845 protein-coding genes, 10 tRNA genes, 2 other RNA genes, 32 pseudogenes, 1 riboswitch and 2 other annotated features (2 of these 892 only partly in view) are annotated in these 922,746 nt (G+C 54.8%); of the genes and pseudogenes, 373 read left to right on the top strand and 516 right to left on the bottom strand.

Translation table 11 applies throughout. The annotated features are described in order from the left end of the window. The 4 genes from ycgZ to AM329_RS06555 all read right to left on the bottom strand — a co-directional run. Positions 1 to 10 carry the beginning of a regulatory protein YcgZ gene (ycgZ, locus tag AM329_RS06570; protein ID WP_003857265.1) on the bottom strand. It extends 230 nt beyond the left edge of the window, so only the first 10 of its 240 coding nucleotides appear in the window; it begins with the start codon at positions 8 to 10; its stop codon lies beyond the left edge, outside the window. Positions 11 to 196: 186 nt separating this feature from the next. After that, positions 197 to 469 (bottom strand): YqjD family protein, encoded by a 273-nt coding sequence (locus tag AM329_RS06565; protein ID WP_003857263.1) that lies wholly within the window; start codon positions 467 to 469, stop codon positions 197 to 199. A gap of 184 nt (positions 470 to 653) precedes the next feature. Beyond that, positions 654 to 1,259 (bottom strand): hypothetical protein, encoded by a 606-nt coding sequence (locus AM329_RS06560; RefSeq protein WP_032609156.1) that lies wholly within the window; start codon positions 1,257 to 1,259, stop codon positions 654 to 656. Positions 1,260 to 1,598: 339 nt separating this feature from the next. After that, positions 1,599 to 1,910: a hypothetical protein gene (locus AM329_RS06555; protein WP_003857260.1), complete on the bottom strand. Its 312-nt coding sequence runs from the start codon at positions 1,908 to 1,910 to the stop codon at positions 1,599 to 1,601. 398 nt (positions 1,911 to 2,308) lie between these two features. Here AM329_RS06555 and AM329_RS06550 point away from each other — a divergent pair, with 398 nt between their 5' ends. The 4 genes from AM329_RS06550 to AM329_RS06535 all read left to right on the top strand — a co-directional run bounded on the left by AM329_RS06550 (position 2,309) and on the right by AM329_RS06535 (position 6,591). Beyond that, a complete protein-coding gene (locus tag AM329_RS06550) occupies positions 2,309 to 3,097 on the top strand; it encodes a phosphotransferase family protein (RefSeq protein WP_032609157.1) in 789 nt (262 codons plus the stop codon). Between the two features lie 216 nt (positions 3,098 to 3,313). After that, a complete protein-coding gene (locus AM329_RS06545) occupies positions 3,314 to 3,589 on the top strand; it encodes a metal/formaldehyde-sensitive transcriptional repressor (protein ID WP_003857256.1) in 276 nt (91 codons plus the stop codon). Between the two features lie 32 nt (positions 3,590 to 3,621). Next, the gene (locus tag AM329_RS06540) at positions 3,622 to 4,740 is read left to right on the top strand and encodes an S-(hydroxymethyl)glutathione dehydrogenase/class III alcohol dehydrogenase (protein WP_003857251.1); all 1,119 of its coding nucleotides are present in this window, start codon (positions 3,622 to 3,624) and stop codon (positions 4,738 to 4,740) included. A 159-nt stretch (positions 4,741 to 4,899) separates the two neighbouring features. Beyond that, positions 4,900 to 6,591 carry a methyl-accepting chemotaxis protein gene (locus AM329_RS06535; RefSeq protein ID WP_023324628.1) on the top strand — a complete coding sequence of 564 codons (1,692 nt, stop codon included), beginning with the start codon at positions 4,900 to 4,902 and terminating at the stop codon, positions 6,589 to 6,591. Between the two features lie 41 nt (positions 6,592 to 6,632). Here AM329_RS06535 and AM329_RS06530 read toward each other — a convergent pair whose 3' ends face one another. After that, complete coding sequence (locus AM329_RS06530; protein WP_032609160.1) at positions 6,633 to 7,556, bottom strand: LysR substrate-binding domain-containing protein; 924 nt, start codon at positions 7,554 to 7,556, stop codon at positions 6,633 to 6,635. A gap of 227 nt (positions 7,557 to 7,783) precedes the next feature. Here AM329_RS06530 and AM329_RS06525 point away from each other — a divergent pair, with 227 nt between their 5' ends. Together AM329_RS06525 and AM329_RS06520 are read left to right on the top strand one after the other, a co-directional pair. Continuing rightward, the gene (locus AM329_RS06525) at positions 7,784 to 9,127 is read left to right on the top strand and encodes a VOC family protein (RefSeq protein WP_003857245.1); all 1,344 of its coding nucleotides are present in this window, start codon (positions 7,784 to 7,786) and stop codon (positions 9,125 to 9,127) included. A 42-nt stretch (positions 9,128 to 9,169) separates the two neighbouring features. Continuing rightward, positions 9,170 to 10,675 carry a carboxylesterase/lipase family protein gene (locus AM329_RS06520; protein ID WP_003857243.1) on the top strand — a complete coding sequence of 502 codons (1,506 nt, stop codon included), beginning with the start codon at positions 9,170 to 9,172 and terminating at the stop codon, positions 10,673 to 10,675. Here AM329_RS06520 and AM329_RS06515 read toward each other — a convergent pair. Further along, the gene (locus AM329_RS06515; protein ID WP_022651173.1) at positions 10,662 to 11,504 is read right to left on the bottom strand and encodes a LysR family transcriptional regulator; all 843 of its coding nucleotides are present in this window, start codon (positions 11,502 to 11,504) and stop codon (positions 10,662 to 10,664) included. The two genes, AM329_RS06520 and AM329_RS06515, sit on opposite strands and share 14 nt — an antisense overlap. A gap of 113 nt (positions 11,505 to 11,617) precedes the next feature. On the opposite strand from AM329_RS06515, the gene AM329_RS06510 reads away from it, so the two are divergent. The 4 genes from AM329_RS06510 (at position 11,618) to rimL (ending at position 16,102) form a co-directional block, all read left to right on the top strand. Beyond that, positions 11,618 to 12,787, top strand: coding sequence for a pyridoxal phosphate-dependent aminotransferase (locus AM329_RS06510; protein ID WP_003857239.1), 1,170 nt, complete (start codon positions 11,618 to 11,620; stop codon positions 12,785 to 12,787). A gap of 10 nt (positions 12,788 to 12,797) precedes the next feature. Continuing rightward, positions 12,798 to 13,571, top strand: a complete 774-nt coding sequence (locus AM329_RS06505; protein ID WP_003857237.1) for an ABC transporter substrate-binding protein — start codon at positions 12,798 to 12,800, stop codon at positions 13,569 to 13,571. Between the two features lie 230 nt (positions 13,572 to 13,801). Continuing rightward, positions 13,802 to 15,457: a glucan biosynthesis protein D gene (locus tag AM329_RS06500; protein ID WP_032609161.1), complete on the top strand. Its 1,656-nt coding sequence runs from the start codon at positions 13,802 to 13,804 to the stop codon at positions 15,455 to 15,457. Between the two features lie 105 nt (positions 15,458 to 15,562). After that, positions 15,563 to 16,102 (top strand): 50S ribosomal protein L7/L12-serine acetyltransferase, encoded by a 540-nt coding sequence (gene rimL / locus AM329_RS06495; protein WP_032609163.1) that lies wholly within the window; start codon positions 15,563 to 15,565, stop codon positions 16,100 to 16,102. Here rimL and ydcK read toward each other — a convergent pair. Then, positions 16,097 to 17,077, bottom strand: a complete 981-nt coding sequence (gene ydcK / locus AM329_RS06490; protein ID WP_032609165.1) for a YdcK family protein — start codon at positions 17,075 to 17,077, stop codon at positions 16,097 to 16,099. The two genes, rimL and ydcK, sit on opposite strands and share 6 nt — an antisense overlap. A gap of 121 nt (positions 17,078 to 17,198) precedes the next feature. Here ydcK and tehA point away from each other — a divergent pair, with 121 nt between their 5' ends. Both tehA and tehB read left to right on the top strand, forming a co-directional pair. Next, positions 17,199 to 18,194 (top strand): dicarboxylate transporter/tellurite-resistance protein TehA, encoded by a 996-nt coding sequence (gene tehA, locus AM329_RS06485; RefSeq protein WP_032609166.1) that lies wholly within the window; start codon positions 17,199 to 17,201, stop codon positions 18,192 to 18,194. Continuing rightward, the gene (gene tehB, locus AM329_RS06480) at positions 18,194 to 18,787 is read left to right on the top strand and encodes a tellurite resistance methyltransferase TehB (RefSeq protein ID WP_032609167.1); all 594 of its coding nucleotides are present in this window, start codon (positions 18,194 to 18,196) and stop codon (positions 18,785 to 18,787) included. Before tehA ends, tehB begins: the two co-directional genes overlap by 1 nt. Here the strand turns inward: tehB and pepT are convergent. Further along, the gene (pepT, locus tag AM329_RS06475; protein ID WP_032609168.1) at positions 18,784 to 20,013 is read right to left on the bottom strand and encodes a peptidase T; all 1,230 of its coding nucleotides are present in this window, start codon (positions 20,011 to 20,013) and stop codon (positions 18,784 to 18,786) included. The genes tehB and pepT overlap by 4 nt on opposite strands. A gap of 111 nt (positions 20,014 to 20,124) precedes the next feature. Between pepT and AM329_RS06470 the strand changes: the two genes are divergently transcribed. Both AM329_RS06470 and AM329_RS06465 read left to right on the top strand, forming a co-directional pair. Continuing rightward, positions 20,125 to 21,720, top strand: coding sequence for an ABC transporter substrate-binding protein (locus tag AM329_RS06470; RefSeq protein WP_003857222.1), 1,596 nt, complete (start codon positions 20,125 to 20,127; stop codon positions 21,718 to 21,720). Positions 21,721 to 21,853: 133 nt separating this feature from the next. Next, positions 21,854 to 22,528: a DUF3313 domain-containing protein gene (locus tag AM329_RS06465; protein WP_003857221.1), complete on the top strand. Its 675-nt coding sequence runs from the start codon at positions 21,854 to 21,856 to the stop codon at positions 22,526 to 22,528. 34 nt (positions 22,529 to 22,562) lie between these two features. Here AM329_RS06465 and AM329_RS06460 read toward each other — a convergent pair whose 3' ends face one another. Further along, positions 22,563 to 23,459 (bottom strand): DMT family transporter, encoded by an 897-nt coding sequence (locus tag AM329_RS06460; protein ID WP_003857219.1) that lies wholly within the window; start codon positions 23,457 to 23,459, stop codon positions 22,563 to 22,565. A 174-nt stretch (positions 23,460 to 23,633) separates the two neighbouring features. On the opposite strand from AM329_RS06460, the gene AM329_RS06455 reads away from it, so the two are divergent. Further along, positions 23,634 to 24,506, top strand: a complete 873-nt coding sequence (locus tag AM329_RS06455) for a helix-turn-helix domain-containing protein (RefSeq protein WP_003857218.1) — start codon at positions 23,634 to 23,636, stop codon at positions 24,504 to 24,506. Here AM329_RS06455 and AM329_RS06450 read toward each other — a convergent pair. Then, a complete protein-coding gene (locus AM329_RS06450) occupies positions 24,486 to 25,652 on the bottom strand; it encodes a benzoate/H(+) symporter BenE family transporter (RefSeq protein ID WP_032609170.1) in 1,167 nt (388 codons plus the stop codon). The two genes, AM329_RS06455 and AM329_RS06450, sit on opposite strands and share 21 nt — an antisense overlap. 92 nt (positions 25,653 to 25,744) lie before the next feature. Here AM329_RS06450 and AM329_RS06445 point away from each other — a divergent pair, with 92 nt between their 5' ends. Together AM329_RS06445 and AM329_RS06440 are read left to right on the top strand one after the other, a co-directional pair. Beyond that, positions 25,745 to 26,272: a helix-turn-helix domain-containing protein gene (locus AM329_RS06445; RefSeq protein WP_003857214.1), complete on the top strand. Its 528-nt coding sequence runs from the start codon at positions 25,745 to 25,747 to the stop codon at positions 26,270 to 26,272. Positions 26,273 to 26,352: 80 nt separating this feature from the next. Beyond that, a complete protein-coding gene (locus AM329_RS06440) occupies positions 26,353 to 28,317 on the top strand; it encodes a U32 family peptidase (RefSeq protein ID WP_032609172.1) in 1,965 nt (654 codons plus the stop codon). Here the strand turns inward: AM329_RS06440 and AM329_RS06435 are convergent. Further along, the gene (locus AM329_RS06435; protein ID WP_003857211.1) at positions 28,314 to 28,547 is read right to left on the bottom strand and encodes a DUF2554 family protein; all 234 of its coding nucleotides are present in this window, start codon (positions 28,545 to 28,547) and stop codon (positions 28,314 to 28,316) included. The genes AM329_RS06440 and AM329_RS06435 overlap by 4 nt on opposite strands. A gap of 243 nt (positions 28,548 to 28,790) precedes the next feature. Here AM329_RS06435 and AM329_RS06430 point away from each other — a divergent pair, with 243 nt between their 5' ends. Beyond that, entirely contained in the window at positions 28,791 to 29,153 is a 363-nt protein-coding gene (locus AM329_RS06430; RefSeq protein WP_032609174.1) for a hypothetical protein, read from the top strand. Between the two features lie 148 nt (positions 29,154 to 29,301). Here the strand turns inward: AM329_RS06430 and ftrA are convergent, their stop codons facing one another. After that, positions 29,302 to 30,300: a transcriptional regulator FtrA gene (gene ftrA, locus AM329_RS06425; RefSeq protein ID WP_032610225.1), complete on the bottom strand. Its 999-nt coding sequence runs from the start codon at positions 30,298 to 30,300 to the stop codon at positions 29,302 to 29,304. Positions 30,301 to 30,373: 73 nt separating this feature from the next. Between ftrA and AM329_RS06420 the strand changes: the two genes are divergently transcribed. The 8 genes from AM329_RS06420 (at position 30,374) to zinT (ending at position 38,383) form a co-directional block, all read left to right on the top strand. Next, on the top strand, positions 30,374 to 30,784 hold the full coding sequence (locus tag AM329_RS06420; protein WP_003857206.1) for a rhodanese-like domain-containing protein: 411 nt from the start codon (positions 30,374 to 30,376) through the stop codon (positions 30,782 to 30,784). A gap of 156 nt (positions 30,785 to 30,940) precedes the next feature. After that, complete coding sequence (locus tag AM329_RS06415; RefSeq protein ID WP_032609176.1) at positions 30,941 to 32,044, top strand: cobalamin-independent methionine synthase II family protein; 1,104 nt, start codon at positions 30,941 to 30,943, stop codon at positions 32,042 to 32,044. Positions 32,045 to 32,245: 201 nt separating this feature from the next. Next, entirely contained in the window at positions 32,246 to 33,517 is a 1,272-nt protein-coding gene (urtA, locus tag AM329_RS06410; RefSeq protein WP_032609178.1) for an urea ABC transporter substrate-binding protein, read from the top strand. Positions 33,518 to 33,539: 22 nt separating this feature from the next. Then, positions 33,540 to 35,114, top strand: coding sequence for an urea ABC transporter permease subunit UrtB (gene urtB / locus AM329_RS06405; RefSeq protein WP_032609180.1), 1,575 nt, complete (start codon positions 33,540 to 33,542; stop codon positions 35,112 to 35,114). Further along, on the top strand, positions 35,114 to 36,187 hold the full coding sequence (urtC, locus tag AM329_RS06400; RefSeq protein WP_032609181.1) for an urea ABC transporter permease subunit UrtC: 1,074 nt from the start codon (positions 35,114 to 35,116) through the stop codon (positions 36,185 to 36,187). The genes urtB and urtC overlap by 1 nt, the downstream gene beginning before the upstream one ends. Beyond that, on the top strand, positions 36,187 to 36,984 hold the full coding sequence (gene urtD, locus AM329_RS06395; RefSeq protein ID WP_015570541.1) for an urea ABC transporter ATP-binding protein UrtD: 798 nt from the start codon (positions 36,187 to 36,189) through the stop codon (positions 36,982 to 36,984). The genes urtC and urtD overlap by 1 nt, the downstream gene beginning before the upstream one ends. A gap of 9 nt (positions 36,985 to 36,993) precedes the next feature. Then, positions 36,994 to 37,692, top strand: coding sequence for an urea ABC transporter ATP-binding subunit UrtE (urtE, locus tag AM329_RS06390; RefSeq protein WP_032609186.1), 699 nt, complete (start codon positions 36,994 to 36,996; stop codon positions 37,690 to 37,692). A 52-nt stretch (positions 37,693 to 37,744) separates the two neighbouring features. Further along, complete coding sequence (gene zinT / locus AM329_RS06385) at positions 37,745 to 38,383, top strand: metal-binding protein ZinT (protein WP_003857190.1); 639 nt, start codon at positions 37,745 to 37,747, stop codon at positions 38,381 to 38,383. A 46-nt stretch (positions 38,384 to 38,429) separates the two neighbouring features. Here zinT and ydeE read toward each other — a convergent pair whose 3' ends face one another. Next, entirely contained in the window at positions 38,430 to 39,647 is a 1,218-nt protein-coding gene (gene ydeE / locus AM329_RS06380) for an efflux MFS transporter YdeE (protein WP_032609188.1), read from the bottom strand. A gap of 192 nt (positions 39,648 to 39,839) precedes the next feature. Here ydeE and eamA point away from each other — a divergent pair, with 192 nt between their 5' ends. Next, positions 39,840 to 40,739: an O-acetylserine/cysteine exporter gene (gene eamA, locus AM329_RS06375; RefSeq protein WP_032609189.1), complete on the top strand. Its 900-nt coding sequence runs from the start codon at positions 39,840 to 39,842 to the stop codon at positions 40,737 to 40,739. A 38-nt stretch (positions 40,740 to 40,777) separates the two neighbouring features. Here the strand turns inward: eamA and marB are convergent, their stop codons facing one another. The 3 genes from marB to marR are packed head-to-tail and all read right to left on the bottom strand — an operon-like array spanning position 40,778 to position 41,861. Further along, positions 40,778 to 40,993 (bottom strand): multiple antibiotic resistance protein MarB, encoded by a 216-nt coding sequence (marB, locus tag AM329_RS06370; RefSeq protein ID WP_003857184.1) that lies wholly within the window; start codon positions 40,991 to 40,993, stop codon positions 40,778 to 40,780. A gap of 32 nt (positions 40,994 to 41,025) precedes the next feature. Further along, the gene (gene marA / locus AM329_RS06365; protein ID WP_001303241.1) at positions 41,026 to 41,406 is read right to left on the bottom strand and encodes an MDR efflux pump AcrAB transcriptional activator MarA; all 381 of its coding nucleotides are present in this window, start codon (positions 41,404 to 41,406) and stop codon (positions 41,026 to 41,028) included. A gap of 20 nt (positions 41,407 to 41,426) precedes the next feature. Beyond that, a complete protein-coding gene (gene marR, locus AM329_RS06360) occupies positions 41,427 to 41,861 on the bottom strand; it encodes a multiple antibiotic resistance transcriptional regulator MarR (protein WP_003857182.1) in 435 nt (144 codons plus the stop codon). Between the two features lie 256 nt (positions 41,862 to 42,117). Between marR and AM329_RS06355 the strand changes: the two genes are divergently transcribed. After that, the gene (locus tag AM329_RS06355) at positions 42,118 to 42,783 is read left to right on the top strand and encodes a MarC family NAAT transporter (protein ID WP_003857180.1); all 666 of its coding nucleotides are present in this window, start codon (positions 42,118 to 42,120) and stop codon (positions 42,781 to 42,783) included. 43 nt (positions 42,784 to 42,826) lie between these two features. On the opposite strand, the gene AM329_RS06350 is transcribed toward AM329_RS06355, so the two are convergent. Beyond that, on the bottom strand, positions 42,827 to 44,023 hold the full coding sequence (locus AM329_RS06350; protein ID WP_032609193.1) for a sugar transporter: 1,197 nt from the start codon (positions 44,021 to 44,023) through the stop codon (positions 42,827 to 42,829). Positions 44,024 to 44,199: 176 nt separating this feature from the next. On the opposite strand from AM329_RS06350, the gene AM329_RS06345 reads away from it, so the two are divergent. Beyond that, on the top strand, positions 44,200 to 44,988 hold the full coding sequence (locus AM329_RS06345) for a PhzF family phenazine biosynthesis protein (RefSeq protein WP_023314147.1): 789 nt from the start codon (positions 44,200 to 44,202) through the stop codon (positions 44,986 to 44,988). Positions 44,989 to 45,010: 22 nt separating this feature from the next. Then, positions 45,011 to 45,823 carry a PhzF family phenazine biosynthesis protein gene (locus AM329_RS06340; protein WP_032609197.1) on the top strand — a complete coding sequence of 271 codons (813 nt, stop codon included), beginning with the start codon at positions 45,011 to 45,013 and terminating at the stop codon, positions 45,821 to 45,823. Here the strand turns inward: AM329_RS06340 and AM329_RS06335 are convergent. After that, entirely contained in the window at positions 45,820 to 46,698 is an 879-nt protein-coding gene (locus AM329_RS06335; protein WP_017382364.1) for a LysR family transcriptional regulator, read from the bottom strand. The genes AM329_RS06340 and AM329_RS06335 overlap by 4 nt on opposite strands. Before the next feature lie 99 nt (positions 46,699 to 46,797). Here AM329_RS06335 and sad point away from each other — a divergent pair, with 99 nt between their 5' ends. From sad to AM329_RS06295, 8 genes are all read left to right on the top strand, one after another. Next, entirely contained in the window at positions 46,798 to 48,180 is a 1,383-nt protein-coding gene (sad, locus tag AM329_RS06330; RefSeq protein WP_032609199.1) for a succinate-semialdehyde dehydrogenase, read from the top strand. Between the two features lie 126 nt (positions 48,181 to 48,306). Next, positions 48,307 to 49,896, top strand: coding sequence for a methyl-accepting chemotaxis protein (locus AM329_RS06325; protein WP_032609201.1), 1,590 nt, complete (start codon positions 48,307 to 48,309; stop codon positions 49,894 to 49,896). Positions 49,897 to 49,982: 86 nt separating this feature from the next. Then, positions 49,983 to 50,885, top strand: a complete 903-nt coding sequence (gene glsB / locus AM329_RS06320; RefSeq protein ID WP_176603001.1) for a glutaminase B — start codon at positions 49,983 to 49,985, stop codon at positions 50,883 to 50,885. Beyond that, positions 50,885 to 51,247 carry a DUF4186 domain-containing protein gene (locus AM329_RS06315; protein WP_003857163.1) on the top strand — a complete coding sequence of 121 codons (363 nt, stop codon included), beginning with the start codon at positions 50,885 to 50,887 and terminating at the stop codon, positions 51,245 to 51,247. Before glsB ends, AM329_RS06315 begins: the two co-directional genes overlap by 1 nt. 58 nt (positions 51,248 to 51,305) lie before the next feature. Continuing rightward, entirely contained in the window at positions 51,306 to 52,271 is a 966-nt protein-coding gene (locus tag AM329_RS06310) for a sensor domain-containing diguanylate cyclase (RefSeq protein ID WP_032609205.1), read from the top strand. An 82-nt stretch (positions 52,272 to 52,353) separates the two neighbouring features. Beyond that, positions 52,354 to 52,881: a GNAT family N-acetyltransferase gene (locus tag AM329_RS06305; RefSeq protein WP_032609208.1), complete on the top strand. Its 528-nt coding sequence runs from the start codon at positions 52,354 to 52,356 to the stop codon at positions 52,879 to 52,881. A 116-nt stretch (positions 52,882 to 52,997) separates the two neighbouring features. Continuing rightward, entirely contained in the window at positions 52,998 to 54,449 is a 1,452-nt protein-coding gene (locus AM329_RS06300) for a tagaturonate reductase (RefSeq protein ID WP_032609210.1), read from the top strand. Between the two features lie 201 nt (positions 54,450 to 54,650). Next, positions 54,651 to 55,565, top strand: a complete 915-nt coding sequence (locus AM329_RS06295) for a bestrophin family protein (protein ID WP_003857155.1) — start codon at positions 54,651 to 54,653, stop codon at positions 55,563 to 55,565. On the opposite strand, the gene AM329_RS06290 is transcribed toward AM329_RS06295, so the two are convergent. After that, positions 55,553 to 56,101 (bottom strand): GNAT family N-acetyltransferase, encoded by a 549-nt coding sequence (locus tag AM329_RS06290; RefSeq protein WP_032609212.1) that lies wholly within the window; start codon positions 56,099 to 56,101, stop codon positions 55,553 to 55,555. The two genes, AM329_RS06295 and AM329_RS06290, sit on opposite strands and share 13 nt — an antisense overlap. A 186-nt stretch (positions 56,102 to 56,287) precedes the next feature. On the opposite strand from AM329_RS06290, the gene AM329_RS06285 reads away from it, so the two are divergent. The 6 genes from AM329_RS06285 (at position 56,288) to AM329_RS06260 (ending at position 61,877) form a co-directional block, all read left to right on the top strand. Then, entirely contained in the window at positions 56,288 to 56,896 is a 609-nt protein-coding gene (locus AM329_RS06285) for a hypothetical protein (RefSeq protein ID WP_023324652.1), read from the top strand. Beyond that, a complete protein-coding gene (locus tag AM329_RS06280; RefSeq protein ID WP_023324653.1) occupies positions 56,893 to 57,333 on the top strand; it encodes a GNAT family N-acetyltransferase in 441 nt (146 codons plus the stop codon). The genes AM329_RS06285 and AM329_RS06280 overlap by 4 nt, the downstream gene beginning before the upstream one ends. A gap of 145 nt (positions 57,334 to 57,478) precedes the next feature. Further along, the gene (locus AM329_RS06275; protein WP_003857149.1) at positions 57,479 to 58,474 is read left to right on the top strand and encodes an alpha/beta fold hydrolase; all 996 of its coding nucleotides are present in this window, start codon (positions 57,479 to 57,481) and stop codon (positions 58,472 to 58,474) included. 44 nt (positions 58,475 to 58,518) lie between these two features. Beyond that, positions 58,519 to 59,259, top strand: a complete 741-nt coding sequence (locus tag AM329_RS06270) for a response regulator (protein WP_022651194.1) — start codon at positions 58,519 to 58,521, stop codon at positions 59,257 to 59,259. Then, the gene (locus tag AM329_RS06265; protein ID WP_032609216.1) at positions 59,256 to 60,551 is read left to right on the top strand and encodes an ATP-binding protein; all 1,296 of its coding nucleotides are present in this window, start codon (positions 59,256 to 59,258) and stop codon (positions 60,549 to 60,551) included. Before AM329_RS06270 ends, AM329_RS06265 begins: the two co-directional genes overlap by 4 nt. 135 nt (positions 60,552 to 60,686) lie before the next feature. Beyond that, positions 60,687 to 61,877: a cytochrome c biogenesis protein/redoxin gene (locus AM329_RS06260; RefSeq protein WP_032609217.1), complete on the top strand. Its 1,191-nt coding sequence runs from the start codon at positions 60,687 to 60,689 to the stop codon at positions 61,875 to 61,877. Between the two features lie 6 nt (positions 61,878 to 61,883). Here AM329_RS06260 and tam read toward each other — a convergent pair whose 3' ends face one another. Both tam and AM329_RS06250 read right to left on the bottom strand, forming a co-directional pair. Further along, complete coding sequence (gene tam / locus AM329_RS06255; protein WP_023314159.1) at positions 61,884 to 62,642, bottom strand: trans-aconitate 2-methyltransferase; 759 nt, start codon at positions 62,640 to 62,642, stop codon at positions 61,884 to 61,886. 84 nt (positions 62,643 to 62,726) lie between these two features. Then, on the bottom strand, positions 62,727 to 63,311 hold the full coding sequence (locus AM329_RS06250) for a GDP-mannose pyrophosphatase nudK (protein WP_001190898.1): 585 nt from the start codon (positions 63,309 to 63,311) through the stop codon (positions 62,727 to 62,729). Between the two features lie 86 nt (positions 63,312 to 63,397). On the opposite strand from AM329_RS06250, the gene AM329_RS06245 reads away from it, so the two are divergent. Both AM329_RS06245 and AM329_RS06240 read left to right on the top strand, forming a co-directional pair. Then, positions 63,398 to 64,156, top strand: coding sequence for a DeoR/GlpR family DNA-binding transcription regulator (locus AM329_RS06245; RefSeq protein WP_003857136.1), 759 nt, complete (start codon positions 63,398 to 63,400; stop codon positions 64,154 to 64,156). Between the two features lie 104 nt (positions 64,157 to 64,260). Next, positions 64,261 to 65,553: a glycoside hydrolase family 28 protein gene (locus tag AM329_RS06240; RefSeq protein ID WP_032609218.1), complete on the top strand. Its 1,293-nt coding sequence runs from the start codon at positions 64,261 to 64,263 to the stop codon at positions 65,551 to 65,553. Positions 65,554 to 65,778: 225 nt separating this feature from the next. Here the strand turns inward: AM329_RS06240 and AM329_RS06235 are convergent, their stop codons facing one another. From AM329_RS06235 to AM329_RS06225, 3 genes and pseudogenes are all read right to left on the bottom strand, one after another. Next, entirely contained in the window at positions 65,779 to 66,747 is a 969-nt protein-coding gene (locus tag AM329_RS06235; RefSeq protein WP_022652343.1) for an IS5-like element IS903B family transposase, read from the bottom strand. Positions 66,748 to 66,777: 30 nt separating this feature from the next. Next, a pseudogene (locus tag AM329_RS06230) lies at positions 66,778 to 67,344 on the bottom strand (MFS transporter); the annotation flags it as partial. 86 nt (positions 67,345 to 67,430) lie between these two features. Then, complete coding sequence (locus tag AM329_RS06225; RefSeq protein ID WP_021243026.1) at positions 67,431 to 68,588, bottom strand: iron-containing alcohol dehydrogenase; 1,158 nt, start codon at positions 68,586 to 68,588, stop codon at positions 67,431 to 67,433. Between the two features lie 193 nt (positions 68,589 to 68,781). On the opposite strand from AM329_RS06225, the gene AM329_RS06220 reads away from it, so the two are divergent. Beyond that, the gene (locus AM329_RS06220; RefSeq protein ID WP_012695469.1) at positions 68,782 to 69,675 is read left to right on the top strand and encodes a LysR family transcriptional regulator; all 894 of its coding nucleotides are present in this window, start codon (positions 68,782 to 68,784) and stop codon (positions 69,673 to 69,675) included. A 136-nt stretch (positions 69,676 to 69,811) separates the two neighbouring features. Here the strand turns inward: AM329_RS06220 and AM329_RS06215 are convergent, their stop codons facing one another. The 3 genes and pseudogenes from AM329_RS06215 to AM329_RS06205 form a co-directional block, all read right to left on the bottom strand. Continuing rightward, positions 69,812 to 70,627 carry an aminoglycoside O-phosphotransferase APH(3')-Ia gene (locus AM329_RS06215; RefSeq protein WP_012695470.1) on the bottom strand — a complete coding sequence of 272 codons (816 nt, stop codon included), beginning with the start codon at positions 70,625 to 70,627 and terminating at the stop codon, positions 69,812 to 69,814. Between the two features lie 160 nt (positions 70,628 to 70,787). Beyond that, the gene (locus AM329_RS06210) at positions 70,788 to 71,756 is read right to left on the bottom strand and encodes an IS5-like element IS903B family transposase (protein WP_013815099.1); all 969 of its coding nucleotides are present in this window, start codon (positions 71,754 to 71,756) and stop codon (positions 70,788 to 70,790) included. Between the two features lie 31 nt (positions 71,757 to 71,787). Beyond that, positions 71,788 to 72,159: pseudogene (locus AM329_RS06205) on the bottom strand (IS5/IS1182 family transposase); the annotation flags it as partial. Positions 72,160 to 72,233: 74 nt separating this feature from the next. On the opposite strand from AM329_RS06205, the gene AM329_RS06200 reads away from it, so the two are divergent. Next, complete coding sequence (locus tag AM329_RS06200) at positions 72,234 to 72,866, top strand: hypothetical protein (RefSeq protein WP_001567369.1); 633 nt, start codon at positions 72,234 to 72,236, stop codon at positions 72,864 to 72,866. 28 nt (positions 72,867 to 72,894) lie between these two features. On the opposite strand, the gene AM329_RS06195 is transcribed toward AM329_RS06200, so the two are convergent. From AM329_RS06195 to AM329_RS06180, 4 genes are all read right to left on the bottom strand, one after another. Next, positions 72,895 to 74,298: an ISNCY-like element ISKpn21 family transposase gene (locus tag AM329_RS06195; protein ID WP_001567368.1), complete on the bottom strand. Its 1,404-nt coding sequence runs from the start codon at positions 74,296 to 74,298 to the stop codon at positions 72,895 to 72,897. A 193-nt stretch (positions 74,299 to 74,491) separates the two neighbouring features. Beyond that, positions 74,492 to 74,977, bottom strand: coding sequence for a GNAT family N-acetyltransferase (locus tag AM329_RS06190; protein WP_032609220.1), 486 nt, complete (start codon positions 74,975 to 74,977; stop codon positions 74,492 to 74,494). After that, positions 74,965 to 75,231, bottom strand: a complete 267-nt coding sequence (locus AM329_RS06185) for a DUF1778 domain-containing protein (protein ID WP_003857131.1) — start codon at positions 75,229 to 75,231, stop codon at positions 74,965 to 74,967. The genes AM329_RS06190 and AM329_RS06185 overlap by 13 nt, the downstream gene beginning before the upstream one ends. Before the next feature lie 63 nt (positions 75,232 to 75,294). Further along, positions 75,295 to 76,224 carry a LysR family transcriptional regulator gene (locus AM329_RS06180; RefSeq protein ID WP_032609221.1) on the bottom strand — a complete coding sequence of 310 codons (930 nt, stop codon included), beginning with the start codon at positions 76,222 to 76,224 and terminating at the stop codon, positions 75,295 to 75,297. Positions 76,225 to 76,353: 129 nt separating this feature from the next. Here AM329_RS06180 and AM329_RS06175 point away from each other — a divergent pair, with 129 nt between their 5' ends. Next, positions 76,354 to 77,742 carry an MFS transporter gene (locus AM329_RS06175; protein ID WP_032609222.1) on the top strand — a complete coding sequence of 463 codons (1,389 nt, stop codon included), beginning with the start codon at positions 76,354 to 76,356 and terminating at the stop codon, positions 77,740 to 77,742. A gap of 21 nt (positions 77,743 to 77,763) precedes the next feature. Here AM329_RS06175 and AM329_RS06170 read toward each other — a convergent pair whose 3' ends face one another. From AM329_RS06170 to AM329_RS06160, 3 genes are read right to left on the bottom strand one after another with little or no spacing between them, the layout of a single operon-like run. Further along, positions 77,764 to 78,759, bottom strand: coding sequence for a DUF2891 domain-containing protein (locus tag AM329_RS06170; RefSeq protein ID WP_023314163.1), 996 nt, complete (start codon positions 78,757 to 78,759; stop codon positions 77,764 to 77,766). 9 nt (positions 78,760 to 78,768) lie between these two features. After that, positions 78,769 to 79,755 (bottom strand): DUF979 domain-containing protein, encoded by a 987-nt coding sequence (locus AM329_RS06165; protein WP_003857123.1) that lies wholly within the window; start codon positions 79,753 to 79,755, stop codon positions 78,769 to 78,771. Next, positions 79,752 to 80,474: a DUF969 domain-containing protein gene (locus AM329_RS06160; RefSeq protein ID WP_003857121.1), complete on the bottom strand. Its 723-nt coding sequence runs from the start codon at positions 80,472 to 80,474 to the stop codon at positions 79,752 to 79,754. The genes AM329_RS06165 and AM329_RS06160 overlap by 4 nt, the downstream gene beginning before the upstream one ends. Positions 80,475 to 80,698: 224 nt before the next feature. Here AM329_RS06160 and AM329_RS06155 point away from each other — a divergent pair, with 224 nt between their 5' ends. Continuing rightward, complete coding sequence (locus AM329_RS06155) at positions 80,699 to 81,247, top strand: winged helix DNA-binding protein (RefSeq protein WP_003857118.1); 549 nt, start codon at positions 80,699 to 80,701, stop codon at positions 81,245 to 81,247. Here AM329_RS06155 and glgX read toward each other — a convergent pair. Genes glgX through treZ form a run of 3 tightly spaced genes read right to left on the bottom strand, consistent with a single transcriptional unit; the run spans position 81,244 to position 87,587 of the window. Next, entirely contained in the window at positions 81,244 to 83,319 is a 2,076-nt protein-coding gene (gene glgX / locus AM329_RS06150) for a glycogen debranching protein GlgX (protein ID WP_032609223.1), read from the bottom strand. The genes AM329_RS06155 and glgX overlap by 4 nt on opposite strands. A gap of 15 nt (positions 83,320 to 83,334) precedes the next feature. Continuing rightward, a complete protein-coding gene (gene treY / locus AM329_RS06145; RefSeq protein ID WP_039264708.1) occupies positions 83,335 to 85,803 on the bottom strand; it encodes a malto-oligosyltrehalose synthase in 2,469 nt (822 codons plus the stop codon). Beyond that, positions 85,800 to 87,587 carry a malto-oligosyltrehalose trehalohydrolase gene (treZ, locus tag AM329_RS06140; protein WP_032609224.1) on the bottom strand — a complete coding sequence of 596 codons (1,788 nt, stop codon included), beginning with the start codon at positions 87,585 to 87,587 and terminating at the stop codon, positions 85,800 to 85,802. Before treZ ends, treY begins: the two co-directional genes overlap by 4 nt. 131 nt (positions 87,588 to 87,718) lie before the next feature. Here treZ and AM329_RS06135 point away from each other — a divergent pair, with 131 nt between their 5' ends. The 4 genes from AM329_RS06135 (at position 87,719) to AM329_RS06120 (ending at position 91,237) form a co-directional block, all read left to right on the top strand. After that, positions 87,719 to 88,246, top strand: coding sequence for a GNAT family N-acetyltransferase (locus AM329_RS06135; RefSeq protein ID WP_003857109.1), 528 nt, complete (start codon positions 87,719 to 87,721; stop codon positions 88,244 to 88,246). A gap of 111 nt (positions 88,247 to 88,357) precedes the next feature. Further along, positions 88,358 to 89,242 (top strand): SDR family oxidoreductase, encoded by an 885-nt coding sequence (locus AM329_RS06130; RefSeq protein ID WP_022651207.1) that lies wholly within the window; start codon positions 88,358 to 88,360, stop codon positions 89,240 to 89,242. 107 nt (positions 89,243 to 89,349) lie between these two features. Next, a complete protein-coding gene (locus tag AM329_RS06125) occupies positions 89,350 to 90,327 on the top strand; it encodes an MBL fold metallo-hydrolase (RefSeq protein ID WP_023324665.1) in 978 nt (325 codons plus the stop codon). A 1-nt stretch (position 90,328) separates the two neighbouring features. Continuing rightward, a complete protein-coding gene (locus AM329_RS06120; RefSeq protein ID WP_032609225.1) occupies positions 90,329 to 91,237 on the top strand; it encodes a LysR family transcriptional regulator in 909 nt (302 codons plus the stop codon). Here the strand turns inward: AM329_RS06120 and AM329_RS06115 are convergent. After that, complete coding sequence (locus AM329_RS06115; RefSeq protein WP_032609226.1) at positions 91,228 to 92,112, bottom strand: LysR substrate-binding domain-containing protein; 885 nt, start codon at positions 92,110 to 92,112, stop codon at positions 91,228 to 91,230. The two genes, AM329_RS06120 and AM329_RS06115, sit on opposite strands and share 10 nt — an antisense overlap. Before the next feature lie 113 nt (positions 92,113 to 92,225). Here AM329_RS06115 and AM329_RS06110 point away from each other — a divergent pair, with 113 nt between their 5' ends. From AM329_RS06110 to AM329_RS06100, 3 genes are all read left to right on the top strand, one after another. Next, the gene (locus AM329_RS06110) at positions 92,226 to 93,707 is read left to right on the top strand and encodes a UbiD family decarboxylase (protein ID WP_032609227.1); all 1,482 of its coding nucleotides are present in this window, start codon (positions 92,226 to 92,228) and stop codon (positions 93,705 to 93,707) included. 130 nt (positions 93,708 to 93,837) lie between these two features. Further along, a complete protein-coding gene (locus AM329_RS06105) occupies positions 93,838 to 94,125 on the top strand; it encodes a VF530 family DNA-binding protein (protein WP_032609228.1) in 288 nt (95 codons plus the stop codon). A gap of 7 nt (positions 94,126 to 94,132) precedes the next feature. Beyond that, entirely contained in the window at positions 94,133 to 95,422 is a 1,290-nt protein-coding gene (locus AM329_RS06100) for a glycoside hydrolase family 10 protein (protein WP_032609229.1), read from the top strand. A 39-nt stretch (positions 95,423 to 95,461) separates the two neighbouring features. On the opposite strand, the gene dsbG is transcribed toward AM329_RS06100, so the two are convergent. From dsbG to AM329_RS06045, 11 genes are all read right to left on the bottom strand, one after another. Continuing rightward, complete coding sequence (dsbG, locus tag AM329_RS06095) at positions 95,462 to 96,238, bottom strand: thiol:disulfide interchange protein DsbG (protein ID WP_032609230.1); 777 nt, start codon at positions 96,236 to 96,238, stop codon at positions 95,462 to 95,464. Between the two features lie 41 nt (positions 96,239 to 96,279). Next, the gene (locus AM329_RS06090) at positions 96,280 to 96,837 is read right to left on the bottom strand and encodes an RNA polymerase sigma factor (RefSeq protein ID WP_192828563.1); all 558 of its coding nucleotides are present in this window, start codon (positions 96,835 to 96,837) and stop codon (positions 96,280 to 96,282) included. 5 nt (positions 96,838 to 96,842) lie between these two features. After that, on the bottom strand, positions 96,843 to 97,256 hold the full coding sequence (locus AM329_RS06085; protein WP_032609233.1) for a hypothetical protein: 414 nt from the start codon (positions 97,254 to 97,256) through the stop codon (positions 96,843 to 96,845). A gap of 189 nt (positions 97,257 to 97,445) precedes the next feature. Beyond that, on the bottom strand, positions 97,446 to 98,996 hold the full coding sequence (locus tag AM329_RS06080) for a methyl-accepting chemotaxis protein (protein WP_032609235.1): 1,551 nt from the start codon (positions 98,994 to 98,996) through the stop codon (positions 97,446 to 97,448). Between the two features lie 95 nt (positions 98,997 to 99,091). Next, complete coding sequence (locus AM329_RS06075) at positions 99,092 to 100,108, bottom strand: LacI family DNA-binding transcriptional regulator (protein ID WP_003857087.1); 1,017 nt, start codon at positions 100,106 to 100,108, stop codon at positions 99,092 to 99,094. A gap of 28 nt (positions 100,109 to 100,136) precedes the next feature. After that, positions 100,137 to 101,543, bottom strand: a complete 1,407-nt coding sequence (locus AM329_RS06070; protein WP_032666361.1) for a sucrose-6-phosphate hydrolase — start codon at positions 101,541 to 101,543, stop codon at positions 100,137 to 100,139. Next, positions 101,543 to 102,913, bottom strand: coding sequence for a sucrose-specific PTS transporter subunit IIBC (locus AM329_RS06065; RefSeq protein ID WP_032609238.1), 1,371 nt, complete (start codon positions 102,911 to 102,913; stop codon positions 101,543 to 101,545). The genes AM329_RS06070 and AM329_RS06065 overlap by 1 nt, the downstream gene beginning before the upstream one ends. A gap of 66 nt (positions 102,914 to 102,979) precedes the next feature. Next, on the bottom strand, positions 102,980 to 104,497 hold the full coding sequence (locus AM329_RS06060) for a carbohydrate porin (protein ID WP_032609240.1): 1,518 nt from the start codon (positions 104,495 to 104,497) through the stop codon (positions 102,980 to 102,982). Positions 104,498 to 104,668: 171 nt separating this feature from the next. Then, positions 104,669 to 105,565: an aminoimidazole riboside kinase gene (locus AM329_RS06055; RefSeq protein WP_032609241.1), complete on the bottom strand. Its 897-nt coding sequence runs from the start codon at positions 105,563 to 105,565 to the stop codon at positions 104,669 to 104,671. 88 nt (positions 105,566 to 105,653) lie between these two features. Further along, on the bottom strand, positions 105,654 to 106,865 hold the full coding sequence (locus AM329_RS06050) for a diguanylate phosphodiesterase (RefSeq protein WP_003857082.1): 1,212 nt from the start codon (positions 106,863 to 106,865) through the stop codon (positions 105,654 to 105,656). 87 nt (positions 106,866 to 106,952) lie between these two features. Continuing rightward, positions 106,953 to 108,428, bottom strand: a complete 1,476-nt coding sequence (locus tag AM329_RS06045) for a carboxylesterase (protein WP_032609242.1) — start codon at positions 108,426 to 108,428, stop codon at positions 106,953 to 106,955. 266 nt (positions 108,429 to 108,694) lie between these two features. On the opposite strand from AM329_RS06045, the gene AM329_RS06040 reads away from it, so the two are divergent. From AM329_RS06040 to AM329_RS26320, 8 genes and pseudogenes are all read left to right on the top strand, one after another. After that, entirely contained in the window at positions 108,695 to 109,549 is an 855-nt protein-coding gene (locus tag AM329_RS06040; RefSeq protein WP_032609244.1) for a MurR/RpiR family transcriptional regulator, read from the top strand. 12 nt (positions 109,550 to 109,561) lie between these two features. Next, positions 109,562 to 110,134 carry a D-alanyl-D-alanine dipeptidase gene (gene ddpX, locus AM329_RS06035; RefSeq protein ID WP_003857079.1) on the top strand — a complete coding sequence of 191 codons (573 nt, stop codon included), beginning with the start codon at positions 109,562 to 109,564 and terminating at the stop codon, positions 110,132 to 110,134. Between the two features lie 15 nt (positions 110,135 to 110,149). After that, complete coding sequence (locus AM329_RS06030) at positions 110,150 to 111,682, top strand: ABC transporter substrate-binding protein (RefSeq protein ID WP_032609245.1); 1,533 nt, start codon at positions 110,150 to 110,152, stop codon at positions 111,680 to 111,682. Positions 111,683 to 111,705: 23 nt separating this feature from the next. Further along, positions 111,706 to 112,728, top strand: a complete 1,023-nt coding sequence (locus AM329_RS06025) for an ABC transporter permease (protein ID WP_003857077.1) — start codon at positions 111,706 to 111,708, stop codon at positions 112,726 to 112,728. Then, positions 112,725 to 113,621, top strand: a complete 897-nt coding sequence (gene ddpC / locus AM329_RS06020) for a D,D-dipeptide ABC transporter permease (protein ID WP_003857076.1) — start codon at positions 112,725 to 112,727, stop codon at positions 113,619 to 113,621. Before AM329_RS06025 ends, ddpC begins: the two co-directional genes overlap by 4 nt. Then, positions 113,618 to 114,604 (top strand): ABC transporter ATP-binding protein, encoded by a 987-nt coding sequence (locus tag AM329_RS06015; RefSeq protein WP_003857075.1) that lies wholly within the window; start codon positions 113,618 to 113,620, stop codon positions 114,602 to 114,604. Before ddpC ends, AM329_RS06015 begins: the two co-directional genes overlap by 4 nt. Continuing rightward, a pseudogene (locus AM329_RS06010) lies at positions 114,597 to 115,451 on the top strand (oligopeptide/dipeptide ABC transporter ATP-binding protein); the annotation flags it as partial. The gene AM329_RS06015 and the pseudogene AM329_RS06010, both read left to right, overlap by 8 nt. After that, positions 115,411 to 115,566: a DUF4124 domain-containing protein gene (locus tag AM329_RS26320; RefSeq protein ID WP_353628926.1), complete on the top strand. Its 156-nt coding sequence runs from the start codon at positions 115,411 to 115,413 to the stop codon at positions 115,564 to 115,566. The pseudogene AM329_RS06010 and the gene AM329_RS26320, both read left to right, overlap by 41 nt. Here AM329_RS26320 and AM329_RS06005 read toward each other — a convergent pair. Further along, a complete protein-coding gene (locus tag AM329_RS06005) occupies positions 115,520 to 116,269 on the bottom strand; it encodes an SDR family oxidoreductase (protein WP_003857073.1) in 750 nt (249 codons plus the stop codon). The two genes, AM329_RS26320 and AM329_RS06005, sit on opposite strands and share 47 nt — an antisense overlap. A 136-nt stretch (positions 116,270 to 116,405) precedes the next feature. On the opposite strand from AM329_RS06005, the gene AM329_RS06000 reads away from it, so the two are divergent. Further along, entirely contained in the window at positions 116,406 to 117,311 is a 906-nt protein-coding gene (locus tag AM329_RS06000; protein ID WP_032609249.1) for a LysR family transcriptional regulator, read from the top strand. A 23-nt stretch (positions 117,312 to 117,334) separates the two neighbouring features. Here the strand turns inward: AM329_RS06000 and AM329_RS05995 are convergent, their stop codons facing one another. Together AM329_RS05995 and AM329_RS05990 are read right to left on the bottom strand one after the other, a co-directional pair. Continuing rightward, positions 117,335 to 117,763, bottom strand: a complete 429-nt coding sequence (locus AM329_RS05995) for an OsmC family protein (RefSeq protein WP_003857069.1) — start codon at positions 117,761 to 117,763, stop codon at positions 117,335 to 117,337. 69 nt (positions 117,764 to 117,832) lie between these two features. Continuing rightward, positions 117,833 to 118,720 (bottom strand): LysR family transcriptional regulator, encoded by an 888-nt coding sequence (locus AM329_RS05990; protein WP_023314180.1) that lies wholly within the window; start codon positions 118,718 to 118,720, stop codon positions 117,833 to 117,835. 111 nt (positions 118,721 to 118,831) lie between these two features. Between AM329_RS05990 and AM329_RS05985 the strand changes: the two are divergent. The 7 genes and pseudogenes from AM329_RS05985 to adhP all read left to right on the top strand — a co-directional run bounded on the left by AM329_RS05985 (position 118,832) and on the right by adhP (position 125,155). Further along, positions 118,832 to 119,683 (top strand): annotated as a pseudogene (locus tag AM329_RS05985) (Vmh family MBL fold metallo-hydrolase). A 51-nt stretch (positions 119,684 to 119,734) separates the two neighbouring features. Then, on the top strand, positions 119,735 to 120,256 hold the full coding sequence (locus AM329_RS05980; protein ID WP_003857065.1) for a VOC family protein: 522 nt from the start codon (positions 119,735 to 119,737) through the stop codon (positions 120,254 to 120,256). A gap of 141 nt (positions 120,257 to 120,397) precedes the next feature. Next, positions 120,398 to 120,613, top strand: a complete 216-nt coding sequence (bdm, locus tag AM329_RS05975; RefSeq protein ID WP_003857061.1) for a biofilm-dependent modulation protein — start codon at positions 120,398 to 120,400, stop codon at positions 120,611 to 120,613. A gap of 95 nt (positions 120,614 to 120,708) precedes the next feature. Beyond that, positions 120,709 to 120,846: a stationary-phase-induced ribosome-associated protein gene (gene sra / locus AM329_RS05970; RefSeq protein ID WP_003857059.1), complete on the top strand. Its 138-nt coding sequence runs from the start codon at positions 120,709 to 120,711 to the stop codon at positions 120,844 to 120,846. 176 nt (positions 120,847 to 121,022) lie between these two features. After that, positions 121,023 to 122,720: an NAD-dependent malic enzyme gene (locus AM329_RS05965; protein WP_003857058.1), complete on the top strand. Its 1,698-nt coding sequence runs from the start codon at positions 121,023 to 121,025 to the stop codon at positions 122,718 to 122,720. A gap of 396 nt (positions 122,721 to 123,116) precedes the next feature. Then, a pseudogene (locus AM329_RS05960) lies at positions 123,117 to 123,938 on the top strand (ATP-binding cassette domain-containing protein); the annotation flags it as partial. 206 nt (positions 123,939 to 124,144) lie between these two features. Further along, a complete protein-coding gene (gene adhP, locus AM329_RS05955) occupies positions 124,145 to 125,155 on the top strand; it encodes an alcohol dehydrogenase AdhP (RefSeq protein WP_023314184.1) in 1,011 nt (336 codons plus the stop codon). A 39-nt stretch (positions 125,156 to 125,194) separates the two neighbouring features. Here adhP and AM329_RS05950 read toward each other — a convergent pair whose 3' ends face one another. Further along, positions 125,195 to 125,704 (bottom strand): Rrf2 family transcriptional regulator, encoded by a 510-nt coding sequence (locus tag AM329_RS05950; RefSeq protein ID WP_015570482.1) that lies wholly within the window; start codon positions 125,702 to 125,704, stop codon positions 125,195 to 125,197. 130 nt (positions 125,705 to 125,834) lie between these two features. On the opposite strand from AM329_RS05950, the gene AM329_RS05945 reads away from it, so the two are divergent. Beyond that, on the top strand, positions 125,835 to 127,037 hold the full coding sequence (locus tag AM329_RS05945; RefSeq protein WP_032609253.1) for an NAD(P)/FAD-dependent oxidoreductase: 1,203 nt from the start codon (positions 125,835 to 125,837) through the stop codon (positions 127,035 to 127,037). A 38-nt stretch (positions 127,038 to 127,075) separates the two neighbouring features. Here the strand turns inward: AM329_RS05945 and araJ are convergent, their stop codons facing one another. Next, a complete protein-coding gene (araJ, locus tag AM329_RS05940) occupies positions 127,076 to 128,251 on the bottom strand; it encodes an MFS transporter AraJ (protein ID WP_003857053.1) in 1,176 nt (391 codons plus the stop codon). Between the two features lie 161 nt (positions 128,252 to 128,412). Here araJ and ppk2 point away from each other — a divergent pair, with 161 nt between their 5' ends. Next, positions 128,413 to 129,231 carry a polyphosphate kinase 2 gene (gene ppk2, locus AM329_RS05935; RefSeq protein ID WP_023314186.1) on the top strand — a complete coding sequence of 273 codons (819 nt, stop codon included), beginning with the start codon at positions 128,413 to 128,415 and terminating at the stop codon, positions 129,229 to 129,231. Positions 129,232 to 129,290: 59 nt separating this feature from the next. On the opposite strand, the gene fdnI is transcribed toward ppk2, so the two are convergent. Genes fdnI through fdnG form a run of 3 tightly spaced genes read right to left on the bottom strand, consistent with a single transcriptional unit; the run spans position 129,291 to position 133,883 of the window. Continuing rightward, positions 129,291 to 129,947: a formate dehydrogenase-N subunit gamma gene (fdnI, locus tag AM329_RS05930; protein ID WP_003857050.1), complete on the bottom strand. Its 657-nt coding sequence runs from the start codon at positions 129,945 to 129,947 to the stop codon at positions 129,291 to 129,293. Further along, the gene (gene fdxH, locus AM329_RS05925; protein WP_003857048.1) at positions 129,940 to 130,824 is read right to left on the bottom strand and encodes a formate dehydrogenase subunit beta; all 885 of its coding nucleotides are present in this window, start codon (positions 130,822 to 130,824) and stop codon (positions 129,940 to 129,942) included. The genes fdnI and fdxH overlap by 8 nt, the downstream gene beginning before the upstream one ends. 11 nt (positions 130,825 to 130,835) lie before the next feature. Then, a complete protein-coding gene (gene fdnG, locus AM329_RS05920; protein ID WP_086623561.1) occupies positions 130,836 to 133,883 on the bottom strand; it encodes a formate dehydrogenase-N subunit alpha in 3,048 nt (1,015 codons plus the stop codon). Positions 133,884 to 134,103: 220 nt separating this feature from the next. Here fdnG and yddG point away from each other — a divergent pair, with 220 nt between their 5' ends. Continuing rightward, entirely contained in the window at positions 134,104 to 134,982 is an 879-nt protein-coding gene (gene yddG / locus AM329_RS05910; protein WP_023314188.1) for an aromatic amino acid DMT transporter YddG, read from the top strand. 627 nt (positions 134,983 to 135,609) lie between these two features. After that, entirely contained in the window at positions 135,610 to 136,683 is a 1,074-nt protein-coding gene (gene ompC, locus AM329_RS05905; protein WP_003857040.1) for a porin OmpC, read from the top strand. Positions 136,684 to 136,728: 45 nt separating this feature from the next. Here the strand turns inward: ompC (AM329_RS05905) and AM329_RS05900 are convergent, their stop codons facing one another. Further along, on the bottom strand, positions 136,729 to 138,219 hold the full coding sequence (locus AM329_RS05900) for an MFS transporter (protein WP_003857038.1): 1,491 nt from the start codon (positions 138,217 to 138,219) through the stop codon (positions 136,729 to 136,731). A 116-nt stretch (positions 138,220 to 138,335) separates the two neighbouring features. Between AM329_RS05900 and AM329_RS05895 the strand changes: the two genes are divergently transcribed. The 6 genes from AM329_RS05895 (at position 138,336) to narI (AM329_RS05870) (ending at position 147,229) form a co-directional block, all read left to right on the top strand. After that, positions 138,336 to 138,911 carry a TetR family transcriptional regulator gene (locus AM329_RS05895; protein WP_003857036.1) on the top strand — a complete coding sequence of 192 codons (576 nt, stop codon included), beginning with the start codon at positions 138,336 to 138,338 and terminating at the stop codon, positions 138,909 to 138,911. A 211-nt stretch (positions 138,912 to 139,122) separates the two neighbouring features. Continuing rightward, positions 139,123 to 140,508 (top strand): NarK family nitrate/nitrite MFS transporter, encoded by a 1,386-nt coding sequence (locus AM329_RS05890; protein ID WP_032609255.1) that lies wholly within the window; start codon positions 139,123 to 139,125, stop codon positions 140,506 to 140,508. Positions 140,509 to 140,575: 67 nt separating this feature from the next. Beyond that, positions 140,576 to 144,316: a nitrate reductase subunit alpha gene (locus AM329_RS05885; protein WP_032609257.1), complete on the top strand. Its 3,741-nt coding sequence runs from the start codon at positions 140,576 to 140,578 to the stop codon at positions 144,314 to 144,316. After that, a complete protein-coding gene (narH, locus tag AM329_RS05880) occupies positions 144,313 to 145,857 on the top strand; it encodes a nitrate reductase subunit beta (protein WP_003857031.1) in 1,545 nt (514 codons plus the stop codon). Before AM329_RS05885 ends, narH (AM329_RS05880) begins: the two co-directional genes overlap by 4 nt. After that, complete coding sequence (narW, locus tag AM329_RS05875) at positions 145,857 to 146,552, top strand: nitrate reductase molybdenum cofactor assembly chaperone (protein ID WP_023324683.1); 696 nt, start codon at positions 145,857 to 145,859, stop codon at positions 146,550 to 146,552. The genes narH (AM329_RS05880) and narW overlap by 1 nt, the downstream gene beginning before the upstream one ends. Then, a complete protein-coding gene (gene narI / locus AM329_RS05870; protein WP_003857027.1) occupies positions 146,549 to 147,229 on the top strand; it encodes a respiratory nitrate reductase subunit gamma in 681 nt (226 codons plus the stop codon). The genes narW and narI (AM329_RS05870) overlap by 4 nt, the downstream gene beginning before the upstream one ends. A 79-nt stretch (positions 147,230 to 147,308) precedes the next feature. Here narI (AM329_RS05870) and nhoA read toward each other — a convergent pair whose 3' ends face one another. Next, positions 147,309 to 148,154, bottom strand: coding sequence for an N-hydroxyarylamine O-acetyltransferase (gene nhoA, locus AM329_RS05865; RefSeq protein ID WP_032609258.1), 846 nt, complete (start codon positions 148,152 to 148,154; stop codon positions 147,309 to 147,311). Between the two features lie 105 nt (positions 148,155 to 148,259). Between nhoA and AM329_RS05860 the strand changes: the two genes are divergently transcribed. The 3 genes from AM329_RS05860 (at position 148,260) to AM329_RS05850 (ending at position 149,745) form a co-directional block, all read left to right on the top strand. Continuing rightward, on the top strand, positions 148,260 to 148,832 hold the full coding sequence (locus tag AM329_RS05860; protein ID WP_032609260.1) for a flavin reductase family protein: 573 nt from the start codon (positions 148,260 to 148,262) through the stop codon (positions 148,830 to 148,832). Between the two features lie 125 nt (positions 148,833 to 148,957). Further along, the gene (locus AM329_RS05855) at positions 148,958 to 149,320 is read left to right on the top strand and encodes a hypothetical protein (RefSeq protein ID WP_032609262.1); all 363 of its coding nucleotides are present in this window, start codon (positions 148,958 to 148,960) and stop codon (positions 149,318 to 149,320) included. Beyond that, positions 149,320 to 149,745, top strand: coding sequence for a DUF3828 domain-containing protein (locus AM329_RS05850; protein WP_003857021.1), 426 nt, complete (start codon positions 149,320 to 149,322; stop codon positions 149,743 to 149,745). Before AM329_RS05855 ends, AM329_RS05850 begins: the two co-directional genes overlap by 1 nt. Positions 149,746 to 149,812: 67 nt before the next feature. Here the strand turns inward: AM329_RS05850 and fusA are convergent, their stop codons facing one another. Further along, on the bottom strand, positions 149,813 to 151,915 hold the full coding sequence (gene fusA / locus AM329_RS05845; protein WP_032609264.1) for an elongation factor G: 2,103 nt from the start codon (positions 151,913 to 151,915) through the stop codon (positions 149,813 to 149,815). A 161-nt stretch (positions 151,916 to 152,076) separates the two neighbouring features. Here fusA and AM329_RS05840 point away from each other — a divergent pair, with 161 nt between their 5' ends. Beyond that, positions 152,077 to 152,376, top strand: coding sequence for a helix-turn-helix transcriptional regulator (locus tag AM329_RS05840; protein ID WP_000612740.1), 300 nt, complete (start codon positions 152,077 to 152,079; stop codon positions 152,374 to 152,376). Here the strand turns inward: AM329_RS05840 and AM329_RS05835 are convergent. The 13 genes and pseudogenes from AM329_RS05835 to AM329_RS05770 form a co-directional block, all read right to left on the bottom strand. Continuing rightward, the gene (locus AM329_RS05835; protein WP_023296669.1) at positions 152,369 to 153,010 is read right to left on the bottom strand and encodes a hypothetical protein; all 642 of its coding nucleotides are present in this window, start codon (positions 153,008 to 153,010) and stop codon (positions 152,369 to 152,371) included. The genes AM329_RS05840 and AM329_RS05835 overlap by 8 nt on opposite strands. A 91-nt stretch (positions 153,011 to 153,101) precedes the next feature. Further along, positions 153,102 to 154,103: a Kdo(2)-lipid IV(A) acyltransferase gene (locus AM329_RS05830; protein WP_023314194.1), complete on the bottom strand. Its 1,002-nt coding sequence runs from the start codon at positions 154,101 to 154,103 to the stop codon at positions 153,102 to 153,104. 186 nt (positions 154,104 to 154,289) lie between these two features. Next, complete coding sequence (gene pptA / locus AM329_RS05825) at positions 154,290 to 154,520, bottom strand: tautomerase PptA (RefSeq protein ID WP_032609265.1); 231 nt, start codon at positions 154,518 to 154,520, stop codon at positions 154,290 to 154,292. A 37-nt stretch (positions 154,521 to 154,557) separates the two neighbouring features. Further along, a complete protein-coding gene (locus tag AM329_RS05820; RefSeq protein ID WP_006810732.1) occupies positions 154,558 to 155,175 on the bottom strand; it encodes a glutathione S-transferase family protein in 618 nt (205 codons plus the stop codon). A gap of 41 nt (positions 155,176 to 155,216) precedes the next feature. After that, a complete protein-coding gene (locus AM329_RS05815) occupies positions 155,217 to 156,104 on the bottom strand; it encodes an ABC transporter substrate-binding protein (RefSeq protein WP_032609266.1) in 888 nt (295 codons plus the stop codon). A gap of 9 nt (positions 156,105 to 156,113) precedes the next feature. After that, positions 156,114 to 156,887 carry an amino acid ABC transporter ATP-binding protein gene (locus AM329_RS05810; protein WP_003857007.1) on the bottom strand — a complete coding sequence of 258 codons (774 nt, stop codon included), beginning with the start codon at positions 156,885 to 156,887 and terminating at the stop codon, positions 156,114 to 156,116. Further along, positions 156,871 to 157,797 carry an amino acid ABC transporter permease gene (locus AM329_RS05805; protein ID WP_032609267.1) on the bottom strand — a complete coding sequence of 309 codons (927 nt, stop codon included), beginning with the start codon at positions 157,795 to 157,797 and terminating at the stop codon, positions 156,871 to 156,873. The genes AM329_RS05810 and AM329_RS05805 overlap by 17 nt, the downstream gene beginning before the upstream one ends. 9 nt (positions 157,798 to 157,806) lie before the next feature. After that, positions 157,807 to 158,316 carry a GNAT family N-acetyltransferase gene (locus tag AM329_RS05800; RefSeq protein ID WP_032609269.1) on the bottom strand — a complete coding sequence of 170 codons (510 nt, stop codon included), beginning with the start codon at positions 158,314 to 158,316 and terminating at the stop codon, positions 157,807 to 157,809. Positions 158,317 to 158,325: 9 nt separating this feature from the next. Next, positions 158,326 to 160,589: pseudogene (locus AM329_RS26080) on the bottom strand (NtaA/DmoA family FMN-dependent monooxygenase). Between the two features lie 16 nt (positions 160,590 to 160,605). After that, positions 160,606 to 161,727: an amidohydrolase gene (locus AM329_RS05785; protein WP_003856998.1), complete on the bottom strand. Its 1,122-nt coding sequence runs from the start codon at positions 161,725 to 161,727 to the stop codon at positions 160,606 to 160,608. Beyond that, the gene (locus AM329_RS05780; RefSeq protein ID WP_032609271.1) at positions 161,724 to 162,725 is read right to left on the bottom strand and encodes an LLM class flavin-dependent oxidoreductase; all 1,002 of its coding nucleotides are present in this window, start codon (positions 162,723 to 162,725) and stop codon (positions 161,724 to 161,726) included. The genes AM329_RS05785 and AM329_RS05780 overlap by 4 nt, the downstream gene beginning before the upstream one ends. Before the next feature lie 109 nt (positions 162,726 to 162,834). Next, a complete protein-coding gene (locus AM329_RS05775; protein WP_003856993.1) occupies positions 162,835 to 163,374 on the bottom strand; it encodes a shikimate kinase in 540 nt (179 codons plus the stop codon). Between the two features lie 71 nt (positions 163,375 to 163,445). Next, positions 163,446 to 163,844 carry a cupin domain-containing protein gene (locus AM329_RS05770; protein ID WP_003856991.1) on the bottom strand — a complete coding sequence of 133 codons (399 nt, stop codon included), beginning with the start codon at positions 163,842 to 163,844 and terminating at the stop codon, positions 163,446 to 163,448. A gap of 112 nt (positions 163,845 to 163,956) precedes the next feature. Here AM329_RS05770 and AM329_RS05765 point away from each other — a divergent pair, with 112 nt between their 5' ends. After that, positions 163,957 to 164,847: a LysR family transcriptional regulator gene (locus tag AM329_RS05765; RefSeq protein ID WP_032609273.1), complete on the top strand. Its 891-nt coding sequence runs from the start codon at positions 163,957 to 163,959 to the stop codon at positions 164,845 to 164,847. A gap of 327 nt (positions 164,848 to 165,174) precedes the next feature. Beyond that, positions 165,175 to 166,671 carry an L-asparagine permease gene (gene ansP / locus AM329_RS05760; protein ID WP_022648235.1) on the top strand — a complete coding sequence of 499 codons (1,497 nt, stop codon included), beginning with the start codon at positions 165,175 to 165,177 and terminating at the stop codon, positions 166,669 to 166,671. Positions 166,672 to 166,764: 93 nt separating this feature from the next. Here ansP and AM329_RS05755 read toward each other — a convergent pair whose 3' ends face one another. Then, positions 166,765 to 167,826, bottom strand: a complete 1,062-nt coding sequence (locus AM329_RS05755; RefSeq protein WP_032609275.1) for a YncE family protein — start codon at positions 167,824 to 167,826, stop codon at positions 166,765 to 166,767. Between the two features lie 246 nt (positions 167,827 to 168,072). On the opposite strand from AM329_RS05755, the gene pqqU reads away from it, so the two are divergent. Beyond that, the gene (gene pqqU / locus AM329_RS05750; protein ID WP_032609277.1) at positions 168,073 to 170,190 is read left to right on the top strand and encodes a TonB-dependent receptor PqqU; all 2,118 of its coding nucleotides are present in this window, start codon (positions 168,073 to 168,075) and stop codon (positions 170,188 to 170,190) included. Positions 170,191 to 170,313: 123 nt separating this feature from the next. Here the strand turns inward: pqqU and AM329_RS05745 are convergent, their stop codons facing one another. The 3 genes from AM329_RS05745 to AM329_RS05735 form a co-directional block, all read right to left on the bottom strand. After that, a complete protein-coding gene (locus AM329_RS05745) occupies positions 170,314 to 170,982 on the bottom strand; it encodes a GntR family transcriptional regulator (RefSeq protein WP_003856981.1) in 669 nt (222 codons plus the stop codon). A 259-nt stretch (positions 170,983 to 171,241) separates the two neighbouring features. After that, positions 171,242 to 172,276: an NADP-dependent oxidoreductase gene (locus tag AM329_RS05740; RefSeq protein WP_003856979.1), complete on the bottom strand. Its 1,035-nt coding sequence runs from the start codon at positions 172,274 to 172,276 to the stop codon at positions 171,242 to 171,244. A gap of 66 nt (positions 172,277 to 172,342) precedes the next feature. Beyond that, the gene (locus tag AM329_RS05735) at positions 172,343 to 172,918 is read right to left on the bottom strand and encodes a helix-turn-helix domain-containing protein (RefSeq protein ID WP_003856978.1); all 576 of its coding nucleotides are present in this window, start codon (positions 172,916 to 172,918) and stop codon (positions 172,343 to 172,345) included. Between the two features lie 148 nt (positions 172,919 to 173,066). On the opposite strand from AM329_RS05735, the gene AM329_RS05730 reads away from it, so the two are divergent. Both AM329_RS05730 and AM329_RS05725 read left to right on the top strand, forming a co-directional pair. Further along, positions 173,067 to 173,585 (top strand): GNAT family N-acetyltransferase, encoded by a 519-nt coding sequence (locus tag AM329_RS05730; RefSeq protein WP_032609278.1) that lies wholly within the window; start codon positions 173,067 to 173,069, stop codon positions 173,583 to 173,585. Continuing rightward, on the top strand, positions 173,582 to 174,031 hold the full coding sequence (locus AM329_RS05725; RefSeq protein WP_003856973.1) for a DMT family transporter: 450 nt from the start codon (positions 173,582 to 173,584) through the stop codon (positions 174,029 to 174,031). Before AM329_RS05730 ends, AM329_RS05725 begins: the two co-directional genes overlap by 4 nt. A 3-nt stretch (positions 174,032 to 174,034) precedes the next feature. Here AM329_RS05725 and AM329_RS05720 read toward each other — a convergent pair whose 3' ends face one another. Beyond that, positions 174,035 to 174,268 (bottom strand): DUF2526 family protein, encoded by a 234-nt coding sequence (locus tag AM329_RS05720; protein ID WP_032609280.1) that lies wholly within the window; start codon positions 174,266 to 174,268, stop codon positions 174,035 to 174,037. A 74-nt stretch (positions 174,269 to 174,342) separates the two neighbouring features. Continuing rightward, positions 174,343 to 175,941, bottom strand: a complete 1,599-nt coding sequence (locus AM329_RS05715) for an ABC transporter substrate-binding protein (protein ID WP_032609282.1) — start codon at positions 175,939 to 175,941, stop codon at positions 174,343 to 174,345. Positions 175,942 to 176,223: 282 nt separating this feature from the next. Between AM329_RS05715 and AM329_RS05710 the strand changes: the two genes are divergently transcribed. The 3 genes from AM329_RS05710 to AM329_RS05700 are packed head-to-tail and all read left to right on the top strand — an operon-like array spanning position 176,224 to position 182,718. Next, positions 176,224 to 177,561 (top strand): SrfA family protein, encoded by a 1,338-nt coding sequence (locus tag AM329_RS05710; RefSeq protein WP_032609284.1) that lies wholly within the window; start codon positions 176,224 to 176,226, stop codon positions 177,559 to 177,561. Positions 177,562 to 177,565: 4 nt separating this feature from the next. Then, a complete protein-coding gene (locus tag AM329_RS05705; protein WP_032609285.1) occupies positions 177,566 to 180,547 on the top strand; it encodes a virulence factor SrfB in 2,982 nt (993 codons plus the stop codon). Then, positions 180,544 to 182,718, top strand: coding sequence for a virulence factor SrfC family protein (locus AM329_RS05700; RefSeq protein ID WP_032609286.1), 2,175 nt, complete (start codon positions 180,544 to 180,546; stop codon positions 182,716 to 182,718). Before AM329_RS05705 ends, AM329_RS05700 begins: the two co-directional genes overlap by 4 nt. Positions 182,719 to 182,751: 33 nt before the next feature. On the opposite strand, the gene AM329_RS05695 is transcribed toward AM329_RS05700, so the two are convergent. Then, positions 182,752 to 183,510 carry an alpha/beta fold hydrolase gene (locus AM329_RS05695; protein WP_017382270.1) on the bottom strand — a complete coding sequence of 253 codons (759 nt, stop codon included), beginning with the start codon at positions 183,508 to 183,510 and terminating at the stop codon, positions 182,752 to 182,754. A gap of 86 nt (positions 183,511 to 183,596) precedes the next feature. Beyond that, the gene (locus AM329_RS05690) at positions 183,597 to 183,770 is read right to left on the bottom strand and encodes a GhoT/OrtT family toxin (protein WP_032609288.1); all 174 of its coding nucleotides are present in this window, start codon (positions 183,768 to 183,770) and stop codon (positions 183,597 to 183,599) included. A 243-nt stretch (positions 183,771 to 184,013) separates the two neighbouring features. Here AM329_RS05690 and AM329_RS05685 point away from each other — a divergent pair, with 243 nt between their 5' ends. From AM329_RS05685 to AM329_RS05675, 3 genes are read left to right on the top strand one after another with little or no spacing between them, the layout of a single operon-like run. Further along, positions 184,014 to 184,340, top strand: coding sequence for a DUF1971 domain-containing protein (locus AM329_RS05685; protein WP_015570441.1), 327 nt, complete (start codon positions 184,014 to 184,016; stop codon positions 184,338 to 184,340). A 27-nt stretch (positions 184,341 to 184,367) separates the two neighbouring features. Further along, entirely contained in the window at positions 184,368 to 184,721 is a 354-nt protein-coding gene (locus AM329_RS05680; RefSeq protein ID WP_003856958.1) for a DUF1971 domain-containing protein, read from the top strand. 3 nt (positions 184,722 to 184,724) lie between these two features. After that, the gene (locus AM329_RS05675) at positions 184,725 to 184,907 is read left to right on the top strand and encodes a DUF1869 domain-containing protein (RefSeq protein WP_003856955.1); all 183 of its coding nucleotides are present in this window, start codon (positions 184,725 to 184,727) and stop codon (positions 184,905 to 184,907) included. 35 nt (positions 184,908 to 184,942) lie between these two features. Here AM329_RS05675 and patD read toward each other — a convergent pair whose 3' ends face one another. The 3 genes from patD to AM329_RS05660 form a co-directional block, all read right to left on the bottom strand. Further along, the gene (patD, locus tag AM329_RS05670) at positions 184,943 to 186,367 is read right to left on the bottom strand and encodes an aminobutyraldehyde dehydrogenase (RefSeq protein ID WP_032609292.1); all 1,425 of its coding nucleotides are present in this window, start codon (positions 186,365 to 186,367) and stop codon (positions 184,943 to 184,945) included. A 139-nt stretch (positions 186,368 to 186,506) separates the two neighbouring features. Continuing rightward, positions 186,507 to 187,931: a PLP-dependent aminotransferase family protein gene (locus AM329_RS05665; RefSeq protein WP_032609294.1), complete on the bottom strand. Its 1,425-nt coding sequence runs from the start codon at positions 187,929 to 187,931 to the stop codon at positions 186,507 to 186,509. Positions 187,932 to 188,013: 82 nt separating this feature from the next. Continuing rightward, positions 188,014 to 188,202: a hypothetical protein gene (locus AM329_RS05660; protein ID WP_003856945.1), complete on the bottom strand. Its 189-nt coding sequence runs from the start codon at positions 188,200 to 188,202 to the stop codon at positions 188,014 to 188,016. Between the two features lie 393 nt (positions 188,203 to 188,595). Between AM329_RS05660 and AM329_RS05655 the strand changes: the two genes are divergently transcribed. The 4 genes from AM329_RS05655 (at position 188,596) to hslJ (ending at position 191,695) form a co-directional block, all read left to right on the top strand. Next, a complete protein-coding gene (locus AM329_RS05655; protein WP_003856944.1) occupies positions 188,596 to 189,990 on the top strand; it encodes a cytochrome ubiquinol oxidase subunit I in 1,395 nt (464 codons plus the stop codon). 5 nt (positions 189,991 to 189,995) lie between these two features. Continuing rightward, a complete protein-coding gene (gene cydB, locus AM329_RS05650) occupies positions 189,996 to 191,006 on the top strand; it encodes a cytochrome d ubiquinol oxidase subunit II (RefSeq protein WP_023314215.1) in 1,011 nt (336 codons plus the stop codon). Further along, complete coding sequence (locus tag AM329_RS05645; RefSeq protein WP_032609296.1) at positions 191,006 to 191,134, top strand: DUF2474 domain-containing protein; 129 nt, start codon at positions 191,006 to 191,008, stop codon at positions 191,132 to 191,134. The genes cydB and AM329_RS05645 overlap by 1 nt, the downstream gene beginning before the upstream one ends. Positions 191,135 to 191,257: 123 nt before the next feature. Next, the gene (gene hslJ, locus AM329_RS05640; RefSeq protein ID WP_032609299.1) at positions 191,258 to 191,695 is read left to right on the top strand and encodes a heat shock protein HslJ; all 438 of its coding nucleotides are present in this window, start codon (positions 191,258 to 191,260) and stop codon (positions 191,693 to 191,695) included. A gap of 1 nt (position 191,696) precedes the next feature. Here hslJ and AM329_RS05635 read toward each other — a convergent pair whose 3' ends face one another. Further along, the gene (locus AM329_RS05635; protein WP_003856935.1) at positions 191,697 to 191,963 is read right to left on the bottom strand and encodes a DUF333 domain-containing protein; all 267 of its coding nucleotides are present in this window, start codon (positions 191,961 to 191,963) and stop codon (positions 191,697 to 191,699) included. A gap of 270 nt (positions 191,964 to 192,233) precedes the next feature. On the opposite strand from AM329_RS05635, the pseudogene nifJ reads away from it, so the two are divergent. Further along, positions 192,234 to 195,747 (top strand): annotated as a pseudogene (nifJ, locus tag AM329_RS05630) (pyruvate:ferredoxin (flavodoxin) oxidoreductase). A 386-nt stretch (positions 195,748 to 196,133) separates the two neighbouring features. Next, positions 196,134 to 197,261, top strand: coding sequence for a porin OmpC (ompC, locus tag AM329_RS05625; RefSeq protein WP_017382260.1), 1,128 nt, complete (start codon positions 196,134 to 196,136; stop codon positions 197,259 to 197,261). Between the two features lie 34 nt (positions 197,262 to 197,295). Here ompC (AM329_RS05625) and AM329_RS05620 read toward each other — a convergent pair whose 3' ends face one another. From AM329_RS05620 to AM329_RS26250, 3 genes are all read right to left on the bottom strand, one after another. Then, positions 197,296 to 197,718 carry a GFA family protein gene (locus tag AM329_RS05620; protein WP_022651250.1) on the bottom strand — a complete coding sequence of 141 codons (423 nt, stop codon included), beginning with the start codon at positions 197,716 to 197,718 and terminating at the stop codon, positions 197,296 to 197,298. A 3-nt stretch (positions 197,719 to 197,721) separates the two neighbouring features. After that, positions 197,722 to 197,919 (bottom strand): hypothetical protein, encoded by a 198-nt coding sequence (locus AM329_RS05615; RefSeq protein ID WP_003856931.1) that lies wholly within the window; start codon positions 197,917 to 197,919, stop codon positions 197,722 to 197,724. A 221-nt stretch (positions 197,920 to 198,140) separates the two neighbouring features. Continuing rightward, positions 198,141 to 198,272, bottom strand: coding sequence for a hypothetical protein (locus AM329_RS26250; protein WP_255344478.1), 132 nt, complete (start codon positions 198,270 to 198,272; stop codon positions 198,141 to 198,143). A 70-nt stretch (positions 198,273 to 198,342) separates the two neighbouring features. Here AM329_RS26250 and AM329_RS05610 point away from each other — a divergent pair. Together AM329_RS05610 and AM329_RS05605 are read left to right on the top strand one after the other, a co-directional pair. Further along, positions 198,343 to 198,540, top strand: a pseudogene (locus tag AM329_RS05610) (tyrosine-type recombinase/integrase); the annotation flags it as partial. Between the two features lie 324 nt (positions 198,541 to 198,864). Further along, positions 198,865 to 199,536, top strand: a pseudogene (locus tag AM329_RS05605) (SOS response-associated peptidase). Between the two features lie 88 nt (positions 199,537 to 199,624). Here the strand turns inward: AM329_RS05605 and AM329_RS05600 are convergent. After that, positions 199,625 to 200,509, bottom strand: coding sequence for a LysR family transcriptional regulator (locus AM329_RS05600; RefSeq protein WP_032609302.1), 885 nt, complete (start codon positions 200,507 to 200,509; stop codon positions 199,625 to 199,627). Positions 200,510 to 200,611: 102 nt separating this feature from the next. Between AM329_RS05600 and AM329_RS05595 the strand changes: the two genes are divergently transcribed. After that, positions 200,612 to 201,706, top strand: a complete 1,095-nt coding sequence (locus tag AM329_RS05595) for an NADH:flavin oxidoreductase (protein WP_032609303.1) — start codon at positions 200,612 to 200,614, stop codon at positions 201,704 to 201,706. Positions 201,707 to 201,743: 37 nt separating this feature from the next. Then, the gene (locus tag AM329_RS05590) at positions 201,744 to 202,634 is read left to right on the top strand and encodes an arginase family protein (RefSeq protein WP_032609304.1); all 891 of its coding nucleotides are present in this window, start codon (positions 201,744 to 201,746) and stop codon (positions 202,632 to 202,634) included. A 134-nt stretch (positions 202,635 to 202,768) separates the two neighbouring features. On the opposite strand, the pseudogene AM329_RS05585 reads toward AM329_RS05590, so the two are convergent. After that, positions 202,769 to 202,936, bottom strand: a pseudogene (locus tag AM329_RS05585) (DUF4113 domain-containing protein); the annotation flags it as partial. A gap of 41 nt (positions 202,937 to 202,977) precedes the next feature. Between AM329_RS05585 and AM329_RS05575 the strand changes: the two are divergent. The 3 genes and pseudogenes from AM329_RS05575 (at position 202,978) to ttcA (ending at position 205,487) form a co-directional block, all read left to right on the top strand. Next, a pseudogene (locus AM329_RS05575) lies at positions 202,978 to 204,035 on the top strand (IS3 family transposase). Between the two features lie 8 nt (positions 204,036 to 204,043). Next, positions 204,044 to 204,502 (top strand): annotated as a pseudogene (locus tag AM329_RS05570) (tyrosine-type recombinase/integrase); the annotation flags it as partial. A gap of 49 nt (positions 204,503 to 204,551) precedes the next feature. Continuing rightward, the gene (ttcA, locus tag AM329_RS05565; protein ID WP_032609308.1) at positions 204,552 to 205,487 is read left to right on the top strand and encodes a tRNA 2-thiocytidine(32) synthetase TtcA; all 936 of its coding nucleotides are present in this window, start codon (positions 204,552 to 204,554) and stop codon (positions 205,485 to 205,487) included. Between the two features lie 43 nt (positions 205,488 to 205,530). On the opposite strand, the gene dbpA is transcribed toward ttcA, so the two are convergent. From dbpA to AM329_RS05510, 11 genes and pseudogenes are all read right to left on the bottom strand, one after another. Next, entirely contained in the window at positions 205,531 to 206,904 is a 1,374-nt protein-coding gene (gene dbpA / locus AM329_RS05560; protein ID WP_032609310.1) for an ATP-dependent RNA helicase DbpA, read from the bottom strand. 57 nt (positions 206,905 to 206,961) lie between these two features. Continuing rightward, the gene (locus tag AM329_RS25860; RefSeq protein ID WP_275427718.1) at positions 206,962 to 207,108 is read right to left on the bottom strand and encodes a hypothetical protein; all 147 of its coding nucleotides are present in this window, start codon (positions 207,106 to 207,108) and stop codon (positions 206,962 to 206,964) included. A 280-nt stretch (positions 207,109 to 207,388) separates the two neighbouring features. Next, positions 207,389 to 208,372, bottom strand: a complete 984-nt coding sequence (gene zntB / locus AM329_RS05550; protein ID WP_032609311.1) for a zinc transporter ZntB — start codon at positions 208,370 to 208,372, stop codon at positions 207,389 to 207,391. A gap of 90 nt (positions 208,373 to 208,462) precedes the next feature. After that, the gene (locus AM329_RS05545; RefSeq protein WP_022651306.1) at positions 208,463 to 209,593 is read right to left on the bottom strand and encodes a methyl-accepting chemotaxis protein; all 1,131 of its coding nucleotides are present in this window, start codon (positions 209,591 to 209,593) and stop codon (positions 208,463 to 208,465) included. Positions 209,594 to 209,909: 316 nt separating this feature from the next. Beyond that, positions 209,910 to 210,397 (bottom strand): annotated as a pseudogene (locus tag AM329_RS05540) (hypothetical protein). A gap of 28 nt (positions 210,398 to 210,425) precedes the next feature. Then, a complete protein-coding gene (locus AM329_RS26075; RefSeq protein ID WP_223831786.1) occupies positions 210,426 to 210,866 on the bottom strand; it encodes a VasL domain-containing protein in 441 nt (146 codons plus the stop codon). 472 nt (positions 210,867 to 211,338) lie between these two features. Then, positions 211,339 to 211,644: pseudogene (locus AM329_RS05530) on the bottom strand (DotU family type IV/VI secretion system protein); the annotation flags it as partial. Next, positions 211,641 to 212,981, bottom strand: a complete 1,341-nt coding sequence (gene tssK / locus AM329_RS05525) for a type VI secretion system baseplate subunit TssK (protein WP_032609314.1) — start codon at positions 212,979 to 212,981, stop codon at positions 211,641 to 211,643. The gene tssK (AM329_RS05525) and the pseudogene AM329_RS05530, both read right to left, overlap by 4 nt. Positions 212,982 to 212,996: 15 nt before the next feature. After that, positions 212,997 to 214,532 carry a type VI secretion system contractile sheath large subunit gene (gene tssC, locus AM329_RS05520; RefSeq protein ID WP_032610232.1) on the bottom strand — a complete coding sequence of 512 codons (1,536 nt, stop codon included), beginning with the start codon at positions 214,530 to 214,532 and terminating at the stop codon, positions 212,997 to 212,999. Between the two features lie 40 nt (positions 214,533 to 214,572). Next, positions 214,573 to 215,064, bottom strand: coding sequence for a type VI secretion system contractile sheath small subunit (gene tssB / locus AM329_RS05515; RefSeq protein WP_003856899.1), 492 nt, complete (start codon positions 215,062 to 215,064; stop codon positions 214,573 to 214,575). A gap of 614 nt (positions 215,065 to 215,678) precedes the next feature. Beyond that, complete coding sequence (locus AM329_RS05510; protein WP_032609316.1) at positions 215,679 to 217,295, bottom strand: ABC transporter substrate-binding protein; 1,617 nt, start codon at positions 217,293 to 217,295, stop codon at positions 215,679 to 215,681. A gap of 183 nt (positions 217,296 to 217,478) precedes the next feature. Between AM329_RS05510 and mpaA the strand changes: the two genes are divergently transcribed. Next, complete coding sequence (mpaA, locus tag AM329_RS05505) at positions 217,479 to 218,192, top strand: murein tripeptide amidase MpaA (protein WP_022651338.1); 714 nt, start codon at positions 217,479 to 217,481, stop codon at positions 218,190 to 218,192. Here mpaA and ycjG read toward each other — a convergent pair. Then, positions 218,183 to 219,148, bottom strand: a complete 966-nt coding sequence (gene ycjG, locus AM329_RS05500) for an L-Ala-D/L-Glu epimerase (protein WP_023324778.1) — start codon at positions 219,146 to 219,148, stop codon at positions 218,183 to 218,185. The two genes, mpaA and ycjG, sit on opposite strands and share 10 nt — an antisense overlap. A 106-nt stretch (positions 219,149 to 219,254) precedes the next feature. On the opposite strand from ycjG, the gene tpx reads away from it, so the two are divergent. Next, a complete protein-coding gene (tpx, locus tag AM329_RS05495; protein ID WP_003856889.1) occupies positions 219,255 to 219,761 on the top strand; it encodes a thiol peroxidase in 507 nt (168 codons plus the stop codon). A gap of 34 nt (positions 219,762 to 219,795) precedes the next feature. Here the strand turns inward: tpx and tyrR are convergent, their stop codons facing one another. The 3 genes from tyrR to AM329_RS05480 form a co-directional block, all read right to left on the bottom strand. Continuing rightward, the gene (gene tyrR / locus AM329_RS05490) at positions 219,796 to 221,337 is read right to left on the bottom strand and encodes a transcriptional regulator TyrR (protein WP_003856887.1); all 1,542 of its coding nucleotides are present in this window, start codon (positions 221,335 to 221,337) and stop codon (positions 219,796 to 219,798) included. Between the two features lie 111 nt (positions 221,338 to 221,448). Next, a complete protein-coding gene (locus AM329_RS05485; protein WP_032609317.1) occupies positions 221,449 to 222,501 on the bottom strand; it encodes a YcjF family protein in 1,053 nt (350 codons plus the stop codon). Further along, a complete protein-coding gene (locus AM329_RS05480; RefSeq protein ID WP_032609319.1) occupies positions 222,498 to 223,895 on the bottom strand; it encodes a YcjX family protein in 1,398 nt (465 codons plus the stop codon). Before AM329_RS05480 ends, AM329_RS05485 begins: the two co-directional genes overlap by 4 nt. Before the next feature lie 155 nt (positions 223,896 to 224,050). Here AM329_RS05480 and AM329_RS05475 point away from each other — a divergent pair, with 155 nt between their 5' ends. Further along, positions 224,051 to 225,061 carry a LacI family DNA-binding transcriptional regulator gene (locus AM329_RS05475; protein ID WP_003856881.1) on the top strand — a complete coding sequence of 337 codons (1,011 nt, stop codon included), beginning with the start codon at positions 224,051 to 224,053 and terminating at the stop codon, positions 225,059 to 225,061. Positions 225,062 to 225,094: 33 nt separating this feature from the next. Here the strand turns inward: AM329_RS05475 and AM329_RS05470 are convergent, their stop codons facing one another. The 15 genes and pseudogenes from AM329_RS05470 to pspA form a co-directional block, all read right to left on the bottom strand. Then, complete coding sequence (locus AM329_RS05470; protein ID WP_032609320.1) at positions 225,095 to 226,009, bottom strand: OmpG family monomeric porin; 915 nt, start codon at positions 226,007 to 226,009, stop codon at positions 225,095 to 225,097. A gap of 65 nt (positions 226,010 to 226,074) precedes the next feature. Further along, entirely contained in the window at positions 226,075 to 227,157 is a 1,083-nt protein-coding gene (locus AM329_RS05465; protein ID WP_032609322.1) for an ABC transporter ATP-binding protein, read from the bottom strand. A gap of 13 nt (positions 227,158 to 227,170) precedes the next feature. Further along, a complete protein-coding gene (pgmB, locus tag AM329_RS05460) occupies positions 227,171 to 227,836 on the bottom strand; it encodes a beta-phosphoglucomutase (protein WP_032609324.1) in 666 nt (221 codons plus the stop codon). Further along, positions 227,826 to 230,105 (bottom strand): glycoside hydrolase family 65 protein, encoded by a 2,280-nt coding sequence (locus tag AM329_RS05455; RefSeq protein ID WP_032609327.1) that lies wholly within the window; start codon positions 230,103 to 230,105, stop codon positions 227,826 to 227,828. Before AM329_RS05455 ends, pgmB begins: the two co-directional genes overlap by 11 nt. After that, positions 230,099 to 231,157, bottom strand: a pseudogene (locus AM329_RS05450) (Gfo/Idh/MocA family protein). The gene AM329_RS05455 and the pseudogene AM329_RS05450 overlap by 7 nt, the downstream one beginning before the upstream one ends. A gap of 11 nt (positions 231,158 to 231,168) precedes the next feature. Continuing rightward, positions 231,169 to 231,957: a sugar phosphate isomerase/epimerase gene (locus AM329_RS05445; RefSeq protein ID WP_003856868.1), complete on the bottom strand. Its 789-nt coding sequence runs from the start codon at positions 231,955 to 231,957 to the stop codon at positions 231,169 to 231,171. A gap of 16 nt (positions 231,958 to 231,973) precedes the next feature. Next, complete coding sequence (locus AM329_RS05440) at positions 231,974 to 233,026, bottom strand: zinc-binding alcohol dehydrogenase (protein WP_023324788.1); 1,053 nt, start codon at positions 233,024 to 233,026, stop codon at positions 231,974 to 231,976. 28 nt (positions 233,027 to 233,054) lie between these two features. Further along, the gene (locus tag AM329_RS05435) at positions 233,055 to 233,897 is read right to left on the bottom strand and encodes a carbohydrate ABC transporter permease (RefSeq protein ID WP_032609330.1); all 843 of its coding nucleotides are present in this window, start codon (positions 233,895 to 233,897) and stop codon (positions 233,055 to 233,057) included. Beyond that, positions 233,884 to 234,765, bottom strand: a complete 882-nt coding sequence (locus tag AM329_RS05430) for a carbohydrate ABC transporter permease (protein ID WP_032609332.1) — start codon at positions 234,763 to 234,765, stop codon at positions 233,884 to 233,886. Before AM329_RS05430 ends, AM329_RS05435 begins: the two co-directional genes overlap by 14 nt. A 21-nt stretch (positions 234,766 to 234,786) precedes the next feature. Further along, the gene (locus AM329_RS05425) at positions 234,787 to 236,079 is read right to left on the bottom strand and encodes an ABC transporter substrate-binding protein (RefSeq protein ID WP_003856860.1); all 1,293 of its coding nucleotides are present in this window, start codon (positions 236,077 to 236,079) and stop codon (positions 234,787 to 234,789) included. Positions 236,080 to 236,092: 13 nt separating this feature from the next. Continuing rightward, a complete protein-coding gene (locus AM329_RS05420) occupies positions 236,093 to 237,790 on the bottom strand; it encodes a sugar phosphorylase (protein WP_032609335.1) in 1,698 nt (565 codons plus the stop codon). A 195-nt stretch (positions 237,791 to 237,985) separates the two neighbouring features. Next, complete coding sequence (gene pspD, locus AM329_RS05415) at positions 237,986 to 238,210, bottom strand: phage shock protein PspD (protein WP_003856857.1); 225 nt, start codon at positions 238,208 to 238,210, stop codon at positions 237,986 to 237,988. Between the two features lie 12 nt (positions 238,211 to 238,222). Beyond that, positions 238,223 to 238,582 (bottom strand): envelope stress response membrane protein PspC, encoded by a 360-nt coding sequence (pspC, locus tag AM329_RS05410; protein ID WP_032609337.1) that lies wholly within the window; start codon positions 238,580 to 238,582, stop codon positions 238,223 to 238,225. After that, entirely contained in the window at positions 238,582 to 238,806 is a 225-nt protein-coding gene (pspB, locus tag AM329_RS05405) for an envelope stress response membrane protein PspB (RefSeq protein WP_003856853.1), read from the bottom strand. Before pspB ends, pspC begins: the two co-directional genes overlap by 1 nt. A gap of 49 nt (positions 238,807 to 238,855) precedes the next feature. Next, the gene (gene pspA, locus AM329_RS05400) at positions 238,856 to 239,524 is read right to left on the bottom strand and encodes a phage shock protein PspA (protein ID WP_032609340.1); all 669 of its coding nucleotides are present in this window, start codon (positions 239,522 to 239,524) and stop codon (positions 238,856 to 238,858) included. Between the two features lie 151 nt (positions 239,525 to 239,675). On the opposite strand from pspA, the gene pspF reads away from it, so the two are divergent. The 6 genes from pspF to sapF all read left to right on the top strand — a co-directional run bounded on the left by pspF (position 239,676) and on the right by sapF (position 246,036). Then, positions 239,676 to 240,668, top strand: a complete 993-nt coding sequence (pspF, locus tag AM329_RS05395) for a phage shock protein operon transcriptional activator (RefSeq protein WP_161353897.1) — start codon at positions 239,676 to 239,678, stop codon at positions 240,666 to 240,668. Positions 240,669 to 240,756: 88 nt separating this feature from the next. Beyond that, the gene (sapA, locus tag AM329_RS05390; protein WP_032609343.1) at positions 240,757 to 242,397 is read left to right on the top strand and encodes an ABC transporter substrate-binding protein SapA; all 1,641 of its coding nucleotides are present in this window, start codon (positions 240,757 to 240,759) and stop codon (positions 242,395 to 242,397) included. Continuing rightward, positions 242,394 to 243,359: a putrescine export ABC transporter permease SapB gene (sapB, locus tag AM329_RS05385; RefSeq protein ID WP_003856845.1), complete on the top strand. Its 966-nt coding sequence runs from the start codon at positions 242,394 to 242,396 to the stop codon at positions 243,357 to 243,359. The genes sapA and sapB overlap by 4 nt, the downstream gene beginning before the upstream one ends. Then, positions 243,346 to 244,236: a putrescine export ABC transporter permease SapC gene (gene sapC / locus AM329_RS05380; protein WP_003856843.1), complete on the top strand. Its 891-nt coding sequence runs from the start codon at positions 243,346 to 243,348 to the stop codon at positions 244,234 to 244,236. The genes sapB and sapC overlap by 14 nt, the downstream gene beginning before the upstream one ends. Beyond that, positions 244,236 to 245,228 carry a putrescine export ABC transporter ATP-binding protein SapD gene (gene sapD / locus AM329_RS05375; RefSeq protein WP_032609345.1) on the top strand — a complete coding sequence of 331 codons (993 nt, stop codon included), beginning with the start codon at positions 244,236 to 244,238 and terminating at the stop codon, positions 245,226 to 245,228. Before sapC ends, sapD begins: the two co-directional genes overlap by 1 nt. Before the next feature lies 1 nt (position 245,229). After that, on the top strand, positions 245,230 to 246,036 hold the full coding sequence (gene sapF / locus AM329_RS05370; protein ID WP_003856838.1) for a putrescine export ABC transporter ATP-binding protein SapF: 807 nt from the start codon (positions 245,230 to 245,232) through the stop codon (positions 246,034 to 246,036). Here the strand turns inward: sapF and AM329_RS05365 are convergent. Continuing rightward, the gene (locus tag AM329_RS05365) at positions 246,033 to 246,623 is read right to left on the bottom strand and encodes a TetR/AcrR family transcriptional regulator (RefSeq protein WP_003856836.1); all 591 of its coding nucleotides are present in this window, start codon (positions 246,621 to 246,623) and stop codon (positions 246,033 to 246,035) included. The genes sapF and AM329_RS05365 overlap by 4 nt on opposite strands. 132 nt (positions 246,624 to 246,755) lie before the next feature. On the opposite strand from AM329_RS05365, the gene AM329_RS05360 reads away from it, so the two are divergent. Further along, positions 246,756 to 247,157 carry a RidA family protein gene (locus tag AM329_RS05360; RefSeq protein ID WP_032609346.1) on the top strand — a complete coding sequence of 134 codons (402 nt, stop codon included), beginning with the start codon at positions 246,756 to 246,758 and terminating at the stop codon, positions 247,155 to 247,157. Between the two features lie 47 nt (positions 247,158 to 247,204). After that, positions 247,205 to 248,026: a helix-turn-helix transcriptional regulator gene (locus AM329_RS05355; RefSeq protein WP_032609347.1), complete on the top strand. Its 822-nt coding sequence runs from the start codon at positions 247,205 to 247,207 to the stop codon at positions 248,024 to 248,026. A gap of 8 nt (positions 248,027 to 248,034) precedes the next feature. Here the strand turns inward: AM329_RS05355 and AM329_RS05350 are convergent, their stop codons facing one another. Beyond that, complete coding sequence (locus AM329_RS05350; RefSeq protein ID WP_032609348.1) at positions 248,035 to 249,375, bottom strand: GGDEF domain-containing protein; 1,341 nt, start codon at positions 249,373 to 249,375, stop codon at positions 248,035 to 248,037. Between the two features lie 393 nt (positions 249,376 to 249,768). Between AM329_RS05350 and fabI the strand changes: the two genes are divergently transcribed. The 4 genes from fabI (at position 249,769) to pdeR (ending at position 255,915) form a co-directional block, all read left to right on the top strand. Continuing rightward, on the top strand, positions 249,769 to 250,557 hold the full coding sequence (gene fabI / locus AM329_RS05345; RefSeq protein WP_003856831.1) for an enoyl-ACP reductase FabI: 789 nt from the start codon (positions 249,769 to 249,771) through the stop codon (positions 250,555 to 250,557). A 152-nt stretch (positions 250,558 to 250,709) separates the two neighbouring features. After that, a complete protein-coding gene (locus AM329_RS05340) occupies positions 250,710 to 251,696 on the top strand; it encodes an oxidoreductase (protein ID WP_022651347.1) in 987 nt (328 codons plus the stop codon). Between the two features lie 88 nt (positions 251,697 to 251,784). After that, complete coding sequence (locus AM329_RS05335) at positions 251,785 to 253,719, top strand: exoribonuclease II (protein ID WP_022651348.1); 1,935 nt, start codon at positions 251,785 to 251,787, stop codon at positions 253,717 to 253,719. Positions 253,720 to 253,923: 204 nt separating this feature from the next. Further along, positions 253,924 to 255,915, top strand: coding sequence for a cyclic di-GMP phosphodiesterase (pdeR, locus tag AM329_RS05330; RefSeq protein WP_003856827.1), 1,992 nt, complete (start codon positions 253,924 to 253,926; stop codon positions 255,913 to 255,915). On the opposite strand, the gene AM329_RS05325 is transcribed toward pdeR, so the two are convergent. Continuing rightward, positions 255,912 to 256,781 carry a crotonase/enoyl-CoA hydratase family protein gene (locus tag AM329_RS05325; RefSeq protein ID WP_032609349.1) on the bottom strand — a complete coding sequence of 290 codons (870 nt, stop codon included), beginning with the start codon at positions 256,779 to 256,781 and terminating at the stop codon, positions 255,912 to 255,914. The genes pdeR and AM329_RS05325 overlap by 4 nt on opposite strands. Before the next feature lie 191 nt (positions 256,782 to 256,972). On the opposite strand from AM329_RS05325, the gene AM329_RS05320 reads away from it, so the two are divergent. The 3 genes from AM329_RS05320 to osmB all read left to right on the top strand — a co-directional run bounded on the left by AM329_RS05320 (position 256,973) and on the right by osmB (position 258,426). Beyond that, positions 256,973 to 257,155, top strand: a complete 183-nt coding sequence (locus tag AM329_RS05320; protein ID WP_003856825.1) for a hypothetical protein — start codon at positions 256,973 to 256,975, stop codon at positions 257,153 to 257,155. Positions 257,156 to 257,192: 37 nt separating this feature from the next. Beyond that, the gene (locus AM329_RS05315) at positions 257,193 to 257,945 is read left to right on the top strand and encodes a DNA-binding transcriptional regulator YciT (RefSeq protein ID WP_032609351.1); all 753 of its coding nucleotides are present in this window, start codon (positions 257,193 to 257,195) and stop codon (positions 257,943 to 257,945) included. A gap of 262 nt (positions 257,946 to 258,207) precedes the next feature. Further along, entirely contained in the window at positions 258,208 to 258,426 is a 219-nt protein-coding gene (gene osmB / locus AM329_RS05310) for an osmotically-inducible lipoprotein OsmB (RefSeq protein ID WP_003856823.1), read from the top strand. 104 nt (positions 258,427 to 258,530) lie between these two features. Here osmB and yciH read toward each other — a convergent pair whose 3' ends face one another. From yciH to pgpB, 5 genes are all read right to left on the bottom strand, one after another. Beyond that, on the bottom strand, positions 258,531 to 258,857 hold the full coding sequence (gene yciH, locus AM329_RS05305) for a stress response translation initiation inhibitor YciH (RefSeq protein ID WP_003856822.1): 327 nt from the start codon (positions 258,855 to 258,857) through the stop codon (positions 258,531 to 258,533). Continuing rightward, positions 258,857 to 259,594 carry an orotidine-5'-phosphate decarboxylase gene (gene pyrF, locus AM329_RS05300; RefSeq protein WP_003856820.1) on the bottom strand — a complete coding sequence of 246 codons (738 nt, stop codon included), beginning with the start codon at positions 259,592 to 259,594 and terminating at the stop codon, positions 258,857 to 258,859. Before pyrF ends, yciH begins: the two co-directional genes overlap by 1 nt. Before the next feature lie 184 nt (positions 259,595 to 259,778). Further along, positions 259,779 to 260,948 (bottom strand): lipopolysaccharide assembly protein LapB, encoded by a 1,170-nt coding sequence (gene lapB / locus AM329_RS05295; protein WP_003856819.1) that lies wholly within the window; start codon positions 260,946 to 260,948, stop codon positions 259,779 to 259,781. A 6-nt stretch (positions 260,949 to 260,954) separates the two neighbouring features. Next, a complete protein-coding gene (locus AM329_RS05290; RefSeq protein WP_003856817.1) occupies positions 260,955 to 261,263 on the bottom strand; it encodes a LapA family protein in 309 nt (102 codons plus the stop codon). A gap of 148 nt (positions 261,264 to 261,411) precedes the next feature. Further along, on the bottom strand, positions 261,412 to 262,179 hold the full coding sequence (gene pgpB / locus AM329_RS05285; protein WP_003856815.1) for a phosphatidylglycerophosphatase B: 768 nt from the start codon (positions 262,177 to 262,179) through the stop codon (positions 261,412 to 261,414). Positions 262,180 to 262,376: 197 nt separating this feature from the next. Between pgpB and ribA the strand changes: the two genes are divergently transcribed. Next, positions 262,377 to 262,967, top strand: a complete 591-nt coding sequence (gene ribA, locus AM329_RS05280) for a GTP cyclohydrolase II (RefSeq protein ID WP_003856813.1) — start codon at positions 262,377 to 262,379, stop codon at positions 262,965 to 262,967. A gap of 36 nt (positions 262,968 to 263,003) precedes the next feature. Here the strand turns inward: ribA and acnA are convergent, their stop codons facing one another. The 6 genes from acnA to topA all read right to left on the bottom strand — a co-directional run bounded on the left by acnA (position 263,004) and on the right by topA (position 270,490). Further along, positions 263,004 to 265,679, bottom strand: coding sequence for an aconitate hydratase AcnA (acnA, locus tag AM329_RS05275; protein ID WP_022651350.1), 2,676 nt, complete (start codon positions 265,677 to 265,679; stop codon positions 263,004 to 263,006). Positions 265,680 to 265,845: 166 nt separating this feature from the next. Beyond that, a complete protein-coding gene (gene ymiC, locus AM329_RS26070; RefSeq protein WP_032103392.1) occupies positions 265,846 to 265,944 on the bottom strand; it encodes a small membrane protein YmiC in 99 nt (32 codons plus the stop codon). Positions 265,945 to 266,081: 137 nt separating this feature from the next. Further along, on the bottom strand, positions 266,082 to 266,246 hold the full coding sequence (locus AM329_RS25855) for a hypothetical protein (protein ID WP_162183706.1): 165 nt from the start codon (positions 266,244 to 266,246) through the stop codon (positions 266,082 to 266,084). Between the two features lie 8 nt (positions 266,247 to 266,254). Further along, positions 266,255 to 266,395 (bottom strand): YmiA family putative membrane protein, encoded by a 141-nt coding sequence (locus AM329_RS05260; protein WP_213083754.1) that lies wholly within the window; start codon positions 266,393 to 266,395, stop codon positions 266,255 to 266,257. 336 nt (positions 266,396 to 266,731) lie between these two features. Beyond that, entirely contained in the window at positions 266,732 to 267,706 is a 975-nt protein-coding gene (cysB, locus tag AM329_RS05255; RefSeq protein WP_006810844.1) for an HTH-type transcriptional regulator CysB, read from the bottom strand. Positions 267,707 to 267,892: 186 nt separating this feature from the next. Next, entirely contained in the window at positions 267,893 to 270,490 is a 2,598-nt protein-coding gene (gene topA / locus AM329_RS05250) for a type I DNA topoisomerase (protein WP_003856806.1), read from the bottom strand. A 398-nt stretch (positions 270,491 to 270,888) separates the two neighbouring features. Here topA and AM329_RS05245 point away from each other — a divergent pair, with 398 nt between their 5' ends. Then, the gene (locus tag AM329_RS05245; RefSeq protein WP_003856804.1) at positions 270,889 to 271,140 is read left to right on the top strand and encodes a YciN family protein; all 252 of its coding nucleotides are present in this window, start codon (positions 270,889 to 270,891) and stop codon (positions 271,138 to 271,140) included. A 35-nt stretch (positions 271,141 to 271,175) separates the two neighbouring features. Here AM329_RS05245 and sohB read toward each other — a convergent pair whose 3' ends face one another. Further along, positions 271,176 to 272,222, bottom strand: coding sequence for a protease SohB (gene sohB, locus AM329_RS05240; RefSeq protein ID WP_022651351.1), 1,047 nt, complete (start codon positions 272,220 to 272,222; stop codon positions 271,176 to 271,178). A 252-nt stretch (positions 272,223 to 272,474) separates the two neighbouring features. Here sohB and AM329_RS05235 point away from each other — a divergent pair, with 252 nt between their 5' ends. Together AM329_RS05235 and cobO are read left to right on the top strand one after the other, a co-directional pair. Further along, complete coding sequence (locus AM329_RS05235; protein ID WP_017384219.1) at positions 272,475 to 273,236, top strand: YciK family oxidoreductase; 762 nt, start codon at positions 272,475 to 272,477, stop codon at positions 273,234 to 273,236. After that, on the top strand, positions 273,233 to 273,823 hold the full coding sequence (gene cobO, locus AM329_RS05230) for a cob(I)yrinic acid a,c-diamide adenosyltransferase (RefSeq protein WP_023314251.1): 591 nt from the start codon (positions 273,233 to 273,235) through the stop codon (positions 273,821 to 273,823). Before AM329_RS05235 ends, cobO begins: the two co-directional genes overlap by 4 nt. A 36-nt stretch (positions 273,824 to 273,859) precedes the next feature. Here the strand turns inward: cobO and rluB are convergent, their stop codons facing one another. The 3 genes from rluB to rnm all read right to left on the bottom strand — a co-directional run bounded on the left by rluB (position 273,860) and on the right by rnm (position 276,343). Then, positions 273,860 to 274,735: a 23S rRNA pseudouridine(2605) synthase RluB gene (rluB, locus tag AM329_RS05225; protein WP_003856794.1), complete on the bottom strand. Its 876-nt coding sequence runs from the start codon at positions 274,733 to 274,735 to the stop codon at positions 273,860 to 273,862. 97 nt (positions 274,736 to 274,832) lie between these two features. Continuing rightward, positions 274,833 to 275,453: an L-threonylcarbamoyladenylate synthase gene (locus AM329_RS05220; protein WP_003856793.1), complete on the bottom strand. Its 621-nt coding sequence runs from the start codon at positions 275,451 to 275,453 to the stop codon at positions 274,833 to 274,835. Then, a complete protein-coding gene (rnm, locus tag AM329_RS05215) occupies positions 275,450 to 276,343 on the bottom strand; it encodes an RNase AM (protein ID WP_023314252.1) in 894 nt (297 codons plus the stop codon). The genes AM329_RS05220 and rnm overlap by 4 nt, the downstream gene beginning before the upstream one ends. 127 nt (positions 276,344 to 276,470) lie before the next feature. On the opposite strand from rnm, the gene trpL reads away from it, so the two are divergent. The 8 genes from trpL (at position 276,471) to yedF (ending at position 284,758) form a co-directional block, all read left to right on the top strand. Next, positions 276,471 to 276,515 carry a trp operon leader peptide gene (trpL, locus tag AM329_RS25420; protein ID WP_071524153.1) on the top strand — a complete coding sequence of 15 codons (45 nt, stop codon included), beginning with the start codon at positions 276,471 to 276,473 and terminating at the stop codon, positions 276,513 to 276,515. Further along, positions 276,492 to 276,586: a sequence feature (Trp leader region), on the top strand. (Overlaps the previous gene by 24 nt.) A gap of 23 nt (positions 276,587 to 276,609) precedes the next feature. After that, the gene (locus tag AM329_RS25170; RefSeq protein ID WP_032609352.1) at positions 276,610 to 278,172 is read left to right on the top strand and encodes an anthranilate synthase component 1; all 1,563 of its coding nucleotides are present in this window, start codon (positions 276,610 to 276,612) and stop codon (positions 278,170 to 278,172) included. Then, entirely contained in the window at positions 278,172 to 279,767 is a 1,596-nt protein-coding gene (trpD, locus tag AM329_RS05195; protein ID WP_032609354.1) for a bifunctional anthranilate synthase glutamate amidotransferase component TrpG/anthranilate phosphoribosyltransferase TrpD, read from the top strand. The genes AM329_RS25170 and trpD overlap by 1 nt, the downstream gene beginning before the upstream one ends. Before the next feature lie 3 nt (positions 279,768 to 279,770). Next, positions 279,771 to 281,129 carry a bifunctional indole-3-glycerol-phosphate synthase TrpC/phosphoribosylanthranilate isomerase TrpF gene (trpCF, locus tag AM329_RS05190; protein ID WP_032609355.1) on the top strand — a complete coding sequence of 453 codons (1,359 nt, stop codon included), beginning with the start codon at positions 279,771 to 279,773 and terminating at the stop codon, positions 281,127 to 281,129. 10 nt (positions 281,130 to 281,139) lie between these two features. Further along, positions 281,140 to 282,333 (top strand): tryptophan synthase subunit beta, encoded by a 1,194-nt coding sequence (gene trpB, locus AM329_RS05185; protein ID WP_003856780.1) that lies wholly within the window; start codon positions 281,140 to 281,142, stop codon positions 282,331 to 282,333. Next, on the top strand, positions 282,333 to 283,142 hold the full coding sequence (gene trpA / locus AM329_RS05180) for a tryptophan synthase subunit alpha (RefSeq protein ID WP_032609356.1): 810 nt from the start codon (positions 282,333 to 282,335) through the stop codon (positions 283,140 to 283,142). Before trpB ends, trpA begins: the two co-directional genes overlap by 1 nt. A 174-nt stretch (positions 283,143 to 283,316) precedes the next feature. Further along, positions 283,317 to 284,528 carry a selenium metabolism membrane protein YedE/FdhT gene (gene yedE, locus AM329_RS05175; RefSeq protein ID WP_032609358.1) on the top strand — a complete coding sequence of 404 codons (1,212 nt, stop codon included), beginning with the start codon at positions 283,317 to 283,319 and terminating at the stop codon, positions 284,526 to 284,528. Beyond that, positions 284,525 to 284,758 (top strand): sulfurtransferase-like selenium metabolism protein YedF, encoded by a 234-nt coding sequence (yedF, locus tag AM329_RS05170; protein WP_003856774.1) that lies wholly within the window; start codon positions 284,525 to 284,527, stop codon positions 284,756 to 284,758. The genes yedE and yedF overlap by 4 nt, the downstream gene beginning before the upstream one ends. A 286-nt stretch (positions 284,759 to 285,044) precedes the next feature. On the opposite strand, the gene ompW is transcribed toward yedF, so the two are convergent. Next, entirely contained in the window at positions 285,045 to 285,677 is a 633-nt protein-coding gene (ompW, locus tag AM329_RS05165; RefSeq protein WP_003856769.1) for an outer membrane protein OmpW, read from the bottom strand. Positions 285,678 to 285,959: 282 nt separating this feature from the next. On the opposite strand from ompW, the gene AM329_RS05160 reads away from it, so the two are divergent. The 5 genes from AM329_RS05160 (at position 285,960) to yciA (ending at position 290,547) form a co-directional block, all read left to right on the top strand. After that, positions 285,960 to 286,364, top strand: a complete 405-nt coding sequence (locus tag AM329_RS05160; protein ID WP_032609359.1) for a YkgJ family cysteine cluster protein — start codon at positions 285,960 to 285,962, stop codon at positions 286,362 to 286,364. 25 nt (positions 286,365 to 286,389) lie between these two features. Further along, positions 286,390 to 287,133 (top strand): YciC family protein, encoded by a 744-nt coding sequence (locus AM329_RS05155; RefSeq protein ID WP_003856765.1) that lies wholly within the window; start codon positions 286,390 to 286,392, stop codon positions 287,131 to 287,133. 13 nt (positions 287,134 to 287,146) lie between these two features. After that, on the top strand, positions 287,147 to 287,686 hold the full coding sequence (locus tag AM329_RS05150) for a septation protein A (RefSeq protein WP_023324803.1): 540 nt from the start codon (positions 287,147 to 287,149) through the stop codon (positions 287,684 to 287,686). 180 nt (positions 287,687 to 287,866) lie between these two features. Continuing rightward, entirely contained in the window at positions 287,867 to 290,053 is a 2,187-nt protein-coding gene (locus tag AM329_RS05145) for a TonB-dependent siderophore receptor (RefSeq protein WP_032609360.1), read from the top strand. A 98-nt stretch (positions 290,054 to 290,151) separates the two neighbouring features. Next, positions 290,152 to 290,547, top strand: coding sequence for an acyl-CoA thioester hydrolase YciA (gene yciA, locus AM329_RS05140; RefSeq protein ID WP_023314256.1), 396 nt, complete (start codon positions 290,152 to 290,154; stop codon positions 290,545 to 290,547). A gap of 38 nt (positions 290,548 to 290,585) precedes the next feature. On the opposite strand, the gene tonB is transcribed toward yciA, so the two are convergent. Continuing rightward, complete coding sequence (tonB, locus tag AM329_RS05135) at positions 290,586 to 291,314, bottom strand: TonB system transport protein TonB (RefSeq protein WP_017384230.1); 729 nt, start codon at positions 291,312 to 291,314, stop codon at positions 290,586 to 290,588. 221 nt (positions 291,315 to 291,535) lie between these two features. Between tonB and AM329_RS05130 the strand changes: the two genes are divergently transcribed. Beyond that, entirely contained in the window at positions 291,536 to 291,832 is a 297-nt protein-coding gene (locus AM329_RS05130; protein WP_003856755.1) for a YciI family protein, read from the top strand. A gap of 143 nt (positions 291,833 to 291,975) precedes the next feature. Here the strand turns inward: AM329_RS05130 and AM329_RS05125 are convergent, their stop codons facing one another. The 10 genes from AM329_RS05125 to AM329_RS05080 form a co-directional block, all read right to left on the bottom strand. Further along, positions 291,976 to 292,452, bottom strand: coding sequence for a hypothetical protein (locus AM329_RS05125; RefSeq protein WP_032609363.1), 477 nt, complete (start codon positions 292,450 to 292,452; stop codon positions 291,976 to 291,978). Positions 292,453 to 292,508: 56 nt separating this feature from the next. Beyond that, entirely contained in the window at positions 292,509 to 293,399 is an 891-nt protein-coding gene (locus AM329_RS05120) for a hypothetical protein (protein ID WP_032609364.1), read from the bottom strand. 116 nt (positions 293,400 to 293,515) lie between these two features. Continuing rightward, the gene (locus tag AM329_RS05115; RefSeq protein WP_032609365.1) at positions 293,516 to 293,737 is read right to left on the bottom strand and encodes a DNA-binding transcriptional regulator; all 222 of its coding nucleotides are present in this window, start codon (positions 293,735 to 293,737) and stop codon (positions 293,516 to 293,518) included. A gap of 76 nt (positions 293,738 to 293,813) precedes the next feature. Beyond that, positions 293,814 to 294,983, bottom strand: coding sequence for a phage late control D family protein (locus tag AM329_RS05110; RefSeq protein WP_032609366.1), 1,170 nt, complete (start codon positions 294,981 to 294,983; stop codon positions 293,814 to 293,816). Further along, on the bottom strand, positions 294,980 to 295,444 hold the full coding sequence (locus tag AM329_RS05105; RefSeq protein ID WP_032609367.1) for a phage tail protein: 465 nt from the start codon (positions 295,442 to 295,444) through the stop codon (positions 294,980 to 294,982). Before AM329_RS05105 ends, AM329_RS05110 begins: the two co-directional genes overlap by 4 nt. Positions 295,445 to 295,456: 12 nt before the next feature. Beyond that, complete coding sequence (locus AM329_RS05100; RefSeq protein ID WP_032609369.1) at positions 295,457 to 297,904, bottom strand: phage tail tape measure protein; 2,448 nt, start codon at positions 297,902 to 297,904, stop codon at positions 295,457 to 295,459. Beyond that, positions 297,894 to 298,016, bottom strand: a complete 123-nt coding sequence (locus AM329_RS05095) for a GpE family phage tail protein (protein ID WP_032609370.1) — start codon at positions 298,014 to 298,016, stop codon at positions 297,894 to 297,896. The genes AM329_RS05100 and AM329_RS05095 overlap by 11 nt, the downstream gene beginning before the upstream one ends. Positions 298,017 to 298,048: 32 nt before the next feature. Next, on the bottom strand, positions 298,049 to 298,351 hold the full coding sequence (locus tag AM329_RS05090; RefSeq protein ID WP_032609371.1) for a phage tail assembly protein: 303 nt from the start codon (positions 298,349 to 298,351) through the stop codon (positions 298,049 to 298,051). Between the two features lie 56 nt (positions 298,352 to 298,407). Beyond that, positions 298,408 to 298,926: a phage major tail tube protein gene (locus AM329_RS05085; RefSeq protein WP_032609372.1), complete on the bottom strand. Its 519-nt coding sequence runs from the start codon at positions 298,924 to 298,926 to the stop codon at positions 298,408 to 298,410. Between the two features lie 12 nt (positions 298,927 to 298,938). Continuing rightward, a complete protein-coding gene (locus AM329_RS05080) occupies positions 298,939 to 300,132 on the bottom strand; it encodes a phage tail sheath protein (protein WP_032609374.1) in 1,194 nt (397 codons plus the stop codon). A gap of 227 nt (positions 300,133 to 300,359) precedes the next feature. Here AM329_RS05080 and AM329_RS26245 point away from each other — a divergent pair, with 227 nt between their 5' ends. Next, a complete protein-coding gene (locus AM329_RS26245) occupies positions 300,360 to 300,482 on the top strand; it encodes a hypothetical protein (RefSeq protein ID WP_254915563.1) in 123 nt (40 codons plus the stop codon). Between the two features lie 24 nt (positions 300,483 to 300,506). Here AM329_RS26245 and AM329_RS25415 read toward each other — a convergent pair whose 3' ends face one another. Genes AM329_RS25415 through AM329_RS05050 form a run of 6 tightly spaced genes read right to left on the bottom strand, consistent with a single transcriptional unit; the run spans position 300,507 to position 305,303 of the window. Next, complete coding sequence (locus AM329_RS25415) at positions 300,507 to 301,022, bottom strand: tail fiber assembly protein (protein ID WP_032609376.1); 516 nt, start codon at positions 301,020 to 301,022, stop codon at positions 300,507 to 300,509. A gap of 2 nt (positions 301,023 to 301,024) precedes the next feature. Continuing rightward, complete coding sequence (locus tag AM329_RS26065) at positions 301,025 to 302,866, bottom strand: phage tail protein (protein WP_225990815.1); 1,842 nt, start codon at positions 302,864 to 302,866, stop codon at positions 301,025 to 301,027. Between the two features lie 11 nt (positions 302,867 to 302,877). Continuing rightward, on the bottom strand, positions 302,878 to 303,408 hold the full coding sequence (locus tag AM329_RS05065; RefSeq protein WP_032609378.1) for a phage tail protein I: 531 nt from the start codon (positions 303,406 to 303,408) through the stop codon (positions 302,878 to 302,880). Beyond that, positions 303,401 to 304,309 carry a baseplate assembly protein gene (locus AM329_RS05060; protein WP_032609381.1) on the bottom strand — a complete coding sequence of 303 codons (909 nt, stop codon included), beginning with the start codon at positions 304,307 to 304,309 and terminating at the stop codon, positions 303,401 to 303,403. Before AM329_RS05060 ends, AM329_RS05065 begins: the two co-directional genes overlap by 8 nt. A gap of 5 nt (positions 304,310 to 304,314) precedes the next feature. Further along, positions 304,315 to 304,665, bottom strand: coding sequence for a GPW/gp25 family protein (locus AM329_RS05055; protein ID WP_023338715.1), 351 nt, complete (start codon positions 304,663 to 304,665; stop codon positions 304,315 to 304,317). Beyond that, positions 304,662 to 305,303 carry a phage baseplate assembly protein V gene (locus AM329_RS05050; protein ID WP_032609382.1) on the bottom strand — a complete coding sequence of 214 codons (642 nt, stop codon included), beginning with the start codon at positions 305,301 to 305,303 and terminating at the stop codon, positions 304,662 to 304,664. Before AM329_RS05050 ends, AM329_RS05055 begins: the two co-directional genes overlap by 4 nt. Positions 305,304 to 305,434: 131 nt before the next feature. On the opposite strand from AM329_RS05050, the gene AM329_RS05045 reads away from it, so the two are divergent. Further along, positions 305,435 to 306,166 carry a UPF0489 family protein gene (locus tag AM329_RS05045; RefSeq protein ID WP_032609384.1) on the top strand — a complete coding sequence of 244 codons (732 nt, stop codon included), beginning with the start codon at positions 305,435 to 305,437 and terminating at the stop codon, positions 306,164 to 306,166. A gap of 69 nt (positions 306,167 to 306,235) precedes the next feature. Here AM329_RS05045 and AM329_RS05040 read toward each other — a convergent pair whose 3' ends face one another. The 11 genes from AM329_RS05040 to AM329_RS04990 form a co-directional block, all read right to left on the bottom strand. Further along, complete coding sequence (locus tag AM329_RS05040) at positions 306,236 to 306,685, bottom strand: phage virion morphogenesis protein (RefSeq protein ID WP_032609386.1); 450 nt, start codon at positions 306,683 to 306,685, stop codon at positions 306,236 to 306,238. Then, on the bottom strand, positions 306,678 to 307,145 hold the full coding sequence (locus tag AM329_RS05035; RefSeq protein WP_032609387.1) for a phage tail protein: 468 nt from the start codon (positions 307,143 to 307,145) through the stop codon (positions 306,678 to 306,680). Before AM329_RS05035 ends, AM329_RS05040 begins: the two co-directional genes overlap by 8 nt. Then, positions 307,108 to 307,353, bottom strand: a complete 246-nt coding sequence (lysC, locus tag AM329_RS05030; RefSeq protein WP_072163335.1) for an Rz1-like lysis system protein LysC — start codon at positions 307,351 to 307,353, stop codon at positions 307,108 to 307,110. Before lysC ends, AM329_RS05035 begins: the two co-directional genes overlap by 38 nt. Continuing rightward, positions 307,241 to 307,666, bottom strand: coding sequence for an Rz-like lysis system protein LysB (gene lysB, locus AM329_RS05025; protein ID WP_038421124.1), 426 nt, complete (start codon positions 307,664 to 307,666; stop codon positions 307,241 to 307,243). The genes lysC and lysB overlap by 113 nt, the downstream gene beginning before the upstream one ends. Then, positions 307,663 to 308,172 carry a lysozyme gene (locus AM329_RS05020; protein ID WP_032609391.1) on the bottom strand — a complete coding sequence of 170 codons (510 nt, stop codon included), beginning with the start codon at positions 308,170 to 308,172 and terminating at the stop codon, positions 307,663 to 307,665. Before AM329_RS05020 ends, lysB begins: the two co-directional genes overlap by 4 nt. After that, positions 308,156 to 308,377 carry a hypothetical protein gene (locus AM329_RS05015; RefSeq protein ID WP_032609392.1) on the bottom strand — a complete coding sequence of 74 codons (222 nt, stop codon included), beginning with the start codon at positions 308,375 to 308,377 and terminating at the stop codon, positions 308,156 to 308,158. The genes AM329_RS05020 and AM329_RS05015 overlap by 17 nt, the downstream gene beginning before the upstream one ends. Continuing rightward, positions 308,368 to 308,571, bottom strand: a complete 204-nt coding sequence (locus AM329_RS05010; protein WP_032609394.1) for a tail protein X — start codon at positions 308,569 to 308,571, stop codon at positions 308,368 to 308,370. Before AM329_RS05010 ends, AM329_RS05015 begins: the two co-directional genes overlap by 10 nt. Next, positions 308,571 to 309,077, bottom strand: coding sequence for a head completion/stabilization protein (locus tag AM329_RS05005; protein WP_032609395.1), 507 nt, complete (start codon positions 309,075 to 309,077; stop codon positions 308,571 to 308,573). The genes AM329_RS05010 and AM329_RS05005 overlap by 1 nt, the downstream gene beginning before the upstream one ends. A 99-nt stretch (positions 309,078 to 309,176) precedes the next feature. Beyond that, complete coding sequence (locus AM329_RS05000; protein WP_038421123.1) at positions 309,177 to 309,932, bottom strand: terminase endonuclease subunit; 756 nt, start codon at positions 309,930 to 309,932, stop codon at positions 309,177 to 309,179. A gap of 3 nt (positions 309,933 to 309,935) precedes the next feature. Next, positions 309,936 to 311,003 carry a phage major capsid protein, P2 family gene (locus AM329_RS04995; RefSeq protein WP_032609400.1) on the bottom strand — a complete coding sequence of 356 codons (1,068 nt, stop codon included), beginning with the start codon at positions 311,001 to 311,003 and terminating at the stop codon, positions 309,936 to 309,938. 55 nt (positions 311,004 to 311,058) lie between these two features. Further along, entirely contained in the window at positions 311,059 to 311,913 is an 855-nt protein-coding gene (locus tag AM329_RS04990) for a GPO family capsid scaffolding protein (protein WP_032609401.1), read from the bottom strand. Positions 311,914 to 312,079: 166 nt separating this feature from the next. Here AM329_RS04990 and AM329_RS04985 point away from each other — a divergent pair, with 166 nt between their 5' ends. The 4 genes from AM329_RS04985 (at position 312,080) to AM329_RS04970 (ending at position 316,924) form a co-directional block, all read left to right on the top strand. Further along, complete coding sequence (locus tag AM329_RS04985; RefSeq protein ID WP_032609402.1) at positions 312,080 to 313,849, top strand: terminase ATPase subunit family protein; 1,770 nt, start codon at positions 312,080 to 312,082, stop codon at positions 313,847 to 313,849. Between the two features lies 1 nt (position 313,850). Further along, on the top strand, positions 313,851 to 314,876 hold the full coding sequence (locus tag AM329_RS04980) for a phage portal protein (protein ID WP_032609403.1): 1,026 nt from the start codon (positions 313,851 to 313,853) through the stop codon (positions 314,874 to 314,876). Between the two features lie 327 nt (positions 314,877 to 315,203). Beyond that, a complete protein-coding gene (locus tag AM329_RS04975; protein ID WP_032609405.1) occupies positions 315,204 to 316,403 on the top strand; it encodes an ATP-binding protein in 1,200 nt (399 codons plus the stop codon). A gap of 2 nt (positions 316,404 to 316,405) precedes the next feature. After that, positions 316,406 to 316,924, top strand: coding sequence for a hypothetical protein (locus tag AM329_RS04970; RefSeq protein ID WP_032609407.1), 519 nt, complete (start codon positions 316,406 to 316,408; stop codon positions 316,922 to 316,924). 681 nt (positions 316,925 to 317,605) lie between these two features. Here AM329_RS04970 and AM329_RS04965 read toward each other — a convergent pair. The 7 genes from AM329_RS04965 to AM329_RS04935 form a co-directional block, all read right to left on the bottom strand. Further along, the gene (locus tag AM329_RS04965) at positions 317,606 to 318,160 is read right to left on the bottom strand and encodes a hypothetical protein (RefSeq protein WP_032609409.1); all 555 of its coding nucleotides are present in this window, start codon (positions 318,158 to 318,160) and stop codon (positions 317,606 to 317,608) included. Positions 318,161 to 318,307: 147 nt separating this feature from the next. Continuing rightward, on the bottom strand, positions 318,308 to 318,592 hold the full coding sequence (locus AM329_RS04960; protein ID WP_032609411.1) for a hypothetical protein: 285 nt from the start codon (positions 318,590 to 318,592) through the stop codon (positions 318,308 to 318,310). Next, the gene (locus AM329_RS04955) at positions 318,589 to 320,886 is read right to left on the bottom strand and encodes a replication endonuclease (RefSeq protein WP_032609413.1); all 2,298 of its coding nucleotides are present in this window, start codon (positions 320,884 to 320,886) and stop codon (positions 318,589 to 318,591) included. Before AM329_RS04955 ends, AM329_RS04960 begins: the two co-directional genes overlap by 4 nt. 1 nt (position 320,887) lies before the next feature. Then, complete coding sequence (locus AM329_RS04950; RefSeq protein ID WP_014884151.1) at positions 320,888 to 321,151, bottom strand: DUF5405 family protein; 264 nt, start codon at positions 321,149 to 321,151, stop codon at positions 320,888 to 320,890. A 22-nt stretch (positions 321,152 to 321,173) separates the two neighbouring features. Next, on the bottom strand, positions 321,174 to 321,392 hold the full coding sequence (locus tag AM329_RS04945) for a DUF2732 family protein (protein WP_014884152.1): 219 nt from the start codon (positions 321,390 to 321,392) through the stop codon (positions 321,174 to 321,176). 66 nt (positions 321,393 to 321,458) lie between these two features. Further along, positions 321,459 to 321,959: a hypothetical protein gene (locus tag AM329_RS04940; RefSeq protein ID WP_014884153.1), complete on the bottom strand. Its 501-nt coding sequence runs from the start codon at positions 321,957 to 321,959 to the stop codon at positions 321,459 to 321,461. A gap of 166 nt (positions 321,960 to 322,125) precedes the next feature. Next, positions 322,126 to 322,401 (bottom strand): regulatory phage cox family protein, encoded by a 276-nt coding sequence (locus AM329_RS04935; RefSeq protein WP_014884154.1) that lies wholly within the window; start codon positions 322,399 to 322,401, stop codon positions 322,126 to 322,128. Between the two features lie 124 nt (positions 322,402 to 322,525). On the opposite strand from AM329_RS04935, the gene AM329_RS04930 reads away from it, so the two are divergent. Next, on the top strand, positions 322,526 to 322,825 hold the full coding sequence (locus AM329_RS04930) for a helix-turn-helix transcriptional regulator (RefSeq protein WP_014884155.1): 300 nt from the start codon (positions 322,526 to 322,528) through the stop codon (positions 322,823 to 322,825). Between the two features lie 96 nt (positions 322,826 to 322,921). Beyond that, positions 322,922 to 323,932: a tyrosine-type recombinase/integrase gene (locus tag AM329_RS04925; RefSeq protein WP_032609415.1), complete on the top strand. Its 1,011-nt coding sequence runs from the start codon at positions 322,922 to 322,924 to the stop codon at positions 323,930 to 323,932. 110 nt (positions 323,933 to 324,042) lie between these two features. Here AM329_RS04925 and leuE read toward each other — a convergent pair whose 3' ends face one another. The 4 genes from leuE to AM329_RS25775 all read right to left on the bottom strand — a co-directional run bounded on the left by leuE (position 324,043) and on the right by AM329_RS25775 (position 325,588). Beyond that, the gene (gene leuE / locus AM329_RS04920) at positions 324,043 to 324,678 is read right to left on the bottom strand and encodes a leucine efflux protein LeuE (protein ID WP_006810877.1); all 636 of its coding nucleotides are present in this window, start codon (positions 324,676 to 324,678) and stop codon (positions 324,043 to 324,045) included. Between the two features lie 67 nt (positions 324,679 to 324,745). Next, the gene (locus AM329_RS04915; RefSeq protein ID WP_032609416.1) at positions 324,746 to 325,156 is read right to left on the bottom strand and encodes an Exc2 family lipoprotein; all 411 of its coding nucleotides are present in this window, start codon (positions 325,154 to 325,156) and stop codon (positions 324,746 to 324,748) included. Between the two features lie 11 nt (positions 325,157 to 325,167). After that, entirely contained in the window at positions 325,168 to 325,296 is a 129-nt protein-coding gene (locus tag AM329_RS26315) for a KPN_01571 family protein (RefSeq protein WP_208985927.1), read from the bottom strand. A 118-nt stretch (positions 325,297 to 325,414) separates the two neighbouring features. Next, a complete protein-coding gene (locus tag AM329_RS25775) occupies positions 325,415 to 325,588 on the bottom strand; it encodes a YciY family protein (RefSeq protein WP_017384232.1) in 174 nt (57 codons plus the stop codon). Between the two features lie 143 nt (positions 325,589 to 325,731). Here AM329_RS25775 and cls point away from each other — a divergent pair, with 143 nt between their 5' ends. Together cls and AM329_RS04905 are read left to right on the top strand one after the other, a co-directional pair. After that, a complete protein-coding gene (gene cls / locus AM329_RS04910) occupies positions 325,732 to 327,192 on the top strand; it encodes a cardiolipin synthase (protein WP_003856750.1) in 1,461 nt (486 codons plus the stop codon). 33 nt (positions 327,193 to 327,225) lie between these two features. Further along, on the top strand, positions 327,226 to 327,555 hold the full coding sequence (locus AM329_RS04905) for an HI1450 family dsDNA-mimic protein (protein WP_006810881.1): 330 nt from the start codon (positions 327,226 to 327,228) through the stop codon (positions 327,553 to 327,555). Between the two features lie 31 nt (positions 327,556 to 327,586). Here the strand turns inward: AM329_RS04905 and AM329_RS04900 are convergent. From AM329_RS04900 to AM329_RS04865, 7 genes and pseudogenes are all read right to left on the bottom strand, one after another. Next, positions 327,587 to 328,454 (bottom strand): annotated as a pseudogene (locus AM329_RS04900) (ion transporter). A 14-nt stretch (positions 328,455 to 328,468) separates the two neighbouring features. Continuing rightward, positions 328,469 to 329,473 (bottom strand): murein tripeptide/oligopeptide ABC transporter ATP-binding protein OppF, encoded by a 1,005-nt coding sequence (gene oppF / locus AM329_RS04895; protein WP_003856743.1) that lies wholly within the window; start codon positions 329,471 to 329,473, stop codon positions 328,469 to 328,471. Then, positions 329,470 to 330,483 carry an ABC transporter ATP-binding protein gene (locus AM329_RS04890; protein ID WP_032609420.1) on the bottom strand — a complete coding sequence of 338 codons (1,014 nt, stop codon included), beginning with the start codon at positions 330,481 to 330,483 and terminating at the stop codon, positions 329,470 to 329,472. The genes oppF and AM329_RS04890 overlap by 4 nt, the downstream gene beginning before the upstream one ends. Positions 330,484 to 330,494: 11 nt before the next feature. Then, positions 330,495 to 331,403: an oligopeptide ABC transporter permease OppC gene (gene oppC, locus AM329_RS04885; protein WP_015570372.1), complete on the bottom strand. Its 909-nt coding sequence runs from the start codon at positions 331,401 to 331,403 to the stop codon at positions 330,495 to 330,497. 12 nt (positions 331,404 to 331,415) lie between these two features. After that, a complete protein-coding gene (oppB, locus tag AM329_RS04880) occupies positions 331,416 to 332,336 on the bottom strand; it encodes an oligopeptide ABC transporter permease OppB (RefSeq protein ID WP_003856738.1) in 921 nt (306 codons plus the stop codon). An 82-nt stretch (positions 332,337 to 332,418) separates the two neighbouring features. Continuing rightward, positions 332,419 to 334,050: an oligopeptide ABC transporter substrate-binding protein OppA gene (gene oppA / locus AM329_RS04875; RefSeq protein WP_003856736.1), complete on the bottom strand. Its 1,632-nt coding sequence runs from the start codon at positions 334,048 to 334,050 to the stop codon at positions 332,419 to 332,421. Between the two features lie 769 nt (positions 334,051 to 334,819). Next, positions 334,820 to 335,467 (bottom strand): YchE family NAAT transporter, encoded by a 648-nt coding sequence (locus AM329_RS04865; RefSeq protein ID WP_017384236.1) that lies wholly within the window; start codon positions 335,465 to 335,467, stop codon positions 334,820 to 334,822. 480 nt (positions 335,468 to 335,947) lie between these two features. Between AM329_RS04865 and adhE the strand changes: the two genes are divergently transcribed. Then, positions 335,948 to 338,629, top strand: a complete 2,682-nt coding sequence (adhE, locus tag AM329_RS04860) for a bifunctional acetaldehyde-CoA/alcohol dehydrogenase (protein WP_003856730.1) — start codon at positions 335,948 to 335,950, stop codon at positions 338,627 to 338,629. A 69-nt stretch (positions 338,630 to 338,698) separates the two neighbouring features. Here the strand turns inward: adhE and tdk are convergent, their stop codons facing one another. Next, entirely contained in the window at positions 338,699 to 339,313 is a 615-nt protein-coding gene (gene tdk, locus AM329_RS04855) for a thymidine kinase (protein ID WP_032610234.1), read from the bottom strand. Between the two features lie 550 nt (positions 339,314 to 339,863). Between tdk and hns the strand changes: the two genes are divergently transcribed. Next, the gene (gene hns / locus AM329_RS04850) at positions 339,864 to 340,277 is read left to right on the top strand and encodes a histone-like nucleoid-structuring protein H-NS (RefSeq protein WP_003856724.1); all 414 of its coding nucleotides are present in this window, start codon (positions 339,864 to 339,866) and stop codon (positions 340,275 to 340,277) included. 202 nt (positions 340,278 to 340,479) lie between these two features. Here the strand turns inward: hns and galU are convergent, their stop codons facing one another. The 3 genes from galU to rssA all read right to left on the bottom strand — a co-directional run bounded on the left by galU (position 340,480) and on the right by rssA (position 343,590). Beyond that, on the bottom strand, positions 340,480 to 341,385 hold the full coding sequence (gene galU / locus AM329_RS04845; protein ID WP_003856723.1) for a UTP--glucose-1-phosphate uridylyltransferase GalU: 906 nt from the start codon (positions 341,383 to 341,385) through the stop codon (positions 340,480 to 340,482). A 199-nt stretch (positions 341,386 to 341,584) separates the two neighbouring features. After that, positions 341,585 to 342,598: a two-component system response regulator RssB gene (gene rssB, locus AM329_RS04840; RefSeq protein WP_003856721.1), complete on the bottom strand. Its 1,014-nt coding sequence runs from the start codon at positions 342,596 to 342,598 to the stop codon at positions 341,585 to 341,587. An 89-nt stretch (positions 342,599 to 342,687) separates the two neighbouring features. Continuing rightward, on the bottom strand, positions 342,688 to 343,590 hold the full coding sequence (gene rssA / locus AM329_RS04835) for a patatin-like phospholipase RssA (protein ID WP_003856719.1): 903 nt from the start codon (positions 343,588 to 343,590) through the stop codon (positions 342,688 to 342,690). Positions 343,591 to 343,703: 113 nt separating this feature from the next. Between rssA and AM329_RS04830 the strand changes: the two genes are divergently transcribed. From AM329_RS04830 to AM329_RS04805, 6 genes are all read left to right on the top strand, one after another. Further along, the gene (locus AM329_RS04830) at positions 343,704 to 344,168 is read left to right on the top strand and encodes a YchJ family protein (protein WP_032609423.1); all 465 of its coding nucleotides are present in this window, start codon (positions 343,704 to 343,706) and stop codon (positions 344,166 to 344,168) included. A 41-nt stretch (positions 344,169 to 344,209) separates the two neighbouring features. After that, on the top strand, positions 344,210 to 345,052 hold the full coding sequence (gene purU / locus AM329_RS04825) for a formyltetrahydrofolate deformylase (protein WP_003856715.1): 843 nt from the start codon (positions 344,210 to 344,212) through the stop codon (positions 345,050 to 345,052). A gap of 157 nt (positions 345,053 to 345,209) precedes the next feature. Next, positions 345,210 to 345,294, top strand: a tRNA-Tyr gene (locus AM329_RS04820). Between the two features lie 34 nt (positions 345,295 to 345,328). Then, positions 345,329 to 345,413: transfer RNA gene (locus AM329_RS04815), tRNA-Tyr, on the top strand. A gap of 45 nt (positions 345,414 to 345,458) precedes the next feature. Beyond that, positions 345,459 to 345,589, top strand: a non-coding RNA gene (locus AM329_RS04810) — RtT sRNA. A 45-nt stretch (positions 345,590 to 345,634) separates the two neighbouring features. Beyond that, a non-coding RNA gene (locus AM329_RS04805) (RtT sRNA) lies at positions 345,635 to 345,765 on the top strand. Positions 345,766 to 345,976: 211 nt separating this feature from the next. Here the strand turns inward: AM329_RS04805 and narI (AM329_RS04800) are convergent. The 5 genes from narI (AM329_RS04800) to AM329_RS04780 all read right to left on the bottom strand — a co-directional run bounded on the left by narI (AM329_RS04800) (position 345,977) and on the right by AM329_RS04780 (position 354,415). Then, positions 345,977 to 346,654, bottom strand: a complete 678-nt coding sequence (narI, locus tag AM329_RS04800) for a respiratory nitrate reductase subunit gamma (protein WP_003856712.1) — start codon at positions 346,652 to 346,654, stop codon at positions 345,977 to 345,979. Next, positions 346,654 to 347,364, bottom strand: coding sequence for a nitrate reductase molybdenum cofactor assembly chaperone (gene narJ, locus AM329_RS04795; RefSeq protein ID WP_032609429.1), 711 nt, complete (start codon positions 347,362 to 347,364; stop codon positions 346,654 to 346,656). The genes narI (AM329_RS04800) and narJ overlap by 1 nt, the downstream gene beginning before the upstream one ends. Beyond that, entirely contained in the window at positions 347,361 to 348,896 is a 1,536-nt protein-coding gene (gene narH, locus AM329_RS04790) for a nitrate reductase subunit beta (protein WP_017384243.1), read from the bottom strand. Before narH (AM329_RS04790) ends, narJ begins: the two co-directional genes overlap by 4 nt. Then, entirely contained in the window at positions 348,893 to 352,636 is a 3,744-nt protein-coding gene (locus AM329_RS04785; RefSeq protein WP_023300281.1) for a nitrate reductase subunit alpha, read from the bottom strand. The genes narH (AM329_RS04790) and AM329_RS04785 overlap by 4 nt, the downstream gene beginning before the upstream one ends. A gap of 381 nt (positions 352,637 to 353,017) precedes the next feature. Continuing rightward, positions 353,018 to 354,415 (bottom strand): NarK family nitrate/nitrite MFS transporter, encoded by a 1,398-nt coding sequence (locus tag AM329_RS04780; protein WP_003856705.1) that lies wholly within the window; start codon positions 354,413 to 354,415, stop codon positions 353,018 to 353,020. Positions 354,416 to 354,724: 309 nt separating this feature from the next. Here AM329_RS04780 and narX point away from each other — a divergent pair, with 309 nt between their 5' ends. Next, a complete protein-coding gene (gene narX / locus AM329_RS04775; RefSeq protein ID WP_032609432.1) occupies positions 354,725 to 356,521 on the top strand; it encodes a nitrate/nitrite two-component system sensor histidine kinase NarX in 1,797 nt (598 codons plus the stop codon). Further along, complete coding sequence (narL, locus tag AM329_RS04770; RefSeq protein ID WP_003856701.1) at positions 356,514 to 357,164, top strand: two-component system response regulator NarL; 651 nt, start codon at positions 356,514 to 356,516, stop codon at positions 357,162 to 357,164. The genes narX and narL overlap by 8 nt, the downstream gene beginning before the upstream one ends. A 1-nt stretch (position 357,165) precedes the next feature. On the opposite strand, the gene AM329_RS04765 is transcribed toward narL, so the two are convergent. From AM329_RS04765 to nasR, 7 genes are all read right to left on the bottom strand, one after another. Next, entirely contained in the window at positions 357,166 to 358,584 is a 1,419-nt protein-coding gene (locus AM329_RS04765; RefSeq protein WP_032609434.1) for a YchO/YchP family invasin, read from the bottom strand. A 174-nt stretch (positions 358,585 to 358,758) separates the two neighbouring features. Then, complete coding sequence (locus AM329_RS04760; RefSeq protein WP_032609435.1) at positions 358,759 to 361,236, bottom strand: nitrate reductase; 2,478 nt, start codon at positions 361,234 to 361,236, stop codon at positions 358,759 to 358,761. Next, the gene (gene nirB / locus AM329_RS04755) at positions 361,233 to 365,219 is read right to left on the bottom strand and encodes a nitrite reductase large subunit NirB (RefSeq protein ID WP_072163336.1); all 3,987 of its coding nucleotides are present in this window, start codon (positions 365,217 to 365,219) and stop codon (positions 361,233 to 361,235) included. The genes AM329_RS04760 and nirB overlap by 4 nt, the downstream gene beginning before the upstream one ends. Positions 365,220 to 365,231: 12 nt before the next feature. Then, positions 365,232 to 366,020: an ABC transporter ATP-binding protein gene (locus AM329_RS04750; protein ID WP_015570359.1), complete on the bottom strand. Its 789-nt coding sequence runs from the start codon at positions 366,018 to 366,020 to the stop codon at positions 365,232 to 365,234. 9 nt (positions 366,021 to 366,029) lie between these two features. After that, entirely contained in the window at positions 366,030 to 366,908 is an 879-nt protein-coding gene (gene ntrB, locus AM329_RS04745; protein ID WP_003856687.1) for a nitrate ABC transporter permease, read from the bottom strand. A 2-nt stretch (positions 366,909 to 366,910) separates the two neighbouring features. After that, positions 366,911 to 368,158, bottom strand: a complete 1,248-nt coding sequence (locus AM329_RS04740; RefSeq protein WP_080496157.1) for a CmpA/NrtA family ABC transporter substrate-binding protein — start codon at positions 368,156 to 368,158, stop codon at positions 366,911 to 366,913. 227 nt (positions 368,159 to 368,385) lie between these two features. Continuing rightward, complete coding sequence (nasR, locus tag AM329_RS04735) at positions 368,386 to 369,558, bottom strand: nitrate regulatory protein NasR (protein WP_032609436.1); 1,173 nt, start codon at positions 369,556 to 369,558, stop codon at positions 368,386 to 368,388. 73 nt (positions 369,559 to 369,631) lie between these two features. Between nasR and AM329_RS04730 the strand changes: the two genes are divergently transcribed. The 3 genes from AM329_RS04730 (at position 369,632) to AM329_RS04720 (ending at position 372,310) form a co-directional block, all read left to right on the top strand. Further along, the gene (locus AM329_RS04730) at positions 369,632 to 369,985 is read left to right on the top strand and encodes a DsrE/DsrF/TusD sulfur relay family protein (RefSeq protein ID WP_015570354.1); all 354 of its coding nucleotides are present in this window, start codon (positions 369,632 to 369,634) and stop codon (positions 369,983 to 369,985) included. A 106-nt stretch (positions 369,986 to 370,091) separates the two neighbouring features. Beyond that, positions 370,092 to 371,876 carry a methyl-accepting chemotaxis protein gene (locus AM329_RS04725; protein WP_032609438.1) on the top strand — a complete coding sequence of 595 codons (1,785 nt, stop codon included), beginning with the start codon at positions 370,092 to 370,094 and terminating at the stop codon, positions 371,874 to 371,876. A 194-nt stretch (positions 371,877 to 372,070) separates the two neighbouring features. Next, positions 372,071 to 372,310 carry a hypothetical protein gene (locus AM329_RS04720; protein WP_003856678.1) on the top strand — a complete coding sequence of 80 codons (240 nt, stop codon included), beginning with the start codon at positions 372,071 to 372,073 and terminating at the stop codon, positions 372,308 to 372,310. 30 nt (positions 372,311 to 372,340) lie between these two features. Here AM329_RS04720 and AM329_RS04715 read toward each other — a convergent pair whose 3' ends face one another. Then, complete coding sequence (locus AM329_RS04715; RefSeq protein WP_017384255.1) at positions 372,341 to 373,036, bottom strand: gamma-glutamylcyclotransferase; 696 nt, start codon at positions 373,034 to 373,036, stop codon at positions 372,341 to 372,343. Between the two features lie 176 nt (positions 373,037 to 373,212). Then, positions 373,213 to 373,443: a putative cation transport regulator ChaB gene (chaB, locus tag AM329_RS04710; RefSeq protein ID WP_032609439.1), complete on the bottom strand. Its 231-nt coding sequence runs from the start codon at positions 373,441 to 373,443 to the stop codon at positions 373,213 to 373,215. 268 nt (positions 373,444 to 373,711) lie between these two features. On the opposite strand from chaB, the gene chaA reads away from it, so the two are divergent. Next, positions 373,712 to 374,812, top strand: coding sequence for a sodium-potassium/proton antiporter ChaA (gene chaA / locus AM329_RS04705; protein WP_003856672.1), 1,101 nt, complete (start codon positions 373,712 to 373,714; stop codon positions 374,810 to 374,812). Positions 374,813 to 374,918: 106 nt separating this feature from the next. Here the strand turns inward: chaA and kdsA are convergent, their stop codons facing one another. Genes kdsA through hemA form a run of 6 tightly spaced genes read right to left on the bottom strand, consistent with a single transcriptional unit; the run spans position 374,919 to position 380,222 of the window. Further along, a complete protein-coding gene (gene kdsA, locus AM329_RS04700) occupies positions 374,919 to 375,773 on the bottom strand; it encodes a 3-deoxy-8-phosphooctulonate synthase (RefSeq protein ID WP_003856671.1) in 855 nt (284 codons plus the stop codon). A gap of 36 nt (positions 375,774 to 375,809) precedes the next feature. Beyond that, positions 375,810 to 376,619 carry an invasion regulator SirB1 gene (gene sirB1 / locus AM329_RS04695; protein ID WP_003856670.1) on the bottom strand — a complete coding sequence of 270 codons (810 nt, stop codon included), beginning with the start codon at positions 376,617 to 376,619 and terminating at the stop codon, positions 375,810 to 375,812. Positions 376,620 to 376,622: 3 nt separating this feature from the next. Continuing rightward, positions 376,623 to 377,009 (bottom strand): invasion regulator SirB2, encoded by a 387-nt coding sequence (sirB2, locus tag AM329_RS04690; RefSeq protein ID WP_369701965.1) that lies wholly within the window; start codon positions 377,007 to 377,009, stop codon positions 376,623 to 376,625. 2 nt (positions 377,010 to 377,011) lie between these two features. Continuing rightward, on the bottom strand, positions 377,012 to 377,842 hold the full coding sequence (prmC, locus tag AM329_RS04685; RefSeq protein WP_003856668.1) for a peptide chain release factor N(5)-glutamine methyltransferase: 831 nt from the start codon (positions 377,840 to 377,842) through the stop codon (positions 377,012 to 377,014). After that, entirely contained in the window at positions 377,842 to 378,924 is a 1,083-nt protein-coding gene (gene prfA, locus AM329_RS04680; protein ID WP_003856667.1) for a peptide chain release factor 1, read from the bottom strand. The genes prmC and prfA overlap by 1 nt, the downstream gene beginning before the upstream one ends. 41 nt (positions 378,925 to 378,965) lie before the next feature. Continuing rightward, positions 378,966 to 380,222 (bottom strand): glutamyl-tRNA reductase, encoded by a 1,257-nt coding sequence (gene hemA, locus AM329_RS04675; RefSeq protein ID WP_003856666.1) that lies wholly within the window; start codon positions 380,220 to 380,222, stop codon positions 378,966 to 378,968. Between the two features lie 201 nt (positions 380,223 to 380,423). Between hemA and lolB the strand changes: the two genes are divergently transcribed. From lolB to dauA, 4 genes are all read left to right on the top strand, one after another. Then, the gene (gene lolB / locus AM329_RS04670; RefSeq protein ID WP_003856665.1) at positions 380,424 to 381,035 is read left to right on the top strand and encodes a lipoprotein insertase outer membrane protein LolB; all 612 of its coding nucleotides are present in this window, start codon (positions 380,424 to 380,426) and stop codon (positions 381,033 to 381,035) included. Next, the gene (gene ispE, locus AM329_RS04665; protein WP_003856664.1) at positions 381,032 to 381,901 is read left to right on the top strand and encodes a 4-(cytidine 5'-diphospho)-2-C-methyl-D-erythritol kinase; all 870 of its coding nucleotides are present in this window, start codon (positions 381,032 to 381,034) and stop codon (positions 381,899 to 381,901) included. The genes lolB and ispE overlap by 4 nt, the downstream gene beginning before the upstream one ends. A 125-nt stretch (positions 381,902 to 382,026) precedes the next feature. After that, positions 382,027 to 382,974: a ribose-phosphate diphosphokinase gene (prs, locus tag AM329_RS04655; RefSeq protein WP_003856663.1), complete on the top strand. Its 948-nt coding sequence runs from the start codon at positions 382,027 to 382,029 to the stop codon at positions 382,972 to 382,974. Between the two features lie 124 nt (positions 382,975 to 383,098). Continuing rightward, the gene (gene dauA / locus AM329_RS04650; RefSeq protein ID WP_032609440.1) at positions 383,099 to 384,778 is read left to right on the top strand and encodes a C4-dicarboxylic acid transporter DauA; all 1,680 of its coding nucleotides are present in this window, start codon (positions 383,099 to 383,101) and stop codon (positions 384,776 to 384,778) included. Here dauA and AM329_RS04645 read toward each other — a convergent pair. Together AM329_RS04645 and ychH are read right to left on the bottom strand one after the other, a co-directional pair. Then, entirely contained in the window at positions 384,764 to 385,822 is a 1,059-nt protein-coding gene (locus AM329_RS04645) for a MerR family transcriptional regulator (protein WP_032609441.1), read from the bottom strand. The genes dauA and AM329_RS04645 overlap by 15 nt on opposite strands. A 120-nt stretch (positions 385,823 to 385,942) precedes the next feature. After that, positions 385,943 to 386,218 (bottom strand): stress-induced protein YchH, encoded by a 276-nt coding sequence (gene ychH, locus AM329_RS04640; protein WP_003856655.1) that lies wholly within the window; start codon positions 386,216 to 386,218, stop codon positions 385,943 to 385,945. Between the two features lie 274 nt (positions 386,219 to 386,492). Here ychH and pth point away from each other — a divergent pair, with 274 nt between their 5' ends. Both pth and ychF read left to right on the top strand, forming a co-directional pair. Further along, positions 386,493 to 387,077: an aminoacyl-tRNA hydrolase gene (gene pth / locus AM329_RS04635; protein ID WP_006810922.1), complete on the top strand. Its 585-nt coding sequence runs from the start codon at positions 386,493 to 386,495 to the stop codon at positions 387,075 to 387,077. 126 nt (positions 387,078 to 387,203) lie between these two features. Beyond that, positions 387,204 to 388,298 carry a redox-regulated ATPase YchF gene (ychF, locus tag AM329_RS04630; protein WP_003856650.1) on the top strand — a complete coding sequence of 365 codons (1,095 nt, stop codon included), beginning with the start codon at positions 387,204 to 387,206 and terminating at the stop codon, positions 388,296 to 388,298. Between the two features lie 54 nt (positions 388,299 to 388,352). On the opposite strand, the pseudogene AM329_RS26055 reads toward ychF, so the two are convergent. The 8 genes and pseudogenes from AM329_RS26055 to AM329_RS25165 all read right to left on the bottom strand — a co-directional run. Beyond that, positions 388,353 to 388,643, bottom strand: a pseudogene (locus AM329_RS26055) (YciI family protein). 100 nt (positions 388,644 to 388,743) lie between these two features. Beyond that, positions 388,744 to 389,109 carry a hypothetical protein gene (locus AM329_RS04620; protein WP_003856647.1) on the bottom strand — a complete coding sequence of 122 codons (366 nt, stop codon included), beginning with the start codon at positions 389,107 to 389,109 and terminating at the stop codon, positions 388,744 to 388,746. Positions 389,110 to 389,125: 16 nt separating this feature from the next. Beyond that, positions 389,126 to 389,506 carry a hypothetical protein gene (locus tag AM329_RS04615; protein WP_022651375.1) on the bottom strand — a complete coding sequence of 127 codons (381 nt, stop codon included), beginning with the start codon at positions 389,504 to 389,506 and terminating at the stop codon, positions 389,126 to 389,128. Between the two features lie 79 nt (positions 389,507 to 389,585). Then, entirely contained in the window at positions 389,586 to 390,062 is a 477-nt protein-coding gene (locus AM329_RS04610; protein ID WP_003856645.1) for a hypothetical protein, read from the bottom strand. 26 nt (positions 390,063 to 390,088) lie between these two features. Then, complete coding sequence (locus AM329_RS04605; protein ID WP_032609442.1) at positions 390,089 to 390,571, bottom strand: hypothetical protein; 483 nt, start codon at positions 390,569 to 390,571, stop codon at positions 390,089 to 390,091. Next, positions 390,568 to 390,852: a competence protein ComJ gene (gene comJ / locus AM329_RS04600; protein ID WP_032666353.1), complete on the bottom strand. Its 285-nt coding sequence runs from the start codon at positions 390,850 to 390,852 to the stop codon at positions 390,568 to 390,570. Before comJ (AM329_RS04600) ends, AM329_RS04605 begins: the two co-directional genes overlap by 4 nt. Positions 390,853 to 391,299: 447 nt before the next feature. Beyond that, positions 391,300 to 391,506, bottom strand: coding sequence for a hypothetical protein (locus tag AM329_RS04595; protein ID WP_032609443.1), 207 nt, complete (start codon positions 391,504 to 391,506; stop codon positions 391,300 to 391,302). A 5-nt stretch (positions 391,507 to 391,511) separates the two neighbouring features. Beyond that, positions 391,512 to 392,801 (bottom strand): annotated as a pseudogene (locus AM329_RS25165) (RHS repeat domain-containing protein); the annotation flags it as partial. On the opposite strand from AM329_RS25165, the pseudogene AM329_RS26050 reads away from it, so the two are divergent. Further along, a pseudogene (locus tag AM329_RS26050) lies at positions 392,760 to 392,936 on the top strand (hypothetical protein); the annotation flags it as partial. The pseudogenes AM329_RS25165 and AM329_RS26050 sit on opposite strands and share 42 nt — an antisense overlap. 649 nt (positions 392,937 to 393,585) lie before the next feature. Here AM329_RS26050 and AM329_RS04580 read toward each other — a convergent pair. The 4 genes and pseudogenes from AM329_RS04580 to AM329_RS26040 form a co-directional block, all read right to left on the bottom strand. After that, positions 393,586 to 394,104 (bottom strand): hypothetical protein, encoded by a 519-nt coding sequence (locus AM329_RS04580; RefSeq protein ID WP_003856638.1) that lies wholly within the window; start codon positions 394,102 to 394,104, stop codon positions 393,586 to 393,588. 949 nt (positions 394,105 to 395,053) lie between these two features. Next, positions 395,054 to 395,617: a hypothetical protein gene (locus tag AM329_RS04570; protein WP_017384278.1), complete on the bottom strand. Its 564-nt coding sequence runs from the start codon at positions 395,615 to 395,617 to the stop codon at positions 395,054 to 395,056. 8 nt (positions 395,618 to 395,625) lie between these two features. Then, positions 395,626 to 395,949 (bottom strand): annotated as a pseudogene (locus AM329_RS26045) (hypothetical protein); the annotation flags it as partial. A gap of 114 nt (positions 395,950 to 396,063) precedes the next feature. Next, positions 396,064 to 396,801 (bottom strand): annotated as a pseudogene (locus tag AM329_RS26040) (RHS repeat-associated core domain-containing protein); the annotation flags it as partial. On the opposite strand from AM329_RS26040, the pseudogene AM329_RS04555 reads away from it, so the two are divergent. Beyond that, positions 396,797 to 397,194, top strand: a pseudogene (locus AM329_RS04555) (DUF933 domain-containing protein); the annotation flags it as partial. The pseudogenes AM329_RS26040 and AM329_RS04555 sit on opposite strands and share 5 nt — an antisense overlap. A gap of 519 nt (positions 397,195 to 397,713) precedes the next feature. Here the strand turns inward: AM329_RS04555 and AM329_RS04545 are convergent. The 3 genes and pseudogenes from AM329_RS04545 to AM329_RS26310 form a co-directional block, all read right to left on the bottom strand. Then, positions 397,714 to 398,232, bottom strand: a complete 519-nt coding sequence (locus tag AM329_RS04545; RefSeq protein ID WP_023324823.1) for a hypothetical protein — start codon at positions 398,230 to 398,232, stop codon at positions 397,714 to 397,716. Positions 398,233 to 398,861: 629 nt separating this feature from the next. After that, positions 398,862 to 399,650 carry a hypothetical protein gene (locus tag AM329_RS04535; protein WP_064765630.1) on the bottom strand — a complete coding sequence of 263 codons (789 nt, stop codon included), beginning with the start codon at positions 399,648 to 399,650 and terminating at the stop codon, positions 398,862 to 398,864. A gap of 153 nt (positions 399,651 to 399,803) precedes the next feature. Continuing rightward, positions 399,804 to 399,962, bottom strand: a pseudogene (locus tag AM329_RS26310) (RHS repeat protein); the annotation flags it as partial. Between AM329_RS26310 and AM329_RS04530 the strand changes: the two are divergent. Further along, a pseudogene (locus AM329_RS04530) lies at positions 399,949 to 400,356 on the top strand (DUF933 domain-containing protein); the annotation flags it as partial. The pseudogenes AM329_RS26310 and AM329_RS04530 overlap by 14 nt on opposite strands. Before the next feature lie 32 nt (positions 400,357 to 400,388). Here the strand turns inward: AM329_RS04530 and comJ (AM329_RS04525) are convergent. The 42 genes and pseudogenes from comJ (AM329_RS04525) to AM329_RS04315 all read right to left on the bottom strand — a co-directional run bounded on the left by comJ (AM329_RS04525) (position 400,389) and on the right by AM329_RS04315 (position 448,042). After that, positions 400,389 to 400,871, bottom strand: coding sequence for a competence protein ComJ (gene comJ, locus AM329_RS04525; RefSeq protein ID WP_032609448.1), 483 nt, complete (start codon positions 400,869 to 400,871; stop codon positions 400,389 to 400,391). A 163-nt stretch (positions 400,872 to 401,034) separates the two neighbouring features. Next, positions 401,035 to 401,586, bottom strand: a complete 552-nt coding sequence (locus AM329_RS25160) for a hypothetical protein (RefSeq protein WP_223307895.1) — start codon at positions 401,584 to 401,586, stop codon at positions 401,035 to 401,037. 71 nt (positions 401,587 to 401,657) lie between these two features. Continuing rightward, complete coding sequence (locus AM329_RS04515) at positions 401,658 to 402,134, bottom strand: hypothetical protein (protein ID WP_032609451.1); 477 nt, start codon at positions 402,132 to 402,134, stop codon at positions 401,658 to 401,660. Further along, a complete protein-coding gene (locus AM329_RS04510; protein ID WP_223831767.1) occupies positions 402,131 to 406,504 on the bottom strand; it encodes an RHS repeat-associated core domain-containing protein in 4,374 nt (1,457 codons plus the stop codon). The genes AM329_RS04515 and AM329_RS04510 overlap by 4 nt, the downstream gene beginning before the upstream one ends. A 3-nt stretch (positions 406,505 to 406,507) precedes the next feature. Next, positions 406,508 to 406,948 (bottom strand): DcrB-related protein, encoded by a 441-nt coding sequence (locus AM329_RS04505; protein ID WP_032609453.1) that lies wholly within the window; start codon positions 406,946 to 406,948, stop codon positions 406,508 to 406,510. A 208-nt stretch (positions 406,949 to 407,156) separates the two neighbouring features. Beyond that, positions 407,157 to 407,663: a hypothetical protein gene (locus AM329_RS04500; RefSeq protein ID WP_223831766.1), complete on the bottom strand. Its 507-nt coding sequence runs from the start codon at positions 407,661 to 407,663 to the stop codon at positions 407,157 to 407,159. A gap of 1 nt (position 407,664) precedes the next feature. Further along, positions 407,665 to 410,246, bottom strand: a pseudogene (locus AM329_RS25155) (type VI secretion system Vgr family protein). Positions 410,247 to 410,405: 159 nt separating this feature from the next. Beyond that, positions 410,406 to 411,506, bottom strand: coding sequence for an ADP-ribosylarginine hydrolase Tri1 (tri1, locus tag AM329_RS04485; RefSeq protein WP_032609457.1), 1,101 nt, complete (start codon positions 411,504 to 411,506; stop codon positions 410,406 to 410,408). Between the two features lie 38 nt (positions 411,507 to 411,544). Continuing rightward, on the bottom strand, positions 411,545 to 411,925 hold the full coding sequence (locus tag AM329_RS04480) for an immunity protein Tsi6 family protein (protein ID WP_022651396.1): 381 nt from the start codon (positions 411,923 to 411,925) through the stop codon (positions 411,545 to 411,547). Between the two features lie 80 nt (positions 411,926 to 412,005). Beyond that, on the bottom strand, positions 412,006 to 413,076 hold the full coding sequence (gene tri1 / locus AM329_RS04475; RefSeq protein WP_032609459.1) for an ADP-ribosylarginine hydrolase Tri1: 1,071 nt from the start codon (positions 413,074 to 413,076) through the stop codon (positions 412,006 to 412,008). Positions 413,077 to 413,285: 209 nt separating this feature from the next. Further along, positions 413,286 to 413,369 (bottom strand): hypothetical protein, encoded by an 84-nt coding sequence (locus AM329_RS26035; RefSeq protein ID WP_230687821.1) that lies wholly within the window; start codon positions 413,367 to 413,369, stop codon positions 413,286 to 413,288. Positions 413,370 to 413,851: 482 nt separating this feature from the next. Beyond that, positions 413,852 to 414,925: a hypothetical protein gene (locus tag AM329_RS04465; protein ID WP_023314297.1), complete on the bottom strand. Its 1,074-nt coding sequence runs from the start codon at positions 414,923 to 414,925 to the stop codon at positions 413,852 to 413,854. Positions 414,926 to 414,939: 14 nt separating this feature from the next. Next, positions 414,940 to 415,386 (bottom strand): hypothetical protein, encoded by a 447-nt coding sequence (locus AM329_RS04460; RefSeq protein WP_023314298.1) that lies wholly within the window; start codon positions 415,384 to 415,386, stop codon positions 414,940 to 414,942. Positions 415,387 to 415,410: 24 nt separating this feature from the next. Beyond that, a complete protein-coding gene (locus tag AM329_RS04455; protein ID WP_032609462.1) occupies positions 415,411 to 416,481 on the bottom strand; it encodes a PAAR domain-containing protein in 1,071 nt (356 codons plus the stop codon). A gap of 21 nt (positions 416,482 to 416,502) precedes the next feature. Then, the gene (locus tag AM329_RS04450; RefSeq protein ID WP_032609465.1) at positions 416,503 to 418,461 is read right to left on the bottom strand and encodes a type VI secretion system Vgr family protein; all 1,959 of its coding nucleotides are present in this window, start codon (positions 418,459 to 418,461) and stop codon (positions 416,503 to 416,505) included. A gap of 83 nt (positions 418,462 to 418,544) precedes the next feature. Further along, the gene (locus AM329_RS04445) at positions 418,545 to 418,961 is read right to left on the bottom strand and encodes a hypothetical protein (RefSeq protein ID WP_223831765.1); all 417 of its coding nucleotides are present in this window, start codon (positions 418,959 to 418,961) and stop codon (positions 418,545 to 418,547) included. Positions 418,962 to 419,013: 52 nt separating this feature from the next. Then, complete coding sequence (locus AM329_RS04440) at positions 419,014 to 419,760, bottom strand: ankyrin repeat domain-containing protein (RefSeq protein ID WP_032610238.1); 747 nt, start codon at positions 419,758 to 419,760, stop codon at positions 419,014 to 419,016. A gap of 11 nt (positions 419,761 to 419,771) precedes the next feature. Then, complete coding sequence (locus AM329_RS04435) at positions 419,772 to 421,238, bottom strand: hypothetical protein (protein WP_032609467.1); 1,467 nt, start codon at positions 421,236 to 421,238, stop codon at positions 419,772 to 419,774. A gap of 25 nt (positions 421,239 to 421,263) precedes the next feature. Then, positions 421,264 to 422,697, bottom strand: a complete 1,434-nt coding sequence (locus tag AM329_RS04430; protein ID WP_032609468.1) for a serine/threonine-protein kinase — start codon at positions 422,695 to 422,697, stop codon at positions 421,264 to 421,266. 24 nt (positions 422,698 to 422,721) lie between these two features. Continuing rightward, positions 422,722 to 425,337 carry a type VI secretion system ATPase TssH gene (gene tssH, locus AM329_RS04425; protein ID WP_032609469.1) on the bottom strand — a complete coding sequence of 872 codons (2,616 nt, stop codon included), beginning with the start codon at positions 425,335 to 425,337 and terminating at the stop codon, positions 422,722 to 422,724. A gap of 38 nt (positions 425,338 to 425,375) precedes the next feature. Continuing rightward, positions 425,376 to 426,419 (bottom strand): type VI secretion system baseplate subunit TssG, encoded by a 1,044-nt coding sequence (gene tssG, locus AM329_RS04420; protein WP_022651406.1) that lies wholly within the window; start codon positions 426,417 to 426,419, stop codon positions 425,376 to 425,378. After that, positions 426,416 to 428,287, bottom strand: coding sequence for a type VI secretion system baseplate subunit TssF (gene tssF / locus AM329_RS04415; RefSeq protein WP_032610239.1), 1,872 nt, complete (start codon positions 428,285 to 428,287; stop codon positions 426,416 to 426,418). The genes tssG and tssF overlap by 4 nt, the downstream gene beginning before the upstream one ends. Positions 428,288 to 428,289: 2 nt before the next feature. After that, positions 428,290 to 428,853 (bottom strand): type VI secretion system baseplate subunit TssE, encoded by a 564-nt coding sequence (tssE, locus tag AM329_RS04410; RefSeq protein WP_032609471.1) that lies wholly within the window; start codon positions 428,851 to 428,853, stop codon positions 428,290 to 428,292. Beyond that, on the bottom strand, positions 428,846 to 429,658 hold the full coding sequence (locus AM329_RS04405; protein WP_032609472.1) for a type VI secretion system accessory protein TagJ: 813 nt from the start codon (positions 429,656 to 429,658) through the stop codon (positions 428,846 to 428,848). The genes tssE and AM329_RS04405 overlap by 8 nt, the downstream gene beginning before the upstream one ends. A 9-nt stretch (positions 429,659 to 429,667) precedes the next feature. After that, positions 429,668 to 430,654 (bottom strand): hypothetical protein, encoded by a 987-nt coding sequence (locus tag AM329_RS04400; protein ID WP_032609474.1) that lies wholly within the window; start codon positions 430,652 to 430,654, stop codon positions 429,668 to 429,670. Positions 430,655 to 430,670: 16 nt separating this feature from the next. Then, the gene (locus AM329_RS04395; protein WP_003859969.1) at positions 430,671 to 431,468 is read right to left on the bottom strand and encodes a PP2C family serine/threonine-protein phosphatase; all 798 of its coding nucleotides are present in this window, start codon (positions 431,466 to 431,468) and stop codon (positions 430,671 to 430,673) included. After that, complete coding sequence (gene tagH / locus AM329_RS04390; protein WP_032609475.1) at positions 431,465 to 433,240, bottom strand: type VI secretion system-associated FHA domain protein TagH; 1,776 nt, start codon at positions 433,238 to 433,240, stop codon at positions 431,465 to 431,467. Before tagH ends, AM329_RS04395 begins: the two co-directional genes overlap by 4 nt. A gap of 90 nt (positions 433,241 to 433,330) precedes the next feature. After that, positions 433,331 to 433,747: a hypothetical protein gene (locus tag AM329_RS04385; RefSeq protein ID WP_032609476.1), complete on the bottom strand. Its 417-nt coding sequence runs from the start codon at positions 433,745 to 433,747 to the stop codon at positions 433,331 to 433,333. Further along, positions 433,741 to 434,730, bottom strand: a complete 990-nt coding sequence (locus AM329_RS04380) for a hypothetical protein (RefSeq protein ID WP_015570333.1) — start codon at positions 434,728 to 434,730, stop codon at positions 433,741 to 433,743. Before AM329_RS04380 ends, AM329_RS04385 begins: the two co-directional genes overlap by 7 nt. A gap of 75 nt (positions 434,731 to 434,805) precedes the next feature. Next, entirely contained in the window at positions 434,806 to 435,288 is a 483-nt protein-coding gene (locus AM329_RS04375; RefSeq protein WP_014884229.1) for a type VI secretion system tube protein Hcp, read from the bottom strand. A 180-nt stretch (positions 435,289 to 435,468) separates the two neighbouring features. Beyond that, positions 435,469 to 435,918, bottom strand: coding sequence for a T6SS amidase immunity protein Tai4 family protein (locus AM329_RS04370; protein ID WP_022651413.1), 450 nt, complete (start codon positions 435,916 to 435,918; stop codon positions 435,469 to 435,471). After that, a complete protein-coding gene (locus AM329_RS04365; protein ID WP_022648411.1) occupies positions 435,903 to 436,397 on the bottom strand; it encodes a T6SS effector amidase Tae4 family protein in 495 nt (164 codons plus the stop codon). The genes AM329_RS04370 and AM329_RS04365 overlap by 16 nt, the downstream gene beginning before the upstream one ends. 3 nt (positions 436,398 to 436,400) lie before the next feature. Further along, positions 436,401 to 436,826: a Rap1a/Tai family immunity protein gene (locus AM329_RS04360; protein ID WP_022651414.1), complete on the bottom strand. Its 426-nt coding sequence runs from the start codon at positions 436,824 to 436,826 to the stop codon at positions 436,401 to 436,403. A gap of 79 nt (positions 436,827 to 436,905) precedes the next feature. Beyond that, entirely contained in the window at positions 436,906 to 438,405 is a 1,500-nt protein-coding gene (gene tssC / locus AM329_RS04355; protein ID WP_006810956.1) for a type VI secretion system contractile sheath large subunit, read from the bottom strand. Between the two features lie 3 nt (positions 438,406 to 438,408). Next, positions 438,409 to 438,933 carry a type VI secretion system contractile sheath small subunit gene (gene tssB / locus AM329_RS04350; RefSeq protein WP_045135571.1) on the bottom strand — a complete coding sequence of 175 codons (525 nt, stop codon included), beginning with the start codon at positions 438,931 to 438,933 and terminating at the stop codon, positions 438,409 to 438,411. 75 nt (positions 438,934 to 439,008) lie between these two features. Further along, complete coding sequence (gene tssA / locus AM329_RS04345) at positions 439,009 to 440,025, bottom strand: type VI secretion system protein TssA (protein ID WP_032609478.1); 1,017 nt, start codon at positions 440,023 to 440,025, stop codon at positions 439,009 to 439,011. Positions 440,026 to 440,036: 11 nt separating this feature from the next. Further along, on the bottom strand, positions 440,037 to 440,753 hold the full coding sequence (tagF, locus tag AM329_RS04340; RefSeq protein WP_032609480.1) for a type VI secretion system-associated protein TagF: 717 nt from the start codon (positions 440,751 to 440,753) through the stop codon (positions 440,037 to 440,039). Between the two features lie 16 nt (positions 440,754 to 440,769). Then, on the bottom strand, positions 440,770 to 444,390 hold the full coding sequence (gene tssM, locus AM329_RS04335) for a type VI secretion system membrane subunit TssM (RefSeq protein ID WP_032609482.1): 3,621 nt from the start codon (positions 444,388 to 444,390) through the stop codon (positions 440,770 to 440,772). Positions 444,391 to 444,392: 2 nt separating this feature from the next. Further along, entirely contained in the window at positions 444,393 to 445,631 is a 1,239-nt protein-coding gene (locus AM329_RS04330) for a DotU family type VI secretion system protein (protein ID WP_003859963.1), read from the bottom strand. 17 nt (positions 445,632 to 445,648) lie between these two features. Next, positions 445,649 to 446,992: a type VI secretion system baseplate subunit TssK gene (gene tssK / locus AM329_RS04325; RefSeq protein ID WP_032609483.1), complete on the bottom strand. Its 1,344-nt coding sequence runs from the start codon at positions 446,990 to 446,992 to the stop codon at positions 445,649 to 445,651. A 28-nt stretch (positions 446,993 to 447,020) separates the two neighbouring features. Continuing rightward, positions 447,021 to 447,524, bottom strand: coding sequence for a type VI secretion system lipoprotein TssJ (gene tssJ, locus AM329_RS04320; protein ID WP_015570327.1), 504 nt, complete (start codon positions 447,522 to 447,524; stop codon positions 447,021 to 447,023). Positions 447,525 to 447,547: 23 nt separating this feature from the next. Then, complete coding sequence (locus AM329_RS04315) at positions 447,548 to 448,042, bottom strand: hypothetical protein (protein ID WP_006810964.1); 495 nt, start codon at positions 448,040 to 448,042, stop codon at positions 447,548 to 447,550. Between the two features lie 848 nt (positions 448,043 to 448,890). Between AM329_RS04315 and AM329_RS04310 the strand changes: the two genes are divergently transcribed. The 3 genes from AM329_RS04310 (at position 448,891) to AM329_RS04300 (ending at position 452,856) form a co-directional block, all read left to right on the top strand. Then, the gene (locus tag AM329_RS04310) at positions 448,891 to 449,871 is read left to right on the top strand and encodes a GlxA family transcriptional regulator (protein ID WP_023314314.1); all 981 of its coding nucleotides are present in this window, start codon (positions 448,891 to 448,893) and stop codon (positions 449,869 to 449,871) included. A gap of 78 nt (positions 449,872 to 449,949) precedes the next feature. After that, a complete protein-coding gene (gap, locus tag AM329_RS04305) occupies positions 449,950 to 450,960 on the top strand; it encodes a type I glyceraldehyde-3-phosphate dehydrogenase (protein WP_032609486.1) in 1,011 nt (336 codons plus the stop codon). Between the two features lie 213 nt (positions 450,961 to 451,173). After that, complete coding sequence (locus AM329_RS04300) at positions 451,174 to 452,856, top strand: alpha,alpha-trehalase (protein ID WP_032609487.1); 1,683 nt, start codon at positions 451,174 to 451,176, stop codon at positions 452,854 to 452,856. A gap of 85 nt (positions 452,857 to 452,941) precedes the next feature. Here AM329_RS04300 and AM329_RS04295 read toward each other — a convergent pair whose 3' ends face one another. After that, the gene (locus AM329_RS04295) at positions 452,942 to 455,044 is read right to left on the bottom strand and encodes a TonB-dependent siderophore receptor (protein WP_039264689.1); all 2,103 of its coding nucleotides are present in this window, start codon (positions 455,042 to 455,044) and stop codon (positions 452,942 to 452,944) included. A gap of 160 nt (positions 455,045 to 455,204) precedes the next feature. Here AM329_RS04295 and AM329_RS04290 point away from each other — a divergent pair, with 160 nt between their 5' ends. Next, positions 455,205 to 455,936, top strand: coding sequence for a flagellar brake protein (locus AM329_RS04290; RefSeq protein ID WP_023314318.1), 732 nt, complete (start codon positions 455,205 to 455,207; stop codon positions 455,934 to 455,936). 37 nt (positions 455,937 to 455,973) lie between these two features. Here the strand turns inward: AM329_RS04290 and emtA are convergent, their stop codons facing one another. Then, the gene (emtA, locus tag AM329_RS04285; protein ID WP_017384310.1) at positions 455,974 to 456,585 is read right to left on the bottom strand and encodes a membrane-bound lytic murein transglycosylase EmtA; all 612 of its coding nucleotides are present in this window, start codon (positions 456,583 to 456,585) and stop codon (positions 455,974 to 455,976) included. A 107-nt stretch (positions 456,586 to 456,692) separates the two neighbouring features. On the opposite strand from emtA, the gene ldcA reads away from it, so the two are divergent. Both ldcA and AM329_RS04275 read left to right on the top strand, forming a co-directional pair. Continuing rightward, positions 456,693 to 457,607, top strand: coding sequence for a muramoyltetrapeptide carboxypeptidase (ldcA, locus tag AM329_RS04280; protein ID WP_032609491.1), 915 nt, complete (start codon positions 456,693 to 456,695; stop codon positions 457,605 to 457,607). 97 nt (positions 457,608 to 457,704) lie between these two features. Continuing rightward, positions 457,705 to 459,372, top strand: a pseudogene (locus AM329_RS04275) (potassium/proton antiporter); the annotation flags it as partial. On the opposite strand, the pseudogene AM329_RS26030 reads toward AM329_RS04275, so the two are convergent. From AM329_RS26030 to AM329_RS04265, 3 genes and pseudogenes are all read right to left on the bottom strand, one after another. Beyond that, a pseudogene (locus tag AM329_RS26030) lies at positions 459,325 to 459,429 on the bottom strand (hypothetical protein); the annotation flags it as partial. The pseudogenes AM329_RS04275 and AM329_RS26030 sit on opposite strands and share 48 nt — an antisense overlap. A gap of 105 nt (positions 459,430 to 459,534) precedes the next feature. Beyond that, positions 459,535 to 460,605, bottom strand: coding sequence for a catabolic alanine racemase DadX (gene dadX, locus AM329_RS04270; protein ID WP_003859954.1), 1,071 nt, complete (start codon positions 460,603 to 460,605; stop codon positions 459,535 to 459,537). A gap of 9 nt (positions 460,606 to 460,614) precedes the next feature. Then, the gene (locus AM329_RS04265) at positions 460,615 to 461,913 is read right to left on the bottom strand and encodes a D-amino acid dehydrogenase (protein WP_015570317.1); all 1,299 of its coding nucleotides are present in this window, start codon (positions 461,911 to 461,913) and stop codon (positions 460,615 to 460,617) included. Between the two features lie 321 nt (positions 461,914 to 462,234). Between AM329_RS04265 and AM329_RS04255 the strand changes: the two genes are divergently transcribed. Then, complete coding sequence (locus AM329_RS04255) at positions 462,235 to 463,767, top strand: SpoVR family protein (RefSeq protein WP_022651425.1); 1,533 nt, start codon at positions 462,235 to 462,237, stop codon at positions 463,765 to 463,767. Positions 463,768 to 463,881: 114 nt separating this feature from the next. On the opposite strand, the gene fadR is transcribed toward AM329_RS04255, so the two are convergent. Next, positions 463,882 to 464,601 carry a fatty acid metabolism transcriptional regulator FadR gene (fadR, locus tag AM329_RS04250; RefSeq protein ID WP_003859951.1) on the bottom strand — a complete coding sequence of 240 codons (720 nt, stop codon included), beginning with the start codon at positions 464,599 to 464,601 and terminating at the stop codon, positions 463,882 to 463,884. A 201-nt stretch (positions 464,602 to 464,802) separates the two neighbouring features. Between fadR and nhaB the strand changes: the two genes are divergently transcribed. Both nhaB and dsbB read left to right on the top strand, forming a co-directional pair. After that, positions 464,803 to 466,341: a Na(+)/H(+) antiporter NhaB gene (gene nhaB, locus AM329_RS04245; RefSeq protein WP_023314322.1), complete on the top strand. Its 1,539-nt coding sequence runs from the start codon at positions 464,803 to 464,805 to the stop codon at positions 466,339 to 466,341. A gap of 46 nt (positions 466,342 to 466,387) precedes the next feature. Then, positions 466,388 to 466,918 carry a disulfide bond formation protein DsbB gene (gene dsbB, locus AM329_RS04240; protein WP_017693268.1) on the top strand — a complete coding sequence of 177 codons (531 nt, stop codon included), beginning with the start codon at positions 466,388 to 466,390 and terminating at the stop codon, positions 466,916 to 466,918. 99 nt (positions 466,919 to 467,017) lie between these two features. On the opposite strand, the gene AM329_RS04235 is transcribed toward dsbB, so the two are convergent. The 3 genes from AM329_RS04235 to AM329_RS04225 form a co-directional block, all read right to left on the bottom strand. Continuing rightward, positions 467,018 to 467,458, bottom strand: a complete 441-nt coding sequence (locus AM329_RS04235; protein WP_015570314.1) for a YcgN family cysteine cluster protein — start codon at positions 467,456 to 467,458, stop codon at positions 467,018 to 467,020. A 93-nt stretch (positions 467,459 to 467,551) separates the two neighbouring features. Continuing rightward, a complete protein-coding gene (locus tag AM329_RS04230; protein WP_003859945.1) occupies positions 467,552 to 468,211 on the bottom strand; it encodes a fumarylacetoacetate hydrolase family protein in 660 nt (219 codons plus the stop codon). Positions 468,212 to 468,258: 47 nt separating this feature from the next. Beyond that, the gene (locus AM329_RS04225; protein WP_006810982.1) at positions 468,259 to 468,534 is read right to left on the bottom strand and encodes a YcgL domain-containing protein; all 276 of its coding nucleotides are present in this window, start codon (positions 468,532 to 468,534) and stop codon (positions 468,259 to 468,261) included. A 123-nt stretch (positions 468,535 to 468,657) separates the two neighbouring features. Between AM329_RS04225 and minC the strand changes: the two genes are divergently transcribed. Genes minC through minE form a run of 3 tightly spaced genes read left to right on the top strand, consistent with a single transcriptional unit; the run spans position 468,658 to position 470,470 of the window. Continuing rightward, entirely contained in the window at positions 468,658 to 469,365 is a 708-nt protein-coding gene (gene minC, locus AM329_RS04220; RefSeq protein WP_022651428.1) for a septum site-determining protein MinC, read from the top strand. A gap of 22 nt (positions 469,366 to 469,387) precedes the next feature. Beyond that, positions 469,388 to 470,200 (top strand): septum site-determining protein MinD, encoded by an 813-nt coding sequence (gene minD / locus AM329_RS04215; protein ID WP_003859938.1) that lies wholly within the window; start codon positions 469,388 to 469,390, stop codon positions 470,198 to 470,200. A 3-nt stretch (positions 470,201 to 470,203) separates the two neighbouring features. Next, entirely contained in the window at positions 470,204 to 470,470 is a 267-nt protein-coding gene (minE, locus tag AM329_RS04210; protein WP_003859937.1) for a cell division topological specificity factor MinE, read from the top strand. A gap of 86 nt (positions 470,471 to 470,556) precedes the next feature. Here minE and rnd read toward each other — a convergent pair whose 3' ends face one another. From rnd to AM329_RS04185, 5 genes are all read right to left on the bottom strand, one after another. Next, on the bottom strand, positions 470,557 to 471,672 hold the full coding sequence (gene rnd / locus AM329_RS04205) for a ribonuclease D (protein ID WP_122959317.1): 1,116 nt from the start codon (positions 471,670 to 471,672) through the stop codon (positions 470,557 to 470,559). Between the two features lie 83 nt (positions 471,673 to 471,755). Next, positions 471,756 to 473,441 carry a long-chain-fatty-acid--CoA ligase FadD gene (gene fadD / locus AM329_RS04200; protein ID WP_003859933.1) on the bottom strand — a complete coding sequence of 562 codons (1,686 nt, stop codon included), beginning with the start codon at positions 473,439 to 473,441 and terminating at the stop codon, positions 471,756 to 471,758. Between the two features lie 203 nt (positions 473,442 to 473,644). Continuing rightward, positions 473,645 to 474,226 carry a Slp family lipoprotein gene (locus AM329_RS04195; protein WP_015570309.1) on the bottom strand — a complete coding sequence of 194 codons (582 nt, stop codon included), beginning with the start codon at positions 474,224 to 474,226 and terminating at the stop codon, positions 473,645 to 473,647. Between the two features lie 37 nt (positions 474,227 to 474,263). Next, entirely contained in the window at positions 474,264 to 474,959 is a 696-nt protein-coding gene (tsaB, locus tag AM329_RS04190; RefSeq protein ID WP_032609494.1) for a tRNA (adenosine(37)-N6)-threonylcarbamoyltransferase complex dimerization subunit type 1 TsaB, read from the bottom strand. Positions 474,960 to 475,025: 66 nt separating this feature from the next. Beyond that, positions 475,026 to 476,936: an ATP-dependent DNA helicase gene (locus AM329_RS04185; protein WP_003859928.1), complete on the bottom strand. Its 1,911-nt coding sequence runs from the start codon at positions 476,934 to 476,936 to the stop codon at positions 475,026 to 475,028. Between the two features lie 133 nt (positions 476,937 to 477,069). Here AM329_RS04185 and AM329_RS04180 point away from each other — a divergent pair, with 133 nt between their 5' ends. Beyond that, complete coding sequence (locus AM329_RS04180; RefSeq protein WP_003859927.1) at positions 477,070 to 477,414, top strand: RidA family protein; 345 nt, start codon at positions 477,070 to 477,072, stop codon at positions 477,412 to 477,414. Between the two features lie 5 nt (positions 477,415 to 477,419). On the opposite strand, the gene AM329_RS04175 is transcribed toward AM329_RS04180, so the two are convergent. Next, the gene (locus AM329_RS04175) at positions 477,420 to 477,602 is read right to left on the bottom strand and encodes a YoaH family protein (protein ID WP_003859925.1); all 183 of its coding nucleotides are present in this window, start codon (positions 477,600 to 477,602) and stop codon (positions 477,420 to 477,422) included. Between the two features lie 61 nt (positions 477,603 to 477,663). Between AM329_RS04175 and pabB the strand changes: the two genes are divergently transcribed. From pabB to AM329_RS04155, 4 genes are all read left to right on the top strand, one after another. Further along, complete coding sequence (gene pabB / locus AM329_RS04170) at positions 477,664 to 478,998, top strand: aminodeoxychorismate synthase component 1 (protein ID WP_003859923.1); 1,335 nt, start codon at positions 477,664 to 477,666, stop codon at positions 478,996 to 478,998. Then, on the top strand, positions 478,995 to 479,573 hold the full coding sequence (locus AM329_RS04165) for a CoA pyrophosphatase (protein WP_032609496.1): 579 nt from the start codon (positions 478,995 to 478,997) through the stop codon (positions 479,571 to 479,573). Before pabB ends, AM329_RS04165 begins: the two co-directional genes overlap by 4 nt. A 184-nt stretch (positions 479,574 to 479,757) precedes the next feature. Continuing rightward, positions 479,758 to 481,122: an L-serine ammonia-lyase gene (gene sdaA, locus AM329_RS04160; RefSeq protein WP_003859920.1), complete on the top strand. Its 1,365-nt coding sequence runs from the start codon at positions 479,758 to 479,760 to the stop codon at positions 481,120 to 481,122. A 129-nt stretch (positions 481,123 to 481,251) separates the two neighbouring features. Then, on the top strand, positions 481,252 to 482,850 hold the full coding sequence (locus tag AM329_RS04155; RefSeq protein ID WP_032609498.1) for an EAL domain-containing protein: 1,599 nt from the start codon (positions 481,252 to 481,254) through the stop codon (positions 482,848 to 482,850). Between the two features lie 6 nt (positions 482,851 to 482,856). Here the strand turns inward: AM329_RS04155 and yoaE are convergent, their stop codons facing one another. Together yoaE and AM329_RS26305 are read right to left on the bottom strand one after the other, a co-directional pair. After that, entirely contained in the window at positions 482,857 to 484,416 is a 1,560-nt protein-coding gene (yoaE, locus tag AM329_RS04150; RefSeq protein WP_003859916.1) for a CNNM family cation transport protein YoaE, read from the bottom strand. Then, complete coding sequence (locus AM329_RS26305) at positions 484,404 to 484,562, bottom strand: hypothetical protein (protein ID WP_370883315.1); 159 nt, start codon at positions 484,560 to 484,562, stop codon at positions 484,404 to 484,406. Before AM329_RS26305 ends, yoaE begins: the two co-directional genes overlap by 13 nt. Positions 484,563 to 484,879: 317 nt before the next feature. On the opposite strand from AM329_RS26305, the gene manX reads away from it, so the two are divergent. The 5 genes from manX (at position 484,880) to mntP (ending at position 489,035) form a co-directional block, all read left to right on the top strand. Beyond that, on the top strand, positions 484,880 to 485,842 hold the full coding sequence (gene manX / locus AM329_RS04140) for a PTS mannose transporter subunit IIAB (protein ID WP_032609499.1): 963 nt from the start codon (positions 484,880 to 484,882) through the stop codon (positions 485,840 to 485,842). A gap of 47 nt (positions 485,843 to 485,889) precedes the next feature. Further along, positions 485,890 to 486,690 (top strand): PTS mannose transporter subunit IIC, encoded by an 801-nt coding sequence (gene manY / locus AM329_RS04135; protein ID WP_003859914.1) that lies wholly within the window; start codon positions 485,890 to 485,892, stop codon positions 486,688 to 486,690. Positions 486,691 to 486,702: 12 nt separating this feature from the next. Next, on the top strand, positions 486,703 to 487,554 hold the full coding sequence (locus AM329_RS04130; RefSeq protein WP_006810994.1) for a PTS mannose transporter subunit IID: 852 nt from the start codon (positions 486,703 to 486,705) through the stop codon (positions 487,552 to 487,554). Between the two features lie 54 nt (positions 487,555 to 487,608). Then, positions 487,609 to 488,067, top strand: a complete 459-nt coding sequence (locus tag AM329_RS04125) for a DUF986 family protein (protein WP_003859912.1) — start codon at positions 487,609 to 487,611, stop codon at positions 488,065 to 488,067. A 401-nt stretch (positions 488,068 to 488,468) separates the two neighbouring features. Next, complete coding sequence (gene mntP / locus AM329_RS04120; protein ID WP_032610243.1) at positions 488,469 to 489,035, top strand: manganese efflux pump MntP; 567 nt, start codon at positions 488,469 to 488,471, stop codon at positions 489,033 to 489,035. On the opposite strand, the gene rlmA is transcribed toward mntP, so the two are convergent. The 6 genes and pseudogenes from rlmA to mgrB form a co-directional block, all read right to left on the bottom strand. Continuing rightward, positions 489,032 to 489,847: a 23S rRNA (guanine(745)-N(1))-methyltransferase gene (rlmA, locus tag AM329_RS04115; RefSeq protein ID WP_023314329.1), complete on the bottom strand. Its 816-nt coding sequence runs from the start codon at positions 489,845 to 489,847 to the stop codon at positions 489,032 to 489,034. The genes mntP and rlmA overlap by 4 nt on opposite strands. A 39-nt stretch (positions 489,848 to 489,886) precedes the next feature. Beyond that, positions 489,887 to 491,632: a peptidoglycan glycosyltransferase FtsI gene (gene ftsI, locus AM329_RS04110; RefSeq protein ID WP_003859909.1), complete on the bottom strand. Its 1,746-nt coding sequence runs from the start codon at positions 491,630 to 491,632 to the stop codon at positions 489,887 to 489,889. A gap of 216 nt (positions 491,633 to 491,848) precedes the next feature. Continuing rightward, positions 491,849 to 492,058: a transcription antiterminator/RNA stability regulator CspE gene (gene cspE / locus AM329_RS04105; protein ID WP_001062678.1), complete on the bottom strand. Its 210-nt coding sequence runs from the start codon at positions 492,056 to 492,058 to the stop codon at positions 491,849 to 491,851. Between the two features lie 12 nt (positions 492,059 to 492,070). Continuing rightward, positions 492,071 to 492,215, bottom strand: a pseudogene (locus tag AM329_RS04100) (DUF2627 domain-containing protein). A 668-nt stretch (positions 492,216 to 492,883) separates the two neighbouring features. Beyond that, positions 492,884 to 493,171 carry a YebO family protein gene (locus AM329_RS04095; RefSeq protein WP_003859907.1) on the bottom strand — a complete coding sequence of 96 codons (288 nt, stop codon included), beginning with the start codon at positions 493,169 to 493,171 and terminating at the stop codon, positions 492,884 to 492,886. Positions 493,172 to 493,245: 74 nt separating this feature from the next. Further along, positions 493,246 to 493,389: a PhoP/PhoQ regulator MgrB gene (gene mgrB / locus AM329_RS04090; protein WP_075155258.1), complete on the bottom strand. Its 144-nt coding sequence runs from the start codon at positions 493,387 to 493,389 to the stop codon at positions 493,246 to 493,248. A 160-nt stretch (positions 493,390 to 493,549) separates the two neighbouring features. Between mgrB and AM329_RS04085 the strand changes: the two genes are divergently transcribed. Next, positions 493,550 to 493,789, top strand: coding sequence for a YobH family protein (locus tag AM329_RS04085; protein ID WP_003859905.1), 240 nt, complete (start codon positions 493,550 to 493,552; stop codon positions 493,787 to 493,789). A 63-nt stretch (positions 493,790 to 493,852) separates the two neighbouring features. Here the strand turns inward: AM329_RS04085 and kdgR are convergent, their stop codons facing one another. Beyond that, the gene (gene kdgR / locus AM329_RS04080) at positions 493,853 to 494,644 is read right to left on the bottom strand and encodes a DNA-binding transcriptional regulator KdgR (protein WP_003859903.1); all 792 of its coding nucleotides are present in this window, start codon (positions 494,642 to 494,644) and stop codon (positions 493,853 to 493,855) included. Positions 494,645 to 494,822: 178 nt separating this feature from the next. Here kdgR and AM329_RS04075 point away from each other — a divergent pair, with 178 nt between their 5' ends. Continuing rightward, positions 494,823 to 496,196, top strand: coding sequence for an MFS transporter (locus tag AM329_RS04075; protein ID WP_023314330.1), 1,374 nt, complete (start codon positions 494,823 to 494,825; stop codon positions 496,194 to 496,196). Between the two features lie 51 nt (positions 496,197 to 496,247). Here AM329_RS04075 and htpX read toward each other — a convergent pair whose 3' ends face one another. The 4 genes from htpX to AM329_RS04055 form a co-directional block, all read right to left on the bottom strand. Then, a complete protein-coding gene (htpX, locus tag AM329_RS04070) occupies positions 496,248 to 497,129 on the bottom strand; it encodes a protease HtpX (protein ID WP_003859899.1) in 882 nt (293 codons plus the stop codon). A 193-nt stretch (positions 497,130 to 497,322) separates the two neighbouring features. After that, complete coding sequence (prc, locus tag AM329_RS04065; RefSeq protein WP_003859896.1) at positions 497,323 to 499,371, bottom strand: carboxy terminal-processing peptidase; 2,049 nt, start codon at positions 499,369 to 499,371, stop codon at positions 497,323 to 497,325. A 19-nt stretch (positions 499,372 to 499,390) separates the two neighbouring features. Further along, positions 499,391 to 500,077 carry an RNA chaperone ProQ gene (gene proQ / locus AM329_RS04060; protein ID WP_003859895.1) on the bottom strand — a complete coding sequence of 229 codons (687 nt, stop codon included), beginning with the start codon at positions 500,075 to 500,077 and terminating at the stop codon, positions 499,391 to 499,393. A 96-nt stretch (positions 500,078 to 500,173) separates the two neighbouring features. Next, entirely contained in the window at positions 500,174 to 500,671 is a 498-nt protein-coding gene (locus AM329_RS04055; protein WP_032609503.1) for a GAF domain-containing protein, read from the bottom strand. A 132-nt stretch (positions 500,672 to 500,803) separates the two neighbouring features. Here AM329_RS04055 and yebS point away from each other — a divergent pair, with 132 nt between their 5' ends. The 4 genes from yebS to AM329_RS04035 all read left to right on the top strand — a co-directional run bounded on the left by yebS (position 500,804) and on the right by AM329_RS04035 (position 506,555). Further along, the gene (gene yebS / locus AM329_RS04050) at positions 500,804 to 502,087 is read left to right on the top strand and encodes a membrane integrity lipid transport subunit YebS (RefSeq protein WP_003859890.1); all 1,284 of its coding nucleotides are present in this window, start codon (positions 500,804 to 500,806) and stop codon (positions 502,085 to 502,087) included. Further along, a complete protein-coding gene (locus AM329_RS04045; RefSeq protein WP_003859888.1) occupies positions 502,056 to 504,689 on the top strand; it encodes a PqiB family protein in 2,634 nt (877 codons plus the stop codon). The genes yebS and AM329_RS04045 overlap by 32 nt, the downstream gene beginning before the upstream one ends. Before the next feature lie 56 nt (positions 504,690 to 504,745). Then, on the top strand, positions 504,746 to 506,209 hold the full coding sequence (gene rsmF, locus AM329_RS04040) for a 16S rRNA (cytosine(1407)-C(5))-methyltransferase RsmF (RefSeq protein WP_032609505.1): 1,464 nt from the start codon (positions 504,746 to 504,748) through the stop codon (positions 506,207 to 506,209). A gap of 106 nt (positions 506,210 to 506,315) precedes the next feature. Then, positions 506,316 to 506,555 (top strand): YebV family protein, encoded by a 240-nt coding sequence (locus AM329_RS04035; RefSeq protein ID WP_003859885.1) that lies wholly within the window; start codon positions 506,316 to 506,318, stop codon positions 506,553 to 506,555. 34 nt (positions 506,556 to 506,589) lie between these two features. Here AM329_RS04035 and pphA read toward each other — a convergent pair whose 3' ends face one another. Further along, positions 506,590 to 507,234: a protein-serine/threonine phosphatase gene (pphA, locus tag AM329_RS04030; protein ID WP_023324865.1), complete on the bottom strand. Its 645-nt coding sequence runs from the start codon at positions 507,232 to 507,234 to the stop codon at positions 506,590 to 506,592. 167 nt (positions 507,235 to 507,401) lie between these two features. Between pphA and AM329_RS04025 the strand changes: the two genes are divergently transcribed. Together AM329_RS04025 and AM329_RS04020 are read left to right on the top strand one after the other, a co-directional pair. Next, positions 507,402 to 508,382 (top strand): VirK/YbjX family protein, encoded by a 981-nt coding sequence (locus AM329_RS04025; protein ID WP_003859879.1) that lies wholly within the window; start codon positions 507,402 to 507,404, stop codon positions 508,380 to 508,382. A 45-nt stretch (positions 508,383 to 508,427) separates the two neighbouring features. Next, a complete protein-coding gene (locus AM329_RS04020; RefSeq protein WP_032609507.1) occupies positions 508,428 to 508,625 on the top strand; it encodes a hypothetical protein in 198 nt (65 codons plus the stop codon). Between the two features lie 125 nt (positions 508,626 to 508,750). Here the strand turns inward: AM329_RS04020 and AM329_RS04015 are convergent, their stop codons facing one another. Genes AM329_RS04015 through yobA form a run of 3 tightly spaced genes read right to left on the bottom strand, consistent with a single transcriptional unit; the run spans position 508,751 to position 510,348 of the window. Further along, a complete protein-coding gene (locus tag AM329_RS04015; RefSeq protein WP_032609509.1) occupies positions 508,751 to 509,089 on the bottom strand; it encodes a YebY family protein in 339 nt (112 codons plus the stop codon). 16 nt (positions 509,090 to 509,105) lie between these two features. After that, positions 509,106 to 509,975: a copper homeostasis membrane protein CopD gene (gene copD, locus AM329_RS04010; protein WP_022651438.1), complete on the bottom strand. Its 870-nt coding sequence runs from the start codon at positions 509,973 to 509,975 to the stop codon at positions 509,106 to 509,108. Position 509,976: 1 nt separating this feature from the next. Then, positions 509,977 to 510,348 (bottom strand): CopC domain-containing protein YobA, encoded by a 372-nt coding sequence (yobA, locus tag AM329_RS04005; protein WP_023314337.1) that lies wholly within the window; start codon positions 510,346 to 510,348, stop codon positions 509,977 to 509,979. Between the two features lie 137 nt (positions 510,349 to 510,485). Between yobA and AM329_RS04000 the strand changes: the two genes are divergently transcribed. The 3 genes from AM329_RS04000 (at position 510,486) to exoX (ending at position 512,165) form a co-directional block, all read left to right on the top strand. Further along, positions 510,486 to 510,716, top strand: a complete 231-nt coding sequence (locus AM329_RS04000) for a DNA polymerase III subunit theta (RefSeq protein ID WP_003859784.1) — start codon at positions 510,486 to 510,488, stop codon at positions 510,714 to 510,716. A gap of 111 nt (positions 510,717 to 510,827) precedes the next feature. Then, positions 510,828 to 511,478, top strand: a complete 651-nt coding sequence (locus AM329_RS03995) for a carbon-nitrogen hydrolase family protein (RefSeq protein ID WP_032609512.1) — start codon at positions 510,828 to 510,830, stop codon at positions 511,476 to 511,478. 24 nt (positions 511,479 to 511,502) lie between these two features. Then, complete coding sequence (gene exoX / locus AM329_RS03990; protein ID WP_015570288.1) at positions 511,503 to 512,165, top strand: exodeoxyribonuclease X; 663 nt, start codon at positions 511,503 to 511,505, stop codon at positions 512,163 to 512,165. Here the strand turns inward: exoX and ptrB are convergent. Together ptrB and AM329_RS03980 are read right to left on the bottom strand one after the other, a co-directional pair. Continuing rightward, entirely contained in the window at positions 512,147 to 514,222 is a 2,076-nt protein-coding gene (gene ptrB / locus AM329_RS03985; protein WP_032609514.1) for an oligopeptidase B, read from the bottom strand. The genes exoX and ptrB overlap by 19 nt on opposite strands. A 75-nt stretch (positions 514,223 to 514,297) precedes the next feature. Next, the gene (locus tag AM329_RS03980; RefSeq protein WP_032609515.1) at positions 514,298 to 514,948 is read right to left on the bottom strand and encodes a tellurite resistance TerB family protein; all 651 of its coding nucleotides are present in this window, start codon (positions 514,946 to 514,948) and stop codon (positions 514,298 to 514,300) included. Positions 514,949 to 515,119: 171 nt separating this feature from the next. Here AM329_RS03980 and purT point away from each other — a divergent pair, with 171 nt between their 5' ends. Beyond that, positions 515,120 to 516,298 carry a formate-dependent phosphoribosylglycinamide formyltransferase gene (gene purT, locus AM329_RS03975; RefSeq protein ID WP_023324868.1) on the top strand — a complete coding sequence of 393 codons (1,179 nt, stop codon included), beginning with the start codon at positions 515,120 to 515,122 and terminating at the stop codon, positions 516,296 to 516,298. Positions 516,299 to 516,359: 61 nt separating this feature from the next. Here purT and AM329_RS03970 read toward each other — a convergent pair whose 3' ends face one another. The 11 genes from AM329_RS03970 to zwf all read right to left on the bottom strand — a co-directional run bounded on the left by AM329_RS03970 (position 516,360) and on the right by zwf (position 527,110). Continuing rightward, a complete protein-coding gene (locus AM329_RS03970; RefSeq protein WP_023324869.1) occupies positions 516,360 to 517,754 on the bottom strand; it encodes a hypothetical protein in 1,395 nt (464 codons plus the stop codon). Next, positions 517,754 to 517,936: a PAAR domain-containing protein gene (locus tag AM329_RS03965; protein WP_369705944.1), complete on the bottom strand. Its 183-nt coding sequence runs from the start codon at positions 517,934 to 517,936 to the stop codon at positions 517,754 to 517,756. The genes AM329_RS03970 and AM329_RS03965 overlap by 1 nt, the downstream gene beginning before the upstream one ends. 87 nt (positions 517,937 to 518,023) lie before the next feature. Continuing rightward, the gene (locus AM329_RS03960; protein ID WP_032659013.1) at positions 518,024 to 518,731 is read right to left on the bottom strand and encodes a hypothetical protein; all 708 of its coding nucleotides are present in this window, start codon (positions 518,729 to 518,731) and stop codon (positions 518,024 to 518,026) included. Positions 518,732 to 518,734: 3 nt separating this feature from the next. Continuing rightward, a complete protein-coding gene (locus AM329_RS03955) occupies positions 518,735 to 519,442 on the bottom strand; it encodes a hypothetical protein (RefSeq protein ID WP_039267600.1) in 708 nt (235 codons plus the stop codon). 3 nt (positions 519,443 to 519,445) lie between these two features. Further along, entirely contained in the window at positions 519,446 to 520,153 is a 708-nt protein-coding gene (locus AM329_RS03950) for a hypothetical protein (protein WP_039264792.1), read from the bottom strand. A 3-nt stretch (positions 520,154 to 520,156) separates the two neighbouring features. After that, complete coding sequence (locus AM329_RS03945) at positions 520,157 to 520,864, bottom strand: hypothetical protein (RefSeq protein WP_039264793.1); 708 nt, start codon at positions 520,862 to 520,864, stop codon at positions 520,157 to 520,159. A gap of 3 nt (positions 520,865 to 520,867) precedes the next feature. Then, a complete protein-coding gene (locus tag AM329_RS26300) occupies positions 520,868 to 521,167 on the bottom strand; it encodes a hypothetical protein (protein ID WP_052215443.1) in 300 nt (99 codons plus the stop codon). 217 nt (positions 521,168 to 521,384) lie between these two features. Beyond that, positions 521,385 to 522,575 (bottom strand): type VI secretion system Vgr family protein, encoded by a 1,191-nt coding sequence (locus tag AM329_RS03935; RefSeq protein WP_223831764.1) that lies wholly within the window; start codon positions 522,573 to 522,575, stop codon positions 521,385 to 521,387. A 333-nt stretch (positions 522,576 to 522,908) separates the two neighbouring features. Beyond that, positions 522,909 to 523,550 (bottom strand): bifunctional 4-hydroxy-2-oxoglutarate aldolase/2-dehydro-3-deoxy-phosphogluconate aldolase, encoded by a 642-nt coding sequence (gene kdgA / locus AM329_RS03930; protein ID WP_003859774.1) that lies wholly within the window; start codon positions 523,548 to 523,550, stop codon positions 522,909 to 522,911. A 39-nt stretch (positions 523,551 to 523,589) separates the two neighbouring features. Next, positions 523,590 to 525,401 carry a phosphogluconate dehydratase gene (edd, locus tag AM329_RS03925; RefSeq protein ID WP_015570284.1) on the bottom strand — a complete coding sequence of 604 codons (1,812 nt, stop codon included), beginning with the start codon at positions 525,399 to 525,401 and terminating at the stop codon, positions 523,590 to 523,592. A 233-nt stretch (positions 525,402 to 525,634) separates the two neighbouring features. Then, positions 525,635 to 527,110, bottom strand: a complete 1,476-nt coding sequence (zwf, locus tag AM329_RS03920; RefSeq protein ID WP_003859771.1) for a glucose-6-phosphate dehydrogenase — start codon at positions 527,108 to 527,110, stop codon at positions 525,635 to 525,637. Between the two features lie 356 nt (positions 527,111 to 527,466). On the opposite strand from zwf, the gene AM329_RS03915 reads away from it, so the two are divergent. Both AM329_RS03915 and pyk read left to right on the top strand, forming a co-directional pair. Then, on the top strand, positions 527,467 to 528,336 hold the full coding sequence (locus tag AM329_RS03915; protein WP_003859769.1) for a MurR/RpiR family transcriptional regulator: 870 nt from the start codon (positions 527,467 to 527,469) through the stop codon (positions 528,334 to 528,336). Positions 528,337 to 528,450: 114 nt separating this feature from the next. Next, the gene (gene pyk, locus AM329_RS03910; protein WP_003859767.1) at positions 528,451 to 529,893 is read left to right on the top strand and encodes a pyruvate kinase; all 1,443 of its coding nucleotides are present in this window, start codon (positions 528,451 to 528,453) and stop codon (positions 529,891 to 529,893) included. A 43-nt stretch (positions 529,894 to 529,936) separates the two neighbouring features. Here the strand turns inward: pyk and lpxM are convergent, their stop codons facing one another. The 3 genes from lpxM to znuA form a co-directional block, all read right to left on the bottom strand. Beyond that, positions 529,937 to 530,908 (bottom strand): lauroyl-Kdo(2)-lipid IV(A) myristoyltransferase, encoded by a 972-nt coding sequence (gene lpxM, locus AM329_RS03905; RefSeq protein ID WP_022651444.1) that lies wholly within the window; start codon positions 530,906 to 530,908, stop codon positions 529,937 to 529,939. 117 nt (positions 530,909 to 531,025) lie between these two features. Then, the gene (mepM, locus tag AM329_RS03900; RefSeq protein WP_003859762.1) at positions 531,026 to 532,345 is read right to left on the bottom strand and encodes a murein DD-endopeptidase MepM; all 1,320 of its coding nucleotides are present in this window, start codon (positions 532,343 to 532,345) and stop codon (positions 531,026 to 531,028) included. Positions 532,346 to 532,360: 15 nt separating this feature from the next. Next, positions 532,361 to 533,305 (bottom strand): zinc ABC transporter substrate-binding protein ZnuA, encoded by a 945-nt coding sequence (znuA, locus tag AM329_RS03895; protein ID WP_032610246.1) that lies wholly within the window; start codon positions 533,303 to 533,305, stop codon positions 532,361 to 532,363. 77 nt (positions 533,306 to 533,382) lie between these two features. Between znuA and znuC the strand changes: the two genes are divergently transcribed. Both znuC and znuB read left to right on the top strand, forming a co-directional pair. Next, complete coding sequence (gene znuC, locus AM329_RS03890; protein ID WP_003859757.1) at positions 533,383 to 534,138, top strand: zinc ABC transporter ATP-binding protein ZnuC; 756 nt, start codon at positions 533,383 to 533,385, stop codon at positions 534,136 to 534,138. After that, the gene (gene znuB, locus AM329_RS03885) at positions 534,135 to 534,920 is read left to right on the top strand and encodes a zinc ABC transporter permease subunit ZnuB (protein WP_003859755.1); all 786 of its coding nucleotides are present in this window, start codon (positions 534,135 to 534,137) and stop codon (positions 534,918 to 534,920) included. The genes znuC and znuB overlap by 4 nt, the downstream gene beginning before the upstream one ends. 52 nt (positions 534,921 to 534,972) lie before the next feature. Here znuB and ruvB read toward each other — a convergent pair whose 3' ends face one another. From ruvB to aspS, 6 genes are all read right to left on the bottom strand, one after another. Further along, entirely contained in the window at positions 534,973 to 535,983 is a 1,011-nt protein-coding gene (ruvB, locus tag AM329_RS03880) for a Holliday junction branch migration DNA helicase RuvB (RefSeq protein ID WP_003859753.1), read from the bottom strand. An 8-nt stretch (positions 535,984 to 535,991) separates the two neighbouring features. Then, a complete protein-coding gene (ruvA, locus tag AM329_RS03875) occupies positions 535,992 to 536,606 on the bottom strand; it encodes a Holliday junction branch migration protein RuvA (protein ID WP_003859751.1) in 615 nt (204 codons plus the stop codon). An 80-nt stretch (positions 536,607 to 536,686) separates the two neighbouring features. After that, positions 536,687 to 537,208: a crossover junction endodeoxyribonuclease RuvC gene (ruvC, locus tag AM329_RS03870; RefSeq protein ID WP_003859749.1), complete on the bottom strand. Its 522-nt coding sequence runs from the start codon at positions 537,206 to 537,208 to the stop codon at positions 536,687 to 536,689. Between the two features lie 34 nt (positions 537,209 to 537,242). Beyond that, positions 537,243 to 537,983, bottom strand: coding sequence for a YebC/PmpR family DNA-binding transcriptional regulator (locus tag AM329_RS03865; protein WP_003859747.1), 741 nt, complete (start codon positions 537,981 to 537,983; stop codon positions 537,243 to 537,245). Positions 537,984 to 538,010: 27 nt separating this feature from the next. Further along, positions 538,011 to 538,454, bottom strand: coding sequence for a dihydroneopterin triphosphate diphosphatase (gene nudB, locus AM329_RS03860; protein WP_003859745.1), 444 nt, complete (start codon positions 538,452 to 538,454; stop codon positions 538,011 to 538,013). A gap of 1 nt (position 538,455) precedes the next feature. Then, positions 538,456 to 540,228, bottom strand: a complete 1,773-nt coding sequence (aspS, locus tag AM329_RS03855; RefSeq protein WP_003859743.1) for an aspartate--tRNA ligase — start codon at positions 540,226 to 540,228, stop codon at positions 538,456 to 538,458. A gap of 262 nt (positions 540,229 to 540,490) precedes the next feature. Here aspS and AM329_RS03850 point away from each other — a divergent pair, with 262 nt between their 5' ends. From AM329_RS03850 to cmoB, 5 genes are read left to right on the top strand one after another with little or no spacing between them, the layout of a single operon-like run. Beyond that, complete coding sequence (locus tag AM329_RS03850; RefSeq protein WP_032609519.1) at positions 540,491 to 541,057, top strand: hydrolase; 567 nt, start codon at positions 540,491 to 540,493, stop codon at positions 541,055 to 541,057. Beyond that, positions 541,054 to 541,872 carry a DUF72 domain-containing protein gene (locus AM329_RS03845; RefSeq protein ID WP_032609521.1) on the top strand — a complete coding sequence of 273 codons (819 nt, stop codon included), beginning with the start codon at positions 541,054 to 541,056 and terminating at the stop codon, positions 541,870 to 541,872. Before AM329_RS03850 ends, AM329_RS03845 begins: the two co-directional genes overlap by 4 nt. A gap of 51 nt (positions 541,873 to 541,923) precedes the next feature. Next, positions 541,924 to 542,319 carry an MAPEG family protein gene (locus AM329_RS03840; protein ID WP_032609523.1) on the top strand — a complete coding sequence of 132 codons (396 nt, stop codon included), beginning with the start codon at positions 541,924 to 541,926 and terminating at the stop codon, positions 542,317 to 542,319. Positions 542,320 to 542,359: 40 nt separating this feature from the next. Then, the gene (gene cmoA, locus AM329_RS03835) at positions 542,360 to 543,103 is read left to right on the top strand and encodes a carboxy-S-adenosyl-L-methionine synthase CmoA (RefSeq protein ID WP_003859735.1); all 744 of its coding nucleotides are present in this window, start codon (positions 542,360 to 542,362) and stop codon (positions 543,101 to 543,103) included. Continuing rightward, positions 543,100 to 544,071: a tRNA 5-methoxyuridine(34)/uridine 5-oxyacetic acid(34) synthase CmoB gene (cmoB, locus tag AM329_RS03830; protein WP_003859733.1), complete on the top strand. Its 972-nt coding sequence runs from the start codon at positions 543,100 to 543,102 to the stop codon at positions 544,069 to 544,071. Before cmoA ends, cmoB begins: the two co-directional genes overlap by 4 nt. Before the next feature lie 260 nt (positions 544,072 to 544,331). On the opposite strand, the gene cutC is transcribed toward cmoB, so the two are convergent. Both cutC and AM329_RS03820 read right to left on the bottom strand, forming a co-directional pair. Next, complete coding sequence (cutC, locus tag AM329_RS03825) at positions 544,332 to 545,075, bottom strand: copper homeostasis protein CutC (protein ID WP_023324878.1); 744 nt, start codon at positions 545,073 to 545,075, stop codon at positions 544,332 to 544,334. 78 nt (positions 545,076 to 545,153) lie between these two features. Then, positions 545,154 to 545,714 carry a VOC family protein gene (locus AM329_RS03820; protein ID WP_032609525.1) on the bottom strand — a complete coding sequence of 187 codons (561 nt, stop codon included), beginning with the start codon at positions 545,712 to 545,714 and terminating at the stop codon, positions 545,154 to 545,156. A gap of 238 nt (positions 545,715 to 545,952) precedes the next feature. On the opposite strand from AM329_RS03820, the gene argS reads away from it, so the two are divergent. Beyond that, the gene (gene argS / locus AM329_RS03815) at positions 545,953 to 547,686 is read left to right on the top strand and encodes an arginine--tRNA ligase (protein ID WP_032609527.1); all 1,734 of its coding nucleotides are present in this window, start codon (positions 545,953 to 545,955) and stop codon (positions 547,684 to 547,686) included. 34 nt (positions 547,687 to 547,720) lie between these two features. Here argS and AM329_RS03810 read toward each other — a convergent pair whose 3' ends face one another. The 16 genes from AM329_RS03810 to AM329_RS03735 form a co-directional block, all read right to left on the bottom strand. Continuing rightward, positions 547,721 to 548,860, bottom strand: a complete 1,140-nt coding sequence (locus AM329_RS03810; protein WP_032610247.1) for a glycoside hydrolase family 105 protein — start codon at positions 548,858 to 548,860, stop codon at positions 547,721 to 547,723. Between the two features lie 4 nt (positions 548,861 to 548,864). Continuing rightward, a complete protein-coding gene (locus AM329_RS03805; RefSeq protein ID WP_003859727.1) occupies positions 548,865 to 550,448 on the bottom strand; it encodes an MFS transporter in 1,584 nt (527 codons plus the stop codon). A gap of 261 nt (positions 550,449 to 550,709) precedes the next feature. Further along, on the bottom strand, positions 550,710 to 551,102 hold the full coding sequence (locus AM329_RS03800; RefSeq protein WP_003859725.1) for a flagellar protein FlhE: 393 nt from the start codon (positions 551,100 to 551,102) through the stop codon (positions 550,710 to 550,712). Continuing rightward, the gene (gene flhA, locus AM329_RS03795; RefSeq protein WP_003859723.1) at positions 551,102 to 553,180 is read right to left on the bottom strand and encodes a flagellar biosynthesis protein FlhA; all 2,079 of its coding nucleotides are present in this window, start codon (positions 553,178 to 553,180) and stop codon (positions 551,102 to 551,104) included. Before flhA ends, AM329_RS03800 begins: the two co-directional genes overlap by 1 nt. Then, the gene (gene flhB / locus AM329_RS03790; RefSeq protein ID WP_003859720.1) at positions 553,173 to 554,321 is read right to left on the bottom strand and encodes a flagellar biosynthesis protein FlhB; all 1,149 of its coding nucleotides are present in this window, start codon (positions 554,319 to 554,321) and stop codon (positions 553,173 to 553,175) included. Before flhB ends, flhA begins: the two co-directional genes overlap by 8 nt. A gap of 150 nt (positions 554,322 to 554,471) precedes the next feature. After that, positions 554,472 to 555,116 carry a protein phosphatase CheZ gene (gene cheZ, locus AM329_RS03785; RefSeq protein ID WP_003859718.1) on the bottom strand — a complete coding sequence of 215 codons (645 nt, stop codon included), beginning with the start codon at positions 555,114 to 555,116 and terminating at the stop codon, positions 554,472 to 554,474. 10 nt (positions 555,117 to 555,126) lie between these two features. Further along, complete coding sequence (gene cheY, locus AM329_RS03780; RefSeq protein WP_000763862.1) at positions 555,127 to 555,516, bottom strand: chemotaxis response regulator CheY; 390 nt, start codon at positions 555,514 to 555,516, stop codon at positions 555,127 to 555,129. A 17-nt stretch (positions 555,517 to 555,533) separates the two neighbouring features. After that, a complete protein-coding gene (locus AM329_RS03775; RefSeq protein WP_003859716.1) occupies positions 555,534 to 556,583 on the bottom strand; it encodes a chemotaxis response regulator protein-glutamate methylesterase in 1,050 nt (349 codons plus the stop codon). Continuing rightward, positions 556,580 to 557,446 (bottom strand): protein-glutamate O-methyltransferase CheR, encoded by an 867-nt coding sequence (cheR, locus tag AM329_RS03770; protein ID WP_032609530.1) that lies wholly within the window; start codon positions 557,444 to 557,446, stop codon positions 556,580 to 556,582. The genes AM329_RS03775 and cheR overlap by 4 nt, the downstream gene beginning before the upstream one ends. A 19-nt stretch (positions 557,447 to 557,465) precedes the next feature. After that, a complete protein-coding gene (tap, locus tag AM329_RS03765; protein ID WP_032609532.1) occupies positions 557,466 to 559,067 on the bottom strand; it encodes a methyl-accepting chemotaxis protein IV in 1,602 nt (533 codons plus the stop codon). A 44-nt stretch (positions 559,068 to 559,111) separates the two neighbouring features. Beyond that, complete coding sequence (gene tar / locus AM329_RS03760; RefSeq protein ID WP_022651451.1) at positions 559,112 to 560,779, bottom strand: methyl-accepting chemotaxis protein II; 1,668 nt, start codon at positions 560,777 to 560,779, stop codon at positions 559,112 to 559,114. A gap of 85 nt (positions 560,780 to 560,864) precedes the next feature. Beyond that, positions 560,865 to 561,827: a spore coat U domain-containing protein gene (locus AM329_RS03755; RefSeq protein WP_022651452.1), complete on the bottom strand. Its 963-nt coding sequence runs from the start codon at positions 561,825 to 561,827 to the stop codon at positions 560,865 to 560,867. Beyond that, positions 561,824 to 564,208 (bottom strand): fimbria/pilus outer membrane usher protein, encoded by a 2,385-nt coding sequence (locus tag AM329_RS03750; protein ID WP_022651453.1) that lies wholly within the window; start codon positions 564,206 to 564,208, stop codon positions 561,824 to 561,826. Before AM329_RS03750 ends, AM329_RS03755 begins: the two co-directional genes overlap by 4 nt. Beyond that, a complete protein-coding gene (locus AM329_RS03745) occupies positions 564,184 to 564,945 on the bottom strand; it encodes a molecular chaperone (RefSeq protein WP_022651454.1) in 762 nt (253 codons plus the stop codon). Before AM329_RS03745 ends, AM329_RS03750 begins: the two co-directional genes overlap by 25 nt. Positions 564,946 to 564,961: 16 nt before the next feature. Further along, positions 564,962 to 565,510, bottom strand: coding sequence for a spore coat U domain-containing protein (locus tag AM329_RS03740; RefSeq protein WP_032609535.1), 549 nt, complete (start codon positions 565,508 to 565,510; stop codon positions 564,962 to 564,964). Positions 565,511 to 565,517: 7 nt separating this feature from the next. Next, positions 565,518 to 566,090: a spore coat protein U domain-containing protein gene (locus AM329_RS03735; protein WP_003859701.1), complete on the bottom strand. Its 573-nt coding sequence runs from the start codon at positions 566,088 to 566,090 to the stop codon at positions 565,518 to 565,520. Between the two features lie 426 nt (positions 566,091 to 566,516). On the opposite strand from AM329_RS03735, the gene AM329_RS03730 reads away from it, so the two are divergent. Continuing rightward, positions 566,517 to 567,776, top strand: coding sequence for a dicarboxylate/amino acid:cation symporter (locus tag AM329_RS03730; RefSeq protein ID WP_032609537.1), 1,260 nt, complete (start codon positions 566,517 to 566,519; stop codon positions 567,774 to 567,776). Positions 567,777 to 567,821: 45 nt separating this feature from the next. Here AM329_RS03730 and cheW read toward each other — a convergent pair whose 3' ends face one another. The 6 genes from cheW to flhD form a co-directional block, all read right to left on the bottom strand. Then, positions 567,822 to 568,325 (bottom strand): chemotaxis protein CheW, encoded by a 504-nt coding sequence (gene cheW / locus AM329_RS03725; protein ID WP_003859699.1) that lies wholly within the window; start codon positions 568,323 to 568,325, stop codon positions 567,822 to 567,824. Positions 568,326 to 568,344: 19 nt separating this feature from the next. Beyond that, positions 568,345 to 570,354 (bottom strand): chemotaxis protein CheA, encoded by a 2,010-nt coding sequence (gene cheA / locus AM329_RS03720; RefSeq protein ID WP_032659185.1) that lies wholly within the window; start codon positions 570,352 to 570,354, stop codon positions 568,345 to 568,347. 4 nt (positions 570,355 to 570,358) lie between these two features. Further along, positions 570,359 to 571,288 (bottom strand): flagellar motor protein MotB, encoded by a 930-nt coding sequence (gene motB, locus AM329_RS03715; RefSeq protein WP_032609542.1) that lies wholly within the window; start codon positions 571,286 to 571,288, stop codon positions 570,359 to 570,361. Next, entirely contained in the window at positions 571,285 to 572,172 is an 888-nt protein-coding gene (gene motA, locus AM329_RS03710; protein WP_003859696.1) for a flagellar motor stator protein MotA, read from the bottom strand. Before motA ends, motB begins: the two co-directional genes overlap by 4 nt. A 123-nt stretch (positions 572,173 to 572,295) precedes the next feature. Further along, the gene (gene flhC / locus AM329_RS03705) at positions 572,296 to 572,874 is read right to left on the bottom strand and encodes a flagellar transcriptional regulator FlhC (protein ID WP_003859695.1); all 579 of its coding nucleotides are present in this window, start codon (positions 572,872 to 572,874) and stop codon (positions 572,296 to 572,298) included. Positions 572,875 to 572,876: 2 nt separating this feature from the next. Beyond that, complete coding sequence (gene flhD / locus AM329_RS03700) at positions 572,877 to 573,227, bottom strand: flagellar transcriptional regulator FlhD (protein ID WP_003859693.1); 351 nt, start codon at positions 573,225 to 573,227, stop codon at positions 572,877 to 572,879. Positions 573,228 to 574,023: 796 nt separating this feature from the next. Between flhD and uspC the strand changes: the two genes are divergently transcribed. Continuing rightward, the gene (uspC, locus tag AM329_RS03695; protein ID WP_003859692.1) at positions 574,024 to 574,452 is read left to right on the top strand and encodes a universal stress protein UspC; all 429 of its coding nucleotides are present in this window, start codon (positions 574,024 to 574,026) and stop codon (positions 574,450 to 574,452) included. A gap of 15 nt (positions 574,453 to 574,467) precedes the next feature. Here the strand turns inward: uspC and otsA are convergent, their stop codons facing one another. The 6 genes from otsA to AM329_RS03660 form a co-directional block, all read right to left on the bottom strand. After that, positions 574,468 to 575,892: an alpha,alpha-trehalose-phosphate synthase gene (gene otsA, locus AM329_RS03690; RefSeq protein ID WP_003859691.1), complete on the bottom strand. Its 1,425-nt coding sequence runs from the start codon at positions 575,890 to 575,892 to the stop codon at positions 574,468 to 574,470. Beyond that, positions 575,867 to 576,670 (bottom strand): trehalose-phosphatase, encoded by an 804-nt coding sequence (gene otsB / locus AM329_RS03685; protein ID WP_023314361.1) that lies wholly within the window; start codon positions 576,668 to 576,670, stop codon positions 575,867 to 575,869. Before otsB ends, otsA begins: the two co-directional genes overlap by 26 nt. A 153-nt stretch (positions 576,671 to 576,823) precedes the next feature. Then, complete coding sequence (gene araH, locus AM329_RS03680; protein ID WP_003859689.1) at positions 576,824 to 577,804, bottom strand: arabinose ABC transporter permease AraH; 981 nt, start codon at positions 577,802 to 577,804, stop codon at positions 576,824 to 576,826. Positions 577,805 to 577,818: 14 nt separating this feature from the next. After that, positions 577,819 to 579,333, bottom strand: a complete 1,515-nt coding sequence (gene araG, locus AM329_RS03675) for an L-arabinose ABC transporter ATP-binding protein AraG (protein ID WP_032609545.1) — start codon at positions 579,331 to 579,333, stop codon at positions 577,819 to 577,821. Between the two features lie 71 nt (positions 579,334 to 579,404). Next, positions 579,405 to 580,394, bottom strand: coding sequence for an arabinose ABC transporter substrate-binding protein AraF (gene araF, locus AM329_RS03670; protein ID WP_017384422.1), 990 nt, complete (start codon positions 580,392 to 580,394; stop codon positions 579,405 to 579,407). A 316-nt stretch (positions 580,395 to 580,710) separates the two neighbouring features. Further along, positions 580,711 to 581,268, bottom strand: a complete 558-nt coding sequence (locus AM329_RS03660) for a DJ-1/PfpI family protein (RefSeq protein WP_032610249.1) — start codon at positions 581,266 to 581,268, stop codon at positions 580,711 to 580,713. A gap of 502 nt (positions 581,269 to 581,770) precedes the next feature. On the opposite strand from AM329_RS03660, the gene AM329_RS03655 reads away from it, so the two are divergent. After that, positions 581,771 to 582,274: a non-heme ferritin-like protein gene (locus tag AM329_RS03655; RefSeq protein WP_032609548.1), complete on the top strand. Its 504-nt coding sequence runs from the start codon at positions 581,771 to 581,773 to the stop codon at positions 582,272 to 582,274. A gap of 141 nt (positions 582,275 to 582,415) precedes the next feature. After that, positions 582,416 to 583,759, top strand: a complete 1,344-nt coding sequence (locus AM329_RS03650; protein ID WP_032609551.1) for an anaerobic C4-dicarboxylate transporter — start codon at positions 582,416 to 582,418, stop codon at positions 583,757 to 583,759. Positions 583,760 to 583,839: 80 nt separating this feature from the next. Here the strand turns inward: AM329_RS03650 and AM329_RS03645 are convergent, their stop codons facing one another. Beyond that, complete coding sequence (locus AM329_RS03645; protein ID WP_003859683.1) at positions 583,840 to 584,091, bottom strand: DUF2766 family protein; 252 nt, start codon at positions 584,089 to 584,091, stop codon at positions 583,840 to 583,842. A 106-nt stretch (positions 584,092 to 584,197) separates the two neighbouring features. Beyond that, positions 584,198 to 584,281: a stress response protein AzuC gene (gene azuC / locus AM329_RS25375; protein ID WP_003859682.1), complete on the bottom strand. Its 84-nt coding sequence runs from the start codon at positions 584,279 to 584,281 to the stop codon at positions 584,198 to 584,200. A 214-nt stretch (positions 584,282 to 584,495) separates the two neighbouring features. Here azuC and AM329_RS03640 point away from each other — a divergent pair, with 214 nt between their 5' ends. Further along, complete coding sequence (locus AM329_RS03640) at positions 584,496 to 585,914, top strand: MFS transporter (protein WP_032609552.1); 1,419 nt, start codon at positions 584,496 to 584,498, stop codon at positions 585,912 to 585,914. A 43-nt stretch (positions 585,915 to 585,957) separates the two neighbouring features. On the opposite strand, the gene AM329_RS03635 is transcribed toward AM329_RS03640, so the two are convergent. Beyond that, entirely contained in the window at positions 585,958 to 586,596 is a 639-nt protein-coding gene (locus tag AM329_RS03635) for an RpiB/LacA/LacB family sugar-phosphate isomerase (RefSeq protein WP_003859680.1), read from the bottom strand. 245 nt (positions 586,597 to 586,841) lie between these two features. On the opposite strand from AM329_RS03635, the gene yecR reads away from it, so the two are divergent. Both yecR and ftnA read left to right on the top strand, forming a co-directional pair. After that, positions 586,842 to 587,180 (top strand): YecR family lipoprotein, encoded by a 339-nt coding sequence (yecR, locus tag AM329_RS03630; RefSeq protein ID WP_003859678.1) that lies wholly within the window; start codon positions 586,842 to 586,844, stop codon positions 587,178 to 587,180. 200 nt (positions 587,181 to 587,380) lie between these two features. Further along, positions 587,381 to 587,878, top strand: a complete 498-nt coding sequence (ftnA, locus tag AM329_RS03625) for a non-heme ferritin (protein WP_003859676.1) — start codon at positions 587,381 to 587,383, stop codon at positions 587,876 to 587,878. 36 nt (positions 587,879 to 587,914) lie between these two features. Here ftnA and AM329_RS03620 read toward each other — a convergent pair whose 3' ends face one another. Continuing rightward, positions 587,915 to 588,151 (bottom strand): YecH family metal-binding protein, encoded by a 237-nt coding sequence (locus AM329_RS03620; RefSeq protein WP_003859673.1) that lies wholly within the window; start codon positions 588,149 to 588,151, stop codon positions 587,915 to 587,917. A gap of 192 nt (positions 588,152 to 588,343) precedes the next feature. Here AM329_RS03620 and tyrP point away from each other — a divergent pair, with 192 nt between their 5' ends. Then, a complete protein-coding gene (gene tyrP / locus AM329_RS03615) occupies positions 588,344 to 589,555 on the top strand; it encodes a tyrosine transporter TyrP (protein WP_032609553.1) in 1,212 nt (403 codons plus the stop codon). Positions 589,556 to 589,871: 316 nt separating this feature from the next. On the opposite strand, the gene AM329_RS03610 is transcribed toward tyrP, so the two are convergent. Further along, positions 589,872 to 590,540: a YecA family protein gene (locus AM329_RS03610; RefSeq protein ID WP_003859671.1), complete on the bottom strand. Its 669-nt coding sequence runs from the start codon at positions 590,538 to 590,540 to the stop codon at positions 589,872 to 589,874. A 411-nt stretch (positions 590,541 to 590,951) separates the two neighbouring features. On the opposite strand from AM329_RS03610, the gene AM329_RS03605 reads away from it, so the two are divergent. The 6 genes from AM329_RS03605 to AM329_RS03580 all read left to right on the top strand — a co-directional run bounded on the left by AM329_RS03605 (position 590,952) and on the right by AM329_RS03580 (position 596,561). After that, positions 590,952 to 592,073 (top strand): branched-chain amino acid ABC transporter substrate-binding protein, encoded by a 1,122-nt coding sequence (locus AM329_RS03605; protein WP_003859669.1) that lies wholly within the window; start codon positions 590,952 to 590,954, stop codon positions 592,071 to 592,073. Between the two features lie 68 nt (positions 592,074 to 592,141). Continuing rightward, entirely contained in the window at positions 592,142 to 593,056 is a 915-nt protein-coding gene (locus AM329_RS03600) for a branched-chain amino acid ABC transporter permease (RefSeq protein WP_003859667.1), read from the top strand. Positions 593,057 to 593,067: 11 nt separating this feature from the next. Next, positions 593,068 to 594,342 carry a high-affinity branched-chain amino acid ABC transporter permease LivM gene (livM, locus tag AM329_RS03595; RefSeq protein ID WP_032609554.1) on the top strand — a complete coding sequence of 425 codons (1,275 nt, stop codon included), beginning with the start codon at positions 593,068 to 593,070 and terminating at the stop codon, positions 594,340 to 594,342. Then, on the top strand, positions 594,339 to 595,214 hold the full coding sequence (locus tag AM329_RS03590) for an ATP-binding cassette domain-containing protein (protein ID WP_003859662.1): 876 nt from the start codon (positions 594,339 to 594,341) through the stop codon (positions 595,212 to 595,214). Before livM ends, AM329_RS03590 begins: the two co-directional genes overlap by 4 nt. After that, a complete protein-coding gene (locus AM329_RS03585; protein WP_003859661.1) occupies positions 595,211 to 595,927 on the top strand; it encodes an ABC transporter ATP-binding protein in 717 nt (238 codons plus the stop codon). Before AM329_RS03590 ends, AM329_RS03585 begins: the two co-directional genes overlap by 4 nt. Positions 595,928 to 596,090: 163 nt before the next feature. Then, positions 596,091 to 596,561: a hypothetical protein gene (locus AM329_RS03580; protein WP_032609555.1), complete on the top strand. Its 471-nt coding sequence runs from the start codon at positions 596,091 to 596,093 to the stop codon at positions 596,559 to 596,561. Positions 596,562 to 596,566: 5 nt separating this feature from the next. On the opposite strand, the gene AM329_RS03575 is transcribed toward AM329_RS03580, so the two are convergent. Together AM329_RS03575 and AM329_RS03570 are read right to left on the bottom strand one after the other, a co-directional pair. Beyond that, positions 596,567 to 597,493: a LysR substrate-binding domain-containing protein gene (locus AM329_RS03575; protein WP_022651459.1), complete on the bottom strand. Its 927-nt coding sequence runs from the start codon at positions 597,491 to 597,493 to the stop codon at positions 596,567 to 596,569. Between the two features lie 29 nt (positions 597,494 to 597,522). Beyond that, positions 597,523 to 597,846: a hypothetical protein gene (locus tag AM329_RS03570; RefSeq protein ID WP_003859653.1), complete on the bottom strand. Its 324-nt coding sequence runs from the start codon at positions 597,844 to 597,846 to the stop codon at positions 597,523 to 597,525. Positions 597,847 to 597,935: 89 nt separating this feature from the next. Between AM329_RS03570 and AM329_RS25845 the strand changes: the two genes are divergently transcribed. Continuing rightward, complete coding sequence (locus tag AM329_RS25845; protein ID WP_154817219.1) at positions 597,936 to 598,298, top strand: hypothetical protein; 363 nt, start codon at positions 597,936 to 597,938, stop codon at positions 598,296 to 598,298. A 299-nt stretch (positions 598,299 to 598,597) separates the two neighbouring features. On the opposite strand, the gene AM329_RS03565 is transcribed toward AM329_RS25845, so the two are convergent. From AM329_RS03565 to AM329_RS03555, 3 genes are read right to left on the bottom strand one after another with little or no spacing between them, the layout of a single operon-like run. Then, the gene (locus tag AM329_RS03565) at positions 598,598 to 598,957 is read right to left on the bottom strand and encodes a hypothetical protein (protein ID WP_032609556.1); all 360 of its coding nucleotides are present in this window, start codon (positions 598,955 to 598,957) and stop codon (positions 598,598 to 598,600) included. Then, entirely contained in the window at positions 598,954 to 599,493 is a 540-nt protein-coding gene (locus AM329_RS03560; RefSeq protein ID WP_032609557.1) for a lysozyme, read from the bottom strand. The genes AM329_RS03565 and AM329_RS03560 overlap by 4 nt, the downstream gene beginning before the upstream one ends. Continuing rightward, the gene (locus AM329_RS03555; protein ID WP_023295991.1) at positions 599,474 to 599,704 is read right to left on the bottom strand and encodes a class II holin family protein; all 231 of its coding nucleotides are present in this window, start codon (positions 599,702 to 599,704) and stop codon (positions 599,474 to 599,476) included. The genes AM329_RS03560 and AM329_RS03555 overlap by 20 nt, the downstream gene beginning before the upstream one ends. A 149-nt stretch (positions 599,705 to 599,853) precedes the next feature. Here AM329_RS03555 and AM329_RS03550 point away from each other — a divergent pair, with 149 nt between their 5' ends. The 3 genes from AM329_RS03550 to AM329_RS03540 are packed head-to-tail and all read left to right on the top strand — an operon-like array spanning position 599,854 to position 602,632. Beyond that, a complete protein-coding gene (locus AM329_RS03550) occupies positions 599,854 to 600,216 on the top strand; it encodes a GtrA family protein (RefSeq protein WP_023295990.1) in 363 nt (120 codons plus the stop codon). After that, on the top strand, positions 600,213 to 601,154 hold the full coding sequence (locus AM329_RS03545; protein ID WP_032609558.1) for a glycosyltransferase family 2 protein: 942 nt from the start codon (positions 600,213 to 600,215) through the stop codon (positions 601,152 to 601,154). The genes AM329_RS03550 and AM329_RS03545 overlap by 4 nt, the downstream gene beginning before the upstream one ends. Beyond that, complete coding sequence (locus AM329_RS03540) at positions 601,151 to 602,632, top strand: hypothetical protein (protein WP_032609559.1); 1,482 nt, start codon at positions 601,151 to 601,153, stop codon at positions 602,630 to 602,632. Before AM329_RS03545 ends, AM329_RS03540 begins: the two co-directional genes overlap by 4 nt. A gap of 29 nt (positions 602,633 to 602,661) precedes the next feature. Here AM329_RS03540 and AM329_RS03535 read toward each other — a convergent pair whose 3' ends face one another. From AM329_RS03535 to AM329_RS26295, 7 genes and pseudogenes are all read right to left on the bottom strand, one after another. Then, positions 602,662 to 604,908 (bottom strand): phage tail fiber protein, encoded by a 2,247-nt coding sequence (locus AM329_RS03535; RefSeq protein WP_048859468.1) that lies wholly within the window; start codon positions 604,906 to 604,908, stop codon positions 602,662 to 602,664. 20 nt (positions 604,909 to 604,928) lie between these two features. Continuing rightward, positions 604,929 to 606,539, bottom strand: coding sequence for a phage terminase large subunit (terL, locus tag AM329_RS03530; protein ID WP_032609560.1), 1,611 nt, complete (start codon positions 606,537 to 606,539; stop codon positions 604,929 to 604,931). Then, positions 606,536 to 606,877 (bottom strand): hypothetical protein, encoded by a 342-nt coding sequence (locus AM329_RS03525; protein ID WP_032609561.1) that lies wholly within the window; start codon positions 606,875 to 606,877, stop codon positions 606,536 to 606,538. Before AM329_RS03525 ends, terL begins: the two co-directional genes overlap by 4 nt. Positions 606,878 to 606,937: 60 nt before the next feature. Next, positions 606,938 to 607,348, bottom strand: coding sequence for a hypothetical protein (locus AM329_RS03520; RefSeq protein WP_032609562.1), 411 nt, complete (start codon positions 607,346 to 607,348; stop codon positions 606,938 to 606,940). Next, on the bottom strand, positions 607,348 to 608,106 hold the full coding sequence (locus tag AM329_RS03515; RefSeq protein WP_032609563.1) for a hypothetical protein: 759 nt from the start codon (positions 608,104 to 608,106) through the stop codon (positions 607,348 to 607,350). Before AM329_RS03515 ends, AM329_RS03520 begins: the two co-directional genes overlap by 1 nt. A gap of 144 nt (positions 608,107 to 608,250) precedes the next feature. Beyond that, positions 608,251 to 609,426 (bottom strand): annotated as a pseudogene (locus AM329_RS03510) (hypothetical protein); the annotation flags it as partial. Continuing rightward, on the bottom strand, positions 609,333 to 609,527 hold the full coding sequence (locus AM329_RS26295; RefSeq protein WP_071886171.1) for a Cro/CI family transcriptional regulator: 195 nt from the start codon (positions 609,525 to 609,527) through the stop codon (positions 609,333 to 609,335). The pseudogene AM329_RS03510 and the gene AM329_RS26295, both read right to left, overlap by 94 nt. Before the next feature lie 74 nt (positions 609,528 to 609,601). Between AM329_RS26295 and AM329_RS03500 the strand changes: the two genes are divergently transcribed. From AM329_RS03500 to AM329_RS03465, 7 genes are all read left to right on the top strand, one after another. Further along, the gene (locus tag AM329_RS03500; RefSeq protein ID WP_032610252.1) at positions 609,602 to 610,009 is read left to right on the top strand and encodes a helix-turn-helix domain-containing protein; all 408 of its coding nucleotides are present in this window, start codon (positions 609,602 to 609,604) and stop codon (positions 610,007 to 610,009) included. A 551-nt stretch (positions 610,010 to 610,560) separates the two neighbouring features. Continuing rightward, positions 610,561 to 610,884 (top strand): hypothetical protein, encoded by a 324-nt coding sequence (locus tag AM329_RS03495; RefSeq protein WP_071886172.1) that lies wholly within the window; start codon positions 610,561 to 610,563, stop codon positions 610,882 to 610,884. 50 nt (positions 610,885 to 610,934) lie between these two features. Next, positions 610,935 to 613,127: a hypothetical protein gene (locus AM329_RS03490; protein ID WP_032610253.1), complete on the top strand. Its 2,193-nt coding sequence runs from the start codon at positions 610,935 to 610,937 to the stop codon at positions 613,125 to 613,127. After that, entirely contained in the window at positions 613,124 to 613,684 is a 561-nt protein-coding gene (locus tag AM329_RS03485) for a siphovirus Gp157 family protein (protein WP_032609565.1), read from the top strand. The genes AM329_RS03490 and AM329_RS03485 overlap by 4 nt, the downstream gene beginning before the upstream one ends. 2 nt (positions 613,685 to 613,686) lie before the next feature. Next, entirely contained in the window at positions 613,687 to 613,869 is a 183-nt protein-coding gene (locus AM329_RS03480; protein ID WP_032609566.1) for a hypothetical protein, read from the top strand. Positions 613,870 to 614,079: 210 nt separating this feature from the next. Next, the gene (locus AM329_RS03470; RefSeq protein WP_032609568.1) at positions 614,080 to 614,328 is read left to right on the top strand and encodes a DUF4224 domain-containing protein; all 249 of its coding nucleotides are present in this window, start codon (positions 614,080 to 614,082) and stop codon (positions 614,326 to 614,328) included. After that, positions 614,312 to 615,328, top strand: a complete 1,017-nt coding sequence (locus AM329_RS03465) for a tyrosine-type recombinase/integrase (protein WP_032609570.1) — start codon at positions 614,312 to 614,314, stop codon at positions 615,326 to 615,328. Before AM329_RS03470 ends, AM329_RS03465 begins: the two co-directional genes overlap by 17 nt. Before the next feature lie 129 nt (positions 615,329 to 615,457). On the opposite strand, the gene AM329_RS03460 is transcribed toward AM329_RS03465, so the two are convergent. From AM329_RS03460 to uvrY, 6 genes are all read right to left on the bottom strand, one after another. Continuing rightward, positions 615,458 to 615,544 (bottom strand) — tRNA-Leu (locus AM329_RS03460). A gap of 11 nt (positions 615,545 to 615,555) precedes the next feature. Continuing rightward, positions 615,556 to 615,629, bottom strand: a tRNA-Cys gene (locus AM329_RS03455). 51 nt (positions 615,630 to 615,680) lie between these two features. After that, positions 615,681 to 615,756: transfer RNA gene (locus AM329_RS03450), tRNA-Gly, on the bottom strand. A 163-nt stretch (positions 615,757 to 615,919) separates the two neighbouring features. Then, a complete protein-coding gene (gene pgsA, locus AM329_RS03445) occupies positions 615,920 to 616,468 on the bottom strand; it encodes a CDP-diacylglycerol--glycerol-3-phosphate 3-phosphatidyltransferase (RefSeq protein WP_003859652.1) in 549 nt (182 codons plus the stop codon). A gap of 56 nt (positions 616,469 to 616,524) precedes the next feature. Next, on the bottom strand, positions 616,525 to 618,357 hold the full coding sequence (uvrC, locus tag AM329_RS03440) for an excinuclease ABC subunit UvrC (protein ID WP_032609572.1): 1,833 nt from the start codon (positions 618,355 to 618,357) through the stop codon (positions 616,525 to 616,527). Further along, on the bottom strand, positions 618,354 to 619,010 hold the full coding sequence (gene uvrY, locus AM329_RS03435; RefSeq protein ID WP_003859647.1) for a UvrY/SirA/GacA family response regulator transcription factor: 657 nt from the start codon (positions 619,008 to 619,010) through the stop codon (positions 618,354 to 618,356). The genes uvrC and uvrY overlap by 4 nt, the downstream gene beginning before the upstream one ends. A gap of 464 nt (positions 619,011 to 619,474) precedes the next feature. On the opposite strand from uvrY, the gene AM329_RS03430 reads away from it, so the two are divergent. Beyond that, a complete protein-coding gene (locus AM329_RS03430) occupies positions 619,475 to 619,699 on the top strand; it encodes a DUF2594 family protein (RefSeq protein ID WP_003859644.1) in 225 nt (74 codons plus the stop codon). Positions 619,700 to 619,763: 64 nt separating this feature from the next. Here the strand turns inward: AM329_RS03430 and sdiA are convergent, their stop codons facing one another. The 8 genes from sdiA to AM329_RS03390 all read right to left on the bottom strand — a co-directional run bounded on the left by sdiA (position 619,764) and on the right by AM329_RS03390 (position 626,961). Then, positions 619,764 to 620,486, bottom strand: a complete 723-nt coding sequence (gene sdiA, locus AM329_RS03425) for a transcriptional regulator SdiA (RefSeq protein WP_003859639.1) — start codon at positions 620,484 to 620,486, stop codon at positions 619,764 to 619,766. 223 nt (positions 620,487 to 620,709) lie between these two features. After that, complete coding sequence (gene tcyN, locus AM329_RS03420) at positions 620,710 to 621,462, bottom strand: L-cystine ABC transporter ATP-binding protein TcyN (RefSeq protein ID WP_003859634.1); 753 nt, start codon at positions 621,460 to 621,462, stop codon at positions 620,710 to 620,712. Next, positions 621,459 to 622,127 carry a cystine ABC transporter permease gene (gene tcyL / locus AM329_RS03415; protein WP_003859632.1) on the bottom strand — a complete coding sequence of 223 codons (669 nt, stop codon included), beginning with the start codon at positions 622,125 to 622,127 and terminating at the stop codon, positions 621,459 to 621,461. The genes tcyN and tcyL overlap by 4 nt, the downstream gene beginning before the upstream one ends. A gap of 21 nt (positions 622,128 to 622,148) precedes the next feature. Continuing rightward, positions 622,149 to 623,135 (bottom strand): D-cysteine desulfhydrase, encoded by a 987-nt coding sequence (dcyD, locus tag AM329_RS03410; RefSeq protein WP_003859630.1) that lies wholly within the window; start codon positions 623,133 to 623,135, stop codon positions 622,149 to 622,151. Between the two features lie 103 nt (positions 623,136 to 623,238). Continuing rightward, entirely contained in the window at positions 623,239 to 624,039 is an 801-nt protein-coding gene (gene tcyJ, locus AM329_RS03405) for a cystine ABC transporter substrate-binding protein (RefSeq protein ID WP_032609574.1), read from the bottom strand. A gap of 86 nt (positions 624,040 to 624,125) precedes the next feature. Beyond that, positions 624,126 to 624,677 (bottom strand): flagella biosynthesis regulatory protein FliZ, encoded by a 552-nt coding sequence (fliZ, locus tag AM329_RS03400; protein WP_015570235.1) that lies wholly within the window; start codon positions 624,675 to 624,677, stop codon positions 624,126 to 624,128. A gap of 54 nt (positions 624,678 to 624,731) precedes the next feature. Next, a complete protein-coding gene (locus AM329_RS03395) occupies positions 624,732 to 625,451 on the bottom strand; it encodes an RNA polymerase sigma factor FliA (protein WP_003859623.1) in 720 nt (239 codons plus the stop codon). Positions 625,452 to 625,614: 163 nt separating this feature from the next. Next, positions 625,615 to 626,961 carry a flagellin gene (locus AM329_RS03390; protein ID WP_032609576.1) on the bottom strand — a complete coding sequence of 449 codons (1,347 nt, stop codon included), beginning with the start codon at positions 626,959 to 626,961 and terminating at the stop codon, positions 625,615 to 625,617. A 269-nt stretch (positions 626,962 to 627,230) separates the two neighbouring features. Between AM329_RS03390 and fliD the strand changes: the two genes are divergently transcribed. From fliD to amyA, 4 genes are all read left to right on the top strand, one after another. Continuing rightward, positions 627,231 to 628,643, top strand: coding sequence for a flagellar filament capping protein FliD (gene fliD / locus AM329_RS03385; protein ID WP_032609578.1), 1,413 nt, complete (start codon positions 627,231 to 627,233; stop codon positions 628,641 to 628,643). A gap of 30 nt (positions 628,644 to 628,673) precedes the next feature. Next, a complete protein-coding gene (fliS, locus tag AM329_RS03380; RefSeq protein WP_003859616.1) occupies positions 628,674 to 629,084 on the top strand; it encodes a flagellar export chaperone FliS in 411 nt (136 codons plus the stop codon). After that, the gene (fliT, locus tag AM329_RS03375) at positions 629,084 to 629,455 is read left to right on the top strand and encodes a flagella biosynthesis regulatory protein FliT (protein ID WP_003859615.1); all 372 of its coding nucleotides are present in this window, start codon (positions 629,084 to 629,086) and stop codon (positions 629,453 to 629,455) included. The genes fliS and fliT overlap by 1 nt, the downstream gene beginning before the upstream one ends. 98 nt (positions 629,456 to 629,553) lie before the next feature. Next, positions 629,554 to 631,041, top strand: coding sequence for an alpha-amylase (gene amyA, locus AM329_RS03370; protein ID WP_003859614.1), 1,488 nt, complete (start codon positions 629,554 to 629,556; stop codon positions 631,039 to 631,041). A 445-nt stretch (positions 631,042 to 631,486) separates the two neighbouring features. On the opposite strand, the gene yedD is transcribed toward amyA, so the two are convergent. Both yedD and fliE read right to left on the bottom strand, forming a co-directional pair. Next, entirely contained in the window at positions 631,487 to 631,900 is a 414-nt protein-coding gene (gene yedD / locus AM329_RS03365) for a lipoprotein YedD (RefSeq protein ID WP_032609579.1), read from the bottom strand. Between the two features lie 75 nt (positions 631,901 to 631,975). Further along, the gene (gene fliE, locus AM329_RS03360; protein WP_003859612.1) at positions 631,976 to 632,290 is read right to left on the bottom strand and encodes a flagellar hook-basal body complex protein FliE; all 315 of its coding nucleotides are present in this window, start codon (positions 632,288 to 632,290) and stop codon (positions 631,976 to 631,978) included. A gap of 228 nt (positions 632,291 to 632,518) precedes the next feature. Here fliE and fliF point away from each other — a divergent pair, with 228 nt between their 5' ends. From fliF to rcsA, 14 genes and pseudogenes are all read left to right on the top strand, one after another. Continuing rightward, positions 632,519 to 634,201: a flagellar basal-body MS-ring/collar protein FliF gene (gene fliF / locus AM329_RS03355; protein WP_022651464.1), complete on the top strand. Its 1,683-nt coding sequence runs from the start codon at positions 632,519 to 632,521 to the stop codon at positions 634,199 to 634,201. Continuing rightward, entirely contained in the window at positions 634,194 to 635,192 is a 999-nt protein-coding gene (fliG, locus tag AM329_RS03350; protein WP_003859608.1) for a flagellar motor switch protein FliG, read from the top strand. The genes fliF and fliG overlap by 8 nt, the downstream gene beginning before the upstream one ends. Further along, positions 635,185 to 635,892, top strand: a complete 708-nt coding sequence (fliH, locus tag AM329_RS03345; protein ID WP_032609581.1) for a flagellar assembly protein FliH — start codon at positions 635,185 to 635,187, stop codon at positions 635,890 to 635,892. The genes fliG and fliH overlap by 8 nt, the downstream gene beginning before the upstream one ends. Continuing rightward, entirely contained in the window at positions 635,892 to 637,262 is a 1,371-nt protein-coding gene (fliI, locus tag AM329_RS03340) for a flagellar protein export ATPase FliI (protein ID WP_032609583.1), read from the top strand. The genes fliH and fliI overlap by 1 nt, the downstream gene beginning before the upstream one ends. 21 nt (positions 637,263 to 637,283) lie before the next feature. Next, the gene (gene fliJ / locus AM329_RS03335) at positions 637,284 to 637,727 is read left to right on the top strand and encodes a flagellar export protein FliJ (RefSeq protein ID WP_006811155.1); all 444 of its coding nucleotides are present in this window, start codon (positions 637,284 to 637,286) and stop codon (positions 637,725 to 637,727) included. Further along, positions 637,724 to 638,938, top strand: coding sequence for a flagellar hook length control protein FliK (gene fliK / locus AM329_RS03330; RefSeq protein ID WP_032609585.1), 1,215 nt, complete (start codon positions 637,724 to 637,726; stop codon positions 638,936 to 638,938). The genes fliJ and fliK overlap by 4 nt, the downstream gene beginning before the upstream one ends. A gap of 106 nt (positions 638,939 to 639,044) precedes the next feature. Next, positions 639,045 to 639,515 (top strand): flagellar basal body-associated protein FliL, encoded by a 471-nt coding sequence (fliL, locus tag AM329_RS03325; protein WP_003859598.1) that lies wholly within the window; start codon positions 639,045 to 639,047, stop codon positions 639,513 to 639,515. 4 nt (positions 639,516 to 639,519) lie between these two features. Further along, positions 639,520 to 640,524: a flagellar motor switch protein FliM gene (gene fliM / locus AM329_RS03320; RefSeq protein WP_003859594.1), complete on the top strand. Its 1,005-nt coding sequence runs from the start codon at positions 639,520 to 639,522 to the stop codon at positions 640,522 to 640,524. Then, a complete protein-coding gene (gene fliN / locus AM329_RS03315) occupies positions 640,521 to 640,934 on the top strand; it encodes a flagellar motor switch protein FliN (protein ID WP_003859592.1) in 414 nt (137 codons plus the stop codon). Before fliM ends, fliN begins: the two co-directional genes overlap by 4 nt. Before the next feature lie 2 nt (positions 640,935 to 640,936). Further along, on the top strand, positions 640,937 to 641,311 hold the full coding sequence (gene fliO / locus AM329_RS03310) for a flagellar biosynthetic protein FliO (RefSeq protein ID WP_003859591.1): 375 nt from the start codon (positions 640,937 to 640,939) through the stop codon (positions 641,309 to 641,311). Further along, positions 641,311 to 642,048, top strand: coding sequence for a flagellar type III secretion system pore protein FliP (gene fliP / locus AM329_RS03305; RefSeq protein ID WP_003859589.1), 738 nt, complete (start codon positions 641,311 to 641,313; stop codon positions 642,046 to 642,048). The genes fliO and fliP overlap by 1 nt, the downstream gene beginning before the upstream one ends. Before the next feature lie 10 nt (positions 642,049 to 642,058). Further along, positions 642,059 to 642,328: a flagellar biosynthesis protein FliQ gene (gene fliQ, locus AM329_RS03300; protein ID WP_003859587.1), complete on the top strand. Its 270-nt coding sequence runs from the start codon at positions 642,059 to 642,061 to the stop codon at positions 642,326 to 642,328. 6 nt (positions 642,329 to 642,334) lie between these two features. After that, positions 642,335 to 643,127: pseudogene (gene fliR / locus AM329_RS03295) on the top strand (flagellar biosynthetic protein FliR); the annotation flags it as partial. 290 nt (positions 643,128 to 643,417) lie between these two features. After that, positions 643,418 to 644,041, top strand: a complete 624-nt coding sequence (gene rcsA, locus AM329_RS03290; RefSeq protein ID WP_003859584.1) for a transcriptional regulator RcsA — start codon at positions 643,418 to 643,420, stop codon at positions 644,039 to 644,041. A gap of 99 nt (positions 644,042 to 644,140) precedes the next feature. Here rcsA and dsrB read toward each other — a convergent pair whose 3' ends face one another. Continuing rightward, complete coding sequence (gene dsrB, locus AM329_RS03285) at positions 644,141 to 644,329, bottom strand: protein DsrB (protein ID WP_003859583.1); 189 nt, start codon at positions 644,327 to 644,329, stop codon at positions 644,141 to 644,143. Positions 644,330 to 644,457: 128 nt separating this feature from the next. Here dsrB and yodD point away from each other — a divergent pair, with 128 nt between their 5' ends. Beyond that, positions 644,458 to 644,685 carry a YodD family peroxide/acid resistance protein gene (gene yodD / locus AM329_RS03280; protein WP_017383339.1) on the top strand — a complete coding sequence of 76 codons (228 nt, stop codon included), beginning with the start codon at positions 644,458 to 644,460 and terminating at the stop codon, positions 644,683 to 644,685. A 295-nt stretch (positions 644,686 to 644,980) separates the two neighbouring features. Next, positions 644,981 to 645,781 carry a mannosyl-3-phosphoglycerate phosphatase-related protein gene (locus AM329_RS03275; protein WP_032609589.1) on the top strand — a complete coding sequence of 267 codons (801 nt, stop codon included), beginning with the start codon at positions 644,981 to 644,983 and terminating at the stop codon, positions 645,779 to 645,781. Here AM329_RS03275 and dgcQ read toward each other — a convergent pair. The 3 genes from dgcQ to AM329_RS03260 all read right to left on the bottom strand — a co-directional run bounded on the left by dgcQ (position 645,766) and on the right by AM329_RS03260 (position 648,722). Further along, complete coding sequence (dgcQ, locus tag AM329_RS03270) at positions 645,766 to 647,466, bottom strand: cellulose biosynthesis regulator diguanylate cyclase DgcQ (RefSeq protein WP_003859577.1); 1,701 nt, start codon at positions 647,464 to 647,466, stop codon at positions 645,766 to 645,768. The two genes, AM329_RS03275 and dgcQ, sit on opposite strands and share 16 nt — an antisense overlap. Before the next feature lie 84 nt (positions 647,467 to 647,550). Then, positions 647,551 to 647,733: a YodC family protein gene (locus AM329_RS03265; RefSeq protein ID WP_003859574.1), complete on the bottom strand. Its 183-nt coding sequence runs from the start codon at positions 647,731 to 647,733 to the stop codon at positions 647,551 to 647,553. Positions 647,734 to 647,810: 77 nt separating this feature from the next. After that, positions 647,811 to 648,722, bottom strand: a complete 912-nt coding sequence (locus AM329_RS03260) for a DUF808 domain-containing protein (protein WP_003859571.1) — start codon at positions 648,720 to 648,722, stop codon at positions 647,811 to 647,813. A gap of 178 nt (positions 648,723 to 648,900) precedes the next feature. On the opposite strand from AM329_RS03260, the gene yedA reads away from it, so the two are divergent. Continuing rightward, a complete protein-coding gene (gene yedA, locus AM329_RS03255; RefSeq protein WP_023303927.1) occupies positions 648,901 to 649,815 on the top strand; it encodes a drug/metabolite exporter YedA in 915 nt (304 codons plus the stop codon). Here the strand turns inward: yedA and AM329_RS03250 are convergent. Genes AM329_RS03250 through AM329_RS03240 form a run of 3 tightly spaced genes read right to left on the bottom strand, consistent with a single transcriptional unit; the run spans position 649,787 to position 652,437 of the window. Beyond that, entirely contained in the window at positions 649,787 to 650,278 is a 492-nt protein-coding gene (locus AM329_RS03250; RefSeq protein WP_003859567.1) for a very short patch repair endonuclease, read from the bottom strand. The two genes, yedA and AM329_RS03250, sit on opposite strands and share 29 nt — an antisense overlap. Next, positions 650,259 to 651,692, bottom strand: a complete 1,434-nt coding sequence (locus AM329_RS03245) for a DNA cytosine methyltransferase (RefSeq protein ID WP_057979973.1) — start codon at positions 651,690 to 651,692, stop codon at positions 650,259 to 650,261. The genes AM329_RS03250 and AM329_RS03245 overlap by 20 nt, the downstream gene beginning before the upstream one ends. 43 nt (positions 651,693 to 651,735) lie before the next feature. Then, positions 651,736 to 652,437 (bottom strand): phosphohydrolase, encoded by a 702-nt coding sequence (locus AM329_RS03240; protein WP_032609591.1) that lies wholly within the window; start codon positions 652,435 to 652,437, stop codon positions 651,736 to 651,738. Positions 652,438 to 652,721: 284 nt separating this feature from the next. Here AM329_RS03240 and ompC (AM329_RS03235) point away from each other — a divergent pair, with 284 nt between their 5' ends. Then, complete coding sequence (gene ompC, locus AM329_RS03235) at positions 652,722 to 653,888, top strand: porin OmpC (protein ID WP_032609593.1); 1,167 nt, start codon at positions 652,722 to 652,724, stop codon at positions 653,886 to 653,888. A gap of 55 nt (positions 653,889 to 653,943) precedes the next feature. Here the strand turns inward: ompC (AM329_RS03235) and AM329_RS03230 are convergent, their stop codons facing one another. Continuing rightward, positions 653,944 to 654,807, bottom strand: a complete 864-nt coding sequence (locus tag AM329_RS03230; RefSeq protein ID WP_032609594.1) for an N-acetylmuramic acid 6-phosphate etherase — start codon at positions 654,805 to 654,807, stop codon at positions 653,944 to 653,946. A gap of 153 nt (positions 654,808 to 654,960) precedes the next feature. On the opposite strand from AM329_RS03230, the gene AM329_RS03225 reads away from it, so the two are divergent. Together AM329_RS03225 and dcuR are read left to right on the top strand one after the other, a co-directional pair. Continuing rightward, positions 654,961 to 656,577, top strand: a complete 1,617-nt coding sequence (locus AM329_RS03225; protein WP_032609596.1) for a sensor histidine kinase — start codon at positions 654,961 to 654,963, stop codon at positions 656,575 to 656,577. After that, the gene (gene dcuR / locus AM329_RS03220) at positions 656,574 to 657,293 is read left to right on the top strand and encodes a two-component system response regulator DcuR (RefSeq protein WP_032609598.1); all 720 of its coding nucleotides are present in this window, start codon (positions 656,574 to 656,576) and stop codon (positions 657,291 to 657,293) included. The genes AM329_RS03225 and dcuR overlap by 4 nt, the downstream gene beginning before the upstream one ends. Here the strand turns inward: dcuR and AM329_RS03215 are convergent. Together AM329_RS03215 and AM329_RS03210 are read right to left on the bottom strand one after the other, a co-directional pair. Further along, positions 657,274 to 658,236 carry an FAD:protein FMN transferase gene (locus tag AM329_RS03215; protein ID WP_032609600.1) on the bottom strand — a complete coding sequence of 321 codons (963 nt, stop codon included), beginning with the start codon at positions 658,234 to 658,236 and terminating at the stop codon, positions 657,274 to 657,276. The two genes, dcuR and AM329_RS03215, sit on opposite strands and share 20 nt — an antisense overlap. 58 nt (positions 658,237 to 658,294) lie before the next feature. Further along, positions 658,295 to 661,075, bottom strand: coding sequence for a flavocytochrome c (locus tag AM329_RS03210; RefSeq protein WP_032609602.1), 2,781 nt, complete (start codon positions 661,073 to 661,075; stop codon positions 658,295 to 658,297). A 609-nt stretch (positions 661,076 to 661,684) separates the two neighbouring features. Between AM329_RS03210 and AM329_RS03205 the strand changes: the two genes are divergently transcribed. Continuing rightward, positions 661,685 to 663,193, top strand: a complete 1,509-nt coding sequence (locus tag AM329_RS03205; protein WP_003859551.1) for an anion permease — start codon at positions 661,685 to 661,687, stop codon at positions 663,191 to 663,193. A 52-nt stretch (positions 663,194 to 663,245) separates the two neighbouring features. Continuing rightward, positions 663,246 to 664,895, top strand: a complete 1,650-nt coding sequence (gene fumA / locus AM329_RS03200) for a class I fumarate hydratase FumA (RefSeq protein ID WP_032609604.1) — start codon at positions 663,246 to 663,248, stop codon at positions 664,893 to 664,895. Here fumA and AM329_RS03195 read toward each other — a convergent pair. After that, positions 664,884 to 665,789, bottom strand: a complete 906-nt coding sequence (locus tag AM329_RS03195; RefSeq protein WP_032609605.1) for a LysR family transcriptional regulator — start codon at positions 665,787 to 665,789, stop codon at positions 664,884 to 664,886. The genes fumA and AM329_RS03195 overlap by 12 nt on opposite strands. 95 nt (positions 665,790 to 665,884) lie before the next feature. Here AM329_RS03195 and AM329_RS03190 point away from each other — a divergent pair, with 95 nt between their 5' ends. The 3 genes from AM329_RS03190 (at position 665,885) to AM329_RS03180 (ending at position 669,537) form a co-directional block, all read left to right on the top strand. Continuing rightward, positions 665,885 to 667,180 carry a serine hydrolase gene (locus AM329_RS03190; RefSeq protein WP_032609608.1) on the top strand — a complete coding sequence of 432 codons (1,296 nt, stop codon included), beginning with the start codon at positions 665,885 to 665,887 and terminating at the stop codon, positions 667,178 to 667,180. A 260-nt stretch (positions 667,181 to 667,440) separates the two neighbouring features. Further along, the gene (locus AM329_RS03185; RefSeq protein WP_003859542.1) at positions 667,441 to 668,742 is read left to right on the top strand and encodes an MFS transporter; all 1,302 of its coding nucleotides are present in this window, start codon (positions 667,441 to 667,443) and stop codon (positions 668,740 to 668,742) included. Between the two features lie 6 nt (positions 668,743 to 668,748). Beyond that, on the top strand, positions 668,749 to 669,537 hold the full coding sequence (locus tag AM329_RS03180) for a substrate-binding domain-containing protein (protein ID WP_032609610.1): 789 nt from the start codon (positions 668,749 to 668,751) through the stop codon (positions 669,535 to 669,537). On the opposite strand, the gene AM329_RS03175 is transcribed toward AM329_RS03180, so the two are convergent. Continuing rightward, positions 669,509 to 670,411 (bottom strand): LysR family transcriptional regulator, encoded by a 903-nt coding sequence (locus AM329_RS03175; RefSeq protein WP_003859540.1) that lies wholly within the window; start codon positions 670,409 to 670,411, stop codon positions 669,509 to 669,511. The two genes, AM329_RS03180 and AM329_RS03175, sit on opposite strands and share 29 nt — an antisense overlap. A gap of 266 nt (positions 670,412 to 670,677) precedes the next feature. Here AM329_RS03175 and mtfA point away from each other — a divergent pair, with 266 nt between their 5' ends. Continuing rightward, positions 670,678 to 671,475: a DgsA anti-repressor MtfA gene (gene mtfA, locus AM329_RS03170; RefSeq protein WP_003859539.1), complete on the top strand. Its 798-nt coding sequence runs from the start codon at positions 670,678 to 670,680 to the stop codon at positions 671,473 to 671,475. 3 nt (positions 671,476 to 671,478) lie between these two features. On the opposite strand, the gene AM329_RS03165 is transcribed toward mtfA, so the two are convergent. Continuing rightward, positions 671,479 to 672,678: an MFS transporter gene (locus tag AM329_RS03165; RefSeq protein WP_032609612.1), complete on the bottom strand. Its 1,200-nt coding sequence runs from the start codon at positions 672,676 to 672,678 to the stop codon at positions 671,479 to 671,481. A 138-nt stretch (positions 672,679 to 672,816) separates the two neighbouring features. On the opposite strand from AM329_RS03165, the gene AM329_RS03160 reads away from it, so the two are divergent. The 6 genes from AM329_RS03160 (at position 672,817) to AM329_RS03135 (ending at position 681,026) form a co-directional block, all read left to right on the top strand. Then, positions 672,817 to 674,559 carry an IucA/IucC family siderophore biosynthesis protein gene (locus AM329_RS03160; RefSeq protein WP_003859537.1) on the top strand — a complete coding sequence of 581 codons (1,743 nt, stop codon included), beginning with the start codon at positions 672,817 to 672,819 and terminating at the stop codon, positions 674,557 to 674,559. Continuing rightward, positions 674,559 to 675,506, top strand: a complete 948-nt coding sequence (locus tag AM329_RS03155) for a GNAT family N-acetyltransferase (RefSeq protein WP_032609614.1) — start codon at positions 674,559 to 674,561, stop codon at positions 675,504 to 675,506. The genes AM329_RS03160 and AM329_RS03155 overlap by 1 nt, the downstream gene beginning before the upstream one ends. Then, positions 675,503 to 677,245, top strand: coding sequence for an IucA/IucC family siderophore biosynthesis protein (gene iucC / locus AM329_RS03150; protein WP_032609616.1), 1,743 nt, complete (start codon positions 675,503 to 675,505; stop codon positions 677,243 to 677,245). The genes AM329_RS03155 and iucC overlap by 4 nt, the downstream gene beginning before the upstream one ends. Next, complete coding sequence (locus AM329_RS03145) at positions 677,242 to 678,567, top strand: lysine N(6)-hydroxylase/L-ornithine N(5)-oxygenase family protein (RefSeq protein ID WP_023314433.1); 1,326 nt, start codon at positions 677,242 to 677,244, stop codon at positions 678,565 to 678,567. Before iucC ends, AM329_RS03145 begins: the two co-directional genes overlap by 4 nt. Positions 678,568 to 678,593: 26 nt before the next feature. Beyond that, complete coding sequence (locus AM329_RS03140) at positions 678,594 to 680,783, top strand: TonB-dependent siderophore receptor (protein ID WP_023324924.1); 2,190 nt, start codon at positions 678,594 to 678,596, stop codon at positions 680,781 to 680,783. A gap of 167 nt (positions 680,784 to 680,950) precedes the next feature. After that, positions 680,951 to 681,026: transfer RNA gene (locus AM329_RS03135), tRNA-Asn, on the top strand. A gap of 99 nt (positions 681,027 to 681,125) precedes the next feature. On the opposite strand, the gene cbl is transcribed toward AM329_RS03135, so the two are convergent. Together cbl and nac are read right to left on the bottom strand one after the other, a co-directional pair. Continuing rightward, a complete protein-coding gene (cbl, locus tag AM329_RS03130; RefSeq protein WP_003859532.1) occupies positions 681,126 to 682,076 on the bottom strand; it encodes an HTH-type transcriptional regulator Cbl in 951 nt (316 codons plus the stop codon). Positions 682,077 to 682,172: 96 nt separating this feature from the next. Beyond that, positions 682,173 to 683,090: a nitrogen assimilation transcriptional regulator NAC gene (gene nac, locus AM329_RS03125; protein ID WP_003859531.1), complete on the bottom strand. Its 918-nt coding sequence runs from the start codon at positions 683,088 to 683,090 to the stop codon at positions 682,173 to 682,175. Between the two features lie 320 nt (positions 683,091 to 683,410). On the opposite strand from nac, the gene AM329_RS03120 reads away from it, so the two are divergent. Continuing rightward, a tRNA-Asn gene (locus AM329_RS03120) sits at positions 683,411 to 683,486 on the top strand. A 92-nt stretch (positions 683,487 to 683,578) separates the two neighbouring features. Here the strand turns inward: AM329_RS03120 and ldtA are convergent. From ldtA to AM329_RS03105, 3 genes are all read right to left on the bottom strand, one after another. Then, the gene (gene ldtA / locus AM329_RS03115; protein ID WP_003859528.1) at positions 683,579 to 684,502 is read right to left on the bottom strand and encodes a L,D-transpeptidase; all 924 of its coding nucleotides are present in this window, start codon (positions 684,500 to 684,502) and stop codon (positions 683,579 to 683,581) included. Positions 684,503 to 684,564: 62 nt separating this feature from the next. Further along, positions 684,565 to 687,258: a cation-transporting P-type ATPase gene (locus AM329_RS03110; RefSeq protein WP_032609618.1), complete on the bottom strand. Its 2,694-nt coding sequence runs from the start codon at positions 687,256 to 687,258 to the stop codon at positions 684,565 to 684,567. Positions 687,259 to 687,305: 47 nt separating this feature from the next. Continuing rightward, entirely contained in the window at positions 687,306 to 687,737 is a 432-nt protein-coding gene (locus AM329_RS03105; protein WP_003859525.1) for a universal stress protein, read from the bottom strand. A 472-nt stretch (positions 687,738 to 688,209) separates the two neighbouring features. On the opposite strand from AM329_RS03105, the gene AM329_RS03100 reads away from it, so the two are divergent. From AM329_RS03100 to AM329_RS03090, 3 genes are read left to right on the top strand one after another with little or no spacing between them, the layout of a single operon-like run. Continuing rightward, positions 688,210 to 689,295 carry an efflux RND transporter periplasmic adaptor subunit gene (locus AM329_RS03100; RefSeq protein ID WP_032609620.1) on the top strand — a complete coding sequence of 362 codons (1,086 nt, stop codon included), beginning with the start codon at positions 688,210 to 688,212 and terminating at the stop codon, positions 689,293 to 689,295. Further along, positions 689,295 to 692,357, top strand: coding sequence for an efflux RND transporter permease subunit (locus AM329_RS03095; protein ID WP_032609622.1), 3,063 nt, complete (start codon positions 689,295 to 689,297; stop codon positions 692,355 to 692,357). The genes AM329_RS03100 and AM329_RS03095 overlap by 1 nt, the downstream gene beginning before the upstream one ends. Then, complete coding sequence (locus tag AM329_RS03090) at positions 692,354 to 693,319, top strand: acyltransferase (RefSeq protein ID WP_032609624.1); 966 nt, start codon at positions 692,354 to 692,356, stop codon at positions 693,317 to 693,319. The genes AM329_RS03095 and AM329_RS03090 overlap by 4 nt, the downstream gene beginning before the upstream one ends. On the opposite strand, the gene pagP is transcribed toward AM329_RS03090, so the two are convergent. Beyond that, positions 693,316 to 693,891: a lipid IV(A) palmitoyltransferase PagP gene (gene pagP, locus AM329_RS03085; protein WP_032609626.1), complete on the bottom strand. Its 576-nt coding sequence runs from the start codon at positions 693,889 to 693,891 to the stop codon at positions 693,316 to 693,318. The two genes, AM329_RS03090 and pagP, sit on opposite strands and share 4 nt — an antisense overlap. A 256-nt stretch (positions 693,892 to 694,147) precedes the next feature. Between pagP and shiA the strand changes: the two genes are divergently transcribed. Further along, on the top strand, positions 694,148 to 695,464 hold the full coding sequence (gene shiA, locus AM329_RS03080) for a shikimate transporter (protein ID WP_032609628.1): 1,317 nt from the start codon (positions 694,148 to 694,150) through the stop codon (positions 695,462 to 695,464). Positions 695,465 to 695,540: 76 nt separating this feature from the next. Further along, on the top strand, positions 695,541 to 696,995 hold the full coding sequence (locus AM329_RS03075; protein ID WP_023324933.1) for an AMP nucleosidase: 1,455 nt from the start codon (positions 695,541 to 695,543) through the stop codon (positions 696,993 to 696,995). Between the two features lie 135 nt (positions 696,996 to 697,130). Here the strand turns inward: AM329_RS03075 and AM329_RS03070 are convergent. Further along, a tRNA-Asn gene (locus AM329_RS03070) sits at positions 697,131 to 697,206 on the bottom strand. Between the two features lie 103 nt (positions 697,207 to 697,309). Beyond that, complete coding sequence (emmdR, locus tag AM329_RS03065; RefSeq protein ID WP_023324934.1) at positions 697,310 to 698,728, bottom strand: multidrug efflux MATE transporter EmmdR; 1,419 nt, start codon at positions 698,726 to 698,728, stop codon at positions 697,310 to 697,312. A 226-nt stretch (positions 698,729 to 698,954) separates the two neighbouring features. Between emmdR and AM329_RS03060 the strand changes: the two genes are divergently transcribed. Continuing rightward, positions 698,955 to 699,030 (top strand) — tRNA-Asn (locus AM329_RS03060). 147 nt (positions 699,031 to 699,177) lie between these two features. On the opposite strand, the gene AM329_RS03055 is transcribed toward AM329_RS03060, so the two are convergent. The 4 genes from AM329_RS03055 to dacD form a co-directional block, all read right to left on the bottom strand. Further along, positions 699,178 to 699,513 carry a DUF496 family protein gene (locus AM329_RS03055; RefSeq protein WP_000450410.1) on the bottom strand — a complete coding sequence of 112 codons (336 nt, stop codon included), beginning with the start codon at positions 699,511 to 699,513 and terminating at the stop codon, positions 699,178 to 699,180. 147 nt (positions 699,514 to 699,660) lie between these two features. Next, positions 699,661 to 700,719 (bottom strand): FUSC family protein, encoded by a 1,059-nt coding sequence (locus AM329_RS03050; RefSeq protein ID WP_003859506.1) that lies wholly within the window; start codon positions 700,717 to 700,719, stop codon positions 699,661 to 699,663. A gap of 91 nt (positions 700,720 to 700,810) precedes the next feature. Next, positions 700,811 to 701,284 (bottom strand): DNA gyrase inhibitor SbmC, encoded by a 474-nt coding sequence (gene sbmC / locus AM329_RS03045; protein ID WP_032609631.1) that lies wholly within the window; start codon positions 701,282 to 701,284, stop codon positions 700,811 to 700,813. Positions 701,285 to 701,402: 118 nt separating this feature from the next. Then, positions 701,403 to 702,575, bottom strand: coding sequence for a serine-type D-Ala-D-Ala carboxypeptidase DacD (dacD, locus tag AM329_RS03040; RefSeq protein WP_047740833.1), 1,173 nt, complete (start codon positions 702,573 to 702,575; stop codon positions 701,403 to 701,405). 191 nt (positions 702,576 to 702,766) lie between these two features. Between dacD and sbcB the strand changes: the two genes are divergently transcribed. After that, entirely contained in the window at positions 702,767 to 704,203 is a 1,437-nt protein-coding gene (gene sbcB / locus AM329_RS03035; RefSeq protein ID WP_015572402.1) for an exodeoxyribonuclease I, read from the top strand. A 123-nt stretch (positions 704,204 to 704,326) separates the two neighbouring features. On the opposite strand, the gene plaP is transcribed toward sbcB, so the two are convergent. The 4 genes and pseudogenes from plaP to AM329_RS03020 form a co-directional block, all read right to left on the bottom strand. Then, entirely contained in the window at positions 704,327 to 705,685 is a 1,359-nt protein-coding gene (plaP, locus tag AM329_RS03030) for a putrescine/proton symporter PlaP (RefSeq protein ID WP_003859499.1), read from the bottom strand. Beyond that, the gene (yoeI, locus tag AM329_RS25365) at positions 705,675 to 705,737 is read right to left on the bottom strand and encodes a membrane protein YoeI (RefSeq protein WP_099458931.1); all 63 of its coding nucleotides are present in this window, start codon (positions 705,735 to 705,737) and stop codon (positions 705,675 to 705,677) included. Before yoeI ends, plaP begins: the two co-directional genes overlap by 11 nt. Positions 705,738 to 705,956: 219 nt before the next feature. Continuing rightward, positions 705,957 to 706,885 (bottom strand): annotated as a pseudogene (locus AM329_RS03025) (LysR substrate-binding domain-containing protein). 41 nt (positions 706,886 to 706,926) lie between these two features. Further along, complete coding sequence (locus AM329_RS03020; protein ID WP_023314447.1) at positions 706,927 to 707,751, bottom strand: SDR family oxidoreductase; 825 nt, start codon at positions 707,749 to 707,751, stop codon at positions 706,927 to 706,929. Positions 707,752 to 707,923: 172 nt separating this feature from the next. On the opposite strand from AM329_RS03020, the gene hisL reads away from it, so the two are divergent. The 9 genes from hisL to hisIE all read left to right on the top strand — a co-directional run bounded on the left by hisL (position 707,924) and on the right by hisIE (position 715,140). Then, positions 707,924 to 707,974 carry a his operon leader peptide gene (hisL, locus tag AM329_RS25360; protein ID WP_099516347.1) on the top strand — a complete coding sequence of 17 codons (51 nt, stop codon included), beginning with the start codon at positions 707,924 to 707,926 and terminating at the stop codon, positions 707,972 to 707,974. After that, positions 707,950 to 708,073: a sequence feature (His leader region), on the top strand. Its footprint overlaps the gene before it by 25 nt. Before the next feature lie 45 nt (positions 708,074 to 708,118). Continuing rightward, positions 708,119 to 709,018 carry an ATP phosphoribosyltransferase gene (gene hisG / locus AM329_RS03015; RefSeq protein ID WP_003859492.1) on the top strand — a complete coding sequence of 300 codons (900 nt, stop codon included), beginning with the start codon at positions 708,119 to 708,121 and terminating at the stop codon, positions 709,016 to 709,018. 5 nt (positions 709,019 to 709,023) lie between these two features. After that, positions 709,024 to 710,328, top strand: coding sequence for a histidinol dehydrogenase (gene hisD / locus AM329_RS03010; protein WP_023314448.1), 1,305 nt, complete (start codon positions 709,024 to 709,026; stop codon positions 710,326 to 710,328). After that, complete coding sequence (hisC, locus tag AM329_RS03005; RefSeq protein ID WP_023314449.1) at positions 710,325 to 711,386, top strand: histidinol-phosphate transaminase; 1,062 nt, start codon at positions 710,325 to 710,327, stop codon at positions 711,384 to 711,386. The genes hisD and hisC overlap by 4 nt, the downstream gene beginning before the upstream one ends. Next, a complete protein-coding gene (hisB, locus tag AM329_RS03000) occupies positions 711,383 to 712,450 on the top strand; it encodes a bifunctional histidinol-phosphatase/imidazoleglycerol-phosphate dehydratase HisB (protein WP_003859487.1) in 1,068 nt (355 codons plus the stop codon). The genes hisC and hisB overlap by 4 nt, the downstream gene beginning before the upstream one ends. Next, a complete protein-coding gene (gene hisH, locus AM329_RS02995) occupies positions 712,450 to 713,040 on the top strand; it encodes an imidazole glycerol phosphate synthase subunit HisH (protein WP_032609636.1) in 591 nt (196 codons plus the stop codon). Before hisB ends, hisH begins: the two co-directional genes overlap by 1 nt. Beyond that, entirely contained in the window at positions 713,040 to 713,777 is a 738-nt protein-coding gene (hisA, locus tag AM329_RS02990) for a 1-(5-phosphoribosyl)-5-[(5-phosphoribosylamino)methylideneamino]imidazole-4-carboxamide isomerase (protein ID WP_032609638.1), read from the top strand. The genes hisH and hisA overlap by 1 nt, the downstream gene beginning before the upstream one ends. Continuing rightward, positions 713,759 to 714,535: an imidazole glycerol phosphate synthase subunit HisF gene (gene hisF, locus AM329_RS02985; RefSeq protein WP_003859481.1), complete on the top strand. Its 777-nt coding sequence runs from the start codon at positions 713,759 to 713,761 to the stop codon at positions 714,533 to 714,535. Before hisA ends, hisF begins: the two co-directional genes overlap by 19 nt. Next, entirely contained in the window at positions 714,529 to 715,140 is a 612-nt protein-coding gene (hisIE, locus tag AM329_RS02980; RefSeq protein ID WP_032609641.1) for a bifunctional phosphoribosyl-AMP cyclohydrolase/phosphoribosyl-ATP diphosphatase HisIE, read from the top strand. Before hisF ends, hisIE begins: the two co-directional genes overlap by 7 nt. Positions 715,141 to 715,178: 38 nt before the next feature. Here the strand turns inward: hisIE and wzzB are convergent, their stop codons facing one another. Beyond that, positions 715,179 to 716,159, bottom strand: a complete 981-nt coding sequence (gene wzzB / locus AM329_RS02975) for an LPS O-antigen chain length determinant protein WzzB (protein WP_032609642.1) — start codon at positions 716,157 to 716,159, stop codon at positions 715,179 to 715,181. A 192-nt stretch (positions 716,160 to 716,351) separates the two neighbouring features. Here wzzB and AM329_RS02970 point away from each other — a divergent pair, with 192 nt between their 5' ends. Further along, positions 716,352 to 717,356, top strand: a complete 1,005-nt coding sequence (locus tag AM329_RS02970; protein WP_032609643.1) for an NAD-dependent epimerase — start codon at positions 716,352 to 716,354, stop codon at positions 717,354 to 717,356. Between the two features lie 37 nt (positions 717,357 to 717,393). Here AM329_RS02970 and AM329_RS02965 read toward each other — a convergent pair. The 38 genes and pseudogenes from AM329_RS02965 to AM329_RS02780 all read right to left on the bottom strand — a co-directional run bounded on the left by AM329_RS02965 (position 717,394) and on the right by AM329_RS02780 (position 762,120). Then, positions 717,394 to 718,709, bottom strand: a pseudogene (locus AM329_RS02965) (IS4 family transposase). A 121-nt stretch (positions 718,710 to 718,830) separates the two neighbouring features. Beyond that, a complete protein-coding gene (ugd, locus tag AM329_RS02960) occupies positions 718,831 to 719,997 on the bottom strand; it encodes a UDP-glucose 6-dehydrogenase (RefSeq protein ID WP_032609644.1) in 1,167 nt (388 codons plus the stop codon). Between the two features lie 253 nt (positions 719,998 to 720,250). Next, positions 720,251 to 721,657: an NADP-dependent phosphogluconate dehydrogenase gene (gndA, locus tag AM329_RS02955; protein WP_023294999.1), complete on the bottom strand. Its 1,407-nt coding sequence runs from the start codon at positions 721,655 to 721,657 to the stop codon at positions 720,251 to 720,253. 135 nt (positions 721,658 to 721,792) lie between these two features. Then, on the bottom strand, positions 721,793 to 722,341 hold the full coding sequence (rfbC, locus tag AM329_RS02950; protein ID WP_075155257.1) for a dTDP-4-dehydrorhamnose 3,5-epimerase: 549 nt from the start codon (positions 722,339 to 722,341) through the stop codon (positions 721,793 to 721,795). A 10-nt stretch (positions 722,342 to 722,351) separates the two neighbouring features. After that, positions 722,352 to 723,242: a dTDP-4-dehydrorhamnose reductase gene (gene rfbD / locus AM329_RS02945; protein ID WP_032609645.1), complete on the bottom strand. Its 891-nt coding sequence runs from the start codon at positions 723,240 to 723,242 to the stop codon at positions 722,352 to 722,354. A gap of 12 nt (positions 723,243 to 723,254) precedes the next feature. Then, positions 723,255 to 724,121 carry a glucose-1-phosphate thymidylyltransferase RfbA gene (gene rfbA / locus AM329_RS02940; protein WP_032609646.1) on the bottom strand — a complete coding sequence of 289 codons (867 nt, stop codon included), beginning with the start codon at positions 724,119 to 724,121 and terminating at the stop codon, positions 723,255 to 723,257. A 15-nt stretch (positions 724,122 to 724,136) separates the two neighbouring features. Beyond that, positions 724,137 to 725,201: a dTDP-glucose 4,6-dehydratase gene (gene rfbB / locus AM329_RS02935; RefSeq protein ID WP_032103484.1), complete on the bottom strand. Its 1,065-nt coding sequence runs from the start codon at positions 725,199 to 725,201 to the stop codon at positions 724,137 to 724,139. A gap of 79 nt (positions 725,202 to 725,280) precedes the next feature. Next, positions 725,281 to 726,312, bottom strand: coding sequence for a glycosyltransferase (locus tag AM329_RS02930; RefSeq protein ID WP_032609647.1), 1,032 nt, complete (start codon positions 726,310 to 726,312; stop codon positions 725,281 to 725,283). Positions 726,313 to 726,351: 39 nt separating this feature from the next. Then, complete coding sequence (wbaP, locus tag AM329_RS02925) at positions 726,352 to 727,788, bottom strand: undecaprenyl-phosphate galactose phosphotransferase WbaP (RefSeq protein ID WP_032609648.1); 1,437 nt, start codon at positions 727,786 to 727,788, stop codon at positions 726,352 to 726,354. Positions 727,789 to 727,831: 43 nt separating this feature from the next. After that, positions 727,832 to 729,013, bottom strand: coding sequence for a glycosyltransferase family 4 protein (locus AM329_RS02920; RefSeq protein ID WP_023295006.1), 1,182 nt, complete (start codon positions 729,011 to 729,013; stop codon positions 727,832 to 727,834). Continuing rightward, complete coding sequence (locus AM329_RS02915) at positions 728,991 to 730,190, bottom strand: glycosyltransferase (protein WP_032609649.1); 1,200 nt, start codon at positions 730,188 to 730,190, stop codon at positions 728,991 to 728,993. The genes AM329_RS02920 and AM329_RS02915 overlap by 23 nt, the downstream gene beginning before the upstream one ends. A 9-nt stretch (positions 730,191 to 730,199) precedes the next feature. Continuing rightward, positions 730,200 to 731,693: a murein biosynthesis integral membrane protein MurJ gene (gene murJ / locus AM329_RS02910; RefSeq protein ID WP_032609650.1), complete on the bottom strand. Its 1,494-nt coding sequence runs from the start codon at positions 731,691 to 731,693 to the stop codon at positions 730,200 to 730,202. Continuing rightward, positions 731,690 to 732,856, bottom strand: a complete 1,167-nt coding sequence (locus tag AM329_RS02905) for a glycosyltransferase family 4 protein (RefSeq protein ID WP_032609651.1) — start codon at positions 732,854 to 732,856, stop codon at positions 731,690 to 731,692. Before AM329_RS02905 ends, murJ begins: the two co-directional genes overlap by 4 nt. Beyond that, complete coding sequence (locus AM329_RS02900; RefSeq protein ID WP_032609653.1) at positions 732,849 to 733,985, bottom strand: glycosyltransferase; 1,137 nt, start codon at positions 733,983 to 733,985, stop codon at positions 732,849 to 732,851. Before AM329_RS02900 ends, AM329_RS02905 begins: the two co-directional genes overlap by 8 nt. Beyond that, positions 733,982 to 735,301 (bottom strand): O-antigen ligase, encoded by a 1,320-nt coding sequence (locus AM329_RS02895; protein ID WP_032609654.1) that lies wholly within the window; start codon positions 735,299 to 735,301, stop codon positions 733,982 to 733,984. The genes AM329_RS02900 and AM329_RS02895 overlap by 4 nt, the downstream gene beginning before the upstream one ends. A gap of 34 nt (positions 735,302 to 735,335) precedes the next feature. Further along, positions 735,336 to 736,718 carry a phosphomannomutase/phosphoglucomutase gene (locus tag AM329_RS02890; RefSeq protein WP_032609656.1) on the bottom strand — a complete coding sequence of 461 codons (1,383 nt, stop codon included), beginning with the start codon at positions 736,716 to 736,718 and terminating at the stop codon, positions 735,336 to 735,338. Beyond that, positions 736,718 to 738,115: a mannose-1-phosphate guanylyltransferase/mannose-6-phosphate isomerase gene (locus tag AM329_RS02885; RefSeq protein WP_032103498.1), complete on the bottom strand. Its 1,398-nt coding sequence runs from the start codon at positions 738,113 to 738,115 to the stop codon at positions 736,718 to 736,720. The genes AM329_RS02890 and AM329_RS02885 overlap by 1 nt, the downstream gene beginning before the upstream one ends. Before the next feature lie 318 nt (positions 738,116 to 738,433). Next, entirely contained in the window at positions 738,434 to 739,330 is an 897-nt protein-coding gene (gene galF / locus AM329_RS02880; RefSeq protein WP_010431970.1) for a GalU regulator GalF, read from the bottom strand. 174 nt (positions 739,331 to 739,504) lie between these two features. Next, on the bottom strand, positions 739,505 to 740,896 hold the full coding sequence (gene wcaM, locus AM329_RS02875) for a colanic acid biosynthesis protein WcaM (RefSeq protein WP_032609658.1): 1,392 nt from the start codon (positions 740,894 to 740,896) through the stop codon (positions 739,505 to 739,507). 12 nt (positions 740,897 to 740,908) lie between these two features. Then, a complete protein-coding gene (gene wcaL / locus AM329_RS02870; protein WP_032609659.1) occupies positions 740,909 to 742,129 on the bottom strand; it encodes a colanic acid biosynthesis glycosyltransferase WcaL in 1,221 nt (406 codons plus the stop codon). Then, positions 742,126 to 743,406, bottom strand: a complete 1,281-nt coding sequence (gene wcaK, locus AM329_RS02865) for a colanic acid biosynthesis pyruvyl transferase WcaK (RefSeq protein WP_032609660.1) — start codon at positions 743,404 to 743,406, stop codon at positions 742,126 to 742,128. Before wcaK ends, wcaL begins: the two co-directional genes overlap by 4 nt. Positions 743,407 to 743,421: 15 nt before the next feature. Beyond that, positions 743,422 to 744,900 (bottom strand): colanic acid undecaprenyl disphosphate flippase WzxC, encoded by a 1,479-nt coding sequence (gene wzxC, locus AM329_RS02860; protein ID WP_032609661.1) that lies wholly within the window; start codon positions 744,898 to 744,900, stop codon positions 743,422 to 743,424. Between the two features lies 1 nt (position 744,901). Next, positions 744,902 to 746,296 (bottom strand): undecaprenyl-phosphate glucose phosphotransferase, encoded by a 1,395-nt coding sequence (wcaJ, locus tag AM329_RS02855; RefSeq protein ID WP_003863525.1) that lies wholly within the window; start codon positions 746,294 to 746,296, stop codon positions 744,902 to 744,904. A 114-nt stretch (positions 746,297 to 746,410) separates the two neighbouring features. Next, positions 746,411 to 747,781 carry a colanic acid biosynthesis phosphomannomutase CpsG gene (gene cpsG, locus AM329_RS02850; protein WP_022648631.1) on the bottom strand — a complete coding sequence of 457 codons (1,371 nt, stop codon included), beginning with the start codon at positions 747,779 to 747,781 and terminating at the stop codon, positions 746,411 to 746,413. 109 nt (positions 747,782 to 747,890) lie between these two features. Next, a complete protein-coding gene (gene cpsB / locus AM329_RS02845) occupies positions 747,891 to 749,327 on the bottom strand; it encodes a mannose-1-phosphate guanyltransferase (protein WP_003863522.1) in 1,437 nt (478 codons plus the stop codon). 3 nt (positions 749,328 to 749,330) lie between these two features. Further along, positions 749,331 to 750,554, bottom strand: a complete 1,224-nt coding sequence (wcaI, locus tag AM329_RS02840) for a colanic acid biosynthesis fucosyltransferase WcaI (RefSeq protein ID WP_022651482.1) — start codon at positions 750,552 to 750,554, stop codon at positions 749,331 to 749,333. Beyond that, positions 750,551 to 751,030, bottom strand: coding sequence for a GDP-mannose mannosyl hydrolase (locus AM329_RS02835; protein ID WP_057979975.1), 480 nt, complete (start codon positions 751,028 to 751,030; stop codon positions 750,551 to 750,553). The genes wcaI and AM329_RS02835 overlap by 4 nt, the downstream gene beginning before the upstream one ends. Before the next feature lie 2 nt (positions 751,031 to 751,032). Further along, positions 751,033 to 751,998, bottom strand: coding sequence for a GDP-L-fucose synthase (locus AM329_RS02830; protein WP_003863516.1), 966 nt, complete (start codon positions 751,996 to 751,998; stop codon positions 751,033 to 751,035). Between the two features lie 2 nt (positions 751,999 to 752,000). Next, complete coding sequence (gene gmd, locus AM329_RS02825) at positions 752,001 to 753,122, bottom strand: GDP-mannose 4,6-dehydratase (RefSeq protein ID WP_003863514.1); 1,122 nt, start codon at positions 753,120 to 753,122, stop codon at positions 752,001 to 752,003. Between the two features lie 24 nt (positions 753,123 to 753,146). Beyond that, positions 753,147 to 753,695 (bottom strand): colanic acid biosynthesis acetyltransferase WcaF, encoded by a 549-nt coding sequence (gene wcaF, locus AM329_RS02820; protein WP_003863512.1) that lies wholly within the window; start codon positions 753,693 to 753,695, stop codon positions 753,147 to 753,149. 16 nt (positions 753,696 to 753,711) lie between these two features. Continuing rightward, positions 753,712 to 754,458, bottom strand: a complete 747-nt coding sequence (gene wcaE / locus AM329_RS02815; protein WP_032609664.1) for a colanic acid biosynthesis glycosyltransferase WcaE — start codon at positions 754,456 to 754,458, stop codon at positions 753,712 to 753,714. Positions 754,459 to 754,474: 16 nt separating this feature from the next. Continuing rightward, entirely contained in the window at positions 754,475 to 755,695 is a 1,221-nt protein-coding gene (gene wcaD, locus AM329_RS02810; protein WP_003863508.1) for a colanic acid polymerase WcaD, read from the bottom strand. Beyond that, positions 755,670 to 756,887: a colanic acid biosynthesis glycosyltransferase WcaC gene (gene wcaC / locus AM329_RS02805; protein WP_032609666.1), complete on the bottom strand. Its 1,218-nt coding sequence runs from the start codon at positions 756,885 to 756,887 to the stop codon at positions 755,670 to 755,672. Before wcaC ends, wcaD begins: the two co-directional genes overlap by 26 nt. Next, positions 756,884 to 757,375 carry a colanic acid biosynthesis acetyltransferase WcaB gene (gene wcaB, locus AM329_RS02800; RefSeq protein WP_003863505.1) on the bottom strand — a complete coding sequence of 164 codons (492 nt, stop codon included), beginning with the start codon at positions 757,373 to 757,375 and terminating at the stop codon, positions 756,884 to 756,886. The genes wcaC and wcaB overlap by 4 nt, the downstream gene beginning before the upstream one ends. Beyond that, a complete protein-coding gene (gene wcaA, locus AM329_RS02795; protein WP_017383272.1) occupies positions 757,375 to 758,217 on the bottom strand; it encodes a colanic acid biosynthesis glycosyltransferase WcaA in 843 nt (280 codons plus the stop codon). Before wcaA ends, wcaB begins: the two co-directional genes overlap by 1 nt. A gap of 151 nt (positions 758,218 to 758,368) precedes the next feature. After that, on the bottom strand, positions 758,369 to 760,531 hold the full coding sequence (wzc, locus tag AM329_RS02790) for a tyrosine-protein kinase Wzc (RefSeq protein ID WP_015572374.1): 2,163 nt from the start codon (positions 760,529 to 760,531) through the stop codon (positions 758,369 to 758,371). Between the two features lie 2 nt (positions 760,532 to 760,533). Then, positions 760,534 to 760,977, bottom strand: coding sequence for a low molecular weight protein-tyrosine-phosphatase Wzb (gene wzb, locus AM329_RS02785; RefSeq protein WP_003862078.1), 444 nt, complete (start codon positions 760,975 to 760,977; stop codon positions 760,534 to 760,536). Positions 760,978 to 760,983: 6 nt separating this feature from the next. After that, positions 760,984 to 762,120 carry a polysaccharide export protein gene (locus AM329_RS02780; RefSeq protein WP_003862079.1) on the bottom strand — a complete coding sequence of 379 codons (1,137 nt, stop codon included), beginning with the start codon at positions 762,118 to 762,120 and terminating at the stop codon, positions 760,984 to 760,986. Between the two features lie 693 nt (positions 762,121 to 762,813). Here AM329_RS02780 and AM329_RS02775 point away from each other — a divergent pair. After that, complete coding sequence (locus AM329_RS02775; protein WP_003862080.1) at positions 762,814 to 764,397, top strand: TerC family protein; 1,584 nt, start codon at positions 762,814 to 762,816, stop codon at positions 764,395 to 764,397. Positions 764,398 to 764,510: 113 nt separating this feature from the next. Here the strand turns inward: AM329_RS02775 and asmA are convergent, their stop codons facing one another. The 3 genes from asmA to udk all read right to left on the bottom strand — a co-directional run bounded on the left by asmA (position 764,511) and on the right by udk (position 767,699). Then, positions 764,511 to 766,361, bottom strand: coding sequence for an outer membrane assembly protein AsmA (gene asmA / locus AM329_RS02770; protein WP_032665892.1), 1,851 nt, complete (start codon positions 766,359 to 766,361; stop codon positions 764,511 to 764,513). Between the two features lie 23 nt (positions 766,362 to 766,384). Continuing rightward, the gene (gene dcd, locus AM329_RS02765; protein ID WP_013097886.1) at positions 766,385 to 766,966 is read right to left on the bottom strand and encodes a dCTP deaminase; all 582 of its coding nucleotides are present in this window, start codon (positions 766,964 to 766,966) and stop codon (positions 766,385 to 766,387) included. Positions 766,967 to 767,057: 91 nt separating this feature from the next. Then, positions 767,058 to 767,699, bottom strand: a complete 642-nt coding sequence (gene udk / locus AM329_RS02760; RefSeq protein WP_000130320.1) for a uridine kinase — start codon at positions 767,697 to 767,699, stop codon at positions 767,058 to 767,060. A 342-nt stretch (positions 767,700 to 768,041) separates the two neighbouring features. Here udk and AM329_RS02755 point away from each other — a divergent pair, with 342 nt between their 5' ends. Then, complete coding sequence (locus AM329_RS02755) at positions 768,042 to 771,371, top strand: diguanylate cyclase (protein ID WP_032609670.1); 3,330 nt, start codon at positions 768,042 to 768,044, stop codon at positions 771,369 to 771,371. On the opposite strand, the gene alkA is transcribed toward AM329_RS02755, so the two are convergent. Next, positions 771,336 to 772,208 (bottom strand): DNA-3-methyladenine glycosylase 2, encoded by an 873-nt coding sequence (gene alkA, locus AM329_RS02750; protein ID WP_032609673.1) that lies wholly within the window; start codon positions 772,206 to 772,208, stop codon positions 771,336 to 771,338. The two genes, AM329_RS02755 and alkA, sit on opposite strands and share 36 nt — an antisense overlap. A 130-nt stretch (positions 772,209 to 772,338) precedes the next feature. On the opposite strand from alkA, the gene yegD reads away from it, so the two are divergent. The 11 genes from yegD (at position 772,339) to yegS (ending at position 789,871) form a co-directional block, all read left to right on the top strand. After that, on the top strand, positions 772,339 to 773,691 hold the full coding sequence (yegD, locus tag AM329_RS02745; protein ID WP_023314478.1) for a molecular chaperone: 1,353 nt from the start codon (positions 772,339 to 772,341) through the stop codon (positions 773,689 to 773,691). 216 nt (positions 773,692 to 773,907) lie between these two features. Further along, on the top strand, positions 773,908 to 775,110 hold the full coding sequence (locus AM329_RS02740; RefSeq protein ID WP_032609675.1) for an MdtA/MuxA family multidrug efflux RND transporter periplasmic adaptor subunit: 1,203 nt from the start codon (positions 773,908 to 773,910) through the stop codon (positions 775,108 to 775,110). After that, on the top strand, positions 775,110 to 778,232 hold the full coding sequence (locus AM329_RS02735) for an MdtB/MuxB family multidrug efflux RND transporter permease subunit (protein WP_022651491.1): 3,123 nt from the start codon (positions 775,110 to 775,112) through the stop codon (positions 778,230 to 778,232). The genes AM329_RS02740 and AM329_RS02735 overlap by 1 nt, the downstream gene beginning before the upstream one ends. Next, complete coding sequence (mdtC, locus tag AM329_RS02730; RefSeq protein WP_032609676.1) at positions 778,233 to 781,310, top strand: multidrug efflux RND transporter permease subunit MdtC; 3,078 nt, start codon at positions 778,233 to 778,235, stop codon at positions 781,308 to 781,310. Beyond that, positions 781,311 to 782,726: an MFS transporter gene (locus tag AM329_RS02725; RefSeq protein ID WP_003862087.1), complete on the top strand. Its 1,416-nt coding sequence runs from the start codon at positions 781,311 to 781,313 to the stop codon at positions 782,724 to 782,726. Further along, positions 782,723 to 784,126: a two-component system sensor histidine kinase BaeS gene (gene baeS, locus AM329_RS02720; protein WP_006811258.1), complete on the top strand. Its 1,404-nt coding sequence runs from the start codon at positions 782,723 to 782,725 to the stop codon at positions 784,124 to 784,126. The genes AM329_RS02725 and baeS overlap by 4 nt, the downstream gene beginning before the upstream one ends. Beyond that, on the top strand, positions 784,123 to 784,845 hold the full coding sequence (gene baeR, locus AM329_RS02715) for a two-component system response regulator BaeR (protein WP_015572364.1): 723 nt from the start codon (positions 784,123 to 784,125) through the stop codon (positions 784,843 to 784,845). The genes baeS and baeR overlap by 4 nt, the downstream gene beginning before the upstream one ends. A 606-nt stretch (positions 784,846 to 785,451) precedes the next feature. Continuing rightward, positions 785,452 to 786,813 carry a tRNA 5-hydroxyuridine modification protein YegQ gene (yegQ, locus tag AM329_RS02710; RefSeq protein WP_022651495.1) on the top strand — a complete coding sequence of 454 codons (1,362 nt, stop codon included), beginning with the start codon at positions 785,452 to 785,454 and terminating at the stop codon, positions 786,811 to 786,813. A 409-nt stretch (positions 786,814 to 787,222) separates the two neighbouring features. Then, positions 787,223 to 788,188 carry a hypothetical protein gene (locus AM329_RS25840; protein WP_032609677.1) on the top strand — a complete coding sequence of 322 codons (966 nt, stop codon included), beginning with the start codon at positions 787,223 to 787,225 and terminating at the stop codon, positions 788,186 to 788,188. Between the two features lie 7 nt (positions 788,189 to 788,195). After that, positions 788,196 to 788,801, top strand: coding sequence for a hypothetical protein (locus AM329_RS02700; protein ID WP_022651497.1), 606 nt, complete (start codon positions 788,196 to 788,198; stop codon positions 788,799 to 788,801). Between the two features lie 170 nt (positions 788,802 to 788,971). Next, positions 788,972 to 789,871, top strand: a complete 900-nt coding sequence (yegS, locus tag AM329_RS02695) for a lipid kinase YegS (RefSeq protein ID WP_023314523.1) — start codon at positions 788,972 to 788,974, stop codon at positions 789,869 to 789,871. Between the two features lie 398 nt (positions 789,872 to 790,269). Here yegS and fbaB read toward each other — a convergent pair whose 3' ends face one another. Next, complete coding sequence (gene fbaB, locus AM329_RS02690; protein ID WP_000129585.1) at positions 790,270 to 791,322, bottom strand: class I fructose-bisphosphate aldolase; 1,053 nt, start codon at positions 791,320 to 791,322, stop codon at positions 790,270 to 790,272. A gap of 248 nt (positions 791,323 to 791,570) precedes the next feature. Between fbaB and AM329_RS02685 the strand changes: the two genes are divergently transcribed. The 3 genes from AM329_RS02685 to AM329_RS02675 are packed head-to-tail and all read left to right on the top strand — an operon-like array spanning position 791,571 to position 794,799. Next, complete coding sequence (locus tag AM329_RS02685; RefSeq protein ID WP_003859236.1) at positions 791,571 to 792,848, top strand: nucleoside permease; 1,278 nt, start codon at positions 791,571 to 791,573, stop codon at positions 792,846 to 792,848. Continuing rightward, on the top strand, positions 792,845 to 793,849 hold the full coding sequence (locus AM329_RS02680; protein ID WP_032609678.1) for an ADP-ribosylglycohydrolase family protein: 1,005 nt from the start codon (positions 792,845 to 792,847) through the stop codon (positions 793,847 to 793,849). The genes AM329_RS02685 and AM329_RS02680 overlap by 4 nt, the downstream gene beginning before the upstream one ends. Then, complete coding sequence (locus AM329_RS02675; protein ID WP_003859240.1) at positions 793,846 to 794,799, top strand: PfkB family carbohydrate kinase; 954 nt, start codon at positions 793,846 to 793,848, stop codon at positions 794,797 to 794,799. The genes AM329_RS02680 and AM329_RS02675 overlap by 4 nt, the downstream gene beginning before the upstream one ends. Here AM329_RS02675 and AM329_RS02670 read toward each other — a convergent pair. The 3 genes from AM329_RS02670 to thiM are packed head-to-tail and all read right to left on the bottom strand — an operon-like array spanning position 794,773 to position 797,129. Beyond that, positions 794,773 to 795,519, bottom strand: coding sequence for a GntR family transcriptional regulator (locus tag AM329_RS02670; RefSeq protein ID WP_003859242.1), 747 nt, complete (start codon positions 795,517 to 795,519; stop codon positions 794,773 to 794,775). The genes AM329_RS02675 and AM329_RS02670 overlap by 27 nt on opposite strands. Positions 795,520 to 795,561: 42 nt before the next feature. Next, positions 795,562 to 796,362, bottom strand: a complete 801-nt coding sequence (thiD, locus tag AM329_RS02665; protein WP_003859244.1) for a bifunctional hydroxymethylpyrimidine kinase/phosphomethylpyrimidine kinase — start codon at positions 796,360 to 796,362, stop codon at positions 795,562 to 795,564. Next, positions 796,359 to 797,129: a hydroxyethylthiazole kinase gene (gene thiM, locus AM329_RS02660; RefSeq protein ID WP_032609682.1), complete on the bottom strand. Its 771-nt coding sequence runs from the start codon at positions 797,127 to 797,129 to the stop codon at positions 796,359 to 796,361. The genes thiD and thiM overlap by 4 nt, the downstream gene beginning before the upstream one ends. A gap of 35 nt (positions 797,130 to 797,164) precedes the next feature. Then, positions 797,165 to 797,261, bottom strand: a riboswitch (TPP riboswitch). Between the two features lie 615 nt (positions 797,262 to 797,876). On the opposite strand from thiM, the gene AM329_RS26265 reads away from it, so the two are divergent. The 4 genes from AM329_RS26265 to AM329_RS02640 all read left to right on the top strand — a co-directional run bounded on the left by AM329_RS26265 (position 797,877) and on the right by AM329_RS02640 (position 802,733). Continuing rightward, positions 797,877 to 798,932, top strand: a complete 1,056-nt coding sequence (locus AM329_RS26265; protein WP_071886174.1) for a YadA C-terminal domain-containing protein — start codon at positions 797,877 to 797,879, stop codon at positions 798,930 to 798,932. Positions 798,933 to 799,116: 184 nt separating this feature from the next. Beyond that, positions 799,117 to 799,560 carry a hypothetical protein gene (locus tag AM329_RS02650; RefSeq protein WP_032609683.1) on the top strand — a complete coding sequence of 148 codons (444 nt, stop codon included), beginning with the start codon at positions 799,117 to 799,119 and terminating at the stop codon, positions 799,558 to 799,560. Positions 799,561 to 799,871: 311 nt separating this feature from the next. Next, positions 799,872 to 801,248, top strand: a complete 1,377-nt coding sequence (locus AM329_RS02645; RefSeq protein WP_003859250.1) for a diaminobutyrate--2-oxoglutarate transaminase — start codon at positions 799,872 to 799,874, stop codon at positions 801,246 to 801,248. Between the two features lie 18 nt (positions 801,249 to 801,266). Further along, the gene (locus AM329_RS02640; protein WP_032609684.1) at positions 801,267 to 802,733 is read left to right on the top strand and encodes an aspartate aminotransferase family protein; all 1,467 of its coding nucleotides are present in this window, start codon (positions 801,267 to 801,269) and stop codon (positions 802,731 to 802,733) included. A gap of 44 nt (positions 802,734 to 802,777) precedes the next feature. Here AM329_RS02640 and AM329_RS02635 read toward each other — a convergent pair whose 3' ends face one another. The 3 genes from AM329_RS02635 to AM329_RS02625 are packed head-to-tail and all read right to left on the bottom strand — an operon-like array spanning position 802,778 to position 806,564. Continuing rightward, entirely contained in the window at positions 802,778 to 804,976 is a 2,199-nt protein-coding gene (locus AM329_RS02635; RefSeq protein WP_032609685.1) for a polysaccharide biosynthesis tyrosine autokinase, read from the bottom strand. After that, entirely contained in the window at positions 804,976 to 805,425 is a 450-nt protein-coding gene (locus AM329_RS02630; protein WP_032609686.1) for a protein-tyrosine-phosphatase, read from the bottom strand. Before AM329_RS02630 ends, AM329_RS02635 begins: the two co-directional genes overlap by 1 nt. Further along, complete coding sequence (locus AM329_RS02625; protein ID WP_032609687.1) at positions 805,425 to 806,564, bottom strand: polysaccharide export protein; 1,140 nt, start codon at positions 806,562 to 806,564, stop codon at positions 805,425 to 805,427. Before AM329_RS02625 ends, AM329_RS02630 begins: the two co-directional genes overlap by 1 nt. A 480-nt stretch (positions 806,565 to 807,044) precedes the next feature. On the opposite strand from AM329_RS02625, the gene AM329_RS02620 reads away from it, so the two are divergent. Beyond that, on the top strand, positions 807,045 to 807,377 hold the full coding sequence (locus AM329_RS02620; protein WP_003859260.1) for an RcnB family protein: 333 nt from the start codon (positions 807,045 to 807,047) through the stop codon (positions 807,375 to 807,377). Beyond that, on the top strand, positions 807,328 to 807,807 hold the full coding sequence (locus AM329_RS02615) for a GNAT family N-acetyltransferase (protein WP_032609688.1): 480 nt from the start codon (positions 807,328 to 807,330) through the stop codon (positions 807,805 to 807,807). Before AM329_RS02620 ends, AM329_RS02615 begins: the two co-directional genes overlap by 50 nt. Positions 807,808 to 807,896: 89 nt before the next feature. Here the strand turns inward: AM329_RS02615 and apbC are convergent, their stop codons facing one another. Next, positions 807,897 to 809,006, bottom strand: a complete 1,110-nt coding sequence (gene apbC, locus AM329_RS02610; RefSeq protein WP_003859263.1) for an iron-sulfur cluster carrier protein ApbC — start codon at positions 809,004 to 809,006, stop codon at positions 807,897 to 807,899. A gap of 137 nt (positions 809,007 to 809,143) precedes the next feature. On the opposite strand from apbC, the gene metG reads away from it, so the two are divergent. Next, on the top strand, positions 809,144 to 811,177 hold the full coding sequence (gene metG / locus AM329_RS02605; protein WP_023324959.1) for a methionine--tRNA ligase: 2,034 nt from the start codon (positions 809,144 to 809,146) through the stop codon (positions 811,175 to 811,177). Between the two features lie 109 nt (positions 811,178 to 811,286). Here metG and AM329_RS02600 read toward each other — a convergent pair whose 3' ends face one another. The 3 genes from AM329_RS02600 to AM329_RS02590 are packed head-to-tail and all read right to left on the bottom strand — an operon-like array spanning position 811,287 to position 814,202. Further along, positions 811,287 to 811,757, bottom strand: a complete 471-nt coding sequence (locus AM329_RS02600) for a DUF1456 family protein (RefSeq protein ID WP_003859267.1) — start codon at positions 811,755 to 811,757, stop codon at positions 811,287 to 811,289. 46 nt (positions 811,758 to 811,803) lie between these two features. Beyond that, the gene (btsR, locus tag AM329_RS02595) at positions 811,804 to 812,523 is read right to left on the bottom strand and encodes a two-component system response regulator BtsR (RefSeq protein ID WP_022648676.1); all 720 of its coding nucleotides are present in this window, start codon (positions 812,521 to 812,523) and stop codon (positions 811,804 to 811,806) included. Then, positions 812,517 to 814,202, bottom strand: a complete 1,686-nt coding sequence (locus AM329_RS02590) for a sensor histidine kinase (RefSeq protein WP_075155255.1) — start codon at positions 814,200 to 814,202, stop codon at positions 812,517 to 812,519. Before AM329_RS02590 ends, btsR begins: the two co-directional genes overlap by 7 nt. Before the next feature lie 218 nt (positions 814,203 to 814,420). Here AM329_RS02590 and mlrA point away from each other — a divergent pair, with 218 nt between their 5' ends. Next, the gene (gene mlrA, locus AM329_RS02585; protein WP_003859273.1) at positions 814,421 to 815,161 is read left to right on the top strand and encodes an HTH-type transcriptional regulator MlrA; all 741 of its coding nucleotides are present in this window, start codon (positions 814,421 to 814,423) and stop codon (positions 815,159 to 815,161) included. A gap of 69 nt (positions 815,162 to 815,230) precedes the next feature. After that, entirely contained in the window at positions 815,231 to 815,344 is a 114-nt protein-coding gene (locus AM329_RS02580; protein ID WP_022648678.1) for a protein YohO, read from the top strand. Here the strand turns inward: AM329_RS02580 and AM329_RS02575 are convergent. The 5 genes from AM329_RS02575 to bglX form a co-directional block, all read right to left on the bottom strand. Then, a complete protein-coding gene (locus tag AM329_RS02575; RefSeq protein ID WP_003859277.1) occupies positions 815,319 to 816,056 on the bottom strand; it encodes an ABC transporter permease in 738 nt (245 codons plus the stop codon). The two genes, AM329_RS02580 and AM329_RS02575, sit on opposite strands and share 26 nt — an antisense overlap. Next, the gene (locus AM329_RS02570) at positions 816,040 to 816,990 is read right to left on the bottom strand and encodes an ABC transporter ATP-binding protein (protein WP_003859280.1); all 951 of its coding nucleotides are present in this window, start codon (positions 816,988 to 816,990) and stop codon (positions 816,040 to 816,042) included. Before AM329_RS02570 ends, AM329_RS02575 begins: the two co-directional genes overlap by 17 nt. Next, a complete protein-coding gene (locus tag AM329_RS02565; RefSeq protein ID WP_003859282.1) occupies positions 816,983 to 818,140 on the bottom strand; it encodes an ABC transporter permease in 1,158 nt (385 codons plus the stop codon). Before AM329_RS02565 ends, AM329_RS02570 begins: the two co-directional genes overlap by 8 nt. 12 nt (positions 818,141 to 818,152) lie before the next feature. After that, complete coding sequence (locus AM329_RS02560) at positions 818,153 to 819,070, bottom strand: ABC transporter substrate-binding protein (protein ID WP_003859284.1); 918 nt, start codon at positions 819,068 to 819,070, stop codon at positions 818,153 to 818,155. A gap of 136 nt (positions 819,071 to 819,206) precedes the next feature. After that, entirely contained in the window at positions 819,207 to 821,504 is a 2,298-nt protein-coding gene (gene bglX / locus AM329_RS02555; protein WP_023324962.1) for a beta-glucosidase BglX, read from the bottom strand. 189 nt (positions 821,505 to 821,693) lie between these two features. Between bglX and dld the strand changes: the two genes are divergently transcribed. Further along, the gene (gene dld / locus AM329_RS02550; RefSeq protein ID WP_003859288.1) at positions 821,694 to 823,451 is read left to right on the top strand and encodes a D-lactate dehydrogenase; all 1,758 of its coding nucleotides are present in this window, start codon (positions 821,694 to 821,696) and stop codon (positions 823,449 to 823,451) included. Between the two features lie 102 nt (positions 823,452 to 823,553). Further along, positions 823,554 to 824,108 (top strand): GNAT family N-acetyltransferase, encoded by a 555-nt coding sequence (locus tag AM329_RS02545; RefSeq protein ID WP_003859289.1) that lies wholly within the window; start codon positions 823,554 to 823,556, stop codon positions 824,106 to 824,108. A 96-nt stretch (positions 824,109 to 824,204) separates the two neighbouring features. Here AM329_RS02545 and pbpG read toward each other — a convergent pair whose 3' ends face one another. Together pbpG and AM329_RS02535 are read right to left on the bottom strand one after the other, a co-directional pair. Continuing rightward, positions 824,205 to 825,128, bottom strand: a complete 924-nt coding sequence (pbpG, locus tag AM329_RS02540; protein WP_003859292.1) for a D-alanyl-D-alanine endopeptidase — start codon at positions 825,126 to 825,128, stop codon at positions 824,205 to 824,207. A gap of 167 nt (positions 825,129 to 825,295) precedes the next feature. Next, a complete protein-coding gene (locus AM329_RS02535; RefSeq protein ID WP_003859296.1) occupies positions 825,296 to 825,883 on the bottom strand; it encodes a Yip1 family protein in 588 nt (195 codons plus the stop codon). 157 nt (positions 825,884 to 826,040) lie between these two features. Between AM329_RS02535 and AM329_RS02530 the strand changes: the two genes are divergently transcribed. After that, complete coding sequence (locus tag AM329_RS02530) at positions 826,041 to 826,613, top strand: DedA family protein (protein WP_023314536.1); 573 nt, start codon at positions 826,041 to 826,043, stop codon at positions 826,611 to 826,613. Between the two features lie 50 nt (positions 826,614 to 826,663). Here the strand turns inward: AM329_RS02530 and AM329_RS02525 are convergent, their stop codons facing one another. The 3 genes from AM329_RS02525 to dusC form a co-directional block, all read right to left on the bottom strand. Next, entirely contained in the window at positions 826,664 to 827,428 is a 765-nt protein-coding gene (locus AM329_RS02525; RefSeq protein WP_057979976.1) for an SDR family oxidoreductase, read from the bottom strand. A 50-nt stretch (positions 827,429 to 827,478) separates the two neighbouring features. Then, positions 827,479 to 828,897: a multidrug resistance outer membrane protein MdtQ gene (gene mdtQ / locus AM329_RS02520; protein WP_032609692.1), complete on the bottom strand. Its 1,419-nt coding sequence runs from the start codon at positions 828,895 to 828,897 to the stop codon at positions 827,479 to 827,481. A gap of 332 nt (positions 828,898 to 829,229) precedes the next feature. Further along, positions 829,230 to 830,165 carry a tRNA dihydrouridine(16) synthase DusC gene (gene dusC / locus AM329_RS02515; RefSeq protein WP_003859306.1) on the bottom strand — a complete coding sequence of 312 codons (936 nt, stop codon included), beginning with the start codon at positions 830,163 to 830,165 and terminating at the stop codon, positions 829,230 to 829,232. Positions 830,166 to 830,333: 168 nt separating this feature from the next. On the opposite strand from dusC, the gene AM329_RS02510 reads away from it, so the two are divergent. The 6 genes from AM329_RS02510 (at position 830,334) to AM329_RS02485 (ending at position 835,190) form a co-directional block, all read left to right on the top strand. Further along, complete coding sequence (locus AM329_RS02510) at positions 830,334 to 830,729, top strand: CidA/LrgA family protein (RefSeq protein WP_003859308.1); 396 nt, start codon at positions 830,334 to 830,336, stop codon at positions 830,727 to 830,729. Then, on the top strand, positions 830,726 to 831,421 hold the full coding sequence (locus AM329_RS02505; protein WP_003859310.1) for a CidB/LrgB family autolysis modulator: 696 nt from the start codon (positions 830,726 to 830,728) through the stop codon (positions 831,419 to 831,421). Before AM329_RS02510 ends, AM329_RS02505 begins: the two co-directional genes overlap by 4 nt. Positions 831,422 to 831,549: 128 nt before the next feature. Next, complete coding sequence (cdd, locus tag AM329_RS02500) at positions 831,550 to 832,434, top strand: cytidine deaminase (RefSeq protein ID WP_032609693.1); 885 nt, start codon at positions 831,550 to 831,552, stop codon at positions 832,432 to 832,434. A gap of 127 nt (positions 832,435 to 832,561) precedes the next feature. Then, positions 832,562 to 833,272 (top strand): outer membrane permeability protein SanA, encoded by a 711-nt coding sequence (sanA, locus tag AM329_RS02495; protein ID WP_003859314.1) that lies wholly within the window; start codon positions 832,562 to 832,564, stop codon positions 833,270 to 833,272. Between the two features lie 134 nt (positions 833,273 to 833,406). Next, complete coding sequence (locus AM329_RS02490) at positions 833,407 to 834,756, top strand: type II toxin-antitoxin system HipA family toxin (protein WP_032609694.1); 1,350 nt, start codon at positions 833,407 to 833,409, stop codon at positions 834,754 to 834,756. Continuing rightward, positions 834,753 to 835,190, top strand: a complete 438-nt coding sequence (locus AM329_RS02485; protein ID WP_003859317.1) for a helix-turn-helix transcriptional regulator — start codon at positions 834,753 to 834,755, stop codon at positions 835,188 to 835,190. Before AM329_RS02490 ends, AM329_RS02485 begins: the two co-directional genes overlap by 4 nt. Before the next feature lie 38 nt (positions 835,191 to 835,228). Here the strand turns inward: AM329_RS02485 and mglC are convergent, their stop codons facing one another. From mglC to AM329_RS02445, 7 genes are all read right to left on the bottom strand, one after another. Further along, entirely contained in the window at positions 835,229 to 836,239 is a 1,011-nt protein-coding gene (gene mglC / locus AM329_RS02480) for a galactose/methyl galactoside ABC transporter permease MglC (protein WP_003859318.1), read from the bottom strand. Positions 836,240 to 836,254: 15 nt separating this feature from the next. Further along, complete coding sequence (gene mglA / locus AM329_RS02475) at positions 836,255 to 837,775, bottom strand: galactose/methyl galactoside ABC transporter ATP-binding protein MglA (protein ID WP_003859320.1); 1,521 nt, start codon at positions 837,773 to 837,775, stop codon at positions 836,255 to 836,257. A 79-nt stretch (positions 837,776 to 837,854) separates the two neighbouring features. After that, positions 837,855 to 838,853, bottom strand: a complete 999-nt coding sequence (gene mglB / locus AM329_RS02470; RefSeq protein ID WP_003859322.1) for a galactose/glucose ABC transporter substrate-binding protein MglB — start codon at positions 838,851 to 838,853, stop codon at positions 837,855 to 837,857. A gap of 295 nt (positions 838,854 to 839,148) precedes the next feature. Further along, entirely contained in the window at positions 839,149 to 840,171 is a 1,023-nt protein-coding gene (galS, locus tag AM329_RS02465; RefSeq protein ID WP_003859324.1) for an HTH-type transcriptional regulator GalS, read from the bottom strand. Between the two features lie 155 nt (positions 840,172 to 840,326). Then, the gene (gene yeiB / locus AM329_RS02455) at positions 840,327 to 841,484 is read right to left on the bottom strand and encodes a DUF418 domain-containing protein YeiB (RefSeq protein WP_032609695.1); all 1,158 of its coding nucleotides are present in this window, start codon (positions 841,482 to 841,484) and stop codon (positions 840,327 to 840,329) included. Positions 841,485 to 841,502: 18 nt separating this feature from the next. Then, the gene (gene folE / locus AM329_RS02450; RefSeq protein ID WP_003859328.1) at positions 841,503 to 842,171 is read right to left on the bottom strand and encodes a GTP cyclohydrolase I FolE; all 669 of its coding nucleotides are present in this window, start codon (positions 842,169 to 842,171) and stop codon (positions 841,503 to 841,505) included. A gap of 102 nt (positions 842,172 to 842,273) precedes the next feature. After that, on the bottom strand, positions 842,274 to 843,422 hold the full coding sequence (locus AM329_RS02445) for a YbfB/YjiJ family MFS transporter (protein ID WP_032609696.1): 1,149 nt from the start codon (positions 843,420 to 843,422) through the stop codon (positions 842,274 to 842,276). Between the two features lie 137 nt (positions 843,423 to 843,559). On the opposite strand from AM329_RS02445, the gene fghA reads away from it, so the two are divergent. Then, a complete protein-coding gene (fghA, locus tag AM329_RS02440; RefSeq protein WP_003859332.1) occupies positions 843,560 to 844,387 on the top strand; it encodes an S-formylglutathione hydrolase in 828 nt (275 codons plus the stop codon). Between the two features lie 268 nt (positions 844,388 to 844,655). After that, entirely contained in the window at positions 844,656 to 846,641 is a 1,986-nt protein-coding gene (locus AM329_RS02435; RefSeq protein ID WP_032609698.1) for a ligand-gated channel protein, read from the top strand. Positions 846,642 to 846,697: 56 nt separating this feature from the next. Here AM329_RS02435 and AM329_RS02430 read toward each other — a convergent pair whose 3' ends face one another. Both AM329_RS02430 and yieE read right to left on the bottom strand, forming a co-directional pair. Beyond that, complete coding sequence (locus tag AM329_RS02430; protein WP_003859336.1) at positions 846,698 to 848,164, bottom strand: amino acid permease; 1,467 nt, start codon at positions 848,162 to 848,164, stop codon at positions 846,698 to 846,700. 170 nt (positions 848,165 to 848,334) lie between these two features. Continuing rightward, positions 848,335 to 849,201: a DNA-binding transcriptional regulator YeiE gene (gene yieE, locus AM329_RS02420; RefSeq protein ID WP_003859337.1), complete on the bottom strand. Its 867-nt coding sequence runs from the start codon at positions 849,199 to 849,201 to the stop codon at positions 848,335 to 848,337. A 97-nt stretch (positions 849,202 to 849,298) separates the two neighbouring features. Between yieE and AM329_RS02415 the strand changes: the two genes are divergently transcribed. Together AM329_RS02415 and nfo are read left to right on the top strand one after the other, a co-directional pair. After that, positions 849,299 to 850,345, top strand: coding sequence for a YeiH family protein (locus AM329_RS02415; RefSeq protein WP_003859339.1), 1,047 nt, complete (start codon positions 849,299 to 849,301; stop codon positions 850,343 to 850,345). Positions 850,346 to 850,409: 64 nt separating this feature from the next. Continuing rightward, positions 850,410 to 851,267 carry a deoxyribonuclease IV gene (gene nfo / locus AM329_RS02410; RefSeq protein WP_003859342.1) on the top strand — a complete coding sequence of 286 codons (858 nt, stop codon included), beginning with the start codon at positions 850,410 to 850,412 and terminating at the stop codon, positions 851,265 to 851,267. A 75-nt stretch (positions 851,268 to 851,342) separates the two neighbouring features. Here the strand turns inward: nfo and fruA are convergent, their stop codons facing one another. The 3 genes from fruA to fruB are packed head-to-tail and all read right to left on the bottom strand — an operon-like array spanning position 851,343 to position 855,113. Beyond that, positions 851,343 to 853,028, bottom strand: a complete 1,686-nt coding sequence (gene fruA / locus AM329_RS02405) for a PTS fructose transporter subunit IIBC (protein ID WP_032609700.1) — start codon at positions 853,026 to 853,028, stop codon at positions 851,343 to 851,345. A 16-nt stretch (positions 853,029 to 853,044) separates the two neighbouring features. Then, entirely contained in the window at positions 853,045 to 853,983 is a 939-nt protein-coding gene (gene fruK / locus AM329_RS02400) for a 1-phosphofructokinase (RefSeq protein ID WP_006811313.1), read from the bottom strand. Beyond that, entirely contained in the window at positions 853,983 to 855,113 is a 1,131-nt protein-coding gene (gene fruB, locus AM329_RS02395) for a fused PTS fructose transporter subunit IIA/HPr protein (protein ID WP_023314548.1), read from the bottom strand. The genes fruK and fruB overlap by 1 nt, the downstream gene beginning before the upstream one ends. Before the next feature lie 75 nt (positions 855,114 to 855,188). Between fruB and AM329_RS25835 the strand changes: the two genes are divergently transcribed. Further along, positions 855,189 to 855,368, top strand: a complete 180-nt coding sequence (locus AM329_RS25835; RefSeq protein ID WP_136780035.1) for a hypothetical protein — start codon at positions 855,189 to 855,191, stop codon at positions 855,366 to 855,368. Between the two features lie 103 nt (positions 855,369 to 855,471). Further along, positions 855,472 to 856,653, top strand: coding sequence for a sugar efflux transporter SetB (gene setB / locus AM329_RS02390; RefSeq protein ID WP_032609703.1), 1,182 nt, complete (start codon positions 855,472 to 855,474; stop codon positions 856,651 to 856,653). On the opposite strand, the gene AM329_RS02385 is transcribed toward setB, so the two are convergent. Next, positions 856,650 to 856,904, bottom strand: a complete 255-nt coding sequence (locus tag AM329_RS02385; RefSeq protein ID WP_003859353.1) for a YkgJ family cysteine cluster protein — start codon at positions 856,902 to 856,904, stop codon at positions 856,650 to 856,652. The two genes, setB and AM329_RS02385, sit on opposite strands and share 4 nt — an antisense overlap. Positions 856,905 to 857,068: 164 nt before the next feature. On the opposite strand from AM329_RS02385, the gene yeiP reads away from it, so the two are divergent. After that, positions 857,069 to 857,641, top strand: a complete 573-nt coding sequence (gene yeiP, locus AM329_RS02380) for an elongation factor P-like protein YeiP (protein ID WP_003859355.1) — start codon at positions 857,069 to 857,071, stop codon at positions 857,639 to 857,641. Between the two features lie 116 nt (positions 857,642 to 857,757). Here yeiP and uxuA read toward each other — a convergent pair whose 3' ends face one another. Then, a complete protein-coding gene (gene uxuA, locus AM329_RS02375) occupies positions 857,758 to 858,948 on the bottom strand; it encodes a mannonate dehydratase (RefSeq protein WP_032609705.1) in 1,191 nt (396 codons plus the stop codon). A 205-nt stretch (positions 858,949 to 859,153) separates the two neighbouring features. Here uxuA and AM329_RS02370 point away from each other — a divergent pair, with 205 nt between their 5' ends. The 9 genes from AM329_RS02370 (at position 859,154) to yejF (ending at position 870,744) form a co-directional block, all read left to right on the top strand. Further along, positions 859,154 to 860,620 carry a mannitol dehydrogenase family protein gene (locus AM329_RS02370; RefSeq protein WP_032609707.1) on the top strand — a complete coding sequence of 489 codons (1,467 nt, stop codon included), beginning with the start codon at positions 859,154 to 859,156 and terminating at the stop codon, positions 860,618 to 860,620. Between the two features lie 123 nt (positions 860,621 to 860,743). Further along, positions 860,744 to 861,730 (top strand): GTP-binding protein, encoded by a 987-nt coding sequence (locus AM329_RS02365; protein ID WP_003859361.1) that lies wholly within the window; start codon positions 860,744 to 860,746, stop codon positions 861,728 to 861,730. 33 nt (positions 861,731 to 861,763) lie between these two features. Further along, positions 861,764 to 862,477, top strand: a complete 714-nt coding sequence (locus AM329_RS02360; protein WP_003859363.1) for a phosphatase PAP2 family protein — start codon at positions 861,764 to 861,766, stop codon at positions 862,475 to 862,477. Positions 862,478 to 862,892: 415 nt separating this feature from the next. After that, positions 862,893 to 863,462 (top strand): bifunctional murein DD-endopeptidase/murein LD-carboxypeptidase, encoded by a 570-nt coding sequence (gene mepS / locus AM329_RS02355; protein ID WP_003859364.1) that lies wholly within the window; start codon positions 862,893 to 862,895, stop codon positions 863,460 to 863,462. Between the two features lie 127 nt (positions 863,463 to 863,589). Continuing rightward, positions 863,590 to 865,143, top strand: a complete 1,554-nt coding sequence (locus AM329_RS02350; protein WP_032609708.1) for a cyclic di-GMP phosphodiesterase — start codon at positions 863,590 to 863,592, stop codon at positions 865,141 to 865,143. Positions 865,144 to 865,218: 75 nt separating this feature from the next. Further along, positions 865,219 to 867,024, top strand: a complete 1,806-nt coding sequence (locus AM329_RS02345; RefSeq protein WP_032609709.1) for an extracellular solute-binding protein — start codon at positions 865,219 to 865,221, stop codon at positions 867,022 to 867,024. A 9-nt stretch (positions 867,025 to 867,033) separates the two neighbouring features. Further along, complete coding sequence (locus AM329_RS02340; protein WP_003859369.1) at positions 867,034 to 868,128, top strand: microcin C ABC transporter permease YejB; 1,095 nt, start codon at positions 867,034 to 867,036, stop codon at positions 868,126 to 868,128. Continuing rightward, positions 868,128 to 869,153 carry an ABC transporter permease gene (locus AM329_RS02335; RefSeq protein ID WP_003859370.1) on the top strand — a complete coding sequence of 342 codons (1,026 nt, stop codon included), beginning with the start codon at positions 868,128 to 868,130 and terminating at the stop codon, positions 869,151 to 869,153. Before AM329_RS02340 ends, AM329_RS02335 begins: the two co-directional genes overlap by 1 nt. A gap of 1 nt (position 869,154) precedes the next feature. Continuing rightward, complete coding sequence (gene yejF / locus AM329_RS02330) at positions 869,155 to 870,744, top strand: microcin C ABC transporter ATP-binding protein YejF (protein ID WP_032609710.1); 1,590 nt, start codon at positions 869,155 to 869,157, stop codon at positions 870,742 to 870,744. 3 nt (positions 870,745 to 870,747) lie between these two features. Here yejF and AM329_RS02325 read toward each other — a convergent pair whose 3' ends face one another. The 3 genes from AM329_RS02325 to rsuA all read right to left on the bottom strand — a co-directional run bounded on the left by AM329_RS02325 (position 870,748) and on the right by rsuA (position 873,291). Next, complete coding sequence (locus AM329_RS02325) at positions 870,748 to 871,092, bottom strand: YejG family protein (RefSeq protein ID WP_003859372.1); 345 nt, start codon at positions 871,090 to 871,092, stop codon at positions 870,748 to 870,750. Between the two features lie 276 nt (positions 871,093 to 871,368). Then, complete coding sequence (locus AM329_RS02320; RefSeq protein WP_003859373.1) at positions 871,369 to 872,568, bottom strand: Bcr/CflA family multidrug efflux MFS transporter; 1,200 nt, start codon at positions 872,566 to 872,568, stop codon at positions 871,369 to 871,371. A 15-nt stretch (positions 872,569 to 872,583) separates the two neighbouring features. Then, complete coding sequence (rsuA, locus tag AM329_RS02315) at positions 872,584 to 873,291, bottom strand: 16S rRNA pseudouridine(516) synthase RsuA (protein ID WP_003859374.1); 708 nt, start codon at positions 873,289 to 873,291, stop codon at positions 872,584 to 872,586. 151 nt (positions 873,292 to 873,442) lie between these two features. On the opposite strand from rsuA, the gene AM329_RS02310 reads away from it, so the two are divergent. Both AM329_RS02310 and rplY read left to right on the top strand, forming a co-directional pair. Next, positions 873,443 to 875,203: a DEAD/DEAH box helicase gene (locus AM329_RS02310; protein WP_032609711.1), complete on the top strand. Its 1,761-nt coding sequence runs from the start codon at positions 873,443 to 873,445 to the stop codon at positions 875,201 to 875,203. A 125-nt stretch (positions 875,204 to 875,328) separates the two neighbouring features. Further along, positions 875,329 to 875,613 (top strand): 50S ribosomal protein L25, encoded by a 285-nt coding sequence (rplY, locus tag AM329_RS02305; RefSeq protein ID WP_003859376.1) that lies wholly within the window; start codon positions 875,329 to 875,331, stop codon positions 875,611 to 875,613. A 51-nt stretch (positions 875,614 to 875,664) separates the two neighbouring features. Here rplY and yejK read toward each other — a convergent pair whose 3' ends face one another. After that, complete coding sequence (gene yejK / locus AM329_RS02300; protein WP_017383403.1) at positions 875,665 to 876,672, bottom strand: nucleoid-associated protein YejK; 1,008 nt, start codon at positions 876,670 to 876,672, stop codon at positions 875,665 to 875,667. Between the two features lie 134 nt (positions 876,673 to 876,806). Between yejK and AM329_RS02295 the strand changes: the two genes are divergently transcribed. The 3 genes from AM329_RS02295 (at position 876,807) to AM329_RS02285 (ending at position 878,964) form a co-directional block, all read left to right on the top strand. After that, entirely contained in the window at positions 876,807 to 877,034 is a 228-nt protein-coding gene (locus AM329_RS02295) for a YejL family protein (protein ID WP_001135586.1), read from the top strand. Positions 877,035 to 877,053: 19 nt separating this feature from the next. Next, positions 877,054 to 878,814: an LPS biosynthesis-modulating metalloenzyme YejM gene (yejM, locus tag AM329_RS02290; RefSeq protein ID WP_003859380.1), complete on the top strand. Its 1,761-nt coding sequence runs from the start codon at positions 877,054 to 877,056 to the stop codon at positions 878,812 to 878,814. Between the two features lie 73 nt (positions 878,815 to 878,887). Continuing rightward, positions 878,888 to 878,964, top strand: a tRNA-Pro gene (locus AM329_RS02285). A gap of 66 nt (positions 878,965 to 879,030) precedes the next feature. Here the strand turns inward: AM329_RS02285 and AM329_RS02280 are convergent. Then, on the bottom strand, positions 879,031 to 879,291 hold the full coding sequence (locus AM329_RS02280; RefSeq protein WP_006811332.1) for a DUF2534 family protein: 261 nt from the start codon (positions 879,289 to 879,291) through the stop codon (positions 879,031 to 879,033). 202 nt (positions 879,292 to 879,493) lie between these two features. On the opposite strand from AM329_RS02280, the gene eco reads away from it, so the two are divergent. Beyond that, the gene (eco, locus tag AM329_RS02275) at positions 879,494 to 880,003 is read left to right on the top strand and encodes a serine protease inhibitor ecotin (protein ID WP_032609713.1); all 510 of its coding nucleotides are present in this window, start codon (positions 879,494 to 879,496) and stop codon (positions 880,001 to 880,003) included. A 134-nt stretch (positions 880,004 to 880,137) separates the two neighbouring features. Here eco and mqo read toward each other — a convergent pair whose 3' ends face one another. Beyond that, the gene (gene mqo, locus AM329_RS02270) at positions 880,138 to 881,787 is read right to left on the bottom strand and encodes a malate dehydrogenase (quinone) (RefSeq protein WP_003859385.1); all 1,650 of its coding nucleotides are present in this window, start codon (positions 881,785 to 881,787) and stop codon (positions 880,138 to 880,140) included. A 187-nt stretch (positions 881,788 to 881,974) separates the two neighbouring features. Here mqo and AM329_RS02265 point away from each other — a divergent pair, with 187 nt between their 5' ends. Next, on the top strand, positions 881,975 to 883,270 hold the full coding sequence (locus tag AM329_RS02265; protein ID WP_032610259.1) for a SulP family inorganic anion transporter: 1,296 nt from the start codon (positions 881,975 to 881,977) through the stop codon (positions 883,268 to 883,270). On the opposite strand, the gene mgtE is transcribed toward AM329_RS02265, so the two are convergent. From mgtE to AM329_RS02235, 6 genes are all read right to left on the bottom strand, one after another. Next, on the bottom strand, positions 883,233 to 884,669 hold the full coding sequence (gene mgtE, locus AM329_RS02260; RefSeq protein WP_006811337.1) for a magnesium transporter: 1,437 nt from the start codon (positions 884,667 to 884,669) through the stop codon (positions 883,233 to 883,235). The two genes, AM329_RS02265 and mgtE, sit on opposite strands and share 38 nt — an antisense overlap. Positions 884,670 to 884,809: 140 nt before the next feature. Beyond that, positions 884,810 to 886,453: a multidrug ABC transporter permease/ATP-binding protein gene (locus AM329_RS02255; RefSeq protein WP_003859392.1), complete on the bottom strand. Its 1,644-nt coding sequence runs from the start codon at positions 886,451 to 886,453 to the stop codon at positions 884,810 to 884,812. A gap of 76 nt (positions 886,454 to 886,529) precedes the next feature. Then, complete coding sequence (gene alkB / locus AM329_RS02250) at positions 886,530 to 887,180, bottom strand: DNA oxidative demethylase AlkB (RefSeq protein ID WP_032609716.1); 651 nt, start codon at positions 887,178 to 887,180, stop codon at positions 886,530 to 886,532. After that, entirely contained in the window at positions 887,180 to 888,238 is a 1,059-nt protein-coding gene (gene ada / locus AM329_RS02245; protein WP_032609718.1) for a bifunctional DNA-binding transcriptional regulator/O6-methylguanine-DNA methyltransferase Ada, read from the bottom strand. The genes alkB and ada overlap by 1 nt, the downstream gene beginning before the upstream one ends. Positions 888,239 to 888,310: 72 nt before the next feature. Beyond that, the gene (apbE, locus tag AM329_RS02240; protein WP_023300605.1) at positions 888,311 to 889,366 is read right to left on the bottom strand and encodes an FAD:protein FMN transferase ApbE; all 1,056 of its coding nucleotides are present in this window, start codon (positions 889,364 to 889,366) and stop codon (positions 888,311 to 888,313) included. 114 nt (positions 889,367 to 889,480) lie between these two features. Then, positions 889,481 to 890,575, bottom strand: coding sequence for a porin OmpC (locus AM329_RS02235; protein ID WP_003859401.1), 1,095 nt, complete (start codon positions 890,573 to 890,575; stop codon positions 889,481 to 889,483). 743 nt (positions 890,576 to 891,318) lie between these two features. On the opposite strand from AM329_RS02235, the gene rcsD reads away from it, so the two are divergent. Together rcsD and rcsB are read left to right on the top strand one after the other, a co-directional pair. Continuing rightward, positions 891,319 to 893,991 (top strand): phosphotransferase RcsD, encoded by a 2,673-nt coding sequence (gene rcsD, locus AM329_RS02230; protein WP_003859403.1) that lies wholly within the window; start codon positions 891,319 to 891,321, stop codon positions 893,989 to 893,991. A gap of 16 nt (positions 893,992 to 894,007) precedes the next feature. After that, complete coding sequence (gene rcsB / locus AM329_RS02225) at positions 894,008 to 894,658, top strand: response regulator transcription factor RcsB (protein WP_003859405.1); 651 nt, start codon at positions 894,008 to 894,010, stop codon at positions 894,656 to 894,658. Positions 894,659 to 894,769: 111 nt separating this feature from the next. Here the strand turns inward: rcsB and rcsC are convergent, their stop codons facing one another. Then, a complete protein-coding gene (gene rcsC, locus AM329_RS02220; RefSeq protein WP_022651523.1) occupies positions 894,770 to 897,616 on the bottom strand; it encodes a two-component system sensor histidine kinase RcsC in 2,847 nt (948 codons plus the stop codon). Positions 897,617 to 897,751: 135 nt separating this feature from the next. After that, entirely contained in the window at positions 897,752 to 900,388 is a 2,637-nt protein-coding gene (gene gyrA, locus AM329_RS02215; RefSeq protein WP_032609722.1) for a DNA topoisomerase (ATP-hydrolyzing) subunit A, read from the bottom strand. 146 nt (positions 900,389 to 900,534) lie between these two features. On the opposite strand from gyrA, the gene ubiG reads away from it, so the two are divergent. From ubiG to yfaE, 4 genes are all read left to right on the top strand, one after another. Then, a complete protein-coding gene (ubiG, locus tag AM329_RS02210) occupies positions 900,535 to 901,263 on the top strand; it encodes a bifunctional 2-polyprenyl-6-hydroxyphenol methylase/3-demethylubiquinol 3-O-methyltransferase UbiG (RefSeq protein ID WP_003859413.1) in 729 nt (242 codons plus the stop codon). 348 nt (positions 901,264 to 901,611) lie between these two features. Further along, positions 901,612 to 903,897: a class 1a ribonucleoside-diphosphate reductase subunit alpha gene (gene nrdA / locus AM329_RS02205; protein WP_003859415.1), complete on the top strand. Its 2,286-nt coding sequence runs from the start codon at positions 901,612 to 901,614 to the stop codon at positions 903,895 to 903,897. Between the two features lie 108 nt (positions 903,898 to 904,005). Beyond that, the gene (gene nrdB / locus AM329_RS02200) at positions 904,006 to 905,136 is read left to right on the top strand and encodes a class Ia ribonucleoside-diphosphate reductase subunit beta (protein WP_032609724.1); all 1,131 of its coding nucleotides are present in this window, start codon (positions 904,006 to 904,008) and stop codon (positions 905,134 to 905,136) included. After that, a complete protein-coding gene (gene yfaE, locus AM329_RS02195) occupies positions 905,136 to 905,390 on the top strand; it encodes a class I ribonucleotide reductase maintenance protein YfaE (protein WP_003859419.1) in 255 nt (84 codons plus the stop codon). Before nrdB ends, yfaE begins: the two co-directional genes overlap by 1 nt. Positions 905,391 to 905,493: 103 nt before the next feature. Here yfaE and glpQ read toward each other — a convergent pair whose 3' ends face one another. Together glpQ and glpT are read right to left on the bottom strand one after the other, a co-directional pair. Next, positions 905,494 to 906,552, bottom strand: coding sequence for a glycerophosphodiester phosphodiesterase (gene glpQ, locus AM329_RS02190; protein ID WP_032609726.1), 1,059 nt, complete (start codon positions 906,550 to 906,552; stop codon positions 905,494 to 905,496). Positions 906,553 to 906,563: 11 nt separating this feature from the next. Further along, on the bottom strand, positions 906,564 to 907,916 hold the full coding sequence (gene glpT / locus AM329_RS02185; RefSeq protein ID WP_003859423.1) for a glycerol-3-phosphate transporter: 1,353 nt from the start codon (positions 907,914 to 907,916) through the stop codon (positions 906,564 to 906,566). Between the two features lie 250 nt (positions 907,917 to 908,166). On the opposite strand from glpT, the gene glpA reads away from it, so the two are divergent. From glpA to glpC, 3 genes are read left to right on the top strand one after another with little or no spacing between them, the layout of a single operon-like run. Further along, complete coding sequence (glpA, locus tag AM329_RS02175) at positions 908,167 to 909,795, top strand: anaerobic glycerol-3-phosphate dehydrogenase subunit A (protein WP_015572285.1); 1,629 nt, start codon at positions 908,167 to 908,169, stop codon at positions 909,793 to 909,795. Continuing rightward, a complete protein-coding gene (gene glpB / locus AM329_RS02170; RefSeq protein ID WP_032609729.1) occupies positions 909,785 to 911,002 on the top strand; it encodes a glycerol-3-phosphate dehydrogenase subunit GlpB in 1,218 nt (405 codons plus the stop codon). Before glpA ends, glpB begins: the two co-directional genes overlap by 11 nt. After that, positions 910,999 to 912,189, top strand: a complete 1,191-nt coding sequence (gene glpC, locus AM329_RS02165; RefSeq protein ID WP_032609730.1) for an anaerobic glycerol-3-phosphate dehydrogenase subunit GlpC — start codon at positions 910,999 to 911,001, stop codon at positions 912,187 to 912,189. The genes glpB and glpC overlap by 4 nt, the downstream gene beginning before the upstream one ends. A gap of 31 nt (positions 912,190 to 912,220) precedes the next feature. Here glpC and AM329_RS02160 read toward each other — a convergent pair whose 3' ends face one another. From AM329_RS02160 to tctD, 4 genes are all read right to left on the bottom strand, one after another. Next, entirely contained in the window at positions 912,221 to 913,420 is a 1,200-nt protein-coding gene (locus AM329_RS02160) for a nicotinamide mononucleotide deamidase-related protein YfaY (protein ID WP_032609731.1), read from the bottom strand. A gap of 94 nt (positions 913,421 to 913,514) precedes the next feature. Then, the gene (locus AM329_RS02155; protein WP_003859436.1) at positions 913,515 to 914,057 is read right to left on the bottom strand and encodes a YfaZ family outer membrane protein; all 543 of its coding nucleotides are present in this window, start codon (positions 914,055 to 914,057) and stop codon (positions 913,515 to 913,517) included. A gap of 129 nt (positions 914,058 to 914,186) precedes the next feature. After that, positions 914,187 to 915,596: a sensor histidine kinase gene (locus AM329_RS02150; protein WP_003859438.1), complete on the bottom strand. Its 1,410-nt coding sequence runs from the start codon at positions 915,594 to 915,596 to the stop codon at positions 914,187 to 914,189. Next, positions 915,583 to 916,257, bottom strand: coding sequence for a transcriptional regulator TctD (gene tctD / locus AM329_RS02145; RefSeq protein WP_017693014.1), 675 nt, complete (start codon positions 916,255 to 916,257; stop codon positions 915,583 to 915,585). The genes AM329_RS02150 and tctD overlap by 14 nt, the downstream gene beginning before the upstream one ends. 152 nt (positions 916,258 to 916,409) lie before the next feature. Between tctD and AM329_RS02140 the strand changes: the two genes are divergently transcribed. From AM329_RS02140 to AM329_RS02130, 3 genes are read left to right on the top strand one after another with little or no spacing between them, the layout of a single operon-like run. After that, positions 916,410 to 917,390 (top strand): tripartite tricarboxylate transporter substrate binding protein, encoded by a 981-nt coding sequence (locus AM329_RS02140; RefSeq protein ID WP_006811363.1) that lies wholly within the window; start codon positions 916,410 to 916,412, stop codon positions 917,388 to 917,390. An 11-nt stretch (positions 917,391 to 917,401) separates the two neighbouring features. Beyond that, positions 917,402 to 917,833 carry a tripartite tricarboxylate transporter TctB family protein gene (locus AM329_RS02135; protein WP_003859443.1) on the top strand — a complete coding sequence of 144 codons (432 nt, stop codon included), beginning with the start codon at positions 917,402 to 917,404 and terminating at the stop codon, positions 917,831 to 917,833. Between the two features lie 11 nt (positions 917,834 to 917,844). After that, a complete protein-coding gene (locus AM329_RS02130; protein WP_003859445.1) occupies positions 917,845 to 919,359 on the top strand; it encodes a tripartite tricarboxylate transporter permease in 1,515 nt (504 codons plus the stop codon). On the opposite strand, the gene menE is transcribed toward AM329_RS02130, so the two are convergent. The 4 genes in view from menE to menH are tightly spaced (each overlapping or abutting the next) and all read right to left on the bottom strand, a layout consistent with a single transcriptional unit that may run on beyond the window. After that, the gene (gene menE, locus AM329_RS02125; protein ID WP_032609733.1) at positions 919,360 to 920,721 is read right to left on the bottom strand and encodes an o-succinylbenzoate--CoA ligase; all 1,362 of its coding nucleotides are present in this window, start codon (positions 920,719 to 920,721) and stop codon (positions 919,360 to 919,362) included. Then, positions 920,718 to 921,683 carry an o-succinylbenzoate synthase gene (gene menC, locus AM329_RS02120; protein ID WP_032609735.1) on the bottom strand — a complete coding sequence of 322 codons (966 nt, stop codon included), beginning with the start codon at positions 921,681 to 921,683 and terminating at the stop codon, positions 920,718 to 920,720. The genes menE and menC overlap by 4 nt, the downstream gene beginning before the upstream one ends. Beyond that, positions 921,683 to 922,540, bottom strand: a complete 858-nt coding sequence (gene menB / locus AM329_RS02115; RefSeq protein ID WP_023314580.1) for a 1,4-dihydroxy-2-naphthoyl-CoA synthase — start codon at positions 922,538 to 922,540, stop codon at positions 921,683 to 921,685. Before menB ends, menC begins: the two co-directional genes overlap by 1 nt. Beyond that, a protein-coding gene (gene menH, locus AM329_RS02110) for a 2-succinyl-6-hydroxy-2,4-cyclohexadiene-1-carboxylate synthase (RefSeq protein ID WP_023324996.1) crosses the window boundary here: on the bottom strand, positions 922,537 to 922,746 show its final stretch. 567 nt of this gene lie beyond the right edge of the window; the window shows 210 of its 777 coding nt (coding positions 568–777); the start codon falls outside the window, past its right edge; the stop codon is at positions 922,537 to 922,539. Before menH ends, menB begins: the two co-directional genes overlap by 4 nt.

The raw sequence follows: 922,746 nt of genomic DNA, 5'->3' as shown, positions 1-922,746 counted from the left end.
TGCGACGCATAATTTTCCACCGTTAACAAACAATTTTGTAACATCACTGGCATCGAATTTATACTATATGGTCAAATCTGTACATCAAAATTGTACAACTTTTTCGTATGGATCGGGCTTTTAACAGGAGAACTATCAAAATTAGGGGGGAGAGAAGGAAAGAGGGGGAAAAGAAAAGGCCCCGGAGGGCCTGAAATTATTTACGTCCCAGCAGAAGTCCCAGAACGATACCTACCGCACCCGCAGCGATTAAGCCCGTTAACGGGTTATTTCTGACGGCTTCAGTAACATCCGAGACGGCATCACTGGCCTGGGCAGCATATTTTTTCGCTGCACCTTTCACCTGGTGTTTAGGGGAGTCAACGAATTCACCAAACTGCTGCTGCGCAGAGCCGGATAATTCATCAAGTTTGTTTTTGGCTTTATCGCCAGCGTATTGTGCATTTTTATCAGTGTCGAAATCAGACATTCCAGCCTCCTTTTGTTGATAGTCTAAGGATAGACGCTGATTTCAGGCGTGAGCGAGAATTCGCTGAAATCGACGCCTGATTGCCCCTTTTTAGGATATGTCTTTCTTACATGACAACCCTAACGTCCTTAGGATGTTGTTGATCACTATTTCCCTCGCCGTCTCTCTACGCAGTGCGAAGAGATTATTTTTGTCGTGCGTGAGCGGGAAAGGTAACGTAATAACCAAGGGATGCGGCCAGGCACAGCATATAACCGAACGATTCCGAACCTTCCTCCACGGCGTTTTTCACGACACGCATATAGCCATGCTCCAGGATGGCGTGCCACAGCACCTGCATTCCAAAGAGGCGGGAGAAGACCAGTACAGCCAGCAGGCCGCTCAACAGAATACCGTACCAGGGGGATTGGGTATATTTTGCCAGCTGTTCCAGGGTAGCGCGAAAATGCATAACGGGGCGAATTAACGCCAGCAGAGCGGCAATCAGCGCGAACCACACCCAACTCCCATGAGAAATGAGATCAAAAAGCGCGTCCAGTTCACGAATTAGCATTGTCAGGAAAAATCCGCCCACCAGAATATTACAGTAACGCATGGATTCGTACATTTTCGCCAGACGAAAATGGAGAAAGACAATAGTCGCTAATACCGTTTCCTGCATAATTTCGGTCAGTGATAATTCCGGAATATCATGGCCGACAAACCGCATATCTACCCAAAGACAAAGTACAATAAGTGCGCAAGCGGCCGCTGCGCCAACGAAGAATAAAAAGCTCTTTAGTACAATCATTAACACCACCATTTTGTTTGTAGCGAGTATGTTAGGTGACGAGAATGTTATTTCTGTCCACATTGTGCCATATAGGTGCGGATTTTTAACATTTCGAGCTAAATAGGGTTGGTCACGACGAGACGAAAGCGTAAATATCGTCAACAACGTCTGTGCTGTTTAGGCGGGGCGATGTCATTGCGGAGGGTGCCATCAGGCAACGGGATGTCAGGGTATTGAGGGACCAGCGAGAGGTGGAAAACACAGCTGCGGAACTATCTTGTCGATGTTTTCTTAAGAACATACTCTGATTGAGAAAGCGTTCAGTTCCACAAAAATGCTGTTTCTCCACCCTGGGAATTATTTTTCTTCTTTGTACTCACCTTTTGATTTCAGTTTATCTCTAACCAGGTTGGCGCAACTGGTTGCATTCTGTAAACTCAGGTCGTTTACAATAGAAGAACGAGATTTTAAAACTTCGTTGTAAGCTTCTTTAACTTTCGGACTGACTGTTGCAGCAAAACTATCTGGTGGGAAGTTACCCAAAGGTTCTTTATCACCGCTTAAGGCCTTAGCACAAGCATTATTAATTTGGTCATCAATGCTTAATTGATTAGCGATAGCTGATAACGAAAAAGATAAAACCAAAGAGGCGAGAACAATTCTTTTCATACTTAGTCATTCCTTAATGATGAAGCGTTGTGATCCGAATTCAATATGTAAAACCCAATTGTGATAGTAATATTTATCAGAGTGTATAAAAATTCTTTTGGATAAACCGGATCAGGACCAGTTTCAGCAATGTTTTCTGTCCGAACATGCTGCACCCGACTTATTTTGTTTACTACAGGCTAAATGTTATCAAAGATAAATATATCCAACAGCATTAGTCTATTCTTTTTCGTATTCTTATGATACCTACGTTCTTTAGTGGGGGTTAGTGTGATTGCACAAGTCTTTTAAAGTAGGATTTTTAAGAAAGAATGATGATGTATGACTTCATCTGTAGCACACTTGCATTACACTCAATAACAAGAACAACCAACACGTTAATTTTTAAGGGACAGTGCATGGCTGCAATGGATTTATCCAAAATGGGCACTGCCAAAGTGGTGCTGAATACCAGTGATTGCAATCAGATAGTTATAGAAAAGTGGCCTGTCAGCGATGTTGAGTGGGCCTTTTATCTCTACGCGGCAACAGAGCTTAATCAGGCAGGGATTGCTACGCCAACGCTTTTGTCTGCTGATGCCACCTTACGCAAGTTAAGACTGGAGTATATTCCTTATAAGGTTGATCAGACCGCTGTGGCAAACGATTATGCCATAGCTATGCTGGGGCGCCTGCATCGCTATCCTGCAAATTCTGAATGGCTCTATCATACGTATACGTGGACAGAAACAGCGCTTGAAAACGCTCTCATGCTTTTGGCATTACCTGAAAAAAATGCCCGGCAGCTTCGACGATTTCAGCAGAATAGTAATGCGTTATTCGCCTGCCAAAGCCTGGTTTCAGGCGACAGCAATGCAGGCAACTGGGGAAGAAGAGAAAGCGGTAATTTAGTTCTTTTTGACTGGGAAAGGTTTGGCAAAGGGAGTCCTGCTATTGACCTGGCTCCCCTCATAAGGGGAATGGGGACAAAACAAGAATTTATAGACCTTGCAGGACGCTATTGCCAGCTATCCTCCCATCAAAATATCAGGGAGCTGGCCAGAGAAATTGCTATTGTCAAAGCCTGGATTGTCACGGAAGTGATTGTCCTGCTTCATATGCGGCAAAAGAGTGCATTTCCCTTGTATCTCAACTGGTACAGAGAACATCTTCCCGACTGGTTAGACAACGTGGAAAAAATGTTATGAAGCATGAATTCTAAAAATTCTGCTTTTTATAGCAATACCTACTTTTCGCTCCTGACGCACCTGATTGCCCACTTCTGATATATCAGCGAGTCACTAATATTAACTCGCTGATTTTTCACATTACCTACGGTTCTACTTAAAACCCACAATAAACTTCGTGTTTACATAAAATCGTATTAACAGATACAATACCCCCCTATAGTATCAGGAGGGCGTATGCCGCATTCACCCGAAGATAAAAAACGTATTCTGACCCGCGTCCGCCGCATTCGGGGCCAGGTTGATGCCCTTGAACGCGCCCTGGAATCGGGCGATCCCTGTCTCGCCATTTTGCAGCAAATCGCCGCCGTGCGCGGCGCTGCCAATGGCCTGATGGGGGAAATGGTTGAAATTCACCTCAAAGATGAGCTGGTGACGGGGGAGACCACCCCGGATCAGCGGGCTGTGCGGATGGCGGAAGTCGGCCATTTACTGCGCTCTTATCTAAAATAAATCCACACACCTCACAACAAGGGAAAGACATCATGAAATCTCGCGCAGCTGTCGCGTTCGGCCCAGGCCAGCCGCTGAAAATCGTTGAAATTGATGTTGCTCCGCCTAAGAAAGGCGAAGTGCTGATCAAAATTACCCATACCGGCGTTTGCCATACCGATGCGTTTACCCTGTCTGGTGACGATCCGGAAGGCGTATTCCCGGCGGTGCTCGGCCACGAAGGGGGCGGTGTGGTGGTGGAAGTGGGTGAAGGCGTCACCAGCCTTAAGCCCGGCGACCATGTGATCCCGCTCTACACCGCAGAGTGCGGTGAGTGTAAGTTCTGCAAATCCGGCAAAACTAACCTCTGCCAGGCCGTGCGCGCCACGCAGGGTAAAGGTCTTATGCCGGACGGCACCACCCGTTTCTCCTATAACGGCGAGCCCATTTATCACTACATGGGGACCAGCACCTTCAGCGAATACACGGTGTGCGCCGAGATCTCACTGGCGAAAGTGAATCCGCAGGCCCCGCTGGATAAAGTCTGTCTGCTCGGCTGCGGTGTCACCACCGGTATCGGCGCGGTGCATAACACGGCGAAAGTGAAAGAGGGTGACACCGTGGCGGTGTTCGGCCTCGGCGGGATCGGTCTGGCAGTCATCCAGGGCGCGGTACAGGCGAAAGCTGGCCGCATCATTGCTGTGGATACCAACCCGGAAAAATTTAAGCTCGCAGGTGAGATGGGCGCGACCGATTTCATCAACCCGAAAGACTACGACAAACCGGTTCAGGAGGTGATCGTTGAGCTGACCGACGGCGGCGTGGACTTCAGCTTCGAATGTATCGGCAACGTCGATGTGATGCGCTCAGCGCTTGAGTGCTGCCACAAAGGCTGGGGCGAGAGCATCATTATCGGTGTGGCCGGCGCGGGTCAGGAGATCAAAACCCGTCCCTTCCAGCTGGTGACAGGGCGCGTATGGCGCGGGTCGGCATTTGGCGGCGTGAAAGGCCGTACCCAGCTGCCGGGCATGGTTGAAGATGCGATGGTCGGTAAAATTCAGCTCGACCCGTTCATTACGCACCGCCTGCCGCTGGAGCAGATCAACGAAGCCTTCGATCTGATGCACGAAGGAAAATCTATTCGTACCGTTATCCATTTCGGCGACAACTGATTATTCTGCCAGCGGTTTTTTCCGCTGGCATTTCTTCCCTGATCTTTTCTAAAGTGTGACCTGTCTGGCGCTTTTAACCGTAATCTAATTCTACGCAGTGCCGATGACTCTTTTACAGGCGTGTTTTTACGCATCTTACCTATAAGAGAGTCGACGGTCATGGACAACACAACATCGATGCAGGCGCAGCATAAGCTGAGTTTCTTGCATCACATCCGGCTGGTTCCGCTGTTTTCCTCCATTCTCGGTGGCATTATTCTCCTGTTTGCATTGAGCTCGGGTCTCGCAGGCTATTTCCTGCTCCAGGCCGATAACGATCAGCAGGATGTTACGGCAGAAATCCAGGTGCGCACCGGGCTGTCAAACAGTTCCAACCATTTACGCACCGCCCGTATCAACATGATCCACGCGGGGGCGGCGAGCCGTATCGCGGAGATGGAGGCGATGAAACAAAACATCGCTGAGGCTGAGACCCGCATCAGGCAGTCGCAGGATGGATTTGCCGCCTATATGAAGCGCACTATTCGCACACCGGCTGATGAAGCGCTGGACGGCGATCTGAAAGCCCGCTATGACGCCTACATCGCCGGTATGCAGCCGATGCTGAAATATGCCAAAAACGGCATGTTTGAAGCCATTATTAACCACGAAAATGAGACCGCGCGTCCGCTGGACGATGCCTATAACGCGGTGCTGCTGAAGGCGATAAAAATCCGCACCGAACGCGCCAACGCGCTGACGGCGCAGGCTCACACCCGCACCCGGCTGGGGCTGATGTTTATGTTCGGCGCGTTTGGCCTGGCGCTGGCGCTGGCGGTGATCACTTTTGTGGTGCTGCGCCGTACGGTGATAAACCCGCTCCAGCGAGCCGCTACGCGTATCGAAAATATCGCGAAAGGCGATTTGACCATGCCGGACGAACCGACCGGGCGCAGTGAAATTGGCCGCCTTACGCGCGATCTGCAAACGATGCAGCACGCGCTGGTGACCACCGTAGGCACCGTGCGGCAAGGGGCGGAGGAGATCTACCGGGGAACCAGCGAGATCTCCGCGGGTAACACCGATCTCTCTTCCCGTACTGAGCAGCAGGCGGCGGCGATTGAACAGACGGCGGCCAGCATGGAGCAGCTCACCGCGACGGTGAAACAGAACGCCGATAACGCGCATCATGCAAGTAAACTGGCAGAAGATGCCTCCGGGAAGGCCAGCCGCGGGGGGCAGATGGTCTCCGGCGTGGTGAAAACCATGGGTAATATTTCCACCAGCTCGAAGAAGATCTCTGAAATTACCGCCGTGATTAACAGCATCGCGTTCCAGACCAATATTCTGGCGCTCAACGCGGCGGTCGAGGCGGCGCGTGCGGGTGAACAGGGACGTGGCTTTGCGGTCGTGGCGAGTGAAGTTCGCACCCTGGCAAGCCGCAGCGCAAACGCGGCGAAAGAGATTGAAAGCCTGATTAATGAATCGGTATCGCTTATCGATCAGGGTTCCGGGGAGGTGGTTGCAGCGGGCAATACCATGAATGAAATCGTCGAGGCGGTTAAACGCGTCACCGATATCATGCTGGAGATTGCAGCGGCGTCCGATGAGCAGAGCCGCGGCATCGTTCAGGTGAGCCAGGCGATTTCCGAGATGGATAAGGTGACGCAGCAGAATGCCTCGCTGGTGGAAGAAGCTTCTGCGGCAGCGGCTTCGCTGGAGGAGCAGGGCGCACGTCTGACGGAAGCCGTTGGCGCGTTTCGTCTCAACGGGGCGCACGCAGGACGGACTACAGCCGCTGCAAACGCAGCGAAACCCGCGCCTTTAACCCCGGCGGCGGTCGTCTCAGGTGATAACTGGGAAACGTTCTGAGTAAGACAGACCCGCCCTCGCGGCGGGTTCTGCGTTTATGGTCAGAGAGGCATTGATTTACGAATGGCGCTTAACAGCGTTTGGGCACCTTCAGAGAGCGGGGCTTCTACCCGCGTCAGGATCCCAATCGGTTCTCCCGCGCCGGGCGATGTTACCGGCAGCGCCGTAAGCACGCCGCGTCGCAGATCGTCCTTCACCGCGCCGGACGGCACAAACCATACGTAGTCATAATCCACCGTAAGCTGGCGCGACAGCGACGCCGAGAGCGTTTCAATACACCCGGAAGGCAGCGTGCAGCCCTGCATTTGCAGCAACGCTTCCGCATTCTGACGCGGAACGGTTCCTTTTGGTGAGACCACCACCGGCCACTCCATCACACGGCTCAGGGTCACGGTGTCCTGCAACAGAGGATGATTCGGACGCACGACCAGCTTCAGCGATTCCAGGAACAGCAGCTCGTAGTTCAGGCCGCTCATCAGTTCCGGATCGGACATCCGCCCAATGCCCAGATCCAGCTCGCCTGACTTCAGGCCCGCCAGCAGCATGGTGTTATTCATGGTCGCGACCTGAAGCGTGGCGTGCTTTTGCTGACGGTGGAACTGGCCGATCGCCGCAGGCAGTATGCCCAGCGCCGCCGTTGGCAGCGCGCCCACGCGCACGATGTCGCTGGCCGGCTCCTCTTTACGGTTTAACGCCTGACCGGCGGTATTGAGGGCATCGAGAACTTTAACGGCATGCGTCAGGAACTGTTCGCCCACGAGTGTAAGCTGAGCCCCCAGACGGCCGCGATCGAACAGGCGGGTTCCGGTAAGCTGTTCCAGTTCGTTCAGCGTTTTGGAGAGTGCAGGCTGACTGAGGTTAAGGGTTTCAGCCGCTCGCCCCAGCGTTCCCTGTTGAGCGACGGCCACAAATGTATGCAAATGGCGCAAGCGTATGCGCTGACTGAACAGACCATTTTTTTCCATAGGCGATGTTAAAAACAGAGCGACGCGGGTGACAAGTTAAGATGTTTGAATTTGATAACCTGATAGCAAAATATTTTTAACATTTGATCTGTTTGAGTTACAACCGTTTTTCGAAAATGCCCACGCTTTGACCACTCGTCTGCCTGGATCACAATTCGTAAATTCTTCCCAACGAAAGGAACGGGCTTCTCTACACTCCAGGTAGTATTCACTGGAGGCATGACATCATGGCGAACACCATCACGGCTGATGATATTCGGGAACACTTTTCGCAGGCTATGTCGGCGATGTACCAGCAGGAAGTTCCGCAGTACGGCACCTTGCTGGAACTGGTGGCGGACGTTAACCTGGCGGTTCTGGAAAATAACCCACTTTTACATGAACAACTGGCGAACGCAGACGAACTGGCGCGCCTGAATGTTGAACGTCACGGTGCGATCCGCGTTGGCACCGCGCAGGAGCTTTCCACCCTGCGCCGGATCTTCGCCATTATGGGCATGTACCCGGTCAGCTACTACGATCTCTCCCAGGCGGGCGTGCCCGTCCACTCGACGGCGTTTCGTCCGACAGACGATGCGGCGCTCTGCCGTAATCCGTTTCGCATTTTTACCTCGCTGCTGCGCCTGGAGCTGATTGAAAACGTTGCGCTGCGCGAAAGGGCGGCGGAGATCCTCTCCCGGCGCAACATCTTTACGCCGCGCTGTCTGGAACTGATCGACCTGCATGATGCGCAGGGACACTTTACCGAGGCACAGGCGCGCGAATTTGTGCAGGAAGCCTTAGAAACCTTCCGCTGGCATCGCCATGCGACGGTCGATCAGGAAACCTATCTGGCGCTGAGCAACGAACATCGCCTGATTGCCGACGTGGTCTGTTTCCCGGGGTGCCACATCAACCATCTCACGCCGCGCACGCTGGATATCGACCGGGTGCAGGAGCTAATGCCGAAGTACGGCATCGAGCCGAAAATCCTGATTGAAGGCCCGCCGCGCCGCGAGGTGCCGATCCTCCTGCGTCAGACCAGCTTTAAGGCGCTGGAGGAGCCGGTGCTGTTCGCGGGGGAACACAAGGGCACCCATACCGCGCGTTTCGGTGAGATTGAGCAGCGCGGCGTGGCGCTTACGCCGAAAGGGCGCGAGCTGTACGACAGCCTGTTAAACCAGGCCGGGACCGGCAAAGACAACCTGACCCACCAGCTTCACCTGCGCGAGATCTTCAGCGCCTTCCCGGACAGTGAAATGTTCCTGCGCCGTCAGGGGCTGGCTTATTTCCGCTACCGTCTGACCCCGACAGGTGAGGCGCATCGCCACGCTTTTCGTCCCGGCGACGATCCGCAGCCGCTGATCGAGCGCGGCTGGGTTGTGGCACAGCCCATCACCTACGAGGATTTTCTGCCCGTCAGCGCGGCGGGGATCTTCCAGTCGAATCTTGGCAATGAAACGCAGGCGCGCAGCCACGGCAATGCCAGCCGCAATGCCTTCGAAGCCGCGCTCGGCTGTGCGGTGTACGACGAGTTTTCGCTTTACGAGGAGGCGGAAGCGCGCAGCAAACAGCGTTGCGGTTTGCTCTGAAACCGTTACTCTGCGAGGGTGTGATGGAAAAAGAAGGTTGGTATGGAAAATCCCTCCGCCCCTGTGGTTGAAACGCGCCAGGGCGCACTGATTGGTTTTACTGAAGGCGATACCCATGTGTGGTGTGGCATTCCCTATGCGGCACCCCCTGTTGGCCCGTGGCGCTGGCGCTCCCCGCGTCCCCCTGCACGCTGGGATGGCGTGCGTCCGGCGACGGCGTTCTCCGCCTCCAGCTGGCAGAGCAGCGAAAGCTGCCAGGAGCTGGGCGGCGGCGACCCCGGCCAGTTCTCTGAAGACTGCCTGTATCTTAACGTCTGGTCGCCAGTGGCTCGCGCCGCTCCGCTTCCGGTGATGGTCTGGCTGCACGGCGGAGGATTTACCCTCGGCGCTGGCGGGCTGCCTCCGTATAACGGCAGGGCGCTGGCGAAGCGTGGCACGGTGGTGGTGACGATCAATTACCGTCTCGGCCACCTCGGCTTTTTTGCCCATCCGGCGCTGGAGGGGGAGGAAGAGCGCGTGGTGCATAACTTTGCACTGCTCGATCAGATCCAGGCCCTGGAATGGGTGCGCGATAACATTGCCGCGTTCGGCGGCGATCCTGAGAACATCACCGTATTTGGCGAGTCGGCCGGTGCGCGCAGCGTGCTGTCGCTGATGGCTTCCCCGCTTGCGGGAGGACTGTTCCATAAAGCCATTGTGCAAAGCGGGTACACGCTGCCCGACACCCCGCGCGAGCAGGCCATGCATAAAGGCGAAGCGATTGCCGCCCATTTCGGCCTGCACAATGCTACCGCGGAACAGCTTCGCGCGATCCCGCCTGAGGCGTTCTGGCCGCTGACCTCGCCGCTGAATATCGCCCCTGCGCCCATCGTGGGGGATTGCGTTTTGCCTGAGGCCATGCTCGACGTCTTTTTCGCGGCCCGTCAGCATCCTGTACCGGTGATGATTGGGTCAAACAGCGACGAAGCCAGCGTGATGTCGGTATTCGGGGTCGATCTGGCCGGCCAGATCCAGAAGCTTCGCCGTGAGCGGCGCTTTGGCCTGGGGCTAATTAAGCTGCTTTATCCTGGCGTGAAGGGCGATGAGGAACTTGGCAGGCAGGTATGCCGCGACATGGCCTTTACCACCATGGGATACGTGGTAATGCAGGCCCAGCAACGGGCGGGCGGCATGTGCTGGCGATACTGGTTTGATTATGTGGCCGAAGCGGAGCACGCGACGTACATCAACGGCGCCTGGCACGGCAACGAAGTGCCCTACGTCTTCGATACCCTTGGACAGGTGGAACCTTCGCGGCAGTATGTGAATGAACGCGATCTGGCCTTTGCCGCTCAGGTGGCGGACTACTGGGTGAGCTTCGCCCGGGATGCGGGGGCACGCGATAGCCTGGCAGGGCCCACGCGCTGGCCCGCCTGCCGGAAAGGGCGGGACGTGCTGTTACGTATTGGTGTGAATAAACATGCAGGTTTTCGGCTTGAAAACCGCTTCATGCGTGCCCGTATGAGCCTCTTCAAACGGGTGATGAAACACCACGTCAGCCTCGACTGAGCAGACAGGCGCGAAACGCATCCAGCCCGTTTTCAGGGCCGGGTGCGTCGCGTAATACCAGCCGGTAGCTCGCCCCCGTTTTTATGCTCGTGTCAAAAGGGCGCATCAGCCGTCCGGCGCGCACGTCCTCCTCCACCAGCGTTTCATCCGCGATGGCGATGCCCAGTCCCTGAATGGCGGCGGTAATGGCGAGATCCATGGTTTCGAAGTGTTGATTTTTGAGCATAGCTGGCGGCGGACCCGGCTGTTTCGCCAGCCACAGCGTCCAGTCCGTTTTGTCCCGCGTGGGGTGAAGGAAGGTGAGTGCTTCCAGCGCAGAGCCGGCCCGTAGCGGGCTCATCACCGGGGTTAAGGCCTCTTCGAACAGCAGATCGCCGGCGCTCATGTGCGTCCCAAACACAATCGCCGCGTCACAGGATTCGGTTTTGAAATTGACGTTATGATCGGTGGTGGTGGTCAGCGCAATCTGGAGTTCCGGCTGTTCGCGCTCCACCTGTAGCAGACGCGGCACCAGCCAGCGCATCGCGCAGGTCGGCGCTTTCAGCCGAATTACGGTCTGGTGCGTTCGCGCCTGTTCAGCAACGTTCAGCAGGTGCTCAAAGGCAGATTGCAGCTCCGGCAGCAGGGCGCTTCCCTGTGAGGAGAGACGCAGGCCGCGCGCATGGCGCTCGAACAGCGGGAAGCCGAACCAGCTTTCCAGCGAGGCGATTTTACGGCTTACCGCCCCCTGCGTCAGACAAAGCTCCTTCGCGGCATGGGTAAGATTCAGGTGACGCGCGGTCACGATAAACGTCTCTACGGCATTAAGCGGAAATGAACGACGCGACATATCTCACCTTAGCTATGCATTTTTGTCATGGCTATTATGACAACAATTCGATTGTCCCGACAATGAAGTTGTTGTTTGAATAGTTATGCATTCACCACGAGAAGGGACAGAGGATGACTTTGAAAACGCCGGTGCAGACACGATCCAAATTGCCCGATGTGGGAACCACCATTTTTACCGTTATCGGCCAGCTTTCAGCCCGGCATAACGCCATCAACCTTTCTCAGGGTGCGCCGAATTTTTCCTGCGACCCAAAACTTATCTCCGGCGTGACCCGCGCCATGGAGGCAGGGTATAACCAGTACGCCTCCATGACCGGTCTGCAACCGCTCAGAGAGCGCATCGCGGACAAAATTGCCACGCTCTATGGCACACACTATGACCCGGCGAGTGAGGTGCTGGTGACCGCCAGCGCCAGCGAAGGGCTTTACTCAGCCATCAGCGGGCTGGTTCATCCTGGAGACGAGGTGATCTATTTCGAGCCCTCCTTTGACAGCTATGCGCCGATTGTCCGTCTGCAAGGAGCGACGCCGATTGCCATTAAACTGACGGTACCGTATTTTGCCGTGAACTGGGATGAAGTACGGGCGGCTATAACCCCACGCACGCGGATGATCATCGTCAATACGCCGCACAACCCGAGCGGACAGGTGTTTTCAGCCGCCGATCTGCACCAGCTGGCAGCGCTGACGCGCCACACCGACATCATCATTTTGTCTGACGAAGTGTACGAGCACGTCGTTTTTGATGGCGAACCGCACCACGGAATGGCGACGCACCCGCAGCTGGCGGAGCGCAGCGTGATTATTTCTTCTTTCGGAAAAACCTATCACGTCACCGGCTGGCGCGTGGGTTATTGTGTGGCACCCGCGGAACTGATGGATGAGATATGTAAAGTCCATCAATTTTTAATGTTCTCGGCCGATACGCCGATGCAGTACGCGTTTGCCGAACACATGACCGATCCGCAAACCTGGCTGTCGCTGGCGGCGTTTTATCAGCGCAAGCGCGATCTGCTGCAAAGTTTGCTCGCCGACTCACCGTTCAGGCTGCTACCAAGTGCCGGTTCGTTCTTCCTGCTGGCGGATTACAGCGGCTTTAGCGACGAGCGCGACAGCGAGATGGTGAAAAGGCTGATTGTCGAGTACGGGGTTGCCACCATTCCGCTGTCGGCGTTTTATGCCGATGGCACGGACAATAAGTTAATCCGTCTCTCTTTTGCGAAAGATGAGGCGACGTTACGGGCAGGTGCCCAGGCCCTTTGTCGGGTTACACCACGTTAAGGAATTTGAGATGAAATTACGCGCGTTAGTTGTCGGCATGGGACTGTTGTGTTCATTCTCGTCGTTTGCCGCCACCGAGTTGCGATACGGGCTGGAAGCGGAATATCCACCGTTTGAAAGCCGCAATGCGTCAGGGGAGCTGGAAGGGTTTGATGTAGAGCTGGGAAATGCCATCTGTAAAGCCGCCGCGCTGAAGTGCAGCTGGGTTGAAACCTCGTTTGATGCGCTGATCCCCGGTCTGGTGGCGAAAAAGTTCGACGCCATAAACTCGGCGATGAACATCACCGAGCAGCGTCGCAAAAGCATTGATTTCACCCAGCCCATCTATCGCATTCCCTCCCAGCTGGTGGGCAAAGCCGGTTCTGCGGTAGAGGCTACCCCCGAAGGGCTGAAGGGCAAAACCATCGGCGTTCTCCAGGGTTCAATTCAGGAAACTTACGCCAAAGAGCACTGGGAAAAGCACGGTGTCACCGTGGTGTCTTATAAAGATCAGAATATGGCCTGGGGAGATCTGCTGAATGGCCGCATTGATGCCTCGCTGGTCATGTCAGCGGCCGGGCAGGCAGGTTTCCTCAGTAAGCCGCAGGGTAAAGGGTTTGGCTTTATCGGCAAACCGGTGTCGGACGACACCATCCTCGGCAGTGGGATCGGCTTTGGGCTGCGTAAAGGGGATGAGGCCACCAAAAAGCAGCTTGATGCCGCAATTGATAAAGTACGTGCCGACGGCACGATCGCTAAACTGGCTGATAAGTACTTCCCGGGTATCGATGTCAGCGTAAAATAACCGCCTCGTTGGTCCCGGCTGTCGATGTCCAGCCGGGGCATTTTTATACATAACTTTACCCCTTTTTCAGGCCGTTCTGGTCGACAGAAAATATTTCTCGGTTTGTTCAGATAATCACCCGCCAACAATTGGATTCTTAACCGTTTTTGTTTAGGCTGTGCGTTCTTTCTTGCCGTCATTTCGCTGCGCGCGAAACTCATTCACACGACCATAAGGACGTTTTCTCAGGCATGAATCGCAGACGTTTTCTCAAAGGTTCCCTGGCAATGGCTGCCCTGAGCGGCACTTCTGGCCTTGCATCTCTGTTTTCCCAGGCGGCGTATGCTGCTGACTCCGACATTGCCGACGGTCAGAGCCGTCGCTTTGATTTCTCTGTTCTGCAATCCATGGCGCACGATCTGGCGAAAACCCCGTGGGGCGGTGCGCCGCGTCCGCTGCCGGAAACGCTGGCCACCATGACGCCGCAGGCGTACAACGCCATCCGTTACGATGAGAAGCAGTCGCTGTGGAATAACATTGAAGGCCGTCAGCTGGACGCCCAGTTCTTCCATATGGGGATGGGATTCCGCCGCCGCGTGCGCATGTTCTCGCTGGATCAAACCACCTCTCAGGCGCGTGAGATCCACTTCCGGCCTGAGCTGTTCAGCTATGGCGATACGGGCGTGGATACCAAACAGCTTGAAGGGCAGAGTGACCTCGGCTTCGCCGGATTCCGCGTCTTTAAAGCGCCGGAACTGGCGCGACGCGATATCGTTTCGTTCCTGGGCGCGAGCTACTTCCGCGCAGTGGATGATACCTACCAGTACGGCCTTTCCGCGCGCGGGCTGGCGGTGGATACCTTTACCGACACCCCGGAAGAGTTCCCGGATTTCACCTCCTTCTGGTTTGAAACCGTTAAGCCGGGTGATACCACCTTTACCGTCTATGCGCTGCTGGACAGCCCGAGCATTACCGGTGCCTATAAGTTTGTGATCCACTGTGAGAAGAGTCAGGTGATCATGGACGTCGAAAACCATCTCTATGCGCGCAAAGACATCAAGCAGCTCGGCATCGCACCAATGACCAGCATGTTCAGCTGCGGCAACAACGAACGCCGCATGTGCGACACCATACATCCGCAGATCCATGATTCAGACCGCCTGGCGATGTGGCGCGGTAACGGGGAGTGGATCTGCCGACCGCTGAACAACCCGCAAAAGCTGCAATTCAACGCCTACCTGGATAAAAACCCGAAAGGCTTTGGTTTGTTACAGCTTGACCGTGACTTCTCCCATTACCAGGACGTCATGGGCTGGTATAACAAGCGACCAAGCCTGTGGGTCGAGCCGCGCAACAACTGGGGGAAAGGTTCTATTGCCCTGATGGAGATCCCGACAACCGGCGAGACGCTCGATAACGTGGTCTGCTTCTGGCAGCCGGAGAAACCGGTGCAGGCGGGTGATGAGCTGGACTTCAAATACCGTCTCTACTGGAGCGCGCAGCCGCCGGTGCGTTCCCCGCTGGCAAACGTCTACGCTACCCGTACCGGTATGGGCGGCTTCCCGGAGGGCTGGGCGCCGGGTGAAAATTACCCGAAAGTGTGGGCCCGTCGCTTTGCCATTGACTTCGTCGGGGGCGATCTGAAGGCCGCCGCACCGAAGGGCATTGAGCCGGTGATTACCCTGTCCAGCGGTGAAGCGAAGCAGGTGGAGATCCTCTATGTCGAACCGTTCGACGGGTATCGCATTCTATTTGACTGGTATCCAACCTCTGACTCCACCGAGCCGGTGGATATGCGCCTGTTCCTGCGCTGTCAGGGCGATGCCATCAGCGAGACCTGGCTGTACCAGTACTTCCCGCCCGCGCCGGACAAACGTAACTACGTTGACGACCGGATCATGCGCTAGTCCTTATGGGTTTGTGCCGGGTGGCGGCTTCGCCTTACCCGGCCTGCTCTGGACGCATTTGTAGGCCGGGTAAGCGTTAGCGCCACCCGGCAATTAAGAGGCACTATGTCTTCAGAAATCATCCCCGTTAACCAGGAAATCGAGCTTCGCGCAGTCGAAGAGCGCTATACCACCGATCTGCATAACCTCGTAATCAAAAACAAAACCTGGCTGCAAACCGCCTTCGACTGGGCGCAGCATGTCGGCAGCGAAGAGGACACGCGCCGCAACGTGCAGAGCAATCAGATGTTGCACCAGCGCGGTTACGCCAAAATGTTCCTGATTTTCATGAAGGACGAGCTGGTGGGCGTGCTGTCCTTCAACGCGATCGAGCCTGCGAATAAAACCGGGTACATTGGCTACTGGCTTGACGAGGCGCATCAGGGGCAGGGTATTCTTTCTCAGGCGCTCCAGGCGTTTATGCGCTATTACGTTGAGCGCGGCGAGATCCGCCGCTTTGTGATCAAGTGTCGCGTGGATAACCAGAGCAGTAACCGGGTGGCGCAGCGCAACGGTTTCACGCTGGAAGGTTGTTTGCGGGAAGCGGAGATGCTCAACGGGCGTTACGATGACGTGAACCTGTACGCCAAAATCTTCCCGCTATAGCGCCCCCAGCAGCGGCGTCCGGGTGATCCGCGTGTCGCCGTTGATCACTTTGGCTCCCCGGACGTGAATGCTTTCACCCTCCAGCGCCTCGATAACCGCATCGTCCGTTATTTCCACCTGATGCTCGATCAGGACATCGCCGCTGATACGCGCCCGCCCCTGAATAACCACTTTGTCATCAATCAGGATCGGCCCGCCGCGTAACCACGCCTCGCCGCCTATTAATACGTGGTGTTTAATGACGCAGTTGCCTTCTACGAGGGCGTTTTCCGCGACCTGTGAACTGTACCGCACGGTCGGGATGGCATCATCCTCCAGACCGGCCAGCAAACGGGCGTTGCCGTACACTTTGGCGCAGTCGCACACCCAGACGTTATTCAGCGCGTTGCCCTCAAGAATGGCGCGTTCGAACACCTCGGCACGGTGCTCAACAAAGGCCCAGGTCACCATGGCATCGCCGTAGATTTGCGCCTGATGCACAATACGCGACTGGCTGACCGTGGCTCTGTCATAGATTTGCAGGATCTGCTCACGGTCGGGTGTCAGCCCTTTGGCTGCAATCACCAGGCTGTTATGCAGCACCCGCGCGTCACCCGCGATACGACATTCCCCGCGTACGGTGGAGTGCTGAATGGTGACGTTGTCACTTATTACCGCGCCGTGACTCACCTCAGCCGCGTCAAGCCAGCCGTTGCCGCCAACGTGTGCGCGGTGGCTTACGATGCAGGGTTGGGTGAGGCGGGCGTTACCGGATATCCTGGCCCCGGCTAACACCACGCTGTTTTCATCGTAAACCCAGCAATCCCCGTCCTGGGCGAGCGCGTGTTCATCCTCAACCCAACCGCCTTTAGTCCCGCTGGTCACATCGTTAAAATCCTTCACGGCAATAATTTGTCTTAGAGGCGTTGTGCACGGCATTGATCCGTCCTGCCAGCGCCAGAGACGCGTTTCATTGCTGAGCCGATATTTTGTCATCGTGTTATCCCTGAATTGCCTTTCAATAAACGTAGCAAAGTTTTGGTTTTTCGAAGTGCTGGCATCCGCTCAGGAAACCCCTTAAAATGGCATTTAAAATACATTTTAAACTTTAAAAAAAATGCATAGCCTAAACCAACGCGTTCTTAACTTGCCCGCCGGGTATTTCGGTATGGTCCTCGGGACCATAGGTATGGGGTTCGCCTGGCGTTATGCCAGCACCATCTGGCCGGTGACGCGCTGGCCGGGCGAGATCCTGGTGGCGCTGGCGGTGGCGATCTGGTTCCTTCTGAGCGTGGCGTTTCTTACCCGTGCGGTACGGTTTCCACATAGCGTGTTGGCCGAGATGCGGCATCCGGTAATGAGCAGTTTTGTCAGCCTGTTTCCTGCCACAACGCTGCTGGTGGCCATCGGCTTTGTGCCGTGGTATCGCCCGGTGGCGCTGGGGTTGTTTAGCGTGGGCGTGGTGATCCAGCTTGCGTATGCCGCCTGGCAAAGCGCCGGGCTGTGGCGCGGCAAGCATCCGGAAGAAGCCACGACGCCGGGACTCTATCTGCCGACGGTGGCGAACAATTTTATCAGCGCGATGGCCTGCGGTGCGCTAGGCTTCCACGACGCGGGGCTGGTGTTCCTTGGTGCCGGGGTCTTTTCCTGGCTGAGCCTGGAGCCGGTCATTTTACAACGCCTGCGCAGCGCGGGCGAGCTGCCCGCTGCCCTTCGTACCTCGCTCGGGATCCAGCTTGCGCCTGCCCTGGTGGCCTGTAGCGCCTGGTTTAGCGTCAACGGCGGCGAAGCGGACACCTTCGCCAAAATGCTTTTCGGCTATGGCCTGTTGCAACTCCTGTTTATGCTGCGTCTGATGCCGTGGTATCTGTCGCAGCCGTTCAACGCGTCGTTCTGGAGCTTCTCGTTCGGGGTGTCGGCGCTGGCGACCACCGGTTTACATCTTGGGCAGAGCAGTCCGTCAGGGTTCTTTCATGCCCTCGCTGTTCCCCTGTTTATTTTCACCAACGTCACCATCGCGATGCTGCTGGTCCGTACTTTTATCTTGCTGATGCAGGGCAAACTTCTGGTGCGCGCTGATAAGGCACTGCTTATGCAATCTGAGGAAAAATAATGACTGTCGATGAAAACTACTTTACTGAGAAATATGGGCTGACCCGCACGCACTCAGAGGTGCTGCTCAGCGCGGACATTGTTAAGCCGGGAAAAACGCTCGATCTCGGTTGCGGAAATGGCCGTAACAGCCTCTACCTCGCTGCCAATGGCTATGACGTGACGGCGTGGGATAAAAACCCGATGAGCATCGATAACATTGAGCGCATTAAGGCGGCGGAAGGGATCGCGAATCTGCAAACGGCGATCAAGGATCTGAACAACCTGACCTTTGACGGCGAATACGACTTTATTCTTTCCACCGTCGTGTTGATGTTCCTCGAAGCGAATACCATCCCTGGTCTTATCGCCAATATGCAGCGTTGCACTAAACCAGGCGGCTATAACCTGATCGTTGCCGCCATGGATACGGAAGATTATCCGTGCACCGTCGGCTTCCCGTTTGCCTTCAAACCCGGTGAACTGAGTAACTACTACGAAGGTTGGGAGCTGATCAAGTACAACGAAGAGGTGGGGGAACTCCACCGTACCGATGCCAACGGGAACCGTATCAAGCTGCGCTTCGCCACCATGCTCGCACGCAAGCCCGCTTAACGCGCGGCCAGCAGACAGAGTTGCAGTGCAGTGCGACAGGAGGCCTCGAACGACGACAGCGGTAAAAACTCAAACTTCGAGTGGAAGTTATGGGCGCCGGTGAAGAAGTTCGGGGTGAGCAGGCCTTTAGCTGACAGGGCCGCCCCATCCGTGCCACCGCGCATGGGGATCGGTTTTGGGGTGATGCCGAGCGACTCCATCGCCTCGAACATCAGGTCGATCGCGCGGCGGTCTTCGCCAATCGCATTGCTGATATTGCTGTAGGTATCTTCAATGCGATACTCCACGTTTGCCGTGGGATGCTGCGCGGCTATTTGCGCCGCCACATCGGCAATTTGCTGCTTGCGGGCGGCAAAACCGTCTTTGTCAAAATCACGAATGTTGGCTTTCAGTATCGCTTCGTTTTGCCCGGCCTGGATGCCGTTAAACCAGATATAACCTTCGCGCCCCTCGGTGCATTCCGGGGTTTGCCGGCGATCGAAATGGCTGATGAAATCCGTTGCCATCAGCAGCGGATTGACCAGCACCCCTTTGGCGGACATCGGGTGCGCCGTGACGCCGGTAAAGCGAATTTCAGCCGCCGCCGCGTTAAAGTTCTCGTAAACAATTTCGCCCAGCTCGCAGCAGTCGATGGTCCAGGCAAAATCGACGTCGAAGCGCTTTAAATCCAGCGCTTTCGCGCCGCACAGGCCAATCTCTTCATCGGGCACAAACGCCACCACAATATCGCCATGGTTGTGCTCAGCGGTGAGGTTTTCCAGCACCGTCATGACCACGGTGACGGCCGCTTTATTATCTGCGCCTAATACGCTGGTTCCGTCGCTGAAAATAATCTCCTCATCATGATAAGCCAGAATTTCCGGGTGCTCTTTTACGCGCAGCCAAATATCTTTCTCTTTATTCAGACAGAGATCATCCCCCGTAAATGTTAATATTTGTGGATGAATATCCGGGGATAAACCGACGTCGACGGTGTCGATATGGGTAATAAAACCAATACGCGGCGCGCCGGGAACATTACCTTTTTTCACGGCGGTAACGGTGGCGAACTCATCAATCACAATATCGTCTAACCCCAGCGTTTCCAGCTCCTTCGCCAGCTCCCGCGCCATGTCGTGCTGGCCCGGGGTGGAGGGCAGGGTTTTGACTTTCGGGTCGCTCTGGCTGGTGATGGCGAGATAGCGGAAAAAGCGTTGGGTTAATTGTCTGGAGAGTTCCGAGCCCATAGTGTTTCCTTCTGTATTTATTTTTCATGTGTTTGCGCCATCACTTTAATGTTATTTATGAAATGGCAAAAGAAGTAATTAGCCGTCGAATTAAAAAGACAGGAATAAATGATGAAAAGCACATTCACAATGATAACGCTGGCGCTTGCTGCACTGACGGTCAGTTCCACCGTCGCGGCAAAAACGCTGGTGTATTGCTCCGAAGGATCGCCGGAAAATTTCAATCCTCAGCTCTATACGTCGGGGACCAGCGTGGACGCCAGCGCCGTACCGGTTTATAACCGTCTGGTCGATTTCAAACCGGGCACTACCGAACTGGTACCGAGCCTGGCGGAAAGCTGGGAGGTAAGCGAGGATGGCAAGGTCTACACCTTCCACCTGCGCAAAGGGGTGAAATTCCACAGTAATAAGCTGTTCACGCCGACGCGCGACTTCAACGCGGACGACGTGATTTTCTCGTTTATGCGCCAGAAGGATGTGAATCATCCTTACCATAACGTCTCCAACGGCAGTTATTCCAACTTCGAAAGTCTGGAGTTCGGCAGCCTGATTACCGCCATTGATAAAGTTGACGATCGCACCGTGCGCTTCACCCTGGCGCATCCGGAAGCGCCGTTTGTCGCTGACCTGGCGTGGTACTTTGCCTCCATTCTGTCGGCGGAGTACGCCGATGCCATGCTGAAAGCGGGCACGCCAGAAAAGGTCGATATGCAGCCGATTGGCACCGGGCCGTTTAAGCTGTCGCAATATCAGAAGGATTCCCGCATCCTCTTTACCGCTTTCCCTGACTACTGGCAGGGAAAATCGAAGCTGGATCGTCTGGTGTTCACCATCACGCCGGACGCCTCGGTACGTTTTGCCAAAGTCGAGAAGAATGAGTGTCAGGTGATGCCGTTCCCGAACCCGGCGGACCTGCCGCGTATGAAGGCTAACAAAGACATCAACCTGATGAGCAAGGCCGGTCTGAATACCGGTTTCCTGGCGTTTAACACGCAAAAGCCGCCGCTGGATAACGTAAAAGTGCGCCAGGCGCTGGCGATGGCGATTAACAAACCGGCCATCATTGAGGCGGTTTTCCACGGCACCGGCACGGCGGCGAAAAACCTGCTGCCGCCTGGCGTCTGGAGTGCCGACAGTGAGCTGAAAGACTACGATTACGATCCAGAAAAAGCGAAAGCGCTGTTAAAGGAGGCGGGGTTTGCCAACGGCGTAAGCATCGATCTGTGGGCCATGCCCGTGCAACGGCCGTATAACCCGAACGCGAAGCGTATGGCGGAGATGATCCAGGCGGACTGGGCGAAAGTTGGCGTGCAGACCAAAATCGTGACCTACGAATGGGGCGAATACCTGAAGCGCGTGAAGGGCGGGGAGCATCAGGCTGCGCTGATGGGCTGGACAACGGCGACGGGGGATCCAGATAACTTCTTCGGCCCGCTGTTTACCTGTACGTCCGCCAACGGCGGGTCGAATTCGGCGAAATGGTGTTATAAGCCGTTTGATAACCTGATTGCCGAAGCAAAATCGATAACCGATCGCGAAAAACGCGTGGCGCTGTACAAGCAGGCGCAGCAGATGATGCACGATCAAATGCCGGCGGTAATGATTGCTCATTCAACGATTTTTGAGCCAGTCCGTAAAGAGGTCACGGGCTATGAAATTGATCCCTTCGGCAAACACCTGTTCTGGCAAGTGGACCTGAAAGAGTAATTTTCACTGCCCGGTTTCGGTCGGGCAGTTTTTTCGCTATTTGTGCTGTCTTCGTCATTTTTTGCCACAACACATCGCCCCATTTTTTGTTATAACTTCAAGTGCATACTTGCAGATAACATGGAATACCATCATGCGTACTCACACTTTTTTTAAAGTTGCAGTGCTTTCTGGTCTGTTGGCCCTTTCAGGCTGTGCGTCAAAAGTCGCAGCCCCCGATCAATATTCAGGCTTTTTAAAAGATTACTCAGGCTTGCAGGAGATGAAATCTGCAACCGGGAAGCCAACCCTGCGTTGGGTTGATCCTTCTTATAATGAGGCGAATTATGACAGCATTATTTGGACGCCGATAACCTATTATCCGACGCCAAAACCGACCACTCAGCTTGGGCAAAAAACGCTTGATGAGCTGTTGAATTATACCAATACCAAACTGAAAACCGCGATTGGCCAGCGTAAGCCGATTGTGACGACGCCGGGCAAACATAGCCTGATCTTCCGCGGCGCCATCACGGGTGTGAGCTCAGACAAAGAAGGTTTGCAGTTCTATGAAGTGGTGCCTGTCGCGCTGCTGGTTGCGGGTACGCAGATGGCCACGGGCCATCGTACCATGGATACGCATCTGTTCTTCGAAGGTGAGTTAATCGACGCGGCTACGAACAAACCGGTGATTAAGGTTGTTCGTAAGGGGGAAGGGAAAGAGCTGGCGAACGAGAATACGCCAATGGGCTTCGGCACCCTGAAGCAGGTTGTGGATGACATGGCAACGGATGCCACTATGTTTGATGTTCATCAGACAGCAAATTAATAAAAAAAGGCCTGCATTTTCGCAGGCCGTTTTTTTATGCCGTCCGCAGGCGGCGGAACCAGGTTTCCGGCTTCGTAAACATCACCATATTCCCCCCCAGTATCAACAACAGGCCGACGATCCCGTTGAGATGCCACACGTAACCCTCGTACACCGTTGAAATCGACAGCGCCACCAGCGGGAACAGCAGGGTGCTGTAGGCGGCTTTACCGGGACCAATGCGGCCTACCAGCGTAAAGTAGGCGCCGAAGGCAATCACCGAGCCAAACAGCGCAAGATAGAGCAGCGCCCCCATATAGCTCACCGTCCATTCCGGCATAAAGTTATCGCCTCTGAAGAGGGCGATAAGTCCCATCACGACGGTGCCATACAGCATCGCCCAGGCGTTGGTGGTCATGGTTTCCAGCCCGTTTCGCTGATGACGCATGCTGATCATATTCCCCAGCGAGAAGCCGTAGGTGCCGAGGGCGGAAAGCCCGATGCCCGTAAGCAACGACGCGCTCCAGCCGCTGGCGAGCAGATCGTTCCAGAACAGGGTAATGATCCCGATAAGCCCCAGCGCTGCCGCCGTCCAGAAGCGTGCGGGTGGACGCTGGCCGAAGAAGATAAAGCTGTTGATGGCGTTATACAGCACGGCCATCGAGAAAATCACCGACTCAAGGCCGGTATTGATATGGGCGGCGGCGGTGTAAAAGCACCAGAAGTTGAAACAGAAAACGCAGCAGCCCTGTAGCATGCAGTAGAGATGATCCCGCAGCGCCAGCCTGCGCAGGCGGCGAAGGGCGACCAGGACGATCATCATCGTGGCGCTGGCCACGGCGAAGCGCCAGAAAATGGAGACCGGCGCTGCAACCGGCCCCTGTTGTAAAAAAATGGCGATCCAGGTCGTGCCCCAGATAACAACAACCAGCCCATAGAGTAATGCGTTCATGGTGTCTCTCTTCTCATACCGCGAAAAACAACAGTGTGGCGAAAGAAGAGGGACCCGGCTTTCATCGCCTTGCGCCGGACTTGCAAATTCTTGCGCTTTTTTCTCGCACAATGGCTGGTAACAGGCTGCAACACTTCTTAGACTGACAGTCTGATTAATCACCTGTTTACGGCCATGTCTCTCGTTTACGACACCTTTGAAACGTTACGCCAACAAAATGCGGTGCTGCGGGAAACCGTCGCGCTCAATACTGGCATTCAACTGGCGGCGTGGTACAACAAGCACGACACGATCACCGTGAAAAGCAACCATCACACCCTTAGCCTGTACGTGGCAGATGGCTATGAAAGCTATCAAAAAACGCCGGGTGGCTGGAAAAATGGCGGTGGGCCGGATCGTTTTTGTCTGATGCCGGAAGAGAGCGAATCCACGTGGGATATTCGTGACGACCTGTCGTTCGTGCACCTCTACTGCACCGATGAACACCTGCGGGACGTGGGGGAGAAAATCTGGGATAAAAGACCGCTATCGCTGACGCTGGAGGAAAAAATATTCGGCAGCGATCCGAAAATCACCGCCCTTTATCGCCAGTTTTTGCTCGGCTGCGACTGGCAGCAAAACGCCAATCAGCTCACCCTGAGCACCGCGTCGACCTTATTGCTGACGCATTTAGTCCAGCACTATTCCAGCGTACAGTGGAAGCTGCCGGTAGTGACCGGCGGGTTATCGCCGTTTGTGCTGCGCAACGTGCTGGCCTTTATCGAGGAAAACCTGGCGCAACCCTTAACGCTGGCGGAACTGGCGGGCCAGGCCGCACTCAGTGAGTATCACTTTGCGCGGATGTTCCGCCAGTCGATGGGCCTGGCGCCGCATCAGTACGTCATGCAGCGCCGCATGGAGAAGGCCAAAGCGATGGTGCAGCACACGACCACGCCGCTCACCGACATCGCGCTGGCCTGCGGATTTAACTCCGCCAGCCATTTCAGTAACCGTTTTCGCAGCATGACCGGCATTACGCCGTCGCAGCTACGCGCGGCGAAGGCGTGAGAAGACGGCGTAACAGATCCCTCCCAACACCAGCCCCCAGAAGGCGGAGCCAATCCCCAGGAGCGTGACGCCGCTGGCGGTCATCAGGAAGGTGACGATCGCCGCGTCGCGCTCTGCTTCATGATTCAGTGCCTGATACAAACTCCCGCTGATAGTGCCGAGCAGGGCCAGCCCGGCCAGCGTCTGGATGCCGCTCAGCGGCAGGGCGGCCATCAGCCCCGAAATCGACCCGCCGAACACCCCCGCCAGCAGATAAAACCCACCTGCGGCCGCCGCAGCCAGCCAGCGTTTACTGGCATCCGGGTGGGCGTCCGGGCTCTGGCAGATGGCGGCGGTGATGGCGGCGATGCATATAGAATAGACGCCGAAGGGGGACAACAGCAGCGCCAGCCCGCCTGTGGCAACGATCAGCGGTGAGACCGCCAGCGGATAGCCCGATGCCTGCATGGTGGCGAAGCCGGGCGCATTCTGCGACGCCATGGTCACCAGGAAGAAGGGTAAGCCGATGCTGATCAGGCTGGTGAAGGTGAACGCAGGGGCAATGAATTCCGGCATGATGACCGATAACGTCATCCTGTTCGTGACAACGTCACCTCCAGCCCAGGCAACGAACACGCCCACCAGCAGCGTGGCGACAATGGCGTACCGGGGCGCTACAGCTTTGGCCACCAGCCAGGCGGCCAGCATACTGCCGCAAAGAAAAATGTGTCCCTCAAGATTGCTGAATGCCTTCAGGCCAAACTGTAACAGCACGCCCGCCAGCATAGCGGCGGCAAGCGAGTGCGGGATCAGTTTCATCAACCGGGCAAACAGGCCGGTGACGCCGCACAGCAGAATCAGCGTATTCGCGAATATAAATACCCCGATGGTTTCCGCCAGCGTCACGCCATGCAGGCTGGTGGCGAGCAACGCCGCGCCCGGAGTCGACCAGGCGGTCAGCACGGGGGCTTTATACCACCACGACAATACCAGCGTGCTGATCCCCATCCCGAGCCCTAGCGCGGTCATCCATCCGGCGATTTGCTGTGTACTGGCGCCAGCCGCCGCAGCCGCCTGCCAGATAATGGCGGCAGAGCTGGCATAGCCCACCAGAACGGCAACAAAACCGGCCAGCACGGCAGGAAAGAGAGAGGCAGTCGATTGCATGGAAACTCCGTTGTGCGTTATAACGTCCGGGATAAGGTATCACTGTGCGCTATAGCGTACAAGTGGTATGCTTTGCCGCAACGGGAGGAACTATGGATATCACTCAACACCTTGCAACCACACTGAAAGCGCTGCGTCTGGCGCGGGGCTGGAGCCTGTCAAAACTGGCGGAAGAGACGGGCGTGTCGAAAGCGATGCTTGGGCAAATCGAACGCAATGAGTCCAGCCCGACGGTCTCTACCTTGTGGAAAATCGCCACCGGGCTGAACGTACCTTTTTCGGCGTTTATCACTCCAGAAAGCGAACCGCAGGCGGTATTCGATCCGCAGCAGCAGGCGATGGTGGTGAAACCGCTTTTCCCCTGGGATGAACAGCTTAAGTTCGACCATTTCTCCATCACCCTGTCGCCCGGCGCGCTGAGCGAGTCCACGCCGCACGAAGCCGGGGTGATCGAACATGTGGTGGTGATAAGCGGTGAGCTGGATATGCAGATCGACGGTGTCTGGCGCACAATATACGCTGATTCCGGCGTGCGTTTTGCCGGCGATAAACCGCACGCGTACCGCAACAGCAGCGCCCGTACGGTGCATTTTCACTCCCTGATCCATTATCCCCGCTAAAGCGTCGCAAAACGGTTTCACTGACACAGACTTCTGACTACAATAGCCGCCATTTTGACCATAACGGATAACGACGAAGTATGCGCCTGCACTCCCATCATCTTGAACTGCTAAGCCCGGCCCGCGACGCCGCCATTGCCCGTGAAGCCATTCTTCACGGTGCGGATGCCGTCTACATTGGCGGCCCTGGCTTCGGTGCCCGGCATAACGCCAGCAACAGCCTGCGCGACATTGCCGAGCTGGTACCGTTCGCTCACCGTTTCGGGGCGAAGGTGTTTGTGACCCTGAACACCATTCTTCATGATGATGAGCTGGAGCCTGCGCAGCGTCTGATCACCGATCTCTACCAGACCGGCGTTGACGCCCTGATCGTTCAGGATATGGGCGTTCTGGAACTGGATATCCCGCCGATTGAGCTGCACGCCAGCACCCAGTGCGATATCCGCACCGTCGAGAAGGCGAAGTTTCTTTCGGACGTCGGGTTTACGCAGATTGTGCTGGCGCGCGAGCTGAACCTGAACCAGATCCGCGATATCCATCAGGCGACCGACGCGACCATTGAATTCTTTATCCACGGTGCGCTGTGTGTGGCCTATTCCGGGCAGTGTAATATCTCTCACGCCCAGACGGGGCGCAGCGCTAACCGGGGCGACTGCTCTCAGGCCTGCCGTCTGCCGTATACCCTGAAAGACGATCAGGGCCGCGTGGTGGCATTCGAAAAACACCTGCTGTCGATGAAAGATAACGATCAGACGGCGAACCTCGGTGCGCTGATCGATGCTGGCGTACGCTCCTTCAAAATTGAAGGGCGCTACAAGGACATGAGCTACGTGAAAAATATCACCGCCCATTATCGTCAGATGCTGGATGCCATCATCGACGATCGCGGTGATCTGGCGCGCGCCTCCGCCGGGCGTACAGAGCATTTCTTTATTCCGTCTACGGACAAAACCTTCCACCGCGGCAGCACGGACTATTTCGTGAATGCCCGTAAAGGGGATATTGGCGCGTTCGACTCACCGAAGTTTATCGGCCTGCCGGTGGGTGAAGTGCTGAAAGTGGCGAAAGATCATCTTGACGTTCAGGTGACAGAGCCGCTGGCGAATGGCGATGGTCTCAACGTGATGATCAAACGTGAAGTGGTGGGTTTCCGTGCCAATACGGTGGAGAAAACCGGCGAAAATCGCTATCGCGTCTGGCCGAACGAAATGCCTGCCGATCTCTACAAAGCCCGTCCTAATGCGGCGCTTAACCGTAACCTGGATCACAACTGGCAGCAGGCCTTGCTCAAGACCTCCAGCGAGCGCCGCATTGCGGTGGATATCGCGCTGGGGGGCTGGGAAGAGCAGCTGATCCTGACCATGACCTGCGAAGACGGCATCAGCGTCACGCATACGCTCGACGGCCTGTTCGAGGTGGCGAACAATGCGGAGAAAGCGCTCAACAACCTCAAGGATGGCGTGGCGAAGCTGGGGCAGACCATTTATTACGCGCGCAATATTGAGGTGAATCTGCCGGACGCGCTGTTCGTGCCGAACAGCCTGCTGAACCAGTTCCGCCGTGAAACGGCCGAGATGCTGGATGAAGTACGCCTGGCGAACTATTCGCACGGCAGCCGTAAGGCCGAAGCGGTGCCTGCGCCGGTCTACCCGGACACGCATCTTTCTTTCCTCGCGAACGTATACAACCACAAAGCGCGTGCGTTTTATCATCGTCACGGCGTGCAGCTGATTGACGCCGCGTATGAAGCGCATGAAGAGAAGGGCGATGTGCCGGTGATGATCACCAAATACTGCCTGCGGTTTGCTTTTAACCTTTGTCCGAAACAGGCGAAAGGCAATATTAAAAGCTGGAAAGCGACGCCGATGCAGCTGGTGAATGGCGATGAAGTGCTGACGCTGAAGTTTGACTGCCGTCCGTGTGAAATGCACGTTATCGGCAAGATGAAGAATCACATCTTCAAAATGCCGCCGCCGGGAAGCATTGTGGCCTCCGTCAGCCCTGACGATTTGATGAAGACCCTGCCGAAGCGTAAAGGCAGCTAACCCGCAGAGTGGGTATCCGGTTTGCGCGATTTCTGCCAGGTATGGTGCTCGCGCAACCCCTCCGCAGACTCCTCAGCCGCGCTGCGTAACTCGTCGCTGTCAGCTTCATGACGAAGCTGATGGTCGGCGTTTTTCACATACACAAATTCATGCCCTTTGTGCTCCGCCATAATCTGTCCTGAGAACAGGGCGCTAATCACCAGCAGTAGCGAAAATTCTTTTCTGAACATCATTTATCCCCTGAAAATACGCTACGGTCATCGTAGGGATAATTTCATAGAGTAATTATTCGACTCTTTAAATTTGAAAAAATAGAGTGTCAAAAATTGTGGTCGCAATAAAACGCGCTTAAGACTATTCTTAAAAGCGATATCGACGTTGTAAACTCCCATTTCTGGTATGCAAAGAACAACTAGATTTATTGGGAAATCATTTACAATAAGATTTTTCTGGCTAAGGATTGGATCGAATAAATGAAAAAAATAATCGTGCTATCACTTCTGGGCGTAGTGGTTGCGGTGGGTGCTGCGGCCAGCATCTATTCAAATGAAGAACCAGAATATATTCAGTCAGCAAAAAGCCGTGTCGGATCGTATTTAACCAGCGATTACGGACGTGTCGAATGTAATAGCACCCAGGTAAGTGAAGAGCGCTGGGAGCTGGGCTGTACCAATAAGGCGAGAGGCAAAACCTTCCAGTTCGCCGTTTACCCACCCGAGCAGGCACCGTATGGGGTCTCTCGTGCGTTTTATCTCGAAGCGATTAATGATGATGCCCGCCAGAGTGCAGATCAGGGGCTGATGCGTTATCTGCAAATTAATACCAAAGCGGGTTAATCGATTCGTTTATGCTTCGTTGAGGCTCACAGTGGTAGATTGCTGGTGATCCACATCCCGGTAGGGAATACCGGAGCGTAGATACCAAAATACAAATCTATCCATGCAAGCATTTACCGCCAGATTATGGCGGTTTTTTTTTGCCCGTTTATCGTACCGGCTGTAAAAATTGTTTGCGATATTGCGCGGGCGAAAGCGCAAATTGCTGCCGGAAATGGTGGCGCAGCGTGGCGCTTTGTCCAAATCCGGTTTGTTCCGCAATATTATCAATGCTGAGCCGACTGTTTTCGAGATAATCTTTTGCCCGCTGCAATCGCGCAGTCAATAACCAGCGCGCGGGCGTTGTCCCGGTCGCGTCCTGGAAACGGCGCAGAAAGGTGCGTTGACTCATACCCACCCGCAGGGACAGCGATTCGACGGTATGGGAAACGGCCAGATGCTGATGAAGATAATCGAACAGCTGGCCCAGGCGCTGGCTCTCCCGCAACTGAGCCACCGGTCGGCTAAGTTGCTGGGTTTGCGAGCCGTCCCGATGGGGCGGGATCACCAGTCGACGCGCCACGCGGTTTGCTGCCTCCATACCGTAATTCCGGCGCACCACGTGCAGACACAGATCAATCCCCGCGGCGCTGCCGGCGGAAGTGAGAATATCGCCTTCGTCCTGGTAGAGCACATCTTCGACCACGGTGATGGCGGGAAAGCGTGTTTTCAGAGCTTGCGTGTAGCGCCAGTGGGTGGTTGCCTTCCGCCCGTCAAGCAGGCCTGAGGCTGCCAGAACGAAAACGCCAGAACAGATCGAGAGTAGCTGGCAGCCGCGGGCATGCGCCGCGCGGAGCGCCTGGCAGAGCGCTTCGGGTACGGGTTCATCCAGCCCTCGCCAGCCGGGTATAACAACCAGATCCGCCGTTTCAAGCAGACGCAGATCGCCGTCGGCCAGAATACGGATCCCGCCCGTTGCCCGGAGCTCGCCGCCATCCACGCTCGCCACGGCGAACTGATACCAGTCATCGCCCATCTCCGGGCGCGGCAAGCCAAAGATTTCTACCGCCACGCCAAACTCAAAGGTACATAAACCGTCATATGCCAGCACGACCGCGCGCGGCGAGGGATGTCTTAAGTTTGTCATCTTTTTGCTGTTTTCTGGCATAGGCGGACGCATTCATGTTCTGAATTAAGGGATAGAGTAGTGTTAACACAAACACCACAAATGAGGAAGATTCATGAGCTATGTTACTGAATTTCCGGCTGCTGAGCCGCAGGAAGCCGTGGGGCATTTTCTGCGTCGTCTGAGCGTCGAGACGGACTGCGCCGATGTCCATCACGCGGTATCCAGCGGTGAGCAGGACTTTGTTCTGCTGCACGTTGTCGGGAAGCCTGAACATTTTGCCCGGCGGCATCTGCCCGGCGCGCTGCATTTACCCTGGAGCCAGATCACCGCCGAGCGGATGACAGCGTGGCCAGAGGGCACGCTGTTTGTCGTCTATTGTGCAGGCCCACACTGCAACGGGGCGGACAGGGCGGCGCTGAAGCTGGCGCGTCTGGGTCTGCCGGTTAAGATTATGCTCGGGGGCATGACCGGCTGGGAAGATGAGCGGTTCGCGTTTGCAGGATCTTCATCGCCCGCCCTGTGAACATGAATTTATTTCATCACAGATGAAATTTTCTCGTTTGTCGGCGGCGAGCCGGTATGACATCTTTTTAGGACGTTTAGACATCCAGAAGTCTAAATGTTCAAGAGATGAATTATCACTGTGGGCAATTAACGCCGACAGACAGAGGAGATTTCCATGCAGCGACACCACGCCCCGTACCGCGCCGATGTAGTCGGCAGTTTTTTACGCCCGGACTCTGTTAAACAGGCCCGTCTGCAATTTGCCAGCGGTGAGATCGATGCCGGTCAGCTTCGCGCGGTTGAGGACGAGGCCATTCGCCATGTTGTCGAACAGCAGTGCGCCTGCGGTCTGCATGTGGTAACGGACGGTGAATTCCGCCGCGCCTGGTGGCACTTTGACTTCTTTGACGGGCTACAGGGCGTAGAGCGTTATGATTCGCAGCAGGGCATTCAGTTCAACGGGGTGCAGACCAAAGCCCACGGCGTGCGCGTAACGGGCAAACTGGGCTTCGGCGATCATCCTATGCTGGAAGATTTTCGCTACCTCAAAAGCATCAGCGGTAACGCACAGCCGAAGATGACCATTCCGAGCCCGAGCGTGCTGCACTTCCGCGGTGGCCGCAAGGATATTGATGCCACGGTCTACCCGGATCTGAAGGATTACTTTGACGATCTGGCGACAACCTGGCGCGATGCCATTCGGGCCTTTTACGATGCAGGCTGCCGCTATCTGCAACTGGATGACACCGTCTGGGCCTACCTTTGTTCAGAAGACCAGCGCCGCCAGATCCGCGAGCGCGGTGATGATGCAGACGAACTTGCCCGAACCTATGCCCGGGTGCTGAATAAGGCGCTGGAGGGCAAACCGGACGATTTGACCATCGGGCTACACGTCTGCCGCGGTAATTTCCGCTCAACCTGGATTTCCGAAGGCGGCTATGAGCCGGTGGCGGAGGTGCTGTTCGGCACGGTGAACGTCGACGCGTTCTTCCTGGAGTACGACAACGACCGTAGCGGCGACTTCGCGCCACTGCGTTTTGTGCGCCCGGGTAAACAGCAGGTGGTGCTGGGGCTGATCACCACCAAGCACGGTGAGCTGGAGAAACCGGAAGGGGTGAAAGCGCGTCTGGAAGAGGCCGCGCGCTACGTGGCGAAAGAGCAGATTTGCCTCAGCCCGCAGTGCGGATTTGCCTCCACGGAAGAGGGTAACAGCCTGAGCGAAGCCCAGCAGTGGGATAAAGTTCGCCTGGTGACGCAAATCGCCAGCGACGTCTGGTAACATCGTTTACAGCGCTGCATTATTACAGTGCAGCGCTGTACCATTCTGAGTCGTTTCCCGTAGATCCTCTCTTCGAACCCGTTTAAATCCTGCCTCTGCAACCTGGCACTCTTTTTGCTCTCCTGAAACTGACGTTACTTTTTTCTGCGTCCGGGCGGTAACGGACGTCTTCGCACAGCTTTCTTTTTCAGGAGTGAAAATATGCACCGTCGTACCTTTATAAAAGCGTTCGCCTTGTCCGCCTCCGTGGTCGCCATGGGAGTGAGTTTTGGCGTTCAGGCCGCAGAGACCATTAAAGTCGGGATCATGCACTCACTCTCCGGCACGATGGCCATTTCAGAAACGCCCCTGAAAGATGTCGCCCTGATGACCATCGATGAAATTAACGCCAAAGGCGGCGTGCTCGGGAAAAAGCTGGAGCCGGTGGTGGTTGACCCGGCCTCCAACTGGCCGCTGTTTGCCGAAAAGGCCCGCCAGCTTCTGAGCCAGGATAAGGTCGCCGTGGTGTTTGGCTGCTGGACCTCCGTATCGCGTAAATCGGTTCTGCCGGTTTTTGAGGAGCTGAACGGTTTGCTGTTCTATCCGGTGCAGTACGAAGGTGAAGAGATGTCACCTAACGTCTTCTATACCGGCGCGGCGCCTAACCAGCAGGCGATCCCGGCGGTGGAGTACCTGATGAGCGAGGACGGCGGCAGCGCGAAACGCTTCTTCCTGCTGGGAACGGACTACGTTTACCCGCGCACCACGAACAAGATCCTGCGCGCCTTCCTGCACTCGAAAGGCGTGGAAGATAAAGATATTGAAGAGGTCTACACCCCATTTGGTCATAGCGATTACCAGACCATCGTCGCCAGTATCAAGAAATTCTCTGCGGGCGGTAAAACGGCGGTGGTCTCCACCATCAACGGTGATTCCAACGTGCCTTTCTATAAAGAGCTGGCGAACCAGGGGCTGAAAGCCACGGACGTGCCGGTTGTGGCGTTCTCGGTGGGCGAGGAGGAACTGCGCGGCATTGATACCAAACCGCTGGTGGGTAACCTGGCGGCGTGGAACTACTTTGAATCCGTCGATAACCCGACCAACCAGACCTTTGTCGCGGCCTACAAAGCCTACGCGAAAGCCCATAAGCTACCGAATGCCGATACCGTCGTCACCAACGATCCGATGGAAGCGACCTACGTCGGCCTGCATATGTGGGCGCAGGCGGTTGAAAAAGCGGGGACAACCAACGTGGACAAAGTGCGCGCGGCAATGGCGGGCCAGTCGTTCAACGCGCCGTCCGGCTTTACGCTGACCATGGATGCCACCAACCACCACCTGCATAAGCCCGTCATGATTGGTGAAATCGAAGGCAACGGCCAGTTCAACGTCGTCTGGCAAACCGAACAGCCGGTACGCGCTCAGCCGTGGAGCCCGTTTATCGCCGGGAATGACAAAAAACCTGACCAGCCGATGAAAACCGCCAGCAACTAAGCCACCACCAGGGAGAGACGTCATGAACGCCATACGCATGATGATTGCGATTGTGTGGCTTACCGGACTGCTGCCAGGGATGGCGCAGGCATCGGATGCCGATGATTTCGTTGCCACTAGCCGCAGCCAGCAAACCGCCATGCTGACCCGCTGGGCAGCCACGCCGGAACCTGCACGTTTGCCGCTGCTTAAGGCGCTACAACAGGAGAACCTTTATACCGACAGCCAGAAGAAGGCATTTACCCGCATCGACGGCGAAATGGTTGCCCTGGGCGCGGCAAAGAGCGCCGAAGGAACGACCAAAGCCGTGCGGCTGACCAACCGGCTGCGCGTGTTAACCGTCACGGCGCTGGCGACGCATCAGCTTGTTAGTGACAGTGTCACAGAAAGGCGTCATGCCGCGCGGCAACTTCAGCGTGACGCCCAGCCGGATATGCTCGGGTTTCTGCAACAGCGGGCTAATCGCGAAACGGACGACGTCACCCGACAGTCGCTAAGGCTGGCGCTGGCAAATCTTCAGCTGGCGAGTCCGCAGGCGGAAACGCGCCTCAACGCGGTTGAACTGTTGGGACAGTCTGACGATCCGGACGTTCAGGCCACGCTGACGCCGTTCACCCGGGCGCAAACCGAGCCGGACGCACGGGTACGTGCCGCCGCCGCTGAGAGCCTGGACCGTATTCAGCACCGGCTGATGTGGGGTGAACTGCTGGGGCAGGCCTTCATGGGCCTGTCGTTGGGGTCGGTACTCTTGCTGGCCGCGCTCGGGCTGGCTATCACCTATGGTCTGCTGGGGGTGATTAACATGGCCCACGGTGAAATGCTGATGCTCGGGGCGTATGCCACCTGGATGGTGCAACAGGTGATGGCGCAGTGGATGCCTCAGTGGCTGGCGCTTTATCCGGTGGTGGCGCTGCCGGTGGCGTTTTGCCTGACGGCAGGTATCGGGATGGTGCTGGAGCGCACGGTGATCCGCCATCTTTATGGCCGCCCGCTGGAAACCCTGCTCGCCACCTGGGGGATCAGCCTGATGCTTATCCAGCTGGTCCGCATGACCTTTGGCGCCCAAAACCTTGAGGTCGCTAACCCGGCCTGGCTGTCCGGCGGGGTGCAGGTTTTCGCCAACCTGACGCTGCCGTGGAACCGTATTGTGGTGCTCGGGTTTGTGCTGATGGTGCTGTTCTTCACCTGGCTCATTCTGAACAAAACGCGTCTGGGTCTGAACGTGCGGGCGGTGACGCAAAACCGCAGCATGGCGGCCTGCTGCGGCGTTCCCACCGGACGGGTAGATATGCTGGCGTTTGGCCTCGGGTCCGGCATTGCCGGGTTGGGCGGCGTGGCGTTATCCCAGTTGGGGAACGTGGGACCGGAGCTGGGCCAGGGATACATCATCGATTCATTCCTGGTGGTGGTGCTCGGCGGCGTCGGCCAGCTGGCCGGTAGCGTCGCGGCGGCCTTTGGTCTGGGGATCTTCAATAAAATTCTTGAACCGCAGATGGGCGCCGTGCTGGGCAAGATCCTGATTCTGGTGGCGATCATTCTGTTTATCCAGAAACGTCCGCAGGGGTTATTCGCACTTAAAGGGAGGGTGACAGACTGATGAGCCAGCCATTGACCTTAACACTGGCGCGCAGGGCACCGCGCACCGCGCAAATCTTCGGCAGTCTGCTGGTTGCGGCGCTGCTGGTGCTGCCTTTTCTCGCGCTGTTGCCCGCCACCCATCCGCTGGCCGTTTCCACGTGGATGTTGACGCTCATCGGCAAGATCCTCTGCTACGCGGTGGTCGCCGTGGCCCTCGATCTGGTCTGGGGCTATGCCGGTATGCTCTCGCTGGGGCACGGCATATTCTTCGCCCTGGGCGGCTATGCGATGGGCATGTACCTGATGCGCCAGGCGGCCGGAGACGGGCTGCCCGCGTTTATGTCGTTTCTCTCGTGGAGCGAACTGCCCTGGTTCTGGTGGGGAACGCAGCATTTTGCCTGGGCACTGGTGTTAATTGTGACGATACCCGGCCTGCTGGCGCTGGTCTTCGGCTGGTTTGCTTTCCGCTCGAAGATCAAAGGGGTCTATTTCTCCATCATGACCCAGGCGCTGACCTATGCGGGCATGCTGCTGTTCTTTCGCAACGAAACCGGCTTTGGCGGCAATAACGGCTTTACCGGCTTTACCACGCTGCTCGGATTTTCCGTCACGGCGACCACCACGCGGATCGCGCTGTTTCTCGCAACGGTCGTGCTGCTGCTTCTGGCCCTGGGCACAGGCTACGCGCTGGCGAAGAGTAAATTTGGCCGCATTTTAACGGCGGTGCGCGATGCGGAAAACCGTCTCACGTTCTGCGGCTACGATCCGCGCGGCTTCAAGCTGCTGGTCTGGACGCTTTCCGCCGTGCTGTGTGGCCTGGCGGGGGCGCTGTACGTTCCGCAGGTGGGCATTATCAACCCGGGTGAAATGTCGCCAACCAACTCGATTGAAGCGGCCATCTGGGTAGCGCTGGGCGGGCGCGGCACTCTGGTGGGCCCGGTGATTGGCGCGGCGCTGGTCAACGGTGCGAAGAGCTTTTTCACCGTGGCGATGCCGGAGTACTGGCAGCTGTTTCTGGGGCTGATTTTCATCGCCGTGACGCTGTTTTTACCACGCGGCGTGTTCGGTCTGTTTCGTAAGGGAGAGAATTAATGCAGCCCTCTGAAGGACTCTTTACCCGCCAGCTACCGGGCGATCGTTACCGTGAGCAGACCGATCCGGTGTTGCAGCTCGAGGCCATTAACGTCAGTTTCGACGGTTTTCAGGCGTTGACCGATCTTTCGCTGAATATCGGCGTCGGAGAATTGCGCTGCATCATTGGCCCTAACGGCGCCGGTAAAACCACGCTGATGGACGTGATCACCGGCAAAACCCGGCCAAAAAGCGGGAAAGCTATTTACGATCAGTCCATCGATCTGACTGCCCTGGAACCGGCGGCCATCGCCCGTCAGGGCATTGGCCGTAAGTTCCAGAAGCCGACCGTGTTTGAAGCGTTGACCGTAGGGGAAAACCTCGAAATCGCCATGAAAGCCGACAGGTCCGTCTGGGCGAGCCTGCGGGCCACGCTCAGCGGCGAGCAGCGCGACCGCATTGATGAGATGCTGGTTTTGCTGCGGCTTGGCAGCGAGCGCGATCGCCGTGCCGGACTGCTTTCCCACGGACAGAAGCAGTTTCTGGAGATCGGCATGCTGCTGGTGCAGGACCCGCACCTGTTACTGCTGGACGAACCCGCCGCCGGTATGACCGACGCCGAGACGGAATACACTGCCGAGCTGTTCCGCACCCTGGCAGGCAAGCATTCGCTGATGGTGGTTGAGCACGATATGGGTTTCGTTGAGACCATCGCCGACCACGTCACGGTGCTGCATCAGGGGCGCGTACTGGCGGAAGGTTCGCTTCGCGAGGTACAGGCCAATGAACAGGTGATTGACGTCTATCTGGGACGCTAAGGAGAGGGGATGTTACAGGTTAGCGAACTGAATCAGTACTACGGCGGAAGTCATATTCTGCGCGGGGTGAGCTTTGAGGCGGTCGTCGGGGAAGTGACCTGCCTGCTGGGGCGCAACGGGGTGGGCAAAACCACGCTGCTGAGGTGCCTGATGGGGCTGATCCCGGTGAAAGCCGGGGAGGTGGTCTGGCAGGGAAAGACCATCACTCACAGTAAACCGCACCAGCGGGTACAGTCCGGCGTGGCGTATGTTCCGCAGGGGCGGGAGATTTTTCCGCGTCTGACCGTAGAAGAAAACCTGCTGATGGGGCTGACGCGCTTCTCAGCGGGAAACGCAAGGAGCGTACCGGAGGAGATTTGGCAGCTTTTCCCGGTGCTGAAGGAGATGAAGCACCGACGCGGAGGCGATCTTTCCGGTGGTCAGCAACAGCAGCTGGCGATTGGTCGCGCGCTGGCGAGCCGTCCACAGTTACTGATTCTGGATGAACCCACGGAAGGTATTCAGCCGTCGGTGATTAAAGAGATTGGGCAGGTGATCCGCAGCCTGGCGAACCGGGGGGATATGGCGATCCTGCTGGTGGAGCAATTTTATGATTTTGCGGCAGAGCTGGCCGACAGCTATCTGGTGATGTCGCGCGGCAGCATCGTCCAGCAGGGGCGCGGGGAGAATATGGAGCGGGAGGGCGTTCGCGGGCTGGTTGCGATCTGAAATGTTATAATATAACATCCCTATTCTTATAAAACGGAATGAGGATTTTGCTGTGGCTGCACAACCTGGAAAAATTGCGCTGACTTTGGGAACGCTGCTGGTAAGCGGCTCGCTTTTTGCCCATTCGCACGGTCATCAGATGACGGAGGCGGAACAGAAGGCGGCAAACGGCGTCTTTGAGGATAAAGACGTCAGGGACAGGAAGCTGTCTGACTGGGACGGAACATGGCAGTCTGTTTACCCGTTCCTGCTTGATGGTTCGCTGGATCCGGTTTTCGAAAAGAAAGCGCAGAAGGGAGAAAAATCTGCTGCCGAGGTGAAGGCCTACTACCGCAAGGGTTACGCGACGGACGTGGACGCCATCGGCATTGAAAACAACGTGATGGAATTCCACCGAGGCAAAACGGTGAGCAGCTGCCGCTACGACTACAGCGGCTACAAAATTCTAACCTATGCGTCGGGGAAAAAAGGTGTGCGCTACCTGTTTGAGTGCAAGGATAACGCGAGCGAGGCGCCTAAGTTTGTGCAGTTCAGCGACCATATCATCGGGCCGAAAGCCTCTTCACACTTCCATATCTTTATGGGCAACACCTCCCACGAGGCGCTGCTGAAAGAGATGGATAACTGGCCGACCTACTACCCGAATGAGATGTACAAGGAGCAGGTGGTGGAGGAGATGTTGCACCACTAAGGTGTTGGTTTTGCCGGGGGACGGCTTCGCCTTACCCGGCCTGGGATTAGGGTTTTCCAGGTCGGGTAAGCGCAGCGCTACTCGACACTCTATCTTCACTTTTCACGCGCATCCCGCGCAATATCATCAGCCAGGCCGCAATGATGGCGGCCATCATAATGATAAATAATGACCAGTGCGGCAGATGGGTCAGGATGAGCCCGGTGATCATCGGGTTCGCCGCCGCGCCCAGCCAGCCCAGCGCTTGTGCGGAGAAGTAGCTCGCCTTCATGCCCGGCGGGGCGATATTGTCGATCAGCATGTATTCACCCGGTGCATAAATAATCTCACCCAGGGTGAAAATCGCTGCCGCGATCCCCCAGTAAATCAGGTTCTCGCCGGAAAGCATAAACCCCCCCAGCCCGAGGATGAAAAAAAGCGTCGCGGCGGTCATTAGCGGACGGATATTGCTGGCGGTGATCTTCCGTCCAAGCGCATATTGCAGGGTGACGACCACCGCCGCGTTGACGGGCAGCACAACGGCCACCACCTTTTCTGCGAAATCACTGTCCGCATGTGCAGCGAGGACATACTGGGAAATGCAGGTGGCAAACGATCCACCCACATACGACGCCAGCAGCCCGGAAAGCGTGTACCAGAACAGCGCCCGGTCTTTCAGCAGCACCGAGGGTTGCCATGGCATTTTCTCCTCAGGGCTGTCCGAGGCTATGCTTTTCTGCACAAAGAAATGGATAAACCCGAGCGGCAGTGCGGCGCAGAAGGCCGCCAGCAAGAACGGCAGTTGCAGGCTGTACATCACAAGCAGGGTGCCGATCGGCGGCCCGATCGTCCAGCCGATGTTCAGGAAACTGTAGTTGAGTGAGAAAACGTGCGCCTTTTCGCTGGAGGTCAGCACGTCGGCAAACCATGCTTTCAGCACCGTTGAGAAGACGGAATAGGCGCAGTTAATCAGGGCAAAGAACAGCACTACCAGCGTCACGTTATTCACCAGCGGAATGGCCACAAACCCGGCGATAAAGGCGACGATGGCGATCAGCATATAGCGTTTTTTGTCGAATTTATCCGCCAGGATGCCAAACCCCAGGCTAAACACCACGCCAATGGTCAACGCCACGGTAAGGGCATAGCCAATATTCTCCACGCTCATATCGTACACGCGTGTAAGATATATGGTCATAAAGGGCAGCGTTGCCCCGCGGCCAATTGTTAATAACAATGACGATGCCAGCAGCGCTGCGGTTGAGCGCCTGATTGATGGTTTCATTTTCCTGCCCGACAAATGCTTATGCTTTTTTGTTGTGTTATTACAGGATTATCATGGGATCGGCAGCTTGTATAGCACCCAATTTATCCGCAAGTGCTTCTCTTCAGTACCAGAATTAATGATCTTCTCGCGGGGCTATTTTTTCTGTTACCTTGAAGTGTTTACAAAATTTTAATATTTCAGGGGCGGAAAATGACGCGGAAAGACGGGCTGTTAGCGTTGCTGGTTGTCGTGGCGTGGGGACTCAATTTTGTGGTCATCAAAATGGGGTTGCACAACATGCCTCCATTGATGCTGGCGGGTCTGCGCTTCCTGCTGGTGGCGTTTCCGGCGCTGCTGTTCGTCGCCCGCCCGAAAATTCCCCTCAAGCTGCTGCTGGGCTACGGCCTCACCATCAGCTTTGGTCAGTTTGCGTTTCTTTTTTGCGCTATTAAATTCGGTATGCCTGCGGGCCTGGCTTCGCTGGTGCTTCAGGTGCAGGCGTTCTTTACCATCATTCTCGGCGCGTTTGTCTTTGGCGAACGCTTGCAGGGCAAGCAGCTGGCGGGCATTAGCCTTGCGGTCTTTGGCGTGCTGGTGCTGATTGAAGGCAGCCTCAACGGTCAGCATGTCGCGCTGCTGGGCTTTATGCTCACCCTGGCGGCGGGGCTGAGCTGGGCGTGCGGCAATATCTTTAACAAGCTGATAATGCAGCACGAGGCGCGTCCGGCGGTCTTATCGCTGGTGGTTTGGAGCGCGTTGATCCCCATCGTACCGTTTATGGCCGCGTCATTTATTCTGGAGGGGCCGCAGGCGATGCTGAAAAGCCTGGTGGAGATCGACCTGACGACTATTTTGTCGCTGATCTACCTGGCGTTCGTTGCCTCAATCATTGGCTATGGTATCTGGGGATCGCTGCTCGGACGCTATGAAACCTGGCGCGTGGCGCCGTTATCGCTGCTGGTACCGGTGGTCGGGCTTGCCAGCGCCGCACTGTTGCTGGATGAAACGCTCAGCGTGCTGCAACTGTGTGGCGCAGGGCTGATTATGGCCGGGCTGTATATCAACGTCTTTGGCTTGCGGGTGCGTCGGGCGACGCGGGTGCAGAGTTAAGGCAGAAAAAAGCCCCGCATTAGCGGGGCAAAAACGAATTACAGGTCGTGGTTGTAATACGGCACGCCTAATTCGTCGGATTTGTCGCTGCCAGCGCCCATGTGATTGAAGTCCCAGGGCGACTGGTTTTGCGTGGACGGCATAATCATGGTGTCACGATTATTTTGCTGCCCCGCACTGGGGGTTTGCTCCGCGAAGCTCTGGCCGGAAACCAGCACCAGCAAGGTGAGGGCGGCGGAGGCGATAAATTTCATGATTTCCTCGGTTACGTCTTAACAGGCGATGATTAACTGCAATGTTTAAGCGGATACAGATAACGGGATTCACCCGGCATACTGGTAATACGGTACTTATGAGGCGGCACGTCAAAGTAGTTCTTGAACGTACGCGTCAGGGTTTGTTGCGATTCAAATCCGTAACGTTCCGCCAGATAGAGGATCGGCTCATTGCTTTCTTTCAGTTTTTGGGCAATCTCCGTCAGCTTGCGGCTGCGAATATATTGTCCTAATGAATGGCCGGTCTCTTTTTTAAACATCCGTTGCAGGTGCCATTTTGAGTAACCTGAACGCTCAGACACTTTCTCAAGGGAGAGCGGAGATTCCAGGTTATCTTCGATCCAGTCCAAAATGCTATGAATGGTGATAGCGTCAGTATTGCGTCTGGACATCGTCATACCTCTTTTTCTGTTTACGGCAGGATTTTCTTGAGTAAAAGCTCAAGCGTTGCCACTTCATCCGCCGTTAAGTTTTTTGTCAGTTCCTGGTGCAGTGTTTGTCCTACTAATTGATGACATTGCTCACACATGGCCGCGCCATCGCTGGTCAGTTTCACCAGTACGCCACGTTTGTCATTTGGGTTAGGGCTTCGTTCTACCCATCCTTTACAGACGAGACGATCCAGCATGCGGGTTAACGCACCCAGATCGACAGAGAGCACCTTTTTCAGCTCAACCGGCGTGATACACACTTCGCAGCGAATGGAACACAGCACTTTAAACTGTGTTGCGGTGATATCCAGCGGTGACAGATAGTCATTGAGCAGGCGATCTTTTTTCTGATTAACCATATGAATAAGACGACCCAGTGGGATTATGTCGTTAAAGAGGTCACTGGTGCTTTTCACAATGGTTGCCCTGGCAAGTAGTTTAGTCACGGCAGATATTATTGCTCAGGCAAGTATAAGTCAACTGAATGAATCGGCCGATGCCACGAAATGCTAAAACGCTTCAGGAACTCATTATGTACGCTTTTAAATCATACAGATAATCTGGGGTTATCAATTACGAGAGACAATTATGGTTACGCTGCGCGGATGGCTACGGACGAGGATTTGCCCCTATAATTGCGATGTTGAATAAGGATAAGGACTGCGGTGCATTATGTTGGATTTGATTAAAGCAGTGGGACTTGGGCTGGTGGTGTTGCTGCCGCTAGCGAACCCGTTAACGACGGTGGCGCTTTTTCTGGGCCTGGCGGGGAACATGAACAGCGCGGAGCGCAATCAGCAGTCGATGATGGCCTCTGTGTATGTCTTTGCCATAATGATGGTGGCTTATTACGCCGGGCAACTGGTGATGAATACCTTTGGTATTTCGATTCCCGGTCTGCGTATCGCTGGCGGGCTGATCGTGGCCTTTATTGGTTTCCGGATGCTGTTCCCGGCGCACAAAGCGCACGAATCCCCGGAAGCCAAAAGCAAATCGGAGGAGCTTGAAAGCGAACCGAGCGCCAACATCGCGTTTGTGCCGTTAGCCATGCCGAGCACGGCAGGGCCGGGAACGATTGCGATGATCATCAGTTCCGCCTCAACGGTACGTGATGGGTCGACATTTCCGCACTGGGTTATCACCGTTGCGCCGCCGATCATTTTTGCGCTTATTGCCATTATTGTCTGGGGGTCATTGCGCAGTTCCGGGGCGATTATGCGCTGGGTGGGCAAGGGGGGGATTGAGGCTATCTCCCGTCTGATGGGTTTCCTGCTGGTCTGTATGGGCGTGCAGTTTATTATTAACGGCGTGCTGGAGATTGTTAAGACGTATCATTGAAAACGTTGCCGGGTAAGCGCAGAGCCACCCGGCACAACAAACGTCAACCGTGGCTGGACTGCTCTTCCATCGCGACCGGCCATTTACGGAAGATAATCACCGACCAGATCAGCGCGATCAGCGCCGGAATCGCCCCGAGATAGCCAATGGCCGACATCGATACATGCAGGCTGATCTGATTTCCCACCAGCGCACCGGCGCCAATCCCCAGATTAAAAATCCCGGAGAAGAGCGACATCGCTACGTCCGTGGCGTCCGGGGCCAGCGCCAGCACTTTGACCTGCATTCCCAGACCAATAATCATGATCGCCACGCCCCAGAACAGACTGAGGATCGCCAGATGACTCTCGCTGCCTGCCGCAGGCATCAGCAACAGCAGACATGCCAGCAGCAGGCCAATCGCACTGCTTACAAGCGCAGACGCATGCTGATTGCCCAGCTTCCCGAACAGGATGCTGCCGATAATCCCCGCGCCGCCCAGGATCAGCAGCAGAACGGTGGCAAAGTTAGCGCTAAAGCCCGCCACAACCTGAACAAACGGCTCAATATAGCTGTAGGCCGTGTAATGGGCGGTCACCACAATCACGGTCAGCAAATAGATGCTCATCAGCGCCGGTCGACGCATCAGCAGCGGAAGACTTTTCAGCGAGCCGGAGTGTTCGCTGGGCAGTTTTGGCAGCAGTTTGATCAGACACACCAGGGTGATCAGCGCCCCCATGCCGATGGCAAAGAAGGTGGTGCGCCAGCCGAAGTATTGACCCACAATGCGCCCGATCGGCAGGCCTAACACCATCGCCAGCGCCGTTCCGGTGGCAATCAGGCTCAGCGCCTGGGCGCGTTTCCCCGCCGGGGCCAGACGAATGGCGAGCGATGCGGTGATCGACCAGAAAACGGCATGGGCAAACGCGATGCCGACGCGGCTGATGACCAGCACGGTGAAGTTCCATGCCATAAATGACAGCACATGGCTGGCAATGAACACCACAAACAGCCCAATCAGCAGCTTACGACGTTCCATCTGGCTGGTCAGCAGCATAAACGGCAGCGACATCAGCGCTACCACCCATGCATAGATGGTCAGCATAATGCCAACCTGTGCCGTTTCCATATGGAAGCTGGCTGCAATGTCGGACAGCAGCCCAACCGGAACAAATTCCGTGGTGTTGAAAATAAACGCTGCGATGGCGAGCGTGACCACGCGTAGCCACGCGACCCTGCGGGAAACCGTGTGTGTTGTCATAGGGATATCTGGGATTCGTTGCCTGAAAGATGAGGAGACGATCTTAAAGCCTTAAACGGCGAAAACTCAACCGTTATGTGATATGAATCACAAAATTTACCTTCATGCAGCGGTAGCGAACGCGGTTGTTTTCATTGAAGATAAAGAACAACACAACAAAAACAGGCGGTAACACAATGCAGGAGATTGATTTTTATCTGGTAGATGCGTTCAGCGCGTCCTCTTTTGGCGGCAACCCGGCGGCGGTGTGCCCCCTCGACGCGTGGCTACCGGATGAGACGTTACTGCGGATGGCACAACAGCATAACCAGTCGGAAACCGCGTTTTTTGTGTGTACCAAAGGGGGGATCGAGTTGCGCTGGTTCACCACGCTAACCGAGGTTAATCTGTGTGGTCACGCGACGCTTGCCGCGGCGTATGTTCTGTTTAACGAACTGGATTATCCGGACTCACGCCTTCATTTTGACACTGCCTCTGGTCGCCTGACCGTCAGCCGTGAAGGTGACTGGATGACGCTGGACTTCCCGGCCTGCCCGACGCAGGCACAGACGCCGCCACCGGAGTTGCTCACCGCACTCGGTATCACCCGCTACGTCGAGGCGCGAAAAGGCCGCGCCTGGGTGCTGGTACTGGAGAGCCGCGAGCAGGTGGAAGCCATTAATCCGGATTTCTCCGCCATGACGCCGGGGGAGCATAAAGTGGCCGTCACCGCCCGGGACGAAGGAGAATACGACTTTATCAGCCGTTTCTTCTCGCCGGGCGTGGCCGTGCCGGAAGATCCTGTCACCGGCTCCGCGCACACCATGCTGATCCCTTACTGGAGTGAACGGCTTGGCAAAACACAGATGTTTGCCCGCCAGGTTTCCGCCCGTGGAGGAGACGTACGCTGCGAACTCAAGGGCGACCGCGTGCGGATGGGCGGGCAGGCGGCGCTGTATCTGAAGGGCACAGTATTTCTGCGCTGAATAAATCTAAGAGGAACAAATGATGCAGGAAATTGATTTTTATCTGGTAGATGCCTTCAGCGACAGGGCGTTCGGCGGCAATGCGGCGGCGGTGTGTCCGCTGGAAGCGTGGCTGCCGGATGAGACGCTGCTGAAGATGGCGAAACAGCATAATCAGTCAGAGACGGCGTTTTTTGTCCGAACGGATAACGGGTTTGAGCTGCGCTGGTTTACCACGCAGGATGAAATTAACCTCTGCGGCCACGCAACCCTCGCGGCTTCTCACGTTATTTTTGAATACCTGGATTATCCGCATACGGAAATCACCTTCACCACGCGCTTTGTCGGCGAACTGACGGTACAACGCAGCGGCGACTGGCTGACGCTTAATTTCCCGGCGTGGTCAACCGAGGTTGTCGATACTCCACCCCCAGTGCTGTTCAGCGCGCTGGGCATTAACGCGGCAAACGAGGTGCGTGTGGGGCGTGACTACATGGTGGTGCTCGACAGCCAGCGGCAGGTGGAGGCGCTGACGCCGGATATCACTGCCATGCTCCCGCTGGGGAAAATGGTCTGCGTTACAGCGCCGGGAGATGAGTATGATTTCGTCAGCCGCTTCTTCTGTCCGGGGGAAGGGGTGCCGGAGGATCCGGTGACGGGATCAGCTCACAGCATGCTGATCCCGTACTGGAGCGAAAAGCTTGGTAAAACGCAGATGTCGGCCCGCCAGGTCTCCTTGCGCGGCGGGGATCTGCGCTGCGAGCTGAAAGGCGACCGCGTGCTGATTGGCGGGCAGGCCACGCTGTATATGAAGGGAAAAATTTTCCTTCGACTCCAGGACTACGTTCAACTTTAACAACTGGGCGCAGGTGGCTGACGCTCGTTCAGCAGCGCGATAAATGCCTCCAACTGGCGAGTCATCGCCCCGCGTCGCCACACCAGCCAGGTGGTGAGCCAGCGCCAGTTTTCCGCCAGCGGCCACGCCGCCACCTGATGATGCCCCGGCATGCTCTCCAGCATGGAGCGGGGCATCAGCGCAATGCCTGCCCCGGCAATCACACAGGCGAGCATCCCGTGGTAGGACTCCATCTCATGGATCCTTCCCGGCGTTACGCGGTCGGCATGGAACCAGCTCTCCAGATGACGCCGGTAAGAACAGTTGGCGCGAAAGGCATACACGTCGCTGCCGCTCACCTGCGTGGCTTTTGACACTTCCGCGTGGCCCGCAGGGGTGACCAGCATCATCTCTTCCCGGTAAACCGGCATTCCTTCCAGTTCCGGGTGCGAGAGCGGCCCGTCGACAAAGGCGGCGCTAAGCGTCCCTTCAAGCACGCCGTCAATCATCGTACCGGAAGGCCCGGTGGATAACGCAAACTGAATGCGCGGATAGCGCTGGTTAAACCGCGCCAGACTTTCCGGAATGCGTACGGCGGCGGTACTTTCCAGCGCGCCGAGCGAGAATAATCCCTGCGGTTCATCCCCGGCGACGACCATTCGCGCTTCGTCGACCAGCGCCAGGATCTGTTTGCTGTAGCGCAAAAAATTGTGCCCGGCGGGGGAAAGCCGCAGGCGCTGATTCTCGCGAATAAACAGCTCCACGCCGAGATCCGCTTCTAGCTGTCGGATGCGGGTGGTGAGGTTTGAGGGCACCCGGTGTACCTTCTGCGCCGCCTGGGTAATGCTGCCGGTCAGTGCGACGGCGTTAAACATCTCAAGCTGTGTTAAGTCCATGCTGTTCTCGATTCGTGAATAAGGTGGTGAGTATTATTCATTTTTAAGAAATAGCAGAGTAGGCCACAATCAATCAACTGTTATTACGTGGAGGACATCATGACGTATTCATCTGCTACCCATGCCCACTCTGTCAACCCGGCTACCAGCGAAACGCTGGCTGCTTACCCGTGGGCAACGTCCCGTGACGTTGAGCGTGCCATTGCACAGGCGGATACCGGTTTTCGTCAATGGCGACGCGAAAGCGTGGCGCACCGGGCGCAAAAACTTCGCGATCTGGGTGCGGCGCTGCGTAGTCGTGCGGAAGAGATGGCGCAGACTATCTCCCGGGAGATGGGCAAGCCCATTGTGCAGGCGCGTGCGGAGGTGGCTAAGTCCGCCAGCCTTTGCGACTGGTACGCTGAACACGGCCCGTCGATGCTGAACCCGGAATCAACCCAGGTCGAAAATGCGGTGATTGAGTACCGTCCGCTGGGACCTATTCTTGCGGTGATGCCGTGGAATTTCCCGCTCTGGCAGGTGCTGCGCGGTGCGGTGCCGATCCTGCTGGCAGGGAACAGCTATCTGCTTAAACATGCGCCAAATGTGCTCGGCTCGGCGGAGCTGATCGGGAAGGTATTCGCGGATGCCGGTTTCCCGGAGGGGGTCTTTGGCTGGGTGAACGCGACGAATGACGGCGTCAGCCAGGCGATTAACGATCGGCGTATCGCGGCGGTGACCGTAACCGGCAGCGTTCGGGCTGGTGCGGCAATTGGCGCGCAGGCGGGCGCGGCGCTGAAGAAATGCGTGCTGGAGCTGGGCGGTTCCGATCCGTTTATCGTTCTGAACGATGCGGATCTTGATCTGGCCGTCAACGCGGCGGTGGCCGGACGTTATCAGAATACCGGACAGGTTTGTGCGGCGGCAAAACGCTTTATTGTGGAAGCGGGCGTAGCGGACGCCTTTACCCAACGCTTTGTTGACGCGGTCAAGGCGCTGAAGATGGGCGCACCGGATGAGGAAGATAACTATATTGGCCCGATGGCGCGATTTGATCTTCGCGATGAACTGCATCAGCAGGTGCAGGCTACGCTGGCGGAAGGGGCGACCCTGCTGCTCGGCGGAGAGAAGCTTGCCGGGAGCGGTAACTATTATGCGCCAACCGTACTCGGCGGCGTCACCCCACAGATGACGGCCTTCCGTCAGGAGCTGTTTGGCCCGGTGGCCGCGATTACCGTCGCCAATGATGCGGCGCACGCGTTGCAGCTGGCTAACGACAGCGATTTTGGCTTATCGGCGACGGTCTTTACCGCGAACGATGAGCTGGCTGAAACCTTCTCTCGCGAGCTGGAGTGCGGCGGGGTGTTTATCAACGGCTACAGCGCCAGCGATGCGCGCGTTGCCTTTGGCGGAGTGAAGAAGAGCGGCTTCGGGCGAGAGCTGTCTCATTTCGGTCTGCATGAGTTCTGTAATGTGCAGACGGTGTGGAAGGACCGCATCTAATATTGTTGCCGGGTAAGGCCAGGCCGCTACCCGGCAATTCACGTTTCCTGTCATTTTTGCGTAATGGTTCTGTCATTTTCGTTTCGTAGACTCGCCGCGTCTAACGTATTGTTACAGAAGAAAATTATGAACCTAACGCAAATTTTTAGTCGTCTTGCGCCGCGCTTTATTCCTCGTCAGTTTGGCCTGCTGACCGGCATCTTTTGTATCATTGGCCTTTTCTCCGCCCTGCAACTCTCTTCCTCCTTCCTGCTCACCGCCTCCCTGAATGAAGCCCAGCGTAACGAACAGCGCAATCAGCTGGCCTGGCAGCAGCAGAGCAGGCTGGATCAGGCCCGTATTTCTCTGCTGGCCGCAAGCGATCTGCTCAACCGCTCCGGCGTGTACTTTATGCAGGATAAAGAGACCGGCTCGGAAGGGAGCTGGCATAGCCTGATGGACGAGGCGCAAAAATCCCTGGCGGCGTCTAAACAGGCATGGCAAGCATGGCTCGCACTTAATCCTCCGCAGGACGAGGGGCTTGTTAACAGCTATCAGCTGTTCTTCGGTGCCATTAGCGAGCAGGCGGAAGGGCTGGTGAAAACCAACAGCATCGACCTCTTTTTTGCTGTACCCGCCCAGGCCTTTCAGACCGATTTTAATGACAACTTTGCACGCTATCAGCAACGGAGTGAGAAGCAGGCGATACAGGGGCGTCAGTCGCTCATGGAACAACTCTCAGGCCTGCAACGGCTGTTCCTGTTTGCGCCGCTGGTGCTGCTGGCCATTGCCATAGCCGTCTGGTTTGGGATGGCGAAGTGGGTGATATCCCCGCTACGCCGTCTGATTATCCATATTAACCAGCTTGCGGCAGGGGATTTATCAGGCACGCCGCCTGACGTTGTGCGCTTTAACCGTGAAATCAGCCAGCTCTGCGGCAGTATTACCGCCATGCAGCTTGGGCTACAGCAGCTGGTGACTCAGGTCAGCGAGGCCACTACCGCCATGGTTGAAAATATTGGGTCACTTGCGCAGGGGAATCAGAAGCTTTATCAGCAGTCTACGCGACAAGCCAAAGAGCTGGAGGAGGTGACCGCGCATATCGCCGATCTCGAAACCCACGTTGAGGGGAACACAGGTTATGCAAAACTCGCCCGCTCGCGCGCGGATGAAGCCCGACAGGCTGCCGTAGGCGGGGAGCAAATGATGACGGCGGTGAATGGCTCGATGCAGACGATCGTCGACCGATCCTCAGAGATGCGCGGGATCGTCGCGATGATCGACAGCGTGGCGTTTCAGACCAACATTCTCGCCCTCAATGCTGCCATTGAAGCCGCCCATGCAGGAGAGCAGGGGCGCGGATTTGCGGTGGTCGCCCGGGAAGTGGGGTTGCTGGCCAGAAAAAGCAGTCACTCTACGCAAACCATCCAGGCGCTGATTAACCACTCGCTTCAGGGCATTGAGGAAGGATCTCAGGTGGTAAACCGTCTGGAAGAGAATTTGCAACAGGTCACCGGGCTGGTGGCGAATCTGAGCAGCCTGCTGAATGATATTTCCTTGGCCACCCTGAATCAGGGGGATAGCATCCATCAGATGACCCGTCAGCTTCAGGCGCTGAATCAGGTATCACGTCAGACTGATGTGCTGGTTAGCGAAGCGTCAAATGCCTCTGAGCGCCTGCATCAACAGTCCGATCTTTTGTTGCAGGCCGTCTCGCGTTTTCGTCTCCCTGCCTGACGTGACGTATAAGCCTCTGTTATACTCGCAGCCCGTTTTAGCCTGAGGGCAAGGAGCAAAGTGTGGCTGCGGTCATCCATAATGAGATGCTGGACGAGATTCTGGCGCAGGTTCGTCCGTTACTGGGGCAGGGTAAGGTTGCCGATTACATTCCCGCGCTGGCCTCGATCAGCGGTAATAAGCTCGGCATCGCCATTTGTACTGTCGACGGGCAGCGTTTTCAGGCGGGAGACGCGCTGGAGCGATTTTCCATTCAGTCGATCTCAAAAGTGCTTAGCCTCGTTGCCGCCATGCGCCAGTATGACGAGCAGGAGATCTGGCAGCGGGTGGGCAAAGATCCGTCCGGTCAGCCGTTTAACTCCCTTCTTCAGCTGGAAATCGAACAGGGTAAGCCGCGTAACCCATTTATTAACGCCGGGGCGCTGGTGGTGTGCGATATGCTGCAAAGCCGGCTGAGCGCGCCGCGCCAGCGGATGCTCCAGATTGTGCGGCAGCTTTCCGGCGTGCAGGACATCGCCTACGATCCGGTGGTAGCGCGCTCTGAGTTTGAACACTCTGCACGTAACGCCGCCATCGCCTGGCTGATGAAGTCCTTCGGCAACTTTCATAATGACGTTGCCACGGTGCTGCAAAACTATTTTCATTACTGCGCGCTGAAGATGAACTGCGTTGAACTGGCGCAGACTTTTCTGTTTCTGGCGCATCAGGGCCATGCCCCTCATCTGGTCGAGGACGTTGTCTCCCCAATGCAGGCCCGGCAGATCAACGCCTTAATGGCAACCAGCGGAATGTATCAGAATGCCGGGGAGTTTGCCTGGCGCGTGGGGCTGCCGGCTAAATCCGGCGTTGGCGGTGGGGTCGTGGCGATTGTCCCCCACGAGATGGCGATTGCCGTCTGGAGCCCGGAACTGGACGAGACCGGAAATTCACTGGCGGGCGTAGCGGCGCTGGAACAGCTGACCAAACGTCTTGGACGGTCCGTATACTGATGTCCACGTTAGATCCTCTGTTCGCGCGCCTGGCTCGCTCCACGTTTCGTTCACGATTTCATTTAGGGACGAAAGAGCGGCAATACTGCTGGGATAAGGGCGCAGAGACTATCGATAAGCATGCCGCCGATTTTGTCGCCGCGCGGCTGGCGCCTGCACACCCGGTGAATGACGGTAAGCAGACGCCGATGCGCGGCCATCCGGTTTTTATCGCCCAGCATGCCACGGCAACCTGCTGTCGGGGCTGTCTGGCTAAGTGGCACGCTATTCCGCAGGGCGTGCCGCTGAGTGCGCAGCAACAACAGTATATCGTCAACGTAATCCATCATTGGCTGGTCATAGAGGTAAATCGTGCCTCCTGAACTGACAATGTCTCTGTTTAAGCTACGCTTTTACTAATGCTCAGCGTCAGGAGACGTTATGAAGGCACCTCAAATTCCCGTTAATGAAGCGGAGCGCATGAATGCGCTGCGCGAATCCGGTCTGCTTGAGATCGACAATTATCCCGCGTTTGATCGTCTTACGCGGCTGGCAACACGCTTTTTCAGGGTGCCGCTGGCGATGATTACGCTGGTGGATGACCACGCCGCGATCGTGAAATCTGCTGACGGCCGGGCACTCGCTAGCCAGCCTCGCGACCTCTCGTTTTGCGGTCATACGATCCTGGGTGACGCGCCGCTGGTGGTGAGTGACACGCTCCTGGACGAACGCTTCGCGGATAATCCGCAGGTGGCGGGAGATCCGGGCGTGCGCTTTTATGCCGGTTTCCCGCTGCGTTTACGCGACGGGGCGTGCGTAGGATCGTTGTGTCTCATTGATTACGCGCCGCGGGAGTTTACCGCGGCGGATGCCGCCGTACTGGCCGATCTCAGCGCGCTGGCGGAGGATGAATTTGCAGCCGTTAGCGCCGCCACGACCGATGAACTCACGGGATTGTTTAACCGTCGCGGGTTTAACCAGTTTGCGCAGTTTGCACTGTCGGTTTCGCAGCGTCGGGCAGAACCGTTAACCCTTGGCTGGCTGGATCTGGACCATTTCAAAACCATTAACGATCGCTTCGGACATCAGGAGGGTGACAAAGCTCTGAAAGCGATGGCCGCCCTGATGCGTTCCTCGTTCCGCGAGGCCGATCTGCTGGTACGTTTCGGGGGAGATGAGTTCGCGGTGCTGTTTGCGGATACCGATGAGCCTGGCGCCTGGATCGCCATGCAGTATCTCGTCGAACAAACGGAAAAGTATAACGCGCGTCAGCTGCATCCCTGGTCGTTACAGTTCTCCTGGGGGCTGAGCGAGTTCGATCATCACCGCAACGATATTCAGGCATGGTTAAAACACGCGGATGCGCAAATGTACGCCATGAAGCGGCAACACCACGGCGAAAAATGACATAACGAAATCCTATGTCATCGCTTATTGCGTTACAAAAATGTTAATAGCAAAGTGGAGAGATTCAACCTAAGGACGCGCAATGAACTCTCCCATGCTGATTAAACCTCTCTCCCGACAGGACATCCTCACCCACATTGATGCCCTGAACGATATTCTCGTCAACTGTGTCAACGGCGGCGCCTCCGTCAGCTTTATGCTGCCTTTTTCTGCCGGGAAAGCCCAAACCTTCTGGCTCGGCGTCGCAGACAGCGTCGGGCGCGACGAGCGTACCGTCCTGGGCTGTTTTGATGCGGAGCAGGGGCTGGTTGGCACGGTCCAGCTGATCACCGATCAGCCTGAAAACCAGCCGCACCGTGCTGATGTCGCGAAACTGCTGGTTCATGAGAAAGCGCGCCGTAAAGGGGCGGCAATGGCGCTGATGGAATCCCTGGAGGCGGTTGCGCGTGAAAAAGCGCTTACGGTGCTGGTGCTTGATACCTCAACCGGCAGCGGCGCGGAGACGTTTTATCAGAGAGCGGGCTGGCAAAAGGCGGGGGAGATCCCACGCTACGCCCTGATGCCGAACGGGGACATGACTGCGACCTCGATGTTCTATAAATTTCTTTGATATTTTTCACCATCGCGTCCTGAGTTGATCCAGACAGGGGTTCTGGTCCTGAAGTTTTGATAAGTTATCACACCAATCTTATCAGGCTGTATGACTAATCATAAAGGACCTCCATTGTGAACACTCTCAACCGTCGTGATTTCCCCGGTGCGTGCTACCCTGAACGTATCATCCAGTTTGGCGAAGGTAACTTCCTGCGCGCGTTCGTTGACTGGCAAATCGACCTCTTAAACGAGCATACCGATCTCAATGCCGGTGTGGTGATTGTGCGGCCGATCCAGAGCGATTTTCCGCCGTCGCTGAGCACCCAGGATGGTCTGTATACCACAATTATTCGTGGTCTGAATGAGCAGGGAGAAGCGGTAAGCGATGCGCGTCTTATTCGTTCCGTAAATCGTGAAATCAGCGTCTACAGCCAGTACGATGAATTTCTGGCGCTCGCCCATAACCCGGACATGCGGTTTGTCTTCTCCAACACCACGGAAGCGGGCATCAGCTATCACGCGGGCGATAAGTATGACGATGCGCCTGCTGCCAGCTATCCGGCCAAACTGACGCGTCTGCTGTTCGAGCGCTTTACCCACTTTAACGGGGCTGCGGATAAAGGCTGGATCATTATTCCTTGTGAGCTTATCGACTACAACGGCGATGCCCTGCGTGAACTGGTGCTGCGCTATGCACAGGAGTGGGCGCTGCCGGCGGCATTCATTGCGTGGCTGAATAACGCTAACACCTTCTGCTCGACGCTGGTTGACCGCATTGTTACCGGCTATCCGCGTGATGAGGTGGCAGAGCTGGAAGCTGGTCTGGGCTATCAAGACAGCTTCCTCGACACGGCAGAACATTTCTATCTGTTTGTTATTCAGGGGCCAAAATCACTTGCAGCAGAACTGCGCCTGGATAAATACTCGCTTAACGTCCTGATTGTTGACGATATTAAACCGTATAAAGAGCGTAAGGTGGCGATCCTCAACGGCGCGCACACGGCGCTGGTTCCGGTCGCTTTTCAGGCCGGCCTGGATACGGTAGGGGAAGCCATGAACGACGCGGAAATTTGCGCGTTCGTCGAGAAGGCTATTTATGAGGAAATTATTCCCGTCCTGGATCTGCCGCGCGACGAGCTGCACTCCTTCGCCAGTGCCGTAACGGGGCGTTTCCGTAATCCGTACATTAAGCATCAGTTGCTGTCGATTGCACTGAACGGGATGACCAAGTACCGCACCCGTATTCTGCCGCAACTGCTGGCAGGGCAGAAGGCGACCGGCAAATTGCCAGCACGTCTGACCTTTGCTCTGGCGGCGCTGATTGCATTTTACCGTGCCGAGCGCAACGGTGAGCGCTATCCGGTGCAGGACGATGCGCACTGGCTTGAACGTTACCAGCAGCTGTGGACGCAACATCACGACAAACAGGTCACTACCCGTGAACTGGTATCGTCGGTGTTAAGCGTGAGCGAACACTGGGAACAGGATCTCACTCTGGTTAACGGACTGGTAGACCAGGTTGCGCTGGATCTGGATGCGATTTTAAGCAAAGGCATGCGCGATGCGGTGAAACCGCTCTGCTAATCATAATGCCCGGCGTTTGCCGGGTATTTTAAAGACCCTATTTAGTTACAACATACTATCCGTTCTTTTTTTAGAACGCACTTGCGGCACCGTGCGGTTCAGGCTTAACAGGTCAGAAAATGCAATGAACTATTAACATGCTTGCAACCGTGAGGGGGATCACGTTTAATAGCCGCGCTCTTTACTTTTCTGAAGCTGATTATGATTGTTCGTCCTCAACAGCACTGGCTGCAACTGATTTTTGTCTGGCATGGTTCGGTACTTCCCAAAATTTATACCCGACTGCTGCTTAACTTCCTGCTTTCCATCGCCGTGATTGTCATGCTGCCGTGGTACACCTCGCTGGGTATCCGGTTTACCGTCGCGCCGTTCAGCATTCTGGGTGTGGCTATCGCCATCTTCCTGGGGTTTCGCAATAACGCCTGTTATTCGCGCTACGTTGAGGCGCGTCTGCTTTGGGGGCAGTTGATGATAGCGGCGCGCTCGCTGTTTCGCGAGGTAAAAAACACCTTGCCGGATGATAAACATCTTGGAGAGTTTGTCCGCCTGCAAATCGCGTTTGCTAACTGTCTGCGAATGACCCTGCGCAGAGAAACCAATGCCGATCAGCTGTCCCGCTATCTGGCTCCAGACGATTTACGCAAAGTGATGGACGCCAACTCGCCGGCGAACCGTATCCTGCTGATCATGGGGGAGTGGCTGGCCGTACGGCGGCGTAGCGGGCACCTTTCAGACATTCTGTTTCACAGCCTCAACAACCGCCTGAATGATATGTCCATCGTGCTGGCTGGCTGTGAGCGTATCGCCAATACGCCGGTCCCGTTTGCCTATACGCTGATCCTGCACCGGACGGTGTATCTGTTCTGCATCATGCTGCCGTTTGCGCTGGTAGTTGATCTGCATTACATGACGCCCTTTGTCTCTGCACTGATTTCCTACACCTTTATCTCGCTGGACACGCTGGCGGAAGAGCTGGAAGATCCGTTTGGGACGGAAGATAACGATCTGCCGCTGGACGCCATCTGCAACATGATGGAGCGCGATCTGTTGCAGATGAACGATGAAGAGAACATCCCTGAAAGACTGATGCCGGATAAGCATTATCAGCTGACCTGACGGGCATTCCACTCGTCGCGGGTGATTTCCCACAGCTCCGAATCCAGCAGGCCGCTGACATAGGCTTTCTTCTCCGTCCTGATGAGCCGCATGCCGCTGCTGTCTGAAATACGTCGGGAGCGGCTGTTTGCAGCCGCTTTCGGCGCGCGCAACACCGGTTTGTTAAGCGTATTGAACCAGTAATCCGTGGCCGCAATGCTCGCCTCGCGCATATATCCCTGGCCCTGAAATTCCGGCGCGAGCCAGAAGCCCCGGTTGTTGTCCTCCACGTCATACAGGCAAATCAACCCCATCAGTTCGTCAGGCGCTTCGCGACGGCGAATCGTCCAGAACCACGCAATCCCTTTGGCCATATCGGGCAGTGCAACGTTGTTGACATAATTTTCTGCACCGTTTTCCGGGTAGGGCCAGGGGACTGAAGCCACCATATAGCGGACAATCTCCCAGCGCGGATAGCTTTGCTGGATCTGGACGGCATCTTCTGCAATCAGGGGGCGTAATATCAGGCGCTCGGTGGTAAGCGTGGGTATGGTCATCCCCTGATCTCCATAATTAAGCGTTATGCTTTTGTTTGGGTTCTGGTATTTTCATCTTAATAACATTCTGTTGCGATGTACTGTACTTTAGATACGATGAAAACGATGTTGAGTTAACGTAATCAACCGGCCTGAAAAGGTGAAGGAATACATTATCGGTACTATCCAGTCACTGGCGGTTTTTTGATGAAAATTCTGCACTTGTTAACCGGACACGTTTCTTACGAGCTCCTGCAACACGGAAAACGGATTGAGGACGCTATTGCCCGCCATGACAATGATTTATTAAACCATTCCACACCCGAACTGGAGCGGTATTTTTCACGCCCGCTTAGTGAGCTGCCACGGCAAAATGCTTATCCGGTAGCGATATTATTACCGCTATTTCTGGTGATTTTTGCGTTTAATTTGCTGCCATTTCTCCAGACAATATCCAGTATGTCGCCAACGCTACATACACTCAGTTTTTTTGTCCCATCGCTAGCGATACTTATCTTCCTGATGCTCGCGAGTGCCTTCCTTGCCCGGGGATACACTTCAGGGCTATCAGGGTTTTTAGCGCTTTTCATCATCCTGCTGACATTAACGGTACTGCAATGGCTTCACTATCTGACCATTTCTGATGGCAGTAGCTGGCAGCTGATCATTGCAACGATCGCTTTGGTAATTAGCCGTATGGTGTTAAACAGTCGAGGCTTTGTGCTGTTCACGCTATATTGTCGTTCGAAGCGTCTTGCCACGCTGGCTCGCATCATGCGCCTAAAGAGCGGCAAGGATAATGTGAGGAACACATGACACTCATCGTACGCCCGTTACAGACAGAAGATTACCCACAATGGCGACCGCTGTGGGATGGCTATACCCATTTTTATGAGTGCTACCTTGACGAGTCCGTTACCGCGGCCACCTGGGACAGGGCGCTCGCAGATTCATCATCTCTGTTTTGCCGTGTCGTGGAGAAGGACGGCCGCGTCATCGGCTTCGCCATGTGCGTCCTGCATGAAGGGACCTGGTCAACCGCGCCCGTTTGCTATCTGGAAGATCTGTTTGTTGACGCTGCCGAACGTGGCGCAGGGGCGGGTAAAGCGCTTATCGACGCCCTGATCGATGAAGGCAAGCGGGAAGGGTGGTCAAAACTCTACTGGGTAACCCGCATGAACAATCCGGCGCGTAAGCTGTATGATCACTATGGTGAAGCCGACGATTACGTCCGGTACCGAATCTCGCTTTAGTCGTTTAATACCTGGGTTTGTATCACACTGTATCTGCCTCTGTGATACATACACAGGTATGCAATAAAACCGCATCCGCACACATCTCCTGTACAAACGCATGGTGTTATATCTCCGTCAACTGAACTTACCCGGAGATAACATCATGTTTAATAAACTCGCATACTCAGCCGTCGCCCTGACCGTATCACTTGGCACCGTGATGTCCTGCCAGGCAGAAGCGACGGGTAAGGATTACGCGTCGGCCTTTAACCAGGTTAAACAGATTAACGCTGGCGATTTGAACGTCGGTTACGTCGATATCGGGCCAAAAGAGGGGCAACCGGTGATCCTGCTGCATGGCTGGCCGTACGACATTCACAGTTATGCAGAAGTGGCCCCCGCGCTGGCCGCGAAGGGGTATCGTGTCATTGTGCCGTCCCTGCGCGGGTACGGCACCACACGCTTTATTTCTGATAAAACGCCGCGAAACGGCCAGCCTTCGGCAATGGCAAAAGACATCGTCAACCTGATGGACGCCCTGAATATCAAACAGGCGGTGTTTGCCGGTTATGACTGGGGGGCGCGTACGGCAGATATCGTTGCAGCGCTCTGGCCGGAACGGGTGAAATCGCTGGTCTCGGTAAGTGGCTACCTGATCAGCAGCCAGGCGATTGGCAAACAGCCTTTACCGCCGAAGGCAGAGGTTCAGTGGTGGTATCAGTTCTATTTCGCCACGCCGCGCGGGGCGGAGGGCTATGCTAAAAATACGCACGATTTTGCCCGGTTGATCTGGTCCCAGGCTTCGCCTGACTGGAAATTCAGCGATGCCACCTTCAATGCCAGCGCCAAATCCCTCGATAACCCGGACCACGTTGCCGTCACGCTCAGTAATTACCGCTGGCGTCTGGGGCTGGAGAAGGGTGAGCAGAAATATGACGCCTACGAACAAAAGCTAGCTACGCTGCCGAATATTACGGTGCCGACCATCACCATCGAGGGTGGTAACAACGGAGCACCACATCCTGCACCCGCAGCCTATGCGGGGAAATTCACCGGAAAATATGAGCACCGTACTTTCGGCGCAACGGTTGGCCACAACCCGCCGCAGGAAGATCCGCAGGACTTTGTTAAAGCCGTTGTCGACGCGGATAAGCTCTGATATGTGCTATTTTCAATCCGTTACCTCTTAATCAGGAGCCTGCGGTGGAGCATATTGATCACATCCTTGTCGTCGATGACGACAGGGATATTCGTGAACTGATTGTCGATTACCTCGTGAAATCCGGCTACCACGCCTCTGGCGCGGCGAACGGGAAAGAGATGCGCGTAGTGCTCGACAAACAGCATATCGACCTGGTGGTGCTGGACGTGATGATGCCCGGCGATGATGGCCTGACGCTGTGTCGACAGCTGCGCAGCAGCAGGCATAAGGATCTGCCGATCCTGATGCTCACCGCGCGCAACGAGGACACGGACCGGATCCTGGGACTGGAGATGGGCGCCGACGATTATGTGGTGAAACCGTTTGTGGCCCGCGAACTGCTGGCGCGTATCAAAGCTATCCTGCGTCGTTTTCGTACTATGCCGCCTAATCTTCAGGTGACCGAGGCAGGGCGCCTGGTGGTGTTCGGTGAATGGCAACTGGATACCGTGGCGCGTCATCTGATTGATAACGAGGGGATGGTTGTGGCGCTCAGCGGGGCGGAATATCGCCTTTTGCGCGTATTCCTCGATCATCCTCAACGGGTGCTGACCCGCGATCAGCTGCTGAACCTGACGCAGGGACGTGATGCCGAGCTGTTTGAGCGTTCGATTGATCTCCTGGTGAGCCGCGTGCGACAGCGCCTGAATGAAGATGCCCGCACGCCGGCCTACATTAAAACCGTTCGCAGCGAAGGCTACGTTTTTACCATGCCGGTGACCATCGTCGAGGCCAATGAATGACGCTGTGGCCCCGCACCTTACTGGCCCGGCTGCTGATCATTGTGCTGCTTGGACTCTTACTGGCTAACGCGCTCAGCCTGACGCTGGTCATGGTTGAGCGAATGCACAGCGCGCGCACGGTTATGCTGGGCAATCTTGAGAATGACGTGGCGACCAGCGTGGCCATTCTCGACCGGCTTCCGGCCAAAGAGCGGCCAGAGTGGCTGGAACGGCTCAGTCGCGGTAATTATCGTTATATCCTTGGCCCCGGCGAGGCAGGCGCCGCACCAACGGACAAGCGCTCGCGGGATGCAATTCGCACCCTGAAAGAGACGCTTTCAGCCCAATATCCGCTCCAGTTTACGGCGGTGCCAGGGCCGATCTCCCATATTCAGGCCCATCTGACGCTCCGCGACGGCGCACCGCTCACTATCGATCTGATCCCGCGCATGCCGCCTGTCGCCAGCTGGTTACCCGTGGTGCTAGTTCTTCAGCTGTTACTTGTCGCGCTCTGCTCCTGGATTGCCGTACGCCAGGTTGTCCGGCCTTTCCTGCAATTCACGCGTGCGGTTGATTCCCTCGATCCTGCGGCCCATTCACCGATGACTGAAAAAGGACCGGTTGAAGTGCGCCAGGCTGCACACGCTTTTAATGAGATGCAGTCGCGGATACAAACGTATCTGCGTGAACGCGCGCAGATTCTGGCGTCCATTTCTCACGATCTCCAGACGCCCATCACGCGCATGAAGCTGCGGATCGAAATGGCAGATCAGCCCGAACTCCGCGATAAGCTGCTGAGCGACCTGGATAATATGTCGCGCCTGGTACGGGAGGGGATTGCCTATGCCCGGTCATCAGAATCACTGGAAGAGACCACGCTGAAGCTGGAGCTGAACGCGTGGGTTAACAGCATCGCCAGTGATTATCAGGACATTGGTAAAAACGTGCAGTTTCATGCACGCAATGCGCGTCTGCCGATCGTTACTCGTCCACAGGCATTGCGCAGGGTAATGACCAATCTGCTGGATAATGCGCTCAAGTTTGGCGATAGCGCGGTTATAGAGATTGATGAAGATGAAAGGCAGGTAGCGATCCGTATTATGGATAACGGCCCCGGCATCCCGGAGGCAGAACTGGAGGCGGTGTTACAGCCGTTCTACCGGGTTGAAACGTCGCGCAACCGCGAAACGGGCGGCACCGGGTTAGGCCTCGCCATTGCCGCGCAGCTTACCGCCCAGCTTGACGGGAAATTGCATCTTGCAAACCGGGCAGAGGGCGGGCTGGTCGTAAGCGTGACTCTTCCGCGCGGTTAATTGTACGCCTGTGTATCTGCACCCCGTGCCGATACGCAGGCAGACAAAATTCAGCTTTTCGCACACGGCCTGAACACATTCGTACGGTCAAATAACCTCACTGCACCTTCGCAGCAACCGTATCGTGAGGTCGTTATGTTTCTGATAATCGCTTTTTTGGGCGGCATGATTAGCCTGCTCAGTCCGTGCACGCTTCCCGTCATTCCTCTGCTGTTCGCTGGCTTTCAGGGGCAGCGCAAACACATTCTGGCGCTTCTGGCGGGAATGATTGTGATGTTCACGTTGGTGGCGATGGTAGTAACGGTTGCCAGCGAGTGGATCGCTGACGCCACCGTTATCGGTCGCTGGATTGCGCTGCTGATACTGAGCATTGCCGCCCTGGCTCTGATCTTCCCGCAGTTTGCTCAGCGCATTGCCCGTCCGGCGGTCAGTGCGGGAAACGTTCTCAACACCCACAGCGTTCAGCGACGCGGCCTGGTTTCGGCTTTTCTGGCAGGGCTGGCCGTTGGACTTCTGTGGTCCCCCTGTGCCGGACCGATTCTCGGGGCGATCTTCAGCATTAATATTGCGGGCCACTCGGCCATCGCAACCGGAGCGCTGTTAGCCGCTTACGGCAGTGGATGCGCGTTGATGCTGGGGCTGCTTGTCGCGGGGGGCCGTAAGCTGATAACCCCTCTGAGAGCCAAATCCGCATTGATGGCGCGTTTGCGTCAGGGAGCGGGAGTGATGATGTTAGCTGCCGTTGCGTTCAACGCCAGCGGGATGACCTCAGCCCTGAAAGGTGCCAACGGTATTGCCGACCAGCTGGAAAACGCTCTGTTGAGCCTTGCGCAACCATCCTCCACGCAGGTGAAACTGCAACCAGTCGCTGACGCAACAACGAGCAGCCAGCTACCATCATTAAGCGGCGGTACGGGCTGGGTAAACGGTGACCCTGTCACGTCTGAGGCCTTGCGGGGGAAAGTTGTGCTTATCGATTTCTGGACCTGGGACTGTATCAACTGCCAGCATACCCTTCCGCATGTTCGAGACTGGGCGAAGAAATATGAGTCACAAGGTCTGGTGGTGATTGGCGTCCATACCCCGGAATACCCCTGGGAAAAGCCGTTATCATCGGTGAAAAACGCGGTCAATAAATGGCAGCTGCCGTACCGCGTAGTGACGGATAATAACTACAAAATCTGGAGCGCGTTCGGAAATCAGTACTGGCCAGCGCATTACTATTTCGATGCGAAAGGGCAACTGCGTTACACCGCGTTTGGCGAAGGTAACTACGACAAGCAGGAGGCCGTGATTCAGCAGTTGCTCAAGGAAGCGCGTTCCTGATCCGGCTTACGGAACCCGCTGAGCCACCATAAACAGGCGCGGAAAAGCCAGCAGTATCTGCCCGTTCTCCTGGAGCGGATACTGCTCTTCCAGCAGCTCAAGGTAGCGTTTCAGATAGTTTTTCTGCTCGCTTTCGTTGAGTTCCTGTAACCACGGCCGTAACCCCGTCGCGCTGACCCAGTCAATAATCGCCTGATGAGAGCTCATCTGATGGAAGTAGGTGGTGCGCCAGATATCCACGTCACATCCCGCTTCCGTCAGAATATCGTAGTAGGCATGGATACCCGGCAATGGCTCGCGGCCACGATCGGGGTAGCCCTGTTCCCAGGCAACTTCACGCATCAGGGCGTGCGTCGGCTCAAGCCAGTTGTCAGGCATTTGCACCGCCAGCACGCCGTTTAACTGGAGCAGTGAAACCAGGTGTGGCAGAAGGTGGTAATGGTCCGGGATCCATTGCAATGAGGCGTTGGCGTAGATCAGGCTGAGCGGCTGGTCAGGTTTGTAGTGCCGGATATCCGCCTCAACAAAGTGGCAGTCTGGCAGGGCCTGTCGGGCTTCCTCCAGCATGGCCGGGGAGTTATCCACGCCGGCGATCTGCGCAGAAGGCCAGCGCTGTTTCAGCAGCGCGGTGCTGTTGCCTGGCCCGCAGCCCAAATCCACGGCTGAGGTTATGTCAGCAAGCGGCACCCGGGCCAGTAACTCAGCGGCGGGACGTGTGCGTTCTGCGCTGTACTGTAGATAAAGAGAGGGATCCCAGTCGGCCATTTTCGCATCTCCATGTTGAGGTGTTCAGCAAGAATAGCACAGGCAAATACCTGCGCCGGGGCAGGTATCTGGCTAATGGTGAGATTATAAAATGCCTTTGAGGGCCAGGTGATAGAGCAGCATGATGGTTTTTCCGTCGACGATCTGCCCATTTTCAATGCCCCGAAGCGCGTCGTCCAGCGTCATTTCCAGCACGTCGATATCTTCCCCCTCAGCTTTAACGCCGCCGCCCGCGCTGGTCCGATCCTGCGGATGATATTCCGCCAGATAGAAGTAGAGTTTCTCGGTAACCGAGCCCGGGCTCATATAGGCCTCAAAAATTTTCTCTACGCGCGTCACCTTAAACCCGGTTTCTTCTTCCGCTTCGGCCTTAATCCGGCTTTCCGGGTCAAGGTTATCGAGCAACCCGGCGGCCGCCTCAATGAGATCCTCTTCGTGACCATTGATAAACACCGGGAAACGGAACTGACGCGTCAGAATGACGGTTTTGCTGTCGCGATTATAGAGCAGGATCGTCGCGCCATTCCCCCGGTCATACACTTCACGCTCTTGCCGCTGCCAGTCGCCATCGCTGCGCTGGAGGTCAAAAGTGTATTTTTTCAGGTTATACCAGTTGTCGGACAACGTTTCGCTGTTGATGATGCGTATATCTGCACGTTTTGATTGCACGTTTGTCTCTCCTCTCGTAGAGTAAGCATCATAAACAGCACTATCGCGCAAATACAAGACATATCGTGCAACATCAGGAATAAATCATGCTTACAAGCCAGCGTAAACAGTTGATTCTGGAAAAACTGGAGGCGGAAGGCCAGGTCCAGTCAACTGCACTCAGCCTCTTTTTCTCGGTGTCTGAGGACACTATCCGCCGGGATTTACGTGAACTGGCGGCAGAAGGGCGTTTGCAGCGTGTTCACGGCGGTGCACTGCCAGCATCTTCAGCGATTGCGCCTTTTGCCGAGCGTCAGTCCGTCAAAATGGATGCAAAAAAACGCGTGGCACGGCGAGGCGCGCAGCTCATTTCACCGGGGCAGGTGGTGATCATTGATGGCGGGACGACCACCTCCGAACTTATTACATTCTTGCCACCCGATTTACCGATAACCGTGGTGACGCACAGCCCGGGTATCGCATTGGGTCTGGTCGGCCATCCGAGCATAGAGGTGATCCTGATCGGTGGTCGTTTGTATAAACACTCCATCGTCACGGTCGGCGCGGCCGCAATTGAAGGCATCAATAATATTCATGCGGATCTGTTTTTCATGGGTGTCACCGGCGTGCATCCTGAGGCCGGGCTGACCACCGGAGATTATGAAGAAGCGTGCATCAAACGTGCATTTTCCGGCAGAGCGGCGGAAACGGTGGTACTGGCCTCACCGGAAAAGATCAACACGGCCTCGGCGTTCGTGATTGGCGACCTGTCGCTGGTGAATACGCTGGTTGTTGAAAACACAACGGATGAACGCTGGGTGAGCGCCATGAAAGAAAAGGGCGTTACGGTGATCGCAAGCCAGTAAATATCCGCTTTTTTGCCAGCCTGACCGCCAGGCTGTCAAACAGACAAAGGTTATCCTTCACGCGGATTTCTAGACTAAGGCTTTCATCTGTTTAAGGACAAGCCATGAAAGCGATCTCCATTCTGGCGTGTGGCGCGGACCCAACCGCGCAACGCCTGTCAACGTCTGCCATTCAGCAGGCCATAAACAGTGCTCAAGAGAACGATGTCATTGTTATTCCGCAAGGCCGTTTTCTGACCGGCGCACTGTTTCTGAAAAGCGGTGTTTCGCTTCGCCTGGATGCTGGCGCACAGCTCGTTGGAAGCCAGGATCTGGCTGATTATCCCCTGATAAACACCCGGGTGGCCGGCATTGATATGCGCTGGCCGGCAGGCATTATTAATATCATTGATTGTGAAAACGTCAGCATTACCGGTACAGGCACGATAGACGGGCAGGGTGTCATCTGGTGGCAACGCTTCTGGGGCGATGACGAACGCAGCGGCATGGTTGGCGATTACAGCGCCAGAGGATTACGCTGGGTGGTTGATTACGACTGTCAGCGCCCGCGCAATATCCTGGTCTTTGAAAGCCAGAACATTCTGCTGCGTGATTTTACCAGTCGGGAGTCCGGATTCTGGAACATACACCTCTGTTATTCGCGCCGTATCGCGGTTGAGGGTGTGCAAATCAGCAATTCTGCGGGGCCGAGCACCGACGGGATTGACGTCGACTCCTGCGAACAGGCGCGGATTGAACGCTGCATTGTGTCCTGCAATGACGACAATATTTGCATCAAATCTGGACGAGGACGCGAAGCGGCGCAAAAAGCACGTACCGCGCGGGATATAGTGATTCGAGGATGTACGCTGAATAAGGGATCCGGGATCACGCTGGGGAGTGAAACTTCAGGTGGCATTGAACGCGTCCTGATAGAAGATAACGCGTTTAACGGAACGGGCGTCGGGTTTCGCATTAAGTCGGCCCGCAACCGTGGCGGGTTTATCCGTGATATCACCGTCCAAAATTTACGTCTTACGGACGTACGTTTTCCGGTGCTGATCCAGCTGAACTGGTTTCCGCAGTACAGCTATGGCGACCAGAGCAATTTATCTGATAAACCAGAACACTGGCGCAAGCTGGCTGAAGGTGTTGAGGGCGAAGCCGGTCTTACTGAGGTCAGCGGACTGACGATTAAAAATATGACGGCGCGTCGCTCAGACAACAAATATTTCTCGCGGGCATTTTTCATTGCGGGGTATCCGGAGCGTCCTGTGGCCGGGTTAACGCTGGAGGGGATTTTTATTGACGCGACAGAGTTTGGGAAAATTTCCGGTGTGGATGGGTTGCGCTTTCAGGATGTGCAGGTGATCGCCGTAGAGAACACGCAAGACTGTAACGACAGTTATGAACGTTGATGGCATAGAATCTATGGGCATAATTCGCTGAATGAGCAGAACTAAGGCTGGGCCCGAAACGGCTGGATTTGTTCTTAATTAATCTTTGTCAAGGCTCAATTGAAATGTCCGTTATCCAGCTCAATTAAAATGACCACTTTGATCTCTCATTCTCTTTACTGATAGACTTGGCTTTGTTGAATAAATCAGATTTCGGGTAAGTCTCCCCCGTAGCGGGTTGTGTTTTCAGGCAATACGCACGCTTTCAGGCATACCTGCTTTCGTCATTTTGTTCAGCGCTCGTACCAGGGCCATAGCCTCCGCAACCTGACCATCGTAGTCACGCAGCGTCAGTGAACCCCCGAACAGCTGTTTTACCCGGTACATCGCCGTTTCCGCTATCGAGCGACGGTTGTAATCTGTTGTCCATTTCCACCGCGCATTACTCCCGGTCATTCGCTGATTAGCCACTGCACGGTTACGGTCTGCATATTCACCGGGCCAGTAACCCGCACCTTTTCGGGGTGGGATAAGCGCGCTGATTTTCTTACGCCGCAGTTCATCGTGACAGAGCCGGGTGTCGTAAGCGCCGTCTGCCGATGCTGCCCTGATTTTTCTGTGAGTCTGCCGGATAAGACCCGGGAAGGCTTCTGAGTCCGTCACATTGTTCAGCGACAGGTCTGCACAGATGATTTCATGTGTGTTGCTGTCAACTGCCAGATGCAACTTTCGCCATATACGACGGCGTTCCTGGCCATGCTTTTTGACTTTCCACTCGCCTTCACCAAAGACCTTCAGCCCGGTGGAATCAATCACCAGATGCGCGATTTCACCCCGGGTGAACGTTTTGAAACTGACGTTAACCGACTTTGCCCGCCTGCTGACACAGCTGTAATCCGGGCAGCGTAGCGGAACGTTCATCAGAGAAAAAATGGAATCAATAAAGCCCTGCGCAGCGCGCAGGGTCAGCCTGAATACGCGTTTAATGACCAGCACAGTCGTGATGGCAAGGTCAGAATAGCGCTGAGGTCTGCCTCGTGAAGAAGGTGTTGCTGACTCATACCAGGCCTGAATAGCTTCATCATCCAGCCAGAAAGTTATGGAGCCACGGTTGATGAGGGCTTTATTGTAGGTGGGCCAGTTGGTGATTTTGAACTTTTGCTTTGCCACGGAACGGTCTGCGTTGTCGGGAAGATGCGTGATCTGATCCTTCAACTCAGCAAAAGTTCGATTTATTCAACAAAGCCGCCCCGCAGAGTCCGGAACGCTGATACGGATCCATATCATTAGTAACAGCGAAAGTACTGACATAATACCGAACGTCAGGCGCCAGCCAAGATAATGCCCAAGCCAGGTTCCCAGCGGAACGCCTAGTGAGAGCGCCAGCGGTGTCCCAGCCATGGCTATCGCCATAGCCCGACCCTGATGAAGCGGCTCAACAATTCGGCGTGAAAACCCCGCCAGCAGGCTCCACGCCAGTCCCGCAGCCGCCCCGGCCCCCAAACGCGCTAACAGGGTCAGGTAAACATTTGATGAAAGTGCGGTAATGGTATTAAAAATGAAGAATCCCGCTACGGTCATTAATAAGACATATTTCCGATTCCACGACCGGGTAACGATAGTTAACGGAATAGCGGCAAATAATGACCCGAGGGCGTAGACGGTGACCCACTGGCCTGCGCTAGCCAGCGAAATATTCATTCCCTTACTGATTTCTGGCAATAATCCTGCTGGAATAGTTTCCGTCATGATGCAAATAAATCCGGTCATCGCAAAAGCCATTAATGGCATATAGGGAAATGTGTCATTCATTTTCTGCATTTTGCAATACCGTTAATGTTTAATTAAGCCTGCCAGGTGCGCAGGCTTAGCGCCTAATAGAGTAGATCGTTAGTCAATTAAAGTGCCATGTTCAGTATTGTTTCCGCCACTTCAGCAGTAATTTTTCCATGTTCACCTAATGCGATGTGCCCATGTTCTTTTAACTTGCCGATAACAGCTGAAATATCTTCCGCGCCCAGACCATAATCAGAAAGTCGGGTTTTAACGCCCATCAGTTCAAAAAATTCCACGGTGGCATTGATAGCCTCATCGGCCATTTTTTCGCTATCAGACTCAGGAATATTCCAGACACGCGCACCGTACTGAGCCAGCTTTTCTGCTTTTTCCTTTTTGCACAAGCGCCATAGTGCAGGCATAACGATAGCGAGGGTACGGGCGTGGTCGATTCCGTATAATGCAGTAATTTCCTGGCCAATCATGTGAGAAGCCCAGTCAGTTGGGACACCTGCGCTCAACATTCCATTCAGGGCCATCGTCGCAGCCCACATGATGTTAGCTCTGGCGTCGTAGTTCTGTGGATTTTTAAGGGCTACTGGGCCTTCTTCTTTCAGCGTGCTCAGCAGTCCTTCCGCCAGGCGATCCTGCACCTTAGCGTTAACCGGGTAAGTAATGTATTGCTCAAGAACGTGGACAAAGGCATCAACAACCCCGTTTGCGGTTTGTTGTTCAGGCAGCGTGTAGGTCATTTCCGGTTCGAGCACTGAAAATTTCGGCATAACGTAAGGGGAGGTGAAAAAGAGTTTATCCTGGGTGGTCACCCGATTAATCACCGCCGTGTTATTCATCTCTGAACCCGTGGCCGCCAGGGTCAGCACGCATCCAAAAGGGAGAGCTTGTTTCACCACGCCGCCATAACTCTTGACGATCTCCCATGGATCATTTTCGTAGAGGGCTGCGGCGGCAATAAATTTAGTCCCGTCGATCACTGAACCGCCGCCCACGGCCAGAAGAAAATCAATTTTTTCTGTTCTGACAATCTCAACGGCTTTCATCAGGGTTTCATAATGAGGGTTTGCTTCTACACCGCCAAACTCATAAACCAGGGTGTTTGTCAGGGACTCTTTTACGCGTTTCAATATACCGTGTTTTATAACGCTGCCCCCGCCATAGACAATCATGACCTTTTTACCCTGCGGGACTTCTTGTGCTAACGCAGAAATTTGATCGCGACCAAAAAGAATTTTTACCGGATTATGATAGATAAAATCTTGCATAATGATTACCTCATTTTCAGAATTAAAAGCCGTCACTACAACGAGGACATATTCACGTCGTGGAATATAAAGTACCATTTTGAATTTTATTTATTAATCAACATAAATTTCACTTACTTGTGAAATTTATTTGATAATTAATGACAGACTGGTACGCTGACGTCTCCAGTAGGGACCGAGGAGGAGGAATCGTGTGGATGAATTAAAGGTTTTTTTAACAGTGGCCAGGCTGAAAAGCTTTACCAAAGCCGCAGCTGAAATAGGTGTGACACCCTCAGCCATCAGCCACACGGTGAAATCTCTTGAGGAAAGGCTTGGGATCCGCCTGCTGGCCAGAACCACCCGCAGTATCTCCACTACGGAAGCAGGTGAAAGGCTCATTAACGAAGTTGGCCCGTTAATGGAACAGGTTGATGATGCTATTAGTCGGTTGAGTGAGCTTAGGGAAAAACCCACTGGCGTCATACGCCTCACGGCGGCAGATGATGTTATCCAGTATTTGATCCGTCCTGTATTACCGGACTTTCTGAGTCGCTACCCAGATATTCAGATTGAAATCGGCATTGACTATGGATTTACAGATATTGTTGATCAGCGTTTTGATGCCGGGATTCGTCCGGGCGATGTTCTGAATAATGATATGATTGCCGCAAAAATAAGCCAGAACTGGCGCCAGCTTGTTGTTGCTGCACCAGATTATTTTAAGCGTTATGCTAAGCCCAGGAAGCCGCAGGATCTTTTGAACCACAACTGCATTAACGTCCGCTATTCTGATACGAGTGGATTGTACGCCTGGGAATTCGAGAAAGATGCTCAGAAATTCAGTCTGAAAGTCAAAGGGCAATATATTGCGAACAGCACGATTCATCAGCTCGATGCAGCATTAGACGGGCTGGGGATTGCCTATATTCCCGAGTATGTTGCAGATGGATATATCAAAAGCGGCAAGCTGATTGCTGTTCTGACCGAGTGGTGTCCATATTTTGACGGCTACCATATTTATTATCCTCACCGCCGACAGGATTCTCCTGCGTTTATGGCTTTTCTGCAACTTTTGCGCGACAGGTACAATAATGGAATAAGATAAATTTATGAGTAAAGGATTATGTCCACGATAAGCACCTGGGTCGATTCCTGGGAGGCGGCCATGAGGGTAGGGAAGCGCCGTCCCGTCAAGTCAGCGTAATGCTCTGCCAGTGTTACAACCAATTAACCAATTCTGATTAGAAAAACTCATCGAGCATCAAATGAAACTGCAATTTATTCATATCAGGATTATCAATACCATATTTTTGAAAAAGCCGTTTCTGTAATGAAGGAGAAAACTCACCGAGGCAGTTCCATAGGATGGCAAGATCCTGGTATCGGTCTGCGATTCCGACTCGTCCAACATCAATACAACCTATTAATTTCCCCTCGTCAAAAATAAGGTTATCAAGTGAGAAATCACCATGAGTGACGACTGAATCCGGTGAGAATGGCAAAAGCTTATGCATTTCTTTCCAGACTTGTTCAACAGGCCAGCCATTACGCTCGTCATCAAAATCACTCGCATCAACCAAACCGTTATTCATTCGTGATTGCGCCTGAGCGAGACGAAATACGCGATCGCTGTTAAAAGGACAATTACAAACAGGAATCGAATGCAACCGGCGCAGGAACGCTGCCAGCGCATCAACAATATTTTCACCTGAATCAGGATATTCTTCTAATACCTGGAATGCTGTTTTCCCGGGGATCGCAGTGGTGAGTAACCATGCATCATCAGGAGTACGGATAAAATGCTTGATGGTCGGAAGAGGCATAAATGCCGTCAGCCAGTTTAGTCTGACCATCTCATCTGTAACATCATTGGCAACGCTACCTTTGCCATGTTTCAGAAACAACTCTGGCGCATCGGGCTTCCCATACAATCGATAGATTGTCGCACCTGATTGCCCGACATTATCGCGAGCCCATCTATACCCATATAAATCAACATCCAGGTTGGAATTTAATCGCGGCCTCGAGCAAGACGTTTCCCGTTGAATATGGCTCATAACACCCCTTGTATTACTGTTTATGTAAGCAGACAGTTTTATTGTTCATGATGATATATTTTTATCTTGTGCAATGTAACATCAGAGATTTTGAGACACAACGTGGCTTTGTTGAATAAATCAGATTTCGGGTAAGTCTCCCCCGTAGCGGGTTGTGTTTTCAGGCAATACGCACGCTTTCAGGCATACCTGCTTTCGTCATTTTGTTCAGCGCTCGTACCAGGGCCATAGCCTCCGCAACCTGACCATCGTAGTCACGCAGCGTCAGTGAACCCCCGAACAGCTGTTTTACCCGGTACATCGCCGTTTCCGCTATCGAGCGACGGTTGTAATCTGTTGTCCATTTCCACCGCGCATTACTCCCGGTCATTCGCTGATTAGCCACTGCACGGTTACGGTCTGCATATTCACCGGGCCAGTAACCCGCGCCTTTTCGGGGCGGGATAAGCGCGCTGATTTTCTTACGCCGCAGTTCATCGTGACAGAGCCGGGTGTCGTAAGCGCCGTCTGCCGATGCTGCCCTGATTTTTCTGTGAGTCTGCCGGATAAGACCCGGGAAGGCTTCTGAGTCCGTCACATTGTTCAGCGACAGGTCTGCACAGATGATTTCATGTGTTTTACTGTCAACGGCGAGATGCAGCTTACGCCAGATACGGCGGCGTTCCTGGCCATGCTTTTTGACTTTCCACTCGCCTTCACCGAAGACCTTCAGCCCGGTGGAATCAATCACCAGATGCGCGATTTCACCCCGGGTGGGCGTTTTGAAACTGACATTAACCGACTTTGCCCGCCTGCTGACACAGCTGTAATCCGGGCAGCGTAGCGGAACGTTCATCAGAGAAAAAATGGAATCAATAAAGCCCTGCGCAGCGCGCAGGGTCAGCCTGAACACGCGTTTAATGACCAGCACAGTCGTGATGGCAAGGTCAGAATAGCGCTGAGGTCTGCCTCGTGAAGAAGGTGTTGCTGACTCATACCAGGCCTGAATAGCTTCATCATCCAGCCAGAAAGTTATGGAGCCACGGTTGATGAGGGCTTTATTGTAGGTGGGCCAGTTGGTGATTTTGAACTTTTGCTTTGCCACGGAACGGTCTGCGTTGTCGGGAAGATACGTGATCTGATCCTTCAACTCAGCAAAAGTTCGATTTATTCAACAAAGCCGTTTTGAAACTGACGTTAACCGACTTTGCCCGCCTGCTGACACAGCTGTAATCCGGGCAGCGTAGCGGAACGTTCATCAGAGAAAAAATGGAATCAATAAAGCCCTGCGCAGCGCGCAGGGTCAGCCTGAATACGCGTTTAATGACCAGCACAGTCGTGATGGCAAGGTCAGAATAGCGCTGAGGTCTGCCTCGTGAAGAAGGTGTTGCTGACTCATACCAGGCCTGAATAGCTTCATCATCCAGCCAGAAAGTTATGGAGCCACGGTTGATGAGGGCTTTATTGTAGGTGGGCCAGTTGGTGATTTTGAACTTTTGCTTTGCCACGGAACGGTCTGCGTTGTCGGGAAGATGCGTGATCTGATCCTTCAACTCAGCAAAAGTTCGATTTATTCAACAAAGCCGATAGACTTTCCTCCGACTGAAACAACAGGATGATTGAGCCCATGCTTCGATACGAGTTAACGCCGAACAATGCAGGTTTTATACTGTGGGGAGATTCAGAAGCCCTGAATGAATTACATGAACTCATTCATTACATCGTGGATGAAAGCCCACTGATTAAAGTTAAAGACGGATTTATGTTATCCCTTGCCTATGATATTCGTAAAGCACGGGAAGGTAATCGTCGTGTTGAGCAACATCAGTATGATCAACATGATACATATAAGCTTTATGGTGTTGAGCTTTTATGGCCTCTGGTCCTGGTACAGTCCTCAATACTCAGAAACTCAATGGGTTATATTCAGACAGACAAAAACCAGCTGTCTGTCATGTATGCCTTTGAATACCTGATAGAATCAGCATTAACAGAGTCTGAGAGAACAACGTCGAATGATATTATGCTAACAGTAAAATATGCATCAGACTCTGATTTTAATTTCATTGAGGATAATATTGACAGCAGGTGCTGCTATTTTATCAGCCTATCTCCGGAGCAAAGAAAAAAGCAGTTAATCAGTATTGTTCGTTCTTTTCATTCATTATGGGGTAAGTATGCCCGTGAAAAGCAGGACATAAAGATGCTGAACGAAATGAATAATACATCATGGGTCTGGCCGGACAATATCAACTGGTGAGCAACCACTGTCCGGCCAGTGAGTACCATCAGCGGGCTCTTTTACCAAAAATGTCCTCTGAACGTGACTGAAGCTGTTTGAGTGCTTCGAGCATGTCATCATTATCCAGTGAGCGCTGGGATTTCTTCCCTTCCTGCTTTGGCCGTCGTCGGGAAGGGCCATCTCCAGCGGGAATTGACTGAGAGCGCGTGTTATCCCGCTTGCTCTGCACCAGACTGATAAACTCCAGGGTTCGGCCAAGACGCTTGTTATCGACAATCGCGCCCTGGTCGATTTCTGACAGTCGGTCGTAGGTAGAGTAGGGAAGTAGCGTACCGTTCAGGCGCAGCTCTTTTCTGCCATCAGGATAGTGATACACATCGATATATTTACCTATTGCACGGCGACTCAGTTCGCTGTCTTCAATCAGGTACAACATTTTATCATATTGTATCGTCAACGATTTTGAGACTTTACGTTTTTCACGAACAGTGAAAATAAGCCCCAGGTCCTCATCATGTTCTACAGCACGGTGTACGTCAAAATCATGTCGCGGTACTTTGCCAAAACGGCGGTTATAGTCAGCCATATAGGCCTCAGCGAAGTCATTTGCAGCCTCCATTGAACAAATGCCCTGTAACCGCAGCTCTTTGACCAGACGATCCTGTAAAGTGAGGTGAGCTCGTTCTACACGCCCTTTGGCGGGACTGGTTTCTGCACAGATAGTCTGGATGTTCAGTTCATGCATGGCTCGCCCAAACTGAGTATGCCCGTCTCCGCCTGTGGCGTGTTTATTGTTAACACGAAAAACACCGGCTTTATCGCTGTACAGTGCCAGCGGTTTACCATGCTTATCGATATAGCGCCGCGTGGCTTCGAAGTAAGAAAACGTGGACTCCGATTTAACAAACAACAGTTCCATCAGTTTGCTGGTTGCATCATCAACATAGACCAGCGCGGTGCAGGCCGGGCCACGGCCTTCAAACCAGTCGTGATCACAGCCATCTATTTGTATCAGCTCACCAGTACACGGACGCCGGTACCGTGGTTGAGGGATCCTTGCGGCACGTTGTTTACGGGGAACCCATAAGCCAGCCCGCACCATGATGCGCCGGACAGTTTCTTTGCCAAGAAACAGTCCGTGGAGTTCTTCGAGCTTTTCACGCGCCAGAGTCGGACCGAAATCAGCATAACGCGTCTTGATCAGTTCCAGAGCCTGATCTGCGAGCCCGGGTGGCAACTGGCGGTTACCACGCATGCCACATCGTCTGCTGGCCATACCAAGCGGTCCGCCTTCACGGTAACGGGCAAGAAGTCTGCGGCATTGCCTGTCGCTGATACCGAGGTGCTCGGCCGCACGGCGCGTTGTGATGCGACGTTCAATGACGTCCTGTATAATCTTGATCCGGTTGATCTCTTTCAAAGTAAACACTCCTGAGCTTTCTGCGCTCATGATATGCCTCCCGGTAGTTTAAACGGACCAGTGAAGCTTACCATAGCGCGGACATCTGAATTGAGCCACAGGCGGACATTACTATTGAGCCATTACAATCTTAGTGCGCATAATGTATATTATGTTAAATAAGATATTATGAATCCTATCACTCCTCAGATAAGCCCATCGCATACCACCCTTTCCTTTGCCTCTACTGAGGAAGCCGGAGAAACAGTGTCCGTTCCTGAGTCTGCGAGGCTTTAAAACCATGGTGGATATAAAACGCTTTGGCTTCCTCAGTGAGTGCATGAACCATGATCGCCCGCACCCCGATATTCTCAGCTACCCGATAACAGCGTAAAACCGCATCGTGGAGTAAATCGGCTCCCAACCCGTTTCCGCGTAACGAGACATCAACAGCCAGACGGGCAAGTATAATCACGGGAATGGGATCCGGCATGTTACGCCGCAGATTACCTGTCGCTTGCGTATGGTTAACGCTGCCGGTAGCCAGTGAGTAAAATCCCGCGACCTGCTTCGTGCCCGTTTTACAAATGACAAACGTTCGGGCTGCGCCGAGCGCCTGGTTTTTCAGACCTCTTTGTTTTAGCCATTCGTCAAGCACGGCCTCTCCGCTGACGAACTCCGCCAGTTGATGGACGCTGGATAAGGGCTCTGGCGCTGTTACACGTCCCACTGCGGTTTCCTTGCCAGCAGTTTTTCTATGGCAGGATCGTCCGCGACCGGGGCATCGAGCATGTCAATGAACTCTGCGTACTGTTCATCGTTAAAATTGAATACACGTCGATCGAGGATCACATTCTCGGCTGCCTGACAGGCCATCTCCAGAATGAAGTCTGTACGTGATTTATGGAGGATCTCTGCGGCGGCATCGATAAGCGCCCGCTGGGATTCTTTGGCTCTGAGATTGAGTTGAACATCTGATTTCATGGGTATACCTCTTGTATAGCAATTGCTTTACAAGCATAACATAAGCGGCGTGTATAGCAATCGCTATACAGCGCTCTTTATCATGTCTGACCTCTCCACACCGCATATCGCAAGAATTTGCTCTCTCAGCCAGCGGTGACCAGGGTCGCGTTCCATTCTTGGGTGCCACATCTGTGAAACCGTAATACGACGGCTTTTGAACGGCAGCTCGAAAACGTGTAACTGCTCCGTTATCTGCTGATTGAGTAAATAGAGCGCGGGTATCATGGCAATAAGATCTGATGCCAGCGCCACGGACAGCGCCGTCGGAAATCCCGGTACGACGCTGGCGATTTTACGTTTTGTCCCCAGTTCGGCCAGCGCATCGTCAACGGAACCGTGCAACGCGCCCTCAGGTGACGCTACCACATGGCCCCAGGCGACATAATCCTTCACCCCTATTTCTGCCTGATTAGCCAGCGGATGCCCCTTACGCACGACGCCCACAAACCGATCCTCAAACAGTCGTTGCAGCCGTATTTCAGGCCCCATATTGCTCTGGACGCCAATCTCCAGATCAACCAGCCCTTCCCGAAGATAGCGCGACGTTTTTTCCGGCTTCGGCGCGAAGCGTATACAGACGTCCGGCGCGGCGTCGGCCACAGCCGCTATAAGCGCAGGCCCAAACGCCACCACAAAACCATCGTTTGCCCTGATGGTAAAAAGACGCGCCAGACTTCGCGCGCTGAACGTTTCAGTTGAGGGCTGCAATACCGCCCTGGTCTCGTGCACTGCACGCCTGGCGCGATCCCGGGTCGCTTCGGCCCACGGGGTTAGTACCATGTTACGCCCGGCGCGCACCAGGATCGGGTCGCCTGTAACGTCGCGTAACCTGCTTAATGTCCGGCTCATGGCCGAGGTGCTGAGGTTCAGACGACGTGCCGCACCTGCGACACTCGCTTCGCTCAGCAATATGTCGAGTGCAATCAGTAAATTAAAATCAGGATCGGTCATAGCGCTCATTCCTGTACATTCAGATAAGGCGTTTCATGCAACGATAAAGTGCAAATGGTGCGCCTTCCGCCCTGTAAAATCCATCTTTATAGTTTTGTCATCCATACACTCTTCTCAGAGGACAACCTGATGACGCTCTTTTCCAGTCAACCCGGCGACGAAGGACTGCCTGGCGCGGCGCGCGCACGGGTGATGGCCGCAATTATGACCACCACCTTAATGGGCGTGTTTGATGGCACCATGATCAACATTGCCCTGCCCTCCATGGCTCAGGAGATGCAGGTACCTGCCAGTATTGCCGTCTGGTTCGCCAACGGGTATCTGCTGGCGGCCGCGATGTCGCTGGCGATATTCGCGGCGCTTGCAGCCCGCCTGGGTTATCGCCCCGTTTTTCTGGCAGGTCTGACAACCTTTACCCTGACATCGCTGGGTTGCGCGCTGGCGAAGACGCCCGAAGTGCTCATCGGTATGCGCGTGCTTCAGGGGATCGGCGGCGCGGCGACGCTGAGTATTGCCCCCGCAATCCTGCGATCCGTATTTCCCGGGCGATTACTTGGCCGCATTCTGGGGTTACACGCTCTGCTCATCGCCTCCAGCTCCGCTATCGGGCCGGTATTGGGTGGGACGATCCTTCACACCCTGAGCTGGCAATGGCTGTTTGCGATAAACGTGGTTCCCGGCACCCTCGCCTTACTGCTGGCGGTCAAAGCGCTGCCGCGGGATGCGGTTCGAAAGCAAGCGCCCTTCGACACCCCGGGCGCCATATTGTCGGCGCTGCTGCTGGGGTCGACGATCATGGCGGCGAACAGCCTCCAGGAGGCTACTTATCACCCCGGCAGTCTTTGCTGGACGGTGCTCGCTGCGCTGAGCGGCATGGCGTTTATCTGGCAGATACGCCGCACGGATAACCCCTTACTGCCGCCGACGATGTTTAAAAATGAACGTTTTACCCTCGCGGCCTTCACGTCAATGATTGCTTTTGTCAGCCAGGGGATCACTTTTATTGCATTGCCTTTCCTGTTTCAGAGCGAATACGGCTACAGTCCGGTGTTGTCTGCCCTGCTGTTTACGCCGTGGCCGCTAGGGATCGTACTGATTGCGCCGCATGCAGGCCGGTGGGCGGACACGATTTCAGCCCCGGCGATATCCACCCTGGGGCTGGTGATTTTTGTCGTGGGTTTGATCCTTCTTGCGACATTACCCGACCGCCCTACAATGTGGGATATCTGCCTGCGGAATCTGGTATGCGGCATGGGGTTTGGCTGCTTTCAGAGTCCCAATAACCGGGAAATGCTCTCCAACGTTATTCGTGAGCATGCGAGCTATGCATCCGGTGTTTTATCCATTATGCGCACGTTCGGGCAGTGTCTGGGCGCCGCCGCCGTGGCCGTTCTGCTGGCCGCAGATGAAAGGTCAATTCATGTTGCACTGTGGGTCGCCGCCGCGGCTTCTGCGGTAGCGGTCGTCGTCAGCGCGAGTCGGTTGCGTAAAATCACTCATCCTGCGGAAACAGGATGAGCACGAAAATATAACTAAGCGCTACTCCAGCGCCAGTAGCGCAAAACTCGCCAGCCAGTGCCCGCCGCTGTAGTGACTGCCGACAACATGCTCCACGCTTGCCGAGAGATGGCGCGCAACGGCATCGTGTAATGGCTTCCGGGCGTGATGATTTTCCGGCAGAGCACGGGCAATGTGCTTCATACACCAGGCGCGGCTGAGGTTGAGACCGTCCAGATGCGCGATTTTCGGGTCGGTGCGGTCGCTCACCTCTGCCGGGTTCATCAGCGCAGAAACGGCGCCCACTTCAGGCAGAAACGCATCGAACCAGGCCGGGAAATCCTCCACCACCTTACTCATCAGCAGGGCCTCGGTCAGCGCTCCGGAGATATACTCGTCGCCACCCGGCTCATAATGCGCAGGATATTGCGTGTCCGCGAGGTAAAACCGCGTTGCCGCGTCCAGGATGGCGCGCTCAAGCGTGTCATCGTTCACCGCCCGGGCATAATCCAGCCCCAGCGCGAGCGCAAACGCCGTGTTGTAGTGCGTCCCGACGCGGATCGGATAGGTAAGCTTGCTGAGGTAATCCACCAGCCGCTGGCGAATATCCCGCGTTAACGGTTGCAGCGTCTGGTACCAGCGCTCCGCCTGCGGCAGTGACGATTGCTTCAGCTCCTGCGCCAGCGCCAGCAGCCAGCCGTAGCCATAAGGCCGCTCAAACGACGCGCGGAACGGCGCGGTAAAATAGGCCAACTCCTTCGCCACCTTCTCGTCGGTCAGGTGTTCTTCGAACAGAGTGATGATCTCTTCCCGGCACGGCAGTTCGGGCCAGAGACGCAGGCAGCGCAGCAGCAGCCAGTAGCCGTGCACCGCAGAGTGCCAGTCAAAACAGCCGTAAAAGATCGGGTGCAGCTCGCGAGGCGGCAGAACGTCGCCGTCATCGTTGAGCAGATGCATAATGTGGTTCGGGTATTCCTGACGTAAATAGGTCAACGGCATTCTGGCGAAGGCGTCAGCCTGATGTTGCGTTAATTCCATTGCAGCTCCTTAGCGAAACACGAGGAAATACATTAAGAACACGTTCACCACCAGCAGGGTTAACGCGGTCGGGATCTGGATCTTGATAACCTGATATTTGTCTTTTAGCTCCAGTAGCGCGGCGGGCACAATGTTGAAGTTGGCGGCCATCGGCGTCATCAGCGTGCCGCAATAGCCAGCGTACATACCGATAGCCAGCAGCGGCGCCGGGTTACCGTGATGGACGTTAATCAGGAATGGCAGAGCGATACCGGCGCTTAACACCGGGAAGGCTGCGAAGGCGTTACCCATGATCATGGTAAACAGCGCCATCCCCACGCAATAAATGACCACCAGCATGAAGCGGCTGTCCGGGTTCACAAACAGGCTGACCACCTTTTGTACCGATTCGCCGGTATTCGCCACCACAAACACCCCGCCGAGCATGGCGAGCATCTGCGGCAGGATAACCGCCCAGCCAATGGTATCGACCAGCCGACGCGACTGACGAACCGCATGCAGCGGCGTACCTTTTGTCAGCCACCAGCCGGTGAGGATAGCTGCCACACAGGCTACGCACAGTGCCGCCAGCGTAAGCTGTTTCTGGTCGAGCAGATAGACACCGCCAATCGACACGCCTTTCAGAAATAGCGTCCCGATGACCGTTACCACGGGGATCATCAGTGCCGGTAAAAACAGCCAGTTTTTCAGCCGGTTCGACGAGGCAACGCGCTCCTCCTCGGTGGACATTTTATAACGCCCCTTCCCGACCAGCCCGAAACCGGCCAGCAGCGCAATCACGATAACGGCGCCGCCAATAATGCGATACGCCAGGGACTTACCCAGCTCCTGCACCATCAGATCGCCAAACAGGAAGATCCCGCCAAACAGAAACCAGAACAGCGCCGTGGTATAGCGTTTCGGGTTAGCGCGATCGCGAAGGGTCATCACAACCAGCAGCATCACGACGAAGCCGATCAGGTAGTACACACGGTTAATGGTGATGAGGGTCATCATGGTGCGATCTCCTGCGTACCCTGCTCTGCTTTCCAGGCCATCACGTCGCGACGAATGCTGGCATCGAGGCGTAGCAGACGCGTCATATGGATGATCAGTGCCGCAATGGCGGTCGGAATGGCCCACAGGCCGATATGCAGCGGTTCGATCCCCTCGATCCCGTTCTCTTTCAGGAACGCATCAATCAGCAGTACCGCGCCAAAGGCGATAAAAATATCTTCCCCAAAGAAAACCGCGATATTGTCACACGCGGCGGCATGGGCTTTGATTTTGTCGCGGATAGTCTGCGGCAGTTCCCCGTATTCATTCAGAGCTGCCCCTTCCGCCATCGGCGCCAGCAGCGGACGCACCGTTTGCGCGTGGCCGCCAAGCGACATCAGGCCCAGCGCAGCCGTCCCTTCGCGGGCAACAAAGTAGAGCATCAGGATACGCGCCGAGGTGGCGCTGGCGATCTTCGCGACCCAGGCCTGGGCGCGTTCTTTCAGCCCGTAATACTCCAATAGGCCAATCACCGGCAGGATCAGAATGAAGGTGGCAAGCGAGCGGCTATTCACGAACTTTTCGCCAAAGGTTTCCAGCAGCATACCGAAATCCATGCCAACCAGCAGGCCCGTCGCCAGGCCCGCCACCACGACAACCAGCAGCGGGTTGAAACGCAGTGCAAAACCAATAACCACCACCGGAATCCCGATAAGTGGCAACAGTGTAGAACTGTCCATAAACGTTACCCTATCCAAAGTGAGCGTTGCGCGCCGACGGCTATTTTTTATACTTCGCAGCAGAGCGAAGCCGGTGCATTACGGCGCGCGATGTTGTGTTTTGCGTGAGGCTCCACAGAACCTGCACTAAAAAGCTATATCTGAACGTCAAAAACATGTAAACAATTTATCAATAAAATGTTCTTATTTTATCGACGGGTTTACATTTCGGGGGAAGGATCGTTATGACAGTAAAGAAAAAGACGACAGCGTTAAACCACGACGATATTGCGGACGGGCGAATCGTCTCCTCCCGTCATCTCGTCTCAGAGCGGTGTGCTGAATTATCAGAGCTGGAATATGCGCTGATCATGACCAGCAATGCGTTTAACAAATGGATGGTGCGCTGCATGACCGCAGCGGGTGAACCGGATATGGGGGCCTTTGATGTTTCGCTTCTGCACCACGTGAATCACCGCAACCGTAAGAAAAAGCTGGCTGACATCTGCTTTGTGCTGAACGTGGAAGATACCCACGTGGTGACGTATGCGCTGAAAAAGCTGGTCAAGGCGGGCTACGTCACCAGCGAGAAAGCGGGAAAAGAGCTTTTTTTCTCCACTACGGAGGAGGGAAAAGCGCTGTGCATGAAGTACCGGGAGGTGCGGGAGGCCTGCCTGATCAACATTCATGCGGAAAGCGGTATTCCGGGCGCGTCGATTGGCGAGACCGCGCAGTTACTCCGCGCGATCTCCTCCCTGTATGATACCGCCGCACGCGCGGCGGCCTCGCTTTAAGGACGGCGGAACAGGGTGATACTCCGCCCGGCCAGCTCGTAATCGACAGATTCAGTGATGATTTCCCCCGTGGGGGCATCCTCCGACGTCGAGAGTTCGAGCACCCAACCCCCTTCGCCAAACTGCGGGATCTGGAATGGCACCGTACCTTCAAACGGGTTAAACAGCATCAGCACGTCTTGCCAGACGCCCTCTTCCTGCTCAAGATCAGGACGGCTGATGGCAAGACCAAGGGTGGAACCCTCGTCCCACTGTTCCGACTGCTGCGGTCCGCCGCCGGCGTTAAACCAGCGGATCTCCAGCCCGTCGCGCCAGTTCTCACGTCGCAGCAGCGGCTGCGTCGCGCGCAGGGCAATCAACCGACGGGTAAAGTCGCGCAGCTTCTCGTCGTTTTCAGTGAGTCCTTCCCAGTTTACCCAGGAGATCTCGCTGTCCTGACAATAGCCGTTATTATTGCCCTTTTGCGTCCGGCCAAACTCATCGCCTGCCAGCAGCATCGGCGTGCCGTGCGAGAAGAAGAGCGTGGTGAGGAAGTTGCGCTTTTGCCGCTCGCGGGTGGCAATGATATCCGGGTTTTCCGTCGGCCCTTCCTCGCCGTAGTTATACGAACGGTTATCGTTATGTCCGTCGTTATTATCTTCCCCGTTATCGGCGTTATGTTTCTCGTTGTACGATACCAGGTCGTTCAGCGTGAAGCCGTCATGCGCGGTGATAAAATTGACGCTGGCCCACGGACGACGCCCGCGCAGATCGTACAAATCACCGGACCCTAACAGACGGGCGGCAAAATCGTTAGAAACGTTATCCCCCTTCCAGTATTCACGTACCGTATCGCGGTATTTGTCGTTCCACTCACCCCAGCCAGGTGGGAAGCCCCCCACCTGATACCCGCCGGGGCCGATATCCCACGGCTCACCGATGAGCTTCAGCTTCGACAGCACCGGATCCTGGGTCACGGCATCAAAGAAGCCGCCGCGCGGATCGAACCCCTCTGGCTCACGTCCGAGAATGGTCCCGAGGTCAAAGCGGAAACCGTCAGTCTGCATCGACTCCGCCCAGTAGCGCAGGGAGTCCATGACCATCTGTAACACGCGCGGGTGCGAAGTATTAACGGTGTTCCCGGTGCCGGTGTCGTTGATGTAATACCGGTGCTGATCCGGCATGGTGCGGTAATAACAGAAGTTATCAATCCCCTTAAACGACAGGGTTGGTCCCAGCTCGTTGCCCTCCGCCGTGTGGTTATAGACCACGTCGAGGATCACCTCGATGCCCGCGTCATGATAGGCACGCACCATGTCGCGGAAACCCTGGATGCCCGCCGGGCCGTAATAGCGGGACGCTGGCGCAAAGAAACCGAGCGAGTTATAGCCCCAGAAGTTTTTCAGGCCGCGATCGAGCAGGTGCTGATCGTCAGGGAACCAGTGAACCGGTAGCAGCTCGACCGAGGTAATGCCGAGGCTTTTGATGTACTCCACCGAGGCTTTATGCCCCATCCCCTCAAACGTACCGCGCAGTTCAGGCGGAATAGCCGGGTTAAGCTGGGTAAAGCCTTTTACGTGGCTTTCATAGACCACGGTATGCGGCCACGGGATATCGGGCCGGCGTGAGTCCTGCCAGTCAACGGCATTGGGGTCGATGACCTTACATTTGGGCGTAAATGGCGCGCTGTCTCGCGTGTCAAAACTGAGATCCAGCTCATCGTGTCCCAGCTCATAGCCGAAGTGGGCATCGTTCCACTCAATGTCACCCACCAGTTCACGGGCATAGGGGTCAATAAGCAGCTTATTGGGGTTAAAACGGTGACCGTTCTCCGGATCGTAGGGGCCATACACACGGTAGCCATACAGCGCCCCCGGTTTCAGATCCGGCACATAGCCGTGCCAGACCTCATGGGTATATTCCGGCAGTTCCAGTCGGGCGATTTCTGTTTTTCCCGAAGGATCAAACAGACACAGCTCCACCCGCTCCGCGTGGGCGGAAAACAGGGCGAAGTTTACCCCTTTCCCGTCATAATTTGCGCCCAACTGCTGGCCATGACCGGCCCGAATTTCAAACGTTGTATCCTTTGGCATTTTTGTTCTCCTCGATTAGTCCCAGGTAAGCAGAACCAACAAACATCCCTTTTCAGACGTTAAATCCAGCGTCTCTGGCAGAAGGCGACGCTCACCGGTAAACAGATCCCGGTAGTGCTTCCCGGCCAACTCCTGGGGTATGGCCACGATAGTGTTGGCCCACAGCAACGCATTGTCGGTGACGTCAAACACCAGACGCGGCACGGCGACGATCAGCGCCTCGTCATCTTTTATGCGGGCATAAACGATCAGATTCTCCTCCCGCTCACCGGTTACCTTCAGCGGCAGCCAGTCGCCGTAGCGGAAAAGTGCGGGGTAATGTGGCCGAAGCCGTAACAGCGTGGCGGTAACGTACTGCTTCACGCTGCCGTCTCGCCAGCGTTGCGCATCGTTAAAAACGGTGCCATCCGCTACGCTGAGGTTTTCCGCCAGTGCGGCGAAATCCGGTTCGCGGCGGTTATCCGGGTCGACGAGGCTGAAGTTAAGCCCCTCGCTGCCCTGGTAGATGTCTGGTACGCCAGGCGCAGTCAGCTTGATCACCGTCTGGCTCAGGCTGTTCATTAACCCAGCCCGAATAAACGGCTGGAGTGCGGCACTGAAATCACGCAGGAACAGGGTGTTATCCGGGGAAAGCAGATGGCGCACGTAGTCCAGGACCACGCTCTCGTAACCTTCGTTGCTGTCGATCCAGTCGGTACGCTGCTTGGCCTCGCGCAGGGCTTTCTCGATAAAGCCGAGGAAACGCTCTTCCAGTGACTTAAGGCCATCACGATCCTCAGGCGACAGGGTTGCTGGCCAGACGCCCGCCAGCGCCTGGAAGATCATCCAGGTGTCGGCGGCGTTCGGCGCGGTGCCATCGTTGAGGAATCGGACCTGCGTCTGGTTCATCTGCCGCCAGCGCGCCAGATTTTCTCCCCACAGATCTGGCGCTTCCGTCAGCGTATAGAGACGAGCTCGTGCATCCTCGCCGCGTTTGGTGTCGTGGGTGGAGGTTCCCAGCAGCGCATCGGGCTGGCGGGCAAGACGAATGCGCATTTCCTGATGAAAACGGGAAAGTGAAAACGCGCGCGGCGTCGGGTCGGCGCCGACTTCGTTCAGGGCCAGCTCCAGGTTATGGCGGAAGAACAGCGTATCCTCTACCGATTTTGCCATCAGCGGCCCGGTCAGTTGCTGAAAACGGGTGCGGAAAAGCGAGGCCAGCGCGTGGTCATGCTCCGGCAGATCGCCGGTAAGAATACGCACGATCAGGCTCAGAGCGGGTTCAGAGGCGTTGACGCTGGCGACCACACGGCTGAGCAGCGCCACATCCGGTGGCGTCAGTCCCTCAGCGGTGCCGTAGGTGCGATACACCGGAAACGCGATAAGCAGCTCACGCAGGGCATGGCGGATATCATCATGCTCCACTTCGGCGCCGTTATGCCCGGCCAGCTCGCTGGCTATTTTGAGCAACGTGGTAAATTCACCCTCAAAATTACGATCGGTCATCAGCCCTTTGGCGTTGCGAAGTTCCGCCTGCCTGTCCACGGTCGTACCCAGCGTCTCGTCGTAGAGCATCTCCAGCCGCGAGAGGTTGGTATCATCCACCAGCACTTCCGCCAGGGAGGCGATAAACTCATAACCCGTAGTACCTGAGATGGGCCACTCCGGAGGAAGCTGTTCCCCTTTGGCGAGGATTTTTTCCACCGTGATGTAGCAATCCGGTCCGGTAGCCGCACGCAGTCGCTGCAAATAGCCCAGCGGATCGGCAAGCCCGTCCACATGGTCAATGCGCAGGCCGTCGACAACCCCGGCGTGGACAAGCTCAAGGATCAGGTGGTGCGTATCTGCGAATACCGCCTCATCCTCTACCCGCACGCCGACCAGCCCGGTGATTTCAAAAAAGCGACGCCATGAAAGCTGTTTCGGCGCTTCACGCCAGGACATCAGCCGCCAGCTTTGCGCCTCGTGGATCTCAGCGATGCTCTTGCCTTCGGCATACGTGCCGGGATTAAGCGGATAGGCGGTATCATAGTAAACCAGCGCTGCGCTGTTTGTGACACTGTCACGTTTTAAGGTGATAGTCCCCCGCTCCAGCTCGGCTTCAAAGGTGTCGCCAAGAAACGGCAACGTCAGCGGTCGGGACCAGTCGATATCAAAATACGCCGCATAGCGGCTCTGCCCGCCATGTTCGATAACATCGCGCCACCAGCGGTTTTCCAGCGAGGTCGACATATGGTTAGGAACGATATCCAGAATCAGCCCCATCCCCGCCTGTTTCAGCGCCGCCGCCATGCGGTCAAACCCTTCCCGCCCGCCAATCGCCGGGTCAATTTCGTTGGGGTCGGTCACGTCATAGCCGTGGGTGGAATTCGTGGTTGCGGTGAAAACAGGCGACGCGTAAAGATGGCTGATACCGAGGTCTTTCATATACGGAATCAGGTCTGCAACGCGGTCAAAGGTCATGCCGTTGCGAAACTGAATTCGGTAAGTAGAGGAAGGGATCATAGCGCTGCTTCTCCATCAGCAAAGCGAACAACAATGCTGTTCGGCGGCAGGTTTTCGACTGCCTCCGGCCAGCTAAAGATCGTTTTTCCGGGCAGGTCCGGTAAGGCGAGCGGCTTTTTGCCGATATTCAACGCCAGCGACAACGTGCCGGACGGAAAACGCCAGCTCACGGCAACCATGCCGAGCGCCGTTTGCAGGACGTTACCCTCCACGGTGCCCCGCTGTTTCAGTAACGGGACGATAAAGCGCTGACGCAGCACAATCAGCTCGCGCGTGACGTGCAGCCACGCCCTGCCTTCCTCCGTGTCTGCCTTGTTCCAGTCAAGCTTCGACCGCATAAAGGTATTTACGTCATTGGGGTCCGGTACGGTTTCATCGTGCCCGGCATGGCCGGTAAACTCTTTCGCGCGCCCTTCCCGCACCGCTTTCGCCAGGTCGCCGTGGAAGTCGGTGAAAAAGAGGAACGGATGCGTTTCGCCATACTCCTCGCCCATAAACAGCAGCGGAATATGGGGCGACAGGAGCAGCGCCGCGAACAGCACGCGCGTTTTATCCGCCCCAGCCAGAGAGATAAGCCTCTCCCCCTGGGCACGGTTGCCGACCTGGTCGTGATTTTGAATAAAATCGACAAAAAACTGTGGGGGTTGCTCGCGACACTCTACCCCGCGCGATTTTCCGGTCTGAAGCGAGATTTCTCCCTGGTAGACAAAGCCTTCTGCCAGCGCCCGCGCCAGTTTTTTCTCCGGCTCAAAGGCAAAATCCTGATAGTAGGCGTGTGATTCTCCCGTCGCGAAGACATGCGCGGCGTTGTGAAAATCATCATTCCATTCGGCGGTGAAAAGCGGCGTCTGACCATGCTCATCACGCGGATGCAGGAAAATCACGTTGCGACTGTCTTCGGTGGTCAGATGGATATGCCGATCCGGAAAGGCGTCGCGGATCCGTTGCGCTATCTCGGGAAGAATATGGGTCTCAGCGTCGTCATGGATCTGGTCGATGGCGTCGAAGCGCAGACCGTCAAGATGATACTCCGAGAGCCAGAATAACGGCGCCTCAGCGATGTACTGCCGGACAGCTTCAACCTCATAGGCAATACCGTTGCCCCACGGGGTCATACGATCCTGATGGAAAAACGCCGGCGAGAGCAACGGCAGGTAATTCCCTTCCGGGCCAAAGTGGTTGAGTACGATATCCAGCACCACGGAAAGCCCGAGCGCGTGGGCGGCATCAATGAAGGCATGAAAATCATCCGGTGTACCATAAGCCGAGTGCGGGGCATACAGCAGTACACCGTCATACCCCCATCCGCGCGCGCCCCCGAACTGGGACACGGGCATCACTTCCAGTTGCGTAATACCCAGTTCGGCCAGATAAGGCAGTTTGTCGATGGCCGCCCTGAAGGTTCCTTCCCCGGTGAAGGTGCCGATATGCAGCTCGTAGATCACCGTCTCTTCCCACGGTCGTCCTTGCCATTCGCGCTGAGCGGGCAGGCTGCGACGCGGGTCGATCACCACCGACGGGCCATTGACGTCAGCCTGCTGCGCGCGCGAGGCCGGGTCCGGCACCGCCATTCCATCCTGTAAAACAAACTGATACGTCGTACCGTGCCTGATGCCGGGCACGTCAATCTGAAACCAGCCGTCGCCCACCGCCGCCATGGGAATGTCGGTATCGGTTAAACGCAACGTGAGATCTTTTTGCCCTTCTGCCCAGACGCGAAAACGTACAACGTCATCGGAAATAAACTCAGCACCCCAGTGCCTGCGACATGTTCTGAATTCCATTCATTGTCCTCGAATGACCACATTTTACGCGGAACGAAATACAAGCTTAGACCAGGATCTACAGAGTGTTATGCCAGCAGAGTATGCCGCTTCGTCTATTATCTATTTATAACTCCCACTTAAGGAATACTATGCATATTCGAAAAGGATTAAGCACCGACCTTGCCCGTCTTGAATGCTGTGATTTTTCTTTTACGGTCGATGAGATTGCCAGAGAGCCTTTTCTCAATGGTGATTTGCATATCGAGGCGCTGACCGAACCTTATCTTAAAACCTATGAACTGGATCTCCAGACGCTGGAAAATCATTGTGTTAATCCGGATTCAATATTTCTTATCGCCGAAACGGATGACGGTGAAATCGCCGGTTTTATTACCGCGTCCTGCAACTGGAATAAATTTATATCGGTGGATTACATTGCCGTGGAGCGTTCAAAGCGTCGTACGGGCGCGGCGCACAAGCTGATGTCCGCCACCCACGTCTGGGCGCGAAGCCTCAATGCGCCCGGGTTACGGCTGGAGACGCAGAACGTTAATGTTTCTGCCTGTCTTTTTTATCGTCACTATGGGTTTATTCTCGGCGGTTACGATCGCTACCTTTACAACGCCCTGCCGGAAAAAGATGAGGTCGCCCTTTTCTGGTATTACATGCTGGCTTGAGAAAATATTTTATATCCGCTACCGGAAGATAGATTTGTCTGAATTTGTCAATTTTGCCCGCTTACGTTTAATTAACGACTAATCTTGGAATTCACTATTAAGGAGGCCGGTATGTCTACAGGAAATAATCACACGCTGCATTACCCTCGTCCACCGTTTGCTGAACAACCGCAAAGGGCCCCCGGGCTGGCATCGGAAATGAAGCCAATACCGGATCATGGTGAAACAAGTTATATCGGGTCAGGAAAACTGGCAGGAAAAAAAGCGCTGATTACCGGCGGTGATTCCGGAATTGGTCGCGCGGTAGCGATCGCCTATGCCCGTGAAGGCGCAGATGTCGCTATTGGCTATCTGCCGGAAGAGGAGTCCGATGCGGCATCGGTCATTGCGCTGATTCAGGCTGAAGGCCGTAAAGCGGTCGCCATTCCGGGCGACATTCGCGTGGAGTCGTTCTGCGACACGCTGGTGGAAAAAGCCGTTGCCGAACTGGGCGGCCTGGATATTCTGGTGAATAACGCCGGACGCCAGCAGTACTGTGAATCTATCGACGATCTCACCACGGCAGATTTTGACGCGACGTTTAAGACCAACGTCTATGCCCCCTTCTGGATCACCAAAGCTGCGCTACGCCATTTGCAGGAAGGCGCCGTGATCATTAACACCACTTCCGTTCAGGCGTTTAAACCGAGCGCGATCCTGGTGGACTATGCGCAGACCAAAGCCTGTAACGTAGCCTTTACCAAGTCTCTGGCCCAGCAGCTGGGACCGCGTGGAATTCGGGTGAATGCCGTCGCGCCAGGTCCATACTGGACGCCTCTTCAGTCCAGCGGCGGCCAGCCGCAGTCCAAAGTTCAGAAGTTCGGGGAAGATACGCCCCTGGGCAGACCGGGCCAGCCGGTTGAAATCGCACCGCTGTATGTATTGTTTGCCTCCGATACCTGCTCATACGCCTCCGGGCAAGTGTGGTGCTCTGACGGCGGTACCGGCGTGCTGTAAAGCATCCTCTCAGACCTATCCATTCCATGGATAGGTCACATTCACTTCCCGGCGGTTCTCAAAAATCGCAGTTGAACTATGATGAACTTACTATTGAGGAGCCCATCATGTTTACTGTGAAAAAACTTGCGATATCAACCCTGTTGGCCGGTTCGGTTTTATTCTTTCCCGCTATCCACGCGGTGGCCAGCGTTCCGCAGCATGTGGTGAAACAGCAGGCTGGCGGCTACAGCGTTCAGGTTGGCGATACGATTGTCACCGCCTTTACGGACGGCAGCGTGCCGCAGGATCTGCACGCCTTACTGCGCCGGACGACGGCGGAAAATACCGATGCGTTACTGGCTAAAAACTTCCAGGCCAATCCGGTGGAAGCGTCGATTAACGCGTTCTATATCGCCATCCCCGGCCACAAAATTCTGGTGGATACCGGTTCCGGTCAGCTGTTTGGCCCCGGCAAAGGCGGGCGGCTGATTGAGAGCCTGGCGACCCAGGGCATCAAACCCGAAGATATTACCGATATTCTGATCACCCATGCGCACTCCGATCACGCTGGCGGCCTGGTTAAAGACGGTCAGCGCGTGTTTACCCGCGCGCAGGTGTATGTCGGCAAACCGGATATCGATTTCTTCTTTAACGACGAGAACCAGAAAAAGTCTGGCTATGACCAGAACTACTTCGACGTCGCGCACAAGACCTTAAAGCCCTATCTGGATGCCGGAAAAGTGACGACCTTCTCCGGCACGGAACAGCTTCTGCCGGGCATCAGCGGTACGGTTCACCCGGGTCACACTCCAGGCTCCGCGTTCTACACGCTGGAGAGCAAAGGTGAAAAAATGACTTTTGTCGGCGACATCATTCACGTTGCCGCGGTTCAGTTCCCACAGCCCAACGTGACGATTGCTTACGATGAGGATCAGGACGGCGCCGCCCGGGTGCGCAACGCTGCTTTCGCTGAGTTTGTGAAAAATAAAGCGCTGATTGCGGCGCCACATCTGCCTTTCCCCGGGATCGGCTATGTGACGAAAGGTGAGCGGGACGGCTACGCGTGGGTTCCGGTGACCTATACCAACCGTGACGCAAAATAAGATGTCCCCCTCCGATATGGATATGGACCTGATCCTGACGCTGGATGCGTTACTCAGGGACCAGAATATCACCCATGCCGCCGCGCGGCTGGGCATCAGCCAGCCGGCGATGTCTGGCCGCCTTGCGCGCCTGCGCGTGTTGTTTGGTGAGCCGCTGTTTGTCCCTTCCCCACACGGACGTGGGGTGTTACCGACGCCGCGCGCCGAGGGGTTAAGGCCGCAGGTCGCGACGGTTTTGCAGGGTATATCGGCGATGCTTGAACCCACCACGTTTAACGCGCAGAACAGCAACCGCACCTTTGTGATTGCCCTGCACGAGAACCCGGCGCTGATGCTGGGGGCAGAGTTGCAGAATCAGATTAGCAGTGCGGCGCCAGGTATCCGCCTGCGTTTTGCGCTCCCGGAAACCCAACTGCTGCCAGCGCAGATGGAAAATGGCAATGTGGATATTTATGTCGGCGTTAACGCGGTGGCGCACGATGCATGGGTCAGACGCAAGCTGTTTGACGATGAATATGCCACAGCCCAGCGAAAAGGCCATCCGCGCGGTACGAGTCCGATGGATCTGGATAGCTATTGTAGCCTTTCCCACCTGGTGGTTTCATCCGAGGGCGACCCGTTCGCGGGCTTTGTCGATCAGCATCTGGCGGGGCTTGGCCACCAGCGTAACGTAGTGATGTCGACGCAAAGCTATGCGATGGCGCCTGCGATTGTTGCCGGTACCGATTTGCTCTGCACCTTACCCAGACGCATGTTGCTACGGTTTACGCAAACGCTTGATATTTTTCCGCCGCCGCTGGATCTCCCACCGATCGTCATCGGTATGTACTGGCACCCGAAAAACAGCCAGGATCCGGCTAACCGCTGGCTGCGAGAACAGCTTCTTCAGGCCGCCGGACGTCAGGTATGATCGAGGATACTCATCAATTTTTTCAGCACCTCAGAGCGAATAATCCGGTGGCAAACCAGCGTCAGCTCGCTCTCCCGGAGTCGGTCAAGAATATTCACAAAGACGACGTTTTGTACGCATATCGCCTTCGCTGAAGCCGGCAGCATGGCGATGCCAAACCCTGCCGAGACGAGGCTTATCACCGTGGGGACATCGGTGGCATTTTGCACAACGTCAGGCTGTATGCCCGCGCTGTGGCAGGCATCATAGAAATATTGCTCCAGCCCCATCCCCTCCGGGTCGCGCAGGGCGATCCACTTCTCCTCTTTCACCGACGCAAGCGTAAGCGCGGCGGAGCCCGCCAGGCCGTGTTGACGAGGTAAGGCCAGCACGGCTTTTTCCGTTGTGAAAGGACGGCTTTGCAGATCGTCAGGCAGCAGCGGTAACGGGGCACGAATAATGGCCACATCCAGCTGGTTGCTTTGCACGCCGGTATAAAGGGTTTGCACATTTCCCGTCATCATGGAAAGGCTGATGGCGGGCCATTTCTCATGTAAAAGCCGCAGCGCGGCGGGCAGCTTACTGTCGAATATCGCACTTGAAACACATCCGAGATTCAGCACGCCCTGTTCTCCTCTGGCCGTCTGTCTGGCATCCAGAATCGCCTGATCGGTCATTAAAATCGCGACTCTGGCTTTACTGAGAAACGCCTCACCGGCTGGCGTCAGCGTCAGGCGACGATTCGCCCGGCTAAAGAGCATTACCCCCAGACGATCTTCAAGCGTTTTTATCTGCTGACTCAGCGCGGGCTGCGCCATGTTAAGGCGCTCCGCCGCTCGATGCATGTGAAGCTCTTCCGCCACCACGATAAAATTGCGCATCAGTCGAAACTGCATACCATGCCTTTATTATTGATAATAAAATTCATATTAAAATAGCATAAATGATGCAATTGATAGCCCTCTTCGTCCGGTTAAGAATGGATGCATTCATCCGAGGGGGGAAAAATATGGAAAACCACATCAACGATCTCAGAAGTGCTATCGAACTGCTAAAACGCCATGAAGGTCAATACCTTGAAACCAGCCATCCGGTCGATCCTGACGCGGAGCTGGCGGGTGTGTACCGGCATATTGGTGCTGGCGGCACGGTAAAACGTCCGACGCGCATTGGCCCGGCGATGATGTTTAACGCTATTAAGGGATACCCCGACTCCCGTATTCTGGTCGGAATGCACGCCAGCCGCGAGCGGGCGGCGCTCCTGTTGGGCTGCGAACCCTCTGAACTGGCAAAACATGTCGGCCAGGCCGTGAAAAACCCGATTGCTCCCGTTGTCGTCCCGGCGGCCCAGGCGCCGTGTCAGGAACAGGTGTTTTATGCCGACAATCCGGACTTCGATCTGCGTAAATTGCTTCCGGCACCGACCAACACGCCGATAGATGCCGGTCCGTTCTTCTGTCTGGGGCTGGTGCTGGCAAGTGATCCGGAAGATGCCTCACTGACCGATGTCACTATTCACCGTCTCTGCGTTCAGGAGCGCGATGAGCTCTCCATGTTTCTTGCCGCGGGCCGCCATATTGAAGTGTTCCGTAAGAAAGCCGAGGAGGCGGGTAAACCGTTGCCGGTCACGATCAATATGGGTCTCGATCCCGCTATCTATATTGGCGCCTGTTTCGAAGCCCCTACCACGCCCTTCGGCTACAACGAACTGGGTGTCGCCGGTGCGTTACGTCAGACCCCCGTCGAGCTGGTGCAGGGTGTGGCCGTAAATGAAAAAGCGATTGCGCGTGCGGAAATTATCATCGAAGGCGAACTGCTGCCGGGCGTGCGCGTAGAAGAAGATCAGCATACCCACACCGGGCACGCGATGCCGGAATTTCCCGGCTACTGCGGGGAGGCTAACCCCTCCTTACCGGTAATCAAAGTGAAGGCCGTCACGATGCGTCATCAGGCGATCCTGCAAACCCTGGTAGGACCGGGCGAAGAGCACACCACGCTGGCCGGTTTGCCAACGGAGGCCAGCATCCGTAATGCGGTGGAAGAAGCCATTCCCGGTTTTCTGCAAAACGTCTATGCGCATACCGCTGGCGGCGGCAAGTTCCTTGGCATATTGCAGGTGAAAAAACGCCAGCCCTCTGACGAAGGGCGTCAGGGTCAGGCGGCTCTCATTGCGTTAGCCACCTATTCCGAGCTTAAAAACATTATTCTCGTCGACGAAGATGTGGATATTTTCGACAGCGACGACATCTTGTGGGCGATGACGACCCGTATGCAGGGCGATGTCAGCATCACCCATCTGCCGGGGATCCGCGGACACCAGCTCGATCCGTCTCAGGCGCCGGACTACAGCCCCTCCATTCGTGGCAACGGGATCACCTGCAAAACGATTTTCGACTGTACGGTGCCCTGGGCGCTGAAGTCCCGCTTTGAGCGTGCGCCCTTTATGGAGGTAGACCCAACGCCGTGGGCACCTGAACTGTTTAAAAAATAGCGTTAACCGGAAAATCTTCTTCACCCTTCACGGGTGAAGAACCTCACGCTGAAATTGCCGCGTCCCCTGCTTTCTTGTAACCTTTGAGCGTTTATCACATCCCCATAAAAAATGAGACTACCGGACGCCTATGACAGCACATGTTTCCAACGATCCTTTGCATGGCGTAACGCTCGAAATGCAGGTTAACGCGCTGCTTGCGCGATATGGCTGGAATGAACTGGGCAACCGAATCAAAATCAACTGTTTTCGCAAGGACCCGAGTGTTAAATCGAGTCTGAAGTTCCTGCGCCGCACCCCATGGGCGCGGGCGGAAGTTGAAGCCCTCTACCTCGACTCCCTTCACGATGACGGTAACGGGGAGCAGGACGAACCGGCGTTTAATCCCTGGACGGATAGCCGGACACCCAGGAGCTAACACGCAAATGATGCGACACGTAAAACGGACTGGCGCGCTGCTTGGCTGCGCGCTTTTACTGGTAAGTTGCACTTCCAAACCACCTAAATCACTCGTAACCCCGCTGCCGCAGGCGAAACCTGTACAGCAGACTAACGAACCCATGCGCGGGATCTGGCTGGCGACCGTCTCCCGTCTCGACTGGCCTCCCGTTTCATCGGTGAATGGCCGTAGCGCGGACCAGCGCATCGCCCAGCAACAGCGGGCGCTGACGGACAAGCTCGATAAGCTGAAAAATCTTGGGATCAACACCGTCTTCTTTCAGGTAAAACCGGACAGTACGGCGCTGTGGGCTTCTAAAATACTGCCCTGGTCAGATACCCTGACGGGGACTATCGGGGAAGATCCCGGTTACGATCCGCTTCAGTTTATGCTGGATGAAGCGCACAAGCGTGGGATGAAGGTTCATGCCTGGTTTAACCCATACCGCGTTTCCACCAACACGAAGCCGTCGACCATCGCCGCGCTTAACCGCACCTCGTCGCTTCATCCTTCGAGCGTGTACGTCCTGCATCCGGAGTGGATCCGCACCTCGGGGGATCGTTTTGTTCTCGACCCGGGCATTCCCGAGGTGCGGGACTGGATACCCCAGGTGGTGATGGAAGTGGTAAATCATTACCCTGTCGACGGCGTTCAGTTCGATGACTATTTTTACACCGAGACGCCGGGCTCCCCCCTGAATGATGCCTGGACCTTCAGGCGCTATGGCGAAGGATTTGCGTCAAAAGCGGACTGGCGTCGACACAATACGCAGCAGTTGATTGTGCAGGTCTCCAGGGCGATCAAGCAGGCTAAACCTGAGGTCGAATTTGGCGTCAGCCCGGCGGGGGTCTGGCGCAATCGCTCCTTCGACCCGGCAGGCTCGGACACGCGCGGCGCCGCAGCCTATGATGAATCCTACGCTGACACGCGCAAATGGGTACAGCAGGGATTACTGGATTACATTGCGCCGCAGATCTACTGGCCCTTCGCCCGCGACGCGGCACGTTACGATGTGCTGACAAAATGGTGGGCTGACGTGGTGAAACCGACCCACACCCGTCTGTATATCGGGATCGCGTTCTACAAAGTGGGCGCGCCTTCCAGAAACGAACCGGACTGGACGGTGAACGGCGGCGTACCGGAGCTGAAAAAACAGCTCGACCTCAATGATTCACTGCCAGACGTTAAGGGCACCATCCTGTTCCGTGAAGACTATCTTAACCAGCCGCAGACGCAGGAAGCAGTAAATTACCTTCGGGGACGCTGGGGTAGTTGACTGAAAAAAGGCAGAAACGTCCTGTTTCTGCCTTTCTTTTTACGGCTTCGGTCCGAACATTGCCTCAAGCTGTTTTGCGTCTGGCATACCCACGACCTGTTGCAGTTCGTTTTGCTCATTCAGGTAATAAATAGCCGGTGTGGCATTCGCGCCAAGACTGTCCATGAGCGTCTGGTGATTTTGCAGGATCTCAACGGTTTCCCGGGAAGCCGCAGCTTCAGGTTTCGGCAGCTTTTTACCGCCGGACAGCTCGTACGCTTTCCAGGCCGACACCGGATCTTTCGCATTCAGGATCGCGGAGGCGTTACGCCCGCTGTTCGGGTTAAGAAACGCAACCAGCAGCGTGTTGAGCTGGACCTTGCCAGCCTTCACCCACGGCTGCGCTTCAGCCCAGAACTGCTTGCAGTACGGGCAGAACGGGTCGGCAAAGACGAAGACTTTGCGCGGGGCACTCTCCGCGCCCTCCTTCAGGGGATGCGCCGCATTGAGCTTTTTCCACATCTCGCGGCCCATCGGGGCGTAGATCTCTTTCTGGAAAAAGGCCTCGCTGAGGTTGGTTCCCTTCTCATCATACAGATAGCCAGACACGACGTGCTTTCCGTCAGGGGTCAGAAAGAGCGTCACGCCCATGTCCTGATATTGCCCCAGCCACGCTGGCGCGCCGCCGGGTGCGTCAATTTTCTTAATGATCTTGATGTCCTGCTGTTCACTGAAGTGCTTCACCACATCCGGAAGCGACTCCTCTGCCCTGACCAGCCCCGAAACCATCAGAGCAGAGAGTAACAGCACCTTTTTCTTTGCTAACCGTTGAAGCATAACGCCCCCTCTAAGATATTGTTTTTCAGAGTGGTCGAAGTTTATTGCCCTGTCAACGCTTCATAAATATCCTTGAGGCGACTACGCAAAAATCGCACAGCTTTGTGTTTACGGGATAATAACGCCTGCACACTGTCGCCTGTTTCCTCTGCCAGCACCTTCATGCTGTAGCCCTCAAATTCCGTTTTTTCAAACACCTCGCGCTGAGGTGGCGGCAGTTCCGACAGGGCTTGCCCCAACTCTTCCCATAGCAGCATGTTGAGATACTCCTCTTCCGGCGTTTGCGGTACGCCGAATAACGTTTCTGCAATCTCCTGCTCCGGAAAGTCCTCGTCAACTGCTGTCAGGTACCCCGGCAGTGAAACCTCGTGCTTTTTTCGCGCCCGGTCGATCATCTCATTTCGTGCGGCGCGAAACAGCCAGGCGGCGACGTTCTCGACCGGTTGTTCCACTTTCATCAACTGCCAGGTCACTTCCTGAAGAATATCATCGACATCATCACGAACCGCAGTCCTTCCGCGAATGAAGGCTTTTAGCCGCGTGCGGCAGGCATTGAGTGCCGAGATCAGTAATGATTCCCCCGCCTCACCGGCTTTCATATCGCTCACTCGGCTTCCGGCGCTTTTGCACCGTTATCATCTCGCTTTTCATCCCGGCCATCGTGCCACCGGCAATGACCGTGGCGCCCAAATCCCGCCCGACGCTGCTGAATGAAGGCCTCACGTTGTTCGGGGCTCATATTCATCCATTGTTCGTGCATACGGCGGTGCGCACCGAACATGCCCGGACGGAAACCCAGCCCACCGAAAAGAATGCGGCTCAGCAGCAGGATCCCCAGCGCCTGCCAGAAGCCAATGGCTTTAACCCCCAGGATGGCCGGGAGCAACGCGTTCCACAGGGACATGACCAGCAGGCCAAGCACCACGAACAGGACTGTGCCAATCACGATGCCCTTACCCATACGATGGCGGCCCAAACCACGCCCGTGACCTTTTCCGTGCATATCAAAATTTCTCATGTGTACCTCGTTTATATTGAATGATTATGGTCTCTGATGAGGTAGACGGATGAGGAACAGAAATATTGCCGGGGAAAGATAAAATTTATGTGATAGCGGCTTTGTACGGATAACAGTAATGGCTGAAGGAGATTGTGCAGCGGCTACATGCAGACATTAAAAAGGCTCCCTCAGGAGCCTCTCTGAACATCACGCCGTAGCAGGCAAACTAAAGCTCGAGATACTCTGGGACAGCTGCTGCGCCTGCTCCTCCAGCGAGGCCGCGGCGGCGGCGGATTGCTGCACCAGCGCCGCGTTCTGCTGGGTCACACCGTCCATCTCCGTTACGGCCTGCCCAACCTGACCAATCCCGCGGCTCTGCTCTTCTGAGGCAACCGAAATCTGTTCCATCAGCGTATGCACTTTATTCACAGAGCTGATAATAGAATCAATCACCTCTCCCGAACGATTCACCAGTTGTGCACCGTTTTTCACGCTGGAAACAGACTGGGCGATAAGGCTTTCGATATCTTTCGCCGCCACCGCGCTTTTCTGGGCCAGTGTGCGCACTTCACTTGCTACCACGGCAAATCCTCGCCCCTGCGCGCCAGCACGCGCCGCTTCAACGGCCGCGTTTAGCGCCAGAATATTAGTCTGGAAAGCAATGCTGTTGATGACGCTGGTGATGTCCTCAATACGCTTCGAATTGGACGCGATAGTATTCATCGTTTCGATGACTTCACGGGTTACCGCTTCACCGGTATGGGCATTTTTCACGGCATCCTGCACCAGCTTACCGGCCTGGAAAACGTTGTCGGTGTTATTCGCCACCGTCGCGCTCAGCTCTTCCATGCTGGCGGCCGTCTGGGTCAGGGCCGAAGCCTGTTGCTCGGTACGGGAGGCCAGGTCGATATTGCCGGAGGCAATTTCCTGCGCCGCATGCGTCACAGTGTGGCTGGCATCGCGCACCTGAGAAATGGTGGAGAGCAGCGCCTGGCGCATCTGCTCCATTGAGGACATCAGGTGATCGATTTCATTCCCGGAATCACGCTTGATCGGTACCGGTACGTCCAGCTTCCCGGCCGCAATCTGGCGACAGTGCTCGCGCGCCAGGTTCACCGGCGCAAAGACCACGCGTTTCATCAGCAGGCTGACGGCGAAGATCACCACCACGAATAGCACCGCAATGCTGGCGATAATAACCAGACCCGACACAAAATTATGGCTCGCATCCTCGTTCAGCGTTTTGGCGTACTTCTGGTGAACGGAGAGAACCTGATCGAGCACAATTTCATATTGGCGATCGAGTTGAGACACCACGGGAATAAGAGCGTTGAACCGCGACACATCGTGAGCGGCGGCAGCGGCAATCAGCGGTGCCAGTCCCTGGTTACGGTAGTTTTGCCACGCCTCCTGGTAGGCAGTGACCAGTGGGGCTTCGTCCGGCAAACGCGGCGAGGCAATAAACGCCGAAAATGCACTATCGGCTTTGGTCAGCGCCTCTTTAACCGAGGCCAGTTTCGCAGACGGGTCGGTAGCGTCCCCCGCTTCCACCATTTTCACATACTCCATAACCCTGACGCGCAGGGTTCGGCTGTGGTTAATGGGATCAATAATGGACAGAACCACCTGAATTTCTTTGTTCACATTATCCAGCGAAGTATTACTTTTAATGATGAGCCCAACGCTGGTGATAGTGCTGGCCACAAAGAAGAAAAGCAGGGAAAACAGGATAATCAGGGATGATTTTTTCAACGACATAACACACCTCAGGGATATAATTTCCCTTTGGTTATCGGCTGAATCCAATCTTTAATTAATTAAAGTTATTGATGTCACCCTCAGACGTTACCCTGTCACTCTACGGCCTTGTATCGCCGTTGCAGGGTGGCATCCAGCTTACGCTGGATCGGCTCCGGCGTTTCCCCTTCAATCAGTTTGCCAATCAGATCAAAGCAATGCCAGGCGAGCTGGCGGTTATCCTGACGAACGGTATCGACAGGAATGGTCAGAGAATCATAGAGATAGTGATCGTCAAAGCTGGCCAGACGCATATCGCTTTGCAGCAGATTATGTTGCCCCATATAGCGCAACACCCCTTCCAGCAGACCGCAGGCGGCGGTAAAAAGGGCTTTTGGCGGGCGGCCCAGGCGTGCGCAAAGCTCGGCAAACATTTCGTAGCCGGAGCTCGGATGGTAATTACCATGAATGATCCACTCCGGACGTAACTCGACGCCAGCGTCACGCAGCCCCTGCTTAAACCCTTCCAGACGGTCACGCGTCGGGGAAAGCCGCGGCTGGCCGCCGAGGAAGTAGAACTCATCCGGATGCTGGCGCGCGATGTCGGCCACCAGTGTGGCGGTTGGGGTAATTGAATCGGTGAGGACCAGCGGCAGAGTACTGTCGTTCATATGACGGTCAAAAAGCACAACGGGCAACTGTTCGCTCAGCTTTTGATAGTCCGCGTCGTTGAGCATGCTGGAGGCGACAATCAGCCCGTCCACCTGGCGGGCCACCATGTTATTGACCACCACCGTCTCCTGGCCCGGATTTTCATCGCTACAGGAGATCAGCAGCTGAACACCCGCCTCGCGGCAGAGGGTCTCCAGCTCATGAGAAAAAACGGCAAACCCGTAGTTGGTGATTTCCGGCACCACCAGACCAATGGTGTGGCTGCGGTTGTCTCGCAGCGAACGGGCGTGAATACTGGGCTGATAATGATGTTCTTTGGCAATCGCCAGCACGCGCTCGCGTGTCTCCTCCGCCACCCGAAGCTCTTTGCTGCGGCCGTTCAGCACCAGGCTGGCGGTGGCTTTTGATACCCCCGCGAGCTCCGCGATATCTTTAATGGTGACGCGTTTTGTTTTTCTCACAACGACTTAGATCCGGCTGCCAAAACCTCTATTCTATCATGCAGCTGCGCAGCGACCAGTAGCGTAATTTGATGTCGGACGCACCTTCGAAGCGTACCTGGGCCGGATGGTCAGGAAAATAGCGGCTGCTCATGACGCCTTCACCGTGATTGATGAAAATTTCGACGCTGGAACGGTCACACAGCACGCGTAAATGATGAACAGTGCCCTGCCAGTAGCGGGTCAGCGTGTCTGCGGTTTTCAGACTGGCGCGTTCCAGACGGATCCCCGCATCATCCACAATCAGTCGCAACGCGCCGGCAAAATCCACGTTCACGCACGAGGCGCTCAGTTCGAACTCAAGACGCGCTCCCGCCAGCACCGGGGCATCGCTGGCGCGTCCCTGCCAGTGGTGTTCATCCTCGCGCAGCGTTTCCAGCTCACGGACCGGGGTCTGCCAGAGCTTACCGTCGCGGTAGCGCAGCTCGCGAGGACAGGTCATCTGGTGGATCCAGCCGTGCGCCCGCGTAGGCTGGAGCATCTCTTCGCCGTCCGGCACGCCCATCCAGCCGATGAGGAGGCGGCGGCCATCTTCTGCCACCGTGGTTTGCGGCGCGTAAAATTCGAATCCGGCGTCAAGCTCATGCAGCTCGCCGTGCGTAAATGCAGGCGTTTGATAATCAAAGGCCCCGCTCATCCAGACGGCCGGATAGGTGTTGAGATAGCGATGCGGTTCGCGCGCCAGCCCCTGCGGGCAGCAGATCAAGACGTGTGTGCCATCAAGCGCAAACAGATCCGGGCACTCCCACATATAGCCCGCGTCCGTGAGTCCGTTGACGCCGTGACCGGCGATTTCGCCGCAGGGCGCCCAGGTGTGTAAATCGGCTGACGTAAACAGCAGCACCTTGCCGCGCTTATACCGATCCTGCGCCCCGAGCACCATGTACCACTGCCCGTCATGGCGCCACACTTTCGGATCGCGGACGTGCCCGGTATACCCGTCCGGCAGAGGCAACACCGGTCCCAGTTTGGCAAACGTGCCGTCGTCATTTTGCACCGCCAGACACTGCCAGGCGGTGCGGCCGCCATCGTCAAACTTAACGTTGCCGGTATAGCACAGGGTCAGCACGCCGTTGTTATCCACGGCGCTGCCGGAGTAACAGCCGTTGCGGTCATACTCTTCGTCAGGCATCAGCGCCATTGGCTCGTGCTGCCAGTGCACCAGATCTGCTGAGCTCCAGTGTCCCCAGCACTTGTAGCGATGATCGCAGCCCAGCGGGTTCCACTGATAAAACAGATGATAGCGTCCGGCAAACCAGATAAAGCCGTTCGGATCGTTCATCAGCCCCGTCACCGGCGCGGGATGCCATTGCGGATAGTGGCTGTCCGCCAGCGCACGCGGCTGGCCTTGCATCACGGCCTGCAACACGGCAGGCCAGCGGGAAGGTAAGGTCATTATTCAGAGTCCGTCTTATATTTCAGCAGCAGAGAGACGGTGAACGCCACGCCAAAGGCAATCACCATGCCGATAATATAGTTGAGCAGCGAGCTGGCCTGAACGATAGCCATACCGGGAATCGCGGTCAGGCCAACGGCGGTCATGTAGACATGCACCGACACCACCCAGGCACCGCCCGCCGCACCACCGATCAGCGCCGCGATAAACGGCTTCACAAAACGCAGGTTGATGCCAAAAATTGCCGCTTCGGTGATGCCCAGCATCGCGGAAAACGCCGACGGTAAGGTAATGGCTTTGATTTTAGCATCGCGGGTTTTGAACCACACCGCCAGACACGCCCCGCCCTGCGCCACGTTCGCCATCGCCCAGATCGGCAGCAGGAAGTTAACGCCAATCGACGGATTACCCAGCAGTCCGGCTTCAATGGCGTGGAAGCTGTGGTGAATGCCGGTAATGACAATCACCGAATAGAGCCCACCAAACAACAGCCCGGCCAGCCAGCCCGCGTGGGCAATCAGGGTGCTAAGAATGAAGGAGATCCCGTCGCCCAGCGCGCGTCCCGCCGGGCCAATAATCAACAGCGCGATAAAGCCGGAGATAATGACGGTCAGGAACGGCGTCAGGATCAGATCTAACGCATCCGGTATTGCCCGGCGCAGCTGTTTTTCCACAATGCTCATAAACCACACCGCCAGCAGTACCGGGAATACGGTTCCCTGATAGCCAATCATGGCGATTTCAAGACCGAAGAAGTTCATGGTGTGGAAGCCGGACGCTACGCCCCAGGCGTTGGTCAGCGCCGGATGAGTCAGGATGCCGCCGAGCGTTGCCCCCAGATACGGGTTGCCGCCAAACTCCCGCGCGGCGGTGAAGCCAATCAGGATCGGCAGAATAATAAACGCCGCCGAGCTGCACATATCCAGCATGATATAGAGCGCGTTATCCGGATTAACCCAGCCGTAGGTTTTAACCATCCCCAGCAGGCCCATCAGCAGACCCGAGGCCACGATCGCCGGGATAATCGGCACGAAGATGTTGGAGAGCAGACGCGCGATACGCTGGAACGGGTTCAGCTTGCGGGCCGCAATATCCGCCGCTTCCGATTTACTGGACTCGCTAATTCCTGCCGCCTGAATAAACGCGGCGTAAACCTTATTCACCACCCCGGTGCCGAAGATCACCTGCATCTGCCCGGCGTTGCGAAAACAGCCTTTCACCCCTTCAACCTTGCCGATAGCCTGCTGGTCGGCAAGCGCATCATCGACCAGCACCAGACGAAGGCGCGTGGCGCAATGTGCCGCGCTGGCAATGTTCTCTTTGCCACCGAGCAGCGGAATCAGCTCGCGCGCAATATGATTAAAATCCATAGATACCTCTTCCTGACCTCTTTTTATGGTGTTTGAAACGCCCCCGCGATGCGGGAGCGTGAAGGGTTAAAACCAGGTTTCCATCTGCACCCCAAAGTTCCATTCCCCGCCCGCGTTAAAGCCGCTGCTGCCAAAGGCGTCATCGCTGGCGTAGTTATCCAGCTTGCTGCTCCAGTCCATCCAGGTGGCGAACAGACGCAGCTCCGGACGGCTGAAGAAATCGCCAATCTTGCCCGCCTTTAACGTCGGGGCGAAGGTCAGCTTGTAGAAGCTACCGTTAACCGCATTGCGATCCTTGTAGCCTTCCGGGCTTAAATCCATGTACTGATAGCTGCCCTCGAACGCGAGGGCGAAATTCTGGGTCACCTCTTTGATCAGACGCGTGTTGAGCGTGACCCACTCATAGCTGTCGCCCTTCACGTAGCGGTCCTTACTGCTTTGAGCCAGCACGGCGGGCGCAATGTGCCAGCCACCGCCCAGAGGCGTGACACCGTAACTAGCAAAACGCCAGGTATCGGCTTCTGACAGCAGCGCGCCGTCTGAACCAATGCTTTTCACCTCGGCGCCCAGACCGTGGCCGTAAAGGAGCGCCGTTTTGGCGGAACCTTCCCGCAGGCCGTAGAAGCTCTCGTTATGCAGACCAACCAGCGCATGTACTCCGTTATTGGCCGCGTCGGTTTTAATCGGATCGCCGTTGCTGTCCTTACGGTCGTCGTTATCTTTTGCCCGTAAGCCGCTGACCATCATCTGCACCGGCCCGGCGAAGTGATTCATGCTGAGGATGTAGTTCTGAACGTTGTTGTCGATCTCCTCTTCGCTGCCGAAGTTACGGCCATAAAGGGAGAAGTTACTGCGCAGCGTATCGTTCCACTTCACGTCGTAGACGCCGCCACCGGTCCCGGCGAGAAATACCACGTCGGAATCCAGCCAGTGAATGTCGAAGTTGTCGCGGTCAAAACGCTTACCCGCCCAGAAGGTGCTGCCCTTCAGCGCGCCGGTAAAGTCCGGCAAATTGCCCAGCTCGGCAAAGGCCTGACGAATGTTCAGGTCGCTGCTGTCTGCCGACCAGTCGTTATAGGTTTTCTGACCGTCGGCCAGCATCGCCTTAAAGCGCGTCGTCGCGCCATTCTCCAGCGTCTGTTTGTGCTCAACATTCAGCTCAACGTAGGTATCCGCTTCGTTCCCCAGACGCCCGATGGCCCCGCCCGTTTCCCCGGCGGGCGTCAGATAAGGGCCGCTTTTGCTGCTGGAGGCCGCGTCGTTCATCAGCAGGCCGGAACGGGCGTAACCGTGAAATTCAAAACCGCCTGTCCGGTCGGCTTTTTCTTCCAGCATCGTGGTGCGTTGCGCCACCGCCTGTGTGGAGGTTTGCGCTTCCTGCTGCGCAGCCACCAGCTGCTGCGTTTTCTGTTCCGCTGCCGTGGCGCGCTTTTCAGCAACCTGCGCGCGAGTTTCCGCCTCCTGCAAACGCTGCTCCAGCGCCGCCAGGCGCGCTTCGATACGGGTCATATCCGTCTGGGCAAAAACAGAGGTACTGCCGGCCAGCATGCCTATCATCACGGCAAGTCTGCGTTTTTTATACATTTTGTCGCATCCCTAATAACTATCGGTGAAAGTGCTAAATTGCTAAACCGGTTTAGGCTGGTGATACTAAACCGTTGAATTTTAGATCGGCAATGTTTTTTGCTAAACCGTTTTAGTAAGTGTGATCGAGGCGACAATTCAGGCCGCCGAATGGTGGCCTGGAGAGGTGAATTACAGTTCGTGATGATAAGGCAGCGCGGTCATTGCCCCTTTTGCGGTTGTCGCCAGCGCCCCACAGCGCTGCGCTAACGTGATGACCTCTGAGAGACGGGCCTGGCCATAACGTGCCAGACCGAACAGTAGCCCTGCGACGAAAGCATCCCCCGCGCCAGTGGTATCAATGCATTCCACGGGTGATGCAGCATAGTGTGTCAACGCGCCTTCCTGCCAGGCGGTGACGCCCTCTTTTCCCTGCGTTACCAGCACCAGCCTGGCCGGACAGGTGCGCATCAGCGCCGCCAGCCCCTCATGGACCTGCGCATTTCCGGTTAAGAACGCCAGCTCTTCCACCGAGATTTTCACCACATCTGCACAGGCTAATGCCCGCTCAAGACACTGACGCAGCTCGACTTCATCGTGCCAGAGATCGGCGCGGATATTGGGGTCAAAGCTGACGAATCCCCCCGCCTGTCTGATCGCGGCCATCGCCTGAAACGTCGCGGAACGGCTGGGTTCGGCGCTGAGCGCGATAGAGCAGACGTGCAGCCACTCCCCGGCGCGGAATGACGGGAGGTCGGCGGCGTCGAGGAACAAGTCAGCGCTCGGGCGAACCATAAAGGTAAAGGAACGTTCACCGTCGTTATCGAGATCCACCACCACCGTGGAGGTGCGATGCTGCGGGTCCAGCCGCAGCCATTCTGTATTAACCTGCTCATCCGCAAGCGTTTTTTGCATAAAATGCCCGAAGGGGTCGTCGCCCACCCGGCCTATAAAGGCGCTTCTGCCGCCCAGACGCGCTACCCCTACCGCGACGTTGGCCGGTGCGCCGCCAGGACATTGCAGCAGTTTGCCCTCTCCGTCGGGCAACAGATCCACCACTGCATCGCCAAGTACCCAGATCGTCTCCATATCACCTTCTTAGCTAAATCATGTTAAACCGGTTTAGCTATTTAAGCACAGGCAGGGTGTCGGGGAAATATGGCGAGGAAAAATTTGCTTAACCCACCCGATGGGGCCAGTGGATATCACCCACGCCATTGAGCTGCGGGCGGGCGAACAAAAAGCCCTGGAAGCGGCGAATACCGGCGTATTCAAGCCAGCACCACTCTTCTATCTTCTCAATGCCTTCTGCGACCAGCGTAATCTCCAGATCGGTGCAGCAGCTGATTATCGACTTCACAATCGCCTGCTTGGGCCCGCTCAGGTGGATATCGCTGACGATCTCTCTGTCGATTTTGAGTTTATCCGGCTGGAACCGCGTGAGCAGCGAAAGACCAGCATAGCCGGAACCAAAATCATCTATCGCCAGCCCAACCCCTTCCGCCCGCAGCTGTTTAATCGCGCTGTTAAACTGGTTGAAGCCTGAGATCATCTCGTTCTCAGTGACTTCAATGATCACCTGCTCCGGCTGTAGATTGTGCTTTTTGATCTGCGTTACCAGGAACTCTACCGCGCCCGGCACGTTAACCAGCGACATTGGCAGCAGGTTCACCGCCAGTTTGTGGCTGCCGATGCCGAGCTTTTGCGCCAGCGCAAAGGTCCAGGCTTTGGTTTGCAGGTCGACTTCGTAAATCAGTTCACGATCGAGACTACGGAAGAAATGCTCCGGGCTGCCGCCGTCGTTTCCGCGTATAAGCGCTTCGAGAGAACTGATCTTGCCTTCGGACGGCTCGACAATGGGTTGCAGCGCAAACTGGCAGGGCTGTCCCGCCAGCAGACCTAACCCTTTACCAAACGGCGCGCGCTCTCGCGAAAGCGTCCATTTATCGGGCTCATAGTCCGAAGCGGGTGGGATAGCGGTTTTACCGGTGATAAAGGTCTGAATGAATTTGAAGACCCGATCCTCAGAAGTCAGATAACTTTCCAGCTTGCTGTAATGCAGAACCGACGCCAGAACCGCTTTCGGGGTCTGAACGTCCAGGTCAAACAGCAGCATTCCCACGTCTTCGAAACGTCTGCGCGGGCCGTAATCGCGCATCAGCTCCACTACGCCGGTATGCCGGTCATCAGCACGGATGGAGTTAAAAAGCGCGACGACGCGCTGTTCCGTGCCTTCGAGAATTTGCAGAACGTCACGTCCACGGGAGAGAAGAATGCCTGAGATGCCCTGCTCCGTGTTACGGATCCTGGCCTGTTCAACCAGCGCGCTTAACGCTGCGGAGGTGCAGGTTAAGCTCAGCTGGCTTCGATAAATGAGAGTTGTCAGCACAGAAACGGGGTCCGGTATGGGGTATACGCCTGAACGGTACTGTTTAACACAGTTCCCCGGTGTGACCTAATCTATTCCACGTCGGGCTTAATTCTCCCCGATACGGCTGTCGATCCTCGTCTGCATATAGTCGTAGAACGGATTCGACGTCACGCGCATCAGCGCATCTTTGCCGACGCTCAGAACCGATGTTTCTCCCCACAGGGCTATCGTCCCGAGGCTGATACCGTAGCGGTTTTTCACCGCAGGATGGCGGCCATAAAGATCGTCATCAGGCGGGAACGGAATGGCAACATGTGACAGGGAATAAACCTCCTGCGGATACGCGACCGACAGCGGCATCACCGTTTCCCGGGTGCTGCCCGCTGGCGTTGTCTTTGCCACCATATCAAACCTGTCGGGGCTGGCATTGGTCACAATTGTGACACTGTAACGTCTTTTTGCCTCCGGTAGCAGGTCAGCCACCGCCGTCCAGGATGATGGCCTGAACAGTGGACGGAAACTCCCGGCCTGGTTGATATCAAAAACCACCAGTTCGCTGCCGTTTGCCGGAAGCTGGTCAAACAGCCCGCTGACCACGGCGCGGGTACTGACCGTTGAATCCATGACCGACTGGAAAGCAAGTATCGGCGGAAGCTGCGCCAGTTTGTGATCATGAACACCGCGATTTATCTGCTCATGCAGCGCCTGGGTAAGCAGCCAGGACTGACGTGCCGCATTCACCGGGAACGAATTGTATTTATAAGGATTATATTCTGGCGAAATGTTGAGCCACGCGGCTTTGGCAAACGCCGGTAACATAGCCGGTAGCCCGGCGAATCCGGCAAAGCGCGCAAACGCCGTGACGCCAATCATCGGTGAGAGCAAAACGATCTGCTCAGGTTGACGCAGTGCAGGCGCATCAAGGGCGTCGAGGGCATATTTCATCGCCAGCGCCCCGCCGTTGGAGTAGCCCACCAGATGCAGGGGGAGATCGTTCCCCGTCAGGCGTGTCGCTTCACGAACCGCGAGGCGCGTTGCCGCCAGCCACGCCTCCCAGTCAACGTCTGTCAGCGCGCCCGGTGCCGTGCCGTGTCCGGGCAAACGAGGCACTACGGCCACAAAGCCGTGCTTTTGATAATTCTCTGCCAGATGCCTGACGCTGTAGGGCGAATCCGTCAGACCGTGCAGCAATACCACCCCCCCGCGCGGCTTTCCGGCAGGCATCAGCACGAACGACCGGTTTGCATCCGGGGAAAAGTGTCCTGGCCACACCAGGCTCTGGCGGTAATAACGGTTCAGCGGCGTGCGCTCTGCGGGGGTGACTTTCGCCGTCACCTCAGCGTCGAGAGCGGTGAAGATGGCGTTTTCCCGCGCGACATACGCTACGAAGGTCGCGTTATCCATCTCCTGCACGGACATTTCATCAGCCCGCCAGGTGTGCCAGTGATGCAGGGCTGGCCCCTGCTGCGAAAGATAAACCCGCACCGAAAGCAGAACGAGCACAATGATCCCGATGACCATCGCTATTTTTTTTGCGAGAGCCATCAGGCGCACGCTGACCCGCCAGGGCGAATTCGCCATGTAAGGCTCCCTCTTTTTTCCCAGAGCTTTCATCTTACCAAAAAATGTGAAGAGGCTGACGTATTCACCAAATAGATACCCTTCAGCCTGCACACTGCACCAAAAGTGAACTACGCTGCACAAATGTTGATCACATGTTAAACAAATATTGCATTAACTTTGCTGCACAGCGCGTTTTCGCCGCAATGTGAACATGGCACGCGTCCTGCATTGTTAATCCGGTAACAGAAACCCGGCCTTTGACAGCCAGTTAACAGCGAGGCGGTATGACGACCAAACCTGAGGTGTTGAGCCGTATCGAAGCGACCTTTAGCCAGCTCACCCCGAGCGAAAAACGGGTGGCAAGCTGGATGCTGGCGCACGTCGGGCAGATCCCCTTTGAAACGGCAGAGAGCGTGGCGCTGGCCACGGTCACCAGCGGGATCACCGTCGGACGCTTTCTGCGCAAGCTGGGCTATCGCAACCTGGACGACGCCAAAAAAAGCCTGCGCGATCCCCACCAGCCCTGGGGCATTAACGAGCGTCTCGACTCCTGGAAGCAGCAACAGCCGCTGTCGGATCGCCTTCAGAACTCCCTGTCGCTGGAGGTGGACGCCATTGCCCATGTCTACCAGCTGGCGCAAAGCGAAACGTTCAGGCAGGTGGTCCAGCAACTTACCCATGCCGACGCCGTTTTCGTGCTGGGGATCCAGTCCACGCGCGGGATCGCCAATGCGTTCTTCAGCCATCTGGAGTATCTGCGCCCGCGGGTGAGCTATTCAGAAGGGCTCTCCGGTAGCTGGGTGGAGTCGCTTAACTCCGGCTTTGCGAACCCGTATATCGTGCTGACGGATACCCGCGCCTACTCCGCCATTGCCCGCCAGTACTGCCGCGTGGCGAGCGAAAAAGGCCTGGCGATGGCGCTGATCACCGATATCTGGTGCCCGTGGGCGCGGGATTACCCGATTGATTTACTCCAGGTGAAGACCGATACCGGCCATTTCTGGGATTCGCTGGCGCCGGTGAGCTGTCTGTTCAACCTGCTGCTGTCGGGCGTTGTGGAGGCGCTGGGGGATGCGCTGCCGGAACGTCTGGCAATCAACCGACAACTACAACAAGAGTTTGGTCAATTTGAACGCTAAAGGAGCGGAGCTATGCCTGAAGAGAGTCAACTGATTGATGTGGCGAAAACCTTTCCCACGCTGCATATCGATCTGAAATACGCGACCGCCGATAACATCACTGGCCGCCCGATCTACCAGCACGCCGCGTGCCTGTTGCATACGGATGCCGCCACCGCGCTGGCGAAAGCGATCGGCATCGCCGCGCTGGCCGGTCTGAAGCTGGTGGTTTACGACGCCTACCGCCCCCAGCAGGCGCAGTCGCAACTCTGGGATGCCTGCCCCAATCCGGAATACGTGGTGGATGTCGCAATTGGCTCTAACCACAGCCGGGGCACCGCCATTGACGTCACGCTGATGGATGAACACGACAACGTGCTGGATATGGGTGCCGGGTTTGACGAAATGCACGACCGTTCTCATGCCTGGCACCCTTCCGTTCCGCCTGAGGCGCAGCGAAATCGTCTGCTCCTGAACGCCGTTATGTACGGCGGCGGTTTTGTGGGCATCAGCAGCGAATGGTGGCATTTCGAACTGCCGAATGCCGCCAGCTACCCGCTGTTAGATGACCAGTTCGCCTGTTATCCGACCACACACTCACTGTAATTCTGGAGCCCCGCCATGAAAACAACGCTGCTTACAACCCTGATTGCCGCTACGCTCGCCCTGAGCGCCCCTCTCGCGCTGGCGGCGGTGCCAAAAGATATGCTGGTGATTGGGAAAGCTGCCGATCCGCAAACGCTGGATCCGGCGGTCACTATCGATAACAACGACTGGACGGTGACCTACCCCTCGTACCAGCGTCTGGTGAAATACAAGCCTGGCACCACGGAGGTGGAAGGCGATCTGTCGACGGGCTGGAAGGCGTCTGACGACCAGAAAGAGTGGACGTTCACCCTGGCAGATAATGCAAAATTCTCCGACGGCACGCCGGTGACCGCCGAAGCGGTCAAGCTGTCGTTTGAACGTCTGCTGAAAATTAACCAGGGACCTTCCGAAGCGTTCCCGAAAGATTTGAAAGTGGACGCGGTGGATGAGCATACGGTGAAATTCACCCTCAGCCAGCCGTTCGCCCCGTTCCTCTACACGCTGGCCAATGACGGCGCGTCGATCGTCAACCCGGCGGTGCTGAAAGCCAATGCCGCCGACGACGCACGCGGTTTCCTGGCGCAAAACACCGCGGGTTCCGGACCGTTTATGCTGAAAAGCTGGCGGAAAGGTCAGCAGCTGGTGATGGTGCCCAACCCACACTGGCCGGGTGAAAAGCCGCACTTCAAGCGTGTCTCGGTGAAGATTATCGGTGAAAGCGCCTCGCGTCGCCTGCAACTTTCCCGTGGCGATCTGGATATCGCCGACGCCCTGCCGGTGGATCAGCTTGCCGCTCTGAAGCAGGAAGGCAAAGTGGCCGTGGCGGAATACCCGTCCCTGCGGGTGACCTACCTCTATCTGAACAACAGTAAGCCTCCGATGAATCAGGTGGATTTGCGCCGCGCGGTCTCCTGGGCGACCGATTATCAGGGGATGGTGAAAGGCATTCTCAGCGGGAACGGCAAGCAGATGCGCGGCCCGATCCCGGAGGGCATGTGGGGCTTTGATGCGAACGCCATGCAGTACAGCTTTGACGAGGCCAAAGCCAAAGCGGCGCTGGAAAAAGTCAACGAGAAACCCGCCAGCCTGACGTTCCTCTACTCCGATAACGACCCGAACTGGGAGCCTATCGCCCTCTCCACGCAGGCGAGCCTGGGCAAGCTGGGGATTAACGTCAAGCTCGAGAAACTGGCGAACGCCACCATGCGCGACCGCGTCGGCAAAGGTGATTATGACATTGCGATTGGTAACTGGAGCCCGGACTTCGCTGACCCGTACATGTTCATGAACTACTGGTTCGAATCGGACAAAAAAGGGCTGCCGGGTAACCGCTCATTCTATGAGAACAAAGAGGTCGATGCGCTGTTGCAGGCGGCACTGAAAACCACCGATCAGGCGGAGCGCACCAAAGATTACCAGCAGGCGCAGAAAGTGGTGATTGACGAGGCGGCTTACGTTTATCTGTTCCAGAAGAACTATCAGCTGGCGATGAACAAAGAGGTCAAAGGCTTCACCTTTAATCCGATGCTTGAGCAGGTCTTTAACATCGCCACCATGAGTAAGTAACGGCCCACGCCGGGGGGAAGTGTATGACGTTCTGGAGCATTGTGCGCCAGCGCTGCTGGGGGTTAATCCTGGTGGTGGCCGGTGTCTGTATTATTACTTTTATTATTTCACACCTGATCCCCGGCGATCCGGCCCGCCTGCTGGCCGGTGACCGCGCCAGCGATGAAATCGTGCAGGGCATCCGCCAGCAGCTGGGGCTGGATCAACCGCTCTATATTCAGTTTGGCCGCTATGTAGAGGCGCTGGCGCATGGCGATCTGGGCACATCCATTCGCACCGGTCGCCCCGTTGCGGAAGATTTGAAAGCCTTTTTCCCCGCCACGCTGGAACTGGCCTTCTGCTCTTTGCTGCTGGCCCTGGTGATTGGCGTGCCGCTGGGCATTTTATCGGCGGTGTACCGTAACCGCTGGCTGGATCACCTGGTGCGACTGATGGCGATGACGGGCATCTCGACGCCTGCCTTCTGGCTGGGACTGGGTGTTATCGTTCTGTTCTACGGGCAACTGCAAATTCTGCCCGGCGGCGGCAGGCTGGACGACTGGCTCGATCCGCCCGCCCACGTTACCGGTTTTTATCTGCTGGACGCTCTGCTGGAAGGCAACGGCGAGGTGTTTTTCAACGCCCTACAGCACCTGATTCTACCCTCCCTGACCCTGGCCTTTGTGCATCTGGGTATTGTGGCGCGTCAGGTACGTTCCGCGATGCTGGAGCAACTGAGCGAGGATTATATTCGTACCGCCCGCGCGAGCGGGTTGCCGGGGTGGTACATCGTGCTGCGCTACGCCTTACCCAACGCCATGATCCCCTCCATTACCGTGCTCGGGCTGGCGCTGGGCGATCTGCTGTACGGGGCAGTCCTTACCGAAACCGTGTTTGCCTGGCCGGGAATGGGAGCCTGGGTGGTGACCTCCATTCAGGCGCTGGACTTCCCTGCCGTCATGGGCTTCGCGGTCGTGGTATCGCTGGCCTATGTCTTCGTCAATCTGGTGGTGGATCTGCTGTATCTGTGGATCGACCCGCGAATCGGGCGCGGAGGTGCCGAATGATGTTAACTCAGGAAACGCCCGTCCCTGTCAGCACCGCTAAACAGCGCATTAACTGGGCAAAGCTATTCTGGATGTTACGCAAAAGCCCGCTCACGCTGATCGGCGGGGTGATTATGATCGTGATGCTGCTGATGATGATGGTCTCGCCGTGGATAGTCCCGCACGATCCGAATGCGCTGGATCTGACCGCGCGATTGCAGGCGCCTTCAGCCCAGCACTGGTTTGGCACCGATGAGGTGGGCCGGGATCTGTTCAGCCGCGTGCTGGTGGGCAGCCAGCAGTCCATCACGGCGGGGCTGGCGGTGGTGGTGATTGCGGGCGGCATCGGTTCTCTGCTCGGCTGTTTGTCCGGCGTACTCGGCGGACGCGGCGACGCCATCATTATGCGTATCATGGACATTATGCTCTCCATCCCCTCGCTGGTGTTGACGATGGCGCTGGCCGCCGCGCTCGGCCCAAGCCTGTTTAACGCGATGCTGGCGATTGCGATTGTACGCATTCCGTTTTACGTGCGGCTGGCACGCGGGCAAACGCTGTTGGTGCGCCAGTTCACCTACGTGCAGGCCGCCCGCACCTTTGGCGCATCGCGCTGGCACCTGATCAGCTGGCATATCCTGCGTAACGCCCTTCCGCCGCTGATCGTACAGGCGTCGCTGGATATCGGCAGCGCCATTCTGATGGCCGCCACGCTGGGCTTTATTGGATTAGGCGCGCAGCAGCCGACCGCCGAATGGGGCGCGATGGTGGCCGTGGGGCGTAACTACGTGCTTGACCAGTGGTGGTACTGCGCGTTTCCGGGGGCGGCAATTCTGATCACGGCGGTTGGGTTTAATCTGTTTGGCGATGGTCTTCGCGACCTGCTGGATCCCAAATCAGGAGGGAAGCAGTCATGAGTGATTCCGTATTATCGATTGAAGATTTGCATCTGAGCTTCCCCATTTTTCGCGGTGACGTCCACGCGCTCAACCACGTCTCGCTGGAGATTGGCCGGGGTGAAATTGTCGGCGTGGTGGGCGAATCCGGCTCGGGAAAATCGGTCACCGCGATGCTGGCGATGCGCCTGCTGCCGGAAGGCAGTTACCATGTTCACCATGGCCGGGTCACCCTGCTCGGGGAAGATGTCCTGAACGCGTCGGAAAAACAGCTTCGTCAGTGGCGCGGCGCCAGGGTGGCGATGATTTTTCAGGAGCCGATGACGGCGCTTAACCCTACGCGCCGGATTGGCAGACAAATGGTGGAGGTGATCCGCCAGCATCAGTCGCTTTCCCGCCGCGACGCGCAGCAGAAGGCGATCGCCCTGCTGGGCGAGATGCAAATCCCGGATGCGGCACAGGTGATGGAACGCTATCCGTTTGAGCTTTCCGGCGGCATGCGCCAGCGGGTGATGATCGCCCTTGCCTTCTCCTGCGAGCCGGAGCTGATCATTGCCGATGAGCCGACCACCGCGCTGGACGTGACCGTTCAGCGTCAGGTGCTGCGGCTACTGAAACACAAAGCGCGCGCCAGCGGGACGTCGGTGCTGTTTATCAGTCACGATATGGCGGTGGTGTCGCAGCTTTGTGACCGGATGTACGTTATGTACGCGGGCAGCGTGATCGAAAGCGGCAGCACGCAGACTTTGATCCACCATCCTGTACACCCCTATTCGATTGGCCTGCTGCGGTGTGCCCCGGAAAATGGTGAACCGCGCGAGATCCTCCCGGCCATTCCCGGCACGGTGCCTAACCTCAGCCACCTCCCGCGCGGATGTGCCTTTCGCGAACGCTGTTTTGCTGCCGGGGCGAAATGCAGCGAAACGCCGCGCTTAATTTCCACGGGCGCAGAAGGCCAACAGGCTGCCTGCTGGTACCCACAACAGGAGAGACGCCATGTCTGAGGTACTGCTGGAACTGGATAGCGTGCATGTGAATTTTCCTGCGCGCAAAAACTGGCTGGGGCGCGTGACGGAGCAGGTACACGCCCTCAACGGCATGGATCTCCGGATCCATCGCGGCGAAACGCTGGGCGTTGTGGGGGAATCCGGCTGTGGAAAGAGCACGCTGGCGCAACTGCTGATGGGCATGCTCAAACCGATTACAGGTGCCTGTCAGCGCGCAAATGCGGCAGGCGGTATGCAGATGGTATTTCAGGACCCGCTCTCGTCCCTCGATCCGCGTTTACCCGTCTGGCGCATAATCACCGAGCCGGTGTGGATACAGCAACGCCGCAGCGAACGGGAGCGTCGTCAGCTGGCTGAGACGCTGGCGCAGCAGGTGGGCATTCGAGCAGAATATCTTGACCGCCTGCCGCATGCGTTTTCGGGCGGACAGCGCCAGCGCATCGCTATCGCCCGGGCGCTCTCTTCAGATCCTGACATCATCGTGCTGGATGAACCCACCAGCGCGCTGGATATTTCTGTCCAGGCGCAGATCCTCAATTTGCTGGTTGCCCTGCAACAACAGCGAAATCTGACCTACGTACTGATCTCGCACAACGTCTCGGTGGTCCGGCACATGAGCGACCGGGTGGCAGTGATGTATCTGGGGCAGATCGTGGAGCTGGGTCCGGCGGACCAGGTGCTGAGTCAGCCGCGGCATCCGTATACGCAGCTGCTGCTTGACTCCGTTCCCCGTACCGGAGAACCGCTGGACGAAGATCTGGCATTACGCAAAACCGATCTTCCCGGTAATCGCCACCTGCCCGATGGCTGCTACTTCCGCGACCGCTGCCCGCTGGCGATGCAGGGATGTGAACGGCCGCAGCCGCTTCAGCCCGCAGCCGAAGGCCGAAGCGTACGCTGCTGGCGTAACCGCTAGATTTGCGCCATCCCGCCATCGACAAACAGCTCCGTGGCGTTAATAAAGCTGGCGGCATCGGACGCCAGAAACGCCACGGCTTTCCCGACTTCGCCCGGCGCGCCCAGGCGACCCAGCGGTACCTGGGCCGCCAGCGCATCGTATAATCCCTGACGCTGTTCTTCGGGAACCAGATCGCCAAGACCGGGCGTTTTCACGGGGCCAGGGCTGACGACGTTGACGCGTATCCCGCGGCCCTGTAAGTCCAGCGCCCAAGAGCGGGCAAAGTTACGCACGGCGGCTTTACTGGCGCTGTAGACGCTAAAATTCGCCGTCCCCTTAATCGAAACCGTCGATCCGGTGAGGATAATGGATGAACCAGATGAGAGCAGCGGCAGCGCTTTCTGGACGGTGAACAGCACGCCGCGCACGTTGGTGGCAAAAATCCGGTCAAACTGCTCTTCGGTGATAGCGCCCAGCGGCAGCATGTCGCCGCCCCCGGCGTTGGCGAACAGAATATCGAGTCGTCCTTCTTCTTTAGCAATCTGCGCGTAAACCGCATCCAGATCGGCCATTCTGGAGACGTCCGCGCGGATAGCTACCGCCGCGGCGCCAATGTCTGCCCGGGCAGCATCCAGTTCGGCCTGACGACGTCCGGTGATATAGACCTTCGCTCCCTGCGCCGCCAGCTCCTGTGCCGTTGCGAGACCAATACCGGTGCTGCCACCGGTCACCAGAGCGATTTTTCCTGCAAGCGTTGTATTCATACTCATAACCTTTGTTGTGATGTAAAAGAGGAGCGTTTGCCCGCGTCAGGCAGACTTTAGACCTTGCGGGATTAGCGATAAACGGGCAAAAATGAAAATGAATTTTCACAGCAGGAAATAATCAGAGGAGATCTATGTGGATCAGCTAATGGCAATGCGTGCCTTTACGCGGGTGGTTGAATCCGGAAGCTTTACCCGAGCGGCAGACTCCCTGAACATGCCGATAGCCACGCTGAGCAAGCTGGTAAAATCACTTGAAGCGCACCTGGAAACACGGCTGCTGCTTCGCACGACGCGCCGGGTGGTCACGACGGCAGAAGGCATGGAATACTACGAGAAAGCGCTACGGGTATTAATTGATATAGAGGACATTGATACCGCCTTTCGCGCATCGTGCTGCACGCCCAAAGGCCATTTGCGTATTGACGTGGGGGGCTCAACCGCCCGGGACGTGCTGATCCCCCTGCTGCCGGATTTTTTTCAGCGCTACCCGGATCTGCGCATTAACCTGGGGGTAGCCGATCGTCCGGTAGATTTAATCAGCGGAAACGTGGACTGCGTGATCCGCGGCGGCCCGCTGGATGACTCTTCGCTTATCGCGCGGCATATCGGTGATGCCGGGATGATCGCCTGCGCGGCGCCGGGCTATCTTAAAGCTCACGGCATCCCTGCCTATCCGCAGGAGCTGCGCAACGGTCATAAGCTGATTAGCTACCTTTCCCCGGTTACCGGACGCGCATTTCCGTTCCGCTTCCTTGACCGGGGTGAGCCCCTGGAGATCAGCGTTCCGCACCACCTTGGGGTCAATGAAAGCAACGCACATCTGGCCGCGGCGCTGGCGGGTTTAGGGATTATTCAGACGTTTGGCTATGCTGCGAGAGCGCATCTGGAAACGGGCGCGCTGGTAGAGATCCTGAGCGACTGGCGTCCTAAGGCGTATCCTTTTCACGTGGTCTATCCCCAGAGTCGGCATTTAACGCATCGCCTGAGAGTGTTTATTGCGTGGCTTGCCGAGGTTTTCCCTGCGGCAGTGAAAGGTTAGCCGGGCATTTGCCCGGCCTGATATCAGTTCAGTTTGTAATCCAGCGTGATTTCGGCTTTCAACAGCTGCGATACCGGACAACCCGCCTTCGCTTTCTGAATAATGCCGTCGAACTGCTGCGGATCGATACCCGGTACCGTCACCTTGCTTTGTAGCGCCACTTTGCTGATGGCAAAACCGCTGTCGGTTTTATCCAGCGAGACATCCGCCGTGGTATCGATGGAATCGGCAGTATAACCCGCTTCGCCCAGCATTAGAGACAGGGCCATAGAGAAACAGGCCGCGTGCGCTGCGCCAATCAGCTCTTCCGGGTTAGTCCCTTTTTCGCCCTCGAAGCGGGTGTTAAAGCCGTAAGGTTGCTGGTTAAGGACGCCACTCTCTGTTGAGACCGTCCCTTTGCCGCGTTTGATGTCGCCAGACCAGTGTGCTGAACCGTGCTTATGAATCGTCATTCTTGCTCTCCTTTTGGCTTACAAAGGGATAAGTATAGGACGCATAATCCATTTTGCAGGGAAGACAGACTAGTCCGAGCGCGTGGCAAGGTGGTTTGCAAGTGCATCCAGGAACACACGCTGCGCCGCAGGCTGATAGTCTCGCGACTGATAAATACCAAAAATACCGATCGGTTTTGGCGTAAAGGCGCCGAGCACCGGCACCAGGCTGCCCTGCCGTAGCGCCGCGTCGGCCTCGCGCTCGGGCAGCATGGCAATACCACAGTGGTTTATCGCCGCCTCCATCAGCAATGACGAGATACTGGCGCTGAGATTGCCGCTGACCGCCGTCGTGACCGACTCCCCTTCTGGCGTCAAAAAACGCCACGACTGACCGGCAAAAAAGCTGTAATGCAGGCAGTTGTGCCGGGATAAATCCTCCAGCTGCTCTGGAACGCCCCGACTGGCAAGGTAGTGCGGCGAGGCGCAAAGTACGGACCGACACTCTCCCAGTCGGCGGGCGATCATGCCCGGTTCAGGGTTATCGGTGATGCGGATCGCCACGTCAATTCGCTCGCCCACCAGACTTACCGGATGATTGTTAACATCCAGCTCAATGCGCAGCTGAGGGTAACGCTGCAACAGATCGGGCAGCACCGGAACGATAATATGCATCGCCGTAAAGTGCGCGCAGGCGACACGAAGCGTGCCTGAGGGTAAATCCTTCACTGACTGATCTTCAATTTCCTGAGAAATTTGCGAGAGCGTGCGGGTCTTTTGCAGGACCTTCTCCCCCGCCGCCGTCAGCGTCAGCTTGCGGGTGGAGCGGTTCACCAGCCGCGCCCCGGCCCACTTCTCCATCTGCTCCAGATAACGGCTCACCATCGGACGGGAGATCCCCAGCGCCCGCGCCGCCGCGCTTAAACTCCCCAGCTCACAGATGCGGTTGTACACCTGGGCGGCAATAACGCGATCCATTTTGACCTCCATTTGCTCGATTTATGAAACTAAGCATCTCCTGTTTCAGGAATTCTGGCAAATGAAGAGATCCGTACAATAGAGACTTTCCTGAAGAACAGAGACATGACCATGACTATCGCCCGCCTTGCTTTGCTGACAACCCTTTTCACTCCGGCCGTCTTTGCCGCGCCGTTGACCGTTGATACGTACAACCCGCAGGAAAAAGGCATTTTTGCCGTTTCTTCCACCCTGGTGTCTGGCCCGAAAGAGGCGGTACTGTTTGACGCCCAGTTCAGCGTGAAAGATGGCGAAGCGCTGGTAGAAAAAATTCGCCACAGCGGTAAAACGCTGAACAAAATCGTGATCACCTCCGGCGATCCGGATTTCTATTTCGGCCTGCAACCGCTGGTGAAAGCCTTCCCTAATGCCAAAGTTGTCGCCACGTAACAGGTGGTGGACCATATCAGGGCCACAAAAGACGCGAAGCTCGCCTTCTGGGGGCCACAGATGAAAGACGGCGCGCCGTCACAGCTCTACGTGCCGCAAGTGCTTGCCTCAACCACCTTTATGATTGATGGTGAAAGAGTGAATATTGAAGAGCCTGAGAGCTATGCGGCGTACGTCTGGATCCCATCCGCAAAAACCATCCTCGGCGGCACGGGCGTCTCGTGGGGTATTCACGTCTGGACGGCGGATACCCAAACGCCGGAAAGCCGCAAACAGTGGCAGCAGACGCTGGATAGCATGGCAGCCCTTAAGCCCGAACACGTTATTCCGGGCCACTACCTTGGGACACCGCCAGCGGGTACCGGCGCTATCGACTTTACCCGTCGCTATCTACATCAGTTTGAACAGGCCCTCATGACACATAAAGCGTCAACCGGCGTCATTAGCACGATGAAAAAACAGTGGCCGAATCTGGCGGAAGCCAGTTCGCTGGAATTGAGTGCCAAAGTGAATACCGGCGAAATGAAGTGGTAATATCCTGATTATCTCCTGCTATATTTAAATTTTTTATAGCAGGAGTTTACTATGCCATCGTCAGTAAGGGGCATCGACCATATCGGTATTACGGTGCCCGACATTGAAAAAGCCACCCTATTTTTTGAACGCGCTTTCGGCGCACAGGTTTTATATCATTCTGTCGATGCGGAAACCGATAATATTGATCAGGCCGCCCAGCAGCACACCTTAAAATTATTTCCCGGCACAAAAATTCACGCCATTCGCATGCTTGTTATGCCCCATGGACCCGGCATTGAACTTTTCGAAATGCATGGCCCTGAACAGGGAATGCCCGCCCGCGCCAGCGACTTTGGCCTCCAGCATTTTGCTGTTTATGTTGATGATTTTGATAAGGCGATAGCCGCTTTCACCGCTGCCGGCGGGGAGATGTTTACCGCGCCAAAGCCGCTCACGTTTCCGGATGAGCAAGGTGAAGGGAATGCTTTCTGCTATGGGCAGACCCCCTGGGGCAGCATTGTGGAATTGATCTCCTGGCCGACGCCCATGCCTTATGAAAAAACGACAAATTTACGCCGCTGGAAACCCTGAATTTTATTTGTGTGCCAGGATAGATGATATTTTTATTTCTAGGACGAATCTGAACCACAACGGCGAAAATATTTGCCAATCTGAATGTGAATTACGATTTTGCACGCCGTAACATTAAACAGACAACGACACGGAGGCAGCATGTTTACTTATTACCCGGCACATACCACAGCAGCACAACCCGAACTCGTTAACGCGATTGCGCAGGGTCTTCAGGCAGAGCACGGCGTTGTTACCGAAGATGACATTTTGATGGAACTGACCAAGTGGGTGGAAGCCACAGACAATGACATCCTCAGTGACATCTACCAGCAAACCATCAACTATGTGGTCAGCGGGCAAAATGCACCTTTGTAAAAACCTGCTAAGCTGGATCTGCAACCTAAGGGGTTACATTTCGTTTGCGTGAGCAAACTTGTCCTTAAAACTATCAACGGGATTGAGGAGTTAAAATGAAATCGAACCGTCAGGCACGCCACATTCTGGGACTGAACTACAAGCTCTCTAACAAGCGTAAAGTGGTTATTGAGGAGGGTAGCGAAACGCAGGTTACCCACGCTACCGGCAGAAAACGCCCTTCCGGCAAGTAAGTTCCGGCACGATATTCACAACACCATCGGTAATCCCGATGGTGTTTTTGTTTATGTGTTGCGGTAATTAATATTCAGCTCCTTTATAATACCAACCGACCGCACCCCGTAGCACAGGCCAGAAAGATGACAAACAGCAGTGTCAGGGACGGATCTTCTTAAAAAGAGTGAGTGACATGGACAACAAACTGAAAAAACATCGTTCCCTTTATATTCCTTACGCCGGTCCGGTTTTACTGGAGTTTCCCCTTCTGAACAAAGGCAGCGCCTTTAGCATGGAAGAGCGCAGCAGCTTTAACCTGCTGGGCCTGCTGCCTGAAGTGGTTGAAACCATTGAAGAACAGGCGGAACGCGCCTGGATCCAGTATCAGGGTTTTAAAACCGAAATCGATAAGCACATCTACCTGCGTAATATCCAGGACACCAACGAAACCCTCTTCTACCGCCTGGTGCAGAACCATCTCGAAGAGATGATGCCCGTCATTTACACCCCAACCGTCGGCGCGGCATGTGAACGCTTCTCGGAGATCTACCGTCGTTCCCGCGGCGTGTTCATCTCTTATCAGAACCGTCACAACATGGATGACATTCTGCAAAACGTGCCGAACCACAACATCAAGGTGATCGTGGTAACCGATGGCGAACGTATTCTGGGCCTTGGCGACCAGGGCATTGGCGGGATGGGTATTCCCATCGGTAAGCTCTCGCTGTATACCGCCTGCGGCGGGATCAGCCCGGCCTACACCCTGCCGGTGGTCCTGGACGTGGGGACCAACAACCAGCAACTGCTGAACGACCCGCTGTACATGGGCTGGCGTCACCCGCGCATTACCGACGACGAGTACTATCAGTTTGTGGATGATTTCATCCAGGCCGTGAAGCACCGCTGGCCGGACGTGCTGTTGCAGTTCGAAGACTTCGCACAGAAAAACGCCATGCCGCTGCTGAACCGCTACCGCGATGAGATCTGCTCGTTCAACGATGACATTCAGGGCACTGCGGCAGTGACCGTCGGTACGCTGATTGCTGCGAGCCGTGCGGCAGGCAGCCAGCTCAGCTATCAGAAAATTGTCTTCCTGGGTGCAGGCTCCGCGGGCTGCGGCATCGCCGAGCAAATTATTGCCCAGACCCAGCGCGAAGGCTTAAGCGAAGAGCTCGCCCGCTCCCGCGTCTTTATGGTGGACCGTTTTGGCCTGCTGACCGACGGTATGCCTAACCTGCTCCCGTTCCAGACCAAACTGGTGCAGAAGCGCGAGAACCTGAAAAACTGGGATACGGATAACGAGGTGCTCTCGCTTCTTGACGTGGTGCGCAACGTGAAGCCGGATATTCTGATCGGCGTATCCGGGCAGACCGGCCTCTTCACGGAGGAGATCATTCGCGAGATGCATAAGCACTGCGAACGCCCTATCGTGATGCCGCTATCGAACCCTACCTCACGCGTGGAGGCGACGCCGCAGGATATCATCGCCTGGACCGAAGGCAATGCGCTGGTCGCGACCGGCAGTCCGTTCGATCCGGTGGTGTGGAAGGACAAGCTCTACCCCATTGCGCAGTGCAATAACTCCTATATCTTCCCGGGTATTGGTCTGGGAGTGATCGCTTCCGGCGCGTCCCGCATCACCGACGAAATGCTGATGTCCGCGAGCGAAACGCTGGCAGGTCACTCACCACTGGTGAATAACGGTGAAGGCCTGGTACTGCCGGAGCTGAAAGACATTCATAAAGTGTCCCGCGCAATTGCCTTCGCGGTAGGCAAAATGGCGCAGCAGCAAGGCGTCGCGGTGAAAACCTCTGCCGATGCGTTGCAGCAAGCGATTGATGATAATTTCTGGATGCCGGAATACCGTAGCTATCGTCGTACTTCGATTTAAGCATCGCCCCTCACCCAGCCCTCTCCCCAAAGGGGAGAGGGTGAAAACCGCACCGGACAGTCCCCTCGCCCCTTTGGGGAGAGGGTTAGGGTGAGGGGAATATACGGCACTTCCCACTAGCCAAACCCATTTTCCCCCGCTACACTCCCTTCATCCATTAACCTACTGAATATATAAGGAGGCCAATTATGCTGTACTGTGAAATTTTCAATGTTTCACATACATTTGGTGATCGCACCAGCTCAAGCGTTATCGGTATCGTGCTGCGATAACTACCGCTTGAGCGAAGACACTAACCCCTGAAATCCCTTCTCTCGGGCTTACTGAGTTATCGTCAGCGATGTTTGACGAGGCATAAACATGCCTGTAACTCCTGGGTAAGCAACAATGAGCACTCTACTCACTGCACATTCTTTACGTGTTGATACCGCGTTTGGCACGCTCTTCGACTCTCTCTCCTTTACGTTGAAAAAAGGCGACCGCATTGGCCTGCTGGGTGATAACGGCTGCGGAAAATCGTCGCTGCTGAAGCTTATCTGGCGACATTTTCGCGACGAGATCTCGGACGAGCGGCTTAAGCGTCATCCGCGCGTTTCACCCGGCTACTACGACCAGACGCTGCATCAGTTGCCAGACGATACGGCGCTGCTTGATGCGCTGGAGCCTTTCGCGCCAGATCCGCAAACCCGTAAAATGGCACTCATCAGTGCCGGCTTCCCGTGGGCGCGGCACGGGCAAAAAGTCAGTACGCTGAGCGGCGGGGAACGTTCGCGCCTGCTGTTCGTCGGCCTGACCCTTGCCCGTTATAGCCTGCTGATGCTGGATGAACCGACCAACCACCTGGATATGGAGGGCAAAGAGGCGCTGGCGGAAACGCTGCAACAGTTTGAAGGCGGAGTGCTGCTGGTGAGCCACGATCGTCAGTTAATTAGCCAGTGCTGTAACCGCTTCTGGCTGATTGAGGACGGCAGGCTGAGCGAATGGCACGATGCGGAGGCGGTCTTTGAGCGCCTGCGTGAGGACGCCGGTCCGGCTGTACCTGAGGCATCGAACGCCGCATTGAAGGCACCCTCTTCAGCGTCAGACGATCTGCTCGAACGCCTTGTCGCCCTGGAAACGTTGCTGGAAGAAGATTTGGCGCGTAAGCCCAAACATCAAAAACCGCAGTTGCAGGCGCAATGGCGAAAAGAGATTGAGGAGATAGAAGCCCAACTGTAAGCCTGTACCCGGCGGTCATTACGCCGGGTCTTTTTTACGTCAGTGTTTTTCCCTACTGATTATTAGAGGATCGCCGTATTCTTAATCTGAAACTGAGCTAAATGATGACATTATGTTGCGGTTGCCTTGCATTACAGCGTCAAAGTATTAATCCTTAATGGGTATTACACCTGCTATGCAGATACTCATCATGAAAGGAGAAACACATGAAGGCTGCTGTTGTCACTCAGGATCATCAGGTTAATGTTACAGAGAAAACCTTACGCGCGCTTAAACATGGTGAAGCGCTGCTGAAGATGGAGTGCTGTGGCGTGTGCCATACCGATCTCCATGTTAAGAATGGCGATTTTGGCGACAAAACCGGGGTGATCCTCGGCCACGAAGGGATTGGTATCGTCAAAGAGATTGGTCCTGGCGTCACGTCGCTAAAAGTAGGCGACCGTGCAAGCGTGGCGTGGTTCTTTGAAGGCTGTGGCCACTGTGAATATTGTAATACCGGCAACGAAACGCTGTGCCGTGACGTGAAAAACGCGGGTTACTCCGTTGACGGCGGCATGGCGGAAGAGTGCATCGTAACCGCGGATTACGCGGTTAAAGTCCCGGACGGGCTGGACTCCGCGGCAGCCAGCAGCATCACCTGCGCCGGGGTCACCACCTACAAAGCGGTAAAAGTCTCTGACATCAAACCCGGCCAGTGGATTGCGATCTATGGCCTGGGCGGTCTGGGCAACCTCGCGCTGCAATACGCCAAAAATGTCTTCAATGCGAAGGTTATCGCCATTGACGTGAATGACGAGCAGCTGAAGCTCGCTGCCAGCATGGGCGCAGACTTAACCGTGAACTCCCGCAGTGAAGATGCGGCAAAAGTGATTCAGGAGAAAACCGGCGGTGCGCATGCGGCGGTGGTGACGGCAGTAGCGAAAGCGGCCTTCAACTCTGCCGTTGACGCGGTTCGCGCCGGAGGCCGCGTGGTGGCTGTTGGCCTGCCGCCGGAAGCGATGAGCCTGGATATTCCACGTCTGGTCCTGGATGGGATTCAAGTGGTGGGCTCTCTGGTGGGTACCCGTCAGGATCTGCTCGAAGCCTTCCAGTTTGCGGCTGAAGGTAAGGTGGTTCCGAAAGTCACGATGCGCCCATTGGAAGATATCAACGCTATCTTCAAAGAGATGGAACAGGGCCAGATCCGTGGCCGTATGGTGATTGATTTACGTTCTTAACCGCGGCGGCCGGGTAGCGGCTTTGCCCTGCCCGGCTTTTCACGTGGACGAACGGCGATCGGAAATCCACTCCTGAACCTCGATCTGGAACGTGTCAGGCGCTTTTCGATACATCTTCCGCGCCAGATCCAGGATGGTATGGCGCCCTAACTCCTCTTCCATCCGCTGCTGCGCGCTATCCATGACCGAGCGCACCCCACACGGGCCGTCACAGACCCAGGCAGGTGGCGTTTCATCAAACACCGCCAGGCGCTGACGCACTTCCCGACACTCAAACATATTCTTCTCGCCGTCGATGGCGTGCGCCACGTCCAGCACGCTGATCAGCTCTGCCGGACGCGCCAGCCGGAAGCCTCCCCCTTTGCCTTCGGTGCTGATAACCAGCCCCGCGCGTGATAAACGGGTGAAGATTTTTCCAAGATAGTCGTAGGGCACGCCCTGCAAGGCCGCCATCTCCCGGACGCTCATCTCACGTTCATTGCCTTTTGCATCCACCATACACATCAGGCTATGAATGCCATATTCCACACCAGAACTGTAAAACGCCATGGCTCACTCCGGGTCATTGTTCGCTGCATTATAACGATTTTTAACTCAGAAAGAAGTTGTCGTAGTTAACTCCGACAAGTATAGTGGCAGTTATGTCAGACATACAGCCTGACGCACTAAAGGATCGAGTATGAAAAAGCAGATTTTAATTGTGGGTAGTGGGTTTTCCGGTATGTGGGCTGCGGTCAGCGCCGCGCGCCTTTCTGCTCTGGAGGGTAACAATAGCCTCAGCATTGCCGTGCTGGCCCCTGTTGCGGAATTGCGCGTTCGCCCACGCTTTTATGAAGAGAACGTGTCGATGATGGTCGCACCTCTGACCGAACTGTTTGCTGAGCTGGGCATTAACTTTATTGCGGGCGAAGCACAACGTATTGATACCTCGTCTAAAACCGTTTTATATCGCAATTCAAACGGCGTGATTGCTGACGTCGCCTGGGAACGTCTGATCCTCGCAACCGGTAGCCAGACTAAACGCCCCCCAATTGCCGGTCTGGCTGAATACGCCTTTGATATCGACCAACTCGACTCCGCCAGGTTATTCGAGCAACATCTTGATTCGCTGGTTTCGCGCCCCTCCACCCCGGAGCGTAATACCGTGGTCGTGTGTGGCGGCGGCTTTACCGGCATCGAGCTGGCAACGGAACTCCCTGCCCGGCTCCGCACTCGCTTCGGCGCCAATACAAAGACTAAAGTAATCGTAGTTGAAAGGGGTGCAACCATTGGCGGGCGTTACAGCGAGGCGCTGAGAAACACCATTGAAGAAGCAAGCAGCGCGCTGGGCGTTGAATGGCGTTTAAACAGTGAAGTTGAAGCCATCGATGCCAGCGGCGTAACGCTGAAAAACGGAGAACGCATTGCCAGCGCCACTGTAGTGTGGACGGCAGGGGTAGAAGCTAACCCCCTCAGCCTGCAAATTGACGGGGAACGCGACACTCAGGGACGCCTTATCGTCACCGACACATTGCAGGTTCCTGCGCATCCGGAGGTTTACGTGACGGGTGATATGGCGCATGCCAAAACGGACGATGTGGGCAACACGGCGCTGATGACCTGCCAGCACGCGATCCAGTTGGGGAAATTCGCCGGACACAACGCGGCGGCCAGCCTGTTAAATGTGGAGCCGTACCCTTACCGTCAGGTGAACTACGTTACCTGTCTGGATTTGGGTAGCTGGGGCGCGGTATACACCGAGGGCTGGGACCAGCGCATTAAATCCGTGCGCGAGGAAGGCAAAAAGATCAAAGTCGCCATCACCAACGAACTGATTTACCCGCCAGCAGCAGACAAAGCGGTTGCTTTTGCCGCCGCTGACCCGCTGGCGAAATTCGTGTAGTCCACTCCAGCACCGCGACCAGCGGGCAACATGTGGAATCAGGCCAGCGCTCCTGCGTTGGCCTGACGCTTTTTGGCACATAAATAACCATACATCAACAGAGAGGTCATCGCTGAGAAGGATAAGATCGCTGCCGGCAGCGTGACATAACTCCAGCTAAAGCCGAGCGTAATCATCATTCCACCGAAATACGCGCCAATTGCGCTGCCGAGGTTAAACGCCATTTGTCCGCCTGCGGCCCCCAGCATCTCGCCGCCTTTCGCATTTTGCAGCAGCAGAATTTGCAGCGGCGCAGAGAGCGCAAACAGCCCGGCGCAGCACACGAATCCCATTACCAGTGAAGCTGTTTTAAGCTCGCCAAAGGCGAACAACGCCAGCAGCGAAGCCACAATCACCAGGTCGGTGGTGGCAGCAATGCGCAGCGGGCTAAAGCGCGACGACAGCTTGCCGCTGAAGACATTTCCCAGCACCATGCCCAGCCCCATCAGCATCATGATCGCGGTCATCACGCCCTCGGAAAAGCCTGACACGTTGACCATAAACGGCTTCACGAAGCTAAACCAGGCAAACACCCCGGCATTGCCAAACATCGTAGCGGCAAAAATCAACCACGGTTCCGGTTTCTTCAGGAAATGGAATTGTTCTGTCAGCCGGGTGGTTGTCGTGTCGTGAATGTCTGGCACCCACAGCAGAACAGACAGGATCACCAGCGCGTCAAAGACCGCAATCAAAAAGAAGGTGTAACGCCAGTTAAATTCATGTCCCAGCCACGTCCCGAGTGGTACGCCAAGCAGGTTGGCAACGGTCATCCCGGCAATCATCCCGGCCACAGCGACCGTCACTTTACCCGGCGGTGCGATTTTTGACAGGATTATCGCCCCCACGCCGAAAATCGCGCCATGCGGAAAACCAGAGATTAAGCGCCCCGCCGCCAGCCCCACGTAGGAGTCAGAGAAGGTAAAGAGTGTGTTACCAACGACGCACATCGCCACCAGAAACAGCAGCGTTGTTTTCAGCGAAAATTTGCTGGAGAACAGCGCCACAATCGGCGCGCCGATCACCACGCCAAAAGCGTAAAACGAAATCATATTTCCGGCAGAGGGAATCGAAATGCCCGTATCATGGGCCAGTTCTGTCAGCACGCCCATGATGCCAAATTCAGCCATCCCCAGACCAAAGGTAGCCAGTGCTAACGAAAAAATTGTCTTTTTCATACCGCGACCACTGTTAAAAAATACGCAGCGTGCATTATTGATTAAACTTGTATGGTGAACCAGTTCAAATCAGCTTTCTGACACATTAATCCATTCATTCAGGCCGATTACACGCTTAGTACGGCCTCGATCCCGCGACCGGACCCATAGGGAGACCCGCCATGGTCAGTAAGAAGAAAACCCGTGTTGTTGATGATGTCGTTAAAAACGCGCCGCTCAAAACCAAAACGTACGAGCAAGAGCTGCGCCGCCTCCATGTTGAACTGGTTAAGCTCCAGCAATGGGTGGTCGCCAAAGGGTTAAAAGTCTGTATTGTTTTTGAAGGGCGAGACGGCGCCGGTAAAGGCGGCGTCATCAAAGCCATCACCGAACGCGTCAGCCCCCGGGTGTTTCGCGTTGTTGCGTTACCGGCCCCCACCGATAAAGAGAAAAGTCAGCTCTATTTTCAGCGTTACGTTCCTCATCTGCCCTCTGCCGGGGAAATCGTTATTTTTGACCGCAGCTGGTACAACCGCGCGGGGGTGGAAAAAGTAATGGGTTTCTGTACTGAAGAGCAGACCGAAAAATTTCTTGATGGAACGCCGGTAATGGAAAAAGCGATGGTCGATGCCGGGATCATATTGTTGAAATACTGGCTTGAAGTAACGCCAAAAGAGCAGGAACGCCGCCTGCGCGATCGCATTAATGATGGTCGCAAGATCTGGAAGCTGTCTCCAATGGACATAAAATCTTTTAATCTGTGGGATGAATATACCCTCGCCCGTGACGCGATGTTTAAAGCGACCGACACCGCCTGGGCGCCGTGGTTTGTGGCGCGCTCAGAAGATAAAAAACGGGTGCGGCTGAATATTATTTCGCATCTGCTTTCACAGATCCCCTATAAAGAAATTCACGTAGACAAAGTGGATTTACCGAAACGCAAGATCGGCAAAGTGAAGCCTACAAAATATCCCTTCCGGTATATTGCAGAGCGATTTTGATACGGGGAAGCAGGCCAGCACAAGCGCAGCGCCGCCGGACAATGCCGACGGCGCAAGGTTTACTTCAACCCTTCCGAACTCTCTTTTTGCGCTTCAAGACGCTCAACGTCCCGGTACCAGCGCGGATGGTGTTTTTGCGCCCAGCGGCGGCTCACCTTCCCTTCAATCATGCCTTTAATCGATCCTTTCACCCAGAAGGCCATATACATATGGATCAGAATGGCGTGGATCAGAATAATGGCCGAGGTCGCGTGGATCAGCAGCGCATAACGCACTACCTGAATCGGGAAATAGTGCGCAAAATACGGACGCCAGATGATGACCCCGGTCACCAGCAGCACAAAAATCATGCTCATGATGGTCCAGAACATCATCTTCTGCCCGGCGTTGTATTTCCCCACCTTCGCGACTTTATGCTCGTTGCCTTTCAGAACCTCAACAATCCCTTTTAGCCACGGAATATCCTGCTTGTCAGGGATGTTGTGATGAACAAAACGCACGAACATAAACATCAGCACCACGAAAATCAGCACGCCGAAGAACGGATGCAGAATGCGCCCCATCTGCGGTGTCCCGAAGGTTTCCGTGAGCCACTGTAGCGTCGGGAAGAAGAACGATATGCCGGATACCGCCACCAGGAAGAAGCAGATGACTACCGTCCAGTGACAGGCGCGATCGACAAATTTTGTGCGCACTATCATTTTCGACTTACTCATGATGCTCCTCCTCGTCGTCATCCACCTCTTTATTCGGCCCGATACCGATGTAGTGATAAATCAGCCCGGCAAAGGTGGCGATAAAGCCCGCCGCTGAAAGCGGTTTAAGCGCCCCTTTCCACAGGTTGATTGATGTATCGATCGCCGGATCTTTCGGCAGATTATGATACAGCTCCGGCTGGTCATTGTGGTGCAGAACATACATGACGTGCGTGCCGCCCACGCCCTGCGGGTTATAAATCCCGGCCTTGTCATAGCCGCGCGCTTTGAGCTTATCCACCCGCTGCTGCGCCACTTCCAGCATCTCTTTTTTGGTGCCGAAGTGGATCGCCCCGGTAGGACAGGTCTTCACGCAGGCAGGCTCCTGGCCGACGCTGACGCGATCGACGCACAGGGTGCATTTATAGACCCGGTTATCCTCTTTATTGAGACGCGGGATATTAAACGGACAACCCGCAATACAGTAACCGCAGCCGATGCAGTTATCCTGCTGGAAGTCGACGATCCCGTTGGCGTACTGAATGATTGCCCCGGCAGACGGGCATGCCTTCAGGCAGCCCGGATCTTCACAGTGCATACAGCCGTCTTTACGGATCAGCCACTCCAGCTTGCCGTTCTGGTCGGTTTCGCTAAAGCGCATCACCGTCCAGGACTTGGCGCTCAGATCAGCAGGATTGTCATAGACCCCTACGCAGTGCCCCACCTCGTCGCGGATATCGTTCCACTCCGAGCAGGCCACCTGGCAGGCCTTACAGCCCACGCAGGAAGAGACATCGATCAGCTTGGCGACTTCTGCCTTGTAGTCCCGCGCACGAGGCGCGGGCGTTATCGGGTTGGTCGCGGAGCGTTTAATAATGTCTTGTGTTTCCATCGCCATTTAATCGCTCCTTACGCTTTCTCGATGTTGACCAGAAACGCTTTATACTCCGGCGTTTGCGAGTTGGAATCGCCGACGTTTGGCGTCAGGGTATTGGCGATGTAGCCTTTCTGCGCTACCCCTTCAAAGCCCCAGTGCAGTGGTATGCCCACCGTTTCCACCTGCTGGCCGTGCACGTTCAGCGTTTGCAGACGACGGGTGACCACCGCCACCGCGCGAATAAAGCCGCGCTTGCTGCTGACCTTCACGCGATCGCCATTGGCAATGCCTTTCGCCTTCGCCAGGGTTTCGCTTATCTCCACAAACTGTTCCGGCTGCGCGATGGCGTTAAGCCGCGCGTGCTTGGTCCAGGTATGGAAATGCTCGGTCAGGCGGTAAGTAGTGCCGACATACGGGAACTTGTCTTTTTTACCTAAACGCAGCACGTCGTCTTCGTAGATGCGTACCACCGGGCTTGACACCACGTTCGGGTGCAACGGGTTAGTGCCGAGCGGCGTTTCCATCGGCTCGTAGTGTTCAGGGAACGGCCCTTCCGCCAGTTTGTCGATAGCAAACAGACGTCCCAGCCCTTCCGGCTGCATGATAAACGGCCCGGTGTTGCTACCCGGCGCGGCGGTGTTGAAGTCCGGGATATCGTTCCCCGTCCACTTCGTGCCGTTCCACTCGATCAGCATGCGTTTCGGATCCCACGGCTTACCGTTCACGTCTGCGGAGGCACGGTTGTACAGTACGCGGCGGTTTAACGGCCACGCCCATGCCCAGCCCAGGGTGTTACCCAGGCCTGACGGATCGGCGTTATCGCGGTTGGCCATCTGGTTACCCTGCTCAGTCCAGCTGCCGGTGTAGATCCAGCAGGACGAGGCGGTGGTACCGTCGTCACGCAACAGCGCGAAGCTATTGAGCAACTGGCCTTTCTTCGCCACCAGATTGCCGTTGGCATCGTACAGGTCGGCCAGCGCCACACCGTTGTTCTCTTTTGCCACCTCTTCGGACTCAGGATGATCCGCCTGCTTGTAGTTCCAGCTCATCTTCAGCAGCGGCTCAGCGCCTTTGCCGCCTTCTGTGCGGTACATCTCGCGCAGACGATGGTAAATCCCGGCCAGAATTTCGCCGTCATTACGCGCTTCACCCGGCGCATCCTGACCTTTCCAGTGCCACTGTAGCCAGCGGCCAGAGTTGGCAATAGAACCGTCCTCTTCCGCAAAGCAGGTCGATGGCAGGCGGAACACCTCCGTCTGAATGGATGCCGGATCGACATCGTTTGATTCACCGTGGTTCTGCCAGAACGTAGACGTTTCGGTGACCAGCGGATCGATAACCACCATGTACTTCAGCTTGCTCAGGCTGCGAACGACTTTGTTTTTATCCGGGAATGACGCCACCGGGTTAAAGCCCTGGCAGATATACCCCGTGACGTCGCCCTTATCCATCATGTTGAAATACTTGATGACATCGTAAGCCTGGTCCCATTTCGGCAACCACTCAAAGCCCCAGTCATTCTCTTTCTGCGCCGCGTCGCCGTAGAACGATTTCATCAGACTGACGGCAAACTTCGGATAGTTACTCCAGTAGTTCACCTGGTCCGGACGCGTCGCTTTTGGCGTGTTGGCGTCAAGCCAGCTTTGCCAGTCGGTCTGCTTCTCGGACGGCAGGGTCAGGTAACCCGGCAGGCTGGTCGACAGCAGGCCGAGGTCGGTTAAGCCCTGAATGTTAGAGTGCCCGCGCAGGGCGTTCACGCCGCCACCGGCCATCCCCATGTTGCCGAGCAGCAGCTGGATCATCGCCATGGTGCGAATGTTCTGCGCGCCCACGGTATGCTGCGTCCAGCCCAGCGCGTACAGGAAAGTAGTGGTTCTGTCGGCGGCACTGGTGGAGGCCAGCACTTCACACACTTTCAGGAAGTCCGCTTTCGGCGTACCGCAGATGTTTTCCACCACGTCCGGCGTATAGCGGGAAACGTGCTGTTTCAGCAAGTTCCACACGCAGCGCGAATCGCTCAGGGTCTCATCGCGTTTCGCGTAGCCGTTTTCGTCGAACTGATAGTTCCAGGATGATTTATCGTACTGACGTTTCTCGGCGTCATAGCCGCTGAACAGACCATCTTCGAAAGCGAAATCTTCCCGCACCAGCAGGCTGGCATTGGTGTAATGCTTAACGTATTCCGCGTTAATCTTATTGTTTTCGATCAGGTACAACAGTACGCCGGAAAGGAACGTAATATCCGTACCGGAGCGGATCGGCGCATAGATATCAGCCACCGATGCCGTACGCGTAAAGCGTGGATCGACGACAATCAGCGTCGCATCGTTGTTGTTTTTCGCTTCCATCGCCCAGCGGAACCCCACCGGATGGGCTTCAGCGGCGTTACCGCCCATAACCACCACGACGTTTGCGTTTTTGATATCAACCCAGTGGTTGGTCATCGCACCGCGACCAAATGTTGGAGCAAGACTTGCTACCGTTGGTCCGTGTCAGACGCGCGCCTGGTTATCAACCGCCAGCATGCCGAGGGAGCGCACAAATTTTTGCGTCAGCATGCCGGTCTCATTACTTGCCGCAGAGGCACACAGCATCCCGGTGGAGGTCCAGCGGTTTACCGTGATGCCCTGCTCGTTCTTCTCAATAAAATTGGCGTCGCGATCCGCTTTCATCAGTTTTGCAATTCGGGAGAAAGCGTCGTCCCAGGAGATACGCTGCCATTTGTCAGACCCCGGCGCACGATATTCCGGGTAGCGCAGACGGTTTTCACTGTGGACGTAGTCCAGCAGCCCCGCCCCTTTCGGGCAAAGCGCCCCGCGGCTCACCGGATGGTCCGGGTCCCCTTCAATATGATAAATCGCTTCTTTGGCGTTCTTCGCGCCATCACCCAGGCTATACATTAATAGCCCACAACCCACGGAGCAGTATGTGCAGGTGTTACGGATCTCTTTCGCGCGCAGCAGTTTATAGTTGCGTGCCTGAGCCAGCGCCATTTTGGGAGCGAATCCCAGCATCGCGGCTGTTGTTCCGGCCATACCGCCCGCGCAGATTTTAAAAAATTGTCTGCGGCTGACGTCCATTGTTGTCCTCGTTATCTGATAAGACTTCGCGCGGCAAACTAACAGCAAAGCCCCTTTTTTTATTGCGTCAAATCAAGGTCGCTATACTTAGCCCCCCAAATAGTCACCGCTGGTACGATTTGCTACTCTTTTCGGGGTATCTACCCCGTAGAAAATTCGCCAGGTGAAGCGGATAGATGCTATAAGTTTTTCCTTTGATTTTTTGAAGACTGGCAGGGTAATGGACAGAAAAAGAGCAACGCTGACAGGCCTGGCGGCCATATTGCTGTGGAGCACCATGGTGGGTCTCATCCGCAGCGTCAGTGAAGGACTGGGCCCGGTGGGCGGCGCGGCGATGATTTACACCGTCAGCGGGCTGCTGTGTCTGGTAACGGTGGGTTTTCCCGATCTTCGGCGTTTTTCCAGGCGCTATCTTCTTGCGGGCAGCATCCTGTTTGTCAGCTATGAGATGTGCCTGGCCCTGTCGCTGGGATATGCCGCGACGCGCTCACAGGCGATTGAAGTCGGTATGGTCAATTATCTGTGGCCAAGCCTGACGATTGCCTTCGCGATTTTGTTCAACGGGCAAAAATCCACCCTGTGGGTCATCCCTGGGCTTCTCATCTCGCTGTTGGGGGTGTGCTGGGTTTTAGGTGGCGAAAACGGTCTGCAACTGAATGACATCATGCAGAACGTCGTTTCAAGTCCGCTGAGTTATGGGCTGGCGTTTGCTGGCGCTTTTATCTGGGCCGCCTACTGCACCGTCACCAGCAAGTATGCCAAAGGGCAAAATGGCATTACCCTTTTCGTCCTGCTGACCGCCCTGAGCCTGTGGGTCAAATATGCCGTCAGCGATCAGCCCGAAATGGTGTTCAGCGTCCCGGTTGTGGTGAAGCTATTGATGTGTGGGGTTGCGCTTGGCTTTGGCTACGCCGCCTGGAATATCGGTATTCTTCACGGTAACGTCACGGTGCTTGCGGCTGTCTCTTATTTCACGCCCGTTCTTTCCGCCGCGCTGGCGGCTATTGTGCTGAGCTCTCCGCTTTCATTCTCATTCTGGCAAGGGGCATTAATGGTGTGCGCCGGATCGTTACTGTGCTGGTATGCCACCCGCAAATAGTATTTTTATTTTTTGCCGGGTACCCAATATGCCCGGCACAAAATTAACAATTATTTAATGTGTGATCACACCCTCGAATATAATTAGTAACATTCGAGACAACTAAAATTTCTGTATAGAATGCCCACAGATAGCCAGAGCCGTTGTGGAAGTTGACATAAACTGACAACACAGGTAATTAGTTCAGCGCCAATATTACCGCGCTATATAGCACAAAGTGCAATAGTTTATTTCTGAATATTTCACTTAGAAAACAGACACTGGCTCACCGGAAAATTCATAATCCGCTGTTTTATAATATGTTATCGCGCCCCACACGTTGATACTCTCTGTCAAATTCCTTTAATTCCCCAGAAAAACTAAAACGTCCAGAAATTATTTACAGCCATATTATCGTGCTTTGTTAATAATCAATTTATGTCTATATATTAACCTGATTGAGCGATTTAAGGGCAATTTACCCGATCGGGATCACACTAATTGAAATTATCTTTAATATTTTGAAACTTATTATTGAAAGCAGTCTACGGAATTTTAAAAATAGTCTGCCATTGACGATAAGCCTCGTTTAAAAATCGCTCAGGTGGCGTAGGAAATACCTAAATAAAATTATAAGGATTATTTAAGATGAAACTTAAATTAGTTGCAGTGGCAGTGACATCCATGTTGGCAGCTGGCGTTGTTAACGCGGCTGAAGTTTTTAACAAAGACGGTAACAAACTGGATCTGTACGGCAAAGTTACTGGTCTGCACTATTTTTCTGATGATGCTGGTAGCGACGGCGACAAAACGTATGTTCGTCTGGGCTTCAAAGGTGAAACTCAGATCAACGATCAGCTGACCGGATACGGCCAGTGGGAATATGAGTTCAAGGGCAATCGCTCCGAAGCTCAGGGTTCCGACGGCAACAAAACCCGTCTGGCCTACGCTGGTCTGAAATTCGATGAATTCGGTTCCTTCGACTACGGTCGTAACTACGGTGTGGCTTATGACATCGGCGCGTGGACTGACGTTCTGCCAGAGTTCGGTGGCGATACCTGGACGCAGACTGATGGCTTCATGACCGGCCGTACCACTGGCGTTGCAACCTACCGTAACACCGACTTCTTTGGTCTGGTTGACGGCCTGAACGTGGCTGCTCAGTACCAGGGTAAAAACGACCGTTCAGAGATCACCGAATCCAACGGTGACGGCTGGGGTCTGTCTTCTACCTATGAATTCGACGGCTTCGGTGTGGGTGCGACCTACGCGAAATCTGACCGTACTGACCGTCAGGTTCGTGCTGCAAGCAACCTGAACGCCGGTGGCGAAAACGCAGAAGTCTGGGCTGCTGGCCTGAAGTACGATGCGAACAACATCTACCTGGCAACCACCTACTCTGAAACCCGCAACATGACGGCGTTCGGTAACGGTCACGTTGCCAACAAAGCGCAGAACTTCGAAGTTGTGGCGCAGTACCAGTTCGACTTCGGTCTGCGTCCATCCATCGCTTACCTGAAATCCAAAGGTAAAGACATCGGTTCTTATGGCGACCAGGATCTGGTTGAATACGTTGACGTTGGCGCGAGCTACTACTTCAACAAAAACATGTCCACCTACGTTGATTACAAAATCAACCTCGTGGATGACAGCCAGTTCACCAAAGATGCCAAAGTGGCTACCGACAACATCGTGGCTGTAGGTCTGACCTACCAGTTCTAAGATCTGTTAGTTCAAAAGGCCAGCCCTCGCGGCTGGCCTTTTTTATTACTGCTGCCCTCCGACCTTCGCCAGACTAAACCAGATCCCGACCGCCAGAATCAGCAGCATACCTCCCGCACTGCCCAGGGCCACGCTGTGCGAGGTGATGAACGCAGTTTTCGCCGCCGTCATCACCGGCTCGGCCAGTGACGGCGTCAGCTCCTGCGCCACCTTCATCGCTTCACCGATGGACGACGAGGCTTTATCGGTCAGCGACGCGCTCAGCCCCTGCGGCAGTACAATAGACGCCGAAAAGCTGCGGGTTAACAGCAAACCGAAAATGGCGATCCCCAGACCAGCGCCCAGCTCGTAGGACATGGTTTCGATCGCGCCTGCGGCGGCCGCTTTCTCTTTCGGCGCGGCAGCCATGATCGCTGACGTCGATGCCAGCAGTGCGCTGGCGGCACTGAAGCCCAACAGCACCATCAGGCTCCACGCCTGCCACTGTTGGGTGCTGAAATCAAGCATCGACAGGCCGATAAAACTGACTGCGCTTAGCCCCATGCCTCCGGCCGCGACAATGCGCAGCCCCAGACGCCCGACCAGCACACCCGCGATCGGCCCGCTAAATCCGCTCGCCACCATCACCGGCAGCATAAATATCCCTGCTTCAAACGGCGTAAAACCATGCACAAACTGCAACTCCTGCGCCATCAGCAGTTCAAAGCCCACCAGCGCAATCATGGCGGTCATCGCCATGACCACGCCGCTTAAAATAATGCGATGGCAAAACAGACGCATGTCGATCATCGGTACGCGCGCGCGCAGCTGGATACGGACGAAGATAAACAGCATCACCGCCCCGGTAAGCAGCGTAATGGTCACCATCCACGGCGACAGCACCCCTTTCAGGGCGGTTTTGGCGCTATAGACCAGCAGTAAAATCGCCACAATTAGCATAATGGCATGGCTGATATTGAGCGGCTGCTCGGGCCGCCCCTGCTGAGCAGGCACAAAGCGCGCAGCAAGCGAAACCACCATCAGCACGATCGGCACATTAATCAGGAACACCGAACCCCAGTAAAAGTGCTCCAGCAGCATGCCGCCAATCAGCGGGCCAAACGCCGCGCCGCCCGACCCAACGGCAGCCCAGACGCCGAGGGCGATATTACGGTGCCGCGCATCAATAAACAGCGTGCGGATCCCTGCAAGCGTAGCCGGAATAATCATCGCCGCGCCTATCGCCAGCGACGCGCGGGCGGCAATCAGCCAGCCCGCGGACGGCGCAAAAGCCGCCGCTAACGATGACAGGCCAAACAGCACGCTGCCGATCATCAGCAGGCGCTTAAAACCTATGCGATCGCCCAGCGCGCCCATCGGCAGCACCATCCCCGCCATCACCAGCGAGTAAATATCAATAATCCACAGCAATTCGTTGCCGCTGGCACCCAGCGTCATGCTCAATGTTGGTGCCGCCACGTGCAGCACCGTCGCGTCAATCGCCACCGGGATATATACCAGCACGATAATCACTAACGCTAACCACTGACGAAACATAAATTTCCTTTTCAGTTAAAAACTGGACACATGTCCAGATTGCGATCCTACGTAAAGTTGAACACTTGTCCAGCTCTTTGTTACACTCGTTTCGTTGCCATTGAGAGTGAGAAATTATGCGTTATCTGAGCAAGGACGAGCGGCGGGAAGAGATCCTCCAGGCCGCGATGCGCGTGGCGCTGACCGAAGGATTCGCTGCAATGACCGTGCGCCGCATCGCCACCGAAGCGGGCGTCGCCACCGGGCAGTTGCATCACCACTTTGCGTCGGCGGGCGAGCTTAAGTCGCTGGCGTTTGTCCGGCTAATCCGCGATTTGCTGGATGCTGAAATCGTTGGCGAAAACGCTGGCTGGCGCGAGCGCCTGCATGCCATGCTCGGCAGCGATGACGGCGGGTTTGAGCCCTACATTCGGCTGTGGCGAGAGGCGCAAATTCTCGCCAGCCGGGATAGCGATATTAAAGGCGCCTACGTTTTGACTATGGAGATGTGGCACCAGGAAACGGTTGCGATTATCAGGGCCGGGGCGGAGGCCAACGCCTTTACGCTTGCTGACCAGCCGGAAAATATCGCCTGGCGTTTAATTGGTCTGGTATGTGGCCTGGATGGCATATACGTATTAAATATGCCTGAAATGGACGACGCGGCCTTTAATAAGCATCTGGATAAACTTATCTCCCTCGAATTGTTTTAATACTCCCATCGGGGTATTAATTTCCGCAAAAAGTTACAATTAGTAACACATAAAGCGAACCCAGATTCCCATTCCAAACTCAGGGATTCGCTTTTTTATCTATCCTTTCAGATGTATCCCATAACATCCAATAATTCCTACAAGCTACCGACAGGTATCTTTCTGTTTTTATTTAATTTTTTCTCTCCACTTGGGTAAGCAAGAGGGTGATATGTCACATCAAAGCGAGAAGAGTAACCAGCATCTGTTGAGTAACTGGAAACCGGAAAATGCGCAATTTTGGGAGAATAAAGGGAAACATATCGCACGAAGAAACCTATGGATTTCCGTGGCGTGTTTGCTTCTCGCGTTTTGTGTCTGGATGTTGTTTAGCGCTATTGCGGTAAACCTTAATAAGGTCGGATTTAATTTCAGCACCGATCAGCTTTTTATGCTAACGGCATTACCTTCTCTCTCCGGCGCGATATTGCGTGTCCCCTACTCTTTTATGGTGCCGATATTTGGCGGGCGTTACTGGACCGTGTTAAGCACCGTTATCCTGGTCGTACCCTGTGTCTGGCTTGGGATCGCCATCCAGAATACCGCCACGCCTTACTGGGTCTTTATCATCATTGCACTGCTGTGCGGTTTTGCCGGCGCCAACTTCGCTTCCAGCATGGGAAACATCAGTTTCTTCTTCCCGAAAGCCAGACAGGGCAGCGCGCTGGGCATTAACGGCGGGCTGGGTAACCTGGGTGTGAGCGTGATGCAGCTGGTTGCGCCGCTGGTGATTTTCCTGCCGATGTTTACCTTTCTCGGCGTTCACGGCGTCCCCCAGGAGGATGGCTCGACGATGTGGCTGGCGAACGCGGCGTGGATCTGGGCGCCGCTGCTGATTCTGGCCACCCTTGCGGCGTTTTTTGGCATGAACGACATCGCCAGCTCGAAAGCATCCATTGCCAGCCAGCTTCCGGTACTTAAGCGCTTTCACCTCTGGCTGCTGAGCCTGCTTTATCTGGCAACCTTCGGCTCGTTTATCGGTTTCTCGGCAGGCTTTGCCATGCTGTTGAAAACCCAGTTTCCGGACGTAAATATCCTCCACCTCGCCTTCTTTGGCCCGCTGATTGGCGCCCTGGCGCGTTCGGCTGGCGGGATGATTTCAGACAGGCTGGGCGGCGTACGGGTGACGCTGATCAACTTCGTCTTTATGGCCATCTTTAGCGCCCTGATTTTCCTGACACTCCCCGGGTCTGGTTCAGGCAGTTTTATCGCCTTCTATCTGGTCTTTATGGGCCTGTTTCTGACCGCAGGCCTGGGCAGCGGCTCGACCTTCCAGATGATCGCGATTATCTTTCGCCAAATCACCCTCGACCGCATAAAAAAACAGGGCGGGAGCGACGAACAGGCACAGCATGAAGCGGTGACCGAAACGGCTGCCGCGCTGGGCTTTATCTCTGCCATCGGTGCGGTAGGCGGGTTCTTTATTCCCAAAGCCTTTGGCACATCCCTGGCGATGACCGGATCCCCTGTGGGCGCCATGAAAGTCTTCCTCGTGTTTTACATCGTCTGCGTACTCGTCACCTGGCTGGTGTACGGCCGCAAATCCTCACAAAAATAATAACTACATCTTCGCCGGAGCGTGATGCCTCACCCTCCGGCCATGCTATCGAAGCAGGAGAAATGTCATGAGCAAACTGTTGGACCGCTTCCGTTACTTCAAAACAAAAGGCGACAGTTTCGCCGATGGGCACGGGCAGGTGTACCACACCAACCGCGACTGGGAGGACAGCTACCGTCAACGCTGGCAGTTCGATAAAATTGTGCGATCCACCCACGGCGTTAACTGCACCGGCTCCTGTAGCTGGAAGATTTATGTCAAAAATGGCCTGGTGACCTGGGAAACCCAGCAGACCGACTACCCGCGTACCCGCCCTGACCTGCCTAACCACGAACCACGCGGCTGCCCGCGCGGCGCAAGCTACTCCTGGTATCTCTACAGCGCCAACCGCCTGAAATACCCGCTGGTGCGCCGTCGGCTGATCGAACTCTGGCGCGAGGCGCTGGCGCAGCATACCGATCCGGTGCTGGCCTGGGACGCCATTCAGAACGATCCGCAGAAAGCGCAGAGCTACAGGAAGGCGCGCGGTAAAGGCGGTTTTATCCGCTCAAACTGGAAAGAGCTTAACCAGCTGATTGCTGCCGCCAACGTCTGGACCATCAAAAACTACGGCCCGGATCGGGTAGCCGGTTTTTCCCCCATCCCGGCCATGTCGATGGTCTCTTATGCCGCCGGTACGCGCTATCTCTCCCTGCTCGGCGGCACCTGCCTGAGCTTCTATGACTGGTATTGCGATCTGCCTCCGGCGTCGCCGATGACCTGGGGCGAACAGACCGACGTGCCGGAATCGGCGGACTGGTACAACTCCAGCTATATCATTGCCTGGGGCTCGAACGTGCCGCAGACGCGTACCCCCGACGCCCACTTCTTTACCGAAGTGCGTTACAAAGGCACCAAGACCGTCGCCATTACGCCGGACTTCTCGGAGGTGGCAAAGCTCAGCGACCAATGGCTGGCCCCCAAACAGGGTACCGACAGCGCCCTTGCCATGGCGATGGGGCATGTGATCCTCAAAGAGTTCCATCTTGATAACCCGAGCGATTACTTCCTCAACTATTGCCGCCGCTACACCGACATGCCGATGCTGGTTCTGCTGGATGAACAGGCTGACGGTCGCGTGGTGCCGGGCCGCATGCTGCGTGCATCGGATCTGGCCGACGGGCTGGGTGAAACCAATAATCCGGAGTGGAAAACCATCGCCTTTGACGTGGCCGGAAATCTGGTGGCGCCGAATGGTTCCATCGGCTTCCGCTGGGGTGAAAAAGGCAAATGGAACCTGGAGTCGCTGGCCGCGGGACAGGAAACCGAGCTGACGCTTTCCCTGCTCATCACCCACGACAGCGTGGCAGACGTGGCCTTCCCTTACTTCGGGGGCAACGAGAACCCGCATTTCCGCAGCGTGAAGCAGGAGCCGGTGCTGACGCGCCGAGTACCGAGTAAGACCCTGACGCTGGCCGACGGCAGCCAGAGACGCGTGGTTAGCGTGTACGATCTGGTGCTCGCAAACTACGGCCTCGATCGCGGTCTGGAAGACAGTAACGCGGCGACAAACTACGCCGAGATAAAAGCCTACACCCCGGCCTGGGGCGAACAAATTACCGGCGTCCCCGCTTATCTGATAGAAAAAATCGCCCGTGAATTTGCCGACACGGCGCATAAGACCCACGGACGGTCGATGATCATTCTCGGGGCCGGTGTGAACCACTGGTACCACATGGACATGAACTACCGCGGGATGATCAACATGCTGGTCTTCTGCGGCTGCGTCGGGCAGAGCGGCGGCGGCTGGTCGCACTATGTCGGCCAGGAAAAGCTGCGCCCGCAAACCGGCTGGCTGCCGCTGGCCTTCGCGCTGGACTGGAACCGTCCGCCGCGCCAGATGAACAGCACATCGTACTTTTACAACCACGCCAGCCAGTGGCGCTATGAGAAGCTCACCGCAAGGGAGTTGCTTTCTCCCCTCGCAGACGCATCGAAGTTTACCGGTCACCTGATTGATTTCAACGTCCGCGCCGAGCGTATGGGCTGGCTCCCTTCCGCGCCGCAGCTCAACCTCAACCCGCTGCACGTGAAAGCTCGCGCCGACGCCGCCGGGATGTCGCCGCAGGATTACACCGTGCAGGCGTTAAAATCGGGTGATATTCGCTTCGCCTGCGAACAGCCGGACAACGGCAAGAACCACCCGCGCAACCTGTTCGTCTGGCGTTCTAACCTGCTCGGTTCGTCCGGGAAAGGCCATGAATACATGCTGAAATACCTGCTTGGCACCGAGAGCGGTATTCAGGGTGAGGATTTAGGCTCAACGGACGACGTGAAACCTGAAGAGGTGGAATGGCAAACCGCCGCCATTGAGGGCAAGCTGGATCTGCTGGTGACGCTTGATTTCCGTATGTCCAGCACCTGCCTGTTCTCGGATATCGTCCTGCCCACCGCCACCTGGTATGAAAAAGACGATATGAATACCTCGGACATGCATCCGTTTATTCACCCGCTCTCCGCCGCCGTTGACCCGGCGTGGGAGTCCCGCAGCGACTGGGAGATTTACAAGGGCATCGCCAAAGTCTTCTCTGAAGTGTGCGTCGGACATCTCGGCACCGAAACTGACGTGGTGCTACAGCCGCTACAGCATGACTCCCCGGGGGAGCTGTCGCAGCCTTTTGATATTCTGGACTGGCGCAAAGGCGAGTGCGATCTGATCCCCGGCAAAACCGCGCCAAACATTGCAGTCGTCGAGCGCAACTATCCGGAAACCTACGAGCGCTTTACGGCGCTTGGCCCGCTGCTGGACACGCTCGGCAACGGCGGAAAAGGCATATCGTGGAACACCCAGAATGAGGTCGATTTCCTCGGCAAGCTCAACTACGTCAAGCTCGACGGCCCGGCGAAAGGCCGTCCGCGCATTGAAACCGCCATTGATGCTTCAGAGGTGATCCTGGCTCTTGCGCCGGAAACTAACGGTCAGGTCGCGGTCAAAGCCTGGGAGGCCCTCGGCGAACTGACCGGGCGCGATCACACCCATCTGGCGCTGAACAAAGAAGACGAGAAAATCCGCTTCCGCGATATTCAGGCGCAGCCGCGCAAAATTATCTCCAGCCCAACGTGGTCCGGCCTTGAGAGCGAGCACGTGTCGTATAACGCAGGCTATACCAACGTTCACGAGCTGATCCCGTGGCGCACGATTTCCGGCCGCCAGCAGCTGTATCAGGATCACGCCTGGATGCGCGCCTTCGGTGAAAGTCTGGTGGCCTATCGTCCACCGATTGATACCCGCAGCGTCACCCATATGCGCGAGATCCCGCCGAATGGCTACCCTGAAAAAGCGCTTAACTTTCTGACGCCGCACCAGAAATGGGGCATTCATTCCACCTACAGCGAAAACCTGCTGATGCAGACCCTGTCGCGCGGCGGGCCCATCGTCTGGATCAGCGAAACCGACGCGCGCGAGCTGGGCATTGAGGACAACGACTGGATTGAAGCCTTCAACGCCAACGGCGCCCTCACCGCCCGCGCGGTGGTCAGCCAGCGCGTGCCGCCGGGCATGACCATGATGTACCACGCTCAGGAGCGAATCCTGAACATTCCGGGTTCAGAAGTAACCGGACGGCGCGGCGGGATCCACAACTCGGTTACCCGCGTCTGCCCGAAACCGACCCACATGATCGGCGGCTACGCGCAGCTGGCGTACAGCTTCAACTATTACGGCACCGTCGGCTCGAACCGCGACGAGTTCATCATGATCCGCAAAATGAAAAACATTAACTGGCTGGACGGCGAAGGTCGGGATCAAGTACAGGAGGCGAAAAAATGAAAATACGCTCACAGGTTGGCATGGTACTGAATCTCGATAAATGCATTGGCTGCCACACCTGCTCGGTCACCTGTAAGAACGTCTGGACCGGGCGCGAAGGGATGGAGTACGCGTGGTTTAATAACGTCGAAACCAAACCCGGCATCGGCTATCCGAAAAACTGGGAAGATCAGGATGAGTGGCAAGGCGGCTGGATCCGCGGTATTCACGGCAAGCTGACCCCACGCCTCGGCGGGAAAATGGGCGTCCTGTCGAAAATTTTCGCCAACCCCGTGTTGCCGCAGATTGACGATTACTATGAACCTTTCACCTTCGATTACCAGGATCTGCACCGCGCCCCGGAGGGGGATCACCTCCCTACCGCCCGCCCACGTTCGCTGATCGACGGTAAGCGGATGGATAAGATCGTCTGGGGACCAAACTGGGAGGAGCTGCTGGGCGGCGAGTTCGAAAAACGCGCCCGCGACCGCAACTTCCAGAAGATCCAGAAGGAGATGTACGGTCAGTTTGAAAACACCTTCATGATGTACCTGCCGCGCCTGTGCGAGCACTGCCTGAACCCGAGCTGCGTCGCCACCTGCCCGAGCGGTGCAATTTACAAGCGCGAAGAGGACGGCATTGTGCTGATCGACCAGGACAAATGCCGCGGCTGGCGTCTGTGCATTAGCGGCTGTCCGTACAAAAAAATCTACTTCAACTGGAAAAGCGGCAAGTCAGAGAAGTGCATCTTCTGCTATCCGCGCATCGAGTCCGGCCAGCCGACTGTCTGCTCGGAAACCTGCGTCGGACGCATCCGCTATCTCGGGGTGCTGCTGTATGACGCAGACCGCATTGAAGAGGCGGCCAGCACCGAGCATGAAACCGATCTGTATGAGCGCCAGTGCGACGTGTTCCTTAACCCGAACGATCCGGCGGTGATTGAGGAAGCGCTGAAACAGGGTATTCCGCAGAACGTCATCGACGCGGCACAGCGTTCCCCGGTTTACAAAATGGCGATGGACTGGAAGCTCGCCCTGCCGCTACACCCGGAATACCGCACCCTGCCGATGGTCTGGTATGTGCCGCCGCTGTCACCGATTCAGTCCTACGCGGACGCGGGTGGTCTGCCGCAGAGCGACGGCGTACTGCCTGCGGTAGAAAGCCTGCGCATCCCGGTGCAGTACCTGGCAAACATGCTCAGCGCGGGCGATACCGGCCCGGTGCTGCGCGCCCTGAAGCGCATGATGGCAATGCGTCACTACAAGCGCTCCCAGACCGTGGAAGGCGTGACCGATACCCGCGCCATTGAAGAGGTCGGCCTGACCGAAGCGCAGGTTGAAGAGATGTACCGCTATCTGGCGATTGCCAACTACGAAGACCGCTTCGTGATCCCCACCAGCCACCGCGAAATGGCACGCGACGCTTTCCCGGAGAAAAACGGCTGCGGCTTCACCTTCGGCGACGGCTGTCACGGCTCCGACACAAAATTCAACCTCTTCAACAGCAGCCGCATCGACGCGATCAACATCACCGAAGTGCGCGATCACGGGGAGGGAGAGTAATGCAAATCCTCAAAATCATCGCGCTGCTCATTGAGTATCCCGATGAGCTGCTATGGGAAAACCGTGACGAAGCGCTTTCCCTGGTGGAACAGGATGCGCCCATGCTGCTGCCGTTTGCGCAGCAGCACCTGAGCGCCCCGCTGCTGGATAAGCAGGCCGAATGGTGTGAAGTCTTCGAGCGGGGACGCGCAACGTCGCTGCTGCTGTTCGAGCACGTTCACGCCGAGTCGCGCGATCGCGGTCAGGCGATGGTCGACCTGATGAGCCAGTATGAGAAAGCCGGGCTGGAGCTGGATTGCCGCGAGCTGCCGGACTATCTGCCGCTCTATCTGGAATATCTCAGTATCGTCAGCGACGACGAGGCACGTGAAGGGCTGCAAAACGTCGCGCCTATACTGGCGCTGATTGGAGGCCGCCTGAAACAGCGCGAGGTCGCGCATTACCAGCTGTTTGACGCCCTGCTGTCGCTGGCGGAAACACGGCTTTCCAGCGACAGCGTGGCGAAACAGGTGTCCGGTGAAATACGGGATGATACCCGTCAGGCGCTGGACGCCGTGTGGGAAGAGGAACAGGTCAAGTTTATCGAAGACAACGCCACATCGTGCGACAGTTCGCCGATGCAGCAATATCAACGACGCTTTAGCCAGGACGTCGCGCCGCAGTACGTGGACGTCAGCGCCGGAGGCCCAAAATGACTCATTACCTGAACGTGTTTTTCTATGACATTTATCCGTACATCTGCGCCACCGTCTTTTTCCTTGGCAGCTGGCTGCGCTACGACTACGGGCAGTACACCTGGCGCGCCTCGTCGAGCCAGATGCTCAGCAAGCGCGGGATGAACTGGGCTTCGAACCTGTTTCATATCGGCATTCTGGGGATCTTCTTCGGGCACCTGTTCGGCATGTTAACCCCGCACTGGATGTACGCCTGGTTTTTACCCATCGCGGTTAAACAGCAGTTAGCCATGATTGCGGGGGGTATTTGCGGGGTGCTAACGCTGATTGGCGGCTCTATGCTGCTGATCCGCCGCCTGTTCAACCAGCGGGTGCGCGCCACGTCCACCACGCCGGATATTATCATCATGAGTATCCTGCTGCTTCAGTGCATCCTTGGGCTGTCGACCATTCCTTTCTCCGCCCAGTATCCTGACGGAAGCGAGATGATGAAGCTGGTCGGCTGGGCGCAGGGGATCGTGACGTTTAAGGGAGGCTCGTCGGAAATGCTGAGCGGCGTCGCGCCGATCTTCCGCGTGCATCTGGTGCTGGGGATGACGATCTTCCTTATCTTCCCGTTCACCCGCCTGGTGCACGTGTGGAGCGCGCCGTTTGAGTATTTTACCCGTCGCTATCAGGTTGTGAGATCGCGCCGTTGATTTTGTCGGGTGGCGGCTACGCCTTATTCCACCTACGTTCACACTCCCGTAGGCCCGGTAAGGCGTAGCCGCCACCGGGCTATTTCCCCGCCTGCGGATGCGTATCAAACCCCGCCATCACGGCCGTCAGCTCTGCCAGGGTAAAGCCGTGCTTCGGGTCATCAACGCCCAGGCCAAACCGCGCCTGCATCAGCTGATACAGCGCCTCCGCATCCGGCAAATGGATCTGCTCTTCCACATGACCGTTCTGCCAGTGGGTAAAATTAAAGTTGGTCAGCGTTAGCTTGCCCCCGTCCGGCAGGTGGCGACACATCAGCAGGTGATGACGGAAATGGGACTGCGGCCAGTGCGCCGACCAGAAGTTTCCCATCACGTAATCGTTGAAGTACTGGGTCGCCAGGTCAAAATGGTACATCGACTGCCAGTGGTCGTGATGGCGGAATTGCAGTATCCAGTCGTTACCCTCGCTCAGCAAACGATAACGCCCGTGCGGGGTTTCCTGTTCCTCGTTGGCGATCAAACGAATCGGCGCCGTCAGCGTTTGTCCGCCAAATCCCACATCGGCGATCCAGCCCTCGCCGTTCAGCTCAACCATCAGCAACCGGTGCGTACGCGGCGGCATCTGCGACGGATTGGCCAGCACAACCCGCCCCAGCACGCTGCGCACCGTAAACCCGACTTCGCGCAATACCCGCTCAAACAAGCCGTTTTGCTCGAAGCAATACCCCCCTCGACGTGCGGTGACCAGTTTATCCACCAGACACCCGTCGTCCAGATGGATTTCCCGCGGCAAAACGACGTCGATATTTTCGAAGGGGATCGCGCAGTTATGGTGTAAATGCAGCCCCCGCAGGGTATCGATATTAACCTGTACGGGCTGCTGCCAGCCCGTGCGGGCAAAATAAGCACTCAGAAATGGGGACATGATTTGCTCCAGGATGTGATATCCCCTGTTTATAAACTATTTTCCCTTTTGCATATGCGTAAAAGTGCTTTTTCGTCATACTCATCGTGTACACGAGGAGATCCTATGAGCCACTTTCGCCCTGTTGAATTACGTCACGCCAGCCGCCTTCTGAATCACGGTCCAACCGTGCTCATCACCAGCCGGGATAAGACCATCGATCGTCGCAATGTCATGGCCGCCGCATGGTCTATGCCGGTGGAATTTGAACCCCCGCGTATCGCGATTGTGGTAGACAAAAGCGCGTGGTCACGGGAGTTGATCGAACGCAGCGGGAAATTCGGCATTGTGATCCCCGGCGTGGCGGCAGCCAACTGGACCTGGGCGGTCGGCAGCGTCAGCGGGCGCGACGAGGATAAATTTAACTGCTACGGGATCCCGGTTATTTATGGCCCTGAGCTTGACCTGCCGGTTATAGAAGAGAAATGTCTGGCTTGGATGGAGTGCCGGTTATTACCTGTCACCTCTGCGGCAGAGAAATATGACACTCTGTTTGGCGAAGTGGTTTCCGCCGCGGCGGATGAACGCGCATTTGTCGCCGGACGCTGGCAGTTTGACGGGGATAAGCTGAATACGCTGCATCATCTGGGAGCGGGTACGTTTGTCGCGAGCGGGAAAATGGTGAAGGCGCTGGAATGATTTTTTAATTATACCCATATGAATTATATAAAATTTCTATGGCATTTTATGTTTATCATGACGATGTTAAACGGAGGATATTTCAGAAGCTGTTGTATAAACAATCTTTCGTAAAGGAAATATCCATGTCATGGAACAAAGATGGCGCAATATCATATGCGAAATCACACGCGCAGCCCAGCAGCACGGGTTATTGTGCTCGTTACGTAACAGAAGCGATCAGAGCGGGTGGTCGATTAAAACTCCCCAACACGCGTCTGGCAAAAGATATGGGGCGCACATTAGTCAATGCAGGCTTTCACCTGGTATATGATCAACCCCATGCTGGTGACGTCGCAGTTATCCAAAATATAGTTGGTCATGATAGCGGTCACGTTTGTATATACGATGGTCAACAGTGGATCAGCGATTTTGTGCAACGCACCATGTATCCTGGGCAGGCTTACCGCAACATACAACCTCATTACGAACTGTTCAGGCATGATTAATGAAACCACTCTACTTTTTACTTTTCGCCCTGTCTCCGCTCGCGGCCGCAGAAAATATTTATGCACCGGGTCAGGCGGCACTTAAATTCAATCAATGGTATATAGCGCAGTTAGATCAGAACAAACCACCCGTACTCAATCCAGACATTATGAACGAGTACGTAGCCTCAGGGACCATTGCAGCAATTAAAGAAATGTACTCTGGCGACAGTAACGATAAAGATATGCCCGATGCGGATATGTTTATCAAAGCGCAGGACTGGGATGATGACTGGAATCAGATAACCGTCTTACATTCTGATTTTGACGCCGTTTGCACAAACGTCTATGTCGCATTTGGTAAGAAGCAAGATCATGTTATTGCAGATTGTCTCGTTGAAGAGCAAGGAAAATGGAAAGTGCGATCGGCGACGCTAATTAAGTAACAGGCATAAACTCCCTGTCGCGATAATAAAGACACATGGTAGCCAAATGACTACCATGTGCAATTAATTAACTCTTCACACGCTTCGCAATAATCTCATCCGCCACATTCCGCGGAGCTTCCGCAAAATGATGGAATTCCATCGTATACGTCGCGCGCCCCTGGGACATCGAGCGCAGCGTGGTGGCATAACCAAACATCTCAGCCAGCGGGACGTCAGCGCGAATAATCTGGCTGCCGTACTGCTCTGCCATCCCCTGCACCAGGCCGCGACGGGAGGAGAGATCGCCCATAATGTTCCCGGCATACTCTTCCGGCGTTTCCACCTCAACGTGCATGACCGGCTCAAGAATAACCGGGTCCGCCCGCCGTGCGCCCTCTTTGAAGCCGAGGATCGCCGCCATGCGGAAGGCCATCTCCGAGGAGTCAACGTCATGGTAAGAACCAAACGTCAGGGTCGCTTTCACATCCACCACCGGATAGCCCGCCAGCACACCCGTATTCATGGCTTCTCGCAACCCTTTTTCCACCGACGGGATGTACTCCCGCGGCACCACCCCGCCTTTGGTGGCATCTTCAAACACAAAACCACTCCCGGCTGCTAACGGCTCAAGGCTCAGGACCACATGACCGTACTGCCCTTTCCCGCCGGACTGTCGGACAAATTTACCTTCTATATCTTTCACCGCTTTACGCAGGGTTTCACGGTAGGTGACCTGCGGACGACCAATGTTCGCCTCAACGCCAAACTCGCGCTTCATGCGGTCGACGATGATCTCCAGATGCAGCTCGCCCATCCCGGAGATAATCGTCTGACCGGACTCTTCGTCCGTGTGCAGGCGGAACGACGGATCTTCCGCCGCCAGGCGCTGTAGAGCGATCCCCATTTTCTCCTGATCGGCCTTGGTTTTCGGCTCAATCGCCAGCGAAATAACCGGATCCGGGAACTCCATCCGTTCAAGGGTGATCACCGCATTCGGGTCGGTCAGCGTGTCACCGGTGGTGACGTCTTTCAGCCCGACACAGGCTGCGATATCCCCTGCGCGCAGCTCGTCCACCTCATGGCGATCGTTGGCATGCATCAGCACGATGCGCCCGATACGCTCTTTTTTGCCCTTCACCGGGTTGTACACCGCGTCGCCTTTACGCAGTATGCCGGAATAGACGCGGATGAAGGTCAACTGGCCGACGTACGGATCGCTCATCAGCTTGAAGGCCAGCGCCGAGAACGGTTCATCATCGCTTGGGTGGCGCTCGGCGTGCTGTCCGTCTTCGTCTACCCCATCAATAGCGGGCACGTCCAGTGGAGACGGCATCAATTCAATCACCGCGTCGAGCATGCGCTGCACGCCCTTGTTCTTGAAAGCGCTGCCGCACAGCATGGGCTGTATTTCACCGGAGATAGTCCGGATCCGCAGTCCTTTGATGATTTCCGCTTCATCCAGTTCCCCCGTCTCAAGATACTTATCCATAAGCTCATCGCTGGCTTCTGCCGCAGACGAGACCATTTTTTCTCGCCACGTCTGGGCGGTACTCAGCAGATCGTCAGGCACCGGCGCGTAGCTAAATGCCATGCCCTGCGTCGCATCGTCCCACAGAATGGTGCGCATCTTGATGAGATCCACCACGCCGGTGAAGTGTTCTTCTGCCCCCACGGGGATCACAATCGGGACAGGATTGGCTTTCAGCCGCTCCTGCATCATCCGCATCACGCGGAAGAAATCTGCGCCCGGGCGGTCCATTTTGTTGACGAATGCCAGACGCGGAACATGATATTTATTCGCCTGACGCCAGACGGTTTCCGACTGCGGCTGCACGCCACCGACGGAGTCATAGACCATTACCGCGCCGTCGAGCACACGCATGGAACGTTCCACCTCAATGGTGAAATCCACGTGCCCGGGGGTGTCGATAATATTGATGCGGTGCGGTTCAAAGCCTCTGTCCATACCAGGCCAGAAACAGCTTACCGCCGCCGACGTAATGGTGATCCCGCGCTCCTGCTCCTGCGCCATCCAGTCGGTGGTTGCCGCGCCATCGTGTACTTCACCCAGCTTGTGGCTCATCCCGGTGTAAAACAGGATGCGCTCAGTGGTGGTTGTTTTGCCGGCATCGATATGCGCGGAGATACCGATGTTGCGATAACGTTCGAGTGGAATGGGTCGGGGCATGATATTTCCTTAAGTCTTCAAGACTGGTTTGTGACGACCGGGATGGTCGCGTATTCGTTCGTTTGTTATAATAGTCCCATTGTACGTGTATTATCGAACTATTTTTTAACGGTTGACCTATTGTTGATATAGCTCAATCTCACGCGAGACGCAGGAAAACGATGATCCCAAACCACCCGGAACCTGAACAAATAGTGTTGGAAAATGTGCTGTTCGCCCTCGGCAACCCGCTGCGATTAGCGATTATTCGCAGGCTGGCCGACGGCAGCGAACTGAGCTGTAACGCGCTGCGCCCGGAAGAGGTGGTGAAATCCACTATGACTCACCACTGGCGCGTGCTGCGCGACAGCGGCGTGATCTGGCAGCGCCCGCAGGGGCGCGAGAATATGATTTCACTGAGAAGAGAGGATCTGGACGCCCGCTTTCCGGGACTGCTGGCGATCCTGCTCCAGGCTAAGTAGCGGCAGCGTCCTCAAGACGATAAACCGGAATGCGCCGTGTTGTTCCGGTAAGGGTGTCGAACACCTCTGTATCGGACGTCACTATTCTCATCCCCGTCTTCCTTAACCGCTGCACGTCGGCGGCTATGCGCTGGAGGCCAAACCAGAAAAGCCCGTCAAGCGCGGTGACCGCAAGCCCCTGTTCCAGCGCCAGCTGGAGGCGCTCGCGGGGGGCTTTCACCTGCTGAGCGATTTGCCGGTAAGGCACTTCCGAACCGCCGGAGGCATCGATCCGCTGAATACGGGTCTTCAGGTGGTAGGTAAATTCATCTGGAATGCCGTTCAAATCCTGTTTAAGGCTGTAAACGCAGCCAAACCGCTTGCCGTTGAACAGGACATTTTTTTGACTGAGCTGGAACTCATTTCTGATGCCATCAATCAGCTGCGGTGCACGGGTAAGAAGTAACCGGAAGGGAAGCTCAAAGCTGGTCACATAATCCACGTTCAGCAGCGCGAGACGCAGCCGCTCTTCTGCCCCGGATTTCTGGTCATGACACTCGCGCATCACCTCGGCCCACTGGCGCGTCAGACGTTCGGGCTCGCCGGCTTCGGTAAGGAGGTATTTTTCAAGATGATAATCGACTCTTCCGGTCATGTGGGGCATCCCGTCAATGTGGATGCGCTAATTCTATCCAGCGCGGCAGGATTTATAAAGGGCGGAGCGCACCGGCATCCGCCCTGACCGACTACTGCTGGATACTCGACCGGTCCGAAATATCGCTGGCAGATAAGGTTCTTGCAGTAGACGCGACCTGTTTTTTGCGTTTATACCGGTCCGGCTGGCCTTCAGGGCGGGTTTTGAACCGGCGATGCAGCCACATATATTGCTCAGGCGCCATCATCACGGCGCGCTCAATCGCTCTGTTCATTTGCGTGGCCACCGACGCTTTATCGCCTCCCTGCAAGGTATCGCTGATATCTTCCAGAATAAGCAGCTCATACCCTGTGCCATCTGCTTTTCGGCGCGGTACAAACGGGATCACGGCCGGTCTGGCACTTTTCACCAGCATGTAGCTCCCGGCAGTTGTCGCGGCGTCCGGGACGGCAAAAAACGGCACAAACACGCTATTCGTTTTGCCATAGTCGTGGTCCGGGGCATACCACAGGATCTCGTTTTGCTTCAGTGCGCGGATCATGCCCTTCAGGTCATAGCGGTCAAGCATGGTTTTATTGGAACGCAGACGACCGCGCGTTTGCAGCCAGTCGAGCAACGCATTATTGTTGGGACGATACACACCAATACCCGCGTTGAGCATGCCAAAGATGCGTGCGCCTAATTCCAGCGTGAGAAAATGCATGCCAATGAGCACCACGCCCCTACCTTGCGCCCGCGCCTGTTCCATATGTTCGTAGCCGGTCACGCTGAAGTGTTTCCGCACGCGCCAGTTAGGCCAGAACCACGCTATCCCGGTTTCGATGACGCCCATTCCAACCGATTCAAAATTACGCTCAAGTAAACGCTCGCGCTCGTCCTCTTTCATATCAGGAAAGCAAAGCTCAAGATTTCGTCTGGCGATCTCCACGCGGCGTGGAAGCAGGCGCATAGCCAGACGCCCAAGCCTGTGACCTGTTTTCAACAGCAGCGGGTACGGAAGCTGAACCGTGCACCAGAGCGCGGCAATGCCTGCCCAGCTGAGCCAGTAACGAGGATGAATAAAGGCGAGTGAAAACTGAGGTAATTTTGTCATGGAAAAATTATCCTTTTACTAATTTGTACTTAATCTGGTGCAGTTGCAGTGCTTACCTGCTGATTTAACGAATATTGTTCGGAAGGATGAATTGTAGCGGAATCGTTATGGTTTTTATTATCGATTTTTGCGAAAGGGAATAAAAGTGGGGATCGCCGGGTGATATTGCACCACCCGGCAGGCAAGTTACATCGAATAGCCGGGCTTCTTAATCAGTTCATCCAGTTTCGGGCCGATCTCGGTATCCCAGACCTGCGCCTTCCAGTCAGCTTCCTGAATCTCCTGAAGCGCCACGGAGATTGAGCGATCTTTGCTGTTCAGATGACGGGCGATCGCTTCGGCGATATCCGCCGCCAGGGCCGTTTTTTGTTCGTCAGTCAGATCGCGTGGAAAACATTTGATATCAACGTGTGGCATGGGCAGGGCTCCTTTTATAGGTGAGCGTTCCACGTTATCAGATTATATCGTTAGCTTTTAGCACCTTGTGCAGTTCCGGCAGCGCGCAGACGGCATCCGCGACGGCGGTAATATTAGGCGTGTTGGTGGCAAACCACTCATGGCGTGGACCCCAGGTACGCGCAACGGCAATATAGACGTCAAGCAGCGTCAGCTGTTTGCCAAACGCAAACGGCGAGGCGCTGAGCTGGCTGTCGAACCACAGATAAAGCGATTTTCGGTACTCAATGCAGTTTTTCTTCAACTGTTCCGGGGCATCAGGCACCCAGCGTTCCGGGTAATCTGCATACGTAAAGGTGGGATAGACGTTCGCCACAAACCAGATGAGCAGGCGCTGAAACTGCTGGCGCTCGGCCTGCCCAACGGGCGGCGCGAGGTCGGGACGTCTGTCGAGCACCATCAGGGCGATCGCCGCGGTTTCCGTCACGATCGCCCCGTTTTCCAGCTCCAGCGTCGGCACCTGGCACAGCGGGTTCAGTTTCAACAGCAATTCGCGCTGCGGGCCGGGCTGGTCAAACCCGTCCACGTTGACGAACTGATACGGGATGTCTGCCAGAGTCAGCATCACTTCACTGATTGCCGATCCCCAGCCAGGTACGCCATAGAGTTTGATCATGTTGCCCCCTCAGGGATGAAAACCCTAAGTGTAGAGCACCATTAGTAGGTTATCCCGGGCGGATTAACGTCTGAAGACGTCACCGCTTCGCCCGCTTCCCCCCAGCGCGCCAGCACCTTTTGATACTCCCCGCGCTTAATCGCACCGTCCAGCGCAGCCTGCAACGCATACACCAGCCCATTACCTTTTTTGGTTGTGGTGGCGACATAGGCTTTCTTCGGGCCTAAACCCACGACGCGGGTTTTGCCGGTTAACGCGGCTTTATAGGCCGAAACGGACTGCGGTCCAAAGAACACATCCGCCCTGCCGGACTGAATATAAAGATTGCCTGAGGCGTCGTCGGTCAGGTAAACCGGCAACGCAGGCTCGCGCCCGGCCTTTTTATTCTCTTCGTTCCAGCCCAGCAGAATACGCTCCTGATTGGTGCCAGACCCGACAATCACCTTTTTCCCGGCCAGATCTTTCGCACTGGTGATCGACTGTACGTTGCTGGTGGATTTCACCGAGAAGGCCAGGGAATCGACGCGATAGGTCGCAAAATCGAACTTCTCCTTACGTTGCTCGGTGACGGCGATATTCACCAACGCCACGTCATAGCGCCCGGAAGTGATCCCCAGCGGCCAGTCTTCCCACGCCATTGGCACCAGCTTCAGCTTCAGCCCCAGACTGCCCGCCAGCAACCGGGCGATATCCGGGTCGCTGCCAATACGGGTGCGGTTATCACTGGCCAGCAGCGCAAGCGGCGGAGAATTCAGGGCTGAAATCGCCACCGTGAGGGTACCCGGCTCAACAAATTTATAGTTCGCCGGGATTTTCGCCACTGCCTGTTGATCAACCGTCACCGGCAGCGGCTGTTCGTTGGCCTTTAAATCAATGCTGGCGTGGCTCGCCGTCGTGAAGACCAGCCCCGCCAGGAGTCCATATTTCATCTGCGCTCCTTACAGCACTTTTGAGAGGAACTGGCGCGTTCGCGGATGAGACGGTCGGTTTAAAACGTCATCGCTGCTGCCCTGCTCCACAATTTTACCGTCGACCATAAATACCACCTGGTCCGCCACTTCCCGGGCAAAGCCGATCTCATGGGTGACCACCACCAGCGTAGTGCCGGAACGGGCGAGTTTTTTAATCACGTCCAGCACTTCGCCAACCAGTTCCGGATCCAGCGCCGAGGTTGGTTCATCAAACAGCATCACGCGCGGGCGCAGCGCCAGCGCGCGGGCAATGGCGATACGCTGCTGCTGGCCGCCGGAGAGGTGACGCGACCAGGCATCGGCTTTATCGCGCAGTCCTACCACATCCAGCAGGCTGTAGGCGTTTTCAACAGCCTCTTTTTTACTGAACTTTTTATGCGCGATGGGTGCTTCAATCAGGTTTTCCAGCACCGTGAGATGCGGAAAAAGATTGAAGTTCTGAAACACGTACCCAACGTTGACGCGCTGTTTGAGGATCTCTCTCTCTTTTAATTCGTAGAGTTTGTCACCCTGACGGCGATAGCCGATGTAATCCCCGTCAATCTGAATAAAGCCTTCGTCTACGCGCTCCAGATGGTTAATGGCGCGCAGCAGCGTCGATTTTCCCGATCCAGAGGGGCCGAGGATCACCGTCACGGAGCCCGGCGGGATCTCAAGCGTGACGTTATCGAGCGCTTTATGTCGGCCAAAAAACTTACTGACGCCGGTAATGGAAATGTGTCCTTCAGGAGAGGCTTGCATGAACAGGCTCCTGTGCTGGCGAAGTGGTGACCGAACGCGAGCGACTCGCCGCCCGGTTCTGGTTTACGGCGGAGCGGCGCTCGCTGCGGGCGAGTCCACGCTCAATAACATGCTGGATGGCAGACAGTACGGTGGTGATCACCAGATACCAGACGGCCCCCACCATCAACAGCGGGATCACATCCTGGGTGCGGTTGTAGATCATCTGGATCGTGTAGAACAGTTCCGGCATCGCCAGCACGTACACCATCGCCGTCCCTTTTGCGAGGCTGATAATTTCGTTAAACCCGGACGGCAGGATGGTGCGCAGCGCCTGCGGGAGAATTATGCGCACGGTGCGACGCCACGCCGGCAGACCTAGCGCAGCGGCCGCCTCATACTGACCGTGGTCGACCCCAAGGAAGCCCCCGCGAATGATCTCCGCAGTATAGGCGCTCTGCACCAGCGTCAGCCCCACGATGGCGGTAGAAAACTGCCCGAGAACGTTGATGGTTTCAAAGCTGCCCCAGGTAATGCCGGTAAAAGGCACGCCGAGAGAGAGCGTGTCGTAGAGATAGGAGAAGTTATAGAGGATAATCAGCACCACGATCAGCGGCAGCGATCGGAACAGCCAGATGTAACCCCACGCCAGGCTGCTCAACAGCCATGATGACGAGAGCCGCGCCAGCGCCAGCATGCCGCCAATCACCACGCTCAGTACAGTGCTTATCAACGTCAGCAGCAGCGTCTGGCCGACGCCTTCGAGGATCACCGGGTCGAAGAACCAGCGGGCAAATACCGCCCACTCCCAGCGCGGATTAAAGGCCACGGACTGGATCACGACCGCCAGCACAAACAGCGCCACCACGGCGCCAGCAGCGCGCAGCGGATAACGTGCCGGGACCACTTTTATGGTTTCAACGTTGCTCATCGTCGCTCCTTATGCGGTTTTGCTGAGCGCTTCGCGGATCAGCGTCTTGGTGAAACGCAGCCGACCGTCGAACGGCGGCTGGCTGTACTCTTCCGGGTCGCGGTTGAGATCGAACTGCGGCTGAAACCCCTGGCTGAGATAGAGCCGCACCGCCTCCGGCTGACGAAACCCCGTGGTCAGGTAGATGTGGCTGTAGCCCGCCAGCACCGCCCGGCGCTCCAGCTCCTGTACCACGCGCGCGGCCAGCCCCTGCTGGCGCAGCGTTTTATTCGTCCAGATACGTTTGATCTCTGCCGTATGTTCGTCGAAGGGCTTATACGCCCCGGTGGCGATGATCTCGCCATCGCGCTCCAGAACGATAAACAGCCCCTGCGGCGCCAGGTACCACTCTGTCAGCTCGACTTCCGCATCCTTTGAAAAGTAGTCGCCGTAACGAGCGGCGTATTCACCAAAAAGCCCCTCGATAATGGGCTGAAGATCGGCATCTTCCGGCGAAACGTCACGAAATTGTTCGCGCATAGCGCCTCCTTAATCGCCCAGACCCGCCGGGTTAACTTCGGAACTGGGGATACGCTCCACGCCTTCCCCCCAGCGGTTCAGCACCTTGTCGTAATCTCCGTTCTTGATCGCGCCATTCAGCGCGGTTTGAACCGGTTCGACCAGGCCGCTGCCTTTTTTCAGCGTCACCGCGATATGCGCTGCCTTCGGCCAGCCGCCATCGACGCTGCCGACCAGTTTGGTTTTACCGTTAAGCGCCGCTTTCCAGGCACCGATCACGTTCGGGCCAAAGTAGGCGTCCGCGCGTCCGGACTGAAGCGCCAGCGTTTGGGCCGCGTCGTCTTTGGTGTAGATCGGCGTAAAGGGTTTAAGCCCTTTTTTGAGGTTCTCTTCGTTCCATGCCAGCAGAATGGCCTCCTGGTTGGTGCCGGAACCTACGATGATGCGCAGCCCGGCGATATCCTCTGCCTTCACAAGCGAGTTGATCGGACTGGTGGATTTCACGTAGAAGCCAAGTGAATCCTTGCGGTAGGTGGCGAAGTCGAACTTCTCTTTGCGCGCTTTAGTGACGGTGATGTTGCTAATAGCCGCGTCGTATTTCCCGGAGGCAACCCCCAACGGCCAGTCCTCCCAGGAGGTGGGCACCACGTTCAGCTCCAGTCCGAGGCTGTCCGCTACCAGACGCGCGATGTCGACCTCACTTCCCAGCAGAGTTTTGTTGTCGTCGGAAAAGACCGTCAGTGGCGGTTGATTCAGTCCCGCCACCGCCACGGTAAATTTCCCCGGCACGGCAAAACGATAGTCTTTCGGCAGTTGCGCGATCGCATCGCTGTTTTTGGCGGTATTGATCGGCGTTTTATTGGCCTCAATGCTCACGCCGGTGCCGTTAATATTGACGTTCTCTGCCCAGACGGCAGGGGTAAAGGCCAGCGCAAGCGCCAGAATAAGCGATGATTTCTGCATAGCGTTTTTCTCTTTTATTGTTGTGTGAACTGATTTTTGGGCTCGTCTAAGCCCAGACTTTCGCGCAGCGTGGTGCCGGGATAGTCGGTGCGGAACAGGCCGCGCGCCTGTAAAACGGGCACCACCTGGTCGACAAAGCGCGGGAAGGTGTCCGGCGTGCCGCCCTGAATGATGAAGCCATCCGCCGCCTTCTCTTCGAACCAGGCCTGTAAACCATCGGCCACCTGCTCCGGTGTGCCGGAAAAACGCGGGCGCGGCGATGCGGCTTCCAGCGCGACCTGACGCAGAGTTAAGTTGCGCTCACGGGCGTTACGCTTGATTTCATCGGTGGTGCTGCGAAAGCTGTTTTTGCCCAAATCGCCAATATCCGGGAACGGCGCGTCGAGGGGATACTGGCTGAAGTCGTGATGCTCGAAATATCGTCCGAGGTAATTCAGCGCATCATTAATGGAGACCAGTGCCGCCGTAGTTTGATACTGGTTTTCTACGTCATCGGCGTCGTTTCCAACAATCACGCTGACGCCCTGGAATATATGTAAATCCCCTGCGCGACGGCCGTGACTTTCCAGCTGCTGTTTAACATCGCGGTAAAAAGCCTGGGCTTCTTCCCGCGTGTCATGGTGGGTAAAGATGGCGTCAGCGTGTTTTGCCGCCAGCTTTTTACCGTCGTCGGACGCGCCAGCCTGAAAGACAATCGGACGTCCCTGCGGCGTGCGGCCAATATTCAGCGGGCCGGAAACCTGGAAGAAATCACCGTGGTGATCCAGAGTATGCAGTTTCGACGCATCAAAGAACTGTCCGCTCTCTTTATTGCGGATAAAGGCATCCCCTTCCCAGGAATCCCACAGTCCTTTCACCACGTCGAGATACTCATCGGCAATGCGGTAGCGCAGCGCATGCTCCGGGTGTTTTTCACGTGAGAAGTTCTTCGCTGACCCTTCCAGCGGTGAGGTCACCACGTTCCAGCCCGCGCGTCCGTTGCTCAGGTGATCGAGGCTGGCGAACTGGCGTGCAACGGTGAAGGGCTCGCTGTAGGAGGTGGACAACGTGCCGACCAGTCCCAGGCGCGAGGTGATACTCGCCAGCGCGGACAACACCGTCAGCGGCTCAAAGCGGTTTAAAAAATGCGGAATGGATTTCTCGTTAATATAAAGACCGTCGGCCACAAATATAAAGTCGAGCTTGCCCTCTTCTGCTTTTAAAGCCGTTTCTTTAACGAAATCAAAATTAATGCTGGCATCCGCGACCGCCGCGGGATGGCGCCAGGCAGACATATTACCGGATGCACCATGCAAAATGGTCCCCAGCCGCAATTGACGATGTGCAGTCATATTCACCTCAAATTAATTAAACGTGTTGCAGGGCTTTTTCCGCGAGCTGAGCAAAATAGCGGGCAGCGGGTTCGATTAATGCTTCGTCCGGGTTAAATGCCGGGTGATGTAACCCAAACGGACTGTTGCTGCCAATGCTGACAAACGCGCCGGGTATGTTTTGCAGATAGACCGCGAAATCCTCCCCGCCCATGTGCAGTTCCGCATGCCGGGTTTCATATCCCGCTTCGCGCGCGACCGAGGTGGCAAACACGGCCCAGTGCTCATCGTTCACCAGCGCGGTGGGCCCGGCGTACCAGGTGATGTTGATCTGCGCGCTAAAGGCGCTGGCAAATCCGGCGGCGATTTCACCGACGCGCGCTTTCACGTTCTGCTGCACTTCCGTGCGGTGCGTGCGCAGCGTGCCCTCCAGCTCAACGCTTTCCGGCAGCACATTCCAGGTATTCCCCCCGGCGATGCGCGTCACACTCAGAACAACCGAATCCAGCGTGTTGACGTTACGGCTGGCTACGCTTTGCAGCGCTGTTACCAGCTGGCTTGCCAGCACGATGGCGTCGTTGCCTTCGTGGGGACGTGCGGCATGCGCGCCTTTGCCGGTCACGTGAATAACGAAGCGATCAACGTTGGCATAGAACGGGCCGCCGCGCGTGGCAAACTCGCCGACCGGCAGTGACGGCTCGTTATGCATCCCGAAAATCGCGCGTACGTCGCGTAACGCCCCGGCACGCACCATGCTTTTCGCTCCGCCGAAATTTTCTTCCGCAGGCTGGAACAGGATCCGCACGCGACCGTTGAGCGAGGCTTCCCGCTCTTTCAGCTTTAGCGCGGCGCCGAGGATCACGCTGGTGTGAATGTCGTGTCCGCAGGCATGCATCACCCCGGCACGCCGGGAGCTAAACGGCACCCCGCTGCGCTCGTCGATGGGTAACGCGTCGATATCGGCGCGCAGCGCAACCAGTGCGTTGCCCGTGCCGATCTCCGCAACCAGCCCGGTCTGGAGATCGTAAGGCAGCGGTGCAATCCCGGCTGCCGTCAGCCACTCGCGCAGGCGGGCCGTTGTTTCGACCTCCTGACCGGAGAGTTCAGGGTTCTGGTGCAGCTCACGGCGCCAGGCAATCAGTTGTTCGCTAAAGCTCATACGGTAACCTCCCTGTTAAGACGCGCCTCGGCCAGCAGTCGCAGGGACTGCACGCGCGTTGCGCCATCAGCGACCGGCGTGTCGATGATAAATTCGTCAATCCCCCACTGCTGATGCAGCGCGTTGAGCTGTTCATGCACCGACGCCGCCGTTCCGGCCAGCAGAGACTGCGCCCGACGCGCGATGCGCACCGGTTCACTCCCCGCCTGCCGCGCAAAGGCGTAGGCCTGTTCTTCGCTGGCGACGGTGACGCGCTGTCCGTTTGCCAGCTCCACGCCCCACACTTCAACCTTCTGCGCCAGCGCATCGGCCTCAGCCTGGGTTGGGGCAACAATGGCCTGCACGGCCACAATCACCTCCCGGACGCTGTGTTGACGCCAGGCTGTGACGACGTCGCGCAGCAGCTCAGGGTCACCATTCAGATGGGCGGCAAAGACAAAATGCCAGTCGAGGGAGGCCGCCAGCAGCACGCTTTCGGTACTGGCGCCCAGCAGGAATCCCCGGGCAGGCGCCGGTGGCAGCGGCGTGGCGCGAACGTCCTCCTCCGCTGACTGATTTTCAGGGCGGATCCAGCGATCAAGCTGCGTCAGTTGGTCCGCAAAGCTGCCTTTCTCCTGCGGATTTAGGCCGTACTGCAAGGCGCGGGTAGAGAGCGGCAGACCGCCGGGCGCTTTGCCAACGCCCAGATCAACCCGGCCCGGCGCAATGGCGGCCAGTACGTTAAAATTTTCGGCGACTTTGTAGGGGCTGTAATGTTGCAGCATGACGCCGCCTGAGCCCACGCGAATACGCTTTGTTTGCCCGAGGATCCAGGCAATCAGCAGCTCCGGCGAGGGGCTGGCAAGCTGCGGGGTATTGTGGTGTTCGGCAATCCAGAAGCGGTGATAACCCAGCGTTTCTGCCTGCTGCGCCAGTGCTAAGGTTCGCGCCAGCGCATCGGCGGCTGTTTCGTGTTCTGCGACGGGGCTTTTATCCAGAATGCTGATTCGCCATGACATGTTGCGTTCTCGTTTGACTTAACATGTCGTCATTATTAAAGGCGGATTTCACCTCTGAGAAACAATTAATTTACATTTGGATTGCCGGAAAACGGCAATAGAGAGTCTGTCATCGGCGTGATTTAAGCGAGGCAATGAGTCTTTCGGCATCCTGCCGTCGGGTAATGCGGAGAAAGCGAATGTGTTTGTACTGCGGGTTTTGCATATCCGCTTGATAGCGTTTGCGGTTGCTGCGCCAGGTTTTGATCGTCCAGATGATAATAGAGTCCTTGCTAAGGAACGACCGACGAAAGCTTTCGCGGTTCCCCGTGCCGGGCCAGAGCTCCTGTTTGTGCCAGGCGCGTCTGGAGGCCCGCGTCACCGCTTGCCAGAGCGTGCGGATAAACCCACGATCTATCCACACCACCAGATCGACGTCGCGCCACTTAACGTCGCGTGTGCGGTTGTAATTCCCGTCCAGGACCCAGTCAGGCGAGGCGGCGAGCGCTTTTTCCAGGGTTGCAAGAAACTCATCGTCCGGTGTTCCCTGCCAGTTCGCTCGCCAGTAAAGCCTGTCCATCTCAATGTAAGGGATAGCCAGCGCCTCCGCGATTCGCCTGCCAAACGTGCTTTTCCCACTTCCGCTGGTACCTATGATATTGATTTTCACCGTTCCGCCTGCAAATGCTGAAGAAAACGGATCGAATCATAACGTTAATAATTTGTTTACGAAACGCCAGACTACTCGTTCGGATACTGCTCGTCGGTGACCTTCTCCAGCCACGCCACCGGACTCCCTTCGACCGCTTCTGCGATGGCGATATGGGTCATCGCCGTCTGCGCGCTTGCGCCGTGCCAGTGCTTCACGCCGGGTGGGATCCAGGCGATATCCCCCTGATTCAGCGGTTCCGCCTCTTTCCCCCACTCCTGTAACCAGCCGCGCCCCTGCGTCACGATCAGCGTTTGTCCAAGAGGATGCGTATGCCAGGCGGTACGTGCGCCGGGTTCAAAGGTGACGGTCGCGCCACCGACTTTTGCCGGTTCAGTCGCCTGGAAAGGCGCGTCAATGCGCACGCTGCCGGTAAACCAGGCCTCTGGACCCTGAACGGAAGGTAACGAACCGCTACGGATAATTTTCATGATTTACTCCTCGTTTGCTGTTGCGTTAACAGTAGCGTAAAGCCATGGGGAGCATTAGAGTGCATAATCAGAAAGGAACCATGAGTTCAATTCATAAATCGAGTAAGCCGCCATGTTAAAAGACAACTTCAACGATCTGCTTTCCTTTATGGTCGTCGCCCGGGAGCGCAGCTTTACCCGCGCCGCGGCGCAGCTTGGGGTATCTCAGTCGGCACTCAGCCACGCAATGCGCAATCTGGAGGCGAGGCTGGAAGTCCGTCTGTTAACCCGCACCACCCGTAGCGTAGCCCCTACCGAGGCCGGTGAGCAACTCTTCATGCGCTTAAGCCCCCATCTGCTGGAGATCGAGCAGGAACTCACCGCGTTGCGTGATACCCGCGACAGACCTGCCGGGAATATTCGCCTTAACGCCGGGGAACACGCCATGTCTACAGTGCTGTGGCCTGTGCTTAAACCCTTTATGGCGCAGTATCCTGACATCAACGTTGAAGTCACGGTGGACAATGGGCTGACTGATATTGTTGATGGCCGCTTTGACGCAGGGGTGCGTCTGGGTGAGCAGGTGGCGAAAGATATGATTGCGGTACGTATTGCGCCGGACATGCGCATGGCGGTTGTCGGGTCAGCAGAGTATTTGCAACGTTTCGGCATACCGAAAACGCCGGAGCAGCTCGATCAGCACCGCTGCATTAATATGCGCCTGCCCACACGCGGCGGATTATATGCCTTGGAATTTGAACGGGACGGACGTGAGCTGCGCGTGCGGGTTGACGGCCAGCTGATCCTCAACAGCCTGCCGCAGCGCATCGATGCCGCCGAAAACGGTCTGGGGCTGGCGTATGTTCCGCAAGATGCGGTTCAGGACGCCCTTGCTAAGGGCCGGTTAGTGGGTGTGCTTGAAGCCTGGTGTCCGGCTTTTACGGGATACCATCTGTATTATCCGAGCCGCCGCCAGCACACTACCGCCTTTGCATTACTTATTGCAGCCCTGCGGCATACATAGTCTCTACCTATAAGTAACTATTAAGTAAACCTGATGATTAAATCAGCATTCGCAGACCTTTTTGCCTAAAAAAACGCCACGATTCAGCGCGTTGTGATCCCCGTCTGCTCTGACCACACGATTTCCTTCGACGTGCATCACTTTCGGCACGGTTATATTTTGCGTCGCTTATCAATTGCGGGTAGGATGCCTCGCCATGTTTTGCCTTATCCATACACAGAATGACTGGAAAGGCAGCATGTGTCTGCGCAGAAGCAATCGTTTGTTTCGGCATCTGCCAGGCAGGACTATCACGTTAATGGTTCAGACAGGCAAACAGGTAACTCAATGAAAACAAGCAATAAAAGCGCAGCCGATCATCATGCTGCGAAACGTCGCTGGTTGAACTCTCATGAAGAGGGCTATCACAAGGCGATGGGCAACCGTCAGGTGCAGATGATCGCCATCGGCGGCGCTATCGGTACAGGTCTGTTTTTAGGTGCAGGCGCACGTCTGCAAATGGCTGGCCCCGCTCTCGCCCTGGTCTATCTGGTGTGCGGGATCTTCTCTTTCTTCATCCTTCGTGCCCTCGGCGAACTGGTACTCCACCGCCCTTCCAGCGGCAGCTTTGTCTCTTACGCCCGCGAGTTTCTTGGTGAAAAAGCCGCGTATGTCGCGGGCTGGATGTACTTCGTTAACTGGGCAATGACCGGTATTGTCGATATCACCGCCGTTGCGCTGTATATGCACTACTGGGGCGCGTTTGGCGATGTGCCGCAGTGGGTGTTCGCCCTCGGAGCGCTGGCAATTGTCGGGACCATGAACATGATCGGCGTGAAATGGTTCGCCGAAATGGAGTTCTGGTTCGCGCTGGTTAAGGTGCTGGCCATTGTGATCTTCCTGGTGGTCGGTACCGTATTCCTCGGCACCGGTAAACCGCTGGACGGTAACGCAACCGGCTTCCACCTGATTACCGATAACGGTGGTTTCTTCCCGCACGGCCTGCTGCCAGCGCTGGTTCTGGTGCAGGGGGTGGTGTTCGCCTTTGCCTCCATCGAACTGGTCGGTACGGCGGCAGGTGAATGCAAAGATCCGCAGACGATGGTGCCAAAAGCCATCAACAGCGTGATCTGGCGTATCGGCCTGTTCTATGTGGGCTCCGTGGTGCTACTGGTTCTGCTGCTGCCGTGGAACGCATACCAGGCGGGCCAAAGCCCGTTTGTAACCTTCTTCTCTAAGCTGGGCGTGCCGTACGTGGGCAGCATCATGAACATCGTGGTACTGACCGCCGCGCTCTCCAGCCTGAACTCCGGACTCTATTCGACGGGCCGTATCCTGCGCTCCATGTCGATGGGGGGCTCTGCGCCGAAGTTTATGTCGAAGATGAGCAAGCAGCAGGTGCCTTACGCGGGTATTCTGGCCACTCTGGTGGTGTATATCTTTGGCGTGTTCCTGAACTATCTGGTGCCGTCTCAGGTGTTTGAGATCGTGCTGAACGTCGCTGCACTGGGCATTATTGCCTCCTGGGCCTTTATTGTGGTGTGTCAGATGCGTCTGCGCAAAGCGATCAAAGAAGGAAAAGCGGCTGACGTCAGCTTCAAGCTGCCGGGCGCACCGGTGACCTCCTGGCTTACCCTGCTGTTCCTGCTGAGCGTGCTGGTGCTGATGGCCTTCGACTACCCGAACGGTACCTACACCATCGCCACAATACCGCTGCTGGCGGTGCTGTTGATTGCTGGCTGGTTTGGCGTTCGTAAACGCGTGAATGAAATCCACAGTACCGCACCGGTTCATCCTGGAGATGACAAACAGGACGGTCCGCTGGTGGAAGAGACGTCGCGTTAATAAAAAAGCCGGGTGGCGGCTTCGCCTTACCCGGCCTGCATTTCATGGTTTTTTTATGCCCGGTAAGCGCACCACCACCGGGCAAATCCCACATCAGAGCGCGATACGAATCACATCGTCAGGCTGGGTCGCTTCCTGCTGACGGGTTGATTTCTGTTTCACCGTTACGTACAGCGTTTTACCGTCCGCAGACAGCGCCAGGCTGTTCGGGTAAACCGGGGTATCGTAGGTCTTGGTCACTTTGTAGGTTTTGGCGTCAATCACGCTCACCTTGCCCGCCTCGCGGTGCGTCACATAGGCTTCGTTACGCGCCGGGTTAAACAGTACGGCCAGCGATTCTGGCGCGGCGATTTTCTGCATCACGCTGCCATCTTTCAGATTCACCACCAGCACTTCTGGCTGTTTTGAATCCGTCACAAACGCACGCTGGCCGACAGTGTCCAGGCTCAGGTTCAGGTAGAAGTGCTCTTTTCCGTCATCCTGCACTTTTTTACGGCTGAGGATTTTGTTGGTTGCCGTATCAATGGTCACCAGCTCGCCGTCCGCATTGGTGGTATACAGGCGTTTTGCCTTCGCATCCAGCGCCAGTCCGGTGCTGAACGTGCCGGTGTTCGTGATAGTGTCCTTCAGCTTCAGCGTTGCGCCATCAACAACCCAGATCACGCTCTCCTTGCCGATGCCGGTAATGTACACCGTATTGGTCGTGTCATCGGCCACCAGCTGGCGCGGCTGAAGCGGCTTCACCGTGTCGCTACGCTTGCGATCGTCCATCACCAGGCGCCCTTTAACCTCGCTCGTTTTGGCGTCAATCGCCGTCACGGCGCTGTTGACGGTGTTACCGAACCACAGCGTCTGGGTGGCGTTATCGATCGTGGCGCCAAACGGCTTGAGATCGTTATGAATCGCCTGCGTCACTTCCAGCGTGACCGGATCCAGACGATAAACCACGCCGCCCTTATCGGTTTTGCGGCTTTGTGACGTCGCAACCCACAGCGCGTTTTCCTGCTGGCTGACGGCCATTTCATACGCGCCCTTGCCGACCGCTTTGCGCAACATCTCTTCAGCGGCATGAACCTGGAACGTACCGGCAAACAGTAAAGAGCCCAACAGCAGAGACCCACGCAGGCGCGGCGAGCACAGATGACGTAAAGACATAACAATTCCTTTTTAAATGAGGAGATTTACCGCTGACATCACTTCCGGTGGGCAAAGTCATCGCTTTGCCGTTATTTTAATGAGAATAGTAATCATTAATCAGTTGAATGTGGAGTATTTCTTTCCTTCAAAGCCTTACATTCACGAAATGTGCGGTTATAGTTTTCATAACATTTACAAAGGATTTAACATATATACACAGGTTCCAGTTGATTTGGTTCGAATTTTTCTTAACCGGTTTACTCCATGAAAATTATTACTGCCCGCAAGGCATCACTACCCCTGCTGTTCGCTCCCGTCATTTTTGGCCCGCTGAGTGCGATGGCCGCGGATGAACAGACCCTGATCGTCAGCGCCACGCCGCAAACTGTCTCCGAACTGGACACCCCGGCCGCAGTCAGCGTGGTGAGCGGCGAGGATATGCGACATGCCACACCGCGCATCAACCTTTCTGAATCCCTTGGGAGCGTGCCTGGCCTGCAAATCCAGAACCGCCAGAACTATGCTCAGGATCTGCAACTTTCCGTTCGCGGATTCGGCGCGCGTTCAACCTTCGGCGTACGCGGGATCCGCATGTACGTGGACGGCATTCCGGCAACCATGCCCGACGGCCAGGGGCAGACGTCAAACATAGACCTCAACAGCATTGAGAGCGTCGACGTGCTGCGCGGCCCCTTCTCTGCCCTGTACGGCAATGCCTCCGGCGGCGTAATCAACATCAACACCCAGACCGGACAACAGCCAGCCACAATTGAAGCCAGCAGCTATTACGGCAGTTACGGCACCTGGCGTTACGGCATGAAGGCCACCGGTGCGGTGGGCGACGGGACTCAGGCGGGGGATGTGGACTATGCGGTATCCACAACCCGCTTCACCACCCATGGCTATCGCGACCACAGCGGCGCACGGAAAAACCTCGCCAATGCGAAACTGGGCGTACGCATTGATGATGTCAGCAAGCTAACGCTGATTTTTAACAGCGTCGACATGAAAGCCAACGATCCGGGCGGACTGAGTTATCAGGAGTGGCAGAACAACCCACGCCAGTCACCCCGTGGCGATCAGTACAACACGCGTAAAACCATTAAGCAGACCCAGGCCGGGATCCGCTACGACCGTCAGTTGAGCGAACAGGACGACCTCAGCGTGATGATGTACGCCGGTGAGCGTGAAATGACCCAGTACCAGTCCATTCCGGATACCGCGCAGACTGAAAATCCTTCGCATTCGGGTGGCGTAATTGATATGCAGCGCCACTATCAGGGTATTGATACCCGCTGGACCCACCGCGGTGAGCTGCTGGTGCCGGTAACGTTTACCACCGGCCTGAACTACGAAAATATGAGTGAAAATCGCCGCGGGTATGAAAACTTCGTGATGAACAACGGCGTGCCGGATTTTGGCGTGAAGGGTAACAAACGCCGTGACGAACGTAACCTGATGTGGAACCTTGATCCCTACCTGCAAACCCAATGGCAGCTCACGCAAAAGCTGTCCGTTGAGGCGGGCGTGCGTTACAGCTCCGTCTGGTTTGACTCCAACGATCATTACATTACCCCGCAAAACGGCGATGACAGCGGTGACGCCAGCTACCATAAATGGCTCCCGGCTGGTGCGGTGAAATACGCCGTGACCGACGCCTGGAACCTGTATGCCGCGGCGGGACGGGGATTTGAGACCCCTACCATCAACGAACTCTCATACCGTTCTGATGGCAAAGGCGGCCTCAATATCAACCTGCAACCGTCAACCAACAACACCTATGAGATTGGCAGCAAAACCCGCATCGGCAATGGCATCCTGACGGCGGCGCTGTTCCGCACGGATAACGACAACGAGATCGTGGTAGACGAAAACAAAGATGGTCGCACTACCTACAAAAATGCGGGGAAAACGCGCCGTCAGGGTGTGGAAATTGCGCTCGACCAGCAGTTTGCCGAAAACTGGAAGCTGAAAATGGCGTGGACCTATCTCGATGCGACCTACCGTACCAACGTCTGTAGCAATGCAGACTGTAGCGGCAACCGGATGCCGGGGATTGCCCGTAACATGGGGTATGCGTCGTTTGGCTGGGAGCCTGAGGAAGGCTGGTACGCGGGGGCAGATGCCCGCTACATGAGCGACGTGATGGCAAACGACACCAATACCGCCAAAGCGCCCTCTTATACCGTGGTCGGTCTGAATACCGGGTATAAACTCAATTACGGCAAATGGGGAATGGACATCTTTGGTCGCGTCGATAACCTGTTCGATAAAGAGTACGTCGGTTCAGAGATTGTAAACGCAGGCTACAATCGCTATTACGAACCCGCCCCTGGCCGTAACTATGGCGTGGGCCTGTCGGTCTCTTATCGCTTTGAGTAAAACATTTTCCGGCAGCGCACGTTGCCGGTAAAAAAATAACATCATTCCCGGTAGCCTTAAGCGCCGGGAATATACTCAGGGAAGTTTAAAACGAATAAAAAAATAAGTGCGCCAGTGCGATCCTTAACTGTAGTATTGCCGTTGCAGGAGGATATTGGCTTCATCAATGGCTCGGTCGATCGCTTCCCGACTGGCCGTCACGTCCCTTTGCTCAAGCGCAGAAAGCAGATCGGCATAATGGTAAGTCGTGGCAGGGATATCTTTCATCTCTTCGTGCAGGTAGTTGATACACGGACCAATCCGTACCCATAGCTGCTCAATCAGCGAGTTCAGGGTCGGCATTTCGGCATACTGATAGAGCGTAAACCGGAACACGCGGTTGGCATGGATCGCCTTCTGCACGTCGCCCTGATGCATGGCGGTGCTGAAGTTATCTGACAGCGCGCGTAATGCATCCAGTTTGGTCTCGGTCATATTCTGACACGCCGCCGCAACGGCCATCGGCTCAAGCTGTTTTCGGATGGCGTTAATTTCGTTATAACGCTCCAGCGTAACCTCTGGCACCAAAAACGCCTGAGCAGGCGTGGCCTGTAATGCGCCTGCCGACACCAGACGCAGCAGGGCTTCGCGCACTGGTGTGATGCTGGTGCCTAATTTATCCGCAATCTCTTTCGTGATGAGTCGAGCCCCAGGTTTTAATGAGCCCGTAATTAACGCTCCCTTTAAACTGTTCTCAACTTGCATCGTCAGACTGATTCTTTGTGCTTTTTCCAGGTTTTCCAAATCAAGCATGTTTAATTCCCGTAGCCAAAACAAAATGCCATTTTCAGCGACTGTTTAAAAAAACATCGCCGGTTTGATATATCCTGTATCGTCATGCCTGGTATGAAGGGCGCGCGTTAAAATAAAAATTGTTCAATTACTATTACGTTTACCACTTCTGGCTCAGCTGGGCCGATGGCGCGCAATGCTTATGGATTAATTAAAGACAATATATCGTATCTTCACAAATAATTATGGCGGACTTTGCCCGCCATAACCGATGCTCTGTTTAGTCCGCCGCCACGCGGATCACGACCTTGCCGAAGTTTTTCCCTTCCAGCAGCCCAATCAACGCCTCCGGCGCCGCGTTCAGCCCTTCGGTGACCTGCTCGCGATAGTGTATTTTGCCTTCCTTCACCCAGCGTCCCATTTCCTGCTGGAACTCGCCGATACGATGACCATAGTCCTGAGCGATGATAAAGCCCTGCATGCGGATGCGTTTTTTCAGGATGGTCCCCATCAGCAGCGGCAAGCGATCCGGCCCCTCCGGCAGGTTGGTCGCGTTGTAGCCGCTGACCAGTCCGCAAACCGGCACGCGCGCGGAGGTATTCAGGAGCGGCAGTACGGCGTCAAAGACTTTACCGCCGACGTTTTCATAATACACGTCAATGCCCTGCGGGCAGGCTTTCGCCAGCTGTTCGGCAAAATCATCCGCATGGTGATCCAGACAGGCGTCGAAACCGAGCACGTCGACCGCATGACGGCATTTCTCCTCCCCGCCAGCCACGCCGATGACCCGGCACCCTTTGATTTTTCCGATCTGCCCCACCGTTGCGCCAACCGGCCCCGTGGCCGCCGCCACGACGAGGGTTTCTCCTGCCTGAGGCTGGCCGATATCGAGCAGCCCCATATACGCGGTGAAGCCCGGCATCCCGAGCACGCCGAGTGCCCATGAAGGATGCGACGGGTTTTCACCCAGCTTCACCAGCCCCTGCCCGTCGGACAGTTCATACTCCTGCCAGCCGCTGTAACCCAGCACCCATTCACCCTCTTTATAATCCGGATGGCGGGAGGTCTCGACGCGGCTTACCGTGCCGCCCACCATCACCGCGCCAATCTCGACAGGAGGTGAATAGGATGGCGCATCGCTCATACGGCCCCGCATGTACGGATCAAGCGAGAGCCATACGGTGCGTAATAATACCTGTCCCTCTGCGGGCGTGGGGATCGGCTGCTCTTCCAGGCGGAAATTTTCGGCAACCGGCGCGCCGTGTGGACGGGAAGCCAGTACCCAGCGTCGGTTTTGCGTAGTTGATTGATTCATTCTTCGCTCCTTACTGCTGAAAATGTCATTCAAGTCTGGCACGTTATCCTGCGGATCGCCTTTGCATTATGAGCCGGACTGATTAAGCCGCACGACCAGATAGAGGCACGATTCATCCGTTTCGTTGATAAACCGGCAGTCGTTCGGCGGCCCGAGTTCCAGACAATCTCCGGCCTTCATTTCATGGCGGGTATCCCCCTCCAGAAAGACCAGTTCACCTGCCTGCAACCAAATCAGCTGTCGCGCCAGCGCGTAAGAGGAAGCGGGCATCGGCACATCGCTGCCTGCGGGTAGCTCCACCTGGACGAGGTCGATAGGCATATCGGTGCGCGGCGACACATGGCGACGCAAATAGTGGGTTTGCGGATCGCGCCAGACGGGCTGGTTCGCCAGACGTAATAGTTTGCCCTCCTGCATTTCCGCGCGCGCAATGAGCGTAGACATGCTAATACCGAAGGCACCGGATAACCGCGCAAGCAGCGTCGCCGTTGGGCTACTGTCACCCCGTTCAATCTTATGGATCATGGCGCGTGAGATACCTGCCCGTTCGGCCAGTTCGCTTAATGACCAGCCACGCGACTCGCGTTCAAGGCGTATGCGGGCGCTAATGCGTTGATTCATATTGTCTGTCATTGTATTCATGACGTCATACTATAGTGTACGGATGGTTTTTCGGGGGAGTTTTGTGACAAAAAAACAGGGATTTTGTCGTAGCGATGGAATACATGAACTGTGTAGTATTGTGACAAAACCATACTACTATAGTGAACAACACAGCCAGAGGTTAACCATGATTGTTCGTCATGCCTGCAAAGAAGATTGTGCCGCTATCGGTGAAATTTATAACCATGCGGTGCTGCACACCGCCGCAATATGGAACGATACAACTGTCGATACCGATAACCGTATTGCATGGTTTGAGGCGCGCACGCTGTTGGGTTATCCGGTGCTGGTCAGTGAAGAAGAAGGTGTAGTGACGGGATACGCCTCATTTGGCGACTGGCGAGCATTCGACGGTTTTCGCCATACGGTGGAGCACTCGGTTTACGTTCATCCCGATCATCAGGGCAAAGGCATTGGTCGACTGCTAATGACGGAATTAATTAAGGAAGCCCGCCAGATAGGTAAACATGTGATGGTTGCCGGTATTGAGGCGCAGAACCAGGCGTCGATTCATCTGCATGAAACCCTGGGCTTTATTACCACCGGAAATATGCAGCAGGTAGGAACCAAATTCGGTCGCTGGCTGGATTTAACCTTTATGCAACTCCAGCTCGATGAGCGCAGCGATCCGGATGCTCTGCCATGAATCAATCGTTGACGTTAGCATTTCTGGTGGCCGCCGGGATTGGGCTGGTGGTACAAAACACCCTTATGGTGCGCATTACGCAATCCTCTTCCACCATTCTTATCGCCATGCTGCTGAACTCGCTGGTGGGGATTGTGTTGTTTGTCAGCATGTTGCTGGTGAAAAATGGCATGGCGGGGTTTAACGAACTGGCGTCAACGGTGCGCTGGTGGACACTGATCCCCGGCCTGCTGGGGTCATTTTTTGTCTTTGCCAGTATTAGCGGATATCAGAATGTGGGCGCGGCAACGACCATTGCCGTACTGGTGGCAAGCCAGCTGATTGGCGGTCTGGTGATGGACATCCTCAAGAGCAACGGCGTTCCCCTGCGCGCGCTGGTTGGCCCGGTCTGCGGCGCAGTGATGCTGGTGGTTGGCGCCTGGCTGGTGGCACGGCGCCAGTTTTAACCCTTACAGGATAGTCCCACCCTGCGTGAGGTGGGCATGGCGTGCCTCCGCCTCTTCTTTATGTTGCTTGCCATGATGCGCAATCGCGGTACGCAGGCGCTGCTGCTGGGTATAACGATCTTCACGGCTGAGCTCTGCATCGTCGCTTAATTCGTTCAGCAGTTCGTTCATGTGGGTAATCACGCTCTCTTCGATGGTGGCATCGACGCGGGCGATAACTTTGTTTAAATGTGACATTGTCACTCCTTATCACGTGCCGGGTGCTAACTGTAGGCCGGGTAAGGCATAGCCGCCCCCCGGCAAGAATACGATCAGTTCAGCTTCGCTTTCGAGAAGTCACTGCCCATCAGACTCACGCTGTACCCGGTCACGTTGCTGCGGGTCGCGTAGAACGTTTTGCCGTTAGCTAACGCAATCCACGGTGCCTGCTGATAGAAAATCTCCTGTGCCTGTCCATACAGCTTCGCACGTTCGTCCGGGTTGCTGGTCAGTTTGGCCTTTTGCACCAGCTCATCATACCCCTTATCACACCAGCGCGCGGCGTTAGATCCGGTTTTGATGCTGTTACAACCCAGCAGCACATCGGCGAAGTTGTCCGGATCGCCATTATCAGACATCCAGCCGAACAGCGCGGAATCATGCTCGCCTTTACGCATGCCGGAGAGGTACTCACCCCACTCGTAAGAGACGATTTTCGCCTTCACACCCACTTTCGCCCAGTCAGCCTGGATCATCTCCGCAATGCGTCGTGAGTTCGGGTTGTACGGACGCTGAACCGGCATGGACCAGAGGGTCACTTCCGCGCCCTTTTCCAGACCCGCCTGCTTCAGCAGCGCTTTCGCTTTTTCCGGATCGTAGCCGTAATCCTTCAGGTCTTTATTAAAGCCGAGCATGTTCGGCGGGATCGGCGATTTAGCGACCGTACCAGACCCCATAAAGACCGCGTTCACAATGGCCTTTTTGTCCGTCGCGTAATTCAGAGCCTGGCGCACCAGCACGTTATCAAACGGTTTTTTCTCCGTGTTGAACGCCAGGTACCCCACGTTCAGCGCATCCACCGAGTGCAGGGTCAGGTCTTTGTTTTTCTTGATCGCTTCAAACTGCACCGGCGACGGCGCAGGAATGATCTGACACTCGTTCGTTTGCAGCTTCGCCAGACGCGTCTCAACGTTTGGCGTGATGGAGAAGATCAGGTGTTTGGTCGGCACCTCACCGTCCCAGTAGTTCGGATTGGCGACGTAGCGGATCAGCGAATCCACCTTGTACTGCTGAAGCACATACGGGCCGGTGCCGATTGGCCAGGTGTCCACATTTTCAGGTGTCCCCTTTTTCAGCATCGCGTCCGCGTACTCGGCAGAGAGGATCGAGGCGAAGTCCATTCCCCAGTCGGCCAGGAACGCCGCGTTGGGTCCGCTCAGCGTGAACTGGACGTGATAATCGTCGATCTTTTTCACATCCTGAATGAGCTTGTCGAGGCCCACGTCATTAAAGTATTCGTAATTACCCTGGGAAACATTGTGATAGGGATGCTTAGGGTCTTTCTGACGCATAACGGAGAAAATAACGTCATCAGCGTTAAAATCACGGGTAGGTTTGAAGTATTTATTGCTGTTGAATTTTACCCCTTTACGCAGGGTAAACGTGTATGTTTTGCCGTCTGGCGAAATGGTCCACGACTCGGCCAGGGAAGGCACCGGCGTGTTTTTTACCGGGTCGAAGTTAATCAGACGGTTATACAGCGTTTGCGAGCTGGCGACAAACGAAGGTCCAGAACTGGCGATCTGCGGGTTAAACGACTCCGGCGACGCCTCGGAGCAGTAGATAATGGTGTCTTTATTTGCCGCCCATGCGGCGCTTGCCGGTAGCAGCGCGCTCAGCGCGAGGGCGAGCACGGTTTTCCCTGTAGACATGGTTATTACCCTTTCGGTTTTATTATAGTGAACAGTAATAACAGCACAGACGTATTGGCCTGACAAATAACGAATCACTATCAGGTTATTCTTAAGCCGTACATTTCGCTGGTTTTAGCATCACCCCGCAGAAACCGATTTGCCTTAAGGTTCATTATTCGTCAAGCACAACCATCACGATCAATGCCGCAAGAAATCGTCCCTTTTATCGTCTCCTCCGCCGTTTGCTTGCTTAGCTGTTTCGTTAAAGTAATGGCGTGAAGAAGTCTACAGGACCAAATCGTGACAAAAACACTTTTACGCAGCGGTAATCTGGATGATTTTCAGGCCGTTGGTGGCGGCGGACAGGCCGTTTTTGAATCAGCGCTGCAAATCCGCGAAGCGCTTCGGTTGCGCAAACAACAGGCTATCGTCGATTGTCTGGCCATCCCCCAGGTCTACGACGGCGGCGATCGCGTTGACTGGTACTCCCCGGTTGAGGGAACCGTCTCCAGCTGGAAGGCGGCGGATGAAGATGATCGTTATCGCGCCCTACGCTATCTGGAAAACACGCTCGCCAGCGTGGAGTCGCTGAGTAAAAAATGCCTTCAGTCACCGAAAACGGCGCAGCAACTGTTTGGCTCTCTGCTCTCAAAAGCCTTTCAGTTTCCCGGTGAAAACTTTGTTTTCCTGGTGGATGGCAAACCGGTGATCTGCTTCTGGGGTTTCGTCAATCTTAACGAGAACGCGCGCGACGACGTGCTGGACTGCCTGCGCGAATCGTTGGTCCCTGAACCTGAGCCAGTGGTGATTAACGAGCCTGAACCTGAACAGGAGCAAGAACCGGCCCCGGTAGTGACCTTTGAGCAGGCCGACGCGCCGCTTATCACGCCTGTGGCTTCCGTCCGTATCACCGAAGATGAACTGTATACGCCAGAGCCGGTGCGCATGAACGCCGCGCCGCCAGAGCCCGCACCGGCGGCCATGCAGAAAAAACGTCGCTCCCCCCTGTGGTTGCTGCCGGTTGCCGCCGTCATTATTGCGGCCATTGCCACCCCGCTGCTTTGGCCAAAACAGGCCCCGACCGCAGCGCCTGTTGCCACACCAGCGCCAGTGCCTGTCGCCATTGCTCCGGCCCCCGTAAAGACGGTCGAGCCGCTTGAGCTGAAACTCCCGCTGCACCAGGCCGAAGTGGTAGAGCCGAAGGTGAAAACGCCTGCACCGGCAGCCGAACCAGTGGTCATTACCGCGATACCGAAAGATGCGATGGTGATGGAGGCAAACCAGGTCAAAGCGGGGTTAACGCGCTTCCTGAATGGCACCTGGCGCGCGTTTCTCGATGTGCAGGATCCGCTCACCGGCAAACCGCCGTCGCTGCGCTATCAGATCCAGAACAATACAGGTTTCGCCCGGGTTGTGCATGGCGACAACATTGTCTGCCGGGTAGACGTCTTTTCCGGATTACACAGCAACGGCGAGCTGTTGATCAAAACGCGCGGAAACGCTCGTTGCACCGACGGTTCACGCTATCCGATGCCGGAAGTGACCTGTAAGGCAGGTGCCAGCGACGTGGCGGAATGCACCGCACGTTACGATGCCAACACCATCGTTCCTCTGACGTTCAAGAAAGCAGGTGTCTGATCCTATGCTGGTTAATCTTTGCGACTATAAACAGAGCGTGACGCTGATTGCTAACAGCGGCGTGCAGTTTCTCGATTTTGGCTTGACTCCGCAGGACACTGCCAGCAACGGGCGTTTCGTGCGTAAAACGGCAAATGGCCCGCTGTTGCGCCTGGATTTTGATCTGGTTAACGGCCGGTACACGCTGCCTGCCACCGATGGCGGGCAGCCGGAAGTGGTCAAGCCTGAAAGCACCATTCCACTGCATAACTCCCTGAACGTGCTGGACGGCGTCTGGCTGCCGCTCCCTTTCCTGCGCTTTAACCCGCCGCGGACGTTTGTTGATGGCCCGGATAACTGGGCGCGCGTCCAGGTACGAAAGCTTTCCAGGCCCGACGCGGCTGGCAATACGCACCGGGTCACCGTCGCGCTCGACAGCCAGATTGCAGAGCATGCGACGTCTGCGCTGTCGCCGGTTGAAAACGATATCCTTAACGGCACGCGTTTCGCGCTCGCCTGGCGCGACAGTGAGGTTGAGAGTTTCCTTGACCAGACCTGGATTGACGGCTGGCTGCGCGAAGCCTTTACGCAGTTTGCCGACGGGGTTGAAAAACGCTCCGAGCGGGAGCTGCATCAGGCCATGCGCAGCTTTGAATATCAGGCACACTGGCTCAACCTGCTCTCCATGCTCGGGGAACAACTCACCGTGCCGGAAGTGAAGTTTGTCACCCATACCCTGAGCACCCCTGCTATTCCTGTCGATCTGATCCTTGACGTAGGCAACACCCACACCTGCGGCGTGATTATTGAAGATCATGGTGATGCCAACGACGGCCTGCGCCAGACTGCTGAACTTCAGGTACGATCTCTGAGTGAGCCACAGTTCCTGAATGAGCCGCTGTTTACCAGCCGTCTTGAATTTTCCGAAGCGCGTTTTGGCAAGCAGCACTTCTCGGTGGAAAGCGGCCGGGAGGATGCATTCGTCTGGCCGTCCATTGTCCGCGTGGGTGATGAAGCGCGTAAGCTGGCAATGCAGCGTCTGGGCACGGAAGGCAACAGTGGAATTTCCAGCCCGCGTCGCTATCTGTGGGACGAGACGCCGGTAGTGCAGGACTGGCGCTTTAGCCAGATGAACAGCAAAACCCAGCGCGAACCGCTGGCAACTGCGTTTCCGCTGATGAACCTGATGAACGACGACGGGGAACCACTCTTTACGCTGCCGCAGGATGAGCGTCTGCCGGTGTTCTCTCCGCAGTACAGCCGCAGCACCCTGATGACGCACATGCTCTGCGAGCTGCTGGCTCAGGCGCTTGGCCAGATTAACAGCGTGGCCACCCGCTTGCGGCTCGGCTTCCCGGCCTCTCCCCGCCAGCTGCGGACGCTGATCCTCACCCTGCCTTCAGCAATGCCGAAACAGGAGCGCGAGATTTTCCGTCGCCGCATGTTCGAAGCCATCGCCATCGTCTGGAAAGCGATGGGCTGGCACCCGCAGGATGAAGATTTTGCCAGCCGCAAGCAGCAGGAAAAAAGCGTGGTGCCGGTCCCTGAGATCCAGATGGAGTGGGACGAGGCCAGCTGCGGCCAGCTGGTGTGGCTGTATAACGAAGCCATTTCCCATTTCGGTGGCCAGACCGAGGCCTTTTTCGCCTCCCTCGCCCGTCCGGATCGCGCGCCTGAGCCTGGCGTCCTGCCGGGGCGTGCGCTGCGCGTGGCCTCGATTGATATCGGCGGCGGCACGACGGATATGGCCATCACGCACTATCAGTTAGATGATGGTTCCGGAAATAACGTCAAAATCACCCCGCAGCTGCTGTTCCGCGAAGGGTTCAAGGTCGCTGGCGATGATACGCTGCTGGACGTGATCCAGCGCTACGTTCTGCCCGCGCTGCAAACCCAGCTTCAGAAATCCGGCATAGCCGATGCCTCCCAACTGATGGCATCCCTGTTCGGTGATTCCGGGCGGATCGATACCCAGGCGGTCCTGCGCCAGCAGACGGCGCTTCAGCTTTTTATGCCGATAGGTCACGCGATCCTGGCGGCGTGGGAATCGAGCGATGTTGACGATCCGCTGGCCGGGCTGCATGCCACCTTTGGCGACCTGCTTACGCAAAAACCGACGCGCAACGTGATGAATTATCTCCAGCAGGCGATTGACCATGCGTTGCCTGCCGGCTCAGAACACTTTGATCTGTTCAGCGTACCGCTGCACGTCAGCTTTCGGGAGATGCGGGACGCCATGCTGGCGGGTCAGTTCACGCTTGCCGCCCCGCTTCATGCGGTATGTGAGGCGATCTCTCACTACAGCTGCGATATCCTGCTGATCACGGGACGGCCGGGCTGCCTGCCGGGCGTTCAGGCCCTGATTCGCCACCTGCAACCGGTGCCCGTCAACCGCATCGTCTGGCTGGATAAATATCAGGTTCATGAATGGTATCCGTTCAGCCAGCAGGGACGGATCGGCAACCCGAAATCCACCGCTGCGGTAGGAGCGATGCTCTGTAGCCTGGCGCTGGATCTTCGTCTGCCGCGTTTTAACTTTAAAGCAGCGGATATCGGCGCGTACTCTACGGTGCGCTATCTGGGCGTGCTGGATAACACGATCAATACCCTGCGGGACGAGAACGTCTGGTATCACGATATCGACCTCGATAAACCCGGCGCGAAACTGGACGCCCGTCTGCACTTCCCGCTGCGCGGCAACGTTACGCTCGGCTTCCGGCAGCTGGCCAATGCCCGCTGGCCCGCGACGCCGCTCTATACCCTGAGCATCAACTCTGCCGAGCTGGCGAAAGCCATTGCGGGCGACGGCGTACTGAACGTGCGCCTGAAGCTGCGTGGCGGCACTAAGCAGGAAGGTCCGGAATCTTTCGAGCTGAGTGATGCCTGGCTACAGGACGGCACGCCAGTGCCGCCGGATGCCCTAACCTTTAAACTGAATACTCTGGCCGATCGCCGACACAGCGGCAGCCACTACTGGATCGACAGCGGGAGCGTATACCTCAAATGACTGCGACGACTGCCACCACTCAGGCCTTAATCGGGTGGATCAACGAGACGCGACAGCACGCCCCGATGCTGGATAACGAAGCCGACGCCCTGCTTGCCCGCCTTAACGCACTAAGCGCGCGTGAAGAGGCGCTCGATCGCGCACTTGTCAGCCAGGGCAGTATCGGCCTATATGGCCACTCGCAGGCCGCGAAAGCGCACCTGCTGGCTGCCCTGTGCGGCAGCGGGGACGAACGGCTGAACGTAACGCCGGGTCAACGCACGTTTGATTACTTCTCGCATATTAACCCCGGGCATGCACCGACCAACATGGCCGTGCGTTTCAGCAGAGCGTCCCGCGAGGTCGCAGACGACGCGTTTCCCCTGCGCCTGCGCCTGGTAACGGAGGCCGAGCTGGTGCAGCTGTTTATCGCGCGCACCACGCTGGATCCGCAGATCCGCGCGGTGGATAAATCGGTGATTGAAGCACGGCTTGAGAAGTGGCGGGCGCTGCGTCAACCGCAGAGCGTGCCGGGAATGACGGCGCGGGAAGTCGCGACCATAGCCCGATTCTGGCAAAGCGTAGTACCCGGCGCTAAGCAGCATATTGATGATGCCCTGTGGCACCAGTTTGCTCTGCTGGTTCCGTCGCTTGATCTCAGCACCCGCGCCAGCGTCTGGTCTCTGCTGTGGGGTGAGCAGCAGGAGTTAACCCAGCAGTGGCTTAAATTCGCCCAGGTGCTGCATCAAACCAGCCATGCCAGCGCACTTGCGGCGCCGTTGAGTCTGCTGGTGGACAGCTTTGGTCTACCCTGCGAAGGCTTTCTTACTCACGGGGCGTTTACCGTGCCGGAAGCACAGGAAACACTGCTTCATCCGATAAAAAACGGCGAGCTGCTTAACGCCATTAGCCTGCCCGTTGATGTACTGGCATCTCTGACCCGCGAAGTGGTGCTGCCCGTTGAGAACTGCGTGCTGGATAACGTTGACGTCATTGATATTCCGGCCATTCCTGAGGAAAACACGCCGCTGATGATGCAGGCAAAATGCCTGTGGTTGCTGGAGCATTATCGTCAGCACATTCAGCCGGATGTCCTGGTTATCTGCAATGCAACGGCGCATCACCAGCAGACCGCGAAAACGGCAAGGCTCCTGCAAAACTGGGTCAAAGAGACGCAGCCGGTTGAAGAATCCGCGTTGCCGGGGCTGGTCTGGGCCATTACCCCTCATGATGCGCGGTTTACCACAAAGCAGAATCTGGACGAAGCGGTGCAGCAGTTGCTGGGCCAGCCGGGTCTGCGCTGGGGCACGCTTCAGGCGCTCGATAGCCACAGCATGCAGCGAGTGATTGAGTGGCTGTCGCAGGCTACCCTGCCGGCACAGCGCCAGAAGCGTCTCCGCGCGCTGAAAAGGCTGTTACAAGAGTCGCTGTCAACGCTGATGCGCCCATATGTCGCGCCTCTCACTCAGGAGCCAGGCGCAGGGCGGGCAATGGCCGAAAAAATGGTCCGAACGCTGCAAGGCAGTGCCGCTCGTCATGGTGAACTGCTTGAGGGGCTTCTGCCGCCGTTAAACGCGTTTGAGACGCTGCTGACCGTCCACCAGCCTCGTGAGGAACAGGTCAACGGCCTGTTTAACGATGTTATCGATCTGTTTGCGGAAGAGACGCAGGAAAATCCAGGCGCGTTGCAGACCAAAGACAAAGCGCGGCTGGCCCATAACGTGTGGGTTAACCATCTTCGTCAGTGGAGTCGCAACGACGCGGCGGCTGCCCGTCTGGGCCTGGACGCAGAGGTATTACAGCAGATTGCGGATGTGCTGATCGTTACCAGCTATCGGCTGGATCTGCCGCTGCAACTGCAACGCATTGCAGAAAAAGATAAAAGCAGCGCCGCGCAGCTGCATGCCGCGACAGGCAATTTCATTAGCTGGCTTGGCTATGAAATGACGCCCGTTTCTGAACGGCCTGCAAGCCGGATCCGCAAAGGTCAGCCAATTTTTGTGACGCCAGTTGTGAGCAGCGCTTCTCCCCGTCTTACCCGACTTGGCGAGCAGCCTGTCCATGCGGCGACAGCCTATGTTTATGACTGGCTGGTTGCGCTCTACACCCGCGCGATTGAGAACATGGATTATCAGTGCCCGTATGACGTTCAGCCTGCTGCGCGGAAAGCCTTGTCTGCCTTGCTGTCTTAATCATTGCAGCCCGCAGCAATGCGGGCTACCCCTTCATGAGCCGTTTATGAAGCCAGACAAAGCCTGAGCCAACGCTGACGGGTTTTCCCAGGACATTGAATGGCCCGCATCAGGGATAATTTTTACAGCAACGCCGTTTTGTTGCAGGCGAATAAAATCGTCATCAGGCAGGGAGCGCTCACCAAAAACTAACATTACCGGGCAGCTCAATGACAAGAACAGGTGTGCCCAGTCAGGTTTAACGCCCTCGACCAGGCTTGTTGCGCCGCGCCAGACGGCCCAGGGGGCATTGCTTTGAAGGCTTCCAGCCCACGGCGACGTTTCCGCCCGCAGCATGTCATCATAGCCCTGAGCCAGAAAATGTTGTTCCGTTTGGGCCGCAATTGCTCGGCTGAACATCCCGCCACCCGCATGAAAATTGGGTTCAGATACTATCAGGCCCTTAACGCGCGACGTTAACAGTGCTGCCGTTTCGATCGCGATACTCCCCCCCATGCTATGACCATACAGCCAGAGACTATCCAGGGCGAGATGGTTTAACAGTTCAACCACCACCTGCGCCTGTTCGCTCGTGCGATAACGGTAGTTGTCAGGTTTGTCACTGTAACCGCTACCGGGAAGATCGATCAGAATGGCTCTGCGCCCCCCGAAACGGGTATCACAGACAATACGAGGATATTCATACGACGATGCACAGCCCAACCCGTGGATAAACACAACCGGGTCACCGAAACCGGGAAGATCCTGCCAGCGCACAGTGCAGCCTGCTTGCTGCGAATAGAAACTGTTCATAAGCACTCCATGTATGACGGACTGTATATTTATACAGCCTCAATGTATGGAATGCTATGTCTGGATGCCGATTCTGGAAGCGTGCTTCAGAAAAGAGAGATCAACAGGGCAACAGGAAAGCTCATCGGCCAGGTGGAACCCACCAGGAATGCGCTCAACAGGCGAATACGTTTACTATCTTTAGACAGGAACCAGGTGATTAATGCGCAGATGGAGGCCATGATTGCGTAGAACACCAACATCTTTTGATACAACGTCATTCTGTTTACCTGAGCCGAAAAATAACCGCACGCAATATGCGTCATATGTTGACACAGATCAAGTTTTTTCGTTACATCATAACCACTTAAATACTAAGGATAATAACAACTGAGTACCTTGTGTAACAACGCCGGGTAAAGCAAAACGGTTATTATTGATAAGATGCATATTAAATGCACTTATTGATAAATTCATCCCCGCAGAAAGCAGTTTAATAACAGCAGGCTTTTAAGGGAGGAAACATGCTACGCATTCCGCAGAGTTGCATTCACACCCGTTCCACGCCTTTCTGGAACAAAGAAACGGCCCCCGCCGGCATTTTTAAACGTCACCTTGATACGGGCACGCGCCCGGGCGTTTACCCTCGCCTGTCGGTGATGCGTGGCGCAGTGCGTTATCTGGGCTATGCTGATGAATTTACACCTGAGCCTGACAGCGAGCTCGTCATTGAAGCGGGTCGTTTCGGCGTTTTCCCGCCAGAGAGATGGCACCACATTGAGGTGATGACCGACGACACCCTGTTCAATATTGAATTCTTTGTTGAACCTGAGGTGCTTAAGTCCCTTTAAGCGCCCGCTAACATGAAGGAAACTATGATGTTACGTATTCCTGAAAACTTTGTTCATACCCGCTCGACGCCGTTCTGGAATAAAGAGACCGCCCCAAAAGCGCTTTTTACCCATCACAACACCAAAGCCGGCGTGTACGGTCGGTTGTCCGTCATGCAGGGTGCGGTGCGTTACTTTGGCTTTGCCGATGGCGACGCCACCGAGCCCGATCTGGAAGTGGTCATTGAGGCCGGTTCTTTTGGCATCTCCCCACCACAAAAATGGCACCGCATTGAGCTACTGACCGACGACACCTATTTTAATATCGACTTTTTCGCGGATCCTGCCGTCACGCTCAGCGGTGCGGGCATCGGTAAAGTGGTCAACACGCATAAGGAGTAAATAATGGGTAAGGCTACCTATACTGTGACCGTCACCAACAACAGCAACGGCGTGTCAGTGGATTATGAAACAGAAGCGCCAATGGAGCTGTTGATCCCGGACGTCGCGGCAGATGTCGTGAAGGATCTGGTGAACACCGTTCGCGCCTACGATACGGAAAATGAACACGAGGTATGTGGCTGGTAAGCTGAATCGCCCGGCACTGCGCCGGGCATGAGGGTTTAGTGTTTAAACATGACATGTCGGACTACCGTGTAATCCTCAAGTCCGTAGACCGACATATCTTTTCCGTAACCGGATAACTTCATCCCGCCGTGCGGCATTTCGCTCACCAGCATAAAATGGGTATTGACCCAGGTGCAGCCATACTGCAACCGTGCGCTGAGGCGATGGGCGCGTCCGACGTCTTTTGTCCAGACGGACGAGGCCAGGCCGTATTGCGAATCGTTAGCCCAGTTCAGCACCTGCGCTTCATCCTCAAATTCTGTCACGCTGACCACCGGGCCAAACACTTCTCGCTGGACGATCGCATCTTCCTGCTTCGCCCCGGCCAGCAGCGTTGGCTGGAAGTAATATCCTGCCCCCTCTTTTTTACTGCCACCGGTGACGACGCGGATATGTCCAAGGGTTTTGGCCTCGTCCACGGCAGCACAAACGCGGGAAAGATGCGCTGCGGAGCTGAGCGGGCCCAGCTCGGTTGAAGCATCGTCCGGCACGCCCATTTTCAGGCTGGCAACGGCTGCGCCCAGCTTTTCGACCAGCGCGGGGTAAATCCCCTTCTGGGCATAGATACGACAGGCTGCGGTACAATCCTGACCAGCATTGTAGAAACCAAACGTACGCACGCCTTCAACCACGGCATCCAAATCTGCATCGTCAAAGACAATGACCGGCGCTTTTCCGCCCAATTCCATATGGGTACGTTTAACTGAAGATGCGGTATGCCCGATAATATGTTCTCCGGTAGCAATAGAGCCGGTGAGAGAAACCATACGGACTTTTTCGTGGCCGGTCAGCGGATCTCCTACGGTTTTTCCGCGACCAAACAGCACGTTCAGCACGCCTGGAGGGAAGATATCTTTCGCCAGTTCCGCCAGCTTCAGCGCCGTCAACGGGGTGATTTCAGACGGCTTGATGACGACACAGTTTCCCGCCGCCAGCGCGGGCGCCAGCTTCCACGCCGCCATCATCAGAGGATAGTTCCAGGGCGCAATAGAGGCGACAACGCCAACCGGGTCGCGGCGGATCATCGAAGTATGTCCTTCGAGGTATTCTCCGGCAGCCAGCCCGTTCAGGCAGCGGGCGGCCCCGGCAAAGAAGCGAAACACATCGACCACGGCCGGGATCTCGTCCCCCTGGACACAGTGCAGCGGTTTCCCGCAGTTAAGGGATTCCAGATTTGCGAACGCGTCAGCGTTGGCTTCTATCACATCAGCCAGTTTCAACAGACATTCGGCGCGCGTTTTCGGCGTCGTTTGTCCCCACTCTGTAAACGCGCGATCGGCAGCCTGGACGGCAGCGTCCACCTGTGCTTCCGACGCTTCAGCAATCTCCAGCAGCACATCACCCGTGGCAGGATTATAAACCGCCTGCTTCTCACCTTCGCCGGCCACCAGTTCACCATTAATCAGCAATTGATTTTGCATAGCATCGTCCTGTTGAAATCGACATTGTTTTCGCTGTCAGCACACGTTCTGGCGGACATGTACGTGACAACGTCACGTCACCAATCCGCACTCCTTTACTAAAGGTAGACCGCGCGTCATGTCGCTTCAGGAATTTTCATCAAGGTGTGACTGGGTGCAGCATCATTTCGCGGATTACCCCCGCCAGCTGGACGACCGCCTGCTCCTCCCGCTCGCCCCATCCCCATGAGGTATTGAAACGGAAAAACGGTGTCCAGATATTGGAGGTGGAAAACATCTTGCCGGGCGCAATGCTGATTTGATGGGTTAACGCCTTCTCACTCAACCGCCCCGCATCCAGCTGTTCAGGCAGTTCCAGCCATAAAAAGTAGCCGCTGTCGTTATGATGGATTTTGACGCCGGCAGGCATATGGCGCAAAAGCGATTGCCAGGCCTGCTGTTTGCGTTCAGCAAGCGTGCGTCGCAGGCGGCGAAGGTGGGCGTCATAACGTTTGGTCGCCAGGTAATCCACCAGCGCCAGCTGCATGGGAGAACTGGTGGATAACGTACTCATCAGCTGCAACTGCTGAATACGGCGCGCATGTTTTCCCGCCGCCACCCAGCCAATACGAAAACCAGCCACCAGACACTTGGAGAATGAGGAGCAGTGCAACGTCATATCCTGCTTATCCCAGGCCTTTGCCGGAAGCGGCTTTTCGCGGCCAAAGTAGAGTTCGCTGTAAACATCGTCTTCAATCAGCGTGACGTTATGCCGGGTGAGTAAGGCCACCAGCTGAGCTTTCTTCTCTGCACTCAGCGTGAAGCCGAGCGGGTTCTGACTGTTGGTCATCAGCCAGCAGGCTTTCACCGGATAATCTTTTAACGCCTGCTCAAGGGCACTGAGATCGATGCCCTCACGCACGTCAGTGGCAACCGACAGCGCTTTCAGTTTCAGACGTTCAAGCGCCTGGAGTGCGCCATAAAAACAGGGATTTTCAACGATAACCCAGTCCCCTGGTTCAGTCACAGCCTGCAAACTGAGGTTGAGCGCCTCAAGCGCGCCCGCGGTGATCACAATTTCATCCGGGGAGATATTCATTCCCTGCTGAGCGTAGCGACGGGCAATGGCATGACGTAAGTCGACGTTACCCGGCGGCAGGTTTTCGATCACGCTCATGGCGGTAGCCGTTTTGCTGACGTTAGCCAGCGATCGGTTGAGTTGCTGAAGCGGGAAAAGGCGCGGATCGGGAAACGCCGAGGCAAAAGGGACAACGGAGGGGTCGCGGCTGGCCTGTAGCACGTCGAAGATATAGGTGTTAATGTCGACCACTTCATCGCGCATCACCTGCGCGGGCGGTGCAGGCTGGTGTGGGGTCGGGCGGGCGGCAACGTAATAGCCTGACTGCGGTCTGGCAACAATGCGCCCCTGACTTTCCAGCATCTGATACGCGTGGCCCACGGTCATAAAACTCATGCCGCTGCTTGCCACCTGCTCTCGCAGAGAAGGCAGCTTATCGCCCGGCAACCATACGCCAAGCTCAATCTGCGAGATAATTTGTTGCGCCAGACGCTGGTATTTTTTCATCAGATTCTCCTTATTGCTGACAGTGTATATCAGCAGGAGAAAAAGAGAAGATTTTGCTAACTGTTATGGGAAACGCGGCAGATTACTTGCGGTACTCAGTAATGTGATTCTGAGCCGAACGCGCTGCGGCCAGGTGGTCGAGCGTGATCATTGGCGATTTGCAGAAAATGCATTTCGCGCCGAACGGGTTTTTGTCAGACACATCAAAAGCTGAGGTGCGGTACTGCGAGCCATGACAGCATGGGCAGCGGAAATGGATATAAGAAGTCATAGGATTCTCCTGTAAACGTAAAAACGTAAATTACTCATGAGCCGATCAGGCAAAAAATGGTTCGATACAAAACTAATCGGAATGTAGATAAAGACCCAAGAGAGGCTGCGGAGAGGCACAACGTGATGAGAACTGCTTTATAAAACTACGTCAGATATTTATTTGGATTCAAAACCAGAAATCCATTAACGCATGTTGCTGGCGACAAAGCAAGCTGTTTAATGCATAATAATCATAAAAAGAAATTTTTTATTCTTACTTGTTAGCTATATCAGCCAGATAAAGTTCACCTTTTCACACAACTGTTATAGATAAATTATCAATTTCTGCTTCTGATATCTCATTCCCCCCCTCTTTATCATAACAGTACACCGTTTAACATTGAGGCAATGCATGTTTGGTCCAGATGCGTTTCATCTTGCGCGAATACAGTTCGCCTTTACCGTATCCTTTCATATTATTTTTCCGGCGATAACCATTGGCCTGGCGAGCTATCTCGCCGTGCTGGAAGGGCTGTGGCTGAGAACAAAAAATCCCGTCTGGCGATCGCTGTACCATTTCTGGTCAAAGATCTTCGCCGTCAACTTTGGGATGGGCGTGGTCTCCGGCCTGGTGATGGCTTATCAGTTTGGCACCAACTGGAGCGGGTTTTCGCAGTTCGCGGGCAGTATTACCGGCCCCCTGCTGACCTATGAAGTGCTTACCGCGTTCTTCCTTGAGGCGGGGTTCCTCGGGGTGATGTTGTTTGGCTGGAATAAGGTCGGGCCGGGGCTGCACTTCTTTTCGACATGCATGGTCGCACTGGGGACCCTCATGTCTACGTTCTGGATCCTCTCGTCAAACAGCTGGATGCAGACACCGCAAGGGTATGAAATCATCAACGGTCAGGTCGTTCCGGTGGACTGGTTTGCCGTGGTGTTTAACCCCTCCTTCCCTTACCGCCTGCTGCACATGTCGATAGCGGCATTTCTCAGCAGCGCACTGTTTGTTGGTGCCTCCGCGGCCTGGCATTTGCTGCGCGGAAACAATACCCCCGCTATTCGCACTATGTTCTCCATGGCGTTGTGGATGACGTTAATCGTGGCCCCAGTCCAGGCGCTGGTGGGGGATATGCACGGGCTTAATACCTTAAAACACCAGCCAGCGAAAATAGCCGCCATCGAAGGTCACTGGGAGAATCCGCCGGGTGAGCCTACTCCACTGCTGCTGTTTGGCTGGCCGGATATGGAGCAGGAACGGACCCGTTTTGGCCTGGAAATTCCCGCTCTCGGCAGCCTGATCCTGACCCACAGTCTCGATAAACAGGTTCCGGCATTGAAGGAGTTCCCAAAAGAAGATCGCCCGAACGCCACCATTGTCTTCTGGTCTTTCCGCATCATGGCCGGCCTGGGGATGTTGATGCTGCTCCTGGGCGTGACGGCAATCTGGCTGCGTTACAAACAGCGCCTTTATACATCACGTTCCTTCCTGTGGTTTGCCCTGCTGATGGGACCGTCCGGGCTGATCGCGATCCTCGCCGGATGGGTAACAACGGAGGTCGGCCGCCAGCCGTGGGTCGTCTATGGACTACAGCGTACGAAGGATGCGGTTTCCGCGCATGGCGATCTGCACATGAGCATCAGTTTGCTGGCCTTCTTCGTGGTTTATACCGCGGTATTCGGCGTGGGTTACAGCTATATGGTGCGTCTGATTAAAAAAGGGCCGCAGCCCCATGAATCCTTCGCAACTGAATCCGATGGCCGCCCTGCTCGTCCGCTTTCTGCCGTCACCACTGAATTTAAGGAGTAACCGTAATGGGTATCGATCTTTCCATTATCTGGTTCGTGATTATCGTTTTCGCCACGTTGATGTATATCGTGATGGACGGTTTTGATCTGGGGATAGGCATCCTGTTTCCGGCAACGCCGAATGCGGACGACCGCGACGTGATGGTCAACAGCGTGGCTCCCGTCTGGGATGGCAACGAAACCTGGCTGGTGCTTGGCGGTGCGGCCCTGTTTGGCGCCTTTCCTCTCGCCTATGCGGTTATCATCGACGCGCTAACCATTCCACTGACAATAATGCTGATCGGGCTTATATTTCGTGGGGTCGCCTTCGAATTTCGCTTCAAGGCCACTCCGGCGCACCGCCCGTTCTGGGATAAGGCCTTTATTGGCGGGTCAATTGTGGCGACCTTCAGCCAGGGCATCACCGTCGGTGCGGTCATCCAGGGGTTCAGCGTCACCGGTCGAGCTTACAGCGGTGGTCCGTTTGACTGGTTTACCGCGTTCAATTTTTTCTGCGGAGCGGGTCTTGTGGTGGCTTACGCGCTGTTAGGATCAACGTGGCTGGTAATGAAAAGCGAAAATGCCCTGCAAAAGCGGATGCGTCAGCTATCGAAAGTGCTTCTGCCCCTGCTTCTGGTATTCATTGCGATAATCAGTATCTGGACCCCTCTCGCCCAACCAGCCATTGCTGCGCGCTGGTTTACTCTGCCGAATCTGTTTTATCTGCTGCCTGTTCCTGCGCTGGTTGCGATCCTGAGTCTATGCCAGTGGCGCTGCCTGCACGATCCTGCGAGCCATACCCTGCCGTTTATCATGACGTTAGGGCTGGTTTTTCTTGGCTTTAGCGGGCTTGGGATCAGCATCTGGCCACATATCATCCCGCCGGACATTACCCTCTGGCAGGCCGCTGCGCCAGCCCAAAGCCAGGGCTTTATGTTAGTGGGTGCACTGTTGATCATTCCCGTGATTCTGGTCTACACCTTCTGGAGTTATTACGTTTTTCGCGGAAAAGTACAGCATGGGGAGGGTTATCACTGATGCAACAACCTGTATGGAAACGTTTGATGTGGCTTGCCATCATCTGGGGCGGCAGCGTCCTGGCGCTGGCCTGCGTAAGTTTGCTCTTTAAAATGCTGATGGCCGCAGCTGGATTTAAATCGCACTAACTCGCTGACCGGGCGCGCCGCCGCCCGGTCCCTTCCCGCACTTTCAGATAAACCCCATTAACACCCAGGAGGGTATGGTTACACTGAAAAAATATTTACAGCATTGATAGTTTGAGTAGAAAAATGAAAAAGCTCGCGGCAGTAAGTTTAATCAACCTTGTACTGGCTGGATGCGTTAATCCTGGTAAAGCCTCCGTTCAGACCGATCAGTTAGAGAATCACCGTTTCGTTCTTGAAAATGTGGATGGCAAAGCAGTCAAAGGCGGGAAAACGCAGCCTGACATTCGCTTCAGTGCGCAACCCAATATCAGCCTGATCAACAACATTGTCGTCTCCGGCACAATGTGCAACGGCTTCAACGGCCAGGGTAAACTGTCCGAAGGAGAGTTGACGGTCAAAACGCTGGCAATGACGCGGAAACTCTGCACCGAGCCGCAGCTAAATGAACTGGATCAGACCATCGCCGATATGCTACGCACAGGCGCACAGGTAGACCTGACCGAAGACCAGTTAACGCTGGCGACAGCCAATAAGACATTGATGTTTAAGCGAGTTGAATAACTCAGTAGCTTCCGCACGAACCAACGGCAAGCGACTGCTCACTACAGCGTTTGCCATTTGGCAACGCGCACATGCCGATGGCTGAGCCGTCGAGCTGACGGGCAACGGAGAGTGAACCGCCGATCATTGCGCAGTTGGCCTGACCTGAACTGGACATAGCCGCTCGCATACCCGGCGTAACGTGTGCCGCTGTCGCCTGCTGTACTGGTTCATTGCTGCATGCCGACAACAGTAACGCGGCACATCCGACCCAAAATGCTGAACGCATACCTTCCTCCCCATAATTAACGCGAAACCTATGCATAATAGGCATCACGCGCCGCATCGTCGAGAGCGGATGTGCGTATTTATGCGCCCTGGTAACAATTTCTCGCAATTTTTTAACGCGAATAGCCTTCGAGTCATTGATACAGCGCATACCAAGGACACAAAAGCGAAAATCGTAAAACCTGAGCTTTGCTAAAATACACAGATAATATTCAGGGTCTGTCGTCGTTTTACAGACCCCTCTTTTTGCGCAATGTAAGGGTGTTGTCCTATGCAAACTATTGACGGCAATGGTGCAGTCGCGTCTGTTGCGTTTCGTACCAGCGAAGTGATCGCCATCTACCCCATCACTCCCAGCTCCACGATGGCTGAACAGGCTGACGCCTGGGCTGGTAATGGGATAAAAAACGTCTGGGGCGATGTCCCGCGGGTTGTTGAGATGCAGTCCGAAGCCGGGGCCATTGCCACCGTGCATGGTGCGTTGCAGACCGGTGCCCTGTCGACCTCGTTTACGTCGTCTCAGGGGCTGCTGTTGATGATCCCCACGCTTTACAAGCTGGCAGGGCAATTAACGCCGTTTGTGTTGCACGTTGCCGCACGCACCGTAGCCACTCACGCTCTCTCTATTTTTGGCGACCACTCAGACGTGATGGCCGTGCGTCAGACCGGCTGCGCTATGCTCTGCGCCAGCAGCGTACAGGAAGCACAGGACTTCGCGCTGATATCGCATATCGCTACGCTGAAAAGCCGAGTGCCATTTATTCATTTCTTCGATGGTTTTCGCACGTCCCACGAGATCAACAAAATCGTTCCACTGCCGGACGACACCATTCTGAATCTGCTGCCGCAGGCTGACATCGATGCGCATCGCGCTCGCGCCCTCAATCCGGAACATCCGGTGATCCGGGGTACCTCTGCGAACCCGGATACCTATTTCCAGTCCCGCGAGGCGACAAACCCGTGGTACAACGCGGTGTATGAGCACGTTGAACAGGCGATGGACGATTTTGCCGCTGCGACGGGCCGCGAATATAAGCCGTTTGAATATTACGGTCATCCGCAGGCCGAGCGCGTGATCGTCCTGATGGGCTCTGCCATCGGCACCTGCGAAGAGGTGGTCGATGAGCTGCTGACGCGTGGTGAAAAAGTTGGCGTGCTCAAAGTTCGCCTCTACCGTCCCTTCTCAGCGAAACACCTGCTCGCAGCCCTGCCGGACAGCGCGCGTGCCGTGGCAGTACTGGACCGCACCAAAGAACCTGGCGCACAGGCTGAGCCACTTTATCTGGATGTAATGACCGCACTGGCTGAGGCGTTTAACCGCGGTGAGCGCGAAACGCTGCCGCGCGTCATTGGCGGGCGTTATGGATTGTCTTCAAAAGAGTTCGGGCCGGAGTGCGTCCTTGCGGTATTTGCTGAACTGCGCGAGGCAAAACCGAAGCCGCGCTTTACGGTCGGCATTTATGATGACGTGACTAACCTTTCTCTCCCTTTGCCGGAAAACAACCTGCCCTCGAATGCGAAACTGGAAGCGCTTTTCTACGGTCTGGGCAGCGACGGCAGCGTCTCGGCGACCAAGAACAACATCAAAATTATCGGCAACTCTACGCCGTGGTATGCGCAAGGATATTTCGTCTACGACTCCAAAAAAGCGGGCGGACTGACCGTCTCCCACCTGCGCGTCAGCGAACACCCGATCCGCTCGGCATACCTGATTTCTCAGGCGGATTTTGTTGGCTGTCACCAGCTCCAGTTCATTGATAAATATCAGATGGCCGAGCGCCTGAAGCCTGGCGGTATTTTCCTGATCAACACCCCTTACAGCGCCGACGAGGTCTGGGCACGCCTGCCCCAGGAAGTGCAGGCAGTGCTTAACCAGAAACAGGCGCGCCTGTATGTCATTAACGCCGCGAAGATCGCCCGCGAATGCGGCCTGGCGGCGCGCATCAATACGGTTATGCAGATGGCGTTCTTCCACCTGACCAATATTCTGCCGGGCGACAGCGCGCTGATGGAACTCCAGGGGGCGATCGCCAAAAGCTACAGCAGCAAAGGTCAGGAACTGGTTGAGCGCAACTGGCAGGCGCTGGCGCTGGCCCGCGAATCGCTGTTCGAGGTGCCGTTGCAGCCGGTCAATGCCAGCAGTCCGAACCGCCCGCCAGTGGTGTCTGACGCCGCCCCGGATTTCGTCAAAACCGTCACGGCGGCGATGCTTGCCGGACTGGGAGACACCCTTCCCGTCTCTGCGCTTCCGCCTGACGGCACCTGGCCGATGGGCACGACCCGCTGGGAAAAACGCAACATTGCCGAAGCGATCCCTATCTGGAAAGAAGAGCTGTGCACCCAGTGCAACCACTGCGTGGCGGCCTGCCCGCACTCGGCTATTCGCGCCAAAGTGGTGTCACCAGAAGCGTTAGATGGCGCACCGGAAAGTTTGCACTCGCTGGATGTAAAATCCCGCGATATGCGTGGTCAGAAATATGTTCTTCAGGTGGCGCCGGAAGACTGTACCGGCTGTAACCTGTGCGTCGAGGTGTGCCCGGCGAAAGATCGTCAGGACCCGTCAATCAAAGCCATCAATATGATGTCGCGTCTTGAACATGTTGAAGAAGAGAAAGTGAATTATGATTTCTTCCTCGACCTGCCCGAAATCGATCGCAACAAGCTGGAACGCATTGACATTCGTACCTCGCAGCTCATCACCCCGCTCTTCGAGTACTCCGGGGCGTGCTCCGGCTGCGGCGAAACACCGTATATCAAACTGCTTACCCAGCTTTACGGCGACCGGATGCTGATTGCCAACGCGACGGGCTGCTCGTCGATCTACGGAGGTAACCTGCCGTCCACGCCGTACACTACCGACGCAAACGGTCGCGGCCCGGCGTGGGCAAACTCGCTTTTCGAGGACAACGCAGAATTTGGTCTGGGATTCCGTCTGACGGTCGATCAGCACCGCGCCCGCATAATGCGTCTGCTGGCACAGTTTGCCGATAAGATCCCGGCAGAACTGAATGATGCCCTGCATGCGGAGGCCACACCTGACGTTCGTCGCGCGCAGGTTGCTGAACTGCGCCACGCGCTTCAGGGTGTTGAAGGGGCTGAACAACTCCTGACTGATGCTGACGCGTTGGTTGAAAAATCTATCTGGCTGATCGGCGGCGACGGGTGGGCCTACGATATTGGTTTCGGTGGTCTTGATCATGTCCTGAGCCTGACCGAAAACGTCAATATTCTGGTGCTCGATACTCAGTGTTATTCCAACACCGGCGGACAGGCCTCGAAAGCAACGCCATTGGGAGCGGTCACGAAATTTGGTGAGCACGGCAAGCGCAAGGCGCGTAAAGATTTGGGCGTCAGCATGATGATGTATGGGCACGTCTACGTCGCGCAAATTTCGCTTGGGGCGCAGCTCAACCAGACGGTGAAAGCCATTCAGGAAGCCAGGCCCGTCGCTGATCATCGCCTACAGTCCGTGTGAGGAGCATGGCTACGATCTGGCACTCAGCCACGACCAGATGCGTCAGCTCACCGCAACCGGCTTCTGGCCACTGTACCGCTTTGACCCGCGCCGTGCCGATGAAGGGAAATTGCCGCTGGCGCTGGATTCGCGTCCGCCGTCAGACGCCCTTGCCGAAACCTTACTTCAGGAGCAGCGTTTCCGCAGGCTGAACGCCCAGCAGCCTGAAGTAGCAGAGCAGCTATGGAAGGATGCGGCAGCGGATCTTCAGAAGCGTTATGACTTTCTGGCGCAACTGGCAGGAAAAGCCGAAAAATCGACCAGTGAATAACCTGTATGCCCGGCTTGTCCGGGCATTTTTTTGCTATAAAAAAGCCCGATGCACGTGCACCGGGCGAATCCAGAAGATCGGTGAAAATTGCCTCAATGTTCTGAACAATATTCACGTGAATTATGGATGAAATAATCTTAAAGGCATATAACGGCGTGGAGATTACCTTGTTTTCCTCGTAATTAATAATTTTTATTTTGTATTGATTATAATAATCCATTCATGACGTTTATCATTATTTCAACCGCATCATTTAGTTTAGATTTTACTTAACCCGTAACAATTATATTTTATTCATCCGCCGCCAGAGTGATTTAGCATGGGACACCTTTCCAGCCCGGAAAGTTCACTAAGCAATAAAAAATAACTGCAAAGGAATAATCAAAATGCAAAGAAAAGTACTGGCACTGATGATCCCCGCTTTGTTAATGGCTGGAGCCGCTCACGCAGCTGAAATTTATAATAAAGACGGCAATAAACTGGATCTGTATGGCAAAGTAGATGGTCTGCATTATTTCTCTGACGACGCGTCTAAAGATGGCGATCAAACCTATATGCGTCTGGGTTTTAAAGGTGAAACCCAAATCAATGACATGATGACCGGCTTCGCCCAATGGGAATACAACATTCAGGCAAACAACACCGAAGGTTCTGACAATCAGTCCTGGACGCGTCTGGCCTTCGCGGGCGTGAAGGTGGGCGATTACGGCTCCTTCGATTACGGCCGCAACTATGGCGTCCTGTACGACGTTGAAGGCTGGACCGATATGCTGCCAGAATTTGGTGGCGACTCTTATACTTATGCCGATAACTTTATGACCGGTCGTGCAAACGGCGTGGCGACCTACCGTAACACCGACTTCTTTGGTCTGGTGCAGGGTCTGAACTTCGCGGTGCAGTATCAGGGTAATAATGAAGGTAATAACTGCGACGAGAATTTCTGCTCTACCAATGAAGGGACCAACAACGGTCGTGATACACGTCATGAAAATGGTGACGGTTACGGTATATCCGCAACCTACGATTTCGGCATGGGCTTCAGCGCAGGTGCAGCATATACTTCATCTGACCGTACCAACGATCAGGTAAATTACACTACTGCGGGCGGCGATACTGCGGATGCATGGACCGCAGGTCTGAAATACGATGCCAACAACATTTATCTGGCGGCAATGTATTCCGAAACCCGCAATATGACGCCGTACGGCGACAATGCAGATGCGGTGGCAAACAAAACCCAGAACTTCGAAGTCACCGCACAATATCAGTTCGATTTCGGTCTGCGTCCGGCCATTTCCTATTTACAGTCTAAAGGTAAAGACCTGGGCAATGGCCAGGACGATAAAGACCTGGTAAAATATGCTGACGTCGGTGCTACCTATTATTTCAACAAAAACATGTCCACCTATGTTGATTACAAAATCAACCTGCTGGATGAAGATGATTCATTCTACAAAAACAATGGCATCGGTACGGATGACATTGTAGCGTTGGGTCTGGTTTACCAGTTCTAATCCCGTTAGCCCGCAGCGATCTGCGGGCTAGTTTTCATCGCTGTTTCGTCTGTTCTTTACGGAAAGAGAGATAGCCAAATACCCCGCTGTCGCCATCCATAGGGTGATTTACTCCATCCATTACCGCCACTTCCGGGAAGTCGAATGGCGTGACATTTTCCAGACAGGCGACATTCACACCATATTCATTGGGATTGGAACGTCGTTGGTGGAACGTGTAAATACCGCAAATCGAACAGAAGAAATGGCGCGCCGTGCCGGTGTTGAAACGGTACTCTGTGAGCGTGTCCGCGCCCTGCGTCACCTTAATGCCCGTCAAAGGCGCTGAAACCACGACCGCCCCACGCATCCTGCAAAACGAGCAGCTGCATCGACGTGCGGTATTCAGGCCGTCCGTCAGCTCAACCGTAAATTTCACCGCCCCACAATGACACTGTGCATGACGAATGTCAGCCATCGCTTATACCCCTTTTCTCACTAACTCAGCCGCTTTTAAAAAGACCTCATCTTCGACACCATCCCCCTTCTGCCTGCCGAGCCTTACCAGCTCATCGACAATACTTTCACGATTGATGATCTTCTGGGATGAAACCAGCCCGATAACGGCGGCACCAATCGCCAGCCCAACTAATCCTGTCTGCTCGTCTTTATTTTTCATAGAAGCGCTCCCTTGTCCCCCTCAAAAGCGTAGCAGGAGAACTGTAAAACGCGCTGGTACGCGGGAATGAAATCCGTGCTTTATCTCACCCGTTCATCCGGCAAAAAAGGGATGGATTCTGAGCGGTTATCAGACGACGTTGATGAGGATAACGTGAATAGCGGTGCGCGTAGAGAGGCCGTAATGGGTGTTAAAACCGCCTTCGTAAAGGCGGTTGGTCATTACTCTGGATCTTTATCGCCTGATTCAGGCGCTGAGCCAGGATCATCTTTCGGTTTTCTTCCATCCTTGTCCGGGTTATCCGGGCTGGGATTATAATCAGGATGGTCACCATGAACGGGACGGTCAGTCATTTTCACCTCCGTTTTTACTGCGTAAGCTGTAAGTGTAGACAACCCTTCAGTCTTAACCAAACTTCTCCTGTGGGGCTCATTTGTAAATCGTGCTGGCATTCGGCGCTGCAATCCGTACCATACACGACACACTTTCGCATGCTGGTTTTTACCGGTAGCCGCAAACCCGTCTTTTATCGCTAACCAGATGGGGCACGTAAATGCGCAGATGGTGTATGAAATCTATGCTACATGGATAGAAGAGATGAACACGAAGCTGACGCTTTGAAATCGTTTTCCTCACCCTGTGCCCCATTTGAGATCTGAGTAACGAATAGATGCAAGAAAATCAAGAGATTAACAAGAAAGAACAGTACAACCTGAATAAGCTACGCTGATTTTGTTAACTCATTGATTGCTTTCGTTTTGTCAATTTATTCAATTAGTTAAAGCATAGCAGTTTCTCCCTAAAGCTACCCAGTAATACATTTTTAATGCCCTTTTTTTGCCCCTATTCCTCAGTTTTGCCCCTAAATTTGCCCCTAACTTTAGCCAGTGTGCCCTCCTTTTTCTCCCTGCCATATACTTTCAGTCTGACTGACTGGAAGTTTCTATGTGTGGACGTTTTGCACAAGCCCAAACCCGTGAAGAATATCTTGCTTACCTGGCCGATGAAGCCGATCGTGACATTGCCTATGACCCGGAACCTATTGGCCGGTACAACGTCGCGCCTGGAACCAAGGTTCTGCTGTTGAGCGAACGCGACGAACAACTGCACCTCGATCCGGTGCTCTGGGGTTAAGCGCCCGGGTGGTGGGATAAGCCGCCACTGATTAACGCGCGCGTCGAAACCGCGGCCACCAGCCGAATGTTCAAACCTCTTTGGCAGCATGGCCGGGCGATCTGTTTTGCTGATGGCTGGTTCGAATGGAAAAAGGAAGGAGACAAGAAACAGCCCTACTTCATTCACCGCGCCGACGGCCAACCCATTATCATGGCAACGATCGGCAGCACGCCTTTCGAACGTGGAGATGAAGCAGAGGGATTTCTGATTGTGACGTCTGCAGCTGATAAAGGACTGGTCGACATTCACGACCGCCGCCCCTTGGTTCTGTCTGCAGAAGCGGCACGTGAGTGGATGCGTCAGGACCTAGGCGGTAAAGAAGCTGAAGTGATAGCAGCCGACGGCGCTGTGCCAGCCGACAAGTTTATCTGGCACGCCGTGACGCGTGCCATGGGGAATGTGAAAAACCAGGGTCCGGAGCTAGTCAAGGCATCAAAATAGTAAGGTCAAAAGAAATCTGTCATGTTCGAAATGAGCGAAATGCGGACATTATGACTTTATCACTCTCTACAAAAGTTGAACTTAATATTCATGACATAAGTCTCTTCAGCGAAGACTTTAAAGCATCTAGAAAGACAGTAACGCGGCATGGCAGGTAGCGCTTTGTCGGAAACAGCGCCCATATTGCCAGCATGTGGCAATCCGCATCACTAAGTGATATTTCGACGAGTTCTCCGGTTGCCAGTTCAGAGTGAATATCTGCTTTTGTTAGTTGTGCCAGGCCCGCTCCGGCCTTACACATACTTCGGACACCTTCTACATTGTTACAAATGAACCGTGGCTCAAATAAATGACTGAGTAGGTTCCCATCTTTCACAAATGTCCACTGAGACACCATTGCCGTTCTCAAACACTGATGATTGGTCAGTTCTGCCAGAGTGGTGGGAATCCCGTGCTGGGACAGATAAGCAGGTGAGGCACAGAGGACCCGGGGGTTGCTGCTGAGCCTGTGGGCAATCAGGTTCGAATCCCTGAGCGGGGCAACCCTGATGGCCACATCGTACCCCTGACCCACGATATCCACCAAGTCATCACTGAGGTTGAGATCGATTTTCATCTTTGGATTCCGTTCCATGAGGTCAGGCAGCAGGGGAAGTATGTAACACCGGCCGATGCCGGAGGGTGCCGTGATCTTCAGCAGGCCTGACGCCCCGCCAGCGTCCTCGCTGAACATAATCCGTGCGCCCTGCTCTGCTTCCATCATGGTTCTGGCATAGGGAAGAAATTCTTCACCCTCGCTGGTCAGCGACACCGCGCGGGTCGTGCGCTGAAACAGACGCGCGCCTAAATCCTTTTCCAGCTGGGCGAGATGTCGCGACACGCTCATCGCGCTCATGCCAAGCCTGCGCCCGACCTGAGAAAGATTGCAGGTTTCCGCAAGAACGATGAACAGTTCGACGTCACGAAGATTCATTTTATCTATTTCCGTTATACAGTGATGCATTTCTTACCAGTATAACGTTACGGATAACGGCATTATAATTATTTTTATTATAATTGTTACCAAGGAGTCACCATGCGCCACGCATCATTATTCGAAGCCACATTTATTAACCGCACTCTGTTCCGCAATCGCATCATGGTTGCCCCTATGACGCGTATCTCCGCGTCTGAAACCGGCGTACCGGGTGAAAAGATGCAGGAATACTACTCCCGCTTTGCCCGGGGAGGTTTCGGCGCCATCATCACCGAGGGGATCTACATTGACCAGGCGTGGTCACAGACCTATGCGTTTCAGCCAGGCATCGTGAATGAAGAACAGATCTGCGGCTGGAAAAATATTGTCGAAAAAGCACATCAGCGCGGTGCACGGGTCATAGCCCAGCTCATTCATGCCGGCGCATTGTCTCAGAAAAATATCTACCGTCCGGACTCTGCAGGTCCTTCCGCCGTGAAACCTAAAGGGCAGCAGCTTGAGTTCTACTATGGTTCCGGGGAATACCGCACTCCCCGGACACTCAGTGAAGAGCAGATCCGCGACATCATCTCCAGCTTTGCCGACAGCGCGGAGCTCGCCGTCAGTGATGCAACATTTGACGGCGTTGAGATCCATGCGGCGAACGGGTACCTGCTTGACCAGTTCCTGACAGACTATACCAACCAGCGTATTGATGGATGGGGCGGTTCCCTGGAAAACCGTCTGGCCATTACGCTGGAAGTTATCCGTGCCGTGCGCGGTAAAATTGGCGCAGAAAAGACGCTGGGCGTCAGGATTTCGCAGGGAAAAGTAAACGATTTTCATCATAAATGGAAAGAAGGTGAGGACGGTGCCAGGAAAATCTTCGGTCTGCTCGCCGATGCCGGCGTGGACTATATCCATGTGACCGAATACAAATCCTGGCTGCCTGCATTCGAGAGCAGCGACAAGAGCCTTGTTGAGCTTGCCCGTGAAGCCGCTCCGGAGACCATCATCATTGCTAACGGTGGGCTGGATGACGGTGAAACGGCAGAAAAATTACTGGATATGGGCGCAGATTTTGTTTCTATCGGCAAGGCAGCATTAGCAAATCCTGACTGGCCACGAAAGGTCCGTTGCGGTCTCCCGCTTCACGATCTGCCTGACGATATTCTTTCACCGGTTGCAGACATCAAGGAAAAAGAACGATTTTAATTGTTATTTACCATCGGCACTAATAAAGGACGTCAAAATGACTGACAAGACGAAAAAGACGAAAAAGACGATCAGGATTTTATTTCCACAGTGGCAGGGAGGCAATCAGGATCTCTACGGATTTGGTGCCCGGCTGCTGCACTGGCTCTCTCCAGAGACGTGCGCTCCTCTGCACACCATAAGCATACCGGAATTCAATCCGGACACGCCAGAACCTGAAGAAGGTTTGCTTTATCGCTGGCAGTTACTCAGCCAGCATGATGAGGCCTTGGCTATCCTGGAAAAGGAAGAGCCAGATCATATTGTGGTGTTTGGCGGTGACTGTCTTGCTGACCAGGCTCCCTTTGCCTGGATGAACGACAGGCACAATGGTGACATGGGTGTACTGTGGATCGATTCACACCCTGATGTGAAAACACCAGTCGACTTTACCAACGGCCATACAATGGTGCTGGGAAATCTTTTGGGCGGTGGCGATCCGGAGTTCGCTTCTAAAGTGAAGACCCCGGTGAAGCCCTCTCGCGTTATGTATGCCGGTCTGATTGAAGAGGGGCTGACTGAGCAGGAGACAGCCTTTATCAACGCACTTGGTCTGCGGATAGCCCGACCGGGCGAGCTTTACGAGAACAGCGACAAGATTACTAGCTGGATAAAAGAACAGAATATCCGCAAACTTGCTGTGCATCTGGATCTGGATGTATTGAATCCGGACGTCTTCCGTTCACTGCTGTTCGCCGAACCCGAGCCTGAGTTTGACTGGCAGGCGGTGTATCCAGTAGGAAAATTAAATCTCGCCCAGACGCTTAGAATAATCCGTGATGTATCTGCTGAAACCGAAATCGTGATCATTGGTATTACTGAGCATTTGCCTTGGGATGCCTGGAATCTTAAAGAGTTTCTTAAGAAGATTCCTATCATGAACGAGTGAAGGCCAGATCTAATGTGGTCTGCACATTCGATTACATGATGTGCGGACTACTTACATAACGTATTGGAAGTACTGCAACTTTCACATTCCATTGTCCGCTTCTGGCACAGAGCGGACTAAGACATCAGTATTATTTATCGGACTCTAAGCAAATCTGAATATCTCGTGGTATATCGAGGCGACAGCATTTCTCGCTTCATTTGCCACTGCTGCTGTATTCCCTGCCCGGCAAAGTAGAGCGTGCCTTTTCCATCTTTAGCGTTCAGGTGATCGAGCACTTCCATCAACCTTTCGCTTCCGGCTGAAGTGGTTTACTGAATTTGGCCACCTGAACAGAGGTGATATGCTCATCTCAGAACAATACAGGTGTCCCAATGAAAAAAGAAATTTCAGCGCAGAGTTTAAACGCGAATCCGCTCAACTGGTCCTTGATCAGAACTACACCGTTGCAGCTGCGGCCAGTGCTATGGACGTGGGGCTTTCTACCATGACGCGATGGGTAAAGCAGTTACGGGATGAACGACAGGGTAAAATACCTAAAGCCTCCCCTATAACCCCGAAACAGATTGAAATACGTGAGCTAAAGAAAAAGCTACAACGCATTGAAATGGAAAACGACATATTAAAAAAGGCTACCGCGCTTTTGATGTCAGACTCCCTGAACAGTTCTCGTTAATCGAAAAACTCAGAGCGCAGTATCCTGTGGTCACACTCTGCCAGGTGTTCGGGGTTCATCGCAGCAGCTACAAATACTGGGTGAAAAGCCCCGAAAAGCCAGACGGCAAGCGGGCTGTATTACGTAGCCAGGTTCTGGAGCTGCATAACATTAGCCATGGCTCTGCTGACGCGAGGAGTATCGCCATTATGGCAACCCTGAGAGGTTTCAGAATGGGACGCTGGCTTGCCGGCAGACTCATGAAAGAACTGGGACTGGTTAGTTGTCAGCAACCCACCCACTTTCTCGATTTGTTCGCCAGGAAACCGGTAGGCTGGGCAATGTCATTCTCACCGGACAGCAAGCTAACCATCAAAGCGCTGGAAATGGCGTGGGAAACCCGAGGTAAACCAGCGGGAGTAATGTTCCCCAGTGACCAGGGTAGCCACTACACAAGCAGGCAGTTCCGGCAGTTATTGTGGCGTTACCGGATCAGGCAAAGTATGAGCCGACGCGGAAACTGCTGGGATAACAGCCCGATGGAACGCTTCTTCAGAAGTCTGAAAAACGAGTGGGTGCCAGTGACAGGCTATATAAACTTTAGCGAAGCAGCTCATGCGATCACAGACTATATCGTCGGGTATTACAGTTCGGTAAGGCCGCATGACTATAACGGTGAGTCACCCCCAAACGAATCGGAAAACCGATACTGGAAAAACTCTAAAGCCGTGGCCAGTTTTAGTTGACCACTTCAATGTTCGTCCCACCAAAAACCGATGCAGGTGATCGAGTTATCACGCTACTAGAGCCAGCACTAGAGGCCTTGAAGGCACAGCGTACACTGACTTCGGTACAGCCAAAAACCGAGATTGTTTTTCATCATCGTGAGTATGGTGCGATGGAATATCAAAACCTGCGTTTTGTTTTCATGCCCAGGATGCGCAAGGGCATACAGAAAGCCTACTACTCTTTATCGAGCATCGGTGCGAGATTCAACGCAGCTGTAAAACGTGCTGGTATTCGCCGCCGGAATCCGTACCATACGCGGCATACTTTTGCCTGCTGGCTTTTATCTGCCGGCGCTAACCCGTCTTTCATAGCCAGCCAGATGGGGCATGAAAACGCGCAAATGGTTTATGAAGTCTACGGTGCGTGGATTGAAGAAATGAATGGCGAACAGGTGCTGATGCTTAACAATAAGCTGGCACGCTGAAAAATTTTTGCCCCTATTATGCCCCTATCGGCTCCGAAGGTAGCAATAAATGCAAGAAAATCAATCAAATACAAAGAAAGAACAGTACAACCTGAATAAACTGCAAAAGCGACTGCGCCGTAACGTGGGCGAAGCCATTGCAGACTTCAACATGATTGAAGAAGGCGATCGCATCATGGTCTGCCTGTCGGGCGGTAAAGACAGCTACACCATGCTGGAGATCCTGCGTAATCTACAGCAAAGCGCACCGGTGAACTTTTCCCTGGTCGCGGTTAACCTCGATCAGAAACAACCTGGCTTCCCGGAGCATATCCTGCCGGAGTACCTTGAGAACCTGGGCGTTGAGTACAAAATCGTAGAAGAGAATACCTACGGCATTGTTAAAGAGAAGATCCCAGAGGGCAAAACGACCTGCTCGCTCTGCTCACGTTTGCGTCGCGGCATTCTGTACCGCACCGCAACCGAACTGGGTGCCACCAAGATTGCGCTTGGCCATCACCGGGACGACATTCTGCAAACGCTGTTTCTGAATATGTTCTACGGCGGCAAAATGAAGGGAATGCCACCGAAGCTGATGAGCGACGACGGCAAACACATCGTGATCCGCCCACTTGCCTACTGCCGCGAGAAAGACATTGAGCGTTTCTCTCAGGCCAAAGCCTTCCCTATCATTCCGTGCAATCTGTGCGGCTCACAGCCGAACCTGCAACGTCAGGTCATTGGCGACATGCTGCGTGACTGGGATAAACGCTATCCGGGCCGCATCGAAACCATGTTCAGCGCCATGCAGAACGTGGTGCCTTCGCACCTCGCCGACGTTGAACTGTTCGATTTCAAAGGGATTAACCACGGTTCAGAGGTGGTGAATGGCGGGGATCTGGCGTTTGATCGCGAAGAGATCCCGATGCAGCCTGCTGGCTGGCAGCCAGAGGAAGAGGATGCGCAATTCGATGAACTGCGCCTGAACGTGGTAGAAGTCAAGTAACCTGGCAGCGTCTCAGATATCGTTTCTGAGACGCGTTTTAAGCTTACTTCAGCAGTCGAACGCGGCAGGTTTTCCCTTTAATCTTCCCGCCCTGCAACTGTTTCCAGGCCTTATGCGCAACCGACTGGCGAACCGCTACGTAGACATGCGCAGGGTGGACCGTGATCTTGCCAATATCTGCCCCGTCGAGACCGATATCCCCTGTTAACGCCCCCAGAACGTCACCGGGACGCATTTTGGCCTTTTTACCGCCGTCGATGCACAGGGTGGCCATTTCCGCCGCCAGCGGAGCGATGCTGATATTACCTGGGGTATTCACCCAGTTGAGTTTCAGTTGCAGCATTTCCGAAAGAATATTAGCGCGCTGCGCCTCTTCAGGTGCGCAGAAGCTGATGGCGAGACCACTGTTACCCGCACGCGCAGTACGCCCGATGCGGTGGACATGCACTTCCGGATCCCATGCCAGTTCGAAATTCACCACCAGCTCAAGCGATTTAATATCCAGGCCACGGGCCGCCACATCCGTTGCAACCAGCACGCGAGCGCTGCCGTTAGCAAAACGCACCAGCGTCTGATCGCGATCGCGCTGTTCCAGATCACCATGCAGCGATAATGCGCTCTGCCCGGCATCATTCAGGGCATCGCACACCGCCTGACAGTCTTTTTTGGTATTACAGAACACCACGCAGGACGCTGGCTGGTGTTGGCTCAGCAATTTTTGTAGCAGTGGAATTTTGCCCTGCTGCGATGTCTCGAAGAACTGCTGCTCAATCGCCGGCAACGCATCGACAGTATCGATTTCAATGGTCAGCGGGTTCTTCTGCACGCGCCCGCTGATCGCCGCAATCGCCTCAGGCCAGGTGGCAGAAAAGAGCAGCGTCTGACGCGTGGCTGGCGCAAAGCGGATCACTTCGTCAATCGCATCGCTGAAGCCCATATCCAGCATGCGGTCAGCTTCATCCATCACCAGCGTTTGCAGTGCATCGAGTGAAACGGTGCCTTTTTGCAGGTGATCGAGCAGACGGCCCGGCGTTGCCACAATGATATGCGGCGCGTGCTGAAGGGAATCGCGCTGCGCACCAAACGGTTGCCCGCCGCAGAGCGTTAAAATTTTAGTGTTAGGCAAAAAACGCGCCAGACGACGCAGCTCACCCGCGACCTGGTCGGCCAGCTCGCGCGTCGGGCAGAGTATCAGGGACTGAGTCTGAAACAGGGTTGCATCAATGTGTTGTAACAGGCCTAGCCCGAATGCAGCCGTTTTTCCACTGCCGGTTTTCGCCTGCACGCGCACGTCACGGCCTTCAAGGATAGCCGGCAGCGCGGCGGCCTGGACAGGGGTCATAGTGAGGTAGCCCAACTCATTCAGGTTAGCCAGTTGGGCTTCAGGCAGAACGTTCAGCGTGGAAAAAGCGGTCACAATATACTCTCGTAGTAATGATTGCAGTCAGATGGCGCGTATCCTCGCAGATCTGCGCTAACGATGCGACAATTTAATCGGCTCTTCATCCGGTGGTGGATCAGGCATCGGCTGCGGACGTGGGACAGGATCGGGTATCGGCGTCGGATCGGTGGGCACCGGATCGGACTGCCAGGTGTTCAGGCGTTGCAGGGCAAGTAGCATACTCATCTTTTCCTCCAGATTAGGGTGCTGACCCCTAAAGGGTAGACGCAGATAAACAGGAGGCAAAAAAAAGCCGACTATGAAGTCGGCGTCGTACGAATCAATTGTGCTATGCAGTAATTCAAAAAAAGGAAGTAAGACAATATGGAGCGCAACGCCCATCGCTTGACGTTGCATTCACCTGCGGGAGTAATATTGCACCTAACATGGTCGGAGTTTATTGACTTCGCTCAATTAAAATGTCGTTTTGAAGCCGACTCTGCCACAGAAAAGCGTAAATTTACAGCCATTTACTACGATGCAACCACCACGCAACACCGCCAATCAAAACCACTAACATGACGCAAAATGTCGTGAAGCCATAGTGATATTCACCGCCGGGGATCCCTCCGAGGTTTACGCCAAACAACCCCGTCAGGAAGGTACTCGGTAAAAAGACCATCGCCATCAGCGACATGGTGTACGTTCTCCTGGCTAACGACTCCTGCATTACCTGGGCTATCTCATCCGCCATGACTGCCGTTCTGGCAATACATGAGTCAATCTCGTCCAGACCACGTCCGAGCCGGTCAGCGATATCCTGCATTCTGCGGCGCTGATCGTCGTTCATCCAGCTCATGCGTTCGCTGGCCAGTCGCGCATAAACGTCGCGCTGGGGGGTCATATAGCGGCGCATCACGATGAGCTGTTTACGCAGCAACGCCAGAAAACCACGTGGGGGGATTTGCTGATCGAGCAAGTTATCTTCCAGATCGATGATTTTATCGTGAAGTTCTTCTATAAACTCGCTGGCATGATCGGTCAACGCATCACACACATCCACCAGCCAGCTGCCGCAATCCGTTGGTCCCGTGCCCTCTTTCAGATCGTTAATGACGTCATCCAGCGCCAGCACTTTTCGCTGGCGGGTGGAAACAATCAGCCGTTCATCCATATAAACACGCATGGCCACCAGCTGATCCGGACGCTCATCCGTACTGCCGTTTATACAACGCAGCGTAATTAACGTCCCCTCACCCATCCGGCTGACGCGGGGTCTGAGACTTTCTCCCGCCAGCGCATCCCGAACGTTGTTGGGCAATAGCGGCGTGGACGCGAGCCACTCGGCGCTGTCCGGGTGCGTGTAGTTGAGGTGCAGCCAGCATGGATGTTCGTTGTCGATATGATCCTGATCTTCAAGCGGCCTTGCGCCGCCACGTCCATCAAACACCCATGCAAAAACTGCGTCAGGTACGTTAACCTCAGACCCTTCGATGCTCTCCACAGCGCCTCCACCGTTTTATCTCTTTCGGTGTCAGTCTAGCTTTCGCCGAGGGTTAAGCAATAATTATGTGAGGCATCGTCCTGAATACGCTCAGGAATTCACCGCCCATTCGCGGCTTCTTAACGCATTGTCAGCCTGGAGCTCATTTTCCAGACGGAAATTACGTGTTCGTGTCTGGAGCTCAATCACCTGATTGCGCAGCACATCTGACGATCCATTGAGTTCTTCAACCATCGACACGTTGCTCTGCGTTACGCGTTCAAGCTCAGACAATGCCTGCGTAATTTGTGAAATACCTTTTTCCTGTTCTGATGTTGAGGCGGATATTTCATCCATCAGTCTGCTCACATTGCCCGAACCGGTAACAATATCATGCATATTTTTTTCGGCTTCAGAGACCACGTTAACGCCCTGTGTCACGTTATGGCTGGTAACTTCAATCAATGACTTAATATTTTTTGCCGCTTCGGCGCTACGATGCGCAAGGCTTCTCACTTCGCCCGCGACCACAGAAAACCCTTTACCATGGTCGCCCGCTCTTGCCGCTTCAACGGCGGCGTTAAGCGCCAGAATATTGGTCTGAAAAGCGATACCGTCAATCAGCGAGATAATCTCTGTCATTTGCTGGGCGCAGTCGGTAATCGACTGCATATTGTTCGCGACCTGCCCCATTAACTCTCCGCCTTTACGCGCCTGCAACGTCGCGAGATTCGCCTGTTCGCTGGCTAAACGGGTATTGTCGGCATTATTTTTTGTACTTGCAGCCATCTCTTCCATGCTGGCTGCCGTTTGCACCAGCGAAGCTGACTGCTGTTCTGTTTTGACGGAAAGCTGCGCGCTGCGTGAAGAGAGTTGATCTGACAGGGTCATCGCGGTTTGCGAGGAGGCGCGGATCTCACGGACCAGCGTTGCAATGTTGCTGGAGAGACTATTAATCCCCGGGATCAGACGTCCCGCACAGTTGTTGCCAAATTCAGGTATCGACACGCCAAGTTTGCCTGACGTCACTTCTTCAATACTTTTTTTCACAGTATTGATCGGCGTCACAAGATATTTTGTCATGTACGCCCAGAGTAAAAATAATGCGATGAATTGTACAATTATGACTGCAATAAAAAGCGAAGAATTCCGTGAAAATAGCGCTATAACTCCATCACTTACCAAAAATACACATAAAAGGAAATAGACAATGAACGTTCTGACACTAATATTTCTTAGCATACGTTTTCCTGGGGCATTATATTTTGGTTGGCATTAAGGGTTATAGCATTGCCATACGAATTTGTCCTCACGTTCGTCGCTGGTTTGTTGTTTTGCAGTTTGATTTGTGCAGTTTTACTTAAGGCGGATAAAAAGCATGTGTTACGGTAAATATCTGGCTTGTCGTTTGGTTACTGATACTCCTTCAATAACGGTAATTATATATTTAAGGAGAGATACTGTAGAGTGCCGATGTTTAGTGGTGCTTAATAAGTTAACGTAGTTAATATATATTAACTACGTTATTGCACGCCCCTTCCGTTAGGGTGGCTGACGTTCAGGCCAGACAGTCGATAGCCTGGAAAAAACAGTCCTCAGTCATGAGGATATTCTCTTTTGCACTTTGATGCCCGCGACGAATATACCAGCCTGCTTCAGGCGCCATGCTTAAATGGAATATCCTCGCCCCGACAGACTATCGGGGACAGTAATACTCATCGTCACACACCCCTTCTCCGCCCCCCTGATCACCTGTTCTGGCAAAATGGTGACGCTGCGATCCCCATTTTGCAAAATGATCGTCGTAATAGCATAACGACATATACCGCTACTAAGGCTGTAGCCAACCGTACTTAAATCGGTGATATGTTTTTTAGATAAAAATATTTCAATACCAGAACCTTCAAACCATGTAATGATTTGCTGCGCAAGATCCTCCATCCGCTCACAAAACGCCCTGACTTCGGCCTCAGCCGTATTAACATAGATCGGTTTGTCCCCGATGCTCTGCTGCACTTTCTTAAAAAAACGCTCTCTTGCTGACATGTCAACTCCGTGTTTTTCGCCAGTCTCATTATTCTTTTTGGTGCTTCAGCAGAGCATAGCTGGCAATCAACTGCTGAAGATGCTGTTCGGTCTGGTTTAGCTGCGCTGCTGACAGGGGTTGCCCGGCAGGTAAAATGGAAAGCAGACGAAGCTGCTCCTCAAGCGGAACGGTATGGCTGAAGGACTGCGACATGGCAAACACGGCTGATTTCAGTTCACTCACCGTCATGTACTTCCCCTTCTGTTCATCCAGCGCGTTCAGCCTGTTCGTCAACTGCTGTAACTGCGTCATCCCCTGATGCCAGCCATTCAGATCTGACTCTGCAAGCCCGGCAACGCTAATCTGCGTGTGCCACTGTTGCGCCAGGGATTTGGCCTCTTCAGGCCACAGCGTCAGCGCCTGCTGCACCAGACGGTCGCCGTAGCTTACTGCCCAGTCTGGTTTCAGATGCAAAAGCTGCGCTAACATCTGCTGTGTCTTACTGATCCCCGGTTCAGGTGGCGGTGACGTTTGTTGCAGCGCCTGCAACTGTGCTGTAGAGAGTCCTTCAGGTATAGGAGCCAGGGACGCGGCCAGCTGCATTTGCGCCGAATCTGGCGCATGCATCATCTGCCATCCCACTGCGACAACACTGGCAGCCACCAGCATGGACAACATACCCGCAGCAAATGGCTTCCACTGCTTCACGGATACAGGAGGCTCTTTATTCAGCAACGGCTCGGGCTGAACCACATAAACCCTTTTACAACGCTCTGTCGGTTCTGTGAGGTGGAGTTCCGCGGCCCCCACCGCGTTCCCCGGCAGACTTACGCCCGTATTTTCGCTGTTTTCCAGACGCACTGCTGCGTTCTGCATCATCGAGCGCAGGGCATCAAGCTGAGCAGCATGCTTAAGTTCGAGGCGCTGCAACATGTCACTCAGAGCGTTCAGATTCTCCTCAGCCTGATAGGGGAATGTCATACCACTGTATACAGGCGTCATCCTCCACACCGCGACCTTTGACTGCCTCATCAAGCAGCGCACACTGTGCCGTAAGAATATGCTGGCAGCTGGCTTCATCGAGTTCGCTCGCTTTCAGTTCTCGCTGCACACGCCCGACATCATCAATGCAGCGCTCCCAAAGCGTACGCCCTTCCCCGTCCTGGAATGTCGGGCCGTGACGCAGACTGATCACCTGTAGCCAGGTGTCCTGTAACAGGGCATCAATATCAATGAACGCGGCAGTAGCGCGTTTACGATCATTCATGTTCTCAGTACCGCAAAGAGTTCAAGTTCAGGCTCGGCGAGCATTCCCGGAACGTAAAACATACAGGTGCCGCTCTGGAACATTTCGATGGCCAGGGGATGAGAGACATCAAGGCTGAAATACTGATTTTCCAGACGCAGTGGAATGGCTGCCGGCACATGGCGCAGCGGCATCAGAGGGACGCCCACCCGCGATGAATTGACGATACTCCTGACATGATCGGGACTGCCGACCTTGCACTGGCGCGGGAACTGCTCCTGCAATTGTGCCACCGGCATCGGTGAACGCACGGAGAGGTAATAATCAGCGCCTTCGCGCAGACGTGGATCATGCAGACGGGCCTGCCAGAAGTGAAGCCGGTCATCATGCTCAAGCTCAATCGCCACCACCCGCGACGGCAGGCTGGCTTCCAGAAGATCGCCAAGTAAATCAAACAGCGGCGGGAAGACGTTATTCAGTTGCTCATGCTGCCATGCCGGGATCGCACTGACCTGATGCTCCAGCGAGAATGTCAACAGGCTGCCTGCAAGCCTTGCCAGCTCCGGATAGAGACGCTCAGGCGGGCTTTGCGGGTGGCGCTGAAACTGACCCAGCACGGGCTCAGCACTGTTCAGGGCATTGAGCAGCCAGAACAATGAAACATCGGCTACGGCAAAATCCGCCATGCGCTCATTACTTTCCCGGCGCATGTCCATCAGGCGGCCCAGACGGGCGCGCAGTTGCGTCAACAGTTGCTCCAGCTGGGTCATCAGCCAGCGGCTGCCCAGCAACGCCAGCAGCGGCGGAAGGTATGTCTCATCAAGTGCCCAGTTCCCCTGCGAATCTTGTTGCAGGCGGGCAACCGGACAGGTCAGGTAATCGCTGTTGTTCTGATGGGCAAATCGCAACGTCAGCTCTGGCCGCATCACTGCAATCTGACGGGTGTCATCGCCAAAAAGGTTGCGGACATCCCGCCAGCGCTGGCGATAGCGAACAGGACGCGCGGCCACCTCATCGGGCTTAAGGCAGTTGCCACCATTCGCGCGCAGCAGCGGAAGAGCCAGAACCACCACCACGTCCTGTGTTTCACTCTCAAGCGCCAGCACCGGTGGCAGGTCGTCAGCATTATCCGTATCGATTAATGTCCCGTCAGGGAACCGGAGGTGCAGATGACGGGCCTGTAGACGGCCCAACTTCAGTACATCCGGTTCGAAAGTGGCATTAATCCCCCCCCAGGGATGGGAGAGACCCAGTCGGGCGATACATTCCGCAGACCAGGCCGCATAGGCGGCCTGTTGCTGGAAGTGCTGGGGAGAGACCATCTGGCCCCTGCCCCATAACGGTTGTTCCGTTCTCATGCTTCCTGCCTTACGTTACGCTTTCGCTTTCGGCATCTGGCTCACCAGAGACAGGTTCACATCCATGCCTTCCACCTGGAAGTGCGGCACCGCAAACAGCTTCACGCGGAAGAAACCCGGGTTGTCTTCGATATCTTCCACCACTACCTTCGCGTCACGCAGCGGATGAGAAGCCTGCAACTCATCGCCCGGATCGGTCATTTCCGTCACCAGACTACGCACCCAGGTATTCAGCTCCAGCTCCAGCAGACGGCGGTCCTTGGTGGTGCCGATGTTTTCGCGCTGGATGAGCTTCAGGTAGTGCGCAATACGCGACAGCAGGAAGATGTACGGCAGACGGGCGTTGATGCGGCTGTTGGCCGTGGCATCTGCGGTGTCATACAGCGCCGGTTTCTGCGCGGAGTTTGCCGAGAAGAAGCAGGCATAGTCGCGGTTTTTGTAATACGAGAGCGGAATAAAGCCGAGGCTGGCAAACTCAAACTCGCGGGTCTCCGGGATCATCACCTCAGACGGGATTTTCACCTGGTTGCCGGTGCCCAGATCGTACAGATGAATAGGCAGGTCTTTCACCGCCCCGCCCGCCTGCGGGCCACGGATCTGCACGCACCAGCCGTTATTGATGAAGCTCTTCACCATGTTTGACGCGAAGGAGAACGACGCGCTGGTCCACAGGTATTTCTCGTGATCCGGGCCTTTCACCTGCTCAACGTAGTTAAAGCTGCGTACCGGTACGGTATCCGGGCCATACGGCAGACGCCCCAGCACGCGCGGCATCACGAGGCCGATGTAGCGGGCGTCGTCGGTGTCGCGGAAGGATTTCCACTTGATGTACTCGGCGCGGTCGAAGTAGTTGCCGATATCCTTAATTGCAGCCACCTCTTCCATGGAGTCTTTCAGGAAGAATTTCGGACCGACAGAGCCAATAAACGGCATATGTGCGGCAGCTGACACTTTAGAGATGTTGCGCAGCAGCGCCACATCCTGCGGGCTGGCGTCAAATTCATAGGATGAAATCACGGAGCCAATCGGCTCGCCGCCCGGGGTGTCGTATTCGGCGGTATAGGTGTGCCAGTAGAGGCCGCTCTGAATAAGTTCCGGCGCGTCTTCAAAGTCCTGGCGCAGATCTTCTTTCGACACATCCAGAATTTCGGTTTTCACGTTCTGGCGGTAGTCGGTGCTGTCCACCAGCTGCTTCAGGCCGCGCCACAGGGACTCCACCTTCTGAAACTCCTGGTGATGCATTACGGCATCCAGCTGACGGCTGATCTGGAAATCCAGCTCAGCGATATGGTGGTCAATCAGCGTTTTGTCGAGCTTCTCCACCGGCTGACCGGATTTGCGGATGCAGTCCATAAACACCTGCATCGCCGCCGTCAGGCGTTCACCCGCCGGAGCGTCAGAAAGCGCGGCGTCATCCAGAAACGCATTGATATCCCCCAGGCTGGAGGCCGGGGTCAGGTTGATTTTTTCAAACAGGGAGGCGTAAACGCCCTCTTTTTCCAGTACGGTGGTCTGCCCCTGCGCGGAGGCGGTTTCAGTATTCACAGACATCAGCATATTCCCGGTTAATCCATTAAATTACACATGCCGCTTATTTCGGGGCCAGTGCACTCATTTCGTCGCGTAATTCCTGAGACAGCGCCGGGTCTTTAAGAATTTTCTCGAGTTCTTTTCTGAAAGTGGCGTTATCAAGGAGATTGGATTTGAGGTCGCGTAATAAATTACGCATGGCCAGCATGGCGCGGAGCTGGGGGATCTGGCGGGCAACCTGTTCAGGTTCGAAATCCTTAATATCGGAGAAATTCAGTTTTATGCTTTCTTCCGAGCCATCCCCGGCCATTGTGTTAGGAACCGTCAGATTCACTTCCGGGTTAAATTCCGAAAGTACGCTGTTGAAGTTATTTTTATTGACGTTAATTTTCTCCCTTTCCGATAATGGGCGATTCTCTTTTCCATTACTGAAATCACCGACGGTGAGGAGTTTAAGCGGCAGTTCGATTTTCTTTTGCGCGCCACCTGTATGCAGAGCCAGCTTTAAATTTATGCGTGCCTTGGGCACCTCATTCTGGAATGAATCGGCCATAGCAGTCCCTTTCTTTAAAAGAAATAAATGTTAAGTGAGTGACGTTTCTTTACAAAACCATATTAGAGCAAAAGCCCATTTAAAATCAACTTCTCAGATCAAAGATCTACCATTGGACTTTTCTTAAGAATATTCCACTAAATTATTGTACTCATAAATGCCATAGATACATGACATACAGTAAATATTAACCATTTGTTCACATTAATTTGGCAGGAATGACTGCTTTGTTTGGAAATATTGAACTTATTGTTCCATAAGGTTGAATAATTGATTTACATCAATGCATTTATTAACACGCCCCGTAACAGCGCAGAGAAATAAGGTTTTAATTCAATAAATGGCCTGAATATGAAAAAATCCTGTATCGGACAAATTTAATCTTGAAAACAGTAATGACTATACTGCTACAGGAATGGCGAATAAATGACTACGCGTTTTTCGATAAACGGGAGAAAGAATCTCTCTGAAGATATTCATCATGACAATGAGTGATGGGCTGATATGAAGGGGATATACGGTATTAACCAGGCTGTAAAATCATGCCCCCTGAGAGCGGGCGCTTATGCGGTTAATGGATGTTTACCATAATCACGTAGCGCCCTGACCTCTTTTTAATGCTTTTCAATATACATTGTACGGCTGTACGCAACATCCTCTGGGTTATTTATCGGATAACCTTTAACCCATGGCTTGATGAGACGTCCATTGGTGTACTGATAAATAGGGGCAATCGGTGCTTTCTCGGTGAGGATCTTCTCGGCCATGTTGTAGTCGGCATTACGCGCTTTTTCAGTGGTTTCGAGCGTCGCCTGATGAATAATCTTATCGTAAGCAGGGTCGTTGAATCGTGAGATATTCCCGCTATGGGAGGAGGTCAGCAGCGACAGGAATGTCGACGGCTCGTTGTAGTCCCCTACCCACGATGCACGGATGACGTCAAAATTCCCGGTATTGCGGCTGTCGATGTAGGTTTTCCACTCCTGATTCTGCAACTTAACGTCAACACCCAGATTTTTCTTCCACATGGATGCAACGGCAATCGCGATTTTCTGGTGGTTTTCAGACGTGTTATACAGCAGCGTTAATTTTAGCGGACGCTGAGGGCCATAGCCTGCCGCCTGCAACAACGTTTTCGCCTGCGCATTCAGCTCCTGCTGTGACATCTGCTCAAATGGCGAGGTTTCCGGCGTAAAGCCCGCAGTGACATCGGGAGTAAAATGCCAGGCCGGTTTCTCACCGGTCCCCAGGACTTTTTCCGCCATAATACGTCTGTCTATAGTCATGCTGAGCGCGAGACGTACGCGGGCATCCGCGGTTGGGCCTTTTTGCGTGTTAAACGCGTAGTAATAGGTCCCAAGCTGTGGCGGTATATATACCTGTCCCGGAATATCTTTAAGCAGCTTCTGGTACATGTTTTTCGGAAACGATTCTGTAATATCGATATCGCCCGCAAGATAGCGTTTGGTCGCTGAGGACTCCTGGTTGATCGGCACAAAGGTGACTTTTTTAAGCACCGTCCTGCCGTTATCCCAGTAATGAGAATTTGGCTCAACCACCAGTTTTTCATTCACCACGCGATCTTTCAGCACATACGCACCGTTGCCAATGAGCGCGCCAGGGCGCGTCCATTCCTTACCGCTTTCCACATTGGCCTTTTGAACAGGATAAAACGCGAAGTTAGCCGTCAGATTGCTGAACCAGGGCAGCGGTTTGTCAAGCTGCACGCGCAGCGTTTTAGCATCCACCGCCGTCACGCCGAGCGTATCCGGAGCAGCTTTGCCGTCGATAATGGCCTGGGCATTGTTAATGCCCGCCAGCGCCGCAAACCAGGCGAAAGGTGACGTTGTTTTAGGATCAACCAGACGACGCCAGCTATAGACAAAATCGTGTGCCGTCACCGGGGTACCGTCAGACCACTTAGCGTTATCCCGCAACGTGAACGTCCAGACGCGATTGTCATTGCTCTGCCAGCGCGTCGCCACGCCGGGAACTAACTCCCCTTTTTCGTTCTGATTCACCAGCCCTTCATAGAGGTCGCGGATCACCTGTATCTCGGGCAACCCCACCGCTTTTGCCGGATCGAGCGAAGCGGGCTCATCTTTGATATGTCGAACCAGCTCCTGCTTTTGCGCCAGAACCGTTCCTTCGGGAACCTCCGCGGCATATGAAAGTGAAGAAAGCCCGCACAGCCACAGCGCAGTACAAAGAAGCGAAACAGGATGCTTCATACGATCCCCTTAATGATGTCAGGTAACAGGCAGATGCGTAATTATTTGTTTCGAAACGGAGAAATGCAAATGCTTCCTCCGGAAAGTTGATGTCAGGCAATTTTCCACACACACGGAAACTATTTGATTAAGCGCGGCTTTTGCACAACACTGCCAGAAGTGACTTTATCATCAGGGTTTACTATGGCAACTACCCGACCAAGAACGGAACGCGGTGCCTTCCCGCCAGGAACTGAACATTATGGACGCTCATTTTTAGGCGCGCCGCTGATCTGGTTTCCGGCCCCCAAGGCCGATCGCAATAGCGGCTTAATCATTGCAGGCACGCATGGCGATGAAAACTCGTCTGTCGTGACGCTCTCGTGCGCGCTACGTACGCTGGCCCCCGATTTACGACGTCATCATGTGATTTTGTCCGTCAACCCGGACGGTTGTCAGCTTGGATTACGGGCGAATGCACGCGGCGTTGACCTGAACAGGAACTTCCCGGCGGCAAACTGGCGCGCCGGTGAAACGGTGTATCGCTGGAACAGTTCGGCGCAGGAGCGAGATGTGGTCCTGCTCACAGGAGACAAACCCGGTTCCGAACCGGAGACTCAGGCGCTGTGCCAGCTTATTCATAAGATCCACCCGGCCTGGGTTGTCTCTTTCCACGATCCCCTCGCCTGTATTGAAGATCCTCGTCATACGGCGCTCGGGCAGTGGCTGGCGGATGCGTTTGCTCTACCTCTGGTGAGCAGCGTTGGCTATGAAACACCCGGGTCGTTTGGCAGCTGGTGCGCAGACCTCAGCCTTCACTGTATCACCGCAGAGTTTCCGCCCATCTCCTCGGATGAAGCGAGCGAAAAATACCTGCGGGCGATGACAGATCTCCTGCGCTGGCAGCCTCAAAGATGAAGTACGCCGGAGGTAAAATTCAGCGCGGGTGAGACGTCAACCGCCAGCCAGGTTGGGCCGTCCAGATCGGCAAAGCGCACGCTGTTCACCAGCGGGAGTGCAGCGCCGATCGCTCTGGACGTACACAACATACAGCCCAGCATCAGAGCAAAGCCTTGCGCCTGCGCATCTTGTGCCAGAGCCAGAGCCTCGGTTAATCCACCTGTTTTATCCAGCTTAATGTTCACCATTTCGTAACGTCCCTTGAGGGCTGACAGGCTCTCACGGGTATGACAGCTTTCGTCTGCACAGACGGGAAGCGGATGAATAAAATTCGCCAGCGCGGCATCGTCTTCTGCCGGGAGGGGTTGCTCCAGCATGGCAACGCCCAGATCGGCAAGCAGCTGACAACGGGCTGCCAACCCTTCGCTGTGCCATGATTCGTTCGCATCGACGATAAGAGTGGCATCAGGTACCGCCGCACGAATGGCGACCATGCGTTCGCTAATCAGACGATCGTCGAGCTTCACCTTTAATAATGTTGCACCTGTGGCATACAACGCCTGAGCGCTGGCGGCCATTTGCTCTGGTTCACCGATGACCACCGTTTGCGCGGTGACGATCGATTGCGGCAGCGTAACGTCCAGCAGCGCAGGCAGCGGTTTTTGTCGTTTCGCCGCTTCCAGACTCCAGAGTGCGCAGTCAATCGCGTTGCGTGCCGCGCCGGCCGGCAACCGAAGCTGAAGAGCCTCACGCGTCAGGCCCGCCTGCAACTCGGGCACTACCGTCATAATTTGCGCCATGACTGACGCCAGGCTTTCTCCGTAGCGAGGATAAGGGGTACATTCCCCGACGCCTTTTACGCCGTCCTCTTCACATTCAACCACGACCACGCAGGCCTCATTACGGCTGCCGCGCGAGATCACAAACGGGGTGTGCAATGGCCAGGCTTCTTCATAGACCTTAACGCTTCTCATCACTGACTCCTTGCAGGCCGGAAAGGCAGAAAATTGGTTTGCCGTGCTAACTGCGGATGACATACACTAGCCACGACGTTAACTATTTGTAAACAGGAAGATACCTATGTCACAACTCGTTCATTTCCAGGGCAACCCGGTTGCTGTTGCAGGTTCCATCCCACAGTCTGGCAGCAAAGCACAGCCTTTTACTCTGGTGGCTAAAGATCTGTCTGACGTCACGCTGAGCCAGTTTGCTGGCAAACGTAAAGTCCTGAACATTTTCCCAAGCATCGATACTGGCGTTTGCGCTGCATCAGTGCGTAAATTCAACCAGCTGGCGACCGAAATGGACAACACCGTAGTGCTGTGCATTTCTGCTGATCTGCCGTTTGCCCAGTCCCGCTTCTGCGGCGCTGAAGGCCTGAGCAACGTCATCACCCTTTCCACTCTGCGCAGCCCGGATTTCCTGGAGAAATACGGTGTTGCCATTTCCGAAGGCGCGCTGAAGGGTCTGGCTGCTCGAGCGGTGCTGGTGATCGACGAAAACGACAACGTTGTTTTCAGTGAGCTGGTTAACGAAATCACTACCGAACCGGATTACACCGCTGCACTTGAGGCGCTTAAAGCCTAAACGTAAAAAAGCCTCTGCAAAGAGGCTTTTTTATTTATTCGTCACCCTTCTTCTGATTTAACCCATACTCGCGCAACTTATTCGCAATCGCGGTATGTGACACCCCAAGACGTTTAGCCAGCTTGCGCGTGCTCGGATAGCTGCGATATAGCTGCGTTAACACCGAACGCTCGAAACGGCTGGTGATGTCATCCAGCGAGCCTTCCATTGCCTCTTCGCCTACCGAGACCGTCCCGGCATCGTAATCCGGCAATAGAATATCCTGAGGGCGCAGTTCATACCCTTCAAGCTGAGTTAATGCGCGATAGACCGCATTTTTAAGCTGACGAATATTGCCCGGCCAGCCGTAACGCGTCAGCACGGTGCCCAGGTCGGCAGAGAGCTTCGGGCGCGGCACGCCTTGCTCATCGGCAAAACGGGCCACGAACAGTTCTGTCAACGGCATGATGTCCTGTGGGCAATCGCGCAGCGGCGGAATATTGAGCGTCAGAACGTTGAGACGATAGTAGAGATCTTCGCGGAATACCCCTTTCTGCACCAGCTCCACCAGGTTTTTCTGGGTGGCGCAGATGACGCGCACGTCCACGTGAACTTCATGATCTTCCCCCACGCGGCGGAACGTGCCGTCATTGAGGAAACGCAGCAGTTTCGCCTGCATGCGTGGCGACATTTCGCCAATCTCGTCCAGCAGCACCGAGCCGCCATTCGCCTGTTCAAAGAAGCCTTTTTTACCTTCCGGCGCATGCCCGAACAGCTCACTTTCAACGGCATCTTCAGGAATAGAGGCGCAGTTCAGCGCCAGATACGGTTTTGCCGCACGCGGGCTGGCCATGTGCACAGCATGCGCCAGCAGATCTTTCCCCGTACCGGTATCCCCGGTAATCAGCAGCGGCGCCGTAAGATTTGCCAGCTTGCGCGCCTGGTCGATCACATGACGCATCTTCGGGCTCACCGCAATAATCTGGCTGAATGCGCCGACGTCCTGGCTGGAAAGGTTCTGTAACTGACGCCCCATTCGCACCGTGGAGCGCAGCATGATCACTGCGCCGGTCAGCACCCGCGCGGCATTTTCCCCTTTCAGGTAGACCGGCGTGATCTCCATCAGGAAATTCTGTCCGTTGATGACGACATGCTCGCTATGGGTATTTTGCGGGTTGCTGTCCAGCCAGCGCTGGAAATTAAAACCGGTGATCAGTTGCGTGGCGTGGTGCCCAATAAGTTTTTCCTGAGTCTGCGCAAACAGCTGGCAGCTGGCCTGGTTAACGCGCTCGACTTTATTTTTCAGATCGAGAGAGAGAAACGGCTCCGGCATTGCTTCCAGCAGCGCGCTCAGCGCAAGATGTTCCCGCTCGGACGGCATCCAGGGGATGGTACGTACATCCGTAACGCCAGCGATACGGCGGATTTCCGCCATCAGGCTACTGAAGGTATTAAATTCAATTTCGGCAAAATTGAGGTAAATTCGCCCGACAGGGTCGATCTCTATGCCACGTAAATCAATGCTACGTAAAACAAGAAGATCGAGTAACTCGCGGGTCAGACCGAGACGGTCCTCACAAAAGACTTCCAGACGCATGGGAAATTCACCGTTTAAGCCAATAACAGTAAAATGATATGTCAGATCACGGTGTTCGGGAAGGTGGCTGTCAACAAATATTGACAGCCCGCACGATTAGTAAACAAAACCTCACTGAGCAGGTTTTTTATTGAGCGTCTCTTTAAGCTGGCCAATCAATTCGCGACGGAAATCCCCCAGCCGCGGCTTATCGCCATCGATCCAGGGGAGTGGACGACAAACCTCCATCGCTTTGATACCCAGGCGTGCCGTCAGCAGACCGGCACCAATCCCCTGCGCCGCCCGGGCAGAGAGACGCGCCGCAAGATCCTGCGACATCCAGTCCATCCCGACCTCCCGTACCAGTTCGCTTGCCCCGGCGAAGGCGATATTCAGCAACACCAGTTTGAACAGGCGCAGTCGGCTGTAATAGCCAAGCTCAATGCCGTACAGCCTGGCGATGCGGTTGATCAGACGCAGGTTGCGCCAGGCGATAAAGGCCATGTCCACCATTGCCAGCGGACTGACGGCGATCATCAGGGTAGATTCCGCCGCCGAACGGCTGATCTCACGACGAGCCTGCGCATCCAGTACCGGCTGAACAATGTGCGCATAGAGCGTGACCACTTCCTGGTCATTCTGGGTTTCGTGGATCGCCGCATACCAGCGCTGAAGCGCCGGGTGAGAGTGATCTATCCCGGCCTGAGCCGCAAGCTTTTCACAAAAAGCACGCCCTTTTCCTGTGCCGTGACTGTGCAGCAGATCCCGCGCTTCATCGCGTTCGTGGGCACGCTGACGCAAACGCCAGAGGCGACGCCACTCGCTGACGACTGAGCCAACGCCCGCACCAACAATCAACGCCCCGGCGGCGCATCCCCCCAGCGCCACCCAGTCCTGCGTTTGCCAGGCATTGACGCCCCACTGCACGCCCTGGCCGATTACGCTCACACCAAAAAGGGCTAACCCGGCGGTCACCATCTTACGCCACAGGCTGCGTTTCGGGCGCAGTGCCGCATCAACCACCGCTTCCGCCTGCCCCTCTTCAACCATCGGCTCGTCTGCCAGCACGGGAGCAAAGTTGTCAGCCTGCGGGCCGCTGAAGGTTTGCGCCGTTTTGAACGCCTCATGGGGCGTCTGCTCAAGCTGGCCGGTAAAATCAATGCGAGGTTTTAACGGTTCCGTCATCGCAATTTATCTCCGATTAAAAACTCCAGCGCAGCATCCAGACGGATGTGCGGCAATGGCTGATCAACGTTCATGCTCTGCGGACGGAAGGCTTCGAACTGAAAACCCTGGCTTTGCCAGAAAGCCTGGCCCGGCAGACGCGCCGGAACTTCCCCCGGATAGACCGTGAGCGGCTCACCGTCGCTGAGACGGTTGCCCCGCAGGGCCGGAATTTTCTCGCCATTCAGGTCAATCAACCCACTCTGCGTAGCCTGTACGGACGCCAGCCCCAGACAGTCCATGCTGATCCCTTCGAAGGCCGCATTCTGCCAGGCATCCTGCACCAGCTGTTGCAGCAGGGATACCATGTTGGCGTGCTGATCGACCGTCACATGGTCAGCTTTTGTGGCGGCAAACAGTAGCTTGTCGATGACCGGCGAGAACAAACGGCGAAACAGCGTACGCTGGCCATAATGAAAGCTTTGCATCAGCTGCGTCAGCGCCAGCCGCATATCATTGAACGCCTGCGGCCCGCTGTTGAGCGGTTGCAGGCAGTCCACCAGCACGATCTGGCGGTCAAAGCGTAAAAAGTGATTTTTATAAAAGCCCTTAACCACCTTCTCACAGTAATAATTGTATCGCTCGCGGAGCATACCGGCGTTGGTGGTCTTGTCCGCCTGCGCCAGTTTCGATTCGCCGATGCTGTCAACGTCCGGCCACGGGAAAAACTGTAGCGCGGGAGCACCGGCTAAATCACCCGGCAGAACGAAGCGGCCCGGCTGAATAAAATGCAACCCCTCCTGCTTGCACTGATGCAGGTAATCCGTCCAGGCTTCGGCTATGACGGCCAGACGGTTTTCATCCGCCGGCGCCAGCGGGTCCAGCCCTTCGCAAAGCTGGCGCCATTTGGTCGACCACTCTGCCCGCTGCCCCTGCAACAAACCGGTCATCTGTCGGGACCAGTTCAGGTAATCCTGCGCCAGCATCGGTAAATCGAGCAGCCATTCTCCCGGATAATCCACAATTTCGAGATAGAGCGTGGACGTTTCTTTGAAGTGACGCATCAGGGATTCATTCGAGCGGAAACGAAGCGCAAGACGGATTTCGCTCACGCCACGCGTCGGGGTGGGCCAGGCGGGAGGTTCCCCGTATAACTGCGCCAGACCTTCATCATAGGTGAAACGGGAGATGCCAAAATCACGTTGCGGTACGCGTTTCACCCCCAGCAACCGCTCCTCGCGCACTGCGCTAAGCAGTGGCAGGCGCGCCCCTGCATGCAGGTTCAACAGCTGATTGACCATCGCCGTAATGAATGCTGTCTTACCGCTGCGGCTCAGCCCCGTCACGGCAAGACGCAGATGGCGATCAACGCCACGGTTCACCAGAGAATTGAATTCGTTTTTAAGTCGCTTCATCGCCGTCCTTCATTGCCTGGAACCCTGAAAAAAGTCACTTCAGAATACAGTAAATTGGGGCAGATCGTTGATTATCAATTCTTAATTATTGCTATTGCCGTTTTCTCTCCAGTAAGATGGGCGCAATTGCTGTCCGTCTGGAGTGAGTAAGGTGTATGTCACCCACCATCTATGATATTGCCCGTGTTGCTGGCGTTTCGAAATCAACCGTGTCGCGCGTTCTGAATAAACAAACGAATATTTCTCCTGAAGCGCGCGAAAAGGTGTTGAAGGCGATAGAAGAATTAAATTATCAACCGAATAAACTTGCCCGCGCACTCACCTCTTCTGGCTTCGACGCCATTATGGTTATTTCGACCCGTTCAACCAAAACCACCGCAGGGAATCCGTTTTTCTCTGATGTACTGCATGCCATAACGGCAAAAGCAGAAGAAGAAGGTTTTGATGTTATTTTACAAACGTCCAAAAGCAGCGAAGATGATCTGCAAAAATGCGTGGGTAAAATAAAGCAGAAGATGATCAAAGGGATCATCATGCTAAGCTCGCCGGCGAACGAGTCTTTTTTCGCGACGCTGGACGAATACGGTGTGCCCGTGGTCGTTATTGGTAAAGTGGAAGGCAATTACCAGAATATCTATTCTGTCGACACGGATAATTTCCACGACAGCGCCATATTAACCGACTCATTTATCAAACATGGTCGCACTAAAATTGCCTGCCTGCATGCCCCGCTAGATTATCACGTTTCTATCGATCGCCTGGCGGGCTATAAATCGAGCCTTGAGAAGCACGGTATTGCGATTAATCCGGACTGGGTTATTGATGGCGGATATACCCATGAAAGCGCGCTTCAGGCGGCCTGTCAGCTACTCTCATCAGACAACCCGCCCGATGCGGTTTTTGCGACGGACAGCATGAAATTGCTGAGTCTTTATCGTGCCGCGGATGAGCTAAATCTGACGATCCCGGAACAGGTCGCAATGGCAGGATACAGCGACCCGATGCTATCTCTCATTTTAACCCCTGCACCAGGCGGTTTTGATATCCCCACGAGAAAGCTGGGCGAAGAGAGCTGCGATTTGTTGTTCAGGTGCATTGCGGGTAAACCTGCCCCGCATAAGGTATTGGTTGAAACGCATTTTTCAGATGCGGCTTCATTACGCTAAAAACCAGGGGCAAACGCCCCTGGTAACATCCTGTCAGAACGCGTAATTCACGCCGATCCCCGCATAGTGGAAGCGATCGTTTTCGCCTTCGTCATGGTTTTCCCATTCGTAGGCATATTCCAGCGTCATGGAAAGGCCATTCGCAAAGTCATAAGCATAGAGCAATCCCAGACGATTGAAATCATGCCCTTCACGTGTCGGATCGTCCTGCCAGTCCCAGTTTGTCCAGCGGTCAAGCCCAAGACGAGTATACGGCGTCAGGGTTGTCTGTCCTAATGAAACAGGCATATACGCACGGATTTCCTGAGTGGAGAATTCACCGTTATTACGTGAACTGTCCATATTGAAACCCCGCTCTAAATAGTAATTAACTTTTGCAGAGACGGTTTCGTTAATTGTCCAGGTAAAACCGGTTTCCGTTTCAACACGGCTGTCAGAATAACCGGTTTTTGCCAGGTCATTCGCAAACTGGTACATGGCAAACCATCCGCCAAAACGCCAGTCATCGGTTAATTTTACATCCCAGTCCGGTTGAATTTTATAGCGCTGCATATTTGCGCTGCCCGCTTTCGCGCCATCCTCATCTTTGAAATGATAGCTGTAATTACGGAAACCACCCGTCAGTCCCAGCGTGAAATCATCGGTACCAATAATACGATAGCGTAATTCTACTTCGGGACGATCGAAATAGGTGCCGCGCGTCATGCTACTGTAATCAACCGGCCCTTCCTGATACATAGCCAGCGAAATGGTCCATGCATCCCAAGTGGCATTAAACCACACGGAGGGTTCATATAATCCATCTTTATCGTCGGCCTGACCTTCGACGTTTTCAATTTCATACATGGCGCCAATATTAAATTCCCACTGTTTGGCTGATTCAGTTGCTTGCGCGCAGCTCACCCCTGCGCACAGGACGAGCGCAGCACTTCTTAGTAGAGTACTCATTAAAATATTCCTTTATAATTAACATACAAAAAACCGGAAACTTTCATTTCCGGCGAATACCTTTCTTATCTAATAGCTGTTTCAGTATCAGCATCGAAGAAATGGCACTTATTCATATCGAACTGGATGCCGATATTATCTCCGGCAACGTAATCATCCGCCGCTCCCGCACGGACAACCAGTTCATGCCCACCCACGGTGGCATAAAGCATAAATTCAGCCCCGGTCAGCTCAGCAACGCTGATCTTTGCCGTGATGTTTTCGCCGCTTTGCTGTACGGTGAGAATATCTTCCGGACGGATCCCAAAGACAACCGCTTTACGCTGGTAACCTTGCGCATTCAGTACGGCCAGCTTGTCCTCCGGGATCTCCAGACGCAGCGTTTCCGTCACAAAATAGCGGTCGTCGATTGCGCCACGAATGAAGTTCATCGCCGGTGAGCCAATAAATCCTGCAACGAACATATTCGCCGGTTCGTTGTAGACCTGCTTCGGCGCGCCCACCTGCTGAATGATGCCGTCCTTTAAAATCACGATGCGGGTCGCCATCGTCATGGCTTCCGTCTGATCGTGCGTCACGTAAATCATGGTGGTATTAAGCTTCTGATGCAGCTTGCTGATTTCAGCGCGCATCTGCACACGAAGTTTGGCATCGAGGTTGGATAAGGGCTCATCCATCAGGAACACCCCCGCTTCGCGCACTATCGCCCTGCCTAACGCCACGCGCTGACGCTGACCGCCGGACAACGCGCCAGGTTTACGCTGGAGATAATCGCGCAAGCCCAGGATCTGTGCCGCCCAGGTAACGCGTTCTTCAATGACGGAGGGCGCAATTTTTTGCATTTTCAGGCCAAACGCCATGTTGTCGTAGACCGTCATATGCGGATAGAGCGCATAGTTCTGGAAGACCATCGCGATATCACGGGACTTTGCGGGAACATCATTCATGCAAACCCCGTCAATAATCAGTTCACCCGCGCTGATCTCCTCGAGGCCGGCAATCATTCGCAGCGTCGTGGATTTCCCACAACCCGATGGACCGACGAAGACGATAAATTCTTTGTCTTCAATTTCGAGGTTGAAATCCTTCACCACGTGGACCTGGTTATCATAAATTTTCTGAATGTGTTTCAGAGACAGTTGAGCCATTATTAATTCCTTATCAATACGCCCGGGATGCCCAGAAAGCCGTCAGGCGTTCCCAGGTCAGTTCCTGCGTTGAATGAAGTTGTAATCCCGCATGGTTCAGGCCAGGCCCAATCCCGACCGACAGCATTCCTGCGGCGTTGATCGCATCTACCCCTGCGGCGGCATCTTCGATACCAATGGCCTCTTCAGGACGCACGTTCAGTCCTTTACAGGCCGCAAGGAAGATTTCCGGGTCCGGCTTTGAGCGGCTAATACGCGAAGCATCGGCGCAAAAATCGAAAGCCTGATGAATACCCAACGCGTGCAAAATCCCAGGAGCATTAAGCGATACGGATGCCAGGCCAATTTTGACCTTCGCGGCGCGAATATCCGCCAGCACGTCGCGAATACCCGGCAGCAGCGAATCCTGCGTCAGTGATGCCAGCGACTGGACGTAAAGCGCGTTTTTTCTCGTCGCCAGCGCCAGGCGCTGCTCGTCACTGAACATCCCCTCTTTCCCGCCATGTTTCAGAATGCGCTGGAGGGAGTCCATACGGCTTATTCCCTTCAGCTGTTCGTTAAATACTTCATCGAAGGTGATACCAATCTCCTCCGACACGGCGCGCCAGGCCAGAAAGTGAAGATGCGCGGTATCGGTGATCACCCCGTCCAGATCGAATACAACAGCGTTAAGCGTCATGGCGCCCCTCCGTGGTAGCGGTCCCATTAACAGGTACAAGAAAGTCCTTACGCTCACAGACCTTTCGCCCTGATACATGCAGCGTTTCACCCCACAGCGTCAACGTGACAGGTGCGGTGGTTTCAATGGTTAACTGGTCATCTTCACAGGTAATGTGCATTGTTGCGCCCCGCCACCGCAGCGGGAAGGCGAGTTTCTGCCAGTGAGCAGGCAGCTTCGGCGCAAGATGCAGCTCCCCTTCGCTAATGTGCAGGCCAGCAAATCCCTGGATGGCGCCCAACCAGATCGCACCGGTGGCGGCGGCATGAATACCGTCATCACTGCTGTGCGGGTCGTCCCCCAGGTCGATGGCAATCCCATCGCGCCAGAAGGCATACGCCCCCTCGGTGTCACCGCAGCGTGCGAGCACGATGCCGTGAATGGCTTTACTCAGGGATGAATCATGGATCGTGCGTGGCTCGTAGAACGCCAGATTGGCGGCACATTGCTGCGGCGTAAACCGTTCCGGCAGCAGGTAGTTAAGCATCACCACGTCGGCCTGCTTCAGGATCTGCATCTCGTTCACTTCCGCGCGAGAGTAATCAAGCAGAATGGTTTGCTTACCCGCTTTGGCTTTATAGCGGCTCAGATCGATGGCAGGTTTTGCCATGAAGGTATCATCCTGCGGGATCACACCCTCTGCGTCGGCCTCTGGCAGCCACAGGCGCGCCAGGAACTTACCGGCATTCTCCGTAAAACGCGCATCTTCACGCCCAAATTTCGCCATAAACTGACGCGCGCAGGCCACGTTGTGCCAGGCCAGATAGTTGGTGTAAGCGTTGTTGTTGACATGCTCGGTGTATTCATCCGGTCCGATCACGTCATGGATCTCAAGACGACCATTAATTTCCGTCGCGCGTCCCATCCAGAACGAAGCGGTTTCCATCAGCAGCGTCAGACCCTCATTGCGCATAAAGGCATCGTCGTGTGTTGCCTGCCAGTAAGCGACAACGGCCCAGGCAATATCAGCCACGATGTGGTGTTCAGCGAGTGCGGAGGCGACCTTCTGGCGAACCCCGGTGCGGATGTTAATGGCTGCGAATTCTGGCGTCTCTTCCTCTCCGCTGGCGGCGCTTTCCCACGGGAACAACGCGCCCGGCCAACCGTTACGGCGTGCTTTTTCACGCGCGCCAGAAAGATTCAGCCAGCGATAGCGCAGCAGGCTGCGGGCAATCTGTGGACGGGTAAACAGATGGAACGGCAACAGGAAAATTTCGGTATCCCAGAAGACGTGCCCTTTGTACCCTTCCCCCGTCAGCCCTTTCGCGGCAATGCTGCTTCTTTCGCTATGGGCTGGCGTCATTGTCGTCAGGTGCCAGACGGCATAATCCAGTGCAAGCTGATCCTGCTGTTCTGCACAAGTCACTTCCACCCGAGCGTCACGCCAGACCGCTTCCCAGGCGTACGCTGAGCTTTCAAGCAACGCATCGTAGCCTCTTGCCGCGCAGACTTTGAGATCGGCCAGCGCGTTGCGGGCGAAAGACTCCTGTGAGAGCGCTTTATCGCTGCGATGGGTCAGCCAGACGATCTTCTCAAGCGTGACGGTGTCACCTTGCGAGATAGTCAGAGAATGATGAACGCTGAGGCGACGATTTTTGGCGGTGAAACAGCTGTCGCTCTGAGCGGAGAGCTGACAAAACGCCGAAACAACAACTTCAGACGCCCGGTCCTGCGTTTCATACACACCCTGCATGTAGTGCTGGTCAAAAACCCTGACCGAGATTTCATCCAGATGCTGCCTGCCGCTGTTCGTCTGTGTCGCATCTATGCCGGTTTTCAGCACGGCCTGAGCGGCGCCATCAAGCGGTGTAATCGAGAGCCGCATTGCCACTAAGGGCAACTGGTCCAGCGAAACAAAACGACGGCTCTCGAGGCGATAGCGTTTTCCGTCCGGCGAACGCCAGACAACGTTACGATGCAGTTCGCCGTTAGCAAAGGCCAGCTCGCGTTGCCACTCAAGAATTTCGCCTGAAAGGAGCGTGAAATTGACGCCGTCCAGCTCAACTTCAACCCCGGTGACATCCGGCAGATTGATCAGCTCTGTGGTTTCGTTGCGTCCCGCGCGATGATACAGCCCCGCGAGATACATGCCTCTGGTCTGCTGGGTGTAATCTTCTTCATGCGTGGCGCGAATGCCCATGTAGCCATTGCCGCAGGCCATAATGGACGCGTACTTATTCAGGCTATGCGGGCAAAAGCTCGGATCGGTTAATACAGACTGGTTCAGCATAACGTCACGCTTTCCCCTGTTTCCGCGGCTTCATATAACGCCGCGACTAATTGCTGGATCACCAGCCCCTGCTCCGCATCGGCAATCATGACCGGCTCGCGCAATACGTGGCGAACAAACGCGTCCATACTGCGCAGATGTCGGCGATCGTCAGCTTCTTCCCGCTGGGTCAGCGTCTGTAAAACACCGGCTTCGTCGTTATAAATGTGTGCCGGGAACAGCGTTGCACCCGCCTTCTCACCGCAGAAAGAGACGTTCATGATCGACTGCTCGCGGATATTAAGCGCAAAAGAGGTATCCAGACGCAGAATGCCACCGTTGCAGAACTCAATCGTGCCAAACAGGGCATCTTCCACGGTAAACTGCGCAGGATCCCATTCGCCAAACTGGCCGGTGTGTTTCCGGTTCCCCAGTCTCTGGAAGCTGTGCGCGGTTACCCGCTTCACGGGCGGGAAACCCAGCACATACATCGCGGCATCCAGCATGTGAATGCCGATATCGATCAGCGGCCCGCCGCCCTGGAGCGATTTATTGGTGAAAACGCCCCACCCCGGCACACCGCAACGACGCAGCGCCTGCGCGGAGGTGAAGTAAATTTCACCGAGCGTTCCGTTCATTACCGCATCGCGCAGGAGCTGGGTATCCAGCGCAAAGCGATGGTGAAAATCGTACGCGAGGACTTTTCAGGCCTTGCGCGCCGCGAGACGCATCTCATCCGCCTGGTGCGGCGTCATCGCCGGCGGCTTTTCACACATCACATGACAACCTGCTTCGAGAGCCGCCATCACATGTTCAAAATGGAACCGGTTAGGCGAACAGACGCTCACCACATCCGGTTTTACTTCCTGCAACATCTCGTGAGCGTCCTGCCATGCCGATGGAATAGCATAACGTTCCGCGAACGCCTGTGCCTGCTCAAGGCGGCTGTCCATGACAGCCACCATTTGAACATCACTGCGCGTGGCGTAATACGAGGCATGCACTTTGTCTGCAACCTGCCCGGCGCCAATGATGGCGACGCGCAGAGGCAAAGGTGTAGAAGCACTCATCACGCTCGTCATCCTTAGCATTCACGCAAGTAAGTGAGAGAGTCCTTATAGGCCTGAGCCGGATCGTCGGCACGCACCCGGCACTCGTACACGACGTAACCCTGATAATTATCGGCACGCAGCTGATCGAACAGGCTGGCGAAATCGAGGCTGCCGCTGCCCGGCTGATAGCGGTGGTTATCAGCAATGTGCACATGACCCAGCAGGTCGCGGTTCTGATGCAGCGCTTCCGTCAGGGAGTCTTCTTCAATATTCATGTGGTAGAAATCACCGATGATCTGCACGTGCTTCAGGCCGTTCTCTTCGATATAACGACGCGCGTCGGCCAGAGTGTTGATCATATGATCCTGATAGCGGTTCAGCGGCTCCAGGTAGACGGTAGTACCGGTGCGCGCTGCCACCTCATCCAGCCAGCGCAGGGAAGCGCTGACCGCTTTGCGATCGCCGTCCAGACTACGTGGCGAAGTCATTGGCGGCAGACGGAAGGTAAACATCCCCCAGGCAGCCGGAACGATAATCCCCTTTCCGCCCACTTCTGCCAGCGCTTCCAGAATGCGTTCAATCTGCTGTAGACCGTTCAGGCGGCGTTCTTCAATGAAATCCCCGATCCAGCCATCGTATCCGCCACAGGCCGTCGTGACCGGCAGGCCGGTGGCTTTGATAGCCGCTTTTACTTCGTCGAGGTTTTCCACCAGCAGTCGGCCATCAATTTCGTAGCCATCAAATCCCATCGCTTTGATGTATTCGAATTTTTCCATGATAGCGGTCGGGAAAAAGGCCTGGTTTTGTGTTGCGATTTTCATGATTGCTGTCCTTAGCTTAAAAAGTGACGCCCATTTTGATACTGAGTTCCGGGTGCTGATCGACATACTTCATATAGCTTTCCGGGCTGGTGGTGAAGGTGACGACCGGGTCGATCAGATCTTCGCAATTGAGATAACCGTTCATCAGCAATTCCCAGCAGGTCTCTTCAATACGCTTGCGGCTCCAGCGCGGATAATCCGGGTTGGGTTCACTGCATGCGCGGGAGAAGACAATTTTGGCGTTATTGAAGTGTGCTTCGCGACCAAGGTTGAAGCCTGCCGCAAACGGCTTGGCGAAAGCCACGTAGGAGATCGTTCCACCGTAGGCGAGACCGCGCAGCGCAGATTGCAGCGCATCTGCAAATCCGCTGGTTTCGATGATCACATCGGCGCCCTGCTTGCCGGTCAGTTTCTTAATTTCCAGACCGACATCGGTACCGATTGGGTTCAGGCAGTGGTCTGCACCGTGACGGCAGGCGATCTCACAGCGATGTTCGATAGGATCGACACCAATAACCACTGACGCACCGGCTTTTTTCGCCAGCTGAATCGCAATCTGGCCAATCGCGCCCAGCCCCACAACCACGACGAAATCCCCTACGCGGACGTTAGCATCACGCACGCCGCTCATGGCGAACTGCGCCGGATCGTAGCAAACGGCGTTTTTCCAGGATGCGCCCTGCGGCATTTTGCGCAGCTTATAGTTGTTCACCGCGTTTACGATGACCGTTTCCTGCAACGGGCCGTAGCAGCAGACGCTGTCGCCGATCTGGTATTCCGTCACGTCCGCACCACATTCGATAATGTCGCCGACGATCATGTTCCCCAGCTGGAATTTACCAAATTCGATGCCGCGCGCTGCACCTTTTTCACGCGGGGTAAACATCTGCCACTCAGCGTTGAACTCTTCATCGATGAACGGGCTTGCCGCGCGGAAATCCACGACTTCGGTGCCGTGTTTCGGGGCACCATAACGGGCACGAATCTTCACCTCATGTGCTGCAACAGGACGATCTTCGTATTCCACCAGCGCCGCTACACGAGGCGCTGTCGCAACTAATTTTTTCATGACTGACTCCTTGTTAATATCGGCCGCCTCAGCCCTTCACGCCGCCGGCGGTCAAACCACTTTTAATGAAACGTTCAGACAGGGCATACATAATGACGACCGGAAGTGCCGTTACCAGCGATGCCGCCATCATGCGACCCCAGATGTAATCTGGCGTACTGAAGAGCGTGTTCAGCCCCACCGGCAACGTGAAGTTGCTGGCGCTGGACAGGAAAATGGAGGCGAACAGATAGTCATTCCACGCCACCATGAAGCAGTAGACAAAGACCGACACCAGACCCGAGATCGCCAGCGGCACGGTGATGCGGAAGATGATTTGCAGGCGGTTCAGGCCGTCCATCATCGCGGCTTCTTCGATTTCGTCCGGGATGGTGTCGAAATAGCTGCGCAGCATAAAGACCGCGGTAGGCAACGTCTGCGTCACCATGGTGATGATCAGCGCCAGTTCGGTGTCATAAATGCCGAGCGCGGTGATGATTTTGAACAGCGGCACCACCAGCAGGATCCCGGAGAACATATAGACGGTGTAGAAGCTCGCATTGATCGTCGTGCGCCCTTTAAAGCGCAGTTTGGATAACGCATACGCGCCCAGCGTACCGAGAAACACCGCAATGACCGAGGAGGTCAGCGACACCACCATGCTGTTACGGAAGTAATCCACAAACGGGAAAATCAGCGGGTTAAAGATGTCGATGTAGTGCTGTAGCGTCCACTCCTGCGGCAGAATGGTCGGGTGCAGCGAGATCGCCTCTTTCGCGCTTTTGAATGACGTCATCAACATTGCAAAAAACGGAAACAGCGTGATAATCAGGAATACCGCCAGTCCCAGATAAAAACCGATACGGCCCAGAACGCGTTTATTTGTTGCCATTGAGGTTTACCCTTTTTCTGGTCAGCAGAATGACCGCGAAGATGATCACAAACAGCACAACGGAAATGGCGGCTGCTTTACCCAGGTCATTGAACGCAAAGGCGGTTTTGTAGAGATATACGCCCAGAATGTCGACCTTGGTGGTGAGCAGATACACATCCGCAAACATGTAGAACATCCAGATGGTTCGCAGCGTGACCACCGTGGCCAGCACCGGCATGATGGCGGGCAGCGTCACGATACGAAAACGCTGCCAGGCATTCGCTCCGTCCATCTCTGCCGCTTCGTACAATGATTTATCAATGGTCTGCAAAATTGCGAGGAATGAGATAAAGGCGTACGGGAAGTAACGCCAGATGGCGAACAGCACAACCAGGACAAAACTGCTGCCAGGATTATCGAACCACAGCGGCGCCTGATCGTAGAGATGCAGCAGATCAACGCCCAGGTAGTTCACAATCCCGTAGCCGTTGTTGAACATGTATTTCCAGGCAAATACCAGTGAAATAGACGGCGTCACGTAGGACAGAATCACCAGTGAACGTGCCGTTTTCCGCATGCGGAATTCACGGTTAAAGAAGATCGCTACGGCCAGTCCCAACCCTGTGCTGCCGAGCACGACCAGCGCCGTATACCAGAACGTCATCCACAGGGAGTGCCAGAACGCAGCATCGCCCAGAATGCGAATGTAGCTATCCAGGCCGACGAACACCGCATCAATACGCGGGTTCAGCGGTAAACGTAAAAAACTGATTTCAATGTTGGAAATCATTGGCCAGGCCACCAGGCCCCCCAGCAAAATCAGGCTGGGGGCCAACAGCAGCATGGCGAAAGGCATATCTGAACGACCAGAAAACAACGTCTTCATAATTCCCTTCGCAAAGCGCTCCTATCGTTGTGAGATCAGGTCAGTCAGTTTCTTCTGGCTGTTGCTTAACGTCGCATTGAGATCTTTTTGTCCCACCGTTACGTTATGCACCATAGAACTGATAATGCCGGACCCGGTAACATCTCCCATGCGGGTAAAGTTTTTGTCGCCTACGGCGCCAAATACCTGGACGTTCGGGAACTGCGCAATCAGCTCGTAAGGCAGTTGACCAAAGGCTTTGATCACGTCGTTGTTTTTCCAGCTCTCAGTGCCCACCACGAGTTTGTTCACCGGCAGCGCCGCACCAGGGGACATCATCACCCAGTCAGACGCGTTTTGAGCCTGCTCCATCCAGGTCACAAATTTTTCTGCCGCCTGCGTTTCCTCTTCGGTCTGGCCGGTCGTGATCGTCAACGAGGTGATCATGCCGTACACGGCTGATGATTTTTCCGTCGGGACCACGAACCCCAGGTTGGCCGGATTGCCATCTTTGTAGACCGCGGGCAGGATATAGGTGGAGTAAACGGCCATCGGCGCAGAGCCGTTCATGAAGGCGTCTTTGATCTCCATGACATCATTCGAGCCCGGCATGGTGTTCGCGGCCAGTGCCCGATAAAACGCCAGCGCTTTCGACATTTCAGGGGTATCGATTTTCACGTTGCCGTTTGCATCAAAGACGTTGGCTCCGCCTGACAACGCAAACTGCGAGAAAGCCTGCTCGGTCATGACGCTTTCTGCGGTTGGCAGCGCGATACCGTAATGTTTTTTCGCCGGATCGTTGAGCGACTGACTGGCCTTGAGCAGTTGCTCCCAGTTGTGCGGTTCTTCGATTCCTGCTGCCGCGAGCGCATCTTTGTGATACCAGACGCCGGACAGCCAGGCGCTAACCGGCACCCCCGTCCATGCCTTGCCGTCTTCAGTGCGAACAACGCGTAAAATGCCGTCATAAAAGGTATCTTCACCGACGGCTTTAATCGCGTTGCCGATCGCGTCACGGTCCAGCAGTTGCTCTTTATCCATGACTTTGGCGTAGTCATGGCTGACTTCAATCACTTCCGGCAGCGCGCCGGTACGGGCCAACGTAATGACCTTGGTGTTATAGGCATCTTCCTCAACGGGTACCTGTTTCACCGTAATAGTCGGGTTCTCTTTCTCGAATTTTTCGATCAGTTTCGTAATAACTGCCTGACGCTCCTGTTCTACCGACGAGTGCATAAACTCAATTGTGACCTGAGATGCTTTATCGTCCTTACAGCCTGATAACAGGGCGCACGAAACCAGTGCTGATAACAGCACAATTTTGGGCATTTTCATTTTAGGGTCCTTTTTAGTTTTCTTTAATCCACATTACCTGCCATGGATTGAGGTTCAGTTCCGTACCGCTAATATCGTGTCCTGATAGTAATTCCTTACCAAAGAGCGTTTGTCCATAAATGGTCTGCATTTTATTGCTAAAATTAAATAATGCTGTCATTCGCTCGCCATTTTCAGCAACACGAACAATTTTAAGAATATGTTCGCCGATTGCGTCAAAAATAGCCTGGCTATCCGGATGGAACGCACTCTCGCCGCGACGAATAGCAATAAGCTCACTCAAACGAGAATAAATTTGATAACGAATACTCTTCTTATTATTGAGTTCCAGATCAACCTGACCTGCGGTGTATTTCTTCCTGTTTATTGCGCGGTTATATCCAAGACGTTCGACACCTTCATAATCGTTACGCGAACCGAGAATGCTTTGAATATATACAGCCGGTACGCCAGGAAAACTTAACAACACAGCATGCGCCAGGATGAACCGCGCAATGCGCTCATCATCTGAGCTGTCTCGCAAACTCAACGCATCAAGATAGGTGACATTAATTTCATAGGGGCTTCGCGTACCGTCAGGATTATTTTTCCAGTTGACCAGCGCGCCTTCCTGCTGAAGCTTTTCAACCAGCGAGAGGATCTCTGATTCCGGAAGGATGCCGCGTAACGGGTTCAAACCGATACCATCATGCGAGGCCAGGAAATTAAACCAGGTGGTTTGAGTTGAAGGCAGCGCCAGTGACCCCGCCCACTGGCATAGGGCTTTAACATCCTGACGATGAACAGCATGCAGCACCAGCGGAGGTAAGGAAAACTGATAGACCATCTGGGCTTCATTTTCACCATCACTGAAGTAAGAGACATTGTCTTTGTGGGGAACATTTGTCTCAGTGATGATCACCGTTCCAGGCGCCACAGCGTCCGTAATGGCGCGGAACAGCTGGATAAGGCAATGGGTTTGTTCCAGATGGATACAGGTGGTTCCCGGGATCTTCCACATAAACCCGACCGCATCCAGACGGATATAACGCGCCCCTTCCATGAGGTAATGGAGCAGAACGTCAACCATGGCAATCAGCACCTGCGGCGAGGCGAAATTGAGATCGATCTGGTCATCGCTGAATGTGGTCCACAGATGACGAACGCTGCCATCATGAAGCGTGAACGGCGTCAGCAGCGGTAATGCGCGTGGACGCGTCACCGCGGATAAATCGGTTTCGGGGTCGACAGAAATAAAGAAATCTTCGTAGCCCGGCTTCTGCGCAAGATAATTAGCAAACCATTCGCTTTTCGCTGACATATGATTGCAAACGAAGTCAAACATTAAGCTGGCTGAATGTTTTAATTCCGCGACATCTCGCCAGGTTCCTGTTTCAGGAGCAACCTCGTGATAATCAATAACGGAAAATCCATCATCCGAAGACCACGGATAAAAAGGTAACAGATGGACATGGGAAAACGTACGAGAAAGCCATTCATTATAGAACCGGGTAAATACCGGCAACGCTTGCTCCCCTTTTGTGGAGAACTGATCGGCATAGGTAATCAGCACAACGTCTTTTTCATCCCAGCCTGACTTACGCTTTTCCGTAATATTAGCCGCCGCTTTTTCAAGCTTAGTTAATAACACGTTAAGGTGTGCATCTGAAAATGATTCACCGTAGATATGATTGATGAGTTTTTTAATTTTTGCGTTCACATTATTTTCCATGGTAGCGGTCCCACGGAGTGGCAATCTACTCCCATGAAAAATATCTGTCAACGGACCCGGGGGCAGAAAGCAGCATTCTCAGCGCAGCGCAACGCATTATTGTGAGCTGCCGCAAAGAAAGCAGAAAAGCAGAAGAAACGCAGAAAGGAAAGTCATGCCCCTTCTCTGGGGGAGAAAGGGCTTATGCGGGAGGAACTAGCGTGACAGGTAGCGCCGGGAAACGCGTTTTGCCAGTTTCTGTAACAGCGGCTCCAGAGCGACCGCCAGCATCATTCTGACCGGCTTGCGGGCAACAGACTTGATCGCCCAACCCGCCACACCGGCCGGGCCATAACGTAACGCCGTCATCAGAACCAGTTTACCTGCGATTTTCAGGCCGGGTTTTACCTTCTGACCGGCCTGTTGCCAGTTTTGTTTCATGTAAGTTCTCTCTTAAAGCTGACGAAAACGACTTCTCAGCGTAAAGGTATCGGAGGTGACATAACGTTCCATCTCGCGCAATCGCTTCTCCCCTGCGCTCAGCTGTTCATCCACCGCGTTAAGGAGATCGCTGCCGGTTGGCGTGTTCTCAGCATTCAGCTCACCTTCCGGCATAGGATCGAGTACAAACGACAGAATGATGTAGGCCACCAGCGTAATAAAGGCCAGGCCGAAGAAAATCGACAATACCGTGACCACACGCACCAGTTTTACCGGGACATCCAGATAGTGCGCCAGCCCGGCGCAAACGCCCCGAACCATGCCCTGCTGTGGGATCCGCCACAGTTTTTTATTCAGAATCAGTCCAGCCATTACCGTTCCCTCCAGTTCGGGTGTTCCGCGTCCAGGATCGCTTCCAGCGCCTGAATACGTTCGCGCATTTTATTTGCCTCGGCAGAGAGCTGCGCCAGCCGCTGTTGTTCACTCTGCGACAGCTCACCGCGTGAAGAGCGGTTGCTGTAGTGCAGCCATAACCAGATGGGCAGAACAAACAGCACGAAAATGGTCAGGGGTATAGCCAGAAAAAGCGCGCTCATGTGTACTCCTTGTCTAACGATGCGGCACGCTCAGGTGCCGCAGGAATTATTATTGGTTGTCTTGTTTCATTTTGGCTTTCAGCGCAGCCAGTTGCTCGCTAATTTCATCATCGGCCTTCAGGTCAGCAAACTGCTGATCCAGGGTTTTCTGCTTACCGATGCTGTGGCTTTCGGCTTCCGCTTCCATGTGGTCGATACGACGTTCAAACGATTCGAAACGCGCCATTGTTTCATCCAGTTTGCCGCTGTCCAGCTGGCGACGCACGTCGCGGGACGAGCTTGCAGCCTGGTGGCGCAGCGCCAGCGCCTGTTGACGTGCACGGGTTTCGCTGAGTTTGTTTTCAAGCTCACCAATCTCTTTCTTCATACGCGTCAGAGTATCATCCACCAGCGTCACTTCATGTTCCAGCGTGGCAACCATGTCGGTCAGCTTCTGCTTCTCAGTCAGCGCAGCGCGGGCCAGATCTTCTTTATCTTTACGCAGCGCCAATTCCGCTTTTTCCTGCCACTCGTTAAGCTGGGCAGTCGCCTGCTCGATACGACGTGTTAACTGCTTTTTCTCTGCCAGCGCGCGGGCGGAGGTGGAGCGTACTTCAACCAGCGTGTCTTCCATCTCCTGAATCATCAGGCGCACCAGCTTCTGCGGATCTTCCGCTTTCTCCAGCAGCGAGTTGATGTTGGCGTTCACGATGTCGGCAAAACGAGAAAAAATACCCATAATTCAATCCTCATAGTTCTGTTATCGGGCGATGCCCTGCTGAACAGATAATACAAATCCCATGCCAACTTTTTATCTTATTGATTTTACTCAATGTGATTGATATTTATCCATCCAGCGGCTATTCTCACCTGGTGAATATCACTAAGGAGTGGTTAATTTCATCATGGCTGAATATAAAGATAATTTGCTTGGCGAAGCCAACAGCTTCCTGGAAGTGCTTGAACAGGTTTCGCGCCTCGCGCCGCTGAATAAACCGGTGCTGATTATCGGTGAGCGCGGAACGGGTAAAGAACTTATCGCTAACCGCCTGCACTTTCTGTCTGGCCGCTGGGACGGCCCTTTTATTTCCCTTAACTGCGCGGCGTTGAATGAAAATCTGCTCGACACCGAGCTGTTTGGTCATGAAGCTGGCGCCTTTACCGGCGCACAAAAACGCCATCCCGGACGCTTTGAGCGCGCCGATGGCGGAACGCTCTTTCTCGACGAGCTGGCGACCGCGCCGATGCTGGTGCAGGAAAAGCTGCTGCGCGTCATTGAGTATGGCGAACTGGAACGCGTTGGCGGCAGTCAGCCGCTCCAGGTTAACGTTCGCCTGGTGTGCGCTACTAACGCCGACCTGCCCGCGATGGTGGCAGAAGACAAATTCCGCGCCGACCTGCTGGACAGGCTGGCTTTCGATGTCGTTCAGCTGCCGCCGCTGCGGGAGCGGCGCAGCGATATCATGCTGCTAGCCGATCAATTTGCCATTCAGATGTGCCGGGAACTGGGTCTGCCGCTCTTTCCGGGCTTCAGCGAACGGGCCACCGGGACCCTGCTCGATTACCACTGGCCGGGCAATATTCGTGAACTGAAAAACGTGGTGGAACGGTCCGTTTACCGGCATGGCAGCAGCGAGACCGAACTGGACAACATTATTCTCGATCCGTTTCGTCGCGAGGATAAACAGCCCCCGGCTCCGGCGACGCGCCAGCAGGATCCGGCGTTGCCGCTCGATTTACGCCAGTTCCAGCATCAGCAGGAAAAAAACTTGCTCGAGCAGAGCCTGAAAGAGGCGAAATATAATCAGAAACGGGCGGCTGAACTGCTGGGCCTGACCTACCATCAGTTAAGGGCATTGCTCAAAAAACATCAAATGCGCTGACATTATCAGCACTTACCCCCAGACATTTTTACGAAGCAGGCGTAAGTGCGATACACTTTGCAGATCGAATCTAAAAACCTTAAAAACTATGCGCCTGGTTTTATCGTCCCTGTTTGCACTCGGTCTGTTCAGCAATCTGGCCTTTGCTGCGCCCGATCGCGCTGTGCCCCCTGATATCCGAGAGAGTGGTTTCGTCTATTGCGTCAGCGGGCAAGTTGATACCTTTAACCCACAAAAAGCGGGGAGCGGCCTGATTGTTGATACGCTGGCCGCACAGCTCTACGATCGCCTGCTCGACGTCGATCCTTATACCTATCGGCTGGTTCCGGAGCTTGCTGAAAGTTGGGAAGTGCTTGATAACGGTGCTACATACCGCTTTCGTCTACGCGATGATGTCGCCTTTCAGCACACCCCGTGGTTTACGCCAACCCGTAAACTCAACGCGGATGACGTGGTTTTCACCTTCCAGCGCATATTCAACCGAAATCATCCGTGGCATAACGTTAATGGCGGGAACTTCCCCTATTTCGACAGTCTGCAATTCGCGGACTCGGTCAAAAGCGTTCGTAAGCTGGATAACCGCACGGTTGAGTTTCGCCTGACTCGCCCGGACGCCTCCTTCCTCTGGCATCTGGCGACGCACTACGCCTCGGTCATGTCAGCCGAATACGCAGATCAGCTGACGAAAAAGGATCGTCAGGAACGTCTCGATCGTGAGCCTGTGGGCACAGGTCCGTTCCAGTTAGCAGAGTACCGCGCCGGACAATACATTCGCCTGCAACGCCACGATCGTTTCTGGCGCGGCAAACCGCTGATGCCGCAGGTAATTGTCGATCTGGGTTCAGGTGGAACAGGCCGACTCTCCAAACTGCTGACCGGCGAGTGCGACGTGCTTGCCTGGCCTGCGGCCAGCCAGTTGACCATTTTGCGCGACGACCCACGCCTGCGCCTGACCCTGCGCCCGGGAATGAACATCGCTTATCTGGCGTTTAACACCGATAAGCCGCCGCTGAATAATCCGGCCGTGCGCCATGCGCTGGCGTTAGCGATCAACAATCAGCGTCTGATGCAGTCGATTTACTACGGGACCGCGGAAACCGCCGCCTCTATTCTTCCGCGCGCCTCCTGGGCCTATGACGGCGAGGCGAAGATTACCGAATATAATCCGGCGAAAGCGCGCGAACAGCTTAAAGCGCTGGGGGCAGAAAACCTGACGCTACAGCTGTGGGTGCCCACCAGCTCTCAGGCGTGGAACCCCAGCCCGCTTAAAACGGCTGAGCTGTTGCAGGCTGATATGGCGCAGGTGGGCGTTAAGGTGATCATCGTGCCTGTCGAAGGCCGTTTCCAGGAGGCGCGTCTGATGGACATGAATCACGACTTAACGCTGGCTGGCTGGTCCACCGACAGTAACGACCCGGACAGCTTCTTCCGTCCTCTGCTGAGCTGTGCGGCAATCAACTCCCAGACCAACTACGCCCACTGGTGTAACCGGGAATTTGATGCCGTGCTGCAAAAAGCGTTGGCGTCTCAACAGCTTGCCTCACGCATTGAGGCCTATGATGAAGCGCAAAATATTCTGGCCAGAGAACTTCCCGTGTTGCCGCTTGCCTCTTCCCTGCGCCTCCAGGCCTACCGTTACGATATTAAAGGGCTGGTACTCAGCCCGTTTGGTAACGCCTCCTTCGCGGGCGTCACCCGTGAGAAAGAACGAGAGGTGAAGAAACCATGATTATATTTACCTTGCGTCGGCTGCTGTTACTGCTGGTCACCCTGTTCTTCCTGACCTTTGTCGGCTTTAGCCTGAGCTACTTTACGCCGCACGCCCCGCTTCAGGGCTCATCCCTCTGGGACGCCTGGCTGTTCTGGTTTAATGGCCTGCTACACTGGGATTTTGGCGTGTCCAGCATTAACGGACAGCTCATCTCCGAGCAGCTGAAAGTGGTTTTCCCGGCCACCATGGAGCTGTGTGTACTCGCCTTTGGCTTTGCCCTCATGGTGGGGATCCCGGTGGGGATGCTGGCGGGCATTTATCGTAATAAGTGGCAGGATAAATTCATCAGCGCGCTTGCCTTAATTGGCTTTTCCATCCCTGTTTTCTGGCTGGCGCTACTGCTTACCCTCTTCTTCTCACTGACGTTAGGCTGGCTGCCGGTATCTGGCCGTTTTGATCTGCTGTATAACGTGCAAACGGTGAGCGGCTTCGCCATCGTTGACGCCTGGCTTTCTGATTCAGTCTGGCGCGACGAAATGATCGTGAGCGCGCTGCGCCACATGGTGCTGCCGGTGCTCACGCTGGCCGTCGCGCCGACGACCGAAGTAATTCGCCTGATGCGTATCAGCACTATCGACGTCTTCGATCAAAACTATGTGAAGGCCGCCGCCACGCGCGGACTGTCTCGCCTGACGATTCTCCGTCGCCATGTGCTGCACAATGCGTTGCCACCCGTAATCCCACGTCTTGGGCTGCAATTTTCAACCATGCTGACGCTGGCGATGATCACCGAGATGGTTTTCAGCTGGCCGGGCCTTGGACGCTGGATGATCAACGCCATTCGCCAGCAGGATTACGCGGCGATCTCTGCCGGCGTGATGGTGATTGGCTCCCTGGTCATTATTGTTAACGTTGTTTCCGATATTTTGGGTGCCATGGCCAACCCATTGAAGCATAAGGAATGGTATGCCTTACGATAACGTCTACAGCGAAAAGCGCACGCCCGGTGCGCTACGTACCGTGTGGCGTAATTTTTACGGCGACACCACGGCGATGATCGGCTTTTACGGCTGCATTGGCCTCGTGTTGCTGTGCGTTTTGGGTTCGTGGTTTGCACCGTATGGCATCGATCAGCAGTTCCTTGGTTATCAGCTTTTACCGCCGTCGTGGTCGCGTTACGGGGAGGTTTCGTTCTTCCTGGGGACTGACGATCTCGGACGTGACGTGCTAAGTCGTTTACTGAGCGGCGCCGCACCTACGGTAGGCGGCGCGTTCGTGGTCACCCTGGCTGCCGCGATCTGCGGCCTGGCGCTGGGCATTTTTGCCGGCTCAACCCACGGGCTGCGGTCGGCCGTGCTTAACCATATTCTTGATACCCTGCTCTCTATTCCTTCACTGCTGCTGGCGATTATCGTCGTGGCCTTCGCGGGGCCGCACCTCACCCATGCGATGTTCGCCGTCTGGCTGGCCATTCTGCCGCGCATGGTGCGTTCGGTTTACAGCCTGGTTCACGACGAGCTGGAAAAAGAGTATGTCGTCGCCGCCCGTCTGGATGGCGCCACCACGTTTAATATTTTGTGGTTTGCCGTGCTGCCTAACATTGCCGCCGGGCTGGTGACGGAGATCACCCGCGCCCTGTCGATGGCGATTCTGGATATCGCAGCGCTGGGCTTCCTGGACCTTGGCGCGCAGCTTCCCTCCCCGGAATGGGGCGCCATGCTCGGCGATGCGCTGGAGCTGATTTACGTTGCGCCGTGGACGGTCATGCTGCCGGGCGCGGCCATCATGGTGAGCGTGCTGCTCGTTAACCTGCTGGGCGACGGGATCCGCCGCGCAATCAATGCAGGGGTGCAATAATGCCGTTACTCGATATCCGCAACCTCACAATAGAAATTAAAACGGGCGAAGGCTGGGTCAAGGCCGTGGATCGCATCAGCATTACGCTCGCAGAGGGCGAAATCCGCGGGCTGGTGGGCGAATCGGGTTCGGGGAAAAGTCTGATCGCCAAGGCCATTTGCGGCGTGGCGAAAGACAACTGGCGGGTGACCGCCGATCGTATGCGCTTCGACGACATCGATCTGTTGCGTCTCTCCCCGCGCGAACGCCGCAAACTGGTGGGCCATAACGTCTCGATGATTTTCCAGGAGCCGCAATCCTGTCTCGATCCGTCCGAGCGCGTCGGGAAACAGCTGATGCAGAACATCCCCGGCTGGACCTATAAAGGCCTCTGGTGGCAGCGTTTCGGCTGGCGTAAACGTCGTGCCATTGAGCTGTTGCACCGTGTCGGGATCAAAGACCATAAAGACGCGATGCGCAGTTTCCCCTACGAACTGACCGACGGTGAATGCCAGAAAGTGATGATTGCCATCGCCCTGGCGAATCAGCCGCGTCTGCTGATTGCGGACGAACCAACGAACGCGATGGAGCCAACCACCCAGGCGCAGATTTTCCGCCTGCTCACGCGTCTGAACCAGAATAACAACACCACCATTTTGCTGATCAGTCACGACCTGCAAATGCTGAGCAAGTGGGCGGATAAAATTGATGTAATGTATTGCGGCCAGACGGTAGAAACCGCGCCAAGTGAAGACCTGGTGACGACGCCACATCATCCCTACACGCAGGCGCTGATCAGGGCGATCCCGGACTTTGGCAGCGCGATGCCGCACAAAAGCCGTCTGAATACGCTGCCTGGCGCGATACCGCTGCTGGAATCGCTGCCCATTGGCTGCCGTCTGGGACCACGTTGCCCGTATGCTCAGCGTAAATGCATTGAAACACCGCGCCTGACAGGGCCGAAAAACCATCTGTTTGCCTGTCATTTCCCGCTGAACATGGAGAGAGAGTGAAATGGTCGAAACCTTACTGGAAGTACGTAACCTGAGTAAGACCTTTCGCTATCGCACCGGCCTGTTTCACCGTCAGACCGTCGAGGCGGTTAAACCGCTGAGCTTTACGCTGCGCGAAAAGCAGACGCTGGCGATTATCGGTGAAAACGGCTCGGGCAAATCGACCCTGGCAAAAATGCTCGCGGGCATGGTCGAGCCAAGCGGCGGTGAAATACTGATTGACGATCATCCTCTGGAATTTGGGGACTACTCTTTTCGCAGTCAGCGCATCCGGATGATTTTTCAGGATCCGTCGACGTCCCTGAACCCGCGCCAGCGTATTTCCCAGATCCTGGATTTCCCGCTGCGGTTGAATACCGACCTGGAGCCGGAAGCGCGTCGCAAACGGATTGTCGAAACCCTGCGTCTGGTAGGCCTCCTGCCCGACCATGTCAGCTATTACCCGCACATGCTGGCCCCGGGCCAAAAACAGCGTCTCGGTCTGGCCCGCGCGCTGATCCTGCGCCCGAAAGTTATTATCGCCGACGAAGCGCTGGCGTCGCTGGATATGTCGATGCGTTCGCAGCTCATTAACCTGATGCTGGAGTTACAGGAAAAGCAGGGGATCTCTTATATTTACGTGACTCAGCACCTGGGCATGATGAAACACATCAGCGACCAGGTGCTGGTGATGCACCAGGGAGAAGTGGTCGAGCGCGGCAGTACCGCTGACGTACTGGCCTCCCCGCTCCATGACCTGACAAAACGCCTGATTGCCGGACACTTTGGTGAAGCATTGACGGCGGACGCGTGGCGTAAAGATCGTTAGCCGTTGCGTAACCCGCTTGCCAGCAGAGTAAACACCTCTATGGCATGCGGAAGGGTCTTCTGCGGTTCATCACTCGCGGCAATAAGCAGAGCCGCATTCAGCGCAGCGCCGTTCAGCAGATGGGCTGCGACTCTGGCATCCATCTTTTTGATTACGTTGCACTCCATCATTTTTTCGATGGTCTGACGGGTCGACTCAAGGCAGTTGTTCTGGCTGGGCCATTGCGCCGGGTCGCCCAGAACAGCCGGGCCGTCAAGAAGGACGATACGCTGAACTTCCGGAACGAGCGCCATTTTGATATAGGCGATGCCCTCCGCCAGCAGTCGCTCCCAGTCATCATCGGCGGCGGCGGCAATCGCTTTCGCGTTTGCTGCCATTTCGCTGTCTATCTGCGCGACCACCGCCGCCAGTAATCCCTTCTTGTCGTTGAAATTATGATATAGCGCGCCGCGTGTTAACCCCACGCTTGCCGTGAGTTCATCCATTGACGCTGCGGCATAGCCTTTTTCAGCAAATGCCTTCCGCGCCGCCTGAATCATTTTCTCGCGATTTTCCTGGGCCGTTTCAGCACGACGTTTTGTAGCCATGGGACTTCCTTCATTAAGCGGTAATTATAATTTGACATACGCGGCGTATGTGGATTACATTTTTGACATACATCGCGTATGTTACTTCTACTGCGTAACCACAACAATACCTCTGACAGAAAAGGAAAAGCCATGCATCCACGTGACCCCGTCTTTCCGGCTAATCGACATGCCCTCTATGAAGAGCATGGCTATTCAGCAGCAATCCGCTCTGGCGATCTGTTATTTGTTTCCGGTCAGGTTGGCAGCCGCAGCGATGGCACACCTGAACCCCACTTCCCAGCTCAGGTGCAGCTGGCGTTCGATAATTTACGGGCGACTCTGGCAGCCGCAGGGTGTACTTTTGACGATCTGATTGATGTCACGACATTTCATACCGATCCTGAAAACCAGTTCCCCGCCATCATGGAGGCAAAAAAACTGGCGTTTCCGCACCCCCCCTACCCAAACTGGACAGCAATAGGCGTTAACTGGCTTGCGGGTTTTGATTTCGAAATTAAGGTTATCGCCAGGATCCCTACGCCCGCGAATTAACATCTGGCAGCAAACTGATTTACCGTTAAGCTATCACTGACGCACAAATGAAAGACAGCATCAGCAACTATATTCTCTCCTGGGTAGAAGAAAATAACTTTACTATTTTACACATCGGTGATTTGGTTGCAGATATTGGATACAGCAGAAGAACCATCGAAACATGGTTTAAAGAGAAGTATCGGCTCTCTTTAGGTGAATATATTCTCCGACGGAGGTTAAGCCGTGCCGCCATTATGCTGAGAATGACGTCGATTCCGGTGACGGATATTGCGTATTTATTCCATTACCAGAGCAGTCAGGGATTTTCCAGAGCCTTTAAAAAAATGATGGGGCTGACACCCTCTGAGTACAGATGTGCCAGAGGGTGGAATTTTGACATCTTACAGCCCTCTTTTTTATTAAGCGAACATGAAACGCCTGAGCTCGAGGTATGCTATCTGGATGAAACGTTTATCTATACGCATGAATTTATCGAACACGATCATCTTTTTGATACCTCAGTGCATGATATTACTAAAAAAATCAAAAAGCTCCTGACAGAAAACCGCCATGATATCGATAAAATTATTCTGATGCCCCGCCGCCCCGAGTTAGGCAAAAGCCGATCGTATCTGGTCGAGGTATTAATATCGTACGCGTTACAAAGCGACACGGTGACAAATAAAAAATCCTGCATTGTGCGTGGGAGATACGCAAGAATGCCCTTTAGCGGTAGCTGGGAAATCTACAGCGCGTTTAACAAGATTGCCTTCGTTAAGGCGATGGTAAATCAACGCCTGACGTTGCGCGACGGTATTTACCTGATGAAAATTAATGGGTACAGCGATGAGTGTGTCGATTTTGATGTTTTCATCCCCATCCTGTAACCTCAGCTTCATTCAGCCTGTCTGGTAACAATTCTGTTTTTACCGTTGTGCTTAGCCTCATACAACGCCTCGTCCACGTCACGCATAATATCATTGCCGTTGACGTTATTCTGAATGGCTGAGCACACGCCGATACTTAATGTGACCTTTACAGGGAGAGCATAATGATAGCCCGGCCCGGTGCGCTGTTGAACGTTCTGGCGAATACGCTCTGCGACGGCAATAGCCTGCTTACCGTCGGTATCCGGCAGCAGCAGACCAAATTCCTCGCCTCCCAGTCGGGCAAAGATGTCGTTATCGCGAATGCTGTCTTTGATAATATCCACGACCGCCAGAATCACGCGATCCCCCACAAGATGGCCCCAGTTATCGTTAATCGACTTAAAGTTGTCGATGTCCAGCATCATAATGCTGGTCCCCTTTTCTGTCCTGAGGGAGCGGACCCGCGGAAGTGCCTCATAAAAATATTTACGGTTGTAGATCTGAGTAAGCGGATCGCGATCAACCCGATCGCCGAAAATTTTCAACAGGTTAAAGACATGGAACATTAAGGTACAAATCACAAATAATTTGCTGAGGACCTCTACTGCCCGGCTGATATACCAGAGCGACAGATTGTAGGTATCAAGCAGTAAGAGGAAAAAATTGTAAACGATGGCGGAAAGGCAAACCACAATAATACTGTTCCAGATCCCGGACGCCAGGCGTGTAACAGAGATCATATAACAAAGTAAAGCCGACCAGAGCAGGATCAGAACGTTTAAGTACCTGATATCCCAGACAGGATAATGATGTTCATCTTCGTATGCTGCAATCGTTAATGTCCAGGCCGGATGGTAGCTGCTGAGATAATGGGCCAGCATCGGAAACATAACCAGTGTCATCATTAATGCTAACGTCATGCTGATCTTATTTCGGAATCTGAGCGTGGATCGTCTCGTGATTTTTTCCACACGGACCGCCAGCGCCAGTAATACGATAAAGCTCAGCTGCCGAAAAAAATAGAATACCGCCGTATCGTTGGTTTTTGCCGCCTGGGTAAAACCAGCATGCTCCGGAAGCTGAATGACAATGATCGTCTCAATGAAATAAACCAGCCCACTAAGAAATGCCAGGCTCAGAATGAATAAGGAAAAACGCGATCGGTCGGAGGCATACAGCATCTGGATAAAAATAAAGATAATGGTATCCAGAAAGAACAGCGCAATCATGACGATCAAATAGGTGGTCATAGGCACCCTGAAACCAGGATTATCATTCACGCAAAAGGAGTTCACCGCGATTATAAGCGCAAAAAGCGCCGCACCTGACAGCATGATCAGTTTTTCGGCCAACGTTATATTTTTCATCTTCCTTCTTACCGCACACAGATAAAGACGCAAAATGGCATAGCCGTTATCGACCCTCGCGCAATTTTAAAGCGTTTAAAGGGCTAAACGGATCATTTTGCGCAAAAGGCGCTGGACACATCAGCATGAGGGCGGCGTCACGGTGCCCGCTGGTTGGATGAGGCGAACCCCGCGTGCGGTGATATACTGCTGGGATACACACGAAACGGCCTGATGAAGAGTCAGTTCAACCTCTTCCGTGAGCCCATTCACGGCGCAGGAGCGAGAAATATCGTGACACATGGGGCTGTGAGTGGGCTATAATTTCGAGCTAATTTCGAATGATTTTGAAATACTGCCTGTAACGCTATGAATTACAAGGCAAAATAAGCAATGAATATAAGGATTAAAGCTATGGGTTTTCTTTCCGGTAAGCGCATTCTGGTGACTGGCGTTGCCAGCAAACTGTCCATCGCATACGGCATCGCACAGGCAATGCATCGCGAAGGCGCTGAGCTGGCGTTCACCTACCAGAACGACAAGCTGAAAGGCCGTGTTGAAGAATTTGCCGCGCAGCTGGGTTCCAGCATTGTTCTGGAATGTGACGTTGCACAAGACGAAAGCATTGATGGCATGTTTGCTGAACTGGCAAAAGCATGGCCGAAATTCGACGGTTTTGTTCACTCCATCGGCTTCGCTCCTGGCGACCAGCTGGACGGCGACTACGTGAACGCGGTTACCCGTGATGGCTTCAAAATCGCCCACGACATCAGCTCCTACAGCTTCGTTGCAATGGCAAAATCCTGCCGCGCGATGCTGAACCCGGGCGCAGCCCTGCTGACCCTGTCCTACCTCGGCGCAGAACGTGCTATCCCTAACTACAACGTTATGGGTCTGGCGAAAGCGTCTCTGGAAGCCAACGTGCGCTACATGGCGAACGCAATGGGTCCTGAAGGCGTGCGTGTTAACGCTATTTCTGCGGGTCCAATCCGTACCCTGGCCGCTTCCGGTATCAAAGATTTCCGTAAAATGCTGGCACACTGCGAAGCGGTTACCCCGATTCGTCGTACCGTTACCATCGAAGATGTGGGTAACTCTGCGGCATTCCTGTGCTCTGACCTTTCCGCAGGTATCTCCGGCGAAGTGGTTCACGTTGACGGCGGCTTCAACATCGCTGCAATGAACGAGCTGGAAATCAAATAAGCTTGTCACTCTCTTCCCGCCAGGGAAGAGAGTTTCTCCCCGCCCCGCTCCTCGTTATTCCGTTCTGCTATTTGTTATCACCTAACAATATTTTTCCCCTCATCCGCCTTACGCCAGGATATTGATCGCCATTTTGAGATCAAGGAACGCCCATGGAACAACGCCGTTTTTCCGGCAAAGGCCACTGGTATCATGAAACCCAGTCGAATCATTCGCAGACGGACGTTCTGCCGCTGGTGCCCGAAGCCGCTAACGTCGACGACCGTTTTTTGCTCGATTTAGCCCTGCCCGATGACATTCTCGCAAGCTGTGCTGGTTGGCTTACGCCTGCCCGAACCCTGTGTCATCTTTTGTTCCCGCTTGATACTCCCGTGAACCGTCTGCATACGCTCAGCGCCTACGACAGGCTGAGCACGGCATTAACGGTTGCCCAGGCGTGTGGTGTTCAGCGGCTCTGTAACCACTACGCTGCCCTGCTTGCCCCTCTTCCGGGGCCGGACTCCTCCCGGGAAAGCAATCGACGCCTTGCAGAAATTACCCAGTATGCCCGCCAGTTAGCAAGCTCACCCGATGTGATCGATGACAAAGCCCAAAACCAGCTTGATGAGGTTGGACTCACAACGTATGACATTGTGCTTATCAACCAGATCATCGGCTTTGTCGGTTTTCAGGCGCGAGTGGTCGCGGTATTTCAGGCATTGCTTGGCCATCCGGTACGCTGGTTGCCCGGGCACCACATTCAGCCCCATACGCTGCCGGTCAGCTTCAGCAGATGGACCGCCACGCTACCCGCGGTAGAGCTAAAATATGCCAGTGCGCTTCAGCTTGAGGCGCTCTCACGCTGGCAGGCGGAACCGGCGCTTGAAGCGCTCACCCCTGTGCTGTGTCATGAGCCGATGCTACTTAATCTGACGGGCGAAATTCTGCTTAACCATCCGCTAAGTGAAGGTCCCGCGTCTTCGATGATCTCAGCCGCTCGTGCGCTGCTCGTCGCCTCTCCGGATCGCTTTAGCGCCGCTCAGTTAACGCCCCTGACTGGGTCAGGTCTCTCGCCAGAGAAGGCCATCAATCTGCTAACCCGAGATGCATTTTATGGCTGGCTGGACCGTCTGCGTGTGGCGCTCGGCAAAGAGGAATAACCATACTCTTTACCTAAAGAGCGCTTGCTGTAGCAGTGAGATTCGCGTAAAACTGTCAGCCGCTCAATGGCTACGAAAATAGAACATTATGTTTCAGGACAACCCGCTGCTAGCGCAGCTTAAACAGCAACTGCATTCCCAGACGCCGCGTGCAGAAGGGGTCGTAAAAGCCACGGAAAAGGGCTTTGGCTTTCTTGAAGTTGACGGGCAGAAGAGCTACTTCATTCCGCCTCCTCAGATGAAGAAAGTGATGCATGGCGACCGTATTTCGGCCGTTATTCATACCGAAAAGGAACGAGAGTCTGCCGAGCCGGAAGCACTGATCGAACCTTTCCTGACCCGCTTTGTCGGGAAAGTGCATAAAAAAGACGATCGTCTTTCCGTCGTGCCGGACCATCCTCTCCTGAAAGATGCTATTCCGTGCCGCGCCGCGCGTGGCGTTGAGCATGATTTTGTTGAGGGTGACTGGGCGGTTGCTGAGATGCGCCGTCATCCTTTAAAAGGCGATCGCGGTTTCTACGCCGAGCTTACCCAATACATTACCTTCGGCGACGACCATTTCGTCCCATGGTGGGTGACGCTGGCGCGCCACAACCTCGAAAAAGAAGCGCCTGATGGCGTGGCGACTGAAATGCAGGACGAAGGTCTGGAACGTCGCGATCTGACGGCGCTGGACTTTGTCACCATTGACAGCGCCAGCACCGAGGATATGGACGATGCGCTGTATGCCGAAGAGACAGCCGATGGCAAACTGCATCTGACCGTCGCCATCGCCGACCCTACCGCATGGATTGTCGAAGGCAGCAAGCTGGACGAGATGGCCAAAGTGCGCTCGTTCACCAACTACCTGCCGGGCTTTAACATTCCGATGTTGCCGCGTGAACTTTCCGACGATCTTTGTTCGCTGCGTGCGCATGAAGTACGTCCGGTGCTGGCATGTCGGATGACCATTGCGGCTGACGGTACCATTGAAGAAGATATTGAATTCTTCGCCGCCACCATCGAATCCAAAGCCAAGCTGGCCTATGACGACGTGTCCGACTGGCTGGAGAACACGGGCAACTGGAAACCCGAGTCGGACAACATTGCCGCACAAATTCGTCTGTTGCACCGCGTCTGCCTGAGCCGCAGCGAATGGCGTCAAACTCACGCGCTGGTCTTCAAAGATCGTCCGGACTACCGTTTTGTGCTGGGTGAAAAAGGTGAAGTGCTGAATATCGTCGCTGAGCCGCGCCGTATTGCCAACCGCATCGTTGAAGAAGCGATGATTTCCGCCAACATTTGTGCTGCACGCGTGCTGCGCGACAAATTAGGCTTTGGCATTTACAACGTGCACACCGGGTTTGATCCGGCGAACACCGAAGCGCTGGCTGCCCTGCTGAAAACCCATGACGTACACGTCGATCCTGAGGAAGTGCTGACCCTGCAAGGTTTCTGCAAACTGCGCCGCGAGCTGGACGCACAGCCGTCAGGGTTCCTCGACAGCCGTATTCGCCGCTTCCAGTCCTTTGCGGAAATCAGCACCGAGCCTGGCCCACACTTCGGCCTTGGCCTTGAGGCTTACGCGACCTGGACCTCCCCGATCCGTAAGTACGGCGACATGGTTAACCATCGTCTGCTGAAAGCGATCATCAAAGGGGAATCTGTTGCCCGCCCACAGGATGATACGACATTGCAGATGGCAGAACGTCGCCGTCTCAACCGTATGGCGGAGCGTGATGTCGGCGACTGGTTGTACGCGCGCTTCCTGAATGATAAGGCAGGGACTGATACCCGTTTCCCGGCTGAAATCATTGACATCAGCCGCGGCGGTATGCGCGTTCGCCTGGTGGATAATGGCGCCGTTGCCTTTATTCCTGCCCCGTTCCTGCATGCCGTCCGCGACGAACTGGTTTGTAGCCAGGAAAACGGGACCGTGCAAATTAAAGGCGAAACGGTTTACAAGGTCACTGACGTGATTGATGTCACCATCGCTGAAGTGCGCATGGAAACCCGCAGTATTATCGCGCGCCCTGTCGCCTGATAACCGCGTAAACTTCCGGCCGTTCCGTTAAGGGATGGCCGGGAGTTCTCTCCTGAATTATCTCCCGCAAAATCATCGTTTTTTCTCACACTTTTCTGTTTCCCAACGCCACATTTCTCCAGAATTATCTACAGTAAAAGAGAGCCGTCATTGTCGACTGCAGATGAATAATTTGTGCGCTACTCAGCAGCCGCGGGAGAAAACGTGATGGACGATCTGGAGCAGAATTTGCTGTTTCGTTACATGGGTACGCATAGCCCCTGGTGGCGACTGACAGCAGACAGCAATGCTCTGCATCTTGCTGCCAGTGAAAGCGCTGACATCATTCAGGTGGTTGCGCTGGATGATGAACAGGCCGCGCTGATCCGCCAGCTCACCGTAATCACCTCCAGCATTGCCATGACCCTGCCTTTGTACGGTGTGGACGTTCCCGTTCATCTTGTCGGCCGTAAAATTAACAAAAATGAGTGGGCAGGAACGGCATCAGCCTGGAACGATACTCCTTCCGTTGCGCGCGACCTGGCGCAGGGGCTCTCCTTCGCCGAACAGGTAGTTTCCGAGGCTAACTCCGTGATTGTGATCCTCGACCAGAACGGGAATATTCAGCGCTTCAACCGTTTAAGTGAAGAATATACGGGCCTGAAGGAACAGGAAGTTATCGGGCAAAACGTGTTCAAACTGTTTATGAGCCGCAGCGAAGCCGCGGCCTCCAAACGCAACATCACCGGTTTTTTTCGTAACGGCAGCTCCTACGAAGTTGAACGCTGGATCAAGACCCGCAAGGGGCAGCGCCTGTTTCTCTTCAGAAATAAATTTGTTCACAGCGGCAGCGGAAAAAATGAAATTTTCCTCATCTGTTCAGGTACCGACATAACCGAGGAGCGTCGGGCTCAGGAGCGCCTGCGCGTTCTCGCCAATACGGATACGATTACCGGTTTGCCTAACCGAAATGCCATCCATGAGCTGATCTCTGATGCCATCACCGCTCGGGGTGACACGCAGGTTGGCGTAGTTTATCTCGATCTGGATAATTTTAAAAAAGTGAACGATGCCTATGGGCATATGTTTGGCGACCAGCTGCTACAGGCCGTTGCGCTGGCGATCCTGAGCTGCCTGGACGAAGGACAAACCCTGGCGCGCCTGGGTGGGGATGAGTTTATCGTGATGGCCACCGATACCTCGCAGGGCGCGCTGGAAGCGATGGCGTCGCGAATACTGACCCGACTGCGTCAACCTTTCCGCATCGGGCTGATTGAGGTTTACACCGGCTGCTCGCTGGGCATCGCGCTTGCGCCCCAGCACGGTAACGATCGCGAAAGCGTCATTCGCAATGCCGACACCGCCATGTACACCGCCAAAGAAAATGGCCGGGGCAAATTCTGCGTCTTCTCGCCAGAGATGAACCAGCGCGTATTTGAATACCTGTGGCTGGATACCAACCTGCGTAAAGCGCTGGATAACGATCAGCTGTTAATCCACTACCAGCCCAAAATGACCTGGCGCGGCGAAGTCAGAAGTCTGGAGGCGCTGGTGCGCTGGCAGTCGCCAGAGCGTGGCCTGATCCCGCCGATGGAGTTTATCTCCTATGCAGAGGAATCAGGGCTGATTGTGCCTCTGGGCCGCTGGGTTATGCTTGATGTGGTGCGCCAGGTAGCAAAATGGCGCGACAAGGGGATCAACATGCGCGTCGCGGTCAACGTCTCCGCCCGTCAGCTGGCGGACCAGACCATCTTCAGTGACCTGAAGCAGGCGCTGAAAGACCTGAATTTTGAATACTGCCCGATTGACGTGGAATTAACCGAAAGCTGTCTCATTGAAAATGAAGAACTGGCCCTGTCAGTGATCCAGCAATTTAGCCGCCTGGGAGCGCAAATTCATCTGGATGACTTTGGTACGGGGTACTCTTCCCTGTCGCAACTGGCGCGCTTCCCTATCGATGCCATTAAGCTTGACCAGTCTTTCGTGCGGGATATCCATAAGCAGTCCATTTCACAGTCGCTGGTGCGTGCGATAGTCGCCGTGGCCCAGGCGTTAAATTTGCAGGTCATTGCTGAAGGGGTGGAAAGTGCAAAAGAAGACGCCTTTCTGACGAAGAATGGCGTCAACGAACGGCAGGGTTATCTTTTTGCTAAGCCCATGCCCGCTGCCGCATTCGAGCGATGGCTAAAACGTTATCAGGCCAGGAATGTCCGTTAGCTGGCTTTGCGTAAGCCCGTCGCCTGATGGCGATTTTGCAGCATAACCAGCCGCTCCATGTAGGCGATATCCTTCGGTTCAAGGCAGAAGGCGGCATCAACCCAATCCTCAGTAATGTCCATCAACTCGCTTCGCGGAAGTGGCAGCACGCGCGTACGTGCACGCAGCATGGCCCTTACGCCGTTCAGCTTCGGCTGTAGCGTGTCGATAAACGTCCGCACCGAAACATAGCTCTGTAACGGCTCAAATAAGAGATCCACAAGACCATGCTGCTCATACCATTCCGCCGTATGCGTCTCACCTTTGTAGATCAGCGCCTCCGCCATTTTCATGCCGGCACGACGCGCCACCAGTGAATAGCCGCCCATGCCCGGGAACAGATTGAACGCGATTTCCGGAAAGCCTAATCGGGCATCGCGCTGGGCCAGAATGAAATGATGCGCCAGCGCGGCTTCAAACCTGCCCCCTAAAGCGCTTCCTTCCACCATAGCCAGCGTGACAGCGCCGGTATCAAACCCTCGCGAGGCGGCATGAACGCAGTCCACACAGGCCCGGGCATAGGCGCGTAACGCTTCGCGTCGGTTGTTTTTGATGCACTCAACGAAGAACTGTAAATCACCGCCGGTATTGTAGATGTCGGGGACCAGCGATCCGGTGACCCAAAAATCAACGACAAATCCGGACTGTCGAACCAGCCAGGAGAGATTCATGATCTCCTCGATCAGCACATGGTTGAAGCAAGGCCGTGGCGTGGCGCGTAACATCATCCACACCGTACGCCGTTCGGCCTCATAATAAGCCGCCAGTTGAGTGAATCGTTCAGCATCAGTAAACAATGTGCAGGTTGTCTGGTTGATAACTGTCATAGTCGAATTCCTCTTATAAAAAAGCGCGTTGCGCGCAGTTTTAGACTAATCCACCCCTACAACCCGCAGCAGACGGGGGTTAAATTTATCACTTTCATTTATGGGCTTTGGTTATTGCATTTTTTACCTTCTCTTTTGAATCAATTTTCTGCATCATTGATAATATTAACTTTTCGCTTCAGGGTGAGCTTATGTCTAACATTGATGCAACAGCCGTGGCGCAGCGTATTGATACTGTGCTGGATATTCTTGTCGCAGGCGATTATCACTCTGCTATCCGTAATCTTGAGATCCTCAAGTCTGAACTGCTGGCTGAGAACGGCGCTGATAACGCTCCAGAATCCACTCAACCTAAAGCCCCGTGGGAAGTGTAACCACGTCGTTTCCGACCTTGCCTTTTAAATGGATGCTATGAACTCCCGACAACAAATCATTTTGCAGATGGTGATCGATCAGGGACGCGTAAGCGTGGTCGATCTCGCTAAAGCCACCGGCGTTTCTGAAGTCACCATTCGTCAGGATCTGAATCTTCTGGAAAAACAGAGCTACCTGCGGCGTGCGCACGGATATGCCGTTCCACTGGACAGCGACGACGTTGAAACCCGCATGATGAACAATTATGCGCTCAAGCGGGAGCTGGCGGAGTTTGCTGCATCCCTGGTGAATAACGGTGAGACCGTCTTTATTGAAAATGGCAGCAGTAACGCCCTTCTGGCGCGCACGCTTGCCGATCAAAAAGACGTTACCATCATCACCGTAAGCAGCTATATTGCCCATCTGTTGAAGGAAACTCGCTGCGAGGTGATTCTGCTGGGCGGCATTTACCAGAAGAAAAGCGAAAGCATGGTGGGGCCATTAACGCGCCAATATGTTCAGCAAGTTCACTTCAGTAAGGCATTCATAGGTATTGATGGCTGGCAGCCCGACACCGGCTTTACCGGCCGCGACATGATGCGTTCAGACGTGGTTAACGCCGTACTCGCCAAAGAGTGTGAAGCGATTGTGCTGACCGACAGCTCTAAGTTTGGCGCCGTACACCCTTATACGATGGGGCCGGCCTCGCGCTTCAGCCGTGTGATCACGGATGAGCGTTTGAGTGATGAATATCGCCAGCAATTAGAACAAGACGGTCTGACTGTCGATATTGTAAAAAAAACGGCCTGATTATCCTGCTGCGCCCGAATAATGGGCGCACTTAAACCTTTCTCTGAGAGTATTCCGACCCTTCCTTTAAGAGTTTTTACCTGTTGAAACCGTTCTAAACACGTAAAATTAGTATTAGCGATATAACAGGAAGTGACTATCACCTGCGTGATGATGAAACGCCTGCGCGACCAGCTTTCACGGGAACAGAATTTAAGTATGGATATTGTCTATACTTAAAGTGCATTCCTTTCCGTGAATCGATAATTCAGGAGAAAGTATTATGACCTTTACCAGCAAAAAATTAGCCGCCGCTGTTCTGGCAATCACTGTAGCAATGTCCCTGAGCGCTTGCTCTAACTGGTCTAAACGTGACCGTAACACCGCGATTGGTGCCGGTGCTGGTGCGCTTGGTGGTGCAGTATTAACGGATGGTAGTACGCTGGGTACATTAGGTGGTGCTGCCGTAGGTGGTATTATCGGTCACCAGGTGGGCAAATAATCACCATAACGGCTCTCACCGGCATAATAATATATTAAGTATTTTCAGGTCTGACTTACGCACGTAAAAAAAAGAGCCACGGCAATGTCCGTGGCTCATTTATTTTAGCCGCCCGCCAGTTTGACTTTCATTCCTTTGGCTTCCAGCAGCGTTTTAATTAAATCTCGTTTATCGCCCTGAATCTCAATAATGCCGTCTTTTACTGCCCCACCGCATCCGCACTTCTTTTTAAGCTCAGCGGCGAGCTTTACCAGGTCTGCATCATCCAGGTCAATGCCGGTGACAAGGCAAACGCCTTTCCCTTTTCTGCCGCTGGTCTGGCGCTGAATTCGCACGATACCATCGCCTTTTGGACGTTCAGCTTTCTCTTTTGGCTCTTCAATGCGCCCGGTATCCGTTGAATAGACCAGACGACTGTTGGCGTCACGCATTATGCCCCCTTTTTCAGTGATGCATTAATCGCTTTCAGGGTCTCTGCCGGATGAGCGGATTGCGTCACCGGGCGACCAATCACCATATAGTCTACACCCGCGCTCAGCGCCTGCTCTGGCGTCATGATACGTCGCTGATCCCCTGACTCGCTGCCTGCTGGACGAATACCTGGCGTCACCAGTTTAAAATCGCGGCCTAACTCAGATTTGAAGCGAACCGCCTCCTGAGCCGAACAGACCACGCCATCGAGACCACACTGTTGCGTGAGGCGCGCCAGACGCTCTGCATGTTCGGCAGGTGACAACGTCACACCCAGGTCGCGCAGGTCGGATTCATCCATACTGGTCAGCACGGTGACGGCGATCAGAAGCGGAGCGTCATTACCAAACGGCACCAGCGCTTCGCGCGCAGCCGTCATCATGCGTGCCCCGCCCGATGCATGTACGTTAACCATCCACACGCCGAGTTCAGCTGCCGCAGCAACGGCGTGCGCAGTGGTATTTGGAATGTCGTGGAATTTCAGGTCGAGGAAAACGTCGAAACCACGTTGATGCAGATCGCGGACGATTTGTGGGCCGAACAGCGTAAACATCTCTTTGCCTACTTTCAGACGGCAATCGCGGGGATCAATGCCATCAACAAAGGCCAGTGCGGCGTCACGGTTATTGTAATCCAGAGCAACAACTACGGGAGAATCGGTAACTACGCGGGAAGTGGAGGATGTAACAGACGTCATGACCAGCCCTTTTCGTCTATGGGCGCGCAGCGGCGCGGAACAGATAAACGGCGTGCATTCTACCTGCCCTCGGGGTAAATGAACAGAATCGAATGCTTTTCCTGCTGAACCCCAGACCGCACGGTGCTGATGGAATTACTGTAACCATTAGTATGTTGTAACTAAAGTGCAGCGTTTTAAAAAATTACTGTCCGTCCAGACCTCGGATTGGCTTAATGGTGGACCACGCCCGGCAGGAAGGGCAATGCCAGTAGAGCGAATAGGCGGTGAAGCCGCATTTCTGGCAGCGATAGCGCGGTTTGCTGCGCACCTGTTCACCCACCATGTCTCGCAGCACCATCAGGCTCTCTTTAGCGCGCCCTTCTTCTGCGTCATTAAGGTGGTAATCCATCAGCTTATGGAAGACACGCATGGTAGGATGACGCTGCAACTGACGGGTAATGTATACCTGGGCGGTATCGCTCCCTTCATGCTCTTCGACGACATCTGACAGCATCAGCTCGGCTGTGGCACCTGTATTCTCTTCAACACAGCGACGCAGAAACGCAACCCACTCGTCCTGCTTACCGAGCTGCTGATAGCAGGTTTGCAGCATTTCCAACGTTTCGCTGACCAGCTCTTTATCCTGATCGATAACGCGAAGCAGGCTCTCCACGGCTTTGGCGTAATCACCGTTAGCCATAAAGACCCGCCCCATCATGATCGAGATGCGCGCGCTGTTGCGATCGGCCGCTGCGCCTTTCTTTAACAGTGCCATGGCTTTATCCATGTCATCGCTACCCATCTGCTGGAGAGCCAGCTCGCAATAGAAGTGGGCAATTTCGACGCGCTGTTTGTCTTTGCCGAGTTTGACCAGCCGTTCAGCGGTATCAATCGCTTTTTGCCAGTCGCTGGTGGCCTGATAGATTTGCAGAAGCTGCTGAAGCGCACCGATACGGAAGTCCGTCTCATCCACCAGCTGAGAGAACATATCCTCGGCGCGATCGTAAAGCCCCGCGGCCATGTAATCCCGCCCAAGCTGCTGCACGGCCAGCAACCGTTGCTCATAGGTCAACGAAGCGCTTTCCATCAAGGTCTGGTGGATACGAATGGCACGGTCAACCTCTCCGCGCGAGCGGAACAGGTTTCCCAGGGTGAGATGCGCCTCAACGGTGCCGGTATCCTCTTTAAGCATATCGAGGAACAGATCCACCGCTTTATCCTGCTGATTGCTCAGCAGGAAGTTCACCCCCGCTACGTAGTCACGGGAGAGTCGGTTTGCTTCATCCTGTTTTGTTTGTTGCGCGCTTCTGCGGCCCATATACCAGCCATAGGCTGCGGCGACAGGCAAAAGCAGAAACAACAACTCCAGCATATTCGATTATTCCTTGACTACCGGCACACCAGAGCTCGCCGGAATGTCAGACGCAGGCGTAAGTTGATGTTCAAGTCGTTTAATTTTACGTTCAGCGCGAACAAGAGAAACACGAACCTTAAGCCAGAACAGGCCGCATACAAGCCAGCCGATGACAAACCCCGCCGCGAATAACACAGCCAGCAGGCTCGACACCCGGTACTCGCCCTGCGCCAGCAGATAGTTGAAACTTACCTGTTGATCGTTTTGCGCGCCCAATGTGACTGAAATGACAAAAATCGCCAACACCAGTAAGAAAATGAGTAAATATTTCACATGACTTCCCGTTATGTGGTTCGAGCGTATAAAGCGTGTTCAACTCACTGCAATCAGCCTTATAAGCTACCATTTTAGTGGCGGGCGCGAAATGGAAAAAGTAATGCGCCCTACATGGATTTATGGTCAAAATGCGGAATATCAACCTTCAGGTTCCGCCAGACTCCCTTTCGGCTATTTCTTCCTTCTCTTCCGGCGGCGGCGTCAGGGGTCCACAAAAACGTTGTGCAAGCCAGGTCGCCAGCGTCACCAGTACCCACGAGATCAGCGTTGCCACCACCAAATCACGCGGCCAGTGCATCCCCAGCAGCATCCGGCTGCCCATTACGCCTGTCGCCCAGACCAGCAAAATCGCAATCGTGAGGGTACGCCGACGCGGCCACAGCAGTCCTACGCCAAGTAGCGCCCAGCTGGCAGCAAACATCGTATGCCCGGAAGGAAACGCAAAGCCGGTCTCTTTTTGCCAGTGTTTGCGTAAAAAGGTCGGGATATCCTGCTGTTCCGCAAGTTGCTCCTTTACCAGCGCACCGCGATCTTTACGCTTTAAATTGTAGAACTCATCCACCGGAACATGGTGCGTTTTTTCCAGCCAGACGACGAAAGGACGGGGTTCCTGCACGCGATCTTTCACCCACGACTTCACCCCCTGCCCGATGAGTATGGCCCCGCCGAGAATGGCAAACAGTACCAGCGCCGCACGAAGGCGAAAGCGCAGGCACCACAGGAACCAGCCACAGAGCAGCACGTGTGTAATAATCCCCCACGGCTGGGTGACCGTCTCGGTTATCCAGTATAGGGCTTTCAGCCACGTCTCGTTTTGTCCGGGCTGCCACATCCAGCCGGAGAACCAAACGACCAGGGGTATAACGAGCAATACGGCGGCACCTGCGGCCGTTCGTCTGGCAATCGAAAGCATGTCCTCTCCTTTTTCACTAAGCACCACAATCATAACTGAATTTCTTCATTCAGGTGGATATGTCGGATTGTGCGTTTAACGTTTGTAAAGCGTGGTGGTGATTAGGTGAAGTTGCCGGGCTTGTGGCAAAATAGTCCAATACAGAAAGCATAATGGGGCAAAGGCACGAAACGTGTCAGCCTGGTCTGGAGAATCACATGCAGCTTAAACGTGTGGCAGAAGCCAAACTGCCAACCCCATGGGGCGATTTCCTGATGGTGGGTTTTGAAGAACTGGCAACCGGGCAAGATCACGTCGCCCTGGTATTCGGCGACATTTCGGGGCAAACGCCGGTGCTGTCCCGCGTTCATTCAGAGTGTCTGACCGGTGACGCGCTGTTCAGCCTGCGGTGCGACTGCGGTTTCCAGCTTGAAGCCGCCCTTTCTCATATCGCAGAGGAAGGACGTGGCGTTCTGCTGTATCACCGTCAGGAAGGACGCAATATTGGCCTGCTGAATAAAATCCGCGCCTACGCGTTGCAGGATCAGGGCTACGATACCGTCGAAGCGAACCATCAGCTCGGCTTTGCTGCTGACGAGCGCGATTTCACCCTGTGCGCAGATATGTTCAAGCTGCTGGGCGTGGACGAAGTGCGTCTGTTGACCAATAACCCGAAGAAAGTGGAAATCCTCACTGAAGCGGGCATCAATATCGTGGAACGCGTGCCGCTGATTGTCGGCCGCAACCCGAAAAACGCGCACTACCTCGATACTAAAGCCGCCAAAATGGGGCATCTGCTGAGCGAGTAAACGCAAAACGCCCGGCACATGTGCCGGGCGTTTTTATCAGTCCAGCATCTTACGAATTACATAATGTAAAATGCCGTCGTTCTGGTAATAGGTCAGCTCTGTTGCCGTATCAATACGACACCGGCAATCCAGCACTTCTGTCGTACCATCTGCGCGCGTTAATTTCACCGGAACGGTTTTACCCGGTTGCAGATTTTGCAGACCGCTGATATCAATCTGCTCTTCCCCGGTCAGACCCAGCGTTTTACGCGTCACGCCCTGCGGGAACTCCAGCGGCAAAATCCCCATGCCGATCAGGTTTGAGCGGTGGATACGTTCAAAGGATTCGGCAATCACCACGCGAACCCCGAGCAGACGCGGACCTTTTGCCGCCCAGTCGCGACTGGAACCGGAGCCGTACTCTTTACCGGCAATAACGGCCAGCGGCGTCCCCTCCTGCTGATACTTCATGGCTGCGTCATAAATTGAAATGACCTCTGTATCCGGCAGGTGGCGCGTCATGCCCCCTTCCACGCCCGGAACCATTTCATTGCGAATGCGGATGTTGGCAAAGGTCCCTCGCATCATCACTTCGTGGTTACCACGGCGCGAACCGTAGGAGTTGAAATCGCGACGTTCCACGCCACGGCTTTGCAGATACCGACCTGCCGGACTGTCCGCCTTGATGCTCCCCGCCGGAGAGATATGGTCGGTGGTGACGGAATCGCCCAGCATCGCCAGGATCCGCGCGCCGTGAATATCTTTCAGCGGTGCAGGCTCCGCCAGCATTTCGTCGAAGAATGGCGACAGGCGAATATAGGTGGAATCATCCTGCCAGTCATAGGTATCGGAACCCACCACGTCGATCGCTTTCCATTCCGCTGTGCCTTCGAACACTTCCGCATACTCTTTGCGGAACATCTCGGTGGAAACTTTCTCTACCGCGCGCGCAATTTCACGCGATGATGGCCAGATGTCTTTCAGATAGACCGGTTCATTTTTGCGATCGTGACCAATCGGATCGGTCGCCAGGTTAATGTTCATGTTTCCGGCCAGCGCATAAGCTACAACCAGCGGCGGCGAGGCCAGCCAGTTGGTTTTCACCAGCGGATGAATACGCCCTTCAAAGTTTCGGTTACCGGAAAGTACCGCGCCAACGGTCAAATCACCCTGCCTGATCGCCACTTCAATAGGCTCAGGCAGTGGACCAGAGTTACCGATACAGGTCGTACAGCCGTAGCCCACCAGGTTGAAGCCCAGCTCGTCGAGGTAAGGCGTGAGTCTGGCCTGCGCCAGATAATCGGAAACCACTTTCGAACCAGGCGCCAGAGAGGCTTTAACCCACGGCTGTGGCTTGAGCCCCAGTTCTACCGCTTTTTTTGCCAACAGCCCGGCAGCCATTAACACACTCGGGTTGGACGTGTTGGTACAGGAAGTGATAGCGGCGATCACCACGGCGCCGTCAGGAAGCTGATACTGATGCCCGTTCAGAACATAGTCCACCGGACGGTGATCTTTTTGCGCGGCGTTAACCTCCAGCTCATTGCTGGCGGCAAAGGCTTTGGGAACGTTGCTCAGGGCGACGCGGTCCTGCGGACGTTTTGGCCCTGCGAGGCTTGCCTCAACGGTGCCCATATCCAGTTCCAGCGTACTGGTAAATACCGGCTCGTCACCCGGGTTACGCCACATGCCCTGCGCTTTAGTATAGGCCTCAACGAGGGCCACCTGCTCCTCGCTGCGACCACTGAGGCGCATATACTCCAGCGTAACGCTATCAATCGGGAAAAAGCCGCAGGTCGCGCCATATTCCGGCGCCATGTTGGCGATGGTGGCCCGGTCCGCCAGCGGCAAGGAATCCAGACCATCGCCATAAAATTCAACGAATTTACCCACCACACCATGCTTACGCAGCATCTGGGTGACCGTCAGAACCAGATCCGTGGCGGTGATGCCTTCGGACAATTTACCGGTCAGCTTAAAGCCCACCACATCGGGAATGAGCATTGATACCGGCTGGCCGAGCATGGCCGCTTCCGCTTCAATACCACCGACGCCCCAACCCAGAACGCCAAGGCCGTTAATCATGGTTGTGTGTGAATCGGTGCCCACCAGCGTATCCGGGTAAGCCACCCACTCTTTATCCTGCAATTCACTCCAGACGGCTTTGCCGAGATATTCCAGGTTGACCTGGTGACAAATGCCGGTGCCCGGTGGAACAACGCTGAAGCGGCTGAACGCCTGCTGACCCCATTTCAGAAATACGTAGCGTTCATGGTTACGTTCCATCTCCAGACGGACGTTTTCGCCGAAAGCATCGTCGTCACCAAAGTGATCGACGGTGACGGAGTGGTCAATGACGAGGTCTACCGGGGACAGGGGGTTAACCTTAGCAGTATCGCCCCCGAGACGCTTAACGGCTTCACGCATGGCAGCCAAATCCACAACCGCTGGTACGCCGGTGAAATCCTGCATAAGCACCCTGGCCGGGCGATAGGCAATTTCTCTGTCTGCATGTGCATTCTTCAGCCACCCTGCCAGAGCCTGGATATCCTCCTCGGTAACCGAGTCGCCATCCTGCCAGCGCAAGAGGTTTTCCAGTAAAACTTTCAACGACTTGGGTAACCGCGAAATGTCCCCAAGCGTTCTGGCAGCCAGCGGTAAGCTATAGTAGCGCCAGGTTTTATTTTCCGCCTGTAATGTGTCCTTACTGGCTTCGCGTAGGGTTAACGACATAAGCTCCTCCTTAAAAACAGGGATGTCCTGACAATCATCAGGGCTGTAATTAAAGATAACACAAAGATGTCGTAACGTTTTGATAACAACCCAAATTGATAAATTTAGGAATGGTCCAACACGAGGGATAAAACAAAAAACCCCGCCGTGGCGAGGTTTTTACGATTTAGTGCAAGGCCAGCCAGAGGAGCTGACACCAGAAGAGGATCGACGCTGAGAATACGCCGAGCCATGACCAGTATTTTACGGTTGTCATGTTATTCATCATAGGGACACCAGACTTTAATTATTTAAGGTTGCGAGGTCTGCCCTCGTTCTATATTGCTGATGTGTATTTATTAAGGAGTACAAAAGCGCACAGTCTTTATTCAGACTATTTGCATCATTACGCAAAATTCAAAATTATTGTTTTTTGGGTTCGTCTTCCGCGAACACATCAATAAAGGCCTGCTGCTGTGGCGTCAGTTTCCAGGAAGCTGGCACGCTGGTTGCTGGCGCCTTACGGGCTTTGTGAGCATTGTCACGAAGCTGACACATCTCTTTTCTCGCTTCTGTACGCACCGTCATGACCATAATCAACCCCAGTAATTCCAGACAAGAAGAGCAACCACCACCCAGAACAGGGCAGAGCCAAGAAAGACCGCCAGCCAGGCTTTACGCTTAAGCGCGGGATCCCTTTGCGGTTCTTCACTTCCTGACGGCATTGCTAACCTCATACAATCGACATCGCTTATCATTTAGAGACCAAACAATTGGCACAAGTAATCATCTGATGAGATAAATCCTAAAGAAACTTTAGCCGAAAAGCCAGTGAATTTACGTATCTGGGCCTGGGAAAATTCAATCTTTTGACCCGAAATAAATAATTGAAAAGAATAATTTGCACACCTGTAAATTAGTTTCTACTTTTGTCGCAAATTTGCGACAGTAAAACCATAGTCATTTAATGGGTTATGACGATATATGACAGTGGACGTAGATGATGATAATTCTAATTCAGGTTTAAAGGGGAATGACGGTATCTTTCCGTACCAGAAAGATACCGGGTGTGATTATTTGGCGGGAAGTTTAATGTCTTTAAACATCTCTTCGATGTCTTCATTGGAGCGTAACGCTACAGCTGTATCCACCACGTCGCGCGTTAAATGTGGCGCGAAGCGTTGAATAAAATCATACATATAGCTGCGCAGGAACGTGCTCCGACGAAAACCTATCTTGGTGGTGCTGTGGCTGAAAATATCATGCGCATCCAGACGCACCAGATCTGGGTCTGAGACAGGATCTACCGCCATGCTGGCAATAACCCCAACGCCCAGGCCCAGACGCACATACGTTTTTATGACGTCCGCATCCGTCGCCGTAAAGACAATCCGTGGCGTTAATCCGGCGCGGTTAAACGCGGTGTCCAGTTCAGAACGGCCCGTAAAGCCGAACGTATAGGTCACCAGAGGGTATTGCGCCAGTTCTTCGATTGTCACTTCGCCCTTCCCCGCCAGCGGGTGATCCGGGGTCACGACAATAGAGCGGTTCCAGTGGTAGCACGGGAGCATGACCAGATCATCGTACAGATGGAGGGCTTCCGTCGCGATAGCGAAGTCTGCATTGCCTTTAGACACGGCCTCTGCGATTTGCGTCGGTGAGCCCTGATGCATATGCAGGGAAACGCGGGGATAGCGTTCGATGAAACCTTTGATCACCCCGGGAAGCGCATAACGCGCCTGGGTGTGCGTGGTGGCAATATACAGAGAGCCTTTATCCGGCCAGGTATGTTCCCCGGCAACGGATTTAATGGCGTCGACTTTGGAGAGTACTTCCCGTGCGATGCGTATGATTTCCTGTCCAGCCGGCGTGACCTGAGTCAAGTGCTTACCGCTGCGGGCAAAGATCTGAATACCTAACTCATCCTCCAGCATACGCACCTGCTTGCTGATGCCGGGCTGCGAGGTATAAAGACCCTCTGCGGTGGAAGAGACATTGAGGTTATGATTGACGACCTCAACGATATAGCGAAGCTGCTGTAATTTCATGCCAGACCATCCGATTTAGCGCATGCGTCAATCGCTTAAGACGATTTGATAATAAGAAACGGGTTAACTATAACCACTATATCATTTATAGCCAGGCTGTATAGTACGGAACAAAAAATAATAACTACGTAATAAAAAAGGGCCGGAAGTCCGGCCCTTTCACAGGTAAGTTACGGTAAGGGAAGATTATTTCTTGCCTTCAACCCATTTCCCGTCGACGAAGAAGGCTGACCATCCGGTCGCTTTGCCCTCTTTCTCTGCCGCCACGTACTGCTGCTTCGTTTTACGGCTGAAGCGCACCACGGTTTTGTTGCCTTCCGGATCCTGCTGTGGCGCATCGGCAAGATAACGCAGTTTCTCCGGCAGACGGTCGCGGAAGCGGTACAGCTCTTCTACCAGCGGCGCACGAGTTTCGCGCGATTTCGGGAAGGTATTGGCCGCGAGGAATACCCCGGCAGCACCGTCACGCAGCACGAAATACGCGTCAGACTTCTCGCACGGCAGCTCAGGAAGCGGAACCGGATCTTCCTTCGGCGGCGCCACTTCACCGTTACGCAGGATCTTACGCGTGTTTTTACAGTCGTCGTTGGTGCATGCCATGTACTTACCGAAGCGTCCCATTTTCAGGTGCATTTCGGAACCACATTTCTCACACTCAACGATCGGACCGTCATAGCCCTTAATGCGGAACTCACCTTCTTCGATCTCATAACCATCGCAGGTCGGGTTATTACCACAAACGTGCAGTTTGCGTTTTGGATCGATCAGGTAGCTGTCCATCGCCGTGCCGCATTTCTTACAGCGGCGTTTGGCGCGCAGTGCGTTGGTCTCCGCATCGTCACCTTCCAGCACGTTGAGAACTTCGTTCTCCGGCACGAGGTTTATGGTGGTTTTGCAACGCTCTTTCGGTGACAGCGCATAACCAGAGCAACCGAGGAACACGCCCGTGGTCGCGGTACGGATCCCCATTTTACGGCCACAGGTTGGGCAGTCGATGCTCGTCAGTACCATCTGGTTAGGCAGCATGCCGCCCTCTTCAGGATCTTTCTCGGCTTTCTCAAGCTGATTGGTAAAATCGCTGAAGAAGCTGTCGAGAACTTTCTTCCACTCTGCCTTATGGCTGGCAACCTCATCGAGGCTGTCTTCCATCTGCGCGGTGAAGTCATAGTTCATCAACTCGCGGAAGTTCGCTTCCAGACGGTCGGTGACAATCTCCCCCATTTTTTCAGCATAGAAACGACGGTTCTCAACGCGAACGTATCCACGATCCTGAATGGTCGAAATGATTGACGCATAGGTGGACGGGCGACCGATTCCGCGTTTTTCCAGCTCTTTCACCAGCGATGCTTCGCTAAAGCGCGCAGGTGGCTTGGTGAAGTGCTGAGCCGGGACCAGATCAACCAGCGACAGCTCGTCACCTTTGTTGACTGAAGGCAGCGTTCTGTCTTCATCACCTTTACGCAGCGCAGGCATCACTTTTGTCCAGCCGTCGAAGCGCAGAATACGGCCGCGCGCTTTCAGGCGGAAATCACCCGCGCCGACGGTCAGCGTGGTGGAGTCGTATTTCGCTGGCGTCATCTGGCAGGCTACGAACTGGCGCCAGATCAGCTGATACAGCTTCTGGGCGTCCGCTTCCATATCTTTCAGCGATTCTGCCAGAACGGAAACGTCAGAAGGTCGAATCGCTTCGTGCGCTTCCTGAGAATTCTCTTTGCTGGCGTACTGATTAGGACTGTCCGGCAGGTATTTCTTACCGAAGTTGTCCTCGATATAGCCGCGCACCATGTTGACAGCGTCCTGGCTCAGGTTGGTGGAGTCAGTACGCATGTAGGTGATGTAACCCGCTTCATACAAACGCTGGGCCATCATCATGGTTTTCTTCACGCCGTAACCCAGACGCGTACTCGCCGCCTGCTGAAGCGTTGACGTGATAAACGGTGCGCCAGGCTTGCTGCTGGTCGGTTTGTCTTCACGATCCAGAACCTGATAACGCGCTTTTTCCAGCAGCGCCACGGCGGCCATGGTCTGATCGCGATTTTCAGGTCGGAACGGTTTGTCGTTGTGGTGGCTCACCTGCAACGGCAGCGCATCGCCGCCCGGCGTGGTGACATTCGCATCCACTTCCCAGAACTCTTCCGGGACGAACGCTTTGATCTCGCGTTCACGCTCAACAACAAGACGAACAGCAACAGACTGCACACGCCCCGCAGACAGGCCGCGAGCGACCTTTTTCCACAGCAACGGCGAGACCATGTAGCCAACAACGCGGTCCATAAAGCGACGCGCCTGCTGAGCGTTAACACGGTCGATATTCAGTTCACCCGGCTTTTCAAACGCCTGACGAATCGCATTCTTTGTAATTTCGTTGAACACTACACGGCTGTAGCGTTTGTCATCACCCCCGATCACTTCCCGCAGGTGCCATGCGATGGCCTCCCCTTCGCGGTCAAGGTCGGTTGCGAGATAAATGTGGTCTGCTTTTTCAGCAAGCTGTTTCAGCTCGTTAACGACTTTTTCTTTGCCTGGCAGCACTTCGTAATGTGCATCCCAGTTGTGCCATGGGTTAACACCCATGCGGTTGACAAGCGCGCTACGTTCATCCTTTTTAGGCTTTTTAGCCCCTTTGGTGGAGGTAGAGTCTGCGCTCTTTTTGCTGGCTGAGCCACTGGTCGGCAAGTCGCGAATGTGACCAACGCTGGACTTAACCACGTAGTCATTGCCCAGATATTTATTGATCGTTTTGGCTTTTGCCGGGGACTCAACGATGACGAGAGCTTTACCCATATTCACCTTTACCTAATTTAATTCTTCCAGGAATACGCCGCACGTTGATTTCCCTTCCGCTGACGACGAGCCATTGATATTGCGACGTCGTCAGGGGATATCAACCCCTATGTGTTACCGAACGTCAGAATGGCGACATCCAGGTCATTGAGTTTTCGGGTATTTTTCTCACATCAAAGTTCATTCGTGACGAATTCCCGGTCGAATGTCAAGCAATTCTGTTGCCAGAATGACGAAAGCGCACACTGTACCTGATAAAATTCGTTACGCAACTTTATTAGCATGCAAAAGCAAATCCCGCCAGCCAGCCCCTGTTCCTTATCCCCTCGGATAACAGGGAAAATTTGCCCCCGAAGCGACCCAGGCGTAGACTATTGTCACTGTTTAAGGAGTGGAATATGCAGAATACGACCCAACCCATTGACCGAGCTTCACTGCTTATCGAAGCAAACAAACTCATTCGCGACCATGAAGACACCCTGGCGGGGATTGAAGCGACTGGCGTGGAACAACGTAATGGCGTGCTGGTGTTCAGCGGTGAATACTTCCTTGATGAACAAGGATTACCCACCCCAAAAAGCACCGCCGTATTTAACATGTTTAAATACCTGGCGCATACCCTCTCAGAGAAGTACCACCTGGTCGATTAAAACGAAAACGCGAGGCATCTGCCTCGCGTTTTTCTTTACAACAGCGGCTTTTGTCCGCGCTGCAACCAGCGTAGCAGCAGGCGATCCGCGCTTTCTGCCGCGCTATTGGTAAAACGGTCGAGCAGGCGCTTACGTCGGGTGAAGCGCACCCCCACCAGCTCACGGCCGTCCATCAGGTTGAGCAGGAGGTCGTCGCTGGTACCCACTTCATCCACCAGCCCTTTCTCCTGCGCCTGCGTGCCGTACCAGTGTTCGCCCGTAGCCACCTGCTCAATGTCCAGCGTTGGGCGCATGCGGTGCACGAAATCTTTGAACAGATGGTGGGTTTCGTTCAGATCTTCCCGGAACTTCTGCCGTCCCTCTTCAGTATTTTCGCCGAGCAGCGTCAGCGTACGTTTGTACTGGCCCGCCGTATGCAGTTCAATGTCGATCTCTTTGTTTTTCAGGAAACGATTGAAGTTAGGGATCTGCGCGACTACCCCAATCGAGCCGATAATGGAGAACGGTGCCGCGACGATTTTATCCGCCACGCACGCCATCATATAGCCGCCACTCGCCGCGACCTTATCTACCGCCACGGTGAGCGGGATCTGTTTATCCCGCAGACGTTGTAACTGCGAAGCCGCCAGTCCATACCCATGCACTACGCCACCCGGGCTTTCAAGGCGTACCACCACCTGATCCTGGGCTGTCGCCACGGCCAGCACCGCCGTCACTTCTTCACGCAGTGAGGAGACTTCATGCGCATCCATGCTACCTTTAAAATCGAGCACATAGACGCGCGGTTTTGCGTCAGCCTGTGGCGTGGCGAGTTTAGCTTTCGCCTTCGCAGCTTTGGCGTCCTGCTTATGTTTTTTCTTCTGGGCTTTTAGCCACAGCTTCTGTTGATGATCGTCAAGCAGCGCCAGAGACATCTCCTCCTGCATCTCTTTATACTGTTCGCTCAGGCGGGTAATGCGTAACTCACCACGCTGACGCTTACGCTGCGTCAGGTTAACAATCAGGACGGCAATCACCGCGACAGCTATAACCACCGTCGCGATTTTGGCCAAAAACAACCCATACTGAGAAAGTAATTCCACGCGTTCCACCTTGATTTAACCACGAATCTTTCACGCCAGTGTACAACAGCCCTGCGCAGGCGTCTCGCTCTGGACATTACCTCTGCGAGGCGGCTTCAGGAATCCCCCGTTTCTGGTTTAAATCTTTGCAAATTGTTAATTTCCCAGCGATCTGTCCTGTAGACTGATTGAATTCTGACGCTGTTTCGGGCATAAAGCCGAAAAGTCATAAATAAAGGTGCAAGTCACGCCCAATGCGCCTGAGGAGCCACCGTGCATTATCAGCCACAAAAAAACCTTCTACAGAACCGCATCATTCTGGTTACCGGTGCCAGCGACGGGATTGGTCGCGAAGCGGCGCTGACCTATTCTGAATACGGTGCGAGCCTTATTCTGCTGGGACGTAATGAAGAAAAGCTCAAGGCCGTCGCCCGTGAAATCGAAAACGCCGGCGGTACCCCCACGCCCTGGTATACGCTCGATCTGCTGACCTGTACGCCAGCGTCATGTCAGGCCCTTGCCCAGCGTATCAGCACGCATTATCCGCGTCTGGATGGCGTACTGCACAACGCGGGGTTACTGGGCGAAGTGCGCCCGATGGATGAACAGGATCCGGAGATTTGGCAGCAGGTGATGCAGGTTAACGTCAACGGGACGTTTTTTCTGACCCAGGCCTTGCTTCCTTTATTACTCAACTCCGATTCCGGCTCGCTGGTCTTTACCTCCTCCAGCGTGGGGCGTCAGGGGCGTGCGAACTGGGGGGCTTACGCCGTCTCAAAATTTGCCACCGAAGGAATGATGCAGGTGCTGGCCGAAGAGTACCAAAGCCGCCACCTGCGGGTTAACTGTATTAACCCGGGCGGTACGCGCACCAAAATGCGTGCCAGCGCCTTCCCGACAGAAGATCCGCAAAAGCTTAAAACCCCGGCCGATATTATGCCTCTTTACCTGTGGCTGATGGGTGACGACAGCCGTCGTAAAACCGGAATGACATTCGATGCCCAGCCAGGCCGCAAACCGGGGATATCGCAATGAGTGAAGATCGGCATCAGCAGCGCCAGCAGCGTCTGAAAGAACAGGTTGATGCACGCGTGGCGGCCGCTCAGGACGAGCGCGGGATCCTCATCGTGTTCACCGGCAACGGTAAAGGAAAAACCACCGCCGCATTTGGTACCGCCACCCGCGCAGTCGGACATGGGCAGAAAGTGGGCGTGATCCAGTTTATCAAGGGTGAATGGCCCAACGGCGAGCGTAATCTGCTCGAGCCGCATGGCGTTGAGTTTCAGGTGATGGCGACCGGTTTTACCTGGGATACCCAGAACCGGGAAACCGATACCGCAGCCTGCCTCGCCGTCTGGGAGCATGCCAAAAGGATGCTCTCTGACCCGTCGCTGAACATGGTGTTGCTGGATGAGATCACCTATATGGTGGCTTATGACTACCTGCCTCTGGAGGCCGTGCTGGCTGCCCTGAAAAACCGCCCAGCGCATCAGACGGTTATCGTCACGGGGCGCGGGTGTCATCGGGATATTCTGGAGCTGGCCGATACCGTCAGCGAGCTGCGTCCGGTTAAGCATGCGTTCGATGCGGGTATCAAAGCGCAAATGGGGATTGATTACTGAAGAAAAAAAGCCCGGTATATTCACCGGGCTTTTCGATTAACCGTTGTTATTACGGCTGCCAGAGCGGCGATTGCTGCTAACCTGGCTGTGACGCTTCACCGCACGGCGGATCTGATTCGCCTTCATGCGACGACGATCTTTCTCTACCGCCACTTTCGACGTGGTTTCTGGCGTCAGGCCAACCAGATCGCGCAGGTAGTTGGTTTGCGTCAGATCCAGCTCGGTATAGCCGCCACGTGGCAGGCCTTTCGGCAGCAGAATGTCGCCATAGCGGACGCGAATCAAACGGCTCACCTGGACACCGACCGCTTCCCACAGACGACGCACCTCGCGGTTACGTCCCTCTGTCAGGGTAACGTTGTACCACTGGTTAATGCCTTCACCACCGGTAAACTTGATGGTTTTGAACGCCGCTGGGCCGTCCTCCAGTTGAACGCCACGCGACAGGTCGCGCAGTTTGTTCTCATCAACCTGGCCGAAAACACGAACGGCGTATTCACGTTCCACTTCACGACTCGGGTGCATCAGACGATTTGCCAGTTCACCATCGGTGGTGAACAGCAGCAGGCCGCAGGTGTTCACGTCCAGACGTCCTACGGCAATCCAGCGGGCGCCACGCAGTTTTGGCAGACGGTCAAACACCGTCGGGCGACCTTCCGGATCGTTGCGGGTACACAGTTCGCCTTCCGGCTTGTAGTAAGCCAGCACGCGGCAGATCTGTTCAGCAGACTCTTTCACGGAGATAAGATGGCCGTCAATGCGGATCTTCAGCCCCGGTACGATTTCAACGCGGTCACCGAGCGTGGCGATTTTACCGTCCACACTCACGCGGCCTGCTTCAATAATGGCTTCGATTTCACGGCGCGAACCGTGGCCGGCACGCGCCAGCACTTTCTGTAACTTCTCGCTCATTGAGCTTCCTCAGGTGTCGCCTTCACAGGCGTCGAATCAGGTCAAAAACAGGGCGGCGCCCTGCTTTGATGGCCGCGTAGTATATCTGCTTACACCCTTACAAGAAAGGCTTAACATCGCCCACGCCTTCACGAATGACTTCTGGCGCGTCTTCGGTGAGATCCACCACGGTGGTCGGCTGCTGGCCAAGATAGCCGCCATGGATAATCAGCTCCACCACCTTCTCCAGACGATCTTTGATCTCTTCCGGGTCGGACTCGGTAAACTCACTGCCCGGCAGCATCAGCGATGTGGAGAGCATCGGCTCGCCGAGGGTTTCCAGCAGCGCCTGGGCAATCGGGTTCGACGGCACGCGCATGCCGATGGTTTTACGTTTTTCCTGCAACAGACGACGCGGCACCTCTTTTGTCCCTTTCAGAATGAAGGTGTAGTTACCGGGCGTGTTGTTCTTAATCAGGCGAAAGGCCACGTTATCAACATAAGCGTAGGTCGACAGTTCAGAGAGATCGCGACACATCAGGGTAAAGTTGTGGCCGTCCGGCAGCTGGCGGATGCGACAGATGCGCTCCATCGCCCCTTTGTCCTCAATTTTACAGCCCAGCGCGTAGCCAGAATCGGTTGGGTAGACAATAACGCCGCCTTTGCGGACGATCTCCACGGCCTGATTAATCAGACGTGGCTGGGGGTTATCCGGATGGATATAGAAAAACTGACTCATACTTCCCTCTCTTCAATTTGCTGTGGCTGTTCCCAGAGCTGCCAGACAGGCTCAACGCCCGCGGGTAACCAGAGCTTGCGCCCCAGTTCAATCCACGCGCAGGGCTGATGGAAATCTGAACCCTGTGAGCCAAGCAGGCCAAACTGACGGGCGTAGGTCGCGAGCTGCGAACGCTCATTGGGTGCCTGCTGACACTGGGCAACTTCCATCGCCTCACCGCCGCATTCGGCAAAGTGTGCCAGCAGTCTTTTCAGCCATTTAGCAGAAAGATTATACCGCCCCGGATGGGCCAGCACGGCCTTACCGCCAGAATGATGAATCACATCAATAGCTTGTTTTATTGTACACCACTGTGGGGGAACGTATCCGGTTTTCCCGCGCGCCAGATACTTTTTAAAGACATTCGCCATGGTCGTCGCCTTACCGGCATCCACCAGAAAACGGGCGAAATGGCCGCGCGTCACCGCCCCACCGTTCGCCAGCTTTCGCGCGCCTTCCAGCGCACCGGGAATATGCGCTTTTTCCAGACGTTCGCCAATCATCTCCGCGCGTTGATTGCGGCGTGTTTTTTGTTCCTGCAAAAAAGCACGCATGGCCGGATGTTCTGTATCGATGTTCAGACCAACGATATGAATTTCGTGGTTTTCCCAGACCGTCGAGATCTCGACCCCGGCCACCAGATCCAGCGCCAGTCCGCTGCGGACAATCTCGGCGCGCGCGGCGGGAATGCCGTCAGTGGTATCGTGATCGGTTATTGCCAGCGTGCCGACACGCATTTCAACGGCGCGATGGACCAGGGCTTCGGGTGTCAGCAGGCCATCTGAAGCCTGCGTATGGCTGTGTAAATCATAAATTACGGCGTAGGTGGTATCGCTCAAAGCACTTCCCATAACAGGTTGGAGACATCCGAAGCCCCTATGATACCGACTAACCGTGAAATACTGAAATCAGGGGTTGACAACACGTCATCGAACTAGTTAACTAGTACGCAAGTTCACACGAGAAAGGTATCTGAAAATGACAGCACATTTCGCTCTGCACGGTTGGTGGCGTACTTCCTGATCTTCGGGCAGTGTTACGCGTCTGCGATAAGCAAACAGATACCCGGCCCGCTACCCAGCGGGCTTTTTATTGAACAGAATATGAGAACAACAACATGCAAACAGCCAAACCCCACCTCGAACTGCTGACCTGCGAGGCGGCCTATCGCCATAACCCTACCGCGCTGTTTCATCAGGTGTGCGGCGCACGTCCCGCGACGCTGCTGCTGGAATCTGCTGACATTGACAGCAAGGACGATCTTAAAAGCCTGCTGCTGGTTGACAGCGCGCTGCGCATTACCGCGTCGGGTGACACCGTCACCATTAAGGCGTTATCTGAGAATGGCGCATCGCTGCTGCCGCTGCTGGATGCGGCTCTGCCTTCAGGTATTGAAAATGAGCGTCATCCGGACCTGCGAATTCTGCATTTCCCACCGGTAAGCCAGCTGCTGGATGAGGATGCCCGCCTCTGCTCGCTCTCCGTTTTTGACGCCTTCCGTCTGCTGCAAAATCTGGTGGCCATGCCGGAAGATGAGCGCGAAGCGATGTTCTTTGGCGGGCTGTTTGCTTACGACCTGGTTGCTGGCTTTGAAGATTTACCGGAAACCGAGCAGGGTAACCGCTGCCCGGACTACTGCTTCTACCTGGCCGAAACCCTGCTGGTGATCGACCATCAGAAAAAATACACCCGCATCCAGGCCAGCCTGTTCACGCCGTCTGCGTCTGAGAAAAATCGCCTCGCGCAGCGCATCGCCCAACTGCAACAGCAGATGTCGGAAGCACCGCCCGCGCTGCCGGTGCAGCGTGTTGAAAAGATGACCTGCGAGGTGAGTCAGACCGACGATCAGTACGGCGCGGTGGTGCGTCAGATGCAAAAAGCGATTCGTGCCGGGGAGATTTTCCAGGTGGTGCCGTCCCGTCGCTTTTCACTGCCCTGCCCGTCGCCGCTGGCGGCTTACGATGTGCTGAAAAAGAGCAACCCAAGCCCGTACATGTTCTTTATGCAGGACAATGATTTCACCCTGTTTGGCGCGTCGCCGGAAAGCTCCCTCAAGTACGACGCCACCAGCCGCCAGATTGAGATCTACCCGATAGCGGGAACCCGTCCACGTGGCCGTCGTGCCGATGGCTCCCTGGACCGCGATCTCGACAGCCGCATCGAACTGGAAATGCGTACCGACCATAAAGAGCTCTCCGAACACCTGATGCTGGTTGACCTGGCGCGTAACGATCTGGCACGCATTTGCACGCCAGGCAGCCGCTACGTGGCGGACCTGACCAAAGTCGACCGCTACTCCTTCGTCATGCACCTGGTCTCCCGGGTGGTGGGTGAACTGCGCCACGACCTCGACGTTCTGCACGCCTACCGCGCCTGCATGAACATGGGCACCCTGAGCGGCGCGCCGAAAGTCCGCGCTATGCAGCTGATCGCCGAAGCGGAAGGACGCCGTCGCGGCAGCTACGGTGGTGCCGTGGGCTATTTCACCGCTCACGGTGACCTTGATACCTGCATCGTGATCCGCTCCGCCTACGTTGAGGACGGCATTGCCACCGTCCAGGCCGGGGCCGGGATTGTGCTGGATTCTGTTCCGCAGTCGGAAGCCGACGAAACCCGCAGTAAAGCGCGCGCGGTACTGCGCGCCATTGCTACCGCACACCATGCACAGGAGATTTTCTGATGGCTGACATTCTGCTGCTCGATAATATCGACTCCTTTACCTACAACCTGGCAGATCAGCTGCGTGCGAATGGTCACAACGTTGTTATCTATCGCAACCACGTTCCGGCCCAGACGCTGATTGACCGCCTGGCGACCATGCAAAACCCGGTGCTGATGCTCTCCCCGGGCCCAGGCGCACCGAGCGAAGCAGGCTGTATGCCTGAGCTGTTGACCCGTATGCGCGGCAAGCTGCCGATTATCGGCATCTGCCTTGGCCATCAGGCGATTGTCGAAGCCTACGGCGGTTACGTGGGTCAGGCGGGGGAGATCCTGCATGGTAAAGCGTCAAGCATTGAACATGACGGTCAGGCGATGTTTGCCGGGCTGCCGAACCCGCTTCCGGTAGCGCGTTACCACTCGCTGGTTGGCAGCAACATTCCGGCCGGGCTGACCATTAACGCCTCGTTTGAAGGGATGGTGATGGCGGTGCGTCATGATGCGGATCGCGTCTGCGGGATGCAGTTCCACCCGGAATCTATCCTGACGTCCAACGGCGCGCGCCTGCTGGAGCAAACGCTCGACTGGGCGCTGCAAAAGCTGGAGCAGACCAACACCCTGCAACCGATTCTGGAAAAACTCTATCAGGCCCAGACCCTGAGCCAGCAGGAGAGCCACCAGCTGTTCTCCGCCGTCGTGCGCGGCGAGCTGAAGCCTGAGCAGCTGGCCGCTGCGCTGGTGAGCATGAAAGTGCGCGGCGAAAGCCCTCAGGAGATCGCCGGGGCGGCAACCGCGCTGCTGGAAAATGCCGCCCCGTTCCCGCGCCCGGACTATCCGTTTGCCGATATCGTTGGGACCGGTGGCGACGGCAGTAACAGTATCAATATTTCCACCGCCAGCGCCTTTGTGGCCGCGGCATGCGGTCTGAAAGTGGCGAAACACGGCAACCGCAGCGTGTCCAGCCGTTCCGGATCGTCCGACCTGCTGGCGGCTTTCGGTATCAACCTGGACATGAACGCCGAGCGTTCCCGTGAAGCGCTGGATGACCTGGGCGTCTGTTTCCTGTTTGCGCCGAAGTATCACACCGGTTTCCGCCACGCGATGCCGGTTCGCCAGCAGCTTAAAACCCGCACGCTGTTTAACGTGCTCGGTCCACTCATTAACCCGGCGCATCCGCCGCTGGCGCTGATTGGCGTTTACAGCCCGGAGCTGGTCCTGCCGATTGCGGAGACGCTGCGCGTCCTCGGTTACCAACGCGCCGCCGTGGTACACAGCGGCGGGATGGATGAAGTTTCCCTGCATGCGCCCACGCTGGTGGCCGAACTGAATCACGGCGAAGTGCTGAACTATCAGCTTGAGGCCGCTGACTTCGGGTTGACCCCGTACCATCAGGACGCCCTGGCGGGCGGCACGCCGGAAGAAAACCGTGACATTCTCACGCGCTTATTACAAGGTAAAGGTGAGGCCGCCCATGAGGCCGCCGTGGCGGCCAACGTAGCCATGCTGATGCGTTTACATGGCGAGGAAGATCTAAAAGCCAACGCCCAAAAAGTTCTGGACGTACTGCGCTCCGGTGCAGCTTACGATCGCGTTACCGCACTTGCGGCAAGAGGGTAAATAATGCAGACCGTTTTAGCGAAAATCGTCGCCGATAAGGCCATCTGGGTGGAAGCCCGCAAGCAACAGCAGCCGCTCGCCAGTTTTCAGAATGACGTCGTTCCGAGCAGCCGTCGTTTTTATGATGCGCTCCAGGGCGCGCGTACCGCGTTTATTCTGGAGTGTAAAAAAGCGTCTCCGTCCAAAGGCGTGATCCGCGACGATTTCGACCCGGCGCGTATTGCCGGTATTTACAAGCATCATGCGTCTGCCATTTCTGTGCTGACGGATGAGAAATATTTCCAGGGCAGCTTCGATTTTCTGCCCGTAGTCAGCGGCATCGCGCCGCAGCCGATTCTGTGCAAAGACTTTATTATCGACCCGTATCAGATCTGGCTGGCGCGCTTTTACCAGGCCGATGCCTGCCTGCTGATGCTCTCCGTGCTGGATGACGAGCAGTATCGCCAGCTCTCCGCCGTCGCGCACAGCCTGAATATGGGCGTGCTGACCGAAGTGAGCAACGAAGAGGAGCTGGAGCGCGCCATCACGCTGGAAGCAAAAGTGGTCGGCATTAACAACCGCGACCTGCGCGACCTGTCGATTGACCTCAACCGTACGCGCCAGCTTGCGCCGCGTCTGGGCGCGGGCGTCACGGTGATCAGCGAATCCGGGATAAACAGCTACGCTCAGGTGCGCGAACTCAGCCACTTTGCCAACGGTTTCCTGATCGGCTCCGCGATGATGGAACACGACGATCTTAATGCGGCCGTGCGCCGCGTGCTGTTGGGTGAGAACAAAATCTGCGGCCTGACCCGTGAACAGGATGCGCAGGCCGCATATGAAGCGGGCGCAATCTATGGTGGTCTGATCTTTGTTGAGTCCTCTCCTCGCGCCGTTAATGAGGAACAGGCGCGCAAGGTGATGGCGGCTGCGCCACTGAACTACGTGGGCGTGTTCCGCGATGCGGATATTAACGACGTTGCGGCTAAAGCGGACGCGTTATCCCTGAGCGCGGTTCAGCTGCATGGCGATGAAGATCAGGCGTACATTGATGCTCTGCGACATGCTCTGGCGCCTCAGGTTCAGATCTGGAAAGCGCAAAGCGTTGGCGCCACCCTGCCCGCGCGTAACCTGAAGCATGTTGATAAATACGTGCTCGACAACGGCCAGGGCGGCACGGGGCAGCGTTTCGACTGGTCACTGCTGCGTGGCGAAGTGCTGGACAATGTCCTGCTGGCGGGGGGATTAAGCCCCGATAACTGTGTGGAAGCGGCCAAAACCGGCTGCGCCGGCCTCGATTTCAATTCAGGCGTAGAGTCCCAACCGGGCATTAAAGACGCCAGCAAGCTGGCATCGGTATTTAAAACTCTGCGTGCATATTAAGGAAGAGAAGATGACGACATTACTTAACCCGTATTTTGGTGAGTTCGGTGGGATGTATGTCCCACAAATCCTGATGCCCGCGCTGCGCCAGCTGGAAGAAGCGTTCGTGAGCGCACAGAAAGATCCGGCGTTTCAGGCGGAGTTTACTGACCTGCTGAAAAACTACGCCGGTCGTCCGACGGCGCTGACAAAGTGCCGCAACCTGACCGAAGGCACTAAAACTACGCTGTATCTTAAGCGTGAAGATTTGCTGCACGGTGGCGCGCATAAAACTAACCAGGTGCTGGGCCAGGCGCTGCTCGCGAAGCGGATGGGTAAAACCGAAATCATCGCCGAAACCGGCGCGGGGCAGCACGGTGTGGCCTCAGCGCTCGCCAGCGCCCTGCTCGGCCTGAAATGCCGCATTTACATGGGGGCGAAGGACGTTGAGCGCCAGTCGCCAAACGTGTTCCGTATGCGTCTGATGGGGGCGGAAGTGATCCCGGTGCACAGCGGTTCTGCCACGCTGAAAGATGCCTGTAATGAAGCGCTGCGCGACTGGTCTGGCAGCTACGAAACCGCCCACTACATGCTCGGTACCGCCGCGGGCCCGCACCCGTTCCCGACCATCGTGCGTGAATTCCAGCGCATGATCGGCGAAGAGACTAAAGCGCAGATCCTCGAAAAAGAGGGTCGCCTGCCGGATGCGGTGATCGCCTGCGTTGGCGGCGGATCTAACGCCATCGGCATGTTTGCCGATTTTATCGACGAAACCAGCGTTGGGCTGATTGGCGTTGAGCCTGCCGGCCACGGCATTGAAACGGGCGAGCATGGTGCGCCGCTGAAGCATGGCCGCGTGGGGATCTACTTCGGCATGAAGGCCCCGATGATGCAGACCGATGAAGGGCAGATTGAGGAGTCTTACTCGATCTCTGCCGGGCTGGATTTCCCGTCCGTAGGGCCGCAGCACGCGTTCCTGAACAGCACCGGCCGCGCGGATTATGTCTCCATCACCGATGACGAAGCGCTGGAGGCCTTCAAAACGCTGTGCCGCAATGAAGGGATCATCCCGGCGCTGGAGTCTTCCCACGCGCTGGCGCACGCGCTGAAAATGATGAAGGAAAACCCGGAAAAAGAGCAGCTGCTGGTGGTAAACCTTTCCGGTCGCGGTGACAAAGATATCTTCACCGTTCACGATATTCTGAAAGCACGAGGGGAAATCTGATGGAACGCTACGACAACGCATTTGCACAACTGAAAGCCCGCCAGGAAGGCGCGTTCGTTCCCTTCGTGACGCTGGGCGACCCCGGCCCGGAGCAGTCGCTGAAGATTATCGACACCCTGATTGATGCCGGTGCCGACGCGCTGGAGCTCGGTATTCCGTTCTCCGATCCGCTGGCGGATGGCCCGACCATTCAGAACGCAACGCTACGCGCGTTTGCCGCGGGCGTGACGCCGAGCCAGTGCTTTGAAATGCTGGCGGCGATCCGTCAGAAGCACCCGACCATTCCGATCGGCCTGCTGATGTACGCCAACCTGGTGTTCAGCCGCGGCATTGATGCGTTTTACGCAGAGTGCGCCCGCGTGGGCGTTGACTCCGTGCTGGTGGCTGACGTGCCCGTTGAAGAGTCTGCGCCATTCCGTCAGGCGGCAATGCGCCACAACGTCGCGCCGATTTTCATCTGTCCACCGAATGCCGATGACGATCTGTTGCGCCAGATTGCCTCTTACGGACGAGGTTACACCTACCTGCTCTCCCGTGCGGGCGTCACCGGTGCGGAAAACAAAGCCGCGCTGCCGCTGCATCATCTGGTGGAGAAGCTTGCAGAATACCATGCTGCACCGCCGCTTCAGGGCTTTGGCATTTCCTCACCGGATCAGGTTACTGCGGCGATTGACGCGAAAGCCGCCGGGGCCATTTCGGGTTCGGCTATCGTGAAAATTATCGAGAAGAACGTGGATAAGCCACAGCAGATGCTGGCTGAATTACACGCATTCGTCACATCCATGAAAGCGGCCACGCGCAAGGCGTAACCGTTAACACCGTCTGGCCCCGGCGTCAGGCGGTTTTCCCTCCTCTCTTCCTGAAAGAAGCAGGTCAAAATTGATCCTGTCGATATTTTCGGTGTGAATGACTTTCCAAACTTTCGCGTAAGCGTATGATCTGGGCTCTTTTTAGCGTTACCCTTCTGAGTTCAGAGGTTATTCATGTCATGGTATTCCTTCAAACAGACTTACCTGGTTAAGTTCTGGTCACCTGTTCCGGCCGTTATCGCGGCAGGCATTCTCTCTACCTATTATTTCGGTATTACCGGCACCTTCTGGGCTGTTACGGGCGAGTTTACCCGCTGGGGTGGGCAGCTATTACAGCTGGCAGGCGTCCATGCCGAAGAGTGGGGCTACTTCAAACTGATCCATCTTGAGGGCACACCGCTGACCCGCATCGACGGAATGATGATCATTGGCATGTTCGGCGGCTGTTTTGCGGCCGCGCTGTGGGCCAACAACGTTAAGTTGCGCATGCCGAAAAGCCGCATCCGCATTATGCAGGCCGTGGTCGGCGGCATCATTGCCGGGTTTGGCGCTCGTCTGGCGATGGGCTGTAATCTGGCCGCGTTCTTTACCGGCATTCCGCAGTTCTCGCTGCATGCCTGGTTCTTTGCCGTCGCCACCGCCATCGGCTCCTACTTCGGTGCTAAATTCACCCTGCTGCCGCTGTTCCGCATTCCGGTGAAAATGACGAAAGTTAGCGCTGCCTCTCCGTTAACGCAAAAACCCGATCAGGCGCGTCGTCGTTTCCGCCTCGGTATGCTGGTCTTTTTTGCTATGGTTGCCTGGGCGATTTGCACGGCAATGAATCAGCCCAAACTCGGTCTGGCCATGCTGTTCGGCGTCGGCTTTGGTCTGCTGATTGAACGCGCGCAGATCTGCTTTACCTCCGCGTTTCGCGATATGTGGATCACCGGACGCACCATGATGGCGAAGGCGATCATTGCCGGCATGGCCGTGAGCGCAATTGGCATCTTCAGCTATGTTCAGCTCGGCGTGGAGCCAAAAATTATGTGGGCGGGCCCAAATGCCGTGATTGGCGGGCTGCTGTTTGGCTTTGGCATCGTGCTGGCGGGCGGGTGTGAAACCGGCTGGATGTATCGCGCTGTGGAAGGCCAGGTGCATTACTGGTGGGTGGGTCTGGGTAACGTGATTGGCTCTACCCTTCTGGCCTGCTACTGGGATGACGTCTCTCCGGTGCTGGCAACAAACTGGGACAAGGTCAACCTGCTGAAAACCTTTGGTCCACTCGGGGGGCTCCTGGTGACCTATGCCCTGCTGCTCATCGCCTTCTTACTGGTTGTTGCACATGAGAAGCGCTTCTTCCGACGCGCCACCGCCAAAACTGAAACTCAGGAGAATGCCGCATGAAAGAGATCGTGCCTGATTATCGTCTCGATATGGTGGGTGAACCTTGCCCTTACCCGGCCGTCGCCACGCTTGAAGCGCTACCGCAGCTAAAGAAAGGTGAAATTCTGGAAGTGGTGAGCGATTGCCCCCAGTCGATCAATAACATTCCGCTTGATGCCAAAAATCACGGCTATACCGTGCTGGATATCCAGCAGGACGGACCAACCATTCGTTATTTAATTCAGAAGTGATTTCACGATCGAAAAAGGCCTCTCAGAGGCCTTTTCTAGTTTACTGGCTTTGGCCACCGTCGTCGTCTGAGCTTCGGCAGGCATGAATGAATGGTGAGACGTGTTCCGCAAACGGAACAGATAGCACCGTGAGGTAGGCTATGTGCTGGGCTGAACGTCGTGAACTGAAACTGTTTACCTGCACAAACCGGACACTCAAATTTGATGTTGGGGATATCCCCTCCAGACAGGTGTGTGGAACAACCACCATACAGCAATCACCGGCTGACAGGGGATATATCTTCTGTCAGAAACGATAGCCTGCTGAGAACATAAATACCCACGGATCCAGACGGGTATTGATACTTTGCTGCTGCCCGCCAGCTTTAAAGCGCACGTCCGTATCAATGTCCATATACCAGACAGAGGCGTTGATCAGCCAGTCACGATTAATCAGATAATCCAGACCAACCTGTCCCGCCATGCCCCACGAGTCTTTCAGGCTGAGATCGGAGAGCCCGGCCTCTTTACCAGTATCGTTAAATTTCTCATCAAAGAAGGTGGTGTAGTTAACGCCTGCACCAATATAAGGGCGCACCTTGCTGCTGGAATCGCCGAAGTACCACTGCGCCATCAGCGTTGGTGGCAAATGGTGCACCGTGGCAATGTCCCCGGTCGGTCCTAAACCGACGCGGTGACGGAATGGCGTGGCGGCTAAAAGCTCGACGCCAATGTTATCCGTTGCCATATACGTAAACGTCAGGCCTAACTGGGTGTTATTGCTAACGTTAAACCCGCCCATACCCAGCACATTGTCGGACCCTTCCGTTGGACGTACCGTTGCCGAACCGGCACGAATAAAGAATTCACCTGCTTCATGCGCGTAAGCGCCGCCAGAGAGACTGCTTAAGATGAGGGCTGCCACCGCTAATTTTTTCATATCCGCTCCATCGTTGTGGTTTTAATTGCGGAGGAGAATATACTCACAAATGAGTAATAAGTGATCTAACACAGATCACATTAAAACCAGTAAGTTAACATTCATTGATCTAGGTTAATTTTTGGTGACGCCTCATAAAGCAATAAGTTGTTACCGCGTCAATTTTTGGCATTTCATGGTTACAAAATTTTCTGTTTTCCCTCTCTTGCGCTTCCTGTAGCGGCTGGATAATTTATCGCTCTCACAATGTGATTTGATGCGTTCTACTTTTGCAGGTGTGCCATGAGTGATCATAACCCGTGCATGACGTGCGGAGCCTGTTGTGCGTATTTTCGAGTCTCTTTCTACTGGGCTGAAGCCAGCGATGGCGGCGGCACCGTTCCGGTCGATCTCACTGAACCCTTAACCCCTTTTCTGCGCTGTATGCGCGGCACCAATCAAAAACAGAGCCGCTGTGTGGCACTGGAAGGTGAACCTGGGGTATCCACCCGCTGCTCCATTTACGCGGATCGCCCCAGCCCGTGTCGCACTTTCGCGATGTCGGGAGAGGATGGGCAGGTCAATGAGGCATGCAATCGCGCCCGCGCCCGCTATGGATTACCGCCGCTTTACAAAGATATGCTTTTCCATACAAGCCTTGATGCTGCCACCAACGTGTTATCCGGTGTACAATTGCCGGCTAATTAACACCTGCAATACTCAAGGAGAGTGCATGTCTATCACGGCGAAGTCTGTCTACCGTGACACGGGAAATTTTTTCCGCAATCAGTTCATTACCTTTTTACTGATCGCGTTGTTGTGCGCCTTTATTACGGTGGTGCTGGGTCATGCGTTCTCACCCAGTGATGAACAGATTGCCACGCTGAGCCAGGGGGATCATCTTGCAGGCAGCGCAGGGTTGTTTGACCTTGTGCAGAATATGACGCCAGAGCAACAGCAAATCTTGCTGCGCGCATCTGCGGCATCTACCTTCTCGGGTCTGATTGGCAACGCCATTCTGGCGGGTGGCGTGTTGCTGATGATCCAACTGGTATCTGCCGGCCAACGCGTCAGCGCGTTACGTGCAATCGGGGCCAGTGCTCCGGTGCTGCCAAAGCTGTTTATCCTCATCTTCCTGACCACGCTGCTGGTCCAGATGGGGATCATGTTGGTGGTCGTGCCGGGCGTGCTGCTGGCTATCGTGCTTTCATTCGCGCCAGTAATGGTTGTGCAGGACAAACTGGGCATTTTCACCGCCATGCGCAGCAGCATCAGGCTCGCATGGGCCAATATGCGACTGGTCGCCCCGGCCGTTATCAGCTGGCTGCTGGCCAAGACTCTGCTGTTGCTGTTTGCGCCGAATTTTGCGGTGTTAACGCCAAATGTCGGAGCGGTTGTCGCCAATACGCTGAGCAATCTGATTTCAGCCGTGCTGCTGGTCTATTTGTTCCGCCTGTACATGTTAATTCGTCAGTAACTGGGATCGCAGAATGAAGCAGTTTCTTGATTTTTTACCGCTGATCGTATTTTTCGCTTTTTATAAGCTGTACGACATTTATGCCGGCACGCTGGCGCTGATTGTGGCAACGGCTGTGGTGCTGATTTACAGCTGGGTTCGCTATCGCAAAGTTGAAAAGATGGCGCTCATCACCTTCCTGATGGTGGCGGTGTTTGGTGGCCTGACGTTGTTCTTCCACAATGATGAATTTATCAAATGGAAGGTCACGGTGATTTACGGCCTGTTTGCGGGCGCACTCCTCATCAGCCAGTGGGTGATGAAGAAGCCGCTGATCCAGCGCATGCTGGGGAAAGAACTGACCCTGCCGCAGGCTGTGTGGGAGCGTCTGAATATCGCCTGGGCGCTATTTTTTATTCTGTGTGGTCTGGCGAATATCTATATCGCATTCTGGCTGCCGCAGAATATCTGGGTCAACTTCAAGGTGTTTGGCCTGACGGCGCTGACCCTTATCTTCACCCTGCTCAGCGGCGTTTATATTTATCGCCACATGCCGCAGGATGACAAGCACTGATCCTTCTGGCCAGATCGCCACGCGGTCTGGCCTCTTTTCCCGCCTTCTCTTTTCTCTACATCCTTCCTGCGAAAATGTCTGAATCATGAAGATTTTATGGAGATTGCTGTCATTTGATTGTAATGAGAATGACTATCATTAATATTCGTCATCGCATTTTTAACAAATGGAAATGAGTTGATGAATAATATAATAAGATTTGCCCCGGCTACACTTACGCTCGCCATTCTTTCAACGCTATACCAGAGCGCGCACGCAGCGGAAGATCCTCTCGCCGATGGTGAAACAATGGTTGTTCAGGCCACCGCTGAAGAGGCGCTGAAGCAACAGCCGGGGGTTTCCATCATCACGGCAAAGGACATAGAAAAGGATCCACCGGTTAACGATCTTTCAGAAATTATTCGCAAAATGCCCGGGGTTAACCTCACCGGAAACAGCGCGACAGGCAGCCGCGGCAACAACCGCCAGATCGATATCCGCGGTATGGGGCCGGAGAACACGCTGATTCTGATTGATGGTGTGCCGGTGACGTCACGTAACTCGGTGCGCTACAGCTGGCGCGGGGAGCGCGACACCCGCGGGGATACTAACTGGGTTCCGCCAGAGATGGTTGAGCGCATTGAAGTGCTCCGGGGACCTGCTGCCGCCCGCTATGGTTCGGGGGCGGCCGGCGGCGTCGTCAACATCATTACCAAACGCCCGACCAACGACTGGCACGGCTCGCTCTCCCTGTACACTAACCAGCCTGAAAATGATAAAGAGGGGGCGACGAAACGCGCTAATTTTGATCTGAGCGGCCCTCTTGCGGGCGATGCGTTAACGATGCGCCTGTACGGGAATATCAATAAAACTGACGCAGATGCTCAGGACATCAACACCGCGCAAAATGGCTCTTACGCCGCCGGACGTGAAGGCGTGCGCAACAAGGACATCAATGCCCTGCTCTCCTGGAAACTCACGCCACAGCAGATTATCGATTTCGACTACAGCTACAGCCGCCAGGGCAATATCTACGCGGGTGATACTCAATACAGCAACAGCAACGTCAGCCCTGACGGTCTGGTGTCGTCCCTGTATGGACACGAAACCAACCGAATGTACCGCCAGTCTTATGGCATTACGCACAACGGCATCTGGGACTGGGGTCAGTCAAAGTTCGGTGTCTATTATGAAAAGACCAACAACACCCGCCTGGAAGAAGGCTCTACGGGCAAAGTTGAGGGGATGATCAATAGCGATAAATACGATACCAGCCGGCTGGAGTCATACCGTTCAACGGGTGAGCTGAACATTCCTTTCTTCTGGCTGGTCGAACAGACGCTAACCGTGGGTGCAGAATGGAACCGTGATGAACTGAACGATCCGGCCTCAATGCAGGCGACAAATGTGTCGGGAGAAGTGATTAACGGCGTTCCCGGCACGGCTTCTGAGCGCAACAGCAAAAACAGCGCTGACCTCACCGGCATCTATCTTGAGGACAATATTGAAGCGCGTCAGGGCACCAACCTGATCCCAGGGATCCGCTTTGATTATCACAATCAGTTCGGCAGCAACTGGAGCCCTAGCCTGAACGTCTCTCAGGATTTGGGTGACATGTTCAAGGTTAAAGCGGGTATCGCTCGGGTATTTAAAGCGCCAAACCTGTATCAATCCAGCGAAGGCTATCTGCTTTCCACCCGCGGCAATGGCTGCCCGAACAACGTTTCCGAAGGAAGCTGTTATTTGTTAGGCAACCCGGATCTGGATCCTGAAATCAGCGTGAACAAAGAGATTGGCCTGGCCTTTGCGCTGGAAGGCTACGAGGCTGGCATAACCTGGTTCCGCAACGATTACAAAAACAAGATCGTTTCAGGAACGGATGTGCTGGGCCAGACAAGCAGCGGCGCAAATATCCTTCAGTGGCAGAACGGAGGAAAGGCCGTTGTTGAAGGGCTGGAAGGCAACCTCACCGTCCCTGTTATTCGCGACACGCTAACCTGGCGTACTAATGCGACGTATATGATTCAGTCTAAAAGTAAAGACACCGGTAATCCGTTGTCGATTATCCCCAAATATACCGTCAACACCATGCTGGACTGGGAGGTTAACAGCAAGCTTTCAGCCAACGTAAGCTGGACGATGTACGGCCGCCAGAAGCCCAGAGAAAACGCTGAAATCCGCAAAGAGGAAAATGCGATGTCCAACAGAGAGATCGGCGCGTATTCCATCGTGGGTATCGGCAGTAACTATCAGCTGACCAAAAACCTGCGCCTGAATGCCGGCATCAGCAACCTCTTTGACAAGCAGATTTACCGTGAAAATGACGGTGCATCGACCTATAACGAACCAGGCCGTGCGTATTACGCAGGCGTGACCCTGTCCTTCTGACCCTAAGGCGCCTGCTCTGCGGGCGCTAACCCTATTCTCTCCAGCCAGAAATCATAGTAGCATCCCGCCTGAAGTCTTCAGTTACGAGTTTAAAAACAATGACAACAAATGACGCCCCACAGGGCGAACTGGTTTTACGCACACTGGCAATGCCTGCGGATACGAATGCCAATGGCGATATTTTTGGCGGCTGGTTGATGTCGCAGATGGATATGGGCGGTGCAATCCTGGCAAAAGAGATTGCACACGGGCGCGTGGTAACCGTCCGGGTCGATGGCATGACCTTCCTGCGTCCTGTCGCGGTGGGGGACGTGGTGTGCTGTTATGCACGCTGCGTAAAACGCGGCACTACGTCTGTCTCCATCAACATTGAAGTCTGGGTGAAAAAAGTCTCTTCTGAACCGATTGGTCAGCGCTATAAGGCGACGGAGGCATTGTTCATCTATGTGGCGGTGGATAGCGACGGTAAGCCCCGCCAGCTTCCACGGAGCTGATCCTCAGGTAAAAAAAAGCCTCCTTGCGGAGGCTTCTTTTATTCCATCTGTGCCCCGCCGTTCAGGCGGAAGACAATGTTCACAATCAACCCATTGCCGGGTTTACCGGCTTCATAGCGCCACCTGCGCATGGCCGATTTAACTTCACGTTCAAACATATTCGCCGGCTGTGCGGACAGGATTTCCACGTTATCGACACGTCCATCGGCCGTAACGTCGAATTTCACCCGTACACGCCCTTCAATACGTAACGCCTGAGCACGTGCCGGGTACTGCGGCTGGTTACGGCTCAGCGCGCGCGGGCCTGCTGGCGCCGTTACCGTCGGTTTTGTCGCGGTCGTGGTGTTATTCATCAGCGGACGTGACGGGGCGGCATTTTCAACCGGCTGCGTGGCGCGTGGCTCAACCGGACGCACTTCGCGTTTCGGACGTTCTTCAACCTTTTTGACCGGCTTGGGTTTTGGCTTCGGCTTAGGTTTCGGCTCCGGCTTATGGATCACCACCGGCGCTTCTTTCGGCGGTTCAGGAACCGGCTCGGGCTCTGGCTCCGGCTCGGGTTCAACAACGGGCTGTGGCGGCGGCGGCGCAACCTGCGGCGGCTCAAGATCCGCAGGCGATACCATGGTCACAGAAATTGGCTGCGCTGGCGCCGGCATTTCAATAACCTGATGAACCGAGGTATAGAGCAGACCCGCCACGACAGCACCGTGAATAACGACGGAAAGCAGCGTCGGCCATGGAAAGCGGCGAGGTAAATCAAGGGTCATCGAAGTCATAATCATCAACGTTAAAAAACCGAACCTTGATTTTAAATGCAAATAGCAATCATATTCAATAAGACACTTTGTCCTGGCGCAATTTAAGCGTACATGAGGGCAAAAAAGGGGCATCCAGATCAGGGTTTTAACATTGTTATTATCTTTACATTGCAGTCATTTGTGCTTTCACATAACGTAATTGTCACTTTTACCGGTTAAGGAGCTTTGCCGTGCTTTACGTGATTTACGCTGAAGATGTACCTGATTCTCTGGAAAAACGTCTTTCCGTTCGCCCTGCCCATCTGGCGCGTTTACAGTTGCTACAGGATGAAGGTCGGTTGCTGACCGCAGGCCCGATGCCTGCCGTTGACAGCAACGATCCGGGCGCGGCGGGTTTTACCGGCTCCACGGTGATTGCCGAGTTTGAATCTCTTGAAGCCGCGCAGGCTTGGGCAGAAGCAGACCCGTACGTCGCAGCCGGCGTGTACGAGAAAGTCACGGTTCGTCCGTATAAAAAAGTATTCTGAAACGAAAGGCTCCCTCGGGAGCTTTTTTAAACGATTCAACACAATGAAATAAAAGGATTTATTTCAGGTTACGTCCACATGTTGACCACATCGTATAGGAAGCCCTACGAAACGGGGCTTCCTTAATTTCTTCGATTTACACATTAACTACGGTGGTAAAGAATGATCGCCATAACGTCAGCTAATATTTTCTGGTGAGATTCTTCCATCTCATCAAAATGGAGTTGTTCTCGCACCAATGCAGCTTCTAATCTCCCGGCAACGGACAGGCACAAGTTTTTTTGATCTTCATCGTCAAAGCCTCCTTGTTCCAAAATAGAAACATACTCCATACCGCGCCAAAATCGTCCTTCTTTATAAATTGGCCAATTAAGATTTTCTTTGCAGTATTCTGCAAGTTGATCCTCATTATCATGGTAAGCTCTAGGAGGTTCAAGCAAACTTAGTTCGATCAATAAATCATTTAATGTAGAGGCATAACTATTTTCCTCTACTTCAAATTGTTCTTCTATATCATCCCAAGTTAATTCCCAATTAGATTTTATATGACTTAATTGCCGGGTAACCATATGATCAAATATGTCACTAGCGCTAAAAAAAGTTAATACCCTATTATCCATGTTTCACCTTAAAAATAAACATAAAAACATCCACATCAACCTGTGATATAGCACAATTAAAATTCCGGGAAATTATTTTTCTCTATGTGTGATGCAAATGCTTCAAGTTCATCTAGTAATACATCTATGTCATTCATGCAAAGAGAAATTTTTTTTCCTTCCGAAGTCTTGCCAGCTCTATGGACTAAATCATGTCGAATATGCGTTGCTTTAATAAGATTCTCCAGTGACTCAGGAAATTCTATATTAAGAGAATGTTTGTATATCGCTCGAATCTTAGGCAAGTTATGCCATAGCAACCCCATCAAATATTCTTTTGCGAATTTTTCAATCTCATCCATTTTAGAAAAAATTTCTGATAACGAAAACTTTTCCTTTGTGAAATCTTTATTTGTTTCAATAAACCGTCTGAGGTAACATTTATCAGTTTCAATTCGCCCTATAAAATACTCGGATAAAAAAACTTCCATAATAGTTATGGAATTAATAAAAAGCATAGTCAAGTAAGTTTGCTTTTGTGTTTCATCATGAATATTTAGTGACATCATTGCTCGGAGGTTATTAATTGAACCAAGGAAATCTTTATATGGATCAATTGTACTACCTGATGTATCGAAGAAATAATCATCATCAAAATCTTCTGGTTTTGATATGCCAGACCATTCTATACCTTCATTATCCAATTCATCTGCCAACATTTCAATTACTTCGTCGGGTATTATATTAGTAAACTCTCCAAATAACTCTTCTCTTGCATCGTAGGGCCCCCCATAAATAAATAGGTATCCACCTTCATCGCTGATATATGGACACTCATGAACAGGATCTTGATATCTTTGAAAAAACCATGTGCGCATAACTTCAATCTGAAATTCAGTTGGCCGAGTGGTTAAATCATTTTTAGTTATTGTTTTTTGATCTTCAGGAAGATCATAATAAATTGACATGATTATCTATCTCTGACAATTGGTTTCGGTATGAATTGATTCCTCAACTTTTATAGCAAAACTACTACTATTTAATAATAAAAACAATAAGCCTTTATTCAAAAGGCTCATCGTAATTACATCCAGTTGATTGATTGCTGACCTGACGTTGTTGGATGCGGCGACACTGGCACCACCTCCCCCGGCGAAACGATAAAGCGCTCAACCGTCTCAGTGGTCACAAACGTCGCGCTGCAGTTGATGTTTGTGCACTGGTGATACCGCTCTTTGGTCGTGTCAGTAAAATAGCGACTTGTGCGGGCGTGAGCGGCGAAATGGCATTTTGGACAGTGAAACATGGCGAGCACCTCATTTAATTTCCGATGCGTTAATTTTACTCATTTTATCATTATATAACAAACAGTTAAGTGTATGTCATTGCGTTAATTCTTCGCTTTCGTACTCCACATCCGAAACCTTAACCTCAAGCTCTAAGCCCGTCGTATAGCCGCTCCCGTTGAGGTTATGCACCACCCGGCTGATTATCCACGCCTGATCGTCTATGACGCGCTTAAAGCCTTTCACCGCGATTGGCGTTTCAGGAAACAAATCTGCACGGCCAATCGCAAGCGAGATTGAAAACTCCGCCACGCCTCGCTGCAGCTTGTCCCACTTTGCCTGAGCGGCGCGCATGGCCTGCGCCTTTGTCGCGTAGATGGTTGTAAGCTCCAGCACGTTGTCAGCCTCACCGGCCATGTACTCACCCTCGCGCGCTTCCTGCTCTTTTTTGGCTTTAGTCTTTGCCGGGGCTTTGGTTGCTTTCGGATGCTGCAGCGCGCGGAGGTGCTTCTCTTTGGGCTTCCTTTTGAGCTTAACCTTTTGCTTTTGCGGCTTGGGGTCTTTGGTGTGCAGCCATTTTGCCGTCACGCCGGTGTAGGCTTCCCGGTCAGCAATGGCAAACTGATGACGATCGCCGTCGCCGCGCTCAAGCGTCATCTGCGGAATAGGTTTTCCGCTGGCCGTCTTACCGCCCCCGGCTTTCAGGAATAGCAGTTTCCCCGCTTTTACCGAAACCGCCGCCCCGTTCCGGTCAGCCAGGCGGGACAGAAATACCGCGTCGGATTCCTGCGACTGGTCAATGTGAGGCACGGCGACGGCTTTCAGCGTGTCTGCCACGCTGGCCGTCAGCTTATTGCGTGCCGCAATCGTCTCGACAATTTGCCCGAGCGTGGTGTCATGCCATGACTGTTCCCGGCGCGAGTTCAGCGACCCGCGAAAATCGGCGCTGCGTCCCCGGATGGTCAGCGTATCAGGCGCGCCCCTGTGCTCGATTTCGTCGACCGTGAACGTCCCTTTTTTTATCAGCGCGGAATCCTGCCAGCCTAACCACAGCGTCAATGTTGCGCCGCGCGGCGGCATTGCTACCTGGCAGTCAGTGTCATCGAGCTCGATATCGAGCTGGTCGGCCTCGAATCCGCGATTGTCGGTCATGGTCAGGCTGATAAGGCGGTCACTGAAATCCTGCGTGATATCCTCGTTATCCAGCTTGAGCATAAACGCCGGGGCTATCTTCGCCCCGGCCTGAATATTCATTCCCGTAATCATCCTGCCAGCCCTCCCAGCCATTCACCGGCAGACGTGACCAGATTGTCGGCCTGCGTTTTAAGGTCGCCGTAAATGGCCGCCAGCGATTCATCGACCCGTTTAAGGGACAGGCTAAACTCGATTTTTCTGGCAGCACCGTCACTGAATAGCTCAGTGTGGGTGTGCGTCACTTTGTCGATAACATACATGCCGTGGATCATGCCCGTCCCGTCAATCAGCGGCCACGCGCGCCCCTCGTCGGCCATCAGCTCGATGGCGGTCAGTGATAGACGCCCGCCGGTAATTTCGGGATAGAGGACACCCGACAGCGTGCGCGTGGTTTCCCCTTCCCCGAGATACTGGTAAGCCGGTGGCTTTCCGATACGGTCGTTTGACGCCCAGCGGTAATCCTTCGAATACTGCATAGACTGATAGGGCAGCGTGCGGCGCTCAAACACAAACAAACCTAAAACCATTAACATGCTTTATCCCCCTCAGTCATGACGCATACTTGAGCGCTGACGCGCACGGTTTTCCCGGTCGAGTTTATCGACAGCCTCGCGGAGTTGCCGGTCAAGGTCGCTGCCCGGCGCAATGCCACCATTCAGGTTGATGTTATATTCTGGCTTGCTCTGGTCGACGTAAGTCTTTCCGGTAGGAGCCGTTACTGGCTGATAGGCCTGATATCCTCCATATGCCGAGGTGGCCGGAATATAAGACCCCTTTTGCGAGCCGGTGGCGGCGTTGGCTTTTGCGGCCGTCTGGTCGAGCTCGCCCGACTCCTTTTTGATGACCCCGAGCTTTTCCAGTAACCAGTTAACGCCGGTACCCAATGTATTAAAGCTTTTGAGCGGTAACATCAGCGCTTCGGCCAGCATCTTACCGAACATCACACCCGCATTTTTGCAGTTGTCGAGCGTCTCCTGCGTCGATTTAACCGGTGCGATCAGGTCTTTAAACCACTGCCACGCCGCTTTGAGTTTTTCACCCAGCCAGTCGAAAACCGGCTTTAACGGTTCGAATAACTCCACTACAGGGGCAAAAGCCTGCTTTATCCCCTCCATTACGCCTGAGAAAAATGCGCTTATTGGTTCCCAGTATTTGCGGATGAGCAGCGCACCGGCGATGATGGCAACGCCAACAGCCACAATCGGCCAGGTAAGCGCCCCGAGCACGGTCATGATGGCACCGCCCACCGCAGAGAAAACCGTCCCCAGCAGTGATGCACCGGCAATCAAAATATTAATGCCGGTAATGACCGGCCAGGTGACCAGACCAATTGCCCCGAGGATGCCAATAATTGCCAGTGCGCCGCCTGCTATGATGCCGATTGTTGACGCAAGTGTTTTGTTATTGGTGATCCAGCCGTCGAGCTTTAACACATATTTCGTGGCAGTCTGGGTGAGCTTACGCAGTGACCCCTCCTGCTGGTCAAACAGGTCAGTACCAACGGCCTCATAGGCTGACTGAAATTCTTTAAAGTCGCCGCCGAGGTTGTTCTGCATGATTTTGACCAGCTCAGCGGTTTTGCCGTCCGAGGCTTTAAACGCCGCCGTGAGCTGATCGAGCTTACCGCTTGAGGCAGCGGTCATCAGTACCGCCGCCGCCGAGCTGGCTTCCTCACCAAAGATGGTTTTCATGTATTCGCCGCGCTGGCTTGTTCCGAGATTGTTTTTCTCAAAACTGCGCTGCATTTCTTTCAGAATGGCAAATATCGGGCGCGTGTTGCCCTTGCTGTCAGACGTTTTAACGCCGAGCTCTTTGATGGCCTCGTATGCCTTACCGGTCGGAGCCTGCAGGCGACTCAGGACGGCACGGCTGCCCGTTCCCGCCATCGAGCCGGTGATTTTGGCGTCATGGAGCGCGCCAACCATTGCGGCGGTCTGCTCGATACTGACCCCGGCATTTTTTGCCACCGGCGCAGCATACGTCAGCGCGTCGCTCAGCCCGTCAAAGTCAGCGGCCGTTTTGTTCATCGTCATCGACAGCACGTCGCCAATGTGTGCGATCTGGTCGTTTGACATCTGAAACGCGGATTTCATACCCGTCAGCAGCGCGGCGTTTTCTTCCATCGAGCGACGGTTAGACAGCGCCATATTCAGCGTGACCGGCGTCGCCGCCTGAATCGCTGCGGCATCCCCGCCGCTTTTCGCAATGATAATCTGCGCGCTCGCCGCATCGTCTGCAGACGCAGCGGTATTGTCCCCGAGCTGGCGCGCCTGTTTGCGCAGCGCCTCCATTTCGGGCGACTGTTTTTCGCCCCCGAGCACGGCCTGCAGCTCAGAGTTTTTCTGTGCAAAGTCATAACCGGGCGTGAGTAATTTTACTCCGGCCATCGTTCCCGCCGTGGCGGTACCGACGCCCGCCGCGCCTGCCGCTGCAGCGCCTCCGGCAATGGATTTACCGGCCTGATAACGCTCTTTAATGCGACTCAGTCGCGCCTGCTGTTGACTGACCCGCGCCAGTGCCCCGCGCTGCCGGTTGAGCTGCGCGGTCGTCTCACTGATGCTGGTTTTCAGGCGGCGCTCATCCGCCGACAGGGTACGGGTATTAATACCAGCCCGCGCGAGCTCGGTGCGCTGGCGCTGCACCGACTGCCTGAGGCTGTTGTATTTGAGCTGCAGTTCAGCGGCGGATTTCTTCGCCGCCTCCATCGCGCGCGCCTGCGCGGTAGTCGGGTTCAGCGTGTTTTTAAACTGAACGGCCAGCGCGGCGGCTTCCTGTTTCGCCCTGTTAAGCGACTGGCCGGTCACGGCAAGCTGTGCGCTCGCTTTCCTGAATCCGTCAATTCGGCCAGCCTGCGCATTCAGATCGCGCAGGCTGTTTTGAGAAGTGCGGATATCGCCAGCAAGTGATTTACTGGCGTTCTGGATAGCTTTGAGCGGTCGGCTTGCCCGGTCTACTGCGTTCAGCAGTACCTCAATCCTGACGTTATTGCTCATAGTGGTGTCCGCTTCGCTGCAGCGCCTTTTCGCGCCATGTGATGAGCTCGGTCACGCTCAGGGAATAGAGCTCTGATGGCGGCCAGTGAAAAATCACCGCGATATCCGCCATCAGGTCATCGACCGAAAGGTTATCCGGGAATGTCAGCGAGCCGAAGATGGTGACAAAAAACCAACCACCTTACCGGCGAACAAAATCAGGTCTGACGCTTCCAGACGCATGACCTCATGCTCGGTGAGCGCCGGGTACGTCATACGCGGCAGCACTTTAATCAGTGCGTCAACGTCAGAGTTTGCCAGCGAGGCCAGACTCACACCGCGCAGGGTTCCCGCGTTGGGTTTTGTAACGGTCACCTGTTCGATTTTCTGCTCACCGCGCATGACGGGGTTATCGAGGATCACAATGTTTGAGTTTTCGGTTTCGTTGATTTCGTTGATGTTTTCCATGATGTTGCTCTCGTCAAAGTTAAGTGACCGGCCAGCCTGACTGACCGGTTAAGGGGTTACAGGCCAATCGCCTTACGGTGTTCCGCCAGACGGTCGACGCCGTCGACTTTCATCACCATGTTGATGACGTCAATCTCGATGACCTCTTTGCCGTCAATCGTGAGCTGGTAATACGAGCACTCGGTCGCGATTTTGGTCGTACCGCTTTCGCCCTGCTTGTTTTCGCCGCCGTCGTACTCTTTGTGACGGCCACGCATGACCACCTCAACAGCGGAAATAGCGCCGGTGTCATCGCGCTGGAATGAGCCGGTGAAGCGCAGCGGCACGCTGTCGGCACCCGGTGACGCGTACTGCGCCCACAGCTCGACGTCGGGCAGGCCGCCCAGCGTCCACTCAAGCGACAGCGCGTCGTCGTCGAGGCCGAGGTCAACCGACACCGAGCCCGGCATCCCGCCGCCGCGGTATTTCTCAAGCTTACGGGTCAGCTTTGGCAGGGTGACGGATTCAACGACGCCCATATAGCTGAGACCGTCGTTAAACATGTTCAGGTATTTCAGTTTGCGTGGTAACGCCATGCTCTGAGCTCCTTAGCTGTTGACCGAGTCTGACAGGTCTGCCAGATAGGTATCGGTGATGCGCTGGCGCAGGGTCAGGTTTTCCAGCGGAGGGACGGGGGTGTAGTCGTAATCGATATACAGCTTCCCGGCTTTCAGGGTTTCCACGCTGTTCGACTCCGGGTCGTACCAGCACGTACCGTCAACGATATAGCCGTTGTTTTTCAGCTCGCGGAATTTCGCATTGATACCGGCGACAATGTCGCGGATAAGCGTTGCGGTAACGGGTTTATCAATCGCCCACGCGTGCGCCTCAGCCATCGTGTCGGCCAGCACCTGTGCCGTGCGGGTGTAGTTTTCAAACAGGAAAAGCGGGTCATCTGAGCAGGTACGGTTGCCCCAGAATTTAAAGCCGTCGTTACGGATGAGCGTTGTCACCCCGGCCTGATTCAGCAGGTTCGCGTCAGTTCCCTTCTCCTGCAAATCCCATGAGACCGAGGTACTGACGCCGGTGACGCCATTCACGCCGACGTTAGAGAGCGTTTTGTGCCAGCCGGTTTCCTGGTCGATTTTGGCGCGCAGGCCGAGCGCGCGGGCGGTCGCCCATGCAATGTCGGTTTCGTTCGCCGTGGTGTCCCATGCGAGAAAATCAGGGTGAATGACCATCAGCTCGCGCTGACTGAAATTCTCACGGTATTTGATGGCGTCAGAAATGGTCTTGCAGCCCCATGCGCTAATGTAACCAAACGCGCGCAGGCTCTGACAGGTTGCCGCGAGCGCGGTCGCCACTTCCAGAGAATCCAGCCCCGGCACGCCGAGAATGCGCGGCTTGACGCCGGTGACGGTTTGCGCGGCCAGCAACGCCTTAAGACCGGTGTATTTCCCGTTTTCGTCGGTCGTGCCGATGATGTTGGAAATGGTTTCTTTCTGTGCCGCTTCCGGGTCATCCGGGTCGTCGATACCTTCGGCAACGCGTACAACCACAACGACCGGCTTGCACTGGTCGGCGATGGCCTGCAGGGATTTTGACAGGGTGCCAAGTTTACCGGCTTTACCTATAGCGTTTTGCACGCTGGTAATCAGCACCGGCTCATTAAGCGGGAATGTTAAATCGTCAGCATCGCTGGCCGTGCAGACCATGCCGATGATGGCCGTCGAGACGGTGGAAATGGTGCGCGTGCCATCGTTAATCTCGATGACCTCGACGCCGTGATGATAGTCGCTCATCCGTTTAACTCCGTTGTTAGGGGTGCGACTATTTTCTGTTGTGCGCGAGGTGCAAGAAACGTAATGCCGTTGGAGGGGGGACAGTACAACGCGCAGTGAACCGGTGAAGCGTGCGGAAATGGTGATTGATCGTTTTCAGCGATCAATCTCCTGGAATTGATCGCTGATAACCATTATCAATGAAGGGATATTGTCGCTATCGTTTCGCCATTAACGAGGGAGCGAGAATGACGATATTACTCTGGGTTGGTGGTGGTCTGGCTGCATGGTGCCTCTTTGGCTTTTGCTGGCTCAGGCTGTTTGCCGGTGATGAAACTGAAAAAGACTATGAAGAATGCCCCTACGATTAAACCCGCTTAACGCGGGTTTTTTTATTAATTCTTCGGTGGTAGCTCAGGCCATTCAATTTCTTCGGGCTTACTGGTATCAACTCTGTAAAGTAAAACCCGGTATTTCTTCCACGCTGATAGGCTGGCCTTTTCAGCATCAGTAGCCATCGACTCATCGACTGCGCCCTGCAGGACTGAAATTATCAGCCCCGCATCTTCAATGAGCTGTTTTCGGGTTTGTTCGGCAAGCGTCGTCGCATCAGGGCGGATATCGTAAAAAATACCATCCACATATTTGTAATTCCCTAACACATCTACCGGCACACTCAGGGGGTCGACCTCATAGACATTGCGGCCTTCTTCCATCCCCATATACGAAACATCCTGCTCGTAAGCCACGACAATCCCGTCATCATCCAGAGAAACAGCACCTTTCCAGCCGGTTAAAGTTTCGTACCAGTCCCGGCCATGCTCATCATGAAAATAAAGTCCGGTACGCATTATTCCGCTTACTTCAATGTGTTCGTATTTATAAATAACTGGATTAATAAACGTATCCATATTTAATCCCCAATGTTAACCCATGCGCCAGTTTGCTTGTTCAGGTACTGCATTTGACGGAAATATACCCCTAGTTTTCGGCCATCACTTCTGCCGTCCATTTGAATACCCGTCACTACGCAACCGGCAGGTGACTCCCAGTTGCCAAACCACGCATCAGTCGGGTTTCTGATTTGTTGACCACCACGGCGAATACCATTTACCACCCCATAACGCGCATCCGACTCTGCTTTTGTATACGCCTGACCTGCAGGGGTGTAATTCCCTTTCGGCTGGAAACGCCCGTCAGACTCGGCTTTTGTGTATGCGCCAGTCTTGGGCATATAGCCCGCATCAGATTGTGCTTTAGTATAATAACGCGCATCAAAATATCCGAAGTCAGATAAATTGAGTTTGCTGATTATTACTTCACCGTTATTGAGACTTACCCGGAAAGGTCTCAGGGCGTTGTAATTCCCCCACGGGTCATCTTTGTTTGTCAGCATCAAATAAAGGCTTCCGCCATCATTTCGCCAGAACGTCCCAAAAGCGCCATATGCTATGCGGTAACTATTGGCCGAACTTGATTGCACTTCCCCGCCTGCGCGTAAATAACCGCTAAATAGCCCTGCGCCGTTATACTGAAATTGTAACGAACCATCTTTACTTCGCTGAGAATAAAGGTGATAGCCGGTGTCGTCCCCCAATTCAACTACTGTTGGCCGGTCAGCATTCCCCCAAAGGCGCAAGGTGGCATTTTTGTCAGAAGTATTTGAAGAAACAAAGGAAAACTTTTTGGCGTTTCCTGAATAAAACCCGCCAGTTTGCGAGGTGAAATTCCCTCGCGTTCTGACACCGGCGCTGGTACTTATTGCCAGCTCTTCCTGTGCATCAGTGCTCCCTGTCGCCAGACGATACTCGCCACCCTGAACGGTTTCATGCCAGATAGTATCCGTCCCGCCACCGCGCATTTTACGCAGATAATTTTTATTACCTGTAACAGCGTTGGAAAGTGCCGTCAGGTTATAGGTTGCCTGCGCTACTGAGTCCTGATTTAACGTTCCGGTCATGCTGTCGCCAGATTTACTGACTCGCTCACTGGCATTTTTATTTGCTGCAGCGGCATTGTCATTTGCGGCTTTAACGGCTTTCGGTGTCGCAGCCAGTGCCTCAGACGTGCTGTCGGTCTCGCTACTGAGCTGGACGATGCCCTTTTGCGCCGTGGTGGCGTCCTGAGCCGTGTATTTCCCTTTGGCAAGGTCATACGCCGCCTTAACCGCTTTCGGCGTCGCTGCGAGCGCCTCAGACGTGCTGTCGGTCGCACTGCTTAGCTGAGTGAAACCCTTTGCAGTGAGGGTGGCGTCAGGATGGCGGCGGGACTGCTCATGCTCCGCGAGCTTGTCGTCAACGTAGTCCTGCGTAGCCATCACCGTTGAGGTGTCAATGGTCAGCTCGACTGACTCGATGTCGCTCACCATGATGACCATTCGAACGGTCTGCGCGCGGCCTGAGCCCTCTGCCAGCGCTGGCTTGTAGCTTTCGGCCATGTTACCGACTGCAATCAGCGTGCCGGTGTCATCATAGAGCCCGAGCTCGCGCATCCAGAAACCGCCGGTTTCAGGCGGGATAAGCAGTTCTGCCACGACATAATTTTTATTTTTCCTGTCCTGGCTGATTTTGTTCAGTGTGTGACGCCAGACCTCTTTGACAAGCTTTGTCTGGTTAGGGTCTGGCACCGGCAGCGTGCCGCCACCGTCACCCACGGCCATCGCCGTAAAATTCACCTTTTTCCCGTTCGGGACGGTCGCCGCCGCGAGTTTTTCCGCACCGGCTTTGGTGATGACCGTTTTGTATTTCACTGTCATTGTGCTCTCACTTATCCGGGGTAAACCGTGATGATGTCACCGTCATAGCTCAGGGCACCGGTGTACAGATAGCCGGGAATGTCCTGAATAATATTGAGGCCGATTAAATGGCGGCTGGCTGGCTTTGCATCGGCAATAAGCCGCTCCATTTCGTAGTACATTTCCTCGGTGATGCCCGTCTCTAACACGCCGATATCGAGGCGAAACGTGCCGGGTGGGTCGTTTGTTTGCCACCACTCAGAGACGTTAATCAGATAGCCGAGCGGCTCCACCACGCGGCGCACTGCGCCAATCGTCCCCTTGTGTGCGTGGATGTACCACGCCGCGCGGATCACGTCCCTTTTTGTAGCCTCCGGCCAGCTCTCATCCCAGCGGTCAACGGAAAACGCCCACGCCAGCCATGGCAGCAGATTTGCCGGGCAGTCGTCAGGACTCCAGAGTCGGCGCAGGGGGACGGGAGTATTTTCGATTTCAGCGCAGGCGCGCGCCGCCGCCACCTCAAGCGGCGACGAGCCCACCGGCAACAGTCGGGTATTATTCATCGTTGCCCCCGATGGTCACGCTGTACTCGGTGCACCATGACGCCTGCGTGTCATCGAGCACGATGTCGGCCACCGGCGCGGCCAGCTCAACGCGCTGTACCCCCTCGACGTGGAGCGCGGCATAAATTGCAGATTTGCGGATATCACGCCCGAGCCGGTGCTGCGCGGTGATATACGCCTGCAGCTTTGCTTTTGCCGCACTGAGTACCGGCTCACTTTCGGGACCGGGATAAAGGTAAAGCGATGCGGTGATTTTATAGTCGACAATGTTCGCCGACTGCACGGTCACGCGGTCAGCGACCGGCCTGACGTCCTCATCGTTCAGCGCGGTGCGCACGATGGCGAGCAGCTCGTCAGAAGCTATCCCGTTATTTTCGCGTGACAGCACCGTGACCGTGACACACGCAGGCGCGGGACTGATGACCGAAATATCGGCGACACGCCCGTCAGCGCTGCGGCCATGAAACTGATATGAGCCGACAGAGCCTGCGGTACTCAGCCCCTCAAATGCCTGTTGAATGCGCAGACGATAGTCTGTGTCCGACTCCATCACGGCAGGCGTTGGCGGTAACGTGGTGTCGTCTGCAGGCATGATAACAAGGCGCTTGACGTTGTAATTTGCGCCTATTTGGTCGAGGTCTGCGCCAGTGGCGTAGGCCAGCATGGCCGCGCGCGCGGCCTCGTTGACGCGCTGTCGCCAGATTACTTCCCGGTAGGCGTTTTCTTCCAGCAGCTTAACAATCGGCTCTGATTCAAGCATCAGCGTGCGCGCAACGGCCTCCTGTTGTTCCTCGGGATAAAGCGAGACGAGCGTAGCCTTTCGCTCGCTCAGGATGGTTTCATAGTCCAGTTCTTCCACGACGTCAGGCGCGGCGAGCTGGCTCAGGTCAACAATTGCCATAGCGTTTAACTCAGTGGAATGGTGAGTGAAAAAGGCTGGCCGCCGGTGGAGCGGGTGCCGGTGATGTCGACATACAGCCCACCGTCGGTCTCCGACCGTTCAAAGGTGATGGTCGAGAGATTTACGCGGGGCTCCCACTTCTGGATCGCGGAATAGCACGCGGCCATAATCTGCAGGCGCAGCGCCGGGGTCTGCGGCTGGTCAATCATTTGCGACAGAAGCGAGCCGTATTCACGACGCATGACGCGCGACCCAACCGGTGTGACCAGAATGTCGCGCACGCTTTGCCGGATATGCTCAACCTCAGAGATACTGAGGCCGGTCTGGCTGTTCATTCCCAGATAACGCACCGTCATTTGATGCCCTCCGTCCAGCTTCCGCCCCGTTCGACGCCGCCGTGCGCGTGGTTATCCACCTGCACGCCGTTTGATTTCAGTGTCCCGCCGGTGTGCTCGATATTCCCGCTCATCTTCCCGCCGTTCTTCACTTCGAGCGTGCCGGTCGTCAGCTTGTTGGTGCACACCACCTCCGGCGTATCGAGCGTGATGCGGGTCGAGGCTTTCACCAGTACCAGTGGCACAGTGGCCGTGATGGACTCAGACGCGGTGACGTCTGCGGTTTTGATGCCTGACACAGTGAGCGCGCCGTTTTCGGGCTCGTACTCAATAACCGCCCCGTCAGGAAAGGAAACATGAAGTGCATCAGGGGAGGCAGACGGCGCGGGATGGTCATCAGAGAAAATACCGGGCAGCGCAAATGCCGTATCGAGCTCGCCGCCGATCGCCAGCAAAAGCACCTGCTCGCCAACGGATGGAGCCCACCATACGCGCGAGCGACCGGCGCGGCAGGTTAGCCAGTTCAGCCAGGTGGTTTCCATACCGCCGGTCTGGATACGACAAAGCCCCTCGTCGTGGTCGACGTCGGTCACGATGCCGGTGCGGATAAGGTTGCGGATCGCGCGTGCGATTTCTTGTAGACTGTTCAGTGTATTCATGAGCACTATTGTGAAGTTAACATCGTATGTTTTCTAATTCGTCACTCTCTATCACGGCCAGCACAACTCGCAGTGACGCTTTACCTTTGTGTTGGAATTTCCTTTGAAAATATCTAGAATGTGGAGTTAATATGAATTGGCTGATTCCTTTAAATCAAAAAAGCACCTCCGGTGCATTCAATGTAAATTTCTTAGTAGAAGAAAATGGTATATACATTAGCGATAACCACCGAACTGCTCTTTGGTGCTGGATGCAGCACTTAAAGCCGAATCAGGATATTGCTTTGTTCCATATTGACAGGCACTATGACACTTTTCCTTTGCATGGGCCTTACGCTGCACAATTTCCGGGCGTTTTTAATTTAAACTCTCTTAAGGATTACCTAGGCCTAACAGTCAAATCTAACAACCAAAACTCGCCTTTAATTCGATGGGATAATTACCTTTCTTACTTCATTTCTGACAGCGCACTACAAAATCACATCGCTGCCATATACTTTGCAACCCATAAAGACGGCACATATCCTAACAACCCTTTCCAGCACTGCTTCGAAAACGTTGAGCCTTACGAACTCTTGGAAGCTTTAGAAAGTGCTATTAACAACCATGAAAAAATCATTATCAACATTGATCTTGATTACTTCTTTACTGACAAGGACGAGAAATATTTTAGGTTTATCGACACCAAGTTCATCCAGAATCTATTCAAAATTTTGAACGAAGGCATGAAAACAAAAAAAATAACCTGCATGACTATATGCCTAAGCCCTGAGTGTTGTGGTGATCAAAATGGTAATTGGAGCAATTCAGAAAGCGTATTACAAATTGCAAAAACAGAGCTAGGGTTAAACTTCATACTTTAACCCCCTTCGAAATAGTCATCTATTTACAGGAACTGGCCACACCCCAGTTCCTGTTATAATTTAAAGCAATTAAGTACTTAGATTCTTTATTATAACAATTTCAATCATCTTGGTATCGTCATAGGGAATACCGAGGAGTGGGCGCGCCTCGTACTGCACATCCCGACTATTGCGGTTTGGCCGGTCTTTTAGGCCGTAATTATGCACCCGAGCAATACGCTGCACTTTGCTGGTGAATTCAACCATCGCGCTGTTTTCGTGACCAGTGGCTTTCATGTACCGGCTTGTGCGGAGTTTCTGGAACATCGCCCGTTTTATCCGCCCGTTTTTTGCCCTGAGCGGCTGACGTTTTCGCGCCTGATACGGTGAGCCGTCCGGGGCTTTCTGCAGCTTGATGCGTTGCTGTTGCGACTTGCGCAGCTCCTTTGCAATCTCCCCGGCCAGCTTGCGGCGCGCTGCCGGTGACAGGGCAGCAATCAGACCATTGAGCCGGTCGTCAAAGGGCTTAAATTCACTCATCCCATTTGCTCACCAGTTCGCCGTTGATATAGAGCTCCTTTGGCCGGGCGACGGGCTCCGGCAGCGGCGGCTCAGGGGCATAGCTTACGTGCAGCGCGCCGTTTTCCTCTTTGATGAGGGTGCGCTCGGTGAGCTGCAGGCTGATGCTGATATCGACGCTGTCCCCGTCGTTTAAATCCATCTGGAAACGGTAGCCCTTTTTGCGCCCGTCATCGAGCGTGCAGATATCCGGCTGGTTTTCCCTGAGCCATGCGGCCACCGGCACGAAAATCAGGTCAGGGTCGCCCACAAAGTCACACACGATCACATTCAGGGTGTAAATTTTCTCATGCGACAGGGTGGCCGCGAGACGCGCATCGATATTCCCCTCATCGGCAAATATGCGCATCATTTCGGGATTTGTTTCAAGCTGCGGGACGGCTTTAATCAGCGCTTCGCGCAGGCTGCGTGCTTTCTTCATCGAGTTTATCCTGACAGTCTTTGACGGTTTCAACCTGCAGCGCGCACGCGGCGAGCGCGTGCTCAAGCCTGCGAATATCGGCGCTCAGGTCGCCATTAGTGGCCGGGTCGCTTCCCGGCATCGGGCAATAGCTCACCTTCGGGCAGGCGCTGTAAACAATGACCGGCGGAGGCGCAGGCGGTGCGGGTGTGCAGCCGACGCACAACATCAGGCAGCTCAGCGCTATACCAGCGGCGTAGGGTTTCATTCTCATTTATCAGCCTCGTAATGGTTTCTTCACGCCGCACGGCCATCGCACCGGCGGCCAGCAGTTCGCCGCGTAAACTGACCTGCGCGGTTTCATTTCGCCTGGCAATACCCTGCGAAACGGAAAGCTGATTTTTCAGCATTCCGATCGCGGTTTTTTGTTCCGTAGCGACCCTGTTTGCCCGTTCAAACGAGCGCGTCAGGTTGCCGTTTTCATGACGCTGCCAGAGCACAACCGCAATAAGCGCGGCCAGTAAAAACAACATCACTTTCATTCAATCCCCCTGAGGCAGTAGGCACGCTCGCGCGCGCGACGGTTTTCCAGCCCCTTGTTAATTTCGCCATTCACGTAAACCCAGCGGGTGAGCTGGTCGCACGCCTGCGGCCATTGCTGGCGTTTGATATACGAGACCAGCGTCGACCGGCAGGCCGCGCCGGTTCCCACGTTGAATGAGAAACTGACCAGCGCGTCGTAAACGTGCTGCGGCATTTTCACCGGCGCGCAGACCGCCAGACGTTTCTCGACGTTCAGCACATCCGCGACGAGGTTCGCCGCCGCCTGCCGCTCGGTGATTTCCCCTTTCGGCACGACGCCTGCAGTGTGGCCGATGCCCGACGTCCACACTCCCGCGCTGCACTGGTAAGGCGTCAGGCGACAACCTTCGAGGTCGGCAATCAGCGCCAGCCCCCCGGGCGAGGTGTTAAGCAGACGAAAGTCAGGCATCAGTGCTGCCAGCGCCAGCACGGCGGCCACACTGCATTTTTTAACGATTGATTTCACGAATAGCCCCTTTATCGAGTCCGAGCGATATCAGATAGAGGTACGTCTTGCGCTTAAACCAGTAGTTCGTCAGCGCGGTAAAAATGGCGCATCCGCCGCCCACGTAAAGCGCCATCTTTTCGGGGGACATTGCCCCGACATACGCCAGCCCCACGGCCAGCCAGTAGGCGATAAACGTGGTGATTTTTTCCATACTCAGTCCCATAGATTCACCGTTTCGGTTCTGGCCGCGCTGTCGGTCTCGGGCAGCTCAATTAGCGTGCCGTGCGGGAGGATGACGCCGAGCTCAGACAGGCCGGGATTTGCCTCTAAGACAGTTTCGACCACGCCCACGGTGCGCCCGTAGTACCGGGCGCAAATTGCGTCGAGGGTGTCGCCCTGCAGCGCGTAGGCTTTCATCAGATTTGCCCCACAATGCAGCGCGCTTTGTCCTGGATGCGCGCCACAGACCAGCGCATATCCCGCCACATTTCATCGATAGTGCTGTCGATGCTGTCGGCCTTTTTGTCGCCTTTGGCAGTCGCATCCACGCCGCGAAAACGCTCATAAAGCGTGGCCGTCGTCATCGAGCACACGGCGTTGAAATAGTGGAAAACGCGCACGCTCTCGCCGTCGAGCTTGTCGGTCGGGACATCCGCCAGCGTGGCGTAACCGGCATCGAGCTGAATTTCGCGCCAGTCGCTCAGCTCCGCGTTAGTCTCCGCGATCGCGGTCTTAATCGCCCGGCGCAGGCGCACGGGGGAAACGGTCTGCTCTAAACGCATTTCTTCCCGCACGCGCTTCGGATCAACATCAGGAAAAAACGGGGTGTTTTTGATTACCGGCTCGCTCACGCCCGGTGGCGGTATCACCACGCCCGGCACATCCTGCGGCTCTTTTTTTGGCTCAATAATCAGCGTCTTCATGACAACCTCGGGTAATGGATGGGCGGTGGACGCCGGTCGCAGTCAGGGCAATTGATACCCGCATTGACCGGCGTGCCGCCCGGCTCGGGGAGCGCTCGGTTAACCAGCGGCTTTTGCCGCTTTTGGTGGACGCCCGCGCCGTGCCGCCGGTTTAGCGGCAGTTTTGCGCGTGCGCGGTTGAGTCGTTTTGGTTTTTGGTGCCGGTTCGGGTTTTGGCCTGAGCTGGCGCTCTAGCTGCTCAATATCCTTTTTCACCCCGATAGTGCTTTCTAACTGGATCGCACGCTGCAGGTGCGCCAGTGCCTCGGGCAGTTGCTCCGCGTCACGCAGCACGTAGCCGGTGATTTTGTGCAGCTTCGCACGCACGATATCGGGCATATCCGCGCGTTCAGTCAGCGCGATAGTGTCGAGCAGGTTCGCCAGACTGACCGGCTGTTTTGCCGTGAGCAGGCGCTGCGCGGCCAGTGCCACTTCTTCGGCCAGCAGGCACGGCGTCGGACGGCGACCGACCGGCATGGTGAGGCCGTAGGTCATGGCGTAACGGGCGATTTCCAGCGCCCCGGCGATATCGTCAGCATCGAGACGCCAGAGCATCACCGTCATAACGATGTCATCCTGCGCGCCTTTGCCGTTTTCGAGTACGCCAGCGACCCACGGCAGATAGAACGGCAGCAGCTCGCGCTTTTTCGCGGCTTTGCGCTCTTTGGAGCTGATTTGTTTTAGCGTGCGGTTGTCTGCGGCCAGCTTAACGAGCATCTGCTCATAGGCAGTTGCATTGCGCAGCGGGACAGCAGCCCGCCGCGCTGTTTCAGAGGCCGAGACCCGCATCATGTGACGCGCTGCGGGACTCGTCATGGCTTACTCCCCGCTTTCCGGCGCTGCAGGTGCAGTGAAGTCACCGAGCTTGATGTTTTCAATCAGGCAACCGGCGGCGTAAGCCTCGACCACATAGTCAACATTCATTGACTCGTAGTTTTCGATGCGGTCTTTTTTCGGGTTCTCGATGATGCTGCGACGGTGCGCGTCATCCATGAAGTAGATAGACAGGTTGTCGAGACGCGTCACCATCAGGGCATTTGCAGGGAAGTAAGGCACGCGCACGGCTGGCAGGTTGCCGATACGCTTCTGGCTGATGATGATGTCAGCGGCCAGCGACTCGGTGTTTTCCTGCTCTTTGTTGACGATAGGGAAATACTTATCCGCCATCAGCTTACGGCCGGTGATGACAACCAGCTCCGGGTCATCCTGATAAATCTCGTCAATCAGGTTGCCGGTGGCATCCATGACCAGCGCGTCGAGGTTCGCATAGTCGCCGTTTTTGCCCACGCGGATCACGTCGGAAATAACCTTGCCGTCCTCGTCGGTGATTTTGGACATCACGCGCGCTGGCGCTTCATTGCGGTACTTCTGCAGCCAGCCGATCGCCACGTCCTGCAGCAGTGGATATTTTTTACGGTTGGACGTCGCCGCGCGCTCGATGCCGTTGAAACCGGCCATGATGAAATCCAGCGACTGACGTTTAATGATGGCGTCACGGATACGGGTCTGGAAGTCCTGGAATCGCGCCCACAGGTCGAGCTGTTTATAGCGGATATGGAAATCGAAGTTAATCTGGTCACACTCGTATTTGAATGACTCCAGCGCGGTGAAATCAGCGGTCTTACGCTCATCATCACCGGCGGTGTCGGCAGTGCTCGCAATCGTACCGTTAACGCCAACCCCGACTTTTTCGCCTTTCAGCTCGTCGACCGGCACGATGTTGATTTTGGTCAGAAACGCGGATGACATCTGCAGGGTCGTCATCAGGGTTTGCGTGACCGACGGCTCGACGGTGAATTTCTTATCCACGTCATCGGTGGAAATACCGTTCAGCTCCGCGACGCGGGACAGGTAGGCATTAAATTTGAAGCGGGTATCTTTACGCATGGTTTTTCCTGTTCGGGTAAAAGGGTTCAGGCCGGGCAGCACGCCCGGCGTGTTATCAGCAGTTGGTCAGCAGCTCGTCGCCCGTACCGCCTTTTGAAAGCTCGCGGCGCGGCTGGCGCTGGCTTTCGGTGTTATCGAGGGAGCTTTTGAGGTCGTTAAATGCCTGCGCGCTTTCTTCCGCCTTGCTGGTCACGTACTGCTTGAGTTGCGCCAGTTCGGTCTCCAGCTCGGTGACGCGCTGGTCGGTGGCGGTGAGGTTGGTCTGCACCAGTTCGGTGACGGTGGTCACCGCCTCATGCACATCGGCGAAACGGATGTCATCGCTGGCCTGCTTGCGGCTGAAAATGGCCTTAACCTTATCGGTCAGGCTGTTGAGCATGGTGTCGGGGACGTCTTCAAATTCCAGCACAGCCAGTGAGGCCACAGAGAAAACGTCGTCCGGCTGGTCTTTTTTACCGGCAAGCGGGTTCTGCGCGGCGCGGCTGCAGAATTCGAGGTATTCAGTGCCGAGGCTTGCCGGGTCATCGGTGACGGCAAGGCCAACGAGGTAACATTTGCCGCTGTTAGCAAAGTTCGGGCGGATCTCCATGGAGGTGTAAACCTTCTGCCCGGCCTTAACCATGCTGACCAGCTCGTCGAGCGGGGCGATTTTGCCAAACAGCCCTTTTTTGCCATCGAGCGCTGAGCCATCGCTGATAATCTCCGCCTTGAGCTCGGTCACATCGCCATAACGTTTAAACTGACTGTCAGGCATCAGCCCCCGGATATGTTCGAGGTTAATGCGGCAGCCGTAGACGCGCGGGTCGAACGTGTCGGCCATATCCTGAATATCATCGCCGCTGATGACACGGCCATCGCAGGTGTCACCCTCGACGCCGATGCGAAACCATTTAGAGATTTTCTTTGCCATTGTTCAGGTGTCCTGATGTTGGGTTTTCGGGTCGGGTTTAGTTTCCCGACTCTGACCCGTATCAGCCACCGCTTACGATCTGATTAGATCTGACACAACAGGCACTTAGCGCGAATTACCCTCCATTTCCTTAGCCTTGCCACGTAACACCAAAAACGAGGCAAGCATGACCATTTCAACTGACCTTTCACTGCTCAATGACCCGCGACGACAGGCGCGCCTGTTGTACTGGCAGGGGTTCGCCGTGCCGCAAATCTGCGACATGCTGCAGCTCAAGCGCCCGACGGTGCAAAGCTGGAAACAGCGCGATGGATGGGAGGAAACCGCCCCGATTAACCGCGTGGAATCGACGTTAGAGGCGCGGCTTATTCAGCTCTACGCAAAGCCAGACCTGACCGCGCATGACTTCAAAGTCGCTGATTTTCTGTCGCGCCAGATGGAGCGGCTCGCGCGCGTTAACCGCTACGGCCAGACCGGAAACGAGGTGGATTTAAACCCCAATATCGCCAGCCGTAACAAAGGGGATCGCAAAAAGCCGAAACGCAATTTCTTCAGTGATGAAGCGATTGAAAAGCTGGAAGAGATTTTCTTCGACCAGTCGTTTGACTATCAGCTCCGCTGGCATAGAGCGGGATTAGAGCACCGCATCCGCCACATCCTGAAATCGCGACAGATTGGCGCGACGTTCTACTTTGCGCGCGAGTCCCTCCTGCGCGCGCTCAAAACCGGGCAAAACCAGATATTTTTGTCGGCCAGTAAAACGCAGGCTTACGTGTTCCGTAAGTACATCATCGCCTTTGCCCGTCTGGTTGACGTCGACCTGTCAGGCGACCCGATCGTCATCGGTAACAATGGCGCTGAGCTGATTTTTCTCGGGACCAATTCCAACACCGCGCAGAGCCACAACGGCGACCTGTACGTTGATGAAATTTTCTGGATCCCCAATTTTCAGAAGCTGCGCAAAGTCGCCTCGGGCATGGCCTCGCAGTCACACCTGCGCACCACCTATTTTTCGACCCCGTCGACGCTGGCGCATGGCGCGTACCCGTTCTGGTCAGGCGAGCTGTTTAACCGTGGCCGTAGCAACCGCGAGGAACGTGTCGACATCGACATCAGTCATCAGGCGCTCGCCGGTGGCATGTTGTGCGGGGACGGCCAGTGGCGGCAGATTGTCACCATTGAGGACGCGCTCGCCGGTGGCTGCACCCTGTTTAACCTCGACCAGCTTAAGCAGGAAAACAGCGCGGATGACTTCCGTAACCTGTTTATGTGCGAATTCGTTGACGATAAGGCGTCGGTATTCCCGTTCGAGGAGCTGCAGCGCTGCATGGTCGATGCGATGGAAGAATGGGAAGACTTCGAGCCGTTCGCCGACCGTCCGTTTAACTGGCGCCCGGTCTGGATTGGCTATGACCCGTCACACACCGGCGACAGCGCCGGGTGCGCGGTACTGGCTCCGCCGCTGGTTGCCGGTGGCAAGTTCCGCATCCTTGAGCGTCACCAGTGGAAAGGTATGGACTTTGCCGCGCAGGCCGAGGCCATCCGGGCACTGACCGAGAAATACACCGTCGACTATATCGGCATCGATGCGACCGGCATCGGCCAGGGTGTTTACCAGCTCGTGCGCTCATTCTTCCCGGCGGCGCGCGCCATCCGCTACACGCCGGAAATGAAAACCGCAATGGTGCTGAAAGCAAAAGACACCATTCGCCGCGGGTGTCTGGAATACGACGCCGGTGCAACCGACATCACGCAGTCATTTATGGCTATCCGCAAAACCATGACCAGCAGCGGCCGCAGCGCCACCTATGAAGCCAGCCGCAGCGAGGAAGCCAGCCACGCGGATATCGCGTGGGCGACCATGCACGCCCTGCTAAACGAGCCGCTTTCCGCCGGTAGCGGTATGCAATCAGCCTCCATTCTGGATATTAACTAAGATGAAAAAACGCCAAAACAAACAGCCAAAACAGACCAGCATGACCGCCAGCGCGCCGCAGAAAATGGAGGCGTTCACCTTTGGTGAGCCGTCACCCGTTCTGGATCGCCGCGACATCCTCGACTATGTCGAGTGCATCAATAACGGCAAATGGTACGAGCCGCCGGTCAACTTCTCGGGACTGGCAAAAAGCCTGCGCGCCGCCGTACACCACAGCTCCCCGATTTACGTAAAGCGCAACATTCTGACCAGTACCTTTATCCCGCACCCGTTGCTGTCGCGTCAGGACTTCAGCCGCCTTGTGCTCGATTATCTGGTGTTTGCCAACGGCTATCTCGAAAAGCGCATGAGCGTGACCGGCCAGCTCTTTAAACTGGAAACCTCCCCGGCCAAATACACCCGACGTGGCGTTGAGGATGGCGTTTACTGGTACGTGTCGGACTACACGCGCCCGCACCAGTTCGCCCCCGGTTCGGTGTGCCATTTGCTTGAGCCCGATATCAATCAGGAGCTCTACGGGATGCCGGAATACCTGAGCGCGCTCAATTCCGCCTGGCTGAATGAATCCGCCACGCTGTTTCGTCGCAAGTATTATCAGAACGGCGCGCACGCGGGTTACATCATGTACGTGACCGACGCGGCGCAAAGCAGCACCGACCTCGAGGCGCTGCGCTCTGCGATGCGCGACTCGAAAGGGCTCGGGAATTTTAAAAACCTGTTTTTCTATGCCCCGAACGGGAAACCGGATGGCATCAAGATTGTGCCGTTGAGTGAAGTCGCCACAAAGGATGATTTTTTCAACATCAAAAAAGTGAGCGCCGCTGACCTGCTCGATGCGCACCGCGTGCCGTTCCAGCTCATGGGCGGCAAGCCTGAAAACATCGGCTCGATGGGGGATATCGAGAAGGTGGCGCGGGTGTTTGTACGCAACGAGCTGACACCGCTGCAGGAGCGTTTCAAAGAGATAAACGACTGGCTCGGAATGGAGGTGATCCGCTTTAAGGATTACAACATCGATAAAGAGTAAACCCCGCCTAAAATGCCGCCTCCGGGCGGCACATCCTCAAAGCAAGCCAGACGACGCACACAGACGCACAATATAAATCCTGTCTCCGCCTCTGGCGCGCAGTGCTTGCCCCCTCACCTGCGCGCAGCAATCCCTTCAATTTCCGTGCATACAAAAAAATGGCCTCAGCCCCCCGCCCAGCATGGGCTTAAAGGGAGTAAAGTGCATCATAAAAATTGTGCAAATCCGTGCGCTATTGTGCGCTGTTTATTGATCATGTGTTGATTACTTCCCTTTTACATGTACACTCCATCAATAGTTGGATTTACTTCCAAAAGGTGGAACAAAATGGCTTTTACAAAAATCAAAATCGACAATCTTTTTTGCTTTGAAAACAGCATTCTTGATTTGAGCTTTTCCAGATCGCCGATCAACAGCTCACTGGAAGGTGAGTACATCGAAGGCTTTGAAAAATTTTACTTTAAAAAAGTGTGCGTGGTTTCAGGCGCAAACGCTTCGGGCAAGACATCTTTAGGTCGTGTCATGCTCTCAGTTGTGCGCTTAATCAGTAACGGTGTATTCAATCCTGATCCACTGAGGGTGACGGATAAAACTAAGCCTGCATACATTGAAGCTGATTTCTTTCAGGTTCATTTAAAATCTCTTTTTAGGGTTGGTATTTGGCTTAAGGCAAGTGATGAGTCTGTTTCTGTAGAAAAAATTGCTATAGCGTCCGTTGAATTGAGGAAACTGGATTCATGCGCTAAAACAACCAAAAGATTGGATTCTGTCTGGGATACACAAAAATTTGAGCTTAACGGAACAAGTAAATACTTCTCTACCGAGAAATCTAACCCTAAAGAATTTACCCAATATATAAAAGACTTGGATTTTATTTTAGGCTGGCATTTTATTCTCTCTGAAAACCAAGAGAATACAGATAAAATATCACGCATAAAGAAGAACGTATTAAAAAGCATACTTAAAACCTTTGACAATACCGTTAAGTCGGTTTCAGGACTTATAGTTAAAGATGAAGAAGGCAAGGAAGAACTTCAGGGGTACTCTTTACTTTTCAATAATGGTGACAAAGTCATTATTGATATGGAAGGTGAAATAACAAATAAAGATAGATTGTCACGTGGCACATATGAGGCTGTAAAAATAACCCATCTACTCTCTGGTATTCTGGAGGATAAGGATGAAGAGGCTGCAATGAATTTCCCTTGTAGCGGTCTTTATTTTCTAGATGAAAAGATGGCCTTTACTCATACCGAATTAGAAAAAATGATGGTAACTTTGATAATCTCAAAATTGTGTAGATATGGTCAGTTCATCTATACAACTCATAATTACGATATATTGAGTTTAGATTTGCCAACGCATTCATTTACTTTCACAAAAAAAGTAGAGGGGCTAACCACCTTTGTAGAAGCTACTGCCAAGCATAAAAAAAATGACCGAAATCTTTTGAGCTTGGTTAAGAATGACTGTTTTGGAACCATTCCAGATGTTTCATTGATTGAAGAAATGTTGTTCGAGGACTGATTATGGCGGCCAAAAAATTTGCTATCGTCCTCGTAGAGGGAGAGACTGAAAAAGCATTATTCAAGGATTTCAAATCAATCTATGGATATCCTATAAAAAAAATAGTCATTGTAAACTTGTGGAATGTTGGCATAAAAAAATTCATACCTTCATTAACTGAAGTTAATGACATCATTATAACTTTCGACACAGATAGGATTGAAAACTTAGAAAGATTTAAAGAGAACATAAATCTTTTACTGGCAAAAAAACATAACATTCATTTATTTCAGCAGATAGAAAACTTTGAAGATGAACTTGCTAAAGCTTGCGGCTTGAGCAACCGTTCACTTTACTCTTCATTCTGCCCGAAAATCGTTTCTTCTGATAATTTCAAAAATGAATTCATTGCCTTGCACAATCGATTAGTTAAATTGGACAGTATCAATTTAAACAAAACCTCTCTATGGAGCAGAGGTTTAATCCCACAACTCAATGCCTATACGCAACAGCAATCATCTCATGACAAATATTTTTTATAGCGGCTGTAATCATATATAAAATCTTCATATGCGGCGGCCTATTTTTTGGCCGCCTTCCTCCATCTGGTAATAAGTTCTTTTAATACTAGATATTCGATCGCAGGTTTATCCTTTTCACCGGAACGCCGGGCTTTCACGATTTGCAGTCGCCCATTTTTTACAGCGAACATTCCACTGCAATGACGAATGCGCGCCCCCGCAACAATCGGATGCACCACTTCATCACTAACGAATATCCGACAACTGCGAGCCGATACTGCCGGTCACCTCTTAGGAGATCCGCTTTAAGGATTACAACATCGATACAGAGTAAACCCCGCCTTAAATGTCGCCTCCGGGCGGCACATCATCAGAGCAAGCCAGACGACGCACATGCAACGCAAGCGCGTGAACTTTCCATTGACCGACCTCATACCACAGAGCGCCACCACGACGCGCGCAGACGCGCAAAATAAATCCTGTCACCGCCTCTGGCGCGCAGTGCTATCCCCGCCTCGCCTGCCCGCTTGATGTATATCTTTTCATGCAGGTGCAACGGGAGAGCCGACCCGCGCCAGCGCTGGCGCTAAATGCTATTAATAAATATCCTAATCGCATGCAATCTAATGCACCTGATTCATGCGCAGCTATCTTTGACACTAACAGTGAAAAGCTGGCCCCAAAAAGGCCAGCTAAAACTCATTATTCCCCGCTACTTTCTGCTTTGAGATCATCATCAACTTGTTGCTGTATAAATCCGATGGTGCTCATTTTATTATTTTTTCCATGCAAAAAATCAGCCTGAGCCTTTAGGACTTTTTGGATTTCTTTTTGTATCGAATCGAAGAAGACATTCAATTCACGCCCGTCATCATCACGCGATACCTTAAATGTTGAGTCCGAGCCCAAGAGACCTACAGTATGAGAACTATCAATGTTGCGGAGGAACTTGATCCCGATTTGCAAAGGAAGTTGAGGGTGCATATTTTTCTGCTCGTAAATTGTAAGCCTAATCCCCATACACCAGTAGCCATCATCGCCAAGATGTGTTGCGCCGAAAGGGCTGTATGTTGAATTGACCTTTTCCTCACCCACTAAAGGTATCAACCTGAATGCGGGTGAGCTGTGGTCTATCCCCAAATATGATAGATATTGTGCAACTAGCCAGCCTGAAAAACTAATTGCATCCTCCCTTACAGATGAATATTCAGACCTAAAGTTTTTGTATGCCGCGCATAGTTCATCGAATTTTGACATCATTACACCTTTAAATGCTCATAAATTATATACTAATTAATGACTTATAAAGTCATGCTCTTGTCAGCCTGAGCTAATCCTATATCTAAATAATTCGTCCCGTAAATGCAAAATGTCAAAGCGAGCAATTTTTTTGCAGATATCTGATTAATAACGTTGTTCAACACCACCGGCACTGAAAGCAAGTTTCAGCACCGGTGGCGTTGCTATCGTTGGTGTACTGTTAAGGGCTGCGTAGAGAATGCGCACTTCCCCATTCGGGGACGGCGTGGGACACATTTCAACTTCATAACGTTCAGGTAATTTCACCTCCCGCGCCTGCAGTTCTGCTATGCGCTTCTCTGCTTCATCAGCCTTAACAACGTGCACATGGCCGTGTCCTGGGTCTTGTGTGCTACCGAATGCCATCGGATGGATGTAATAAGTTTTCATAAAGCCCACTCCTTTTTAGTTGAATTTCCCGGCCACTCATCAGCAACCGGATATCTGAATTTTTTATCGCCATAAATCACCATTGCCCCACGAGTCAGCGCATCGAGCTCCCACCGTTCCGGGGAAATGCCCTCCTGAGCTAAATCGAAACGAATTTTTGCGACGCGATCCCTTTCGGGTTTTGTCATCCTGGCTGATGGCGCTTGCTCGCTGGTTTTGAGCGGCGCATTGCTTCTTTGCTGCCAATTTTTGCGCGGTGCGCCAGCTTTTAACGCCCTGTTAAGCACCTTCACGACGTCCGGCTCATTCCAGCCGATAACCCCGCGCTCAATCAGATTTAACACCGCTGCGGCTTGCTCAGACGGTGTGGGTGTCATAACTGGATCGCCAGCGGCGGTGAGCTTTCCACAGTTATTGACAGGACTCCGAGGCGCGGCAGAGCCGCTTTTTAAGGTCAAAGGCTCAACGACCAAAACCTTTGGAACGATTCGCCATTCGGCTGTACGGGTTACATGGACACGGTCAGCCCCGAGATGAGGGGCATAAATCCCGACCACCCTCTCGATATCTTCCTCGTATTCGTTGACCTCATCCGTCACCTTACGCGCGACCCTAACGGCCTGAGCGTCACGCTTAACGTTTGCCCCACCCTGCGCGATGATGTACCGCTCAAAGTCACCCTCATCTGCAGCAGCTCGCGCGGCCTCGACCCTGTCGTCAAAGTCGCTGGCAATACTTACGCCACGCGGCAGCTTACGCAGTTCGCGGTAAGCGCCCATTGTCGGGAGGCCAATTGGTTTAAACTGCGGGATGCGCCATGTAGACGCCCATGCGGTAACGGCGGCGGCCGTATCTTTAAGAGGTTTGCCAGTGTCGTGATCCAGCTGGCCGTCGAGCGCATAGCCGTCGATATTTTTGGCAATGTATTTAGCGATATAACCCGCCGCGCCGCCCTGATTAAGATGACGGGACTCAAAGCGCTGTTTTGCTGCGCCCTTTTCGTGTCCGTCCTCTTTGAGGGCATAACGACGCATGATTTCGTTGATGGCTTTACGCTGACCGGGTTTGCAAAACAGCATCATGTGCCAGTGTGGCGTGCCGTCGTGGTGCGGTTCGACAACGCGCATCCCGTACACTTCCAAATCGTTGTCCTTGAAAGCGGTACGCATCAGGCTCCAGATTCGGCAGAGATAGCGCTGGCCGTCTTTTGGCGTGAATGCGGTTTCGTTCCAGCCATGATTGAGCTGCACAGTTTTGCTTTCAGCTTTGCCAACCTGACGGGTCGGGTGATACTTCGATGGAGTGGTCAGCGTGATAAACATCCCCACGTCACCAACGCTGGCCGCGTAGCGCTCAATCCCGGCGATGGTATTCATTAGCTCCATGCGACGTATTTCAGGGTTTGAAATACTCCCCATGACCTTGCTGATGAGGTCGATACGTTCGCCGGTAACTTTGTTTTCCAGCTCGCAGGATTTCAGGAATTCGAGATTAGCCTGGCGGCGCGCGTGAACATCGCGGATCGCCATTTTGCTGGCGTAGGGGGAGCGGTCTTTGTTGACCTCACCGGCAGCGATGAGCAGCGCCTCGCGCCAGCGCATACGCTGCGCCTTGAGCTGGTTAACCCACCACTCGTCTTTAATCAGTCGTGAAATAGCGGAAAATGCCATGCGGATCGTCATCTGACCCTTACGGTATTTTTTCCAGTACATAGGGGTGATGTTAAAAGCGCGAGCAACACCGGCCACTTGACCGTATAGGTGCGACTGAGCTTCATCGGTGAAAAGTGTTTCTTTCCCGCCGTGCGCCTCCGCCCAGGCGTCGCTTAACTCCTCGTATTTGCTCCAGAGCTGAGAGGCAATTCTGGCCGCAAATTTCCTGAGTTCTTTGTCATTCATATCTGGTAAGCGCGCATACTGGTCGCGCTCGGACAGGAAACCAATCGAGGCGGATTCATTCATCCCGCACAACTCATTAACACGCTCAAGACGCGGCAGCAGCTTGCGCTCAAACGTGTTTTTAAGGAAATACAGCCCACCTAAAGGGCTCTTTTTACGGCGGATGAAGTTATAACGCGATGTAAACAGCGTTTGCAGGAAAAACGGCAGACGGTCAATCCGGTTTAAAACACCTTGCACCTGACGGAGTTCGGCACGTGTAAGGGGTCTGTCGCGGCCAATGGCCTCTTTGATGACGTTATTCCAGGGATAAGCACCAACGAATGAATCACTGGCGCCCTTCAAAAATGGTGGTGGTGGCGAGGGGGCAACACGCCCCCGAGGTTCGTTGGACATATTATTTAAAAGCGTCCAGACATTGCTTCCCCATGCGTTCAATCCGAGCTTCCAAAGCTGAAAAGCCGGTAAGATCGCTGGTCAAAAGATCATGCAAAACCAAGCCTGAGATAAGCTTAGGGATAGTTGGGTAGTAACCCACAACGTCCAACCATTCCTTACCTTCATTCTTCCCGGATGTTGCGGTCTTTTTTTCCTGCAAAATGAATTGATAGCGGTCACTGGTGATGACGTACTGGTTATTAATCTCGATGTGTATGCTCATTTTTGCTTCCTGTTAACAGTGGTTAACCAGCTCTACCGAAAATTGAGTTGTGTAACTTTTCCGACTCCTGGCCTAATAACTCGATAATCTCGGTACGATTAAGTTCTGACTTACTGATGTACGCGATAAGCCCATCAAACTGAGAAGAGAAACGGGTCGCCAAGTCGCGCTGTGCCTCGCTTACTGCCTGCGCCAGAAGTGCCGAATACATCCCCCGCTGCGCTGTATTTTGCTTTTGCATTTGCCTATCTCCGGACAAAAGGAGTCCCCACGCTGTAAGGCGCGTAATAAATCGAATCCAGATTAATTAATGTAAATACTGCTCAGGTTTTACCGAGGTTAAAATGGTTGGTGCGTACTCAAAAAGGCTAAACAGCTCTCGCAGAGCGCGGAAAAGTTTGTCACGCCAATAACAGTCCTCCTCATTCAAACGCCAGTGCGGCATCATAAATTCCTGCTCTGTCAGTCCAGCATGAAGAAACAATGAGCGTCTTTGGCTGACGGTCAGGCGGCTGATGAAAGTTGCTTTTGACGCGCCAAGTTGGCGGTGCCGGGCAAATGCATTTCTCAATTCATCAAGCGCACAAACAAGACGCTCACGATCGGCTTCGGTCATTTCCTCTAAGCGCATAACAGAGTGACGCTGTTTTAATTGAGCGTGGAAACAAACCGTAAGACGCTCCCGCTCCATCATCTGATTGTAAAAATCGCAAGTGTCCTGCCAGCGAGGCTTAGCCAGATACTTGCAGACTAGACCGCGAAGCGCTATTGGTTGTTTCTGGATCACGTCAAGTGTCATTACCGTCATAACCACAGTCCTCTCTTTTTGACCAAGCGGCGAAGTTTCTCGATAACGCCCAGCTTTCGGGTTCGGATGATGATGCCCTTGCGTCCACGACCGTGAGTAATAGTGAAGTTGGTAGGTTTAGGACTTTCTCTTCGAAGCAACTGTGCAATACAGCGAGGTTCACTATTCATACTGGCTCCCCTAATCCGAGCCACATCAGCCAACCATCACGAATTTCCTTCGGGCGGCTGTCATATGCCATCTTCATACCCTTGTTCCAGGCAGGCAGATAAACCCAATATTCCCCTGCGCGCCCACTCGTTGACTGCGGATCGGTCATCTCAACAACAGGCAACTTGCCCTTCTCAATCATCCCTTTAACCGCTGCGGGAGTTTTTCCAATAAGACGGGCAAATTCCTGATATGGAACCGCATCTGTTCTGCTTACAAGCTGGTTACTCATCTGTTACGATTCTCCTTTAGTGTGATTAATTGCTCTAAATAGGGTTTAGTTGCTCTAAAAGGTGATTCACCTATCGATTATATAAATCTACGATAGGTGATAATGTTCAACTATAGGTGATTTTATGTCAATACAGATCCATGAAAAAATCAAGCTGATAAGAGAGTCAGAAAGGTTAAATAGGAGACAATTCAGTGAGTTAACTGGAATCGTTTACGGTTCTTTTTGTAGTTATGAAGCCGGCGACAAAAAGCCGGGAATCGAACAAATCATGAAAATCCTCCAGCACCCGCGCTTCACGAAATACACCATGTGGTTTATGACTGATCAAATAACACCCGAAGCTGGGCAGATTGCACCGGCTCTCGCGCACTTTGGGCAGCAGACAACAACGTCACCCCACTCAGACCAGAAAACTGGCTAACCATCTATGGGGCTTATTTGTGCAGAAAATGCACTGTGAGTTTTTGTTATCTAAATCAGGAAATTGAAGTACGCAGTAACATCATCGGGAGGCTTTATGTCTGTTAAAAAGCTCGATGATGGTCGATATGAAGTGGACATTAGACCGGCTGGGCGTAACGGAAAACGCATCCGTCGGAAGTTCGACAAGAAAAGCGAGGCGATGGCTTTTGAAAAGCATACTCAATATAACCATCACTCAAAGGAATGGCTTTCAAAACCCACGGACAAACGCCAACTGTCAGAACTGAAAGAGTTATGGTGGAAGCTGAAAGGTAAACACGAGGAACACGGTCAATCGTACCTCAGGAAAATTGAGCGTTTCGAAACGATGACCGGTAACCCATGCGCTTTCCAGATCACCAAGAGCCTGATAACGCAATATTGTGCTCAACGCCGGGGTGAAGGTATTAAGCCAACTACCATCAACCGCGACCTGATCACACTAGGTGGGATGTTCACAACCCTGATTGAGTCAGAAATGTATAACGGCGAGCATCCGTTCAGAGGGTTCAAAAAACTGAAAGAGCAGACTGCCGAAACGGGCTATCTCACTCTTGAGGAAATTGACGCCTTACTGGCAGCGCTATCAGGAGACAATCGTAAAATTGCCGTCTTGTGTCTGAGTACCGGGGCAAGATGGGGAGAGGCTGCAAGGCTGAAAGCGGAGAACGTGATTCATAACCGGGTGTCTTTCGTTAAGACGAAAACCAACACACCGCGAACGGTTCCGATCTCTGACGACGTTGCGGCTTACATAGTCGGTAAAACAAGGGGCTTTCTGTTTGCTGAGGCCAGTTATGCTGAATTCAGGCGAATCCTCAAAGCGGTTAAGCCAGATTTACCGGCCGGGCAAGCGACACATGCGCTGCGACACTCTTTCGCCACGCACTTTATGATTAACGGGGGCAACATCATCACACTGCAGAGGATCTTAGGTCATACGAAAATTGCGCAGACAATGGTCTATGCGCACTTCGCTCCTCAGTACCTGCAGGACGCGATTTCGCTTAACCCGTTGAAGGGTGCAAATGGTCGTAAGAGTGTCCACAATGTGTCCACACCCTAGCCGCTTTTTATGGCTTTTGATTGCTAGTAGTAAAACGTGAAGCCTTGTCTGGCGCGGCTTTCCAGCTACGTCAGATATTAAAAAGGCTCCCTCAGGAGCCTTTTCTTCATTCAGTGCAGCGACGCCAGCCTCGCCGCAAATCCGACAAACAGCAGACCTATCAGCCCGTTCCCCAGCTTCGCCAGTTTCTTTTTGGTTTTGAGGTAACGCGTGACAAACGCGCCTGAGAAAATCAGGAAGCTCATGTACATGAAGCTGATCAGCTCAAGCGTTGTGGCGAGGATCAGGAACGACGTGCCGGTATTCTTCGCATTGACATCAATGAACTGTACGAAGAACGACACGTAAAAGAGAATCGCTTTCGGGTTCGTCAGGCTCAGCACCAGCGAACGCTTAAGGATTGCGCTTGCCGGTTCGGCGCTACTTTCGTGCGCATTTTTTTGACGCGTCATAACGGACCAGAGCATTTTTCCGCCCAGCCACAGCAGATAAAACGCGCCCAGATAGCGGACAATATTAAATAATACCGGAGTGGTCTGGATCAACGCGGCGACGCCTGCCCAGGCCAGAAACATCAGCACGGCATCACCAATAAACACACCGGTGGCTGCCAGATAGCCTTTCTTAACGCCGTGGCCAATCCCTGTTTTCAGCACAAACAAGGTGTTCGGTCCTGGAACCAGCACGATAAAAAATGCGCCGACAACATAGGTCCAGAAATTCAGTACACCAAACTCCGCAAACACGTCTCACTCCTTTCGCTCAAAAACAGCGGGGATACCGGTAATTACGGTATCCCCTGAATCAGTTGCGCTATTGTACGCCGTTATAGCCATCAAGATAAGTCGCGGCCAGTTCGTTACCAAATAACAGGGCGTCTTTACTGTCCATGTCCGAAGACCATTTATCCTTCGCGTTGCCTGCGAACAATTCCTGCGACTTCGCATTTTCTTTCAGCTGATCGCGAATGCTTTGCGCGTATTCACTGGCTTCAGCCTGAGTCCGCCCTTCCGCGCGGTCAGCTTTGCCCCGGGCATAAAGCTCGCGGAACTGCGCCACGTTCAGCTGATAATTTTTCTGCACGCTGGAGGTGTAATTGCCGCCAGTAAAGCTGGACTGATGCGACACGAAATAAAACGCGTGCCGTTCGGGTGAGGTTTTGCTGCTGGCACAACCGCTTAATATCGCAATCCCAAAGAGTGCTGCCATTACTTTTCCGTTCATCCTTTTTTCCTTTAATAAAGCCAATGTATTCCCCATGCGAAAACATAATCTGCCAATGAGGAAAATGACGAAAGTCCTAAATCTTCTCTGAGCGCATCCAGCGCCAAAAGTACAATAAAAATCCAGAGATAAGGATTCATCTTTTAATATCATGACGTTATGGGGACTTAGTATATCGCGGAAAGCAAACGGAAGGAGACTGCAAAAATTGATAGCCTGGATGTTTAATGGGCACCTTTACGGTGCCCTTCATGCTTTTCAGATGTCCTGGACTGCGAACAACAGCGCGTTACGGTGTCTGTTCAGGCCACATTTTCTGATGGCGTGGATACGCATATTGCGGCGGGATTGTGCTTCCAGCCAACGAGCCTTACGACGACTCACCTGTCGCAACATGCGCCAGCGCCCAACTTCAGTTCTACTGCGCTTCATGTCTACAACTCTTTCTCTAACAGAGATGCCATTATATGCCTAAGCAGGCGGCAAACCAGCGCTTTTATCTGCCGTTTTTATTTGCCAGATGAATCCTGATGCGTAAACTCATAACAATACGCTTTCAAAAGGATTTTTTATTTATGACAACCTTCTACACCGTGGTGAGTTGGCTGGTCATTTTAGGATACTGGCTGTTAATTGCCGGGGTGACGTTGCGCATTCTGATGAAACGCAGAGCGGTACCTTCCGCCATGGCCTGGCTTCTGATTATCTACATTCTGCCGCTGGTGGGCATCATCGCCTATCTCTCTTTCGGTGAACTTCATCTGGGTAAACGCCGCGCCGAACGCGCCCGCGCCATGTGGCCCTCCACGGCGAAATGGCTTGCCGACCTTAAAGCCTGCAAGCATATCTTCGCTGAAGAGAACAGCAGCGTGGCCGCATCTCTGTTCAAGCTGTGCGAACGCCGCCAGGGGATTGCTGGGGTAAAAGGCAATCAGCTGCAACTGATGACCTCTTCTGATGATGTGATGCAGGCGCTGATCCGTGATATCCAGCTCGCCCGGCATAATATCGAGATGGTGTTTTATATCTGGCAGCCGGGCGGCATGGCGGACCAGGTCGCCGAATCGCTAATGGCCGCTGCACGTCGCGGTATCCACTGCCGCCTGATGCTGGACTCCGCCGGCAGCGTGGCCTTTTTCCGTAGCCCGTGGGCAGGCATGATGCGCAACGCCGGTATCGAGGTGGTCGAGGCGCTGAAAGTGAATCTTTTCCGCGTCTTTCTGCGCCGCATGGATCTCCGCCAGCACCGGAAAATGGTTCTGATCGATAACTATATCGCCTACACCGGCAGCATGAACATGGTTGACCCCCGCTTCTTCAAGCAGGATTCCGGCGTGGGGCAATGGATCGATCTGATGGCGCGGATGGAGGGACCGATCGCGACCTCAATGGGCATCGTCTACTCCTGCGACTGGGAAATTGAAACCGGGAAACGCATTCTTCCCCCGCCGCCGGATGGCAATATCATGCCGTTTGAGGAAGCCAGCGGGCACACTATCCACACTATCGCCTCCGGTCCTGGCTTCCCGGAAGATCTGATCCATCAGGCACTGCTGACCGCCGCGTACTCCGCGCGGGAATATCTGATCATGACCACGCCCTATTTCGTTCCCAGCGACGATCTTCTGCATGCCATCTGTACAGCGGCACAGCGCGGAGTGGATGTGAGCATTATTATGCCACGCAAGAACGATTCGCTGCTGGTCGGGTGGGCAAGCCGCGCGTTCTTTAGTGAGCTGCTGGCCGCAGGCGTTAAAATTTATCAGTTCGAAGGCGGGCTGTTACACACCAAGAGCGTGCTGGTGGACGGAGAGCTGAGCCTGGTGGGTACCGTCAACCTCGATATGCGCAGTCTGTGGCTGAATTTTGAAATTACGCTGGTCATTGATGACGCCGGGTTCGGTGGCGATCTGGCGGCGGTTCAGGACGATTATATCTCCCGCTCACGCCTGCTGGACGCCAGACTGTGGGCGAAACGTCCGCTCTGGCAGCGAATTGCCGAACGACTGTTTTACTTCTTTAGCCCGTTGCTGTAAAACGTGCCCAACGATGTTTAACAGGTAGTCATCATGGAAATGGATCTGAACAATCGCCTGACCGAAGACGAAACGCTCGAACAGGCCTACGATATTTTTCTCGAGCTGGCGGTCGATAATCTCGACCCTGCTGACGTCATTCTTTTCAACCTGCAATTTGAAGAGCGTGGCGGTGCTGAGCTGTTCGATCCGTCTGAAGACTGGGCCGAACACGTCGATTTTGACCTCAATCCGGACTTCTTCGCCGAGGTGGTGATTGGCCTGGCAGATGAAGACGGCGGAGAAATTAACGACATCTTTGCCCGCGTCCTGCTGTGCCGCGAGAAAGACCACAAACTGTGCCATATTCTCTGGCGCGAATAATAAAAAAGGCTGCCCGCGCAGCCTTTTTTATTTAATCCGGTAAAGCATTTCCACAGCGGTGACAAAACCGCGCGCCGGGTTCATGATTCCCCTGCTGACACTTCGGACATTTGCGTTGCTGCTTGCTGTTCTGGAAGGCGCTGCTCATATGGGTGGTAATTAACCCCGTTGGTATCGCTATTACTGAATAGCCGATCAGGATAAGAACCGATGCCACAATACGTCCGAGCGGCGTATGCGGGGTAATATCGCCATAGCCCACGGTGGTCACCGTGACGATAGCCCAGTAAACAGACGCATTAAGCGTGGTAAACCCGTATTTTGGCCCTTCGATTAAATACATCAGGGAGCCAAAAACGATCATCACGATAGCAATAAACGAATAGAAGAGAATCAGCTGGTGGCGGGCGCTGACAATGGCGACCCAAAAACCCCGCAGCGACGGCATAAAGCGCAGCAGTTTGAGAATTCGTAACACGCGAATCGCCCGCATTGCACGCCAGGCAAACACATAATTCAGGCTGATCTCAGGCCACAGCCACATGACATACAGCGGCAGGATGGTGGCTAAATCAATAAACCCCCAGAAGCTGAAAACGTATTTCGCCGGATTTGGCCAGCTAATGACCCTCAGCACATATTCCGCGGTAAACACCAGCGTGACAATCAATTCCAGCCAGACGAAAACGTGCCACTCCTCATACGTCATATGGTACTGCGTTCCGGCGCCGGATTCGATAAAGATAATAATGACGCTAATCAGGGCAAATAAACCACAAAGGCCTTCGAAACGGCGACCGGAAACCGTCTCAGGATCAAATAAAAGGTGATACAGCCGCTGACGGGCCGACGTGAATAATCGCGACACATTAACCTCGAAAAATAAGGGCTGACATCATGTCAGCCCTTGCGATTATAACGGGTCTACTTTCAGGCAGGAAACCGCATGTCGGAAACTGCCCTCCAGAACCGGCCGTGTTTTTGCACATTCCGGCCCGGCTATTGGGCATCGCGTACGGAATACGCAGCCTGAAGGCGGGTTGATTGGCGAAGGCAGTTCACCTTCCAGAAGCTGAATGGTTTTATTTTTTTCCAGATCGGGATCCGGAACGGGAACCGCAGACATCAGCGCTTTGGTATAAGGGTGCAGCGGATTGTGGTACACCTCATCATACGTACCCAGCTCCACGGCGTGGCCCAGATACATGACCAGCACACGGTCCGAAATGTGTTTTACCACCGCCAGATCGTGGGCGATGAAGATCAGCGACAGCCCCATTTCCCGTTGCAGTTTCTGTAGCAGGTTAACCACCTGGGCCTGGATGGAGACGTCCAGCGCCGAAACCGGCTCGTCACAGATAATCAGTTTTGGTTCAAGGATCAACGCGCGTGCGATACCGATACGCTGGCACTGACCGCCGGAAAACTCATGTGGGTAGCGGTTGATGAGGTTAGGCAACAGACCCACCTTGAGCATCATCGCTTTCACCCGATCGCGAACTTCCTGGCGCGGCATCTTCGGATGATAGGTGCGCAGCGGCTCGGCAATGATTTCGCCAATGGTCATACGCGGGTTCAGGGACGCCAGCGGATCCTGGAAAATCATCTGGATGTCGCTGCGCACGTCGCGCCATTCATCCGGCTTCATCCCCAGCAGATCTTTGCCAAGCCAGGCCACTTTCCCGTCGGTGGCCTTCACCAGGCCGATGATCGCACGCGCAAATGTCGATTTGCCGCAGCCAGATTCACCCACCACGCCCAGGGTCTCCCCTTCGTACAGGCGTAGCGTGACGCCATCCACCGCTTTCAGGGTTTTGGCAGGCTGCCAGAACCACTGTTTACCGTCTTTGATATCGAAATGGACCTTCAGGTCAGCGATTTCGAGCAGCACATTTCTTTTTTCGTCAATTGCGTTCATACCAGCTCCTCCAGCGGCTTAAAGCAGGCGCGCAGACGGCCTGGGACAAACGCTTCCAGCGGCGGTGCGCTGTTACAGATTTCCATCGCATGCGGACAACGCGGCTGGAACGGACAGCCTTTTGGCAGACGCAGCAGGTTTGGCGGGTTACCCGGGATAGTCAGCAGCGACTCCCCTTCCGCATCAAGGCGCGGTACGGCATTCAGCAACCCGATAGAGTACGGATGGGCTGGCTGGTAGAACACATCGCGGGCATTACCGTATTCCATCGTGCGGCCTGCATACATGACTAACACTTTGTCGCAGATCCCGGCAACGACGCCTAAATCGTGGGTGATCATGATGATGGCGGTGTTGAACTCGCGCTTCAGCTCGTTCAGCAACGTCATGATCTGCGCCTGGACGGTTACGTCCAGAGCGGTGGTCGGTTCATCAGCGATCAGCAGTTTTGGCCGACAAAGCAATGCCATCGCGATCATGACGCGCTGGCGCATACCGCCGGAGAATTCGTACGGATACATGCGCATGCGCTTACGTGCCTCAGGCATTTTCACCGCATCCAGCATTTTGACGGACTCTTCAAACGCTTCGGCTTTACCCAGCCCTTTGTGGAGCATCAGCACTTCCATCAGCTGTTCGCCCACACGCATATAGGGGTTCAGGGACGTCATCGGATCCTGGAAAATCATTGAAATCTGCTCCGCGCGCAGCTTATTCAGCTCATGTTCCGGCAAATTCAGGATCTCTTTTCCGTTAAACGTCGCCGAACCACCGATCACGCCGTTTGATGCCAGCAGGCCCATCAGCGCGAATGCGGTCTGGGATTTACCGGAACCGGATTCGCCCACAATGCCCAGCGTTTCACCGGCACGCAGGTCGAAGTTGAGATCGTTAACGGCAGTAACATCACCGTCGGGGGTTTTAAACGTCACGCGGAGGTCTTTAACGTCCAGCAGTGCGCTGGTCCGCTGTTGCGCCTGTGGCGCGGTTGCCGTTTCAATAATAGTCATGACGGCGCTCCTTAACGGTCTTTCGGGTCGAGGGCATCACGCAGGCCATCGCCGATAAAGTTGAAACAGAACAGGGTGACGACCAGGAAGCCCGCCGGATACAGCAGTAACCACGGTGACACTTCCATGGAGTTTGCGCCATCACTTAACAGAGCGCCCCAGCTACTCAGCGGCTCTTGCGTACCTAATCCCAGGAAGCTCAGGAAAGATTCAAACAGGATCATACTTGGCACCAGCAGGGAGGCGTATACCACAACCACGCCCAGCACGTTAGGAACGATATGACGCACCACAATATTGGCGGTAGAAACACCACCAACCTGTGCGGCTTCGATAAACTCCTTACGTTTGAGGCTCAGCGTCTGGCCGCGCACAATACGCGCCATATCCAGCCAGGACACCATCCCGATCGCCACGAAGATCAGCAGGATATTTTGACCAAAGAAGGTCACCAGCAGAATGACGAAGAACATGAACGGGAAGGAGTTCAGGATTTCAAGCATACGCATCATCACGGAGTCCACTTTCCCGCCGAGGTATCCGGAAAGCGAACCGTAAAGCGTGCCGACGATCACCGCCACCAGCGCCGCCGCGATGCCAACCATCAGGGAGATACGGCCGCCAATCGCCACACGCACCAGCAAATCACGCCCGGAGGAGTCAGTGCCGAAATAGTGCCCGGATTCCATATCCGGCGCGCTGGACATCATGCCCCAGTCCGTATCGAAATAGGTGAACTGAGAGAGCATTGGCGCCAGGGTGACAAACAGCGCAATAAGCACCAGCACGACCAGGCTGGCAACGGCGGCACGGTTATGCATAAAACGACGGCGGGCGTCCTGCCAAAGGCTACGACCTTCAACCTCCAGCTTTTCACTGAAGTTTTCCAGCGCCTCGCTGTTTTTCTTACTCAACATCATGGCGTGCTCCAGTTAGTAACGGATTTTCGGGTCGATAACGGCATACAGCACATCGACAACGGCATTAAACAGAATGGTCAGCGCACCCACGAGGATCGTCAGGCTCAGCACCAGCGAATAGTCACGGTTAAGCGCCCCGTTAACAAACAGCTGCCCGATGCCCGGCAGACCATAAATGGTTTCAATCACCATTGAACCCGTGATAATGCCGACGAAAGCAGGGCCCATATAGGAGAGTACCGGTAACAGTGCAGGCTTGAGGGCATGACGGAAAATAATCCGGCGCATCGGCAGCCCTTTCGCACGGGCGGTACGGATGAAGTTCGAGTGCAGGACTTCAATCATTGAACCGCGGGTAATACGGGCGATGCTGGCGATGTAGGCCAGAGATAATGCCACCATCGGCAATATCATGAACTTCAGCGCCCCGCCGTTCCAGCCGCCTCCGGGAAGCCATTTCAGGGTTATGGCGAATATCATGACCAGCAACGGCGCAACAACGAAGCTGGGGATAACCACCCCGGTCATTGCGACCCCCATTACGGCGTAATCCCATCGGGTATTTTGTTTAAGCGCGGCGATAACGCCCGCAGTGACACCGAGAACAACGGCCAGGATAAATGCAGCAGCTCCTAATTTAGCCGATACCGGGAAGCTGGACGCCACCAGGTCGTTAACGGAATAGTCTTTATATTTAAATGACGGACCAAAATCACCGTGTGCAAGTTGCTTCAGATAGTTGAAGTACTGCGTAGTGATAGGATCGTTTAAATGGTATTTCGCTTCGATGTTGGCCATAACCTCTGGCGGAAGCGTGCGTTCACCGGTAAAAGGACTGCCCGGTGCAAGACGCATCATGAAGAAGGAAATTGTAATTAGAATAAATAACGTTGGAATCGCTTCAAGACAGCGACGCAGGATAAATTTCAACATTGCCCGTACCTTCTGGCGTGTGCCTGATGAATGTTACAAAATAGACACAGTGGGGCAAGCTCGCTCGCCCCACGTATTGCCATTAATGCTTGATAATATAAAGATTCTTAACGGAAATATTATCCAACGGGTCTTTACCGGTATAACCCCCTACCCATGGTTTCACCAGGCGGGCGTTAACGTAGTAGTAAACCGGAACGATCGCAGAGTCTTTATCGAGCTGTTGTTCTGATTTCGCGTACAGATCGGCGCGCTGGGCGTCATCTGCCACCTTCAGGGTTTCGCCAATCAGCTTATCAAACGCCGGGCTCTTATAGTGTGCGGTGTTGTTCGAACTGTCGCTCAGCATGGTGTTCAGGAATGAGGTCGGTTCGTTATAGTCCGCACACCATCCTGCACGTGCCACGTCAAAGGTTCCCTGGTGGCGCGTATCGAGGAAGGTCTTCCATTCCTGGTTTTCCAGCTTCACGTTCACGCCGAGGTTTTTCTTCCAGATAGACGCGACGGCAATAGCCAGTTTTTTATGCAGATCAGAGGTGTTGTACAGCAGGCTAAAGGTCAGCGGCTTGTCGGCGGTATAGCCAGCTTCAGCCAGCAGTTTTTTCGCTTCTTCGTTACGTTTTTCCTGGGACCATTTGAACCATTCAGGTTCAACCAGCTTCATACCGTCGGTGTAAGGCGGGGTGTAGCTGTAAGCTGGCAGGTCGCCCTGATTCTTCACTTTATTCACGATAATGTCGCGATCCAGAGCCAGCTTCAGTGCGGTACGAACACGTACGTCGGTGAACGGTGCTTTCTGGTTGTTAATTTCGTAATAGTAGGTGCACAGATACGGATCGACGTGAACTTCTTTCGGGATCTCTTTTTTCAGCTTCTGGAACAGTTCAATCGGCATGTTGTTATAGGTCATGTCGATTTCACCACTGCGGTAGCGGTTTACGTCCGTCACTTCAGAAGAGATTGGCAGGTAGGTGACCTGATTGATAACGGTCTTCGCATTATCCCAATACTGCGGGTTGCGCTCCAGCACCATACGTTCGTTAACGACCCAGTCCTTCAGCTTATATGCACCGTTGGTCACGATATTCGCAGGCTGCGTCCATTTTTCACCAAATTTTTCTACCGCGGATTTTGGTACCGGGGAGACGGACGGGTGAACCAGCAGCTTATAGAAGTACGGAACAGGTTCGCTCAACGTCACTTCAAAGGTATTGGCATCGATGGCTTTTACGCCCAGGTCGGTTACTGGCTTTTTACCCGTGATGATGTCATCGATATTGGCAATATGGCCATACTGGAGGTAACTCGCATACGGGGAGGCGGTATTTGGATCCGCCAGACGCTGCCAGCTATAGACGAAATCTTCGGCGGTAACCGGCGTACCGTCGGACCATTTGGCATCTTTACGCAGATGGAAGGTCCAGACTTTAAAATCTTTGTTGTCCCATTTTTCCGCCACGCCCGGAGCCGGGTGGCCGTCTACGTCAGTCACCAGCAGACCTTCAAACAGATCGCGGTTAACGTTAGACTCTGGAACACCTTCAATTTTGTGCGGATCAAGAGACTGCACTTCCGCACCGTTATTACGTACCAGCGTTTGCTTCTCAGCCAGCTGAACACCAGCAGGAACGTCCGCAGCCATTGCAGCGTTGCCCGCGATTAGCGCAGTTAAAATCCCCGCCGCTACCAGACTTTTTTTTGTGATGATGGACATTGTGTTGATACTCCACTCATTATAATGACTGGCCTTCGCCAGTTGTGTAATCCCCTGTTGGGGCCTGTACAGCGCAGGAGTTTTTTTGCTACTGTCAGGTTCTTTTTTTACTTCTTGCTATCACCGACTTCATTATTACTGACCGCTCGAACGGCGGTCTTGCGTCGATTCTTTACACCGCTCCCCTGTCAGAGAGATGCGTTGGATATCTTACGTGAGGGCTATATGAAAATAGTTCTCATCAACTTGTTTAATGCTGCAAAATATAAGGCCGGAAAGTACCAAATGGTGCCAACTCTCGCCAATACATTTTGCAAATTTGTTAAGCATTTCTCTTTTACGATGGCTGGCATAACTAAGGCGCCAACCTTGGCTTACGCCGAAATCAACAAAAAGAGATATAATTCATACAGATAAGAAATTTTGTTGCTCCAAACGCGACGACATGGCTTAGTTGAACGACTTTTCACGATAATTTAACAATTGATTATTATTTAGCACATTCGTCTGAGTCAGCATCGAAATTACTAATATCATTTCGGTTATCTGTCAGCAAGCCCCAGAGTATCATGTGAGTAAAATAACAGAGTGTTTGAGGGATTTATGCGCGGCAAGGGTAAATGAAAATAAACAACCTCTTGAAAAACAACAAAAGAGAGTTATTAGTAGAACTTATTATGACTGGCGCCTATTTCAACTTTATTTATATGATTTGCAGATAATCACGTAAAAAAAACGGAGCCGCTGGCTCCGCTCTTTCAAATGAAAGTCAGTGTACTAACCCGGGGAAAATACTTTTTATGCCGGTAACGATAAATTCGATGCCCAACGCCATTAACAACAGACCCATGATACGGGTAATCACGTTGATGCCCGTTTGTCCCAGCAAGCGAACCAGCCATGGCGCCATACGAAATACGCCCCAGCAGCACAGCGCGAACAGCGCAATGGCGACGGAAAAGCCAATCAGGTGCATCAGGCTGTGGTAGCGCGTTCCCCAGACAATGGTGGAACTGATCGCCCCCGGGCCCGCCATCAGCGGCAGCGCCAGTGGCACAACCCCAATGCTCTCGCGGATTGCTGTCTCTGATTTTTCCTGCTTGTTCTGTTTATCCTCCCCCAGCTTGCCGCTGATCATCGACATGGCAATCGTCACCACCAGGATCCCGCCTGCTATACGGAACGAATCAATCGAGATGCCGAAGACCTGAAGAATGGCGTCCCCGAGATAAAGAGACGTAAGTAGGATGATCGCCACCGACAGGTTTGCCGTCAGGTTGGTTTTATTTCGTGCCGCAGCCGTCTGATAGCTGGTCATACTGATGAAGACAGGGATGATCCCTACCGGGTTAACAAGAGCAAACAAGCCGATAAAAAACTTGAAATATGTAGGGAAATCAAAGAGCGTTTGAATCACATTAAGCTCCGCAATTGAGCATGTCCAGGGAGAAACTGCGTGTCATGATAAATCCGCGCTGAAGATACGCTTTTTAGCCGCACACTTCACCAGAAATCTGTTCCTAAACGTTATCAATTCATGATGTTAAACATTTGTGTAATCAATGATATTGCCGCTTCCAATAGTTACTTAATTATTTAACAGTAGAATAATTAGCACAAAATAACCCTGCTGAAAGGTATCAGCTTAGGACAAAATTGATCTTGATCATAATTTTCGTACTCAGAAGTGAGTAATCTTGGTTACGCCGCCAGGGAGATCACCTATCAAAAAGGTATGATGCTAAGGTAAGGCTCTTTTAGTAAATTAGTGAGCTGGAGCAGTGAGTAATCCTTTGTTTTACTGTGTGTTACGCAAGTGGGATCGGCTCTGACTATACTGTCAGACGTATCGAGCGCTGGTTTACTAAAAGAGTTTAAACATTATCAGGAGAGCATTATGGCTGTTACCAATATCGCTGAACTGAACGCCCTCGTCGAGCGCGTAAAAAAAGCCCAGCGTGAATATGCCAATTTCACCCAAGAACAGGTTGATAAAATCTTCCGCGCGGCCGCTCTGGCTGCTGCTGATGCTCGAATCCCTCTCGCTAAAATGGCCGTTGCCGAATCCGGCATGGGTATCGTTGAAGATAAGGTGATCAAAAACCACTTTGCTTCAGAGTATATCTACAACGCCTATAAAGATGAGAAAACCTGCGGTGTGCTGTCAGAAGACGATACTTTCGGCACCATCACCATCGCAGAACCGATCGGCATCATTTGCGGTATCGTTCCAACCACTAACCCAACCTCTACCGCCATCTTCAAATCTCTCATCAGTCTGAAGACACGTAACGCAATCATTTTCTCTCCGCATCCACGTGCGAAGGACGCCACCAACAAAGCAGCAGATATCGTGCTTCAGGCTGCCATTGCGGCGGGTGCGCCAAAAGATCTGATCGGCTGGATCGACCAACCTTCTGTTGAACTGTCCAACGCTCTGATGCATCACCCGGACATTAACCTGATTCTGGCGACCGGTGGTCCTGGTATGGTTAAAGCAGCATACAGCTCCGGTAAACCAGCCATCGGCGTCGGCGCAGGTAATACCCCTGTTGTGATCGACGAAACGGCAGATATCAAGCGTGCAGTTGCTTCTGTGCTGATGTCTAAAACCTTCGATAACGGCGTTATCTGCGCATCTGAACAGTCTGTTGTCGTGGTTGATTCGGTATACGACGCCGTTCGTGAACGTTTCGCCAGCCACGGCGGCTACCTGTTGCAAGGTAAAGAACTGAAAGCCGTTCAGGACGTGATCCTGAAAAATGGCGCGCTGAACGCAGCTATCGTAGGTCAGCCAGCGTATAAAATTGCTGAACTCGCTGGCTTTAGCGTCCCTGCTACCACCAAGATTCTGATTGGTGAAGTGAAAGTCGTTGATGAAAGTGAGCCGTTTGCTCACGAGAAACTCTCCCCAACGCTGGCAATGTACCGTGCGAAAGATTTTGATGACGCGGTAGAAAAAGCAGAGAAACTGGTGGCAATGGGCGGTATCGGCCACACCTCTTGCCTGTACACCGATCAGGATAACCAGCCTGAGCGTGTTGCTTACTTCGGTCAGAAGATGAAGACGGCACGTATCCTGATCAACACCCCTGCTTCTCAGGGTGGTATCGGTGATCTGTACAACTTCAAACTCGCACCTTCCCTGACTCTGGGTTGTGGTTCCTGGGGTGGTAACTCCATCTCTGAAAACGTTGGTCCAAAACACCTGATCAACAAGAAAACCGTTGCTAAGCGAGCTGAAAACATGTTGTGGCACAAACTTCCGAAATCTATCTACTTCCGCCGCGGCTCTCTGCCAATCGCGCTGGATGAAGTGATTACTGATGGCCACAAACGTGCGCTCATCGTGACTGACCGTTTCCTGTTCAACAATGGCTATGCAGACCAGATCACCTCTGTTCTGAAAGCGGCTGGCGTGGAAACTGAAGTCTTCTTTGAAGTTGAAGCTGACCCAACCCTGAGCGTTGTACGTAAAGGCGCTGAACTGGCGAACTCCTTCAAACCTGATGTGATCATCGCACTGGGTGGCGGTTCCCCAATGGACGCTGCGAAAATTATGTGGGTGATGTACGAGCATCCGGAAACTCACTTCGAAGAACTGGCGCTGCGCTTTATGGATATCCGTAAACGTATCTACAAGTTCCCGAAAATGGGCGTGAAAGCGAAAATGATCGCCGTCACCACCACATCCGGTACTGGTTCAGAAGTGACGCCATTTGCCGTTGTGACTGATGACGCAACCGGTCAGAAATACCCGCTGGCTGACTACGCACTGACGCCAGATATGGCTATCGTTGACGCCAACCTGGTCATGGAAATGCCGAAATCACTGTGTGCGTTCGGTGGTCTGGATGCGGTAACTCACGCTCTGGAAGCTTACGTTTCCGTACTGGCTTCTGAGTTCTCTGACGGTCAGGCTTTGCAGGCGCTGAAACTTCTGAAAGAAAACCTGCCAGCTTCTTACAACGAAGGTTCGAAAAACCCTGTTGCGCGTGAACGTGTACACAGTGCGGCAACAATCGCGGGCATCGCGTTTGCTAACGCCTTCCTGGGTGTCTGTCACTCTATGGCGCACAAGCTGGGTTCACAGTTCCACATTCCTCACGGTCTGGCGAACGCCCTGTTGATCAGCAACGTTATCCGCTATAACGCCAACGACAACCCAACCAAGCAAACTGCATTCAGCCAGTACGACCGTCCACAGGCGCGCCGTCGTTATGCTGAAATCGCCGATCACCTGGGTCTGAGCGCACCGGGCGACCGTACTGCCGCGAAGATCGAAAAACTGCTGGCATGGCTGGAAAGTCTGAAGGCGGAACTGGGTATTCCTAAATCTATCCGCGAAGCAGGCGTTCAGGAAGCTGACTTCCTCGCTCACGTAGATAAGCTGTCTGAAGATGCATTCGATGACCAGTGTACTGGTGCTAACCCGCGCTACCCACTGATTTCCGAACTGAAACAGATCCTGCTGGATACTTATTACGGTCGTAACTTCACTGAAAGCGATGTCGCAGCCGTAAAAGTTGAAATCCCCGCAGTTGTAAAGGCTGACAAGAAAGCGAAGAAAAACGCTTAGTTGACAGTGTGATAAAAAACCCGCCAGCAGCGGGTTTTTTTATATCTGAGGATCGGTAAAACATTCTTGTTATTTTCGATTGTCGCCCTGTAACGCCGTCAGCGAGCCTACAGCCAGCGCCTCTTTATAATGCTTGCGGCAGACCGAGACATAACGTTCATTGCCTCCTATCACCACCTGCTCGCCATCAGCATAGGGTTTACCCGACTGGTCCAGGCGAAGAACCATACTTGCCTTGCGGCCACAAAAGCAGATTGTTTTCAGCTCAACCAGCTTATCCGACCAGGCGAGCAGATACTGGCTGCCGGCAAATAACTCCCCACGAAAATCGGTACGTAATCCATAGCAAAGAACGGGAATATCCAGCTCATCAACGACCTCTGAAAGCGCATGGACCTGCTCACGGGTCAGGAACTGGCTTTCATCTACCAGCACGCAATGGACAGGCTTAGAGGCATGCTCGACACGAATGTCCTCCAGCAGGTCCGTTTGAGGGTTAAACAGCCTTGCAGGCGATGAAAGCCCTATTCTTGAGCTTACCTTCCCTGCCCCAAAGCGATCGTCGATTTCGGCGGTATAAACAACGGTACGCATCCCCCGCTCCTGATAATTGTATGAGGATTGCAGTAACGCCGTCGATTTCCCTGCATTCATTGCCGAATAGTAGAAATAAAGTTGTGCCATTGGCCGAAGAACCCTAATCAATGTGAAATATTCCCGATGGATCATTGTACCATATTTTGTACCGTCAGCTGCGGCGAGCAGCACACTCCAACCTGCCATGCACCGGTAAATCCTTCGCGAGTAGCGCAAAATAATGCGTTAAAACAGGCAGTAAAGGCATTAAACACTGACAATAAGGTGAGACCGCAACCAGAGATAACACTTCTTTTTATAGTGTCTTCTTCGTTCATTAAAATTCACTATTTATTAACTATTCCTGGCTTCGCTGCGTTTACACGGGGTAATACAAAAGGCTGATATTTATCAACCGCAACTATAATTCCTGAGGTAAAAGTCACAAAACAAACATGCAAATGACGCGCTTTTGCCGTTTGAAACGATATCTCGCAGCCCCAACAAACAATGAAATTTAAGTTAGCGTAATTAATAATAGCGTCGTTTATTTTGTATTTTTTGAATTCCTTACATTCCCACCTATTGCATAAGTGAAATTAAGGCTCTATTATTAGGACAACAAACCCACCCCCATTATAAGTTTGAGATTACTACAATGAGCGAAGCACTTAAAATTCTGAACAACATCCGTACTCTTCGTGCGCAGGCAAGAGAATGTACCCTTGAGACGCTTGAAGAAATGCTCGAAAAATTAGAAGTTGTAGTTAACGAACGTCGTGAAGAAGAAAGCGCAGCTGCGGCTGAAATCGAAGAACGTACACGTAAACTGCAACAGTATCGCGAAATGCTGATTGCCGATGGTATCGATCCAAACGAATTGCTGAACAGCATGGCTGCGGCTAAAACCGGTACCAAAGCAAAACGCGCGGCACGTCCTGCTAAATATAGCTACATCGATGAGAACGGCGAAGAGAAAACCTGGACTGGCCAGGGCCGTACTCCTGCTGTAATCAAGAAAGCAATGGACGAACAAGGTAAACAACTGGATGACTTCCTGATCAAGGATTAATCTGGAAAGATTCTGAAAAATCCCGCTTAATGCGGGATTTTTTATGCCTGTAATATCCGCCCGAACATCTCCTTACATTCTGTCATATTGTGAGGCTCCGTATTTAACGTCCTTGACAATCCCCCGTCATTTACAGAGTGACAGGCATAAAAAAACCGGTGGGCGACGCCACACCGGTCTTGTTCACAGGCTGGTGAGTTTATTACTTAATACCCACGCTACCTTTGAGCCAGGCTTTAAATTCTTCACCCAGGCTGTTATGGCGAATACCATATTCGACGAATGCCTGCATATAACCGAGCTTATTCCCGCAGTCATGGCTCTTACCTTTCATATGGTAGGCTTCCACGGTCTCTTTCTCGATCAGCATATCGATAGCATCCGTCAGCTGGATTTCATCGCCCGCACCCGGAGGCGTTTTCGCCAGCAGCGCCCAAATTTCAGCGCTCAGTACGTAACGACCAACAACAGCAAGGTTAGACGGCGCGACGTCCGCTTTAGGTTTTTCAACAACGCCAACCATCGGTACGCTTTCGCCAGGTTGCAGGTCAACGCCTTTGCAGTCAACCACGCCGTAAGCGGTCACGTCGTCGACTGGCTCAACCATAATCTGGCTGCTGCCGGTTTCGTCGAAGCGTTTAATCATTTCCGCCAGGTTTTCCTGGGAAAGATCGGACTCGTACTCATCAAGGATCACATCAGGCAGAATAACCGCGACCGGCTCATCACCCACTACAGGATGTGCGCACAATACTGCATGCCCCAGGCCCTTCGCCAGGCCCTGACGAACCTGCATAATGGTAACGTGTGGAGGACAAATAGACTGCACTTCCTCCAGCAGCTGGCGCTTAACGCGTTTTTCCAGCATTGCTTCGAGTTCGAAACTGGTATCGAAATGGTTTTCGATAGAGTTTTTAGATGAATGCGTCACCAGCACAATTTCGGTGATACCTGCTGCAATACATTCATTCACGACATACTGGATTAATGGCTTATCAACCAGAGGCAGCATCTCTTTTGGGATTGCCTTCGTCGCTGGCAACATCCTGGTACCCAATCCCGCCACCGGGATAACGGCCTTTCTGACTTTCGAATTAAGGGCAGCCATTGAAATTCTCCTGAACTGTTCAAGTTTTGAACTTTTATGCATTGAATAACGCGTTAAGTATACAGTCTCAGCCACTAATACGGGTCTGAAAAGAACGCGTTGCCGATCAATTAAGACAAATACGCATGAAACTGGCAGCGATAGTAGCACTGCCAGCAAAAACACAGGTAAAGCAATCTGAAAAATAAAATCTGACTGCTTACTCCGTGGACAACATTAAGCGTAACCGCCCTCCGGCACCCCAAATTTGGCACTGCCAGGAGGTGCAGCGATGGCTAATTTGATTAAGGTAAGTATTTCCCAGCGTACCCAACGGCACGCCGTTACTCACCTGAATATGGTGTTCGCCAGTATTCAGTGTGGCATTTAATCCCGCAGACACCAGAATAAGGTTATTCAACCCGCTGTGATAATAGCCAACCAGAAGCGGGAACTGCCCCGGTAAATTGGCCTGGCGAAAAAGTTGGTTGACCTGTTTTAGTAAACTGCCTAACTCAGGAAGTCGTTGCCCCTGATGGGATAATTGTTCCTGTAGCAATCCATTAAACAGCGCCCGGAGTAATAAGGCCGCCAGAACGCCGTTATCTCCCGCTCGGGTAACATCGAGGCAATAAAAAGCGAGGTCGGAATCCGAGAGCGGCGCAATATCCAGCACCAGTCCAGGCTGGTCAGCCGCTACCAGCTGGCGATAATTTACTCTGCAATGAGAGATATTTTGCTGCACCGGCGGCTGAAGTTCCTGAAGCAGCTTCGCGGCCGCGAGCGGATTACTGACTAAAGCATCCCAGTCCTGGAAAAGACGTTCTTCTTCTTCCACCCGGGAATTGAACATATTGGGATACAGGCAGGCCAACACCGTTTCGCGCAGACGGTTTAAATCTTTAACCGGTTTGAGCAGGATATCCTGCACTCCTAAACGCAACGCCTTAGCAATATCCGCCATATTTTCGGTGGCCGAGATCACCAGTATCGGTGTCTGATAACCTTCATTACGCAGGTTTTCTACCAGCATTAATCCGTCCATGCGCGGCATCTCGAGATCGCAGATCATCAGATCCGGCGCCATGCTGGCCATTTTTTCCAGTGCCTCGACGCCATCTTCGGCAAGGGACGTGGTTGCACCCAGTGAGGATAACCACGAATCCAGTAGCGATCGGAAAACGGGCTCGTCTTCTACTATCAAAATATGTTTTCCGGCCAATGGCTGTGTCATGGTTCCTCCCCTGGCTGACAGTTACTCAATAGTGGCATGCTATTGGTACTATCGCCTGTCAGATTTTGCTGAAGTAATCAAAAAAGTGCTCAACGTGCTGTACGCACAAAAGGCAACAGTTCATCTATTTTCTTTTCGACGGCTAACGAGCCCGCTGCTATGGCGGCCTCAGCCCGGTGGAAATCAAGGGTAGAGATTTGTGGACAATAGGGTTGAATAAGAATATCCGGAGGATCGCCAGCCATACGGTTTCGCTTGAGGCGATTCTCAAGAATTTGAATAGAGGTCGTCATGATTTCAATGGCGTTCGGTGCGGTCACCGCGCGACGGGCAGCCAGGCGCCCTATTCTGCCGCGTAATCGAGCATGCCAGGCAAGTTTCTCTTCTTCCGCATCATCGCTCTGAAGATTAACCGGCATCAAATCTTGCTGCATGAGGTGAGCATCGTGCTGTAAATCCACGGCAATAACGATATCCGCCCCCATGGCGCGCGTCAGAGAGACAGGGACAGGATTCACTACACCACCGTCAACGAGCCAGTAGCCGTTGTGAGGCACAGGCGCCATTAACCCAGGCATACTACAGGATGCACGAACGGCGAGATGAATATCCCCTTCGGTGAGCCATAACTCCCTGCCCGTACTGAGGTTGGTTGCAACGGCCCCGAAAGGCATTTGGCAGTGGCTGAAGTCAGCGAGGGGCATTATCTTGCGAAACTGATTGAACACGCGTTCGCCGCGCAGCAGGCCGCCACGCTGCCAGGAGAGATCCATCAGGCGCAGCACATCCCAGTAACTGAAGGAGCGCACCCAGCTTTCAAGCTCCGGGAGCTTACCGCAGGCGTACGCAGATCCGACCAGCGACCCGATAGAACATCCTGCAACAATATCAACGTCAATCCCCATCTGGTTTAAGGTATTGATAACGCCAATATGTGACCAACCCCGGGCAGCACCTGAGCCCAACGCCAGTCCAATTTTTACCTTTCTCATTAGCCCTGTTTTACTTCCCCTGGATTCCCGACATAGCGTCAACGCACCTGCTCAGTTAACATATTGCTACCTTAAGCGTTTAACGCCTTATTTTTTGTTCCAGGAAGAGAATCGTGTCTCAACTCTGCCCCTGTGGTAGCGCTCTGGAGTATAGCCTATGTTGCCAGCGATATCTTTCTGGCAAGCAGGTTGCACCAGACCCGTCACACCTTATGCGCTCGCGGTATACTGCTTTTGTGATCAAAAACGCAGACTACCTGATTAAGACCTGGCATCCGTCCTGCCATGCTGCCGATTTTCGCCAAGAGATTGAAGCCGGATTTGCTAACACCGTCTGGCTGGGCCTCACCGTCTTTGAAGCCGCTCCCGGCCGCGATGCGAACGAGGGCTATGTCAGTTTTGTCGCCCGCTTTAGCGAACAAAACAAACCCAGCACCATCATTGAACGCTCACGGTTCTTAAAGGACAGCGGGCAATGGTATTATATTGACGGCACACGTCCGCAATTCGGTCGTAACGATCCCTGCCCCTGTGGTTCAGGAAAAAAATTTAAAAAGTGTTGCGGCAGTAATGCCTGACAACTCAGACTTCGCAAATACATAAACAGGATTTCCCGGCGATGCAATCATTACAACGTAAAGTTCTGCGCACTATCTGTCCCGATCAAAAAGGGCTGATCGCACGAATTACCAACATTTGCTACAAGCATGAACTGAATATCGTGCAGAACAACGAGTTCGTTGACCACCGTACTGGTCGCTTCTTTATGCGTACTGAACTGGAAGGCATTTTCAACGACACAACCTTGCTTGCCGATCTGGACAGCGCCCTGCCGGAAGGCTCGGTGCGCGAGCTGAACCCGGCGGGCCGTCGCCGTATTGTCATTCTGGTCACCAAAGAGGCGCACTGCCTGGGCGATCTGCTGATGAAAGCCAACTACGGTGGCCTGGACGTCGAAATTGCCGCCGTCATTGGCAACCACGAGACGCTGCGTACACTGGTTGAACGTTTCGACATTCCGTTTGAGCTGGTCAGTCACGAAGGCCATACCCGTGAAGAGCACGACAACCTGATGGCTGCTGCGATTGAAGCGCATAACCCGGACTACGTGGTGCTGGCGAAATATATGCGCGTGCTGACGCCATCCTTCGTGGCGCGCTTCCCGAACAAGATTATCAACATCCACCACTCCTTCCTGCCAGCCTTTATTGGCGCGCGTCCGTATCACCAGGCATACGAGCGTGGGGTGAAGATCATTGGCGCAACCGCGCACTACGTGAATGATAATCTGGATGAAGGCCCAATCATCATGCAGGACGTGATTCACGTGGATCACACCTACACGGCAGAAGATATGATGCGTGCTGGCCGTGACGTTGAGAAGAACGTACTAAGCCGTGCGCTGTATCAGGTACTTGCCCAGCGCGTCTTTGTGTACGGCAACAGAACGATTATTCTTTAATCCCTCGGAAAATGAATTGATTAGCTTTACGCCTTTGCGGATAAAAAGCAGGCAAACAGCTTCATTTTCCTAAAGGAATGCTTTACAGGGGCGTCTCATTTGATATGATGCGCCCCGCTTCCAACAGTAAGCAGGCCAGTTAAAAGCATTACCCCGTGGTGGGGTTCCCGAGCGGCCAAAGGGAGCAGACTGTAAATCTGCCGTCATCGACTTCGAAGGTTCGAATCCTTCCCCCACCACCATATCCAGCTTTACCTCAAAATATGAATTACCCCTGGTGGGGTTCCCGAGCGGCCAAAGGGAGCAGACTGTAAATCTGCCGTCATCGACTTCGAAGGTTCGAATCCTTCCCCCACCACCATTGCTTCCAGATGCTACAGCACTCTCTCAAAGCACAATGCCCCATGGTTCTTCAGTGCGGGGAAGGATGAGAAGCTTCGACCAGGGTTCGATTCGAGCGTAGCGAGAAAGCGTTGCCGCAGGCAACGACCCGAAGGGCGAAGCGCGAAGCGCTGAGTAATCCTTCCCCCACCACCATCACTTCCAGATGCTACAGCACTCTCTCAAAGCACAATGCCCCATGGTTCTTCAGTGCGGGGAAGGATAAGAAGCTTCGACCAGGGTTCGATTCGAGCGTAGCGAGAAAGCGTTGCCGCAGGCAACGACCCGAAGGGCGAAGCGCGAAGCGCTGAGTAATCCTTCCCCCACCACCATCACTTCCAGATGCTACAGCACTCTCTCAAAGCACAATGCCCCATGGTTCTCCCATGCGGGGAAGGATAAGAAGCTTCGACCAGGGTTCGATTCGAGCATAGTGAATTCTGTAGGCCGGGTAAGGCGCAGCCGCCACCCGGCATCCGCACGAAACCCTGGATCGGGGACAAAAAAAACCCCGCATATGCGGGGTTGTATTAATACAGCGAATCAGCGACGAGCACGCACAACCTGATATTTGCGCGTCAGGTACTCCACCGGCGCACTCCAGATGTGCACCAGGCGAGAGAACGGGAACAGCACAAACAGGGTCATACCCAACACCAGGTGAACGCGGAAGATGAACGCCACGCCGTCCAGATGCTCAGAGGCGCCCCCGCGGAAGGTCACGACAGACTGCGCCCATCCCACCAGCTTCATCATCTCGCTGCCGTCCATATGCTGCGCAGAGAATGGAATGGTCAGCAGACCAAGCGCACACTGCACCATCAGCAGGGAGAGGATCAGGATGTCCGCTCCGGTCGTGGTAGCCCGCACGCGTGGGCTGAACAGACGGCGTTTCAGCAGCAACAGACCACCCACCAGGGTCATCACGCCGCAGGCGCCACCGGCGAGCATCGCCATCTTCTGCTTCACGTCAATCGGCAGCCACGCTTCGTACATCCAGTGCGGGGTCAGCATCCCCAGGAAGTGACCGGCGAAAATCCCCAAAATCCCGATGTGGAACAGGTTTGACGCCAGGTTCATCCCTTTACGATCCAGCATCTGGCTGGAGGCAGCACGCCAGGTGTACTGGCCATAGTCATAACGCAGCCAGCTTCCCACCAGGAACACGGTGCCCGCGATATACGGGTAAATGTCAAAGAAGAACATATTCAGGAAGTGCATTAGTGCTGTCCTCCGTTAGAGATATTCAAATATTGCGGAGCCACCGCTCCGGCAAAACGACGCTGATGCGCGGAGATTTCAGATTCGCCACAGCTCTGGTCAGCAAAGAATTTCACCTGCTCTTCTTCCCAGACGGCATCCAGTGCTTGTGGGGTATCGTCCCTGGCTTCATCCGCGATTTTTTCCGCCACTTTTTTACTGTCAACCGAGGCGTTAGCCAGTTTCACCAGCAGATCAAACAGGAGTGCATAGCTGCTCTCACGTTGCTGGAGACGCGCGCCGAGCAACGCCAGAATGGGAGCAATATCCTGCAACCCGCCCAGCGCTTCCTCTTTCGGCAACTGCGCCAGATATTCCAGATACAGCGGCAGGTGATCCGGCAGCTCGCGGCTGTCGAGTTGCAAACCGTGCTGCTCGTACTGGGCCATCAGATCCACCATCGCCTGACCACGGTCGCGGGATTCACCGTGAACGTGTTCGAACAGCAGCAGAGACGTGGCACGCCCCCGGTCAAACAGCTGGTTGTAGTCCGCCTGCGCATCAAGAAGATCGCGCGCCAGCAGATCGCGGAGGAAAACGCCCAGCTTCTGGGCATCCTCTTTATCCAGGTTTTCAGATGACGCGAGTGCATCAAAGAGTTCCTGTTGATGCTGCACAAGCGCAGCATCAGGGTACTCGAGCAGACGCGAAACAATGACGAGTTCAATCATTGGTGCGGCTCCGTTTTGCTGGTCACATCCATCGCGTCGATGCGGCGGCTGTTGAACAGGTTGAATTTGCTGTCTGACCCGTGGCAACCGTCGCCAAAGGTAAAGCCACACCCACTTTTCTCCGGGAAGGCCTCGCGAGCCAGTTCACGGTGGCTGCTCGGCACCACGAAACGATCTTCGTAGTTAGCGATTGCCAGATAGCGGTACATCTCCTGCGCCTGCGCTTCGGTCAGACCAACCTCTTCCAGCGCGCGGGTATCGTTCACGCCGTCAACGGTTTCCGCACGTTTGAAGTGACGCATCGCCAGCATACGTTTCAGCGCCAGCAGTACCGGCTGGGTATCCCCGGCGGTGAGCAGGTTGGCCAGATACTGAACCGGGATACGCAGGCTTTCCACGTCCGGCAGAATGCCGTTGCTGCCCAGTTCACCCGCGTCCGCCGCAGACTGAATCGGAGACAGCGGCGGCACGTACCAGACCATCGGCAGCGTGCGGTATTCCGGGTGCAGCGGCAGGGCCAGCTTCCAGTCCATCGCCATTTTGTACACCGGAGACTGCTGTGCGGCGTCAATCACGCTCTGCGGAATACCGTCTTTCAGCGCCTGCTCAATAACCTTCGGATCGTTTGGATCGAGGAAGACATCCAGTTGACGCTGATACAGATCTTTCTCGTTCTCGGTGCTTGCGGCATTTTCAATCGCGTCCGCGTCGTACAACAGCACGCCGAGGTAGCGGATACGACCTACGCAGCTCTCTGAGCAGACGGTCGGCATACCGGCTTCGATACGCGGGTAGCAGAAGATGCACTTCTCAGACTTACCGCTCTTCCAGTTGAAGTAGATTTTTTTGTACGGGCAGCCGGTGATGCACATACGCCAGCCGCGGCACTTGTCCTGGTCGATCAGCACAATGCCATCTTCTTCACGCTTGTAGATGGCGCCGCTTGGGCAGGTCGCCACGCACGCCGGGTTAAGGCAGTGTTCGCACAGGCGCGGCAGGTACATCATGAAGGTGTTTTCGAACTGGCCGTACATCGCCTTCTGCATGTTCTCGAAGTTCTGGTCTTTGGCGCGTTTTTCGAACTCGCCGCCCAGAATCTCTTCCCAGTTTGGACCGCTGGTAATTTTGTCCATGCGCTGGCCGGTGATCAGCGAGCGAGGACGGGCGATCGGCTGGTGTTTGCTTTCCGGCGCGTTGTGCAGGTTCTGGTAGTCGTAATCAAATGGCTCGTAGTAATCATCGATGCCCGGCAGATGCGGGTTAGCGAAGATTTTACCCAGCAGCATGGCACGGTTACCCATGCGCGGTTGCAGTTTGCCGTTGATTTTACGGATCCAGCCGCCCTTCCACTTCTCCTGGTTTTCCCAGTCGGTCGGGAAGCCGGTGCCCGGCTTACTTTCCACGTTGTTGAACCAGGCGTACTCCATACCTTCACGGCTGGTCCAGACGTTTTTACAGGTGACTGAGCAGGTATGACAGCCGATGCATTTATCCAGATTCAGCACCATGCCGACTTGTGAACGAATTTTCATTTTACGCTCTCCTGTACCTGGTCATTACCTTCGCCATCTAACCAGTTAATATTCTTCATCTTACGTACCACCACGAACTCATCGCGGTTCGATCCTACGGTGCCGTAGTAGTTAAAGCCGTAGGCCAGCTGGGCATAACCACCGATCATGTGGGTCGGCTTCGGCGTAATACGGGTCACGGAGTTGTGAATACCGCCGCGCTGTTCGGTGATCTCAGACCCCGGCAGGTTAACGATACGTTCCTGCGCGTGGTACATCATGGTCATCCCGGCCGGTACACGCTGGCTCACTACCGCACGTGCCGTCAGGGCACCGTTGCTGTTGAACACTTCAATCCAGTCGTTATCTTCGATACCCAGATCTTTGGCGTCCGCTTCGCTCATCCAGACGATTGGCCCCCCGCGCGACAGGGTCAGCATCAGCAGGTTGTCGCTATAGGTGGAGTGGATACCCCACTTCTGGTGCGGCGTCAGGAAGTTCAGCGCCTTCTCAGGGTTACCGTTCGATTTCGCACCCATCACCGCTTTCACGGAGCGGGTGTCGATTGGCGGACGGTACACAAGCAGGCTTTCACCGAAGTCACGCATCCACTGGTGATCCTGATACAGAGACTGACGGCCAGACAGCGTGCGCCATGGGATCAACTCGTGAACGTTGGTGTATCCGGCGTTATAGGACACATGTTCATCTTCGAGGCCAGACCAGGTCGGGCTGGAGATAATCTTGCGCGGCTGGGCCTGAATATCGCGGAAGCGGATTTTCTCTTCCTCTTTATTCTTCGCCAGGTGCGTATGGTCACGACCGGTAAACTCGCTCAGGGCCGCCCAGGCTTTCACCGCCACGTGGCCGTTGGTTTCCGGGGCCAGGGTCAGGATCATTTCCGCCGCATCAATCGCCGTGTTCAGCATCGGCTGGCCTTTCGCCGGGCCGTCCGCTTTGGTGTAATTGAGCTTGCGCAGCAGGTCCATTTCACTCTGGGTGTTCCAGGCGATCCCTTTCCCGCCGTTACCGATTTTTTCCATCAGCGGGCCGATAGAGGTAAAGCGCTCGTACGTTGCCGGGTAATCACGTTCAACCGGAATAATGTGCGGCGCGGTTACGCCTGGGATCAGGTCGCACTCGCCTTTTTTCCAGTCCTTCACGTCCAGCGGTTGCGCCAGTTCGGCAGCGGAGTCGTGCTGGATTGGCAGCGTCACCACGTCGGTCTCTTTGCCCAGGTGCCCTACACAGACTTCGGAGAATTTCTTCGCGATGTCTTTGTAGATTTCCCAGTCGCTTTTTGATTCCCATGCCGGGTCAACGGCCGCAGACAGCGGATGAATAAACGGATGCATATCCGACGTATTCATGTCGTCTTTTTCGTACCAGGTGGCGGTAGGCAGCACGATATCGGAGTACAGGCAGGTACTGGACAGACGGAAGTCCAGCGTTACCACCAGATCCAGCTTGCCGTCCAGACCGTTGTCTTTCCATTCAACTTCTTCTGGCTTCACGCCGCCCTGCTTGCCGAGATCTTTACCCTGAATACCGTTTTCGGTACCGAGCAGGTATTTCAGCATGTATTCATGGCCTTTACCGGACGAACCCAGCAGGTTAGAGCGCCAGATGAACAGGTTACGCGGATGGTTTTTACCGTTCTCCGGCTGTTCTGCCGCGAAGCGGATTGAGCCGTCTTTGAGGGATTTAACGGTGTAGTCAACCGGTGACATGCCCGCTTTCTTCGCCGCTTCCGCAATGCGCAGCGGGTTCGTGCCCAGCTGCGGCGCAGACGGCAGCCAGCCCATACGCTCAGCGCGCACGTTGAAGTCAATCAGGTGGCCGCTGTAGCGGGATTTATCCGCCATCGGCGACAGCAGTTCCTGGGCGGTAACCGTCTCGTAGCGCCACTGGCTGGAGTGGTTATAGAAGTAGGAGGTGCTGTTCATGTGACGGGCCGGACGCTGCCAGTCAAGGGCAAACGCCAGCGGCTGCCAGCCGGTCTGCGGACGCAGTTTTTCCTGGCCCACGTAGTGCGCCCAGCCGCCGCCGCTCTGCCCGACGCAGCCGCAGAAGATCAGCATGTTGATCAGGCCGCGATAGTTCATATCGAGGTGATACCAGTGGTTCAGACCGGCACCGACGATGATCATGGAGCGACCGTGGGTTTTGTCGGCGTTTTCCGCAAATTCACGCGCGATACGGGTGATCTGCGCGCGTGGCACGCCGGTGATCTGCTCCGCCCAGGCCGGGGTATAAGCCTTCACGTCATCATAGCTGGTCGCGCAGTTTTCATCGTTCAGGCCGCGCTCTAGGCCGTAGTTCGCCATGGTCAGATCGTAGACGGTAGTGACCAGAGCAGTAGAACCGTCCGCCAGTTGCAGGCGCTTAACCGGCAGTTTGTGCATCAGAACGTTTTGCAGCTCAACCTTGTTGAAGTGCTCGGAACCTTCACCACCAAAGTACGGGAAGCCGACATCGGCGATCTCATCCTGGCTGCCCAGCATGCTGAGACGAAGTTCCGTCTCTTCACCCGTGGTGCCGTTACGCTGCTCCAGGTTCCATTTGCCTTTTTCGCCCCAGCGGAAGCCGATAGAGCCGTTTGGCGCCACCAGCTCGCCGTTGCTGTTGCAGGCGACCGTTTTCCACTCCGGGTTGTTTTCCTGACCCAGCGCGTCCACCAGATCTGCGGCACGCAGCATACGGCCTGCGGCGTAATAGCCGTCACGCTCTTCGAGCATCACCAGCATTGGCATGTCGGTGTAGCGACGCACGTAATCAGTGAAATACTGGCTTGGCTTGTCGAGGTGGAATTCGCGCAGCATGACGTGGCCCATCGCCAGCGCCATGGCGGCATCGGTACCCTGTTTCGGCGCCAGCCACAGGTCGCACAGCTTGGCAATTTCGGCGTAGTCTGGGGTCACGGCAACGGTTTTGGTCCCTTTGTAACGTACTTCAGTAAAGAAGTGCGCATCCGGGGTACGGGTCTGCGGAACGTTAGAGCCCCAGGCGATGATGTAGCTGGAGTTGTACCAGTCAGCGGACTCCGGCACGTCGGTCTGCTCGCCCCAGGTCTGTGGCGACGCTGGCGGCAGGTCGCAGTACCAGTCGTAGAAGCTCAGGCAGGTACCGCCGATGAGTGACAGGTAGCGCGCGCCGGAGGCGTAAGAGACCATCGACATCGCCGGGATTGGCGAGAAGCCTGCCACACGGTCAGGACCGTAAGTTTTCACGGTGTAGACGTTGGAAGCCGCAATCAGCTCGTTCACCTCTTTCCAGGAAGAGCGAACGAAACCACCGCGACCACGCGCCTGCTTGAAGCTTTTCGCTTTGTCGGCATCTTCAATGATGGAGGCCCAGGCATCAACCGGATCGCTGTGCTGCACTTTCGCTTCACGCCACATTTTCATCAGGCGTTTACGCATCAGCGGGTATTTCAGTCGGTTTGCGCTGTAGAGATACCAGGAGTAGCTGGCCCCACGCGGGCAGCCACGCGGCTCGTGGTTCGGCATATCCGGACGGGTACGCGGATAATCGGTCTGCTGCATTTCCCAGGTCACCAGACCGTTTTTAACGAAAATCTTCCAGCTACATGAGCCAGTGCAGTTTACGCCGTGGGTAGAACGGACAACTTTGTCATGCTGCCAGCGTTGACGGTAACCGTCTTCCCAGTCCCGGTTGGTATCCAGAACCTGGCCGTGCCCATCGGCAAAAGTTTCACCCTTCTGTTTGAAGTAGCGAAACCGGTCCAAAAATTTGCTCATCGGGTATCTCCTGTGTGGAGCCTGTGGCTCTCTAAATCGACATTGCTGATTTGCAGCGAAGGTAACGCTATGAAAGATGGTGAGAATTGATAACGATCAAGACGAAGGGGGACTCTGAGGGGGGGTATTAGATCAAATACCACCAAAGCGGTAGCTGTTAATATTTTTTAACATTATGATTTATATAGATATATTTTATTTATCGTACAATAAGCGAGGCAAAATTTAACATCTTAGGTATTAAGGGGTAGAAACACCTGTAAAGCGATGGCGATCACAGCGTGACCTGCGGGTGACCACGGGTAACGCCATTAGTATGTTGTAACTATTCAGCGATTAAAAAAAGCGCGGCACTCAGGCCGCGCAAACGGATAATCAAGCTTACTTGTTTTTCTTGGTATTACGGCCATATACCAGCCAGGTGATGACCACGCAGGCGATATAGAAGACGAGGAATACTTTCATCGCACCCGCCGGAGAGCCGGTCAGATCCAGTGAGATACCGAACGCTTTTGGAATAAAGAAGCCGCCAATCGCGCCTATCGCAGAGATAAACCCAAGCGCCGCAGCGGTATCGGTGGCGGCTTCACGCATTGCCTGCTCGTCGCTCCCACCCTGCGCTTTCACGCGGTCCATGGTCAGCTTGCGGAAGATGACAGAGATCATCTGGAAAGTAGACGCACTGCCCAGCCCGGCGGTCAGGAACAGCACCATGAAGACGCCGAAGAAGGCAAAGAAGTTACCCCCCTCACCACCCGCAGGCAGCGTCAGGAACAGCAGCGCACAGAAGATGGCCATTACAACAAAGTTCACCAGCGTAACGCGCGTCCCGCCCAGACGGTCGGAGATCATCCCGCCCAGCGAACGTGCCAGCGCGCCGATAAACGGACCGAAGAAGGCAAACTGAAGGATCTGCACGTCCGGGAACTGGGTTTTAGACAGCATGGCAAAGCCTGCGGAGAAACCGATGAACGAGCCGAAGGTCGCCAGATACAGCAGCGCCATCACCCACAGGTGGCCACGCTTCAGAACCGGCAGCTGCTCGCTCAGTGACGCTTTGGACGCGGACAGATCGTTCATGAAGAACCACGCCGCCAGGGTAAAGACCACCAGGAACGGTACCCAAATCCAGGAGGCGTTTTGCAGGAACAGCACGGAACCGTCGGGCTGCGTCACACCGCCGCCGCCAAAGGCCGCAAAGATGGAGACAGAGATCGCCAGCGGGGCAATCAGCTGCATCACGCTCACGCCCATGTTACCCAGACCGCCGTTAATGCCCAGCGCGCCACCCTGCTTCGCTTTCGGGAAGAAGAAGCTGATGTTTGCCATACTGGACGCAAAGTTCGCCCCCGCAAAACCGCACAGCAGAGAGATAATCACGAACACGCTAAACGGTGTGGAGGTATCCTGCACCGCAAAACCGAGCCACACGCACGGTATGATCATGATCCCGGTACTGAAAGCCGTCCAGCGACGACCACCAAAGACCGGCACCATAAACGCATAAGGAACGCGCAGCAGTGCGCCTGAAAGCGACGGCAACGCGGTCAACATAAACAGCTGATCGGTGGTAAAGGTAAAGCCCACTTTTGGCAGGTTAACCGCAACCGCACTGAACAACATCCAGACGCAAAACGCCAGTAACAGACATGGAACGGAAATCCACAGATTACGACTTGCTACACGGTGGCCGCGCTGTTGCCAGAACGCCGGATCCTCTGGACGCCAGTCTGTAATAACGGCACCAGTTTCCCTTTCGGGAGCGGAAGAGTGACTCATAGACACCTCTGATTCTCGAATGATGCTGCAAACATTAGGGCTTTAGGACGGCGGTAAGTTGATATAAATCAAAGGAAAAGTGGGAGGTTTTGCGGCAAAAAAAAAGCCATCACTCTTAATGAGTAGATGCAAAACGTAAAAAAGGTGTGGTTTTTCACGGTGCTGAGGCATCCCTGCTTCGTCCACCCACTAACCGTTACCCCTCTGGCAATTTAGAGGTAATCCTTTATTGGTATGGGTATACTCCAGGGTATGCACCAGAATAGCGCCATTCCTGCAATCAGGTCACGTCAGGAGCCCGGCAACTCTATGTTAAAAAGATGTTTATCTCCGCTGACGCTGGTTAACCAGCTGGCGCTTATTGTTCTGCTGTCCACCGCTATCGGTGTGACCGGCATGGCTATTTCTGGCTGGCTGGTACAGGGTGTACAGGGTAACGCGCATGCCATCAACGAGGCAGGCTCGCTACGTATGCAGAGTTACCGGCTACTGGCGTCGGTGCCGCTGACGCAGGCTGACCAACCGCTTATCGACGAAATGGAGCGTACCGCATTCAGCCCTGAACTGGAAAGAGCCGCCATCCGTGACGGTCAGCAATCTCAGCTTAAGGCGCTTCAGGGCTACTGGCATACCCAGCTGGAGCCCGGCTTAAAGCGGGCGGAAGACCGGGAAACGGTCGCCCAGGATGTCGCCGGGTTTGTGTCACGCATCGATCATCTTGTCTCCTCATTCGATCGCACCACAGAGTTACGCATTGACCGTGTGGTGATGGTTCACCGCGCAATGGCGCTGTTTATGGGTTTGCTGCTGATTTTCACGGTTATCTGGCTGCGCGCGCGGTTGCTTAACCCCTGGAAACAGCTCCTGGCGATGGCCCGCGCCGTCACACAGCGCGATTTTACCCAGCGCACGCACATCAGCGGGCGCAACGAAATGGCGATGCTTGGCGAGGCGCTCAATACCATGTCGGCAGAGCTATCAGAGAGCTACGCGGTACTGGAACAACGCGTCCAGGAGAAAACCGCCGGGCTTGAGCAAAAAAACGAGATCCTCTCTTTCCTCTGGCAGGCGAACCGTCGCCTGCATATGCAGGTACCGCTTTGCGAACGTCTCTCGCCAGTACTGAACGGCCTGCAAAACCTGACTCTGCTCCGCGATCTTGAGCTTCGGGTTTACGACGTTGAAGATGAGGAAAACCATCAGGAATTTACCTGTCAGTCGGACATCTCCTGCGACGATAAAGGGTGTCATCTGTGCCCGCGCGGCTTGCCGCCGCTTACCACCAGCGGCACGACCCTCAAGTGGCGGCTGATGGACAGCCATACCCAGTACGGTATTTTGCTGGCCACCCTGCCCGCCGGACGTCACCTGAGCCACGACCAGCAGCAGCTGGTCGATACGCTTGTTGAGCAGCTCACGGCCACGCTGGCGCTCGACCGCCACCAGGAGAAACAGCAGCAGCTGATCGTGATGGAGGAGCGTGCCACCATCGCCCGCGAGCTGCACGACTCCATCGCCCAGTCCCTCTCCTGCATGAAGATGCAGGTGAGCTGCCTGCAAATGCAGGACGAAGGCATGCCCGAGAGCAGCAAACAGCTGCTCAGCCAGATCCGCAACGAGCTTAACACCTCGTGGGTTCAGCTTCGCGAGCTGCTGACCACCTTCCGTTTGCAGCTCACCGAGCCGGGGCTGCGCCCTGCGCTGGAGTCCAGCTGTCAGGAGTTTAGTGCCCGGCTGGGCTTCCCGGTGAAGCTGGATTACCAGCTGCCACCGCGTTTTGTCCCCTCTCACCAGGCGATCCATTTGCTGCAAATTGCCCGTGAAGCCCTGAGCAACGTGCTCAAGCATGCCGAGGCGACGGCCGTTACGGTCACCGTCAGCTGCCAGGATAATCAGGTGAGGCTCAGGGTTCAGGATAACGGCCGCGGCGTGCCGGAAAATGCCGAACGAACGAACCATTATGGTTTAATTATCATGCGAGACCGCGCGCAAAGCCTGCGCGGTGATTGCCAGGTTCGCCGGGGAGAGTCAGGTGGCACCGAAGTAGTGGTCACCTTTATACCCGAAAAGCCCCTCATAACTGCTCAAGGAGAAAACCATGACTAATCAGGAACCGGCATCTATCCTGTTGATTGACGATCATCCGATGCTGCGCACTGGCGTTAAACAGCTTGTCAGCATGGCGCCAGATATCACCGTCGTCGGGGAAGCCAGCAACGGCGAACAGGGTATTGAACTTGCCGAATCGCTCGATCCTGATTTGATCTTGCTCGATCTCAACATGCCGGGCATGAATGGCCTGGAAACCCTCGACAAGCTGCGGGAGAAATCCCTCTCTGGCCGGGTGGTGGTCTTCAGCGTCTCAAACCATGAAGAAGACGTGGTCACCGCCCTCAAGCGAGGGGCAGACGGCTATCTGCTGAAAGATATGGAGCCGGAAGATCTGCTCAAGGCGCTGCAACAGGCTGCCGCAGGCGAGATGGTGCTGAGTGAAGCGTTAACGCCGGTACTGGCCGCCAGCCTGCGTGCGAACCGCGCCACGTCTGATCGTGACGTCAGCCAGTTGACCCCGCGCGAGCGTGACATTCTGAAGCTGATTGCCCAGGGGCTGCCGAACAAAATGATCGCCCGCCGTCTGGACATCACCGAGAGCACGGTCAAAGTGCATGTCAAACACATGCTGAAAAAAATGAAGTTAAAATCCCGCGTCGAAGCCGCCGTCTGGGTGCATCAGGAGCGCATTTTTTAACTTACTCATCCGGCAGCAACTTCCACCGTGGATCGTCGGCAGGCATTGCGACGAGCGGTTGCACCACGGAAAGCGTGATCTCATTGGAGGAGACACGCTGCCCATCCTTATCTTCCACCACGGCCGTTAGCCGCCATGCGTTTTTCGCCCCTTCTGAATCATCCCATGCAGGCATGATCACACTCCAGCCATCGCTGCTGTTGCCGTTTGCCGGTGAGGTCAGGCTGAGCGCCTGGGTATCACCCAGCCAGTGGATCTGCCGGATACCGTGCTTGCTGCGAATTTGCAGCTTCAGCATCACGGTTTCGCCTGGCTTAAGATCCCACGGCGGCGTGGCCAGATATACCGAGAGGGTTTTGCGCTGACGGAATTCCATCACGGGCAGATTATCGCGCTCAGGTGAATCATAGCGGCTGCCCCGCAGCGAGCGCGTCGCCGCCACTTCCCCGGCGGAAAGCTGTTTCGCCAGCGGCACGCCAAAGCGATAGTTGAGCTTCAGCCCGAGGTTATTCTGGCTAACGCCGCTCTCCCCCTGCTTATGGGCAGCCGTCAGGGTGACCAGCGGAACGGGGGTATAGTTCAGCCCCAGGTTGACCGCAACCGGATTGTGATACCCCGTACCGCTGTTAAACAGATCGACGTTATCGCCAAAATACTGTTCAAAGCTGACGCTGGTGTTCAGGTGATGAAACCAGGGAAGCCAGGCTTTGGCCGTTACGTCGTACCCGCGCGCCATGCGCTGTTCGCGGATGTCGGAACGCGGCTGCCAGCCAGCGAACGGCTGGTAGTAATTGGCCGACAGGCGCAGGTTTTCACCCCACGCCTCTGCGCCCAGCCCGGCACGTTGCAGGTTGTCTTCCAGCAGGTTGTCGTAAAAGGTGTTGTAGCCCAGCAGCCAGTTTCCGGCAACCCAGCGCTGCCCGATCCCGACATTGCTCACCAGCCCATCTGTCTGCTGCGTCAGGCCAAGCTGGCTCCAGCTCAGATAACGGGTGTTGTCGTTCCAGGGGATAAACCAGCTACCGCTGCTGCCGTTAAAGTTGCCGTCGTCATCCACCAGTACATTGACGTTGGCGTTTCCCCAGGGTGAAAGCCAGGATTCAATCTGCTCGTTGACTTCCCCACTGACGGCATCCCGCACTTTGCCAAACGCGAACTGTCGCGCCTGCTGCCCGGCCGTCAGGCCGTTATCGGTCATACTGGCTTCACCGAAGGCCTTTGCCATTTCAGCCAGATGCTTTTCGCCTTCGGTGGTCGGTTGCGCCATACCGAGATCCGGCAGGCTATCGCCGTTATTATCAAACGGATTCTGCGCCTGCTGCACGAAGGATTTCGGCGCACCGTGAACGGCTCCAGCCGTAAAAAGGGGGAGTAACAGCAAAAAACGGATGCGGGACGATACAGCCTTCAACGTCGTCAATCAGAACCTGTGTTTATGAACAAACACTTATTATGTTAACGCCATAAGCCCTGAAAACCAGTCTTAACAGAAATTTCAGGAATATCCTGAAAAGATTTGTCGGGTGGCGGCTTCGCCTTACCCGACCTACAAATTCGTACCGGTGCGAAGCCGCCAACCGACGCCCTTGCACTATTATCCCAACAGCGCTTTCAGCTCCGGCACGCAGGAGCCGCAGTTCGTGCCGCAGCGCAGCTTCACGCCCAGCGCTGCGGCAGAATCACAGCCTCCGGCTATCGCCTTACGTATCGTATTTTCACCCACGCTGAAGCAGCTACAGATAATTCGCCCGGGATCGGCATCTTCGCCCGGCCGTTGTCCGTGCAGCAGCGCATGGCGTTCAGCGAGTTGTACGGGTGCAGCAGCAAAGGCTTCTTCAATAAACGCATGCGCCAGCGCCGGCAGCGTATGGCCCTCCCAGTAGCCCAGCATCAGCTCGCCGTGATGCCAGGCGAGCACGCTGCTGCGTTCTCCCGTCTGTGCCACCTGTAACTGCCAGCCCCGACCGCTGGCGTACGCCCTGACCCACGACAGCAACGGCTGCTCCCCCGCCACCGTCAGACGTGAGGCTTTACGCCACCAGCAGACCGACGGCGGCAGCGCTGGCAGCTCGCGGGCATACAGTTCACCCTGCCAGGCCGGTAGCCAGGGCATGATCCTCACCGCGGTTTGTTTACTCTCCGGCTGGCCGGAACCGGCATCAATCCGCCCTTCTACCAACGCATTGACCTTCCCCTGCCGTGCAAATTGCGCGTTCCAGTGCATCGGCGCAAACAGCTCGCCCGCACGCTGCGCGGTGGAGATACGTACTCTGGCAACCATCACCCCGCGCGGGGAGCTTATCCGCGCCAGCTGGCCGTCAGTCAGCCCAGCGCGCGCCGCATCGGTTGCGTTCATCTCAACAAAAGGCTCATCAATATGCTGCATCAGGCGCGGAACATACCCCGTGCGCGTCATGGTGTGCCACTGATCGCGGATCCGCCCGGTATTCAGTATCAAGGGGTACAATTCGTCGACGCCTGCCCCATGCGAGGAAGGATCAACCGGTACAAGATTTCTTTGCGGGAAATCACCGGCATGCCACTGATAAGGCGCCAGCGCGTCCCACGCCTCTCGCGACAGCGACGCCAGTTCGCGCAGGTTTAGCGCCCGTTCGCCGTTATTTTCAAACGCCGTCAGCGCCGCATGTTCACAAAATATCTCCTGAGGGTGTTCCCAGGCGAAGGCATCGCCATAACCGAGCTGGTCTGCCATCCGGGCGATTATCCACCAGTCCGGTCTGGCCTCGCCCGGCGCAGGCAGAAAGGCACGCTGGCGGGAGATACGGCGTTCAGAATTGGTCACCGTGCCGTTTTTCTCGCCCCAGCCCAGGGCGGGAAAACGGATATGGGCAAACCGGCTGGTGTCCGTCTCCTGCATCACCTCAGATACCATGACCAGCGGGCAGGCTGCCAGAGCCTGACACACCGCGTGGCTGTCGGGAAGCGACACGGCAGGGTTGGTGCCCATGATCCACACCGCCTTCACCTCGCCGCGCGCAATGGCGTCAAACAATTCCACCGCCATCAGGCCCGGGGTCTGCGCCAGCCGTTCCGTTCCCCAGAAACGCGCCACGCGCGAAAGATCGTCCGGCTCGAAGTTCATGTGCGCCGCCAGCTGATTCGCCAGCCCGCCCACTTCCCGCCCGCCCATGGCATTTGGCTGTCCGGTCAGCGAAAACGGGCCGCAGCCAGGACGGTTGAACTTCCCGCTGGCAAGATGCACGTTAATGATGGCGTTACACTTGTCGCTGCCGGTGGAGGACTGGTTGATCCCCATGGTGTAGAGCGTGATCGCGCGTGGCGCGGTGATAAACCAGTCGTAGAAGGTGCTAATCTCGTCTGAAGGCAGATCGCAAAACGCCGCCACGCGAGGGATCGGCCACTCGCCCCGCCCCTGAATCAGATTGAGCAACCCCACAAACAGCCCGGCGTCGCTGCCGGGTCTGAGCGCGAGGTGGAGATCGGCGATATCGCAGGTGGCGGTTTTACGCGGATCGATCACGACCACTTTCATCTGCGGATTGTTGTGCTTTGCCTGCACCAGCCGCTGATACAGCACCGGATGCGTCCAGGCCGCGTTTGAGCCAACGAGTACCACCAGATCGCTGTTTTCCACGTCCTCGTAGCTGCACGGCACCACGTCTTCACCGAAGGCGCGTTTGTAGCCCACCACCGCCGATGACATGCACAGCCGCGAGTTGGTATCAATGTTCGCCGCCCCGATAAAGCCTTTCATCAGCTTGTTGGCGGCATAGTAATCCTCGGTCAACAGCTGGCCGGAGGCATAAAACGCCACCGCCTGCGGCCCCCATTCGTTGATGATGTTCCGTAGCCGCTCGCCCGCTTCGCCCAGCGCCTGCGGCCATGCCACCTCCCGGCCATCGACCACCGGGCGCAGCAGGCGTCCCTGCAACCCCGTGGTTTCCCCGAGGGCAGATCCTTTTACACACAGACGACCGAAATTCGCCGGATGAGTTTCATCCCCCCGAATGCTCACCTTTTCACCGTCTGCGCTGGCGACCACGCCGCAGCCCACCCCGCAGTAAGGGCACGTTGTCCGGGTTTCGGTCATGAGGCCTCCGCACGCATCACCAGCTCTTCATTTCCAACCCATACCTTGCCGTTTTCAATTTTTACCGGCCAGGCGCGCACCACGGGTTCGCCATTCTCCACCTGACAGCCGTCGCGCAGACGAATACGTTGCTTGTAGAGCGGCGAGATCACCACCGGTTCCCCCGCCGCATCGCCGAGGATGCCGCGTGAAAGCACGTTCGCGCGGCTACCCGGCTCCCGATCGTCGAGGGCATAAACGTTTTTGCCAAAGCGGAACAGCGCAATCGGTTTGCGCCCAAGATGCGCACCGATGCCCGCCTGCTCCGGGATCTCATCGATATTACAAATTTCCTGCCAGCGCTTGTTCTCCTCCGCGGCGGGGACGTTCACCGCAGTGCGGAACAGCGCCAGGCGATCAGGATCGTTGAGGGTGGTTTGCCATTCGCACTGGTAGGTCTCCACCACCCGGGCCATCTCCTGCTCCAGCTCGTGGGCGATCCCCAGGCTGTCGTTGAGGATCACCTCGCGCAGATAGTCGAGGCCGCCTTCCAGGTTATCCATCCAGGTACTGGTACGTTGCAGACGATCTGCCGTGCGAATGTAGAACATCAGGAAACGGTCAATGGTGCGGATCAGCGTTTCGTCGTCCAGATCGCTGGCGAAGAGGTCCGCGTGGCGCGGCTTCATCCCGCCGTTGCCGCACAGATAGAGGTTCCAGCCTTTGTCCGTGGCAATCACCCCCACGTCTTTGCTCTGCGCCTCTGCGCACTCACGGGTACAGCCGGAGACCGCCATTTTGATTTTGTGCGGCGCGCGCAGGCCCTTGTAGCGGTGCTCCAGCCTGACCGCGAGGCCGGTGGAATCCTGCACGCCGTAGCGGCACCAGGTCGACCCGACGCAGGATTTCACCGTGCGCAGAGATTTCCCGTAGGCATGTCCGGTCTCAAACCCGGCCTCCACCAGCGCCTGCCAGATTTCCGGCAACTGTTCGAGCGTGGCGCCAAACAGGTCAATACGCTGCCCGCCGGTAATTTTGCTGTAAAGGCTATAGCGTTTCGCGATCTGGCCGATGGCGATCAGCCCGTCGGCGGTCACTTCACCCGCAGGCATCCGCGGGACGATGGAGTACGTTCCGTCCTTCTGAATATTGGCGAAAAAGCGGTCGTTGGTGTCCTGCAACGGCAGATGCGCCGGTTTCAGCAGATACTCGTTCCAGCAGGAAGCCAATACCGATCCCACCAGCGGCTTACAGATCTCGCACCCGTGCCCCTGACCGTAGCGGCTGATAAGCTGGTCGAAGGTGCGGATATGGTTGACGCGCACCAGGTGGTAAATCTCCTGACGCGAGTACGGGAAGTGTTCGCAGATATCTTTCTTCACCTCCACGCCCTGCTCCGCAAGCTGGAACTCCATCACCTGCTTCACCAGCGCGCTACAGCCTCCGCAGCCGGTCGCCGCTTTGGTGCACTGCTTAATGGCGCCGATATCCGTTGCGCCCGCGCTTACCGCCTGGCAGATATCCCCTTTGCTGACGTTATGACACGAACAGATCTGCGCGCTTTCCGGCAGCGCCGCCACGCCCAGCGCTTTCGGCGCGCTGCCTGACGATACGGGTAAGATCAGCGTTTCCGGCTCTTTTGGCAGGCTGATGCCGTTGAGCATCATCTGCACCAGCGTGGCGTATTCGCTGGCATCGCCCACCAGCACGCCACCCAGCAGGGTTTTGCTGTCGTGGCTGACCACAATCTTTTTGTAGATTTGCTGCGGCCCATGCGTCCACTGGTAGCTCAGCGCGCCCGGCGTGCGCCCGTGGGCATCGCCAAACGACGCCACATCCACGCCCAGCAACTTGAGTTTGGTACTCATATCTGCGCCGGTGAAGCGCTTCTCCTCACCCGCCAGCACAGCGGCGGCCACGCGCGCCATCTGGTAGCCCGGTGCCACCAGGCCAAAGATTTTCCCCTCCCACAGCGCGCATTCCCCGATGGCAAGCACATCCGGATCGGAGGTCCGGCAGCCGTCGTCAATGCAGATCCCGCCGCGCTCGCCGACAGCCAGCCCGCTGCTGCGCGCCAGCGCGTCCTGCGGCCGAATACCAGCAGAGAAGACCACCATGTCCGTTTCCAGCTGTTCACCATCGGCAAAGCGCAGCACCAGCCCGTCGTCTGCGGTGGCAATCTCCGTCGTCGATTTACTGGTGTGTACCCCTACGCCCAGCGCCTCAATTTTCTTGCGCAGCATTGCCGCGCCGTCGCTGTCGAGCTGCACCGCCATCAGGTTCGGCGCAAACTCCACCACGTGAGTTTCCAGCCCGAGCTGCTTAAGTGCATTCGCCGCCTCCAGACCCAGCAGGCCGCCGCCAATTACCACGCCGCGTCGAGAGCCTGCCGCATGGGCCGCAATGTTGTCCAGATCGTCGAGGGTGCGGTAGACAAAACAGCCCGGCAGATCGTTGCCCGGAACGGGTGGTACGAACGGGTACGAGCCGGTCGCCAGCACCAGCTTGTCCCAGTGAGTCTCATGGCCACTGGCGGTACGCACTACGTCTGCATCACGATCGATAGCAACGATCTGCTGCGAGAGGCGCAGCTCAATGCCGTTATCGGCAAAGAACTCCCCCGCCACCAGCGAGAGCGAGTCCGCGCTGCGTCCGCCAAAATATTCCGACAGATGCACGCGGTCATAGGCGGCATAGCGCTCTTCGCCAAAAACAATAATCTGATACTGCTGATGCAAATTGCGGTTAACGCAGTCTTCGAGGAAATGATGGCCGACCATACCGTGCCCAACCACCACCAGAGTAGGTTTTGTCATAGCGTTCTGTCCTGCAACCTGCGGTTGCGTTGTGAAACGATCGAACAGCCAGTCCGCGTGGGCGGGCGCAGCCGTTGCCAGTAAATCGGTAAAGGTTGCCGCGCTGCGGCAGTCACCCAGCAGCAGCACGCCAGCCAGCGCCCCCTGATGGATCAGTAAACGTCGATAGTGACGGGTCAGCGGATCCCATGAACTCCAGACCACATCGTCCGCCTGCGCCGTCGCGCGCCCGAGGCTGAACAGATCCACGCCGGTCACCTTAAGGCGCACGCCGTTGTCGGTCAGGGTAAACGGCGCGGTGACCTCCCCGGCCAGCCGCGCGGCAAGAATATCCGCCTGCGCCAGACAGGGAGCCACCAGGCCAAACGTCTGGCCGTCAATTTCGCAGCACTCGCCGATGGCGTAGATACCCGGCACGGAGGTTTGCATCTCCTGATCCACCACGATGCCGCGCGCGCAGCGAATGCCGCTGGCATTCGCCAGCGCAACGTTGGGCTGCACGCCGGTTGCCAGCACCACGCGCGTGGCGGCAATGCGGCGTCCGTCGAGCGACGTCACGGCATCGTCAGCGATGGCGGTGATGCCGGAGGCGAGTTCACAGCTAACGCCCCGCGCCGCCAGCGCCTCTTCCAGCAACAGTCCCGCCTGCTGATCCAGCTGCTGTTCCATCAGCCACGGACCGCGATGCACGAGCGTGACGTTGTCACCCTTGCGCGCCAGCGCTGCCGCTGCCTCCACGCCGAGTACGCCGCCGCCCAGCACTACCGCCGGCCCGGAGATATTCTGGATGGCGCGGGTTTCTGCCAGGGTGCGAAAGGTGAACACATGCGGCGCATCGCCGCCGGGGATCGGCGGCACAACAGGGGTAGAACCGGTGGCAAACACCAGCGCATCCCAGCCCAGCGTGCGAGCAGAGGTATGCACTTCACGCGCGTTGACGTCTACTGCGAGCGCCGTTTCTCCTCGCAGCACCGTCACGCCTCGTGCCGTGTACCAGTCTTCATCGTGCAGACAGATGTGCTCCGCCTGCTTTTCGCCACCCAGCACTGGCGAAAGCTGGATGCGGTTGTATGCCTGCTCCGGCTCGTCACCGATGACGGTGACAGCGAAACGACCGGGAACACGCCCGGTGAGCGACGCAATCAGCCGGGTTGCCGCCATACCATTACCGATAATGACCAGTCGCATTGTGCCCCCTCATTACGCCGCTTTCGGCTGTTTTTCGTAGAGGAAATGGAGGATCTGCTGGCGCATGTGGTGATAGCGGCTGTCGTCCGCCAGCTGCACCCGGTTGCGCGGGCGCGGCAGATCGACGCGCAGGATCTCACCCACGGTGGCCGCCGGGCCGTTGGTCATCATCAGTACGCGGTCAGAGAGCAGTACCGCCTCGTCCACGTCGTGGGTGATGAGCACGATGGTGGTATTCAGCGCCTGCTGGATCTGCATCACCGAATCCTGAAGATGGGCACGCGTCAGCGCATCGAGCGCGCCAAACGGCTCATCCATCAGCAGCACTTTCGGCTTCATCGCCAGCGCCCGGGCAATACCGACGCGTTGCTTCATACCGCCGGAGATCTCCCCGGGGCGCTTATGCAGCGCGTGGCCCATCTGCACCCGGTCGAGATTGTGCTCAATCCACGCTTTGCGCTCGGCCTTACTCATGGTGTGACGGAAGACCTGATCCACCGCCAGCGCCACGTTGTCGAAGCAGGTTAACCACGGCAGCAGCGAATGATTCTGAAACACCACCGCGCGCTCTGGCCCCGGCCCGGCGATTTCGCGGTTGTCGCAAATCAGCCCGCCTTCCGTCGGCAGCGTGATCCCGGCGATCAGGTTTAACAGCGTCGACTTGCCGCAGCCGGAGTGACCAATAAGACTGACGGTTTCGCCCTCGTGGATATCAAAAGAGACGTTTTGCAGCGCCAGAAACTCGCCGCTGGCGGTGGAAAAACGCTGGCTCACGGCCTGGACCTGAATTAACGGTTTCATCTTCACTCCTTATTTTTCCTGCCAGCTAAAGCGACGGGCGATCAGCATCAGCCCCTGCTCCAGCAGCAACCCGACCACGCCAATGATGACGATGGCGATGAGAATGTTTTCGACGTTGAGGTTGTTCCACTCATTCCAGATCCAGAAGCCAATGCCTAAACCTCCGGTGAGCATCTCGGCGGCGACAATCACCAGCCAGGCAATGCCAATGGAAAGACGTACCCCGGTCAGCACCGCAGGCAGCACGGCCGGGAAAAGAATGCGGCGCATGATGGTCCACTCTGAGAGTTGCAGCACCCGGGCCACGTTGAGGTAGTCCTGCGGAATACAGCGCACCCCTTCGGCGGTGTTAATGACCATCGGCCAGATGGAGCAGATAAAAATAGTCCAGCTCGATGCAGGCTCCGCTTTCTGGAACAGCAGCAGGCCGATAGGCAGCCAGGCCAGCGGGCTGACCGGACGCAGTAGCGCGATCAGCGGGTTGAACATGCGGGAGAAAAAGGTGAAGCGGCCAATCAAAAAGCCCAGCGGAATGCCCGCCAGCGCCGCCAGACCGAAGCCGATGGCGACGCGCTGCAACGACGCCAGCACGTTCCAGCCAATGCCCATATCGTTTGGCCCGTCGCGATAAAACGGATCGGCAAACAGGGTCATGGCCGAATCGAGCGTGCTGAGCGGCGTCGGAAAGCCTTTACTGTTTATCGCCGCCAGCTGCCAGAGCACCACCAGCAGGCCGAGACCGAGCAGCGCCGGGATGACGCGCTGTAAAAAATCATTCATCCGACGCGTAAACGCGGGCGCACGACGGCGAACCTGTAACGGAGGCAGGACTATCACTTCCCCGCTCTCTGACGTCTCTTGTGGTTTTGTATTTTGCAGATGCTGCATACTCAGGCCCCTTTACGGTGAATGGCGAAGCGGTTGGCGTACCCTTCCGGATCGGTGCCGTTCCAGACGGTGCCGTCCATCAGGGTGCTGCTGCGATACGGTGATGACGGTGTGGACATGCCGCCCACGGCGGTCGCGGCATCCTGCCAGACCGCGGTCTGGTTAATGCGCTGTGCAATGCCCGCGTAATCCGGCGCGGCGTTGAGCAAGCCCCAGCGGCGGAACTGGGTTAAGAACCACATGCCATCGGAGAGATACGGGTAGCTCACGGCACCCTCGTTGAAGAAACGGATCGGGTGCGCATCCTGCCAGCGCTGACCGACCCCGTTGTCGTACTCGCCGAGCATGCGTCCGGTGAGATACTGTTCCTTGCAGTTGAGCCAGGCGCGGCGCGAGAGGATCTGCGCGGTTTCGCGTTTGTTTTCCGCTGACGCCTCGATCCATCGCGCGGCTTCCATCACGGCGCTCACCAGCGCCCGTGCGGTGTGCGGATTTTTCGCCACCCAGTCGCGTCGGGTGCCGAGGATCTTTTCCGGGTGATCGGCCCAGATGGACTGCGACGTAGCGGCGGTAAATCCGATGCGGTCGTTAATCGCCCGCGCGTTCCACGGCTCGCCAACGCAAAACCCGACCATGTTGCCAATGCGCATGTTCATCACCATCTGCGGCGGCGGCACCACCACGGTGCGCACGTCGTCAAACGGGTTAATCCCCGCGCTGGCCAGCCAGTAGTAGAGCCACATGGCGTGCGTTCCCGTCGGGAAGGTATGCGCGAAGGTGTAGGTTCCCGGCGCCTGCTGCGCAATCAGCTTTTTCAGCCCGTCGAGGTCACGAACGCCCTTCTCCGCCAGATCGCTGGAGAGCGTAATGGCCTGACCGTTCTGGTTGAGGGTCATCAGGTTCGCCATCTGCTGCGGCTTGCCCGCGATACCCAGCTCCAGATCGTACAGCAGGCCGTAAAGAATGTGCGCGGCGTCCAGTTCGCCCGCCACCAGCTTGTCGCGCACCGCCGCCCAGCTCGCCTCTTTGGTCGGCACAATAGTAATGCCGTGTTTTTTATCGAACCCCTTCAGGGCCGCGATAACCACGGGCGCGCAGTCGGTCAGAGGTATAAACCCGATACGCACGGTATCCTGCTCCGGCTTATCTGACCCCGCCGCCCATGCGGCCTGCATGACACCCGGCAACAGCATCGCACCACTCGCCAGCATGCTGGCCTGCAATAACCGCCGTCTCGACAAATCCGCCATAATTGCTCCTGAAAAAAGGCAAAAAAAAGCGCCCGACGGTGCTGAAGCACCGCTGGACGCCTTTATCCTGAAGACGCATGCACCGCCGTTGGCGCATCGTCGAAAATGGTTAATCTGTTAATGCAAAGGTAATGCCAGCTTTTCATCCCCGGCGTTACGGGGTTTCTGCAAGAAGAGCGCTGTATTACGCACCTCAATCAGGCATAAATTGCCCACTGACTGTGCAACTACTCCCCAGGGGGTATCTTCCACAGATTTTTCACCGTAAGCAGCGCACGGGCGATATCTACCATGCGTTGGTTTTTATCCATCGCCATTTTGCGCAGGGCGGTCCACGCCTGCTCCTCGCTCATGTTCTGGTGCGTCATCAGCACGCTTTTGGCTTTGTCGATGGTCTTACGCTCCTCCAGCGTGTCGCGCAGGGAAGCAAGCTGACGGGAGAGTTGCTCAATTTCACGCGCCTGCTGGCGCACCAGCGGCAGCAGCGGTTTATCCGGAAATCGCGCCAGGATATCGTCGTGTTCATCGTCTGCGTGCAGGTTTTCGCTATAGCGGCGCTCCTCAACTGCCGTCATCAGATCGGCAATTGCCACCTCCTCCAGCGTGCGCAGGTGCTCAAGGCGCGCGGTTTGCAGGGCAAACCATTTGAGGGCGGTATCACCGTTATCTGCCGGAGGCTGGCGGGTGCACGCTTCACGCCTGAGTTTTTCAGTCTCCAGACCCGGCAGGCAGTTGAGGGTAAATGACTCCTGCACGTCTGGAGTGCAATGGGAGATAAAAACCTCAAAGCAGGCCTGCTGGCCATCAATGCGATCCACCAGCCGCTGGCGGGTTTCATCGTCAAAGAATCCCTGGGTGAAACCAATAGCCCCCAGCGCCCGCTCTTGTCCCACAAGTTCTTTGCCCTGCATCAGGCTGTAAAGGGCCACAAATCGGCCCGCGATGTGCGGATCGTCAATGCTGTCGCTGAGTTGGGGTACGATACTGAGCAAATGACGCAGTATGCGGCTGTAATGTTCCATCGCCTGCGGCGCGGTGACGCATTGACCTGTAACGCCATCACGCAGCGCCGTTAGCGTCTCAAGGCCGTGCAGTGCGCTGGCAATACGTTCGCACAGGGCGCTGCCCGGCAGCGGTTCGTTAAACTGAAGGTGCAATGCGGCGAGGTTTTCATCCACCAGGGCCCTGCTGGCCTTGCATTCAGGCGCGTACAATTTGCCCTGCGAGCAGAGCAAGACATTTGACGCACCGCGCTCGCACTGTAGCATATGCACCAGTCGACTGATGCCGTTCACCAGTGCGCCCAGCTGCGCCAGTCTGCCGAGCTGTTCCTCGCGCAACATTCTCGCACGCTGGAACCATTCGGTTGCGCCAGGGGAACTGCCAGCCACTATCGTCATCGTTTCTCTCCCCGATACGTATTCTTCGGTACGAGAAGCAATATTCGTGCCTTTTCAAAGAACAGGAGTCAACATGCAGAAGATTGTGATCGTCGCCAACGGTGCGGCCTACGGCAGTGAATCCCTTTTTAACAGCCTGCGCCTGGCAATCGCGCTGCGCGATAAGGAGAGTGAGCTGGAGCTGCGCCTCTTTTTGATGTCCGACGCCGTCACGGCCGGGCTGAAGGGGCAAAAACCCGCAGAGGGCTACAACATTCAACAAATGCTGGAGATCCTGACCGCGCAAAACGTTCCGGTCAAACTGTGCAAAACCTGTACCGACGGGCGCGGCATTACCGGGCTGCCGCTGATTGATGGCGTGGAAATTGGTACGCTGGTGGAGCTGGCTGAATGGACGCTTTCCGCCGATAAAGTATTAACTTTTTAATAATAACCCGCTAAAAATATTATTTTCTTATGGACGCGGTTTCAGCATCAAGTTTACCTGCACCGTTGCCGATAGGCATGGAAACAACACAGCAGGTATTACACTTATGTTCAGATCCATTCGCGCCCGCATCATTGCCGCGACGACAGGCTGTCTGGTCGTCGCCCTTCTTCTTAATACCATTATTAACTTTCAGGTCACGCGCCAGGATAATCAGCAGTCGCAGCGCGATATTCTGACCAGCACCAGCGCCAGCCACAACATGGCGATTGCCGACTGGGTGAACAGCAAAATAACCGTCATCACTTCGGCGCAGTCGGTCGCGCTCAGCGACGATCCGGTTCCGGTGTTTAAACAGCTTGCACTGGCGGGTGGATTTACCAACGTCTACGTGGGTTATGCCAGCAAAACGGCTAAATTTTCTGACCCAACCGGGGTGCCCGCTGATTACGATCCCACCCTTCGCCCGTGGTATCAGCAGGTCGTCAGCGCTGATGGCCCGGTAGTGACTGCACCCTATGTGGATGCGGGCACCGGGAAACTGGTGGTGACGTTCGCGGTACCCGTTAAAGAGCAAGGCGCCCTGAAAGCGGTGGTGGCGGGCGATGTGGCAATGGACAGCGTGGTGGCTAACGTGCGCGGTATTCACCCGACTCCGGCCAGCAGTGGACTGCTTTTGGACAGCAACGGCACCGTAATTGCCGGCAGCGATCCTGCGCTGACGCTTAAGCCGTTTACTGAAACGATCAAAGGGACCGATTTTGCCACTCTGAAAAGCGGCAACCTGGTTGACGGAACGTCAAACGGACGCGAAAAAACGTTCCTGGCCACCGCCGTGCCGGGGACGCACTGGCTGCTGGTTGTGGCGCTTGATAACGGCGATGCCACCGCCGGGATGCGCTCATTGCTTAAAGCATCTGCACTGTCGCTGGCAATCCTCGCCCTGCTGAGCGGAGCCCTCATGCACCTCCTGATTGCCCGCCTGCTTAAGCGGCTGTTCGGTATCCGTGACGCGATGAACAACATTGCCAACGGTACTAACGATCTGTCGCAGCGTCTGCCGGATAAGGGGGGCGATGAAGTGGCGCAAATCGCGCAGGCGTTTAACGCCTTCAGCGATAAGCTTTCTGTGGTGATGGTCCAGCTGCGTGATGCGAGCGCCTCAGTGAAAAACGCCGCGCATGAGATTGCGGCGGGTAATCAGGATCTTTCCGGGCGTACCGAGCAGGCGGCATCAAGCCTTCGCGAAACCGCCAGCGCCGTGGAAGAGATCACGGCCTCCGTTACGCAGTCAAACGAGTCGGCAGCAGAAGCGAATGAACAGACGAGCAAGGCCTCTGCCGCCGCATCCCGCGGAGGTGACGTCGTCGCTCAGGCCATCAGCACCATGCAGTCCATCGAACTGGCTTCCGCGAAAATCGGCGATATCACCAGCGTCATTGACGGCATCGCCTTCCAGACCAATATTCTGGCGCTTAACGCCTCGGTGGAAGCGGCACGTGCCGGGGAGCAAGGCCGTGGGTTCGCGGTCGTTGCGGGGGAAGTACGTAACCTGGCCAGCCGCAGCGCTCAGGCGGCGAAAGAGATCAAATCCCTTATTGATTCCACCACCGAAAGCGTTGCAACCGGCTCCCGGTTTGTGCACCTTGCGGGCGACAGCATGGATGAGATCCGCGCCAGCGTCGGGAGCGTGTCAGGCATAATGCGTGAAATATCTATTGCCACCCGCGAGCAGATGAAAGGGATCCATGAAATTAACCACGCGGTGACTCATCTGGATCGCATGGTGCAGCAGAACGCCGAGCTTGTTGTACAGTCTGCTGCGGCGGCCAGCGCGCTGCAAAGCCAGGCGGGCGACCTTGCTGAGACCGCAGGCCATTTCCGCATATAATTTTTCCCGGACGCGCGTTAAACAGGGAAAAAGTGCGTCCGCTGAAAGGTTTCAGGGATTTTGTCATTTTTGTTTAATCGTTGCGCCATTTTTTGATCGAAATCAGCATCCCACTCCTGCCCCTTTGGTGTTATGCAATGAGTAAATTGTGAACAACATCACGCTCGGGATGGGCAAAAACGACGGGGTATAAAATGGCACGAGTTAAAACAAGTCTGAAACTGTTTGGCGGGGATACGGTAGTGGTGCGTTGCTCAGAGCGTTGCCGCATCCATCTGATAAGTTCGAAAGGACAGAAACAATCGCAGGCAGATATCCTTACCGTCCAGGACGATAAGGCCTGGCTGACGGTGCCTTACACCGGCACCTGGGATGTGCTGATCGACAGCCACAGCCAGTCGCTCGAACATTCCGTAAGTTACGTGGCAGCATAACCATAAACGCCCGGCCAGCCGGGCGTATTATCAGGCAAAACCTGGCCGCAGCGTATTGCTGAGCGGGTTCCCTTCCAGCAGCGCTTTCACCTTCACCACCAGCTCACTCAGACAGTCGTCCTGCATACCGAGACGCGTCAGCTCCTGATCGAGCGAGAAAAGGTACTGGGCGTTAGTACCCAGCGGTCCACTGGCGGCGGCAATCAGCGGGGCAATCACCTGGGTTCGGGTGTCGGCTTCATACAGCGGGTGGCGCGGATCCATAATGAACACCAGCGCGTTGACGGTGCGGCCGTCATCCAGTTCCAGCTTGCACCAGCTGGGCATATAGCAGCCGGTGATCATCTCGCGCTTCCACAGCAGCGTCAGCTCATCTTCCAGCGTGGTATCCGGCAGCCGGTATGCCACGCCCGTGGTGCGCCCGCCCTCTTTTAGTGCAAGCATGCGTCCTGGCTGACACGCGCTGCCGCGTCCGGCGGTCAGGCGCAAACAGAAGGCGCGGTGCCAGCCAGGCAGCGTTCCGGTTGCCGATTCAACAAATTCGAGCGCCGGGTTCCACATCAGCGAGCCGTAACCAAAGATCCAGACCGGGCCATCATCCGGGCGGCAGGCCAGCGTTGCCGCAAGCGACGCCGCACGTTGTTCAGCCGACCACAGAAGCGATTCCTCAATAGCACCAAATGCCGTCTTACAATCTGCCTTCATCAAGAAATCACGCGTTAACACATTCCACCTCCGCCACTGCATGCTTCCTTGCGACATCTGTAATTCGCCTTCCCGGCATTCTGTGCTGTTCATTTTAACAGCAGTTGAGCAACGATAAGCAATTCGCGGGCCAGATGCAATACAGCGGCAGGTCAACCGCCTGAAATGTCAAAAGGGAGGCAGCGTATTATTCGCGGCTATTTCTTTTTGTGCCATTTATCATCGTCCCCTTTCTCATAGTCATTTTTTACGGCGGCCCAGGCCACCTTATGGGCCGTCTCTTCGCGGCTGGCATCGTCCCGGCGATCTTCTTTATCTTTGTACTGATCCCAGGCGCTGTTAAAGGCTTCTTTGTAGATTTCCTGGGCGTGGGCAGGCAATACGTTTTGCACGTTATCTGGTAATTCGCTTTTCGATTTGTATGGCATCGTTAACCCCTCTTTTGGCTAAAAGATAAGTGTGGACGACGATACGCGAGGGTGCCAGCCAACAGAAAGAAATGAACAATATAAAAATGCAAGTCATTGTTATTAAATTAATATTTAACAGAGATAGGCCATTATAAGCCTCAGGCATAAAAATTATAATAAAGGGTAAAACTAAGTAAAAAATACAGGGTATTTAACAGATTTCTGTTAGTTTAATACCTTTAAAATCTATCTATAATTACAAGCACCTGCATTGTTGGAGAAACACATGACAGCAACACACGAGGCGGTGAAAACCCGCCACAAGGAGACCTCTCTCATTTTCCCGGTTCTGGCACTGGCTGTGCTGCTCTTCTGGGGAAGCAGTCAGTCATTGCCAGTGGTTGTGGGGATCAATATTCTGGCTCTGGTGGGTATTTTAACCAGCGCATTTAGCGTGGTACGCCATGCGGATGTTTTAGCCCACCGTCTTGGAGAGCCGTATGGGTCATTAATTTTAAGCCTTTCGGTTGTGATTCTTGAAGTCAGTCTCATTTCCGCATTAATGGCCACCGGCGACGCCGCGCCAACGCTAATGCGCGATACGCTCTATTCCATCATTATGATTGTTACCGGCGGCCTGGTCGGTTTTTCACTTTTATTAGGTGGTCGCAAATTTGCCACCCAGTACATGAACCTTTTTGGCATTAAACAGTACCTGATTGCCCTGTTCCCGCTGGCGATTATTGTGCTGGTATTCCCGATGGCGCTGCCGGGTGCAAATTTCACCACCGGCCAGGCGCTGCTGGTGGCGCTGATTTCCGCGGCGATGTACGGCGTGTTCCTGCTGATCCAGACCAAAACGCACCAGAGCCTGTTTGTTTACGAGCATGAAGACGACGGTGACGACGATGACCCGCATCACGGTAAGCCGTCGGCTCACAGCAGCGCGTGGCACACGGTTTGGCTGATCGTGCATCTGATTGCCGTTATTGCGGTCACCAAGATGAATGCGAACCCGCTGGAGGCGCTGTTAACTGAACTGAACGCGCCGGTCGCCTTTACCGGTTTCCTGGTGGCCCTGTTGATCCTGTCGCCAGAAGGCCTGGGAGCGCTGAAAGCGGTGCTCAATAATCAGGTGCAGCGTGCGATGAATCTGTTCTTTGGCTCTGTTCTGGCGACCATCTCCCTTACCGTTCCGGTGGTGACGTTGATTGCTTTTATGACGGGAAATGAATTGCAGTTTGCGCTGGGTGCGCCAGAGATGATTGTGATGGTGGCATCCTTGCTGCTGTGCCAGATTTCCTTCTCCACCGGCCGCACCAATGTGCTGAACGGCGCGGCGCATATGGCGCTGTTTATTGCGTATCTGATGACAATATTTGCGTAATTTTTTTGCGGGGTGGCGCTGCGCTTACCCGGCCTACAAAACCCGTAGGCCCGCGCAAGCGTAGCGCCGCCGGGCAAAGAAAAACCCGCCGAAGCGGGTTTTTTTATTAGTTGCTGGTATCCAGCTCGTCGAAGCTCTTCACCAGATCGTCAATCGCTTTGATCTGTTTCAGGAACGGCTCCAGCTTATCCAGCGGCAGCGCGGATGGACCGTCGCATTTCGCGTTAGCCGGATCCGGGTGCGCTTCAATGAACAGACCCGCCAGGCCGGTTGCCATACCGGCGCGCGCCAGTTCGGTCACCTGCGCACGACGCCCGCCAGACGCGGCGCCAAACGGGTCGCGGCATTGCAGGGAGTGGGTCACGTCGAAAATCACCGGAGACTGGTTAGAGACGTTCTTCATCACGCTGAAGCCCAGCATATCCACAACCAGGTTGTCATAACCGAAGTTTGAACCACGGTCGCACAGGATAACCTGGTCGTTACCGCCTTCGATAAACTTGTCGACGATGTTACCCATCTGGCCTGGGCTCACGAACTGCGGTTTTTTCACGTTAATCACGGCACCGGTTTTCGCCATCGCTTCTACCAGGTCAGTCTGGCGAGCGAGGAACGCCGGAAGCTGAATCACGTCTACCACATCAGCCACCGGCTGTGCCTGAGACGCCTCGTGCACGTCGGTGATCACTTTCACGCCAAACGTCTGTTTCAGCTCCTGGAAAATCTTCATCCCCTCTTCCAGGCCCGGGCCACGGTATGAGTGAATGGAGGAGCGGTTGGCTTTGTCAAAAGAGGCTTTAAACACGTACGGGATGCCCAGTTTTTGGGTCACGGTCACGTAGTGTTCGCAGATGCGCATAGCGAGATCGCGGGATTCCAGCACGTTCATACCGCCAAACAGCACGAACGGCAGGTCGTTTGCCACGTTGATATCACCAATGCTAACCACTTTTTGTTTCATAGGATCGCCTTATTCAGGTGTGAATCGGAATTAAGATTAATGCAGTGTAATGTGTTTATGCGCGATCGCGTTGATCTGCGCGCGGATCATCTCGCTGATCGGGTCTTCCGGACATTGTTCGACGAAATAATTTAAATCATTCAGCGCCACGTGCTCGCAGTCGAGCTGCGCATAAATCAGGCCGCGGTCGCGGATTTCGTACGGATCTTCCGGATTGAACTGCAACAGCACTTCGCTTGCGCGCAGGGCCAGCTCCATCTGACGCTCTTCCATCAGCGCAGACTTCAGCGTATCCAGGAGCTTGCGGATCACTTCGGCGTTATCGGCTTCATCGAGATCTTCATTGAACAGCTCAGCTATCGGGCTGATGTTGCCTTTCAGCCAGACGTCCAGCGTATGCTCATCCAGCGTGTCGCCGTTAAACGGATTGATTAACCACATCTCACCGTCCAGCCACTCCGCCCGCAAAATCATCTGCGTCGGGAAAATGACCGGCACCAGTGGAATCTCCAGCTCGTGCGCAACCCACAGTAAAATGGCGCCCAACGCGACGGCGCTGCCCTGACGATTTTTCAACACCTGGTCCAGCCACAGTGCGTCAGACAGGCGGTACACGCCTCGCGTGTCGCAGAAACCCCATTCGCCGTAGAAAAGCTCAATCAGCTTCTCTAATTGCCAGTCCTGCGGACGTGCCTGATTGATCTCTTCGCGCGCCAGGCTGACCAGATTCTCCAGTTCAGCGTAAACGTACTGTGACGTAAAATCGTCGCGGATCATCTCTGAAATCAGGATCATACCATCGCAGAGCGGCACTTTGTTAAATTCGAAATCGGCTAAGGACCTCATGACTTACCCCAGTAACGGTATTCTTGTGGTGGCGAGTTTAATGATGATGTACAGCACCACCAGACCCAGCAAAAAGGCGATAAACCCTGTCTGCTGGCTGCGCGGACGATGACGCCCAAGCGCGATAAAACCCAAAACGATGTAGATGATAACGCCAAACAGCTTTTCAGTCAGCCATGCGCCTTTATCAGTAAATGGCAGATAGCCGGTCTTCCACATTAACCCGGCTCCGGAAAGGAACAGCACCGTGTCGATACAGTGCGGGGCGATGCGTACCCAGCGGGCGTTAATCAGCGGATTGTTGTTGTAGCGCCACCAGTAGCGGGCAATAAAAAAGCCAATGGTCAGGGCAACGGAAACCAGGTGAACGGAGATCAGCAGCGTAAACATGCTCATGACCGCTGCCCCAGCGTCAGACGTTCATTGCCGCCGTAATCCCGGCAGGTTTCCACGGCAGCGTATCCGGCATGCGTAAACAGCGCTCGCACCGCCTCTCCCTGCGTCCAGCCATGTTCCACCAGCAGCCAGCCACCGGGAAGCAAATGTTGCCGTGACGTTGTCACAATGTGATCGAGATCCGCAAGTCCCTGATTCGCAGCGACCAGCGCGGTCAACGGTTCAAAACGCACGTCGCCCTGCGCGAGATGCGGATCGTCTTCGTCGATGTAGGGCGGATTGCTGACAACCATTTCAAACATGCGGCTTTCAAGCGCGGCAAACCAGCTGCTTTGCAGAACGGAAACATTGTTCAGCCCCAGCCGTTCAACGTTGCGCCGCGCGAGGGCGACCGCATCAGGCATCACGTCTACCGCCGTCACGGTGCAGTCTGGCCGCTCGCTGGCAAGCGCCAGCGCAATCGCCCCGGTGCCGGTGCCGAGATCGAGGATCTGACACGGCTGCGCTGGTAACCGCGCCAGCGCCTGCTCCACCAGACACTCGGTGTCCGGGCGCGGGATCAGCGTGGCCGCTGAGACGTACAGTGGAAGGGACCAGAACTCGCGCTCGCCAACCAGATGCGCCACCGGCTCGCCGGTTTTACGGCGGGCAAGCAGCGTCTCCAGCTGCGATTGCTGTTCAGCGGTCAGCGCGGTTTCGCCGAAAGCCAGCAGATACGTGCGGGCTTTACCCGTCACATGCTCAAGCAGAATTTCGGCGTCGCGCTTCGGGCTTTCACTTGCGGAAAGCTCACTGGCGGCATGGCGTAACCAGCGCTGAAAATCCATTAATCCTGCTCGGACAGTGCCGCCAGCTGGTCGGCCTGGTATTCCTGCACGATAGGCTCAATCAGCATATCGAGCTTGCCTTCCATTGCCTCATCCAGACGGTACAGCGTCAGGTTGATGCGGTGGTCGGTTACGCGCCCCTGCGGGAAGTTATAGGTGCGGTTACGATCGCTACGGTCGCCGCTGCCCAGCAGGTTACGGCGGGTAGAGGCTTCCGCCTGCTGGCGTTTCGCCATTTCCGCCGCGTGGATACGGGCGCCCAGCACGGATAACGCCTTAGCTTTGTTCTTGTGCTGGGAACGTTCATCCTGACACTCAACCACAATCCCGGTGGGCAGGTGAGTAATACGGATAGCGGAGTCGGTGGTGTTAACGTGCTGACCACCTGCCCCTGAAGAGCGGAAGGTGTCGATGCGCAGATCCGCCGGGTTGATATCCGGCAGTTCCGCTTCCGGCAGCTCCGGCATCACCGCCACCGTACAGGCCGAGGTATGAATGCGCCCCTGCGATTCCGTCGCAGGCACGCGCTGCACGCGGTGACCGCCGGATTCAAATTTCAGTCGACCGTACACGCCGTCACCGCTGATTTTGGCGATAACCTCTTTGTAGCCGCCATGCTCGCCTTCGTTGGCGCTCATGATCTCCACGCGCCAGCGACGGGATTCGGCATAACGGCTGTACATACGGAACAGATCCCCGGCGAACAGCGCCGCTTCGTCGCCGCCGGTACCGGCGCGGACTTCCACAAAGGCGTTACGCTCATCGTCCGGATCTTTCGGCAGCAGAAGCACCTGAAGCTGCTGCTCCATCTCTTCTGAACGCGCTTTCGCATCCTGTAACTCTTCCTGCGCCATCTCGCGCATCTCAGGATCGTCGAGCATCATCTGCGCGGTTTCGATATCTTCCTGGACCTGTCGCCAGTCGGTAAAGCATTTTGAAACATCACTTAACTGCGCGTATTCACGCGACAGCGCGCGAAAACGTTCCTGGTCGGCAATGGTCCCGGCATCGCCGAGCAGCGCCTGGACTTCTTCATGGCGCTCGTGCAGAGCTTCCAGTTTAGCGACGATAGAAGGCTTCATAGGCGTAAATGCACCTTGTCTTAGAAAATGGGTATAGGGCGCTATTCCAGCCCGAGGCTGTTGCGCAGAATTGTCAGGCGTTCATCGTCCCCGTCACGGGCAGCCTGCTGAAGAGATTTGGTTGGTGCATGGATCAGGCGGTTGGTCAGTTTCCAGGCCAGATCCTGCATAATCGCCTGCGCGTCGCCGCCCTGTTCAAGGGCCGCTAACGCTTTGGCCGTCAGGTCATCACGCACCTGCTCCGCCTGACCGCGGTATTCGCGGATGGTCTCGCTGACGCTTTGCGCGCGCAGCCAGGCCATAAATTCGCTGGTTTCCTGCTCAACGATAGTTTCCGCCTGCACAGCCGCCGCCTTACGCTGGGCAAGGTTGTGCGAAATGATGCTTTGCAGGTCATCCACGCTGTACAGGTAGGCGTTCGCCAGTTTGCCCACTTCCGGTTCGACATCACGCGGAACGGCGATATCCACCAGCAGCATCGGCTGATTGCGGCGGGATTTCAGCGCACGCTCGACCATCCCTTTCCCGATAATCGGCAGCGGGCTGGCGGTAGAGCTGATAATAATGTCCGCCTCTTTCAGACGTTCATCGATGTCGCTCAACGCAATCACCTCAGCGCCCACTTCATCTGCCAGCACCTGTGCACGTTCGCGGGTGCGGTTGGCGATGATCATCTTCTTCACCTTGTGTTCGCGAAGATGGCGCGCCACCAGCTCGATGGTTTCGCCCGCCCCCACCAGCAGTACGGTGACGGTCGACAGCGATTCGAAGATTTGACGGGCAAGGGTACAGGCCGCGAAAGCAACCGAAACCGCACTGGCGCCAATGTCGGTTTCGGTTCGCACACGCTTCGCCACGGAGAATGACTTCTGGAACATTCGTTCAAGTTCGCTGGCTTTCAGATGCCCTTTCTGGGAATCCGCGAAGGCTTTTTTCACCTGGCCGAGGATCTGCGGCTCGCCCAGCACCAGCGAATCCAGACCGCTGGCCACGCGCATCAGATGGCTGACCGCATCGTTATCCTGATGCCAGTACAGGCTGTTGCGCAGCTCTTCTTCGTTGAGGTTGTGGTAGTCACATAGCCAGCGGATCAGCGCCTCATGAAGGTTGTCCTGCTCCTCCACGCTTAAATAGAGCTCGGTACGGTTGCACGTCGACAGCACCACGCCACCCTGCACCATCGGCTGTGCAAGCAGGCTGTCCAGCGCCAGGTCGAGCGTATCCGGCGAAAACGTAACGCGTTCTCGCAGTGAAACCGGGGCCGTTTTGTGGTTAATACCGAGTGCTAATAGGGTCATGTTGAGCGGGAGTAGTACCAGCGTTAATAAGGTTAGCAGGACGCATCATACAGGATGCGCGAGATCAATAAAAGAGACTGCCCCCTTTCGGAGTAATAGCTTACGCCACGCTTTGAGATAATTTGAACGTAGACGGTGGCACCCTTCAACGCTAGCATTAACAGTTATAACTGCAACGTATCTCAAGGATTTGTCATCATTATGACCCGAATGATTCGCCTGCTGCCTCTGGCGGCCCTGGTTCTGACCGCCTGTTCCGTTCATCAGCCGAAAGGCCCGGGCAAAAGCCCTGACTCACCGCAGTGGCGCCAGCACCAGCAGGACGTGCTGAAATTAAGCCAGTATCAGACCCGCGGTGCATTTGCTTATCTCTCTGACGAGCAAAAAGTTTACGCTCGCTTCTTCTGGCAGCAAACGGGTCAGGACAACTATCGCCTGCTGCTGCTGAACCCGCTGGGCAGCACCGAACTGGAGCTGAACGCGAAGCCTGGCGAAGCGCAGATTACCGATAACAAAGGCCAGCACTACACGGCAACCGACGCCGAAGAGATGATTGGCAAGCTGACCGGGATGCCGATTCCGCTCAATAGTCTGCGCCAGTGGATCCTTGGCCTGCCGGGTGACGCAACCGACTACACGCTCGACGATCAATACCGTCTGAGCCAGGTAAATTACACTCAGGGCGGTAAAACCTGGAAAGTGGTGTACAGCGCGTATGACAGCAAGACTCAACCGTCGCTGCCGTCCAATATGGAGCTGACGCAGGGTAGCCAGCGTATCAAGCTGAAAATGGACAACTGGATCGTTAAATGATGACCCACTGGCCCTCTCCCGCAAAACTGAACCTGTTTCTCTACATTACCGGGCAGCGCGCTGACGGCTATCACACCCTGCAAACGCTGTTTCAGTTTGTCGATTACGGCGACACGATCTCCATCGAACCGCGTCAGGACGGGCAGATTCACCTGCTGACGCCGGTCGACGGCGTGGCGCATGAGGATAACCTGATCGTGCGCGCTGCTCGCCTTCTGATGAAAACGGCGTCGTCGTCGGGTCGTCTGCCTGCGGGAAGCGGTGCGGATATCCGTATCGACAAACGCCTGCCAATGGGCGGCGGTCTTGGTGGCGGTTCATCGAACGCCGCGACCGTACTGGTGGCGCTTAACCACCTCTGGGACTGCGGTCTGACGACGGACGAACTGGCAGCGTTAGGATTGACGCTGGGCGCCGATGTACCGGTGTTTGTGCGCGGCCACGCGGCGTTCGCTGAAGGTGTCGGTGAAATCCTCACGCCGGTCGATCCGCCGGAAAAATGGTATCTGATCGTTCACCCTGGCGTGAGCATTCCTACCCCGGTCATCTTTAAAGATCCTGACCTGAAAAGAAATACCCCGGTACGGTCAATAAAAACGTTATTAAATTGTGAATTCAGCAACGATTGCGAGGATATCGCAAGAAAACGTTTTCGCGAGGTTGATGCGGTGCTTTCCTGGCTGTTAGAATACGCGCCGTCGCGCCTGACCGGTACAGGGGCCTGTGTCTTTGCTGAATTTGACACCGAAACCGCCGCCCGTCAGGTGCTTGAGCAAGCGCCGGTTTGGCTGCATGGTTTTGTAGCACGCGGGATGAACATCTCCCCCCTACAGCAGGCCATTCTGGCGCAGACTGAGTTTCGGTGACAACGTCACCCTGTTCCAGACGTTGCATCGCGCTCTTTAATACACCGCCTGGATAGCGTTTGCTTAGGCCCCGCAGTTTGCGGCGAACGCTATCCACCACTGGACGCATGCCTGAGGTTCTTCTCGTGCCTGATATGAAGCTTTTTGCTGGTAACGCCACCCCGGAACTAGCACAACGTATTGCCAACCGCCTGTACACTTCCCTCGGCGACGCCGCTGTAGGTCGCTTTAGCGACGGCGAAGTCAGCGTACAAATTAATGAAAATGTACGCGGTGGTGATATTTTCATCATCCAGTCCACCTGTGCTCCAACGAATGACAACCTGATGGAATTGGTTGTTATGGTCGACGCGCTGCGTCGTGCTTCTGCTGGCCGTATCACTGCTGTTATTCCTTACTTTGGCTATGCACGTCAGGACCGTCGCGTCCGTTCCGCGCGTGTGCCAATCACCGCTAAAGTTGTCGCTGACTTCCTGTCCAGCGTCGGCGTTGACCGCGTACTGACGGTTGACCTGCACGCAGAGCAGATCCAGGGCTTCTTCGACGTGCCGGTTGATAACGTATTCGGCAGCCCAATCCTGCTGGAAGACATGCTGCAACTGAATCTGGACAACCCGATTGTGGTTTCTCCGGACATCGGCGGCGTGGTACGTGCGCGTGCTATCGCGAAGCTGCTGAACGATACCGACATGGCGATCATCGACAAACGCCGTCCGCGCGCTAACGTTTCTCAGGTGATGCACATCATCGGTGACGTGGCTGGCCGTGACTGCGTGTTGGTGGACGACATGATCGATACCGGCGGTACGCTGTGTAAAGCCGCTGAAGCGCTGAAAGAGCGTGGTGCGAAACGCGTATTCGCTTACGCCACTCACCCGATCTTCTCCGGCAATGCAGTAAACAACCTCCGTAACTCCGTCATTGACGAAGTTGTGGTGTGCGATACCATTCCACTGAGCGACGAGATCAAAGCGCTGCCAAACGTGCGTACGTTGACTCTGTCCGGGATGCTGGCCGAAGCAATTCGTCGTATCAGCAACGAAGAATCGATCTCTGCAATGTTCGAACACTGATCGAACACGGCCAAAAAACCCGCTACGGCGGGTTTTTTTGTTTATAGTATTTATTTGTATGACTTATGCCACCTTCACCTGCCATTCATATGACAGATGATGCGCACACGGATGATAGATAATTGTGAAAAAAGTAACCTCCTCACATGTTCTGCCCTTTCGCGCCCTCATCGACGCCTGCTGGAAAGAGAAATACACGTCGTCACGCTTTGTTCGTGACCTGATAGCCGGGATCACCGTCGGGATTATTGCCATCCCGCTGGCGATGGCGCTGGCGATTGGTAGCGGCGTCGCGCCGCAGTACGGGCTGTACACCTCGGCCGTTGCGGGGATTGTGATTGCGCTGACGGGCGGGTCCCGCTTCAGCGTCTCCGGCCCGACGGCCGCCTTTGTGGTGATCCTCTACCCGGTTTCCCAACAGTTTGGTCTGGCAGGCCTGCTGGTTGCCACCCTGATGTCCGGCATCTTTTTAATTCTGTTTGGTCTGGCCCGCTTTGGTCGCCTGATTGAATATATTCCCCTTTCCGTAACGCTGGGGTTCACCTCGGGGATAGGGATTACCATCGGGACCATGCAGATCAAGGATTTCCTCGGCCTGCAAATGGCCCATGTTCCGGAGCACTATTTACAGAAAGTGGGCGCGCTGTTTATGGCGTTGCCGACGGCCAACCTGGGCGATGCGGCCATTGGCATCGTTACCCTCGGCACACTTATCGTCTGGCCTCGCTTAGGCATTCGTCTCCCGGGGCATCTGCCCGCTCTGCTGCTGGGCTGCGCGGTGATGGGCGTCGTCAACCTGCTCGGTGGACAGGTCGCCACCATTGGCTCCCAGTTCCACTATGTTCTGGCGGACGGCTCACAGGGCAGCGGCATTCCGCAGCTGCTGCCGCAGCTGGTTCTGCCGTGGGACATGCCGGGTTCCAGCTTTACCCTGAGCTGGGATTCCCTTCGCGCTCTGCTGCCCGCCGCATTCTCCATGGCAATGCTGGGCGCGATCGAATCCCTGCTCTGCGCCGTCGTGCTCGACGGCATGACCGGCACTAAGCACAAAGCCAACAGCGAGCTGGTCGGCCAGGGCTTGGGGAACATCGTTGTACCGTTCTTCGGCGGTATTACCGCTACGGCTGCGATTGCCCGTTCCGCCGCGAACGTACGTGCGGGCGCGACATCACCGGTTTCGGCGGTCATTCACTCCCTGCTGGTGATCATGGCGTTGCTGATCCTCGCCCCGCTGCTTTCATGGCTTCCGCTCTCTGCCATGGCTGCGCTGCTGCTGATGGTGGCCTGGAACATGAGTGAGGCGCATAAGGTGGTTAACCTGCTGCGCCGCGCGCCGAAAGACGACATTATCGTGATGCTGATCTGCATGTCGCTGACCGTGCTGTTCGATATGGTTATCGCTATCAGCGTCGGCATAGTGCTGGCCTCGCTGCTGTTTATGCGCCGCATCGCGCAGATGACGCGTCTCTCCCCGGTTAACGTTGAGGTGCCTGACGATGTGCTGGTGCTGCGCGTGATTGGTCCGCTGTTCTTCGCCGCAGCGGAAGGTTTGTTCAGCGATCTGGAATCCCGCATCGCGGGCAAACGGATTGTGGTGCTGAAGTGGGATGCCGTCCCGGTGCTGGATGCCGGCGGTCTGGATGCCTTCCAGCGCTTTGTTGCCCGCCTGCCGGAAGGCTGCGAGCTGCGGATAAGTAACCTCGAATTCCAGCCCCTGCGCACCATGGCGCGCGCAGGCGTGCAGCCGATCCCTGGCCGATTGTCCTTCTACCCTAACCGTGAAGCTGCATTAGCGGATCTGTGAGTCATCTGATGCAGAGACGCGTCTTTGCATCATCACCCCGATCGCCTGCTGGAGCCATTCAAGCACGGCAGGCGTCATCCACGTGCCTTTCATCAGATGCGGCTCCTGCTGCATGGCGAGGCGAAATTTTTGCTGGGTCTGCGGGTTTGTTCCTGCATAGGACTGGAATAAAACCAGCCACTTTTCTGCCAGCTTTTGCGCATCGTCAGAAGCGGGACTGAGATTATCTCGCTGTGCCTGATGCAGCTTCGCCACCAGCGGCGGCCACTCCATCATCCGGTCAAAGTAGTGCGCCCGGGTAAAGGCCATCTCTTCGGCAGTGAGATATTTCTCCCAGATGCTGAGCTTTGATTCGGCAAACGCCCGCGTGATGTAATCAGTTATCTCCGGCGTAATGCCGGTTTGCTCCTGCATCTGCGGCTCCACGCTGTGCATCTCGTTCAGGCGGGTCAAAAATTCCGGTTTGCCTGCGGTATCCTGCTCCAGGCGTTCCATCCACCGTGAAGCCAAATCGGTCGCCCGCGCGTCCGTGACGCTGACGTTCTGTTCCAGCAAGTGTTTAACCTCCCTCACCAGCCCCGACCAGATATCCGCCAGCGCCTCTTTCTCTATCGCAAACGGCAGTTGCTGCAACTCTTCTTTGCTAAACCAGCGATCGTACATATTCATTAACTCCAGAGTCTGTAGCCAGGATTCCAGATCCGGCGTCGCATCGTCGGTCAGCCCGGTACGCAATTCCACCAGCCGGTTGCGCAGCGTATGGATACTACGCAGTTGCTTGTCCAGCAGAGTGATTTGCCCGTCGAGTAATTCGGCTAATGACAGCGAACGCTGTTTCAGAAAATCCCTGATTTCGGCAAGCTCCAGCCCGGCTTTTGCCAGCGTCTGGATCATATGCAGACGCTGCACATCCGCCAGGTTATAAAGCCGGTAGCCTGCCGCGCTTCTGGCAGAAGGTAACAACAGCCCTGTTTGCTCGTAGTGATGCAAAGTCCGCACGGTGATCCCGGCACGTTTCGCCAGTTCTCCCACCTGTATCAACATAACGGCTCCTTTTGTTCTGCCAGTGTCGTTACTCTGAAGCCTTACGTTACGTGAGGGTCAATGCGTCATGCAAAAAAAAACGACTTCAGATGAAGTCGTTTCGGTGTTCTTTATGGGGCACTAGCTATGCTTGCGCTGGTCGCGGCGGCATCGTTTATCGTAATGACGCACCCACCAGTATTTATCGCAGACTTCCTCATGTCCGCTCACGCGCGCCCCGGCGAGCCACAGTACCGCACCGAGGAAGATACTCAGCACCGCGCCATGCGCAAAGTATTGTGGGAGGTCAAGCTGCGGTAATTGGTTTAAGATTGAATAACCGACACCGGCGACCATCACGAACAGTCCCAACCCCATTAGCACGTTACCGAGCATTGAAGCGTTTTTGCGTTTCATATGTCACCTCCGGAACTTTGGGTTGTCAGGGGAAAAGCCCCTTCTCCTTGTGTGTAAAGTATAGACAACGCCTCTTATATGAGTTGCGTGAATGATCACATTTACTGATAACTCCCGGACAAAAATTTACAAATAAGACATTGAACAGCTTGAAATTCTAATTGTTCAAAGAAGAAATTATTCGCATTTCGGTGTACAGCAGGCAGAACTTTGTCAAGCGGCGCGCCAGACAGTAAACTACGCGCCAGATCTGGAACCCATTAGGAAGTAAATCGTGACGATTAAACTGATTGTCGGCCTCGCCAATCCGGGCGCAGAGTATGCTGCTACCCGCCATAACGCCGGTGCCTGGTATGTTGATCTGCTGGCGGAGCGTTTGCGCGCTCCCCTGCGTGAAGAACCCAAGTTTTACGGGTATACCTCACGCATCAATCTTGCGGGTGCTGACGTGCGGTTGCTGGTGCCAACCACCTTTATGAACCTGAGCGGCAAAGCCGTGGCAGCTATGGCAACGTTTTATCGCATCAATCCGGATGAGATCCTGGTGGCCCACGACGAACTGGACCTGCCGCCAGGGGTGGCGAAGTTCAAACTGGGCGGCGGTCATGGCGGCCACAACGGCCTTAAAGACATCATCAGCAAACTGGGTAATAACCCTAATTTCCACCGTTTGCGCGTGGGAATCGGCCATCCGGGCGATAAAAACAAAGTTGTTGGTTTCGTACTGGGTAAACCCCCGGTTTCTGAGCAGAAGCTGATTGACGAAGCGGTAGACGAAGCGGCCCGCTGCACCGAGATTTGGCTTCAGGACGGCCTGACGAAAGCCACCAATCGACTGCACGCTTTCAAAGCGCAATAAACAAGGCCCTGCGGCATTTTTACCGCGCGGCACGTGGGTTACGTGTATAATAGGCGTAGTTATTTACTTTTCTTCAATCGGTTATCGTTAACGGATTGATTATCAAGAGATTAAGGTGATTTAGAAATGGGATTCAAATGCGGTATCGTCGGTCTGCCAAACGTGGGCAAATCCACCCTGTTCAACGCGCTCACCAAAGCAGGTATTGAAGCGGCGAACTTCCCGTTCTGTACCATCGAGCCGAACACCGGTGTTGTTCCTATGCCCGATCCGCGTCTGGACCAGCTCGCGGAAATCGTGAAGCCGCAGCGCATTCTGCCAACCACCATGGAGTTCGTGGACATCGCGGGCCTGGTAAAAGGCGCTTCCAAAGGTGAAGGCCTGGGCAACCAGTTCCTGACCAACATCCGTGAAACCGAAGCGATCGGCCACGTTGTGCGCTGCTTCGAGAACGACAATATCATTCACGTAAACAACAAAGTGGATCCGGCTGACGACATCGACGTCATCAACACCGAGCTGGCCCTCTCTGACCTCGACACCTGCGAGCGCGCCATTCACCGCGTGCAGAAGAAAGCCAAAGGCGGCGACAAGGACGCGAAAGCGGAACTGGCTGCGCTGGAAAAATGTCTGCCACAGCTGGAAAATGCCGGCATGCTGCGCGCGCTGAAAAACCTGACTGACGAAGACAAAGCGGCGATCAAATACCTGAGCTTCCTGACCCTGAAGCCAACCATGTACATCGCCAACGTTAACGAAGACGGTTTCGAGAACAACCCGTATCTGGACAAAGTGCGTGAAATTGCCGCGGCTGAAGGTTCTGTAGTGGTTGCGGTTTGCGCTGCCGTTGAATCTGATATTGCAGAGCTGGACGACGCCGACCGTGAAGAGTTCATGGCCGAGCTGGGTCTGGAAGAGCCGGGCCTGAACCGCGTGATCCGCGCGGGCTATGAGCTGCTGAACCTGCAAACCTACTTCACCGCTGGTGTAAAAGAAGTGCGTGCGTGGACCATCCCTGTGGGTGCGACCGCGCCTCAGGCGGCCGGTAAGATCCACACCGACTTCGAGAAAGGCTTCATTCGTGCGCAGACTATCGCGTTTGAAGACTTCATAACCTACAAGGGTGAGCAAGGCGCGAAAGAAGCAGGCAAGATGCGTGCGGAAGGGAAAGATTACATCGTTAAAGATGGCGACGTGATGAACTTCTTGTTTAACGTCTGATTTGTTTTGAATAAAAAAAATCCACGCTTTGGCGTGGATTTTTTTATTGTGAGGTTAAAACACATTGTCTAAGAGATCAGTTTTCATGCTGGAATCTAAGGGAATGATTTCGGCAGACACAAGCCTAACGCCTGAAAAGAGCCCTCGCGCTAGCGCTCTTTAAGAGATGCAGGACTCTCAGATTTAGCGAGAATGACCCCACCAGTTCTTGGGATCCGTCTTCCGGAAGTCAGAAATATCCCCTCTGAATACCCTTTTTTAGTCACTCAACATGAGAAGGTATCGTTGCGTCAACCTCCTCAAGGGGTTTATATACGTCAATATGACAATGTAAACCGTAGTCATCTTTTTCCTCGTAGCCTTTTTTAAACTGCTTGATATAACTGCTGATACAGTTCCTTTTTTGCCACCGGTTATAGTTATCATTTTTTTGGCGCTTTTGAACTTAATACGCAGGGCCCGATTGAGACAACACGTTACGCTTCATATCCCAGGAATAAAACCAATCATGCCAGCCATTTTTTTTTGCTGGATAGCTACAGACAACGATCACTTCCTTTGACAGGTTGAATGTTAAGTAATAGAAAGTCGCACCTTCAGGAGGGGCAGACCAAAATAGTTTTTCGCCCTGCACATTGAAGATGGTCAAAACGGTTGGTAATGGCTTAGGCTCGCTTAACACAAAGACTAACTGGCGTGTTAAGTCGACCAATGCATAGCTTAAAAATGGCACACTAACCAGTATGTTACTTTCACCACACGCCCATTGAAGCAGGTCTTTTTCTTTAATACAAATGAGATTTTCAATCATTGGTAAACCTCAACGTTTAAAGTTTGATCTGCTTCAAATCACCTTCAAAAAGCCCCACAAGATATACCCGGTATCGGGCTGGCTGCACTTCTTTATACGTTAATATAGCGGAAAACTCTTTTAAACACTTTGAACATGTGTTTTTCGAAACATCTAATTGGCTTTCATCATAGCTATATTTCTTATGTTCACTATCAAGCTTCACACCTCTCATTTTCTTAACCAAAAAGCATTTTACCTCTTCTGTGAGCGTGTCAAACTCATATGAGTTTACGATAGAGTAGACTATTACCCCCTCGCATTCAGGGCATGTTATTTCCTTTCCATACTCTATGAAATCATTGTCAATGCCATCAAGGACTAATAACTTCTTTTTCAGTCGATTAGTAAGTTTCATTATTTAAATTTTAAGTTTATCAATAAAAAAGTAAGGCTATAAGAAATGGAGGATTTTATTAATCATTAACATCATTTAGTCAAACATTCCATTCTATATAAACACCACAATCGAAGCTTTTTTCATTAGACTGTACAACAATATTTCCCCATTCATGCCTCCATTGAAATCCATATGGGGGATTGTTAATTTTAAGATTAGGCTTTGATGTTATTTCATTCTCAACCCATACTGTCAAACGCTGCTGCTCATCCGATAAATTACTCAGACTAGCCCTTTTATCCCAATCCTCTAACGTTTTATAAAAACTTCCATCCTTACTAGTAAGGAATAATGATGGAGAAAAAGAAAATGCTGAAGGCCTCAGTTCCAAAATGAAAACTTGATCTTTCCATTTAACATTATCGATAGCGAAATAAAAAGGACCTACTGTAGTCAATGGCGAGAAAAACTTGTAAAATGCGGAATTTTTAAAAGTATCAACATCTTTTAATTCGATGGGGTAGTTGTTAATTTCTACAAATCCAGTATGAACATCAAGTTTCATTTCTAACATATCTAAACCACCTTTTTTGGAAGTGACTACTTTATATTCCAAACTATATATACCCCATGATTAAATGACTTTGTCTCATATGAGACTGAAACCCGCCCCCACTCAAAGTTCCACCTAATGATGTCTGTTTCCGTGGTATCAGGCGTGTCCAGGTTCAGTGATTCTTTCAGCCAATCAGACAGGCTTTTCACTGATTCATTTAGCATGTGAACAATAGTTCGTGCATTCCAATCATTTAATGATTTATAGTATTGACTATTTTTATCAACAAGATGAAGCATAAAATGAAAACCATAGCACACCGGGCGTATAGTAACTTGAAATTCTTTATCGAAAAACATTACTGAGTCAACAAGGTAGTGATTCGACATATTTTTATTTACAGCTTTGCGTTTTACTAATTCGTGGTATAAATCACACTTACAAAAGCCTTCTTCAGTATCTATTTTTAAAGGAAGACCATCAAGGTTTAGCTCACCGGTAATCGGGTTGAATTTAAATTCAATCATGCGACCTGAAGCTTATTTTTATTTGTAATAAAAAATGGCACTACAATGCAGCGTTGAGCAGTTTCATCTAATATAAAAGAATTATCTATTTTGATATTGACGTTGGCTCCAAATGCGTCCTCTGGTAATGGGTCGAATATAACATAATCTTTGTGAAGAACAGCACCTTGAGAAACATTGCCTTTTCCCCAGTAATTCAGCTTTTCGTCATAGTCTCTGGATCGTAACAACATTTGACTATGTGAAATCAGTAGCTCAACTATTTGTATTTTTTTTATCATTCATTACATTACCTCGATTTTTATTATCGTTCTACCGATAATGTGGGGTCAGTCCATTAAAAATAAAATGCTTGTGAAATTCTTTAAGGGGTTAATGATTAGCTGTAATATGAAAACTGATAGGGGAAGCACCCTTCCCCTGCTGCTCAAACTTTGAGCAGCAGGTTAGTAACAAGCGCAAACCCTGAAACCCCCATTATAGTTTAATTAGGATATTCGGCAACAACTAACCGCCTGATTTAGTCCTCTCCATTATACAAATCACCAGCATAATTAAATATTTTCAATTATTTTTTCTGTGAGATCAGCGTAACTAATAATTTCCTAAACGCCATTGCTGATATTTTGATTGCCGGTAAAGATAATTTTCATCTCTTTACCGAGCCATTCCCAACCAAAAAAATATAAAAAACGAACGGAAAAATAAATCCCCCACGTAATTATCTGTCAACAAAAATAAAAGTAAATATCCCGTATTAAATCTCCATCAACTTCATCAACAGTTCTGGTTTTGATTTTATTAAAGTCAGCTAAAATACCTTTCACTGGCACAGTAGACTTTGATATATCATCATAAAATGCTTTTTGTTGACTTTCCGGAACATATTTTTTTATTAAAAAAACAAGATTCTTTCGTAACTCTTTATCTGTCATCGCTTTTACTCCGGAATTATAGTAACACGTTCAAAAATAACAGGGTAATTACGTTCGATTGGTAGCAACTGTAATGCCCCACCTTTACCATACTCAGGATATGCACTGGTGAGAAGCTCATATCCAGGCCCTCGACCACCATTGGCAAGAGGTACTTGCACCTGAGGCACTCCATTTTTATACAGTTGTAATGTATCAAACTCACCTAATAAACGTGCATCACTCCATGAATCAGGATTACCTTTCTCATAAAAAATTTGATAGGCGTCCCTGGCTTCATGTGCAGATTTATATTTCGTATACCCAAAATAACTTAACGGGGCTGATTTATTTTCTATTGTCTGTGGAGCATATTTGCTATCCATATAACGATATGCTGTAGAAGGCATAGTCGAACTAGGGCCATTTGGACCAACATAGAAATCAGGTTTTGTTTTACCGCTACACTCGCGGCTCAACCCCCACGGATCCACCCACCCCAGCGCATTCGGCGCATACTGGTAAAGGTTAATCCCTCCCGCCAGCCCTATCGGGTCCTGCTGCGTAAATCGTCCGCAGTCCGGGTCATAATACCGGAACAGATTGTAGTGCAGCCCTGTCTCACGATCCAGGTATTGCCCCTGCATGCGCAGGTTCTGAGAATATCCTGATACCTGCGTCTCGCTTTCCCGCAGCAGCTTGCCCCAGGCGCTGTTCACCCCTTCCCAGCGCACCTGTCCTTCGCTATCCGTCATCCGTTCCGGCGTGCCGTTCGGCTGACAGTGGAACCAGAAGATTTCCGGGGCATCAACCCCGTCGATACGCGCCAGCGGATCGTAGCTGTCCTGATCGCTGTAGACGTAGGTCAGCGGCACATCCCCGTGCACTTCCTGCAACAGCCGGAACCCTTCCCAGACAAACCGCGTGGTGACTGGCTTACCGGTTGGCTGGCCGCCCAGCATCTGGCGGCGCGTTTTGCTGATGCGGCGACCGAGCGGATCGTAGCGGAAGCTGACCTGCGTCTGCGGCTTGTTGCGGTCCCGCGGCTGGCTGACCACCTCCGTCAGGCGATGCTCGCCGACGTAGCGGTAGTGCCAGCGGGTCTGTCCGTTATCTTTCTCCACGGTGCGTCCGTGGACGTCATAGCGCCAGCGAATGCCGTTCAGCTGCGTCAGCCGGTTGTGCGTAACCTTCTCAGCAGATCATTCGAGCGGGTTACCGGTAGTATCCCAGCGGTGCAACCAAGAGCACTGAAAATTACCGGTAACTATATCCCGGCGATGCAGGCGGCCAAGACGGTCATATTCGCTGCGGGTTCGTTAGTGTTAGTAGTTTGCGCCACGGTTGAATCCGATAATACTGAACTGGACGATGCCGACCGTGAAGAGTTTATGGAAGAGCTGGGTCAGGAAGGGCCAGGCGCGAAAGAAGGAGGCAAGATGCGTGCATAAGGAAAAGACTACATTGTTGAAGATGGCGATGTGATGAACTTCTTGTTTACGTTTAATTTTTATGAACGGGAAAAATCCACGCTTTCACGTACATTTTTTATTAGGGAGTCAAAAAAATATCTTAGAGATCTGACTTCTTGCTCACCTCCAAAGAAATGATTTGTGTAGTCGCAAGCTTTAACGTCTGAAAAGGCACCTCGATTAATCACTCAACAAGTAAGGCCAGACTCTAATACTTAGCGAGGCTGACACCACCGTTTCTTAGGAGAGGTCTGCCGGTCGACAATAATATATCTTCTAAATCCTTTTTTTTGCGAGCGGGAATCGTTAAAAGTTTTGAATCGCATTTTATCATAATAAGCAGGGCCTGATCGAGACAACGCGTTACGCTTCATACCATTTAAATAAAACCAATCATGCCAGCCATTTTGGTTTTCCACATAGCTAAAGACAACAACCCCTTCTTCGTTCAGATGATTTTTAAGTAATAGAAAAATGTGCCTCGTGGCAGTGCAGGCAAAGAAGCTTTTGCCCTAAGCATCAAATAGGGTTACAACGGTTAATAATGGCTTTTTATCGGTTAACACAAAAATTAACTCGCGTGTTGTAAGACCATTGCATAATCTAAAATGGTATGCTGAAATTTTTTTTATCCTTTAGCAATGATAACGTTTCTATGATTTGTTCCATTCTTTATCCAGAACATTTCATCTTGAGGTAACGTTCCATTACCGCAGAAATCAACAAGCTCACCTTGCCAACCATCAGGAACATATTTTTGATAATGCATACTTTCAACAGACTCCGAATATAGTCTTTTATTATCAAAATCTATAAGCAAATCCGGCATAAGATCATATATATCCCACCAAGTTGTTTTTTGCGAAAGCCTACTAAAAAACTCATCAGCTATGTCATCCTTATCGAATGAATAGCCATCTTTAATTAACCCATCAATAAAAATCTGCGCGTTTTCTTCATTTACTACGGGTATGTCATATCTTTCCTTATGGACATCCTGTAGATTTATTTCCACCCCACTTTTCACAAAATCCTCTATCCATTTAATTCTATCTAAAACCCACATTTCTTTGAACGCCACGAACCAATAATATATTCCTTCTTTCTTTACTATCACAAGGAGATCATCATCTTTATTAATATTCATATAGTAACCTATTTTACATTACCGGAGCCTGGAATCGCTACTTCTTCAAGCCATTCTGCCCATACTGATGGTAATACATACGATCTACCTGGCGTTGTTGGATCAACGTGCTTAGGAGCCAATACCCCTTGATTTAACGGATTAAGCATGCGTCAGGGGGTTGTGCGTGTACTTTCCAGCAAGTCGTTCGAGGTGGATTACCAGCAGACGATCGCAGTTGTCATAATTTCATTATTGCGTACAGCTGGTAAAAGACTTTTAAATGCTCAGAGTCTAATATCTAAAGACTTTACACTTAAAAGAATGAGCATGACGTAAAGAAAAAGGTAAGTTGCGTGCAGAAAGCATAAAATCAAATCGTTAAAAATGGCGATGGGATGAACTTCTTGTTTAAAGTTTGATTTGTTTTTTATGAAAAAAACGAACTTGCGCACCCTTAGGAAAATAGAACTCAAGGTATTTTTCAGCTCTGTCTTGAAACGTTCGTTCTTTGACGTAGTTATAAGAATCATTAAAATATTTGTACGCTTCATCAAATTGATTCAACTCATAAAAAACCATGCCGAGGTCGATTAACGGCGCTGTCTCTATATCCGATCCACGTGTACTAAGTATCCTCTCCCCCCATTTTTTCGCCTCATCGTTCTCCTTGAGAGCAAAGCAAGCACTGTACATGTACGCAGAGTTGCAGTTGGCAATTTTCCATTCGATCTGCGGCTCAGGAAGAGCCTGCCGGACATTTTGTTATTGCTCTAAAGCCTCGGCTTATTTTTTTATCATGAAATTCGTTTCCTTTTTCTATAAGAGATGTAAATATTATTCATGTGTTTATTCATTAGCAATAGCAAATAAACCTCCTCACCTATAAAAAGGGGAATAAGAAATAAATGCTTTTAGAAGCAAGGAGGTATCTAAGACAGTAAATCTTTATTATTAAAAAATTTAAAAACTAACCAAAAAAGAATTTCTTAAACCCTTCAACCTCAACATCTTTTAGTTTAGTTTTAAGCATCACATCGATATCTTCCAGAAAATCTTCTCTTAAATTAAATTCATCATCTGTAGCATCACCATCATAATTATTTTGTTCCATCTCAATAGCAGAACAAAAAGCATTCAAAAAGTCAGCTAAGGAACCAGAAATTATAAAGTTTCGTTTTTGAATGCTACCATAAACAGGAGATGTTAGATTTTGGGTGTCACAAAAAAGAACGTCACCATTTCTTTCAGCAAAGATTATATATTCATCGCGCCAAGCCGTATCATTTTGAACTCGCCAACCGGATAATATTTCGTTGAGATCTTGAGGTTCAATAATCTGTAAATAAAAAGTACCATCAAATGTTGGACTGTCATTTAAAATCAAATGACGATAAAAAAAATCAACCTCCCCATTTAAATTCACGGGAAAAGAAGTCTCATTTTCATCGTCTGTATAGTCTATCTCTCCCATATTCAATTCATTCATTTTAAATTTGTTCACAAGATCTTGGACTGCATTTTTTATGTTCATCTTTCCACCTATAATTGCTTACATCGTTGTCTAGATTTTAGTGTTCTTTCTCTATCGATTAAGCGCCCACGCGTCGAGTTCTTAGTATTCCCTCTATGTCCTTGATCACCATGGACATGCTCATTGAACTTGTCGGGATGGTTATGATTTTTCAAGAATACAATGTTCCTCGGATCACCTTGCCATTTGGAACCAAGTGTACCATTGCCTTCTACCGAATTGATATGATGCCCGGTATAGCCTGCCCGGGACATCACAGAGGTTAGGCTCTTGTTGGGAGTCTTCAAAATTAAATCCCTCTCTTGCGCTGTCCAATTTCTTGTGCCAGCCCCACCATCCTGCAATAAGGCTTTTTCTTGCACCCATGCCCTAGAAATAGCAGAGCTTCTAGCTCCACCTTGAGCAGAAAGAGAATCATGTGGCCGGTAACGAATGAGATCGTCAGGAGTCAACCCCCACGGATCTGCCCACCCCAGCGCATTCGGCGCATACTGGTAAAGGTTTATCCCCCCCGCCAGCCCTATCGGGTCCTGCTGCGTAAACCTTCCGCAGTCCGGGTCATAATACCGGAACAGATTGTAGTGCAGCCCTGTCTCACGGTCCAGGTATTGCCCCTGCATCCGCAGGTTCTGAGAATATCCTGATACCTGCGTCTCGCTTTCCCGCAACAGCTTGCCCCAGGCGCTGTTTACCCCTTCCCAGCGCACCTGTCCTTCGCTATCCGTCATCCGTTCCGGCGTGCCGTTCGGCTGACAGTGGAACCAGAAGATTTCCGGGGCATCAACGCCGTCGATACGTGCCAGCGGATCGTAGCTGTCCTGATCGCTGTAGACGTAGGTCAGCGGCACATCCCCGTGCACTTCCTGCAACAGCCGGAACCCTTCCCATACAAACCAGGTGGTGACTGGGTTACCGGTTGGCTGTCCGCCCACCATCTGGCGACGCGTTTTGCTGATGCGTCGCCCGAGCGGGTCATAGCGTAAGCTGGCCTGCGTCTGCGGCCTGTTGCGATTCCGCGGCTGGCTGATGACCTCCGTCAGGCGATGCTCGCTGTCGTAGCGGTAGTGCCAGCGGGTCTGGCCGTTATCCTTCTCCACGGTGCGGCCGTGGATGTCATAGCGCCAGCGAATGCCGTTCAGCTGCGTCAGGCGGTTGTGCGTGACCTTCTCAGCAGACTCTTCAAGCGATAAAGGTTCTGTTGTGGTAGCGTTTTGGAACGCGGTTGAATCCGATATCGCTGAAATGAACGACGCCGATCGTGAAGATTTCATGGCCGAGCAGGGTCTGAACCGCGTGATCCGCGCGGGCCATGAGATGCTCAGCCTGCAAACCTACTTCACCGCGGGCGTAAAAGAAGTGCGTGGACCATCCCTGAGGGTGCGACTGCGCCTCAGGCGGCCGATAAAATCCACACCGATTTCGTGAAAGGCTTTATTCGTACACAGACTATCGTGTTTGAAGACTTTATCACCTACAAGGGAGAGCAAGGCGCGAAAGAAACAGGCAAGATGCGTGCGGAAGGCAAAGATTACATCATTAAAGATGGCGATGTGATGAACTTCTTGTTTAACCTTTGAGTTGTTTTTAATGGGAAAAATCCCCGCTTGGGCGTGGATTTTTTTTTACATGGTAAAGAGAATGATGTCGGCAGTCGCAAATTTTAACGTCTGAAAAGGGTGCTGGTGTAAACGCTCTGCTGGTCAGGCAAGTCTCTTACCTTTAGCAGGTATACCCCCTTTGCGTACGCCAGTTTCAGGCACTCTTGTCGCTGTAATTTTAATGTTAAATGTGAATTTAGTACGAAGGTCCTGATCTAGACAACGCGTTACGCTTCATATCCCAAGAATAAAACCAATTATGCCAGCCATTTTGTATTACTGTAAAATTACATACAACAACCACTTCCTTTGACTGGTTTAATGTTAAGTAATAGAAAATAGCACTTTCAGGAGATGCAGACCAAAATAGTTTTTCACCCTGAGCGTTGAAGATGGTCAAAACGATTGGTAACGGCTTTGTCTCGCTTAACACAAACACAAATTGGCGTGTTGAATCGACCATTGCAATGTCTAAAAATGGTTTGCCGAAAATATATTTTATCCTTTAGCGATCAAAACGCTTCTATGATCAGTTTCATTTTTTATCCAGAACATTTCATCTTGAGGTAACGATCCATTACTGCAAAAATCAACAAGTTCACCTTGCCAACCATCAGGAACATATTCTTGATAATGCATACTCTCAACATATTCCGAATATAATCTTTTATTATCAAAGTCTATAAATAAATCCGGCATAAGTTCATATATATCCCACCAAATTGTTTTTTGCGAAAGCCTTTTATAAAACTCCTCAGCAATGTCATCCTTATCGTATGAATAACCATCGTTAATTAAACCATCAATGAATATCTGCGCGTTTTCTTCATTTACAACTGGTATGTCATATCTTTCCTTATGGGTATTCTGTAGGTTTATTTCCACCCCACTTTTCACAAAATCCTCTACCCATTTTACTCTGTCTAAGACCCACATTTCCTTGAACGCAACGAACCAATAAAATCTTCCTTCATACTTAACTATCACAAGGAGTTCGTCATCTTTATTGATATTCATATAGTAACCTATCTTACATTCCCGGAGCCTGGAATCGCTACTTCTTCAAGCCATTCTGCCCATATCGATGGTAATTCACACGACCTACCTGGCGTTGTCGGATCCACGCGTAATGTTTGATTTTTTTATAGAGTAACGAACTTATCCCTTTTGCGCAGATAGAACTCTAGATATTTTTTAGGTCTATCCTGAAACGCACGCTCTTTGCTGTAGTTATAAGCATCGTTAAAATATTTATACGCTTCCTCGAATTGATTTCACTCATAACAGACCATGCCGAGATCGATTAAGGGTGCAGTGTCTATATCCGATCCACGTGTCCGTAATGTCGTTTTTCCCCATTTGTTTTCCTCAGCATAATCCGCAAGATCAAAACATGCGCTGTACATGCAGGCAGCGATCCAGTTGGCGAGTTCCCATTCGAGCTTTGGCTCAGGAAGCGCTTGCCAGGCTTTTTGGTTTTGCTCTAAAGCCTCGGCGTATTTTTGGTTGTCGTGAAACTCGTTCCCTTGATCAATAGTATATTGTTATAGATATTATAATACTTAAGATCTTGTCCTTTTAAATAAAAAACTTTGCCTAAGAAACCGCCAAAAACACCATAATCTATGGTTAAATTTTATTTAAAATTATAAATTTATTACATTGCAATCAATCATTTTATAGCAAATATTTTTTAGTATTAAGGACTCTATAACATTCCAATCACCACCACCGAGGCCAGCTCCTATCCTTGGCATTTGTATAGAAAGGCGATTAACTAAAGCAAAGTCAGATAATTTTTCAAGACAAACTTTCAGAGAGTCATAACATACGTATTGTTTTTTGTCGTTGATATTTTTCTTTATACCATCCTGCGCATACATATTCGCAATAAATATCTTCTCCTGAGCATCAACCATAACAAAATCAATCACCCCTAATTCTGGGAAGTTATTTTCTTTGAAGCAACTAAGATAGCTTTTTTTTGCCGCAGGATATTTATTTGAAAGGGACAGAACAAAACCTTTACCCCACTTCCCTTTATTATTCACAATATGAGCAATAACTGTGGATTTTTTCAAAGGTTCCACAGCATCTCCAGACAAGTATTTTATTCGCTTTTTTTCTTGCAATGAACCCGTTGATGTTTGCCAGAAAACTTCAAATTCCTCATTTGAAATTTCTTCGGCGTCACTTAAGTTCAGGTCGCTTTTCTTACCATCATACAGCAGGAAGCCAACTTTTTCTTTTTTATCTAGCAAAGAGGAAGAAGCATAATAATTTCCATCTATAATATTTATTTGTCGCGTGGCTACTTCTCCTATGAACTCATTGAGAATAGTCCCTTCACCTGCAATAAAATCAACACTTCCTTTATAATATATTTTCACCTCAACCACAACTCCTCCCACTTTTAACAATTCTTTTAGAGACAATGAGATCTTTTGTGTTTAAGATCAAAAATGTATTTTTCCGGGGTTCAATTACATCTAAGCCAGTTACATCTAATTTTACCTGTAACGCTTGATGATAACCCAAAGGATCACCTCTATATTGATTGACTGTTGGGAATGTCACAATGTATGAGGGTAACGGAAGCTGACCTGCGTCCGCGGCCTGTTACGGTCCCGCAGCTGGCTGATGACCTCCGTCAGGTGATGTTCACCGTCATAACAGTAGTGCCAGCGAATGACGTTCAGCTGCGTCAGACGGTTGTGCGTGACCTTCTCAGCAGAGTCTTCAAGCGGTAAAGGTTCTGTAGAGGTAGCGGTTTACGCCGCGGTTGAATCCGATATCGCTGAAATCATCGACGGCGACCATAAAGAGTTCATGGCCGAGCGGGGGCTGAACCGCGTGATCCGCGCGGGCTATGAGCTGCTCAGCCTGCAAACCTACTTCACCGCGGGCGTGAAAGAAGTGAACGCGTGAATCATCCCTGTCGGTGCGACTGCGCCTCACGCGGCCGGTAAGATCCACACCGACTTTGAGAAGGGCTTCATTCGTGCGCAGACTATCGCGTTTTAAGACTTTATCACCTGCAAGGGTGAGCAAGGCGCGAAAGAAGCAGGCAAGATGCGTACGGAAGGGAAAGATTACTTCGTTAACGAGGTTCATGTGGTGAACTTCTTGTTTAACGTATGATTTTTTTTCATTCGATTTAGTTATTATTAACTTTAAAAAAAACCCTCTTTTAGAGGATTGTATTTTTTCCCTCCCCAAGGGTCGTCTAATAAAAACTTAGCAGGGATTGCTTCTTTTTCAGGCACAAGAGTAAAATTATAATAAATCTCGTCCCCCTCACAAACCTCATAAAGGAGCGAATAAATCTTGCCGGTTACGTTAATGCTTACATCAAATTTCTCTGTCGCAGATGCGATCTGGATCTTATTTTTATCCGTAATAAAAAATGGAACAACAATGCAGCGTTGTGCATTTTGATCTAATTTAAAAGCATTATCTATTTTGATATTGACGTTTGCTCCAAATGCGTCCTCTGGTAATGGATCGAATACAACATAATCCTTGTGTAAAACAGCGCCTTGAGAAGCATTACCTTTTCCCCACTGACTCAGCTTTTCGTCATAGTCTCTGGATCGTAACAATATTTGACTATGTGAAATTAGCAGATCTACTGTTTGCATGATCTTATCACTCATTATATTCCCTAGACTTTATTCTTGTTCCATATGATTGTTATGGAAAAACATTACCAATACTCGAACCTGCACCAAAATTACTGCTTTTAGATATCAGTTATAAGTTGTGCCGTGCCGTTGGATTGGCAATGGACCCAGAAGATATATGAAGCATCAACACTATCTACACGCGCCAGCAAATCGTAGTTGTCCTGACCACTTTCGTCGACGTAGGTGAACAGCACATCCCCGTGCGCTTCCCCCAGTAGGCAGTCATTCCCAGACACACCGGGTGGTGATGGCTTGCCGGTTGGCTGTCCGCCCAGCTTCTGGCGTCGCGTTTTACTGATGCGGCGACCGAGCGGATCGTAGCGGAAGCTGACCTGCGTCTGCGGTTTTTTGCGGTTCCTCGGGTTTGGCCGTTATCCTTCTCTACAGTGCAAGCATGGGTATTATAACGCCAGCGAATATCATTCAGCTGCGCCAGGCGGTTGTGCGTAATGTTCTCAACAGAACCTTCGAGCGGGTTAGCGGCTGCATCCCAGACCCCCTGCTCCTCTCCGGCCAGCGTGCCGTCCTGAACCAGGAGACGCTCGGCACTGTCTGTCGTACTGCCAGCGGTACCATTTGAACGGGTTATCGTCCCGCTCTTCGCGCACCAAGTTATTGCGGTAGTAGTAATCCCAGCGGCGCTGCGACGGGCGCTGGGTATTTTACTTACGACAGTGGATGTCATGACTCCAGAAAATGCTTACCTAGGGTTTTAGGTAAAGTAAATAATCCGAGGGATCAACCCTAACCCACACTTCAGCGTTTTATTTTTTGTGGGTTCCAATCAGAGTAATCAGCAACACGGATTTCATTAAGAACAAGATCTAGTGGAACATGTGCAATGCTATCTGCAATTTCATCATATGGCGCTGGCAACTCGAATGAAAAACCAAAGTCGTCATTTATAATAATACAGCCATTAAATATACGCTGTTTGTAAGTCAACCCTATTATTTCCCCCATCGTTTGACCTGTTTGTAATATTTTATTATACCTCCCCTTATAGTTTACGTTACAACCAATAGAAATGATCGTTCCATCTTCAAGGGTAGCGATTGTCATTGTGTCATCTACAATATATGCAAGCCTTTTATTATCATCAGGCAAGAAATAATCAAAGTAAGTTACCTTATAGCCAGCATATAACTCGCTTATGTACTTACTGATATTATCCCCCAAAAAAACGTTACCTAGTGCTCTTCCTGATAAAATATCAGCATTAAAATCAATCATTTTATACCCCCCCCATTAAGTAAAACTCCGTCAACATAAACAGGTGAATCGGTTATTAAATCATAATTTTTAAACTCTCCATGACCAATTCTCCCATATACTACATCAGCACCATCAACTTCGCGATAAACTTTCCAGTAATCATTACCATGAATATTAGGTTGAGTTGGAGTCCCTCCGGGATGATAATCTAATTTGTACGTAGTACCTGATTTTGTTGTTTTGACATATTGAATATGTTGGATAGCTCCTGGTTTATTGGCTTGTGGATATGTTCTCGTCCAACCTTTGGATGTCAAAATATTATGAACATCAGCGGGTTTTTTCCCTGTTAATCTATCCACCCATCTTTGTGTTATACGATCTTTTTGAGAAAAACCACATTTTAACCCCCACGGATCCACCCACCCCAGCGCATTCGGCGCATACTGGTAAAGGTTAATCCCTCCCGCCAGCCCTATCGGGTCCTGCTGCGTAAATAGTCCGCAGTCCGGGTCATAATACCGGAACAGATTGTAGTGCAGCCCTGTCTCGCGGTCCAGGTATTGCCCCTGCATGCGCAGGTTCTGGGAATATCCTGATACCTGCGTCTCGCTTTCCCGCAGCAGCTTGCCCCAGGCGCTGTTTACCCCTTCCCAGCGCACCTGTCCTTCGCTATCCGTCATCCGTTCCGGCGTGCCGTTCGGCTGACAGTGGAACCAGAAGATTTCCGGGGCATCAACGCCGTCGATACGCGCCAGCGGATCGTAGCTGTCCTGATCGCTGTAGACGTAGGTCAGAGGCACTTCCCCGTGCACTTCCTGCAACAGCCGGAACCCTTCCCAGACAAACCGCGTGGTGACCGGCTTGCCGGCTGGCTGTCCGCCCAGCATCTGGCGGCGCGTTTTGCTGATGCGTCGCCCGAGCGGATCGTAGCGGAAGCTGACCTGCGTCTGCGGCCTGTTGCGGTCCCGCGGCTGGCTGATGACCTCCGTCAGGCGGTGCTCGCCGTCGTAGCGGTAGTGCCAGCGGGTCTGTCCGTTATCTTTCTCCACGGTGCGGCCGTGGACGTCATAGCGCCAGCGAATGCCGTTCAGCTGCGTCAGCCGGTTGTGCGTGACCTTCTCAACAGATCCTTCGAGCGGGTTACCGGCTGCATCCCAGCGCCACTGCTCCTGACCGGGCAGCGTGCCGTCCTGAACCATCAGCCGGCCTGCGCTGTCGTACTGCCAGCGGTACCAGCTGAACGGATTATCGTCCCGCTCTTCGCGGACCAGGTTATTGCGATAGTCGTAATCCCAGCGGCGGGACCAGCGGCGCGGCGACGGGCGCTGCGCATTGCCGGTAAAGACGTCCCGGCGATGCAGTCGGCCAAGACGATCGTATTCGCTGCGGGTGGTCAGCAGCCCCTGGGTGCGGCTGGTCTCCCGGTGGAGTTCGTCGCGGGTAAAGTCGGAGACCGACAGCTTATCGAGCGCAATGCTGAGCAGATGCCCGCTGCCGTAGTAGAACTGCTTCAGCTCGCGGCCATCGGGCAGCGTGACGGAGGTGCGGTTGCCCAGCGCGTCATACTCCCACGCCAGCTCACCGTGCTCGCCAGCTTCGCGCGTGACGCGCCCGAGCGCGTCATACTCAAACACAAGCTCCTGCTCGGCCTCGGCACTCCAGGCATCGGCTGAAAGCGCGGGATGCAGTCCAATCCGGCTTAACAGCCCGGACGGCGTGTAGTGGTAGCGCGTCTGCCCCTCCGGCGTGGTGCGGGCGACCAGCTGGCCGCTCGCGCTCCAGGCGAAGGAATGGGTAATGGCCTCCGGATGTCCGGCGGCAAAGGTGCGCGCAATCGTGCGCCCGCAGGCGTCATAGCGATACTGCGAGGCCACGCCATCAAGCCCCACCTCTTCCAGCAGCAGCGAGTCTGGCCCCCAGCGGAACTGATACGCTTCGCCGTTCTCGTTTTCCAGGGCAATCAGACGCCCGCGGCTGTCCCAGCGGCGGCGCACCTCTTCACCCTGCGTATTTCGGGTGGCGGTTAAGCGCCCCGCTTCGTCGTATCTGAACTCGCTCTCTTTCCCGTCGGCGCCCGCATGCTTCACCGGCAGGCCACGTTCGTTCCATTTGAGCGATTCCGTCCAGCCTTCCGGGCGATCGAGCTGCACCGGACGCCCTGCGGCGTCGTAGCGGTAGCGAGTCTCTTCACCGTCGGCGGCTGTCTCAGCCACCAGCCAGCCCAGCGGATGATAACGGTATTGTGTCACACGGCCCGAACAGTCCGTCGCACGCACCATCTGCCCGGCCTCGTTGTACTCCTGGTAGCGGCTGTTCCCGGCGGCATCGACTTCTTCCACAACCTGACCAAACTCGTCCCGACGCAGCAGCGTGGTCTGCCCCATCGGGTCCACCACGCGCTTCAGCCCGTGATGTTCGTCGTACCAGAACCGGGTGGCGCTGCCGTCAGCTTCGATAATGGCCGCGGGAAGCGCGCGGTGCTCCAGCCAGGTGGTGGTGCGGGTGTTGCCGTCGGCGTCGATCTCCTGCACCCGGTTGCCCATGTCGTCATAGACGAAGGTAACGGCATTACCCAGCGGATCGATGCGACGCGTTAGGAGTTCGTTGTCATCCCACTCGTAGCGCCAGTTCTCACCGCTCTCGTCAACGTAGCGAACAATGAGGTTTTGCGCGTTCCAGTAATGCTTTCGCGTCTGACCGTCGTAGTGTTCGACGGTCGTCAGCCCGGCGGCTAGATCATAGGTAAAGCGACAGCCGTCGCCGGTGCTGGTGCGGTTTTCCACCACGCGCCAGTGGTCGAATTTTTGCCAGCGGTATTCGCTCTCCAGCCCCCCCGGCAAGCGGTGCCAGGCCATCAGGCCGTGGTCGTTGTAACGGTATTCACGCGTCACCACGCCGGAGGCATCCGTCGCGCTCGCCAGCTGGCCGCGCGCATCGTACCCCCACTGCATCAGCGGCCAGGTTTTGTTGCCGTCGAGATGGCTGGCTGCGGTAACACGCTGCGGGAAACGTTCATCGTCATAGCGCAGGGTGACGTCGATCGCCCGCGACTCATCATGGATACCAACCAGCCTGCCGTGCTCGTCCCACGCCGTCAGCAGCGCATTGCCGTACTCGTCGCTGAGGGAGGCCAGGCGCAGGATGGAGGGGTTAGCGCGGGTCGGTTTATACAGACGCCACACCGCGCCGTCATCGTCGGCAATCGCCACGTCGCCGCTCTCATTGCGGCGGATGATAATGCCTTCGCTGATGCTGTAAAACGCGCGGTCGACCGGCGGCAGTTCAAAGCTCAGCTCGCGCCCGGTTTCATCGAACCAGGTGGCATTGTTTTCTTCCAGCGTCAGATAGCTGTCAAAGGTGGTAGCCCAGCCCAGACCAAACAGCCCTTCGCGGATGGTCAGGCTGTTGTAGCTGCGCTGCCAGCGCAGCGGAAAGCGCCCCGGCAGCGAGAAATCGAGTTCATCGTCGTCGTTCAGCACCTTCACGCCGGTAGCGGCGTGAACCGGGTGCGAGGAGCCGAACACGGCGTTGACGGCCATATCAGCCAGCATCCCGCCACCGGCAGCAGCCAGCGCGCAGGGCATGTTTTTCAGGATCTTGCCCGGACGCCCGCGCAGCAGGGAGAGCGCAATCATCCCCAACGCCAGACCCGGCGTTTTACCGCTTTTGATATCGCGGACCGTGAGGGTGTCGCCGCCGATGATCACGTTCGGGGAGACGTCGTCGGAAACGGTGCCTTCGCAGGTGGTGCGATCTTTTGCGCGCACCGCAGGCTGTCCGTTGATGAAGACGCTTTTGGAGCCTTCCGCCAGATACTGTGGCCCGGAGTGTTTATCACACGCCACCTTGTCTTCTTCCAGCGGCGAGGTCCCTGCGGCGGCTGAGGCAACGCTCGGCTGCCACATTTCGCTGCCAAACTGTCCGGCAGCGGAGAGCAGCATACCCGCGTAGTCGGCAAAGCTGCCCGGCGACTGCGGCTCAGGAGACGGGGTATCGGCAGGCGTTAACGTCCCGGCGGCGCGTGCAGCGGGAAGTTTATTTGTCAGAACATTGCTCGAACCGGTGGTGATCTTACCCGCAGGCGACGGCGGAAAAAGCGCGTTGCCCAGCCCTTCAGCAGCATTGCTGATATCGTCGGTGATCCCCGCGACGTTCGCCAGAACCCCACCAATAATGCCGCTCAACAGACAGCTGGATCCAATTGCCGCCACGCCTGCCGCTGCGGCCCCGGCTCCCAGCAGTGGGGTCGCGACGGTCGCTGCCGCGCCCACCGCCGCGCCAATCACCGCATAGGCAGCGCCTTCCGCCACAATGCTGGTAATATCAGCAAAAATGCTGGAGTGAATAATCTCGTCGCCCTTACGGGCCGCGTTGTTATCGCTCATGCCTTACACATTCCGGTTGTCGTTTAGCGTCAGACTCTGCTTCAGTGCGCTCCAGCGCGCCTCGTCCTCTTCCGTAAAGGCGTTTAAGGCCGAGAGGGTAAAAATCATCAGTACCGGTTTGCCCGGCGTCTGCACGGCCAGCTGTTTTTGCCACAGGCGCTGGCCGTTACGGTCAAAGGTGGTCTCAACTTCCAGTCCGCTAATGTTTCCGTCTGGCCCGGCTTTTACGTGCTGAAATTCGCTCTGGGCGATCTCCCCCATCTGAGGGCGCAGGACTTCCCACTGACGGTGGAACTCTTGTTCGTAATCGCTACCATCCGGGATGACGCCGCGGCTGACTACCACGGACAGCCCGCTTTCGTCATCGCGAATGATGTTCATGCTGTTGTCCTGCCAGGCGGCAGGAAAAAGGGTAAAGGAACCTTCCTGGAGGGTGTATTTCATAAGTGAACTCGGGATGATTTATTAGAAAAATAAAATTAAAAGCGCTAAAATTTATACCGCCAATATTAATTACTGCTTAGCGACTCAGAGAAATATGATCATTAGAACGTTAGCACTTTCTTTTTTTCCGCAAAAACTTTAGGGGCAGCGATATTATTGGCCGTTTGATAATTATCTTCTTTCACAGCCCGTAAAATTGCCTCGCAACTTATTGTTCGTAGCGTGACATAACTACCCTGCCCAGGCATTCCTGATTCAGAACTGGAAAGCTAAATGCCCATGCCAGCCCGCGTTCATCGGTAGGGGTGCGATATCCAACTGATTGTCCCGGCGTGTTTCCGCGAGGGATATTAGACAATTTCAGATCCGGAAAATGAGATTTGACTTGATCAAGAGTAATACATGGTTGATTAACTACGAAAGAAACCAAAGATACGCTGTTATCACCATTTCCCCATAAACGAACATCCACATTACTGATCCGTGTGCCATCAGTTAACGTAAAGGGAGCTGAAGTATAACGGTCTTCTTTCTCCTGTGTATTATTAATCAGCGGTTGGTTAAACAGTTTACTGACATCCTCAACTTGTTTACCCCACACTGATTTCATTTCTTTAATCATTTGCCACAACGAATCTTGATTCATTTTATTATGCCCTGCATAGGTAAATATTGAAAATAGTGGAAGAACAATGAGGAATGTAGCTTTAATCATCCTACTTTCCATAGAATCCTCCATAGTAATCATTATAATTTAGATTAGTCCCTGAGGCTATTTCGCCTTTACCATACACTTTTCCTATTGCTTTGGCTGCATCAATGCGAGATAACTCACCACTTACCATTTTATCATAGGCAGAATTATATGCTTTTAGGTTTTCGGCACTTCCCGCTATATCAATATCAATACCGCCGTTTGCAAGGATCTCGCGTTGTATTTTAATGTTATTCAGCGTTGCTCCACCTTCATCCATAAGCTGGCTGTTGATGAAGCTTTCCTTACTCGAAGAATCTACCGCAACAGGATAAGTTGCATGCCCTGCCTCATGTGCCAGAGTTTGCACCGTTGTTGCTGTATCTTCCATGTGTTCAGGGTCCATGACAATCAATTTGTTATTCGTATCAGCGTAACTCCCCCCTCCTGCTGCTCCCGGCTGAATAGCCCACCCTTTATCTTTTAGATCTTTTAATTGTGTCTGAAGCGTTGGTGACTTATTGATTTCCTTAACTACATCTTCACTGAAGGGCATCACATCAGAGTTGTAGGAATTATTTTGATAGACGTAACTCCCTTTTAATGGTGGCGCTGATGCAAATTTTGTTGTTGGTTTTGGTCTGGTTGCTGCTGGCGCTGAAGCTGCGGGAGCCGGATTCTTAGCACTTTTATTCGGAGAAAACTTCTCCTGCACCGCCGCATCAATATCCCCTTTATGCCCCGATCCCGGCGCCGTTGTGCCCGGCTTGGTGCCCGACGTATTCAGATGCAGCTTACCGCCTGTGGTGATATACCCATCCCCTTCCACAAAGAAGTTAAACTCTTTGCCGATCAGGTTAATTTTGCCGTTAGCGTTAAGCTCAATAGCACTCTCGCCCGAGACCAGCCGCAGCTTCGTCCCGGAAGCAATGACGTACTGCTCCACCGCTGCATCCAGCTTGCCTTTACCCGTCAGGATCTCGGTTCCGCCTTTCACGGCCTGGATCTGATTAGCCTCCACGCGATGCAGCTCATTTTTCTTCACGTAATGGCTGCGCGCGCCGCCAACGGTGTGCGTTTCATCATTTTTAACGCTGGTGTCCATGTTGCGCTCGGCCTGGATCCACACCTGCTCTGCGCCCGCCTTGTCCTCAAAGCGCAGGGCGTTGGCGTTGTCCACGGAACCGTCCTTGGTGCGGCTCATAAAGCCCATCTGCGTCGCGGCAGCAGGCAGCGCCCACGGCGGCATGCTGGCTTCGTTATACACGCGACCAGTGATAATCGGACGGTCCGGGTCGCCGTTGATAAAGTCCACCACCACCTCATCGCCGACGCGCGGGATCTGCACCCCACCGTAGCCCTGGCCTGCCCAGCGCTCGACACACGCACCCAGCAGGAGCTGGTGTCATCGCCCTTCGCCAGACGGTCCCAGTGGAACTTCACCTTCACGCGACCGTATTTGTCCGTCCAGATACTCTCCCCCTGCGGCCCCACCACTTTCGCCGTCTGCGGGCCGTAGGTCCGCGGCCACGCCGTGGACTGTGCCGGACGGTAGGACACCGACGCCGGGATAACGGTGAAATCGGTGCGGTGAATGGTCTCCCCCTCACCGCTCGCGTAGCGGTTCTCCTCGAAATGGTAGCCCGCCGCCGTCACCAGATACTCGCCGTTATCGCTGAAGAACGGCGCGTTGGTGAGGGTAAAAATGTGGCCCGGCGCAATGCCCGCCGCCGTGGCCGTCGCCTGAATCTGCTGATGCTCCACCTGCCAGCGCTCCTGACGGATGCGGGCGTAGAACTCCGCATGCCCTGTCTCCACAAAGCGACCCGGCCAGTCGTACACGTCGATGCTGCCCGGTTTCGGTGACGCCGGGTTCTGCTGCGCCTGGAAAAGCCACGCGTTCGGCTTGCGGAAGTCATAGTCATCGAGGCTGTAAATCCCCGGCGTCACGCTGTCCTCCAGCGCCCACTGGCTGATACCCTCTTCGTCCGTACTGCCGCCGGACGGCGTCTGATGGTAAGGAATGACCTCATAGCCGCTGAACGGCTGGTGCTGGGTGGCGGCGTCGGTCAGTACCAGGGTATGCTTGTCCGCCTCGTGGCTGAAGTAGTACGCAATCCCCTCCAGCTCCATCAGGCGGCTGATGAAGTCCAGGCTCGACTCCTGATACTGCACGCAGTAGTCCCACACCCGGTAGCTGCCGGTGAGTTTGTCTTCGAGGTTAACCTGATGCTCACCCAGCAGGGTTTTGACAATCTGCGGTACCGTCTGGCCCTGGAAGATACGCAGGTTACGGTCGCGCTTCATCGGCCACAGGTCCGGCTCCACCGTCAGCTGGTACACCGCATAGCGGGTGCCCGTCAGCTCCACGGCGCTCACCGCCACGCGGGTAATCTTGCCGTTAACATAGCGGGAGGTCAGCAGATTCTGCGTCGGGATGGTCACCGTGACCGGCTGGCCGAGCAGCCTGCTGCGGTCGATGCGCGCGTCTGTGCCGAGCACGGTCAGCGTCAGCGCGAACGACTCGGACATCGCCTCGCGGCCGGAGAGTTTCCAGAAAAGCAGCCCCTCAACCGGGAGCTGGACGGTAATTCGGTTGAGCATAATCTTTATTCCACTATGGACGAATCTCAGTGCCAGAAGTTAACTCATCTCAGTATGCAAAGCGGAAACGCCGTTGATGTGATAATGAGTAGCTGTAAGATTGACTTCGCTTGCCACAAAATAAAACTACTTTTCCTGTAGTTTCATTGAGATAAACAGTTATAAGAAAGTGTCTTCGGGGGCTCTATCGAACAATTCACCAGCCATTTTGGCGATACGTTCATGTTGTACAAGATTGTTTTTCCACTCCTGCGGAATACCGGAATAACCATATAATGCTCCAGCTACTTGTCCCGCCGTCGCCGCAACGCTGTCAGCATCATCGGCAAGGTTGGCTGCCAGCAGAATGGCATCACGGAAATTATCCGTATTCCATACGGACCACATCGCGGCTTCAAGCGTATCGATAACATAACCACTTGAACGAATCTGATCGCGAGTTTTTTGCTTATATTCACCCGCGTTGATAATCATTACGCGTGGCTGAAGCGGCATAACGTGCGGAGAAAAAACAAAATCTTTATTGCTACCGTTAATCATATGCACAAGCAAATAACTTAAATACTGCGTGCTATTGATTGCTTCCGCGGCACCGTGTGTTGCGATACATTGTTTTTTAGCTTCATAAAACGCTTTGCTTAATGACTTTCTAAAAAAAATAGAGACAGGGGCTTGTCTGATAATGGAAGCATTACCCGCAGTTTCTGGAGCAGTATTGCCGCTCCATCCTGGGCCAATTGTTAAATATTGCTCTAAAGCAAATCGCGTTGTATTACCTATATCAAAACAGACGCCATTTGAACTGTTATAACCATGCTGATACCATTCCAGAAGCTTATTCCTGAAACATATAGTATCAGCATCGCCTTTCTCAAGAAGCGTTTCCGCAAGACATAATGCCATGGATGTATCATCCGTCCATTCGCCTGCACGAAGTTGAAATGGCCCACCTCCTGTCATATCTTTGACGTATGCTCTGTCACGAGGCAAAAATTCGAGCGTCGTACCTACAGCATCTCCAACAGCAAGACCAATAAGCGTACCTACCGCACGATCCCGTGATTGCGCTAGTGAGATATTACATGGTGGTGGTAAATCCCATTGTTTTTGTACATCACTATTTGAGGATGACTCTAATGGCTTATTATCATACGTATACTGCATCCTTCGCTGGACTGAAGGTCTGCTAATGGGTAAGTATTTACGATATCTATCAACATATTTTAACAAGGCATTTAAATCAGCATGTAAGTTAATCACCTTTCACCCATAATAAAAAATATTATTCATATGAAATACTAAAATTCATCAGGGAATTTCTTCATGAGGTTTTGTTTCTTTTTATTATAGTTGGTATCGACCTCATGCGGCAGCCTAACCTTTAACCCTCGGCGGATTTGATCCACAATAAACCAGGCATCTGACAACCTTTCAAAAAACAACTCATCAGAATGATCAAACTCCTTCCCTGCATACATACCGAACGTCATATCCCATAATTTCGCTCTATCCTTTTCCTTGCCTTCGATTAAATCCCGTAGAAATAATAATTGTTGTACAATAGAGTCGTACATTTGCAAAAGCGGGGATTGGGGATCACGATTCTTGACGTCTGCATATCTTTTCTGTGCTAAAGTTAATGCTCTATCAACGTAACCAAACATTGTCATTTCATTCATTGCAGTAGATTCAGTTAACTAAAAATTCCATACCTGATCGCAAGTCATCATATGCCCTCGCTTACCCTTGGTAATTCTAACTATAAAAAATTATCCTCAGGTGCTCTATCGAATAGTTTACCCGCCATTGTGGCAATACGTTCGTGTTGTACGAGTTTATCTTTCCAGTCCTGCGGGATAGCGGAATAACCATACAACGCCCCCGCTATTTGTCCCGCCGTCGCCGCAACGCTGTCAGCATCATCGGCAAGGTTGGCTGCCAGCAGAATGGCATCACGGAAATTATCCGTATTCCATACGGACCACATCGCAGCCTCAAGCGTATCGATAACATAACCACTTGAACGAATCTGGTCGCGAGTTTTTTGCTTATACTCACCCGCGTTTATGATCATTACACGCGCGCACAGTGGGAAAACATGAGGCGAAAAAGCTTCTTCTTTTTGATAACCGTTGATTAAATAGTGCAATACCAATCCGAGAAATTGGCATGCGTTAATTGATTCTACCGCGCCATGCGTTGCTCGACTCTGAGCCTGTGATTCGAAGTAAATCGCACGCAGTGATTTTCGACGAAAGATAGATACCGGTGCTTGACGAATAACCCCAGCATTACCAGCAGTGTGTTTCTCTGTATTACCATACCAGGAAGGTCCGACACGCATATACTGTTCAAGCGCGAACCGCGTCGTATTGCCGATATCGAAGCACCGACCATTACTGCTATTCTCTCCGTCAAGATACCATTTCAGGAGATATTTTCTAAGCACATCGGTGTGCATTCTGTTTTCTGAAAGATAAGTCTCTGCCAGACATAATGCCATGGACGTATCATCTGTCCATTCACCAGGTTTTAATTGAAAAGGTCCCCCACCAATCATATCTGCTACATGTTCACTGTCTCTTTTCTTAAACTCAAGAGTGGTGCCGACGGCGTCCCCAACAGCCAATCCCACAAACGCCCCAAGCGCTTTATCACGTGAAACATCTTCAGTCGTGACTAAAGGTAATGTTACATCCCATGGGAGAGATGAATTCGACGCATCTATACTATTGCTTCTTAATCCATTACGGACATCAATTGGCATATAACATTGATAACGATCGGCATAATGATTGGTTACTGAGTCTTTACTGTGAAGATCTTGCATCACACACCCTTTAAATAGAGCAACAGGGGGGGTCATATGACAGACCATTATTCATCTTTTCTCTTACCAAAAAATCTTTGATTAATTTGAAGAAGGGAGATTGTAATCAAAGACTGCGCATCACTTGCGATATCTTTTTTGCCTTTTTAAGTATTCTACGCCTTGCTCATGAGGAAGAATAATCTTAAATCCTTGTCCCATTTGCGAAGCTATATACCTAGCATTGGACAATGCTGAGAAATTTCGTCATCAGTAGTATCAAACTCTTTGGACGCACGCACTCCGAGATTCAATGTGTGTAATTTACTTTTATATTTTTCAACACCAATAAGAATAGATTTAATATAATCTTACTGATTCTTCTCCATAACATATAAAGAAATGTAGGATATTGCTCTAATCGACTATTAATTGCATCAATAGCATCATTGATATAATCCAACGCGGTATAATTTTCTTTATTCATGATCCACCTTAAATATATCCTTTTCACTTGAAAGAATCTTTGAAAGCGTGCTCTGGCGTAACCACTGCCGCCGTGGTGGTGTGAATTTTCTGATGCCCGACTTACTTGCCTGCGCTCCTGACGGATATCGGCATAGCAATGCCTCCAGCGCCATCAGACGGCTGATGAAGTCCAGGCTCGATTCCTGATAGTGACGGTTTATGGTGGAGATGATATTGACAGGGCAGGGAAACCGACAAAGTCACCGATCATCTAAAAAAAGAAAAGCTACGCGTACGCATGAATTTGTCCTGAATATCGAGTCAAAGATTAGACATTTTCTATATGGAATGTTGACAGGATGATTTCGAGGCAGCGTTTATTCGCCTCGAAGTGGTAATCATGATAGTTACGGTGTCTGCCAATCAGTTCTGCATAGCACCAGACTTTGCCCACGCTAAAAATATAGCACTGGTAAACAGCGCGCATTTCTTCCTCTGCGCTGAACATTTCCCCCCGGCATGTCCACAGTGTTTTTCCGAGGGATGGATTAAACTCATTTGGAATAGTAGCAAGTGCTTCAGTCTTAAGCGTAACGGCAGGTTCTCGATCGTGAAACCGTTTAATCGAAACGCTAAAAACATCCTGCGCGGTAAACAACATCTCCTGCGAAAAAAAGCAAAGATTAATGACACCGTAGTTAATGCCATCAAACGAGTGCTCGACCACCAGGCGCGTTTCTGTAAGGGGATTCACCTGCCAGGATTCCGGTACTTTAAATCCACTGCTGTTTTTAGCACTGAGGTTCACGGTCTTAAGCAGTTCAGCCAGAACCAAGTTACTACGATGCAGTAAATCCCAGTTCACTACAGTAAAGTAAATATCATTCGCCAGCGCAGGGTAGTCGCGAGCGGCACAGGCCGCTTTAATCAGGAAATAATTTCCGCCTCCTTCTTGCGGATTGTAATCTTTCTGTACGGTATAACGTGAAATGACCTCGTCGCCGGACGAGTGCGTTTTGAGAGTTAGCACATCTGCAAAAAGGCCACTACCGGAAGGATGCGCAATTAAGCGCTGATTCAACACTTTCTCGCCCATCAGTTCCAGTTTATTAAACAGCCAATCAGAGGGATTCATCTCCCACTGACAGCGTTCATAAGCGGCCCAAACTTCCATATAGGGTTGCGCATCATCGGTGGCATAGCGACCCAAGTTAGTCAAGCCGACCTCAGGAAGGTGCTGCGGGGTCAGTTCAGCTGGCTTAACACGATTTGGCAAAATCACCCAGTACTGAAGCATTTTTTTATCAGCAGAGGTATACAGGCATTTCCAGTAGTTCGCCTTAATCTCTTCATTGCTTGCGGTTGAGACGATGGGAAAAGCATAATTATTACCAGTGTTCATAAAACCTCTTCAACTCAGACAGTGCTGCCAAACCAGATACCATAGAACATTAAGATACAGCCTAACGAGGCTAGACACTTTACTACCAGGCGTAATTTTGCCCCATACTTACCAGATAGTGATAATAATTTTGTATAGTTTGCTGCAGTGTTATAGCGCTTGTGGAATCGCATAATAATATCGAAAATATTATTCAACATCACGACAAAAAACTTCGACAGAAGCACTGCCATAAAGGAAGCTGGTATTATTACTGATAATGATCGTGCAGTTTCTCTGGTAAGCAACGGGATGAACTTAGAAAAGCCAACCAAAACAATGACCAATACAAATGCACCAATCAGTACTGAAATGAATTTTATTCCAAAGCCACGCCATTCTTCTTTTGTATACAGATCTTTTCCATTCCAGATATAGATCAAAGTGATTAAAATAAAAATCGTTAAGCCAGCCCATTTCATTATTTCATTGTCCTCTCACATCCCTTAATCGCCTATCAAAACAGTAACACACCCGGTAATAATTGTCCCATCCCCGCTTTCTGTCGGAACAGAGGTGACGGCTGGCTCATCCTCTTCGCCATACAAATAGTCAAAGAAATCCAGTATAGGCTTAAATGCCACTTTCAGACTTGCATCACCCTTAAGCCCTACAAGCCCTGCAGCCCCACCAGTCACCCTGACGTTAACGGAATAATCTTTAGTGTCCCAGAAAGCGCTTCCACCTCCCGCGAGACCAGCAGACCCAAAGCTACCGTCGATTTTTGCTTCTCCGGAAACGATGCCCAGAATATCAAGGTTACCCGAAACTTCGCCTTTCACTCCTTTCGCTTCCGCACCGGCGTCAGCAGTCAAACCATACTTCCCATCATTGCCGGTATAAACTTCTAATACGGCTTTAGCTTCTGCTGTACCAATAGTTATATCCCCTGATACTCCACCATACAACGTTCCTTCTTTACCCGCAGCAACCGAACCACCGTATTGCTCACCTGTCGCAGCGGCATTCGCATTCAAGCCATAAATATCGTTGCCGCCACCATACAGAGACCCCGTCGCATTGGCGACGGCGAGTTTATTACGCATTTCTGCCCGTAGCAGATCCTTACTTTTCATATTCCCAATTGTAATATCCGCCAACGCAAAACCAGCTGAAGCGGTATCAAAATCACCGTTGAGGTTTTTATCTTCGAGGCTGGCGTACGCACCCAGAACACGAGCATCAAAATGTTCGCCGTGCATCATCCCATCTTCGCCGGCATTTTTCGCCAGCGTGCCCCCCCAATATTGAGGTGCTGCTGCTTTCGGTATGGCAGGTGCCGGTGAGCCGCTAACATCACACTTCGTCTTGTCTCCTTGACGTGCAAGTGGCATACCGTTAACGAAGACAGTACCGGAGCCCCCCACAATAATACCGCTGCCGTGCGTCGAGCAGGATAACGTATCACCCTTTCGAGCGGCGGGAAAACCACCGATGATGACGTCCGGGCTTCCCGACTGTATTGGCCCCGAATGTGCGCTGACATCTATGGTCGCTCTGGCGGCAGGCTGTCCCATGTTCAAAAATCCTTCTACATATTAGCTGTTAATTTTAACAACAGCGCCTTTAATATCTGTCAGGTTTGTACCATTGAGATGAAGAGTATCATTAGCTTTCATCTCGGCATTTATTCCGCCGCCTAACTTCGTCAACTCCGTCCCTTTGAAGGATGCCACAGTAATACTCTCAGCCTTGAGTGTCCCTTCGGAAACGATAATTTCAATTGTCGATGGCGTGATAAGAATGTAGTTATCATTCACCTTTAACTTAATCGAGGTTGTCGCTTCCAGCAGAGCATTTCCCTCTTTATCCATAGTCAATACGGTTTGGTTTTTACCTACATTGAATTTGTGCTGATTACCCGTGTTGCTGGTTGAATTCGCCCCCACGTTCACGTCCCGGTTACGCTTAACCGTTACGTGCTCATCCCGGCCGATAATTTTTTTACGGTCTACCCCTACGTCATGTGTCTCGCAGTTCTCGATCTCGGTGTCCATGTTTTTTTCAGCATGAATCCAGATCTGCTCTTGCCCAGCCTTATCCTCGAATCGTAGGGCATTGGCATTATCTTTGTGGCCATCCTTACTGCGGCTCATAAAACCCATCTGCGTCGCAGCAGCCGGCAGCGCCCACGGCGGCATGCTCGCGTCGTTGTACACGCGCCCGGTAATGATCGGACGGTCCGGGTCGCCGTTGATAAAGTCCACCACCACCTCATCGCCCACGCGCGGGATCTGCACCCCGCCGTAGCCCTGGCCCGCCCACGCGCTCGACACGCGCACCCAGCAGGAGCTGGTGTCATCGCCCTTCGCCAGACGGTCCCAGTGGAACTTCACCTTCACGCGACCGTATTTGTCCGTCCAGATACTCTCCCCCTGCGGCCCCACCACTTTCGCCGTCTGCGGGCCGTAGGTCCGCGGCCACGCCGTGCTCTGCGCCGGACGGTAGGACACCGACGCCGGGATAACGGTGAAATCGGTGCGGTGAATGGTTTCCCCCTCACCGCTCGCGTAGCGGTTCTCCTCGAAGTGGTAACCCGCCGCCGTGACCAGATACTCCCCGTTATCGCTGAAGAACGGGGCGTTGGTCAGGGTAAAGATGTGGCCCGGCGCAATGCCCGCCGCCGTGGCCGTCGCCTGAATCTGCTGATGCTCCACCTGCCAGCGTTCCTGACGGATGCGGGCGTAGAATTCCGCATGGCCCGTCTCCACAAAGCGCCCCGGCCAGTCGTACACGTCGATGCTGCCCGGTTTCGGTGACGCCGGGTTCTGCTGCGCCTGGAAAAGCCACGCGTTCGGCTTGCGGAAGTCATAGTCGTCGAGGCTGTAAATCCCCGGCGTCACGCTGTCCTCCAGCGCCCACTGGCTGATGCCCTCTTCGTCCGTACTGCCGCCGGACGGCGTCTGGTGGTAAGGAATGACCTCATAGCCGCTGAACGGCTGGTGCTGGGTGGCGGCGTCGGTGAGCACCAGGGTGTGTTTGTCGGCCTCGTGGCTGAAGTAGTACGCAATCCCCTCCAGCTCCATCAGGCGGCTGATGAAGTCCAGGCTCGATTCCTGATACTGCACGCAGTAGTCCCACACCCGGTAGCTGCCGGTGAGTTTGTCCTCGAGGTTAACCTGATGCTCACCCAGCAGGGTTTTCACAATCTGCGGCACCGTCTGGCCCTGGAAGATACGCAGGTTGCGGTCGCGCTTCATCGGCCACAGGTCCGGCTCCACCGTCAGCTGGTACACCGCATAGCGGGTGCCCGTCAGCTCAACGGCGCTGACCGCCACCCGGGTAATCTTGCCGTTTATATAGCGGGGCGTCAGCAGGCTTTGCGTCGGGATGGTCACCGTGACCGGCTGGCCCAGCAGCTTAGTGCGGTCAATGCGCGCGTCCGTGCCGAGCACGGTCAGCGTCAGCGCGAACGACTCGGACATCGCCTCGCGGCCGGAGAGTTTCCAGAAAAGCAGCCCCTCAACCGGGAGCTGAACGGTAATTCGGTTGAGCATAATCTTTATTCCGTAATGGTTTATGCTGAGAATATTTTTAACGCAAGGCTTTTTAAACGTGAATGTTCTGGTTATTGGCCGTCTTACTCTTTAACCGGGGGCCTTTCCCCTTCATATTTATAAATCCACAGGAAATAGATTTTCAGAAACTCTGACAAAATGAATAAAAATCCATTTAGCCAGACATTCATCACGCCCGTGAAACTTAACACCAGGGGAAAAAGGGAAACTGAGTAGCGAAACCCAACCAGACGCAGTATTTCCTGGTAGAGTGCCAGTCTGCTCGCGTATAAATTCCGGGCGAAGAAGCACCATGCTGAGGCAATAAAAGAGAGCAACAACAAAAAATCGAGAATAAAGAAAAGAATAACCAGAGCGCTATACCCACCAGCAGACAGCGTGTTCACAACCGTACTGAAGGCGTGTATATCGGAAATAAAAGGGATCTTGTCATGCCGCAAGGACTGGGCACAATATAAGACAACGGCCAGGGCATCCATGCATCCCCAGAAAACGAAAACCTTATCTCTGGCGTTCATGACAGTTGAGCAATCACTTAACCGGCGCGGGTGGCCATTCGCCCCCCTTCTGGATGAGCTTCTCTTTTATTTCGTTTAATTTCTCGTATTGCTCACTGCCTCGCTCGAGTCCATTAAGCGCGTCCGCGAGCGCATTGCTCATCGACCAGCCATTTTTGGCCTTAATTGACGGATCCGCTCCACGATCGAGCAGCAACAAGACATGATCGTAAGCCTGGTTATCCAGCGCATCAAACACCAGCGTTTTACCCAGTGAGTTGGTTGAGTTGACGTCAGCACCGCGATTGAGCATGGCTTCCAGCGTCTCTGTATTTTTCGCTTTTAGCGACTGGAAGATGATGGGTTCGTGGAAAACCTTATCTTTCACGTTGGGTGAGAGGCCACCGTCCAGCATCGCGTCGATCCAGTCCGCACTGTCTCCCTTTAGGGCAAATTCGGCAGGACTGCTTTTTCCCTGCGGTCGAGGCTGGAGCGGATCTGCGCCAGCCTTAACAAGCAACGTAATCACCTTTAAATGGGGCGATGTCTTTTTATCATTAATCGCGTTGCCGATGGCCCAAAAAAGCAGGGTCATATCCTGCTTTCCCGGTTTATTAAGATCGCTGTCTGGTGCAAGCGTCTTCACCGCGTCGACATCGCCTTCTTCAATCGCTTTCGCCAGTTCAAGCTGCTGACCGCTGAAGTAGTCCTGTGGATTAAGGTCCATATCCTGCTTACACCCCTGAATCATGAATAAAAAACATAACGCGACAAAAGCCATCAACCCTTTTTTCACAATCGACTCCCGATTATCGAAATATCCTCATCCTTCTGTTGCTCTATGCAATCAATCGCCTGATTAATCCCGTGGCGGTCCAGCGCACTTCCGGTTCCACCGGGAAGGTCATGGGGTATTCCGGCAGCATTAGGGCTCAGCGCAGAGATTTCCTCTTTGAGGATCCACGAAGGGACATGCCCTTTCATCGTTTTCAGATCTTCCCAGGGGTTAACTTCCTGAATCTTCGTCAGCAGTTCACCTTCAACCCGATACGCCTGGATATTATCCGTACTGCCTAATATCTTACCGCCGTATTTTTCTACGGTTCCGGCATTGAGGCCGGCGGCGTTAAACGTCCACCCCGCTTTCCCGCTGCCCATAGAGGTTGCAGAGGCGAGACCACCGCCAAGGGAATGACCGGCAATATCAATATTCTGGCCTGACCTTGCCAGCTCCTTACCGATACTCACGGCCTTTTTATAATAATCTGAAGCCATACCCATGCCCTGTGAGAAGTTGTTCGACCAGTCAGCCCCGTTTACCACCGGCGCCAGTTCCCCTTTGGTCAGTAGAGAGGAGACATTCTCAGACAGAGAGGCGAAGCCAGGCTCGCGCGATCCCCTGAATACCAGCGTGGGGTTCATATCTGCACCAAACACTTCCGGCTTCGGTTGATAGACGCGCGCCAGAAAATTGGGGGACGTATCATCGTCAAAGAGCATGGATTTATTCAGCCCGAACTTTCCTAACAGCACATCGTCATTACTGATATCCGTCCATCCCTCCGGCACGCCCGGTGTGGTTTCCAGCGGGTTCACGGTCTTATAAATATTTTCCGCAAGCTTCGCTTTTTCCACCGCGATATTATTCGCCGCCAGACGTTTCGCGGCGATCTGGGCATCCGGATAAAGGCTATTGCTCCCCTTCGCGATCAGATCTTTACGCGCCTGCCAGCGTTCTGCTTTGGTCATCTTCTGAAGCTGCCCGGCATAGGTTTTACCGTCCTTGCCCGGAGTAGGTTCATCCGGCACCTGTGCCGTTTTAGATTTCACCACCTGTTTTGGCAGTACCGTTGGCGCAGGGCGAGATCCGTACGCTCTCACCATAGTTTCGTAGCGGTCAACAATCGTACTCACCGGATACCAGCCCAGGCCGACCAGCGAGGCAGCCTGGAGTTGCCCTTTGGCGTTGATATAAAAAATTTCCGTTACTGATGACCAGTCACGAAAACTTTCGTCAATGGCAACCACTCTGCCCATCTCTAAATCCTGCGCGATCAGCGTACGGGTATCGCGCCCGGACTGATAAGGATTCGCACCGGTGATCGTGCGCAGCAGATCGTAGCGCGTGAAGAGTGAGCGCAGCGAATGGTCGGGAACCGACATAATCCACTGTCCGGCAACGGACGGGCGGATTATTTTCGCAAACAGCGCTGGCGAGACGTTCTCGTGGAACAGATAGACAAACTTGATGTTATACATTCGCTCCGTCCTGTTACCCGCAGGCTTACGGATTCACCAGCCAGGTGCCTGGCTTCGCAATATCCAGCGTCTGGGTACGCGTTCTTCCATTGCCTTCCAGTTCAATGCGGGTCTCGCCCGCAGGCAATTTCAGCGATGCGTAACCGTTATTCCCCGGACGCAGCGCTTTAGACTCGCCGTTCACCTTCAGCGTCTCGCCATCAAGCATGCGGATGTAGACCAGCGCGACCGGGCTGGCGTCGACAGGCGGCGCACTCTGCTGCGCCGTAGCAGGTGGCGCTACCGGCTCGCTCACGTCTGCCGTTGCCGGTCTGGTTTCCGATTGGGATGAGGTCTCAGCCGGAGGGCTCACGGCAGGGGTTTGCGCCGTCTGCTCTGGCGTTTCCTGACTGCCGCCGCCGAACAGCATCGCACCGGCAACCACCCCAACCAGCACGCCCGCGGCCACCAGCCCCGGAAGCTTGTAACGTCGCCAGTCCAGCGCGGAAGCAGATGCCTCCTCTTCCACCGGCACCAGCATCGTGCCGGTCTTCTTCGCGGTCAGCACCTCGTCGATACCGGCGACGGGCATCTCGATCAGCGCCGCGAACTCCTCAATGGATTGCGGACGGTCTTCCATATGCAGCGCCAGCGCCTTGTCGACGGCCTGTAGCAGCGGGATGGAATAGCCCTGCGGCATCAGCTCCACCAGCGGTTTGCAGGTGTCCTGAATCGAGCGCACCACGCTGACCGGTGGCGGAGAGCCCACGATGAGGGTGCGCAATACGGCGCCGAGCGCGTAGATATCCGTCCACGGCCCCTGCTCGCTTTCATTGTCGTCGGTATACTGCTCGATAGGCGCGAAGCCCGGACGCAGCATGGTTTCCGTCTCATCCGAGAGATTACCGATGGTGCGGCGCGCCGATCCGAAATCGAGCAGCACCGGCAGGCCGTTATCCTGAATCTGAATGTTATCCAGCGAGATGTCGCGGTGTAGATAACCCTCGTCGTGGATCGTTTTGATGGCGCCGAAGAGCATTGGCAGCATGCGGCGGATCCACGCCTCGTTAATCAGCTCCGGTTTCTCTTCGCGCAGACGCGACAGCGTGGTACCGCTGTAAAACAGCGTCCCCATATAGGCCGTGTCGTTTTGCACCCAGAAACGCAGTACGTGCAGCAGGTTCGGGTGGTTAAAGCGCGCCAGCAGGCGGGCTTCCTGGATGAAGCTGTTCAGACCGGCAGAAAACGCTTTGCCGAAGCGCTCGCTGCGCAGCACCAGCGTCATATCCTCGCCGCGCACGGCGAGGGAGGAAGGCATAAATTCTTTGATAGCGATAGTGCGTTCGAGCTGGTGATCCCAGGCGCGATAGACGATGCCGAATCCGCCGCCGCCAATCACCTCTTTTATCTCAAACTCATTGAAACGGTACCCGACCGGGAGCGCGTTTGGGACAGTCCGATTGTTATCATTATCCGTCATCTTTTACAGTTCTCTTGATGATTATTACGCGGCAAACTGACAGTGGAACTCGCCCTGCTCGCAGGTGACATGCAGACGTCGGTACTGCTGGTCGCTGCGGCTGGCGGTAAGTAAAATCTGGCTCATCTGAGGCAGCAACGTATTGGTCAGAATCGCATCCACCATACGCCCGCCCGACTCAACCTCGGTACAGCGCTGAACAATCTGTTCGACCACGCTGTCGTCAAATTCAGAAATAATGTTGTGATTCTCTTCCAGACGACGCTGAATGCGCCTGAGCTGAAGACGCACAATCTGCCCCAGCATCTCGTCGCTGAGCGGGTAGTACGGCACCACCAGCAGACGGCCCAGCAGCGCCGGTGGGAACACCTCCAGCAGCGGCTGGCGCAGCGCGCCGCTTAAGGCCTCAGGCTCCGGCATGAGGTCCGGATCGGCGCACATGGCGCTAATCAGCTCGGTGCCGACGTTGGAGGTCAGAATAATAATGGTGTTGCGGAAATCAATATGGCGCCCCTCGCCGTCTTCCATCCAGCCCTTGTCGAAGACCTGGAAGAAGATCTCGTGCACGTCCGGGTGCGCTTTCTCAATTTCGTCCAGCAGCACGACGCTGTATGGACGGCGGCGGACGGCCTCGGTTAATACCCCGCCTTCACCATACCCTACGTACCCCGGAGGCGCACCTTTTAAGGTGGAGACGGTGTGCGCTTCCTGGAACTCGCTCATGTTGATGGTGATGACGTTCTGCTCGCCGCCGTACAGGGATTCGGCGAGCGCCAGCGCGGTTTCGGTTTTACCGACGCCGGACGGACCGCACAGCATAAAGACGCCCACCGGCTTGTTCGGATCATCAAGCTTCGCCCGCGAGGTTTTCACGCGGCGGGCAATCAGATCCAGACCGTGACGCTGGCCAATAACACGCTGGTTCAGCGTGTCGGCAAGGTTCAGCACCGCGTCAATCTCATTTTTCACCATCCGGCCCAGCGGGATCCCGGTCCAGTCTGAGACCACCGCAGCCACCACGTTCTCATCCACCGCGGCAAACAGCAGCGGTTCGTCACCCTGTAAGATCTTCAGCGCCTGCTGCTGTTCTGCCAGCTGGCCGTGCAGCTCGGCGGTATCCTCATCTACCGCCGCAAACAGCGCGGCACGCAGACGGATAATCTCCTGCACCAGGCTGCGCTCTTCTTCCCAGCGTCGGGCCAGGGCTTCGCGTTTTGTCTCATACGCGTCGCGTTCGGCGCGTAATGCCGTGACGCGCTCGGCATCACCGGCCGCCACGCGCGCTTCGCGTTCTGCGATCTCAATTTCCACGTCAAGCGCAGCAAGGTGACGCAGACAGTCTTCCAGCTGAGCAGGCGGCGCGCTCTGGCTGACGGCCACGCGCGCGCAGGCGGTATCCAGCAGCGCCACCGCTTTATCCGGTAGCTGACGCGCAGGGATATAGCGATGCGACAGTTTCACCGCCGCGCTGACCGCTTCGTCGAGGAGTAAAACCTGATGATGGGTTTCCAGCGGCGACACGGTGCTACGCAGCATCAGTACGGCTTTCGCTTCATCCGGCTCGTGAACCTGTACGGTCTGGAAGCGGCGGGTCAGCGCAGGATCTTTCTCAATGTATTTTTTGTATTCCGCCCAGGTGGTCGCGCCGATGGTGCGCAGTTGCCCGCGCGCCAGGGCTGGCTTGAGCAGGTTAGCGGCATCGCCGGTGCCCTGCTGTCCGCCTGCGCCAATCAGGGTGTGGATCTCATCGATAAACAGAATAATTGGCGTGGCGCTGGACTGCACCTCGTTAATCAGCGCCTGGAGGCGCGCCTCAAATTCCCCTTTCATGCCCGCTCCGGCCTGAAGCATGCCGATATCCAGCAGCCACAGCTGAACGTTTTGCAGCGGCTCCGGCACGTCGCCGTCGGCGATACGCAGCGCCAGCCCTTCCACCACTGCGGTTTTCCCGACGCCGGCTTCCCCGGTCAGCAGGGGGTTGTTCTGGCGACGACGAATCAGGATATCGACCATCTGGCGGATCTCTTCATCGCGCCCCACCACCGGGTCAATCTTGCCTTCCCGGGCGCGCGCCGTCAGATCCTGACCATACTGCGCCAGCGTGCCCTGCGCAGCCGGTACTGCCCCGGCAGGCGCGTCCGCAGCGGCGGCGGCCTGCTGGCTCTCTTTGCTGCTGGCGCAAATGGCGTCGAACTGCTCGACCAGCACCTCAACGTTAAGACGGGTGAACTGCGCCGAAATACTTTTCAGCACGTTAGCCAGATTCCACGTTTTCAATATGCCGATCAGCAAATGGCCGCCGCGGATGCGGCTGACGCCAAACTTCAGCGAGCCGTAGACCCAGGCGCGCTCGACGGCGCTGTCGATATGCTCGGAAAGATCAGACACGGAACTCGCGCCACGCGGCAGGGCATCCAGCGCCGCCACGATATCGCGCGTCAGCTGCTGTTCATCAAGGGCGAAGTGACGGATGACCTGTTGCAGATCGCCATCCTGCTGCTGCATCAGCTGATGCAGCCAGTGCACCAGCTCAACGTACGGGTTGCCGCGCAGCTTACAGAAGGCAGTCGCGCTTTCCAGAGAGGTAAATAACAGCGTATCCAGTTTGCCGAAAAGCACGGCACGGCTAATTTCTGACATGTTAGTTTCCATTAACAATGATTCGGTATACGGAAGGATTATCGCTCTGCGCGATACACCAGATCGCCACGCGGAACAGGCTGAGGCTGAAGGCCGAGCCAGGTGTTGTACCCTAATCGCCCGGCGCTGCCGAGCGTGGCGCCCTGCACCGCATCGGCGCGCAGGATCACCCGTGTTTCCCATTCAAATTCCACCCCGGCGTACTGTCGCACCCAGTCGCGCAGCTCGGTCACCCATCCTTCGCCCGGCAGAAAACGGTTGTAGTCGTCTGCGCTCAACGGGCCAATCTCAAGCCGGAATTTATGCTGCACGTCGCGTACCGCAATGCCGAGAAAAGCGGACTCTCCCATGCGCGGCAGGCGACGCCCCTCACCCAGCTGTGCCTGCTCCCGCGTTGAGAGCGGCATCCACTGCGGGACGTTGGCCACCAGCCTGACCGGCACGTTGAAATAGTTGCGCAGGATTTTCTCCAGCCCTTCCGGGTCCCGCCCGTGGCGGGTCAGGTGCCCGGCGTGAGTAAAGCGGGCATGCGCGCTCAGGCTGCCTTTCGACATCTGGGCAGGCTGCCCCATGCCAATCAGCGATGCCAGATACCCTTCGAAGCGCCTGTTGTCGTCGCGATCCAGTGAAACGGCAGGCTGCGCGTCCGCCCAGGCGCGGTAGAACAGCAGCGTCAGGCGGTGGTGAAAGAGGTCGGCAAACGCGCTGAGGCTGTGATCCTGATGATGATGAATACGCTCGCGGGCATACTCAGTCATGTGCACCGGCAGTGGGCCGTTAGGACCAAACAGGCCGAAGCTCAGAATGGAAACCTCATGCAGTCCGTTCTCTTCCCGCTGCCGGACCTCAGCAACCGTTGACGGCGCAAAGCCCATTGAAGGCTGCTGACCAATACGCAGCGGCTCAAATTTAGGCAGCGGTGCGCGCCCCAGCGGGTAACGCTCGCCGCCCTGGGCATCAATGCGTCTTAACAGCTGGAACAGATCGTAGCGCCACGGCGTCTCGCGCACTCCGCGCCAGAACGCATCGGGCAGCGGCGTCAGGCGATGCACGCGCAGCGTTGCAGGGGCAACTTCACTCATACCAGCGCCCTTTTACCCATACGAGGCGCCCAGTAGCCGATTTCGCCGCGCTGCTGGCTCTTGAGCGTGAACTCCGTAAAGCTGTTGATGGAGACCAGGCGGGCAAAAAGGCGCTCCAGCACGCTGCCGAAAAGCCACGGGCTGGCGCCGGAAAAGGCGCGTTCGTCCACCGTCAGGGTGATGCCGATCCCGCGGGCGAACACCACCGGGCCGGGTTCCGGCACGCGGCGGTGCACCGGCTCCAGCACGCAGTGACGAACGCCATCCACCTGACGGGCAACCGGCGTCTCGGCGAGGTTGGCGTATAGCCCTAACAGCTGACGCAGCGCGGCAGCGCCCTCTTCGTTTTCGCTGTCCATCAGGCTGAGGTAGTTCATTTGCAGCTGGCTGATGAGCCGCCAGGTGCTGAACCCTTCGGCCAGTGCCGGACGCGGCGGCGTCGGGCCTTTACGCAGGGTTAACGCCTTCACCGGCATGGAGTCGGCCATAATAAACTGCCCAAGCTCCTGCTGGAGCATCAGCGGCAGGTCACGGCTGGTGCACAGCACCTCGGCGGAGATATAGCGCAGGTTTTCCTGCCACGGCGCGTGCTGCGCATCCACCAGCGAGACGAAGACCTCCGAGCCGATATAGCCCGTGCGGGTGCCATAGCGCAGCGCGTGTTCGGAGAGAACGCGCTGCTCACGGCGCAGGGAAAAATAGGCGCCGTAGTTGCCCGCGTCCCCGCTCCAGGTACTCCAGAACGGACGAAACGTCTGGTCGTCCCGCTGACCATCCGCGCTGGCATAGATTTTTTTCACGGCATAAATTTCATAATCCAGCGGGCGGATGTTATCCACCACCAGGTGGTATTCATGCTGGTTTTCGCTCAGCTTCTGCCGGGCCGCCACTTTCGGGAACAGGTTGATCACCGGCGTGCAGTGCAGCGCCAGGTGGCTGGCATCCACCACGCGCTCCAGCTGATCGTCGCTCTTGTCGAGCAGAATGAAGATATCAAACGCTTTTTCGTCTTCGCAGCGCTGGATCAACTTGCCCAGCCCGCTCAGGCTGATGAAACGAAAACGCGCCGGGAACGCGAAGTACTCCTGCAACAGGCGATAGCCGTCAAAGTTACGCAGATCGTCCGGGAGCAGGGCCTGGTCCGCATCAAAGCCTTCCTGACGCAGGGCGTCAGACGACAGCAGCTGGCGCTGGGGCTGCTTGCTGACCGTCTGGCAGACGATGCCCGCGTGGTGCTCCATCACCAGCTCCAGCAGCTTCAGCGCCTCGATGTCCGGGCCGCTTAAGAAGAACTCCAGGCGGTCAAAATCCAGGTGCCCGAGATGCTGCGGGCCATCGCAGGCAATGCGGACCCGTAAGGCGCTGCTGATCCCCCGCTGACTCAGGCCGAGCTGGGCCAGCGGCAGATCGGCGGGAACGCCGCCCAGCTCGATCCGCTCAATTTTTAACGGCAGCAGGTTCACCTCATGCGCCGTGGTATAGCTGCACGTAACGCCGGTTTTTTTCAGCGCCAGGCTGTCCATCATGGTGCCGCGCGGCACAATAAAGCCTTTGCTCAGGTCGCCCCGGCTGCTGTCGGGCTGAATTTCAGCGATCGCCATCGACGGCGTAGGCGCCAGATAATTTGGCGCAATCATCTCCAGCATACGCTGTGAAAAGCGCGGGAATTCGGCGTCCATTTTCATCTGCACGCGGGAGGTCAGGAAAGCGAAACCTTCCATCAGGCGCTCAATGTACGGGTCCGCCACTTCGATGCCGCGCATGCCGAGCCGCCCCGCCACTTTCGGGTAGCGTTCGGCAAACTCCGCGCCCATCTCGCGCAGATAGGCCAGTTCACGGTTGTAATATTCGAGCAGTTTGCTTTCCATCATTACCCCGCATCTTTCAGTTCAAAATGGCCGTTTTCCAGATCGACGTCGGTGCGAAAGAGAAACTCCAGCGGATACGGCACGCACCACAGGCGGCCTTTGATTTCGATAGACAGAACGTTGTGCAGATCTAACGAGGAGGTATCGGACACGCAGCGAACCTGAAGCCCCTGCGGCAGGATCCGCGGTTCAAAGTTAATAATCGCTTCGGTGAGCTTGCGCTGAATGTCGTGCCATTCGATATCAGACATTCTTTTCCCCGCCAGCGGCGCGACGCCGAAGTTAACGACGGAACGGCTCACCTGCGTCAGCCCGCTCAGATCGCTGGAGGTATCGTGGTTGATGGTATTAAACAACCACTGTAAATCCCGCAGGACGTTACGACGCAGCGCGGCGTGGGTAATCAGATTGCTGTTGGCGGACTCGCGTTTTTTTTCCGGATCGTTATCCGTCAGGCGATCCAGCAGTGAGGGCTGCATTTTGTCGCGCGCCCCCACTTTCTCCTGCCTGCTGCGGGCCTGCCAGCCGCTGCGCAGCAGATCGCCTTCGCCAGCGGTATTACTCATCCGCACCATCCGAGGTAAATGTCACCAGGCTCAGGGTAAGCAGCGGGCTTTCGCTTTGCTCGCTCAGCCAGGCTTTCTGCCCCATGCCTTCATACAGGACACCGTCGTCGTCGAGCGGGAGCCACTCGGTGGTGCGCCCCAGTCTAACGCTATCGGAAGCGCCGTCAGCAAACGGATAACGCGCCGGGATCTGACACACCTGCTCGGTGCCGTCCGTGAGGCGGACCAGCGCATGACGCCACACCAGATCGGTCACGCTGGCCGGAGCCTGAAAACGGATCGCATCGATGGCGCAGAACGGCACCCAGAAATAGCGGCCATTGACCAGGGTTTCACACACCGGCCCAAGACGGGCATCGCCGTCCATCAGCCATTCAAAGGTGTGGCTCTCTTCATTCTCCAGCGTGACCTGCCCGCGGCTTGCCGGGGCCTGTTCGAGTGCCTCCAGGCGCAGCGTTTGCGCTTGCCCGGCGCGTTCGGTCAGCGCCTGGGCTAACGTCGACAGCCACGGCCACTGCGCCTCGGGCATTGCCGGTCGCGCCTCTCCCGCGAACACGCGCGCCCGCTGCTGTTCACCCTGAATGGCCTGCTCCAGCAGCGTTACGGTTGGTTTTGCCTGCGGCTTCAGCGCCAGCCAGCTCTTCAGCTGGGTCAGGGCGCGCGCCCAGTTGCCGCTGAGGATCAGAAACTGCACAAACGCGGCGCGCAGATCGGCATCCGCCGGACGAGCTTTGATTTCGGCTTCCAGGCGAAGCAGCGCGTCGCTAATCGACTCACCCGCCAGACGTTGATAAAGCGTATTCATAGCCCCTCCTTAATTCGTCGCGCGCCAGGTGCCCACTGCCGGATCGCGCAGCTGCGGACGCAGCGTGTCAATCAGAACAACGTTCAGCTCCGCGCCCGGTGCAACCCATGCGCTCCAGATCTTCTTCACCTCTGCGATACGCGCCTGGAGTCTGGCGTCGTCGCTGGCGATCTCACGGGTGATTTCCACCGCCACCGTGCCGTTGCTCTTCCAGCCGTTCAGAGTGCTGTCGTACGGCAGGATCATCCAGCTCTGGTCGCTGTTCGGGGTGCTGAAGACCATGCGCTCTTTGTTAACGGAGGTGATCAGCGCCTTTTCAGGATCGACCGCGTTGTTCAGTCCCATCACCGGGAAGCCGTGAATGTAGGTGACCGGAATCGCTTTCTGCGTCCCGTTACGATTTTGCGTCACCACGGTGTGGCCGCTGAGCCAGCTACCGTTGCCGCAGCGGGTGGTGTCGGAATCCGGAATAAACAGCGCCGGCGCGGAGGAACCGCCCTCCCAGAAGGTGCGCAGGTGGCAACCGTCCTGAAGGGTGAACTCCTGCCATGGCGTACGATCTGCCGCCACGGTGTGCGTCTCCGGATTCTGGTCAGGCGGCAGCAGCGCGCCTGAGGTGGTGGTCGTTGCCGCCGCCGTTTCCTGCTGTTTCACCACCAGCGCCCAGTCCTGCGCTTTAGCCGCTGTGCCCCGGGCAAGCGTCGTGCCTTCCGGATCGTTAAGCGTCCAGTTCAGGGTATTCAGCTTGCTGCACTGGTGCTCCAGCAGCGAGCCAAGGCGCGGCACGAAGTTTTCCAGCACCGAAACCTCTTTCTTGCCGTTCGCCACGATACGCAGCGCCACGTCCGCCTTACACCAGCTTTGCGGCGTATTGTCTTTAATGTTGTCGATCCAGATATCCAGCTTCTGCGCAGGAGACTGCACGATGCGGAAGTTTTCAGCCTGTGCGGTGGTCGCCACCGTCAGAAGAGCCAAACCCGATAGCCAAAGTTTCATATCAATCCTTGTGTGTCTAATCAGTTCCGCAGGGAAGAAATTGTGCTGCGTCAGAGAGCGTATGCAGCAAAGTGGTGTCCTGAGGGTTGCCCATCCACACCGCCACGGCGGTATAGTTATCCTGAGCATTGCCCTCCTGTTCGGCATTCTTTTGAATGATTTGGTTCATTAAGGTCAGCCACTCCTGTGGCGTATTGACCATGTGCAGCGACTGCTTCATCTGCTCTTCGCTGACGCCGTGCCAGAAACCGTCGGTGCAGAGCAGGAAGGCATCACCGTCCTCGACCTGCACGACATCGCTGTAGCTCGCTTCCGGTCCGCCATTCTCAATACCCAGCGCCAGATACAGCAGGTTGCTGTTGAGATCGTCGGTCTGATGCCCGGCATCTTTCATCTGCTGGACGAGGCTGTGATCGGTGGTGACATGCCACAGCCAGCCGCGGCGAAACAGGTACAGGCGGCTGTCTCCGGCGTGCGCCCAGTAAGCCAGACGGTAATCCCTGTCGATAAACAGGCTGACCAGCGTGGTGCCCATCCGGCGATAGTCCTGCACGGCCTGTTGTTCGCTGAGGATGGTGCGGTTCGCCGTTTGGACGTAGTCACGAATATGCTGCGCATTCAGGTGCTTGTCGCCGTCAAAGCGGGAAATAATGCTGTTGCGGGCCAGCTCAGCGGCCACCTCGCCGCCCGGCAGGCCCGCGATGCCGTCACAGACGACAAAGCAGGCTGAACGTTCCCCGATGGTTTCTCCCGTCTGATCCTGGTTGCTGGCGCGCGTCCCCTGGCGGGAGAGAGAAGCCGTTGCGATATTCATTTTTCTTCCGATCCGCTTTGTGAGTCTTTGTACTGATTGACCTCCATGTCATAGGCATGGAGGAAGGCTTCGCCAAACAGGGTATGGAAGTCGTCCTCGATCTCGCCCGCCGTCTCGCCATAGCTGCGAACGAAATAATCCCACAGCGCGGCTTTACGGCTGCCCGGCAGCGCCAGGCGTGACGTCATCCCGTTCTGCTTCGCCTGCTCTTCCAGCTGTTCCGGATTAAAGGATTGCAGCATGGCGGCGATAATGGCGCGGATACCGGAGATCATCCCCAGCTGGTGCGCCTGGAGATCGATTAGCGCATCACGCACCGATTTGGTCGGCGGCATAAAGCCCGGCATCGGCGTGCCGAACATCTGGATCAGCACCGTTTTCCCGGTCGGCAACAGTTTGAACGGGTTGTTCGCATCGTCGAGCACCATGGTCATATCGGCTTTCACCCCACGCTTGAGGATGGAGCGCGAGGAGAGCAGCGCCACGGTCCCCTGCGAGAACATGCCCAGGATCTGCCCCAGCTGACGCATATTTTCCCGGTCAAACTGCGGCACCGGCTGCATTTCGCTCAGGCCCATGCCCTCCAGCAGCGCCTCCAGCAGTTCGCCCTGAAGCACCTCGCCCCGCTCGCCGGTCTGCGCGGAGGAAGCAGGCGAAGCAGCGTTTTTAACCGGGTCGATACGCAGGCGGCCTTTAGGCGCCTGCGCGTTGCTGCGCGCCACGGCCTGCGGCGTTGGCATGGTGAAGCCAGCGTAATCGGGACGCGCGGGCTCTTCTTCCGCGCGCGGCGCATCCTGTGGTTCAGTCGGTTCCGGATCGAACAGCGGTGAGCTGGCCAGCGCATCCTCTTCCTGTGCGGCTTGCGGTTCAGGCTTTGGCTCCGGCTTATCGGCCACGATTTCATCCGGATGGGTTAACGGCGCGCCACCCATCAGGCCGAGGGGGTCATCGTGACGCGCGGCAGGTGCGCTCGCCGACCCGCCAAACAGGGCTAACGGATCAAGTTCGTCCGACGCCTCTTCCTTTGGCTGGGCAGGTTTGCTTTCGTCCGGCTGTACCAGCGTTGAAGGGGTGACATCGTCAAAGATGCTCTCTTTTTTAAACAACGCTTCATCGCTGAACAGCGTGTCCGGGTCAACGTTTTTACGTTCAAGCGACGGTTCGGCGTCGTTAAACATTGCCAGCGGATCTTCGGCATTCCGCTCCGGGGCCGCAGGCTGAGAGAACGGATCGTGGGATGCCGCGGGCTGTGGTTTTGCCCGGTTGCTGGAGATGCTGTCGGAGATGGAAAACTCCTGCATCAGGCTGTCCCAGATTTCCGACGGCACGGCCGTAGGTTCAGCTTTTCCGCGAGGCGCGGCGCTGGCCGGTTTCGGTTGTGGCGCCGGAGCAGGTGTCGCAGCTGGGCGCGCCTGCTGCATGCTGGCCGCCATGCGGCTTACGGGCTGGGTGTCATGAATGAGTTCGCTGACTTCAATGCGATAATCATCAATACCGAGAATATCCCCATCCTGAAGCTCAACCTGACGCCCACGCTCCAGCGGGATATCATTCAGTACCACGCGGGTAACGCTGCCGCGGTTCGTGACGCGGCATTCGGCACTGGCGTCGACGTGAACGATGGCCTGCAAACGCGAGATGGTGCGGTCATTGTCCGGCAGCACCAGATTGTTATCCGTACCGCGCCCAATGGTGCCGCCCGGGGCATAAAAATCACAGCTGCTTTGCGGCGGCTGATGACCGGGTTTCGTAGAAATAATCGTGAATCGCATGGCGTATTCCTGCTGGTATGATTAGCGCTCAAACGCTGCCGCTCTCGGGGGTGAAAACGGCGGGGTTTGGGGGTTATGGGCTGATTAAAATTATTTGACTACATTCAGGAAAATAATGCCAATAAGCAGCCATAGCGTGAAAAGAAAGGCCTGAGCTTTATAGCGTCGATGCAGTTTTAATATCCAGCCGATTCTCTCTTCCGGTAATGCCTGAACGAATTTATAGGCATCGTCCTGAACATTTCTGTCTTTGGTAAATTTCATCTTCACGCCTTTGCGAAGACGAACAAACCAGATTATTTTTTGATAGTTTGCCAGCGAGCCAAAAAATGATGCGTAATATGTCACCAGATCGAGATCGTAGCCTTTTTGCCTATATTCTGAAAGAAGCTGATTATATTCGGCCTCGTGTTTTTTAAAATAACGGGAACTGATGAAGTCCATAATTACGACAAGTAAAAATAAAACAACAATCAGAAATAAAAGAATATTTTCTAAATTCACCATAGCTTATCCATGACATATTCAGTTGCTCCACCGGCAACTTCGCCACCAATGTATCCACCCGCAGCGGCTCCTACCACAGAACACGCGAGCAACCCTACACCACCTGTTGCCACGCCCAATGCAACACATACGCCAGCCCCAGCCATGGCGCCATATTTTCCGCCATAAATCCCGCCCGCAAGACTGGCGCCAAATTGACTGTACTTCTTAACGGCGACTTTGGAACAACTCTGCTCTCTACCTACTGTACAGGCATCGTAAACTTCATTGGTTGTGTTTGCACCAGCGAAGCCGATAGCAAGCCATCCTCCCATTTTCAGAAAACGGGCAGCTTTTGAAGCATTGTCTACATATGTTGAATACCCTCGTATCGAGGCAACACCCGCAGTACTCCATTCGTGGACAATTGACCTGCTTGATAAACCTAAAGCGTGCTTGATTTCTTCATAAGGTTTCAGTTTCAGCGTTAGTCTGGACAGCTTATTTAATAAAACGTCCAGCTCAGAAAAAAGTTTTTGCCTTTCAACAAAAAACTGCTGCCCGATCAATGTGCCTTGCGTTCTGTATTGATTTTGATAAGCCAGTTCGATAGCTTTTAATTTCTTTTCTATTTCGCTAAAGTACCTTTCACCTGCATCAGCAACCACCCCGAGAGATTTATCCATAAAATTAGTTAATGCTGCGATGGTACTAAAATGCTTGTTAAAGAAATTAGCTTCATCTGTATTCAGTTCTGCCAATGCTCCATTAACCTTTTGCTTTGCATTTTGTAATTGTTTTAGCTGAACCGCATTTTCAGCACCCGGAGCATTAAGGATCAATATTTGCCCGGGTTTTAACCACCGTGTGTCCCTGTTCACTTGCATAAAATAACGTGCCGCTTCACTGTCTGGTTTATTGAACAGTAGTCTTGCCTGGAAATCTAACGTACCAGCCTGCTGAACAACACAATAACCAGGAGCAACCGTTGATTTTACGCTCATATTGACATCCCTTTGCAAACGAAATTAAGTCTCTGTAAATAATGACCGGGGAAAACTCCCCGGTCACGCGCGCAATTACGCTTCTTTGTTTTCTTTGATGTTCCAGCCAGCGCTGCTTTCAGCACCTTTACCACCGGCAGTGGTCTGCTCCCAGTACTGCTGTTTCACTTTCGCAGCCTGGAATGCATAGGTCACGCCAACGGTATCGCCGTTGTCTGCACCCGTGTACTGAACGGAAGTCACGAGAACGTCTTCCAGGGTGATGCGGGTGTATTCAACCTGCTGACCACCCGCTTTGCAGACGGACAGTTCAACTTTGGTCAGGTGTTTACCGCTTGCGCAGTGTTTCAGGATTGCTGTAGTGGATTTGTCGATCAGAGCGTTAACGTGCAGATCGTTAAAGTTAACCTTACCGGCACCACCGCCACCACCCACACTCATATTACCTGGCTGGGACGCGCCCCAGGAGAAGGAGGTAATGTCAGTCCAGCCGGTGTGGTTAGAATCTTTAGATTCGCCCGTAACACCCTCGACCTTCAGAAACATATCAATAGCCATAATATCTACTCTTCGTGGATGAACAATATTGCTTTCGAAAAAGCCCTTATATGGCAAACAGGAAAGCATGGGGCTGAATAAAACCGTCCATATTTTACCTCTGCCTCATATCAAACGACCCGTGTCATTTGACAGTCTTACATTCCCCCTGAATGAAAGGAAAGAATGTGAAGTCTTTTACTACTGCGGATTATCCTGAATCCAGGTACGATCAGGATCGCCAATGATGAGCTGCGGAACCAGTTTATTCAGTTCGTCACTATGATAAAGACGTAGACAATTTAAGGTTACGCCTTTTACATCAGGTTTGCGCTCCGAGTGGAAACCATTAATTTGGTTTTTATACTTCCCAATAATGGCGTTAACTTTGTCAGTACCGTTTTCAGCATCAAACGGTATCCATTCAATAAATGCGCTCGCACTGCGGGCCGCATCAGCAGAAAATTGACTGCCTTTATCTGCTACCTGCGCAAGGCAGCGCGCCAGGACAAAATCTTTAACCACCTGCCGGTATGTTTGCTGCTGATAAAAATCAACGTAAGGGTTGTCACCGCGAGCAGAAAAAGATAAGCAAGTGAGCAAAAGAAATACGGTCTTTAAACACCTGAATATAATTATTTTAATTCCCAAAACCAGATTTCCTGACAGTACGGAAAGCAATCGGAGTTACATATAAACGAATTATTACTCAGAGGCTCGATAAGGTCGATATGACCACCGCCATACCCATCAATTTTATTGAAGAAAACAACACCTTTTCGGCCCAACATTGAGCGTGCACCAGCCTCGCGGTCTTTAAAGATTTCTGCCTTGCCAAACACATGGGATTTATAAAGCTGATCGGCAAGTAATTTTGCGCCAGGCTCGATTGTTTTTCCCTTATAGGGACCGGTCTTTATGGGTAAACGCCCTGTAAATTCAACATTACATTTTAACAATGCCAGGCTCATTCTTACCGCACAGGTATTTTCGTATGCCGGTTGTTGCTTGATAATCGTCGAATAATCGTAGCCAATTTCTGAAAAAACCTGTTCACCCGAGGCAAAACCCGCGCGTGTGTGATTTGAAGAGTAATGCTGACGTTTAAGTTGTTCGTATAATGGTCTCATTTGTCACTCTCCTTTTTTGCACGGGCGTAATTCTTTCATGCCGTCAATGATGATTTTTGAAGCGCGCTCCTCGCCTTGCTGTTTCGATAAGTTCGCAAAACGAGAATAGAGAAACTCATGTATTGTATTTGGCAAAAAAGGCCTGCCCTTGCACCATGCAGTGCCCTCAGACGCGTCGACTACGCCGAGAAGATACATATTTGCCTTAATGCGTTCACGTTCATTCGTTTTCGACAGCCAGGCTTTAGCAAAACGCTCTGCACTCAGATTTAAATCGTACCCTGTTAACAGCGTCGGATCGCGTTGGAAGTTTGATGTGTCATCCTGAGGCAATGCTTCCGCTTGAGGGTATTTATAATTTCCGGCGTCCGCGCTTGCGAGAGTAGAAACTGCCAGCAAACTGGTCGCGATCACAAGTATATGTTTCACCGTATATCCTTATTCACTGACAGAAATAAGTTAAGCTTTTACGCACAAATGGCCGGCCCCTGCGGGCCGGCAATTATTATCACGCGTCTTTCGTCTTCAGCGACGGCAGTTTAGATACCAGACGCAGGGAAACGGTCAGACCTTCCAGCTGGTAGTGCGGACGCAGGAAGAACTTCGCGGCGTAGTAGCCCGGGTTGTCTTCGATTTCTTGCACCTGCACTTCCGCCGCCGCCAGCGGTTTACGGGACTTGGTTTCCTGGGAGGAGTTCGCCGGGTCACCGTCGACGTAGTTCATCACCCAGTCGTTCAGCCAGCGTTCCATCTCTTCGCGCTCGCGGAAGGAGCCGATTTTGTCGCGCACGATGCACTTCAGGTAGTGAGCAAAACGACAGCAGGCGAACAGGTAAGGCAGACGGGAGGCCAGGCGCGCGTTCGCGGTGGCGTCCGGGTCATGATACTCGGCCGGTTTTTGCAGGGACTGCGCGCCGATGAAGGCGGCGAAGTCGGAGTTTTTGCGGTGAACCAGCGGCATAAAGCCGTTTTTCGCCAGTTCCGCTTCACGGCGATCGCTGATGGCGATCTCGGTCGGGCACTTCATGTCCACGCCGCCGTCATCGCTCGGGAAGGTGTGGCACGGCAGGTTTTCCACCGCCCCGCCGGATTCGACGCCGCGAATCGAGGTGCACCAGCCGTACTCTTTAAAGGAGCGGTTGATGTTGGCCGCCATCGCATAGGCCGCGTTCGCCCAGGAGTAGCTGTTGTGGTTCGCGCCGTCGGTCTGCTCTTCAAAATCAAAGCTGTCGACCGGGTTGGTGCGAATGCCGTACGGCAGGCGCGACAGGAAGCGCGGCATCACCAGGCCCAGATAGCGGGCATCTTCCGATTCACGCAGTGAACGCCAGGCGGCGTATTCGGTGTTCTGGAAGATTTTGGTCAGATCGCGCGGGTTAGCCAGTTCCTGCCAGGACTCCATCTGCATCACGCCCGGTGCGGTACCGGTGATGAACGGACAGTGGGCCGCGGAGCCAATGCGCGCCATCTCGCCCAGCAGCTCAACGTCCTGCGGGCTGTGGTCGAAGTAGTAGTCGCCTACGATGCAGCCAAACGGCTCGCCACCGAACTGGCCGTACTCCTGCTCGTAGATTTTTTTGAAGATCGGGCTCTGGTCCCAGCCCACGCCCTTGTAGCGCTTCAGGGTGCGGCCCAGCTCCTGCTTGGAGATGCTCATAAAGCGGATCTTCAGCATCTCGTCGGTTTCGGTATTGTTCACCAGGTAGCTCAGGCCGCGCCAGGCGCTCTCCAGCTTCTGGAACTCCTCGTGGTGAATGATCTGGTTCACCTGCTGCGAAAGCTGCTCGTCAATACCGGCAATCAGGTTCTGAATGGTGCGGTAGGTATCGTTTGAGAAGGTCACGGTGTTTTCCAGCGCCTGCTGCGCCAGGGTTTTAACCGCGCTTTCTACGGCAGAGCGCGCCTGATCGGTTTTCGGGCGGAACTCTTTATTCAGCAGCGCGCTGAACTCGTCCTGGCTGAACGCCTGGCCCGCCTGCTGATCGTGTTGTTGAGTCTGGTTGCTCATCGATTATTCCTCGCTACCTTTCGCACTTTCGTCATTTTTCGGCAACTGGCTCAGGGATTTGAGCAGCGTCGGATCCTGAAGGATTTTTGCAATCAGCTCTTCCGCGCCGTTTTTGCCGTCCATGTAGGTCAGCAGGTTGGAGAGCTGGGTACGGGCTTCCAGCAGCTTGTTCAGCGGCTCTACTTTACGGGCCATCGCGTCCGGCAGGAAGTCGTCCATGCTGTCAAAGGTCAGATCGACGTTGAGCTTACCTTCGCCGGTCAGGGTGTTATCCACCTGGAACGCCACGCGCGGCTTCAGCGCCTTCATGCGTTCGTCGAAGTTGTCGATGTCGATTTCCAGGAATTTACGCTCGTCGACGGCTGGCAGGTTTTCCACCGGCTTGCCAACCAGATCGGCCATAACGCCCATCACAAACGGCAGCTGAATTTTGCGTTCTGCACCGTAGATCTCTACGTCGTATTCGATCTGCACGCGGGGAGCACGGTTGCGTGCGATGAATTTCTGTCCACTGTTACTCATTGCCATGATGTTCTCCATCAAAGATGCGCGGTGAAGGTGAAACGGCAGACTCCATGCCTGTCGCCATAATGCCAGGACGCGTCATTCGCGGCGTCCAAAGATGTTTTCCAGTTGGTTAACGCCGTCTGGCGCCAGGTCGCGAATAATGTCCATAAAGTTGAGTTCAGACAGCCGCTGCACCCGTTCAATCATCAGCGGTGCGGGATGGCTGGGTTCGTACTGCGCAAAGTACTGTTTCGCTTTTTCCAGCATTAGCTGCGCGTCGGCGCGGCTGGTCACCTGCACGCTGCGCCAGTCGGTGACCGGCTGAACGGGCTGCGCTGCCGCAGGCTGCGGCTCAGCGTGCTGTTCAGCCTGCGCGTCACGGTTCGACAGCAGCTTACTGATGTCGGTCACCTGACACGCGCTGGCGACCAGCCCGACGGTTTTCAGCAGCTGTTCCATCTCCGGTACGCCACTTTCCCCGAGATAGCCGGTAAGCAGTTCGCGGATGGCCAGCAGGCGTTCGTTGATCACGATTACCGCTTCGGTGCCGGGCTGATCGCCCCGGGCCAGCTCATCGATCAGTCGTGGACGCCCGCCCGGATAATCCGGACACTCGGTTTTACTGCCGTCAAGCAGCGCCTGGGCGTCACGGAGCGAAATCTCATCGCCGTTTGAGCGGAGCAGTGAGGCGTTACGTACCGCTACCGTCAGGTCAGATTTATCACTCAGCCCGGCGAGGGCGTTGATGCGGTAGAACGGATCGGTTTCGCCATACTCTTCCAGCAGCGGGTAAAGCTGCTCCCAGTAACGGGACAGGGCTTCCTGCACCAGCAGTAGCCCGTCGGCGTAACCTGCCAGCCCGCGACGACGTGTCCAGGCATGGGTTAACGCCAGCATGACGCGAAGATCTTTGGTGCGTCCCAGTAGGCTGGTGGCGAGTTTTTCCACCGTGTTCCAGTCGGCAGGCTCTGCCGGAATGATGGTGTCGCCAAACTGCTGCTCGGCTTTGCCCTGACTGGCCTGCCCCATGGCCTGGAAATCAGCGTCGTACTCCAGGTTTTCACCGCAGGGGTTGTCGGGGCTTATCGGCGCGAGAAATTCATCGATATTCATAAGATCCCTGCTTATTCAAACATAGGCGGGTAAAGACCGTGGCGGCCCGGACGGGCGCCGCCTGCCGGATCGAACAGCAGCGTAAAGAGCTGCCCGGTAAAGTTTCCGCTGTGGACGTGGGTGTACAGCGGATAGCCGTCGCAGCGGTTTGTCCACCAGTAGCTGGTCTGGCGCAGCGGATCAAAACACTCCGCCGCCTGCGGCCAGCCCAGCGTGCTCTGACCCTCGTCGTCATAGCCAATCACGTCGAGAATGTCGGAGCGCTTTTGCGGCTCAACCGGCTGGGGCGCCGGGATGGTCATCAGCGTTTCATCCAGCTGGGAGGCAGAATAGCTGTTACGCACCGCGTGCAGCCCCAGACGACCAAGCTGCTGGTACCAGCTCTCAGCCTGCCCGAGCAGGCGGGATGACCACTCGGCGGGAGTGAAACTCAGTTGCAGGCATACCGGATAGTGGCGGCCTACGCTGTCACGGCCCGGCAGCAGGCAGCCCATCTGAATCATCTGGCTACCGAGCATCGGCGGGACGACAAAGTTCCACACCGGGGCTTTAGAAAACGGGCGCTCGCCGCTGCGCTGCTCTTCCTGTTGCCAGGCCAGCAGGCCGACCTGGAACCAGTGCGACCACTGGCGTTGCAGGGTATCCGGAAAGCGACGCTGCAAAAAATCTCCGGCGCTGGGTAATTTGCCATACCAGCTATAACGGTTCATCGCAGGGGTATTCGTCATACGGCTGTCCTTGCGGTTATGGGCATGAGAAACGGGGAAGCTGGAACGGGTTGCGGATGCTGTTCGGGGCAAACTCCAGCGTGACCTGATGTCCGTCGACGTTGAACGTGGCCTGACGGCTCAGGCTACCCGCGCCAGGGCTGGTGCGCGCCTTGTCGAAAAAGCGGTTGAGCGCCCAGGAACCGTTGGTCACCAGCGTTGCGGTGCTGCCATTGGCCAGACCGAGCTGCATACGCACCTGGTTCGTCCCGCCCGGCCCCGGCCAGGTCATGATCTGCACCGCCTGCGGACCGTGGCTGTAGCGCAGCAGTTGGCCGTCCACGTCCAGCGTCAGGTTCAGAATGGTGTTGTCCATCCGCACGGTGCGCACCGTCACCTTAAAGGATGGCGTGGTCGCGCCGTTGGCGAAAAAGGCATCGCGGACAGACTGCGCCTGCTGGAACGGACGCAGCAGCCCTTCACTGCCCGGCAGCGTTTTACCGTCAATGCCCGGCATAAAGCGCCAGTTCGCCTGGGTGGTGTCCACCTTGTTGGTCAGGTTGTCGCGGAAAAAGGTGTCCATCAGTCCGGTGCCCGGCGCGAACATGCGGGCGAGATCGTCCGGCGTCACCTCGGTGCTGGCGCTGCGCACCAGCGGGTAACGCCCGGCAATCGCCTGACGGCAGAACCCGCCCACTTCCACGTTGATGCGCTTACGCACGTTCTCCAGATCGCGACGCTGGGTATCGCTGCTGGCGCCCACGGCCATATTACTGAACATGGTTTGCAGCCCGCCCGGCAGACGGCCCGCGCTGGCTTGCAGGCGGCTGATGGCATCGCCGCCCGGCGCGGGCATACCGCTGTTTGCTGCATCCTGAACGGCTGTCAGGTAGCGATAAAGCTCGTCAACCTGCTTGAGAAAATCATCAAAGACGATGGTCTTACCGCCCTTCTCCAGCGGCTGCGCCAGCTCAATCATCGGCGCATAGTGGTCGGTCACCAGTTGCTCAGGCGCCTGCGTCACAACCGCGCCCTGCGTCGGGGCATTGTCACCGTTGCTGAACAGCGCTTCCAGCGTACGGGTGGCGCGGTTGCTTTGGTCTTCCGCTTTCTGCGCATCTTCCGGGGCAGGCGCAGTGCGCGACAGGGTCAGCACCTTGCTCAGGTTAAGTACCAGACGGCGCAGCGGCGAGTTGGTGCCTGAAAGCAGGCGCGCGGTGTTGATGCGCTGGGAAAGATCGGCGCTGTTGTTGAGCTGTATGTCCGCGAGAAAGCGATCCCAGTTGACGATAAAGTCGCGCATGTAGAGCTGGCGCACGGCGTTATCGATCTGCTGTTTATCTTCCTGGGCAGCGGTTGCTCCCAGCACCCAGGCATCATCTTCGTGCAGGGCGGTGGTCACGCTGTCGATCTGGTCGTTGAAGCTCTTCCAGTAGCCGTCCGGTGTATACAGACCCGGTACGCCTTCACTCACCGGCTTGCCGCTCTTACGGGAAAACACCAGCTCGCTCTGCGGGCCGCCGAGATCTGAAAGCGAAACCGGCTTCAGGTTCTCATCATGCTCCAGCAGACGTTTCAGGCGGCCATATACGCGGGTGGAGAGCGGCTGCTGGTTGATGAGCGCCCTTTCACGGGCCACCAGATCCTCATCCTGCGCATACGGTGAAGCCTGAATTTTTGGCTCCAGCAGCTGGGTCAGGTGCCATTCCAGCTCCTGAAGCTGCGCCTGCGTCACGTTCTGCGGCAGGTTGCGTTGCAGGTTGAGCATTACCCACGAGTGCAGGAATTTGCCGTCATAGTGCTTCGGCTGGTAGAGCATCTGATAGGCTTTCAGCGCCTCATAGCTATACTCCACATCGCTGCCGTTGTCGTTGCGCAGCCAGGTGGTAATGTGCATCGCCACAGCAGGCAGCAGCATCTGATCCAGCGCCTTCTGATACAGAGACTGCGAGGCATCGCTGACGTCATCCCCGCGATAAAGCCCCATGCGGCGGGAAACCGGCGGGTCGTTAACGTCGAAGGCATCGCTTTTCGGCAGATCCACCAGGCTGTTAAGCAGCGGCAGAAGCGCAAACAGATCGCGCTGGGGCTGGTTTTGCAGCGCCTTGCTCTGCTGCTCCAGCATCGGCACTTTTGCGTCCACTTCTTCCAGATAGGCTTTATTTTTAGCGTAGCTGGTCAGCCACAGGCCACCCAGGATCACCAGCAGAGCCAGCAGCGCCGCGTAGCCGGACCACATCACGGCGCGGTTGCGAAGCTCCCACCAGCGGTTTTCCCCGGCGATGCCCGCTTCCTGGAAAATCACGTTTTGCAGCAGGTTCTTAATGAAGAAGCTTTGACCCTTCGCGCCCGGGATCGGCGCCTCTTTGCTCACCGAATCCCAGCGCGTGCTTTCCTCCCCTTCAGGTAAGGAGAGCGCGCGGTTCAGCTCGCCCATCACGCGGTCAAACGGCATCCCTTCCTGGGTGCCGCTGGCGAAGTAGATGCCGCGCGGCGAAAATTCGGTTTCGAAGTTTGAGCGGGCAAAGACCGTGCTCAGGTAGTCTGCCAGCAGCGGACGCAGCGCGGCGAACTCCTGCGGGAAGAGATAGGCTTCCGCACGGGTTTTGGCGTCATGCTCTTTGAGCATGGTTTCCGGAAGGCCCGCATCCAGACGCTGTTGCAGCAGGGAAAATTCCTGCTGGAAGTTGCCCATAAGATCGTAATCGGCGTGTTTGGTCTGCTCCCACGGCAGCGTAAAGCCCCAGATCTGGTCGCGCTGGGCTTTGTCGTAATCCGCAAACCAGGCGCGGAAGCCTTTAAGCAGGTCCGCTTTGGTCACCATCACATAAACCGGGAAGCGAATACCCAGCTGTTCATGCAGCTCGGAGAGACGCTGGCGCAGGTTGACCGCCTGCTGTCGGGAGGCCTCAGCGGACTGCGAAAGCAGGTCGGAAATACTGATAGTAATAATCACGCCGTTGATGGGCTGGCGACGGCGGTATTTACGCAGCAGGTTGATAAATTCCAGCCACTCCCCGGCGTCCTGAACCTGCTCACTCTCCTGAGTGGTATAGCGCCCCGCGGTATCCAGCAGAACCGCCTCGTTGGTAAACCACCAGTCACAGTTGCGCGTGCCGCCAATGCCGCGCAGCGCGGTTTTACCGAAGCGATCCGCCAGCGGGAATTGCAGCCCGGAGTTGGCCAGCGCGGTGGTTTTACCGGAACCTGGCGCGCCAATAATGACGTACCACGGCAGCTGATAGAGGTATTGCGTGCTGAAGCGCTGCGTCCACTGTGCGCCATGTCCCGCTTTGCTGAAGTGGGCTTTTTTCAGCATCTGGGCGGCTTCATCGAAACGCCCGGCAAGGATCTGCTCCTCGCTGTTCAGACGTTTCTGCGGATCGGCCGCCTCCGGGCTGGTGGTATTTTCGTTGAGCTTGTCCATCAGCTTACGGTTCAGCCAGGCGTTATACATCCGCGGCAGAATGTGGCTCTGGGCCCAAATCAGGTAGACCACCGCAATGCTGATGACGCGGTTCTGCTCTGATTCAAGCGGGCGGGTATCTACGATGGACAACAGCGGGCCAATCATCCAGATGACCGCCGCGAGCGCCGTTACGCCCAGGAAGCTCCACAGAATGCGATTGGTCAGTATAGAAAGTAGAGTAGTCAGCATCCTTAGTTTCCTTGCGGCAATCCGTTCAGCTCGGCCTGGGTATTGTCAGGCGACACCAGCAGCGTAATCTCCACGCGGCGGTTACGGGCGCGATTTTCAGGCGTGGTGTTAGGCGCTACCGGGTTGATCTCGCCCCGCCCTTCGGCTTTGACGCGCTCAGGCTGCGAGAGGCTACCCTGGAGCTGTTTTTGCACCGAACGGGCGCGCTCAAGCGAGAGTTCATAGTTGGAGGCGAAGCGTGCGCTGCGGATCGGCACGTTGTCGCTGTACCCAACCACCAGAATTTTGCCGCTGACGTTATTCATCGCCTGGGCGATGCGGTCGATGACCGGCTCATAGCGATCGCGCACCACCGTTGAGGCCGAGGCAAAGAGTCCGTCCCCTTTCAGGATCACCACGCTGCGATCCGCCTCATCCTTAACGGCCACCAGACCGGCATCAATTTCCGGTTTCAGGAAGCCGCGCAGGTTCAGCACTGCCGGCAGCTGACGCGCAGGCTGCTGGATCGTGGTTTCCGGCAGTTGGGACTGGTAAATTTTCGCCAGTACCGGGCTGGTGTTATCACCCAGACGCCAGTTCAGCACGATATAGAACAGGCAGGCGATAAAGCCGACCAGCGCCACGCACGCCCAGAGTGGGATCATCGGCCGCCAGAGCTTGCGCAGAACGGGGCGATCTTCCGGGTGCGGCGAGAGCGGCGGCGGGTAGCTGCCGCGCACGCCACGGATCATCTGCCACAGGCGCTGTTTGATGGTTTCAAGCTGGGTCCGGCCATTGTCCAGCACGCGGTAGCGGCCTTCAAAGCCGAGCAGCAGACAGTAGTTGATCATCTCCAGCAGCAGAATGTGTTCGCGCGGATTCTGCGACAGACGCGCCAGCAGCTGGAAAAACTTCTCGCCGCCCCAGGTTTCGTTATGAAACGTCACCAGCAGACCATTGCTTGACCAGACGCCGCTGCTTCCCCAGGGAGTCAGCGCGGCGGCTTCGTCCAGCGCCGTGCAGAGGCAGTAGCGCGCGCCGACAATCACTTCATACGGTAAGCCCGCCTGCTGGCATCGCACCTCGAAACGGCGAATTTCGTCAATCAGGCGCTGGCGCAGCCCGACCTGATCGTCGTGGGAAACCGAATGACGGATTTGCGGAATCGCATTGAGCAGCGGATTGGCGGCCGCCACCAGCTGATTGTTCCCACTGGCTCCGGTAAACACGGCATCACTGCCGGTATCCTGTCGTTCCTGCATATTAAGCGCTCGCTTTATTATTCTGTCGGGCTACGGATGGCCCAGAACTCCATATCGAGACCCGGGAATTCCCCTGCGAGATGCAGCGCGAATGCCCCGGACTTGTCCATCTCGTGCCACAGTTCGCTGCCCCTTTCGAGTTCGAAATAGCTGTAGCCTGCATGCCACGGGATCTGCGGCGGCGCGACGGGCATTGCCCGAAGCATGATGCCCGGCAGCTGAAGCTGAACCAGATCGCGGATTTTCGAGACTGGCGCAACCTTCATCTGGGCAGGAAAATGGGTTTGCAGGTGTTCGCCGGGGACATTGGCTTTTACCGCCAGCACGAAGCCAAATTCGCGGACCATGCTGGTCTCCGGCACGGTGGCGATGTTCAGACCGTGGGAGCGTTCGTGCAGCGGCAGCTGGATGGCATGATCTTCCATCACCAGCGACAGTCCCTGACGCAGCATCAGCATCAGTTTGCTGAAGCAAACGGCGAGATCGTCATGGTCGTATACCGGCAGTATGCTCTCTGCGGTACGCTGCGGCGTCCAGGTGGCGAGCTCCGTGGCAAACGGCAGCCAGCTGCGCCAGAGCGCTTCCGGATGAAGCAGCGGCAGCGTTTTTAAATGTGAGACATCGCCAAGGTGGCGGTTGATCAGCGAGAGAAGCGTGAACTCAACCATCTCAGACGTATTGAAACGCCCCGGCTGGCGCAGGCGGCCGCCGATCTGCTGGCTACGCTGCACCAGCAAGCCGTGCAGGTCATTGATCATGCCGAACAGCTGCGGGCTGTTATTGGCGTTCAGCATTGGCGGGATGTAGCTGTTATCCAGCCGCACGTGGTTGTCGTTGCGCTTTTCAGCGACGTACGCCACGCCGATGGCGGTCCATTCTGCCGTCAGATCTTTCTCCAGCATCAGGGTCAGACGCAGGCGGCCAAACTGAACCGTCGCCTCCCCGACCGACATCGCGTTGTCGTCTTCCACCTCTTGTTCAAAGGTAATAAAACGCGCCAGAGAAGACTGCTCCTCGCTGAAAATCACCTCTTCACGGCCACCGCGACGAACCGGCAGCGCAAGCACCACCTTTTCATTGGTGAGATTATCGGGGATTTTTAGCGTAGCCGGACCGTTGCGGTCGCTGCGCACCTGGAAAAAGGTGCCGTCAGGCAGCAAACCGCTACAGTAGCTGAGGGCAATACAGCCCTGGCGAAGCATCGCTTCATCCAGCTCAAGGTCGAGAAAGCCCCAGAGATACGAACGCTGCAAGGCCCCCCACTCACGAACGTGGTTGAGGAGGTAACTTTCTGTCCGCTGAAAATGGTGGGGACGCAGGAACATGCCCTCGGTCCAGACGACCTTTTCTGCTTTCGTCATGATGATCTCTTTCCTGTTATGAAGGGCGTTACTGGCTGATGACCCGGATACCATTTACGTCAAGGAAGACGCTGGCCTGGAGTTCATCTGCGGACCATTTCCAGAACTGGTAAATCGCGTTTTCGCCGGGAACAGGCAAAGGAAGTGAGACGCGCCATTTTTTGCCGTCCAGCGCCTGGTATTCCGCCATCACGCCGATATAACGCGCTTCCGGTGAGCTTTGCCCGCTCAGGGTTTTCGAAAGCTGGCCCGGCATCAGGAAGAACACATCGCTGTTCAGCAGATTCGCGCCAAGCGTGGCTGACGCGTTGTTCTGTAAGGAGTAGAAGTCACTGGACATGAAATCCGCATCGGATTTCAGCAGCAACACTCTGACCTTAAGCGGCGCAGAATCATTGATTTGAGGATGAGCCTGAAACTGAAGATTGTAGCGGGAGGGGTCGCTGTGTGAAGACGACGTACAACCACCGATCAGCGCGAAAATCAACGCAAAAAAAGGGAACCACATCCGATGAAAATTTTTATTATTCATAAAAATATGCTCGTGAAACCCGTTTAGTTCAGGATCCAGGTACCGTTCGCGCTGTCTTTGCAGGCTTTGCTGTTGCCATCGACATCAACACAGGTGGTTTTCTTACGCGCTTTCGGGCGCAGTGCCTGTTTACGCACGGTGGCTTCGTACTGGTCAGCCTTGATCACGGCACGCATCGGCACATAACCAATCAGCTGTTCACTCCCTTCATCGGCCAGCGCCATCCAGAAATGTTCAACCTGCCCCAGCACGACGTAAGTTTTGCCGGTCTCAAGCGTACGGATCACTTTTCCACCGTAGTCAGGACGGCTCATCAGGGATGCCGGGTACATGGCACGATACGGTTCATTCACTTGAGTGAACTCCGCCGGAGGGGTAACAGCGTGACGGTGCGTCAGCGTGATGCCATTCACCTGGCTGGTCACAATCGTATCATCGGTGATCGCTGGTTTTTGCGGCGCCTTACAGCCCGCCACCGCCATAACAAACAGAAGTGATAACAATACACGCAGTTTCATATGCTTTTCCGTAGCGATATTTAGAGGATGAAGAGAGGGGGATAAAATTTGACTTAGGTGCTATTGTTAAAATAGTCGGGATATTTTCAGCAGGTAACTATTTTAAGGCATAGCTACCGCACGAACCCAACAGAAATGGGCCCAGCATGCTCCTGACATATTTTGACAAACGGTAGACAAGTTTACATGAGCTTGTCATCAATTCAATATTTCTTGCCTGCTTAATGGCGTTTAATGATACGCCCAATGCATTATAGGATTAATCTCATAAAAAATGCGCACTTAGCTGAAATCGTCTTTTTCTTAGACGAATTTCTAGCGTAACTGTATGAAAATTAATGGCTAAAAAGGCAAAAGAGAACCACTATCATTAACGTAACCCCTTATTATCGCCACTACCATAATTAGTAGAATTTCATTTTTTCTGTGCGCTGTGGGATATATCTGGGATATTTTCATTGTTGCATCTGGAAGATAACTTTTATTGGGTGCGTGCATCCCGCATTAACAAATGACGGTGAAGAAAATGGCAGGGATTTAATTTTGCGATCCGAAATAACCTACTCGAAATTATCCTCCGAGGTTATTTTTTGAGCCTTAATAATTAAGCATGGCTACATCTTTTTGTTCTCTTATTGTTCAGAACACTTCATTGCAGCCCATAAACTGGGGGTTTCAGCGGCAGTAACAGTAAACCTAACGCAAAAAGTTTTACCGTTACTACATATTTCTTTTACTTCTTTCCAACATCTGCCGTTCCACGCTTTCACCCGGCACGCCTCATTTGTCTCTGCGACGGTGTTTGTCTGCCGCTTGACTTATTTTGTGATAAAGGTACTTTTCAGGACATGAAGAAGATCCTGATTATCGTACCTGACGGTGGCATGTTGTTTGAGGCTGCCGGTATCGCCGACATTCTGATGCAGGCCAACCGGCTGCACCCGGACGGCCTGGCGCAGCCCCGCTACTGCATCATTATCGCCACCACCCAGCCTCACCTGGTGATCCACGGCCAGTCCGGCTTAAACCTGCTGGCGGACTATCGCCTGCCGGAGCTGGATCCGCGCGAGCCGCTGGATACGATCATCATTACCGGTCGTGGCATGAATGAACAGGAAAGCACCGCGGTGGTGGACTGGCTGCACCTGGCCGCGCCGCATGCGCGCCGCGTCGCCTCTGTCTGCGGCGGGGCCCTGCTGCTGGCACAGGCCGGACTGCTCGATGGGCGCCGGGCGACGACCCACTGGCGGCTGCTGGAAACCCTGAAAACCCGCTATCCTGCGGTCAACGTTGAGGGCGGCCCGCTCTATGTTCAGGATGGCCCCGTCTGGACGTCCGGCGGCGTCAGTTCCGGGTTTGATCTGACGCTGGCGCTGGTGGAGGATGATTACGGCTTCACCCTCGCCCGCAACGTGGCGCAGGATATGGTGATGTACCTGCGTCGGCCTGGCGGCCAGCTACAGTTCAGCCGCTATAAACTGGAGCAGTCCGGCGCGACCGGACCGGTTAGCGAACTGCAAAGCTGGATCCTGCAAAACCTCACCGCAGATTTGTGCGTCGAAAGGCTGGCCGAACGGGTCGCCATGAGTCCGCGCAATTTCACCCGCGTGTTCACGCGTGACGTCGGTGTACCTCCGGCCCGTTATGTCACCGAAGCGCGCCTGGCCGCCGCACGACAGCTTCTGGAGCAGACCTCGTATCCGCTTGAGGTCATTGCCGAAAAAAGCGGGTTTGGGACCAGCATCAACCTGCGCCGCGTTTTTGAAAAGCAGCTTCATCTCACGCCGGGCGAATATCGCCAGCGCTTCCACTGCCGCAGAATGGCGTAATCTGATCCTTTTTTGTCATTTACGCCATCCGACCTGACGCCTAAAGTCACTCCAGACAACACAGATTAGGAGTGCATCATGGTTAAGGTCGGTATTAACGGTTTCGGCCGTATCGGACGTAATGTTCTTCGCGCGGCGCTGGGCAACCCGGATCTCCAGATTGTGGCCATTAACGATCTGACGGACAGTAGAACCCTCGCCCATCTGCTGAAATATGACTCTCTGCTCGGCACGCTGCCGGTGCCCGTTGAAGCGGCGGACGGCGCGCTACAGGTTGACGGGCAACGCATCATCGTATTCAGTGAACGCGACCCGGCAAACATTGCGTGGAAAGACGCTGGCGTTGAGGTGGTAATCGAAGCCACCGGCTTCTTCACCGAACGTGAAAAAGCAGCGGTGCATATCACGAGCGGCGGCGCAAAACGCGTCATTATTTCCGCCCCGGCTAAAAATGATGATCTGACGGTGGTAATGGGCGTGAACCACACGCTGTACGATCCGGCCCAGCATTTTGTAGTCAGCAACGGGAGTTGCACCACTAATGGTCTGGCGCCAGCGGCGCAGGTGCTGCACCAGCAATTTGGCATTGAACACGGGCTGATGAACACCACGCATGCCTACACCAACAGCCAGGCGCTGCATGACCAGCCGGAAAAAGATCTGCGCGGCGCGCGCGCGGCAGCATTATCCATTGTGCCTTACTCCAGCGGCGCGGCAAAAGCGCTCGGGAAAGTGATCCCCGAACTTGACGGTAAACTCACCGGATATTCCCTGCGCGTACCGGTTCCGGTGGTGTCGATTGTCGATCTGACGGTGACGCTGAGCCGCAACGTGACCGCCGAAGAGGTGAATGACGCGTTCCGTCAGGCCGCCGTCAGCGGGCCGCTGAAAGGCATCCTGGGCTACAGCGATGAACCGCTGGTCTCCCGTGATTATCAGGGCGACCCGCGCTCATCCATCATCGACGGGCTTTCAACGCTGGTGATTGGCGGGAATATGGTGAAGATCCTGTCGTGGTATGACAACGAATGGGGCTTCTCGAACCGTCTGGTGGATCTGGCGGTGCTTATGGATAAAAAAGGGTTGTAGGGCTTAAGCCGGGTGGCTTGAAGCTTACCCGGCCTTTCTGTGATGTGGTTAAAAATTAAGTAAACCACCCCCGGTGTTGTGAAAGCGCACCCGAATTATCTGGTTATGTGAAAAATGGGATATTCAACACGCGAAGTTAACGATATTCGTCTAAGGTTTTCAGGTAATTGACAACAGCGGTCACGCTGCTCAGTGAAGACAGGAGACGAACCGATGATAAGACCTCGCGCACGACGCCCCGCTTTTTTACCCCTTGCGTTGGCAGGCGCACTACTCGGTGTTACCGCATTTGGTTATGCTGAAGACCAGCCAACGAGCCAGCAAAGCTCACCTGATATCCTTCTTGGCCCCCTCTTTAATGACGTACAGAGCGCCAAACTCTTCCCGGATCAGAAAACCTTCGCGGATGCCGTTCCCAAAAGCGACCCGCTAATGATCCTGGCGGATTACCGGATGCAGCATACCCAGTCCGGTTTTGACCTGCGCCACTTCGTGGAGATGAACTTTATCCTGCCGAAGGAGGGTGAGAAATATGTTCCCCCTGAGGGCCAGAGCCTGCGCGAACACATAGACGATCTGTGGCCTGTTCTGACCCGCACCACCGACAAAGCGAACAAATGGGACTCCCTCCTGCCTCTGCCAAAACCCTATGTCGTGCCGGGAGGACGCTTCCGCGAAGTCTATTACTGGGACAGCTATTTCACCATGCTGGGGCTGGCCGAGAGCGGCCACTGGGATAAGATCGGCGACATGGTGGACAACTTCGCTTACGAGCTTGATACCTGGGGCCATATCCCTAACGGTAACCGCACCTACTACCTGAGCCGCTCTCAGCCGCCGTTCTTCTCGCTGATGGTGGAATTGCTGGCCACGCATGACAGCGACGCGTTAAAGAAATACCGTCCGCAGATGGAAAAAGAGTATGCCTACTGGATGGAGGGGGCTGATGGGATCCAGCCTGGTCAGGCGAACAAACGCGTGGTGAAGCTGGATGATGGCGCGATCCTCAACCGCTACTGGGACGATCGGGACACGCCGCGCCCTGAGTCGTGGCTGGATGACGTCACCACCGCCAAAAATAACCCTAACCGTCCGGCCACCGAGATCTATCGCGATCTGCGCTCTGCCGCGGCCTCGGGCTGGGATTTCAGCTCCCGCTGGATGGACGATCCTCAGAAGCTGGATACCATCCGCACCACCAGCATCGTGCCGGTGGATCTGAATGCGCTGATGTTTAAGATGGAAAAACTGCTGGCCCGTGCCAGCCAGGAAGACGGGGATACCGCCAGCGCAAGTAAATATGACGCGCTGGCCTCCGCACGTCAGAAAGCCATGGAGAGCCACCTGTGGAACGATAAAGAGGGCTGGTATGCGGATTACGATCTGAAAACCAGGAAGGTGCGTAATCAGCTGACTGCCGCGGCCCTCTTCCCGCTGTATGTGAAGGCCGCATCACAGGATCGCGCCGATAAAGTGGCCGCAGCCGCATCGTCGCGCCTGCTGAAACCGGGCGGTATTTCTACCACCACCATCAACAGCGGGCAGCAGTGGGATGCGCCGAACGGCTGGGCGCCGTTGCAGTGGGTAGCGGTGGAAGGGTTGCAGAACTATGGTCAGCAGAAAGTGGCGATGGACGTGACCTGGCGTTTCCTGAAAAACGTTCAGCATACCTACGATCGCGAGAAGAAACTGGTTGAGAAGTACGATGTCTCTTCGACCGGTACCGGCGGTGGCGGCGGTGAGTATCCGTTGCAGGACGGTTTCGGCTGGAGTAACGGCGTGACGCTCAGGATGCTGGACATAGTCTGCCCGAAAGAGAAGCCATGCGACACCGTACCGGAGAATCAGCCTGCGGCAAACGATGATGTTGCACCTGCGAAACAGGCGGCGCAGTAGCGCCCCTCACCCTGACCCTCTCCCCAAAGGGGCGAGGGTCAGGTTCCGTGCAATAAAGTGACCCGCTAGCGCCACCGGGCTTTTTTCAGAAGCTGTAACTCGCCCCGACCTGGAAGGTGCGGTCGCGGCCTATCCAGCAGTTGGTCGCGTCATAGCAGGTGAGCGTCTCTTTGTTGGTGACGTTCTGCGCGCTCGCTTTCAGCGTCAGCCCCTCCAGCGATGGCGCCAGTTCACCCATGCGGTAAGATGCCGCCAGATCGTACTGCGTCGTACCGCCCAGCTTGCCTGCGTCGTTGGCTGGCGAGATCTCCATCGGCCCGGTGTAGCGTGCGCCTCCCCCCAGCGTTACCCCTCTCAGCGGCGTGCTGTCGAAGGTGTAATCGCCCCACAGATTAAAGGCGTTCTCAGGGACCTGCGTCGGTCGTTTGCCCTGGTACTTTTCATCTTCGGTATTGATGGCGTGGGTGTAGGCATAGTTGGCAATCAGCGTCAGGTTATCCGTTGGACGACTCATAGCGGAAAGCTCCGCGCCTTTCGATTCCACTTCCCCGGTCTGGCGATAGTTGAGGAAGCCCGGATCGCTGGTCACCACATTTTTCTGACGAATGTTAAACACCGAGGCGGTGAAGGTGGTTGCGTATTCCGCCAGCAGGTATTTCACCCCACCCTCCACCTGCTTGCTGGTGGTGGGCTTAACGTCTTTCGCGGTCAGCGTGCCCTGCGGCGATACTGGGGCGAACCCTTCTGAATAGCTGATAAACGGCGAGAGTCCATTGTCGAAGGCATAAAGCGCGCCCAGTCGTTTGGTGAGGCGATCCTGCGATACCCAGGCTTTGTCACCGTTTTGCAGATAGTTAGTGGTGACGGAACGGTAGTCGTCATAGCGCAGGCTGGCCAGCACGTTCAGCCCGCCAAACGCAATCTGATCCTGGAGGTAATAGCCATTCTGCTGATAGCTGAGTCGGTTTTTCTGCGCGGTTTCAAGCCCCAGCGCATCGTTATCGATCTGCGAGTGATCCGGATGACGCATATCGATACCCGGGGTGGATGAGGCGTAACGATAATGGAAGTGAGAGTTCAGCTTCTGGTAGTCAAAGCCCGCCAGCAGATGATGTTTCCAGTCCCCCAGCGCGACGGTTCGGGTGACCTGGTTATCAATATTGAAGCTCTGCAAATCTTCATCCGTGGTATAGGCGAAGCGGTTAAGCTGGTAGACCTCGCTGCCCGTCCCGGTGGAATAGGCGCTGCGCTGGTGGGTGTCCACGTCAAAGTAGCGCGCTTTCTGGTTAAAGCCCCAGCCACTGTCAAACTCATGCTCAAAGCTGTATCCCAGCATCCACTGGCGCTGCTTAAAGCCGCTCCACTCATCCCCGGCATAGTCACGACGATCGGCGTATTTAGACCGCAGATAGCTTAGCGGCATCGGATCAGACGGCGTCAGGCTCGGCGTATTTTGCGCCAGCGCGTCAATGGTCAGGCGCGTTTTGTCATCAGGCTGCCAGGTCACGGAGGGGGCCACCAGATAGTTTTCATAGCGCGTGGTGTGCGCCTGTTCGTCACTTTCCGTCGCTTTGCCCAGCAGGCGATAGTTCCAGTCGCTGTTCGCGATCTGCCCCGTGGAGTCCAGGTATCCCTCTTTCAGATTGCGGTTTCTGGTATTAAAGCCCAGTTCCGTTTTCGCCTCTTTCTGCGGCTTTTTACTCTGAATATTGACCAGCCCGCCCGGTGAGCCGCCGCCATACAGCACGGATGACGGCCCCTTCAGGATATCGACGCTCTCAATCAGCAGCGGATCGATTCGCGCTTTGGTGTTCCCGGTGACGTTATAGGGAAGTTGCAGGCCGTTGTAGAACTCCTGATCGACGTTGAACCCGCGGATTTTGTACTCGCTCATGTAAGAGGTGCTCCCGCGCACCTCCGTGGAAACGCCCGGCGCATAGCGCAGGATCTCGTTTACCGAACTGGCGTGCCGCTGCTCAATCTCTTTAGCGGCAATGGTGTTGATCACCTGCGGCGTTTTACTTTCCGCGACGGCTGATTTCGTGGCGCTGTTGGTCCAGGCAGGAAGCGCGCTGCCCTGCTCTGTGCCTGTCACCACGATGGTGGATTCTTCTGCGAAAGCCTGTGTTTGCAATGCCAGCGTGACGGCGCCTGCCAACGCGCATAACGCAAAACGTGAAGTGCTCATAGTGTCGTCTTGTTATTAGATGGTATTGGGAACGGCAATTATTATCATTTCCATTAGCAAATCAATATCGGCGGAGAAAAACAGATCGTTTGTATTAAGTTTCATGCCCGCGTGCCGATAACCCAGAGACAGTCTGTGATCTATCGAGGAGCCATCTGGCGTGAGTAGCTACAGTGAGCAGTTCCTGAAACAAAATCCGCTGGCTGTATTAGGGGTGTTACGCGACCTGAAAAAAGGCGAGGTGCCGCTGCGCATCAACTGGTCAACCAGCCAGTTTATCAGCAAGATCCTGGACGTGACGGCAGAGCACCTGATCGTCGATCTGGGTAGCCAGAGCGATGAAAACCGTGCCGCGCTACAGGCAGAGAATCTCTCGGTGATGGCCGAAACGCAGGGGGCGAAAGTCGAGTTTGTGCTGCCTCGTCTGACCACGATCGCGTACCAGGGTTTGCCTGCGTTTATCGCTCCCCTGCCCGCTAACCTCTGGTTCGTGCAACGCCGGGAGTTTTTTCGCATCAGCGCTCCGCTTCACCCGGCCTATTTCTGTAAGGCAAAAATGCCGGACAAAAAAGAGATCCGCTTTCGTCTCTTCGACCTGTCGCTGGGCGGCATGGGCGCGTTAATGGATACGCCGAAGCCGGAAGGGCTGGTGGAAGGTATGCGTTTTAGTCAGATCGAGCTGGATATGGGCGGATGGGGACGCTTCTGGTTTGACGCCCAACTGATTGCCATCAGCGAGCGCAAGGTGGTGGACGGCAAAAACGAAACCATTACCACGCCGCGACTGAGCTTTCGCTTTCTGAATGTCGGGCCAGGCGCCGAGCGCGAACTACAGCGCATCATTTTTTCACTGGAGCGTGAAGCGCGGGAACGCGCGAATAAAGTGCGCTGAAAGGCGTCGGGCAGCGTGCTGCCGCCCGACAAAGGCGTTACATAGCGTCCATCGCTTTCTGGACTTTCCAGATATAACGTGGAGCCTGTGCTGACGGATGATTCTTCACAACGTGCTCGAAGAATTCATCTTTATCCATATCGTTAATCTCTTCTATCGCCTCTTTGCGATCGGATGAGAAGGTTCGGAGCAGCGCGCCGGCTCCGTTAACGTACGACACCACCAGTGCATATTGCATCACTTCCGGATCGTCAATCCCCTTCAGAATGCCATGCTCGAGAATGCTCAGGTAAGCGGTTCCCATAGAGATATTACGCTCCGGGTTTTTCAGCTCGCTGGTGGATGGCTGTCCCTTCCAGCCCATGTAGCGATAGACCTCTCTTCCCGCCGTCGAGGCTTTTAACTGCATCAGCCCCACCGCATTCGATTTACTCACCAGCGTCGGGTTGCCGCCGGACTCCACGGCAATGATCGCCGTGATCAGACGCGGGCTCACGCCCCAGGCCTTCCCGGCTTGTTCGCTGATCGGCATCCACTGCATGGCCCGCTTTACCGGCACTTCAGGGTTCCAGGGGGGATTTTGATAATCATGTTTTGAACTACAGCCAGCGAGCAGCACAATCAAAAAAGCAAACCATCTCAATTTCACGTCATCTATCCTTATAGCCGGTCATCGCGGTACGTCGCCCCTTGAAGCAGGCGGCGTATAAGCGGCATGATATAGACAATTAGATTCTCATTCAGCAAGGAATTGCCATGCCTCAGTTTCATCTCATCGCACCGTCAGGCTACTGCATCAATCAGGAGGCGGCACAGCGGGGCGTTCAACGCCTGCTGGAAATGGGCCATCAGGTAGAAAATCAGACAATTATCCCCCGCCGCATGCAGCGTTTTGCCGGTACGGAGGCGCAGAGACTGAGCGATATCAACAGCCTGGCGACGCTGGAAGGTGAAAACACCATTGTGCTGGCCGTGCGCGGCGGCTATGGCGCAAGCCGGCTGCTGGAGAGCATCGACTGGGCCGGGCTGGCCGCGCGCCAGCAGCAGGATCCGCTGTTAATCTGCGGACACAGCGATTTCACGGCGATCCAGCTCGGCCTGCTGGCGTTGCATAACGTCATTACCTTTAGCGGCCCGATGCTGGCCGGTAACTTTGGCGCGCCGGAGCTGGATGCGTTTACGCAGGACCATTTCTGGCGCGCCCTGCAAAACCCGACGTTCACCATCGAGTGGCAAGGCAATGGACCGCACTGGGAATGTGAAGGACAGCTGTGGGGCGGCAACCTCGCGATGATGGTGTCGCTAATTGGTACGCCGTGGTTGCCGCAGATCACGGATGGCATACTGGTGCTGGAAGATATCAATGAACACCCGTTCCGTGTCGAACGCATGCTGTTGCAGCTGTATCACGCCGGGATCCTGGATCGGCAGTCGGCCATTGTGCTGGGCAGTTTTAGCGGTTCAGCCCCCAACGATTACGATGCGGGCTATTCCCTGGAGACGATGATTGATTTCATTCGTTCCCGCCTGGATATCCCGGTGATCGCTGGCCTGGATTTCGGCCATGAGCAGCAAACCGTTACGCTGCCGCTGGGCGCCCGGGCGCACCTTGTACACGATAATTCAGGCAGTCGGTTAACAATCAGCGGTCATCCGGTCTTAAAGGCATAAAAAAGCCGTTATTCCCCCTCAATAAAACGCTGTTACCGTTGTTAATATGTTAGGGTTTTAATAACAGCGTTCACATTGAGGTGGGAGTAAGACGACATTGGGTGCCACAGCGATAATCAGTCTTTTCATTCTGGGTTCCATCCTGGTAACCTTCAGCATTTTATTAAGTTCATTTTCATCGCGCCTTGGCATACCTATTCTTGTCATTTTCCTGGCTATCGGCATGCTGGCGGGAGTCGACGGAATCGGCGGTATCCCCTTCGATAATTACCCTTTCGCCTATATGGTGAGTAACCTCGCGCTGGCGGTCATCCTGCTGGACGGCGGTATGCGCACCCAGGCAAGTTCGTTCCGCGTGGCCTTAGGCCCGGCGCTGTCTCTGGCGACCGTCGGGGTGCTGATCACCTCTGGCCTGACCGGTATGATGGCGGCCTGGCTGTTTAACCTCGATATTATGGAAGGCCTGCTGATTGGCGCGATTGTCGGCTCGACCGATGCGGCAGCGGTTTTCTCGCTGCTCGGCGGCAAGGGGCTGAACGAACGCGTTGGCTCCACGCTGGAGATTGAATCCGGCAGTAACGATCCGATGGCGGTGTTCCTGACCATCACTCTGATTGAGATGATCCAGCAGCACGAAACCGGCCTGAGCTGGATGTTCGCCTGGCACATCCTCCAGCAGTTTGGCCTGGGGATTATCATTGGTCTCGGCGGCGGTTACCTGTTACAGCAGACGATCAACCGTATTACGCTGCCTTCCGGCCTTTACCCGCTGCTGGCCCTGAGCGGCGGGATCCTGATCTTTGCCGTCACCACCGCGCTGGACGGCAGCGGTATTCTGGCGGTTTACCTTTGCGGTTTCCTGTTGGGCAACCGACCGATTCGCAACCGTCACGCCATTTTGCAGAACTTCGACGGTCTGGCCTGGCTGGCGCAGATTGCCATGTTCCTGGTGCTGGGCCTGCTGGTGACGCCGTCGGACCTGCTGCCTATCGCCGTACCGGCGCTGCTTTTGTCGGCCTGGATGATCTTCTTCGCCCGTCCGCTGTCGGTGTTTGCCGGGCTGCTACCGTTCCGCGGGTTTAACCTGCGTGAGCGGATATTTATCAGTTGGGTGGGTCTGCGCGGCGCGGTGCCGATTATTCTGGCAGTGTTCCCGATGATGGCCGGGCTGGACAACGCCCGCCTGTTCTTTAACGTCGCCTTCTTCGTGGTGCTGGTGTCGCTGCTGTTCCAGGGGACGTCGCTGGGCTGGGCGGCGAAAAAAGCCAAAGTGGTGGTACCGCCCATTGGCTGGCCGGTCTCCCGCGTGGGGCTAGATATTCACCCTGAGAATCCCTGGGAACAGTTTGTCTACCAGCTAAGCTCCGATAAGTGGTGCGTGGGCGCGTCCCTGCGCGATCTGCATATGCCCGCTGAAACGCGCATTGCCGCCCTGTTCCGGGATAACGCCCTGCTTCACCCGACCGGCAGCACGCGGCTGCGTGAGAACGATATTCTCTGCGTGATTGGCCGCGAGCGCGACCTGCCTGCCCTCGGCAAGCTGTTCAGCCAGTCGCCCCCGGTGGCGCTGGATCAGCGTTTCTTCGGCGATTTTATCCTCGAAGCCAGCGCCCGCTTTGCGGATGTGGCGCTGATTTATGGCCTGGAAGGTGGACTGGAGAATCGCGATAACCAGCAAACACTGGGTGAAATTATTCAGCAATTATTAGGGGCTGCGCCGGTCGTCGGTGACCAGGTGGAGTTTGCCGGGATGATCTGGACGGTAGCCGAGAAAGAAGATAATGCGGTGCGCAAAGTCGGCGTAAGGCCGATGGAGGAAGAGGCGGAGTAGCTGCTTTTTTGCCGGGTGGCGATAACGCTTACCCGACCTACTTTCGGGCTTTTGTAGGCCGGGTAAGGCGAAGCCGCCACCCGGCACATACACAAGTTACACCGTCACAACAGGCACTCTGGGTGCCAGCGCGCACATCAGCTCATACCCAACGGTGCCCGCCGCAGCGGCCACATCATCAATTTTAACTTCGTTGCCCCACAGCTCAACCGGTGACCCGATCCCCGCCTGGGGACACGGCGTTAAATCAATGGCCAGCATGTCCATTGAGACGGTGCCTACCGTGCCGGTGCGCACGCCATCGACCCACACCGGCGTGCCGCTCGGGGCGATGCGCGGATAACCATCTGCATAGCCCCCCGCCACGATACCGATACGCTGTTCGCCCGCTGCCCGATAACGGCTGCCATAGCCCACCGTATCGCCCGCTTTTAACGTCTGCACGCCGATAATCTCGCTTCGTAACGTCATCACCGGCTTCAGGCCGCTGTTGGCGATATCCTGCCACTGACCTGAGGGTGACGCGCCGTACAGAACGATCCCCGGACGCACCCAGTTGTAGTGCGCTTCAGGATGCCAGAGCGTTGCCGCTGAGTTCGACAGCGAACGTGGACAGTCCAGCCCTTCTGCCGCCTGCTCAATGCGGACCATGGCATCGGCAATTCCGTCCGGCTTTTCCGCATCGGCGAAATGCGCCATCAGCGTCATCTCACCGACGTTTTTCAGCGCACGAAGCTGCTGCCAGACCGTGTGCACCCGTTCAGGCTGAAAGCCCAGACGGTTCATCCCGCTGTTCACTTTGAGATAGATATCCAGCGGGGCATGCAGCTTCGCGTCCTGAATCGCCTTGATCTGCCAGTTACTATGAACGCTGGTCGTCAGGCGGTACTTATCCAGCAGAGGCAGATCCTGCGCATGGAAGAATCCTTCCAGCAGCAGGATCGGTCCTTTCCAGCCGCGCTCGCGCAGCAGGATGGCCTCTTCCAGATTCAGCAGGGCAAAACCATCGGTGGCGCCGAGCGCACTCCAGATACGGTCGATACCATGACCGTAGGCGTTGGCTTTCACCACCGACCAGACACGAGAACCCGGCGCAGCACGGCGAACAATTTGCAGGTTATCCTTCAGCGCCTGCAAATCCAGCTGGGCCAGAATAGGACGGGACATTGCGACTCCTTAATTATGCGCGCCGTGCAGGTGTTGTGGACGCGATGGGGTAAACCCTGATTGATAGCGTGCGGCGCTCAAATCGTCAAACGGAATTGCCGGCGTCCGCCCTGAGATCAGGTCGCTCAGCAGCTGGCCCGAACCGCAGGCCATGGTCCAGCCAAGCGTGCCGTGGCCGGTGTTGGTCCACAGATTTTTGTATGGCGTACGGCCCACAATCGGCGTGCCGTCCGGGGTCATTGGGCGCAGGCCGGTCCAGAACGTCGCCTGCTCAATGAAGCCGCCGCGCGGGAAGAGATCGCCCACGACCATCTCCAGCGTTTCACGACGCGGTTTAAGCAGCTCAGTATTAAAGCCCACGATTTCCGCCATGCCGCCGACGCGGATCCGGTTATCGAAGCGGGTGATGGCGATTTTGTAGGTTTCATCAAGAATGGTCGAGACCGGCGCACCGCTGTCCTCTTTCACAGGAATGGTCAGGGAGTAGCCTTTCAGCGGATAGACCGGGATATCCAGGATCCCTTTCAGCATCGCGGTTGAGTAGGAGCCAAACGCCATCACGTAGGCATCGGCTTTGATTACCTCTTCCCCACACTTCACGCCGTAAATCTTCTCCCCTTCCGACAGCAGTTTGTCGACAGAAGTATTGAAGCGGAATTTCACCCCGGCCTGCTCACACATGCGCGCCAGACGCTGGGTGAAAAGCTGGCAGTCGCCGGTTTCATCGTTCGGTAAACGCAGACCGCCCGTCAGCTTGTGCGCGACCTCGGCAAGCGCTGGCTCCACCTGCGCCAGCTGGCTGGCTTCCAGCAGCTGATACGGTACGCCCGCATCTTCAAGCACGGCGATATCGCGGGTCGCGTTTTCGTACTGTTGCGCGGTACGGAACAGCTGAAGCGTGCCGCCCTGGCGTCCTTCATATTCAATGCCCGTTGAGGCACGCAGCGCCTTCAGGCAGTCGCGGCTGTATTCCGCCAGACGCACCATGCGCCCTTTGTTTTCCATATAGTGGCGGGTGTCGCAGTTGCGCAGCATCTGCCACATCCACTTAAGCTGGAACTGCGTGCCGTCGAGGCTGATCGCCAGCGGCGCATGTCGCTGAAACATCCATTTGATCGCCTTCAGCGGAACGCCCGGGGCCGCCCACGGCGCAGCGTAGCCCGGGGAGATTTGCCCCGCATTCGCCGCACTGGTTTCCAGCGCCGGACCGGATTCGCGATCGATAACGGTAACCTCATGTCCCGCCTGACTTAAATACCAGGCGCTGGTTACGCCAACGACACCACTTCCCAGTATGACAACACGCATAGCCACTCCATTATGAGCAAAAGAACAATCATCTAATTACAGATTGATAACCTAGTTGAAAATATTATTCAACATATGACTTTTTTATGGTGACTCAACTCACATATCCCGCTGTATCAGGGGATAGCGCTTATTTGGGATCTCCTGCTGCGCGTTATTTTTAACCAGTAGAAAATTCTGTGAGCACCGCTTTTTTTGCCGTATCGAAAACGTGAAATCGCAAAGAAAAAATTTCTGCGCCCCGCGTATTTGAATGGGGTGATCTATGCTTGAAAGGAGGCTCTCCAGTCAGAGAGAGCGACCAACAACGAGGGCGCGCTAATGGCTACACTAGATTCCATGTCCAGGGACAGCACCCGTCTGAGCGATGGACCCGACTGGACCTTCGAGTTGCTGGATGTCTACCTGGCGGAGATCGACCGGGTGGCCAAACTCTATCGTCTGGATACCTACCCCCATCAGATTGAAGTCATCACCTCGGAACAGATGATGGACGCTTACTCCAGCGTCGGGATGCCGATTAACTATCCGCACTGGTCGTTTGGTAAAAAATTCATTGAGACAGAGCGGCTGTATAAGCACGGGCAGCAGGGATTGGCGTATGAAATCGTCATTAACTCTAACCCATGTATTGCCTATCTGATGGAGGAGAACACCATTACCATGCAGGCGCTGGTGATGGCGCACGCCTGCTATGGACATAACTCGTTCTTCAAAAATAACTATCTGTTCCGCAGCTGGACGGACGCCAGCTCAATCGTTGATTACCTCATCTTCGCCCGTAACTACATTACCGACTGCGAAGAGCGCTACGGCGTGGACGAGGTTGAGAAACTGCTGGACTCCTGCCACGCGCTGATGAACTACGGCGTTGACCGCTATAAGCGTCCGCAGAAGATCTCCTTGCAGGAGGAGAAAGCCCGGCAGAAAAGCCGCGAGGAGTATCTGCAAAGCCAGGTGAATATGCTGTGGCGCACCCTGCCAAAACGTGAAGAGGAGAAAACCGTCGCCGAGGCGCGTCGCTACCCTTCCGAGCCGCAGGAAAACCTGCTCTACTTTATGGAGAAAAACGCCCCGCTGCTGGAGCCGTGGCAGCGTGAGATCCTGCGCATCGTGCGCAAGGTGAGCCAGTATTTCTATCCGCAGAAGCAGACCCAGGTCATGAACGAAGGCTGGGCGACCTTCTGGCACTACACCATTCTGAACCACCTGTATGACGAGGGAAAAGTCTCTGAACGGTTTATGATGGAGTTCCTGCACAGCCACACCAACGTGGTGTTCCAGCCGGCATATAACAGCCCGTGGTACAGCGGTATTAACCCGTACGCGCTCGGCTTTGCCATGTTCCAGGATATCAAGCGTATTTGTCAGTCGCCCACCGAAGAGGACAAATACTGGTTCCCGGATATTGCCGGTTCCGACTGGCTGGAAACGCTGCACTTCGCGATGCGTGATTTTAAGGATGAGAGCTTTATCAGCCAGTTCATGTCGCCGAAGATCATGCGTGATTTCCGCTTCTTCACCGTACTGGATGATGACCGCAACAACTTCCTGGAGATCTCCGCGATCCACAACGAAGAGGGCTATCGCGAGATCCGCTCGCGCCTGTCGTCCCAGTACAACCTGAGTAATCTTGAGCCGAACATTCAGGTCTGGAACGTGGATCTGCGCGGCGATCGCTCTCTGACGTTGCGCTATATTCCGCACAACCGCGCGCCGCTGGATAAGGGGCGTAAGGAAGTGCTGAAGCATGTGCATCGCCTGTGGGGATTTGACGTCTTGCTGGAACAGCAGAACGAAGATGGCAGCGTGGAGCTGCTGGAGCGGTGTCCGGCGCGGTTGAATACGCTGTAGTGGGATTTTTTGCCCGGTGGCGCTACGCTTACCGGGCCTACGGGACCTGTAGGCCGGCTCAGGCGAAGCCGCCACCCGGCGAAAAAAAACCTCTCAATCGAGAGGTTTTTTCTTTTACCGGCCCTGAATCGCTAAATCACCCGGCAGCGTTTTCTGCATCCGGTGCCAGATTTCACCGGAGTCGTGGCCGTAACGACGCACGGTTTCATAGACCTGATCGTGCAGCCCTTCGGTGCAGAGTTTGCTCAGTTTATGATAGAAGCCAAGCGCCAGACTGCGGGCTTCAGGGTTAGCAAAGTAGTGACGACCAATGCGCGTATATAACCCTTTCATTCCATTCAGGATCAGACCGTAAACCGGATTGCCGGAAGCAAACGCCAGACCACGGAACACGTTGTAATCCAGGGTCGCAAAGGCATCCGCGTGGTCTTCCACCTCATTGGCGGTAGCAAGTACCTTCAGCGCATCTTCAGGGTGCTGGCGAAACGCGGTGCGGATGAAAATGGTGGCGATGTTGGTGCGCACGGAAAGCAGATTATCAATCAGCTGCGGTACGCTTTCGTGATCGAGACGCGCCAGCGTTTCCAGAATGTTCAGCCCGGACGTTTCCCAGAAGTTATTCACTTTAGTGGGTTTGCCATGCTGTATCGTCAACCAGCCATCGCGCGCCAGACGCTGGAGCACTTCTCGCAGCGTGGTACGGGTGACGCCAATCAGTTCAGAGAGTTCGCGTTCAGCAGGTAGAATTGATCCCGCAGGGAAACGATTATTCCAGATGCTTTCAATGATGTACTCTTCCGCGAAACCCGCCGGGCTCTGCGCCTTAATGACCATAGTGAGATTTCCATTACACAGCTTTAGCAAATTACACTCATCATACCAGAGGCGTGCAGAGGCAGATAGCGCAGCAGAGACAGAAAAGAGGGATCGCCGTTTCATTTTTATGAAATTTACAAATGGCTTAATCCCCCGCTCTGCCGCCATTTTTGCGTATACTGATGTCTTGTCTTATTTGACGGGGAAAGGACGTCTGTCGTGGAAATTTCATTTGGGCGCGCGCTGTGGCGCAACTTTTTAGGTCAGTCACCTGACTGGTACAAACTCACTTTACTGGTATTCCTGGTCGTTAATCCCGTTATCTTTTTGCTGGATCCCTTCGTTGCCGGGTGGATGTTGGTCGCCGAGTTTATCTTTACCCTGGCGATGGCGCTGAAGTGCTATCCGCTGTTGCCCGGCGGGCTGCTGGCGCTGGAAGCCGTGGTCATTGGAATGACCAGCGCGGAGCATGTTAAAAACGAGATAGCGTCGAATCTTGAAGTCCTGCTGCTGCTGATCTTCATGGTGGCGGGGATCTACTTTATGAAGCAGCTTCTGCTGTTTATCTTCACCCGTTTGCTGCTGAGCATTCCGTCGAAAACGCTGCTCTCGCTGGCGTTTTGCCTCGCCGCAGCCTTCCTCTCTGCCTTCCTGGATGCGCTGACGGTCGTGGCGGTAGTGATCAGCGTCGCCGTCGGCTTTTACGGGATTTACCACCGGGTGGCCTCGTCTCGTCCTGGCGATAACTTGCAGGACGACAGCCACGTTGAGGCGCACAACCGCGATGTGCTGGAACAGTTCCGCGCATTTCTGCGCAGCCTGATGATGCATGCAGGCGTGGGGACGGCGCTGGGCGGCGTGATGACCATGGTCGGGGAGCCGCAAAACCTGATTATCGCCAAAGCAGCTGAGTGGCATTTTGGCGAATTTTTCCTGCGCATGGCGCCGGTCAGCGTACCCGTGCTGGTCTGCGGGTTAGCCACCTGTGTGCTGGTCGAAAAATTCAACCTCTTTGGGTATGGCGCGACGTTGCCCGATCAGGTCCGCCAGGAGCTGCATAAGTTTGACGAGCAGAGCCGCAAACAACGCACGCGCCAGGAGACGCTGCGCCTGATTGCACAGGGCTTCATCGGCGTGTGGCTTATCGCTGCGCTGGCCTTCCACCTTGCCGAGGTGGGGCTGATTGGCCTGTCGGTAATTATCCTTGCAACCAGCCTGGGCGGCGTTACGGACGAACATGCTATCGGAAAAGCCTTTACCGAAGCGCTGCCGTTTACCGCCCTGCTGGCGGTGTTTTTTGCCGTCGTGGCGGTGATTATTGACCAACATCTGTTCGCGCCGATCATCGCGTTTGTGCTTCAGGCCACGCCAGATTCGCAGCTAACGCTGTTCTATTTGTTTAACGGTCTGTTGTCCTCTATATCCGATAACGTCTTTGTCGGGACGGTATACATCAATGAGGCCAAAGCCGCGATGGAGCAAGGGATTGTCAGCAGTGAACAGTTCGAGCTGCTGGCGGTGGCGATCAACACCGGAACCAACCTCCCCTCCGTGGCAACCCCGAACGGTCAGGCGGCATTCCTCTTCCTGCTGACCTCGGCGCTGGCGCCACTCATACGACTTTCTTATGGAAGAATGGTCTGGATGGCGCTGCCGTATACGCTGGTGCTTACCCTGGTTGGTTTACTGTGCATCAAAATTACTCTCGTTCCCTGTACGCAATGGTTATTGCAAGCAGGTATACTTGCGGCGCATTAAAATTCGTTTACACTGCGCTGTCTAAGCATGTTCCAGGGAAATGATTATGTTGCGATTTTTGAACCAGTGCTCACGCGGTCGCGGAGCGTGGTTGTTGATGGCCCTGACCGCCTTTGCGCTGGAAATGGTCGCGCTGTGGTTTCAGCATGTGATGGGGCTGAAACCTTGCGTACTGTGTATTTATGAGCGTTGTGCGCTGTTCGGCATTATGGGCGCGGGTCTGGTAGGTGCGATTGCACCCAAATCACCGTTACGCTATGCGGCAATTGCCATCTGGCTGTACAGCGCCGGGAAAGGCATTGCGCTTGCCTGGGAGCACACCCAAATGCAGCTTCACCCGTCGCCGTTTATGACCTGCGATTTTGCCGCCCGCTTCCCGAGCTGGCTGCCGCTGGATAAATGGCTGCCGCAGGTGTTTGTGGCCTCCGGTGACTGCTCTGTACGCCAGTGGGAATTCCTGACGCTGGAGATGCCGCAGTGGCTGGTGGGCATTTTTGTCGCCTACTTTGTGGTGGCGCTGCTGGTGCTGATTGCCCAGCCGTTCAAACCAAAGAAACGCGATCTTTTTGGAAGGTAAAAGCAGAACGGCAACGTCAGTTTTGCAGGTCGGGTAAGCGCAGCGCCACTCGACACAATTGTGAACAATAAAAAACCCGCCTCGGCGGGTTTTTTATTATCACCGATTAGGGTGATTCATAATGTGGTCTTCCCAGTCCCGCACCTCGGACTCTTTCACCGCAATGTGGCGCACGGAAATACGTTCGCCGTGCATCGCCGCTTTCGACCCCGTCAACAGCGGATGCCATGTGGGCAGATCTTTCCCTTCCGCCAGCAGGCGATACGCGCAGGTATGCGGCAGCCACTCAAAGGTCGGTAGATTTTCACGGGTTAACTTGATGCAGTCCGGCTCATATTCGAAACGGCGCTCATAGTTGCGGCACTGACAGGTTTTGATGTTTAACTGCTTGCAGGCTACGTTGGTGAAATAGATCTCGTCCGAATCTTCATCCATCAGCTTATGCAGGCAGCACTGCCCGCAGCCGTCACACAACGATTCCCACTCCGCGTCGGTCATGTCGTCGAGAGTTTTGCTTTGCCAGAAAGGAATGTCGTTCATCGGGATGTCCACACGTCAAAATAGAGCGCACCTTATAACGAGTCTGGCACGTTGATGCAAGTTTTGCCGCCCTTTTCAGGCGGCAAGGTGCTTTTACAGCACGCGGGTTTTCAGCGACAGGCCGTTAAAACTGACATCCAGTTCGTCGCCGCTAAGCAGCGGCCCCACACCTTCCGGAGTGCCGGTGAGGATCACGTCGCCAGGTTTCAGGGTGAAGAAGCGGCTCATGTAGGCAATCAGCGGAACGATCTTATGGATCATGTCAGCGGTCGTTCCCTGCTGGCGGATCTCGCCGTTGACCTTCAGGCTGAGCGGCGTGTTCTGCGGATCGTCGGTAAATTCACTCACCGGAATGAAACCGGAAATCGGGCATGAATTATCAAAACCCTTCGCTTTTTCCCACGGCTGCCCCGCTTTCTTCATTTTGCCCTGAACATCACGCAGCGTCAGGTCAAGCGCGACACCGTAACCCGCAATCGCTTTCTCTACATGCTCTTCGGTCGCCTGGCGCAGCGTCGCGCCGATCAGCACCGCCAGCTCCACTTCATGATGCACCGAGCCCAGTCCCTGCGGCAGAACCAGCGGCTGGCGAATATCGCACAGTGCGGTTTCTGGCTTAATAAACAGAACCGGCTCTTCCGGCACGGCGCTGCCCATCTCCTGAATATGTTTTGCATAGTTGCTGCCCACGCAGACCACTTTGCTGACGGGATAATCCAGTAATGCACCTTGCCAGTTATGATGTTGATACATGGTCGACCCCTAATCGGTTGATGAGTTGTTCCCGGAAGGACCCGGGCTTATTTCTTTCCGCTCACCTCAAGATGCTGTTTTAATAAATTCTCCGGTGGCGGCGGAAGCTGTAAATAATAGCCCTGCTCGGTTAACGCCTTTTTGACTTTCTCCAGATCGGCGTTCACCAGCTTCTTACGGCCGTCCAGCGGCAGCAGCATCGCCAGCTGCGGTCGGCCAAAGCTTTTCATTAATTCTTCAGGCACGCGGGAAAAATCGTCTTTCTTTTCGACATAAAGGTAGGTCTGGTCGCGGCTGGTACTTCTGTAGATCACACAAAACATGTTTTTACTCTGAATTAACGGGTGGTTGCTTGCCTCAATATACTCCTGACTATAACATGCCTGATACTCTTCGGAATATCGCGGCGATGTGTTGCGGTTAATAGCAAATTGAGTAAGGCCAGGATGTCAAATACGCCCATCGAGCTTAAAGGCAGTAGCTTCACCTTATCAGTGGTTCATTTGCATGATGCAAAACCCGAGGTTATTCGTCAGGCGTTAGAAGACAAAATCGCGCAGGCTCCCGCTTTTCTTAAGCATGCTCCTGTCGTCGTCAATGTAAGCGACCTTGAGGGGCCGATTAACTGGAAGCGGCTCCAGCAGGCCGTCGCCTCCACGGGGTTGCGCATCGTGGGCATTAGCGGCTGCAAAGACGCAGAGTTAAAAGCCGAAATTGAACGCGCGGGTTTGCCCTTGTTAAACGAGGGCAAAGAAAAAGCCCCACGTGCAACGCCTGCAACCGTTCCCGCTCCCCCGCCTCCGGCGCAAAATGTAGCCCCAGTCACAAAAACGCGATTGATTGATCTGCCGGTTCGTTCCGGTCAGCGCATTTATGCGCCAAACTGTGATCTGATTGTTACAAGCCACGTCAGTGCGGGCGCTGAACTGATTGCAGATGGCAATATTCACGTTTACGGTATGATGCGTGGACGTGCGCTTGCGGGCGCCAGCGGCGATCGAGAAGCACAAATTTTTTGTACTCACCTGACGGCAGAACTGGTGTCTATCGCAGGTGAATATTGGCTGAGCGATAAAATCCCAGCCGAATTTTATGGCAAAGCGGCCCGTCTGCAACTGGCAGATAACGCTTTGACCGTTCAACCGTTAAATTGATCCCTTTTAACAAGGAATTTCTATGGCACGCATTATTGTTGTGACTTCGGGTAAAGGAGGCGTTGGCAAGACCACCTCCAGCGCGGCCATCGCTACTGGTTTGGCCCAGAAGGGAAAGAAAACCGTCGTAATCGACTTCGATATCGGTCTGCGTAACCTGGACCTGATCATGGGTTGCGAGCGTCGCGTGGTGTATGACTTCGTGAACGTCATTCAGGGCGATGCCACCCTTAACCAGGCGCTGATTAAAGATAAGCGTACCGAGAACCTCTACATTCTTCCGGCGTCCCAGACACGTGATAAAGACGCCCTGACCCGCGAAGGCGTGGAAAAGGTGCTCGACGATCTGAAAAAGATGGAGTTCGACTTCGTGGTCTGCGACTCCCCGGCCGGTATCGAAACCGGCGCGCTGATGGCGCTCTACTTCGCGGATGAAGCCATCATCACCACCAACCCGGAGGTCTCGTCAGTACGTGATTCCGACCGCATTCTCGGCATTCTGGCCTCGAAATCCCGTCGCGCGGAAAATGGCCAGGAGCCAATCAAAGAGCACCTGCTGCTGACCCGCTACAACCCGGGCCGGGTGAACAAAGGTGACATGCTGAGCATGGAAGACGTGCTGGAGATCCTGCGCATCAAACTGGTTGGCGTGATCCCGGAAGATCAGTCCGTGTTGCGCGCCTCTAACCAGGGCGAGCCCGTGATCCTGGATACACAGGCAGACGCGGGTAAAGCGTATGCGGATACCGTTGACCGTCTGCTGGGAGAAGAACGTCCTTTCCGCTTCATTGAAGAAGAGAAGAAAGGTTTCCTCAAACGCCTGTTCGGAGGATAAGTTATGGCATTACTGGACTTTTTTCTCTCGCGGAAAAAAAGCACCGCCAACATCGCAAAAGAACGTCTGCAAATCATTGTGGCGGAACGTCGTCGTAGCGACGCCGAACCGCACTACCTGCCGCAGCTGCGCAAAGACATTCTGGAAGTGATCTGCAAATACGTGCAGATTGACCCGGAAATGGTCACCGTTCAGCTGGAGCAAAAAGACGGGGATATTTCGATTCTGGAGCTGAACGTCACGCTTCCGGAAGCGGAAGAGTCGCGTTAATCCGGTTGTGGTTTTGTAGGCCGGGCAAGCAACGCGCCACCCGGCAATTTCCCCGGTGGCGCTGCGCTTACCGGGGCTACAATTCTTTAGCGCGGATACCCTTCCAGCAGGGTATTCAGGCGTTCGGCCATCAGTTCCCCCCGCCATCCGGCGACCAGCTCCGGTAAACCATTTTGCGGTTTCAACTTCCAGTGCCAGTTCAGCAGCTGGTTAATCTGACGACGTGAAGCCAGCAGTTCGGCACTGAGTTTGCTTTCCCCCGCCACCGTCTGCACCAGCGCTTTGATATCTTTGAACGCCTTGCGGTAGCCCGGCATATCCATCAGGTTAAGCAGTGGTTCTGGCAGTGCGTCCTCCGGCAGCTGCTGAGCTTTCTCTACCAGCGCGAGCAGCGTTTTACCGTGGAAACGGATCTCACTCCCGGAAAGGCCAATGCTGTCCAGTTCGCCAAGGCTACCCGGCATATAGCGCGCCACCGCCCACAGGTGTTCTTCACGCACCACGAAGTTAACCGCCAGATCGCGCTCACGTGCTTTACGCAGACGCCAGTCAGCCAGCAGTTGCAGACAGGCCAGCTGGCGGGTGCGCAGCTGCCAGGCGTTGGTGATGTCACGCCAGGCCTCTTTCGGATCAACCACTTCCTGACGACGCTGCTGCGTCATGCGGCACTCGTCCAGTGCGGCAGACAGCCAGCCGGACGCCTCAGCCTCTTTCATAAGCTGGCCGGCAATTGGAAGAAGGTAAAAGACGTCTGCCGCGGCGTATTCAAGCTGACGCGCCGTTAGGGGACGCGCGAGCCAGTCGGTACGCGATTCGCTCTTATCCAGCGTCAGACCGGTGTACTCTTCCACCATCGCGGCGAAGCCCCAGGAGAGCGGACGACCGCTGAACGCCGCGAGGATCTGGGTATCAATCAGCGGCTGCGGCATGATGCCAAAAGTGTTGAGAAAGACTTCCAGATCTTCACTGCCCGCGTGCAGATATTTGGTCACGGCGGTATCCAGCAACAGCTCGCGCATTGGCGCCCAGTCGGTAATGCCGAGGGGGTCAATCAATGACACGTGTTTGCCGTCATACATCTGAATCAGACCCAGCTGCGGATAGTACGTTCGGGTGCGGACAAATTCCGTATCCAGGGCGATAGCGGGAAATTCACGCGTCACCTCGCACAGCGAAGCCAGCTCGTCGTTGGTAGTGATCATCTGGTAATTCAAATCGGACTCTCTTTTGTTTGCCCCCATAAAAAACGCCGGCTTAACCGGCGTCTGGGCGATTAACGTGAAGCTCAGGCCTTATTGTCCACTTTGGCACGGGCTTCGTCACGTAATTCTCGTCGTAATATCTTCCCGACGTTGGATTTCGGCAGCTCATCCCGGAATTCCACCAGCTTCGGCACTTTATAGCCCGTCAGCTGACGGCGACAGAACGTTATCAGCGCATCCTCGGTCAGAGAAGGATCTTTCTTGACCACAAATATCTTCACCGCTTCACCGCTGCTGCCGGAAGGAACGCCCACCGCCGCCACTTCCAGCACGCCGCTGTGCTGCATCACCACGTCTTCGATTTCGTTCGGATAGACGTTGAACCCTGACACCAGGATCATGTCTTTCTTGCGATCGACGATGCGCAGGAAGCCTTCGTCATCCATCACCGCGATGTCGCCCGTGTGCAGCCAGCCGTCTTTGATGATCTCATCCGTGGCATCCGGACGTTGCCAGTAGCCCAGCATCACCTGCGGCCCTCTGACGCACAGCTCCCCTGGCTCACCGTGAGGCACTTCGTTATCCTCATCATCCACCAGTTTTGCTTCCGTCGACGGGACCGGCAGACCGATACTGCCGCTGTGGTAGTCGATGTCATGCGGGTTAACGCTGACCAGCGGGGCGCACTCCGTCAGGCCATAGCCTTCCAGCAGATACTGCCCGGTGAGTTTCACCCAGCGCTCGGCAACAGCCTGCTGAACCGGCATCCCGCCGCCCGCGGAGAGGTGCAGCGTGGAGAAATCGAGCTGCTGGAACTCTTTATTGTTAAGCAGCGCGTTAAACAGGGTGTTCACGCCGGTCATGGCGGTGAACGGGTATTTCGCCAGCTCTTTGACCAGCCCCGGGATATCGCGCGGGTTGGTGATCAATACGTTTTGACCGCCAAGCTCGATAAACAGCAGGCAGTTCATGGTCAGCGCAAAAATGTGATACAGCGGAAGCGCGGTGATCACCAGCTCCTTGCCCGGGTGCAGCAGCGGCCCGTAGGTGGCGTTAACCTGCTCAAGGTTCGCCAGCATGTTACGGTGGGTCAGCATCGCCCCTTTCGCCACGCCGGTGGTGCCGCCCGTGTATTGCAGGAAGGCCAGATCCTCGGACACGATCTCCGGCTTCACGTACTGCATCCGGTAGCCCGCATGCAGGGCACGGCGGAAAGAGATGGCATCCGGCAGGTGGTATTTCGGCACCAGCCGCTTAACGTATTTAACGACAAAGTTGACCAGCGTACCTTTCGCGGTAGAGAGCTGGTCACCCATGCGCGTCAGGATGACGTGCTTAACCTGAGTTTTTTCAACGACTTTTTCCAGCGTGTGGGCAAAGTTGGAGACAATCACAATCGCCGCCGCGCCGCTGTCATTCAACTGATGTTCCAGCTCGCGCGGGGTATAGAGCGGGTTAACGTTAACCACGATCATCCCTGCCCTGAGGATGCCGAACAGCGCCACCGGGTATTGCAGCAGGTTTGGCATCATCAGCGCGACGCGATCCCCTTTCTGCAAGCCCAACCCTTCCTGTAAATAGGCCGCAAACGCCCGGCTGCGCTCTTCCAGCTTACGGAAGGTCATCACTTCGCCCATATTCACGAACGCGGGCTGGTCAGCGTAGCGCCGTACCGAGTGTTCAAATAATTCAATCAGGGATTGATAACGGTCAGGATTGATCTCCGCAGGGACATCCGCGGGATAACGGTTAAGCCAAACCTTTTTCAATGCATCACCTCTGAAATGAGTGTTCGTCGTCATCACAGCCCCGATAATAAACAGTTTGTTAACATTATATTAACTCAGCGTACCAGTTTATTAATTGTTCAGATTGCAGGTTGCGAAGCGCGTCACTCTTTTTTTTCGTTTTATCCGTAAAAAAACAGAGACAGCGGCTGAGCCGCTGTCTCTTTCCTAGCAATAACAGTAACTTACTCAGTTACTATTGTTTGAACCTGTGCAGGGCCTGGATTGTACCAACCCCAGCCACCGTAGCCGTAACGATACGGATGCGGTCCCCACATCCACGGATCGATTGGCTGTGGCGGCATCACCACCTGCTGGGCAATACGCCAGCGTTTGTAGCCGTTCACCTGCATGGTCATAAATTTGTATGGCGTATTGCCGATTTTCCCCGCCACCGAACCGGTAATCGGCCCGACGACGGTTACAAGCTGCCCGCGGAAATCTACCGGATCGAGGAAGCCGCTGACGTCAGCGTAGATCCGCCCGCGCGAGGCTTCACCCAGAACAGGCCGCGCGCCGTCGTCCAGCGGGACAGTGGCAATCTCCAGCCGGGTTTTCCCCTGCTGGTTTAGCACTTCAACCACCTTGCCGCCAAACCGCGCTTCCTGCCCGACATACAACTCCGGGGCATTCATCACGCGTACCAGATCCTGCTGTGGCGTCGGGCTGGTGCCCTTGATCGCATCAGGAACGGTGACGCACCCGCTCAGTGCTATGGCAACCGCGCCTGCCATAAGAAAGCGTACAACTTTAGTCTGAACCGCCATGATGCGACTCCTTTTTCTCAGTTCCTGTTACTGAGATTCACTCGCGGCCAGGAAGTTTCTTCCACGCGACGGTGTTTCGTAAATAAACCGGTTCAGCATGTTCAACCGCCACGGTTTTTCCTGCGGCAAGTAGCTGACAGGCAATCGGCAGCATATCTTCTGCGGCGGGCAGGAGCATGTTACCGTCCACCAGCGTAAGGCCGGTGTCCTTCGCCATCTCAGGCCATGCCGCCCAGCCGGTTCCGACCGTCGCCCACTCACCGGAGAGCTGTTTCAGGCGCCCGGTGACGGCTTCAGGTTTAAGCACCGCTTCCGTCTCTTCGCCGTGCCAGACGCCGTTTTCGTCACGGGTGTACTCCGCCCAGTAGACTTCCCCCATGCGGGCATCAATCGCAGCCAGCACGCTGGTGGCGCCGGTCATGCGCCATGCTCCCTGGGCCATGGTCGCAAGCGTGGAGACGCCGATCATCGGCAGGTCAGCGCCCAGCGCCAGCCCCTGCGCAATGCCAATCCCGATACGTACGCCCGTAAAGCTGCCCGGACCACGGCCGTAGGCCAGCGCGTCGAGGTCAGTCAGGGCGGTGTTGCCCTCGGTTAAAATGGTTTTTACCAGGGGCAGAATACGTTGGGTGTGTTCCCGTGGGCACTCTTCGAAATGAGCAAAAATCGTACCGTCGTTCCACAGGGCAACGGAACAGGCCTCTGTCGCGGTATCAATAGCCAGAATTCGCATCAGTCGTCGCGCTCTCGCAATGGTCAGTCACAAAATGGCGCGCATCTTAACACACTCCGGGAAGAATTACTCCGCCGTCGGGTTCGCCAGGAAGCGGACCGCGCGTTTAATATCCCGCGTGCGCGGCGCGGGCGGCAGGCTGGCGAGGAAGGTCGCGCCGTAGGGACGCATCACCAGGCGGTTGTCGCAGATCACCAGCACCCCGCGATCGGTGACGTCGCGGATCAGTCGCCCTACCCCCTGTTTAAGCGTGATGACCGCGTCCGGCAGCTGGACGTCGTCGAACGGATCGCCCCCGCGCAGACGGCAGTCCTCCATGCGCGCTTTCAGAAGCGGATCGTCCGGCGATGTGAACGGCAGCTTATCGATAATCACCAGCGAGAGCGTGTCGCCGCGCACGTCTACCCCTTCCCAGAAACTACTGGTCGCCACCAGCAGGGCATTACCGGCGCTGACAAACTGCTGGAGCAGCTGGCCTTTACTGGTTTCCCCCTGCAACAGCACCGGTAGCGTCATGGTGGCGCGGAACTGCTCGGCCAGATCGCGCATCATGGCGTGTGAGGTGCAGAGCATAAAGCAGCGCCCGTTGTTGGCCTCGATCATCGGCTTCAGCATGGCCGCCAGATGTCGCGCCGCGCCCGGCTGGTTAGGCAGCGGCAGATTGCGCGGCACGCACAGCAGCGCCTGTCTCTCATAGTCGAACGGGCTCGGCAGAAGCAGGGATTCCGCCTGCTCAATGCCGAGGCGCTCGGTAAAGTGGTGCAGATCGTCATTGACCGACAGCGTGGCCGAGGTAAAGACCCAGGTGCCGGGCTTTTGCGCCATCACCTCTTTAAATTTATCAGCAACGGTCAGCGGCGTGAGCGCCAGGGTGAAGTGGCGCGAGGTACATTCGTACCAGTAGCTGTAGCCCGGCTGGTTGATCTCTTTCAGCCGCTTCAGCCGCCCACGGTAAAGCGTGGCGCGCTCGAAGGCGGCGTCCAGCAGCGCTGAACGTCCGAGGGACAGTTTCGCCACGTCGTAGCAGAGTTCAAGGGCATCATCGAGCAGCAGCAGCGCGCGCTGGATATTTTTGTCTGCGAGCAGTTCGCGCAGGTTGCCGCGATAGCCCGGCTCGCCAAGCTGTAAGCGGAAATCCTGTGCGCATTGCGCCAGGCGGTCCGCGCACTTCTGCAACTGCTGGGTATCTTTGAGTTCGGTGCGATAGGCAATGGTAATATCTTTCGCCAGATCCTGAAGCTGACGGCTGGAGAGCGACTGACCAAAATACTGGCTGGCGATGTCCGGTAGCTGATGGGCTTCATCGAAGATCATCACCTCCGCCTCCGGGATCAGCTCGCCGAAACCACTGTCCTTGACCACCATATCCGCAAGAAACAGGTGATGGTTCACCACCACCACGTCGGCGTCCATCGCGGTTTTACGCGCTTTCACCACAAAACAGTCTTTATACAGCGGGCAGTCGCTGCCGAGGCAGTTGTCATTGGTGCTGGTCACCAGCGGCCAGGCCGGGGAGTCTTCCGGCACGCTCGCGCAGGTGCTGATGTCCCCCTCCTCCGTCTGGTTGGCCCAGGCGCGCAGGACGATCACATCGCTCAGGGTTTGTACCGGCAGGTCGCCGCCCGCCAGCGCCTGCTGTTCAAGACGCTCCAGACACAGGTAGTTAGAACGCCCTTTCAGCAAGGCCAGACGCCCTTTGTATTTCAGCGCTTTCGCCACCGTGGGTAAATCGCGGCTGTAGAGCTGATCCTGGAGCGCTTTTGATCCCGTAGAGATGATCACCTTCTTTTTCGCCCGCAGCGCAGGAGCGAGGTAAGCATACGTTTTCCCCGTACCGGTACCGGCCTCCACGACCAGCGGCTGCGCCTTGTCGATAGCGTGCGCAACGGCATGCGCCATCTGACGTTGGGGTTCGCGCGGTTTAAAGCCGGGAATAGCCTGTGCTAACTGACCCTCTGGGGAAAAATCGTCTGCCACGGTGTTCTCTCACTGTATTTTTGCACAGGGATTATGTCAGCCCCTTCTCTCCGGTGCCACCCCAAATAGTGACGACGGCGGAACATTATGGCAGTCTTGCCGCCTGACGACGAAAGATAACGAGGATACGTTTATGACAATTACGCGCATTGATGCCGAAGCCCGCTGGTCTGATGTGGTGATCCACAACCAGACGCTGTACTACACCGGCGTCCCTGCCAATCTGGACGCCGACGCCTTCGAGCAGACCGCCAACACCCTGGCGCAGATCGACGCCGTACTGGAAAAACAGGGCAGCGACAAATCCCGCATTCTGGATGCGACGATTTTTCTGGCGAATAAAGACGATTTCGCGGCGATGAATAAAGCATGGGATGCGTGGGTGGTGGCGGGTCACGCGCCTGTACGCTGCACCGTACAGGCCACGCTGATGAAACCGGAATATAAGGTTGAGATCAAGATTATCGCGGCAGTGTAAGCCGGTTATTCTTCATCTTCATCCTCAAAGCGCGCCACGATCCGCTCGCCGGTATGGGTGGCGCGAAGTTCTTCCGCGACCTGGGAAATTGCCTGTCCGCTGCTCATCCCCTGGGACATCAGCTCCTGAATACGTTCAACGGCTTTCTGCTGTTGGTCATGGCTGAGAGAAGGTAAACCTGCAAACATCGTTAACTCCTGCTAAATTATTCGCGCTAATTATTTCACGCTGCCCGGTAGTATGCCATACATGAACATGCGCTTCCCCACTGTTATGACCTTGCCCTGGCGTGCTGACGCCGCGGAGTTCTGGTTTGCCCGTCTGAGCCACCTTCCTTTTGCCATGCTGCTGCACTCCGGCCATGCGGATCACCCCTACAGCCGCTTTGATATTCTGGTGGCCGACCCGGTTAAAACGCTGACGACCGATGCGCTGTCGCCAACGGACGATCCGCTGATGCGGCTTCAGAACGAGATCGATGCTCTGGGCTTAACTGCCACACCGGATCCGGATCTGCCTTTCCAGGGGGGCGCGCTGGGCCTGTTTGGTTACGATCTGGGTCGCCGTTTCGAAAAGCTGCCCGAGCATGCGCAGGCGGATATTTCCCTGCCGGATATGGCGGTGGGGCTGTATGACTGGGCGCTGATCGTGGATCACCGTAAGCAGACGGTTTCTCTGCTGAGCCACCGGGACGTACAGGCGCGTCTGGCCTGGCTTGAGGCGCAACGGCCCGCCGCCCCGGAACACTTTATGCTGACCTCCGGCTGGCGCTCGAACATGAGCGCGGAGGAATACGCGGAAAAATTCTCCCGTGTGCAGGCGTATCTTCACAGTGGCGACTGTTATCAGGTCAACCTTGCCCAGCGTTTCCAGGCGGCGTACAAGGGAGACGAATGGCAGGCGTTTACCCGCCTCAATGCCAGCAATAAGGCCCCGTTCAGTGCATTTTTACGCTTTGAACACGGCGCCATACTCAGCCTTTCGCCTGAGCGTTTTATCCACCTGGCTGACGGTATGATTCAGACCCGCCCAATAAAGGGCACACTGCCGCGCCTTGCCAACGCCGACGCCGACCGCCAGCAGGCGGAGACGCTGGCGGCCTCTCCCAAAGATCGTGCCGAAAACCTGATGATTGTCGATCTGATGCGCAATGATATTGGTCGCGTCGCCGAGCCGGGCAGCGTGCGCGTGCCGGAGCTGTTCGTCGTGGAGCCTTTCCCGGCGGTGCATCATCTGGTCAGCACCATCACCGCACGCCTGCCGGCCTCGCGAACCGCCTGCGATCTGCTCCGCGCCGCGTTTCCGGGCGGCTCCATCACCGGCGCGCCGAAGGTCCGGGCGATGGAGATCATCGACGAACTGGAACCACATCGCCGCAACGCCTGGTGCGGCAGCATCGGCTATGTGAGTCTGTGCGGCACCATGGATACCAGCATCACTATTCGCACCCTGACGGCGTGCGACGGTAACCTGTACTGTTCCGCAGGCGGTGGCATTGTGGCCGATAGCCAGGTCGAGGCGGAATATCAGGAAACCTTTGATAAAGTGAATCGTATCCTGAAACAACTGGAGAACTCACGGTGAAGAAAGACAACCTGACGCTGGATGATTTTCTGTCACGCTTTCAGCTTCTGCGGCCCCAGGTTAGCCGCGCCACGCTGAATCAACGTCAGGCGGCGGTGCTGATCCCGGTCGTGCGCCGTGAGCAGCCGGGTCTGTTGCTTACCCAGCGCTCACCGCATATGCGAAAACACGCCGGTCAGGTTGCGTTTCCGGGCGGCGCGGTGGACAGCACCGATGCATCCCTGATTGCCGCCGCACTGCGTGAAGCGCATGAGGAAGTGGCGATCCCCCCGGAGACAGTCGAGGTGATCGGCGTGCTGCCGCCAGTGGACAGCGTAACCGGTTTTCAGGTCACGCCGGTCGTTGGCATTATTCCGCCCGATCTTCAGTATCACGCCAACGTCGATGAAGTTTCAGCGGTGTTCGAAATGCCGCTGGAAGAGGCCCTTCGTCTGGGCCGCTATCACCCACTGGATATTCACCGCCGCGGACACGATCATCGGGTCTGGCTGTCGTGGTATCAGCATTATTTTGTCTGGGGCATGACGGCAGGCATCATTCGTGAGCTGGCCCTGCAAATCGGCCTGAAGCCTTGACTATACTTTACATTCCACCCTTTTCTGGCAGGTTTGCGATCGGCGTCGCGCTATTAGCAAAACCATCGTTAACCATTAGTTTAATTCATGTGAATAGTTAAGCCGAGGTTGGTGTTCCCTCTTACACTATGCGCAGTTATAACATCGTTACTGGAACCCCAGTAACCCTGTCAGGAGTGTGAAAGTGATTAGTATATTCGACATGTTCAAAGTGGGGATTGGTCCTTCCTCTTCCCACACTGTAGGGCCGATGAAGGCCGGTAAACAGTTCGTCGATGATCTGGTCGAAAAAGGATTACTGGAAAGCGTTACCCGTGTCGCCGTAGACGTTTACGGTTCACTGTCATTAACGGGTAAAGGCCACCACACCGATATCGCCATTATTATGGGTCTGGCAGGCAATATGCCGGACACTGTTGATATTGATGCCATTCCGGCATTTATCCGCGACGTGGAAACGCGCGGACGCTTACTGCTGGCTAACGGTCAGCACGAAGTGGACTTCCCGCAGGATGACGGGATGCGTTTTCGTAGCGACAACCTGCCGCTGCATGAAAACGGCATGACCATCCACGCCTGGAGCGGCGAAAAAGAGATCTACAGTAAAACCTACTACTCCATCGGCGGCGGCTTTATCGTTGACGAAGAACACTTTGGTAAAGAGAGCGCGGGCGACGTCAATGTGCCCTATCCGTTTAAATCGGCCACCGAGATGCTGGGCTACTGCAAAGAGACCGGTCTGTCCCTGTCCGGCATGGTGATGCAGAACGAACTGGCGCTGCACAGCAAGAAAGAGATCGAAGACTATTTTGCTAACGTGTGGCAAACCATGCGCGCCTGTATTGACCGCGGGATGAACACCGAGGGTGTTCTGCCTGGGCCTCTGCGCGTACCGCGTCGTGCCTCTGCGCTGCGCCGCATGCTGGTCACCACCGACAAGTTCTCCAATGACCCAATGAACGTGGTCGACTGGGTGAACATGTTTGCCCTCGCGGTTAACGAAGAGAACGCAGCGGGTGGTCGCGTGGTGACGGCGCCGACCAACGGCGCGTGCGGTATCGTTCCGGCGGTGCTGGCCTATTACGATCACTTTATTGAGCCCGTGACACCGGATATCTATATCCGTTATTTCCTCGCGGCAGGCGCTATCGGCGCGCTGTACAAAATGAATGCGTCCATCTCTGGTGCCGAAGTAGGCTGTCAGGGTGAAGTGGGCGTGGCCTGCTCTATGGCGGCAGCGGGTCTGGCGGAACTGTTGGGCGCCAGCCCTGAGCAGGTGTGCGTGGCGGCGGAAATCGGTATGGAGCACAACCTCGGTCTGACCTGTGACCCGGTTGCCGGTCAGGTGCAGGTGCCGTGCATTGAGCGTAACGCCATCGCCTCCGTCAAAGCGATCAACGCCTCGCGTATGGCGATGCGCCGTACCAGCGAGCCACGCGTGTCGCTGGATAAGGTTATTGAAACCATGTACGAAACCGGCAAGGACATGAACGCGAAGTACCGTGAGACCTCGCGCGGCGGTCTGGCCATTAAGGTGCAGTGCGACTAAGCCTTCCTTTCGCCCATCTGCAACGGATGGGCGAATTTTCCCCTCTCGTCTCGTCGCTTCACGTATTCCCCACTACACTGTCACTGTTGCGTCTGGCTTTTCTGGCCGGTGCTTAACAGGCGACCGTTCATGCAAACTGCACAAACGATCATTAAAGACTATCGCCGAAAACGCGTTATCGTCTGTGTCACGGTTGCGCTCGTTACGCTCGTCCTGACGCTGGGCATTCGCTTTATTTCACAGCGCAACATAAATCAGGATCGGATCCACGACTTTACCCAACACACCGTGCGTGCGCTTGATAAGGTGCTTCTCTCGTTAGAGGCCCAGCGTGAAACGCTACTTTCACTGGTTGGCATACCCTGTTCCGAAGCAAATCTGATCCTGCGAAAACAGGCGGCGATCCTCCAGACCGTACGCTCCATCGCCCTCATTCAAGACGGAATACTGTATTGCTCAAGCGTCTTTGGCAGCCGTAATGTGCTCGTCAGTGAGTTTGTGCCGGAGCTTCCAGTCAGTGAATCCAGGCTGCTGCTGTCGACTGACCGGTGGCTGGTAAAAGGCAGCCCGGTACTGATTCAGTGGTCTCCCGTTGCGGGCGACGGCAACGACGGGGTGATGGAGGTGGTGAATATCGATCTCATCACTAAAATGATTCTCGAGCCGCAGCGGCCGCAGATCACCGACGTTGTCCTGAGAGTAGGAGATAACTTCCTCCGCGACGGGCAACAGGTGACGACTACGCCGACCTTCGATGAAAACGCCTCCCTGCTGGAACAGTCGTCACAACATTACCCTTTCAGCGTCACGGTGAGCGGCCCCGGGCCTGGCGAAATGGCGTTAAAAAATCTGCCCACCCAGCTGCCGCTGGCGTTGATGCTCAGCTTACTGATGGGCTATATCGCCTGGCTCGCCACGGCGCGGCGAATCAGTTTCACCTGGGAAATCAACATGGGAATTGCGGCCCGGGAGTTTGAACTCTTCTGCCAGCCGCTGGTGAATGCCCGCACCCGGGAATGCGTCGGCGTCGAGATCCTCCTGCGCTGGAACAACCCGCGTCAGGGATGGATTTCGCCCGATGTCTTTATCCCTCTGGCCGAAGAACATAACCTGATTATTCCGCTTACCCGCTACGTCATCAGCGAAACGGTGCGGCAGATAGGCTATTTCCCTGCCTCGCGCGATTTCCATATCGGCATTAACGTGGCCGCCAGCCATTTTCGCCGCGCTGCGCTTATCCAGGATCTCAACCGCATCTGGTTTAACGCCAGCCCTGTTCAACAGTTGATCGTGGAGTTAACCGAACGCGATGCGTTGCTGGATGTGGATTACCGCATCGTGCGGGAGCTGCACCGCAAAGGGGTGAAACTTGCGATTGATGATTTTGGTACCGGCAACAGCTCACTTTCATGGCTAGAAAAACTGCATCCGGATGTGCTGAAAATTGATAAATCCTTCACCACCGCGATCGGCACCGACGCCGTGAACTCAACGGTAACAGATATTATTATTGCGCTTGGCCAGCGGCTGAATATTGAACTGGTTGCGGAAGGGGTGGAAACCGAGGAGCAGTCACGCTACCTGCGCCGTCACAGCGTACATATTTTGCAGGGGTACTTGTATGCGCGGCCAATGCCGCTGCGCGAGTTTCCGAAATGGCTGGCGGAAAGCCACTCTCCGCCAGCCCGTCACAACGGACACATCGTGCCCTTACTGCCGTTACGCTAGATAACGTTACTCTTCTTCGTCGTGCGCAGAGTGCTCTTTAACAATACGCACCATATCAACGCGATAGTCGTTGGCTTCGACGATGGTAATTTGCAGCGGCGGCAGCTCCAGCACATCACCGATACGCGGGATCTGCCCGTTAACGGAGATCACCAGCCCCGCCACGGTGGCAATGTCTTCATCATCATTGACCACGTTTTCGACGCCCAGCGTGTGCGAGAGCGCGTGCAGGTCGGTGGTGCCTTTCACCAGCCAGCCGTCACCGTCGGCAACGATTTCCGGGGTTTCATCCGCATCAGGGAATTCACCGGCAATGGCTTCCAGCACGTCCAACGGCGTCACCAGGCCCTGTACCACACCAAATTCGTTGGTGACGATAACAAAGCTCCCGCGAGCACGACGCAATACGCCCAGCAGGTTGATCGGATCCAGCGTTTCAGGCACCACGATTGCGGGCGACGCGGCCGCTACGGCCTCGACGTTAACGCCCTCTTCCAGCGCCACCAGCATCTCTTTCGCGCGTACCACACCGATGATCTCATCCAGCTCACCCCGGCAGACCGGGAACAGGCTGTGCGGCGAGGAGAGCAGCTGCTGACGAATTTCGTCGACGCTCAGGTTGGCGTCCACCCAGCTGATTTCGCCGCGCGGCGTCATAATACCGCGCAGGGAGCGGGAAGCCAGCGAAAGCACGCCATTGATCATGTAGCGTTCTTCTTCCACAAACGCGCCTTCCGGCACCGGAACCGGGTTGCGGTTCTCGTTATCAGCCTGCACGTTCACCTGACGACGCCCGCCCATCAGTCGCAGAATCGCATCTGCGGTACGGGCTCGCAGCGGCTGATTCGACTGCTGCTTAATAAAGTTACGGCGCGCAATCTGGTTAAACAGCTCGATCAGAATCGAGAAGCCAATCGCGGCGTACAGGTAGCCTTTCGGAATATGGAAGCCAAACCCTTCTGCCACCAGGCTCAGACCAATCATCAGCAGGAAGCTCAGACACAGCACAACGACCGTCGGATGCTGGTTGACGAAACGCGTCAGCGGTTTCGACGCCAGCAGCATTACCGCCATCGCAATCACCACCGCCGCCATCATCACCGGCAGATGGTTCACCATGCCGACCGCCGTAATCACCGCATCCAGTGAGAAGACCGCATCAAGCACCACAATCTGGAGAACAACCACCCAGAAGCTGGCATAACCCTTACCGTGGCCATCATCGTGCTGCCGGTTCTCCAGCCGTTCATGCAGCTCTGTTGTGGCTTTGAACAGCAGGAACAGTCCCCCTACCAGCATAATTAAATCGCGGCCGGAGAAGGTGAAATCCATGACGGTGAACAGGGGCTTCGTCAGGGTGACCATCCACGAGATAACAGACAGTAAGCCCAGACGCATGATCAGCGCCAGCGAGAGGCCGATCAGACGGGCTTTATCACGCTGTTTCGGCGGCAGTTTATCTGCGAGGATGGCGATAAACACCAGGTTATCAATACCGAGAACGATCTCCAGCACGACCAGCGTAAGCAAGCCTACCCAGATTGACGGGTCCATTAAGAATTCCATGACACGCTCCTGCTAAAGGAATGACAAAACGGTGCCCCGCTAATGTCGGGCATTTCAAAGGGAATGAGAGTCGATGCGTGGCGAAGATCGCCGGTGATTAAGGCGCGGAATGGCCTGGAAGATGACTGACGTCGGTGACGGTCCATATAGTGGGCTGTAGCCCTATACTCCTGAATAATTAAACGGACGCTAAACATATCAGAGACAATTGGTTTTTAGCAAAGATTTACGTTCCTTTGCAAACTTCTGTAACACACGCGGATTATCTTAGAGAAAAATCTGTAAGGCGTAGCTAAATTACGGATCTTCATCACATAAATTATTTTTTCACTATCTAAAATAATTCGCGGAAGTCTTAGTTTTTTTGAACTCTAACCCTTATCTGAATCGATTCGGTTCGCCAATACGATTCTCAGTACGCCTGCCTGGCAGACGTATAAATGATAATAAAAGGAGGTAGCAAGTGACCATTGCTATTGTCATAGGCACACATGGTTGGGCTGCGGAGCAGTTACTCAAAACGGCAGAAATGCTGTTGGGCGAGCAGGAAAACGTCGGCTGGATCGATTTCGTTCCCGGTGAAAATGCCGAGACGCTGATTGAAAAATACACTGCTCAGCTTGAGAAGCTGGATACCAGCAAAGGCGTGCTGTTTCTCGTGGATACATGGGGCGGCAGCCCGTTCAACGCTGCCAGCCGCATTGTCGTCGATAAAGAGCATTATGAAGTCGTCGCCGGGGTGAATATCCCGATGTTGGTGGAAACCTTCATGGCGCGTGACGACAACCCAGGCTTTGACGAGCTGGTGGCGCTGGCGGTGGAAACCGGTCGCGAAGGGGTGAAGGCGCTGAAAGCGCAGCCGGTCGAAAAACCTGCCCCTGCCCCTGCTGCACCAAAAGCCGTTGCACCGGCGAAGCCAATGGGTCCGAACGATTACATGGTTATCGGCCTTGCGCGTATTGATGACCGTCTGATCCACGGCCAGGTGGCGACGCGCTGGACCAAAGAGACCAACGTACAACGCATCATCGTGGTCAGTGACGAAGTGGCCGCCGACACTGTCCGTAAAACCCTTCTTACCCAGGTTGCACCGCCGGGCGTCACCGCGCACGTCGTGGATGTCGCCAAAATGATCCGCGTTTACAACAACCCGAAATATGCGGGTGAGCGCGTGATGCTTCTCTTCACCAACCCGACAGACGTCGAACGCATTGTTGAAGGCGGCGTGAAAATCACCTCCGTTAATATTGGCGGTATGGCTTTCCGTCAGGGCAAAACGCAGGTCAACAACGCGATTTCAGTGGATGCGAAAGATATCGAGGCCTTCAACAAGCTGAATGCACGCGGTATCGAGCTGGAAGCCCGTAAGGTTTCCACGGATCAGAAACTGAAAATGATGGATTTGATCGGCAAAGTGGGGAAATAAGCCCGGGCCGGTTTTTCATATAGAGCTTATGTAATAGGAGAAGTGCAATGGAGATTACTACTCTTCAGATTGTGCTGGTGTTCATCGTCGCGTGTATTGCGGGTATGGAGTCCGTACTTGATGAATTTCAGTTCCACCGCCCTCTGGTGGCCTGTACGTTGATTGGTGCCGTTCTCGGTGACATGAAAACCGGTATCATCATCGGTGGTACCCTGGAAATGATCGCCCTCGGCTGGATGAACATCGGTGCGGCAGTTGCGCCAGATGCCGCGCTGGCGTCCATTATTTCGACCGTTCTGGTTATCGCCGGTCATCAGAGTATCGGTGCCGGTATCGCGCTGGCCATCCCGCTGGCCGCAGCGGGTCAGGTGCTGACCATTATCGTCCGTACTATTACCGTGGCCTTCCAGCACGCGGCGGATAAGGCGGCCGAAAACGGCAACCTCACCGCGCTCTCCTGGATCCACGTTTCTTCCCTGTTCCTGCAAGCGATGCGTATCGCGATCCCTGCGGTTATCGTGGCGATTTCTGTCGGTACCAGCGAAGTTCAGGGCATGCTGAATGCGATCCCTGAAGTGGTCACCAGCGGTCTGAATATCGCCGGGGGTATGATCGTGGTGGTCGGTTATGCGATGGTCATCAACATGATGCGCGCGGGCTACCTGATGCCATTCTTTTACCTCGGCTTCGTTACCGCTGCGTTCACCAACTTCAACCTGGTTGCGCTGGGTGTGATTGGTGCGGTGATGGCGATTCTTTATATCCAGCTCAGCCCGAAATACAACCGTGTCGCGGGTGCCCCTGCGCAGGCTGCTGGTAACAACGATCTCGATAACGAACTGGACTAACAGGTGAGCGAAATGGTTGATATGACAAAAACTACCACTGAGAAAAAACTCACTCCGGGTGATATTCGTGGCGTGTTCATCCGTTCTAACCTGTTTCAGGGTTCATGGAACTTCGAACGTATGCAGGCGCTCGGCTTCTGCTTCTCCATGGTGCCGGCCATCAAACGCCTGTATCCGGAAAACAACGAAGCACGCCGTCAGGCAATTAAGCGTCATCTGGAATTCTTCAACACCCATCCTTATGTTGCGGCGCCGGTTCTGGGCGTGACGCTGGCGATGGAAGAGCAGCGTGCGAACGGGGCTGAAATCGACGATGGTGCCATCAACGGTATCAAAGTTGGTCTGATGGGGCCGCTGGCAGGCGTGGGCGACCCGATTTTCTGGGGTACCGTGCGTCCGGTCTTTGCGGCGCTGGGCGCCGGGATCGCCATGAGCGGCAGCCTGCTCGGTCCTCTGCTGTTCTTCATCCTGTTCAACGCGGTGCGTCTGCTGACCCGTTACTACGGCGTGGCGTACGGCTATCGTAAAGGTGTGGATATCGTTAAGGATATGGGCGGCGGCTTCCTGCAAAAACTGACTGAGGGGGCGTCAATTCTCGGCCTGTTTGTAATGGGGGCGCTGGTTAACAAGTGGACGCACGTAAACATCCCGCTGGTGGTATCAACGATCACCGGTCAGGATGGTCAGACGCGCGTTACCACCGTGCAGACCATTCTGGACCAGCTGATGCCGGGCCTGGTACCGCTGCTGTTAACCTTCGCCTGTATGTGGCTGCTGCGTAAGAAAGTGAACCCGCTTTGGATCATCGTTGGCTTCTTCGTCATCGGTATCGCGGGCTACGCTGTCGGCCTGCTGGGTCTGTAATAAAATGCGTTACTGATCGGGGGCTTGCCCCCGGTCTTTTTATCTGGAGGATGAATGACTGTCACGGACACCGTACTGGTTTTATTTATTGTTGCCCTTCTGGCTTACGCGATCTATGACGAGTTTATTATGCCTCGCCGCCACGGCGAGACGCTGCTGACCCTTCCCCTCTTACGCCGTGGACGCATTGATGCGTTTATCTTCGCCGGTCTGGTAGTCATCCTCATTTACAATAATGTGACCAGCCACGGCGCAATATTAACCACATGGTTATTATGTGCGCTGGCATTAATGGCGATTTACCTGTTCTGGATCCGCTCGCCAAAACTCATTTTTAAAAAACACGGATTCTTCTTCGCCAATGTCTGGATAGAATATAACCGTATTAAAGAGATGAATTTATCCGAAGACGGGGTTCTGGTGATGCAATTAGAACAACGCCGCCTGCTCATCCGGGTCAGAAATATTGATGACCTGGAAAAGATATACAAATTACTTGTTAAAACTCAATGATTTATCATTATAGCATCGGCTATATATTGCATTATTCTTGAACCAGCAATATAGCCGGTGCTATATCTCCTCTGTTAATTGACTTATATTTATTAACGATATTTTCACGCATAAATCTAAATGAAAATCGTTATCAACATAGTGGCTATATAAAGCCATCTTCGTTGTTGTTTTATATTCTCAAAATATGTTAAGGTTGCGCCCGTCGTTGGGGAGTAGCCGATTTCCTGCCTGCGGGAAATGTACGTGTCAACATACTCGTTGAAAAACGTGGCGCGTACGGATCGTTTTTAAGCACAATTACTGTGCCAGAAGCGATCAGGCGAGACCATAGATACATCAACTGCTGTTTACTGGGGGCAGTGATGTGTCATATGGATATCCCCGGTCTGGACGCTCTTATGAATATCTCCGCTACGATCCTTCTGGCTTTTGGCATGTCCATGGACGCATTTGCCGCCTCTATCGGCAAAGGTGCCACTCTCCATAAACCTAAATTTTCCGAAGCCCTGCGTACCGGTCTCATCTTTGGCGCTATCGAAACGCTGACGCCGCTTATCGGCTGGGGACTGGGGATGCTCGCCAGCCAGTTTGTGCTGGAGTGGAATCACTGGATTGCTTTCGTGCTGCTGGTGTTCCTCGGCGGACGTATGGTGATTGAAGGTTTTCGTGGCAACGGCGATGAAGATGATGCGCCGCTGCAACGCCACGGCTTCTGGCTTCTGGTGACAACCGCCATCGCAACCAGCCTGGATGCAATGGCCGTGGGTGTCGGTCTGGCGTTTATGCAGGTCAATATTATCGCCACCGCGCTGGCGATTGGCTGCGCCACGCTGATCATGTCAACGCTGGGGATGATGGTGGGTCGGTTCATTGGCCCGCTGTTAGGCAAACGCGCCGAAATTCTGGGCGGTATCGTGTTGATCGGGATTGGTGCCCAAATCCTTTGGGCACACTTCGCGGGTTAACCTTCGCGCTGCCAGCAATGGATGCTGAAATCCGTCTGGCAGCGAAATTCTGTCTGCGCTGCCAGCGTTTCCCACACCTCTGGTTTTGCCCGCCACGCAAACGGCGTCATTTGCAGTAACGCCACCGCTTCACTTCCCTGCAACGTCATTTCATACGCTACCGACTGCGCCTGCTTTAACGCAAAGCCCGCCAGCTGTTCAGAGTGCGGCGCATGCAGGTGAACTTCATCATAGATCAGCCCTTTTAGCTCCAACAGATGACGCGGCCCTGGCGTAACGGTGATAACCCAGCCGCCGGGCTTAACGACGCGCGCCAGCTCCTCTGCCTTGCACGGCGCATAGATACGCACCACGGCGTCCATACTCGCTTTTTCAAACGGCAGGCGGTGGCTGGAGGCCACGCAGAACGTTACCGCTGAGTAGCGTTTGGCTGCCGCACGGATTGCCACTTTAGATACGTCCAGCCCGTAAGTTTCGGCGCCCTTCTCAGCCGCTACGTCAGCAAACGTGGCGGTGTAGTAGCCTTCGCCGCAGCCGATATCCAGCATGGCGGATGCGCCTTCTGTCAGATATTCACGGAGTATGGCGACAACGGCATCCCTGAGCGGTTGATAATGCCCGGCATCGAGAAACGCCCGGCGCGCCTGCATCATCTCCGCGCTGTCACCCGGGTCCCGGGAGCGCTTGTGCTGTACCGGCAGAAGATTTACATAGCCCTCTTTCGCCCGGTCAAACTGATGTCCCTGTGGACAGATAAACGTTTTCTCCGCGCGCGTCAGCGGCGCGTGGCAAAGGGGACAACTGAAAGACATGACAGCTCCAGGGCGTAAACCAAAAGGCGAAGTGTACCGCTATTCGCCAGGGTTATAAACGGCTGGGTGATGCATCACGATCAGATGGTCAGAATCTGCCGGCAGCCCGTCAGGCTTTACGTTTTCCAGACGCAGAACGTTCCCCATAATTTCGCTGAAAACGGGCGCGGAAACGGCCCCGCCGTAATAGGCACCGTTTTGCGGATCGTTAATCACCACCACCAGCGCAAAACGGGGATCGCTGGCAGGCGCAACGCCTGCGGTATAGGCGACGTATTTATCCACATACTTACCGTGTTCATCGATTTTTTTGGCCGTCCCGGTTTTTATCGCCACGCGATAGTTACGCACCGCCGCTTTGATTCCACCACCGCCGGGTAATGCGACGCTCTCCATCATGTGCTCCACCTCGTGAACAATTTCCTCGGGCATCACCCGCTTGCCAATCACCGGCGGATCGATTCGGGTGATGGACAGAGGCCGTTCAATGCCATAGCTGCCGATGGTGGCATACACATGCGCCAGCTGGAGGGGGGTTACCATCAGGCCATATCCAAAGGCAAAGGTCGCCCGGTCTAACTGGCTCCAGAATTTCCGCTGCGGCAGTAAACCTGCGCTTTCTCCCGTTAAGCCAAGCCCGGTACTCTCGCCAAAGCCAAAGTGTTTATAGGTATCCAGTAACCGTTGCACAGGCATCGCCAGCGAAAGACGGGACACGCCCGTGTCACTGGATTTTTGCAGGATGCCGGTCATCGTCAGCTCGGGATAGTAGCCCACATCGCGGATACGATGGCCATCAATGGTGTAGGGATGCGTGTCTATGACGCTGTCAGGCTGTACCAGCCCCTGCTGTAGCGCCGTCATCAGCACCAGAGGCTTAACGGTAGAGCCAGGTTCAAAGGTGTCGCTGATCGCGCGATTGCGAAAATCATCCAGCGTTGCCCCTTCCCGGTTGTTGGGGTTGAAGTCGGGGAAGCTCGCCATTGCCAGAATTTCGCCCGTCTGGATATTAATTAGCACCGACGCGCCTGACTCAGCTTTGTTCCACGCCACGGCATTATCCAGCGCGTCTTCGGTGATAGTTTGCAGGCGTTCATCGATACTAAGCTGGATATTATGTGCAGGTACGGGAGCCACCTCCGTGAGGTTCTCCACCACATGTCCGTAGCGATCTTTCCTGACCAGCCGCACGCCTGCCTTCCCGGTAAGCTGCGTGTTGAAGCTTTTCTCGACACCCTCAATGCCCTGACCATCAATATTGGTGAAGCCAATCAGGTTCGCCGCCACGTGCCCGGCAGGATAAAAGCGGCGGGACTCATCGCGAAGGTTGATACCCGGAAGACGCAGCTTATCGATCCACTTTGCCTGGGAGGGATCAACCTGACGGGCAAGGTAAATAAATCGCCCGTGCGGGTTACTGTTGATTCGCGATGCGAGCGTGCTCAGAGAAAGGTGTAAGGCATTTGCCAGGGCCTGCCAGCGCGAATCATAACCGATCCCCCCTTTTTCAAGCACTGTTTTGGGATCGGCCCAGACGGCCTGGACAGGTACGCTCACCGCAAGGGGTCGTCCTTCACGGTCCACAATCATCCCCCGCGGGGCGTCTATCGCCACTTCGCGCAGGGAGCGCATATCCTCCTGCTTAACCAGATTATCCGGTTTGATAATTTGCAGCCACGCCACGCGGCCCAGCAAAAACGCAAGACTACAAAAGATAGCGAGACACAGAAGTGCAAAACGTGCCGGAGTAAAGTTTCCGGTGGTCGTTATTGTCTTTTTTTTCACCTTAACCCCAGGGCTGTTGATCAACGCCCTGATTTAACGGGAAAAGCGGATAAGAAGGCGGGAAAACAATGCTAATATTCTCGCGGGTTTGCAACAAGATAATAACAGCGGAGGATTACGTAATATTTTGAAAAATAAGCGAATAAAAAAGCCCCGCATCGGCGAGGCTTATGTCTGGGATCGAAGCGCTGAGCGCTTCAGTCAGCAGTGATTCGATCAGATAGCAGTTACGTTAACCGCAGCTGGGCCTTTCTGGCCATCCTGAATTTCGAACTCAACGTTCTGGCCTTCAGCCAGAGTTTTGAAGCCGTTACCCTGGATTGCAGAGAAGTGTACGAACACATCTTTGCTGCCGTCAGCAGGAGTAATGAAACCAAAACCTTTAGACTCGTTGAACCACTTAACTTGACCTTTAATCTTTGCCATTTGCAAAATTCCTTAGAGTGTTTTCTTAGCCCGCAGGCTTTGACTTAGATAAAACTGAGACATTACTGCTTGAGGCACTAATATAAGGTTCGGCAGAGAAGCGGTATTCAACGACAACGTGTTTACTCAGGACTTCTTTACTGAAAATGCCACACATAAACAGAACTGTACCTCGTTTGACCCAAAACGTGTTATCACACACAACGTTTAATATGGCAAGCCATTTTTAAACATGTCTCGATCCGCCGCACAAATTCAGGTGTTACTCCATAACAATCTGCACAGTTATGCGAATTGTCAAATGAAGCGCTACCTGACCTCACTGCCCGCAGGGTGCGTTGACGCGCCCTGTAATCAAAGACTTTTTAAACATAGCTCAATCATTTCAAAGCGTCCATCCCAATCCCTGATTTTCTTTAAAAGAATGACTGAGTTAGAACATTTTGTGAAAAGTTATGCTGAAAACATTGCAACGCACCGACATGTGTCAGGGAATATACGATGTTAATTACATTTTGCTAATTGTATTAAAATCCACCATTTAATTAGCGTTATTCTGCACCAAAATAATGAAATTTTTATGACTCTGCCTCAAAACAAGGCAAGCAAAACGTTTCGATAAAAATAAAACACTTCGGGAAAGATAAAACACACAATTTATTCAACGAAACGGTAATTATCGAATAAGGATAAATATTCACCAGTTTTCAGTATGCTGAAACAATAGTTAACTGCTGCTTAATTATATGTTGGGATGTTGTGGATCACATTTGATAAGGGAGGGGATTTACGCCGTACGTCAGGCCACCTCCCTTTCCGGGCAAACTATCGTTCGGCTACCAGGCGAATGAAGTCTTCCTCGTCCTGTTGTTGAGCAACAGCGTCCTTAGGTACCGCTTTCTCCTCCGGCTCGTTGGCTTCGCACAGACGACGCAGCAACGCATTCTGCCGTTTCTGCTGATCGAGCAATGCTTCCAGCAGTTCAATCTGCTCGTTTGTGCGGGAGCTGGCGCGGTTAACGAAGAACCACAGTACCAGCCCAACGACCAGCACCACCAAAGACATTACCAGGGATGCAATGCTCAGCAGCCCCGAATTCAGTAACTCACCCATTTCACCACCTCAGTAAAAACAGTCATTTTACCACTGCCGCCACGTAAGGACATCACTCAGCGTAAAAATGGCCTCTACCAGGGGATAAACTTATTGATTGAAGAAATGCCGCTAAAGAATTGTACATCCTGATCGCACATCACATTGATAGTCTGCGTCCACAGCACCACACAAGCTATCAACACTATAATCAGAATTACCCAGCGTATTTTTTTCACTCCACACTCCGTCTTATGACCTGATGCAGCCAGGTTATCACGGTTATCTTAAACAGGGGCTAACTGTACCTTCAACAGACGCTTTTCGGAATCGTGCACTTGTTTCACTGCGTAAACCCGTTACGCTTACTCCATGACAACAAAGAAAAAAGAGGCAACGATGCGTTTACTTATTCGTACAGTAATTGTACTGGCCATTGTGTGGATCGGCCTGTTATTAAGTGGGTACGGCGTATTAATGGGAAGCAAAGAAAATGCCGCGGGTCTGGGTATCCAGTGTAAATATCTTACCGCCCGGGGGGTAAGCACGGCGCAGTACATCCATTCCGACAGCGGGATCATCGGGTTAACCAACTGTCCTGTGCTGCGTAAATCATCTGATGTGATTGATAACGGTTAATCAGCGTTGAATTTCGCTTACAAGAACGCCGCACTGTTGCGGCGTTTTTATTGAAAGCGTCGATCAGAACGGATAATCGTTATAGCCCATCTGCTCTGAAATTTTGCGCGCTGCGGTATGCAGGATCGCCACATATTCATGAAGACGCTCTTCAGAGAAACGCAGCGTTGGGAACGAAATGCTCAGGCCCGCAATGACAACGCCGAAGCGGTCAAATACCGGCACACCGATGCAACGCAGCCCCTCTTCCTGCTCTTCGTTATCTTCCCCGTAACCCTGCTCACGCACATTATCCAGCACGCTCAGCAGTTCATCCGTACTGGTAATGGTGCGGTCGGTGCTGCGTTTGTACTCCACCCCGTCAAGAATCTGCTTCACCTCTTCGCGATCGCGCCAGGCCAGCAGTACTTTACCAATTGCGGTGCTGTAGAGCGGGTTACGACGACCGATGCGTGAATACATGCGCAGGTTGTACATGGAGTCAATTTTGTGGATGTAAACAATGCTGTCTTCATCCAGCGCACCGAGGTGAATTGTCTCTTTCGTCAATCGTGAAAGTTCACGCATCTGAATGTCAGCGCTGCGGATCAGATCCACGTTTTGCAAAGCGCGGGCGCCCAGTTCAAACAGTTTCAGCGTCAGAGAATATTTTTCTGATTCTCCTTCCTGCGCGACATAACCCAATGATTTCATCGTCTGCAAAAAGCGATAAACGGTGCTTTTCGACATCATCACACGCTGCGACAACTCTGTAATACCAATTTCACGCTCTTCTCCGAGCGCCTGCAAGATGCCAAACACCTTCAGCACGGAAGAAACAGAATCTGGCTGCTTATCCAAATCTGCGATTGCCATTTATCACCTCATGGAGAGTGTTTTATAAAAATCAGAACCGGTTTTTATTATAAATTCGTGTGATGCGTGCTGCAATCTATCTGGGTTTACTTCGTTACAAATCTGCGACATAAAACCGAAATAACGATGCTAAAATAGTTACTCTGAAAATAATTTCACGCTGAGTCATTCTTTTCCCATGCAAAAAAACGTTTCTGATGGCCTGCCCTTACCGCAGAGGTACGGGGCAATTGCCACTATTGTCATCGGTATTTCGATGGCTGTCCTTGACGGTGCGATTGCCAACGTTGCTCTTCCTACCATTGCAAAAGACCTTAATGCTTCTCCCGCAAGCTCCATCTGGATTGTGAACGCGTACCAGATAGCAATTGTGATTTCCCTCCTGTCACTCTCTTTCCTGGGCGATATGTTTGGCTATCGCCGGGTTTACCAGTGCGGGCTGGTGGTCTTTACCCTCACCTCGCTCTTCTGTGCCCTTTCCGATTCACTGCACACCCTCACCCTGGCGCGTATCGCGCAGGGCTTTGGCGGCGCGGCGCTAATGAGCGTGAACACGGCCCTCATACGGCTTATCTATCCTCACCGCCACCTGGGGCGCGGCATGGGCATTAATTCCTTTATTGTGGCCGTGTCGTCCGCTGCCGGGCCGACGATTGCCGCCGCCATTCTGTCCGTTGCCTCGTGGCAGTGGCTGTTTGCCATTAATGTGCCGCTGGGTATTGTGGCGATCTTCTTCGCCCTGCGCTATCTTCCGGAAAATGGTCCGAAAAACACCATGCCGCGTTTTGACCTGCCCAGCGCCGTGATGAACGCGCTGACCTTTGGCCTGCTGATTACCGCGCTGAGCGGATTTGCGCAGGGGCAGTCTCTGTCGCTCATTGCCGCAGAAATCGTTGCCATGCTTATCATCGGATTTTTCTTCGTACGACGTCAGCTGGCGCTGCCCGTGCCGTTACTGCCGGTGGATTTGCTGCGTATTCCGCTGTTTTCGCTATCCATTTGTACCTCCATTTGCTCGTTCTGCGCCCAGATGCTGGCGCTGGTTGCGCTGCCGTTCTTTTTGCAGAGCGTGATTGGCCGTTCGGAAGTGGAAACAGGCTTGCTGCTCACGCCCTGGCCTCTGGCAACCATGGTGATGGCCCCGCTGGCCGGTTACCTTATTGAGCGCGTTCATGCCGGGCTTCTGGGGGCGATTGGGCTGGTTGTCATGGCGGTGGGACTGTTTGCACTGGCGCTCCTGCCCGCCTCGCCAGGGGATCTGGATATTATCTGGCGCATGATCCTGTGCGGGGCCGGTTTTGGTCTGTTCCAGTCCCCTAATAACCACACGATTATCACCTCTGCCCCACGTCATCGCAGCGGTGGCGCCAGCGGGATGCTGGGCACGGCAAGACTGTTAGGGCAAAGCACCGGGGCCGCACTGGTAGCCTTGATGTTTAACCTGGCCGGGCAGAATGCGACACACGTTGCGCTGATTACCGCAGGGACACTGGCGACCCTCGCGGCTGTCATTAGCGGTCTTCGTGTCACCCAGCCAAAGGCGCAGGCATAAAAAAACCGGGCGGAGAAGGACTCCTGCCCGGTTGTTTTCAACCCGATTACGTTACTTCAGATATTCGCCGCTACGCAGCGCTTCAATACGTTTATCCAGCGGCGGGTGAGACATAAACAGCTCGCTCAGCGACTTTGACTTGCCGTTGATGCAGAAGGCCATCATGCTGTTTGCTTCCTGCGGCTCGTAGCTGGTTTTAAGACGTTGCAGCGCAGCAATCATCTTTTCACGACCCACCAGTTTCGCGGAACCGGCATCCGCATGGAACTCACGATGACGGGAGAACCACATGGTAATAATGCTTGCCAGGATACCGAACACCAGCTCCAGCACCATTGAAACAGCAAAATAGATCAGCGGGTTGCCGTTGCTCTCTTCACCCTCATCACGGTTGCCACCCATAAACCCGGCAGCAATCTGCGCCAGAATACGGGAAATAAAGATAACGAAGGTGTTCACCACGCCCTGGATCAGGGTCATGGTGACCATATCGCCATTAGCGATGTGGCTGATCTCGTGAGCAATAACCGCTTCCGCTTCGTCACGGCTCATGTTTTGCAGCAGACCGGTGCTGACGGCCACCAGGGACGCGTCACGACGCGCACCGGTAGCAAACGCGTTGATATCCGGCGCGTGGTAGATGGCTACCTGCGGCATGGCAATGCCTGCCTGCTTTGACTGCTGAGCAACCGTGCTCATCAGCCACTGCTCCATATCGTTACGCGGTTGCTCAATAACTTCACCGCCCACGGATTTCAGTGCCATCCACTTCGACATTAGCAGTGAAATGAAAGAGCCACCGAAACCAAACAGCAGCGCCATAATCAACAGACCCTGAACGCTGCTCGACTGAATTCCCGTCAGGCTTAGCACCAGCCCGAATACCACCATCACCGCCAGGTTGGTGAGCAGGAAGAGCGCGATTCGCATCATAATATTCTTTTAACCTCAGTTTAACAAAACGCACTATGCGATTACCCACATCGTATGGGTATTACGGCTATTTTCAAGCATCCAGACGGCGTAAGTCACCAGAAAGACACAACTTTACACAATTGGAAATCTGCCTGACGGAAGGATGAGGAACAAAAAGAAACAGGCACAATTTCTTGTGCCTGTTGGGGGATTATTTTGTCGGAGCAGGTTGCACAGCAGGTTTCTCTTTTTCCAGCTTCGCGAGATCAAGCGCGATATGCACCGTCTCGTCCAGATACGGATCGGGCTCCTGGTAATCCTTAGGCAGATCGTCCAGTTTTTTGAGCAGAGGCTTGCCTTCACGTTTGAAGCGATCGTTGATACGCGCCAGACGTGTCGCGTCATCTTCATTGTTCTCTTTCTCACGCTGAGCGTAGTTCAGAGACACAATGTTCCGTTTTGCTTTCAGGGCGTTGAAACGCGCGATGTCCTTCATGATGTACTGGAATTCCGGATCCTTCCCGATGCGATCGTTGTGATTTTTCAGCAGTTCCGGTCCGAACTGTTTCATATCACCCGATTTCACGAATGTCGCGGCATCAATGCTATCCCACGGCAGCGCGTTATCTTCAAACTTCTCGCCCGTTTCCGTCTCTTCGGTACCTGTCGGCATCATAATATCCGGCGTCACGCCTTTGCGCTGCGTGCTGCCGCCGTTGACGCGGTAAAACTTCTGAATGGTGTACTGTACTGAGCCCAGAGCCGGCCATTCAGGGCGCAGCATCTGGTCGTAAATACGGTTCAGAGAGCGGTACTGCTGAACGGTGCCCTTGCCAAACGTCGGTTCGCCGACGATTAACGCCCGGCCGTAATCCTGCATGGCAGCAGCGAAGATTTCCGATGCAGAGGCGCTGAAGCGATCGACAAGCACCACCAGCGGCCCCTTATAGTAGACCACACCATCGGTATCCGCATCTTCACGCACTTTACCGTTGTTATCGCGCACCTGTACCACCGGGCCAGACGGGATAAACAGCCCGGAAAGCGAGACGGCCTCGGTCAATGCCCCGCCGCCGTTGCTGCGCAGGTCAATGATCACGCTGCTGACATTCTGCTTTTCAAGCTTCTGAAGCTGCACTTTCACATCATCGGTCAGGCCGACGTAGAAACCTGGGATATCCAGAACGCCAACCTTCTCTTTACCCACGGTTTTCACCGACATTTTCACCGCGCGATCTTCCAGACGGATACGCTCACGGGTCAGAGTAACGATACGGGTTTTGGTCCCCTTACCGGCTGGCAGGATCTCAAGGCGAACTTTGCTGCCCTTCGGCCCTTTGATCAGCGCAACTACGTCATCAAGACGCCAGCCAATCACGTCCACCATGCTCTTTCCGGTTTGGCCCACACCGACAATACGGTCGCCTACGCTGATCGCTTTGCTTTTCGATGCAGGGCCACCGGCCACCATGGAGTTGATTACGGTGTAGTCATCGTCCATCTGAAGCACAGCACCGATACCTTCCAGAGACAGGCTCATTTCGGTATTGAACTGTTCGGTGTTACGTGGAGAGAGATAATTAGTGTGCGGATCAATTTCGTGCGCAAACGCGGTCATCGCCAGCGAGAAAACATCTTCACTGTTGGTCTGCGCCAGTCGGCGAATAGCGAACTTGTAGCGACGGTTTAACGTCTCACGGATCTCTTTCTCGTCTTTGCCTGTGAGCTTGAGGCTCAGTTCGTCATATTTGACTTTTCCATCCCACAGCGCATTCAGTTCAGCCTCGTCTTTCGGCCATGGCGCTTTGCTGCGGTCCAGATTAAAGGTGTCGTTGCCGGTGAAGTCCATAGGACGTTCCAGCACTTTCAGCGCGTATTGATAACGCTCAAAACGGCGCTTTTGCGATAAGTTGTACAGATCGTAGAACAGATCGAGTTTTCCGGAGCGCAGCTCATCACCCACTTCGGATTTGCGTTTAGCGAACTGTTCGACATCGCTGGCCAGCAGTACGTTATGACTGTAATCCAGCAAGTTCAGATAACGGTCAAAGATTTTGGCCGAAAAGGCCTGATCGAGATCGAACTGACGATAGTGCGAACGAGTAAAGCGCGACGTCACGCGCTCACTCACCGTCGCGTGCTGAGTCTCTTCCTTGAGAACCGGAATTTGATCAACACGCGTAATATCGTCCACAGCGAAAGCGTGGCCTGTTATAGCAAACAGGCCAGCCAGCGCGGTGAGCTTAAAAAAAGTGTTCATGCCAGGCTCGGCCTCCGTTTCAGAACAACAAGTGTTCTGCGCGTACAATCATTGACATACCAGAAGTCAGCTGTACACGAACGCCATCTTTGGTGATTTCCAGTACGGTGGCGTCCATCGCGTTGTTACCCGCTTTCACCTTCAGAGACTGACCTACGCTCAGCGCATTGATGTCAGAAACCGGGGTGTGGCGCGGCTCTTCGCGCGGCGCACGTGGGGCTTTAGCTGCTGGTTTGTCAGCACGCGGTTTGCGATCGTTATTTTCAGTACGACGCGGTGCCGGGCGCGGTTTACGCTCGCGACGAGGGGCGTCTTCCTGACCGTTTGCCGCTGCGGCTTCGCGTTTTTTCGCCTGCTGTTCCGCACGCTGTGCCTGCACGCGAGCTTTGGCTTCTTCAAGCTGCTTACGCGCATGTTCTACGTGCTGCTCGTCCAGCTCACCGCACGGGTTGCCGTCAAGGTCGACACGGGTCGCACCCGGCTTGATACCGTACAGGTAACGCCAGCTCGAGGTATAAAGGCGCAAGGCAGAACGAAGCTGCGTTTTGCTGAGGTTCATCTCCCCCTCAACGCGCGCGACCAAATCCTGAAAGATACCGACTTTCAGAGGACGCGCTTCACCTTCAGCGCTGAAGCACTGCGGGAAACGCTCGGCCAGAAATGCGATAACTTCTTTACTGCTATTCAACTTAGGTTGATTTTCCATGAAATTTCCTGATTACAACGGACGTTGCCAACAAGCGCAGGCATGAACAGGCGACATTATAATGACGCTATCAGTAAATGCTACGTTATCCGTTGATTATCCTGCGACGCTCGCAAAGAATTTATGATAATCGGTGTCTGCCAGAACATTTTCCAGGTTTGCGGCCAGCGCGCGCAGCCCCTGCTCATCCTCGGCAGTAAAGCGACTGAAGACCGTGCTGTCGATATCCAGAACGCCAATAATCTGATTTTTAACCACCAGCGGCAGTACGATTTCAGAATTGCTGCTGGCATCGCAGGCGATGTGGCCGTCAAACGCATGAACATCTTCGACACGCTGAACCTGACGGGTCGCCACTGCGGTACCGCACACGCCGCGACCTACCGGGATACGCACGCAGGCGAGTTTCCCCTGGAAAGGCCCCAGTACCAGCGTGTCGCCTTCCAGCAGATAAAAGCCCGCCCAGTTCACGTCAGAAAGGCGTTCGAACAGTAACGCACTGGTATTTGCCAGAGTGGCTAAGAAACTGGTTTCCCCTGCCATTAATGCCTTAAAATCGCGATTCAGATCCGCGTAGAATTCTGTTTTGTTCATTATTCAATCACTTAGTTATCTTACATAGTTACCGCATAGCCTATTAAAATAAGCATTAAATGCGCTCATGCTCAAGATGAATCCGTTCATGAGTTATTATAACTTTCAACAATACTAATCTGTGTGCGACTGATGGCCCTAAAAACACCCCAAATTACGCCGACACGAAAGATCGTTGTCCGTACGGTAAGCCAGGCTCTGCCCCGTGCACATTATCAGCGTTGTCCCCAGTGCGATACGCTTTTTATGTTGCCGAAGATGAAATCGCACCAAAGTGCTTTTTGTCCATGCTGCGATGCCAAAATTCGCGATGGCCGGGACTGGTCATTGACGCGTCTGGCGGCAATGGCGGTAACCATGCTGCTGCTGATGCCCTTCGCCTGGACCGAGCCGCTGTTAAAGCTATACCTGCTTGGCGTGCGTATTGACGCTAACGTGTTGCAGGGGATCTGGCAGATGACGCGCCAGGGCGATCCGCTTACGGCCGCCATGGTGCTGTTCTGCGTCGTCGGCGCGCCGTTGGTGCTGGTCGCGGCAATTGCCTACCTGTGGTTTGGCAACATACTGGGGATGAACCTGCGCCCCGTCCTGCTCATGCTGGAAAAGCTCAAGGAGTGGGTGATGCTGGACATCTATCTGGTGGGCGTCGGCGTGGCGTCTATCAAGGTGCAGGATTATGCATTTTTACAACCTGGCATTGGCCTTTTTGCGTTTATTTCACTGGTCCTGCTGAGTATTCTGACCCTGATTCATCTCAATGTTGAACAGCTTTGGGAGCGATTTTACCCGCAGCGTCCCGCGACCCGGCCTGATGACAACCTGCGCGTCTGCCTGGGGTGCCATTACACCGGTTTTCCGGATAAACGCGGGAGATGTCCGCGCTGCCACATTCCGTTAAGATTGCGACGCAACAACAGCCTGCAAAAATGCTGGGCGGCGCTTATCGCCTCCCTGGTATTTTTGTTCCCGGCCAACATGCTGCCGATCTCCGTAATTTATGTGAACGGCGCCCGTCAGGAAGATACTATCCTTTCAGGGATTATCTCTCTGGCGCACAGTAACGTGGGGGTCGCCGCCATTGTTTTCATCGCCAGTATTCTGGTGCCCTTTACCAAAGTGGTGGTGATGTTTACGCTGCTTATCAGCATTCACTTTAAATGCGAACAAGGACTACGCACCCGCATCCTGCTTCTGCGATTCGTGACCTGGATTGGTCGCTGGTCGATGTTGGATCTGTTCGTGATTTCGCTGATGATGTCGCTCATCAATCGCGATCAGTTACTTGCTTTTACCATGGGACCCGCAGCTTTTTATTTCGGCTCTGCGGTGATATTGACTATTCTTGCAGTGGAATGGCTGGACAGCCGCTTACTTTGGGACGCACATGAGTCAGGAAACGCCCGCTTCGCCGACTGAAGCGAGAATTAAAACAAAACGCCGCATTTCGCCATTCTGGTTGCTACCTGTCATCGCGCTGATGATCGCAGGCTGGCTTATCTGGACGAGCTATGAAGATCGCGGAAGTACCATCACGATTGATTTCCAGTCTGCGGACGGCATTGTCGCCGGACGTACCCCCGTTCGCTTCCAGGGGGTGGAAGTGGGTACCGTGCAGGATATTTCCCTCGGCAAAGGGCTGAACAAAATTCAGGTCCGGGCGAGCATTAAGTCTGATATGCAGGATGCCCTGCGCGCCGAAACGCAGTTCTGGCTGGTCACGCCTAAAGCCTCCCTGGCCGGCGTTTCCGGGCTGGATGCGCTTGTGGGCGGTAACTATATCGGCATGATGCCCGGCAAAGGCGAGCCACAGGATCACTTTGTTGCGCTGGATACCCAGCCGAAATATCGGCTGAATAACGGCGATCTGATGATCCACCTCCGCGCGCCGGATTTGGGCTCGCTGAACAGTGGTTCTCTGGTCTATTTCCGCAAAATTCCGGTTGGTCGCGTTTACGACTACGCCATTAACCCGAACAAAGATGGCGTGACCATTGATGTACTCATCGAGCGCCGTTTTACCAACCTGGTGAAAAAAGGCAGCCGCTTCTGGAACGTCTCCGGCGTCGATGCCGACCTGAGCTTAAGCGGTGCGAAAGTGAAGCTTGAGAGCCTGGCGGCGCTGGTGAATGGCGCTATCGCCTTCGACTCACCTGCTGACTCCAGCCCTGCCGCCGCAGAAGATACCTTTGGCCTGTACGCCGACCTGGCGCACAGCCAGCGCGGTGTCATCGTCAAGCTGACCCTGCCGGATGCCAAAGGCCTGAAAGCCGGTTCGACCCCGTTGATGTACCAGGGTTTAGAGGTCGGGCAACTGACAAAATTAACCCTCAATGCGGGCGGCTCCGTTACCGGCGAAATGACGGTGGATCCGAGCGTGGTGGATCTCCTGCGGGAAAAAACGCGCATTGAACTGCGTAATCCGAAGCTCTCCCTCAGCGACGCCAGCATCAGTTCCCTGCTGACGGGAAGCACCTTTGAGCTGATCCCCGGTGAAGGCGCGCCGAACAAAAACTTTGTTATCGCCCCGGCGGATAAAGCCCTGCTGCAAAAACCGGGCGTGTTGACGGTTACGCTGAATGCGCCGGAAAGCTACGGTATCGAAGCCGGGCAACCGCTGATCCTGCACGGTGTGCAGGTGGGCCAGGTCCTCGAACGTAAGCTGACAGAAAAAGGGGTCTCCTTCTCCGCCGCCATCGATCCGCAGTACAGCAATCTGGTTCACGGCGACAGTAAATTTGTGGTTAACAGCCGGGTCGACGTGAAGGTGGGTCTGGACGGCGTTGAGTTCCTCGGCGCCAGCGCCAGCGAGTGGGTTAACGGCGGGATCCGCATTCTGCCGGGCAGCAAAGGTGCGCTGCGCGAGAGTTATCCGCTGTTCGCCAATCTGGACAAAGCCATTGAAAACAGCCTTGGCGACCTGCCGACCACCACGCTGACCTTAAGCGCTGAAACGCTGCCGGACGTCCAGGCAGGCTCCGTCGTGCTTTATCGTAAGTTTGAAGTCGGGGAAGTGATCACCGTTCGTCCTCGTGCGGACGCGTTTGATATCGAACTGCATATCAAGCCGGAGTACCGCAAGCTGCTCACGCCAAACAGCGTGTTCTGGGCTGAAGGCGGCGCGAAAGTGCAGCTCAACGGCAGCGGGCTGACCGTACAGGCGTCTCCCCTCTCCCGTGCCCTGCGCGGTGCGATCAGCTTCGATAACCTGAGCGGCGCGGGCGGCAACATGCGTAAAGGTGACAAGCGGATCCTCTTCCCGTCCGAAACCGCGGCGCGCGCGGTCGGGGGGCAGATTACCCTGCACACCTTTGATGCCGGTAAACTGGCTGAAGGCATGCCCATCCGCTATCTCGGCATTGATATCGGGCAGGTCCAGAAGCTGACGCTGATCACCGCGCGCAACGAAGTTCAGGCGACCGCCGTGCTTTATCCGGAATATGTGCAGACGTTCGCCCGGGCAGGCTCGCGCTTCTCGGTGGTTACGCCGCAAATTTCTGCCGCAGGGGTTGAGCATCTCGACACCATACTTCAACCGTACATAAACGTTGAACCGGGTCGCGGCAACGCGCGTCGTGAATTTGAGTTGCAGGAGGCAACCATCACCGACTCCCGTTATCTGGACGGTCTGAGCATTGTGGTTGAAGTGCCGGAAGCCGGTTCGCTGGGCATCGGTACGCCGGTCCTGTTCCGCGGCATTGAAGTGGGGACAGTAACAAGCCTGACGCTGGGTAATCTGTCCGATCGCGTGATGGTCGGCCTGCGCATCAGCCAGCGTTATCAGCATCTGGTTCGCAACAACTCGGTGTTCTGGCTCGCTTCAGGCTACTCGCTGGACTTCGGCCTGACCGGTGGCGTGGTCAAAACGGGGACCTTTAACCAGTTCATTCGCGGCGGCATTGCCTTCGCGACGCCGCCTGGCACGCCTCTGGCGCCTAAGGCGCAGGCAGGTAAACACTTCCTGCTGCTGGAAAGTGAACCGAAAGAGTGGCGCGAATGGGGAACGGCGCTGCCGCGTTAATCTCGCAGGCTCCGGTGTCAACGCGCCGGAGCCTTTATGTTACACTGCGCACCTGAATGTTTCCCTGTGGTGTGCCCGTGGCTCAAAACTCCGTATTTCTTCCCGAACAATTCCTCGCACAGATGCGCGAGGCGCTTCCAGCTCATCTCTCTTTCGACGATTTCGTCGCCGCATGCCAGCGCCCTTTGCGCCGGAGTATTCGCGTCAATACGCTGAAAATCAGCGTCGGGGCGTTTCTGGATCTCGTCTCCCCCTACGGCTGGCAATTAACGCCAGTGCCGTGGTGTGAAGAGGGTTTCTGGATCGAACGGGATGACGAGGAGAGCCTGCCGCTCGGCAGCACCGCCGAGCACCTGAGCGGGCTGTTTTATATTCAGGAAGCCAGCTCCATGCTGCCGGTTGCTGCGCTGTTTGCCGACGGGAACCAGCCTGAGCGGGTTATGGATGTCGCGGCGGCGCCGGGCTCTAAAACCACGCAGATTGCCGCCCGGATGAACAACCGCGGCGCGATCCTCGCCAACGAATTTTCCGCCAGCCGCGTCAAAGTCCTGCACGCCAATATCAGCCGCTGCGGGATCCACAACGTCGCGTTAACGCACTTCGACGGTCGCGTGTTTGGCGCTGCCCTGCCGGAAGCCTTTGATGCCATCCTGCTCGACGCGCCCTGCTCCGGCGAAGGCGTGGTGCGTAAAGATCCTGATGCGTTAAAAAACTGGTCCGTTGAAAGCAACCTGCAGATCGCCGCCACGCAGCGCGAACTGATCGACAGCGCGTTTCATGCCCTGCGCCCAGGCGGGACGCTGGTTTACTCTACCTGCACGCTGAATCGCGATGAAAACGAGGACGTCTGCCTGTGGCTCAAGCAACGCTATGTGGATGCCGTCGAGTTTCTGCCGCTGGACACCCTCTTCGACTCGGCCAGCCATGCGGCCACGCCTGAAGGCTTCCTGCATGTCTTCCCGCAGATTTACGATTGCGAAGGCTTCTTTGTTGCCCGTCTGCGTAAAACCCGCGCCGTCGATCCCTTGCCTGCCCCTAAGTTTAAGGTCGGCAACTTCCCGTTCGCGCCGGTCAAAGGCCGTGAGGCGGCACAGGCGCAAGCGGCTGCGAGCAAAGTCGGCCTGCACTGGGATGAGAGCCTGCGCCTCTGGATGCGTGACAAAGAGCTGTGGCTGTTCCCGGTCAACATCGAACCGCTGATTGGTAAGGTGCGTTTCTCCCGCCTCGGTATTCGCCTGGCGGAGATCCACAACAAAGGCTATCGCTGGCAGCACGAAGCGGTCATTGCGCTGGCCGGCAGTGAGAACACCTTTGCCCTGACGCATCAGGAAGCGGAAGAGTGGTATCGCGGTCGTGACGTTTACCCGGAAGACGGCCCGTTACAGGATGAAGTCATCGTGACGTATCAGGGCTATCCGCTGGGGCTGGCGAAAAAAGTCGGCTCGCGGCTGAAAAACAGCTATCCGCGCGAACTGGTACGCGATGGCCGCCTGTTTACCGGTAACAACCGCAGCGCCTGAAAAAAAGCGCATTTTTTTACTGGCGATTTCGCTCTCCTTGTCTAGGATCAAAAATGGGTGACTGCACTGGTCATACCAGATTTTGGGCAACAAACCGGAGAGCATTATGACGAAAACCAGCGTACGCATTGGCGCTTTTGAAATCGACGACGCTGAATTGCGCGGCGAATCACAAGGCGAACGAACGTTAAGTATTCCCTGCAAATCCGATCCGGATTTGTGCATGCAGCTGGACGCCTGGGATGCAGATACCAGCGTCCCGGCAATCCTTGATGGGGAACATTCCGTTCTGTACCGTGAGCATTACGACAGTAAAACCGATGCCTGGGTCTTGCGTCTTGCCTGACCCAAAGAGAACCCGCCCGAAGGCGGGTTATTTATTACTGAAGCTGCGCCAGCGTCAGAAAGCCCCCGAATACTGCCCCCGTATCAATGTAGTGCAGATTGTTAAAATCGTAGCGTTTGTCCACAGGCGTATGTCCAAACCAGAAGTGATCCGCGCCGCTAATGCCCTGCCCTTTGCCCACCATAAAGCCCATTAACCGGTCGCGATCCCACAGCACGCGCTGGGCATCCACCGGCTTATGCCAGCCATATTCGGCGGAGGGATAATCCGCATGAGCAATCACGTTGAGACCGTTTTTGCAGGTTATTTCAATAATGTGCGGTAAGTCCCGACACGCGTCGAGTAAACCCTTCGCCTGTTTTTGTTGAGCGTCCTTAAGACCGGTAAACCAGTTACCACCATTTATCGACCAGAGACTAAAATCATTATTTTTAAGCGCATCTAACGCCATTTGCTCGTGATTACCGCGTATCGCATAAAACCAGTTTTCCTGCATCAGCTGTAAACATTTTACGCTGTCAGGCCCGCGGTCGATAATATCCCCCACCGAGATCAGCAGATCCGTATCAGGATTAAAATGTCGTCGTTTCAGCTCATCCATAAGCCACTGATAGCAACCATGAATATCGCTGACAACCCAGACATGACGCCAGTGTTCTCCCTCTATTTTCTGATACATAACGCCTCCTGTAAGAAGTATAGCTGCCACAGAAAATGTCATGAACTGGCGTCGGATTTCGCGAATCCAAACAAACCATAAACCAGCCGGAAATAAAGATCGCTGCGCTATTAATCCCTTATTCCCTGGCCTTTAAAATAGAGCGGAATAAAAAGAGGGATTTTCACGTGTCAAACATACACCTGCAAAACGATGTTTTTTATCCGCATCGCACAAATATTATTTCTGAACTGGTGAGAGGAAAACGCGTTCCCGGCCCAATCTGGCACAAACGTGATTACCGGTTAAAGTTCCTTCTGCGCTCGCTTTTATTCTGGTCCTCCACCCATCGCATGCTGGAGGCCCTGTCCGGGCGCGATGATTTCGACAGGCTGCTCACCTCTCAAATTACCTTGCCGAGTAAAACTCACCGCCAGTATCTGATGCGCGGCCTGAACTCAAACGACCGGGCCGATGCTATCGTCAGCCACTATCAGTGGATTGATAGTCTGAAAAACATCGCCCTCGCCCACGCGCTGACCAGCCCGCAAGAGGTGCCGGTTGTCCGGTTCGAGGCAAAAAACGGCGAAATCTATACAGTCCACGCCTCGTCCGCAGGTAAGGCCGAACGCGAAGGCGAAAGCACGCTTTGGCTGCACGACAATGACAATACGCTGCTTGCCAGCCTGACGTTCTGTGTCGCACGCAGTAACGGCCGTACGGTGCTGGTGATCGGCGGCCTTCAGGGTCCACGTCGTCATGTTTCACGGGAGGTGATTAAACAGGCTACCCGTGCCTGCCATGGTCTTTTCCCGAAACGCGTGCTGATGGAGGTGATCTTCCAGCTTGCCTCACGCTCGAACATCAGCGCGATTTTTGCCGTCAGCGATGAAGGCCATGTTTTCCGCGCGCTGCGCTACCGTCTGAGCAAAGGCCGTCATTTTCACGCCAGCTACGACGAGTTCTGGGAAGGCCTGAACGGAAAGAAACTCTCCCCCTTCTGCTGGCAGTTGCCGCTCCAGATGGAGCGTAAAGCACTGGAGGAGATTGCCAGCAAAAAACGCGCCGAATACCGTCGCCGCTTTGCGTTACTTGATGATATTGCGGCTTCCGTACAGGCGCGCATTGATCCCGCAGTCGTCTCAGGCAAAATACAAACAAAAATTTAACAAAACAGCCAAAAAGGACTGGACTTACGCCTGCCGGGTTGTGGTATGTTTGAGGCAGGCGCACAGGAAGTGAACCTTCTGCTGAGACGAAAACCGGATTTTATCGTTTATTTTCATGCGGATAAAAAGAGACCGAATACGATTCCTGTATTCGGTCCAGGGAAATGGCTCTTGGGAGAGAGCCGTGCGCTAAAAGTTGGCATTAATGCAGGCTCAATCGCCTTGCCCTTTAAGAATAGATGACGACGTCAGGTTTTCCAGTCCACAGTAAAAGTGGTCTGAAAAAAAGCGTCAGAACATCACTAAATGTGAAAAACCGCAGAGCTTTTACAAGCACCTGCGGTTTTTTTTTACTGGAAACCTGACGGCTAGCAGAGCTTTTCAGCGCGCTCAATAAACGGTGCCAGACTTTTCTTCTGCCCGGGGTTTGCCGGGTCATCCACCTGGATCACGCTGACAGGCTGTCCGTTACTTTTCCCGCTGGCCACCTGCTGCTCCGCTACGTCATTTAACGGATACTGCACGAGCGTACTGGGATTGATGACATACAGCGCGTTACCGGGACGGCAGGTGAGCATGACCTCTTCACGATTAAATGCCCAGTTCTCCTTGCCCACTTCAAACCGGCTGACGGTGATGACCTGCGGCGCGGCCAGCGCACTGCTGGCACAGGTGAGAAGTAAAAGAGAAAGCAGTGTCTTTTTCATATGTTATTTAACCTTGTCAGAAGGGTTCCCAGGTCGCGAACAGGCTGACGGCCGCCAGTACCAGCGCGCCCAGCACCACCTCTGCCTGTGTCATCCTGATAAAAATCTGTTGTTCCCGCCCGGCCTCCGGGCGAAAGCGTGGCACAAGAAAATACCGATTCGCCAGCGCAATTGCCACCATCATCATGACCAGCGCACATTTGAACAACAACAGCTGGACATAAGGCGCATGCCACGGCACGTTTATGCCAACAATAAAGAGCGTATTGATTATCCCGGTCAGCAGCACGCCTGCCACGGCGTAATGCCCCACGCGGGAGAAGCGCATCATGGTAAAGATAGCGGCTGGCTGCCAGCGGCCTTTCGCCAGACGCATACAAAACAGCAGCGGCAGTAAACCACCCACCCAGGTCGCGGCGCAGAGCAGGTGAAGCGCATGGTTGAGACGATGCAATGCTCCCGGTGCGCCACCGTTCATCGCGGCATGTCCCACGCCCGCCAACAGCACCAGCTGCCCCATCACGAGCAGTAACAGCCGTGAGCCTTTTTGCGGGGTAAGCCATGCAGCGCCCGCCGTCACAGCGGCCAGCACCATTTGCCACAACCAGACGCCGCCAAATTGCGTTCCCAGCACGCTGCGCCAGACCGCCGGACGAATGACATCGCTCCAGCCGTTGCCCATCAACCCACTTTGCAGGCCAAACATCAGCAGAGCCGCCATCAGGCTGATTAAGGCCGCGAGTTTCTGCTGCCGCTGGAAACGCCGGGTCATGAGGCGCTGCAACGAAGACGGTGCAAACCAGACGCTGTAAAGCGCGTTGCCGAAAAGCAGCATCAGCGCAGCAAAATGGATAAAGCGTAACGCGACGTAGCTCAGGGCCAGCATACTATTTCACGCTAAAGTGATAGCTGCCTTTGGTTTTGTGGCCGTCCACGGAGACCACATGCCAGTCCACCGTGTAGGTGCCGGTCGTCAACGGTTTCTCAAGAGGAACAATCAGCTTTGCGTTATCCTTCTCGTCACGCTTCACCGCGCCGGTCTGGATCTTGTGCTGCTGCGCGTCCGTCACCACCACGCCGCTGAAGGCAGGCTCAATGCCTTCCGAGAAGTTCAGGGTAATGACCTCTGGTGCCACCGCAACGGTATTTTCCTGCGGGGATTGCTGCTTAAGATGCGCATGGGCCAGAGCTGAGGTCGCGGTTGCTGAAGAGAGCAAAAATGCCAGCGCGCACGCGACGCGGGAAGGGGTAAAGTGCATCACAATCATTCCTTTTCGTTATGCCTGAATGCTAAAGAATAACTCTGTATAATTAACGAGTCGAGGAACATCCTTTGCTCCCTTGTCATCGTTGAACAATCGCGGTAACGTTGCCGCCGCAGAAAAAGGAGAAGGAAATGAACGTTAACCTGGCCGCCCTTCCTCAGGACGAGATGGACAAAGTGAATGTCGATCTCGCCGCCGCGGGTGTCGCATTCAAAGAGCGTTACAACATGCCCGTCGTAGCTGAAGTGGTAGAGCGTGAACAACCCGCACATCTGCGCGACTGGTTTCGCGAACGTCTCATTGCGCATCGCCTCGCCTCCGTCAATCTCTCGCGCCTGCCGTACGAACCTAAAGTTAAATAAGCTTAACGTCTCGTTACACTTCCTTACGCGTTATGTGGCAGGATAAGAAAACCCTGATAAATTTAGGTGTAATCTTAAAATCCCAGCGACTTAGTGTATAAGGAAGTCACGATGTCACGATGGAATATTGCCGCGGCTCAGTATGCCCCGCGGCACAACTGTGTTGATGAGCACGTAAAACATCACCTGCACTTTATTGCCGAAGCTGCCTGGCATGGGTGCGATTTGATCGTCTTTCCGGAGCTTTCGCTTACCGGCCCAGGCGGAACATCCTTACCCCCACCTCCTGACGATTTGCAGCTTGCCCCCCTCCTTCACGCCGCCCAGTCACGTTTCATCACGGTGATTGCTGGTATTACGCTCCAGCAACACGGCCAGCGCCAGAAAGGACTCGCGCTTTTCACCCCTAACCTGTCGACCATCCGGCGTTATCCGCAGGGCAACGGTGCGGGTGTTATTCCTGGCGATAAAAGGTTAACCATCGTGGATAACCAGGCTGACGCCCCGGAACTGGACCCGGAGGCAACGCTGTTCACCAGCAGCCTGGCCGTGGGCGAGCACCGCTGGCGACAATCGATCGGTTCGTTACAACGCTTCGCGCACAAGTACGCCATCGCGGTATTAATGGCGAACGCGCGCGGCGGTAGCGCGTTATGGGATGAAAAAGGTCAGCTGATTGTACGTGCCGATAAGGGAGAACTGCTGCTAACCGGTTCTTTAGGCCAACAGGGTTGGCAAGGCAATATCATTCCATTAGGCTAGGCATTTTAGGATCAGGAGCGATCAATGCTGCGCGTTATCGATACCGAAACCTGTGATTTGCAGGGTGGAATTGTGGAAGTCGCTTCTGTCGACGTGATTGACGGAAAGATAGTCAACCCAATGAGCCATCTGGTGCGCCCGGATCGTCCCATCAGTGCGCAGGCGATGGCTATACATCGCATTACGGAATCGATGGTGGCGGATAAGCCGTGGATTGAAGAGATCATCCCTCTTTACCACGGTAGCCAGTGGTATGTCGCCCATAACGCCAGCTTTGACCGCCGCGTGCTGCCGGAGATGCCCGGCGAATGGATTTGCACCATGAAGCTGGCGCGCCGTCTGTGGCCAGGGATCAAATACAGCAATATGGCGCTGTATAAGTCGCGCAAACTCAGCGTGCGAACGCCGGAAGGGCTGCATCATCACCGTGCCCTCTATGACTGCTACATCACCGCAGCGCTCCTGATTGATATCATGAATACTTCCGGCTGGACGCCAGACGATATGGCGACCATTACCGGGCGCCCCGCGCTACTGACTACCTTTACGTTCGGTAAATATCGCGGGAAGCCAGTATCGGAAGTGGCGGACAAAGATCCGGGCTATCTGCGCTGGCTGTACAACAACCTCGACAGAATGAGCCCGGAACTGCGCCTGACGCTGAAGCATTATTTAGGCGAAGCCTGAGTCCCCGCCCGGCCTGGCAGCGTATCCTGCGCCAGGCCAATCAAAAAGGCGTACTCCAGCGCCACCCCTTCATAGGATTTAAATCGCCCTGATTTCCCTCCGTGCCCTGAGTCCATATCGGTACACAGCAGCAGCAGATTATCGTCAGTTTTCAGCTCACGCAGCTTCGCCACCCATTTCGCGGGCTCCCAGTACTGCACCTGGGAATCGTGCAGGCCGGTGGTCACCAGCATATGCGGATAGGCTTTCGCCTCGACGTTATCGTACGGGCTGTACTCTTTCATGTAGCGATAATAGGTTTCATCCTGCGGGTTCCCCCACTCTTCAAACTCCCCGGTGGTCAGTGGAATGGACTCATCCAGCATGGTCGTCACCACGTCCACAAACGGCACCTGGGCGATAACGCCTTTAAACAGTTCAGGCCGCTGGTTGATGACGGCACCCATTAGCATGCCCCCGGCGCTGCCCCCCATGCCAAAGCAGAGCTGCGGATCGCCATAACCCTGCGCGATCAGCGCATCGCAGACATCAAGGTAGTCGTTAAAGGTATTTTTCTTTTTGAGAAATTTTCCGTCTTCATACCAGTGCTGACCCAGTTCGCCGCCACCGCGAATATGGGCAATCGCATAAACAAAACCGCGGTCGAGCAGGCTCAGCCTGCTGCTGCTGAAATCGGCGTCCATGCTGGATCCATAGGAGCCATAGCCATAGACGAGGATGGGGTTTTTACCTTTGTTGAAGTGCGCCTTGTGATAGACGAGCGATACAGGGACTTCAACGCCGTCGCGTGCGGTCACCCACAGGTGCTCACTGCGATAATTTTCCGACTCAAAACCCCGGACCTCAGCCTGTTTAATCACCTGACGCTGCCCGGTGTCCATATCCAGTTCAAACAACGTATCCGGGGTGGTCATCGACGAATAGCCGTACCGCAGGCGGGACGATTCCGGTTCCGGGTTAAAGCCGATCCACGTTACGTAAGCCGGGTCATCGAACGCAATGCCCACCACTTCGCGGTTTTTGCGGTTGATTTGGCGGATACTGGTCAGTCCGCGCTGACGCTCTTCCACCACCAGCCAGTCGGTAAACAGGGTGAACCCCTCCAGCATCACCTGATCGCGCGCGGGAATTAACACTTCCCATTTGCGTTCATCGCGCACTTTGGTTTTATAAAGGCCAAAGTTTTTGCCCTCGCGGTTCGAACGCAGGTAAAAGCTGTGCTGGAAGTGATCCAGGCTGTACTCATGATCTTTACGGCGCGGCAGGAAGCACAGCGGCTGCGCATCCGGCAGCTCTGCATCCAGCAGCAGCACTTCTGAGGTGGTGGCGCTGGAGAGGAAAATGATCACGTAGTGGCGAGACGACGTTTTGTGCAGGCTGACATAGAACGTCTCGTCTTTTTCCTCGTAGACTAATTCATCGTCGGCGGAATCGGTCCCCACCGTATGACGCCAGACCTGATAAGGCAGCAGCGTTGAGGCATGCTTTTTAACGTAGTAGACCGTTTCTGAATCGTTACCCCAGACGAAATCGGGGGAGACATTATCCAGCATTTCGGGATACCAGTTTCCCGTTTCAAGATTGCGGAAACGCAAACCGTACTGGCGGCGGGAGAGGTAATCCTCAGCCAGCGCCATAATGGCGTTATCGGGGGAAATGGACATGCCGCCCAGCATATAAAACTCACTGTGGGCAGCACGTTTGTTGGCATCCAGCAGGATCTCCCATTCGTCCCACTCGGCGCTCAGCACAGACTGGCGCTGGTAGATGGGATATTCGTTTCCCGGCTCATAAATATGGCGATAGCGATAACCGTTTTTGCACCACGGGGCAGAGACATCACGCTGGGGGATACGCTGCACCATTTCGTTCAGGAGCTGATCCTGAAGCGCCTGCTGGCTGGCCATGACCTGGCGGCCATAGTCGTTTTCCTCGTGCAGATAGTCGAGCACCTCTGGCCGGGAACGAGAATCGTCCCGCAGCCAGTAGTAGTTATCGATACGCGTATCGCCATGCGTGGTGATCGCATAAGGAGTACGTCGGGCTTTTGGAGGCATGGCATTCTTACTTTTTCGTTTTACATCCTATAAGGTTGGCAAAACACGCGTATGATGCAAGCGAAACATGGCCTTCTAGCCCGCGAGAGTCTGCTTCTGCTGCTGAATATCCTGCTCAATTCCCTCGCGAACGTCCTGGGGGATCTTCAGCGCATCGCCCAGGGCGTTCAGGTAGCTGCGCTCCATAAAGTGATCGATATCGATGGCGGCACAGCTCAGAAAATAGAGTTCCAGCGCCTCTTCTTCGTTTTTCACGCCTTGCGCCAGACGCTGCGGATCGAGCGGCTGTTCAATGGCCTGCGCCACCAGCGCCCTGCCCTGCTCCTCAACGCCCGCTTCCCGCATCTGCTGTTCAATTGCGGCACGTTCACTGGCATCAATATGCCCGTCGCTCTTGGCTGCAAAGACCAGGGCGAGGATCAGGCGCTCGGTGCGTAAATCTAACGGTGATACCTGCTTCCCGTACTGCGGTTCATCCTGATGCGCGCTGCGCACCTTGTCTTTGTATTTGTTCCATAAGACGGAGCCTGCAATAGCCCCTCCGCCCGCCAGCAGCGCGCCGGTACCGTATTTGGTAAGCAGTTTCCGCGATGATTTATTGGCAACCAGCAAACCGGCCAGCCCGCCAAGCGCACCCGGCACCAGCAGCTTGCTTAGACCCTGCTCGCCCGACGACGAGCCTTTTTGTCCCAACAGGGATTGCAGTTGATTCATCCAGCCTGACATATTTTTCCTCACGTAACAGTGCGTAACCTTCACAGCCTAAGCGAGCGGGTGTCAGGAAATGTCTGTCAGTGCTAAAGAAGCGCAAATTTCCCCCTTGTCCGGTTATCCCCATACAAGACAGACGCAAACGTTTTCGTTTATACTACCCGCATCTTTTTCAGGGGGATTTTTATGACTCTTTTAGGAACCGCGCTGCGCCCTGCCGCGACGCGCGTCATGCTGTTGGGATCGGGTGAACTGGGTAAAGAAGTGGCCATTGAATGCCAGCGTTTGGGCGTGGAGGTGATTGCGGTGGACCGTTACGCGAACGCCCCTGCCATGCACGTTGCGCATCGCTCGCACGTCATCGATATGCTTGACGGCAATGCCCTGCGGGCGTTAATTGCCGAGGAAAAACCGGATTTCGTGGTGCCTGAAATTGAGGCCATTGCCACTGAGATGCTGGTTGCCCTTGAGCAGGAAGGCCAGCGCGTAGTGCCTTGCGCCACTGCGGCAAAACTGACCATGAACCGGGAAGGCATTCGTCGCCTGGCGGCAGAAGAATTACAGCTCCCGACCTCCAGCTACCGTTTTGCCGGGGATAAAGCTGCGTTTCTCCAGGCCGTCGAAGAGATTGGCTACCCGTGCATCATTAAGCCGGTAATGAGCTCCTCCGGCAAAGGGCAGAGCTTTATCCGCGACAGCAGCACGCTGGACCAGGCCTGGGACTATGCCCAGCAGGGCGGTCGTGCCGGTGCCGGGCGCGTCATCGTGGAAGGCGTGGTGAAGTTTGATTTCGAAATTACCCTGCTTACCGTCAGTGCCGTGGACGGCGTTTATTTCTGCGACCCGATTGGTCATCGTCAGGAAGACGGCGATTATCGAGAATCCTGGCAGCCGCAGCAGATGAGCGCGCTGGCGCTGGCACGCGCGCAGGAGATCGCCCGCAAGACGGTGCTGGCGCTGGGCGGCTACGGCCTGTTCGGCGTGGAATTGTTTGTTTGCGGCGACGAGGTGATCTTCAGCGAAGTCTCCCCTCGCCCGCACGATACCGGGATGGTTACGCTGATTTCACAGGATCTCTCCGAGTTCGCGCTGCACGTGCGCGCTTTCCTCGGCCTGCCGGTTGGCGGCATCCGTCAATACGGCCCGGCAGCCTCCGCGGTGATCCTGCCGCAGCTGACCAGCCAGAATGTCACCTTTGATAACGTCGAAGGTGCGGTTGGTGCAGGCTTACAGGTCAGACTGTTCGGTAAACCGGAGATCGACGGAAGCCGTCGTCTGGGCGTGGCATTAGCAACCGGGGAAAACGTGGACGAAGCCGTCGCGAGAGCGAAAATAGCGGCCACTGCGGTAAAAGTGACAGGGTAAATAACTATAGGCTGGTCAACTAAGCGACCAGCCACATTACATGATTAACATTGTTCCGTTTCTATCGCTTCCATTCGTATTCCATATCCTCGTAGGCTTCATTCGTTTTCGAGATGAAAACAAAAATACCGAGGCCAATAAAAATAACGAAGGGAATGATGATGCTCGCAATCAGTTCCCAGATTGCTGGCGGATCGTTTTGCGCCAGGAAACTGATACGATAGGCAATGAGGGATAACACGCAGAATAAAGCCGCCATCCCCGCAGGATAAAGGGGATTACTCCAGTTACACCAGGTAAGTTTTTTTGGGATAGCTGTCTTCATGGAGGAAAGCGAAGTAATACAAAATTTGTTTTTGTCTGAATAAGCTGCCAGTTGCTCCCCCTGGGCATATTTGACCGCATCCGCCGCAAATGCCAGAGCCAGCCACCGATACCCGGCACTCTTTGCGCCCAGAGAGGCATCGATATCCAGCCGTTCCACCGTGAGCGCTTTTTTATCCAGTGCCTGCATTAATGGATATTTTTCAATACGGGACAGCCCGGTATACCAGAGATTTTTCGGCGTAAGTACCGAACCCGTCTCAAGGAAGACCGCCATTTTGTCCTCTACATCGGTCACGTCAGACATAGGCTGATATAAATATACCGGTTTTTCGCCCTCCTCCCGGACATAATGACTGGTTAGCAGGAATGCACATGCATTTTCCATGCTCTTTGATTCGCCGCTTTCTTCATGTAAATCAACGATAACAATCAACCGGTTTTCAACTCTGTAATCAGATAAGTTCATCCATTGGCTAACGATCGCGTAGTCAGGACATTCTGTGCTGTACTCAATTTTACACGTGCTTGCCGTTTCAATACCCAACCGCTCCAGAGTGCGCCTCAGTTCATCAATGCAGGATCCACTCCCTCCGTGAACCCAGACAACGGTTTCAAAAATACGGTAGTTATAGTCCTTCAATTTTTCTGCCATCGGGTCCAGTAAGCGGTAAAACATCTGTTCATTCCTGGTCTGGTCGAAGCGATCTTCCAGCTGAATATTAACCGGCGTTTTCGGTGCCAGCGGAAATTCGCCTTCCAGTTTCAACATATTCAGCGCGGGTTCCTCCAGGGGGGTGATTGCAGACCATGCTGCGATAGCGATATTTTTTCGCGCATACGCCTTTAAATTAATCTCCTGCTCTTTTGCTATGAATTTTCGGGTTTCAGCATAATGAATGTTGGCGTCATGAAATATGAAACTTGTAAAAACTAGCAACGATACAACACAGATGGGCAGAATAACTGAAGGCACAAAAAAGAGAGCCGTAACGTGTTCCTGTTCAGGCCAGGTGAGAGCCCGGATCGCGAGGCCCATTGCGACGGCTATCACATAGAGGAAAACAATCATGACGACTGGCACAGTGGAATCCGGGTCTGGCTGTTGTTTGTATAACCACCACGCGCGCATTACGAAGCTCCCGCCACAGGTAAGGTACTTTTGATTTCACATCCACACGCCGCGCGACAGCCATCTACCACAACCCCACGGCCATGCATGGTCCAGGTTGGGTGACATTCAGTGATTGCGAACGTCCCTTTATGGAGCGGACACTGCGCAAGATCATCTTTTAAGGCCACGGGCTGCCCCATAAAGTCTGCCCCAGAGGCCTTAGTGACTTTTCCTCCGCTTATCAGCGGATCGTTTAACCTAATGACGCCTTTCATCGCTTTATCTCCCTATTTTCCCGCATCCATGTTGCATTGCATGTGCTCCCAGCCGGTATAGCCTTTCACGTCGGGTACGCTGTCGGGTAAATCTTGCCAGTTAGCCTTAAGTTGCTGCGTGCTGCCCTCGAGCCCCTGCTTAGTCATGTAGACCATTCCCCACGCCCAGCCAGGGGAACGGGGGTCCAGCTTCCCGCTGACTTTATTTCCCATTCCGTCATCCACGGTATAGGCAATCCCCGGCCCGCCGGGCAGAATGCGCGGGTCTTCAAATGGCTTTGATGACATATACAGCCGGTGTTTGGTCTGTAAAAAACCCTGGTCGTTGACGACGGTGAAAGAAATAATATCCTCATAGGATGGTTGGTTAGTACCATCGGGCTCATTAGGCCCTACCGAAAAAAACTGGGGAGACCATGTTTTACCATAATCTTTAGAAATCATTGTTCCTGGGTCATCCCAGGTGGGTATGGCAATATATCGTTCAGAAGGATGAACAAATTTTTTGGTGAAAATCCGATAAAATTGACTGACGGGCCTGGTATGAATACCCCGAAAAGTATCCGTATACCAGAGTTCACCTTCGCAGCCCCAGCCTTTCAATTCGAGAAAACGGTGATCATCGAACCGGTAAACAACCTGTGTGGGCGGTTCTTTAGCCTGGCATCCGGTCGCCAGCACAACGGACGTCGCTGCGAGAACGGTACATAATCCTTTCATCAGTTATCGCCCCGCATCCATATCACAGCGCATATGATCCCAGCCGGTGTACCCCTTCACTTCGGGTACGCTGTCGGGTAAATCTTGCCAGTTAGCTTTAAATTGCTGCGTGCTGTGCTTAAGCCCCTGCTTAGTCATATAGACCATTCCCCAGGCCCAGCCAGGGAAACGGGGGTCCAGCGTATCGCTTACTTTATTTCCCATTCCGTCATCCACGGTATAGGCAATCCCCGGCCCGCCGGGCAGAATGCGCGGGTCTTCAAATGGCTTTGATGACATATACAGCCGGTGTTTGGTTAGTAAAAAGCCCTGATCGTTGACGACGGTGAAAGAAATAATATCCTCATAGGATGGTTGGTTAGTACCATCGGGCTCATTAGGCCCTACCGAAAAAAACTGGGGAGACCATGTTTTACCATAATCTTTTGAAATCATTGTTCCTGGGTCATCCCAGGTGGGTATGGCAATATATCGTTCAGAAGGATGAACAAATTTTTTGGTGAAAATCCGATAAAATTGACTGACGGGCCTGGTATGAATACCCCGAAGAGTATCCGTATACCAGAGTTCACCTTCGCAGCCCCAGCCTTTCAATTCGAGAAAACGGTGATCATCGAACCGGTAAACAACCTGTGTCGGTGGCTCTTTCGCCTGGCACCCGGTTGCCAGCACAACGGACGTAGCTGCGAGAACGGTACATAATCCTTTCATCAGTTATCGCCCCGCATCCATATCACAGCGCATATGATCCCAGCCGGTGTAGCCTTTCACGTCGGGTACGCTGTCGGGTAAATCCTGCCAGTTTGCCTTAAGTTGCTGCGTGCTGCCCTCGAGCCCCTGCTTAGTCATGTAGACCATTCCCCACGCCCAGCCAGGGGAACGGGGTTCCAGCTTCCCGCTGACTTTATTTCCCATTCCGTCATCCACGGTATAGGCAATCCCCGGCCCACCGGGCAGAATGCGCGGGTCTTCAAATGGCTTCGACGACATATACAGCCGATGTTTGGTCAGTAAAAAACCCTGATCGTTGACGACGGTGAAAGAAAGAATATCCTCATAAGGCGCGTAGTCATCGCCATTGGGTTCATTATGATTTGGTGAAAACGCTACGGAGTGCCACGTTTTCCCATAGTCCTTAGATACTATGAATCCACTCGCGCCCCATCCCGTCAGTGCAATATATCGCTCTGATGGATGAATAAATTTACGGGTAAAGAGTCGATAAAACTGACTTACGGGTTCGGTGTGAATGCCTCGCTTAGTATCCGTGTACCAGAGTTCGCCTTCACAATCCCAGCCTTTCAGTTCGAGATAACGATGATCATCAAATCGGTACACCACCTGCGTTGGTGGTTCTTTCGCCTGGCATCCGGTCGCCAGCACAACGGACGTAGCTGCGAGAACGGTACATAATCCTTTCATCAGTTATCGCCCCGCATCCATATCACAGCGCATATGATCCCAGCCGGTGTACTCCTTCACTTCGGGTACGCTGTCGGGTAAATCTTGCCAGTTAGCCTTAAATTGCTGCGTGCTGTGCTTAAGCCCCTGCTTAGTCATATAGACCATTCCCCAGGCCCAGCCAGGGAAACGGGGGTCCAGCGTATCGCTTACTTTATTTCCCATTCCGTCATCCACGGTATAGGCAATCCCCGGCCCGCCGGGCAGAATGCGCGGGTCTTCAAATGGTTTTGACGACATATACAGCTGGTGTTTGGTCTGTAAAAAACCCTGATCGTTGACGACGGTGAAAGAAATAATATCCTCATACGGCGCGTAGTCATCACCATTGGGTTCATTATGATTTGGTGAAAACGCTACAGAGCGCCACGTTTTCCCATAGTCCTTAGATACTATGAATCCACTCACTCCCCATCCCGTCAGTGCAATATATCGCTCTGATGGATGAATAAATTTACGGGTAAAGAGTCGATAAAACTGACTTACGGGTTCGGTGTGAATGCCTCGCTTAGTATCCGTGTACCAGAGTTCGCCTTCACAATCCCACCCTTTCAGTTCGAGATAACGGTGATCATCGAATCGATAAACTACCTGCGTCGGCGGTTCTTTCGCCAGGCATCCGGTCACCAGCACAACAGACGTGGCTGCGAGAACGGTACATAATCCTTTCATCAGTTATCGCCCCGCATCCATATCACAGCGCATATGATCCCAGCCGGTATAGCCCTTCACCTCGGGTACGCTGTCGGGTAAATCTTGCCAGTTAGCCTTAAGTTGCTGCGTGCTGCCCTCGAGTCCCTGCTTAGTCATGTAGACCATTCCCCACGCCCAGCCAGGGGAACGGGGGTCCAGCTTCCCGCTGACTTTATTTCCCATTCCGTCATCCACGGTATAGGCAATCCCCGGCCCGCCGGGCAGAATGCGCGGGTCTTCAAACGGTTTTGACGACATATACAGCCGGTGTTTGGTCAGCATAAATCCCTGGTCCTTAACAACAGTAAAGGAAATAATGTCATCGTAGGGCGGTGAAGAATCTCCATTTGGTTCGTTAGAACCCGCTGAATAAAACTGAGGGGACCAGGTTTTACCATAATCTTTTGAAATTATTGTTCCTGGAGAGCCCCAGGTAGGGATAGCTATATAACGCTCCGATGGATGTATGAATTTTTTGGTGAAGATCTTGTAAAATTGGCTAACAGGTTCCGGCTATCACCGGCCGGGATAAGTATTCAGGACGGAAGCTATAGCCCTGGATATAGGGGATCCCAGAAAGTACGGCGCGATAGTGTTCAGCACGGCTGCCGCGGATAGTCATCGCAGTTATCACAAACCCGGACTTAAACCCGTCAGGTACAGGCCCTGAGGGATAAAACATAATGCCTGGCTGAAGCTCGGGATCGCTGGTTGTCGCCCCCAGAAGACTCTGTCCGTTCAACAGGCGTTCATAACGCAGACGAGCGTAAAATGCGGCGGTTTCCGCCTCTTCACCGTGAAAATCCCCCGCAGTCAGATAGTGATCGGCATAGTGATAGTGTTGGCCTGTCGTTACACCTTCGGGAATATCGCTCGTTTTAACGGTCTTATCCGTCTGCGGCGATTGCGGGTCACGGTAGTTATAGGTGCGAACCAACACATTTTTGGGGATCAGGCCGTGCTGCTCCTCCAGATCGGTAATGTATTCGCTATAACTGGTCATGCCTGAATGTCGGACATAAGGCATCTGTTTGTCGCTGAAGTTGTAACGACGCGCAGAATCCCCAAAAATAACGACGGTTTCCGTTTTCACTTTGTTGTGATTCTCAAATCGGAACCAGATCCCTATCTCTGCCAGCAGCCGACGGATGAACCGCAAATCGGTTTCTTTCCACTGAACGATCATTTCCCGTCGTGGATAACTGTGGCTCAGTTGGTCAAAATCAATGTTGTAGCCGTCAAAGTGACCACTGTCCTTCATCAGCTTTGTAACGAGCTCCGGGACTGTCATGTTCATGTAAACCGCAGAACGGTAATTTTGATCCAGCAGCGCCAGCTCATGCTCCAGCACGCATTCATACAGTGCTTCGTCACCTGAAGACATCAGCCGCGAAAATTGGGTGATCGTGCCATTAATCTGGCGAACCGGCAGCCAGGAGGTTTGCCCATGCCATGAGGCTTCCAGATTGGGTGCACGCAGAATAAACTCAGCCCTTTGATTAAGAACAGCATTAATGGCAATGTTTAGATCCGGACTGGTAAAGCGAATGGTATAGCGATAAGGCTCGCTTAATATCTCTTTTCCTGTAAAAGAATGAACATCTGAAATAACATTTTTGCTACGCGGGAAATACAATAAATATCTGTTTAACGCGTCCTGCCTTTGAGCTACCTCAGATTCCCCTGACATTATTAGCTATCCTTTTAACAAACATTCCGTTCATTAAAAACAATACACCCATCGCTCCCCCATTAAAATACCCAACTTCAGGTTGAATTAATTCACGGGAAGTGAATCTATTCACAGAATAAATAAAAAAGGACCAGACAATTTTATCACACATAAATTCAGAATGATTTATTCATCAAATATATAAGTGAAGGATTATTTAATAATGAAAAATAATACGCCTGGGGTTAGGGATATTAGAAATGTTGTGTAGAGAAGAAGAACTTATACATGCTGGTCACATAAAGTGACCAGCATCAGGCCAGAGGGCCTGCTTTATGCATTGGGCATTTGTTACTGTTTCGCGCCTTCTACCGCTTCGCGAGCCAGTTTAGTGATGCGATCCCAGTCGCCTGCTTCCAGCGCATCCGCCGGAACCAGCCAGGAGCCACCGATGCACAGCACGCTTTTCAGCGCCAGGTAGTCACGGTAGTTGGCCGGAGAGATGCCGCCCGTTGGGCAGAAACGCACCTGGGAGAATGGGCCCGCAATCGCCTGCAACGCTTTGGTGCCGCCGTTCGCTTCAGCCGGGAAGAATTTGAACTCTTTCAGGCCGTAGTCCATGCCCAGCATCAGTTCAGAAACGGTGCTGATACCCGGGATCAGCGGAATAGAACCTTCGGTTGCGGCTTTCAGCAGGGGCTCGGTCAGCCCCGGGCTGATGGCAAACTGTGCGCCCGCTTCGGTCACTTCCGCCAGCTGCTGCGCATTCAGAACCGTACCTGCACCGATGATCGCTTCCGGCACTTCTTTGGCGATAGCGCGAATCGCATCCATCGCACAGGCCGTACGCAGGGTCACTTCCAGAACACGAACGCCACCCGCAACCAGCGCCTTCGCCATTGGGACAGCGTGCTCCAGTTTGTTTACCACAATAACCGGCACGACAGGGCCAGTAGTCAGGATTGCTTCTGCACTTGTTTTCCAGTTTTTCATCAGAGTTTTCTCTCGCCAGATCGTTAAAATCAAGTCGTCTTAAAACGTAATACAGGTTGCGCCCTGCTCCGCACCGGAGAGTTTCTCACGCAATGCACCAAACATTTCGCGTCCGGTACCCACGCGGGATGCGCTCAGGTCAGGAATATGTGGCTGACGCGCCGCCAGCTCTGCTTCGTCCACCAGCAGGGTTAACTCGCCTGTCTGACCGTTAACGCGGATCATGTCACCATCACGCACTTTCGCCAGCAGGCCGCCGTCGTAGGCTTCCGGGGTGACATGAATCGCTGAAGGCACTTTACCGGATGCCCCCGAGAGGCGTCCATCGGTCACCAGTGCAATTTTGAAACGGCGGTCCAATAATACACCAAGCGGCGGCATAAGTTTATGTAATTCTGGCATCCCGTTCGCTTTTGGTCCCTGATGACGCACCACGACCACACAGTCTTTATCAAGCAGACCCGCGTCAAAAGCAGGTAAAACGTCGTGCTGGCTTTCAAACACCACCGCCGGGGCTTCAATCACCTGATTCTCTTCCGGCACGGCAGAGGTTTTCATCACGGCACGTCCAAGGTTACCGCTCAGCACTTTGGTGCCGCCGTGAGGAGAGAATGGCTGTTCGAAGGTTGCGATAACCTGAGGATCGAGCGAGTCGCTCGCCCCTTCGCGCCAGTCCAGCTCACCGTTGTTCAGCCAGGGTTCAAGGGTATAGCGATGCAGGCCAAAGCCCGCCACCGTGTTGACATCCTCATGCAGCAGGCCGCCTTTCAGCAGCTCGCGCATCAGCACCGGCACGCCGCCCGCGGCCTGGAAGTGGTTGATGTCCGCCGGACCGTTCGGGTACAGACGCGCCATCAGCGGTACCACGGAGGAGATATCGGAGAAGTCATCCCAGTTAATCAGAATGCCCGCCGCGCGCGCCATCGCGACAAGGTGCATGGTATGGTTGGTTGAACCGCCGGTCGCCAGCAGGGCGACAATCCCGTTTACGATAACTTTTTCATCCACCATTTTGCCCATTGGCATCCACTCGTTGCCGTTACCGGTCAGGCGCGTCACCTGACGGGCTGCGGCTTCGGTCAGCGCTTTACGCAGTGGCGCATCCGGCTGGATGAACGACGAGCCCGGTAGCTGCATCCCCATAAACTCCACCACCATCTGGTTGGTGTTGGCCGTACCGTAGAACGTACAGGTGCCCGGCGCGTGATAAGACGCGGCTTCCGCTTCCAGCAGTGCCTGACGGTCCGCTTTTCCTTCGGCATACAGCTGACGGATACGGACTTTTTCCTTGTTTGGCAGACCGCTTGCCATCGGGCCTGACGGCACAAAAATCGCTGGCAGGTGGCCAAACGACAGCGCGGCCATCACCAGCCCCGGGACGATTTTGTCGCACACGCCCAGATAAAGCGCGCCATCAAACATATTGTGAGACAGGCCCACTGCCGCTGACATGGCGATCACTTCGCGGCTCAGCAGGGACAGCTCCATACCGTCCTGGCCCTGGGTTACGCCATCACACATGGCCGGCACGCCGCCTGCAACCTGGCCCACTGCGTTCACGCTGTGCAGCGCATTGCGGATGATAGACGGGTAGACCTCATACGGCTGGTGGGCTGAAAGCATGTCGTTATAGGAGGTAATGATGGCGATATTGTTACGCAACATGCTTTTCAGCGCGTCTTTATCACCAGGCTGGCAGGCCGCAAAGCCGTGGGCCAGATTCCCGCAGGCCAGCTGTGAGCGATGGACCGTTTCACTCTTCGCCTGTTCGATGCGGGCAAGGTAGGCAGCACGGGTCTCTTTCGAGCGTTCAACAATGCGTTGTGTTACGCGTAACAATGTCGGATTCATAAAAGCTCCTCTAATTTATCTGTCCAGGCTCGGGAGTTTACACAGTTTCTGACGGTTGTTAACAACGCTGAAACGCCTGATATCCGGAGCACAGGGGCAAAATATCTGAAGGGAGTGTAATAAAAAAAGCTCCGCGGGTGAATCCACGCGGAGCTTAAAAGATAAAAATTATGCCACTTGCTGTGTTAGATCATGTTACCGGTAAAATAACACCTTTGGGCTAGAGAAGGTGGTTATTCAAACTCGTTCCAGGAGCGGCCATCACGGGTGATCATCGCAACGGAGGCGACAGGTCCCCATGTTCCCGCCTGATACGGTTTTGGCGCGTCCTGGTCGGCTGCCCACGCTTCGGTGATGGAGTCGACCCACTTCCACGCCTCTTCCACTTCATCGCGGCGGACGAACAGCGCCTGGATACCACGCATGGTTTCCAGCAGCAGACGCTCGTAAGCATCGGCCAGATGCGTCTGGTTGAAGGTTTCAGAGTAGCTCAGGTCGAGCTTGGTGGTTTGCAGGTTGTGTTTGTGATCAAGACCCGGCACTTTGTTCAGGATCTGAATATCCACACCCTCGTCCGGTTGCAGACGGATGGTCAGTTTGTTCTGCGGCAGTTCCTGCCAGGATTCTTTGAACAGGTTCAGTTCCGGATTTTTGAAGTAGACCACCACTTCGGAGCATTTTGCTGGCAGACGTTTCCCGGTACGCAGGTAGAACGGCACACCGGCCCAGCGCCAGTCGTCGATATCCACGCGGATCGCCACAAACGTCTCGGTGTTGCTGGACTTGTTCGCGCCCTCTTCTTCCAGATAGCCAGGAACTTTTTTCCCCTGGGCAAAACCTGCGGTGTACTGGCCGCGCACGGTTTTCTCACGCACGTTGGAGCGGTCAATACGGCGCAGTGATTTCAGCACTTTCACTTTGGCGTCACGAATGCTGTCGGCCGTCAGATCTGACGGTGGAGACATGGCAATCATGCACAGAATTTGCAGCAGGTGGTTCTGGATCATGTCACGCATCTGGCCGGCCTGGTCGAAGTAGCCCCAACGGCCTTCGATGCCCACCTCTTCCGCCACGGTAATTTCCACGTGGTCGATAGTGCGGTTGTCCCAGTTGTTCACAAACAGGGAGTTGGCAAAACGCAGCGCCAGCAGGTTCAGTACCGTCTCTTTGCCCAGATAGTGGTCAATACGGTAAACCTGACACTCCTCAAAGAACTCGCCTACCTGGTCGTTGATTTCACGCGAGGTCGCCAGCGACGTACCCAGCGGTTTCTCCATCACTACACGCGCCGGTTTGGCGTTCAGCTTCGCCTCGCCCAGACCTTTGCAGATGGCGCCGAAGGTGCTTGGCGGCATGGCGAAATAGTTAATAGTGACACGATTTTCCTGGTCAAGCATTTCACCCAGACGGGTAAAGGCGCCTACATCGTTGACGTCCAAGTTGCAGAAATCGAGACGCCCGCTCAGCTTATCCCAAAGGCTTTCATCGATTTTCTCTTTCATGAACGTTTCGAGCGCCTCACGCACGACTTTGGTATAAGCCTCCTTATCCCAGTCTGCGCGCCCTACCCCAAGGATCCGGGTGTCGGGATGGATCTGGCCCGCTTTTTCGAGCTGATACAGGGAAGGCAGCAATTTTCGGCGTGCAAGATCGCCTTTCGCGCCGAAAATGACCAGGTCACATGCCTGGGCTGTTTGCGTTACCGCCATGTCATTCTCCTCAGTTAGATCGCCTGGTACTCTGCCAGGTATCGTTGTAATTTTATTACAATGCACTGTACTGCTTTTACGCGTTTCCTGAAACCATTAGCGCTTAACGTCGCGTGCGATACGGTGATTTTTCGTCGCCTGGGCCATTACGCCCGTCTGATGACGCAACAAACGTCGATTCTTTGCGCAACGGGGTCAGAGCAAAACCCGACGTCGATCAAGTAATGAAAAAAAACAACAACATTTCTTGTCGACGATTACCCTTTCGGGAGTCCTGGGGGTAATATCGGCTAAATCGAATCAAGGTTTCATCTCTTTATGAAATCGTTTATGCCCTCATGAGCGTCTTGTTAACAATGAACATGCTGGAAAAAATCCAGTTTCAACTGGAACACCTTAGCAAATCCGAGCGCAAAGTGGCTGAAGTTATTCTCGCCGCGCCCGCTCAGGCGATTCATTCAAGCATCGCCGCTCTGGCACAGGAATCGGGCGTCAGCGAACCGACGGTCAATCGATTCTGTCGTAGTCTGGACACGCGCGGCTTTCCTGATTTTAAACTGCATCTGGCCCAAAGTCTGGCAAACGGCACCCCGTATGTTAATCGCAATGTCGATGAAGACGACAGCGTTGATGCATACACCGCAAAAATATTTGAATCGGCAATGGCCACGCTCGACCACGTTCGCCAGTCTCTGGACATGAGTTCAGTAAATCGCGCGGTCGATCTTCTCACGCAGGCCAAACGGATTGCCTTCTTTGGCCTTGGCTCGTCCGCCGCCGTGGCGCATGACGCCATGAATAAGTTCTTTCGCTTTAACGTGCCGGTGATTTACTCCGATGACATTGTGCTGCAACGCATGAGCTGTATGAATTGTAGCGAAGATGATGTCGTGGTACTCATCTCTCATACGGGCCGCACCAAGAGCCAGGTGGAGCTGGCGCAGCTCGCGCGTGACAACGATGCGATGGTCATCGCCCTGACGACGGCAGGTACGCCGCTCGCCCGGGAAGCGACGCTCGCCATTACCCTGGACGTACCGGAGGATACCGACATGTACATGCCGATGGTCTCCCGCCTGGCGCAGTTGACGGTCATCGACGTACTGGCGACCGGTTTTACCTTACGCCGGGGCGCAAAATTCCGGGATAACTTGAAGCGGGTCAAGGAAGCCCTGAAAGAATCGCGTTTTGATAAAGAATTGCTTATAAAGAGCGATGTTCCCTAATAACGACGAAGTACGATTTACGGCATTCGGTCCCCTCGCTACTGCCTTGCGATAGATGAAGGCCGATTCTATGTTCACGCAACACCAAAGTTGTTTCAGTCAACGGAGTATTACATGTCCAGAAGGCTTCGCAGAACCAAGATCGTCACCACCTTAGGCCCGGCCACCGACCGCGATAATAACCTCGAAAAGATTATCGCCGCGGGTGCTAACGTGGTGCGTATGAACTTCTCTCACGGTACGCCAGAAGACCATAAATTACGTGCCGACAAAGTGCGTGAAATCGCAGCTAAACTGGGCCGCCATGTTGCTATCCTCGGTGACCTGCAAGGTCCAAAAATCCGCGTATCGACCTTTAAAGAAGGCAAAGTCTTCCTCAACATCGGCGATAAATTCCTGCTGGACGCCAACCTGAGCAAAGGCGAAGGCGATAAGGAAAAAGTGGGTATCGACTACAAAGGTCTGCCTGCTGACGTTGTGCCTGGCGACATCCTGCTGCTGGACGACGGACGCGTACAGCTGAAAGTGCTGGAAGTTCAGGGTATGAAGGTGTTCACCGAAGTGACCGTCGGCGGCCCGCTCTCCAACAACAAAGGCATCAACAAACTCGGCGGTGGCCTGTCTGCCGAAGCGCTGACCGATAAAGACAAAGCGGATATCGTGACCGCAGCGCAGATCGGCGTGGATTATCTGGCCGTCTCCTTCCCGCGCTGCGGTGAAGATCTGAACTATGCTCGCCGCCTGGCGCGCGATGCAGGCTGCGATGCGAAAATCGTTGCAAAAGTGGAACGCGCTGAAGCGGTCTGCGATCAGGACGCGATGGACGACGTGATCCTGGCGTCTGACGTGGTGATGGTTGCCCGTGGTGACCTGGGCGTGGAAATTGGCGACCCTGAACTGGTCGGTATCCAGAAAGCGCTGATCCGTCGCGCGCGTCAGCTGAACCGCGCGGTGATCACCGCCACCCAGATGATGGAATCCATGATCACCAACCCAATGCCGACCCGTGCAGAAGTCATGGACGTGGCGAACGCCGTGCTGGATGGTACTGACGCGGTGATGCTGTCAGCGGAAACCGCGGCGGGCCAGTATCCGGCGGAAACCGTGGCCGCCATGGCGCGCGTCTGCCTGGGTGCAGAGAAGATCCCAAGCATTAACGTCTCCAAGCACCGCCTGGATATCCAGTTCGACAATGTGGAAGAAGCGATTGCGATGTCCGCGATGTACGCAGCCAACCACCTGAAAGGGGTCACGGCGATCATCACCATGACCGAATCTGGCCGTACCGCGCTAATGACGTCCCGTATCAGCTCCGGTCTGCCGATCTTCGCCATGTCCCGTCACGAGCGTACGCTGAACCTGACGGCGCTGTATCGCGGCGTGACGCCAGTATACTTCGACAGCACCAACGACGGCGTGGCCGCCGCGCACGATGCCGTGAACCTGCTGCGCGACAAAGGTTATCTGGTATCCGGTGATATCGTTATCGTGACGCAGGGTGACGTGATGAGCACCATCGGCTCAACCAATACCACCCGCGTACTGACCGTAGAGTAAGCTCTGATCCCCTCTCCCCTAAGGGGAGAGGGGTGAAGGTTTCCTATTTCTTCGGGAAAAGTTCTTTACGCTTGTACGGCTCTGTTTCGCCAGGTTTACGCGTTTTGAGCAGCTTCAGGATCCACGTATATTGCTCCTTATGCGGCCCCACCAGCACTTCCACCTCTTCATTCATGCGTCGTGCGATGGTGTGATCGTCTGCGGTCAGCAGATCGTCCATCGGCGGACGTACCTCAATGCTCAGGCGATGCGTTTTACCGTCATAAGCCGGGAACAGTGGGATCACGCGGGCGCGGCAGACTTTCATCAGGCGACCAATCGCTGGTAGCGTGGCTTTATAGGTTGCGAAGAAATCGACAAACTCGCTGTGCTCAGGACCATGGTCCTGATCGGGCAGATAGTAGCCCCAGTAACCCTGACGTACCGACTGAATGAAAGGCTTAATGCCATCGTTTCGGGCGTGCAAGCGTCCGCCAAAGCGACGGCGCACGGTATTCCAGACGAAATCGTAGATTTTGTTTCCCTGATTATGGAACATCGCCGCCATTTTCTGGCCCTGCGACGCCATTAACATCGCCGGAATGTCGACCCCCCAGCCGTGCGGCACCAGGAAAATCACCTTTTCATCATTGCGACGCATCTCGTCGATGATCTCCAGCCCTTTCCAGTCAACGCGTTCGACGATCTTCTCCGGCCCTTTCAGTGCCAGTTCCGCCATCATCGCCATCGCCTGCGGCGCAGTGGTATACATGTCATCAATGATTGCTTCGCGTTCAGCGTCGCTTTTATCCGGGAAACAGTACAACAGGTTTATTTGCGCGCGTCGGCGCGCGCTTTTACCCAAGCGCCCTGCCAGGCGCCCCACTTTACCGAGCACCGGATCGCGAAGGGAAGCAGGTAGCAACGCCATGCCAGCAAACGCATATACGCCAATCCAGGCGCCCCAGTTACGCGGGTGGCGAAAAGATTTTTCAAACTCAGGAATGTACTCAATATTGTTTTTTTTGGTTTCCATGCGGGTTCCAGGGTCTGGTGACGCAAAAATATATGCGGATAGTGTAGCGAGGCTGCCGCCCGCGCACAAAAGAAAAAGCCGGCGCATACTGACGCCGGCTTTTTAAATCAGGAGAGCTTAGTCGAAGCGAAGCTGCGGCATCACCTCTTTCACCTGCGCCAGGTAATCTTTGCGATCTTTCCCGGTCAGCCCTTCGGTGCGCGGCAGTTTCGCCGTCAGCGGGTTAACCGCCTGCTGGTTGATCCACACTTCATAGTGCAGGTGCGGCCCCGTCGACCGGCCGGTGTTACCGGACAGCGCGATGCGATCGCCACGTTTCACCTTCTGGCCCGGTTTGACCAGCAGTTTACGCAGGTGCATGTAGCGGGTGGTGTACGTACGACCGTGACGAATAGCAACGTAATAGCCAGCAGCACCGCTGCGTTTCGCCATGACCACTTCACCATCTCCTACCGCCAGCACTGGCGTGCCCTGCGGCATAGCGAAGTCAACGCCACGGTGCGGCGCTACGCGGCCCGTTACCGGGTTCAGACGACGCGGGTTAAAGTTGGAGGAGACGCGGAACTGTTTCGCCGTTGGGAAACGCAGGAAGCCTTTTGCCAGACCCGTACCGCTGCGGTCATAGAACTTACCGTCTTCCGCGCGAATAGCGTAGTAGTCTTTGCCGTCTGAACGCAGACGAACGCCCACCAGCTGGCTCTGCTCGCGCTTACCGTCCAGCATTTCGCGGGACATCAGGACAGAGAACTGATCGCCTTTTTTCAGTTTGCGGAAATCCATCTGCCACTGCATGGCTTTGATCACCGAGCTGATTTCAGCGCTGGTCAGGCCGGCATCGCGTGCGCTGGAAACAAAGCTGCCGCCGACGGTTCCTTTCATGACGCTGTTAACCCAGTCGCCCTGCTGCAATTCACTGGTCATTTTGAAACCGTTTGCAGTGCGATCGTAGGTGCGGGTTTCGCGACGGGACATCTCCCAGGTCAGACGTTGCAGATCGCCGTCGGGCGTTAAGGTCCAGGAAAGTTGCTGACCAATTTTCAGGTTACGCAGCTCTTTATCGGATGCGGCGAGCTGGCTGATGTTGCCCATGTCGATACCGTACTGGTTCAGGACGCTGCTCAGCGTATCGCCAGTGGATACAACATATTCATGAATGCCAGCTTCATTCTGGATCTTGTCATCCAGCTCATCCTGGGGAATCGCTTCATCTTCCTGAGCGGCCTGATCGATAGGCTCGCTGGCCTCGGGCAGCAGAGAGCGGATCTCGCTCTTCTCCAGTTCGATGGTTTTGATGATTGGGGCGGAACTCGGGTGGTAAACATAGGGCCGCCAGACGGCGACCGCTAATGTGAGAACTGTAAGCGACCCCAGCATAACGCGGTGGGGTCGAGGCAGATTGTTAAATGCCAGGGCGACAGAGCGGGCTATCTGTTGCACGTATTCACTTCCTCGTTAATCTCCTTTCAGGCAGCTCGCATACTGATTCGCCAGTTGGCTGAGGAACTGCGAATAGCTCGCTTTGCTCAACTGGATGTTCGTACCTAGCGGGTCAAGGGTTCCCATGCGCACGGATGTTCCCCTGGCCACGGCTTCTACGACCGCTGGCCTGAACTGTGGCTCAGCAAAAACGCATGTCGCTTTTTGCTCAACCAACTGTGTTCTGATTTCATGTAAACGCTGCGCACCAGGCTGAATTTCAGGGTTGACGGTAAAATGCCCCAGCGGGGTCAGACCGTAATGTTTCTCGTAATACCCGTAGGCATCATGAAAAACGAAGTACCCTTTTCCTTTAAGCGGTGCGAGCTCGTTACCCACCTGTTTGTCGGTTGCGGCTAATTGAGCCTCAAAATCCTTCAGGTTGGCGTCGAGTTTGATTCGACTTTGCGGCATAAGTTCCACTAATTTGTCGTGGATTGCAACCGCTGTAAGCCGCGCTATCTCTGGGGAGAGCCAGAGATGCATGTTGTATTCACCGTGATGGTGATGGTCGTCACCTTTTTCACCATGAGCATGGTCGTGGTCATGCTCATCACCCTCGTCCTCAGCTCCTTTCATGAGTAACGGTTTCACGCCGGACAGCCCGGCAATCGTCACCTGTTTCTCAGCGGGAAGCTGTCTGGCTGACTTCTGCATGAACGCTTCCATCTCAGGACCAATCCAGACGACTAAGTCCGCGTTCTGTAAGCGTTTTACATCAGATGGACGCAGAGAATAATCATGCTCGGAAGCCCCGTCAGGCAGCAGAACCTGTGTCTCAGTGATCCCGTCCGCGATGGCAGAGGCGATAAATCCAAGCGGTTTAAGCGAAGCGACAACAGCGGCGTTAACATCTTGTGCTGTTGTACCCCAAAGAGCAGCGGATAAAGCTGCGAAAAGAAGCGTATTTTTCTGTAACATAATGCGACTAATCATCGTAATGAATGCGTGGAATGTGATATTATAACATTCGATGACTTCTGCAAGCTTAAATTGACATGACGACTTTAGTTTCTCTTGAAAATGTTTCGGTCTCATTCGGCCAGCGCCGCGTCCTTTCTGACGTGTCGCTGAATCTGAAGCCCGGCAAAATACTCACGCTGCTCGGCCCTAACGGTGCAGGCAAATCGACGCTGGTGCGCGTCGTATTAGGCCTGGTAGCCCCTGACGCAGGTGTTATCGTCCGCGAAGACAAATTGCGTATCGGCTATGTGCCGCAAAAATTACATCTTGATGCCACCCTGCCCCTGACGGTGAGCCGCTTCCTGCGCCTCCGTCCCGGTACGCGTAAAGCGGATATCCTCCCGGCGCTGAAACGCGTTCAGGCGGGACATCTTGTTGAGGCGCCCTTGCAAAAGCTGTCGGGCGGTGAAACCCAGCGCGTATTGCTTGCCCGTGCCCTGCTCAGCAGCCCTCAGCTGCTGGTCCTGGACGAGCCGACGCAGGGTGTTGACGTCAACGGTCAGGTTGCGCTGTACGATCTGATTGACCAGCTCCGTCGGGAGCTTAACTGCGCGGTGCTGATGGTCTCCCATGATCTGCATCTGGTGATGGCCAAAACCGACGAAGTACTGTGCCTGAACCATCACATTTGTTGTTCCGGCACGCCGGAAGTGGTGTCAATGCATCCCGAATTTATCTCCATGTTTGGCCATCGTGGCGCCGAACAGCTGGGCATCTATCGCCATAATCACAATCACCGCCATGATTTACAGGGACGAATTGTCCTGCGTCGGGGAAATGGACACTCATGATTGAACTGTTACTGCCCGGCTGGCTGGCCGGGATTATGCTTGCCTGCGCCGCGGGTCCACTCGGCTCGTTTGTCGTCTGGCGCAGAATGTCCTATTTCGGCGATACGCTGGCCCATGCTTCATTGCTGGGTGTCGCGTTTGGTTTATTACTGGACGTGAACCCGTTTTATGCGGTGATTGTCGTCACGCTGCTGCTGGCTGCCGGTCTGGTCTGGCTGGAAAAACGCCCTCACCTGGCAATTGATACCCTGCTCGGCATTATGGCGCACAGCGCCCTGTCGCTGGGCCTAGTGGTAGTGAGCCTGATGTCAAACATCCGCGTAGATCTGATGGCCTACCTGTTTGGCGATCTGCTGGCCGTCACGCCCGAAGATCTCATTTCCATTGCCATTGGCGTGGCGGTGGTGCTCGGGATCCTGCTGTGGCAGTGGCGGAGTTTACTGGCGATGACCGTCAGCCCGGATCTGGCCTTTGTCGACGGCGTGAAGCTTCAGCGCGTGAAGCTGCTGTTGATGCTGGTGACGGCGTTAACCATCGGTGTGGCGATGAAGTTTGTCGGCGCGCTGATCATCACGTCGCTGCTGATAATCCCTGCCGCCACGGCGCGCCGTTTTGCGCGTACGCCGGAGCAAATGGCCGGTATCGCGGTGATTATCGGAATGATTGCGGTGACGGGCGGGTTAACCTTCTCGGCGTTTTATGACACGCCAGCGGGGCCGTCGGTGGTATTGTGCGCGGCGGTGTTGTTTATTTTCAGTATGATGAAAAAGACCGCGCAGTAGTCAGCATGTCCCCGGTGGCGCTTCGCTTACCGGGGCTAGAATTTATCGCTACTTACGGCATCGCGGGCGGCGTAATGCCGAAATGATTCCACGCCCGCACCGTCGCCATACGACCGCGCGGGGTACGCTGCAAGAAGCCTTGCTGGATCAGATACGGCTCCAGCACATCTTCGATAGTCTCACGCTCTTCGCCAATTGCCGCCGCCAGGTTATCCAGCCCTACTGGCCCGCCAAAGAACTTATCCAGCACCGCCAGCAGCAGCTTACGGTCCATATAGTCAAAACCTTCAGCATCGACGTTCAGCATATCCAGCGCCTGGGCGGCGATCTCGGCCGATATAGTGCCGTCGTGCTTCACCTCGGCAAAGTCACGCACCCGGCGCAGCAGGCGGTTGGCGATACGCGGCGTACCGCGGGAGCGCTTCGCCACTTCAAACGCCCCCTCTTCGCTCATATCCAGCCCCATGTAGCGCGCGCTGCGCCCCACAATATGCTGAAGGTCGGGCACCTGATAAAACTCCAGACGCTGCACGATACCAAAACGGTCACGCAGTGGAGAGGTCAGCGAGCCGGCGCGGGTCGTGGCGCCAATCAGGGTAAACGGTGGCAGATCGATTTTGATCGAGCGCGCGGCCGGACCTTCACCGATCATGATATCCAGCTGGTAATCCTCCATTGCCGGATAGAGCACTTCCTCCACCACCGGCGACAGGCGATGGATCTCGTCGATAAACAGCACGTCATGCGGTTCGAGGTTGGTCAGCATCGCCGCCAGGTCCCCTGCTTTCTCCAGTACCGGGCCGGAAGTGGTACGCAGGTTAACGCCCATTTCGTTGGCGACGATATTCGCCAGGGTGGTTTTACCTAACCCCGGCGGACCAAAAATCAGCAGGTGATCGAGCGCATCGCCGCGCAGCTTTGCCGCCTGGATGAAAATCTCCATCTGAGAACGAACCTGCGGCTGGCCGATATACTCATCCAGCAGTTTGGGACGGATCGCGCGATCCACCACGTCATCTGGCTGAATGGTGCCTGCCGATACCAGGCGGTCTGCTTCAATCATCCTTTACCTCACAATGCAGCGCGCAGCGCTTCACGAATCAGGGTTTCACTGCTGGCATCCGGTTTAGCAATTTTGCTCACCATCCGGCTGGCCTCCTGAGGTTTATAGCCCAGCGCCACCAGCGCGGCAACCGCTTCCTGCTCGGCATCATCATCCGATGCAGGCGCGCCCGGGGAAGTCAGCACCAGATCGGCTGCCGGCGTGAACAGATCGCCATGCAGACCTTTAAAGCGGTCCTTCATCTCGACAATTAAACGCTCGGCAGTTTTCTTCCCGATGCCCGGAAGTTTAATTAACGCAGCCGGATCTTCACGCTCAACGGCGTTCACAAACTGTGGCGCTGACATACCGGACAGAATCGCAAGCGCCAGCTTCGGCCCGACGCCGTTGGTTTTGATCAATTCGCGGAACAGGGTGCGTTCCTGTTTGTTATTGAATCCGTACAGCAGCTGAGCGTCTTCACGCACCACAAACTGGGTAAAGACAACCGCCTCTTTGCCCGCCTCCGGAAGCTCGTAGAAGCAGGTCATCGGCATATGGACTTCATAGCCCACGCCACCCACTTCCAGCAGCACTAACGGGGGTTGTTTTTCAATGATGATGCCTCTGAGTCTGCCTATCACGTGACGCTCCTGCGTTCTGGAAGAAATTATCTGCCGACATAATAAAAAAAGGCTGGATAAACATCCAGCCTGATTTGTCATTATCGTAACCTGCCTCGCGCCAGATTGAGCCGCGACTCGCTCATTTGCATCGCATTCTGGCTGACGTGACAGTGGGTAATCGCAATGGCCAGCGCATCCGCGGCGTCGGCCTGCGGGTTCGCAGGGAGCTTCAGCAGGGTACGCACCATGTGCTGCACCTGGCTTTTCTCCGCGCTACCAATGCCCACCACCGTCTGCTTAACCTGACGGGCCGCATACTCGAACACCGGCAGATCCTGGTTCACGGCGGCAACAATCGCCACGCCGCGCGCCTGACCGAGCTTTAACGCCGAGTCAGCGTTTTTCGCCATAAAGACCTGCTCGATGGCGAAATAGTCCGGCTGAAACTGAGTGATGATCTCCGACACGCCCGCATAGATGAGCTTCAGGCGCGACGGCAGATCGTCCACTTTGGTGCGAATACACCCACTGCCGAGGTAGGTTAACTGGCGTCCCACCTGACGGATAACGCCATACCCGGTGACGCGTGAGCCTGGGTCAATCCCGAGGATAATCGACATCACGCGTCTCCTGTAACGGATCTACACGCTCTCATCAGAGAGTCGCTGCAACCTCATCAGAGATTTCACCGTTGTGGTACACTTCCTGTACGTCGTCGCAGTCTTCGAGCATGTCGATCAGACGCAGCAGTTTCGGTGCGGTTTCCGCATCCATGTCCGCTTTGGTAGACGGGATCATGGAGACTTCAGCGTTATCCGCCTTCAGGCCAGCCGCTTCCAGCGCATCGCGCACGGCACCCATCTCTTCCCATGCGGTGTAAACATCAATAGCGCCGTCGTCGTAGGTCACCACGTCTTCCGCACCGGCTTCCAGCGCCGCTTCCATGATCGCATCTTCGTCGCCTTTCTCGAAGGAGATGACGCCTTTTTTGCTGAACAGGTACGCTACAGAACCGTCAGTGCCCAGGTTGCCGCCGGTTTTGGTGAACGCGTGGCGCACTTCCGCAACGGTACGGTTACGGTTGTCGGACAGACACTCAACCATCACCGCCGTACCGCCAGGACCGTAACCTTCATAAATGATGGTTTCCATGTTCGCGTCTTCATCACCGCCCACGCCACGTGCGATTGCACGGTTCAGGGTGTCACGCGTCATGTTGTTGGACAGGGCTTTATCCACCGCTGCGCGCAGACGTGGGTTAGAGGCCGGATCGCCGCCGCCCAGACGCGCCGCTGTCACCAGCTCACGAATGATTTTGGTAAAGATTTTACCGCGTTTGGCATCCTGTGCCGCTTTGCGGTGTTTGGTGTTGGCCCACTTACTATGACCTGCCATAAAAAGTTCTCCAAAAATCGCGCCTTCTCAGGCAGCGTTAATTACAAATTCTTCAATCGCCTGCCGGTTGCTCCACGACTTGGTCAGTGCGGCGGCATCCGCCGCATCCACCCAGCGGTAGGTCAGGTGTTCCGTGAACACGATCTCCCGCTCATGGGGAAGCGCAAGGCAGAACCATGATTCCGTATTGCGCTCAATTCCCGGTGCATAGCGATGACGTAAATGGCTAAAAATTTCAAACTCCACCGTGCGCTGACAGTCCTTCAGGGTCAGTTGCTCGTAAGCAACATCAATGGCGACCTCTTCCTTTACTTCACGCGCGGCGGCCTGCGGTGCGGTCTCCCCCTCTTCCAGGCTGCCGGTAACCGACTGCCAGAAATCCGGATCGTCGCGCCGCTGCAACATCAGCACCCGCTTCGTGTCTTCTGCATAAATGACCACCAGAACCGAAACGGGACGCTTATATGCCATATCAGTTTTTCTCTTCCTTCTTCACCACCTCAATGCCCAGCTCAGCCAGTGCGGCCGGGTTGGCAAAGCTTGGCGCTTCGGTCATCAGACACGCGGCGGCAGTGGTTTTCGGGAAGGCGATCACATCACGGATGTTATCGGTGCCGGTCAGCAGCATGGTCAGACGGTCAAGACCGAAAGCCAGACCCGCGTGCGGAGGCGTACCGTATTTCAGCGCGTCCAGCAGGAAGCCGAACTTCTCGCGCTGCTCCTGTTCGTTGATGCCCAGGATGCCGAACACGGTCTGCTGCATTTCACCGCTGTGAATACGCACGGAACCACCGCCCACTTCGTAGCCGTTGATGACCATATCGTAGGCGTTTGCCACTGCGTCTTCCGGTGCTGCCTTCAGCTCTGCCGGCGTCATGTCTTTTGGCGAGGTGAACGGGTGGTGCATCGCGGTCAGGCCGCCTTCACCGTCGTCTTCAAACATCGGGAAGTCGATCACCCACAGCGGCGCCCATTTACTTTCGTCGGTCAGGTTCAGGTCTTTGCCGAGCTTCAGACGCAGCGCGCCCATCGCATCCGCAACCACTTTCTTGTTATCTGCGCCGAAGAAGATCATGTCGCCGTCCTGCGCGCCGGTGCGCTCCAGGATCGCTTCCACGATGTCCGCGTTCAGGAATTTCGCCACCGGGCTGGTGATACCTTCCAGACCTTTCGCACGCTCGGTCACTTTAATATAGGCCAGACCTTTCGCGCCGTAGATCTTGATGAAGTTGCCGTAGTCGTCGATCTGCTTACGGCTCAGAGCCGCTCCGCCCGGCACGCGCAGTGCCGCCACGCGGCCTTTCGGATCGTTAGCCGGGCCAGCAAAGACCGCGAACTCAACGGCTTTCACCAGGTCTGCCACGTCCACCAGCTCCATCGGGTTACGCAGGTCTGGTTTGTCGGAGCCGTAGCGACGCTCGGCTTCCGCGAAGGTCATGATTGGGAAATCGCCCAGTTCGACGCCTTTCACGTCGTTCCACAGGCTACGTACCAGGGCTTCCATCACTTCACGCACCTGCTCAGCGGTCATGAAGGAGGTTTCCACATCGATCTGGGTAAATTCTGGCTGACGGTCAGCGCGCAGGTCTTCGTCGCGGAAGCATTTCACGATCTGATAGTAGCGATCGAAGCCAGACATCATCAGCAGCTGTTTGAACAGCTGTGGAGACTGCGGCAGCGCATAGAATTTGCCTTTATGGACGCGGGATGGCACCAGGTAATCGCGCGCGCCTTCCGGCGTGGCTTTGGTCAGCATCGGGGTTTCGATATCAAGGAAACCGTGGTCATCCATAAAACGGCGCACCAGGCTGGTGATTTTCGCACGGGTTTTCAGGCGCTGAGCCATTTCCGGACGACGCAGATCCAGGTAGCGGTATTTCAGACGCGCTTCTTCGGTGTTGACGTGGTTGGAGTCCAGCGGCAACGCTTCCGCGCGGTTGATGATCGTCAGATCGGACGCCAGCACTTCGATAGCGCCGGTCGCCATGTCGGCGTTGACGTTTTTCTCGTCACGCGCACGCACGGTGCCCGTCACCTGAATGCAGAACTCATTGCGCAGCTCAGAAGCCAGCTTCAACGCATCAGCGCGATCCGGATCGAAGAACACCTGAACGATACCTTCGCGGTCACGCATATCAATAAAGATAAGGCTACCAAGATCGCGACGACGATTGACCCAACCACACAGGGTGACCTGCTGCCCGACGTGGGACTGACGCAGCTGCCCGCAATATTCTGTACGCATGAGATATCCCTTAATTAGCCGCAGGCTGATTGTCGCCTGTCTCGCAGGCTACGATGTCGCAGCTTTCTGTATGTCACAACTGGATGAAAAAAGGCGGCTATTATACTGGAAATTCTGCCGCACGATAAGAGCGAAGCACGACCTGACGCGCGTTTGCTGAACTCTTATTGCCTATTCTCACAAAAATTAACAAAATTATCCGACCGATAACAGGCCATCACGTCGTAAGGTGTAGAAAAGCAATCATTTGACGGGAGCGACGATGTTTACACTTGATGCCACCAAAACCGCCCTTGTGGTCATTGATTTACAGGAAGGCATTCTGCCTTTTGCCGGTGGTCCGCACACCGCTGACGATGTGGTCAGCCGCGCTGCGCGCCTGGCAGAAAAATGCCGCGCCAGCGGCTCGCCTGTTGTTATGGTGCGCGTCGGCTGGTCCGCTGATTTCGCCGAAGCGTTAAAACAGCCGGTTGATGCTCAGGCCCCGGCGCAGGCGCTGCCGGACAACTGGTGGACATATCCTGTCTCGCTCGGTAAACGCGACAGCGATATAGAAGTCACCAAACGCCAGTGGGGCGCATTCTACGGCACCGACCTGGAGCTCCAGCTGCGCCGTCGCGGGATCGACACGATTATTCTGTGCGGGATCTCCACCAATATCGGTGTGGAATCCACCGCCCGTAACGCCTGGGAGCTGGGCTTTAACCTGGTGATCGCGGAAGATGCGTGCAGCGCAGCCTCTGCGGATCAGCACCAGTGCAGCATGACCCATATCTTCCCGCGTATCGGTCGCGTGCGCAGCACGGATGAGATCCTCAGCGCGCTATGATGTACGTGGGCCTGCCCCAGTGGTCGCACCCGAAATGGGTGCGCCTGGGTATTACCAGCCTTGAAGAGTATGCCCGACACTTTAACTGCGTGGAGGGCAATACCACGCTGTACGCCCTGCCCCGCGCGGAGATCGTCGAACGCTGGCGTGAGCAAACCACCGACGACTTCCGCTTTTGCTTTAAATTCCCGGCGACCATCTCCCACAACGCCGCGCTGCGCAACTGCGATGATTTAACCCACGAGTTTTTCACCCGGATGTCGCCTCTGGCCAACCGTATTGGCCAGTACTGGCTCCAGCTTCCCGCCGCGTTTGGCCCACGCGACCTGCCCGCCCTCTGGCAGTTTCTCGAGGCCCTGCCACTTGATTTCACCTACGGCGTAGAAGTGAGGCATCCGGAATTCTTTGCCAAAGGCGACGCGGAGAAAGCGCTCAATCGCGGCCTGCATGAACGATCGGTCAACCGCGTGATCCTCGACAGCCGCCCCGTGCACAGCGCAATCCCGCACAGCGAAGCCGTTGTTGATGCCCAGCGCAAAAAACCGAAAGTGCCCGTCCATGCGATCGTAACGGCGCAGAACCCGATGGTCCGGTTTATCGGCAGCGATAACATGCAGCAAAATGAGGAGATGTTCGCCGTCTGGCTGCAAACGCTGGCGAAATGGGAGCACACCACCACGCCGTACCTTTTTTTACATACGCCGGATATCGCACAGGCGCCTGAACTGGTCGATGCTCTCTGGCAGGCCTTGCAGCAGGCGGTTCCGTCGGTTGGCCCCGCGCCGTCCATCCCACAACAATCTTCTCTTTTCTGAAATCACCCCCTATCATAGAGACGTGCCATCTGCCAAAAACAGGGAGTTAGTATGGTCAGCGCGCTGTATGCGGTGTTAGGTGCATTACTGCTGATTAAGTTTTCATTTGATGTTGTGCGCCTGAGAATGCAGTACCGCGTCTCGTACGGTGACGGGGGCTTTTCTGAGCTGCAAAGCGCAATCCGGATCCACGGCAACGCCGTCGAGTACATTCCCGCCGCGTTAATTTTACTGCTGTTAATGGAGATGGATGGCGCTGAAACCTGGATGGTGCACGTCTGCGGGCTGCTGCTGATAGCAGGGCGTTTGATGCATTATTATGGTTTTCACCACCGCCTGATCCGCTGGCGTCGTTCCGGCATGAGCGCGACCTGGTGCTCGCTTTTGCTGATGGTGCTGGCTAACCTTTGGTATATGCCGTGGGAGTTGGTTTTCTCCTTCCATTAGCGCACAATATGCCCCTTTATTTTTCCCGGATTTTTACGTTATGTCAGATCGCGACACGCTTTTTTCCGCGCCTATCGCCAGCCTGGGCGACTGGACCTTTGATGAACGGGTAGCCGAAGTCTTCCCGGATATGATCCAGCGCTCTGTTCCCGGTTATTCCAATATTATCTCCATGATCGGCATGCTGGCGGAGCGTTTTGTTCAACCCGGCACGCAGGTCTATGACCTGGGCTGTTCGCTGGGAGCGGCAACGCTGTCCATTCGTCGTAACGTTCATCACGAAGGCTGCAAGATTGTGGCTGTCGATAACTCACCGGCCATGGTCGAACGCTGCCGTCGCCACATTGACGCGTATAAAGCCCCTACGCCTGTGGAGGTGGTAGAAGGCGATATCCGCGATATCGACATCCAGAACGCCTCGATGGTGGTCCTGAACTTTACCCTTCAGTTCCTGGTGCCGGACGATCGTCAGCGGTTGCTGGATAAAATTTATCAAGGCCTGAACCCGGGCGGCGCGCTGGTGTTATCTGAGAAATTCAGCTTTGAAGATGCCAGCGTGGGCGAACTGCTGTTCAACATGCACCATGATTTCAAGCGTGCAAATGGCTACAGCGAGCTGGAGATCAGCCAGAAGCGCAGCATGCTTGAAAACGTCATGCTGACGGATTCCGTAGAAACCCACAAAGCGCGCCTGCGCAAAGCCGGATTTGAACACAGCGAACTGTGGTTCCAGTGCTTTAACTTTGGTTCTCTGGTGGCGCTGAAAGCCGGAGACGCAGCATGATCGAGTTCGGTAATTTCTATCAGCTGATTGCCAAAAACCATCTTTCCCACTGGCTGGAAACCCTGCCTGCGCAAATTGCCACCTGGCAGCGCGATCAGCAGCATGGTCTGTTGAAGCAGTGGTCCAACGCCGTGGAGTTTCTGCCTGAACTGACGCCTCATCGTCTGGATTTACTGCACAGCGTGACGGCGGAGAGCGAAGAGCCGCTCCCGGCCGGGCAGATCAACCGCATCGAAACGCTGATGCGCAACCTGATGCCGTGGCGCAAAGGGCCGTTTTCACTTTACGGCGTAAACATCAACACCGAGTGGCGCTCTGACTGGAAGTGGGATCGCGTTCTGCCGCATTTATCCGACCTGACCGGGCGCACCATTCTGGACGTGGGCTGCGGTAGCGGCTATCACATGTGGCGCATGATCGGCGCAGGCGCGCATCTGGTCGTCGGTATCGATCCGATGCAGCTGTTCCTGTGCCAGTTTGAAGCGGTGCGTAAGCTGTTGGGTAACGACCAGCGTGCGCACCTGTTGCCGCTGGGTATCGAGCAACTCCCTGCCCTGAAAGCCTTTGATACCGTTTTCTCGATGGGCGTGCTGTACCACCGTCGTTCCCCGCTGGAGCATCTCTGGCAATTGAAAGATCAGCTGGTCAGCGGCGGCGAACTGGTGCTCGAAACGTTGGTTATCGAAGGCGATGAACATGCCGTTCTGGTGCCGGGCGATCGCTATGCGCAGATGCGCAACGTTTACTTCATCCCTTCCGCGCTGGCGCTGAAGAACTGGCTGGAGAAATGTGGGTTTGTCGATGTACGCATCGCCGATGTGTGCGTGACGTCGATTGAAGAACAGCGTCGCACCGACTGGATGATCACCGAATCGCTGGAGCAATTCCTCGACCCGGACGATCACAGTAAAACCATCGAAGGCTATCCGGCCCCGATGCGTGCGGTATTGATTGCGACGAAGCCGTAGTTTGTGCCGGGTGGCGGCTGCGCCTTACCCGGCCTACGCGTCGCACGTTTTCTCCAAAATAGTTCAAGTTGCAGCAAGGCGGCAACGCAGCGAATCCCCGGGAGCTTACATCAGTAAGTGACCGGGGTGAGCGAGGCGGCCAACGCGGCTGCGGCTTGAAATATGAAGGAGAAAAAAAGGCCCCTGTGTAATTTGCAGGGGCCTGGTACAAGCAAGCATCATATTGGGCGACATGATGCGCGGTAAAAACCGGTACGTTGCTACACGTGATGACGTTCAATCAACGATTTCATTACCGCAACCGACTCTCCATCCACACCGTAGCGCGAGTACTCATCCGCTTCAGCATCCGTCGACATTGACAACCCTGTATTGCGATAACGCATGGGTGAAGGTATCCATTTACCCGCTGAGCTGTGCAGCTCTTCCACCCCTGCGTTTAAAAACAGTTCCAGATTGCTGGCGCGTACTCCTGCGCCCGCCATGATTATTGGAACACCGGAATGTGCTTTTAGTTCCGTAATTAATTTCAGTCCTTTTTCAGCCGAGGACTGCTGGCCCGACGTCAGAACGCGCGCCACGCCCAGTTCTGCCAGCGTATCAAAGGCTTGTATCGGATCTTGACACATATCGAACGCACGATGAAAAGTGACCGCCATCCCCCGGGCGGCGCGCATGACCTGACGCATACGCGGAAGATCGATGTTGCCGTCTTCGTCCAGTACACCGATCACCAGCCCCGGAAAACCTAAATCACGGACGAGGGCGATATCCTCAAGCATGGCACTGAACTCACCCGCCGTATAACAAAAATCACCGCCGCGCGGGCGAATAATCGGGTGCACCGGAATAGTGATGGCCTGACGGGCTGATTTCAGCACGCCAGAGGACGGGGTTAATCCTCCTTCTTTCGGTGCCGCGCAAAGCTCGATGCGATCGGCCCCGTGCCGTTGCGCAGTGACGGCACACTCCACGCTGTAACAACAAATTTCCAGCAGCGCCATGTCATCCTCCTTAAATTTCACTCAACGTATCATCGTGGCACGTTGCCCGATTGGTGTCTGGATCGACGCTCACAATGCTTACGCTTCGCTGGCGACGATCTGCTCGATAGTCCAGGGATGGAATTTCACCGTCACGTTGCCGTCCGTTACGGCAAGCGTAGGGTTCGGTAAGCGTTCGCGCTCCCCTTTTGGCGAGCTGGTTTTGACGAAAATACCCGGCTGGCTTAACCCCTCGTCGGAAAGCAGCGTCAGCGCACGGGCGTTCAGCGTCTCGGGCTCCCCAGGCAGAACAATTTCGATATGCTCCCAGCCTTCGTGCGGATAACGCTTCTCTCCTGGCCAGGGCAGTTCCACAACGGTGAATTGCCAGTGCGCCACCGTTACCGGCGCATGAAGTTTGAACAGGCAGATCGGGCGACCGTTAATGATATTCTCCGACAGCAGTTCTCCGCACTGTTCAAAGCCACGCCGCCAGCGTTCGGCGGTGGCATTCTGGTGGCAGCGCAAAGAGATGTGATCGGCCTCAAGCGGCGCGATATCCAGCCCGAGACGGGTGGCAAGTTCTGTGAACGCCTGGGTGAAGCGCGGTAAATCTGCGGAAATATCATGCAGTTCGTCAATGGTGTGCCAGTTCGCCATAGGTCAGTCTCGTTTCGTGTAGCAAAGCCGCTAATTTACTCTGTTGCCCCCTGTCGACCAACCGCAGAATCACGGTTTTTTCGACTGCATGATTATGCATACCGTCTTCGCCTGGATTCTGAGCGATCTTCGCCCCCCGCAGGGCTGACGCCCGAAGGCATTTGCAGTATACTCCCGCCCTAAATTCTTAAACTGGCGTGGGTGTTTTTTACCCGCATCAAAAACGTAAGGTATCCAGGTGAATATTCAGGCTCTTCTCTCAGAAAAAGTCAGTCAGGCACTGATTGCCGCAGGTGCGCCTGCGGATTGCGAACCACAGGTTCGTCAGTCAGCGAAAGTACAGTTTGGCGACTATCAGGCTAATGGCGTGATGGCAGTGGCTAAAAAACTGGGCATGCCGCCGCGACAGCTCGCTGAGCAGGTACTGACGCATCTGGATCTCACCGGCATCGCCAGCAAAACCGAAATCGCCGGTCCAGGCTTTATCAACATTTTCCTTGAGCCTGCATTCCTGGCAAGCCACGTTGACGCGGCGCTGAAATCTGACCGTCTGGGCGTGGCTCAGCCAGAAGCGCAGACCGTGGTGGTTGACTACTCCGCGCCAAACGTGGCGAAAGAGATGCACGTCGGTCACCTGCGCTCCACCATCATCGGTGACGCGGCAGTGCGTACCCTGGAGTTCCTTGGTCACAAGGTGATCCGCGCTAACCACGTAGGCGACTGGGGCACGCAGTTCGGCATGCTGATCGCGTATCTGGAAAAACAGCAGCAGGAAAACGCAGGCGAAATGGCGCTGGCAGACCTGGAAGGTTTCTACCGTGAAGCCAAAAAGCACTATGACGAAGACGAAGCCTTCGCCGAGCGCGCGCGCAGCTACGTGGTGAAACTTCAAGGTGGCGACCCGTACTTCCTCGAGATGTGGCGCAAGCTGGTGGACATTACCATGTCCCAGAACCAGCTTACCTATAATCGTCTGAACGTGACCCTGACCCGTGACGACGTGATGGGTGAAAGCCTGTATAACCCGATGCTGCCAGGCATTGTGGCGGACCTGAAAGCTAAAAATCTGGCGGTGGAAAGCGAAGGCGCAACGGTGGTGTTCCTTGATGAGTATAAAAACAAGGAAGGCGAACCGATGGGCGTGATCGTCCAGAAAAAGGATGGCGGCTATCTTTACACCACCACCGACATCGCCTGTGCGAAATACCGTTACGAAACCCTGCATGCGGACCGCGTGCTGTATTACATCGACTCCCGTCAGCATCAGCATCTGATGCAGGCGTGGACTATCGTGCGTAAAGCGGGTTATGTGCCGGATTCCGTGCCGCTGGAACATCACATGTTCGGCATGATGCTGGGTAAAGACGGTAAGCCGTTCAAAACCCGTGCGGGCGGCACCGTGAAGCTTTCCGATCTGCTGGATGAAGCGCTGGAACGCGCGCGTCGCCTGGTGGCCGAGAAGAACCCGGACATGCCTGCTGACGAGCTGGAGAAACTTGCTAACGCGGTGGGAATTGGCGCGGTGAAATACGCGGATCTCTCCAAGAACCGTACCACCGACTATATCTTCGACTGGGACAACATGCTGGCGTTTGAAGGCAACACGGCGCCATACATGCAGTACGCTTATACCCGCGTACTCTCCGTCTTCCGTAAAGCCAATATCGACGAAAGCGTGCTGGCGAATGCTACGGTGTCTATTACCGAAGACCGTGAAGCACAGCTGGCTGCCCGCCTGCTTCAGTTCGAAGAGACGCTCTCCGTGGTCGCGCGTGACGGTACGCCGCACGTTATGTGTGCTTACCTGTACGATCTGGCCGGTCTGTTCTCTGGCTTCTACGAACACTGCCCTATCCTCTCTGCCGAGAGCGAAGCGGTGCGCCACAGCCGCCTGAAGCTCGCGCAGCTGACGGCGAAGACCCTGAAGCTCGGTCTGGATACTCTGGGTATCGAAACCGTAGAGCGTATGTAAAAAATAAACCCGGCAAGCGCCGGGTTTTTTATTATCAGAAATACTTCCGCAAATACTCCGTCAGGCACAGTATCGCCATCGCCTGCCCGTACGGCATCGACGTGAGCGGTATCTGGCGGTAAAACGCCAGATCGCTTCCCATCCCGGTCCCGAACGAGGTTTGCAGCAGCTCCCCTTCCGGCGAGATGTTTTTCACGATACCGCGAATCGCTTTCTCCGCCACCTCTGCGTACTCTGCGCCGACATAACGCTTGCGCACGGCTTTCAGAATGCCGTAGGCAAACCCTGCCGTGGCCGACGCCTCCAGATAAGATTCAGGATCGTCCAGCAGCGTATGCCACAAGCCACTCTCGTCCTGAAATTTTGCCAGTGCGGCGATCTGCGCGTTCAGTACCTGCACCAGATAGCGACGAACGGCGTTGTTTTCCGGCAGATCCACCAGCTCGAGGAAATCCGGGATCACGATGGTCAGCCAGCTGTTGCCGCGCGCCCAGCGGGCCCGGGCAAAGTTGTGATTGCCGTCGTAATTCCAGCCGTGGAACCACAGCCCCGTCTCCCGATCCATCAGGTTCTGTACGTGGAGCAGGAACTGATAGATCGCCTCCTCGACGTACTCCGGCTTGTTCAGCAGCTTGCCGATTTTCGCCAGCGGCAGCACCGTCATCATCAGCGTGTCATCCCACATTTGCTGATGGTTCTCTTCCGCCAGGGTGATGTGCTGCATGCCACCATGTTCGGTGCGCGGCATATCATTCATCGCCCATTCCGCCCAGCTTTCCAGCCACGGCAGCCAGGCCGGGTTTTTGGTCTCTTCGTAGCGATACGCCAGCGTCAGGAACGGCGACATGGTATTCACGTTTTTGGTGGTTGCGCCTTCAGCGAAACGGTCAGTAAACCAGCTGTCGATAACCTCGCGCATGCCTTCGTCACCGGTCTGGCAGTAATACTGCCAGATACCGTATAAACCGACGCCGTGGGTCCATTCCCATCCGGCCCAGCCTTTGGTGTCGATCACGCGCCCGTCGTCCAGCCGCAGCAAAAACTCACCCGTTTTGTCGTGGATATTGACCAGGTTATGCGTCACCTTTTGAATCAGCGATTTCAGCTCATCCCTGGCGATAAAGCGCTCAGGCTGACGCAGTAACGGGCTATGTTTGACAGGCCAAACTTTCATCATCTTAACCTCTGTTGTATGTCGAATTCAGTACCGCGCGATCCTTCAGCGAAGGGGCCGCCGGCTTATTGCGATTCAGATAACCGATATTGTTGTTGCCCCACAGGGATTCATACGGCATACCGGCCAGCATCTCCACGGTGGCGCGGGCCTGCGGGGTCACCGCCTCTGGCATCGCATGGCCGGACTCGCGCATTTTCGCGGTCTCTTCACGCAGGGTGCTGTGGGTCTGCAAATTGAGTTTGAAGCGCAGGGAGACCAGGAAGCCGCAGAACAGTACCAGAATGGTGCCGACGCTCAGGATCATCAGGATAGTGTGGCTCACTTCCGCAGGCTGCACTTTTTGCCCGCTGACAAAGCCCGACATCTGCATCACGATCCCCACCAGCATCACCGCACCGGCCTGAGACGCTTTACGGGTCAGCGTCATGATGCCCGCGAAGATCCCTTCGCGACGCTGACCGGTGATCACTTCGTCCACGTCCGCAATGTAGGTGTAGGTATTCCACGGTACGTAGTTGATCCCCCCGCGACCAAGACCGGCAACCGCAGAGATCAGCAGCAGCAGAGCGTAAACGTCGCTCAGGCCCGCGTAATAAAGTACCGCGTAAGAGAGCGAAGCCAGACCAAACAGCACGACCACCATGCGGTAAGACGGCGCAGGTCCGAAGCGAATGCACAGCGGGATCATGCCGATCACGGCGAGGAACTGGAAGATGGCCATCGTGCCCAGCAGGTTGGACGCCATTGACGCCTCCTGCATCAGCACAAATACCACGTAATAGGTAAACACGGCATTAAAGACGTCCTGTGCGATGTAGCCGCCAAGGTACATCCCCAGATGCTGGCGGAAAATCTTGATACGCAGCGTCGAACTTAATTCAACAAAAAGGCGATTCAGGCTCTGCCCAAGGGTCAGCTTTTTCTTCTCTTCTTCGGCACGCAGGGCCGCTTCAGACCACTCTTCCCGCGGGCGCTCCCAGGTAAAGAACCAGACGAACGTAAGCATCAGTGCGCAGAGTACGGAGAAGACCAGGCTTGCATAGAAGAAGGAGATCGCGTTGTCTTTGCCGAAATGCGTGAGCAGGATCCCCGGGAGGAAGGAAGCCAGAATAGCGGACATCTGCGCCATAGAGATACGCGCCCCGGAGAATTTGGTTTTCTGTTTGAAATCGTCCGTCATCTCCGGCACCAGCGTTTCGTATGGCACCAGGATCATGGTGTAGACGATATCAAAGATCAGATAGGTCAGCAGGTAGTACCAGAAACTCATGTCCCCTACCCACATCAGCGAGTAGCTGAAAACGCAGGGAATACCGAGCAGGATGAAGAACTTACGACGGCCAAAACGCTTGCCCAGCCAGGTGGTGCCAAAGTTATCGGTTAAAAAGCCCATTAACGGGCTGACAACCGCATCCAGCACCCTTGCGGCGGCGAAGATAAAGGTTGCTTCAATCGGTGTGAGTCCACAGAAGGTGGTATAAAAATACAAAAGCCAGGCGGCCGTCAGGGCGGTGGTTCCCGCCCCGAGGAAGTCCCCTGACCCGTAAGCAAGATAATTTGCGAGTCCAATTTTACGTGTTTTCATTGCCGTCAACCCTAATCAGTTTTGGGAGACTCCCTGTAAGCAAACCTCGTCCGGGAGTTTTTACACGGCTACAGTAAAAGTATCGACCTGTTGATACCTTTCTGTTTCTGCCATCACAAAGGGGTGAATGGCAAAAATGCAAAGAGTGTCAATACGCGTGTCACTGATTTATAAAACAGCGTTTCTTTTGTATCAAAAGGGAAGGTCAATTTTGCGAGCCAGCCTTCAGAAATGCCTGAAGACTGGTGAAAAGGCAGGCAGTTAGCGGTAGTTGACGAGCACCTCGTTGCGCTGAACTTTCAGCGCCGGGATCAGACGTCCACCGCCTGGCACTTCCCAGATAAAGCGTAAAGGCTCCTGAGCAGACACCCCGTTGAAGGCCTGGGTGGTGCCACTTTGTCCCTCGATTTCCGCGCAGCGGGTCAGCGAGCACAGACGCACCCGCAACCCGGCTGGTGTGGGTCCCGTCAGGGTGTAATTCCAGGCCACCAGCGTCATCTGCCCGGACACGGGCTCAGAGGCGGACAACGGACGGGAGGAGATCGACTCCCCGCGATGGTTGAGCGTTAAGCCTATACTGCTGGCCTGCCATGCCCCCTCGCCTGCGGCCTGCGCCGCCAGCGGGAAAAGTAAGATCCACAGCCACTTCCGCATTATTTCCCTCCTATGGTCGCCGTCATGCGAATATTGCGGTTATCGGACAGCTCCATATTCGACAGCACCACCAGCTGGTTCAGGCTCCGGCGCAGGAAGCGCGACAGCAGCGGACGCAGCGCATGATTCACCAGCAGCACCGGCGGCGCGCCCAGCATCTCCTGACGCGCCAGCGCCTCCTGGGTTTGCGCCAGTAATCTGTCCGCCAGACCCGGCTCCAGCCCGCCACCGCCCTGCAACGCCTGAAGCAGCAGCCGTTCCAGCGGCGTATCCAGGCCAATGACCTGCACTTCGCCGGTTCCCGGGAACCATTGCTGGGTAATGGCGCGTCCGAGCGCCACGCGTACCACCGCCGTCAGTTCGTGCGGATCGCTTTGCAGCGGCGCATGTTCGGCCAGCGTCTCAAGGATGGTACGCATATCGCGAATGGGCACCTTCTCGTCGAGCAGGTTTTGCAGCACTTTATGCAGGGTGGTTAAGGTCAGCACGCCCGGCACTAAATCTTCGGTCAGTTTCGGCATCTCCTGCGTTACGCGGTCGAGCAGCTGCTGCGCCTCCTGACGACCAAACAGTTCCGCAGAGAACTGGCCAATCAGATGGTTGAGGTGCGTCGCCACCACGGTACTGGCCTCAACAACCGTGTAACCCTGGATCTGCGCCTGCTCTTTCAGAGCGCTCTCAATCCAGATTGCCGCCAGACCAAAGGCCGGGTCGGTCGTCTGCTCACCCGGCAACGTGCCTGCGGCCGTGCCCGGGTTAATTGCCAGCCAGCGGCCGGGGTACGCATCACCGCTGCCGATTTCTACCCCTTTCATCAGGATGCGATAGCGCGCGGGCGGGAGATCCATGTTGTCCCGGATGTGGACCACCGGCGGCAGGAAGCCCATATCCTGGGCGAATTTTTTACGAATGCTGCGGATACGGCCAAGCAGTTCACCATCCTGCTGGAAATCCACCATCGGGATCAGGCGGTACCCCACTTCCATCCCCAGCGAATCTTCGAGCTGAACGTCGTTCCAGGTGGCCTCCACCGCCTGGGTGTTCTCAGGCATTTTGACCGGCGCTGGCTCTGCCTTAGGCTGCGTTTCACGGCCACGCATCCACCAGGCAAGGCCCAGCAGCGCGGCAGTAAACAGCAGGAATACCAGGTTTGGCATGCCAGGCACCATACCGAGCAGGCCCAGTACCGCCGCGGAGAGCAGCATAACGCGCGGGTTGCTGAACAACTGCCCCACCATCTGCTCGCCTACATCCTGATCGGTGCTGACGCGGGTCACAATCACACCCGCCGCGGTGGAGATCACCAGCGCCGGGATCTGCGCCACCAGACCATCACCAATGGTCAGCAGCGTATAGCTTTCCGCTGCGTGGCCCATGTCCATGCCGTGTTGCAGCACGCCGACAAGCAGGCCGCCGACGACGTTAATCACCATGATCAGAATGCCCGCGATGGCGTCACCGCGCACAAACTTACTCGCACCGTCCATGGAGCCGTAGAAATCTGCCTCCTGGGTCACTTCGGCACGGCGTTTTTTTGCTTCATCTTCCGCGATCAGCCCGGCATTCAGGTCGGCGTCGATGGCCATCTGCTTACCCGGCATCCCGTCGAGCACGAAGCGCGCGCCTACTTCTGCGATACGCCCCGCACCTTTAGTGATAACCATGAAGTTGATAATCACCAGAATGACGAACACCACGATACCGATGGCGAAGTTGCCGCCCACCAGGAAGTGACCGAAGGCTTCGACCACCTTGCCCGCCGCCGCCGCGCCGGTGTGCCCTTCCATCAAGATGATACGCGTGGAGGCAACGTTCAGCGCCAGACGCAGCAGCGTGGTGAACAGCAGGATCGTTGGAAACGCGGCGAACTCCAGCGTGCGCTGGGTGAACATCGCCACCAGCAACACCATGATGGACAACGCAATGTTGAAGGTGAAAAGCAGGTCGAGAATAAATGCCGGTAACGGCAGCACCATCATCGACAGAATTAGCAGGATCAGAATCGGTCCGGCAAGGATCTGCCATTGCGTCGATTTCAGGTTGCCGGGCAGGCGCAACATTGCCACCAGATTAGCCATCAGTGTCCTTCTCGTTCAAAAAATCCAGTGCTTCAGGCACCGGAAGGTTCTCAGGTTTTACAGGTCGTTGACCGCCGGCTAAACGCCAGCGTTTCAGTTGCCACACCCAGGCCAGCACCTCTGCGACAGCGGCGTAGAGCTGGCCCGGGATCTGTTGTCCAATTTCCGCGTGGCGATACAGCGCACGGGCCAGCGGCGGTGCTTCCAGGATCGGTACGCGGTTTTCCGTCGCGATTTCACGAATGCGCAGCGCAATCAGCCCGGCCCCTTTCGCCACCACTTTCGGCGCGCTCATTTTGTTTTCGTCGTACTGAAGCGCCACGGAGTAGTGGGTCGGGTTGGTGACGATGACGTCGGCTTTCGGCACATCTTCCATCATGCGCCGACGCGCGGCGGCACGCTGCATCTGCCGGATACGGCCCTTAACGTGGGGGTCGCCTTCCATCTGTTTATATTCATCGCGGATGTCCTGACGCGACATTCGCAGCTTTTTGATATGGGAATAGATCTGGAAGATAACGTCGAACGCCACCATCGGAATAATGCTGAGTACCACCAGCAGCGAGCATAACCCGACCAGGTTCAGGGCATTTTTCATCGCCGTCATCGGGGACTCGCTGATCAGGCGCATCATCTCCGGCCAGTGGTGCCACAGAAAAAACCCGGCTGTACTGCCCATAAGAAGCGATTTCAGGATCGCTTTAAGAAGCTCAGCCCCGGTTTGCGCGGAGAACATTTTCGCAATACCGGGTAGCGGGTTGAGCTTGGAGAATTTCGGTTGCAGCGATTTACCGCTGAACACCAGGCCACCGAGCATGACCGGCGAAACAAGGGCCACGATGACCACGCCCGCGATCAGCGGCAGCAAGGCGATCATCGCGCTTTTCACAAGGTTGATGATTTGAATGAGGATCAGATTGGGGTCATTGACCATGCTGTGATCAAAACGTAAGCCAGCAGAGAGCATTCCCGCCAGTCTGCGGGCGAGCATCTCCCCGCCCCACCAGATTATGCAGACGCCCACCACCAGGATCAGCAGGGATGTCAGCTCTCGGGATCGGGGGATCTGCCCATCCTCACGGGCTTTTTCAAGTCGGTGGGGTGTGGGGGCTTCTGTTTTGTCGTCGTTCTCTTCTGCCACTGTGCCTGCTCGCAGCCCATTAATTCACGGGTATCATGCCAGCGCAGAGAAAATCCAATGGCGGGAAAAGCCCGTTTATTCGGGCTCTTTTCGCTGTTTTTGTTCTGAGCTGCCTCAGGCCGCGTTAACGACCTGAGGCAGAACGGGCAATCAGAAACCAAGGCTATCCAGCAGATCGTCCACCTGGTCCTGGCTTGCCACCACGCCCGCTTTGCTGGTGTCAAGCTGTGGACCATTGAGCAGGCTTTCGTTCTCGCGTTTCGGACGGGCAGCCGGTTCCGGAATGTTCTCCAGCAGCACCATCAGCAGCTGACGTTCAATCTCCTGAATCACATCCATCATGCGCTTGATCACCTGGCCGGTAAGGTCCTGGAAATCCTGCGCCATCATGATGTCCAGCAGCTGGGCGTTAGTGAAGCTGGTGTGGCCCGGCACGTCACCCAGGTACTGACGGGTATCCGTTACCAGTTCGCGGGCATCCGCCAGCTCAATAGGGTTCTCAAACCACTCATCCCAGCGTTTGCTCAGCGCTTTCGCACCCTTCTCCATGGCATCCTGGTGCGGCTGCGAGGCTTCAACGCTGTTCAACGCACGCTCGGCCGCCTGCGCGGTCATCTGCACGACGTAGTCCAGACGGTCGCGCGCGTCAGGGATGGCTTCCGCCGCTTCGGCGATCGCCTGGTCCAGCCCCAGCTCACGCAGGCTGTCGCGCAGCATGCGGGTCAGGCTACCAATGCGGGCAATAATGTCGCTCGGAGAATGTTCTTCAACGGGTTTCATAGCAGGTTGCAACATATCCATCACCTCACATGCCGAGTTTCTCGAAGATCTTCCCGAGCTTCTCTTCCAGAGTCGCCGCGGTGAATGGCTTCACCACGTAGCCGCTTGCGCCCGCCTGTGCAGCGGCAATAATGTTCTCTTTCTTCGCTTCTGCGGTCACCATCAGTACCGGCAGAGAGGCCATACCTGCATCCGCGCGGATGGTTTTCAGCAGTTCGAGACCGTCCATGTTCGGCATGTTCCAGTCGGAAATCACAAAACCAAACCCGCCAGCCTGGAGCTTGTTCAGCGCATCCACCCCGTCTTCTGCTTCTTCAACATTGTTGAAGCCCAGCTCTTTCAGCAGGTTGCGCACAATGCGACGCATGGTGGAAAAGTCATCCACAACCAAAAACTTAAGCTCTTTATCCGCCATAAAATAATACTCCTGAGTCAAATACGTATTGCCTGTCCGGCACTGATTTTCGCCAGCATCTGCTGGCTTACCTGGCTAAGATCGACCACTTCGCTTACGCCACCCATATTGATGGCCTCGCGCGGCATGCCGAACACCACACAACTTGCTTCATTCTGCGCAATCGTCCAGGCGCCAGCCTGGTGCATCGCAAGCATTCCGGCGGCGCCGTCGTTACCCATCCCCGTCAGGATCACCCCAACGGCGTTGCGCCCCGCATGTTTCGCCACCGAATGAAACAGCACATCCACCGACGGACGGTGCCGGTTAACCGGCGGCCCGTCATGAATTTTGATTTGATAGTTCGCCCCGCTGCGCGCCAGCTCCATGTGCTTGTCACCCGGGGCGATATAGGCGTGACCCGGCAGCACGCGCTCGCCGTCTTCCGCCTCTTTCACGCTGATCTGGCACAGCTTATTCAGGCGCTCCGCGAACGAGCGGGTAAAGCCCGGCGGCATATGTTGCGTAATCAGAATACCCGGGCTTGAGAGCGGCAATGGCTGGAGTACATGGCGAATTGCCTCTGTTCCTCCGGTTGACGCGCCAATCACCAGCAACTTTTCCGAGCTGAGTAACGGCCCCGCCTTCAGGGTTGCCGGGGCTGCCGTCGGTTTATGCGCGGCAAGCTTCGCCCGGGACGCGGTGCGGATCTTCTCGGCGATCATCTCGCTGTACGCCAGCATCCCCTCGCGAATGCCGAGCTGCGGCTTGGTGACAAAATCCACCGCCCCCAGCTCCAGCGCGCGCAGGGTGATTTCTGAACCCTTACCGGTCAGAGATGACACCATCACCACCGGCATCGGGCGCAGGCGCATTAATTTTTCCAGGAAATCGATGCCATCCATGCGCGGCATTTCAACATCCAGCGTCAGCACGTCGGGGTTATATTTTTTGATTAAATCCCGCGCGACCAGCGGATCGGGCGCTGTCGCCACCATCTCCATATCGCTGTGGCTATTGATGATTTCGGTCATGATCTGACGCATCAGCGCCGAATCATCGACAGACAATACCCTGATTTTACTCATGCTTTTTCCTTACTCAGCGCATATACCGTTTGCCCACGCAGGCTAAACTCACGCACGAGGTTGCTGAAGTTTTCCGAGTGCCCGGCAAACAGTAAACCGTCAGGCTTGAGGAACGGAACAAAGCGACGCAAAATGTCCTGTTGCGTCGTTTTATCAAAATAGATCATCACGTTACGGCAAAAAATGGCGTCGAATGGCCCCGGCACGTTGTACTGCTTATCCAGTAAATTAACGGGGGCAAATTCCACGCAGTTCGCCAGCTCCTGGCGTACGCGCACCAGTCCTTCATGCGGGCCGGTACCGCGCATGAAGTAACGCTGTAGCTGCTGGGGAGACAGCGTTTTCAGCTCATCCTGGCGATAAACGCCGTTACGGGCTTTTTCCAGCACTTCCGTGTCGATGTCGCTGGCGTACACTTTCCAGCGACCCGGCGCCATGCCCAGGGTGTCCGCCAGGGTGATGGCCAGCGAGTACGGCTCTTCCCCGGTAGAGGCCGCCGCGCTCCAGACGCGATACTCTCCGCTACGGCGACGGGCGTGTTCCGCCAGCACCGGGAAGTGATGCGCCTCGCGGAAAAACGCGGTCAGGTTGGTGGTTAATGAGTTGATAAATGCCTGCCATTCGGCGCTGTTCTGGTTCGCTTCGAGCATGCTCAGATAGCGGCCAAAATCGTCCAGCCCCAGCGTGCGCAAGCGCCGCACCAGCCGGTTGTAGACCATGTCTCGCTTATGGTCCGCAAGCACGATCCCCGCACGCTGGTAGATTAACTGACATATCCGACGAAAATGCGCGTCGGACAGCGCGAGGCGCTGTGTCATCTGCAACAATAATGACGTTTGCCCTGAGGGCATGGGTGATGTCATAGCGCCTTCTCAATCACATTCAGGATACAACGGGCACGGCCTGTGACCGTCCGACTTCTGTTACTGCTTCAACGTGCTCTTTCACATTAAATACGGCGACTAACCCGGTAAGGTGATCCGCCTGGTTTGCCAGCTGATCGGTCGCAGCCGCCGCCTCTTCCACCAGTGAGGCGTTCTGCTGTGTAACCTGATCCATCTGTGTAACGGCCTGCGCCACCTGCTCAATACCACGGCGTTGTTCATCAGACGCCGAGGCAATCTCGCCCATAATGTCGTTAACCCGCGTCACGGAGGTGACTATCTCGTGCATGGTCTGCGCGGCGGTATCCACCAGCGCGGAGCCCTGCTGTACGCGGGAGACCGACTCTTCTATCAGCCCTTTGATCTCTTTCGCCGCATTGGCGCTGCGGCTGGCCAGGTTACGCACTTCACCGGCAACCACCGCGAACCCGCGCCCCTGCTCGCCGGCACGCGCCGCTTCCACCGCCGCGTTCAGCGCCAGAATATTGGTCTGGAACGCGATACCGTCGATAACGCTGATAATGTCGCCAATTTTCTGCGAGCTGGCGGCAATCTCCTGCATCGTGCTGGCGACGTGAGAAGCCTGATCGCCCCCACGTTTCGCCGTCATCGCGGCCTGTTTTGACAAGTCGGACGCCTGACGCGCGTTATCGGCGTTCTGGCTTACCGTCGCGGTCAGTTGCTCCATGCTGGCCGCCGTCTGCGCCAGCGATGCCGCCTGCTGTTCAGTACGGGAAGAGAGGTCGTTATTGCCTGCCGCAATCTCGGAGATCCCGGTATGCATGGCGTAACTGCCCTGGCGAACGTTGCTTACCGTTTCCCGCAGCGAACTCTGCATCGCCTTCAGGCTGGCGAAAATCGCTGATATTTCATTCCTGCCATACACGGCCACCGGACGCGCCAGGTCGCCCTTCGCAATACTGTCGAAGTGACTGCTGACGATGGCCAGCGGCTGGACGATCATTTTGCGCGACCACCACAGCGAGCCGCCGGTCAGCAGGGCCGCCAGGATTACCATAGTCAGGAATATCACCCCTGACATGCGGTAACTGGTACGGCTGTCCGCACCGGCACGCGCCACAAACTGGTTAATATCCTGCTGCCATGCGTTAAAGCTGTCGTCAAACGCCGCCTGAGACGCCTGCACCGGCGCGGTCAGGAAGTCAGAAAGCTGGTTGTTCTCCAGCCACGTCGCCTGATGGTCGAGATCGCCGTACCACACATCAAAGGTCTTTTTCATGGCGACTTTGAGCGCTTTCTCTTTCTCACTGACCGCCTCCTGCGCCGTAAAAGCCTTAAACTGCGCGTCGGCCTGCTTCAGGCTGCTGCGGGCCACAACCATCAGCCCCTTAATATCCTCCGGCGGATAGCTCAGCGCGGTTAACGTCCCTGCTTTGTTCAGCGCAGTGCTTGCCTGCAACAGCACGGCACGCGTTTGTGCCAGTGCGGAGCGCTGCTGATTACTCGTCTCAACTTCCTGCAAATTCTGATAGCCATCGCGAAACGCCCAGAAAGACAACCCGTTACTGCCAACCTGCAAAACCCCACACAGGATCAGAATCAAAAACAGTGTGGTCGAGATACGAATACGATTTAACATCCACGCTCCCATCAAGCGGCAAGCAGCCGCGGTTTAATTGTCAGTCAAAATGTTTCCCAGTTTTCATCTTGTCCGGTCACCGCTGCGCGCGTACGTGCTGTCACGGGCGCCGGGGCTGCTTCGCCGTACACCGACCGCGAGCTGACCGTATTTGTTGTTTTTGAAGTAAGACGGAACGCCGAGACGGCCATTTTCAGGCGGCTCGCCTGGTCCTCCAGCGCAGCGGCCGCGGCAGCGGACTCCTGCACCAGGGCGGCGTTTTGCTGCGTCACACGATCCATTTCCGATACCGCCAGGGCGACCTGGTCAATACCACGACTCTGCTCATCCGATGCAGAGGCGATTTCACCCATGATGTCCGTCACGCGCGTCACGGCATTCACGATGTCATTCATGGTTTCACCCGCACTTTCCACCAGCACCGAGCCGGTATCCACGCGTGAAACAGAGTCTTCAATCAGAGCTTTGATCTCTTTCGCCGCATTGGCGCTGCGGCTGGCGAGGTTACGCACTTCGCCGGCGACTACGGCAAACCCGCGGCCCTGCTCGCCCGCACGCGCCGCTTCAACGGCCGCGTTCAGCGCCAGGATGTTGGTCTGGAAGGCGATGCCGTCGATAACGCTGATGATGTCGGCGATTTTCTTCGAGCTGTCGGCAATGTCATGCATGGTTTTCACCACGCCGTCGACCACCCGACCCCCGCGCTGGGCGGTATCGGACGCGCTTTCTGCAAGCTGCGACGCCTGACGGGCGTTGTCGGCATTCTGCTTCACGGTCGCGGTGAGCTGCTCCATGCTGGCCGCCGTCTCTTCCAGAGCGGACGCCTGCTGTTCGGTACGGGACGAAAGATCGTTGTTGCCCATCGCGATTTCACTCGTGCCGGTATAGATGGCATCCGCCCCCTCGCGCACGTTGGCGACGGTATCAATCAGCGAACGCTGCATATGGTCGACGCTGGTTGCCAGCTCGGTGATCTCATTGCGGCCAGAAACGGACAGCGTTTTCGTGAGATCGCCCCGGCCAATATCACGGATATGGGCAATGACGCGGCCAAGCGGGTTAAGAAGGATATGACGAATGCCGTACCACACGGCCACCAGCACTATGACCAGCGCGAGGGCGAGAACCGCCATCTGCCATTTCGCGAAACGGTAGTCGTTCTGGCTTTGCGTGAACGCGGAGTGATAAAGCTCGCCGCTGGCTTTAGCGTACTCGCCGAGCGCCGCGCCGAGGGCGTTCTGCATTCCCTGGGTCGGCTGCGCGAAATAGGCGTCCATATTGCCCTTCTCCAGGAACTGCACCAGCTCCGTGAGGCCGGCGAAGTAGGCCTGATATTTTTCATCTATGTTCGCGCTCGCCTGCGCCATTGCCGGCTGAGGGGCGATTTTTTTGAAGGCGTCGTAATGTTTCGCCGCGTCTGCCAGCGTGGCGCGCGCATTCTTCAGCAGTTCCGTTTTTGCGCTGCTCTGCTGGTTATTTGGGTCCATCATCATGCGGGCAGACGAGCGGCTCAGGTTGATACGCGTCTGCAACATCAGATCCCAGGTCGTGGTCAGTTCGCTTTGCTGCATTCGCAAATCGTTCGAGGCCGCGAAGCTGTCCTGGTTCTGTTTTAACGACGAGAAAAAGAGGCCGCCAGAAGTAAGCTGAAGAAGTGCGAAAATGACCAGCACCATCATAAGCATTGTGACAACGCGGATACGGTTCAACATACAACACCTTCTCATAGATTTATTAACGGTGTTATCGGCACAGGCCACAGGAACTTTACATTTGCGAAAGGGAAAAGCGCGGGAGTCAGAATGCGACGTCGACAATCAGCGTGTCGGTGTAGGTTCCGGCAGGCGGCGTGGCCTGGCTGGTCAGAACTTTGGCGGTGTAGTTGTAGGTACGTAAAAGCCCGTCCGTACTGACCTGCGATGAGCTGGCGCTGGCCCAGCGCTCGCTGCCGCTGCTACCCCAGCGGTTGCTGGTCGCCTCTTTGTAGATGTCGTAACTCATGAAGTTGCTGCCGCTGACCATACGACGCACGTTGTTCAGGGCATTTGCCCCATTATTAATGCCTATGGTGTAGGTGCTGCCTTTGGTACAGGTGACGGCAACCGACTGTGAAACGGTGGGAAAATTTTGCACCAGCGGCGCGCTGTTAAAATTCACGTCCGGCGTGGTCATGGTGCTGCAATCGTTGGTGACGGTCATGTTGAGGAGGATCGAGGTGGTTGCCGTGCCGGTTTGCGGGGTCAGGCACGCTCCGACCGCGCCAACGGCGCACACGTTGTAGTTAATGCTGAACGTTAACAACACCTGATACGGCCCGGCGGTGACGTTCTGCCCCATTACGGTCCGGAAATAAAGGGGAATGTTGTAGCGCCTTGAACCCAGCAGCCCGAGCAGCGTGTTTCCGCTCCAGGTATAGGCTTTGCTGATTTGTATTTCACTGTTTCCGCCGCAGCCGGACGCCCCGCACAGGCGCGTAGGAATGACATCGGTAATAGCCGCGTTGTCCGTACGCTTCATGGTCGCCCGGCTATTCGCAAAGACGGATGCCGAAGTGTAATTCAGCGTCACCGAGTCGTTGGTTAACAGGTTGAGAACGGTATCGCAGGTCACCACCAGCGTGCCCGTCGTTTCCACTTCCCCGGTGCCGCTGAGTGCGAACGAGGTGACGCTGCCAAACGAGGCATTCACCGTACTGACGGTACAGGCCGCCCAGCTGCCGCCGGAGCACAGCAGGAGAAGCGCGATTAACAGGCGTCTCACGGCGCCTCCCGACAGGTCAGCGGACCGTAGGTTTGCAGCTTATGCTCAGGGTTTGCACCAACGGTCAGCGTTGCCGTACAGCGTTTACCCTCCGGGGTGATGACCTCAAGCGGATTCACATCGTTGAGGTTTTCCAGCCAGGCGAGGCCGTCATAGCCGACAACCGCGCTGCTGCGGGATGCGCGTCTGACCTGGCTTCCCACCGGGATCGCATTGCCCTGCGCATCGTGCAGAATGACGCTGGCAACCCGCTCCTGCTCCATCGGGAAATCCACCAGATAACCGTTATGCCGACGAATCGCCACCCGACGCTCGGTCTCTTTCAGCCGGGTATCCGCAGGTAAGTTCAGGGTATCAATGCGGTAGCTTGCCGGGTAATAGGCGGAAACGCCGCTGACCAACAGATAACCTTTGTTATTGGTTTTACCAACCGGCTGGTTTTCGTAGCTGACGGGTACGTCCGGATGTCCGTCGGTGCTGATCACCACAAACGCATCGTTGATTTTGTTCGCCGCAAACAGCTCACCGTCCATCAGCACGACAGAACCCATCGCCTCGCCCCACCAGGTCATCATGCCCTTCTCACCGTAGCCGCCGCCCTGTAGCTCCACGTTGTTATTCCGCCAGCCGAGCGTGGCCTGCTGATAGTTACTCGACCGCGACTGGTTGGCCCAGGCCATGTTCCAGCTAAAGCCGCCGTCTGAAGGCATCGAGTGGTTGTAGTTAATGCGTTGAGTGCTGCCTGCGTCAGGGGTGTTTTCAAAGGTGACGGCGGCGCTGTCACGTTCGCCGAGGGGAACCTGCAACGACAGCGCAACCGTCCAGTCGCCCCGCTGCTGGTCACGGCTGGCAGCCAGATAAATACTGCTTGAGCCCCACAAATTACGGCTCCAGGAGAGGTTGAGCAGCTCAGTTTTTTTGCTGTCAAAACTTTCAACCCCGATCCACGCCGCGCCGATATTGCCGTAACCGCCGAGGTTAAAGGTTAAGGAATACTGGTCGGTATTGCGGCTCAGGCTGGCAACGGGGTTATCATTTTCATCATAAACGGTGGGCTGATCGTACAGGGCGAGGTTGCCGAAGCCACGGTCGCGCCGGGTATGCTGGGTCGCTACGCTAAACTCGCTGGTGTTGTACTGATAGCCCCAGTTTATCTGGCCGCCGCTATCGCCGCGCATGCGGCTTTGGGTCCACGAGGTATTTACCACGCCAAAACGCCCGAGCTTCAGCACCGTGCCCGCACCGCCGAGCGCCAGCGACTCCGCCCCTTCCGCATGCCCCTCCAGCGTCAGCCAGTCGGTCACCCCGTAGCGATACGATCCGCTGCCCGCCGCCGGGCCATAGTCAAAATTCTCAATACCGTAGTTACGCCGCAGGCTACCCAGCGTCACGGCGCCGTCGCTTAACCCCTGCTTAAGCAGATCGCTGCTGACATAAAACGGCAGCGTGGTACTCACCTGACGACCCAGCGCATCAGTGGTAACCAGCACCGCATCCCCGGCACCGTTGATATACGGCAGATTGGTGAGGGTAAACGGCCCCGGCTGAAGGCGGGTGGAGCCGGAACGGTAGCCATTAATAAAGAGATCGACCGAGGTCGGGACAGCCGCCTCGCCGGAAAACGCCGGCAGCGGCCAGGTCACCAGATCAGGACGCAGGGAGAAGTCGCGCCCGTAGCTGATCCCGCCCATGCGCACGCTGGTGCTCCAGCTCAGCGCATCGCTGATGACGTCCCCGACGGTCCAGGTGGTGGCATCTTCCTCGTTGGTGATCAGAAACGTTGAGTCGTAGCGCACGTACCCTTCCTGCTGCCCGCTGTTACCGGTGAAATTCTGCCGGGCGTAACCCGTCGATGAAAACGAATAATCCTCATTGAAATAGCGGAACTCGTGCCAGACCGACGCCTGGCCGCCCGTGTGCTCGGAATGGTTGGTATAAACGTCGTAATTGAGCAGCGCGCCGCGGCCATAGTGCGGCTTGCTATGCGTGTTCTGTTCGCTGAACGGCGTGATCCGCGCGGCGACCCAGTCCCGGGGGACCGTCAGCAACAGACGTTGGGCCGTGCTGTCGTACTCTGCGCGTACCGACGTAAGCGTCGAGAGATTCACCTCTCCGGCAGGCACATGGGCGGGCGGCAGCCCGGCGCGGAGCAAATCCGCGCCCGAAATAAACCAGGCACCCTCGCGCTGCGTCACCGGCACCACCAGACCCGTGTCATAGTGGTTCAGCACCAGGGCGAGCTGGAATACTGCTTCGCCGTTCATCGTCCGTGCATCCGGCGGCGGCGGTAAACTGTCGTCACCGGTTTCGGCAAAGGCGCTGGTACTGACGCAAAGCAGGATCATCATCGCCGGTTTCAGTTGACGGGCGTCGATTGCCATTGCGTATCCCTGGCATTAATTTGCGCGCTCATCCGGTTCGGCTGATAAATCCCTGCCGGAAGCGGCCAGCTTCGGGTGCTGCCTGGCAGCACATAACCCAGCAGCCCCTCGGCAACCGTGCGTTTTTGCCCGCCCTGCTCAACCGCAACCTGGCTGAGCCGGACGTGAACATCCCCCTGATTACGGACCTGAAGCGCGGGTTTCCCCCCCTCCTGAACGACCCGCCAGCTCAGCTGTTGGGTATTCGCCAGCGCGTGGTGTGCCCCTTCGTTGAGGGTGGGGATCCCCTGCCCATAAACAAATAAAGGAATCGAATAGCGCATTTGCAGTTTGAGGCCCATGGACGGTTCCGCTTTGGCATCCGGCTGGGGAATTTCATCCACAATAATGCGGTAGGCCTGCTCAACCCCCGACGGGATCGTCCCCTGCTTGATCAGGCGAATAAGCTGTTTACTGCCTTTAGCGATAGTCACGATCGGCGGGCTGGCGACCACATCCTGCTGGGCGGTGTAACGCTCATATCCGCCCTCCTGTTTCCAGCGCACAATGCGTATCTGCATTGTCGTGGCGCTGTTGCCCTGATTCTGGATCCACAATTCAGTTGCTCTGGCCTCTGCCGAAAGCCACGGATCGATGGGCCACAAAAGAATGGTTGCCGCTGCCTGCGCCTGGCCCGCTGCCAGAGCCGTTGCCCCCAACAGACCCACCAGGCCTGATCGCCTGAAAAATGGCTTCATCGATGTTCTCCCTTTCCTACCATGACAAGGTCACGGTGAGTTGATCTGAATATGTTCCCGGCAGGCTAAACCCCGTCAGGAGCGCGACGCCAAAAAGAGGCAGCGCGATGTTATTGCTGTTGGTATAGGTAATCGGTATGGCCTGGTTAACGCCAATTTCACTGTTCGCGGCCAGTGAGCTGCTGCTGTAGAGCCGGTAACCGACCACCTCTGTCCCGCCTGAACGCGTCATCCGCCTCACAGAGCTATAATTCTGACCGCCGTTAATGCTCATACTTAGCGCCACACCCGGTGTGCAGGCGATGGACAACGCGCCGTCGGCGACAAAGCTGGTGCTGACCGGCGTGTTGTCCACGCCATTGCGGGTTCCAAAATCCAGCGTCCCAAAGCGCCCGCCCGTGCCGGTACTCACCGAGCATCCTGGTACTACCGTCGCGCTCACCCTGAAGGACTGGGATGTCACCGCCCTGGCGTCGCAGATCATCATCAGCCCGACGATCAGGGCCAAAAAAGGGTGCACGACGCCCTCTGCGCTTTCGCGCAGACATAAACACAATGCCTTCATGGCTGAATCAGTAGGTGACGCTGACGTTAATCGTGTCGGTATAGGTTCCCGGTACAACCGTTACGCTATTGCCGCCGCCCGTTATGCGCCCGTAGAGGGTATAGCTGTTCACCCCGCCCGCTGTGGAAGCTACGGGCAACGCGGCGTTGTTAGCAATCACGTTGTTGTACCCGCTGTCGCTATAGAGGCTGTATGCCACGCCCTGTGCCGCATTGGCGGTGTTCACCAGATATCGGGCGGGTGTGCCGGGGGTGCCGACAACAGTTCCGGGTGCGGTCGCGTTGGTGTTGCCGGTGATCGCCACCGTGTAACTGGCAGTGGTACATTGAATGGTAAAGGTATTTCCGCCGCTGGCCCCGGTTAACTGGGTTGTCAGGGTGGAGAATGTCGCAGGATGGGTCCCGAAATCGAGTGTCCCGAAGTTAATGCCGTTTTGCGTTGGCGAGCCGTTGATCAAACAACCGTTCGTCAACGTCAGCGTCGCCCCGATAGTACCGCTACTGGTGACTGCCAGCGCCTGACCGACAGTCGCCGCCGTCAGCAGTGTACCCGCGCAGATAAAAAGAAGTTTTCTTTTCATTTACCACCCTCCAGAAGAAATAATGGTCCGCTTGCCATATTTTATTCATACTGTTCAGTATGTTAGCCCCGCTTAAACATTCCCCGGCGCGGTTACTGAGAATTTAGTTTATGGTTTACGCTTCAACCACTTTCAACGAAGGTGAGACACCCGCCCCCAATTAACAGACTATTAACAAACATTACAAAGAGTTAGCAAAATAAAACGGGCATTATTCTTGCTTAATCTGAGGATATATCGCGTGTAATGTGATCTGCATCACAATATATCGTTATGATAAAAACAACGAATTTCATAAAAATTAAAAACAAGTTGTAACTCACGCAGCTTTACTTCAATTTATGCCTCGAATATTTTCCTGCGCTTAAATAAAAATTTTGTATGCATCGACGCAGGAAACTCTTTTAGCGCATAGAGGATCTTTTTGTGGCAAGTGCAAACAAACTCACGCTCTTCATCGTGATTTTCATGCTGGCGGGTATTCTTTCAGGTGCGGCGATCCATGAGTATGCTTCGTCCGACGCGATACAGGCCTGGTCGGAGAACATTACGCTACTGACCGATATTTTCCTGCGGCTGATTAAGATGGTGATTGCCCCGCTGGTGTTCAGCACCCTGACGGTGGGCATTATGAAGCTGGGTGAAACGTCGACGATTGGGCGCGTCGGGGGTAAAGCGATGGTGTGGTTTATCAGCTCATCTGTGCTTTCCATTCTGGTGGGGCTGTTTATTGTTACCCTTGAACAACCCGGCAGCGGTCTGAACCTGAGCATTCCCACAGAGACGGTTGATACCGGCCTGGCCGTTAGTGGGATGTCGCTGAAAGCCTTCCTGTCACATACCATTCCAACCAGCATTGCCGGCGCGATGGCGAACAATGAGATCCTGCAAATTGTGGTCTTCTCGATGTTCTTCGGCATTGGCGGCGCGTCACTGGGCCAAAAATTCAACGCCCCGCTGGTCGCGGCGCTGGATGTGGTCTCCCACATTATGCTGAAGGTGACGGGCTACGTGATGTACGTTGCGCCGCTGGCCATTTTTGCCGCAATTTCGTCCGTCATTGCCACCCAGGGGCTGGGCATTTTGCTGAACTATGCCTCGTTTATTGGCGGTTACTATGTGGCGATCCTTCTGACCTGTCTGGTATTGCTGGCGGTAGGTTACATGGTGCTGAAAAAAGAGATTTTTCGTCTGGTGGCGATGCTGAAAGATCCGGTGCTGGTCGCGTTTACCACCAGCAGCTCTGAAGCGGCATACCCGAAAACGCTGGAGCAGTTAGCGCGCTTCGGCTGTTCACGGAATATCGCCTCTTTCGTCCTGCCGATCGGCTACTCGTTTAACCTGGTCGGCTCCATGGTGTACTGCTCGTTCGCCTCAATGTTTATCGCCCAGGCGTACAACATTCACCTGAGTTTCACCGAGGTGACGGTGCTGATGTTAACGCTGATGCTGGCCTCGAAAGGCATTGCGGGTGTACCGCGCTCGTCGCTGGTGGTGTTGGCGGCAACCATTCCGGGCTTTAATATTCCGGTGGCCGGGATCCTGCTGCTGATGGGGATTGATCATTTCCTGGATATGGGACGGTCCGCCATTAACGTGCTGGGGAACGGGATTGCGACGGCGATGCTGTCGCAGAATGAAGGGGCGCGGGAAGCGGAGGCAGAGCTGGTGGAGCAGGAGGCGTAAGGATACAAAAGAGCCGGGTGGCGCTGACGCTTACCCGGCTTCATTTTATGCTACATGATTCGCCGCAATATCCAGCAGCGCCATCTCTTCACTGTTCAGCAGCTTCTCAATATTCACCAGAATTAGCATACGCTCGCCGAGCGCACCCAACCCCGTCAGGTATTCCGTCGACAGCGTGACCGCAAACTCCGGCGCAGGACGGATTTGATCTGCGGTCAGCGACAGTACATCAGACACGCCATCCACCACGATCCCCACCACGCGCTGCCCCAGATTCAGGACGATCACCACCGTGTTATCGTTGTACTCCACATCGCCCTGGCTGAACTTCACGCGCAGGTCCACGATAGGCACAATCACACCGCGCAGGTTGGTCACACCCTTGATAAACGCTGGCGTGTTCGCAATGCGCGTTACCTGGTCGTAACCACGAATTTCCTGCACTTTCAGGATGTCGATACCGTACTCTTCATCACCTAAAGTGAAAACCAGGAATTCCTGCCCCGATGGCTCGCCCGCCAGTTTCGTTACGTTACTCATACCGGTCATGTTATTACCTTTTACTTAATCAGGCGGCTGTGTTCGCCACACGTTGTTCACGATTTAATCCCTGAAGTGCCGATACATCGACGATCAGCGCGACGCTACCATCACCCAGGATGGTGGCAGCAGAGATCCCCGGCACTTTGCGGTAGTTGCTTTCCAGGTTCTTAACCACCACCTGATGCTGACCAATCAGCTGATCAACCAGCAGCGCGTAGCGGCGTCCGGCGCTTTGCAGGATCACAACGATACCCTGCGTGGCCTCGGTTTTTGCCCCGTCCACTTCGAACACTTTCCACAGTTCCACCAGCGGCAGATACTCGCCGCGTACTTCGAGCACGCGCTCCCCGCCCGCCAGCGGATGCAGATCTTCTTCACGCGGCTGGAGGGACTCCATCACCGCGTTCAGCGGCAGAATAAAGACTTCGTCCGCCACTTTAACGGACATGCCGTCAAGAATGGCCAGCGTCAGCGGCAGCAGGATACGAATCGTGGTGCCTGCACCCTGCTTAGACTGGATCTCAACGTGACCGCCCATCTCCTGAATGTTACGTTTCACCACGTCCATGCCCACGCCACGGCCGGAAACGTCGGTGACCTGCTCTGCGGTTGAGAAGCCCGGGGCAAAAATCAGCATGCCCACTTCTTCGTCCGTCATGTTTTCGTTGACCGCCATTCCCTGCGAGATCGCCTTCGCCAGAATGCGCTCGCGGTTCAGGCCCGCGCCGTCATCGGTCACTTCGATGCAGATGTTGCCGCCCTGATGTTCCGCTGACAGGATCAGGTTGCCCACGGGCGATTTTCCGGCTGCCACGCGATTTTCCGGCAGCTCGATGCCGTGGTCGAGGCTGTTACGCACCAGGTGCGTTAACGGGTCGATAATGCGTTCGATCAGGCTCTTGTCCAGCTCGGTGGAGCTGCCCATCAGCGTGAGTTCGATCTGTTTGTTGAGCTTGCCGGCCAGGTCGCGCACCAGGCGCGGGAAGCGGCTGAAGACATATTCCATCGGCATCATGCGGATGGACATCACCGATTCCTGCAAATCGCGGGCGTTACGTTGTAACTGGCCCATGCTGGTGATGAGATCGCCGTGAGTCACCGGGTCCAGCTCGTTGGAACGCTGGGCCAGCATCGACTGGGTGATCACCAGTTCACCCACCAGGTTGATTAGCTGATCCACTTTCTCCACCGCCACGCGAATGCTCGTGGACTCGCTGGAACGCGCCGCCGGTTTTTCACCGCGGGCCGGGGCAGCCGTCTCTTTTGGCACGGCTTTCAGTGCCGGGGCAGCGGCAACTACCGCAGGGGTATTCTCTGCCGGAGCTGGCGCTTCAACGCCCCCCGCCTCGGTTTCAAACGCAATCTGATCCGCTTCAATGACGAAGCAGAGCACTGCCACGATGTCATCCTGACCGATCCCGCCGTCAAGCGTCGCGGCCAGGCTGTCTTTGCCCTTCACCACGTTGCTGAGCGTCGCCAGGTTCCCCAGCTCCTCTTCCAGCAGGTTGACCTCGTTCTCCTTCAGACGTGACAGCACCACGCGCAGTTTTCCTGCGGGCGCGTCAGGCGCCGTAGCGGGTTCGGCCACGGCGTCAACAACGCTCAGTTTTGCCGCAGGGACAGCGGGCGCAGACGCCTCACCTTTGGCTTCCAGCGCTAACTGACGCAGCGCGTTGCAGATGTATTCAAAGCTGGCGGCATCAGGCTCTGCCGAACTTTTATAGGCGTCGAGCTGTTCCTGCATAATATCTTTCGTTTCCAAAAACAGGTTGATAATGTCGGTATTGAGCTGCATCTCACCGCGTCGTGCTTCATCCAGCAGGTTTTCCATTAAATGGGTGGTTTCCTGCAAAATGGTAAATCCAAACGTTCCGGCTCCGCCTTTAATGGAATGCGCCGCACGGAAGATGGCATTGAGCTGTTCTGAGTCCGGCGCCTCGGGCACCAGATCCAGCAAATGTTGCTCCATATCGGCCAACAATTCGTCGGCTTCATCAAAAAATGTCTGGTAAAAATCGGTAATATCCATGCTCACGCTATCACCTCGAATTGGCTGGTGGCGATGTTGGAACGGCAGCCGAAGGGACGGCCCCAGGCTGTTTTAAATCGTCCAGTGACTCATTCTGACTTTCGGCGTTTTCATGCAGGATGGCCTGCTCCGCCTGCTGGTTCAGCACTAAAAGACTGATACGACGGTTGATGGCGTCATCCGGTCCGCGGTCGGTAAGGCGCATGGTTGCAGCCATGCCGACCACGCGCAGGACCTTGCCATCATCAAGCCCACCCGCCACCAGCTCGCGACGCGAGGCGTTGGCGCGATCGGCAGAAAGCTCCCAGTTGCTGTATCCTTTCTCTCCCGTGGCGTACGGGAAATCATCCGTGTGTCCGGACAGGCTAATGCGGTTAGGAATACCGTTCAGCACCGGTGCAATCGCACGCAGAATATCGCGCATGTAGGGCTCGACTTCGGCGCTGCCGGTTTTAAACATCGGCCGGTTCTGGCTGTCGATGATCTGAATACGCAGCCCTTCCTGTACCAGGTCAATTTTCAGATGCGGACGCAGCGCGCGCAGCTTGGGGTCCGCTTCAATCAGCTGATCCAGGTCACCGCGCAGTTTTTTCAGGCGCGCCTGCTCCATCCGTTTTTTCAGCTCGTCGATGTTAGGCTGTTTTTTCACTTCGCCCTGCTGCTGGGTGTAATCGTCACCGCCGCCGGGGATCGGGCTGTCGCTATTCGAAATGCGCGGCCCGCCGGTGACCGCCGTCGCCAGCGGCGTCCTGAAATATTCCGCAATCTGGATAAGCTCTTTCGGGCTGGAGATGGAGATCAGCCACATCACCAGGAAGAACGCCATCATGGCGGTCATAAAGTCGGCGTACGCGATCTTCCAGGAGCCGTGAGAACCGTGCCCGTGCCCCTTATGCTTGCGCTTTTTTACGATGACGATCGGATGGGACTGGTTTTTCATGCGTCCTCAGTTGTCGTCTGTTGGTTGGGGTTTTTCACCGCGCGCACGTGCTCTTCCAGTTCGATAAACGACGGACGTTCGCTGGAGTAGAGCGTCTTACGACCAAATTCGACGGCGATCGGCGGGGCATAACCGTTGAGGTTTGAGAGCAGCGTAATTTTCACGCACTGCATCATTTTGGTGGTTTCGGCGCTCTTCTGGCGCAGCACGCTCGCCAGCGGGGAGATAAAGCCGTAGGCAAGTAAAATACCGAGGAACGTCCCCACCATCGCGTGGGCAATCAGCGCGCCCAGCTCAGCCGCCGGGCGATCCGCCGAGGCCAGAGCATGTACCACGCCCATTACCGCCGCCACGATGCCGAACGCCGGAAGCGAGTCGCCCACCAGCGCCAGGCTGTTGGCCGGCACTTCGGATTCGCTCTCATGGGTTTCAATCTCTTCGTCCATCAGGGCTTCAATTTCGAAGGTGTTCATGTTGCCGCTGATGATCAGGCGCAGGTAATCGACGATAAAATCGAGCATCATCGCGTCGGCCAGAATACGCGGGTAGCTGGCGAAAATTTCGCTCTCTTTCGGATTTTCGATGTCCCGCTCCAGCGAGAACATCCCCTGCTGACGTGACTTCGCCATCAGGCGATAGAGCAGCGCCAGCAGATCCATATACATGCTTTTGGTGTATTTCGAGCGACGAAACAGCAGCGGAATCGCCTTCAGCGTGCCCTTGATCGATTTACCGTTGTTACCAACGATAAAAGCCCCTACCCCTGCACCGCCGATGATGACAAGTTCAGCCGGTTGATAGAGTGCTCCAAGGTGCCCGCCGGTCATCATGTAACCGCCGAAAACTGTACCGAGAACTACCAGGTAACCTAATAAGATAAGCACGACATCATCCTTCCGCTAGTGACTATGGCAGGACGTTCATTTCGAGCGCGAGACCTGAACGCAGGGTAAAAAAAAGCAGCGGTAATCGCTTACCGCTGCTGGAATCTTGCCCACAGGTTCGGGTTAAACAGCGTGTTCGATCTGTTCATCCAGCAGTTGTGGAATAATATCGGCAGCATCCCGGGAAAGTTTACGTCTTTTTACGGCTCGGGATGGAGGCTGGCACAAACTACAGGCGAAGCTGCCCGCAGGCTGATGCGCGTGGGTAATAAAATTGCCGTCACAGCAGTTGCAGCGCGACAATTCAAGCATGCCGCTTTCAACAAAACGCACCAGCGTCCAGGCGCGGGTCAGCGCCAGCAGAGGTCCCTCTTCCTGCTGCGGGCATTGCTCAAGGTAAAGTTTGTAGGCTTTGATCACGGCATCAACGCCGCTGCATAACCCCGTTTTAAGCAGGTACTGCCAGGCATTACAGAACATGGAAGCATGAATGTTCTGCTCCCAGGTCATGAACCAGTCAGTGGAAAACGGCAGCATGCCTTTTGGCGGCGGGCTACCACGCAGTTCTTTGTACAGCTTGATCAGACGACCACGGCTCAACTGCGTCTCGCTTTCCAGCATTTGTAAACGCGCGCCCAGCGTGATGAGTTCCATTGCCAGCTGGATATCACGGGCTTCCTGAACAATGCTTTTTTCGCTCATTGTTAAGCCCTTTTCTTCCGGGCTACGTCATCAGGCTGGCTGATTTCGTTGAGCAGACGGGTGGAGAGAAGAATACCGGTGTGGATTTGTTGCAGATCGTCCACGCGAGATTCCTGAGTCAGACGCGTAATGGTCTGCGGGTTATCAAAACGGAACTGGCAGACAAGTTGATTGGTTTCAGCCAGCTTGACCATTTGCGGGAGGGTTAATCCACCCAGCATGGTTGCCATCTCTTCGTTAACACCCAGACGAAACATCGCTGACGGTTTGTCCTGACTAATCAAACGCTGCGCGAGCAATAAATACGACAAATTGATGTCATAAATATGTTTTAGCAACTCGGATGTATGCATTTTTCCCATCCCGAATAACCAACTATTATTTTTATGCGGAAAGACCGCACCCCGTGATGTCGCCGGGAAATCACCCGGTATAAAAAGAAAAGGCCAAATGCATAGTTGAATTTAGGTTTGTACGTCGTAAAGCGCGTGACCGGTTAACATGGCCAAAATGTCGGTTACACATTTTATCTTTTCTTACAAATAACTAAGATTTTTCCTAATTCGACGCAAACTCTACTCGTCAGTTTTGACACATACAATGCAGCCCCCCCTGGAATTTAAAAAAAATGTGATCTTCGTCACATAATTTACGCGAATGTAACCCATAAATCCATCAGCGCGACTTGTAATTTGACTGTTTATTGAGCAACCGAAGCTTGGTTATATTCTTATGGAACGAATACTCATGCAGAGGGATGAGTGGATCGGGTATGAAAATTGCTATGTCGGAGAAGCGCTGCCCTTCCGCGTCTGAACGGGCGCGAACGTCAGGGAACAGCCAGATTTAATTAAGTAAAAACAGCAGGTTAAGCTTTCAATTCGAGACAGGAGCTTCCATGGGTCAGCATCACGCTTGCGTTGACGATCGGTTAACGCGATTTAACAGCACGGAAGGCTAAATGTGTGATTTACGTTAAGTTGTTAATTACTTTCATTTTGCGCTCCCATTTCGTTATTCTTCTTATAAGAATAATTAATGAATAATTATGATAAGGTTCACACTATTGTCGCATGTAGCTCTTGCAGAAGCGGCAGATTCGCGGTAAAGCTTGAGAAACGTGTCATTCTGACATAAAAGGAGTGTGTGATGAGTTACTCCCATCTTCTTGTTTCTGTTGCGGTTTCCCCAGAAAGTCATCAACTCGTCGCCCGTGCAGTTTCCATTGCCCGCCCGAACAACGCCCGCATAAGTCTGATCACCCTGGCAGCTGAACCCGAAATGTATAACCAACTGGCAGCGCCTATGCTGGAAGATATTCGTGAGGTTCTTCAGGAAGAAACGCAGCAATTTCTGCGCGAGCTGGTTGAGCGGGCAAACTATCCTGTCCATCAGACGGTGATTGCCACCGGGGAATTAAGTGAACATATTCTCGACATTTGTCGCAAACAGAATATTGATTTGGTCATTTGCGGAAATCATAACCAGAGCTTTTTTTCCCGGGCGGCATGCTCGGCAAAATCCATCGTTTCGTCAAGCCAGGTGGATGTCCTGCTGGTGCCTCTCGGGGGCAATTAATGCCCCCGAAGGAAATCAGGCGAGTTTAGGGAAGGTCGCGATCTTTTTTTGCAGATCACCTTCCTGACTTTGCGGCTGGATCGCGCGTAAATCGTCAATAAAACGCGCCTGCCAGCGGTTGATATCATTCTTGACGATGGTCTCCATCATTTCCGAATGACGTGAAATGCGTTCCGCAAGCGGCATGGTTAACGCGCGATTCAGGGCATTTGCCACGTCATCGCGATCGTAAGGGTTCACAATCAGCGCTGAGGTTAACTCGTTTGCCGCACCGGCAAATTGGGACAGCACCAGCACGCCCGGGTCAGCAGGATCTTGTGCTGCTACATACTCTTTTGCCACCAGATTCATCCCGTCGCGCAGCGGCGTGACCAGCCCGACGTCCGCATAGCGGAACACTTTCATCAGGATTTTACGCTCAAAATGCTGATTCAGATAGAAAAGTGGAGTCCAGCCGAGCTGGCCATAGCGCCCGTTGATGCGCCCTGCTTCGGTCTCAAGCTGGTGACGAATATCCTGGTAGGCCTGAACCTCACCGCGCGAGGTCGGCGCTATCTGGGTGTAGCGGATTTTGCCATGATGCTGCGGGAATTTATCCAGCAGGGTTTCATAGGCGAGGAATCGCTCCGGCAACCCTTTGGAATAATCCAGTCGTTCAACCGAAAAGATATTCTTAACGTGCTTGAGTTCGTCCTTGAGCTGGGCAAGCTTCGGCGGCAGCGGACCGGAGGCCTGCTCGGCAATTTCGTCTGGCTCAATACCGATTGGGTAGACTTCGGTATGGAAATTTCGTCCCCACGCAGTATGAGATTTACCGCCGTGAGTGACCAGCCGGGTTTTGCCCGACACGCTGTCGAGGAAGGCCAGCCTGTCATTTTCCGTCTGGAAACCGAGCAGGTCGTAATCTGACAGCGCCTCCAGGATCTCCTCGTGCTGCGGCAGCGCCGTAAAGATCTCCGGGGTCGGGAACGGAATATGCAGGAAGAAACCGATTCGGTTATTCACACCCCGTTTCCGCAACTCCCTGGCGAAGGGCAGCAGATGATAATCGTGGATCCATAAGATATCGTCTTCTTCGATCAGCGGCAGTAGTTTATCTGCCAGCAGCGCGTTGACGCGCATGTAGCCTTCATAGGATTCACGCTGGAATTTCACCAGATCCAGACGATAGTGAAACGCTGGCCACAGCACGGCGTTTGAGAACTCGGAATAATATTCATCATAGTCCTTCTCGCTAAGGGCGAAGGAGGCCCACGTAATATTGCCCCGTGACACCTTTTTTAGCGGTTTCTCTTCATTACTGATTTCCCCGCTCCAGCCAAACCAGAGACCACCCGCGGCTTTGAGGGCACCTAATACCCCGACCGCCAGGCCACCGGCACTGGCTTTTTTATCATCCGGCGGTGCGATGCGATTAGAGACGACGACTAAGCGACCCATAATGATTTCTCCCGTTGTTTTGCGCTATTTGTTGTTGTTGCTGGTTAGCGACGTCAGATATCCACTGCCAGACGCTGGCGACATTTTCCAGCCGCCATCCGGCAATGGTTTCACCAGATCCAACCTTGACAGACATGCCCTGGGCCTGGTTTACCACCCTGAACCCGGCCTCGTCGGTCAGGTCATCCCCAAAAAAGACTGGCGTACGCCCTTTGAACGGCGCTTCCGCCATAAACGCTGCAATGGCAGCGCCTTTGTTAATTCCTGCCGGTTTAATCTCGACCACACATTTACCCGGCTGTAACGCCAGCTCCGGATGGGCTTCGGCCACGCTTCTTGCTATCGAAAATATCGCCGCCTCATGATGGGGCGCCTGACGGTAGTGCAGCGCAAAAGCCATGCCTTTGGCTTCCAGTTCCGTACCGGGAAGCATTTCCAGAGCCGAAGAGAGTTGCGCATGCAGCGCCTGAATCAGCGTGTCGGGGAGTGAAACTATATGCAGTTGATCATGGATATCGCGGCGCTCCGCTCCGTGCACACCGGCCAGCGGAAAGTGATAAGGACTGGCGAGCACGTCCAGCTCGGCCATTGAGCGCCCTGAAATCAATGCCAGTGCCCCCTCGTTCTGTCGGGAGAGCTGCTGCAAATTCTCTAACACCGTGTCCGGTACAACAACGTCATCCGGATGCGGTTCAATCCCGGCGAGCGTCCCGTCGAGGTCAAAAAAGAAAGCAAATTTTCCGGGCAGTACAGGCGGTGCGGTTAACAAGTCAGCCACCCTAATCCTCCTTACAGTGAACAAAACAGCCATGTAAGTATAGACAGTGTGACGGTGCTCGCCATTTAGCAACCGGCCCGTCAACAAAACTGGCGGGCCGGTCAGGGGGTCAACTATGGTTAATAGTTGAGCAGGTTAGTGGCTAAAAATAAATCAGACGGTACGCTTCGCTTTTTGCTTGTAACGGTCGAAGATCACCGCTGCCAGCAGGATCAGGCCGCGTACGACGTACTGAGAGAACGGAGAAATATTGAGCAGGTTCATGGCGTTCTCTACGGTCCCCAGAATCAGGATCCCCGCCACCACATATGAGATTTTTCCGATGCCGCCCTTGAGGGAAACGCCCCCCAAAACGCAGGCTGAGATGACGATCAGCTCATAACCAATGGAGGTCATAGGCTGGCCGCTGGTCATGCGCGACGCCAGAATAATCCCCGCCGCCGCCGATACCAGCCCGGAAAGCACGAAGATAATGATCTTGGTCCGTACGACCGGGACACCCGCCAGACGCGCCGCCTCTTCATTGCCGCCAATCGCCAGGGTATTTCGGCCAAAGGTGGTGCGGTTGAGCAGGAAACCGAACAGGATCAAACAGCCTACCGTCAGCCAGATTGGCGCAGGCAGCCCCAGCCAGTTGGCATAGCCCAGCGTGAAGAAACGCTCGTCTTCGATCCCGACCGCTTTGCCGTCGGAGATGATATAGGCCAGACCGCGCACGATTTGCATGGTCGCCAGCGTCGTAATCAGGGCGTTAATCTTCAGGCGCGCAATGACAAACCCGTTCACCAGGCCGCTCAACACGCCGAGCAGCAGCCCGGCCAGCACGCCGATCCACAGGCTTTCGGTCATGTTGATCACCACGGCAGTGGTGACGCCTGCACAGGCAATCACCGAGGCGACCGACAGGTCAAAATCACCGGAGGCCAGGCAGAACAGCATTCCGCAGGCCACCATGCCGGACATGGAGATAGCCAGCCCCAGCCCCTTCATATTGATGAACGTGGCGAAGTTCGGCACAAAAATCGCGCAGGCGACGAAGAGGGCAGCAAAGACCACCAGCATGCCGTACTGGTCCCAGATGCGGCCAAAACTGAAAGCCGACTTCGGCGCTCCGGATGTAGTAACAGAGGACATCATTGACTCCTTACTCAGGCGACAGCCTGGCTAACTTTAGGCATGGCGAGACTCAACGCCTGTTGTTCATTCGCCTGTTCATGCAGCAATTCACCGGCAATTTCGCCTTCACGCATCACTACAATGCGGTCGGCGACGCCCAGCACCTCGGGCAGATCGCTGGAGGCGAACAGGACCGCCACACCACGTTTTGCCAGTTCATAGATGACGTTATAGATTTCGTGTTTCGCCCCCACGTCAATACCGCGCGTTGGTTCATCCAGCAAAATGACCTTCATATCTTCCGATAGCCAGCGCCCCAGAATGGCTTTTTGCTGGTTACCGCCGGACAGGTTCATGATCAGCTGTTCAGCGCCGGGGGTTTTAATGTTCAGCGAACGGATATGGTGATCCGCGTTGCTCGCCTCCCAGCCGTCGTTAATCAGACATCCCGCGCGGATAAACTTGCGCCGGGCAGAGATGTTGATGTTGTCGCGCACCGAGTGCACCGGAATAATGCCCTCTGCCTTTCGATCCTCCGGGCAGAGCATAATCCCCGCGTTAATCGCCTGCGCAGGCTTCTGAATATCGACCTTTTTCCCGTCGACGAAAACCTGGCCCTGGGTTATGCGCGTCCCGCCAAACAGCCCTTTCATCAGCTCGCTGCGCCCTGCCCCCACAAGGCCAAACAGCCCGACGATTTCGCCGCTGCGCACCGAGAGTGAAATGGGCGTGCGCACGCCTGGGGCTTTGACGTTATCCAGACGCAGACGCTCCGGGCCATACTCGCGCGGTTTCCAGTGGTAAATGTCCCCCAGATCGCGTCCGACCATCGCCTGCACCAGCTGATCGTGATTAACCTGCTGCATATCGGTGAAGGTGCGCACGTAGCGTCCATCTTTAAACACGGTGATGGCATCGCTTAAGGCAAAAATCTCTTCCATACGGTGAGAAACGTACAGAATGATGCGGCCTTCTTTGCGCAGCTCGCGGATCACGCGAAAGAGATTTTCTATTTCACGCGCCGAGAGCGAGCTGGTTGGCTCATCGAAGGCGATAATTTTGGCGTTACGCGCCAGCGCTTTGGCAATTTCCACCATCTGCCACTGGCCGATGGAGAGATACTTAAGGGGCGTTTGCGGATCGACATCCAGCCCAAGGTGCTTGAGCTGCAAGCCCGCTTCATAATTGAGCAGCGAGCGGTTAACCACGCCGCTTTTATGCGGAAGCTGGCCCAGATAGATGTTCTCCGCCACGGTCATTTCAGGAATGAGATGCAGCTCCTGATAGATGATGGCGACGCCCGCAATTAACGCTGCCGTGGTGTCGGCAAAGGCCACCTCTTCGCCGCGAATAGCCAGCGTGCCGGTGGTGGGCGTGTAGTTGCCGCTGAGAATTTTTAGCAGCGTGGATTTTCCCGCGCCATTCTCCCCCATCAGGGCGTGAACCTGGCCGGCATAGCAGTCGAAGCTGATATCGGTCAGCGCGTTTACACCGGGGAACGTTTTACCGATGCCGCGGAAGGAGAGATACGGATCAGACTGTTGCATAACGACTCCGTGATTCCTGTAGTGTGTACGTCTGGCCCCTCACGGTGAGGGAGGGGCGCAATCACAGCGTATTACTTACCGCCCAGTCCTTTTTTCGCCAGCTCCTCTTTGAAGTTATCGCGGGTGATCAGCACCACATCGGTCACTTCAGTGAATTTCGGCGGTTCAACCCCTTTGGTCACCCAGTTGTAGAGCATTTCGCTGGATTTATAGCCGTGGACATCCGGGCTTGGCAGCAGTGAGCCATAGAAGCCGGTCGCCTGCGCTTTAGACAGTTCGCTCACGGCGTCAACGCCGTTAATGCCGATCCCGATCACGTCCGGTGCTTTAAAGCCCTGGCCTTCCGTTGCACGCACGCCGCCCAGTACGGTGTTGTCGTTCATCCCCACCACCAGCCAGTGCTTCACTTCCGGATGCTGGACGAGCATGGAGTTCGCCGCATCAAAGGCGCCCGGAATATCGTTGGATTTGGTCGGGACTTTGTAGATCTGTTTTTCCGGGAAGCCAGCCGCTTTCAGGGCGTCCATGGACCCGGTGGTACGACGACGGGCGGTGTCCAGCTCGTCAGCGGTAATGGCCATCACGGCGGTCTCTTTGACATCCCAGCCGCGTTTTTGCATCTCTTTATAGAGCTCCTGGCCCTGACGCTCACCGATTTTAGTGGCCGCCATCATTACCAGCGGAACGGTATCCATCGGTTTACCTTTGGCGTTCACGAACTGATCGTCCACCGCAATCACTTTCATGTCGTAACCGCGCGCTTTCGCGGCAATCGCTGACCCCAGTTTTGGATCCGGCGTACAGATAACGAAACCTTTCGCACCGCTGGCCGCCAGGCTATCAATGGCGTTCAGCGTTTTCTCACCGTCAGGTACGGCGATTTTAATTACCTCAAATCCCAAATCTTTTCCGGCTTTATCAGCAAATTTCCATTCGGTCTGGAACCACGGTTCTTCAGGCTGTTTAACCAGAAAACCGAGCTTTAAATTTTCAGCGATAGCGGATTGTGACATAACGGCAGCCAGGCCGATGGCCGCCAGCGCTTTAGTAAATTTGTGCATGGTAAACTCCAGCTTAAGCATTCTTATCTGTAGGGAATAATGGCGAACAACTTATTTAATCGGACTTAAAACAAGGCATTAGCGCTTACCTTGTTATAAGCGTTATTGCTGGAGATAGTTTTAGCGGGAAATTAATCATCCATAAGAGAGCGACATCACACCGCAGAATTACAGTAATTGCGTACATAAATTCAGCGGAAAATGACATAAAAAAGGACGTAATTGTCCTACAAATGGAAAGGAGTTAAGCAGGATTATCCATAAGGTCAGCTAAGAAATCCCTGTAACCCGGACGCCTTAGCGTCCGGCAGAAAATTTACCAGCGGTAATAGATGTGTTCAGCATGATCGCGCACGGGGGTGTCGTCACCCAACAAACGAGCAGAGAGCGTCAGCGCAAAGTCAAAAGCGTGCCCCAGCCCCTTGCCGCTGATGAGGTTATTATCCTCCACGACCGGCGCATCTACATATACTCCATCATCAACGCTCTGCCACAGATCGCCGGAACAGACGTAGCGGCGCCCCTTCAGTAGCCCGTTACCGCCCAGCACCCGCGCGGCCGCAGAGCAGATCGGGCAGATAAGTTTGCCGTGCTCGTCATGGGCGGAAACAAAGCGGATCACCTCCTGGTTAGCAGCAAGATTGACGCTCCCCTGCGGCCCACCGGGCAACACGACCGCGTCATACAGCCTATTAATGCGCTCCGTTAACGTACTGGCAGCCACCATGGGGATATTATGGTAACTCACTACCGCACGGGACTCCGCGCAGGCCAGCGTCTCCACCTCAATCTGTAAACGCCGCAGAATATCAATAGTGATAATCGCTTCTGCTTCTTCAAAACCAGGTGCCAGCAGCACCGCAACGTTAGCCATCATAAACCTCAAATAATGAAACAATGTAAAACATCGTTTCATTTTCTCGCGTTATCAGATCACAATCTTGCGCCGCGATCACAGAACCGTATATTGAGTGAAAATTGATTTAGCTCAAATTTGATACGACAGGATATATTTGCAAATATTATTTCTGATTTATCACTTTTACAGAATTTCCCGCCAAAGAACGTTTACTGAAACGATAAAAATGAGCAAAATTAATTTTACACCCTTTTAAATCAACATGTTATATAATTACCAATCTCGTAACCTTCTTTCTATTCTGGGCTATATTTAAATTTGTAATCTATGGTAAACACAGCCCAATTAAGAGTTTTCTTAAGTCGAAGAGAAGCGTATGCTTATTTAAATCGAACACAGGAAGTGAATTTTCGAGTTTTTACCTTGCAGAAATCTATTTCTGCCATTCAATCGTCAATACCTGCCGGGTCAGGTTAAGTAGCGGACATCAAGTCCCACAGTCAATAAGGATATGAGAATGACTACCCAAACGATGATGCAAAAACTGAATGCCCAGATGAACCTGGAGTTTTATGCTTCAAATCTGCATCTGCATTTGAGCGCGTGGTGTTCCAGAAAAAGCCTCAACGGCACTGCCACCTTCTTTCGTACTCAGGCGCAAAGTAACGTCACGCACATGATGCGTGTCTTTAACTTTTTGAAAGCTGTCGGGGCAAACCCTACCGTCAAAGAGCTTGAAACGATTGAAGATAATTACACTTCTCTGGAAGAACTGTTCCAGAAAACGCTCGAAGAGTACGAGCAACGCTGTGCGAAGCTGAGCAAACTGGCTGATGAAGCCAAAGCGCAACGGGACATCATTACCCTCACGTTTTTACGCGATATGGACAGAGAGCAGCAGCAGGATGGCATGCTGCTGAAGACGCTCGCAGATGAAATCCGCAACGCGAAACGTGCGGGGATTTGTCTGGAGCAGACGGACCGCCATCTTCTCGACATAGCTACCGTGCAACACCACTAAGTCCCTTCACCCGCTCCCGTCAGGGGGTGGGTACCAACTCCCTGCTTTTGCTGACATTTAACAAATCAGATCTTGCTCCCAATGAATAACCACACATCGTGTAATGATTTGTTTAATTACATTCATTGACGAGGGAGCATCATGATCACCATTGAGTTTATTGTCATTATCCTCTGCCTGCTGATAGGCACCCGCTTCGGCGGGATGGGCCTGGGGCTGATAAGCGGTATCGGCCTGTTTATTTTAGGTTTTGTCTTTGGTCTGCAACCCGGTAAACCGCCCGTTGACGTGATGCTCACAATCCTCGCCGTCATCGGATGTGCGGCCACGCTACAGACCGCCGGTGGCCTTAATGTAATGATGCAGTTTGCAGAGCGCCTGCTGCGTAAACATCCCCAACACATCACCCTTCTCGCACCGTTTACCACCTGGATGTTGACCTTCCTGTGCGGGACCGGTCACGTCGTCTACACCATGTTTCCCATTATCGCGGATATCGCCCTGAAAAAAGGCATTCGCCCGGAACGGCCGATGGCGGTGGCCTCGGTGGCCTCTCAGATGGCGATCACCGCCTCCCCCGTTTCCGTGGCCGTCGTTTCGCTGGTCTCGATTCTGGGTGCGCAGCACGGCATCGGTCACGCGTGGGGGATCCTCGAAATCCTCGCCGTTTCCGTACCGGCCTCACTGTCTGGCGTCGCCATTGCGGCACTGTGGAGCCTGCGCCGGGGGAAAAACCTCGCAGACGATACTGAATTTCAGGAAAAGCTGAAAGATCCGAAACAGCGGGAGTTTATCTATGGAGGAACGGAGACGTTGATGGATCAGCGTTTCCCGAAACAGGCCTACTGGTCCACGTGGATCTTCTTCGCCGGAATTGCCGTAGTGGTCCTGCTGGGTGCGCTGCCCGAGCTGCGTCCGGCGTTTGAGATCAAAGGGAAAATGACAGCACTGTCGATGAACCTTGTCATTCAAATGATGATGCTGATCGCCGGGGCCATCATGCTGATGACCTGCAAGGTGAATGCGTCGGCCATTTCAAACGGGGCGGTATTTAAGGCGGGGATGGTCGCGATTTTCTCGGTGTTTGGCGTGGCGTGGATGAGCGATACCTTTTTTCAGGCGCATCTCGACGAGCTGAAAATGGCGCTGGAGGGGGTGGTGAAGAGTCATCCCTGGACGTATGCCATCGTGCTGTTCCTGGTATCAAAACTGGTCAACAGCCAGGCTGCGGCCTTGACCGCGGTCGCCCCGATGGGGTTGATGCTGGGCATCGAGCCGAAAATGCTGGTGGCCTTCTTCCCGGCATCCTACGGCTACTTTGTGCTGCCGACCTATCCGAGCGATCTGGCCTGTATCGGATTCGATCGCTCCGGTACCACCCGCATCGGTAAATTCATCATCAACCACAGCTTTATTCTGCCGGGGCTGATTGGCGTCAGCTGTGCCTGCGTGGTGAGCTATCTGCTGGTGCAGACGTTCTTCTGATCCTTCTGCGGGCGACAGGCTTTGTCGCCCTTCGACGTAAAAGCAGAAAAGGGTTTCTAATTTTAAAACATCGGTTTATTTTAGTGTGACTCACCCTGCGGTGTGAAGCGGAGTTCAATCAGCGCAATCGCTTTCTGGATCGCGCGGAGCGTAACCGGGTCCGCCGCAGCAGGATGGTTGGTGAAATCGATGTTTTTCAGTTGGGTCGACATCTTTTCGCGTACCTCAACCGGCGCGATAACGTCAATCACATCAAGGATTTGTTTGATAACCAGCTGGCAGGCGACGACGTCAGATACCAGTTCCTGATCGGCGCTCAGGTTTTGTGACATAGGGTTCTCCTTATTCAAAGGCCGCCATAGTAGCAAAACAGACGCCCTTCCATCTCCCTCTCGTCGTCCGCAGACATAAAAAAACCTGCCGAAGCAGGTTTTTTTATCAGAACATCGCACCCGGTGGGACGTCTTTAAACGTTGTGCAGTAGTTTGCCCACATGCTTTTCAGGATTTTGCGCAGTTTCATTATGTTGCTCCAGTAACGTGTTATGCAGGTGTTATTGTCAATACGCTTATAATATGACCACCATCACAAAAATCAACCATTTTGTGACCTGCATCACGGTTATTAAACCCTCAGTGCTGCTGGTTTGTTAAAAAAAGCCATGATAAATCTGCACGTTACAGTCTTATAAATTCCAGTAAATGTTTATAAAATTTTTTGAGCGGGCAGGAAGAGAATGAGTGAAAACGTATCCGGCAAAGAGAGCCGTGGATTATCGCCTGCGGCGCTGCTGGTGGCCGGTGCTTTCTTTATGGAGTTTCTGGACGGGACGGTGATTGCCACCGCGCTGCCGGACATGGCAAAAAGCTTCGGTGTACAGGCCGTGGATCTGAATATCGGCATCAGCGCCTACCTGATCACCCTGGCCGTGCTGATCCCCGCCAGCGGCTGGATCGCCGACCGCTTCGGCGCGCGAAAAGTGTTTGCCCTCGCGCTGGCAATCTTCACGCTGGCCTCGGTATTTTGCGGCCTGTCCACCACGCTCGATCAGTTCGTCGCGATGCGCGTCCTTCAGGGCATGGGTGGCGCGCTGATGGTGCCCGTGGGTCGCCTGGCCGTGCTACGCACCACGCCAAAACATCAGCTCATCACGGCAATCGCCACCCTGACGTGGCCTGCGCTGGTCGCGCCGATCATCGGCCCGCCGCTGGGTGGGTTCATTACCAGCTATGCCGACTGGCGCTGGATCTTCTTTATTAACGTGCCGCTGGGGATAATCGCCATTTTGCTGGCACTGCGCATCATTCCAGACCTGCATGAAGATACGCGCCGACCGTTTGATTTACCGGGTTTTGTTGTCACCACCCTTGCCATGGTGAGCCTGGTTTATGCGATGGAGTTGATGGGCGCAGAGCCTCTGCGAACAGGATTAACCGCCACGCTGTTTATCGTCGGTATCGTCGCGTTAAGCCTGGCGCTGCGTCACTTTAAGCGGGCAACCTGGCCGATGATCAGACTCGATGCGATGCAGGTGCCGACGTTTCGCGTCACCCTGTATGGCGGATCGCTGTTTCGCGCCTCCATCAGCGCGGTTCCGTTCCTGTTACCGCTGATGTTCCAGGTCGGCTTTGGCATGGACGCGTTCCATTCGGGCCTGCTGGTGCTGGCGGTTTTCGTTGGCAATCTCACCATTAAACCGGCGACGACGCCGCTTATCCGCAGCCTGGGGTTTAAGCGGCTGTTGCTGATTAACGGTGCGTTGAATGTCCTGGCGTTGCTGGCCTGCGCGTTTCTGACGCCGCAGACGCCCGCGTGGCTCGTCATGCTGATCCTCTATCTGGGCGGCGTTTTCCGTTCGATTCAGTTTACAGCCATCAGTACGCTGGCTTTTGCGGATGTGCCATCTGTGCAGATGAGCTATGCCAATACTCTGTTTTCAACCGCAACGCAGCTTGCCGTGGGGCTTGGGATCACGCTCGGGGCGATTGGTATTCGTATCGGGGAAAAAGTCAGTGAGGCGATGGGGATTGCCGGCATGCCGGGAATGAGCTTCCGGCTGGCATTTGTGGCGATCGCACTAATCTGCCTGGTGGGAATGGTTGACACGCTGCGTCTGACCAAAGATGCAGGCAGCGCGGTCTCATCGAAAAAGTAACGCTATCTGCCGGGCAGGCAACGCACCGCCCGGCAAAACGGAATCAGCCAACAATACCGCGCACGAAGGCTTCGATCTCTTTGTCCTGGCAGTTCTCGAAGAAGCACTGCTGGAAGCGCTGGCCTGAGACGGCGGTTTTAACCAGCTCAGGATCGATTGCTCGCAGGGTATCCAGATAGTTTTCTTTCACCACCGCCGCTTTCACCTGGTTCAGGATCCCGGCGTTACGCACCTGCGGCTCTTTACGCTCTGGTGGATAACCTTCGCCATTGCGTCCGGTAAACGCTTTCTCAAAGATAAAGCGTACGTTCAGTTCTGCCCCCCAGCCGAAGCCCTTTGCAAAAGGCAGAGAAAGCGCGTTACCGTTGTTGATTTGCGCAAACAGGAAGGCATCCGCAGGATCGATGCAGTAACCGCAAATCACACCCGGATGGATGTTCAGGGACATCAACGCGCCCTGCCCGGTACCGCAGCCGGTGACAACAAAATCGACAGCTTTAGCGTTAAGCAGAATGCTCGCCATGATGCCCAGGTGAATATAGGTGAGATGATGATCGTTCTCATCACTCATACCGACGTTATAGACCGGGAAACCTTTCTCATCAGCAACGGCTTTCAGCTCATTAAGGATGATGGGATTTTTAGCGGCCTGGCTGTTTTCCATCATCAGTGCAATTTTCATCTTGTCTCTCCTGAATGCATGGCGGGCGATCCCGCTGTGGATACTTTTTCCACTTAACCTTACTATCAAACAAACACACTTTCAAATTAAGTGAAAACTTGTTTTAAAAAACAAAGATGCGCTCACAATTTCGCGGGGTGGCCCGGCTCGTTGCACAGTGAGAGGGCAGATCCTCCGGCTATTCCGGCCATTGCGTCACATCGCGTTGGTTACAATGGCGTATTTCCCGTCACGCAGAGTGAACCATGAAACGTATAATCATAGCCGGAACGATCCTGTTGCTCGCCGGGTGCAGTATCAACCGTCAGGCAGAAATCAGCAGTACGGATGCCCCAAACGGAATTGTGCGCCTCGACTATGGCCAGGCCATGCTGCAAAACGCCTGGTCTGATGAGTATGTTAATAACGGTACGGCAACCAAAGCCTGTCAACATATGGGCTACGCCACCGCGTCAGCCTACGGGCAGCCAATTAAAACCTGCACCCTGATCAGCGGTTCACTCTGTCTGAACGAAAGTGTGACCATTCAGTATAAATGTCAGGGATATGCTGTTACCTCTTCCAGCCAGAATCCGTGGTATTAACCGCTACTGCCAGTCACGCTGGCAGTTTATTTAATAAGAACTAAAACAATTCTCATTAATAAATATAAATATCGGCAATGCGTTTTATTCCCATTCGTATTTTTAATAAAGAAATATTTATTTTACTTTTTGCAAATAATTAAATAACAAATTATAGTGTCGCTCATCGTGAACCAGAATTAATAAACCGGAGCTGCACCATGTTAAAAACTGAAATGATCGACAAGCTCAATGCGCAAATGAATCTTGAGCTTTTTTCTTCCCTGCTTTATCAGCAGATGAGCGCCTGGTGCAGCTATCACAGCTTTGAAGGAGCGGCCGCCTTCCTGCGTCGTCATGCCCAGGAAGAGATGACGCACATGCAGCGTCTGTTTGATTACCTGACGGACACCGGCAGCCTGCCGCGTATTGATAACGTGGCATCCCCTTTTGCCGAATACGGCTCTCTTGATGAACTGTTCCGCGCCACCTATGAGCACGAACAGCTGATCACCCAGAAAATTAATGAACTGGCTCATGCCGCCATGACCAGCCAGGATTATCCAACCTTTAATTTTCTTCAGTGGTATGTGGCTGAACAGCACGAAGAAGAGAAGCTGTTTAAATCCGTGCTGGATAAATTATCTCTGGCAGGTAAATCCGGGGAAGGTCTGTACTTCATTGATAAAGAGCTGTCGACGCTCGACACGCAGAATTAACAGAAAAGCGGTGCTGAGTTTTCAGCACCGTTTTATTTAATGACGGCAAATTTTACTTTCGTGAGTGGAAAATCCGTCTGCTGCCGGAATGAATTTTCCGCGCGCCGCCAGAAACGCCACCAGCTCCGCGGCCGTCATCTCTGAAGCTGAACAGGTATGGAAACGCGCCGCTTCGCCAAAGCGGGCATGTATCGCCTCAACCAGACTCTCCTCAGTATACCGCTCACCTGACTCAATCATCATATTCAGCACGTCGTGTCCGTGAATTGACATGGTTACCTCTCGTAAATAAAAAAGCAGACTAAACGCTCCCTCCACGGCACGCTTTGCGCTGGCTCAGGTTACCCTTTTCTTTTTGTAAATTAATTTTTACACCCTATGTAACGGTGATTTGACGAGACCGGGCTTTTCCCTTACTCTGCGCCGCAGAATGAGTCGCGGTATGGAAGCGTTGTAGAGGAAAGCGTGAAGAACAGAACTCTGGGAAGTATTTTTATCGTCGCCGGAACGACAATTGGCGCAGGAATGTTGGCCATGCCGTTGGCTGCCGCTGGCGTCGGGTTTGGGGTTACCGTAGTGCTGCTGGGCGGTCTGTGGGCCCTGATGTGTTACACCGCGCTATTATTGCTGGAGGTTTATCAGCATGTCCCTGCCGATACTGGCTTAGGCTCCCTGGCTGCACGCTATCTTGGACGCTACGGGCAGTGGATCACCGGTTTCAGCATGATGTTCCTGATGTACGCCCTGACTGCCGCTTACATCAGCGGCGCCGGAGAGTTGATTGCGTCAAGTATCAATGACGGCTTCGGTGCGTTGCTTTCACCGGAAACAGGCGCCATTGTCTTTACGCTGATTGGTGGCGGCGTGGTTTGTGCGGGCACATCGCTGGTCGATCTGTTTAACCGTTTTTTGTTCAGCGCCAAAATTCTTTTCCTTGTTGTGATGCTGGTGCTGCTGGCACCGCATGTTCACAAGATTAACCTGCTCTCCCTCCCGCTGGAGAAAGGTCTGGCGCTTTCGGCCATCCCGGTTATTTTCACCTCCTTCGGTTTTCACGGCAGCGTACCGAGCATCGTGAGCTATATGAACGGTGATATTCGCAAGCTACGCCGCGTCTTTGTTATCGGCAGCGCCATTCCGTTGATTGCTTACCTGTTCTGGCAGCTGGTGACGCTGGGCAGTATTGATTCCAATACCTTTATCGGCCTGATGGCAGAGCATTCTGGTCTGAATGGATTCCTGGTTGCCCTGCGTAACGTGGTGGCCTCTTCACACGTGGAGCTGGCGGTACATCTGTTTGCAGACCTGGCGCTGGCAACCTCCTTCCTCGGCGTGGCGCTTGGTCTGTTTGACTATATGGCGGATCTGTTCCAGCGTCGCAATAACGTTGCGGGACGCTTACAGACGGGGGCGATGACCTTCCTGCCGCCGCTGGCCTTCTCGCTCTTTTACCCGCGCGGGTTTGTGATGGCGCTGGGGTATGCCGGCGTGGCGTTATCGGTACTGGCCCTGCTGCTGCCTTCCCTGCTGGCGTGGAAGAGCCGCCAGCAACATCCGCAGCAGGGGTATCGCGTAGCGGGCGGTACGCCAATGCTGTGCGTGGTGTTTGGGTGCGGCGTGGCGATTATTCTGGTGCAGATTTTGATTGCAGCGGGGATGCTGCCGGAAGTGGGATAACTTATTTATACAGGTCCTGAGGTACTGTTCCGTTCACCTTAAGATCAACAGAATATAATTTTTTCACAGCATGTGAACGGGATAAGGGGGCCGCCGCGGCCCCCTTATCAATCCCCGCGGCCCCGCGGAAAATCGGTGCTTCGCACTGCGCTCACCTCCCGACCATCTGCCTGCGGTCGGCTCAACTCGACATCCTGTCTCGATTCGCCTCTGGCCGCCATCCATGGCGTCCAGCCCTTGTCATCTGGTCTCCGGTTCGCCGATTTTAGCGGGGACTCAACACCCGTGCCCCATTCAGGCCACAGTAATTAATGATTTAATGCAGGCAGCAGCTTTTAAACTTCTTCCCACTCCCGCACGGGCACGGGTCGTTACGCCCCACCTTCGACCCGTTCACGATCGGCTTTTTCGCTTCCGGCTGCTGCGGGTTAGCCACCCAGTAGTTATACAAGCGCAGCGCCGCAGGCTGAATGCTCTCGATGCTGGCCATATACTCCTCTTCGGTCAGCGCATCCAGCTTCTCGCTGTTCTCTTCCGTCCCGTGCAGGGCAATCACCGCCAGGTCCGCTTCCAGCGCTTCCGGCAGGGATGACCAGTCCGTCAGCGCCACGCCGCGCATGTAGCCATAGCACCACTCTTCCACCACGGTATAGCTCTGACCGTCAACGTCGTTATAGCCAAACAGCGGTTCAAACTGATCCGGGTATTCGCTCAAACGCTCGGCAATATCGTTCATGTGCTTAAAGCAGAGATCGATAAAACGGTTCATCTCACGATCGTTTTTCCAGCGAGGAATATATTTCTCACCACCCCAGACCGCCACCAGCCAGGTGTCGGGCTCCACCACAACGGGACCGGAAAGTACTGCGGTAAGCATGCCGTCCAGTTCGGACACGTCAATAACGGATGCATCGTCGTGACCGTAAGAGATTAATGTCTCTTCCAGCCACGCCATCTCGCTTTCATTTAATGGGCCTTCAGCCATTGCTGATACTCCTGATAAAAAAAACGATCCTGACATATATCGCCGCGCGTGCCTATCTGAAGTTTAGGTCTTTATTGCTGCAAAAACGTGCAAATCGTGACCGTTGCACAACTTATGGGCTTTGTTGTTAAGGAGATGTGATCTCCGCTGTAAATTCATCTCATCCCGCAAAGGCGCATAAAACGGCGCTCTATACTCAACGTGTTGTGACCCGGTCAAGGGATTAACCATTCTGGCAACCTTTTTGCTTAATGTTCTGCGCGCTTCGCGGTGCGTGGGATCCTCGCCGTATTAAGCATGAGATTGCTTCTAAAGTGCATTTTGTTCTCGCTCTTGTTTTTGGATTTACGATGCCATCAGGCGTTCGGGTTTATACCTGGTGCAAAAACCTCTTTGCTAAGGAACATAATAATGTCGCTGAAATTTACCAAAACTCCCCTCTCCCTGGTGCTGGCCGGTTGTCTGGTGACGGCCTTTTCCGCGCAGGCCGATATCGTCATCGGCGTGGCCGGGCCGTTCACAGGCCCGAACGCAACCTACGGCGATCAATACTGGCATGGCGCTACGCAGGCGGCGGAAGACATTAACGCCGCCGGCGGGATCAACGGTGAGAAAATCAAACTGGTTCAGGGCGACGACGCCTGCGAGCCCAAACAGGCCGTCGCCGTTGCCAACCGCTTAGTCGATCAGGATAAGGTGAAAGCGGTCGTCGGCCACTTCTGCTCTTCGTCGACCATGCCCGCCTCCGAGGTCTATAGCGATGCCGGGATCCTCTCCATCACTCCCGGCTCAACGAACCCACTGATTACCGAACGTGGCATGAGCGACATATTTCGCATGTGCGGACGTGACGACCAGCAGGGCCAGGTCGCCAGCGATTTTATTCTTGATAAGCTGAAAGCCAAACGGGTGGTCATCATCCACGATAAAGACACCTACGGTCAGGGGCTGGCGGATGCCACTAAAGCGGCGCTGGCGAAACGCGGCGTTAAGGAGGTGATGTACGAAGGGTTGTCCCGCGGGGAGAAAGACTTTAACGCGCTGGTGACCAAAATCGGCGCACAAAAACCGGACGTGGTGTTCTTCGGGGGCTGTCACCCGGAAGCGGGCCCGCTGGTTCGCCAGATGCGTGAACAGGGCGTGCAGGCGAAGTTCTTCTCGGGAGACTGTATCGTCAATGAAGAGATGGTCACCGCCGCCGGTGGGGCACAGTACACCAACGGTATTTACATGACCTTCGGTAAAGATCCGCGCCTGATCCCGGACGGAAAAGCCGTCATCGAGAAATTCCGCACCGGTAAATTTGAACCTGAAGGGTACACCCTCTACGCCTACGCGTCTGTGCAGGCTATCGCGGCGGCATTCAAGGCCACGAAAGGGACGGATTCCGCAAAAGCCAGCGAGTGGCTGAAGGCCAACCCTGTCGACACGGTGATGGGTAAAAAAGCCTGGGACAGCAAAGGTGACCTCAAAGTCTCTGACTACGTGGTCTACCAGTGGGATGACAAAGGCAAATATAAAGAAGTGCCATAACGGGACGGAATCTGCTCAGCGCCGGCAGGTCTGACTGTCGGCGTAACCCTTTATTCAGGTGCGCGACCATGAGTACATTCTTTCTGCAACAATTAATTAATGGCTTAACGCTGGGGTCGGTCTACGGTCTTATCGCCATCGGCTACACCATGGTGTACGGCATCATCGGTATGATCAATTTCGCTCACGGCGAAGTGTATATGATCTCCGCCTATCTCTCGGCCATTGGCCTGGCCCTGCTGGCGTTTTTTGGACTCCACTCCTTTCCGCTGCTGATCCTGGGAACGCTGGTTTTCACCATCGTGGTCACTGGCGTTTATGGCTGGACGATTGAGCGCATCGCCTATAAGCCGCTACGCAACTCGACGCGTCTGGCGCCGCTGATTTCGGCCATCGGGATGTCGTTGATACTGCAAAACTACGTCCAGCTCAGCCAGGGCCCGCGCCAGCAGGGCGTGCCCACCATGCTTGATGGCGTGCTGCGTTTTCACCTTGGCGAAGGGTTTGTCCAGATAACCTATACCAAAGTCTTTATCCTCATCGCCTCGTTCGCGGGCATGCTGGTGCTGACCTGGATTATCAACCGTACCCGCTTAGGACGCATGTGCCGTGCGGTACAGCAGGATCGTAAGATGGCCTCCATCCTGGGTATCAACACTGACAGAATAATTTCGCTGGTGTTTGTTATCGGCGCAGCCATGGCCGGGCTGGCGGGCGTGCTGATCACCATGAATTACGGCACCTTTGATTTTTACGTCGGGTTTGTTATCGGCATCAAGGCCTTTACGGCGGCGGTGCTGGGCGGCATCGGCTCTTTGCCCGGTGCGATGCTTGGCGGGCTGATTCTGGGCGTCGCAGAAGCGCAATTCTCCGGGATGGTGAACTCGGATTATAAAGACGTGTTCTCGTTTGGATTGCTGGTCTTAATTCTGATCTTCCGTCCTCAGGGGCTGCTGGGCCGCCCTGTCGTGGCTAAAGTGTAAGGAACAACGCGATGACCTCTGACGGTTTTTCCCTGAAGCGCTGCATTCTGGACGCAATTTTTTCTGGAATGATCGCCCTGATTATTTTCGGCCCGATTGCGGGTGTGATACTGGATGGTTACAGCTTTACCTTTGACGGCCAGCGGCTGGCGTGGATTGTTGGCACGGTGATGGTGGGACGTTTTTTGCTGAGCGCCTTTTCAGCTACGGCGGCCGGAAGACGTTTACAGACGCGGTTTGAATCCGACAATGCGGGCGTGTATGTCCGGCCGCCGGCGTATAAAAGCCGCATGCGCTGGATCATTCCGCTGATTGTCACGCTGGCGATCTGCTTCCCGTTTGTAGCAACGAAATACCTTCTGACGGTTGCCATTCTCGGACTGATCTACGTCCTGCTCGGTCTTGGGCTGAACATTGTTGTTGGCCTGGCAGGGCTGCTGGATCTGGGTTATGTCGCCTTCTATGCCATCGGCGCTTACGGGCTGGCGCTCGGGTATCAGTATCTGGGGCTTGGGTTCTGGAGCATGCTGCCGCTGGCGGCGCTAATGGCCGCGGGCGCAGGCGCCCTGCTTGGCTTTCCGGTGTTGCGCATGCACGGGGATTATCTCGCCATCGTCACGCTCGGGTTTGGCGAGATCATCCGCCTGGTGCTGAACAACTGGCTCACCTTCACCGGCGGGCCAAACGGCGTTTCAGCCCCTGCCCCAACCTTTTTTGGCCTTGAGTTTGGCCGACGCGCCAAAGAAGGCGGCGTCCCCTTCCACGAGTTCTTCGGCCTGACCTATAACCCCAACATGAAGTTTATTTTCATCTATGCGGTACTTTTCCTGGTAGTCATGCTGGTGCTCTACATTAAACACCGGCTGACCCGAATGCCCATTGGACGGGCGTGGGAAGCGCTCCGTGAGGATGAGATTGCCTGCCGTTCCATGGGGCTGAATCACGTTCTGGTCAAACTCTCGGCCTTCACCCTGGGCGCATCGACGGCAGGTATCGCCGGGGTGTTTTTTGCCACCTACCAGGGGTTTGTTAACCCGACCTCTTTCACCTTTTTTGAATCGGCCCTGATCCTCGCCATTGTGGTCCTGGGCGGGATGGGCTCCACCGTCGGCGTCGTACTGGCCGCCTTTGTGCTGACCGTCACGCCGGAACTGCTGCGCAGCTTTGCGGAATACCGGGCGCTGCTGTTTGGCATGCTGATGGTGGTGATGATGATCTGGCGTCCTCGCGGTCTGATCCGCATCAACCGCAGCGGATTTACCGTGCGTAAAGGAGTGGCGCCATGAACGCAACGATTTTACGTGTAGAACATCTGATGATGCACTTCGGCGGGATCAAGGCCTTAAACGACGTCAATCTTGAGGTGCAGCGCGGCTCCATTACCGCACTGATTGGGCCTAACGGCGCAGGAAAAACGACCGTCTTTAACTGCCTGACCGGTTTCTACCGGGCCTCCGGCGGCAACATTCTGTTCAATGCACGAAATAAAACCACCAATGTCATTCAGGTGCTCGGCCAGAAATTCCAGCCGGGCGACTGGCTCAACCCGGCGCAGCTTGGTCAACGCCTGTTCTATAAAATGTTTGGCGGCACGCATCTGGTGAACCGCGCGGGTCTTGCGCGCACGTTTCAGAACATCCGCCTGTTCCGCGAGATGTCTGTTGTGGAAAACCTGCTGGTGGCACAGCACATGCGCGTCAACCGCAATCTGCTGGCGGGTGTGCTGAATACCCCTGCGTATCGTCGGGCAGAAAACGATGCGCTGGACCGGGCGTTTTACTGGCTGGAGGTGGTGGATCTGGTGGATTGCGCGAACCGTCTGGCCGGGGAAATGTCCTATGGTCAGCAACGACGCCTCGAAATCGCCCGCGCCATGTGTACCGGCCCGGAGATGATTTGTCTCGATGAACCTGCTGCCGGCCTGAACCCGGTGGAGACGCACAAGCTGAGTGAGATCATCCGGTTCCTGCGCGACCACCATGACATCACGGTTTTGCTGATCGAGCATGATATGGGGATGGTGATGGGCATTTCAGATGACATCATTGTGCTCGATCACGGCGATGTAATTGCCAGAGGTAAACCGGCTGAGATTCAGCACAATGAAAAAGTGATTGCCGCGTATCTGGGCACCGACGAAAGCGAGGTAAATCTGTGAGCGAACCGATGCTTCAGTTTCAGGATGTGGATGTTTTCTACGGGGTGATCCAGGCGTTGAAGCAGGTTTCGCTTGAGGTTAACGAAGGGGAAACCGTTGCCCTGATTGGCGCTAACGGCGCGGGGAAGTCAACATTACTGATGTCTGTCTTTGGTCAGCCCCGGATCCGCAACGGGCAGATCCTCTTCTGCGGCGAGGATATCAGCCACAAATCTACCCACTATGTTGCCACCGGCGGCATCGCGCAGGCACCTGAGGGACGACGCATTTTCCCGGATATGTCTGTAGAAGAGAACCTGCTGATGGGGACAATCCCCGTCGGCAATCAGCATGCAGCGGAAGATATGCAAAGCATGTTCGACCTCTTCCCTCGCCTCAAAGAGCGACGTAACCAGCGGGCGATGACGCTTTCAGGCGGTGAACAGCAAATGCTGGCTATCGCCCGCGCGCTGATGAGCCGTCCTAAACTTCTGCTGCTGGATGAACCCAGCCTCGGCCTCGCGCCAATCGTGGTTAAACAGATCTTCCAGACGCTGCGCGAACTGGCCCGTAACGGAATGACGATTTTTCTGGTCGAGCAGAATGCGCACCACGCGCTGAAGTTGTCCGACCGCGGCTATGTGATGGTTAACGGCCAGATTCGGTTAAGCGGCAGCGGCGAGGCGTTGCTGAAGGATCCGGAGGTGAGGAAGGCGTACCTGGGTGGAGTGTGAAACGAAAAGGCTATAGTGAGAAAAACTCACAGTGATTGCCATTATTAATCGTTTTTCTGATGCGACCGCATTCAAATATCATCTTCACGACCCGCCTTTGCGCGGGTCGATAAAACGTTCAGCCGCAAACTGAATAATAATGATAAGAGGATCCGGGGCAAATATGACACTTGATGCGTTATATCAGTTATTGAAAACTGTATTACCACCTGACACCGATTCAGCCGATGATTTACAGGATTTTATGGCCATGCTTATGGCGACGAAACATCACTCTGAGGCTCTGTCACCGTTTGCGCAGCGCGTATACATGCTATCCGTTGCCCATCGCGACCCTAAGCAAGCGGCTGCGCTGATTTCAGCCTGTCATCCTGAAGCAGGAAAGCCCCTTCCGCTGCTCGACTTCTCCGGCTGGCCGGACGTGCGTTACGCCACGTCGGGTGAATTACAGACGCCCGAGACTGAAGAATATTTTCACAGAATTTCGTCTGCCGCCACGCTATTACGTGCGGCAATCATTGACGCTGAGCAACAGAAAAACACGCCAGCATTTTATATTCTGGATAAGATACTCAGCCTGAACAGCGCTTTGCCAGAACGTTATAAAAAGATGGCAAACATATCTTATTCATAACGGTATTAATAAACCCGACTGTCATCGTATTCCAGATAATCGATATCCAGCGCCGGAACGACCGGGGTATGGTTTTGCAGCCAGGCCAGAAGATGCTGAATGCTCTCTCTTTTGAGTGAATTTTTTGGCCAGACGAGGTAGTAGCCATCCCCCGTCGCAATAGCTTCCCTGAACGGCAGGCCCAGCAGGCCACTTTTCAGGGCATCAAGCGTGAGATGCAGGTCGGCGATAGCGATGCCGTGCCCGTTCATCGCGGCAATACTTCCCTGTTCAAGGGTATCGAACACCATACCGCTGCTCATATCGAGCCCCGGGAACAATCCTGTTCTTCGCAGCCAGCGCCGCCAGTCACGTCTGTCCGGTGAAGGATGGATCAAATCGCATTGCGGAAGCCGTTGCCGGGCCGGTTCGATAAGTGATGGGGTACAAACCGGGATAAGCCATTCATGAAAAAGCAGCTGACTCTCCGTTGTGTCACCAAAACGGCCATTACCAAGAAGGATGGCGCAGTCGTAGGGCTCAAGATTGAAATCAACGGTATCAATGTCCATCCAGACGCTGGCAATCTCAACCTGTGGTTTTGCATGGTTGTTGCGAAAAGATCGCAGCACGTCGAGAAGCCATCTCATGGTCAGGGTGCTGGGTGCTTTTAACCGCAGCAGGTGGTTTTCACTGCGAAATGCCCGGCAGGCCCATTCAATGCTCGTGAAGCTCTCGTTCAGCTGTCCGGCAAGCACTCGCCCGGCTTCAGTGACCTCCACGCGAGGACCTTGCCTTTTGAAAAGCTCGCAGTCGAACCACAGTTCAAGGGTACGAACATGTCTGCTGACCGCACCCGGCGTAATATTGAGCGTTTCAGCGGCTTTACTGAAGGAGTTCAACCGCGCAGCAACTTCAAACGCACGCAGTGCATACAATGGCGGTAAAGACATAACGTCCCTTAAATGAAAATTTCATTATGCTAAAACTTGTTCCGGGGCAACGCCAGCAAGTAAATTATGGAGAAAAACAATGATCCCCAATATACCGAGTCATATCGATAGGGGTCAAAATCGATATGCAAAAAGCTGCGGACAAACTCGTAGCCATTAGCAAAGATGTTTATCTGAACGGCTGCAACAGCGATTACAAACACCATATATGCGATAAATAGCGGGTATTTATGCAGCCTGTTAACTTTTAGTTTCCCGAGATAAAGCAAGAAAAAAATTGCAACAGATACAACAAAATAGACGATGGCAGGCCAAACGGGTGGATGAAGCGAAAATTCTAATTCTTGTGACATAATCAATTCTCTTTAGCTATCTGGTACATCTGCCATCCCGTAATGCTCCCAGTGGTCAAATCCAGCGCCATTGCGGTTTTAGATGCCTCTTGTCAACCGTAGTTCATATCCTGTACGTTCGAGAGCTTGTCGCCGGAGAACAATGTTTTGATCATTTGTTGATACCCTTGCCCAGCCCATTTGCAAGCTCTTCCACTTTTTCTAAGGAAAATCCAAATGAAGTTATCTGCGAAGCTGCCGCAGGGCAATCGATGAAACGGAGATATAAGAATTTACGCGATAAGGAAACGCCCTCGACGCATAATGATCGAAAAATTATGGTTGTGCATGGGTCAGGCACGAAAAATAAGATTTGTTGTCAGGAAGGGGGAATTGCAGGCACAAAAAAACCACCTTTCGGTGGTTTCACGACACTGCTTATTGCTTTGATTATTCTGCTTTTCCCATGGTAGCCGGAGTGGGACTTGAACCCACACAGCGCGAACGCCGAGGGATTTTAAATTGGTTGTTAAAACTCATAAAATCAATGGGTTGTAGATTTTTTCCGAACATAGAGCAAAACTACAACACTTTAAATACATGAACTTACAACCTATTTGCAATCAATCTTCGGAATGGTTAGTGAATAGATATTCACTAGTCAGCAGCCCTGTACCACGCCTGCCAGCGATAGATATTTGTCCGCAGCTCGCGCACACATTCCGTCGTCTGAGTATCTGCCTGCAGGTCTTCATCGCTATCTCGTCCGGCGTCACTTGCCTTGCACGGCGGGCTCATCAAATCCTGGGATATTGTTGGCCGCGTCGATTGCTCGCTGCCGCAGCTGCACAGCGTGATCGTCAAAATCGCACTTAGTATGATTCGGGTCGTTAACATATTTCACCACGTCTCGGTAAATGGTCCGGTAAATCACTTTTCCTTCTGCGCTGGCCGCTGCCGCTTTCTGCTCACTAGTGGCGACGGCTTTCTCCGCTTTTTTGTTTTTCGCTGCATGCTCGCTGTTTACCTTGTCGCTGTGCGCATACCAGCCTTTCAGATAACCCGCGTAAAAGGTAACAGCGAAAAGCGCCAGCAGAACGCCCAGCGCTAACAGCTTTGCTTTAATGGTCACTGGTCTATCCCCCAGCACGTCAGTGCGCTTTCCTGATCCCGGCGCTCGACCTGACCATAGCAACCGTTCTTCTGGCCTTTGGTCAGTCTGCAATCGCGGCCGCCGTCTTTAATCCACCAGCGGATCGCTTCGCATGCACCTTTGCGGTCACCAGCATTGATGCGCTTATAAAACGTCGAGGGGAAACATTTACCCGGGCCGATGTTGTACGGGCAGAACGAAGCAATACCGGCTTTCTGTGGTTCGGTCAGCGGCACCTTTATATTCCGGTCAACCCACGCCAGCGCCTTATCGCGCTCGATGGCGTTTACCCGGTCGCATTTCGTCTGCGTCAGCTTCATGCCCTGCACCACCGGTTTGCCATCCACAGTTGTGGCACCACGGCAAATTGTCCAGATCCCGCCGCCGTCTTTGTACGCCGTGAGGCTGTTTCCTTCTTTTTCATTCAGGAACTGATCGAGGATGACCGACGCCGGAGCGCCGGCAAGCACCAGACCCAGAACAGCGGCGCTGAGTTTAGTCTTGCTGGTAGCCATTGTCCCGAGCCTCTTTGCGACGATCGTCTTTAATTTTGAAATAAAGGTTTGTCAGATAAGTCAGCAGACCAAAGAGAATACTGGCGAGAACGCCAATTGCAGCCCACTGGCTGGGACTGACTTTATCGAGCAGTTGCAAAAGCCAGTAGCCAAAACTGCCAATAGATGTGCCGTAGGAAAGTCCCGCCGCCACGTCTGAAACGTTATTCATCCTCATGCCTCACCCCCGGTGGGGAAAATCGTATCGTGGCATGAGGGTAAGCGCGTAGGTCGGTCGGAATCCCGACCATATAGAGGAGGTCGAAAAGGTTAACAACAAGTGCTAAACTTCTTGGCTTTCAGAATTGACTGATTTTTATAATGTTAAAGCTATTTAGTAGATACGTTTCCGTTGGCGTGCTCAACACAGCCTTACACTGGCTGTGTTTTGGCGCTCTGCTTCATTTCTTTGGGATCAGCCAGGCGATTGCAAATGTTCTGGCATTCTGCATTGCAGTAACGTTTAGTTTTTTCGCGAACGCGAAATGGACGTTCAAATCGCAGGCCACTTCCGGGCGCTATCTCGCGTTCGTATTATTCATGGGGATCATGGCAGGCCTGACGGGTTACCTCGCTGATACTGTTGGCGCTCCTCCCGTTGTTACCCTGTTAGCATTTTCCGGCTTTAGCCTGGTTGCCGGGTTCATCTACTCAAAATTCATTGTCTTTAGGGATGCGAAATGAAAATTTCTCTGGTCGTTCCGGTATTTAATGAAGAGGAAGCAATTCCAATCTTCTATAAAACCGTGCGGGAGTTTGAAGGGCTTCTGCAGCATGAAGTTGAAATAGTCTTCATTAACGACGGCAGTAAAGATGCGACAGAATCAATCATAAATGCGCTCGCTGTGGCCGACCCGCTTGTCATTCCTCTTTCCTTTACCCGCAATTTCGGTAAAGAACCTGCACTGTTTGCAGGCCTGGACCATGCAAGCGGTGAAGCTATTATCCCGATAGATGTTGATTTGCAGGACCCAATTGAGGTTATCCCGCACCTGATAGAGAAATGGCAGGCCGGCGCGGATATGGTTCTTGCTAAGAGAACAGACCGCTCTACGGATGGACGACTCAAACGCAAGACCGCAGAGTGGTTCTATAAGCTGCACAACAAAATCAGCAATCCGCAGATCGAGGAAAACGTTGGCGACTTCCGCCTGATGTCCCGGGATGTGGTTGAAAACATCAAGCTAATGCCAGAACGCAACCTTTTCATGAAAGGCGTCTTGAGCTGGGTTGGTGGCCGCACTGATGTTGTTGAGTATGCTCGCGCAGAGCGAGTTGCCGGGGATTCTAAGTTTAATGGCTGGAAACTGTGGAACCTTGCACTTGAAGGTATCACAAGTTTCTCTACGTTCCCGTTGCGCATGTGGACTTATATCGGGTTGTTCGTTGCTGGCCTGGCCTTCATCTATGGCGCATGGATGATCGTCGACACGTTAGCATTCGGCAACCCGGTTCGCGGCTATCCATCAATGCTTGTCTCAATACTTTTCCTTGGCGGAGTTCAGTTGATAGGTATAGGTGTGCTTGGGGAGTATATCGGCAGGATTTATGTTGAAGTTAAGGGAAGACCTCGTTATATCATCAAAAACGATCTCAAGGATAATCGGAAGGAAGAGAAATGATTAATCAGGCTTTGGAAAAAGAAACTCATTTAAAGTGGGTGTTATTCACTTTTGTTTTTGCTGTAGTGGCTGTGTTTTTTACTGCTATCCATCCGGTGACAATTATCTCTGGTGATGAGTGGATCAATCTTTCTTCCGGAAGGCAGGCATATCCACAGTGGGGAGGTTTTAATCCAATTAAGGTTGTGCCTGAGGTTGCTTTCCCACTCTTTGGTAACATTGCCTCATCGGTCGTAATGCCACTTGGATTTACTTTCCTTGAAGCTATCGCCTATTTGACAGCGGTTTTAGTTGCGATTCTTGTTGTGGCGTTTCTTTATCAATTCTATGTTTTGATGAGAGAAACCGCAGGGTTGTCAACATACACTAGCTCAGTCATGGTTATCTTATACCTACTGTGCATGTTTGGCCTGTTCAGAACTCTCAATAATAACAACAGTCCATACCTGTTATGGGAGCAAAATCTTACTTGTTATTATCACTATATTGTTCCAGCCCTCATAAACGGCACGCTGGCACTTTACGTTTTAAGAATGTCGGCAACATTAAAACCCTTCTTTTACGAAAGAGCGATCTTTTCTGGCGTGCTGATATTCGCCATTTACCTATGTGTATTTTCGAACATTTTTGCCAGTGTTGTGCTTGCAGTAATGTGCGGTGTGGTACTTCTTCTGAACCTCATTAGCAACAGATTTAAAATTGTTGAGACGATTAAGGCTTACCCTTTCCACTGCATTACTCTGGCGATGTGGGTTATTTCTGCTCTCTTTGAAATGAACGGAGGAAGAGCGGACCGAATGGCAAAAGATCATCTGGATATTTCAGGTACAGTCAATGCATTTTACTCACTGCTTAAATTAACAGATCGCACCTTCTTCGTTGTGCTGGCTGTTGGATTGGTTTGCGGCGTGGTGTTCTTGCTAAGAAGAAAATCAGATGAGACAACTGAAGGGAAAAGATACGCTTTCTGGGTATCAGTGATTTCTGGAGCCATTACCACATTAGCCCTTATTCTGGTATGCGCAAAGGCTAGCGCTAACTATGCGACTCGACCTGTAGCAATGTGGGGTTCGTTCATGTACCTGATAGTAGCAGCTAGCATAGGACTTGGTTACTTCATTGAGCGCTTTAAGACCGTTCAATATATTGCCCCAATAGTTTTACTTTGCTTGATTAACAAAGCTACAGACCAATCAAATTCTTTGCGTGAGTCTCACAACGGAAACGTTCCTTTCTCCGTTGCGAATGCTATCGGACAAGATATGATTGTTCAGGTTCAGAGAGCTGTTGAAAGCAATCAGAGGACGATGACACTGCATGTCCCTAAGGGTGACAACAATGACAACTGGCCATTCCCGGTAACAAGAGGAAAGGCCATATCAGAAACTCTCAAATCAAATGGATTAATACCTCGTAACATTGAGATAAAAATCCAGCCGGACAGAGAAATGAATGCGAAGTATGGTATGCCAATCTGAATAGTTGCGCCCCATTAGGGGCGCATTAATTATGACTTAATATTCAATGATTCTACGTTCCCAGTACCACCGGATATACTAACGGCCGCTGTACCAGTTGTTGACCTTGCATGGTTTGTATAAGCCATATTATATCCACCAGCCCCAAGTACCACAGCATAAATCATTGTCGCCCCGACTACATAGTTATCTGACGCATTGCAACGGTAACAATTACTTAGATTGATTCCGTTATATGTAGCAGTCGTGGCATACCCGGCATCTAAGATGCTATTACCCAGAACTCGCAGCCCCTCACAAGATATTAAGTCAATACCATGACCTCTAACTCTTCGTACTTGGTTCTGGCTAACACTGCCAAATGTCACGGTATCCATAACAATACCAAGACCTGCTGAGCCGTTCCCATCAACTATATTACCGTTAACATTAGTCATAAAGTTGGCGCTAGTGGTTCCTGCCATCGTTACATGAATTGCACGAAGCGTAGAGGTGTAGATAACATTATTTGTGATTTGTACATCTGCAAATGTTTGGTTCTGATAATCGGGAACTGAGTTTACTGGGTTGTAATATCTCACACCAGTAACACATGCCTCAATATTATTATTAGAGATAATAATGCGCCCGCAAGAACGGTCACCTATAAAAACGCCATCACTACACTGGTGGATTTGATTCCCAGTGATAATCATACCAAAACAGTTTTGATGATCTATCGCATTATTTGGAAATCCACGCACAACGTTATCGGTGGTGCTTAAATGGAACTGCGCAGATGCAGATATCCCTTGACAGGAAGAATCTGTGCCAGAGGCGGAAACAACAATGTTGTTACGCATGGTATTAAAGTAACCTTGAGATGTTCCAATCTGGTTCCTCATCAAAATACCCCATGCGCAATGGGTGCAAATATTACCCTCCATAACGGCATGTTCGTTCTCGTTGAACCAGATGCTACAGCGGTAATTACCTATGCCGAGCAGCCCGCAACTATCTATGACATTGTTTCGTGCAACAACACGAGAAGCGGTGCTGTAGATAGCTGTGCGTCCGGTATTCACAATTCTACAACTCTCAACAACTGTGCCGGGTGCTGTAGATTCCACATTAATTCCAAGAACTGTTGCGCCGTTGCTTCCTTCAATACGTATACGCCGAACAACATGGTCCGCATTTCTCACCCTCAAAACTGCATCATTGAAACTTTCTGGATTAGTAACAACAATTCCAAAGTTTTGTAAGATCACTGATGAGGTGTTATTTACGAAGCATCCAGCATTAATGTTAAATGTTGCGCCTAATCCATCAATAATTGTATTTTGTGAAATGGCAGCTGCTATTGCTGCGTTAATTGCTGTATGCGCCGTAGGAGTAGTAGCATCAACTCTTGGGAGCGCACCGAACATATACGGAGAAATGTACCCAACATTCATCCGGACCCAGGCAGCCCCACCTGATGTTTTGATAACCGTACCGTTATTGTCGGTGTAACCTGAACCAGCAAGTACCGCTCTGAACTGTCCACCACCGTATCCCGTACCGGCAGTATGCCCTTTAACCGTAATACGCTGCTTGTCGAAAGATGGCTCGATTGTCCGTAGCGTTGCAATGTCTGGACATTCGCCGATGTACTTTTCGCCATCGGGTTTAGCCAGTTCTATCATTACATCGGACGCCGAACCAGAAGCTGGCAGAACGACGATTGGTTGCCCTGCAGCGTTAAACGCCAGCAGCTTGTTTGCGCGCTGATCAACAGGGGGCAGAATGGAGACTGAAGACTCAGGAACACGCAGCGTACGCACCAGGCTGACATTATCGACATAGTTCCTGGTCGCTGCATCCTGCGCATTTATCGGGTCACCGAGATTCGCGATCCTATAACCTTCTGCATTGAACGGACCACCAAATAGCGGACGGCGCAGCGCTAGCCCGAGATAAATAAAGGCACGCTGTATTGCCATCCAGAGGCGGTCGAAATCCTTATTCACTGTGTCGGCCAACAGATCGCCGTTGTCCTGGTAATCCGTTAACCGGTAGGTAGGAACAACACGTTCCAGCATGACCACTGCACCGCTTGCAGGTGGGGTAACGAAAACCACGTCACCCCCGCCGACGTTACCGACACCTGATACGGAATATCCGCTGGTAACGACAGTACCGTTGATTGATACCTGAATATCACCGGCATTGATGATATAGAACTCGAAGGGGAAAAGGGTCGTCAGACCGTTGGCGTTGTAAATAATATAGGGAGTCTGGTTGGGTACCGACATGATGCGAAACCTCTGGCAGGTTAGTAATCGACGTCGACCAGATGATCTCCGTCACTTAACTGCCAATCTTCGCGCGCATGCCCGGTCGGAATCCCGACCACTTTCCCGATACGTACTGGTGTCTGACTGATTGCGCCAGCACCAGAGTCTATAAAGTCGTCTGGCTGGTTGGTCAATGCTGGGTTAAAGTCACGCATCTGGTCATAGACAGGACCATCAAGTACATCGGTATGCGCCCATAGGAACCGCGACGACAGCGGCGCTTCAAACGCATCGAGAATACGTTTCTGTTTGTTGGTAATGCTGAATTCTTCCCGAACGCCACAGCCGGTACCCTTAAGCGCCTGACGCAGTAACTTACCCGCGAAGCTGCCCGGGCCGTTAACTTCGACACAAACCACCGGTATCTGGTATTTGAGCACCAGATCTTTTATTTGCGCGACCTGCCCGCCGGTGATTTTGTCGTTGTCATCGAATTCCGCCAGTTCTCCGGTGAGTTCCTGGCAAATGTGCCAGTACAGATGTCCACGCGCATCGGTAAGCATCAGAGAGAACGCCGAAGCATCGGCCTTAACTTTGCCTGTGGCCACGTCCCACCAGGCGACCGCGCCAACGATTTGTACATTGCCAAGCCAGAGCGAGGCCGTACGGTTCGCATACCGGATTTGAGGATGAATGTTGTATTCGCGGATGCGGTCTGGATCGAGGCGAACGTCGCCCACAGGTTTACTGTGCAGCTGATACTGGCTATCCCACTCGTTAATCGTGCGCGTTTCTTTGCGTCGATTCTCCATTTCCTCGCGCGTGAAGCGCTCAGGCCATGCGCAATCGGCATAAAAATCGATAACGGTATCGGGCGCGGTAGCAAATTCAACGCCGCTGGCCGTAATTTTGTAATCGACATCAGCGACCAGAAGGCGGGCACTTTTATGGATACCGGCGAAAACATATTCCGGCCGGAAAGATAACTCGTAGCGCAGCTGCGTTGCGTCTTTCGCCTCTATGCGTTTTTCTTTCTCAAACAACCGGATGGTAAGACAATCAGCGCCCATAGACTCCACCTCATCATAAAGGCTGTCATGCGTGTGCGGCGTACCAATGTAGAGCTTGCGGCCACCAGGGATCAGGATGTGCGTTTGCTCCCCCAGGCGATAGCGCAGCTTTTCACGCGCCTCCGGCGTCTGGATATTGCGGGGTACTTCTACGTCATCGTTCTGGCATTCGTTGGCACGGGCGGAGGTAACGTTAGACAGAATCCCTTTGGCGTACATGCTGCCGTTACGTAAATCCAGCGCGCCATTGACCCACCACTGCTCTACCGTCCCCTGCCCGTCGGGTAGCATGCCTTTGGTCAATGGATGGTTACGTAGTACGTTCTGAGTATCTCGGCTGGTTTTATATGCGGTACCATCGGATTCAGACTGGTGCAAAATGCGATACTGCCGATCGCAGTAATACCGCCAAGCATTATAGACAGCAAGGAGCGTTGATTTACCGAACCCACGGAAACAACGAAGCACCGCGAGATTACCGCGATGCTCCAGCCAGTGGCAGGCCTTATAGTGACAGTCCGGTACATTCCACTGCATCCGTTCCGCCCACATCAGAAAGAAGGCGAGGAAGGAGATCATTTTTTGCCTTTCTGGAGACGCTCTATAATGGCGGCCGCTTCACGTTCAGCCTTCGATACCTGCTGGCCCAGCGCAAAGGCTTCATCATCCTGACCAGGATTATCATTTGGCGTACCGCCACGCGTCTGCATGCCAATCAGTGAGTGCACCTTAATCAGCAACGTCAGTGATGCAGCTGCGTTCTTCTTATCCCAGTAACGGTCGCCGCGTTCATCTTTGGTCAGTTCGCTCGGTTTCTTACCGGCACCCGGCCAGTGAGCCGGATCGGCTTCTTCGAGCACCACGTCAGTAAGTTTGTCGCTCAGCGCGGTAAGGCGTGTTTTGTAATCCTGATGCATAAAAAAGCCCCGTAGTGAATACAGGGCTATGATGGCGCGGGTTTAAGGTCGGAATCCTGACTATTCTGGCTGTTTGAGCTTATCGACTTCTTGCTTAATATTTTCTGCGACCGCTAATAGCTTTATTGCCTCTAACCTATTCATTTTCAAATGCAGCTCATAGTCTGCATCACATCGCTTGTGATGCGCAGCTCTAAGCTTTAAACCAATTTTCTCAAGTTGAGCCGCGTCAAAATTATAGTCTGTCGCTGCATCACCATTGCACAGGTATTCTGAAAGCCTTTTATGCTCACCAAAGGGAAAGGGATTTCCACTTTTATCATTCTTTGGAATTGGCTTATTAATTACATCACGGACTGCATGGAACATGTAATAATAGGCTCTACTGATTGCGTTGCGAGTCCAGGTTTCACCACTCTTATCAAGAGAGTCTTTAGCTACATTCAGAAAGCAATCAAATTGCACCGCCATTAATTATCATCCCCTAATTTAGGTTCAAAAAAAGCGATACAATTTTTGGACTTAATCCCAGCAGAAACAATTCGATCAAATAATAAATCATCCAATCGAATCAAATAATCTACATCATCAGTGTCAATTGCATAAACACATGCATACTCACCCTCATGACAAGAGATACGTCGTTTAAGGCGTGGTAATCTTTCTTCCTCAGCTATCTGACGAACAACTGCGCCTAAGGCGCGCAAATCAGATGCAACGGCAGGACCTGCATCACGCAACAATTGTCTCGTTACCATACCGCTTCCAAATAGATCTAACTGGACTTTATTGAATCTTTTAGGCATTTCCATGGATTCAATAATTTCTGTCGTATGATTCAACAGTTCAATATCTACCCAATAAGAAGCAAGAGTATGTGCATATGATAAGGTCAATAACCCCTTATACTCTACACTACGGTTGACAACTTCCCACTCTTTACTGAGCAGATGTCGGTACCTCAAAGCCGAGGCATAGTTACACCATGACTGTGAAACGTTTGGGTCATAAGCGACAGCCTGTTCACAAAGTGCAATGCCCTCCTCATCATTTTCATTGAGGAAAGCCAACAACCCCTGAATGCACCACCGATGATGTGGAACATCGATTTTATCGGCTTCACGCGCCAACAGTCTAAGCTCAAAAGGACTCAACAAGAGTTCTCCAGAGACTAAAGACGGTTTGATTTTTCCAACAAGTTCATTGGTTTTCGGCAGCGCAAGAGGCATTTTAAGTATTCATCGAAGTAAAATTAGGTTAACTATACCTGCTCAGAGTGCCGTACGCCAATACAAGGAATAGCACACAACTAAAAATTTCTGGCCTACTGGACTTGAACTGAGCGTTTAGTTCAGAGCCCCAAACCTGCACAACTAACGCATACCAGGATCAATCTGGTTTATCAACGGTGCTATCCAGAACAGATTGTTTCCCGGCAGTAGCGTACGCACGTTATGCATTACCCGATCACCGGCATCGCCGTTGAGCACGCCAGCTGTCACATCAGTAATGGTATCGAGCAGACCGAACGTCGGCCCCAGCGCAGAACCGATAAAGCCGCGGCTGGCATAACGTGACTGTGTTCCAGTACCGAGCAATGCGCCCAGCCCCACCATACCACCAGAGGCTTTCTCTGCCATGTTGTTATATTCCATTAACGGGCCAAGAATACCTGAACGGTCGATCCCCTCAATGACCAGTTTCTGCGAAGACCAGTCAACCTCCTTACCATTTGCAGACTGCTTAAGCGCGTATGTCAGCGCGCCGAGTCCTATCTGGAAAGCCGTACCGTAATAAAACTGCCCGGTTCCCTCCTGCAGGCCGCCCAGCGTGGCGCGGTTATAGGATGCGGTAGCGAAGGATTTAAACTGGAAGATGGTTTTACCCAGAGGTGTACTGGCCCACAGCGGTGTATCGCCGATGCCCGGAGTGATAACGGTATTGTTAACGTCTTTGAGCACCGCCGACTGGAAGACGCCAGCAACGTGCTGATCGTCCCATTTTTCAAAATTACCGATATGCCAGCCGTTGATTACCTCACCGTGTTTTTCAAACTCGCTGCGGATACGCGCGGCCATATTGTCGTTAATACCAAGCTTAGCCAGACGGCGGCCAGCGAACGTACCGGAGAGAATGCCGTCGGACGTGATCATGCCGTTTACCGATTTGTTCATATCATCGAAGTGACCCATCAGCGTGAGCTTGCCGAATGCATCGGTGACGCGCTCCATACCCGCTTCGACCGCCGTTGTTCTGGCAGAGCCATCCACCAGGTCGCCCATCGTACGCGCACGGGTATGGAGGATGGTCTCCAGCCCGACGGCCATTTTTAACTGTTCGGCACGGCTGGCCTTGAATGCCGGTGACCGCGTGATCAGCGCAGAGTAACCACGCATGGTATTACCAAAGCCATTAACCATCACACCGCGCGCGAGATCAGGAATAGCGGAAACCGTCATACCACCCAGTTTGGTGACGAAGTTAGCGCTGCGCAGAAATGCACCGGCGCGTACGAAAAATGATGAGGGATCGTCAGGCATGCCGTAGGTACTACAGGCCCCCAGCGAGTTACGGCAACTTGAGAGATACCTAAAGCACGCGCAACCGCAGTTTTGGTGCCGAAAAAGCTGATAACAGTTTCAGTTTTCATTGTTCCTCCTATTAACGTTAGTTAGGAACATAAATACTAACGAAAGTTATGTCAAGTTAACTTATATTATGGGTATGAAAAAATTGACCTTTAACGACCGAATTTCCTCAAGACGTAAAGAGCTTGGATTAACCCAACAGCAACTTGCCGATGCCGTTGGTATATCCGCCGTGAGCGTCTATAAGTGGGAAGCGGGCATAACGACACCTAAAGGGCAAAATCTTTTCTCACTTGCCGAGGCACTCCGATGTACTCCGACGTGGTTGCTTTACGGAACTGAGGAGGATGAACCACTGAGGGCAGATCAACTTTCACCCGAGCTTGATGAAAGGCAAAAAAAGTTACTCGATCTCTTTGATTCATTACCTGAATCAGAAAAAGAAAGACATATCAGTGAGTTAAGCGAAAAAGTTAATGATTTCCAGAGGTTGTTTGATGAATTGCTAATGGTTAAAAAGAAAAAAAACACCATTAAGAAATAAAATTAAAGGTAATGTTTTCAAAGCATTGCCTTTTTTTACGCTCACAAAACTAACTTTTGTTATAAAAAATCATTGCCAGAAAAAATACCTTTGGTTATGCTTTGCAACATCAACGACGCACTAACCACGCGGCAGTTGTTCAGAAAAACGTTCTGACAGTCTGGAAAGACAGGCACCAAATTCGCGGGTCGCCGCCAGTACGATGACATGCGGGAAAGACCGCAACGAATCCAAAATTGCTGTGTGTAGTCTTTGCCTCGTCTCCATGAGGGGCATTTTTTTTAACACGGTGAAGAATTTAGTGACCCTTCGGTGAAAACCGAAGCCCTCGAAGAGAGGGGCCCTGTGAGGAAAGACCAACGGGCATGACCAGCCCTGACAGCCCGGAAAGACGGGCAACAGATGTAAAAAAACCCACCAAGGTGGGCTTCTTTACCCGGGACAGTGACCAAACCGCCCGGAGGTGGTACAGGGGACCAACCCTGTACCGAGGAAAGACCAACGACATGAGCCGCTGATCGGCTCGAATTATACATCAGTAAGGAGCCGCTATGGAAGCGCTACCCCTACAGGTAACACTGTACATCCACGTATCTGCCAATCCCCACTTCCCTGCACTCTATCTGGTTCATACCTGTGACATGTCACAGAACTATCCAGATCTTTACGTGCTGCTGGAAACGCGCACTGTTTGCCTTGAGATAAACCAGCCAGAACCGATAGATATCATCGGTAAACAAGTCGAACGCCTTCAGAAAGAAAAGGCGTCGATTGTCGATCGGGCTCACCAGCGTGTCGCCTTCATTGAAGACAAGATCCAGCAGCTGCTGTGCATCGACCATTCAACAATCCAGGAAAGTGATATCCCGTTCTGATAACGGCGCCTGACCCGCGCCAGTAACCGAAGAGGAAAGACCAAGTGACAATCTCAATTTACAACTGCCTGTTTAAGCCGAAAAAATCGGCCATCAAAGATGGTGCCGTTGCGTTGGCGATCAGCGTGGAAGCACCCAACAAAAAAATCGCAGAAAGCATCGTGACGGGTAAGCTCTGGGAGCACTATCCGGCGAACGGCGATAACTTCTTTAAACCTGAAATATGGGAAAACACAGCTGATCAGCCTCACCCTGAGATCGGCAAGTTTGACGAGCACTTTGCTAAATCCCATACGTTCGATGGCGAAAAATGGATGGTAAACGTCGAAACAACTGGCGGGATGAGCCACCTTCCTGACAATGATGAAAAATTAGACTTTATGACTATTTCACCGCGCGAACGCTTCGCAACGGTGGTGTTATTTGGCCTTGCCCAGCTGGATGGGGAAATTTATTCTCAGGTTTGTGACTATCTTGATAATCTCGAAAACACCAGCCAGTACGGTGACGAGGAGGATGATCGCTTAAATCGTTACATCATTAATGCGATGGAAGCGCACCCGCCTGTTCACTACATGCACCAGGAGGGGCTTAATAATCTCCTGCAGGCAATTTATGTGAAGTTTGAGAACCAGTTACCCGGCGGCGCCGCGCTTTACTCATTTATTAAAAAATGGACTGACAACCCGGGCAAACGTGAAGAAATGCTGCCTCAGAACAGCACCAGCACCAGCACGGAAGATAATACCCACGCTCAGGTTGCACCACAGCGCGGTTACAAACACACATATGCCACTCTGGATCAGGAGATCGCTCTCGCACTGTTGCCAATAGAGCCTGCGACCACTGTATCTGTCAGCGCTCTGCGTCAGGCGGAACGTATCATTGAAGAAGACCGGGAAGACTTTAAGCGCTGGTCTATGGCGCTGCGCACTACTGAGCAGATCCTCAAATATTCCCGCGACACTATTTTTGGCGTTATCCAGAATGTGCCAGCGAAAGATACGCATCACTTCCCCGATTCATTACGCCGCTTTATCGACAGTTGGCTTGCCGAAAATGGTGTGTTCGAACAGAGCCCTAATGTTTCGGAAGCAACCAGTAAATCTCTGGCAGCCGGGCGTGGCGAGTATGTTGACGGTATCAGTGACCCTACCGATCCCAAATGGGTAAAAACAGAAACGCAGACCACAGTGCAGAACGCCTCAAATGAGGCGGAAAAAGTGGAAGCGGTTACTGATTCGCAGGCAGAAGCCGCGCGTGAAACGCTCAATAAAATGGGCTACAGCGTTTACGCCAGTGAATCAGAGCAGGAGCAGAGCAACAGCGAGCAAGTTAATAGTGCAGAGCAATCAGCAGAGTCGTTGGTGCAAGAAGAACCTCGCCCTAACGTTAATGACGTTGAAAAAAGTATCACCGAACGCACCGGTACCGAGATGGAAAATCTCGACCTGTGGAAGCGCGTTTTCAAAACTGATGAACGTTTCACAAAACAGTTTACTCAGAACGGTGGTGGCACATCGATCAACGGCACCTACATGACGATGCTGGCCACTCGTGAATTTGGCCCTAAAGGTATTGGCTGGGGCGTTGATATTCTCGAAGAACGTTTTGACAATGGCGCGCCGATAACCCGTACAGTCAAAGGCCAGGACGGGAACAATACGTGGGAGCTTATTCCAGACGGCATTGGCGGCTACCTCACAGAGAAACATCACGTGATTAAGATCCGTCTCTGGTATGTGCGTGGCGGCGTGCGCGGTGAAGAGATTTCATTCGGCTGCACCCCGTATCTCTACGGGAGTAAATACGGCCCACTCTGCGACGGTGAAGCGACAAAGAAATCACTTACCGATGCGACGAAAAAGGCACTCTCTTCTCTCGGTTTCAGCGCTGATATCTTCATGGGTCTCTATGATAACCCTGAATATCGACAGAAAAACAAAGAAGAATTCGCCCTTAAAATCGCCAGCGATAATGCAGAAGATGCTGCGCGCTTGCGCCAGGAGCTGGACGACAAACTTACGCGAGTTGCAAACACCTTGGCAACCGGTGTCTCTGCCAACGAAGTGACCAAAGTATTCGCATCTATCGCCCGCGAAGTGGAGGTGCACCGTAAAGATGCTGAGGCCAAAGGCGACAGCCAGCATGCCAATTATCTGAGTAAACGTCTGCGTCGCCTGACCACCATCAAAGATGAACGTCTGAAAGAACTGAACAAAGCCCAGGAGAAAACAGCATGAGCAAGGTAACCGCAATCGCATTAGCAAATGATTACTCCAGCCTGTTAAACCTGCTGGAAACCTCTGACGAGTTGACGCCGGAAATGATCGCCGACACCCTGGAAGGGATTGAAGGTGAGCTGGCCGATCGCCTGGATGCAGTTATGGTGGTGGCGCGCAATAACCTGGGCAACGCGAAAACCTGTGACGAAGAGATGAAGCGTCTGGCTGAGCGCAAAAAGTCTTTCGAAAATAAAGACAAGCACCTCCGCAAGTACATTCTGTCATGCCTGTTAGGCGCTGGCCTGGATAAGCTGAAAACCCCCAGAAACACCTTTACTGCTCGTCAGGGTACTGTAAGCGTGGTGGTCGACAATGTTGATGCGTTACCTGACGAAGTGGTCACAGTTCAGACAGTAATCGCCCCTGACAAGAAGGCCATCAAAGAAAGGATAGAGGCAGCCGAAGCCGCAGCGGAACAAATCAAAGCCGATGGTGGTGAGGTACCTGAAGAGTTACTTAATCCGGTACCGGGTGCGCATCTGGAAGTCGGCGAACGTTCATTACAGGTGCGCTAATCATGCTAAAACTGACTCTCAAAAGAGGTGATGCGGTACACGTGGTGTTTCCTGATGGAACAAACGGGATCATCGAAGCACGTAGCCGCAGCGAGTTGGGGTTACATCTTCCGGAGAACGTCAAGGTTAAACGTGAGAAAGGTGCGTTTCTGGAAGGAAACCTGATTAAGCGTAATCAGAATTAATCCCTCTCTGCCGATAGCATTGTGGCCCCAATTAATCAACGGAGGCCACAATGCTGCACTGGCAACCCGGAGCAATTCTGCTCTCAGACTTTGATACCAAGATCGGGAAATTATCAGCAAGCGTACGAAAGAAGACCCTGACCAGGTCGGATATAGAGCGTGCCTGCAGTGACGCTGACGATGCGATATACCGCATGTTGAGGAAAGACCATGAGACACGATCACGACATTATCACCAGAGAAGAGATGATAGAACTGACGGGGACTCCGCTTAAATCAAAACAGTGCGATGCTCTGCGTCGGGCCGGGATATTCTTTATGGAAAGAGCGGACGGCCACCCAAAAACAACATGGGGGCATTTCATGAACCCCATTAAATACCGCAACCAGGAAATCACTCCGGTGCGCGAGGATGAAGAACCAGACTTCGGAGCCGTATTTGATGGCCGGAAAGCGTAAAAACCCCGCTGACAGCTGGATGCCACCGCGTGTATATCGCGGTAAAGCAGCTTATGAATTTCGGACTAAAGATAATAAAGCCGTTCGCCTGTGCGCTCTTAACGAAACGCAGGCATCGGTATGGCTCGCGTATGAAAAAGCCGTGGGCGAAGAAGTCAGGAAAAATACATTCCAAACCCTCGCAGATATGTTTATGGCCTCCCCCGACTTTATGGATTTGTCACCAGAAACCAGAAAGGATTACACGAAATATTCGGGCAAGGTATTACCTGTTTTCGGCAAAACTGACCCCAACAAAATAAAACCTGAACACATCCGACGCTACATGGATCAGCGTGGTGTATCAAGCCGAACGCAGGCAAACAGGGAAAAGAGTTTCCTTTCGCGGGTATTCCGTTGGGGCTACGAACGTGGATATGTCGAAAGAAACCCATGTCAAGGGGTTAAGCAATTCAAGGAGGTTTCGCGCGAACGCTACGTGACGGATGAAGAATATAATGCAGTGTATGAGGTTGGGGCTAATGTGGTCCGTGCTGCAATGGAGATCGCTTATTTATGCGTTGCCAGGCAGAGCGATGTCCTGTCTTTAAGTGAAGAGCAGATCAGCGACATGGGGATATTTATCCGCCAAGGTAAAACTGGCGTGAAGCAGATCAAGGCATGGACACCTCGTTTACATGCAGCGGTTTCGCTGGCTCGCGCGCTGCCGCTAAAACCAGGCATAGGGAGCCTGTTTCTTATCCACCAACCCAGTGGAAGCAAATACACACGTGATGGCTTTAACTCGCGCTGGCGCGAGGCAAAACTCGCAGCCCAGGCTAAGTACCCTCACCTGTCGATTGATTTTACTTTCCACGATCTTAAAGCAAAAGGGATCTCTGATCTCGAGGGTAGCCTTGAAGAGAAACAGGCAATTTCCGGCCATAAAAATTCGAGACAAACAGCAATTTATGACAGAAAGGTAAAAGTGGTGCCAGTAGTTGGAGGGCAAAAAAACTGATTGAATATGCGTTCGCGGGAAAATAATCTTCGGACGCATCTTCGGAAAAACAAATTTTGGGCATAAAAAAACCACCTTTCGGTGGTTTATACGACACTGCTTATCATTGATTTTATTCTACTTTTCCCATGGTAGCCGGAGTGGGACTTGAACCCACACAGCGCGAACGCCGAGGGATTTTAAATCCCTTGTGTCTACCGATTCCACCATCCGGCCAAGGAAGAAAGTGGAGGCGCGTTCCGGAGTCGAACCGGACTAGACGGATTTGCAATCCGCTACATAACCGCTTTGCTAACGCGCCTTAAATCTGTTGTCTTTCGACCTGCACCCGCAAACTGCCGATGCTTTAATCTGGAGCGGGAAACGAGACTCGAACTCGCGACCCCGACCTTGGCAAGGTCGTGCTCTACCAACTGAGCTATTCCCGCATGTCATCAAGTAACTATTTAACGACTTCCTAACCACTTGATTTCATTATCGTCCGGCTAACTGTGCCGCCGTTCGATGCGTTGCATTCTACTGATATGACGTTATGAGTCAACGTTATTTTTTGCATCTCAGGATCGTTTGCTGAAAATTAAGCCGAAACGATCACTGTTCAAGCAAATCACCGCGCGCAGCGTTCAAATATTGCAGCATTGACCACAATGTCAGCACCGCCGCAACCCACAGCAGACCAATGCCAGCCCACTCTACCCAGGCATTCGGACGCCACAGCATCCACACCAGCGCCGCCATCTGCGCAGTGGTTTTAACTTTCCCAATCCAGGACACCGCCACGCTGCTGCGTTTACCCAGCTCCGCCATCCACTCGCGCAGGGCAGAGATAATAATCTCACGTCCAATCATGGTCGCGGCAGGCAGCGTCACCCACCAGGTATGATAATGTTCCGCCACCAGCACCATCGCGATTGCTACCATCACCTTATCCGCAACCGGATCGAGGAATGCGCCAAAGCGGGTGCTCTGGTTCCAGCGACGCGCCAGATAACCGTCAAACCAGTCCGTCACGGCAGCGATCAGGAAAATAAGCGCACAGGCAAAAGGCGCCCAGACGACCGGCAGGTAAAATGCCAGGACGAAGAACGGAATGAGCACAACGCGAAAGAGAGTGAGCAACGTAGGGATATTAAATCGCATGATGACGGTAACTGTCTGTTGTCAGTAAAATTTAGCTCTATGTTGCTACAGAGCCCTCAATGTTTCAACGAGTAGTAGATCTTTTCTGCCAGCCCTTGCGAAATACCCGGCACTTTTGCAATTTCTTCCATACTGGCGTTGAGTAATCCTTGCAATCCGCCCATATACTTCAACAGCATCTGGCGACGTTTTGGCCCGACGCCTTCAATCGTCTCAAGGGTACTGGTATTTTTCACTTTCGCCCGTTTTTTACGGTGCCCGCTGATAGCATGATCGTGCGACTCATCGCGAATATGCTGGATCACGTGCAGCGCAGGGGAATCCGGCGGCAGGCTAAAGCCCTCGCCTTCCGGCTCAAAGAACAGCGTTTCCAGGCCAGCCTTACGATCTGCCCCCTTCGCTACCCCTAGCAGCAGCGGATGGTTCTTGTCCCACTCTACGTCGAGCGATTCGAATACCGCCTTCGCCTGCCCCAACTGCCCTTTCCCGCCGTCGATAAGGATAACGTCCGGGATTTTGCTCTCTTCAATCGCTTTACCATAGCGACGGCGCAGCACCTGGTTCATGGCGGCATAATCGTCACCGGGCGTAATGCCGGTGATGTTATAGCGACGATACTCTGCCCGCAGGGGGCCATTCGCATCAAAGACCACACACGACGCCACGGTCTGCTCACCCATCGTATGGCTGATGTCGAAGCATTCCATGCGTTTCACTTCCGGCAGCTTGAGCAGCGTAGCAAGGGCGGTTAAACGCTGGGTGACGGTCGACTGCTGGGACAGTTTGGTGGTCAGCGCCGTGGCGGCATTGGTTCGCGCCAGCTTCAGATAACGCGCGCGATCGCCCCGCGGTTTCGTCTGGACATTCACCCGGCGGCCTGCCAGCTCTGAAAGCGAATCTGCCAGCAGGGTTTTATCGTCGAGCGTGAAGTCTAGAAGGATCTCCGAGGGCAGCGTACGCATCTGGCTGCCCTGCAAATAAAACTGGCCGACAAAAGTCTCCACCACTTCACCCAGCTCAGTGCCGCCCGGCACTTTCGGGAAGTAGCTGCGGCTGCCGAGCACTTTGCCCTGACGAATGAACAGCACGTGAACACAGGCCAGACCGGCGTCAAAGGCTACGCCGATAACATCGAGGTCGTCGCCCGTATTAGAAACAAACTGCTTCTCGGTCACCCTGCGCACCGCCTGGATCTGGTCGCGGATGCGTGCGGCCTCTTCAAATTCCAGCGCCGCGCTGGCTTTTTCCATACGAGTAATCAGTTGCGTCAGCACCTGATCGTCTTTCCCGGCTAAAAACAGGCGGACATATTCCACCTGCTGCGCGTACTCTTCTTCGCTTACCAGCCCTTCAACGCACGGCCCCAGGCAGCGGCCAATCTGATATTGCAGGCACGGCCGGGAACGGTTGCGGTAGACGCTGTTTTCACACTGGCGAACGGGGAAGATTTTTTGCAACAGCGCCAGCGTTTCGCGTACGGCATAACCGTTCGGGAAAGGGCCAAAGTATTCACCCTTCGCATGCTTAGCGCCACGATGCATCGCCAGGCGAGGATGGGTATCACCGCTCAGGAAGATAAACGGGTAGGACTTATCATCGCGCAGCAGGACGTTGTAGCGCGGCTGATACAGCTTGATATAGTTGTGCTCAAGCAGCAGCGCTTCCGTTTCCGTGTGCGTCACGGTGACATCAATGTTGTGGATGAGTGCGACCAGTGCTTCGGTTTTACGAGAGGCAAGATTGCTGCGGAAATAGCTGGAAAGGCGTTTTTTCAGATCTTTTGCCTTACCGACATAGATAACCGTACCGCCAGCGTCGTACATTCGGTAGACGCCCGGCTGGCTGGTGACGGTTTTTAGAAATGCTTTTGAATCGAACGCTTCACTCACTGACTTATTAACGACTCCGCATTGCACAAACCATGGCGAATGGCCAGGTGAGTCAGTTCGACATCACCGTGAATGTTCAATTTACTGAACATCCGATAGCGATAGCTGTTGACCGTTTTCGGGCTGAGATTCAACTGCTCTGAGATCTCATTCACCTTCTGACCTTTAGTGATCATCAGCATAATCTGCAATTCGCGCTCAGACAAACTGGCAAACGGAGATTCCGTTTTTTCCGGTTCAATCTGACTCAGAGCCATCTGTTGAGCAATATCAGAAGCGATGTAACGCTGCCCGGCGTATACGGTGCGGATCGCATTGACAACTTCCTGCGGCGCGGCGCCTTTACTGAGATACCCGGCAGCACCCGCCTGCATAACCCTGGCAGGCAGCGGATTTTCGGTATGGACGGTCAGCATGATAACTTTGGTATCAACGAACATGCGCGCGATTTTGCGCGTGGCTTCAAGCCCGCCAATACCGGGCATGTTCATATCCATCAGCACCACGTCTGCGGAGTTAGCGCGACACCATTTGACGGCATCTTCGCCACAGCACGCCTCGCCGGCAACTTTAATACCCTTTATATCTTCAAGAATGCGTCGTATCCCTGCGCGCACCAGTTCGTGGTCATCAACAAGAAGGACGTTGATCAAAGGAAATGTCTCCAGAATAGGGATAACGCTACTGACTGCTAATTGGGTTTATATTAACGGTTTTCCATGCAAGATTAAAACGCTAAAAAATCGGCTATACGATTCTGGTCTCGTTTTTGGAAATTAGGCTGTACAGCAAGTGGAAAGAAAACCCTTGTCCGCTGGGCTTTTACCGCTATTTTCTAGCATCGATATTCAAAAAGTTACTAAAACAGTTGTTAACTCAAACGAAAAAGAGCGCGCGATTTTTTGTAACAACAATTAACGAATGACGAACCGGGGATAAACATTTAATTACCGCTAACATATTGGACAGAGTACCTTCATAATCCGCGTCGACCAATAATCGCGGCGCGACAAGTATAAAAAACAACCACTGCATTTTTTGCCATAGCTTGTGGTATACTCCGCCGCCTTAACTTTCATCGTCGCGCTCATGCGCTGTTTTATAATGAGGAAAATAAATGAGCACACCTGAATTTGCCACTGCCGAGAATAACCAGGAACTGGCACAGGAAGTAAACTGCCTGAAGTCGCTGCTGACGCTTATGCTACAGGCGATGGGCCAGGCTGATGCTGGTCGTGTGATCATTAAAATGGAAAAACAGATCGCGCAGATGGAAGACCAGGCGGAATCCGCTGTTTTTGCCAATACGGTTAAGCAAATTAAACAAGCCTACCGCCAGTAACAAAAACGGCTGGATGCAAAGCATTCAGCCGTTTTCTCGTCTGACACGCAGAACATGATATCAGTCAGATAAGTCCCGTCGCCGCGGCATAACACGCTATCTGGATCTTATTCGGTGCGTTGAATTTCTTCTGCATATTCTTCTGGTGGAAATTGACGGTATTTTCCGAGATGGAAAGAATGATGGCGATTTCTGCCGACGTCTTCCCTTCTGCGGTCCACTTCAGAATTTCCCGTTCACGCTTGCTGAATTTCATTTCAGGCGGCATCACCGTCTCATGTTCAAAGCGCAACAGCGTAGTGAGCGCCATCTGGACCAGCATTTGTAAACGCAGCTCAACTTCTTCACTGGATATCGAGTGTGCCTGTAAGCTGGTACATGACACGGAAAGGAAACCGAGCGCATGATTTGGCATCATCAGACACTGCGTTATTCCCTTGCGTAAACCGTGGTCCCGCGCGCCGTCCCATAATTGCTGGGCATCCGTGAATAATTCATCCGTCCAGGGCAAATGTCCCTGAATGAAATTCTCCGGCTTCAGTACCGGGTCAATGGCGAAATAATTCTCGGATTGATATTGCGCCATCCATTGTTGCGGATAACTGGAATGGACGGATGTTCGCGGGCGGGTAAATGGCACAGGGTGTCGAACACAAAGCGCATAATAATCGAATTCAAGCGCCTGCGTTTGTCGCTGAAGTTCCTGATATACCTCGTCAGCACAGGTCATTTGCTGAAACCGGAGGACGCATTCCCGTCGCCAGGTGAAAAAGTCTATATCCCTCATACTTGCCGAATGAAGCCTCTGATAAAGATAATCATTATTATGGTGAATATAACCTAACACATTTAGCATGATTATTTATATAAAATATCGGCCACAGGCAGATTATCTTTAATTTGGCGATGGCTTATCCACTTCAGGCGGAATAAAAAAGCAACAGAACGGAGTTTAAGGGAGGATTATTTGCTCCAGAAGCGGCATCTGGAGCAAATTGAACGCTAAAATGCTACTGCATCAAGAATTTTTCAAGGAACTGACGGGTACGGGGCTGCTGCGGATTGGCAAACAGCGCTTTAGCTGGCCCCTGCTCAACTATTCTCCCCTGATCCATGAAAATAGCCCGATCGGCAACGTCGCGGGCGAAGCTCATTTCATGCGTCACAATCACCATCGTGCGTTTCTCCTGCGCCAGCTGTCGGATGGTGTTCAGCACTTCCCCGACCAGCTCAGGATCGAGCGCGGATGTGGGTTCGTCAAACAGGATCACATCAGGGCGCATCGCCAGCGCGCGTGCAATAGCGACACGCTGCTGCTGCCCGCCAGATAAGCGACGCGGATAGCTCGTCTCCTTCCCTGCCAGGCCAACCTTCGCCAGCAGCTCGCGGGCGCGGACCGTGGCGTCTTCCTTAGGTTCCCCCTTGACGATGACCGGCCCTTCAATAATGTTTTCCAGCACCGTGCGGTGCGGGAAGAGATTAAAGCTCTGGAACACGAAGCCGACATGCTGGCGCAGGCGGCGAATCAGCCCTTTTTGCTGGCTGATAGGTTTCCCGGTATCAATGGTGATATCACCCACGCGGATCGTCCCGCCTTCGGGCTGCTCCAGTAAATTGATGCTGCGCAGCAGCGTGGTTTTGCCTGACCCGCTCGGGCCGATAATTGCCACCACTTCGCCCTGCTCAACCTCAAGATCAATGCCATGCAGCACCGTTTGCCCGTGGAATTTTTTCACCAGGTTTTTGACGTCAATTGCACTCATTTTGGATCACGCTCCTGGCGGTTAAGCTGGTTTTCAAAATAGTTTTGCAGAGCGGACAGCACCGTCGCCATCACCCAGTAAATCAGCGAGGCCGCCAGATACATAGTAAACACTTCCAGCGTACGCGAGGTGATCAGCTGCGCCTGACGGAACAGCTCCGGCACCTGAATGGTCGCCGCAAGGGAGGTGTCTTTCACCAGGCTGATAAAGCTGTTGCTCAGCGGCGGCAGCGCCACGCGCGCCGCCTGGGGCAGGATCGCCCGGCGCAGCGTCTGCCACGGGGTCATCCCGATACTGGCCGCCGCTTCCCACTGCCCTTTATCGATGGAGGAGATCGCCGCACGCAGCGTTTCAGAGGTGTACGCCGCCGTATTCAGCGACAGGCCAATCATCGCCGCCGGGATCGGATCCAGCTCGATACCGAACTGTGGCAGCCCGTAGTAAATCATAAACAGCTGAGCGATAAGCGGCGTTCCGCGGAACACGGAGATGTAAAACCGCGCCAGCCACCGCACCGGCCAGATGTTGGACATGCGCATCAGTGCCAGCACAAACCCGAGCACCAGCCCGAAGAACATCCCGCCGATACTGAGCTGTAAAGTAAACACCGCGCCTTTAAGCAAGAACGGCAGCGAATCAATAACCAGTTGAATACTTTCTTGCATTATTATTTTTCTACCTGATTTTTAGACATGAGGATGATAGGCAAACAGCGCAGGCGCTCCGCCAGTATGAACAAACAAAATAGGTCCTTCATCCTTAAAGCGCTTCCGGGCGATGCCGTCGATCAGGCCCGCCATTGCCTTACCGGTATAGACCGGGTCAAGCAGAATACCTTCGAGACGGGCCAGCAGCTTAACGGCCTCCATCCCTTCATCATTGGGGGTGCCATAGCCCGGCGCGAAATAGTCATCCCACAGCAATATTTCCGCCTTCGCCTGAAGCGCAAGCTGTTCAGCCACCGCCTGTTGCAGGGTGACGACTTTCGGCTTTTGGTCCGCAACGCTTCTGGAAACCGTCACGCCAATCAGCTCGACCTCCGGCATCAGCTGCTCAAGCCCGACCGCTAAACCGGCATGGGTCCCCGCACTGCCGGACGCCACCACCACCGAGGATAAACTTACCGCGCCTTCGCACTGCTGAGCGATTTCCAGCGCGCTCTCAACATAGCCGAGGGCACCCAGCGCATTCGAGCCGCCAACCGGGATCACGTACGGACGAAAACCCTGCGCTTCCAGACGCGTCGCCAGCTCGTCGAGCTGTGCTGCCGGGTCGGTCAACGCGTCGACCATTTCAACCTGCACGTTGAACAGATCCAGCAGCAGACGGTTACCGTTAGTCAGGTAATTCTCTGCCTGCGTCCCGATCGGGTTCTCCAGCAGGGCTACGCAGTGGAGCCCCAGCTTCGCCGCCACTGCCGCCGTCTGGCGAACGTGGTTAGACTGAATTGCCCCGGCGGTGATCAGCGTATCCGCCCCCTCGCGCAGGGCATCGGCGGCGAGAAATTCCAGCTTGCGCAGCTTATTCCCGCCCATCGCCATGGGCGTCACATCGTCACGCTTAATGAAAATATCGCGCCCCAGATAGTCAGAAAATCTCGGGAGAAACTCCAGCGGCGTGGGTGCGCCGATAAATTCCAGACGGGGAAAGCGCGTTAAATTCTGTAGTGACATGGTTCCTCCGGTCACGCAAACAATTGTTATTTCATTATGCACGCAGACGCGCGAGAAATAAAAAAGGCGCTTTTAAAAGCGCCTTTTTTTGTCAGTCAGAGACTTATTTCGTCACGTCTGCGCCGAACCACTTCTCAGAAAGCGCCTTCAGGCTACCGTCTTTCTGCATCTCAGCAATGGCGCCATCGATGGCTTTCAGCAGATCCTCGTTACCCTTACGCACCGCCACGCCGGACTCCTGACGGGAGAACGCATCACCCGCGACAGCCAGGGAATTGTTGGTTTTCTTCACCAGATCCAGCGCTGCCAGGCGGTCAACCAGAATGGCGTCGATACGGCCTACGCGCAGATCCTGGTATTTCGTCGGGTCATCATCGTAGGTACGGATGTCCACGCCCTGCACGTTCTGGCGCAGCCACTCTTCGTAGTTGGTGCCCAGACCGACGCCGACTTTCTTACCTTTCAGATCCGCTGCGGACTTGATACTGCCTTCGTTACCTTTCTTCACCAGCGCCTGAATACCGGACACGGTGTACGGCGTGGAGAAGTCATACTTCTTCTTACGTTCGTCAGAAATGGTTACCTGGTTAATCACCACGTCAATACGTTTGGAATCCAGTGACGCCAGCATCCCATCCCATTTGGTGGGTTTCAGGGAGGCTTTAACGCCGAGGTGTTTTGCCAGCTCCTGCGCAAACTCCACTTCAAAACCGGTCAGTTTACCGTCGTCACCCTGGAAGCTGAACGGAGGATAGGTTCCTTCCAGCCCAACCAGCAGCGTGCCGCGCTCTTTAACTTTGTTGAGCAGATTCTCTGCCGCGAACGTTTTCACGCTCATCCCCGCGACCAGCGCAACGGCCATTATCCCCATCAGCGCCTGACGACCCAGAAGTGCTAATTTCATAAGTACTCCGATACAGTGGAATTTTTGAGTAGTGTAGAGAAATCGCCTGCAACGTCAAAGGCGGCTGCGCTACATCTTATTCTTTTTTAATATATATCAGAAGTTGTTCCGGCGCGGACTTTCTGCTTTATGACGCCCGGCATCTGGACTTTATATTGTGCATACTTTCGCAGCGCGATGCGGTAATTGTTGGTACTGGTGGCGGGCAGCCAGGGCTCCAGATTTTCATCCAGGTATCCGGTCGTCAGCAGATCGCGGGAGATATTTTGCATGGTCAAATGCTGACCCAGGCGGCGCAGGCGAACCACGTATTCACGCACGGTGCCGTGACTCATCTCGGTTTGTTCAAACAGGAACTGCTTGAAGCCGATAATATCGAAGAAGTCGCTTTGCTCTTTGCAATGGAGATCGCCACAGAAACGGCAAAGCGCTACCCACTCTTTTTGCTCTTCAAGCCAGGCGGCTTCATCCATCAGCGTATCGAGGCGGGAAATCGCAATCTTATTCACGATTTCACCGCGACGAACCAGCGTGATGCGGTCGAGTAATTTTTTACAGTGGGCGCAATGCGTCTGGCTGTGTTTAAAGTCTTTCAGGTAGCGGCTTAAAGGCCGTCTTTTAGATTGCTGCACCGTCATGATAACTCCTGGTTGTCAATACGTTGTGCGGCATTTCCAAGGCGAATGACTCACCTATAACTTACCCAGTTTTGTGCGCAGGCGTTTAATGGCCTGGCTGTGCAGCTGGCTCACCCGTGACTCGCCCACCTCCAGCACAGCGCCAATCTCTTTGAGATTGAGCTCTTCCTGGTAATAGAGGGTTAACACCAGTTGCTCACGTTCCGGTAAAGCTTCAATCGCTTCCATCACGCGCTGGCGTAAATTCCCTTCCAGTAAGTGGTGTAACGGGTTTTCTTGCTGATGTTCATCCGTCACCAGCTCGATGCTATCGCCATGCTCTTCGCGCCACTCATCATAAGAGAAGAGTTGGCTGTTATTGGTATCGAGCAACATCTGGCGATACTCTTCTACAGGAATGCCCAGACGCTCCGCCACTTCGGTTTCCGTCGCGTTGCGCCCCAGTTCCTGTTCCAGCTGCCCCATCGCATGCGCCACTTCGCGCGCGTTGCGGCGAACGCTGCGCGGCACCCAGTCGCGGCTGCGCAGCTCGTCCAGCATCGCACCACGAATACGCTGCACTGCGTAAGTCGTAAATGCCGTTCCTTGCAGAGCGTCGTACCGGTCAACTGCATTCAATAACCCGATACCGCCCGCCTGTAGCAGATCGTCCAGTTCCACGCTCGCCGGCAAACGCACCTGGAGGCGCAATGCTTCGTGACGCACCAGCGGAACATAACGCTGCCACAGCGAGTGTTTATCCATTACACCTTCAGCGGTATAGAGTGAATTCACGATAAACAGCCCTGCGTTAGTTGAGTTATCGGCATGATTATCCGATTCTGGAGGGGTTTTAATCGGGTGAATAGTGGGTGAAATGAGGGGTTATTTGGGGGGTTACGCGTAAATGCGGACAGAAAAAACCCCGCCGAAGCGGGGTTTAAGCGTAATCAGGCGATTAGCCTTGCAGCAGAGACAGAACCTGCTGAGGAACCTGGTTAGCTTTGGACAGCACGGAGTTACCGGCCTGCTGAACGATCTGCGCTTTAGACATGTTGGACACTTCGGTCGCATAGTCGGCGTCCTGAATACGGGACTGCGCTTCAGACAGGTTGGTGGTGGTGTTGTTCAGGTTGGTTACGGCAGAGCTCAGACGGTTCTGAACCGCACCCAGTGAAGAACGGAATTTGTCTACGGACGCGATTGCTTTGTCCAGCAGAGCCAGTGGATCTGCTGATGCGGAACCACTGAACTGACCAGTTGCAGCAGTAGTAACAGCACCCGCGGCGTTAGTAATATTGCTAAGTTCAATATTAGCAGTTGTGGTAGCAGTTGTCGCTGCGGCAGAGTTCTTGCTGTTATCCAGGCCATCAGCATTAACTGCAAAGTTTTTGCCTTGAATGGTAACGAAAGCAGATACAGCTTTCGTGGTAGAGTCAACACCAACTTTAATGTACTGATCGCTCATAGTTGCTCCGTTAGAAGCAATACCATTCGCATAATCACCATACGTAACATCAGTGGTGTTTAATTTCACCTTACCAGCATCGCCAGCAGTTACACTGCTATCGCCAACAGACACTGAGTAATAATCACTACCAGACTGAACAACATACTGATCTGTACCAGTAACATTGTGCAGAGACAGCGTGCTTGCATCAACACCCAAGTTCTTAGCAACATCGCTCAGATTAACGTCAACCATAGAACCGGCTGTACCAGTTGAACCATTGTCGACAACTTGAGTAATGCTCGCACCCACTGACAGGCTATTTTTGGAAACAGAGAAACCGTTCAGACCCAGCGTTGAAGAGTCAATTTGCTGTAGGTCGATGTTGATAGTCTGACCATCATTCGCGCCAACCTGAATTGACATAGAACCGTTTTTAGCCAGCACGTTCACGCCGTTGAACTGAGTCTGACCAGATACACGGTCGATTTCAGACAGACGGGATTTGATTTCGTCCTGGATTGAAGACAGGTCAGAATCGGAGTTGGTGCCAGTCTGAGACTGAACGGTCAGCTCACGGATACGCTGAAGGTTGTTGTTGATTTCAGACAGCGCGCCTTCAGTGGTCTGCGCCAGAGAGATACCGTCGTTAGCGTTACGTGCAGCCTGAGTCAGACCTTTGATGTTAGAGGTGAAGCGGTTAGCGATAGCCTGGCCCGCAGCGTCATCTTTCGCGCTGTTGATACGCAGACCAGAAGACAGACGCTCGATAGAAGAAGACAGAGCGGACTGGTTCTTGTTGATGTTGTTCTGAGTGATCAGCGAGAGGCTGTTGGTATTAATGACTTGTGCCATGATTTCGATTCCTGTTGTTCATCAAATCTGTTTGGTTAGATTTGGGTTTCCACCCTTCGGCTTCATCGCCGTCAAAGGTGTTATCGTCTGGTCCAAAACAACCTTTAGATTTTTTTTCAGGATCGCGTTAATTTTTTTAGCCACGGAAAAGCTCTTCTCTATTACCGTTATTCCCGCCATTAAAAAAAAGAAATTAACCGTAAACTTTCCCCCATTAAGGCCGATAACCCCACTATTCGTTCTACGTGTCGATAGATTAAGGAATAAATATGGCAAGTATTTCATCATTGGGGATTGGATCGGGTCTTAAGTTAGCAGACATTCTGGATAGTCTGACCAAGGCCGAAAAAGAGCAGCTGACGCCGATTTCCAAACAACAGTCATCTTATACCGCCAAGCTGAGCGCTTACGGCACGTTGAAGAGTTCACTGGAAGCCTTTCAGACTGCCAACACCGCGCTGAATAAAGCCGACCTGTTTACGGCGACCAGCACGTCGAGCAGCTCCACGGCATTCAGCGCCACCACTACCGGCAGCGCGATTGCCGGTAAATACACCATCAGCGTGTCGCAGCTGGCGCAGGCGCAAACCCTGACGACCAAAAATGCGCAGCCGGATACCAAAACGGCCATTGCCACGGCTGACAGCAAGATCACCTTTACCGCCGGTAACGGTAAAGATCCGGTGACCGTCGATATCAGCGCGGCAAACTCCTCGCTGACCGGCATTCGCGATGCGATTAACAAAGCTGACGCCGGCGTGACCGCCAGTATTATTAACGTCGGTAATGGTCAGTATCGTCTGTCCATCACCTCCACCGAAACCGGGGCGGACAACGCGGTCAGCATCAGCGTGAGCGGCGACAGCGCCCTGCAATCCTTTATGGGTTACAACGGCACCAGCACCGATGCCAGCAACGGCATGACGGAAAGCGTCACCGCGCAGAACGCGAAGCTGAAGGTGAATAACGTCGATATCGAAAACAGCAGCAACACCATAAGCGATGCGCTGGAAGATATCACCCTGAACCTGAACGATGTCACCACCGGTAACCAGACGCTGACGATCGCTAAAGATACGTCGAAAGCGGAAACGGCGATGAAAGCCTGGGTGGATGCCTACAACACCCTTCAGGACAGCTTTGCATCATTAACCAAATATACGGCTGTTGATGCAGGTACAGATGCGCAGGACTCCAGCAACGGCGCCCTGCTCGGAGACAGTACGCTGCGTACTATCCAGACGCAGCTGAAAACCATGCTGGGCAACTCTGTCGGCGGAACCGCCTATAAAACGCTGTCTCAGGTCGGTATTACTTCAGATCCAAGCACGGGCAAGCTGGAGCTGGACAGCGACAAGCTGAAAAAAGCGCTGACGGAGAACCCGTCTGCCGTGAAAGATTTGGTTGTGGGTGACGGTAAAACCACCGGGATCACCACCACCATGGCCACCCATCTGACTGACTGGCTTTCCAGTAAAGGCATTATCCAGGCAGCCAAAGATGGCGTCAGCAAAACGCTGAACAAGTTAACGGATCAATATAACGCCGTGAGCGAACGTATTGACGCAAGAGTGGCACAGTACAAAGCCCAGTTTACCCAGCTGGACGTACTGATGACCTCGCTGAACAACACCAGCAGCTACCTGACGCAGCAGTTCGAAAATACGTCCAGCAACAAGTAGTAAACGCTAATCAGACCCGAGGGGGATAACATGTACGGCGCAAAAGGCACGCAAGCCTACGCAAAGATAGAAGTTGAAAGCGCGGTGATGAGCGCCAGCCAGCAGCAGCTGGTTATCATGCTATTTGATGGAGCCCTCAGCGCGCTGGTACGCGCGCGTCTGTTCCTGGCAGACGGTAATATCCCGGCAAAAGGGCTGGCGCTCTCAAAAGCCATCAACATTATCGAAAACGGGCTGAAGGTTGGCCTGGTGGAAAATAACGGGGATGAGCTTACGCAAAACCTGATTGCCCTTTATGCCTATATGGTACGTCGCCTCCTGCACGCCAACGTGAATAACGACGCCAGCGCCATCGAAGAGGTGGAAAACCTGCTGCGCAATATCGCTGACGGGTGGAAGGAGGTTGCCGGTACGCCACAACTGATGCAGGACGCCGTCTAATGAGTAACGCACCGCAACTTTATGCCCTTTATCAGCAACTCCTTGAGCAGAGCCAGTTGATGTTGCGACTGGCCCGGCAGGGACTATGGGATGATCTGATCATCTGTGAAACCGACTATGTTAATGCGGTGCACTCACTGGCTCGTCTCACTCAGGAAAGTGAACCTTCGACGCAGATTCAGGAGCAGCTTCGCCCGACGCTGCGGGTGATCCTGGACAACGAAGGCCAGGTAAAAACGTTGCTGCAAGCCAGAATGGATGAACTGGCGAAGCTGGTTGGTCAATCCTCCATCCAGAAAACCGTTCTCTCCACCTACGGTAACCAGGGCGGTCATGTCCTGGTTCCGCAAAGTAATAGCGATATCAATTAGCCATTTAACTGGCGGGCAAACGTTAACCGTTTCGTTCGCCAGGCATTTCTGCCAAACCTGCTCCATACTTGAGTTTCGCGACCTCATGGAGATGGTGCATGCGCAACCCAACACTTTTACAATGTTTTCACTGGTACTACCCCACCGGCGGTGAACTGTGGCGAGAAGTCACGGCATTAGCCCCCAATCTGAACGAAATCGGCATCAATATGGTCTGGTTACCGCCGGCCTACAAAGGGGCATCCGGCGGCTATTCCGTCGGGTATGACTCTTATGACCTTTTCGACCTCGGTGAGTTTGACCAGAAAGGCAGCGTCGCCACCAAATACGGCGATAAAGCCCAGTTGCTGGAGGCCATCAACGCCTTAAAAAGTAACCAGATTGCGGTGCTTCTGGACGTGGTGGTCAACCACAAAATGGGGGCCGATGAGAAGGAACCCGTCCGCGTGCAGCGCGTGGATGCGCAGGATCGCACCCAAATCAGCGATGAGATCATCGAATGCGAAGCCTGGACGCGCTACACCTTTCCCGTTCGGGCCGGCCAGTATTCGCAGTTCATCTGGGATTACAAATGCTTTAGCGGTATCGACCACATTGAAAACCCCAATGAGGACGGTATCTTCAAAATCGTGAACGACTACACTGGCGAAGGCTGGAACGATCAGGTCGACGACGAGATGGGCAATTTCGATTACCTGATGGGTGAAAATATTGATTTTCGCAACCACGCGGTGACGGAGGAGATCAAATACTGGGCGCGCTGGGTGATGGAGCAAACCCACTGCGACGGCTTCCGCCTTGACGCGGTAAAACACATCCCGGCCTGGTTCTATAAAGAGTGGATTGAGCACGTCCAGGAGGTGGCCCCGCAGCCGCTGTTTATCGTGGCGGAATACTGGTCACACGAAGTGGATAAATTGCAGCACTACATCAATCAGGTGGACGGCAAAACCATGCTGTTTGATGCGCCACTGCAAATGAAATTTCACGAAGCCTCACGCCAGGGACGCGACTACGATATGAGCCAGATTTTCACCGGTACGCTGGTGGAAGCCGATCCGTTCCATGCCGTGACGCTGGTTGCCAACCACGACACCCAACCCTTGCAGGCGCTGGAAGCCCCAGTTGAAGCCTGGTTCAAACCGCTGGCCTACGCGCTCATCCTGCTGCGTGAAAACGGCGTGCCGAGCGTGTTCTACCCGGATCTTTTTGGCGCCAGCTATGACGACACCGGCGGGGATGGCGAGACGTATCACATCGATATGCCGGTGATTGAACAACTCCACGAGCTTATCCTCGCCCGGCAGCGTTTTGCCCACGGCGTGCAGACGCTGTTTTTCGATCATCCAAACTGTATTGCGTTCAGCCGCAGCGGGACTGAGGAGCACCCGGGCTGTGTGGTGGTGCTGTCGAATGGTGATGACGGCGAGAAGACGATCTGCCTCGGGGAAAATTACGGCAATAAGACCTGGCGTGATTTTTTAGGCAACCGCGAGGAAACCGTGACCACGGCGGCGGATGGCGAAGGGACGTTCTTCTGTAACGGGGGAAGCGTCAGCGTCTGGGTGATTGAGGACGCGCTGTAGGGCTGGAACAGTGCGGTCTGCGGACCCGCTCCCGAAGCGTACGCCATCCTCACAAAATAATGTCTGCACAGACGGCCCCCTCTCCCTTGAGGGAGAGGGCTGGGGTGAGGGGGAACATACGGCTCTGGTGGTCATTCCGTTCACTTTATGTTCCTTGCTACTCTGTCACAACATAACCGGTGAACGTGCCAGGGTGGCTCAGTCGCCACCACCCTGGCGACCCGGGCTTCCGGCGGAAAATCGCCGCTTCGCGGTGCCTTCGGCTTATTCCTTCCGGCTTATCGGGGACGGGCGGAGGTAACATCCCTGTAAAGCCCGCCCTCTCGGCGCATCCCTGCGCCTCGCCCCGGCCTACAGGAAACGCCTCAGCGATTTACAGCCGGACCAGAGCATCGCTGAAAGCCTTCAGTCGTTCTCAAACAAGTTTTTTGCTTCGGGTTAAAAGTTACGGAAGCTTACTCTCCAGCGGATTCTTACTCAGGTAATCTGCGCATTCCACCGTTGGACGGTCAACCTTGTACAGTTCCATACCGTCATAATCCAGCGCCGCCCCATCACGCTCCAGCGGATAGACATCCAGCTTACGCGTCACGTTATAATAATCATCTGAACGCAGCATGATCTTACCCGGCACCGCGATAACGCGCTGCCACTGACGGCAATCCAGGGTATCCCCCTCTGGCGTCACCACCAGCGTGGCAATCGCCTCCGGGCTCACCATCGCGCTCTGCGGCCCTTTCGACTGCCAGTAACCTGCCAGATGCGAAGGTGCCGGATGCTTAACCACTTCCTGATAGTTTTCGACCTGAACGCATCCCGCTAACGTCAGCATTGCAGCCACAATTGCTACTTTTTTCATCATCTTTCCTGCATGCGAAGAAAAAAATATTGTGGCATTAAAGCCATCAGGCTGCCAGCGTAAGATAGGTATTGATTAAACCTGCATCCCCATCACTTCCTGGTATGCCGACACCAGCTTGTTACGCACCTGCAACCCCATCTGCAATGACACCGACGCTTTTTGCAGATCGGCCATCACATCGTTGAGCGCCACGCCGGGTTCGCCAAGGGTAAATCTCTCAGCCTGGGTACGGGCCGCGTTTTGCTTGTCGCTGATCCGGTCCAGCGCCGCATGCAGTTGACCGGCGAAACTGACGCCCGGCGGCTGGTCAGCCACGCTCTGATTACGGGCGGTCATCGCCGTTGCCTGTAACTGACTGAGTACCCCTTCAATGCCCTGTATAGCCATGACTCTCCCCTGGATGGTTTTTTACGAGGTCAAGACTAACAGCTTGTCAATAAGATAATGGCGGTAAATAGCGTTAAAAAACCAGGTTATTTGACGCATAGAAAATCCCGAATCATCAAATAATGGCAGGGCCATCAGTATGGAACTTTTGTCGTGTTTGCCGACCCGGGAGTCAGTTTTGTTTCTCTACACGAATAACGTAAACCACCAGGATTTAAGAGGTGCGCAATGAGTGCGACAGCAGCATCGACAGCGCCACAGAATAAATCACTCGAGTGGATGAACCGCCTTCGCGCCAACCCTAAGATCCCGTTGATTGTGGCAGGCGCTGCCGCCATTGCGATCGTTGTCGCGATGGTCTTATGGGCAAAAAGCCCCGATTACCGCACGCTCTACAGCAACCTTTCCGACCAGGATGGCGGTGCCATCGTCACCCAGTTGACCCAGATGAACATCCCGTATCGCTTTGCCGATAACGGCGGTGCACTTGAAGTACCGGCAGATAAAGTGCACGAGCTTCGCCTGCGTCTCGCCCAGCAGGGGCTGCCGAAAGGCGGCGCGGTTGGGTTTGAGCTGCTGGATCAGGAAAAATTCGGCATCAGTCAGTTCAGCGAGCAGGTTAACTACCAACGCGCGCTGGAAGGTGAGCTGGCCCGTACGATTGAAACCTTAGGCCCGGTGAAAAGTGCCCGTGTGCACCTGGCGATGCCTAAGCCGTCCCTGTTTGTCCGCGAACAAAAGTCCCCTTCTGCCTCTGTGACCGTTAACCTCGAACCTGGCCGTGCGCTGGATGAAGGGCAGATCAGCGCCGTTACGCACCTGGTTTCCAGCGCGGTGGCCGGTCTGCCACCAGGTAACGTCACGCTGGTGGATCAGAGTGGTCATCTGCTGACGCAGTCCAACACCGCCGGGCGCGATCTCAATGACGCTCAGCTGAAATACGCCGCGGATGTGGAAGGCCGTCTCCAGCGTCGCATCGAAGCGATTCTGGGCCCGGTGGTCGGCAGCAGCAATGTGCACGCGCAGGTCACCGCGCAGATTGATTTCTCGAATAAAGAACAGACCGAAGAGCAGTACGCTCCGAACGGGGATGCCTCCCGCGCCGTGTTACGCTCGCGTCAGATCAATGAGACGGAACAGGTCGGCGGCCAGTATCCTGGCGGTGTGCCGGGCGCGCTCTCTAACCAGCCTGCGCCTGCCAACGCCGCGCCAATCTCCACCCCGCCGGCAAACCCGCAGAACGGTCAGCAAACGAATCAGCAGACGACCTCGACCGCGAACAGTGCCGGCCCGCGTAACAGCAGCCGTAACGAAACGACCAACTACGAAGTCGACCGGACCATCCGCCATACCAAACTGAACACGGGCGATATTCAGCGTCTCTCTGTTGCCGTGGTGGTGAACTACAAAACGCTGCCGGACGGTAAACCGCTGCCGCTCACGGCGGAGCAGATGAAGCAGATCGAAGATTTGACCCGCGAAGCGATGGGCTTCTCTGAAAAACGTGGCGATACCCTCAACGTTGTGAACTCACCGTTCAACCCGGTGGATGAGACCGGTGGCGAACTGCCGTTCTGGCAACAGCAGGCGTTCTTCGATCAGCTGATGTCCGCAGGCCGCTGGCTGCTGGTGCTGATTGTCGCGTGGCTGCTGTGGCGTAAGGGCGTTCGTCCTCAGCTACAGCGTCGTGCTGAAGCCGAGAAAGCCGCGCTGGAACAGAAGAACGCGCGTCCGGACGAGGAAGAAGCGGTTGAAGTTCGTCTCAGCAAAGATGAACAGATGCAGCAGCGTCGTGCTAACCAGCGCATGGGCGCAGAGGTGATGAGCCAGCGCATTCGCGAAATGTCAGATAACGATCCGCGCGTCGTCGCGCTGGTCATCCGCGGTTGGATGGGTAACGAACATGAGTAATACGCTTACAGGCACCGATAAGAGCGTCATCCTGCTGATGACCATTGGGGAAGATCGCGCGGCGGAGGTGTTTAAACACCTCTCCCAGCGAGAAGTGCAGATCCTCAGCGCGGCGATGGCCAACGTGCGCCAGATCTCTAACAAGCAGCTGACCGAGGTGCTGGCGGAGTTTGAGCAGGAAGCCGAGCAGTTTGCCGCCCTCAACGTCAACGCCAACGAATACCTGCGCTCCGTGCTGGTTAAGGCGCTGGGCGAAGAGCGCGCCGCCAGCCTGCTGGAAGATATTCTCGAAACGCGCGACACCGCCAGTGGGATCGAAACGCTCAACTTTATGGAGCCGCAAAGCGCCGCCGATCTTATTCGCGACGAGCACCCGCAGATTATCGCCACCATTCTGGTCCACCTCAAACGGGGCCAGGCGGCCGATATTCTGGCGCTGTTCGACGAGCGCCTGCGCCACGACGTGATGCTGCGTATCGCCACCTTCGGCGGCGTCCAGCCAGCCGCGCTGGCGGAGCTGACCGAAGTGCTGAACAACCTGCTCGACGGCCAGAACCTCAAGCGCAGCAAAATGGGCGGCGTGAGAACGGCAGCGGAAATCATCAACCTGATGAAAACGCAGCAGGAAGAGGCGGTTATTACGGCGGTACGCGAGTTCGACGGCGAGCTGGCGCAGAAAATTATCGACGAGATGTTCCTGTTCGAAAACCTGGTCGAAGTGGACGACCGCAGCATCCAGCGCCTGCTTCAGGAGGTGGACTCCGAATCGCTGCTTATCGCCCTCAAAGGCGCCGAGCAGCCGCTGCGCGAGAAGTTCCTGCGCAACATGTCCCAGCGTGCGGCCGATATCCTGCGCGACGACCTGGCCAACCGTGGCCCGGTACGTCTGTCTCAGGTGGAAAACGAACAGAAAGCGATCCTGCTTATTGTTCGTCGACTGGCCGAAACCGGCGAGATGGTGATTGGCAGCGGAGACGACACCTATGTCTGATGAACTGTCGTGGAAGCGCTGGACGCCTGACGACCTCTCCCCTCCCAGCGCAGAGTTCAACCCTGCCGTTGTGTCGTCCGACGAGGGCGACGCCGGGGCGGGCGAACCCGAGCTGAGTGAAGAGGAACAGCGCGCCCAGTTGCTGGCCCAGATGCAAATGCAGGCGCACGAACAGGGCTTCAATGCAGGGATGAACGAAGGCCGTCAGACCGGGCACGCACAGGGTTATCAGGAAGGGCTGGCGAAAGGTTTAGAGCAGGGCATCGAGCAGGCGCGCCAGCAGCAGGCGCCGCTACATGCCCGCATGCAGCAGCTGGTGAGCGAGTTTCAGCATACGCTGGATGCGCTCGACAGCGTGATTGCCTCGCGCCTGATGCAGATGGCGCTGGAGGCGGCCCGTCAGGTGATCGGCCAGACGCCGATAGTGGATAACGCCGCGCTGATTAAGCAGATCCAGGGGCTACTCCAGCAGGAGCCGCTGTTCAGCGGCAAACCGCAGCTGCGCGTTCATCCTGATGATTTGCAGCGCGTGGAAGAGAGCCTCGGCGCGACGCTGAGCCTGCACGGCTGGCGGCTGCGCGGCGATCCGTCACTTCATCACGGAGGCTGTAAGGTCTCGGCGGATGAGGGCGATCTGGATGCCAGCGTCGCGACCCGCTGGCAAGAACTGTGCCGCCTGGCGGCACCGGGAGTCGTCTGATGACCGCTCGCCTTACGCGCTGGCTTAACACGCTTGATAATTTTGAAACGAAGATGGCGCAGCTGCCATCCGTTCGTCGTTATGGACGCCTGACGCGCGCCACCGGTCTGGTTCTGGAAGCCACGGGGCTGCAACTTCCGCTCGGCGCCACCTGCGTGATTGAGCGGCAGGACGGGGGGGAGACGCGTGAAGTGGAAAGCGAAGTGGTCGGGTTCAACGGTCAGCGCCTGTTTCTGATGCCCCTTGAAGAAGTGGAAGGGATTTTGCCCGGCGCCCGCGTCTACGCGAAAAACATCAGCGGTGACGGCCTGCAAAGCAGCAAACAGCTGCCGCTCGGTCCGGCGCTGCTGGGCCGCGTCCTGGACGGAAGCGGCAAACCGCTTGATGGCCTGCCCTCCCCTGATACCACCGAAACCGGCGCGCTGATCACCCAACCCTTCAACCCGCTGCAACGCACGCCAATCGAGCACGTACTGGATACCGGCGTGCGGCCGATTAACGCCCTGCTCACCGTGGGACGCGGCCAGCGTATGGGGCTGTTTGCCGGCTCCGGCGTGGGTAAATCGGTCCTGCTCGGCATGATGGCGCGTTATACCCAGGCTGACGTGATCGTCGTTGGCCTGATTGGTGAGCGTGGTCGCGAAGTCAAAGATTTCATTGAAAACATTCTGGGTACGGAGGGCCGCGCCCGCTCGGTGGTGATCGCGGCGCCTGCGGACGTGTCGCCGCTGCTGCGTATGCAGGGTGCCGCCTACGCCACGCGTATTGCGGAAGATTTCCGCGACCGGGGCCAGCACGTGCTGCTGATTATGGACTCCCTGACCCGCTACGCGATGGCGCAGCGTGAGATTGCGCTGGCCATCGGCGAGCCGCCCGCGACCAAAGGCTACCCGCCGTCGGTCTTCGCCAAGCTCCCGGCGTTGGTTGAGCGCGCGGGGAACGGCATCAGCGGCGGCGGCTCCATCACCGCGTTCTATACGGTACTGACCGAAGGTGATGACCAGCAGGACCCGATTGCCGACTCCGCGCGCGCGATCCTCGACGGCCATATCGTGCTGTCGCGCCGTCTGGCCGAAGCCGGGCACTACCCGGCGATTGATATTGAAGCGTCGATCAGCCGTGCGATGACGGCCTTGATCACCGAGCAACACTACGCCCGCGTGCGTAACTTCAAACAACTGCTCTCCAGCTTCCAGCGCAACCGCGATCTGGTAAGCGTCGGGGCGTACGCCAAAGGCAGCGACCCGATGCTCGATAAAGCGATTGCCCTCTGGCCGCAGCTGGAGGCATTTCTGCAACAGGGTATTTTTGAACGCGCCGACTGGGAAGATTCCCTCCAGGCACTGGAGCTGATTTTCCCGCAGGTGTAACACAGGTGGAGGGCGAAGGTCATGGCGCAGAACAGCGCGTTATCAACGCTGAAAGATCTGGCTGAAAAAGAAGTTGATGATGCCGCATTGCAGCTTGGCGCAATGCGACGCGGGTGCCAGCAGGCTGAAGAACAGTTGAAGATGTTAATCGACTATCAGCATGAATATCGCACCAACCTTAACACCGACATGACGCAGGGCATTGGTAGCCAGCGCTGGATTAACTATCAGCAGTTTATCCAGACGCTGGAAAAGGCGATTGAGCAGCATCGCCAGCAGCTTAACCAGTGGACGCAAAAAGTCGATACCGCGCTGAATTTCTGGCGCGAGAAAAAACAGCGGTTGCAGGCCTGGCAAACCTTACAGGACCGGCAGATTGCAGCCTCGACCCTGGCGGAAAACCGTCTGGATCAGAAAAAAATGGATGAGTTTGCCCAGCGCGCATCAATGAGGAAACCTGAATGATCACACTGCAACAACTGCTGATGACCGACAGCGACCCGTCCGGCGGCACGCTTGCCGGGAAAGGCGCTGAGGGCGCGCAAGATTTTCTCTCTCTGCTGGCGGGCGCGCTGACCGAGACCACTGGCAAAGGCAAAGATGCTCCGCTGACGCTGGCCGATCTAAAAGCGGCGGGAAGCAAGCTGTCGACAGCGGCACAGGAAAAAAACGGTGATACCACGCTCCAGGCCAAAATCGCCGAGCTGCTCTCCCGCCAGGAGACGCTGACCGGTGAAGATACCGCCGTCTCCCTGCAAAGCCTCGTCTCCGGCCTGAAACCCGCCGCGAATACGGATGCGCTGAAGGCGCTAACCCAGCCGGAGGCGAAAACAAACAGCGAGACCACGACTGAAGAAGAGGAGCTGGCCGGGTTAAGCGCGCTGATGGCGATGTTACCGCACCAGCAGACCACCACCCCGGTAGCGACGCAGCCTGCGAGCACCGGGGAGATCGCCCCCCGTGCCGCCCTCCCCTCTGCGCTAGCCCAGACGGATAACGGCCAGCATCAGCCGCTTAGCCATGCGTTAACGGGTCAGGAAAAAATGCCGGTTCAGGACAGCGACACCTCGCTGCCCGCCACGGCAGCCGTTACGCCAGCCGTCGCCGCCGTCGCGGAGAAGCAGGACGTAGCGAGCGCGGCGTCGCCTGCCGCCAGCCCAACCGCGACGCTGGCCCCGATCGTCAGTCACCTGGCGCCTTCACAGCCTGCCGCTACCGTTGCGACAGCGCCGGTGTTAAGCCAGCCGCTGGGCACGCACGAATGGCAGCAGAATCTGAGCCAGCACATCACCCTGTTCACCAGACAGGGACAGCAGACCGCAGAGCTGCGTCTGCACCCGGAAGATCTGGGTCAGGTGCAAATTTCGCTTAAGCTGGATGACAACCAGGCACAGTTGCAGATGGTTTCGCCCCACAGCCACGTTCGCGCGGCGCTGGAAGCGGCCCTACCGATCCTGCGCACGCAGCTTGCGGAAAACGGCATTCAGCTTTCCCAAAGCAGCGTCAGCAGCGAGGGCTTTGCCGGGCAGCAGCAGTCCTCATCCGGGCAGCAACAGCACGCTTCGCGTTCCGGCCAGCATGGCGGGTTTAACGATGAGAGTGAAGAGTTATTGCCTGCCCCTGCCGCCCTGCAATCCGCCGCGCGCGGCAGCCGTGCCGTAGACATCTTTGCCTAAACGCCAGAGGTAACGTGATTATCCCCGTCTTTTCCACGCTTTGACCTAAGCCGGACACGGGATAATCACCGTATTAAGCTGTACCGAAACAGGAAGCTCGTATCAGATGACAGACTCCGCTATCACCAAAAAAAGCAAGCGTTCCATCTGGATCCCGCTGCTGGTGTTGATTACCCTCGCGGCCTGCGCCACCGCAGGCTACAGTTACTGGCGTATGCAGCAGGAACCCTCCAGCGCGGCCGCCAAAGCTGAAGCGCCGCCTCCACCGGCGCCGGTCTTCTACCCGCTGGATACGTTCACCGTGAACCTGGGCGATGCGGATCGCGTGCTTTACGTGGGTATTACGCTGCGTCTGAAAGATGAAGCGACCCGTGCACGTCTGAACGACTACCTGCCAGAAGTGCGTAGCCGTCTGCTGCTGCTGTTTTCTCGTCAGGATGCCTCCGCGCTCGCCACCGATGTGGGCAAGCAAAAGCTGGTCGATGCCATCAAACAGACGCTGGCGACCCCGCTGGTAAACGGCCAACCTAAGCAGGAAGTCACTGACGTTCTGTATACAGCCTTCATTCTGCGGTAACGACATGGGCGACAGTATTCTTTCTCAGGCAGAAATCGATGCGCTGCTCAACGGCGACAGCGATAAGAGTGACGAACCGAAACCGGGTCTGACCGGCGACGATAATATTCGTCCCTACGATCCCAATACCCAGCGTCGCGTGGTGCGCGAGCGTTTACAGGCGCTGGAGATCATCAACGAACGTTTCGCACGTCAGTTCCGTATGGGGCTGTTTAACCTGCTGCGTCGTAGCCCGGATATCACCGTCGGTGCCATCCGCATTCAGCCGTATCATGAGTTTGCCCGCAACCTGCCGGTGCCAACCAACCTTAACCTGATCCATCTGAAACCGCTGCGCGGTACCGGCCTGGTGGTGTTCTCGCCAAGCCTGGTGTTCATCGCAGTGGACAACCTGTTCGGTGGCGATGGTCGTTTCCCGACCAAAGTGGAAGGCCGCGAGTTTACCCATACCGAACAGCGCGTGATTAACCGCATGCTGAAGCTGGCGCTGGAATCCTACAGCGACGCGTGGAAAGCGATTAACCCGCTGGAAGTGGAGTACGTGCGTTCCGAGATGCAGGTGAAATTTACCAACATCACCACCTCCCCGAATGACATCGTCGTGAATACCCCGTTCCACGTCGAGATCGGCAACCTGACGGGCGAGTTCAACATCTGCCTGCCGTTCAGCATGATTGAACCGCTGCGCGAACTGCTGGTGAACCCGCCGCTGGAGAACTCACGTCACGAAGATCAGAACTGGCGTGAGAACCTGGTGCGTCAGGTGCAGCACTCGCAGCTGGAGCTGGTAGCCAACTTTGCCGACATCTCCATGCGGTTATCGCAGATCCTGAAATTACAACCCGGCGACGTTTTGCCGATAGATAAACCCGACCGCATTATTGCCCATGTGGATGGCGTACCCGTGCTGACAAGCCAGTACGGCACGATTAACGGCCAGTATGCGTTACGCGTTGAGCACTTGATCAACCCGATTTTGAATTCGCTGAATGAGGAACAGCCCAAATGAGTGACATGAACAATCCGTCCGATGAAAACAGCGGAGCACTGGACGATCTGTGGGCTGACGCGTTAAACGAGCAGAAAACAACGCCGACGAAAAGCGCGGCAGACGCGGTCTTTCAGCAGTTAGGCGGCGGCGACGTCAGCGGCACGTTGCAGGACATCGACCTGATTATGGACATTCCGGTCAAGCTGACCGTTGAGCTGGGTCGCACCCGCATGACCATTAAAGAGCTGCTGCGCCTGACGCAGGGTTCCGTGGTGGCGCTTGACGGTTTAGCGGGTGAGCCGCTGGATATTCTAATCAACGGCTACCTGATTGCACAAGGCGAAGTGGTGGTGGTGGCCGATAAATACGGCGTACGTATCACCGACATCATTACCCCTTCCGAACGTATGCGTCGTCTGAGCCGTTAAGTATGAAAACCCAGGCAACACTGTCCGCGCCCTCCGCCGTACCCGGCTCACCGCTGCTCCAGGTGAGCGGCGCGCTGTTCGGTATTATTGCCTTTATCCTTATCGCCGCCTGGCTGGCAAAGCGTTTCGGTCTGGCGGGGAAAACGGCCGGTACCCGCGGGTTGAAGGTCAGCGCCAGCACCCCGCTAGGACCGCGCGAACGCGTGGTCATTGTGGAGGTGGAAGATGCGCGACTGGTGCTGGGCGTGACCGCCTCCAGCATTAACGTTCTTCACACGCTGCCCCCTGCGCCTGCCACGGTGGAGGCTAACGCCCAGGCCCCTGCGGATTTCCAGTCCGTTATGAAGAGTTTGCTCAAGCGTCCCGGGAGATCCTGATGCGCCGTTTGTTATTCCTTACGCTGGCAGGCCTGGGCCTGTTCGCGCCCTCTGTGTATGCGCAACTGCCGGGGCTGGTTTCCACGCCGCTGGCGAACGGGGGACAAAGCTGGTCCCTGTCCGTGCAGACGCTGGTGTTCATCACCTCGCTGACCTTTATCCCGGCGATCCTGCTGATGATGACCAGCTTCACCCGCATCATCATTGTGTTTGGTCTGCTGCGAAATGCGCTCGGCACACCGTCCGCACCGCCCAATCAGGTGCTGCTGGGTTTAGCCCTGTTCCTGACCTTTTTCATTATGTCGCCGGTTATCGACAAGATTTACACCGAGGCGTACCAGCCGTTCAGCGAAGATAAAATTTCCATGCAGGTTGCCCTGGAAAAGGGGGCTCAGCCATTACGTGAATTTATGCTTCGCCAGACGCGTGAAGCGGATTTGGCCCTATTTGCCCGTCTCGCTAACACGGGCGAGTTACAGGGACCGGAAGCGGTGCCGATGCGCATCCTGCTGCCAGCGTATGTCACCAGCGAGCTGAAAACCGCGTTCCAGATTGGCTTCACCATTTTCATTCCGTTCCTGATTATCGACCTGGTGATCGCCAGCGTCCTGATGGCGCTCGGGATGATGATGGTTCCGCCCGCGACCATTGCCCTGCCCTTTAAGATCATGCTGTTCGTGCTGGTCGACGGCTGGCAGCTGCTGGTCAGCTCGCTGGCGCAGAGTTTCTACAGTTGAGGAGCGCGCAATGACGCCTGAGTCGGTCATGATGATGGGCACGGAGGCGATGAAAGTCGCGATTGCTGTCGCCGCGCCCCTGCTGCTGGTTGCGCTAGTCACCGGTCTGATTATCAGTATTCTCCAGGCCGCCACGCAGATTAACGAAATGACCCTGTCGTTCATCCCGAAGATCATTGCCGTCTTCGTGGCGATTATCGTTGCCGGGCCATGGATGCTCAATTTGCTGCTGGACTATATGCGCAACCTGTTCACCAATCTGCCTTACATCATCGGCTGACGGACGATGCTGCATTTCACCAGCGATCAGTTTGTTCAGTGGCTCGGGATCTATTTCTGGCCGATGCTGCGCATCATGGCGCTGATCTCCACCGCCCCCATACTCAGTGAAAAGTCGGTGCCTAAACGCGTCAAAGTTGGGCTGGGCATGGTTATCACGATTATCGTTGCCCCTTCCCTGCCGGCGGTGGATATCCCGATCTTTTCCCCGAATGCGATCTGGATTGCCCTGCAACAGGTGATGATTGGCGTGGCGGTCGGGTTCACGATGCAGCTCGCCTTCGCCGCGGTACGAACGGCGGGTGAACTTATCGGTTTGCAAATGGGCCTGTCTTTCGCGACGTTCGTTGACCCGGGCAGCCACCTGAATATGCCCGTGCTGGCACGTATTATCGACCTGCTGGCGATGCTGTTGTTTCTCTCGTTCAACGGCCACCTGTGGCTCATCTCGATGCTGGTGGACACCTTCCACACGCTGCCGATTGGCGACAACCCGGTCAACAGCAACGCGTTTCTGGCGCTGGTGAGGGCTGCCGGGCTGATCTTCCTCAACGGGCTGATGCTGGCGCTGCCGATCATTACCCTGCTGCTCACCGTTAACCTCGCATTAGGTTTACTCAACCGAATGGCTCCGCAGCTGTCGGTATTCGTCATCGGCTTTCCGGTGACGTTGACGGTTGGCCTTTTATTAATGTCATTATTGATGCCACTTATCGCCCCCTTCTGCGAACATTTATTCAGTGAGATATTCAATCTGTTAGCGGATATTGTTAGCGAACTTCCACGCAAATAATAACCCGCAGTGTTTGCAATGTCTTTCTGAGGATATTCCTAAAAATAATCTCGAAAAACATCTACCAGGATATATCTGACGCGGTTTAAATGTTTCTAACCACCTCACAATACTTAATATTTACTTTACTTTAAGATGATTCCTGGCAAATTATACGTAACTTTACGGGATAGTGAGTTCGCCTGAAAGTCTTTGTCATGCTCACAGGTTTTATTAGATTTTTTCCATCCCGTATGGCTGTTTATGAGCTCTCAGGCAGGTGGTGAATTATCGTTACGCATTGAGTGAGGGTATGCCATGTCAACGATCATTATGGATTTATGCAGCTACACCCGGCTAGGGTTAACCGGGTACTTAGCAAGCAGAGGGGTTAGAAAGAGAGACATCAACGATGCACACACCGTTGAAGAACTCGCAGCCGCTTGTGACGCCCACAAGCCCGGCGTGGTGTTTATTAATGAGGACTGTTTCATTCACGACCCCGCTAACAGTCAGCACATTAAGCAGATCATTAATCAGCATCCTAAGACCCTGTTTATTGTTTTTATGGCGATCGCCAATATTCATTTCGATGAGTATTTGTTGGTGCGTAAAAACTTATTAATCAGCTCGAAATCGATTAAACCAGAGTCACTTGATGACATTCTGGGCGATTATTTGAATAAAGAAGTTAAGAATGTAGGGGCGATTAACTTACCCACCCTATCATTAAGCAGAACTGAATCAAGTATGCTAAGAATGTGGATGGCTGGACAAGGGACAATTCAGATCTCAGACCAGATGAATATCAAGGCAAAAACAGTATCGTCACACAAAGGAAATATTAAAAGGAAAATTAAAACGCATAATAAGCAAGTGATATACCATGTCGTACGCCTGACAGATAATGTGACGAATGGGATTTTCGTTAATATGCGCTAATTTGCACGGCCATGTTGTACCCTACCTTGATCTCTGGCCTGGCCAGAGATTTTGCTTTTAAGCAGCCGGAGCCGGGGAGAAGACGCCCCCGACGCCGCCCTATTCCGCCGTTTCCACAAAGATCCCATCCGGGTGCCCCAGTTCGTTGAAGAACCAGATGCCGAGCGGGTAATCTTCCAGCGACACCAGATACATTGTGCCTTCATTAAACTCTTCTATTGCCAGAACCACGCCCGGGCGGCGCGGCCCACCGTCCGTTTTGACGGTTACCCGATCGTTGACCTTCATACATTCCTCCTGTGGTTTTGAGCCAGTGTAGAACAAATTACATTGCCTGGCATCGCCGCCTGGCGCGAATGGCGTTTTTGTGTGCGGTCTATACTTAGCTGTTGAGACGGTTAAATGAGGAGCCCGCCATGAAGACTGACAAAGAGTACAGCGACACCATTAAGCGTGAGGTTGAAGTGGATGTCGATGCCCTGCTTGCCGCCATCAATGAAATTAGTGAGTCCGAAGTTCATCGCGCGGAGGATAATTCAGACCGTGTCGTGGTCAATGGTCGGGATTACCATACCTACCGTGAACTGGCTGAAGCATTCGAGCTGGATATCCATGACTTTAGCGTCTCGGAAACGAACCGCTAAGACGAAAAAAATCCCGGTCATGGGGATGACCGGGATCAAACTTGCTTATGCAAGAAGCACTTGTAAATTCGTTACACCAGGAAATCTGATGCAGGTAAGACATTATCCCCAACAGAATTGTCTTACAAGCATATATTCTCTTAGCGAATATTATATTTTATACATGTGAATTTTGGTTATGAGTATAAACCTGCGCCGCGTGTGGGTTTGTCGGGATCGTTTCCACTTAAACGGCGCTTCAATGCCTATTTTTTTTAAGATTTTTCTTAGGAAAAATCATCATCCGGGAGACATTATGCCTTCGCTTGAGGAGACTCTTCTTGTCTTTACCGACCTCGACGGCACGCTGTTGGATTTTCACACCCTTGACTGGCAGCCTGCGGCCCCGTGGCTGGAAAAATTAATGGATGAACAGATACCGGTCATTCTGTGCAGCAGCAAAACCGCGTCCGAGATGGATGACATCCAGCAGGAACTGGGGCTTGGCGGGCTGCCCTACATTGCGGAAAACGGCGCGGTGATCCAGCCTGACGTACGGTGGGAAAACGCCGCACGGTTCATCTCAGAAAAGAAGCATGACGAGATCCGGCAGTGTATTGCCCGGGTACGCCAGGAGATGCATCTGAAATTCACCACCTTCGATGATGTGGACGAGCACGTAGTCGCCGAATGGACCGGGCTGAGTCGTCCCCGTTCGGTGCTTGCGCGCAAGCACGAGGCTTCCGTGACGCTGATCTGGCGTGACAGTGATGAACAAATGAAATACTTTGCCGCCGAACTCGCCCGGCAGCGGCTGAAGATCGTCCAGGGTGCACGCTTCTGGCATATTCTGGACACCTGCTGCGGCAAAGACGTGGCGGTTCACTGGCTTGTGGACCAGTATCGCCTGCACGAGGGCTACGAACCGACGACGCTAGGCCTGGGCGACGGCCCCAATGATGCCCCGCTGCTGGACAGCGTAGGCTTCGCCGTGGTGGTGAAAGGCTTCAACCGGGAGGGCATCAGCCTTATAAACAACGATCCAGCCCGGGTTTATCACACTCAGCACACCGGGCCGACCGGCTGGTGCGAGGGACTTGATTACTTTTTGAGGTGATCTTGCCAGATGACCCGGTTACGCCCGCGCTGTTTCGCCTCATACAGACGCGCATCGGCGGTGGATTGCAGATTTTCGAAGTGATAATTGCCCTTCTCCTGCGCACCAGAGACGCCAAACGACGCACTCACGCGCAGGGTGGTACTTTTCTTAATCAGGATCTCTTTGCTGTCGATACGCTCGCGGATCTGCTCTGCGACTTCCGCCGCCTCTTCAAGCGTCATGCCGGGCAGCACCACACAGAACTCTTCCCCCCCGACGCGTCCGGCAATATCTTTATCACGAAGGGTGCTGGCAATCAGCCCCGCGGCATGGGACAACACCTTATCACCCGCCTGATGCCCGAACCGATCATTGATACTCTTGAAGCAGTCAAGATCGATCTGAATGACCGAGAAAGGCAGCGACTGCTGTTCACACTGCTTCGCCAGTATTTTCGCCTGATCAAACAGCGATCCACGATTATTCAGCCGGGTCAGAGGGTCATGCCAGGCCTGCCATTGCAGCGAGTTCTGCATCGAATACATATTACTGACCATGCGCCGGATCACCAGCCATGAGATGAGCAGCATCGCGGTGAACAGCGCCCAAAGCAATGCCAGCACAATGCTGATGCTACCGAAATCGCCGCGCACCCCTTCATCCAGGGTGTGCACGCGCAGGATGACGCCATCAAAATGGTCAAGACGCTCCCAACTGACAAAACGACTCCCCAGACGAATGCCGCCTTCGGAATCCGATTCTATCGCGTGCGCTATCTGGGCTAATTCGCGCGCGTCAAAATGATTAACGTCCACAGCAGGTGACTCAGATGTCGCAAGCAGGGTAAGCCGGCTGTCATACAGCTGGTATTCCCCTTCCGGGTTATCGCCCACGGCTTCCACCAGCAGGCGACGCAGGGTGGCAAAGGTGAAATCCATCGCCACCACGCCATACCAGACGTGATGGTAATAAACCGGCACGCTGGCGGTAATCAGCGGCTTTTTGCCCACAAAAGAGGAAGGCGGCGAGATAAACCAGCGCACGGCACGCGCACGGTTTTCACGCTCGGACTGTTGGGTAAACCAGGGCTGAGTGACCAGATGATAATAGCGCTGCACGATATCGCTGGAATTTCCCGGCGTATCCGTTTCCAGAAAGAATCCGGCGCGAGAGACATAAATCACGCGCTCTTCGTTGCGGGAAGGGCTGGATGCCAGACGCAGTAAATACCCCACTTCAAGCGCCGCGGACAATTCATTATCAAGGTACTCATCATCACGGTTCAGAAGAGTGGTCTTTTCAACGAAGGCATCCGAAACACCGTTGATCGGTAATGTGCGCCGTTTATCAACCGCAATTTGCCAGGTGGGAGACGTGCGCAAATGCGCAAAACGCTTTACCGCATCATGCAGCGCGCCAAACGCCAGCGGCGTTTCCAGCGCATCATGCATGCTGTGGCGAAAAAACAGCATTTTATCGACGCTGAACTGAAGCTGTCTGTCCAGCGCACTGGCAACCGTTTCCAGATGGTTACGCTGGCTGGAGATATAAGCATCTTCCAGTACCACAACTTCGCGCCAGGTCAGGAGAGTGGAAAAAATCAGGACAACGATAAAACAGAGGTTAACAATCAAACTGGGATTGCTACGCTTATGCAGCCACTGCAAAAAAGATTGTTTTACAACAAAGGTATCGTGCTGCACACACACTCCCTGATTGTCGCTCACCATCCGATATGATAAGTCTTCTGCCAGTAAAAACGCCCGGCAAGGCCGGGCGTTGTGTGATTAAGCCTTGTCGCGTTTTTGCCTTTTATTAGCAGGCTGAAGCTCGTCTTCACGAAAAGCCTCCCGCTTAATGCCGTATCCATCATGCCACCGACACTCCACCATTCCGCTGGAATACCCGGTGACGATCATGCCTGGACCACCATTTTTAGGCTTAACTTCATCACTGATCAAAAAGACCATACCTGCCTCCTGTATCAGGGTGAAACGTTTTCAATTTAGACGAGGAATAGTCTTTTTGCACCCGGGGTCAGCAATAATTAATGCGATTTCCCGCGTACTTTTTCAACCAGCTTAACAACGGCTACCACAATCAGACCGACGATAAAGCCCAGCACGAGGTTAAGCAGTGTGGGCAGGATCGCAGCGACTACCGCTCCCTGGCCTGACGCAAAATGTTCAATCATGTGATGCAGCGAAGCAACACCGTGCACGATAATTCCACCGCCGACCAGGAACATTGCCAGGGTTCCTACCACCGATAAGGTTTTCATCAGCCACGGCGCTACCACCAGCAGGCTTTTCCCGATGCCGCGCGCAATTGCGCTGGATTTTTTTTCCAGCCAGAAGCCGATATCGTCCAGCTTGACGATCAGCCCGACCAGACCATAAACCCCTATCGTCACGAGGATCGCAATGCCGGACAGGATCAGCACCTGGTTCATCAGAGGGGCTTCTGAGACGATCCCCAGCGTAATCGCCACAATTTCGGCCGAGAGGATGAAGTCAGTACGGATCGCGCCTTTGACCTTATCGCGCTCGAACGTTTTTGGATCCTGCGCGGCCAGCGCTTCCAGACGCTGCTGGCGCATTTCCGGGGTGTCTTTCTCTTTGCGTGCAGCGAACATATGCAACACTTTTTCGGCACCCTCGAAGCACAGGAACGCCCCGCCAATCATCAGCAGGGGCGTAATGGCCCAGGGTATAAAGGCGCTAATCAGCAACGCCAGCGGAACGAGGATCACCTTGTTAATAAAGGACCCTTTCGCTACGCCCCACACCACCGGCAACTCACGGTTCGCCCGCACGCCGCTGACCTGCTGCGCGTTCAACGACAAATCATCTCCCAGTACCCCGGCGGTTTTTTTCGCCGCCAGTTTTCCCATAACCGAAATGTCATCCAGCAAGGTGGCGATATCATCCAGCAATGTTAATAAGCTACTTCCTGCCAAAATCTCTATCCTTCTTTTTTTGCTAATTAAGTGAATAGTATGGAACAAAACTCACCGCCCGGAAACAGGCACCTCACGTCAACAAAAATTTCACATTAACTACACAATTAAAGCACTCGCCAGCCCGATAGTTTTGGCGTTAACTATGAGCGAACTTTTTATTTCGTCGTGAGGGACTATGCGTTTTCGGCATTTATTACCGCTCATTGGAGCACTCTTTTCTCTGTATATCATCTGGGGATCCACCTATTTTGTCATTCGTATAGGCGTGGAAAGCTGGCCCCCGCTGATGATGGCCGGTATTCGTTTCCTTACGGCCGGCGTGCTGCTGATGGCGTTTTTATTGCTGCGCGGCCACAGGCTACCGCCGCTGCGTCCCTTGCTTAACGCCGCCCTGATTGGCCTGCTGCTGCTGGCGGTGGGCAATGGCGCGGTAACCGTCGCCGAGCACCAGAACGTACCGTCGGGCATCGCCGCCGTGGTCGTCGCGACCGTGCCGCTGTTTACGCTCTGCTTTAGTCGTCTCTTCGGGATCCGCACCCGTAAGCTCGAATGGCTGGGCATCGCGATTGGGCTTGTGGGTATCATCCTGCTGAACAGCGGCGGTAACCTGAGCGGGAACCCCTGGGCTGCCGTTCTGATCATGATCGGCTCCATGAGCTGGGCCTTCGGCTCGGTCTACGGTTCCCGCATCGAGCTGCCTTCCGGGATGATGGCGGGTGCCATTGAGATGCTCGCGGCAGGCATTGTGCTGCTGATGGCCTCCGCGTTGACGGGTGAAAAACTGACGGCGATGCCAGACCTTTCAGGTTTCCTGGCCGTCGGGTATCTGGCGCTGTTTGGCTCCATTATCGCCATCAATGCCTATATGTACCTGATTCGCAACGTCTCACCGGCGGTTGCCACCAGCTACGCCTACGTTAACCCGGTGGTTGCCGTGCTGCTGGGTACCGGTTTTGCGGGCGAAGTGCTGTCGACGATTGAATGGCTGGCGCTGGGCGTGATTGTCTTTGCCGTGGTGCTGGTCACGCTGGGTAAATATTTGCTGCCCGCGAAACCGATTGTTACGAGGTGTGAGGTGGAGAAACCGTGATCGGGTGAATGCCCTGGGTATCGATCTGCGCGGCCTGACCGCCGCCGCAGATCCACTCTTCCAGCCGCTCCGTCAGTTCCACGTCATTCAGCTTCATTCTTCCGCGCAGCGCGCACTCCCAGACAATCATCACCCGCCAGCCCTGAGCGTAAAGCTGCGAAACATCGCGTTTATCACGCTCGACGTTCCTGCCAATTTTGTCCAGCCAGAAGTCGGTGCGTGTCGCCGGGACTTTAAACAGATAGCAGTCATGATGATGCCAGAAACAGCCGTGGGTAAAGATGATGCACTGGTACGCGTCGATGACGAAATCAGGACGCCCGGCAAGCGTGGCATCCTGAACCCTGAATTCAAACCCGACGGCGGTCAGGAGGCCCGCGATCCGTTTTTCGATCGCGGTATCACGCGTGCCGATGGCACGCATGTTTTTACTGCGCGTGGCCTTATTGTGAACGTCCGCCATTGACGGCCTCACTCTGACGAAGCTGAACGGCCTTGCTGATACGTGAGGCCAGCAGTTTTGCGACGGCGGCAAAGGCGGGCACTACCACCGAGTTGCCAAACTGACGATAGGCCTGGGTGTCCGACACGGGGATGCGAAAACTGTAGCCCTGCGGCGTCTCAAAGCCCATTAAGCGAGCGCACTCGCGCGGCGTTAAGCGCCGCGGTCGGTGCTGTTGGTTCTGTGGATCGTCGAAATCTTTTTCGCCCAGCGCCTTATCCCAGCCCCGATCGATAAGAATTTCCGCGCCATCTTTGTAATAGCGCGCCGACAGCGTACGCGTCACGCTGTCAGGATTAAGCGGATTGACCATGCCAAACCCAAAGCCATTGCCTTTGGCCTGATGCTTTTTGGCATAGCGATAGAGGTATTTCCACAGCACCGGGGTCAGAATGAATTTTGCATCGACGGCCGGCTCCAGCAGATCGGCTACCGTCGGGCGGCGCGCCGGATACAGCGAAGGCAAATCACGCAGCGTAAAATCGCCTTTCAGGTTGAGATCGCGGCGGAAGCCCACCAGCACAATACGTTCGCGGTGCTGTGGCAGGAAGTGTTTACCGTCGATAATTTTCGGATCGTCCGGCCCCATATCCTCTGCATCCGCCACGTCGTAACCCAGTTCATCCAGCGTTTGCATGATAATGCGGAAGGTTTTGCCGCCGTCATGACTCTTTAAATTCTTGACGTTCTCCAGCACAAAAATTGCCGGGCGGCGGGCATCAATAATCCGGGCAACGTCAAAAAACAGTGTGCCCTGCGTATCACAGGCAAAGCCGTGTGCGCGTCCCAGCGCGTTCTTTTTCGACACGCCAGCCAGCGAGAACGGCTGACACGGAAAGCCTGCCAGCAGCACATCGTGCGCCGGAATGGTATTGCGAATGTGTTCGGCGGCCTCTTCATCGCTGACGCCAGTTTTGTGGCTCAGCGTGACATCACGAATATCCGCGTTGAACTGGTGCGCGTCGGGGTCGCAATACCAGTTGGCTTTATAGGTACGGACGGCATGTTTATTCCATTCACTGGTGAACACACACTGTCCGCCAATAGCTTCAAAGCCATGGCGAATGCCGCCGATACCGGCAAAGAGATCGATAAATCGAAAGGCATAATTCGGATGCGCAGCAGGAGGACGCGGCAGCAGGTTGCGCAGATAACGGAACTCGCCGTCGCTCAGGCGGTGCCCTGCCCTGTCGCTTATCAGCAACCGCTTGAGTATCGCCGGGCTCCAGTGACTCTCGCCATGGGCCACCAGCTGGTTTGCCAGCGTTTTAGCATCATACATTTCCAGCAGCTGACGCAGGAGTGCCTGCACGGCTGCCGTTGATTTCTCAACCCGCTCAGGCGCGGGCACAGTCACTGATCGATTTTCCTGCATTCTCTTAACCGGACAATAAAGACAGAAAACAGAGTACCACAGTTCAGGATCGCACACTGCGACGGAAATGGGTCAATATCTGGCTGTCGGTTCCGAGGTAATCGCCCTGTAATTCGGCACTCAGCTTCGCCATAAACTGGATCAGAAAATCGGCATTGTGACGCGCAAGTTTGCGCCCCCGCGCGGTTTGCATAGTGTCCGGCAGACGCAGGAGTTTGGTCTGAAAGTGGTCGAGCGCGAAGGCTTTATCATCCAGCGCTCGTGTTCCGGCGAACGGGTCGTCGGCATCAAACAGCGCGGCGCCCAGCGCACCGGAGACGGCAAAGACGCGCGCCAGGCCGATAGCGCCTAACGCCTCCAGCCGGTCGGCATCCTGCACAATTTTGGCCTCCAGGCTTTGCGGCGCGATACCGGCACTGAAGCTGTGCGCTTCAATAGCATGCTCAACGGCTGCATAACGATCCAGCGGAAAATCAGGAAAGTCGCGACTGAGGATCTCGCGCGTTTTTCGCGCTGCCAGCCGCGAGGAGTGGCTACGTTCCGGGTGATTTTTCGGCAGGCTGACAATGTCATGGAAGTAGCATGCGGTCAACACAACCAGCGGATCGCTATCCTCGTCAGCCATAATACCCTGCGCCGTCATCCAGACGCGGCGAAAATGGGCGATATCGTGCGCCGCATCATCAGTAAAATGATTTTCGTCGAGCCAGCGCTCATAACGGTGCTGCCACTGCGCAAGTTCCATCATCCCATCCTGTTGCTCAAAAGAGAGTGAATTATAATACATCCGAATCAAAATCTTTAATAAATAGAATTACGAAATACTTAATAATAATTACCCGCTATATTTTCAATTAATTAATTCACATGAAAAATAAAGAGATAAAAAGAAATATTTTGTAATATTTTTACCAGTTTAATTACATTTATTTTTGAACCTAAATAATAATCCATAGAATAGTATCAGCCATGTAGTTACGGAGGGTAATTACATATATTCAGACAATTTATATTTAAAGGGAATATATAATGAAAAGAAAAGTTCTGGCAATTCTCGTACCCGCGTTATTAATGGCTGGCGCAGCAAATGCAGCGGAAATGTATAACAAAAACGGCAACAAAGTTGACCTGTACGGTAAGGTTGATGCGCGTCATACCTTCTCCGACAACCCAGGCGACGACGGCGATGAAACCTATGTACAGGTGGGTTTCAAAGGCGAAACGCAGATCACGAACGACCTGACAGGTTACGGCCAGTGGGAATATAAAACCTACGCTAACGATACCGAAGGCGCAGGCGACACCTCTTTTAACCGTCTGGCCTTTGCTGGCCTGAAATACGGCGAATATGGCTCATTCGATTATGGCCGTAATTACGGCGTCGTGTATGACGTTGAAGCCTGGACAGATATGCTGCCGGTATTTGGTGGCGACTCCTATACCTGGACCGACAACTATATGGTTGGCCGTACTAACGGTGTGGCGACCTACCGTAATAATGACTTCTTCGGTCTGGTCGACGGCCTGAACTTTGCGCTGCAATACCAGGGTGCTAACGAAGGTGCTAACGCAAACGAAAATCAGGAAGGCACCAAAAACGGTCATGATGATGTTCGTTTCCAGAACGGCGACGGCTTCGGTATGTCTACCACCTATGACTTCGATTTCGGCCTGACGCTGGGTGCGGCTTATTCTTCCTCTGACCGTACTAACGACCAGGTCGCTTACGGCGCTGGCACCTATAACCGCTTCAGCAAATATGCTGGCGGTGAACGTGCGGAAGCGTGGACAATCGGCGCTAAATACGATGCTAATGATGTCTACCTGGCCATGATGTATGCGGAAACCCGTAACATGACTCCGTACGGCAACGATGGCATCGCCAACAAAACCCAGAACTTTGAAGCCGTAGCACAGTACCAGTTTGACTTCGGTCTGCGTCCATCCCTGGCGTGGGTCTATTCTAAAGGCATCGATTTGGGTGGTAACGATTATCATCCAGGCAATGGTTATGACTATGTAGACCAGGATCTGGTTAACTATATCGACGTGGGCATGACCTACAGCTTCAACAAGAACTTCTCCACCTACGTTGATTATAAAATCAACCTGCTGGACGAAGATGATGCCTTCTACAATGACAACGGTATTTCTACCGATGACATCGTTGGCGTAGGCATGACCTACCAGTTCTAAGCACTATCAAAATTAAAGCCCGCGATGCGGGCTTTTTTTATTTGACACTGAAATGTTATGACGCTTCCTGCAAGGCCAGGCGAACAAACCCGTTATTCTGCGCCAGCAATTCATGCGCTTTCCAGGCATTCAGACCCGTCAGCACCATCAGTACCGCCGTTTTGCACTGGTGGTTACAGCTTTCCAGCGCGGCCTTCGCCTGCGCCCGGCTACATCCCCCCGCTTCCATCACAATGGCAATTTGTCGTTCGGCCCATCTGGTGTTGCTTGCCTCCATATCAACGCGCAGGTTGCTGTACACCCGTCCTGTCCGTACCGCCAGACCGGTGGTGATCATATGCAGGATCATGCTTTGCGCAATGCCTGCTTTAGCGTTGGTATACCCGGCCACCACATCCGCGCCCAGATCGGGAGCAATGACCATACTCGCCAGCTGCGCCGCTTCACTTTGCGCATCCTCCGTAATGAGCGCAACCGTTGAGCCCAGAGACCACGCATGACGCATCGCGCCCCATACCCATGGGGTTTTGCCGCTGACGGACAGCGCCAGCATCATGTCATGCTCGCCAAATTCTATCGTCTGAAGGTCGGCAACGCCGCTCGCGTAGCTTCCGGCGTTATCGCCTGCTGTCATCGCAATGACGGGGTGTTTGCCCGGCGCAAACGCTTCTGCCGCCTGCTCAGCCACGCGTCCGGACGCGCCCGCGCCGGTCAGCACCAGACGTCCGCCGTGGCTAAGCGTCGCCGCCGCGTTATCCACCACGCGGGCCAGCATACTTAAGTGTGGGGTAAGTGCAGAAGTGATTTGTGCGTCATCCTGGTGTATGACATTAAGCATATCCAGCGTCGATAATCTGTCGATGTTCATCGTGCTGGCGTGCCGTCTTTCCCTGGCCGTACCGGTAAGCATAATGCTCATAAACTGCCTCCTTATTATGAGTACCCACACACTATAAAGTGTTTTATATAGGTCACCTGAGAGGAGGCTCACGAAACGCCTCTCTTTACATGGCTTTATGAAACGCCCGTCATCAGCGATAATTAGCCCTTTCTTTTTCATCGCGGAGTGTTAATGAGCGATTTGCAGCCCTTCCCCCCGACGCGCAAGCGCCCTATGAAGCTGAATACGCTGGTTACGCTGATGGTGTGCGCGATTATCGGCTCGGTGCTGCTGGTGGTCTTCGCGCTCTACTCTGTGCAGATCACCCGCGCCACGCGCGATGACGTGAAAGATACAGCGCTGGGTATCGCCCGGACGCTGGCCGACAGCCCGGAGATCAAGCGTGGCCTGATGGAATCGCCGCAGGCTGGCATCATCCAGCCGATAGCCGAGGCGGTGACGAAGCGCAACGACCTGCTGTTTACCGTGGTCACCGACCTGCGTGGGATCCGCTATTCCCATCCAAACGAAGCGCTGTTAGGTTTGCATTTTATTGGCGACGATCTGACGCCCGCCCTGGAAGGGAAAGAGAATTTCTCCGTTAACCGCGGTGCGCTCGCGGAAGCGCTGCGCGTCTTTACCCCCGTGTATGACGACCAGCACGACCAGATCGGCGTGGTGGTGGTGGGCATTTCGCTGAATAAAGTTGAAGATCAGATTGCCCGCGGGCGGCTCAACGCCGTGTGGACCATCTTATTCAGCGTTCTGATGAGCTCAGTGGCGATATGGGGTCTGGTCCGGGTGCTGAAGCGTATCCTCTTCGGGCTGGAGCCTTACGAGATCTCAGCCCTCTTTGAGCAGCGCCAGGCCATGTTGCAGTCCCTGCGCGAAGGCGTGATGGCCGTGGATATGCACGGCCGCGTGACGATGATTAACCACACCGCCAGAGAGATTTTGCTCCTGAGCTCGGGTGAGCACTCCGAGAGCAGCGGCGAACCACTGCTGGCCAGCCTGCGGGAAGTGGCGAAAACCGGCATTGCTCGCCAGGATCAGGAGATCGGCTGTAACGGACGGCTACTGCTGTGCAACATGGTCCCCGTGAAAAGCCAGAATCAGGTGATCGGGGCAATCAGCACCTTCCGCGATAAGACCGAAATCAGCCAGTTAATGCAGCGTATCGATGGCATGGTCAACTATGTTGATGCCCTGCGCTCCCATACGCATGAGTTTATGAACAAGCTGCACGTGATCCTCGGCCTGCTGCACATGAAGCGCTACGATAAGCTGGAGGAGTACATCATCCAGACCGCGCAGAATTATCAGACGGATATCGGCGCGATACAGCGCAAAGTTAAATCGCCGGTCATTGCGGGTTTCCTGCTGGGTAAAATTAACCGCGCCAAAGAGGCCGGAGTGACCCTGACGCTGGCGGAGGAGAGTCAGCTTCCTGACACCGCCAATGAAGAGCAGGTTGCGGTGCTGATCACCGTGCTGGGCAATTTAATCGAAAATGCCCTTGATGCGATGGAAGGCCAGCCGGAAGGCGAGATCGGCCTGCTGTTGCATTATCAGAACGGCTGGCTGAGCGGTGAGGTCAGCGATGACGGTCCCGGTATTGATCCCGAGCGGCTGGAGGCTATTTTTACAAAGGGCTACTCAACAAAAGGTGAAAACCGCGGCGTTGGGCTGTTCCTTGCGCGTCAGCAGATCCAGAATCTGGGCGGAGATATTACCGTCGAGTCTGAACCTGGCGTATTTACCCAATTTTTTGTTCAGATCCCCTGGGATAGCGAGAGGAATATCGCGTGATAAATGTGTTAATTGTCGATGATGACGCCATGGTAGCCGACCTCAACCGTCTGTATGTTAATCGCGTTGAGGGTTTTAGCTGCTGCGGCGTCGCTTCCACGCTCAACCAGGCCGAGGCGTTGATCGCCAACCCAGGCCAGCCGATCGATCTGGTGCTGCTGGATGTCTATATGCAGCAGGATAACGGGCTGGATCTGCTGCCCATCATTCGCGCGTCGGGCCGCCCGATTGACGTCATCATGATCTCGTCGGCCTCCGACGCCGCAACAATCCAGACGTCCATGCACTATGGCGTGGTGGATTACCTGATTAAACCGTTCCAGTTCCCGCGTTTTGAAGAGGCGCTGAACGGCTGGAAGGCAAAGCGCAACCTGATGGGATCGCATCAGTATTATGAACAGGCCGACGTCGACAGGCTGATCCACGGCGGCGCGCCGGAGCTGGCTGACAGCAAAAAATTACCGAAAGGCCTAACGCCGCAGACGCTGCGCACCATTTGCCAGTGGATCGACAGCCATCCGGAGATAGAATTTTCCACCGACGATCTGGCGAATGCGGTCAACATTTCCCGCGTCTCCTGCCGCAAATACCTGATCTGGCTGGCGCAAATTAATATCCTGTTCACCAGCATTCATTACGGCGCTACCGGCCGACCGGTATATCGCTACCGTTTGCAGCCGGAACAGGTCGGACTGCTCAAACAGTACTGCCAGTAATTCGGTAGCTGTCGTCCAGAAGGGTAAAACGGAAGTGGTGCATCGAGGAGATCACCACTTCTTTTGTTTTGGTGACAAAAATGGCTTCAATATCGGGGCGCGAACGCAGCGCGGCGCAGCCCTTTTCCACACCCATGCCGTAGATCAGCGTGGTCCAGATATCGCCGTCGAGAGAGTCTGGCGAAATAATCGTCACGCTGTCCAGTTCGTTATCCAGCGGGTAGCCGGTGCGCGGGTCAAGTATGTGGTGATAACGTTTGCCGTTCTGCTCGAAATAGCGCTCATAGGTGCCTGACGTTACCACCGACCGGTTCTCTACCGTCATAGCGCCAATCAGCGCGTCACCGGCGAACGGTTTTTTCAGGCCGACGCGCCAGCCGCCCTCCGGCGAACCTAACGTCTGGACGTTGCCGCCAAGGTTGATCAGCCCAAGTTCAACGCCCTCTTTATGCAGGTGATCCCGCACCCTGTCGGCGATATAGCCTTTAGCAATAGCACCCAGATCGATCTCCATTCCCTGGCGAGTAAGAAACACGCTGCTATTGGCTTCATCCAGCACCACGTCCGCAGGATCCGTGATGCCCATCAAGGCGGCGATCTCGTCCGCGGGCGGTACCGCGTCCCCCTTAAAGCCAATTTTCCAGCATTTCACCAGCGGGCCGATCGCCAGGTTAAAGGCGCTGTCTTTAAGCAGGCTTGCCGCTTTCGCGCAGCGGATCAGCTCAAACACCGGACGACTGACGGCAACCGGATGCTGACCAGCCGCATGGTTGATGTCCATTACCTGGGAGTGCGCACGGTTAACGGTGAGCAGATCTTCGTACTGTTTGATCAGGCGAAACACGCGGGAGGCAAGCGCTTCGTCATGGGAAAAGAGTTTCAGGAGGATGGGCGAGCCCATCAGAACGGCGGAGTAGCTGTAAACGCGATGGCTATCAGGCATTGCATGAGTCCTCAGGTGTAGCCCCGGCAGGCACCGCGCCGCCGGGGAAACAGGAGCCTTACCGTGTTTTCGAACGCATAGCCGCCTGATGTCCTGCAAGCGTACCAAAAATAATGATATCTGCCACCGCATTACCGCCGATGCGGTTACCGCCGTGGATGCCCCCGACAACCTCACCCGCAGCAAACGCTCCCGGCAATACGTTGTGGTTGCTGTCCAGCACGCAGGTATCGGTATTGATGGTCACGCCGCCCATGGTGTGGTGAACCCCTGGTGCAATCTGAATGGCGTAGAACGGCCCTTCGTTGATTGGCGCACGCAGCGCGGTGGTACGTCCAAAGTCGTCATCGTGCTGTTTCTCCACAAAGACGTTGTAGCGTTCCAGCGTTGCCAGGAACTGGTGGTGATCCATCCCCAGCGCTTCCGCCAGGGCTTTTGGCGAGCTGGCGCTGGTAACAAACCCTTTCGCGATGTACTCATCCGCGGCTTTATTTTTGACGCGAACATGCTCGTCAAAGACGATGTAAGCGTATTTCTCCGGCAGCGCGATGATTGACGCCGAGACTTTATCGCGGGTCGACATTTCGTTATAGAAGCGGTTGCCCTGCTGGTTTACCAGAATCGCCCCGCCGCCGCGGATGGATTCGGAAATCAGATACGACGTTTTCTGCTCAACGGTTGGGTGGATCTGAATTTCGCCCATATCCACTGTGCCTGCACCGATACGCTCCAGCAGCGCGATACCGCCCCCGGTCGCCCCTTTGTGGTTAGTGGTAACGAACCCTGCCAGATCCGGACGGTATTTCACCACCATCTGGCTGTTGGCGCTGAAGCCACCCGTTGCGACAATCACGCTTTTGGTTGCCACGGTGAGGGTTTCGTTCTCTTCGGTGGTCAGACGCACGCCGGTCACTTCGCCGTTTTCGAAGATGATGTCGCTCACGGAGGTATCCAGCATCACCTCGATGTTGCGCTTGTTGACGTTACGCACCAGGCCGCTGATCAGATACCCGCCCACTGCGGAACCGTCTTTCGGACGGTGCGTACGGTCGATGCTCATCCCGCCGGTGGTGGTGATGTCGTTCAGCATAATGCCGCGCGTTGCCAGCCATTCGATGGCCTGCGGCGCGTTCTCGACAAAGCGACGCAACAGTTCAGGGTTGTTCTTATTGCCACCGCCTTTCAGGCTTTCCTGGTAGAACAGCTCTTTGCTGTCCTGAATGCCCTTCACGCGCTGGAAGCGGGTCTCCGCCGCGTTCATCCCGGCAGAGGCTTTAATGGTGTTCCCGCCGATGGTAGGCATTTTCTCAACGATCAGCACGCTCGCGCCTTCGTCGTGAGCCTGAATCGCCGCCGCCAGACCGGCGCCGCCGCTGCCGACCACCACCACGTCCACGCTTTTAGTCTCATTCGGGTCAGCGCCCTCTTCTGCCGCCAGCGCTTTGCTGGATTTCAGCATCGCCTTCGAGACCGCTTTTTTCACCGCCTCGCTTTGGCTGGTCGCGCCGGTGATAGCATCCACGTGCGGAGTATTGGCATCAAGAATTCGGGTACGGATCTCTTCGAAGCTGGTGACAAACTCGACGTCTTCACTCGGGCCGGAGGCCAGTTCGATATCGGCAATACGATCGGTTTCGAGGCTGACGTTAATCACCAGTTCGTTAGCATCGTCCTGCACTTTTTCAATAAAGGTGCCCGGTTTGAATTTAGATTCGCCCATGCTCATGTCGCGGATCATCGCTTCCACCAGCGAGAAGCGCCACAGCGGTTCCGGGATGCTCAGTTCTTCGCGTCGGGTACTGTCCATAAACAGCTCCAGGCTTTCGCCCGCCGCGATGCGATCGGTCCAGTCCGGATAGGCGATGGTGGCACGACCAACGGCAATCAGGTCGTAACCGTGATCCAGCGCTTCATTCACATCCGTGGCATTCACCACGCCGCCAACGCCCATCACCGGTACCTGAGCCAGCGTGTCTGAGCGCATGGCGCAGTATTTTTCGATAAGTGGCGTCGGGTCCTGAGTATCGACGATAGAAGGACGCAGGGCGGCGCCAAGGGAAAAGTGGAGATAATCCACCCCGCGCGCGGCCAGTTTTTCCAGCAGATACAGGGTATCTTCGAAGCGAATGCCCGGGACTTCCAGCTCTTCCGGAGAGAAACGGTAGCCAATGATAAACGCGTCGTCCGCGTACTGGCGCACCATCTTGTGGGTAATGTCCAGCACCGCCAGCGGGAATTTCGCGCGGTTTTCGCGGCTGCCGCCCCACTCGTCGTCGCGCTGGTTGGAGTTCGGGGAGAAGAACTGCTGGATCAGATAGGTATTCGCCCCGTGGATTTCGACGCCGTCGAACCCGGCCTGAATTGCGCGGCGCACGGCTTCGCCAAACTTGCCGATCATGCCTTCCACCTCTTCCGCGGTCAGGGCAACCGGCGTGGCGGCACCGTCACGCGGCGCGGCAACGGCGCTTGGGCCAACCGGCGTGCGACCGCCGATCAGTTTTGGGTCGACCATACGGCCGCCGTGGTAGATTTGCAGCAGGGCTTTGGAGCCTTTTGACTTGATGGCGTCAGCGATTTTTGCCAGCCCGGCGATTTTCTCGTCGTTATCAATGCCAATTGCGCCCGGGAACGCCAGGCCGAGATCGTCAACAAAACAGCACTCAACGATGATGGTGCCGATGCTGCCCGCGCGGGCGCGGTAGTACTCCACCAGCTCGCTGGTCACGGTGCCATCGTAATAACCGGTACAGGTTGTCATCGGGGCCATTAACAAACGGTTTTTCAGTTCAGTACCATTCGGTAATGTGAAGGGGCTTAAAATACGTTCGTTAGTGCTCATAATAGAAACTCCAAACTTTAAAAATTAAGAATTCGTTATCGGGATGATTTTTTTATTTCGTGTTTTTTGCCGATGTCATGATAGTAATATAAAGCTTTTTTTAGTTTATAAAGCCATTACGTTAGTTAATAAACTATTTAATCCCTTCGATAACATTAATAACACATTGGTGTTAGCGCGAATGTTTCACTCGTTCACAATAATTTAAAAAAAGTTAAATCACAAAAGGTCAAACCAATACACCACAACTACAAAAAAACCAAATAAAACAACAATAAGAAAAAGCACCAAAATTTAAATGTTATAGTTTTGATACATAAAATGCGTAAAATCAGCGAATAACCACACTACTCAGAGTGGTTATTATAAAAAATATAAAAATAGCCATTCAGTTCCGTTTTTTTGATCGTGATCAATAGTTATGGCATTCAAAAGAGCAATATAAAAACATCATCATTTTTTATTTAGCGCAAACAAAAATGCGTTAAATCGCTATTACTGAAAACACAAAAACGCACCTTAAATAACTAAAAAAAGCAAAACGAATAAAGCAATCGAATTTGTGTTTTCGCTGTACGACGAATTTTTGACAACTTAAGACGTGAAACTATGAAAACAAAAACTGCTGTAACGCCTCCTGCGGCGAATCTGGCATCAAATGGAACAGCAAAACGACTGCTGATGATGGCTTTGCCCGTCATTGTTGCCGTCCTGCTGTTGTTTGTTCCCGTTCCGGACGGGCTGCCGCCTTATGCGTGGCACTACTTCGCCATCTTTGTTGGCGTCATCGTCGGGTTAATTTTCGAACCGCTGCCGGGCGCCGTGATCGGTCTTACCGGCGTGGTGGCGATTGCGCTGTGCAGCCAGTGGGTGCTCTTTAGCCCGGAACAGCTGGCTGACCCAAAATTCAAGCTGGCGGGCGCCTCCTTTAAATGGGCGGTCAGCGGGTTTGGTAACTCCACCGTGTGGCTGATCTTCGGTGCCTTTATGTTTGCTGCGGGCTACGACAAAACCCGCTTCGGCCGCCGCCTGGCGCTGATACTGGTGAAATATCTGGGCCGTCGCAGCCTGACGCTCGGTTACGCCATTACCTTCGCAGACCTGCTGCTGGCCCCGTTTACCCCGTCCAATACCGCGCGCAGCGGTGGGACCATCTACCCGATCATCGCCAACCTGCCGCCGCTGTACGGTTCAAAACCCAACGACCCAAGCGCGCGCAAAATCGGTTCGTATCTGATGTGGGTGGCAATTACCGCGGCCTGTATCACCAGCTCGATGTTCCTTTCCGCTCTGGCGCCTAACCTGCTGGCGCTGGCGCTGGTAAAAAGCACGGTCGGAATTGATATCTCATGGGGGACCTGGTTCCTCGCCTTCCTGCCGCTGGGTATTCTGCTGATCCTGACCATGCCGCTGCTGGCTTACTGGTTCTACCCGCCGGAAGTGAAGGTAAACAACGAAGTACCGTTATGGGCGACCCGTGAACTGGAAAAACTGGGCAAACTGTCGCGCAATGAGATCCTGCTGCTGGTGTTCGTGTGCTGTGCGCTGCTGATGTGGATCTTCGCCGCCGCATGGATTGAGCCCGCGATGGCTGCCCTGCTCATCGTCGGCCTGATGCTGTGGACCGGCGTGCTGGAGTGGAACGACATCACCGGTAACAAAGCCGCGTGGAACACCTTCGTCTGGTTCGCCACCCTGGTGGCGCTGGCGGACGGCCTCTCCTCCACCGGCTTTATCAGCTGGCTGGGTAAAGAAGGCGGCCTGCTGATGAGCGGTATCTCTCCGGGTGTCGCCACCATCGTGCTGCTGCTGGCGTTCTACCTGCTGCACTACCTGTTTGCCAGCACCACCGCGCACACCACGGCGCTGCTGCCGGCGATGCTGACCATCGCCTCCACCATTCCGGGCATGAATATGGAAGTGTTCGTCCTGCTGATGGTGACCTCTCTGGGCGTGATGGGGATCATCACCCCCTACGGTACGGGTCCAAGCCCGATTTACTACGGTAGCGGTTACCTGCCAACCAAAGACTACTGGCGCCTCGGCACCATCTTCGGCGCCATCTTCCTGGCGGCCCTGCTGCTGATTGGCTACCCGTGGATGTCCATGATGTTCTGATTCCTGACCGCCGGACATATCCTCCGGCGGTTTTATTTTTGTGGAGCAAGCTATGTCAAACAAACCCTTTATTTACCAGAACCCCTTCCCTCTCGCGCATGACGACACCGAATACTATCTGCTGACCAAAGAGCATGTCTCCGTTGCCGAGTTCGATGGTCAGGAAGTGCTGAAAGTGGAGCCGGAAGCCCTGACCCTGCTGGCGCAGCAGGCTTTCCATGACGCCGCGTTTATGCTGCGTCCGTCTCATCAGAAGCAGGTTGCCGCCATTCTTAACGATCCGGAAGCCAGCCAGAACGATAAGTACGTTGCCCTGCAATTCCTGCGCAACTCCGAAATTGCGGCGAAAGGCGTGCTGCCCACCTGTCAGGATACCGGTACGGCAATCATTATGGGTAAGAAAGGCCAGCGCGTCTGGACCGGCGGCGGCGACGAAGCGGCGCTGAGTCAGGGCGTGTATAACACCTATATTGAAGACAACCTGCGCTACTCACAGAACGCGGCGCTGGATATGTATAAAGAGGTGAATACCGGCACCAACCTGCCCGCGCAGATCGACCTCTACAGCGTTGATGGTGACGAGTATAAATTCCTGTGCATGGCGAAAGGCGGCGGTTCCGCCAACAAAACTTATCTGTATCAGGAAACCAAAGCGCTGATCACCCCGGCGAAGCTGAAAAAATATCTGGTTGAGAAGATGCGGACCCTGGGCACCGCGGCCTGCCCGCCTTACCATATCGCCTTCGTTATCGGCGGCACCTCTGCGGAAGCCACGCTGAAAACCGTCAAGCTCGCCTCTGCGCGCTACTACGATGGCCTGCCAACCGAAGGCAACGCGCACGGCCAGGCGTTCCGCGACGTCCAGCTCGAGCAGGAACTGCTTCAGGAAGCGCAAAACCTCGGCCTGGGCGCGCAGTTTGGCGGGAAATACTTCGCGCACGATATTCGCGTAATCCGTCTGCCGCGCCACGGCGCCTCCTGCCCGATCGGCATGGGCGTCTCCTGCTCCGCTGACCGCAACATCAAGGCGAAGATTAACCGCGAGGGGATCTGGATTGAGAAGCTGGAGCACAATCCGGGCCAGTATATTCCTGAATCCCTGCGCCAGCAGGGAGAAGGCGACGTGGTAAGCATTGATCTGAACAAGCCGATGCCCGACATTCTGGCGCAGCTTTCCGCGCACCCTGTCTCCACCCGCCTGTCGCTGAACGGCACCATTATTGTGGCGCGCGACATCGCCCATGCGAAGCTGAAAGAGCTGCTCGACAACGGGGAAGAACTGCCGCAGTACGTTAAAGATCACCCGATTTACTATGCAGGCCCGGCGAAAACGCCAGAAGGTTACGCGTCTGGCTCCTTAGGCCCGACCACCGCCGGGCGTATGGACTCCTATGTAGACTTACTGCAATCCAACGGTGCGAGCATGATCATGCTGGCCAAAGGTAACCGCAGCCAGCAGGTCACCGACGCCTGCCATAAGCACGGCGGCTTCTACCTCGGCAGCATTGGCGGCCCGGCGGCGGTACTGGCGCAAAACAGCATCAAGAGTCTGGAGTGCGTGGCGTATCCTGAACTGGGAATGGAAGCCATCTGGAAAATTGAAGTGGAGAACTTCCCGGCGTTTATCCTGGTGGATGACAAAGGCAACGACTTCTTCCAGGAGATCCAGAATAAACAGTGCAAAGGGTGCTCACAGCGCTGAGCGTTTCCATAAAGCCGGAAGCTGCGACAGCGTATCGTTGATCAACCCGCGCTTGTCGCTGCCCGGCTTCCAGATGGTGACCATCGTCTGGCTTATCCCCTGGCTGCCCACTTCGGTGGGCAGCCTTTTTACGTTTTTCCACTGCGTTGCGTGAAGATGGGTCGGCAAAAATCCCCAGCCGCAGCCCTGCTCCAGCAGGCCGCGCAGCATCTCCAGTTCGTTAGTGAAAAGCGTGTGCCCTGAAATTTGCAGGCGACGGGCAACCGGCTCGTCTGACGCGGCATGCATAACCACCTGTGGAACCAGAGAGAGATCGAGCAGCGACACTGGCGACGCAACCTCCGCAAAAAGCGCCGTTGCGGCGTAAAAATCCATTTCGATCGCCCCCAGCGCCCGCCACTCCATCTCATTGCCCACGCTGCGGTTGCGCGCCTGGCAGATCCCCAGATCGGCCTGACCGTTCGCCAGCATGGCTTCCGCCTCATCGCGCGATGCGCTGGTCAGGCTCAGGCGGATCTTTTTCGTCGCCAGCGTAGCGATCAGCGCCTGCAAAAAGGCTCTGGGGGTGAACGGATCGTAAACGAGGGCAATGTCCTGCGTCGCGCTGTCCGGCACCGTACGGGCAAACGCCTCAAACGCTTTGACCTGCCGCATCAGCAGGTGCGCCTGCCGCTGAAGCTGCTCCCCCTCCGGCGTCAGGCGCAGGCTACGCCCCTCCCGCAGGAACAGCGCGTAGCCCAGCCCATCCTCAAGGAAATCGATCAGATCCCGCAGGGTTGTACGATCTTTGCCGAGTTTACTGGCCGCCTTCATCAGGCTGCCGTGCTCAGCGACGGCGGTGAACGCCTCAAGCTGGGCAAAGGAATAGATCAGTGATGCCACGTCATTCTCCACGCGATTTTTCCGGGGGATTTTCCCCCATAACGCGTTTTTTATTATAGGCCTCAGGTTCTTAAACTGAAGTCCTTCCTGAGCCAAACGTGATAAATATGAAAATCAAAACAAACCGCACACTGCTCGCGGCGCTGGTTATCAGCAGCCTGCTCTCGCCCGCCGTCATGGCGGCCTGCAACGGTACCGACCTCACGACCTGTCCGGCGCCTTTCGATGCCAGACTCCCAGACGCACATACCATGCTCACCTGGAGCCAGGCCGATCGCGTGGTGGGCTTTCGCAATGACTACCGCAACTACGCGGGCGATGTGTTCCGCCACGGCAACGCTACGCCACTGCTGCCCGCAGAAAAACCGCTCACCGATGCCCGCTATCAGGTGAAGGGTAAGATTTACAATCTTCAGGATTACCTGAAACGCCAGAACGTCAGCGGCATGCTGGTGCTGAAAAATGGCAAAGTGGCCTATAAATATCTGGGAGAAGGCAATACCGACTCTACGCTCTGGACGTCGCGTTCCGTGGGCAAATCCGTGGTCTCCGCGCTGGTGGGTGTTGCGATTAAAGAAGGGAAAATCCACTCCCTGGACGACCTTGTCACCCAATACGAACCGGATTTAAAAGGCACCGCCTGGGAGGGCGTAACGCTGAAACAGCTCATCACCCACACCTCGGGCGTGGCGTGGACTGAAGATTACACCAACGGGCAGTCTGACTTCGCCCGGCTTACCGAATGCGAAGCGAAACCGGGCACCTACGACTGTGTGCGCACCCTGGTGAAGGGGTTACACCGTGAACACCCGGCGGGCGAAAACTGGTCCTATTCCTCGGGTGGTGCCTGGCTGTTAGGCGATGTGCTTGAGCGCGCCACCGGCATGACGCTCGCGGCGTATCTTGAGAAAAGCATCTGGCAGCCGTACGGTATGGCGAGCGACGGCGTGTGGCATGCCTACAGCAAAGGCCAGCACGACGTGGGTGCGCATGGGTTCAACGCCACGCTGGAAGACTGGGGGCGTTTCGGGGAGTTTATCCTGCATAACGGTACCCTGCCGGACGGAAAGCAGATCCTCCCCGAGGGCTGGGTGAAACAGTCCTCAGCCTGGACACAGGCCAAAGGATCGGTGTCCGAGGCGCATCCGAAGGGGTTGTACGGCTACCAGTGGTGGAACAACGAAGTGCCAGCCATCGCCACAAATGTGGAGCCGAAAGTCGAAAATTCGCTGAAGGATTCCCTGTGGGCGCTGGGTATTTTTGGGCAGATGATCATGGTTAATCAGAAAGAAAATCTGGTTATCGTCCAGTGGTCCACCTGGCCGCAGGCAGAGCCGTCATTCAGCGCCCAGCCGCTGGAAGCGTCGCTGATGTTTAGCGCGATTGCGAACGCGCTGCGCTGATAATCCCAAGCCAGGCCCCGCCTGGCTTCTCATCTGCGCGGTGTCACAAAACTGATATATCAGCGACTTAGCGAAACGTAGTAAATAAAAGGTCATCGAAATGTTAAGTTATTGTTGAATATGTAAATACTGGTCAACGCATTGTCATTAATGCACCACACGCATCGGTTTATGCGCTATTTGCGCTTATTAATTTCCACTTCCTGATCCAGTTTTCAAAAACAGACGAGCATAACGTCGCTATAAAACTGGAGATAATCATGGTTTCCTCAACCTCACCTGCAACGGTTCGTGCGAAAGCGGGCGCGATTTTCCGCGTCACGTCGGGCAACTTTCTTGAGCAATTCGACTTCTTTCTGTTCGGCTTTTATGCCACCTACATCGCCCATACTTTTTTCCCGGCAAGCAGTGAATTTGCGTCACTGATGATGACCTTCGCCGTCTTTGGCGCGGGCTTCCTGATGCGTCCGATCGGGGCCATTGTGCTGGGGGCTTACATTGATAAAGTGGGCCGCCGTAAAGGGCTGATCGTCACCCTGTCGATTATGGCCGCCGGAACCTTTCTGATTGTGCTGATCCCTTCTTATCAGAGCATTGGCCTGTGGGCACCGCTGCTGGTGCTGACCGGCCGCCTGTTGCAGGGTTTTTCGGCAGGTGCCGAGCTGGGCGGGGTTTCGGTTTATCTGGCGGAGATCGCCACGCCGGGCCGCAAGGGTTTCTATACCAGCTGGCAGTCAGGTAGCCAGCAGGTCGCCATTATGATCGCGGCGGCGATGGGTTTCGCCCTGAATGTGGTGCTGGAAGAGAGTGCCATTCGCGAATGGGGGTGGCGTATTCCGTTCCTGTTTGGCTGTCTGATTGTGCCGTTCATCTTTTTCCTGCGCCGCAAGCTCGAAGAGACCGAGGAATTCAGCGCCCGTCGCCACCATCTGGCGATGCGTCAGGTCTTCACAACGCTGCTCGCCAACTGGCCGGTCGTCGTCGCGGGCATGCTGATGGTGGCGATGACCACCACCGCGTTTTACCTGATCACCGTTTACGCGCCGACCTTCGGTAAAAAAGTCCTGATGCTCAGCGCGTCGGACAGTCTTCTGGTCACGCTGCTGGTGGCGGTGTCCAACTTCATCTGGCTGCCGGTGGGCGGCGCGCTGTCGGATCGCTTCGGGCGTAAACCGGTGCTGATCGCCATGACGCTGCTGGCGCTGGCAACCAGCTATCCGGCGCTGACGATGCTGGCGGCAGCTCCGAGCTTCTCAATGATGCTGACCGTGCTGCTGTGGCTCTCTTTCCTCTACGGTCTGTATAACGGCGCGATGATCCCGGCCCTGACTGAGATCATGCCAGCAGAGGTGCGCGTGGCGGGCTTCTCGCTGGCTTACAGCCTGGCAACGGCGGTCTTTGGCGGTTTCACGCCGGTGATTTCGACCGCCTTAATTGAGTACACCGGCGACAAAGCCTCCCCGGGCTACTGGATGAGCTTTGCCGCCGTTTGCGCCCTGCTGGCAACGCTCTATCTCTATCGTCGTCGCACGTTAATCCTGCAAACTGCCGTTAAGGAGTGATCCCTCATGCTTACATTCAGAACGGTGATTGCCGCCCTGACCTTCGCCACCCTCAGCGCGGGCGCGCTTGCGCAGGATGTGACGGTGATGATTTCTGGCGGCTTCAAAGCGGCGCTGGAGAAGCTGACGCCGCAGTACGAAGCGCAAAGCGGCGACAGGCTCATTGTGATCTCCGGCCCGTCGATGGGCAAAACGCCGCAGGCCATTCCGGCCCGGCTCGCCCGGGGCGAAAAAGCGGACGTGGTGATTATGGTGGGCGATGCGCTGGCGAAACTGGAACAGGATCGCAGGACGGCGGCGGGCTCCCGCGTGGAGCTGGCGGATTCGCCCGTCGGGATGGTCGTCAAAGCGGGCGCGCCGGTGCCGGATATCAGTACGGTGCCTGCCCTGCGGCAAACGCTGCTGAAGGCGCATTCCATGGCTTATTCCGACAGCGCCAGCGGCCGGTATGTTGAGAGCCAGCTGTTCCGTAAGCTGGGCATAGACGGCCAGGTCCACGATAAAGCGCACCGGGTTGAGCGTATCCCGGTGGCGTCTGAAGTGGCAAAAGGGAAATACGACCTCGGCTTTCAGCAGGTGAGCGAGCTTCTGCCGGTCCCGGGGGTGACGTTTGTCGGTAAGTTGCCTGACGACATTCAGTACATTACCCGTTTCGCCGGAGCCGTAACGCAGAAGGCCGACCATCCTGAACAGGGAAAAGCGCTGCTGACTTTTCTCGCCTCGCCACAGGCCGCCAGCGTCATTACGGCAACGGGCTTAACGCCCGTCAGTGCACCTCGCGATACTGCTCGGTAATCAGCGTTTCGAGTTCGGCAGCAATATAGGACTGGATCCGACCGCGGCGGCGGATCAGCCCCACGGTTCGCCTGACTTCAGGCTCGGTTAAAGGTACCGACGTCAGCAGCGAATGCTCTGCGCGGGGCATTGACATGGCGGGAACGGCCGCAATGCCGATCCCGGCTTCAACCATCCCCAGCATGGTCGTCACGTGCCGCGTTTCGCAGATGCTGGGGCGCTCAGGCCGAATATGCCCGACCCGCTGGTCGAGAAGATTGCGGTTGCCGGAGGTCTTATCCAGACCGATATAATCCTGCTGATAAAAAGCCTGCCACGTCAGGCTTTTTCTTTTTGCAAGCGGGCTGTCGCGTCGGCAGGCGGCCACGTAGACATCCTCCACCAGCGGGACAAACTCGATGTCGGGCTGCAAACTCCGGGCAAAGCAGATACCAAAATCCGCCTGTCCGCGGGTGACGGCCTCGATAACATTTCCGGCGCTGCTGTCGATCAGTTTTATGCGCACGCGGGGGTAACGGGACTGAAAGCGGCGGATCACATCCGGCATAAAGTAACAGGCGGCTGACGGCACCGTCGCCACGGTGATCAGCCCCGTGCGCTCTTCGCTGGCCTTATCGATATCCGAAAGCATGGACTCCACGTCAGCAAGCAGTTGCCCGCACCGGTCGGCAAAGGTCTGTCCATACAGGGTCAGCGTGACGCGCCGGGTGGTTCTGTCGAACAGTTTTGTCCCCAGTGCCGCCTCCAGCTTTTCAATTCTGCGACTCAACGCCGACTGGGAAAGGCAGATAGATTCTGCCGCAAGACGGAAATTGCCGTATTCCAGTAAAGCGCGGAAGGCATAGAGATCGTTGAGGTCAAAATTGACGGGCATACTGACGGGATCCTTAAGCACGGTAGGGTAAGAAGAGATTTATCATAGCCGCGCACGACATACTTCACAAAATGAAGGGGATACCCCTAAAGCGCTATCAACATGACGGCACATAGTGATAGTTTATGCGGGCTGGATTCCTCTTAAACAGGCCGCCACTCTGCATGCAGCCGATGAGGAGTGTCATACTGCTTAACAGAGTATGTTGGCATGCTAACAGCCCCTGACCTTTCCATTTTGTTCACGTGCGAGTAACGAGCAAAGCGATGATTAAGTGGCCCTGGAAAACGAACGACGCTGGTCGAAATATGGCGCTCCCCTGGGATGAGGCTCTGGCGATCCCCGTGCTGGCGAATCTCTTGCCTGAAGAGCAATCAAAGCTGATTCAGCTGGCCGAGCGTTTTTTACAGCAAAAACGGCTGGTACCGCTACAGGGCTTCGAACTGGATCCGCTTAAAAATTCGCGCATCGCCCTGCTCTTCTGCTTGCCGGTGCTGGAGCTGGGTATCGAATGGCTGGATGGCTTCCACGAAGTGCTGATCTACCCGGCGCCGTTCATCGTCGATGATGAGTGGGAGGATGACATCGGGCTGGTGCACAACCAGCGTATGGTGCAGTCCGGGCAGAGCTGGCAGCAAGGGCCAATCATCCTCAACTGGCTGGATATTCAAGACTCGTTCGATGCCTCGGGTTTCAACCTGATCATTCACGAAGTGGCGCATAAGCTGGATACCCGTAACGGCGATCGCGCCAGCGGCGTGCCGCTGATCCCGCTGCGTGAAGTCGCGGGATGGGAGCACGACCTGCACGCGGCGATGGAAAACATTCAGGATGAGATCGACCTGGTGGGTGAAAGCGCGGCCAGCATTGATGCCTACGCCGCGACCGATCCCGCCGAGTGCTTTGCGGTGCTGTCCGAGTATTTCTTTAGCGCACCTGAGCTTTTTGCCCCGCGCTTCCCGGCGCTATGGCAGCGTTTTTGCCAGTTTTATCAGCAGGATCCACTCCAGCGTCTGCGGCAAAGTGAGGACGCAGCCAGCACATCCTCTCATCCGTTCCACTAATGTTTAAGGGGTACGATCGGTCGATCGTACCCACACGCTCACCGCGAGAAACAGCAGCGCCATTCCCCATGCGGCAGTAATCAAAAACTGCTCACCGTAAAAGCGCGTCACCACGGGTACCAGCAGCGCGCTGGCCCCGTAGCCCAGCGTATGGCTGGTGGCGATCACCCCTGCGCCTTTGCCCGTCGTCAGCCGATCGTTGAGCAAAAGCTGGTATCCCGGCGTTGCCATGGCGGCCCCCAGCGAAGTGATGACAATGCCCACGTAGAACAGGGCTAAACTGGCGAGAGACATCAGCCCAAGACCCGCCACCATCAGCACTGCGGCAATTAAGAGTAAAACTCTCGGGGTAAAATGCTGCGGGCGTACCACCAGAAACTGCGCCGCCAGGGTCGCCAGGGCGGCCAGACTCAGCAATAGCGCGACATGATGGCTGATTTGCACGACATCGCCATTGAATAACGGATGAAGATGCGGCGATAAGCCAAGCTGCATCAGGCTGACCAGCGCTGCCAGCAGCAGCGCCAGCACCAGGAAAGGCAGCATGGAGGCCTGTAACCGCGTCGACTGGTGCGCCACCGGCGGCAGCGGGGGATCGGCGGCTTCGCGCAGCACCAGCAGCAGCGCGATCAACGGCGCCAGCGCCATCAGCCAGAGCGGTGCGACCGGGCTGACGCCGAGCATCAGCGCGGCAAGAGGCGGTCCCAGCAGACGCCCGCAGCTCAGGCCAGAGCTTATCGTCGCCAGCGCCGCCATCCTTTTATCCAGCCCCGCGCGTTGAATGGCCCACGTCTGGGCCGCAGGCACCAGCCCTGATACCGTCAGGCCGTACAGCATGCGCGACAGAACCAGGCCCGCCATTCCCCAGAGGGCATTCAGCGCGCCGTTCGCCATCGCCCAGACTACCAGCGCCATCACGACGAAGCTCGCCAGGTAGCCGCCCAGCGAGGCCAGCATAACGATCTTACAGCCGTGCCGCTCGCTCTGGCGTCCCCACCAGGGCGATGCGGGTAAAAAGAGCATCGAGCCGAACATCAACAGCCCGGCCCAGACGGAGAGCGACAATCCGGTCAGGGAGACCAGCTGCGGCAGCATGACCAGCAAACCGTTTTGTCCAATACCTAATAAACCGGCGCCCAGTGCCAGGGGCCAGTTAGCTTTGGGGGCCACAACGTCAGTGAGATTCTCGGTACGGGTGCGCATAAAATTGTGAAGATAATGTCAATAAATGTGTGGAAATTATGAAGTTTATGAAAACAAATATTGCAAAAATAGTTGCCACTGTAAACAGAATGAATATCATAACGAGAATTATTATCAGTCATGGAATGAGGTACAACTATGCGTACTCTGCCCCGCTCCGCCGGTACAGATGTTGCGGCCCAGTGTTTTTTGAACGCGCTGCTGCGCGAAACGAAGGACTGGCACTATCTTCCCGCAACCCGTGCGGATGAGTTATCACTGATTCATATCCCGCTCTCCCCAACCCAGGCCATTCGGGTTCCGGTACGCTATTTCTCCCCCACACAGCATCACCAGTATCTTTTCCCGGCAACGCTGATTCAGGCCGACAGCGACGGCGGTGACACGGTCACATTCCATCAACTGATTGATTTAATTATTGAAAAAGAGACGGTTAAAGGCGCTCTGGATGCCGATACGCTGGCTCGCTTTAAGCAGCGCGTCCTGGAAAGCCATACACACACCTGGCAGGCCATTGATTTACGCCACAACTGGGCAAACCTGCGCGATAAGCCGCTGACCTTTGCCGAAGCGGAACAGGCGCTGCTGGTCGGCCATGCTTTTCATCCTGCCCCAAAGTCGCACGAGCCGTTTAACGAGGCCGAGGCGCGTCGCTATCTGCCGGATTTCGCCTCCCGCTTCCCGCTGCGCTGGTTTGCGGTTGAGCATGAGCTGATTACCGGCGACAGCCTGAATGTCTCCCTGCGGGAACGTCTGCTGCGCTTTGCAGCGCAGAGCGCGCCGGCTCTTCTCGGTCACTTCACCGACACCTGCTGGCTACTGCCGATGCACCCGTGGCAGGCCGACTATCTGCTGGAGCAGGACTGGTGCCAGCGTCTTGTAGAAAAAGGCGCCCTGCGCGATCTGGGCGAAGCCGGTGCGCCATGGCTACCCACCAGCTCTTCCCGCTCGCTGTACAGTGAAACCAACAGCGACATGATTAAATTCTCCCTGAGCGTGCGCCTGACCAACTCCGTGCGCACGCTGTCGGTGAAAGAGGTTAAGCGCGGCATGCGCCTGGCGCGGCTGGCGAAAACGGCACGCTGGCAGGAACTTCAGGCGCGCTACCCGACCATGCGCGTGATGCAGGAGGACGGCTGGGCGGGGCTGCGCGATGAGCACGGCGTCATTCAGGAAGAGAGCCTGATGGCCCTGCGCGTCAATCTGCTGTTCGATACCCCTGAAACGCAAACCAACGTGCTGGTGAGCCTGACCCAGGCCGCGCCGGACGGCGGCGACAGCCTGCTCGCCGCGGCGGTGCGTCGTCTGAGCCAGCGTCTGGACTTACCCCTCGCCCAGGCCGCGCGCTGCTGGCTGGATGCCTACTGCGACCGCGTATTGCTTCCGCTGTTCAGCGCCGAGGCGGACTACGGTCTGGTCCTGCTGGCGCACCAGCAAAATATCCTCGTTGAGATGCAGCAGGATTTCCCCGTTGGGCTGATCTACCGTGACTGCCAGGGCAGCGCCTGGACCGAAGGGGCCGACGCGTGGCTGAATGAGGCAGGTGAAACCGAAGTTGAAAACCGCTTCGGTGAGAGCCAGCTGCTGCGCTACTTCCCTTATTACCTGCTGCTGAACTCTACCCTTGCCGTCACCGCCGCGCTCGCCGCTGCCGGTTTCGACAGCGAAGAGAACCTGATGTCCCGCGTGCGTGACGCGCTGGCCGAACTGCGCACGACGGCGAAGCAGACCCGCTGCCTTGATTATGTGCTCGACAGCCCGACCTGGAACTGCAAAGGCAACTTCTTCTGCTACCTGCACGATCGCAACGAAAACACCATCGTCGATCCGGCGGTGATCTATTTCGACTTTAGCAACCCGTTTTATAAGGAGAAGGCGTGATGGCAAACGCGAATATCGTCCATTCCGGCTACGGCTTTCGCTGCACGGTCACGGAACAAAACCTGCCGCTGACGCTGGGTCTCGACGGCTGCGCGGTGCTGGAGCGGCTGACCGGGCTCCCGGACGGCTGGCTGGTGGACGCCCTCGACCAGCTGTTTGTTGCCGCGCCCGCCCTGACCGGCATTACCCTGCCGTGGGCAGCCTGGCAGGATGAACCTCAGGCGCAGGCGCTGTTTAGCCTCGTTCACGGAGATTATCTGGCGCGTGAAATTTTCTGGCAGCTGCCGCTGTGGCTGAAAGGCGAGCGTCCGCAGGCGAGCGGCGGAATGCAGTTTGATGAAAGCCGTCAGCTGTACTTCCCGCTGCGCCCTCACCGCCCGCAGGGCGAGGTGTATCGCCGTTACGATCCGCAGATTAAGCGCACCCTGAGCTTCCGCGTGGCGGACGTGGCGCTGGACGGCGAGCGTTTTACCCGCTGGATGAACACCCCACGCGTGAACGCTTTCTGGGAGATGGCCGGCCCGCAGGCCGAGCAGGAGAACTACCTGCGTCGCCAGCTCGACTCGACCTATTGCTATCCGGTGATCGGCTGCTTTGACGATCAGCCATTCGGCTATTTTGAACTCTACTGGGCGGCGGAAGACCGCATTGGCCGCCACTATCGCTGGCAGCCCTTTGACCGCGGGCTGCATATGCTGGTGGGCGAAGAGAACTGGCGCGGAGCGCAGTATATCCGCAGCTGGCTGCGCGGCCTGAGCCACTATCTGTATCTCGATGAACCGCGCACGGCGCGCATTGTGACGGAACCGCGCTTCGACAACCAGCGTCTGTTCCGCCATCTGGCGTCCGCCGGTTTCGACACGGTGAAAGAGTTCGACTTCCCGCACAAACGCTCCCGTCTCATCATGAGCGAGCGTCATCGCTTCTTCCACGAGGTGGAACTGTGAACGCGCTCTGGCAGAAAGTGAACCGCGAGATGGTGGCGAAGATCCTCGCCGAACTGGAATATGAACGCACCCTGCGCGCCGAGCCGGATTCGGCGGACTACTGGCGCATCAGTATGGGCAACGCGTGCTGGCAGTTTCGCGCCACGCGTGGGATCTGGGGCTGGCTGCATATTGACCCTGATACCCTGACCACCACCAGCGGCGCGGCGGTCGAAGCGGAAAACGCGCTGCTGCAACTGGCCACCGTACTGGAGATGAGCGACGCGCAAACGGCGGAGCACATGGAAGATCTCTACGCCACGCTGCGGGGCGACATGCAGCTGTTGCAGGCGCGTGAAACGCTGGATGCCGATGCGCTGATCCACCTTGACCCGGACGAGCTACAGTGCCTGATGCGCGGTCACCCGAAGTTTATTTTCAATAAGGGACGCCGCGGCTGGGGGCTGGATGCCCTGCGCCTGTACGCGCCGGAATATCGCGGGCGTTTTCGCCTGCACTGGGTCGCCGTGCAGCGCGATCGTCTGGTCTGGAGCAGCGACGCCGATTGCGATATTAACGCCCTGCTCTCCAGCGCCATGGACGATGCCGAGCGCGAGCGGTTCGACGCCCGCTGGCAGGAGCTGGATCTGGATGATAGCTGGCTGCCGGTGCCGCTGCACCCGTGGCAGTGGCAGCAAAAAATTGCCATTCATTTCCTGGCGCAGCTCGCACGCGGTGAAATGGTGGAGCTGGGTGAGTTCGGCGATGAGTATCTGGCGCAGCAGTCCCTGCGCACGCTGACCAACGCCAGCCGTCGCGCGCCGTATGACATCAAGCTGCCGCTGACCATCTACAACACCTCCTGCTATCGCGGTATTCCGGGCAAGTATATTGCCGCCGGTCCGCTGGCCTCGCGCTGGCTACAGCAGCAGTTTGCCAGCGATGCCACGCTGATTCGCTCCGGGGCGCAGGTGCTTGGCGAACCCGCTGCCGGATATCTGTCGCATCCGGGTTATGCCGCATTGCCTGAGGCGCCGTACCGCTATCAGGAGATGCTGGGGGTGATCTGGCGCGAGAACCCATCCTGCTATTTACAGGATGGTGAACAGGCGGTGCTGATGGCGGCGCTGATGGAAACCGATAATCAGGGGCGCCCGCTGATTGACGCATGGATCAAACGCTCGGGGTTAACCGCTGACGCATGGCTGGAAAAGCTGTTTGAGGCGACGGTGATCCCCTTCTATCACCTGCTCTGTCGCTACGGGGTGGCGCTCATCGCCCACGGCCAGAACGTCACGCTGGTGATGAAAGATTACGTTCCGCAGCGCATTTTGCTGAAGGATTTCCAGGGCGATATGCGCCTGGTGGATGAAGATTTCCCGCAGGCGCAGAGCCTGCCGGAGCAGGTAAAAGCGGTGACGGCGCGCCTCAGCGCGGATTACATCATCCACGACCTGCAAACCGGCAACTTTGTCACGGTGCTGCGCTTTATATCCCGCCTCACCCTGCAATGCGGCGTGAATGAAACCCGCTTCTATCAGATCCTGGCGCTGGTGTTACATCGTTATATGGCCGCCCATCCGGATCTTGCGGCGCGCTTCGCGAAGTTCGACCTGTTTAAGCCGCAGATTATTCGCGTGATCCTCAACCCGGTCAAACTGACCTTCTCTGAACACGACGGCGGCAGCCGCATGCTGCCGAACTACGTCTGCGATCTTGATAACCCTCTTTTTCTGGTCTCCCGGGAGTCAGCGCAATGAAAACCTATGATTTCATCGGCATTGGTATCGGTCCGTTCAACCTCAGTATTGCCGCGCTGGCGGAGGGGCTGGACGGTTTTAGCTCGCTGTTTCTTGAACGCAAGCCGCACTTCTCCTGGCACCCGGGGATGATGGTGCCGGACTGCCATATGCAGACCAGCTTCCTGAAGGATCTGGTCAGCGCCGTAGAGCCAACCAACCGCCACAGCTTCCTGAACTACCTGGTACAGCGCAAAAAGTTCTACCGTTTCCTCACCACCGAGCAGCGAACCGTGTCGCGCGAGGAGTTTGCCGACTACCTGTGCTGGGCGGCGGATAACCTCACCAACCTGGCCTTCAGCCAGCAGGTACAGCAGGTCAGCTTTGATGAGCAAAACGGCCTGTTTGAGATCGTGACCCAGCGGGATCGCTTCCTGGCGCGGCACGTCTGCGTGGGGATTGGGAAGCAGATCAATCTGCCAGACTGCGTCACCGCGCAGGACGATACCTGCTTCCACGCCAGCGAAATGATGCTGCGCACGCCGGATTTAGCGGGCAAGCGCGTCACCGTCGTCGGCGGCGGCCAGAGCGGTGCGGATCTGTTCCTGAATATCTTCCGTGGGGAATGGGGCCAGCCGCTGAGCCTCAACTGGGTGTCGCGCCGCAACAACTACAACGCGCTGGATGAAGCCGCGTTTGCTAACGAGTATTTCACGCCAGAGTATGTGGACAGCTTCTCGACCCTCGGTGACGACGCCCGACGTCAGATGTTGCAGGAGCAGAAAATGACCTCCGACGGGATCACCACCGAGTCCCTGCTGGCGATTTACCGCGCCATGTACCACCGTTTCGAAGTGCTGCGTGAAAAACCCTGGGCGCACCTGATGCCGTCCCGCTCGGTGACGGCGCTGACGCGCCAGGAAACCGGACCTCGCCTCAGCATCCAGCATCACCTGGACGGCGGGCGCGAACAGCTTGAAAGCGACGTGGTGATTTTCGCCACCGGCTACCGCGCCGTACAGCCTGCTTTTCTCGCCCCGCTCTCTTCCCGACTGCGTCTGGATGAGGATGAAGCCTTCTGCATCAACAACGATTTTACCCTTGAATGGGACGGCCCGCAGAGCAACCGCCTGTTTGCCGTGAATGCCGGGATGCACCGTCTCGGTATTGCCGAACCCCAGCTCAGCCTGATGGCCTGGCGCGCGGCGCGAATTTTGAATCGCGCTCACGATGACGAGCCGTTTGAGCTGGCAACCACCCCCGGCGTGATCCACTGGCGGAGCACCACCAGCCCGGAGAGCAGCCAGGTTATTAAATCATTAATAAAGACCACCGAGTACTGACACACACATTCAGGATCAACATAACAATGAAACGTTCTCATCTTTGGGTTTTAAATCCGTGCTTGCTTGCCATGCTTTCTACCTCTGCGTGGGCGGAAGAACAAAAGGAAGAAGATATTGTGGTCTCCGCCAGCCGGGCACATCGCAGCGTGGCAGAGATGGCGCAAACCACCTGGGTTATTGAGCGGGCGGAAATTGAGCAGCAGGTTCAGGGCGGGAAAGAGATTAAAGACGTTCTGGCCCAGCTGATCCCCGGCATGGACGTCAGCAGCCAGGGACGTACCAACTACGGCATGAACCTGCGCGGTCGCTCCATGATGGTGATGGTGGACGGCGTACGTCTGAACTCGTCCCGCAGCGACAGCCGCCAGCTCGACTCTATCGATCCGTTCAACATTGACCGCATCGAAGTGATCTCCGGCGCCACCTCGCTGTACGGCGGCGGCAGTACCGGCGGGCTGGTGAACATCGTCACCAAAAAAGGCCAGCCGGAGACCGAAGTGGAGTTCCAGACCGGGGCAAAAAGCGGGTTTAACAGCCATAACGACCATGATGAGAACGTCTCCGCAGCCGTGAGCGGCGGCAATGACAACGCCTCTGGTCGTCTGTCGGTCTCCTATCAGCGCTACGGCGGCTGGTATGACGGCAACGGCGACGAGGTGATTATCGATAACACCCAGACCGGCTTGCAGTATTCCGACCGTATCGACGTGATGGGGACAGGCACCATCAACATCGACGATCATCAGCAGCTCCAGTTAACCACGCAGTACTACAAGAGCGAATCTGACGGCAAGCACGGCCTGTTCCTTGGGGAGAATTTCGCTGCGGTCACGGGCGATGCCAAAGCCTATAACAAAGACAACCTGAACTCTGACCGTATCCCGGGCACAGAGCGTCACCTGATCAACCTGCAATACTCGAACACCGATTTCTGGGGTCAGGATCTGGTTGCGCAGATTTACTACCGTGACGAGAGCCTGACCTACTACCCGTTCCCGACGCTGAGCAAAGGCGCGGTGACCAGCATTGGCGCGTCCCAGCAGAAAACCGATTTTTACGGCGGCAAGCTGACGCTGAACAGCAAGCCGATGGACGACCTGACCCTCACCTGGGGCGTGGATGCCGACCATGAAACGTTCGATGCCAACCAGCAGTTCTTCGACTTAAGCAAAGCGGCGGCGAGCGGCGGCATGGAGCTGGACAATGCCTACAACGTGGGCCGTTATCCGGGTTACAGCATTACCAACCTCGCGCCGTTCCTGCAAGCCAGCTATGACATTGACGCCATCACCCTGAGCGGCGGCGTGCGTTATCAGTACACCGAAAACAAGGTGGACGATTTTGTCGGTTACGCCCAGCAGCAGGCAATCGCCACGGGCAAAGCCACCTCCGCTGACGCGGTGCCGGGCGGGAAAACCGACTACAACAACTTCCTGTTTAACGCCGGGATCCTTGGACGTCTGACCGAACAGCAACAGCTGTGGTTTAACTTCTCCCAGGGCTTCGAGATCCCGGACCTGGCGAAGTACTACGGCTCCGGCACCTATCAGCTGGTCGATGGTCACTATCGTCTGCAAAACAGCGTCAATGTGAACGACTCAACGCTGGACGGGATTAAGGTCAATGCTTACGAGCTCGGCTGGCGCTTCACCGGCGATAACCTGCGTACTCAGGTGGCGGCATACTACTCGCTCTCGGATAAAACCATCACCATCAACAAGAGCGACATGACCATCAACCTGGAGGACGACAAACGTCGTATCTATGGGGTTGAAGGCCAGGTGGATTATTTCTTCACCGACAGCGACTGGAGCACCGGGGCGAACTTTAACGCCATCAAGTCCGAAACGCGTGAAAACGGTAAATGGGAGAAGCTGACGGTCGACAGCGCCAGCCCGTCTAAAGCCAGCGCATGGGTCAACTGGGCGCCGGGCGACTGGACGCTACGCGTGCAGAGCACACAAACCTTTGACGTGTCTGACGCCGACGGTAAGAAGATTGATGGCTATAACACCGTTGATTTCCTGGGTAGCTACGCCCTGCCGGTGGGCAAAGTCAGCTTCAGCGTGGAGAACCTGCTGGACAAAGACTACACCACCGCCTGGGGCCAGCGCGCACCGGGGCTGTATAGCCCAACCTACGGCGCACCGGGTCTTTATACTTATAAAGGCCGTGGACGTACGTTTGGTCTGAACTACTCCGTTCTGTTCTGATCCTGCGCGCCGCCTGTCTGCGGGCGGCGCGATTTGCTGTGCAATTTGAAAGCAAATTTGCTATTAAATCATCGGTTTGCTGAAATTGTCGACAAACGAACAAAAACGGTGTTTTCCCCTTTGACAAGGCGCACGCAGGTCGATAATATGCGCCTCGTTCACACGATTCCTCTGTAGTTCAGTCGGTAGAACGGCGGACTGTTAATCCGTATGTCACTGGTTCGAGTCCAGTCAGAGGAGCCAAATTTGAAAAGCCTGCTTTTAAAGCAGGCTTTTTGCTTTTGTGGGTTCGGTAAATTTGCCGGGTGGCGGCTGCGCCTTACCCGGCCTACTGATTAGCGACTAAATCTGATAATCAATCGCCACCTCTTCCGGCTCCATCACCTGGCGTTTGATCTCATCCACCGACAGGCCCGCGTTGCATAGCTCAATAAAACGCCACACGTAGTTACGCTGAAGCTGCCCGCGCTTTAGCCCCAGCCAGACGGTATTCGCATCGAACAGGTGACGCGTATCCAGACGCACCAGATTTCCGGCCTCATATTCTCCGCCAGACTGCTCGGCCACCAGGCCAATCCCCAGCCCTAACTCGACGTAGGTTTTGATCACGTCGGAATCCTGCGCGCTCAGCACCACGTCCGGCGTGAGCCCTTTACGCTTGAACGCTTCATCAATGCGCGAGCGCCCGGTAATGCCCTGCCGGTAGGTAATCAGCGGCCATTTGACGATCTCTTCCAGCGTCAACGGCGAAACCTGATTCAGCGGGTGATCGGCGGGTAACAGCAGGCTGTGGTGCCAGCGGAACCACGGGAACGCCACCAGCAGCGGGTCGTTGCTCAGCCGTTCACTGGCGATACCGATATCGGCTCCGCCGTTATGCAGCAGCACTTCGATTTCCTGCGGCGTGCCCTGGATCAGTTCGAGACGTACGTCCGGGAAGATCTCACGAAATGCTTTGATAACCGTCGGAAGACTGTAGCGCGCCTGTGTATGGGTGGTGGCGATAGTCAGCACACCGGAAGCGTCGTTGGTAAAGAGATCCGCCAGCCGGCGAACGTTGCTGGCCTCGTTGAGAATGCGCTCAGCGATGGTCAGTAATGCCTTGCCTGGCTCGGTCATACCCAGCAGGCGCTTGCCGCGACGGATAAAAATCTCAATGCCTAACTCCTCCTCCAGCTCGCGGATATGCCGGCTGACGCCCGACTGAGAGGTGTAAAGCATATTGGCGACTTCGGTCAGGTTGTAATCCCGCCTGGCCGCCTCACGAATAATTTTAAGTTGCTGGAAATTCACAATTCACTCCGGCGCATCTGACATAAGGCTATTGTTAGAGTCAGCCGGGCTGGAGAACAAATAATAAAAACCAGCATCTTATGCTTATTTGGAATATCAGCTGACCAGTTGCAGCTCGCGATTTTCCAGCGACGGCTTACTGACCAGAGACATCAGGATCTCTTTCACCGCCTGCGCCTGCGGTGACAGGGAGCCGCGCGCGGACATATTTAACGACAGCGGTAAGCTCATGGATGGCGTGGTGATACGGGCCATCCAGCCGTTTGCCGCGCTACACAGTGAACGTGCGGCAGACTCGGGCAGAACCGTTACACCCATGCCGCTGGCAATGGCGGCAGTCAGCGTGGAGATGGAGTCAATCTCGCCGATGATCTTCGCCGTCAGACGGCGCAGCGAGAACGCTTCGTCAACGCGCACGCGCACGGCACTGTAGTCGCGCGGCAGAAACAGGTTCATCTCTGCCACAGCGGTTAAATCAATGCTCTGGCCAGGGCAATCACGGGTACCGACCAGATAAAGATCTTCCTTCAGCAGCGGCTGGCTGGTGATCCCGGCAACCGGGGAGCGATCGTACAGCACCGCCATATCCAGCTGACCGTTGAGCAGTTTGTCATTGAGCACGGAACCACTGTTCTCATGCAGATAAACCAGCACTTCCGGTAGCTCTGCGCGCACCGCCTGAAGCAGCGGCATGGTTACCGACGATGCGGCCGTTCCCGGCGCCAGCCCGATGGAGACATGGCCACTCAGGGTCTGACCCACATTGTGCACGGCCAGCTGCGCCTGTTCACACTGACGCAGGATCGTGCGGGCATGGGTATATAAAATTTTTCCCGCTTCGGTAGGCGTTACGCCGCGCTTGGTGCGGATCAACAGTTGCTGGTCCATTTCGCCTTCCAGAGTCGCGACCTGCTGGCTCAGCGCAGGCTGCGCGATATGCAGCACTTCAGCCGCCTGGGTCAGGCTGCCGATATCGACGATTTTTACGAAGTATTTCAGTCGTCTTAAGTTCATGTTGCCCCCTGTTCGAAAATAGCGTGCCGGTAACGGCTGTGTTGTTAAACAGGTTTTGCAATATGGATGCCAGTTTTTTGCAGCGGGTGTATGTCTCTGCTAAGCGGCTGAAAATAAGGAAAGCCAATCACTGATGCCTGTTTTGAGATGGGGACAACGGTTTCCGATCTGCCCCATTCGGGGTATATCTGCACAATAATGGTGCATTCCGTTGGCAAAAACGTCACTTTGCTGGTTTTGTCAGCAAACAGTCTAAAGTGGGCGATCCATCCTTTGACAAGGCGTACGGAGGTCGATAATATGCGCCCCGTTCACACGATTCCTCTGTAGTTCAGTCGGTAGAACGGCGGACTGTTAATCCGTATGTCACTGGTTCGAGTCCAGTCAGAGGAGCCAAATTTGAAAAGCCTGCTTTTAAAGCAGGCTTTTTGCTTTTCTGCGTTCGGTAAGTTTGTCGGGTGGCGCTCCGCTTACCCGACCTACGGTACTCAAGGCCCGGCAAGCGAAGCGCTACCAGTCATAGCAAGCTTCACCGGCATCCCCGACCGCCGTTCCAGTTCAGCGCCCGCCCCTTCACTTATCAGCTGCGTCCTTTGTGCGGCTGAAATGGGCAGCGGCACCTTATTTGTCGATTCAAATTCCGCGCGATTGCGTGAAAGCGGCTCGTGAACCTCTACCCAACGGCTACCGTCCGGCTCCGTGGTCACTTTTACGGGCTGATCGATAAGCTGTACCCGCGTCCCCACCGAAACGTTATCGAACAGGTATTTGATATCGTTATTACGCAGGCGAATGCAGCCCTGGCTGACGCGCAGACCAATGCCGAAATTTGAGTTAGTACCGTGGATCGCGTACAGCCTGCCGATATAAAGGGCATACAGCCCCATCGGGTTATCCGGCCCGGCGGGAACGAACGCGGGCAACGTTTTCCCTTCCTTCGCGTAAGCGCGTCGCGTATTTGGCGTGGGTGACCAGGTTGGGCCTTCCTGTTTGCGCTCAACGGCGGTTACCCAGTTACGCGGCGTTTCGCGCCCGGCCTGACCGATGCCAATAGGCAGCACCTCAACCGTGTTGCTGCCGGGTGGATAATAGTAAAGTCGCATTTCCGCGACGTTCACCACAATTCCCTCGCGCACCGTTGGCGGCAGAATAAGCTGCTGGGGTACCACCAGCTGTGTTCCGGCTCGCGGTAAAAACGGATCCACCCCCGGGTTGGCTTCCAGCATATTGCTCAACCCCTGTCCGTGCTGCGCTGCAAACGCTTCGAGCGGCAGAGTATTGCCCTCAGGCACGGTGATGGTGATCGGCGCCCCCACCAGGCGGCTGCCCTCCGGAGGGAGGGGGTAGGTTACAGCAGATGCAGCGGGAACCAGAATACCAAGCGTAAAAACGAACGAGGCAAATCGAATCATAGTGTTCTGTACTCAGTCAAAGAGAAAGCCTGCCGGTGGGCAGGCTTAGCCTGCTCATTCAGTCATCTTTTCGTCGTGCGCCATCTCCGGGTAAGGACTTTTTCTGCTTCAACAATCATGAACATCGCAAACCCAATCAGGAAGGTAATGATCCAGTAGCGGAACGGTAGCGCTTCGGTACCGAACAGTATTTGCATGAACGGCGCATAGATGATCAGAAGCTGAAGGGCCAGAAGTACGCCGCTCACGATCCATATCCCCTTATTAGCCAGCAGACCTTTACTCAGGGAGAAGCCGTCGGTGACGCGGCAGTTGAGCATGTAAAACCACTGGGCGGTGACCAGCGTTTGCAGCAACACGGTGCGGATGAACTCCGGCGAGTAGCCGCGAGGTTGCAGCCAGGCCTCCAGCACAAAGGCGCTGATGGCAATCATCAGGCCGACAAACACCACTCGCCAGATGGCATAACCGTCCATCACATGCAGGTTAGACTTACGCGGCGGCCGGTTCATGATGTCCTTCTCACCCGCTTCAAACGCCAGGCCAAACGACAGCGTTGCCGAGGTTGCCATGTTCATCCACAGGATCAGTACCGGCGTTAACGGGATCAGGTTCCCCGCCAGCAGGGCAATAATGATCAGCAGGGCCTGGGCGATGTTGCTCGGGATAACGAACAAAATGGTCTTTTTCAGGTTGTCGTAGACCCGACGCCCTTCATGGACCGCCCGGGCAATGGTGGCAAAGTTATCATCCGTTAACACCATATCGGCGGCTTCTTTGGTGACTTCAGTACCTTTGATCCCCATCGCGATGCCGACATCCGCCCGCTTCAGCGCAGGCGCATCGTTCACCCCGTCCCCGGTCATTCCGACCACTTCCTGCTTACTTTGCAGCGCCTGCACCAGGCGGAATTTATCTTCCGGGCTGGTTCGGGCAAAGATATCGTATTTTTGCGCCGCCTCGCTCAGCTGGTGGTCGTCCATCGCTTCCAGCTCGCGCCCGGTAATGGCGCTCGCCGCGTTGCCAATACCCAGCATCTGTCCAATGCTCATCGCCGTTTGTGGATGATCCCCGGTAATCATTTTCACGCGAATGCCCGCCTGCAAGCAGTCGGCAATGGCCGAAATGGCTTCCGGGCGCGGGGGATCCATCATGCCCGCAATGCCGAGCAGTATGACCCCCTCTTGCAGATCCGCATGCGTCAGCTCGCGCTGCCCGCTGGCGGCCGGTTTCCAGGCCGCAGCCACCATGCGCAATCCCTCGCGCGCATACTCTTCAATCTTCTCTTCCCAATAGTGCAGGTTGAACGGCTCCAGCCCGTTTTGGGTCTGCTGGTGCTGGCAAAGACGGAAAAGGACGTCCGGCGCACCGGTGATTAACATCACCTCTTCGTCGCCCAGGCGATAAAGGGTGGACATGTATTTATATTGCGAATCGAATGGGATTTTACTGCGCAATTCGGCGTCAATTGTCGGAAGCGGGATTTTGGCCGCCAGCACCTTCAGCGCGCCTTCGGTTGGCCCGCCGGTGATTTTCCACAGCCCCTGCTCATCTTTGATCAGCTGGCTGTCATTACAGAGATCGACGGTGCGCAGATAGCGCTCAAGCACAGACCCCTGGGTCACGGTGACCGGTGTTGGATCGTCAACAGGGTGAATAGCGCCCACCGGTTCGTAACTGTCTCCCTCGACGCGGTAGGTGGTGTCCGCGGTAATCACCGCTTTTACCGTCATCTCATTCATGGTCAGGGTGCCGGTTTTATCCGAGCAGATAACCGTCATCGCCCCCAGCGTTTCCACGGTAGGCAGCTTGCGAATAATCGCCTTGCGACGCGCCATCGCCTGCACGCCCAGCGAGAGGATGATCGAGATAATGGCCGGTAATCCTTCCGGCACCGCCGCCACCGCAAGGCTAATCAGCGACAGCACCAGCTCTGAAACGGGCATATCGCGGAAGATGAGGCTGAAAACGAACAGCGCCAGCATCATCACCAGAATGGTGATAAAAATGGTCTTGCCGAGCTTGTCCATTTGCACCATCAACGGGGTACGGTGTTTTTCAATGTCTGACATCATCTGGTTGATATGGCCGAGTTCGGTCTCCCCACCGGTTGCCACCACCAGCCCTTTTCCCCCGCCGGAGCTGACGGTGGTGCCCGAATACAGCAGATTGTAACGGTCACCTAACGGGAGTTCGCCGCTGAGCACATCGCTGCTTTTCTCCACTACCGTGGATTCGCCGGTGAGAATAGCTTCTTCCACCCGCAGGTTGTGCGCCTCTATCACGCGAAGATCGGCAGGAATGCGATCCCCGGCGCGTATCACGACGATATCTCCGGGCACCAGCGCTGTCGTCGGGATAGTTTCATGGTTGCCCTGCCGGATGACCACAGCCTCGCTGGAGAGCATATTACGAATGCTTTGCAGCGATTTCTCCGCATTGCTCTCCTGAATATGGCCAATCAGGGCGTTAATGATAGCCACCCCAAGAATGACAAACATATCCACCCAGTGTCCCATTATCAGCTTCAGCAGCGCCGCCGCCAGAAGGACGTAAATAAGGACATCGTTGAAATGGGCCAGAAAGCGCAGCCAGCCGGGTTTACCCGTTTTTTGCGGTAAGGCGTTTTCGCCGTATTTTTCCAGCCTGGCGGTCGCTTCTGTACTGCTGAGTCCGTCGAGGCTGGATTGGATATTTGTCAGGGTTTCATCAACGGTCTGTTGATAATACGGGCGGTGAGGCTTTTCTGTTATCATCGTTCCTTCCTCGGGTTCTTTTCAGAAATCACCTTGCTTTCATGTCATTAACGAATAACGAAAACAGGAACATGCGCATAACGAACGATACTCGCCGCCTCTGACCCTAATAAATGGGTTTGAATATTGGGATTACGCGATCCCACAATAATCGCACCGACGTTAAGTTCATCCGCCAGTTTGATTACCTCATCACGTATATTCCCGCTGCGAACATGCAGATGGACATTTGCTTCCGGCAGGTTGATTTTTTTTACCAGCGCAGCCAGTTTTTCTTTAGCATTATTAATCATATATTCATCCATCTTTCTCGCGTCTGCAATAAAACCGCGGGTCAGTTCCGCCGAGAACTTTGGCATAACGTACAGCAGATGGACATTACCCGATGCGCTTTGCGCCAGGAATTGGGCATGCTGTAGCGCTTTATCAGACAACGCTGTTTCGTATACATCCACCGGCACCAGAATCGTTTTATACATATCAAGCATCCTTTTTATAACCAACACAACAGTGAGTGAATCAGGAGAGATCGCATCAACCCCATGGGTACAGGCGTGAATGCCTTTTACGGAAAAAAGGAATGGATGCTATTAAACGTAGCACAGGAATATCAGGATGTTATTCAAAGGGGATACGCTATCGTAACGCTTGTATAGCCTGAGTATGTCACGCCACTAATAATGGTTATTTAACATTTATTTATTCACCGACTATGCTCATAGTCAGGCATGCAATACGTTCATTCTCTTTATCCCGCGCCACCTTCAACCTCATGGAGGAATGCATGTACGGTTTAAGCCTGATTCGCCTTGGTTTGTTTATTGCGCTCGCCATTATCGCCAGCACAGCAATCGGTTTATTTACCTATGTGGTCGTCTCGGCCCTGGCAGAATAGCGCCACCCCAGCATTGATGACGAAATAAATAAAACAATTATTATCAGGGGAATACTGTGAAGCGCTACCTCTCTCTTCTGCCTGCTGTTTTATTGCTGCTGACGGCGTGCGATCCGAAATCCGACCGCGCCGCGCCCCTGCCGAAAATGGTAAAAGTCGCAGAGGTGGTGAAGGCTGGCAACGCGCAGCAGCGCGTCTTTCCCGCCCGTATCGAATCCGGCGACGCCACGGATCTTGCGTTCAAACGTGCCGGGCAGATTGAGACCCTGGACATTCGCCAGGGTGCCGTTGTCAAACAGGGGCAACGGCTCGCCAGTCTTAACGATCGCGAAGCCCGGCAGCGTCTGAACGACAGGCAAACGACGGCGACCCTGGCTCAGCGGCAATTCGACCGCTTCCAGACCCTGGCAGGACGCCAGGCCGTGTCGAAGGCCGAGATGGATGTCCAGCGCGCAAACCGCGATTCTGCAAACGCCGCGCTTCAGATTGCACGCGAAGAATTGAGTCAGATGACGCTCGTCGCCCCCTTTAGCGGGACAGCGGCCAGCGTACATGTGCGAAATCATCAGGTCGTCTCAGCCGGCCAGCCCGTCGTCACATTGACCCGTACCGATCTGCTGGACGTGGTGTTCAGCCTTCCAGAGAACCTGTTTAACACCTTCGATATTCGCAATGCGCAGTACAAACCGGTAGTGAGGATCAACGCCCTGCCCGGTCGCGAGTTTACCGCTGTGTACAAAGAGCACTCAGGCAGTAGCGACAGCAACACTTTGACCTGGCAGGTAATTTTAACCATGCCCCGCCCGGATGATTTTCCCGTCGTGGGCGGCGTCAGCGGAACGGTCACCATCAATTTAACCAACCTACCGGCGGGCGTGGGCAGTGAGGCGCTGGTGGTGCCGGTTGAAGCGGTCTTTAACCCGGATAACCGCCCGCGCAATGAGCCACACGTCTGGGTGGTGGCGGGCGAAGACGATACGTTGCACCTTGAAGATCGTAAGGTCAGCGTGGGGCAAGTCAGCGCTGAGGGGGTCATCATCGTCGGTGGGCTTAAGGCGGGTGAACGCGTGGTGGCCGCAGGCGTTGGGGAGTTACATCCCAACCAGCCGGTACGTATCTGGACGCGTGAACGGGGACTGTAATGGATATCTCTCGTCAGTTTATCAGCAACCCGGTTCGCGTCTGGCTGACGATTTTGCTGCTGGGCGTAGGCGGCATTATTGCCCTGTTGAACATCGGCAGACTGGAAGATCCGGCGTTTACCATCAAAACGGCGGTGGTGATCACCCATTATCCGGGCGCGTCGGCGCAGCAGGTTGAGGAAGAGGTCACCCTGCCGCTGGAAAACGCGCTTCAGCAATTACCTTACCTGGATAACGTCAGCTCCATCTCCTCCAGCGGCCTGTCGCAGATTACGGTCAATATAGCCTCGCGCTACCACTCAAATGCGCTGCCGCAAATCTGGGATGAACTGCGTCGCCGGGTGGGTGATGCCGCCCGACAGTTTCCACCCGGCGTAGTGACCCCGTTTGTGAATGACGATTTTGGCGATGTGTTCGGCTTTTTCTTTGCCATTTCCGGCGATGAATTCAGCAATCCGGAACTGGTCCGGTATGCCGAGCAGCTGCGCCGGGAGTTGGTCCTCGTGCCAGGCGTGGGCAAAGTGGCCATCGGCGGAGCCCTCACCCAGCAGATTAACGTGGATATTTCTCTGAGCAAAATGGCCGCGCGCGGGATAACGCTGAACCAGCTTTCTGCCCAGCTCAGCAGGCTGAACGTGGTCTCCAGCGCGGGAGAGATCCCCTCCGGTACCGAGTCAATTCGTCTGCATCCTACCGGTGAATTCGAGAGTATTGACGAGCTGGCCGATCTCATCGTGACCCCGCCGGGCGTTGGGGCGGCTACCCGCTTACGGGATATTGCCACCCTTTCACGCGGGCTGGATGCCTCCCCTGCCAGCATCTACCATGCCAACGGCAGAGAAGCCGTCATCATGGGCGTCTCCTTTATCCCCGGCGTTAACGTGATCGACGTGGGAGATGCCCTGGAGGCGAAGCTTGAGCAGATGTCAGCCGAGAAACCGGCAGGTATCCATATCGACCTGTTCTACGATCAGGCGGCGGAGGTCGGGCATTCCGTTAACGGATTTATCATTAACTTCCTGATGGCGCTGGCGATTGTCGTCGGTGTGTTGCTGATCTTTATGGGCTTACGCAGCGGGATCATTATCGCCTTTTCCCTCGCGCTTAATGTGCTGGGTACGCTGCTGATCATGTATCTCTGGGGTATTGAACTACAGCGCATTTCACTGGGCGCGCTGATCATCGCCCTCAGCATGCTGGTCGACAATGCCATTGTTATTGTCGAAGGGGTACTGATAGCCCGGCAGCAGGGCTCGTCCCTGATGAACGCCATTAGCAACATTATTCGCCGTTCTGCGCTGCCGCTGCTGGGTGCGACGGTGATCGCCATCCTGGCCTTTGCGCCCGTCGGGCTGTCGCAGGACTCTACCGGCGAATACTGTAAGTCGCTGTTTCAGGTTCTGCTGATTTCGCTCATGCTGAGCTGGTTCTCTGCCCTCACCATTACACCGGTGCTGATCAAATGGTGGCTGTTTAAACGGGACGCTGCGCCGCCAGAGGCTGACGAAACGGATCCCTATGACAAACGCATCTATCGGATCTATCAGGCGGTGCTCAACGCGCTGTTACGGCGTAAAGCGCCAACGCTGGTGGTGATGGCCGCACTGCTGGCAGCCGCCATCTGGGGCTTTGGCTCGGTGCGGCAGAACTTCTTCCCCTCCTCCAGCACGCCGATTTTCTTTGTCGACCTCTGGCTCCCTTACGGTACCGACATTAAATGGACCGAGAAGATGACCAGTGATATCGAGAAAACCATTAACGGCCAGCCTGGCGTGGAAACCACGGTCTCGACGATTGGTCAGGGAAGTATGCGATTTATTTTGACCTACAGCGGACAGCGGCAGTACAGCAACTATGCGCAAATCATGGTGAGAATGGACGACCAGCGTAACATCCCCGCCCTGACCCGCCACGTTGATGAGTACATCGCCCGGAACTATCCGCAGGTTAACGCCAGCACGAAGCGGGTGATGTTTGGCCCCTCCGGCGACAGCGCTATTGAAGTGCGTATTAAAGGCCCCGATCCCGACAGGCTGCGTCTGATCGCCAGCCAGGTAGACAACATTCTTACGCGCGATCCGGCGACGGACAGCGTCAGGAACGACTGGCAAAACCGCAGCAAAGTGATCCGCCCGCAGTACGTCACCGCGCTCGGACGTGAGCTTGGCGTGGATAAGCAGGACGTCGATAACGCACTGGAGATGAATTTCTCCGGCAGCCGGGCAGGACTGTACAGAGAAGGAAGCGATCTGTTACCCGTGGTGGTGCGCCCGCCGGAAAGCGAGCGGCTGGACGCCAACCACCTGAACAACGTCCTGGTCTGGAGCCAGACCCGGCAGCAGTATATTCCGCTGAGCAACGTCGTCAGCGGCTTCGCGCTGGAGTGGGAAGATCCGCTGATCCTGCGTCGCGACCGCTCGCGCGTGCTGACCGTGCAGACCGACCCTGACCCGTTGAGCCAGCAAACGTCCGGCGATATTCTCGCCCGCGTGAAGCCGCAAATAGATGCCCTGCCCCTGCCCCACGGCTACAGCATTGAGTGGGGCGGGGACGCGGAGAATTCCAGCGAAGCGCAGCAGGGGCTATTTACCACGCTGCCGATCGGGTATCTGGTGATGTTTGTGATCACGGTGCTGATGTTCAGTTCGGTGAAAAACGCCGTCGCTATCTGGCTGACCGTGCCGCTGGCGCTGATCGGCGTGACGCCGGGGTTTTTAATTACCGGCATCCCCTTTGGCTTTATGGCGTTGATTGGCCTGCTGAGCCTGAGCGGGATGCTGATCCGCAACGGCATTGTGCTGGTGGAAGAGATAGAACAGCAGAAAGCGCAGCAGGATCAGCACAGTGCGATCGTTTACGCCGCCACGTCGCGCCTGCGTCCCATCCTCCTCACCGCCTTTACGACCGTACTCGGCCTCGCCCCTCTGCTGCTGGATGTGTTCTTCCAGAGCATGGCCGTTGTGATTATGTTTGGGCTTGGGTTTGCTACAATCCTGACGCTGCTGGTACTCCCCGTAATTTACGCGTGTTTCCATCGTAAGGACAAAGCTGAACAACAATGAATGCGACAGGGCTGAATATCATCAAGACGCTGGGCTGTATGACGGCGGTTACCTTTTTCACCATCTACAACACCTGGGATCATTACGATTATGACTATCACTGGATCCTCGGTTTTTTAACCTTCATTTCGACCATCGCCACACCGTTATTTTTTGTGGTTGCAGGGTATCTGGACGGGCAATCCCGACACGGCACGCGCTGGCAGCTGGATAAGATCAAACGCCTGGTGATCGTCTTTCTGTTCTGGGTAACCATTTACTACCTGTGGGAGCCCTACCAGCGCGGATATCTGATCCAGCCGTGGTTCGTGTTCGCGTTTATCGTGATTTACACGTTTCACCCGGTGGTGGAGCGGCTCAGCCAGCGACGAACGCTCTTTAGCGGGGTGATTGCCGCCCTGCTGCTTTTCTCATACGGGTACGATTTGCTGTCGGCCCTCTATCCTGATGCCCACGTCCTTTCATTGTCGCCGCAGTATCGCCTGTGGACGTGGCTGCTGTTTTATCTGACAGGCCAGCTCTTTTGCGATCCGCAGATCGCGGCGTGGATCGGCCGCAAAAACGTGGTCAGGGCCGCGGTGATTGCGATACCGTTTATCTATCTCTTCACATGGTTTTACGAACGGCACTTCTTTTTTACGCTATTTAAAGCAGACAGAAACGCCTTTATCCTCACCGGATCGCAAATTTACATTCTGATTATTGCCCTGGTGATTGCGGCAAATGGCGTACGGTTTCGCCGCAATGCGGAGTTTAAAGAGTCCGTGCTGGCCGCCATTAGCAAAACGATGACCGGGGTCTATATCATGCACTACTCGGTGTTTCACCTGCTGACCGCGCTCATTCCGGTGACGTCCCTGAGCACCAAACTTGCTCTGATTGTGCTTACGTTTGTTACGTCGGTCCTGTTTTCGCTGCTGATCCTGTCCAACACAGTGGCCAAAAAAGTGATCACCCTCTAAAAGCCCAGGCGCAGCCAGGCAAACAGCACGTTGCCGTTGTTGTAGGTCCCAGGAATATACGTGAACTGGACGGTGACGCGCTTATATCCGGCTGAGAAAAGCGGGAAGATAAACGGCAGCGGGACATAGTTGGCAAAGTCGTCGCGCGCGGTGATCCCCGCGGCGGCCCCCAGCCCCAGACGGAAATCTTTTGCGTTATCCAGATACCACCCCTTCTCCCAGCCGTAACCCATCGCGGGCTGCCACTCGTTGTGGGAATCTTTAAACATCATGGCAAACAGCGCGCTCCAGTTGCCCTCGTCGTTGTAGCGAGACACGCCCAGCCCCCCGCCCCACGGCATTTCGTTGTAATTATCCGTTTTCTCTTTGTCATACATGAAGCGTGCATGCCAGCTCAAAAACGGAAGGTAGAGATCGTAACGATCCGGCTGTTCCCAGGTTTGCGCAATATCGTCCGTTACTGCATCCCACCAGCGATGAATACGCTGTTCGCCATAGACTTTCTGCTCCGCATGCAGCGGAGATACGACTAAAAACAGGACTACCCACAGTGCAGGAAAGAGGCGTTGCATCGTTATTCCCTCAGCTTACGTCACACAGCGATCATTATTACTGTAAACCATTCAGCCCTAACCGGAGCCAAACAGGCTGATTTATGTTGTCGCCCGATAAGATGAAATTTATTTATTCTGCGCTTTCAGGAAAGATAAAAACGTTTTCTCAGGCCGCGTGTCGCGGTAGTCTCATACGTTCCGCCAATATGACGGCCGTGATGTGAGTGACCTTTTCTTATACCAATAATTAAAAATCAGTACAGACAGGACAACTATGGACTCCACCCTTATCTCCGCTCGCCGCAACGAGGAGACACCTTCGCTTAACCGCGCCCGCCGCGCCGCTTTAGGTAGCTTCGCAGGCGCCGTCGTCGACTGGTATGACTTTCTGCTCTACGGTATTACCGCTGCGCTGGTCTTTAACCGTGAATTCTTTCCCCAGATCAGCCCCGCCATGGGTACGCTTGCTGCGTTTGCCACCTTCGGCGTCGGTTTTCTGTTTCGTCCGCTGGGCGGGATAATTTTCGGCCACTTCGGCGATCGCCTTGGCCGTAAACGTATGCTGATGCTCACCGTGTGGATGATGGGTATTGCCACCGCGCTAATCGGTATTTTGCCCTCCTTTGCATCGATTGGCTGGTGGGCCCCGGTGTTGCTGGTGACGCTGCGCGCCATTCAGGGCTTTGCCGTTGGCGGCGAATGGGGCGGCGCAGCATTGCTGTCCGTGGAAAGCGCGCCGAAGAACAAGAAAGCGTTCTACAGCAGCGGCGTGCAGGTAGGTTATGGCGTGGGTCTGCTGCTCTCCACGGGTCTGGTGTCGCTAATAAGCCAGCTCACGACAGACGAGCAGTTCCTGAGCTGGGGCTGGCGTATTCCGTTTATCTTCAGCATTGTGCTGGTCGTGGTGGCCCTGTGGATCCGTAACGGCATGGAAGAGTCGGCTGAGTTTGAGCGGCAGCAGCGCGAAAAACCGGTCGCCAAAAAACGGCTGCCGGTGATGGAAGCGCTGGTGCAGCACCCTGGCGCTTTTCTGAAAATTATCGCCCTGCGCCTGTGCGAACTGCTGACGATGTATATCGTCACCGCCTTTGCCCTCAACTATTCCACGCAAAACCTCGGCCTGCCGCGGGAATTGTTCCTGAATATTGGCCTGGTGGTGGGCGGGATCAGCTGCCTGACCATCCCCTGCTTCGCCTGGCTGGCGGATCGCTATGGGCGTCGACGGGTGTATATCACGGGCGCGCTCATCGGCACACTTAGCGCCTGGCCGTTCTTTATGGCGCTGGAGGCACAGTCGGTCTTCTGGATTGTCTTCTTCGCGATCATGCTTGCGAACATCGCTCACGACATGGTGGTCTGCGTGCAGCAGCCAATGTTCACCGAGCTGTTTGGCGCAAGCTACCGCTACAGCGGCGCGGGCGTGGGATATCAGGTGGCGAGCGTGGTCGGCGGCGGGTTTACGCCGTTTATCGCCGCCGCGCTGGTGACGTTCTCCGGCGGTAACTGGCATAGCGTGGCGATTTATCTGCTGGCGGGTTGCCTGCTTTCTGCTGCCACCGCCCTGTTGATGAATGAAACCGCGCACAGCTGATCTCCTCACTTTTGTTTCACAGGCGTGTGGCATACTATCGGGTATAGCCGCACACCTGTGGAACAAGGAGACAGACATGAATAATAAGGGCTCCAGCCTGACCCCGGCTCAGGCGCTGGAAAAACTCGACGCGCTGTATGAACAGTCCGTCAATGCACTGCGCAGCGCCATCAGTGACTATATCGAAACAGGGAAACTTCCCGATGAAAAGGCCAGAACCCAGGGCCTTTTTGTTTATCCATCGCTCTCTGTCACCTGGGACGGCAGCGCCAGCAGTAATCCGAAAACCCGCGCCTATGCGCGTTTCACCCACTCCGGCTGTTACAGCACAACCATCACGCGACCTGCGCTGTTCCGCCCCTACCTGGAAGAGCAGCTTACCCTGCTGTATCAGGATTACGGCGCGCATATCAGCGTTGAGCCGTCCCTGCACGAGATCCCTTACCCGTACGTGATAGACGGCTCAGCGCTGACGCTGGATCGCTCCATGAGCGCAGGGCTGACCCGTCATTTCCCGACCACTGAGCTGTCGCAGATTGGCGATGAGACGGCGGACGGGATCTATCACCCGGCAGAGTTTTCACCGCTGTCGCACTTTGATGCCCGCCGTGTCGATTTCTCGCTGGCACGCCTGCGCCACTACACCGGCACGCCAGCCGAACATTTCCAGCCGTTCGTGCTGTTTACCAACTACACCCGCTATGTAGACGAATTTGTCCGCTGGGGCTGTAGCCAGATCCTCGACCCGGACAGCCCTTACGTCGCCCTCTCCTGCGCGGGCGGGATCTGGATCACCGCCGAAACCGAAGCACCGGAAGAGGCCATCTCCGACCTGGCGTGGAAAAAGCACCAGATGCCAGCCTGGCACCTGATCACCGCCGACGGTCAGGGCATTACGCTGATTAACATCGGCGTTGGCCCGTCGAATGCGAAAACCATCTGCGACCATCTGGCGGTACTGCGCCCGGACGTCTGGCTGATGATCGGCCACTGCGGCGGCCTGCGTGAAAGCCAGCTGATTGGCGATTACGTCCTCGCCCACGCTTATCTGCGTGACGACCATGTTCTTGACGCGGTTCTGCCGCCGGATATTCCTATCCCGAGTATCGCGGAAGTGCAGCGCGCTCTGTACGACGCCACCAAAGAGGTGAGCGGCATGCCGGGTGAAGAGGTGAAACAGCGCCTGCGTACCGGTACGGTCGTTACCACCGACGATCGTAACTGGGAGCTGCGCTATTCCGCCTCCGCCCTGCGTTTCAATCTTAGCCGTGCGGTCGCAATCGATATGGAAAGCGCCACCATTGCCGCGCAGGGCTACCGCTTCCGCGTCCCTTACGGCACGCTGCTGTGCGTGTCCGATAAACCGCTGCACGGCGAGATCAAACTGCCGGGCCAGGCGAACCGTTTTTACGAAGGGGCGATCTCAGAGCACCTTCAGATTGGTATTCGCGCCATCGATTTACTGCGTGCAGAGGGCGACAAACTGCATTCCCGCAAGCTGCGCACCTTCAATGAGCCACCGTTCCGCTGATAACAAGGACACATCACGCATACCACTCACCCGGCCTGGGATTTCGTAGGTCGGGTAAGGCGAAGCCGCCACCCGACAATTTTACCGAACGCAGAAAAGCAAAAAGCCTGCTTTAAAAGCAGGCTTTTTTAAATTTGGCTCCTCTGACTGGACTCGAACCAGTGACATACGGATTAACAGTCCGCCGTTCTACCGACTGAACTACAGAGGAATCGTGTGAACGGGGCGCATATTATCGATGCGCCCTGAGGATGTCAAAGGGTGAATGCAGATTTTCAATCGTTTGCCGATTTATTCTCCACTTCGCACATTTGTCAGGCACTTGCCGTTTCCGAAACCTCCTGCTCCGGTTTTTTTCGCGGATATTTCCACAGCCAGCGCCCGCTCACCATGCGCCAGTAGAACAGCGCGCCGCGCACGGCCCAGTCAAGGAACATCCCCAGCCAGACGCCGACAACGCCCATACCTAACATTACCCCCAGCGTGTAGCCCGCCACGACGCGACAGCCCCACATGCCGAGCATGGAGACCCACATCGCAAACCGGGCATCGCGCGCCCCTTTCAGCCCGGCAGGAAGTACCCAGGACGCGGCCCAGATTGGCATAAACGCCGCGTTGAGCCAAATGAGCACCTTCACGACCTCTTTCACGTCATTTTCATGCGTATAGAACGAGGCCATCAGCCCGGCAAAAGGCGCAGTTCCCCACGCAATCGCCGTCAGTCCAATGGTTGAAAGCCAGAAGACATGCCGAAGCTGCCGTTCCGCCTGCCCTATCTGCCCCTTTCCGAGACGTCTGCCGGTGATGATCGTCGACGCCGACCCCAGCGCGTTTCCCGGCAGGTTAATGAGTGAGGCAATGGAGAAGGCAATAAAGTTGCCGGCGATGACGTCTGTTCCCATCCCGGCAACAAACATCTGCGTCAGCAGTTTCCCGCCGTTAAACAACACGGATTCGATGCTGGCCGGAATCCCGATCCCCATCACTTCCCAGATAATGGCGAAGTTAAGCGGACGGAAATAACTTTTCAGCGTCAGGCGCAGCGATGGCGTAATTCCCGCCATCAGTACGCCGATTATCGCCGCCGCACCAATATAGCGGGAAATGGTCAGTCCTAAACCCGCGCCGACAAAGCCCAGCCCCTCCCAGGAAAAGACGCCATAAATCAAAACGCTGCTGATAATGATGTTCAGGATGTTCATGCCGCCGTTGATCAGCAGCGGGATTTTGGTATTCCCTGCTCCACGAAGCGCGCCGCTACCAATCAGCGCGATGGCAGCCGCCGGATAACTCAGCACCGTCATTTCCAGGTAGGTGAGAGCCAGATCCTTCACCTCACTGGTCGCTTCTCCCGCGACAAAGTCGATAATTTCTTTGCCGTAATAATGGATAACCGCCGCAAGGATGATCGAAAAGAGGGTCATGATCATCAGCGACTGTCTGGCCGCTTCGCGGGCACGCTTCGGATCGAGCTTACCCAGGCTAAACGCCACCACCACCGTCGTACCGAGATCGATAGCGGCAAAGAAGGACATCACCACCATATTGAAACTATCCGCCAGCCCTACCCCGGCCATAGCTTCTTTACCGAGCCAGCTCACCAGGAATGTGCTCAGCACGCCCATCAACAGGACGCAGGTATTCTCCAGGAAAATAGGCACAGCAAGGGGGGTGATTTCACGCCAGAAGAGAACTCGATAACTCTTACGTTTTGCATACCAGGGCGTGCGCATAATCGCCTGGCGTAGGGGTGCGGTGACGTTCAAAATGGACCTTAGCGAGAAAGTTGAAACTCCATTTCAAATGATGGGGCAGAAATGCGTATCCTGCAAAGTATTTTCCATAAAATTATGTTTGGATTTACAACAAAATGACGACAGAATCATCAAACAAACGCTTTTGCCTGAGATCAGGTTTGACAAAAGTTTTTTCGCCGCTAAGATAAGCCTCCACAACGATTCCTCTGTAGTTCAGTCGGTAGAACGGCGGACTGTTAATCCGTATGTCACTGGTTCGAGTCCAGTCAGAGGAGCCAAATTTAAAAAGCCTGCTTTTAGAGCAGGCTTTTTGCTTTTTTGCGTTCGGTAAAATTTTCGGGTGGCGGCTTCGCCTTACCCGACCTACGTGATAACAGTCCTGTAGGCCCGGTAAGCGCAGCGCCACCGGGCAACAGAGTGTGCGATTACTCGCCTTTCGCGTCGACGTTTTTGATTTCGCCCATCACTTTCAGCTTCTTGGAGATGTCGCGACGCTCTTTGGACAGCTCAGCGTTTTTGATGATGTAGTCATCAACGCGATCTTCATAATCGCTCTTCATGCTGGCGATGATGCCCTGAATAGCTTCAACGCTCATACCTGGCTTGATGTAGTCGCTCAGGTTGTCCAGCAGCAGGACACGTTTCTGGTTGTCACGGATCTTCTTCTCTACGTCCTGGATTTCGCGCTGTAGCTTGTTTTTGCGGCGGAACAGGCGGACGAACTCCAGAACATCCTGGAACGAAGGCTTGGTAGTTTCCATTTTTACACCCCTGATAATGTGAGATTCGGATTCGTTAAAGCAACCGTTTTAACAGACAGCGGCTGCGAATGACAATGAGTATATCGTTTAAAACCATCATAACCCTAATTGTTGCTGAATCGAAGCAGCAGGCATCACATACGCTTTTTATTTGCGCAGAGCCCGGCAAATCAGCTGCGATAACAACTCCAGCTGCCGCGCCAGCTCCATACTCAGCCAGACATAACCGTGGATGGGCGTTTCCGCCACATTGTCGCCCTGGCGCTCATTCATCAGCTGTTTGAGCTCGGCGACGATTTCGTTCAGCCGCTCGCTGTTCGCCCGTATCGGCTGCGGGTTACCTTCATAGAGCGCATGAGCGATGGTCAGCAGGGTTTGTTGCGTCATCTGCTGCGTCTCTTTCAGCGTATGCGCGTTGAGCATCAGAAGATGGCTGGGGCGTGAGGCCCAGTGGGCATTGATTTGCAGTTCAAGCATACAGACCAGATTACGGCTGACCGTCTGAATAGCTTCAAAGATGGCTTTCTGGATATGGGTTTCTTTGCTTGCCGGGGTAATTAACCCGCGCATTTTGACCACATCATTGAGGATTTTTTGCAGATGCTTTTCCAGCCGCGGACGCTCAATCAGATTCGGCGAAAACCCGGCCTGGTAGACCCGGTTAAATGCCGTGACGTAGTTTGCCATCTGAATGCGCCAGTGCAGGAAGGCGCGCTGCGGCCAGATGCCGGTAAACAGCATGGCGAGCAACGAGCCGAGGATTACGTCCCCGCTTCGCCACAATGCGGTGGTCATATCGCCCGCAGGTGCGCCGACCACAACCGCGAGCGTAATGCCAATCAGCAGCGCCTGATACGGTTTCTTGCCGAGGGCCAGCCATCCGCAAAGAAACATCGCCACCGCGCACCACAGCAACATGAACGGAAATGAAATCAGCTCCAGCTTCAGGGCAATAAGCCCAAGCGCTGAGCCTAAAACGGTACCGCCTATGCGTTCGAAAGCGCGCGGGACCACGTTCCCCCAGAATGAGATCGGCCCCATCACCACCACCAGCGTGATCAGCGGCCACGTCCCTTCCGGGATATCCAGCAAACGAACCAGTACGAAGGTCAACACAAACGCCAGCGCAATGCGGCAACCGTGCACCACGCGATAATGTTTGTATAACCGAATTTCAAAAGGGGTTAATGACTTGTCGGGGCGCACACCCGTCTCCAGCTCTACGGCAAACCACAATTGTACTGTGTTTTCAGCCGGGTGGATCGCGCCCGGCTGAAAAACCCTGCGTTTCGCAGGATTATCCCACTTTGTGCTCTACCGGTACAAACATCTCAATATCCCAGTAGCCGTCAGCATTGCCATCGTTCAGATAGCGTTCGAAGCAGGGTTTTGGTGCAATCTGGAATTTGCTGTCTTCCAGCAGGGAGTTGAAGAACTGATACCATGGAGTAGCGAAATCATGATTTTCAACGCGCGCGGCGGCAATAGCATACTCTCCGGCAGCAATTTCGGTCATCATCACCCCTTCGCTGTTTTCAGGAATAGTGAAATCGTCTACTACCGTTACGGCGGTAACGCAGCGGAGCTTTTCTGCCGGCACGTCATCCGGATTGTCATAATAAACGGCCACCCACTCCTGCGGCTGAATATGACGACCATCTACCCACATGACCAGCTGTTCAAATCCCTGCTTGACCGTCTTTTCCCACGGCCCCACGAGATGAAAGCCTGCAATCGTACGTTTCTGTTGCTGCCTGATGCTGTAGTCCATGCTGCCTCCGTTTATTACTGTATATATATACACTGTAAAGCAGAATCGAGATTATCGGCAATCCAGGAGTGTTTATTATGTGAGCAGACTCGCAACACTGCCAGTCTGCCCGAAAAGGTTAGAGTTTATGATGCAGATAATCGCCAAGACGGGAGAAAAGTCCACCCTTTTCAACGCTTTCCAGCGTAACCAATGGCCAGTGCGCGACCACCTTGTCACGATCGTACAGCTGGATCTCCCCTACCCGCTGATGCGCGGCGATCGGCGCTTCCAGCTCTTTTTTATCCATCACGTATTTCGCCTTGATGTTCGGCACTTCCGATTTGGGTAATGCCAGCCAGAAGTCCTGATCCGTGCCCAGCGCGATCTGCTCTTTATCGCCGTACCAGATGCGCTCGGTTCCCACTTTTTTACCGTTATGCAGGATCTGCACCGTATCAAAATTTTGCTGTCCCCAGTGCAGCAGCTTGCGCGCCTGATCTTCACGTCCTTTCGGGCTGTCTGCCCCCATCACCACCGCAATCAGTCGACGCTGACCGTCCACCGCTGAGGCAATCAGGTTAAAGCCCGCGCCCGAGGTGTGTCCCGTTTTCAGGCCATCCACGTTCATGGTCTTATCCCACAGCAGGCCGTTGCGGTTCTGCTGGGTGATGCCGTTCCAGGTCAGGCTCTTCTCGCTGTACATGTGGTAGAACTCAGGCTCGCCGTGAATGATGGCCCGTGAAAGCACGGCGAGATCGTAGGCGGAGCTGTGCTGACCCGGTGCATCCAGCCCGTGTACGGTTTCGAAGTGGGTATCGCGCAGGTTCAGTTTTTCAACATAGTCATTCATCATCCTGACGAACTGCGGCTGACCGCCCGCCACGTGATCCGCCAGCGCCACGCAGGCATCATTGCCGGAATCAACAATCAGGCCGCGGCTGAGATCGCGCACGGAAACCCGATCGCCCTCCTTCAGAAACATCAGCGACGAACCGTCAAAGACCGGATTGCCTTTTGCCCAGGCGTCACGTCCGACCGTCACAATGTCATCGGGGCTGATGCGGTGGCTATCAATGGCGCGATCGACAACGTACCCCGTCATCAGTTTGGTCAGGCTCGCCGGATTGCGCTGCTGATGTTCGTTGCCCGCCGTTAAGATTTGACCCGTGGTGTAATCCATCAATACCCAGGAGCCAGCCTGGATGGCAGGCGGCTGAGGTGAAAAATCCAGCGGCTCGGCAGCCAGCGCGGATGAAATACTCGAAGCGAGTAAAGAAACAGCAATAAACAGACGGCGTTTCAACGGTATATCCTCAGGTCAGTAAAAATCGATGACCTTTTTACGGGAGTTCTGATGTCGTTACCTGCCTTAATTGCAAAAAAATGTGACAGAACGCAGATTTTTTCGGAACAAATCTCGCAAATTTCTTGCCTGACGGTGCTTTTTGTTCGGACTGCTCACCCCAATCGTTTACCATAGAGACGTCAACTTTTAACAGGATGAGATTACTGGTGTCTGACTCTGCCGCGCGCCCGACTTTTTTGTTCCACGATTACGAAACCTTTGGCACCCATCCGGCGCTGGACCGACCGGCGCAGTTTGCGGCTATCCGTACCGATGACGAATTTAACGTCATCGGCGAACCCGAGGTGTTTTACTGTAAGCCCGCCGATGACTATCTGCCGCAGCCGGGCGCGGTGATGGTGACGGGCATCACGCCTCAGGAAGCGCGGGATAAAGGCGTTAGCGAAGCAGAATTTGCCCGTCGCATCCACGACCTGTTCACGGTGCCCAATACCTGCGTGGTGGGTTACAACAATATCCGTTTTGACGATGAAGTGACGCGCAATATCTTCTACCGCAACTTCTACGATCCGTATGCCTGGAGCTGGCAGAACCGTAATTCACGCTGGGATTTGCTGGATATCATGCGCGCCTGCTATGCGCTGCGCCCGGAGGGGATTAACTGGCCGGAGAACGACGACGGCTTGCCGAGCTTCAGGCTCGAGCACCTGACGCGGGCCAACGGCATTGAGCACAGCAATGCCCACGACGCGATGGCAGACGTTTACGCGACCATCGCTATGGCGAAACTTGTAAAAACCGCGCAGCCGCGCCTGTTTGAGTATCTGTTGAGCCATCGCAGCAAGCAAAAGCTGATGACGCTAATTGACGTGCCGCAGATGAAACCGCTGGTGCATATTTCAGGGATGTTCGGTGCGTGGCGCGGGAATACAAGCTGGGTGGCGCCGCTTGCCTGGCATCCGGACAACCGTAACGCCGTCATCATGGTGGATCTTGCCGGAGATATCTCCCCGCTGCTTGAGCTCGACAGCGACACCTTACGTGAACGGCTCTATACGCCGAAAGAGGCGCTGGGTGACCTGCCAGCCGTACCGGTAAAACTGGTGCACATTAATAAGTGCCCGGTGCTGGCGCAGGCCAACACGCTACGCCCGGAAGACGCCGACCGGCTGGGGATTAACCGTCAGCACTGCCTCGATAACCTGAAAGTGCTGCGCGACAACCCGCAGGTGCGCGAGAAAGTCGTCGCCATTTTTGCCGAAGCAGAGCCGTTCGTGCCGTCTGAGAATGTGGATGCGCAGCTTTATAACGGCTTCTTCAGCGACGCCGATCGCGCGGCGATGAATATCGTGCTGCAAACCGACCCGCGTAACCTGCCCGCGCTGGATATCACCTTCGCAGATAAGCGCATTGAGAAGCTGATGTTTAATTATCGCGCGCGCAACTATCCCGGCACGCTGGATGAAGCAGAGCAGGAGCGCTGGTTACAGCATCGGCGCAACGTGTTTACGCCGGAGTTTCTTAATAGCTACGCCCAGGAGCTGGAGATGCTTTACGGTCAGTATGAAGGGAATGCTGAGAAGCAGGCGCTGCTGAAAGCGCTGTTCCAGTATGCGCAAGAGATTGTCTGAATAGCGGGTACAAAAAAGCCGGAGGCGATGTCTCCGGCTTTTTTTTTGCCCGATGGCGCTTCGCTTACGCGGGCCTGCGGGGTATTTAGGTCGGGTAAGACGTAGCCGCCACCCGACGCAGTCTTACGCGACGTCTTCGTACTGAGGAACCGGGTTGCGGAAGCTCTTCGTCACACAGGCCAGGTAAACCAGGCCGATACCTGCCCAAATCAGGCCAAGCACCATTGAGCTCTCTTCCAGGTTAACCCACAGCGCGCCCACGGTCATAGCACCACACATCGGCAGGAACAGATACTGGAAGTGGTCTTTCAGCGTCTTGTTACGCTTTTCACGGATCCAGAACTGAGAGATCACCGACAGGTTAACAAAGGTAAACGCCACCAGCGCACCAAAGTTAATCAGCGCCGTTGCCATCACTAGGTCAAAGTTAATCGCCAGAAGCGCGATCGCACCGACCAGAATGATGTTCATCGCCGGGGTACGCCATGTTGGATGCACGTAGCCGAAGAAGCTTTTCGGGAATACGCCATCGCGGCCCATAACGTACATCAGACGCGCAACGCCTGCATGCGCGGCCATACCGGACGCCAGTACGGTGATGGTGGAGAAGATCAGCGCGCCGACCTGGAACGCTTTACCCGCCACATAGAGCATAATTTCCGGCTGAGAAGCATCCGGATCTTTGAAGCGAGAGATATCCGGGAAGTACAGCTGGAGGAAATAGGTCGAGAAAATAAAGATCAGGCCGCCAATCAGCGCCGTCAGGAAGATTGCACGCGGAATTACTCGCTCTGCATCTTTCGTTTCTTCAGACAGGTTGCTGATACCGTCAAAACCGGTAAAGGAGAAGCACAGAATCGTCGCCCCGGTAATCATCGGGATCACATGCGCATCACCAGACCAGAACGGCTTGCTGCTCGCCAGAGTGCCCGCGCCTTCACCGTGGAACACACCGTAAATCACCATGCCGAGGATCACGGCAATCAGTACAACCTGAAGCACAACGATAACGGAGTTAAAGTTGGCAACGGACTTGATGCTGCGAAGGTTGAAGGCCGTCATAAAGGCCACCAGCGCCACGACGAACATCCAGGATGGAATCGATGGCACCAGCGCTTCAAAATAAATTTTTGCCAGCAGAATGTTGATCATCGGCGCGAACAGATAGTCGAGCAGCGAAGACCAGCCCACCATAAAGCCTACCGTCGGGCTGATGGATTTCTGGGCATAGGTGTAGGCGGAACCGGCAGACGGATAACGGCGCACCAGTTTACCGTAGCTGAGCGCGGTAAAGAGGATCGCAATCAGTGCAAAGCCGTAAGCCGTCGGCACATGACCGTCCGTGAGGCCTGAAACGATACCGAATGTATCGAACAGCGTCATCGGTTGCATATAGGCAAGGCCCATCATGACAACCGGAATCAACGTAAGCGTTTTACGTAATTCCACGCGAGAGGTGTTTGGAGTTGCGTTATGCGACATAGTTATTCTCCTTTACGGTGATAACCGCCACGTAAGCGAAAAATTGCCCCATTTCTTTCTTCCTCAGCGACAACAACTGTCGGATTTTAGTAAGTATCTATCCGGTACGAAGCCCGGCCTCTTGGTTTTTAGTTTCGTTTCGTACATGCAAAAAAAAATAACCGACGCCTTTTATATCGTCGATTATTTATTTGTTTGCAGCGGCGGCATTTTGCCCTATTCAAGATACAAAAGGCAATACATTGAGAAACCTGCCCATAAAATAATTTTTCTAAGTGGTTGATTTACCATCATCTGCCTGAGTGTAAACTGTCGCGATAGCACTATTTGCTAAAATTTCGTCTCGCCACCAGGCGCTGGCAAGGCCGGCGGTCTGTTCATTCCAGCCCACCCATACCGATTCGTTACTGCTCTGCGCTAAAACTTGTTTTTCCACCAGCGCTCCGCTGTCAATAAACCGCTGCGCTAAATAACGGGGAAGGTAACCGCACCCCAGGCCGCTTATTTGCAGCTCCAGCTTGGTTTTAAAATCAAAAACGGTGATGGCCTCCTGCTCATCCAGCAGCTGCGATGAAATGCCGCACTCGGGGCGAGAACTGTCTCCAACCACAATGGCACGATAGTTTTTAATGACGCGTCGGGTAACCGGCTCCGGTTCATTCGCCAGCGGGTGATGAGGCGCAACGGCAAAAACCTGCTCCAGAACACCCAGCCGCGCAAAACCAAATTCGCTCAACTGGGGAGGCTCATGCAGCGCGCCAACGATGATATCCGCCCTTCCCTGCGTCAGGGCCTCCCAGGAACCGCCCAGCACGCCATTGATAAAAACCAACCGCGTGACGCTGTGGCGCTGATAGAACGCCTCAATAAGCGGGGTAAGCAGGGAGAAAGGGAATGTATCATCAACCCCAATCACCAGCTCATTTCCCAGCCCTGGTGAAGCTTAACGGCCTGTTTTTCCAGCTCGCGAACCGTATGCAGCACGTCACGCCCTTTTTCCAGCAGCATCTGCCCTGTACGGGTGAAACGCGCGCGATGCCCGGTGCGGTCAAGGATTTGGATATTAAGATCGCTCTCGAGCTTTTGCACGGTGTAGCTCAGAGCCGAAGGGGTTTTATAGAGCTTCGCCGAGGCGGCGGCAAAGCTCCCCTCTTTTTCCAGCGCATCCAGAATAACAAGAACATCCAGCAGCGGTTTCATCTTCGCCCCCTTGCGGTGTGCGATTGTCTCCGCCGGCGCAATTATTCCATGGGCATTACCAGCGGATCGGGATACTGATATTCAAATCCCAGTTCATGGCAAATACGATTGCCATCAATAATTTTGCCTTTGCGCTCCCCCTGCGCATCACTGAATACCGGCGGCGCCAGGCCAAGCTGGCGCGCCATCAGCGGATAAAAGGTACTACGCGGCGGATGCGAAGGCGCACATATATTATAGATGTGCCCCCCTTTCGGAGCCTGTAAAAGCAGCTCTATTGCACCGATAACATCTTCAAGGTGTACAAGGTTAACGCCGTGCTGGCCATCCGGCGCGGATTTACCGGCAAAGAAGCGTCCCGGATGACGCCCCGGCCCCACCAGCCCGGCGAGGCGTAAAATATCCACCTGCGTGCCAGGCAGATTGTGCAGCCAGTCTTCCAGCTCTTTCAGCACCCGGCCGCTGGCGGTCACCGGACGGCGCTCGGTGTTTTCTTTCGCCGTACCGTCGATATCGCCATAGACGGAGGTGGAGCTGGTGAAAATGATGCGCGGGATATGGTGCGCCAGGGCGCTGTCGACAATCTCCTGCACCGCCTGCAAGTAAAACGTCTCGCCCGGGCCGCTGCGCCGCGCCGGTAAGGTAATGACCAGCGCGTCCACATTCATCAGTTCATCCAGCTCGTCGGTATCGCAGATAAGCTCGGGTTCGAGACGCAGCTCGACACCATCAATGCCGCACATGCGTGCCGCTTCAACCCCATCTCGGGTGGTCTTACTCCCTGTCACCTGCCAGCCTTTCGCGGCTAATGACATCGCCAGTGGCATTCCTAACCATCCTAACCCGACAATCGCGACCTTTTTCATTACATTCTCCGCTTAACGATGCCTGTTATAAGGCTACGCCAGCCTGGTGGAACGCACAATTCATACCATCAATATGAAATGAATTAATGATCAAAAAAAGCCCTTGCTTTATGGCGTACAACTGGTTTAGGTTAAAAGACATCAAATGCATAAGCATTCAACGAGAATTTATATGACACGCGTTCCTTTTAAAAACCACCATCATCACCATCATCCTGACTAGTCTTTCAGGCGATGTGTGCTGGAAGACGTTTGGATCTTCCAGTGGTGCATGAACGCATGAAAAAGCCCCCGGAAGATCTTCTTCCGGGGGCTTTTTTTTGGACCGCATTCAGACAGGTTAAAACAGGTTAACGAGGAACACAGAATGTTAGATAACTCACGTTTACGCATAGCTATTCAAAAATCAGGCCGTTTAAGCGACGATTCACGCGAACTGCTGGCCCGCTGCGGGATTAAAATCAACCTGCACACCCAGCGCCTGATCGCCCTGGCTGAAAATATGCCGATCGACATTCTGCGCGTACGTGATGACGATATCCCGGGCCTGGTGATGGATGGCGTCGTTGATCTCGGCATCATCGGCGAAAACGTACTGGAAGAAGAGTTGTTAACCCGCCGCGCGCAGGGCGAAGATCCGCGTTACTTTACCCTGCGTCGTCTGGACTTTGGCGGCTGCCGCCTGTCGCTGGCCACGCCGGTCGATGAAGCCTGGGACGGCCCGGCCGCGCTGAACGGCAAACGTATCGCCACCTCTTACCCTCACCTGCTGAAGCGTTACCTCGATCAAAAAGGCGTGCAGTTTAAATCCTGTCTGCTGAATGGCTCTGTTGAAGTGGCGCCGCGTGCGGGCCTGGCCGATGCCATCTGTGACCTCGTCTCCACCGGCGCCACGCTCGAAGCGAACGGCCTGCGCGAAGTGGAGGTGATCTACCGCTCCAAAGCGTGCCTTATCCAGCGCGACGGCGAGATGGCCGACGCCAAACAGCAGCTCATCGACAAACTGCTGACCCGCATTCAGGGCGTGATTCAGGCGCGTGAATCCAAATACATCATGATGCATGCGCCAACCGAGCGTCTGGAGGAAGTGATTGCCCTGCTGCCGGGCGCTGAGCGTCCAACCATTCTGCCGCTGGCGGGCGACCAGCAGCGCGTGGCGATGCACATGGTGAGCAGCGAAACCCTGTTCTGGGAAACCATGGAAAAACTGAAGGCGCTGGGCGCAAGCTCCATTCTGGTGCTGCCAATTGAGAAGATGATGGAGTAACGACCATGAGCTTTAACACAATCATCGACTGGAATACCTGTAGCGACGCGCAACAGCGCGAGCTGCTGATGCGCCCGGCAATTTCCGCTTCGGAGAGCATCACCCGCACCGTGGCGGAGATCCTCGATAACGTCAAAGCCCGCGGGGACGACGCGCTGCGCGAGTACAGCGCAAAGTTTGACAAGACGGAAGTCGGCGCTTTACAGGTTACCGAGCAGGAAATCAATGATGCCAGCAATCGTCTGGGTGATGACATCAAACAGGCGATGGCCGTCGCGGTGAAAAATATTGATACCTTCCACACCGCGCAGAAATTGCAGGCGGTGGATGTGGAAACCCTGCCCGGCGTGCGCTGCCAGCAGGTGACGCGCCCGGTGGCGTCCGTTGGCCTCTATATTCCCGGCGGCTCTGCTCCGCTGTTTTCGACCGTCCTGATGCTGGCCACCCCGGCACGTATTGCCGGTTGTCAGAAGGTGGTGCTCTGCTCTCCGCCACCGATCGCCGACGAGATCCTGTACGCGGCGAAGCTGTGCGGCGTGCAGGCAATTTATAAAGTGGGCGGTGCGCAGGCGATTTCCGCCCTGGCGTTCGGGACGGGATCCATTCCTAAGGTCGACAAAATCTTTGGCCCGGGCAATGCCTACGTGACCGAGGCGAAACGCCAGGTCAGCCAGCGTCTGGACGGCGCGGCGATTGATATGCCTGCCGGTCCGTCTGAGGTGCTGGTGATTGCCGACAGCGGCGCTACACCGGATTTCGTGGCCTCTGACCTGCTCTCGCAGGCCGAGCACGGCCCTGACTCGCAGGTGATTTTACTGACGCCAGATGCCGACATGGCAAAACGCGTGGGCGACGCCGTTGAGCGTCAGCTGGCTGACCTGCCGCGTGCGGAAACGGCGCGTCAGGCGTTATCCGCCAGCCGCCTGATTGTGGCCCGCGATCTTGACCAGTGCATCGCCATCTCCAATCAGTACGGTCCTGAGCACCTGATTATTCAGACCCGTAACGCGCGCGATCTGGTCGACAGCATCACCAGCGCAGGCTCAGTGTTCCTCGGAGACTGGTCACCGGAATCAGCCGGGGATTACGCCTCCGGCACCAACCACGTGCTGCCCACGTATGGCTATACCTCAACCTGCTCCAGCCTGGGGCTGGCGGATTTCCAGAAGCGCATGACTGTGCAGGAACTCTCCCGCGAAGGGTTTGCCTCGCTGGCGTCGACCATTGAAACCCTGGCCGCCGCCGAGCGCCTGACTGCCCACAAAAATGCCGTGACGCTGCGCGTTGCCGCCCTGAAGGAGCAAGCATGAACATCGAAGAATTAGCCCGCGAAAATGTCCGTCGCCTGACGCCCTATCAGTCTGCGCGTCGTCTGGGCGGCAACGGCGACGTCTGGCTGAATGCCAACGAATATCCCACGGCGGTGGCCTTTGAGCTGTCGCAGCAGACGCTGAACCGCTACCCGGAGTGTCAGCCGAAAGCGGTGATCGAGAACTATGCGCAGTATGCAGGCGTAAAGCCTGAGCAGGTGCTGGTCAGCCGTGGGGCGGATGAAGGGATTGAGCTGCTGATCCGCGCCTTCTGCGAGCCGGGTAAAGACGCGGTGATGTACTGCCAGCCCACCTATGGGATGTACAGCGTCAGCGCCGAAACCTTTGGCGTGGCCTGCCGCAACGTGCAGGCGCTGGACAACTGGCAGCTGGATTTGCAGGGCATCGCCGATAACCTCGACGGCGTGAAGGTGGTGTTTGTCTGTAGCCCTAACAACCCGACCGGGCAGATTATCAATCCGCAGGATATTCGTGCCCTGCTGGAAATGACGCGCGGCAAAGCGCTGGTCGTGGCTGACGAAGCCTATATTGAGTTTTGTCCGCAGGCCACGCTTGCTGGCTGGCTTGAAGAGTATCCGCATCTCGTTGTGCTGCGTACCCTTTCCAAAGCCTTCGCCCTCGCCGGCCTTCGCTGTGGATTTACGCTGGCAAATAAAGCAATTATCGACCTGCTGCTGAAAGTCATCGCCCCGTATCCGCTCTCGACGCCGGTTGCCGATATTGCGGCACAGGCGCTGGCCCCGCAGGGCATCAGCGCGATGCGCGAGCGTGTGGCGCAGATCCTGGAAGAGCGTCAGTATCTTGTCGATGCCCTGAAAACGATTCCGTGCGTGGAAGAGGTGTTCGACTCGGAAACCAACTACATCCTGGTGCGCTTCACCGCCTCAAGCGCGATATTTAAATCGTTGTGGGATCAGGGCATTATCTTACGAGACCAGAATAAACAACCTACCCTGAGCGGCTGCCTGCGTATTACCGTCGGCACCCGTGCAGAGAGCCAGCGCGTGATTGACGCCCTGAAAGCGGAGAAAGTATGAGTCAGAAGTATCTCTTTATCGATCGTGACGGCACCATCATCTCGGAGCCACCCAGCGATTTTCAGGTCGATCGTTTCGACAAGCTGGCCTTTGAACCCGATGTGATCCCGGTGCTGCTGAAGCTTCAGAAAGCAGGCTATAAGCTGGTGATGATCACCAACCAGGATGGTCTGGGCACCGACAGCTTCCCGCAGGCGGACTTTGACGGCCCGCACAACCTGATGATGCAGGTGCTGACCTCGCAGGGCATCGCCTTCGACGAGGTGCTTATCTGCCCGCATATGCCTGCCGACGAGTGTGACTGCCGGAAGCCGAAATTGAAGCTTGTTGAACGTTATCTGGCTGAAGAGGCGCTGGATAAAGCCAACAGCTATGTGATCGGGGATCGCGTCACGGATATCACGCTGGCGGAAAACATGGGCATTGCGGGTCTGCGCTATAACCGCGACACGCTAAACTGGGCGATGATTGGCGAGCAGCTCACCAGACGCGACCGCTATTCCCACGTTGAACGCAACACCAAAGAGACGCAGATCGACGTGAAGGTCTGGCTCGACCGCGAAGGCGGCAGCAAGATCCACACCGGCGTCGGTTTCTTTGACCACATGCTGGATCAAATCGCCACGCACGGCGGCTTCCGTATGGAGATCACGGTTAAGGGCGACCTGTATATCGACGATCACCACACCGTGGAAGATACCGGCCTGGCGCTGGGCGAAGCCCTGAAGCTGGCGCTCGGCGACAAGCGCGGCATCAACCGCTTCGGCTTTGTTCTGCCGATGGACGAGTGCCTGGCGCGCTGCGCGATGGATATCTCCGGACGTCCGCACCTGGAATATAAAGCTGACTTCACCTACCAGCGCGTGGGCGATCTCAGCACCGAGATGGTGGAACACTTCTTCCGCTCGCTTTCTTACACTATGGGCCTGACGCTGCACCTGAAAACCAAAGGCAAAAACGATCACCACCGCGTCGAGAGCCTGTTCAAAGCCTTTGGCCGTACCCTGCGCCAGGCGATCCGCGTGGAAGGTGACGCCCTGCCCTCGTCGAAAGGAGTGCTGTAATGAACGTGGTGATTCTGGACACCGGATGCGCCAATCTGAACTCCGTACAGTCGGCGATTATGCGCCACGGCTACGAGCCGTTGGTGAGCCGCGACCCGGACGTGGTGCTGCGCGCAGATAAACTCTTTCTGCCGGGGGTTGGCACCGCCCAGGCGGCGATGGATCAGATCCATGAGCGCGAGCTGGTAGATCTCATCAAAGCCTGTACTCAACCGGTGCTGGGCATTTGCCTCGGGATGCAGCTGCTTGGCCGCCGCAGCGAAGAGAGCAACGGTGTCGATCTGCTGGGCATTATAGAAGAAGACGTGCCGAAAATGACCGACCACGGCCTGCCGCTGCCGCACATGGGCTGGAACCGCGTTTATCCGAAAGCGGGCAACAGGCTGTTCCAGGGTATTGAAGACGGCGCGTACTTCTATTTCGTCCACAGCTACGCCATGCCCGTGAATACCTACACCATCGCCCAGTGCAATTACGGCGAGGCGTTCACCGCCGCCGTGCAGAAAGATAACTTTTACGGCGTGCAGTTTCACCCGGAACGCTCCGGTGCCGCCGGTGCGCAACTGCTGAAAAATTTCCTGGAGATGTGATGATAATTCCCGCTTTAGATTTAATTGACGGCACGGTTGTTCGTCTCCACCAGGGCGATTACGGGCAGCAGCGCGACTACGGCAACGACCCGCTGCCGCGGTTACAGGCTTACGCCGCCGAGGGCGCTGAGGTGTTGCATCTGGTCGATCTGACCGGCGCGAAAGATCCGGCGAAGCGCCAGATCCCGCTGCTTAAAACACTGGTGGCTGGCGTGGACGTCCCGGTGCAGGTGGGCGGCGGCGTGCGTACGGAAGCCGATGTTGCCGCCTTACTGGACGCGGGCGTGGCGCGCGTGGTGGTCGGTTCGACCGCTGTGAAAGATCCTGAGACGGTCAAGGGCTGGTTACGCCGCTTCGGTGCGGATGCGCTGGTGCTGGCGCTGGATGTACGCATTAACGAGCAGGGTAATAAGCAGGTCGCGGTCAGCGGCTGGCAGGAAAACTCCGGCGTAACGCTGGAAGAGCTGGTCGGGATGTATCTCCCCGTAGGGCTGAAGCACGTCCTGTGCACGGATATTTCACGCGATGGTACGCTCGCAGGCTCTAACGTCTCGCTGTATGAAGAGGTTTGCGCGCGTTATCCGCAGGTGGCGTTCCAGTCCTCTGGCGGTATTGGCGACCTGGCGGATATCGCCGCTCTGCGCGGAACCGGTGTACGCGGCGTGATCGTGGGTCGCGCGCTGCTGGAAGGCAAATTTACGGTGAAGGAGGCGATTCAATGCTGGCAAAACGGATAATTCCCTGCCTGGACGTGCGTGATGGTCAGGTTGTAAAAGGCGTGCAGTTCCGCAACCACGAGATCATTGGCGACATCGTTCCGCTGGCAAAACGCTATGCCGAAGAAGGCGCAGACGAACTGGTATTTTACGATATCACCGCCTCCAGCGATGGCCGCGTGGTGGACAAAAGCTGGGTGGCGCGCGTGGCAGAGGTGATTGATATTCCCTTCTGTGTAGCGGGCGGGATTAAATCTGCTGACGATGCGGCGAAAATTCTCTCTTTCGGTGCGGACAAAATTTCGATTAACTCCCCTGCGCTTGCAGATCCGGAGCTGATTACGCGTCTGGCGGACCGCTTTGGCGTACAGTGCATTGTCGTGGGGATCGACACCTGGTTTGATACCGCGACGGGCAAATATCACGTTAACCAGTACACCGGCGATGAAAGCCGCACGCGCGTCACCCAATGGGAGACGCTGGACTGGGTGCAGGAAGTTCAAAAACGCGGTGCAGGTGAAATCGTGCTGAACATGATGAACCAGGACGGCGTTCGTAACGGTTACGACCTCGAGCAGCTGAAAAAAGTGCGCGCGGTCTGCCAGGTTCCGCTGATTGCCTCCGGCGGCGCAGGCACCATGGAACACTTCCTTGAAGCCTTCCGCGATGCGAACGTGGACGGCGCGCTGGCCGCCTCCGTGTTCCATAAACAGATTATCAATATTGGTGAGTTAAAAACGTACCTGGCCGACCAGGGCGTGGAGATCAGGGTATGTTAACAGAGCAACAACAGGCGCAGCTGGACTGGGAAAAAACTGACGGATTACTGCCGGTGGTTGTACAGCATGCCGTTTCAGGCGAAGTGCTGATGCTGGGATACATGAACCAGGAGGCACTGACAAAAACGCTCGACAGCGGCAAGGTGACGTTTTTCTCGCGCACCAAACAGCGCCTGTGGACGAAAGGGGAAACCTCGGGTCACTTCCTGAATGTGGTCAGCATTACGCCAGACTGCGACAACGACACCCTGCTGGTGCTGGTGAACCCAATTGGGCCGACCTGCCATAAGGGCACCAGCAGCTGCTTCGGCGAGGCGAGCCACCAGTGGCTGTTCCTCTATCAGCTGGAACAGCTGCTGGCAGAGCGTAAATCAGCGGATCCTGAGAGCTCATACACGGCGAAGCTGTACGCCAGCGGCACCAAACGTATTGCGCAGAAAGTGGGTGAGGAAGGCGTTGAAACGGCGCTGGCGGCCACCGTGCATGATCGGGAGGAGCTGACGAACGAAGCGTCGGATTTAATGTATCACCTGCTGGTACTGCTTCAGGATCAGGAGCTGGATTTATCAGCGGTGATTGAGAATTTGCGGAAACGACATAAATAAAAAAAGACCGGGGAGACCCGGTCTTTTTTATGTGTAAATCAGGTTTTTGGTTTGTAGTTTCTCAGCGCGTTACGGCCGAGGACGACAGCAGAACCGATGATCCCGCCGAGGAGAACGGCAAGGATGAGGGTAATGGCCTTTTTAGGGCTGTCACGACGGATAGGCAGATTAGGTTTCATGACGTAACGATAGACGTGAATAGTGTCTGGGTTAACGTTGAGGTTCTGAATATCCAGTAAGTTTTGTTTGGTCTGGTAGTAAGCGCCTGAAAAGACCAGCGGACGTGACGCTTCGTTATCAATCATTGACTTGAGCGCTACGGTACCCAGCAGGAACATGGTTTCCTGAGTGACATCCTGCGTTTGCTGGAGCTGTGGAGTACTAATCTTAGCAGCTTCCGCATTCTTGTAAGCTTCAGAGATCTGTTTGATACGCAGATCTTTCTGCTCCTGTGCTACTTTCTCCTGGTTCTGAAGGGAGTCGTTCAGGGTTGTGATCTGCTGCTTGAGGTTATCTCTGAGGTCAAGCGTCAGTTCTTTAGCCGTCTGCTCATCAACCTGCTGAATATACTGAGCTAATTGCTTTTGAGCTGCATCAGCGGATTCGCCCTGATAGCTTACGGTTAAAGGTAAACTTTGCCCTTTTACGGTAGGCTCAATAGTCAGTTTTTCCGGATCTTCCTGATTCTCCAGAGCCTGTGCTAATGCCGAGAAAGAGGAATTAAAACGACCAATAGCACGATTCTGAATATCCAGCATAGAAGGCGCTGCGCCACCATAGAGGATATTCAACGCATTGGAATAGGTGGCGATTTGTGCCGCATCAGGCTGGGCTATGATGGCAGAGGATGTCCATTTTTCTTTAGCTACAGTGATGTAAACAACGGCGAGAACAATGAAAGCAGCAACGAATGCCCCAATCACCCACTTTCCACGCCACAGCTGTAGCACTAAATCCAGTAAATCAATTTGCTCCGGGTCATTGTTGCGTGTGACCAAGTTATCGTTGTTGTGCGTCATACAATCCCTAACAGATGAAAAAGGGCAAAAACAATCTTGTTTCCATAGTGTATCTGTTGCTGGCGATTTTTCTATAAGAATCCGATGAGTTATATCGGAAAGATGGGTTATGTAAGTGAAGTGCGACGCGCTATCATAGACGGATTCTGATGTCCTGGGACATCAACAAGAACACTGTGAATGAGGGAAGCTATGAAATTTCTTGTAACGGGCGCCGCGGGCTTTATCGGTTCTCATGTCAGTAAGCGCCTGCTTGATGCAGGGCATGAAGTTGTTGGGATTGATAATCTGAATGATTACTATGACCCTAACCTCAAGCTCGCTCGCCTCGAACTGCTCAAATCCGAGAGTTTCACTTTCCACAAGCTGGACTTAGCGGATCGCGAGGGCATGGCTGCGCTCTTCGCCAATGAGAAATTTGACCGCGTGATCCATCTTGCTGCCCAGGCGGGCGTGCGTTACTCGCTGGAAAACCCGCATGCCTACGCAGATGCAAACCTGGTAGGTCACCTGAACGTGCTGGAAGGCTGTCGCCACAATAAGGTTCAGCATCTTCTGTATGCTTCATCCAGCTCTGTCTACGGCCTCAACCGTAAGATGCCGTTTTCTACTGACGACTCCGTGGATCATCCGGTATCGCTGTATGCCGCAACCAAAAAAGCCAATGAGCTGATGTCGCATACCTATTCGCATCTGTACAATCTGCCGACCACTGGCCTGCGCTTCTTTACCGTGTATGGCCCATGGGGCCGACCGGACATGGCGCTGTTCAAATTCACCAAAGCCATGATTGAAGGCAACAGCATCGACGTATACAACTACGGCAAGATGAAGCGCGACTTCACCTATATCGATGATATTGCGGAGGCGATTATTCGCCTACAAGACGTCATTCCTCAGGCCGATGCCGACTGGACGGTCGAAACCGGTTCGCCAGCAACCAGCTCTGCCCCGTATCGCGTGTATAACATCGGCAACAGTTCACCTGTCGAACTGATGGATTACATCACCGCGCTTGAAGAGGCGCTGGGCAAGGCAGCGGTGAAAAATATGATGCCGATCCAGCCGGGGGACGTGCTGGAGACCAGTGCGGACACCAAAGCGCTGTATGACGTTATTGGGTTTAAACCACAAACCTCAGTCAAAGAAGGCGTGAAAAACTTCGTCGACTGGTACCGCAACTTCTATAACGTTTAAAAACAAAAAACCCGGCAGATTGCCTAATGCTTGTCAGTTAAGCTTTTGAAGATTGCCGTAACGCGTAGCGTTGCGGCTTCTTTTTTACTGCTCGTGGGTAATGCCTCTTCCTGCGTCCCGGTAGCACAAAACTTTCCGCCATGGCCAGTATCTCATTTATTATCTTCGGGATTTTACCCGGTGAGACCGCTGGTAACAGACTTAGCTGGGCCGACAGATACAGACTCGCCTGCTTAAAATCTATCTGATATGGCTCTATCCCTTTCAGATTATACATCATTTGCGCCATCATAAATCGCAGCAGGTTATAGGCCAGCACCACGCCCCACAGTTCCTGCTCCACCAGTTCCGGTTTCCGGCTTCTTAGCACCTGTTCATTATTCAGAAGATGTTGCTTCATCTCCCTGAACCCGTGCTCTATTTCCCAACGATGCCCGTACAGCTCGGTAATGTCTGCTTTAGGGTATCTCAGCGGGTCATTCATTGACGTCAGGATACGCACCATCTTCCCGTTTACCTCTTTACTGACCAGCCTCGCCGTCAGTACTGGCGGTACGCCGTCCCATTTGCGTTTCGCCTGTGGAGATACATTCAGCTCCACGATGTCATCCTCTTTGCCCTGTTTCTGTATTACCTGATACTGCCGTCTTTTTTGAGCGGGATTAACCAGTGTTTCTCCACACCCAATGACTGCCAGTGGTGCATCAGTCCCAGAGCGTAAAAGCCTTTGTCCATGAGCGTCAGCGTATGTTCCGGCGTTCGCTCCGCGAGCCGTGCCGCAAGGTCAATTACGCTGGTCGCCGATACGCTGCCGAAAGCCGTTCCCGTCAGAAGGTGGCTGGTGACTTCCATCTGGCAGACCATGCGAACCTGGGGCCACTCAGAGCGGGAACTGGCATTCGCCGTGCGTCCGAAGGCGGCATCATTTTCTGGTGTATCTGGGGTTCGCCATAACGTTCCATCCACTGCCAGCAGCGTGAGTCCATTCAAGTGTGACAAGGGTGTTTTTTCAAACCAGAGCTGGCGCGTTTTTTCAAAGACCCGGCGAATAACATCAGCCCCCAGCCACTGACGAGCCTGAACAACGGCGCTGGGCACCACAAAGGGACGTTTACCGGGAAGAAGAATATCGAGGCGTGAGACTATCTGGTTCATGGACAGGGAACGAAACAATGCCATCCCGGTTACAGCCCAGACCATCATCTCCAGCGGAAGCCGACGTTTGCGGATAGTGACGATACCGGTATCAGTGAGACATTCATCAATAAGTTCAGGTGAGAGTAGTTCAGAAAGCGCAGAAAACGCCACCGGCGTAAAATTATGAACGGTGTTGAGAGCCTGACTTAGAAGCATAAAAAATCCGGAAACGTGTGAGTATGTCCGGATTTTTACACAAACAAGGGATCGGTCAACCGATCCTTAACTGAACGGCATTAGGCGCGATGACCGGTTTTTTATGCTCATAACGCTAACATCAGTCACTGCCAAACAGATCGCGGGTATAGACCTTATCAGCGACGTCTGCCAGCTCTTCCGCCATACGGTTCGAGATAATCACATCCGCTTCTTTCTTAAAAGCGTCGAGATCGCGAACCACGCGGGAGTGGAAAAATTCATCTTCCTGCATCGCTGGTTCATAGATAATGACCTGCACGCCTTTCGCCTTAATACGCTTCATGATCCCCTGAATAGATGAGGCGCGGAAGTTATCAGAGCCGCTCTTCATGATCAGACGATAGACGCCCACCACTTTCGGCTGACGCGCAAGGATAGAATCAGAGATGAAGTCTTTACGCGTGCGGTTGGCATCCACAATCGCGGAAATCAGGTTGTTTGGCACCGCCTGATAGTTTGCCAGCAGCTGCTTGGTATCTTTCGGCAGGCAGTAACCGCCGTAGCCAAACGACGGGTTGTTGTAATGATTGCCTATACGCGGGTCGAGGCACACGCCTTCGATGATCTGGCGGGTGTTCAGGCCCAGACTCTCTGCATAGCTGTCCAGCTCGTTGAAGTAGGCCACGCGCATTGCCAGATAGGTATTGGCGAAGAGCTTGATCGCCTCGGCTTCGGTAGAGTCAGTGAACAGTACCGGAATATCTTTCTTGATTGCGCCTTCCTGCAGCAGTGCGGCAAAACGTTCCGCACGCTCAGAGCGCTCACCGATCACGATACGGGATGGGTGCAGGTTATCGTATAACGCCCTGCCCTCGCGCAGAAACTCTGGCGAGAAGAAGACATTATCAATACGCAACTCTTCTTTAATCGATTTGGTGAAGCCTACCGGAATGGTCGATTTGATGATCATCACCGCTTTTGGGTTGATTGCGATAACATCTTTGATCACCGCTTCTACGGTTGAGGTGTTGAAGTAGTTGGTTTTTGGGTCGTAATCCGTTGGTGTGGCGATGATGACGAAATCTGCGTCGCGGTAGGCGTCTTCTTTGTCCGTCGTAGCACGGAAATTCAGCGGTTTATTAGCAAGGTATTCCTGGATTTCTTTATCAACAATCGGGGATTGCTTTTGATTAAGCATATCCACTTTGGACTGAACGATATCCAACGCCACCACTTCATGGTTTTGTGCGATCAGAATGCCGTTTGATAGGCCTACATAGCCTGTTCCGGAAATAGTTATTTTCATTCGTTCAACTTCTTCAAGTTTAGGTTTCAGGAGGCGTAAGCACACCACCGCAATAAACAACTGTTGAGGTTTTTACCTCTTATGTTGAGCGGCTGTCAAGGCGAATGCCTAGCTGCAGAAATGAGAAAACGCAGTGGTTTATAGGGTGTTTAAAGACACTCGCTGGACAAAGCAAGTCCAGATGGGCTTATCCGTTATAAAAAAAGCCCGGTGAACATCACCGGGCTTTGTTATCAGGCTGAGTTAAATCAGATTAATCCAGCCATTCGGTGTGGAACACACCTTCTTTATCGGTACGTTTATACGTATGCGCACCAAAGTAATCACGCTGCGCCTGGATCAGGTTCGCTGGCAGTACGGCAGCACGGTAGCTGTCATAGTACGCCACCGCAGCGGAGAAGGTCGGAACAGGGATACCGTTCTGCACAGCGTAAGCAACCACGTCACGCAGCGCCTGCTGGTATTCGTCCGCGATTTTCTTGAAGTACGGTGCCAGCAGCAGATTCGCGATACCGGCATTTTCAGCGTACGCATCAGTAATTTTCTGCAGGAACTGAGCGCGGATAATGCAACCAGCACGGAAGATCTTCGCGATTTCGCCGTAATTCAGATCCCAGTTGTTTTCGTCTGAAGCGGCACGCAGCTGAGAGAAACCTTGTGCATAAGAGACGATTTTACCCAGATACAGTGCACGACGAACTTTCTCAACGAATTCAGCTTTATCACCCGCTGGCTTGGCCTGAGGGCCAGACAGTACTTTTGAAGCGGCAACACGCTGCTCTTTCAGAGAGGAAATGTAACGTGCAAACACAGATTCGGTGATCAGGGACAGAGGCTCGCCCAGATCCAGAGAGCTCTGGCTGGTCCATTTACCGGTCCCCTTGTTCGCTGCTTCATCCAGAATCACATCAACCAGGTATTTACCCTCTTCATCTTTTTTAGTGAAGATATCTTTGGTGATGTCGATCAGGTAGCTGTTCAGCTCGCCTTTATTCCACTCGGTGAAGGTCTCGGCGAGTTCTTCGTTAGAGAGGTTCAGGCCACCTTTCAGCAGGGAGTATGCTTCGGCAATCAACTGCATATCGCCGTATTCGATGCCGTTGTGAACCATTTTCACATAGTGGCCAGCACCGTCAGGACCGATATAGGTCACGCACGGCTCGCCGTCTTCTGCAACGGCTGCAATTTTGGTCAGGATAGGCGCGACCAGTTCGTACGCTTCTTTCTGGCCGCCAGGCATGATAGAAGGACCTTTCAGTGCACCTTCTTCACCACCGGAAACGCCGGTACCGATGAAGTTAAAGCCTTCCGCAGACAGTTCACGGTTACGACGAATGGTGTCGTGGAAGAAGGTGTTGCCGCCATCAATGATGATGTCGCCTTTATCCAGATACGGTTTCAGGGAATCGATAGCAGCATCGGTACCCGCGCCCGCTTTCACCATTAACAGGATACGACGAGGCGTTTCCAGAGACTCAACGAACTCTTTAACCGTATAGAAAGGAACCAGCTTCTTGCCTGGATTCTCAGCGATGACTTCTTCAGTTTTATCACGGGAGCGGTTGAAAACGGAGACGGTATAACCACGGCTTTCGATGTTGAGCGCCAGGTTGCGCCCCATCACTGCCATACCGACAACGCCGATCTGTTGCTTTGACATTACATACTCCTGTCTTGGGGATAATCACTGCGGTGCGATGCAGTTTGAATGTATATACGATGTTAACTCAAGCCTGTTACTTATGGATAGCCTTTGGTGCGCTAACGGCCGCGAGATAGGCAAACAGTGTATCGTTTAGTCAAAATAGACGGAATCGGCGAACGTCTTGCCTAAACTATCCTTGGATGACAGCAGGGGTAACTCACCATCAATAAGTGGCCACTTAATCCCAACAGAATCATCATTCCACAATAGGGAATGTTCAGACAAAGGGTTATAATAATCAGTGCACTTATAGACAAACTCAGCGCTTTCAGACAAGACGTAAAAACCGTGAGCAAATCCCTCAGGGATCCAAAGTTGACGTTTGTTTTCAGCGGAAAGCATAATACCTGTCCAGCGCCCAAACGTGGCTGATGATTTTCGCATATCAACAGCAACATCAAAGACTTCTCCGCTGACAACACGTACCAATTTTCCTTGTGGATTTTGAGTCTGGTAATGTAAACCTCTCAAAATATTCCTTGCAGATTTTGAGTGTTTATCCTGCACGAAGTTACGTTCGCATACCAATTCACAAAATTTCTTTTGTTGCCAGGTTTCCATAAAGAAACCCCGTTCATCACCAAAAGTGACCGGCTCGATAATTTTTACATCAGGAATTTCAGTATCAATGACTTTCATTATTAACTCTTTATTTCCCCAAAACTTCTATTACCACACGTTCAACACCTTGTTTCCAGTCTGGAAGTGTCACATTAAACACACGCTGGAATTTCTGATTTGAGAGTCGCGAATTCAACGGACGAGTAGCAGGTGTAGGATACTCACTGGTAGAAATGCCGTTAACTTCCTGGATAAGAAGAGGCTCACCCTGAGCTTTAGCCGTTTCGAAAACAAAATTTGCATAATCAAACCAGGTCGTTTCCCCGCTTGCGACTAAATGGTATTTACCAACAACAGATTTATTATTCTGCTCTTCTCGAATTGCCAGTGCAGTACAATCAGCCAATAATTCAGCACTTGTCGGAGCGCCATGCTGGTCGTTGATAACGGACAACCTCTCTTTCTCACGAGCTAAACGCAGCATGGTTTTCGCAAAATTATTACCACGAGTGGCATAAACCCAGCTGGTGCGGAATATGAGATGTCGGGGATTAAGGCGCGTAATTTCCAACTCGCCTGCTAATTTAGTCTCACCGTAGACATTTAACGGTGCTGGCGCCTCATCTTCCAGCCGATAATGATCGCCCTCACCATCAAACACATAATCTGTAGAGTAATGAATTAGGAGCGCACCTAATTTCGCTGACTCCTCAGCGAGAACCGCAACCCCTTTCTGATTGAGCAACTCAGACAGGTTACGTTCTTGTTCGGCTCTGTCCACAGCGGTATGCGCTGCCGCGTTAACGATAACGTCAGGTTTCACCAATCGTACGGTTTGTGCGATGCCAGGAAGGTCAGTCAAGTCACCACATAAATGCTTGTCGAAATAATCAACTGCGATGACTTCTCCAAGAGTGGAAAGAGAACGTTGTAATTCCCATCCAACCTGCCCGTTTTTTCCTACAAGTAAAATTTTCATTGGCATGCCGGTTTATTGTCCAATCAACATTTTCAAATATTGACCATAAGATGTTTTCTGAAGCAGATCGGCCTGAACAGCTATTTCGTCCGAACTGAGCCATTTATTACGGAATGCAATTTCTTCAAGGCATGCCACTTTCATACCCTGCCGTTTTTCAATGGTATGAATGAACTGAGAAGCTTCAATCAAGCTATCATGAGTACCTGTATCGAGCCAGGCAAATCCACGACCTAATAACTCCACCTCAAGCTCACCCCGGTCAAGATACATCTGATTTAGAGTTGTGATTTCAAGCTCACCGCGAGCAGAGGGCTTTATTTCCTTAACCATGTCGACAACATTATTGTCATAGAAATAGAGTCCAGTGACTGCCCAGTTTGATTTAGGCTTGAGGGGTTTTTCCTCAATAGATAATGCTTTGAAATGTTCATCGAACTCGACAACACCAAAGCGCTCCGGATCCTGAACCTGGTAACCAAACACAGTTGCCCCTGACGTTTTCTTTGCCGCCGCATTCAACTTCATACCGAAACTTTGACCAAAGAAAATATTATCACCCAACACTAATGCGCAAGGCTCGTCGCCAATAAACTTTTCACCGATAGTAAATGCCTGTGCCAGGCCATCTGGTGAGGGCTGCACGGCGTAGGTGAAATTAACACCAAACTGCGAGCCATCTTTCATTAAGCGCTGGAAAGCAGGCATATCTTCAGGTGTGGTGATAATGAGGATATCCCGAATACCGGCAAGCATGAGTACCGATACTGGGTAAAAAATCATAGGCTTGTCATATATAGGGAGCAGTTGCTTAGACACACCTTGTGTAATCGGGTACAGGCGTGTACCTGAACCGCCAGCTAAAACAATTCCTTTCATAACGCTATACCTCGATTATTTGTTCAGGCCAAGACGTTCACCAGCGTAAGAGCCATCAAGAACACGCTGCCACCAACCTTCATTATTAAGATACCATTGAATAGTTTTTTCGATCCCGCTTTCAAAGGTTTCTAGAGGCTCCCAGCCGAGATCATTTTTCATTTTAGTTGCATCAATGGCATAACGAAGATCATGTCCAGGACGATCGGCAACAAAAGTTATAAGCTCTGCAAAATTGACAATACCGTTTGGTTTTTTATCGATGATTTTATCAAGAATTGCGCAAATAGTTTTTACGACATCAATATTTTTACGTTCATTATGACCACCAATGCAATATGTATCACCGATCTTGCCCTCTGTAGCCACTTTGTACAGTGCGCGGGCGTGATCATCAACATACAGCCAATCGCGGATCTGCTCGCCGTTCCCATAGACCGGGAGCGGTTTTCCCGACAAAGCATTAAGAATAATGAGCGGAATTAACTTCTCTGGAAAATGGTAGGGGCCATAGTTGTTAGAACAGTTGGTAATCACCGTTGGTAAACCATAGGTACGATTCCAGGCGCGAACTAAATGATCGCTACCCGCCTTAGAGGCCGAGTAAGGGCTACTTGGCGCATAAGGTGTTTCTTCAGTGAATAATCCGTCAGCATCGTGAAGATCGCCAAAAACTTCATCAGTAGAGATGTGATGGAAGCGGTAAACCTTCTTCCTATCGTCATCAAGTGATGCGTAATACTGACGCGATGCTTCAAGAAGAATGAATGTACCTATTACGTTAGTCTGGATGAAGGCCGCGGGTCCGTCGATAGAACGGTCAACATGACTTTCAGCAGCTAAATGCATCACGATATCAGGCTGGAAGGAATTGAAAATATCCGCAACAGCTTTCGCATTAGTAATATCAGTTAGAGAGAATGAGTATCGCGAATTTTTTTCAACTGGTGCCAGAGACTCAACATTACCTGCATAGGTTAAACAATCAACCACGCATACTGAATCCTGAGTATTATTTATAATATGCCGAACCACGGCTGAACCAATAAAACCAGCACCACCAGTGACAAGAATTTTCATAGTTTTCACTTTCTGTTAGTTATTCAGAGGAGCTCTATACTCAACTGACTCATACAATTCTTTATAAGCTTTTAAAGGATCACTTTTTTTTGAGTATATTATCTATATGCATTGCAAGCATCTCTTCCGTACGGACAAAGTCACATTTTTCTACGAATGTTTTCAATGCATTTTTAGACATTTGAGCAACCAATTCGGGATCCCTATTTAACTTTTCTAGAGCGCGCGTCCATTCAATTAAAGAATTATCTTTAATATAAATACCGCACTTCTCTTTCTCAATATCGACATACCAGTAAGGGTTGTATGTAGCAATAACTGGCACGCCTAAAGCGATAGCCTCAATCAATGAAGACAATCCGACACAATAATTGATCTTATCTGTTTTAATAGGTATAATCATACTCTTTGATGCACTTACTTTCTCAAGCAAGTCTGTATATGCCCAGCGACCTTTATTTATCCTAATGTCGCCATTTACATTTGCATAGCTATCAGGCAAATTTAAATCGCTGGTATAGATATCAATTGTAACGTCGCTATTTTTTACCGATGACATTACAGACGGCAGATCCCTATTTTCACGCCCTGTCGAAATTATATTCTCGTTATGTAATCCATTAATAAAAGGCGCATAGAAAGTTGCATCCCCTCCCCATGATATAAAGTGACATTGATGAGAATGAAGTCCCCTTGAGGCCTTGATTTCATCGCGTGACTTTTCCGAAAGAAAGAAAATCGCATCAATTTTTCTTACATAACACTTTAAAAATGGCAGAAGCAATGAATATATTACTTTCTTTAATCGAGACACTGGAGGGGCGAAAACATCGAGATGCATCCAACCCGCAAACTTTGTTTTAAATAAAAAAATACGTGCCAGAATATAAAAAAGCATCGTTTTTCTTTTAATAAAAGGCATAAAGAACAAATCTGGTTTGAACTTCCAAAATGAAATAAGATCATTAAGTAAATTCCCCCGACCGACCATTACCTCAAAGCCCATCTTTTCTAATTTGGATACGCCGTACACGAACTGCGCAGGGATCTCATTTTTTTTATAACGGCTAAAAGCAGCGCCGTTATCATTAACAAAAACAAAGGCTTTCATTAAAACTCCGTATTAGAGGCCATATCCAATGTGCTTAATTCAGTAAGCGCCTTTTCTCAACAGAACCACATTGACGGTTTTGAAGAGAATGACGATATCATTCCACAAAGACCAGTTTTTGACATACCAAGAGTCAAAATAAACACGCGTGGTGTAGTCAACATCGTTACGTCCACTCACCTGCCACAGGCCAGTCATGCCTGGCTTTACCATCAGATAATATTCAACGTCATCGGCATAGCGTTCCAGCTCTTCGTGGATGACCGGACGCGGGCCGACCAGGCTCATCTCACCTTTAAGTACGTTAAATAACTGAGGTAACTCATCAAGACTCGTTTTACGAATGAAGTGACCAATGGCAGTAATACGCGGATCGTTTTTCAACTTAAAATCTTTTTCCCATTCAGCACGAGCTTCAGGATCTTTCTCAAGTAATTCTGCAAGGATCTCTTTTGAATTGATATTCATAGAGCGAAACTTATAACAGTCAAATTTCTCACCACGGCGCCCAATTCTCGTATGAGCATAGATAGCCGGCCCACCATCACGGGAAACTTTATACCACAGGTAAACCAGCAGTGGCGATGAAACAAGAAGAATGCTTAAGGTGCAGACGATATCGAAGGTACGCTTAATAAAGCGCGAGGTCAGTTTAGACAGATTATTGTGAACCTGAAGAAGTAATACTTCGTGGCTAAATATAAATGACATACTAGTGCCGTATAAAGGAAATCCTCTCAGAGAAGGAATTATTATAACGTTACGGCACTTATGTTTCGCAAGGAATCGTAACCAGTTTTCAAATTTATCCTTTTCGTCAAAATCGCACGCGACTACGAACTGAGTTGAAAACGAATTATAATGAGTAAGCAATGTCTCTTCATCTTTAACGATCGGACACTCTTCCATAATATCGGCTGTCGCATCAAAATCACAAAACGCATCAATTTTGAAACCAGACACCTCATGGCTTTGTAAAGCATAATAGGCTTCACGCGCATTTCGTCCGGAACCTAAAATAACGGTGCGCTTTTTCCAGTAGCCAAATTTGTTAAGAATGATTTTTGTAATTTCACGCGATAACGGAACCATAATGATGGCATATAGCCAACAGTAGGCCCAAATATAGCGAGAAAAGTGCCATTTAGAAAATGCCACTAATGCAAGATCGAAGATCGAAAAGATGACAATAGTACGCAGTGTTTCTTTAAGTTCAGACCAGAAGGGTTTCTTTTGTGCATAATGACGTAAGCGGACGCCAAACCAAAAAACACACATTACTGTCAGAATAAAGTGTGACAACACCCTCACATCAATTTGTAGAATTGGCATAAAGGTATTCAGGTCGCCAATAAAAAACATAACGGTTAAAAAGGAAAGCCCCAAAGAAACATTAAGCCAAAATAAATCCGATGCAATTAAGGCCCCACGGCAAATAAATTCTTTCTTTTGATCTTTAAATACGCTGATTTTCATTGTTTAAATCCTGACATAAATCGGCTGATTTATGCCGTGGTCATTATTTTTCCGGATGAGTATAACTGTTCTGTACTCGCGCAGCCTGAGTATTGATCAGCGACTCAGAGTATTGAGCCCAGGCACTATCGACATACTGACTAATCTCGTCACGGAAACGCTGCTCTGAAAATGTTAAAGCATGTTCGCGACAGTCTTCTGGCTTAATTTCATCGGCGTATTTTTCAAAGGTATTCACTGCTTCGCATATGGCGTCTGCGGTTTGTTCAAAGAAGAACAGCCCAGTCGGTTTATCGCTACCAAGGGGTTTAACCGTTTCGAGGCACCCGCCTTTACCGAAAGTAATGACCGGCGTACCGCTTGCTTGTGCTTCTACAGGCGAGATACCAAAATCCTCTTCTGCAGCAAATACGTAAGCTTTAGCACGCTTCATATAGTCGACCATTGCAGCGTCATCCTGATAGCCGAGTAGCGTGATATTATCCATCGCCAGCTGTTTGATCTTATCCATCTCAGAACCATCACCGATAACCACTAACTTTTTATCAGGCATTTTGGCAAACGCACTAACAATAAGATCAACACGCTTATAAGGCACCATGCGACAAGCAGCCAGATAGAAATCCTCTTTTTTGTCACTGAATTCGAACTTATCCGTATTCACCGGCGGATAGATGACGTCTGCTTGTCTGCCATAAACCTTGTTAATGCGGCGCGCAATAAACCGTGAGTTACCAATAAAATGATTAACGCCCGCAGCGGTACGGTAATCCCAAATACGAATCTTATGCAGGAGATACTTAGCAAGCCACCCTTTCAGACCTTTGTTCAGGCCGGATTCCCGCAGATACTGGTGCTGGAAATCCCACGCGTAACGGATAGGAGAATGGACATACGACACATGAATCTGGTCAGGGCCAGTGATCACCCCTTTGGAAACAGCATGACTGCTTGAAATAACTACGTCATAAGCAGACATATCAAGCTGTTCGATAGCCAACGGCATCAACGGCAGATAAGACTGGAATTTTTTTGCTGCAAATGGCAAACGCTGAATAAATGTTGTAGTGACTTTTTTATTATTAAGAAAATGTTTTTCTTTTGGCTTTAAGAAATCACATACAGCGAAAATATCCGCATCGGGATAACAACGTAAAATTTGCTCAACCACTTTTTCAGAACCCGCATAGGAACTGAACCACTCATGAACGATTGCTACTTTCATTGCGCTTCTCATCAATTAGCTTAAACATTTTTTCAGTGCGTGACTGGTAAGTATATTCTCGGGCAAGCTCCTGACATTTATCCACAGAAATCCGATCGCCAGAGGTAATATCTTCCAGAGCTGAAATAAACTCAACGGGGGTGTGGGCAACGCGAAAATAGTCTTTAAAGTCACACAAGGACGCTAAATCGACACTCACCACTGCCTTCCCTGCCGCCAGATACTCAAAGAACTTCATAGGGAACATTGAAGCAGTATATTCATTCAAATTATTCGGCAGCAAAGTTGCGGCAAAGCCCTTCAGGTAACCAGGCAACTGCTGGTACGCCCTTGGCCCAATTAAATGAATATTTTTGTGACGGGTAAGTTGAGTCGCATCAGTGTTCGGATCTCCCTCGCCAACATCGCCAATCATCACTAGCGACCACTCAGGATGAGCTTCTGCAATCGCTTCCAGGAGAGAGAAATTCACCTTATAGCCGCTAATAGCGCCAATAAAGCCAATTCTTGGCTCCGGGATCGCCTTCAGGTCGGCAGGAACGGGCAGTTGATCATCCAACGCTTTTGAAAAGTGATTATAGTCAGCTACGTTAGAGAAGTAATAGACCTCATCGCTCCAATGCTTTCTTGACTTCAGAAGCGTCAGAGAAGTGACAAAGGTAATGTCTGCGCGACGTACAAGCTCTTCCTCTGCATCCTGAAGGATCTCTACCGGCATTCCAGGCTGAGCTTTAATTTCGTCGACACAATGATAAACAACATAACCGAAATCACCCGGCTCCAGAAAACGCGTGGTCAACGGGTTATAGGTCCATAGCGTTTCGTCTTTGAATTTTAAACGCCAGCACCAGAATTTGAGCGCGCTGCTCAAAATCAGTTTATTAAGCTTACGCACAATAGCGTAGTTATTAAATGGGATGGAAATTGGTGACCATACCCAGACATTGTCGCGCACTTTTCGAGGTGCTTTAATCGCTTTAAGAACCCGGCGGAAGATACGCGAAAGGTCTTTCTTATTTACACTAGGTCGGCGCAGTCCCAGAGACTCTATGTAAAGAACACGGTGCCCACGGTTTGCCAGCTCTAAGGCAACATGCTGTTTATTTGTCCAGAATGGGTTGTCCCAGTCTGCCGTGGATAAGACGACGATGTCTTTTATAACTTTATTTTTGTTCATAAAAATACGCTATCTCAGTCCCTTTTTTTGGAAAATCCCTTTAATACCATTTCGGTACAATGGGAATAACATTGCCCATAACAGACTAAACATCACAAATATTGCGCCATTAATCAAGAGTCGGAAAATAACATTATCAGGTTGAATAATATAATGCCCAAGAGTCAAGATAATAGATGTATAAAGAATTAATCCCAAAGAAATTTTAATTAACACAGGAAAAAGATCTTTTGCAATTCTTAAGTAACACGCGCTAAGGATAAACATCATTAAACTGTATATCGAATTCCCTAGCCCTAACCCAAATGCACCCCACATTTTATACGTCGCCAGGTTGACAACCGCATTACTCAGCAATGCAACCATCATCACAACCAATACTTTCTTATTATTGAGATGTGCGCTCAATGCCTTAATGAATATATAACCTATCACCTGAGCCCAAAGGCCTATGCACATTCCTTGAATAATATCAGTTGTTACCGTTACGGAGTGCTGATCAAATGCACCACGCATAAACAGTAGAATAACGATGTCTTTTGCATAGAAAAAAATGAAAAAAGACATGTTTATAACAAGCAGTGCCAGCCAATTATAAATAAACCTTATCTTATCTCGAACAACTTCTGGCTTTTGCGATGACCATTCAGATAATCCAGCAAATGCTATTGGCACAGACAAAATAAAAACAACAGTGTCAGTAATAAACCGGGCATAATCGAGTCCGGACACTACATCAATACTGATTAATGATGCTAGAGCCCTTTCCAGAGTAATATTACCTTGCAATATTAGAGGTAGTATAAGCAAGGGCCGAAGCGTTATCCAAAAACTCTTCATTACCAATTTGACTTCGGCCGCATCAAAACGACCAGGGAGGGCTAGAATAGTTCCCTTTCTTGCACGGATAAGCGCCCAGATACTAAAAATTATATAGCTACCTGTAAAACCCCATGCAAGTAATAGATAATTATTATAATAATATGCAGCAACCACTCCCAACAGCATGCCGACATTCTGAATGGAGGCCCGCATAGATATGGGTTTATAATCTCCATGTGCCATGGATAAATAATTTATCAGCGCTGAAAAAAGATAGAAAGGACAACAAATTGCCATTATCTTAAGTAACTCAGTCGACATCTCACGCGCATTCCCGCCAATTCCGGGAGCCATGATACCGACCCAATAGTCTGATAAAAAAAACAGCACAATAAATATAAGTACAGATATCAGTGCAAAAAAAATAAACATACAGAGCTTGAAGGTCGAAGCACGAAATTCATTCTCGGTGAGATATTTCTTATATAATGGGATGAATGCTGAATTAAGGCTGTCACTGGTCATGAAGTTTATTGGTACTAGGGTTCCCGTTTGCGCAATACGGTAAGCCCCGTTGATATCTCCTGTACCAAAAAATTTTGCCATCAAAACTTCCCTGACCAATCCAAGAACCTTCGAAAGCATGTTGCCGCCAAGCAGCTGGCTAATAGCTTTTTTCATTTAGAATTTCTTAAGAATAATGAGGTATATTCGCTTACAGAGTGACTTAATGTATTTTTGTCGGGGATAAACGATCTTCTTTCCTTGCTGCTGAGAGTATTAATATAAGTCTGCACATCTTTAAAAGGAATATGACTCGGATTGCACTTGAATATCTTATCACCCGAATTGAATGTAAGATGTTCCGATATTATAAGAGGTAATCCTGAGCTCATGGCCTCCAGTACATTCAATGGCAATCCTTCAACTCTTTTGGTAAGGAATAGAAAAATATCGGCACCTTGCATTATTCTTGCCAATTCAGTTCGCGTCTTAGCCCCCAAGAAAATCACATCATGATTTAACTTAAGTTCATCAACTTTCTTTCGCAACTGTTTTTCATAAGGTCCATTACCACAAATCAGAAGTTTCGCATCTACGTTAACTTTTTTTATTTCAGCAAAAAGATCGATATTTTTATCAACCCCCTTTTGCTCATGTAGGCGTGATGCTGACATGAATACTTTTGCTTCAGAGCTTATGCCTAACTGCTCGCGCACAGTATTTCGCTGGGATATATCATCAGAGAACAAAGACTCATCAATTCCATTTTCGATTTTAACTATTTTATCGTAACTGCAAATAAGCGTTGTTGGAAAGGACGTTAGATCTTTTTTTACAGCGTCTCCAACAGCAACAACCCAGTCGAAGTAAGAGTAATGTTTGGCATCTAAATAAAAACCAAATATGTTTTTAACACTGGATAAAATCTTTTTAATTTTCCGTGTTTTTATCTTAGAAACTAATTCTCCAATTGATGTGCCATGGGCCTGCATAATAAACTTTGCATTTGGGAAAGATTTTTTGTGTTTAAGTGTACTGAATGCACCTGCACTAATGCTAATTACCGCACTGACATTATCTTTAGTTCCCCATGTTTCAATGATTTTTTCAGTCTCAGTCCACCAACCGGCCGAATATGCAGCCTTAGGGATATTTTTTAGCTTTATTATTTGTGGGTTATTTTCTAAAACAGGAATATTTTCATCAAAATCCGTGGTAACTACAGTAACCTTAAAACCTTTAACCTGTAGCTGAACCGCTAAATCCCATGCTACAACTTCCATTCCGCCAAGATGATGGAATGGAAGAGAACGAGCAAATATGATTACTTCCTCAGCCATGAATCAGTTCCTGATATATTTTTTCTAATTTTATGGTTTGTTTGGACAAATTAAATTTTTCGCTAATGAAAATACGGGCATTTTTACCCATTTCAAACCGCTTATGTTCATCCTTCATTAGAAAGGAGATTCTTTCCGCTAATTGTTTATCATCTCGCTCTTTAACTAAAAATCCAGTTTGCTCATCTATAATCGCCTCTGGTATCCCACCATGCTGAGTACCGATAACGGGAACACCGGTCACTGCTGCTTCAAGAAGAACCATACCCAACCCTTCAGCATCACCGGTTTTCGCTGTAATGCTCGGTAAAACCAACATGCTAGCTTTACGCATCCATGCCATAACATCGACGTGGGGCAACGCGCCTGTAAAAGTAACGGTTTGATCCAGACCAAGGGATGTGACCTGAGCCTTCAGCCCATCCAATAACGGCCCTTCTCCTATAATCACAAGCTTAACATCAGGATTTAATAACTTTACCTGCTTGACTGCATTGATTAAAACGGCTGTCCCTTTTTTCTCTACCAGCCTTGCAACATGAAGGATAATGCCTTGATCGTCCTCTTTTGCACGCGGCTGATATTTATTCACATCAATACCAATATAGTGCTGAATGATTTTGCTTTCCGGGAAACCGTGTTGCAGAGCCTGGCGGGCAATGAAATCTGAAACACAAATAAACTTATCACCCTGACTTTTTACTTTATGTTGATGAAGAAGATAATTAATCCAGGCGGGTGACCGTGACGCCAGTAAATCCTTATTACTGACCGTCACATCAAATCCATGAAGTGTTGTCACCAAAGGAATACCTTTCTTCTGCGCCAGCTTTAAAGCATAAAGTCCATCGATCGCAAAGTGTGCATGAATGAGGTCTAAGGGCTGTGATTTTAAAACAGACTGATAAGGCAGCTGCGACGTGGTGATCGCATTCACCATTTCTGCGAGTTTACCGTAAACATTTCCATGTTCATTCAATACACATGCGACTGAGCCTTCTGGTTTCGTCCCGATGAGGCGTCTGCCGATATAGCATTTATCAAAACACTGTAATGCTTCAGCCTGCTGCTGAATAAAAACTTCCGAACCCTTAAAAAGCTGGTTTCTGAAAATACCGACCGTCTTCATTCCTGTACCCTATTATGCCGATTAATTGGTAAATTTGCTGCCAGGCAAAGCCCAAGCATTACGGCTAACACGATCATCTGGTGTTGCTCACCTATTAAGCCAAAGTTTTCGCCAAATCCGTGAGCAAAAAGCCAGGAAAGCACCATCAGGAAGGAAAAGCCGATGTTTTTTTGTTCATTATTTGTACTTCGTATTGCTCTCAAAGCAACCCCAATGCTGCAAAGGATAAAACCTAGCCCCAGCATTGAAGCAATAATTCCTGACTTAGACCAAAGATAAATAAGCGTGTTGTGTGGCGGAAGGAAATAATCAGTGTGCTTACTGTAATCGGCTTCCCAACCACCGTAGCCCTGCCCCATCAATGGATTATTTAAAAATGCGTCAAATGCATAGTTCCATATCTCGTAACGTGTTTCAGCCGTATCCGTGGATTCTTTTAAAAAAACGCTTTGTTCGGTAATGCTGAAAACAACGCTTATAGCGATTAATACTATGGCAAACGAGGCGCCTACTGAACTCAAAATGACGCGTGTCGAACGCTGAAGTTTCAGATAGAAAATAAATGCCGGGATAAGTATCGCGAAAAGGACGCCCGCTTTGGAGCCGGTAAAAAATACGGTTGCCCAGAGCAGAATAGCCATCATAAGCGTGATTTTTGATTTCAACGCCTTGTAAATGCCCCAAGCCATAAAGGATGAGATTCCTGCATAACAGGCAGCAGCATTGGCATTAACGAACAAAACCCCACCCGCTTTAACCGGATCGTAGAAGTTATTCCTGGCTCCATCTAATAAGCTCTGAAGCGTATTCATTCCCATCGTATATTTACTTATAGGGGACAACACTACCGCCAATTCGAGTGACTCATTAAATCTAAAGGTGATGACCGTAATCGCCTGCAAGCAAACAAAAAACAGCATAACGTTGATAGTTTTATACAATGCAACTCGATCTTTCACCGCTAAAACGTAGACGGCGTTTGAGATGACGATAAATTCACACAAATAGGCAATATCACGAATACCCATCGATTTCTCAACCGACCACGCAAGGCTCAGGGTGCTGATGAGTATCAGGCCAAGAAGCATAATATTCGTTGCTTTTGCTAAGAACCGGTTTGCATTAATAATAAATTCAGGCAGGAGCAATGCCGGAAGCAGAAATGCCATTGGAACATCGGCTCCACCTAATTGCACCAGATAGAGCTGCGGAATGCTACATACCAGCACCATTAACAACCTGATGCGTAGGTGCAGAGCGAGGAAAACAAAAAAGAAAATTAAACCTACGATTGCCGCTAATAAGACTTCTAACATTAATATTTTCCCACGCGATTAGGCAACTTAGAAATTAGCTTTTTATCAGCCCTAACAGCTCATCTCGTTTCGCTTCCATTAAACCCAGATCGGCATCTGCTTCCACATTTAGACGCAGCAGCGGTTCGGTATTGGAGGTGCGAATGTTAAAGCGCCAGCCCGGGAAAGACATGCTCAGTCCATCCGTGTAGTCAATATCCACAGCCAGGGAGGAGTAGCGGTTTTCAATCTCATCAATTAACGCAGAAGCATGGACCACTTTGCGATTAATTTCACCAGATACAGGGAAGCGTGCGATACGTGATTCCACTAGCGAGCCAAGAGAGCGTCCGGATGTTATTACCAGTTCAGCAACCAGCAACCATGGAATCATGCCGCTGTCACAATAAGCAAACTCACGGAAATAATGGTGAGCGCTCATTTCACCGCCGTATACCGCATTCTCTTTGCGCATACGCTCTTTAATAAAAGCATGACCGGTTTTAGACATCACAGGGATCCCGCCCGCGCGCTCGACAATATCAACCGTATTCCAGGTCAGTCGCGGGTCGTGGATGATTTTCGCGCCACGCTCTTTATTCAGGAAGGCTTCTGCTAAGAGTCCAACGATATAGTAACCTTCGATAAAATTGGCTTTCTCGTCAAACAGGAAGCAGCGATCAAAATCTCCGTCAAACGCGATACCCATATCCGCTTCAGCTGTAACAACCGCATTGGCGGTATCCTGGCGTGCTTCTGGCAGAAGTGGATTTGGAATACCGTGCGGGAAAGTACCATCCGGATCGTTATGAACTTTTATAAAATCGACAGGAATGCCGGCCGTTTTGAAACGCTTTTCAATTTCATCAATAACGTGCCCCGCGGTACCATTACCGGAGTTGATGACTAACTTAATCGGTTTAATGCGGAAATTGTCGAGATTGATATAGCCCAGTAAATGATCAACATACTCATTAAGAACGTTAATCTTTTTATAGCTTCCCATACGCTGAGATGGGGCGAAATCATTTATTTCCGCGAGGAGCTGGATCTCTTTCAAACCCGTGTCACCGCTGATCGGCCGGGCACCGCTGCGAACCAGCTTCATCCCGTTATAGTCAATCGGATTATGGCTGGCCGTTACTTCTATACCGCCATCAACGCCCAGATGGAAGGTGGCGAAGTAAATCTCTTCTGTGCCAGAAAGTCCAATATCAAGCACATCACAGCCGCCCGCCATCAAGCCTTCCGCGAGAGCCAGCTTCAGAGACTCACTTGTCAGACGAACGTCGCCGCCGACAACAACCTGTTTTGGTTCCAGACATTGCGCATAAGCGCGACCAATACGCCAGGCAATATCCTCATTAAGCTCTTCACCTAATTTCCCCCGAATATCATAGGCCTTAAAACAACTTAATTTTTTATTGTTATTTTCCATTATGAAATCCTTAGTACGTCATCTTCACCCAAATAACTACCAAACTGAATTTCCAGAATTTCCAGATTTATTTTTCCTGGATTCGAGAGCTTATGTTTTTTTCCCACAGGGATTGTCGTTGATTCATTTTCAGTGAGATAAATTTCGTTCCCTTCGACACCAATTAGCGCCGTTCCGGTCAGCACAACCCAGTGCTCAATACGATGATGATGCAGCTGAAGCGAGAGCTCACCACCAGGAATAATGGTTACACGGTTAACCCGGTAACGCGTATCCCGAACAAGCGTTTCGACATGGCCCCAGGGCATATAACGCGTGGTATGTTCGCGACATTCAGCACGTGAATGGGCTTTTAGATGCTCAACAACAACTTTCACATCCTGGACATTATCCTTATGGGAAACCAGCAGCGCATCTTTGGTATTAACAATAATAAGGTCGTCCAACCCTAACGCTGCGGTTAATTTCCCTTCGCTGCGGATATAACAATCGCGGGTCTGATGGGTGAAAACATCGCCAATCAGCGCGTTGCCATTAGCATCATGCGACGAGGTTTCCCATAGCGCTGACCACGAGCCCACGTCGTTCCACCCTGCATCCATCGCCGTCACAATGCCCAGGTCTGTATGTTCCATCACCGCATAGTCGATGGAATCAGACGGACAACAGGTGAATGTCTCTTTATCGAGTTTGATAAAATCGAGATCGCTGACGGGCTGCTGCATGGCATTTTTGCATGCATCAAGGATCGACGGACAAAATTTCGCAACTTCGTTCAGATAGGAAGAGGCCCGGAACATAAACATACCGCTGTTCCAGAGATACTCTTTACTTTCGAGGTAAGAGATAGCGGTCGCCTGATCCGGTTTTTCAACAAAGCGCTTGATTTTCCAGGCGGTAGACTGATCGGCATGTTGTTCTTCACCACGCTGAATGTAGCCGTAGCCAGTTTCTGGCTGCGTAGGCACGATACCGAAGGTAACCAATTTGCCTTGTTCTGCAAAAGGAATGGCGTTGGTAATGACGGAATGGAATGTGGCTGTGTCGGCAATCAAGTGATCGGCAGCCAGAATGAGCATGACAGGATCTTCACCAGTTTCCAGTGCATGGAGGGCAGCCAGAGTAATAGCCGGTGCCGTATTGCGCCCAACAGGTTCAAGAATGATATTCCCGGCGAGCTTATGCATTTGTCTCAACTGCTCGGCCACCAGAAAACGGTGATCTTCATTGCAGATAACAATCGGATCGGTCACATCCAGACCGTCGAGGCGTGAAATCGTATTTTGCAGCATCGATCCGCCCTGATGGAATGAAAGGAATTGCTTAGGCTGCAACTCGCGAGACATCGGCCATAGTCGACTCCCTGTTCCTCCTGCGATCACCACTGGAAGTAACATCCTGCTTCTCCTGCTTTGCTCAATACTAGATTGTGTGTAAAAAAGGCACGCTACCGCCCCTGGCTTAACAGCTACCAGTGCACTGAGCGAATGTTGAATAAAGGATTTTGAGGTCTGATTACAGACAAAAAACTGGCGTTAATTGTCGTCCTAAATGGACTCGGAAACAAGCACAAATCGTTACAAATCAGTCCACTTTTGAATCAGATAACTCCATGTTATCACTAGAATTAATAACGAAAAACGGCAGTTACCATTTTGGTTATGTTTACACATACCAAATGATAACTGCCGCTTTTTCAAATAGACAGAGACGAATCAGTCGTTAGCCAGCAACTTCTCAATGCGGCTTCTGAACTTCGCCCCTTCCTTCAGGTTACGCAGGCCGTAGTTCACAAATGCCTGCATATACCCCATTTTCTTACCGCAGTCGTAGCTATCGCCGGTCATCAGCATGGCATCTACGGACTGTTTTTTCGCCAGTTCAGCGATCGCATCGGTCAACTGGATACGGTCCCAGGCGCCTGGCTCCGTTTTTTCCAGCTCGGCCCAGATATCCGCGTTCAGAACATAGCGGCCAACGGCCATCAGGTCGGAGTCCAGCGTCTGAGGCTGATCCGGCTTTTCGATGAACTCAACAATGCGGCTCACCTGCCCTTCCGTCTCCAGCGCTTCTTTCGTCTGAATGACAGAGTACTCAGAGAGATCGCCATCCATGCGTTTCGCCAGCACCTGGCTGCGGCCCGTCTCGTTGAAACGCGCCACCATCGCCGCCAGGTTGTAACGCAGCGGATCCGCAGATGCGGTATCAATAATGATGTCCGGCAGAACCACGATGAACGGGTTATCGCCCACCACTGGCCGCGCGCAGAGGATTGAGTGGCCCAGACCCAGCGGCTGCGCCTGACGCACGTTCATGATGGTCACGCCAGGAGGACAGATAGACTGAACTTCTGCCAGAAGCTGACGCTTAACGCGCTGCTCAAGAAGCGCTTCGAGTTCATAAGAGGTGTCGAAGTGGTTCTCGACGGCGTTCTTAGAAGAGTGCGTCACCAGAACGATTTCTTTGATCCCCGCAGCAACAATCTCGTCGACGATGTACTGAATCATCGGCTTGTCAACGATCGGCAGCATCTCTTTAGGAATGGCCTTTGTGGCGGGCAACATGTGCATGCCCAGACCCGCTACCGGTATGACTGCTTTCAAATTAATCATTATTTCTTCCACCTTAAAATGGTTGACGAATTATAGCTTTTAAACCTGTTTTCGCCAGCATGTTTTGCCGTAAATATGAAGTAATCCTAGGTCACCCCACCACAAATTACAGTAGTTGTAATCTGAATAGATCGCGATTCTGTTCCAGGAATAGTCGCAAAATAGTCTGTGCGATTACCTGTGCGGCAGCGCAAAATTCAACCGTTCCGTATTCACCACATGTTGATCGACCCGATCAATATCCACCGAGCTCTGCCCCTTTTCATTGACCGCTTTTATGTTCGCAAGCGACAGCAACGTCTCGTTTTTAGCCATAAACTTCCCGCGCACGTCTTTGCGCAAATCGAACTTCATCTTCAAAGCCGGCCCCGTCGTTGACTCCTGCATCACGTTGATATTACGTAAGAAAAGGTGCTGGGGTTTGTTATGCAGCTCAAGCGTTGCTCGCTGCATGTTGACGTTGGTGATGGCAACAAACGACGTGGCATTGCCGGAGGAAATCTGTATCCCGCGCAGCTTATAGGCAAGCTGTCGGTTATCCAGGCGAATATCGTTAAGTTTGAAGTTTTGCGGTATCGACAGATAATCGCCCTTGATCACGCCATACCCGATTAACATTCCGGCGCTGTTCACCATATCGATATTATCGATAACGAAATTATCACATCCATAAATAGCTACCGTTGCGTTATCAATTCCGGCCTTTTTACTGAAGTCGGGAGTAATATTGCTGGCCTTGATATTACGGATCACAAAGTGTTTACCGTTTTCAACATGCACCAGCTGCCGACAGTTGCTGCCGGTGATATTCGCCACCACGAAGTTTTTAACGGTCTGCTGTTCCGGATAGTCATTGTCGTACGTGCTGCCAGCCAGCCCAATGCCTATGCCCCAGTTGATCTTGCCGTTTGTGCAGTTGATGTTATCGATCACGTGGTCAGAGATCAGGATATTACGGTCGTTAATCGCCACGTTCCACTCAATCGCGTCACCCTGCAAGTGGCTGAATTTGCTGTTGGTAATGCGCGCACCGTCCACCTGATTATGGAAACCCTGGCGCAGAATGGCGTAGTTGGCCTGACTCACGGCAATGCGATCGATAAGCAGGTTACGCATCACTCTCGGCTTTTTACCGCCGATGTAGATCTGGGTGACGGGGCCGAAGCCGCTCATCGCCAGCCCTTTAATGACACAGTCGGAGCCACGCACGTCCAGCGTAATGTTATGCGTGCGCCCCTCTCCTTCCCCAATGACCTTGCAGCCTTCCTGGAGCACAAACCGCCCGCGCCCGTTGCCCTTCAGCGCACCGCGGATCAGCAGGGTTTTGCCATCAGGAATGAAAATGCCGGTATTGATGTTTTCACAGGTTAACCCGGCGGGAACAACAACGGTATCGCCCTCGGTAAATGCCTGCTTAAAGGCGGCGATCCAGTCGTTATTGTTGTAGCGATCGACAGAAACCGTCTTCCCGGTTGCCGCCCGCGCAGCGCGGGGCGACAGCAGCGGCATGGCAGCCAGGACGGATAAAGAAGAGACAAATCGGCGTCGGGTAATCTTTTTCAGCATACAACCTCAGCGTTACAGCGTTTGCAGCAGGCTCGCTAACTGGCGATTAATCACCTGCTGATTGAATTCTGCTTCAACTTTTTGCCGCGCATTTTGCAGCACAGGGATCAGCGTCTGCTGATCGATATCACTGAACGCGGCCAGACGATCCGCCAGCGCCAGCGCATTGTTTTCAGGAACCAGCCAGCCAGAATGCTCAGAGGTTATCAGCTCCGGGATGCCGCTGTGCAGGGTCGAGACTACCGGAATGCCGACCGCCATCGCCTCCATCAGCGCCACGGGAATGCCTTCCATATCGCCGTCGGCGCCGGTTACGGAAGGCAGCAGGAACACATCCGCGTCATCAAGCATGGCTTTCACTTCGTGGCTCGGCTTGAAGCCCGGCATCTCGACCACGTCTTCCAGCTGATACTGTTCAATCAGCGTGCGCAGGCGACGCTCCCACGGCCCGATACCCAGGATGCGGTAGTGGAAGTCCACACCACGCGCCTTCAGCTGGCGACAGGCTTCGATGGCTACGTGCAGCCCTTTCTTTTCGGTCAGGCGGGCAACAGAGATAATTTGCAGCGGCTTGCCCGGCACCTTGACCGGTCGCTGGGTAAAGCGTTCCATGTCTACGCCCATGCGTGAAACGGTGATTTTCTCGCTCGGGCACCCCATGGTTTTCAGGCGCCCGGCCCACAGGTTGCTTATCGGCAGCATCATGTCGCCACGGCGAAACAGCTGCTGATATTCCGGCGTGTAGTGGTTCAGCACTTCCCGGCTGGAGATGTCGATACCGTGGAAAATGGTTGCGATTTTGCCGTCAATCACCCCCAGCTCACGCAGTTTTGCCGCCGTTACGCCCGCCGGGCCAAAGTGGGCGATAAAGACATCGGCCCGGTACGGCTGGGCCGTTTGCCCGCAAATGGCGGATAAGATCAGGTTGCGGGCCTCCGCCCCATAGCGCGACATATTCAGCGCCCGCCACGTCGAGGCGCGATGCAGGCCGCGCAGCGTCTGGCTGGCGCGATGGCGCAGTTTGTTCATCCGTCCGGCGGGTTCGTCCTGCAACCAGCGGGTTTTTGCCTCCAGCCCATACCGGGTATACGCCGCATGGGTGTTTTGCGTATCGCCCTTTTGCAGGGCGATAATCTCCACGTCATACCCCATATCGATAAACGCGGTGATTTGGTTCAGCACAAAAGTTTCAGACGACAGCGGAAATTTCAGTAAGAAGAAACCAACCTTCATTTCCCCTCCCGGACGCGGTCGAGTACGGATTTCACCATGCCAATACCTTTTTCGCGTTCGGCTTTTACCGCCACCGCCAGACGTTCGTTGATCGCAGGCAACTGGCCGAGCGTGTCACCTACCATCGCACCCAGCGACCCGTCCAGCAGATGACGAATATCGACGGCCATTTCCGGCATACCGAGCTGCTGCATAATGCCCGCGGACTTGTGTTCGTAGTTAATGGCGATGGCTGGCGTGCCGAAGTTCATCGAGATAATGGCCGAGTGCAGACGCGTGCCCACGGTCAGGTCGCAGGCGGAGAGCAGCTTGCCCATCTCCAGATCGTTCAGCTCGTCCATCACCACGTGATAGCGGGACGGATCGTTCACCAGGTTGCGCAGGTTGAGCGCCACCATACGGTCATCTTTGTTGTAGCTGTCGATACCGGTACAGGTGGAAAGCGCCAGCACCTGGTAACCGCTGTCCAGCATGCGGTTCACCACGTCGGCAAAGGCTTTTTCGTACGCCGCCTGGGTCGTGCCGAGGCGTTTATCGAACGGCGCAAGTTCACGGAGGGTAATGGCGACGGTTTTCTGCTTTGCCGCCACGTCCAGCCAGTGCTGTACCGCGTAGCTGGCCTGGAAGCTTTCATCCTGATGATCCACCAGCCAGGCGGTGTCTACACCGTGCTCCACTTTGGTGGTGTCAATTTCGCTGCGCTTCATCATGTCGAGGCTGACCGATTCACGCAGGATCAGCGCGTCGCAGTGGCCGAAGACATAGTTCGCCAGCTGGTTGAACTGCGGATCCTGGAATGGCCCGACGCTGTGGCCGATCATAAACAGCGGCTTTTTCGCCATGAATGTACAAAGCGCATGCTCAAACTGCGGCACGCCGTAGAGATCGACGAAGAACGAACCGCCCACCTGAATAATGGCGTCATAGCCGGACAGCAGACGCACAAAATCGGTAAAGCCCTGCGCAATGGCGATGTTGCGCAGCTTGCCGGTGTCGGTCACGCGAGAAAGCAGCACCTGATGCTGGTAGCGGCGACGCAGGACTTTCTTCACGCGCCCCATCACGCCCGCAGCGTTGTTGTGCTGTTTCATCTGGCTGTAGAGCGGGTCGCCCATCACCGGGCGGTTCAGTAACCAGGATGAGCTGACCGGATAACGGCTCATCACATCCACTTCAGTCTCAGGCTTAAGGGTGTTAATTGCATCCAGTAAACCGCGCAGGATGGCGCTGTCGCCACGGTTGCCGCAGGTATGGTTGCCAAGAATAAGTAATTTCATAATGGCCTCGTAAAATTAGCCTGCGCGAAGCAGCGTTTTCATTTTTTCGTTACGGCAAAACTGGCGCTTCATCTCGACCACCAGCGCATTGCGTGACAGCACAATCATCACGCCGAACGCCAGCGCGCCTGCCGCGACCTGCACCGCAAGCAGTGCCGCCAGCGGCAGATGCCCGTTGAGCACCACGCCCAGGCCGTAGCTCACCGCCAGCGTCGGCAAGGAGAGATAAAACGGCAGCCACAGGCTGAGGATGTACTGACGGTAGCTGGAGCCCAGCACCGGTTTGATCATCACGAAGTAGCTCAGCACGGTATTGAAGATTTGCACCAGCAGGAAGCCGAGCGTCACGCCAATGGCGCCCGCCATGTGCCCGCCCACAATAATTGCCGGAATAAACAGGAAGGTTTTAAACACGTTGAACTTGAAGCTGATATCCACGCGCGCCTTTGCCATCAGCAGAGAACCAATCGGGTTCCCCACCGAGCGCAGCAGCCCCACGACGCACAGCAGTTGCAGGATTGGGATGATGCTGTTCCACTTCTCGCCAAACACCAGCGGTACGAAATTGCTGGCGACCACCATCAGCCCCAGCAGGACCGGGAAGTTGATGATCCCCACCACGGAGAGCAGCTTGTAAAAGTTCACGCGCAGCTTCTCGGTATCGTCCTGGATTTTGGCGAACGCCGGGAACAGGACGCGGGTAATAATCGGGTTGAGCTTCATCGGCGGGACAACCGCGACGTTATACGCCAGGTTGTAGCCACCCGCGACGCTCGCGCCCAGAATGCGCGCCAGCACCAGCGTGGAGAGGTTAGTATTTACGTAGTTGATAATGCTGTCTGCCGTCAGCCACGCGCCGAAGCGCAGGTTGGATGAAACAGACGCCAGCGAAAAATGCAGCCCCGGGCGATAAATCTTACGGCCAAAGAAGCCGAATAGCAGCGTGCGCACGGCAGAGTTAACGAGGTAGCCGAGGATGGCGGTCATCGCCAGCGGCCAGAAATGGGCGCTGACCACGGTGAAGGTAAAGCCCGCCAGCACGGCGCTGGTCTCAATCATGCCGATTTTGTTGAACTCCAGCTCTTTCTGCATCAGCGCGCGGAACTGCTGCCCGTGCGGGATCACCACGAAAGCGAACGACAGGGTACGCATCAGCGGCGCCAGGTCCGGGTTATGCAGCACGCCGGCAATCACATCGCTCAGCAGGAACACCAGCACAAAAACGAAGATACCCAGCCCGACGTTCAGCCAGTAGAGGGTGGTCAGCTCCAGATGGCTGATCTCTTTGCGCTGGATAATGGAGTTGGCGATACCAAAGTCCGACAGCGTATCGGCCAGGGCGATAATCACCAGCGAGACGGTCAGCAGACCAAACTGGTGATTATCGATAATGCGCGCCAGCACCGTCATCTGCACCAGGCCGAGGCCAATGATGACGATGGTGGCCATGGCTGACCATTTCGCACCGCTGATGGTTTTTTCTCGTAAGCTCATCTTAGTACGCCGCTTTGTTCACGAAACCTTTGAAAATGGTCAGAAAAACAATCTTGATATCGAACCAGAGGCTCCACTCGCGGATGTACTCCAGATCGAACTCGATACGTTTTTCCATTTTTTCCAGCGTGTCGGTCTCGCCGCGCCAGCCGTTGATCTGCGCCCAGCCGGTGATGCCCGGCTTCACCTTATGGCGCAGCATGTAGCCTTCAATCAGGGTACGGTACTGCTCGTTATGGGCCACGGCGTGAGGACGAGGCCCGACGATGGACATCCCGCCGGTGAACACGTTGATGAACTGCGGCAGCTCATCGAGCGAGGTACGACGCAGGAAGTTACCCACGCGGGTGACGCGCGGATCGTTCTGCGTCGCCTGGGTCACCACCTTGTCGTTCTCCATCACCTTCATGGAGCGGAATTTCCACACCATGATCGGCTTACCGTCCATGCCGTAGCGGGTCTGACGGAAGATGATCGGCCCCGGCGAGCTGAGCTTCACCGCCAGCGCAATGCAGCACAGCACCGGGGAGATGAGCAGCAGGATCAGGGACGAAAGCACGATATCTTCCACGCGCTTCAGCACGCGGTTAATCCCCGACAGCGGCGTGTCGTACAGCGGAACAACCGGTACCCCGTTCACCTCTTCAATACGGGAGTGGAGAATATTGAAGGTGAAGACATCCGGGATGAGGATCACCGAGCAGGTGGTATCCGCCAGCTCGCGCATCAGTTTCTTGATGCGGGATTCATCTTTCATCTGCATGGCGATGTAGACGTTATGAATTTTGCCGGCTTTCGCATCGTCAATAAGCTGTTCGTAGTTACCAGCCCAGTCGGACGGCACGCCGCCGGGCTTCGCGTCGTGATAAATCCCGACCACTTCAAAACCTAACCACGGCTCTTTGCGGAAGCTGTCGAGCAACACCTGCCCCACCGGCAGATCGCCCGCCACGGCAACGAAGCGACGGTTATACCCGCGGTTGCGCAGCCAGCCCGCGCCAAAGCGGATCAGCGAGCGGCAGACCACCATGCCAATGCTGGTTAACAGATACCAGCAGAGATAGGTCACAAGACGGTTATCAAAATCATGGCTGAACGCCACCAGGCCTGCGCTGAAAATCAGGCTTAAGGTCCAGTTCTGGAGCAGCAGCATCAGTTCGGTGGTCATTTTGACGCCGCGCCATGAACGATAGAAATCGGTCATGCCGCCGATCATCTGAAACACCACCAGCGCAATCAACGCCATCAGCAAGTGCATGTATAAAAACGACTGCCCGCTGACCCAACACACCGCCCACAGTCCGCCGACCATGATGGTGATATCAGAAAAACGCTGCACCATAGAGATTAACGATGCATTCGTTCTCGCTCGTTCGCGCTTTTTTAGATTTGTCATCGTTGTTCCTTTAGTTCTAAACCTTACCCCTCACCCTACCCCTCTCCCCAAACGGGAGAGGGAACTTGAACACCCTCTCCCCTTTGGGGAGAGGGCTGGGGTGAGGGGCAGTTATTACTGATTCAACAGCGCCAGAATGTCCTTCGTTCGGGCTTCCATCAGCGCGGTGTCAGCGCGGGACTCCACGTTCAGGCGCACCACCGGCTCGGTATTGGACGAGCGCAGGTTGAAGCGCCACTGCGGGAACGCCATGCTGATACCGTCGGTACGGTCAATCTCCAGCGCATGAATGGCAAAGTGCTGTTCCACGCGGGCAATGGCCTCAGCGGGCTGTGCCAGTTTGCTGTTGATCTCACCGCTCGCCGGGAACGCCGCCATGCGGTCGCGCACCAGTTCGCCCAGGCTCTGCCCTTTCAGGCACAGCAGCTCGGTCACAAGCAGCCACGGGATCATCCCGCTGTCGCAGTAGGCAAAATCACGGAAATAGTGGTGGGCGCTCATCTCGCCGCCGTAGATGGCGTCTTCCTCACGCATACGCTCTTTGATAAACGCGTGGCCGGTTTTGGACATCACCGGCTCGCCGCCCGCGGCCTTCACCACGTCGACGGTGTTCCAGGAAAGACGCGGATCGTGAATGATTTTCGCCCCCGGGTTTTTCTCGAGGAACGCTTCCGCCAGCAGGCCAACGATGTAGTAGCCTTCGATAAACTGCCCTTTCTCATCGAACAGGAAGCAGCGGTCGAAGTCGCCGTCAAAGGCGATACCCATATCGGCGCCGTGCTCAATCACCGCGTTGCGGGTGTCGTCGCGGCACTCCGGCAGCAGCGGGTTAGGAATACCGTTCGGGAAGTTGCCGTCTGGCGTGTTGTGCACTTTGACGAAGGTCACCGGCACGTTCAGCGCCTTAAAGCGGGCTTCAAGTGCGTCTACAACCGGGCCTGCCGCGCCGTTGCCGGAGTTAATCACCAGCTTCAGCGGTTTGAGGTTTGCCACATTGATGTAGCCCAGCAGGTGGTCGATGTACTCTTTTTGCAGGTTAATCTGCTTATAGCTGCCGCGCTTCGCTTCGTTCACCGGCGGGAAGTCATTGGCCTCGGCCAGACGCTGCACGTCACGCAGACCGGTGTCGCCGCTGATAGGACGCGCGCCCTTGCGCACCAGCTTCATGCCGTTGTAGTCCATCGGGTTATGGCTGGCGGTCACTTCGATACCGCCGTCCACGCCCAGGTGGAAGGTGGCAAAATAGATCTCTTCGGTACCGGAAAGGCCAATGTCCAGCACATCGACGCCCGCGTCCTGTAGCCCTTTCGCCAGCGCCAGCTTCAGGGATTCGCTTGTCAGACGCACGTCGCCGCCAAGCACGATAGTTTGTGGTTTCAGGTATTCGCCGTACGCGCGGCCGATGCGCCACGCAATGTCTTCGTTCAGCTCTTCGCCCAGCTTGCCGCGAATATCGTAGGCTTTAAAACAGGTTAATTTTTCCATGATGACCCCTTTTTCAGGCAACAGTTGGCCCTGACCATGTAATGGCCAAATTTATTTTTTTCATTCGTAGGCCCGGTAAGCGCAGCGCCACCGGGCATGATGCGGAGTGCTACACGCGCCCGTAGCGATCCTGGAAGCGGATGATGTCGTCCTCTTCCAGATAGGAGCCGGAACGCACCTCAATTAAGTCGAGCGGAATTTTCCCCGGGTTTTCCAGACAGTGCGTGGCGCCCAGCGGAATATAAATGGACTCGTTTTCACCGAGCAGCTTCACTTCACCGTCGATGGTCACTTTGGCGGTCCCTGCCACCACCACCCAGTGTTCGGCGCGGTGATGGTGCATCTGCACCGACAGCCCTTCTCCCGGCTTCACGGTGATGCGTTTCACCTGATAACGCTCGCCGGCGTCGATGGAGTCATATTTGCCCCACGGGCGGTAGACTTCACGGTGAATATGGTGTTCGTGACGGCCATCGGCCTTGATCTTCTCCACCACTTTTTTAACGTCCTGCACGGCATTACGGTCGGCAATCAGCACCGCGTCTTTGGTCTGCACGACCACCAGATCCTTCACCCCTACCGTAGTGACGAGGCCAGATTCGGCGTAGACGTAGCTGTTTTCCGTTTTGTGGCTGATCACATCCCCGTGATGGACGTTACCCTCCGGGGTATGCGCGCTGATCTCCCACAGTGACGACCAGGAGCCGACGTCGCTCCAGCCCGCATCCATCGGTACCACTACCGCATCTGCCGTACGTTCCATCACCGCATAGTCAATGGACTCTTCCGGACAGGCGAGGAAGGCTTCTTCGTCCACGCGGATAAAATCGAGATCCGGATCCACCACCGCCATCGCTTTTTCGCAGGCGCTTAAGATATCCGGGCGATATTTTTCCAGCTCTTCCAGGTAGCGACCGGCGCGGAACAGGAACATACCGCTGTTCCAGTAGTATTCACCGCTGGCGACATACGCCTGCGCGGTTTCCAGATTCGGTTTTTCGACAAACTGCGCCACGTCAAAGGCCACGCTGTCGCCTTCACCAGGCGTAACGCTGCCGCGGCGAATGTAGCCATAGCCGGTTTCCGGGAGATCCGGCACGATGCCGAAGGTCACCAGCTTGCCGTTCTCAGCGTAAGGAATCGCGGCGCGTACCGCGTCGCGGAAGGCCTCTTCCTGCTGGATGACGTGGTCAGCCGCCAGCACCAGCATCAGCGGGTCGCAGTCCGGGCTGCTGCGTTTTGCTGCCAGCGCCGCAAGGGCAATGGCAGGCGCCGTGTTGCGTCCGGCAGGCTCCAGAATGATATTTTCGGTCAGTTTGTTCAGCTGGCGCAGCTGCTCGGCAACGATAAAGCGGTGCTGCTCGTTACAGATCACCACCGGGCTTTCACACTCCACGCCGTGCAGACGGTTAACCGTCGTTTGCAGCATGGTGAGGTCGCCTTTCAGGCACAGAAATTGTTTTGGATAAAGCACGCGGGACAGTGGCCACAACCGGCTCCCGGATCCACCCGCCATTACGACCGGATACAAAGTGGTTTGACTCATGATTTATCCCCGTATATCTGCAATAAATTGGCTCAGCACGTTCTCTTTCTCGAGCGTGCGTTCGGCATATTCACGTGCCACCGTGTTCTCTTTTGGCATGGCGAGTGCCTGCTCAATTCCGGTCACCAGCGCAGGAACCGATTCAGGCTCTACGCAAACGGCAATGCCCGGGTAGCTGTTGCACAGCTGGCCTAATTCTGTTGCGGCTTCTGCCGTAATCACCGCATTTCCGCCCACTGCCAGAATGTTGGTCAGCTTGGACGGCAGCACCGCATCCGCCGCGCCGCGTTTTTGCACCACCAGATGGCAGTCCGCCATTTTCAGCAGCGCGGGCAGCGCGTCATAAGACTGAAGCGGGAAGAAGCGGATGTTGGTCAGTCCGCGCTCGCTGGCCATTTTTTCCAGCCGCGCTTTACCACCGCCCTGCCCGACTATTACGAACATCCACGGGTGTTCGCTCAGCTGAAGCGCGGCGTCAATCACGCTCTCCAGCCCCTGTTTTTCGCCGATGTTGCCTGAGTAAAGAATGATTTTTTGCTCAGCAGGCAACCCGAGTTGCGCGCGCAACGCCTGCGCGTCCTGGTCTGTCACATCGCGGAAGCGCGCCACTTCGGACCAGTTCGGAAAGAAGATCACTTTTTCCGCCGGGACGCCCTTCTCCTGCGCCTTGTTCATCATCGAGCGCGAGATGGTCGAGACGTAATCCACGTTGTGCAGGCCGCTGCGCTCAAAGGCGCTGGCGAGCTTCGCCACCTTGCCGCCCTTGCCTTTCCCGGCCATACCCAGCCCGAGCATGGCGTCCACTTCATAATCCTGAATGTGCAGCAGGGTGCGCGCGCCGGAGAGTTTTCCCAGCAGGCGCATGCCTGGCGTGCAGAACAGGGTCGGCACCACGCCGATGATGCGATCCGGCTTCCAGCGACGCTGCGCCATCAGCGGGAAGAAACTGCTCAGGGCAAAGCTGCCCAGATGAATTAAACGTTTCAGCGTCGAGGGCTGTTTCGGCACGTAGAGCGGGCAGCGCCAGACGGTCGCGGCGCCCTCTTCGCGGCGGTAGCGCCAGCTGGAATAGCGTTCGCCTACCTTCCACTCCGGGTAATACGGCGGGGCAGTAATCACCCGCACGTCATGTCCCTGGCTCGCCATCCACTCGACCATCTCGCCGGTGTATTTCCCGATACCGGTAAGCTCCGGCGAGTAGTTAATTCCGTAGACGAGGATTTTCATAGACCTGGCACCTCGGCCTGACGTTCCGCAAGGAAGTACGCCCGACTGTTGTCATGGACGTTGTCGCTTGCCAGCAGCGCCTCTGGCGTTAACCAGCGGTAATCGTCATGCTGAGAATCAGGCAGACGCAGGTCTGCCTCACTCACCTTCAGGCGGAACCCCAGCACGACGTAGTGCGTGGTGAACCCGGTGCCTGAAAAGTTATCGTCATAGAAGTGCTGCCAGACCCCGTAAAACTGGCCCGCTGCCATCGGCAGTTGCAGGCCCAGTTCCGCCAGAGTGAGACGCTCGAAGGCATCTGCCAGCGTCTCATCCTTCTGCACGCGCCCGCCGGGCACGAACCAGAAGCCCTGTGCAGGACGATTGGTTCGTTTCCCCAGCAAGAACTCGCCGCGTTCGTTCTCCACGATCAAATCAATTGAGATCAGCGGAGTGGAACGCACTACCGTGGCAAAATCTTCCTGACTTAAAAACATCATTACCCCCGGAAGCGGTGCTGGTTTTCCAGGAACCACTGGTAGGTGCTGGCCAGCCCCTGCTCCAGTGAGACCTCGTGATACCAGCCCAGCTGATGCAGACGGGTCACGTCCAGCAGCTTGCGCGGCGTGCCGTCCGGTTTGGTGGCGTCAAACACCACGCGTCCTTTGTAGCCCACCACCTGCGCGATGGTCTGCGCCAGCTCGCGAATGGTGCAGTCCACGCCGGTCCCGACGTTAATGTGCGACAGCATCGGCTCGGTGTTTTCCTGCCACACTTCGCGATCCAGCTCCATGACGTGAATGCTGGCCGCCGCCATATCGTCCACGTGAAGGAACTCGCGCATTGGCGTACCGCTGCCCCACACCACCACGTCCGGGGCGTTTTCGGCAGTCGCCTCGTGGAAACGACGCAGCAGCGCCGGGATCACGTGGGAATTGCTCGGGTGGAAGTTGTCGTGCGGTCCGTACAGGTTGGTCGGCATCACCGAGCGATAGTCGCGGTTATACTGACGGTTGTAGGATTCACACAGCTTGATCCCGGCAATTTTGGCAATCGCATACGGCTCGTTGGTGGCTTCAAGCGTGCCCTGCAACAGTTCGCTCTCGGCGATCGGCTGCTTCGCCATTTTCGGGTAGATACAAGATGAGCCGAGGAACAGCAGCTTGTTCACGTTGTGCAGATGCGCCGCGTGAATGATGTTGCTCTCAATCATCATGTTCTCGTAGATGAAATCCGCCGGGTAGGTATTGTTAGCGATAATGCCGCCCACCTTCGCCGCCGCCAGATACACCTGGTCGATACGTTCACTGGCGAAGAAGTCCTGCACCGCTTTGCTGTCAAGCAGGTTCAGCTCGTCGCGGGTGCGAACAATCACCTCCACGTCACCGCGCTGTTCCAGCTGGCGAACAATCGCGGAACCCACCATTCCGCGATGACCGGCGACAAAAATACGTTGTTTTGTCATTCTCAGGACTCCAGCGCGATGGCAACCTCGTAGCCATGAGACTTGAGCAGGGAGTGTTTTTTCGCTGCTTCAAGATCTTTGGCCACCATCTCGGATACCATTTCTTGCAGGGTGGTTTCTGGTTTCCAGCCCAGTTTCTCGTGCGCTTTGGTTGGGTCGCCCAGCAGGGTTTCCACTTCAGCAGGACGGAAGTAACGCGGATCAACCTGGACAATCACGTCGCCTGGCTTCACGCCCGGTGCGTCATGGCCGGTCACGGAAACAACGATACCCTTCTCTTCCACGCCCGTGCCCTCAAAGCGCAGCTTGATGCCCAGCTGTGCCGCAGCCATCTCAACGAACTGACGTACGGAGTACTGCACGCCGGTCGCAATCACGAAGTCTTCTGGCTGCTCCTGCTGCAACATCATCCACTGCATTTTCACGTAGTCTTTCGCATGACCCCAGTCACGCAGGGAATCCATGTTGCCGAGGTGCAGGCAAGACTCCAGGCCCTGAGCGATGTTAGCGATCGCGCGGGTGATTTTGCGGGTCACGAAGGTTTCGCCGCGACGTGGAGATTCGTGGTTGAACAGAATGCCGTTACAGGCGTACATGCCGTAGGATTCACGGTAGTTCACGGTGATCCAGTAGGCGTACAGTTTCGCCACAGCGTACGGAGAACGCGGGTAGAACGGCGTGGTCTCTTTCTGCGGAATTTCCTGCACCAGACCGTACAGCTCAGAGGTGGATGCCTGGTAGAAGCGAGTTTTCTTCTCAAGACCCAGGAAGCGAATCGCTTCCAGCAGACGCAGCGTACCCATGGCGTCCACGTCAGCGGTGTACTCCGGGGATTCGAAGGAGACCGCAACGTGGCTCATCGCGCCCAGGTTGTAGACTTCATCCGGCTGTACTTCTTGCAGGATACGGGTCAGGTTGGAGGTATCGGTCAGGTCGCCGTAATGCAGGTGGAATTTCGGGTTCGCCGCGTGAGGATCCTGGTAAATATGATCGACACGCTCGGTATTGAATGAAGAGGCACGACGCTTAATACCGTGAACTTCATACCCTTTTTCCAGCAGTAACTCTGCCAGGTAAGAACCATCCTGCCCGGTAACGCCGGTGATGAGAGCGACTTTAGACATGTTTATATTCCTCTACTTATGAATTTAATCAGTTTCAACGCGTTCGCGTATCACCACTGCGGGGTTGCCACGGCAAATTTTATTTGCCGGAAGCGATTTAAAAACGCTGCTGCGGGCACCGACTACCGTGCCATCGCCAACAGAAACACCGGGTGCAACAAAGACGTCTGTTGCCAGCCAGCATTTTTCACCGATCACAACAGGCGAAGCGGTAATATCAAAATGCGGGCTCATAAAATCGTGGCTGCCGGTGCACAAATAACACTTCTGTGAAACCACCGAATTTGCGCCAATCGTAATCTCACCAAGGGTATATAACACTGCGTCATCCCCAACCCAGGCGTAATCCCCAAGCGTTAATTTCCAGGGATAAGTAATTTTCACCGAAGGTCGAATGACTACGTTTTTTCCTATTTTTGCGCCAAACAGACGCAGTAAAAATGCGCGCCAGCGGTACAGTATTTGCGGCGACCAGGCAAATAACGTTGCCTGTACAGCCCACCACAGTTGAACTTTAATACCGCTCCCGCCCCGAAAACCTTTCGGTACGGAGAATCCATTTAATTCCTGCATTACGTTTCCTTATATCTCAGGCTTTGTTATATAAGGCTTTCGCTTTACCCGTCGTTTTCAGACGTAAGAAATAAGATAATTCCGCCCAGAACCCCGGCACGCGTAATATTTTACGCTGCACGTTTTTCGCATCCTGGCACAGTTCCAGATTATTCGAGGTTGACACGCCGCCCATTGAAAATTCAGATACCAGTCCTTTAATTCGACGGAACGGGTAGCCAGATTTGTAAAGGCTGGCGGCCAGGGCATAATCTGATGACACTTTATAGCGCAAATCGTAAGGCTGTTTTTTCAGGCCGCTCATTGGGAAGAAAATAGCCTGATGGCTGGCCGGGAGGCTGTGGTAGATATACCAGCCTGGTTTCGCACCGCGCAGCGCTTTTTTCCCCTCGCCGAAATCAAGCAGCGCATCACCGATAAACATGGCATCTTCTTTCTGGCGCGCCAGCTGACGGGCAAACAGCGCCACATCTTCATGGAACACATCGCCGGAATTGAGGAAGATGGCGTAACGCCCCTGCGCCATGTTGATGCCTTTATTCATGGCATCGTAAATGCCTTTATCTTTCTCGCTGATGTAACGTAAGTTAAACTCACCGTTGAGTTTTTCCAGGAACTCCGCCGTGCCGTCGTTCGAGCCGCCATCGACCACGATCCACTCAAACGTGAGGCTCGGATCGCGCGCCAGGTTGCGCAGCGAGCGCCAGGTTTTTACCACCCCTTCGTAGTTACGAAAGGCGACAGTAATGACGCTAAGAAACATAAATCACCTCATTTCGTCATACGCTCGTAATATTCAGCGCCTTGCGCAAAATAAACGGACATACAATTAAGAATGCATATTCCGGGCTAAATATTGACCCGGTAAAAAACAACGACACCGGTGTGAACAGATAAAGTTGCACGCGAAAGTTCTGGTTATCACCAAACGCGTTAATCATCATTTTGAAAACTTTAAACAGATACCACAGTGTCAACAGTACGGCGAACCAGGAAAAATAGATAATTAACAGATACAGACCATTGTCTATGGTTTTACCGACATCCGCACCGTTAAAGATTCCGAATGATGCAACATATTCATAAAGTGAGCCGAATCTTACTACGCCATCTATATGGGTTAAGGAATAACCCACCATCACCAGTGGACCAATGATGCGATAATAGGACGATGACCCTTCCGTTCCCAAATCACCCAGACGCTCAGAAATGTACGGAAACGCAAATATCACGCCCACTAAAAATACCGTCAGAGAGATTATCGCCAGCGGCAGTTTTTTCTTAATCGCCTCTTTGTTCAGGTACTGGAACGCCCACTCCAGCAGGTAAAACAGAATAAACGTCATTACCCCGGAGAACGACCCTGACAGAACGATTCCTGCAAGAATCATAGCATCGGTCTTGGGGGTTTTGATACCGAACTGTTTGATGCTGAGCCAAATTGAGATTAATGCCAGAGCAAAAAACGCCGGTTCAAAATAGAGCGCGGTTGTACGCTTGCCACCAAACTTAATGAAGTTCAGTACATAGCTGTTACTGTATATAAGATATTTCGAAATTATTTCCATCAGGCTGCTTCCGCCTGTGAGAATAATTTGCGCCATCTCCATTGCCGCAAGCACAACAATCAGCCCGACGACAATATAAAAGAACCTGAGGATTTTCCTATAATTGTGCGGAGAAATAGTTTTAAAGCGAATACTCCACACCATGCCAATAATGATAACGATATAAACAAACAGCATGGTGGAGGTGACATATTTGCTGGCGTCCAGCGACTGACCAAAGATGTAGTTAAACGCCGTAAGACCAAACCCGATGCCCAGCGCAATCATCAGCTTTTTGAGGTTAAGCTTGTCAACGTAAAGCAACAGCAGAACCGGCAGGAAGGTGACGATAGTGATCGGGAAGCTTTCGCCGAGCTGGGCAATCTTAACGTTGACCAGCAGGTAGATCAGCGGCAGCAGCAGATAACTACAGATTCTGATAGAACGAGACATACTCCTCCAGCATCTGTTGTCCACTGTACGCTTTACGGCTGCGGTTGCGGAACGATTCCAGGTCCGTGCCAAAAACAGCCTGCGCGATATCGGCCTTCGACAACTGCACCAGCGGCAGCACCTCGTTTTCACTGAAGGTTTTACCGCCGGATTTCTCCAGCACTTCCCGCGCGGCGTCGCTGTGGGTGGCAATCACCGGCACGCCGATGGAAAGCGCTTCGCACAGGATCAGCGGGTAGTTGTCCACGCGGGAGCTGAACACCAGCGCGTCCATACCGTTCAGCGCGCTCATCAGTTTGCGTTTGTCGGTTTCAAACCCGTGGTTCACCACGTTAGCGCCTTCAAACGGGGAGAATTTGCCAAAGGTATGCAGCTCAATCTTGTCGCCGAGCGCCATCATGTCGCGCACCAGCTGCTGGTTGGTTTTGCCGTCGTAACGCAGGTCATGGGCGACGACCGCAATTTTCGGCTTACCGGCGGTAACGGCTACGGGCGTCAGTTCGGCCAGGATCGCTTCCGTCGCCACATCAATACCGTTGTTGATGATCTGGCAACGCCCTGCTCCGTACAGGCTATTAAAAGCATCCGCCACGTGCTGGCTTGGGGAGATAAAGGTGCAGCCGAGCGAGAGCATATCGCGGAACAGCTGACGCTTATCCTCAACCAGCTGATGCGCGCGATCGATCTTCACCGGCGGGTAGTTGCTGAGCGTAGGGCATTTCTGACAGTTATCTTTCCAGCCTTCGCAGCCGTCGGTAAAGGCGCAGCGTCCGGTCACGCTCCAGTGGTCGTGCAGCGTCCAGACGAATCGGGTATCCGGCTTATGCGCCTTCACCTTGCCACAAAACGCCACCACCTCTTCCAGATTCAGCCAGTAGCTGTGCAGCACGTGAAAGTGCAGCACAACCGGGCCGCGAGTGCGGGTGACGGTGCGGTAGAGATTATTCAGGTTGCCGAACAGGTCGCGGTTAAACAGGCGGAACAGCGCGATATTGGCGATGGAGGTCAGACGTGGCGTCTGTTTCAGCACCTGCGGATAGTTATCATGGCTGACGCTTTTCTTGCCACCTTTGCCGTAACCGTAAACGAAGCGCGACTGTAATCCTTTTTGCAGCGCGCGCTGGTGCAGATCCAGCGCTACGCCTGCCGCCCCGCCCTCTGCGAGGCGTACGTTAAATTGCAGAATGTTCATTTTATCACCTTCACGCGGGCTTTCTCGCCCACCACCAGCGCGTTGTCCGGAATGCTGTCCAGCACCACGCTGCCTGCGCCAATCGTCACGTTATTGCCCACGGTAATGTCCCCGATCATCACCACGTTGGCGCCCAGCTCGACGTTATTGCCGATGACCGGGCAGGCCAGGCTGTCCGGCCCGCGGTTGCCGATCGTCACCCCGTGGCGAATGGTGAAATCATCACCCGCGACGACGAACTTGTTGATGACCACCGCATAACCGTGATGAATGGTAAAGCGGCGGCCAATGGTGGCTGCGGCCTGAATTTCATAGCCAAAAAAGCATTCGGTGATGATGCGGTACAGCACCAGCACCGGCGCGGCCCAGATATTGTTCAGCACATTTTTTTTGCGCCACACCGAGCAAAAGTGCGCAATACGGTAGGCCAGAACCATGCAGCACGGGCGCAGGCTCCAGCTGTTAGCGCGACAATCTTCCAGAAACATTATTTCCCCCGAAGCCCGTCAGCCAGACGCTTGCCGTTACGTACCGACAGCAGCGTCAGCAACGTGCGCCAGTTCATGCGCTTGTTACGGATCTGATACAGGGTGAAGAGCTGATACTTCCGGCTGGCACGGTCAAACTTGTCCTTGTGCTTGCGGTAAAAATGGAAGTAGCCCGAGAATTTCTTCGGCGACGAGGTGATTTGCATCTCCCCGTGATTGATGTGCAGGATCTGCGTGGCCTCTTCCACCTTCCACGGCTCGCCGTACTCCACCACCATCCGCAGGAAAATGTCGTAATCCTGCGCGGCCTTCAGCTCGGTATCGAACAGGCACTCCTTAAAGCGCCATGCCCAGGTAAACACCTGATTGCCGATAATGTTGCGCTTGTAGAACAGGCGTCGGGAATACGGTGATTTCGGATACAGCGGCAGGCTGGCCGGCTGCGAATAGACCTCGCCCTGGCAGACATAGTCATTGGCATACAGAAACGCGTGGGTCACCAGCTGCGCTTTGTGCGACAGGAAGATCGACAGACGGTTTGGCGTCCATTCGTCATCGTCGTCGATACCGGTCAGATACTGCCCTTTCGCCTGCATAATCGCCTGGTTGCGCACCGCACACGCCCCGGAGTTGATAGCGTTGTGCGTGTACACCACGCGCGGGTCGTTCAGGTCTTCAACAAACTTTTGCAGTTGTTCGTAAGAGGAGGAACAGTCATCCACGATAATCAGTTCCCAGTTATCGTAATCCTGACGCAGGACCGATTTAATCGCGCGGATCGCCAGCTGCTGACGATTCCATGTCGGCATATAGATAGAAATCAAAGGGCGTTGTGTGGTCATATTTTCCCCTCACCCCGGCCCTCTCCCCATAGGGGAGAGGGTGAAAGGCATCCAGTGGTTATCATTACGTTCGTCCCCCAAATCCAGCACCGAACAGTCCCCTCTCCCCTTTGGGGAGAGGGTTAGGGTGAGGGGTGTGGGGTGCATTTTGTTATTTACTGTCAGACTTGTATTCGTACTCGTAATAGCCGTAATCCTGATACCCGGTCGCGCGGCGGAAGATGGAGTTCAGAATGACCCCCTTCACCTCAATACCGTTCTGCTCAAAGCGGCTCAGGCTGGTTTCCACTTCCTTCAGGGTGTTCACCGCATAGCGTGCGACCATCAGCGTGGTGCCCGCATGACGCCCTACCACGGCAGCGTCGGTGACCGCCAGAATTGGTGGGGTATCGATCAGCACCAGGTCGTAGTTTTTGCTCGCCCACTCAATCAGCTGCGTGAAGCGCTCGCTCATCAGCAGTTCAGACGGGTTCGGCGGCACCTGGCCACGCGGGATCAGGTCAAATTTCGGAATCGACGTCGGCTTGGCGCTCTCGCTGATTTCCCCTTTACCGAGCAGGATTTCCGACAGTCCGTTAACGTTGTTGGTCCCCAGCAGCTCGTGGGTGTAGCCCTTACGCATGTCGCAGTCGATCAGCAGCACGCGCTTGTTGGTCTGGCTCACCACCGCCGCCAGGTTGGCGCAGACGAAGGTTTTACCGATTGATGGGCTAACGCCGGTCATCATCAGGACGTTGTTTTTGGCCTGCATCATGGCGAAGTGGAGGCTGGTACGCAGGCTGCGCACCGCTTCAATCGCCAGGTCAGTCGGGTTACCCACGGCCAGCAGCTGGCTCTGTTTGTAACGCTTGACGCCCTTAACGGTTTTGACGCTGTCACGGGACTTCTGCCACTCGGAGAGCGGGATGCTGGCGTACACGCTGATCCCGTTCTCTTCCAGCACCTGCGGGCTTTCGATACCGCGGTTGAACAGCGAGCGCAGCAGCACGCCGACAATGGAAAGCATCAGGCCGAGAATAATGCTGCCGAGGATAATCAGCGCCTTCTTCGGCTTCAGCACGCCCGGCTGGGTAATCGCCGGGTCAACGATACGCACGTCGCCGACGGTGCTGGCTTCGGTGATTTTCAGCTCCTGCTGTTTGTTCAGCAGCTGCATGTAAACCTGCTGGCCGGATTCCACATCACGCGTCAGGCGTACAATTTCCTGCTGCGTCTTCGGCATCGCGGTCACGCGGTCATTCAGCTTCGCCTTCTCTTCTTCCAGGGTACGACGTTTCTCCAGCAAAGTGCGGTACGCCGGGTGACGTTTGGTATAGAGCTTGGAAATCTCCGCCTCTTTGAAGGTCAGCTCGTTCAGCTGCGCATCAATATTCACCATGGAGTCGAGAACCGATTTCGCCTCCAGCGGCAGATCGACGGAATCCTTGTCCTGACGGTACGCGTTCAGCTTGTTCTCAGCGTCATCCAGACGGGCGCGCACCTCCGGCAGCTGTTTACTGAGAAACGCCAGGCTTTTTGCGGCTTCCGCTGACTTGCGCTCAACGTTCTGCTCCAGATAGTTGCGGGTGATGCTATTGAGGATGTCGCGAATTTGATCCTTGTCTTCACCGGTGAAGGTCATGCTCAGAACGCCGGTGTCCTTGCCGTTTTCGGTGACGGTCAGGTTGTTTTGCAGGTTGTTGATCATCCCGAGCGTCGAGAATTTGGTGACCGTAAACTCCCCGCCCTCATGCGCCTGAATTGCGCTGACCTTGATGCTGACGCCCTCTTTGGTCAGCATCTGCCCCACCTCGCCGCGCGCGCTGAAGCCCGCGTCGCTGGTCAGCTGATACTGTTTTGGTCCCAGCACGGTCAGGGTAAAGGTTTGGTCCCCTGCCCCTTTTGGGATCACGAAGTCGGTCACTTTTACCGTATCGTTACTGCGCCCCATCAGGCGATCCCAGCCTGCGCCAAACACCGGGAAGGTGTTTTTGGTGACCGCGATATCCAGCCCCAGGTCGTGAACCGTTTTGCCCAGTACCAGGCGCGACTGAATCAGCTGAATTTCGGCTTCCGATGCCGGCGGCTTGTTGGCCAGCGCCGAGCCGATATCCTGAACCAGCGAGTTTCCGGTATTTTGTTCGATCTGCACCAGCGCGTCGGCGCTGTAAATAGGCGTCGCGAACAGCGTATAAACGATCGCCGCCACGGCAAAAATGGCGGTAATACCCAGCACCCACCATTTCGCTTCAATAACGGTCCCGACCAGGCGACCGATATCGATTTCATCACTGCCCGACGTCGGGGCGGCAGAAGGTCTTGTTTTTTCTGTCATTGTTATCCCTGCTGAGCTTTCAGTGCCTGCGCCCACTGACGGGCAGACTGGTCTAGTAAGGTGTATACCGCCTCAAAGGCCTCGCGGCTCTTGCGATACGGATCGGGAATTTCGCGCTCACCATCCCAGTGACCAAACAGCATCACCTTGCCGCGCATCTCCGGTGCGATATCGCACAGCGCGTGAATGTGGCGTTTTTCCATCGCGAGGATCAGGTCATATTCCCGGCACATCCGGCCAGAGACCTGACGGGCAACGTGCCCGTCGAGTGAGAGGTTATGCTCAAGGGCAACGCTTGCGGCACGTTCGTCGGCACCTTTTCCGACCAGCGCGCCCAGCCCTGCGGAGTCGACCGTTAACGCAGGCTGGTAATTTTTCAACAGCCTTTCAGCCGTGGGGGAACGGCAAATGTTCCCCACGCACACCACCAGAATTTTGTTAAACATCGCGGCTTACCAGTTATGAACGTCGCTCGCCGTATCCGTCATGTAGCGAACGCCACTGATGGTAGGCAGCAACTGGTTGATCAGACGGTTCCAGCGGGCAACCGGCGCGGTGGTGACATAGACCACATCGTACGGCTGGAGACGGAACGACGTTGCCATGACCAGCGACGTCGCGTCGGACATATCCAGCTGGTAGATGTTGGCAATCTTGCCCTTCGCGTTCTCGCCTTTGATAGGACGGATCACGAAGATACCGCTGGCGTTGGAGGCGGTCAGGTCGATGCCTTCCGCATTGCCCAGCGCTTCGGTCAGGGTCATACCGCTGAAGTCCATCTTGAGGGTGCTCTGTTTCTTCACTTCACCCATCACGAACACTTTCAGATCGTCATTGCGCGGCACGTACAGAATGTCGCCCGGATAGAGGAGGCGGTTCTGGGTCAGGTCACCGTTTTGCATCAGCGCCTGAAGCGAAATGCGCTGCTCTTTGCCGTTGTGGGTTAGCACCACGTTGCGCCAGTCAGCGCCGTCGGTTAAGCCGCCTGCGGCATTGATCGCATCGAGAACGGTGAGCGGGACGTTAGTGATGGCCTGCTGGCCGGATTTATTGACCTGGCCAGAGATATAGGCTTTCTGGGATCGGAACGCGGCGATATTAACGTCCACCTGCGGGTCAGCAATGTACTGCGCCAGGCGGCCGGTAATATCACTACGGATCTCAGCAAGCGTTTTACCCGCGACGTGCACTTTGCCAATGTAGGGATAGAACATGGTGCCATCGGACTGTACCCAGTTACCGGTGTCGCTTGAGCTACGGTACTGGCCCGCAGGCGTGGTCAGCTCCGGGTGATCCCAGACGGTCACGTTAATGACGTCACCCGGACCCACGCGATACTGGTAAGAGGCAATTTCCTGGTCCAAGGACATATTTGGCTGAGCAACATTTGGACGTGGGCGTAATTGTTCCACCAGACGTGGGGTTAATGGATACACATTCACCATTTTGTCGAGATCAAAATCAGCATCCTGCTGTTTAATCACATCCTTGCCCATTGTCGACATATTGCTGCCGGGAAAGACCGTGCAACCACTCATCAAGGTCACAGACACCAATAATGGCATCAATTTCATTTTGGATTTCATCATTGATTATTTATCACTTTGGCAGAGTAATTATCCTGTGCAATTAAAATAAGCGCGGGTCGTGGTGACAATCAGAATGCAGTTAATCATTTAGCAATATAACTGGCATCAGTCCTAAAAAAAGCTTATTCATCCATTGGCTATTGACAGAATAATTGAGGCTGATTCACACGCTTTCAGGCACGCTACCGCCCTTGGCTTTCAGTTACCAATCCACTGACTAAACAATGCGTTATGGTTAGACACCCTCTTGGATAAGGCCTTTTGCGAAATATATCAAACGCCTCACAGGGGCGATTGATAATGTATAACCTTCACCAAAGACCGAAACAAAAATAGCAACAAGGAGTTTTAACATTTGATGCTGGAAGAATTGTTGCAGCTAACCTAATAGCAGGCAAGGAGACAACCGTCCTAATATTCGTTTTTAAGATTAATATTAAGAGCAAAGTTTTAAGGTTTTCGGATTTTCTTTATATTGACAAAATAGATCGCCGGACCATTTATTGCGATATTTCCTAAATAACGACTTCTGTAATTAAATCTTCGCAATTAACTTATTTACACCGCCCGGCAAATGGGGTTTACCTGAGTGTAGCATTAAGAGAAATCTCACCCCGGCATTGCAATTTCCGTCGGCTTTATCCATGATCGAAGTGTGACATTAGTCATATAACAGAAGGTATTGCATTTACTATGGAATGGATTGCCGATCCATCAATCTGGGCCGGGCTGGTGACGCTGGTCGTCATCGAATTAGTGCTCGGCATTGATAACCTGGTGTTTATCGCCATCCTTGCCGATAAATTACCCCCTTCACAACGCGACCGCGCCCGCGTGACGGGTCTTCTGCTCGCCATGGTGATGCGTCTGCTGTTACTGGCCTCAATCTCGTGGCTGGTGACGCTGACCAAACCCTTATTCAGCGTGCAGGGTCTGAGCTTTAGCGCCCGCGACCTGATCATGCTTTTCGGCGGATTGTTCCTGCTGTTCAAAGCCACGGTTGAGCTTAATGAGCGGCTGGAAGGAAAAGACAGTGAAAACCCCACCCAGCGACGCGGCGCTAAATTCTGGCCGGTGGTCGCACAGATAGTGGTGCTGGATGCCGTCTTTTCTCTCGACTCCGTGATCACGGCCGTCGGGATGGTTGACCATCTGGCGGTGATGATGGCCGCCGTGATCATCGCCATCACCCTGATGGTGCTCGCCAGTAAAGCCCTGACGCGCTTCGTGAACAGTCACCCGACTATCGTCATCCTCTGTCTGAGCTTCCTGCTGATGATTGGCTTTAGCCTGGTAGCGGATGGTTTTGGCTTCCATATCCCGAAAGGGTATCTGTACGCCGCCATTGGTTTCTCGGTGCTGATTGAGTTTCTCAACCAACTGGCCATTTTCAACCGTCGCCGTTTTCTTTCCGCGAACCAGACATTACGGCAGCGCACCGCAGATACGGTGATGCGCCTGCTGAGCGGCAAAAAAGAGGATGCCGAGCTGGATGCTGAATCCGCGGCGATGCTTGCCGACCACAGCGACGGGCAGATCTTCAACCCGCAGGAACGCCGGATGATAGAGCGCGTGCTTAACCTCAACCAGCGCACAGTGAGCAGTATCATGACCTCCCGCCATGACATTGAGCATATTGACCTGACGGCGCCGGAAGAGCAGATCCGTGCCCTGCTGGATAAAAACCAGCACACCCGCGTGGTCGTGACCGGCGGTGAAGAGGAAGAAGAGCTGCTGGGCGTGGTACACGTGATTGACCTGCTGCAACAGCAGCTTCACGGCGAGCCGCTAAACCTGCGCGCGCTGGTACGCCAGCCGCTGGTCTTCCCGGAAGCGCTGCCGCTGCTCTCCGCGCTGGAGCAGTTCCGCAACGCGCGCACCCACTTCGCGTTTGTCGTTGATGAGTTTGGTTCTGTGGAAGGGCTGGTGACGCTCAGCGACGTGATGGAAACCATCGCCGGTAATCTGCCTAATGAGGTGGATGAGATCGATGCGCGCCACGATATTCAGAAAAACGCCGACGGCAGCTGGACCGCCAACGGCCATATGCCGCTTGAAGATCTGGTGCAGTTCGTTCCGCTTCCGCTGGACGAGAAGCGCGAATACCACACCATCGCCGGTTTGCTGATGGAAAATCTGCAACGTATTCCGCAGCCGGGGGAAGAGGTCCAGGTGGGGGATTACATGCTCAAAACCTTGCAGGTTGAGAGCCATCGCGTGCAGAAGGTGCAGCTGATACCGCTGCGCGGTGAAGATGAGATGGATTTAGAGGTGTAGGTAAAAAGCAAAACGGCAACCTCGTTGCCGTTTTTAGTGTTTGCTCCCTCTCCCCGTCGGAGAGGGCCGGGGTGAGGGCATCAGGCCGTACATGCCACCCGGAACAACAGGCATCACAGCTTATCGAGCAGTTTTTTCACGTCCTTACCTGACTGAGTCTCTTTATTGCGGTCCGCCCAGTCATTCAGCCGACGTTTCGCTTCATCCTGAAGGTGCTTACGCAGGATCTGATCGACCTGCAAACTGTAATTCAGCGCCTGCCATTTTCCATAAACGCGCAGCGGTATCGGCGTCTCTTTCAGGAACTCTACAAGCTGGCCTTCGCCTTCCCAGCCAGCCTTCACGCGGACGTTGAAGCGGGTGTCTGCCGTCTCTTTCACCAGATCCAGCGCGCCGGTTCCGGTCAGCGCCAGCAGTGACGAAGTGCCCTGCATGTCGTCAAGCGAGAGCTGACCGTTGTCGAGGGCAAGCTCACTGGTAAAGCTGTCGAGACGGGTTGCGCTGTCGTAGTTTTCATTCGCTTTCACGCTGCTGCTGCGCTCTACCGCCTGCTGCACCAGCTGCTGGAAGTTCAGCCCTTCCATGCGCGTATCTTTCAGCTCAACGTGCGCCTGCCCCTGCCAGCTACGACGGAAGGCATCCGCATCAATCTTCGTGCCAGAGAAATCCCCTGCCAGCGACAGCTGCCCCGTGAGGGCAATTGGGTAATTAAAGGCTTTCAGGATGGTGCCAATTTCAACGTTTTCCAGACGCGGCTGGAACGCGGCGCTGGCAACGTCTTTGCGTACATCCAGCGTGCCCGGCAGCGAGAGGTTCCCTGCTCCCATTTTTCCGCTGAGCTCGGAGATGACCAGCAGGCCGTTGTGGTTGAACATCTGGCTGCTGACGTCAGTAAAATCAATTCCACGCCAGCGCACGCTGTTCGCTTTCAGCAGAATGTCGGCGGTAAATCCGCGCAGGCCGTTGTAGTCAGGCAGATCGAGATTTGAGGAGATCACCGGACGCGACTGCGTGGCCTGGCTTTGCCCTACCTGCGTAGCTCCCTCATCGGTCGCGTTCACCGGTTGGAGCGGAAGCAGGTTCTCGAGATTCAGCTTGTCGAATTGCAGATCCAGCACCCACTTAGGTTTCTCATCAAGCGTGACGCTCGCCTGCCCCTTCAGGGAACTGTCGTTGGCCTGGAGGTTGAGCGCGTTCAGTTCGAGCTGTTTGCGCTCTTCATGCCACACCGCCTGCATCGTGCCCTGGCCGGCAATCCCCTTCGCGGGTAAATCCGCGCCGGTCAGCTGCCAGTTGAGCTGCTGAACGTCCGCCGTCAGCTGGTGCGGATAGTCAGAAGCGTTCACGTTTGCGTTCATCGACATGTTGAGATCGCGCTGATTGCGGTTGATCCGCCCGGAGAACTCCATGGTGGCGTGATGATTGGCGTCCTGCTCCATCCTGAGATTGATATTGCGTACGGTGATCTGTTCGTCATCCTCATGCTGGAAAACCAGCACGCTGTCAGCAACTTTCAGATTACCAATATCGAACGACCAGCCGGTATCAGAGGGGACGTCAGGCAAGGTGTTTTCACGCGGTGCGACCGGCGCATCCGCCTGACGAACGGCTTCGGTTTGCGGCGTAAGCTGAATCACCGCCCCTTTCAGCATCACCTGTTCAACCTGGAGCTGATGGGATAAGAGCGGGATGAGCGCAACATCAAGACGCATGTTATCCGCCGTCACCAGCGGCTGCGCGGCGCCCGGCGCGGTGAGCGACATACGTCCGGAGAGAATGCTGAGCTGCGGCCAAACGTGCCAGCGCAGGGGCCCGTCCAGCTTGAGTTCATACCCGCTGCGCGCTTCCACCTGCCGCACCATGTAGGCCCGGAAGTCATTCGGGTTAACCAGCAGCACCAACGCTGAAAGGCCAGCCACCAGCACCACCAGCAAAATCATCAGCGTTGTCAGAACTCTTCTCATGGCTTCCTCAGTGAACTCACAGATCAGTCTTTATCGATACGACTGGCAACCGCACCCTGCTGGTCGCGATATTTTGCGTCCTGACGGCGGTTATAAGGACGGTCTGCCGGGCCGGTCAGCGGTTCGAAGCTCAACGCACCAATCATCATTCCCGGACGAAGCGCCAGCGGCAGTTTACCGGCGTTAAAGAACTCCAGCACGATACGGCCCGACCAGCCCGGATCGATACGGTGCGCGGTGACGTGCACCATCAGGCCCAGACGCGCCAGGGAAGAGCGTCCGTCAAGCCAGCCGACCAGATCCGCAGGCAGCGTGACCGATTCAAAGGTCACCGCCAGCGCCAGTTCGCCAGGATGGAGATAAAACGCCTCTCCTTCGTCGATGACGATTTCGTCGCTCATGACGCGATCCAGCGCCGCGCTGACTTCGTCTTTCGGCCCGCTGAGGTCGATAAACGGTGCCGTGTGGCCGCTGAAGGTGCGGAATTTATTCCCCAGACGCACATCGACGGTCACGCCGTTAATACGCTCAACCGGCGGACGCGGGGTGATAGACAGGCGGCCTTCATCCAGCCAGGCTTCTATATCGCGGTCACAAAGACGCATGGCACTTTCTCCTTTCGTGCATCGCGCCCTGAAGCCTTACGGCGTCAGGGCAAAACCAGGTTATCTCTGAACGGTACACAATTCACACGGCTTATTCAAAAAACTGACTGATTTTCGCTTTTAAGATATCAATGGCAATACGGTTTTTACCGCCACGAGGCACGATAATATCGGCGTATTGTTTCGAAGGCTCAATAAATTGCAGGAACATCGGGCGAACGGTTTTCTGATATTGCGCCATCACCGAGTCCATGGAGCGGCCACGTTCATTAACGTCGCGTTTGATACGCCGCATCAGGCAGATATCCAGAGGAGTGTCGACGAAAATCGAGAAGTTCATTGATTCGCGCAGACGGGCGTCGGTGAGCAGCAAAATCCCTTCAAGGATAATCACCTTCTTTGGCTCAATACGGATCGTTTCCTGGGTGCGGGTATGTTCCACGTAGCTGTAGACGGGCAGCTCAATTGCCTCGCCGCGCTTTAGCGCTTCCAGATGCTGGAACAGCAGGCTGTGATCCATCGCACTGGGGTGGTCGTAGTTGGTTTTTACGCGCTCTTCCATCGAAAGATGGGATTGATCTTTGTAATAGCTATCTTCGGGAATAACACCGATATGCTCATCACCCACTTGTTCACGTAGTTCGCGATAAAGCGTACTGGCAATAAGACTTTTACCTGAAGCCGATGCGCCGGCGATGCCTATGATGACGCACTGATGAGACTTATCAGTCATAAATTTAGCGACCTGATTAACCTGGATGTAAGGAAGGACGACGCCGGAGCGTCAAACGCGGCAATTATAGGGATTTCGGGGGCGTGATACCAGTCGAATGCGCAGGTTATGCGAGGCGGGCTGAAAAGCGACGTTTCACGCCTTTAGCGAAATTTTTACGCGCGGATTTTCACCATTTCATCACCATTCTTCGCAGAGTAACTATTTTATAAGTCTATGAAGTCAAAATCTGAGCACTCGGCATATGAATTGTAAAATGTTTGTACTAGCATAAACCAAATTATTAATTTCACGCGTCCGGACCTGGCTCCTGACAACATGGCGTCCCTGGATAGAGCGGTAATGAATAAACAATACCAGCGGGTTTTGGTTACTACCCCACATCCTTTACTGCGGCTTGTCTGTCTGGGTCTGGTCACGTTCATCTTCACCTTATTTTCCCTCGAGCTGACTCGCTTCGGTACGCTGCTGGCGCCATTGTGGTTCCCGACTTCAATAATGATGGTAGCGTTTTACCGCCACGCGGGAAAAATGTGGCCCGGCATTGCCCTCGCCTGCTCTTTTGGCAATATCTTTGCCTCGTGGATGCTCTTCTCATGGGAATCGCTCAACATCACCTACACGGCGATCAATATCATTGAGGCCACGGTTGGCGCGCTGTTACTGCGTAAACTGCTCCCCTGGTATAATCCGCTGCAAAACCTCAACGACTGGGTCCGGCTTGCCCTCGGCAGTGCCCTTGTGCCGCCGCTGGTGGGGGGCGTTCTGGTTCATTTTCTGGTGCCGAGCGCGGAGCCGCTGCGTAATTTCCTTGTCTGGGTACTTTCAGAGGCCATTGGCGCGCTGGCGCTGGTGCCTTTAGGTCTGCTGTTTAAACCGCATTACCTGCTGCGCCACCGCAATCCGAAACTGCTGCTGGAAACGCTGGTGACCCTGGTCGTTACGCTGGTTCTTTGCTGGACGGCAATCACCTGGCTGCCGTGGCCATTCACCTGCATCATCGTTCTGCTGATGTGGAGCGCGGTACGTCTGCCGCGTATGGAAGCGTTCCTGATATTTTTATTCACCATCATGATGGTGTCCCTGATGATGGCGCGAAATCCGCTCTCCATGACGCCCTCCTCCATGATCGTCACCTTCAACGCGCCGTGGCTCCCCTTCCTGATGATGCTGCTCCCCGCCAATATTATGACGATGGTGATGTATGCCTTCCGGGCCGAGCGTAAACATATTACGGAAAGCGAAGAACGTTTTCGTAATGCGATGGAATATTCCGCGATTGGTATGGCGCTGGTGGGCATTGAGGGCCAGTGGCTCCAGGCCAACAAGGCGCTGTGCAATTTCCTCGGTTACAGCCAGTCTGAACTCCAGTCGCTCACGTTTCAGCAGTTAACCTGGCCAGAAGATTTAAATACCGACCTGGAGCAGTTGGGACAGCTGATTAACGGGGAGATCAATAGCTACAGCCTCGAAAAACGCTACTACACTCGCAGCGGCGAGGTGGTGTGGGCGCTGCTGGCCGTCTCCGTTGTGCGCCATGCCGACGGCACCCCGCTTTACTTTATTGCCCAGATTGAAGATATCAACGACCTGAAACAGACCGAGTGGGTCAATAAGCGTCTGATGGAGCGTATCACCCTCGCGAACGAAGCCGGTGGCATCGGGATATGGGAGTGGGATCTCGAGCCGGACGTGATCAGCTGGGATAAGCGGATGTTTGAGCTGTACGAGATCCCCCCGCACATTAAACCCACCTGGCAGCTCTGGCATGCGGCCATGGTGCCTGAAGATCGCCCCCACGCCGAACAGGTGCTGCGAGAATCCCTTCAGGCCAGGGTGCCTTTCAAGCTGGAATTTCGCATTCGCGTCAAGGATGGCATCCGCCACATTCGTTCGCTGGCGAACCGGGTACTGAACAAACAGGGCGAAGTGGAGCGGCTGTTAGGGATCAACATGGATATGACCGAGGTGAAGCAGCTGAACGAGGCGCTGTTCCAGGAAAAAGAGCGCCTGCATATCACCCTCGACTCCATCGGCGAAGCGGTGCTGTGCACCGATATCGACATGAACATCACCTTTATGAACCCGGTCGCCGAGAAGATGAGCGGCTGGTCGCAAAGCGAAGCGCTGGGTCAGCCCGTTCTGAAGGTGCTGCACATTACCTTCGGCGAGAACGGTCCGTTAATGGAAAACATCCACAGCGGCGATATGTCCCGTACCGATATAGAACAGGACGTGGTGCTTAACTGCCGCAATGGCGGCAGTTTCGACATTCATTACAGCATTACCCCCCTCAGCACTCTGGAAGGTAACACCATCGGCTCGGTGCTGGTGATTCAGGACGTGACCGAGTCGCGCAAAATGCTGCGCCAGCTGAGTTACAGCGCCTCACATGACGCCCTGACCCACCTGGCGAACCGCGTCAGCTTTGAAAACCATCTGAAGCGTCTGTTGCAGACAGTACAGGAGACCCATCAGCATCACGCGCTGGTCTTTATCGATCTTGACCGTTTTAAGGCGGTGAACGATACCGCAGGTCACGCGGCGGGCGACGCGCTCCTGCGCGAACTCTCTTCGCTGATGCTGACTATGCTGCGTTCAAGCGACGTGCTGGCGCGTCTGGGCGGCGACGAGTTTGGCCTGCTGCTGCCGGACTGCAACGTCGAAAGCGCACGCTACATTGCGGGCCGGTTGATCGACGCCATCAACAACTATCATTTTTCCTGGGAAGGACGCCTGCACCGTATTGGTGCCAGTGCGGGGATTACGCTGATTGACGACACCAATTATCAGGCTGCGGAAGTGATGTCTCAGGCCGATATCGCCTGCTACGCCTCGAAAAACAGCGGGCGCGGTGTAGTCACCGTCTACGAACCCCAGCAGGAGCGGATCCACAGCACGCGCAGCATGATGTCGCTGGATGAGCAGTGGCACATGATTAAAGATAACCATCTGCTGATGATCGCCCGCAGCGTCGCCTCGCCGCGCATTCCCGAGAGCAGTAGCTTCTGGCTGATTTCCTTGCGGCTGTGGACCAGCCAGGGGGAAGTGCTGGAAGAGCATGCCTTCCGCGCCGGGCTGGCGGAGCCGGAGCTGCTGCACGCCCTGGACCGACGTATCTTCAGCGAATTCTTCCGTACCTATGCCGCACAGGTGGCGGCCAAAGGAATGGGCGTCGCGCTGCCGCTCTCAGAAGCGGGTTTAGCCAGCGTCACGCTGGTGGATGAGCTGCTCGACCTCATTACCAAAGGTCCGCTGCCGGCGCGGCTGCTGCATCTGGCGATCGCCGCTGATGTGCTGAGCAATACGGATGAAAACGTGCAGCAGGGTCTGCAAAAGCTTCGTCAGGCTGGCTGTCGCGTGGTGCTGACGCGGGTTGGACGCGATATGAACGTCTTCAGCCAGCTCAGCGCCAACACCGCTGATTATCTGCTGCTGGATGCAGACGTGGTGACCAACGTCCACGGCAATCTGATGGACGAGATGATGGTGACCATCATTCAGGGCCATGCCCAGCGTCTGGGCATAAAAACCATTGCCGGGCCATGCCATCAGTCGATCATGATGAATACGCTGTCGGGCATCGGCGTTGACTTTATCTACGGCGACACCATTGGGGAAGCGCAGCCGCTCGATCTACTGCTGAATACCAGCTATTTCGCCATCAACTGATGGCGACCAGCCGTCGGTGTACCAAATATGTAACAGCGCATACGAGCGCCACGGCTGCCAGCGCTCGGCGTAGCGACGGATCTGCGCGGGCGTCATACCGGCAAAGCGCTGTTTAATCAGATAATCATCCGGCAGGAAAACATCCTTCGCCTGCCAGCCGCGCAGGGCCAGATAATTCGCGGTCCAGCGCCCGATGCCGGGGCGCTGCTGTAGCGCCTTCATCCCGTCCTCAACGTTCGCGGGCGGGAACAGCGGGAATTCACCGTCCACCACCGACTGCGCCAGATGAATCAACGACTCCGCACGCTTGAGCGGCATCCCGAGGGCTTTCAACGCCAGCGGATCCACCGCGGCCAGTACCTCTGGCGGAGGAAAGCAGAGGTAGCCCGGCGCGTCCTGGATGGGTTCACCGCACAGCGCCACCACCCGTGACGCCAGTTTAGCCGCCATCGCCACGCTTACCAGTTGTCCAAGAATGGCGCGCACGCCCTGCTCGTAAGCATCCATTGCGCCGGGCAAACGTAACCCCGGCCGCGCCGCGCCGAGATCGCCGAGGGTCTGTGCAATGTGCTGCGGGTCGCAATCGAGGTCAAAAAGGCGGGCGATGCGGTCCAGGCAGATATCCGCCACCGGGATCAGGCCAGGGCTAAGCGACACCGCAAGCGTATGGGTTGCGCTGTCTGGCGTAACCCGGAAAACGCCCTTGTGCCCGGCATAGCCAAAACTGCGCTCGTAGTAATCCTTCGTAACGGTCTCAACCCCCGTGACCGCACGCTCGGCAAGAAAGCCAAACATCCACGACCAGTCGTAAGGCGGTTGCCAGTTCAGGGTGTACATTGTCTCTCCTTTTGAATTTACCTCAGCATAAACCGAAAGATCGCGTTGCGCCTTGCTTTCATATTCCTGTTGTCGCCTGGCAGACATTTCGCTAAAGTCTCGCCCCTTCTCACCGGCATGGGGATTTATTGTGTTTATTGGATTCGACTACGGCACCGCAAACTGCTCGGTTGCGATAATGCAAAACGGACAACCGCAGCTCCTGAAAATGGAAAACGGCAGTACGCTGTTGCCGTCAATGCTCTGTGCGCCGACGCGTGAAGCGGTGAGCGAGTGGCTGTTCCGCCATCATCAGGTTCCTGCTACCGCAGCGGAAACCCAGGCGCTGCTGCGCCGTGCGGTCAGCTTTAACCGCGAGGAAGATATCGACGTTACCCCTTCCAGCGTGCAGTTCGGCCTCTCTTCCCTCGGGCAGTACATTGAAGATCCGGAAGAGGTCTACTTCGTTAAATCGCCGAAATCCTTCCTCGGCGCCAGCGGCCTGAAGCCACAGCAAGTGGCGATGTTTGAAGATCTGGTCTGCGCGATGATGCTGCACATCCGCAATCAGGCGCAGTCCCAGGTGCCGGATGCCATCACCCAGGCGGTGATTGGCCGTCCGATCAACTTCCAGGGGCTGGGCGGCGACGAAGCCAACCAGCAGGCGCAGGGGATCCTTGAGCGTGCAGCGCACCGGGCTGGCTTCCGTGACGTGGTATTCCAGTATGAGCCGGTTGCAGCGGGGCTGGATTTTGAAGCCACGCTGACGGAAGAACAACGGGTGCTGGTAGTGGACATCGGCGGCGGAACGACGGACTGCTCATTACTGCTGATGGGTCCGAAGTGGCATCACCGTCGCGATCGTGAAAACAGTCTGCTGGGGCACAGCGGCTGCCGAGTGGGCGGTAACGATCTGGATATTGCCCTGGCATTCAAGAGCCTGATGCCACTGCTCGGCATGGGCGGTCAAACCGAGAAAGGCATCGCCCTGCCGATCCTGCCGTGGTGGAACGCGATTGCCATCAACGACGTCCCTGCCCAGAGTGATTTTTACAGCACCGCGAATGGCCGTTTCCTCAACGATCTGGTGCGTGATGCACAGGATGCAGAGAAGGTCGCGCTGCTGTATAAGGTGTGGCGTCAGCGCCTGAGCTACCGCGTGGTGCGCACCGCCGAAGAGAGCAAAATCGCCCTTTCCGATCGTCCTGAGCATGCGGTTTCGCTGCCGTTTATCAGTGACGATCTGGCTACGGCTATCACCCAGGAAGGGCTGGAAATGGCGCTGACTCAGCCGCTTCAGCGTATTCTGGAGCAGGTGCAGCTGGCGCTTGAGAATGGCAAAGTGAAGCCGGACGTGATTTACCTGACCGGCGGTAGCGCCCGTTCGCCGCTGATCAAGAAAGCGCTGGCGGAACAGCTGCCGGGGATCCCGATTGCCGGCGGCGATGACTTTGGCTCCGTTACAGCAGGGCTGGCGCGCTGGGCGCAGGTGGTGTTTAGCTAATGGAGTTGTGCCGGGTGGCGGCTTCGCCTTACCCGGCCAACAAGATCCTCCAACCGTTGGCCGGGTAAGCGCAGCGCCACCCGGCGAAGGCGAAACCGCGGCACCACACTCAGACCATTCCTGACAGTCTTCCATATTTCCTCCATTTTTCCACTGTGTTACCTGACTAAACTAGTATCATTCCCCGAAAGAGTTTCAGGATGAGAACGTATAACGATGAAAGGCAGTAACAAATCCCGCTGGGCAATCGCCGCTGGTCTGATTGTGGTGGTCCTGGCCGCCGCCTGGTACTGGCACAGCCAGTCCGCGAACTCCACGGCACCTGCTGGCGCCAGTAGCCCCTCACATCGCCCAACGGGCGGCGGGCGCCACGGTATGCGCGGCGGTGCGCTGGCACCGGTGCAGGCGGCAACGGCGGTGAATAAAGCGGTGCCTCGTTATCTCTCCGGGCTGGGAACCATCACTGCCGCCAACACCGTGACGGTACGTAGCCGCGTGGACGGTCAGCTGATGGCCATCCACTTCCAGGAAGGTCAACAGGTGAAAGCGGGCGATCTGCTGGCGGAAATCGATCCAAGCCAGTTTAAGGTGGCCCTGGCGCAGGCGCAGGGGCAACTCGCGAAAGACAAAGCCACCCTCGCCAATGCCCGCCGCGATTTAGCCCGCTATCAGCAGTTGGTAAAAACCAACCTCGTGTCGCGCCAGGAGCTGGATACCCAGCAATCTCTGGTCAGTGAATCTCAGGGCACCATCAAGGCCGACGAAGCCGCGGTCGCCAGCGCCCAGCTCCAGCTCGACTGGAGCCGGATCACCGCGCCGATTGACGGCCGCGTGGGCCTGAAACAGGTTGATATCGGGAACCAAATCTCCAGCGGCGATACCACGGGCATCGTGGTGATCACCCAGACGCACCCTATCGATCTCGTCTTTACCCTGCCGGAAAGCGACATTGCGACGGTGATACAGGCGCAGAAGGCCGGAAAATCGCTGGTAGTTGAAGCCTGGGATCGCACCAACAAGCAGAAGCTGAGCGAAGGTTCGCTGTTGAGCCTGGATAACCAGATCGACACCACCACCGGCACCATCAAGTTAAAAGCACGCTTCAACAATCAGGACGATGCCCTGTTCCCGAATCAGTTCGTCAATGCGCGAATGCTGGTCGCGACCGAAGAAAACGCCGTGGTGATCCCGACGGCGGCCCTGCAAATGGGCAGTGAAGGCAACTTTGTCTGGGTGCTGAACAGCGAAAACAAGGTCAGCAAACACCTGGTGAAAACCGGGATCCAGGACAGTCAGACGGTGGTGATCAGCGCCGGGCTGTCCGCAGGCGACCGCGTCGTAACCGACGGTATTGACCGGCTGACCGAAGGGGCGCAGGTCGAGGTGGTGGAAGCGCAGAATACAGGAGCAAAAGCCTGATGCAGGTGATGCCGCCGAGCTCTACAGGTGGGCCATCACGCCTGTTTATTTTACGACCGGTTGCGACGACCCTGTTGATGGTGGCGATCCTGCTGGCCGGGATCATTGGCTACCGTTTTCTGCCCGTGTCGGCGCTGCCGGAAGTGGACTACCCGACTATTCAGGTTGTCACCCTCTATCCGGGCGCCAGTCCAGATGTGGTGACGTCCGCCATCACCGCCCCGCTGGAGCGTCAGTTTGGCCAGATGTCTGGCCTGAAGCAGATGTCCTCCCAGAGCTCGGGCGGTGCCTCGGTCGTCACGCTTCAGTTCCAGCTCGCGCTGTCGCTGGACGTCGCGGAACAGGAGGTGCAGGCCGCCATTAACGCCGCCACCAACCTGCTGCCGTCTGACCTGCCGAACCCGCCGGTTTACAGCAAGGTGAACCCGGCAGACCCGCCGATCATGACGCTTGCCGTCACCTCCTCCGCCATGCCGATGACGCAGGTGGAAGACATGGTCGAAACCCGCGTGGCGCAGAAGATTTCGCAGGTGACAGGCGTCGGGCTGGTGACGCTCGCAGGGGGACAACGCCCCGCGGTGCGCGTTAAGCTCAATGCCCAGGCCATTGCCGCGCTGGGGTTAACCAGCGAAACCATTCGCACCGCCATCAGCAGCGCCAACGTTAACTCAGCGAAGGGCTCGCTGGACGGCCCGACCCGCGCGGTCACGCTCTCCGCCAACGACCAGATGCAGTCCGCCGATGAATACCGTCAGCTGATCATTGCCTACCAGAACGGCGCACCGATCCGCCTGGGCGACGTGGCAACCGTCGAACAAGGCGCGGAAAACAGCTGGCTCGGGGCGTGGGCTAATAAGCAGCAGGCGATTGTCATGAACGTTCAGCGCCAGCCGGGCGCGAACATTATTGATACCGCCGACAGCATTCGCACCATGCTGCCGCAGCTGGTGGAAAGCCTGCCAAAATCGGTCAGCGTGAAAGTGCTCTCTGACCGCACCACGAATATTCGCGCGTCAGTGACTGACACCCAGTTCGAGCTGATGCTGGCGATTGCGCTGGTGGTGATGATCATCTACCTGTTCCTGCGCAACGTTCCGGCAACCATCATTCCCGCCGTTGCCGTGCCGCTCTCGCTGGTCGGGACGTTCGCGGTAATGGTATTTCTCGACTTCTCGATTAACAACCTGACGCTGATGGCGCTCACCATCGCCACCGGGTTTGTGGTGGACGACGCCATCGTGGTAATCGAAAACATCTCGCGCTATATCGAGAAAGGTGAAAAGCCGTTAGCCGCCGCGCTGAAGGGCGCGGGGGAGATCGGCTTTACCATTATTTCGCTCACCTTCTCGCTGATTGCGGTGCTGATCCCGCTGCTGTTTATGGGCGATATCGTCGGGCGGCTGTTCCGCGAGTTTGCCGTGACGCTGGCGGTCGCCATTCTGATCTCTGCCGTGGTGTCGCTGACGCTGACGCCGATGATGTGCGCCCGCATGCTGAGCCACGAATCTTTGCGCAAGCAAAACCGCTTCTCCCTCGCCTCCGAGCGGATGTTCGAGCGCATTATTGCCGCCTACGGCCGCGTGCTGGCGAAAGTCCTGAACCATCCCTGGGCGACGCTCGGCGTGGCCCTCGGCACGCTGGCGCTCAGCGTCATGCTGTGGATTTTCATTCCGAAAGGCTTCTTCCCGATTCAGGACAACGGCATTATTCAGGGCACGCTTCAGGCGCCACAGACGGTCTCCTTCGCTAACATGGCGCAGCGCCAGCAGCAGGTGTCTGAGATCATCATGAAAGATCCGGCGGTGGAAAGCCTGACTGCCTACGTGGGCGTGGACGGCACCAACCCGTCGCTTAACAGCGCGCGCCTGCAAATTAACCTTAAACCGCTCGATGACCGTGACGATCGCGTCAACGCGGTTATTGAGCGTCTGCAAAGCGCTGTGGCGCGCGTACCGGGCATTGAGCTGTATCTGCAACCGATCCAGGATTTAACCATTGATACGCAGGTGAGCCGCACGCAGTACCAGTTTACGCTCCAGGCCACCTCGCTTGATGCACTCAGCACCTGGGTGCCGCAGCTGGTGGACAAGCTGAAAGCACTGCCGCAGATTTCTGACGTCAGCAGCGACTGGCAGGATAAAGGGCTGGCGGCGTACGTAAACGTCAACCGCGACACCGCCAGCCGTCTGGGCATTACCATGTCCGACGTGGATAACGCGCTGTATAACGCCTTTGGCCAGCGCCTTATCTCCACCATTTACACCCAGGCGAACCAGTATCGCGTGGTGCTGGAACATAACACCGAGAACACGCCCGGGCTTGCCGCGCTGGACTCGATACGCCTGACCAGCAAAGACGGCGGGATTGTGCCGCTCAGCGCCATTGCCAGCGTGGAAGAGCGTCACACCCCGCTGTCGATTAACCATCTCGATCAGTTCCCATCCACCACCATTTCGTTCAACGTGCCGGACGGTTATTCCCTGGGCGAAGCGGTGGAGGCCATTCTGGGTGCGGAGAAAGAACTCAGCTTCCCGTCCGATATTCAGACCCAGTTCCAGGGCAGTACTCTGGCGTTCCAGGCCGCGCTGGGCAGCACCGTCTGGCTGATTGTCGCGGCGGTGGTGGCGATGTATATCGTGCTTGGCGTGCTGTATGAAAGCTTTATCCACCCGATCACCATTCTCTCCACCCTGCCGACGGCGGGCGTGGGGGCACTGCTGGCGCTGATGCTGGCGGGGAGCGAACTGGACGTGATTGCGATCATCGGCATCATTCTGCTTATCGGCATCGTGAAGAAAAACGCCATCATGATGATCGACTTTGCGCTGGCCGCCGAGCGCGAGCAGGGTATGGCGCCGCGCGAGGCCATTTACCAGGCCTGTCTGCTGCGTTTTCGCCCGATCCTGATGACCACCCTCGCCGCCCTGCTGGGCGCGCTGCCGCTGATGCTGAGCACCGGCGTGGGGGCCGAACTGCGCCGTCCGCTGGGCATCGGGATGGTCGGCGGCCTGCTCGTAAGCCAGGTGCTGACGCTGTTTACCACGCCGGTTATCTACCTGCTGTTTGACCGTCTGGCCCTGTGGACGAAAAGCCGCTTCCCGAAACGTGAAGAGGAGGCGTAAGTGAAGTTTTTCGCCCTCTTCATTTACCGTCCGGTGGCGACGATTTTACTCTCCGTCGCTATCACCCTGTGCGGCGTGCTGGGCTTCCGGCTGCTGCCGGTGGCCCCGCTGCCGCAGGTCGATTTCCCGGTGATCATGGTCAGCGCCTCGCTGCCGGGTGCCTCGCCGGAAACCATGGCCTCATCGGTGGCGACGCCGCTTGAGCGCTCGCTTGGTCGAATTGCCGGGATTAACGAGATGACCTCCAGCAGTTCGCTGGGCAGCACGCGCATCATTCTGGAATTCAATTTCGACCGGGACATCAACGGCGCGGCGCGTGACGTGCAGGCCGCGATTAACGCCGCCCAAAGCCTGCTGCCGAGCGGCATGCCGAGCCGTCCAACCTATCGCAAGGCCAACCCCTCCGACGCGCCGATCATGATCCTGACGCTCACGTCAGAGACCTACTCCCAGGGCGAGCTGTACGATTTTGCCTCCACCCAGCTGGCGCAAACCATCGCCCAGATTGAAGGCGTGGGCGACGTGGACGTCGGCGGCAGCTCCCTGCCCGCCGTGCGCGTGGGGCTGAATCCGCAGGCGCTGTTTAACCAGGGCGTGTCGCTGGACGACGTGCGTTCCGCCATCAGCAACGCCAACGTGCGTAAGCCGCAGGGCGCGATTGAGGACAACAGCCACCGCTGGCAGATCCAGACTAACGACGAGCTGAAAACCGCCGCCGAGTATCAGCCGTTGATTATTCACTACAACAACGGCGCGGCGGTGCGCCTGAGCGACGTCGCCAGCGTCACCGATTCGGTGCAGGACGTGCGTAACGCCGGGATGACCAACGCCAAACCGGCGATTTTGCTGATGATCCGCAAGCTGCCGGAAGCCAACATCATTCAGACGGTGAACAGCATCCGCGCGCGCCTGCCGGAGCTTCAGGAAACGATTCCGGCGGCCATCGATCTCCAGATTGCGCAGGACCGCTCCCCCACCATCCGCGCCTCGCTTGAGGAGGTAGAGCAAACGCTGATCATCTCCGTCGCGCTGGTGATCCTGGTGGTGTTCCTGTTCCTGCGCTCGGGGCGCGCGACGCTGATCCCGGCGGTGGCGGTGCCGGTATCGCTGATAGGCACCTTTGCCGCCATGTACCTGTGCGGCTTTAGCCTTAACAACCTGTCGCTGATGGCGCTGACGATTGCCACCGGGTTTGTGGTGGATGACGCCATCGTGGTGCTGGAGAATATCTCGCGCCATCTGGAAGCGGGCATGAAGCCGCTCCAGGCGGCGCTTCAGGGGACGCGCGAAGTGGGCTTCACGGTCCTGTCCATGAGCCTGTCGCTGGTGGCGGTATTCCTGCCGCTGCTGCTGATGGGCGGCCTGCCGGGGCGACTGCTGCGCGAATTTGCCGTCACGCTCTCCGTCGCCATTGGTATCTCACTGGTGATTTCGCTGACGCTGACGCCGATGATGTGCGGCTGGATGCTAAAGCGCAGCCAACCGCACTCGCAGCCGCGCAGGAAAGGCTTTGGCCGCGTCCTGATGGCGATGCAGTCCGGCTACGGCAAATCGCTGAAATGGGTGCTGAACCACACGCGTATTGTCGGGCTGGTGCTGATCGGCACCATCGTCCTCAACGTCTGGATGTATATCACTATCCCGAAAACCTTCTTCCCGGAGCAGGATACCGGCGTGCTGATGGGCGGCATTCAGGCGGACCAGAGCATTTCGTTCCAGGCGATGCGCGGCAAACTGCAAGACTTTATGAAAATCATCCGGGAAGATCCGGCCGTGGATAACGTCACCGGCTTTACCGGCGGCTCGCGCGTTAACAGCGGGATGATGTTTATTACCCTTAAGCCGCGCGGTGAACGTCACGAAACGGCGCAGCAGATCATTGACCGCCTGCGGCTGAAGCTTGCCAAAGAGCCGGGGGCAAATCTGTTTTTGATGGCCGTTCAGGATATCCGCGTCGGCGGACGACAGGCTAACGCCAGCTATCAGTACACCCTGCTCTCGGATGACTTAGCCGCCCTGCGCGAGTGGGAGCCGAAGATCCGTAAAGCGCTGGCCGCGCTGCCGCAGCTGGCGGACGTGAACTCTGACAGCCAAAACAACGGTGCGGAGATGGCGCTCACCTACGATCGTGAAACCATGGCCCGCCTGGGCATTAACGTGGAGGCGGCCAACAGCCTGCTGAACAACGCCTTCGGGCAGCGTGAAGTCTCTACCATCTATCAGCCGATGAACCAGTACAAGGTGGTGATGGAGGTGGATCCGCGCTACACCCAGGACATCAGCGCGCTGGACAAGATGTTTGTGATCAATGATGACGGTAAGGCGATTCCGCTGTCGTACTTCGCCAGCTGGCAGCCGTCGAACGCCCCGCTGTCGGTGAACCACCAGGGGCTTTCCGCCGCCTCGACCGTCTCGTTTAACCTGCCAACCGGCTCGTCGCTGTCTGAGGCCAGCGATGCCATTAATCGCGCCATGACCCAGCTCGGGGTGCCCTCCTCGGTGCGCGGCAGCTTTGCCGGTACGGCGCAGGTGTTCCAGGACACCATGAACTCGCAGGTTATTTTGATTCTGGCGGCCATTGCCACGGTTTATATCGTGCTGGGCGTGCTGTACGAAAGCTACGTGCACCCGTTGACCATTCTCTCCACGCTTCCCTCTGCGGGCGTGGGGGCGCTGCTGGCGCTGGAGCTGTTCGGTGCCCCATTCAGTCTTATCGCGCTTATCGGGATCATGCTATTGATTGGCATCGTGAAGAAAAACGCGATAATGATGGTCGACTTTGCCCTGGACGCCCAGCGCAACGGCAACCTGACGCCGGACGAGGCGATATTCCAGGCCTGTCTGCTGCGTTTTCGCCCGATCATGATGACCACGCTGGCCGCGCTGTTCGGCGCGCTGCCGCTGGTCATATCCGGCGGTGACGGCTCTGAACTACGCCAGCCGCTGGGGATCACGATCGTTGGCGGCCTGGTGATGAGCCAGCTGCTGACGCTCTACACGACGCCGGTAGTCTATCTGTTCTTTGACCGCCTGCGGCTGCGTTTTTCGCGTAAAAAGAGAACCACGGTGACCGAGTAAATGACCGACCTACCCAGTAACGTTCGCTGGCAATTGTGGATCGTCGCGTTCGGCTTCTTTATGCAGTCGCTGGACACGACTATCGTGAACACCGCCCTCCCCTCGATGGCGAAAAGCCTGGGGGAGAGCCCGCTGCACATGCATATGGTGATTGTCGCCTATGTGCTGACGGTCGCCGTGATGCTGCCTGCCAGCGGCTGGCTGGCGGATAAAGTCGGCGTGCGAAACATCTTCTTCACCGCCATTGTGCTGTTTACCACCGGGTCGCTGTTTTGCGCCCAGGCCAATACCCTCGACCAGCTGGTGATGGCGCGCGTGCTACAGGGCGTCGGCGGCGCGATGATGGTACCCGTCGGGCGGTTAACGGTGATGAAAATTGTTCCGCGCGCGCAGTATATGGCGGCGATGACCTTCGTCACCCTGCCCGGTCAGGTCGGCCCGTTGCTTGGCCCGGCGCTGGGCGGGATTCTGGTGGAGTATGCCTCCTGGCACTGGATCTTCCTGATCAACCTGCCGGTCGGTATTATCGGCGCGATTGCCACCCTGACGCTGATGCCGAACTATAAAATGCAGACCCGGCGCTTTGATTTCTTTGGCTTCATCCTGCTGGCAGCTGGCATGGCGACGCTTACCCTCGCGCTCGACGGGCAAAAAGGGCTGGGGATCTCCTCCCTGTCGCTCGCCCTGCTGGTAGCGCTGGGTGTCACCGCCATTCTCTGGTATCTGTGGCATGCCAGAGGTAACGCTAACGCGCTGTTCAGCCTGAATCTGTTCAAGAATCCCACCTACCGTCTTGGTCTGTTCGGCAGCTTTGCCGGACGCATCGGCAGCGGCATGTTGCCGTTTATGACGCCGGTATTTTTACAGATTGGGATGGGCTTCTCGCCGTTCCATGCCGGGCTGATGATGATCCCGATGGTACTTGGCAGCATGGGGATGAAGCGTATTGTGGTGCAGGTGGTGAACCGCTTTGGCTATCGCCGCGTGCTGGTGGCCGCCACGATCGGGCTGGCGTTGGTCTGCCTGCTGTTTATGGCCGTGGCGCTGCTGGGCTGGTACTACATCCTGCCGCTGGTGCTGTTCTGCCAGGGGATCATCAACTCCATGCGATTCTCGTCGATGAACACCCTGACGCTGAAAGATCTGCCGGACGAGCTGGCAAGCAGTGGTAACAGTCTGCTGTCGATGATCATGCAGCTCTCCATGAGCGTGGGGGTCACGGTTGCCGGATTGCTGCTCGGCATGTACGGTCAGCACCATCTCAGCGCCGACACCCCCGTCGCGCATCAGGTCTTTTTATACACTTACCTCAGCATGGCGGTAATTATCGCTCTGCCCGCTTTTATCTTTGCCAGAGTGCCGAATGACACGACCAAAAACGTCGTGATCCGACGCGGCAAAAGGAGTGCACCATGAAATTCTGGCGTCCGGGGATCACCGGTAAGCTTTTTGTGGCGATTTTCGCCACCTGTATCGTCCTGCTGATTACTATGCACTGGGCGGTGCGGGTCAGCTTTGAGCGCGGCTTTATTGACTACATCAAGCACGGTAACGAACAGCGTTTACAGGGCTTAAGCGACGCGCTGGGGGAACAGTATAGCCTGCACGGTAACTGGCGTTTTCTGCGCAACAACGATCGCTTTATATTTCAAATTCTGCGCTCGCTGGAGCACGATAATGACGACGACCGTCCGGGACCGGGCATGCCGCCGCACGGCTGGCGCACCCAGTTCTGGGTAATTGATCAGGAGATGCGCGTGCTCGTTGGCCCACGCTCTCCGGTACCGCCGGACGGCACAAAGCGCGCCATTACCTCGAACGGCGCCACGGTGGGCTGGGTTATCGCCTCCCCGGTCGAGCGGCTGACGCGCAACACCGACATCAACTTTGACCGCCAGCAGCGTCAGACCAGCTGGTTGATTGTCGCGCTTTCTACCCTGCTTGCGGCGCTCGCCACCTTCCCGCTGGCGCGCGGCCTGCTGGCGCCGGTTAAGCGCCTGGTGGAAGGCACGCACAAGCTGGCGGCGGGTGATTTCTCGACCCGCGTGGACACCCGCAGCCAGGATGAACTGGGCAAGCTGGCGCAGGACTTCAACCAGCTCGCCAGCACGCTGGAAAAAAACCAGCAGATGCGCCGCGATTTTATGGCCGACATTTCGCACGAGCTGCGCACCCCGCTGGCGGTGCTGCGCGGCGAGCTGGAGGCGATTCAGGACGGCGTGCGGCAGTTCACCCCCGAGTCGGTGGCCTCGCTTCAGGCGGAAGTCGGTACGCTGACCAAACTGGTGGACGATCTGCATCAGCTTTCCATGTCCGACGAAGGCGCCCTGGCTTACCAGAAAGCACCGATCGATGTGATCAATATCCTTGAAGTCGTGACCGGCGCATTCCGCGAGCGCTTCGCCAGCCGTGACCTGAAAATCAACCTTTCGCTGCCGGACAGTGCGGTGGTGTTCGGCGACAGAGATCGCCTGATGCAGCTGTTCAATAATCTGCTGGAGAACAGCCTCCGCTACACCGACGGCGGCGGCGCGCTGCATATCTCCGGCAGGCAGGAAAACGGGCGCTTTGCCCTGACCTTTGCGGACTCCGCCCCTGGCGTGAAGGATGCGCAGCTGGAAAAACTGTTCGAGCGCTTCTATCGCACCGAAGGTTCACGCAACCGCGCCAGCGGCGGTTCCGGCCTTGGGCTGGCCATTTGCGTTAACATTGTGGAGGCCCATGGCGGCACCATCCGCGCCGCCCATTCGCCTTTTGGCGGGGTTAGCATTACAGTAGAGTTACCTCTGGAACGGGATTTATCGAGGGAAGCATGACCGAGTTACCGATTGACGACAACACACCGCGTATTTTGATCGTGGAAGACGAGCCTAAACTTGGGCAACTGCTGATCGACTATTTGCGCGCTGCGAGTTACGCGCCAACGCTTATCAGCCACGGCGACCAGGTGCTGCCCTACGTGCGCCAGACGCCGCCGGATCTGATCCTGCTGGATCTGATGCTGCCGGGTACCGACGGCCTAACCCTGTGCCGCGAAATTCGTCGTTTCTCCGATGTGCCCATCGTGATGGTGACGGCCAAAATCGAAGAGATCGATCGTCTGCTGGGGCTCGAAATCGGCGCTGACGATTACATCTGCAAGCCTTACAGCCCGCGGGAGGTGGTCGCTCGCGTGAAAACCATCCTCCGCCGCTGTAAGCCGCAGCGTGAATTGCAGGTGCTGGATGCGCAAAGCCCGCTGATCGTCGACGAAAGCCGTTTCCAGGCGAGCTGGCGCAGCAAACTTTTGGATCTCACCCCCGCAGAGTTTCGCCTGTTGAAAACGCTCTCCCACGAGCCGGGCAAAGTGTTTTCCCGCGAGCAGCTGCTCAACCATCTGTATGACGATTACCGCGTGGTGACCGACCGCACCATCGACAGCCACATCAAAAACCTGCGCCGCAAGCTGGAGGCGCTGGACGCCGACCAGTCGTTTATTCGCGCGGTGTACGGCGTGGGGTATCGCTGGGAAGCGGATGCGTGCAGGATTGCCTGAATAACCCCCCTCACCCTGCCGTCTCCCCAAAGGGAGAGGGTTCCCCAGCAATTTGAAAGCAAAAGCTATAACGTTGCCTCAGAATAACTGAGGGCTTTCAGCGATGCCTCGGTCCGGCTGTAAATCGCTGAGGCGTTTCCTGTAGGCCGGGGCGAGGCGCAGGGATGCGCCGAGAGGGCGGGCTTTACAGGGATGTTACCTCCGCCCGTCCCCGATAAGCCGGAAGGAATAAGCCGAAGACACCGCGAAGCGGCGATTTTCCGCCGGAAGCCCGGGTCGCCAGGGTGGTGGCGACTGAGCCACCCTGGCACGTTCACCGGCCATGTCGTGACAGAGTAGCAAGGAACATAACGTGAACGGAATGACCACCAGAGCCGTATGTTCCCCCTCACCCCAGCCCTCTCCCTCAAGGGAGAGGGGGCCGTCTGTGCAGGCATTATTTTGTGGGGAACCCTCAGCCCCAAAGGGGAGAGGGTTAGGGTGAGGGGCAAAGCTTTACCTCTCTTCCCCGCAGCGCTACAATGCCCGCCCTTAAAGTGGGGGATCTCCCCTTACCGCTGCATCAGGTGCATGCGGATCTGACCTGTCATCAGAACGAGAACAAACATGTTTAAACCGGAACTCCTTTCCCCGGCGGGAACGCTGCAAAATATGCGTTACGCTTTCGCCTATGGCGCCGACGCCGTCTACGCGGGCCAGCCGCGCTACTCGCTGCGCGTGCGTAACAACGAATTCAACCACGAGAATCTTCAGCTCGGCATCAATGAAGCGCATGCCCTGGGCAAAAAATTCTACGTGGTGGTGAACATCGCGCCGCACAACGCCAAGCTGAAAACATTCATTCGTGACCTGAAGCCGGTCGTGGAGATGGGGCCGGACGCGCTGATCATGTCGGACCCGGGTTTAATCATGCTGGTTCGGGAGAATTTCCCGGAGATGGACATTCACCTCTCAGTGCAGGCTAACGCCGTCAACTGGGCAACGGTGAAATTCTGGAAACAGATGGGGCTGACCCGCGTCATTCTGTCCCGCGAGCTGTCCCTCGAAGAGATCGAAGAGATCCGCACCCAGGTGCCGGATATGGAGATCGAAATCTTCGTTCATGGCGCGCTGTGCATGGCCTACTCCGGCCGCTGCCTGCTCTCTGGCTATATCAACAAGCGTGACCCGAACCAGGGCACCTGCACCAACGCCTGCCGCTGGGAATATAACGTTCAGGAAGGCAAAGAGGATGACATCGGTAACATCGTGCATAAACACGAGCCGATCCCGGTCACCAACGTTGAGCCAACGCTGGGTATCGGCGCGCCTACCGACAGCGTGTTTATGATCGAAGAAGCCAAACGTCCGGGTGAGTACATGACCGCCTTCGAAGACGAGCACGGCACCTACATCATGAACTCTAAAGATCTGCGCGCCATCGCGCACGTCGAGCGTTTAACCAAGATGGGCGTACACTCCCTGAAAATTGAAGGCCGCACCAAGTCTTACTACTACTGCGCCCGTACCGCACAGGTATATCGCAAAGCCATCGACGATGCCGCTGCCGGTAAACCGTTCGACACCAGCCTGCTGGAAACGCTGGAAGGTCTGGCGCATCGCGGCTATACCGAAGGTTTCCTGCGTCGTCACACTCACGACGACTACCAGAACTACGAGCATGGCTATTCGATTTCCGAACGCCAGCAGTTTGTAGGCGACTTCACCGGCGAGCGTAAAGGCCCGCTGGCCGCCGTCGCCGTAAAAAACAAATTCACTAAAGGCGACAGCCTGGAGCTGATGACGCCGCAGGGCAACATGAACTTCCGGCTGGAGCACCTGGAAAACAAAAAAGGTGAGGCGATTGAGGTCGCACCTGGCGACGGCCATGTGGTCTGGCTGCCGGTTCCTGAAGAGGTGGAGCTGGAGTTTGCGCTGCTGATGCGTAATTTTGAAGGTGAAAATACCCGAAATCCACACGGCAAATAGTCAATCAACGGGATTTTTTCACGCTGGGATAATTCTTAGAATCGGATCACATACCGCTTCGTTCAATACGGGTATTATCCCCCCCGCTGAAAAACATAACCCATAAATGCTAGCTGTACCAGGAACCACCTCCTTAGCCTGCGTAATCTCCCTTACGCGGGCTTATTTTTTTGTTAACTCCTGAAATTTTTCCCCCTGATAAATATGGCGTTGCATTGACCCGGGAAAGGTTGTGTCAGCATTAGGCGTATCATCTAAGCAAATCGAACGAACAAAGGATCCTAATCACATTTTTTAATGGATTTGAGAGGGATGAACACTATTCGGAACATTCCTAATTTTAAGTGTTAACAGGACCTTTACTCTTGATTTATTAACAATCAACGTTTCACACGGACGGAGAGATGAAGTGACATTCACAGGACAATTTTCAAAGGATCTTCCAGATTACGAACTCGCACGCAGTCTTGGTCTTGCCTCTGGCGGCGATATAAATTTCACAGCACTTGCAGGTCAACTGGACTGTAGCAGAAATTTTAGCCAGGCCGGGATTATCTACTCAGACGGTACACGTCAGTGGCTAGTACGGCCATCAAGAAGGATTGCGACACCAAACGAAAGCTCGGTTAGTCATGTAGTCATAACCAAAGTAAATGCCGCATTAGTTAACCCTGTTCAGGCAACAACGGCGACGATTAATTCCCCTTCCCTGGCAACTGAAATTGGTTCAACGGCAATTTCCTGCGGAGCCGCAATTCTTACTGTTGTACTTGCGGCAGGGGCCGGTATGGCTATACCTCTCACTGCAGGGTCTTCCGGTGCTATAGCCGCTGTGATTTTAGCCGGTGGTGTAGCAACTGGAATTCAATGTGCAAATGGGCTTGGCCGACTATCGTTGATTGCTATGAATCATGATGATTACGTTGCGTGGATGGACTCCCAGGAGTGGTATACAGCAACCAACACAGCCCTGGATGCGATTTCTCTTGCCGGGGCTGCTGCGGGTTTAAAAAGCGCTGCATTAACATATCGCCTTCTTAACCGTTCATCGTCTGAGAGTTTGCTCTCCTTATTACAAAAAATGAGCCGGGCCGACCGTACGCGATTAACAGAGGAGATTATTCGTATCCGCAATCCCGGCATCTCGAATTCAGGTGTAAAAGCAGCAATGAAGGCAGGCGTGTATCCCAAACGTTATCCGTCAGAAGCGTTGCAGTTGCTCTTACAGCGTGAGTTGCTGAATACCATTTCAAATTCTTCTGCCTTCGTTGGAAGTGCCATCTCAGGAAATATCAGAAATCCACAGAATGTTGCACAAACGGGTAAATACATTTTTGGTTTAATTCAGTCTTTTTCATTTACAGGAAGTTATTGACCCGTCCATGATGAAATACATTAAAGATAGCCTTGCATTAAGTGCTTTGGTTAAAAGTAAAATGGCGACCGATGATCTCAACCAGCTTGAAACATTAAAAGAACAGTTAAAAGATCGGTTCGGCGTTCCTGTGGGCGTCCATATGACAGGAATTCCTTTGGCAGTGAGCACGTTACTGGCTATTTTTTGCTACGCCATGCTGCAAGTGTCCCTCTGGTTGTTGCTGTTTCGCTGGCTCGGCTTACCCGAATTTAAGGTTATGATGGGAGTATTCATTGCAGCGATTGTGTATTGTCTGGTAGTGATGAGCACGATGTTTCTGACTACACGAGGTTCTTTACCTGGATATAAACTGCATATTTTCGTCATTACGCTGACAGGCATAATGAGCATCATTTATTTCATCTGGACGGGGATTTCGCTTTTATTCGGCCCTGTTGAGAACTACACACCGCAAATAACCTCTTTGCTGGGGCTGGGATGTTTCTTTCTGAACATTATGTGGATGAATTCATCGATTTTTTACCGCTCCATTGCGCTAACGCTACATAATCGGGTCTGGCGTAAGCAGCTCAAAATCGAGGCAAGGCCAATGTCACACCTCAAACGTTGACCACAATAGTCAATTGAGCGGCAGTAGTATGCACTGTAAGCGCTACGGGGTTCTTTAGTCGATTTCAAAGCCCTTACGCGGGCTTATTTTTTGCCTTTCATCCTGTTCTTACCCGCTTTTTCCCTCTCTGGGATACACTCTTTCTATAGCTAAAAAAGGGAGCAACCCGGATGGCAACCTATCCAGACAGTTTATTAATTCTTAACGGCAAGAGTGCAGGCAACGATCTGCTGCGCCAGGCGATTACCGAATTGCGTGAAGATGGCGCGCGCATTCACGTGCGGGTGACCTTTGAAAAAGGCGATGCGGCGCGCTATATCGATGAAGGTATCAGGTTAGGCGCTGAGACCATCATTTCCGGCGGCGGCGACGGAACGATCAACGAGATCGCCGGTGCGCTCATTGACCTCAACGCCGCAGCTCGCCCGGCGATGGGGATTTTACCGCTCGGTACCGCCAACGATTTTGCCACCAGCGCCGGTATACCTGAGGATTTAGGCAAAGCACTGCAACTGGCTATCCTCGGGAAAGCGACCGCCGTCGATATTGCGCAGGTGAATGAAAGAACCTGCTTTATCAATATGGCAACGGGCGGTTTCGGCACGCGGATCACCAGCGAAACACCGGAAAAACTGAAAGCCGCGCTGGGCGGCGTCTCGTATCTCATTCACGGCCTAATGCGCATGGACACCCTCAAGCCCGACAGCTGTGAAATTCACGGTGAGAACTTCCACTGGCAGGGCGACGCGCTGGTGATTGGTATCGGCAACGGGCGGCAGGCGGGGGGCGGTCAACAGCTTTGCCCGGAAGCATTGATCAACGACGGTCAATTACAGCTGCGTATTTTTACCGGCGACGGGCTGCTGCCTGCGCTGTTTACGACGCTGACGCAGCCAGAGGAGAGCCCCAATATCATCGACGGGAAATCCGCGTGGTTTGAAGTGATCGCCCCACACGGCATGACCTTTAACCTCGACGGAGAGCCGCTCAGCGGCGAGCGATTCCGCATTGAGGTGTTGCCCGGGGCGTTGCAGTGCCGATTGCCGCCGGACTGCGTGCTGTTGCGCTGATTTTTTACAGCGTGCGCGATAATGCCCTCTCCCCACAGGGCTGAGGGTTCCCCAGTAATTTGAAAGCAAAAGCTATAACATTGCCTCAGAATCACTGAGGGCTTTCAGCGATGCCTCGGTCCGGCTGTAAATCGCTGAGGCGTTTCCTGTAGGCCGGGGCGAGGCGCAGGGATGCGCCGAGAGGGCGGGCTGTACAGGGATGTTACTTCCGCCCGTCCCCCGATAAGCCGGAAGGAATAAGCCGAAGGGACCGCGAAGCGGCGATTTACCGCCGGGAGCCCGGGTCGCCAGGGTGGTGGCGACTGAGCCCCCCTCTCCCTCAAGGGAGAGGGGGCCGTTTGTGCAGGCATTATTTTGTGAGGAACCCTCAGCCCACGGGGGAGAGGGATACGGTGGCGTCAGGCAATCGTGACTTTACTGTCCAGATAGACATCCTGAACCGCATTAATCAGCTTCACGCCGTCGGCCATGGATTTTTTAAACGCCTTACGGCCCAGGATCAGCCCCATACCGCCCGCACGTTTGTTAATGACCGCCGTGCGCACCGCGTCGGTCAGGTCGGTTTCACCGCCTGCCGCACCGCCGGAGTTAATCAGCCCGGCGCGGCCCATGTAGCAGTTCGCCAGCTGGTAGCGCACCAGATCGATCGGGTTGTCGCTGGTCAGCTTGCTGTACACGCGGTCGTCGGTATAGCCAAAGTTCACCGCTTTATAGCCGCCGTTATTCTCGGCCATTTTCTGCTTCACGATGTCCGCGCCGATGGTTGCCGCCAGGTGGTTTGCCTGACCGGTCAGATCCGCTGATACGTGGTAATCCACGCCGTCTTTCTTGAATGACGCGTTACGCAGATAGGCCCACAGCACGGTTACCATGCCCAGCTCGTGGGCACGCTCGAACGCCGCGGAGATTTCTTCAATCTGACGTCGCGACTGTTCAGAGCCGAAATAGATGGTTGCCCCGACCGCCACCGCGCCCATATTGAACGCCTGCTCGACGCTGGCGTACAGCGTCTGGTCATATTCGGTTGGGTAGCTCAGGGTTTCGTTGTGGTTCAGCTTGACGAGGAACGGAATGCGGTGAGCATAGCGGCGAGAAACGGAGGCCAGCACGCCATACGTCGATGCCACACAGTTACACCCTGCTTCAATCGCCAGCTCGACAATGTTTTTCGGGTCAAAGTAGAGCGGGTTAGCAGCAAACGACGCTCCCGCCGAGTGCTCTACGCCCTGGTCAACGGGCAGAATGGAGAGATAGCCGGTCCCGCCCAGACGGCCGGTATTGTAAAGCGTCTGCATGTTTCGCAGTACGGCAGGCGGACGGTTGTTGTCGACCATGACCCGGTCTACGTAATCATGGCCAGGCAGATAAAGCTGGTCGGCTGGAATGGTCATACAACGATGCTGTAAAAGGCTGTCGGCGTCTTTGCCAAGCAGCTGCGCAATATCAGTCATAGTGATGCTCCCGTAAGTCCGACATGATGTCGGAGCGTGTGATCCAAGCCCACGTTTTTGCAGGCAGACTAAGCCTGGTACCGACTTAACCTATTTTCCACCATTTGCAACTTTTTTAAGCACAATCTGCTGGCTCGTTTCGTGTACAACATTTTTGTTACACTGATCAAACAATCGCCTTAAAGGTATTTAAAAGGTATTATCACATGGTATGTTACATGCGTACCTCTGACATGCAGGATTAAAAAATGAAAACGAAAGTCCAACTGTCATTCATGATGTTCGTTGAATGGTTTATCTGGGGCGCATGGTTTGTGCCGCTGTGGCTGTGGTTGAGTAAGAGCGGGTTCACCGCCGGGGAAATTGGCTGGTCGTATGCCTGTACCGCGATTGCCGCGATCCTCTCTCCTATCCTGGTCGGCTCGCTGACGGACCGTTTCTTCGCCGCTCAGAAAGTGCTGGCCGTGCTGATGTTCGCTGGCGCGATTCTGATGTATTTCGCAGCGCAGCAAACCCAGTTCAGCACCTTCTTCCCGCTGCTGCTGGCCTACTCCCTGACCTATATGCCGACCATCGCGCTGACCAACAGCATCGCCTTCGCGAACGTCGATGACGTAGAGGCTGATTTCCCGCGCATCCGCGTGATGGGCACCATCGGCTGGATTGCCTCCGGCCTGGCGTGCGGCTTCCTGCCGCAGATGATGGGCTATAGCGACATCTCTGACACCAATATCCCGCTGCTTATGACCGCTGCCAGCTCCCTTCTGCTTGGCGTCTTCGCGCTGTTCCTGCCGAATACCCCGCCGAAGAGTACCGGCAAGCTGGATTTCAAAGTGATGCTGGGGCTGGATGCACTGATCCTGTTGCGCGATAAAAACTTCCTGGTGTTCTTCTTCTGCTCGTTCCTGTTCGCCATGCCGCTGGCCTTCTACTACATCTTTGCCAACGGCTATCTCACCGAAGTGGGGATGAAAAACGCCACCGGCTGGATGACCCTCGGCCAGTTCTCTGAAATCTTCTTCATGCTCGCTCTGCCGTTCTTTACCAAACGCTTTGGTATTAAGAAGGTCTTGCTGCTGGGTCTGATCACCGCCGCCATTCGCTACGGTTTCTTTGTTTACGGCGGCGCCGAGCAATACTTCACCTACGCCCTGCTGTTCCTCGGCATTCTGCTGCACGGCGTAAGCTATGACTTCTATTACGTCACCGCGTACATCTACGTGGATAAAAAAGCGCCCGTGCATATGCGCAACGCGGCGCAGGGCTTGATCACGCTGTGCTGTCAGGGCTTTGGTAGCCTGCTAGGTTACCGTCTCGGCGGCGTGATGATGGAAAAAATGTTCGCATATAAAGAGCCGGTGAATGGGCTGACCTTCAACTGGGCCGGAATGTGGACGTTTGGTGCAATCATGATTGTGGTGATTGCCGTGCTGTTTATGCTGTTTTTCCGCGAATCGGATAAAGAGATCACCGCAATTGAGGTGGTTGATGGCGATACCGCGCTGACACGAGGGGAAGTTAAATGAAACAAGACCGTATTCTCGGTGCTCTTTACGGGCAGGCGTTAGGGGATGCGATGGGGATGCCGTCGGAGCTGTGGCCGCGCAAGCGGGTGAAAGCGCACTTCGGCTGGATCGACCGTTTCTTACCCGGCCCGGCTGAGAATAATGCCGCCTGTTACTTTAAGCAGGCCGAATTTACGGATGATACGTCAATGGCGCTGTGCCTGGCCGACGCGATTATCGAATGCGACGGGGAAATTAACCCTGACGTTATCGGTAAGCATATTCTGGACTGGGCGCTGGATTTTGACGCGTTCAATAAGAATGTGCTCGGCCCGACCTCCAAAATTGCCCTGAACGCCATCCGTGACGGCAAGCCGGTGAGCCAGCTGGAGAACAACGGCGTCACCAACGGTGCGGCGATGCGCGCCTCCCCGCTGGGATGCCTGCTGCCGGCCACGCGTCTGGCGCACTTTGTGGAACAGGTTGCGTTAGCCTCCAGCCCGACCCATAAATCGGATCTCGCCATCGCCGGTGCGGTGGTGATCGCCTGGGCGGTTTCACGCGCTATCGACGGCGAGCGCTGGCATCACATCGCCGATGCCCTGCCGGGTATTGCCCGTGCGGCGCAGGAGGCGAACACGACCACCTTCAGCGCATCGCTTTCCGCTCGTATTGAGCTGGCCCTGAAAACCGTGCGCGAAGCCAACGGTACCGAGTCCGCCAGCGAGCAGATCTATCAGCTTATTGGCGCGGGCACGAGCACCCTTGAGTCCGTTCCGGCGGCGATTGCGATGGTCGAACTCGCGGGCACCGATCCGAACCGCTGCGCGGTGTTATGCGCCAACCTAGGTGGTGATACTGACACTATCGGCGCGATGGCAACAGCCATCTGCGGCGCGCTGCACGGTGTACAGGCCATTGATCCGGCACTCAAAAACGAACTTGATGCCGTAAACCGGCTCGATTTCGGCCACTACTGTGAAAAACTGCTGCACTTCCGGGAGCACAGGGAGGGCGTATGAGTGCTTTTGCCCGCCGTCTCGAAACCCTTCACGCCACGCGTCCCGTAACGGTGCTCGGCGCGGCGGTCATCGACGTGATTGCTGACGCCTACGCTCTGCCCTGGCGCGGGTGTGATATCGAACTGAAGCAACAGGGAGTGAATATTGGCGGCTGCGCGCTGAATATCGCCATCGCCCTGAAGCGGCTCGGCATTGCTGCGCAAAACGCGCTTCCTGTCGGCCACGGCGTGTGGGCCGATATTATCCGTAACGCCATGGCGAAGCAGGATCTGCACAGCGCCGTGGAAGCGGAAACGGGCGATAACGGCTGGTGCCTGGCGCTGGTGGAGCCTGACGGTGAACGGACCTTTATGTCGTTCAGCGGCGTGGAGAATCAGTGGCAGCAGCGCTGGCTGGACGGGTTAAGCGTGCCGGCAGGGAGCCTGATCTCTTTGTCCGGCTACCAGCTGGCGTCCCCCAGCGGTGAGCTGCTGACGGCCTGGCTGGAAAGTCTTCAGGATGCGACGCTCTTTATCGATTTCGGTCCGCGCATCGCGGATATTCCCGACCCGCTGATGGCAAGGATTATGGCCTGCAAACCGATGGTCTCGCTTAATCGTCAGGAGGCGGAACTTGCCGCAGAATGGCTTGGCGTAAGCGTGGAAGAGCTCGGCACACGGTGGCAGCAGAGGTTTGGCGCTGCGCTGATCGTACGCCATGATAAAGACGGGGCGGTCTGGTATGACGGTGACGCTTCCGGACACGTTCCGGCGTTTCCTGCTACCGTGGTCGATACCATCGGCGCGGGTGACAGCCATGCGGGAGGTACCCTTGCCGGTCTGGCCGCGGGATGGTCACTGCCAGAGGCGGTGCAGCTTGGCAATGCCGTAGCCGCCTGGGTAGTCAGCCATCGCGGTGGCGACTGCGCCCCCACGCGCGAGGCCCTACTCCTCGCACACAAAGACGTATAGGTCGCTGCGGCAGTAGCTGATGCTGTACTCAATTGGCCGGTGCTGTTGATCGAGCGCGACTTGCTTGATCACCAGCACCGGTATCTTATCGTCCATCTTGATATGCGCCTGAAACTCGCTGTCCGGCATCCGGGCGCTGACGCGGGACCGGGTGCGCTGCGGAAAGATATTCTGGCTGCGGAAGTAATCATAAAGCGAGACGCCAATGTCGTCCGGGTTGGGAATTAATCCTACTGGTACCCAGGACTCCTCTATCGATACTGCATCGTCATCCACATAGCGGATGCGCTTAAGCAGAAATACATCACTGTCTGGCGCAAGGGAAAGGTGGCGGGCGATCTCCTCCGGACATTTCACGACGCGTTTATTAACCCACAGCGTGTTGGGCGTTTTGCCCCGCAGCACCACCTGCTGAGAAAACCCGCGCGCCTCTTTTAGCGAATATTCAAAGATATTGTTGATTTGCGTACCGTATCCACGCGCGCGGGTGACGACGCCAGCCTCTTCCAGCGCCTGCATCGCTTTACGCACCGTAATGCGCGACACACCGGCAAGCTGGCTCAGATCGCGCTCGCCAGGCAAAATATTACCGTGCGCGAGCACGCCGCTGCGTACCGCGTTTTTAACCGTTTCGGCAAATTTCAGATACAGCGGCGTGTTGTCCGGTGCGGCAATTCGTTCCTTGAGTTGAGCAATTAACCGGGTATGCGCTTGTTCCATCTCTGTTTTTCTCTGGCATAAGGTTTTATGCCAGTATACGGCTTACCACCATGCATGAAAATGGTGAACCGGCCCAATACCGTGACCCACTTCCAGAGAATCGGCTTTTGCCAGCGCGTCCGAGAGCCAGATCTTCGCCTCCTGTACCGTATCCGCCCAGTTCGCGTTTCGGGGACGCAGCGCCGCCAGCGCCGCCGAGAGCGTACAGCCCGTGCCGTGGGTGTTTTTGGTCTGTACGCGCGGGGCGGTGAAACGTTGCGCGCCATCGTGGGTGAAGAGCCAGTCCGGGCTTTCTGCATCATCGAGATGACCGCCTTTCATCAGTACCGCGCGACACCCCATCGCCAGCAGCGCATTGCCCTGCTCTTTCATTTCACGTTCGTTTTGCGCGTGTGGCGCATCCAGCAGCGCGGCGGCCTCAGGCAGGTTTGGCGTGATCAGCGCCACCTGCGGCAGCAGCTTTTTACGCAGGGTGTCGACGGCCGAGGCGGAGAGCAGCGGATCGCCGCTTTTGGCCAGCATCACGGTATCGAGCACCACGTTTTTTATCTGATAACGTTTGAGACGTTCCGCGACCGCTTCAACAATGTCCGCCTCTGCGAGCATGCCAATTTTGGTGGTGTCGATACGTACATCGCTGAATACCGAATCCAGCTGTGCGGCGACAAAATCCGGCTCAATGCGATACACCGACTGTACACCGCGCGTGTTTTGCGCCACCAGCGCGGTGATAACCGAACATCCGTAAGCGCCGAGCGCAGAGAAGGTTTTCAGGTCTGCCTGGATCCCCGCTCCGCCGCTGGGATCGGTTCCCGCAATAGTCAGGGCATTTATGCGTGTCATACCTGTTCCTCCAGCGCGTAAAGCGCGTCCAGAAACGCGGAGGAAAAGCTGCCGGGCCCCCGGCTTTGAGTCAGGGCAACTGACCCTGCGCGCTTCATAAAGCCGCAGGCAGCCGTCGCGTTATCAAGCCTGTCGCCAGGCAGCGAGCAGCAGGCGGCGACGACCGCCGAGAGCGCACAGCCAGTTCCTACCACGCGGGTCATCAGCAGGTCGCCGCCCGCGACCGTACGGGTTCGCTGACCATCAGTGATGTGATCCACTTCTCCTGTGACGACCACAACGGCATGGGTCTGACGGGCGAGCGTCTGCGCAGCGGTCAACGCGCTCGCTGCCGTATCGGTGGAATCAACCCCCCGCCCGCCCGCACTCATTCCGGCAAGGGCGAGGATTTCGGAGGCGTTTCCACGAATGGCCGCAGGTTTAAGGGATAATATTTGCTGGCAAAAACGGGTGCGGAACGCCAGCGCGCCAACCGCAACCGGATCCAGAACCCAGGGTGTGCCCGCGGCTACAGCGCTCTCAATAGCCCGACGCATCGACTGGGCGCGCGGTGCGGTGAGTGTACCCACGTTGATGAGCAGAGCATCGGCAAGCGCGGCAAACTGTTCCGCTTCCTCGGCTTCGATCACCATTGCCGGGGAAGCGCCCAGCGCGAGCAGCACGTTGGCGGTGAAGGTCTGCACGACATCGTTGGTCATACAGTGCGTGAGCGGGGAACGGGTTCGGAATTGATGTAAAACGTGTGAGTCGAGCAGGTCAGGCTGCATGGTTTCGCTCCTGCCGTGCGTGAAGAAGCGATGACCGGGTAGGCATCTGACTTCCCTACGCTGGCATTATCCAGATCAGGTAATACGGGTATTTCTCAGCCTTCACAAAGAAGGGCACCCCGAGTCAAATTACTTATAAAACAGTTACTTACAAAATGGCGTTTCGTAGTCATGTAGTGTAACCGGGGGGTAACCCGGGTGCAAGGAGTTTTGGGCTGTCCGTTAACCCCCTGTAACGAACAATAAACGACAAGATATTAACTACGCTCGATATGTATACATTATTGTTCAGTTAATTATCCCGCCATATTTGTTAAGAACTCATTAAATATAATATTCACTTTCTGTGCTGAGAAATTTTATTTTTATCCATAATGACTCACCGGGAGTGATTTTATAAGACAGCCCACCTGCTTTCGTATGAAATAAACTCAGGCATCAATGTAAACATTTATTTTGCAGAAATTTATTTCTGTCAATTACTTAATCTGACCCTCTCATTTCCCTCGTCATTTTCACTTTAATGTTTACATTAATAACAACCGCAAAATGACTTTTACGCCCTCGGAACCATTCATAGTATTTATGACTTAGATCAACATCATTGGTCTGCGTTTAATTGATAGTTCACTCGCGTTACTAAATAAGATTTAGACAACCTTCAACCGTTTTTTAAATCCAAAAAATAAAGCTGTTCAGCTTCAGTATTTTCGATAATTAATGATGTGAGCTTTTTAAATGAAATCTATGAATAAAAATTTTACTGCTATTTTTGTAATGGGCATTGTCTTAGCGGGTACAATGAGCCAGGCTGAAGCCGCGAATACGGTTTGGGACGATCAGCAAATCACTAATATTGTAAATGACCATCAGGATCAAATTACACAAAACAACGCTGATAGTATTAACCGTGATAGCGCAACGGATAACCGCTTAACGCAGGTTAACGACGACCTTCAGTCCACAAAACTGGGCGTGTTAGTCGTGGATAAAATGGCTAACGACGCACATCAGAAAGCGTTGCTTGCTGGCGCACTTGCCGATACCGCCAGTCTGAAAAGTGAGACGGCCTTACAGGGTGTGGCGACTAACGGCACAGCCATTATCAACCTTCAACACGTCGATAATATTCAGGATAGCCGCCTTACTGCTCTCGAAAATGCACCTAAACCCATCAACGGTGCAGATGGAGCGAAAGGTGATAAAGGGGATACCGGTGCGACTGGCGCAAAGGGCGATAAAGGGGATACCGGTGTAACTGGCGCGAAGGGTGAAAAAGGCGATGCTGGCGCGACAGGTATGAAAGGTGATAAGGGTGATACTGGCGCACAAGGCATTGCGGGAAGAAACGGTCGCGACGGTGCAGACGGTCATAACGGTAAAGATGGTGTGACAACCACCGTGACACAACGACAGCTGGATACGGCTACCCAGGCGAAGGTCGCTAAAAATAGCCTGGCTGTTACTGCCGCCACGCAGGATCTGCAAGCCACCAGGCAGTCATTACAGGCAATGAATACTAACACCAGCCAGCAATTTAAATCTCTGCGTGATGAAGTGGACAATAATAAGAAGCAGGCCAATGCCGGTATTTCAGGGGCGATGGCGATGGCGGGTTTGCCACAAGTGCAAACCAATCAGCGCGTCATGTTCTCTGCTGGTGGTGCGACTTACAACGGTGAGAGCGCGCTTGCTGTCGGTGCGTCCGTTAACTTTAATTCCCATGTCATCGCGAAAGTGAGCTTCTCAGATGACACTGCGAATAATATGGGCGCTTCGGTTGGGATTGGTATGGGCTTTTAAAGCGTAAAACAATCGTCGGGACAAGTATAAAGCCTCATTTTGCGGATGAGCATTTCGTTGATACAAAAAGATGTCTAAATATATTTTTATTTCGGTAGCCCTGTACCTAATGCTGATTTCGTTCGGGATCTGGATCGGCGTGATGTATGTCTCCTGGTATTTGTGTCGTTTTTAAGGCAATAAAATGAAAAAATTAATGATGTTAGTCATAAGTGGTACCGTGCTTGCAGGTTGTGTCTCGCCTGCGCACGCCATAAACGCCCATTATCGCGCTCAATTAGAACGTTCGGGATGCACGCAAATTAGCGCTGGCAATGGCTCTTGCGATGTCAGCAAAACCAAAGCGGAAAACACGGCACAACACGAACCAACGGCATCCGTTCACGATCCCCTGCGTGAAGCCTCGTTCTCGTCGGATACGGTTAACGCCACGCTTTCTAACGGCTTTTTTAGCGCTACCGTGAACGGCAAAAAAGCCAGCGTTAAACGTCTGAATGCGAATTTCTATGAGATCCATGGTAACGGTTTTGTGATATCGATAAGCCTGGATGAAAACGGTATTACGGACGCGTCATGGAATAAAACGAAGGGACGCGAACACGGCGTTTTACGCGTTAGTCAGAAATAAACAGCCTAAGGAGGCTCTCTGCCTCCTTTTCGCCTGCCAATCGCACGATTTGTCACACTCTTTTGTCTGATTTTACAATGCTGACAAATCATACGTAAGCTGCTGTTTTTATTTAGCATAAAGTGCAATCTTCCCCATACAAACGGCGTTCTTCCCTGCCCTGTGCCCTGTGTCACAAAACAGTAAACAAATTAACCATTGAGCCCGGTGACAAAAGGCTCTATATTGGCGGCGTTTTTTTCAGGCCCCATCTGTTTTTTAACTTTTTATTCAATCGTGGCTCATAACGAAGCGGCGGTTGTAGGAGTGATATGATGACGGATAAAGTCCGTATTGACACCGTAGATGCCCACAAAAGCAACGAAACCTATCTGGCCCGTCAGGCCGAATTTGAATCTAACGTCAGGAGTTATCCGCGCAAACTGCCTTTAGCGATCACAAAAGCAGAAGGCGTGTGGATCACCGATGCAGATAATAAAGAATACCTTGACTGTTTAGCAGGCGCAGGCACCCTCGCGCTTGGACACAATCATCCTGATGTGCTGAAAAGCATCCAAAATGTCATTACCAGCGGCTTGCCGTTACATACCCTGGATCTGACCACGCCGCTGAAAGACGCGTTTTCAGAATACCTTCTCTCTCTGTTGCCTGGTCAGGGCAAAGAGTACTGCCTGCAATTCACTGGCCCGTCCGGGGCTGACGCCGTTGAAGCGGCGCTGAAGCTGGCGAAAAAAGTGACCGGTCGTAGCGGTATCATCAGTTTCTCTGGTGGTTACCACGGTATGACCCACGGCGCACTGTCCGTCACCGGCAACCTGTCTCCTAAAGAAGCGGTTGACGGTATGATGCCAGAAGTCCAGTTCATGCCTTACCCACACGAGTACCGTTGCCCACTGGGTATCGGTGGTGAAGCGGGCGTGAAGGCGCTGACCTACTACTTCGAAAATCTGATTAACGACGTTGAAAGCGGCGTGCGTAAACCTGCCGCGGTGATCCTCGAAGCCGTTCAGGGTGAAGGTGGCGTGAACCCGGCACCTGTTGAGTGGTTGCAGCGCATCCGTAAAGTCACTCAGGAACACGGTATCCTGCTGATCCTCGACGAAGTCCAGGCTGGCTTTGCCCGTACCGGTAAATTCTTTGCCTTCGAACACGCAGGTATCGAGCCAGACATCATCGTGATGTCTAAAGCAGTCGGTGGCGGTCTGCCGCTGGCCGTGCTCGGTATCAAAAAGCAGTTCGATGCATGGGCGCCAGGCCACCATACCGGTACCTTCCGCGGCAACCAGCTGGCGATGGCAACCGGTCTGACGACGCTGAAGATCCTGAAAGACCAGAATATCGCGAGCAAAGTGGCCGCACAGGGCGAATGGCTGAAAGGCCAGCTGAAAGAGATGGCGAAACGCTATCCGGTTATCGGTCACGTTCGCGGTCTGGGCATGATGATCGGTATTGAGATCGTTAAGCCGCACGAAGCCGCTGACCACATGGGTTGCTTCCCGGGCGACGGCGAGCTGTCTGCACTGATTCAGAAGAAGTGCTTCGAAGCAGGCTTGATTCTGGAGCGTGGCGGCCGTAACGGTATCGTTCTGCGTCTGCTGCCTTCTCTGCTGATCAGCGATGACGAGCTGAAAGTCTTCCTGGATAAATTCGAGCAGGCACTGCTTGCTGCGGGCGTTAGCCCGGCGTAACCGGAGTTATTGATTACGATGTCTGATTCAAACCCAATTTTGTTCTCCTCTGCGCAGAGCATTGAAGCTTACCAGCAGGCGATTGAACAAAGCACTCAGGCTGTGATGCAGTGGCTGAAACAGCCTGAGATGTACCAGGGCAAAACGGTCGCGGAGCTGCGCGACCGTATTAAGCTGGATTTCAACCCGAAAGGGCTGGGCAACGAAGCGGCGATTGAACGCGCCGTGGAGTTCTTCCTGAAAGACAGCTTGTCCGTTCATCACCCGCAGTGCGTGGCGCATCTACACTGCCCAAGCCTGGTGGTTAGCCAGGCGGCGGAAGTACTGATTAACGCCACCAACCAGAGTATGGACTCCTGGGATCAAAGCCCGTCCGCAACCATCATCGAGATCAAACTGATCGAGTGGCTGCGTACCCGCGTGGGTTATCAGGCTGGCGACGCAGGCGTCTTCACCAGCGGCGGCACCCAGAGTAACCTCATGGGGCTGATGCTGGCGCGTGACGCGTTCTTTGCGCGTCAGGGCCACTCGGTTCAGCAGGACGGTCTGACAGGCGATCTGCGTAAGATCCGCGTGCTGTGCTCGGAAAACGCACACTTCTCCGTGCAGAAAAACATGGCGCTGATGGGTCTGGGCTACCAGTCCGTGGTGCAGGTGAAAACGGACGAATTTTCCCGCATGGATCTCACCGATCTGGCGGCGAAAATCGAACAGTGCAACGCGAACGGCGAGCAGATCCTGGCGATTGTGGCCACGGCCGGTACGACCGATGCGGGTGCTATCGATCCGCTGCGTGCTATTGCTGAGCTGGCTGCGAAACACAATATCTGGGTGCACGTTGATGCGGCCTGGGGCGGCGCGCTGCTGATGTCTGAGCAGTATCGTCACTACCTGGACGGTATCGAGCTGGTGGATTCCGTCACCCTGGACTTCCACAAGCAGTTCTTCCAGACCATCAGCTGCGGTGCGTTCCTGCTGAAGGAAGCGCGTCACTATGAGCTGATGCGCTATCAGGCGGCCTATCTGAACTCTGAGTTCGATGAAGAAGCGGGTGTACCTAACCTGGTCTCCAAATCTCTGCAAACCACGCGCCGTTTCGACGCGCTGAAACTGTGGATGAGCCTGGAAGCGCTGGGTCAGGAGCAATACGCGGCAATCATCGATCACGGCGTGACGCTGGCACAGCAGGTTGCGGCTTACGTGAAAGAGCAGTCTGCTCTGGAACTGGTGATGCAACCCCAGCTGGCAAGCGTGCTGTTCCGCTTCCGTCCGCAGGCGCAAATGGATGACGCCGGTATTGCCCTGCTGAACCAGAAAATTGGCGATGCGCTGCTGGAGTCTGGCCGTGCAAACGTCGGTGTGACCGAGCATAACGGTATCACCTGCCTGAAGCTGACCCTGCTGAACCCAACCGTGACGCTGGAGGACGTAAAAATCCTGCTGTCTCTGGTTGAGCGTACCGCGCAGGAAGTGATGGCGAAGTAATGCTTATCCCTCTCCCACCCGGGAGAGGGATTGTTTTTCCCGCGCTAACGCCTGTCTCCTTTTTTCCTCGAAGCATAACCGTAGTCACACTGGCTGTACCCCGAGCTGTAAAACAGCGCTGCGGATTTAACAATATCGTTGAGGATTGTGCCGCTGACCTTCACACCAACATGCTGGAGACGTTTAACGGTATTCTCCATCTCTTTCACGCTGGTTTTATCGAAACGGGCAACCATTAGCGTTGTTCCGGCTGCTCTGGCGACCAGCGAGGCATCGGTGACGGCCAGGACTGGCGGTGTATCGATGATGACAATGTCATATTGCTCGTTAACCCAGGACATGATGTCAAGGAAGCGTTCGCTTAACAGCAATTCTAACGGGCGCAGGGGTTCCGGGCCGCAGGTGATGACGTCAATTCCCGCTTTTTCAGCATGCTGAATGACCTCCGTAAAGTCGCATTTCCCTTCGAGCAGGCAGGACAATCCGTAGCGGTTCTCCAGGCCAAAAATATTATGAACATAGCCCTGGCGCATATCCGCATCAATAAACAGCACCCGCTGACCGCTCTGCCCGGCGACGGCCGCAAGATTCGTCGCCACCAGCGTTTTTCCGCAGTCCTGAGTGGGGCCAGAAATCATCACAATGCGGTTCTCAGCCTCCATCATGGCGAAATACAGACTGGTTCGCAGCCCGCGTACCGCTTCAACAAACATATCAGCAGGGCGATCGACGGGCAGGAAAGGCACATCCGAGGTTTTGTGTTTCCAGCGACGAGAGAACGGATTTTTTCTGCGCAAATGCGTTTTACTCCACAGCCACTGGGAACGTGGCAACGTAGCCAGAACCGGCAGCCCCTGCGCTTCCAGCTGCTCGGAAAGCGTGATCCCACGTTTGAACGCCTGGCGTACCAGCACGGTCCCCATTGCGAGCATTAGGCCGAACAGCGCGCCAAGAATGATGATTAACGCTTTTCGCGGCTTTATCGGATCCGGGTGCGTAACCGCCTCATCAATGATCCTCACGTTCCCGACAGCGCTGGAGCGGGAAATATTCAGCTCCTGCTGACGCGTCAATAGCTGTAAATAAATGGTGCGGCCCGACTCAACATCGCGGCTCAGGCGTAAAATCTCCTGCTGCGTGGAGGGCATAGCTGACACACGGCTATTCAGGCGATCCCGTTCCCGCTCAAGGGTCTGTCTCTTTTCATGCAATGCACGATAGGTAGGGTGACTCTTTTTAAAGAGCTGGGAGATCTCTGCCTCCCGGAACGTCAGCTCATTTAGCTGGTTCTCAACGTTCACTACCTGATCCAGTACGGATTTTGCCTCTAAAGACAGATCCACCGAGTCACGCTGCGCCCGATAAGCATTCAGCCGTGCTTCAGCCTGATCCAGATCCGCTCTGATTTTCGGCAACTGCTCCTGTAAAAAATCCAGACTACGAGAATCCTGAGCCTCCTGGCGCGCGATATTTTGCTGAAGATAATTGTCAGCAATCGCATTCAGCACCCGGGCGATGTTGTCAGGATCTTCACCCGTCAGGGTTAAGGTCACGATACCACTCTGTTTCTCCGACTCCGCAACCGTGAGGCTCTTCTTCAGGGCGTTGATCGTCTCCAGCCGCGTCAACGATTTAAGCGAAAATTGCGTGCCTGGCGTCGCCTCAATCGACGTCACCAGCAGAACGATCCCTTGCGTGACCAGCGTTTTCCCAACCCGACCGTCTGCCTCAATGTTTTCGCCCGTCAGGTGATATTTTCCCGCTTCCTGTACGGTCAGCGTGAGCCCTTGCGCCTTGCCTTCCACCTGCGGGATCTGGAGTTCGCCTAACGTGATCTTACCCTGCCCGCGCCCTTGCAGACGCTGCCAGAGACGCCCCACCACAGGCAAAACGCGCTGCTTTGCCTGCTGCGTCAGACCTAATTTGTCGACGGTCTCGCCGAGGATCATGCGTGATTTCAGCAGTAAAATTTCAGGGGCAACATCCGGCGAAACATCGGTGCCCAGCTGACTCAACCCTTTAAGCAGACTGTTATCCTGTTTGCTTTCTATTTGCACCATGGCATCCGCCTGATAAACAGGGGGCGTAACCCAGGCATAGAGACCGGCGCATAGGGTGAACAGGAATGTTACGCACAGAATCATCGTGCGGTGGTCGATCATCTCGACGAGCAAACGAACGAGATCGACTTCATGTTGTTGGGGTGCCGCTGCACCATAATTGTCTGTTGTGTAAGACGACATTAATGCTTCATTCCTTTCTGACCTAAACGACGTGCCCATTCCTGGCTGGCTTTACCCAATAGCCCGAACACATATTCAAACGCTTCCCGGCTTTTACGGTAGGGATCGGAGATATCCTGCGGCTCCAGCCATTGCCCAAAAAGCAGCGACTTTCCCCTGCTCTCCGGCGCCATGGCCGCAATGAAGCGAAGATGTTCCGGCTCCATCACCAGGATAAGATCGGATCCCTGCATCAGATTGCGTGTCAGCCGGCGCGCCACATGACCGTCGAGGGAGATCCCATGCCGCCAGGCGACGTCCTGGGCGCTGTCATCCGCCGGGCACCCCTCAAGCCCGTATATCCCCGCCGAGGCGATATGTCTGTCGGGCAGGTGCTGGCGTAAAAGCCGCTCCCCAATCGGAGAACGGCAGATATTTCCGGTGCAAACCACGAGTATTGATTTGAACATTATTGCGGCCACGATCTGATGTAACGAACCGTTTCGGTAAGGTCATGCACCCCGCTGATGGTCGGAACAAGCTGTGATATCACGCGATTCCAGCGGGACAGTGGTGCAGTGGTGACATAGACAATGTCATAAGGCTCAAGCTGAAACTCGGTGCCTAACACCATGGCTGATGCGTCCTGAGCATTGAGCTGGTAGATGTTGGCAATTTTCTCTGAACGCTCGCTTTTCGGCAGCGAACGAATGACAAAAATTCCGGTGGCATCGGCCATATTCTGGTTCAGCCCACCCGCATTGCCCAGCGCTTCGGCCAGGGTCATGCCGCTGCGATCCATTTTCAGCGTGCTCTGTTTAACGACCTCGCCCATGACGAACACTTTCAGCGCATCGTTACGGGGGACAAACAGAATATCGCCGGGATAGAGCAGCTTATTTTGGGTGAGATCGCCATGCTGCATCAGCGCATATAGCGAGAGGCGCATATCCTTCCCATTATGCGTCAGCACGACATTGCGCCAGTCCGCGTCGGCAGAGAGCCCCCCTGCGGCGTTCACGGCATCCATTACCGTTAACGGAATATTGGTGATAGCCTGCTGCCCCGACTTCACCACCTCGCCCGTCACATAGGCTTTTTGCGAGCGGAAAGAGGCGACGCTGACGTCCACCTGCGGACTTTCAATGACATTGTTCAGCCGGGCCGTGATCTCCTCGCGTACCCGTGCGACCGTTTTGCCTGCCACCTGCAATTTACCGACATAAGGATAGAAAAGCGTACCGTCGGCATTAACCCAGTTACCGGTGTCACTGGCGCTGCGATACTGCCCTGCCGGGGTTGTCAGTTCAGGGTGATCCCAGACGGTGACGGTCAAAATATCCCCAACGCCGATACGGTATTCCCAGTTTTTGACCTGTTCATCCAGCTTAGGATTTGCCTGAGATTTCAGGGCCGATGGTCGCAATTTTTCAATTAACGAAGGCGTAAGAGGATAAACATCAATCCGCTTCTCCAGACGATCGTTTGCATTTTCTGTGGTCATCACCTGTTTTCCAGCAAGATCCAGATGCTGACCCGGTGAAAATACGCAGCCAGATAATGGCGTAATAATTAAAAACAATATCGAAAAGACTGTTGTGTTTTTCATTGAGTAAAAATATCTTTTTAGAGTATTGATTATCGAATACGTACCGAAATGATTCTTTCCATTCTAAAACAACCCCTTACCGCTAAATTAATTAACAGTGATGGCAGTAATATTTAAAAAACCACAGCATTCCTGCGGCCTGGCTTTTACAGCCATGCATCGTCTGACTTACGGATTAGGAAAGAGGGTTTCGGGCAATCTTAAATGTTCTATTCGTTTAATGCATGCCTGGATCTTTGTAAATTTGCTTTGAAAAAGTTTTTTCAGAATTAATTAATAAACCCATAATTATGTTATCTGCGTAAGCCAATATTTATTCATCGAAGAAATAATTAATGACGGTTGCGACTACACAAAACCGTGCGCTTTTGTTACATTTTTTGCAAACTCACCCTGTGAGGATACTTAAAATGAACTGTCTGCCATCCGTTTGCGGATCTGCACACAAAAAGTATCAGTAACGATATGACTGGAGAAAAAATGGCTAAGCGTAAATTGTTGCTTCTGGGTGTATTAGTGTCACTGGCGGGGGCCGCGCACGCTGCACCGCAAGCGTCGACAGCGCCTTCCGGCATCAAGGCCTACGAAGAACAAGAGTTTATTGCCGATTTTACGAAGTTCAAAATTGGCGACACCGCGCCCGCGCAGTATCAGACGCCCGAGTACACCATCAAACAGTACCAGCTACGTAACCTTCCTGCGCCCGATGCCGGCACACACTGGACCTACATGGGCGAGAATTATGTTCTGATTGGCGATGCCGATGGCAAAATCTACAAAGCCTATAACGGAGATATTTTCTATCACCGCTGATACGATCCTAATCCGTCCGTGGCAGGAGAGCGATCGCCCTTTCCTGCGCACGCTGTTCCTCCACGCCCGGCGTGAAGCCTGGCCGTGGCTGGACAGTTCTGCGTGGCAGCTTGAAGATTTTGACGCGGCAACCCTGGACGAAGAGATTTGGGTGGCGGAGCAGGATGGGCACCGACTTGGCTTTGCCTCAGTCTGGACGAACGATAATTTTCTGCACAACCTGTTTGTCGATCCGCAGTATCAGCGTCTGGGAGTGGGTCATTTGTTACTGGAACAGGTACAGAAGACGTTTACCAGTACAGGCGCGCTGAAGTGTCTGGTGAAGAATGAACGGGCTATTGCGTTTTACCATCGCCACGGCTGGCACATTGAAGCGACGGGAGATTCTCCGGACGGGGAGTATTATTTGATGCACTATCGGCTTGGGTAAAGTCAGGTGGCGCTATGCTTACCTGACCTACAAAATCGAGGTAGGCCGGGTAAGGCAAAGCCGTCACCCGGCACTAACGCGCAGAGGCGTTACACCGCGCGGAAGGCGATTTCACCCGGGATCACTTCCCCCTGCCAGTAGAGCTGCGCCGCAACGCGCCCTGCAAGCTGGCGATACATCTGGGCAAATTCGCTGTCCGGGCGGCTGACCACCGTTGGTTTCCCGCTGTCCAGGTCTTCACGCAAGGAAATATGCAGCGGCATCTGCCCCAGCAGCTGGGTGTGATACTGCGCAGCCAGCTTCTCCGCACCGCCGGTACCAAAGATGGGCTCATGGTGCCCGCAGTTGCTGCAAATATGCATGCTCATGTTCTCGACGATACCCAGTACCGGCACCTCTACCTTCTCGAACATGACGATGCCTTTTTTGGCGTCGATCAGCGCGATATCCTGCGGCGTGGTGACTACGACGGCGCCGGTAACCGGAATGTTCTGCGCCAGCGTCAGCTGGATATCACCGGTGCCCGGCGGCATGTCCAGCACCAGATAATCGAGGTCAGGCCACATTGTCTCCTGCAACATTTGCAGCAGCGCTTTGCTGGCCATCGGGCCACGCCAGACCATCGCGTTATCGTCAGTAACCAGATATCCAATGGAGTTGGTCGCCAGACCGTGCGCCACGATTGGCGCCATGTGGGTGCCGTCCGGCGAAGTTGGACGCTGGTTTTCCGCCCCCAGCATGTTTGGAATGGACGGGCCATAGATATCCGCATCCAGAATGCCGACCTTCGCCCCTTCTGCCGCCAGTGCAAGCGCCAGATTCACGGCGGTAGATGATTTACCCACCCCGCCCTTGCCAGAGCTGACGGCGATGATGTTCTTCACGCCGTTAACGCCCGGCTGATTTTTCACGCGCTTGAGCGTGGCGATGCTGTGGCTTAGCTTCCAGTCAATTGCTTTTGCGCCGGTAATGCGCAGCAGCTCAGAGCTGGTTTGCTCTTTCAGGGCATCAAAGGCGCTGGTCCAGACGAACGGCATCTGTAGCTCGATGTGCAGCGTATCGTCCAGCCATGCGACGTGATGAAGCGCTTTCAGCGTCGTGAGATTGTGCTTCAGGGTTGGATGCTGAAAATTAGCCAGCGTCCCGGCGACCATTGCTCGTAAGGCTTCCGGTGATTTGGCCTGGGATTGAGAACTCATCCCGACTCCTTTGTTCTTGTGAATAAGACCTTAGACAAACAAGTTTACCTGAAAGGCCGCGGTTTGTGCTTACTTAATAATGCCCCTTTTGGTAATATCGAAAACCCTTTTCACAGTTAAAAGAAGTAATGCCTACTATGACTCAAGTCGCGAAAAAAATTCTGGTAACGTGCGCCCTGCCGTACGCCAACGGCTCAATCCACCTCGGCCACATGCTGGAGCATATCCAGGCTGATGTCTGGGTCCGTTACCAGCGAATGCGCGGCCACGAGGTGAACTTTATCTGTGCGGACGATGCCCACGGCACGCCGATCATGCTGAAAGCGCAGCAGCTGGGCATTTCCCCGGAACAGATGATCGCCGAAATGAGTCAGGAGCATCAGACCGATTTTGCTGGCTTTGACATCAGCTATGACAACTATCACTCCACACACAGCGACGAAAACCGCGAGCTGTCGGAGCTGATCTACACCCGTCTGAAAGAGAACGGTTTCATTAAAAACCGCACCATTTCTCAGCTGTACGATCCGGAAAAAGGCATGTTCCTGCCGGACCGTTTCGTTAAAGGCACCTGTCCGAAATGTAAATCCCCGGACCAGTACGGCGATAACTGCGAAGTGTGCGGCGCGACCTACAGCCCCACCGAGCTTATCGAACCGAAATCCGTGGTTTCCGGCGCGACGCCGGTGATGCGTGACTCCGAGCACTTCTTCTTCGACCTGCCGTCGTTCAGCGAAATGCTGAAGGCGTGGACCCGCAGCGGTGCATTGCAGGAGCAGGTCGCGAACAAAATGCAGGAGTGGTTCGAATCCGGTCTGCAACAATGGGATATCTCCCGCGATGCGCCATACTTTGGCTTCGAAATCCCGAACGCGCCGGGCAAATATTTCTACGTCTGGCTGGATGCGCCGATTGGCTACATGGGCTCCTTCAAGAATCTGTGTGACAAGCGCGGCGACACCGTAAGCTTCGACGAATACTGGAAGAAAGATTCCGATGCCGAGCTGTATCACTTCATCGGTAAAGACATCGTTTACTTCCACAGCCTGTTCTGGCCAGCAATGCTGGAAGGCAGCAACTTCCGCAAGCCGACCAACCTGTTCGTACATGGCTACGTAACGGTGAACGGCGCGAAGATGTCTAAATCTCGCGGGACGTTTATTAAGGCCAGCACCTGGCTGAACCACTTCGACGCGGACAGCCTGCGCTACTACTACACCGCGAAGCTCTCTTCCCGCATCGACGATATCGACCTGAACCTGGAAGATTTCGTGCAGCGCGTGAACGCGGACATCGTCAACAAGGTGGTGAACCTGGCGTCACGTAACGCAGGTTTTATCGCCAAACGCTTTGACGGCGTGCTTTCTGCCGAACTGGCCGATCCTGAGCTGTATAAAACCTTCACCGACGCCGCCGCTGCGGTTGGCGAAGCCTGGGAAAGCCGTGAATTCGGTAAAGCCATTCGCGAAATCATGGCGCTGGCAGACGTGGCCAACCGCTATGTGGACGAGCAGGCGCCGTGGGTGGTGGCGAAACAGGAAGGTCGCGACGCCGACTTGCAGGCGATCTGCACCATGGGTCTGAACATGTTCCGCGTGCTGATGACCTGGCTGAAGCCGGTTCTGCCGCAGCTGGCAGCCCGCGCGGAAGCATTCCTGAACACCGAACTGACCTGGGATGCCATCCAGCAGCCGCTGCTCGGCCACAAGGTGAACACCTTTAAAGCGCTGTACAACCGCATCGAGATGAAGCAGGTTGAAGCCCTGGTGGAAGCATCCAAAGAAGAGGTGAAAGCGGCTGCCGCACCGGTGACCGGCCCGCTGGCGGACGATCCGATTCAGGAGACCATCACCTTTGATGATTTCGCTAAAGTCGACCTGCGCGTGGCGCTGATCGAAAACGCGGAGTTCGTGGAAGGCTCTGACAAACTGCTGCGTCTGACGCTGGATCTGGGCGGCGAGAAACGTAACGTCTTCTCCGGCATTCGTTCCGCGTACCCTGATCCGCAGGTGCTGATCGGTCGTCAGACCGTGATGGTGGCAAACCTGGCGCCACGTAAAATGCGCTTCGGCATCTCCGAAGGGATGGTGATGGCCGCAGGCCCGGGCGGAAAAGACATCTTCCTGTTAAGCCCTGACGAAGGCGCGAAGCCGGGTCAGCAGGTGAAGTAATAAAAAAGCCGGATGAGAATCCGGCTTTTTTTTGCCTGGCGGCGCTACGCTTGCACGGGCCGACGGGTTTTGTAGGCCGGGTCAGGCGAAGCCGCCATCCGGCTAAAAATCACCCCTTCTGGTTATGCACCCGCTGCGTCAACCCACGCAGGAAATAACGCAGAAATTGATCCCCACACTCGCGGTAATTCTTATGATCCGGCGCGCGCATCATGGCGGTGATTTCCGGCATCGACACGCGAAATTTCTGCTCGGTCATGATCGCCAGAATGTCGTCAGTTTTCAGGCAGAAAGCAATACGCAGTTTTTTCAGCACCGTGTTGTTATTCACCCGACGCTCCAGCGCCAGCTCAGGAGCAGATTCATCTTTGCCGCGCTTGTCGTAGATCAGGCCGTTCAGAAAGCCCGACAGAATGATGTCCGGGCAGCGAACAAAACCCTCTTCATCTTCTTTAGTCATCCAGGTGTCGAACCCGGCGGACGTGGATTCCATGTCGGAGAGCGCAAGAATGCGCACCATGTCATTATTGTTCGCTTTCAGGGTGTAGCGCAGGCTACGAAGAATATCGTTACTTAGCATAGAGCCTTCGAATGTCGATGATGCAATGGCGCGCAGTGTATCAGTTTTACAGCCCTATCGCCTCTTTCAAACTTTTCAGGTAGCGACGACTGACGGGAACGGTTTGCCCGGCACGTAACACCAGCTCGGCCTGGCCGTTATCTTCCAGGCGGATCTCCTTCAGGTGCGCCATATTCACCAGATACTGACGATGGCAGCGGATCAGCGGCGTGCGGCTCTCCAGCGTGCGCAAGGTCAGCTCGGTAAAGCCTTCGTTGCCTTCGGCGCTGGTGACGTATACCCCGCTCAGACGGCTGCTGACAAAAGCAACGTCGTCCATTTGCAGGAGGTAAATCCGGCTGTGCCCGGTACAGGGGATAAACTTCAGGGGCTGCTGATGCTCCGGCAGCAGCGTCACGTCCTGCGCGGTACGCTCCTGGCGCAGACGGGTCAGGGTCTTTTCAAGCCGTTTCTCTTCAATCGGTTTCAGCAGATAATCAAACGCGTGCTCTTCAAACGCCTTTACCGCGTACTCATCAAAGGCCGTCAGAAAGACGATATAGGGACGGTGCTCCGGGTCGAGCATGCCGACCATCTCCAGCCCGCTGATGCGCGGCATCTGAATATCGAGGAACAACACGTCAGGGCGCAGTTTATGCACCGCACCGATGCCTTCAATGGCATTGGCACATTCCCCCACAACCTCGATATCACTCTGCTCCTGCAACAGGACACGCAGGTTTTCCCGTGCTAACGGCTCATCATCAACAATCAGCACTCTTAACATGCGTTCTCCTCCAGCGGCAATCGTAAGGTAATTCGGGTATAGCGGTCTGGCTCACAGGCAACGGTGATACCGCAGTCGTCACCAAAATGCGCGCGCAGGCGTTTATCCACCAGGCTCATGCCCAGACCGCCTGACGCGGAAGCTTCATACAGCCCCGCGTTGTCTTCGATATCCAGCACCAGATGGTGGTTAAAACGGGAAGCGGAAATCATGATTTCTCCGGTACCCAGCAGCTGCGAGGTCCCATGCTTAATGGCGTTCTCTACAATCGGTTGCAGGGTAAAGGCCGGAAGATGCTGATACGCCAGCTCATCCGGGACGGATAACGACACCTGTAAACGTGACTGGAAGCGCGCTTTTTCAATTTGCAGATAGGCGTTTACGTGCTCAATCTCGTCCGCGAGGGTGACGATCTCCGAGGGACGCTTCAAATTTTTGCGGAAAAAGGTCGACAGAAATTGCACCAGCTGCGCGGCCTGATCGCTGTCGCGGCGGATCACCGCCTTCAGCGTATTAAGCGCGTTAAACAGGAAATGCGGATTCACCTGAGCGTGCAGGAGCTTAATTTCTGACTGCGTCAGCAGCGCTTTTTGCCGTTCATACTGCCCCGCCAGGATTTGCGCCGAAAGCAGCTGGGCGATCCCCTCCCCCAGCGTGCGGTTGATGGAGCTGAACAGGCGGTTTTTGGCTTCGTAAAGCTTAATGGTGCCCATAACGCGCTGATTTTCGCCCCGCAGGGGAATGACCAACGTAGAGCCGAGTTTGCACTGCGGATGCAGGGAACAGCGGTACGGCACTTCATTTCCGTCGGCATACACCACTTCACCCGTTTCAATAGCGCGCAGGGTATAGGCCGATGAGATCGGTTTGCCCGGCAGATGGTGGTCGTCGCCGGTGCCGGTAAACGCCAGCAGCTTTTCGCGATCGGTAATCGCCACGGCCCCGATATCCAGCTCTTTATACAGCACCTGCGCCACCTTCATGCTGTTCTCCTCGTTGAATCCCCGCCTCAGGATCCCTTCCGTCGACGCCGCAACTTTTAAGGCGGTGGCAGAAAATGCCGAGGTGTATTTTTCGAACATGGCGCGTTTGTCGAGCAGAATGCGCATAAACAGCGCCGCACCTACGGTATTGGTGACCATCATCGGTGCGGCAATGCTGCTGACCAGATGTAACGCATCCTCAAACGGGCGCGCGATCAGCAGGATGATCGCCATCTGCGCCATTTCCGCCACGAAGGTAATCGCCCCTGCGGTAAAGGGACTGAACACTTTATCCGGGCGTCCGCGCTTAATCATATAGCTGTGGACGAGACCACCGAGCAGCCCTTCGACGATGGTGGAGATCATGCAGCTTAGCGCCGTCATACCGCCCATCGAATAGCGGTGCAGGCCGCCGGTTAACCCCACCAGACCGCCCACGACCGGGCCTCCGAGCAGCCCGCCCATTACCGCGCCGATGGCGCGCGTATTGGCGATGGAATCCTCAATATGGAGACCAAACCAGGTCCCCATAATGCAGAATATGGAAAATACGACGTAGCAGAGGAATTTGTGCGGCAGACGGACGGTGACCTGCATCAGCGGAATGAACAGACGCGTTTTGCTCATCAACCAGGCGATGACAAGAAACACGCACATCTGCTGAAGCAACAGCAGCACCAGATTAAACTCGTACATACTCACAAACCGCACATTCTAAAAACGCGTAACATACACTGATAGCGGTTAACTTTCTTTGAAACGTGCCAAAAAAGCGATAAATCGTGTCCGTCATCACACCTTTTGCCGGAGATAACCTTTCTTTCGTATAATTTGTACAAAAAAGAATCAAATCTTCCTGGTTCCGCAAAGTGGGTCTACAGTTAAACTGGGGACGCGCAAGCCTGGGGGCGAAAATGGCGCTTTACACAATAGGTGAAGTGGCACTCCTGTGTGATATCAATCCCGTTACGCTACGGGCGTGGCAGCGACGGTATGGATTGCTTAAGCCGCAAAGAACGGACGGCGGGCACCGCCTGTTTAACGATGCGGATATTGACCGGATCCGCGAGATAAAAAGCTGGATCGACAACGGCGTACAGGTCGGCAAGGTAAAATCGCTTCTAAGCCAGGACGATCCTGATACGCAGCATCTCTGGCGCGAGCAGCAGGAAACCCTGCTGAGGCTGTTGCAGAGTGGCAATTTGCAGCGTCTGCGCGGCTGGATCAAAGAACAGGGTCGAGACTACCCGGCGCAAACCCTGATCACTCATCTTTTTATTCCCCTACGGCGTCGGCTTCAGTGTCAGCAAACCACCTTACAGGCGCTGCTCAGCATGCTTGATGGCGTGCTGATTAACTATATTTCCGTCTGTCTTGCCTCAGCGCGGAATAAAAACAGCAAAGATGCACTGGTGATCGGCTGGAACGTACACGATACCACCCGGCTGTGGCTCGAAGCCTGGATTGCCACCCAGCAGGGCTGGCGCGTTGACGTGCTTGCCCACTCCCTGGCCCAGCTCAGGCCGGAACTGTTTGAGGGACAGACGCTGCTGGTCTGGTGCGGCGAAGTCCCCTCCGCTTCCCAGCAGCAGCTCCTTACGGAGTGGCGCGAACATGGTTATCCCGTTTACTCACTGGGTCCAAATGCGTCGTAACGGCATTTAATGGTTCATTAACAGCTGCGCTTCACCGTATAATTGTTCCGTTAACAACAGGAGCACATGATGAAGGCAACGAAACTGGCCGTAATTACCCTTTTTGCACTGATGGCTGTCAGCGGTATCGGTGGCGTTATGCTTGCAGGTTATTCATTTATTGTTCGCGGCGGTGTTGGCTGAGGTATCCGGCCAGGCGTTCAAACAGGCGATCCACCACAATTGCCGCCAGCGCAACCAGAATCGCCCCCTGAATAATGTAAGCCGTATTAAACCCGCTTAACCCGATAATGATCGGCGTTCCCAGCGTATTGGCTCCGACCGTCGAGGCGATGGTTGCCGTACCAATGTTGATTATCACGGACGTTCGCACGCCAGCGATAATCACCGGAGCGGCCAGCGGCAGTTCGACCTTCACCAGCCGCTGCCAGGCGCTCATCCCCATTCCTTCCGCTACGCTCAGCACCGATGCAGGCACCGCCGCAATCCCTGCCAGCGTCCCTTGCAGAATGGGCAACACGCCGTACAAAATCAGCGCAATGATGGCAGGCTCCTGCCCAAAACCGATCGCCGGCACGGCAATCGCCAGCACGGCCACCGGCGGGAAGGTCTGCCCCGTTGCGGCGATGGTCTCCACCAGCGGACGGAACTCCCTGCCCGCAGGCCGCGTCACCGCAATACCGGCGCCTGTGCCCAGCACGATAGCAATCACGCTTGACACCGCCACCAGCCAGAAGTGCGCCAGGGTGAGATTAACAAAGCTCTCCTGCTGGTATACCGGACGTGGCAGCCCGGGAATAAGCGCATTAAACAGCGCCGCGCTGTGCGGCATCAGGTAGAGTAAGGCGATAAACAGCCCTGTCAGCCAGAGTAACGGATCACGGACCCACTTCACGCGTCACCTCCCCCGCCAGCAGATCGCGAAAATGGATCGTCCCGCATGGTGTCCCCTGCCCGTCCGAAACGGGTAACACCTCACACTGCCGGGCGACAAACGCCGACAGGGCATCGCGCAGGCTCATCCCATCGTGCAGCGGTTCACCACCGATTTGCGCATCCTGCGGACGCAGATAGTCCCTGACGGTGCGCAGCGAGAGCAGCCTGACGCCCAGCTCGCTGCGGCCAAAAAATTCACGCACAAAATCATTCGCCGGCGAGGTTAACAGCTCAAGCGGCGTACCCTGCTGGACGACTTCGCCGTGATCCATCAGTACCAGACGATCGGCCAGCCGCAGTGCTTCGTCGATATCATGCGTCACCAGCACGATGGTGCGCCCGAGAATACGGTGGATGCGGCTCATCTCGGCCTGAAGTGCGCCGCGGGTGACCGGATCCAGTGCGCCGAAGGGCTCATCCATCAGCAGTACCTGCGGGTTAGCGGCCAGCGCGCGCGCCACCCCGACCCGCTGCTGCTGTCCGCCGGAAAGCTGGTGCGGATAGCGGTTACGAAGCGACGCGTCCAGGCCCAGCAGCGCCATCAGTTCGTCGACACGCTCATTGATCTTCCCCCGGGACCATTTTTCCAGCTGTGGCACGGTGGCAATGTTCTGCGCCACCGTCCAGTGGGGAAACAGGCCGATGGACTGAATGGCGTAGCCCATACGCCGCCGCAGCTCCAGCACCGGCAGGCTGCGGATCTCCTCTCCGGCAAAGCGAATCGTCCCGCTGTCGTGTTCCACCAGCCGATTGATCATCTTCAGCGTCGTGGATTTTCCCGACCCCGATGTCCCGATCAATACCGAGAACGCCCCCTCGGCAAAATGCAGATTAAGGTGGCTTGCCGCCGGACGGCCCGCAAAGGTTTTACTCACATCATGAAATTCAATCATTGGCTCTTCTCCTGAGCAGCGCGAGCCACAGGGCAAACAGGGCATCCAGTACGACCGCCAGCGCAATTGTGGGCACGACGCCCAGCAACACCAGATCCAGCGCGCTACTGAGCAGCCCCTGGAAGACCAGTGCCCCAAAGCCGCCCGCCCCGATCAGCGCGGCAATCACCGCCATCCCCACGGTTTGCACTGTCACCACCCGCAGGCTGCGAACCAGCAGCGGAAGCGCAAGCGGCAGCTGTATTTTCCAGAAACACTGGCGCGCGCTCATCCCCATCGCATGGGCGCTTTCCAGCACGTCGGGCGGAACCTGGCTTAACCCCGCCACCACGCCGCGCACCAGCGGCAGCAGCGCATACAGCACAAGGGCAATCAGCGCTGGCGTCAGCCCGGTTCCGGCAATGCCTGCCGCAGCCAACGCAGGGAAGGATTTCACCAGACCGGCGAGGGGGGCAATCAGCAGGCCAAACAGGGCGACGGAGGGGATGGTCTGAATAACGTTGAGCACGGTAAAGACGGCGCCCTGGCGGCTGGTATGTCGGTAGCACCACATGCCCAGCGGCACGCCCAGCAGCAGCGCCGGGATCAGCGTCCCGAACAGGATCGTCAGATGTTGCGCCAGCGCGTTGTCAAATACCTCCTGGCGGTTGACGTACTCTTTTAACAGCGAGAGCTGATTCAGATCGCCGCTGAAGAGGATCAGCAGAGGGATAACCCAGAATTGCGCGTTCAGCAGCCAGCGCCAGACGGGTTGCGGCGTCAGACGGCGAATGGCATCGCTACAGACCAGCAGACAAAGTGCCAGCCACAGCCACAGCCCGCTACCAACCGACGTGCGCGCCAGCGGGCTTTCAACCGCGGCCATCTGCGTTGCCGCCTGTCCCGCGCTCCAGAACAGTACGATAAACAGCGCTTCGCTGAGCAAAAACGTCAGCCACAGGGCGGTTCGCCCCGGCCAGAAGGCTAAAGCAACAGTACTCGCCAGCGCCGCGCCCAGCAGCAGCGGCGTAAATGCCCAGATCTGCCAGAGCGCGCGCGGTTCGCCCGACACCAGACGGTTTGGCGCGACATTCACAAAAGGTAACGCGACCGCCGCGATGGCCACACAGGCCAACAGCAGCAGGACGCGGTTATGGCATTTTATTGGCACAGCCTTATCCCGTTACTTCACAAGCCCTTGTTGTTTCAGGAAGTCGGCAGCCACTTTTTTGGCATCCAGCCCCTCAACGGCAATGCTGGCATTCAGCTGTTGCAGCGTTTTCGCATCCAGTTTTTCAAATACCGGTTTGAGCCATTCCGCAATATCCGGGTAGGCTTTCAGCACCGCCTCGCGCACGACCGGGGTTGGGGCGTAAATAGGCTGAACGCCTTTCGGGTCGGTCAGGGTTTGCAGGCCAAGCGCCGCGACCGGGCCGTCTGTGCCGTAGGCCATCGCCGCGTTGACGCCGGAGGTTTGCTGCGCCGCCGCCTTAATGGTCACTGCCGTGTCGCCGCCTGCCAGAGAGAGCAGCTGTGCCTGATCGAGCTTGAAATCATAGGCTTTTTCAAACGCTGGCAGGGCATCAGCGCGCTCGATAAACTCTGCCGAGGCCGCGAGCTTAAACTCGCCCTTCTCTTTCAGGTAGCGGCTGAGATCGTCAAGCGAGGTGAGCTTGCCTTTCTCGGCGATATCTTTGCGCACCGCGATGGTCCAGGTGTTGTTGGCCGGTGCCGGCGTTAGCCAGACCAGCTTATTTTTTTCTGCGTCCAGCTTTTTGACTTTTTCGTACCCGGCTTTGGCATTTTTCCAGGCCGGATCGTTTTCATCCTTGAAGAAGAATGCCCCGTTGCCGGTGTATTCCGGGTAGATATCCAGCTCGCCGGAAGTGATGGCACCGCGCACGACAGGCGTGGTGCCAAGCTGTACTTTATTGACCGTTTTCACGCCGTGACTTTCGAGTACCTGCAAAATGATATTACCGAGCAACGCGCCCTCGGTATCAATTTTGGAACCCACCTTAACCGGCTCTGCGGCCTGTAACGGCAGGCTCAGCGCCGCCAGAAGCACCGCCGACCCTGTTATCCCCTTAATCATCGTCATTCTGCTTTCCTCATTATTTTGTGGCCTTTTTCATAGGCTTGAGAGAAAAGCGTAGCTTAAAACAGTGAATTTAACCGTTTTTCGTACAAGATGAGAGGCATCCCCCGCCAGGCGGGGGAAAGGGAGAAAGGTAAGATTATTGCAGTTCGAACTCGGCTTTGTTCACGCGGGCGGAATCCACGCCGATGAAGACGTTGAATTTGCCAGGCTCAGCATCGTATTTCATCTGCTGATTCCAGAACTTCAGCGCATTTACGTCAATCGGGAAGCTGACCGTTCTGGTTTCGCCCGGTTTCAGGTTGACCTTTTCGAAGCCGCGCAGCTGTTTCACCGGACGGCTCATGGAGGCCGTGACGTCCTGAACGTACATCTGGATCACCGTCGCGCCTTCGCGTTTGCCGCTGTTGGTCACCTCTACGCTGGCGGTCACTTTGCCGTCACGCTTCAGGGTCGGCGCCGACATTTTGACGTCAGACACCTTGAAGGTGGTGTAACTCAGGCCATAGCCAAACGGATAGAGCGGGCCGTTAGCTTCGTCGAAGTAACGGGACGTGTACTTGTTCGGCTTGTCGGCGTTATACGGACGACCAGTGTTCAGGTGGCTGTAGTAAACCGGGATCTGCCCGACGGAGCGCGGGAAGGACATCGGCAGCTTGCCGGACGGGTTGTAATCGCCAAACAGCACGTCGGCAATGGCGTTACCGCCTTCGGTACCGGCGAACCAGGTTTCCAGAATGGCGTCAGCCTGCTGATCTTCTTTCACCAGCGCCAGCGGGCGCCCGTTCATCAGCACCAGCACCAGCGGCTTGCCGGTGGCTTTCAGGGCCGCGATCAGATCGCGCTGGCTCTGCGGAATGGTAATATCGGTACGGCTGGAGGCTTCGTGCGCCATCCCCTGCGCTTCACCCACCACGGCGACCACCACGTCGGACTGCTTCGCGGCTTTAACCGCTTCGTCGAGCATCTCTTTCGGCGTGCGCGCATCCACCTTCACCGCTTCCTCATACTGGTTGAGGAAGGTCACGATGTCTTTATCGTCGGTGACGTTCGCACCTTTGGCGTAAACCACTTTTGCGTTATCACCCACGGCGCTCTTAATGCCGGTCAGCACCGTAACGGACTGATCCGCCACGCCTGCGGCGGACCAGCTGCCCATGACGTCGCGCTTGCTGTCGGCCAGCGGACCGACCACGGCAATGGTGCCGGTTTTTTTCAGCGGCAGCGTGTCGAGACGGTTTTTCAACAGCACCAGGCTTTCGCGAGCTACTTCCCGGGCTTCTTTACGGTGCAGACGGCTTTCGGCGTTGGTGTCCGCCGGGTCTGAATCCTTCGGCCCCAGATGGCTGTAAGGATCGTTAAACAGTCCCATGTCATATTTCACGTTCAGCACGTGGCGAGCGGCATCGTCCAGCTCCGCCATCGTCACCTTGCCGCTCTTCACCAGCCCCGGCAGGTATTTGCTGTAGTACTCGTCGCTCATGCTCATGTTGATGCCGGACTTAAGCGCCACGCGTACCGCATCTTCCGGGTCAGACGCCGTGCCGTGTTTGATCAGCTCTTTAATCGCGCCGTGGTCAGAAACGGTGATGCCCTTGAAGCCCCACTGGTCGCGCAACACGTCTTTCAGCAGCCACGAATCGGAGGTGGCAGGCGTGCCGTTCAGCGAGTTCAGCGCTACCATCACCGCCCCGCTGCCCGCGTCCAGCCCTGCCTTGTATGGCGGCATGTAGTCGTTAAACAGGCGCTGCGGGCTCATGTCGACGGTGTTGTACTCTTTACCGCCCTCCACCGCGCCGTAGGCGGCGAAGTGCTTGACGCTGGTCATCACCGAGTAACGATCTGCCGGGCTTTTGCCCTGCATCGCTTCCACCATGGTTTTGCCCATCGTGGCGGTTAAATACGTGTCTTCTCCAAAGCCCTCCGAAGCGCGGCCCCAGCGCGGATCGCGGGAGACGTCAACCATCGGCGCCCAGGTCATGTTCAGGCCGTCGTCTGCGGCTTCATATGCCGATACGCGCCCGACGGTTTTCACCGCATCGAGGTTAAAGGAGGAGGCTAAGCCGAGGCTAATCGGGAAGACGGTACGCTGGCCGTGCACCACGTCATAAGCGAAGAACAGTGGGATTTTCAGGCGGCTCAGCTCCATCACCTGATCCTGCATCTTGCGGATATCCTGGCGGGTAACGGTGTTAAAAATGGCTCCTACCTGCCCGTCTTTGATCATCTCGCGAATGGCTTCTTTCGGGTTATCCGGGCCGACGCTGATCAGGCGCAGCTGGCCGATTTTCTCATCGACCGTCATCTTTTTGAGTAAATCCGTGACAAAGGCGTCGCGGGCTTCGGGCGTGAGCGGGTGATTACCAAACAAATCCTCTGCCAGCGCAGGTTGCAGCGCCAGGCTGACGGCGACACCTACAGAACATAGCCATTTCATGTTGTTATTCTCTCTCATCAATAACCGCGGGAAGCACCCGGCCAGACCGTGCGAAAAGCGCAGTGTGCCACAAAGCCTGAAAACCTTGCAGGGTTATTCTCTGATTTTTCTCATGAATACCCGACCGCTCAACGGCTAATCGCGCTATGCTTTACAGCGAGAAATTTGCCCCACCACAAGGAGTGGAAGATGTCTTCTGTTCGAACTGACGATAACACTACATTTATTAACGAACTGTCGCGCCTGGTTGGTCACTCTCACCTGCTTACCGACCCGGCTAAAACCGCCCGCTACCGCAAGGGCTTCCGCTCCGGTCAGGGCGAGGCACTGGCGGTGGTCTTCCCCGGTACGTTGCTCGAACTGTGGCGCGTGCTCAGCGCCTGCGTTGCGGCAGACAAGATTATTTTAATGCAGGCTGCTAACACCGGCCTGACTGAAGGCTCCACGCCGAACGGCAACGATTACGATCGTGACATCGTGATTATCAGCACCCTGCGCCTCGACAAACTGCACCTGCTGGACAAGGGCGAACAGGTACTCGCCTTCCCCGGCACCACGCTCTACTCGCTGGAAAAGGCGCTTAAGCCGCTGGGTCGCGAACCGCACTCGGTGATCGGCTCGTCGTGCATTGGTGCCTCGGTGATCGGCGGGATCTGCAATAACTCCGGCGGCTCGCTGGTGCAGCGCGGCCCGGCCTACACGGAGATGTCGCTGTTTGCCCGTATCGATGAAAACGGCAAGCTGACGCTGGTTAACCATTTGGGGATCGATCTGGGCGTAACGCCAGAGCAGATCCTCAGCAAACTTGACGATGACCGCGTGAAGGACGAAGACGTTCAGCACGATGGCCGTCACGCGCATGACCACGATTACATCACCCGCGTGCGCGATATCAATGCCGATACACCGGCGCGCTATAACGCCGATCCGGATCGCCTGTTTGAATCCTCCGGCTGCGCGGGCAAGCTGGCCGTTTTTGCGGTGCGCCTCGATACCTTCCCGGCAGAGAAAAAGCAGCAGGTGTTTTACATCGGCACCAATCAGCCGGAGGTGCTGACGGAGATCCGCCGTCATATTCTGGCCGAGTTCACTCACCTGCCGGTGGCGGGCGAGTATATGCACCGGGACATTTACGACATCGCCGAGCGCTACGGCAAAGATACCTTCCTGATGATCGACAAGCTCGGCACCGACAAAATGCCGTTCTTCTTCACCATGAAGGGCCGCACCGATGCGATGCTGGAGAAAGTGTCGCTCTTCAAGCCGCACTTCACCGACCGCTTTATGCAGAAGCTGGGCAACGTCTTCCCGGCGCATTTACCGGAGCGGATGAAGACCTGGCGCGACAAGTATGAGCACCATCTGCTGCTGAAAATGGCCGGGGACGGAATTGACGAAGCGCAGAGCTGGCTCACCGAATTCTTCAAAACCGCCGACGGGGATTTCTTTGCCTGCACGCCGGAAGAAGGCAGCAAAGCCTTCCTGCATCGTTTCGCCGCGGCGGGTGCCGCTATCCGTTATCAGGCGGTGCATTCCGAAGAAGTGGAGGATATTCTGGCGCTGGATATCGCACTGCGTCGCAACGATACCGAGTGGTTTGAACATCTGCCGCCGGAGATCGACAGCAAGCTGGTGCATAAGCTCTATTACGGCCACTTTATGTGCTATGTCTTCCACCAGGATTACATCGTGAAAAAAGGGGTTGATGCACACGCGCTGAAAGAACAGATGCTGGCGCTGCTGCACGAGCGTGGCGCGCAATATCCTGCCGAGCACAACGTGGGACACCTGTATAAAGCGCCGGAGACGCTTAAACAGTTTTATCGCAAAAATGACCCTACAAACAGTATGAACCCCGGCATTGGTAAGACAACGCGGAAGAAATACTGGAAAGAGAGTGCCGAATCAGAGCAGCACAATACGCAAGCCTCTGATGAACTCATATAGCCAAATTTAAGAGATTGTTAAGCTCTCCTCAAACGTACTAGAGTATCTGCCTGTTGCCAGAGAAACGTTTCTCTGGCTTTCCAAACAAGGAGCGGGCAGAACATGTCGGCTGTAGAAACTTTCCCCGAAACTGAAATCGAGGTGCGCGACGCCCTTCCTGACGATGCGCATGCCATCTCGGCGATATACGCCTGGCATGTACTTCATGGCCGTGCGTCCTTCGAGGAAGTTCCCCCCACCGTCGATGAGATGCGTCAGCGGATGAAGAGCGTGACCGACAGCGGTTTACCGTGGCTGGTTGCGCTGTATCGCGGCATTGTTGTCGGCTACTGCTACGCCACGTTTTATCGTCCACGCCAGGCTTATCGCTATACCCTTGAAGAATCCATTTATGTGGATGCCAGCACCACCGGCCGCGGGTTTGGCTCGGCCTTACTCCAGGCACTGATCGCCCGTTGTGAACAAGGACCGTGGCGGCAGATGATTGCCGTGGTCGGCGACGGGCAAAATAACCCCGGGTCGTTGCGGCTGCATAAAAAGCACGGTTTCGAAATTGTGGGTCAGCTCAGAAGTGTGGGATATAAAAAAGGCGACTGGCGGGACACGGTGATGATGCAGCGCCCGCTCAACGACGGGGACTGGACGCTGCCGGAATAAACGCAGTGCGGTCTGGTGCCCTCACCCCGGCCCTCTCCCACAGGGAGAGGGAGAAAACATAAAAAACGGTAACATGCGTTACCGTTTTGCTTTTTCCTAATCGTTCTGCGCCGTCGCCATCTGTTCCGCTTTCTGCTTTTTATACGCCAGCGCTGAAGCCGGCACCGGCTGCACTTTCCCGGTTTCAATCCAGGTACGCAGGCGGCTGGCATCCGCGAAGTGGGTATATTTGCCGAAGGCGTCCATCACCACCAGCGCCACTGGCTTACCGTTAAATACGGTGCGCATCACCAGGCAGTGTCCTGCCGCATTGGTGAATCCGGTCTTGGTTAACTGAATATTCCAGTTATCGCGATACACCAGATGGTTAGTGTTGCGGAACGGCAGCGTATACGCCGGGTTCGAGAATGTCGCCATCTCCTCACGCGTGGTGCTGAGCTGACCAATCAGCGGGTATTGCTTACTGGCGATCAGCAGCTTTGTTAAATCACGCGCCGTCGAGACGTTATGGATCGACAGACCGGTTGGCTCCACGAAATGGGTATTTTTCATCCCCAGCGCTTTGGCTTTGGCATTCATCGCGCGGATAAACGCGTCGTAACCGCCAGGATAATGGTGGGCAAGGCTCGCCGCCGCGCGGTTCTCTGAGGACATCAGCGCCAACAGCAGCATATTTTTACGGCTGATTTCACTTTTCAGACGCACGCGAGAGTAGATCCCTTTCATCTCTGGCGTGTGGCTGATATCCACTTTTAGCTTTTCGTCCAGCGGCAGTCGTGCATCAAGCACCACCATCGCGGTCATGACTTTGGTTATGGAAGCGATCGGGCGCACCAGATCCGGATGACTGGCGTAGATCACCTTGTTGGTATTCAGGTCAACGATCATCGCGCTGCCGGACGCAATCTGGGGTTGCGCAGCAGCGGTGGCGACTGCGGTCGTTTTGGCGATGGCTGGCGCGGTAGCGGAGACGCCCAACAGCAGCGCAAGACTAAGGAGTGACACTCGAAATTTCAGCATGATGAGACTTCTGATAATGATTCACGCACGTTATGACGTACACCGCCTGTGTCGACGGATAAACACAGGCTGGCTTCGGCATCATAGCGGTCACCGTGCGTTGTCGCCAGCGGAGAATCATGACCAGATGCTGCATTGCTGGCATTTACGCCAGCAATGCAGGGAACTTAGAAGAGACGGTATCCATAACCCCAAAGAATAACTGTCAGGGCCAGTAGCGCCTCCAGGACCAGTACGCCGATGGCAAGCGTAGAGCTGGAGAAGCTCAGGCCCTCTTCTTTATTGATATTGAGGAAGGTTGGCACCCCTACATACAGCAGATAACCGGTATAAAAGAGGGCAACCGTACCGATCAGCGCGCACAGCCAGACCAGTGGATAGAGCGCGACAATACCGCTTAAAAACAGCGGGGTCGCGACGTATCCGGCGAAGACCATACAGTGTGCCAGCGACGGGCGCTGCGGATAGTTGCGCGCCATCCAGTGGATGACCCGCCCCATCACCGCCACCCCGGCCAGCATCAGGCCATAAAACAGAATGGCCAGGTACAGTCCGGTGAACCAGGAAAGCTGAACCACGGTGCCGTCACCAAAGTTCCAGCCTATCTGCGTAGTACCAATAAATGCGCAGACCACCGGCACCGCTGCCATCAGCAGGACATGGTGGGTATAGTGATGCGCGACCGTTTCGTTCTCGTTACGGATGACCTGCATTTCACGATCGGGATGGGAGAAAAGTCCCCAGACATGGTTCATAACGCCCCCTTGTTGTCGGCCCGTCAGCGATAGCTTAAGTATAATGCAGGCTTTAGATTATTTTATGTACAGTGGGAAATTTCCGTTGATTGCCGCGCGGTTAATGGATGGGGTATATGATTAACGCAGGCACAGTAAGGGAGACGACGTTTACGTAATGGATATCAACGGTCTTATTGAACAATATGGATACGCCGCGCTGGTGATCGGCAGCGTGGCGGAAGGCGAAACCATCACGCTGCTGGGCGGGGTGGCCGCACACCAGGGATTGCTGAAATTCTCGCTGGTGGTCGCCGCCGTCGCGTTGGGCGGTATGATTGGCGATCAGCTGCTCTATTTTCTGGGGCTGCGCTTTGGCCCGACGCTTTTGCAACGTTTTGCCAGGCATCAAAAGAAAATTCGCCGTGCTCAGCGGCTTATCCAGCGACGTCCCTGGCTGTTTGTGATTGGCACCCGCTTTATGTACGGTTTTCGCATCATTGGGCCGATACTGATTGGCGCGAGTCGTTTACCACCGAAAATTTTCCTGCCGCTGAACATTCTCGGGGCGATTGCCTGGGCGTTGATTTTCACCACGCTTGGCTACGCGGGTGGCGAAGTGATTGGCCCGTGGCTGCATAACCTCGATCAGCATCTTAAACACTGGGCGTGGTTGATCCTGGTGGTTGTGGCGGTGATTGGGGTACGGCTGTGGCTGAAGCATCGTGAAAAGCGGCGGGATGAAGAGTGAGTTCGGCCTGCGGTCCTCACCCCGGCCCTCTCCCGGGGTGAAGGGAATGCTTATTCCGCTGGCTTAAACTGCGGGTTCGCCAGCATAAAACCCCCATCGACGATAAACGACTGTCCGGTGGTATAGCTGGCGTCGCTGTCGCATAGCCAGGCCACCAGGCTGGCAATTTCTTTGGTATGCCCTGGCCGTGCCAGCGGGATTTCCGGCATTGAGCCTTCTTTCACTTCGCTGTCGTCCATATCATTCATCGGCGTGGCGATCGCACCGGGCGCAACGGCGTTCACCAGAATCTTATTTTTAACCAGCTCCAGCGCCATCGACTTGGTTAACCCGCCCAGCGCATGTTTGGCCGCCGTATAGGCGCTGGCGTCCGGCAATGGCGTATGTTCATGCACCGAGGTGATGTTCACGATCCGCCCCCCTTCCCCCTGCTTCACCATCTGACGCGCCGCGATTTGCGAGCAGAGAAACGCGCCGTCCACGTCAACGGTGAATATGTGCCGCCAGTCGTCAAACGACAGGTCCAGAAATGGCGCTTTGTTCATCGCCCCGGCATTATTAACCAGCACATCCAGCCGCCCGAAACGCGTAATCAGGGTTTCAATGGCCTTTGCGCCTTCCGGTAAATGGCTTAAGTTGAGTTGAATGGCCTCGGCACGCTGCCCGCGCGCTTCAATTTCACGGCAGGTTGCCAGCGCCCCTTCCTCATCTGAGTGCCAGGTCACCCCGATATCAAACCCGCGCTCGGCCAGCATCAGGGCCGTCGTTTTGCCAATTCCTGAATCCGATGCGGTAACAATTGCGACTCGCGTCATACTCACCTCCTGAAAATCTGCAAAGAGGTAAGTATAGATAATGCGCAATGTTAGCCGCGATGATATCCGCCACCCAGCGCGGAGGTGAGCTGGAGCGTGGCATCCACGTACTGACCTTTCAGCATCAACCCGGCAATACGCTCTTTGAGCGCCGGAATTTTTGCTTCACTCACCCGGGAGCTGGCAATGATCCCCGCGCTGAAGCGCGCCTGCGCCAGCGCGACGACGCGCGCCGCATCTTTTTCGATCTGCTGCTGGTGCTGATTTTTGGCGGTCAGCGTTTCCACTTCGCTGGCCGTCCGGGCGACCTGGTTTACGGCATCTACCACGGCCTTGTTGTAGTTCGCCACGGAGAGGTTGTTTTGCGCCTGGGCGATATCCAGGTTCGCATTCAACCGACCGCTGTCAAAAATTGGCAGCGTCAGCCCCGCGGTTACGCCCATTTGCTGCGCAGATGAGCGGAACAGGTCGCTCAGGTGCAATGCATCCTGCTGCAAAAACGCCATCAAATTGATGTCAGGGTAGAACGCGGCTCTGGCGGCATCGACTTCGCTCATGGATGCTTCGATATACCAGTGCGCCTCCTGCAAATCCGGGCGCCGAGCCAGCAGTTCATAACCGAGCGTTGATGGCAGCGATGCCTCTGCGTCAGGTAAGGCATGCCGTGCGAGCGTGACTGAAGGGGTATTGGTCAACGCATTCAGACGCGCCTCAATGGCCTTCATTTTGCCGTGCACGTCAGCGAGCTGTTCATCGGTTTTGCTGGCACTGATATCCGTTTCAACCCCTTCCACCGAGGAGGTAATGCCGTGCTGATAAAGCTCCCTATCGGCACCGATGATATTTTCCTGCTCCCGTTTGATCTGCGCGAGCACGTCACCCACCGCGGCCTCGGTCTGCCAGTCCCAGTACAGCCGCGCGACGCTGCTGGCGAGCAGCTGGCGGGTCTGCTCCAGCTCCGCTTTTTGCGCATTCACCTTACCGATGCGGGCCTCAATTTGGGCGCGGTTTTTACCCCATAAATCCAGATCCCAACCCGCCGTCAGACCAAAGGTGCCGTTGGTATACCAGGGGCCGGTGGTCCCCGCTGCCGGGTCGGTCAGTGCAAATGGCCCCATCAACCCCTCTGCCGACATCTTTTGCCGTTCCACATCTGCGGAAAAATCCATTTGTGGACCCTCAGCAGCGACAGCGGCTTTCGCCTGTGCTTCCGCCAGGGTGATACGCTGACGGGCAATTTGCATATCCGGCGCATCCGCCAGCGCTTTGTCGATCAGCGCGTTGAGCTGGGGGTCGTTAAAGTCTTTCCACCATTCGCTTTTTGGCCAGTCGGCATGACGCAGTTGGGTATTTACAGTTGCGGCGGCGGCTTGCGTTTTTACTGGTGACACCGTGGCATGTTCCGGCGCGCAGGCGGCCAGCATAAAAACAAGAGGAGCACTCAGAGATAAAGTAAGAGAACGTTTCATTACGCCATGAACTCAAAAAAAATAAAGGCGCAACTTACGCTTACTGACGTTCCGTTTTTTAGTAACGCGTGGCAATCCGCATATTGTTATACATTTTCATATCCGGAAATTTATTCCCCAAGACAATGAGTTAATTTCATGTATTCATGCTAATTATGAATTGACTGCTACACTTACTTCGACAGACATACGCAGGAGAGGCGAATGAAAATATTATTGTGGGTTATTTTGATTATATTTCTGATAGGGCTGCTGGTGGTAACCGGCGTATTCAAGATGATTTTCTGATTCCGTTGCCCGGCTCCGCGCCGGGCAAACTCTTCACACTTCGCTCAGGACTTCGACTGGATCACCCGGGCAATATCCGCAGACGTCTGTAGGGTACGGATCTCCTGAAATAATCCCAGCGCGTCGTCGTACTCTTTACGCAAATAACTCAGCCACTGTTTAATGCGCGCGACGTGATACAAGCCGGTATCGCCCTGCTTTTCCAGCCGCGTGTATTTTTGCAGTAGTTTCACCACATCCGCCCACGGCATCCGCGGTTCATTATATTTCACCACCCGGCTGAGGTTCGGCACGTTCAGCGCACCGCGGCCAATCATCACGGCATTACAGCCGGTCTCTTTGAGGCAGGCCTGCGCGCTCTCGTAATCCCAGATTTCGCCGTTGGCAATCACCGGAATCGTAAGCCGTTTGCGGATCTCGCCAATCGCCTGCCAGTTAATGCGCTCGGCTTTATAACCATCCTCTTTGGTTCGCCCGTGCACCACCAGCTCGGTGGCGCCCGCCTGCTGCACCGCGTCAGCAATTTCAAACTGCTTATCGCCGCTGTCCCATCCCAGACGGACTTTGACCGTCACCGGCAGATGCGATGGCACTGCCTCACGCATGGCCTTTGCGCCGCGATAAATCAGCTCCGGATCTTTAAGTAGCGTCGCCCCCCCGCCGCTGCCGTTGACCAGCTTTGACGGACAGCCGCAGTTAAGATCGACGCCGTACGAACCAAGCGCTACCGCGCGGGCGGCGTTTTCAGCCAGCCACTCAGGATACTGGCCGAGCAGCTGGACGCGCACCAGCGTACCGGACGGCGTGCGGCTCTGACGATGCAGTTCCGGACAGAGACGATAAAATGATTTTTCTGGCAGCAACATATCGACCACGCGCAGAAACTCCGTCACGCAGAGATCGTAATCGTTCACCTCGGTAAGCAGCTCGCGCACGAGAGAGTCGAGCACGCCTTCCATCGGGGCCAGTAAAACACGCATTCTGAGTACCTGTGAAAAAAGACGCGCTATAGTAGCTGCTCTCTATGTATGTTGAAAGCCCGGCGTTCCATTCCGGAATGTCTGATATGCCCAAAATTCATGATGTGATCCGTGGCACATTTTCAGGTTTAATTGTATGATGAATACGTCTCAGCAAGGACTTTCACCATGAGCAAATCACTGAATACTATCTGGCAATACCTTCGCGCCTTCGTCCTCATTTATGCCTGCCTGTACGCCGGCATTTTTATCGCTTCGCTGCTGCCGATTACGATACCCGGCAGCATTATCGGCATGCTGATCCTGTTTGTACTGCTGGCATTACAGGTGCTGCCCGCAAAATGGGTCAACCCAGGGTGCTTCGTTCTCATTCGCTACATGGCCCTGCTTTTTGTGCCTATCGGCGTTGGGGTTATGCAGTATTACGATGTGCTTAAAGCGCAGTTCGGCCCGATTGTGGTCTCCTGCGCCATCAGTACGCTGGTGGTTTTCCTGGTCGTCAGCTGGAGTTCACACATTGTGCATGGCGAACGTAAGGTCGTCGGGGAGAAAACAAAAAAATGATGGCGAATATCTGGTGGTCCCTGCCGTTAACCCTGGTGGTGTTCTTTGCTGCGCGTAAGCTTGCGGTGCGTTTCAAAATGCCGTTGCTCAACCCGCTGCTGGTCGCCATGGTGGTGATTATTCCTTTTCTGCTGCTCACCGGCATTTCTTATGAGCGTTACTTCGCCGGGAGCAAGATCCTTAACGATTTGTTGCAGCCTGCCGTGGTGGCGCTGGCGTTTCCTTTATATGAGCAACTGCATCAGATCCGCGCGCGCTGGAAATCCATCATAACCATCTGCTTCGTGGGGAGCCTTGTTGCGATGATCACCGGCACCTCGGTGGCCTTAATGATGGGCGCATCGCCGCAGATCGCCGCCTCTATCCTGCCTAAATCCGTCACCACGCCGATTGCCATGGCCGTGGGCGGCAGCATCGGGGGCATTCCGGCCATCAGCGCCGTGTGCGTGATTTTCGTCGGTATCCTGGGCGCGGTGTTTGGTCATACGCTGCTGAATATCATGAAAATTCGTACCAAAGCGGCACGCGGTCTGGCGATGGGTACCGCCTCGCACGCGCTGGGCACCGCACGCTGCGCGGAACTGGATTATCAGGAAGGGGCATTCAGCTCGCTGGCGCTGGTGATCTGCGGGATTATCACTTCCCTGGTCGCGCCGTTTATCTTCCCGATTATTCTGGCAGTAATGGGCTAAAATTTGCGATGCGTCGCGCAAATTTCATTTTCATTTCATAAGTTGCACACATAATGAGATTTGGATCACATATAAAGGCCGTACGGCTCCGTACACTACCGATCCATTAACCTTGATGAGGCAACGTCATGCATCCACGTTTTCAAGCTGCTTTCTCTCAGCTTGCAGAGAATTTGCAATCAGCCCTGGCTCCGGTTCTGGCGGATGCGCATTTCCCCGCCCTGCTGACGGCAGATCAGGTCACGACGCTTAAACAGGCAACGGGGCTGGACGAAGACGCGCTGGCTTTCGCCCTGCTGCCCCTGGCGGCTGCCTGCGCCCGCGCTGACCTTTCCCATTTTAACGTAGGCGCAATTGCGCGCGGTGTGAGCGGGACCTGGTACTTCGGCGGAAACATGGAGTTTCTCGGTGCGACCATGCAGCAAACCGTCCATGCGGAGCAGAGCGCCATCAGTCACGCCTGGCTACGCGGCGAAAAAGCCCTGCGCGCCATCACCGTCAACTATACCCCTTGCGGCCACTGCCGCCAGTTTATGAATGAGCTGAACAGCGGTCTTGAACTGCGTATCAACCTGCCGGGACGCGCACCGCATACGCTGCGTGATTACCTGCCGGATGCTTTCGGCCCGAAAGATCTTGAGATCAAAACCCTGCTGATGGACGAGCAGGACCACTGTTATGCGCTCTCAGGGGATGAGCTGAGCGAAGCGGCCATTGCCGCCGCCAATAAAAGCCACACGCCATACAGCAAATCTCCAAGCGGCGTCGCCCTTCAGTGCCGCGACGGCCGCATCTTCACCGGCAGTTACGCAGAGAACGCCGCGTTTAACCCGACGCTGCCTCCGCTTCAGGGCGCCCTGAACCTGCTTAGCCTGAACGGGTATGACTACCCGGATATTCAGCGCGCAATCCTGGCTGAAAAGGCCGATGCGCCGCTGATCCAGTGGGACGCGACCGCAGCCACGCTGAAAGCGCTGGGCTGTTCAACCATTGACCGCGTGCTGCTGGCATAATCTGTTCGGCGGGCAGAGTTGCCCGCCAGTCTGACGAAAAACCCCTCAGTTGAATCGCTGTTTCTTGCGCTAACCAGGCGGGTACAGTAGCCTGAGGGAAATTTCATCATCGGTACGAGCCATCTGCATGTTAAAGCGCGTGTTTTACAGCCTGTCTGTCCTGGTCGGCATACTGCTGTTGATCGTGCTGGGTCTCGACCGCTGGATGAGCTGGAAAACAGCCCCCTACATTTTTGATGACCTACAGGACCTCCCCTACCGTCAGGTTGGCGTGGTGCTTGGCACCGCCAAGTATTACCGCACCGGCGTCATAAATCAGTATTACCGGTATCGTATTCAGGGCGCGCTGAACGCCTATAACAGCGGCAAGGTGAACTATCTGCTGTTGAGCGGCGATAACGCGCTGCAAAGCTATAACGAGCCGGTGACGATGCGCAAAGATCTGATTGCCGCAGGCGTCGACCCGGCCGATATCGTGCTCGACTACGCCGGATTCCGCACGCTTGATTCCATCGTGCGTACCCGCAAGGTGTTCGACACCAATGATTTCATCATCATTACCCAGCGTTTCCACTGCGAGCGGGCGCTGTTTATCGCCCTGCATATGGGCATTCAGGCGCAGTGTTATGCGGTGCCATCGCCAAAAGATATGCTGAGCGTGCGCGTGCGTGAGTTTGGCGCCCGTTTCGGCGCGCTGGCTGACCTGTACCTGTTCAAACGTGAACCGCGCTTTTTAGGCCCGCTGGTGCCGATCCCAACGATGCACGAAGTGCCGGAGGATGCGCAGGGTTATCCGGCGGTAACGCCAGAGCAGTTGCTGGAAATTCAGAAGAAGTAATCCAGATCTACAGTGCGTGATATAAAACGCATTACTCTCTTTTTAGATACCTAATGAGTGATATAAGTAGCAATACTTGTTTATATCACTGACTATGAGTAATATTTTACACATTGTCGCGTTATGGAGGTGAGATGGAGACGTTAACCGTACAGGCATATCTGAACGAAACATGGACGGATATCGCTCTCATCAAATATCCTGGAAGTGAAAAAAATGACTGGAATATCACGCAGTTAGACTATCTTACTGAGTATGCGATTAATTTTCTCGACTATGATGATTTTCACGCAGTCTCAGTCAATCACCCTGTATCACTCTTTTTTGATGACCATGGCCAACCGGGCTGGCTGCGATTTATCGACGATATCATTCCCGCCGGAGCAAGCCGCCGTTACTGGATTAATGCGCTCGACATCAGTGAGTTACCCGTTGGCCAGCAAAATTTCTTATTGCTGAAATTTGGCACAATGTCCCCTGTGGGGAATTTGCGCATAAAGGAATCCGTCCCAGAATGGAATAAATTCGCCAGCACTAAAACGTTTACGGTTGCGGACGTCATCGATCGTGCGGCCGATTTTCTGGATTATGCCCAGGAAAGAGGCGCGGCGGCGGGTGGTGCAACCGGTGCTGGCGGTGAAGCGCCTAAACTTTTGCTGCGCTGTAGTGAAACTGATGCCATCTGGATCGATACCTGGCAAAACGAGCCGGATAACCGGGACCGCTATTATTTGGTTAAATATCCACGCGGTAACAGGACAGAAGTGGATTGTAATATTCTGCGAGCTGAATTCCATTATTATCATGAGATTAACGCGATGGGTTTTTCCACGATCCCAGTGGAAACAATGCGCCTTGAAGAAGGTAGCCATTACCCGTCTCTGTGGTTACCGCGTTTCGACATAGTGAGAAATGAGCAGGACCAACTGGTCAGGCTGGGTATGGAATCGGTGTATTCGCTATTACAAAAGGCACCCGGCACCCTCCTTGATCATGAGACAACGTTGCGCGCGTTAATTAATAAAATCACCTCCAGCCATATGGTCCAGCAGCAGGGTTATCATTTTGATATTCCGGGATTTGTAACAGAATGGGTGCGTCGCGATCTGCTAAATATTATTTTTGGAAATAGTGACAACCATGGGCGAAATACCGCCTTTGTGAAGGCTGAAAATCAAATTATGCTCTCCCCTGTATATGACTTTGCGCCGATGAAAGCCGATCCTGAAGGGATACCAAGAACCCTGAAGTGGTCATTATCTTGCGAATCAGGGGGGGATTATAATTTCAACACTATCGCACAAACGCTGGCGGAGTGGATCCCTCCCGCAACATTACTTGATGCTCTGCATGAAACAGCCGTTCAGCTTATTGATCTCCCGGAAAGGCTGGCGGCGCGAGGCGTTCCCGAACAGATAATGGAAATGCCCGCGATGGGTTTTCGCTACATCCCGGATAAACTTTCCCGTTGGGGTTTATTATGAAAACACCTAATGAAGCTGAATCAGAGCTTTTACAGACATTAGCTCAAGTACGCAGCGTAAATAAAAAGCGACATCATGACGAGGCGGAAGAGCCGGATAAGCCATCGGTAGTGAAGAGGCAACGCGTTACACAAGGCTTAACGCGGATTAGTACTCTCGATCGCCAGGCTGTACTGCATGCAGCCATACGGGACATTTTGCTGGGGAAAATCACACAGGGAGAGGCGCTGAAAAGGCTCAGGGTCGAGGTGTTAGGGCTGAAGCAGGATGAATATGCAAAGCTGGTCAGCGTATCCCGGAAAACATTGTCGGATGTAGAAAATAACAGAGGCAATTATTCCGCTGACGTCATAAATAAAATCTTTAAACCCTTTGGGCTTCAAACCGGACTAGTGCCCGTTTCAAAATCGCTTATCGCTTCACTTTTCTCATAAAAAAACCCGCATCGCTGCGGGTTCTTTCATTCCAGCGCTTATTTCTTACGCGCGTACTTCAGTGAATCCAGGGCAACTGCGAAGATGATGATCGCACCCTTGATAATGTACTGCCAGTACGGGTTCACACCGATGTAGGTCAGGCCGTAGTTGATAACGGTGAAGATGATCACACCGGTCACCACGCCCAGCACGGTACCCACGCCGCCGCTGAAGGAGACGCCGCCAACCACGCAGGCCGCAATCGCATCCAGTTCGTACATAAAGCCGAGGTTGTTGGTTGCAGAGCCGATACGGCCTGCTTCCAGCATCCCGCCGAAGGCGTAGAAGACCCCGGACAGGGCATAAATCATCAGCAGGTTCAGAGCCACGTTGACCCCGGAGACTTTCGCCGCTTCCGGGTTACCGCCGATAGCAAAGATGTTTTTACCGAAGCGGGTTTTGTTCCACAGGATCCAGACGAATGCCACCGCAATCAGCGCATAGAAGGTGATATAGGAGAGACGGAAGCTGCCGAGCGCAACAAACCCCTGCGTGAAGGTCGAGAAGCCGCTGTCGAAGCCAGATATTGGAGACGCGCCGACGAAATCGTAATACAGGGAGTTGATACCATAAACGATGATCATCGTGCCAAGCGTAGTGATGAATGGCGTCACGTTCAGGTAAGCAATGATGATGCCGTTAATCAGGCCAATTACCGCGCCGATGGCACACACGATCAGGATCACCACGAAAATCGGCATGGTCGCCATCTCCGGGAATACCTTGTTGGCGTTTTCCATCGACTGCAACAGGGTCGCCGCAATGACCGCCGCCAGACCCACCTGGCGCCCTGCCGAAAGGTCAGTCCCCTGGGTAACGATAAGTCCCGCCACGCCAAGCGCGATAATAATACGTACGGAAGACTGGGTCAGAATGTTACTCAAGTTCAGCAGACTTAAGAACGTAGGGTCCTGGAAAATAATAATCGCCAGCAAGACTAAAAGAACAACGTAAATACCGCCTTCTTTCAGATAAGTGAGAAAACTTTTTTTATTTAACGCACTCATGAGGAGCCCCTGATCTTAAAGGTGCAAAGACGCAAGACGCAAAATTTCGTTTTGCGTTGTCGTTTTGGTTTCAACAATACCGGCAACGAGACCATTGCTCATAACCAGAATACGGTCTGTGATCCCTAACAATTCCGGCATTTCGGAAGAAATAATAATGATCCCTTTATCTTTTTTCGCCAGCTCTGCGATAAGCTGATAAATCTCGAATTTTGCACCCACGTCGATACCGCGCGTAGGTTCATCCAGCATCAGAATTTCAGGCTGGGTTAATAGCCAGCGACCAATAATGACTTTCTGCTGGTTTCCTCCCGAAAGTGAGCCAATTTGCGTGCGGTGGCCCGGCGTTTTCACGCGCATGGAGTCAATCACCCACTGGGTATCGCTCTTCATGCGGGAATTATCCAGCAGCCCGACCTTGTTTTTGTAATTGCGAATATTAGAAATTAACGAGTTAAAGTTAATATCCAGATAAGCGTAAATACCGGTGGAACGACGCTCTTCCGTCACCAGCGCAAAGCCATTATTAATGGCTTCGTTGGCGTTGTGGTTGTTGATCTTCTTACCGTGCAGCGTAATGGTGCCTTCGGCTTTCTCACGGATACCAAACAGGGTTTCCACGATATCGGTGCGCTTAGCGCCCACCAGCCCTGCGATGCCAAGGATCTCCCCCTTGTGCAGATCGAAAGAGACATCGCGGATAGACGGCTGACGCAGCGAGGTCAGGTTACGCACCTCCAGAATCACTTCGCCTGGCTTGTTTTCTTTATCCGGGAAGCGCTGGTTCAGAGAACGGCCAACCATCATGGCGATGATCTTGTCCATGTCCAGCCCTTCCAGCGGCTGGGTGGCAATCCACTGACCGTCGCGCAGGATGGTGATTTCATCGCACAGCTGGAAGATCTCTTCCATTTTATGTGAGATATAGACAATGCCACAGCCGCGATCTTTCAGCTTACGAATAATGGTAAAAAGGTGGTTAACCTCTTTTTCCGTTAATGACGATGTCGGTTCATCCATGATCACAATTTTCGCATCATAGGAGAACGCTTTGGCAATTTCGATCATCTGCATCTGGGAAACGGATAATGTCCCGACGCGGGCGCGCGGGTCGATATCAATATCCAGCTCATCAAAAATGGCTTTGGTGTCGCGATACATTTTATCCTGATCGACAAAGACACCTTTGGTTGGATAACGACCCAACCACATATTATCCATAACTGAACGTTGCAGGACCAGGTTTAATTCCTGGTGTACCATCGAGATACCGTTCTCCAGCGCTTCTTTCGCTGAATGGAAGTCGATCTCTTTTCCCTGAAAAAGAATGCTGCCAGAATCTTTTTGATAGATCCCAAAAAGGCATTTTAATAATGTTGATTTACCCGCACCGTTTTCACCCATTAATGCATGAATAGAGTGAGGACGAACTTTTAAATTAACATTATCGAGCGCCTTAACACCGGGGAATGACTTATTGACACCGGTCATTTCCAACAAGTATTCACCGGACGACTGAGTAGTTGTGCTGACCATAATTATACCTTGTTGGCCTCGCATATCGCGTTATAAAAGGGCGCAACGAATTGCGCCCAGTGAAGACAATGCAGATAACTTATTTACCGATAAACTCAGCCAGGTTGGACTGGTCTACGCCCACGTAAGGAACGCGAACGATTTTGTTGTCAACTTTCCAGTTAGTCCCGTCAGCGGCACCTTTACCATCGGCCAGGTTTTTCGCCAGATCGAAGGTGGCTTTCGCCTGGTTGTTGGCATCGTTCAGTACGGTACCGGCCATAGCGCCAGATTTCACCAGCGCCAGCGCTTCTGGCAGGGCATCCACACCGAATACAGGAATCGCGGATTTGTTGTGTGCTTTCAGCGCTTCTACCGCACCCATTGCCATCGCATCGTTGTTGGCAATGACCACTTCAATTTTGTTGGCGTTAGGGCCGGACAGCCACGCGTCCATCTTATCTTTCGCCTGAGCGGTATCCCACATTGCGGTGTCTAACGCCAGCTGCTGGGTTTTAAGGCCCTTGTCGTTCAGCTCTTTAATAACGTAGGTGGTACGTGCTTCAGCATCTGGATGGCCCGGTTCGCCTTTCAGCAGAACGAACTGAATCTGACCATCTTTGTTCAGATCCCAGTTTGGGTTCGCCGCCCAGTGTTTCGCAATCAGATCGCCCTGGATAATCCCGGACTCTTTGGAGTCGGTACCCACGTAATACGCTTTGTCGTAGCTGTCCAGCGCTTTACGGGAAGGTTCTTTGTTGAAGAAGACAATTGGCACGTTCTGGCCGCGCGCTTTCTCGATCACCGTGCCTGCCGCAGCCGGGTCAACCAGGTTAATAGCCAGCGCTTTCACGCCTTTTGCCAGAAGAACGTCAATCTGATCGTTCTGTTTGGACTGGTCATTCTGGGAGTCATTCATCAGCAGCTGCACGTCTGGCGCTGATTTAGCATCTTTTTCAATTGCTTTACGCACAACGGACATGAAGTTATCGTCGTATTTATAGATAGTCACGCCAATACGGGTATCCGCTGCGTGTGCTGCTGCGCCAAAAAGCATGCTTGCCATGACAGCAGACAGAGTCAACACCTTCTTATTCATGGTATCTCCGGTTTTTTTTATGCAGGGTAGTTCTTGTGAAAAACGGTCGGCGGGCAGATGTTAATAAAACGTTACTGAACGCCGAAGTTCACTTATAAAATGTCCAGCTTCCGTGTTCGGTAACGCTCCAGAAATGCGTTTTATTCGTTGTTTGAGGCATGGTGATAACGGTAAAAGTGAATAATCACCGTTACATTGTGTTTCAGCCCCTAAAACGCTGACATCATAGACAGCGGCTTGTTAAGATACTGTGAATTTACTCACAGATTGAAAACGGTTACATCACGTGATGTTATCAGTTAGTGATCGGAGCCACAGTTTGCCGGATAGCGACCGAATGGCGGCGTACTAAAGTCGGCATAAAACAATGCGTTGCGTCCGGATCTAACAGCCCAGCCGCCCCCTGTAACGCCAGCTCTGTCGCCAGTTTCGCCATCGACGCAATGGGATAACGTACCGTTGTCAGCTGCGGATCGGTGTAACGGGCAATCGGGATATCATCAAAACCGATCAGCGATAAATGCTGCGGCACCGCAATGCCATTATCTTTCAGCGCGGTAAGCGCACCTGCCGCCATGCTGTCGTTATAGGCAAACACGGCCGTCAGCTGAAGATTACGCCCCAGCAGTTCAACCATTGCCGCTTCACCGCCCTGCATGTCCGGCGAACCGGTACCTACCCAGCTCTCCAGCGGCGCAATGCCCTGCTCTTTCAGGGCGTTTTGCCAGCCCTCGCGGCGCATCATGTCGTCTTCAATACCGTGGCTGGAAGCCAGATAACCTATGCGCTGATGGCCGTTGCTGATGAGCATCCGCGTCGCCATCATCGCGCCGCTGATGTTATCCAGACCGACGCAGCGATGCGCGTAGCCGGGGACGATACGGTTGATCAGCACCATGCCGGGGATCTGCTCCATAAACCCGGCCAGCTCTTCATCGCTCAGGGCTTTTGAGTGCACAATCAGGGCGTTACAGCGCTGGCGGATCAGTACCTCAATGGCATAACGCTCTTTTTCAGCCTCGTGATAGCTGTTGCCAATCAGCACGTATTTCTGGTGCTGCTGGGCAACCACATCCACCGCTTTGACCAGCGCGCCGAAGAAAGCGTCCGACACGTCCATCACCACTACGCCAATGGTATCGCTGACCTGCGTCGCCAGCGCCTGGGCATTGGCGTTTGGCCGGTACCCCAGCTGGGTCACGGCTTTCATCACGGTTTCACGCGTTTCAGGGCTGACCAGCGCACTGTTGTTCAGCACACGGGAGACAGTAGCAACAGAAACACCCGCCTGGCGGGCGACGTCACGAATGGTGATCATATTCACCACCCTTTAAAGGATTGCAGCAACTCACAGACACCCCCTGTGTTTAGCAAGGTGGCTATTCTGGCAGCGAGAGAGAGGAGACTACGTGAAGAAGCTCACACAGATGAAAACGCTTACATCCGTTTTGTTAATGATTGTGATCCAGATCGTTATCTGGATGTATTACGCAATGACACGCCCGAAGCACGAGCGGTTAACTGTCGCCATGCCCATTCCAGCGGGCCCTGACGGAAAAAACGCAGCCAGACAACTGAAAACACCACGTTAACAATCCAGACCGGAATAACAAACGCCAGCAGCGTCAGGCGATCGAATTTCATAAACAGGCCGAATCGGTAGAAAAGCGTGGTGCATATCAGCGTTTGCAGGATGTAATTGCTTAACGCCATCCGCCCGACGCAGGCCACCGCACTGACGATCCACAGGCGAGAAAGCTGGGGCCAGAAGCCATAGATCAGCGCCGCATAGCCAATGGTCTGGAACGGCGCGCTCAGTTCGCGCGGCACCTGCAACAGGAACGCACACCAACGGTAATCCCATTGTAGATGCCACTGCATCATCACCGCCGGAAGGTTGATGATCACGCCGAGCAGCACCAGCCCTGCACCCGTACGACGATAGTGTCGCAGGCTAAATTTCCCTTTCAGCCAGCCGGTGCGCATCAGGGCTGCACCCATCAGCATCATCCCCGCCAGCTGCCAGCCGTATTGCGCGCCCAGCGCCAGCAGGTTATCGCCGAGCATATCGGCCCGGTTGCCGATCGCTTCCATGCCGCCTTTCAGCTTCCAGAACTGCTCATATTGCAGGTTGGCCGCATCCGGGATCCATGAACGACTGGTGGAATCATCGGCAATCATGCCAAGCAGCAATAACACGGCCAGTCCCATGACATAGAGCATCACGCCGGTGTTAAACAGGCTTTTCACACCGGGTGCGTCGCGGATCAGCCGCCAGCAAATCAGGCCCACCAGACCATACGCGAGCAGAATATCGCCGTCCCAGAAAAGCAGCCCGTGAATAAAACCGAGGATAACCAGCAGCGTTAAACGCGACTGGATCCAGCGCGTACCGCGTTTGAGCAGAAGCTGAAGTCCCGCGCCAAACAGAAGCGCAAAGAGGGTCAGGAATTTAACCTGTGCAAAGAGATCGAGGATTGCCCACGTCCAGGCGTCGCTACGCGTGATGTCGCCATACCACGCAGGATTCAGATAGGCGGCCTTCGGCAGACCGAAGGCGCTGATATTCAGCAGCAGGATACCGAGAATGGCGACGCCGCGAACAAAATCGAGCGTGACGTTTCGCTCCATGGTCCCTGCCCTGTCTGATTAGTTGTGGTGACGCACGGCGCGCAGGAACTCCTGGCGGGTGTTCTGGCTCGATTTGAACAGGCCGCCCAGCGAAGTGGTGGTGGTTGCGCTGGTAGCATCACGCACGCCGCGCGCTTTCACGCAGTAGTGCACCGCGTCGATAGACACAGCCACATTGTTAGTCCCCAACAGGGTTTGCAGTGCGGTCAGGATCTGCTGCGTCAGACGTTCCTGCACCTGCGGACGCTGGGCAAAGAACTGCACGATGCGGTTGATCTTGGACAGGCCAATGACCGTATCTTTTGGAATATAGGCCACCGTTGCTTTACCATCGATGGTCACAAAGTGATGCTCGCAGGTGCTGGTCAGCGTGATATCGCGTACCGTCACCATCTCATCGACCTTCATCTTATTTTCAATGACGGTGATTTTCGGGAAGTTCGCGTAATCCAGGCCGGAGAAAATTTCGTCGACGTACATCTTCGCGATGCGGTGCGGCGTCTCCATCAGGCTGTCGTCGCTCAGATCGAGATTCAGCAGTTGCATGATCTCCGTCATATGGCCGGCGATCAGACGCTTGCGGGTAACATTGTCCAGCTCCTGCACGGGCGGGCGCAGTGGCGTTTCAAGACCGCGCGCAACCAGCGCTTCATGGACAAGGGCTGCTTCTTTACTGAGTGATGACATTCTTTTCTCCTGCAGGTGTGGCGTCTTTTGCCCTCGTTGTGGCAAAAGTGTGCGCTCATTGTGCGTGAGGCGACGCACATAATCCAGTATTCACGACGATAATTATTGCAATTGCTGTTGCCTTTCAGCCTGACGGTTCCAGACTAACGCTCCGCCAACGAACAGCGCGATCCCCGCCAGCCCCAGCGCAGGTTCCAGACGGTGCGTGAGCCAGGTCGACAGAGCCGACGTGACCGGACCCACCAGCTGACCAATGGCATACCCGGTGGTGAGCAGCCCCGCCATGTAACGCGTGTGGTCTGGCGCCAGCTCGCGACCGTACAGAAGAGAGAGCTGCACGGCGCAGAGGAACCCGCCGCCCACCAGCAGCCCACCCGTCAGCAAGCCGCCTATGCCCGGCAGCAACCAGGCCGCCAGCACGCCAATCCCCTGTAACCAAAGAACAATCGCCAGCCTGCGGTTAGCGCTTGATGTATGCCGCAGGGCAATGCTGAGCGCAATCCCCACCACCGAGGCGGCGCCAAATATTGGCCAGACAAACTGGGCAAACAGGCTGCCGGGAAAACGCACCGCCGCCATTTGCGATAAAAAGGTCGCCGGGAGGATATAGCCGAACCCTGCCAGGCTGTAGCTCCAGACCAGACGCCTGAGATCCGCAGTCAGCAGCAACGGCTCAGGCGCGGTATCAGGGCGATGAAGCTGACCTGCGCGCGGCAGGTAGCGCGCCACCAGTACGATCAGCACCAGCGCCAGTACGCCGTAGATTTGCCATGCCGCCCCGGCGGACAAGGATTTCGCCTGAATATAGACCGCCAGCAGGCCGCTCAGGGCGATGCCGGCCCCGGGTCCGGCAAAGACGGCCGCACTGAGTCCCGGTTTGCCCAGCTGCCCCAGCCGCTCGTTGGTCCAGGCGGCAATCAGCACCATCGACCAGCTGCTCATGCAGCCGATCACAAAGCGCAGCAGACCGTGAACAACGGCATTCTCTGCCGCCGCGGAGAGCAGCGTCAGCGCCACCGCACCGGTGATGCCAAGCCAGAGACGTGTTTCAACGAAGCGATGGGCGCGCATGGCATCCCATGCCCCTACCAGATAGCCCAGATAGTTCATTGCCGCCACCAGCCCCGCGCTGGTAAGCGTGAGTTGCCCGGCGGCTATCATCAGCGGCACCTGAGGTGTGAAGGCGAAGCGTCCTATCCCCATCGCCACGACCAGAACCACAAATCCGCTGAGCGCGATACGCAGCGCCATGATCGCTCCAATTGTTAAAGAAAAGTAAATTTATGATGCAACATCTCGCCGTCCTGCGAAAGTGAAAGTTGCTCACAGGTCAATGAAAACTCTGTATTATGCGTTTTATGAATAGTCTTTCGTATAAGGAGCCCTGCATGGAACTGCTCGAAGAGCATCGTTGTTTTGAAGGTCGACAGCAGCGCTGGCGGCACGACTCCACCACGCTGAATTGTGCTATGACGTTCAGCATTTTCCTGCCCCCTGCGGACAATCCACCGGTGCTGTACTGGCTTTCAGGCCTGACCTGCAACGACGAAAACTTCACCACCAAAGCGGGCGCCCAGCGTATTGCCGCCGAACTGGGCATTGCGCTGGTGATGCCAGATACCAGCCCGCGTGGCGAGGACGTGGCCGACGATGCCGGATACGACTTGGGTAAAGGCGCTGGCTTCTATCTCAACGCCACGGAACAACCGTGGGCGAGCCATTACCGCATGTATGACTACATTCGCGATGAACTGCCTGCCCTGGTGCACTCTCAGTTCGCGGTCAGCGAGCGCTGCGCGATAAGCGGACATTCGATGGGTGGCCACGGGGCGCTGATAATGGCGCTAAAAAATCCGGGGAAATACACCAGCGTGTCCGCATTTGCGCCGATTGTGAACCCAACGCAGGTGCCGTGGGGGCAAAAAGCCTTTAGGCACTATCTGGGTGAAGATGTAGAGAAATGGCAGGAATGGGATAGCTGCGCGCTGATGCTGGCGAGCCAGTCAGAAGACGCTATCCCGATGCTGGTGGATCAGGGTGATGCCGATCAGTTCCTCGCCGGGCAGTTACAGCCTGCGGTGCTGGCGGAAGCCGCGCGCCAGAAGGACTGGCCGCTAACGCTGCGCATTCAACCGGGATACGACCACAGCTATTACTTCATGGCGTCCTTTATTGAGGATCATCTCCGCTTCCATGCGGAACATCTGTTCAGGTAAGTTCCGCCTTTTGCCCGGTAGCGCCTCCTGCCTGCCGGGTCTTTCCCCTCCCCCTCTTTACATACTTCTATCCGCTTGAATCCAGCCTGTTTTCCGTCGTCATCACTCAAACACAAATGATTTCAATTATCATTTGTGTTTACAATTCTACATTCTTTTGTACAATTCCAGACTCTTCTCCATCTCAAAGAGTTCTTACAAGACAAAAACATACAGTTCTCAGGGTTATCCCGATGGAGTTTTTTTCATTTTTATACGGAATGTACAAATGACAATACCACGCATTAAGCTCCTGGCCGTCGCCATTGGCGCTGCCACATGTTCCCCCTTCGTTCACGCAGCCGATCAGGACACCGTTGTCGTCACTGCAACGGGTTTTGAACAAAAGATCCAGAATGCCCCCGCCTCCATCTCTGTGATTTCGAAACAGCAGATTGAAGATAAAGCCTACCGTGATGTTACCGATGCCCTGAGAGATGTCCCGGGTGTTGTCGTCACTGGCGGCGGAAGCAGCAGTGATATCAGTATTCGCGGCATGGCCTCTCAGTACACCCTGTTCCTGGTGAACGGCAAACGCGTCAGTACGCGAAGCACCCGCCCCAACAGCGACAACTCGGGTATTGAACAAGGCTGGCTGCCGCCGCTTGAGTCCATTGAGCGCATCGAGGTCATCCGCGGCCCGATGTCCTCGCTTTACGGCTCCGATGCGATGGGTGGCGTCATTAACGTCATTACCAAAAAAGTCTCGAACACCAAAGCCTGGACCGGTTCGTTGCATGGCGATGCAACCTTCCAGGAAAATCATGATTCCGGCGATATCTTCCAGACCAACGCCTACGCCTCTGGTCCCCTGATCGAAGGACTTCTGGGCGCAAAGGTGACGGGGCTGTTGTCACGCCGCGCAGAAGATAAAATCGTGAACGGCTATAACGAGCAGAAAATGCGTAACGGTGGCATTACGCTGAACTTCACGCCGGACGAGAAGAACGATTTCGACCTCGACTTTGCTCGCGAACTTCAGGACAGAAACAGCACCCCGGGGATGTCGAAAGCGGCTGAAACCTGCCGGGGAACAACCTGTACGCCAAATACCAAAAGCGACTCGCGCTATGAGCACACGACCTACTCGTTAACCCACAGTGGTTATTACGAAGACTTCAATACCACCAGCTATATCCAGCAGGAAGAGACCAATAATCCAGGTCGCGAAATGCGCTCCTATAACACCACCTTCAACAACCAGAACCAGATTTTCCTCGGCGATCATACGTTGACCCTCGGCGGGCAGTATCGCTATGAGAAACTGCGCGACAACGGTAATCAGCTGGAAGCTGCTGACGGCCTGAACAAACTGACGCGCTGGAGCTGGGCCCTGTTTGCCGAAGATGAATGGTCAATGACGGAAAGCTTTACGTTGACCGGCGGCCTGCGTATGGACAAAGACCAAAACTACGGTACTAACTGGACGCCGCGCGGTTACGGCGTATGGCACCTGGCCGATCAGTGGACGTTGAAAGGCGGGGTTTCTGCTGGCTATCGTGCGCCGGATCTGCGTCAGTCGTCTGCCAGCTGGGGCCAGGTGACAGGTGGCGGCCGTCTTGACGGTATCATCGTCGGCAACCCGGATCTGAAACCAGAGAAGAGCCTGAGCGAAGAGCTCGCCCTGCTCTGGGATAACAACGATAACCTGAATGCCGGCGTAACGCTGTTTAATACCGACTTCAAGGACAAAATTACGGAAGTTCGCCGCTGTAACAGCAGCGCCGATCCCGCCTGTACGATTGGCGGTCACAGCTATGATTTCGTCAGCGATCGCGTCAACGTGGACAAAGCCAACATGCGCGGTGTGGAGTCCTCCTTCGGGTGGAAGATCACGCGTGATGTGAACTGGACTGCAAACTACACCTATACAGAGTCCGAGCAGAAGAGCGGCCAGTTCTCCGGCAAGCCGCTGAACAAAATGCCGAAACACATGTTCAACACCACCCTGGACTGGCAGGCGACGCCAGACGTCGGGTTCTGGAGCCGTCTGAACCTGCGCGGTAAAACGTCTGAGTACCTGAGCCGCACGTCAATGTCCCAGGGTACGCCGTCCTACACTCAGGTTGATGTCGGTATGCGCTACAACGCCAACAAAAACCTGCTGGTTACTGCCGGTGTGTATAACGTGCTCGATAAGCAGATTGATTACGATACGTATGACACCGTGCTGGATGGCCGCCGCTATACCGTTGGCATGACCTACAGCTTCTGATCTGCCATAAAAAAGCCCGCTCAACTGAGCGGGCTAAAAGAGAGGAAGTGCGGTTATTATTTAAATCGTTCCGGGAAATCCATTTCACTGTAGCGAACGAAGCGTGTTCCTTTCGTCAGTTTGTAGCCAAACCAGATGATCAGGAACAGCGGAATGCCAATATAGGTGGCCGTGACGGCGCCCCAGTCAATGGTGTCCGCAAGGAAGGCCTCATAGTTCTGACCCAGGGTAATAATCAGGCACAGAACGAAGGCGAAGATCGGCCCCAGCGGGAAGAATCCTGACCGGTACGGCAGGTTATTCAGATCATGCCCCTGCTTGACGTACCCGCGACGGAAACGGTAGTGGCTGATGGCAATGCCCAGCCAGGCAATGAAGCCCGTCATACCAGAGGTGTTCAGCAGCCACAGGTAGACCGTCTGGTTGCCGAACATGGAGGTCAGGAAACAGAGACCCGCAATCACCGTGGTCGCATACAGCGCGTTGCGTGGCACGCCACCGCGAGACAGTTTCGAGAAAATACGCGGCGCTTTACCGTCGCAGGCCAGGGTGTAGAGCATGCGGGTGGAGGCGTACATCCCGGAGTTACCCGCAGACAGTACCGCCGTCAGGATCACCGCGTTCATCACCGCCGCGGCTGAGAGCAGACCCGCGTGCTGGAAGACCAGCGTGAACGGGCTGACGCTGATATCTTTTACGTCGTTACGCAGCAGGCTTGGGTCGGTATACGGAATGATCAGGCTGATAATCAGGATCGCGAAGACATAGAACAGCAGGATACGCCAGAACACCTGACGCACCGCGCGCGGAATATTCTTCTCCGGGTTTTCGGATTCACCGGCCGCAATGCCAATCAACTCGGTACCCTGGAAGGAGAAGCCGACAATCATCGCCACGCCAATCATCGCCGAGAAGCCCCCGGCAAACGGCGCATCGCCTATTGTCCAGTTACTCCAGCCCGCCGGTTCAGCCCCTTTGAAAATACCAACGATCATCGCCACACCGACGACGATAAAGATGATGACGGTTGCCACTTTAATCAAAGAGAACCAGTATTCCGCTTCGCCGAAACCGCGCACGGAGATGTAGTTCAGCAGGAAGATGACCGCCAGGAACAGGGCGCTCCAGATCCAGCCGGGCGTGTCCGGGAACCACCAGGTCATTACCAGCTGTGCCGCGACGAGGTCAACGGCGATGGTCACCGCCCAGTTGTACCAGTAGTTCCAGCCCAGCGCGAAGCCGAAGCCTTCCTCAACGTATTTTTGTCCGTAGGTCGAAAACGAACCAGACACCGGCATGTATGCCGCCAGTTCGCCCAGGCTGGTCATCAGGAAGTAGACCATCAGGCCAATCAGGATATAAGAGAATAATGCCCCACCCGGGCCGGCTGCCGAAATTGTTGCGCCAGAGGCAACGAAAAGACCCGTACCGATGGAGCCGCCAATGGCGATCATCGTCAGGTGACGCGCCTTAAGTGCGCGACGTAGCGCGGGCGCTTGTGTGGTTTTAGTTTCTGAAACCATGTGAAAATGCTGTCCATTCAATAAATGAGGCGCGATTGTAGCAGACGATCTGCGTTGCTTCCGGCAGAAATACTCAGTTATAAGAGAGCTTCATGACTCGGCCAGGATTATAAGTAAAGCATAATTTTTCCCTCTCCCCTTTGGGGAGAGGGCCAGGGTGAGGGGCGCTTTTACATCTCGCAGTAGCGCAGAAAACGCTGGAGCGAGCTGGAAAGGTGTTTCTGACGATGATGGATGCACCACAGCGTGCGCACCAGCTTCGGCAGCGGAACGGGGATCTCAACCAGTGAGCCGGTTTCCAGCTGTTCGGCAATCACCCGTCGGGAAAGACAGCTAATGCCCAGACCATGGCGTACGGCATGCTTAATGGCCTCGGAGTTACCTAATTCCATCCCTAACTGGAACTGCGGTAGATGGGACAGCAGCAGATAATCGACAATCTCACGCGTGCCGGAGCCCTGCTCTCGCAGGATCCACTGCGCTTGCGCCAGCCGCTCCAGCGTGACCTCGCCCTGGAGTAAAGAAGAGGCCGGAGAGGCAAACACCACCAGCTCATCCTCCAGCCAGGGCTCCGCAATGATATCCACGTTGTGGCACGGCCCTTCGATAAGCCCGATGTCCACGCGGAAATCAATCACCGCGTTGATCACGTCCTGGCTGTTGCCGACGCTCATCTCCAGCGGCAGGGTCGGAAAATCCCGGCGGTAGCGGGCAATCACTTCCGGCAGGATGTAGTTACCGATCGTGCTGCTGGCGTAGACGCGAATAGCGCCGTTGTCCTCGCGGAACAGCTGTTCGATCTCCGTCGCCTGCTCCAGTAAAGCCAGGGCACGCGGATACAGCAGGCGGCCATGTTCGTTCACCACCAGCCGCTTCCCTACCCTGTCGAAAAGCTGGACGCCCAGTTGCCCTTCAAGATCGGTCAAGGCCGCGCTAACGGCGGACTGCGAGAGCGCCAGCATTTGTGACGCCTGGGTTGTCGAGCCGCTTTTCAGCACCTCGGCAAAAACTTCCAGCTGACGCAATGTAATGTGCATGGTTGCTTACCACTTATAAAGATTGATTATAAATATATAATCAATTTTATTTTTAAGCCAGAGCGCCGTAACCTTTAGCCAGACAAAGGAGAAGGTTATGTCAGAAATCACCTTACAACATCATCGTACAGTGTGGCACTTCGTGCCGGGTCTCGCGCTCAGCGCCGTGGTTACCGGCGTGGCCTTATGGGGCGGCAGTATACCGGCGGTTGCCGGTGCAGGGTTCAGCGCCCTGACGCTGGCCATTCTGCTCGGCATGGTGGTCGGGAACACCGTTTACCCGCACATCTGGAAATCCTGCGACGGCGGCGTGATTTTCGCCAAGCAGCATTTATTACGTCTCGGGATCATCCTTTATGGCTTCCGTCTCACCTTTTCGCAGATTGCGGATGTGGGGGTCAGCGGGATTGCCATTGACGTCCTGACCCTTTCGAGCACCTTTTTACTGGCGTGCTTTATCGGCCAGAAGATCTTTGGGCTGGACAAACAGACCAGCTGGCTGATCGGTGCGGGTAGCAGCATCTGCGGCGCGGCGGCGGTACTGGCAACAGAACCCGTCGTTAAAGCCGAAGCCAGTAAAGTCACGGTTGCCGTCGCGACGGTAGTTATCTTCGGTACGCTGGCGATCTTCCTGTATCCGGCCATGTATCCGCTGGTGGCGCACTGGTTTAGTCCGGAAACCTACGGCATTTATATCGGCTCAACCATGCACGAAGTGGCGCAGGTGGTGGCGGCAGGTCACGCCATTAACCCGGAAGCGGAAAACGCGGCGGTCATCGCCAAAATGCTGCGCGTGATGATGCTGGCCCCGTTCCTGATTTTCCTCGCGGCGCGGGTTAAACAGCTTGCTCCGGCAGGCGGCAGCGAGAAAAGCAAAATCACCATTCCGTGGTTTGCGATCCTGTTCATCGTGGTCGCTGTCTTCAACTCTTTCCACCTGCTGCCAAAAGCGATGGTGGATATGCTGGTCACGCTGGATACGGTCCTGCTGGCGATGGCAATGGCGGCGCTGGGCATCACCACGCACGTCAGCGCGCTGAAAAAAGCCGGGGCGAAACCGCTGCTGATGGCGCTGGTGCTGTTCATCTGGCTGATAGTTGGCGGCGGTGCGATTAACCTTGCGGTACACAGCCTGTTGGCATAAACCATCTCGTCCTTCTCCTGTTAACCCGTTATCATAGGCATTTCGGGTTAACAGGAGTCTTTTTATGAAATATGTTGGAGCGCACGTCAGCGCTGCCGGTGGCCTTGCGAATGCCGCCATTCGCGCCGCCGAAATCGAGGCGACCGCTTTCGCCCTGTTCACCAAAAACCAGCGCCAGTGGCGCGCAGCTCCCCTCACCGCGGAAGTGATTGATGACTTCAAAGCCGCCTGCGAGAAATACGGCTACGGGCCTGGCCAGATCCTTCCCCATGACAGCTACCTCATTAACCTCGGTCACCCGGTTGCCGAGGCGCTGGAAAAATCCCGCGAAGCGTTCCTGGATGAGGTTCAGCGCTGTGAGCAACTGGGGCTAACGCTGCTGAATTTCCATCCCGGCAGCCATCTGATGCAAATCGACGAAGACGCCTGTCTGGCGCGCATCGCCGAGTCAATTAACATGACGCTGGATAAAACCCAGGGCGTGACGGCGGTGATTGAGAATACCGCCGGTCAGGGCAGCAACCTCGGCTTTAAGTTTGAGCATCTGGCGGCGATCATCGACGGCGTGGAAGACAAATCCCGCGTGGGCGTGTGCATTGATACCTGCCACGCGTTTGCGGCCGGTTATGACCTGCGCACAACCGAGGCCACAAAAAATACCTTCGAGGAGTTCGAGCGTATTGTTGGTTTTAAATATCTTCGCGGTATGCACTTAAACGATGCGAAAAGCGCCTTTGGTAGCCGCGTTGACCGCCATCACAGCCTGGGCGAAGGCAACATCGGCCACGATGCGTTCCGCTTTATCATGCAGGACGCTCGCTTCGACGGTATTCCGATGGTGCTGGAAACCATCAATCCGGATATCTGGGCGGAAGAGATAGCCTGGCTGAAGGCGCAGCAGACCGCTGAACAGGCGGCATAAAAAAAGCCGGGTGCGTAACGCGCCCCGGCTCTTTTTGCAGGTCGGGTAAGGCGAAGCCACCACCCGACACCTCTTTTAGGCTGCTTTTGCGACCACTTCCGCTTCCGGACGCTTCAGCACCGCGTAAGACAGGCCTGCCACCAGCGTACCGGCAACAATCGCCAGCAGATAACCCAGCACCGGCGTGATGGCGCCAGGGATCAGCAGGACGAACAGACCGCCGTGCGGCGCCATCAGTTTCGCACCTACGGCCATGGAGATAGCCCCCGTCACCGCACCACCCACGATACAGCACGGCAGAACACGCATTGGATCGCGCGCCGCAAACGGAATTGCGCCTTCGGTGATGAAGCACAGGCCCAGCACCAGCGCAGCTTTACCGCCTTCCTGCTGCGCTTTATCGAACTTACGACGGGCAATGATCGTCGCCAGGCCAAGCGCCAGCGGTGGCACCATACCTGCCGCCATGATCGCCGCCATCGGCGCGTAGGTCTGGGTACTCAGCAGGCCAACGCCAAACGCATATGCCGCTTTGTTCACCGGACCACCCATGTCGGTACACATCATACCGCCGAGGATTGCGCCCAGCAGCACCGCATTCGCCGTCCCCATGGTTTGCAGCCAGTGGGTCAGACCTTCCAGAATGCCCGCGACCGGCTTACCAATCAGGTAAATCATCGCCAGACCGACCACCAGGCTGGAAATCAGCGGGATGATCAGGATAGGTTTCAGCGCTTCCATACTCTGCGGCAGCTTCAGCTTCGAGCTGATCAGCTTCGCCACATAACCGGCGAGGAAACCGGCAATGATGCCGCCGATAAAGCCAGAACCGGTGCTCACGGCCAGCATACCGCCGATAAGACCCGGCGTCAGACCCGGACGGTCAGCAATGGAGAAGGCGATAAAGCCCGCCAGCACTGGCACCATCAGCGCAAACGCGGAGCCGCCGCCAATCTGCATCAACGCGGCCGCCAGCGTGCCCGGCTCTTTAAACGCCTCGATACCAAAGGCGAAGGAGAGCGCAATACACAGGCCGCCCGCCACCACCATCGGCAGCATGTAGGACACGCCGGTCAGCAGGTGACGATACGCACCCGCAGACTCTTTTTTCCCTTCAGTCGCAGTTTTAGCCGCACCGGTTGCCTGATACGGTTTGGCTTCTGCCAGCGCCTTATCAAACTCCTGCGCGGTCTTCTTCAGCGCCAGGCCGGTAGAGGTACGGTACATCGGCTTGCCGGCAAACTTCGCCAGATCCACTTCGATATCCGCCGCCACAATCACCAGATCGGCTTCCGCCACCTCTTCAGGCGTGATGGCATTGCCCGCGCCAACAGAGCCGCGAGTTTCAACCTTCACCCACCAGCCACGTTTTTTCGCTTCGGTTTCAATGGCTTCAGCCGCCATAAAGGTGTGCGCCACACCTGTCGGGCAGGCCGTTACCGCAACAATGCGTTTCGGCCCAACGGCGGCAACCGGCGCCGCCTCAACAGGTGCGCTGTAAACCGTCGCATGACCTTTTGCTTCGCTCAGAAACAGTTCAGGATGTGCCACCGCGCGATTAATATCACCCAGCCACACTTTTTTGCCGTTCAGGGCGCTGTCAGCGGGGATTTTGTCGCCCAGAACAATCGCCATTTCAGCATCACCCGGGTTATCAATGATATCCAGGTGCGCTTTTTGTGCCGCCGCGCCCAGCAGGGTCTTCGCCATATAGGCACGAGCCTTTCCGAGACCGGAGTCAATGATCAGCAGCGTTTTCATTATTCCTCTCCTGCTGTTAGTTAAAAGGTTTTAAGTCAACGCGCGCCATCATCGCGGCTAACTGGGTACGATCGGTAATACCGACATTGCTCTGGCTCACGGCCAGGGCCGCAACGGCGGTAGCAAGACGTAAGGTATGTTCACTGGATTCGCGCATCAGCAGACCGTAGATCAGACCGCCAACCATCGAATCCCCGGCACCCACGGTGCTGACCACCTCCATTGAAGGCGGTTTGGCAATCCATTCCCCGGAGGCGTTAACCCACAGGGCACCTTCTGCACCCAGCGAAATCACCACGTGAGCGATACCCTGCTCGCGCAGCGCATGGGCAGCGTCAATCACATCCTTTAATTCTGGCAGCTTACGGCCCGCCCAGATCTCCAGTTCGCGGCGATTAGGCTTAACCAGCCACGGAGAGGCTTTCAGACCGGCGACCAGCGCGTCGCGGCTGCTGTCGAAAATAATGCACGGGCACTGGCTGCGCAGGCGCGTCATCCAGTCGGTGAACGCTTCCGGGCTGACGCCGGAGGGCAGACTGCCGCTGACGCACACCATGTCAAACTGGCCCAGCCAGCTCAGGGAATCGGCAACAAAGCGCTCCCAGTCAGCCGGGGTCACTTCGAAGCCGGAGAAGTTCAGATCGGTCACTTCACCGTCTTTCTCGGTCAGCTTAACGTTAATGCGGGTACGGCCCTGCACAACCTGAAAACGGTTGGCGATGCCCAACTCGCTGAACAGCTGCTGAAAACCGTCCTGGTTGTCTTTACCGAGGAAACCGCCAACGGTGACGTCGATGCCGAGATCTTTCAGCACCTTCGCCACGTTAATCCCTTTTCCTGCGGCATGCAGGCCGGTCGTCCGCACCAGGTTAACTTCGCCACGCTCAATTTCCGGGCAGAAGCCCACCAGATCGTAAGCCGGGTTCAGCGTAATGGTCGCAACACGTCTGCTCATTATGCGCCCTCCCCCAGACCGGCCGCGATGGCGTCGCCAATCGCTTTCAGCGCCTGTTCAGCATCCGCACCCTGCGCGGTAAAGCGCAGACGATGGCCTTTCTTCACGCCCAGCGCGACAACTTTCATCAGGCTGCGCCCGTTGGCTGGTTTACCCGAACCGTCCAGATTGGTCACGGTGATCTCACTTTCAAATTGTTTAATGGTATTCACCAGCATGGTGCCCGGACGGGCATGCAGGCCATGTTCGTTACGCACCACGTACTCTGCGCTCAGCAGGTCATCCGTCAGCGCATCGTCGCTGGTCAGCAGAGCCAGCACCGTCGCCGCGTCTGCGTTCAGCAGTTTTTCAGCTTTATTGTTCAGCAGCAGATCGCCCAGACGCTTCAGCACGGAAACCGGCTGATCGTCAGTCATGGCAACCGTTACCAGCATCGCGGCGCGTTCGCCGTCTGTCTCAAAGGCAACCGCAGCACGGCTGACCGCGATAGCGCTACGCAGGTTACCTTCAGCACTGTCGTTCAGCCAGATGCCCTGACCCAGGTTTAATGGCTTATCATTGATTGCGCGCGTCACAAAAGCGGAATCTGCCGCACCGACCTCTTTCAGGCGAGCCGCATTCAGCGCCTGGAGCGTTACCAGATCGGACGCAACGACGTCCAGCGTCAGGGTTTCATTATCCAGCTTCAGCGCTTCGCTCTGTTTTTCGCCCATCAGCAGGGCACGCAGTTCTTCAGCAGTGGTGGCGGATTTAAGCTGTTCCGCGACGGCATCATCACTCAGTACGTGCGTCAGCTGACGCAGCAGGCCCAGGTGTTCGTCACCGCTGGCCGCGATGCCGATCGCCACATAAGCCACCTGACCCTCGCCCCACAGCACGCCCTGCGGGAACTGAAAGACCTGCACACCGGTTTTCAGCACCTGATCGCGGGTGTCCGTGGTGCCGTGCGGAATTGCAATACCGTTACCGAGGAAGGTGGAGGTCTGCTGTTCACGCGCCAGCATGCCGTTGACGTAGCCGTCAGCCACGTTGCCAGCCTGCACGAGCGCAGCGGCGACCTGGCGAATAGCCTCTTCTTTGTTCCCGGCCTGTTCGCCCGGGTGAATATCCTGAACAGATAACTGGAACATGATTCTCCTCTCCTGCTGTAATTGAATCGTTTCAGCTTAACTGAGAAAATAGGCGCTAGCCTGCTTCTTCAGGACATGCAAGATAGCGCTGAAACGTTTCAAGAAGTCTTGTCTTTTCTACAAAAGGTTGCAAGAAAAGTTACATTTCTTGTTGCAGAATTTAGAAGTGCAGCACATTTCTTCTTCAGTTCAGGGGATTTTGCTGATGTTCAGCAAACAGGTTCAGCACGCTTCAGCGGAACGGCGATAAACTGAAATGCTATTTTGATTTATTGTGGCAATCTTGATTTTGCCCTCTGTTTATTTAATGACAGGCGGCGTAAACTCCGCCTCTCTCTGTTACTCGCAAAGACTGAACATGCATAACACCCCCGCTGCCGCCTCACCAAAGCCTTTTGATTTGACGTCAACGGCGTTTTTGATCGTTGCTTTCCTCACCGGTATTGCCGGTGCGTTACAAACGCCTACGCTGAGCCTCTTTCTGACCAACGAAGTCCACGCCCGCCCGGCGATGGTTGGCTTCTTCTTCACCGGGAGCGCCATCATTGGCATTTTTGTCAGCCAGTTTCTTGCCGGTCGTTCAGACCGCAAAGGCGATCGCAAAAGCCTGATCGTTTTTTGCTGCCTGCTCGGGGTATTTGCCTGCCTGCTGTTTGCCTGGAACCGTAACTACTTCATTCTGCTGTTCGTGGGCGTCTTCCTGAGCAGCTTCGGCTCGACCGCCAACCCGCAGATGTTCGCCCTTGCCCGCGAGCATGCCGACCACACCGGGCGGGAAGCGGTGATGTTCAGCTCGATACTGCGCGCGCAGGTGTCGCTGGCGTGGGTGATTGGCCCCCCGCTTGCCTACGCGCTGGCGATGGGTTTTGGCTTTACGGTGATGTACCTCAGCGCAGCCGTGGCCTTCGTGGTATGCGGCGCGATGGTCTGGTTCTTCCTGCCCTCCATGCGTAAAGAGCCGAAAGTGGCGACTGGTACGCTGGAAGCTCCGCGACGCAACCGCCGCGACGCACTGCTGTTATTCATTATCTGTACGCTGATGTGGGGAACGAACAGCCTCTATATCATTAATATGCCGCTGTTTATTATTGATGAGCTGCATCTGCCGGAGAAGCTGGCCGGGATCATGATGGGAACCGCCGCGGGGCTTGAGATCCCCACCATGCTGATTGCGGGTTATTACGCGAAGCGCTTCGGCAAGCGCTTTTTGATGCGCGTCGCCGCCGTAGCCGGGCTGCTGTTTTATGTCGGTATGCTGACGGTTCATACGCCAGCCCTGCTTCTGGCTTTACAGCTGCTGAACGCCATTTACATCGGTATTCTGGCCGGTATCGGCATGCTCTACTTTCAGGACCTGATGCCGGGTCAGGCAGGCTCTGCCACCACCCTTTATACGAATACCACCCGCGTGGGCTGGATTATTGCAGGCTCACTGGCGGGCGTTGTGGCTGAAATCTGGAACTATCATACGGTGTTCTGGATTGCGCTGGTGATGTGCGTCATGACGCTGAGCTGCCTGACGCGGATCAAAGACGTTTAAGGCGCGGTGAGCGCTTCCAGCTCAAGCAGATAAGTGATGGCCTGCTGCCGCGTACTGCCGCACATTTCGGCGGTTGGCTGGAGCCCGGAGCACACCTTCGGGCGCAGGGGCGAGCCAAAGATCATGCACAGGTTAGTGTCAGAGAGCTGAACGCAGCGGGTATTGGCAGGCTTGCCCTCCGGCATGCCTGGAATGGGGCTTGAGATGGACGGTGCGGTACAGCACGCGCCACAGTCGGAACGACAATCCATACATGCTCTCTGTTGGTGGCAGATGCCCGCGCAGTCGGGCATTGCGCGCACAGTAACACCTTTTATGTATTGATAGCAAAACCCACGAATTCCGCTTGCCTGAAAGGCCGCGCGCGAGTAATTTGGCGCGATATTTTTTACCTCCCGTAAACAGGATTACTGCAATGCCAAGAGCGAACGAAATTAAGAAAGGTATGGTACTGAATTACAACGGCAAACTGCTGATTGTGAAAGATATCGACATTCAGGCACCCAGCGCCCGTGGCGCAGCAACGCTGTACAAAATGCGTTTCTCCGATGTCCGCACCGGCCTGAAAGTGGAAGAACGTTTTAAAGGCGACGATATCGTCGATACCGTAACCCTGACCCGTCGCTACGTTGATTTTTCCTACATTGACGGCAACGAATACGTGTTCATGGATAAAGAAGATTACACCCCGTATATCTTCACCAAAGATCAGATCGAAGAAGAGCTGCTGTTTATTCCTGAAGGTGGGATGCCGGACATGCAGGTGCTGACCTGGGATGGCGTGCTGCTGGCGCTGGAGCTGCCGCAGACTGTTGATCTGGAAATTGTTGAAACGGCACCGGGCATCAAAGGCGCGTCTGCAAGTGCGCGTAACAAACCGGCTACCCTGACTACCGGTCTGGTCGTACAGGTGCCAGAGTACCTGTCGGCGGGCGAGAAAATCCGTATCCATATCGAAGAAAAACGCTATATGGGTCGTGCTGACTGATTGTGGCATTTGCCGGGTGGCGGCTACGCCTTACCCGGCCTACAAAAACACAAAAACCGGCCTCAGAGCCGGTTTTTCGTAGGCCCGGTAAGCGTAGCGCCACCGGGCAATGAGACTTAAAGAAGTTCAGGATACTTCGTCATTTTCAGCGCCAGCTCGATACCGCGCACTTCCGCCATCCCTTTCAGACGGCCAATCGCCGAATACCCTGGATTCGTTTTCTTGCGCAGATCGTCCAGCATCTGGTGCCCGTGATCCGGACGGAACGGGATAGGACGAACATCTCCTGCCTGCTTACGACGAACCTCTTCAGAGAGAATGGCATCCACCACCGCAACCATGTTCACGTCGCCGCCAAGATGGGCTGCTTCGTGGAAGGTTTTTGGATTCTCTTCACGGCAGGTTGCACGCAGGTGGGTGAAATGAATGCGATCGCCGAAGGTTTCGATCATCCGCACCAGATCGTTATCCGCCCGCACCCCATACGAGCCCGTACACATGGTAAAGCCGTTGTAGATGCTATCCACCGTCTCTTTTAGCCACTGCATATCTTCAATCGTAGACACAATACGCGGCAGGCCGAGGATAGGACGCGGTGGATCGTCCGGATGAACCGCCAGCCGCACGCCGACTTCTTCTGCCACCGGCACTATAGCGCGCAGGAAGTGCGCCATGTTTTCACGCAGCTGGTTTTTATCGATATCGCCATATTCCGCCAGGCGCGCGCGGAACTGATCGAGGGTATAGCCCTCTTCCGCCCCCGGCAGGCCCGCGATGATATTGCGAACCAGCTTCTCAATGTCCGCTTCACTGGCGGCATTGAACCACGCCAGCGCCTGCTGCTGCTCTTCGGCGGTGTAGTCTGCTTCCGCCCCCGGACGCTTCAGAATGTGCAGCTCGAAAGCCGCAAAAGCGATTTGATCGAAACGCAGCGCCTTCGAACCATCGGCCATTACATATTCCAGGTCGGTACGCGTCCAGTCCAGAATCGGCATAAAGTTGTAGCAGACGGTATCAATACCGCAGGCTGCCAGGTTACGAATGCTCTGCTGATAATTCGCAATCCAGGTATCACACTCACCGGAGTGGGTTTTGATATCTTCGTGAACCGGAATACTTTCCACAACAGACCAGGTTAACCCCTTCTCTGCCAGCTGAGCCTGACGCTTTTGGATTTCCTCCACCGGCCACACCTGACCGTTCGGAATATGATGCAGCGCCGTGACCACACCCGTTGCGCCAGCCTGACGCACATCATCAAGAGAAACCGGATCGTTCGGCCCGTACCAACGCCAGGTTTGTTCCATTGCCCCACCCTCTCAAGTTGTTATACCAATATGTGTTACCTCAATGACGACTACCATACATGTTTAATCGAAGTGGTCAATACAGCGCGTGACATTGATTGATCAAACTCACATAACAGGGATATTTACGGCTTACCAATTTAATTTGTTGTCATATAACTTTACACTGGCATTGTTAATTAATGGTTAATCAGGTGTGTACTACATGAAGACTATTGCCTCCACCGCGCTTCCTGCTCATGTCCAGCAGCCCCGCTACGATCGCGAGCAGTTACGCTCCCGCATCGTCCATTTCGGTTTTGGCGCGTTCCACCGGGCGCATCAGGCGTTGTTAACAAACCGGGTACTGAATGCCAGAGGAGGCGACTGGGGAATTTGTGAGATTAGCCTCTTTAGCGGCGATGTCCTTATGGGCCAGCTCCGGGCGCAGGATCATCTGTTTACCGTGCTGGAGAAAGGTGCCGAAGGCAATCAGCCCATTATTATCGGTGCGGTAAAAGAGTGCCTTAACGCCAAACTCGACTCGCTGGCAGCCATTATTGAGAAATTCTGCGAACCGCAGGTGGCAATTGTCTCCCTCACCATTACCGAAAAAGGCTACTGCATCGATCCGGCGATGGGAAAACTGGATATGCAGAACAGCCGTATCCTGCACGATCTCGAGCATCCGTCTGAACCACATTCCGCACCGGGTATTCTGGTCGAAGCGCTTCATCGCCGCCGCGAGCGTGGCCTGCCGGCGTTTACCGTGCTCTCCTGCGACAATATTCCCGACAACGGCCACGTGGTGAAAAATGCCGTTCTCGGCATGGCCGGAAAGCGTTCCGCAGAGCTGGCCGCATGGATCGAGGCGCACGTGAGCTTCCCTGGCACCATGGTCGACCGGATCGTGCCCGCCGCCACCGACGCCTCACTCGCGGAAATCACCCAGGAACTTGGCGTTGAAGATCCCTGCGCCATCAGCTGTGAACCGTTCATTCAGTGGGTAGTGGAAGATAACTTTGTCGCCGGACGTCCGGAGTGGGAGGTGGCAGGCGTACAGATGGTTGAGGATGTCCTGCCCTGGGAGCAGATGAAGCTGCGGATGCTGAACGGCAGCCACTCCTTCCTGGCGTATCTGGGCTACCTTGCCGGCTACGCACACATAAATGAATGTATGCAGGACGACAGCTTCCGCGAGGCTGCCCGCAGGCTGATGCTGAATGAGCAGGCCCCTACGCTGCGCATCACCAACGTTGATCTGACAGCCTATGCTGACAGCCTGCTTGACCGCTTCGCCAACCCGGCCCTACAGCACCGCACCTGGCAAATCGCCATGGACGGCAGCCAGAAGCTGCCTCAGCGCATGCTGGATGGGATCCGCATGCATCTTGAGCGTAACACCGCCTGGCCATTACTGGCGCTGGGCGTCGCAGGCTGGATGCGCTACGTCAGCGGGACGGACGAACAGGGCAACGCCATTGACGTGCGCGATCCGCTGAGCGAAAAGTTTAATGCGATTGCTGAAGCCAGCAGCGACGCGGAGCGCGTTAACGCCCTGCTGACGCTGAAAGAAATTTTTGGCGACGACCTGCCGCAAAACCCTGTCTTTGTCGACGCGATAGCCGGGGCGTACCGGCGCATCACCCGCCTCGGCGCGCGTCAGGCCGTTATCGAAACGTTAAAAATTTAACGATTATTGCGTTTATGGCGAACGGCATTACGCTCCGTTCGCCCTCCCTCTTCTCAATGCCCGATTTTTTCGTCAGGATGATAGGTAGTTGTTACTACATCACAATTATTTATCGGAGCGCACGTGACCAAAACCAACCTGATCACCGGTTTTCTCGGCAGCGGTAAAACTACGTCCATTCTGCATTTGCTGGCCAATAAAGATCCGGCGGAAAAGTGGGCCGTGCTGGTCAACGAATTTGGCGAAGTCGGCATCGACGGCGCGTTGCTCGCCGACAGCGGCGCGATGGTGAAAGAGATCCCGGGCGGGTGTATGTGCTGCGTGAATGGTCTGCCGATGCAGGTCGGGCTGAATACGCTGCTGCGTCAGGGCAAGCCGGACCGGTTGCTGATTGAGCCTACCGGGCTGGGTCATCCTAAGCAAATCCTTGATTTACTGACCGCCCCGGTCTACGAGCCGTGGCTTGAGCTGCGTGCGACGCTTTGCCTGCTCGACCCCCGCCAGCTGCTGGATGAAAAAACGATCAACAACGACAATTTCCGCGACCAGCTCGCCTCGGCAGATATTATCGTGGCGAATAAATCCGATCGCGCGACGGCTGAGAGTCAGGCCGCGTTCGAGTCCTGGTGGCAGCAGGCTGGCGGTGGACGTCAATACGTGCAGACCACCCAGGGCAACATTGATGGCGCCCTGCTCGATCTTCCCCGCCTCAACCAGACGCAACTGCCTGCCAGCGCAGAGCATTCGCATAGCCACGGCGCGAAGCAAGGCCTGGCTGCACTGAGCCTGCCGGAACATCAGCGCTGGCGTCGAAATTTGAACAGCGGTCAGGGGCACCAGGCCTGCGGGTGGATCTTCGATGCCGATACGGTTTTCGACACCATTGGTATACTGGAATGGGCGAGACTGGCGCCGGTTGAGCGGGTAAAAGGGATCATGCGCACTCCGGATGGTCTGGTGCGCATTAACCGTCAGGGCGAGGATTTCTTTATTGAAACCCAGAATGTCGCGCCACCCGACAGCCGGATAGAGTTAATTAGTGCGGTTAATACCGACTGGAATGCTCTCCAGTCAAGCCTGTTGAAGCTTCGTTTAAGTTTGGGCGGCTAACGTTGCCCCTGATTTCACACATTGCTGAAGACTATGACGACTCGACTTCCTGCTATTTTATTGCTCAACGCTGCCGGTCTGGCGCTCTTTTTCTCCTGGTATATCCCGGCGGATCACGGTTTCTGGTTCCCGCTGGATTCCGGGCTGTTCCACTTCTTTAACCAGGCGCTGGCGAAGAGTGAAGCCTTCCTGTGGCTGGTGGCGATCACCAACAACCGCGCGTTTGACGGCTGTTCGCTGCTGGCAATGGGCTGTCTGATGCTCTCCTTCTGGCTGAAGGAAGACAAAACGGGTCGTCGCCGTATTCTGATTATCGGCCTGGTGATGCTGCTGACGGCCGTGATTATCAACCAGCTGGCGCAGCATCTGATGCCGGTTAAACGCGCCAGTCCGTCGCTCTTTTTCCCGAATATTAACCGCGTCAGCGAGCTGCTTCATATTCCAACCAAAGATGCCTCGAAGGACAGTTTCCCGGGCGACCACGGTATGATGCTGCTAATTTTTGCAGGCTTCATGCTGCGCTATTTTGGTAAAAAAGCCTTCGCCATCGCCCTGGTTATTGTGGTGGTATTTGCATTCCCGCGAGTGATGATTGGTGCTCACTGGCTGACAGATATCGCCGTAGGCTCCCTCACGGCGGTGTTAATTGGTTTACCGTGGGTGCTGATGACCCCACTGAGCGATCGCGTAATAGGTATTTTTGATCGCTATCTTCCCGGTAAATTTAAACAAGTCAGAAACAAATAAATAACGCAAATTAACACCATTCATCGGGGATCGTTTTCGGTCCCTGAGTCTCTTCTTTCCGGCGTCATTCAACGCTGTCATCATCCTGTCATACAATTCGTGATAAAAATGAAGCAATTGCAGGGATTATCGGTATGAATGGCGGCATTTTGAGCAATTCCGCGCTGTAACTTTGTGTATCACATTTTCTTATAAAAAATCGGACTTTTTTGCTCGCAATACCCCGTGCAATCGGTTAACCTCGAACTCGTTTTGCCCCACTGAGATAATTATTATCATGGTGAATAATTTTGTGCGTTGAGCCACAGTTTTCACCATAAAGAATTGTCTCATTGTGAACAGATAATTAGTCTCGTCACGGTTGGCATTTTTATAACGATATTTTCGTTAAGGACTTCAAGGGAAAACAAACAAAATGGTCAAATCTCAACCAATCTTGAGATATATCTTGCGGGGGATCCCGGCGATTGCAGTGGCGGTTCTGCTTTCGGCATGTAGTACGACGAATACCGCGAAGAATATGCATCCTGAGACGCGTGTTGTGGGAATGGAAGATTCCTCTTCACTGCAAGCCTCTCAGGATGAATTTGAAAATATGGTACGTAATCTCGACGTTAAGTCGCGTATTATGGATCAGTATGCTGACTGGAAAGGCGTGCGTTACCGTCTGGGCGGCAGCACCAAGAAAGGCATCGATTGTTCCGCTTTCGTACAGCGTACGTTCCGTGAGCAGTTTGGGTTAGACCTTCCGCGTTCTACCTATGAACAGCAGGAAATGGGCAAGTCCATTTCGCGTACTAAACTACGCACGGGCGATTTAGTCCTGTTCAGAGCAGGTTCAACCGGTCGACACGTTGGCATCTATATCGGTAACGATCAGTTTGTCCATGCTTCCACCAGCAGCGGTGTGACGATTTCCAGCATGAACGAACCTTACTGGAAGAAACGCTACAACGAAGCTCGCCGCGTTCTGAGCCGTAGTTAATATTGTTGTCGTATCGTTGGTTATCCCTTGGCTGGCGATACGATAAAAAAAGCACTGCTCCGGCAGTGTTTTTTTTTGCCCGTTACACTGATAACTATCCAGCGGCATTTCAGGAATCACGACATCTATGTTAACCCGCTACTTCTCCAGCAACCGCAAGATACTGTTTATCAGTTTCCTTACAGGGTTATTCACTGCCCTGCTTCTGGGAGCATTACAGTTTTACTGGAGTTATCACAAGCGAGACGTCAGATTCGATACTCTCATTACCGATTTAAGCGTTTACATGGAGAGCTATTTCGATGAGCTCAAAATGTCGATTGATACGCTCCAGCCACTCACGCTGAACAGCTGCGAGGAAGTGAGTGCCGCCCTGACCTCCCGGGCGGCCTTTAGCATCAACGTGCGCGCCTTTTTGCTGGTCAGGGATAAACAGGCCTTCTGCTCCTCGGCAACAGGCCCGATGAATACCCCGATGGAAAAGCTTATCCCTCAGCTACATATCAGCAAACCTGTTGATATCGCGCTCCTGCCGGGCACGCCAATGCTGCCGGATAAGCCCGCGATCGCCATCTGGTATCGCAATCCGCTGGTGAAAGACGGCGGCGTGTTTACGTCCGTCAACCTCAACCTGTCGCCTTATCTTCTCTATACGTCACGTCAGGATGAATTTGCCGGGATATCGATCGTCATTGGCGATTCCGCGTTATCTACACAGTCCGGAATGCTGATCCAGGCGCGGGATTTGCCTGACGTCCCTGCCCGTAGCGCCACGCTGAAAAATATTCCATTGACCGTTAACGTTTATGCGCAAGCCTGGACAACCGATGAACTGCTCTACGCGGTGTTTTTCGGCCTGGTCTGCGGTATCGCGGCGGGCCTGTTGAATTTCTATATTCTTACTATCCGTCTCAATCCGGGAAAAGAGATCCTCACGGCCATCAAGCACGACCAGTTTTACGTGGTCTATCAACCCGTCGTGGATGCGCAGTCGCTCAGAATGACCGGGCTGGAAGTCCTGATGCGCTGGAAGCATCCGGTGATGGGCGAAATTCCACCGGATGCCTTTATTAACTTCGCTGAAGCGCAGAAGCTGATTGTCCCGCTGACGCTGCATCTTTTTGACCTGATTATCCGCGATGCCCCTGTTCTGCAAACGGTGCTCCCGCCTGGGGCCAAGTTTGGGATCAACATCGCGCCCGGGCATCTGCATGCGGAAAGCTTTAAAGGTGATATGCGCGCGTTTCTCGCCGCCCTTCCGCCCGATCACTTCCAGATTGTGCTGGAAATAACCGAGCGCGACATGATTAACCACCGCGAGGCAAATCAGCTGTTCGAATGGCTGCACAATGAAGGTTTTGAAATCGCTATCGATGATTTTGGCACTGGCCACAGCGCGCTGATCTATCTGGAACGCTTCACGATGGATTACCTGAAAATTGACCGTGGCTTCGTGAATGCCATCGGGACTGAAACCGTCACCTCGCCAGTGCTTGACGCGGTGCTGACGCTGGCAGAACGTCTGAATATGATAACCGTCGCCGAGGGTGTTGAAACGCCCGAGCAGGCGGCGTGGCTGCGCGAGCATGGCGTAAACTATCTTCAGGGCTACTGGATTGGCCGCCCGATGCCGCTGGAGCAGTTCAGGACGTGGCAACCCGATATCACGCTCGGGGAATAATTTCACAATCACGGCGCTGTCCCTTATTATTCTGTTCAACCGAGCCTGTCTGTGAACAAAGGGATCCGCCGCACTATGATTATGCGCGTTGTGTTGACGCTGTTGGCGCTGGTGAGCCTGTCGAGCCAGGCGCAGACCATCAAAGAGAGCACGGCCTTTGCCGTCATTGGCGAGCCGAAGTACGCGGTTAACTTTAACCACTACGATTACGTCAACCCAGCCGCCCCGAAAGGCGGAAACGTGACGCTTTCCGCCACGGGAACATTTGACAACTTTAACCGCTTTGCCCTGCGCGGCGTAGCGGCAGCGCGTACCGAATCCCTCTATGACACGCTGTTCGTCACCTCCGACGACGAGCCCGGCAGCTATTATCCCCTGGTCGCCGAGAACGTACGTTACGCCGAAGATTTCAGCTGGGCAGAAATCGCGATTAATCCGCGGGCGCGTTTTCACGACGGTACGCCGGTTAGCGCCCGCGACGTGGCGTTCACCTTTCATAAATTTATGACCGAAGGCGTGCCACAGTTTCGTCTGGTGTACAAGGGCACCACGGTGAAAGCCATCGCCCCGCTGACCGTGCGAATCGAACTCCCTGAGGCGAACAAAGAGAATATGCTGAGCCTGTTCTCCCTGCCCGTCATGCCCGAATCCTTCTGGAAAAACCATAAGCTGAGCGATCCCCTCTCTACCCCGCCGCTGGCCGGAGGGCCGTATCGCATTACCGACTGGCGAATGGGCCAGTATGTGATCTATTCCCGTGTGAAAGATTACTGGGCAGCCACGCTGCCGGTAAACCGGGGCCGCTGGAACTTCGATACAATCCGCTACGACTACTACCTGGATGATAACGTGGCCTTCGAGGCATTTAAGGCAGGCGCATTTGATTTACGTGTCGAGAACAGCGCCAAAAACTGGGCGACCCGCTATATCGGAAAAAATTTCGCGAAAGGCTATATCGTTAAAGACGAACACAAAAACGAATCCGCGCAGGACACGCGCTGGCTGGCGTTTAATATTCAGCGCCCGTTTTTTTCCGATCGTCGGGTGCGTGAAGCCATTACCCTGGCGTTTGATTTCGAATGGATGAACAAAGCGCTGTTTTACGGAGCCTACAGCCGGGCGAACAGCTATTTCCAGAATACTGAATATGCCGCCCGTGATTATCCCCACGCGGACGAGCTGGTTTTGCTGGCGCCAATGAAAGCGGAGCTACCGCCGGAGGTGTTCACCCGCATATTTGAACCGCCCAAATCCGACGGAAACGGGTTCGACCGGGACAACCTGCTGAAAGCCAGCAACCTGCTGGATGACGCTGGCTGGGTGCTGAAAAATCGGCAACGGGTTAATGCGCAAACCGGTAAACCGCTCAGCTTCGAACTGCTGATTGCCTCTGGCGCAAACGATCAGTGGGTGCTGCCGTTTAAGAAGAACCTTGCCCGGCTTGGCGTCACTATGAATATCCGCCAGGTCGATATGGCCCAGTTGACTAACCGCAAGCGCAGTCGCGATTACGATATGATGCAGACCCTGTGGGCCGCCCAGCCGTGGCCGAGTTCAGATCTGCAAATCTCCTGGGCATCGGGGTATATCGACTCCTCCTACAACGCCCCGGGCGTAAAGAGCCCGGTGATTGATGCGCTGATTGCAAAAATTGTGGCCGCTCAGGGCGATAAGAACAAGCTTCTGCCGCTTGGCCGCGCGCTCGATCGGGTATTAACCTGGAACTATTACATGCTGCCGATGTGGTATATGGGCGAAGATCGCGTGGCCCGCTGGGATAAATTCTCCCTGCCTGCCGTTCGCCCGGTTTACACCCTCGGCTTTGACACCTGGTGGTATGACGTGAATAAAGCCGCAAAATTGCCCGCAGAGCGGCGTTAAGGAGTGACGATGGGCGCTTATCTTATCCGCCGGCTGCTGTTAGTGATCCCGACGCTGTGGGCCATCATTACCATTAACTTTTTTATCGTCCAGATCGCCCCCGGCGGTCCGGTGGACCAGGCGATTGCGGCAATAGAATTTGGTCACGCTGGCGGCATGCCGGGCGGCGGCGGCGAAGGAATGGGGGCCAGCCATGCCCGGACGGGCGTGGGCAACATCAGCGAAAGCCACTACCGGGGCGGTCGGGGACTGGATCCGGAGGTGATCGCCGAGATCACCCATCGCTATGGTTTTGACAAGCCGCTGCACGAGCGCTATTTCAGGATGCTATGGGATTATGTCCGTTTCGATTTTGGCGACAGCCTGTTTCGCAGCGCCTCGGTGTTAACCCTGATCAAACAAAGCCTGCCGGTTTCCATCACGCTCGGACTGTGGGGGACGCTGATTATTTATCTGGTCTCCATTCCGCTGGGGATAAGGAAAGCGGTCTACAACGGTAGCCGTTTCGATATCTGGAGCAGTACGTTTATTATCATCGGCTACGCTATTCCGGCGTTTCTGTTTGCCGTGCTGTTGATTGTGTTTTTCGCAGGCGGCAGTTATTTCGACCTCTTCCCGCTGCGCGGGCTGGTCTCCGCGGATTTCAGCACGCTGCCGTGGTATCAGAAAATCACCGATTACTTCTGGCACATCACGCTGCCGGTGCTGGCGACGGTCATCGGCGGTTTTGCGGCGCTTACGATGCTGACCAAAAACGCCTTTCTTGATGAGATCCGCAAACAGTACGTCGTCACCGCGCGCGCCAAAGGCGTCGGTGAAAAGCAGATCATGTGGAAGCACGTTTTTCGTAACGCCATGCTGCTGGTGATTGCAGGTTTCCCCGCCACGTTCATCAGTATGTTTTTTACCGGCTCGTTGCTGATAGAAGTGATGTTCTCGCTCAACGGATTAGGGCTGCTGGGCTATGAGGCCACCGTCTCCCGTGATTATCCGGTGATGTTTGGCACACTCTACATTTTCACCCTGATCGGCCTGCTGCTGAACATCATCAGCGATATCAGCTATACGCTGGTCGATCCCCGTATCGATTTTGAGGGCCGCTGATGTCGCGTTTAAGCCCCGTCAATCAGGCCCGCTGGGCGCGCTTTCGCCACAACCGTCGCGGCTACTGGTCGCTGTGGATCTTCGCCGTCCTGTTCGCTTTAAGTATGTGTTCGGAACTGATTGCCAACGATAAACCCCTGCTGGTGCATTTCAAAGACCGCTGGTATGTACCGGTGCTTACTACCTATAGCGAAAGCGATTTTGGCGGCCCATTTGTGACGCCAGCCGAGTACCAGGATCCCTGGTTACGTGAGCAGATAGCGCAGCACGGCTGGGCTATCTGGGCACCGATTCGTTTTGGCGCGAACAGTATTAACTTCGCCACGTCTACCCCCTTCCCTTCGCCGCCTTCCGCGCAAAACTGGCTGGGAACGGACGCCAACGGCGGCGATGTGCTGGCGCGTATCCTCTATGGCACCCGCATCTCGCTCCTGTTTGGGCTGATGCTGACGCTCTTTAGCAGCGTAATGGGCGTTGTGGCGGGCGCCGTGCAAGGCTATTACGGGGGTAAAATAGATTTATGGGGACAGCGCGTGATTGAAGTCTGGTCCGGTATGCCAACGCTGTTTCTGATTATCCTGCTGTCCAGTGTGGTACAGCCTGGCTTCTGGTGGCTGCTCGGGATCACCGTCCTGTTCGGCTGGATGGCGCTGGTCGGCGTGGTGCGCGCGGAGTTTCTGCGCACGCGGAATTACGACTATATTCGCGCCGCGCAAGCGTTAGGCGTGAGCGATCGCGCAATTATCTTCCGCCACATGCTTCCCAATGCGGTGGTGGCGACCCTCACCTTCCTGCCATTTATTTTGTGCAGCTCCATTACCACCCTGACGTCGCTTGATTTTCTTGGTTTCGGTTTGCCACTGGGCTCACCGTCCCTTGGCGAACTGCTGTTGCAGGGCAAAAACAATCTCCAGGCCCCCTGGCTGGGCATCACCGCATTCCTCTCCGTGGCGGTGCTGCTTTCCCTGCTGATTTTTATTGGCGAAGCCGTGCGCGATGCCTTCGATCCCAACAAGGCGGTATGACATGACCCGGCCTCTTCTGAGCATAGAAAACCTGTCGATTGCGTTTTCAAAGCAGGGCGAATCACGCACGGTAGTGACGGATTTATCGTTGCAGATCCAGCGCGGAGAGACGCTGGCGCTGGTCGGGGAATCCGGTTCCGGTAAAAGCGTCTCGGCACTTTCGGTGCTGCGCCTGCTCCCCTCCCCGCCGGTCAGCTATCCGCAGGGGGATATTCTGTTCCATGGACAATCGCTGCTGAACGCTGACGAGCAAACCCTGCGCGGCATTCGTGGCAATAACATCGCCATGATTTTTCAGGAGCCGATGGTGTCGCTCAACCCTCTGCATACGCTGGAAAAACAGCTCTATGAAGTGCTGTCCCTTCATCGGGGAATGCGTAAAGAGGCAGCGCGGGGTGAAATTCTGGACTGCCTTGAACGCACCGGTATTCGTCATGCGGCGAAACGGCTGAACGATTTCCCGCACCAGCTTTCCGGCGGCGAGCGCCAGCGCGTGATGATCGCAATGGCCCTGCTCACGCGCCCCGAACTGCTGATTGCCGATGAACCCACCACCGCGCTGGACGTCACGGTGCAGGCGCAAATTCTGCAACTGCTGCGCGAGCTTCGCGACGAGCTGAAAATGAGCCTGTTGTTCATTACGCACAACCTGAGCATCGTGAAAAAGCTTGCTGACACGGTGGCCGTGATGCAAAACGGCCGCTGCGTGGAACAGAACCGGGCATCCGTCCTGCTGAGCGCGCCTCAGCACCCGTATACACAGCGCCTGCTCGATAGCGAACCCGCTGGCGACCCGGTTCCGCTTAACGCTGACAGCGCGCCGTTGCTGAGGGTTGAGGGGCTGTCGGTGTCATTCCCGATCCGCAAAGGCATTCTCCGTCGCGTGGTCGATCACAATCATGTCCTGAAAGACATGAGTTTCGCTCTGCGTCCGGGCGAGTCGCTTGGGCTTGTGGGCGAATCCGGCTCGGGCAAAAGCACCACCGGCCTGGCGCTGCTGCGCCTGATCGCCTCTCAGGGAAGCATTGTCTTTGACGGCATGCCGCTGCAAAACCTGAATCGCCGGATGATGCTTCCTGTCCGCCCGCGGATGCAGGTGGTATTTCAGGATCCAAACTCTTCGCTTAACCCGCGCCTGAGCGTATTACAGATTATTGAAGAGGGCCTGCGCGTCCACCAGCCGACAATGACGGCGCAACAGCGTGAAATCGACGTGAAGCGGGTGATGGAGGAAGTGGGTTTAGATCCCGAGACCCGGCACCGGTATCCGGCTGAGTTTTCTGGCGGACAGCGCCAGCGTATAGCGATTGCCCGCGCACTGATCCTGAAACCTGAGCTGATCGTGCTGGACGAGCCAACCTCTTCCCTGGACCGCACCGTGCAGGCGCAAATTCTGGCGCTGCTGAAGGGGCTACAGGAAAAGCATCGGCTGGCCTATATCTTTATCAGCCACGATTTACAGGTGGTGCGTGCGCTTTGCCATCAGGTGGTAGTATTGCGGCAGGGAGAAGTCGTGGAGCAGGGAGAGTGCCAGCGCGTATTCACTGCGCCTGCGCAGGATTACACGCGCCAGCTATTGTCCGCTGACTAGCACTCAGAAAGGGTATTGACCGGAGAACGGCTCGGCAATGGCCACGCCGAAGTTTTTCAGACGACAGGTGGCGGCAAACTCATCCTGGCTGTTAACAAACAGGCACGGCTCACCTTCGCATTCCAGCACGGAGCTGTCCACTTCGATGTCCGTCAGCGCCTGGCTGAGACGTTCCATAACCGGCCACGCATTTTCATCGCTCGGGCTGAGCAGTTTGAGCGCCACCAGGCAATTATCCTCCCCGGCAACGCTTTGCGGAATCGGTTCAACTTTCGAACCTGCAAAACCCGTCGACCAGCGATAGCTCTGGGGCAAGCGATGGACAATGGAGAGTTGTAATGTATTCACGTTCAGATCCCCGGAAGCAAATTTACTTCACAATTTATTTACATTTATAGTAACACATCATCGCCAACCTGCACTGTTTAGCGGATTTTATAGGCGTTGCAGGCTCGCGTCGGCGCTATATGTACCCGTTTCTGCGATCTAACTCAACCTTTTTAAATACAATGATGTGACTTTTTACATAAATAGATTTTACATAAAAGAAACAAACACAGGGTAAACGAACGTAGGGTTGGTTGATATGGGTCAACAAAAAGGCCCGTATCGGGCCTTAAATGGTCATTTATGCGCCGTCTTTCGCGGCCGGCTGGCGTAAAGATAAAAAAGAATGGAGCAGGTCGCGCAGAGGGCAATCGCCCACAGCATCGGCCAGGCGGTATTAAACGTTGCCGTCGAGAGCAGCGCCCCGACTATCGCGCCTATCCCGAAACGGAACGTTCCTGCCAGCGACGAGGCGGTGCCCGCCATATGCGGGAATTCGTCGAGGATCACCGCCATCGCGTTGGATGAAACCATCGACACGCAGCCGACAAACGCCGCCACGCCCACCACCAGCGCCCAGAAACCGACGCCCAGCAACGCGCTCAATACCAGCCAGATAGCCATCACGAACTGGATCCACAGCCCGGCGCGGAACATATTCAGCGCCCCAACCCGCCGGACAAAGCGGCTGTTGATAATGGTCATCACAAACAGGAACACAATATTCAGCGCGAAGTAGTAACCAAAATGCTGGGGTGACACATGGTTCAGTTCGATGTACACAAACGGCCCCGCACTCAGGAACGAGAACATTCCGGCAAAGCTGAAGCCGCTGGCAAGCATATAACTGAGCACACGCTTATGGCGAAACAGCGAGGCAAAGTTGCCAAGCGTGGTGCGAACGTGGAACTTCTGACGTCGCTCGACCGGCAGCGTTTCATCGATAAAGACGAAGATCATCACCGAGGCCAGCAGCGCGGCAATCGCCAGGATCCAGAAAATCGCATGCCAGCTGAACCAAACCAGCACCGCCCCGCCCACCATGGGGGCGACCAGCGGCGCAATTGTCGTGACCAGCATGACGAACGACATCATGCGTGAGAACTCTTCCTTCGGGTAGACGTCGCGCATCAGCGCGTTAATTACCACGCTTGCCGCAGCCGCCGCCAGGCCATGGAAGAAACGCATCACAATCAGCTGATCGATACTCTGCGCCAGCGCGCAGGCCACCGCCGCCGCGGCAAATATCAATGTCCCCCCCAGAATAACTGGTTTACGCCCCAGGCTGTCGGCCATTGGGCCATAAAAGAGCTGACCGAGGGCAAAACCAAGAATGTAGGTGCTGAGCGTCATCTGCGCGCTGCCTGCCGGTACGCCAAACTGCGCGGAAATCACCGGCAGCGCGGGCAGATACATATCGATAGACAGCGGCATCAGCATGGCCAGCAGGCCAAGGATAAATACAATTTTAAACGACGAGTGTGGCCTGGTGGTCACAGGGTTCTCCTGAATTTAGCGTGAAGGCAGCCCGACGCTGGCAATCTCTTCTTCCGTCAGCGGGCGATATTCCCCTGGCGCCAGGTCTGGATCGAGTTCAATCGCGCCGATACGTTCACGATGCAGCCCCACAACGTGGTTGCCCACGGCGGCAAACATCCGTTTCACCTGGTGATAGCGGCCTTCACTGATGGTCAGGCGCACGTCAGTTGGAGTGATGATTTCCAGCACCGCCGGTTTGGTCAGATCTTTTTCATTATGCAGCTGAACGCCTTTTGCGAACTGCTCTGCCGTGTCATCCGAGACCGGAGACTCAAGCGTCACCCGATAGGTTTTCTCACAGTGATGGCGCGGGGAGGTGATGCGATGCGACCACTGGCCGTCATCGGTCATCAGCACCAGGCCGGTGGTATCAATATCCAGTCGCCCTGCCGCATGCAGCTTGTGCGCCACAGGTTCGTCGAGGAAGTAGAGCACCGTCGGGTGATCCGGATCGTCCGTTGAACAGACGTAACCTTCCGGTTTGTTGAGCATGAAGTAGCGCGGGCCATTCTGCTGGGTCAGCGGGTTGCCGTCATACTCCACCTGGTGCTCAGGCTGGAGTTTAAAAGCGCTGTCTTTCACAATGTCGCCGTCCACGGTTACGCGGCTGGCGCGAATTTCACGCCCGGCAATAGCGCGGCTTACGCCGAGTTGCTGAGCGATAAACTTATCAAGTCGCATGAAATCTTTTTAGCCTTAATGGTGCTGGAAGTCGGACTACGCGTCCGAAAAAGAAGCAGTCAGAAACAGTTCAGTATAATGGTCTGGTTGCGCCACTCAAGGGAAAAAGTTTCGTGGCATACTATATGCGAGTTAACTGAATAGAGAAGCCATGACGTTCACATTACGCCCCTATCAGCAGGAAGCCGTTGATGCCACCCTCGCCTGGTTTCGCAAGCATCGGGAGCCCGCCGCCATCGTACTCCCGACCGGAGCCGGCAAAAGCCTGGTGATTGCCGAACTGGCGCGCCTGGCCCGCGGACGCGTGCTGGTGCTGGCGCACGTCAAAGAGCTGGTGGCGCAAAACCACGCCAAATATTGCGCGCTCGGCCTGGAGGCCGACATTTTTGCCGCCGGACTGAAGCGCAAAGAGAGCCACGGAAAAGTGGTGTTTGGCAGCGTACAATCCGTTGCGCGCAACCTGGAACTGTTTCGCAGCGAGTTTTCCCTGCTGATTGTCGATGAGTGTCATCGCATCAGCGATGACGACGACAGCCAGTATCAGCAAATCCTCACTCATCTGAAAAAGGTGAATCCTCACCTCCGTCTGCTTGGCCTCACCGCCACGCCGTTTCGTCTGGGCAAGGGCTGGATTTATCAGTTTCATTATCACGGCATGGTGCGTGGCGATGAAAAGGCCCTGTTCCGCGACTGTATCTATGAGCTTCCGCTGCGCTACATGATCAAGCACGGCTACCTGACGCCGCCGGAGCGGCTGGATATGCCCGTCGTGCAGTACGATTTCAGCCGCTTACAGGCGCAGAGCAACGGGCTGTTCAGCGAGGCAGATCTTAACCATGAGCTGAAAAAACAGAAGCGGATCACGCCGCATATCATCAGCCAGATTGAAGAGTTTGCACAAACGCGCAAAGGGGTGATGATTTTTGCTGCCACTGTCGAACACGCGCGTGAAATTACGGGGCTGCTGCCCGCCGACGACGCGGCGTTAATTACCGGTGAAACCCCCGGCCCGGAGCGCGACAGCCTGATTGAGGACTTCAAAGCTCAGCGGTTCCGCTATCTGGTGAATGTCTCCGTACTAACCACCGGCTTTGACGCCCCGCACGTCGACCTGATTGCGATTCTTCGCCCGACGGAATCCGTCAGCCTGTATCAGCAGATTGTTGGCCGCGGGCTGCGTCTGGCGCCGGGCAAAACCGACTGTCTGATCCTTGATTACGCCGGTAACCCGCACGATCTCTATTCGCCGGAAGTAGGCACGCCAAAAGGCAAGAGCGACAACGTTCCCGTTCAGGTTTTTTGCCCCGCCTGCGGGTTTGCCAACACCTTCTGGGGGAAAACCACCGCCGACGGCACGCTGATTGAACATTTTGGCCGCCGCTGTCAGGGCTGGTTTGAAGACGATGAAGGCCATCGCGAACAGTGTGATTTCCGCTTCCGCTTCAAAAACTGCCCGCAGTGCAACGCTGAAAACGACATTGCCGCCCGCCGCTGTCGGGAGTGCGACACGGTCCTGGTCGACCCGGACGACATGCTGAAAGCAGCGCTGAAACTAAAGGATGCACTGGTGCTGCGCTGTTCCGGCATGGCCTTATACCCCGGCGCGGATGAAAAAGGCGAGTGGCTAAAAATCACCTATTACGACGAGGATGGCGCAGACGTCAGCGAGCGGTTCCGGGTCCAGACGCCCGCCCAGCGCACCGCGTTCGAGCAGCTCTTTATCCGCCCGCATACCCGCACGCCTGGCGTGCCGCTGCGCTGGCTAACCGTTGCCGATATCGTGCGCCAGCAGGCGTTGCTGCGGCATCCTGATTTTGTTGTCGCCCGCAAAAAAGGGCAGTTCTGGCAGGTACGTGAGAAGGTCTTTGACTATGAAGGACGCTTTCGCCGGGCAAACGAATTGCGTGGTTAACGGGACTTTTCGTTGATGCGCGAGCCATTTGAGTATAAAATGCCGCCCGCTTCACATCCGTGAGGCAGAACACTCACCTGCTGCTGGGTCGCCTGTAGTAGGGTTTTAAATACAGAGAGAAATCAATGTTCACTATCGAAGCAGAAGTACGTAACGTGCAGGGTAAGGGTGCGAGCCGCCGCCTGCGTACCGCAAACAAGTTCCCGGCTATCGTTTACGGTGGCGAAGCTGCTCCAGTTGCTATTGAACTGGATCACGACAAAGTATGGAACATGCAGACCAAAGCTGAGTTCTACAGCGAAGTTCTGACCATCGTTGTTGGCGGTAAAGAAGAAAAAGTGAAAGTTCAGGCTGTTCAGCGTCACGCGTTCAAGCCAAAACTGACTCACATCGACTTCGTTCGCGCGTAATCGCAAACCTGTCGAGAAAAACCCCGCGTTTGCGGGGTTTTTTTATGGCTGTTACTTACCGCCTGAGGTGCGACGCTGAAGCTGGTCGCGCAGATTCGGCGGCGTGCCTTTAATGGTCAGCGTGTCGGTGGCCGGGTCCCAGAAGATACGTTCCCCGAGCAGCATGGCATCAAAGTTAATGGTTAACCCACCGCCGCTACCGGCAAATTTCGTCAGCTGACGCAGCGTACTGCGATCCGCCGGGAAGCTCTCTTCCAGCTCATAGCCTTTTTCCGCGGTAAATTCCTGGAAGCTGACTTCGCTGACGCCTGCCAGCTCTTTGGACAGCGACTCCAGCTCAATCTCTTCCCCGGCCTGTAACTGCTCGTTGCAGTAGCTGTAAACCTGCTGACGCACGTTTTGACGCTCAGATTTATCAAGCTGCGCCTCAGCCGTAAAGTCATCCACCGCCTGGAGGAGACCTTTGTTCTGCGCTTTGGCATTCAGCCCTTCGCTGGCACCGAGGAAGTCCATAAAGAAATCGGCCACTTTGCGGCCCACGCGACCTTTAAGGAAGGTCAGGTAGCGCGTCGATTCCGGGTTGGTTTCCCATTCGGTTAAATCGATACGCGCCACAATATCCGCATGGTTGATATCCAGGTAGTGCGTTGAGCTGATATCCAGCTGCTCGTTCACGCGCATGCTGCTTAAGTTATTCAGCACGGTGACCAGGAGATACTCTACCGCCAGATAGCGGTAGTGGCAGAACAGGACGATACCGCCATCGGCGAAGGGATATTTCGCCAGCTCGTCACGCAGACGGCCAGTAGCAGCGCGGCTGAATGCCAGGAAATCCTCTTCGCCCTGACGTTGCAGGCGCAGGCTATCCGCCAGTTCGCTCTCTTCGCTGAACAAGCCATAGGCTTTATTTTTCGCGCTGTAGACGCGATGCAACTCCGCCATCATCTCGACAACGGTAGGCGTTGGTTCCAGTAACGAATCGCGCAGCACCACTTCAAGGGTTTGCTCATCACGCTTGATAAGCTGGTGCAAGGCAATCTGGTTGATTTCCAGACTCATGATAAACTCTCCTTTTAGACCGGGCGGTATTCAACCACCACCAACGCATGTGTGCAACAGAAGATAAAAAAGGGGAAAAAAAGCTGTTGCTACGGTAATATGTCGCCCTTCTCCCAACAAACTGATTTTGATTTATGCCACAACATTCCCGCTACAGTGACGAACACGTTGAACAACTGCTCAGTGAGCTGGTCAACGTACTGGAAAAACATAAAACGCCAACCGATCTCTCCCTGATGGTTTTGGGAAATATGGTTACCAACCTGATCAATACCAGCGTTGCTCCGGCTCAGCGTCAGGCGATCGCCAAATCTTTCGCCCAGGCTTTGCAGTCCTCCGTTAGCGACGACCAGGCACACTAAGGGAAACGAACAACAGTTTATGGTGACGAATCGTCAGCGCTACCGTGAAAAAGTCTCCCAGATGGTCAGCTGGGGGCACTGGTTTGCCCTGTTCAACATTCTGTTGGCGATGGTGCTCGGCTGCCGTTATCTGTTTGTGGCGGACTGGCCAACCACATTAACCGGGCGCGTCTACTCGTGGATGAGCCTTGTGGGTCACTTTAGCTTTCTGGTCTTCGCCACCTATCTGCTGATCCTGTTCCCACTGACGTTTATCGTCATGTCGCAGCGGCTGATGCGCTTCCTGTCTGCCATTCTTGCAACGGCGGGCATGACGCTGTTGCTGATCGACAGCGAAGTCTTTACCCGATTCCACCTGCACCTGAATCCTGTCGTCTGGGAGCTGGTGATTAACCCGGATCAGAACGAGACCGCGCGCGACTGGCAGCTGATGTTTATCAGCGTGCCGATTATCCTGCTGATCGAAATGCTGTTCGCCACGTGGAGCTGGCAAAAACTCCGCAGTCTGACCCGACGCCGCCATTATGCGAAGCCCGTCGCGGCGCTCTTTTTCGCCTCATTTATCGGTTCGCACCTGATGTATATCTGGGCAGATGCGAACTTCTACCGCCCGATTACCATGCAGCGCGCAAACCTGCCGCTCTCCTATCCGATGACGGCGCGTCGTTTCCTCGAAAAACACGGCCTGCTGGACGCGCAGGAGTATCAGCGTCGTCTGGTCGAACAGGGTAATCCGGAAGCGGTCAGCGTGCAGTATCCCCTGAGCGATCTGAAATATCGCGACATGGGGCGCGGTCAGAACGTGCTGCTGATTACCGTCGATGGCCTGAACTATTCCCGCTATGAGAAGCAGATGCCAGCGCTGGCAGAATTCGCTGAGAACAATATCGTATTCACTCAGCATATGAGCTCCGGTAATTCGACCGACGCGGGTATTTTCGGCCTGTTCTATGGCATTTCACCGAGCTATATGGACGGCGTGCTGTCGGCCCGTATTCCGGCGGCATTGATTACCGGGCTTAATCAGCAGGGCTACCAGCTGGGGCTGTTCGCCTCTGATGGTTTCAACAGCTCGCTGTACCGCCAGGCGCTGCTGTCTGATTTCTCACTGCCCGCCGCGCAGAGCCAGTCTGACGATCGGACCGCTGACCAGTGGATAGACTGGCTGAAGCGCTATGCGCAGGAAGATAACCGCTGGTTCTCCTGGGTTGCGTTTAACGGCACAACGCTTGATGACAGCAATCAGAAAGGCTTCGCGCGCCGCTATAGCCGTGCGGCGGGCGATGTTGATGCGCAGATCGGCCGCGTGCTGACCGCCCTGCGCGACGCGGGCAAGCTGGATAATACGGTCGTGATTATCACGGCGGGGCATGGCGTGCCGCTCGGCGACGAGGCGAAGGGCATGGAGTGGTCGCGTCCGAACCTGCATGTTCCCCTGGTGATCCACTGGCCGGGCACTCCCGCGCAGCGCATCAACATGCTGACCGACCATAAAGACGTCATGACCACGTTAATGCAGCGGCTGCTGCACGTCAGCACACCGGCAATTGAGTACTCGCAGGGCCAAGACCTCTTTAGCGCCACGCGGCGTCATAACTGGGTCACGGCTGCTGGCGGAAACACGCTGGTGGTGACCACACCGACGTTGTCCCTGGTGTTGAACAGCAACGGCAATTACCAGACGTATAGCCTCGAAGGTGAGAAGCTGAAAGACCAGAAACCGCAGCTCAGTTTGCTGTTGCAGGTGCTGACAGACGAGAAGCGCTTTATCGCTAACTGATTATTTATGAATCAGTTAGCGTTGCTTGCCCCTTGCATTCAAAAAGGAATAGAGTAGTATTCCTTTTATGCGTCGGCACGTAGCGCAGCCTGGTAGCGCACCGTCATGGGGTGTCGGGGGTCGGAGGTTCAAATCCTCTCGTGCCGACCAAAACTACACAAAAAAACCAGCCGCTTATGGCTGGTTTTTTATTGCCTGTCTCCGCATGCGCAATGCTTAGTGTTTTTCACGCCCACCGAGAAAGAAAATCCCCAGCGGAATCGCCAGCAGCACGGTGAACACCAGGCTGTAAACAAAGATCATCGCCGATTGCAGGACAAACATGCTGGTTGTCCAGGCAGAGAGCGGGATGTTGTACTGCTCAATCACACCGACAATGGTTGCTCGCCCCACGCATGCAGCAGCAATCATAAACACAACCAGTAACGCCAGCAGGAACTTGCGGCCTTCAGGTGTCTTCAGTTTTTCCCGTACCATCTCTCCTCCCTTTACAGATAAATAACAATAATTAACGCGTAAAATAACACGATCGCCGCACCGACTCCACTACAGCATTAAATACCAATAAAAGAACACAAAAGCAGTGCATTACTCCGTTGAAAATGAAAATGTGAGTAAATTACGCCAACCATTCACGTATATTATGTTAGTCTTTCCAGGATCGTTTTAACAAAAAGGAATGACAGTGAAAAACGCACCTAAATTTGCCATCGCCCTCATCGCCGCTGCGTGCGCCAGCAGCAGTGCTTTCGCCAGCGAAACCCAGAAAGAGCAGCCGCTGGAAAAAGTTGCTCCGTATCCGCAAGCGGACAAAGGGATGAAGCGCCAGGTTATTCAGCTCCCGGCTCAGCAGGATGAAGCAAATTTCAAAGTTGAGCTGTTAATCGGCCAGACGCTGGAAGTGGACTGCAACCAGCATCGTCTGGGCGGCCAACTGGAAAGCAAAACGCTGGAAGGCTGGGGCTATGACTACTATGTCTTCGACAAAGTAACCTCGCCAGTCTCCACCATGATGGCGTGCCCGGACGGCAAGAAAGAGAAGAAATTTATTACCGCGTATCTGGGCGATAACAGTCTGCTGCGCTATAACAGCAAGCTGCCGATCGTCGTATATACGCCGGAAAACGTGGATGTGAAATATCGCGTATGGAAGGCGGATGAGACGGTAGGACAAGCGGTAGTTCGTTAAAAATAAGTCGGGTGGCGCTCACGCTTACCCGACCTGGAAAGGGTGCGTTCTGGCGCCCTCACCCCAACCCTCTCCCACAGGGAGAGGGAGAAAACACTAGAAACGGTAACGGATGTTACCGTTTTGCGTTTATCTTACAGCGCGATATCCGCTACCGGCTTGCTTTCCGCCTGAGGCTTCAGCTCTGCCTTTGGCGCAGCATCCGCAGCCTGCGGTTTGACGTATTGCAGTTGCAGAACGCGGCTGGTGTATTCCAGCTCTTGTTCCGTGGCCTCAACGTTACCGTTCAGCTTCGTACCGTAGGATGGAATAATGGTTTTCAGCTTCGCCTGCCATTCCGGGCTGGATACTTTGTCCTTAAACACCTTTTCCATCAGGTGCAGCATGATTGGCGCAGCGGTAGACGCCCCCGGAGATGCCCCCAGCAGCGCGGCAATGGTGCCATCCTTATCGCTTACCACTTCGGTACCCAGACGCAGCACGCCGCCCTCTTTCGGATCGCGTTTGATGATCTGCACACGCTGACCTGCCTGCCACAGACGCCAGTCTTCTTTCTTCGCCTGCGGATAGTACTCTTTCAGCGCCTCGAAGCGTTCTTCATCAGAGAGCATCACCTGGCTAATCAGGTATTTCACCAGATCGAAGTTATCCAGCCCCACGTCCATCATTGGCTTGACGTTTGACGTTGTGGTCGCGCTCAACAGATCCCACAGGGAACCGTTTTTCAGGAACTTGGTGGAGAAGGTAGCGAACGGCCCGAACAGCACCACGCGCTTACCGTCCAGCATACGGGTGTCGATATGGGGAACCGACATCGGTGGCGCGCCAACGGAGGCCTGACCGTACACTTTAGCCAGATGACGGTTAACCACTTCCGGGTTTTCCGACACCAGGAACTGGCCGCCAACCGGGAAGCCCGCGTAGTCGTCCGCTTCCGGAATACCGGACTCCTGCAACAGTTTCAGCGCCGCGCCGCCCGCACCGATAAACACGAACTTGGCCTTAATCACATGCTCGGCTTCGTTGTTTTTCAGATCGGCAACGGTCACGCTCCAGCTGTTATCCGCATTGCGCTTGAAACCACGCACTTCGGAGCTGAGTTGCAGGTTAAAGTTCTCTTTTTTCTTCAGAGAGGCCACCAGCTGACGGGTGATTTCACCGTAGTTAACGTCAGTACCAATTTCAGTGCGGGTCGCCGCCACTTTCTGGTTCGGATCGCGGCCTTCCATGACCAGCGGCGCCCACTCTTTGATTTGAGCGTGATCTTCAGAGTATTTCATCCCGCGGAAAAGCGTGCTCTGTTGCAGGGCAGCGTAGCGCGCGCGCAGGAAGTTGACGTTTTGATCGCCCCACACAAAGCTCATGTGCGGTACGGTGTTGATGAAGGAGTGCGGATTGTGCAACACACCGCTGTTCACCTGGTGAGACCAGAACTGACGTGAGATCTGGAACGCTTCGTTGATCTCTACCGCCTTCTCGATACTAATGGAACCGTCCTTTTTCTGCGGCGTATAGTTCAGTTCCATGAGTGCCGAGTGCCCCGTCCCGGCGTTGTTCCAGCCGTTAGAGCTTTCCTGTGCCACGCCATCGAGGCGCTCGACCATGGTCATGGACCAGTTCGGCTCTAATTCCTGAAGATACGTTCCCAGCGTGGCGCTCATGATGCCGCCACCAATTAAAAGGACATCCGTTTCCTGCTCTTTTGGTGCGTCAGCCTTCGCCGCCAGCGAGACGGCGTTCAGCCCCACGGCCAGAGAAAAGAGCACGGCAGTCATTTTTTTCATCATTTATGCCTTAGTTGAATAGTGCTTGATGCGTGGAAATTACAGGTGAAACACGCTGCGGTGGCACGGTAGCAACTTTTAAATATTGTTTAAAGGTTACGAAATTATTGTAATTGTGAAATTTAATGATGGATTGTTTGTAGGGTTTTGGCAGACAGGCTGGCACCCGACGATTTTCCTGGCTATGATGCTGCACTTTGTGATCGCGCGCACGGAAGCCTGCCCCTACCAGCGAATTGTTATGTCATTACCCCACTCGTCTGTACCTCAAGAAGGCCATGTCGCCACTGTTTTACGTTCGCCTCACCGTCTGATGCGCGAAACCCTGGCCGGTGTGATTACCGCGCTGGCGCTGATCCCGGAAGTGATTTCGTTTTCCGTGGTCGCGGGCGTGGATCCGAAAGTGAGTCTTATCGCCTCCGTGGTGCTCTGTTTCGCCCTTTCCCTGCTCGGCGGGCGTCCGGCCATGGTGACGGCGGCGGCAGGTTCCGTCGCGCTGGTGATTGGCCCGATGGTCCATCAACACGGCGTACAGTACATTCTGCCCGCGGTGGTGATGGCAGGCATGATTCAGATCCTGTTCGGTGCGCTGGGTATGGCGCGGCTGATGCGCTTTATTCCCCAGTCGGTGATGACCGGGTTTGTTAACGCCCTTGGCATCTTGATTTTCTTTGCCCAGGTGCCCCATTTCTGGAGCCGAAGCCCGCTGATTGTGGGCCTGTTCGTGCTGACGCTGCTGATTGTGCTGTGGGTGCCACGCTATATCAAAAGCGTGCCCTCCCCGCTGATTGCCATTGTGCTGTTGACTTTGTTCACCGTCACCAGCGGGCAAATTCTGCCGACGGTAGGGGATGAAGGCTCCATGAGCGGCGGTTTGCCGGGCTTTACGCAACTGCTGGTGCCGCTCAATCTGGAAACCCTGAGCATTATCTGGCCGTGCGCGCTAAGTATCGCTTTCGTTGGCCTGCTGGAATCCTTGCTGACGGCAAAACTGGTGGATGAACTGACCGCTACCCCCTCCAGTAAGCGTCGCGAAAGCATCGGTCTGGGCGTGGGGAATATTATGGCCGGGTTCTACGGTGGCATTGCGGGCTGCGCGATGATTGGGCAGACCATCGTAAACGTGGAGATGGGGAAAGGCAGAAGCCGTATCTCCACCCTTGCGGCGGGTATCGTACTGCTGGTGCTGGTTACGGCGCTCAGCGAGGTGATGGCCAAAATCCCGATGGCGGTACTGGCGGGTATTATGGCCATTGTGGCCGTCAAGACCTTTAGCTGGCATAGCGTTCAGCCCGGAACGCTGAAAAACGCGCCGGTGGCTGAAACCGTCGTGATGCTGGTGACGGTTGTGGCAACGGTTTACACCGGCAACCTGGCGATTGGCGTGCTGGGCGGGATTGTGATGATGTTCATCCTCCCTGCCCGACTTAAGCAAAAAGCACTGGCTACAGAAGAAAAATCGTCGCCAGTCCAAGAAAAATAAAGAAACCGCCGGTATCGGTAATGGCGGTGATCATCACGCTCGACCCCACCGCGGGGTCGCGCCCCAGCCGGGTCATCGTCAATGGGATAATCACGCCCATCATCGCCGCCACCAGCAGGTTCAGCACCATCGCCAGCATCATGACCCCGCCCAGCGCCATATCATCGTACAGCCACCAGGTAATGCCGCCCATGATGCCGCCCCAGACCAGGCCGTTAATCAGCGCGACGCCCATCTCCCTGAAAATCAGCCACGAAAAATTACCCGGCTGAATGTTTTCCAGCGCCAGGGCGCGAACGATCATGGTGATAGTCTGGTTGCCGGTGTTCCCGCCGATCCCCGCCACAATCGGCATCAGCGACGCCAGGGCCACCAGCTGGGAAATGGTATGTTCGAAGCCGTCAATAACGCGGGACGCCACGAACGCGGTGCATAAATTGATGGCGAGCCACGCCCAGCGGGTTTTGACGGCCTTGCCGACGGAGGCATGAACATCGTCTTCGGCACTGATCCCGCCAAGGGCACGCAGGTCGTTATCGGTCTCTTCATAGACCACGTCAACGATCTCATCGATGGTCAGACGCCCCATCAGCTTGCCCACCGAATCCACCACCGCCGCGCTCACCAGGTCATCACGTTCGAAAGTACGCGCCGCTTTTTCGGCATCGTCTTCCGGCGAGAAGACCATCGGCTCGGTTTCCATGACCTCACTCACCCGCTGCTGGGTGCTGTTCAGCAGGATCGTTTTCAGCTCCAGCTCCCCGAGCAGGGTTTTATCCCGCGAGGTGACGAACAGTTTATCGGTGTTGTCCGGCATACTGCCCAGGCGACGAAGATAGCGCTGCACCGTACCCAGGGTGACGTCCGGACGCACGGTGATGACGCCAAACTCCATGATCGCGCCGACGCTGTTTTTCTCGTAGTGCATCACCTGACGCACGCGCGCCCGCTCTTCGGCAGGCAGGGAAGCCAGCAGGCGTCCGGTCAGGTTGCGCGGAAGATGCTGAACGAGGTAAATCTGCTCATCGATATCCAGCGTTTGCAGTGCGTCAAGAATGTCCCGGTCGCTCATCTCATCGATAAGGTCATCCCAGACGTTTTCCGAGGCTTCCAGCAGCACCTGACCGCGCTCGTGATCCTGCACCAGCCGCCACAGGGCGTGGCGCTCCTCGGAAGGCAATGCCTCCAGGGTGTCCGCCAGATCCGGAGGTGGTAAATGTGCAACCAGCGCACCTACCTCAGCAATATCGTCGGCCAGCGTGCCGACATCATATTGCTCAGCCAGGGTTAGCTTACCCAATAACGTTGACGTGACCGCTTTATCGGTCGTCAGGAGCCAGATGAGCCGCGCACGCTCCTGGTCACGCTGCCTGGCGCTGTTTTTCTTTAATACCGACATCAATCATAAATCCATTAAATGAGTTGGCGTTAAGCATAGCGCGGGGATATGTAAATAAGAATAAACGGCGGGTCGGGATGGAGAAAAAAACGGCATATATGAAAAATTAGTGTGCCGGGGTTCACCCGGCACAATTGCAATCAGGCCGTGCGCGCCACCGCGTCCCGTGACGCCGCATCGCGCTCATCGCCGGTCAGCTCGCTCAGCTTGCCGTCGCGCATCTCCAGCAGACGGTCGGCGTGAATGAAGTAGTGATCGTCATGGCTGATGGCAAAAATGGTTTTTCCCATCGCCTGCATCAGCGGCAGCAGGACCTGATAAAACTCGCGACGGAAGTGCGGGTCCTGATCGGCGGCCCATTCATCCAGAAGGATGATGTCGCGCTCTTCGGCCAGCGCCAGCAGCAGCGCCACGCGCTTCTTCTGCCCTTTCGACAGCTTGAGATTCAGGATTTTGCCATCCTGAAGCTCCAGCTTGTGCGACATTTGCAGGTGCGCAAGCCACTTCTCCACCAGCGCCGGATCCGCCTGCTGCCCTTCCGGTCCCAGCAGCCGGTCGAACAGCCAGACGTCGGTAAATACCGCCGAGAAGAGCTTGCGGTAGTCCTCCGGTTTCTCCGCGCTCAGCGCTTTACCATCCAGCAAAATTTCACCCGACTGCGGCTGGTAGAGGCCCGTCAGCAGCATCGCCAGCGTGGATTTGCCGCTGCCGTTACCGCCGATCAGGAACAGCAGTTCGCCGCGGTGAATGGTCAGGTTGATCGGCCCTACGGAGAAGGCGTTATCCTGATAGCGGAAGGTAACGTTACGCAGCTCCAGCGTTTGCCAGTTCGGGAAGGCCTGCGGGCGCGGGAACTCAGCCTTAAACGGCGCAAGGTCGAACTTCTTCAGCTTGTTGAAGGCCACCTGTGCGCTCAGCAGCGTCGGCAGTGCGCCAACGGCCGACAGCAGCGGCGTGCGTAAAAACAGCAGCGTCAGGGAGTAGGTTGCCGCCACGTTGGTATCCGCCCACCCCAGGCTGTTCGCCATCCAGAACACCAGGCCAATCGCGCCCAGCATCATGATGTTGGACCAGTTCACGGCGCTCAGGTGGAACGTATCGGCGCGAATAATGTGATGACGATATTCGTGCGCATCCGGGATATAGAGATGGTTGAAGATATGTTCGGCGCGCTCGCGGTTCAGCGTCAGCTCTTTGCGCCCTTCCAGCACCGTCTGGTAATCGTTATAGAGCTTGTCTTCCGTTTCGCGCAGCACCGCCATGTGCTTATAGACGCGTGATACCAGCAGGAACCCGCCCCAGATGGTAATAACAATCCACAGCGCCGTTACCGCCAGCATTTTGCTGGAGAGCCAGGCGAGATAGGCTGCCGAGCCAAAGGTCAGGATGATCCCCTGCACCAGCTCCGGCAGGCGCACAAAGGCGATGGTAATGGCGCGCACATCGCTGGTCAGCCCCGCCAGCAGAGAAGCACTTCCCAGCTGTTCGATGCGCTCCACTTGAGTATCAAGGATCCGTTTGATGAACTCACTGCGCAGACGGAAAACGAAGTGGTGGCCGAGCGCGGTCAGCGCCAGCTGTGACCCGAGCGTGACTGCCATCAGCAGCAGCAGTAAACCCAGAAATTCCGGCAGGACGGAGAGTGACGTGTCGACCATTTCGATCAAACGCACGTTAATGAAGGCAATCAGGCCGATCCCCAGCGCCGCGCTGGCAAGGCTTAACGCCATCACCGCGATAAAAGGCCAGCGATACTGCCGCCAGACAAGAAGAAGTAGTTGCATGCAGAGCAATCCGGACAAGAAAAATCAGCCAGCAGTGTAAACTGCCTTTCACACACATCAAGAATAATTCTTATTTTTATTCTCTGTACGCTGCCTGGCGGAACGTGAGGTTGTAGCGAAACGCCCCCGCCACCGGGTGATCGCCTGGTTTAAGCGGCTGAATACCGTGATAAAAAAGCCGTGATTCCCCGCCCCAGACCACCACATCGCCATGCTCCAGCATCAGCCGTTTGAGCGGGTCGTTGCGCCGCAGGCCGCCAAACTGAAAGACAGCGGGCAGCCCAAGGGATACCGAGACAATCGGCGCGCGCAGGTCCGGCTCGTCCTTATCCTGATGCAAGGAGAGCTTTGCCCCAACGGCATAACGGTTAATAAGACAGGCATCGGGTCGAAAATCAGGATAGCCGGCCGCCACGGCGGCATCGTGACACAGCGCCTGAAACGCCTCCGGCATCGGCGGCCACGGCTGATCCGTCAGCGGATCGTACGCGGCATATACATAGCCCCGCTCATTCGTCGCCCATCCCAGTTCGCCGCAGTTGGTCATCGCCACGGACATGGTATACCCGCCTGGCGTAACCATATGGCGAAACGGCGAACGGGCGGTGACGGCTTTAATGCCGTCGAACAGCGCCGCCGCGCGGGAAAGCGCGAAGCGTCTCAGGATCGTCGCCCCCGGCGCGAGCGACTCCTGCCAGGGTTCAGCATCAGCAAAAAGATCGAGCATTATTCCTCCGGGTTGTTCGCCTCACGTTTCAACAATAGCACCTTACGCGCTGCGCCCCAGCGATAACCCGACAGCGCGCCGTCGTTACGCACCACGCGGTGACAGGGGATGACTATCGCCAGTTTGTTGGCACCGCAGGCCCCCGCCACGGCACGTACGGCATTGGGTTTACCAATGGCCTTTGCCACCTGCTGATAGCTTGCCGTTTCACCGCAGAGGATAGCCCGCAGCGCCTGCCAGACCTGCTGCTGGAAGGCGGTACCCCGGATATCCAGCGGCAGCGTCAGCGGCGTCGCGCGGCTGTCGACAGAGGCAATCACCTGACGTACACGCCCGGCAAATGCGCCTTCCATCGGTTCACGGACGGCAAGCGGAAACAGTGACAGCAGCTCAGCCGTCAGCCCGGCGTCGTCATCACCCAGCAGTATTGCGCAGATCCCGCGCTCGCTTTCCGCCACCAGACAGCGGCCTAGCGAGCAGTCACTGATGGCATAGCGGACCGCAGCCTCTCCGTTGCGGTACTGTTTTGCCGTCATGCCCAGCGCGCCGTTGGCTTTACGGTAGTAACTGCTGCCGTCCGGAAAGCCAGCGGCCAGTACGGCGTCGGTGATTTTACCGCCCTGTGCAAGCAGGGTGCGCAGGCGTTGTTCACGCGCGGCCTGCTGCCATGCTTTCGGCGTCATGCCGGTGACGGATTTAAACAAGCGGTGGAAATGGAACGGACTCATGGCAACCTGCTGCGCCAGTGCCTCCAGGTTCAGCGCGGCATCCTGTTCAAGCAGTCGACAGGCCAGCGCAATGTTGGCCTTTTTCTGCGCCATAGGGTCGACCTGGTCCGGCCTACAGCGCTTACAGGGGCGGAAACCCGCCTGCGCGGCCTGGTGAGCATCAGGATAAAAGCAGACATTTTTACGCAGCGCGTGGCGGGCGCGACAGGACGGACGACAATAAATGCCGGTCGTCTGCACGGCAAAGACAAACTGGTTATCCGCACGCGGATCGCGGGCCAGTACGGCCTGCCAGCGATCCTCATCGGTAAGATAGGTTGTGTTTTTCATTATCGGCTCCTCTTACAAGCATACGCTCAGCTTGCCTGAACGCCACCGAACAAAAACCCGCAACCTTGCTTTTTAATTTTTTTCGCTCACCAGGAAGCTATTGAACTGCGGCGAACTCCAGGTTTTAAACCCGTCAGCCTCTTTAGTGATCATATAGACGGCCAGCCCTTCCTGACGCACTACCTCTTTGGCCTTCTCCGTGCCGAGCACCATCAATCCGGTATCCCAGGCATCCGCCTCCAGCGCGGTTGGGGCTATCACCGTCACGGACACCAGGTTATGGGTAATCGGGCGTCCGGTTTGCGGATCAATCACGTGCGAGATACGTTTGCCATCCAGCTCGTAATAGTTGCGGTAGCTTCCGGAGGTGCTGATACCATGCCCGTTGATGTCGACAATCGCCTGCACCGCGTTTTGCTGATCGGTTGGTTTTTGGATGGCCACTCGCCACGGCCTGCCGCTGGCGTTCATGCCCCGGCTGACGAGCGCGCCCCCGACGGAAACCAGATAACGCGGAATGCCTTCCTGCGCCATCAGGGCCGCGAGATGATCCGCAGCATACCCCTCGCCTACCGTGGAGAGATCCACAAACAGGTCGGGAATATCTTTTTGCAGGTATTGCTGACCATACTGGGAGATCACCGCCAGATGCTGTAACCCTGTACGCGCGCGGGCGTCGTCGATGGCGGCTTGATCGGGTGTAGTCACCGGCTGCTTGTTGGGGCCAAATCCCCACAGGTTCACCAGCGGCCCCACGGTCACATCCATTGCGCCGTTGGTTTTGTAGCCCACGCGCATGGCTTCCGTGACGATATCGGCCATTGCTTCGCTCACCGGCCACAGCGAGGTGCTGCTGGAGCGATTGAAACGCATCAGCGCTGAGTCATTTTTATAGGTAGAGAGTAGCTGATCGTCGGCATCCAGCTGCGCCTGAATTTTACCGCGTAATTCTTCAGCGCGGGATTTATCAATATCCATCACGCTGACGCGCCAGAAGGTCCCCATGGTTTTCCCTTCCAGCACCGTCGCGGCGGGTGCGTCGATTTTTGCGGGCTGTGTGGAAGAGTCACACGCGGTCAGGAGTAAAAAAGTCGCCAGAACGCTGGCGCGTAAAAAAGTCATATCCATTGGTTATTATCCTCATGCCAGGGCGGCAAGAGTACACTAAAACAGCGTATTTGTAAGACCCTAAAAAAGCATGAAAAAAGGGGCCTGTTGGCCCCTTTGTCGCTGTATGAGCAATTAGAACTGGTAAACCAGACCCAGCGCGACGATATCGTCAGTACCGATACCTGCTGCGCGAGTGAAGTCGTTCTCATCAACCAGGTTGATTTTGTAATCAACGTAGGTGGACATGTTTTTGTTGAAGTAGTAAGTCGCGCCAACATCAACATATTTCAGCAGATCCTGGTCGCCGTAGCCGTTTTCCAGGTCCTTACCTTTAGATTGCAGGTATGCCACGGATGGACGCAGACCGAAGTCGAACTGATACTGCGCAACCACTTCGAAGTTCTGCGCTTTGTTAGCCCAGCCCAGGTCGCCCGCACGGGTCGCGTTGTAAGTCTGAGTATACTGTGCAGCCAGGTAGATGTTGTTCGCGTCATATTTCAGACCACCGGTGTAGGTCTCTGCGCGATCGCCTTCACCGTAGTAGCCCGCAGCGTTCTGGTCAGCAGTACGTTTAGAACTGGTGACTGCCGTACCGATAGCGAAGCCTTCGCCCAGATCATAGGTCAGAGAGCCGCCGTAGCCATCACCGTTCTGACGCAGTGCCTCACGACCGTTGTTGGTCTGGCCTTCGCCGCTTGCGCTGCCGTTTTTACCCTGGTACTGCAACGCGAAGTTCAGACCATCAACCAGACCGAAGAAGTCCTGGTTACGGTAGGTCGCGAAGCCGTTACCACGCTGCTGCATGAAGTTGTCAGAACCGTAGGTATCGCCGCCGAATTCCGGCAGAACGTCGGTCCAGGAAGTTACATCGTAAACAACGCCGTAGTTACGACCATAGTCGAATGAACCCGCATCAGCGAATTTCAGACCTGCGAACGCCACACGCGTCCATGAGTTGTTTTCGTTCTCACCAGAGTTACCCTGGATCTGGTATTCCCACTGGCCGTAACCGGTCAGCTGGTCGTTAACCTGAGTTTCGCCTTTGAAGCCCAGACGCATGTAGGTCTGGTCGCCGTCTGCACTGTCGTCATCAGAGAAATAGTGCAGGCCATCCACTTTACCGTACAGATCTAATTTGTTGCCGTCTTTGTTATAAATTTCAGCCGCATTTGCTGCGCCTGCCACCAGCAGAGCTGGTACCAGGAGGGACAGTACTTTAACTTTCATTTTATTAACCCTCTGTTATATGCCTTATTATTTACCACTGCTTACTGGTCAACCCTCTTAACCAGTCGGCAAGTTCATTCTCCTCAAAAATGCAGAATAATCCAACAGGAATATGATACGAAAACTTTGAAGATGTTTCACTTTGCCATCAAGATGTTTCAATTTGTAAATTTTGAGGAACTTTTACAGAGCATTAATAGTTTAAAAATATAGCACGGATAATCAAAACAAAAATATATCGCATTAAATTCAGCAAATTGCCGTAAAAAACAGTACAGCACTGAATGACAAAAAAATTCCCTTCAACACCACTAAAATAACCCTCGCTATCATCATTAACTTTATTTATTACCGTCATTCAGTTCTGAATGTCTGTTTATCCCTAATTGAACCGGATGCTTCGCATTCGGTTTTTTTTTACCTTTCTTTACGTCACCCTACATTTAATGTGCTACCGCTGGGTAATGATAACGACTATTAACTAAATCCCGAATACGGCTTACACTTAATTGTTTTTATGCTATCGAAATTAATTTCTTGTTTATTCGTGCTATTTTTCTGCCGGTGCGGCGGCTTATTTATACATTTCACGGGGTTTTGTACACCTTTCACGCGGGGACATTGAAGCCGGTTACCCGGATAAAAAGTCAAGGTTATACCGATAACGACGCTGGAAATTCAGTTATTACCCTTTATACTGCCCTATCCCATTACCGCGCGGCCATTACGGGTTAAACACATCGATGAGTCAGACTGAAACTACCGCCCCGAGCAAATTCTCCCTTCTACCGGGCAGCATCACCCGTTTCTTTCTTCTGTTGATCGTTGTGCTGTTAGTCACAATGGGAGTGATGATCCAGAGCGCCGTTAACACCTGGCTTAAAGATAAAAGCTATCAAATCGTCGATATCACCCATGCGGTGCATAAGCGCATTGATACGTGGCGCTATGCGACCTGGCAAATCTACGACAATATCGCTGCCGCGCCTGCCACCTCGTCAGGCGAAGGGTTGCAGGAAACGCGCCTTAAGCAGGATGTGTATTACCTTGAAAAACCGCAGCGTAAGACGGAAGCCCTGATTTTCGGCTCGCACGACAGCGCAACGCTTGAGATGACGCAGCGGATCTCCTCCTATCTGGACACCCTGTGGGGCGCCGAGACCGTACCGTGGTCCATGTATTACCTGAACGGTCAGGACAACAGCATGATCCTGATCTCGACCCTGCCGCTTAAGGATCTCTCGTCGGGCTTTAAAGAGACCACCGTTGGCAGTATTGTCGATTCCCGTCGGGCAGAAATGCTGCAACAGGCCAACGCGCTGGACGAGCGCGAAAGTTTCTCGTCATTACGCCGTCTTGCCTGGCAGAATGGTCACTACTTCACGCTGCGAACCACCTTTAACCAGCCGGGCCATCTGGCGACCGTGGTTGCCTTCGACCTGCCGATTAACGATCTCATCCCACCGGATATGCCGCTGGACAGCTTCCGTCTGGAGCCAGACAACAGCACCCAAAATATGCGCTCGCCGTCGGATAAAGAAGGCGCGGACAGCGTAGCCATCTCATTTAATGGCTCAAAGATTGAGATTGCCTCATCGCTCAACTCAACCGGTATGCGTCTGGTGTGGCAGGTGCCTTTTGGCACCCTGATGCTTGATACTCTGCAAAACATTCTGCTGCCGCTGCTGCTGAATATCGGCCTGCTGGCGCTGGCGCTGTTTGGTTACAGCACCTTCCGTTTCCAGTCGGGCCGCCAGAGCGACTCGACGTCGGTATCAGCCGGGACCAGCAACGAGCTGCGCATTCTTCGTGCCCTGAATGAAGAGATTATTTCCGTGCTGCCGCTTGGGGTGCTCGTTCACGATCAGGAGGCAAACCGCACGGTAATGAGCAATAAAATTGCCGATCACCTTCTGCCGCATCTTAACCTGCAAAATATTACGGCCATGGCGGACCAGCATCAGGGTGTCATCCAGGCCACCATTAATAATGAACTGTATGAGATCCGTCAGTTCCGCAGTCAGGTCGCGTCGCGCACGCAAATCTTCATCATTCGCGATCAGGATCGCGAAGTGCTGGTGAATAAAAAGCTCAAGCAGGCGCAAAGGCTGTACGAGAAAAACCAGCATGGCCGCGCCGCGTTTATGCAAAATATTGGCGATGCCTTTAAACAGCCGTTGAAGTCACTCGCCACGCAGATTGCTGATCTGAGCACGCCAGAAAGCCGACAGCTAAGCAGCCAGGCCGATTCACTGGTTCGTCTGGTGGACGAAATCCAGCTTGCGAACATGCTGGAGAATGACATCTGGAAGGGCACCCCTACGCTCTTCTCCATCCAGGACCTGATTGATGAGGTGGTGCCGGAAGTCCTGCCGGTGATCAAGCGCAAGGGACTCCAGCTGCTGATCAACAACCATTTACCGGCCAACGACGAACGTCATGGCGATCGCGATGCCCTGCGTCGCATCCTGATGATGTTGATTCAGTATGCCGTCACCACGACGCAGATCGGCAAGATCACCCTTGAAGTCAGCACCGATGAGTCCACCGACGATCGTCTGACGTTCCGCATCCTGGATACGGGCGAAGGCGTGACCGTGAGCGAAATTGATAACCTGCACTTCCCGTTCCTGAACGATACCCAGCGCGACCACTACGGTAAGGCGAATGCCCTCACCTTCTGGCTTTGCGATCAGCTGGCGCGTAAGCTGGGCGGTCATCTGAACATTAAGGCGCGCGAATCCCTCGGCACCCGCTACTCTTTACACGTTAAAATGGCGGCGAATCCACAGGAAGAGGATGAAGAGCGTCTGCTGGACGATGTGGTGGTGATGGTGGATGTGACCTCCAGTGAGATCCGAAATATCGTCGTACGTCAGCTGGAAAACTGGGGTGCGTCCTGCATTACTCCGGACGAAAGGCTCGCGAGTCAAGAATTTGATCTATTTTTAACTGATAATCCGTCTAATCTTACTGCCTCAGGCTTGCTTTTAAGCGATGATGAGCCAGGCGTGCGGAAAATCGGCCCTGGGCAGCTGCGCGTCAACTTTAATATGAGCAATGCAATGCAGGAAGCTGTATTACAACTGATTGAAGAGAATCTGGCGCAGGAAGAAATCCTGGAGTCACCGTTAGGCGGCGATGAAAATGCCGAACTCCATGCCAGCGGATATTATTCGCTCTTCGTTGATACAGTACCAGATGATGTTAAGCGGTTGTATACTGAGTCCGCTGCGCAGGATTTTGCAGCGCTGGCACAGACAGCACACCGGCTTAAAGGGGTGTTTGCCATGCTTAATCTGGTTCCCGGCAAGCAGTTATGTGAAACGCTGGAACATCTAATTCGTGAGAAAGATGCCTCTGGCATTGAAAAATACATCAGCGACATTGACGCTTACGTCAAGAGCTTGCTGTAGCAAGGTAGCCTTATACATGAACAATATGAACGTAATTATTGCCGATGACCATCCGATTGTACTGTTCGGTATTCGCAAATCACTTGAACAGATCGAGTGGGTGAATGTAGTCGGTGAATTTGAAGATTCCACAGCCCTCATTAACAACCTGCCTAAACTTGATGCGCACGTGCTCATTACCGATCTCTCCATGCCTGGAGATAAATACGGTGATGGGATCACGCTCATCAAATACATTAAACGCCACTTCCCGGACATTTCGATCATTGTTCTGACCATGAACAATAACCCGGCGATTCTGAGCGCCGTTCTGGATCTCGATATTGAAGGGATTGTGCTGAAACAAGGCGCACCTACCGATCTGCCAAAAGCGCTGGCGGCGCTACAGAAAGGGAAGAAATTCACTCCTGAGAGCGTCTCACGCCTGCTTGAAAAAATCAGCGCGGGTGGTTATGGCGACAAGCGTCTCTCGCCTAAAGAGAGTGAAGTTCTGCGTCTGTTCGCTGAAGGTTTCCTGGTCACTGAAATCGCCAAGAAGCTGAACCGCAGCATTAAAACCATCAGTAGCCAGAAAAAATCCGCGATGATGAAGCTGGGTGTGGATAACGATATCGCCCTGCTGAACTATCTCTCTTCCGTGACGCTGAGCGCAACGGACAAAGACTGATCTTCGCTGTCTATGCCGGGTGGCGCTCGCGCTTACCCGGCCTACAAACCCCGCAGGCCCGCGCAAGCGCAGCGCCGCCGGGCACATAAAAAAGGCCCTTTCGGGCCTTTTTTATTGTCTCGCTTTTCGTACCCGCTCCGCATAGACGGATAGCGTCTGCTTCAGTACATCCAGCGTGACCGGCTTCGACAGGCAGCTGTCCATTCCCGACTCCAGACAGCGCTGCTTCTCCTCCGCCAGCGCGTTGGCTGTCACCCCCACCACCGGCAGCGTCAGCCCCAGCTGTCGGATACGCTGCGTCAGACGGTAGCCGTCCATGTTAGGCATGTTCACATCGCTGAGCACAATATCAATATGGTTCTTACTTAAGACATTCAGGGCATCCACGCCATCATTGGCCGTTTTACACTGATAGCCCAGAGAGCCAAGCTGGTCTGCGAGCAGACGACGGTTAATCGGATGATCGTCGACGACCAGAATCATCATATCGTCATTCACCGACGCCAGCTCATCAGGGGAAGCCAGCACGGTGGCGCCGTCGCTGTCTTCAAGCTGCACGCTGTAAATGCGCGCCAGCAAGCCCAGCAGCTCGTGCGGTGTCGCCACGCTGTGCACCCATACTCCAGGCGAACGCTCAAGCGGAATACCGATATGACGGCGGCAGAACATCACCACGCCGCGCCCCGCCCACGCCTGTTCCGGCTCAACGTCGGTGATCAGCATGTCATCCGCGCCCGGCGTCTGGCCTTCGTAGCGCGAAACCCGCACGCCGCTGCTGGTCAGCATTGAGGTCAGGAAATCATGTAAGGAGGCGTTGTGCACCGCCAGCCAGCAGTGTTTATCGCTCAGGCCGTCGACCGTGGTTTTCGCCGGATAATGCGCCGAATAGAGCGGAATACGAATGGTGAACTGGCTGCCCATACCCGGCTCAGTATCGACGGAGATATCCCCGTCCATCATGCTGATAAGCTTCTCGCAAATAGCCAGACCAAGCCCGGTCCCCTGGAAATTACGCTGGACGCCGGTTCCCACCTGGAAGAACGGATCGAACAGGCGAACAACTTCTTTCGCCGGAATCCCCACCCCCGTGTCGCGCACGCGAATGGTCAGGTACTCCCCTGCCCGACAGACGTGCAGCACAATACAGCCGATATCGGTGAATTTGATGGCGTTGCTCAGCAGGTTTGAGATGACCTGTTGCAGACGCATCGGATCGCCATGCAGCGTCAGGGGCACATCCGGCTCGATAAAGCAGTACAGCCCAAGCTGTTTACGCACCACCAGCGGCAGATAGTTGGCGCAGATATGGTTCATCACCTCGCGCGGGGAGAACTCGCGCGGCTCTATTTTCAACTGCTCGGATTCAATTTTAGAGAAGTCGAGAATATCGCTGATGATTTTCAGCAGCAGGCTGGACGAGTTGTTCATGGCCGTCACCAGCCGGTCGACCCCTTTCGGCAGCTCTTTGGTCTGGAGCAGATCGAGGTTACCGATAATACCGTACAGCGGCGTACGCAGCTCATGACTGACGGTCGCGAGGAACATCGATTTCGACTGACTGGCCTGCTCCGCCGCCTGCGCCATATCCTGCAACGACTCTTCCATTTTCACGCGCGCAGAGACGTCCACCAGCACGCAAATCGCCACGTTTTCATTACGGTAGCGCGAATGGACAAAGCTGATTTGCAGGTTGGTGTGGGTGCTGGTCAGCACATCCACAAAGTTAACCTGTTGCCCACAGATGATCTGCGTTAACCGCTGACGGTCTTCATGCGTGAGCATGTTCAGGTAGTTATGGGCAAGCTCGTTACTGAGGATATTTGTCCCGTCCTGAGTACGCAGGATGCAGATCCCTACCGGCGCCGAGGCGACAATTTTACGGTTAAACTGCTCGTGCTCCTCCAGACGCTGAGCATCCGCCTCCGCCGGAATAAAGATCCGCCGCTCATACATTCTCGCCAGCATAAACAGCGCGACGCCTACCGCGATGTTCAGCAAAATGGCGTTAAGTATCAGGATGCGAATGCGCTCCAGGACCTTGTCCACCGGCAGCGAGTAGACAATGCTCAGCGACGATGGCGGTAAACTTTTCTTCAGCACCAGCTCGCGGAACCCGGAGGTATAGCCAAACCATGACCGCTCCTGCATCCAGCTGGGTTCCACCTTCAGGCGGTTTTCAGGCCCGGTAAGGGAGATGAGCGGATGGCCGTTTTCATCCAGAATGGTCACGCCCATCGGCAGACTGCCCGGCGTGAAGAAGTTTTCCATGCGGATGGTTTGTTCAATCCCCAGCAGCGCTTGCAGGCGGTTTCCGAGATAAACCGGAGTCAGGGCATAGAAATAGCCGACGCCCATGCGCGGCCCCTGGCTTATCCAGAAGATGTTGTTCCCGCGCTCTTCCTGAGGCGCATTGCGGTATTTCACTATGCGCTCATGCAGGCTTTTCAACGCGTCTTCACGTTCGACGGGCATATCCCGCAGGCCGAAATCTGCCATGCAGAGATTTTCGTTACTAATCAGGTAGACACGGTTCAGATCGTAAGCGGCCGAGAAGTTATCGCGCCAGTAGCGCATAAACCATGACAGGGACTCCAGTGAACCACGCCAGGCTTTGCCCATGGCGGAACAATCGGAATCCGGGAAGAGCGGTTCGAAATCAGGCACTTCGGTTTTTTCATCCCGACCGCGGATGGCAAGAATGCCGTTCTCCGCCGTCAGTCGATTCTCAGCAATATACTTAAGCTCTTTCATCACGTCAGACGTACGCTGGATATAGCGCTGAGCCTGATCCGAGCTCAAATTAAACTCCTGGCGGATCTCCGCTTCTTTCTGGTGTAACGCGTTAACGATGTAAAACACCGAGAGCAGTGCCACCAGCAACCATAGCAGTAGCGCAAGCGCCCGAAACAGATAGCGGGAGACTTTTAACGTGGTACGAAAGGAGACGAGGTATTTCAAAGGGGCGAGGCTCCGCCGTCGGGGTCAAAAAGAATGTGGTTAAGGTAGCGGTAAACGCGGCTTGTCGCAACGTTCACTTGTCTGCTTGCGCAAAACAAAAGGGCCGGAAACCGGCCCTTTATGCGTCAGGAGACGTTACTCGTCAGCGTCATCCGCTGCTTCATCATCGGTGTCCGCTTCCGGGGCGATTTCATCATCCCCTTCCGCGACGCTGCCGTCGATAGAGTCAAGCTCTTCGTCATCCACCGGCTCAGCAACGCGTTGCAGACCGACGACGTTTTCATCTTCCGCAGTGCGGATGAGGATAACGCCCTGGGTGTTACGACCTACCACGCTGATCTCTGACACGCGGGTACGCACCAGCGTACCGGCATCGGTGATCATCATGATCTGGTCCGCGTCGTCCACCTGCACCGCGCCAACAACGGAACCGTTGCGCTCGGTCACTTTGATGGAGATAACGCCCTGCGTGCCGCGTGACTTGGTTGGGTATTCACTTTCCGCCGTACGTTTACCGTAGCCGTTCTGGGTGACGGTCAGGATTGCGCCTTCGCCACGAGGAACGATCAGGGAAACAACGGAGTCTTCACCCGCCAGCTTGATACCACGCACGCCGGTCGCCGTACGACCCATTGCGCGCACGGCGTTCTCTTTAAAGCGCACCACTTTACCGGCGGCAGAGAAGAGCATCACTTCATCAGAACCGGACGTCAGATCCACGCCGATCAGTTCGTCGCCTTCGTTCAGGTTCACCGCGATAATCCCGGCGGAACGTGGACGGCTGAATTCGGTCAGCGCGGTTTTCTTCACGGTACCGCTCGCGGTCGCCATAAAGACGTTCACGCCCTCTTCGTACTCGCGTACCGGCAGTATGGCGGTGATACGTTCGTTCGCTTCCAGCGGCAGCAGGTTGACGATTGGACGTCCACGCGCGCCACGGCTTGCTTCCGGCAGCTGATAGACTTTCATCCAGTACAGACGGCCCCGGCTGGAGAAGCAGAGGATCGTGTCATGGGTGTTCGCCACCAGCAGACGATCAATGAAGTCTTCTTCTTTAATACGCGCCGCAGATTTGCCTTTACCGCCCCGACGCTGAGCTTCGTAGTCGGTCAACGGCTGATACTTCACGTAGCCCTGGTGAGACAGCGTCACTACCACGTCTTCGCGGTTGATCAGATCTTCAATGTTGATATCAGAGCTGTTGGCCGTGATTTCGGTGCGACGCTCGTCGCCGAACTGATCGCGAACCAGCTCCAGCTCTTCACGGATCACTTCCATCAGGCGCTCTGCGCTACCCAGGATATGCAGCAGCTCGGCAATCTGCTCCAGCAGCTCTTTGTACTCGTCGAGCAGTTTTTCATGCTCAAGGCCGGTCAGTTTCTGCAAACGCAGATCCAGAATCGCCTGGGCCTGCTGTTCAGTCAGGTAGTACTTACCGTCACGCACGCCGAATTCCGGCTCCAGCCACTCAGGACGCGCAGCGTCATCGCCGGCACGTTCCAGCATCGCCGCCACGTTGCCCAGATCCCATGAACGCGCAACCAGCGACGCCTTCGCTTCTGCTGGCGTCGGCGCACGGCGGATCAGCTCGATGATCGGGTCGATGTTCGCCAGCGCAACGGCCAGTGCTTCAAGGATATGGGCACGGTCGCGCGCTTTGCGCAGTTCGAAGATGGTACGGCGAGTCACCACTTCACGGCGGTGACGCACGAACGCGCTCAGGATCTCTTTCAGGTTCATGATCTTCGGCTGGCCATGGTGCAGCGCAACCATGTTGATACCGAAGGAGACCTGAAGCTGAGTCTGGGAGTAAAGGTTGTTCAACACAACTTCACCCACCGCGTCGCGCTTGATTTCAATCACGATGCGCATACCGTCTTTGTCAGACTCGTCACGCAGCGCGCTGATGCCTTCAACGCGTTTTTCTTTTACCAGCTCGGCGATTTTTTCAATCAGTCGCGCTTTGTTCACCTGATACGGGATCTCGTGAACAATAATGGTTTCACGGCCGGTTTTGGCGTCCGCTTCCACTTCGGCGCGGGCACGGATGTAAATCTTGCCGCGACCGGTACGGTACGCTTCTTCAATACCGCGACGGCCATTGATGATTGCCGCCGTCGGGAAGTCCGGGCCAGGGATGTGTTCCATCAGCCCTTCAATGCTGATGTCTTCATCGTCAATGTAGGCCAGGCAGCCGTTGATCACTTCCGTGATATTGTGCGGCGGAATGTTGGTTGCCATACCGACGGCGATACCGGACGAACCGTTCACCAGCAGGTTTGGGATCTTCGTTGGCATGACGTCAGGAATTTTTTCCGTGCCGTCGTAGTTATCAACGAAATCAACCGTCTCTTTTTCCAGGTCAGCCATCAGCTCATGGGCAATCTTCGCCAGACGGATTTCCGTATAACGCATTGCCGCGGCGGAGTCGCCGTCGATAGAACCAAAGTTACCCTGACCATCTACCAGCATGTAACGCAGCGAGAAGGGCTGCGCCATACGGACAATGGTGGCGTACACCGCGAAATCACCATGAGGATGGTATTTACCGATTACGTCACCAACGACACGGGCAGATTTTTTGTAGGCTTTATTCCAGTCATTGCCCAATACGTTCATGGCGTATAGTACGCGACGGTGTACCGGCTTCAGGCCATCGCGGACGTCCGGCAGCGCACGGCCAACAATGACCGACATCGCATAGTCCAGATAGGAGCTTTTCAGCTCTTCCTCGATGTTAACCGGTGTAATTTCTCTCGCAAGGTCGCTCATCTAACCGCTATCCCTCTACTGTATCCCGGATTCAAAGGTCGCAAATTATAACACAGCCGCGGTGATACAGGTAAACCTATACGCTTTATTCACAGGGATTGCCTGATATACTCATTTGTCTTGCTAAATAAGGAGTAAAAGCGCCCATGAATGCCGAAAAATCCCCGGTGGCTCACAACGTTGACCACGAAGAGATTGCCAAATTTGAAGCGGTGGCGTCCCGCTGGTGGGATCTCGAAGGTGAGTTCAAACCTCTGCATCGTATTAACCCGCTGCGTCTGGGCTATATCGCGGAGCGTTCCGGCGGTCTGTTCGGTAAGAAAGTGCTCGACGTCGGCTGCGGCGGCGGCATCCTGGCGGAAAGTATGGCGCGTGAAGGGGCCACCGTCACCGGTCTGGACATGGGCTTCGAACCTCTACAGGTTGCGCGTCTTCATGCGCTGGAGTCCGGCATACAGGTAGAATACGTTCAGGAAACCGTGGAAGAGCACGCGGCAAAACATGCGCACCAGTATGACGTGGTGACCTGCATGGAGATGCTGGAGCACGTTCCCGATCCGCAGTCGGTCGTCAGCGCCTGTGCAAACCTGGTGAAACCGGGTGGACAGGTCTTCTTCTCGACCATCAACCGCAACGGCAAAGCCTGGCTGATGGCCGTGGTAGGCGCGGAATATGTGCTGCGCATGGTGCCTAAAGGGACGCACGACGTGAAGAAGTTCATCAAGCCTGCCGAACTGCTGGGCTGGGTTGACCAGACATGGCTTAAGGAGCAGCACATGACGGGCCTGCACTACAACCCGTTGACCGATAAATTCAAACTTGCCCCGGGCGTGGATGTTAACTATATGTTGCACACAACCGCCAAAAACGACTAACGTCATTCGTTATTCTTATAAAGATTGCGCGACATCATGTTGCGCAATTCTGACCTCCCGTTGAAGAAATCAGCACTCGATCAAATTTTGAATTTTTTTTCTTAATTATTGACATCTCTTCCAGGCCTTACGGCACGAGGACTTAGCCTTTTTTACCCTTTCACAACCTCAATTTAACGTCAAAATCAACCCTTGTACTGAAAAGAATCCTTACTAGAATACTCACCATATAGCGTTCTTCTTATCGCAAAACCCCTATATGTAGTATTTATCCACAGAGTTAGTCACAAGACGGGTCTGTGGATAAGCGGGGGATATTTTTTATTTCACGGACAGGTAAAAACCCACATGAATCAGAGTCTGCTGGTGACAAAGCGCGACGGTACCACCGAGCGTATCAATCTGGACAAAATCCATCGAGTTCTCGACTGGGCAGCAGAAGGACTGAACAACGTATCTATCTCCCAGGTTGAACTGCGTTCTCACATTCAGTTCTACGACGGCATCAAAACGTCTGATATCCACGAAACGATCATTAAAGCAGCGGCAGACCTCATCTCCCGCGACGCACCGGATTATCAGTACCTCGCTGCGCGTCTGGCGATTTTCCACCTGCGTAAAAAAGCCTACGGTCAGTTCGAGCCGCCGAAGCTTTACGATCACGTAGTGAAAATGGTTGAGCTGGGCAAATACGACACGCATCTGCTGGAAGACTATACGGAAGAAGAGTTCGAGCAGATGAACGGGTTTATCGATCACTGGCGCGACATGAACTTCTCCTACGCGGCGGTGAAGCAGCTCGAAGGCAAATACCTGGTTCAGAACCGTGTAACCGGTGAGATCTACGAAAGCGCCCAGTTCCTCTATATTCTGGTGGCCGCCTGCCTGTTCTCTAATTATCCACGCGAAACCCGTCTGGACTACGTGAAGCGTTTCTACGATGCGGTATCAACGTTCAAAATTTCTCTGCCTACGCCAATCATGTCTGGCGTGCGCACCCCTACCCGTCAGTTCAGCTCCTGCGTGCTGATCGAGTGCGGTGACAGCCTGGATTCCATCAACGCGACCTCCAGCGCCATCGTGAAATACGTTTCCCAGCGTGCCGGTATCGGCATCAACGCCGGTCGTATCCGTGCGCTTGGCAGCCCAATCCGCGGCGGTGAAGCGTTCCACACCGGCTGTATCCCGTTCTACAAGCACTTCCAGACGGCAGTAAAATCCTGCTCTCAGGGCGGTGTGCGCGGTGGCGCTGCGACCCTGTTCTACCCGATGTGGCACCTGGAAGTGGAAAGCCTGCTGGTTCTGAAGAACAACCGCGGCGTGGAAGGCAACCGCGTGCGTCACATGGACTACGGCGTGCAGATCAACAAGCTGATGTACACCCGCCTGCTGAAAGGGGAAGACATCACCCTGTTCAGCCCATCCGACGTCCCGGGCCTGTATGACGCGTTCTTCGCCGATCAGGATGAGTTCGAGCGTCTGTACACCAAATATGAAAAAGACGACAGCATCCGTAAGCAGCGCGTGAAGGCGGTCGATCTGTTCTCCCTGATGATGCAGGAACGTGCTTCTACCGGCCGTATCTACATCCAGAACGTTGACCACTGCAACACCCACAGCCCGTTCGATCCGGTGGTTGCGCCAGTGCGCCAGTCCAACCTGTGCCTGGAGATCGCCCTGCCGACCAAACCGCTGGACGATGTGAACGACGAAAACGGCGAAATCGCGCTGTGTACGCTCTCTGCGTTCAACCTGGGTGCGATTAAGAGCCTGGACGAGCTGGAAGAGCTGGCGGTGCTGGCTGTTCGTGCCCTCGACGCCCTGCTGGACTACCAGGATTACCCAATCCCGGCGGCAAAACGCGGCGCAATGGGTCGTCGCACTTTAGGTATCGGCGTAATCAACTTCGCCTACTGGCTGGCGAAAAACGGCAAGCGTTACTCCGATGGCAGCGCCAACAATCTGACGCACCAGACGTTCGAAGCGATCCAGTACTACCTGATGAAAGCCTCTAACGAGCTGGCGAAAGAGCAAGGCGCGTGCCCGTGGTTCAACGAAACCACTTACGCGAAAGGCATTCTGCCGATCGACACCTATAAAAAAGACCTGGATGCGATCGTCAGCGAGCCGCTGCACCTCGACTGGGAAGGCCTGCGCGAGTCCATTAAAACTCACGGCCTGCGTAACTCCACGCTCTCTGCCCTGATGCCGTCCGAGACCTCTTCGCAGATCTCCAACGCCACTAACGGTATTGAGCCACCGCGCGGGCACGTCAGCATTAAAGCGTCGAAAGACGGCGTGCTGCGTCAGGTGGTACCGGATTACGAAACGTTGGGTGACAACTACGAGCTGCTGTGGGAAATGCCAAACAACGACGGCTACCTCCAACTGGTGGGTATCATGCAGAAGTTTATCGACCAGTCGATCTCTGCCAATACTAACTACGACCCGACGCGCTTCCCGTCCGGCAAGGTACCGATGCAGCAGCTGTTGAAGGACCTGCTGACCGCCTACAAATTTGGCGTGAAAACGCTGTACTATCACAACACCCGTGATGGTGCGGAAGACGCCCAGGACGACCTGGCGCCGTCAATTCAGGACGATGGCTGCGAAAGCGGCGCATGTAAGATCTAATAAATTCCCTCACCCTAACCCTCTCCCACAGGGAGAGGGAACTCTTTCCCCCTCTCCCTGTGGGAGAGGGCCGGGGTGAGGGGAAATAACACCACAGGACTCACCGCAATGGCATATACCACCTTTTCACAGACGAAAAACGACCAGCTCAAAGAGCCGATGTTCTTCGGCCAGCCGGTCAACGTGGCACGCTACGATCAGCAAAAATATGACATCTTCGAAAAGCTGATTGAAAAGCAACTCTCCTTCTTCTGGCGTCCGGAAGAAGTTGACGTTTCCCGCGACCGTATCGATTTCCAGGCGCTGCCGGAACACGAAAAGCACATCTTCCTCAGCAACCTGAAGTACCAGACGCTGCTGGACTCCATTCAGGGACGTAGTCCGAACGTGGCGCTGCTGCCGCTAATCTCGATTCCTGAGCTGGAAACCTGGGTAGAAACCTGGGCGTTCTCCGAGACGATCCACTCCCGCTCTTACACCCACATCATCCGCAACATCGTGAACGATCCGGCGGTGGTGTTTGACGATATCGTCACCAACGAACAGATCCAGAAGCGCGCGGAAGGCATTGCCCATTACTATGATGAGCTGATCGAGATGACCAGCTACTGGCACCTGCTGGGCGAAGGCACTCACCATGTGAACGGTAAAACCATCACCGTGAACCTGCGCGCGCTGAAAAAACAGCTGTACCTGTGCCTGATGAGCGTTAACGCGCTGGAAGCGATCCGCTTCTACGTCAGCTTCGCCTGCTCCTTCGCCTTTGCCGAGCGCAAGCTGATGGAAGGCAACGCCAAAATTATCCGTCTGATCGCCCGTGACGAAGCCCTGCACCTGACCGGCACCCAGCATATGCTAAACCTGCTGCGCAGCGGTGCGGACGACCCGGAGATGGCGGAAATCGCCGAAGAGTGCAAACAGGAGTGCTACGACCTGTTCTTGCAGGCCGCCCAGCAGGAGAAAGAGTGGGCAGACTACCTGTTCCGCGACGGCTCCATGATTGGCCTGAACAAAGACATTCTGTGCCAGTACGTGGAGTACATCACTAACATCCGCATGCAGGCTGTGGGTCTCGATCTGCCATTCCAGACGCGCTCTAACCCAATTCCGTGGATCAATACCTGGCTGGTATCCGATAACGTGCAGGTTGCGCCGCAGGAAGTGGAAGTGAGTTCTTATCTGGTCGGTCAGATTGATTCTGAAGTCAACACCGACGACCTGAGCGACTTCCAGCTCTGATGAGCCGCGTAACGCTGAGCCTTTCTGGTACAGAGGTGTTGTGCCAGGAAGAGCATCCTTCTCTGCTGGTGGCGCTTGAAGCGCATCAGGTTGAGGTAGAGTACCAGTGTCGTGAAGGCTATTGCGGTTCCTGCCGCTGCCGTCTGGTCGCAGGCCAGGTGGACTGGCTGACCGAACCGCTGGCCTTTATCAGTGAAGGGGAAATTTTGCCCTGCTGCTGCCGGGCAAAAGGCGATATCGAAATCGAGATGTGATTGCCCTTATTCCCTCTCCCTGTGGGAGAGGGTTAGGGTGAGGGCATCAGGCCGCAGAGCCTGATTGTCGGGTGGCGGCTTCGCCTTACCCGACCTACAAAACCTACTTCCGGTGAATGAATTCAACCGCTTTATCCGGAAAATCCGTAAACAACCCGTCCACATCCGCCTGGTTATACAGCACGTCGTAAAGCTGATTCACGTCCGTTGCATACTCCGGCAGCTGGTCTGCGCGTACGGTATACGGATGCACCTGCATCTTGCTCGCATGCGCCTCTTTCACCATCGCCGTCAGCTTCACGTGACCCGGCGTTGAGCCTTCCGCCACCAGCATGTGATAATCCGGCCCGATGCCGTCAGCGTACTGCGCAATCTGCTTCATCGCGCCCGGCTTGAACATCCAGTCGTAGCTGTAATTCATCCACTTCCCGTCCGGCTGTTTCTCCTGGGTTTCATTCCAGTCGGTATAGGCAATCAGCTGCACCAGATTGAGATCCATCCCCATCTTCGGCTCCAGCTCGGTTTTGATGCGCTTCAGCTCGGCGGCGTCAAAACACTGCAGGAAAACCTTATCCTGCTTGCTGGTGTAGCCGTACTTTTTCAGTACCTCCAGCGTCTTCGCGGCAATGTCCTTCCCTTCCTGATGGTGGAACCATGGGGCTTTGATTTCCGGGTAGATGCCGATGTTTTTACCGGTGGAGTGGTTCAGTCCCTGAACAAACTCAATCTCTTCCTGGAAGGTATGGATCCGGAAGTCAGATTTGCCCATCGGGAAACGTCCCGGATAGACCTGCACCTTCTTGCCGTTTTCAATCTCGAAGCCTTCGGTGAACTTCAGGGAGCGGATCTCCGCCAGCGTGAAGTCGATAGCGTAGTAGCGACCATCTTTACGGGCGCGATCCGGGAAACGCTCTGCCACGTCCGTCACGCGGTCAAGATAATGGTCGTGCAGGACGACCAGCTGGTCGTCCTTCGTCATCACCAGATCCTGCTCCAGATAATCCGCGCCCTGGGCATAGGCCATCGCTTTTGCCGGCAGCGTATGCTCCGGCAGATAACCGCTGGCGCCACGGTGGGCGATCACGATCTTATCTGCCGCCAGCGCGGAGCCTGTCATCAGGCCCGCCAGCAGCAGGCCGGTTGCTAACTGAGTTAATTTCATCGCAATGCTCCTTATTGACGACGCGCCAGCACTTCGGCGTGGTGACGTTTTTCACCAATCATCACAACAACCAGCAGCAGTACCGCCAGCACGCTTCCGCCGATCATCACCATAAAGCCGCCGTCCCAGCCGAAGAAGTCAACGGTATAGCCCACAATGGCGCTCGCCGCGACCGAACCGCCGAGATAGCCGAACAGACCGGTAAAGCCCGCAGCCGTGCCTGCCGCTTTCTTCGGTGCCAGCTCCAGCGCGTGCAGGCCGATCAGCATAACCGGACCATAAATCAGGAAGCCGATGACGATCATACAGGCCATATCCACACCCGGATTACCCGGCGGGTTAAGCCAGTAAACGACCGTCGCGATGGTCACCAGCGTCATAAAGAACACGCCCGTTGCCCCACGGTTGCCCTTAAACACTTTGTCCGACATCCAGCCGCAGATCAGCGTGCCGGGAATGCCCGCGTATTCATACAGGAAATAGGCCCAGGAAGATTTATCCAGCGCGAAGTGCTTCACCTCTTTCAGGTAAGTCGGGGACCAGTCGAGGATGCCGTAACGCAGCAGGTAGACAAACACGTTCGCCACCGCGATGTACCACAGCAGCTTGTTCGGCAGCACGTACTTCATGAAGATCTGCTTTGCCGTCAGCTCTTCTTCGTGCTTCTCGCTGTAATCATCCGGGTAGTCGTTTTTATACTCTTCGATCGGCGGCAGGCCGCAGGACTGTGGGGTGTCGCGCATCAGAGCGAAGGCGATAATCGCCACCAGAATGGCGCCAAAGGCTGGCATATAGAGCGCGGCATGCCAGTCGTTGAACCAGGCCATCCCCAGCAGGAACAGCAGCGGCGGAAGCCCGCCCCCGACGTTATGCGCACAGTTCCAGACCGATACAATTCCACCACGCTCTTTCTGTGACCACCAGTGAACCATGGTGCGTCCGCATGGCGGCCATCCCATCCCCTGGAACCAGCCGCAGAGGAACAGCAGCACGAACATGATGGCAATGCTTGAGGTCGCCCACGGCACAAAGCCCATGAACAGCATCACCGCTGCCGCGAGGATCAGACCGGCGGGCAGGAACACGCGCGGATTCGAACGATCCGACACCGACCCCATAATGAACTTTGAAAAACCGTACGCGATGGAGATCCCCGACAGCGCAAATCCCAGATCGCCGCGAGAGAAGCCCTGCTCCACCAGGTACGGCATGGCGAGCGCAAAGTTTTTACGTACCAGATAGTACGCCGCATACCCGAAGAAGATCCCGAGGAAGATTTGCCAACGCAGACGGCGGTAGAGAGGATCAATCTCTGCCTCTGGCAGTCGCGCCCGATGTGGCGCAGGTTTAAAGATACTGAGCATAACAGCCTCCGTGGCCTTTCAAAAAATGACCGGGCATCTCGCGCCCGGCTACAGAGGCGGCGATGTTAAGAAATCACGGTGAATGTTACTGTGAATCAACGCACAGATTGTTACAGAAATATGACAGAATGCGCAAAAAAGCGCATGAAATCACGTTTCACTTTCGAATTTCGCGCGTTTATGTTCGAAATCAAACAAACCACACGATCAATGTGGCTAAATGCAAAAAAACGAACATAGAGGAAAGGCAATGACAATTCACGATCCACGCTTCAGCGATGTGATTATCATTGGCGGTGGCGCGACGGGTGCCGGCATCGCACGCGACTGCGCCCTGCGGGGATTGAGCGTCACGCTTCTGGAACGCCACGATATCGCCACCGGCGCGACGGGACGTAACCACGGTCTGTTGCACAGCGGCGCCCGCTATGCGGTCACTGACGCTGAGTCAGCACGCGAGTGTATCGCTGAAAACCAGATCCTCAGGCGCATCGCCCGCCACTGCGTTGAACCGACCAACGGTCTTTTTATCACCCTTCCAGAAGACGACCTCGGCTTTCAGCAAACCTTTATCACCGCCTGCACGGCGGCAGGCATTCAGGCCGAGGCGATCGATCCTGCGCAGGCGCGCCGTCTTGAACCCTCGGTAAACCCGGCGTTACTGGGCGCGGTAAAAGTACCGGACGGAACCGTTGATCCTTTCCGCCTGACCGCCGCCAATATGCTCGACGCGCGGGAACATGGCGCCCAGATCCTGACCGGGCATCACGTCACCGGGCTTATTCGCGAAGGGAATACCGTGCGCGGAGTGCGCGTGTTTGATGCGCAGTACAACGAACACCGCGAGCTGTATGCCGCCGTCGTGGTCAACGCGGCGGGGATCTGGGGCCAGCGCATCGCGGAATACGCGGACCTGTCGGTGCGCATGTTCCCGGCGAAAGGCTCGCTGCTGATCCTCGACCACCGCATCAATAACCATGTCATCAACCGCTGCCGTAAACCGTCTGACGCCGATATCCTCGTGCCGGGGGACACCATTTCGTTAATCGGCACGACCTCAATGCATGTGGACTACAGCGAAATTGATTACAACCGCGTCACCGCTGAAGAGGTGGATATCCTGCTGCGCGAAGGGGAAAAGCTGGCCCCGGTGATGGCGCAGACGCGTATTCTGCGTGCCTACGCGGGCGTGCGTCCCCTCGTCGCCAGCGATAACGATCCGAGCGGGCGTAACGTCAGCCGCGGCATCGTACTGCTCGATCACGCCGAACGTGACGGCATGGACGGATTTATCACCATTACCGGCGGCAAGCTGATGACCTACCGGCTGATGGCCCAGTGGGCCACCGATGCCGTCTGCCGTAAGCTCGGCAACACCGCGCCGTGCGTGACGGCGGAACAGGCCCTGCCCGGCTCGCAGCAATCGACAGAAAAAACGCTGCACAAAATCATTTCACTCCCTGCCCCGCTTCGCGGTTCGGCGATTTACCGCCACGGCGACCGCACCCCGACCTGGCTCGGTGAAGGGCGACTCAGCCGCAGCCTGGTGTGCGAATGCGAAGCCGTGACCGCAGGCGAGGTGCAGTATGCCGTGGAAAACCTGACGGTGAACAACCTGCTCGATTTACGCCGCCGCACGCGCGTCGGGATGGGCACCTGTCAGGGGGAGCTATGCGCCTGCCGTGCCGCCGGGCTGCTGCAACGTTTTCACGCCACCACGTCAACCCAGTCGCTTGCCCAACTCAGCGATTTTTTAAACGAGCGCTGGAAAGGCATTCAGCCCGTCGCCTGGGGCGATGCCCTGCGCGAAAGCGAGTTTACCCGCTGGGTCTATCAGGGGCTTTGCGGTCTGGAGAAGGAGCACAACCATGAAATTTGATACCGTGATTGTGGGTGGGGGGCTGGCGGGCCTGCTGTGCGGCCTCAAACTGACGCAGCGGGGTCTGCGCTGCGCCATTGTCACTCGCGGTCAGAGTGCTCTGCACTTCTCCTCCGGCTCGCTGGATTTACTGGGCGCGCTATCGTTCGCCGATCTGCCGCCTGAACATCCCTACCGCCTGACGGGCGCAGAGAATATGGCCCGCTTTGCCTGCGAAACCGAACACCTGCTCACTGCCTGCGGCGCACGCATGCAGGGTGACGCCGAGCAAAACCATCAGCGCGTCACGCCACTCGGCACCCTGCGCGCCGCCTGGCTTAGCCCAGAAGAGGTGCCTGTCGCTCCCATCGCTGCCGAGCGCGTGCGGGTGGTGGGGATCAGCGGTTTCCTTGATTTCCAGCCACATCTGGCCGCCGCGTCTCTCAGACAGCAGGGGGTTCAGGTGGATACAGCGGAGATTGATCTCCCCGAGCTCGACGTGCTGCGCGAAAACCCCAGCGAGTTTCGTGCGGTGAACATTGCCCGCCTGCTGGATAATGAAAGTTACTGGCCGCAGCTGTACGCGGCGCTTCAACCGCTCGGCGAGACCTGCGACGCCCTGTTTATGCCCGCCTGTTTTGGCTTAACGGACAACCGGCTCTGGCGCTGGCTCTCGGCGCGCCTGCCCTGTACGCTCGGTTTACTGCCGACGCTCCCCCCTTCCGTGCCCGGCATTCGTCTGCATACCCAGCTTCAGCGTCAGTTTGTCGCCCAGGGTGGCGTCTGGATGGCAGGCGACGAAGTGAAAAAAATCACCCTGGTTGAGGGCGCGGTAAGCGATATCTGGACCCGCAACCACGGCGACATCCCGCTTCGCGCACGCTATACGGTGCTGGCAAGCGGCAGTTTCTTCAGTAACGGTCTGCTAAGCAGCCGGGATGGCGTGCGTGAGGCAATACTCGGGCTGGATGTCCGGCAAAGCGCTTCCCGCGCGGACTGGTATCAAAGCGATTTCTTCACCCCGCAGCCCTGGCAGCAGTTCGGCGTGATCGTCGACAGCCAACTGCGCCCGCGGCTGGGCGGGGAACCGGTTGAAAATATTTACGCCATCGGCTCGGTTCTGGGCGGGTACGATCCCGTGGCGCAGGGCTGCGGTGGCGGCGTCTGCGCCGTCACCGCGCTGCATGTCGCGGAGCAGATTATCCAGCGCAGGGAGAGAGCACAATGAACGACACCCGATTTGAAAGCTGTATCAAATGCACGGTCTGCACCACGGTTTGCCCGGTCAGCGGCGTCGATCCGCGCTATCCCGGCCCGAAACAGGCCGGTCCCGACGGGGAGCGTCTGCGCCTGAAGGATGGTGCGCTCTACGACGAGGCGCTGAAATACTGCATCAACTGCAAACGCTGCGAAGTTGCCTGCCCGTCGGACGTGAAAATAGGCGATATCATCCAGCGCGCCCGCGCCCGCTACAGTACGCAAAAACCGACGCTGCGTGACGCGATACTGAGCCACACCGATCTAATGGGCAGCCTCTCGACGCCTTTCGCACCGGCCGTCAATGCCGCCACCGCCCTGAAGCCGGTGCGCAGGCTGCTGGATGCGACGCTCAAAATCGACCATCACCGCAGTCTGCCGAAATATTCTCACGGCACCTTCCGCCGCTGGTATAAATCCGTGGCGGCAGAACAGGCGCAGTTCGCTGAGCAGGTCGCCTTCTTCCACGGCTGCTACGTGAACTACAACCATCCGCAGCTGGGAAAAGACCTGCTGAAAGTGCTGAACGCCATGGGGACGGGCGTTCAGCTGCTGAGCAAAGAAAAGTGCTGCGGCGTTCCGCTGATTGCCAACGGTTTCATCGACAAAGCGCGCAAGCAGGCGAGCAGCAACGTCACCTCTTTACGTGAGGCGATCGTCGACAAAGGGATACCGGTACTGGCGACGTCGTCAACCTGTACCTTCACGCTGCGCGATGAATATCCGCATCTGCTGGATGTGGATAACACCGGCCTGCGCGAGCACATTGAGCTGGCGACCCGTTTTCTCTGGCGCAAACTGGACAGCGGGCAGACGTTACCGCTGGGCAAATTGCCGCTGAAGGTGGTATATCACACGCCATGTCATATGGAGAAGATGGGCTGGTCGATCTATACGCTTGAGCTGCTGCGGCTGATCCCGGGGCTGGAGCTGACGGTGCTGGACTCACGCTGCTGCGGCATCGCTGGCACCTACGGATTCAAGCGTGAAAACTACCCAACGTCACAGGCCATTGGCGCGCCGCTGTTCCGGCAGATTGAAGAGAGCGGCGCAGATATCGTGGTGACGGACTGTGAAACCTGCAAGTGGCAGATCGAGATGTCCACTAGCAAACGCTGTGAACATCCCATTACCTTGCTGGCAAAAGCGCTGGCGTAACCGTTGCCGGGGACACTGCCCCGGCACACTCTCACTCTACGAACAGCGATTCCACGACGTTGATCCAGCCGTGCTCACTGGCGACCTCTTTCCCGTTCAGCCAGCGGCGCAGCATGTTCAGCGCCATCATCGCGCACACCTCCTGACGTACGGCCAGGCTGTGGCGGGTAATGCTCATCCTGACGCGCAGGGCGTGCGTTCCTTCCGGCGTTGCCAGGGCAAAGTTGAGGTGCTCCTCATCCAGCCCGCCCACAAACAGCGCCAGTCCGGCGAAATGCTTCACTCTGCGCTCGGATGCCCAGCGCGCCGTCTGCGCCAGCGTCTCCTGCTGGAACGGCACCACTTCACTGGCCAGCAGCGGCGCACCCGCCCGGGTAAGCTGAAGCGCCAGAAGCCCACCGGTAAACTGCTCGCTTAACGTCACGCTCAGCTGGCGGGACTGCAAATGCGCTGCGATCTGCGCCGGCAGCCCTTCCGTGCCTTCGAAAATCAGGCTTTCCCCGGCGACGCGCCGCACTTCCGGCCACAGTGCCAGCATAGCGGCTTTCTCTGACGCCGGTCCGGTCAGCTTCAGTTCAATAATCGGCATGGAGGAGCGATAGCCCATCGACACGCCGGGAGGCAGTTGCAGGTGATCGAGGCTCTGAGCCAGATCGCTTTCCGAGCGACCAAAGGTGGTCAGACGCAGGCACAGCGGCGGTTCAGGCAGCGTAAAGCGCGCGCGCAGGCGCGGCAGGATCTGCTGCTCGACCATCACTTTAAATTCCGACGGCACGCCCGGAGTGAAGAACATCAGGCAGCGGTTCAACTGAACGGCAAACCCGCAGGCGGTGCCGACCGGGTTATCAATCAGTTCCGCGCTGGCGGGAATTTCAGCCTGCTTGCGGTTGCTGGGGGCCATCACGCGGCCACGCCCGGAGAAAAAGCGCTCCATCTGCGCCAGCCACGCCTCATGCAGGACCAGGCCTTCGCCTTTGGCCGTGGCGGCGGCCAGCGCGCTGAGATCGTCGCTGGTAGGTCCCAGCCCGCCGTTCACAATCAGCACGTCGCAGCGTTCGCTGCGCTCGCGCAGAACGTTGACCAGCGACTCAAGGTTGTCACCTACGGTGTTGCGGCGCGTTAACGGTAATCCTTGCTCAAAGAAGAGATCGGCGAGCCAGGCGGCATTGGTATCAATGATTTGCCCATGAAGCACTTCGTCGCCAGTGGATAACATTTCCACGTTTATCATTGTGTTCTCCCATTTCAATGGTCAAAACACTATAGCGCAATCAAAGACCGGGGGAAGAGAGAAACTGGCGCGACTGAACGCCGCGCCGAGAGGATTAGAAACCGGCGCTAACGCCAACGTACGGGCCGTCTGCCAGGGCGTTGTCGCGGTTGCCGTCTTTACCGGCCAGGTTCAGATAGCGATAACCCGCTTCGATGGTGATTGGACGCATGATGGTCCAGCGCGCGCCGGCGTTAGCTTCCTGATAGCTGTCGATGCCGCTGGAGAGGGAATCCGGGGAGTAGTAGTACTCACCGAACAGGCCAAAGCTGTCGCCAATTTTCCACTGCAAGCCGCCGCCCACTGCCGCCGCGTAGCCTTCGTCGCCGTCGTTCGGGTTGGTGTAAATGCCTTTACCCCCGACGGTCGCCAGGAAGGGACCCAACGGCACGTTGAAGCCGAGGCCCAGGCTTGCCGCATCGCCGTCGTCGTCGTTATGCGTCCAGCCGCCGGTCATTGCCAGGCCTGCGCTGTCCGTGCCAAGACCGAAGCCCAGATGGGTATAATCTTGTCCCGCCGAGCCGTTGAAGGAAATTGCGTTTGCCGCTGCTGAAACAAACATCAGGCCGCTTAAGCCCATTAATGCCACTTTTTTCATTGTCGTGATCCCGCACAATTTATTCAGAGATGTCCAAAAACCGCGAGATTTTAACCTGCCTGCCTGTGTGATCAATGGACTCCGCGTGCGGCAGGCAATTAGTTTGTAACGATTTGATAATATCGGCATTTATATCAGCATCAGAAAGCGCATTTTCACGCTCAGCCCACCCAGATTTTCACTGGGCATCAGCTGAAGATGGCTGCGGTGCAGGCGGGCAATATCGTTAGCCAGCGCCAGGCCAATGCCGGACCCGGCGGCATCACCCACGTTTTCCAGACGATGAAACGGCAGCATGGCCTGGGAGATCTGGTCTTCAGCAATACCCGGTCCGCTGTCCTCCACGCTCAGCTCAACGGCATCGTTAGCCGTGCGCAGGTACACCGTCACGATGCCCTGCTCCGGCGTGTATTTGATCGCGTTCTCCAGCAGGTTGGCGCAGAGTTCACCCAGCAGCACGTCATCACCCTCAATCATTACCGGTTGCTGTACGCCGTCATAACCGAGATCGATACCCTTGCTGCGCGCCTGCGCCAGCCGGGAAAAGCAGCAGTTTTGCACCACCTGCACCAGATCGACAGGGGCAAACTGTCGCTCCCCCTGCTCTTTTCGCTTCACCGCTGAAAGCTGCAACAGCCTTTCCGTCAGCACGATGGTGTTATCCAGCGTGACGTTCATCGCCCGTAAGCTCTCCTGCCACAGGGCCGGATCGTTACGCGTCAGGGCAACCGATACCTGGGTTTTCAGCACCGCCAGCGGCGTTTTGAGCTGGTGTGAGGCGTCAGCATTAAAGCGCGCCTGTCGCGAAAGCACGCCGCGTAACCTGTCGATATAGCGGTTAAATGCCACAATCAGCAGCCGCGTTTCCGACCAGGGCAGCAGCTCCGGCAGCGGGGCCAGTAGCCCGGGCTCACGGCGCACCATCAGCGAAGAGAGCTGCCGCATCGGGCGCAGCACGCGACGCAGCAGCCACGCGGTCAGGACCAGCGTCAGCAGCACCAGCAGCCCCTGCGACACGAGCGAGGAAAACAGCAGCTGAGTGGCCAGATAGCGCCGCGACTGCAACGTTTCGGCGACGTAGATTTCCGCCATGCCGAACACACTGTCCTCGTTAACCGGCTGGAGCAGCTTCGCCACGCGGATCGCCTGCCCGCGATACTCGGTATGATAAAACCACGCCAGCGCCGGATAGTGGGAGGTGCGCGACGTGGAGGGGGGCATATTCGGCAGATCGTCATAGCCGGAGATCGTCCGCCCGTCAGGGTCCACGACCTTGTAGTAGAGGCGATCGTTCATGTTCAGCTCGAAGCTGTCGAGCACGACCCACGGCACGTTCACCTGGAGCTTGCCGTTGTGCACCACCAGCCGCTCTGACACCGTGCGCGCCGAGGATAACAGCGTGCGGTCATAGGCCTGCGTCGCCGCCTGTAGCGCGCTAACGTAGCTGTTAAAGGCTGACAGCCCCCATAACAGCAGCAGCGGCAAACCCAGAAAAAGCAAAAGTTGCAGGTAAAGCGACTGCGGCTTAACCCACTTCATCGCCGCACTCCAGCACGTAGCCCAGCCCCCGGAGGGTGGTGATCCGCACGCCGCTGCCGGTCAGCTTCTTACGCAGGCGGTGAATATAGAGATCGATGCTCTCGGGGCTGACGTCGTCGTTCAGGCTGAACACCTGGTCGAAAAGCTGTTGCCGGGAGACGGGACGGGTCCGACGGTGCATCAGCACCTTCAGCAAAGAGAGTTCGCGCGGCGTGAGGGAAAGGGGTTCATCGCGCAGCAGAAAAAAGCCTTCATCATCATACTCCAGCTCTCCCAGCCGCTGGCGCTCCTGGGTTCGCCCTTCACTGCGGCGCAGCAGCGCACGCAGGCGGGCATCAAGCTCCTCCAGCTCGAACGGTTTCGGCAGGTAGTCATCCGCCCCGGCATTCAGCCCCTTAACCCTGTCTGCCACGTTGCTGCGGGCGGTAAGAAACAGCACGGGCAACGTCTGCCCGCGCTTTCTCAGCCGATGCACCACCTCCAGCCCGTCGAAACCGGGCATGCCGATATCAAGGATCGCGACGGCATAGTTTTCTCCCTGCAAAAGATGATCGGCCGCCCGTCCATCGTTGACGCAATCCACGGCAAATCCGTTTTGTACCAGCGCTTTTTCCAGCCAGTGAGCCAGCTCACGATTATCTTCCGCCAGTAAGAGACGCATATCACATCCTGTAAAGTTGGTGTCGCAGTGAAAGGGAAATGAAAGGTTATTGTTTTAACAATCACGCAACGGAACCGCTACAAGGTGGTTCACATAATCAGAAAAAAGACACCCGTACCCGTACTCCCGGTTCTCCGGCGTGAGGATAAACGATGAAAAAACAATTACTTTCTACCCTTGCTGCAAGCGTATTGCTGTTGAGTGCCTCTGTCGTCCAGGCGCAGGACGCGCCATCCCGTACCGAATGTATCGCCCCGGCCAAACCCGGCGGCGGCTTCGACCTGACCTGTAAGCTGATTCAGGTCAGCCTGCTGGAGACGAAGGCCATTGAGAAACCGATGCGCGTTACCTACATGCCCGGCGGCGTGGGCGCGGTAGCCTATAACGCCATCGTCGCCCAGCGCCCTGCCGAAGCGGGCACCGTGGTGGCGTTCTCCGGCGGTTCGCTGCTGAACCTGTCACAGGGGAAATTTGGTCGTTATGACGTGAATGACGTGCGCTGGCTCGCCACCGTAGGCACCGATTACGGCATGATCGCCGTGCGCGCGGACTCTCCGTGGAAATCCCTCAAAGATCTGCTTACCGCCATGGAAAAAGATCCGAACAGCGTGGTCATTGGCGCGGGCGCCTCTATTGGCAGCCAGGACTGGATGAAAGCCGCGCTGCTGGCGCAGCAGGCCAAAGTGGATCCGCACAAGATGCGTTACGTGGCCTTTGAAGGCGGCGGCGAGCCGGTGACGGCGCTGATGGGCAATCACGTCCAGGCGGTATCGGGCGATCTCAGCGAAATGGTGCCCTACCTGAGCGGGGATAAGATCCGTGTGCTGGCGGTCTTCTCAGAAAACCGTCTGCCGGGCCAGCTGGCAGACGTCCCAACCGCCAAAGAGCAGGGTTATAACCTGGTCTGGCCGATCATCCGCGGCTTCTTCGTCGGGCCAAAAGTGACCGACGCCGAATACCAGTGGTGGGTGGATACCTTCGCAAAACTTCAGCAAACCGAGGAGTTCAAAAAACAGCGCGATCTGCGCGGGCTGTTTGAGTTCAACCTGAACGGCAAGCAGCTGGACGAGTATGTCAAAAAACAGGTGAATGACTACCGCGAACAGGCGAAAGCCTTTGGCCTGGCGAAATAACCGGAGGCGCTATGAGCGATCGCATTTTTGCCGGGATATGGCTGCTGCTCTGCATTGGCGGCATGTTCGTCGCCTGGCAGATCCACAGCGAATACAGCTATGAACCCGTGGGGCCACGCCCCTTTCCCGTCGGCATTGTCGGCCTGATGCTGCTCTGCTCGGTAGCGCTGCTGCTGCGCCATCCGGATACCGTGGAGTGGCCGCCACGCCGAACGCTGCAACGTCTGCTGGTAATGGTGATTGTCCTGCTGATGTACGCGTGGGGCTTTGAGTGGCTCGGCTTCCCGATTGCCACCGCCCTGCTGACGATGGTGATTGGCATACTATTTAACGCCTCGCTGCCTGCGGCGGGGATCTCCGGGGTCGTACTGGGCATTTTACTCTGGTACGCCTTCGACCGCCTGCTGGACGTGACCCTGCCGCTTGGCGCATGGTTTAACTAACGGAGCACGCTATGGATACCTGGATCTATCTCTCTCAGGGGTTCGCGGTAGCGATGACCCCGGAAAACCTGGTGATCGCCCTGATCGGCTGTTTCGTCGGGACCATCGTCGGCCTGCTGCCGGGCCTTGGACCTATCAACGGCGTGGCGATTTTACTGCCGCTGGCCTTTGCGCTGCACCTGCCTGCGGAATCGGCGCTGATCCTGCTGGCGACGGTTTATATCGGCTGCGAATACGGGGGGCGTATTTCCTCGATTCTGCTTAACGTGCCCGGCGATGCCGCCGCCATTATGACCGCGCTGGATGGCTATCCAATGGCGCAGCAGGGACGCGGCGGCGTGGCGCTCTCTATTTCCGCCGTCAGCTCGTTCTTTGGCTCCCTGATCGCCATTGGCGGCATCATCCTCTTCGCCCCGGCGCTGGCCCAGTGGTCGCTGGCGTTTGGTCCGGCCGAGTATTTTGCCCTGATGGTGTTCGCCATCGCCTGTCTCGGCAGCATGATGGCGCAGAATCCGCTGAAGTCGTTTTTGTCTGCGTTGATTGGCCTCAGTCTGGCCACCGTCGGCGTGGATGCCAACACCGGGGTTTATCGTTTTACCTTCGACAGCGTTCATCTCTCCGACGGCGTGCAGTTTATCGTCGTGGTGATTGGTCTGTTCTCTGTCTCAGAAATCTTACTGATGCTGGAACATACCAGCAGCGGGCAGACGCTGGTGCGTAAAACCGGACGTATGCTCTTTAATGCCAAAGAGGGGGCGCAGTGTGTGGGTGCCACCCTGCGTTCGTCGGTGATCGGTTTCTTCGTCGGCATTCTGCCCGGCGCGGGGGCTACTATCGCCAGCGCCATCACCTACATGACCGAGAAAAAGCTGAGCGGTAACAGCGACAGCTTCGGCAAAGGCGATATCCGCGGCGTGGCGGCGCCGGAGGCGGCGAATAACGCCTCGGCCTGCGGCTCGTTTATCCCGATGCTGACCCTCGGCGTGCCGGGCTCCGGCACCACGGCGGTAATGATGGGCGCGCTGACGCTCTATAACATCACCCCGGGTCCGGCGATGTTTACCGAGCAGCCCGATATCGTCTGGGGTTTAATTGCCGCCCTGCTGATCGCCAACGTGATGTTGCTGGTAATGAACATCCCGCTGATCGGCCTGTTCACCCGCATGCTGACCATTCCCCTGTGGTTCCTGGTCCCGGCCATCGCCGCCGTCTCTGCGGTTGGGGTGTACGCGGTGCACAGCACCACCTTCGACCTGGTGTTGATGGTGCTGCTCGGCGTGCTGGGCTACATTCTGCGCAAGATGCACTTCCCGATGTCGCCGCTGATTTTAGGGTTTGTGCTGGGGGAAATGCTGGAGCAGAACCTGCGCCGCGCCCTCTCCATCAGCAACGGCAACATGGGGATCCTGTGGGAGAGCAGCGTAACGAAGATCCTGCTGGCAATGGCGATTATGGTGATTGTCGTGCCGCCGGTGCTGCGCTGGATCCGCCGACGCCAGCACAAACCGCAGCCGGATATCGGCTGATTAGCCCCTCAACAGGGCATTGACCCACTGCTTTAACGCCTGGCGGGAGATTTTAATCCCGCCATTTTTCAGTTCTGACGGCAGCGCCAGCCAGTGTACCGGCTGCTCAAAGCGCGCCAGCCTGCCCTGAACCCACTCCGGCAGCAGCGTGATATCCGTGCCCGGCTCGCATTCCACTACCGCCACCGGACGTTGCCCGTACTCAGCATCATCCAGCGGAACGACAAACGCCTGGCTTACCTGCGGATGCGTGGCGATAACGCGCTCCAGCGCTTCCGGCTGGATCCCTTCTCCGCCGCTGAAAAAGAGATTGTCCATTCGGCCCAGAATGGTCAGGCGTCCGTCATGCCACTCGCCGCGATCGCGGGTGGCGAACCAGCCCTGCGCATTGGCCAGCGGCCATAATGCGCCGTCTCGCCAGTAGCCCGCCGCCATGCTTTCCGCCCGGATCCAGACTTCACCGTTTACCACCTGAACGTCTCTGCCCGGCAGCGCGCTGCCCACGTCCGGCGCGCCGTCGGCCTCTTTGGCGCAGACGGTGGAGGCGAACTCGGTCAGACCGTAGCCGCAGAATGTACGGATCCCCTGCTCGCGCGCCTGTTCGGTCAGCGCAACGGGGATTTCCGCCCCGCCGAGCAGCACGGCTTTCAGCGCGACGGGATGGTGTGAATTAAGCAGTCGCCACAGCTGCGTTGGCACCAGCGAGGCGTGGGTACAGCCCTGTAGCACCTGCTCCAGCGGCTGTTTTTTGCGCACGGTGAGACGGCCTCCGCCCTGTAACCAGCGCCACAAAATCCCCTGACCGGAGACGTGAAACAGCGGCAGAGAGAGCAGCCAGTCGTCGCTATCGCCGTAAGGCATCAGCGCCAGCAACCCTTTTGCGCTGGCAAGGTGGGCGGCACAGGTGTGCACCGCCGCTTTTGGCAAACCGGTGGAGCCGGAGGTGAGCGTCATTGAGGCCAGTCGTTCTGCCCGCCACGTCACGCCCCCCTGCCCCTCGCCCTCTCTTAATGCCAACGCGGGCAGACCGTCATACTCACCGTTAAGCACCAGCGCAAAACGCAGGGTCATCTGCGGCAGGAGGACGTCCAGCAGCGGACGGGGAAGCTGAGGGTTCACCGGCAAAATGCGGGCGCCGCACTGAAGCAGAGCCAGCCAGGCCAGCAGGGTCTGCGGGTGGTTGTGGGCGAGCAGCATGACGCCGTCACCGTCAGCAACGCCCTGAGACTGAAAACCGGCTGCCAGACGATCGATACGCTTGCCCAGCTGAGTCCAACTGAGCGTTACATCGTCTAAACGCAGCGCGGGTTTATCGGCACGCCGGGTGCGCCAGTGCCGCCACGGCCAGTCGGTAAAACTCATCGCAATGGCTCCAGCGCCCCGACGTCGAGGCACGGCAAGGTGCTGCCAGGCCACTGGCGAATCAGCTGGGCCTGCATCAGGTTTAGCGTATCGAGACCGGGAACGGTGTCCGGCGTTAACCATGCAGCAATGCGCGCCAGCTGCGTCAGGCCGAGGCTGGATTCGATGGATGAACTGATCACCGCCGTCAGCCCTGCGGCATGGGCCGCCGCAACCTGCTCGCGCACCTTGTCGAGGCTGCCGGTCAGCGTTGGCTTAATCACCACGGCCCTGACGCCCGGCTCGGCGGCAAACGCGAAATCGGCTTCGCGAAGGCTCTCATCCCAGGCAATGGCGATGCCGGTTTCCCGGGCGAAGGCGCGAGAGTCGTCGCGCGTTTTGCACGGCTCTTCGAGAAACGCGATGCGGTTGCGGTACGCCGGGTTGACGTACTTCGCAAACTGCTGCGCCCTGAGCGGTGTCCAGGCGCGGTTGGCGTCCAGGCGCAGGTGCAGATCGGGAATGGCTTCCAGTAACAGATTAACCACCATCCCGTCGCGCACCGCTTCGTACAGGCCAACCTTTATTTTCGCCACCTTCTCGCCAGGCATCGCGGAAAGGAGCGCGAAAAGTTCATCCGGATCGCCGGTACAGAGCGGTGCGGCGCAATAGTTCGCCGCGTCCGGTAAACTGCCGTCCAGCTCTGCCAGCGCACAGCTGATGCCGAACGCGGCGGAAGGAACGTCCGGCAGCGCCGGATCTGCTCCCTCACGCCATTCGTACGTCCAGGCCATCAGCGCAGCCTGCGCCTCGTCGAGCGTTTCCAGGCTAAAACCCGGAAGCGGGGCGATTTCGCCCCACCCTTCCCGCTCGCCCTGCCGGAGATGCACGAAAAAGCCGTCACGGGTTTTTAACCGCCGTTCACGCAGCACCACGCCCGCGTCCATCGGTATCTGCCAGCGGTAAACCTGCGCGCGACGCATTACGGGTTCCGTTTGTATTTGCTGAAGTCTGGCTGGCGTTTTTCGTTGAACGCGTTGCGCCCTTCCTGACCCTCTTCGGTCATATAGAACAGCATGGTGGCGTTGCCCGCCAGCTCCTGAAGGCCCGCCTGACCGTCACAGTCGGCGTTGAGGGCCGCTTTCAGGCAGCGCAGCGCCATTGGGCTGTTTTGCAGCATTTCGCGACACCAGCGCACGGTCTCTTTTTCCAGATCGGCGATCGGCACCACGGTGTTAACCAGCCCCATATCCAGCGCTTCCTGCGCATTGTACTGACGGCACAGGAACCAGATTTCGCGGGCTTTTTTCTGGCCGACAATGCGCGCCATATAGGACGCGCCCCAGCCGCCGTCGAAAGAGCCGACTTTCGGGCCAGTCTGACCGAAAATGGCATTTTCCGCCGCGATCGTCAGGTCACACATCATGTGCAGCACGTGACCGCCGCCGATGGAATACCCTGCCACCATCGCGACCACCGGTTTTGGACAGGTGCGGATCTGGCGCTGGAAATCCAGCACGTTCAGGTGGTGCGTGCCCGCATCATCCTGGTATCCGCCGTAGTCACCGCGGACTTTCTGATCGCCGCCGGAGCAGAAGGCTTTCTCCCCTTCCCCGGTGAGGATGATGACGCCGACAGTGTCGTCATAGCGGGCATCCGCCAGCGCCTGGATCATCTCTTTTACGGTCAACGGACGAAACGCGTTGCGCACCTGTGGACGGTTGATGGTGATTTTGGCGATACCATCGGCGGATTTGTGGTAACGAATGTCGGTATAGCCTTCGGAGCAGTCCTGCCATTCAACCGGCGCGTAAAGCATGTGTTCATCAGGATAGATCATAGCGTGTCCTTTGTTCGATAACGCAGTATCTGAGCCAGACTCGCGGCAACCGCTTCCGGGTTGTCCCGGTGGGCGTTGTGTCCGGCGTGAGGGATAGCATGACGCGTGGCGTTAAGTTCAGCGGCGATAGCTGCAAACTTCCCGTCACGTTCGCCATAGAGATAGTCAAAAGAAAAATCACGCGCGGTGAGCGCGGGACGTAAATC

Source organism: Enterobacter cloacae complex sp. AR_0002, assembly GCF_001922365.1.
Lineage (GTDB): Bacteria > Pseudomonadota > Gammaproteobacteria > Enterobacterales > Enterobacteriaceae > Enterobacter > Enterobacter hormaechei_C.
The sequence above is the reverse complement of the archived record's forward strand: the minus strand, read 5'-3'. Positions and strand labels throughout refer to the sequence as shown.

Coding starts and splice junctions, on each gene's coding strand:
- AM329_RS06565 (WP_003857263.1), bottom strand. CDS start 469: ATGTCTGATTTCGACACTGATAAAAATGCACAATACGCTGGCGATAAA.
- AM329_RS06560 (WP_032609156.1), bottom strand. CDS start 1,259: ATGATTGTACTAAAGAGCTTTTTATTCTTCGTTGGCGCAGCGGCCGCT.
- AM329_RS06555 (WP_003857260.1), bottom strand. CDS start 1,910: ATGAAAAGAATTGTTCTCGCCTCTTTGGTTTTATCTTTTTCGTTATCA.
- AM329_RS06550 (WP_032609157.1), top strand. CDS start 2,309: ATGGCTGCAATGGATTTATCCAAAATGGGCACTGCCAAAGTGGTGCTG.
- AM329_RS06545 (WP_003857256.1), top strand. CDS start 3,314: ATGCCGCATTCACCCGAAGATAAAAAACGTATTCTGACCCGCGTCCGC.
- AM329_RS06540 (WP_003857251.1), top strand. CDS start 3,622: ATGAAATCTCGCGCAGCTGTCGCGTTCGGCCCAGGCCAGCCGCTGAAA.
- AM329_RS06535 (WP_023324628.1), top strand. CDS start 4,900: ATGGACAACACAACATCGATGCAGGCGCAGCATAAGCTGAGTTTCTTG.
- AM329_RS06530 (WP_032609160.1), bottom strand. CDS start 7,556: ATGGAAAAAAATGGTCTGTTCAGTCAGCGCATACGCTTGCGCCATTTG.
- AM329_RS06525 (WP_003857245.1), top strand. CDS start 7,784: ATGGCGAACACCATCACGGCTGATGATATTCGGGAACACTTTTCGCAG.
- AM329_RS06520 (WP_003857243.1), top strand. CDS start 9,170: ATGGAAAATCCCTCCGCCCCTGTGGTTGAAACGCGCCAGGGCGCACTG.
- AM329_RS06515 (WP_022651173.1), bottom strand. CDS start 11,504: ATGTCGCGTCGTTCATTTCCGCTTAATGCCGTAGAGACGTTTATCGTG.
- AM329_RS06510 (WP_003857239.1), top strand. CDS start 11,618: ATGACTTTGAAAACGCCGGTGCAGACACGATCCAAATTGCCCGATGTG.
- AM329_RS06505 (WP_003857237.1), top strand. CDS start 12,798: ATGAAATTACGCGCGTTAGTTGTCGGCATGGGACTGTTGTGTTCATTC.
- AM329_RS06500 (WP_032609161.1), top strand. CDS start 13,802: ATGAATCGCAGACGTTTTCTCAAAGGTTCCCTGGCAATGGCTGCCCTG.
- rimL (WP_032609163.1), top strand. CDS start 15,563: ATGTCTTCAGAAATCATCCCCGTTAACCAGGAAATCGAGCTTCGCGCA.
- ydcK (WP_032609165.1), bottom strand. CDS start 17,077: ATGACAAAATATCGGCTCAGCAATGAAACGCGTCTCTGGCGCTGGCAG.
- tehA (WP_032609166.1), top strand. CDS start 17,199: ATGCATAGCCTAAACCAACGCGTTCTTAACTTGCCCGCCGGGTATTTC.
- tehB (WP_032609167.1), top strand. CDS start 18,194: ATGACTGTCGATGAAAACTACTTTACTGAGAAATATGGGCTGACCCGC.
- pepT (WP_032609168.1), bottom strand. CDS start 20,013: ATGGGCTCGGAACTCTCCAGACAATTAACCCAACGCTTTTTCCGCTAT.
- AM329_RS06470 (WP_003857222.1), top strand. CDS start 20,125: ATGAAAAGCACATTCACAATGATAACGCTGGCGCTTGCTGCACTGACG.
- AM329_RS06465 (WP_003857221.1), top strand. CDS start 21,854: ATGCGTACTCACACTTTTTTTAAAGTTGCAGTGCTTTCTGGTCTGTTG.
- AM329_RS06460 (WP_003857219.1), bottom strand. CDS start 23,459: ATGAACGCATTACTCTATGGGCTGGTTGTTGTTATCTGGGGCACGACC.
- AM329_RS06455 (WP_003857218.1), top strand. CDS start 23,634: ATGTCTCTCGTTTACGACACCTTTGAAACGTTACGCCAACAAAATGCG.
- AM329_RS06450 (WP_032609170.1), bottom strand. CDS start 25,652: ATGCAATCGACTGCCTCTCTCTTTCCTGCCGTGCTGGCCGGTTTTGTT.
- AM329_RS06445 (WP_003857214.1), top strand. CDS start 25,745: ATGGATATCACTCAACACCTTGCAACCACACTGAAAGCGCTGCGTCTG.
- AM329_RS06440 (WP_032609172.1), top strand. CDS start 26,353: ATGCGCCTGCACTCCCATCATCTTGAACTGCTAAGCCCGGCCCGCGAC.
- AM329_RS06435 (WP_003857211.1), bottom strand. CDS start 28,547: ATGTTCAGAAAAGAATTTTCGCTACTGCTGGTGATTAGCGCCCTGTTC.
- AM329_RS06430 (WP_032609174.1), top strand. CDS start 28,791: ATGAAAAAAATAATCGTGCTATCACTTCTGGGCGTAGTGGTTGCGGTG.
- ftrA (WP_032610225.1), bottom strand. CDS start 30,300: ATGCCAGAAAACAGCAAAAAGATGACAAACTTAAGACATCCCTCGCCG.
- AM329_RS06420 (WP_003857206.1), top strand. CDS start 30,374: ATGAGCTATGTTACTGAATTTCCGGCTGCTGAGCCGCAGGAAGCCGTG.
- AM329_RS06415 (WP_032609176.1), top strand. CDS start 30,941: ATGCAGCGACACCACGCCCCGTACCGCGCCGATGTAGTCGGCAGTTTT.
- urtA (WP_032609178.1), top strand. CDS start 32,246: ATGCACCGTCGTACCTTTATAAAAGCGTTCGCCTTGTCCGCCTCCGTG.
- urtB (WP_032609180.1), top strand. CDS start 33,540: ATGAACGCCATACGCATGATGATTGCGATTGTGTGGCTTACCGGACTG.
- urtC (WP_032609181.1), top strand. CDS start 35,114: ATGAGCCAGCCATTGACCTTAACACTGGCGCGCAGGGCACCGCGCACC.
- urtD (WP_015570541.1), top strand. CDS start 36,187: ATGCAGCCCTCTGAAGGACTCTTTACCCGCCAGCTACCGGGCGATCGT.
- urtE (WP_032609186.1), top strand. CDS start 36,994: ATGTTACAGGTTAGCGAACTGAATCAGTACTACGGCGGAAGTCATATT.
- ydeE (WP_032609188.1), bottom strand. CDS start 39,647: ATGAAACCATCAATCAGGCGCTCAACCGCAGCGCTGCTGGCATCGTCA.
- eamA (WP_032609189.1), top strand. CDS start 39,840: ATGACGCGGAAAGACGGGCTGTTAGCGTTGCTGGTTGTCGTGGCGTGG.
- marB (WP_003857184.1), bottom strand. CDS start 40,993: ATGAAATTTATCGCCTCCGCCGCCCTCACCTTGCTGGTGCTGGTTTCC.
- marA (WP_001303241.1), bottom strand. CDS start 41,406: ATGTCCAGACGCAATACTGACGCTATCACCATTCATAGCATTTTGGAC.
- AM329_RS06355 (WP_003857180.1), top strand. CDS start 42,118: ATGTTGGATTTGATTAAAGCAGTGGGACTTGGGCTGGTGGTGTTGCTG.
- AM329_RS06350 (WP_032609193.1), bottom strand. CDS start 44,023: ATGACAACACACACGGTTTCCCGCAGGGTCGCGTGGCTACGCGTGGTC.
- AM329_RS06345 (WP_023314147.1), top strand. CDS start 44,200: ATGCAGGAGATTGATTTTTATCTGGTAGATGCGTTCAGCGCGTCCTCT.
- AM329_RS06340 (WP_032609197.1), top strand. CDS start 45,011: ATGCAGGAAATTGATTTTTATCTGGTAGATGCCTTCAGCGACAGGGCG.
- AM329_RS06335 (WP_017382364.1), bottom strand. CDS start 46,698: ATGGACTTAACACAGCTTGAGATGTTTAACGCCGTCGCACTGACCGGC.
- sad (WP_032609199.1), top strand. CDS start 46,798: ATGACGTATTCATCTGCTACCCATGCCCACTCTGTCAACCCGGCTACC.
- AM329_RS06325 (WP_032609201.1), top strand. CDS start 48,307: ATGAACCTAACGCAAATTTTTAGTCGTCTTGCGCCGCGCTTTATTCCT.
- glsB (WP_176603001.1), top strand. CDS start 49,983: ATGCTGGACGAGATTCTGGCGCAGGTTCGTCCGTTACTGGGGCAGGGT.
- AM329_RS06315 (WP_003857163.1), top strand. CDS start 50,885: ATGTCCACGTTAGATCCTCTGTTCGCGCGCCTGGCTCGCTCCACGTTT.
- AM329_RS06310 (WP_032609205.1), top strand. CDS start 51,306: ATGAAGGCACCTCAAATTCCCGTTAATGAAGCGGAGCGCATGAATGCG.
- AM329_RS06305 (WP_032609208.1), top strand. CDS start 52,354: ATGAACTCTCCCATGCTGATTAAACCTCTCTCCCGACAGGACATCCTC.
- AM329_RS06295 (WP_003857155.1), top strand. CDS start 54,651: ATGATTGTTCGTCCTCAACAGCACTGGCTGCAACTGATTTTTGTCTGG.
- AM329_RS06290 (WP_032609212.1), bottom strand. CDS start 56,101: ATGACCATACCCACGCTTACCACCGAGCGCCTGATATTACGCCCCCTG.
- AM329_RS06285 (WP_023324652.1), top strand. CDS start 56,288: ATGAAAATTCTGCACTTGTTAACCGGACACGTTTCTTACGAGCTCCTG.
- AM329_RS06280 (WP_023324653.1), top strand. CDS start 56,893: ATGACACTCATCGTACGCCCGTTACAGACAGAAGATTACCCACAATGG.
- AM329_RS06275 (WP_003857149.1), top strand. CDS start 57,479: ATGTTTAATAAACTCGCATACTCAGCCGTCGCCCTGACCGTATCACTT.
- AM329_RS06265 (WP_032609216.1), top strand. CDS start 59,256: ATGACGCTGTGGCCCCGCACCTTACTGGCCCGGCTGCTGATCATTGTG.
- AM329_RS06260 (WP_032609217.1), top strand. CDS start 60,687: ATGTTTCTGATAATCGCTTTTTTGGGCGGCATGATTAGCCTGCTCAGT.
- tam (WP_023314159.1), bottom strand. CDS start 62,642: ATGGCCGACTGGGATCCCTCTCTTTATCTACAGTACAGCGCAGAACGC.
- AM329_RS06245 (WP_003857136.1), top strand. CDS start 63,398: ATGCTTACAAGCCAGCGTAAACAGTTGATTCTGGAAAAACTGGAGGCG.
- AM329_RS06240 (WP_032609218.1), top strand. CDS start 64,261: ATGAAAGCGATCTCCATTCTGGCGTGTGGCGCGGACCCAACCGCGCAA.
- AM329_RS06225 (WP_021243026.1), bottom strand. CDS start 68,588: ATGCAAGATTTTATCTATCATAATCCGGTAAAAATTCTTTTTGGTCGC.
- AM329_RS06215 (WP_012695470.1), bottom strand. CDS start 70,627: ATGAGCCATATTCAACGGGAAACGTCTTGCTCGAGGCCGCGATTAAAT.
- AM329_RS06200 (WP_001567369.1), top strand. CDS start 72,234: ATGCTTCGATACGAGTTAACGCCGAACAATGCAGGTTTTATACTGTGG.
- AM329_RS06195 (WP_001567368.1), bottom strand. CDS start 74,298: ATGAGCGCAGAAAGCTCAGGAGTGTTTACTTTGAAAGAGATCAACCGG.
- AM329_RS06185 (WP_003857131.1), bottom strand. CDS start 75,231: ATGAAATCAGATGTTCAACTCAATCTCAGAGCCAAAGAATCCCAGCGG.
- AM329_RS06180 (WP_032609221.1), bottom strand. CDS start 76,224: ATGACCGATCCTGATTTTAATTTACTGATTGCACTCGACATATTGCTG.
- AM329_RS06175 (WP_032609222.1), top strand. CDS start 76,354: ATGACGCTCTTTTCCAGTCAACCCGGCGACGAAGGACTGCCTGGCGCG.
- AM329_RS06170 (WP_023314163.1), bottom strand. CDS start 78,759: ATGGAATTAACGCAACATCAGGCTGACGCCTTCGCCAGAATGCCGTTG.
- AM329_RS06165 (WP_003857123.1), bottom strand. CDS start 79,755: ATGATGACCCTCATCACCATTAACCGTGTGTACTACCTGATCGGCTTC.
- AM329_RS06160 (WP_003857121.1), bottom strand. CDS start 80,474: ATGGACAGTTCTACACTGTTGCCACTTATCGGGATTCCGGTGGTGGTT.
- AM329_RS06155 (WP_003857118.1), top strand. CDS start 80,699: ATGACAGTAAAGAAAAAGACGACAGCGTTAAACCACGACGATATTGCG.
- glgX (WP_032609223.1), bottom strand. CDS start 83,319: ATGCCAAAGGATACAACGTTTGAAATTCGGGCCGGTCATGGCCAGCAG.
- treY (WP_039264708.1), bottom strand. CDS start 85,803: ATGATCCCTTCCTCTACTTACCGAATTCAGTTTCGCAACGGCATGACC.
- treZ (WP_032609224.1), bottom strand. CDS start 87,587: ATGGAATTCAGAACATGTCGCAGGCACTGGGGTGCTGAGTTTATTTCC.
- AM329_RS06135 (WP_003857109.1), top strand. CDS start 87,719: ATGCATATTCGAAAAGGATTAAGCACCGACCTTGCCCGTCTTGAATGC.
- AM329_RS06130 (WP_022651207.1), top strand. CDS start 88,358: ATGTCTACAGGAAATAATCACACGCTGCATTACCCTCGTCCACCGTTT.
- AM329_RS06125 (WP_023324665.1), top strand. CDS start 89,350: ATGTTTACTGTGAAAAAACTTGCGATATCAACCCTGTTGGCCGGTTCG.
- AM329_RS06120 (WP_032609225.1), top strand. CDS start 90,329: ATGTCCCCCTCCGATATGGATATGGACCTGATCCTGACGCTGGATGCG.
- AM329_RS06115 (WP_032609226.1), bottom strand. CDS start 92,112: ATGCAGTTTCGACTGATGCGCAATTTTATCGTGGTGGCGGAAGAGCTT.
- AM329_RS06110 (WP_032609227.1), top strand. CDS start 92,226: ATGGAAAACCACATCAACGATCTCAGAAGTGCTATCGAACTGCTAAAA.
- AM329_RS06105 (WP_032609228.1), top strand. CDS start 93,838: ATGACAGCACATGTTTCCAACGATCCTTTGCATGGCGTAACGCTCGAA.
- AM329_RS06100 (WP_032609229.1), top strand. CDS start 94,133: ATGATGCGACACGTAAAACGGACTGGCGCGCTGCTTGGCTGCGCGCTT.
- dsbG (WP_032609230.1), bottom strand. CDS start 96,238: ATGCTTCAACGGTTAGCAAAGAAAAAGGTGCTGTTACTCTCTGCTCTG.
- AM329_RS06090 (WP_192828563.1), bottom strand. CDS start 96,837: ATGAAAGCCGGTGAGGCGGGGGAATCATTACTGATCTCGGCACTCAAT.
- AM329_RS06085 (WP_032609233.1), bottom strand. CDS start 97,256: ATGAGAAATTTTGATATGCACGGAAAAGGTCACGGGCGTGGTTTGGGC.
- AM329_RS06080 (WP_032609235.1), bottom strand. CDS start 98,996: ATGTCGTTGAAAAAATCATCCCTGATTATCCTGTTTTCCCTGCTTTTC.
- AM329_RS06070 (WP_032666361.1), bottom strand. CDS start 101,543: ATGACCTTACCTTCCCGCTGGCCTGCCGTGTTGCAGGCCGTGATGCAA.
- AM329_RS06065 (WP_032609238.1), bottom strand. CDS start 102,913: ATGGATTTTAATCATATTGCGCGCGAGCTGATTCCGCTGCTCGGTGGC.
- AM329_RS06060 (WP_032609240.1), bottom strand. CDS start 104,497: ATGTATAAAAAACGCAGACTTGCCGTGATGATAGGCATGCTGGCCGGC.
- AM329_RS06055 (WP_032609241.1), bottom strand. CDS start 105,565: ATGGAGACGATCTGGGTACTTGGCGATGCAGTGGTGGATCTGTTGCCC.
- AM329_RS06045 (WP_032609242.1), bottom strand. CDS start 108,428: ATGGCGAATTCGCCCTGGCGGGTCAGCGTGCGCCTGATGGCTCTCGCA.
- AM329_RS06040 (WP_032609244.1), top strand. CDS start 108,695: ATGACGACCAAACCTGAGGTGTTGAGCCGTATCGAAGCGACCTTTAGC.
- ddpX (WP_003857079.1), top strand. CDS start 109,562: ATGCCTGAAGAGAGTCAACTGATTGATGTGGCGAAAACCTTTCCCACG.
- AM329_RS06030 (WP_032609245.1), top strand. CDS start 110,150: ATGAAAACAACGCTGCTTACAACCCTGATTGCCGCTACGCTCGCCCTG.
- AM329_RS06025 (WP_003857077.1), top strand. CDS start 111,706: ATGACGTTCTGGAGCATTGTGCGCCAGCGCTGCTGGGGGTTAATCCTG.
- ddpC (WP_003857076.1), top strand. CDS start 112,725: ATGATGTTAACTCAGGAAACGCCCGTCCCTGTCAGCACCGCTAAACAG.
- AM329_RS06015 (WP_003857075.1), top strand. CDS start 113,618: ATGAGTGATTCCGTATTATCGATTGAAGATTTGCATCTGAGCTTCCCC.
- AM329_RS26320 (WP_353628926.1), top strand. CDS start 115,411: ATGGCTGCTACTTCCGCGACCGCTGCCCGCTGGCGATGCAGGGATGTG.
- AM329_RS06005 (WP_003857073.1), bottom strand. CDS start 116,269: ATGAATACAACGCTTGCAGGAAAAATCGCTCTGGTGACCGGTGGCAGC.
- AM329_RS05995 (WP_003857069.1), bottom strand. CDS start 117,763: ATGACGATTCATAAGCACGGTTCAGCACACTGGTCTGGCGACATCAAA.
- AM329_RS05990 (WP_023314180.1), bottom strand. CDS start 118,720: ATGGATCGCGTTATTGCCGCCCAGGTGTACAACCGCATCTGTGAGCTG.
- AM329_RS05980 (WP_003857065.1), top strand. CDS start 119,735: ATGCCATCGTCAGTAAGGGGCATCGACCATATCGGTATTACGGTGCCC.
- bdm (WP_003857061.1), top strand. CDS start 120,398: ATGTTTACTTATTACCCGGCACATACCACAGCAGCACAACCCGAACTC.
- sra (WP_003857059.1), top strand. CDS start 120,709: ATGAAATCGAACCGTCAGGCACGCCACATTCTGGGACTGAACTACAAG.
- AM329_RS05965 (WP_003857058.1), top strand. CDS start 121,023: ATGGACAACAAACTGAAAAAACATCGTTCCCTTTATATTCCTTACGCC.
- adhP (WP_023314184.1), top strand. CDS start 124,145: ATGAAGGCTGCTGTTGTCACTCAGGATCATCAGGTTAATGTTACAGAG.
- AM329_RS05950 (WP_015570482.1), bottom strand. CDS start 125,704: ATGGCGTTTTACAGTTCTGGTGTGGAATATGGCATTCATAGCCTGATG.
- AM329_RS05945 (WP_032609253.1), top strand. CDS start 125,835: ATGAAAAAGCAGATTTTAATTGTGGGTAGTGGGTTTTCCGGTATGTGG.
- araJ (WP_003857053.1), bottom strand. CDS start 128,251: ATGAAAAAGACAATTTTTTCGTTAGCACTGGCTACCTTTGGTCTGGGG.
- ppk2 (WP_023314186.1), top strand. CDS start 128,413: ATGGTCAGTAAGAAGAAAACCCGTGTTGTTGATGATGTCGTTAAAAAC.
- fdnI (WP_003857050.1), bottom strand. CDS start 129,947: ATGAGTAAGTCGAAAATGATAGTGCGCACAAAATTTGTCGATCGCGCC.
- fdxH (WP_003857048.1), bottom strand. CDS start 130,824: ATGGCGATGGAAACACAAGACATTATTAAACGCTCCGCGACCAACCCG.
- yddG (WP_023314188.1), top strand. CDS start 134,104: ATGGACAGAAAAAGAGCAACGCTGACAGGCCTGGCGGCCATATTGCTG.
- ompC (WP_003857040.1), top strand. CDS start 135,610: ATGAAACTTAAATTAGTTGCAGTGGCAGTGACATCCATGTTGGCAGCT.
- AM329_RS05900 (WP_003857038.1), bottom strand. CDS start 138,219: ATGTTTCGTCAGTGGTTAGCGTTAGTGATTATCGTGCTGGTATATATC.
- AM329_RS05895 (WP_003857036.1), top strand. CDS start 138,336: ATGCGTTATCTGAGCAAGGACGAGCGGCGGGAAGAGATCCTCCAGGCC.
- AM329_RS05890 (WP_032609255.1), top strand. CDS start 139,123: ATGTCACATCAAAGCGAGAAGAGTAACCAGCATCTGTTGAGTAACTGG.
- AM329_RS05885 (WP_032609257.1), top strand. CDS start 140,576: ATGAGCAAACTGTTGGACCGCTTCCGTTACTTCAAAACAAAAGGCGAC.
- narH (WP_003857031.1), top strand. CDS start 144,313: ATGAAAATACGCTCACAGGTTGGCATGGTACTGAATCTCGATAAATGC.
- narW (WP_023324683.1), top strand. CDS start 145,857: ATGCAAATCCTCAAAATCATCGCGCTGCTCATTGAGTATCCCGATGAG.
- narI (WP_003857027.1), top strand. CDS start 146,549: ATGACTCATTACCTGAACGTGTTTTTCTATGACATTTATCCGTACATC.
- nhoA (WP_032609258.1), bottom strand. CDS start 148,154: ATGTCCCCATTTCTGAGTGCTTATTTTGCCCGCACGGGCTGGCAGCAG.
- AM329_RS05860 (WP_032609260.1), top strand. CDS start 148,260: ATGAGCCACTTTCGCCCTGTTGAATTACGTCACGCCAGCCGCCTTCTG.
- AM329_RS05855 (WP_032609262.1), top strand. CDS start 148,958: ATGTCATGGAACAAAGATGGCGCAATATCATATGCGAAATCACACGCG.
- AM329_RS05850 (WP_003857021.1), top strand. CDS start 149,320: ATGAAACCACTCTACTTTTTACTTTTCGCCCTGTCTCCGCTCGCGGCC.
- fusA (WP_032609264.1), bottom strand. CDS start 151,915: ATGCCCCGACCCATTCCACTCGAACGTTATCGCAACATCGGTATCTCC.
- AM329_RS05840 (WP_000612740.1), top strand. CDS start 152,077: ATGATCCCAAACCACCCGGAACCTGAACAAATAGTGTTGGAAAATGTG.
- AM329_RS05835 (WP_023296669.1), bottom strand. CDS start 153,010: ATGACCGGAAGAGTCGATTATCATCTTGAAAAATACCTCCTTACCGAA.
- AM329_RS05830 (WP_023314194.1), bottom strand. CDS start 154,103: ATGACAAAATTACCTCAGTTTTCACTCGCCTTTATTCATCCTCGTTAC.
- pptA (WP_032609265.1), bottom strand. CDS start 154,520: ATGCCACACGTTGATATCAAATGTTTTCCACGCGATCTGACTGACGAA.
- AM329_RS05820 (WP_006810732.1), bottom strand. CDS start 155,175: ATGATCAAACTCTATGGCGTACCTGGCTGGGGATCGGCAATCAGTGAA.
- AM329_RS05815 (WP_032609266.1), bottom strand. CDS start 156,104: ATGAAATATGGACTCCTGGCGGGGCTGGTCTTCACGACGGCGAGCCAC.
- AM329_RS05810 (WP_003857007.1), bottom strand. CDS start 156,887: ATGCAAGCCTCTCCTGAAGGACACATTTCCATTACCGGCGTCAGTAAG.
- AM329_RS05805 (WP_032609267.1), bottom strand. CDS start 157,797: ATGAGCAACGTTGAAACCATAAAAGTGGTCCCGGCACGTTATCCGCTG.
- AM329_RS05800 (WP_032609269.1), bottom strand. CDS start 158,316: ATGCGCGAACAATTTCGTGACGTTTCGCCGGAAGATGCCGATCTTCAG.
- AM329_RS05785 (WP_003856998.1), bottom strand. CDS start 161,727: ATGAGCTTTAGCGAACAACTGATTGCCTGGCGCCGTGAGCTGCACCAG.
- AM329_RS05780 (WP_032609271.1), bottom strand. CDS start 162,725: ATGTCATGGCGAATCAGCATTCTGGATAAAAGCCCCGTCGCAGAACAC.
- AM329_RS05770 (WP_003856991.1), bottom strand. CDS start 163,844: ATGAAAATTATCCGTAGCGGTTCGTTACCTTCCGTTCAGGGTCCAGAG.
- AM329_RS05765 (WP_032609273.1), top strand. CDS start 163,957: ATGTTAAAAGACAACTTCAACGATCTGCTTTCCTTTATGGTCGTCGCC.
- ansP (WP_022648235.1), top strand. CDS start 165,175: ATGAAAACAAGCAATAAAAGCGCAGCCGATCATCATGCTGCGAAACGT.
- AM329_RS05755 (WP_032609275.1), bottom strand. CDS start 167,826: ATGTCTTTACGTCATCTGTGCTCGCCGCGCCTGCGTGGGTCTCTGCTG.
- pqqU (WP_032609277.1), top strand. CDS start 168,073: ATGAAAATTATTACTGCCCGCAAGGCATCACTACCCCTGCTGTTCGCT.
- AM329_RS05745 (WP_003856981.1), bottom strand. CDS start 170,982: ATGCTTGATTTGGAAAACCTGGAAAAAGCACAAAGAATCAGTCTGACG.
- AM329_RS05740 (WP_003856979.1), bottom strand. CDS start 172,276: ATGAATCAATCAACTACGCAAAACCGACGCTGGGTACTGGCTTCCCGT.
- AM329_RS05735 (WP_003856978.1), bottom strand. CDS start 172,918: ATGAATACAATGACAGACAATATGAATCAACGCATTAGCGCCCGCATA.
- AM329_RS05730 (WP_032609278.1), top strand. CDS start 173,067: ATGATTGTTCGTCATGCCTGCAAAGAAGATTGTGCCGCTATCGGTGAA.
- AM329_RS05725 (WP_003856973.1), top strand. CDS start 173,582: ATGAATCAATCGTTGACGTTAGCATTTCTGGTGGCCGCCGGGATTGGG.
- AM329_RS05720 (WP_032609280.1), bottom strand. CDS start 174,268: ATGTCACATTTAAACAAAGTTATCGCCCGCGTCGATGCCACCATCGAA.
- AM329_RS05715 (WP_032609282.1), bottom strand. CDS start 175,941: ATGTCTACAGGGAAAACCGTGCTCGCCCTCGCGCTGAGCGCGCTGCTA.
- AM329_RS05705 (WP_032609285.1), top strand. CDS start 177,566: ATGCTGGTTAATCTTTGCGACTATAAACAGAGCGTGACGCTGATTGCT.
- AM329_RS05700 (WP_032609286.1), top strand. CDS start 180,544: ATGACTGCGACGACTGCCACCACTCAGGCCTTAATCGGGTGGATCAAC.
- AM329_RS05695 (WP_017382270.1), bottom strand. CDS start 183,510: ATGAACAGTTTCTATTCGCAGCAAGCAGGCTGCACTGTGCGCTGGCAG.
- AM329_RS05690 (WP_032609288.1), bottom strand. CDS start 183,770: ATGACGTTGTATCAAAAGATGTTGGTGTTCTACGCAATCATGGCCTCC.
- AM329_RS05685 (WP_015570441.1), top strand. CDS start 184,014: ATGCTACGCATTCCGCAGAGTTGCATTCACACCCGTTCCACGCCTTTC.
- AM329_RS05680 (WP_003856958.1), top strand. CDS start 184,368: ATGTTACGTATTCCTGAAAACTTTGTTCATACCCGCTCGACGCCGTTC.
- AM329_RS05675 (WP_003856955.1), top strand. CDS start 184,725: ATGGGTAAGGCTACCTATACTGTGACCGTCACCAACAACAGCAACGGC.
- patD (WP_032609292.1), bottom strand. CDS start 186,367: ATGCAAAATCAATTGCTGATTAATGGTGAACTGGTGGCCGGCGAAGGT.
- AM329_RS05665 (WP_032609294.1), bottom strand. CDS start 187,931: ATGAAAAAATACCAGCGTCTGGCGCAACAAATTATCTCGCAGATTGAG.
- AM329_RS05660 (WP_003856945.1), bottom strand. CDS start 188,202: ATGACTTCTTATATCCATTTCCGCTGCCCATGCTGTCATGGCTCGCAG.
- AM329_RS05655 (WP_003856944.1), top strand. CDS start 188,596: ATGTTTGGTCCAGATGCGTTTCATCTTGCGCGAATACAGTTCGCCTTT.
- cydB (WP_023314215.1), top strand. CDS start 189,996: ATGGGTATCGATCTTTCCATTATCTGGTTCGTGATTATCGTTTTCGCC.
- AM329_RS05645 (WP_032609296.1), top strand. CDS start 191,006: ATGCAACAACCTGTATGGAAACGTTTGATGTGGCTTGCCATCATCTGG.
- hslJ (WP_032609299.1), top strand. CDS start 191,258: ATGAAAAAGCTCGCGGCAGTAAGTTTAATCAACCTTGTACTGGCTGGA.
- AM329_RS05635 (WP_003856935.1), bottom strand. CDS start 191,963: ATGCGTTCAGCATTTTGGGTCGGATGTGCCGCGTTACTGTTGTCGGCA.
- ompC (WP_017382260.1), top strand. CDS start 196,134: ATGCAAAGAAAAGTACTGGCACTGATGATCCCCGCTTTGTTAATGGCT.
- AM329_RS05620 (WP_022651250.1), bottom strand. CDS start 197,718: ATGGCTGACATTCGTCATGCACAGTGTCATTGTGGGGCGGTGAAATTT.
- AM329_RS05615 (WP_003856931.1), bottom strand. CDS start 197,919: ATGAAAAATAAAGACGAGCAGACAGGATTAGTTGGGCTGGCGATTGGT.
- AM329_RS26250 (WP_255344478.1), bottom strand. CDS start 198,272: ATGACTGACCGTCCCGTTCATGGTGACCATCCTGATTATAATCCCAGC.
- AM329_RS05600 (WP_032609302.1), bottom strand. CDS start 200,509: ATGAATCTTCGTGACGTCGAACTGTTCATCGTTCTTGCGGAAACCTGC.
- AM329_RS05595 (WP_032609303.1), top strand. CDS start 200,612: ATGCGCCACGCATCATTATTCGAAGCCACATTTATTAACCGCACTCTG.
- AM329_RS05590 (WP_032609304.1), top strand. CDS start 201,744: ATGACTGACAAGACGAAAAAGACGAAAAAGACGATCAGGATTTTATTT.
- ttcA (WP_032609308.1), top strand. CDS start 204,552: ATGCAAGAAAATCAATCAAATACAAAGAAAGAACAGTACAACCTGAAT.
- AM329_RS25860 (WP_275427718.1), bottom strand. CDS start 207,108: ATGCTACTTGCCCTGCAACGCCTGAACACCTGGCAGTCCGATCCGGTG.
- AM329_RS05545 (WP_022651306.1), bottom strand. CDS start 209,593: ATGCTAAGAAATATTAGTGTCAGAACGTTCATTGTCTATTTCCTTTTA.
- AM329_RS26075 (WP_223831786.1), bottom strand. CDS start 210,866: ATGTTAGCGCAGCTTTTGCATCTGAAACCAGACTGGGCAGTAAGCTAC.
- tssK (WP_032609314.1), bottom strand. CDS start 212,981: ATGAGAACGGAACAACCGTTATGGGGCAGGGGCCAGATGGTCTCTCCC.
- tssC (WP_032610232.1), bottom strand. CDS start 214,532: ATGTCTGTGAATACTGAAACCGCCTCCGCGCAGGGGCAGACCACCGTA.
- tssB (WP_003856899.1), bottom strand. CDS start 215,064: ATGGCCGATTCATTCCAGAATGAGGTGCCCAAGGCACGCATAAATTTA.
- AM329_RS05510 (WP_032609316.1), bottom strand. CDS start 217,295: ATGAAGCATCCTGTTTCGCTTCTTTGTACTGCGCTGTGGCTGTGCGGG.
- mpaA (WP_022651338.1), top strand. CDS start 217,479: ATGGCAACTACCCGACCAAGAACGGAACGCGGTGCCTTCCCGCCAGGA.
- ycjG (WP_023324778.1), bottom strand. CDS start 219,148: ATGAGAAGCGTTAAGGTCTATGAAGAAGCCTGGCCATTGCACACCCCG.
- tpx (WP_003856889.1), top strand. CDS start 219,255: ATGTCACAACTCGTTCATTTCCAGGGCAACCCGGTTGCTGTTGCAGGT.
- tyrR (WP_003856887.1), bottom strand. CDS start 221,337: ATGCGTCTGGAAGTCTTTTGTGAGGACCGTCTCGGTCTGACCCGCGAG.
- AM329_RS05485 (WP_032609317.1), bottom strand. CDS start 222,501: ATGACGGAACCGTTAAAACCTCGCATTGATTTTACCGGCCAGCTTGAG.
- AM329_RS05480 (WP_032609319.1), bottom strand. CDS start 223,895: ATGAAGCGACTTAAAAACGAATTCAATTCTCTGGTGAACCGTGGCGTT.
- AM329_RS05475 (WP_003856881.1), top strand. CDS start 224,051: ATGTCACCCACCATCTATGATATTGCCCGTGTTGCTGGCGTTTCGAAA.
- AM329_RS05470 (WP_032609320.1), bottom strand. CDS start 226,009: ATGAGTACTCTACTAAGAAGTGCTGCGCTCGTCCTGTGCGCAGGGGTG.
- AM329_RS05465 (WP_032609322.1), bottom strand. CDS start 227,157: ATGGCTCAACTGTCTCTGAAACACATTCAGAAAATTTATGATAACCAG.
- pgmB (WP_032609324.1), bottom strand. CDS start 227,836: ATGACGCTTAACGCTGTTGTATTCGATCTGGACGGGGTGATCACCGAT.
- AM329_RS05455 (WP_032609327.1), bottom strand. CDS start 230,105: ATGCTGAACCAGTCTGTATTAACCGATCCGAGCTTTTGCCCGCATAGC.
- AM329_RS05445 (WP_003856868.1), bottom strand. CDS start 231,957: ATGAAAATCGCAACACAAAACCAGGCCTTTTTCCCGACCGCTATCATG.
- AM329_RS05440 (WP_023324788.1), bottom strand. CDS start 233,026: ATGAAAAAATTAGTTGCGACAGCGCCTCGTGTAGCGGCGCTGGTGGAA.
- AM329_RS05435 (WP_032609330.1), bottom strand. CDS start 233,897: ATGGCAACAAATAAACGCGTTCTGGGCCGTATCGGTTTTTATCTGGGA.
- AM329_RS05430 (WP_032609332.1), bottom strand. CDS start 234,765: ATGAAGACGTTGTTTTCTGGTCGTTCAGATATGCCTTTCGCCATGCTG.
- AM329_RS05425 (WP_003856860.1), bottom strand. CDS start 236,079: ATGAAAATGCCCAAAATTGTGCTGTTATCAGCACTGGTTTCGTGCGCC.
- AM329_RS05420 (WP_032609335.1), bottom strand. CDS start 237,790: ATGGAAAATAATGTGAACGCAAAAATTAAAAAACTCATCAATCATATC.
- pspD (WP_003856857.1), bottom strand. CDS start 238,210: ATGAAACAAAACTGGCAACAGGCCGGTCAGAAGGTAAAACCCGGCCTG.
- pspC (WP_032609337.1), bottom strand. CDS start 238,582: ATGGCTGGACTGATTCTGAATAAAAAACTGTGGCGGATCCCACAGCAG.
- pspB (WP_003856853.1), bottom strand. CDS start 238,806: ATGAGCGCGCTTTTTCTGGCTATACCCCTGACCATTTTCGTGCTGTTT.
- pspA (WP_032609340.1), bottom strand. CDS start 239,524: ATGGGTATTTTTTCTCGTTTTGCCGACATCGTGAACGCCAACATCAAC.
- sapA (WP_032609343.1), top strand. CDS start 240,757: ATGCGCCTGGTTTTATCGTCCCTGTTTGCACTCGGTCTGTTCAGCAAT.
- sapB (WP_003856845.1), top strand. CDS start 242,394: ATGATTATATTTACCTTGCGTCGGCTGCTGTTACTGCTGGTCACCCTG.
- sapC (WP_003856843.1), top strand. CDS start 243,346: ATGCCTTACGATAACGTCTACAGCGAAAAGCGCACGCCCGGTGCGCTA.
- sapD (WP_032609345.1), top strand. CDS start 244,236: ATGCCGTTACTCGATATCCGCAACCTCACAATAGAAATTAAAACGGGC.
- sapF (WP_003856838.1), top strand. CDS start 245,230: ATGGTCGAAACCTTACTGGAAGTACGTAACCTGAGTAAGACCTTTCGC.
- AM329_RS05365 (WP_003856836.1), bottom strand. CDS start 246,623: ATGGCTACAAAACGTCGTGCTGAAACGGCCCAGGAAAATCGCGAGAAA.
- AM329_RS05360 (WP_032609346.1), top strand. CDS start 246,756: ATGCATCCACGTGACCCCGTCTTTCCGGCTAATCGACATGCCCTCTAT.
- AM329_RS05355 (WP_032609347.1), top strand. CDS start 247,205: ATGAAAGACAGCATCAGCAACTATATTCTCTCCTGGGTAGAAGAAAAT.
- AM329_RS05350 (WP_032609348.1), bottom strand. CDS start 249,375: ATGAAAAATATAACGTTGGCCGAAAAACTGATCATGCTGTCAGGTGCG.
- fabI (WP_003856831.1), top strand. CDS start 249,769: ATGGGTTTTCTTTCCGGTAAGCGCATTCTGGTGACTGGCGTTGCCAGC.
- AM329_RS05340 (WP_022651347.1), top strand. CDS start 250,710: ATGGAACAACGCCGTTTTTCCGGCAAAGGCCACTGGTATCATGAAACC.
- AM329_RS05335 (WP_022651348.1), top strand. CDS start 251,785: ATGTTTCAGGACAACCCGCTGCTAGCGCAGCTTAAACAGCAACTGCAT.
- AM329_RS05325 (WP_032609349.1), bottom strand. CDS start 256,781: ATGACAGTTATCAACCAGACAACCTGCACATTGTTTACTGATGCTGAA.
- AM329_RS05320 (WP_003856825.1), top strand. CDS start 256,973: ATGTCTAACATTGATGCAACAGCCGTGGCGCAGCGTATTGATACTGTG.
- AM329_RS05315 (WP_032609351.1), top strand. CDS start 257,193: ATGAACTCCCGACAACAAATCATTTTGCAGATGGTGATCGATCAGGGA.
- osmB (WP_003856823.1), top strand. CDS start 258,208: ATGACCTTTACCAGCAAAAAATTAGCCGCCGCTGTTCTGGCAATCACT.
- yciH (WP_003856822.1), bottom strand. CDS start 258,857: ATGCGTGACGCCAACAGTCGTCTGGTCTATTCAACGGATACCGGGCGC.
- pyrF (WP_003856820.1), bottom strand. CDS start 259,594: ATGACGTCTGTTACATCCTCCACTTCCCGCGTAGTTACCGATTCTCCC.
- lapB (WP_003856819.1), bottom strand. CDS start 260,948: ATGCTGGAGTTGTTGTTTCTGCTTTTGCCTGTCGCCGCAGCCTATGGC.
- pgpB (WP_003856815.1), bottom strand. CDS start 262,179: ATGCTTTCGATTGCCAGACGAACGGCCGCAGGTGCCGCCGTATTGCTC.
- ribA (WP_003856813.1), top strand. CDS start 262,377: ATGCAGCTTAAACGTGTGGCAGAAGCCAAACTGCCAACCCCATGGGGC.
- acnA (WP_022651350.1), bottom strand. CDS start 265,679: ATGTCGTTAACCCTACGCGAAGCCAGTAAGGACACATTACAGGCGGAA.
- ymiC (WP_032103392.1), bottom strand. CDS start 265,944: ATGAATAACATGACAACCGTAAAATACTGGTCATGGCTCGGCGTATTC.
- AM329_RS25855 (WP_162183706.1), bottom strand. CDS start 266,246: ATGACGGTGCGTACAGAAGCGAGAAAAGAGATGTGTCAGCTTCGTGAC.
- AM329_RS05260 (WP_213083754.1), bottom strand. CDS start 266,395: ATGAGGTTAGCAATGCCGTCAGGAAGTGAAGAACCGCAAAGGGATCCC.
- cysB (WP_006810844.1), bottom strand. CDS start 267,706: ATGAAATTACAGCAGCTTCGCTATATCGTTGAGGTCGTCAATCATAAC.
- topA (WP_003856806.1), bottom strand. CDS start 270,490: ATGGGTAAAGCTCTCGTCATCGTTGAGTCCCCGGCAAAAGCCAAAACG.
- AM329_RS05245 (WP_003856804.1), top strand. CDS start 270,889: ATGCAGAATACGACCCAACCCATTGACCGAGCTTCACTGCTTATCGAA.
- cobO (WP_023314251.1), top strand. CDS start 273,233: ATGAGTGAAGATCGGCATCAGCAGCGCCAGCAGCGTCTGAAAGAACAG.
- rluB (WP_003856794.1), bottom strand. CDS start 274,735: ATGAGCGAGAAGTTACAGAAAGTGCTGGCGCGTGCCGGCCACGGTTCG.
- AM329_RS05220 (WP_003856793.1), bottom strand. CDS start 275,453: ATGAGTCAGTTTTTCTATATCCATCCGGATAACCCCCAGCCACGTCTG.
- rnm (WP_023314252.1), bottom strand. CDS start 276,343: ATGGGAAGTGCTTTGAGCGATACCACCTACGCCGTAATTTATGATTTA.
- AM329_RS25170 (WP_032609352.1), top strand. CDS start 276,610: ATGCAAACAGCCAAACCCCACCTCGAACTGCTGACCTGCGAGGCGGCC.
- trpD (WP_032609354.1), top strand. CDS start 278,172: ATGGCTGACATTCTGCTGCTCGATAATATCGACTCCTTTACCTACAAC.
- trpCF (WP_032609355.1), top strand. CDS start 279,771: ATGCAGACCGTTTTAGCGAAAATCGTCGCCGATAAGGCCATCTGGGTG.
- trpB (WP_003856780.1), top strand. CDS start 281,140: ATGACGACATTACTTAACCCGTATTTTGGTGAGTTCGGTGGGATGTAT.
- trpA (WP_032609356.1), top strand. CDS start 282,333: ATGGAACGCTACGACAACGCATTTGCACAACTGAAAGCCCGCCAGGAA.
- yedE (WP_032609358.1), top strand. CDS start 283,317: ATGTCATGGTATTCCTTCAAACAGACTTACCTGGTTAAGTTCTGGTCA.
- yedF (WP_003856774.1), top strand. CDS start 284,525: ATGAAAGAGATCGTGCCTGATTATCGTCTCGATATGGTGGGTGAACCT.
- ompW (WP_003856769.1), bottom strand. CDS start 285,677: ATGAAAAAATTAGCGGTGGCAGCCCTCATCTTAAGCAGTCTCTCTGGC.
- AM329_RS05160 (WP_032609359.1), top strand. CDS start 285,960: ATGAGTGATCATAACCCGTGCATGACGTGCGGAGCCTGTTGTGCGTAT.
- AM329_RS05155 (WP_003856765.1), top strand. CDS start 286,390: ATGTCTATCACGGCGAAGTCTGTCTACCGTGACACGGGAAATTTTTTC.
- AM329_RS05150 (WP_023324803.1), top strand. CDS start 287,147: ATGAAGCAGTTTCTTGATTTTTTACCGCTGATCGTATTTTTCGCTTTT.
- AM329_RS05145 (WP_032609360.1), top strand. CDS start 287,867: ATGAATAATATAATAAGATTTGCCCCGGCTACACTTACGCTCGCCATT.
- yciA (WP_023314256.1), top strand. CDS start 290,152: ATGACAACAAATGACGCCCCACAGGGCGAACTGGTTTTACGCACACTG.
- tonB (WP_017384230.1), bottom strand. CDS start 291,314: ATGACCCTTGATTTACCTCGCCGCTTTCCATGGCCGACGCTGCTTTCC.
- AM329_RS05125 (WP_032609363.1), bottom strand. CDS start 292,452: ATGGATAATAGGGTATTAACTTTTTTTAGCGCTAGTGACATATTTGAT.
- AM329_RS05120 (WP_032609364.1), bottom strand. CDS start 293,399: ATGTCAATTTATTATGATCTTCCTGAAGATCAAAAAACAATAACTAAA.
- AM329_RS05115 (WP_032609365.1), bottom strand. CDS start 293,737: ATGTTTCACTGTCCAAAATGCCATTTCGCCGCTCACGCCCGCACAAGT.
- AM329_RS05110 (WP_032609366.1), bottom strand. CDS start 294,983: ATGATTACGGGAATGAATATTCAGGCCGGGGCGAAGATAGCCCCGGCG.
- AM329_RS05105 (WP_032609367.1), bottom strand. CDS start 295,444: ATGTTAATGGTTTTAGGTTTGTTTGTGTTTGAGCGCCGCACGCTGCCC.
- AM329_RS05100 (WP_032609369.1), bottom strand. CDS start 297,904: ATGAGCAATAACGTCAGGATTGAGGTACTGCTGAACGCAGTAGACCGG.
- AM329_RS05095 (WP_032609370.1), bottom strand. CDS start 298,016: ATGGCGGATATCGCGGTGATTTTTCACTGGCCGCCATCAGAGCTCTAT.
- AM329_RS05090 (WP_032609371.1), bottom strand. CDS start 298,351: ATGGAAAACATCAACGAAATCAACGAAACCGAAAACTCAAACATTGTG.
- AM329_RS05085 (WP_032609372.1), bottom strand. CDS start 298,926: ATGGCGTTACCACGCAAACTGAAATACCTGAACATGTTTAACGACGGT.
- AM329_RS05080 (WP_032609374.1), bottom strand. CDS start 300,132: ATGAGCGACTATCATCACGGCGTCGAGGTCATCGAGATTAACGATGGC.
- AM329_RS26245 (WP_254915563.1), top strand. CDS start 300,360: ATGACGATATTACTCTGGGTTGGTGGTGGTCTGGCTGCATGGTGCCTC.
- AM329_RS25415 (WP_032609376.1), bottom strand. CDS start 301,022: ATGGATACGTTTATTAATCCAGTTATTTATAAATACGAACACATTGAA.
- AM329_RS26065 (WP_225990815.1), bottom strand. CDS start 302,866: ATGACAGTGAAATACAAAACGGTCATCACCAAAGCCGGTGCGGAAAAA.
- AM329_RS05065 (WP_032609378.1), bottom strand. CDS start 303,408: ATGAATAATACCCGACTGTTGCCGGTGGGCTCGTCGCCGCTTGAGGTG.
- AM329_RS05060 (WP_032609381.1), bottom strand. CDS start 304,309: ATGGCAATTGTTGACCTGAGCCAGCTCGCCGCGCCTGACGTCGTGGAA.
- AM329_RS05055 (WP_023338715.1), bottom strand. CDS start 304,665: ATGACGGTGCGTTATCTGGGAATGAACAGCCAGACCGGCCTCAGTATC.
- AM329_RS05050 (WP_032609382.1), bottom strand. CDS start 305,303: ATGAATACACTGAACAGTCTACAAGAAATCGCACGCGCGATCCGCAAC.
- AM329_RS05045 (WP_032609384.1), top strand. CDS start 305,435: ATGAATTGGCTGATTCCTTTAAATCAAAAAAGCACCTCCGGTGCATTC.
- AM329_RS05040 (WP_032609386.1), bottom strand. CDS start 306,685: ATGAGTGAATTTAAGCCCTTTGACGACCGGCTCAATGGTCTGATTGCT.
- AM329_RS05035 (WP_032609387.1), bottom strand. CDS start 307,145: ATGAAGAAAGCACGCAGCCTGCGCGAAGCGCTGATTAAAGCCGTCCCG.
- lysC (WP_072163335.1), bottom strand. CDS start 307,353: ATGTTGTGCGTCGGCTGCACACCCGCACCGCCTGCGCCTCCGCCGGTC.
- lysB (WP_038421124.1), bottom strand. CDS start 307,666: ATGAAAGTGATGTTGTTTTTACTGGCCGCGCTTATTGCGGTTGTGCTC.
- AM329_RS05015 (WP_032609392.1), bottom strand. CDS start 308,377: ATGGGACTGAGTATGGAAAAAATCACCACGTTTATCGCCTACTGGCTG.
- AM329_RS05010 (WP_032609394.1), bottom strand. CDS start 308,571: ATGAAAGCCTACGCGCTGCAGGGCGACACCCTCGACGCAATTTGCGCC.
- AM329_RS05005 (WP_032609395.1), bottom strand. CDS start 309,077: ATGAAGACGCTGATTATTGAGCCAAAAAAAGAGCCGCAGGATGTGCCG.
- AM329_RS05000 (WP_038421123.1), bottom strand. CDS start 309,932: ATGACGAGTCCCGCAGCGCGTCACATGATGCGGGTCTCGGCCTCTGAA.
- AM329_RS04995 (WP_032609400.1), bottom strand. CDS start 311,003: ATGCGTAAAGATACCCGCTTCAAATTTAATGCCTACCTGTCCCGCGTC.
- AM329_RS04990 (WP_032609401.1), bottom strand. CDS start 311,913: ATGGCAAAGAAAATCTCTAAATGGTTTCGCATCGGCGTCGAGGGTGAC.
- AM329_RS04985 (WP_032609402.1), top strand. CDS start 312,080: ATGACCATTTCAACTGACCTTTCACTGCTCAATGACCCGCGACGACAG.
- AM329_RS04980 (WP_032609403.1), top strand. CDS start 313,851: ATGAAAAAACGCCAAAACAAACAGCCAAAACAGACCAGCATGACCGCC.
- AM329_RS04975 (WP_032609405.1), top strand. CDS start 315,204: ATGGCTTTTACAAAAATCAAAATCGACAATCTTTTTTGCTTTGAAAAC.
- AM329_RS04970 (WP_032609407.1), top strand. CDS start 316,406: ATGGCGGCCAAAAAATTTGCTATCGTCCTCGTAGAGGGAGAGACTGAA.
- AM329_RS04965 (WP_032609409.1), bottom strand. CDS start 318,160: ATGTCAAAATTCGATGAACTATGCGCGGCATACAAAAACTTTAGGTCT.
- AM329_RS04960 (WP_032609411.1), bottom strand. CDS start 318,592: ATGAAAACTTATTACATCCATCCGATGGCATTCGGTAGCACACAAGAC.
- AM329_RS04955 (WP_032609413.1), bottom strand. CDS start 320,886: ATGTCCAACGAACCTCGGGGGCGTGTTGCCCCCTCGCCACCACCACCA.
- AM329_RS04950 (WP_014884151.1), bottom strand. CDS start 321,151: ATGAGCATACACATCGAGATTAATAACCAGTACGTCATCACCAGTGAC.
- AM329_RS04945 (WP_014884152.1), bottom strand. CDS start 321,392: ATGCAAAAGCAAAATACAGCGCAGCGGGGGATGTATTCGGCACTTCTG.
- AM329_RS04940 (WP_014884153.1), bottom strand. CDS start 321,959: ATGACGGTAATGACACTTGACGTGATCCAGAAACAACCAATAGCGCTT.
- AM329_RS04935 (WP_014884154.1), bottom strand. CDS start 322,401: ATGAGTAACCAGCTTGTAAGCAGAACAGATGCGGTTCCATATCAGGAA.
- AM329_RS04930 (WP_014884155.1), top strand. CDS start 322,526: ATGTCAATACAGATCCATGAAAAAATCAAGCTGATAAGAGAGTCAGAA.
- AM329_RS04925 (WP_032609415.1), top strand. CDS start 322,922: ATGTCTGTTAAAAAGCTCGATGATGGTCGATATGAAGTGGACATTAGA.
- AM329_RS04915 (WP_032609416.1), bottom strand. CDS start 325,156: ATGAACGGAAAAGTAATGGCAGCACTCTTTGGGATTGCGATATTAAGC.
- AM329_RS26315 (WP_208985927.1), bottom strand. CDS start 325,296: ATGAATCCTTATCTCTGGATTTTTATTGTACTTTTGGCGCTGGATGCG.
- AM329_RS25775 (WP_017384232.1), bottom strand. CDS start 325,588: ATGAAGCGCAGTAGAACTGAAGTTGGGCGCTGGCGCATGTTGCGACAG.
- cls (WP_003856750.1), top strand. CDS start 325,732: ATGACAACCTTCTACACCGTGGTGAGTTGGCTGGTCATTTTAGGATAC.
- AM329_RS04905 (WP_006810881.1), top strand. CDS start 327,226: ATGGAAATGGATCTGAACAATCGCCTGACCGAAGACGAAACGCTCGAA.
- oppF (WP_003856743.1), bottom strand. CDS start 329,473: ATGAACGCAATTGACGAAAAAAGAAATGTGCTGCTCGAAATCGCTGAC.
- AM329_RS04890 (WP_032609420.1), bottom strand. CDS start 330,483: ATGACTATTATTGAAACGGCAACCGCGCCACAGGCGCAACAGCGGACC.
- oppC (WP_015570372.1), bottom strand. CDS start 331,403: ATGATGTTGAGTAAGAAAAACAGCGAGGCGCTGGAAAACTTCAGTGAA.
- oppB (WP_003856738.1), bottom strand. CDS start 332,336: ATGTTGAAATTTATCCTGCGTCGCTGTCTTGAAGCGATTCCAACGTTA.
- oppA (WP_003856736.1), bottom strand. CDS start 334,050: ATGTCCATCATCACAAAAAAAAGTCTGGTAGCGGCGGGGATTTTAACT.
- adhE (WP_003856730.1), top strand. CDS start 335,948: ATGGCTGTTACCAATATCGCTGAACTGAACGCCCTCGTCGAGCGCGTA.
- tdk (WP_032610234.1), bottom strand. CDS start 339,313: ATGGCACAACTTTATTTCTACTATTCGGCAATGAATGCAGGGAAATCG.
- hns (WP_003856724.1), top strand. CDS start 339,864: ATGAGCGAAGCACTTAAAATTCTGAACAACATCCGTACTCTTCGTGCG.
- galU (WP_003856723.1), bottom strand. CDS start 341,385: ATGGCTGCCCTTAATTCGAAAGTCAGAAAGGCCGTTATCCCGGTGGCG.
- rssB (WP_003856721.1), bottom strand. CDS start 342,598: ATGACACAGCCATTGGCCGGAAAACATATTTTGATAGTAGAAGACGAG.
- rssA (WP_003856719.1), bottom strand. CDS start 343,590: ATGAGAAAGGTAAAAATTGGACTGGCGTTGGGCTCAGGTGCTGCCCGG.
- purU (WP_003856715.1), top strand. CDS start 344,210: ATGCAATCATTACAACGTAAAGTTCTGCGCACTATCTGTCCCGATCAA.
- narI (WP_003856712.1), bottom strand. CDS start 346,654: ATGCACTTCCTGAATATGTTCTTCTTTGACATTTACCCGTATATCGCG.
- narJ (WP_032609429.1), bottom strand. CDS start 347,364: ATGATTGAACTCGTCATTGTTTCGCGTCTGCTCGAGTACCCTGATGCT.
- narH (WP_017384243.1), bottom strand. CDS start 348,896: ATGAAAATTCGTTCACAAGTCGGCATGGTGCTGAATCTGGATAAATGC.
- AM329_RS04785 (WP_023300281.1), bottom strand. CDS start 352,636: ATGAGCAAATTTTTGGACCGGTTTCGCTACTTCAAACAGAAGGGTGAA.
- AM329_RS04780 (WP_003856705.1), bottom strand. CDS start 354,415: ATGAGTCACTCTTCCGCTCCCGAAAGGGAAACTGGTGCCGTTATTACA.
- narX (WP_032609432.1), top strand. CDS start 354,725: ATGTTAAAAAGATGTTTATCTCCGCTGACGCTGGTTAACCAGCTGGCG.
- narL (WP_003856701.1), top strand. CDS start 356,514: ATGACTAATCAGGAACCGGCATCTATCCTGTTGATTGACGATCATCCG.
- AM329_RS04760 (WP_032609435.1), bottom strand. CDS start 361,236: ATGACCGAAACCCGGACAACGTGCCCTTACTGCGGGGTGGGCTGCGGC.
- nirB (WP_072163336.1), bottom strand. CDS start 365,219: ATGCGACTGGTCATTATCGGTAATGGTATGGCGGCAACCCGGCTGATT.
- AM329_RS04750 (WP_015570359.1), bottom strand. CDS start 366,020: ATGAAACCGTTAATTCAGGTCCAGGCCGTGAGCCAGCGTTTTTCCACC.
- ntrB (WP_003856687.1), bottom strand. CDS start 366,908: ATGCAGCATCTGCAAAATACAAAACCACAAGAGACGTCAGAGAGCGGG.
- AM329_RS04740 (WP_080496157.1), bottom strand. CDS start 368,158: ATGGCGGATTTGTCGAGACGGCGGTTATTGCAGGCCAGCATGCTGGCG.
- nasR (WP_032609436.1), bottom strand. CDS start 369,558: ATGACGATAGTGGCTGGCAGTTCCCCTGGCGCAACCGAATGGTTCCAG.
- AM329_RS04730 (WP_015570354.1), top strand. CDS start 369,632: ATGCAGAAGATTGTGATCGTCGCCAACGGTGCGGCCTACGGCAGTGAA.
- AM329_RS04725 (WP_032609438.1), top strand. CDS start 370,092: ATGTTCAGATCCATTCGCGCCCGCATCATTGCCGCGACGACAGGCTGT.
- AM329_RS04720 (WP_003856678.1), top strand. CDS start 372,071: ATGGCACGAGTTAAAACAAGTCTGAAACTGTTTGGCGGGGATACGGTA.
- chaB (WP_032609439.1), bottom strand. CDS start 373,443: ATGCCATACAAATCGAAAAGCGAATTACCAGATAACGTGCAAAACGTA.
- chaA (WP_003856672.1), top strand. CDS start 373,712: ATGACAGCAACACACGAGGCGGTGAAAACCCGCCACAAGGAGACCTCT.
- kdsA (WP_003856671.1), bottom strand. CDS start 375,773: ATGAAACAAAAAGTGGTTAGCATTGGTGATATCAACGTGGCAAACGAC.
- sirB1 (WP_003856670.1), bottom strand. CDS start 376,619: ATGAGGTCCTTAGCCGATTTCGAATTTAACAAAGTGCCGCTCTGCGAT.
- sirB2 (WP_369701965.1), bottom strand. CDS start 377,009: ATGTTTACGCTGCTGATCTCCGTTCACCTGGTTTCCGTTGCCCTGACC.
- prmC (WP_003856668.1), bottom strand. CDS start 377,842: ATGGATTTTCAGCGCTGGTTACGCCATGCCGCCAGTGAGCTTTCCGCA.
- prfA (WP_003856667.1), bottom strand. CDS start 378,924: ATGAAGCCTTCTATCGTCGCTAAACTGGAAGCTCTGCACGAGCGCCAT.
- hemA (WP_003856666.1), bottom strand. CDS start 380,222: ATGACCCTATTAGCACTCGGTATTAACCACAAAACGGCCCCGGTTTCA.
- lolB (WP_003856665.1), top strand. CDS start 380,424: ATGACCCGAATGATTCGCCTGCTGCCTCTGGCGGCCCTGGTTCTGACC.
- ispE (WP_003856664.1), top strand. CDS start 381,032: ATGATGACCCACTGGCCCTCTCCCGCAAAACTGAACCTGTTTCTCTAC.
- AM329_RS04645 (WP_032609441.1), bottom strand. CDS start 385,822: ATGTTGATACAGGTGGGAGAACTGGCGAAACGTGCCGGGATCACCGTG.
- ychH (WP_003856655.1), bottom strand. CDS start 386,218: ATGAAACGCAAAAACGCTTCAATGCTCGGTAACGTGCTAATGGGGTTG.
- ychF (WP_003856650.1), top strand. CDS start 387,204: ATGGGATTCAAATGCGGTATCGTCGGTCTGCCAAACGTGGGCAAATCC.
- AM329_RS04620 (WP_003856647.1), bottom strand. CDS start 389,109: ATGATTGAAAATCTCATTTGTATTAAAGAAAAAGACCTGCTTCAATGG.
- AM329_RS04615 (WP_022651375.1), bottom strand. CDS start 389,506: ATGAAACTTACTAATCGACTGAAAAAGAAGTTATTAGTCCTTGATGGC.
- AM329_RS04610 (WP_003856645.1), bottom strand. CDS start 390,062: ATGTTAGAAATGAAACTTGATGTTCATACTGGATTTGTAGAAATTAAC.
- AM329_RS04605 (WP_032609442.1), bottom strand. CDS start 390,571: ATGATTGAATTTAAATTCAACCCGATTACCGGTGAGCTAAACCTTGAT.
- comJ (WP_032666353.1), bottom strand. CDS start 390,852: ATGATAAAAAAAATACAAATAGTTGAGCTACTGATTTCACATAGTCAA.
- AM329_RS04595 (WP_032609443.1), bottom strand. CDS start 391,506: ATGACAGATAAAGAGTTACGAAAGAATCTTGTTTTTTTAATAAAAAAA.
- AM329_RS04580 (WP_003856638.1), bottom strand. CDS start 394,104: ATGAATATTAATAAAGATGATGATCTCCTTGTGATAGTAAAGAAAGAA.
- AM329_RS04570 (WP_017384278.1), bottom strand. CDS start 395,617: ATGAACATAAAAAATGCAGTCCAAGATCTTGTGAACAAATTTAAAATG.
- AM329_RS04545 (WP_023324823.1), bottom strand. CDS start 398,232: ATGAATATCAATAAAGATGACGAACTCCTTGTGATAGTTAAGTATGAA.
- comJ (WP_032609448.1), bottom strand. CDS start 400,871: ATGAGTGATAAGATCATGCAAACAGTAGATCTGCTAATTTCACATAGT.
- AM329_RS25160 (WP_223307895.1), bottom strand. CDS start 401,586: ATGACATCCACTGTCGTAAGTAAAATACCCAGCGCCCGTCGCAGCGCC.
- AM329_RS04515 (WP_032609451.1), bottom strand. CDS start 402,134: ATGATTGATTTTAATGCTGATATTTTATCAGGAAGAGCACTAGGTAAC.
- AM329_RS04510 (WP_223831767.1), bottom strand. CDS start 406,504: ATGAGCGATAACAACGCGGCCCGTAAGGGCGACGAGATTATTCACTCC.
- AM329_RS04505 (WP_032609453.1), bottom strand. CDS start 406,948: ATGAAATACACCCTCCAGGAAGGTTCCTTTACCCTTTTTCCTGCCGCC.
- AM329_RS04500 (WP_223831766.1), bottom strand. CDS start 407,663: ATGATTAAAGCTACATTCCTCATTGTTCTTCCACTATTTTCAATATTT.
- AM329_RS04480 (WP_022651396.1), bottom strand. CDS start 411,925: ATGAATGAAATGACAATGTTTGGTTACGTTGATAGAGCATTAACTTTA.
- tri1 (WP_032609459.1), bottom strand. CDS start 413,076: ATGCAAGATCTTCACAGTAAAGACTCAGTAACCAATCATTATGCCGAT.
- AM329_RS04465 (WP_023314297.1), bottom strand. CDS start 414,925: ATGAACACTGGTAATAATTATGCTTTTCCCATCGTCTCAACCGCAAGC.
- AM329_RS04460 (WP_023314298.1), bottom strand. CDS start 415,386: ATGAAATGGGCTGGCTTAACGATTTTTATTTTAATCACTTTGATCTAT.
- AM329_RS04455 (WP_032609462.1), bottom strand. CDS start 416,481: ATGGGACAGCCTGCCGCCAGAGCGACCATAGATGTCAGCGCACATTCG.
- AM329_RS04450 (WP_032609465.1), bottom strand. CDS start 418,461: ATGCTCAACCGAATTACCGTTCAGCTCCCGGTTGAGGGGCTGCTTTTC.
- AM329_RS04445 (WP_223831765.1), bottom strand. CDS start 418,961: ATGGATGCCCTGGCCGTTGTCTTATATTGTGCCCAGTCCTTGCGGCAT.
- AM329_RS04440 (WP_032610238.1), bottom strand. CDS start 419,760: ATGGCTTTTGTCGCGTTATGTTTTTTATTCATGATTCAGGGGTGTAAG.
- AM329_RS04435 (WP_032609467.1), bottom strand. CDS start 421,238: ATGTATAACATCAAGTTTGTCTATCTGTTCCACGAGAACGTCTCGCCA.
- AM329_RS04430 (WP_032609468.1), bottom strand. CDS start 422,697: ATGACGGATAATGATAACAATCGGACTGTCCCAAACGCGCTCCCGGTC.
- tssH (WP_032609469.1), bottom strand. CDS start 425,337: ATGTCAGAAATTAGCCGTGCCGTGCTTTTCGGCAAACTGGATACGCTG.
- tssG (WP_022651406.1), bottom strand. CDS start 426,419: ATGAGTGAAGTTGCCCCTGCAACGCTGCGCGTGCATCGCCTGACGCCG.
- tssF (WP_032610239.1), bottom strand. CDS start 428,287: ATGGAAAGCAAACTGCTCGAATATTACAACCGTGAACTGGCCTATCTG.
- tssE (WP_032609471.1), bottom strand. CDS start 428,853: ATGAGTAATACCGCTGGCGAAGGCGATCTGCTGCGCAGCGGCTGGCAG.
- AM329_RS04405 (WP_032609472.1), bottom strand. CDS start 429,658: ATGAATACGCTTTATCAACGTCTGGCGGGTGAGTCGATTAGCGACGCG.
- AM329_RS04400 (WP_032609474.1), bottom strand. CDS start 430,654: ATGAAACTTTGGCTATCGGGTTTGGCTCTTCTGACGGTGGCGACCACC.
- AM329_RS04395 (WP_003859969.1), bottom strand. CDS start 431,468: ATGAATATCGCAACGGCTTCTCTCTCCCGCCAGGGGACGCGCGCCAGC.
- tagH (WP_032609475.1), bottom strand. CDS start 433,240: ATGCGATTCACGATTATTTCTACGAAACCCGGTCATCAGCCGCCGCAA.
- AM329_RS04385 (WP_032609476.1), bottom strand. CDS start 433,747: ATGGTGAATTTAGAAAATATTCTTTTATTTCTGATTGTTGTTTTATTT.
- AM329_RS04380 (WP_015570333.1), bottom strand. CDS start 434,730: ATGAGCGTAAAATCAACGGTTGCTCCTGGTTATTGTGTTGTTCAGCAG.
- AM329_RS04375 (WP_014884229.1), bottom strand. CDS start 435,288: ATGGCTATTGATATGTTTCTGAAGGTCGAGGGTGTTACGGGCGAATCT.
- AM329_RS04365 (WP_022648411.1), bottom strand. CDS start 436,397: ATGAGACCATTATACGAACAACTTAAACGTCAGCATTACTCTTCAAAT.
- tssC (WP_006810956.1), bottom strand. CDS start 438,405: ATGAGCAACCAGACTCAACAACACGATCAGCAGGCGGGCCAGGCGTTC.
- tssB (WP_045135571.1), bottom strand. CDS start 438,933: ATGGCAATGAGTAACAGTGGACAGAAATTCATCGCACGCAACCGTGCT.
- tssA (WP_032609478.1), bottom strand. CDS start 440,025: ATGAATATCGATGAATTTCTCGCGCCGATAAGCCCCGACAACCCCTGC.
- tagF (WP_032609480.1), bottom strand. CDS start 440,753: ATGACGAATACCCCTGCGATGAACCGTTATAGCTGGTATGGCAAATTA.
- tssM (WP_032609482.1), bottom strand. CDS start 444,390: ATGCTGACTACTCTACTTTCTATACTGACCAATCGCATTCTGTGGAGC.
- AM329_RS04330 (WP_003859963.1), bottom strand. CDS start 445,631: ATGCAGGAACGACAGGATACCGGCAGTGATGCCGTGTTTACCGGAGCC.
- tssK (WP_032609483.1), bottom strand. CDS start 446,992: ATGACGAAAGCAGAAAAGGTCGTCTGGACCGAGGGCATGTTCCTGCGT.
- tssJ (WP_015570327.1), bottom strand. CDS start 447,524: ATGAATAATAAAAATTTTCATCGGATGTGGTTCCCTTTTTTTGCGTTG.
- AM329_RS04315 (WP_006810964.1), bottom strand. CDS start 448,042: ATGAAACTGCGTGTATTGTTATCACTTCTGTTTGTTATGGCGGTGGCG.
- AM329_RS04310 (WP_023314314.1), top strand. CDS start 448,891: ATGAAGAAGATCCTGATTATCGTACCTGACGGTGGCATGTTGTTTGAG.
- gap (WP_032609486.1), top strand. CDS start 449,950: ATGGTTAAGGTCGGTATTAACGGTTTCGGCCGTATCGGACGTAATGTT.
- AM329_RS04300 (WP_032609487.1), top strand. CDS start 451,174: ATGATAAGACCTCGCGCACGACGCCCCGCTTTTTTACCCCTTGCGTTG.
- AM329_RS04295 (WP_039264689.1), bottom strand. CDS start 455,044: ATGAGCACTTCACGTTTTGCGTTATGCGCGTTGGCAGGCGCCGTCACG.
- ldcA (WP_032609491.1), top strand. CDS start 456,693: ATGCCTCAGTTTCATCTCATCGCACCGTCAGGCTACTGCATCAATCAG.
- dadX (WP_003859954.1), bottom strand. CDS start 460,605: ATGTCCCGTCCTATTCTGGCCCAGCTGGATTTGCAGGCGCTGAAGGAT.
- AM329_RS04265 (WP_015570317.1), bottom strand. CDS start 461,913: ATGCGTGTTGTCATACTGGGAAGTGGTGTCGTTGGCGTAACCAGCGCC.
- AM329_RS04255 (WP_022651425.1), top strand. CDS start 462,235: ATGGCTACACTAGATTCCATGTCCAGGGACAGCACCCGTCTGAGCGAT.
- fadR (WP_003859951.1), bottom strand. CDS start 464,601: ATGGTCATTAAGGCGCAGAGCCCGGCGGGTTTCGCGGAAGAGTACATC.
- dsbB (WP_017693268.1), top strand. CDS start 466,388: ATGTTGCGATTTTTGAACCAGTGCTCACGCGGTCGCGGAGCGTGGTTG.
- AM329_RS04235 (WP_015570314.1), bottom strand. CDS start 467,458: ATGAACGACATTCCTTTCTGGCAAAGCAAAACTCTCGACGACATGACC.
- AM329_RS04230 (WP_003859945.1), bottom strand. CDS start 468,211: ATGTATCAACATCATAACTGGCAAGGTGCATTACTGGATTATCCCGTC.
- AM329_RS04225 (WP_006810982.1), bottom strand. CDS start 468,534: ATGTTTTGTGTGATCTACAGAAGTACCAGCCGCGACCAGACCTACCTT.
- minC (WP_022651428.1), top strand. CDS start 468,658: ATGTCAAATACGCCCATCGAGCTTAAAGGCAGTAGCTTCACCTTATCA.
- minD (WP_003859938.1), top strand. CDS start 469,388: ATGGCACGCATTATTGTTGTGACTTCGGGTAAAGGAGGCGTTGGCAAG.
- minE (WP_003859937.1), top strand. CDS start 470,204: ATGGCATTACTGGACTTTTTTCTCTCGCGGAAAAAAAGCACCGCCAAC.
- rnd (WP_122959317.1), bottom strand. CDS start 471,672: ATGATCACTACCAACGACGAGCTGGCTTCGCTGTGCGAGGTGACGCGT.
- AM329_RS04195 (WP_015570309.1), bottom strand. CDS start 474,226: ATGGCGGTTCAGACTAAAGTTGTACGCTTTCTTATGGCAGGCGCGGTT.
- tsaB (WP_032609494.1), bottom strand. CDS start 474,959: ATGCGAATTCTGGCTATTGATACCGCGACAGAGGCCTGTTCCGTTGCC.
- AM329_RS04180 (WP_003859927.1), top strand. CDS start 477,070: ATGACAATTACGCGCATTGATGCCGAAGCCCGCTGGTCTGATGTGGTG.
- AM329_RS04175 (WP_003859925.1), bottom strand. CDS start 477,602: ATGTTTGCAGGTTTACCTTCTCTCAGCCATGACCAACAGCAGAAAGCC.
- pabB (WP_003859923.1), top strand. CDS start 477,664: ATGAACATGCGCTTCCCCACTGTTATGACCTTGCCCTGGCGTGCTGAC.
- AM329_RS04155 (WP_032609498.1), top strand. CDS start 481,252: ATGCAAACTGCACAAACGATCATTAAAGACTATCGCCGAAAACGCGTT.
- yoaE (WP_003859916.1), bottom strand. CDS start 484,416: ATGGAATTCTTAATGGACCCGTCAATCTGGGTAGGCTTGCTTACGCTG.
- AM329_RS26305 (WP_370883315.1), bottom strand. CDS start 484,562: ATGGACCGTCACCGACGTCAGTCATCTTCCAGGCCATTCCGCGCCTTA.
- manY (WP_003859914.1), top strand. CDS start 485,890: ATGGAGATTACTACTCTTCAGATTGTGCTGGTGTTCATCGTCGCGTGT.
- AM329_RS04130 (WP_006810994.1), top strand. CDS start 486,703: ATGGTTGATATGACAAAAACTACCACTGAGAAAAAACTCACTCCGGGT.
- AM329_RS04125 (WP_003859912.1), top strand. CDS start 487,609: ATGACTGTCACGGACACCGTACTGGTTTTATTTATTGTTGCCCTTCTG.
- mntP (WP_032610243.1), top strand. CDS start 488,469: ATGAATATCTCCGCTACGATCCTTCTGGCTTTTGGCATGTCCATGGAC.
- rlmA (WP_023314329.1), bottom strand. CDS start 489,847: ATGTCTTTCAGTTGTCCCCTTTGCCACGCGCCGCTGACGCGCGCGGAG.
- cspE (WP_001062678.1), bottom strand. CDS start 492,058: ATGGCAAAGATTAAAGGTCAAGTTAAGTGGTTCAACGAGTCTAAAGGT.
- AM329_RS04095 (WP_003859907.1), bottom strand. CDS start 493,171: ATGGGTGAGTTACTGAATTCGGGGCTGCTGAGCATTGCATCCCTGGTA.
- AM329_RS04085 (WP_003859905.1), top strand. CDS start 493,550: ATGCGTTTACTTATTCGTACAGTAATTGTACTGGCCATTGTGTGGATC.
- kdgR (WP_003859903.1), bottom strand. CDS start 494,644: ATGGCAATCGCAGATTTGGATAAGCAGCCAGATTCTGTTTCTTCCGTG.
- AM329_RS04075 (WP_023314330.1), top strand. CDS start 494,823: ATGCAAAAAAACGTTTCTGATGGCCTGCCCTTACCGCAGAGGTACGGG.
- htpX (WP_003859899.1), bottom strand. CDS start 497,129: ATGATGCGAATCGCGCTCTTCCTGCTCACCAACCTGGCGGTGATGGTG.
- prc (WP_003859896.1), bottom strand. CDS start 499,371: ATGAACACTTTTTTTAAGCTCACCGCGCTGGCTGGCCTGTTTGCTATA.
- proQ (WP_003859895.1), bottom strand. CDS start 500,077: ATGGAAAATCAACCTAAGTTGAATAGCAGTAAAGAAGTTATCGCATTT.
- AM329_RS04055 (WP_032609503.1), bottom strand. CDS start 500,671: ATGAACAAAACAGAATTCTACGCGGATCTGAATCGCGATTTTAAGGCA.
- yebS (WP_003859890.1), top strand. CDS start 500,804: ATGGCCCTAAAAACACCCCAAATTACGCCGACACGAAAGATCGTTGTC.
- AM329_RS04045 (WP_003859888.1), top strand. CDS start 502,056: ATGAGTCAGGAAACGCCCGCTTCGCCGACTGAAGCGAGAATTAAAACA.
- rsmF (WP_032609505.1), top strand. CDS start 504,746: ATGTTTCCCTGTGGTGTGCCCGTGGCTCAAAACTCCGTATTTCTTCCC.
- AM329_RS04035 (WP_003859885.1), top strand. CDS start 506,316: ATGACGAAAACCAGCGTACGCATTGGCGCTTTTGAAATCGACGACGCT.
- pphA (WP_023324865.1), bottom strand. CDS start 507,234: ATGTATCAGAAAATAGAGGGAGAACACTGGCGTCATGTCTGGGTTGTC.
- AM329_RS04020 (WP_032609507.1), top strand. CDS start 508,428: ATGTTTGAGGCAGGCGCACAGGAAGTGAACCTTCTGCTGAGACGAAAA.
- AM329_RS04015 (WP_032609509.1), bottom strand. CDS start 509,089: ATGAAAAAGACACTGCTTTCTCTTTTACTTCTCACCTGTGCCAGCAGT.
- copD (WP_022651438.1), bottom strand. CDS start 509,975: ATGCTGGCCCTGAGCTACGTCGCGTTACGCTTTATCCATTTTGCTGCG.
- yobA (WP_023314337.1), bottom strand. CDS start 510,348: ATGCACTTTACCCCTTCCCGCGTCGCGTGCGCGCTGGCATTTTTGCTC.
- AM329_RS04000 (WP_003859784.1), top strand. CDS start 510,486: ATGAACGTTAACCTGGCCGCCCTTCCTCAGGACGAGATGGACAAAGTG.
- AM329_RS03995 (WP_032609512.1), top strand. CDS start 510,828: ATGTCACGATGGAATATTGCCGCGGCTCAGTATGCCCCGCGGCACAAC.
- exoX (WP_015570288.1), top strand. CDS start 511,503: ATGCTGCGCGTTATCGATACCGAAACCTGTGATTTGCAGGGTGGAATT.
- ptrB (WP_032609514.1), bottom strand. CDS start 514,222: ATGCCTCCAAAAGCCCGACGTACTCCTTATGCGATCACCACGCATGGC.
- AM329_RS03980 (WP_032609515.1), bottom strand. CDS start 514,948: ATGTCAGGCTGGATGAATCAACTGCAATCCCTGTTGGGACAAAAAGGC.
- purT (WP_023324868.1), top strand. CDS start 515,120: ATGACTCTTTTAGGAACCGCGCTGCGCCCTGCCGCGACGCGCGTCATG.
- AM329_RS03970 (WP_023324869.1), bottom strand. CDS start 517,754: ATGCGCGCGTGGTGGTTATACAAACAACAGCCAGACCCGGATTCCACT.
- AM329_RS03965 (WP_369705944.1), bottom strand. CDS start 517,936: ATGGGGCAGCCCGTGGCCTTAAAAGATGATCTTGCGCAGTGTCCGCTC.
- AM329_RS03960 (WP_032659013.1), bottom strand. CDS start 518,731: ATGAAAGGATTATGTACCGTTCTCGCAGCGACGTCCGTTGTGCTGGCG.
- AM329_RS03955 (WP_039267600.1), bottom strand. CDS start 519,442: ATGAAAGGATTATGTACCGTTCTCGCAGCTACGTCCGTTGTGCTGGCA.
- AM329_RS03950 (WP_039264792.1), bottom strand. CDS start 520,153: ATGAAAGGATTATGTACCGTTCTCGCAGCTACGTCCGTTGTGCTGGCG.
- AM329_RS03945 (WP_039264793.1), bottom strand. CDS start 520,864: ATGAAAGGATTATGTACCGTTCTCGCAGCCACGTCTGTTGTGCTGGTG.
- AM329_RS26300 (WP_052215443.1), bottom strand. CDS start 521,167: ATGCTGACCAAACACCGGCTGTATATGTCGTCAAAACCGTTTGAAGAC.
- AM329_RS03935 (WP_223831764.1), bottom strand. CDS start 522,575: ATGTCAGGGGAATCTGAGGTAGCTCAAAGGCAGGACGCGTTAAACAGA.
- kdgA (WP_003859774.1), bottom strand. CDS start 523,550: ATGAAAAACTGGAAAACAAGTGCAGAAGCAATCCTGACTACTGGCCCT.
- edd (WP_015570284.1), bottom strand. CDS start 525,401: ATGAATCCGACATTGTTACGCGTAACACAACGCATTGTTGAACGCTCG.
- zwf (WP_003859771.1), bottom strand. CDS start 527,110: ATGGCGGTAACGCAAACAGCCCAGGCATGTGACCTGGTCATTTTCGGC.
- AM329_RS03915 (WP_003859769.1), top strand. CDS start 527,467: ATGAACATGCTGGAAAAAATCCAGTTTCAACTGGAACACCTTAGCAAA.
- pyk (WP_003859767.1), top strand. CDS start 528,451: ATGTCCAGAAGGCTTCGCAGAACCAAGATCGTCACCACCTTAGGCCCG.
- lpxM (WP_022651444.1), bottom strand. CDS start 530,908: ATGGAAACCAAAAAAAACAATATTGAGTACATTCCTGAGTTTGAAAAA.
- znuA (WP_032610246.1), bottom strand. CDS start 533,305: ATGTTACAGAAAAATACGCTTCTTTTCGCAGCTTTATCCGCTGCTCTT.
- znuC (WP_003859757.1), top strand. CDS start 533,383: ATGACGACTTTAGTTTCTCTTGAAAATGTTTCGGTCTCATTCGGCCAG.
- znuB (WP_003859755.1), top strand. CDS start 534,135: ATGATTGAACTGTTACTGCCCGGCTGGCTGGCCGGGATTATGCTTGCC.
- ruvB (WP_003859753.1), bottom strand. CDS start 535,983: ATGATTGAAGCAGACCGCCTGGTATCGGCAGGCACCATTCAGCCAGAT.
- ruvC (WP_003859749.1), bottom strand. CDS start 537,208: ATGTCGATTATCCTCGGGATTGACCCAGGCTCACGCGTCACCGGGTAT.
- AM329_RS03865 (WP_003859747.1), bottom strand. CDS start 537,983: ATGGCAGGTCATAGTAAGTGGGCCAACACCAAACACCGCAAAGCGGCA.
- nudB (WP_003859745.1), bottom strand. CDS start 538,454: ATGGCATATAAGCGTCCCGTTTCGGTTCTGGTGGTCATTTATGCAGAA.
- aspS (WP_003859743.1), bottom strand. CDS start 540,228: ATGCGTACAGAATATTGCGGGCAGCTGCGTCAGTCCCACGTCGGGCAG.
- AM329_RS03850 (WP_032609519.1), top strand. CDS start 540,491: ATGTTTACACTTGATGCCACCAAAACCGCCCTTGTGGTCATTGATTTA.
- AM329_RS03845 (WP_032609521.1), top strand. CDS start 541,054: ATGATGTACGTGGGCCTGCCCCAGTGGTCGCACCCGAAATGGGTGCGC.
- AM329_RS03840 (WP_032609523.1), top strand. CDS start 541,924: ATGGTCAGCGCGCTGTATGCGGTGTTAGGTGCATTACTGCTGATTAAG.
- cmoA (WP_003859735.1), top strand. CDS start 542,360: ATGTCAGATCGCGACACGCTTTTTTCCGCGCCTATCGCCAGCCTGGGC.
- cmoB (WP_003859733.1), top strand. CDS start 543,100: ATGATCGAGTTCGGTAATTTCTATCAGCTGATTGCCAAAAACCATCTT.
- cutC (WP_023324878.1), bottom strand. CDS start 545,075: ATGGCGCTGCTGGAAATTTGTTGTTACAGCGTGGAGTGTGCCGTCACT.
- AM329_RS03820 (WP_032609525.1), bottom strand. CDS start 545,714: ATGGCGAACTGGCACACCATTGACGAACTGCATGATATTTCCGCAGAT.
- AM329_RS03810 (WP_032610247.1), bottom strand. CDS start 548,860: ATGAAAGTTTGGCCTGTCAAACATAGCCCGTTACTGCGTCAGCCTGAG.
- AM329_RS03805 (WP_003859727.1), bottom strand. CDS start 550,448: ATGAAAACACGTAAAATTGGACTCGCAAATTATCTTGCTTACGGGTCA.
- AM329_RS03800 (WP_003859725.1), bottom strand. CDS start 551,102: ATGCGGAAGTGGCTGTGGATCTTACTTTTCCCGCTGGCGGCGCAGGCC.
- flhA (WP_003859723.1), bottom strand. CDS start 553,180: ATGGCTAATCTGGTGGCAATGTTGCGCCTGCCCGGCAACCTGAAATCG.
- cheZ (WP_003859718.1), bottom strand. CDS start 555,116: ATGTTGCAACCTGCTATGAAACCCGTTGAAGAACATTCTCCGAGCGAC.
- cheY (WP_000763862.1), bottom strand. CDS start 555,516: ATGGCGGATAAAGAGCTTAAGTTTTTGGTTGTGGATGACTTTTCCACC.
- AM329_RS03775 (WP_003859716.1), bottom strand. CDS start 556,583: ATGAGTAAAATCAGGGTATTGTCTGTCGATGATTCGGCGCTGATGCGT.
- cheR (WP_032609530.1), bottom strand. CDS start 557,446: ATGACATCACCCATGCCCTCAGGGCAAACGTCATTATTGTTGCAGATG.
- tap (WP_032609532.1), bottom strand. CDS start 559,067: ATGTTAAATCGTATTCGTATCTCGACCACACTGTTTTTGATTCTGATC.
- tar (WP_022651451.1), bottom strand. CDS start 560,779: ATGTTGAACCGTATCCGCGTTGTCACAATGCTTATGATGGTGCTGGTC.
- AM329_RS03750 (WP_022651453.1), bottom strand. CDS start 564,208: ATGGCAATCGACGCCCGTCAACTGAAACCGGCGATGATGATCCTGCTT.
- AM329_RS03745 (WP_022651454.1), bottom strand. CDS start 564,945: ATGAAGCCATTTTTCAGGCGATCAGGCCTGGTGGGTCTGTTGGGGGCA.
- AM329_RS03740 (WP_032609535.1), bottom strand. CDS start 565,510: ATGAAGGCATTGTGTTTATGTCTGCGCGAAAGCGCAGAGGGCGTCGTG.
- AM329_RS03735 (WP_003859701.1), bottom strand. CDS start 566,090: ATGAAAAGAAAACTTCTTTTTATCTGCGCGGGTACACTGCTGACGGCG.
- cheW (WP_003859699.1), bottom strand. CDS start 568,325: ATGACCGGTATGAGTAACGTAACGAAACTGGCGGGCGAGCCATCGGGG.
- motB (WP_032609542.1), bottom strand. CDS start 571,288: ATGAAAAACCAGTCCCATCCGATCGTCATCGTAAAAAAGCGCAAGCAT.
- flhC (WP_003859695.1), bottom strand. CDS start 572,874: ATGAGCGAAAAAAGCATTGTTCAGGAAGCCCGTGATATCCAGCTGGCA.
- flhD (WP_003859693.1), bottom strand. CDS start 573,227: ATGCATACATCCGAGTTGCTAAAACATATTTATGACATCAATTTGTCG.
- uspC (WP_003859692.1), top strand. CDS start 574,024: ATGAGTTACTCCCATCTTCTTGTTTCTGTTGCGGTTTCCCCAGAAAGT.
- otsA (WP_003859691.1), bottom strand. CDS start 575,892: ATGGGTCGCTTAGTCGTCGTCTCTAATCGCATCGCACCGCCGGATGAT.
- araH (WP_003859689.1), bottom strand. CDS start 577,804: ATGTCCTCTGTTACTACATCCGGAGCGCCGAAGTCGGCTTTCAGTTTT.
- araG (WP_032609545.1), bottom strand. CDS start 579,333: ATGCAACAGTCTGATCCGTATCTCTCCTTCCGCGGCATCGGTAAAACG.
- araF (WP_017384422.1), bottom strand. CDS start 580,394: ATGCACAAATTTACTAAAGCGCTGGCGGCCATCGGCCTGGCTGCCGTT.
- AM329_RS03660 (WP_032610249.1), bottom strand. CDS start 581,268: ATGGCTAACGTTGCGGTGCTGCTGGCACCTGGTTTTGAAGAAGCAGAA.
- AM329_RS03655 (WP_032609548.1), top strand. CDS start 581,771: ATGACTACCCAAACGATGATGCAAAAACTGAATGCCCAGATGAACCTG.
- AM329_RS03650 (WP_032609551.1), top strand. CDS start 582,416: ATGATCACCATTGAGTTTATTGTCATTATCCTCTGCCTGCTGATAGGC.
- AM329_RS03645 (WP_003859683.1), bottom strand. CDS start 584,091: ATGTCACAAAACCTGAGCGCCGATCAGGAACTGGTATCTGACGTCGTC.
- azuC (WP_003859682.1), bottom strand. CDS start 584,281: ATGAAACTGCGCAAAATCCTGAAAAGCATGTGGGCAAACTACTGCACA.
- AM329_RS03640 (WP_032609552.1), top strand. CDS start 584,496: ATGAGTGAAAACGTATCCGGCAAAGAGAGCCGTGGATTATCGCCTGCG.
- AM329_RS03635 (WP_003859680.1), bottom strand. CDS start 586,596: ATGAAAATTGCACTGATGATGGAAAACAGCCAGGCCGCTAAAAATCCC.
- yecR (WP_003859678.1), top strand. CDS start 586,842: ATGAAACGTATAATCATAGCCGGAACGATCCTGTTGCTCGCCGGGTGC.
- ftnA (WP_003859676.1), top strand. CDS start 587,381: ATGTTAAAAACTGAAATGATCGACAAGCTCAATGCGCAAATGAATCTT.
- AM329_RS03620 (WP_003859673.1), bottom strand. CDS start 588,151: ATGTCAATTCACGGACACGACGTGCTGAATATGATGATTGAGTCAGGT.
- AM329_RS03610 (WP_003859671.1), bottom strand. CDS start 590,540: ATGGCTGAAGGCCCATTAAATGAAAGCGAGATGGCGTGGCTGGAAGAG.
- AM329_RS03605 (WP_003859669.1), top strand. CDS start 590,952: ATGTCGCTGAAATTTACCAAAACTCCCCTCTCCCTGGTGCTGGCCGGT.
- AM329_RS03600 (WP_003859667.1), top strand. CDS start 592,142: ATGAGTACATTCTTTCTGCAACAATTAATTAATGGCTTAACGCTGGGG.
- livM (WP_032609554.1), top strand. CDS start 593,068: ATGACCTCTGACGGTTTTTCCCTGAAGCGCTGCATTCTGGACGCAATT.
- AM329_RS03590 (WP_003859662.1), top strand. CDS start 594,339: ATGAACGCAACGATTTTACGTGTAGAACATCTGATGATGCACTTCGGC.
- AM329_RS03580 (WP_032609555.1), top strand. CDS start 596,091: ATGACACTTGATGCGTTATATCAGTTATTGAAAACTGTATTACCACCT.
- AM329_RS03575 (WP_022651459.1), bottom strand. CDS start 597,493: ATGTCTTTACCGCCATTGTATGCACTGCGTGCGTTTGAAGTTGCTGCG.
- AM329_RS03570 (WP_003859653.1), bottom strand. CDS start 597,846: ATGTCACAAGAATTAGAATTTTCGCTTCATCCACCCGTTTGGCCTGCC.
- AM329_RS03560 (WP_032609557.1), bottom strand. CDS start 599,493: ATGGCTACCAGCAAGACTAAACTCAGCGCCGCTGTTCTGGGTCTGGTG.
- AM329_RS03555 (WP_023295991.1), bottom strand. CDS start 599,704: ATGAATAACGTTTCAGACGTGGCGGCGGGACTTTCCTACGGCACATCT.
- AM329_RS03550 (WP_023295990.1), top strand. CDS start 599,854: ATGTTAAAGCTATTTAGTAGATACGTTTCCGTTGGCGTGCTCAACACA.
- AM329_RS03545 (WP_032609558.1), top strand. CDS start 600,213: ATGAAAATTTCTCTGGTCGTTCCGGTATTTAATGAAGAGGAAGCAATT.
- AM329_RS03540 (WP_032609559.1), top strand. CDS start 601,151: ATGATTAATCAGGCTTTGGAAAAAGAAACTCATTTAAAGTGGGTGTTA.
- AM329_RS03535 (WP_048859468.1), bottom strand. CDS start 604,908: ATGTCGGTACCCAACCAGACTCCCTATATTATTTACAACGCCAACGGT.
- terL (WP_032609560.1), bottom strand. CDS start 606,539: ATGATCTCCTTCCTCGCCTTCTTTCTGATGTGGGCGGAACGGATGCAG.
- AM329_RS03525 (WP_032609561.1), bottom strand. CDS start 606,877: ATGCATCAGGATTACAAAACACGCCTTACCGCGCTGAGCGACAAACTT.
- AM329_RS03520 (WP_032609562.1), bottom strand. CDS start 607,348: ATGGCGGTGCAATTTGATTGCTTTCTGAATGTAGCTAAAGACTCTCTT.
- AM329_RS03515 (WP_032609563.1), bottom strand. CDS start 608,106: ATGCCTCTTGCGCTGCCGAAAACCAATGAACTTGTTGGAAAAATCAAA.
- AM329_RS26295 (WP_071886171.1), bottom strand. CDS start 609,527: ATGAAAACTGAAACTGTTATCAGCTTTTTCGGCACCAAAACTGCGGTT.
- AM329_RS03500 (WP_032610252.1), top strand. CDS start 609,602: ATGAAAAAATTGACCTTTAACGACCGAATTTCCTCAAGACGTAAAGAG.
- AM329_RS03495 (WP_071886172.1), top strand. CDS start 610,561: ATGGAAGCGCTACCCCTACAGGTAACACTGTACATCCACGTATCTGCC.
- AM329_RS03485 (WP_032609565.1), top strand. CDS start 613,124: ATGAGCAAGGTAACCGCAATCGCATTAGCAAATGATTACTCCAGCCTG.
- AM329_RS03480 (WP_032609566.1), top strand. CDS start 613,687: ATGCTAAAACTGACTCTCAAAAGAGGTGATGCGGTACACGTGGTGTTT.
- AM329_RS03470 (WP_032609568.1), top strand. CDS start 614,080: ATGAGACACGATCACGACATTATCACCAGAGAAGAGATGATAGAACTG.
- AM329_RS03465 (WP_032609570.1), top strand. CDS start 614,312: ATGGCCGGAAAGCGTAAAAACCCCGCTGACAGCTGGATGCCACCGCGT.
- pgsA (WP_003859652.1), bottom strand. CDS start 616,468: ATGCGATTTAATATCCCTACGTTGCTCACTCTCTTTCGCGTTGTGCTC.
- AM329_RS03430 (WP_003859644.1), top strand. CDS start 619,475: ATGAGCACACCTGAATTTGCCACTGCCGAGAATAACCAGGAACTGGCA.
- sdiA (WP_003859639.1), bottom strand. CDS start 620,486: ATGAGGGATATAGACTTTTTCACCTGGCGACGGGAATGCGTCCTCCGG.
- tcyN (WP_003859634.1), bottom strand. CDS start 621,462: ATGAGTGCAATTGACGTCAAAAACCTGGTGAAAAAATTCCACGGGCAA.
- tcyL (WP_003859632.1), bottom strand. CDS start 622,127: ATGCAAGAAAGTATTCAACTGGTTATTGATTCGCTGCCGTTCTTGCTT.
- dcyD (WP_003859630.1), bottom strand. CDS start 623,135: ATGTCACTACAGAATTTAACGCGCTTTCCCCGTCTGGAATTTATCGGC.
- tcyJ (WP_032609574.1), bottom strand. CDS start 624,039: ATGAAATTAGCACTTCTGGGTCGTCAGGCGCTGATGGGGATAATGGCC.
- fliZ (WP_015570235.1), bottom strand. CDS start 624,677: ATGACGGTGCAGCAATCTAAAAGACGGCCTTTAAGCCGCTACCTGAAA.
- AM329_RS03390 (WP_032609576.1), bottom strand. CDS start 626,961: ATGGCACAAGTCATTAATACCAACAGCCTCTCGCTGATCACTCAGAAC.
- fliD (WP_032609578.1), top strand. CDS start 627,231: ATGGCAAGTATTTCATCATTGGGGATTGGATCGGGTCTTAAGTTAGCA.
- fliS (WP_003859616.1), top strand. CDS start 628,674: ATGTACGGCGCAAAAGGCACGCAAGCCTACGCAAAGATAGAAGTTGAA.
- fliT (WP_003859615.1), top strand. CDS start 629,084: ATGAGTAACGCACCGCAACTTTATGCCCTTTATCAGCAACTCCTTGAG.
- amyA (WP_003859614.1), top strand. CDS start 629,554: ATGCGCAACCCAACACTTTTACAATGTTTTCACTGGTACTACCCCACC.
- yedD (WP_032609579.1), bottom strand. CDS start 631,900: ATGAAAAAAGTAGCAATTGTGGCTGCAATGCTGACGTTAGCGGGATGC.
- fliE (WP_003859612.1), bottom strand. CDS start 632,290: ATGGCTATACAGGGCATTGAAGGGGTACTCAGTCAGTTACAGGCAACG.
- fliF (WP_022651464.1), top strand. CDS start 632,519: ATGAGTGCGACAGCAGCATCGACAGCGCCACAGAATAAATCACTCGAG.
- fliG (WP_003859608.1), top strand. CDS start 634,194: ATGAGTAATACGCTTACAGGCACCGATAAGAGCGTCATCCTGCTGATG.
- fliH (WP_032609581.1), top strand. CDS start 635,185: ATGTCTGATGAACTGTCGTGGAAGCGCTGGACGCCTGACGACCTCTCC.
- fliI (WP_032609583.1), top strand. CDS start 635,892: ATGACCGCTCGCCTTACGCGCTGGCTTAACACGCTTGATAATTTTGAA.
- fliJ (WP_006811155.1), top strand. CDS start 637,284: ATGGCGCAGAACAGCGCGTTATCAACGCTGAAAGATCTGGCTGAAAAA.
- fliK (WP_032609585.1), top strand. CDS start 637,724: ATGATCACACTGCAACAACTGCTGATGACCGACAGCGACCCGTCCGGC.
- fliL (WP_003859598.1), top strand. CDS start 639,045: ATGACAGACTCCGCTATCACCAAAAAAAGCAAGCGTTCCATCTGGATC.
- fliM (WP_003859594.1), top strand. CDS start 639,520: ATGGGCGACAGTATTCTTTCTCAGGCAGAAATCGATGCGCTGCTCAAC.
- fliN (WP_003859592.1), top strand. CDS start 640,521: ATGAGTGACATGAACAATCCGTCCGATGAAAACAGCGGAGCACTGGAC.
- fliO (WP_003859591.1), top strand. CDS start 640,937: ATGAAAACCCAGGCAACACTGTCCGCGCCCTCCGCCGTACCCGGCTCA.
- fliP (WP_003859589.1), top strand. CDS start 641,311: ATGCGCCGTTTGTTATTCCTTACGCTGGCAGGCCTGGGCCTGTTCGCG.
- fliQ (WP_003859587.1), top strand. CDS start 642,059: ATGACGCCTGAGTCGGTCATGATGATGGGCACGGAGGCGATGAAAGTC.
- rcsA (WP_003859584.1), top strand. CDS start 643,418: ATGTCAACGATCATTATGGATTTATGCAGCTACACCCGGCTAGGGTTA.
- dsrB (WP_003859583.1), bottom strand. CDS start 644,329: ATGAAGGTCAACGATCGGGTAACCGTCAAAACGGACGGTGGGCCGCGC.
- yodD (WP_017383339.1), top strand. CDS start 644,458: ATGAAGACTGACAAAGAGTACAGCGACACCATTAAGCGTGAGGTTGAA.
- AM329_RS03275 (WP_032609589.1), top strand. CDS start 644,981: ATGCCTTCGCTTGAGGAGACTCTTCTTGTCTTTACCGACCTCGACGGC.
- AM329_RS03265 (WP_003859574.1), bottom strand. CDS start 647,733: ATGGTCTTTTTGATCAGTGATGAAGTTAAGCCTAAAAATGGTGGTCCA.
- yedA (WP_023303927.1), top strand. CDS start 648,901: ATGCGTTTTCGGCATTTATTACCGCTCATTGGAGCACTCTTTTCTCTG.
- AM329_RS03250 (WP_003859567.1), bottom strand. CDS start 650,278: ATGGCGGACGTTCACAATAAGGCCACGCGCAGTAAAAACATGCGTGCC.
- AM329_RS03245 (WP_057979973.1), bottom strand. CDS start 651,692: ATGCAGGAAAATCGATCAGTGACTGTGCCCGCGCCTGAGCGGGTTGAG.
- AM329_RS03240 (WP_032609591.1), bottom strand. CDS start 652,437: ATGGAACTTGCGCAGTGGCAGCACCGTTATGAGCGCTGGCTCGACGAA.
- ompC (WP_032609593.1), top strand. CDS start 652,722: ATGAAAAGAAAAGTTCTGGCAATTCTCGTACCCGCGTTATTAATGGCT.
- AM329_RS03230 (WP_032609594.1), bottom strand. CDS start 654,807: ATGAGCATTATGCTTACCGGTACGGCCAGGGAAAGACGGCACGCCAGC.
- AM329_RS03225 (WP_032609596.1), top strand. CDS start 654,961: ATGAGCGATTTGCAGCCCTTCCCCCCGACGCGCAAGCGCCCTATGAAG.
- AM329_RS03215 (WP_032609600.1), bottom strand. CDS start 658,236: ATGCCTGATAGCCATCGCGTTTACAGCTACTCCGCCGTTCTGATGGGC.
- AM329_RS03210 (WP_032609602.1), bottom strand. CDS start 661,075: ATGAGCACTAACGAACGTATTTTAAGCCCCTTCACATTACCGAATGGT.
- AM329_RS03205 (WP_003859551.1), top strand. CDS start 661,685: ATGAAAACAAAAACTGCTGTAACGCCTCCTGCGGCGAATCTGGCATCA.
- fumA (WP_032609604.1), top strand. CDS start 663,246: ATGTCAAACAAACCCTTTATTTACCAGAACCCCTTCCCTCTCGCGCAT.
- AM329_RS03190 (WP_032609608.1), top strand. CDS start 665,885: ATGAAAATCAAAACAAACCGCACACTGCTCGCGGCGCTGGTTATCAGC.
- AM329_RS03185 (WP_003859542.1), top strand. CDS start 667,441: ATGGTTTCCTCAACCTCACCTGCAACGGTTCGTGCGAAAGCGGGCGCG.
- AM329_RS03180 (WP_032609610.1), top strand. CDS start 668,749: ATGCTTACATTCAGAACGGTGATTGCCGCCCTGACCTTCGCCACCCTC.
- AM329_RS03175 (WP_003859540.1), bottom strand. CDS start 670,411: ATGCCCGTCAATTTTGACCTCAACGATCTCTATGCCTTCCGCGCTTTA.
- mtfA (WP_003859539.1), top strand. CDS start 670,678: ATGATTAAGTGGCCCTGGAAAACGAACGACGCTGGTCGAAATATGGCG.
- AM329_RS03165 (WP_032609612.1), bottom strand. CDS start 672,678: ATGCGCACCCGTACCGAGAATCTCACTGACGTTGTGGCCCCCAAAGCT.
- AM329_RS03160 (WP_003859537.1), top strand. CDS start 672,817: ATGCGTACTCTGCCCCGCTCCGCCGGTACAGATGTTGCGGCCCAGTGT.
- AM329_RS03155 (WP_032609614.1), top strand. CDS start 674,559: ATGGCAAACGCGAATATCGTCCATTCCGGCTACGGCTTTCGCTGCACG.
- AM329_RS03145 (WP_023314433.1), top strand. CDS start 677,242: ATGAAAACCTATGATTTCATCGGCATTGGTATCGGTCCGTTCAACCTC.
- AM329_RS03140 (WP_023324924.1), top strand. CDS start 678,594: ATGAAACGTTCTCATCTTTGGGTTTTAAATCCGTGCTTGCTTGCCATG.
- nac (WP_003859531.1), bottom strand. CDS start 683,090: ATGAACTTAAGACGACTGAAATACTTCGTAAAAATCGTCGATATCGGC.
- ldtA (WP_003859528.1), bottom strand. CDS start 684,502: ATGATTCGATTTGCCTCGTTCGTTTTTACGCTTGGTATTCTGGTTCCC.
- AM329_RS03110 (WP_032609618.1), bottom strand. CDS start 687,258: ATGATAACAGAAAAGCCTCACCGCCCGTATTATCAACAGACCGTTGAT.
- AM329_RS03105 (WP_003859525.1), bottom strand. CDS start 687,737: ATGTATAAAACGATTCTGGTGCCGGTGGATGTATACGAAACAGCGTTG.
- AM329_RS03095 (WP_032609622.1), top strand. CDS start 689,295: ATGGATATCTCTCGTCAGTTTATCAGCAACCCGGTTCGCGTCTGGCTG.
- AM329_RS03090 (WP_032609624.1), top strand. CDS start 692,354: ATGAATGCGACAGGGCTGAATATCATCAAGACGCTGGGCTGTATGACG.
- pagP (WP_032609626.1), bottom strand. CDS start 693,891: ATGCAACGCCTCTTTCCTGCACTGTGGGTAGTCCTGTTTTTAGTCGTA.
- shiA (WP_032609628.1), top strand. CDS start 694,148: ATGGACTCCACCCTTATCTCCGCTCGCCGCAACGAGGAGACACCTTCG.
- AM329_RS03075 (WP_023324933.1), top strand. CDS start 695,541: ATGAATAATAAGGGCTCCAGCCTGACCCCGGCTCAGGCGCTGGAAAAA.
- emmdR (WP_023324934.1), bottom strand. CDS start 698,728: ATGCGCACGCCCTGGTATGCAAAACGTAAGAGTTATCGAGTTCTCTTC.
- AM329_RS03055 (WP_000450410.1), bottom strand. CDS start 699,513: ATGGAAACTACCAAGCCTTCGTTCCAGGATGTTCTGGAGTTCGTCCGC.
- sbmC (WP_032609631.1), bottom strand. CDS start 701,284: ATGGACTACAGCATCAGGCAGCAACAGAAACGTACGATTGCAGGCTTT.
- sbcB (WP_015572402.1), top strand. CDS start 702,767: ATGAGATTACTGGTGTCTGACTCTGCCGCGCGCCCGACTTTTTTGTTC.
- plaP (WP_003859499.1), bottom strand. CDS start 705,685: ATGTCGCATAACGCAACTCCAAACACCTCTCGCGTGGAATTACGTAAA.
- AM329_RS03020 (WP_023314447.1), bottom strand. CDS start 707,751: ATGAAAAAGGTCGCGATTGTCGGGTTAGGATGGTTAGGAATGCCACTG.
- hisG (WP_003859492.1), top strand. CDS start 708,119: ATGTTAGATAACTCACGTTTACGCATAGCTATTCAAAAATCAGGCCGT.
- hisD (WP_023314448.1), top strand. CDS start 709,024: ATGAGCTTTAACACAATCATCGACTGGAATACCTGTAGCGACGCGCAA.
- hisC (WP_023314449.1), top strand. CDS start 710,325: ATGAACATCGAAGAATTAGCCCGCGAAAATGTCCGTCGCCTGACGCCC.
- hisB (WP_003859487.1), top strand. CDS start 711,383: ATGAGTCAGAAGTATCTCTTTATCGATCGTGACGGCACCATCATCTCG.
- hisH (WP_032609636.1), top strand. CDS start 712,450: ATGAACGTGGTGATTCTGGACACCGGATGCGCCAATCTGAACTCCGTA.
- hisA (WP_032609638.1), top strand. CDS start 713,040: ATGATAATTCCCGCTTTAGATTTAATTGACGGCACGGTTGTTCGTCTC.
- hisF (WP_003859481.1), top strand. CDS start 713,759: ATGCTGGCAAAACGGATAATTCCCTGCCTGGACGTGCGTGATGGTCAG.
- hisIE (WP_032609641.1), top strand. CDS start 714,529: ATGTTAACAGAGCAACAACAGGCGCAGCTGGACTGGGAAAAAACTGAC.
- wzzB (WP_032609642.1), bottom strand. CDS start 716,159: ATGACGCACAACAACGATAACTTGGTCACACGCAACAATGACCCGGAG.
- AM329_RS02970 (WP_032609643.1), top strand. CDS start 716,352: ATGAAATTTCTTGTAACGGGCGCCGCGGGCTTTATCGGTTCTCATGTC.
- ugd (WP_032609644.1), bottom strand. CDS start 719,997: ATGAAAATAACTATTTCCGGAACAGGCTATGTAGGCCTATCAAACGGC.
- gndA (WP_023294999.1), bottom strand. CDS start 721,657: ATGTCAAAGCAACAGATCGGCGTTGTCGGTATGGCAGTGATGGGGCGC.
- rfbC (WP_075155257.1), bottom strand. CDS start 722,341: ATGAAAGTCATTGATACTGAAATTCCTGATGTAAAAATTATCGAGCCG.
- rfbD (WP_032609645.1), bottom strand. CDS start 723,242: ATGAAAATTTTACTTGTAGGAAAAAACGGGCAGGTTGGATGGGAATTA.
- rfbA (WP_032609646.1), bottom strand. CDS start 724,121: ATGAAAGGAATTGTTTTAGCTGGCGGTTCAGGTACACGCCTGTACCCG.
- rfbB (WP_032103484.1), bottom strand. CDS start 725,201: ATGAAAATTCTTGTCACTGGTGGTGCTGGTTTTATTGGTTCAGCCGTG.
- AM329_RS02930 (WP_032609647.1), bottom strand. CDS start 726,312: ATGAAAGCCTTTGTTTTTGTTAATGATAACGGCGCTGCTTTTAGCCGT.
- wbaP (WP_032609648.1), bottom strand. CDS start 727,788: ATGAAAATCAGCGTATTTAAAGATCAAAAGAAAGAATTTATTTGCCGT.
- AM329_RS02920 (WP_023295006.1), bottom strand. CDS start 729,013: ATGAAAGTAGCAATCGTTCATGAGTGGTTCAGTTCCTATGCGGGTTCT.
- AM329_RS02915 (WP_032609649.1), bottom strand. CDS start 730,190: ATGAACAAAAATAAAGTTATAAAAGACATCGTCGTCTTATCCACGGCA.
- murJ (WP_032609650.1), bottom strand. CDS start 731,693: ATGAAAAAAGCTATTAGCCAGCTGCTTGGCGGCAACATGCTTTCGAAG.
- AM329_RS02905 (WP_032609651.1), bottom strand. CDS start 732,856: ATGGCTGAGGAAGTAATCATATTTGCTCGTTCTCTTCCATTCCATCAT.
- AM329_RS02900 (WP_032609653.1), bottom strand. CDS start 733,985: ATGAAGACGGTCGGTATTTTCAGAAACCAGCTTTTTAAGGGTTCGGAA.
- AM329_RS02895 (WP_032609654.1), bottom strand. CDS start 735,301: ATGTTAGAAGTCTTATTAGCGGCAATCGTAGGTTTAATTTTCTTTTTT.
- AM329_RS02890 (WP_032609656.1), bottom strand. CDS start 736,718: ATGGAAAATAACAATAAAAAATTAAGTTGTTTTAAGGCCTATGATATT.
- AM329_RS02885 (WP_032103498.1), bottom strand. CDS start 738,115: ATGTTACTTCCAGTGGTGATCGCAGGAGGAACAGGGAGTCGACTATGG.
- galF (WP_010431970.1), bottom strand. CDS start 739,330: ATGATTAATTTGAAAGCAGTCATACCGGTAGCGGGTCTGGGCATGCAC.
- wcaM (WP_032609658.1), bottom strand. CDS start 740,896: ATGCTGAAAAAGATTACCCGACGCCGATTTGTCTCTTCTTTATCCGTC.
- wcaL (WP_032609659.1), bottom strand. CDS start 742,129: ATGAAGGTTGGTTTCTTCTTACTGAAATTTCCGCTGTCGTCTGAAACT.
- wcaK (WP_032609660.1), bottom strand. CDS start 743,406: ATGAAATTACTTATTCTTGGCAACCATACCTGCGGCAACCGTGGCGAC.
- wzxC (WP_032609661.1), bottom strand. CDS start 744,900: ATGAGCTTACGAGAAAAAACCATCAGCGGTGCGAAATGGTCAGCCATG.
- wcaJ (WP_003863525.1), bottom strand. CDS start 746,296: ATGACAAATCTAAAAAAGCGCGAACGAGCGAGAACGAATGCATCGTTA.
- cpsG (WP_022648631.1), bottom strand. CDS start 747,781: ATGGAAAAATTAACCTGTTTTAAAGCCTACGATATTCGCGGCAAGCTG.
- cpsB (WP_003863522.1), bottom strand. CDS start 749,327: ATGAGTCAAACCACTTTGTATCCGGTCGTAATGGCGGGTGGATCCGGG.
- wcaI (WP_022651482.1), bottom strand. CDS start 750,554: ATGAAAATCCTCGTCTACGGAATTAACTACTCGCCGGAGCTTACCGGT.
- AM329_RS02835 (WP_057979975.1), bottom strand. CDS start 751,030: ATGTTTTTAAGTCAGGAAGATTTTGCCACGGTAGTGCGTTCCACTCCG.
- AM329_RS02830 (WP_003863516.1), bottom strand. CDS start 751,998: ATGACAAAACAACGTATTTTTGTCGCCGGTCATCGCGGAATGGTGGGT.
- gmd (WP_003863514.1), bottom strand. CDS start 753,122: ATGTCTAAAGTCGCTCTCATCACCGGCGTTACCGGGCAGGATGGTTCT.
- wcaF (WP_003863512.1), bottom strand. CDS start 753,695: ATGCAGGAATTAAATGGATTCTCCGTACCGAAAGGTTTTCGGGGCGGG.
- wcaE (WP_032609664.1), bottom strand. CDS start 754,458: ATGTTTCTTAGCGTCATTACTGTCGCCTTTCGTAACTACGAAGGGGTG.
- wcaD (WP_003863508.1), bottom strand. CDS start 755,695: ATGTCTCGTTCTATCAGAATCTGTAGTTATCTGCTGCTGCCGCTGATC.
- wcaC (WP_032609666.1), bottom strand. CDS start 756,887: ATGAACATTCTGCAATTTAACGTACGCCTCGCAGAGGGCGGGGCGGCA.
- wcaB (WP_003863505.1), bottom strand. CDS start 757,375: ATGTTTCTGGAAGATTGTCGCGCTAACAGCTGGAGCCTGCGCCCGTGC.
- wcaA (WP_017383272.1), bottom strand. CDS start 758,217: ATGACCACACAACGCCCTTTGATTTCTATCTATATGCCGACATGGAAT.
- wzc (WP_015572374.1), bottom strand. CDS start 760,531: ATGACAGAAAAAACAAGACCTTCTGCCGCCCCGACGTCGGGCAGTGAT.
- wzb (WP_003862078.1), bottom strand. CDS start 760,977: ATGTTTAACAAAATTCTGGTGGTGTGCGTGGGGAACATTTGCCGTTCC.
- AM329_RS02780 (WP_003862079.1), bottom strand. CDS start 762,120: ATGATGAAATCCAAAATGAAATTGATGCCATTATTGGTGTCTGTGACC.
- AM329_RS02775 (WP_003862080.1), top strand. CDS start 762,814: ATGGAATGGATTGCCGATCCATCAATCTGGGCCGGGCTGGTGACGCTG.
- asmA (WP_032665892.1), bottom strand. CDS start 766,361: ATGAGAAGAGTTCTGACAACGCTGATGATTTTGCTGGTGGTGCTGGTG.
- dcd (WP_013097886.1), bottom strand. CDS start 766,966: ATGCGTCTTTGTGACCGCGATATAGAAGCCTGGCTGGATGAAGGCCGC.
- udk (WP_000130320.1), bottom strand. CDS start 767,699: ATGACTGATAAGTCTCATCAGTGCGTCATCATAGGCATCGCCGGCGCA.
- AM329_RS02755 (WP_032609670.1), top strand. CDS start 768,042: ATGAATAAACAATACCAGCGGGTTTTGGTTACTACCCCACATCCTTTA.
- alkA (WP_032609673.1), bottom strand. CDS start 772,208: ATGTACACCCTGAACTGGCAACCGCCTTACGACTGGTCGTGGATGTTT.
- AM329_RS02740 (WP_032609675.1), top strand. CDS start 773,908: ATGAAAGGCAGTAACAAATCCCGCTGGGCAATCGCCGCTGGTCTGATT.
- AM329_RS02735 (WP_022651491.1), top strand. CDS start 775,110: ATGCAGGTGATGCCGCCGAGCTCTACAGGTGGGCCATCACGCCTGTTT.
- AM329_RS02725 (WP_003862087.1), top strand. CDS start 781,311: ATGACCGACCTACCCAGTAACGTTCGCTGGCAATTGTGGATCGTCGCG.
- baeS (WP_006811258.1), top strand. CDS start 782,723: ATGAAATTCTGGCGTCCGGGGATCACCGGTAAGCTTTTTGTGGCGATT.
- baeR (WP_015572364.1), top strand. CDS start 784,123: ATGACCGAGTTACCGATTGACGACAACACACCGCGTATTTTGATCGTG.
- yegQ (WP_022651495.1), top strand. CDS start 785,452: ATGTTTAAACCGGAACTCCTTTCCCCGGCGGGAACGCTGCAAAATATG.
- AM329_RS02700 (WP_022651497.1), top strand. CDS start 788,196: ATGATGAAATACATTAAAGATAGCCTTGCATTAAGTGCTTTGGTTAAA.
- yegS (WP_023314523.1), top strand. CDS start 788,972: ATGGCAACCTATCCAGACAGTTTATTAATTCTTAACGGCAAGAGTGCA.
- fbaB (WP_000129585.1), bottom strand. CDS start 791,322: ATGACTGATATTGCGCAGCTGCTTGGCAAAGACGCCGACAGCCTTTTA.
- AM329_RS02685 (WP_003859236.1), top strand. CDS start 791,571: ATGAAAACGAAAGTCCAACTGTCATTCATGATGTTCGTTGAATGGTTT.
- AM329_RS02680 (WP_032609678.1), top strand. CDS start 792,845: ATGAAACAAGACCGTATTCTCGGTGCTCTTTACGGGCAGGCGTTAGGG.
- AM329_RS02675 (WP_003859240.1), top strand. CDS start 793,846: ATGAGTGCTTTTGCCCGCCGTCTCGAAACCCTTCACGCCACGCGTCCC.
- AM329_RS02670 (WP_003859242.1), bottom strand. CDS start 795,519: ATGGAACAAGCGCATACCCGGTTAATTGCTCAACTCAAGGAACGAATT.
- thiD (WP_003859244.1), bottom strand. CDS start 796,362: ATGACACGCATAAATGCCCTGACTATTGCGGGAACCGATCCCAGCGGC.
- thiM (WP_032609682.1), bottom strand. CDS start 797,129: ATGCAGCCTGACCTGCTCGACTCACACGTTTTACATCAATTCCGAACC.
- AM329_RS26265 (WP_071886174.1), top strand. CDS start 797,877: ATGAATAAAAATTTTACTGCTATTTTTGTAATGGGCATTGTCTTAGCG.
- AM329_RS02650 (WP_032609683.1), top strand. CDS start 799,117: ATGAAAAAATTAATGATGTTAGTCATAAGTGGTACCGTGCTTGCAGGT.
- AM329_RS02645 (WP_003859250.1), top strand. CDS start 799,872: ATGATGACGGATAAAGTCCGTATTGACACCGTAGATGCCCACAAAAGC.
- AM329_RS02640 (WP_032609684.1), top strand. CDS start 801,267: ATGTCTGATTCAAACCCAATTTTGTTCTCCTCTGCGCAGAGCATTGAA.
- AM329_RS02635 (WP_032609685.1), bottom strand. CDS start 804,976: ATGTCGTCTTACACAACAGACAATTATGGTGCAGCGGCACCCCAACAA.
- AM329_RS02630 (WP_032609686.1), bottom strand. CDS start 805,425: ATGTTCAAATCAATACTCGTGGTTTGCACCGGAAATATCTGCCGTTCT.
- AM329_RS02625 (WP_032609687.1), bottom strand. CDS start 806,564: ATGAAAAACACAACAGTCTTTTCGATATTGTTTTTAATTATTACGCCA.
- AM329_RS02620 (WP_003859260.1), top strand. CDS start 807,045: ATGGCTAAGCGTAAATTGTTGCTTCTGGGTGTATTAGTGTCACTGGCG.
- AM329_RS02615 (WP_032609688.1), top strand. CDS start 807,328: ATGGCAAAATCTACAAAGCCTATAACGGAGATATTTTCTATCACCGCT.
- apbC (WP_003859263.1), bottom strand. CDS start 809,006: ATGAGTTCTCAATCCCAGGCCAAATCACCGGAAGCCTTACGAGCAATG.
- metG (WP_023324959.1), top strand. CDS start 809,144: ATGACTCAAGTCGCGAAAAAAATTCTGGTAACGTGCGCCCTGCCGTAC.
- AM329_RS02600 (WP_003859267.1), bottom strand. CDS start 811,757: ATGCTAAGTAACGATATTCTTCGTAGCCTGCGCTACACCCTGAAAGCG.
- btsR (WP_022648676.1), bottom strand. CDS start 812,523: ATGTTAAGAGTGCTGATTGTTGATGATGAGCCGTTAGCACGGGAAAAC.
- AM329_RS02590 (WP_075155255.1), bottom strand. CDS start 814,202: ATGTACGAGTTTAATCTGGTGCTGCTGTTGCTTCAGCAGATGTGCGTG.
- mlrA (WP_003859273.1), top strand. CDS start 814,421: ATGGCGCTTTACACAATAGGTGAAGTGGCACTCCTGTGTGATATCAAT.
- AM329_RS02580 (WP_022648678.1), top strand. CDS start 815,231: ATGAAGGCAACGAAACTGGCCGTAATTACCCTTTTTGCACTGATGGCT.
- AM329_RS02570 (WP_003859280.1), bottom strand. CDS start 816,990: ATGATTGAATTTCATGATGTGAGTAAAACCTTTGCGGGCCGTCCGGCG.
- AM329_RS02560 (WP_003859284.1), bottom strand. CDS start 819,070: ATGACGATGATTAAGGGGATAACAGGGTCGGCGGTGCTTCTGGCGGCG.
- bglX (WP_023324962.1), bottom strand. CDS start 821,504: ATGAAATGGCTATGTTCTGTAGGTGTCGCCGTCAGCCTGGCGCTGCAA.
- dld (WP_003859288.1), top strand. CDS start 821,694: ATGTCTTCTGTTCGAACTGACGATAACACTACATTTATTAACGAACTG.
- AM329_RS02545 (WP_003859289.1), top strand. CDS start 823,554: ATGTCGGCTGTAGAAACTTTCCCCGAAACTGAAATCGAGGTGCGCGAC.
- pbpG (WP_003859292.1), bottom strand. CDS start 825,128: ATGCTGAAATTTCGAGTGTCACTCCTTAGTCTTGCGCTGCTGTTGGGC.
- AM329_RS02535 (WP_003859296.1), bottom strand. CDS start 825,883: ATGAACCATGTCTGGGGACTTTTCTCCCATCCCGATCGTGAAATGCAG.
- AM329_RS02530 (WP_023314536.1), top strand. CDS start 826,041: ATGGATATCAACGGTCTTATTGAACAATATGGATACGCCGCGCTGGTG.
- AM329_RS02525 (WP_057979976.1), bottom strand. CDS start 827,428: ATGACGCGAGTCGCAATTGTTACCGCATCGGATTCAGGAATTGGCAAA.
- mdtQ (WP_032609692.1), bottom strand. CDS start 828,897: ATGAAACGTTCTCTTACTTTATCTCTGAGTGCTCCTCTTGTTTTTATG.
- dusC (WP_003859306.1), bottom strand. CDS start 830,165: ATGCGTGTTTTACTGGCCCCGATGGAAGGCGTGCTCGACTCTCTCGTG.
- AM329_RS02510 (WP_003859308.1), top strand. CDS start 830,334: ATGAGCAAATCACTGAATACTATCTGGCAATACCTTCGCGCCTTCGTC.
- AM329_RS02505 (WP_003859310.1), top strand. CDS start 830,726: ATGATGGCGAATATCTGGTGGTCCCTGCCGTTAACCCTGGTGGTGTTC.
- cdd (WP_032609693.1), top strand. CDS start 831,550: ATGCATCCACGTTTTCAAGCTGCTTTCTCTCAGCTTGCAGAGAATTTG.
- sanA (WP_003859314.1), top strand. CDS start 832,562: ATGTTAAAGCGCGTGTTTTACAGCCTGTCTGTCCTGGTCGGCATACTG.
- AM329_RS02490 (WP_032609694.1), top strand. CDS start 833,407: ATGGAGACGTTAACCGTACAGGCATATCTGAACGAAACATGGACGGAT.
- AM329_RS02485 (WP_003859317.1), top strand. CDS start 834,753: ATGAAAACACCTAATGAAGCTGAATCAGAGCTTTTACAGACATTAGCT.
- mglC (WP_003859318.1), bottom strand. CDS start 836,239: ATGAGTGCGTTAAATAAAAAAAGTTTTCTCACTTATCTGAAAGAAGGC.
- mglA (WP_003859320.1), bottom strand. CDS start 837,775: ATGGTCAGCACAACTACTCAGTCGTCCGGTGAATACTTGTTGGAAATG.
- mglB (WP_003859322.1), bottom strand. CDS start 838,853: ATGAATAAGAAGGTGTTGACTCTGTCTGCTGTCATGGCAAGCATGCTT.
- galS (WP_003859324.1), bottom strand. CDS start 840,171: ATGATCACCATTCGTGACGTCGCCCGCCAGGCGGGTGTTTCTGTTGCT.
- yeiB (WP_032609695.1), bottom strand. CDS start 841,484: ATGGAGCGAAACGTCACGCTCGATTTTGTTCGCGGCGTCGCCATTCTC.
- folE (WP_003859328.1), bottom strand. CDS start 842,171: ATGTCATCACTCAGTAAAGAAGCAGCCCTTGTCCATGAAGCGCTGGTT.
- AM329_RS02445 (WP_032609696.1), bottom strand. CDS start 843,422: ATGGCGCTGCGTATCGCGCTCAGCGGATTTGTGGTTCTGGTCGTGGCG.
- fghA (WP_003859332.1), top strand. CDS start 843,560: ATGGAACTGCTCGAAGAGCATCGTTGTTTTGAAGGTCGACAGCAGCGC.
- AM329_RS02435 (WP_032609698.1), top strand. CDS start 844,656: ATGACAATACCACGCATTAAGCTCCTGGCCGTCGCCATTGGCGCTGCC.
- AM329_RS02430 (WP_003859336.1), bottom strand. CDS start 848,164: ATGGTTTCAGAAACTAAAACCACACAAGCGCCCGCGCTACGTCGCGCA.
- yieE (WP_003859337.1), bottom strand. CDS start 849,201: ATGCACATTACATTGCGTCAGCTGGAAGTTTTTGCCGAGGTGCTGAAA.
- AM329_RS02415 (WP_003859339.1), top strand. CDS start 849,299: ATGTCAGAAATCACCTTACAACATCATCGTACAGTGTGGCACTTCGTG.
- nfo (WP_003859342.1), top strand. CDS start 850,410: ATGAAATATGTTGGAGCGCACGTCAGCGCTGCCGGTGGCCTTGCGAAT.
- fruA (WP_032609700.1), bottom strand. CDS start 853,028: ATGAAAACGCTGCTGATCATTGACTCCGGTCTCGGAAAGGCTCGTGCC.
- fruK (WP_006811313.1), bottom strand. CDS start 853,983: ATGAGCAGACGTGTTGCGACCATTACGCTGAACCCGGCTTACGATCTG.
- fruB (WP_023314548.1), bottom strand. CDS start 855,113: ATGTTCCAGTTATCTGTTCAGGATATTCACCCGGGCGAACAGGCCGGG.
- AM329_RS25835 (WP_136780035.1), top strand. CDS start 855,189: ATGCAAGATAGCGCTGAAACGTTTCAAGAAGTCTTGTCTTTTCTACAA.
- setB (WP_032609703.1), top strand. CDS start 855,472: ATGCATAACACCCCCGCTGCCGCCTCACCAAAGCCTTTTGATTTGACG.
- AM329_RS02385 (WP_003859353.1), bottom strand. CDS start 856,904: ATGGATTGTCGTTCCGACTGTGGCGCGTGCTGTACCGCACCGTCCATC.
- yeiP (WP_003859355.1), top strand. CDS start 857,069: ATGCCAAGAGCGAACGAAATTAAGAAAGGTATGGTACTGAATTACAAC.
- uxuA (WP_032609705.1), bottom strand. CDS start 858,948: ATGGAACAAACCTGGCGTTGGTACGGGCCGAACGATCCGGTTTCTCTT.
- AM329_RS02370 (WP_032609707.1), top strand. CDS start 859,154: ATGAAGACTATTGCCTCCACCGCGCTTCCTGCTCATGTCCAGCAGCCC.
- AM329_RS02360 (WP_003859363.1), top strand. CDS start 861,764: ATGACGACTCGACTTCCTGCTATTTTATTGCTCAACGCTGCCGGTCTG.
- mepS (WP_003859364.1), top strand. CDS start 862,893: ATGGTCAAATCTCAACCAATCTTGAGATATATCTTGCGGGGGATCCCG.
- AM329_RS02350 (WP_032609708.1), top strand. CDS start 863,590: ATGTTAACCCGCTACTTCTCCAGCAACCGCAAGATACTGTTTATCAGT.
- AM329_RS02345 (WP_032609709.1), top strand. CDS start 865,219: ATGATTATGCGCGTTGTGTTGACGCTGTTGGCGCTGGTGAGCCTGTCG.
- AM329_RS02340 (WP_003859369.1), top strand. CDS start 867,034: ATGGGCGCTTATCTTATCCGCCGGCTGCTGTTAGTGATCCCGACGCTG.
- AM329_RS02335 (WP_003859370.1), top strand. CDS start 868,128: ATGTCGCGTTTAAGCCCCGTCAATCAGGCCCGCTGGGCGCGCTTTCGC.
- yejF (WP_032609710.1), top strand. CDS start 869,155: ATGACCCGGCCTCTTCTGAGCATAGAAAACCTGTCGATTGCGTTTTCA.
- rsuA (WP_003859374.1), bottom strand. CDS start 873,291: ATGCGACTTGATAAGTTTATCGCTCAGCAACTCGGCGTAAGCCGCGCT.
- AM329_RS02310 (WP_032609711.1), top strand. CDS start 873,443: ATGACGTTCACATTACGCCCCTATCAGCAGGAAGCCGTTGATGCCACC.
- rplY (WP_003859376.1), top strand. CDS start 875,329: ATGTTCACTATCGAAGCAGAAGTACGTAACGTGCAGGGTAAGGGTGCG.
- yejK (WP_017383403.1), bottom strand. CDS start 876,672: ATGAGTCTGGAAATCAACCAGATTGCCTTGCACCAGCTTATCAAGCGT.
- AM329_RS02295 (WP_001135586.1), top strand. CDS start 876,807: ATGCCACAACATTCCCGCTACAGTGACGAACACGTTGAACAACTGCTC.
- yejM (WP_003859380.1), top strand. CDS start 877,054: ATGGTGACGAATCGTCAGCGCTACCGTGAAAAAGTCTCCCAGATGGTC.
- AM329_RS02280 (WP_006811332.1), bottom strand. CDS start 879,291: ATGGTACGGGAAAAACTGAAGACACCTGAAGGCCGCAAGTTCCTGCTG.
- eco (WP_032609713.1), top strand. CDS start 879,494: ATGACAGTGAAAAACGCACCTAAATTTGCCATCGCCCTCATCGCCGCT.
- mqo (WP_003859385.1), bottom strand. CDS start 881,787: ATGAAAAAAATGACTGCCGTGCTCTTTTCTCTGGCCGTGGGGCTGAAC.
- AM329_RS02265 (WP_032610259.1), top strand. CDS start 881,975: ATGCTGCACTTTGTGATCGCGCGCACGGAAGCCTGCCCCTACCAGCGA.
- mgtE (WP_006811337.1), bottom strand. CDS start 884,669: ATGTCGGTATTAAAGAAAAACAGCGCCAGGCAGCGTGACCAGGAGCGT.
- AM329_RS02255 (WP_003859392.1), bottom strand. CDS start 886,453: ATGCAACTACTTCTTCTTGTCTGGCGGCAGTATCGCTGGCCTTTTATC.
- alkB (WP_032609716.1), bottom strand. CDS start 887,180: ATGCTCGATCTTTTTGCTGATGCTGAACCCTGGCAGGAGTCGCTCGCG.
- ada (WP_032609718.1), bottom strand. CDS start 888,238: ATGAAAAACACAACCTATCTTACCGATGAGGATCGCTGGCAGGCCGTA.
- apbE (WP_023300605.1), bottom strand. CDS start 889,366: ATGGATATGACTTTTTTACGCGCCAGCGTTCTGGCGACTTTTTTACTC.
- AM329_RS02235 (WP_003859401.1), bottom strand. CDS start 890,575: ATGAAAGTTAAAGTACTGTCCCTCCTGGTACCAGCTCTGCTGGTGGCA.
- rcsD (WP_003859403.1), top strand. CDS start 891,319: ATGAGTCAGACTGAAACTACCGCCCCGAGCAAATTCTCCCTTCTACCG.
- rcsB (WP_003859405.1), top strand. CDS start 894,008: ATGAACAATATGAACGTAATTATTGCCGATGACCATCCGATTGTACTG.
- gyrA (WP_032609722.1), bottom strand. CDS start 900,388: ATGAGCGACCTTGCGAGAGAAATTACACCGGTTAACATCGAGGAAGAG.
- ubiG (WP_003859413.1), top strand. CDS start 900,535: ATGAATGCCGAAAAATCCCCGGTGGCTCACAACGTTGACCACGAAGAG.
- nrdA (WP_003859415.1), top strand. CDS start 901,612: ATGAATCAGAGTCTGCTGGTGACAAAGCGCGACGGTACCACCGAGCGT.
- nrdB (WP_032609724.1), top strand. CDS start 904,006: ATGGCATATACCACCTTTTCACAGACGAAAAACGACCAGCTCAAAGAG.
- yfaE (WP_003859419.1), top strand. CDS start 905,136: ATGAGCCGCGTAACGCTGAGCCTTTCTGGTACAGAGGTGTTGTGCCAG.
- glpQ (WP_032609726.1), bottom strand. CDS start 906,552: ATGAAATTAACTCAGTTAGCAACCGGCCTGCTGCTGGCGGGCCTGATG.
- glpT (WP_003859423.1), bottom strand. CDS start 907,916: ATGCTCAGTATCTTTAAACCTGCGCCACATCGGGCGCGACTGCCAGAG.
- glpA (WP_015572285.1), top strand. CDS start 908,167: ATGACAATTCACGATCCACGCTTCAGCGATGTGATTATCATTGGCGGT.
- glpB (WP_032609729.1), top strand. CDS start 909,785: ATGAAATTTGATACCGTGATTGTGGGTGGGGGGCTGGCGGGCCTGCTG.
- glpC (WP_032609730.1), top strand. CDS start 910,999: ATGAACGACACCCGATTTGAAAGCTGTATCAAATGCACGGTCTGCACC.
- AM329_RS02160 (WP_032609731.1), bottom strand. CDS start 913,420: ATGATAAACGTGGAAATGTTATCCACTGGCGACGAAGTGCTTCATGGG.
- AM329_RS02155 (WP_003859436.1), bottom strand. CDS start 914,057: ATGAAAAAAGTGGCATTAATGGGCTTAAGCGGCCTGATGTTTGTTTCA.
- AM329_RS02150 (WP_003859438.1), bottom strand. CDS start 915,596: ATGAAGTGGGTTAAGCCGCAGTCGCTTTACCTGCAACTTTTGCTTTTT.
- tctD (WP_017693014.1), bottom strand. CDS start 916,257: ATGCGTCTCTTACTGGCGGAAGATAATCGTGAGCTGGCTCACTGGCTG.
- AM329_RS02140 (WP_006811363.1), top strand. CDS start 916,410: ATGAAAAAACAATTACTTTCTACCCTTGCTGCAAGCGTATTGCTGTTG.
- AM329_RS02135 (WP_003859443.1), top strand. CDS start 917,402: ATGAGCGATCGCATTTTTGCCGGGATATGGCTGCTGCTCTGCATTGGC.
- AM329_RS02130 (WP_003859445.1), top strand. CDS start 917,845: ATGGATACCTGGATCTATCTCTCTCAGGGGTTCGCGGTAGCGATGACC.
- menE (WP_032609733.1), bottom strand. CDS start 920,721: ATGAGTTTTACCGACTGGCCGTGGCGGCACTGGCGCACCCGGCGTGCC.
- menC (WP_032609735.1), bottom strand. CDS start 921,683: ATGCGTCGCGCGCAGGTTTACCGCTGGCAGATACCGATGGACGCGGGC.
- menB (WP_023314580.1), bottom strand. CDS start 922,540: ATGATCTATCCTGATGAACACATGCTTTACGCGCCGGTTGAATGGCAG.